Source organism: Sulfitobacter maritimus (assembly GCF_013346665.1).
Taxonomy (GTDB): Bacteria; Pseudomonadota; Alphaproteobacteria; order Rhodobacterales; family Rhodobacteraceae; genus Sulfitobacter; species Sulfitobacter maritimus.
The window spans coordinates 54212-736662 of record NZ_JABVBB010000034.1 but is presented as its reverse complement, the minus strand read 5'-3'; the positions used below and the strand labels follow the sequence as shown (position 1 = coordinate 736662).

At 61.0% G+C, this 682451-nt stretch carries 661 protein-coding genes, 8 tRNA genes, 1 other RNA gene and 1 riboswitch (1 of these 671 cut by a window edge); of the genes, 296 read left to right on the top strand and 374 right to left on the bottom strand.

Features of this window, described 5'->3' with window-relative positions:
• A partial coding sequence (locus tag HTT03_RS13665) for a hypothetical protein (RefSeq protein ID WP_174860315.1) occupies window positions 1–893 on the bottom strand: 893 nt, incomplete at its 3' end.
• 46 nt (window positions 894–939) lie between these two features.
• On the bottom strand, window positions 940–1299 hold the full coding sequence (locus HTT03_RS13660) for a hypothetical protein (protein WP_174860314.1): 360 nt from the start codon (window positions 1297–1299) through the stop codon (window positions 940–942).
• Between the two features lie 151 nt (window positions 1300–1450).
• Here HTT03_RS13660 and HTT03_RS13655 point away from each other — a divergent pair, with 151 nt between their 5' ends.
• From HTT03_RS13655 to HTT03_RS13645, 3 genes are read left to right on the top strand one after another with little or no spacing between them, the layout of a single operon-like run.
• Window positions 1451–1924, top strand: a complete 474-nt coding sequence (locus HTT03_RS13655) for a putative pterin-binding protein (protein WP_174860313.1) — start codon at window positions 1451–1453, stop codon at window positions 1922–1924.
• Window positions 1921–3690, top strand: a complete 1770-nt coding sequence (locus HTT03_RS13650; protein ID WP_174860312.1) for a sensor histidine kinase — start codon at window positions 1921–1923, stop codon at window positions 3688–3690. Before HTT03_RS13655 ends, HTT03_RS13650 begins: the two co-directional genes overlap by 4 nt.
• Window positions 3690–4766 (top strand): response regulator, encoded by a 1077-nt coding sequence (locus HTT03_RS13645; protein WP_174860311.1) that lies wholly within the window; start codon window positions 3690–3692, stop codon window positions 4764–4766. The genes HTT03_RS13650 and HTT03_RS13645 overlap by 1 nt, the downstream gene beginning before the upstream one ends.
• A gap of 531 nt (window positions 4767–5297) precedes the next feature.
• Here HTT03_RS13645 and HTT03_RS13640 read toward each other — a convergent pair.
• Window positions 5298–5381: transfer RNA gene (locus HTT03_RS13640), tRNA-Leu, on the bottom strand.
• 123 nt (window positions 5382–5504) lie between these two features.
• Between HTT03_RS13640 and HTT03_RS13635 the strand changes: the two genes are divergently transcribed.
• From HTT03_RS13635 to HTT03_RS13620, 4 genes are all read left to right on the top strand, one after another.
• Entirely contained in the window at window positions 5505–6083 is a 579-nt protein-coding gene (locus HTT03_RS13635; protein WP_174860310.1) for a YqaA family protein, read from the top strand.
• The gene (locus HTT03_RS13630) at window positions 6080–6547 is read left to right on the top strand and encodes a disulfide bond formation protein B (RefSeq protein ID WP_174860309.1); all 468 of its coding nucleotides are present in this window, start codon (window positions 6080–6082) and stop codon (window positions 6545–6547) included. Before HTT03_RS13635 ends, HTT03_RS13630 begins: the two co-directional genes overlap by 4 nt.
• A gap of 117 nt (window positions 6548–6664) precedes the next feature.
• Window positions 6665–7588 (top strand): arginase, encoded by a 924-nt coding sequence (rocF, locus tag HTT03_RS13625; RefSeq protein ID WP_174860308.1) that lies wholly within the window; start codon window positions 6665–6667, stop codon window positions 7586–7588.
• 14 nt (window positions 7589–7602) lie between these two features.
• Complete coding sequence (locus HTT03_RS13620; protein ID WP_174860307.1) at window positions 7603–8652, top strand: ornithine cyclodeaminase; 1050 nt, start codon at window positions 7603–7605, stop codon at window positions 8650–8652.
• A 30-nt stretch (window positions 8653–8682) separates the two neighbouring features.
• Here the strand turns inward: HTT03_RS13620 and HTT03_RS13615 are convergent, their stop codons facing one another.
• Together HTT03_RS13615 and dksA are read right to left on the bottom strand one after the other, a co-directional pair.
• Window positions 8683–9873, bottom strand: a complete 1191-nt coding sequence (locus HTT03_RS13615; protein ID WP_174860306.1) for an FAD-dependent monooxygenase — start codon at window positions 9871–9873, stop codon at window positions 8683–8685.
• Window positions 9874–9948: 75 nt separating this feature from the next.
• Window positions 9949–10371 (bottom strand): RNA polymerase-binding protein DksA, encoded by a 423-nt coding sequence (gene dksA, locus HTT03_RS13610; RefSeq protein ID WP_174860359.1) that lies wholly within the window; start codon window positions 10369–10371, stop codon window positions 9949–9951.
• Between the two features lie 169 nt (window positions 10372–10540).
• Between dksA and HTT03_RS13605 the strand changes: the two genes are divergently transcribed.
• The 6 genes from HTT03_RS13605 to HTT03_RS13580 all read left to right on the top strand — a co-directional run bounded on the left by HTT03_RS13605 (window position 10541) and on the right by HTT03_RS13580 (window position 15591).
• Complete coding sequence (locus HTT03_RS13605; protein ID WP_174860305.1) at window positions 10541–11380, top strand: AAA family ATPase; 840 nt, start codon at window positions 10541–10543, stop codon at window positions 11378–11380.
• Between the two features lie 199 nt (window positions 11381–11579).
• Window positions 11580–12971 carry a DUF2927 domain-containing protein gene (locus HTT03_RS13600; RefSeq protein WP_174860304.1) on the top strand — a complete coding sequence of 464 codons (1392 nt, stop codon included), beginning with the start codon at window positions 11580–11582 and terminating at the stop codon, window positions 12969–12971.
• Window positions 12972–12977: 6 nt separating this feature from the next.
• Complete coding sequence (locus tag HTT03_RS13595; protein WP_174860303.1) at window positions 12978–13148, top strand: apolipoprotein acyltransferase; 171 nt, start codon at window positions 12978–12980, stop codon at window positions 13146–13148.
• A complete protein-coding gene (locus HTT03_RS13590) occupies window positions 13148–14335 on the top strand; it encodes a vWA domain-containing protein (protein ID WP_174860302.1) in 1188 nt (395 codons plus the stop codon). The genes HTT03_RS13595 and HTT03_RS13590 overlap by 1 nt, the downstream gene beginning before the upstream one ends.
• 69 nt (window positions 14336–14404) lie before the next feature.
• On the top strand, window positions 14405–14836 hold the full coding sequence (locus HTT03_RS13585) for an OsmC family protein (RefSeq protein WP_174860301.1): 432 nt from the start codon (window positions 14405–14407) through the stop codon (window positions 14834–14836).
• 71 nt (window positions 14837–14907) lie between these two features.
• Window positions 14908–15591: a M48 family metalloprotease gene (locus tag HTT03_RS13580; RefSeq protein ID WP_174860358.1), complete on the top strand. Its 684-nt coding sequence runs from the start codon at window positions 14908–14910 to the stop codon at window positions 15589–15591.
• Here the strand turns inward: HTT03_RS13580 and HTT03_RS13575 are convergent.
• The 4 genes from HTT03_RS13575 to HTT03_RS13560 all read right to left on the bottom strand — a co-directional run bounded on the left by HTT03_RS13575 (window position 15588) and on the right by HTT03_RS13560 (window position 20499).
• Window positions 15588–16136, bottom strand: a complete 549-nt coding sequence (locus tag HTT03_RS13575) for an RSP_2648 family PIN domain-containing protein (RefSeq protein ID WP_174860300.1) — start codon at window positions 16134–16136, stop codon at window positions 15588–15590. The genes HTT03_RS13580 and HTT03_RS13575 overlap by 4 nt on opposite strands.
• Window positions 16137–17363: an RSP_2647 family RNA methyltransferase gene (locus HTT03_RS13570; protein ID WP_174860299.1), complete on the bottom strand. Its 1227-nt coding sequence runs from the start codon at window positions 17361–17363 to the stop codon at window positions 16137–16139.
• Between the two features lie 62 nt (window positions 17364–17425).
• Window positions 17426–17698, bottom strand: a complete 273-nt coding sequence (locus tag HTT03_RS13565) for a hypothetical protein (RefSeq protein ID WP_174860298.1) — start codon at window positions 17696–17698, stop codon at window positions 17426–17428.
• Window positions 17695–20499, bottom strand: coding sequence for a [protein-PII] uridylyltransferase family protein (locus tag HTT03_RS13560; protein WP_174860297.1), 2805 nt, complete (start codon window positions 20497–20499; stop codon window positions 17695–17697). The genes HTT03_RS13565 and HTT03_RS13560 overlap by 4 nt, the downstream gene beginning before the upstream one ends.
• Window positions 20500–20616: 117 nt before the next feature.
• Between HTT03_RS13560 and HTT03_RS13555 the strand changes: the two genes are divergently transcribed.
• From HTT03_RS13555 to ilvN, 6 genes are all read left to right on the top strand, one after another.
• Complete coding sequence (locus HTT03_RS13555; RefSeq protein ID WP_174860296.1) at window positions 20617–21090, top strand: YbaK/EbsC family protein; 474 nt, start codon at window positions 20617–20619, stop codon at window positions 21088–21090.
• Between the two features lie 133 nt (window positions 21091–21223).
• The gene (locus HTT03_RS13550) at window positions 21224–21631 is read left to right on the top strand and encodes a DUF2852 domain-containing protein (RefSeq protein WP_174860295.1); all 408 of its coding nucleotides are present in this window, start codon (window positions 21224–21226) and stop codon (window positions 21629–21631) included.
• Window positions 21632–21677: 46 nt separating this feature from the next.
• Window positions 21678–22130, top strand: coding sequence for an RDD family protein (locus HTT03_RS13545; RefSeq protein WP_174860294.1), 453 nt, complete (start codon window positions 21678–21680; stop codon window positions 22128–22130).
• A gap of 71 nt (window positions 22131–22201) precedes the next feature.
• Window positions 22202–23029, top strand: coding sequence for an arginyltransferase (locus HTT03_RS13540; protein WP_174860293.1), 828 nt, complete (start codon window positions 22202–22204; stop codon window positions 23027–23029).
• A 400-nt stretch (window positions 23030–23429) separates the two neighbouring features.
• Window positions 23430–25184, top strand: coding sequence for an acetolactate synthase 3 large subunit (locus HTT03_RS13535; protein WP_174860292.1), 1755 nt, complete (start codon window positions 23430–23432; stop codon window positions 25182–25184).
• Between the two features lie 71 nt (window positions 25185–25255).
• Entirely contained in the window at window positions 25256–25816 is a 561-nt protein-coding gene (ilvN, locus tag HTT03_RS13530) for an acetolactate synthase small subunit (RefSeq protein ID WP_174860291.1), read from the top strand.
• 9 nt (window positions 25817–25825) lie between these two features.
• On the opposite strand, the gene HTT03_RS13525 is transcribed toward ilvN, so the two are convergent.
• Window positions 25826–26203: a hypothetical protein gene (locus tag HTT03_RS13525; protein WP_174860290.1), complete on the bottom strand. Its 378-nt coding sequence runs from the start codon at window positions 26201–26203 to the stop codon at window positions 25826–25828.
• 220 nt (window positions 26204–26423) lie between these two features.
• Between HTT03_RS13525 and HTT03_RS13520 the strand changes: the two genes are divergently transcribed.
• Window positions 26424–27221 carry a helix-turn-helix domain-containing protein gene (locus tag HTT03_RS13520; RefSeq protein WP_246253499.1) on the top strand — a complete coding sequence of 266 codons (798 nt, stop codon included), beginning with the start codon at window positions 26424–26426 and terminating at the stop codon, window positions 27219–27221.
• A 6-nt stretch (window positions 27222–27227) separates the two neighbouring features.
• Here HTT03_RS13520 and HTT03_RS13515 read toward each other — a convergent pair whose 3' ends face one another.
• The 5 genes from HTT03_RS13515 to HTT03_RS13495 form a co-directional block, all read right to left on the bottom strand.
• Window positions 27228–28637: an amidase gene (locus tag HTT03_RS13515; RefSeq protein WP_174860289.1), complete on the bottom strand. Its 1410-nt coding sequence runs from the start codon at window positions 28635–28637 to the stop codon at window positions 27228–27230.
• An 86-nt stretch (window positions 28638–28723) separates the two neighbouring features.
• Window positions 28724–29848 carry a peptide chain release factor 2 gene (gene prfB / locus HTT03_RS13510; protein WP_174860288.1) on the bottom strand — a complete coding sequence of 375 codons (1125 nt, stop codon included), beginning with the start codon at window positions 29846–29848 and terminating at the stop codon, window positions 28724–28726.
• Window positions 29849–29960: 112 nt separating this feature from the next.
• A complete protein-coding gene (locus HTT03_RS13505) occupies window positions 29961–32525 on the bottom strand; it encodes a PBP1A family penicillin-binding protein (RefSeq protein ID WP_174860287.1) in 2565 nt (854 codons plus the stop codon).
• Window positions 32526–32654: 129 nt separating this feature from the next.
• The gene (locus tag HTT03_RS13500) at window positions 32655–33875 is read right to left on the bottom strand and encodes an N-acetylmuramoyl-L-alanine amidase (protein WP_174860356.1); all 1221 of its coding nucleotides are present in this window, start codon (window positions 33873–33875) and stop codon (window positions 32655–32657) included.
• Window positions 33876–33939: 64 nt separating this feature from the next.
• Window positions 33940–35082 (bottom strand): pyridoxal phosphate-dependent aminotransferase, encoded by a 1143-nt coding sequence (locus HTT03_RS13495; RefSeq protein WP_174860286.1) that lies wholly within the window; start codon window positions 35080–35082, stop codon window positions 33940–33942.
• A 97-nt stretch (window positions 35083–35179) separates the two neighbouring features.
• Here HTT03_RS13495 and HTT03_RS13490 point away from each other — a divergent pair, with 97 nt between their 5' ends.
• Window positions 35180–35929: a DsbA family protein gene (locus HTT03_RS13490; RefSeq protein WP_174860285.1), complete on the top strand. Its 750-nt coding sequence runs from the start codon at window positions 35180–35182 to the stop codon at window positions 35927–35929.
• Between the two features lie 2 nt (window positions 35930–35931).
• A complete protein-coding gene (locus tag HTT03_RS13485) occupies window positions 35932–36420 on the top strand; it encodes a disulfide bond formation protein DsbA (protein WP_174860284.1) in 489 nt (162 codons plus the stop codon).
• Between the two features lie 30 nt (window positions 36421–36450).
• On the opposite strand, the gene ispG is transcribed toward HTT03_RS13485, so the two are convergent.
• The 3 genes from ispG to hemA form a co-directional block, all read right to left on the bottom strand.
• Window positions 36451–37578: a flavodoxin-dependent (E)-4-hydroxy-3-methylbut-2-enyl-diphosphate synthase gene (gene ispG, locus HTT03_RS13480; protein WP_174860283.1), complete on the bottom strand. Its 1128-nt coding sequence runs from the start codon at window positions 37576–37578 to the stop codon at window positions 36451–36453.
• Between the two features lie 90 nt (window positions 37579–37668).
• Window positions 37669–38955 carry a helix-turn-helix domain-containing protein gene (locus HTT03_RS13475; protein WP_174860282.1) on the bottom strand — a complete coding sequence of 429 codons (1287 nt, stop codon included), beginning with the start codon at window positions 38953–38955 and terminating at the stop codon, window positions 37669–37671.
• Window positions 38956–39078: 123 nt separating this feature from the next.
• Window positions 39079–40302 (bottom strand): 5-aminolevulinate synthase, encoded by a 1224-nt coding sequence (hemA, locus tag HTT03_RS13470; RefSeq protein ID WP_174860281.1) that lies wholly within the window; start codon window positions 40300–40302, stop codon window positions 39079–39081.
• 238 nt (window positions 40303–40540) lie between these two features.
• Here hemA and HTT03_RS13465 point away from each other — a divergent pair, with 238 nt between their 5' ends.
• Together HTT03_RS13465 and HTT03_RS13460 are read left to right on the top strand one after the other, a co-directional pair.
• Window positions 40541–41617 (top strand): sensor histidine kinase, encoded by a 1077-nt coding sequence (locus tag HTT03_RS13465; RefSeq protein ID WP_174860280.1) that lies wholly within the window; start codon window positions 40541–40543, stop codon window positions 41615–41617.
• A gap of 77 nt (window positions 41618–41694) precedes the next feature.
• The gene (locus tag HTT03_RS13460; protein WP_174860279.1) at window positions 41695–43065 is read left to right on the top strand and encodes a M20/M25/M40 family metallo-hydrolase; all 1371 of its coding nucleotides are present in this window, start codon (window positions 41695–41697) and stop codon (window positions 43063–43065) included.
• A gap of 117 nt (window positions 43066–43182) precedes the next feature.
• Here HTT03_RS13460 and HTT03_RS13455 read toward each other — a convergent pair.
• The 8 genes from HTT03_RS13455 to tgt all read right to left on the bottom strand — a co-directional run bounded on the left by HTT03_RS13455 (window position 43183) and on the right by tgt (window position 49953).
• A tRNA-Asp gene (locus tag HTT03_RS13455) sits at window positions 43183–43259 on the bottom strand.
• A gap of 137 nt (window positions 43260–43396) precedes the next feature.
• Window positions 43397–43473 (bottom strand) — tRNA-Asp (locus tag HTT03_RS13450).
• A gap of 196 nt (window positions 43474–43669) precedes the next feature.
• Window positions 43670–43745, bottom strand: a tRNA-Val gene (locus HTT03_RS13445).
• Window positions 43746–43785: 40 nt separating this feature from the next.
• Window positions 43786–44352, bottom strand: a complete 567-nt coding sequence (locus HTT03_RS13440) for a histidine phosphatase family protein (RefSeq protein WP_174860278.1) — start codon at window positions 44350–44352, stop codon at window positions 43786–43788.
• A gap of 449 nt (window positions 44353–44801) precedes the next feature.
• Window positions 44802–44876 (bottom strand) — tRNA-Val (locus HTT03_RS13435).
• A 135-nt stretch (window positions 44877–45011) separates the two neighbouring features.
• Window positions 45012–47423 carry an endopeptidase La gene (gene lon / locus HTT03_RS13430; RefSeq protein ID WP_174860277.1) on the bottom strand — a complete coding sequence of 804 codons (2412 nt, stop codon included), beginning with the start codon at window positions 47421–47423 and terminating at the stop codon, window positions 45012–45014.
• Window positions 47424–47635: 212 nt separating this feature from the next.
• Window positions 47636–48730, bottom strand: a complete 1095-nt coding sequence (locus tag HTT03_RS13425) for an alkene reductase (protein ID WP_174860276.1) — start codon at window positions 48728–48730, stop codon at window positions 47636–47638.
• Between the two features lie 95 nt (window positions 48731–48825).
• A complete protein-coding gene (tgt, locus tag HTT03_RS13420; RefSeq protein ID WP_174860275.1) occupies window positions 48826–49953 on the bottom strand; it encodes a tRNA guanosine(34) transglycosylase Tgt in 1128 nt (375 codons plus the stop codon).
• Window positions 49954–50064: 111 nt separating this feature from the next.
• On the opposite strand from tgt, the gene HTT03_RS13415 reads away from it, so the two are divergent.
• From HTT03_RS13415 to tpiA, 10 genes are all read left to right on the top strand, one after another.
• Entirely contained in the window at window positions 50065–50958 is an 894-nt protein-coding gene (locus tag HTT03_RS13415) for an SPFH domain-containing protein (RefSeq protein WP_425506319.1), read from the top strand.
• Window positions 50958–51233: an NfeD family protein gene (locus HTT03_RS13410; RefSeq protein WP_174860355.1), complete on the top strand. Its 276-nt coding sequence runs from the start codon at window positions 50958–50960 to the stop codon at window positions 51231–51233. Before HTT03_RS13415 ends, HTT03_RS13410 begins: the two co-directional genes overlap by 1 nt.
• A 1-nt stretch (window position 51234) precedes the next feature.
• Window positions 51235–53001, top strand: a complete 1767-nt coding sequence (locus HTT03_RS13405; protein WP_174860273.1) for a mechanosensitive ion channel domain-containing protein — start codon at window positions 51235–51237, stop codon at window positions 52999–53001.
• Window positions 53002–53062: 61 nt separating this feature from the next.
• On the top strand, window positions 53063–54445 hold the full coding sequence (rimK, locus tag HTT03_RS13400) for a 30S ribosomal protein S6--L-glutamate ligase (RefSeq protein WP_174860272.1): 1383 nt from the start codon (window positions 53063–53065) through the stop codon (window positions 54443–54445).
• Between the two features lie 391 nt (window positions 54446–54836).
• Entirely contained in the window at window positions 54837–55199 is a 363-nt protein-coding gene (locus tag HTT03_RS13395; protein WP_174860271.1) for an SUF system Fe-S cluster assembly protein, read from the top strand.
• Between the two features lie 199 nt (window positions 55200–55398).
• Complete coding sequence (locus HTT03_RS13390; RefSeq protein WP_174860270.1) at window positions 55399–56610, top strand: glycerophosphodiester phosphodiesterase family protein; 1212 nt, start codon at window positions 55399–55401, stop codon at window positions 56608–56610.
• Between the two features lie 106 nt (window positions 56611–56716).
• Window positions 56717–57322: a hypothetical protein gene (locus HTT03_RS13385; protein ID WP_174860269.1), complete on the top strand. Its 606-nt coding sequence runs from the start codon at window positions 56717–56719 to the stop codon at window positions 57320–57322.
• A 102-nt stretch (window positions 57323–57424) separates the two neighbouring features.
• Window positions 57425–58138, top strand: a complete 714-nt coding sequence (locus tag HTT03_RS13380; protein WP_174860268.1) for a DUF3307 domain-containing protein — start codon at window positions 57425–57427, stop codon at window positions 58136–58138.
• 65 nt (window positions 58139–58203) lie between these two features.
• On the top strand, window positions 58204–58566 hold the full coding sequence (locus HTT03_RS13375; protein ID WP_174860267.1) for a HesB/IscA family protein: 363 nt from the start codon (window positions 58204–58206) through the stop codon (window positions 58564–58566).
• A gap of 75 nt (window positions 58567–58641) precedes the next feature.
• Window positions 58642–59391 (top strand): triose-phosphate isomerase, encoded by a 750-nt coding sequence (gene tpiA, locus HTT03_RS13370; RefSeq protein WP_174860266.1) that lies wholly within the window; start codon window positions 58642–58644, stop codon window positions 59389–59391.
• A 47-nt stretch (window positions 59392–59438) separates the two neighbouring features.
• Here tpiA and HTT03_RS13365 read toward each other — a convergent pair whose 3' ends face one another.
• The gene (locus HTT03_RS13365) at window positions 59439–59900 is read right to left on the bottom strand and encodes an Lrp/AsnC family transcriptional regulator (RefSeq protein WP_007120312.1); all 462 of its coding nucleotides are present in this window, start codon (window positions 59898–59900) and stop codon (window positions 59439–59441) included.
• A gap of 144 nt (window positions 59901–60044) precedes the next feature.
• On the opposite strand from HTT03_RS13365, the gene cysG reads away from it, so the two are divergent.
• From cysG to HTT03_RS13310, 11 genes are all read left to right on the top strand, one after another.
• On the top strand, window positions 60045–61439 hold the full coding sequence (cysG, locus tag HTT03_RS13360) for a siroheme synthase CysG (RefSeq protein WP_174860265.1): 1395 nt from the start codon (window positions 60045–60047) through the stop codon (window positions 61437–61439).
• A 1-nt stretch (window position 61440) separates the two neighbouring features.
• Window positions 61441–61737 carry a DUF2849 domain-containing protein gene (locus HTT03_RS13355; RefSeq protein ID WP_174860264.1) on the top strand — a complete coding sequence of 99 codons (297 nt, stop codon included), beginning with the start codon at window positions 61441–61443 and terminating at the stop codon, window positions 61735–61737.
• On the top strand, window positions 61737–63413 hold the full coding sequence (locus tag HTT03_RS13350; protein WP_174860263.1) for a nitrite/sulfite reductase: 1677 nt from the start codon (window positions 61737–61739) through the stop codon (window positions 63411–63413). Before HTT03_RS13355 ends, HTT03_RS13350 begins: the two co-directional genes overlap by 1 nt.
• Complete coding sequence (locus tag HTT03_RS13345) at window positions 63403–64194, top strand: phosphoadenylyl-sulfate reductase (RefSeq protein WP_174860262.1); 792 nt, start codon at window positions 63403–63405, stop codon at window positions 64192–64194. The genes HTT03_RS13350 and HTT03_RS13345 overlap by 11 nt, the downstream gene beginning before the upstream one ends.
• Window positions 64191–64592 carry a DUF934 domain-containing protein gene (locus HTT03_RS13340; RefSeq protein ID WP_174860261.1) on the top strand — a complete coding sequence of 134 codons (402 nt, stop codon included), beginning with the start codon at window positions 64191–64193 and terminating at the stop codon, window positions 64590–64592. The genes HTT03_RS13345 and HTT03_RS13340 overlap by 4 nt, the downstream gene beginning before the upstream one ends.
• Before the next feature lie 77 nt (window positions 64593–64669).
• Complete coding sequence (locus HTT03_RS13335) at window positions 64670–65518, top strand: ferredoxin--NADP reductase (RefSeq protein WP_174860260.1); 849 nt, start codon at window positions 64670–64672, stop codon at window positions 65516–65518.
• Between the two features lie 188 nt (window positions 65519–65706).
• Entirely contained in the window at window positions 65707–65967 is a 261-nt protein-coding gene (locus HTT03_RS13330; RefSeq protein WP_174860259.1) for a pilus assembly protein PilZ, read from the top strand.
• Window positions 65968–66018: 51 nt separating this feature from the next.
• Window positions 66019–66672, top strand: coding sequence for an SDR family NAD(P)-dependent oxidoreductase (locus HTT03_RS13325; RefSeq protein ID WP_174860258.1), 654 nt, complete (start codon window positions 66019–66021; stop codon window positions 66670–66672).
• A 71-nt stretch (window positions 66673–66743) separates the two neighbouring features.
• The gene (gene surE / locus HTT03_RS13320; protein ID WP_174860257.1) at window positions 66744–67529 is read left to right on the top strand and encodes a 5'/3'-nucleotidase SurE; all 786 of its coding nucleotides are present in this window, start codon (window positions 66744–66746) and stop codon (window positions 67527–67529) included.
• The gene (locus tag HTT03_RS13315; protein ID WP_174860256.1) at window positions 67526–68182 is read left to right on the top strand and encodes a protein-L-isoaspartate(D-aspartate) O-methyltransferase; all 657 of its coding nucleotides are present in this window, start codon (window positions 67526–67528) and stop codon (window positions 68180–68182) included. Before surE ends, HTT03_RS13315 begins: the two co-directional genes overlap by 4 nt.
• A 55-nt stretch (window positions 68183–68237) precedes the next feature.
• Window positions 68238–69473 (top strand): M23 family metallopeptidase, encoded by a 1236-nt coding sequence (locus HTT03_RS13310; protein ID WP_174860255.1) that lies wholly within the window; start codon window positions 68238–68240, stop codon window positions 69471–69473.
• A 432-nt stretch (window positions 69474–69905) separates the two neighbouring features.
• On the opposite strand, the gene HTT03_RS13305 is transcribed toward HTT03_RS13310, so the two are convergent.
• The 4 genes from HTT03_RS13305 to HTT03_RS13290 are packed head-to-tail and all read right to left on the bottom strand — an operon-like array spanning window position 69906 to window position 72580.
• Entirely contained in the window at window positions 69906–70739 is an 834-nt protein-coding gene (locus HTT03_RS13305; protein WP_246253497.1) for an ATP-binding protein, read from the bottom strand.
• A gap of 11 nt (window positions 70740–70750) precedes the next feature.
• Window positions 70751–71620 (bottom strand): twin-arginine translocase subunit TatC, encoded by an 870-nt coding sequence (tatC, locus tag HTT03_RS13300; RefSeq protein WP_174860253.1) that lies wholly within the window; start codon window positions 71618–71620, stop codon window positions 70751–70753.
• Between the two features lie 5 nt (window positions 71621–71625).
• Window positions 71626–72315, bottom strand: a complete 690-nt coding sequence (gene tatB / locus HTT03_RS13295) for a Sec-independent protein translocase protein TatB (RefSeq protein WP_174860252.1) — start codon at window positions 72313–72315, stop codon at window positions 71626–71628.
• A 4-nt stretch (window positions 72316–72319) separates the two neighbouring features.
• Window positions 72320–72580 carry a twin-arginine translocase TatA/TatE family subunit gene (locus HTT03_RS13290; protein ID WP_174860251.1) on the bottom strand — a complete coding sequence of 87 codons (261 nt, stop codon included), beginning with the start codon at window positions 72578–72580 and terminating at the stop codon, window positions 72320–72322.
• A 171-nt stretch (window positions 72581–72751) separates the two neighbouring features.
• Here HTT03_RS13290 and HTT03_RS13285 point away from each other — a divergent pair, with 171 nt between their 5' ends.
• The gene (locus HTT03_RS13285; protein WP_174860250.1) at window positions 72752–73414 is read left to right on the top strand and encodes a helix-turn-helix transcriptional regulator; all 663 of its coding nucleotides are present in this window, start codon (window positions 72752–72754) and stop codon (window positions 73412–73414) included.
• A 321-nt stretch (window positions 73415–73735) separates the two neighbouring features.
• Here HTT03_RS13285 and HTT03_RS13280 read toward each other — a convergent pair whose 3' ends face one another.
• The 3 genes from HTT03_RS13280 to HTT03_RS13270 all read right to left on the bottom strand — a co-directional run bounded on the left by HTT03_RS13280 (window position 73736) and on the right by HTT03_RS13270 (window position 76153).
• Window positions 73736–74824, bottom strand: a complete 1089-nt coding sequence (locus HTT03_RS13280) for an ABC transporter ATP-binding protein (protein WP_174860249.1) — start codon at window positions 74822–74824, stop codon at window positions 73736–73738.
• Window positions 74825–74963: 139 nt separating this feature from the next.
• The gene (locus HTT03_RS13275) at window positions 74964–75344 is read right to left on the bottom strand and encodes a hypothetical protein (protein ID WP_174860248.1); all 381 of its coding nucleotides are present in this window, start codon (window positions 75342–75344) and stop codon (window positions 74964–74966) included.
• Between the two features lie 29 nt (window positions 75345–75373).
• Window positions 75374–76153: an SDR family oxidoreductase gene (locus tag HTT03_RS13270; RefSeq protein WP_174860247.1), complete on the bottom strand. Its 780-nt coding sequence runs from the start codon at window positions 76151–76153 to the stop codon at window positions 75374–75376.
• Between the two features lie 139 nt (window positions 76154–76292).
• Between HTT03_RS13270 and HTT03_RS13265 the strand changes: the two genes are divergently transcribed.
• The 6 genes from HTT03_RS13265 (at window position 76293) to HTT03_RS13240 (ending at window position 82436) form a co-directional block, all read left to right on the top strand.
• Window positions 76293–77306, top strand: coding sequence for a Hint domain-containing protein (locus tag HTT03_RS13265; RefSeq protein WP_174860246.1), 1014 nt, complete (start codon window positions 76293–76295; stop codon window positions 77304–77306).
• A gap of 54 nt (window positions 77307–77360) precedes the next feature.
• A complete protein-coding gene (locus HTT03_RS13260) occupies window positions 77361–78980 on the top strand; it encodes a peptide chain release factor 3 (protein WP_174860245.1) in 1620 nt (539 codons plus the stop codon).
• Between the two features lie 85 nt (window positions 78981–79065).
• Complete coding sequence (locus HTT03_RS13255; RefSeq protein ID WP_174860244.1) at window positions 79066–80004, top strand: glycosyltransferase family 2 protein; 939 nt, start codon at window positions 79066–79068, stop codon at window positions 80002–80004.
• Between the two features lie 141 nt (window positions 80005–80145).
• A complete protein-coding gene (locus tag HTT03_RS13250) occupies window positions 80146–81672 on the top strand; it encodes a DEAD/DEAH box helicase (protein WP_174860243.1) in 1527 nt (508 codons plus the stop codon).
• 102 nt (window positions 81673–81774) lie between these two features.
• Window positions 81775–82062: a hypothetical protein gene (locus HTT03_RS13245; protein ID WP_174860242.1), complete on the top strand. Its 288-nt coding sequence runs from the start codon at window positions 81775–81777 to the stop codon at window positions 82060–82062.
• A gap of 83 nt (window positions 82063–82145) precedes the next feature.
• On the top strand, window positions 82146–82436 hold the full coding sequence (locus HTT03_RS13240) for a hypothetical protein (RefSeq protein ID WP_174860241.1): 291 nt from the start codon (window positions 82146–82148) through the stop codon (window positions 82434–82436).
• Here the strand turns inward: HTT03_RS13240 and HTT03_RS13235 are convergent.
• The 35 genes from HTT03_RS13235 to HTT03_RS13065 form a co-directional block, all read right to left on the bottom strand.
• On the bottom strand, window positions 82420–84087 hold the full coding sequence (locus HTT03_RS13235) for a ribonuclease J (protein ID WP_174860240.1): 1668 nt from the start codon (window positions 84085–84087) through the stop codon (window positions 82420–82422). The genes HTT03_RS13240 and HTT03_RS13235 overlap by 17 nt on opposite strands.
• 1 nt (window position 84088) lies before the next feature.
• Complete coding sequence (locus HTT03_RS13230; RefSeq protein WP_174860239.1) at window positions 84089–84865, bottom strand: type III pantothenate kinase; 777 nt, start codon at window positions 84863–84865, stop codon at window positions 84089–84091.
• A gap of 21 nt (window positions 84866–84886) precedes the next feature.
• On the bottom strand, window positions 84887–85618 hold the full coding sequence (locus HTT03_RS13225; protein ID WP_174860238.1) for a biotin--[acetyl-CoA-carboxylase] ligase: 732 nt from the start codon (window positions 85616–85618) through the stop codon (window positions 84887–84889).
• Between the two features lie 22 nt (window positions 85619–85640).
• Window positions 85641–87086 carry an NADH-quinone oxidoreductase subunit NuoN gene (nuoN, locus tag HTT03_RS13220; protein WP_174860237.1) on the bottom strand — a complete coding sequence of 482 codons (1446 nt, stop codon included), beginning with the start codon at window positions 87084–87086 and terminating at the stop codon, window positions 85641–85643.
• A gap of 14 nt (window positions 87087–87100) precedes the next feature.
• Complete coding sequence (locus HTT03_RS13215; RefSeq protein WP_174860236.1) at window positions 87101–88663, bottom strand: NADH-quinone oxidoreductase subunit M; 1563 nt, start codon at window positions 88661–88663, stop codon at window positions 87101–87103.
• Window positions 88663–90783, bottom strand: coding sequence for an NADH-quinone oxidoreductase subunit L (gene nuoL / locus HTT03_RS13210; protein ID WP_174860235.1), 2121 nt, complete (start codon window positions 90781–90783; stop codon window positions 88663–88665). Before nuoL ends, HTT03_RS13215 begins: the two co-directional genes overlap by 1 nt.
• Before the next feature lie 4 nt (window positions 90784–90787).
• Window positions 90788–91093 (bottom strand): NADH-quinone oxidoreductase subunit NuoK, encoded by a 306-nt coding sequence (gene nuoK / locus HTT03_RS13205; RefSeq protein ID WP_007119508.1) that lies wholly within the window; start codon window positions 91091–91093, stop codon window positions 90788–90790.
• Between the two features lie 255 nt (window positions 91094–91348).
• Window positions 91349–91951 carry an NADH-quinone oxidoreductase subunit J gene (locus tag HTT03_RS13200; protein WP_067268146.1) on the bottom strand — a complete coding sequence of 201 codons (603 nt, stop codon included), beginning with the start codon at window positions 91949–91951 and terminating at the stop codon, window positions 91349–91351.
• The gene (locus HTT03_RS13195; protein WP_174860234.1) at window positions 91948–92364 is read right to left on the bottom strand and encodes a carboxymuconolactone decarboxylase family protein; all 417 of its coding nucleotides are present in this window, start codon (window positions 92362–92364) and stop codon (window positions 91948–91950) included. The genes HTT03_RS13200 and HTT03_RS13195 overlap by 4 nt, the downstream gene beginning before the upstream one ends.
• Window positions 92361–92855, bottom strand: a complete 495-nt coding sequence (nuoI, locus tag HTT03_RS13190; protein WP_067263454.1) for an NADH-quinone oxidoreductase subunit NuoI — start codon at window positions 92853–92855, stop codon at window positions 92361–92363. The genes HTT03_RS13195 and nuoI overlap by 4 nt, the downstream gene beginning before the upstream one ends.
• 1 nt (window position 92856) lies before the next feature.
• Window positions 92857–93897 carry an NADH-quinone oxidoreductase subunit NuoH gene (gene nuoH / locus HTT03_RS13185; protein WP_093926560.1) on the bottom strand — a complete coding sequence of 347 codons (1041 nt, stop codon included), beginning with the start codon at window positions 93895–93897 and terminating at the stop codon, window positions 92857–92859.
• Window positions 93898–93903: 6 nt separating this feature from the next.
• Window positions 93904–94275 carry a hypothetical protein gene (locus HTT03_RS13180; protein WP_174860354.1) on the bottom strand — a complete coding sequence of 124 codons (372 nt, stop codon included), beginning with the start codon at window positions 94273–94275 and terminating at the stop codon, window positions 93904–93906.
• Between the two features lie 8 nt (window positions 94276–94283).
• Window positions 94284–96299 (bottom strand): NADH-quinone oxidoreductase subunit NuoG, encoded by a 2016-nt coding sequence (gene nuoG / locus HTT03_RS13175; RefSeq protein WP_174860233.1) that lies wholly within the window; start codon window positions 96297–96299, stop codon window positions 94284–94286.
• 4 nt (window positions 96300–96303) lie between these two features.
• Window positions 96304–96714, bottom strand: coding sequence for a DUF5333 domain-containing protein (locus HTT03_RS13170; RefSeq protein WP_174860232.1), 411 nt, complete (start codon window positions 96712–96714; stop codon window positions 96304–96306).
• Window positions 96715–96834: 120 nt separating this feature from the next.
• Complete coding sequence (locus HTT03_RS13165; protein WP_174860231.1) at window positions 96835–97161, bottom strand: hypothetical protein; 327 nt, start codon at window positions 97159–97161, stop codon at window positions 96835–96837.
• A 139-nt stretch (window positions 97162–97300) separates the two neighbouring features.
• The gene (gene nuoF / locus HTT03_RS13160; RefSeq protein WP_174860230.1) at window positions 97301–98596 is read right to left on the bottom strand and encodes an NADH-quinone oxidoreductase subunit NuoF; all 1296 of its coding nucleotides are present in this window, start codon (window positions 98594–98596) and stop codon (window positions 97301–97303) included.
• Between the two features lie 5 nt (window positions 98597–98601).
• Window positions 98602–98835, bottom strand: coding sequence for a DUF5337 domain-containing protein (locus tag HTT03_RS13155; RefSeq protein ID WP_174860229.1), 234 nt, complete (start codon window positions 98833–98835; stop codon window positions 98602–98604).
• Window positions 98836–98852: 17 nt separating this feature from the next.
• Window positions 98853–99830: an NADH-quinone oxidoreductase subunit E gene (locus tag HTT03_RS18745; RefSeq protein WP_246253495.1), complete on the bottom strand. Its 978-nt coding sequence runs from the start codon at window positions 99828–99830 to the stop codon at window positions 98853–98855.
• Window positions 99831–99908: 78 nt separating this feature from the next.
• Window positions 99909–101060: an NADH-quinone oxidoreductase subunit E gene (locus tag HTT03_RS13145; RefSeq protein ID WP_174860228.1), complete on the bottom strand. Its 1152-nt coding sequence runs from the start codon at window positions 101058–101060 to the stop codon at window positions 99909–99911.
• 79 nt (window positions 101061–101139) lie between these two features.
• On the bottom strand, window positions 101140–102384 hold the full coding sequence (locus HTT03_RS13140) for an NADH-quinone oxidoreductase subunit D (RefSeq protein WP_174860227.1): 1245 nt from the start codon (window positions 102382–102384) through the stop codon (window positions 101140–101142).
• Window positions 102384–102554 carry a hypothetical protein gene (locus HTT03_RS13135; protein ID WP_174860226.1) on the bottom strand — a complete coding sequence of 57 codons (171 nt, stop codon included), beginning with the start codon at window positions 102552–102554 and terminating at the stop codon, window positions 102384–102386. The genes HTT03_RS13140 and HTT03_RS13135 overlap by 1 nt, the downstream gene beginning before the upstream one ends.
• Window positions 102551–103405 (bottom strand): methyltransferase, encoded by an 855-nt coding sequence (locus HTT03_RS13130; protein WP_174860225.1) that lies wholly within the window; start codon window positions 103403–103405, stop codon window positions 102551–102553. Before HTT03_RS13130 ends, HTT03_RS13135 begins: the two co-directional genes overlap by 4 nt.
• Window positions 103402–104013, bottom strand: coding sequence for an NADH-quinone oxidoreductase subunit C (locus tag HTT03_RS13125; protein ID WP_174860224.1), 612 nt, complete (start codon window positions 104011–104013; stop codon window positions 103402–103404). The genes HTT03_RS13130 and HTT03_RS13125 overlap by 4 nt, the downstream gene beginning before the upstream one ends.
• A 99-nt stretch (window positions 104014–104112) precedes the next feature.
• A complete protein-coding gene (locus HTT03_RS13120) occupies window positions 104113–104691 on the bottom strand; it encodes a NuoB/complex I 20 kDa subunit family protein (protein ID WP_425506325.1) in 579 nt (192 codons plus the stop codon).
• A gap of 26 nt (window positions 104692–104717) precedes the next feature.
• A complete protein-coding gene (locus HTT03_RS13115; protein WP_174860223.1) occupies window positions 104718–105083 on the bottom strand; it encodes an NADH-quinone oxidoreductase subunit A in 366 nt (121 codons plus the stop codon).
• Between the two features lie 162 nt (window positions 105084–105245).
• The gene (locus HTT03_RS13110) at window positions 105246–106028 is read right to left on the bottom strand and encodes a crotonase/enoyl-CoA hydratase family protein (RefSeq protein WP_174860222.1); all 783 of its coding nucleotides are present in this window, start codon (window positions 106026–106028) and stop codon (window positions 105246–105248) included.
• A gap of 2 nt (window positions 106029–106030) precedes the next feature.
• Window positions 106031–106885 carry a hydroxymethylglutaryl-CoA lyase gene (locus HTT03_RS13105; RefSeq protein ID WP_174860221.1) on the bottom strand — a complete coding sequence of 285 codons (855 nt, stop codon included), beginning with the start codon at window positions 106883–106885 and terminating at the stop codon, window positions 106031–106033.
• 39 nt (window positions 106886–106924) lie between these two features.
• The gene (locus tag HTT03_RS13100; RefSeq protein ID WP_174860220.1) at window positions 106925–107593 is read right to left on the bottom strand and encodes a glutathione S-transferase family protein; all 669 of its coding nucleotides are present in this window, start codon (window positions 107591–107593) and stop codon (window positions 106925–106927) included.
• Complete coding sequence (locus tag HTT03_RS13095; RefSeq protein WP_174860219.1) at window positions 107590–109536, bottom strand: acetyl/propionyl/methylcrotonyl-CoA carboxylase subunit alpha; 1947 nt, start codon at window positions 109534–109536, stop codon at window positions 107590–107592. The genes HTT03_RS13100 and HTT03_RS13095 overlap by 4 nt, the downstream gene beginning before the upstream one ends.
• Window positions 109537–109608: 72 nt before the next feature.
• Window positions 109609–111213: a carboxyl transferase domain-containing protein gene (locus HTT03_RS13090; protein WP_174860218.1), complete on the bottom strand. Its 1605-nt coding sequence runs from the start codon at window positions 111211–111213 to the stop codon at window positions 109609–109611.
• Window positions 111210–112712 carry an AMP-binding protein gene (locus HTT03_RS13085; RefSeq protein ID WP_174860217.1) on the bottom strand — a complete coding sequence of 501 codons (1503 nt, stop codon included), beginning with the start codon at window positions 112710–112712 and terminating at the stop codon, window positions 111210–111212. The genes HTT03_RS13090 and HTT03_RS13085 overlap by 4 nt, the downstream gene beginning before the upstream one ends.
• Window position 112713: 1 nt before the next feature.
• The gene (locus HTT03_RS13080) at window positions 112714–113430 is read right to left on the bottom strand and encodes a flavodoxin family protein (RefSeq protein ID WP_174860216.1); all 717 of its coding nucleotides are present in this window, start codon (window positions 113428–113430) and stop codon (window positions 112714–112716) included.
• A complete protein-coding gene (locus tag HTT03_RS13075) occupies window positions 113423–113824 on the bottom strand; it encodes a DUF1622 domain-containing protein (RefSeq protein WP_174860215.1) in 402 nt (133 codons plus the stop codon). The genes HTT03_RS13080 and HTT03_RS13075 overlap by 8 nt, the downstream gene beginning before the upstream one ends.
• Window positions 113825–113860: 36 nt before the next feature.
• Window positions 113861–114346: a lysozyme inhibitor LprI family protein gene (locus tag HTT03_RS13070; protein WP_174860214.1), complete on the bottom strand. Its 486-nt coding sequence runs from the start codon at window positions 114344–114346 to the stop codon at window positions 113861–113863.
• The gene (locus HTT03_RS13065) at window positions 114346–115506 is read right to left on the bottom strand and encodes an acyl-CoA dehydrogenase family protein (RefSeq protein WP_174860213.1); all 1161 of its coding nucleotides are present in this window, start codon (window positions 115504–115506) and stop codon (window positions 114346–114348) included. The genes HTT03_RS13070 and HTT03_RS13065 overlap by 1 nt, the downstream gene beginning before the upstream one ends.
• A gap of 148 nt (window positions 115507–115654) precedes the next feature.
• Here HTT03_RS13065 and HTT03_RS13060 point away from each other — a divergent pair, with 148 nt between their 5' ends.
• The gene (locus HTT03_RS13060) at window positions 115655–116131 is read left to right on the top strand and encodes a pyridoxamine 5'-phosphate oxidase family protein (RefSeq protein ID WP_174860212.1); all 477 of its coding nucleotides are present in this window, start codon (window positions 115655–115657) and stop codon (window positions 116129–116131) included.
• On the opposite strand, the gene HTT03_RS13055 is transcribed toward HTT03_RS13060, so the two are convergent.
• A complete protein-coding gene (locus HTT03_RS13055) occupies window positions 116128–117327 on the bottom strand; it encodes a DegT/DnrJ/EryC1/StrS family aminotransferase (protein WP_174860211.1) in 1200 nt (399 codons plus the stop codon). The genes HTT03_RS13060 and HTT03_RS13055 overlap by 4 nt on opposite strands.
• Window positions 117327–118001, bottom strand: a complete 675-nt coding sequence (locus HTT03_RS13050; protein WP_174860210.1) for an HAD-IIIA family hydrolase — start codon at window positions 117999–118001, stop codon at window positions 117327–117329. Before HTT03_RS13050 ends, HTT03_RS13055 begins: the two co-directional genes overlap by 1 nt.
• A gap of 138 nt (window positions 118002–118139) precedes the next feature.
• Between HTT03_RS13050 and glmU the strand changes: the two genes are divergently transcribed.
• From glmU to HTT03_RS13035, 3 genes are read left to right on the top strand one after another with little or no spacing between them, the layout of a single operon-like run.
• Window positions 118140–119492 carry a bifunctional UDP-N-acetylglucosamine diphosphorylase/glucosamine-1-phosphate N-acetyltransferase GlmU gene (gene glmU, locus HTT03_RS13045; protein ID WP_174860209.1) on the top strand — a complete coding sequence of 451 codons (1353 nt, stop codon included), beginning with the start codon at window positions 118140–118142 and terminating at the stop codon, window positions 119490–119492.
• Between the two features lies 1 nt (window position 119493).
• The gene (gene glmS / locus HTT03_RS13040; protein WP_174860208.1) at window positions 119494–121314 is read left to right on the top strand and encodes a glutamine--fructose-6-phosphate transaminase (isomerizing); all 1821 of its coding nucleotides are present in this window, start codon (window positions 119494–119496) and stop codon (window positions 121312–121314) included.
• Window positions 121311–122006, top strand: a complete 696-nt coding sequence (locus HTT03_RS13035) for a DNA alkylation repair protein (RefSeq protein WP_174860207.1) — start codon at window positions 121311–121313, stop codon at window positions 122004–122006. Before glmS ends, HTT03_RS13035 begins: the two co-directional genes overlap by 4 nt.
• Before the next feature lie 32 nt (window positions 122007–122038).
• On the opposite strand, the gene HTT03_RS13030 is transcribed toward HTT03_RS13035, so the two are convergent.
• A complete protein-coding gene (locus tag HTT03_RS13030) occupies window positions 122039–122545 on the bottom strand; it encodes a hypothetical protein (protein WP_174860206.1) in 507 nt (168 codons plus the stop codon).
• An 85-nt stretch (window positions 122546–122630) separates the two neighbouring features.
• Between HTT03_RS13030 and moaA the strand changes: the two genes are divergently transcribed.
• The 3 genes from moaA to HTT03_RS13015 are packed head-to-tail and all read left to right on the top strand — an operon-like array spanning window position 122631 to window position 125974.
• Window positions 122631–123638: a GTP 3',8-cyclase MoaA gene (gene moaA / locus HTT03_RS13025; RefSeq protein WP_174860205.1), complete on the top strand. Its 1008-nt coding sequence runs from the start codon at window positions 122631–122633 to the stop codon at window positions 123636–123638.
• A 4-nt stretch (window positions 123639–123642) separates the two neighbouring features.
• On the top strand, window positions 123643–124938 hold the full coding sequence (locus HTT03_RS13020; RefSeq protein WP_174860204.1) for a glycosyltransferase N-terminal domain-containing protein: 1296 nt from the start codon (window positions 123643–123645) through the stop codon (window positions 124936–124938).
• A complete protein-coding gene (locus tag HTT03_RS13015; protein WP_174860203.1) occupies window positions 124931–125974 on the top strand; it encodes a glycosyltransferase family 4 protein in 1044 nt (347 codons plus the stop codon). Before HTT03_RS13020 ends, HTT03_RS13015 begins: the two co-directional genes overlap by 8 nt.
• Window positions 125975–126204: 230 nt before the next feature.
• Here the strand turns inward: HTT03_RS13015 and HTT03_RS13010 are convergent, their stop codons facing one another.
• From HTT03_RS13010 to HTT03_RS12990, 5 genes are all read right to left on the bottom strand, one after another.
• Entirely contained in the window at window positions 126205–127368 is a 1164-nt protein-coding gene (locus HTT03_RS13010; protein ID WP_174860202.1) for a M20 aminoacylase family protein, read from the bottom strand.
• A 65-nt stretch (window positions 127369–127433) separates the two neighbouring features.
• Window positions 127434–128600, bottom strand: coding sequence for a M20 aminoacylase family protein (locus tag HTT03_RS13005; RefSeq protein WP_174860201.1), 1167 nt, complete (start codon window positions 128598–128600; stop codon window positions 127434–127436).
• 25 nt (window positions 128601–128625) lie between these two features.
• Window positions 128626–129972, bottom strand: coding sequence for an NAD(P)/FAD-dependent oxidoreductase (locus HTT03_RS13000; RefSeq protein WP_174860200.1), 1347 nt, complete (start codon window positions 129970–129972; stop codon window positions 128626–128628).
• 101 nt (window positions 129973–130073) lie between these two features.
• On the bottom strand, window positions 130074–131237 hold the full coding sequence (gene argE, locus HTT03_RS12995; protein ID WP_174860199.1) for an acetylornithine deacetylase: 1164 nt from the start codon (window positions 131235–131237) through the stop codon (window positions 130074–130076).
• 11 nt (window positions 131238–131248) lie between these two features.
• Window positions 131249–133081 (bottom strand): ABC transporter ATP-binding protein, encoded by a 1833-nt coding sequence (locus HTT03_RS12990; RefSeq protein ID WP_174860198.1) that lies wholly within the window; start codon window positions 133079–133081, stop codon window positions 131249–131251.
• A 318-nt stretch (window positions 133082–133399) separates the two neighbouring features.
• Between HTT03_RS12990 and HTT03_RS12985 the strand changes: the two genes are divergently transcribed.
• The 4 genes from HTT03_RS12985 to HTT03_RS12970 all read left to right on the top strand — a co-directional run bounded on the left by HTT03_RS12985 (window position 133400) and on the right by HTT03_RS12970 (window position 138551).
• Entirely contained in the window at window positions 133400–135124 is a 1725-nt protein-coding gene (locus HTT03_RS12985; RefSeq protein ID WP_174860197.1) for a peptide ABC transporter substrate-binding protein, read from the top strand.
• A 116-nt stretch (window positions 135125–135240) separates the two neighbouring features.
• Complete coding sequence (locus HTT03_RS12980; protein WP_174860196.1) at window positions 135241–136278, top strand: ABC transporter permease; 1038 nt, start codon at window positions 135241–135243, stop codon at window positions 136276–136278.
• On the top strand, window positions 136271–137269 hold the full coding sequence (locus HTT03_RS12975; protein WP_174860195.1) for an ABC transporter permease: 999 nt from the start codon (window positions 136271–136273) through the stop codon (window positions 137267–137269). Before HTT03_RS12980 ends, HTT03_RS12975 begins: the two co-directional genes overlap by 8 nt.
• Before the next feature lie 208 nt (window positions 137270–137477).
• Window positions 137478–138551 carry a YeeE/YedE family protein gene (locus HTT03_RS12970; protein ID WP_174860194.1) on the top strand — a complete coding sequence of 358 codons (1074 nt, stop codon included), beginning with the start codon at window positions 137478–137480 and terminating at the stop codon, window positions 138549–138551.
• Here the strand turns inward: HTT03_RS12970 and HTT03_RS12965 are convergent.
• The 4 genes from HTT03_RS12965 to HTT03_RS12950 form a co-directional block, all read right to left on the bottom strand.
• A complete protein-coding gene (locus HTT03_RS12965) occupies window positions 138487–139755 on the bottom strand; it encodes a DUF3422 family protein (RefSeq protein ID WP_174860193.1) in 1269 nt (422 codons plus the stop codon). The two genes, HTT03_RS12970 and HTT03_RS12965, sit on opposite strands and share 65 nt — an antisense overlap.
• A 208-nt stretch (window positions 139756–139963) precedes the next feature.
• A complete protein-coding gene (locus HTT03_RS12960) occupies window positions 139964–141397 on the bottom strand; it encodes an NAD(P)(+) transhydrogenase (Re/Si-specific) subunit beta (protein WP_174860192.1) in 1434 nt (477 codons plus the stop codon).
• Window positions 141398–141410: 13 nt separating this feature from the next.
• A complete protein-coding gene (locus HTT03_RS12955; protein WP_174860191.1) occupies window positions 141411–142985 on the bottom strand; it encodes a Re/Si-specific NAD(P)(+) transhydrogenase subunit alpha in 1575 nt (524 codons plus the stop codon).
• Window positions 142986–143231: 246 nt separating this feature from the next.
• Window positions 143232–143948: a hypothetical protein gene (locus HTT03_RS12950; RefSeq protein WP_174860190.1), complete on the bottom strand. Its 717-nt coding sequence runs from the start codon at window positions 143946–143948 to the stop codon at window positions 143232–143234.
• A gap of 241 nt (window positions 143949–144189) precedes the next feature.
• On the opposite strand from HTT03_RS12950, the gene HTT03_RS12945 reads away from it, so the two are divergent.
• Window positions 144190–144942: an SDR family NAD(P)-dependent oxidoreductase gene (locus HTT03_RS12945; protein ID WP_174860189.1), complete on the top strand. Its 753-nt coding sequence runs from the start codon at window positions 144190–144192 to the stop codon at window positions 144940–144942.
• 43 nt (window positions 144943–144985) lie between these two features.
• The gene (locus HTT03_RS12940) at window positions 144986–145567 is read left to right on the top strand and encodes an REP-associated tyrosine transposase (RefSeq protein ID WP_174860188.1); all 582 of its coding nucleotides are present in this window, start codon (window positions 144986–144988) and stop codon (window positions 145565–145567) included.
• 26 nt (window positions 145568–145593) lie between these two features.
• Here the strand turns inward: HTT03_RS12940 and HTT03_RS12935 are convergent, their stop codons facing one another.
• From HTT03_RS12935 to HTT03_RS12920, 4 genes are all read right to left on the bottom strand, one after another.
• A complete protein-coding gene (locus HTT03_RS12935; protein ID WP_174860187.1) occupies window positions 145594–145791 on the bottom strand; it encodes a hypothetical protein in 198 nt (65 codons plus the stop codon).
• Window positions 145792–145866: 75 nt separating this feature from the next.
• Complete coding sequence (locus HTT03_RS12930; RefSeq protein ID WP_174860186.1) at window positions 145867–146649, bottom strand: gamma-glutamyl-gamma-aminobutyrate hydrolase family protein; 783 nt, start codon at window positions 146647–146649, stop codon at window positions 145867–145869.
• A 58-nt stretch (window positions 146650–146707) separates the two neighbouring features.
• Entirely contained in the window at window positions 146708–148876 is a 2169-nt protein-coding gene (locus HTT03_RS12925; RefSeq protein ID WP_174860185.1) for a malate synthase G, read from the bottom strand.
• Window positions 148877–148966: 90 nt separating this feature from the next.
• Window positions 148967–149197, bottom strand: a complete 231-nt coding sequence (locus HTT03_RS12920; RefSeq protein WP_174860184.1) for a hypothetical protein — start codon at window positions 149195–149197, stop codon at window positions 148967–148969.
• Window positions 149198–149298: 101 nt separating this feature from the next.
• Here HTT03_RS12920 and pepN point away from each other — a divergent pair, with 101 nt between their 5' ends.
• Window positions 149299–151857, top strand: coding sequence for an aminopeptidase N (gene pepN, locus HTT03_RS12915; protein WP_174860183.1), 2559 nt, complete (start codon window positions 149299–149301; stop codon window positions 151855–151857).
• Between the two features lie 82 nt (window positions 151858–151939).
• Here the strand turns inward: pepN and HTT03_RS12910 are convergent, their stop codons facing one another.
• Entirely contained in the window at window positions 151940–152728 is a 789-nt protein-coding gene (locus HTT03_RS12910; protein WP_246253487.1) for a lysozyme family protein, read from the bottom strand.
• Between the two features lie 198 nt (window positions 152729–152926).
• Between HTT03_RS12910 and HTT03_RS12905 the strand changes: the two genes are divergently transcribed.
• The 4 genes from HTT03_RS12905 (at window position 152927) to HTT03_RS12890 (ending at window position 156787) form a co-directional block, all read left to right on the top strand.
• A complete protein-coding gene (locus HTT03_RS12905; RefSeq protein ID WP_174860181.1) occupies window positions 152927–154198 on the top strand; it encodes a hypothetical protein in 1272 nt (423 codons plus the stop codon).
• A 71-nt stretch (window positions 154199–154269) separates the two neighbouring features.
• Window positions 154270–155784: an Asp-tRNA(Asn)/Glu-tRNA(Gln) amidotransferase subunit GatB gene (gene gatB / locus HTT03_RS12900; RefSeq protein ID WP_174860180.1), complete on the top strand. Its 1515-nt coding sequence runs from the start codon at window positions 154270–154272 to the stop codon at window positions 155782–155784.
• Window positions 155781–156260, top strand: coding sequence for a thioesterase family protein (locus HTT03_RS12895; RefSeq protein ID WP_174860179.1), 480 nt, complete (start codon window positions 155781–155783; stop codon window positions 156258–156260). Before gatB ends, HTT03_RS12895 begins: the two co-directional genes overlap by 4 nt.
• A gap of 41 nt (window positions 156261–156301) precedes the next feature.
• Window positions 156302–156787, top strand: coding sequence for a DUF4177 domain-containing protein (locus HTT03_RS12890; RefSeq protein ID WP_174860178.1), 486 nt, complete (start codon window positions 156302–156304; stop codon window positions 156785–156787).
• Window positions 156788–156796: 9 nt separating this feature from the next.
• Here the strand turns inward: HTT03_RS12890 and HTT03_RS12885 are convergent, their stop codons facing one another.
• Window positions 156797–157054 carry a BolA family protein gene (locus HTT03_RS12885; protein ID WP_174860177.1) on the bottom strand — a complete coding sequence of 86 codons (258 nt, stop codon included), beginning with the start codon at window positions 157052–157054 and terminating at the stop codon, window positions 156797–156799.
• Window positions 157055–157131: 77 nt separating this feature from the next.
• Between HTT03_RS12885 and HTT03_RS12880 the strand changes: the two genes are divergently transcribed.
• Together HTT03_RS12880 and cobS are read left to right on the top strand one after the other, a co-directional pair.
• The gene (locus HTT03_RS12880; protein ID WP_174860176.1) at window positions 157132–157758 is read left to right on the top strand and encodes a J domain-containing protein; all 627 of its coding nucleotides are present in this window, start codon (window positions 157132–157134) and stop codon (window positions 157756–157758) included.
• Window positions 157759–157889: 131 nt separating this feature from the next.
• Window positions 157890–158876 carry a cobaltochelatase subunit CobS gene (gene cobS, locus HTT03_RS12875; RefSeq protein ID WP_174860175.1) on the top strand — a complete coding sequence of 329 codons (987 nt, stop codon included), beginning with the start codon at window positions 157890–157892 and terminating at the stop codon, window positions 158874–158876.
• A 74-nt stretch (window positions 158877–158950) separates the two neighbouring features.
• Here cobS and HTT03_RS12870 read toward each other — a convergent pair whose 3' ends face one another.
• Entirely contained in the window at window positions 158951–159751 is an 801-nt protein-coding gene (locus HTT03_RS12870) for a PRC-barrel domain-containing protein (protein WP_174860174.1), read from the bottom strand.
• A 215-nt stretch (window positions 159752–159966) separates the two neighbouring features.
• On the opposite strand from HTT03_RS12870, the gene cobT reads away from it, so the two are divergent.
• From cobT to HTT03_RS12855, 3 genes are read left to right on the top strand one after another with little or no spacing between them, the layout of a single operon-like run.
• On the top strand, window positions 159967–161841 hold the full coding sequence (gene cobT / locus HTT03_RS12865) for a cobaltochelatase subunit CobT (RefSeq protein WP_174860173.1): 1875 nt from the start codon (window positions 159967–159969) through the stop codon (window positions 161839–161841).
• Window positions 161842–161881: 40 nt separating this feature from the next.
• Complete coding sequence (locus tag HTT03_RS12860) at window positions 161882–163672, top strand: M24 family metallopeptidase (RefSeq protein ID WP_174860172.1); 1791 nt, start codon at window positions 161882–161884, stop codon at window positions 163670–163672.
• Window positions 163673–163704: 32 nt separating this feature from the next.
• Window positions 163705–164049 (top strand): DUF427 domain-containing protein, encoded by a 345-nt coding sequence (locus tag HTT03_RS12855; RefSeq protein WP_174860171.1) that lies wholly within the window; start codon window positions 163705–163707, stop codon window positions 164047–164049.
• A gap of 6 nt (window positions 164050–164055) precedes the next feature.
• Here the strand turns inward: HTT03_RS12855 and HTT03_RS12850 are convergent, their stop codons facing one another.
• The 16 genes from HTT03_RS12850 to HTT03_RS12775 form a co-directional block, all read right to left on the bottom strand.
• Window positions 164056–165741 (bottom strand): chloride channel protein, encoded by a 1686-nt coding sequence (locus HTT03_RS12850; protein WP_174860352.1) that lies wholly within the window; start codon window positions 165739–165741, stop codon window positions 164056–164058.
• 64 nt (window positions 165742–165805) lie between these two features.
• Entirely contained in the window at window positions 165806–167476 is a 1671-nt protein-coding gene (gene recN, locus HTT03_RS12845; RefSeq protein WP_174860170.1) for a DNA repair protein RecN, read from the bottom strand.
• 32 nt (window positions 167477–167508) lie between these two features.
• Window positions 167509–168375: an outer membrane protein assembly factor BamD gene (locus HTT03_RS12840; RefSeq protein WP_174860169.1), complete on the bottom strand. Its 867-nt coding sequence runs from the start codon at window positions 168373–168375 to the stop codon at window positions 167509–167511.
• Window positions 168376–168597: 222 nt separating this feature from the next.
• Window positions 168598–169521, bottom strand: a complete 924-nt coding sequence (lpxC, locus tag HTT03_RS12835) for a UDP-3-O-acyl-N-acetylglucosamine deacetylase (protein ID WP_174860168.1) — start codon at window positions 169519–169521, stop codon at window positions 168598–168600.
• 208 nt (window positions 169522–169729) lie between these two features.
• On the bottom strand, window positions 169730–171337 hold the full coding sequence (ftsZ, locus tag HTT03_RS12830) for a cell division protein FtsZ (RefSeq protein WP_174860167.1): 1608 nt from the start codon (window positions 171335–171337) through the stop codon (window positions 169730–169732).
• Window positions 171338–171511: 174 nt separating this feature from the next.
• Window positions 171512–172846, bottom strand: coding sequence for a cell division protein FtsA (gene ftsA, locus HTT03_RS12825; protein ID WP_174860166.1), 1335 nt, complete (start codon window positions 172844–172846; stop codon window positions 171512–171514).
• Between the two features lie 30 nt (window positions 172847–172876).
• Entirely contained in the window at window positions 172877–173758 is an 882-nt protein-coding gene (locus HTT03_RS12820) for a cell division protein FtsQ/DivIB (RefSeq protein ID WP_174860165.1), read from the bottom strand.
• Entirely contained in the window at window positions 173746–174627 is an 882-nt protein-coding gene (locus tag HTT03_RS12815) for a D-alanine--D-alanine ligase (protein ID WP_246253525.1), read from the bottom strand. Before HTT03_RS12815 ends, HTT03_RS12820 begins: the two co-directional genes overlap by 13 nt.
• 128 nt (window positions 174628–174755) lie before the next feature.
• Entirely contained in the window at window positions 174756–175703 is a 948-nt protein-coding gene (gene murB / locus HTT03_RS12810; protein ID WP_174860163.1) for a UDP-N-acetylmuramate dehydrogenase, read from the bottom strand.
• Between the two features lie 38 nt (window positions 175704–175741).
• Complete coding sequence (locus HTT03_RS12805; protein ID WP_174860162.1) at window positions 175742–176041, bottom strand: hypothetical protein; 300 nt, start codon at window positions 176039–176041, stop codon at window positions 175742–175744.
• Window positions 176038–176310, bottom strand: coding sequence for a DUF2484 family protein (locus HTT03_RS12800; protein WP_174860161.1), 273 nt, complete (start codon window positions 176308–176310; stop codon window positions 176038–176040). The genes HTT03_RS12805 and HTT03_RS12800 overlap by 4 nt, the downstream gene beginning before the upstream one ends.
• Window positions 176307–176558: a DUF2484 family protein gene (locus HTT03_RS12795; RefSeq protein ID WP_174860160.1), complete on the bottom strand. Its 252-nt coding sequence runs from the start codon at window positions 176556–176558 to the stop codon at window positions 176307–176309. The genes HTT03_RS12800 and HTT03_RS12795 overlap by 4 nt, the downstream gene beginning before the upstream one ends.
• Window positions 176555–177973 carry a UDP-N-acetylmuramate--L-alanine ligase gene (gene murC / locus HTT03_RS12790; RefSeq protein ID WP_174860159.1) on the bottom strand — a complete coding sequence of 473 codons (1419 nt, stop codon included), beginning with the start codon at window positions 177971–177973 and terminating at the stop codon, window positions 176555–176557. Before murC ends, HTT03_RS12795 begins: the two co-directional genes overlap by 4 nt.
• Complete coding sequence (locus HTT03_RS12785; protein WP_174860158.1) at window positions 177970–179094, bottom strand: UDP-N-acetylglucosamine--N-acetylmuramyl-(pentapeptide) pyrophosphoryl-undecaprenol N-acetylglucosamine transferase; 1125 nt, start codon at window positions 179092–179094, stop codon at window positions 177970–177972. Before HTT03_RS12785 ends, murC begins: the two co-directional genes overlap by 4 nt.
• Entirely contained in the window at window positions 179094–180260 is a 1167-nt protein-coding gene (ftsW, locus tag HTT03_RS12780) for a putative lipid II flippase FtsW (RefSeq protein WP_174860157.1), read from the bottom strand. The genes HTT03_RS12785 and ftsW overlap by 1 nt, the downstream gene beginning before the upstream one ends.
• 147 nt (window positions 180261–180407) lie before the next feature.
• Window positions 180408–180935 carry a peroxiredoxin-like family protein gene (locus tag HTT03_RS12775; protein ID WP_174860156.1) on the bottom strand — a complete coding sequence of 176 codons (528 nt, stop codon included), beginning with the start codon at window positions 180933–180935 and terminating at the stop codon, window positions 180408–180410.
• A gap of 111 nt (window positions 180936–181046) precedes the next feature.
• On the opposite strand from HTT03_RS12775, the gene HTT03_RS12770 reads away from it, so the two are divergent.
• Window positions 181047–182222 carry a BaiN/RdsA family NAD(P)/FAD-dependent oxidoreductase gene (locus HTT03_RS12770; RefSeq protein ID WP_174860155.1) on the top strand — a complete coding sequence of 392 codons (1176 nt, stop codon included), beginning with the start codon at window positions 181047–181049 and terminating at the stop codon, window positions 182220–182222.
• 108 nt (window positions 182223–182330) lie between these two features.
• Here HTT03_RS12770 and murD read toward each other — a convergent pair whose 3' ends face one another.
• Window positions 182331–183731, bottom strand: a complete 1401-nt coding sequence (murD, locus tag HTT03_RS12765) for a UDP-N-acetylmuramoyl-L-alanine--D-glutamate ligase (protein WP_174860154.1) — start codon at window positions 183729–183731, stop codon at window positions 182331–182333.
• A 74-nt stretch (window positions 183732–183805) separates the two neighbouring features.
• Between murD and HTT03_RS12760 the strand changes: the two genes are divergently transcribed.
• The gene (locus HTT03_RS12760) at window positions 183806–184732 is read left to right on the top strand and encodes a glutaminase (protein WP_174860153.1); all 927 of its coding nucleotides are present in this window, start codon (window positions 183806–183808) and stop codon (window positions 184730–184732) included.
• A 4-nt stretch (window positions 184733–184736) separates the two neighbouring features.
• Here HTT03_RS12760 and mraY read toward each other — a convergent pair whose 3' ends face one another.
• Genes mraY through mraZ form a run of 7 tightly spaced genes read right to left on the bottom strand, consistent with a single transcriptional unit; the run spans window position 184737 to window position 192428 of the window.
• A complete protein-coding gene (gene mraY / locus HTT03_RS12755; protein ID WP_174860152.1) occupies window positions 184737–185819 on the bottom strand; it encodes a phospho-N-acetylmuramoyl-pentapeptide-transferase in 1083 nt (360 codons plus the stop codon).
• 50 nt (window positions 185820–185869) lie between these two features.
• Window positions 185870–187297 (bottom strand): UDP-N-acetylmuramoyl-tripeptide--D-alanyl-D-alanine ligase, encoded by a 1428-nt coding sequence (locus HTT03_RS12750; protein WP_174860151.1) that lies wholly within the window; start codon window positions 187295–187297, stop codon window positions 185870–185872.
• The gene (locus HTT03_RS12745; protein WP_174860150.1) at window positions 187294–188775 is read right to left on the bottom strand and encodes a UDP-N-acetylmuramoyl-L-alanyl-D-glutamate--2,6-diaminopimelate ligase; all 1482 of its coding nucleotides are present in this window, start codon (window positions 188773–188775) and stop codon (window positions 187294–187296) included. Before HTT03_RS12745 ends, HTT03_RS12750 begins: the two co-directional genes overlap by 4 nt.
• Window positions 188776–188787: 12 nt before the next feature.
• Window positions 188788–190575 carry a peptidoglycan D,D-transpeptidase FtsI family protein gene (locus HTT03_RS12740; RefSeq protein WP_174860149.1) on the bottom strand — a complete coding sequence of 596 codons (1788 nt, stop codon included), beginning with the start codon at window positions 190573–190575 and terminating at the stop codon, window positions 188788–188790.
• A complete protein-coding gene (gene ftsL, locus HTT03_RS12735) occupies window positions 190572–190946 on the bottom strand; it encodes a cell division protein FtsL (RefSeq protein ID WP_174860148.1) in 375 nt (124 codons plus the stop codon). Before ftsL ends, HTT03_RS12740 begins: the two co-directional genes overlap by 4 nt.
• 2 nt (window positions 190947–190948) lie before the next feature.
• Entirely contained in the window at window positions 190949–191932 is a 984-nt protein-coding gene (rsmH, locus tag HTT03_RS12730; protein ID WP_174860147.1) for a 16S rRNA (cytosine(1402)-N(4))-methyltransferase RsmH, read from the bottom strand.
• 4 nt (window positions 191933–191936) lie between these two features.
• The gene (mraZ, locus tag HTT03_RS12725) at window positions 191937–192428 is read right to left on the bottom strand and encodes a division/cell wall cluster transcriptional repressor MraZ (RefSeq protein ID WP_174860146.1); all 492 of its coding nucleotides are present in this window, start codon (window positions 192426–192428) and stop codon (window positions 191937–191939) included.
• Window positions 192429–193210: 782 nt separating this feature from the next.
• On the opposite strand from mraZ, the gene HTT03_RS12720 reads away from it, so the two are divergent.
• On the top strand, window positions 193211–193984 hold the full coding sequence (locus HTT03_RS12720) for a hypothetical protein (RefSeq protein ID WP_174860145.1): 774 nt from the start codon (window positions 193211–193213) through the stop codon (window positions 193982–193984).
• 18 nt (window positions 193985–194002) lie between these two features.
• Here the strand turns inward: HTT03_RS12720 and HTT03_RS12715 are convergent, their stop codons facing one another.
• Complete coding sequence (locus HTT03_RS12715; RefSeq protein ID WP_174860144.1) at window positions 194003–195067, bottom strand: Mrp/NBP35 family ATP-binding protein; 1065 nt, start codon at window positions 195065–195067, stop codon at window positions 194003–194005.
• 602 nt (window positions 195068–195669) lie between these two features.
• On the opposite strand from HTT03_RS12715, the gene HTT03_RS12710 reads away from it, so the two are divergent.
• The 4 genes from HTT03_RS12710 to HTT03_RS12695 all read left to right on the top strand — a co-directional run bounded on the left by HTT03_RS12710 (window position 195670) and on the right by HTT03_RS12695 (window position 198113).
• The gene (locus HTT03_RS12710) at window positions 195670–195882 is read left to right on the top strand and encodes a DUF1127 domain-containing protein (RefSeq protein ID WP_093739565.1); all 213 of its coding nucleotides are present in this window, start codon (window positions 195670–195672) and stop codon (window positions 195880–195882) included.
• A gap of 256 nt (window positions 195883–196138) precedes the next feature.
• Window positions 196139–196987, top strand: a complete 849-nt coding sequence (locus tag HTT03_RS12705) for a DMT family transporter (protein ID WP_174860143.1) — start codon at window positions 196139–196141, stop codon at window positions 196985–196987.
• Window positions 196988–197032: 45 nt separating this feature from the next.
• Complete coding sequence (locus tag HTT03_RS12700) at window positions 197033–197434, top strand: hypothetical protein (RefSeq protein ID WP_174860142.1); 402 nt, start codon at window positions 197033–197035, stop codon at window positions 197432–197434.
• A gap of 118 nt (window positions 197435–197552) precedes the next feature.
• Window positions 197553–198113: an HTTM domain-containing protein gene (locus HTT03_RS12695; protein WP_246253484.1), complete on the top strand. Its 561-nt coding sequence runs from the start codon at window positions 197553–197555 to the stop codon at window positions 198111–198113.
• Between the two features lie 4 nt (window positions 198114–198117).
• Here the strand turns inward: HTT03_RS12695 and HTT03_RS12690 are convergent, their stop codons facing one another.
• Window positions 198118–200535: an ATP-dependent helicase gene (locus HTT03_RS12690; RefSeq protein WP_174860141.1), complete on the bottom strand. Its 2418-nt coding sequence runs from the start codon at window positions 200533–200535 to the stop codon at window positions 198118–198120.
• A 211-nt stretch (window positions 200536–200746) separates the two neighbouring features.
• On the opposite strand from HTT03_RS12690, the gene HTT03_RS12685 reads away from it, so the two are divergent.
• From HTT03_RS12685 to HTT03_RS12670, 4 genes are all read left to right on the top strand, one after another.
• Entirely contained in the window at window positions 200747–201508 is a 762-nt protein-coding gene (locus tag HTT03_RS12685) for a hypothetical protein (protein ID WP_174860140.1), read from the top strand.
• Between the two features lie 159 nt (window positions 201509–201667).
• Complete coding sequence (locus HTT03_RS12680; protein WP_174860139.1) at window positions 201668–202819, top strand: alpha-hydroxy acid oxidase; 1152 nt, start codon at window positions 201668–201670, stop codon at window positions 202817–202819.
• Window positions 202820–202918: 99 nt separating this feature from the next.
• Window positions 202919–206359, top strand: a complete 3441-nt coding sequence (locus tag HTT03_RS12675) for a pyruvate carboxylase (RefSeq protein ID WP_174860138.1) — start codon at window positions 202919–202921, stop codon at window positions 206357–206359.
• 500 nt (window positions 206360–206859) lie between these two features.
• On the top strand, window positions 206860–207351 hold the full coding sequence (locus HTT03_RS12670; protein WP_174860137.1) for a DUF2244 domain-containing protein: 492 nt from the start codon (window positions 206860–206862) through the stop codon (window positions 207349–207351).
• Between the two features lie 46 nt (window positions 207352–207397).
• Here the strand turns inward: HTT03_RS12670 and HTT03_RS12665 are convergent, their stop codons facing one another.
• Window positions 207398–207859 carry a GatB/YqeY domain-containing protein gene (locus tag HTT03_RS12665; RefSeq protein WP_174860136.1) on the bottom strand — a complete coding sequence of 154 codons (462 nt, stop codon included), beginning with the start codon at window positions 207857–207859 and terminating at the stop codon, window positions 207398–207400.
• Window positions 207860–208055: 196 nt separating this feature from the next.
• On the opposite strand from HTT03_RS12665, the gene carA reads away from it, so the two are divergent.
• Both carA and HTT03_RS12655 read left to right on the top strand, forming a co-directional pair.
• Window positions 208056–209216: a glutamine-hydrolyzing carbamoyl-phosphate synthase small subunit gene (carA, locus tag HTT03_RS12660; RefSeq protein ID WP_174860135.1), complete on the top strand. Its 1161-nt coding sequence runs from the start codon at window positions 208056–208058 to the stop codon at window positions 209214–209216.
• 91 nt (window positions 209217–209307) lie between these two features.
• Window positions 209308–211260, top strand: coding sequence for a glycosyltransferase (locus tag HTT03_RS12655; protein ID WP_174860134.1), 1953 nt, complete (start codon window positions 209308–209310; stop codon window positions 211258–211260).
• On the opposite strand, the gene HTT03_RS12650 is transcribed toward HTT03_RS12655, so the two are convergent.
• Window positions 211211–211876, bottom strand: coding sequence for a GntR family transcriptional regulator (locus HTT03_RS12650; RefSeq protein WP_174860133.1), 666 nt, complete (start codon window positions 211874–211876; stop codon window positions 211211–211213). The genes HTT03_RS12655 and HTT03_RS12650 overlap by 50 nt on opposite strands.
• Before the next feature lie 101 nt (window positions 211877–211977).
• Here HTT03_RS12650 and HTT03_RS12645 point away from each other — a divergent pair, with 101 nt between their 5' ends.
• Both HTT03_RS12645 and HTT03_RS12640 read left to right on the top strand, forming a co-directional pair.
• Window positions 211978–212625 carry a pyrimidine 5'-nucleotidase gene (locus HTT03_RS12645; RefSeq protein ID WP_174860351.1) on the top strand — a complete coding sequence of 216 codons (648 nt, stop codon included), beginning with the start codon at window positions 211978–211980 and terminating at the stop codon, window positions 212623–212625.
• Window positions 212625–213824 carry a UbiH/UbiF family hydroxylase gene (locus tag HTT03_RS12640; RefSeq protein ID WP_174860132.1) on the top strand — a complete coding sequence of 400 codons (1200 nt, stop codon included), beginning with the start codon at window positions 212625–212627 and terminating at the stop codon, window positions 213822–213824. Before HTT03_RS12645 ends, HTT03_RS12640 begins: the two co-directional genes overlap by 1 nt.
• 15 nt (window positions 213825–213839) lie before the next feature.
• Here the strand turns inward: HTT03_RS12640 and HTT03_RS12635 are convergent, their stop codons facing one another.
• The 4 genes from HTT03_RS12635 to HTT03_RS12620 form a co-directional block, all read right to left on the bottom strand.
• Window positions 213840–214964 carry an aminotransferase class V-fold PLP-dependent enzyme gene (locus HTT03_RS12635; protein ID WP_174860131.1) on the bottom strand — a complete coding sequence of 375 codons (1125 nt, stop codon included), beginning with the start codon at window positions 214962–214964 and terminating at the stop codon, window positions 213840–213842.
• 78 nt (window positions 214965–215042) lie between these two features.
• Window positions 215043–215795: a GGDEF domain-containing protein gene (locus HTT03_RS12630; protein ID WP_174860130.1), complete on the bottom strand. Its 753-nt coding sequence runs from the start codon at window positions 215793–215795 to the stop codon at window positions 215043–215045.
• Window positions 215796–215878: 83 nt separating this feature from the next.
• Entirely contained in the window at window positions 215879–216334 is a 456-nt protein-coding gene (locus tag HTT03_RS12625; RefSeq protein ID WP_174860129.1) for an Lrp/AsnC ligand binding domain-containing protein, read from the bottom strand.
• On the bottom strand, window positions 216331–216786 hold the full coding sequence (locus tag HTT03_RS12620) for an Lrp/AsnC family transcriptional regulator (protein ID WP_174860128.1): 456 nt from the start codon (window positions 216784–216786) through the stop codon (window positions 216331–216333). Before HTT03_RS12620 ends, HTT03_RS12625 begins: the two co-directional genes overlap by 4 nt.
• A 134-nt stretch (window positions 216787–216920) precedes the next feature.
• Between HTT03_RS12620 and ilvC the strand changes: the two genes are divergently transcribed.
• Both ilvC and HTT03_RS12610 read left to right on the top strand, forming a co-directional pair.
• A complete protein-coding gene (gene ilvC / locus HTT03_RS12615; protein WP_168611968.1) occupies window positions 216921–217943 on the top strand; it encodes a ketol-acid reductoisomerase in 1023 nt (340 codons plus the stop codon).
• Between the two features lie 75 nt (window positions 217944–218018).
• Window positions 218019–218939 carry a DMT family transporter gene (locus HTT03_RS12610; RefSeq protein ID WP_174860127.1) on the top strand — a complete coding sequence of 307 codons (921 nt, stop codon included), beginning with the start codon at window positions 218019–218021 and terminating at the stop codon, window positions 218937–218939.
• Between the two features lie 6 nt (window positions 218940–218945).
• Here the strand turns inward: HTT03_RS12610 and glmM are convergent, their stop codons facing one another.
• The 9 genes from glmM to HTT03_RS12565 form a co-directional block, all read right to left on the bottom strand.
• Window positions 218946–220292, bottom strand: coding sequence for a phosphoglucosamine mutase (gene glmM / locus HTT03_RS12605; RefSeq protein ID WP_174860126.1), 1347 nt, complete (start codon window positions 220290–220292; stop codon window positions 218946–218948).
• Window positions 220289–221302 carry a dihydropteroate synthase gene (gene folP, locus HTT03_RS12600; protein ID WP_174860125.1) on the bottom strand — a complete coding sequence of 338 codons (1014 nt, stop codon included), beginning with the start codon at window positions 221300–221302 and terminating at the stop codon, window positions 220289–220291. The genes glmM and folP overlap by 4 nt, the downstream gene beginning before the upstream one ends.
• The gene (locus tag HTT03_RS12595; RefSeq protein WP_174860124.1) at window positions 221299–222225 is read right to left on the bottom strand and encodes a dihydroneopterin aldolase; all 927 of its coding nucleotides are present in this window, start codon (window positions 222223–222225) and stop codon (window positions 221299–221301) included. Before HTT03_RS12595 ends, folP begins: the two co-directional genes overlap by 4 nt.
• Before the next feature lie 102 nt (window positions 222226–222327).
• Window positions 222328–222972: a cell wall hydrolase gene (locus HTT03_RS12590; protein ID WP_174860123.1), complete on the bottom strand. Its 645-nt coding sequence runs from the start codon at window positions 222970–222972 to the stop codon at window positions 222328–222330.
• A 130-nt stretch (window positions 222973–223102) separates the two neighbouring features.
• Window positions 223103–225670, bottom strand: coding sequence for a putative PEP-binding protein (locus tag HTT03_RS12585; RefSeq protein ID WP_174860122.1), 2568 nt, complete (start codon window positions 225668–225670; stop codon window positions 223103–223105).
• Window positions 225671–225716: 46 nt separating this feature from the next.
• Entirely contained in the window at window positions 225717–227993 is a 2277-nt protein-coding gene (gene glyS / locus HTT03_RS12580; RefSeq protein WP_174860121.1) for a glycine--tRNA ligase subunit beta, read from the bottom strand.
• Window positions 227994–228085: 92 nt separating this feature from the next.
• Window positions 228086–228901, bottom strand: a complete 816-nt coding sequence (locus HTT03_RS12575; RefSeq protein WP_246253482.1) for a DUF1206 domain-containing protein — start codon at window positions 228899–228901, stop codon at window positions 228086–228088.
• A gap of 82 nt (window positions 228902–228983) precedes the next feature.
• Window positions 228984–229499: a DUF6446 family protein gene (locus tag HTT03_RS12570; protein ID WP_174860120.1), complete on the bottom strand. Its 516-nt coding sequence runs from the start codon at window positions 229497–229499 to the stop codon at window positions 228984–228986.
• Entirely contained in the window at window positions 229496–230443 is a 948-nt protein-coding gene (locus HTT03_RS12565; RefSeq protein WP_174860119.1) for a glycine--tRNA ligase subunit alpha, read from the bottom strand. Before HTT03_RS12565 ends, HTT03_RS12570 begins: the two co-directional genes overlap by 4 nt.
• 155 nt (window positions 230444–230598) lie before the next feature.
• On the opposite strand from HTT03_RS12565, the gene HTT03_RS12560 reads away from it, so the two are divergent.
• A complete protein-coding gene (locus HTT03_RS12560) occupies window positions 230599–232503 on the top strand; it encodes a serine protease (RefSeq protein WP_174860118.1) in 1905 nt (634 codons plus the stop codon).
• Window positions 232504–232574: 71 nt separating this feature from the next.
• Here HTT03_RS12560 and HTT03_RS12555 read toward each other — a convergent pair whose 3' ends face one another.
• The 6 genes from HTT03_RS12555 to HTT03_RS12530 form a co-directional block, all read right to left on the bottom strand.
• On the bottom strand, window positions 232575–234023 hold the full coding sequence (locus HTT03_RS12555) for a TrkH family potassium uptake protein (RefSeq protein ID WP_174860117.1): 1449 nt from the start codon (window positions 234021–234023) through the stop codon (window positions 232575–232577).
• Between the two features lie 82 nt (window positions 234024–234105).
• Window positions 234106–234354, bottom strand: coding sequence for a DUF1127 domain-containing protein (locus HTT03_RS12550; RefSeq protein WP_174860116.1), 249 nt, complete (start codon window positions 234352–234354; stop codon window positions 234106–234108).
• A gap of 184 nt (window positions 234355–234538) precedes the next feature.
• On the bottom strand, window positions 234539–235630 hold the full coding sequence (gene folE2 / locus HTT03_RS12545; RefSeq protein WP_174860115.1) for a GTP cyclohydrolase FolE2: 1092 nt from the start codon (window positions 235628–235630) through the stop codon (window positions 234539–234541).
• 77 nt (window positions 235631–235707) lie between these two features.
• A complete protein-coding gene (gene metZ / locus HTT03_RS12540) occupies window positions 235708–236898 on the bottom strand; it encodes an O-succinylhomoserine sulfhydrylase (protein WP_174860114.1) in 1191 nt (396 codons plus the stop codon).
• Window positions 236899–236960: 62 nt separating this feature from the next.
• Window positions 236961–237037: riboswitch (SAM riboswitch) on the bottom strand.
• Between the two features lie 56 nt (window positions 237038–237093).
• On the bottom strand, window positions 237094–237699 hold the full coding sequence (locus HTT03_RS12535) for an inner membrane-spanning protein YciB (RefSeq protein ID WP_174860113.1): 606 nt from the start codon (window positions 237697–237699) through the stop codon (window positions 237094–237096).
• Window positions 237700–237709: 10 nt separating this feature from the next.
• A complete protein-coding gene (locus tag HTT03_RS12530; protein ID WP_174860112.1) occupies window positions 237710–238612 on the bottom strand; it encodes a DMT family transporter in 903 nt (300 codons plus the stop codon).
• A 63-nt stretch (window positions 238613–238675) separates the two neighbouring features.
• On the opposite strand from HTT03_RS12530, the gene HTT03_RS12525 reads away from it, so the two are divergent.
• Window positions 238676–239161 (top strand): MgtC/SapB family protein, encoded by a 486-nt coding sequence (locus HTT03_RS12525; protein WP_174860111.1) that lies wholly within the window; start codon window positions 238676–238678, stop codon window positions 239159–239161.
• 30 nt (window positions 239162–239191) lie between these two features.
• Here HTT03_RS12525 and ftsY read toward each other — a convergent pair whose 3' ends face one another.
• Window positions 239192–240631 (bottom strand): signal recognition particle-docking protein FtsY, encoded by a 1440-nt coding sequence (gene ftsY / locus HTT03_RS12520; protein ID WP_174860110.1) that lies wholly within the window; start codon window positions 240629–240631, stop codon window positions 239192–239194.
• Window positions 240632–240727: 96 nt separating this feature from the next.
• Entirely contained in the window at window positions 240728–242440 is a 1713-nt protein-coding gene (locus HTT03_RS12515; protein WP_174860109.1) for an NAD(P)H-dependent oxidoreductase subunit E, read from the bottom strand.
• A gap of 201 nt (window positions 242441–242641) precedes the next feature.
• On the opposite strand from HTT03_RS12515, the gene HTT03_RS12510 reads away from it, so the two are divergent.
• On the top strand, window positions 242642–243658 hold the full coding sequence (locus tag HTT03_RS12510) for an alkane 1-monooxygenase (RefSeq protein ID WP_174860108.1): 1017 nt from the start codon (window positions 242642–242644) through the stop codon (window positions 243656–243658).
• 38 nt (window positions 243659–243696) lie between these two features.
• Window positions 243697–244086 (top strand): hypothetical protein, encoded by a 390-nt coding sequence (locus HTT03_RS12505; RefSeq protein WP_174860107.1) that lies wholly within the window; start codon window positions 243697–243699, stop codon window positions 244084–244086.
• Between the two features lie 4 nt (window positions 244087–244090).
• On the opposite strand, the gene xseA is transcribed toward HTT03_RS12505, so the two are convergent.
• The gene (gene xseA / locus HTT03_RS12500) at window positions 244091–245701 is read right to left on the bottom strand and encodes an exodeoxyribonuclease VII large subunit (protein WP_174860106.1); all 1611 of its coding nucleotides are present in this window, start codon (window positions 245699–245701) and stop codon (window positions 244091–244093) included.
• Between the two features lie 70 nt (window positions 245702–245771).
• On the opposite strand from xseA, the gene purD reads away from it, so the two are divergent.
• Complete coding sequence (gene purD / locus HTT03_RS12495; RefSeq protein ID WP_174860105.1) at window positions 245772–247037, top strand: phosphoribosylamine--glycine ligase; 1266 nt, start codon at window positions 245772–245774, stop codon at window positions 247035–247037.
• Window positions 247038–247148: 111 nt separating this feature from the next.
• Here the strand turns inward: purD and HTT03_RS12490 are convergent, their stop codons facing one another.
• Complete coding sequence (locus HTT03_RS12490; RefSeq protein WP_174860104.1) at window positions 247149–247472, bottom strand: 2Fe-2S iron-sulfur cluster-binding protein; 324 nt, start codon at window positions 247470–247472, stop codon at window positions 247149–247151.
• Window positions 247473–247639: 167 nt separating this feature from the next.
• Between HTT03_RS12490 and HTT03_RS12485 the strand changes: the two genes are divergently transcribed.
• Window positions 247640–248191 carry a peptidoglycan-binding domain-containing protein gene (locus HTT03_RS12485; protein ID WP_174860103.1) on the top strand — a complete coding sequence of 184 codons (552 nt, stop codon included), beginning with the start codon at window positions 247640–247642 and terminating at the stop codon, window positions 248189–248191.
• A gap of 58 nt (window positions 248192–248249) precedes the next feature.
• Here HTT03_RS12485 and HTT03_RS12480 read toward each other — a convergent pair whose 3' ends face one another.
• The 6 genes from HTT03_RS12480 to rpiA all read right to left on the bottom strand — a co-directional run bounded on the left by HTT03_RS12480 (window position 248250) and on the right by rpiA (window position 254687).
• Window positions 248250–249671 carry a DegQ family serine endoprotease gene (locus tag HTT03_RS12480; protein WP_425506324.1) on the bottom strand — a complete coding sequence of 474 codons (1422 nt, stop codon included), beginning with the start codon at window positions 249669–249671 and terminating at the stop codon, window positions 248250–248252.
• Window positions 249672–249909: 238 nt separating this feature from the next.
• Complete coding sequence (locus tag HTT03_RS12475) at window positions 249910–250104, bottom strand: DUF2065 family protein (protein ID WP_174860101.1); 195 nt, start codon at window positions 250102–250104, stop codon at window positions 249910–249912.
• On the bottom strand, window positions 250101–251174 hold the full coding sequence (hflC, locus tag HTT03_RS12470; RefSeq protein WP_174860100.1) for a protease modulator HflC: 1074 nt from the start codon (window positions 251172–251174) through the stop codon (window positions 250101–250103). The genes HTT03_RS12475 and hflC overlap by 4 nt, the downstream gene beginning before the upstream one ends.
• On the bottom strand, window positions 251174–252388 hold the full coding sequence (gene hflK, locus HTT03_RS12465) for an FtsH protease activity modulator HflK (protein WP_174860099.1): 1215 nt from the start codon (window positions 252386–252388) through the stop codon (window positions 251174–251176). Before hflK ends, hflC begins: the two co-directional genes overlap by 1 nt.
• Before the next feature lie 68 nt (window positions 252389–252456).
• On the bottom strand, window positions 252457–253836 hold the full coding sequence (gene gorA / locus HTT03_RS12460; protein WP_174860098.1) for a glutathione-disulfide reductase: 1380 nt from the start codon (window positions 253834–253836) through the stop codon (window positions 252457–252459).
• A 62-nt stretch (window positions 253837–253898) separates the two neighbouring features.
• Window positions 253899–254687: a ribose-5-phosphate isomerase RpiA gene (rpiA, locus tag HTT03_RS12455; RefSeq protein ID WP_174860097.1), complete on the bottom strand. Its 789-nt coding sequence runs from the start codon at window positions 254685–254687 to the stop codon at window positions 253899–253901.
• Window positions 254688–254875: 188 nt separating this feature from the next.
• Between rpiA and HTT03_RS12450 the strand changes: the two genes are divergently transcribed.
• Window positions 254876–256249, top strand: a complete 1374-nt coding sequence (locus HTT03_RS12450) for an L-serine ammonia-lyase (RefSeq protein WP_174860096.1) — start codon at window positions 254876–254878, stop codon at window positions 256247–256249.
• Between the two features lie 94 nt (window positions 256250–256343).
• A complete protein-coding gene (locus HTT03_RS12445; RefSeq protein ID WP_174860095.1) occupies window positions 256344–257255 on the top strand; it encodes a pirin family protein in 912 nt (303 codons plus the stop codon).
• 18 nt (window positions 257256–257273) lie between these two features.
• Here HTT03_RS12445 and HTT03_RS12440 read toward each other — a convergent pair whose 3' ends face one another.
• Window positions 257274–257858 (bottom strand): TetR/AcrR family transcriptional regulator, encoded by a 585-nt coding sequence (locus HTT03_RS12440; RefSeq protein WP_174860094.1) that lies wholly within the window; start codon window positions 257856–257858, stop codon window positions 257274–257276.
• Window positions 257859–257933: 75 nt separating this feature from the next.
• On the opposite strand from HTT03_RS12440, the gene HTT03_RS12435 reads away from it, so the two are divergent.
• From HTT03_RS12435 to HTT03_RS12400, 8 genes are all read left to right on the top strand, one after another.
• Window positions 257934–258317, top strand: coding sequence for a hypothetical protein (locus HTT03_RS12435; protein WP_174860093.1), 384 nt, complete (start codon window positions 257934–257936; stop codon window positions 258315–258317).
• Between the two features lie 82 nt (window positions 258318–258399).
• Window positions 258400–259686 carry a homoserine dehydrogenase gene (locus tag HTT03_RS12430; protein ID WP_174860092.1) on the top strand — a complete coding sequence of 429 codons (1287 nt, stop codon included), beginning with the start codon at window positions 258400–258402 and terminating at the stop codon, window positions 259684–259686.
• Window positions 259687–259997: 311 nt separating this feature from the next.
• Window positions 259998–260966 (top strand): class II fructose-bisphosphatase, encoded by a 969-nt coding sequence (gene glpX, locus HTT03_RS12425; RefSeq protein WP_174860091.1) that lies wholly within the window; start codon window positions 259998–260000, stop codon window positions 260964–260966.
• 43 nt (window positions 260967–261009) lie between these two features.
• Window positions 261010–262749, top strand: coding sequence for a single-stranded-DNA-specific exonuclease RecJ (gene recJ, locus HTT03_RS12420; protein WP_174860090.1), 1740 nt, complete (start codon window positions 261010–261012; stop codon window positions 262747–262749).
• A gap of 112 nt (window positions 262750–262861) precedes the next feature.
• Window positions 262862–262936: transfer RNA gene (locus HTT03_RS12415), tRNA-Glu, on the top strand.
• 617 nt (window positions 262937–263553) lie between these two features.
• On the top strand, window positions 263554–264324 hold the full coding sequence (locus HTT03_RS12410) for a sugar transferase (protein WP_246253480.1): 771 nt from the start codon (window positions 263554–263556) through the stop codon (window positions 264322–264324).
• Window positions 264325–264388: 64 nt separating this feature from the next.
• Window positions 264389–265324, top strand: a complete 936-nt coding sequence (locus tag HTT03_RS12405; protein WP_174860089.1) for a CpsD/CapB family tyrosine-protein kinase — start codon at window positions 264389–264391, stop codon at window positions 265322–265324.
• A 114-nt stretch (window positions 265325–265438) separates the two neighbouring features.
• Window positions 265439–266746 (top strand): GumC domain-containing protein, encoded by a 1308-nt coding sequence (locus HTT03_RS12400; protein WP_174860088.1) that lies wholly within the window; start codon window positions 265439–265441, stop codon window positions 266744–266746.
• Between the two features lie 4 nt (window positions 266747–266750).
• Here HTT03_RS12400 and HTT03_RS12395 read toward each other — a convergent pair whose 3' ends face one another.
• Window positions 266751–268100 (bottom strand): oligosaccharide flippase family protein, encoded by a 1350-nt coding sequence (locus HTT03_RS12395; RefSeq protein ID WP_425506323.1) that lies wholly within the window; start codon window positions 268098–268100, stop codon window positions 266751–266753.
• 119 nt (window positions 268101–268219) lie between these two features.
• Between HTT03_RS12395 and HTT03_RS12390 the strand changes: the two genes are divergently transcribed.
• On the top strand, window positions 268220–269431 hold the full coding sequence (locus HTT03_RS12390) for a glycosyltransferase (protein WP_174860087.1): 1212 nt from the start codon (window positions 268220–268222) through the stop codon (window positions 269429–269431).
• 6 nt (window positions 269432–269437) lie between these two features.
• On the opposite strand, the gene HTT03_RS12385 is transcribed toward HTT03_RS12390, so the two are convergent.
• From HTT03_RS12385 to HTT03_RS12350, 8 genes are all read right to left on the bottom strand, one after another.
• Window positions 269438–270295 carry a glycosyltransferase family 2 protein gene (locus tag HTT03_RS12385; protein WP_174860086.1) on the bottom strand — a complete coding sequence of 286 codons (858 nt, stop codon included), beginning with the start codon at window positions 270293–270295 and terminating at the stop codon, window positions 269438–269440.
• Window positions 270286–272946: a hypothetical protein gene (locus HTT03_RS12380; protein ID WP_174860085.1), complete on the bottom strand. Its 2661-nt coding sequence runs from the start codon at window positions 272944–272946 to the stop codon at window positions 270286–270288. Before HTT03_RS12380 ends, HTT03_RS12385 begins: the two co-directional genes overlap by 10 nt.
• Complete coding sequence (locus HTT03_RS12375) at window positions 272943–273887, bottom strand: hypothetical protein (protein WP_174860084.1); 945 nt, start codon at window positions 273885–273887, stop codon at window positions 272943–272945. The genes HTT03_RS12380 and HTT03_RS12375 overlap by 4 nt, the downstream gene beginning before the upstream one ends.
• A gap of 4 nt (window positions 273888–273891) precedes the next feature.
• Window positions 273892–274563, bottom strand: coding sequence for a 4'-phosphopantetheinyl transferase family protein (locus HTT03_RS12370; RefSeq protein ID WP_174860083.1), 672 nt, complete (start codon window positions 274561–274563; stop codon window positions 273892–273894).
• Window positions 274563–279149, bottom strand: coding sequence for a MupA/Atu3671 family FMN-dependent luciferase-like monooxygenase (locus HTT03_RS12365; protein ID WP_174860082.1), 4587 nt, complete (start codon window positions 279147–279149; stop codon window positions 274563–274565). The genes HTT03_RS12370 and HTT03_RS12365 overlap by 1 nt, the downstream gene beginning before the upstream one ends.
• A complete protein-coding gene (locus HTT03_RS12360) occupies window positions 279146–280177 on the bottom strand; it encodes a glycosyltransferase family 2 protein (RefSeq protein WP_174860081.1) in 1032 nt (343 codons plus the stop codon). Before HTT03_RS12360 ends, HTT03_RS12365 begins: the two co-directional genes overlap by 4 nt.
• Window positions 280178–280182: 5 nt before the next feature.
• Window positions 280183–286626, bottom strand: a complete 6444-nt coding sequence (locus HTT03_RS12355; RefSeq protein ID WP_174860080.1) for a type I polyketide synthase — start codon at window positions 286624–286626, stop codon at window positions 280183–280185.
• A gap of 150 nt (window positions 286627–286776) precedes the next feature.
• Entirely contained in the window at window positions 286777–288216 is a 1440-nt protein-coding gene (locus tag HTT03_RS12350) for a hypothetical protein (RefSeq protein WP_174860079.1), read from the bottom strand.
• 228 nt (window positions 288217–288444) lie between these two features.
• Here HTT03_RS12350 and HTT03_RS12345 point away from each other — a divergent pair, with 228 nt between their 5' ends.
• A complete protein-coding gene (locus HTT03_RS12345) occupies window positions 288445–289194 on the top strand; it encodes a WecB/TagA/CpsF family glycosyltransferase (protein WP_174860078.1) in 750 nt (249 codons plus the stop codon).
• Here HTT03_RS12345 and HTT03_RS12340 read toward each other — a convergent pair.
• The 4 genes from HTT03_RS12340 to HTT03_RS12325 form a co-directional block, all read right to left on the bottom strand.
• The gene (locus tag HTT03_RS12340) at window positions 289191–290123 is read right to left on the bottom strand and encodes a glycosyltransferase (RefSeq protein WP_174860077.1); all 933 of its coding nucleotides are present in this window, start codon (window positions 290121–290123) and stop codon (window positions 289191–289193) included. The genes HTT03_RS12345 and HTT03_RS12340 overlap by 4 nt on opposite strands.
• Window positions 290120–291175: a glycosyltransferase family 2 protein gene (locus HTT03_RS12335; RefSeq protein ID WP_174860076.1), complete on the bottom strand. Its 1056-nt coding sequence runs from the start codon at window positions 291173–291175 to the stop codon at window positions 290120–290122. Before HTT03_RS12335 ends, HTT03_RS12340 begins: the two co-directional genes overlap by 4 nt.
• Window positions 291176–291240: 65 nt before the next feature.
• Window positions 291241–292290, bottom strand: a complete 1050-nt coding sequence (locus tag HTT03_RS12330; protein ID WP_246253478.1) for a GGDEF domain-containing protein — start codon at window positions 292288–292290, stop codon at window positions 291241–291243.
• The gene (locus HTT03_RS12325) at window positions 292287–292871 is read right to left on the bottom strand and encodes a heme NO-binding domain-containing protein (protein WP_174860075.1); all 585 of its coding nucleotides are present in this window, start codon (window positions 292869–292871) and stop codon (window positions 292287–292289) included. Before HTT03_RS12325 ends, HTT03_RS12330 begins: the two co-directional genes overlap by 4 nt.
• 202 nt (window positions 292872–293073) lie before the next feature.
• On the opposite strand from HTT03_RS12325, the gene HTT03_RS12320 reads away from it, so the two are divergent.
• The 3 genes from HTT03_RS12320 to HTT03_RS12310 all read left to right on the top strand — a co-directional run bounded on the left by HTT03_RS12320 (window position 293074) and on the right by HTT03_RS12310 (window position 294452).
• A complete protein-coding gene (locus HTT03_RS12320) occupies window positions 293074–293220 on the top strand; it encodes a hypothetical protein (RefSeq protein ID WP_174860074.1) in 147 nt (48 codons plus the stop codon).
• Between the two features lie 62 nt (window positions 293221–293282).
• Window positions 293283–293930, top strand: coding sequence for a DUF998 domain-containing protein (locus HTT03_RS12315; RefSeq protein ID WP_246253476.1), 648 nt, complete (start codon window positions 293283–293285; stop codon window positions 293928–293930).
• Between the two features lie 3 nt (window positions 293931–293933).
• Complete coding sequence (locus tag HTT03_RS12310; protein WP_174860073.1) at window positions 293934–294452, top strand: DUF421 domain-containing protein; 519 nt, start codon at window positions 293934–293936, stop codon at window positions 294450–294452.
• 17 nt (window positions 294453–294469) lie between these two features.
• On the opposite strand, the gene HTT03_RS12305 is transcribed toward HTT03_RS12310, so the two are convergent.
• Together HTT03_RS12305 and HTT03_RS12300 are read right to left on the bottom strand one after the other, a co-directional pair.
• The gene (locus HTT03_RS12305) at window positions 294470–295177 is read right to left on the bottom strand and encodes an HAD family hydrolase (RefSeq protein WP_174860072.1); all 708 of its coding nucleotides are present in this window, start codon (window positions 295175–295177) and stop codon (window positions 294470–294472) included.
• Window positions 295168–295452, bottom strand: a complete 285-nt coding sequence (locus HTT03_RS12300; RefSeq protein ID WP_174860071.1) for a DUF3572 domain-containing protein — start codon at window positions 295450–295452, stop codon at window positions 295168–295170. Before HTT03_RS12300 ends, HTT03_RS12305 begins: the two co-directional genes overlap by 10 nt.
• 96 nt (window positions 295453–295548) lie before the next feature.
• On the opposite strand from HTT03_RS12300, the gene HTT03_RS12295 reads away from it, so the two are divergent.
• Both HTT03_RS12295 and HTT03_RS12290 read left to right on the top strand, forming a co-directional pair.
• The gene (locus HTT03_RS12295) at window positions 295549–296943 is read left to right on the top strand and encodes a diguanylate cyclase (protein WP_174860070.1); all 1395 of its coding nucleotides are present in this window, start codon (window positions 295549–295551) and stop codon (window positions 296941–296943) included.
• A gap of 83 nt (window positions 296944–297026) precedes the next feature.
• Entirely contained in the window at window positions 297027–297953 is a 927-nt protein-coding gene (locus tag HTT03_RS12290; protein WP_174860069.1) for a DMT family transporter, read from the top strand.
• Here the strand turns inward: HTT03_RS12290 and HTT03_RS12285 are convergent.
• Window positions 297865–298584 (bottom strand): thiamine diphosphokinase, encoded by a 720-nt coding sequence (locus tag HTT03_RS12285; RefSeq protein ID WP_174860068.1) that lies wholly within the window; start codon window positions 298582–298584, stop codon window positions 297865–297867. The two genes, HTT03_RS12290 and HTT03_RS12285, sit on opposite strands and share 89 nt — an antisense overlap.
• 53 nt (window positions 298585–298637) lie before the next feature.
• Here HTT03_RS12285 and HTT03_RS12280 point away from each other — a divergent pair, with 53 nt between their 5' ends.
• Window positions 298638–300863, top strand: coding sequence for a hypothetical protein (locus tag HTT03_RS12280; RefSeq protein WP_246253474.1), 2226 nt, complete (start codon window positions 298638–298640; stop codon window positions 300861–300863).
• A gap of 54 nt (window positions 300864–300917) precedes the next feature.
• On the opposite strand, the gene HTT03_RS12275 is transcribed toward HTT03_RS12280, so the two are convergent.
• Window positions 300918–301139: a DUF2842 domain-containing protein gene (locus HTT03_RS12275; protein ID WP_174860067.1), complete on the bottom strand. Its 222-nt coding sequence runs from the start codon at window positions 301137–301139 to the stop codon at window positions 300918–300920.
• Between the two features lie 4 nt (window positions 301140–301143).
• Window positions 301144–302439, bottom strand: coding sequence for an adenylosuccinate synthase (locus tag HTT03_RS12270; RefSeq protein WP_174860066.1), 1296 nt, complete (start codon window positions 302437–302439; stop codon window positions 301144–301146).
• A gap of 539 nt (window positions 302440–302978) precedes the next feature.
• On the opposite strand from HTT03_RS12270, the gene secG reads away from it, so the two are divergent.
• The 15 genes from secG (at window position 302979) to HTT03_RS12195 (ending at window position 317054) form a co-directional block, all read left to right on the top strand.
• Complete coding sequence (secG, locus tag HTT03_RS12265; RefSeq protein WP_174860065.1) at window positions 302979–303341, top strand: preprotein translocase subunit SecG; 363 nt, start codon at window positions 302979–302981, stop codon at window positions 303339–303341.
• 179 nt (window positions 303342–303520) lie between these two features.
• A complete protein-coding gene (gene pyrG, locus HTT03_RS12260; RefSeq protein ID WP_174860064.1) occupies window positions 303521–305164 on the top strand; it encodes a CTP synthase in 1644 nt (547 codons plus the stop codon).
• Between the two features lie 270 nt (window positions 305165–305434).
• Entirely contained in the window at window positions 305435–306226 is a 792-nt protein-coding gene (locus HTT03_RS12255; RefSeq protein ID WP_174860063.1) for a 23S rRNA (adenine(2030)-N(6))-methyltransferase RlmJ, read from the top strand.
• A gap of 3 nt (window positions 306227–306229) precedes the next feature.
• Window positions 306230–306523, top strand: a complete 294-nt coding sequence (locus HTT03_RS12250) for a DUF1330 domain-containing protein (protein ID WP_174860062.1) — start codon at window positions 306230–306232, stop codon at window positions 306521–306523.
• Window positions 306524–306607: 84 nt separating this feature from the next.
• On the top strand, window positions 306608–307045 hold the full coding sequence (locus HTT03_RS12245; RefSeq protein ID WP_174860061.1) for a tellurite resistance TerB family protein: 438 nt from the start codon (window positions 306608–306610) through the stop codon (window positions 307043–307045).
• 66 nt (window positions 307046–307111) lie between these two features.
• Entirely contained in the window at window positions 307112–307552 is a 441-nt protein-coding gene (locus HTT03_RS12240) for a tellurite resistance TerB family protein (protein WP_174860059.1), read from the top strand.
• Between the two features lie 108 nt (window positions 307553–307660).
• Window positions 307661–308437, top strand: coding sequence for an ATP-binding cassette domain-containing protein (locus tag HTT03_RS12235; RefSeq protein WP_174860058.1), 777 nt, complete (start codon window positions 307661–307663; stop codon window positions 308435–308437).
• 24 nt (window positions 308438–308461) lie between these two features.
• A complete protein-coding gene (locus HTT03_RS12230) occupies window positions 308462–309199 on the top strand; it encodes a transporter substrate-binding domain-containing protein (RefSeq protein WP_174860057.1) in 738 nt (245 codons plus the stop codon).
• A gap of 80 nt (window positions 309200–309279) precedes the next feature.
• Complete coding sequence (locus HTT03_RS12225; RefSeq protein WP_174860056.1) at window positions 309280–310164, top strand: ABC transporter permease; 885 nt, start codon at window positions 309280–309282, stop codon at window positions 310162–310164.
• Window positions 310161–310967: an ABC transporter permease gene (locus HTT03_RS12220; RefSeq protein WP_174860054.1), complete on the top strand. Its 807-nt coding sequence runs from the start codon at window positions 310161–310163 to the stop codon at window positions 310965–310967. The genes HTT03_RS12225 and HTT03_RS12220 overlap by 4 nt, the downstream gene beginning before the upstream one ends.
• A gap of 110 nt (window positions 310968–311077) precedes the next feature.
• Window positions 311078–312412, top strand: a complete 1335-nt coding sequence (locus tag HTT03_RS12215; RefSeq protein ID WP_174860053.1) for a glutamine synthetase family protein — start codon at window positions 311078–311080, stop codon at window positions 312410–312412.
• 12 nt (window positions 312413–312424) lie between these two features.
• Complete coding sequence (locus HTT03_RS12210) at window positions 312425–313114, top strand: type 1 glutamine amidotransferase (RefSeq protein WP_174860052.1); 690 nt, start codon at window positions 312425–312427, stop codon at window positions 313112–313114.
• Window positions 313114–314475 carry a glutamine synthetase family protein gene (locus HTT03_RS12205; protein ID WP_174860051.1) on the top strand — a complete coding sequence of 454 codons (1362 nt, stop codon included), beginning with the start codon at window positions 313114–313116 and terminating at the stop codon, window positions 314473–314475. The genes HTT03_RS12210 and HTT03_RS12205 overlap by 1 nt, the downstream gene beginning before the upstream one ends.
• Before the next feature lie 16 nt (window positions 314476–314491).
• Entirely contained in the window at window positions 314492–315796 is a 1305-nt protein-coding gene (locus tag HTT03_RS12200) for an FAD-dependent oxidoreductase (protein ID WP_174860050.1), read from the top strand.
• Between the two features lie 79 nt (window positions 315797–315875).
• Window positions 315876–317054, top strand: coding sequence for a DegT/DnrJ/EryC1/StrS family aminotransferase (locus HTT03_RS12195; RefSeq protein WP_174860049.1), 1179 nt, complete (start codon window positions 315876–315878; stop codon window positions 317052–317054).
• A 79-nt stretch (window positions 317055–317133) separates the two neighbouring features.
• Here the strand turns inward: HTT03_RS12195 and phaR are convergent, their stop codons facing one another.
• From phaR to phaC, 3 genes are all read right to left on the bottom strand, one after another.
• Window positions 317134–317682, bottom strand: a complete 549-nt coding sequence (gene phaR, locus HTT03_RS12190) for a polyhydroxyalkanoate synthesis repressor PhaR (RefSeq protein ID WP_174860048.1) — start codon at window positions 317680–317682, stop codon at window positions 317134–317136.
• Window positions 317683–317826: 144 nt separating this feature from the next.
• Window positions 317827–318270: a phasin family protein gene (locus HTT03_RS12185; protein ID WP_174860046.1), complete on the bottom strand. Its 444-nt coding sequence runs from the start codon at window positions 318268–318270 to the stop codon at window positions 317827–317829.
• A gap of 152 nt (window positions 318271–318422) precedes the next feature.
• Complete coding sequence (gene phaC / locus HTT03_RS12180) at window positions 318423–320228, bottom strand: class I poly(R)-hydroxyalkanoic acid synthase (RefSeq protein ID WP_174860044.1); 1806 nt, start codon at window positions 320226–320228, stop codon at window positions 318423–318425.
• A gap of 49 nt (window positions 320229–320277) precedes the next feature.
• Here phaC and phaZ point away from each other — a divergent pair, with 49 nt between their 5' ends.
• Window positions 320278–321549 carry a polyhydroxyalkanoate depolymerase gene (phaZ, locus tag HTT03_RS12175; RefSeq protein WP_174860043.1) on the top strand — a complete coding sequence of 424 codons (1272 nt, stop codon included), beginning with the start codon at window positions 320278–320280 and terminating at the stop codon, window positions 321547–321549.
• A 7-nt stretch (window positions 321550–321556) separates the two neighbouring features.
• On the opposite strand, the gene HTT03_RS12170 is transcribed toward phaZ, so the two are convergent.
• The 3 genes from HTT03_RS12170 to HTT03_RS12160 all read right to left on the bottom strand — a co-directional run bounded on the left by HTT03_RS12170 (window position 321557) and on the right by HTT03_RS12160 (window position 324485).
• Complete coding sequence (locus HTT03_RS12170) at window positions 321557–322267, bottom strand: alpha/beta fold hydrolase (RefSeq protein ID WP_174860042.1); 711 nt, start codon at window positions 322265–322267, stop codon at window positions 321557–321559.
• A 130-nt stretch (window positions 322268–322397) separates the two neighbouring features.
• Window positions 322398–323147 (bottom strand): alpha/beta fold hydrolase, encoded by a 750-nt coding sequence (locus tag HTT03_RS12165; protein WP_174860041.1) that lies wholly within the window; start codon window positions 323145–323147, stop codon window positions 322398–322400.
• 51 nt (window positions 323148–323198) lie between these two features.
• On the bottom strand, window positions 323199–324485 hold the full coding sequence (locus HTT03_RS12160; RefSeq protein ID WP_174860040.1) for an MFS transporter: 1287 nt from the start codon (window positions 324483–324485) through the stop codon (window positions 323199–323201).
• A gap of 167 nt (window positions 324486–324652) precedes the next feature.
• Here HTT03_RS12160 and thrS point away from each other — a divergent pair, with 167 nt between their 5' ends.
• The 5 genes from thrS (at window position 324653) to HTT03_RS12135 (ending at window position 329329) form a co-directional block, all read left to right on the top strand.
• Window positions 324653–326602 carry a threonine--tRNA ligase gene (gene thrS / locus HTT03_RS12155; RefSeq protein ID WP_174860038.1) on the top strand — a complete coding sequence of 650 codons (1950 nt, stop codon included), beginning with the start codon at window positions 324653–324655 and terminating at the stop codon, window positions 326600–326602.
• Window positions 326603–326824: 222 nt separating this feature from the next.
• Entirely contained in the window at window positions 326825–327127 is a 303-nt protein-coding gene (locus HTT03_RS12150; RefSeq protein ID WP_174860037.1) for a BufA1 family periplasmic bufferin-type metallophore, read from the top strand.
• A 62-nt stretch (window positions 327128–327189) separates the two neighbouring features.
• Window positions 327190–328035: an MNIO family bufferin maturase gene (bufB, locus tag HTT03_RS12145; RefSeq protein WP_174860036.1), complete on the top strand. Its 846-nt coding sequence runs from the start codon at window positions 327190–327192 to the stop codon at window positions 328033–328035.
• Window positions 328032–328790, top strand: a complete 759-nt coding sequence (locus HTT03_RS12140; RefSeq protein WP_174860035.1) for an HvfC/BufC family peptide modification chaperone — start codon at window positions 328032–328034, stop codon at window positions 328788–328790. Before bufB ends, HTT03_RS12140 begins: the two co-directional genes overlap by 4 nt.
• Window positions 328787–329329: a DoxX family protein gene (locus tag HTT03_RS12135; protein ID WP_174860034.1), complete on the top strand. Its 543-nt coding sequence runs from the start codon at window positions 328787–328789 to the stop codon at window positions 329327–329329. The genes HTT03_RS12140 and HTT03_RS12135 overlap by 4 nt, the downstream gene beginning before the upstream one ends.
• On the opposite strand, the gene HTT03_RS12130 is transcribed toward HTT03_RS12135, so the two are convergent.
• Window positions 329326–329646, bottom strand: a complete 321-nt coding sequence (locus HTT03_RS12130) for an arsenate reductase family protein (protein WP_174860033.1) — start codon at window positions 329644–329646, stop codon at window positions 329326–329328. The genes HTT03_RS12135 and HTT03_RS12130 overlap by 4 nt on opposite strands.
• A gap of 173 nt (window positions 329647–329819) precedes the next feature.
• Here HTT03_RS12130 and HTT03_RS12125 point away from each other — a divergent pair, with 173 nt between their 5' ends.
• Window positions 329820–330026, top strand: coding sequence for a cold-shock protein (locus HTT03_RS12125; protein ID WP_174860032.1), 207 nt, complete (start codon window positions 329820–329822; stop codon window positions 330024–330026).
• A 43-nt stretch (window positions 330027–330069) separates the two neighbouring features.
• On the opposite strand, the gene HTT03_RS12120 is transcribed toward HTT03_RS12125, so the two are convergent.
• The 3 genes from HTT03_RS12120 to HTT03_RS12110 form a co-directional block, all read right to left on the bottom strand.
• Complete coding sequence (locus tag HTT03_RS12120; protein ID WP_174860031.1) at window positions 330070–330378, bottom strand: hypothetical protein; 309 nt, start codon at window positions 330376–330378, stop codon at window positions 330070–330072.
• A gap of 85 nt (window positions 330379–330463) precedes the next feature.
• Complete coding sequence (locus tag HTT03_RS12115) at window positions 330464–330964, bottom strand: dihydrofolate reductase (protein WP_174860030.1); 501 nt, start codon at window positions 330962–330964, stop codon at window positions 330464–330466.
• Window positions 330964–331797: a thymidylate synthase gene (locus HTT03_RS12110; RefSeq protein ID WP_174860029.1), complete on the bottom strand. Its 834-nt coding sequence runs from the start codon at window positions 331795–331797 to the stop codon at window positions 330964–330966. Before HTT03_RS12110 ends, HTT03_RS12115 begins: the two co-directional genes overlap by 1 nt.
• Before the next feature lie 365 nt (window positions 331798–332162).
• Here HTT03_RS12110 and HTT03_RS12105 point away from each other — a divergent pair, with 365 nt between their 5' ends.
• The 3 genes from HTT03_RS12105 (at window position 332163) to HTT03_RS12095 (ending at window position 333979) form a co-directional block, all read left to right on the top strand.
• Window positions 332163–332606 carry a hypothetical protein gene (locus HTT03_RS12105; RefSeq protein WP_174860028.1) on the top strand — a complete coding sequence of 148 codons (444 nt, stop codon included), beginning with the start codon at window positions 332163–332165 and terminating at the stop codon, window positions 332604–332606.
• A 67-nt stretch (window positions 332607–332673) separates the two neighbouring features.
• On the top strand, window positions 332674–333108 hold the full coding sequence (locus HTT03_RS12100) for a VOC family protein (protein ID WP_174860027.1): 435 nt from the start codon (window positions 332674–332676) through the stop codon (window positions 333106–333108).
• A 118-nt stretch (window positions 333109–333226) separates the two neighbouring features.
• Complete coding sequence (locus tag HTT03_RS12095) at window positions 333227–333979, top strand: DUF1194 domain-containing protein (RefSeq protein ID WP_174860026.1); 753 nt, start codon at window positions 333227–333229, stop codon at window positions 333977–333979.
• On the opposite strand, the gene HTT03_RS12090 is transcribed toward HTT03_RS12095, so the two are convergent.
• From HTT03_RS12090 to HTT03_RS12080, 3 genes are all read right to left on the bottom strand, one after another.
• Window positions 333973–334473: a MarR family winged helix-turn-helix transcriptional regulator gene (locus HTT03_RS12090; protein ID WP_174860025.1), complete on the bottom strand. Its 501-nt coding sequence runs from the start codon at window positions 334471–334473 to the stop codon at window positions 333973–333975. The two genes, HTT03_RS12095 and HTT03_RS12090, sit on opposite strands and share 7 nt — an antisense overlap.
• A 94-nt stretch (window positions 334474–334567) precedes the next feature.
• Window positions 334568–334834 carry a succinate dehydrogenase assembly factor 2 gene (locus tag HTT03_RS12085; protein WP_174860024.1) on the bottom strand — a complete coding sequence of 89 codons (267 nt, stop codon included), beginning with the start codon at window positions 334832–334834 and terminating at the stop codon, window positions 334568–334570.
• The gene (locus HTT03_RS12080) at window positions 334827–335228 is read right to left on the bottom strand and encodes a helix-turn-helix domain-containing protein (RefSeq protein ID WP_174860023.1); all 402 of its coding nucleotides are present in this window, start codon (window positions 335226–335228) and stop codon (window positions 334827–334829) included. The genes HTT03_RS12085 and HTT03_RS12080 overlap by 8 nt, the downstream gene beginning before the upstream one ends.
• Before the next feature lie 85 nt (window positions 335229–335313).
• Here HTT03_RS12080 and HTT03_RS12075 point away from each other — a divergent pair, with 85 nt between their 5' ends.
• Window positions 335314–336516 carry a pyridoxal phosphate-dependent aminotransferase gene (locus HTT03_RS12075; RefSeq protein ID WP_174860022.1) on the top strand — a complete coding sequence of 401 codons (1203 nt, stop codon included), beginning with the start codon at window positions 335314–335316 and terminating at the stop codon, window positions 336514–336516.
• A gap of 10 nt (window positions 336517–336526) precedes the next feature.
• Entirely contained in the window at window positions 336527–336928 is a 402-nt protein-coding gene (locus tag HTT03_RS12070; protein WP_174860021.1) for a hypothetical protein, read from the top strand.
• On the opposite strand, the gene HTT03_RS12065 is transcribed toward HTT03_RS12070, so the two are convergent.
• Window positions 336929–338284 (bottom strand): MATE family efflux transporter, encoded by a 1356-nt coding sequence (locus tag HTT03_RS12065; protein ID WP_174860020.1) that lies wholly within the window; start codon window positions 338282–338284, stop codon window positions 336929–336931.
• Between the two features lie 150 nt (window positions 338285–338434).
• On the opposite strand from HTT03_RS12065, the gene HTT03_RS12060 reads away from it, so the two are divergent.
• The 6 genes from HTT03_RS12060 (at window position 338435) to HTT03_RS12035 (ending at window position 343361) form a co-directional block, all read left to right on the top strand.
• Window positions 338435–339322: an alpha/beta fold hydrolase gene (locus tag HTT03_RS12060; RefSeq protein WP_174860019.1), complete on the top strand. Its 888-nt coding sequence runs from the start codon at window positions 338435–338437 to the stop codon at window positions 339320–339322.
• A 46-nt stretch (window positions 339323–339368) separates the two neighbouring features.
• The gene (locus HTT03_RS12055) at window positions 339369–339617 is read left to right on the top strand and encodes a hypothetical protein (protein ID WP_174860018.1); all 249 of its coding nucleotides are present in this window, start codon (window positions 339369–339371) and stop codon (window positions 339615–339617) included.
• Entirely contained in the window at window positions 339614–339991 is a 378-nt protein-coding gene (locus tag HTT03_RS12050; RefSeq protein WP_174860017.1) for a type II toxin-antitoxin system death-on-curing family toxin, read from the top strand. The genes HTT03_RS12055 and HTT03_RS12050 overlap by 4 nt, the downstream gene beginning before the upstream one ends.
• Window positions 339992–340086: 95 nt before the next feature.
• Window positions 340087–342042, top strand: a complete 1956-nt coding sequence (parE, locus tag HTT03_RS12045; RefSeq protein ID WP_174860016.1) for a DNA topoisomerase IV subunit B — start codon at window positions 340087–340089, stop codon at window positions 342040–342042.
• A 95-nt stretch (window positions 342043–342137) separates the two neighbouring features.
• A complete protein-coding gene (locus HTT03_RS12040) occupies window positions 342138–342476 on the top strand; it encodes a DUF6693 family protein (RefSeq protein WP_174860015.1) in 339 nt (112 codons plus the stop codon).
• 207 nt (window positions 342477–342683) lie between these two features.
• On the top strand, window positions 342684–343361 hold the full coding sequence (locus tag HTT03_RS12035) for a hypothetical protein (protein ID WP_174860014.1): 678 nt from the start codon (window positions 342684–342686) through the stop codon (window positions 343359–343361).
• Here HTT03_RS12035 and HTT03_RS12030 read toward each other — a convergent pair.
• The 6 genes from HTT03_RS12030 to pepT form a co-directional block, all read right to left on the bottom strand.
• A complete protein-coding gene (locus HTT03_RS12030) occupies window positions 343358–343771 on the bottom strand; it encodes a c-type cytochrome (RefSeq protein WP_246253472.1) in 414 nt (137 codons plus the stop codon). The two genes, HTT03_RS12035 and HTT03_RS12030, sit on opposite strands and share 4 nt — an antisense overlap.
• Window positions 343772–343865: 94 nt before the next feature.
• Complete coding sequence (locus tag HTT03_RS12025) at window positions 343866–344549, bottom strand: ABC transporter ATP-binding protein (RefSeq protein WP_174860013.1); 684 nt, start codon at window positions 344547–344549, stop codon at window positions 343866–343868.
• Window positions 344542–345837 carry a lipoprotein-releasing ABC transporter permease subunit gene (locus HTT03_RS12020; RefSeq protein ID WP_174860012.1) on the bottom strand — a complete coding sequence of 432 codons (1296 nt, stop codon included), beginning with the start codon at window positions 345835–345837 and terminating at the stop codon, window positions 344542–344544. The genes HTT03_RS12025 and HTT03_RS12020 overlap by 8 nt, the downstream gene beginning before the upstream one ends.
• 54 nt (window positions 345838–345891) lie before the next feature.
• Window positions 345892–346398: a DUF2937 family protein gene (locus tag HTT03_RS12015; RefSeq protein WP_174860011.1), complete on the bottom strand. Its 507-nt coding sequence runs from the start codon at window positions 346396–346398 to the stop codon at window positions 345892–345894.
• A gap of 8 nt (window positions 346399–346406) precedes the next feature.
• Window positions 346407–347747, bottom strand: a complete 1341-nt coding sequence (gene proS / locus HTT03_RS12010; protein WP_174860010.1) for a proline--tRNA ligase — start codon at window positions 347745–347747, stop codon at window positions 346407–346409.
• Window positions 347748–347822: 75 nt separating this feature from the next.
• A complete protein-coding gene (gene pepT, locus HTT03_RS12005; protein WP_174860343.1) occupies window positions 347823–349064 on the bottom strand; it encodes a peptidase T in 1242 nt (413 codons plus the stop codon).
• Between the two features lie 129 nt (window positions 349065–349193).
• Here pepT and HTT03_RS12000 point away from each other — a divergent pair, with 129 nt between their 5' ends.
• The 4 genes from HTT03_RS12000 (at window position 349194) to HTT03_RS11985 (ending at window position 354865) form a co-directional block, all read left to right on the top strand.
• Window positions 349194–350276, top strand: a complete 1083-nt coding sequence (locus HTT03_RS12000; RefSeq protein ID WP_174860009.1) for an AI-2E family transporter — start codon at window positions 349194–349196, stop codon at window positions 350274–350276.
• Between the two features lies 1 nt (window position 350277).
• Complete coding sequence (locus tag HTT03_RS11995; protein ID WP_174860008.1) at window positions 350278–350958, top strand: HdaA/DnaA family protein; 681 nt, start codon at window positions 350278–350280, stop codon at window positions 350956–350958.
• Between the two features lie 64 nt (window positions 350959–351022).
• On the top strand, window positions 351023–353197 hold the full coding sequence (locus HTT03_RS11990) for an RNA degradosome polyphosphate kinase (protein ID WP_174860007.1): 2175 nt from the start codon (window positions 351023–351025) through the stop codon (window positions 353195–353197).
• Between the two features lie 84 nt (window positions 353198–353281).
• Window positions 353282–354865 carry a Ppx/GppA family phosphatase gene (locus tag HTT03_RS11985; protein WP_174860006.1) on the top strand — a complete coding sequence of 528 codons (1584 nt, stop codon included), beginning with the start codon at window positions 353282–353284 and terminating at the stop codon, window positions 354863–354865.
• Between the two features lie 9 nt (window positions 354866–354874).
• On the opposite strand, the gene HTT03_RS11980 is transcribed toward HTT03_RS11985, so the two are convergent.
• The 5 genes from HTT03_RS11980 to HTT03_RS11960 form a co-directional block, all read right to left on the bottom strand.
• Window positions 354875–355252, bottom strand: a complete 378-nt coding sequence (locus HTT03_RS11980; protein ID WP_174860005.1) for a hypothetical protein — start codon at window positions 355250–355252, stop codon at window positions 354875–354877.
• Window positions 355253–355334: 82 nt separating this feature from the next.
• Window positions 355335–356024: a molecular chaperone DjiA gene (locus HTT03_RS11975; RefSeq protein ID WP_174860004.1), complete on the bottom strand. Its 690-nt coding sequence runs from the start codon at window positions 356022–356024 to the stop codon at window positions 355335–355337.
• A gap of 53 nt (window positions 356025–356077) precedes the next feature.
• Window positions 356078–356566 carry a GNAT family N-acetyltransferase gene (locus tag HTT03_RS11970; protein WP_174860003.1) on the bottom strand — a complete coding sequence of 163 codons (489 nt, stop codon included), beginning with the start codon at window positions 356564–356566 and terminating at the stop codon, window positions 356078–356080.
• A 46-nt stretch (window positions 356567–356612) separates the two neighbouring features.
• On the bottom strand, window positions 356613–358754 hold the full coding sequence (gene scpA / locus HTT03_RS11965; RefSeq protein ID WP_174860002.1) for a methylmalonyl-CoA mutase: 2142 nt from the start codon (window positions 358752–358754) through the stop codon (window positions 356613–356615).
• Window positions 358714–359724, bottom strand: coding sequence for a hypothetical protein (locus HTT03_RS11960; RefSeq protein ID WP_246253470.1), 1011 nt, complete (start codon window positions 359722–359724; stop codon window positions 358714–358716). The genes scpA and HTT03_RS11960 overlap by 41 nt, the downstream gene beginning before the upstream one ends.
• Before the next feature lie 99 nt (window positions 359725–359823).
• On the opposite strand from HTT03_RS11960, the gene HTT03_RS11955 reads away from it, so the two are divergent.
• Complete coding sequence (locus HTT03_RS11955; RefSeq protein WP_174860001.1) at window positions 359824–360279, top strand: DUF4174 domain-containing protein; 456 nt, start codon at window positions 359824–359826, stop codon at window positions 360277–360279.
• 42 nt (window positions 360280–360321) lie between these two features.
• Here the strand turns inward: HTT03_RS11955 and HTT03_RS11950 are convergent, their stop codons facing one another.
• The 7 genes from HTT03_RS11950 to HTT03_RS11920 all read right to left on the bottom strand — a co-directional run bounded on the left by HTT03_RS11950 (window position 360322) and on the right by HTT03_RS11920 (window position 366126).
• Window positions 360322–362367 carry an acetyl-CoA carboxylase biotin carboxylase subunit gene (locus HTT03_RS11950; protein WP_174860000.1) on the bottom strand — a complete coding sequence of 682 codons (2046 nt, stop codon included), beginning with the start codon at window positions 362365–362367 and terminating at the stop codon, window positions 360322–360324.
• A 143-nt stretch (window positions 362368–362510) separates the two neighbouring features.
• A complete protein-coding gene (locus HTT03_RS11945; RefSeq protein ID WP_174859999.1) occupies window positions 362511–362723 on the bottom strand; it encodes a hypothetical protein in 213 nt (70 codons plus the stop codon).
• A 322-nt stretch (window positions 362724–363045) separates the two neighbouring features.
• A complete protein-coding gene (locus tag HTT03_RS11940; RefSeq protein ID WP_174860341.1) occupies window positions 363046–363393 on the bottom strand; it encodes a hypothetical protein in 348 nt (115 codons plus the stop codon).
• A gap of 90 nt (window positions 363394–363483) precedes the next feature.
• Window positions 363484–363624 (bottom strand): hypothetical protein, encoded by a 141-nt coding sequence (locus HTT03_RS11935; RefSeq protein ID WP_174859998.1) that lies wholly within the window; start codon window positions 363622–363624, stop codon window positions 363484–363486.
• A gap of 214 nt (window positions 363625–363838) precedes the next feature.
• Window positions 363839–364201, bottom strand: a complete 363-nt coding sequence (locus tag HTT03_RS11930; RefSeq protein ID WP_174859997.1) for a DUF6497 family protein — start codon at window positions 364199–364201, stop codon at window positions 363839–363841.
• Between the two features lie 32 nt (window positions 364202–364233).
• Window positions 364234–364488: a DUF7218 family protein gene (locus HTT03_RS11925; protein ID WP_174859996.1), complete on the bottom strand. Its 255-nt coding sequence runs from the start codon at window positions 364486–364488 to the stop codon at window positions 364234–364236.
• 105 nt (window positions 364489–364593) lie between these two features.
• Window positions 364594–366126 (bottom strand): acyl-CoA carboxylase subunit beta, encoded by a 1533-nt coding sequence (locus HTT03_RS11920; RefSeq protein WP_174859995.1) that lies wholly within the window; start codon window positions 366124–366126, stop codon window positions 364594–364596.
• 169 nt (window positions 366127–366295) lie between these two features.
• Here HTT03_RS11920 and HTT03_RS11915 point away from each other — a divergent pair, with 169 nt between their 5' ends.
• Window positions 366296–367510: a multidrug effflux MFS transporter gene (locus tag HTT03_RS11915; RefSeq protein WP_174859994.1), complete on the top strand. Its 1215-nt coding sequence runs from the start codon at window positions 366296–366298 to the stop codon at window positions 367508–367510.
• An 86-nt stretch (window positions 367511–367596) separates the two neighbouring features.
• On the top strand, window positions 367597–368997 hold the full coding sequence (locus HTT03_RS11910) for a helix-turn-helix domain-containing protein (RefSeq protein ID WP_174859993.1): 1401 nt from the start codon (window positions 367597–367599) through the stop codon (window positions 368995–368997).
• On the opposite strand, the gene HTT03_RS11905 is transcribed toward HTT03_RS11910, so the two are convergent.
• The 6 genes from HTT03_RS11905 to HTT03_RS11880 form a co-directional block, all read right to left on the bottom strand.
• Window positions 368998–369666: a thermonuclease family protein gene (locus HTT03_RS11905; protein ID WP_174859992.1), complete on the bottom strand. Its 669-nt coding sequence runs from the start codon at window positions 369664–369666 to the stop codon at window positions 368998–369000.
• Window positions 369667–369727: 61 nt separating this feature from the next.
• On the bottom strand, window positions 369728–371386 hold the full coding sequence (gene betA, locus HTT03_RS11900) for a choline dehydrogenase (RefSeq protein WP_174859991.1): 1659 nt from the start codon (window positions 371384–371386) through the stop codon (window positions 369728–369730).
• A gap of 160 nt (window positions 371387–371546) precedes the next feature.
• Window positions 371547–373004 (bottom strand): betaine-aldehyde dehydrogenase, encoded by a 1458-nt coding sequence (betB, locus tag HTT03_RS11895; protein WP_174859990.1) that lies wholly within the window; start codon window positions 373002–373004, stop codon window positions 371547–371549.
• A 70-nt stretch (window positions 373005–373074) separates the two neighbouring features.
• A complete protein-coding gene (gene betI, locus HTT03_RS11890) occupies window positions 373075–373650 on the bottom strand; it encodes a choline-binding transcriptional repressor BetI (protein ID WP_174859989.1) in 576 nt (191 codons plus the stop codon).
• Between the two features lie 88 nt (window positions 373651–373738).
• Window positions 373739–374668: a DMT family transporter gene (locus HTT03_RS11885; protein ID WP_174859988.1), complete on the bottom strand. Its 930-nt coding sequence runs from the start codon at window positions 374666–374668 to the stop codon at window positions 373739–373741.
• A 55-nt stretch (window positions 374669–374723) separates the two neighbouring features.
• On the bottom strand, window positions 374724–375323 hold the full coding sequence (locus HTT03_RS11880; protein ID WP_174859987.1) for a LysE/ArgO family amino acid transporter: 600 nt from the start codon (window positions 375321–375323) through the stop codon (window positions 374724–374726).
• Window positions 375324–375412: 89 nt separating this feature from the next.
• On the opposite strand from HTT03_RS11880, the gene HTT03_RS11875 reads away from it, so the two are divergent.
• Window positions 375413–376294, top strand: coding sequence for a LysR family transcriptional regulator ArgP (locus HTT03_RS11875; RefSeq protein WP_174859986.1), 882 nt, complete (start codon window positions 375413–375415; stop codon window positions 376292–376294).
• On the opposite strand, the gene HTT03_RS11870 is transcribed toward HTT03_RS11875, so the two are convergent.
• Window positions 376291–377031: a YebC/PmpR family DNA-binding transcriptional regulator gene (locus HTT03_RS11870; RefSeq protein ID WP_174859985.1), complete on the bottom strand. Its 741-nt coding sequence runs from the start codon at window positions 377029–377031 to the stop codon at window positions 376291–376293. The two genes, HTT03_RS11875 and HTT03_RS11870, sit on opposite strands and share 4 nt — an antisense overlap.
• A 221-nt stretch (window positions 377032–377252) precedes the next feature.
• Window positions 377253–378908: a hypothetical protein gene (locus tag HTT03_RS11865; protein WP_174859984.1), complete on the bottom strand. Its 1656-nt coding sequence runs from the start codon at window positions 378906–378908 to the stop codon at window positions 377253–377255.
• Between the two features lie 321 nt (window positions 378909–379229).
• Here HTT03_RS11865 and HTT03_RS11860 point away from each other — a divergent pair, with 321 nt between their 5' ends.
• The gene (locus HTT03_RS11860) at window positions 379230–380261 is read left to right on the top strand and encodes a hypothetical protein (RefSeq protein WP_174859983.1); all 1032 of its coding nucleotides are present in this window, start codon (window positions 379230–379232) and stop codon (window positions 380259–380261) included.
• A gap of 1 nt (window position 380262) precedes the next feature.
• Here the strand turns inward: HTT03_RS11860 and HTT03_RS11855 are convergent, their stop codons facing one another.
• The 4 genes from HTT03_RS11855 to mgtE all read right to left on the bottom strand — a co-directional run bounded on the left by HTT03_RS11855 (window position 380263) and on the right by mgtE (window position 384970).
• Window positions 380263–382035 (bottom strand): SLC13 family permease, encoded by a 1773-nt coding sequence (locus HTT03_RS11855; RefSeq protein ID WP_174859982.1) that lies wholly within the window; start codon window positions 382033–382035, stop codon window positions 380263–380265.
• Window positions 382036–382129: 94 nt separating this feature from the next.
• Window positions 382130–382942 (bottom strand): TIGR00282 family metallophosphoesterase, encoded by an 813-nt coding sequence (locus tag HTT03_RS11850; RefSeq protein WP_174859981.1) that lies wholly within the window; start codon window positions 382940–382942, stop codon window positions 382130–382132.
• Between the two features lie 61 nt (window positions 382943–383003).
• Window positions 383004–383570, bottom strand: a complete 567-nt coding sequence (locus tag HTT03_RS11845; protein WP_174859980.1) for a 5-formyltetrahydrofolate cyclo-ligase — start codon at window positions 383568–383570, stop codon at window positions 383004–383006.
• Window positions 383567–384970 (bottom strand): magnesium transporter, encoded by a 1404-nt coding sequence (gene mgtE, locus HTT03_RS11840; RefSeq protein WP_174859979.1) that lies wholly within the window; start codon window positions 384968–384970, stop codon window positions 383567–383569. The genes HTT03_RS11845 and mgtE overlap by 4 nt, the downstream gene beginning before the upstream one ends.
• Window positions 384971–385089: 119 nt before the next feature.
• Here mgtE and guaD point away from each other — a divergent pair, with 119 nt between their 5' ends.
• Entirely contained in the window at window positions 385090–386391 is a 1302-nt protein-coding gene (guaD, locus tag HTT03_RS11835; RefSeq protein WP_174859978.1) for a guanine deaminase, read from the top strand.
• Window positions 386392–386416: 25 nt separating this feature from the next.
• Here the strand turns inward: guaD and HTT03_RS11830 are convergent, their stop codons facing one another.
• From HTT03_RS11830 to HTT03_RS11815, 4 genes are all read right to left on the bottom strand, one after another.
• A complete protein-coding gene (locus HTT03_RS11830; RefSeq protein ID WP_174859977.1) occupies window positions 386417–386836 on the bottom strand; it encodes a CAP domain-containing protein in 420 nt (139 codons plus the stop codon).
• A complete protein-coding gene (locus HTT03_RS11825) occupies window positions 386833–388167 on the bottom strand; it encodes an 8-oxoguanine deaminase (RefSeq protein ID WP_174859976.1) in 1335 nt (444 codons plus the stop codon). Before HTT03_RS11825 ends, HTT03_RS11830 begins: the two co-directional genes overlap by 4 nt.
• A gap of 128 nt (window positions 388168–388295) precedes the next feature.
• Window positions 388296–389096 (bottom strand): histidinol-phosphatase, encoded by an 801-nt coding sequence (gene hisN / locus HTT03_RS11820; protein WP_174859975.1) that lies wholly within the window; start codon window positions 389094–389096, stop codon window positions 388296–388298.
• A 109-nt stretch (window positions 389097–389205) separates the two neighbouring features.
• Window positions 389206–389577 carry a helix-turn-helix domain-containing protein gene (locus HTT03_RS11815; protein WP_174859974.1) on the bottom strand — a complete coding sequence of 124 codons (372 nt, stop codon included), beginning with the start codon at window positions 389575–389577 and terminating at the stop codon, window positions 389206–389208.
• A gap of 663 nt (window positions 389578–390240) precedes the next feature.
• Between HTT03_RS11815 and HTT03_RS11810 the strand changes: the two genes are divergently transcribed.
• On the top strand, window positions 390241–391017 hold the full coding sequence (locus tag HTT03_RS11810) for a Bax inhibitor-1/YccA family protein (RefSeq protein ID WP_174859973.1): 777 nt from the start codon (window positions 390241–390243) through the stop codon (window positions 391015–391017).
• A gap of 78 nt (window positions 391018–391095) precedes the next feature.
• On the opposite strand, the gene HTT03_RS11805 is transcribed toward HTT03_RS11810, so the two are convergent.
• From HTT03_RS11805 to HTT03_RS11795, 3 genes are all read right to left on the bottom strand, one after another.
• On the bottom strand, window positions 391096–391785 hold the full coding sequence (locus tag HTT03_RS11805) for a VIT1/CCC1 transporter family protein (protein ID WP_174859972.1): 690 nt from the start codon (window positions 391783–391785) through the stop codon (window positions 391096–391098).
• A gap of 16 nt (window positions 391786–391801) precedes the next feature.
• A complete protein-coding gene (locus HTT03_RS11800; RefSeq protein ID WP_174859971.1) occupies window positions 391802–391960 on the bottom strand; it encodes a hypothetical protein in 159 nt (52 codons plus the stop codon).
• A gap of 328 nt (window positions 391961–392288) precedes the next feature.
• Entirely contained in the window at window positions 392289–392981 is a 693-nt protein-coding gene (locus HTT03_RS11795; protein WP_174859970.1) for a metal-dependent hydrolase, read from the bottom strand.
• 419 nt (window positions 392982–393400) lie between these two features.
• On the opposite strand from HTT03_RS11795, the gene gatC reads away from it, so the two are divergent.
• The 6 genes from gatC to rpmG all read left to right on the top strand — a co-directional run bounded on the left by gatC (window position 393401) and on the right by rpmG (window position 397435).
• On the top strand, window positions 393401–393688 hold the full coding sequence (gatC, locus tag HTT03_RS11790; protein WP_174859969.1) for an Asp-tRNA(Asn)/Glu-tRNA(Gln) amidotransferase subunit GatC: 288 nt from the start codon (window positions 393401–393403) through the stop codon (window positions 393686–393688).
• Complete coding sequence (gene gatA / locus HTT03_RS11785; protein WP_174859968.1) at window positions 393688–395175, top strand: Asp-tRNA(Asn)/Glu-tRNA(Gln) amidotransferase subunit GatA; 1488 nt, start codon at window positions 393688–393690, stop codon at window positions 395173–395175. Before gatC ends, gatA begins: the two co-directional genes overlap by 1 nt.
• A 37-nt stretch (window positions 395176–395212) precedes the next feature.
• On the top strand, window positions 395213–395923 hold the full coding sequence (locus HTT03_RS11780; RefSeq protein WP_174859967.1) for a hypothetical protein: 711 nt from the start codon (window positions 395213–395215) through the stop codon (window positions 395921–395923).
• A 3-nt stretch (window positions 395924–395926) separates the two neighbouring features.
• Window positions 395927–396616: an N-acetylmuramoyl-L-alanine amidase gene (locus HTT03_RS11775; protein ID WP_174859966.1), complete on the top strand. Its 690-nt coding sequence runs from the start codon at window positions 395927–395929 to the stop codon at window positions 396614–396616.
• A gap of 77 nt (window positions 396617–396693) precedes the next feature.
• Window positions 396694–397108, top strand: an RNA gene (rnpB, locus tag HTT03_RS11770) — RNase P RNA component class A.
• A gap of 159 nt (window positions 397109–397267) precedes the next feature.
• A complete protein-coding gene (rpmG, locus tag HTT03_RS11765; protein ID WP_007119221.1) occupies window positions 397268–397435 on the top strand; it encodes a 50S ribosomal protein L33 in 168 nt (55 codons plus the stop codon).
• 316 nt (window positions 397436–397751) lie between these two features.
• Here rpmG and HTT03_RS11760 read toward each other — a convergent pair whose 3' ends face one another.
• Genes HTT03_RS11760 through HTT03_RS11750 form a run of 3 tightly spaced genes read right to left on the bottom strand, consistent with a single transcriptional unit; the run spans window position 397752 to window position 399231 of the window.
• Entirely contained in the window at window positions 397752–398156 is a 405-nt protein-coding gene (locus tag HTT03_RS11760; RefSeq protein WP_174859965.1) for a hypothetical protein, read from the bottom strand.
• Window positions 398149–398772, bottom strand: coding sequence for a DUF5671 domain-containing protein (locus HTT03_RS11755; protein WP_174859964.1), 624 nt, complete (start codon window positions 398770–398772; stop codon window positions 398149–398151). Before HTT03_RS11755 ends, HTT03_RS11760 begins: the two co-directional genes overlap by 8 nt.
• A 3-nt stretch (window positions 398773–398775) precedes the next feature.
• Entirely contained in the window at window positions 398776–399231 is a 456-nt protein-coding gene (locus HTT03_RS11750; RefSeq protein WP_174859963.1) for a nucleoside deaminase, read from the bottom strand.
• 62 nt (window positions 399232–399293) lie between these two features.
• On the opposite strand from HTT03_RS11750, the gene HTT03_RS11745 reads away from it, so the two are divergent.
• The 9 genes from HTT03_RS11745 (at window position 399294) to dtd (ending at window position 407269) form a co-directional block, all read left to right on the top strand.
• Window positions 399294–400364 (top strand): pseudouridine synthase, encoded by a 1071-nt coding sequence (locus tag HTT03_RS11745; RefSeq protein ID WP_174859962.1) that lies wholly within the window; start codon window positions 399294–399296, stop codon window positions 400362–400364.
• A gap of 95 nt (window positions 400365–400459) precedes the next feature.
• Window positions 400460–400690: a hypothetical protein gene (locus HTT03_RS11740; RefSeq protein WP_246253467.1), complete on the top strand. Its 231-nt coding sequence runs from the start codon at window positions 400460–400462 to the stop codon at window positions 400688–400690.
• A gap of 3 nt (window positions 400691–400693) precedes the next feature.
• Window positions 400694–401608: a 5-bromo-4-chloroindolyl phosphate hydrolysis family protein gene (locus tag HTT03_RS11735; protein ID WP_174859961.1), complete on the top strand. Its 915-nt coding sequence runs from the start codon at window positions 400694–400696 to the stop codon at window positions 401606–401608.
• A complete protein-coding gene (locus HTT03_RS11730; protein WP_174859960.1) occupies window positions 401608–402804 on the top strand; it encodes a toxic anion resistance protein in 1197 nt (398 codons plus the stop codon). Before HTT03_RS11735 ends, HTT03_RS11730 begins: the two co-directional genes overlap by 1 nt.
• 22 nt (window positions 402805–402826) lie before the next feature.
• Window positions 402827–403789: a DUF2927 domain-containing protein gene (locus HTT03_RS11725; protein ID WP_174859959.1), complete on the top strand. Its 963-nt coding sequence runs from the start codon at window positions 402827–402829 to the stop codon at window positions 403787–403789.
• 36 nt (window positions 403790–403825) lie between these two features.
• Window positions 403826–404947, top strand: coding sequence for an SPFH domain-containing protein (locus HTT03_RS11720; protein WP_174859958.1), 1122 nt, complete (start codon window positions 403826–403828; stop codon window positions 404945–404947).
• An 84-nt stretch (window positions 404948–405031) separates the two neighbouring features.
• Window positions 405032–406147: a TFIIB-type zinc finger domain-containing protein gene (locus HTT03_RS11715; RefSeq protein WP_174859957.1), complete on the top strand. Its 1116-nt coding sequence runs from the start codon at window positions 405032–405034 to the stop codon at window positions 406145–406147.
• Window positions 406144–406821 carry a nitroreductase gene (locus tag HTT03_RS11710; RefSeq protein WP_174859956.1) on the top strand — a complete coding sequence of 226 codons (678 nt, stop codon included), beginning with the start codon at window positions 406144–406146 and terminating at the stop codon, window positions 406819–406821. The genes HTT03_RS11715 and HTT03_RS11710 overlap by 4 nt, the downstream gene beginning before the upstream one ends.
• 1 nt (window position 406822) lies before the next feature.
• Window positions 406823–407269, top strand: coding sequence for a D-aminoacyl-tRNA deacylase (dtd, locus tag HTT03_RS11705; RefSeq protein ID WP_174859955.1), 447 nt, complete (start codon window positions 406823–406825; stop codon window positions 407267–407269).
• 258 nt (window positions 407270–407527) lie between these two features.
• Here dtd and HTT03_RS11700 read toward each other — a convergent pair whose 3' ends face one another.
• The 6 genes from HTT03_RS11700 to HTT03_RS11675 all read right to left on the bottom strand — a co-directional run bounded on the left by HTT03_RS11700 (window position 407528) and on the right by HTT03_RS11675 (window position 413506).
• Window positions 407528–407788 carry a hypothetical protein gene (locus HTT03_RS11700; protein WP_174859954.1) on the bottom strand — a complete coding sequence of 87 codons (261 nt, stop codon included), beginning with the start codon at window positions 407786–407788 and terminating at the stop codon, window positions 407528–407530.
• 12 nt (window positions 407789–407800) lie between these two features.
• Window positions 407801–408022, bottom strand: coding sequence for a DUF1127 domain-containing protein (locus HTT03_RS11695; RefSeq protein ID WP_246253465.1), 222 nt, complete (start codon window positions 408020–408022; stop codon window positions 407801–407803).
• 307 nt (window positions 408023–408329) lie between these two features.
• A complete protein-coding gene (locus HTT03_RS11690) occupies window positions 408330–410213 on the bottom strand; it encodes an acyl-CoA synthetase (RefSeq protein ID WP_174859953.1) in 1884 nt (627 codons plus the stop codon).
• Window positions 410214–410348: 135 nt separating this feature from the next.
• Complete coding sequence (locus HTT03_RS11685) at window positions 410349–412157, bottom strand: ABC transporter transmembrane domain-containing protein (protein ID WP_174859952.1); 1809 nt, start codon at window positions 412155–412157, stop codon at window positions 410349–410351.
• Window positions 412158–412287: 130 nt separating this feature from the next.
• Window positions 412288–413298 carry a purine-nucleoside phosphorylase gene (locus tag HTT03_RS11680; protein WP_217482798.1) on the bottom strand — a complete coding sequence of 337 codons (1011 nt, stop codon included), beginning with the start codon at window positions 413296–413298 and terminating at the stop codon, window positions 412288–412290.
• Window positions 413299–413432: 134 nt separating this feature from the next.
• Window positions 413433–413506: transfer RNA gene (locus HTT03_RS11675), tRNA-Gly, on the bottom strand.
• Window positions 413507–413670: 164 nt separating this feature from the next.
• Here HTT03_RS11675 and HTT03_RS11670 point away from each other — a divergent pair.
• Window positions 413671–414606: a YihY/virulence factor BrkB family protein gene (locus HTT03_RS11670; protein WP_174859951.1), complete on the top strand. Its 936-nt coding sequence runs from the start codon at window positions 413671–413673 to the stop codon at window positions 414604–414606.
• A 3-nt stretch (window positions 414607–414609) separates the two neighbouring features.
• Here HTT03_RS11670 and HTT03_RS11665 read toward each other — a convergent pair whose 3' ends face one another.
• The 6 genes from HTT03_RS11665 to HTT03_RS11640 form a co-directional block, all read right to left on the bottom strand.
• A complete protein-coding gene (locus HTT03_RS11665) occupies window positions 414610–415191 on the bottom strand; it encodes a hypothetical protein (protein ID WP_174859950.1) in 582 nt (193 codons plus the stop codon).
• On the bottom strand, window positions 415188–417428 hold the full coding sequence (locus tag HTT03_RS11660; protein ID WP_174859949.1) for a xanthine dehydrogenase family protein molybdopterin-binding subunit: 2241 nt from the start codon (window positions 417426–417428) through the stop codon (window positions 415188–415190). Before HTT03_RS11660 ends, HTT03_RS11665 begins: the two co-directional genes overlap by 4 nt.
• Window positions 417429–417430: 2 nt before the next feature.
• The gene (locus HTT03_RS11655) at window positions 417431–417889 is read right to left on the bottom strand and encodes a (2Fe-2S)-binding protein (RefSeq protein ID WP_174859948.1); all 459 of its coding nucleotides are present in this window, start codon (window positions 417887–417889) and stop codon (window positions 417431–417433) included.
• A 113-nt stretch (window positions 417890–418002) separates the two neighbouring features.
• Entirely contained in the window at window positions 418003–419166 is a 1164-nt protein-coding gene (locus HTT03_RS11650; RefSeq protein WP_174859947.1) for a hypothetical protein, read from the bottom strand.
• A gap of 72 nt (window positions 419167–419238) precedes the next feature.
• Window positions 419239–420663, bottom strand: a complete 1425-nt coding sequence (locus tag HTT03_RS11645) for a TolC family outer membrane protein (RefSeq protein WP_174859946.1) — start codon at window positions 420661–420663, stop codon at window positions 419239–419241.
• 125 nt (window positions 420664–420788) lie between these two features.
• Window positions 420789–421442, bottom strand: a complete 654-nt coding sequence (locus HTT03_RS11640; RefSeq protein WP_174859945.1) for a protein-L-isoaspartate O-methyltransferase family protein — start codon at window positions 421440–421442, stop codon at window positions 420789–420791.
• Window positions 421443–421585: 143 nt separating this feature from the next.
• On the opposite strand from HTT03_RS11640, the gene HTT03_RS11635 reads away from it, so the two are divergent.
• Window positions 421586–421659: transfer RNA gene (locus tag HTT03_RS11635), tRNA-Cys, on the top strand.
• A gap of 176 nt (window positions 421660–421835) precedes the next feature.
• On the opposite strand, the gene ptsP is transcribed toward HTT03_RS11635, so the two are convergent.
• The 5 genes from ptsP to HTT03_RS11610 all read right to left on the bottom strand — a co-directional run bounded on the left by ptsP (window position 421836) and on the right by HTT03_RS11610 (window position 427196).
• Window positions 421836–424079 carry a phosphoenolpyruvate--protein phosphotransferase gene (ptsP, locus tag HTT03_RS11630; RefSeq protein WP_174859944.1) on the bottom strand — a complete coding sequence of 748 codons (2244 nt, stop codon included), beginning with the start codon at window positions 424077–424079 and terminating at the stop codon, window positions 421836–421838.
• A 141-nt stretch (window positions 424080–424220) separates the two neighbouring features.
• Entirely contained in the window at window positions 424221–425459 is a 1239-nt protein-coding gene (locus tag HTT03_RS11625; protein ID WP_174859943.1) for an aspartate kinase, read from the bottom strand.
• A gap of 82 nt (window positions 425460–425541) precedes the next feature.
• The gene (locus HTT03_RS11620) at window positions 425542–426186 is read right to left on the bottom strand and encodes an SDR family NAD(P)-dependent oxidoreductase (RefSeq protein ID WP_174859942.1); all 645 of its coding nucleotides are present in this window, start codon (window positions 426184–426186) and stop codon (window positions 425542–425544) included.
• An 11-nt stretch (window positions 426187–426197) separates the two neighbouring features.
• On the bottom strand, window positions 426198–426662 hold the full coding sequence (locus tag HTT03_RS11615; RefSeq protein ID WP_174859941.1) for a DUF1178 family protein: 465 nt from the start codon (window positions 426660–426662) through the stop codon (window positions 426198–426200).
• A gap of 72 nt (window positions 426663–426734) precedes the next feature.
• Window positions 426735–427196: an NUDIX hydrolase gene (locus HTT03_RS11610; protein ID WP_174859940.1), complete on the bottom strand. Its 462-nt coding sequence runs from the start codon at window positions 427194–427196 to the stop codon at window positions 426735–426737.
• A 94-nt stretch (window positions 427197–427290) separates the two neighbouring features.
• On the opposite strand from HTT03_RS11610, the gene modA reads away from it, so the two are divergent.
• Genes modA through modC form a run of 3 tightly spaced genes read left to right on the top strand, consistent with a single transcriptional unit; the run spans window position 427291 to window position 429795 of the window.
• A complete protein-coding gene (modA, locus tag HTT03_RS11605) occupies window positions 427291–428028 on the top strand; it encodes a molybdate ABC transporter substrate-binding protein (protein ID WP_174859939.1) in 738 nt (245 codons plus the stop codon).
• A complete protein-coding gene (gene modB / locus HTT03_RS11600) occupies window positions 428018–428710 on the top strand; it encodes a molybdate ABC transporter permease subunit (protein ID WP_174859938.1) in 693 nt (230 codons plus the stop codon). The genes modA and modB overlap by 11 nt, the downstream gene beginning before the upstream one ends.
• Window positions 428710–429795 (top strand): molybdenum ABC transporter ATP-binding protein, encoded by a 1086-nt coding sequence (modC, locus tag HTT03_RS11595; protein WP_425506316.1) that lies wholly within the window; start codon window positions 428710–428712, stop codon window positions 429793–429795. The genes modB and modC overlap by 1 nt, the downstream gene beginning before the upstream one ends.
• A gap of 58 nt (window positions 429796–429853) precedes the next feature.
• Here the strand turns inward: modC and HTT03_RS11590 are convergent, their stop codons facing one another.
• Window positions 429854–430621, bottom strand: coding sequence for an EcsC family protein (locus HTT03_RS11590; RefSeq protein ID WP_174859937.1), 768 nt, complete (start codon window positions 430619–430621; stop codon window positions 429854–429856).
• Window positions 430622–430671: 50 nt separating this feature from the next.
• Window positions 430672–431151: a GNAT family N-acetyltransferase gene (locus tag HTT03_RS11585; protein ID WP_174860336.1), complete on the bottom strand. Its 480-nt coding sequence runs from the start codon at window positions 431149–431151 to the stop codon at window positions 430672–430674.
• 105 nt (window positions 431152–431256) lie between these two features.
• Between HTT03_RS11585 and HTT03_RS11580 the strand changes: the two genes are divergently transcribed.
• The gene (locus HTT03_RS11580) at window positions 431257–431862 is read left to right on the top strand and encodes a flavin reductase family protein (protein ID WP_174859936.1); all 606 of its coding nucleotides are present in this window, start codon (window positions 431257–431259) and stop codon (window positions 431860–431862) included.
• A gap of 257 nt (window positions 431863–432119) precedes the next feature.
• Here HTT03_RS11580 and HTT03_RS11575 read toward each other — a convergent pair whose 3' ends face one another.
• On the bottom strand, window positions 432120–433751 hold the full coding sequence (locus tag HTT03_RS11575) for a SulP family inorganic anion transporter (RefSeq protein ID WP_174859935.1): 1632 nt from the start codon (window positions 433749–433751) through the stop codon (window positions 432120–432122).
• 267 nt (window positions 433752–434018) lie between these two features.
• Between HTT03_RS11575 and HTT03_RS11570 the strand changes: the two genes are divergently transcribed.
• Window positions 434019–434891, top strand: coding sequence for an S-methyl-5'-thioadenosine phosphorylase (locus HTT03_RS11570; RefSeq protein ID WP_174859934.1), 873 nt, complete (start codon window positions 434019–434021; stop codon window positions 434889–434891).
• Window positions 434892–435055: 164 nt separating this feature from the next.
• Window positions 435056–435586 carry an adenine phosphoribosyltransferase gene (locus tag HTT03_RS11565; protein WP_174859933.1) on the top strand — a complete coding sequence of 177 codons (531 nt, stop codon included), beginning with the start codon at window positions 435056–435058 and terminating at the stop codon, window positions 435584–435586.
• On the opposite strand, the gene HTT03_RS11560 is transcribed toward HTT03_RS11565, so the two are convergent.
• The 10 genes from HTT03_RS11560 to coxB form a co-directional block, all read right to left on the bottom strand.
• A complete protein-coding gene (locus HTT03_RS11560; protein ID WP_174859932.1) occupies window positions 435583–436998 on the bottom strand; it encodes an FAD-binding oxidoreductase in 1416 nt (471 codons plus the stop codon). The two genes, HTT03_RS11565 and HTT03_RS11560, sit on opposite strands and share 4 nt — an antisense overlap.
• A gap of 156 nt (window positions 436999–437154) precedes the next feature.
• The gene (locus HTT03_RS11555; protein WP_174859931.1) at window positions 437155–437739 is read right to left on the bottom strand and encodes a GNAT family N-acetyltransferase; all 585 of its coding nucleotides are present in this window, start codon (window positions 437737–437739) and stop codon (window positions 437155–437157) included.
• Window positions 437739–439001 (bottom strand): insulinase family protein, encoded by a 1263-nt coding sequence (locus HTT03_RS11550; protein ID WP_174859930.1) that lies wholly within the window; start codon window positions 438999–439001, stop codon window positions 437739–437741. Before HTT03_RS11550 ends, HTT03_RS11555 begins: the two co-directional genes overlap by 1 nt.
• Window positions 438998–440386, bottom strand: coding sequence for a threonine synthase (gene thrC / locus HTT03_RS11545; protein WP_174859929.1), 1389 nt, complete (start codon window positions 440384–440386; stop codon window positions 438998–439000). The genes HTT03_RS11550 and thrC overlap by 4 nt, the downstream gene beginning before the upstream one ends.
• Before the next feature lie 4 nt (window positions 440387–440390).
• On the bottom strand, window positions 440391–441077 hold the full coding sequence (locus tag HTT03_RS11540) for an SURF1 family protein (RefSeq protein WP_174859928.1): 687 nt from the start codon (window positions 441075–441077) through the stop codon (window positions 440391–440393).
• 95 nt (window positions 441078–441172) lie between these two features.
• A complete protein-coding gene (locus HTT03_RS11535; protein WP_174859927.1) occupies window positions 441173–441979 on the bottom strand; it encodes a cytochrome c oxidase subunit 3 in 807 nt (268 codons plus the stop codon).
• A gap of 35 nt (window positions 441980–442014) precedes the next feature.
• Window positions 442015–442590: a cytochrome c oxidase assembly protein gene (locus HTT03_RS11530; protein ID WP_174859926.1), complete on the bottom strand. Its 576-nt coding sequence runs from the start codon at window positions 442588–442590 to the stop codon at window positions 442015–442017.
• The gene (locus HTT03_RS11525; protein ID WP_174859925.1) at window positions 442590–442757 is read right to left on the bottom strand and encodes a cytochrome C oxidase assembly protein; all 168 of its coding nucleotides are present in this window, start codon (window positions 442755–442757) and stop codon (window positions 442590–442592) included. Before HTT03_RS11525 ends, HTT03_RS11530 begins: the two co-directional genes overlap by 1 nt.
• Entirely contained in the window at window positions 442757–443692 is a 936-nt protein-coding gene (cyoE, locus tag HTT03_RS11520) for a heme o synthase (RefSeq protein WP_174859924.1), read from the bottom strand. Before cyoE ends, HTT03_RS11525 begins: the two co-directional genes overlap by 1 nt.
• Window positions 443693–443752: 60 nt before the next feature.
• Complete coding sequence (coxB, locus tag HTT03_RS11515; RefSeq protein WP_174859923.1) at window positions 443753–444670, bottom strand: cytochrome c oxidase subunit II; 918 nt, start codon at window positions 444668–444670, stop codon at window positions 443753–443755.
• 179 nt (window positions 444671–444849) lie between these two features.
• On the opposite strand from coxB, the gene tldD reads away from it, so the two are divergent.
• The 6 genes from tldD to HTT03_RS11485 all read left to right on the top strand — a co-directional run bounded on the left by tldD (window position 444850) and on the right by HTT03_RS11485 (window position 452559).
• Entirely contained in the window at window positions 444850–446271 is a 1422-nt protein-coding gene (tldD, locus tag HTT03_RS11510) for a metalloprotease TldD (protein WP_174859922.1), read from the top strand.
• Between the two features lie 96 nt (window positions 446272–446367).
• Window positions 446368–447543, top strand: a complete 1176-nt coding sequence (gene dprA / locus HTT03_RS11505) for a DNA-processing protein DprA (protein ID WP_174859921.1) — start codon at window positions 446368–446370, stop codon at window positions 447541–447543.
• A 171-nt stretch (window positions 447544–447714) separates the two neighbouring features.
• Complete coding sequence (gene topA / locus HTT03_RS11500; RefSeq protein WP_174859920.1) at window positions 447715–450402, top strand: type I DNA topoisomerase; 2688 nt, start codon at window positions 447715–447717, stop codon at window positions 450400–450402.
• A gap of 141 nt (window positions 450403–450543) precedes the next feature.
• On the top strand, window positions 450544–451131 hold the full coding sequence (locus HTT03_RS11495) for a L,D-transpeptidase (RefSeq protein ID WP_174859919.1): 588 nt from the start codon (window positions 450544–450546) through the stop codon (window positions 451129–451131).
• 100 nt (window positions 451132–451231) lie between these two features.
• Window positions 451232–451936 carry a 3-oxoacid CoA-transferase subunit A gene (locus tag HTT03_RS11490; protein WP_174859918.1) on the top strand — a complete coding sequence of 235 codons (705 nt, stop codon included), beginning with the start codon at window positions 451232–451234 and terminating at the stop codon, window positions 451934–451936.
• Window positions 451936–452559 carry a CoA transferase subunit B gene (locus HTT03_RS11485; RefSeq protein ID WP_174859917.1) on the top strand — a complete coding sequence of 208 codons (624 nt, stop codon included), beginning with the start codon at window positions 451936–451938 and terminating at the stop codon, window positions 452557–452559. Before HTT03_RS11490 ends, HTT03_RS11485 begins: the two co-directional genes overlap by 1 nt.
• A 93-nt stretch (window positions 452560–452652) precedes the next feature.
• Here HTT03_RS11485 and HTT03_RS11480 read toward each other — a convergent pair whose 3' ends face one another.
• Window positions 452653–453486 carry a lytic transglycosylase domain-containing protein gene (locus tag HTT03_RS11480; RefSeq protein WP_174859916.1) on the bottom strand — a complete coding sequence of 278 codons (834 nt, stop codon included), beginning with the start codon at window positions 453484–453486 and terminating at the stop codon, window positions 452653–452655.
• Window positions 453487–453848: 362 nt separating this feature from the next.
• On the opposite strand from HTT03_RS11480, the gene HTT03_RS11475 reads away from it, so the two are divergent.
• The 15 genes from HTT03_RS11475 to HTT03_RS11405 all read left to right on the top strand — a co-directional run bounded on the left by HTT03_RS11475 (window position 453849) and on the right by HTT03_RS11405 (window position 469939).
• On the top strand, window positions 453849–454046 hold the full coding sequence (locus HTT03_RS11475) for a Flp family type IVb pilin (protein WP_174859915.1): 198 nt from the start codon (window positions 453849–453851) through the stop codon (window positions 454044–454046).
• Between the two features lie 416 nt (window positions 454047–454462).
• The gene (gene cpaB / locus HTT03_RS11470) at window positions 454463–455323 is read left to right on the top strand and encodes a Flp pilus assembly protein CpaB (RefSeq protein ID WP_174859914.1); all 861 of its coding nucleotides are present in this window, start codon (window positions 454463–454465) and stop codon (window positions 455321–455323) included.
• Window positions 455324–455528: 205 nt separating this feature from the next.
• Window positions 455529–456965 carry a type II and III secretion system protein family protein gene (locus HTT03_RS11465; RefSeq protein WP_174859913.1) on the top strand — a complete coding sequence of 479 codons (1437 nt, stop codon included), beginning with the start codon at window positions 455529–455531 and terminating at the stop codon, window positions 456963–456965.
• Window positions 456952–457650, top strand: a complete 699-nt coding sequence (locus tag HTT03_RS11460) for an OmpA family protein (protein ID WP_174859912.1) — start codon at window positions 456952–456954, stop codon at window positions 457648–457650. The genes HTT03_RS11465 and HTT03_RS11460 overlap by 14 nt, the downstream gene beginning before the upstream one ends.
• A gap of 298 nt (window positions 457651–457948) precedes the next feature.
• Window positions 457949–459193, top strand: a complete 1245-nt coding sequence (locus HTT03_RS11455) for a CpaE/TadZ family protein (protein WP_174859911.1) — start codon at window positions 457949–457951, stop codon at window positions 459191–459193.
• A gap of 23 nt (window positions 459194–459216) precedes the next feature.
• Entirely contained in the window at window positions 459217–460689 is a 1473-nt protein-coding gene (locus tag HTT03_RS11450; RefSeq protein WP_174859910.1) for a TadA family conjugal transfer-associated ATPase, read from the top strand.
• An 11-nt stretch (window positions 460690–460700) separates the two neighbouring features.
• Entirely contained in the window at window positions 460701–461663 is a 963-nt protein-coding gene (locus HTT03_RS11445) for a type II secretion system F family protein (protein ID WP_174859909.1), read from the top strand.
• A gap of 10 nt (window positions 461664–461673) precedes the next feature.
• Window positions 461674–462651, top strand: a complete 978-nt coding sequence (locus HTT03_RS11440; RefSeq protein ID WP_174859908.1) for a type II secretion system F family protein — start codon at window positions 461674–461676, stop codon at window positions 462649–462651.
• Window positions 462651–463250, top strand: coding sequence for a tetratricopeptide repeat protein (locus tag HTT03_RS11435; protein WP_174859907.1), 600 nt, complete (start codon window positions 462651–462653; stop codon window positions 463248–463250). Before HTT03_RS11440 ends, HTT03_RS11435 begins: the two co-directional genes overlap by 1 nt.
• 29 nt (window positions 463251–463279) lie before the next feature.
• Window positions 463280–464131, top strand: a complete 852-nt coding sequence (locus HTT03_RS11430) for a tetratricopeptide repeat protein (RefSeq protein WP_174859906.1) — start codon at window positions 463280–463282, stop codon at window positions 464129–464131.
• A gap of 3 nt (window positions 464132–464134) precedes the next feature.
• Entirely contained in the window at window positions 464135–464629 is a 495-nt protein-coding gene (locus HTT03_RS11425; RefSeq protein WP_174859905.1) for a prepilin peptidase, read from the top strand.
• 118 nt (window positions 464630–464747) lie between these two features.
• Window positions 464748–466055 carry an ATPase gene (locus tag HTT03_RS11420; protein ID WP_174859904.1) on the top strand — a complete coding sequence of 436 codons (1308 nt, stop codon included), beginning with the start codon at window positions 464748–464750 and terminating at the stop codon, window positions 466053–466055.
• Window positions 466056–466107: 52 nt separating this feature from the next.
• On the top strand, window positions 466108–468561 hold the full coding sequence (locus HTT03_RS11415) for a ligase-associated DNA damage response DEXH box helicase (RefSeq protein WP_174859903.1): 2454 nt from the start codon (window positions 466108–466110) through the stop codon (window positions 468559–468561).
• 287 nt (window positions 468562–468848) lie between these two features.
• Complete coding sequence (gene pdeM / locus HTT03_RS11410) at window positions 468849–469520, top strand: ligase-associated DNA damage response endonuclease PdeM (RefSeq protein WP_174859902.1); 672 nt, start codon at window positions 468849–468851, stop codon at window positions 469518–469520.
• A complete protein-coding gene (locus HTT03_RS11405; RefSeq protein ID WP_174859901.1) occupies window positions 469520–469939 on the top strand; it encodes a PaaI family thioesterase in 420 nt (139 codons plus the stop codon). The genes pdeM and HTT03_RS11405 overlap by 1 nt, the downstream gene beginning before the upstream one ends.
• Here HTT03_RS11405 and folD read toward each other — a convergent pair.
• The 21 genes from folD to HTT03_RS11300 form a co-directional block, all read right to left on the bottom strand.
• The gene (gene folD, locus HTT03_RS11400) at window positions 469936–470826 is read right to left on the bottom strand and encodes a bifunctional methylenetetrahydrofolate dehydrogenase/methenyltetrahydrofolate cyclohydrolase FolD (protein ID WP_174859900.1); all 891 of its coding nucleotides are present in this window, start codon (window positions 470824–470826) and stop codon (window positions 469936–469938) included. The two genes, HTT03_RS11405 and folD, sit on opposite strands and share 4 nt — an antisense overlap.
• 75 nt (window positions 470827–470901) lie before the next feature.
• On the bottom strand, window positions 470902–472578 hold the full coding sequence (locus tag HTT03_RS11395; RefSeq protein ID WP_174859899.1) for a formate--tetrahydrofolate ligase: 1677 nt from the start codon (window positions 472576–472578) through the stop codon (window positions 470902–470904).
• 111 nt (window positions 472579–472689) lie between these two features.
• On the bottom strand, window positions 472690–473274 hold the full coding sequence (locus tag HTT03_RS11390) for an MOSC domain-containing protein (protein WP_174859898.1): 585 nt from the start codon (window positions 473272–473274) through the stop codon (window positions 472690–472692).
• Between the two features lie 43 nt (window positions 473275–473317).
• The gene (locus tag HTT03_RS11385) at window positions 473318–473971 is read right to left on the bottom strand and encodes a hypothetical protein (protein ID WP_174859897.1); all 654 of its coding nucleotides are present in this window, start codon (window positions 473969–473971) and stop codon (window positions 473318–473320) included.
• Window positions 473972–474119: 148 nt separating this feature from the next.
• Entirely contained in the window at window positions 474120–476036 is a 1917-nt protein-coding gene (gene ftsH, locus HTT03_RS11380) for an ATP-dependent zinc metalloprotease FtsH (RefSeq protein ID WP_174859896.1), read from the bottom strand.
• 101 nt (window positions 476037–476137) lie between these two features.
• The gene (tilS, locus tag HTT03_RS11375) at window positions 476138–477409 is read right to left on the bottom strand and encodes a tRNA lysidine(34) synthetase TilS (RefSeq protein ID WP_174859895.1); all 1272 of its coding nucleotides are present in this window, start codon (window positions 477407–477409) and stop codon (window positions 476138–476140) included.
• Window positions 477410–477415: 6 nt separating this feature from the next.
• Window positions 477416–478318 (bottom strand): tol-pal system protein YbgF, encoded by a 903-nt coding sequence (gene ybgF / locus HTT03_RS11370; RefSeq protein ID WP_425506315.1) that lies wholly within the window; start codon window positions 478316–478318, stop codon window positions 477416–477418.
• A gap of 37 nt (window positions 478319–478355) precedes the next feature.
• Window positions 478356–478886 (bottom strand): peptidoglycan-associated lipoprotein Pal, encoded by a 531-nt coding sequence (pal, locus tag HTT03_RS11365; protein WP_174859894.1) that lies wholly within the window; start codon window positions 478884–478886, stop codon window positions 478356–478358.
• Between the two features lie 98 nt (window positions 478887–478984).
• The gene (gene tolB / locus HTT03_RS11360; protein WP_174859893.1) at window positions 478985–480328 is read right to left on the bottom strand and encodes a Tol-Pal system beta propeller repeat protein TolB; all 1344 of its coding nucleotides are present in this window, start codon (window positions 480326–480328) and stop codon (window positions 478985–478987) included.
• A gap of 1 nt (window position 480329) precedes the next feature.
• A complete protein-coding gene (locus HTT03_RS11355) occupies window positions 480330–481481 on the bottom strand; it encodes an energy transducer TonB (protein WP_174859892.1) in 1152 nt (383 codons plus the stop codon).
• Window positions 481482–481484: 3 nt separating this feature from the next.
• A complete protein-coding gene (gene tolR / locus HTT03_RS11350) occupies window positions 481485–481958 on the bottom strand; it encodes a protein TolR (protein WP_174859891.1) in 474 nt (157 codons plus the stop codon).
• Window positions 481959–481961: 3 nt separating this feature from the next.
• The gene (gene tolQ, locus HTT03_RS11345; protein ID WP_174859890.1) at window positions 481962–482657 is read right to left on the bottom strand and encodes a protein TolQ; all 696 of its coding nucleotides are present in this window, start codon (window positions 482655–482657) and stop codon (window positions 481962–481964) included.
• A gap of 120 nt (window positions 482658–482777) precedes the next feature.
• Window positions 482778–483176: a YbgC/FadM family acyl-CoA thioesterase gene (locus tag HTT03_RS11340; protein ID WP_174859889.1), complete on the bottom strand. Its 399-nt coding sequence runs from the start codon at window positions 483174–483176 to the stop codon at window positions 482778–482780.
• Entirely contained in the window at window positions 483173–483796 is a 624-nt protein-coding gene (locus HTT03_RS11335; protein ID WP_174860334.1) for a hypothetical protein, read from the bottom strand. The genes HTT03_RS11340 and HTT03_RS11335 overlap by 4 nt, the downstream gene beginning before the upstream one ends.
• A gap of 30 nt (window positions 483797–483826) precedes the next feature.
• Complete coding sequence (ruvB, locus tag HTT03_RS11330; protein ID WP_174859888.1) at window positions 483827–484846, bottom strand: Holliday junction branch migration DNA helicase RuvB; 1020 nt, start codon at window positions 484844–484846, stop codon at window positions 483827–483829.
• Window positions 484847–484916: 70 nt separating this feature from the next.
• The gene (ruvA, locus tag HTT03_RS11325) at window positions 484917–485594 is read right to left on the bottom strand and encodes a Holliday junction branch migration protein RuvA (RefSeq protein ID WP_174859887.1); all 678 of its coding nucleotides are present in this window, start codon (window positions 485592–485594) and stop codon (window positions 484917–484919) included.
• Window positions 485591–486097 (bottom strand): crossover junction endodeoxyribonuclease RuvC, encoded by a 507-nt coding sequence (gene ruvC / locus HTT03_RS11320; RefSeq protein ID WP_174859886.1) that lies wholly within the window; start codon window positions 486095–486097, stop codon window positions 485591–485593. The genes ruvA and ruvC overlap by 4 nt, the downstream gene beginning before the upstream one ends.
• Before the next feature lie 231 nt (window positions 486098–486328).
• Window positions 486329–486673, bottom strand: a complete 345-nt coding sequence (locus HTT03_RS11315; RefSeq protein WP_174859885.1) for a hypothetical protein — start codon at window positions 486671–486673, stop codon at window positions 486329–486331.
• Window positions 486674–486783: 110 nt separating this feature from the next.
• Window positions 486784–487656 (bottom strand): 50S ribosomal protein L11 methyltransferase, encoded by an 873-nt coding sequence (locus tag HTT03_RS11310; protein WP_174859884.1) that lies wholly within the window; start codon window positions 487654–487656, stop codon window positions 486784–486786.
• A gap of 82 nt (window positions 487657–487738) precedes the next feature.
• A complete protein-coding gene (locus tag HTT03_RS11305) occupies window positions 487739–488971 on the bottom strand; it encodes an MFS transporter (RefSeq protein WP_174859883.1) in 1233 nt (410 codons plus the stop codon).
• 483 nt (window positions 488972–489454) lie between these two features.
• On the bottom strand, window positions 489455–491644 hold the full coding sequence (locus HTT03_RS11300) for a primosomal protein N' (protein ID WP_174859882.1): 2190 nt from the start codon (window positions 491642–491644) through the stop codon (window positions 489455–489457).
• A gap of 122 nt (window positions 491645–491766) precedes the next feature.
• Between HTT03_RS11300 and fsa the strand changes: the two genes are divergently transcribed.
• Window positions 491767–492420, top strand: coding sequence for a fructose-6-phosphate aldolase (gene fsa, locus HTT03_RS11295; protein ID WP_174859881.1), 654 nt, complete (start codon window positions 491767–491769; stop codon window positions 492418–492420).
• 58 nt (window positions 492421–492478) lie between these two features.
• Here fsa and HTT03_RS11290 read toward each other — a convergent pair whose 3' ends face one another.
• Window positions 492479–493399, bottom strand: a complete 921-nt coding sequence (locus HTT03_RS11290; protein WP_174859880.1) for a nitrilase-related carbon-nitrogen hydrolase — start codon at window positions 493397–493399, stop codon at window positions 492479–492481.
• Between the two features lie 266 nt (window positions 493400–493665).
• Here HTT03_RS11290 and HTT03_RS11285 point away from each other — a divergent pair, with 266 nt between their 5' ends.
• The 3 genes from HTT03_RS11285 (at window position 493666) to HTT03_RS11275 (ending at window position 495849) form a co-directional block, all read left to right on the top strand.
• Window positions 493666–494373, top strand: a complete 708-nt coding sequence (locus HTT03_RS11285) for a DUF484 family protein (RefSeq protein WP_093740115.1) — start codon at window positions 493666–493668, stop codon at window positions 494371–494373.
• Entirely contained in the window at window positions 494370–495314 is a 945-nt protein-coding gene (locus HTT03_RS11280) for a tyrosine recombinase XerC (RefSeq protein WP_174859879.1), read from the top strand. The genes HTT03_RS11285 and HTT03_RS11280 overlap by 4 nt, the downstream gene beginning before the upstream one ends.
• Window positions 495315–495420: 106 nt before the next feature.
• Window positions 495421–495849, top strand: coding sequence for a PACE efflux transporter (locus tag HTT03_RS11275; protein WP_174859878.1), 429 nt, complete (start codon window positions 495421–495423; stop codon window positions 495847–495849).
• Here the strand turns inward: HTT03_RS11275 and meaB are convergent.
• Entirely contained in the window at window positions 495840–496820 is a 981-nt protein-coding gene (gene meaB, locus HTT03_RS11270) for a methylmalonyl Co-A mutase-associated GTPase MeaB (protein WP_174859877.1), read from the bottom strand. The two genes, HTT03_RS11275 and meaB, sit on opposite strands and share 10 nt — an antisense overlap.
• Before the next feature lie 80 nt (window positions 496821–496900).
• Between meaB and hrpB the strand changes: the two genes are divergently transcribed.
• Entirely contained in the window at window positions 496901–499324 is a 2424-nt protein-coding gene (hrpB, locus tag HTT03_RS11265; protein ID WP_174860333.1) for an ATP-dependent helicase HrpB, read from the top strand.
• Between the two features lie 53 nt (window positions 499325–499377).
• Here hrpB and msrB read toward each other — a convergent pair whose 3' ends face one another.
• The 4 genes from msrB to HTT03_RS11245 all read right to left on the bottom strand — a co-directional run bounded on the left by msrB (window position 499378) and on the right by HTT03_RS11245 (window position 501838).
• Window positions 499378–499860 carry a peptide-methionine (R)-S-oxide reductase MsrB gene (msrB, locus tag HTT03_RS11260; protein WP_174859876.1) on the bottom strand — a complete coding sequence of 161 codons (483 nt, stop codon included), beginning with the start codon at window positions 499858–499860 and terminating at the stop codon, window positions 499378–499380.
• A 68-nt stretch (window positions 499861–499928) separates the two neighbouring features.
• Window positions 499929–500483, bottom strand: coding sequence for a fasciclin domain-containing protein (locus HTT03_RS11255; RefSeq protein ID WP_174859875.1), 555 nt, complete (start codon window positions 500481–500483; stop codon window positions 499929–499931).
• Between the two features lie 165 nt (window positions 500484–500648).
• Window positions 500649–501341, bottom strand: a complete 693-nt coding sequence (locus tag HTT03_RS11250; protein ID WP_174859874.1) for an anti-sigma factor — start codon at window positions 501339–501341, stop codon at window positions 500649–500651.
• Entirely contained in the window at window positions 501338–501838 is a 501-nt protein-coding gene (locus HTT03_RS11245; protein ID WP_174860332.1) for a sigma-70 family RNA polymerase sigma factor, read from the bottom strand. Before HTT03_RS11245 ends, HTT03_RS11250 begins: the two co-directional genes overlap by 4 nt.
• A 300-nt stretch (window positions 501839–502138) precedes the next feature.
• Here HTT03_RS11245 and HTT03_RS11240 point away from each other — a divergent pair, with 300 nt between their 5' ends.
• The 3 genes from HTT03_RS11240 to HTT03_RS11230 are packed head-to-tail and all read left to right on the top strand — an operon-like array spanning window position 502139 to window position 504972.
• The gene (locus tag HTT03_RS11240; RefSeq protein WP_174859873.1) at window positions 502139–503341 is read left to right on the top strand and encodes an NAD(P)/FAD-dependent oxidoreductase; all 1203 of its coding nucleotides are present in this window, start codon (window positions 502139–502141) and stop codon (window positions 503339–503341) included.
• Complete coding sequence (locus HTT03_RS11235) at window positions 503338–504117, top strand: HpcH/HpaI aldolase family protein (protein WP_174859872.1); 780 nt, start codon at window positions 503338–503340, stop codon at window positions 504115–504117. The genes HTT03_RS11240 and HTT03_RS11235 overlap by 4 nt, the downstream gene beginning before the upstream one ends.
• Window positions 504118–504129: 12 nt before the next feature.
• Window positions 504130–504972 carry an NAD-dependent epimerase/dehydratase family protein gene (locus HTT03_RS11230; protein WP_174859871.1) on the top strand — a complete coding sequence of 281 codons (843 nt, stop codon included), beginning with the start codon at window positions 504130–504132 and terminating at the stop codon, window positions 504970–504972.
• Between the two features lie 113 nt (window positions 504973–505085).
• Here the strand turns inward: HTT03_RS11230 and HTT03_RS11225 are convergent, their stop codons facing one another.
• Complete coding sequence (locus HTT03_RS11225; RefSeq protein ID WP_174859870.1) at window positions 505086–507260, bottom strand: thiamine pyrophosphate-dependent enzyme; 2175 nt, start codon at window positions 507258–507260, stop codon at window positions 505086–505088.
• Between the two features lie 131 nt (window positions 507261–507391).
• Window positions 507392–508615 (bottom strand): acyl-CoA dehydrogenase, encoded by a 1224-nt coding sequence (locus HTT03_RS11220; protein ID WP_174859869.1) that lies wholly within the window; start codon window positions 508613–508615, stop codon window positions 507392–507394.
• Window positions 508616–508712: 97 nt separating this feature from the next.
• Between HTT03_RS11220 and HTT03_RS11215 the strand changes: the two genes are divergently transcribed.
• Together HTT03_RS11215 and HTT03_RS11210 are read left to right on the top strand one after the other, a co-directional pair.
• Window positions 508713–509603 carry a LysR substrate-binding domain-containing protein gene (locus tag HTT03_RS11215; protein WP_174859868.1) on the top strand — a complete coding sequence of 297 codons (891 nt, stop codon included), beginning with the start codon at window positions 508713–508715 and terminating at the stop codon, window positions 509601–509603.
• An 89-nt stretch (window positions 509604–509692) separates the two neighbouring features.
• Window positions 509693–510046, top strand: a complete 354-nt coding sequence (locus HTT03_RS11210; protein ID WP_174859867.1) for a cupredoxin domain-containing protein — start codon at window positions 509693–509695, stop codon at window positions 510044–510046.
• A gap of 54 nt (window positions 510047–510100) precedes the next feature.
• Here HTT03_RS11210 and HTT03_RS11205 read toward each other — a convergent pair whose 3' ends face one another.
• From HTT03_RS11205 to HTT03_RS11195, 3 genes are all read right to left on the bottom strand, one after another.
• Entirely contained in the window at window positions 510101–510514 is a 414-nt protein-coding gene (locus tag HTT03_RS11205; protein WP_174859866.1) for a VOC family protein, read from the bottom strand.
• Window positions 510515–510707: 193 nt separating this feature from the next.
• Complete coding sequence (locus HTT03_RS11200) at window positions 510708–511370, bottom strand: lysozyme inhibitor LprI family protein (protein WP_246253462.1); 663 nt, start codon at window positions 511368–511370, stop codon at window positions 510708–510710.
• A gap of 277 nt (window positions 511371–511647) precedes the next feature.
• Window positions 511648–513204, bottom strand: coding sequence for a bifunctional metallophosphatase/5'-nucleotidase (locus HTT03_RS11195; RefSeq protein WP_174859864.1), 1557 nt, complete (start codon window positions 513202–513204; stop codon window positions 511648–511650).
• Between the two features lie 130 nt (window positions 513205–513334).
• Between HTT03_RS11195 and HTT03_RS11190 the strand changes: the two genes are divergently transcribed.
• The 3 genes from HTT03_RS11190 to arsC are packed head-to-tail and all read left to right on the top strand — an operon-like array spanning window position 513335 to window position 515063.
• Window positions 513335–513685, top strand: a complete 351-nt coding sequence (locus HTT03_RS11190) for a DUF952 domain-containing protein (RefSeq protein WP_174859863.1) — start codon at window positions 513335–513337, stop codon at window positions 513683–513685.
• Window positions 513682–514725, top strand: coding sequence for a quinone-dependent dihydroorotate dehydrogenase (locus HTT03_RS11185; RefSeq protein ID WP_174859862.1), 1044 nt, complete (start codon window positions 513682–513684; stop codon window positions 514723–514725). Before HTT03_RS11190 ends, HTT03_RS11185 begins: the two co-directional genes overlap by 4 nt.
• The gene (gene arsC, locus HTT03_RS11180) at window positions 514722–515063 is read left to right on the top strand and encodes an arsenate reductase (glutaredoxin) (RefSeq protein ID WP_174859861.1); all 342 of its coding nucleotides are present in this window, start codon (window positions 514722–514724) and stop codon (window positions 515061–515063) included. The genes HTT03_RS11185 and arsC overlap by 4 nt, the downstream gene beginning before the upstream one ends.
• On the opposite strand, the gene HTT03_RS11175 is transcribed toward arsC, so the two are convergent.
• From HTT03_RS11175 to HTT03_RS11165, 3 genes are all read right to left on the bottom strand, one after another.
• Window positions 515060–516358 carry an MATE family efflux transporter gene (locus tag HTT03_RS11175; protein WP_343035832.1) on the bottom strand — a complete coding sequence of 433 codons (1299 nt, stop codon included), beginning with the start codon at window positions 516356–516358 and terminating at the stop codon, window positions 515060–515062. The genes arsC and HTT03_RS11175 overlap by 4 nt on opposite strands.
• Window positions 516359–516428: 70 nt before the next feature.
• Window positions 516429–516941: a PaaI family thioesterase gene (locus HTT03_RS11170; protein WP_174859859.1), complete on the bottom strand. Its 513-nt coding sequence runs from the start codon at window positions 516939–516941 to the stop codon at window positions 516429–516431.
• A complete protein-coding gene (locus tag HTT03_RS11165; RefSeq protein ID WP_174859858.1) occupies window positions 516938–517360 on the bottom strand; it encodes a PaaI family thioesterase in 423 nt (140 codons plus the stop codon). Before HTT03_RS11165 ends, HTT03_RS11170 begins: the two co-directional genes overlap by 4 nt.
• 118 nt (window positions 517361–517478) lie before the next feature.
• On the opposite strand from HTT03_RS11165, the gene HTT03_RS11160 reads away from it, so the two are divergent.
• Window positions 517479–517850 (top strand): MerR family transcriptional regulator, encoded by a 372-nt coding sequence (locus tag HTT03_RS11160; protein ID WP_174859857.1) that lies wholly within the window; start codon window positions 517479–517481, stop codon window positions 517848–517850.
• A gap of 40 nt (window positions 517851–517890) precedes the next feature.
• Here HTT03_RS11160 and HTT03_RS11155 read toward each other — a convergent pair whose 3' ends face one another.
• Both HTT03_RS11155 and HTT03_RS11150 read right to left on the bottom strand, forming a co-directional pair.
• Entirely contained in the window at window positions 517891–518136 is a 246-nt protein-coding gene (locus tag HTT03_RS11155; protein WP_174859856.1) for a hypothetical protein, read from the bottom strand.
• A 92-nt stretch (window positions 518137–518228) separates the two neighbouring features.
• Complete coding sequence (locus HTT03_RS11150; protein WP_174859855.1) at window positions 518229–518975, bottom strand: helix-turn-helix transcriptional regulator; 747 nt, start codon at window positions 518973–518975, stop codon at window positions 518229–518231.
• A gap of 204 nt (window positions 518976–519179) precedes the next feature.
• Between HTT03_RS11150 and HTT03_RS11145 the strand changes: the two genes are divergently transcribed.
• The 7 genes from HTT03_RS11145 to HTT03_RS11115 all read left to right on the top strand — a co-directional run bounded on the left by HTT03_RS11145 (window position 519180) and on the right by HTT03_RS11115 (window position 527085).
• Window positions 519180–519581 carry a MerR family transcriptional regulator gene (locus tag HTT03_RS11145; protein WP_174859854.1) on the top strand — a complete coding sequence of 134 codons (402 nt, stop codon included), beginning with the start codon at window positions 519180–519182 and terminating at the stop codon, window positions 519579–519581.
• Window positions 519582–519638: 57 nt separating this feature from the next.
• Window positions 519639–521420, top strand: coding sequence for an acyl-CoA dehydrogenase C-terminal domain-containing protein (locus HTT03_RS11140; RefSeq protein WP_174859853.1), 1782 nt, complete (start codon window positions 519639–519641; stop codon window positions 521418–521420).
• A gap of 50 nt (window positions 521421–521470) precedes the next feature.
• Window positions 521471–521683 carry a hypothetical protein gene (locus HTT03_RS11135; protein WP_174859852.1) on the top strand — a complete coding sequence of 71 codons (213 nt, stop codon included), beginning with the start codon at window positions 521471–521473 and terminating at the stop codon, window positions 521681–521683.
• 17 nt (window positions 521684–521700) lie between these two features.
• Window positions 521701–522852: an acyl-CoA dehydrogenase family protein gene (locus tag HTT03_RS11130; RefSeq protein ID WP_174859851.1), complete on the top strand. Its 1152-nt coding sequence runs from the start codon at window positions 521701–521703 to the stop codon at window positions 522850–522852.
• 135 nt (window positions 522853–522987) lie between these two features.
• On the top strand, window positions 522988–523626 hold the full coding sequence (locus tag HTT03_RS11125; protein WP_174859850.1) for a glutathione binding-like protein: 639 nt from the start codon (window positions 522988–522990) through the stop codon (window positions 523624–523626).
• Window positions 523627–523643: 17 nt separating this feature from the next.
• Window positions 523644–524858 (top strand): acetyl-CoA C-acetyltransferase, encoded by a 1215-nt coding sequence (locus HTT03_RS11120; RefSeq protein ID WP_174859849.1) that lies wholly within the window; start codon window positions 523644–523646, stop codon window positions 524856–524858.
• Window positions 524859–524880: 22 nt separating this feature from the next.
• Window positions 524881–527085: a 3-hydroxyacyl-CoA dehydrogenase NAD-binding domain-containing protein gene (locus tag HTT03_RS11115; RefSeq protein ID WP_174859848.1), complete on the top strand. Its 2205-nt coding sequence runs from the start codon at window positions 524881–524883 to the stop codon at window positions 527083–527085.
• A 223-nt stretch (window positions 527086–527308) separates the two neighbouring features.
• Here HTT03_RS11115 and HTT03_RS11110 read toward each other — a convergent pair whose 3' ends face one another.
• Both HTT03_RS11110 and HTT03_RS11105 read right to left on the bottom strand, forming a co-directional pair.
• Window positions 527309–527950, bottom strand: coding sequence for a sulfotransferase family 2 domain-containing protein (locus HTT03_RS11110; protein WP_174859847.1), 642 nt, complete (start codon window positions 527948–527950; stop codon window positions 527309–527311).
• Window positions 527947–528879 (bottom strand): DMT family transporter, encoded by a 933-nt coding sequence (locus HTT03_RS11105; protein WP_174859846.1) that lies wholly within the window; start codon window positions 528877–528879, stop codon window positions 527947–527949. The genes HTT03_RS11110 and HTT03_RS11105 overlap by 4 nt, the downstream gene beginning before the upstream one ends.
• A 95-nt stretch (window positions 528880–528974) precedes the next feature.
• Here HTT03_RS11105 and HTT03_RS11100 point away from each other — a divergent pair, with 95 nt between their 5' ends.
• A complete protein-coding gene (locus tag HTT03_RS11100; RefSeq protein WP_174859845.1) occupies window positions 528975–530600 on the top strand; it encodes an AMP-binding protein in 1626 nt (541 codons plus the stop codon).
• Between the two features lie 87 nt (window positions 530601–530687).
• Window positions 530688–531701, top strand: a complete 1014-nt coding sequence (locus tag HTT03_RS11095; protein WP_174859844.1) for a hypothetical protein — start codon at window positions 530688–530690, stop codon at window positions 531699–531701.
• Window positions 531702–531776: 75 nt separating this feature from the next.
• Here the strand turns inward: HTT03_RS11095 and HTT03_RS11090 are convergent, their stop codons facing one another.
• The 5 genes from HTT03_RS11090 to HTT03_RS11070 form a co-directional block, all read right to left on the bottom strand.
• Window positions 531777–533219 (bottom strand): SPOR domain-containing protein, encoded by a 1443-nt coding sequence (locus tag HTT03_RS11090; protein ID WP_174859843.1) that lies wholly within the window; start codon window positions 533217–533219, stop codon window positions 531777–531779.
• Between the two features lie 90 nt (window positions 533220–533309).
• Window positions 533310–533951 carry a uracil phosphoribosyltransferase gene (gene upp / locus HTT03_RS11085; protein WP_174859842.1) on the bottom strand — a complete coding sequence of 214 codons (642 nt, stop codon included), beginning with the start codon at window positions 533949–533951 and terminating at the stop codon, window positions 533310–533312.
• Between the two features lie 67 nt (window positions 533952–534018).
• Entirely contained in the window at window positions 534019–535209 is a 1191-nt protein-coding gene (locus HTT03_RS11080; RefSeq protein WP_174859841.1) for a phosphopentomutase, read from the bottom strand.
• Window positions 535209–536513: a thymidine phosphorylase gene (locus HTT03_RS11075; RefSeq protein ID WP_174859840.1), complete on the bottom strand. Its 1305-nt coding sequence runs from the start codon at window positions 536511–536513 to the stop codon at window positions 535209–535211. The genes HTT03_RS11080 and HTT03_RS11075 overlap by 1 nt, the downstream gene beginning before the upstream one ends.
• Before the next feature lie 3 nt (window positions 536514–536516).
• Window positions 536517–536909 (bottom strand): cytidine deaminase, encoded by a 393-nt coding sequence (locus HTT03_RS11070; protein WP_174859839.1) that lies wholly within the window; start codon window positions 536907–536909, stop codon window positions 536517–536519.
• Between the two features lie 184 nt (window positions 536910–537093).
• Here HTT03_RS11070 and HTT03_RS11065 point away from each other — a divergent pair, with 184 nt between their 5' ends.
• Entirely contained in the window at window positions 537094–539367 is a 2274-nt protein-coding gene (locus HTT03_RS11065) for an NADP-dependent malic enzyme (protein WP_174859838.1), read from the top strand.
• 56 nt (window positions 539368–539423) lie between these two features.
• Here HTT03_RS11065 and HTT03_RS11060 read toward each other — a convergent pair whose 3' ends face one another.
• A complete protein-coding gene (locus HTT03_RS11060; protein WP_174859837.1) occupies window positions 539424–539534 on the bottom strand; it encodes a malic enzyme in 111 nt (36 codons plus the stop codon).
• A 141-nt stretch (window positions 539535–539675) separates the two neighbouring features.
• On the bottom strand, window positions 539676–540431 hold the full coding sequence (locus HTT03_RS11055; protein WP_174859836.1) for a MipA/OmpV family protein: 756 nt from the start codon (window positions 540429–540431) through the stop codon (window positions 539676–539678).
• A 165-nt stretch (window positions 540432–540596) separates the two neighbouring features.
• Here HTT03_RS11055 and HTT03_RS11050 point away from each other — a divergent pair, with 165 nt between their 5' ends.
• From HTT03_RS11050 to HTT03_RS11040, 3 genes are all read left to right on the top strand, one after another.
• Complete coding sequence (locus HTT03_RS11050) at window positions 540597–542489, top strand: propionyl-CoA synthetase (RefSeq protein ID WP_174859835.1); 1893 nt, start codon at window positions 540597–540599, stop codon at window positions 542487–542489.
• A gap of 198 nt (window positions 542490–542687) precedes the next feature.
• Window positions 542688–543782 carry a type III PLP-dependent enzyme domain-containing protein gene (locus HTT03_RS11045; protein WP_174860331.1) on the top strand — a complete coding sequence of 365 codons (1095 nt, stop codon included), beginning with the start codon at window positions 542688–542690 and terminating at the stop codon, window positions 543780–543782.
• Between the two features lie 20 nt (window positions 543783–543802).
• A complete protein-coding gene (locus HTT03_RS11040; RefSeq protein WP_174859834.1) occupies window positions 543803–545044 on the top strand; it encodes a saccharopine dehydrogenase family protein in 1242 nt (413 codons plus the stop codon).
• Between the two features lie 74 nt (window positions 545045–545118).
• Here the strand turns inward: HTT03_RS11040 and HTT03_RS11035 are convergent, their stop codons facing one another.
• Together HTT03_RS11035 and HTT03_RS11030 are read right to left on the bottom strand one after the other, a co-directional pair.
• Window positions 545119–545316: a CsbD family protein gene (locus HTT03_RS11035; protein ID WP_174859833.1), complete on the bottom strand. Its 198-nt coding sequence runs from the start codon at window positions 545314–545316 to the stop codon at window positions 545119–545121.
• A 208-nt stretch (window positions 545317–545524) separates the two neighbouring features.
• Window positions 545525–546286 (bottom strand): NAD kinase, encoded by a 762-nt coding sequence (locus HTT03_RS11030; protein WP_174859832.1) that lies wholly within the window; start codon window positions 546284–546286, stop codon window positions 545525–545527.
• A gap of 183 nt (window positions 546287–546469) precedes the next feature.
• Between HTT03_RS11030 and glyA the strand changes: the two genes are divergently transcribed.
• Window positions 546470–547747, top strand: a complete 1278-nt coding sequence (gene glyA, locus HTT03_RS11025; protein WP_174859831.1) for a serine hydroxymethyltransferase — start codon at window positions 546470–546472, stop codon at window positions 547745–547747.
• Window positions 547748–548161: 414 nt separating this feature from the next.
• Complete coding sequence (locus tag HTT03_RS11020) at window positions 548162–548560, top strand: (R)-mandelonitrile lyase (RefSeq protein ID WP_174859830.1); 399 nt, start codon at window positions 548162–548164, stop codon at window positions 548558–548560.
• Window positions 548561–548575: 15 nt separating this feature from the next.
• On the opposite strand, the gene HTT03_RS11015 is transcribed toward HTT03_RS11020, so the two are convergent.
• Window positions 548576–548950, bottom strand: coding sequence for a hypothetical protein (locus HTT03_RS11015; RefSeq protein ID WP_174859829.1), 375 nt, complete (start codon window positions 548948–548950; stop codon window positions 548576–548578).
• Window positions 548951–549004: 54 nt separating this feature from the next.
• On the opposite strand from HTT03_RS11015, the gene HTT03_RS11010 reads away from it, so the two are divergent.
• The 3 genes from HTT03_RS11010 to carB all read left to right on the top strand — a co-directional run bounded on the left by HTT03_RS11010 (window position 549005) and on the right by carB (window position 554566).
• Entirely contained in the window at window positions 549005–549787 is a 783-nt protein-coding gene (locus HTT03_RS11010) for an alpha/beta fold hydrolase (protein WP_174859828.1), read from the top strand.
• Window positions 549788–549867: 80 nt separating this feature from the next.
• A complete protein-coding gene (locus HTT03_RS11005) occupies window positions 549868–551103 on the top strand; it encodes an SAM-dependent methyltransferase (protein ID WP_174859827.1) in 1236 nt (411 codons plus the stop codon).
• Window positions 551104–551206: 103 nt separating this feature from the next.
• Complete coding sequence (carB, locus tag HTT03_RS11000; RefSeq protein WP_174859826.1) at window positions 551207–554566, top strand: carbamoyl-phosphate synthase large subunit; 3360 nt, start codon at window positions 551207–551209, stop codon at window positions 554564–554566.
• Between the two features lie 751 nt (window positions 554567–555317).
• On the opposite strand, the gene HTT03_RS10995 is transcribed toward carB, so the two are convergent.
• The gene (locus HTT03_RS10995; RefSeq protein ID WP_174859825.1) at window positions 555318–555833 is read right to left on the bottom strand and encodes a BrnA antitoxin family protein; all 516 of its coding nucleotides are present in this window, start codon (window positions 555831–555833) and stop codon (window positions 555318–555320) included.
• Between the two features lie 184 nt (window positions 555834–556017).
• Between HTT03_RS10995 and HTT03_RS10990 the strand changes: the two genes are divergently transcribed.
• Window positions 556018–557142, top strand: coding sequence for a beta-ketoacyl-ACP synthase III (locus HTT03_RS10990; RefSeq protein ID WP_174859824.1), 1125 nt, complete (start codon window positions 556018–556020; stop codon window positions 557140–557142).
• 28 nt (window positions 557143–557170) lie between these two features.
• Here the strand turns inward: HTT03_RS10990 and arsH are convergent, their stop codons facing one another.
• Complete coding sequence (gene arsH / locus HTT03_RS10985; protein WP_174859823.1) at window positions 557171–557887, bottom strand: arsenical resistance protein ArsH; 717 nt, start codon at window positions 557885–557887, stop codon at window positions 557171–557173.
• 121 nt (window positions 557888–558008) lie between these two features.
• Between arsH and HTT03_RS10980 the strand changes: the two genes are divergently transcribed.
• On the top strand, window positions 558009–558590 hold the full coding sequence (locus HTT03_RS10980) for a thymidine kinase (RefSeq protein WP_174859822.1): 582 nt from the start codon (window positions 558009–558011) through the stop codon (window positions 558588–558590).
• Here the strand turns inward: HTT03_RS10980 and HTT03_RS10975 are convergent.
• The 5 genes from HTT03_RS10975 to HTT03_RS10955 form a co-directional block, all read right to left on the bottom strand.
• Window positions 558587–559537, bottom strand: coding sequence for a 2-hydroxyacid dehydrogenase (locus HTT03_RS10975; RefSeq protein WP_174859821.1), 951 nt, complete (start codon window positions 559535–559537; stop codon window positions 558587–558589). The genes HTT03_RS10980 and HTT03_RS10975 overlap by 4 nt on opposite strands.
• Window positions 559534–559872 carry a tRNA-binding protein gene (locus HTT03_RS10970; RefSeq protein WP_174859820.1) on the bottom strand — a complete coding sequence of 113 codons (339 nt, stop codon included), beginning with the start codon at window positions 559870–559872 and terminating at the stop codon, window positions 559534–559536. Before HTT03_RS10970 ends, HTT03_RS10975 begins: the two co-directional genes overlap by 4 nt.
• On the bottom strand, window positions 559865–560680 hold the full coding sequence (proC, locus tag HTT03_RS10965) for a pyrroline-5-carboxylate reductase (protein WP_174859819.1): 816 nt from the start codon (window positions 560678–560680) through the stop codon (window positions 559865–559867). The genes HTT03_RS10970 and proC overlap by 8 nt, the downstream gene beginning before the upstream one ends.
• A gap of 30 nt (window positions 560681–560710) precedes the next feature.
• Window positions 560711–561211 carry a type III secretion system chaperone family protein gene (locus tag HTT03_RS10960; RefSeq protein WP_174859818.1) on the bottom strand — a complete coding sequence of 167 codons (501 nt, stop codon included), beginning with the start codon at window positions 561209–561211 and terminating at the stop codon, window positions 560711–560713.
• A gap of 304 nt (window positions 561212–561515) precedes the next feature.
• Window positions 561516–561758 carry an accessory factor UbiK family protein gene (locus tag HTT03_RS10955; protein ID WP_174859817.1) on the bottom strand — a complete coding sequence of 81 codons (243 nt, stop codon included), beginning with the start codon at window positions 561756–561758 and terminating at the stop codon, window positions 561516–561518.
• Window positions 561759–561853: 95 nt separating this feature from the next.
• Here HTT03_RS10955 and lgt point away from each other — a divergent pair, with 95 nt between their 5' ends.
• From lgt to HTT03_RS10930, 5 genes are all read left to right on the top strand, one after another.
• Complete coding sequence (gene lgt, locus HTT03_RS10950; protein WP_174860330.1) at window positions 561854–562738, top strand: prolipoprotein diacylglyceryl transferase; 885 nt, start codon at window positions 561854–561856, stop codon at window positions 562736–562738.
• Window positions 562735–563793, top strand: a complete 1059-nt coding sequence (locus tag HTT03_RS10945) for a class I SAM-dependent methyltransferase (protein ID WP_174859816.1) — start codon at window positions 562735–562737, stop codon at window positions 563791–563793. Before lgt ends, HTT03_RS10945 begins: the two co-directional genes overlap by 4 nt.
• Window positions 563790–564545, top strand: a complete 756-nt coding sequence (gene pgeF, locus HTT03_RS10940) for a peptidoglycan editing factor PgeF (protein WP_174859815.1) — start codon at window positions 563790–563792, stop codon at window positions 564543–564545. Before HTT03_RS10945 ends, pgeF begins: the two co-directional genes overlap by 4 nt.
• A gap of 276 nt (window positions 564546–564821) precedes the next feature.
• Window positions 564822–564965, top strand: coding sequence for a hypothetical protein (locus HTT03_RS10935; RefSeq protein WP_174859814.1), 144 nt, complete (start codon window positions 564822–564824; stop codon window positions 564963–564965).
• A gap of 295 nt (window positions 564966–565260) precedes the next feature.
• Window positions 565261–566013 (top strand): Hint domain-containing protein, encoded by a 753-nt coding sequence (locus tag HTT03_RS10930; RefSeq protein ID WP_246253459.1) that lies wholly within the window; start codon window positions 565261–565263, stop codon window positions 566011–566013.
• Between the two features lie 2 nt (window positions 566014–566015).
• Here the strand turns inward: HTT03_RS10930 and HTT03_RS10925 are convergent, their stop codons facing one another.
• Complete coding sequence (locus HTT03_RS10925) at window positions 566016–566516, bottom strand: Lrp/AsnC family transcriptional regulator (RefSeq protein ID WP_174859813.1); 501 nt, start codon at window positions 566514–566516, stop codon at window positions 566016–566018.
• A gap of 203 nt (window positions 566517–566719) precedes the next feature.
• On the opposite strand from HTT03_RS10925, the gene trxB reads away from it, so the two are divergent.
• Together trxB and HTT03_RS10915 are read left to right on the top strand one after the other, a co-directional pair.
• A complete protein-coding gene (gene trxB, locus HTT03_RS10920) occupies window positions 566720–567724 on the top strand; it encodes a thioredoxin-disulfide reductase (RefSeq protein WP_174859812.1) in 1005 nt (334 codons plus the stop codon).
• Between the two features lie 195 nt (window positions 567725–567919).
• Window positions 567920–569632, top strand: a complete 1713-nt coding sequence (locus HTT03_RS10915) for a bifunctional sulfate adenylyltransferase/adenylylsulfate kinase (protein WP_174859811.1) — start codon at window positions 567920–567922, stop codon at window positions 569630–569632.
• Window positions 569633–569722: 90 nt separating this feature from the next.
• On the opposite strand, the gene HTT03_RS10910 is transcribed toward HTT03_RS10915, so the two are convergent.
• The 3 genes from HTT03_RS10910 to HTT03_RS10900 all read right to left on the bottom strand — a co-directional run bounded on the left by HTT03_RS10910 (window position 569723) and on the right by HTT03_RS10900 (window position 571318).
• On the bottom strand, window positions 569723–570604 hold the full coding sequence (locus HTT03_RS10910) for a PhzF family phenazine biosynthesis protein (protein ID WP_174859810.1): 882 nt from the start codon (window positions 570602–570604) through the stop codon (window positions 569723–569725).
• Window positions 570605–570681: 77 nt separating this feature from the next.
• Window positions 570682–570900, bottom strand: coding sequence for a DUF1150 family protein (locus tag HTT03_RS10905; RefSeq protein WP_174859809.1), 219 nt, complete (start codon window positions 570898–570900; stop codon window positions 570682–570684).
• 4 nt (window positions 570901–570904) lie between these two features.
• Window positions 570905–571318 carry an Hsp20 family protein gene (locus HTT03_RS10900; protein WP_067267324.1) on the bottom strand — a complete coding sequence of 138 codons (414 nt, stop codon included), beginning with the start codon at window positions 571316–571318 and terminating at the stop codon, window positions 570905–570907.
• Window positions 571319–571484: 166 nt separating this feature from the next.
• On the opposite strand from HTT03_RS10900, the gene HTT03_RS10895 reads away from it, so the two are divergent.
• From HTT03_RS10895 to HTT03_RS10885, 3 genes are all read left to right on the top strand, one after another.
• Entirely contained in the window at window positions 571485–571709 is a 225-nt protein-coding gene (locus HTT03_RS10895) for a YdcH family protein (RefSeq protein ID WP_174859808.1), read from the top strand.
• A gap of 96 nt (window positions 571710–571805) precedes the next feature.
• A complete protein-coding gene (gene purE / locus HTT03_RS10890; RefSeq protein WP_174859807.1) occupies window positions 571806–572291 on the top strand; it encodes a 5-(carboxyamino)imidazole ribonucleotide mutase in 486 nt (161 codons plus the stop codon).
• Complete coding sequence (locus tag HTT03_RS10885) at window positions 572284–573354, top strand: 5-(carboxyamino)imidazole ribonucleotide synthase (protein WP_174859806.1); 1071 nt, start codon at window positions 572284–572286, stop codon at window positions 573352–573354. The genes purE and HTT03_RS10885 overlap by 8 nt, the downstream gene beginning before the upstream one ends.
• 3 nt (window positions 573355–573357) lie before the next feature.
• Here the strand turns inward: HTT03_RS10885 and HTT03_RS10880 are convergent, their stop codons facing one another.
• Together HTT03_RS10880 and HTT03_RS10875 are read right to left on the bottom strand one after the other, a co-directional pair.
• Window positions 573358–574500 carry an alpha-D-ribose 1-methylphosphonate 5-triphosphate diphosphatase gene (locus HTT03_RS10880; protein ID WP_174859805.1) on the bottom strand — a complete coding sequence of 381 codons (1143 nt, stop codon included), beginning with the start codon at window positions 574498–574500 and terminating at the stop codon, window positions 573358–573360.
• Complete coding sequence (locus HTT03_RS10875; RefSeq protein WP_246253507.1) at window positions 574487–575251, bottom strand: alpha/beta fold hydrolase; 765 nt, start codon at window positions 575249–575251, stop codon at window positions 574487–574489. The genes HTT03_RS10880 and HTT03_RS10875 overlap by 14 nt, the downstream gene beginning before the upstream one ends.
• Window positions 575252–575353: 102 nt before the next feature.
• Here HTT03_RS10875 and HTT03_RS10870 point away from each other — a divergent pair, with 102 nt between their 5' ends.
• The gene (locus HTT03_RS10870; protein ID WP_174859804.1) at window positions 575354–575809 is read left to right on the top strand and encodes an NUDIX domain-containing protein; all 456 of its coding nucleotides are present in this window, start codon (window positions 575354–575356) and stop codon (window positions 575807–575809) included.
• On the opposite strand, the gene HTT03_RS10865 is transcribed toward HTT03_RS10870, so the two are convergent.
• The 3 genes from HTT03_RS10865 to HTT03_RS10855 are packed head-to-tail and all read right to left on the bottom strand — an operon-like array spanning window position 575775 to window position 578130.
• Window positions 575775–576623 (bottom strand): DMT family transporter, encoded by an 849-nt coding sequence (locus tag HTT03_RS10865; RefSeq protein WP_174859803.1) that lies wholly within the window; start codon window positions 576621–576623, stop codon window positions 575775–575777. The two genes, HTT03_RS10870 and HTT03_RS10865, sit on opposite strands and share 35 nt — an antisense overlap.
• A gap of 58 nt (window positions 576624–576681) precedes the next feature.
• A complete protein-coding gene (locus tag HTT03_RS10860) occupies window positions 576682–577320 on the bottom strand; it encodes a response regulator (protein ID WP_174859802.1) in 639 nt (212 codons plus the stop codon).
• A 54-nt stretch (window positions 577321–577374) separates the two neighbouring features.
• Window positions 577375–578130, bottom strand: coding sequence for a sensor histidine kinase (locus HTT03_RS10855; protein ID WP_174859801.1), 756 nt, complete (start codon window positions 578128–578130; stop codon window positions 577375–577377).
• Window positions 578131–578548: 418 nt separating this feature from the next.
• On the opposite strand from HTT03_RS10855, the gene HTT03_RS18980 reads away from it, so the two are divergent.
• The gene (locus tag HTT03_RS18980; protein WP_425506322.1) at window positions 578549–579295 is read left to right on the top strand and encodes a histidine kinase dimerization/phospho-acceptor domain-containing protein; all 747 of its coding nucleotides are present in this window, start codon (window positions 578549–578551) and stop codon (window positions 579293–579295) included.
• Here the strand turns inward: HTT03_RS18980 and groL are convergent.
• From groL to HTT03_RS10830, 3 genes are all read right to left on the bottom strand, one after another.
• Window positions 579198–580841, bottom strand: a complete 1644-nt coding sequence (groL, locus tag HTT03_RS10840; protein ID WP_174859799.1) for a chaperonin GroEL — start codon at window positions 580839–580841, stop codon at window positions 579198–579200. The two genes, HTT03_RS18980 and groL, sit on opposite strands and share 98 nt — an antisense overlap.
• A 62-nt stretch (window positions 580842–580903) precedes the next feature.
• The gene (groES, locus tag HTT03_RS10835) at window positions 580904–581191 is read right to left on the bottom strand and encodes a co-chaperone GroES (protein ID WP_067267338.1); all 288 of its coding nucleotides are present in this window, start codon (window positions 581189–581191) and stop codon (window positions 580904–580906) included.
• A gap of 166 nt (window positions 581192–581357) precedes the next feature.
• On the bottom strand, window positions 581358–582038 hold the full coding sequence (locus HTT03_RS10830; RefSeq protein ID WP_174859798.1) for a DUF2161 domain-containing phosphodiesterase: 681 nt from the start codon (window positions 582036–582038) through the stop codon (window positions 581358–581360).
• A 64-nt stretch (window positions 582039–582102) separates the two neighbouring features.
• Here HTT03_RS10830 and HTT03_RS10825 point away from each other — a divergent pair, with 64 nt between their 5' ends.
• From HTT03_RS10825 to HTT03_RS10795, 7 genes are all read left to right on the top strand, one after another.
• Entirely contained in the window at window positions 582103–582456 is a 354-nt protein-coding gene (locus HTT03_RS10825; protein WP_174859797.1) for an MmcQ/YjbR family DNA-binding protein, read from the top strand.
• A 97-nt stretch (window positions 582457–582553) separates the two neighbouring features.
• The gene (locus HTT03_RS10820) at window positions 582554–583474 is read left to right on the top strand and encodes a manganese-dependent inorganic pyrophosphatase (RefSeq protein ID WP_174859796.1); all 921 of its coding nucleotides are present in this window, start codon (window positions 582554–582556) and stop codon (window positions 583472–583474) included.
• A 49-nt stretch (window positions 583475–583523) separates the two neighbouring features.
• Window positions 583524–584396 carry a TIGR01459 family HAD-type hydrolase gene (locus tag HTT03_RS10815; RefSeq protein ID WP_174859795.1) on the top strand — a complete coding sequence of 291 codons (873 nt, stop codon included), beginning with the start codon at window positions 583524–583526 and terminating at the stop codon, window positions 584394–584396.
• 90 nt (window positions 584397–584486) lie between these two features.
• Window positions 584487–584930: a MaoC family dehydratase gene (locus tag HTT03_RS10810; RefSeq protein ID WP_174859794.1), complete on the top strand. Its 444-nt coding sequence runs from the start codon at window positions 584487–584489 to the stop codon at window positions 584928–584930.
• A 62-nt stretch (window positions 584931–584992) separates the two neighbouring features.
• Complete coding sequence (locus tag HTT03_RS10805; protein ID WP_174859793.1) at window positions 584993–585925, top strand: bifunctional riboflavin kinase/FAD synthetase; 933 nt, start codon at window positions 584993–584995, stop codon at window positions 585923–585925.
• On the top strand, window positions 585922–586392 hold the full coding sequence (locus HTT03_RS10800) for a YcgN family cysteine cluster protein (RefSeq protein ID WP_174859792.1): 471 nt from the start codon (window positions 585922–585924) through the stop codon (window positions 586390–586392). The genes HTT03_RS10805 and HTT03_RS10800 overlap by 4 nt, the downstream gene beginning before the upstream one ends.
• Window positions 586392–587426: a threonine aldolase family protein gene (locus HTT03_RS10795; protein ID WP_174859791.1), complete on the top strand. Its 1035-nt coding sequence runs from the start codon at window positions 586392–586394 to the stop codon at window positions 587424–587426. Before HTT03_RS10800 ends, HTT03_RS10795 begins: the two co-directional genes overlap by 1 nt.
• 4 nt (window positions 587427–587430) lie before the next feature.
• Here HTT03_RS10795 and HTT03_RS10790 read toward each other — a convergent pair whose 3' ends face one another.
• Together HTT03_RS10790 and HTT03_RS10785 are read right to left on the bottom strand one after the other, a co-directional pair.
• Window positions 587431–588228 carry an alpha/beta fold hydrolase gene (locus tag HTT03_RS10790; protein ID WP_174859790.1) on the bottom strand — a complete coding sequence of 266 codons (798 nt, stop codon included), beginning with the start codon at window positions 588226–588228 and terminating at the stop codon, window positions 587431–587433.
• A complete protein-coding gene (locus tag HTT03_RS10785) occupies window positions 588225–588821 on the bottom strand; it encodes a 2-hydroxychromene-2-carboxylate isomerase (protein ID WP_174859789.1) in 597 nt (198 codons plus the stop codon). Before HTT03_RS10785 ends, HTT03_RS10790 begins: the two co-directional genes overlap by 4 nt.
• A gap of 102 nt (window positions 588822–588923) precedes the next feature.
• On the opposite strand from HTT03_RS10785, the gene HTT03_RS10780 reads away from it, so the two are divergent.
• Window positions 588924–589943, top strand: coding sequence for a ribose-phosphate pyrophosphokinase (locus tag HTT03_RS10780; RefSeq protein ID WP_174859788.1), 1020 nt, complete (start codon window positions 588924–588926; stop codon window positions 589941–589943).
• A gap of 51 nt (window positions 589944–589994) precedes the next feature.
• Here the strand turns inward: HTT03_RS10780 and HTT03_RS10775 are convergent, their stop codons facing one another.
• The 7 genes from HTT03_RS10775 to HTT03_RS10745 all read right to left on the bottom strand — a co-directional run bounded on the left by HTT03_RS10775 (window position 589995) and on the right by HTT03_RS10745 (window position 596368).
• Window positions 589995–590345 carry an H-type lectin domain-containing protein gene (locus tag HTT03_RS10775; protein ID WP_174859787.1) on the bottom strand — a complete coding sequence of 117 codons (351 nt, stop codon included), beginning with the start codon at window positions 590343–590345 and terminating at the stop codon, window positions 589995–589997.
• A 113-nt stretch (window positions 590346–590458) separates the two neighbouring features.
• Window positions 590459–590899 (bottom strand): F0F1 ATP synthase subunit epsilon, encoded by a 441-nt coding sequence (locus HTT03_RS10770; RefSeq protein WP_174859786.1) that lies wholly within the window; start codon window positions 590897–590899, stop codon window positions 590459–590461.
• A gap of 12 nt (window positions 590900–590911) precedes the next feature.
• A complete protein-coding gene (atpD, locus tag HTT03_RS10765) occupies window positions 590912–592336 on the bottom strand; it encodes a F0F1 ATP synthase subunit beta (RefSeq protein ID WP_174859785.1) in 1425 nt (474 codons plus the stop codon).
• An 18-nt stretch (window positions 592337–592354) separates the two neighbouring features.
• Window positions 592355–593236 carry a F0F1 ATP synthase subunit gamma gene (locus HTT03_RS10760; RefSeq protein WP_174859784.1) on the bottom strand — a complete coding sequence of 294 codons (882 nt, stop codon included), beginning with the start codon at window positions 593234–593236 and terminating at the stop codon, window positions 592355–592357.
• A 15-nt stretch (window positions 593237–593251) separates the two neighbouring features.
• Entirely contained in the window at window positions 593252–594790 is a 1539-nt protein-coding gene (gene atpA, locus HTT03_RS10755; protein ID WP_174859783.1) for a F0F1 ATP synthase subunit alpha, read from the bottom strand.
• Complete coding sequence (locus tag HTT03_RS10750) at window positions 594791–595351, bottom strand: F0F1 ATP synthase subunit delta (protein WP_174859782.1); 561 nt, start codon at window positions 595349–595351, stop codon at window positions 594791–594793.
• Between the two features lie 270 nt (window positions 595352–595621).
• Window positions 595622–596368: a class I SAM-dependent methyltransferase gene (locus tag HTT03_RS10745; protein ID WP_174859781.1), complete on the bottom strand. Its 747-nt coding sequence runs from the start codon at window positions 596366–596368 to the stop codon at window positions 595622–595624.
• A gap of 63 nt (window positions 596369–596431) precedes the next feature.
• Between HTT03_RS10745 and gloB the strand changes: the two genes are divergently transcribed.
• From gloB to HTT03_RS10730, 3 genes are all read left to right on the top strand, one after another.
• Window positions 596432–597199 (top strand): hydroxyacylglutathione hydrolase, encoded by a 768-nt coding sequence (gloB, locus tag HTT03_RS10740; protein ID WP_174859780.1) that lies wholly within the window; start codon window positions 596432–596434, stop codon window positions 597197–597199.
• 175 nt (window positions 597200–597374) lie between these two features.
• Complete coding sequence (gene clpA / locus HTT03_RS10735) at window positions 597375–599696, top strand: ATP-dependent Clp protease ATP-binding subunit ClpA (protein WP_174859779.1); 2322 nt, start codon at window positions 597375–597377, stop codon at window positions 599694–599696.
• Window positions 599693–600727 (top strand): M23 family metallopeptidase, encoded by a 1035-nt coding sequence (locus tag HTT03_RS10730; protein WP_174859778.1) that lies wholly within the window; start codon window positions 599693–599695, stop codon window positions 600725–600727. Before clpA ends, HTT03_RS10730 begins: the two co-directional genes overlap by 4 nt.
• Here HTT03_RS10730 and HTT03_RS10725 read toward each other — a convergent pair.
• The 3 genes from HTT03_RS10725 to HTT03_RS10715 all read right to left on the bottom strand — a co-directional run bounded on the left by HTT03_RS10725 (window position 600649) and on the right by HTT03_RS10715 (window position 604410).
• Window positions 600649–602607, bottom strand: a complete 1959-nt coding sequence (locus HTT03_RS10725) for a peptidoglycan -binding protein (protein ID WP_174859777.1) — start codon at window positions 602605–602607, stop codon at window positions 600649–600651. The genes HTT03_RS10730 and HTT03_RS10725 overlap by 79 nt on opposite strands.
• Window position 602608: 1 nt before the next feature.
• Window positions 602609–603808: a biopolymer transporter ExbB gene (locus tag HTT03_RS10720; protein ID WP_174859776.1), complete on the bottom strand. Its 1200-nt coding sequence runs from the start codon at window positions 603806–603808 to the stop codon at window positions 602609–602611.
• A 71-nt stretch (window positions 603809–603879) separates the two neighbouring features.
• Window positions 603880–604410 carry a gamma-glutamylcyclotransferase gene (locus tag HTT03_RS10715; RefSeq protein ID WP_174859775.1) on the bottom strand — a complete coding sequence of 177 codons (531 nt, stop codon included), beginning with the start codon at window positions 604408–604410 and terminating at the stop codon, window positions 603880–603882.
• Window positions 604411–604476: 66 nt separating this feature from the next.
• Here HTT03_RS10715 and HTT03_RS10710 point away from each other — a divergent pair, with 66 nt between their 5' ends.
• Window positions 604477–605484, top strand: a complete 1008-nt coding sequence (locus HTT03_RS10710; RefSeq protein WP_174859774.1) for a DUF2125 domain-containing protein — start codon at window positions 604477–604479, stop codon at window positions 605482–605484.
• Here HTT03_RS10710 and HTT03_RS10705 read toward each other — a convergent pair.
• From HTT03_RS10705 to HTT03_RS10685, 5 genes are all read right to left on the bottom strand, one after another.
• Window positions 605481–606275, bottom strand: coding sequence for an extensin-like domain-containing protein (locus tag HTT03_RS10705; RefSeq protein ID WP_174859773.1), 795 nt, complete (start codon window positions 606273–606275; stop codon window positions 605481–605483). The genes HTT03_RS10710 and HTT03_RS10705 overlap by 4 nt on opposite strands.
• Entirely contained in the window at window positions 606272–607192 is a 921-nt protein-coding gene (locus HTT03_RS10700) for a prephenate/arogenate dehydrogenase family protein (RefSeq protein WP_174859772.1), read from the bottom strand. The genes HTT03_RS10705 and HTT03_RS10700 overlap by 4 nt, the downstream gene beginning before the upstream one ends.
• Window positions 607192–608274, bottom strand: coding sequence for a histidinol-phosphate transaminase (gene hisC, locus HTT03_RS10695; protein ID WP_174859771.1), 1083 nt, complete (start codon window positions 608272–608274; stop codon window positions 607192–607194). The genes HTT03_RS10700 and hisC overlap by 1 nt, the downstream gene beginning before the upstream one ends.
• A 187-nt stretch (window positions 608275–608461) precedes the next feature.
• A complete protein-coding gene (gene rpsD, locus HTT03_RS10690; protein ID WP_174859770.1) occupies window positions 608462–609082 on the bottom strand; it encodes a 30S ribosomal protein S4 in 621 nt (206 codons plus the stop codon).
• Between the two features lie 170 nt (window positions 609083–609252).
• Window positions 609253–609822 (bottom strand): DNA-3-methyladenine glycosylase I, encoded by a 570-nt coding sequence (locus tag HTT03_RS10685; protein WP_174859769.1) that lies wholly within the window; start codon window positions 609820–609822, stop codon window positions 609253–609255.
• A gap of 102 nt (window positions 609823–609924) precedes the next feature.
• Here HTT03_RS10685 and HTT03_RS10680 point away from each other — a divergent pair, with 102 nt between their 5' ends.
• From HTT03_RS10680 to yddG, 4 genes are all read left to right on the top strand, one after another.
• Window positions 609925–610767 (top strand): EAL domain-containing protein, encoded by an 843-nt coding sequence (locus HTT03_RS10680; protein ID WP_343035794.1) that lies wholly within the window; start codon window positions 609925–609927, stop codon window positions 610765–610767.
• A 159-nt stretch (window positions 610768–610926) separates the two neighbouring features.
• Window positions 610927–612102, top strand: a complete 1176-nt coding sequence (locus HTT03_RS10675; RefSeq protein ID WP_174859768.1) for an acetyl-CoA C-acetyltransferase — start codon at window positions 610927–610929, stop codon at window positions 612100–612102.
• A 76-nt stretch (window positions 612103–612178) separates the two neighbouring features.
• The gene (gene phbB / locus HTT03_RS10670) at window positions 612179–612901 is read left to right on the top strand and encodes an acetoacetyl-CoA reductase (protein ID WP_174859767.1); all 723 of its coding nucleotides are present in this window, start codon (window positions 612179–612181) and stop codon (window positions 612899–612901) included.
• Between the two features lie 132 nt (window positions 612902–613033).
• Complete coding sequence (gene yddG, locus HTT03_RS10665; RefSeq protein WP_174859766.1) at window positions 613034–613921, top strand: aromatic amino acid exporter YddG; 888 nt, start codon at window positions 613034–613036, stop codon at window positions 613919–613921.
• Window positions 613922–614046: 125 nt separating this feature from the next.
• On the opposite strand, the gene HTT03_RS10660 is transcribed toward yddG, so the two are convergent.
• The 3 genes from HTT03_RS10660 to HTT03_RS10650 form a co-directional block, all read right to left on the bottom strand.
• On the bottom strand, window positions 614047–614211 hold the full coding sequence (locus tag HTT03_RS10660) for a YdcH family protein (RefSeq protein ID WP_174859765.1): 165 nt from the start codon (window positions 614209–614211) through the stop codon (window positions 614047–614049).
• Between the two features lie 99 nt (window positions 614212–614310).
• Window positions 614311–615078 carry a methyltransferase domain-containing protein gene (locus HTT03_RS10655; protein WP_174859764.1) on the bottom strand — a complete coding sequence of 256 codons (768 nt, stop codon included), beginning with the start codon at window positions 615076–615078 and terminating at the stop codon, window positions 614311–614313.
• Window positions 615075–615290, bottom strand: a complete 216-nt coding sequence (locus tag HTT03_RS10650) for a putative signal transducing protein (RefSeq protein WP_174860325.1) — start codon at window positions 615288–615290, stop codon at window positions 615075–615077. Before HTT03_RS10650 ends, HTT03_RS10655 begins: the two co-directional genes overlap by 4 nt.
• A gap of 70 nt (window positions 615291–615360) precedes the next feature.
• Between HTT03_RS10650 and HTT03_RS10645 the strand changes: the two genes are divergently transcribed.
• Complete coding sequence (locus HTT03_RS10645) at window positions 615361–616344, top strand: polyprenyl synthetase family protein (protein ID WP_246253457.1); 984 nt, start codon at window positions 615361–615363, stop codon at window positions 616342–616344.
• Here the strand turns inward: HTT03_RS10645 and HTT03_RS10640 are convergent.
• From HTT03_RS10640 to soxR, 4 genes are all read right to left on the bottom strand, one after another.
• A complete protein-coding gene (locus HTT03_RS10640) occupies window positions 616337–617158 on the bottom strand; it encodes a 4-(cytidine 5'-diphospho)-2-C-methyl-D-erythritol kinase (RefSeq protein ID WP_425506321.1) in 822 nt (273 codons plus the stop codon). The two genes, HTT03_RS10645 and HTT03_RS10640, sit on opposite strands and share 8 nt — an antisense overlap.
• A 53-nt stretch (window positions 617159–617211) precedes the next feature.
• A complete protein-coding gene (locus HTT03_RS10635; protein WP_174859762.1) occupies window positions 617212–618921 on the bottom strand; it encodes a tetratricopeptide repeat protein in 1710 nt (569 codons plus the stop codon).
• A 164-nt stretch (window positions 618922–619085) separates the two neighbouring features.
• Window positions 619086–620738 (bottom strand): electron transfer flavoprotein-ubiquinone oxidoreductase, encoded by a 1653-nt coding sequence (locus tag HTT03_RS10630; protein ID WP_174859761.1) that lies wholly within the window; start codon window positions 620736–620738, stop codon window positions 619086–619088.
• Between the two features lie 126 nt (window positions 620739–620864).
• Window positions 620865–621320, bottom strand: a complete 456-nt coding sequence (gene soxR / locus HTT03_RS10625; RefSeq protein WP_174859760.1) for a redox-sensitive transcriptional activator SoxR — start codon at window positions 621318–621320, stop codon at window positions 620865–620867.
• 85 nt (window positions 621321–621405) lie between these two features.
• Between soxR and HTT03_RS10620 the strand changes: the two genes are divergently transcribed.
• The 3 genes from HTT03_RS10620 to HTT03_RS10610 all read left to right on the top strand — a co-directional run bounded on the left by HTT03_RS10620 (window position 621406) and on the right by HTT03_RS10610 (window position 623479).
• The gene (locus HTT03_RS10620) at window positions 621406–621786 is read left to right on the top strand and encodes a VOC family protein (protein ID WP_174859759.1); all 381 of its coding nucleotides are present in this window, start codon (window positions 621406–621408) and stop codon (window positions 621784–621786) included.
• A 143-nt stretch (window positions 621787–621929) separates the two neighbouring features.
• Window positions 621930–622400 (top strand): transcription elongation factor GreA, encoded by a 471-nt coding sequence (greA, locus tag HTT03_RS10615; RefSeq protein ID WP_174859758.1) that lies wholly within the window; start codon window positions 621930–621932, stop codon window positions 622398–622400.
• Window positions 622401–622414: 14 nt separating this feature from the next.
• A complete protein-coding gene (locus tag HTT03_RS10610) occupies window positions 622415–623479 on the top strand; it encodes a hypothetical protein (protein ID WP_174859757.1) in 1065 nt (354 codons plus the stop codon).
• A gap of 8 nt (window positions 623480–623487) precedes the next feature.
• On the opposite strand, the gene HTT03_RS10605 is transcribed toward HTT03_RS10610, so the two are convergent.
• The 3 genes from HTT03_RS10605 to HTT03_RS10595 are packed head-to-tail and all read right to left on the bottom strand — an operon-like array spanning window position 623488 to window position 626748.
• Entirely contained in the window at window positions 623488–625254 is a 1767-nt protein-coding gene (locus HTT03_RS10605) for a bifunctional molybdopterin-guanine dinucleotide biosynthesis adaptor protein MobB/molybdopterin molybdotransferase MoeA (RefSeq protein WP_174859756.1), read from the bottom strand.
• On the bottom strand, window positions 625251–625853 hold the full coding sequence (mobA, locus tag HTT03_RS10600) for a molybdenum cofactor guanylyltransferase MobA (RefSeq protein WP_174859755.1): 603 nt from the start codon (window positions 625851–625853) through the stop codon (window positions 625251–625253). Before mobA ends, HTT03_RS10605 begins: the two co-directional genes overlap by 4 nt.
• Window positions 625854–625857: 4 nt before the next feature.
• Window positions 625858–626748, bottom strand: a complete 891-nt coding sequence (locus tag HTT03_RS10595; RefSeq protein WP_174860324.1) for a formate dehydrogenase accessory sulfurtransferase FdhD — start codon at window positions 626746–626748, stop codon at window positions 625858–625860.
• Window positions 626749–626797: 49 nt separating this feature from the next.
• Between HTT03_RS10595 and HTT03_RS10590 the strand changes: the two genes are divergently transcribed.
• Together HTT03_RS10590 and HTT03_RS10585 are read left to right on the top strand one after the other, a co-directional pair.
• The gene (locus tag HTT03_RS10590; protein WP_174859754.1) at window positions 626798–627523 is read left to right on the top strand and encodes an AzlC family ABC transporter permease; all 726 of its coding nucleotides are present in this window, start codon (window positions 626798–626800) and stop codon (window positions 627521–627523) included.
• Window positions 627520–627846 carry an AzlD domain-containing protein gene (locus HTT03_RS10585; protein ID WP_174859753.1) on the top strand — a complete coding sequence of 109 codons (327 nt, stop codon included), beginning with the start codon at window positions 627520–627522 and terminating at the stop codon, window positions 627844–627846. Before HTT03_RS10590 ends, HTT03_RS10585 begins: the two co-directional genes overlap by 4 nt.
• Before the next feature lie 26 nt (window positions 627847–627872).
• Here the strand turns inward: HTT03_RS10585 and HTT03_RS10580 are convergent, their stop codons facing one another.
• From HTT03_RS10580 to HTT03_RS10565, 4 genes are all read right to left on the bottom strand, one after another.
• Window positions 627873–628481 carry a hypothetical protein gene (locus HTT03_RS10580; protein ID WP_174859752.1) on the bottom strand — a complete coding sequence of 203 codons (609 nt, stop codon included), beginning with the start codon at window positions 628479–628481 and terminating at the stop codon, window positions 627873–627875.
• A 34-nt stretch (window positions 628482–628515) separates the two neighbouring features.
• Window positions 628516–628650 (bottom strand): aa3-type cytochrome c oxidase subunit IV, encoded by a 135-nt coding sequence (locus HTT03_RS10575; protein ID WP_174859751.1) that lies wholly within the window; start codon window positions 628648–628650, stop codon window positions 628516–628518.
• Window positions 628651–629029: 379 nt separating this feature from the next.
• The gene (locus HTT03_RS10570; RefSeq protein WP_174859750.1) at window positions 629030–630097 is read right to left on the bottom strand and encodes an MBL fold metallo-hydrolase; all 1068 of its coding nucleotides are present in this window, start codon (window positions 630095–630097) and stop codon (window positions 629030–629032) included.
• A complete protein-coding gene (locus HTT03_RS10565) occupies window positions 630097–631824 on the bottom strand; it encodes an acyl-CoA dehydrogenase (RefSeq protein ID WP_174859749.1) in 1728 nt (575 codons plus the stop codon). The genes HTT03_RS10570 and HTT03_RS10565 overlap by 1 nt, the downstream gene beginning before the upstream one ends.
• Window positions 631825–631981: 157 nt before the next feature.
• On the opposite strand from HTT03_RS10565, the gene HTT03_RS10560 reads away from it, so the two are divergent.
• A complete protein-coding gene (locus tag HTT03_RS10560) occupies window positions 631982–632914 on the top strand; it encodes an L-threonylcarbamoyladenylate synthase (protein WP_174859748.1) in 933 nt (310 codons plus the stop codon).
• Here HTT03_RS10560 and HTT03_RS10555 read toward each other — a convergent pair.
• Window positions 632911–633465 (bottom strand): YqgE/AlgH family protein, encoded by a 555-nt coding sequence (locus HTT03_RS10555; protein ID WP_174860323.1) that lies wholly within the window; start codon window positions 633463–633465, stop codon window positions 632911–632913. The genes HTT03_RS10560 and HTT03_RS10555 overlap by 4 nt on opposite strands.
• A gap of 165 nt (window positions 633466–633630) precedes the next feature.
• Between HTT03_RS10555 and HTT03_RS10550 the strand changes: the two genes are divergently transcribed.
• On the top strand, window positions 633631–634440 hold the full coding sequence (locus HTT03_RS10550) for a protein-disulfide reductase DsbD domain-containing protein (protein WP_174859747.1): 810 nt from the start codon (window positions 633631–633633) through the stop codon (window positions 634438–634440).
• 2 nt (window positions 634441–634442) lie between these two features.
• On the opposite strand, the gene moaB is transcribed toward HTT03_RS10550, so the two are convergent.
• The 3 genes from moaB to HTT03_RS10535 are packed head-to-tail and all read right to left on the bottom strand — an operon-like array spanning window position 634443 to window position 636338.
• Window positions 634443–634985, bottom strand: coding sequence for a molybdenum cofactor biosynthesis protein B (gene moaB / locus HTT03_RS10545; protein ID WP_174859746.1), 543 nt, complete (start codon window positions 634983–634985; stop codon window positions 634443–634445).
• Entirely contained in the window at window positions 634982–635596 is a 615-nt protein-coding gene (locus HTT03_RS10540) for a LysE family translocator (RefSeq protein ID WP_174859745.1), read from the bottom strand. Before HTT03_RS10540 ends, moaB begins: the two co-directional genes overlap by 4 nt.
• Window positions 635589–636338, bottom strand: coding sequence for a uracil-DNA glycosylase (locus HTT03_RS10535; RefSeq protein ID WP_174859744.1), 750 nt, complete (start codon window positions 636336–636338; stop codon window positions 635589–635591). The genes HTT03_RS10540 and HTT03_RS10535 overlap by 8 nt, the downstream gene beginning before the upstream one ends.
• Window positions 636339–636446: 108 nt before the next feature.
• Between HTT03_RS10535 and HTT03_RS10530 the strand changes: the two genes are divergently transcribed.
• From HTT03_RS10530 to plsY, 4 genes are all read left to right on the top strand, one after another.
• A complete protein-coding gene (locus HTT03_RS10530; RefSeq protein ID WP_174859743.1) occupies window positions 636447–637394 on the top strand; it encodes an aspartate carbamoyltransferase catalytic subunit in 948 nt (315 codons plus the stop codon).
• A 57-nt stretch (window positions 637395–637451) separates the two neighbouring features.
• Complete coding sequence (locus HTT03_RS10525) at window positions 637452–637985, top strand: hypothetical protein (protein ID WP_174859742.1); 534 nt, start codon at window positions 637452–637454, stop codon at window positions 637983–637985.
• Between the two features lie 233 nt (window positions 637986–638218).
• Complete coding sequence (gene pyrC / locus HTT03_RS10520; RefSeq protein ID WP_174859741.1) at window positions 638219–639502, top strand: dihydroorotase; 1284 nt, start codon at window positions 638219–638221, stop codon at window positions 639500–639502.
• Entirely contained in the window at window positions 639502–640110 is a 609-nt protein-coding gene (gene plsY, locus HTT03_RS10515; protein ID WP_174859740.1) for a glycerol-3-phosphate 1-O-acyltransferase PlsY, read from the top strand. Before pyrC ends, plsY begins: the two co-directional genes overlap by 1 nt.
• Before the next feature lie 33 nt (window positions 640111–640143).
• Here the strand turns inward: plsY and HTT03_RS10510 are convergent, their stop codons facing one another.
• The 3 genes from HTT03_RS10510 to HTT03_RS10500 all read right to left on the bottom strand — a co-directional run bounded on the left by HTT03_RS10510 (window position 640144) and on the right by HTT03_RS10500 (window position 642846).
• Window positions 640144–641514, bottom strand: a complete 1371-nt coding sequence (locus HTT03_RS10510) for a glutamate--cysteine ligase (protein WP_174859739.1) — start codon at window positions 641512–641514, stop codon at window positions 640144–640146.
• Between the two features lie 65 nt (window positions 641515–641579).
• The gene (locus tag HTT03_RS10505) at window positions 641580–642110 is read right to left on the bottom strand and encodes a hypothetical protein (RefSeq protein WP_174859738.1); all 531 of its coding nucleotides are present in this window, start codon (window positions 642108–642110) and stop codon (window positions 641580–641582) included.
• Between the two features lie 16 nt (window positions 642111–642126).
• The gene (locus HTT03_RS10500) at window positions 642127–642846 is read right to left on the bottom strand and encodes a 16S rRNA (uracil(1498)-N(3))-methyltransferase (protein WP_174860322.1); all 720 of its coding nucleotides are present in this window, start codon (window positions 642844–642846) and stop codon (window positions 642127–642129) included.
• A gap of 12 nt (window positions 642847–642858) precedes the next feature.
• Here HTT03_RS10500 and ubiA point away from each other — a divergent pair, with 12 nt between their 5' ends.
• From ubiA to HTT03_RS10480, 4 genes are read left to right on the top strand one after another with little or no spacing between them, the layout of a single operon-like run.
• Entirely contained in the window at window positions 642859–643821 is a 963-nt protein-coding gene (gene ubiA / locus HTT03_RS10495) for a 4-hydroxybenzoate octaprenyltransferase (protein WP_174859737.1), read from the top strand.
• A 59-nt stretch (window positions 643822–643880) separates the two neighbouring features.
• On the top strand, window positions 643881–645806 hold the full coding sequence (locus HTT03_RS10490) for an OmpA family protein (RefSeq protein WP_174859736.1): 1926 nt from the start codon (window positions 643881–643883) through the stop codon (window positions 645804–645806).
• Window positions 645793–646116 (top strand): hypothetical protein, encoded by a 324-nt coding sequence (locus tag HTT03_RS10485; RefSeq protein WP_007118939.1) that lies wholly within the window; start codon window positions 645793–645795, stop codon window positions 646114–646116. Before HTT03_RS10490 ends, HTT03_RS10485 begins: the two co-directional genes overlap by 14 nt.
• A gap of 24 nt (window positions 646117–646140) precedes the next feature.
• Window positions 646141–646536 (top strand): VOC family protein, encoded by a 396-nt coding sequence (locus tag HTT03_RS10480; RefSeq protein ID WP_174859735.1) that lies wholly within the window; start codon window positions 646141–646143, stop codon window positions 646534–646536.
• Window positions 646537–646545: 9 nt separating this feature from the next.
• Here HTT03_RS10480 and HTT03_RS10475 read toward each other — a convergent pair whose 3' ends face one another.
• The 9 genes from HTT03_RS10475 to HTT03_RS10435 form a co-directional block, all read right to left on the bottom strand.
• Window positions 646546–646989 carry a molybdenum cofactor biosynthesis protein MoaE gene (locus HTT03_RS10475; RefSeq protein WP_174859734.1) on the bottom strand — a complete coding sequence of 148 codons (444 nt, stop codon included), beginning with the start codon at window positions 646987–646989 and terminating at the stop codon, window positions 646546–646548.
• Between the two features lie 3 nt (window positions 646990–646992).
• Window positions 646993–647238: a molybdopterin converting factor subunit 1 gene (moaD, locus tag HTT03_RS10470; RefSeq protein WP_174859733.1), complete on the bottom strand. Its 246-nt coding sequence runs from the start codon at window positions 647236–647238 to the stop codon at window positions 646993–646995.
• Window positions 647238–647903 carry a CDP-diacylglycerol--glycerol-3-phosphate 3-phosphatidyltransferase gene (gene pgsA, locus HTT03_RS10465; RefSeq protein WP_174859732.1) on the bottom strand — a complete coding sequence of 222 codons (666 nt, stop codon included), beginning with the start codon at window positions 647901–647903 and terminating at the stop codon, window positions 647238–647240. Before pgsA ends, moaD begins: the two co-directional genes overlap by 1 nt.
• A 94-nt stretch (window positions 647904–647997) precedes the next feature.
• Complete coding sequence (gene uvrC, locus HTT03_RS10460) at window positions 647998–649866, bottom strand: excinuclease ABC subunit UvrC (protein ID WP_174859731.1); 1869 nt, start codon at window positions 649864–649866, stop codon at window positions 647998–648000.
• A gap of 485 nt (window positions 649867–650351) precedes the next feature.
• Complete coding sequence (locus tag HTT03_RS10455; protein ID WP_246253454.1) at window positions 650352–651308, bottom strand: calcium/sodium antiporter; 957 nt, start codon at window positions 651306–651308, stop codon at window positions 650352–650354.
• Between the two features lie 167 nt (window positions 651309–651475).
• On the bottom strand, window positions 651476–652273 hold the full coding sequence (locus HTT03_RS10450) for a S49 family peptidase (protein WP_174860320.1): 798 nt from the start codon (window positions 652271–652273) through the stop codon (window positions 651476–651478).
• Window positions 652274–652333: 60 nt separating this feature from the next.
• On the bottom strand, window positions 652334–653095 hold the full coding sequence (locus HTT03_RS10445; RefSeq protein ID WP_067629772.1) for an ABC transporter permease: 762 nt from the start codon (window positions 653093–653095) through the stop codon (window positions 652334–652336).
• Window positions 653092–654021 (bottom strand): ABC transporter ATP-binding protein, encoded by a 930-nt coding sequence (locus HTT03_RS10440; protein ID WP_174859730.1) that lies wholly within the window; start codon window positions 654019–654021, stop codon window positions 653092–653094. Before HTT03_RS10440 ends, HTT03_RS10445 begins: the two co-directional genes overlap by 4 nt.
• Window positions 654022–654084: 63 nt before the next feature.
• Complete coding sequence (locus tag HTT03_RS10435) at window positions 654085–654606, bottom strand: SRPBCC family protein (RefSeq protein ID WP_174859729.1); 522 nt, start codon at window positions 654604–654606, stop codon at window positions 654085–654087.
• Window positions 654607–654708: 102 nt separating this feature from the next.
• Here HTT03_RS10435 and HTT03_RS10430 point away from each other — a divergent pair, with 102 nt between their 5' ends.
• Entirely contained in the window at window positions 654709–655689 is a 981-nt protein-coding gene (locus HTT03_RS10430) for a DMT family transporter (protein ID WP_174859728.1), read from the top strand.
• Here the strand turns inward: HTT03_RS10430 and HTT03_RS10425 are convergent.
• The 6 genes from HTT03_RS10425 to HTT03_RS10400 all read right to left on the bottom strand — a co-directional run bounded on the left by HTT03_RS10425 (window position 655686) and on the right by HTT03_RS10400 (window position 661379).
• Window positions 655686–656651, bottom strand: a complete 966-nt coding sequence (locus HTT03_RS10425) for an NADPH:quinone oxidoreductase family protein (protein WP_174859727.1) — start codon at window positions 656649–656651, stop codon at window positions 655686–655688. The two genes, HTT03_RS10430 and HTT03_RS10425, sit on opposite strands and share 4 nt — an antisense overlap.
• Before the next feature lie 82 nt (window positions 656652–656733).
• Window positions 656734–656844 carry a DUF2474 family protein gene (locus tag HTT03_RS10420; RefSeq protein WP_174859726.1) on the bottom strand — a complete coding sequence of 37 codons (111 nt, stop codon included), beginning with the start codon at window positions 656842–656844 and terminating at the stop codon, window positions 656734–656736.
• Window positions 656844–657851 (bottom strand): cytochrome d ubiquinol oxidase subunit II, encoded by a 1008-nt coding sequence (gene cydB, locus HTT03_RS10415; RefSeq protein ID WP_174859725.1) that lies wholly within the window; start codon window positions 657849–657851, stop codon window positions 656844–656846. The genes HTT03_RS10420 and cydB overlap by 1 nt, the downstream gene beginning before the upstream one ends.
• Window position 657852: 1 nt before the next feature.
• Complete coding sequence (locus tag HTT03_RS10410; RefSeq protein WP_174859724.1) at window positions 657853–659271, bottom strand: cytochrome ubiquinol oxidase subunit I; 1419 nt, start codon at window positions 659269–659271, stop codon at window positions 657853–657855.
• A 90-nt stretch (window positions 659272–659361) separates the two neighbouring features.
• The gene (locus tag HTT03_RS10405; RefSeq protein WP_174859723.1) at window positions 659362–660711 is read right to left on the bottom strand and encodes an ATP-binding protein; all 1350 of its coding nucleotides are present in this window, start codon (window positions 660709–660711) and stop codon (window positions 659362–659364) included.
• Window positions 660708–661379 (bottom strand): response regulator, encoded by a 672-nt coding sequence (locus tag HTT03_RS10400; RefSeq protein ID WP_174859722.1) that lies wholly within the window; start codon window positions 661377–661379, stop codon window positions 660708–660710. The genes HTT03_RS10405 and HTT03_RS10400 overlap by 4 nt, the downstream gene beginning before the upstream one ends.
• A 161-nt stretch (window positions 661380–661540) precedes the next feature.
• Between HTT03_RS10400 and HTT03_RS10395 the strand changes: the two genes are divergently transcribed.
• On the top strand, window positions 661541–662662 hold the full coding sequence (locus HTT03_RS10395; protein ID WP_174859721.1) for a Do family serine endopeptidase: 1122 nt from the start codon (window positions 661541–661543) through the stop codon (window positions 662660–662662).
• A gap of 140 nt (window positions 662663–662802) precedes the next feature.
• Here the strand turns inward: HTT03_RS10395 and HTT03_RS10390 are convergent, their stop codons facing one another.
• Complete coding sequence (locus tag HTT03_RS10390; RefSeq protein ID WP_343035790.1) at window positions 662803–663402, bottom strand: response regulator transcription factor; 600 nt, start codon at window positions 663400–663402, stop codon at window positions 662803–662805.
• Window positions 663403–663430: 28 nt separating this feature from the next.
• Window positions 663431–665956: a PAS domain-containing sensor histidine kinase gene (locus tag HTT03_RS10385; RefSeq protein ID WP_174859720.1), complete on the bottom strand. Its 2526-nt coding sequence runs from the start codon at window positions 665954–665956 to the stop codon at window positions 663431–663433.
• A gap of 291 nt (window positions 665957–666247) precedes the next feature.
• Here HTT03_RS10385 and HTT03_RS10380 point away from each other — a divergent pair, with 291 nt between their 5' ends.
• Window positions 666248–666502: a hypothetical protein gene (locus tag HTT03_RS10380; RefSeq protein WP_174859719.1), complete on the top strand. Its 255-nt coding sequence runs from the start codon at window positions 666248–666250 to the stop codon at window positions 666500–666502.
• A gap of 15 nt (window positions 666503–666517) precedes the next feature.
• On the opposite strand, the gene HTT03_RS10375 is transcribed toward HTT03_RS10380, so the two are convergent.
• On the bottom strand, window positions 666518–667123 hold the full coding sequence (locus tag HTT03_RS10375) for a LuxR C-terminal-related transcriptional regulator (protein WP_174859718.1): 606 nt from the start codon (window positions 667121–667123) through the stop codon (window positions 666518–666520).
• Window positions 667124–667221: 98 nt separating this feature from the next.
• Here HTT03_RS10375 and HTT03_RS10370 point away from each other — a divergent pair, with 98 nt between their 5' ends.
• The 7 genes from HTT03_RS10370 to HTT03_RS10340 all read left to right on the top strand — a co-directional run bounded on the left by HTT03_RS10370 (window position 667222) and on the right by HTT03_RS10340 (window position 675150).
• Window positions 667222–668421 carry a substrate-binding domain-containing protein gene (locus tag HTT03_RS10370; RefSeq protein WP_174859717.1) on the top strand — a complete coding sequence of 400 codons (1200 nt, stop codon included), beginning with the start codon at window positions 667222–667224 and terminating at the stop codon, window positions 668419–668421.
• A 70-nt stretch (window positions 668422–668491) separates the two neighbouring features.
• Window positions 668492–669259: an ABC transporter ATP-binding protein gene (locus tag HTT03_RS10365; RefSeq protein WP_174859716.1), complete on the top strand. Its 768-nt coding sequence runs from the start codon at window positions 668492–668494 to the stop codon at window positions 669257–669259.
• Entirely contained in the window at window positions 669256–669957 is a 702-nt protein-coding gene (locus tag HTT03_RS10360; protein ID WP_174859715.1) for an ABC transporter ATP-binding protein, read from the top strand. Before HTT03_RS10365 ends, HTT03_RS10360 begins: the two co-directional genes overlap by 4 nt.
• Before the next feature lie 11 nt (window positions 669958–669968).
• Window positions 669969–670961, top strand: coding sequence for a branched-chain amino acid ABC transporter permease (locus HTT03_RS10355; protein WP_174859714.1), 993 nt, complete (start codon window positions 669969–669971; stop codon window positions 670959–670961).
• A gap of 7 nt (window positions 670962–670968) precedes the next feature.
• Window positions 670969–672042, top strand: a complete 1074-nt coding sequence (locus HTT03_RS10350) for a branched-chain amino acid ABC transporter permease (protein ID WP_174859713.1) — start codon at window positions 670969–670971, stop codon at window positions 672040–672042.
• On the top strand, window positions 672039–672887 hold the full coding sequence (locus HTT03_RS10345; RefSeq protein WP_174859712.1) for an alpha/beta fold hydrolase: 849 nt from the start codon (window positions 672039–672041) through the stop codon (window positions 672885–672887). The genes HTT03_RS10350 and HTT03_RS10345 overlap by 4 nt, the downstream gene beginning before the upstream one ends.
• A 196-nt stretch (window positions 672888–673083) precedes the next feature.
• Window positions 673084–675150 (top strand): ATP-binding protein, encoded by a 2067-nt coding sequence (locus tag HTT03_RS10340; protein WP_174859711.1) that lies wholly within the window; start codon window positions 673084–673086, stop codon window positions 675148–675150.
• 25 nt (window positions 675151–675175) lie between these two features.
• Here HTT03_RS10340 and HTT03_RS10335 read toward each other — a convergent pair whose 3' ends face one another.
• Window positions 675176–676021 carry a fumarylacetoacetate hydrolase family protein gene (locus HTT03_RS10335; RefSeq protein ID WP_174859710.1) on the bottom strand — a complete coding sequence of 282 codons (846 nt, stop codon included), beginning with the start codon at window positions 676019–676021 and terminating at the stop codon, window positions 675176–675178.
• Between the two features lie 187 nt (window positions 676022–676208).
• Here HTT03_RS10335 and HTT03_RS10330 point away from each other — a divergent pair, with 187 nt between their 5' ends.
• The 4 genes from HTT03_RS10330 to HTT03_RS10315 all read left to right on the top strand — a co-directional run.
• Window positions 676209–678476 carry an acyl-CoA dehydrogenase gene (locus HTT03_RS10330; RefSeq protein ID WP_174859709.1) on the top strand — a complete coding sequence of 756 codons (2268 nt, stop codon included), beginning with the start codon at window positions 676209–676211 and terminating at the stop codon, window positions 678474–678476.
• A complete protein-coding gene (locus HTT03_RS10325; RefSeq protein ID WP_174859708.1) occupies window positions 678473–679768 on the top strand; it encodes an acetyl-CoA C-acetyltransferase in 1296 nt (431 codons plus the stop codon). Before HTT03_RS10330 ends, HTT03_RS10325 begins: the two co-directional genes overlap by 4 nt.
• Window positions 679765–681837 carry a 3-hydroxyacyl-CoA dehydrogenase NAD-binding domain-containing protein gene (locus tag HTT03_RS10320; protein ID WP_174859707.1) on the top strand — a complete coding sequence of 691 codons (2073 nt, stop codon included), beginning with the start codon at window positions 679765–679767 and terminating at the stop codon, window positions 681835–681837. The genes HTT03_RS10325 and HTT03_RS10320 overlap by 4 nt, the downstream gene beginning before the upstream one ends.
• A 192-nt stretch (window positions 681838–682029) precedes the next feature.
• A protein-coding gene (locus tag HTT03_RS10315) for an ATP-binding protein (RefSeq protein ID WP_174859706.1) crosses the window boundary here: on the top strand, window positions 682030–682451 show its 5' end (the start). 1174 nt of this gene lie beyond the right edge of the window; only the first 422 of its 1596 coding nucleotides appear in the window; it begins with the start codon at window positions 682030–682032; the stop codon falls past the right edge of the window.

Genomic DNA, 682451 nt, shown 5'->3' with positions numbered 1-682451 from the left:
TGCTCCAGCTTGGCATCCCATTCGGGGTTCGGCTCTTGGCCCTCGATGGTTTTGAAATAGACCTGCATCATGCAGGTGATGGCAAAGGGTTCGAGCAAGGCGGCCTTGACGCTCCAAGCAAAGAGCAGTGCAAAGACCACGCCCCCGGCGGCCCATGCCCCCGGCATCAGATAAACGACCAAGGCCGCGGGGGCGAGCATCACCACAAAGACCAGAAAGCTCAGACCATAGACGATCAGCGCCAGCCATGCCGCGTTTTTAAGCATCACTTTGTAGTTCTGCCCATAGAGCACCAAAGCCTCCCGCGCGGACATCCACGCGTTGTCGGACCGCGTGCGGATCGCATAGGCAAGGATCACCTCATCCACAAAGCCCACTGCGATGCGCAAAAAGGCCGACAGGATGCTGGCAAGCTGTTGCACCCCCGGCACGGGCAGGATTGTGAGGATGCCGCGCAAAAGCCCGGCGATGGCGCGGACCACGCCTTTGATCAGTTGGTCCATGACGAAAAGGGTGCTGGCCTGTGGAAAACGCTCTTTGACCACGGTGGTCGCATGGGCGACCTGACTGCGGCCCTCCGGCATCGGCTTGCCGTCGATCAGTTCGACCAACACGGCGATATGGCCGGCTTTGACGATGTAGAGGATATATTCACGCGCCCAGTACATCAGCGCCCCGAAAATGCCGAAGCCCGCAAAACCGCCCCATGCGGTGGTCGTGGCGCGGAACTCCGCATCGCCAAAGCCGCCGATGCCCCAGCCGACCCCCGCCCCCATGCCGGTGACGAGGATATAGCCCAGCGTAATCCCGAAGTAGACCGCCATGCGCAAAAGGATGAAAGGCAAGGTGCGCCCCATCAGCCTAAGCGCTCCGCCGATGCTGAAATTCCACATGGTTGTTCCCCTCCCTTATCGACCCGCCGGACAGCTGCGCGGCGGGTTAGATCTCACATTTGCTATTGCCGTATTTCGCCGCACAGGCCCGCGCCGCGCAGGAGGCGATCTGCGGGTCCCGCTGCGCCTTGCGAATATCGACCCGCTCAACCGTGGTGTAAGGCACTGAGATCGCCTTCATCACCGGCTTGCAGGTGGTGGTGGTGCCTGCGGTCTCACAAACGGTCTCCCCACTCGGGCGCTCAACGCTGCGGTATTTGGTGACCGGTTCATGGCGATAGACGGGTGGGATCTTGAGCAGCCACTCCGCCTCGCAATGGGTCCGCTCGGTGCGATACTCCGGCGTGCCGCAAGATTGCAGGACCAACAGGCCAATGAGGACAGAGACAGTATTAGCAAGACGCATAGCGCGGTGATCCTTTTCGACACCCCCTTCGCATAATCGCTAAACCGCCAAGCCGCCCCCTTCGTTTGGACGGGGAAAAGCGAAACTTTTCACGTTATGATTGCATGCTGACCGCCAGACTGTTGAACTGCCGAAAAGAAATGAGGGTCTTATGCGTTACGCGGCTATATCAATCTCGACCTGCATCGCGCTTGCCGGGGCCGCTCTGGCCGCTGAAGAACCGGTGATACTAAAGGTCACTGGCCTGATTGACGACGCACCTGCGCATTTCACCATGGCCGATCTGCGCGCCCTGCCCACCACCACGTTAGAGACATCGACAGTGGTGACCGATGGGGTACACAACTTTACCGGTGTGCTGCTGCGCGATCTGCTTGCCCAATTGGATGCGACGGGGGATGTGATCACGGCTACCGCGCTCAACGACTATGTGGTCGACATCCCCCGCGCGGATGTTGAGCAATACGACGTGATCGTTGGCTACAGTATGAATGGCGCGGAACTGGACCGGGCCGACAAGGGCCCGCTTTGGATCGTCTATCCGCGTGACGGGCATGAGGCATTGCAAGACATCCGCTATGACTACCGCTGGGTCTGGCAACTGTCGGAGCTTGAAATCAGATGAGACCCCTCGGTCGGCCCGGTCTTGCTCTGATCCTGCCGCTGATCGCCATTTTTGTCTTTGCGGTGCTTCTGGCCTTTGCGCTGAACCGCATGGTCCGGGTCGCGGATGATATTCGCGTCAATGCGGAGCATAATATGCTCTGGGTCATGCACCAAAGCGAGATTGCCGCACGGCGTCTTGTCGAGACCACTTTGAGGGCGGAGTTGGGGGAGGCAGATGCGGCGGAGATCGCGCTGCGTCTTGACCTGTTGCGCAGCCGCTTTGCGCTGCTGCACGAAGGACCGCAACGGCGCTTCATGGAAGAGATCGGGATGCGCGAGCAGCTTTCAACGCTGAACCAGACTTTGCAGAGCATCGCGCCTCCGTCTGCCCCGATCTCTCCTTCCACGGCGCAGGACTTGCGCGAGGCGCTTGCGCCGTTCACGCGGTTCTTTTCCCGCGCGGCCAACAAAACCATGATCCGCGAATGGGACGACCTGGGCGGGCGGCTCGAAACCGCACGCGCGCAGTTGCGCCAGATCATCGCCTCGCTCTTTGGGATCACCGTGACCGGCGCTGTCTTGATCCTGACGCTCTTTTTCGCGCTGCGCCTGTCGCGCCAGCGGACCAACATGCTGCGGCGCGAGCGGGATTTCTCGGCGCTGTTGGTGTCTTCCAGCGGTGACGGGATTTTGGCGATCGACGCGGCCGGGCGCTGCACGATCTGGAACGACGCCATGGCCACCATGACCGGCCAACCGGCAGAGCGAGCCGTGGGGCGAAAACTGTCTGATATCACAGGTTTCTTTGGCACTGCCCATGTCCAAACGGCGCTTAAGGCATCGCTCGCTGGGAAGGACCGCAGCATTGCCTTGCAGCCCTATTACCGCGATGCGGAGGAACCCGCGCTTTATGTCGACCTGCGCTTTTCGCCCATGTTGGACGAGGGGCGCGTCGTCGGAGCCATTGTGTTTATGCATGACGCAAGCGACCGCTACGCCGCACGCCAACGGGCCGCGCAAACCCGCGGGCATCTGGAACAACTTGTGGCGGAACGCACCCGCGAGCTCGATGAGGCGCTGTTGCGAGAGCGCTCTGCTGCGGATCTTTACCGCAATTTCGCAGGGATGATCTCGCATCAATTCCGCACACCTCTGGCGGTGGCCGATTCCGCATTGCAACGTCTGATCCGCCGGGGCGGCCGCGCCAGCACAGCAGAGATCGTGGACCGCGCGCGCGGGGCGCGGGATGCCATTGCCGGGCTGACCCGGCTGGTGGCCAGCACGATGGACGCCACACGGCTTCAAACCGGTCAGGTGGGCGCGCGCCGGGTCGCCTGCGATCTGAGCAATTTGCTTGAAGGGGTCCGTGCCAGACAACAGGCGATGGCTCCCGAAGCGCGGATTGAGACAGATCACCCTGCCAATCTGAATGCCGTCGCCCTTTGCGACCCCGCGCACGCGGAACAGGTGCTGGAAAACCTCATGTCGAACGCCGTAAAATATGCGCCTAAGGGCTCTGCAATCACCGTACATCTGCATGGGAACGCAACGGAGCTTCACTGCGATGTCACGAACGACGGGCCAAAGATCGCAGAAGCGGACCGCGCGCAATTGTTTGACGCAAACTTTCGCGGCCAGAACAGTGTCGGCACACGAGGCACCGGGGTTGGACTGTTCATCGCCCGCAGTCTGGCACGCATGCAGGGCGGGGATCTGCAATTGCGCGACACCGATAGAGGCACCTCCTTTCGCTTCACCCTGCCCCGCTATGAAGGGGAAAAATGATGACAGATACAGCAATAAACACCCCCGCCCCGCTTATCCTTGTGGTGGAAGATGAGCCCGCTTTGCGCCGCGACATTGTCGAAGAGCTTGAGGAGGCAGGCTATCGCGCCCTCGCTGCCGCCCATGGGGAAGAGGCCGACCGGCTCATGGAAAACGCCACGCCTGACCTTGTGCTTTGCGATATCACCATGCCCAAGCTCGACGGCTACGGGCTGCTTTCTGCCATGCGCCAGAACCGTCCTGAGCTTGCCAGCACACCCTTTGTCTTTCTCACCGCCATGTCAGAGCCGCGCGAGGTGATCGAAGGCAAGCTGCGCGGTGCGGACGACTATCTGATAAAGCCCGTCGACTATGATCTGCTCTTGGCCACCGTATCCGCCAGACTGCGTCAGGTGTCACGTATCAAGGGCCAGATCGAGCGGGACGTCGCCAGCCTGCAAGCCGCGTTGGCCGACCTCGCCAGCGGCGGACCCCATCCGGTGCTGGATTTGATCGCCCTTGGGATCGTGCTGTTGGATCGCGATGGGAATGTCGTCCACGCGAATAAAGCGGCGCGAAATATGGCGCGAGACGCCGCGCATTTCAGCTTTCGCAGGAACAGGATTGCGGCGACGGATCCGGTCAGTGACACGGCGCTGCAACAGGCACTCGACAAGGTCAAAGCCGCCGCCCGGCGCGGTGAACGGGTCGGCGGTATCATGTTGCAAGGCGCTGATAGCGCAATGTCAGCGCTGATCGGCGCATTGGGACCTTCAACGGCGACGCAAAAAGTCCAAGCAGAACTCGCCGTGTTCCTATCCGCACCGACACATGACAAAAAGGTGTCGGAGCGGCTGTTGATCGATCTGTTCGGCCTCACCCCAACTGAAGCACGGGTCGCAGCCCTCCTCACCAGCGGCGCACGCCCCTCCGATGTGGCCGACGCCCTTGGGATTTCGACGACGACCGTGTCTTTCCACATGCGCAATCTGTTTCAGAAAACCGGCACGAACCGGCAGATCGACCTCGTGGCGCTGATCCTCGCGGGGCCGATGGCGGTCCAGTTGGAGCTGTCTTCTTGTCCCGCCAGTTTTTAGGGGTCATGCCAGCTTTGGCGCCAGTATTGTTGCGGCAGTCCCCTTGAAAGATGTTAGGTCGGTCATTCGCAGCTTATTTGTTAGCCTGTGTCTTACGATCGTCGCGGTAAAGGCCGGTTGCGCGCAAAACGTAGTCGTCGAACGCTTGCACTGCGGCAATTCCTTCGACGCTGCGCCGGCGATGAGAATGGAGGTAAGACTTAGAGCTTACGGGCAGAACGCGGTTGTAATCATTGAAGAAGATACCCGTGAACGACCAGCCAGCGCATCACTGTCAAAAACCGCTAACAAGTCGGCCTGCCTGCCATTAGCGCAATACGTGAACCGAGTACATAAAGCATGGCAGGCAGCCCGCCGTGATTACCTTGTGTGCTACGGATATATGCCGCGTACTAAGAAGCAAAGAGAGCGCGAAACTGCGGCACTGCTTGACCTGCCATGCCTCTAATAAACATCTCAGAACAGAACAGGCCCAGAACGGGAAACTGTGGGTGGAGCATATCGGGGGATGCGGAGAATGGCGTAAGCCATTGGTACCCAAGGCCGGACTCGAACCGGCACGCCTCGCGGCGGGGGATTTTGAATCCCCTGCGTCTACCATTCCGCCACTTGGGCACTGGGGGTCATTTAGCGTGACTTGCGCAGACGGGCAAGCGGATTTTCTGCAAAGACGTTCGCTTGCCTTGACCTTGCGCTCCGCACGTGGTGATGCAGTCAAAACAGACCGGAGCCCGACGCATGATCCGCCGCCTTTATGATTGGACCTTGGGCTTGGCCCAGCACCGCCACGCGCTCTGGGCGCTGGCCATTGTGGCCTTTGTGGAAAGTTCGTTCTTCCCGATCCCCCCGGATATTTTGATGATCCCGATGATCATTGCCCAGCCTCGGCGGGCGTGGTTGATTGCCGGGGTGGCGCTGTTGGCATCGGTGCTGGGCGGGTTACTGGGCTATGCCATTGGGGCCTTGGCGTTTGAAAGCATCGGCCAGCCGATCCTTGCGAGCCTTGGGAAAGCTGACGCGATGGCCGAATTCTCCACCCGGTTCAATGACATGGGCTTTTGGGCGGTGCTGATCGCGGGGGTGACGCCCTTTCCTTATAAGGTCATCACCATCATGTCCGGCTGGACTGGGATGCCGCTTGCCACCTTTATCACGACTTCGATCCTCGCGCGGGGGCTGCGGTTTTTCATTGTGGCAGGGCTGCTGTGGCAGTTCGGTCCGCCGATCCGGGATTTCATTGAACGCCGTTTGGGCATGATGTTTACCCTCGCGGTGGCTCTGCTGATCGGCGGCTTTATGGTGGTAAAGGTTCTATGACACGCAAGACATTGATTACATTGGCGACCTTCGGCTCTGCCGCGTTGCTGCTCGGGGCGTTTGGGTTTCAGCATCTGGGGGGCTATGCGCCTTGTAAGATGTGCCTGTGGCAGCGCTGGCCTCATGCCGCAGCGGTGTTGATTGGGGCGGCGTTGCTCATGGGCGGGACGCGTGTCTTGGCGTGGTTCGGCGCGGCGGCGGCGGCGCTGACGGCGGGGATCGGGGCGTATCATGCTGGCGTTGAATGGGGTTGGTGGCCGGGGCCAAGCTCTTGCACCGGCGGTGGGCTCGACATGGGCAGCCTTGATGGTGGGGCGCTTTTGTCGACCGACGGTCCTGTCGGGCTGGTGATGTGCGACGAGATCGTTTGGCAGTTGTTCGGTCTGTCGATGGCAGGATGGAACGCGATCTTCTCTGCGGTGCTGGTTGTGCTGTGGATCATGGCGGCAAAGCGCACTGAGTAACAAATTGGACATTTACGCTTACCATTTGCGCAAAACCTACCCGAATTGTGCAGTTTGACAGCTTGTTGATATATCAAAAGGTACTCTATTTGGTTTGAAACACCAAAGGAGTTCCCGATGTCACATGAACAGAATTGCATCTTGCTTGGCGTGCCACTGGACAGTGGCAAACGCCGCCGGGGATGTTTGATGGGGCCGGATGCCTTTCGCACCGCCGGGTTAGAGCCTGCGCTGCGCGACCTCGGCCATAATGTTGTGGATCGCGGCAATATCGCGCCAGCGCCCTATCATGCCAAAGAGCACGAAAAGCTCCACGCGTTGGAAGAGACCATTGCTTGGACAGAGAGCCTTGCCGCCGCTGCGGATGCAGCGATGGATGACGGGTTGCCGATCTTTATGGGCGGCGATCATGCTTTGGCACTCGGCACCGTTTTGGGCGCGATGCGCCATGCCGAGAAAGCCGAGCGCCCGCTTTTCGTCCTTTGGCTGGATGCGCATACGGATTTTCACACCCCGCAAACCAGCGACAGCGGCAATCTTCACGGCACCCCCTTGGGCTATGTGACCGGGCGCAAAGGGTTTGATGGTTTCCCCGAAGTGTTAAAGCCCTTGCCCCATGATAATATCGCCATGATCGGGCTGCGTTCCGTCGATGCGGCTGAACGCGCGGCGTTGCAGGACACCACCGTGACCTATGTCGACATGCGCGAGATTGACGAGAGCGGCATTGCCAAACCCTTGCAGCGGTTCCTCGATAAGGTCGCAGCGGCGGACGGGATGCTGCATGTCTCGCTGGATGTCGATTTCCTTGATCCTTCGGTTGCCCCTGCTGTCGGCACCACCGTGCCGGGCGGTGCCACCGTGCGCGAGGGGCATCTGGTGATGGAGATGCTGCATGACAGCGGGCTGATGACTTCGCTTGATCTGGTCGAATTGAACCCCTTCCTTGATGAGCGTGGCCGCACCGCGCAATTGATGGTGGACCTCACCGCCTCGGCCTTTGGCCGCCGCGTGTTTGACCGCCCTACCCGAGCCTATTGATAGAAAGACCTGACATGACCAATCTGAACCCTTCCGATAAGGCGCTGGTGCCTTTTGTTTCTGTCGATCAGATGATGAAGCTGATCCACCATATCGGCGTTGAAGAGATGCTGCGCGGGTTGGCGGAGTACATTGAGGCCGATTTCAAACGCTGGGAGTTGTTCGACAAGACCCCGCGCGTGGCGAGCCATTCTGAGAAAGGCGTGATCGAATTGATGCCCACCTCGGACGGCGATGTGTACGGCTTCAAATACGTGAACGGCCATCCGGACAACACAAAGGACGGCTTTCAGACCGTCACCGCTTTTGGCCTGCTGGCGAACGTGGCCAATGGCTATCCGGTGCTGCTGACCGAGATGACGATCCTCACCGCCCTGCGCACGGCAGCGACGTCCGCCGTGGTGGCGCGGCTGCTGGCACCGAAGGGCAGCCATGTGATGGCGATGATCGGCAATGGCGCACAGTCCGAGTTTCAGAGCCTTGCGATGAAGGCTATCTGTGGCGTGGACGAGGTACGGCTCTACGACATCGACCGCGCAGCAACCGCGAAATGCGCACGCAATCTGGCGGGACACGGGATCAAAGTGGTGGAATGTGACACGGCAGAGGACGCGATCCTTGGCGCGCAGATCATCACCACCTGCACCGCCGACAAGCAATATGCCACGATCCTGACCGACAATATGGTCGGCTCCGGCGTGCATATCAATGCGATCGGCGGCGACTGCCCGGGCAAGACGGAACTGGCGCCCGCGATCCTACATCGCTCTGATATCTTTGTGGAATTCCCTGAGCAGACGCGCATTGAGGGGGAGATTCAGCAGTTGGAAGCCGACCATGAGGTCACTGAGATTTGGCAGGTTCTGACCGGCCAAGCCAAGGGCCGCCGCGATGACCGTCAGATCACGCTTTTCGACTCCGTCGGCTTCGCGATTGAGGATTTCTCGGCCCTGCGCTACGTGCGCGACCAGATCGCTGAAACAGGCCTGTTCCAGCCGCTCGACCTGCTGGCCGACCCGGACGATCCGCGTGACCTCTTTGGCATGTTGCAACGCGCGGGCTGATATGAGCGACCACCGACCTTGGTCGGTGGCCTACCCCTTGGTGACGTCGTGACCATAGAGCCAATCATAGGCGCCGAGCATCACGCTTGGCGCCAATCTTGACGCCAGCCGCAGACCAGAATGGGCCACCAGTCGCAGCGGGCCGGGCGTCATGTGGTAGCGTGCGGCGTTGCCTTCTGACGTTTTGACGATGCGCCGCGTTCGGTTGATCCGCTTGGCCTGATAGGCTGCGAGCGCTGCGTCGCGCGGCTGGCGGCGCAGGCAATCGGCCAAGACCCAAGCATCCTCCAGCGCCATATTCGCGCCCTGCGCCAAAAACGGCAGCGTTGGATGGGCGGCATCGCCAAGCAGAGCCACGCCTTCGCCGTGCCAATTGGCCGCGACAGGATGATGGTGCAGCCCCCAGAGGGTGACATTCTTCACCGTTTCGATCATCTGCGCCGCCTCGCCGCCAAAGCCCGCAAAAGCGCGGCGCAGGTTGGCGGGGTTGTCGGCGTGATGCCAGCCTTCGGCGGCCCAGTCGCTGCGTTCTTCGACAGCGACGAGGTTGATCAGACGCCCATCGCGCAGTGGATAGCTCACCAGATGCCGCCCCGGTCCCATCGTCACCCGCGCCTCTGGCCCGTGGTTAATGTCATTTGGGATCAGCGCCCGCCATGCGACTTGGCCAGAGAAGGCGGCTTTGTCGGCGCCGTTCAACTGCACCCGCCCGACGGAATGGATGCCATCGGCGGCGACCACCAATTCAGCCCGCCGCCGCCCACCGTTGGCCATCTGCACCTGTGGCAGAGCGCCGGGGTGCAGGCTGGCGGCTTGGGCGCTGGTCTCAAAACTCACATTGGCTTGCTGTGCCGCCCCCCGCAGCAGATCAATCAAGTCGGCGCGGTGGACGAAGTAATAGCGTTGCGTCTCGGGCAAGCGGGTCAGATCCAGCCGAGCGACTTGCGCGCCTTTGGCATAGTCACACAGCCGCACCGCCTGCCCGCGCACCGCACCGCGTGCCTTCAGCCCGCCTTCAAGCCCCAAGCCGCGCAGGACGGCGAGGCCGTTGGGACTGATCTGCAAACCTGCACCAACCTCGGAAAAGTCAGGGGCTTGTTCCAGCAGCGTGACGGCCACGCCCTGCCGCGCGAGTGCCGTAGCGCAGGCCAGACCGCCGATGCCACCGCCGATAACGATGGCATTGGACACGCCGTTGCGCGGCGCGTTAGCCCCGCTCATCCGGCCCGCCGCATGGCAACCGCACATAGAAGAACGCCGGAGCAGTTGCCCCGGCGTTTGATCTTGTCAGACATTTCAGTCGTCCCGATGCACCTTCTCGCGCCGCTCGTGACGCTCTTGCGCTTCCAGCGTCATGGTGGCGATGGGCCGTGCGTCAAGCCGCTTGAGCGAGATCGGATCGCCGGTTTTCATGCAGTAGCCGAACTCTCCCTCATCAATTCGGCGCAGCGCGGCGTCGATCTTGCCAACGAGCTTGCGGGCGCGGTCACGTGTGCGCAACTCAAGCGCGCGGTCTGTCTCTTCTGATGCGCGGTCGGTCACATCCGGAATGTTCCGGGTGCCGTCCTGCAAGGCTTCGATGGTGTCACGGCTGCCAGCCAACAGCTCCGCTTTCCAGTTCAGCAATTTGCGACGAAAGTACTCAAGCTGACGGTCATTCATGAATGGCTCGTCCTCAGCCGGACGATAGTCGTCCGACAGGAAGATTTCCTGCTTCATCTGTTTTTCCCCGGCGGTTCTTAACTCAGACATTAAAAAGGCCTGTCTCCCGACATTTTCCCCTGCGGCTGCATCTATCTTAGCGATTAACAATTGTCACTACACAAAGACTTTGATTTTTGGTTAAAGACCTTGGATTAAGCGCGCGTCAGACGAGGTTGAAAAAACGATGAAATTCCAAGGCACCAAAGATTACGTGGCCACCGACGATCTGAAAATCGCGGTTAACGCTGCGGTTACGCTGGAACGGCCCCTGCTCGTTAAGGGTGAGCCCGGCACGGGAAAAACCGAGTTGGCGCGGCAGGTCAGCGACGCTTTGGGACTGCGCATGATTGAGTGGAACATCAAATCCACCACGCGCGCGCAACAGGGGCTTTATGAGTATGACGCCGTAAGCCGATTGCGCGACAGCCAGTTGGGCGATGAACGCGTGCATGATGTGAAGAACTACATTCGCAAGGGCAAGCTGTGGCAGGCGTTTGAGGCTGATGAGAAGGTCGTGCTGCTGATCGACGAGATCGACAAGGCCGACATCGAGTTTCCCAACGACCTGTTGCAGGAACTCGATAAGATGGAATTCTTTGTCTATGAGACCGGCGAGACGATCCGCGCCAAGCAACGTCCCATCGTGATCATCACCTCGAACAACGAAAAAGAACTGCCTGACGCCTTTCTGCGCCGCTGTTTCTTCCATTACATCCAGTTCCCAGAGATGGAGACGCTGAAACAGATCGTCGAAGTGCATCATCCGGGCATCAAACAGCAGTTGCTGACCACGGCGCTGACGCAGTTCTACGAAATCCGCGACCAGCAAGGGCTGAAGAAGAAACCTTCGACTTCCGAGGTACTGGACTGGCTGAAACTGCTCTTGGCCGAGGATATGGACGCCGAAGATCTTGCCAAAGACGGCACCAACGCGCTGCCCAAACTGCATGGGGCGCTGCTGAAGAACGAGCAGGACGTGCATCTGTTTGAGCGGCTGGCCTTTATGGCGCGGCGTCAGCGGTAGCGCCGCAACACCCGCGCAACTTTGAACCAAAGGCGCGGGATTTGCCTCGCTTTTGGCAATATGTCTGCCTAATCTGATCCCAATGACGGGCAACAAGACCCGCATCGCGATCATGGGGCAGGCAGATGCAGGAACCGATAGCGGACAAACCGCGCGCATTTTTTGACGTAAACGCAGGGCCTGCGCGGCAGGCAGTCAGATGAGGCGCAGCGTCAAAGCCCGCCTGATCCTGCCGATGGTGATGATGCTGAACGCCTGTGTGCCTGCGTCCCATTCCGAGGTCGCCAGCCGTGCGGTGATTGCCGACAGCACCCTGCCCCCGATGAAGCAATTCAGCGGCACGCGCCCGGCAACGCCGCCTTTGTCGAATGCGCGCTTAGCGCAGGATTTCCTCGACCTCGCCTTTCGGATGGAGAGCGGCCGCGCCCTGCCAGTGCTGACCCGCTTTGAAGGACCGATCACCCTGCATGTGGCGGGCAAACCACCCGCCACATTGGCCCCTGACCTGGCCCGCCTGCTGGCGCGTCTGCGCGAAGAGGCGGGCATCGAGCTGCGGCAAGTGCGCAACAAGGGCGCCAATATCACCATTCAGGCGATCAGCCGGAACCAGATACAACAACTACTACCCCAAGCCGCTTGCTTCGTGGTGCCGAATGTCAGCACCCTTGATGAATACCGCCGCGCGCGCCGCTCGCCCAGCACCGATTGGACGCGGCTGACCGAGCGGCGCAAGCTGGCGATCTTTCTGCCCAATGATGTCAGCCCGCACGAAACCCGCGACTGTCTGCATGAGGAACTGGCTCAAGCGCTTGGACCGCTCAATGACCTCTACCGCCTGCCGGATTCGGTGTTCAACGACGACAATGTGCATACGGTGTTAACCGGTTTTGATATGCTGATTCTGCGGGCTTATTATGATCCGGCGCTGCGCTCTGGCATGACGCGCGAGCAAGTGGCCGCGGCTCTGCCTGATGTGCTGGCTCGGATCAATCCTAAAGGCGGGCCGGTCATGGCACAGGACATCCGTGCCACGCCACAGGTCTGGGGCCATGCGATACAGACAGCTTTAGGCCGCGATGTGAGCCGCGACACACGGCTCGCAGCGGCGCAAGACGCGCTGCGCATCGCCCAAGCCCAAGGCTGGGAAGACAACCGCCGAGCATTTTCACATTATGCCATGGGGCGCGTGATACAGATGACCGACCCCGCGGCCGCGCAGACCCATTACACCGCCGCAGATCGCTTTTACAGCCGCACGCCCAACACCGCTCTGCACCGCACCTATGTGGCGACACAGCGGGCGGGTTATGCGGTAACCCAAGGTGACGGGGCCACCGCCTTGGCCGTGATCGAGCCGCATCTCGCCACCGCCGAAGCCAGCGAAAACGCAGCGCTCCTTGCCACCCTTTTGCTGTTGAAAGCCGAGGCCCTCCAGATGCAAGGCCGCGACAGTGAGGCACGCCGGGTCAGGCTGGACAGCATCGGCTGGGCGCGATACGGCTTTGGCCCTGACTGGGCCGTGCGGGCCAAGCTGCGCGAGATCGCAAGCCTGAACCCGCAGCAAGGATCGGCCAGCAATTTAGGCGGGTAAAAGACTATGATAGCAATCGGATTGGCACTGCTCGGGGCGGTGATCGGCGGGCTTACCGCCCGCAAGCGCGGCGGCAACCGCAAGGATATCGCGCAATATGCCACAGGCTATGGCATGGCGTTTTTGGTCGTTGGCATGATTGCCACGGTCATGCTGGACCGTATGCTGAGCCTCTGATGTTTCTGCCGTTCTTCGATCAACTCCGCCGCCATTCCGTGCCGGTCTCGCTGCGCGAGTTTCTGGCCTTTCTGGAAGGGATGAAAGCGGGGCTGGCCACCTATGACGTGGAGGGGTTCTACTACCTCGCCCGCCTGTCGATCGTCAAAGACGAGCGCAATATCGACAAGTTCGACCGGGCCTTTGCGGCGACGTTCAAAGGGCTGGAGAACATTAGCCTTGATGATGTGCTCGACGCCGTGGACCTGCCCGAAGACTGGCTGCGCAAGATGGCCGAGAAACATCTGAGCGATGAGGAAAAGGCCGAGATCGAAGCCATGGGCGGTTTCGACAAGCTGATGGAGACGCTGAAAAAGCGGCTTGAGGAGCAAAAGGGCCGACATCAGGGTGGCTCGAAATGGGTCGGCACGGCAGGCACCTCGCCCTTTGGCGCTTACGGCTACAACCCCGAGGGGGTGCGCATCGGCCAGAAGGAAAGCCGCCACAAGCGAGCGGTCAAGGTCTGGGACAAGCGGGAGTTTCGCAATCTCGATGACAACGTCGAGATCGGCACCCGCAACATCAAACTGGCGCTGAAACGCCTGCGCCGCTGGGCGCGTGACGGGGCGGCGGAAGAGTTCGACCTCAATGGCACGATCCGCGCCACGGCGGAACACGGCTATCTGGATGTGAAAACCCGGCCCGAACGGCGCAATGCGGTGAAAGTGTTGCTGTTTCTTGACGTGGGCGGCTCGATGGACCCGCATATCAAGGTGGTGGAGGAGTTGTTCAGCGCCGCGCGGGGCGAGTTCAAACATCTTGAGCATTTCTACTTTCACAACTGCCTTTATGAGGGCGTGTGGCGCGACAACCGCCGCCGTTGGGATGCGCAGATCCCAACCCACGAGGTGCTGCGCAGCTACGGCTCTGACTACAAATGCATCTTTGTCGGGGACGCGTCGATGTCGCCCTATGAGATCGCCTACCCCGGCGGCGCGAATGAGCATTGGAACCCGGAGGCGGGCGCGACTTGGCTGGCCCGCGCGCGGGACCAGTGGCCGAGCAACCTGTGGATCAACCCTGTCCCGGAACGGCAGTGGGGCTACACCCAATCGATCGCGATGATCCAAGAGATCTTCGGCCCCGAGGCCATGGTGCCGATGACGCTTGAGGGGTTGAGCCGTGGCATCAAGGCGATGACCCGCTAGGTTTCCTTGACACAATGCTGCCCCGCGCCACCTCAGGAAGCGACGGCAAGCAAAATGAAAGGAACTATCATGTCCCCCATCATCAAATCCGGCAGCGCAAAATGGGAAGGCTCCTTGAAAGAGGGCAACGGCCATGTCTCTACCGAAAGCGGTGTGTTGTCCGACCAGCCTTACGGCTTCAACACCCGTTTTGAGGGCAAGCAAGGCACCAACCCCGAAGAGTTGATCGGCGCGGCCCATGCCTCCTGCTTTTCCATGGCACTGTCGATGATCCTCGGGCAGAGCGATCTGACCCCTGACAGCATCGAGACCAAGGCAGAGGTGCATCTGGAAGAGAAAGACGGTGGCTTTCACGTGCCGAAAGTGCATCTGACGGTCGAGGCCAGTATCCCCGGCGCGTCGCAGGACGACTTCGACAAGGCCGCAAAAACCGCCAAGGAAAACTGCCCGATCTCCAAGCTGTTGACCGCTGAGATCACGATGGACGCGAAACTCGTCTAATCGCCTGACTGAACCGGGGGCGCGGCCCTGTGCCGCTTGCCCCCGGCCCCTGCGCCACCCATATTGAGCGCATGATCCGCTTTCTTCCCATCCTGCTTGCCATCCTCTATGCGCTGGCCATGTATCGTTTTTCAGCCTGGCGCACGGCGCGGGAGTTGGATGCGAAATCGACCCCTTTGGTGGACCCAAAACTCAACGATATGAGCGCGAAGATGGCCAAGGCGTTAGACCTGCCGCGCATCAAAGTGCATCTGTATGAGATCGAACCGGTCAACGGGCTGGCAGCCCCCGATGGGCGTATTTTCATCACCCGCGGGTTCTATAACAAGTTCCGCCAAGGGGCTGTATCGGCGGAAGAATTGGCCAGCGTCATCGCCCATGAACTGGGTCATGTCGCCCTTGGCCATTCGCGCCGGCGGATGATTGATTTTTCAGGGCAGAATGCGCTCCGCACGGCGCTGGCGATGGTGCTTGGGCGAATTATTCCCGGCATTGGCGTGTTGATCGCCAGCGGGCTGACCAGCCTGCTTGCCGCCCGTCTGTCGCGCAACGATGAGTATGAGGCCGACGCCTACGCCGCCGCATTGCTCACCAAGGCAGGCATCGGGATCGGCCCCCAGATTTCTCTGTTCGAGAAATTGGATGCATTGAGCCAAACAGGCGGCAATCGCCCCCCTGCTTGGTTGCTGAGCCACCCCAAGACCGAAGAACGCATCGAAAAACTGCGTCAAATGCAGTTGCGGTGGGAGGGCTAACCGAGCGCCTTTGCCAACCGTGGCAGCCGCGCCTTTTTCAGCAGCGCCCGCATTTCCCAACCCTCCGCCGACAGCCGCCGCGCCTCTTGCAACACGGCCTCGGCCACCGGCGTCACCAGTTCCGGCGTCGCTTGCCAGATGCCATGTAGGTAGCTGTCCGGATCGGCGCGGCTGAGCCCTTCTTCGGCAAGGATCTGACGAGGGAAATCTTTGGCATTCAGCGTCAGGATCATGTCGGCACTGCTCGCCACCGCAACGGCCAAGACGTGAATGTCGTTGGCATCCGGCAGCCAAAGCCGCGCTTGCAAGCCGGGTGAGGCCTCGCGTTCGGCCCCCGGCCACTTACCGCGGAGGAGCGCGATTTCGGCCCGCGCCTGTGCTTCGCCCGCGGGGCCGAGTTTGACCGCCGCGCGGGCCCATTCCTCCAGAATACGCGCCGACCAAATCGGCTCGAACGCGCCGCCCGCGGCCACGCCCAACACCATCTCGCGCATGACGGTCGGGTAAAGCACGCAGGTGTCGATCAAGACGCGGGGCCGCGTCATCTACAGGCGAAAGAACAGGGACTTGAGATAGCCGCTTTCCGCAAGCTGCGGCAGTTGTGGGTGGTCCGGCCCGGCAAAGCCCGTGTGCAGCAAAATTGCGCGGCGCCCGGCTCGGCCAATACCGCGCACAGAGGTGGTGCGGAATTGGCTCAGGTCCGCCGCGTGCGAGCAAGAGCAAAGCCCCAAAATACCATTCTCCGCGACCAGTTGCGCGGAAAGACGTGCAACACGTTCATAGGCGCGCAGCCCCGCGTCGACGGCTTGGCGCGAGGGCGCAAAGGCCGGGGGATCGCAGATCACCACATCAAAGGTCTGGCCCTCATTCCGCAGGGCCAAAAGCACTTCAAAGGCGTCACCTTGGCGGGTGGCGAAACGGTCTTGCATGTTCATCGCCGCCGCGCCGGCCTCCGCCAGTTCGAGTGCAGCAGCAGAGCCGTCAACCGCGAGCGCCGACGAGGCACCCTTGGCCAGCGCCGCGAGAGAGAAGCCCCCTACATGAGAGAAAACATCCAGCACCCGCGCGCCATTGTGCGCAAGGTTCGCGGCAAAGGCGTGGTTAGGTCGCTGGTCGTAAAACAGGCCGGTTTTCTGCCCGCCGGTAAGATCGGCCATATAGGTGGCCCCATTCATCGGCACGGGCAGCGGACCTTCGGGCAAGTCACCAACAAGCGTGGAGGAGACATCATCAAGCCCTTCCAGCTTGCGGGTCCGACCAGAGGCGTTTTTCAACACATTCTTTACTCCGGTCACCGATTGCAGCGCGGCCACAAGCACGTCGAGCAAGGTATCGGCCCAAGCCGCGTTGGGTTGGACCACACATGTATCACCGAAACGGTCGATAATGACACCGGGCAAGCCATCGGCTTCGGCGTGGACCAGACGGTAATAAGGCTGATCGTAAAGCTGATTGCGCAGAGCAAGAGCGCGGGCGATGTGGGCTTCGAACCACGCTTGGTTCACTTGCGCATCCGGGTCTCGGTCGATCATCCGAGCGATGATCTTGGATGACGCGTTGACGGCAACCAGCCCCATGGGCCTGCGCTCGGCATCCTCCAGTTGTGCCAGTGCGCCGGGGGCAAGACCTCGTGTGCGGCGGTCTACCACCAGTTCATTGGCATAGACCCAAGGAAAGCCGTGGCGGATGGCACGGTCGTTCGCTTTGGGCAGAAGGCGCACCACGGGAAGCGTGGCGGGCTGCGGGGCGGAGGGGGTTTGAGGCGCTGTCATAGTACCCTTCGTACTGCGTTCGAGCGCTTTGGGAAAGGTTTTTTGCACAACTCGAAGCTGCGTCAGTTGCGCGGGCGGCTGCGCCAGCCGCCTTGGCGGCGCGGGGCGCAGAGCGTGGTTTGCCCGTCACGCAACACCTGTGTCATCGGATGATCGGGGGCTGTCTTTTCATAAAGCGCCAGCAGGCGCGGCAGCGCTTGCGTGCTGTCATGCTCCAGCGGCAGGCTCAGCGCCCAGTCGAGGAATATGCTGCGACATTCCGCGGGCGTAATACCCTCGATCCGGTAGGACTCGTAGATCAGGCGTTTGGGGTCGTCGGGGTCTTTTTGGGTCATTCCGCTTCCTTTGCGGGCAGAGCGGGCAAGGCTTTGGTGATAATCTTGGCCGCTGCGTCATAGGCATTGTGCAGCTGGGATTCCAGCGTTGGCAGGTCGTCACACCCCATGACACGGCAAAGAAACTGCGCTCCCGCCTGCCCCATTGTCTCGGCATCCAGCTTCTTGGCGGTCAAGAGCCGAGCGGCGCAGACCAAGGTAAAGGCGCTTGTGTAGGTGGCCGAGAGGGTTTGTTCCTCTGGCGAGGTGATGATGCCCGCCGCACGCGCAGCGGCAAGGCCCGCATCGATTTCCCGCGCCCCTGTGCCGCCGATCAATGCACCCGCTTGAGCGAAAAGCTCAATGTCCTGCAAGCGCCCGGCCCCGGTTTTGGCATCCAGCGGTCCTGCCGGGCTGCGTGCCGCAGCGATGCGTTCGCGCATCCGGGTGACTTCGCTCAGCACCTTGTCGCGCGGGGCCGAGGTGCCGAGAATGTCGTCGCGTATCGTCTCGACAGCGCGGGCGAGGTCCGCTGGCCCAACGATCACCTGCGCACGGGTCAGGGCGAGATGCTCCCAGACCCAGGCCTGTTCCTTTTGGTAGCTTTCAAAACTGGCGAGGCTGGTGGCCACTGGCCCTTGATTGCCCGAAGGCCGCAGGCGCATGTCGATGTCATAAAGTTTGCCCTGCGACATGGGCGCGGTCATTGCGGTTATCATCGCCTGCGTCAGCCGCGCATAATAGGTCCGCGTGGCAAGCGGCCTGCGGCCCTCGGAGGTTTCAATCCCATCGGCGTCATAGATTACCAGCATGTCGAGATCAGAGGTGGGCGTCAGCCGCCCTGCCCCCAGCGATCCCATGCCAAGGATCACCGCCCCGCGTCCCGGCGGCGGACCGTGCCGGGTCGCGAATTGATCCACCACCACGGGCCAAAGCGCTTGCAACACGGCGCGGGCCAGTTCGGCGTATTGGACAGAAGCCGTGGCCGCATCGATCAGCCCGCGCAGCAGATGGACGCCGATGCGAAAATGCCATTCGCGCGCCCAGCGACGGGTGCCATCAAGGCGCAACTCGTAATCAGCCTCCTGCGCGAGATGGGCGTGCAGCAACTCTGTCAGCTTGTCCTGCCCCGGCCATTCGGAAAAGAAATCGCCGCCGATCACCGCGTCAAACACGCCAGAGTTCTGCGACAGATGGGCCGCCAAAGCGGGTGAAGTGGCCACAATATCGACCAGCAGATCGCCCAGTTGCGGATTGGCCCGCAGCAGCGAGAAAAGCTGCACCCCGGCAGGCAGGCCAGCCAAGAACCCGTCAAAGGCCAAAAGCCCCTCATCAGGTTTCGCGGACTGCGCCAGACGGTCGAGCAGCAGAGGCTTCAACCGCCCAAAGATATCCGCGCCCCGTTCAGAGCGCAGCGCGGGATAGCTGGGCCAGCGGTCCAGCACGGAGGTGTCAAATTCATGGGCCGCTGAGGTCGTCTCTGGCTCCTCGCGGGTGGCGGCAAAAAAGCTCTCGATCAGGTCATGGACTGTCTGCAACCGGCTGTGCAGATCGTCCTTCAGGTCTTGGGTGTCCATGTCCATCATACAGGCCAGCCGGTCGAAATCCGTCTCGCTGCGCGGCAGCGTGTGGGTCTGCGCGTCTTGCACCATCTGAAGGCGATGCTCCACCGTGCGATGCGCGCGGTAGTGATCGGCAAGCGTGGCAGCCGCGTCGGCGGCGATCCAGTTCTTTTCCGACAGCACCTGAAGCCCGGTCAATGTCTTGCGAGTCCTCAGTTCAGGATCACGCCCCCCGGCGATGAGCTGGCGGGTCTGGGTGAAAAACTCAATCTCGCGGATGCCGCCCCGGCCCAATTTCATATCATGGCCCGGCAGGGTGATCGGCCCGCCCAGACCCTTATGTTCACGGATCGCCAGACGCATGTCATGGGCGTCTTGGATGGCCGCGAAATCCAGATGTCGCCGCCAGACGAAGGGCCGCAGAGCCTGCAAGAACTGCTCGCCCGCCTGAATATCGCCCACCGCCGGACGCGCTTTGATATAGGCCGCGCGTTCCCATGTCCGGCCAAGGCTTTCGTAATAGCGCTCGGCGGCCTCCATCGCGATGCAGACGGGAGTGACGGCTGGGTCAGGCCGCAGGCGCAGATCGGTGCGAAAGACATAGCCCTGGGCGGTGATATCACTGAGCGTGCCGCTCATTGCCCGCGTGGCCTTGATAAAGGCGCTGCGGGCGGCGTGGAAATCATCCGGATCGAACCGGGTTTCGTCAAAGAGGCAGATCAGGTCGATGTCAGAGGAGTAGTTCAGCTCTCGCGCGCCCATCTTGCCCATGGCAAAGACAACCATCCCCGCGCAATCGACCAGATCGTCCATACCCATGCCGGGCAGTTTGCCGCGTTTGATCTGGGCGGCCAATCCGGCCCGCAGGGCGGCACCACAGGCGGCATCGGCATAGTTGGTCAGGGCGCTGGTGACATCCTCCAGCGACCACGCACCGCCAAGATCGGCCAGCGCGGTCATCAGCGCCATGCGCCTTTTGCCCTGTCGCAGCCCATCGGCAAGCACATCGGGGGCAGAATCCGCCGCCGCAGCGCAATTCGCCCGCAACGCCTCTTCGGGGTTTGCCACCGCTTCGCAGAGCCATGCGGCTTCTTTTTCCAGCAACGCCATGAGATAGGGCGCGGTGGAGGCGGCTGCCGCGACAAGGTCGCGCAGTTCCGAGGCGAGATCCGGCACCAAAGCCGCCGCGTCTTTGGCGCGTTCTTGGTGGTAGATGCGCGGGCAGCGGGTGATCCGGGAGGCGAGCGATTGGTCAGTCATGAGGCCAGCTTTGCGGGCTGATCTCCACGCCGTCAATGGGGGTTGCGGTGCGCCGCCTGCTTGTTAGGACTTTGCCCGATCAATGCGCTGCTGTGGCGCGACTGAATGGGGCAGAAGATGAGCAAAAGTCTAAAACGGGTACGTGCAACGTTAGAGGCCGCTGGGGTACGCCCCGACATCCGCGAGACCGCGCTGGCCCGCACTGCGCAGGATGCCGCAGCGGCGCTTGGTTGTGAGGTGAACCAGATCGCGAAGTCCATCGTTCTGCGGGGCGAAAACAGCGGCACGGCTGTCTTGTTCATCACCGCCGGGGCGCGGCAGGTTGATCTGGACCGCGCGGCAGAACTGTCCGGAGAGCCACTGGGCAAGGCAGATGCGGCCTTGATCCGAGCGCAGACGGGCTTTGCCATTGGCGGGGTTGCGCCCTTGGGTCACCTCACCCCGCCCCGCGCATGGTTTGACCGCAGCCTGCTGGAATTTCCGCTGGTCTGGGCCGCAGCAGGCACGCCGCACCACGTCTTTGGCCTTGCCCCAGCCAAGATCGCGCAGCTTTCGGGAGCGCAAACCTCTGATTTCTCGGTCACTTCCTGAGCAATGTAAAAAACATTCACATAGCATCTTGCGAAACGGTCCCGGCACGCCCAACTATTCAATGTGAAAGACATTCACATCATTCGAAACGCCCGGGCCGGCGACAGGCCCGTCACGACCGAAAGGCTCAACAATGACAACAGTGACCACCGACCCGACCTATGGCACCCGCAACAACTGGTTCGCGCGCGCTGAAACTTGGATGGACGCCCGTGGCAAAGGCGCATGGATTGCCGCCATGGTACTTGGCTTCATCTTTTTCTGGCCTGCGGGCCTCGCCCTTCTGGCCTATATGATCTGGAGCAAACGCATGTTCTCTTCTAAATCCTGCAGCATGAAGTCCAACCGCATGATGATGTCGCGCAGCACTGGCAACAAGGCTTTCGACGCTTACAAGGCCGACACCCTGCGCCGGCTCGAAGAAGAACAAAGCAACTTCGAGGCCTTCCTTGAGCGTCTGCGCGAGGCCAAGGACAAAGCCGAGTTCGACCAGTTCATGAACGAGCGCGCCACCCGCGACGACAGCGCTACGAGTGCTTAATCCCCCCAGCTCCCCGGTCCACCGGGGAGCTTTTTCAGGACCGACCATGATATCTTCTTACCCCCCCTCGACACCCGATCCCGATCTGCACCCGCAGTTCTACACTGACATCCCGGTCAAGCGTTTCTTGGCTTGGGTCATGGATGCGCTGCTGGTCATTCTGTTCTGTGTCGTTATTCTGCCCTTCACCGCCTTTACGGGGCTGTTTTTCTTTCCCTTTATGATGTTGATCGTAGGGTTCGTTTACCGGGTAGCCACGCTGACCAATGGTTCGGCCACTTGGGGGATGCGCCTGATGGGGATGGAGTTGCGCGACAGGCAGGATGCGCCGTTTGATTTCATGACGGCGCTGCTGCATACGATTGGGTATTCGCTGTCGATCTCGGTAACACCAGTGCAACTGGTCTCGATCGTCTTGATCTGCACCACAGCCCGTTGCCAAAGCTTGACTGATATGGTGCTTGGCACCGCCCCGGTGAACTGCCGCTTGACCCGATAGGCCCAAGAACTTTGCTCTTGGCGTAGTGAAGGGGGGTTGGTAGCATCCCCGCGACAACGGCCCGGAATCCCATGCGACATACACTGCCTTTAACACCGCAATTCTATGTCACAGCCCCGCAGCCCTGCCCCTACCTTGAGGGGCGGATGGAGCGGAAGCTGTTTACCGCTTTGCAGGGCGAGAATGCCGCACGGCTGAACGACAGCCTGTCGAGCCAAGGGTTCCGCCGCTCGCAAAACGTCCTGTACCGGCCCTCTTGCACCGATTGCGCGGCCTGTCTTTCGGCACGGATTGACGTGGCCGCCTTTCGCCCCGGCAAGAGCCAGCGTCGGATTCAAAAGCGCAACGCAGGGCTAGAGCGCCGCGCCACGTCCCCTTGGGCGACAGAAGAGCAATACGACCTGTTTCGCACCTACCTTGATAGCCGTCACGCAGATGGCGGCATGGCGGATATGGATGTGTTCGAATTTGCCGCCATGATCGAAGAGACCCCGATCCGAAGCCGGGTGATCGAATATACCGATCCCGAAGCGCGAAACGCACTGGTTGGGGTCTGCCTGACAGATGTGCTGAGCGACGGCGTGAGCATGGTCTATTCCTTTTACACCCCTGATCGTCCGCGCAACGGTCTGGGCAACTACATGATCCTTGACCACATCGAGATCGCCCGCGCCGCCGGTCTGCCCTATGTCTATCTCGGCTACTGGGTCCCCGGCAGCAGCAAGATGGGATATAAAGCCAAGTTTTCCGGCCTTGAGGTCTATATGGGCGGCACTTGGCAAAAGCTGCGCGACCCAGAGCGCTTTGAGCCGGACCAACATCCGCTGAGCACCGATCCGATTGCAGAGCAGGTGGCAAATATCAACTTGCCCGATGTCTCATCTGGCCACCGCCGTTAAGCCTTTGGTTTTTAGAGATTTCCTCTGGTCTGATTCAGGCGCCTTTAGTCCATAGAAATGTTGTTTTAATTCAAACCAAAAGCCCACGACTGATAAAAAGCTACGCTAAGCCCTCAAATTCTTGCGCGATATGTCGCCAGCTTGACTGCCTGCGCAACAAAAGTTCACTCCACGACCCGTTTTGCGTCACTTTTTCACCCTTTCCCTGTTGACCCTCCTTCAACAGGCACATAATCTCACCGCACGCTGAAAGGACCCAGACATGACAAAGCTAGTCATTATCGTAGGACACACGCGCATGGGCCGGTAACGGTAAACCATACTCCTTCCCATGCGCCCCCGTCAGACCGGGGGTTTTTTTATGCCAAACGCCAATAACCTGCCTTACGGAGCACCTAAGATGAAACGCCAGATGACCGGAGCGAAAATGATCGTCCAAGCCCTGATCGATCAGGGTGTGGACACCGTCTTTGGATATCCCGGTGGCGCGGTGCTACCGATCTATGACGAAGTCTTTCAGCAAAACGCGATCAAACACGTGTTGGTGCGCCATGAGCAAGGGGCGGTTCACGCCGCCGAAGGCTATGCCCGCTCCACCGGGAAACCCGGCGTTGTGCTGGTGACCTCCGGCCCCGGTGCTACCAACGCGGTGACCGGGCTGACCGATGCGCTCTTGGACTCGATCCCGCTGGTCGTGCTGACAGGTCAGGTGCCGACCTTCATGATCGGCTCTGACGCCTTTCAAGAGGCCGACACCGTGGGCATCACCCGCCCCTGCACCAAGCACAATTGGCTGGTGAAAGAGACCGATAACCTCGGCCCTGTGCTGCACGAAGCCTTCCATGTCGCCACCCATGGCCGCCCCGGCCCGGTGCTGATCGACATCCCCAAAGACGTGCAATTCGCCACTGGGCATTACGAGTCGCCCAAACCCTCCATCTCGCGCTATCAGCCGCAGGTGAAGGGCGATATGGAAGAGATCACCGAGTTGGTCGCGGCGATGGAGACGGCGAAACGTCCGATCTTCTACACCGGTGGTGGTGTCATCAACTCCGGCCCAGCGGCGAGTCAATTGTTACGCGAACTGGTCGATGCGACGGGCTTTCCCATCACCTCGACCCTGATGGGCCTTGGCGCCTACCCTGCTTCGGGCGACAAATGGCTGGGCATGTTGGGGATGCATGGGCTCTATGAAGCCAATATGGCGATGCATGACTGCGATCTGATGATTAACATCGGCGCGCGTTTCGATGACCGGATCACCGGCGTCATCGACAGTTTCAGCCCGAAATCCACCAAAGCGCATATCGACATTGATCCCTCGTCGATCAACAAGGTGATCCGCATCGACATCCCCATCGTTGGTGATGTGGCGCATGTGCTCGAAGATCTGTTGAAAGTCTGGAAATCGCGCGGACGCAAGACCAATAGCGAAGCCGTTGCCAAATGGTGGCAGCAAATCGAGGAATGGCGCGCTAAGGAATGCTTGAAGTTTGAGCAGAAGGGCAAGATCATCAAGCCGCAACACGCGCTGACGCGGCTCGAAGCACTGACCAAGGGCCATGACCGCTATATCACCACCGAGGTGGGCCAACACCAGATGTGGGCCGCGCAATACCTCGGATTTGAAGAGCCGAACCGGTGGATGACCTCCGGCGGTCTGGGCACCATGGGCTACGGTTTCCCGGCCTCTATCGGCGTGCAAATGGCGCATCCTGAGGCACTGGTGATCAACGTGGCGGGCGAAGCCTCTTGGCTGATGAACATGCAGGAGATGGGCACAGCGATGCAGTTCGGCCTGCCGGTGAAACAATTCATCCTCAACAACGAACGCCTTGGCATGGTGCGCCAATGGCAAGAGTTGCTGCACGGTGAGCGCTACTCCCAAAGCTGGTCCGAAGCCCTGCCTGACTTTGTCAAACTGGCCGAAGCCTTTGGCGCGAAGGGCATCATCTGCTCGGACCCCGATGATCTTGATGACGCGATCATGGAAATGATCAACCACGATGGGCCGGTGATCTTTGATTGTTTGGTAGAGAAGCACGAAAACTGCTTCCCGATGATTCCAAGCGGCAAGGCTCATAACGAGATGCTTTTGCCAGGCGATCATGAGACTCAAGGTGTGATCGATTCCAAAGGGTCGGTGCTGGTGTGACACGTTTTCTGTCAGAGAAAACGGAACGGAATTTCTGAGAGATTCCGGCAAAAGATAAGAAGGACAATGACATGGCAGCCTTGAAGATCAAAAAGGGAGCAACCTCCCATTCCGCCTATAATCTGCGGCCCAACTTTTCGGATGTGATCGAAAAACACACCCTCGCCGTGCTGGTCGAGAACGAGCCGGGTGCGCTGGCGCGGGTGATCGGTCTGTTCTCTGGGCGCGGCTATAACATCGACAGCCTGACCGTGGCCGAAGTGGACCACACCGGACATCTGAGCCGCATCACCATCGTGACCAGCGGAACGCCACAGGTGATCGAGCAGATCAAAGCGCAGGTAGGTCGGATTGTGCCGGTGCATGAGGTCCATGACCTCACCGTCGAGGGCGCGAGCGTGGAGCGCGAACTGGCCATGTTTAAAGTCGCCGGCAAGGGCGAGCAACGTGTCGAAGCCCTGCGTTTGGCAGATATCTTCCGCGCCAATGTGGTGGACAGCACGCTGGAAAGCTTCGTTTTCGAGATCACCGGCGCGCCGGAAAAAATCGACGCCTTCGCAGAACTCATGCGCCCACTGGGCCTTGTGGAAGTCGCGCGCACTGGCGTTGCCGCCTTGGCGCGCGGCGCTTAATCCCGAGCGCTACCGATCACAGGCTTTCAGCTTTGCTGACGCAGGCCACGCCGCCACGCGGCGCGGCGCAAATGGGATGATTTGCGCTGTGGTCGGGGCTGCATCCTGCTTTGCAGTTGCGACACCAGCCCTATCACATCCCACTTCTTTTCGAAGCGCATCGGGAAGTGCACTGCCCGTCTTTTCCTGCAGCACACGCGGGTTGCCCGCGATCCGGAGACGTCGGTGCACGGAGATGTCAAATTGCACCATATCGCCAATATCAAAAGGACAATTCCCCTGACCTTTTAATGTTGTCTTTTCATAATAAGCCAGATCACCCTGGTCCTCGCACCAAAAGACAGCCTTACCAGCGTTATCGTCGCTCCACAGAACTACACCAATCATGAGTACACTCCGCGCTCACTATAATCCCTTTACTTTGCAGTAATAATTCCGCGAGCGACACGCGCTATCACGCACCGTCCGCTTGCAATTTGTGTCGGCATCTTTAGGATCAGACACAATTCCGGTCTACAATTGATGCTCCTTAGCGTCAGTGGATGAAAGGTCCTTGGTTTTCGCGCCAGTCCGTTCCACACTCCCGGTCAAGTTGAACGAGGCCACCATGACTCCCCCTATGCGATCTCCGGCAGAACTTCGTAGCATGTTTGGTGCTAATCTGCGCAAGCTTGCCGAAAACTATGTCTCAATTTCTGACCTATCACGCCAACTGGGGATCAACCGCACGCAGTTTAACCGCTACCTTGCAGGCGATAGTTTCCCCCGGCCCGACGTGCTCGCGCGCATCTGTCACTTTTTCGGTGTCGATGCGCGGGTTCTACTAGAGCCCGTGAGCCAGATCAACAGCGGCCCCGACCCCATCAACAACAGCTTTCTGCGTGAGTTTCTGGGCACGGGGATACGAAACGTCCCCGAAGCGGATTTTCCCAGCGGGTTCTACCGCTTTGCGCGCCATTCATTTCTTGAACGGGATAAATTCGTGACCGGCGTTGTCTACATCAGCCGTGAGGGGGAGAATACCTTCCTGCGCGGTTTCGAGCACGCGAAGTCTCTGCGGCTTCAAGGTCTGCCTACCAGTCCGGCCGCGCGTGAATATCGCGGGATCGTGTCGCGGCAGGAAAACGGCGTCACAATGGTGGTTACCCGGCGCAATGCGCTGACCGGTTCGTTCAACTATCTTACCCGCGTGGCCTCTTTTGAGAATAATTTTTGGGTTGGTTATGTGACCCGCACCGCGCCGGAGAGCAGCGCGGGCATTCGGGTAACCCGGCTAAGCTATGAGCATTTGGGCCGTGATCTGTCGGTGGTATTGCCCGCCGCGCGGGCGTCAGGGTTTGCGGACAAAGACAGTCTGGCGCCCTATCATCGGCAACTGCTGCAACCGGAGGCGCCTTTTCTCTGATCCTTGTCAGAGCTTAGGCGGGACAGCCTGCGGCAAACCAGTGGCGCGGTGCCAGTCTTCGGCCAATTGCAAAAGCCGCGCATCGCTGCCGCGTTTGCCAATCAGTTGCAGACCATGTGGCAACCCGCGGTCGTCAAATCCTGCAGGAATATTCACCACCGGCAGGCCGATCAAACTGGCGGGCACCACCACCTGCATCCAGCGGTGATAGCTGTCCATCGCCACTCCGTTGATCTCTGTCGGATGCACCTCGGTCACATCGAACGGCCAGACCTGCGCCGACGGAAGCACCAGAACGTCCACATCCTCAAAGGCCTTCATCGCCGCGCGAAACCAATCCGAACGGATGCTGCTGGCCCGCTGAATTTCTATGCCCGAGAACCCCTGCCCGCGTGCCACTTCCCACTGCGCCGCTGGTTTCAGGTGTTCACGGCGGTTCGGATCGTCGTAGATCGCCCCGAGCGATGCCGCCACGGCAAAGGAACGCAGCGTGGTCCAACTGTACCACATCGCATCGGCATCAAAGGGCGCTGCAATAGATGTCACATCATGGCCCAGCCCCGCCATCTGCTGCAATGCCGCTTCGCTTAGGTCCAGAATTCCAGACGCGCAGGGAAACGCCCCTCCCCAATCGCCAAGCCAGCCAATCCGCTGTTTTGGTAAGTCGCCAATCAAAACGGATGCACAATCCGCGCCTTCGACGCTGAGGGGCAAACGCGCATCGCTGCCGCGCATCACGTCATAGAGCGCGGCCAAATCACGCGGGCTGCGCGCCATGGGACCCAATGTCGACAGCTGATGCATGAAAAGATCGCCCGCCGGATCGCCCGGCACCGCCCCCCATGTCGGGCGCATGCCGTAGACGTTGTTCCACCCTGCCGGATTGCGCAGTGATCCCATCATGTCAGAACCATCTGCCACGAGGAGCATCCGCGCGGCCAAAGCCGCCGCCGCCCCGCCAGAGGAGCCACCCGCCGAACGGGTCAGATTATAGGGATTGTGCGTCGCCCCATGCACCGGGTTAAATGTATGGCTGCCAAGGCCGAACTCAGGCGTATTGGTTTTGCCGATGATCAATGCGCCCGCCGCCCGCAACCGGGCCACGGCTGGATCATCCTCCTGTGCAATTTGTCCGGCAAAAAGCGGCGATCCCTGCGAGGTTGGCAATCCTTTGGCATCGGCCAAATCCTTGATTGCCATCGGAATCCCATGCAACCACCCCCGTCGCGGTGCGGCATCGGCGGCGCGGGCTTCGGCGAGCAGTTCCTCTTCGTCGCGCAAAGAGAGCACGGCATTCACCGCCCCGTTGACCCCGTTGATACGGGCCAATGTCGCCTGCATTAGCTCAACCGCGGAAAGCCGCCCTGCAGTCAGCGCTTCGGACACATCTACCGCGTCCCACTCAAGAAATTCCACGCTGCTCCCCTTCTTTCTGACTCGAGATACTTCAAGGGGGTCCGGGAGATGGCCCCCGAACTGCACAGACCGTGAAACGGCTTGTGTCAGTCGCCCTGCGCTTCAGCCCGGCTTTTGCCAGACACGGCCAACGCCAGCGTGGCCCCCATCAAACCGTCCAAATCCCCATCGAGCACGCCTTTCGTGTCCGAGGTCTCGTAATTCGTCCGCAGGTCTTTCACCATCTGATAGGGCTGCAATACATAGGAGCGAATTTGATTGCCCCAGCCCGCATCGCCTGCGTTCTCATGCGCCTCGTTAACCAGCGCCGAACGCTTGTCCAACTCCATCTGATAGAGCCGAGACTTCAGCGCTTTCATGGCGATATCACGGTTCTGGTGCTGCGACTTTTCCGAAGAGGTCACGACGATCCCGGTGGGATGGTGGGTAATCCGCACTGCCGAGTCGGTGGTGTTCACGTGCTGGCCACCTGCGCCGGATGAGCGGTAGGTATCGATGCGAATGTCGGCAGGGTTCACTTCGATCTCGATATTGTCATCCACCACCGGGTAGACCTTGACCGAGGTGAAAGACGTGTGCCGCTTGGCCGCGCTGTCGAAGGGCGAAATCCGCACCAGACGATGCACGCCGCTCTCAGATTTCAGCCAACCATAGGCGTTATGCCCGGCGATCTTGTAGGTGGCGGATTTGATGCCCGCCTCTTCGCCGGGGCTTTCGGCCTGAAGCTCGACCTTATAGCCTTTCTTCTCAGCCCAGCGGACATACATCCGCGCCAGCATGCTGGCCCAGTCGCAGCTTTCGGTGCCGCCCGCGCCGGAGTTGATTTCAAGGAAGGTGTCGTTGCTGTCCGCCTCGCCGTTCAACAGGGCTTCAAGCTCTTTCTGTGCCGCCTTTTCAGCCAGCGCCTTTAACGCGGCCTCGGCGTCAGAGATGACCTCCTCGTCCTCTTCCATCTCGCCCAATTCGATCAGTTCGAGATTGTCAGCAAGTTCTTGTTTGATGCTCTCATAAGTGTCCATGGCATCGACCAGCGACTGCCGTTCGCGCATCAGCTTTTGAGCAGCCTCAGGGTTGTCCCACAGATTCGGATCTTCGACGCGCGCGTTGAATTCCTCCAGCCGGTAAGGCGCGGTTTCCACATCCAGTCGCTGAGCCAGCAATTCCAGCGATTTGCTGATCTGGTCCGCGGTATTCTGTGCCTCTGCGCGCATCTGTGTCTGCCTTTAATAAGTATAGCGGCCCCGAAAACCGGAGCCGCATGAGAGATAGACCAGCACGCCAGTGGCGACAAGTGGGGCTGCGGGGGAACCCGGCCCTGACGCGTTAGTAAAGACCGCCCGAGCTGAGCGTGCCAAAGCTGGCTTTGGGGCCAACGGTGGCTTTTTTGCCGGTTGAGGTGGTGACCTGACGGCCTGCATTCGCGTTCGACCCGCCCAGTTCTTCGACCAGCGGCAGATCCGCGCCCATGGCAAAACCACCGTCAAAGGAGATGCCAAAGAGCGGCTCTTCGCCATCGCGGAAACATTCGGACACCACATTGGCCCCCGACGCGCTGTCGCTCAAGCGGGCGCCGGAAAAACGGTCAATCTTGATGAAGCGACAGGCTTCCGGCACCTTGAATTCACCCCCGCCGTATTTCTTGATCGCCTCCGACATGAAACGCTGGAATACCGGTGCGCAAAGCCGCCCGCCGCCAGCCCCCCGGCCCATGGGGCGCGGCGTGTCATACCCAATATAGCAGCCCGCCACGACATTGGACGAAAAGCCCACGAACCACGCGTCTTTTTCGTCATTGGTGGTGCCGGTCTTGCCTGCGATTGGCACCGGCAGGTTAATCGCCTTACGTGCAGTGCCACGCTCCACAACGCCGCGCATCATGGAGGTGAGCTGATAGGCGGTGACAGGGTCCATCACACGATCCCGGTTCGAGATAATCTTGGGCGCTTGCCCGGGGGCCAAATTGACCTGTTCGCAGTCATAGCACTTGCGTTCATCATGCTGATAGACCGTGCGGCCATAGCGGTCTTGCACTCGGTCCACCAACGTTGGCTGCACCCGCTCGCCGCCATTGGCGAACATCGCATAGGCCGAGACCATTTGGTAAAGCGTGGTTTCCTGACTGCCGAGTGCGTTGGAAAGCAAGGGCGCAAGGTCGTCATAAACGCCGAAACGCTCCGCATAGCTGCCGACCACATCCATGCCGACTTCTTGAGCCAGACGAATGGTCATTAGGTTACGCGACTGCTCAATCCCGGTCCGCAGCGGGGTTGGGCCGTAGAATTTGTGGGACGCGTTCTGCGGCCGCCAGACACCCTGCGGCGTGTTGATCTCAATCGGTGCATCGACCACGATGGTCGCGGGGCTGTAGCCACTGTCGAGCGCCGAGGCATAGACGAAGGGCTTAAAGCTCGACCCCGGCTGGCGTTTGGCTTGGGTCGCGCGATTAAACACGCTGGCTTGGTAAGAGAAGCCGCCCTGCATGGCGATCACGCGGCCTGTATGCACATCCATCGCGACAAAGCCGCCTTGCACCTCAGGCACTTGGCGCAGGGTCCAGCGGATGAAAGACCCGTCGCTGTCAGAGGTCATGCGACGGACCAGCACGACCTCGCCCACATCCAGCAGATCACCCGCGACTTTGGCCTTAGGGCCAAGTTTGCCATCGTCCAACCGTTTACGCGCCCATTGCACGTCCTTGGCCGGAATCCAGTGACCGTCCTCATCCTCCTCGACCCCTTCGATGCCGATGCGGGCGTCGTTGCTGCCAACTTCGAGCACGACAGCCGGATACCACTGATTTTCAAGATCAATGTCCCGTGGTACCCGCAGATCAGCCAAGGCCGCGCGCCATTTCTCTTCTGTGGCAAGCTCGGCCTCAGGGATTTCAAACCGTGTGCCGCGCCAGATGCCGCGCCCGCGATCGTATTGCTCCAACTGGCGGCGCAGGGCATTGGCGGCGATGGGCTGCATCTCGTTGTCGATGGTGGCGCGCACCGTCAGACCACCGGTGAAGAATTCCCCCTCCCCGAAGTCTTCGCTGAGCTGGCGGCGGATTTCATCGGTGAAATAATCGCGCGGCGGCAGTTCGGCCTTGAAGCTCTGAAAGTCCCCGTTCTGCACCGAGCGCAGCGGCAGCGCGACCTCATGCTCATAGACCTCTTCAGAGATATAGCCGTTCTCCTTCATCTCGCGCAGGACAAAGTTACGGCGCGACAGCAGCCGTTCCTTGCGGCGGACCGGGTGATAATCCGAGGGCGCTTTGGGCAAGGACGCAAGGAACGCCGCCTCATGCGGGGCCAGCTCGCTCAAGGTCTTGTTGAAATAGGTCTGGCTGGCTGCCGCCACACCATAGGAGTTCTGGCCAAGGAAAATCTCGTTAAGGTAAAGCTCAAGGATTTTCTCTTTGCTCAGCGTTTCCTCTAGCCGCGAGGCGAGGATGATTTCCTTGATCTTACGCTCCGCCCGGCGGTCGCCCGACAGCAGGAAGTTCTTCATCACCTGCTGGGTGATCGTGGAGGCACCGCGCACGTCACGCCCCCGCGATTTCACCGCATCCACCGCCGCCGCACCGATGCCGCGCAGATCATAGCCTTCGTGGGTGTAGAAGTTCTTGTCTTCGGCCGAAATAAACGCCTGTTTCACCAGATCGGGGATCGTCTCCGCCGGGGTGAAAAGCCGCCGTTCCTTGGCAAATTCGTCGATCAACCGCCCCTGACCGGAGTAAATCCGGCTGATCGTCGGTGGCGTATATTGCGCCAAGGACTCATGGCTGGGCAGATCGCGGCCATACATCCAGAACACCGCACCGATGGTCAAAGCCACCATGCCGACGCTCAGGGTGATGGTGGTAAAGATACCGCCGAAAAAGGACAGGATAAAACGAAACACGCGCGCGGACCACCATTGGCTAGGGAATGCTCCCAGCCTATACAGGATGCGCTGCGCGGGGTCAAAACACATGGCCGCCAGCAAAGGGCGAATTACCGCGCATGACGCGGCGGTAGAACCGCGCTATTTTTATTTGCGGATCAACGGCTTGAGCGCTGCGTCACTGTCCCTCCACGCGACAACCGCATCCGCCATTGCCGCTACCATCCCCGCACGCCAAACCGGATCGCGCAGATTGGTCAGATCGCGTTTGGAACTGAGAAAGCCGATCTCGATCAGGACCGATGGGATATCCGCTGACTTGAGCACCGAAAATCCAGCGCGGCGCAGGGGGCGGCTGTTCATCGGCCCGCCTGCCTCTGTCATGCCCTCTACCAACACTCTGGCCAGCGCTTCTGAACGCGGCTCGGTTTCCTGTCGCGCAAGATCAAGCAGGATGCCAGCAACCTGATCATCCGAGCCCGTCAGATCGGCCCCCGCGATAATGTCAGAGCGATCATGCCGCGCGGCGAGCTGCTCTGTCGCGGCGTCGCTGGCGTCCTCTGACAGTGTATAGATGGTCGCCCCGGTCGCGCCGCCTTGCGACAGGCTGTCGGCATGAAGCGAGATGAAAAGATCAGCCTCGGCCTGATGTGCGATGGCGACACGGTGCTCTAGCGCTACGAAAACATCGTCATCACGGGTCAGCAGCACATCGATCCCCTTGCGGCGCAGGGCATCACGCAGGTCGCGGGCAAAGCTTAACATCAGGTCTTTTTCGTCCAAGCCGGCCCGCTGTGCGCCGGGATCAATCCCGCCGTGACCAGGGTCCAGCACGACGGTGAAACTGTCTTTGTCGACCTTGGCGATCTTCGGCGGCGCGGTAAGGGCTGCGGTCCAATCAGGGTCCACCGGCGCCCCGGCGGCTTTGGCAAAGACCTCGGCCTCGACCTCCTTGAGCGTCACTTCCAACCGCGCCGTGCCGCTGACCGGGTCGATCGGCATACCGATCTCCTCAGGCACCATCGGCGCGGCCAAATCCGCCACCAGCCGCGACCAGCCGGGTTGAAAAGCGCCAAAGCGCAGAGCGCTGATCCGTCCGGATTTGGCCAGCAGATCCTCGGCCTGCACATAGCTCCAATCCGCTTCGCGGAAATCAACGATCAACCTTGCCGGATCATCGAGCAGGAAGACACGGAACGGCACGCCTTGGCTTAACGCCACTGTCAGATCGGTCTTGCCGAACCAGCCATCTTTGACAGCGCTTGCTTCCGGATCAACCCGCGCCAGCGCGGTTAACTCCTGCGCCGAAAGCGGCAAAGGGGCGGTCACTGCCAGCGCAACCGCCAAAGCCTTTATGATAGACTGCATCATCACGTACCCTGCCCTGCTCGTTTTTGCCCTTCTAGCATCCACGCAGCGGGCAAACCAGCGGTCAGCGTGCGGCCATAAAGGCTTTAAGCCGGGCGATGCCTTCCTCCATATCCGCAGTGCTGCGTGCATAGGAAAAGCGCAGGGTTTTATGGCCCCGCACCGGGTCAAAGTCGAGCCCCGGTGTGACGGCGACGCCGGCCTTGTCGAGAATTTCAGCGGCAAAGGCGCGGCTGTCATCGGTAAAGCGCGACACATCCGCATAGACGTAGAACGCGCCATCGGGGGGCGCGATGTCGGTGAACCCGGCCTCTTTCAAACCATCGATCACCAAATCTCTGTTACGGCGGTAGACCGCAAGGTTCGCCTGTAATTCGTCGTCACAATCCATCGCCGCGAGCGCCGCAATCTGGCTGGCATGGGGGGCGCAGATGAACATGTTCTGCGCAATCCGCTCAACCACGCGCACCTGATCGTCTGGCACCACCATCCAGCCGATGCGCCATCCAGTCATGGAGAAATACTTGGAAAAGGAGTTAATCACATAGCAATCATCTGTCACCTCAAGCGCGGTGACGGCCTTTTTGTCGTATTCGATGCCGTGATAAATTTCATCTGAGATAAACGACATATCATTGGCCGCACAGGCATCCGTCAAAGCGCTAAGCGCAGGTCGGTCGAGCATGGTGCCGGAGGGGTTCGCCGGAGAAGCGACAAGCAAGCCGCGCAGGTTTTCATCCGCGAAATCCGCCGCAACGGGCTGATAACGGTTTTCAGGTGCTGCGGGCAGATCGACCGGTTGCATCCCCAAAGCGCTCAGAATTTGGCGGTAGCTGGGATAGCCCGGTGCGCCGATGCCCACGCGATCGCCCGTGTCGAAAAGCGCGGTGAACGCGAGCAGAAACCCGCCTGATGAGCCGGGGGTGATCACCACCCGCGCCGGATCAAGATCGACGTTGTACCATTCGCCATACATCTGCGCGATACGTGCCCGCAAAGCAGGCAACCCAAGCGCCACGGTATAGCCCAAAGGCCCGTCCTGCATGGCCTTTGTCAGCGCCTCTGCCGCTGCTTTTGGGGCGCCTGTGCTGGGCTGGCCCACCTCCATATGGATGATGTGGCGGCCTTCGGCTTCGGCGGCGGTGGCGGCCTGCATCACGTCCATCACAATAAAGGGATCGACGGCGGATCGGGTTGAATTTCGCATGGGCTTGCTCCTAGTCTCGGCATGTGCTTTCACCCCGCCTGATGCCGGGCGTCAACCCTTGGCTCCTATTTCGCAGTTCTTACCGAAAGGTCCGCCCATGTTTGCCCGTCTGATCGCCCCCGCCTTTGTCAGCGCATTGGCTCTTGCTGCCCCTGTTCAGGCGATGGATCTGACCGAATTGACCGATGCAGAACGCGCCCAGTTCCGCGCCGAGGTTCGCGCCTATCTGATGGAAAACCCCGAGGTGATCCTACAGGCCGTGGAGCAGATGCAGACCCAACAAGCCGAAGCCCAGATGCAGGCGGATTTTGACCTTGTCGAAGCCCATGCGGATGAAATTTTCAATGACGGTTACTCTTGGGTCGGTGGCAACCCTGAGGGCGACATTACGCTGGTTGAGTTCCTTGACTACCGTTGCGGCTATTGCAAACGCGCCCATGACGAAGTGGCCAAGCTGTTGGAAACCGACGGCAATATCAAACTGATCGTGAAAGAATTCCCGATTTTGGGCGAGCAGTCCATGCTGGCTTCGCGCTTTGCCGTGGCGACCAAACAGGTTGCCGGGGACGATGAATACAAACAGTTGAATGATGCGCTGATGGCGTTCAACGGGGATGTGACCATGGCCGCCCTGCGCCGTTTGGCAGAAGGCCTTGGTCTAGACGCCGATGCGATTGAGGCGAAGATGGGCAGCGACGCAGTCACCCAAGAGATTGCCGAGACCCGCGCACTGGCGCAGAAACTCCAGATCACCGGCACGCCGACCTTCGTCATGAAGGACGAAATGCTGCGCGGCTACCTGCCCTATGATCAGATGATGGCGTTCGTGAAAGAAAAGCGCGGCTGATCATGCGGGCCGTCGGCCTTGTTATAGCGCTCGCACTGGCCACGCCTGCCGGGGCTAGTGAGCAGGCCGAATTTCCCATCTCAAACCGTGCCGCTTTCGAAGCGGAACTGCGTGCTGCCATTCTGGCCAATGGCGATGTGATTGCCGATGCCTTGGCCGGACCGCAGCCCGCAAAATCAGAGATGCAGCAGTATATTGAGGATGATCTGAGCCTGCTTGAGAGCCTGACACCTGAGTTACTGGCAGGGCGAGATTTGGCGCTTTTCACCGCCGACGACTGCGCTGAATGTATGGCGGCCGCGCGAGAATTGAAAGATTTGACAGATACTTACGGCCTGACATTCATCCAACACGACCTAAGCACGCCGCAGGCTGCCGCTTGGGCAGCGCAGCTTGGATTAGACGAGGCGCCCTTCTACGTCTTGCCGAACATGATCCTGCGTGGGCATATGCCTGCGGTGGTTTTGCAAAAATACCTAGCAAAGCCTTAAAGCGATAGATTAGCTACTTCCGCTAAAGCCTTACTCTGCCGCAGTTTTCGCCTCGCCCGCTTCGATCTGTGCTGCGCGTTCCTCGACCTGTTCAACGATGTGATCAATCATACCGTCGTTGCCCAGTTTGTGGCTCTGCTTACCCGCGAGATACACCATACCAGACCCGGCGCCGCCCCCGGTAAACCCGACATCGGTCATCAGCGCTTCGCCGGGGCCGTTCACGACGCAGCCGATGATGCTCAGGCTCATCGGCGTCTTGATATGCTCTAGCCGCTTTTCAAGTGTCTCAACCGTCTTGATTACGTCAAACCCTTGCCGTGCGCAGGACGGGCAGGAAATGATGTTCACGCCGCGATGCCGCAGGCCCAACGATTTGAGGATTTCATAACCGACCTTCACCTCCTCGACGGGGTCCGCCGAAAGTGACACGCGGACCGTATCGCCAATCCCGCTCCACAGCAGATTGCCCAGACCGATGGCCGACTTGATGGTGCCGGACATCAGCCCCCCGGCCTCGGTAATGCCGAGGTGAATGGGGGCGTCGGTGGCATCAGCTAGCTGCTGATAGGCAGCGGCGGCCATGAAGACGTCAGAGGCTTTGCAACTGATTTTGAACTCATGAAAATCGTTGTCTTCCAGGATTTTGATGTGATCGAGACCGCTTTCAACCATCGCAGCAGGACAAGGCTCGCCGTATTTCTCCAGCAGGTGCCGTTCCAGCGAACCTGCGTTGACCCCAATGCGGATGGAGCAATTGTGGTCCCGCGCGGCCTTGATCACCTCGCGCACGCGTTTTTCATCGCCAATGTTGCCCGGATTGATCCGCAGGCAAGCGGCCCCTGCTTCGGCAGCTTCGATCCCACGTTTGTAATGAAAATGGATGTCAGCGACGATGGGGACGCTGACCTCGGGGACGATCTGCCGCAGCGCTTTCGATGAGGCTTCATCCGGTACAGATACCCGCACGATATCCGCGCCCGCATCAGCGGCGGCCTGCACCTGCGCGATGGTCGCGGCCACATCAGTGGTGAGTGTGTTGGTCATCGTCTGCACAGTGATCGGTGCATCGCCCCCCACCGGCACATTTCCCACCATGATCTGCCGCGATTTGCGACGTGGAATTTCGCGCCAAGGACGGATGGAATGAAGCGACATAAGACACCTTTCGCGGATCAAGGGCAGTGGCCTCTACCTAGTGGGGCCAGATCGCATGTGCAATGGGAGGTTCAGACCGACAAGCGGCCGTTAGCTTTTGCAGGGCATAGCGGCCAGCGCCGAAGGGTCAATCGCGCCTTCAAGATCAGCAAACATGCGGTTCAGCGACTGCTCTGCAGAAGGGTCGACGGGCTCGTACCGCTCGGCCAAGGCCTGCTGGTTCAACGGGACATTCGACGTCACAGCACCGCGCGGTCCTACGGGGCCGAAACAACCATCGGCCATGGCAAAGTACAACGCGCCGGATTCGCCGGTGCGCAGAGTCGCAGGTTCCTCAGTCACAGGCACATCGTATGTATCGCCTTTGTTCATGACACCTTCGAAGATCACCGTGCCGTCTGCTGCCCGGACACGCACCCACGAAGGATAGGCTGCAACCATACGCACGCCCTGCGTTGCGGGCTCGACGACCTGCGGCTTGGGCAGTTCTGTATCGGCATTGGCCAACATCACGGCTTCGTCGATGGCATCCGAGATCGTGCTGTTCTCTGCGCCTGCGGTCATCGGGCCTGTCGGCTCAGGCCGTTCGGGGATCGGAAAATTGCTCACCGAACGGGGATCAATCGATGCAATCGGTGCGTCGCGGGCGACAAGGACCGGCACGTCGAGCGCCTGCGGACGATAAAGCCGGTCCAGCGCATCGGCACGGGGACGCTCGGTGCTGCGGGGAACGGCGGGATCGTCTTCTGCATCAGGCGCGCTGGCAAGCGCACCTTCGAGCGGGTCGAGATCAGATAGGACGATTGGTGTCTTATCCACCGGGGTAACCTGAACGCGTTGCACTTCTTTCAACACCGTCCAGCCGCCGAAACCGATGGCTGAGATCAATGCGATCAAGACCAGCGATGACCCGACTGCGCCCGGCTCAATCCGGCTGAGGAAACCGTCCCCCACTGGCACGAATGGTGTGTTTGGGCGGGCGAAAAGGTCGTCTTCTTTCGGAGACCTACGGCGCTCTTCAAAATTGGGCTTTTTAACGACAGAGGCTTCGGCAGACATGCCATGCGCCACGGCAAAGCCCGATTCTTTACAAAAGGCGGTAAACGCCTTGTCCGGGTCCATGTTCAGATAGCGGGCATAGGAACGCACATAGCCCGCAATAAAGCCGGGCGTGTCAAAGGCATCGGGATCGCAGTTCTCAATCGCGGCGATATAGGAGGCTTTGATCCGCAGTTCGCGCTGCACATCGAGGAGGGATTTGCCAAGGGTTGCACGCTCTCCACGCATGACATCCCCCAGCCGCAATTCGAATGCGTCAAACCCTTTGGGTTCGACGATTTCATCCTCAGCAGTTCTGGAGGCCCAACGCCCGATCATCAATATGCCCTGTCCCTAGTCTGCCTGTAGCTTTGATCCGCAAGCGCCCCAACGATTCGGATTTAGCCTTTTCTTTCGTCAAGGCTAGCACAAGACAACGAAAAATACGAACAAGGCTGTGTTTTATCCCGCCGCTTCGGCACGATTTAGCGCACAATGCGACCAGAGCAGGTCCATCCCACGCACCAGCGCGTCCATCTCTTTGGGACCGTGCACCGGGGACGGTGTGAAGCGCAGTCGCTCGGTGCCGCGTGGCACTGTGGGGAAGTTGATGGGCTGGACGTAGATGCCGTGATCTTCGAGCAGCATGTCCGACAATAGCTTGGTATGGACCGGGTTGCCCACCATCACCGGCACGATGTGGCTGCCATGGTCAATAATCGGCAGGCCCAAGCCTTTGAGCCGCAGTTTCAACGCCTTAGCTTGCTGTTGGTGCTTTTCGCGCAGTTCTGGCGCACGCTTCAGATAGGCTACAGAGGCCGCCGCGCCCGCGGCCACAGCGGGCGGCAGCGAGGTGGTAAAAATGAAGCCGGGCGCATAGGAGCGGATGGCGTCACACATCTTGGCCGAGGCCGCGATATAGCCACCCATCACGCCGTAAGCCTTAGCCAGCGTGCCATTGATAATGTCGAGCCGGTGCATCAGACGGTCACGCTCTGCCACCCCTGCCCCGCGCGGGCCGTACATGCCAACCGCATGCACTTCGTCGATATAGGTCAGCGCGCCGAACTCATCGGCAAGATCGCAAATCTCTTCGATGGGGCCAAAATCGCCGTCCATGGAATAAATCGATTCGAAAGCAATTAGCTTGGGCGCGGCGGGATCGTCTGCTTCCATCAACTCGCGCAGGTGAGCGACGTCGTTGTGGCGGAAGATACGCTTGGCCCCACCATTGCGCCGCACGCCTTCGATCATGCTCGCATGGTTCAAGGCGTCCGAATAGATGATCAGACCCGGAAAGAGCTTTGGCAGTGTCGAGAGCGTCGCGTCATTGGCGATATAGGCCGAGGTAAACAGCAGGGCTGCTTCCTTGCCATGCAAATCGGCCAGCTCTGCTTCAAGCCGCTTGTGATAAACGGTCGTGCCGGAAATGTTGCGCGTTCCGCCAGAGCCTGCGCCGGTGGCGCGCAGTGCCTCTTCCATCGCTTCGATCACCACAGCGTGCTGCCCCATGCCAAGATAGTCATTGCCGCACCAGACGGTGATGTCCTGCTGGCTCCCGTCAGGTTTGGTCCAGACCGCGTGGGGGAATTGGCCATTGCGGCGCTCAATGTCGATAAAGGTGCGGTAGCGGCCTTCGTCATGCAGCCGCGCAATCGCCGCGTCGAGCTTTTCCGAATAATCCATCGCGCATCTCCATCTGATCGACAAGCAAGCGATAGGGCCGCATACCCATATTCACTTTTTAGAATGATTACAGGCTCACGCCGGGCGCATCAACGTCTTATCGCCGCGCGGGCGGGGGGCGAACTGTCGCAGGCAGGTAGGCGGCAATGGGCTAAGCTGTGCTGCGTGGTCTACTGTTTGCTTGTCAGTCGCTGGTATTTCCTGTCTTAAGAACCCTTAACCACGAAAGATACTGCATTTGCTCGCCGATCCGCACCCAAAGCAGGCACAACGCCTGCGCACCCTTTACGACTACGACATCCTCGATACGCCGCGAGAGGCCGATTTTGACGAGATCGTAGCCCTCGCCGCGCAGATTTGTGATGCACCGATTTCAGTGATCAACCTGATCGACAAAGACCGGCAGTGGTTTAAGGCCGAAGTTGGGCTGGGCGCACGCGAGACTCCGTTGGACACCTCGCTCTGCTCGCACGCCATTCTTGACGCGCCCTTTGTTGAGATTCCCGACACGCTGCGCGACAGGCGCATGGCCGACAATCCACTTTGCGCGGGCGAAGACGGGCTTCGCTTTTATGCAGGGGCTTTGCTGGTGGCACCGAACGGTCTGCCCCTTGGCACGCTGTGCATCTTGGATAACAAACCCCGCCGTTTGACCGAAGAACAGCGCAACGCCGTCGCGGTCCTGTCTCGGCAGGTGATGAAACAGCTTGATCTACGCCTTGCCCTGCGCCGGCAGGCCGTCCTGATGAGCGAAGCAGACCACCGGGTAAAGAACTCACTGCAGACGCTCAGCGCGATGATCCGCCTGCACGCACGCGACCTAAAGGACGAGAGCAGCCTTGAAGTGATGGAGGCCATTCAACGCCGGGTGCAGGCCGTGGCTTCGCTGCACGGTGAATTGCAACATAGCGCGGGCAACGATGAGGTGGATACCGCCGCCTTTCTCGGTCAGGTCGTTGAACTGCTGCAAGATACCGCCCCCAGCCATATCACAATCAGCCACCGCAGTGACGCGATATCACTGAACGCAAGTGCGGCCTCTGCCATCGGGTTGATCGTTAGCGAGTTCGCTGCAAATTCCATCAAACACGGTTTTCCGAACAACACTGCAGGCAGGATCGATGTTGATCTGTCGCTCGTTGATGGCGCCTATCACCTGATTTGCAAAGACGATGGCATCGGCTCGCAAAGTGGTGGCCTGTCGCGCCCGGGCAGCCTTGGTCAGACGCTTATGTCCGCCGCCGCTTCGCAGCTTGATGGGACGCTCGACACCGATCTTACGCCAGAGGGCAGCCGCCTTACGCTTACTTTCTGACGGGCCTCCCCGCCCACTGGACATGCCTCGCGGGCCTGATACCTTCGCGCAAATTCATAGCGTAAGGAAGTCTTTGCATGTCTCTTGATGATGTTCTCGCCCGGATCGACGATAATCTGCCCGCCGCCACCGACCGCCTGCTGGAGCTGCTGCGCATCCCGTCGATCTCGACCGATCCGGCCTATAAAGAGGACTGCGACCGCGCGGCCGATTGGCTGGTTGCCGATCTGAATTCCATGGGTGTCGAGGCGGAAAAACGCGCCACACCGGGTCATCCGATGGTCGTGGGCCATGTGGGCGAAGGCAAACCACATCTGCTGTTTTACGGCCACTACGATGTACAGCCCGTCGATCCGCTGGACCTGTGGGACCGCGACCCCTTTGACCCCGAAGTGCAGGACACCGACAAGGGCCGCGTGATCCGGGGCCGTGGCGCGGCGGACGACAAGGGCCAGTTGATGACGATCATCGAAGCCCTGCGCGCTTGGAAAGAGGTCAAGGGCGATTGGCCCTGCCGCATCACCTTCTTCCTTGAGGGTGAAGAGGAAAGCGGTTCACCCTCGCTGATCCCCTTTATGAAAGAGAACGCGGAGGAGTTAAAAGCCGATGTGGCGATGATCTGCGACACTGGGCTTTTCGAATCCAAAACCCCCGCAATCGTCACCATGCTGCGCGGGCTTTTGGGCGAAGAACTGACCATCACGGCAGCCAACAAAGACCTGCATTCCGGCATGTTCGGCGGCATTGCGATGAACCCCATCCGCGTGCTTAGCAAAGTCGTCGCCTCGCTGCATGACGACACAGGTCGCATTACCGTGCCGGGCTTCTACGACGGCGTGCCAGAACTGTCCGAAGAGCTGGAGGCCCAGTGGCAGGGTTTGGCCTTTGACCACGCCAGCTTCCTTGGCGATGTGGGTCTCAGCCAGCCCGCAGGCGAGCAGGACCGTACCCCGCTTGAGATGATCTGGTCGCGCCCCACCTGCGACGTGAACGGCATTTGGGGCGGCTATACCGGCGACGGGTTTAAGACCGTTTTGCCAAGCCAGGCCCATGCCAAGATCAGCTTCCGCCTTGTCGGCACGCAAGACCCCTTTGCCATCCGCGAAAGCTTCCGCACAATGGTGCGCGAGATGATGCCCGAAGACTGCACCGTCGAATTTAAGGACCACAGCGCCGGCCCGGCCTCCGGGGTTGAGACGGACAACCCCATGTTCGAGCCTGCCCGTCAGGCGCTCAGCGATGAATGGCAGGTGCCAGCGGCCTATATCGGTTGCGGCGGATCGATCCCGATTGCTGGTTATTTCCAGACGATTCTGGGGACAGAGCCGATGTTGGTGGGCTTTGGCAAGGACGACGATCAGATCCATTCGCCCAACGAGAAATACGACATGGAGAGCTTCCACAAAGGCATCCGCTCCTGGGCGCGTATTCTTGACGCTTTGACCTAACTATTCGGGTGATCGGGCAGCCCCGGTCACCCCACTCCCGCAGGCCGGGCGACCCAGATGCAGCAACGCCAAGAGCCCCAGAGGGCATTCTGATCTTACTGAAAACAGGGAATAAAGTGGCGCGGTTGACGGGGCTCGAACCCGCGACCCCCGGCGTGACAGGCCGGTACTCTAACCAACTGAGCTACAACCGCGCGATGTGGGCGGAATAGGCCAAGGCGCGGGAGGCGTCAAGCGCATTTGCACCAGAAAACGTAGCTTTCATAAAAGAAAAATGAGAAGCGTCAGAATGCAAAAAGGGACCTCAAAGAGGTCCCTTTTCAAGCAGCAGTGGCGCGGTTGACGGGGCTCGAACCCGCGACCCCCGGCGTGACAGGCCGGTACTCTAACCAACTGAGCTACAACCGCCCGCTGCACGTTCCGGGTAAGCCCGAAGCGTTGGGGTGTTCTATGGTGGGGGCTCTGCGCCGTCAAGCGCGGTTTGGCGGAAAATTGAAAAATTTCGACATAGGCGTTCGCGGTTCTGCGCTATGGGCGGGACAGCGCAAATCTCGACCGTCGAAAGGCGATCCGTTATCAAATACTGACTTTTGTGGAAGGGGGATGGTGGGTCGTGAGAGGCTCGAACTCCCGACATCTTCGGTGTAAACGAAGCGCTCTACCAACTGAGCTAACGACCCGATGTGGCTCTCTTAGCCAAGGATTCGGCGGGCTTCAACCCTATAATTTCAGCCTTCTTTGCTGACCGTCGATTATCTCGAAAACAACCCCCTGCCCGCCTTGTATGCGGCGTAGCTGATCGATGTCCCGCCCCGTCAGGATAAGACGCAGCATCCGCGACGTAATTCCATGTGTGATCAACACATGCGGTCCGTCCAGTCGGCCCAAAAACGCCTGACACCGCTTGTAGAGCGCGGCAAACCCCTCCCCGCCGGGCGCTTCTTCGTAGAGGTCGAAAGAATCCCGGGCCCGCGGGCAATTCGCTAACAACGCCGCCCGCTCGCGCCCTGCCCATGCGCCAAGGCCGATCTCGGCAAGACCTTCGTCCGCCGCAAAGGGCAACAGCCCCTCCAATGCGATTGTCGCGGTGTCCTGTGCGCGTTTCTGCGGGCTGGTGAGGGCTGTGAAGCCGGTGAGGTCGCAGCGCTTTAGAATCGCGTTCTGCGCTCGCGCCTGCGCCCGCCCCTGCGCGGTTAGCGGGGAATCATGGCGACCCTGAAGCCGACCTTCGACATTCCACTCGGTCTCCCCATGTCGCAGGATATAGAGAGGTGGATAGTTGGTCATGCGATGCCTTCCGTTGCGCGATTTTCTACTCAGGATGGCAGAAATCTCAGGCGCGCTCCAACCGGAAATATGCGCGGGTCTCGCTTAGATACTCAGCGGGTCATGTGGTTGGAAAACGGTAGGTGATAAGAGATTGAACTCCTGACCCAGATTAACCGCGCTGCGGACGGGCATCGGTCTGGCTATCAATATGACACCCGGTCAAGTCAAACCAAACGGAAGAAGGATGGTGGGTGATAAGAGAGTGAACTCCTGACCCAGACTGGCCGCGCAGCGGACGGGCGTCGGTCAGGCTCTCAATATGACACCCGGTCAAATCAGACCAAACGGAAGAAGAATGGTTGGTGATGAGAGAGTGAACTCCTGACCCAGACTGGCCGTGCAGCGGATGGGCGTCGGTCAGGCTATCAATATGACACCCGGTCAAATCAAACTAAACGGAAAAGGAGTGGTGGGTGATAAGAGATTTGAACTCCTGACATCTTCGATGTGAACGAAGCGCTCTACCACTGAGCTAATCACCCTTGCGGGGCGAAGTAGCCAATTGCGGCAGCGCGCGCAAGAGGGTTTCCGTCAAAAACCACCGTGGGACCATGCCCAGAAACGCAAAACGCGCGCTCCGAAGAGCGCGCGTTGTCGAGTGTAAAGATGGGCCAGCTTTAGTGCGTCGTAGCTGCATCGGCAGCGCCAGCGCGGGCTTTCATCGCGGCAGCCTCGGCGGCTTCTTGGGCGGCTTCGTCCCAATCGATCGCCTTGGGTTTGCTCACGAGCGCATGTTCCAGCACTTCCGAGACGTGATCGACCGGGATGATGGTCAGCCCTTCTTTCACGTTGTCCGGAATCTCCGGCAGGTCCTTCTCGTTCTCCTTGGGGATCAGCACCGTGGTGATGCCGCCGCGTAGAGCTGCGAGTAGTTTCTCTTTCAGCCCGCCAATCGGCATGGCGTTGCCGCGCAGAGAGACCTCGCCCGTCATGGCAATGTCACGCCGCACCGGGATCTGCGTCAGCACCGACACGATCGAGGTCACCATCGCCAAACCGGCCGAAGGGCCGTCCTTGGGTGTGGCCCCGTCCGGCACGTGAACGTGAATGTCCAACGTGTCAAACTTCGGCGGCTTGATCCCGATCTGAGGGCTGATCGAACGCACGTAAGAGCTTGCCGCGTCGATGCTTTCTTTCATCACATCGCCGAGCTTACCCGTCGTCTTCATCCGACCCTTACCTGGCAGACGCAGGGCTTCGATCTGCAACAGCTCACCACCGACGGAGGTATAGGCCAGCCCGGTCACAACACCGATCTGATCCTTCTCTTCCGCCAGGCCGTAGCGGTGCTTCCGAACACCAAGGAACTCCTCAAGGTTGTCGCCAGTAACGGTGACACTTTCGGCTTCCTTTTTCACGATCTTGGTCAGCGACTTACGCGCCACCTTGGCGATCTCACGCTCAAGATTCCGCACGCCAGCCTCGCGGGTGTAGTAACGGATCATACCAGTCAGGGCGGAGTCCTCGATCTTGAACTCCTTCTCCTTCAGGCCGTGGTTCTTGATCTGTTTGGCCACCAGATGATGCTTGGCGATCTCGCGCTTTTCATCCTCGGTGTAGCCGGAAAGCGGGATGATCTCCATCCGGTCCAGAAGCGGTCCGGGCATGTTGTAGCTGTTCGAGGTGGTCAGGAACATCACGTTCGACAGATCGTATTCCACCTCCAAGTAGTGGTCCACGAAGGTGCCGTTCTGTTCCGGATCAAGCACTTCGAGCATGGCCGAAGCCGGATCACCACGGAAGTCCTGCCCCATCTTGTCGATCTCGTCGAGCAGGATGAGCGGGTTCGTGGTTTTGGCCTTTTTCAGCGCCTGGATGATCTTGCCGGGCATGGAGCCGATATAGGTCCGGCGGTGGCCGCGAATCTCGCTCTCATCACGTACGCCGCCGAGCGAGATGCGAATGAACTCGCGCCCCGTGGCCTTGGCGACTGATTTGCCCAAAGATGTCTTACCGACGCCCGGAGGGCCGACGAGACACATGATCGGGCCTTTCATCTTGGTCGAGCGCTGCTGCACGGCGAGATACTCAACAATCCGCTCCTTGACCTTTTCGAGGCCATAGTGGTCGTCATCAAGCACCTTCTGCGCCTTGCCCAAGTCTTTCTTAACGCGCGACTTCACGCCCCACGGGATCGACAGCATCCAGTCGAGGTAGTTGCGCACAACAGTGGCTTCGGCAGACATCGGGCTCATGTTCTTGAGCTTTTTGATCTCAGCCTCGGCCTTCTCACGCGCTTCCTTGCTTAGTTTGGTCTCGGCCACGCGGGCTTCAAGCTCGGCCACTTCGTTCTTGCCGTCTTCGCCGTCGCCCAACTCGTGCTGAATGGCCTTCATCTGCTCATTCAGATAGTACTCGCGCTGCGTGCGCTCCATCTGGGATTTGACGCGGGTCTTGATCTTCTTCTCGACCTGCAAGACGGACATTTCGCCCTGCATCAGGCCGTAGACCTTCTCAAGACGCTCGGAAATGCTCAGCGTTTCCAGCAAGTCCTGCTTTTGCTCGACTTCAATGCCGAGGTGGCCTGCCACGAGGTCGGCCAGACGCGCAGGCTCGGCGCTTTCGCCTACGGCAGCGAGCGCTTCTTCGGGGACGTTTTTCTTGACCTTGGCATAACGCTCAAACTCATCCGCCACAGTGCGCAGCAGTGCTTGCGTGGTGGCGGCATCGCCCGGCATTTCGGTCAGATACTCGGCACGCGCTTCAAAGAAGCTGTCGTTGTCGAGGTATTCAGTGATGCGCACGCGTGCTTGACCTTCGACCAGCACTTTGACCGTGCCGTCGGGCAGTTTCAGCAGTTGCAGAACATTGGCCAGCACGCCAGCCTTAAAGATACCAGAGGTATCGGGATCATCCTCGCCGGGGTCCACTTGGCTCGACAGCAGAATCTGCTTGTCGTCGGCCATGACCTCTTCCAACGCGCGGACGGATTTATCGCGTCCGACGAAAAGCGGCACGATCATATGGGGAAACACGACGATGTCGCGCAGCGGAAGCACCGGGTAGGATGCGTTCAGTGGCTCTAACATGCTCAATTCCTTATCTTAGCAAGACATTCCGGCCCCTGTTCTAGGCAGCCCTTGATGTCTCCTTTTCTGGACAGGATATGTGTGCATCCCGCCCGCCTGTTTCAATCCCCTTGCGGGTTTAAGGTCGCTATCATCGCGCTTCAGCACGGTAGAGGCAAGCGCGGGATTGGCCCATTTTATACCATTCCCAGCGCTCTTTGTTAACGTCTCGCTTATGCGGTCGTGGTTTCCAGTGCTGGATAGTCAGTGAAGCCTTCGCGACCACCGCCGTAGTAGGTGCTGCTATCGCCCTCATTCAGCGGCCCGTTCATCTGCCAGCGGCGCGGCAGATCGGGGTTGGCGATAAAGGGACGTCCGACAGCGATGAGGTCGGCTTCACCCTTCGCCACAGCTTCAATCGCCATATCGCGGTCATAACCATTGTTCGCCATGTAAGGCCCGCCAAAGAGCTTGCGCAGCGCCTTGATGCTCTCATTTTCGGCCAATTCACGCGATCCGCCGGTGGCCCCTTCGACAAGGTGCAGATAGGCCAGATCATAGCGGTTCAGCCCTTTGACGACATATTCAAAGGTCTCTTGCGGGTTGGCGTCGCTAATGCCATTGGCGGGAGAGAAGGGCGAAAGGCGCAGGCCCACGCGGGGGCCGCCCCAGACCTCGGTCACAGCATCAAGCACCTCAAACAACAGGCGCGCGCGATTTTCCACACTGCCGCCATAGGCATCGTCGCGGTGGTTGCTGCCGGTCTTGAGGAATTGGTCCAGCAGGTAGCCATTGGCGCCATGTACCTCGACCCCATCAAAGCCCGCTTTCTTGGCCATCTTTGCCGCATGAACAAAGTCCGCGACCACGCGGGGCAGCTCGTCCAGTTTCAGCGCACGCGGCTCAGACGTGTCCTCGAACCCGTTGGTGGTAAAGGTCTTTACCTCCGCCGCAATGGCTGAAGGGGCCACGGGCTGGGCGTTACCCGGTTGCAAAGATGTATGGCTGATCCGCCCCACGTGCCAGAGTTGCAGGACAATCTTGCCACCCTCTTTATGTACCGCGTCTGTCACTTTGCGCCAAGCCGCGACTTGGCCCTCAGTATGGATGCCCGGCGTCTGGAAATAGCCTTTGCCCTCTGGGCTGATCTGGGTCGCCTCGGTGATTATGATCCCCGCCCCTGCCCGCTGGCGGTAATAGTCGACGTGCATCTCAGCCACTTCGCCGGTGTCGTTGTCCGCCCGGTTGCGCGTCAGCGGTGCCATGACCAAACGGTTGTCGGCTTCAATCTCACCGGCGGTAAAAGGGGTAAATAGCTTTTCGGTCATATCTGGGCCTTTCGTTGCTTTGTTCTGTAGAAAGCACCTAAGACCCTGCCGGGTTGCAGCAAGGATCGTCTGACACAATTCCGCGTGAGAATCCGCTAGAGCGGGTCGATATCGCCCTGTTCGCGCCCGGCGTGGAAATCTGCCTGCCATTGGGTGAACCGCCCCGTCGCGATGGCTTCGCGCATGCCGGCCATGATATCCTGATAGTATTGCAGGTTGTGCCATGTCAGCAGCATGGACGAGATGATCTCTTGGCTGCGGAAGACATGGTGCAGATAGGCGCGGGAGTAGTTCTGGCAGGCCGGGCAACTGCAATTCTCATCCAGCGGGCGCGGATCGTCCTGATGTCGCGCGTTCTTGATATTGAGCACGCCCAGGCGGGTAAAGACCTGCCCCGTGCGGCCGGAGCGGGACGGCAGTACACAATCCATCATATCGATGCCCCGCGCCACAGCGCCGACGATGTCGTCCGGCTTGCCGACCCCCATCAGGTAGCGAGGTTTATCCTCGGGCAGCATATCGGTCGAGAAATCGAGCGTGGAGAACATCGCCTCCTGCCCCTCGCCTACTGCGAGCCCGCCCACGGCATAGCCATCAAAGCCAATCTCGCGCAGCGCCTCGGCGCTCTCGGCACGGAAGTCTTGCTCCAGCCCGCCCTGCTGGATGCCAAAGAGCATATGCCCCGGACGGTCGCCAAAAGCCTCGCGGCTGCGTTTCGCCCAGCGCATCGACAGGCGCATGCTCTCCGCAATGCGGGCGCGGTCGGCAGGCAGTGCGGGACATTCGTCGAAACACATGACGATGTCAGAGCCCAGTAGCTCTTGAATTTCCATCGAGCGTTCAGGGGTGATCTCGTGTTTGGACCCGTCGATATGGCTTTTGAACGTCACGCCGCGCTCGGTCAGCTTGCGCAACCCGGCAAGGCTCATCACCTGAAAGCCGCCCGAGTCCGTCAGAATTGGCTTTTCCCAATTCATAAACTTGTGCAGCCCACCAAGCTTCGCCACACGCTCCGCCGTGGGGCGCAGCATCAGATGGTAAGTATTCCCCAGCAGAATATCCGCACCGGTCGAGGCGACGCTTTCCGGCATCATCGCCTTCACGGTGGCCGCTGTGCCAACGGGCATAAAGGCAGGCGTGCGGATCTCGCCACGCGGGGTCGTAATGACGCCGCTGCGTGCCTTGCCGTCCTGCGCGTGTTTGGTGAATCCGGTGCTGGTCATAGTCTGGCCCTCTCTGGCTGCGACTGGGGCGATAAACCAGTGGCGTGAAACATGCAATAAAGGTAAAATACGGGGAATTGCACGAAGTTATACCCTTAAAGGATGAATGTCTTGGACATCGAAACCATATTGATCGGCCTGCTGGAACACAATTTGGCGTTGCTGCTACTGGCACTGTTGGTCGTGATCTTGATCCTCAAATCGGTCAAGATCGTCCCACAGTCCGAACAGCATGTGATCGAACGCTTTGGCCGGTTGCGCGCGGTCTTGGGGCCGGGGATCAATATGATCGTGCCCTTCATCGACAATGTTGCGCATAAAATCTCAATCCTTGAGCGGCAGTTGCCTACTGCGAGCCAAGACGCCATCACCCGCGACAACGTGCTGGTGCAAGTGGATACCTCGGTCTTTTACCGCATCACTGAGCCGGAAAAGACTGTTTATCGCATCCGCGATGTGGACAGTGCGATCTCCACCACCGTGGCCGGCATCGTCCGGGCCGAGATCGGCAAGATGGATCTTGATGAAGTGCAGGCCAACCGCAGCCAACTCATCACCACGATCAAAGCGAGCGTCGAGGATGCGGTGGACTCTTGGGGCATCGAAGTGACTCGCGCGGAAATCCTTGACGTGAACCTCGACGCCGCCACGCGCGCGGCCATGATGCAGCAACTAAACGCCGAACGCGCCCGACGCGCACAGGTAACCGAAGCCGAGGGCAGCAAACGCGCTGTGGAACTCGCGGCCGAGGCCGAGCTTTATGCCTCGGAACAAACAGCCAAAGCGCGGCGGGTGCTTGCGGATGCTGAAGCCTACGCCACACAGGTTGTCGCCACGGCGATCAATGAAAACGGGTTGGCCGCGGCGCAGTATCAAATTGCGTTGAAACAGGTCGATGCGCTTAACGCGATGGGCAAAGGGTCGGGCAACCAGACGATCGTCGTCCCAGCACAAGCGCTTGAGGCCTTTGGCGATGCCTTTAAACTGTTGAAAGGCAAAGGATGATGGCGGGGTGGCTGACACTTTGGTGGGTTTGGCTCTGCGCCGCTTTACTGCTTGGCGTGGTCGAACTGCTGCTGCCCGGTTCGATCTTTCTCGGCTTCGCTTTGGGCGCTTTTGCGATGGCTGTGGTTGTCGCGTTGTTCGCGCCGATGCATGTGGCGGGCCTGCTCGCGCTTTTTGCGGTGCTGTCACTGGTCGCATGGATTGGCCTGCGCCTTGCCTTTCGCCGCCAGTCCAGCGGGGCGCGGATCGTCACGCGCGACATTAACGAGAACTGATGTGGCCTTGGCGCTGAACCGCTCCAAGATGACGCGCGTAGCCTTGACCTCTCTGAACCCCCGCTACATTCGGCAGACCATGTTGCGCCTGTCTGCCCTCCCGCGCCCCTTAGCGCTTTTTTCCCGATTGCTGGGCGTGATGCTGCTGGCCGTCTCCCTGCTCATCGGCGCCGCCGTTGGACAGGCACAGGAGAAATGGTTCGAGACCACTGAGTTGAACCCCGGCCTGCCGCCTGCGCCAAACACGCTCGACCGTGGCACGCCTATGGCCGCCGTAGAGAGCTTTATGTACCTGACCAGCAAGGGCCACTATAGCGATGCGGCGCATATCCTTGATCTCTCTGATCTGCCGCAAGGCAACCAAGCCGCCCTTGGGGCCGAACGGGCCTTTCAACTCGCCGTTCTGATGGAGCGCAAGGTGGTCGTGCCTTGGAGCAAACTGGCCGACCGTCCCGATGGCTGGCTGTCCGGCTCTTCTGAAGACAACGATACCGGGCGCGTGCGCCGTTCGGTGTTGATCGACAGGTTGGAACTTGGCGGGCATGACGTGCCTTTGCGGCTCAACCGGGTAAAACCGGGCAAAGATGCAGAACCCGTCTGGGTATTCTCGCGCCAGAGCGTGGACAACATCCCGCCGCTCCACGCAAAATACGGGCCGACTGATATCGAAACCGTCCTGCCTGAATGGCTGCGCGGACGGGCCTTTTGGGGCATGTATCTTTGGGAAGTGCTGTTTCTGCCGATCCTACTGACCGGGGCGTTGATTGCGGGCTGGTTCGCCTTTGGCTTCATGCGCCGTTTGGGCGAAGCTGTGAAACCCCGCTGGCTGCGCTTTATGCTGCGGTCCTTCCGCTGGCCTGCCGCCATCGTCCTTTGTGCGGCAATTATCGGCATTGCGACCAGTCGCGTGCTGGTGGTGTCTGGCCTGATTGATGCGGTGCTTAGCCCGATTTTGCTCATCGCCTATGTGACCGCCGCTACGCTGGCCATCGTCTTTACCTTTGACGAAATCTTTGACCGGATCAGCCCCAACAACGCCTATGAACTGGCCGACCCGATGAATGCGCATATGCGCTCCATCGCCACCACCATCGCGGCCGCCCGCAAAGGGGTGATCGTGATTGCGGTGCTGGTGGCCTCGGGTGTGATCCTTGTCTCGATCAACGCTGACAACTCCCTTGGCCTGTCGATCCTCGCCTCTGCCGGGGCGCTGACGATCATCCTGGGTTTCGCCGCGCGGGAGGTGTTGGGCAATATCCTCGCCTCGGTACAGATCGCACTGAACCGCTCGGCACGGATTGGCGATCAGCTGATCTTTGAGGGGCATTTCTGCACGGTTGAGCGTATCCATTTCACCTATGTTCAGCTGATGAACTGGGATGGCACGCGCCTCATTGTGCCGGTCGCTTATTTCGTCTCTGACGCTTTTGAGAACTGGTCGATTGAGGATCATGCCATGGTGCGGCCCATCATCTTGACGCTCGCGCAGACTGCCGATGTGCAAGCGCTGCGTCATGAGTTCTTCAACCTGCTCGCCAAAGAAGACCCCGATGATGTCACCCCGATGAGCAAGGCCAAAGTGCATGTGTTGGAGCAAGACGCCTTTGGCATTAAGGTCCGGTTTGAAGTGCCAACAGACAATGCGGCCACCTTCTGGGACATCGAATGCCGCGTGCGCGAAGGGCTTTTGGCCGCCGCCGCCAAGATGGAAGAAGAGGGCAAGCGCATGTTGCCCCCCGTCCCTGCGGATATGGGCAAACCGGGCTAAGCGCCGCTTGTAGCGCTGCGGCGCGCAGGGTAGGCACGAGAACAATCAAAAGGAGCGGGCAATGGATAAACTGACATTTGGCTGGGAAGAATGGATCGCCCTGCCCGATCTGGGCCTGCCCGCGATCAAGGCCAAAGTCGACACCGGCGCGCGCACTTCCGCACTGCATGCCCATGACATTGAGGTCTTTGGCCCCGCGTCAAAACCCAAGGTGCGCTTTAACGTGCATCCCATCGCCGGGCGCGAAGACATTGCCATCACCTGCTCTGCCCCCATCGTTGACCGCCGCGAAGTGACTTCGTCCAACGGCGAATCCGAACAGCGGTTTGTTATTACCACCACATTGGAAGTCGGCGGCCAAAGCTGGCCCATTGACGTGACGCTGACCAATCGCGCCGGCATGACCAGCCGCATGTTGCTGGGTCGCCAAGCGCTGACGGAACATATTAACATCTCTGCCACTGAGCGGCGTTTGCAGCCTGATCTGAACTATGACGTTTACCACACCGCGAGCCTGCGCTCCAAAGCGCCTCAACGTGCCCTGCGGATCGCGGTGCTGAGCCGGGAGGATAACTATTCAACCCGCCGCTTGGTCGAGGTTGGCGAAGCGCGTGGCCATGTCGTTGAGGTCATCGACACCACGCGCTGCTATATGGCGATCAACCAACTGGCGCCCGAAGTGCATTACGACGGCAAACGCCTGCCTCGCTATGACGCCGTAATCCCTCGCATTGGCGCGTCGATCACCCCTTATGGCACCGCCGTGATCCGCCAGTTTGAGACCATCGGCACCTATTGCGTTAACGGCTCTGCCGGAATCACCGCCAGCCGCGACAAGCTGCACGCGCATCAGGTGCTGGCGGCCAAGAAGATCGGCATGCCCACCACCGCTTTCGCGGCCTCGCCCAAGGACACCAGCAACCTCATGGCATTGGTGGGCACCGCGCCGCTGATTGTGAAACTGCTGGAATCGACGCAAGGCAAGGGCGTCGTCTTGGCCGAAACCAAAAAGGCTGCCGAAAGTGTCATTGACGCCTTCCGCGGCCTGCGGGCCAACTTTCTCGTGCAGGATTTTGTGAAAGAAGCGGCGGGCGAGGACATTCGCTGCCTTGTGGTGGCGGGCAAAGTCGTCGCCTCCATGAAGCGCACCGGGGCGGAGGGAGACTTCCGATCCAACCTGCACCGGGGCGGGTCGGCCAAGGTCGTGCGCATCTCCAAAGAGGAACGTGACACCGCTGTTCGGGCCGCGCGCGCCTTTGGGCTGGGCATCAGCGGCGTTGATCTGCTGCGCTCGGAAAGCGGGCCAAAGGTGCTTGAGGTGAACTCTTCACCGGGGTTTGAAGGGATCGAGAAAGCCACCGGCAAGGACATCGTCGGCAAGGTCTATGACGAGATCGAAGCCCGCGTCAAACCGCAACCCGCCCGGCGACGCAGAACCGGCTGAAGCGGTTCGCCGGCTGTGCGGTCTGTCCCGGCTCCGTATAGATACCACCTGCCCGCAAGCTGAACGCGGGCCGGTGACGTTTGCTCCGGCTGAAGGCGTGTCTTTCGCGGTTTTATTGTTGCGCTGGACTACTTACAAAGGGCTGCGCAGCGATCCACGCGAGCCGACTGTTGCTACATCTGCGGCGCACACATCGTGGTACTGATGCGAGGTGACTTCTCCTAACTTGCCGTGGATGATGGAATCGTCTCCTACGAACAGGGCGCGTATCCTGAGCGCTTCAAAGCCGAGGACCGCAACGGTGTCGCACCTGACTGCTGTCGCCGACCGCCACTTTACGCCCGCGCCCGCAATCCCTATATAAAACGTCGAGAATGATGCGAGGCAAGAGATGACCGACCAGACCCAACCGCTTGAGGGGACGCCTTTGATTGCGCCCTCTACCACCGATCATCCGCTGTATGAGCAGGTCGTCGAGGCTTGTCGCTCGGTTTATGACCCGGAGATTCCGGTGAATATTTATGAGCTTGGCTTGATCTACACCATCGACATCAACGCCGAGAATGAAGTCGACATCAAGATGTCGCTCACTGCACCGGGCTGCCCCGTTGCTGGTGAAATGCCGGGTTGGGTTGCCGATGCAGTAGAGCCCATCGCCGGGGTCAAACAGGTCAATGTAGCGCTGGTGTGGGAGCCGCCCTGGGGCATGGACATGATGTCTGACGAGGCCCGGCTTGAACTGGGGTTCATGTAAGCTCGCAGGCTTATTTACCAATGCTGCATTGCAGAAAAATGCTTGGAGATCAGCAACTTGCTGACCCCGCGCAATCGGCGCCTTTCCGCCGATTGCGCTAACAGACCAGTCTTCATTTGACTGAAATCAATCTGTCGTGAAACCGTTACGCAGTGTCGCCATCAAGGCAACGGAATATCTTTCACGAATGGATTGAACTATGCGCAGACTCGTATCTCTTACCGCCTTGGCGCTCGCGCCCACATTGGCCCTTGCCGAAAGCCATGCCTCCGCGACCCCGGTCGAATACGGCCCGCGCCCGGCCTATCTGGTGGATAAACTGCCCGACGGTGATTTGAAGACCAAATTGGCCAGTTGTATCGGCCAAGATGCCTTAAAGACCGACTTTTCCATCGGTCACCGCGGCGCCCCGCTGATGTTTCCCGAGCATACAAAGAAATCCAACGTGGCTGCCGCGCGTATGGGCGCTGGCATTTTGGAATGTGACGTGACCTTTACCGCTGACCACGAATTGGTCTGCCGCCACGCACAGAACGATCTGCACACGACGACCAATATTCTGGTCTCTGATCTGGCCGAGAAATGCACCACCGGCTTTACCCCGGCATCGGGCGACACACCCGCCAGCGCCGAATGCCGCACCTCTGACCTGACGCTTGCAGAATTCCGTACGCTGACGCCTAAAATGGACAGTGCGGACAAGACCGCCACCACCGCCGAAGACTATCAAGGCGGCGTAGCCCCCTTCCGCACCCAGCTTTATTCGGACAAGGCCGATCTGATGACTCACAAAGAGTCGATCGAACTGTTCAAATCGCTCGGCGCCAAGTTCACACCTGAGCTGAAATCCCCCTCCGTTGAGATGCCCCACGATGGCTTCTCGCAGGAAGACTACGCGCAGAAGCTTGTTGATGAGTATAAGGAAGCCGGTGTCCCCGCCTCGGATGTCTGGGCACAGTCCTTCAACCTTGATGACGTGCTGTATTGGATCAAAGCTGAACCGGAATTCGGCAAACAAGCGGTCTATCTGGTGGAATGGAGCGATGGCTTCGACGAACAGAACCCTGAGACATGGAAAGAGGATTTCGCCAGCCTTAAAGAGCAGGGCGTGAACTACCTTGCCCCCTCGCTCAATATGCTCCTGACTAGCAAAGACGGCGCATTGGCTGCGTCGGACTATGCGAAAGCCGCCAAGGAAGCGGGACTGGAACTGATCGCATGGACATTGGAACGCTCCGGCCCACTGGCGTCGGGTGGCGGCTGGTACTTCCAATCGGTCAGCGATGTGATCAAGGACGACAGTGATTACCTCGTGGCGCTTGACGTATTGGCACAGGATGCAGGCGTGGTCGGGGTGTTCTCCGACTGGCCAGCGACCACGACATTCTACGCCAACTGCATGGGCCTCTGATCGCCCCTAGCGTAGGACGAACCTCAGGGCCGCTCGATTTCGAGCGGCCCTTTGCCTTGCATGGGTTTGCCCATCCTGCAACATTGCGAAAAACAAAGGGCGTTGCATGCAAGACTGGGCGATTTTCACAGGCGACATCGTAAAATCCAGCGCCATGACCCGGGCCGGGCTCAACGCGGTCTTTGACCGTTTGCAAGACGCTGCAGAAGCAATTGCCCAGTGGCAGGATGCGCCCGCTTATCTAACCCGGTTTCGCGGCGATGGCTGGCAATTGGCGGTCCGCCCCGGTTTGACCTTTCGCGCCGCGCTCACCCTACGCGCTGCTGTGCGCCGGGGAGACAAGACTGCCGACACCCGCATCGCCATAGGCATCGGGCAAGCGCATCTCGCGGGCAGCACCCTCGCCGATGCGGACGGTGACGCGCTGGTGGCCTCTGGCCATGCGCTCGACACCATGCCGCGCAACCGCCGCTTCAGCGCCCCCGCAGCACCTCTCGCCCTGCGTTGCGCCCTGCCCTTGGCCGACAGGCTCGCGACAGGTTGGACCCAGCGTCAGGCTGAAGTCACCTATTATATGCTCGCCCCCGACCGGCCCGTTCAGACCGCCTTGGCCGAACGCTTAGCCCTCACCCAGCAGAGTGTTCAGGGCCATGTCGAGGCAGCAGGCGTAGACGAAGTGCTGGAAATTTGTGAAATGCTGGAAAGCACGTAGGATACCCTATGACATTCCCCCATTTTACAAAACAGCCAATGAAACCTGTAATAGCGAATTACAGCCAATTTAACCTGTATACGAGTGGCGTGGATTGCAGCTATGTCTGATCCGTTTATCGCCACTGGCCTCGCCTGCCTCACGGCCCATATGCTTGCGGATTTCATCTTTCAGCCTGATTGGATGGTTGCTCAAAAACGCCGCCCCGGCATCCTTCTGCTGCACGCGATCATCGTCTTTGTCCTTACCGCCATCGCTTTGGGCGGTAGCCTCATGCTCGCCGCCGCAGTCGGGCTTGCCCATTTGACCATCGATGCCGTCAAGGTCTATGCGACGCCGCCTAGCCACCGCGACCGGCTTTGGCCCTATCTTGGCGATCAAAGCGCACACTTAATTACCATCGCCCTCGCGGCCTACCTCATGCCGGAAGCGTTTTCTCGCGGGGTCTGGGCCGAACATACGCAAGACCTCCTTACCCCGATGGCGCTGTTAATCGGCTTGATTGCCGCCACTTTTGCCGGTGGCCCCGCCGTGGGCGGATTGATGGCCCGCTACAAAGCGCAGGCGCAGCCAGACGGGTTGGACAATGCGGGCCGGATCATTGGCCTGCTCGAACGCGCATTGATCTATCTCATGGTGATGGTGGGTGACCCCATCGGCATCGGCTTTTTGATTGCTGCCAAATCCATTCTGAGGTTCGACACGGCCTCGCAAAGCCGCGAGATCAGCGAATATGTGATTATCGGCACGCTCGCCTCCTTTGGCTGGGCGCTTACCATAGCCTTTGCCACGCAATCCCTGATCACTTTGCTCTGATATTTCTCCAACCCGCTTGAGATCGACGCCTCCGCCCCCTATCTTGCAGCCATAGGAGATTACTCATGTTTGGCATTCCCGGTAAGCAAGCCGTTAACCTGACCCCAAAAGCCGCAGCCCAGATTGCAAAGCTTATGCAATCTGCGGGCCATGCTGGCCTGCGCATCGGCGTGAAGAAGGGTGGCTGCGCCGGCATGGAATATACCATGGACTATGTGGAAGAGACCGATCCCAACGACGAAGTCGTCGAACAAGACGGCGCGCGCGTGATGATCGCGCCCATGGCGCAGATGTTCCTCTTTGGGACCGAGATCGACTATGAGACCACGCTGCTCGAATCCGGCTTCAAGTTCCGCAACCCCAATGTGACCGAGGCTTGCGGCTGCGGCGAATCCATCAAGTTTGACGAAAGCCTCGGCGCGAAGTGATCGTGGCGGCGGCCTTGACGAAAGCCGCCGGTCCTGCGAACCCCTTGTAAGGTTTAACAGATCAGGACGGACCCGATGCGCCCTAAAATCGCCGCCGGCAACTGGAAGATGAACGGCACCGCCGCCGCCCTCAGTGAACTCGACGCTTTGAGCAGGGCGCTGCCCGAAAACCCGCCGCAGGTGGTGATTTGCCCCCCCAGCCCGCTGCTCTTTCGCGCGACCGACGCAGTCCATGGCTGCCCCATCCAGATCGGTGCACAGGACTGCCATGCCGAAGCATCTGGCGCGCACACCGGCGACATCTCGGCGACCATGATTGCTGACACCGGTGCCACCCATGTCATCCTCGGCCATTCCGAGCGCCGCGACGCTTATCGCGAGACTGACGCCGATGTGCGGGCCAAAGCCCAAGCCGCATGGGGCGCGGGCCTTACCGCCATCATCTGCATTGGCGAGAGCGACGCCCAGCGAGAGGCTGGCGAAACACTCCAAGTTATCGGCGCCCAACTCGACGGGTCACTGCCCGACGGTGCGACTGCCGAAAACACCGTCATCGCCTATGAACCGATCTGGGCCATCGGCACGGGCAAGGTACCAAGCATCGCACAAATCACTGAGGTCCACGACTTCATCCGCGAGCGGCTGGCCGCTCGCTTTGGCGCCGAGATCAGTGATGCCCTGCCTCTGCTTTACGGTGGCTCGGTGAAAGCTGCCAACGCTGCTGAGATTTTCGCGGTCGAGAATGTCGATGGTGCGCTCGTCGGTGGCGCGAGCCTCAAGGCCGATGATTTCGCGCCCATCCTCACAGCCCTCGCGCAGAGCTAAACCCTTCTTCAGCAAGGCGCGGGCCAACTGCCATGGCCTGCCCCCCCTTAAAGCGGCAGCATCGTCGTCGACTTGATCTCTTCCATCGACAACAATGCCGTAACATTGTGCACCTTCACCTCTGAAATCAGCGCCTGGTAGAACACATCATAGGCCCGCGCATTTTTGACCCGTACCTTGAGAATATAATCAATATCCCCCGCCAGACGGTGCGCCTCTTGCACCTCTGGGCGATCCTGTAGCGCCTTCAAGAACGCCGCCTGCCAAGCCGCCTCATGCTCTGACGTGCGGATCAAAACAAAGAAGCAGGCCTCAAAACCAAGCGCTTCGGAATCCAGCACCACGGTCTGCTGACCGATCACACCGGCCTCGCGCAGTTTGCGAATGCGATTCCACACCGGGGTCTTTGATGACCCCACTTCACGCGCAATATCGTCCAGCGACTGGCTCGCATCGCGTTGCAGCTGCGCTAAAATCTTCCGGTCAGTCTCATCTATTCGGACAGTCATTCTACTCTCTCTTACCCTCATGGGACGTCTGTTTCGCCAATCGTGCCGAACAGAACAAACGTCCTTATATCCACCGCTATATAGCCATTTACGGGGAATATTTCCTATATAGAGGGGCAAGTCAAATCAGAAACAGGGCGCCCCATGGACCATTTCCCCATCTTCCTCGCCACCCGTGGCCAACGGATCGTCCTTTCCGGCGGCGGTGAAGCCGCATTGGCCAAGCTGCGCCTCCTGCTCAAGACCTCGGCCGAACTGGTGGTTTTTGCCACCGCCCCTGATCCCCAGATCGAACACTGGGCTGCGGAGGGCCGTTTGACCCTGCACCGCCGCCCCATGACAGCCGGCGATGCACAGGGCGCCAAGCTCTTCTATGCTGCTGATGAGAATGCGCGGACGGACGCCCAGACCGCCGCCTTGGCAGAGGCCGATGGCGCGCTGGTCAACATCGTGGACAACCTGCACGACAGCGCCTTTATCACCCCCGCGATCGTGGACCGCGACCCCGTCACCGTGGCCATCGGCACCGAAGGCGCCGCCCCCGTCCTCGCCCGCGCCATCAAAGCCGACCTCGAAGAGCGCCTGCCTGCCACTCTCGGCCCGCTCACCCGCATCGGCAAAGGTTTTCGCAAGCTGGCGGACGCCCTGCCGATGGGCCGCCCCCGCCGTGATTTCTGGCGCGACTACTATTTCACCACCGGACCCCGCGCCATGGCCGAAGGCACTGAAGCGCTGCGTCCCGCGCTCGATGATCTGCTCCACACCCACCTGACCCGCGAGGCCCGCCCCGGCCATGTCGCCTTTGTCGGCGGTGGGCCGGGCGACCCGGAGCTGCTGACCCTCAAGGCCCGCCGTGCGCTGGATGAAGCCGATGTAGTGATCTACGACCGTCTGATCACCCCTGCGATCCTCGAACTCGCCCGCCGCGAAGCGCTGATGATCGACGTCGGCAAAGAGGGTTTCGGCCCCTCCACCAGCCAAGACCATATCAACGCGCTCTTGGTCGAACATGCGCAAGCCGGCGCTCAGGTCGTGCGACTGAAATCCGGTGACGCCACCGTCTTTGGCCGCCTCGACGAAGAGATCGACGCGGTGAATGCCCATAATATCGGCTGGCACATCGTACCGGGCATTACGGCGGCCTCCGCCGCTGTCGCAAGCATCGGCCAAAGCCTGACCAAGCGCGACCGCAACACCTCTGTGCGCTTCCTGACAGGCCACGACATGAAAGGCTTTGCCGATCACGACTGGGCCGCGCTTGCCCGTCCCGGGGAAGTTGCTGCGATCTACATGGGCAAGAAATCCGCCCGTTTCGTCCAAGGCCGCCTGCTGATGCATGGCGCCGACCGCCACACGCCCGTCACCGTGATCGAGAACGCCTCCCGCCCCAATCAACGGGTGCTGTCCACCACGCTCGACACCTTGCCGCGCGATCTGGCCGATGCCGAGATGACCGGCCCCGCGCTCACCTTCTACGGCCTCGCCCCCCGCGCTGCCGCACAAGCTGCCAATGAAACCCCGCTAGAGGAGCTGGCCTGACATGCCCAAGCCTTTCACCCCCAAGGTCATCACCGCCAACGCGCTGCTCGAAGGCGATGTCGTCTATCAAACTGCCACAGGCTGGACCCGTCACCTCGCTGAAGCCGAAGTCCTCACTGATGAAGCCGACGCCGATCTGCGCCTGATCGACGCGCTGACCCAGCAGGATTTGGTCGTAGGCGTCTACCTCGCCGATGTGGCCCCCGACGCGGGTGGCCCCCGCCCCACCCACTTCCGCGAAGAGTTCCGCGCCAAAGGCCCGTCGAACTACGCCCACGGCAAACAGGAGACCGTCTGATGTACAGCTACACCGAATTCGACGACAAATTCCTCGCCGAGCGCAACGCCCAGTTCCGCGCCCAAGTCGAGCGCCGCATCGACGGCTCGCTCACCGAGGATGAGTTCAAACCCCTGCGCCTGATGAACGGCCTCTACCTGCAACTGCACGCCTATATGCTGCGGGTGGCGATCCCCTATGGCACGCTCAACAGCGCCCAGATGGACCAACTCGCCTATATCGCCGAGCGGTGGGACAAGGGCTACGGCCACTTCACCACGCGTCAGAACATCCAGTACAACTGGCCCGAGCTGCGCGACGTGCCCGATATGCTCGACGCGCTGGCGGAGGTGAAGCTGCATGCGATCCAGACCTCCGGCAACACGATCCGCAACGTGACGGCGGACCATTTCGCCGGGGCCGCCGCCGATGAGGTCGCAGACCCCCGCCCCGTGGCCGAGCTGATCCGCCAATGGTCCACCGACCACCCGGAATTCCAGTTCCTGCCGCGCAAGTTCAAGGTCGCCGTCACCGGCGCCGCCGCCGACCGTGCGGTGATCAAGGCCCATGACATCGGGCTGCGCATCGTTGAGCGTGACGGCCAACAGGGGTCCGAAGTCATCGTCGGCGGCGGCCTCGGCCGCACGCCCATGATCGGCAAGGTGCTCTACGACTTCGTCAGCGCCGAAGACCTGCTGCCCACGCTCGAAGCCATCGTCAGCGTCTACAACGTGCTGGGCCGCCGCGACAATAAATACAAAGCGCGGATCAAGATCACCGTCCACGAAAACGGCATCGAAGACATCCGCGCCCGCGTCGACGCGCAATACGCCCTGATCCGCAGCCAGTTCACCGGTGTCGACCAGCAAATGCTGTCTCGCATTGAAGCCGATTTCGCAGCACCTGAGTTCAAGACCGCCTCCCTCGCGGCCTACGAATCCGCTTACACGAACGACCCTGTCTTCCGCGCCTGGGCCGACACCAACCTCGCCCAGCACCGCGCGCCGGGCTACGCCATCGTCTCAATCAGCCTCAAAGCCCACGGCGCCACGCCGGGCGACGCGACGGCAGACCAGATGCGCGTGATGGCCGACCTCGCCCGCCGCTTTGGCCATGACGAGCTGCGCATCAGCCACGAGCAGAACGTGATCCTGCCCCATGTTCACCGCAGCGACCTGCCCGAATTGCACGCGGCTCTGAAAGAGGCCAAACTCGCCACCGCCAACATCGGCCTGATCTCGGACATCATCGCCTGCCCCGGCATGGACTATTGCGCGCTGGCCACGGCGCGTTCCATCCCCATCGCGCAAGAGATCGCCACCCGCTTCGACGAGCTGAAGCTGGAGCATGACGTCGGCCCGCTCAAAATTAAAATCTCCGGCTGCATCAACGCCTGCGGCCACCACCATGTGGGACATATCGGCATTCTCGGTCTCGACCGCGCGGGCGTGGAAAACTACCAGATCACCCTCGGCGGCGACGGCACCGAAGACGCCACCCTGGGCACCCGCACTGGCCCCGGCTTTTCCGCCGATGCCATCGTGCCGGCCATCGAACGGCTGGTGCTAGGGTATCTCAACCTGCGCAACGACCCATCCGAGACCTTCTTGCAAACCTACCGCCGCCTCGGCCCCGCGCCGTTCAAAGCGGTGCTCTACCCCGAAGCGGCGGAGAAGGATCGGGCCGATGCCGCTTGATACCCCTGAACTTCATCCTTTCTCAAATACCGCTGCACCGCCCTCCGAGGCGCTGCACGCGGTCGAGGAAAAGGTGAAGCATCTCAACACCGCCCTACGCCATCACGGCGCAACGGATGTGATTCGCCGCGCCTATGACGAGATCGATCGCCTCACGCTCGTCTCCAGCTTCGGCGCGGAGTCCGTGGCGCTGTTGCACCTCGCAGCGATGGTCTCGCGCGATATCCCGGTGCTCTTCATCGACACTGAAATGCTGTTTGCGGAAACGCTGGTGTACCAACAAGAACTTTGCGAACGCCTCGGCCTGCGCAATGTCACTACTCTGCGCAGCGCAGAAATCGCTGCGCAGGATCCGGATGGCACCCTGCATCAATATGACACCGACGCCTGCTGCGCCCTGCGCAAAACGCGGCCCTTGCAAAACGCGTTAGCAGGCCACGACGGCTGGATCACCGGGCGCAAGCGCTTTCAATCCGGCAGCCGTGCGGCGTTGGAGTTCTTTGAAGTCGAAACCCCCGAAGACGGCACCGCCCCGCGCATCAAGGTGAATCCCTTGGCCTATTGGGCGACGTCAGACGTGGCCGATTACATCACTGAAAACCGCCTGCCGCGTCATCCCTTGGTGGCCAAGGGCTACCCCTCGATCGGCTGCGCGCCCTGCACCTCGCCTGTCGCACCGGGCGAAGACCCCCGCGCCGGGCGTTGGCGCGATCAGTCCAAAGAAGAATGCGGCATTCATTTTGTGAACGGCAAAGTGGTCCGAACAGGAGACAAGACATGAGCACCCTCGTAACCGACGCAGGCTTCGCCGCAGATGACTGGCCACACGGCTATTGCCAGCCGGGCGCAGCCAACGACTGCCGTGCCATTGATCTGCCCTCAGACACGGACGCCCATACGGTGACCCTCACCCCGGCGTTGGAAATGATCCGCGTCGACTTCCCGTCCTTCGCGGATGGGCGCGGCTTTACCATCGCCCGTACTTTGCGTTTGCGCGGCTACACCGGCCGGCTGCGGGCGCGGGGGCATGTTTTGGCGGACCAATACGCCATGGCGCGGCGGTCAGGCTTTGACGAGGTAGAGATTGACGACGACCTCGCCGCACGTCAGCCGGAAAACCAGTGGCTGGCCCGCGCGGATTGGCAGGCGCATAATTATCAGGCCCGCCTGCGCGGCTAACCCTAAAGGGCGCATTGATTGCCCTCACCCTTTTCATGACATAAGTAGAGGCCGCAAACCGATTTGCGGAAACCCATATGACCGAGCAGAGCAAAGTGAACCAGACCGCCGCCAAGCCCGTCCCAACGCTGCCGGACGCTCAAACAGTGACCGCCGTGACCCATTGGACGGACCAGTTGTTTTCGTTCCGCGTGTCGCGTCCCGCGAGTCTGCGCTTCCGCTCGGGCGAGTTCGTGATGATCGGCCTGATGGGCGACCCGCACCCCGAGACCGGCAAACAAAAACCGCTCCTGCGCGCCTATTCTATCGCCTCGCCCGCGTGGGACGATGAGCTGGAGTTTTACTCGATCAAAGTGCAAGACGGTCCGCTGACCTCGAAACTGCAACACATCCAACCCGGCGATCAGATCATCCTGCGGCCCAAGCCGGTGGGTACGCTGGTGCATGACGCGCTGCTGCCCGGCGACCGGCTGTGGATGTTCGCCACCGGCACCGGCTTTGCGCCCTTCGCGAGCCTTCTGCGCGAGCCTGAGACCTATGAGAAATTCGACGAGGTTATCGTCACCCATACCTGCCGCGATGTGGCGGAACTGGCGTATGGCCGTGAGCTCATCGAAGGACTGAAGGCAGATGAGCTGATGCAAGAGCTAATCGGCTCTGAGAACCTCGCCAAGATTCGCTATTACCCGACCACCACCCGCGAAGAGAGCTCTAAGATGGGTCGGATCACAAATCTCTTGCAAGACGGCACTGTGTTCAAAGATCTGGGTCTGCCCCAGATCAATGCCGCTCACGACCGTGCTATGGTCTGCGGCAGCTTGGGCTTCAACAAGGATATTATGCATATTCTCGAAGGCTTTGGCCTGACCGAGGGTGCCAACTCCGATCCCCAGCATTTCGTTGTCGAAAAGGCTTTTGTCGGCTGAACAGATTTAACGCTTGGTAAAGGCCGCAACGTCACTGTTCGCGCAGTCGGCGTTGCTTTGCCGATGCTCTGGCAGAACCCTGCGCACTCAAATCTCACCCCCTTTCGCCGCAGTGCGGCAAGGGTTAGCTGACGCCTGTAGCGCGGGGGACGCCGCGCGAAATTGCAATTACAGGCGAAAGGCAAATCATGGCAAACACTGGGACCCCGACCCCCAAGAAAGTGACCGATTTGGCAACTGAAAAAGCTGACCTGTCGCGCACCGCTCTGATTGGTGTTTTTGGCAGCGAAGCGACACCGGGCGCGTTGATCCGCGAAAATGGTGGCAAGATTTCCCGCGTCAAAGTGGGCGACCAAGTGGCAGGCGGCGTGGTCGCGGCCATTGGCGAAGGCGCATTGGTGCTTTCCAGCCGCAGCGGCAACAAAGTGCTGCGCTTGCCCAAGGGCTAAGTCCAGCCGCGCCCTCTTGACCTGCCGCGCTGCGCGGTGCACATCGCGGACATGAGCAAAACAGCATTGATCACCGGCGCCTCGCGCGGCCTTGGCGCGGCCTTGGCCGAGGCTTTGGCCCCCACCCATCACATCATCGCCGTCGGTCGCACGACCGGCGCGCTTGAGGAGTTGGACGACCGGATTCAGGCCAAGGGCGGCAGCGCCACGCTTGCGCCAATGGATGTGACCAACGCTGATGCGATGGCTGTCTTGTGCCGCGGAATTCACGACCGCTGGGGCAGTCTTGATCTGTGGCTTCATTGCGCGATCCATGCGGCCCCCCTGACCCCGACGGACCACATCGACAGCAAAGATTTCGACAAATCCATTGCGGGCAATGTCACCGCCACGGCGCGGTTGATTTCCTTCGTCTCGCCGCTCTTGGGTGCCAATGGCCAAGCGGTGTTCTTTGACGACCCCCGCGCGGGCGCCAAGTTCTTTGGCAGCTATGGTGCCACCAAAGCGGCACAGATCGCGTTGGCCACCTCTTGGCAAGCCGAGACCGCGCAGATCGGCCCCAAGGTCCATATCATCACGCCCGAGCCCATGCCCACCGCGACCCGAGGCCGGTTCTTTCCCGGTGAGGACCGCGCAGCGCTCAGCGATCCCGCAACGCAGGCCGCTGCGGTATTGGCGCAACTGTCGAAAAACTCTGCCACCTGAACCGGGCGGCATCGGCGCGCCGCGCTTGCCGCCGGTCCGCCCCTCGCCTATCAAGGCAAAAAGGGGCTTTCATGCGTATTTTGATCACAAATGACGACGGCATCAACGCACCGGGGTTGACCGTACTCAAAGCCATCGCCGACGAATTGGCCGGACCGAATGGCGAGGTTTGGACGGTGGCACCCGCTTTTGAACAGTCCGGCGTGGGCCATTGCATCAGCTACACCAAACCGATGATGGTCTCGCAACTGGGCGACCGGGTGTTCGCGGCTGAGGGGTCTCCGGCGGATTGCGTGCTTGCCGCGATCCACGATGCCATGACCGCCGCTCCCCCTGATCTGGTGTTATCGGGCGTGAACCGGGGCAATAACGCTGCAGAAAACGCGCTTTATTCCGGGACGCTCGGCGGGGCGATGGAAGCCGCGTTGCAGGGTCTGCCTGCCATCGCTCTGTCGCAATACTACGGCCCGGCGAACAACGAGTTGTCCGACCCGTTTGAGGCTGCGGCCCAATACGGGGCCGAGACCTGCCGCCGCATCCTTGAGCATAGCCCCTCTGAGGACGCATCTTACGGGCTGTTCTATAACGTGAACTTCCCCCCTGTTGCAGGCGCCGATGTGCGCGGTATTCGCCTTGCCCCCCAAGGCCGCCGCCCCGGCACCGGCTTTTCGACCGAAGCGCATCTGTCGCCTTCCGGCCGCCGTTTCCTTTGGATCAAGGGCGGCGACCAGCGCGTTCAAACTGCACCGGGGACAGACGCCTGTCTGAACCTTGACGGCTATGTCTCCGTCACGCCGATGCGCTGCGATTTGACGGATCATGCGGCGCTTGAGACATTGGCAGGCATTAACGGATGAACGAAGAGCCCATCTCTGAAGCGGAACGCAAGATGCAGTTCCTCTACGCGCTACGCTCCAAGGGCGTGACCGATGGGCGCGTGCTTACAGCGATGGAAGCGATTGACCGAGGGCCATTCATCCGGGGCCTCTTTGCCAGCCGGGCCTATGAGGACATGCCGCTCCCGATTGCCTGCGGGCAGACCATCAGCCAACCCTCCGTTGTGGGGCTGATGAGCCAAGCGCTTCAGGTCTCTTCGCGCGATAAGGTGCTCGAAATTGGCACCGGTTCGGGCTATCAGGCCGCGATCCTCAGCAAGCTGGCACGCCGGGTCTATACCATCGACCGCCACCGTCGCTTGGTGCAAGAGGCCCGCGGCGTGTTTGAGGCGATGAACCTCACCAATATCACCGCGATCACTGCGGATGGCAGCTTTGGGCTTGCCGAACAGGCCCCCTTTGACCGTATCATCGTTACCGCCGCCGCCGAAGACCCGCCCGGCCCGCTGCTGGCGCAGCTCAAGGTTGGTGGCATCATGGTCTTGCCCGTGGGCCAATCTGATACGGTGCAACACCTTATTCGTGTGCGAAAGACCGCCGAAGGTCTGGAATACGATGAATTGCGCGCCGTGCGTTTTGTCCCCCTGCTGGAAGGTTTGGGCAAGGACGGTTAATAGGTTAGACAGACAACGCCCCATTCGACATGGGGGCGAAGATGAGGACTTGCAGATGCGCCACCCCTTCCTGCGCCGCCAGACGCGGCTGACCCTTCTGGCCGGAACCAGTGTGATTTTGCTGGCCGGTTGCGAAAACCAGCCGCTGGACTTTGACATGCGCAGCACCTTTGGCGATGGCTTTTCGACCGCTGAAGCTGCGCGTGGTCCCTTGGCGGATCGGCCCAAACCCGATGCGCGGGGGGTGATTTCCTATCCTAACTATCAGGTGGCAGTGGCGCGGAGCGGTGACACGCTCAAGGATGTGGCCGCCCGCGTTGGTGCGGACAGCAATGAGTTGTCGCGCTACAATGGCATCGACGTCGATGTGCCGCTGCGTCAGGGCGAAATCATCGCCCTGCCCCGCCGCGTGGCCGAACCTGCGCCCAGCAGCACAGGCGGAGGCGGTGTTGATATCACGTCGCTTGCCGGAAATGCGATTGACCGGGTCCCCGCGACACCCGGCGTGCAGACCCAAGGGCTGCCACCGGCCAAGACCAGCACCCCGGCTGCGCAGCCTGCGGCGCCTGCAAGCAAGGAACCTGTGCGCCACCGTGTTGAGCGGGGCGAGACTGCCTATACCGTCGCGCGGCTTTATAACGTGCCCGTCAAAGCGCTGGCCGAATGGAACGGGCTGGGGCCAGACTTTGCCATCCGCGAAGGGCAGTTCCTGTTGATCCCGGTAGAAAAGCAAGCGCCACCGCGCCAACCGGCCCCCGCCAAACCGGCACCGCAGCCCGCTCCGCCCGTCACCACAGCACCCGGCGCGGGCTCGCCAACGCCCATGCCGCCGTCCGCAGCCAAGCCGCTGCCGCAAGACGAGACAGCCAAACCAACGCCGCCCGCCCCTGCTCCGACCACGCCTGTGGCCGATGTTGGCAAGCCCACAGCCCCTGCTAAGACCACCAAGATGACCCCACCAGTTCAGGGCTCGATCATCCGGGAATATGCGAAGGGCAAGAACGAGGGCATCAACATCAAAGGTGCGCCGGGTGGCGCGGTGAAAGCCGCTGACAGCGGCACAGTGGCCGCCATCACCAAAAGCGCGGATGGAATTCCCATTGTTGTGGTGCGCCATGCCAACAACCTGCTGACGGTCTATGCGAATGTGGCTGATGTGAAGGTCGCCAAAGGCGACAGCGTCAGCCGCGGACAGCAGATCGCCGCGCTGAGGGGCGGCGCGGAATCGCATGTGCATTTCGAAGTGCGCAACGGGTTTGAGAGCGTCGATCCGACGCCCTATATCCAGTAATCTGATCACGAGAAGGCGGCGTTTTGGCAGAAAGCCGGGGCGCCGCCCCGGCTTTCTACGCGCCTCTGGCTGCCAAAGGGAGATGTTCAACCCTCTCCGACTCTATCCCCTTTGCGCCCTACAAAATCGACGTAATACTGCCACGAAACACGGCTTGACCGCTCTCCGGCCATTTAAGTGCTTCTAGCGACCAAAGAGGGCGTTCAACCGCCGCTGACTTCAACCTCTTTGTGCCCTGCGAAATCGACGAAGTACTGCCACGCTACAGTGCCTTAGCGCTGCCCGGCCTACTAGGTGCCTCTGGCGGCCAAGGTGAGACGTTTAACCCTCTTTGGGTTTAGCCCTTTTGTGGCATGCAAAATCGACGAAATACTGCGACGTCACACGGCCTAAGCGCTGTCCCCGCCCTCTGAGTGTCAAAGGAGGGGGCGATCAACCGCCGCTGACCTTAACCCCTTTGCGCCCGGCAAGGTCCACAAAATATTGCCAGGCCACGCGGCCTGAGCGCGCGCCACGGGTCGCTTGCCATTCAACGGCTTCAGCCCGCAGCGTTTCGTTGTCGATCTCCACACCGAACGCATCGCAGTAGCCACGGATCATCGTGAGATATTGCTCCTGGTCGCAGGGGTGGAAGCCGAGCCAAAGACCGAAACGGTCTGACAGAGAGACCTTCTCTTCCACCGCTTCTGACGGGTTTATCGCGCTGCCCCGTTCGTTTTCGATCATGTCACGCGGCATAAGGTGGCGGCGGTTCGAGGTGGCGTAGAGCACCACGTTATCCGGGCGTCCCTCGATACCGCCATCAAGCACGGCCTTAAGCGATTTGTAATGTGCGTCGTCGTGGCCAAAGCTAAGGTCATCGCAAAACAGGATGAACCGTTGTGACGCTCCGCGAAGGAGGTTCAGCAGACGCCCGACCGACGGCAGGTCTTCGCGCTGCAATTCGACGATGCGCAGATCTTCATGTGATGCATGAACATCCGCATGTATCGCCTTAACAAGACTGGATTTTCCCATACCACGCGCACCCCAGAGCAGAGCGTTATTCGCGGGCAACCCGGCGGCAAACTGGCGTGTGTTGGCCAGCAGGGTATCCCGCGCCCGGTCCACCCCGACCAAGAGCGGCAGGTCAATCCGGGCGACCTGTGGCACCGGCATCAGCCGGTCCGGATCGGTATGCCAGACAAAGGCGCTTGCCGCGTCGAAGTCGGGGGCGGCTAGCGGCACCGGAGACATCCGCTCCAACGCCGCTGCAATTCTGTCCATCGGGTCGTCAATCACAGCAGATCATCCAAATCTTCTTCGTCTTCATCGTCAAAATACGCTTCGGCGCGCAGCTTTTCTTCGCGCTTGGTCTCCACCCGATGTACGAGGAAGATAGAAATCTCATAGAGCCCGTAAACCACCACGAAGAGGATCACTTGGGTAATGACGTCCGGCGGGGTGACGAGGGCAGCGAGCACCAGAATGGCGACGACGGCGTATTTGCGGACGTTGCCGAGCCCTTCGGAACTGACCAGCCCGGCTTTGCCCATCAGCGTCAGCAGAACAGGCAACTGGAAGCACAGGCCGAAGGCCACGATGAACTTAATGGTGAGCGAGAGATACTCTTGCGCGGAGCCTTGGAAAGCGATGGCGGCAATGCCGTTTTCACCATCCGGCCCCTCGCCTACGAGCGTGCCAGCCTGCTGGAAGCCGAGGAAGAAGTCGAAGGCCAGTGGCGTGACGACATAAAAGGCGAAAGCCGCGCCGAGGAAGAACATCACTGGCGAGGAGATCAGGAAGGGCAGAAAAGCGCCCTTCTCGTTCTTGTAGAGCCCCGGTGCCACGAAGCGCCAGAGTTGGTAGCTGATGAAGGGAAAGCCCAACACCAAGCCCCCCAAAAGCGAGATTGAGATCGCGACGAAGAAACCTTCTTGGAGCTTGATCAGGATCAGCCCGCAATCCTCCTGCCCGCGTTCGGCCATGGCAGAGCACAGCGGTTCGGTCAGGAAGTTGAAGATCGGGTTCCAGACGGTGAAACAGATCACCATGCCGATGATAAAGGCGATGACCGAATGGATAAGCCGCGTGCGCAGTTCGGCCAAATGCTCGATCAGCGGGGCCGAACTGTCGTCGATCTCGTCATAGTCGTCGGAGGCGCTCATTTAACTTACTCTTTTTTCGCGGCAGGTTTGGCCGCCGCTGGCTTCTTGGTGGCGGACTTTTTCGCAGCCGGTTTCTTGGCCGCGGCTGTCTTGGGGGCTGCTTTGCCAGTGGTCGCTTTGGCCGCAGGCTTTTTCGTAGCGGTTTTCTTGGCCGCGACTGCCTTAGGAGCTGCTTTGTCAGTGGTCGCTTTGGCCGCAGGCTTTTCGATAACCGGCTTTTCAATAACGGGCCGTTGCGGCGCTGCTGTCGCGGGCGCGTCCGACAATTCGGCCTCCGCCGCTTCGGCCTGCGCCATGGCCTCTGCTGCCTCACGCTGTTTGCGCTCGGCTGCGGCGCGGGCTGTGCTGGCTTGGATCTTTTTCACATCCTCAGCCTTTTCCGCCGCCAGTTTGCCAGTCTCGCTGTCAGGGTCGAAATTGCTTAGCGAACGGGTTGCGTCCTTCACCTCATCCATCGCGCTGCCCAATGGGTTGGTCGCGGTTTTCAGCGATTTGTTCAACGATGAGGACATCTCGCGCATACCGCTTTCATCAGCGGCATCGTTCATGGCTTGGCTGAATTCGCGTGCCATGCCCTTGGCCTTGCCCACGAATTGACCCACGCGCCGAAACAGCACGGGCAGGTCCTTGGGGCCTACCACGATCAGCGCCACCACGCCGATGACCAAAAGCTCCGTCCAACCCAGATCGAACATCGGGTTACACCCGGTCCTTGTCGGTCTTCACGTCGGCTTTGGGCTGCGCGTCCGGATCGTGCAACTCAGCATGGTGCACTTCGTCGACATGTTTGATGTCGTCTGTGCGCTTGGTCTCTTCTTCGCCTTCGCTGATGCCTTTTTTGAAGCTGGTGATGCCCTTGCCGACTTCGCCCATGAGCGAGGAAATCTTGCCCCGGCCAAATAGCACCAGCACGACAACCGCGATCAGCAGCAGGCCCGGCAGTCCGATATTGTTCAACATGTCTGTTCTCCCATCATGTTTGGCACGCCTGCAGGCGCACCGGTTTGGCCTGTGATAACGGGCGGCGCGGATGGCATGAAGGGGCAAAGCGGTTTGCGGGGCCGCGCTCGGCGGGAGGATGCGCAGATTTTGCGGGTGCAAAAACTCTCCTGACGTGTTTTTGTCAGGAGCATGGATGTATTAAGACATAGAGATCGACTGGTAGCGCTGATCGATATTCTGCGCGACGGACGGGTGCACCGGGCGGATGATCTGGCTGCCCGCTTTAACGTGTCGGTGCGCACGATCTACCGCGATATGGACAAACTCATTGCGTCGGGGGTGCCGGTGGCCGGGACGCGGGGCGAGGGCTATCGTGTGACGCCGGCGATCACCCTGCCCCCCTTGACCCTCGCACCGGCAGAGTTGGAGGCGCTGAACCTCGGCCTTGCCGTGGCGGCTGAGGTGGGGGATCGAGACTTGCAGGGCGCGGCGGAGACATTGGCCGCGAAGTTCGACGCGGTTTTGCCTGCCGAAACGATTGCAGAGGGGGCGGCGTGGCAGCAGGCGTTACAGAGGCCTGGCAAAGCGACGCGGGTCTTTGCGCATCTGCCCGTGTTGCGGGCGGCGATCCAAGCGCGGCAGAAGCTGCGGGTCAGGGTGGCGAATGGCGTGGCTCAGGTGGTGCGCCCGCTCAAAGTGGAAAACTGGGGGCGGTTTTGGTTGCTGACGGCGTGGTGTGAAGGCGCAAAGGGTTTTGCGACCTATCCGCTCGATCAGATTGAGAGCGCTGAAGCGTTACCAGAGTTGTTCGTAGACGAGCCGGGCAAGACCTTGGCTGACTACCGCCCCTAGCCCGGAATCACGGAAACATGTCCGCCGAACAGCGCCAGACCGCCCGGACGGGCTGGCGTTTTCGCTGAGGCGCGGACCGATTGAGGGCTGGCGCAAGCGCCGGGACGGCAAACGGCCAAACCATCAGGTATGTGCGCCACCCCCGCGGTCTGGCGCCGCTCGGCTCGGCGTTTGAATTGCTCCCTCCGCGCTGGCCAGAACGCATTGGCGCTGGCCTGCGCCACCGCCGCCACACCCTGCCCCGTAAACCGCGTATAGCGGTTTGGCTATAATCACGCCGCCGCAGGGGCGATCACATGCCGAACTCAACCATCGACGGGATCATGGTTTCACCGGAAAGACAAAGCAGCGGTCGCGGCGCACGGTGAGCCACATGACAGCGCCGGGCTGCGGCAGAAAGACGTTTGGGACGGTCGCCTTGAGCCGCGAGCCATCCTCTTCCAGCTTAAACTCCACAAGGCTTTCATTGCCCATAAAACGCGCGCGTTCCACGACTGCGCGGGCCGGGGTGCCATCGGTTGCCGTGGGGCGCGGGCCTTTGCCTGCGCGGTCAAAGTCGATGCGCAGGTGTTGGGGGCGGAAGACGATGTTGACCGCCGTGCCATCAGGCACGCCGGGAGCCAGAAATTGCCCAAACACCGTATCGGCCAACGCACCATTCACCGTAGCCTCAAGCACGTTGGCATCGCTGAAAAAGGAAACAGAAGCGCGGTCGACGGGGCGGGTATAGACGTTGTAGGGTGCGCCCTGCTGAACGATTTTGCCATCGCGCATCAGCGCAATCTCATCAGCCATGCGCATTGCCTCATCCGGCTCGTGGGTGACGAGCAGAACGGCGGTGTCTTCTTCTTTCAGGATGCTCAGCGTCTCGTCCCGGATGCCGTCGCGCAGACGGTTGTCGAGACCAGAGAAGGGCTCGTCCATCAGCATGATACGCGGCTGCGGGGCCAAGGCGCGGGCCAATGCCACACGCTGCTGCTCGCCGCCCGAAAGCTGATGCGGATAGCCGTCGATATAGCGCAGCAAGTCCACCCGTTCGAGCAACTCTTCGATCCGTTTGCGCTTTTCGGCTTTAGTGCCTTTTTTCAGGCCAAAGCCCACATTGTCCGCAACGCTCAGGTGCGGGAACAGGGCGAAGTCTTGAAACATCAGCCCAATCTCGCGCCGTTCAGGTGGCACGCGAAAGACCGTGTCGCAGATCAGCTTGCCATCCACATGGATCGTGCCGCTGTCTTGCATCTCTACGCCTGCGATCATCCGCAAGGTGGTGGATTTGCCGCAGCCTGAGGGGCCGAGCAGACAGGTCACCTGCCCCGGCATGATCTGCAAAGACACGTCGTCGACCACCTGCCGCCCGCCATAGCTGCGGCGCAGGTTCTTGATTTCCAGTCGGGGGGTGGGGTCACTCATGACAGATGCGGTATCCGATTAAATCGCTCGGAAAGCAGCTATCAGCCCCGTCCCGCGCCCGCAAGCACCGCGCGTTTTTCGGGGCAGCCACGCGCCGCTAGACGCTAAAATGGCCGGAGCAGTTGCCCCAGCCAAGGTTTTACAGGCCGATCCCGCATTGGCGGGTGATCGGGAAGAGATCGCGCTGCAACCGCAAATCTGCGGCCCCATGAATACGCACCAACAGACCGCCGATATCACCGACGTGCGTGACCTTGCGCGCATCTACAGCCGCCCGTTCGACTTCGCGCACATAGATCTCAGCGGTTTTGCGTCCCCGACGCCGCTCCAACTCTGCCAAAGCGCAGGCTGATTGTGCGCGCCGTGTCGGGGTCCAGCGTACCTTGGCCGGATCATCGCCCATAAGAACAAGCATTTGCCCATCCAAAGCCACCTGCGCCGCTTCCAACCTTGGCAAAAGATCCTGTGCCATAGCTTGCGTTGCCGTCAGGCTGGCGAGAACTGCAAGCATTCGTAGCATGGGAAACTCCAAGGTCAGGTGGGTCAAAATCAGATTGTCAGGTTGGTGGCGCCCCCGTCAAGCAGCAGGTTTTGGCCCACGATGAACCCTGCATGTTGCGAACAGAGGAAGGCACAGGCCGCGCCGAACTCTTCGCGCGTGCCATAGCGTCCAGCAGGGATGCCCGCCTGCCGCTCGGCGCGGGCTTCATCAAGCGTGATGCCCTTGCTCTGCACCACTGCCCCATCGAGCGAATCCGCCCGATCCGTGGCGTGAATACCCGGCAGAAGGTTGTTGATCGTAACCCCCTTGCCCGCCACCTGCCGCGAGGTGCCCGCGACATAGCCTGTAAGCCCGGTGCGGGCCGAATTGCTGAGCCCCAACACGCCAATCGGCGCGCGCACGGATTGGCTGGTGATATTGACCACCCGGCCCCAACCACGCTCCATCATCCCCGGCACCAGTGCTTTGATCAGCGCGATGGGCGCGAGCATATTGGCGTCCAGCGCTTGAATGAAATCGTCGCGGTCCCAATCTTGCCACATGCCCGGCGGCGGGCCGCCTGCGTTGTTCACGAGGATGTCGCAGCCTTCGGCGGCTTGGATAACCAGCTTTTGTCCTTCTTCAGTGGCCACATCTGCCGCCACGGTGACGACTTCGACGCCATGTTCCTGACGGATACGTTCCGCCGACGATTCCAACGCTTCCGCACCGCGCGCGTTCATCACAAGGTTCACCCCCGCCGCAGCCAGAGCTTCGGCACAGCCAAGGCCAAGCCCCTTGGACGAGGCACAAACCAACGCCTTTTTACCCTTGATTCCCAAATCCATATTGCGATTCCTCCTATGCATTTGCATATGCCTACCACGCTGCGCCGCCGATGCCAGCAAATCACCCAAGGCTTGACCCATCGCGGCCACATTCTGCGCCTAATTCATCTGCAACCCACGTTCATGTTAAAGGCTCGCCATGTCTCCGTCTCGTCCCGCTCCGGCTCAAAGCATTGCCGTCTACCGCGCCGCTGAGTTCAGCGCCACCGACGGGGCAAATACGGGCGATGCCCTTTCTTTTGCTGCTGAACTGGTCCTAGATGACACCTATGAGCTTGCCCGTGACGCGGCCCCCCTGCGCCTGTCGGTGCAGACTTGCGGGGGCCACAAACTGCGTCTCGCGCCTGATACGCAAGCCGGGACAGCGGGGGCGGATGTTCATCTGGATAGCGCCGTGACGCTGATGTCTCCCAACGGTCAGACCCAAGAGGCGCTGCTGTTAGTCGAAGTGGACAGCCGTGGCCATGCGGTTGAAATCTACCTTTTGCCACTGGGCGCGCTCCACCCCAATGTCGACTACCGGTTGGTGGGGATCGACCGCGAAAACTTGCAGCAGAAATTTGGTCAGCTGGCCTGTGTGTCCTTCACCCGCGGCACCCATATCTCGCTCAGCACCGGCGAGCTTCGCCGCGTCGAAGACCTGCGCGTCGGGGACCGCATCCTGACCCGCGACGATGGTGTGCAACCGCTGCGCTGGATCGGGCAAAGCACCCTGCGTGCGGTGGGCGAATTCGCTCCCATCTGTATTCGCGCTGGCACGCTCAACAACGAACACGACCTGATCGTCAGCCCGGATCACCGGCTCTTCATCTATCAACGCAGCGATGAAATGGGCGCGGGCCGGTCGGAACTGCTGGTCAAAGCGCGGCATTTGGTGAATGGCGATAGCGTGACAGTGCAGGACGGTGGCTTTGTCGACTACTTCCAACTGCTTTTTGACAGCCACCAGATCATCTTTGCCGAAGGCATCGCGGCGGAATCCATGCTGGTGGACAACCGCACCCGCTCGGTCCTGCCCTCCGAGATTTCGGCAGCTATGGGTGAGGTGATCCCCGGCCATTCCGATCTGCCGCATGCCGGACTTGATCTGGCCGAAGCGCTGCTGGACCGCCCCGATGCGACGGCATTGCTGCGCAAGGCCAGCGGCTGCTGACCGCTGCTCCACGGCCACTTGCCGCCTGCCCGCGCCGCGTCTATACGCCCTGTCATGTTGGACACGCCCCTAAACCGCCCCGCCCTGCCCGCCGAGATCGCGCGCCGTCGCACCTTTGCGATCATCAGCCACCCTGACGCGGGCAAGACCACGTTGACTGAAAAGTTCCTGCTCTTTGGTGGGGCCATTCAGATGGCGGGCCAAGTGCGCGCCAAAGGCGAGGCACGCCGCACCCGCTCGGACTTTATGGCGATGGAAAAGGACCGGGGGATTTCAGTCTCTGCCTCGGCCATGTCGTTCGATTTTCAAAGCGGTGACACCAACTACCGCTTTAACCTCGTCGACACGCCCGGCCACTCGGACTTTTCCGAAGACACCTACCGCACGCTAACGGCGGTGGACGCCGCCGTGATGGTGATTGACGGCGCAAAAGGTGTGGAAAGCCAGACGCAAAAGCTGTTCGAAGTCTGCCGGATGCGCGACCTGCCGATCCTGACGTTCTGTAACAAGATGGACCGCGAAAGCCGCGATACCTTTGATATTATTGACGAGATTCAAGAAAACCTCGCCATCGACGTGACCCCTGCAAGCTGGCCCATCGGCGTAGGCCGCGACTTTGTCGGCTGCTATGACATGCTGCGCGACCGGCTGGAACTGATGGACCGCGCCGACCGGAACCGCGTTGCTGACAGCATCAAGATTGAAGGGCTGGACGATCCGAAATTGGCCGAGCACGTCCCTGCCGCGCTGCTGGAAAAGCTCCGTGAGGAACTGGAAATGGCCCGCGAGTTGCTGCCGCCTTTGGACCTTAAAGCGATGCACGAAGGCACGCTGACGCCGATCTGGTTTGGCTCGGCGATCAACTCCTTCGGCGTGCGTGAATTGATGGAAGGCATCGCCAAATACGGGCCGGAGCCGCAGATCCAAGCCGCCACCCCGCGCCAAATTTTACCTGAAGAAACAAAAGTTTCTGGCTTCGTCTTCAAGGTGCAGGCCAACATGGACCCCAAGCACCGCGACCGGGTGGCTTTTGTCCGCCTCGCCTCGGGGCATTTTGAGCGTGGCATGAAAATGACCCATGTGCGCACTAAAAAACCGATGACGATTTCCAACCCGGTCATGTTCCTCGCCTCCGACCGTGAATTGGCCGAAGAGGCTTGGGCCGGTGACATTATCGGCATCCCCAACCACGGCCAGCTGCGCATTGGGGACACGCTGACTCAAGGCGAAGCGCTGCGCGTCAGCGGCATCCCCTCCTTCGCGCCGGAACTGTTGCAGTCGGTGCGGGCCGGCGATCCGCTCAAGGCCAAACACCTCGAAAAAGCGTTGATGCAATTTGCCGAGGAAGGCGCCGCGAAAGTCTTTAAACCTTCGATCGGCTCGGGCTTTGTCGTGGGCGTTGTGGGGCAGTTGCAATTCGAAGTGCTCGCCAGCCGGATTGAGCTGGAATACGGGCTGCCGGTGCGCTTTGAGCCGTCGCAGTTCACTTCGGCCCGTTGGGTCAACGGCACCAAACAAGCCGTTGATAAGTTTACCGAAGCCAACAAGCAGCATATCGCTTTCGACCATGACGGCGACATCGTTTACCTGACTCGTCTGCAATGGGACATTGACCGGGTGGAGCGTGACTACCCCGATATTAAGCTCACCGCGACGAAGGAAATGATGGTCTAAACTCCGCCTATTATCGGCAGATTTCCTTGATTCCACGGCTCATACTGGCATTCTCCCTCTAGACGGGGGGGAGACACGACACGATATGACGACAAGATGGGGCCTCTGGGCCACGATACTGGCCCCCGCGCCCGAGATACTTCGCTTTGCTGCCTACCATCTCGAAGCCGGCGCGCATCGGCTGTTTCTCTATCTCGACGCAGAAAACCCAGAGGCTTTTGCCGCGCTGAAGGCGCATCCGAAGGTGCGCGTAACGACCTGTGACGCGGCCCACTGGCGCAAAGTTGCGGGGCGGCGACCGTCAAAGCATCAAGTTCGGCAGTCGCGCAACGCCACCCATGCCTACCGCCGCGCGGATGACGTTGACTGGCTGATCCATATGGATGTCGATGAATTTCTCGTGTCAGAACGCCCTGTAGCGGACATCCTTTCGGCGCTGCCTGCCGATCAGCAAATCGCCCGCATCCGTCCAATGGAAGCGCTTTCCGGGGACAACACCCATTTCAAAGCGTTCATTCCTAACGGGCCAAAGCGCCCCGGCACAGTGTCGGAAATCTATCCGACCTATGGTCCTTATATCAAAGGCGGGTTTCTGAGTCATTTGGCGGGCAAAGTCTTTGTGCGCACCGGGCTAGAGGGTATCCGGGTCCAAATTCACAATGTCTTTCAAGACGATGAGATCATCGAAGGGCCAGAGCAGCAACCGGGCATTGACCTTGCGCATTTACATGCGAAGTCATGGGTGGAGTGGCTTGCCGCTTACCGCTACCGGCTTGAAAACGGCTCCTACCGCGCCGAACTCGCCCCTAACCAGCCGCGGGATCGGGGTGGGCTGTCCATGCATGAGCTTTTTGCAATGATCGAGTCAGAAGGCGGGGAGCCGGGGCTGCGCGCGCTCTTTGATGAGGTCAGCGCCGACACCCCAGAGTTGCGCGCCGCGCTGGACGCGCATGGGGTGCTGCGCAAAGTCGATCTGAACCTTGATGCAATCGCGCAGCGCCATTTCCCACAGGCAAAGCTCTGAACTGCCAAGTGTTTGACGACTAGGCCACAACTTGCTATGCGCTTTTGGAACATGCCGCGGCAAATGCCGCCCCTTGGGCCATTCGGGCCGGCTTGTATTGCTGCCGCGGGCCAAGTCAGTGTCCGCTCAACCCGGACGCACATGACAAAATTTACCGATCTCAACCTCAATGCCAAGGTTCTCAAAGCTGTTGTAGAAGCTGGCTACGAATCGCCCACGCCCATTCAAGCGGGTGCCATCCCCCCTGCCCTCGAAGGCCGCGACGTTTTGGGCATCGCCCAGACCGGGACCGGCAAGACCGCCAGTTTCACGCTGCCGATGCTCTCGCTGCTGGCCCGTGGCCGCGCCCGCGCGCGGATGCCGCGCAGCCTCGTGCTTTGCCCAACCCGCGAGTTGGCCGCGCAGGTGGCCGAGAACTTCGACACCTATTCCAAACACCTTAAACTGACGAAAGCACTGCTGATTGGCGGCGTGAGCTTCAAAGAGCAGGACAAGCTGATCGACAAGGGCGTCGACGTGCTGATCGCCACACCGGGCCGCCTGCTCGACCATTTCGAACGTGGCAAGCTGATCCTGTCTGACGTCAAAGTCATGGTGGTGGACGAAGCCGACCGGATGCTCGACATGGGCTTCATCCCGGACATCGAGCGCATCTTCGGCCTCACGCCCTTTACCCGGCAGACGCTGTTCTTCTCGGCCACCATGGCGCCTGAGATTGAGCGGATCACCAACACTTTCCTCAGCAATCCTGAGCGCATCGAAGTGGCCCGTCAGGCGACGACGAGCGAGAATATCACCCAAGGTGTGGTGATGTTCAAAGCCTCGCGCAAAGACCGCGAAGCCACCGAAAAGCGCAAGCTCCTGCGGTTGCTGATCGACGCCGAGGGCGAAAAATGCACCAACGCGATCATCTTTTGCAACCGCAAGATGGACGTGGATATCGTCGCCAAGTCGTTGAAAAAATACGGCTATGATGCCGCGCCTATCCACGGTGACTTGGATCAGAGCCAGCGAACCAAGACGCTCGAAGGCTTCCGCAACGGCGAACTGCGCTTTCTCGTGGCTTCTGACGTGGCGGCACGTGGCCTAGATGTGCCAAGCGTGAGCCATGTGTTCAACTTCGACGTGCCAAGCCACGCCGAGGACTATGTTCACCGCATTGGTCGCACTGGCCGCGCCGGACGCGATGGCAAGGCGATCATGATCTGCGTGCCGCGGGATGAGAAAAATCTCGAAGACGTCGAGCGTCTGGTGCAAAAGCCGATCCCACGGTTGGAAAATCCACTGGGTAACGCAAAACCCGATGCAGAGACTGCCGAGGCACCGGCCAAGAAGGACGACAAGCCAAAGCGCACCCGGTCGCGCAGCCGCAAGTCGGACACGCCGCCTGCGGAAAAAGCTGCGGAAACAGCCGTCGAAACGCAGCCAAAGGCCGAGCCTAAGCAAGACGCTAAGCCTGAGCCGGTAGAGCAACCCGCCGCTGCTGAAAAAACCGAAGCCGCCCCTGCGCCGGATGAACAAAAATCCAGCCGTGGTGGACGCGACGACAAGAAGTCTCGTGGTGGACGCGGTCGCAATGACAAGCGCAGTGGCAATGACAACCGCGTTGTCGGGCTGGGCGATCACACGCCGGACTTCATTGGTTTGAGCTTCCGCGAACGTATTTGAACGAGCGCAGCTGCTGGCATGAATTCGCCGCCGCTCCCTACCGGGATTGGCGGCTTTTTCGTCTGTGCTATGTGAGGTGAAACACCCTTAAAGAGGTCTGCCATGCAGCAGTATGCCCCAGTCGCCTTTGCCCTGTCCCTGTTCACCTTGACCGCCGCCCCTGCCAGTGCCGAGCGCTGCCAAGCCATGGTAAACGGCGCAGAAGTTTTTGTCGAAGCTGAGAATTTTGCGAATTTCGCAGATGAGGTCGGCACCCGCGAGCGGTTGATGAACTGGCCCGCGCGGAAGTGGAGCAAGCTTTGGGGTGCGCTGCCTGCTTGTGACAGCGGGGTGCTTTTGACTACCTCGCCACCACCGTCCCGCTGGACCAGATCAATGGCTATTGCCTGACAACGACGCCAGAGGATGGGCATTTCCTGATCCCCGGCGAGCGCAACTATCGCGGCTACTGCAAAAAGACCTTCTGCGAACGGGTGAATACCACCAAGCAAGAGACCGTCGACATCAGCAAAAGCATCGCGCGTTCCGCTGTGGAAACTGTTACCCAGCCCGACAACCTACGCGCCGTGGCGCATAAGTCGGGGGCGTTTATCTTGACCGGAGGGGCATCCGCTCTGAGCGCCAATCTGGCAACCACAGGCACAACGCTGGCCACCGCACTATCGACCCCCGCCGCCCTCGCGGCCACGGGTGTAAGCGTGGTCGCAGTGGGCGGCGCAGTCTATATGTGCAGCGGCGATGGGGAGGTCAGTTCAGACGACTGACCACCACGGTGACTTCGGGTTTCTTGCCGATCTCATTCTGGGCAGACTGCCGAGCGACCTTTTTCAGACCGTCATTGAGCTTGTCGTCATCGCGCAGGGTCGCGGCTTTTTGACGGTTGAGCCATTGGCTCAGATCCTGTTCCAGCACATCGACAAGCGGTGCGTTGGAGCGGCCTGTCTCTGGCAATCCCATGAGATCAACCCAAGGCTCACCAAGCGGCTCATCGTCGGCATCAAGGATCATCGTCACCGTGGCATGACCGTTCAGCGCCATGCGGATACGGTCGCGGATCACCCCGTCAAGCGCGCCGACCTGCACGGAGCCGTCAAGATACATGCGGCCTGTGTCGACATGCTCAACCACCTTGGGTTCGTTGCCCGACAGATCAACCATCATGCCGTTCACGGCAAGAACCCCGGTGATACCCTTTGCGTCAGCGATCTTCACATGCTCGCGCAGGTGGCGATGCTCCCCATGCATGGGGATCAAGACCTGCGGTTTGACGATGTCATGCAGGGTTTCCAGATCGGGACGGTTGGCGTGGCCGGATACGTGGTAGAGGCCCGACGTGTCATCCACCACATCCACACCCTTTCCAGAGAACTGGTTGATGATGCTGATGACACCGCGCTCGTTGCCGGGAATGGTCTTGGACGAGAACAGGAACATGTCCCCCTCTTTCACTTCAATCCCTTGATACTTGCCACGCGCAAGCTGGGCCGAAGCGGCACGGCGTTCGCCCTGGCTGCCTGTGACCAACAGCATGAGGTTCTCACGTGGGATCGCACGGGCGTTCTCGGGCGAGGTGACGGGCGGGAAGTCTTTCATCACGCCGGTCTCGATCGAGGCTTCGACCATGCGGTTCATCGCCCGCCCCAGCAACACGATAGAGCGGCCCGCGCGCACACCGGCCTCGGCAAGGGTTTTGACCCGTGCGACGTTGGAGGCAAAGGTCGTGGCAATCACCATGCCTTCAGCACCGCTCACCAGCTTTTCGATCTCGGGGCCAACTGTGGCTTCCGAGCGGCCCGGATGGGCGGAGAAGACGTTGGTCGAGTCGCAGACCAGCGCCTTGACGCCGTCTTTGCAGACCTCGGCCCAAAGCGCATCGTCAAAGGCTTCGCCCACGCCCGGCGTCCGGTCGATCTTAAAGTCACCGGAATGGATCGTGCGCCCATCCGGCGTGTCGATGACCATGGCGGAGGATTCAGGGATCGAATGCGAGATCGGCAGGAAACCGACTTTGAATGGACCTGCTGTGATCTGCTCAGGCCAACTGCTGACCGTGGTGACCGCATCTTCTGGATGGCCATGTTCGGACATCTTGCGCCGCGCGATGTTGGCGGTAAACGCCCGCGCATAGATCGGAGCTTGCAGCGCCTGATAGGAATGGGCAATCGCGCCGATGTGGTCTTCGTGGGCGTGGGTGATGAAAATCGCCTCGATCTGGTCGCGGCGTTTCTTCAGCCAAGTGATGTCGGGCAGGATCAGGTCCACACCCGGTGTGCTGTCCATGTCCGGGAAGGCAACGCCGATGTCGACGACGATCAGCCGCTCTTTACCGGGCTTACCATAGCCATAAACATAGGCATTCATGCCAATTTCACCCGCCCCGCCGAGGGGAAGGTAGATAAATCTTTCGCTGCTCATATTATTCAGCTTTGTCCTTATTGTAGTCGTGGATCACGGTCAGGCCGTGCATCGTGAGTTCATCTTGATAATCATCAAACAGGTCGACTGCCTGTTGAAACAGTGGCGCGAGCCCCCCTGTAGCAATAACGCGCATCGGTCTGGCGCGTTCCGCCTTTACCCGGTCACATATCTCACGAACCAGCCCGACATAACCCCAAAAGACACCCGACTGCATGCAGGTTACCGTATTGGTGCCAATCACCCGTTTGGGTTTGGAGATATCAACATGCGGCAAAGCGGCGGCGGCATTGTGCAACGCCTCTAGGCTAAGGTTCACACCCGGCGCGATCACCCCGCCGATATAGGCCCCGTCATTCGCCACCACGTCAAAGGTCGTGGCCGTCCCAAAGTCGACCACGATAAGGTCCCCGCCATAAAGGTCGTAACCAGCCACGGTGTTGACCAGTCGGTCCGGCCCGACCTGCGTGCCAGCGTCGACACGCACATCAATGGGCAGGACGCTGCCGGGTTTGCCCACCACCAAAGGCCGCGTGTTAAAATAGCGATCCGCCAGGACGCGCAGGTTAAAGACCACCCGCGGCACGGTGGAGCTGATAATCATATCGGTGATGTCCGCGTCAATATTTTGCAACCGCATCAGCGTATTAAGCCAGACGTAATATTGATCCGCCGTGCGCTGCCATTCGGTTGAGGTCCGCCATGTGGCGATAAACTCGGTCCCGTCCCAGATTGAGAAAACCGTATTGGTATTGCCGCAATCAATCGCCAGAAGCATGGCATCTCCCCTCTTTGGGCCTTAAAAAAACACATCCGCTGCGGTGATCGGCACCAGCCCATCCGAGGTGCGCAGGATCAAGTTTCCTGTGGCATCTACATCCTCGAAAACGCCAACCGTCTCATCTCGCATCGTTCGTGCTGTGATGACCTCGCCCAAACGCGCTGCATGGGCCAGCCACGCGCTGCGGATTGGGGCGAAACCATAGGTGATGAATTGCTCTTCAAGACCGGCGTATTCTTGCGCAAGCACCTCGAGAAAGTCTTCAGGCGCGATCTGGACCCCGGCTTCGCGCAGGGTCACGGCAGGCAAAGCACCGGCTTCCAAAGCGCTGGCGGCGGGGGCATGCGACAGGTTCACCCCAATGCCAATCGCCAGATGCTCGCCCACGGTTTCCAAAAGAATGCCCGCCACCTTGCCCCCTTTTAGCAGCACATCATTGGGCCATTTCAGCGCAAAGGCATCCGCGCGACCGGTGGTGGCAACAAAAGCACGGTAGAGCGCAAGCGAGGTCACAAAGGAGCGCAGTGCTGCGACACCGGGCGTTTCCCTACGTGGCATCATCAGTGTCGCCGCGAAATTTCCCCGCGGGGTTGACCAACTGCGCCCCCGCCTGCCCCGCGCGGCAGTCTGCTCAAGCGCAAGAATCCAAACCGGCGCGGTCAGCGTTGGCTGTAACCGCGCCGCTTCGGCAAGGGTGGAATCGAGCGTGTCATAGACACGACGATCATAGCCTGTGGGCCAGCCGTTCATGCTGCGCCCCCGCGCGGCAAGCTCAGTTTACCAGCGATGCCGCAGCGGCAGCCGCCATGCCTTCGACGCCGAACATATTCGCCACGCCCACGATCATGATCAGCGCGGAGGCCATCAGCACCACGGTCAAAACGCCGCCGTTCTGATTGTCCAACGTCTCGGACCGCTCTTCGCCAAAGTACATGTAGAAGACGATCCGCAGATAGTAGTAGGCGTTAATGACACTGGCGATCACGCCCGCCACCGCGAGCCAAGTCATATCAGCCTCATAGGCGGCGCGGAGCACGTAGAATTTCGCAAAGAAACCCAACATCGGCGGCACGCCCGCAAGGCTGAACAGCAAGACCAGCATCGCCAAGGCCCGCCCCGGCGCATTTTTGGCATACATATGCAGCGAACGGATATCTGTGATCGGCGCACCGTCCTTTTGCATCAGCAGGATGAAGGCAAATGTGCCGAGGTTCATCGTCACATAGATCGCCATATAGACCAGCATCGCCTGCACGCCAAAGACCGTGCCAGCCGCCAACCCCATCAAAGCATAGCCCATATGGGCTATGGAGGAGAATGCCATCAGACGTTTGATATTGGTCTGCCCAATCGCCGCGATCCCGCCAAGGAACATCGACAGCACCGACAAGAGCGCCACGATCTGGGACCAGTCATTGATGATATGGCCAAAGGCATCATGCATCACACGGGCAAAAAGCGCCATTGCCGCCATCTTGGGCGCGGTGGCAAAGAAGGCCGCGATAGGTGTCGGTGCGCCCTCATAGACGTCCGGTGTCCACATGTGGAACGGCACGGCAGAGACCTTGAAGGCGAGACCGGAGATCAGGAACACGAGGCCAAAAAGCAGCCCAAGCGAGGTGCCGCCCGTTTGCGCGGTGGTGATGATCCCGGCAAACAAGGTCGTCCCGGCATAGCCGTAGACCAGCGAAGCACCGTAAAGCAGCAGGCCCGAGCTCAGCGCGCCAAGCACGAAATACTTCAGACCCGCTTCCGTCGATTTCACCGAGTCGCGGCGCAGCGAAGCAACAACGTAAAGCGCCAGAGATTGCAGTTCCAACCCCATGTAGAGCGCCATGAGATCGCCCGCGCTGACCATCATCATCATGCCCACGACAGCGAGGGCCACCAACATCGGGTATTCAAACCGCAGCAGACCGCGCAGTGTCATGTAGCTCTTGGACATGACCAGGACCGCCGCCGCCGACAGCAAAATGGCAACTTTGGCGAACCGGGCGAAACTGTCGTCGATGAACATCCCGTGGAAGGCGATATTGGTCGACCCATCCCCAGACATCGCCACCCAAGCAGCGAGCAGAACCATCAACCCAGCCGTCAGCCAAACCAGAACCCCGGCGGCTTTATCCTTGGTTGTGTAGACCGCGCCGAGCAGGCCGAGCAGGGCAAACCCCGTAAGGACAATCTCGGGCAGAATGGTGTTCAGATCAGCGGAAATCATGCGCCAAGTCCTTCTTAATGCGAGGCATCGGCGGTCTGCACAGCGGTGTCAGCCGCCTCCAGCGCCATGTCGTAATTTTCAACAAGAGCAGCCACCGAAGGCCCGATCATATCCAGCACCAGCGCCGGATAGACGCCCAAGATCAGGGTCATCGCCACCAGAGGGGCAAGGATCCATTTCTCACGCGCGGTCATATCGTTGATTGCCTTGAGGCTTTCCTTGATCAGATCGCCCATCACCACCCGGCGGTAAAGCCACAGCGCATAGGCCGCCGAGAAGATCACCCCGGTGGTCGCCACGGCTGCCACCCAAGTGTTCACCTGGAAAGTCGCCATCAGCGTCAGGAATTCACCGACGAACCCCGAAGTCCCCGGCAAGCCCACGTTGGCCATGGTGAAGAACATGAACACCAGCGCATAGGCGGGCATCCGGTTCACCAGACCGCCATAGGCGTCGATGTCGCGGGTGTGCATCCGGTCATAGATTACGCCCACAATCAAAAAGAGCGCACCGGAGATGAAACCGTGAGAGACCATCTGGAAAATCGCCCCATCAACCCCCTGCTGGTTCGCAGCAAAGATGCCCATGGTGACGAAACCCATATGCGCAACCGAGGAATAGGCGATCAGCTTTTTCATGTCCTGCTGCACCAGCGCCACGAGCGAGGTGTAGACAATCGCAATGGCCGACATCCAGAGGATTAGAGGCGTCATTACCTCAGCCCCTACCGGAAACATCGGTAAGGAGAACCGCAGAAAGCCGTAGCCCCCCATTTTCAGCAGGATCGCCGCAAGCACGACAGAACCGGCGGTCGGCGCCTGAACGTGTGCGTCGGGCAGCCATGTGTGGACGGGCCACATCGGCATCTTAACCGCGAAGCTGGCGAAAAAGGCGAGGAACATGAGCGTTTGCATCCCGCCGATGATCTGAATGCCGAGCAGTTCGAAATCATCCGACGCAAAGTTATGCGTGAGCAAGCTGATCTCGCAGCCGCCGATACAGGTGGTGCCTGCTTCGGTAAACATCGCGACCATCGCCACCAGCATCAGCACCGAGCCGAGGAAGGTATAGAGGAAGAACTTGAAGCTCGCGTAGATGCGCTCTTTGCCGCCCCAGATGCCGATGATCAGGAACATGGGGATCAGACCCGCTTCAAAGAACAGGTAAAACAGCACCAGATCCAGCGCCATGAAGACGCCAAGCATCAGCGTTTCCAGCAGCAGGAAGGCGATCATGTATTCTTTGACGCGGTGCTCAACATTCCAGCTCGCGGCAATGACCAGCGGCATCATAAAGGTGGTGAGCATCACGAAGAGGATTGAGATACCGTCAACACCAAGCCGGTACTTCAGGCCCAAGAGCCAGTCGGCCTCATCCACGAACTGAAAGTCGGTGTTGTTTGGGTCGAACTCGAACAACACAAAGAGCGAGATCACAAAGGTGACCGTCGTGGTGATAAAGGCCAGCCATTTGGCATTGCGCCCGGCGGCAGCATCGTCCCCGCGCAGGAAGACCGCGAGGATTAGCGCGGCAAAGGCCGGAACGAAGGTGATAATTGAGAGCAGATGCGTGTCCATCAGTTCGCTCCTCCGCTCATCGTCATCCATGTCACCAGCACCGCGATGCCGATCACCATGGCAAAGGCATAGGTGAAGACGTAGCCAGACTGGGCCTTACCGGCGAGCCGGGTGAAGAAGGGGATGATCCCCATGGCGACGCCGTTCAGCGTGCCGTCGATCACATTGCCATCGCCGCGCTTCCACAGGAACCGGCCGAGCGATTTGGCGGGACGCACGAAAATCACGTCGTAGACCTCATCAAAGTACCATTTGTTTTTCAGGAAAAGGTAAAGCGGACGCTGGTTGGCCGCCAAACGGCCCGGCACGGTCGGGCTCCAGATATAGAACCACAGCGCCATGACCAAACCTGAGAGCATCGCGATAAAGGGCGAAACCTTGACCCAGACCGGTGCGGCATGGGCGTCATCCAACACGTGGTTGTCAGGCCCGATGTAAAGCGCCCCCTCACCCGGCTGACCACCAAAGCTCGCGTGATGCGTGCCGGCATCCTGATGCCCTTCGACCAAAGCCTCGGCACCGTCGTCCCCGTCAACCGGACCGGTGGCACCGTGGTCGTCCTCAACATGGGCATCGCCAGCGGCCACTTCGGCCATTGGGATGCCATAGAACTCACCCACTTCGTCGGCATGGCCAAAGAAGCTGCCGTACCAGATCATCCCGGCAAAGACCGAACCGAGCGCCAAGACGCCAAGCGGGATCAGCATAACCATCGGGCTTTCATGGGCATGGGCGTGGGTTTTCTTATTGCCGCGAGGTTTGCCAAAGAAGGTCAGGAAGATCAGGCGCCAGCTGTAGAAGCTCGTCATCGCAGCAGCGATTACCAGCAGCCAGAAGCCATACATGGACCCACCACCCCAAGCGCTTTCGATAATCGCGTCTTTCGACAGGAAGCCCGCAAAACCGATATGCGTGAGCGGGATACCGACACCGGTGATCGCCAGCGTGCCGATCATCATCGCCCAGAAAGTATAGGGGATCTTTTTGCGCAGACCACCGTAGTTGGTCATGTCCTGCTCATGGTGCATCGCATGGATGACCGAGCCCGCGCCCAAGAAGAGCATCGCCTTAAAGAACGCGTGGGTAAACAGGTGGAACATCGCCGCCGAATACATGCCAACGCCGGCCGCCACGAACATATAGCCGAGCTGCGACATGGTCGAATAGGCGATCACGCGTTTGATGTCCGTCTGCACCAGACCAATGGTCGCCGCGACAAAGGCCGTGGTGGCACCGATCACGGTAACAAAGGCCATCGCCTCGGGCGCGAATTCCATCACCGGCGACATGCGGCAGACAAGGAAGACACCCGCCGTCACCATGGTTGCGGCGTGGATCAGCGCCGACACAGGCGTCGGGCCTTCCATCGCGTCGGGCAGCCATGTGTGCAGGAAAAGCTGCGCCGATTTACCCATCGCGCCGACGAACAGCAGGAAGGCAATGAGGTTCGCCGCGTTCCAATCGTTCCACAGGAAGGTGACCGACTGCTCGGCCAGATCAGGTGCCGCTGCAAAGATGTCGTCGAAGCGGATCGAATCCGTCAGCATGTAAAGGCCGAAGATGCCCAAGAGGAAAGCAAAGTCCCCGACCCGGTTGACGATAAAGGCCTTCATCGCCGCCGCATTCGCGCTCGGCTTGCGGAAGTAGAAACCGATCAGCAGGTAGGAGGCGACACCCACGCCTTCCCAGCCAAAGAACATCTGCACAAGGTTGTCCGCTGTCACCAGCATCAACATCGCGAAGGTAAAGAAGGACAGATAGGCGAAGAACCGAGGGCGATAACTCTCGTTATCGCGGAAGTTCTCGTCATTGGCCATGTAGCCGAAGCTATAAAGGTGCACGAGGCTCGACACCGTGGTGATCACGATCAGCATGATCGCGGTCAGACGGTCCATGCGGATTGCCCAATCGGTGCTGAGCGTACCGCTTTCAATAAAGCGCAGGATCTGGATCTGCTCGGTCGGACCGTCCAGCGTCAGAAACACCACCCAAGACAGGAAGGCGGCGAGGAACAGCAGACCTGTGGCGATCCACTGGGCGGCTTTCTCACCGATCAGCTTCCAGCCAAAACCGCAGAGGATGGCACCCAACAGTGGGGCGAATAGGATCGTGGTTTCCATTGCCTCAGCCCTTCATCACGTTGACATCTTCCACCGCGATCGAGCCACGGTTGCGGAAGAAACAGACCAGAATGGCGAGGCCAATGGCGGCCTCGGCGGCGGCGACGGTGAGCACGAAGAGGGTGAAGACCTGCCCCGTCAGATCACCAAGGAAACTGGAGAAGGCAACGAGGTTAATGTTCACCGCGAGCAGCATCAATTCGATGCTCATCAGCAAAATGATCACGTTCTTGCGGTTCAGGAAAAGCCCGAAGATGCCGATGACGAACAGCGTTGCCGCTACCGTCAGGTAATGCTCAAGTCCGATCATGTCGTCCCTTACGTTCCCGCCCCTTGATGGGCTTTGGTCGCGCCCCATTATCAGGGGCTTTTAGTATCACTTGCCCCCGGCTGCCACCGGAGGATTAAGTCTTAGCCCATGAAGCTGTAGCCGCCGAAGACGACGATCAACACCACCACAAGCACTACGATTGTTGTTCTAGACATCACGCCGTCTCCTTCTATTTCGCCAACCCGTTTTCATTCAAAGAAAACGGTCGCGGAATTTTTTAAAAAACTCCGCCTCTTACAACCCCTGCCCCGATTTTACATCGCGCAGTTCCATCGCCTTGGCCGGGTCACGCATCATCTGCGCCACCACGTCTTGGCGCTTCACGTCCTTACGGTGACGCAGTGTCAGCACAATCGCCCCGATCATCGCGACCAGCAGGATCAGACCGGCCAGTTGGAAAAGCAGGAAGTAACGATCATAAAGCAGCAGGCCGAGCGCTTCGGTGTTGAACCGCGCCGGGTCAATCGCATTGGCCCGCAGGCTCTCTGCCGCAGCGCTTTGCTCCCATGCGCCAAAGGCCATGACGAACTGCATCAAGATCACCAGCCCGATCAACAAGGCCAGCGGCATGTAGCGCGCCATCTCGGCCTTTAACTCGGCGAAGTCCACGTCGAGCATCATGACAACGAAGAGGAACAGAACCGCCACCGCGCCGACGTAAACGATGACCAACAGCATCGCCACGAACTCTGCGCCCAGCAGAACGAAGAGCCCTGCCGCCGACAGGAACGACAGGATCAGCCAAAGCACCGAATGCACCGGGTTGCGGCTGATCACCGTGAACAGGCCGCCGGTGATGACGCTGATCGCGAAGAGGTAAAATGAAAAGACCGTCATGCGCCGTCTTCCTTCTTGGTGTCTTTGTTCTCGTCCAGCACCGCTTGCGCCAGTTCCAGCGCCCGGGTCATCGCCGGGATACCGGCAAAGGCCGACATCTGGCCGATGGTCTCGACGATATGTTGCTTCGTGGCCCCCGCTTCGAGCGCGTGACGTACCGTCTGGCGGACCGCCATGTCGTTTTGCGCGCCCTGCATGGTCAAACCGGCCAGCGTCAGCAGCAACCGGGTGCGTGCGTCCAGCCCGCCCTTGTTAACCGTGTCGCCAAACCAGAAATCCATCATTTCTTTGGGCATCGTCCCCATCAACGCCTCAAACCCCTTGGGCGAAAAGGCATCCATCGCCGGAAAGGCTTTCGCCATTTCCTGCGCCTGTTTCATCATCGCATCAAAGGGGTTCTTGGGATCAGTCATCGGTAGGGCGCATCCATTTCGAGGTTACGCGCGATCTCGGCTTCCCAGCGTTCGCCGTTGTCCAGCAGTTTCGCCTTGTCGTAGTAAAGCTCTTCGCGGGTCTCGGTCGAGAATTCGAAGTTCGGGCCTTCGACAATCGCATCCACCGGGCAGGCTTCCTGGCAGAAACCGCAGTAGATGCATTTGGTCATGTCGATGTCATAGCGCGTGGTGCGGCGACTGCCGTCTTCGCGTGCTTCGGCGTCGATGGTGATCGCCTGAGCGGGGCAGATCGCTTCGCACAGCTTACAGGCAATGCAGCGTTCCTCACCGTTGGGATAGCGCCGCAGCGCGTGCTCCCCACGGAAACGAGGCGACAGCGGCCCCTTTTCATGCGGGTAGTTCAGCGTGGTTTTCGGCGCAAAGAAATAGCGCATCCCCAGCATGAACGCCTTAGCGTAGTCCGCCAGCAGGAAATATTTCGCGGCGCGGGTGTAGTCAGTCGCAGCCATATCAGCCCCCTACGGTCCAGCGGGCGTAGATGCCCCAGAACCAATCGAATTTTGCAGCAAATGCCACGAAGACCACCCAGAAGAGCGAGAAGGGAAGGAAGACTTTCCACCCCAGCCGCATCAGCTGGTCATAGCGGTAGCGCGGCGTGATTGCCTTCACCATGGCGAACATGAAGAAGACCATCAGCATCTTGATGAACATCCAGAAGAAGCCATCGGGCAGGAACGGCACCGGCGACAGCCAGCCACCGAAGAACATCAGCGACACCAATGCGCACATCAGCACCACGGCGACCAACTCACCGATCATGAAGAGCAGGAACGGCGTTGAGGAATATTCCACCTGATAGCCCGCCACCAGTTCCGATTCCGCTTCCGGCAGGTCAAACGGTGGGCGGTTGGTTTCCGCCAGTGCCGAGATGAAGAACAGGATCAGCATTGGGAAATGCGGCAGGAAGTACCAGTTGAACAGGCCCCAGTCACCATCCTGTGCTGCCACGATGGACGAGAAGTTCATCGACCCAGTCGAGAGGATCACGCCGATGATGATCAGGCCGATCGAGACCTCATAAGAAATCATCTGCGCGGCAGAGCGCAGCGAGCCAAGGAAAGGATATTTCGAGTTCGACGCCCAACCGCCCATGATCACGCCGTAAACCTCCAAAGAGGAGACGGCGAAAACATAAAGGATGGCGACGTTAATGTCCGACAGGATCCAGCCTTCGTTAAAGGGGATCACCGCCCAAGCGATCATCGCCATGACAAAAGAAATCATCGGCGCGAGGAAGAAGACCCCCTTGTCAGCACCCGCAGGCACCACCACTTCTTTGACGATATACTTGAGGAAGTCCGCAAAGCTCTGCAGCAGGCCAAAGACGCCCACAACGTTGGGGCCACGGCGCATCATCACGGCGGCCCAGATCTTGCGGTCGGCATACATGAGGAAGGCCAGCGCCAGCAAAAGCGGCACCACCAGCAGCAACACCTGCCCGACCGTCAGCAGACCGATGCCCAGATAGGTGTTGTAAAAGAAATCAGCCATAAGTCCTCACACCGTCGGAATGCCGCGTTCCGCGCATTGAAACGCGGTCACTTCAGCATCAATTGTCTTCAAGCCTTTCGGCAGGCTCGGCGAGATCGTGTAAACAGCATCTGCCCGCCATATGCCACCCTCTTCGGTCACATTTGTCCGCACATGACGCGCAAAACCATAGCCCCGGATCAGCGTATATTGCGCCGCAGCGCATTCGGCATAGTCCGACACGTCCTGCGCCGAAAGCGCCTTGGTCATTGCTACGTTGAATTGCACCAAATCACCGTCCAAAAGCTGGGTTTCTACCCCCTTGTAGTCAGGGATGAAATCCTTGGCCACTGGCACCTGCGGGTCGCAGGCGGCCAGTAGCATCAAGGGGGCCAGCATCATGGTTCTCACTCCGCCGCCATTGGTTCGGCCCGGCGGGCGGCGGCCAGCGCCGACAGTTCCGCCATCAACTGGCTGGCCCGCGCGATCGGGTTCGACAGGTAGAAGTCGCGCACCGCAGGGGCAAAGGAGGCATCGCCCAGTTTCCCTGCAGGCAGCGCGTTCCACTTGTTTTCCGGCACCTCATCAATATTCGCCAGATGGGGCACGGCCTCGGTCAGCTTGCGGCGCAACTCAGCAATGGAATCATAGCCCAACTGCGCGCCCATCTCGGCCGAGAGCGCCCGGAGAATCGCCCAGTTTTCCTTGGCCTGCCCTGGTGCGAAACCAGCGCGGAGCGCCAGTTGCGGGCGACCTTCGGTGTTGACGAACAGACCCGGCTCTTCGGTATAGGCGGCACCCGGCAGGATAATGTCGGCACGGTGCGCGCCCCGGTCGCCGTGGCTGCCTTGGTAGATCACAAAGGGGCCTTCGCCGATCTCGATCTCATCCGCGCCGAGGTTGTAGATCACCTCTGCCGCGTTCACGTCGTCCATGCCGTTCTCAGCCGTGGCACCAATGTCCATCGCCCCAACGCGCGAGGCGGCAGTATGCAGAACCATCAGCTTGCTCTTGGTCTTCTCGGCCAGTTCCATTGCCTTCGCCAGAACTGCCGCGCCATCGGCTTCGCGCAGCGCACCTTGGCCGACGACGATGACCGAAGGCTGTTCCAACACTTCGTCAAAGTCACTGTTCATCAGCTTGTCGAGCGTGGCGCGGTCATTGCCCAGATGGTGATGCGGGTAAGTCAGGTCCGCCGCTTCGCCAATCAGGCCAATCTCAGCGCCCTTGCTCCAAGCCTTGCGGATCCGCGCATTCAACACCGGCGCTTCGACTGCCGGGTTACAGCCGATCAGCTGGACCATCTTGGCGTCATCGAGGTCCTCAATCCGAGCATTACCGACATAGCCAAAACGGTTGCCCGCCGGCAGCTTCGCCCCATCTGTGCGACATTCGACAACACCGCCCTGCCCTTCGATCAACTGCTTGAGCGCAAAGGCAGCCTCAACCGGCGCCAGATCACCTATGAGACCGGCGAGTTTCTTGCCTTTCATTGCCGCGGCAGCCGCGTTCAGCGCCTCGGGCCAGCTCGCTTTGCGCAGCTTGCCGTTTTCGCGGATGTAGGGCGTGTCCAAACGCTGGCGGCGCAACCCGTCCCAGACGAAACGGGTCTTGTCGGAAATCCACTCTTCGTTCACTCCATCATGGTTGCGCGGCAGGAAGCGCATGACTTCGCGACCCTTGGTATCCACGCGGATGTTGGAGCCGAGCGCATCCATCACGTCGATGCTCTCGGTCTTGCTGAGTTCCCACGGACGCGCGGTAAAGGCGTAAGGCTTGGAGACCAACGCACCGACAGGGCAGAGGTCAATGATGTTGCCCGACAGGTTGCTGTCGATCAACGCGCCGAGATAGGTCGTGATCTCGGCATCCTCGCCCCGGCCTGTCTGCCCCATGACATGCTGCCCCGCGACCTCGGTGGTGAAGCGCACGCAGCGGGTGCAGGAGATGCAACGCGTCATATGGGTCTCGATCAAGGGACCGAGATCCAAATCTTCCGTGGCCCGCTTTGGCTCGCGGTAGCGCGAGAAGTCGACGCCATAAGCCATTGCCTGATCCTGAAGATCACACTCACCGCCCTGATCGCAGATCGGGCAATCAAGCGGGTGGTTGATCAGCAGGAACTCCATCACGCCTTCGCGGGCCTTTTTGACCATGGGCGAGTTGGTTTTCACCACCGGCGGCTGGCCTTCCGGCCCGGGGCGCAGGTCGCGGACCTGCATGGCGCAGGAGGCGGCGGGCTTGGGCGGCCCGCCGACGACTTCCACAAGACACATGCGGCAGTTACCGGCAATCGACAGACGCTCATGATAACAGAAACGCGGCACCTCGATGCCCACTTGCTCGCAGGCCTGAATGAGCGTCATCGCCCCTTCGACTTCGACTTCTTTACCGTCGATGATGATCTTGCGGATATCGCTCATAAGCTCACTTTGCCTTCAGTAACGAACCGATCCGGCTCGATTTTTGAATCTCTTCGCGTCCAAGCGCACAATAGCTTTGCGGGTCCGAAGTATCGACCCCCCTAGCCTTGAAAAACGCGGCCCCGCGCGCTTTCATCCGTGCTTTTTCAGCGTCACTGTCGATATAGGCGTCGATCTCGGCATCGGTGTAGCCCAGATTGCCCGCCTTGGCCTTAAGATCCCACGCCATCTTGACCGCGCGTAGCATCCGCGCGCTGATCGTGGGGCAATTCTTGCGGATAATATCGGCCACGCCGATGTCCAACAGCGCATCGTCAATCGCGGCCACTTCACGCAGCGGCGGTTTGGCGGCGGCTGGGGTCACGGTGGCGGCGGTCAGGCTCAGGCCGATCACGGCGATCATCAGGGTGCGCATATCAATACTCCTTCATGCAGCGGGCCGGAACGGCCCGTCTGACAGATGAAGATCGGAGGCCGTGATATTCAATATCACCGCCCCCAAGGGCCGTAGCCCCGCGATATGTCGCCGATGCGATCACTGCGGACAGCGCCCCTGAAAGGTCAGCGCACCGCCATCCAGCCGCAGTGCGCCTGCGGGCGCATCGGGGCCAATGGTCCAATCGATGTCGGAACTGCCATAGGTGCCGACGCAGTATTTAACTGCCTCGTACCGTGCCGCCGCGCGCGCGCCATCAAGGGATTTTCCAGCGTCCTTAACCGTCACTTGAAAGACGTCTCGCTGCCCATCCACTTTGCGCAGTTTGGTGTTGAAATACTGCCCGTCAAAGGCCACGCGATCACTGTCATTCGCACAGCCCGCCAGCAGGGTGCTGACCGTCAGAACCGTCAAAGCATATTTCATAAACCTACTCCGCTGCGCTTAATGCCCGGTCTTGCCGACCATCCCCGCGCCTGTTGTGGAACGGACGCGCCAAACGCGCGCCCGCTATCGCCGCTCCTGCGCCAAGCGTCAAGCCACCGGCCCGCCGCCCCGCACAGTTTCACTCCGCCGCAACCGCGCTGACACGGCCCGTGCGCTTGTGTTTGATGCGGTCTTCGATCTCATCTCGGAAGTGGCGGATCAGACCTTGGATCGGCCAAGCCGCCGCATCGCCAAGCGCGCAGATCGTGTGACCCTCGACCTGTTTTGTCACATCAAGCAGCATGTCGATCTCTTCGGGTTCCGCGTCGCCCGACACCAGACGGTCCATCACCCGCATCATCCAGCCGGTGCCTTCGCGGCAGGGCGTACACTGGCCGCAACTTTCGTGTTTGTAGAACTTAGACAACCGCCAGATCGCTTTGATCACATCGGTGGAGTTGTCCATCACGATCACCGCCGCCGTACCAAGGCCGGACCGCTGCTCGCGCAGGTAATCGAAATCCATGATCGCATCGCGCATGTCTTTGCCGGGGATCAACGGCACCGAAGAGCCACCGGGGATCACGGCCTTGAGGTTATCCCAGCCACCCCGAATGCCGCCACAATGGGTTTCGATCAGCTCTTCGAACGAGATGCTCATCGCCTCTTCGACGACGCAGGGGTTGTTCACGTGACCTGAGATCGCAAAAAGCTTGGTGCCGGCGTTATTCGCACGGCCAAAGCTCGCGAACCACTCCGGCCCACGGCGCAAGATGGTGGGCACCACGGCGATGGATTCGACGTTGTTCACTGTGGTCGGGCAACCATAAAGACCCGCGCCCGCCGGGAATGGCGGCTTCATCCGCGGCATGCCCTTCTTGCCTTCCAGGCTTTCCAGCAGCGCGGTTTCTTCACCACAGATGTAAGCGCCCGCGCCGTGGTGCAGATAGATGTCAAAATCCCAACCGGATTTGGAGGCGTTCTTGCCAACCAACCCGGCCTCATAGGCTTCATCAATCGCGGCCTGGAGCGCTTCACGTTCGCGGATATATTCGCCACGCAGGTAGATATAGCAGGTGTGTGCATTCATTGCGAAAGACGCAATCAGGCAGCCTTCGATCAGCGTGTGCGGATCGTGACGCATGATCTCGCGGTCTTTACAGGTGCCGGGCTCGGATTCGTCCGCGTTGACCACCAGATAGGACGGACGGCCATCGCTTTCCTTGGGCATGAAGGACCACTTCAGCCCCGTCGGGAAGCCCGCCCCGCCCCGGCCACGCAGGCCCGATGCCTTCATCTGGTCCACGATCCAATCGCGGCCCTTTTCGATGATCCCGGCAGTCCCATCCCAATGGCCGCGCGACTGCGCGCCTTTCAGGGTGCGGTCATGCATGCCGTAGATATTGGTAAAAATGCGGTCTTTGTCCTGAAGCATGATGCCTACCTTTGGTTCTCACGGCTGGCCCGGCGGGCCTGCCACATTTGATAAATCACGACCATCGCCCAGATCAACGCAGCGAGGGCAGCAAAGTCGAAGAGCAACGCGTAACGTCCCGGCAGCCCCATCGCGGGGGCCGCCCATTGCAAGAGCACCCATAGGGTCATGGTCACGGCAATGACCAGCCCTGCGGTGCGCCCCTTGCGGGCAAGCGCTTTGTCGTCGGCTTCGCTCATTGGTCTAGGCCACCCCGTCAGCTCTGGGATTCGCTGGTATCGGCAAGCGTTTTGGCCTGCCCAACCCAGTTATCCCGTTCGATCCGGCCCTTAAAGCGCAGGCGGGAGTCGACCCATGCGATTTCTTGATCAGTCAGCCCGGCCAGTTGGTCGAAGTGATAGATGCCAAGCTCATTCAGCGTCTGCTCCATCTTCGGGCCAATGCCGCCGATACGCTTGAGGTCATCCGCACCCTCGGGGCGCGGCGCGTCGAGGAGCGCGGGTTTTTCTTCTGTGGCCGCGCCACCCTCACCGCTGCTTACGGCTTGAGGCGCGGGCGTAACGATCGGTGCGTCATCGGCAAGCGCGTCGTCCGCCGTATCCTCAAGCGAAGCGGTGGCGGCGTGATGCACATCTTGTTCCGGCAAAGACGTGGGCGTTACCTCAGCCCGATCCGTATCTGACTTATCCTCGGCGGCAGCGCCCTCGGGCACGTTAACCGGTTGGGCAGCGGCATCGGTTCGACCTTCTACAGCTGCCGTATCCGCGATTGGAGCCTTTGGCGCAACATGCGCAGGCTCTGGCTCAGGCGCCGGCTCAGGGTCCGCAACAGTCGCTGTATCAGCAATGGGCGCGGCTGCCACAGTGTCTTCACCCTCTTCCGCATCAGCCGGTCTCGGCCCACTGGCCCGTTCCGCCGCACCGATTCCAGCATCCCCGGCTGGGACGGTGCCTGTGGCAGAGGATACGCTGCCCGACGCGGTTGGCGCCGCCGCAACAGATGCCGCCGCGGCACTGCGTGTGTTGTCTTGCGGCGCGTTCACTGGCGCGTCCTTGCACAGGAAAGTCATCAGAAGATAACCCGCGATCACGGCCACCAATGCGCCGATCACGATAGACTTGATCAGCCCAGCATCGCCGACAACCAGCATCAAAAAAGCCACCAGCACGCCGATGCCACCGCCTGTGTACCAGCTGCGCTTGGTACAGGCCTCCCGTTCCGAAATCTGCGTCATGACTGTCTTCTCCCCCTTATTGCGGGCGATGCGGCTGGTTCGTGGCGCCGTATATGGCTGCCCGTTGCGATTACTCCGTTATTTCTTGGCGAGGCTCCCGGCTTGCTCAACCCAATTGTCCCGGCTGACCCGGCCTTTGAACCCTTCGAGGTTCTGATCCACCCAAGCAACCTCTTCGGGCCCCCATGCGGCGATCTGGTCGAAATGGTAAAAGCCCATATTGTTCAACATCTGCTCCAGCTTCGGCCCGACGCCTTTGATCTTTTTCAGATCATCAGCCCCGCCCTCGCGCGGTCCGTCCAACTGAGCGGGCTTCGTGCCCGGCGTGCTGGGCGCGGTCGCCTCGGCCGCGGCAGCATCGGCGGTTTCACCTTTCGGGTCACGTTTGGATTGCGGTTTGCTCTTGGAAACCGCCTCGGCTTCCTGCTCTGACACGCCCGTCTTATCGGCAGGCTCGCCCTCGGCAGGGCGCGGCTCTTCTGCTTCGACCTTTTCGACAGGCTCAGGCTGTGGCGCATCTGGCTGGTTCTGCCAAGGGGTCAGCAGCGGCACCTCGGTACCATCGATCCGCTTTACCGTGTCACCAATATCGACAGCACGCTGCACGCTGGCGTTATACTGGGTGCGGCCACTTTCGTGGTCGGTCAGGCTGGTCAACCCGCTCAAGGGCTCCGAGGCATAACGCCCGTTCTGAGGGCCGGGGACCGGCACATTCCCGGCGTCAAGTTCATCCAAGATCGCGTTCAGCCGTTCGGCGGTCAGGTCTTCGTAATAGTCCTTGCCGATCTGCGCCATGGGCGCGTTCGAACACGCGCCAAGACATTCGACTTCTTCCCAAGAAAAACGGCCATCGGCGGAAAGCTCATGGGGACGCGGCGCGATACGTTCCTTGCAGACCGCAACCAAATCCTCGGCCCCGCAGATCATGCAGGAGGTCGTGCCGCAAATCTGAATATTTGCCACGGAACCAACAGGTTGCAGCTGGAACATAAAGTAGAATGTCGCCACTTCCAGCCCGCGGATATAGGCCATGCCCAGCATCTCGGAAACATGCTCAATCGCCGGACGGGTCAACCAGCCCTCTTGCTCCTGCGCACGCCACAGCAGCGGAATGATCGCGCTGGCCTGACGGCCTTCGGGGTATTTGGTAATCTGCGCTTCGGCCCATTCTTGGTTGGCGGGCGTGAAGGCAAAAGTCTCAGGCTGGTCAGGGTGTAGACGGCGGAGCATTAGTTCGAACCTATGGTCAGGCGGAGGCGAAATGCGCCCCCGGCGTAAGTATTCCGGGCAATATGGAGAGCGGCAGGCATTACCGGTCAATCTCTCCAAAGACGACATCCATCGTCCCGATGATCGCGGCCACATCGGCCAATTGGTGACCGGTGGCGATATGGTCCATCGCTTGCAGGTGCAGGAAACCCGGCGCACGGATTTTCGAGCGGTAGGGTTTGTTGGTCCCATCCGCCACCAGATAGACGCCAAACTCCCCCTTGGGCGCTTCGACAGCGCAGTACACCTCACCGGCTGGCACGTGGAAGCCTTCGGTATAGAGCTTAAAGTGGTGGATCAGGCTTTCCATGTCGGTCTTCATCGCCGTGCGCGAAGGCGGTGTGATCTTGCCACGCGCAAGAATGTCCCCCTGCCCTTCGGGCGCACGCAGCTTTTCGATCGCCTGCTGGATGATATAGGTCGACTGGCGCATCTCTTCCATGCGGCAAAGGTAGCGATCAAAGCAGTCGCCATTCTTGCCCACCGGAATTTGGAAGTCGAATTCGTCATAGCATTCATAGGGTTGCGCACGGCGCAAGTCCCACGCAAGGCCTGAGCCACGCACCATGACGCCGCTGAAGCCGTAGTCCAGAATGTCCTGCTCGGTCACGACACCGATGTCGACGTTACGCTGTTTGAAAATCCGGTTCTCGGTCAGCAGCTCGTCGATATCGACCATGAATTTGGTCAGGAACTGCGCACACCATGCTTCGATATCATCAAGCAGCGCAGGCGGCAGGTCTTGGTGCACACCGCCGGGGCGGAAGTAGGCCGCGTGCAGGCGTGCGCCGCACGCCCGCTCGTAGAAGATCATCAGGCTTTCGCGCTCTTCAAAGCCCCAAAGCGGCGGCGTGAGCGCGCCCACGTCCAGCGCCTGTGTGGTGATGTTGAGCAGGTGGTTCAGAATACGCCCGATCTCAGAAAACAGCACCCGGATCAGCGAGGCACGGCGCGGCACGACCGTGTCGGTCAGCTTTTCGATGGCCAGACACCACGCGTGCTCTTGGTTCATCGGGGCAACGTAGTCCAGCCGGTCAAAGTACGGCAGGTTTTGCAGATAGGTGCGGCTTTCCATCAGCTTTTCGGTGCCACGGTGCAGCAGGCCGATATGCGGATCGCACCGTTCTACAACCTCGCCGTCAAGTTCTAGCACAAGACGCAGAACACCATGCGCAGCAGGGTGTTGCGGGCCGAAGTTAATGTTGAAGTTGCGGATCTTCTGCTCGCCGGACTCAAAGTCGGTCGACCCGTCGTCAAAGGCTTTTGTGCGAATGTCGCCGTCCATTACCGTTTCTCCAGTTCTTGCAGCTTGAGCCCCATCCACCACAGCAGAGCAATCGTGCCCAGCGGGATCAGACAGACCGCTGCCCAGTATTTGTTAATGCCGAAGAACGGCAGAAGCTTGACCATCGGGATGGCGGTCAGCGCAGAGAGGATCAGCCACCACAAACTCATGCCATGCCCTCTTCACCGCGCCGTTGCAACAGGTAGCTTACCACCAGACATTTGCGAAACTGCGTCCGAACATAGCCCCGCTCAAAGTCTTGCCGAAACCAGCGGTCTCCAAATTTCTTTCCCCACGCCGGCCGGATCATGCCAAGCACCCAAGCCCATTTTGCTTGACCGTAAACCCCGATCCGATCACTGACGTCAAAGCGCCCTTCGATCAGGTCCAACTCAGCATGGCCAAAAGGAAATTCCCATTCGGCATCGGTCTGGAATGGCCGGAACAGAGCCCGAAATCCGCGTGCGGGCGCCCAGGCCTGCGCGGGATCGAAGGTAATGATCCGACCGCCGGGGGCCAGTACCTCTTCCAGTCGATCCAGAAGCGGCGTCATATAGCGGAAATGGTGCAGTACTGAATGGGCGTAGATGACATCATAGCCGCCTTCGGGAAACGTGTGGGAGAGGAAGTCGCCGGCGATGAAAGCGGTGTTTGGCAGATGCCCGAACCGCTCTCTAAGCACGCCAACCTGGGCCTCGGACAGATCGATTGCGTGATAGGTGCCAGCGGTGGTGGCGAGATGTTCGGTCAGGGCGGTGCCGGTGCCACATCCCAAATCGAGCACCGTCTTATTGCTCAGATCGCCCAGCCATTTGCGGTGGATGTCATAGGGTATTGCCCGCGCCTCTTCGGAGATCGTTGCTGCCGCGCGTTGGCGCAGCACGCGCCAGAGGTTCGTCGCCACCCCATTGAGGGCCGAGACCGAACCACCATTGGTCTGGTCGTAATAGGCCCGTTGCCGCTCGTTCACGGTTTCCATCGCGACACGCTGGCTGGCGTTGCTATTGGCTGAGGGTTTCACCCTGCGGGTTCCTCTTTCTTTTCATCACCGGGCAGGATGTAATCGGCCCCTTCCCACGGCGACATGAAGTCGAACTGGCGGTATTCCTGAACGAGGCTCACAGGCTCATAGACCACACGTTTGGCGGCTTCGTCATAGCGCACTTCGGTATAGCCCGTGGTCGGGAAATCCTTGCGCAGCGGATGGCCGCGGAAACCGTAATCCGTGAGAATGCGGCGCAGGTCGGGGTGGCCTGAGAACAGGATGCCGAACATGTCGAAAATCTCACGCTCGAACCAATCGGCACTGGGATGCACGGAGGTCAGCGACGGCACCATGTCCTTTTCCCGCGCCGCAGCGCGCAGGCGGATGCGCTGGTTTTGGTACATGGACAGGAAGTGGTAAACCACGTCGAACCGCTTGGCGCGACCGGGGTAGTCGACAGCCGTAATATCCACCAACGTTGAGAAGCGGCAGGTTGGATCACTGCGCAGGAATTCCACCAACCCGGCGATATTCGCCAGCGCTACATTTACGTTCAACTCACCCTTGGTGACATCCCAGCCGAGCACACAATCGGGCCGTTTGGCTTCGATATAGGCCCCAAGCTCTTGCAGTTGTTCGCTCATCGCAAATCTTCCTTCCACGCGCCGATCAACGCCGTCTGTCTGTCGCGCATCCGGCGCGTTGTCTGTCTCGCCTGCGCCACATGGGGCGTAGGCCATAGCTTAACGCACAATCGTCCCAGTGCGGCGGATCTTACGTTGCAGCTGCAATATCCCGTAAAGCAGCGCCTCCGCCGTGGGCGGGCAGCCGGGCACATAGATGTCTACCGGCACGATCCGGTCACAGCCACGCACGACCGAGTAGCTGTAATGGTAATACCCACCGCCATTCGCACAGGAACCCATGGAGATCACATAGCGCGGCTCTGGCATCTGGTCGTAAACCTTGCGCAGCGCCGGGGCCATTTTATTGGTCAGGGTGCCCGCGACGATCATCAGATCTGACTGGCGCGGGGACGCACGCGGTGCTGTACCAAACCGCTCAAGGTCATAGCGCGGCATGGAACTGTGCATCATCTCAACCGCGCAGCAGGCCAGACCAAAGGTCATCCAGTGCAGTGAGCCGGTGCGCGCCCAGTTGATAATGTCTTCGGTCGAGGTGACCAAGAAACCCTTGTCCTGCAACTCAGCATTCAGGGTCTGGGTTGCAACCTCAGGGTCCGGCCCCGCGCCATACTGGCCGTAAGCCGCAGGTGCAGAGGCGCCGGATTTAACCCGCGGGCTCTGGTAGCCGTCCCCCATGACCGGGGTGACGAGACCGTCATCCTTTACTGCCATTCCAGCGCTCCCTTCTGCCATTCATAGGCGAAGCCCGCCGTCAGCACGCCCAAGAACACCATCATGGACCAGAAACCAACCATGCTCACTTCCTTAAAGGCCACGGCCCATGGGAAGAGGAAGGCGATTTCAAGATCGAAAATGATGAAGAGGATCGAAACCAAATAAAAACGCACGTCGAATTTCATGCGCGCGTCGTCAAACGCGTTGAACCCACATTCATAGGCCGAGACCTTTTCCGGGTCAGGGTTGCGCACAGCCACCACCACAGCGGCGAGGATCAGCACAAGGCCCAAGCCGATGGCAACGGCCAGAAAAACGAGGATGGGCAGGTATTCCCGCAGCATGTCGTCCAAGGGGATGCTCCTTTCGCGGTGCGCGGCAGTCGAAAGGGGTCCGAGCCCCGCGCAGACAAACTTGGAACGGGTTTAACTCTGCCGGTGGGGAGGGTCAACGGGCCAAGGCCGCATATTGCCGCCCTGCCCCGTTCAATATGATCAATTCGCGCGGGTCTGGCCCTAGATCACCCACGCCGCCTTGCGCTTGTCGAAAAATGCGCCGATTCCTTCGGCGGCTTCTTCGGTTTCCCAGCGGGCCGCGAGGGCGTCGATGGACAGTTTCACCGCCTCCGGCGTGGCGATTCCGCCCAAGTCCTGCGCGAGTTTCTTGGCTGCCGCGACGGCACCCGGTGCGCAGGAGAGATAGGGGACGACTTCAGCTTCGACCGCCGCGTCCAACTCCTCTGCCGGAACGGCACGGGCGAGCAGCCCCAGATCAACAGCCTCTGCCGCGTCAAACAGCCGTGCAGACATAAACACCCGCCGCGCACGCCCCTCGCCCATGCGTGCCAGAACATAAGGCCCAATCGTCGCCGGAATGATCCCCAACCGCGTTTCTGTAAAACCCATCTTAAGGCTATCGACACCCACGGCCACGTCACAGACCGACGCCATGCCAACCCCGCCGCCAAAGGCATTGCCCTGCAACTTGCCAATCACAGGCTTTGGCAGCGCGTTCAACGCGCCCAGCATCGTGGCCAGTTTGCCCGCCTCAGCCGAGCGGGTCTCGGCATCCATATCCGCCTGATCGCGCATCCAGCCGAGATCGCCGCCCGCGCAAAAGGATTTGCCCGCCCCGGTCAGCACCACCACACGCACCGCATCGTCAGCGGCCAGATTTCCAGCAGCATCGGTCAGGTCCGCCAGCATCTGCGCCGACATCGCGTTGTGTTTCTCCGGACGGTTCAGGGTGAGCGTCGCCACCCCGCGCGCGTCGGTTTCGATCGTTAACGTCTCGTACATGGTTAGCCTCGCATCGCCCGTGCCATTTCGGCAGCCTCTTCGACCACCTGCTGATCGACCCCGGTGTCATAGCCCAGAGCCGTCAAATGTGCGTTCACTGCTTCTGTAGCGACATTGCCCGCAGCGCCGGGCGCATAGGGGCAGCCGCCCAAACCACCCACCGCCGCATCAAAGACCCGCACGCCCATCGACAGCGACGCGTCAATATTCGCCATCGCCCGGCCATGGGTGTCGTGATAATGCCCCGCCAAACGGCCCACCGGCACCACATCGCGCACCGCCAGCAGCATCCGCGCGATGCTGTCGGGCGTCCCTGCCCCAATCGTGTCGCCCAGCGAGACCTCATAGCAGCCCATCGCAAAGAGTTTGTCCGCCACCCGCGCCACTTCGCCCGGATCGACCTTGCCGTCATAGGGGCACTCCACGACGCAAGAGACATAGCCCCGCACCGGCATGTCGATGTGCCGCGCCTCTTCGAGGATCGGGGCAAAGCGCGCGAAAGCCTCTTCGATGCTGGCGTTGATGTTCTTCTTGCTGAAGCCTTCCGAGGCCGAGGCGAAGATCGCGATCTCATCCGCCTTGGCCTTCACCGCGTCCTCATAGCCGTACATATTCGGCGTCAACGCCGCATAGCGCACGCCTTCGGCACGGTTGATCCCCGCCAAGACTTCGCCCGACCCGGCCATCTGCGGCACCCATTTGGGGCTCACGAAACTGGCGCATTCAATGCGGCGGAACCCGGCTTCGCTCAGCTTGTCGACCAGCGCCACCTTCTCGGAAACCGGAATCTCCCGCTTCTCGTTCTGCAACCCGTCGCGTGGTCCGACTTCGAAAATCTCACAGTGTCCAAGGCTCATTGGCCGCTCTCCCCATTCATGTTGGTCCCGCCGCCCGGCTTAATCCACCGGCCAGGGCGCATAGAAATCCTGCGCATAGAGCCGCCCCTCCTCGGGCAGCGCCTGCGCAAAGCTTTCGCGTTCCGTGATCCGTTCATACCACGCCGCAACCGAAGGGTGGTCATCCAATTTTACGAAATGTCGCGCCATATAAACCGCTTGGCCGACCGAGATATCGGCGGCGGAAAAGCCGGAGGTCAGCAGGTAATCGCGGTTCTCCAAAGGCGTCGAGAGCCGCGCCTCAAGCGCGTCGTAACATTTGCCGATCCGCGCGGCCTCAAGCTTCATCACGATAGGGCTGCGCATGGAATCGCCGCGCAGGGCGATATGCTGCTGGGTCAGCGCCGCCGCATGCTGGCTGATGGTCTCGGCAAAATGCACCCAGACCAGCCAGGCCATCCGGTCCGGACTGCCCACCGAGCGGCCCATGCGGTCCGGACTATAGCGTTCGCAGAGATACTGGGTGATCGCTCCGGTCTCAAACATCCGCTCGCCGTCGATCTCCAACGCCGGCACCCGGCCCGCTGGCGAGAGCACCAGATACTCCGGGTCGCGCAGGCTGCGGTCAAAGGCGTGCAGTTTGACCTGAAACTCCACGTCATCCAACTCATGCAGCAGCCAAAGTGTGCGCATCGAGCGGGTCTGTGGGCAGTGGTGTAGCGTAATCATGCCGCGTCCTCTGCTGCAGCTTCAAGCCGCACCAACGCAGCCCCCGCTTCCACCTGATCGCCGGGCCGGGCCAGCACCTCGGCCACGACCCCATCGCGGGCCGCGAGCAACGAATGTTCCATCTTCATTGCTTCCAGCACAGCCAAGCGGTCGCCCTTGGCGACGCTCTGGCCGACGTCGGCATCAATCGCCCGCACCAGCCCCGGCATCGGCGCTTCGACGATGTTACCATCCCCATGCGCCGCCCCCGCCCGCGCCAGCGGGTCGATCACGTCGAAGGCGATGCCATAGGCGTCAAAGACCGTGACCACGTCCCCGGCAACCGACACAGCTGGTGCCACATGCCCATCAACCTTCCAACGCCCGCCAACCCGCTCCGCCCGGATTTCTGTGTCATCTACCGTCCAAAGCTGCACATCCTCAGACAAGACCCGCACTTTCAGCTGATGCTCCGTACCGTCGCGGCCAAGCATCACCTGCCGCCGCAGAGGCCGCCAAAGGTTGAACCCCGCCTCCGCCTGTGGCTGATCCAGTCCCAAAGCCGCCATACCTGCGAGGGCGACATGCAGCCCCGGCACCTCTGGCGGCGTGGTGAGCGCATCAATATCCCGCGCGATAAGGCCCGTGTCGACGTCGCCCTTGGCGAACCCTTCGTGGCCAGCCAGAGCGCCCAGAAAGGCAAGGTTTGTCACTGTGCCGCCGACTTCGCAGCCTTTCAGCGCCGCGCGCAGCCGCGACAACGCCACATCGCGGGTTGGCCCATGTACAATTACCTTGGCGATCATCGGATCATAGAAGGGGCTGATCGTATCGCCCGCACGCACGCCGCTGTCAGCGCGGGTTTGCGGGGTAAATTGCAGATGGGTTAAGGTACCTGTTGCGGGCAAGAAACCCTTTGGGACGTCCTCTGCATAAAGCCGTGCTTCAAAGGCGTGGCCGCTGATGGTCAATTCATCCTGCGCCTTGGGTAGCGCCTCCCCGGCGGCCACGCGCAACTGCCATTCCACCAAATCGACGCCTGTGACCAGTTCCGTCACCGGATGCTCCACCTGCAAGCGCGTATTCATCTCCATAAAGAAGAACCCGTCCGCCGAGAGGCCACCCGAACCGTCGACGATAAATTCCACCGTCCCCGCTCCAGCGTAGCCAATCGCCTCCGCCGCACGCACCGCCGCCTCGCCCATGGCGCTGCGCATCTCTTCGGTCATGCCCGGCGCAGGGGCTTCTTCGATCACCTTCTGGTGTCGGCGTTGCAGCGAGCAGTCCCGCTCAAACAGATGTACCGCATGTGTGCCATCGCCAAAGACCTGCACCTCGATATGGCGCGGCTTGGTGACAAACTTTTCGACCAGAACATCCGAATTGCCAAAGGCCGTCTTGGCTTCTGACCGCGCCGAGTCCAACGCTGCCTGAAACTCCTTGGCCTCCTCAACCAGACGCATCCCTTTGCCGCCGCCACCCGCGACGGCCTTGATCAGCACCGGATAGCCGATCTTCTTAGCCTCATCGGCCAGCAGCGCATCATCCTGATCCGCACCGTGATAGCCCGGCACCACCGGCACCCCGGCCTCAACCATCAGCGCTTTAGCGGCATCCTTCAGCCCCATGGCCCGGATGGCCTTGGCCGACGGCCCGACAAAGACCAGCCCCGCCGCCTCAACCGCTTCCACAAAATCCGGGTTTTCGCTCAGAAAGCCATAGCCCGGATGGATCGCCTGCGCACCTATGTCGAGCGCCGCTTGAATGATCACGTCACCTTTGAGGTAACTCTCTGCCGGGGCCGAGCCGCCGATATGCACTGCGGCATCCGCCATCGCCACGTGTTTCGCGCCCGCATCGGCGTCGGAATAGACCGCCACACAGCGCACGCCCATCTTCTGGGCCGTTTCCATCACCCGGCAAGCAATCTCACCCCGGTTCGCAATCAGGATCGTGTCAAACATGCTCTACCCTTTTCATCCTCTTACTGTCCAAATGTCATGCGCAGCGGGCACCGAAGGGGCGCCCGGCGCAGATCACATCCGGAACAAACCAAATTTCGTTGGCCCAATCGGCGCGTTCAGACTGGCCGACAAGCTCAGATAGAGCACATCCCGGCTCTTGCGCGGATCGATAATCCCATCGTCCCACAGCCTTGCGGAGGCATAAAGCGGGTGGCTCTGCTCCTCGAACATATCAATCGTTGGCTGTTTGAAGGCGGTCTCTTCTTCCTCGGTCCACGTGTCCCCGGCTCGCTCAATCGCGTCGCGTTTGACGGTGGCAAGCACCCCCGCCGCCTGCGCGCCGCCCATGACCGAAATCCGGCTGTTGGGCCACGTCCACAGAAAGCGCGGGCGGTAGGCCCGGCCCGACATGCCGTAGTTGCCCGCGCCGAAAGAGCCACCGACGAGCATGGTGATTTTAGGCACATTGGTGGTGGCCACCGCGGTCACCATCTTGGCGCCATGCCGCGCGATGCCCTCGTTCTCGTATTTACGGCCCACCATAAAGCCGGTGATGTTTTGCAGGAACACCAGCGGGATGTTGCGTTGGCTGCACAGTTCAACAAAATGCGCACCCTTCTGGGCGGCCTCGGAGAAGAGCACGCCGTTGTTGGCGATGATGCCGATAGGGCAGCCTTTGACATGGGCGAAGCCGCAAACCAAAGTCTCGCCGAAGCGGGACTTGAACTCGTCGAAACGGCTGCCGTCCACGAGACGCATGATGACCTCGCGGATATCATAAGGCGTGCGCAGGTCGGCGGGGACAACGCCCAGCATTTCGTCGGGGTCGTATGCGGGCTCTTCGGGGCTGGCCCAGTCCACTGTGGTCGGCTTGGTCTTATTCAGATGACCGACAGCACGGCGGGCCAGCGCCAGCGCGTGGGCATCATCCTCGGCCAAATAGTCCGCCACGCCCGAGAGCCGCGTATGCACATCGCCGCCGCCGAGGTCTTCGGCGCTGACCACCTCGCCAGTCGCGGCCTTCACCAGCGGCGGACCGGCGAGGAAGATCGTGCCCTGCTCTTTGACAATGATCGTCACGTCCGACATCGCGGGGACGTAGGCGCCGCCCGCAGTGCAAGACCCCATCACCACAGCGATTTGCGCAATGCCCTTGGCACTCATCCGCGCTTGATTGTAGAAAATCGCACCAAAGTGGTCGCGGTCGGGGAAGACTTCGTCTTGGTTCGGCAGGTTCGCGCCGCCGCTGTCCACGAGATAGATACAGGGCAGATGGTTCGCCTCAGCAATCTCCTGCGCGCGGAGGTGTTTTTTCACCGTCATCGGATAGTAAGTGCCGCCCTTCACGGTAGCGTCGTTGCAGACCACCATGACCTCATGGCCCTGCACACGCCCGATGCCTGCGATTACACCGGCGCAGGGTGCCGCACCGCCGTAAAGCCCATGCGCCGCCGTGGCGCCGATCTCCAGAAACGGGCTACCGGGGTCGAGCAGGTTCGCCACACGCTCCCGCGGCAGCATCTTGCCCCGGCTTTCGTGACGCGCGCGAGATTTCTCACCGCCACCAAGGGCTGCAGCCTCAGCCGCCTCGCGGACCTCGCTCAGCGCCTTAAGATGGGCCATCTCGTTGGCCTTGTAGGCATCCGAGGATGGCAGGGCTTGGGATGTCAGTTTCATGTTACGTCCTCATTCTCTTGCGCCGCCAGACGCTTCAGTTCTTTGCGGATTACCTTGCCGGTCACGGTCATCGGCAGGTCTTCTACGAATGCGATCTCACGCGGGTAGGAATAGCTCGCAAGACGGTCCTTGACCCAATCTTGCAGCTCCTTCGCTTGGGCTTCGGCACCCGGTTTCAGCACCACGTATGCTTTTACGATCTCGGTGCGCAGCGCGTCCGGCTTGCCCACCACGCCACAGGTCGCCACGGCGTCATGGGTCAGCAAACAGTCCTCAATCTCGGCCGGGCCGATGCGGTAGCCAGCAGAGGTGATCACATCATCCTCACGACCTACAAAGCGCAGATACTCGCCCTCCCAGATGCCCCGATCGCCCGTCAGCAGCCAGTCACCGTGGAACTTCGCCGCCGTTTCCTCGGGCCGGTTCCAATAGCGCAGCATCATCGAGGGCGCGCCTTTGCGCACCGCGACATCGCCCTCGGCATCAGTGGGCTGGCCGTCACCGTCCAGCACAGCAAGTTCGAACCCCGGCACCGGCTTGCCGATGCAGCCGGGCTGCGCGGGGAAGTCCACGCCGCAGCTTGAGGCGACCATGTTGCACTCAGTCTGGCCGTAGAACTCGTTGATCTCTAACTCGAAAGCCTTGCGGCCCCAAGCAAGCATCTCGGCCCCCAGAGGCTCGCCGCCACTGGCGACGGAGCGCAGGCCGGGCAGAGACACATCCGCAGCCTTCAGCATCCGCAAGGCGGTCGGCGGGAAAAAGACATTGCGCACCTCGCCCCGCGCGATCACGTCGGCGCAGCCCTCGACGGTGAACTTGGGCATCCGCGCAGCCACAACCGGCACGCCAAGCGCCAGCGCGGGCATCGCTACGTCAAAAAGCCCGCCGATCCACGCCCAATCCGCTGGGGTCCAGAGGCAATCGCCTTTCTGCCTCAGATGATCATGGCTGACCGAGACGCCCGGCAAATGGCCCGACAGCACCCGATGTCCGTGCAATGCCCCCTTTGGCGTGCCGGTGGTGCCGGAGGTGTAGATCAGCACGGCAGGGTCTTCGGGGCCGACCTCGGCGAAATCCGCCGGGTCGCCCGCAATGCCGACTTGGGACGCAATCCACGGTGTTGCAAGATCGCCCAGCAGGTCGGCGCCTTCGGCATCGGTCAGGACAATCGCACAGCCAGCGTCATTGATCCGACTGGCCAGCGCGTCGCGTTTGAACAGCTTAAACAGCGGCACCGAAATTGCGCCGATCTTCCAGATCGCCAGATGCGCGGCTGCGCACCACGGCGACTGGCTGAGCAAAACGCCCACGCGGTCGCCGGGCTGCACTTCAGCCAAGAGCGCCCGCGCCAGACCGTCAACCATCTGGTGCAGGGCGCCGTAAGACACATCGCGGCGCCCCTCCCCGGTCAGGTCAATGATCGCCAAAGCGTCGTCGGGCTGCGCCAAACACTGCGCCGCCATATTGCCCTGCCAGATGCTCCAATCGTCAGATGTCATGTCAGCTTCGATACTCCGGGTTTTCAAAATCAAAGCGCGCGCCGGCGTCCCAAGCGTTGCGGTCGTTACCCTCTTGTGGATAGCCGCCAGCGTCTTTCAACATCCGCGCCAGATGAAGGGCGTTCCATGTCATGATCGTGGTGTTGCGCTGCGTGAATTCATTGTCGAAGCCTATGCGCTTGCCATCCACCTCATCGCCGTAAGAGGGACCCGGCCCCGCCTCGCCGATCCAGCCGCAATCGGCTTGTGGCGGGATGGTGTAGCCAAGGTGGTTCATCGCGAAACCAGTGGTCATGGCGACATGTTTGATGCCGTCTTCGTTACCCGTCACCACCGTGCCGCCGACCTTGCCGTAGAAAACAGATTGCCCCTTGTCGTTCAGCTTTCCGCTCATGGCATAGAGCCGTTCAATCAAGACCCGGCAGGTGCTGCTTTCCTCGCCCAGCCAAAGCGGCGTGCCGATGATGAGGATGTCGGCGGCCAGCACCTTTTCCCAAATGCCAGGCCAATCATCGCGGTCCCAGCCATGTTCTGTCATGTCCGGATAGACGCCAGGCGGCACTTGGTGATCGAGCAGATAGAGGTGTTCGACGCTCACCCCCTGCGTCTCCATGATCCCCGCGCTGGCGTTGAGCAACAGTTGTGTGTGGCTGTCGCCGGGGGTCTTTTTCAGCGAGCAGTTTACGTAGAGCGCCTTGAGGTCGGAAAAGTCAGTCATCGCCAAGTTCCTTCTTCAGTTGCTCCAACTCCCGATCAAGGAAGAAAGAGGTGATGGACCGGATGATGACCAGCAGCAGCAAGAAGAGCAGATCGGCAAAGCGCAGGCTGATCGCGGTATGAATCACGTCTGAGACAATGAACAACTCCAGCCCCGCAAGGATGTACCGCCCCAACTCAATGCGCTCGCGGTTGGTGCGGCGCACCCGTTCCGCGCCGCTTTTGCCAACTTCAGCAATCACAACACCGGTCAGGAAACGCGCAGCACCAATCAGCAGCAAAAGGATGGCGGCAATGTCGATCACCGCCGCTAAAACCTCGAAAACCTCGATCAGCCAAGGCAGCGCGCCATGCAGCACACCGCCTTCGGTTTCCATTTCGATCAGACTTTCCATCCCGGTTCCTCCGTTCCCGCGCCGCAGGGTGCGCGCCTAGTAGGCCGCCCCCAAAAGCAACGCCTGCTCGCCCGTCATCCGCATGAGACACATCAACGTCGCGGGCCCGCCGCCGGTGCCGCCGCCCCATTGGCTACGCTCGTAGTCGCAGGCGGCATCGCGGAACGTAATCCACGCGCGCTGCATGTCACGCAGCGCCTCGGCCTGTTTGGGGAGTTCGGGCTGGTACATGGCGGCGTCTTCATCCGCCGACTTCGCCTGAACCATGCGGGCGCGGTAGTTCTCGTTCAACAGAGCGTCCCAAAAGCTCAACTCACGATCCAGACAGCCGCCCATACCATAGGTCGAATATCCCCCCGGCGCTTCCATGCAGAGGTTCGCGGACAGGCCGATGCACGCACGCTTATCGGCGAACTCTTCGGCCCCGGCCAAACAGGTCGCCGTCGCACTGTCGGAATAGGTGATCTCCTGCGCGGCCACCGGCCCGGCCAAAACTGCGAGAGCCAGCAGCGCGGCGCGCATCACATAGACCCCATCATCTCGCGGCCCACCAGCATGCGGCGGATCTCCGAGGTGCCTGCGCCAATCTCCATCAGCTTGGCGTCGCGGAAGATGCGGCCCACCGGGTTGTCCGACAGATAGCCCGCGCCGCCCATCGCCTGCACCGCCTGATGCGCCTGCACCATGGCTTGTTCCGAGGCATAAAGACAGCAGGCCGCCGCGTCCTGACGGGTGACGTCGCCACGGTCGCAGGCCTGCGCCACGCTGTAGACATAGGCCCGCGCCGAGTTCATCGCGGTGTACATATCCGCCATCTTGCCCTGCATCAGCTGGAAGTCCCCGATGCGCTGGCCGAACTGCTTGCGCTCGGCCATATAGGGCATGATCTCATCCAGACAGGCAGCCATAATGCCAAGGCCAATGCCCGCCAGCACCACGCGCTCATAGTCGAGGCCTGACATCAGGACGCGCACGCCTTTGCCCTCTTCGCCGAGGATGTTCTCAAAGGGCACTTCGCAATCGTCAAAGATCAGCTCTGCGGTGTTCGACCCACGCATGCCGAGTTTGTCGAAGTGGTTCGAGGTGGTGAAACCCTTCATCGACTTCTCGATCAGAAAGGCGGTAATGCCCTTAGAACCTGCCTCTGGGTCCGTCTTCGCATAGACGACTAGCGTCTCGGCGTCCGGCCCATTGGTGATCCAATATTTATTGCCGTTCAGCCGGAAGTGATCGTTCCGCTTTTCGGCGTGCAGCTTCATGCTGACCACATCGCTGCCCGCGCCTGCCTCAGACATGGCCAACGCGCCGACATGCTCGCCTGAGCAAAGCTTCGGCAGGTACTGCGCCTTTTGCTCTGGAGTGCCGTTGAGCTTGATCTGGTTCACGCAGAGGTTGGAATGTGCGCCGTAGGACAGCGAGACCGAGGCGCTTGCCCGCGCAATTTCTTCCACCGCGACGGTATGGGCGACATAGCCCATGCCTGAACCGCCGTATTCCTCTTCGACGGTCATACCCAAAAGGCCCAACTCGCCCATCTCGGTCCAAAGCTCGGCGGGAAATTCGTTCTTGCTGTCGATCTCGGCGGCCATTGGTTTGACGCGCTCCTGCGCCCAGCGGTGCACCATGTCGCGCAGCGCGGCGACGTCCTCACCCAGATCGAACTGCATACTTGCGTTAAACACGACTTCTCCCCCGATTTATTGAACGCTTGTTCATTACCTACCGCCCTGCCCGCGATGCGTCAAGCATCTGCACGCAGGCCAAGCGGGAACCCCGCTGCCGCGCGGCGGGTTGGCCCTGCAACCGACCTTACAACAAAGCGAGAGTAAAATGAGCGACGATCTGAAGAAAGAATTTTGGGACCGGCTGGACGACACACGCGCCGGGATGTTGATGACCAAGACCGCCCCCGCAATCCCGATGACCCATTATATTGACGAAGACGACCGCTCCGCCGTGCTGTGGTTCATCACCGCCAAAACCACCGATCTGGCGAAATCCGCCGAGGGGCGCTCGGAAGCGCAATATCTCATCGCCAGCAAGGACGAATCCCTCTGGGCGCGGATCGACGGTCATGTGTCTGCTGTGACCAACCCCACCGAGCTCGACAAAATCTGGAACGCCATCGCAGGCGCTTGGTTTGAAGATGGCAAGCAAGACCCCGATGTTCAGCTGATCCGCTTTGATCTGACCGAAGCCGAGGTCTGGGCCACCGACGGCGGGTTCAAGTTCCTCTATGAGATCGGCAAAGCGCAGATGACCGGTGAAAAACCCGACATGGGCAAACACGGCACTATCCGTTTCTAAGCCACGCCCGATTGATAGACCGCGCTGACCTCGGACCGAATAATCCGCGCAATCAAAGCGCAGTCGTCCAGCGAAAAGGTCAGCGGCACACGCATGTCCAACAGTCCCGCCAGCACCGCATCGCTGGCGGGCATTTTTTCGGCCTTCACATAGCGCCATGTATCGTAGCGGCTGGTGAAGCCCTTGGGCTCTGCCCCGCCGAACCACTTGAGTTCCACGCCCCGCGCGGCACAGCGAGAGATGACGTCTTCGACCGACCCCGCCGACCATCCTTTTAGCAGAAACTGTATGGATGAGCCGACGATGCTTTCCGCCTCAGGCCGGTCGATCACCGTCAGCCCCGGCGTGTCGCGCAGACCGGCCTCAATCACCCGGTAGCGTTCATTCCAACGCGCCACTTGCTCCTTCAGCCGCCGCAACTGCGGACGCAGCACCGCTGCGCGCAGATTGTCCATGCGGCCCGAAATATTCGGGGTCTCATAGCGGATCGTCTCAAAAGCCTCCGGCCCCGGTGCGGCCTCATGCCGTTCGTAGAGCATATAGGACCCAGACAGCATGATCGCCCGCGCGGCCACTTGCGCGTCATTGGTGATGAGCAAACCACCCTCGCCCGCGTTCACATGCTTGTAGGTCTGGCAAGAGAAGCAGCCGACCTTGCCCTGCGTGCCCGATGCCGCGCCGTTCCAAGCCGCCCCCATCGTATGGGCGCAATCCTCGATCACCGTGATGCCACGCGCGTCACAGAGCGCCATAAGCGCCTCCATATCCGCCAGATGGCCGCGCATATGGCTGAGCAGCAACACATCAGCCTGATCTGCCTTGGCGGCGAGATCTTCAAGGTCAATGACCAGTTGCTCCGTGACGCCAACAAAGACTGGTACCGCGCCGAGCGAAGCAATCGCCCCCGGCACCGGCGCAAGCGTAAAAGCATTGGTCAACACCCGGTCGCCGGGCTTCACCCCCACCGCCCGGAGCGCCGTGGACATGGCATAGCCGCCAGAGGCCACCGCGAGGCAATATTTCACGCCCATCATCGCGGCAAATTCCTGCTCCAGCAGAGCAACCTCGGCGATCTCACCCGGCGCGGTGTTGTAACGGTGCAAGCGCCCACTGCGCATCACCGCCACCGCCGCCTCAATCGCCTCTTCAGGGATCGGCTCTTGCTGGGTAAAGCTGCCAGTGAAGCGCTCTGCCATCAGGCAGCCGCGCCGATCAGCCGTGTCACGACCTCCAGCAGGTCAGCGAAATCATCCAGCAGCGCTTCGGGTTCCAACGCTGCCACATCATGCCCGCCGGGGCCAAAGGTGACCAAGACGCAGGGCACCCCGGCCGCGCGGGCGGTCTTGCGGTCGGTATCGGTGTCGCCGATCAGTACACATTGGGCCGGGTCGCCGCCCGCGCGCCGTGCGGTTTCAAACAGATGTTCCGGATCCGGTTTGCGCACGGTCAAACTGTCTGCGCCCAGCATCGCGCCGAAAGCCTCTCGTACGCCGAGCTTGGTCAGCAGCAACTCCGCCAGCGCTTCGGGTTTGTTGGTACAGATCGCCACACGGTAGCCCGCCGCCTTGAGCGCCGCGACCGCCTCCATCGCGCCGGGATAGAGGATCGTATGGGTGTCGATCTCGCGTTTATAGGCGTCGAGCAACATCGGGTAATAGCGGTCAATGGTTTCGGCATCCTCCGCCCGGCCCAGTTTTTGCATACCGAGCGTTAGCATCGCCCGCCCGCCCCGTAAGGCGGTGCCAGCGTCCTCGGCGTGAACCAGCACATCGCCCGCCCCCATATCGCGAAAACAGGCATTGGCGGCGGCGATCAGGTCGCCAGAGGTGTCGGCCAAGGTGCCGTCGAGATCAAAAACCACTGTCTTCACAGGAAACTCCCTTGGCGGAACCCCGCCTTGCATGATGCCTTCGTGTTGCAGACCGCAACCTAGTTTGATGGGCGCTGGCCTTGCGCCTTTGTGCGAAGCGCGTAAAGAGAATGCAAGCTGAAGGACAAAGAGATTTACATGGAAACTGCATTGATCATCCTTGCCGCGGGCAAGGGGACACGGATGAACTCGGACCTGCCGAAAGTGCTGCACCACGTTGCCTCGGCCCCAATGCTGGAACATGCCATGGCTGCAGGGGCTGCACTCGGCCCGCGCCATACGGTTGTTGTTGCGGGCCATGGTGCTGATCTGGTGCGTGCCGCCGCGACGGGTTTTGACGAAGACGCGCAGGTGGTCGAGCAGACCGAGCAACTCGGCACCGCCCATGCGGTCGCCCAAGCGCGCGCCGCTTTGGAAGGCTTCGACGGCATGGCGCTGGTGCTCTATGGCGACACCCCTTTCGTCCGGCCCGAGACCTTGGAAAAGATGCAAGAGGCGCTTCGCACACATGACGTGGTCGTATTGGGGTTTGAGGCCGCCGACCCCGCCCGCTATGGCCGTCTGGTGATGCAAGGCGATACGCTGGAACGCATTGTCGAGTTCAAGGACGCGAGCGAAGAAGAACGCGCCATCTCCCTATGCAACTCCGGTGTGGTCGCCTGCAAATCCGATCTGCTGTTTGACCTGATCGACAAGGTCGGCAACGACAACGCATCTGAGGAATACTACCTCACGGACATCATCGGCCTTGCCCGCGCCGAAGGCCGCAGCGCCACAGTGGTGACCTGTGCAGAAGCCGAAACCATGGGCGTGAACTCCCGCGCCGATCTGGCCCGCGCAGAGGCCGCTTTCCAGTCCCGCGCCCGCGATCTGCTGATGGAAGACGGTGTCACCCTTGTGGCGCCGGAAACCGTCTTTCTGGCCCGCGACATCTATATTGGCCGGGATACGGTGGTGGAGCCGAATGTCGTCTTTGGTCCCAATGTCACCGTTGAATCTGGTGTCACGATCCGCGCCTTCTCACATCTCGAAGGCTGTCATGTCTCACGCGGCGGTATTGTCGGCCCCTACGCCCGTCTGCGCCCCGGAGCTGAGCTGGACGAAGACGTGCGCATCGGCAACTTCGTTGAGGTCAAAAACGCGCAGATCGCTGAAGGTGCCAAGGTCAACCACCTGAGCTACATCGGAGATGCCACCGTCGGCGCACGCAGCAATATCGGCGCGGGCACAATCACCTGCAACTACGACGGCGTGATGAAACACCACACCCATATCGGCGCACATGCCTTTATTGGCTCCAACACCATGCTGGTGGCACCTGTGTCGATCGGGGACGGCGCGATGACGGGCAGCGGTTCGGTCATCACCTCGGATGTGGAACCGGACGCGCTGGCGCTGTCCCGCGCACCGCAGGTGGAAAAGCCCGGCATGGCACGCAAATTGATTGAAGTTTTAAAGGCCAAAAAGGCCAAATTGCAAAGAGGCAGCTAATATGTGTGGAATTATTGGGGTACTGGGCAATCATGAAGTTGCTCCGATCCTTGTGGAATCGTTAAAGCGTTTGGAATACCGCGGCTATGACAGCGCTGGCATCGCGACGCTGGACGACGGCAAGCTCGACCGCCGCCGCGCCGTGGGCAAGCTGGCGAACCTGTCTGACACGCTGGTGCACGATCCGCTGGCCGGTAAATCCGGGATCGGCCACACCCGTTGGGCCACCCATGGCGCCCCGAGCGTCACCAATGCGCACCCCCATCAAGCGGGCAAGGTTGCGGTCGTCCATAACGGCATCATCGAGAATTTCCGCGAACTACGCGCCGAACTGGCCGAACACGGTGCGCAATTTGTTACCGAAACAGACACCGAAACCGTCGCCCTGCTCACCCAGCACCACATGAGCCAAGGCGCCGACCCAGTGACCGCCGCCAAACAGACCCTTGCCCGCCTCGAAGGCGCCTTCGCGCTGGCTTTCCTCTTTGACGGCCATGACAATCTGATGATCGCGGCCCGCAAAGGCTCCCCCTTGGCCATCGGCTACGGCGAAGGCGAGATGTATGTGGGCAGCGACGCCATTGCGCTGGCTCCGCTGACCAATAAAATCTCCTACCTCGAAGAAGGTGACTGCGCTGTCATCACCCGAACCTCGGTTGAGATCACGGATCAAAACGGCGCCCTCGCCAACCGCGCCATTAAGACCATCGAGATCGACAGCACCCGCATCGACAAAGCGGGTCATAAACATTTCATGGCTAAGGAAATCGCCGAGCAACCCAGCGTGATCGGCACCGCCATCGGCAAATACCTCTCCCTTAATGGCGACATTGACCTGAGCGGACAAGAGATCGACTTCAACGATTTTGACCGGGTCATCATGGTCGCTTGCGGCACCGCCTCCTACGCTTGCCTGACCGCGAAATACTGGTTCGAGCAGATCGCCCGCCTGCCCGTCGAAGTCGACGTCGCCTCCGAGTTCCGCTACCGCGAACCCCTGATCCCGCCGCGCACACTGGCTGTTTTCGTCAGCCAATCGGGCGAGACTGCCGACACCCTCGCCGCCCTGCGCTATTGCGAGGGCAAGGCCGCCAGCATCCTGTCGGTCGTCAACGTGCCGGAAAGTTCCATCGCCCGTGAGAGCGACATCGCGTTGCCGATCCATGCCGGTGTTGAGGTGGGCGTGGCGTCGACCAAGGCTTTCACCTGTCAGCTTGTCGTGCTGTATATGATGGTGCTGAAAGCTGCGCAGCAGCGAGGCGAGATCGACACAGATACCTTGGCCGACCATATCTCCGGCCTGCGCGGGTTGCCATCGATCATCAGCCACGCGCTTGAGAAGAACGACACGATGCATGCCGCGGCACTTAAGCTGTCGCACGCCCGCGACGTGCTGTTCTTGGGGCGTGGGCAGATGTACCCCCTTGCCCTCGAAGGCGCATTGAAACTCAAAGAAATCAGCTACATACACGCCGAAGCTTATGCATCAGGTGAACTTAAACACGGCCCCATTGCGCTCATTGATGAGAATGTGCCGGTGGTGGTCATGGCCCCCCGCGACGCGCTTTTTGACAAGACGGTCAGCAATATGCAGGAGGTCATGGCGCGCAAAGGCAAAGTCATCCTGATCTCTGATGCCAAAGGTCAGGAGGAGGCAAACGACGGGGTGTGGTTCAGCATCGAGATGCCCCCCGTCCCCGACGCTCTGGCCCCGATCCTCTACGCGATCCCGGCGCAGCTTTTAGCCTATCACACCGCCGTAGCCAAAGGGACGGATGTGGACCAGCCGCGCAACCTTGCGAAATCGGTCACGGTCGAGTGAGCCCCGAAGACGCGATCGCCGCGCTGCAAGCTAATGCCAACCCGGCGCGGGCCGAGGAGATGCGCCGCTACCACAAGGCGGACCGCATCTACCTTGGCCTGACCAATCCGCAGATCAACAGCATGGCACAAGACTGGCGCGAGGCGTTGGACGTGCCGGGCCGCGTGGCGCTGGCGGATGCGCTTTGGCAGTCGGACATCTTCGAAGCGCGGCTCGCCGCGGCCAAATTATTAACCCAAGCCCGCCTCCGCCCGAATGACAGCGCGGCTTGGGCGCTTATCGCCAGTTGGACGCCGGACTTCGACAGTTGGGCGATTGCCGATCACGCCAGCATGGCCGCGCAGAAACGCCTGATCGCAGACCCCGCCCGTTTGGATGAGGTTGAGACTTGGATCGCTTCGGATCACCTATGGAGCCGTCGTGCGGCATTGGTCTCCACCCTACCGTGGACCAAGCAGAACCATCCCAAGCCCGAAGAACTGGCCAACCGCGACCGGATTTTGGGATGGGCTGCGACATTGGTGCCGGATCATCGCTGGTTCATTCAGAAAGCCATTGGCTCTTGGTTGCGCGATCTGTCGAAACACGACCCTGACCGCACCCGCGCCTTTATCGCTGCTCACGGCGAGGCGATGAAGCCTTTCGCGGTCAAGGAAGCCTTGCGGCTGCTTAAGAAAGCTGAAGGGCAGTAAGGCTCCGTGTGGTTAGGGACCTCGCGAGAAGCCTAGCCAGCCGCTACCTCTACTGGGGTGAGATCGGTCAGCGATGCGCCGATCAGCCGCAGCGCGGGCAGTGACATCCGGCTGCCCGCTGTTGGGGGGCCCTCAATCGGGATAAGCGTTACCGCCGCGGATTTTCCCGTTGCCGGATTGGTCACCCGCCCCGGCTGCTCGCGATCAACCAAGGGCGTCTTTAACCACAACCCCGGCTCCGTGGCGCTGCCAAGGCTCACTACGGTCTCCCCAAGCACCGTTCCCGCAGCTGCGGGGGCTTTCGTGGCCGCTTCGCGCTCTTCGGCAGTGGTGGTGTCTAGGCTTTCGGCGGTATTGGCACCCGACGTCAGTTCCGGTGCGGCGCTGGTTTGCGCGGAGGGAGTAGGCGCGGCGGCCTCAGAAGGCGCAGGCGCGGCTGCCGGTTTAGTCGCCCCCCTTTCCAAGCCCAAACTGTCAGAAAGACTTGCACAGCCCGATAGGGCGGCAGCGGCGAATAGCGGGAATATCATGCGTGTCATGCCCTTAGCCTAGCTGCGCCCCTTGCCCTTATCAATCGCCCAAATGCTGCTTGCCCCGGCCATGGCGGATCATTACCTATGAGGTATGACTGCTCCTCTTATTGACCCTTTCATGCGTGCGATCACCTATCTGCGCGTCTCCGTCACGGACCGCTGCGATTTTCGCTGCGTCTATTGCATGTCTGAGAACATGACCTTCCTGCCCAAGAAGGAATTGCTGACGCTGGAAGAGTTGGACCGCCTGTGCAGCAACTTCATCGATCTGGGCGTCGAAAAGCTGCGCATCACCGGGGGTGAGCCTTTGGTGCGGCGCGGGATCATGACGTTTTTCGATGGGATGAAACGGCATCTTGATCGTGGTGCGTTGAAGGAACTGACGCTGACCACAAACGGCAGCCAGTTGGAGCGTTTCGCGGATGATCTCTATGCCGCGGGCGTGCGCCGGGTGAATGTTTCGCTCGATACTCTCGACGAAGAGAAATTCGCCGCCATCACCCGCTGGGGCCGTCTGCCGCAGGTCTTGCGCGGCATTGACGCAGCGCAACGGGCCGGGCTTAAGGTCAAGATCAACGCGGTGGCGCTCAAAGGCTTTAACGAGCCGGAACTGCCCTATATCACCGAATGGTGCGCAGAGCGTGGTATTGATCTGACGTGGATTGAGGTCATGCCAATGGGCGATCTGGGCAATGAGGACCGCTTTGGCCAATACTGGTCCCTCAACGACGTCCGCGCCCGCTATGCGGAACACTACACCGTCACCGATCTGGCCGAACGCACCGGCGGCCCGGCACGCTATGTGCGGCTGGAAGAGACCGGCCAGAAAATCGGTTTCATCACGCCGCTGAGCCATAACTTCTGCGAAAGCTGCAACCGGGTGCGGATTACCTGCACCGGGGAAATCTACATGTGTCTGGGCCAAGAGGACGTGGCTGATCTGCGTGCGCCTCTGCGCGATTACCCCGACAACGACCAACCGCTGCAAGCGGCGATCCGGGCGGCGATTGACCGCAAGCCAAAGGGGCATGACTTTGACTACTCGCGCCAGCGCGTCGATGGGCAAATGCCCCGCCACATGAGCCATACTGGCGGCTGAGGGCGTGGCCGCACCGTTTCTCTATCATGCTTGGGTCGCCGCCAGCGCCGCGATCCTGCCCTTTGCGGCGCGGCAGTCCGTGGCCAAACTGCGCCGCGCCGGGGTTGAGGTTCACCGCGCTCATGAGAAGCTCGGTCATGCCAGCAGCCCCCGCCCCGAAGGCCGCTTGATCTGGTTTCATGCAGCCTCAGTCGGTGAAAGCCTGTCGGTTTTGGCGTTGATTGACCGGATGGGCCGCGCCCTGCCCGATGCGCATTTCCTGATCACCTCAGGCACCGCGACCTCAGCGCGGTTGGTTGGCCAACGCCTGCCGCCCCGCACCCGGCATCAGTTCGCCACGCTTGACGCCCCTGGTCCTTTGAAGCGTTTCCTCAACCACTGGCGCCCGGATGCGGCGTTGTTTGTGGAAAGCGAATTGTGGCCCCAGATGCTACGCCGGACCCATGAGCGCGGTGTGCCGATGGCGCTGATCAATGCACGCCTGTCGCAACGCTCCATCGCGCGTTGGCAAAAGCAGCCGGTTCTGGCGCGCTATCTTTTCGGTGTTTTCGATCTGATCCTGACCCAGAATGACGCGATGGCCAAAGCGATGGTTGAGGTCAACGCCCCTGCCGAGCGGGTTGCGCGGGGGATCAATCTGAAATCGATGGCTGGCCCGCTGCCGCAGGACGAAGACGCGCTTTTTGAATCCCGCGCCGCCCTTGGCCACCATCCGGTCTGGGTGGCCTCCTCGACCCATCCCGGCGAAGAAAAGTCGGTATTGGACGCGCACCGGGATCTAATCGCGCGGTTCCCCGATCTGTGTCTGATCCTCGCCCCCCGTCATCCGGAACGCGGTGACGAAGTGGCTGAGTTAATCGGCAAGGCAGGCTTCAATTTCACCCGCCGTACACGCGGGGACATGCCCGGCGAGGAGGTCTTTCTGGCCGATACGATGGGTGAGCTTGGCACGTGGTATGCGCTAAGCGATGTTGTCTTTCTGGGCGGTTCGTTGCATCCGATCGGCGGTCACAATCCTTATGAAGTCGCACAGGCTGGCGCGTTTGTTCTGTCGGGCACGCATATTGCCAATTTTGCCGAGACCTATGCCGAGATGGAGGCTGCGGGCGCTGCGCGGCTGGTGGCGGGAACGCAGGATTTGGCCGAGCGCGTGGCAGACCTGCTCAGCAATGATATCGCCCGCGTCAAAGGTGTCACTGCAGCCAAAGCCTTTGCCGAGGCGCAGACGGACAAGCTTGATGGGATTGCCGAACGGCTGATCACAGCACTGCGGTTGGACAGGGCGTCAAGCGATGCCTGAACTTTACGTCACCAACTTTAACCCCAATTTCACCGGCGTATCAGCGACAGCAGCCAATGTGATCCGTCAGCAGAACACGCGGTATGATCTGGCTTTGGTCGGCCACCCACTGCCCGGATGCCCGATGCCCCTGACCCGCGCTGCAGCAGCCAAGGTCACCCGCAACCATCCGCCCCAAGACCGACCCTTCGCCATCTGGCATGTGCGCCGCAACCCGGAGATGCGCAGCGCGATTTGGCTGCGCGATATACGGCGGGCGCCCATTAAGATTGTATTTACCTCCGCCGCGCAAAGGCTGCATTCGGCCTATCCGCGCTGGCTGATCCGGCAGATGGACGCGGTGATCGCCACGACAGAGCGGGCGGCGGAATTCGTACCGCATGTGCGTGCCGTGGTGCCGCATGGGGTCGATACGGATCTCTTTACCCCCGCCACGAACCGCGCGGCGGCATGGGCGCAACTGGGTTTTGGCGGCACCCATGGCATCGCGACGGTGGGGCGCATCCGGCCCGAAAAAGGCACCGATCTTTTTGTCGAGGCGATGCTGCGTCTGTTGCCGCAACGCCCCGGTGCTGTGGCTCTGGTCGTTGGCCGTGCGGGGGGCAAACATGACGCCTTTCTGGCCAAGCTGAAAGCGCAGGTCGCAGCCGCAGGGCTGGCGGATCGGCTGCTTTTCGTGGGGGAATATCCTGCCACCGACCTGCCCCGCTTGATGCGGGCCTTGTCGCTTGTCGTGCAACTTCCGCGCTACGAGGGCTACGGGATGGTGCCGCTTGAGGGGTTGGCCTCTGGCGTGCCATTCGTGGGCAGCGACGCGGGCTATTACAAAGCCTTCTCCGACCAAGGCCGCGTGGGTCAGGTGGTACCGCAAAACGCGCCCGAGGCGGCGGCAGAGGCCGCGATGGCCCTGCTCGACCGTGCAGAGCGAACCGATCTGGCACAATCTGCGCGTGATCTGGCAGAGCACCGCTTCAGTGCGCGGGCCGAGGCCGATGGGATCGATGCGGTGTACCGCGAACTCTGGCAGCGCGGCTAAGCCTACCCAAAACGCACCCGAGGCGGCGCAGGCGGTAATTGCCCCGCTCGACCGTACAGAGCAAACCGATCTGGCACAGGCTGCGCGCGATTTGGCAGAGCGCCGTTTTAGTGCGCGGACGGAGGCTGATGGAATTAATGCGGTGTACCGCGAACTCTCGCAGCGCGGCTAAGCCAACGCAAAACGCGCCTCCGGAGCGGAGGCGCGTTTCATTGTCTTTACCCTATCGATCAGGCCGCTGGCATACGCTGCTCAACAATGCCCGCCCACCAGCTGCACCCTGCCGGGATCGCCTCATCGTTAAAGTTATACTCCGGGTGATGCACCGCTGCTGTGTCGCCGTTGCCCACGAGGATATAGGCACCGGGGCGCTCCTCCAGCATGAAGGCGAAATCTTCGCCCCCCATGATCAGCGGCGCTTCCACACAGTCACCGGAAACAGACCGCGCCACATCGGCGGCAAATTCGGTCTGCGCATCGTGGTTCACCATGACCGGATAGCCCCGGTGGTAGGTCACATCGGCCGTGCCGCCAAAGGTCGTGGCAATGCCGTTGCAGATCTCATTGATGCGCTTTTCGGCCAGCTCGCGCATCTCGGCGGACAGGGTACGCACGGTGCCTTTGATCTGCACCTTCTGCGGGATCACGTTAAAGGCTTTTGAAGACGTCTCGAAAGAGGTCACCGACACCACGATTTGTTCAACCGGATCGGCATTGCGCGAAGTGATGGTTTGCAGCGCCAGCACAGCCTGAGCCGACATTACAGTGGTGTCGACCGTCTCATGCGGTTTCGCGGCATGGCCACCGCTCCCCTCGAAGGTGATGTCGAACTGATCCGTCGCGGCAAAGAAAGAACCCGCGCGGATGCCAAAGGAACCTGTCGGCATGCCGGGCCAGTTGTGCATGCCATAGACTTCCTGAATGCCCCAACGGTCCATCATACCGTCTTCGCACATTTCGCGACCGCCGCCGCCGCCTTCTTCGGCGGGCTGGAAGATCACGACAACGGTACCGTCGAAGTTACGCGTCTCCGCCAGATATTGCGCGGCCCCCAGCAGCATGGCGGTGTGGCCGTCATGGCCGCAGGCATGCATCGCGCCGTCTGTCTTTGACGCATAGTCCAGCCCGGTTTGCTCATGGATCGGCAGCGCATCCATATCGGCGCGGAGGCCCACAACTTTGCCAGAGGCGGTCGATTTACCTTTGATCACACCCACAACGCCGGTGCGGCCAATGCCTTCGACCACTTCGTCACAGCCAAAGGCGCGGAGCTTTTCCGCTACGATGCCAGACGTGCGGTGCGTCTCGAACAGGATTTCGGGGTTCTCGTGCAGGTCACGTCGCCATGCGGTGATGTCATCATGCAGTTCGGCAAAGCGGTTCTTGACGGCCATTCGGGGGTCCTCCGGGTTGGGTTTTCGCGCTGACAGGCAGGCAGGCGCATTTATCTGCCACCTGCTTACGCCCTTGCCAGCCGGTCCTCAACCACCTGCGCGAACCACGAACAGCCCGCCGGGATCGCCGCGTCGTCAAAGTCATACTCCGGGTGATGCACGGTCGCCCCCTCACCATTGCCGATCATAATATAGGCCCCCGGTCGCGCGTTCAGCATGTAGGAGAAATCCTCGCCTGCCATGATGGGCGGCGTGTCGCGGATCGTGCCGGGGGTGATCTGATCCGCTGCATCAGCGGCAAAGCGGGTCTGCTCGGCGTGGTTGCTTGTGACAGGATAGCCGCGTTGGTAGTCGATCTCGGCGCTGCATTGATGCGCCTCGGCGGTCAGGCGGGTGAGGTCGTGCAAACGCCGCTCGGCCAGATCGCGCACCTCGGGTGCCAGCGTGCGCACGGTGCCGCGCAAGAGGACCTGATGCGGCAAAACGTTATGGCTCTCCGTATCGCTGCGCAGGGTGCAGACGGAGACGACGACCTGTTTCAGCGGATCGGTGTTGCGGCTGGCGATGGATTGCAGCGCGATCAACACATGGGCCGCGGCAAGATTGGTATCAATCGCCTCATGCGGGGCGGCGGCATGACCGCCCTGACCGGTAAGCGTGATGGTGAACTCATCCGCCGCCGCCAAAAGCGCACCTTCGCGGATGGCGAATTGTCCGGTGGGCAGGCCGGGCATATTGTGCATCCCGTAAACCTCATCGATGCCCCAACGGTCCATTAGCCCTTCTTCGACCATGACATTGCCGCCGCCGCCACCTTCTTCGGCGGGCTGAAAGATCAACACCACACGGCCATCGAAATTGCGCGTCTCGGCCAGATATTGCGCCGCGCCGAGCAGCATCGCCGTATGGCCATCATGGCCGCAGACATGCATCTTGCCCGGCGTTTTGGAGGCGTGGGGCAGCCCCGTCGCCTCATGGATCGGCAAGGCGTCCATGTCGGCGCGCAGGCCGATGGTGCGGCCAGAGTTGTTGCTCTGCCCTTCGATCACCGCCACCACGCCAGTCTGCGCGATGCCGGTGGTGATGTCGGTGATGCCAAAGCTGCGCAGTTTGTCGGCCACGAATTTCGAGGTTTCCGGCAGGTCGAACATCAACTCCGGGTGTTGGTGCAAATGACGCCGCCAAGCGGTGATCTCGGCATGTATCTCAGCAAAACGGTTCTTGATTGGCATGGTGACATCCTTCGGTGAAATACGCTCAGAGCGACGGGCCAAGGCGGATGGGACTGCCATCGCTGAACCGGTCGGCGCGGAATCTGCTCAGATCATGCCCCGGCCTATCGCCCATGACCAGAGCCGCGAGCATTTTCCCCATGCCCGGCCCGATGCCAAAACCATGGCCTGACATGCCAGTGCCGATGGTCAGGCCCGGAATCTGCGCACAATGATCCACCACCGGCACGATATCGGGCATCACGTCGATCATCCCCGCCCATGAGGCGCGGGCAGTAACGGGGGGCAAATCAGGGTAGCGGGCGGCGAAATGTTTGATCGCCTTGCGCAACTGTCGGTGGTCCGGTGCGGGGTCAAGAATACGCAACGCCTCAAAAGGGCTGAAACTGTCAGCGGCCCATCTGCGACGGGTGGACCAAGCGTCTGGAAACCCGCGCGGCGCAGAAAGCCGCAGACGCTGGCCAAAAGGATTGTCGCGCAGTTGAGGCAGATAATGGCGCAGCGCCCGAAAGGCATCTGGCCCGATATAGAGGTCCGGCCCGTTTTGCGGCGCCAGCGTATAACCGCCATCCGCGCGGCGGCGGAAGGCCAGCCCCCCATCCACCGCCGCGCCCGCATGTACTTCGGGCAGGGTATTGGTCGCCAAAACGGATTCGCGCACCGATAATTGCGGCAGTTGCACCCCATGGGCGCGTAGAAACAACGCCGACCACGCGCCCCCCGCCAACACCACAGCGGAGCATTTGATCGCGCCCGCCTCAGTCACCACGCCGGCGATGCGTCCGGCGGCAAGGTCGAGTTTGCGAACCGCGCAATTCTCAATGATCCGCACGCCCGCCTTGGTGGCCAAAGCGGCAAGCGCGGGGACGGCGGCCCAAGGCTCGGCCCGCATGTCAGACGGTGTGGTCAGCGCGCCCGCGTAGCCCTTGGCCAGACCGGGGAACGCGGCGGCGGTTTCTTGTGCGTCCATCACACGGCTGTCCACACCATGGGCCTGCGCATGGGGCAGCCAGTCCGCATAGCGCTGCAACTTCGCGTCGGTCTCGGCAAGATATGTCACGCCGCCCTGATGCAGACCGATGTCGCGGTCCAACTGCGGCGCCAACTCCCGCCAGAGCCGCGCCGCCTCAATCATGATCGGCAATTCATCCGGGTCGCGGCCCTGTTGGCGTATCCATCCCCAATTCCGGCTGGACTGCTCCCCAGCGATGCGGCCTTTTTCGAGCAGCGTGACCTGCTTGCCCGCCTGCGCGAGAAACAGGGCGGTGCAGACCCCGATCACCCCGCCACCGATCACCACCACCTCAGCCTCACGCGGTGGGGTGCGGGGATAGGTTACCGGAGTGGCGAGACTGATGGGGAAAGATGACATGACACGGCCCGTAAGATAAGGCCGCACGCGCAGCAATACGGCGGCCGGTTAGATTGCAAAGCAGATCGCCGGGTGGCAGGAGACGCCCCCCTGCCCCCGGCTTAGCCTTGCAGCCGGGTCAGCAGCCTGCGCATAAAGTCATGGCCCGCCTCGAACTGCGAGACCTCGATAAATTCATTCGGCTGATGCGCCTGTGCGATGTCGCCCGGCCCGCAGATCACCGCGGAATAGCCCGCTTCTTGGAACTGCCCAGCCTCGGTGCCGTAGCTCACCTTGTGGCTCGCATTGTCGCCGGTGATCTGGCGCACGATCTGCTCGGCCTCACCGTCTTTCTCGGGTTGCAGCGCCGGCACGTCAAAGCGGGTTGAGGTTTCGATATATGTCTCAGGCACCACGGCCTGCATCTGCTTTTCGACCTCGCGCACTTTCTTGAGGTAGGCGGTGCCCCATTTGTCCTTGTCCTCGCCCGGCACCACGCGGAAATCCATCGCGAATTTGCAGTCTTTGGCGGTGATGTTATGCGCTGTGCCGCCTTCGATCACGCCGACATGGGCGGTTGTGAAGGGCGGGTCGAACATTGCTGCGGTCTCGGTCGGTTTGGCGGCCATATTGTCGCTGTTCACGTCATTGGCCCATTCGATCAGCTTGGCCCCGGCCATGATCGCGTTGACGCCGGTGTGCAGGAGCGAAGAATGGACCTCAAACCCCACCAGATGCGTGTTAAACCCGATCCCGCCCTTGTGGCCGGTGACAGCCTGCATGGTCGACGGCTCGCCCACGATCACGGCAGAGCCTTTTGGCAACACGCCCTGCATCGCCTCAATCATCGGCGGCGCGCCGGTGCAGCCGATCTCTTCGTCAAAGCTGAGCGCGATTTGCAGTGGGCGTTTGACCTGCGCATAATGCGCCTCGACCAGCGCCCAGATCGCCAGCGCGTCAAAACCCTTCATGTCGCAGGTACCGCGCCCGTAGTAGCGGCCATCGCGTTCGGTCACGGTGAAGGGATCACTCTCCCACGGCTGACCGTCCACCGGCACCACATCGGTATGGCCCGACAGCACGACCGCCCCCTCTTCCCAAGGTCCGGCATGGGCAAAGAGCGCATGTTTGGGCTGCTCGGGATCAATGTAGCGGTGGCTTTCGATGCCGTGGCTGGAAAGATACTCGGCCACCCAATCGATCAGCGGGATGTTTGTATCCCGCGACACGGTGGGAAAACTGATGAGTTTTTCCATCAGTTCAAACGGCGTCAGACGCGTGGTCATGGGGTCTTCCTTTAGTAACCGCTGTCGGTGATCAACACATGATGGCCCGGTTCCACTTCCTTATAGACCGAAGGCTCTGGCTTGTAGGATATAGGATGGATCGGCGATGGGATCGGCTTGAAGTTCAAATCCTTCTCCGACTTGCGCCGACGGGGATCCGCGATGGGGACCGCCTTCATCAGCGCTTGTGTATAGGGGTGCTGCGGGTTTTCAAACACGCGCTGGCGCGAGCCAAGCTCAACAATGCGGCCCAGATACATCACGCCCACATAGTGGCTGACCCGTTCGACCACCGCCATGTCATGGCTGATAAAGAGGAACGACAGTTCCATCTCGGCCTGAAGCTCCATCATCAAGTTCAACACTTGCGCCTGCACCGACACGTCGAGGGCCGAGACCGCCTCGTCCGCAATAATGAGCTTGGGGTTCAGCGCAAGCGCGCGGGCGATGGCGACACGCTGACGTTGGCCGCCCGACAGCTCATGCGGGAAGCGGCGCATGAAGCTGCGCGGCAGTTCGACCCGGTCAAAGAGCATCTCGATCCGCTTGTTGATCTCCCCCCCCTTGAGCGTGGCAAAGTTGTGGATCGGCTCGGCCACTTGATCGGCCAGTTGCATCTGCGGGTTGAGCGAGGCGAAGGGGTCTTGGAAGATCATCTGCATGTCGAGGCGCGCGGTGCGCAGGGCGCTTTGATCGAGCGCCATGATGTCTACGCCATCAAGGTTCACCTCCCCCGACATAGGCTCCACCAGCCGCAGGATTGAGCGCCCCGCCGTTGATTTGCCGCAACCAGACTCACCTACAAGGCTCAGCGTCTGGCCCTTGTTGATGCTAAAGGACAAGTCTTCGACCGCATGGACATTGGCCACGGTGCGCCGCAGGAAACCGCCCTGCACCGGGAAACGTGTGGTCAGGTTTTTGACCGAAAGCAGCACCTCTTCGCGGCCTTTGATCGGCAAGATTTCCTTGTCTTCCGAGCCCAGCAGCTTCATCGGCTCTGGGTAAGGTTTGCCTGTCATCTCGCCCAGTTTCGGCACGGCGGCCAAAAGCGCTTTGGTATAGGGGTGCTGCGGGTTCTCGAAAATCTCCTCAACCGTGCCTTCTTCGACCTTTTTGCCGCGGAACATGACGACCACGCGGTCGGCCATCTGCGCCACCACGGCCATATCATGGGTGATGAACATCACCGCCGTGCCAGTCTCGCGCTTGAGCCGGTCCATCAGTGCAAGGATCTCGGCTTGAATGGTTACGTCAAGCGCCGTGGTCGGCTCATCCGCGATAAGCAGGCGCGGTTCACAGGCCAAGGCCATTGCAATCACGACGCGCTGGCGCATACCGCCGGATAGCTCATGGGGGTATTGCTTCAGACGCCGCTCCGGCTCGGGAATGCGGACTTGACGCATCAATTCCAGCGCGCGGGCCTCGGCCTCTTTGCGCGACATATTCAGATGCAGACGCAGACCTTCGGTCATCTGTTTGCCGATGGTGAAGACGGGGTTCAACGCGGTCATCGGCTCTTGAAAGATCATCCCGATCTCATTGCCGCGAATCTTGCGCATCATATTGCCGCCGCTCGCCGCGAGATCGACCTCGCCCTGCGCGCCCCGGTCAAAAAGCATCCGCCCGCCAGCGATTTCGCCGCCGCCGTATTCTACCAACCGCATCAAAGACAGCGAAGACACCGACTTGCCCGAGCCCGATTCCCCAACAACGCAGACCGTCTCGCCCGGATTGATGTGGAAACTGACGTCCTCAACGCCCACAACAGGGCCATCTTTGGTCTGAAATTCAACGCGCAGCCCTTCGATCTGGGCGATGGGCGTCTCGTTTGTGGTATCCAGCATCTGTTTCCCTGTTGTTTTTCTTGGGGCGAATTTCGCCTGACGCTACGGCGAATATGGCAAGACTGTCAAACCTGATGCACCTGCCGTCGGCTTTGTCAAATATGTGCCACGACGAGTCTTGTAATTTCCGCGAAACCTGTTTTCGATACGCCCTATGCGGCTTGGGAAGCGCACTTCTCGCTCTGGTAGAAATATGCAGGTATTTAGCATGTTTAGCAAGCGAAACTGAGGGGCTTTTTCCCAAGGCGACAACAGAAAAGGCAGGGGAAATCCTGTCATAAAAAGCGGCACGCTTAGGTGTCCAACATGGAGTGAAGTATGAAAATGAAGACCCTATTGATGGGGGCCGTGGCATCTGCTGCATTTGCCCCCATGGCCCTTGCCGAAGGACATGAAGGCGAGCGCGGCCGGGATGGTGAGGTAAAGATCATCTATTGGCAGGCGCCGTCGATCTTGAACCCCTACCTGTCATCGGGGACCAAAGACGTCGAAGCCTCCTCGCTCGTGCTGGAGCCACTTGGGCGTTATGACGAAAACGGCGGTCTGGTGCCGTTTCTGGCCAAGGAAATTCCCACGCTTGAAAACGGCGGCGTGAGCGAAGACCTCAAGACCATCACCTGGCAGTTGAAAGACGGTTTGGTTTGGTCCGACGGCACGCCCTTCACCGCCAATGACGTGAAATTTACAGCCGACTACTGCATGAACCCCGAAGGCGGCTGTGCGCAGTTGGCGAAGTTTGAAGGTGTTGCTTCGGTTGAGGCGGTCGACGATCAGACGGTCAAAGTGACTTTCTCTGAGCCGATGCCGAACCCCTACGGCCCCTTCATGGGCGGCCAGTCCCCGATCCTGCAGGCCGCGCAATTTGCTGATTGTACCGGCGCCAAAGCGCCTGAGTGTACCGAAGCCAACTTCAACCCCATCGGCACTGGCCCGTTCAAGGTTGTTGAGTTCCGTCCCAATGACGTGATCACCATGGAAGCCAACGAGAACTTCCGCGAAGAAGGCAAACCCGCCTTTGCCACGCTGACGTTCAAGGGTGGCGGCGATGCGACAGCCGCAGGCCGTGCAGTGATGGAGACGGGCGAGTTCGACTACGCGTGGAACCTGCAACTGGCGCCTGACGTGATTGCCAAGATGGCCGAAGGCGGCAAGGGCAAGCCGATGTCGGCATTCGGCACGCTGGTAGAGCGTCTTGAGTTGAACATGACAGACCCCTCCCCCGACCTGCCCGAAGGCGAGCGTTCGACCGCCAAACACCCGCACCCGATCCTGAGCGATGAAAAAGTGCGCCGCGCGCTGTCCATGGCGATCGACCGCGAACTGCTGGTCGAAGTGGGCTATGGCCAAGCGGGCCGCGCCACCTGCAACATGGTGCCAGCACCTGAGCTTTACGCCTCTGACAACACCGACTGTCTGACTCAGGACATCGAAGGCGCGAAAGCTCTGCTTGAAGAGGCGGGCTGGGTCGACAGCGACGGCGACGGTGTGCGCGAGAAGGACGGCAAGAAGCTGTCCCTGCTCTACCAGACCTCGACCAATGCTGTGCGTCAGGACTTCCAAGCGCTGATCAAAGATTGGTGGAGCCAAATCGGTGTCGAAACCGAGCTGCGCAACATCGACTCTTCGGTCTTCTTTGGTGGTGATCCCGGGTCGACCGACACATTCCAGCGGTTCTATGCAGACGTTGAAATGTACGCCAACAACTTCGATGGCACCGACCCGCAAAGCTACCTTGCCCAGCGGACCTGCGCGAAATTCCCCGGCCCGGAAACACAGTGGCAGGGCGAAAACATCAACCGCTTCTGCAACGAAGAGTATGACGCAATGGTGGCCGAGCTTGGCCGTACCGGCGAGATGGAAAAGCGTGGCGAAATCGCCAAGAAGCTGAACGACATGCTGACCAAAGACAGCTATTCGATCCTGCCACTGGTAGACCGTGGTCGGGTTTCTGCAGCGTCCAACACCCTTGGCGGTGTGATCCTGAACACTTGGGACTCGGAGTTGTGGAACGCGGCAGATTGGTACCGCAAAAAGGAAGAATAACATCAATCGGGGCGTCTGGCTTGCCAAGCGCCCCAACGATGACTACCGGGGGTGTGCGCAGGTCGCACACCCTTTTTCGCCCCCAACTTACAGACTGACTTACAAAGGCGACGCCCATGTTGACCTTCACCATCCGACGACTTCTTTTGTCGATCCCGACGCTTTTGTTTATCAGCCTGGTGATTTTCCTGCTGCTGCAACTCGCGCCCGGCGACCCGATGGCCCAAGTGCCGCTGACGGTCCCGCCTGAGGTGAAAGAGAAAATGCGCGAGGCCTTGGGCCTTGGGCAACCGATCCATATCCAATACTGGAAGTGGCTGGTGCAGGTCTTCTGGATCGAGCCACAAGTGTTCATTGACTATCTGACCAACCGCTCTGCCCTGTTCAGCTGGTTGCCCGACACTGCATTTTCTGAGGGCAAGCTGCGCGTGATCTCTTGGCAGACCCGTTCGCCGGTGATGGACATCGTGATCCAGCGGATGCCACAGACCCTCTGGGTCGTGGGGCTGGCCTATATCGTGGGCATCGTCATCGCCATTCCGATCGGGATTTACTCGGCCTATCGCCATTACTCGGTTTTCGATCAGGCCGGGACATTCGTCACCATGGTCGGCTTTTCGATCCCGCCCTTCTTTACCGGGCCGCTGCTCATCGTGATCTTCTCAGTCTATCTCGGTTGGTTGCCGTCGATCTATGACACGACCCATGTGGTAAACGACTGGGAGAGCTTTAAGGTGCAGTTCATGCAGATGATCATGCCCGTCATGGTGCTGGCCCTGCAAACCACCGCCCAGATCAGCCGCTACATGCGTGGTGCCATGCTCGACAACCTGAACCAAGACTACGTCCGCACCGCCCGCGCCAAGGGATTGAAGGAAAGCGTCGTCGTCATGGTCCATGTGCTGCGCAACTCGATGATCCCGGTCGTCACCGTCATCGCGCTCGGCATGCCCGCGATCTTTGGCGGTGCGATTATTACTGAAAACGTCTTTAAGGTGAACGGCATCGGGCAACTGCTGCTGACCGCACTGCGGGCCAATGACCTGCCGATGGTCATGACCCTCACCTTCATCTTTGCGATCCTGATCGTGCTGTTCAACTTGATCGCAGACATCCTGTACGGCCTGCTTGACCCGAGGATCCGTTATGACTGAGCAACCCATCCCCGCCAGCCCCGTCGAAGCCGACCTGGAGTTCATGAAGGCGCTGCAAGACAAGGGGCCGCAGAAGCCTCCGCGCAGCCAATGGCGCGACGTCTGGGACCAGTTCCGCAAACACAAAGGCGCGCTATTCGGCGGCGGCTTTCTGATCTTCATCACGCTGGCGGTAATCTTTGGCCCCTACCTGTGGGACATCGACGCCAAGAAGCTCGACATCCGCAACAAGAACTGGCGGCCGATCTATACGCTGCTGTGGGATGGGGACGCCAAAGCGGGCTGGATTCACCCCTTTGGCACCGATCAGTTGGGCCGCGATATCCTTGCCCAGATGCTTTTCGGCGGGCGTGTCTCGATGGCGGTGGGCTGGATGGCCATGGCGCTGGCACTGATCATCGGCACCGCCGTGGGCGTGCTCTCGGGCTTCTTCAAACGGCTCGACTTCTGGCTCATGCGTTTTACCGATCTGATCCTCAGCCTGCCGATCCTGCCGCTGGTGCTTTTGGCGGTGACACTTTTTGGTCAACCGCTGCGGGCGCAGTTTGGGCCTGAAGGGGGCATGTTCATCCTGATCGTCTCTGTCATCAGCCTGACTTCTTGGATGCAAACGGCCCGGATCGTACGTGGCGACATTCTGGCGCTGAAGGAGCGTGAGTTCATTCTCGCCGCCCGCTCCATCGGCACCACACCGGGCAAGATCATCCGGCGCCACCTGCTGCCCAATGTGATCTCGCCGATCATGGTTTCGGCCACGCTGGGTCTGGCCACGGCAATCATTACTGAAAGCGCGTTGAGCTTCCTCGGCGTCGGCTTCCCGTCGGACTTCCCTACATGGGGCAAGCAACTGGCTGATGCGGTTGACCGGATGCAGGAGTTCCCCGAACGCGTCATGCTGCCGGGAATCGCGATCTCGCTGACGGTTCTGGCGGTGAACTATCTAGGCGACGGCCTGCGCGACGCGCTTGATCCGCGGATCCGAGGCCGCTGAGCCAAATAAGTCCCAAACGGCCCCCGAACTGCGCTTCGGGGGCCGTTTTGTTTTCGGCCTCCGCCCTTCCGCCGAACAGAGTTGCCGCAATACGGGCCGGATGAAAACATTTTTCCTCGGCCCAGCATCGCACCTCGCCTTCTTTCACTTGATTACGCCCGCCCCTGCCGCCAAATGGGAAATAATTCCGTTTTTGAGGGTTTTTGTGATGTTTGAGTCCTTCGGCTTTGAAGAGACCACGGCGAAACAGGCATCTGTTCTGCTGGCAGCTGTGATCGGTTTTGCGTTCGGCGTACTGGCGCAGCGCACCCGCTTCTGTTTTCGCCGCAGCCTTGTGGGCGAGGACCGCCGCGAGGCGCTCGGCATCTGGCTGGCTGCGCTCGCCTTTGCCGTGATCGGTACTCAGGCTGCGGTGCTGGCTGGCCTTATTGAGTTCGACGCGCATCGCTTTATGGCCAGCGAGGTGCCTTTCCTGGCCATTGCCATCGGCGGGATTTTGTTCGGCGCGGGCATGGTGCTGACGCGCGGCTGCATTTCACGTCTCACGGTCCTGACAGGTGGTGGTAATCTGCGTGCAGCGCTGGTGGTGCTGGTCTTTGCTGTGGTGGCTCATGCGACGCTAAAGGGCGTACTCGCTCCGCTGCGGGTGGCGCTAGGGTCCGTTACTGTCAATCTGGGCGAGAACGTCAGCCTTGCCACCCTACCCGGTGGGGCGCTGCTCTGGGGCGGTCTTATTGCGCTCGCTTCATTGGCCTACGCACTGCGCTCGGGCAACCGTGCGGGGCAGCTTGTCATGGCGGCGCTTCTGGGGCTGCTGGTGCCTGCGGCATGGGTTGGGACCGGGTTCATCCTGTTGGACGAGTTTGACCCCATCGCGATGGAAAGCCTGAGCTTCACCTCCCCTGCTGCGGACTCGCTGTTCTGGACCATCGCCAGTTCTTCCATCCCTGCCGGGTTCGGCACTGGCCTGTTGGGCGGCGTCTTGATCGGTGCATTGATCGCCAGCTTGCTGTCGGGCGAATTCCGCTGGCAGAGCTTTGACGCGCCGCGCCAGACTGGCCGCTACCTTACCGGCGCGGCGATGATGGGCGTGGGCGGTGTGCTGGCCGGGGGCTGCACATTGGGCGCTGGCCTGTCGGGCGTACCGACGCTGTCGGTCGCGGCTATCGAGGCCATCTCCATGATCGCTCTGGGCGCGCTTGCCATGCAGGCACTGCTCAACCGATCTTCCGTCGCAGACGCCGCAACATCAGCCAGACCCCAAGGACTACCGGCAGAGTAACAATGGCGGTCAGCACCCCTTTGCTGACCCCCAGCCGCTCGGCGGCGGGATAAAGAAGATAACCCGCCAGCGACACGGCGTAATAGCTGATCGCGACAACCGACAGCCCTTCGACCGTATGTTGCAGCCGCAGTTGCAGATCGGCGCGGCGGTCCATGCTGGCAAGGATCGCTTGGTTCTGGGCCGAGCGTTCCACATCGACCCGCGTCCGCAGCAGATCAGCAGCGCGCAGCGCGCGGCCTGAAAGTGTCTGCAACCGCGCCTCGGTGGATTTCACCGTCCGCATTGCCGGCTCATAGCGCCGCATCATGAACTCTCCGAACCCCTGCCGCCCCATAAAGCGCTCTTCGCGCAGGGCCGAGATGCGCTGATAGACAATCGCCTCATAGGCCCCCGTGGCGGCAAAACGGTAGGCCGTATCTGCCGTGAGCGCCTCCAACGCCACAGAAACGTCGAGCAGCGCGTGGAGCGTTTCTTCGGCCGCCGTCCCTGCCCCGCTGCGCATCGCGCCCATCAGGGTGGAGAGTTGCCCGTCCAGATCGTTGAGCGCGGTTGCCATGCCCCGTGCTTCCATAAAGCCCAACATCGACATGGCCTTATAGGTCTCAATCTCGCACAGCCGCTGCACAATGCGCCCGATCCGGCGCTGGCCCGTGCTCGCGTCGGTAAATAGCGCCAGCCGCATGTGGCCTGCGGGATCGATCCGAAAGTCACTGGCGACCACCGACGCCCCTTCCAGCACCTCGGCCACAGCGAGACTTTCAGGCACGAACCAGTCTTGCAGATGGGCGGCAACCTCAGCATCATCGCCGGGTTTGGGCAGCACCACCACCAGCGCGGACGTGATCCGCTCGCCTTGCATGGACGACAGCCAATCATCGGGAAAGACGTCAAAATCGGAGGCGGCAAAGGGTGCGGCCTGCCCGGCCTGTGCAATCACCGTATAGGTGACGAACTCGGTATGCTGCTCCCATTTCAGCGTGAAGCGCCCCATTTCGCCGTAGTAATGTTTGGCCTCCGCATCCGCGCGGGGTGCGCCGTAATGGGCTAGCAGGGCGTTCAGTTCAGACTTCGCATCACAGCCCGGCGCGAACTTTACGGCGAGAAAGGCCACCCGCGAGGGCGCGGCAAGCTGCGGAAAAGGACGCGCATGCATTTCGCCTGTCAGAGCAAGCCGCTGGGGGTGGTCTTTAATCGGGGCCATGGGATGTTCCGCTGTTCGGGCGTCAATTGCACCTTAGAATAGCGGCTTTGCGTCATAGCGCCAGAGAATAATCATTAATTTTCAGCATGTTGCAGTGTACCGAAGTATACCGCCTGTCAAAACGACAAACGCCCCACCGCTTCCGGCAGGGCGTCCATCCGATGCAAGCGCGGGAAAAGTCCCGGCCGTTCCCTTTTAAGGAAACCGCTTAGTCGATCATCGGCAGCAGCTTGTCGAGGCTGGCTTTGGCATCGCCATAGAACATGCGCGTGTTCTCCTTAAAGAACAGTGGGTTCTCGATGCCTGAATAGCCTGTACCCTGCCCGCGTTTGGAGACAAAGACCGTCTTGGCCTTCCAGCATTCCAGCACCGGCATGCCAGCGATGGGGCTGTTGGGATCGTCCTGAGCCGCGGGGTTCACGATGTCGTTGGAGCCAATGACGATCGCCACATCCGTATCCGGGAAATCGTCGTTGATCTCGTCCATCTCCATGACGATGTCATAAGGCACCTTTGCCTCGGCCAGCAGCACGTTCATATGCCCGGGCAGACGGCCCGCCACCGGGTGGATGGCGAAACGGACGTTCTTGCCCTTCGCACGCAGCTTTTTGACCAACTCGCTGACCGCGCCTTGGGCCTGTGCCACCGCCATGCCGTAGCCGGGGATGATGATGACGCTGTCGGCCTCGTTCAGCGCTTGCGCCACACCGTCCGCTTCAATCGCCACCTGCTCGCCCTCGACTTCCATCGCGGGGCCAGAAGTCCCCCCAAAGCCGCCGAGGATCACGCTGATGAACGAGCGGTTCATCGCCTTGCACATGATGTAGCTGAGGATCGCACCCGAGGAGCCAACCAGCGCACCGACCACGATCAACAGATCGTTGCCAAGCGAGAAGCCAATCGCCGCCGCGGCCCAGCCGGAGTAGCTGTTCAGCATCGACACAACCACCGGCATATCCGCACCGCCGATGCCCATGATCAGGTGGTAGCCAATGAACAGCGCCGCCAATGTCATGATGAAGAGCGGCAGGAACCCCCCAGTGTTAAAGTACCAGACCAAGCAGAGCAGCGAGAGCAGCGCGGCGCCCGCGTTCAGCAGGTGACCGCCCGGCAGTTTCGTCGCCGCGGAACTCACGCGCCCGGCGAGCTTGCCATAGGCAATGACCGAGCCAGTGAAAGTCACCGCACCGATGAAGACGCCGAGGAAGAGTTCAACCCGCAGGATCGCGATCTCAACGCTGTCTTTCTTGGCCAACAGTGCCGCGAAACCTTCGGTGGTGGCACGCGCCACTTCGTCCATCGCCAGCACATTGTTCAACTCGATATGCGCGTTGTAGCCCACAAAGACCGCGGCAAGACCCACAAGGCTGTGCATCGCGGCGACCAGTTCGGGCATCTGCGTCATCTGCACGCGGGTGGCCAGTTGGTAGCCGATGGCCCCGCCGGCGGCGATCAGGATCAGGGAGAGGAGCCAGAACCCCGCCCCCGGCCCGATCAGCGTGGCGATAACCGCCAGCGCCATGCCGACGATGCCGTACCAAACGGCCCGTTTCGCGCTTTCCTGCCCCGACAGGCCGCCGAGCGACAGGATGAAGAGAACCGCTGCGACCACATAAGCCGCTGTCGTAAATCCATAGTCCATTATGCGTGCTCCTTCAGGATTTCTGGAACATGGCGAGCATGCGCCGTGTCACGAGGAAGCCACCGAAAATGTTGATCCCACACATGAAGACCGACAGAGCAGCAAGAATAATCACCAGTGCCGAGTTCGAGCCGATCTGCATCAGCGCGCCCAGAATGATGATCGAAGAGATCGCGTTGGTCACCGCCATCAGCGGCGTGTGCAAGCTGTGCGCCACGCCCCAGATGACTTGGAAGCCAACAAAGACCGCCAGAACGAAGACGATGAAGTGCTGCATAAAGCTTGCAGGGGCCACAAGACCAACCCCCAGGAGCAGCGCAGCGCCCACGGCCAAGAGCGTGACTTGGTTCTTGGTCTGCGATTTAAACGCCGCCAGTTCCTCGGCGCGCTTCTCTTCGGGCGTCTTTTCCTTGACCTTTTCCTTCTTCGGCGCCGCCGCAATGGCCGCAACCTTGGGCGGTGGCGGCGGGAAGGTCACTTCATTTTCATGGGTGATGGTGGCACCCCGAATGACGTCATCTTCCATATTGTGGTTGATGACACCGTCTTTCTCGGGCGTCAGATCCGTCATCAGATGGCGGATGTTGGTGGCATAGAGCGTCGAAGCCTGCGTTGCCATGCGCGAGGGGAAATCGGTGTAGCCGATGATCGTGACACCGTTCTCGGTGACGATCTTCTCGTCCATCTTGGTCAGCTTGCAGTTGCCGCCCTTTTCCGCCGCAAGGTCGACGATCACGGAGCCCGGCTTCATCGCCGCGACCATGTCTTCGGTCCAAAGCTCTGGCGCTTCGCGGTTGGGGATCAACGCCGTGGTGATAACGATGTCGACATCGGGCGCCAACTCGCGGAACTTAGCCAATTGAGCTTCGCGGAATTCTGGCGAGGAAACAGAGGCATAGCCGCCCGACGCGCTGCCATCCTGCTGTTCTTCTTCAAAGTCTAGATAGACGAACTCTGCGCCCATCGACTCAACCTGTTCGGCCACTTCGGGGCGTACGTCGAAGGCGAGCGTAATCGCACCCAGCGACGTGGATGTGCCGATGGCCGCGAGGCCCGCAACACCTGCACCGACGACCAGAACCTTCGCCGGGGGCACCTTGCCCGCTGCGGTGATCTGACCGGTAAAGAAGCGGCCAAAGTTGTTGCCCGCTTCGATCACAGCGCGATAGCCTGCGATATTGGCCATGGACGACAGCGCATCCATTTTCTGTGCACGGCTGATGCGTGGCACCATATCCATCGCCATGACCGTCGCGCCCTTCTCGGCGGCAGCCTCCATCAGATCTTTGTTGCCGGCGGGATTGAACATGGAAATCAGCGTTTGGCCCGTGCGCAGGCGCTCGACCTCAGCCTCGGAAGGCGGGCGCACCTTGGCAATGACATCGGCAGCCTCCCACAGCGCGTCGGTGGTTTTCGCCACTTCGACGCCTGCGGCTTCATAGGCCGCATCATCGAAGCCCGCAGCCGCACCGGCGCCGGTTTCGATAACACAACTGTGTCCAAGTTTTTGCAGTTGCACAGCGCTGTCCGGCGTCATTGCGACCCGGTTCTCGCCTTCGAAAATCTCTTTCGGTGTCCCGATCTTCAAACCAAGAATCCCCTTATTGCTGGCCCATTGCACCCGCGTGGCGCAATTTTGTTAGTCAGACCGATAGCGCGGGCGCAGCAATAGTACAAGCAAACCAAGGTTGAAACGCTGCGAAATTGCCGCACTGCCACATGAGGGGAACGGTTTTCCAATAAACGCGCGGTCGATAGCACAACCGTGCGTCTGTGACACATGGCAGGGATAAAACCTTGCCATGTGTCAGCCCCGAATTGGGGGAGGTAACGCTTACAGACCCGGGATCAACCGCGCCAGACCACGCTGGTTAAAGGTCGTGCCGCGATCCGCACCGAAGTTCATCGTGCCGCCCAAGCCCACGAAAGGTTCCGAGCCGCGCGCGCCGGCAACGTCCGCCTTGGCCGATCCGACCTCAACGAAGAGATTGGTCGTCATGGAAACATCCCGGTCAAGCCGAATGGCGAAACGCGATAGATCATTGCCGTCGGCTTCGCCACGGTCGTAAGAGCCGGTCAGTCCGAACCCTTCGCTCATCTCGTAGCGGGCGAGAACACCGCCCAGAGTGGCGTCGCCGGCATCGGTGTCGACATCCGCCAGATAGCCCTCGAACTCCCAATCCTGAACCTCATGGCCGAGTTCGACACCAAGAATGTCTGCTTCGGCGCCTTCAGCATCCTCGCGTGTAAAGAACACGCCAAAGGAGGTTGCGTCGTTCATGTGGTAAATACCGTGCAGGCCGAGCAGGGTGCTGTCGATGTCGGTCCAGTCAAAATCATGATAGGCGGCGTCGATCTGCATGCTAAAGTCACGTGTGAACCCCAGCTCCATCGCGCCTTCGAGGCCCCAACGGTTGAAGTCGGTATCATCAGCAAAAGCAGAGTAAGACAGGCCGACCGAGCCGCCCGTCACTTCAATAGCCTGCGCTGTGCCAGCGCCGAGGGTCAGCGCTGCGGTGAGCGTCAGGGCGGGGAAATTTGTGAAATTCATAATACTGCTCCAATGTAAACAAGGCCCTGTTATCAGGTTACCCGCTGCAACCTGTGAGGGAATCCTTGGCGAGCAGCAAGGAGACCCGAGTAAGAACATTTGCCTGTGTCTCTACCGCCACGGCACCGGGGAAATCCTCCCTGCCCGGCCGCAGTTCTGCGCAAATTAACGCGTCGTCACGGCACGTCGCTCTTGAGCTACTGGCCGCCCCGCGCCACCCTGCTTAAAAAGGGGAGGTATTATGACACTTCAAGGCAAACACGCAGTCATCACTGGCGGCGGCACCGGCATCGGGCTGGCCATAGCGCAGGACTTGGCGGCCAAGGGCGCACTTGTCACCATCACCGGGCGGCGGCAAGAGGTGCTGGATGCCGTGGCAGGCGATGGCATCACCGGGATGGCGATGGACGTGCGCGAGGAGGCGCAGGTTGTTGACACCATAGCACGAGCGGTAGAGGCCAATGGCCCGGTGCAAATCTGTATCGCCAATGCTGGCGTGGCAGAGGGCCGCGCCCTGCATAAAACAGATCTCGATTTCTGGCGCGACATGATGGCCACCAATCTGGACGGCGCGTTCCTGACGATCCGCGAGAGCCTCAAATCCATGCGGCAGACGGATTGGGGGCGGGTGATTGCGGTGTCCTCCATGGCCGGACTGCGCGGCCTGCCGGGGGCGGCGTGTTATTCAGCCTCCAAACACGGGATGATTGGCCTGATCCGCTCGCTCAGCGAGGATTACATGGGCCAGCCCTTTACCTTTAACGCGCTCTGCCCCGGCTATGTTGATACCGATATCATCGCCCGCAATACCGAGACCATCGCCAAACGCGCCGGGCTGTCAGAGAACAAGGCCCGCGAGGTGATGATCAACGCCAACCGCCACAAACGCCTGATCGCGCCTGCCGAGGTTGCAGCGGCGGCGGCGTGGTTGGTGGGCGAAGGCTCGGAAAGCGTAAACGGGCAATGTATCGAAATCGCGGGCGGGCAGATGTGAGGGCGTTAAGCGCTTCTTAACCAAGCTGCGCAAAGCTAGGGTCATGACACGGTCAAGACGGCATCATGGCCCCGGCGGCACCTATTTTTTTACCCTGCGTTTGGCGCGGCGGGGTGACGACGTTCTGCTACGACGGGTTTCGCTGCTTCGGCAAGCGCTGAGGGAAACTTTGGCGCGAAGGCCGTTCCACATCGACGCAATCGCCGTTCTACCGGATGTCATCCACACGGTCTGGACCTTGCCTGAACAGGATGGCGACTATGCGAACCGGATTGGCATGTGGAAGGCCCGGTTTTCAAAGCACCTGCCCCTTCCGCCCCATCGCAGCCTGCGACAAATCAAGCGTGGCGAGAAAGGCATTTGGCAGCGGCGGTTCTGGGAGCATAAGATACGGGACGCAGCGGATTTTAAACGGCATCGCGATCTTGTGCATCTCAGCCCGGTTCATGCCGGTCTCTGTAAACGGCCAGAGGATTGGTCGTTCAGTTCCATCCATCGTGACCGTTCGCGGGTAATTGAGCCGGAATTCGAAGTGTTGGACGATAATGAGGTGTTAGACGATGATATCGCACCTTTGCTGCCGCGCCGCCCGACGCATATGCCACCCCAAAGGTTACATAGTTGAACACGGCGCAGTGGAAAACAGCGCGGCTAACTGTGGTGCATTGAGAGATCGCGCGCGGCAGCCCACGCGAATCCTGGCGCGTAGAACACTGTCTTCCTCACCGCCGCGTAGAACACCGCCTCCCTCACCGCAACGTAGAAGGCTGCCTTCCTCACCGCCGTGAAGAACACCGCCTTCCTCACCGCCGCGAAGAGCACCGCCTTCCTCACCGCCGCGAAGAGCACCGCCTACCTCACCGCCGCGTAGAACACCGCCTTCCTCACGGCCACGTAGAAGGCTGTCGTCTTTACCGTCGCGTCTTACTGCGCCGCTGTCATCACCGGCAGCGCTGACCCATCCGCCGCCCAAGCCCGGACCGCCGCACCAAAATGCTCGAACAAGGGGCGCGAGACGGGATCATTGGCGGCATTCCATTCCGGATGCCATTGCACGGCAAGCGTGAAACCCGGCGCATCGGCGATGTAGATCGCCTCGGGCGTGCCATCATCTGCATGGCCATCGATCACCACCCGAGGACCGGGCTCCTTGATCCCTTGCCCATGCAACGTGTTCGTGCGCACCTTGGAAGCCCCCATCACATGATGAAAAACGCCGCCTTCGGTAAAGGTCACGTCATGGCGCAGTTCGAATTTCTCTTCGATGGTGCCATCGGGGGGCATGCGGTGGTTCATCCGCCCCGGCAGGTCTCGGATTTCGGGGTAGAGCGATCCGCCCATCGCGACGTTGACCTCCTGAAAACCGCGACAGAGACCCAAGAACGGCTGCCCGCGCGCCACGCAGGCACGGATCAGCGCCAAGGCCAGCGCGTCGCGGGCGCGGTCGAATGCGCCATGCGCCTCGGTTTCAGGCTCGCCGTATTCTTCGGGGTGGACGTTGGGCCGCCCGCCGGTCAGCAGAAAGCCGTCGCAGACCTCCAGCAGTTCCTCGACAGAGATAAATCGCGGATCACTTGGCACAATCAGCGGCACACAATCGGCCACGCCTGCAATCGCCTCGGTGTTCATCTGCCCGCCCGCATGGACGGGGTAGCTATCGTTCAGCAGATAGGAATTGCCGATAATGCCAACAACGGGTCGGGCCATGTGATACCTCTTTTACACGATGGCCCGAACATAAGCGCTGTTTGGTCTAGGCTCAACCTTAGCCCTGCGCCGCCTGTGCTTTCAGTTCCAACCGGCGCTGGTGCAACACAGGTTCGGTATAGCCCGAAGGCTGTTCGCGCCCTTTAAGGACGAGATCACAGGCTGCCTGAAAGGCCACCCCATCGAAGTCCGGCGCCATCGGCGTATAGGTCGGATCATCGGCGTTCTGACGGTCGACCACAGCGGCCATCTTTTGCAACGCGGCAGTGACCTCCTCACGGCTGATAACCCCATGATGCAGCCAGTTCGCCAGCGCCTGCGCCGAGATGCGACAGGTCGCACGGTCCTCCATCAGGCCAACGTCATTTATGTCCGGCACCTTGGAGCAGCCGACCCCCTGATCGACCCAGCGGACGACATAGCCCAAAATGCCCTGGGCGTTGTTTTCAATCTCGCGGGTGATTTCCTCGTGGCTGAGGTTGCGGCCTTCCATCACTGGAATGGTCAGCAAATCTTTGAGCGTGCCACGTGCTCCACCGGCTTTGATCTCTTCCTGCCGGGCGAGAACGTTAACCTTGTGGTAATGTGTAGCGTGCAAAGTCGCCGCCGTAGGGGATGGCACCCATGCACAGTTCGCCCCCGATTGCGGATGACCGATCTTGGCCTCCAGCATCTCGGCCATACGGTCGGGCATGGCCCACATGCCTTTGCCGATCTGCGCTTTGCCCTGCAATCCGCAGGCCAAACCGATGTCGACGTTGCGATCCTCATAGGCCGCAATCCAAGCGCTGTTTTTCATTTCGCCCTTCGGCACCATTGGACCGGCTTCCATACTGGTGTGGATCTCATCGCCGGTGCGATCAAGGAAACCGGTGTTGATAAAGGCAACACGGTGTTTTGCGGCGCGGATACATTCCATCAGGTTCGCGCTGGTGCGGCGCTCCTCGTCCATAATGCCGAGCTTGACGGTATTTTGCGGCAGGCCAAGCGTCATTTCCACATGGGTAAAGATGTCGTCGGCAAAGGCTACTTCCTCTGGCCCATGCATTTTCGGTTTCACCACATAGACACTGCCGGTGACAGAGTTGCCGCCATCCCGCTGAAGGTCATGCATAGCGATCAGCGTAGTGACCATCGCATCCATCAGCCCTTCGCCAACTTCGCGCCCCTCGCGATCCAACACGGCGGGGTTGGTCATCAGATGGCCGACGTTGCGCACCAGCATCAGCGAGCGGCCTTTCAGCGTCAGATTGCTACCATCTGGCGCGGTATAGGTTCGATCCTCGGCCATGCGCCGGGTGACGGTCTTGCCGCCTTTTTCAAAGGTTTCGGACAGATCACCCTTCATCAAACCCAGCCAATTGCCATAGGCCAGCACCTTATCTTCGGCATCAACGGCAGCGACGCTGTCTTCGCAGTCCATAATGGTCGAGAGCGCGGATTCGATGACCACATCGGCGACTTTGGCCGGGTCATCCGTGCCGATGGCATGGTCAGGGTCGATCACGATTTCGATATGCAGACCGTTGTTGCGCAACAAGATTGCATCGGGCGCATCGGCTGCGCCACGGTATCCCGCGAATTGCGTGGGGTCCGCGAGGCCGGTAGGCGCCGCGTCTTGCGCGAGTACTGCGACCAGTTGCGCATCTTCAACGCGGTAGCCTGACACATCCGCATGGCTGCCAGAGGCGAGCGGCACAGCCTCATCCAAAAACGCTTTGGCCCGCGCCACCACCCGCGCCCCGCGCTCAGGGTCATAGCCCTTCCCGCTTGGCAGATCGCCCAGCGCATCGGTGCCGTAGAAAGCATCATAAAGGCTGCCCCAACGGGCATTCGCGGCGTTCAGAGCAAAGCGGGCATTAGTGATCGGCACGACAAGCTGCGGCCCCGGCACCTGAGCGATTTCGGGGTCGACGTTCTGGGTGTCTATTTCAAAGGCTGGTCCTTCGGGCAACAGATAGCCAATCTCGCGCAGAAAGGCGGTATAGGCCTCGGCGTCATGGGTTTGGCCCGCACGCGCGCGGTGCCACTCATCAATCCGCGCTTGAAGCTCTGCGCGTTTTTCTAGCAACGCACGGTTTTTGGGGCCAAAATCATGCACGAGCGTCGAAAAGCCAGACCAGAAGGCAGACGCCTCAACACCCGTTCCGGGCAGGGCTTGGCTTTCGATAAAGTCGACCAGACGCTGATCTACTTGCAAGCCATCTTTGTTCACTCTGCCCGTCATGCTCCACCCTCTTTGCGGCTATTGGTTCCTATAGGAAACTAGCAGAATGCCTTGACCGCGCAAGCTGTGGGGATTTGAAGGTGTTTAGCTTTACTGTTGAAGATCGGGGGGCGCGGTGCTGGTCGCGGCGTTGTCTTTTTGCCCTGCGCGAACCTCAGCTTCGGCGGCGGTTTCGGGGGATGGGTCCGTGGCTTGCAGGACATAATAAACGATGGCGGCGATCATCAGCAGCGCGCCGACAATGATCGCGGTTTTGATGCCCCGGATCGCATGACGGTGCCGCTTCTTTTGCGTTTCGGTATCAGTATCGGGGGCAGACATAAGGCACCTCGTTTGGCGGAGAATGGGGCCGCTTGGCTTGCAGGTCACCCGGTGGAGGCATAACTTCCCACCAACAGGAACGTTCCCCCATAGGAGGCCCAATGCGCGACGCCACCCCCCAGACGATCTATCTCAGCGACTATCAGCCCTTTGGCTATCTGGTGGATGAGGTGGCGCTGACCTTTGACCTCGATCCGCATCAGACCCGCGTCAAGAGCCGGATTGCCTTTCGCCCCAACCCTGACGCTGCGGACAGCCGGTTCTTTTTGCATGGTGAAGATCTTAAGCTCATTTCCGCGCAGATTGACGGCAGGTCGGTGACCCCGGAGGTGACCGAAACCGGCCTCACGTGCGACGTGCCAGACGGTCCGTTCATCTGGGAGGCCGAGGTCGAGATCGACCCCAAGCGGAACACCGCGCTCGAAGGGCTTTATATGTCGAACGGCATGTATTGCACCCAATGCGAGGCTGAAGGCTTTCGCAAGATCACCTATTACCCTGATCGCCCCGATGTGATGAGCGTCTTTACCGTGACCATCAACGGACCGCATCCGGTTCTGCTGTCCAACGGTAACCCGGTGGCACAGGGGCCGAACCACGCTGAATGGCACGATCCATGGCCCAAACCGGCCTATCTTTTTGCGCTGGTTGCGGGGGATCTGGTGGCCCATTCCGACCGCTTCACCACCATGTCTGGTCGCGAGGTGGATCTGAACCTTTATGTCCGTCCCGGTGACGAGGGCAAATGCGCCTTCGGGATGGAGGCGCTGAAGGCGTCGATGAAATGGGATGAAGAGGTTTACGGACGCGAATATGATCTTGATCTGTTCAACATCGTCGCCGTGGATGACTTCAACATGGGCGCGATGGAGAACAAGGGGCTGAATATCTTTAACTCCGCCGCCGTTCTGGCCTCACCCGAAACCTCGACCGATGACAACTTTGAGCGGATCGAAGCGATCATCGCACATGAGTATTTCCACAACTGGACCGGCAACCGCATTACCTGCCGTGACTGGTTCCAACTGTGTCTCAAAGAAGGGCTGACCGTTTATCGCGACAGCCAGTTCACCTCTGACATGCGCTCGGCCCCCGTAAAACGCATCAGCGATGTGATCGATCTGCGCAGCCGCCAGTTTGCCGAAGACCAAGGCCCGCTGGCGCATCCGGTGCGGCCCGAAAGCTTTCAAGAGATCAATAACTTCTACACCGCCACCGTCTATGAAAAAGGCGCCGAAGTGATCGGTATGCTCAAGACGTTGGTGGGGGATGAGGCCTATGCCAAAGCGCTCGACCTTTATTTTGAGCGCCATGACGGGGATGCCGCGACCATTGAGGACTGGCTTAAGGTCTTTGAAGACACCACAGGCCGCGATCTGACCCAGTTCAAACGCTGGTACAGTCAGGCTGGCACCCCGCATCTTGCGGTGACTGAGGCGTGGGACGCGGGCAAAGGGGTGCTGACCCTCAGTTTCACCCAGCACACGCCCCCGAGCGTCGCCACCCCCGACCCTGCCCCGCAGGTGCTGCCCATTGCCGTTGGCTTGGTAGGACCGGATGGAAGTGAAGTCGCGCCCACACGGATCTTAGAAATGACGGAGGCCCAACAGAGCTTTGTCTTTGACGGGCTGGACGAACGGCCTGTTGCCTCGATCCTGCGCGGCTTCTCGGCGCCGGTGGTGTTAGAGCATGACCAGTCCAAGCAAGAGCGGCTGCATCTGCTGGCTCATGACAGCGATGCCTTCAACCGCTGGGAGGCCGGGCGCACCTTGGCGCGGCAGTCTTTGTTGGACACGATCCTTTTGAGCAGCGCCCCGGATGCCGCTTGGCTTGATGCGTTGGACCTGCTGTTGACAGATGAGACGCTGGAGCCTGCCTTCCGCGCGTTGATGCTCGGCCTGCCGAGCCATGCCGAACTGGCAAGCACACTGCACACCAAGGGCCACACTCCTGACCCCGCCGCGATCCATGAGGCCATAGAAACGACCCGCGATGCCATGGCGCATCGCTTTGCCGATGTTCTGGGCCAACTCTATGCGCGCCATATGGTCGATGCGCCTTATCGCCCCGATGCCGAGCAATCGGGCAAGCGCGCGCTGACCAATGCGGCCCTGTCTCTGCTCACCCGCGTTCAGGGTCCAGATCGGGCCGAGGGGCAATACGCGCAGGCCGATAATATGACGCAGCAACTTAGCGCCTTGGGCACGCTGGTACGCACCGGGCATGGTGACAAAGCACTGTCCGATTTTGAGACCCGTTGGCAGAATGACCGGCTGGTGATGGACAAGTGGTTCGGGCTGCAAGTGTCTCAGGCCAGCCCGGACGATGCTACAGAGGTCGCGCAGCGTTTGACCGAACACGCCGATTTCAATTGGAAGAACCCCAATCGGTTCCGTGCGGTCTTTGGCAGTCTTGCGATGCATCACGCAGGCTTTCACCATGTCAGCGGCAAGGGCTACACCCTGCTTGCGGAATGGTTAATGCGCCTTGATCCGGTCAATCCGCAGACCACAGCGCGGATGTGTTCGGCTTTCCAGACATGGCGGCGTTATGATGCAGCACGTCAGGCGAAGATCGAGGTCGAACTGGACCGTATGCTGGCTCAACCCGGACTAAGCCGCGACACGAGAGAGATGCTCAGCCGTATCCGCGAGGCCTAAGCGGGATGGCGGTGGCGCAGGTGTTGTGTCACCGCCGTTCTTCTGTCCTGCCCCCATTAACAGATTGTTTAACTACGCGCCCTTAGGGACGTGCGCGGGGTCGGGTTTCGTTCAACGGTCTGCAATAGGACTGGCGGCGCAGCCAACTTGCCATATCCTTGCGTTTCGACGCGCTGCGCATGGGCCCCCAATCGGCCCCCACACCGCGCTTGCCATTGCCTGCGATCACCCCATCACGCGGCACTGTTGTTGCCATGATCCGCACCGCGCAGCTTAGGTTTGCCGCGCCGTTTTTCAGCGCATCGCCGCTGCCCGCGGTACATTTATACCCCCGCGCCGTGCCGGGCAGGATTTGCAGTAGACCGTACCACCGCCCTCCGCCGCCCACAGCCCAAGAGCGATAGGTGCTTTCGTGTTTGGCCAGCGTCGACATGAACCCCACCCAAAAGGCGCGGCGCTGCGTGTCAGAAGCGGTTGGATAGGCCGGACACCACTCCGCCACATCAGCTGGCACCATATCGACCAAAGGCTTGCCGTGCGATTTCAGCGCCGAAAGCGCCGCGCGGGTCCAGAGCGAATGGCCCCGCATATGTTGCCACCGGGTGCGCGGCAGGCTGGCACTGCGTGCCGGGGGGCGCAGCGTTGTGGAAAAGGGCGCGGTTTCGAGCGCAGGCGGCGTGTCTTGGCGTTTCACATCCTCGGGAAAAGCCAGAGACGCGGCGGCCTGTTCCACGCTGTCACGCGCCTTGGGGCGCACCTCAGGCTGGGCCGTTGCCACCGCCGCGATGACCGCTGCAGGGAGGGGTGGAGACTCAGCGGTCAAAACAGCGGGGCTCGCAATCAGGGCAAGGGCGATCAACACAGGTTTCATGGCGTCATATGACCGCCCGAAACAGACCTTGGCAAGCTGCGCTACCCTGCGCGCTCGGCGAAGTTCCACCGACGAACGCTCGCCTGCCCAATCGCGCTACAGAAATTTCCCGAAAGCGCTGCAGGCGCGACACGGTTCCGCCCCATTAGCGGGGCAAATCAGGGACAACAAAAAACAGGCAAGCAGGACCGGACACGAATGAAACGTCTCACCACCCTTTTACCGTCCGCTCTACAGGGTCTTTTGTCCCAGACCCCCACGCCCGAGGCAGAGGTCGAGCCGTTGGACATGCCGCTTTTGCGCCGCCGTCCCCGCCCTAATGATTTAGTGCGTATTGCGTGTCCGGACCCCACCCGCGAAGACCTGTCCCGCGACCACCACCAGCACCGCGCACAATGGCTGGTGCGGCAGGAACGCTGGGAGGAGATGGCAGACGCCCTGCATGAAGCCGACCAGTCGCGCGAGATGACGCCCGGTGCCATGCCTGTGGCGGAACTCATGGCCTTTGGCGCGCGGGCGGATGTGATTCTCGCAGCAGAACATGCGTTGTTTGATGGCAAACCCGCGCAAGATGCGCCGCTGATGGCCGGGATCGAAGCGCTTGAGGAAGTGCTTGAAGAGCACGAAGGCAACGCGATGATCGCCTGTGTCGTGGCCCAGACCCATCTGGACATCGGTTGGGCGTGGCGTGGCATGGGCACCCATGACACGGTGCCGACACGCAACCGCGCGGCCTTTGCCGCACATTTTGACCGGGCGCAGGATATTCTCGCGCCCTATGAAACGGACACGACCGGTTCGGCTCTGCTCGCCGCGACCCGTTGTGCTCTGCTGGGGGGAACACAGGCCAATGCCCGCGCCGTGGCCGATCGCTATGCGCAGCTCATTGACTTGAACCCCGCAAACCCGCGCCCCATGCGGGCTATGGGCCATCACCTTCTGCCGCGGTGGCATGGCTCATATGCCCAATTGGGGCTTGAGGCCCGTCGCACTGCCGCGCGGACCGAAGAGACATGGGGCGCGGGCGGCTATACGTGGGTGCAATTCGACGCCATCACCTGTGACGCACAGGCCTGCGCCAATCTCGACGTGCCGTTTTTCATCGAAGGGCTGCGCGACATCCTGGCCCGCCGCCCTGATCCACATACCGCCAACCTGCTCGCCGCCTATTGCGCCAGCGCCATAGGTCAGACGTCAAAGGACGATGTTGCCCGCGAAGTCCGTACCGAGATCGCCGATTGCGCCCGCTGGATCGTGCGTGATCATATGACCGAACTGCACCCGATGCTTTGGGCCCATGCCGCGCGCGGCTTTGACAATAACCTGCGCGTCCGCTCCCCCAGCCGCTTTGCCGCTGCGGGTCGGGCCGACGCCATGCGTATCATCACCGGGCTGTTCCAGCGCGAGATCGAAGCCGGCAAACGGGTCGTATTCACCGAAGGTCGTCGACAGATCGCCCTGCCCGGCTAACCCTGCCTCTTGAAGCGCCTGTTGCGCTAAAGTATGACCGGCCAAGTTCCAATTGACCGAAGGCGGCCGCGATGCTTGATCTGAGTTACGACACCCCGAAACCGCGCGTTATTGCCGGTGCCAAACATGACTGGGAACTGGTCATCGGGATGGAGGTCCACGCGCAGGTTTCGTCGAACGCAAAACTGTTTTCTGGCGCCTCCACGCAGTTCGGCGCGGAGCCGAACAGCAACGTGGCCTTTGTCGATGCCGCAATGCCGGGCATGCTGCCGGTGATTAACGAATATTGCGTCGAACAGGCGGTGCGCACCGGGCTGGGTCTGAAGGCCGAGATTAACCTGAAATCCGCTTTCGACCGCAAGAACTACTTTTACCCCGACCTGCCGCAGGGCTATCAGATCAGCCAGTTGTACGAGCCCATCGTCGGCGAAGGCGAAGTGCTGGTCGAACTTGGCGATGGCACCGCCCGTCTGGTACGGATCGAACGCATCCACATGGAGCAGGACGCGGGCAAGTCGATCCACGATATGGACCCGAACATGTCCTTCGTCGATTTGAACCGCACCGGCGTTTGCTTGATGGAGATCGTCTCCCGCCCCGACATCCGCGGGCCGGAAGAAGCCGCCGCCTACCTTAGCAAACTGCGTCAAATCCTGCGCTACCTCGGCACCTGTAACGGGGACATGCAGTCGGGCGCGATGCGGGCGGATGTGAACGTCTCGGTCTGCCGTGTGGGCCAATACGAGAAGTATCAGGAGACGCAGGATTTCTCGCATCTCGGCACACGTTGCGAGATCAAGAACATGAACTCCATGCGCTTTATCCAGCAAGCCATTGAAGTCGAAGCAAAACGCCAAATCGCGATTGTCGAAGCTGGTGGCGAAGTCGTGCAAGAAACCCGCCTGTTCGACCCCGACAAGCAAGAGACCCGCTCAATGCGCTCCAAAGAAGAAGCGCATGACTACCGCTACTTCCCCGACCCCGACCTGCTGCCGCTGGAGATTGAGCAAGCCTGGGTTGATGAGATTGCCGCGAACCTGCCGGAACTGCCGGATGAGAAAAAAGCGCGTTTTATCGGGGATTTCGGGCTGAGCGACTATGACGCGAGCGTTTTGACCGCCGATCTCGACAGCGCAGGCTATTTTGAAGCCGTGGCGAAAGGCCGCGATGGCAAGATGGCCGCGAACTGGGTGATTAACGAGTTGTTTGGCCGCCTTAAGAAAGACGACAAGAGCATCACCGAAAGTCCTGTTACCCCGGCGCAGCTTGGCAGTATCGTCGATCTGATCGCATCGGACGCCATTTCTGGCAAGATCGCCAAGGAAGTCTTTGAAATCACTTACACAACAGGCCGCGACCCGGCGGAGATTGTCGAGACTGAAGGTCTTAAACAGGTGACCGACACCGGCGCGATTGAAACGGCCGTGGACGAGATCATCGCGGCCAACCCCGATCAGGTCGCCAAAGCGCAGCAGAACCCGAAACTCGCGGGCTGGTTCGTGGGTCAGGTGATGAAAGCCACCGGCGGCAAGGCCAACCCCAAGGCCGTCAACGAAATCGTGTCCCGCAAGCTCGCCCAGCAATGAGCGAGACCTCGGCCCTCCTCCGTTCGAGCGAGATGAAGGTTCTCCCCGAATGGATTGATTTCAATGGTCATTTGAACATGGCCTATTACAACGTCCTGTTCGATCAGGGCGTTGACCAAGCCTATGCGCAATTAGGGTTTGGCCCGGACTATCAGCGTGGTGGCTGCACGACCTATGTGGCCGAGTTCCACGTTTGCTACCTGCGTGAGTTGCATGAAGGCGACCGTGTTTACACCACGTTTCAACTGCTCGACTACGATGAAAAACGCTTTCACTGTTTCCAGCAACTCTGGCACGTTGACGGCTGGCTTGCCGCCACTGGCGAAGGATTAACGCTGCATGTGGACCAATCCGGCCCGCGTGTCGCGCCGATGCCCCAAGCGGTGCTGAGCAAACTTGAGCAGATGCACCGCGCCCATGCCGCTTTGCCCAAACCCGACCAAGCCGGACGCCGCATCGGCATCCGCCGCAAATAAACCCGACACCCCGGCCCCGCGCCGTTCCCAATGAGGTCCCCATGCGTTTTGAGTACAGAATTGTTCCTGCCCCGACCAAAGGCGTGAAGACCAAAGGGATTAAGACCCCTGAGGACCGTTTCGCCAAGACATTGGAAGAGGTGTTGAATGAAATGGCCGCCGAGGGCTGGGAGTATCAGCGCGCTGAAACCCTCCCTTCGCTGGAACGCGCCGGGCTGACCTCGACCACCACGGAATGGCGCAATGTCCTCGTTTTTCGTAAAATGGTCGGTGAAAATGCGCCTATGCCGAAGGACCGCGTAGGGGCTGGCACGGCTGAGGTGTCTTCCGAGCTGCCCGCTGGACCTACCGCCGTGACCGAGCCTGCCCTGCGCGCTGATGCGCCTGCTTCGATCCTGCCGGAGGAAGAAGAGGCGGAAGAACATGGCAAACCGCCTGCCTTCCTCGGCACCACGCCGACGGAGGAAAGCGCAGAGCGCACATCGACCATCGAGCCTGACGAAAGCGATGATAAGCCAAAGACTTAAGCGGCGCTTCTAAACGTCCAGATCAAGCGCGAGCGCGTGGATGCGTCCCATCAGATCGGCCCCTAGCGCATTGTGCACAGCACGGTGCCGGGCCAACCTGTTCAACCCCTTGAAACGGTCCGACCGGATGCGCACGTTAAAGTGGCTTTCGCCCCCCTCCTGAAACCCGGCATGACCGCGATGGCTTTCGCTGTCATCCACCACCTCCAGTTCACGCGGCGCAAAAGCGGCTTCTAGCCGATCGCAGATCTCTTGTGTTGTGGACATGTTTTTACCCCCGGCCCCCTTCAATCCTGCGACGCAGGGTATATGGTGACCGGCCTGAGTCGGAAAGGTCTATCCACATGCCAAAAGCTGATCCCTTCGGATTCGACATGTCTGTGTCGTCCTCCAAAAAGAAAAACCCCCGCGGCCGTCGGGGCATGTCCGGTGCGTCGGAAACCTCGACCCGGATTTGCGACCATGACGGTTGCGATGAAGCCGGCAAATTCCGCGCGCCCAAAGCGCCGGATGTGCTGGATGATTACTTCTGGTTCTGCCAGCAGCACGTGCGCGAATATAACTCCAAGTGGAGCTTCTTTGACGGCACCACAGAGGCTGAGTTGAACGCGCAGATGTCCAAGGACAAGGTTTGGGAGCGCACAACCAAGCCGCTCGGCGATCCTGAGCAGCGTGCTTGGGCGCGTTTGGGCATCGAAGACCCGCATCAGGTGCTGGGCAAGAACGCGACCCAGAACCCCGGCAAAGGCCAACAAGCGGGCCGCCGCCTGCCGCCCACCGAACGCCGCGCGATTGAGATTCTGGAAGCCAAGGACACTTGGACCAAACCTGAGGTGCGCAAAGCTTACAAAGCGCTGATCAAGGTGTTGCACCCCGACATGAACGGCGGCGACCGCAGCCAGGAAGAGCAGTTGCAACTGGTTGTTTGGGCCTGGGACCAGATCAAAGGCAGCCGCAACTTTAAGGACTGACCGCCGCGCCAGACCAGCGGGTGCTTGCGGATAATGCCAGTTCCCCCCTTTCCCTTGCGGATAGGCACGATATGTTGCACGAAATACGCGCGCGGCCGGACCCGCGCGCCTAAGGAAAAGGATGACGAGCGATGGCCGACGGCGCACTGGAACATGACATGAGACCCACCGAAGAGCTTTCGGTGCGCGACGTTTTCGGCATCGATTCCGATATGATCGTCAAAGGTTTCCCTGAGCGGACCTCCCGCGTGCCCGACATCGACAGCACCTATAAGTTCGATCCTGACACGACACTGGCGATCCTCGCAGGCTTTACCCACAACCGCCGTGTGATGATCCAAGGCTACCACGGCACGGGCAAATCGACCCACATCGAACAGGTCGCGGCGCAGTTGAACTGGCCCACCGTGCGCGTGAACCTCGACAGCCACATCTCCCGCATCGACCTGATCGGTAAAGACGCGATCAAATTGCGCGACGGCAAGCAGGTGACCGAATTCCACGAAGGCATCCTGCCCTGGGCCCTGCGCAACCCGACGGCGATTGTCTTTGACGAATATGACGCGGGCCGCGCCGATGTGATGTTCGTAATCCAGCGCGTGCTGGAACATGACGGCAAGCTGACGCTGATGGATCAGAACGAGATCATCACCCCGCACCCCTATTTCCGTCTGTTTGCCACGGCGAACACTGTGGGCTTGGGCGATACTACTGGTCTTTATCACGGCACTCAGCAGATCAACCAAGCGCAGATGGACCGTTGGTCGCTTGTCGCTACGCTGAACTACCTCAGCATCGACGCTGAGACTGCAATCGTTTTGGCCAAAAACCCACATTACAACACTGAGAAGGGCCGCAAGACCCTTAAGCAGATGGTGACCGTGGCAGATCTTACGCGGACTGCCTTTATGAATGGTGAACTTTCAACCGTCATGTCCCCGCGCACCGTGATCGCTTGGGCGCAGAATGCCGAGATTTTCCGCAACGTTGGCTATGCTTTCCGGCTCTCCTTCCTCAACAAATGCGATGAGCTGGAGCGTCAGACCGTGGCCGAGTTCTATCAGCGTCTGTTCGACGAGGAACTGCCCGAAAGTGCGGCGAGCCTCAGCCTCGGCTAACCGAGTAGACAATCACCAAACATTAAAAAGGGGCGCTGAACCAGCGCCCCTTCGTCGTTGGTAGCCTTGCGAGGTTAATCCGCTGGCACCGGCTCCGCGGTTTCAGCCGCGTTCGGGTCCTGCGGGACAGTGCTTTCCAGCGCCTGCTGCTCGGCTTTCATGTCCTGCGCGGTTTTAAAGGCTTCGGCAGCCTCAAGGTCCGCTTTGGTCGCTGACGAGACCAGACGCAGCGCGCCGCTTTCGTCGGTCATGGTGGAAAGACTGTCCATCTTCACCGCGACCCATTTCTCGCCAATGCCAAGGAAACCACCGACACCGATCACGACACCCTCGACGGAGCCGTCAAGGTTCACGATCAAGTCATCCACATCCCCAATCTTTTCCCCCGCATCGGAGTAGATGTTGCTGCCGATCAGGTCTTCCGCGAGAATCGTGTTCTCGCTTTGCATGGTGATCTGGCCTTCGACGGGCTTTGCGGGTTCTTCCACAGGCGCTTCGGCAACGGTGTCAGCCGCCGCGGGGTCGTCGGTCATCGGCATTTCGGCGGTGTCAGTCGCATCGCTGGCCGGGGCGGTGGCGGTGTCCGTAGCGTCGTCAGTCGCAGGCATCTCTGCGCTGTCCGTCTCTACTTCGGCATCAGCTTCGGCTGCGCCAGCGGTGTCGGTTTCGACCTCTGTATCAGTCTCGGTGGCATCCGCAGCGGCATCGGCATCCACTGTCTCTTCGGTCTGCGCGGCGTCAGTCTGCGGTGCTTCGGTGGTCACTTCGCCGTCAGCGGGCTTCACCGCGTCATCTTGCGCCGCAACGGCAAGGGGGGCCGCGCCCAAAACAGCAATCATCGCCAAACGACTGGCCTGTTGCATAAAATTGGTCATTTTCCTCACTCCTACTTGCTAAGACGCGTTGCTGCCAAGGGTTCAGAGCGGCACCGTTGCGTCGACTGCTGGACAAATCCCGATCCGGGGATGGGGGTTCCCGCTTAGAGGGAGCTATGGGCAGGAACTGGCGCATTGAGACCGCGCCCTGCCCCTTTGACCCGCCTGCGAAAACCTGCCAAACCTCTTACCAAAGCTGACAGAGGCATGGGCTCATGAAGAAATCCGACAACCCCGCTGACGCATTCAAAAAGGCGCTCGCTGAGGCGACCAAGGTCATGGCCGATGACACGGAGTTGAATGTCAGCTACTCCGTTGATCCGTCAGGGCTTTCTGGCGATTCCATGCGCTTGCCACAGGTCAGCCGACGGATGACCCGGGAGGAGGTTCTGCTGGCCCGCGGCACCGCCGATGCGCTGGCGCTGAACCGACGCTACCACGATGACGCCACCCATGCGCGCTACGCGCCCCAAGGTGATATGGCGCGTGATCTTTACGAGGCGATGGAAACTGCGCGTTGCGAAGCGATGGGCGCGCGGGATATGCCCGGCACGGCGGGGAACATCGACGTCAAAATCAAGCACGACGCCCTGCGCAAGGGCTATGATCAAGCCAAACAGGCCAGTGACGTGCCGCTTGCCGCGGCGGCAGGCTATATGGTGCGCCATCTGGCCACCGGGCGCGACCTGCCGGCGGGGGCCGAGAACGCCATGGAGCTTTGGCGCGGTTTCATTGAGGATCAGGCCGGGGGCACATTGGAAGGGGTGGATAGCAGCCTTGCTGACCAAGCCGCCTTTGCCCGTCTGGCACGCAAGATGATCTCGGACCTCGGCTATGGCGATCAGCTGGGCGATGATCCGGACAGCCAAGACGACGAACAAGAGGATCAAGCCGAAGAAGGTGCCGAGGAGGAGCAAGACCCCGACAGCAGCGGCCAAGACGATAAGGACGAGGAAGAGGCCGAGGGCACGCCAGAGAACAGCCAAGAGCAGCAGCAGGACGAAAGTCAGGCGCAGGTCTCGATGGATGATGACGCCGATCAGGAGTTGGGCGACGACGCGGAGATGCCCGAAGGCGACGCCCCGATGGACCCGCCCCCCCCACCGCCGGTGTCCGACGCGGACCCGGAATACCGCGTCTATCTGAGCGCGCATGACGAGGTGATCGGGGCCGAGGAATTGGCCGAACCGATCGAATTGGAACGTCTGCGCGCCTATTTGGATCAGCAGTTAGAGCCGCTCAAAGGTGCTGTGGGCCGCTTGGCGAACAAGCTGCAACGGCGTTTGCAAGCGCAGCAGAACCGCTCATGGGAGTTTGATTTAGAAGAAGGCACGCTGGATGCGGGCCGCCTTGCGCGGGTGGTGGCCAACCCCACAACACCGCTGAGCTTCAAGATCGAAAAAGATACCGAGTTCCGCGATACGGTGGTGACGCTGCTCTTGGATAACTCTGGCTCCATGCGCGGGCGGCCCATCTCCATCGCCGCGATCTGCGCGGATGTGCTGGCGCGTACGCTGGAGCGGTGTAACGTGAAGGTCGAAATCCTCGGCTTCACCACCCGCGCGTGGAAGGGCGGTCAGGCGCGTGAAGCGTGGCTAAACGACGGGCGTCCTGCACAGCCCGGGCGGCTCAATGATCTGCGGCATATCATCTACAAGTCTGCCGATGCGCCGTGGCGGCGAACCCGCGATCATCTTGGGCTTATGATGAAAGAGGGGCTGTTGAAGGAAAACATCGACGGCGAGGCGCTGGAATGGGCGCACCGTCGGATGCTGGCGCGGCATGAGGCACGCAAAATCTTGATGGTGATTTCCGATGGCGCCCCGGTGGATGACAGCACACTGTCGGTGAACCCGGCGAATTATCTGGAAAAGCACCTTCGCGATGTGATTGCGATGGTTGAAAAACGCCGTGCAGTGGAACTGCTTGCCATTGGGATCGGCCATGATGTGACGCGCTATTATGACCGCGCTGTAACGATCACGGATGTCGATCAGCTTGCGGGGGCGATGACCGAGCAGTTGGCCGCGCTGTTTGACAGTGATCCGCGCAAACGGGCGCGTGTCATGGGCATGCGTCGCGTGGGTTGAGCCGTCGGACGGTATTTGAAAAAGGATGAAGGAGGGGCGTGTGTTCCAGAGTTTCGAGGTCACCGCGCGTCCGGAACAGGGGCCGCCGCGGCTGGCGGCGCTGCGGGCAGAGATGGCGCGTGTGGGACTGGACGGGTTTCTGGTGCCGCGTGCGGATGCGTATCAGGGGGAATATGTTGCGCCGCGCGATGATCGTTTGGCGTGGCTGACAGGGTTTACCGGCTCGGCCGGGTTTTGTGCTGCGTTGCGCGATGTGGCGGGCGTTTTTATTGACGGGCGCTACCGCACGCAGGTGAAAGCGCAGGTCGCGGAGGAGTTTACGCCGGTGCCGTGGCCGGAGGTGTCTTTGGCGGATTGGTTGAAGGATCACCTCCCTCAGGGTGGCGTCGTGGGGTTTGATCCTTGGTTGCATACGCCCAGTCAAGTGACGGCCATTGAGGACGGGTTGCAGGGCAGCGGGATCAGTCTGCAGGCCGTGGAGAACCTTGTGGACCGGATCTGGCCGGATCAGCCCGACGCGCCGATGGGCAAGGTGCAGGCGCATCCGATCGCCTATGCTGGGGAAAGCCATCAGTCGAAACGTCAACGATTGGCACAGAGCCTGCGGGCGGCGGGGCAGAAGGCGGCGCTGATCACCTTGCCTGATAGCCACAACTGGCTTTTGAATCTGCGGGGGCAGGATATTCCGCGCAATCCAGTGGCGCATGGTTTTGCTGTGTTACATGACGATGGCCGGGTTGATCTTTTTATGCCTGCGGAGAAGCTCGTCGGTTTAGAGGCGCATTTGGGGGATCAGGTTGTTCGCCACGACCCTGAGACTTTGCCGGACTATTTGGGGGTGTTTGAGGGGCCGGTGCGTGTCGAACAACAGAGCGTTCCTGTGGCCTTGGTTGACCTATTGGACGACCGTGCGGTTTGGGGAGAGGACCCCTGTGCGCTGCCGAAAGCCTGTAAGAATGAGGCAGAGATCTCTGGCGCGGCGGAGGCGCATTTGCGCGATGGGGCGGCTGTGGTGGAACTGCTGGCTTGGTTGGATGCACAAGCGCCCGGCAGCGTCACTGAGACGCAGGTGGTGCAGCGGCTGGAGGAACTGCGGCGGCGCGATCCTGCCCTGCGCGACATCAGCTTCGAGACCATCGCAGGCACCGGCCCAAATGGCGCGATCATGCACTACCGGGTGACGGAGGAGACCGATTCTGTTTTGCAGGACGGTCATCTGCTGGTGCTCGACAGCGGGGGGCAGTATCTCGACGGTACAACAGACATCACCCGAACCGTCGCGATCGGCCAGCCGGCGGCGGAGGCGTCTGCTGCTTTTACGCGGGTCCTCTCTGGCATGATCGCGATGAGCCGTTTGCGCTGGCCGCGCGGGCTGGCGGGGCGCGACATTGAGATGCTGGGTCGGCTTCCGCTGTGGATGGCAGGGCAAGATTTTGACCATGGGTTGGGTCATGGTGTCGGGGCCTATCTGTCGGTTCATGAAGGGCCGCAGCGGCTGAGCCGTTTAAGTCATGTGCCTTTGCAGCCGGGTATGATCCTGAGCAATGAGCCCGGCTATTACCGCGAAGGCGCGTTTGGCATTCGACTTGAGAATCTTCTGGTGGTGCAGGAAGCGGCCCCCCTGCCCGGCGGTGATGCGCATCGCAAGATGCTGGATTGGCGCACCCTGACCTTTGTTCCGATTGATCGGCGTCTGATTGATCTGGCGGGCCTGAGCGCTGAGGCCCGTGACTGGCTCGATGCCTACCACCGCGACGTTGCGGAAAAGATCGGCCCGCGGGTATCGCAGGCGGCAAAACTATGGTTGGATGCGGCAACGGCGCCGCTATGAGCGTCTGGTTTTAACAAATCAGGGAGTGGCGCATGGCCGACCATATTAGGATCACTGAGGCACCGGGCACTTGGGTTGTCCGTGCGGGCGGAGCCGTTTTGGGCGAATCCAAACGGGCGCTGGAGCTGCGCGAAGGGGATTACCCCCCGGTCATCTATTTTCCGCGGGGCGATGTCGCTCTGGCCTTTCTGGATGCGTCGGAAAAGTCCACCCACTGCCCGCATAAGGGCGATGCGACCTATTATTCCGTGGTCACCAAGAGCCGGACACTGGAGGATGTGGTCTGGTCCTATGAAGATCCAAAGCCCGCCGTGGCTGAGATCAAAGATCACCTCGCCTTTTATCCGATTGATGAGATTGCCGTCGAACAGATCTGAACCGGGTCAGGAGTGTTCCTCGGCGGCGGTGGCGGCCAGCGCGCGGTTATAGGCTTTGAGCGCGTCGACGTGAAAGAGCGCGCCCAGAAGTTCGGGCGGCGCATTGGCGCTGAGGGTCACCACCGGGATGAAGTTCTTTTCCGTCTGGTCAAACATCGGCAGCGCGGCTTCTAGCGTGGCGCTCCCGTCGATATAGGTGCCTTGGTCGATCAGGTCCCAACATTCCTCCTCCGACGCGGCATCGGCGTCGTCGGGGCGGCGCATGATACGGGCCACCATGAACATCGATAGGAGATAGGCCTGCGGGCCAGCGGCCAGATGCAGCCCGCGCCGCTCCATCTGAGTGAGGAAAAAAGACCGGTCCACCAACCGCGAGGCCAACGCGGTGGACATGCTGACTGCAACCATGACGGCAAGGCCGGTTTGCCAGTCGCCCGTCATCTCGAACACGATCAATGTGGTTGAAATCGGCGCACCCAGCACGGCGGCGGCCACGGCCCCCATGCCTGCGAGCGCATAGAGGGAGGAAGAGCCAGAGACCTCGGGGAAGACGCCGGTCGCAATCAGGCCAAAGGCCAGCCCAGTAAGCGCGCCGACCATGAGCGAGGGTGAAAAGACCCCGCCGCCCATGCGCCCGCCAAAGGTGACCGCCACGGCGGCCACTTTAAGCACGGCAAAGACGATCACCTCGTGCAGCAGCAACTCACCGGTGAGCGCCCGCGAAGTCGTTTCATAGCCAACGCCGATGATATGCGGAAACCACAGCGCCATGACGCCCAGCACCGCCCCCGCCACGGCCGGACGCAGCCAGCGCCGAAGGCCGGTGCGCGCTTGCAAGTAGTTGCCGAAATCCTCGGCCCAGAAGATCGCCCACATTAACACGACCGAAACGCCGCCGCAGGTCAGGCCGAGCAGCAGAAAAGCGGGCAGTTCGACGTAGAATTGTACGTCCCCAAGGGTCGGCAATAGAAACTCCGTCAGTCCGCCGAACTCCAACCGGTTGATCACCGTCCCCGCGACCGAGGCGATTACGATGGGCGCAAAGGCGTGTACGGCGAAGTGGCGTAGCACCACCTCAAGCGCGAAGAGTGCGCCCGCAATGGGGGCGTTGAAACTTGCAGAGACAGCAGCGGCGACAGCGCAGCCCAAAAGGTCGCGCCCGGTGATGCCATCGGCCTTGATCAAGCGGCTGACCTTGGTCGAGATCACCGCCGCGAGATGCACCACCGGCCCTTCGCGGCCCGATGAGCCGCCTGTCGACAGCGTGATGAGCGAGGCGAGCGCCGAGGCCACCCCGGCGCGGGTCTCGACCCGGCCATCATGCATGGCCGCACCAAGGATCACGTCGCCCACGGTGCGCGCGCGGCCGTCATTAGTGAAACGGTGCAGGATCAGCCCGACCAGCAGACCGCCAATGGTGGGGATCAGAACGACCCAGTACCACGGCAGACCGGCCAGAAAACTATGCAAGAACTGCACATCGTCGGTACCGTAGAGCGTGGCCTGCAACCAGTTAATTCCCTTACGGAAAAACAGCGCAGCAAAGCCAGCAGCAATGCCGACCAACAGCGCGATGAACCAAAAGGTGACTTTCCCCGGCCCGCGCGTGCGCAGGATCTCCCAGCCTTTTTTACAGCCGCCAAGGGCCTGTTTGACCTGCTGTGCAAAAAAGGAGTGATCAGACGGGGACATAAGGGATTTGACCAAGGGAACGCCCCCCTGTCTAGGACAAGCGGCCTCAGCATAAAACCGTCATTTATGAAGTCGTTGCAGCCTGTTGCCCTTGGAGCAATGCTTCGGCGGCAGCACGGGCGGCGTCAGTGATCGTGTCGCCCGCCAACATGCGGGCCACCTCATCCACGCGTTCGGCGGAGGCCAGTGGCACGACGGTAGAGGTCGTCATCCCCTTGGCCACCGATTTTTCGACCCGCCAGTGATGCGCACCGAGGGCCGCCACCTGCGGCGAGTGTGTCACCACCAGCACTTGGCCCTCCGCCGCCAGCGCCTGCAAACGCCGTCCCACGGCATCGGCAGTCGCACCACCGACGCCCCGGTCGATCTCGTCAAAGATCAGGGTCAGGCCGGATTGGCTTTGGGTCAGGCAGACTTTGAGCGCGAGTAGGAAGCGGCTGAGTTCCCCGCCTGAGGCAATCTTGCCCAAGGGGCCTGCTGGCGCGCCGGGGTTGGTTGCCACGGTAAAGGACACCGCATCGCGGCCCTCGGGGCCTGCGGGCTCTTCTGTGATCTGGGTGACGAATACCGCCCGCTCCATTTTGAGCGGGGCCAGTTCTGCGGCCACGGCCTTGTCGAGTTTGGCGGCCGATTTGCGCCGTTTCTCGGTCAGTGCGGTGGCACGTTGGTCATAGAGCGCCTGCGCATCGCGCACGGCCTGCTCAAGCTCGGCCTGCGCCGCCTCGCCTGCGTCGAGCGCGTCGAGCTTGCTGCGCAGCGTATCGGCGAAGCCCGCCAACTCATCCGGTTGCACGTCATGTTTACGTGCCAGCCCGCGGATCGCGAACAGGCGCTCTTCGCAGGCTTCTAATTCGTAAGGATCAAAGGACATGCCATCGATAGCATCCGCCACACCCGACATCGCCTCATCCAACTCAACCATTGCGCGGTTGAGCGCGGCCAGAGGCTCTTCAAGCGCGCCCTCGGCCTTGTCTGCCACACCGTCAAGCCAGCGCAGCGCATCGCCAAGCGCGGTTTCCGCCCCGCCCTGCCCCATGAGCTCATAGGCGTTTACCACGTCGCGGCGGATTTTTTCGGCGCTTTGCATCAGGCGGCGGCGGGTGTCGAGCGTGGCTTCTTCGCCTGCTTCGGGGGCGAGTTTGTCCAATTCAGCAACAGCGTGCCGGAGGAATTCTTCCTCGGCGGCGATTGCTTCGCGCTCGGTTGCGGCAACCTCTGCGGCCCTGCGGGCAGCGGCCAGCGCCTGCCATGCTTCGCGCACGCCGGCCAAGGCCCGCGCGTTGCCTGCGTAATCGTCCAGTATCGCCCGGTGGCCGCGGGGGTTCAGCAAGCCACGGTCATCATGCTGGCCGTGCAATTCAACCAAAGTTTCAGACAGTCGCCGCAACACCTCGCCCGAACAGCGACGGTCATTGACCCAAGCAGTCTTGCGCCCGTCGGCAGAGTTGATCCGCCGCAGGATCAACTCATCCCCGCCCGGCAGGCCCGCATCGTCGAGTACCGCATGGGCCGGGTGGCCGGGCGGTAGATCGAACCACGCGGTCACCTCGCCCTGATCGGCCCCTTGGCGCACCAGATCAGCACGCCCGCGCCAGCCCAAGACAAAGCCCAGGGAATCCAACAAGATCGACTTGCCCGCGCCGGTCTCTCCGGTCAGCACGTTCAGACCCGGCTGGAAGCCAAGCTCCAGCCGGTCGATGATCAGCATGTCTGAAATATCAAGTCCGCGCAGCATCTAAAACCGTCGGATGGGCCTGCCCATCCCCCTTAAAGCCACTCGCCCTTGATGGTTTGGCGATAAGCCGCGCCCAGCCAGTTGTCCTTATAGAAGGCAGGCGCAAGCCCCCGTCCTGTCAGCAGGCGATAGCTATCTTGGTACCACTCAGAGCCGCGGTAGTTGTGGCCCAGAATGGCCGCGGCGGTCTGCGCCTCACGCGTCAGACCAAGCGACAGATAGGCTTCGACAAGGCGGTGTAAAGCCTCAGCCGTGTGGGTGGTGGTCTGAAAATCCTCAACCACAACACGGAATCGGTTGATCGCGGCGGTATAGTGATCCCGACGCAGATAGTAGCGGCCGATTTCCATCTCTTTGCCCGCCAGATGGTCGAAAGCGAGGTCGAATTTCAAGATCGCAGCGCGGGCATATTCACTATCAGGATAGCGCTCAATCACCGCGCGGAGCGCTTGGAGCGCCTGAAAGGTCAGCCCCTGATCGCGGCCCACTTCGTCAATTTGGTCGTAGTAGCTCAGCGCCAATAGATATTGCGCATAGGCGGCGTCATCATCGCCGGGATAGAAGTCAATGAACCGCTGTGCGGCAGAACGGCTGTTGGGGTAATCTTGATCGCGGTGATAGGCAAAAGCCTGCATAATCAGCGCGCGTTTGGCCCATTCGGAATAGGGGTAAAGACGCTCAATCTCAGCAAAATAGGTCGCCGCCTCGCCGGGGTTGTTGCCCTCAAGCTCATATTCGCCGCGCTCAAAAATCTGCTCAGCGGTATAGGTTTCCAGCGGGATTTCTTGCGGGTTAAAAAAGCTCCCGTCCGAGCGCCCGTCACCACCGCCACAGGCCGCCAAGACCGTCACGAGGCACAGTACACCGATCACTCTCTTGCGCGATCCCGCTCCCGTCATGCCTGTACCCCTTGCATCGTCGAACCCATGGTCAAAGACCCTCTTGCGCATGTGACTAGCACATTAATTTGCCACGCAAAACGCCCATTTCGCCCCGCCGAATGGCAGTCACGCAACGGCGCCCGCGCAGCATCAGGCTTGTCACTTCGCGTTAAGGAATACAAGGCATGGGCAACGCGTTCAATGGCACATCGTCCCTTGCTGGGGTTGTTGGCCCGGCCCTTAGGCCACGGCCGGAATTTCGTCCCAAACAAGGCCATAGCCCGGCAGACGCACGGCTTGCTGCGCATCACAGGGAACCAGCCGCACAGCATCCGGCGTGGCGAACAGTTTGCGCAGCAGCGTGTTGGTCAGCGAATGACCCGCGCGGGTGCCTTGGTAGTGACCCAGCAGCGGCGCACCGGCCAAGGCGAGATCGCCCAGAGCGTCGAGCATCTTGTGCCGGACAGGTTCATCCGCGTGGCGCAGGCCACCGGGGCTGAGCACTTCATCCCCGTCAAAAACCACCGCGTTTTCACCCGGCGCACCGCCAAGGGCCAGACCGTTGGCCTGCATCGCCTCAACATCCGCCTGACGGCAGAAGGTCCGGCTGTCACAGAGTTCACGCGCAAATGAGCCGTTGTTCATCACCAGAGACTTGCTCTGATGGCCAATCGCCGCATCAGCAAAGTCGATCTCAAAATCGATGCGCAGCGTGTCAGATGGGGAAATCGTGGCAACAGCATCGCCGTCCTGCACAGTCACGGTTTTCAGAACCTCAAAAGCCATCACAGGTGCGGCAAGCTGGCGGATACCGCGTTGCATTATGCCGCGCACGAAGGGGGCGGAGGACCCATCAAGGATCGGCACTTCGGGACCGTCGATTTCGATCAGCACGTTATGGATGCCACAGCCCGCAAGTGCTGCCATCAAATGCTCAACAGTCGAGACCGACAGGCCGGTGGGGTTTTCGAGTTTCGTGCAAAGCGGCGAACGGTTGACCGCGTCCCAGCGGGCCGGGATCATACGATCGCCCACAGCAACATCGCTGCGCGAGAACCAGATGCCATGGTGCGCGGAAGCGGGACGCAGAGTAACAGTCGCAGGCAGGCCGCTGTGCAGGCCTGTGCCACTGAAACTGATCGCTGATTTAATTGTTGTTTGCACGGAAGCATCCTCAATCTGCGTACATCTGCGTGTATCTTGAACCCAGAGGTAAGCGGCGGGTTCGATTTGCTCAACTCAATCTTTGCAACGGTCTGAAACATGGGCGTAACATTCAGGCACAGTCACGCCCATTGATCGGTAATGCCCTGATCTGAAACGAAAAAGGGCCGCCCCGAAGGCGACCCTAACCGATCTTAATGTGATCGACTTAATTTGCCTGACGACGCAGGAAGGCGGGAATTTCGATCCGCTCTTGGTCTGGATCGTTGTTTTCCTGCGGCTGAGGTGCGGCGGCAGAGGCGCGAGTCTGCACCGGTGGCTGCTGACGCGCCGGGCGCTGCTGCTGCTCACCTTCGGCGTGGCCGGTCATCCGGTTGATCAAGGAGTTGATGCCAAAGCGACCCTTGTCCCCCTGCTCGCCCTGCTGGGCTTGCGGCTGGCCCTGACGCTCGGGCGCGGCTTTTTGCGCGGCGGCGCGCAGACGGGCCAGTGCTTCGGGCGATGGCGTGCCGGGTGTTGGGGCGCGCGGGGCCACGAATGTTTCCGGTTCGGCTTCGATGTTCTGCTCCTGACGCGGCTCGAAAGCGGCGACTTCGGGCTGGTAAGCCGGTGCGGGCAGACCATCGTCATCCTCGACAACTTGCTCTTCTTCGTAGCGGTCCTGCTGGCGCTCAGACTGAAGGTCTTGGAACAGCGGCGCTTGCTCGACTTCTTGCTTCATCTCAGCCGCAACAGGTGCAGGCGCCGGGGTTTGAGCAGCAGAAGCCTGTGCCACATCATCGACCGAGACGCTCTGACGCAGAGGCTGGCTCATGGAACGGCGCGGAACCGGGATTTCGGTGTTCACGTCTGTCGCATCGATGCCGGTGGCAACAACGCTGACGCGCATCAGGCCGCCCAGAGCTTCGTCCAGTGTGGAACCGACGATGATGTTCGCCTCTGGGTCCACTTCCTCGCGGATGCGGTTGGCGGCTTCGTCCAGTTCGAACAGGGTCAGGTCGTGACCGCCGGTGATGTTGATAAGAACACCCTTGGCACCGCGCAGGCTGATTTCGTCCAGCAGCGGGTTGGCGATGGCTTTCTCAGCGGCTTGGATGGCGCGATCTTCGCCCTCGGCCTCGCCTGTGCCCATCATCGCCTTGCCCATTTCGTCCATCACGGCGCGGACGTCGGCAAAGTCGAGGTTGATGAGACCCGGACGGACCATCAGGTCGGTCACGCCCTTCACACCTTGGTACAGCACGTCATCGGCGAGCGAAAAGGCTTCGGTGAAGGTGGTTTTTTCATTCGCCAGACGGAAAAGGTTCTGGTTCGGAATGATGATCAGCGTGTCGACGACCTTTTGCAGCGTCTCAACGCCGTCCTCGGCCTGACGCATGCGCTTGGCGCCTTCGAACTGGAAGGGTTTGGTCACAACGCCAACGGTCAGCACGCCAAGCTCCCGCGCGGCCTGCGCGATGATCGGCGCCGCACCGGTACCGGTGCCGCCGCCCATACCGGCAGTAATGAAGCACATATGTGCGCCAGCAAGGTGGTCGACGATCTGTTCGATGCTCTCTTCAGCCGCCGCAGCGCCGACAGAGGCACGGGCGCCCGCGCCCAGACCTTCGGTCACTTTGATGCCGAGTTGAACGCGGTTTTCGGCCTGCGCCTGCTGCAACGCTTGGGCATCTGTGTTCGCGACAACGAAATCAACGCCGTCCAGCTGCTTTTCGATCATGTTGTTGACCGCGTTGCCGCCAGCACCGCCAACACCGAAGACGGTGATACGGGGTTTCAGATCATCTTGTCCTGGCATTGAAAGGTTGAGTGTCATGTGCTGTCCGCCTGTCCAGTTGCCCGCGTCCCGCGGGGATTTTTTCGACCAAATTTGCCCAACCCTATCGGCATAGGGCTGCATCGTCACCTAAAAAACATCGTTTTGACGCTAAATATGGGCAAAAACTTGCCAGTTTCCGCCTTATCTCGCGTTAAACACCCGATATTGCGGTCACCAATTGTCACGGAACCATTTCACCGCACGTTTGAGCGACCGCGACGGGTAGCGATCGGCGGGAATGTCGAAATCCCACCATTCGTCTTGCGGATGCGCGGCAAAGAGCGCAAGCCCTACCGCGGAGGCAAAGCCCGGCCCTGTTGCGGCCTGCGGCAGCCCATGCACACGCAGCGGACGCCCCAGACGCACCTGCTGGCCGAGGATCTTGCTCGCCAACCCATCCAGACCCGGAATCTGGCTGCCCGCCCCCGTAAGTACAATCTGCTGGCTTGGCAAGTGGTCAAAACCAGCGGCATCCAGCCGAACGCGGACCTCTTCGAGGATCTCTTCGACGCGCGGGCGCATGATGCCAATCAACTCAGCGCGGCTGGCGGTGCGGCGGTCATGCTCATAATCGCCCGTCTCACCGCCGATCTCGATCATGTCGCGGTCGTCCATCCCGGTCGCATGGACACCGCCGTAGAAGGTCTTGATCCGCTCTGCATTGGCCGTGGGCACCTGTAGCCCCATGGAGATGTCAGAGGTCACGTGATCGCCGCCCATGCGCACGGTATCGGCATAGATCATATGTTTCTTGATAAAGATCGAGACACCAGTAGTGCCGCCGCCCATGTCGATACAGGCCGCGCCCAATTCCTGCTCATCCTCAACCAGAGCCGAGATGCCCGACGCATAGGAGGACGAGGCGATGCCGGCGAGTTCCAAATCACAACGCTTAATACAATGGGCCAGATGCTGCACCGTATCCGCATCAACCGTCAGCATATGCATGTCTACCGACAGGCTGTTGCCCAACTGCCCACGCGGGTCGGCCAGACCAGAGCGGTGATCCAACGCAAAATTCACCGGTTGGGCGTGCAAGACTTCGCGCCCCTCGCCGTATTCCGGCACATCACAGCCTGCCAGCACCCGCGCCACGTCTTGCTCGGAAACCGACTGGCCTTCCAACTCCACCGAAGCATCCAGCCCATAGCTGCGCGGCTCCCCGCCCGAGAAACAGGCGATGACGTGGTCAACACGAATGCCCGCCATTTTCTGCGCCGCTTGCAGCGCGGTGCGGATGGCCCGTTCGGTCTCGCCCATGGCGCAGATCTCGCCAAAGCGCACACCGCGCGACCGGGTGGTCGCAGCCCCGATGACCCGAAAGCCCGACTGCCCGGCCAGCGAGCCAATGTCGCCGTCGCCACCATCAAGGCCAATCCCGTCGAAGCGCAACACCAGACAGGCGATCTTGGAACTGCCCACGTCCAGAATGGCGACCACCCCGCGTTGGATCGCCAATTTGCGCATATGCCGCATCGAACGCTGACTGTCGTATAGGTCCATCATTTTGTTACTGTCCCGATCCCAAAGGCCATCTTACTGGCCGGAAAGCTGCCTGATGTGCCACCATTCGCGGGTGGCATCTTCGTTCATTCTAAGCGTTGGTCTTGACGCCAACCGCATGTCCACCCGCGCGACATCACGCGTAAGGACTTCTTGTGCGCCTTCCAGCGCAATCACCCGTTCCAGCGCCTGAACGGCGTTTTCTTCGGGAAGCATGATGCGCTGGTCGCGGTCCAGCACCACATCCCAACGGCGCTCGCCCACGCGCACCAAGCCGCGCAGGCGGTCGCCCATCACGCTGGCCGCTGCGATCAACCGCAACGCTTCGGGGACGTGCTCTGCCGCCCCGTCGCCAGCGATCAGCGGCAAATCGGCCTGTTCTGCACGCGACGCGATCTTGGTCACATGCGCGCCGGTCTTGTCGACCAGCGCCAGCCCCTCAGCGTTGCGCCACACGGCCACCGGCACGCGGGGGGTCACGTCAATTTGCAAGACGCCACCCGGCCGGATGCGGACATTGGCCTGCCGCACGCCATTGATTGCGGTCACCTGTTCGCGCAACTCGGTCAGGTCAAAGTCGAAAGACGACAGCGGAAATTCCAGCGGCACCGCAGCGCGGATTTCCCGTGCCAGCCGGTCGCTGGCACCGTCAATGGCCATGAGTTTGACCATGAATTCGGGACGCTCTTGGATACTGGCGCGCAGATCGGCGATGGTCTGCATTACAGCGCCGCGCCGGTCTTCGTCCGACAGGTAAATCGTGCCAGCCAGAAGACTGAGCGTGAAGGGCAACCCAATGCGCAGGGCAAAGCGAAAGCCCGGCGTGAGCATCAAACGCTGCATGCGCCACGACCAACGCGACGGTGCGGGATCGGCTTTGGGGGTTTCAGGACGGCGGCGGATCAGCGATCGCATGAGGCGTCCTCCACCATCCAAGCGCAAAGCGCGGGGAAAGAGATGCCCACCGCAGCCGCCTGCTCCGGCGACAGCGAGGTCGCGGTCATGCCGGGCTGGGTGTTGGTCTCCAGCAAGATCAACCCTTCGGCACCACGGGCTTCATCCCACCGGAAATCGGTGCGGCTGATGCCCCGGCACCCAAGCGCATCATGCGCACGACGGGCGTATTCGAGGCACAGCGCGGTGATGTCGTCGGGCAGGTCCGCAGGCACCACATGGCGCGAACCGCCGGGCTTGTATTTGGCGTCGTAGTCATACCAACCTGTGGTGATAATATCGGTCACGCCAAGCGCGCGGTCGCCCATCACGGTGGTGGTTAACTCACGCCCCGGTGCGAAGGTCTCTACCATCACCTCATCCGGCATATCGTCGGACAGCTGCGGTGGGCCGTTGTTGTCCTCTGCGATCAAATAGACGCCAACCGATGAGCCTTCGTTGTTGGGCTTCACCACATAGGGCGGGGTCAGCACGTGCTGCGCCATGACGTCGGCCTTAGGCGCGATGACGCTTTCCAGCACCGGCAGCCCCGCATGGCGGAACACTTCCTTGGAGCGCTGCTTGTCCATCGCCAGCGCCGAGGCCAGCACCCCGGAATGTGTGTAGGGAATATGCAGCCATTCGAGCAGTCCCTGCACGCAGCCATCTTCGCCCCATCGGCCATGCAGACAGTTCAAAACGGCGTCAGGCTGGAGATCCGTCAATACGGCGCAGAGATCGCGGCCAGCATCAACCTCGACCACCTTATATCCGCCATGTTCCCGTAGGGCAGCTGCGCATGCGCGCCCGCTGGACAAAGACACCTCGCGCTCAGCCGAAGGTCCGCCCATCAATACCGCCACTGTCGGGGAGTGTCCGCTCGACGTACCCACCAAAGTGCCTCTTTGCCTCGGGCCGTTTGCGGCCCCTATCATTGTTATCGTTGCTTTGCCGTCTGCATTGGCTATCGCCTAACGGCTTAGCTTTGCGACACCGGTTCACCCAATTTTTCACCGATGCGCTTAATTTCCCATTCTAGCCTTATACCGCTTGAAGCGTAAACCTTTTTTCGCACTTCCTCACCCAATGATTCGAGGTCATCTGCCGTGGCCTCACCGGTGTTGATGAGGAAGTTGGAATGCTTCGGACTCATCTGCGCACCGCCGCGTGTGGCCCCGCGCATCCCGGCATCGTCGATCACCTTCCACGCCTTTAGGTCGTGCACATCATCGACCTTCCCGGTGGACGAGAATCCGGCCGGGTTGCGAAAGGTCGATCCGGCGCTGCGGTCCTTTGTGGGTTGGGTTTCGTCGCGTTTGGCAAGCTGGTTTTCCATCCGCGCATGCAACTCTTCCGCGACGCCTTTGGGTGGCGCAAAGGTGGCGCTGACCAGCACCGCACCGGGCGACAGGTCGGTCTGGCGATAGCGGAAATTTAGGTCATCTGCGGTTAGGGTCACAACCTCTCCGGCGCGGGTCACAGCCTTGGCCGAGACGAAATGATCCGCCGTATAGCTGCCGTAGCAGCCTGCATTCATGCGCAAGGCTCCGCCGATACTGCCGGGAATGGTCCGCAGAAACGTGAGGTCAAGCCCCGCATCCGCCGCTTTACGCGCCACATGGGCGTCCAGCGCCGCGGCCCCGGCGGTGACGCGATCGCCCTCTATCTCAATGCCGTTAAACCCACGCCCCAGACGGATCACCACCGCCCGAAGCCCGCCATCGCGCACAATGAGGTTAGAGCCGACACCCATCGGAAAGACCTCGACCCCCTGCGGCAAGCGCCGCATGAAAAGGCATAGATCATCCAGATCGGCAGGTTGAAACAGGTAGTCCGCAGGGCCGCCAACGCGCAGCCATGTCAGGTCGCTCAGGGCGCGTTCAGGCGTCAGCTTGCCGCGCAGATCGGGTATATTCAGCTTGGTCATGAGGCGGACTTAGCCTATTTGCGCGGCGGGGCAAACCGTCAAGCGTCGTCCTTGTCGACGCGGCTTTCGCGCCACCGCAAGACCACGCGGCCCGCCAACCAGCCAAAGCCAAAACCGCCAACTGCGTAGAGGATAACAGAGACCTGAGCGAGCAGCGCATGGGGTTCCAACACCCGCGCGTTGAGGCCCAACACCATCCAGGTTGCATTCAGGCCAAGGCCCACAGCAAGCACCACGAAAAACAGCCAGACGCGCAGTCGGTATCCTGTCCAGATACAGGCAAAGAACCAGACAGCGAAAACACTCAGCAACGCCACAAGCGTAGGCGTCACCGTCATTCTGCTGGCCCCCTATGCCGCAGCCCGCCGCTCCGCCGCCGCAGCCAACGGGCGAAATAGATCACCGGCCAGCGCAGCACCGAACAGCCGCCAGCCAAGACCAACAGGCCGACCCACGGCCCGTGCTGCATGGTGGCGAAGCCTACGATGGGAATGCCAACGGCGATGAGCACATAGGCGTTACGCCAGTGGAAATCCTTGCTTGGCGTCATGGCAAGGATATTGGCAATCACGAACCAAAAGCAAACAAGGACCAGAGAAAGGCTCATTGCACAGGCTCCGGCGTTTCACCGCGTAGCCGGGCCGCGACGTAGCGCAAAGGATTGCGAAACATCGAAACAAAGGCGGCCCCAGCGGCCAGCGCCAAGAGCCACGAATGAACTACCCCAATTGCCGCGATCAGAACCGGAGCGGCAAGCAATAACACCAGCCCCGGCAGATATTGATGCCGCAGGGGAAGCATGGCCACAGCCACAGAGCCGAAGACCCAAAGGATCGACAGCCAAGCCAAGGTCACGCTGCCGCCTCCTTGGCCGTGCGCAGAGCGTTGGGCAACTCATTGGCCCAAGCGCTAATCGTCCCCGCGCCAAGGCAGACGACGATATCGCCTGGCCGTGTCTCGCGCAGAACCAATTCGGTCAACGCCTCGGCATCTTCAACCGGATAGGCTTGGCGGTGGCCATGCTGGATCAGGCCGGTTACCAGCCCGTCACGGTCCGCGCCGGGGATCGGGTCTTCGCCTGCGGCATAGACATCCGCGATGCCGACGACATCCGCGTCATTGAAACAGGCGCAGAACTCATCAAAATGATGGTGCAGCCGCGAATAGCGGTGCGGTTGGTGCACGGCGATCACCCGCCCCGCGCTGGCTTGCCGCGCGGCTTTCAGCACGGCTGCGATCTCAACCGGGTGGTGGCCGTAGTCATCAATAATGGTCACACCGTCAACTTCGCCCACGCGGGTAAATCTTCGGTTAACGCCGCCGAAACGGCTTAGCGCAGTACGGATTTTATCGGCGCTCATGCCAAGGTGCCGCGATACCGCCACAGCGGCCAGCGCGTTCGAGACATTGTGATCTCCCGGCATCGGCAGCGCACAGCCTTCGATGATTTCCCCTTCGGACTGCAGGTGCACATCAAAATGGGCAACCCCGTCCTTATAATGCAGCCCCACCGCGCGCACATCAGATTGCACGTTGAACCCATAGGTCAGCACACGGCGGTCCGTGATCTTGCCCACCAATGACTGCACCTCAGGGTGATCAATGCAGCAGACCGCCAGCCCGTAAAAGGGGATGTTCGACACGAAGTTCAAGAACCCCTGTCGCAGCGTGTCGAAATCGCCCCAATGCTCCATATGCTCTGGGTCGATATTGGTGACAATGGCGATGGTCGCAGGCAGGCGGTTAAAGGTGCCATCGGACTCATCGGCCTCCACCACCATCCACTCGCCCTGTCCCATCCGCGCGTTGGAGCCGTAAGCGTGGATCACACCGCCGTTGATCACCGTGGGGTCAATGCCCCCGGCGACCAGCAGTTCTGCTACCAAGGTGGTCGTCGTCGTCTTGCCGTGGGTGCCTGCCACCGCGATGTTGGATTTAAGACGCATCAACTCGGCCAGCATCTCGGCCCGGCGCACGACAGGCAAGCCCCGGCGGCGGGCCTCGTCCAGCTCGGCATTGCCGGGTTTGATCGCCGAAGAAATCACCACCACCGCCGCATCGCCAATGTTCTCGGCCGCCTGCCCTTCAAAGATACGCCCGCCCAATTCGGCCAGACGCACCGTGAGCTTGGTGGTGTTGAGGTCCGACCCCTGCACCCGGTAGCCGTGGTTCAGCAGCACTTCGGCAATGCCTGACATGCCGATGCCGCCGATGCCGACGAAATGGATCGGGCCGACGTCTGTCGGCAGTTTGGTAGCCGCATCGTTCATTGCTGATTTTCCTCTTCTGTGGAAGAAAGTGTTCCATGGGCGCTCAGATGTTCAACCATATCGGCCAAGGTCTCGGCCGCGTCAGGTTTGCCCACGGACAGGGCGGCGCGTGACATTTGCAAAGCCCCATCAGGCATTTCAAGAACCGACAGGATTTGCTCAGTCAGGACTTCGGGATTGGCCTTGCGCTCCGGCACCATGATCGCGGCCCCGGCTTCAACCAACCCACGCGCGTTGGCGCTTTGGTGGTCTCCGGCGGCGGCGGCAAAGGGGATCAGGATCGACGGGCGGCCAATAACCGAGAGGTCCGCGATGCTCGACGCGCCCGAGCGGCTGATCACCAGCTGCGCTTCGGACATGCGGCGCGGCACGTCGTCGAAAAACGGGCGCACATCGGCGTGGATGCCGGATTCGGCGTAGTAGTCGGCAACCCGCTGCCCATCTTCCTCGCGGGCCTGATGGCTGACACGGATGTTGTGGATCATGTTCATCGGCAGGGCCGCCAGTGCGGGCGGCACCACGTCGCTCAAAATCCGCGCCCCTTGGCTGCCGCCCATGACCAGCACTTCCATCGGGTAATCCCCCGGCGGGATATAGGCAGAGCCAGCGCGGTCCAGCACTGCCGCGCGGACCGGGTTGCCCACATGCCAACCGTCGACCCCTTCGGGCAGTTTCGTAGGCCAGATGCCGCAGGCCACCGCGTTGACGCGTTTGGCGAAAATTTCGTTCACGCGGCCCAATATACCGTTCTGCTCATGGATCATCCGCGGCATCCGCAGCGCCCAAGCCGCCCCAAGTGCGGGGATCGACGGGTAGCCGCCAAACCCCACGACCACCGAAGGCCGGTCGCGCAGCATGTTCAGCCCCGCGCCCAGCACACCGGCTGCGATGCGAAACGGCACCAGCGCCTTGGCCGCGATGCCGCCGCGGGCAAAGGTAGCGCTGCTGATCTGGTTGATCTCGACCGCTTCGGGGAAACCGCCGGTATAGCGTGCGCCGCGTGCATCGGTGCTCAGCTTCACGCGCCAACCCCGCTTGAGCATCACCTCAGCCAAAGCCTGTGCCGGAAACATATGCCCCCCGGTCCCCCCGGCGGCGATGATCAGCAATGGCGCAGACATCAGCGGCGGCCCCGGCCCAGAATATCGCTGATCTCACCCTGAGGACGGCTGCGGGTAAAGGCCAAGAGCATGCCCACGGCGATGCCAGAGGCGATCACCGACGAGCCGCCGTAGCTCACGAACGGCAGCGTCATGCCCTTGGCGGGCAAGAGCCGCACAGCCACACCCATGTTAATCATCGCCTGTACTCCGAATGTGCAGGCCAGCCCGGTTCCGGCCAGCCGGATGAAGGGATCACGTTCGCGCACCAACCGCATCAGCGAGCGAACAACCACGACTGTATATAGGGCAATGATGCAGACGACCAGAATAAGCCCATATTCTTCTGCGGCCACCGCGATGATGAAGTCGGTATGCGCATCTGGCAGCGACCATTTGACCTGCCCCTCGCCCACGCCAACCCCGAACAATCCGCCTTCGCGGATCGCATTGGTGGCATAGCCCAACTGGGTGGTCGGGTCGACATCGGGGCTGAGAAAGCCGTCAATTCGCCGTGCGAAGTGTTCGGAGTTGGAATAGGCCACCGTGCCTGCAACCACGACGAGCCCGGCCATGCCGACGAGCAGCAGCATCGGCGCGCCGCCCACAAAATACATCACGCCCCAGCCAAAGAGCACCAGACAGGCTTGGCCAAAGTCCGGCTGCAAGGCCAGCATCAGCACGATGGAAATGCACAGTGCAAAGGACCACGCACGTCCCGGCGGTCCGTTAATCTCAAGGCTCGCGGCCATCGCCCAAGCGGCGGCGACCATGAAACCGGGCTTCAGGAATTCGGACGGCTGCAGCGAGGCAAAGCCCAGCGAATACCAGCGCGTAGCCCCTTTGCCAAAATCCGTGCCGAAAAACGGCAGCAACGCGAGCGCGACAAAGGAGATAATGAATCCCACCACCGCCAAACGGCGCACCACAGTGGGCGACATCATTGAGGTCAACAGCATCGCGACAAGCGCCAAACCGCCGAAGAACGCTTGGCGTTGCACGTAGTGAAAGGCGTCAAAGCCGTTTTTCGCGGCCAAAGGTGGTGACGCGGCAAGGCCCAAAAGCATCCCTACGGCAAAGAGGATCAACACGCAGGACAAAGCCCAACGGTCGACCGTACGCCACCATTTTGGAAGGATCGGTTCGCCATCCCGTACCGGGACTGCGCCATAGACCATCTCTGTCATGGGTATCTGCCTTACACTGCCTCAACGGCCCCTTTTCGGGGTCTCAACCGGTAAGGTAGCGCGATTTGGCAGATGAAGCCAGAGAATTTAGCGCCCATGAACGCCGGAAGCTAGGCAGGGCCGAGGCTGGCCCCGCCTAAGTGTCTTTTATGCCGCGCTATGGGTGCCGCGCACCGGGTAGTCGTTATTGCGGATGAATTTCAGACCGTTGAGCAGACCCTCAAGATCGGGACGGGAGAAAGGCGCGTTGGAAATGTCGATGATATGCGTCTGGCCTTTCCCGTTAATCACGAATGTCGCAGGCTCCGCGAAGGGTCGGTCGGTTTCTTGGGGGCTGCGCGGGTCAGAGATATAGAGCCCAAGGTCGCGCATCTGGTCGAGCGTAAGGTCATAGCCGATGGGCAGGGTCAGGTTGTCCTCCTCGGCTATGCCCTTGGCCTTTTCCTCCGGGTCGCCCGAGACAGCAATGACATCGACGCCAATCTCATGGAAATCGTTTTGCAGCTTCTCAAGCTGGGCGAGGTATTTTTTGCAGATGGGGCAATGCAGACCGCGGTAGACCACCACCAATTGCCAGTCGCGCCCCTCTTGCGGTTGGCCCAGGGTCAATGTGCCACCGCCAAGCCGCGCCACATCCATTTTCGGAAAGTCTTGTCCTGCTGTCAGTTTGGTCATTCTCGGCTCCTGTTCAATTTGCGTTCTGTTCCTAGCTATCCCGTCCCGTCACCGGGACAACCGCTGTCACGTCTTCTTGACCGCCCTCGCACATTCGGGCAGAGCGCGGCCATGCAAGTCGATACAGCCATTATCGGAGCCGGAGCCGCTGGCATGATGTGCGCCGCCCATGCGGGGGGGCGCGTCTTGGTGGTAGACCATGCCAAAGCGCCGGGTGAAAAGATCCGCATCTCGGGCGGCGGGCGCTGTAATTTTACCAATATGTATTGCGAGCCGCAGGCGTTTTTGAGCCAGAACCCCCATTTCGCGAAGTCTGCGCTGGCGCGGTACACGCAGTGGGATTTCATCGAACTGGTGGATCGCCACGGCATCGCTTGGCATGAAAAAACGCTGGGGCAGTTGTTCTGCGACACCAGCGCCAAAGAGATTATCGCTATGCTGCGCGGTCTGATGCAGCAGGCGGGCGTTGATCTGCAGCTCAAGAGCAGCGCCAGTAATTTCGCCAAGACCGAGAGCGGCTTTACCTTTGACCTGCAAACCCCTGAGAAGGTGGTAAAAGTTACAGCACAGAACCTTGTCATCGCCACCGGGGGCAAATCGATCCCGAAAATGGGCGCGACGGGCATGGCCTATGATGTGGCCCGCCAGTTCGGCCTGCCGGTGACAGAGACCCGCGCCGGATTGGTGCCTTTCACCTTTGCCGAAGGCCGCTTTGCCCCCCTTGCCGGGGTCGCCACCCCGGCAAGGGTAATGGCCGGTTCTGCGGGCTTTGATGAAGCCCTGCTTTTCACACATCGCGGCCTGTCCGGCCCTGCGGTTTTGCAGGCGTCCTCCTATTGGCGCGAAGGGGAACCGATCATCGTGAACCTTGCCCCCGAAGGCGACTTGCTCGGCGCGTTGCGCGACCAGCGGCAGCAATCGGGGCGGCGGAATTTCACCACTGTTCTGGCACAGCACCTGCCGTCGCGGCTGGTAGAGTACCTTGGGCAAGAATTCGACCTTTCGGGCAATCTCGCTGATTGGTCAGACGCCCGGCTGACCACGCTGGTTGCGGCATTGCAGAACTGGCGATTGCACCCCGGCGGGACCGAAGGCTACCGCACCGCCGAGGTGACCCTTGGCGGGGTAGATACCGATGCGCTTTCGTCTAAAACTATGGCGGCGAAAGAAGTGCCCGGCCTTTATTTCATTGGTGAAGCAGTAGACGTCACCGGCTGGCTCGGCGGGTATAACTTTCAATGGGCTTGGTCGTCGGGCATGGCCGCTGCCCGGGCGATAGCGAGTTGACTTAAACCAATGTCTCGCCCAGTCCTAGTTTGGGCAGCGCCGACCCAATAGAGCCGCACTTTCAGCAGCACCCCGTCGGTCTGCGCTGCCCTCAGCGTTAACGCACCGCTACTCCGCTAAGACCTTCTGTACCTGCGCGACAAAATCCTCACCACGCCGCTCAAAACTGTCATACTGATCAAAGCTCGCCGCCGCCGGGGCCAAGAGCACTACGTCGCCCTCCTCCGCCTCCGCCGCGGCACGTGCGACGGCCTGCTCCATCGTGCCACAGACTTCGGTCTCTGCGTTCAACTGCATCGCAAACTGCGCGGCCTCGCGCCCGATCACATAGGCTTTGCGCACGCCGCCCTGCGCCTCGGCCAGCCCGCCAAGCCCGCCTTCTTTCTCAAGGCCGCCGCAGATCCAGCGGATATTTTTAAACGCCGCCAAAGCTTTGGCCGCGCTGTCGACATTGGTGGCCTTGCTGTCATTGACGTAGCGCACGCCATTCACCTCAGCCACGGTCTGCGAGCGGTGCGGCAGCCCGCCGAAACTGTGGAACGCCGCCTCGATCACCCGAGGGGCCAATCCAAGCGCCCGACAGGCGGCATAGGCGGCACAGGCGTTTTGATGGTTATGCGCTCCCGGCAACCCTTGAACGCCGCGCAGATCGATGGACCCCACCTGCTTGCCGCGCCGGTATTCGCTCAAGAACCCTTTGCGGGCAAAGACCTGCCAGCCGGGGCCAGAAAGTTTGCTCTCCGCACTGATGCGGATCACGCGGTCATCGCTCGGCCCTTCGCTTAGCTGTCCGGCCAGAAAACGCCCCTCGGCCTCATCCACACCGATCACCGCCCGGTCCGGGCCGCCTTCGGAGAACAGCCGACGTTTGGCCGCGAAATAGCCGCCCATGCCCGCATGGCGGTCCAGATGGTCGGGGGTGAGATTGGTAAAGACCGCCACATCCGGCGTCAGAGCGCGGGCCAGCTCGGTCTGATAGCTGGATAGCTCCAACACCACGACCTCCCCATCTACCGCCGGATCAAGGTCCAGCACCCCACGCCCGATATTGCCTGCCAGTTGGCAGGGCCGCCCGACATGCTCCAGAATGTGATGGATCAGCGCCGAGGTCGTCGATTTCCCATTCGAGCCGGTCACGGCCACGACGCGGGGAGCGACATCGTAGTGATCCCATGCCAGTGTGGCAAAGCTTTGAAAAAACAAGCCAATATCATTGTCGACTGGCACGCCTGCCTGCAGCGCGCTGGCGACCACCGGGTTCGGCGCAGGGTAGAGGTGCGGAATACCGGGGCTGACAATCAAACGCGCGATTTTATCAAGCGCGCCGGGGGTGCTGAGGTCGACACAGGCAAACCCCTCCCGCTCGGCCCGCGCCCGTGCTGCGGGGTCATCGTCCCAGCAGCTGACCTTTGCCCCGCCCGCCTGCAACGCCCGCGCCGCGCTCAGGCCAGAGCGGCCCAAGCCCACCACCGCAACCCGCGCGCCTTCCAAGCCCTGTACTGGAATCATCTGCAAACCCCTGCTAGCCGTTGACCCCAGAATGGGGGCATGATGCGCCTATCACAAGCCAGAGGCCGCCTAAGATGTCCAGCCCCGCGAAACCCGACCTCAACGATGTGTTGCCGCGCCTCAATGCGATGATGCGTGAGGACGACCATTGGGGCGATGTGGCGGCCTATATCCCGCAACTGGCCAAGGTGGACCCGGCGCAGTTCGGCATCGCTGTCGTGACGGCGGACGGCCACTGCCATGTGGCGGGTGACACACAGGTGCCATTTTCGGTGCAGTCGATCACCAAGGTCTTTACGCTGGCGATTGCCCTTGGCCGCTCGGGCGACCAACTGTGGCACCGTGTCGGACGCGAGCCTTCGGGCCGGGCGTTCAATTCCATCGTGCAGTTGGAGCAAGAACAGGGCCGCCCGCGCAACCCGTTCATCAACGCAGGCGCGATCGTTACCACGGACGAGGTCTTGGGCAGCCGCGAGCCGCGCGAGGCGCTGGCCGAGATCATGCGCTTCGTGCGCGAAGCGGCGGGGACCGACGACATCCACATCAACGACACCGTCGCCGCGTCAGAAACCGACTTTGGCCACCGCAACTTTGCGCTGGCGCATTTTCTGAAATCCTACGGCAACCTCAACAACGCGCCAGAACGAACGCTCGGCACCTATTTCCACCACTGCGCGATGGAGATGACAGTAGAGCAGCTTGCCATGGCCGGTCGTTTCCTGATCGAAGCGCCTGACTTGCCAAGACTGGTGGCCCCCAGCCGCATCCGGCGGCTCAACGCGCTGATGCTGACCTGCGGGCATTACGATGGCTCGGGCGATTTCGCCTATCGCGTCGGCCTGCCGGGCAAATCCGGGGTCGGCGGCGGCATCTTGGCAATAGTACCGGGGCGCGCCAGCATCGCGGTCTGGTCGCCCGGGCTCAACCGCTACGGCAACAGCCAAAAGGGCACCGAAGCGCTGGCCCTTTTGGCGCGTCACATGGATTGGTCGATTTTCTAGACGCTCAACGCACCTTAAGCGTCGCCAGCCCCAGCAGGGCGAGGATCAGCGAGATGATCCAAAAGCGGATCACGATCTGCGGCTCGGCCCAGCCTTTTTTCTCATAGTGGTGGTGGATCGGCGCCATCAGGAAAACCCGCTTGCCGGTGCGCTTGAAGTAGAGCACCTGCACAATGACCGAGAGCGCCTCGACCACGAACAGCCCGCCAACAACCGCCAGCACCAGTTCGTGCTTCGTCGCCACCGCAATGGCGCCCAAAGCGCCGCCAAGCGCCAGCGAGCCGGTGTCGCCCATAAAGACAGCCGCAGGCGGGGCGTTGTACCACAAAAAGCCCAAACCCCCACCAAACAGCCCGGCGGTAAAGATCAGAATTTCACCCGTCCCCGGCACGTAATGCACATCGAGATATTCGGTAAAGTCGACCCGGCCCACCGCATAGGCGATGACGCCAAGCGCACCTGCCGCGATCATCACCGGCATAATCGCCAAACCGTCCAGCCCGTCGGTAAGGTTCACCGCATTGGCCGCGCCCACGATCACGATCATCGCGAAAGGCACGAATAGCACGCCGAGGTTGATCAATGTGTCCTTGAACACCGGCAGCGCCAATTGGTTCTGCAATCCTTCGGGATGATATTGCGCGGCCCAAAAGCCAGCGATGCCTGCAATCAAAAAGCCCAGCAAAAGCCGCACCTTACCCGGCACACCATCGCTGTTTTGCTTGCTCACCTTGGCGTGGTCATCGGCATAGCCAATGGCAGCAAAGCTCATGGTGACGAAGAGCACCAGCCAGACAAAGGGGTTATCAAGCCGCGCCCAAAGCAGGGTCGAGGTCAGCAATGCCCCCACGATCAGCAGCCCGCCCATGGTGGGCGTGCCAGCCTTGATGAAATGCCCCTCAGGGCCGTCATCGCGGATCGGTTGGCCCTTGCCTTGCCGCTTGCGCAGCACGTTGATCAACGGCTTACCAAAGAGGAATCCAAACAATAGCGCGGTAAAGAACGCCCCCCCGGCGCGGAAGGTGATATAGCGAAACAGGTTAAAGAAATCGCCGCCATCCGACAGCAGCGTCAACCAATAGAGCATGTTTCGCGTCCTTAATTCACTTTAACATTTTGGGATCATATGCCCGAAAGTCAGGCATTCGGCACCGGATGGCCCATTTTGCGGATGGCGTCAACGATTGTGCCGAGCTTCATCGACAAGGAGCCTTTGACCAGCACAACATCGCCGGGACCGAGGTCTTTGCGCAACGATCCGTGCAGGTCGTCCGAAGTCTCGACCCAGATCCCGCGCTTTTGTTCGGGCAAAGCGTCATAGAGCGCGCGCATCAGGGGGCCGATGCAATGCACCCGGTCAATTGCGGCCATTGAGTCGAGATCAGCCAACCCCGCATGCAACGCTGTGGCCTCTGGCCCCAGTTCCTTCATATCGCCCAATATTGCGACCCGCCGTCCGGCGCTTGAAGGTGTTTGGCCCAGGTCGGCCCCCGCCAGCACCGCAAGCGAGGCGGCCACAGAGGTCGGATTGGCATTATAGCTGTCGTCGATCAGTTCCAGCACATGGTCCGTGTCACCGGAATCGAGCAAGATCTGTTCGCGCACCCCGCGCCCCGCATAGGGCGACCAGCGGCCCAGCGATTGCACCGCCAACGCACGATCAGCGCCAAAGGCATCGCTGATCGCCAGCGCGCCAAGGGCGTTCATCGCAAAATGCTGCCCGGGCGTGGCAATTTTATAGAGCAGCGGTGCGCCTGCGACATCGGCCTGCGCCACGGTGGTGTCGCCTTGCACCTTTACATCGGTTAGGGTGTAGTGATGGCCCTTGCGGCCAAAGGTCGTCTCGCGCAGCCCGCGCTCCAGCGCCTTGTTTAGCACGATATCGCTGTGGTCATGATCCGCGTTGATCACCGCCACACCGCCTGCTTCCATTCCGTCAAAGATGCTGGCCTTTTCCACCGCAATGGCGGCGACACTCTCGAAAGCTTCAAGATGGACAGCGGCGACATTGGTCACCATCGCGGCATGGGGCCGCGCCTGTTTGGCCAATGGCGCGATTTCGCCGGGGTGGTTCATGCCGATTTCAATCACCGCGTAATCGGTGTCGCGCGGCATCCGCGCCAATGTCAGCGGCACGCCCCAGTGGTTGTTGTAGCTGTCGACGCTGGCATGGGCGCGGCCCTGATCGCCAAAGATCGCCAGCAGCATTTCCTTGGTCGACGTCTTGCCGACGCTGCCCGTCACCGCCGCGACCTTGGCCTGCGGCCCCAGCCGCGCGCGCCCGGCCCGACCAAGCGCTTCCAGCCCCGTCTGCACGTCATCAACGATCAACAGTGGCGCATCCTCGGCCACACCTTCGGGCAGATGGGCCACCAGCGCCGCCGAAGCGCCTTTCTCCAGCGCTTGGGCCACAAACTCATGCCCATCCCGCGCCGCCTTGAGCGCTACGAAAAGATCGCCCGGTTGGAGCGTCCGCGTGTCGATCGACACGCCATTGCAGACCCAATCGCCCTGCGCCCGCCCGCCTGTGGCCTGTGCCGCTTCTGTCGCTGTCCAAAGGCTCATGCCAGTCTCCCATCCAGTGCGGCCACCGCCACGCTGGCCTGCTCCACATCATCAAAGGGCAGCACATCGTCGCCCACGGTCTGCCCGGTCTCATGACCCTTGCCCGCGATCAGCAGGGCATCGCCCGGCTCAAGCGCATCGATACCGCGCAGGATCGCTTCGGCCCGGTCGCCGACCTCCATCGCCTCCGGCGCGCCTTCCAGCACGGCAGCACGGATGCTCGCCGGGTCTTCGCTGCGCGGGTTGTCGTCGGTTACGATTACCATATCGGCATGTTCCGCCGCCGCCTGCCCCATCAGGGGGCGTTTGGCCCGGTCCCGGTCGCCGCCCGCGCCGACGATGGCGATGAGGCGACCCATCACATGCGGGCGCATGGCGGCCAGCGCGGTGGCAACGGCATCGGGCGTATGGGCGTAATCGACAAAGACCGCCGCGCCGTTGTCGCGGGTGGCAGCAAGCTGCATCCGGCCTCGGACGGTCGTCAGATGCGGCAGCGTGTCGAACACCTCTTGCGGGTCCGCACCGCAGGCAATGACCAGCCCCGCGGCGAGCAGCACGTTGTCGGCTTGAAAGCCGCCGATCAGGTTGAGCCGCTTTTGATAGGTCTTGCCACGCCAAGCAAAGCGCAGGTCTTGGCCGGTGGAATCGAACCGCTGGCCCTGCAAATGCAGATCGCCCCCATCGCGGCCTACGGTGATGACCTCGCAGCCCCGCGCGCGGGCGATGGCGGCCATGTCTACACCCTTGGCGTCGTCCACATTGATGACCGCGGTGCCGTCTTCGGGCAAGACGCGAGCAAAAAGCGCAGCCTTGGCGTCAAAATAAGCTTCGAAGGTCTCGTGATAGTCCAGATGGTCTTGGGTAAAGTTTGTGAACCCCGCCGCCTTTAGCGTCACCCCGTCCAGCCGCCGCTGATCCAACCCATGCGAAGACGCCTCCATCGCCGCATGGGTGATGCCGTTTCGCGCGGCCTCGGCCAGCGTGCGATGCAGGGTGATCGGTTCTGGCGTGGTATGCGCGAGAGGTGCCGCCCAAGCGCCTTCTACCCCGGTGGTGCCAAGGTTGACCGCTGGCAATCCCATCTCCACCCAAATCTGGCGCACGAAGGTCGAGACAGAGGTCTTGCCGTTGGTCCCCGTCACCGCGATCATCGTCGCGGGCTGGCCGCCGAACCACAGCGCCGCGGTGCGCGCCAGCGCTTCGCGGGGGGAGTCGGAAACGATCAACGCCGCGTCGGAGCCTGCCAAGTCCTCCGCCGCGATCTCGGCGCCCGCCGCATCGGTCAGCACGGCTGCTGCACCCATCCGCAACGCGTATTGAATGAACTCTCCCCCATGCACCCGGCTGCCGGGCATGGCGGCGAAAAGCGTGCCTTCGCGCACCTCGCGGCTGTCGACGGCGATGCCGGTGATCAGAGGGTTGGCCCCCGCACGCGCGGTTAGCCCGAGAGAGGAAAGCGGTACGGCCCGGCTGGTCATAGTGATGTCTTTTCAGTTTCTGCTGGTCAGCGTTATCACAGCGTTGTTCACCGGTTCAACAGTCGGACGCAGGCCGAGAAGAGGCGCGATGCGGCGGACCATTTCGGCGGCCACGGGCACAGCGGTCCAGCCCGCCGTGCGGCGCGGTTTGGGGCCAGAGGTCTCAACCGGCTCGTCCAGCGTGACGATTAGCACATATTTTGGGTTATCGATTGGGAAGATGCTGGCGAAAGTGTTGATCACCTTGTCGTCGTAATAGCCGCCTGTGGGCTTTGGCTTATCCGCCGTGCCGGTCTTGCCCGCGATCTGATAGCCCGGCACTTCGGCAAAGCTCGCCGTGCCTTCTGTCACCACCTTGCGCAGCATCATGCGGGCTTGGGCGGCGGTTTCTTCGGACATGACGCGGGGGCCGAGTTGGGGGGCGGACTGCTTAAGCAAGGTGGGTTTCACCACGCGGCCCCCATTGGCAATCGCCGCATAGCCTGCCGCAAGGTGCATCGGCGTGCTCGACAGGCCGTGGCCATAGGAAATCGTCACGCTCGACAGGTCGGTCCAACGGCTCGGCAAAAGCGGCTTGCCGCCCGAAGCCTCAACGATCTCAAAGGGGGTCGGCTCAAAGAAACCAAGTTTTTTCAGGAACTCCTGCTGCCGCTCCACCCCGATCTCCAGCGCCATACGGCCTGTCCCTCGGTTCGAAGACTGCACGATAATATCGGTCACGCTCAGCTTGCCGTAGTTCTTGTTGCGGAACTCACCAATGCGGAAACCGCCAACCTTCATCGGGCCGGAGGTGTCGATGATCGTGTCGGCGTTGAACAGCCCCAACTCAACCGCCTGTGCAGCGGCGAAAATCTTGAAGGTCGAGCCCAACTCATAGACCCCCTGCACCGCGCGGTTAAACAGCGGGCTGTCCGAGGCATCTCCTTGGGTCAGCGGGCGCGGGCGGTTGTTTGGGTCAAAGTCAGGCAGGGAGGCAACCGAGATCACTTCGCCGGTATGCACATCCATCAGAATGCTGGTGGCGCCCTTGGCATTCATCAGCTTCATTCCGCCATAGAGCACCCGCTCGGCGGCGGCCTGTACGGTCAGATCAAGCGAAAGCTCCAGCGGTTTGGCCCCATTGGCCGGATCGCGCAGGTAGTCGTCGAAATACTTCTCAACCCCCGCCACACCGATCACCTCGGCGGCGTGAACGCCCTCTTTGCCATAGCTTGCGCCGCCCAACACATGCGCGGCCAGCGAACCATTGGGATAAAGCCGCATGTCGCGGGGCGCAAATAGCAGACCCGGATCGCCGATGTCATGCACCGCCTGCATCTGCTCTGGGCTGATTTTCTTTTTCACCCACAGGAACTTACGCTTGCCTGTGAAGTCCTTGATCAGTCGCTCTTCTTTCAGATCGGGAAAGACTTTGACCAACTTCTTTGCGGCCGCTTCCGGGTCGATCATATGACGCGGTTGAGCATAAAGCGCATGGGTTTGAAAGTTGGTCGCCAGTAAGCTGCCATTGCGGTCGGTAATATCCGCACGTGAGGCCGAGAGCACGGCACCCGGCGCATAGCCGCGCGGCTCAGACGGCTCTGACATTGCCAAAAGCCCCATGCGTCCGCCGATCACCGTGAAGGCACAGAGAAAGAAGAAACTCAGGACCAAAAGCCGCCCTTCGGCCCGCACCCGCGCCTTGTCGCGCATTTGCTCATGCCGGATGCGCTTGTTCTCACGCTCAATCGCGTCGGGGTTCTCGCCCTTTTGACGGGCGTCGAGGATACGCGCCAGCGGGCGCAGCGGCGTGCGGATCATGGGGCAACCTCCTCGGCAACGCCATTCAGCGCGTCGTAATTCATCGTCGAAACGTTAACCGGCTCGGTGATCGGCAAGAGCGGCGCGGGCGGATAGGCCACCTGATCGACCTGCCCGAACTGCCCCGGATGCAGCGGCAACAGGCCCAGACGGTCAAAGTTCAGATCGGCCAGATCGCGCAGCCGGTCCGGACGGTTCTGAAACGCCCATTCCGCGCGCAACACGGCCAGCCGATCATGGGCGTCGCGGATATTGGCGTGCAGCTTATCCGCATCGCTCAGCGCCTGCTGGGTGGCGTAGTTTTCGCGGTAGGCCCAGAACGCCAGCCCGACAACGGCGAGAGTGGTCAGGATATACATCACCGTGCGCATGATCAGAGCCCCTTTACCATTGGCATGCCGATGGATTTTGCATCAATCTCACCGCTTGGCGCATCGGTGCGCGTGGCGACCCGCAGCTTGGCCGAACGGCTGCGCGGGTTTTCGTCCAACTCTTGGGCGTCCGGTCCGATAGCCTTGCGCGATTTCAGTGTAAACTGCGGCGGTGCCTGCTCGATCGCGGGTGCGAAACGGTTGGCATTGCCCCCGGCCCCGGCCCGCGCGGTGAGGAAGCGTTTGACCATGCGGTCCTCGACCGAGTGGAAGGTCACGACGGCCAGCTTGCCACCGGGCTTCAGCGCCCGCTCGGCGGCCATAAGGCCTTGAAACAACTCGCCATATTCATTGTTCACCGCAATCCGCAGCGCCTGAAAACTGCGCGTGGCGGGATGGCTCTGGCCGGGTTTCGACCGTGGCAGACAGCCTTCAACCAGCTTAGCCAATTCCAGCGTGGTGGTGATCGGTGCCTCGCTTCGTGCGCGGATTATCGCCTTGGCGATCCGGCGGGAGGCGCGTTCTTCGCCGTATTGAAACAGGATGTTGGCGAGGGTTTCCTCTTCGGCCTCATTGACCAGATCCGCTGCCGAGGGGCCGTCTTGGCTCATCCGCATGTCGAGCGGGCCGTCTTTCATGAAAGAAAACCCACGTTCCGCCTGATCCAACTGCATGGAGGAGACACCAAGGTCCAGCACAACGCCGTCAAGGTCTTGGGCATATTCATCCATGCGCGAGAAGACGCCCTGCTGCATGGTGATCCGGTCGCCGTAGTCCCCGGCCCATTCCTCGGCCATCTCAAAGGCCAGCGGGTCACGGTCCACCGCGATGACGCGTTCGGCCCCCGCTTCCAGCAGCCCACGGGTGTAGCCGCCCGCGCCAAAGGTGCCATCCAGCCAGACCCCTTCTACGGGCGCCACCGCGCTCAGAATAGGACGCAGCAGAACAGGGGTGTGAGGGGAGGAAGGGTCAGAGGCAGCAACCATTCCGTCAGATCTCCATGTCACCATCAAGGAAGGACAGCGGATCGACATCGTCGGGCAGTTCCTGCTGCCAGGCTTCTTCCTCGGTCTCGTAGGTTTCGGGCTTCCAGATCTGGAAGGTGTCACCGGCTGCGATAAAGAACGCCTCGCCGTCCAACTCGATCTTGTTGCGCAGCTTGGCGGGCAGCACCAGACGGCCTGTCTCGTCTACCGTGGTCGGGAAAGACTGGCCGTGGAACAGACGCTGGAGCGCCTTACGCTGCATGGAGCCACGCGGCATACGGTCGATCTTGGCGTCGACCTCTTCGATGGCTTCCATGGTGTAACATTCAAGGTAGTTGCGGCGGTGGTCGCCATAGACGATGACCAGCTCAGGGTTGTCGCCGTTCTTCCAGTTCGGGTCGCCAGCCTCCAACACACGCCGAAAAGAGGCTGGGATAGACACCCGCCCCTTCGTATCGACCTTGTGGTGGCTCTCGCCTCTGAACCTGCGGCTCACTTGGTGTCCCTGCCTCTTGCGCCTTCGCGCTTAACTCGTTTTTCGCCGTGCTCTGGAAATGGAAACGGCGGGTTGATCTGCTGCCACTGATCAACCCGCCGCCCACGTCCCGCAGCTTGGCGGGGAAGTCCGACTGCACGCGCCATCTGGGGGGATGTCTGCTCGCTCGCGCGCCGGATCTCTTTGTTCTGATGAAAGCGAGGTGCCTGTATGAACCTGCTAGGTTTTTAGTTTTTTTGGGGTCGTTTGCTGCCCCGTGTCCCGTTCTCATCCGATGCACTAGGGATGCCATGGGAATTGATGGGCGTCTACAATTTTTTTCAGCTTCTCCGCAATATTTTGTTTTGCACAGGGTGTGGGAACAACATCTGGTATAAGTTCGTCAGCGGAAATTGGCTTAATTAGCGAAGCTTCAGCGTAAAACTACTATATATTGAGCGCACATCACCGGCAGCACAACGTCCCACGATTTCCCAGTAAATTTTGCACACATAGTTATCCACAGGCTGTGTTCGTTGCCTGTTCTTAAGACTGACGCAAGAACCGCCGAAACGCCACCGAATTTCCCCAGAATCAGAATCGAATAACCACCGTTTTTAGCCAGAGTGGGGCGTATTCCCACGCTGCCCATGAATTCCCGCGACATTTCCCATGACCTCCCGTCGGCCCATGGTTTCCCTCCGACCCGGCCCATTCGCCCCCATCTCACACGCCGAGCCGCGCTTGATCTTGTCCTTCGCCCCCGAGCGCGGCACAAAGACGCCAAATCTATGGAGCCCAAAATGAACCGAGCCACGGCCCTCTTCGCCCATGCGCTGAACATGTTCTTGCTCGCCCCTGCCACGACGCTCCGGGTAATTCTGCCTGCGGTGCTCTGGGTCATGGGCGCGGCAGCGGTGGCAGGGGTGATGGCCAGCGATGCGCTCAACGCGATGCACCGGGTAATGGCGGACACGGCACCTCCGCCCACGGCGCAAGTGTTGGTGCTGCTGGCCTGTGGGATTGCCGGGATATTAGGCTATGCACTGATGGCCGTGCTGTGGCACCGCCATGTGCTGCTGGACCGAGAAGCGCCAGAGGCGGAGTTGCGCCCCAGCATGGGAGTCTTCTGGGGCTATGTCGGGCGCGCCATTGTCTTGGGCTTTGTGCAGTTTCTGGCAGCCATTCCCATCGGGCTTGCGATGATGCTGCTCAGCGGCCTTACGGGCTCCAGCACGGCTGCGCTGATGCTTATCGGCCTTGCGGCAGGCGTGGCCTTTCTCTGGGTGGCCCTGCGCCTTAGCCTCGTGCTGCCAGCGGCGGCCATGGGTCAGACCATGCCGATCCGCGAAAGCTGGCAGGCCACAGCACCGCTCGCGGGCGTGCTTTGGGCGCTGGCGGTCTTGCTGGCAGTGGTGAATACCCTATTGGGCGTGATCTCTGGCGTCTTGCTGCCCGATGATCCGGGCGTGCGCCTGCTGCTCGATTCAGCGCTCTATATAATAGAGGGACTGGTTTTCGTGTCGGTGCTGACCACGCTCTATGGTCATCTGATCGAAGGGCGCGCGCTGAGCTAGGCCCGCGCCCTGTGCGGCCTAAGCCATGCCGCCGTCGATCAACCCCTGTGCAATGCGGCCATAGGCCTCGGCCATCGGCCCCTCGCCTGCGGCCACCGGTGTTCCGCTGTCCCCCGCAAGCCGCGTCTCCAGATCAATCGGCAGGCTGCCCAAGAGCGGCACGCCCATCTTCTCGGCCTCGGCCTTCACACCGCCATGGCCAAAGATCTCATGCTGAGAGCCGCAATCAGGGCAGACGAACATCGACATATTTTCGATCAAGCCCAGTACCGGGGTCTTCAGCGTGGCGAACATATCCAACGCCTTACGCGCATCAATGAGCGCCACGTCCTGCGGCGTGCTGACCACAATCGCGCCGGACAGTTCTGACTTGGTACAAAGCGTCAGCTGCACATCCCCCGTACCCGGCGGCAGATCGACAAGCAGCACGTCCAACTCGCCCCATTCCACCTGCCCCAGCATCTGCTGCAAGGCGCCCATCAGCATTGGCCCACGCCAAACCACAGCCTTGCCCTCTTCGAGCATAAATCCGATGGACATCAGCGTGACCCCATGGGCCTGCAAGGGAATGATCGTCTTGCCATCAGGGCTCGCGGGGCGTTTGTTCACCCCCATCATGCGCGGCTGGCTGGGGCCATAGATATCGGCATCGAGCAGCCCCACCTTGCGCCCCGCTTTCGCCAGCGCCACGGCAAGGTTCGAGCTGACGGTGGATTTGCCGACGCCGCCCTTGCCGGACCCAATCGCCAGAATACGTTTCACCCCGCTGGGCTTCATCGGCCCCTCTTGGGGCTTAGGATGCCCGCCGACCTTGAGGCTGGGCGCTTTGGCCTGCGGCCCATGCGCCGTCAGCGCGACAGAGACATCACCCACGCCCGGCAGATCACGCACCACCTGCTCCGCCGCATCGCGCAAAGGCGCCATCTGACGGGCGACATCCGCATTGGGCGCCTCGATCACAAAGCGCACCTTATCCCCGTCCACCGTCAATGCCCGGACAAGGTCATGGGCCAACAGGCTTTTGCCGTCCGGAAGCGCGACACGCTCCAACGCGGCTTCGACTTGGGCTTTCGTCACGGACATGCGCAAATTCTCCTCTATTACGCTTCTTGAAATGGCAGGTTCTGCGCCAAGCGCAAGCCTTGGGGCCGAATTGCCACCGCAGTGGGCGCATTGCTCAAAGTTTACGCAGGGTTACCATGTTTTCGCTGCATAGCGGCATTGCAAAAAGGATCATTGTGCAACCGCAGCAATTAGCGCTAACTTACATCCATAGGCAGGGCCAAGCGCCCCGCTGCCGGAACATCAGACCTATCCATCCTCCTCCCGGATATGTCTGCTGTCGAAAAGATCAGATCGGCCTATCCTCCTCCCGGGCAGGTCTGACCTTGAAGAGACCAGACGCGTCCATCCTCCTCCCGGATGTGTCTGTAATTGGCGGCGACATTTACCTCCTCCCGAATGTCGTCGCCCCTTCTTCTCCCCCCTTCGATATTAACACGACACCCCCGCTATACACGCCTGCGCGATGCGGGCTGATCCGTTTTTTAACAAGGGTTTATCCCCCTTACGCACCCATGCGTTTTCTGCATAGCGGCCTTGCCTTTATGCCCATTGTGCAGATGCAGAAAGAGCGTAAATAGCGGGCAACGAGATGATCAACAGATGAAAAAAGAGGCGCCGAAATGGCTTATATGAACACGACTTCCGCAACCACACCTTCCTTCTTCGCCCGTATCGGTGGCGCATTCGAAGGTCTGGCAACCCGCTACAAGCAGCACCGTCTGTACCGTGAAACTTTTGACGGCCTCAGCGCGTTGAGCAACCGCGAATTGGCCGACCTTGGCCTGTCGCGCTCCGAGCTGCGCCGCGTAGCTTGGGAATCCTCGCGCCGCTAAGGCTGAGCAGAGAGATCGGACATCAGAACGCCTCCCCGTTCTGATGTCTGTACCCGGGGTGCGCGTCACTTTCCTCCTCCCTGATGAGGCGGACCCCGACAAGAGACCCGAAGCCGACCCTCCCTCGACGCTTCGGGCCGACATAGAAACGGCGGCACCTTCCTCCCAAGGTGTCGTCGTTTTTTGTTTTTAAACGCTCTTTCTTAGTTCTACCCGCCCCGTTAGCCTGCCTTGATAGGCAAGGAATAGGCAGCATATGAGCGGTTGGGTCTTTATCGCGGTGATCGCCGCCGCAGCGCTGCACGCGCTGTGGAACGCATTGGTCAAAGGCGGTGCGGATAAGACGCTGAACATGGGCGCTGTGATTATCGGCCATGCACCGCTCGCCATACTGGCGGTCATCTACGCCCCGCTGCCCGCGCCCGAAAGCCTGCCCTACCTCTTTGCCGGACTGGCCCTGCATTTCGGCTACCAATGGTTTTTGTTGCGCGCCTATCTCTTGGGGGACCTCACCCAAGTCTACCCCATCGCCCGCGGCTCGGCCCCGCTGATCGTGGCGCTGTTTTCGGTGCTGGTGCTGGGCGTGCATCTCGAAGGCATGGAGCTTCTTGCCATCGCGATCATCGGAGCGGGCATTATCAGCCTCGCGCTCGTGCGCCGCGCCGATGGTTTGCGCAACGGCGACGCGGCGGTGCTGGCGCTCATCACCGGGCTATTCATCGCCAGCTATTCGCTCGTTGACGGCCTTGGCGCGCGGCTCTCTGGCAGTTCTTTGGCCTTCTTCGGCTGGATGGCGCTCGGCAACGGGCTGATGATGACCGCTTTCCTCGCGGTCACCTCGCCGCAAAGCCTGCGTGATCTGCCGCGCAAGGGTTTGCCCGTCTTTTTGATCGGCGGCAGCGCGTCCTTCGTCGCCTATGCGCTGGTGACATGGGCCTTCACCCAAGCGCCCATCGCACTGGTCACGGCGCTGCGCGAAACGAGCATTGTCTTTGCCCTGCTGATCGGCGTGGTGTTTTTGAAAGAGCGCCTGAGCCTTATGAAACTCGCCTCCACCATGACCACGCTGCTCGGCGCGGTGCTCTTGCGCTTCATACGGTCCTGAACCGTCTTTACCCGAGATTAACCAAGCCCTTGCTACCCCCAACAAATGAGGAAAACGCTTTCGCTTGTCCTGCCCGTACTGATTCCATCGTGGCAGTTTTTCAAAACGATCGAGCCTTCGCCCCGCGTGCAATGGGCGCGGATTGGCGGTGGCGGCCCACGCTGGCAGGAATTCCGCCCGCGCCCGCAACGACTCAGCGCTGCGCAGATGTTCAAACGGCTGTTCTACAATGCGGTATGGAACGAAGCCCTATTCGTCGTCAGCTGCGCCGAACGGATCGAAGCCGAACCCACTGCCCACAGCATCACCGAAATCCAACGCCGCATCATCGCGAGCCTGCCCCATCTGTCTGACGCGACACTACAATTCCGCCTGATCTTCATAGACCGAAACGGCCAAGACCTTCTTTACCGCTCCGCCTCCTTCCCAGCCCGCCCCGCGTCGTGAGTCTTGAGACCGCCCTGCGCGCCACGGAAATTCTACTGGCGTTGGTGTTCCTCCAACAAAGCGCCGAACACATCTTTCACCGACGCGGCGAAGCTCTGCTCTTCGCCCCCGCGCCGTCTTGGCTTTGCTGCTGCTCGCCGGCATCGCTCCGCTTCCGGTGCTTCTCACCCTCTCGGCCCATAGCCTTCTCATCCTGCACCGCTTCGCCGGACCCTACAACGGCGGCTCCGACCGTATGGGGCTGCTCACGCTCTATTGCCTGACGCTGGCGCACGCTCTTCCCCCCGGCCCGGCCCGCGAAGGCGCGTTCGGCTATCTCGCCGTGCAGGTGCTGCTGTCCTATTTCATCTCCGGGCAGGTCAAAGTCATCAACCCCGACTGGCGCAGCGGCCGCGCCTTGCAAGATGTCTTCGCCTTTTCCGCCTATCCAGTCAGCGAAGACCTCCGCAACCTCGCTGCCCGCCCGCGCCTGTTGTGGCTGATGTCATGGTCGGTGATGCTGTTCGAACTGGCCTTCCCCGCCGCCCTGCTCCACTCAGCAGCCCTCATCGCCGCGCTCGTCGTGGCAGCCCTGTTCCACCTTGCCAACGCCTGCCTCTTTGGGCTGAACCGTTTCGTCTGGGCCTGGCTCGCCGCCTATCCGTCAATCCTCTGGCTACAGAACCGATTGCTCGGCTAAGCGCTCAAAACGGCACGTCATTCCCACCCGTCAGGAACCGCGAAACGACCTTTTTGGTGCCCGCCTTTTCAAAAGCGACCTCCATCTTGTCGCCCTCGATCCCAACCACCTCGCCATAGCCGAACTTGTCATGGAACACCCGCTCGCCCATCTCAAAGGCCGCGACCGCTTGCATGTCGATCGTCACATTCTTGCTCTCGCGCGGCTGGCTCATGCCCCGCGCCCCGCTGCGCGCCTGAAGCCGTCGCCAACCGGGCGAATCGTAGACATTCGCGCTGGCCGCCCGGTCATGCAGATCGGACTGAGGCATCGCCGCGCCAAAACCACCGCCATAAAGCCCCGGCGGGGTCAGCACCTCGACATGCTCTTCGGGCAGTTCATCGACAAAGCGCGATGGCATCGCGTTCTGCCACTGACCAAAGACCCGCCGGTTCGCGGCAAAGGAGATCGTACAGACCTGCTCGGCCCGCGTGATGCCCACGTAGGCCAGCCGCCGCTCTTCCTCCAAGCCCTTGATTCCGCTTTCATCCATGGACCTTTGCGAGGGGAACAAGCCGTCTTCCCAGCCCGGCAAGAACACCATCGGAAACTCCAGCCCCTTCGCGGCATGTAGCGTCATGATCGAGACTTTCTCCCCATCGCCCTCCTGCTCATTGTCCATGATCAGACTGACGTGTTCCAAAAATCCCTGCAGGTTTTCAAAGCCTTCCAGCGCCTTGACCAATTCCTTGAGGTTCTCCAGCCGCCCCGGCGCTTCGGGCGTTTTGTCGTTCTGCCACATGCCGGTGTAGCCGCTTTCATCGAGGATCATCTCGGCCAGTTCCACATGGCTGACCTCAGGCGGCCCATAATCCACGCGCAGGGGCGCTGCCCCGTCATCCAGCACGGAATCATCTTCGCTGATCTCAATCCGTGGCCCGCGCAGCATGGACGACCAGCGGTCGATCCCTTCAATCAGCAGCCGCAGCTGCGCGGCGCCCTTGCCCGACAGCCCATCATGCGCCAGCAAAATCCGCGCGCCTTCGACAAGGTTCACCCCATGATCCCGCGCCGTGCGCTGAATTTTCTGCTGCGCCTTGTCGCCAAGTCCGCGTTTGGGCGTGTTCACGATCCGCTCGAACGCCAGATCATCATCCGGGCTGGTAACGACCCGGAAATAAGCCATGGCATCGCGGATTTCCAAACGCTCATAAAAGCGCGGCCCGCCGATCACCTTATAGGGCAGACCGATGGTCAGGAACCGATCCTCAAAAGCCCGCATCTGGTGGCTTGCCCGCACCAAAATCGCCATATCGTCCAGCGAAAACGGGTCCATTCCCCGTGTGCCGCGCTGCGCGGATTCGATCTCGTCCCCGATCCAGCGCGCCTCTTCCTCACCGTCCCAATGGCCGATCAGACGCACCTTCTCGCCCTCGGTCTCCTCGGTCCAGAGCGTCTTGCCCAAACGCCCCTCATTGCCGGCAATCACCCCCGAGGCCGCCGCTAGAATATGTGGCGTCGAGCGGTAGTTCTGCTCCAGCTTCACCACATGAGCGCCGGGGAAATCCGTCTCAAACCGCAGGATATTGCCCACCTCAGCGCCGCGCCAGCCATAGATCGATTGGTCATCATCGCCCACGCAGCAGATGTTTTTATGCCCCTGCGCCAAGAGCCGCAGCCACAGATACTGCGCCACGTTGGTATCCTGATACTCATCAACGAGGATATATTTGAACCAGCGTTGATACTGCGCCAGCACATCCGGGTGTGCCTGAAAGATCGTCACCATGTGCAGTAGCAGATCGCCGAAATCGGTGGCGTTTAATTCGATCAGACGTTTCTGATACTGCGCGTAAATCTGCGGCCCCCGGTGATTATAGGCTCCGGCATCGGCGCTCGGAATTTTTTCGGGCGTCAAGGCACGGTTCTTCCAGCCGTCGATGATCCCCGCCAGCATTCGCGCGGGCCAACGCTTGTCGTCAATGCCTTCTGCCGCCACCAACTGCTTCAGCAGCCGCAGTTGATCGTCTGTATCCAAAATCGTGAAATTGCTCTTCAGCCCGACCAGTTCCGCATGCCGCCGCAAGAGCTTAACGCAGATCGCGTGAAAGGTGCCGAGCCAGGGCATCCCCTCCACCTGATGGCCTAGCATCTGCCCCACGCGGTTCTTCATCTCCCGCGCGGCCTTGTTGGTGAATGTCACCGCCAAGACCTCATTGGGCCGCGCCCGTCCGGTGTTCAGCAGATGCACGATTCGCGCCGTCAGCGCCCGCGTTTTGCCGGTGCCCGCGCCTGCAAGCATCAGCACCGGGCCGTCCAAAGTCTCCACCGCAGCCCGCTGCGCAGGGTTCAACCCATCAAGATAAGGCTGCGGACGCGCCGCCATGGCACGGGCGGACAAAGATGCGCCTTCAAAGGCGTCCATTTCATCGAAATCACTCATGCCCGTAACCTAGCGCGTCCGCGATATGAGATAAAGAGACGTTCCGCAAATGTTCCAGCAGTTCCCGCTCAGGTAGCTATTATCAGCCGGAAAGGCCGCGAATAGGCCATAAGACCCTTCGAATTTTAGCAGAGCCGCGAATGTTTACCCGTTGATAATTCTTTGCACCCAAGGTGACCCCTCAATACCTTGTCAACCAAAGGAACCGCTCATGTTCAGAAACGATGACACCTCGGTCCTGCGCCGCGAGCTTGATCGGTTCAAACTGCCGATGTTTATTGCCGAGTTGAATGCGGACAGCGGTCATTTCGAAATTTTGGCCCTCAATGCCGAGCATGAGGCTCATAGCGGCATGGTGATGAAAGACGTGATTTGCCGCCCCCTGCATGATTTCATGCCCTTTGAGGAAGCTGAAGCGGTCAATCAACGCTACGCACGCTGCGTCTCCGATGCGGCGCAGATCCGGTATCGCGAGATGCTGCATATGCCGCGCGGCCCGCTGATCTGGGACACCACATTGCACTATGTGCAGACCCCGCAAGGCGCGGACCGTATCGTTGGCAGCGCGGTCGTTGTGGAACGGGTAAAACGCGACAACCGCGATACACTTGCTTTCGAAGATGTCCGCTATTTCGCAGCCACGTCTTCGTTCAAACTCGAACAGATTTCCAGCGTGCTCGATGCGGCTGAAAAAGGCTTGATTGACCCTGCAAAGCTTACCGGTTCTGCCGGAATGCTCGCGGGTCTTTGCCGCGCCATCGACAGCACTATGCAGGAATTGCGCGGCATCGCGCAGGAACGACTTGATGCAGAGCCTGCACCGGGCGTGCATCTCATCGATCTCGACAACGACGAGGATGAAGGCGAGAACGAAGTGGAAGCCGCGATTTCTGCTCTCGTCGATCTGGCGGGGAATCTCACCACGCCGCCTGCCAGCGACCCCCCTCAAGCCGCGCGAATAGCGCGAAGCTGATACAGGCAGCAATGCACATCTGCGCAGGCCGTCCTCTCACGGCTATAAAGGTCGCAAACGCCTTCCAAACCTAACAAAATACTCGGCGCCTTTCCGGACCAACAACAACCACGGTGCAAGGCTCTGGACAAACCCCAGACCGGTAGCACAAATGCGCGCATGGATTTACATGCGACCTACCCCGCCCTTTCGGACCTGCGCCACCGTGCGCGCAAACGCTTGCCCAAGTTCGTCTGGGAGTACCTCGATTCCGCCACCGGGACCGAGGCCACAAAACACCGCAATCGCGCGGCGTTGGACCGGGTAGGTCTCATGCCTTCTGTGCTGCATGGTGAGTTTACGCCGGATCTCAGCGTCACTCTCATGGGGGAAAAACTTCCGCTGCCTTTCGGCATGTCGCCTTTGGGGATGTCTGGGCTGATCTGGCCGGATGCTGAATGTCATCTGGCCCGCGCCGCCGCCCGTGCAGAGATGCCTTACGGCCTATCCACCGTCGCCGCCGCCAGCCCAGAAGACCTTGCGCCGCATCTGGGCGCGCATGGTTGGTTTCAACTCTACCCGCCCCGCGACCCGGAAATACGCGCCGATATGCTTGCGCGTGCCAAGGCTGCGGGCTTCAAAACCCTAGTGCTCACCGTCGACGTCCCCGTGGCCTCGCGCCGCGAACGCCAGACCCGCTCTGGTCTCACCAGCCCGCCCGTCCTCACCCCGCGCCTGCTTGCGCAGGTTGGCATGCGCCCTGCGTGGGCGATCGGCATGGCGCGGCGCGGCCTGCCGCATATGCGGATGCTCGACAAATACGTCCAAGGCACCGCCACTGCGAACCTGCCGCCCACTGCCCATGTGGGCTACCTGCTGCGCACCGCACCAGATTGGGACTACCTTAAATGGCTGCGCGACCATTGGGATGGCCCGCTGGTGGTCAAGGGTGTCTTGCGGCCCGAAGATGCCGCGCCGTTGAAGAAAGCAGGCGTCGATGCGATCTGGGTTTCGAACCATGCAGGCCGGCAGTTCGACGCCGCCGCCGCCAGTGCCGAAGCGCTGCCCGCGATCCGCCAAGCCACCAATTTGCCGATCATCTTTGACAGCGGCGTCGAATCCGGTCTCGACATGCTGCGGGCCTTTGCGCTTGGCGCCGACTTCATCATGCTGGGCCGCGCGTTTCATTTTGCGCTTGCCGCTCTTGGCCCGCGCGGCATCGACCATTTAATCGATCTGCTGACCAAAGACCTGATCGCGAATATGGGCCAACTCGGCGCGCGGCATCTGCGCGATCTGCCAGCCCCTTTCGACCTATCGCCGCTCCGATAAAAACCTTACAGAAATGTAACAAACACCGCCCATGCCCCCTTGCGCTGCACCGCAGCATGCCTAAGCTGCCGCCACGACAAGCAAGGGGGAGACCAGCTCGTGACCGAATTTAGTAAAATCCTAATCGCCAACCGTGGCGAAATCGCGATCCGCATCATGCGTGCGGCCAATGAGATGGGCAAGAAAACGGTCGCCGTCTACGCCGAAGAGGACAAGCTCGGCCTGCATCGGTTCAAAGCGGATGAAGCCTACCGCATTGGCGAAGGTCTTGGCCCCGTCGCCGCCTACCTCAGCATTGATGAGATGATCCGCGTCGCCAAAGCCTCCGGCGCTGACGCGATCCACCCCGGCTACGGTCTGCTCTCGGAAAACCCTGAATTCGTCGACGCTTGCGAGCAAAACGGCATCACCTTCATCGGCCCCCGCGCCGAAACCATGCGCGCCTTGGGCGACAAAGCCTCCGCCCGCCGGGTCGCCATAGAAGCCGGCGTGCCGGTCATCCCCGCCACCGAAGTGCTCGGCGAAGACATGGACGCGATCCGCGCCGAGGCTGCTGAAGTCGGCTACCCCCTGATGCTCAAAGCCTCCTGGGGTGGCGGCGGTCGCGGCATGCGCCCGATCATGTCTGAAAAAGAACTTGAAGAAAAAGTCCGCGAAGGCCGCCGCGAAGCCGAAGCCGCCTTTGGCAACGGCGAAGGCTATCTGGAGAAGATGATCCTCCGCGCCCGTCATGTCGAAGTGCAAATATTGGGCGACAAACAGGGCGACATCTACCATCTCTATGAGCGTGACTGCTCGGTCCAGCGCCGCAACCAAAAGGTCGTCGAACGTGCCCCCGCCCCTTACCTGAGCGAAGACCAACGCGCCGAAATCTGCGACTTGGGCCGCAAAATCTGCGCCCATGTGAATTACGAATGTGCCGGCACCGTCGAATTCCTGATGGATATGGACGACGGCAAATTCTACTTCATCGAAGTGAATCCCCGCGTGCAGGTCGAACATACCGTCACCGAAGAGGTCACCGGCATCGACATCGTCCGCGCCCAGATCCTCATCGCTGAGGGCAAGAGCCTCGCCGAAGCCACCGGCAAGGCGCGCCAAGAGGACATCACCCTCACTGGCCACGCGCTGCAGACCCGCGTCACCACCGAAGACCCGCAGAACAATTTCATCCCCGACTATGGCCGCATCACCGCCTACCGCTCGGCCACAGGCATGGGCATCCGGCTCGACGGCGGCACGGCCTATGCAGGCGGCGTCATCACGCGCTACTACGACAGCCTGCTGACTAAAGTCACCGCCAAGGCCCCCACGCCTGAAATGGCCATCGCCCGGATGGACCGCGCCTTGCGCGAATTCCGCGTGCGCGGCGTGTCGACTAACATCGCTTTTGTCGAAAACCTGCTGAAACATCCGACGTTTCTAAGCAACGAATACACCACCAAGTTCATCGACGAGACGCCCGAGTTGTTCGAGTTCGAACAGCGCCGCGACCGCGCGACCAAGGTGCTGACCTATATTGCGGACATCACCGTGAACGGCCATCCGGAGACCAAGGGCCACGCCCTGCCCGCCGCCCATGTGCGCGACCCCAGACCGCCCGCGCTGCGCGGCGAGCCGCAGATGGGCACACGTAACCTATTGGAACAAAAGGGCCCGCAGGCCGTGGCCGATTGGATGAGCCAGCAGCGACAACTGCTTATCACCGACACCACCATGCGCGATGCGCACCAGTCCCTGCTCGCCACCCGCATGCGCTCGCGCGATATGATCCGCGTGGCCCCAGCCTATGCCGCCAACCTGCCGCAGCTCTTCTCGGTCGAATGTTGGGGCGGCGCGACCTTTGACGTGGCCTACCGTTTCTTGCAGGAATGCCCGTGGCAGCGCCTGCGTGACCTGCGTGCCGCCATGCCCAATGTCATGACGCAAATGCTCCTGCGCGCCTCCAACGGCGTGGGCTACACCAACTACCCCGACAATGTGGTGCAGAAATTCGTCGCCACCGCCGCCAACACCGGGGTTGATGTGTTCCGCGTCTTCGACAGTCTGAACTGGGTCGAGAACATGCGTGTGGCGATGGATGCGGTGATCGAGTCGGGCAAGATCTGCGAAGGCACGATCTGCTACACTGGCGACATCTTTGACCCCGACCGCGCGAAATACGACCTTCAGTATTACGTGAACATGGGCAAAGACCTGAAAGCCGCCGGCGCTCATGTCTTGGGTCTTAAAGACATGGCCGGATTACTCAAACCCGCCCAAGCCCGCGTGCTGGTCAAAGCGTTGAAATCCGAGGTCGGCCTGCCGATCCACTTCCACACTCACGACACCGCCGGCAGCGCCACGGCGACGATCCTTGCGGCCTCCGAAGCGGGCGTCGATGCGGTCGATTGCGCGATGGATGCGTTCTCGGGCAACACCTCGCAAGCGACCCTTGGCACCGTGGTCTCCGCATTAAAGCACACCGACCGCGACACCGGGATCGACATCAAAGCCGTCCGCGAAATCTCTGATTACTGGGAAGAAGTGCGCGGTCACTACGCCGCCTTTGAGACCGGTATGCAGGCCCCGTCTTCCGAGGTCTATCTGCACGAAATGCCCGGCGGCCAGTTCACCAACCTCAAGGCGCAAGCCGCTTCCATGGGACTAGACGACCGCTGGCCCGAGGTCGCCCGCACTTATGCGGATGTGAACCAGATGTTCGGCGATATCGTCAAGGTGACCCCCTCCTCCAAGGTGGTGGGCGACATGGCGCTGATGATGGTCTCCCAAGGGCTGACCCGCGCGCAGGTCGAAGACCCAAACACCGATGTGTCCTTTCCCGACAGCGTAATCGACATGATGCGCGGCAACCTCGGCCAACCACCCGGCGGCTTTCCCGAAGGCATTGTCAAAAAGGTGCTGAAAGGCGACACGCCCAATACCGACCGCCCCGGCAAACATCTCGCGCCGGTGGATATTGAAGCCACGCGCAAGGACCTCTCCGAAAAGCTCGACGGCATCCAGATCGACGATGAGGACCTCTGCGGCTATCTCATGTATCCCAAGGTTTTCCTTGATTATATGGAGCGTCACAAACTCTACGGCCCGGTGCGCACCCTGCCGACCCATACGTTCTTTTACGGCATGGAACCGGGCGAGGAAATCTCCGCCGAGATTGACCCCGGCAAGACCTTGGAAATCCGTTTGCAGGCCGAATCTGAGGCCGGTGAAGATGGCGAGGTCAAAGTCTTTTTCGAATTGAACGGCCAGCCCCGCATCGTCCGCGTGGCCAACCGTCTGGTCAAAGACGCCACCGTGCAACGCCCCAAGGCCGAAGCTGGCAATACCAACCACATCGGTGCGCCGATGCCGGGGGTGGTCGCCTCTGTCGGGGTCAAAGTCGGGCAGAGCGTCAAGACCGGCGATCTGCTGCTGACCATTGAGGCAATGAAGATGGAAACCGGCCTGCACGCCGAACGGGATGCCGTGGTAAAGGCTGTCCATGTGCAAGCCGGGGGCCAGATCGACGCTAAGGACCTGCTGGTCGAATTGGAGTAACGCACCCAAGCGGCGCGTCTTATTATTAGACGCGCCGTTCAGCCTCCCACACCGGTCCGAAATCGAGCTTCCGACGCCAGGCCATCGCCTGCCCGCCTGTCACGCCAAGGGCATGCCTGTTCATATTTGCGCACTTCGGGTGCGACGGGTAGACGATTTGGTGGGACTAGGCGCTACACCGCGAACACATATCGTGACGGGAAAGATCACGCGTCGGGTCGCCAACCCCTGGCAGGCGCTGAGCACACTAAATAACTTTCAGGTAACGATCACACCATCCGCCACGTTAACCCGCCCCTTACCGCCGAATCCCCACACCCAAGCAGCACGCCCAGTGTACGCCCGGTGCACAACTTGTGACTCACAAAATCCCAACAATATCAAACCCTAACAACTCAAACTTAACGCCGCGCTCAAACACCCCCCACCGCGTCCCCGCGCCGCATTGTTTTCGCGCCCTCAGATGTTATCTTTTCTGCATCCTGAGCCAGAGCCTTGCCATGCCCTACAAATGGACAACCCCGCCTCGCGCCACCCCGCAGCAAATGCGCCTCTGGCCGCATCAATCCCTGCCTGCGCGTGGCTTTGCCGCCTTTATGCTGGCGACCTTTATCATGGCGATGGTCCCGCTTGTCGCGCTGCTCGGCACGGTGTTCCTCTGGGGTTTATTACCATTTGTTATCTTGGCCTTAGCGGCGCTCTATTGGGCATTGCAGCACAACCACCGCGCCCGCCAGATCGAAGAGGTCCTGACCCTCAACGACACCACTGCCACCTTGATCCACACAACCGCCAAGGGCGAGGTCAAAGAGTGGGACTGCAACCGCTATTGGACGCAGGTGACGAAATACGAAGAGGACGGCCCAGTCCCGCATTATGTCACGCTCCGCGGCGAGGGCCGCGAGGTCGAGATCGGCGCGTTCCTCAGCGAAGAAGAACGCATCGCGCTGTTCGAAGATCTCTCCCGTCACCTGCAACGGCAAAAGGGCTGAACTTCGCAGCCCAGCCCTTTGTAATTCAACTAACTTTCTGCGCCGACTATTGGCTCAACCGCGCCTTGATCACCGGCCCGACAGCGCCGAAATCCATCTGTCCGGTATAGCGTTCTTTCAGCAGGCCCATCACCTTGCCCATGTCCCGGATCGAGGTGGCGCCGATTTCCTCCACAGCCGCATCTACCGCCGCTGCGGTTTCCGTCACGCTCAACTGGCGTGGTAAGAATTCCTCAATGACTTCAACCTCTTCGCGCTCGCGCTCGGCCAAGTCCAAACGCCCGCCTTCCTCATAGGCCCGCGCTGATTCCTGACGTTGTTTGGCCATCTTGCTCAAAATCGCCAGAACCTCAGCCTCAGACACACCGTCATCATTGCCTTGGGCGCGTGCGGCAATGTCCTTATCCTTGATCGCAGCATTGATCAGCCGCAGGGTCGACAGCCGGTCCGCCGCCTTGTCTTTCATCGCCTGTTTCAGAGCATCAGAGATGCGGGTCCGCAGTGACATGGTGGTTTTCCTGTGTTCGCTCATGACAAGGGTCCGAGCATACCCGCTATGCCGCGCGGCGGCAATGGGGGGGCAGTCCGCGGTAAGTACCTGTAAAACCACGAAATCTCATTTGACAGCAGCTATTGACCCGCCCCGCTGCCGCGATTAGGTTGCCACCCGTTTACCCGCTCATTCCCTGCCCGGAGACTGCCCCATGTCCGCGCCCGCTCGCCCCCGCCCAACCGCCTGTCTTGCCCTCGCCGATGGCTCCATCTTCTACGGCATGGGGTTCGGCGCCACCGGCCAGACCGTCGCGGAGCTGTGCTTTAACACCGCCATGACCGGCTATCAGGAAATCATGACGGATCCGTCCTACGCGGGCCAGATCGTGACCTTCACTTTCCCGCATATCGGCAATGTCGGCACCAATCCCGAGGACGATGAAACCGGTGATCCGGTCGCCGCTGGGATGGTGGTGAAATGGATGCCCACAACCCCAAGCAGCTGGCGCAATGTGCAGCCCTTGTCCGACTGGCTCGCCGCCCGCGGCCGCATCGCCATTGGCGGCGTCGACACCCGGCGTTTGACCCGCGCGATCCGCCAGCAAGGCGCGCCCCATGCGGCCCTCGCCCATGATCCCAACGGCAATTTTGATGTCGAAGCGCTGGTCGCCGCCGCGCATGATTTTGCCGGGCTTGAAGGCATGGATCTGGCCAAAGATGTCACCTGCGCGCAAACCTACCAGTGGAACGAAATGCGGTGGGCGTGGCCCGACGGCTACGCGCCCCAGACAGAGGCAAAACATAAAGTCGTTGCAGTGGATTACGGCGCAAAACGCAACATCCTGCGCTGCCTTGCCTCGGCTGGTTGTGACGTGACCGTACTGCCCGCCACGGCCACCTATGAAGACGTCATGGCGCATCAGCCTGACGGTGTTTTTCTGTCCAATGGACCCGGCGATCCTGCGGCGACGGGCGCCTATGCCGTGCCGATGATCCGCGACGTTTTGGACAAGACTGATCTGCCCGTTTTCGGCATCTGCCTTGGCCACCAAATGCTGGCCCTCGCCCTTGGGGCCAAGACCGTCAAGATGAGCCATGGCCACCACGGCGCCAACCACCCAGTCAAGGACAACGACACCGGGAAGGTCGAGATCACCTCGATGAACCACGGCTTTGCGGTCGACGGTCAATCCCTGCCCGAAGGCGTGCGCGAGACGCATATCTCGCTCTTTGACGGGTCGAACTGCGGCATCCGCGTCGATGGCCGCCCCGTCTGGTCCGTGCAGCACCACCCCGAAGCCAGCCCCGGCCCGCAGGACAGCTACTATCTGTTTGAACGGTTTAGCCAAGCCATGGCGGATCGGGCCGCTTAATTTGATCTGCTTTCAGTTGCACTGATCGAGATTAACGCACGCTTAACGGTTTGCTGTCACTTTCCTATCAATTTGATTGATGGGGTATGTGATGAGCACGCTACGCTTGCTTTTGCCAGACCCGCAGGCGGCATCACCGCCCGCGGAAAGGCTGCCAATAGGCCGCTATCTCGTCAATTCCGGCGCGATTAGCCCTAAGGATTTGCTCCACGGTCTGGCGTTGCAGCGCCGAATCGACGTGCCTTTGGGTGAAATTCTGGCCGCCGAAGGGCTGATTTCACGGGCCGACATTCTGCACGCGCTCGCCCATCAGTACCAAGCCCAGCCTGTCGATCTTTGCAAAGACCCGCCTGATCCACGGCTGCGGCATCGGCTCCCTGTCGCGCTCTGTCTCGAATTCGGCGCCGTGCCTTGGCTGGAGATTGGCGACAGGCTGCTCGTTGTAACCGGTCAGCCAGCCCAGTTCGACCGCCTTTGCGCCTGTATGGGAAGCGCAGGAAAGCGGTTTTTGCCGGTGATCGCGGAACCCCAGCAGGTTCAGGACCACATTACCGCGCTCTATGGTCAGGAACTCGCGCATAAGGCCGCAACCCGCGTGCCAATGGTCGAAAGCTGCCGAGGGTGGGCAGCCAATCCACTACGGCGGCAAATCTGGGCCGTGGCGCTCTGCAGCGTGATTCTCGCTTCTGTTTTCCTTGCACCCACCGTAGCGCTGTCTGCCGCGTTGCTCTGGGCTACGCTGACCTTAGCCATGACCACCGGCCTCAAAGCCGCAGCACTCGCCTCCACCCTTCTCAAGCCGCGAGCGCCTACGACGCCCCCCCGCGTCCCGCCTTCCGACTTCCGCCTGCCGCGCGTTTCGGTGATGGTCCCCCTTTATAAAGAGCAGGAAATCGCAAGCGCATTGATTTCCCGGCTCTCACGGCTGACCTATCCAAAATCGTTGTTGCAGGTCGTGCTGGTGTTAGAAGCAGGTGATGAGGTGACCCGAGAGACCCTCAACCGCACCGCCCTGCCCAGTTGGATCAGCCTTATCGAAGTGCCGGAAGCCGGCCAGCTGCGCACCAAACCCCGCGCGCTCAACTACGCGCTCGATTTCTGCAAAGGCAGCATTATCGGCGTTTGGGATGCGGAGGATGCACCGGAACCCGATCAAATCGAACAGATCGCCACCCGCTTTCACCAAGCCCCGGACAATGTGGCCTGCCTGCAGGGGGTGTTGGACTATTACAACAGCCGCAGCAATTGGATGTCACGCTGTTTTGCCATTGAATATGCCAGTTGGTGGCGGGTGCTGTTGCCCGGCGTGGCGCGGCTTGGGCTGGTCGTCCCCTTGGGCGGCACCACCCTGTTTTTCCGGCGCGAGATTCTGGAGCGGTTGGGGGGCTGGGACGCCCACAACGTGACCGAGGACGCCGACCTCGGGCTTCGGCTCGCACGGCACGGCTATGTCACCGAAATCCTGCCCACCGTCACCTATGAGGAGGCAAACTGCCGTCCTTGGCCTTGGGTCCGGCAACGGTCACGGTGGCTTAAAGGTTTTTTAACGACTTGGTCTGTACATATGCGCGCACCGCGCAGGCTAATGAAAGACCTTGGCATGGTTCGTTTTCTGGGTGTGCAAACGCTGTTCTTGGCAACATTCTCGCAATTCGCCCTTGCCCCGCTGTTGTGGTCCCTTTGGCTGACCTTCGTCGGTCTATCCCATCCGGCGGCGGAACTGCTCGGGCCCGCGGTGATGACAGGGGTGATCGGTCTGTTCATCCTGTCGCAACTGCTGAACCTCAGCCTGTCCGCCTTCGCCGTATCAGACCGACGCCACCGGCATCTTCTGCCCTATGTGCTAACGCTGCCTTTCTACTTCGCCCTCGGCGCTCTGGCCGCGCTCAAAGCGCTCTACGAATTTGCCAGCAGCCCATTCTATTGGGACAAAACGGCCCACGGCCAATCCTCAGAAGAAGAGCCGACAGACTGCGCCGCCCGCGCAGGTCACGTCAAAAATCATCCTCCCGTCGCGCCGCTTCCTGCTTCAGCCGTGTCATAAAGGCGACTGAGATGTGTTCGCGCAACGCGTTATCGGCACCGTCTTCATCACGGGCCTCAATCATACGAACGATCTGATTATGTTCCGCCTGCGCAATCTCCCCCCGCCCTTCGACAGCCAAGGATGACGTGGCCATCAGCGCCATGGAACGGTGAACAAGATCAAGCTGTTGCACCAGATAGCGGTTGTGGGACGCAAGGTGGATCTGTTTGTGAAACCGCTTATTGGCCCGCGCCAAAGCGTTCGGATTATCCGCCAAAGCGTTGTCAGCATCCACCATTTCGCGTAGCACGCGGACCTCCTCCGCGGTGGCATGACGCGCGGCCAATCGGGCGGCCAAGCCTTCCAGTTCACCGCGTACCACATAAAGCTCGGCCATCTGGTTGTGGTCCAGCGAGGCCACGATCAGGCTGCGCCCATCCCGCACCAGCAAAGACTGCGTTTCCAACCGCTGCAAGGCTTCCCGGATCGGGGTGCGCGACATGCCAAAACGGTCCGCCAATTCGCTCTCCACCAAACGGTCGCCGGGGCGGTAGGTGCCAATATCAATCGCCTCTAGGATCATTGAATAGGCATCTGTTGGGCCGGATTTCGGTTGGTTGATCAGGTCGGGCATTCGTCACGCATCCTTGCAAGTTGCGTCACCTTACGCACCCCGACCATATGCGCAACCCGCAGGGCTTGCGCACCCCACGGTCTCGCCCTACCTCTAGCGCCATGCCGCGCGATGCTTTCACTCATGTCACCACCTGGGTCTTTGATCTGGACCAGACACTCTACCCGCCCTCGGCGCGGCTCTTCGATCTGATCGAAGCGCGCATGGTTGATTGGGTCATGCAGGCGATCAAAGTCGACCGCGACCGCGCCAACCACCTGCGAATGCACTATTGGCAGACCTATGGCACCACGCTGGCCGGGCTGATGCGCGAACATGGTGTCGATCCCGGCCCCTATCTTACAGACGTGCATGACATCCCGATGGACCGGCTCACCCCCGACCCCGAGCTTGCCCGCGCTATCCGCGCCCTGCCGGGCCGCCGCATCGTCTATACCAACGGCTGCGCCCCCTATGCCGAAAGGGTCCTTGCGGCCCGAGGTCTCAGCGGGCTTTTCGATGCGGTTTACGGTGTCGAACATGCGGATTACCTGCCCAAACCGGAACGCGCCGCCTTTGACAAAGTCTTTGCCATCGACGGGTTTGAGACCACCACCGCCGCTATGTTTGAAGACGATCCACGCAACCTCGCCGCCCCCCACGCCTTGGGCATGCGCACCGTCCACGTGGCCCCCGAACGCGGCGAAGGCGACCACATTCACTACCATACACAAGACCTTTGTGATTTCCTTATTCGGGTATCGGGCTGATGGCATTTGACTGCGACATACTGATCTCAGGCGGCGGCATTGCGGGGCTGACCGCGGCGGCTGCCTTCGGCTCTGCTGGGTTCAAAGTGGTCTGCGTGGACCCCACCCCGCCAGTGACGGAGTCCGAAGCCGACGGCGCCGACATGCGCTCCACCGCGCTGCTGCAACCGGCCCGCGCGCTGCTTGAAGAGGCCGGTCTCTGGCCCCGGCTCGCGCCCCATGCGGCCCCATTGCAAATCATGCGCATTGTTGACGCGGGCGGCGAAGAAGCCACGCCGCGCACCACGCGCGAATTTGACGCCGCCGATATCTCTGACGCGCCATTCGGCTGGAATTTCCCCAACTGGCTGCTGCGCCGCGAGTTGCTCGCCCGGCTTGATGATCTGCCCAACGTCGATTTCCGCCCTGGCACCGGCACGACCACCCTCTTTACCCGTAGCAGCGAAGCCCGCGTTGGCCTGAGCGACGGTGGCCGGATCAAGACTCGTCTGGTGGCCGCCGCCGATGGCCGTAACAGCCCGATGCGCGACGCCGCCGGGATCGAAGTCACAACCCGCCGCTACGGGCAAAAGGCACTTGCCTTCACCGTCACGCACCCGATCCCGCACGACAACGTGTCGACCGAAATTCACCGCTCAGGCGGCCCTTTCACCCTTGTCCCTCTTCCGGACCGGGACGGATTGCCCTCCTCCGCGGTGATCTGGATGGACGATGGCCCCGTCACACAGGCCCGGGCGGCGCTGGACGTGTCCGCCTTTGAAGCCGAAGCGACGGCGCGTTCTGCCCATCTTTTCGGCCCTCTGACCCTTGTCAGCAAACGCGCCCTTTGGCCGATCATCAGCCAAGAAGCCAAACGTCTGTCTGGTGAGCGCATCGCCCTGCTGGCCGAGGCCGCGCATGTGGTGCCGCCCATTGGCGCGCAAGGGTTAAATATGTCGCTGGCCGATCTGACAACCCTGTTGGACCTGGCGCGCCAAGCGCCCGATCAGCTGGGCGATGCCAAGATGTTGGACGCCTACCATAGCGCCCGTCACGCCGACATCTCGCTCAGGGTACGCGGCATTGACCTATTGAACCGTGCCAGTCAAGCGCGCACGCCGCTGGCCCGTGAGGCGCGGGCAGCGGGTCTAAACGCGCTCTACGCGCTGCCACAGGTGCGCAAAACCCTTATGCAGATGGGGCTGGGTCTGCGCCGCTGAACGCGGCGCAAACGCTCAAAACACTTCGTCCAGCACCTTGGTCAGACGCGCCACAGTGGCGTCGACGTCATAAAGTTTATCAAGCCCAAACAGGCCCAAACGGAAGGTGCGGAAATCATCTGGCTCCCCTACTTGAAGCGGCACGCCCGCGGCGATCTGCATGCCCCGCGCGGCGAAAGCCTTGCCACTTTGCACATCGGGATCATCTGTATAGCTGACCACCACACCGGGGGCCGCGAAGCCCTCTGCCGCGACTGAGGTCACCCCGCGTTCCGCAAGCGCCTTGCGCACCGCATCCCCCAAACGCCATTGCGCTTCCTTTAACCGTTCAAACCCATAGTCCCGGGTCTCGCGCACCGTATTGCGAAAATCGCGCAGCGCATCGGTTGGCATCGTGGCGTGATAGGCATGACCGCCCGCCTCATAGGCCTTCATAATGTCGCGCCATTTGCGCAGATCAATGGCGAAACTGTCCGATGTGGTTTCTGCCAGTCGTGCTTCGGCGCGGGCGGACATCATCACCAATCCGGCAGAGGGCGAAGCGCTCCATCCCTTCTGCGGGGCCGAGATTAACACATCGACGCCAAGCGCCTTCATATCGACCCAAACGCAGCCCGAAGCGATGCAATCGAGCACCATCAACGCACCGACTTCTTCTGCCGCCGCTGCCATCTCTTTGATGTAATCATCCGGCAAAATCATGCCCGAACTGGTCTCGACGTGCGGCGCGAAAACCACCTGCGGGCGATGCTCACGGATCGCTGCAGTGACCTCTTCAATTGGTGCGGGCGCAAAGGGCGCGGGAGCGGTATTGCCCTGCATCCGCGCTTTGAGCACTTCGGCCTTGGCGGTGAGATCAGCGCTTTCGATAATCTGGCTCCATCGGTAGGAAAACCAGCCGTTGCGGACGACCAAGACTTCCTGTCCCCGCGCGAACTGCCGCGCCACCGCCTCCATCGCATAGGTCCCGCCGCCCGGCACCAAAGCGACAGCTTTGGCGTTATAAACCTCGCCTAACCAAGCCGAAAGATCCCGCATAACTTGCTGAAACTCCGCCGACATATGGTTGAGGGACCGGTCCGTGAAGACCACGCTGAATTCATCCAACCCTGTCGGGTCTACCGTGTCGAGCAATGCCATTGAAGGTCCTCCATCTATCAACGAACAGGCATATGGCCCGCAGCGTTAAAAGGCAATTGTGTTGCCTCTGGCTGCCTTTTAGCTTCGTCTTGCCTCCTCCGTCGCTGCGGGCAGCCAATCAACGACAGTGCGGTTTCGCCCGTCACCCTTGGCACGGTACAGCGCTGCATCCGCCTGCTGGATCGAAACATTAATATCCGCCAACCGCTCTTTCAAAGAGCCACCGATGGACACGGTAACTGCGATCGCCCGCCCCTCAACCGGCGCCGCAGCCGCGGCCACCGCAGCCCGCATCCGTTCCGCGATCACCAACCCTTGATCGGCGCTCACCTCATGCAGAAACACCACGAATTCCTCCCCGCCAAAGCGGCACAGAATATCTTGCTCGCGCACTTCGCCGCGCAGCACATCGCTCACATGTTTGATAACCGCATCCCCGGCATAATGCCCATGGGTGTCATTCACCTGCTTGAAGTGGTCAATATCCACCATCAGGGACACCCCATAGGCATTCGGATCACTCTCCATCCGCCTGAAAAAGAAATCCCGCGTCGCGACGTCCGTTAGCCGATCTCGGTTGACCAAACGAACCAACTCATCGCTCAACAGGGTGTTTTCACGCAGCTTCGACCCGACGAAAAAGGCGAAAGGAATGGTAATTAACGTCGTGATAAGGATTGCCCGGAAGCCCATCAGAGCCCGCAACTGATCCGGATAGATCACGGTCACCAAAAACGCACAGGCAAGCACCGTGCCGATTGTCATCGTCACCGTAAATACCCAGACGTTCAGCCAAGTCCGCAACCGTAGCTTCAGTATATCTCGCATCATAAAATATACCTACGTCTAGATATCCCAAAACGCTGTTAATCGGCAGAGTTCCGAAAGCCCTATTTAGCTAAACTTGCGCTGGTCTACAGCGGCCCTGGCAGGCGCTCTTCGCTCAACAGCACATTCGCCTCCACCTCCCCCGCACCCGGCAAGGTCATGATCCGCCGCCGTAACACCCGCTCAAAATCCGGCAGGTCGCGCGCCACGACCCGCAAGCGATAATCGAAACGCCCCAAGACATGCTCCACCGTCTGCACCTCGGGAATAGCAGAAACCGCCCGCTCAAAGTCCTCCAAACTCACTCGGCCCCGTGTTGCCAGCTTGATGCCTAAAAACACTGTTACGCCAAAGCCCAAGGTTTCGGCATCCAACCGCAACCGTCGCCCGGCAATCGCGCCCCCGGCCTCCAAACGCCTGATCCGCCGCCAAGTCGCGGGCTGCGACAACCCCAATTGGCGGCCCAGAGAACTGGCACTTTGCGCCGCATCCTTCACCAAAGCCCGCAGCAAGGCGCGGTCAATCTCGTCTAACTCAATCACAGCGGCAGCCCCTCTTGAGTCTTGATACGTGCCACATGCATCAGGGCTTCGATCTCCGCGATATGCGGTAGGGTCAGAATCCGACTGCGGTAAATCTGCTGATAATGTCCCATATCCCGCGCAATGATCGACAACCGCAGATCGACCCGCCCCAGAAAGGTCTGGATTTCAATCACCTCCGGCACCTTTCGCGCTTCGGCCATAAAGACGTCAAACGCATTCGCCTGCGTCTTGTCCAAGGTCACCCGCAGCGACACTTCCAGCGCGTAGCCAAGCGCGGCCCAGTCAATCACCACGGTGCTGCCCTGCACGATCCCCTGATCCTGCATCCGCGCAATCCGCCGGGCGGCCTTGCCTGCCGAAATGTTGCAGTACTCAGCCAACTCCCCGGGGCTGAGACTCGGCTCCGCTTGCCAGTAGCGCAGAATACGGCGATCGAGGTCATCAAGCATGATTTTTCCGAATTCCACCTTGTTCGCGAATAACTATCTTCATCCTTTCACAAATACCTCTGCGATGACAATGGCTCCTACACGCGACATCGCTATGGTGAGACCCAGAACGAGACCAACCAAAGGACAAGATCATGCGCGTTTACTACGACCGCGATTGCGACGTGAACCTCATCAAAGACAAAAAAGTAGCGATCCTCGGCTACGGCTCCCAAGGCCACGCTCACGCGCTGAACCTGCGCGATTCAGGCGCCAAGAACCTCGTCGTCGCCCTGCGCGAAGGGTCCGCCTCTGCTGCCAAAGCCGAAGGCGAAGGCCTTAAGGTCATGGGCATCGCCGAAGCGGCAGCTTGGGCTGATCTGATCATGTTCACCATGCCCGATGAACTTCAGGCTGAGACCTACAAGAAATACGTGCATGACAACATCCGCGAAGGTGCCGCGATTGCCTTTGCCCATGGTCTGAACGTCCACTTTGGCCTGATCGAGCCAAAAGAAGGCGTCGATGTCATCATGATGGCCCCCAAAGGCCCCGGCCACACCGTGCGTGGCGAATACACCAAAGGCGGCGGTGTGCCCTGCCTCGTGGCCGTGGACAAAGATGCCTCCGGCAAAGCGCTGGAAATCGGCTTGTCCTATTGCTCCGCCATCGGCGGTGGCCGCTCGGGCATCATCGAGACCAACTTCCGCGAGGAATGTGAAACCGACCTCTTCGGTGAGCAGGCCGTGCTCTGCGGTGGTCTGGTTGAACTGATCCGCATGGGTTTTGAGACGCTGGTTGAGGCAGGCTACGCGCCTGAGATGGCCTATTTCGAGTGCTTGCACGAAGTGAAGCTGATCGTGGACCTGATCTACGAAGGCGGCATCGCCAACATGAACTACTCGATCTCTAACACGGCGGAATACGGCGAATATGTCTCCGGTCCACGCATCCTGCCCTATGATGAAACCAAGAAGCGCATGAAAGACGTGCTGACGGACATCCAGAACGGCAAGTTCGTGCGTGACTTCATGCAAGAGAACGCTGTTGGTCAGCCTTCGTTCAAAGCAACACGTCGCATCAACGACGAGCACCGCATTGAGCAGGTCGGCGAGAAGCTGCGCGAGATGATGCCGTGGATTTCCGCAGGCAAGATGGTGGACAAAGCGAAAAACTAAGCCATTTGGCCAGTTGAAACACATAGAACGACCCCGGCCCCGCGCCGGGGTCGTTGCACTTTCCCCGGAGCCGCGATGAACGCCACGCCACAGATCACTTTGAAAAGCTGGCTTGCCATCGCACTGTTAGGCTTCGTCTGGGGCGGAACCTTTCTCTTCACCGAAGTCGCCCTGACGGGCATCACGCCATTCTGGCTTGCTGCCTCACGGATCGGCCTTGCGGCGGTGGTGATGCTGGGGCTCTGGTCCGGCCGGGGCTTCGCGCTCTTTCACCGTCCGACCGAGCCCAGCCATATCGTGACCTTGATCACCACTGGCATCATCACTTCGGCCCTGCCCTTTTCATTGCTCGCATGGGGGCAGCAGTTCGTGACCTCTGGCTTCGCCGGGGTCACCATGGCCTCCGTTGCGCTTATCGTGCTGCCAATGGCACATTTCCTTGTGCCGGGTGAGCGGATGACCCCGCGCAAGGTCGGTGGCTTTGTGATCGGTTTTGTCGGCGTGATGGTCCTGATCGGCGGACAAGCGCTGGAAAGCACAGGAGCCGCGATGGAGACCGCAGGGCGGATCGCCTGTATCGCCGCGGCTGCCTGCTATGCCGTGGGGTCTATCCTCATGCGGCGCCTGCCTGCGGTAGATCCTATTGGGCTGGCCACTGTCCTGATGTTGATCGGCGCGGTTGTTATGCTGCCGGCGGCTCTGATCGCCGAAGGCGCGCCGCCCTTGCCTTCCCTCGAAACCCTCGCCGTGCTGGTCTTTCTGGGCCTCATCCCCACAGCAGGTGCGGCGTTCCTGCGCGTCTACGTGGTGCGCACGGCGGGGCCAGTGTTCATGTCACTGGTCAATTATCAGGTGCCGGTCTGGTCCGTGTTGCTTGGCGCGCTGATCCTGTCCGAACCGCTGCCGCTCTCGCTACTCTATGCGATGCTGCTGATCCTCGCCGGGGTGGGATTAAGCCAGTACGGCGCGCTGAAACGACTGTTCCGGCACGCCTGACCTGCCTTAGCTGCCAACCGCGACATTCACCGCATCGACCACGCTGTCCACCACCCGCTCCATCAAGGCGGCGTCTTCATGCTCGGCCATGACACGGACCAAGGGCTCAGTCCCCGATTTGCGGATCAACAGCCGCCCGCCCTGCGCCAAGTCAGCCTCCGCCTGCGCGATAGCGGCCTGCACATCGGCGTCCTCCAACGGGGTCTGGCCATCCGAAAAACGCACGTTTTTCAACAGCTGCGGCACCGGGTCGAACTGATACAGAAGCTCCGAGGCGGGCTTCTCTGAGCGCACCATTTCGGCAAGGAACTGCATTCCGGCCATAAGGCCATCCCCGGTTGTCGCGTGATCGGTCATCACGATGTGACCGGACTGCTCTCCGCCAAGGTTAAAGCCCCCGGCCCGCATCCGCTCTACCACATAGCGGTCGCCCACGGCGGTGCGCTCCAGACTGACGCCGCGCTCATTAAGAAAACGCTCCAGCCCCAGATTGCTCATCACCGTCGCCACCAGCGCCTTGCCGTTCAGGCGGTCTTCGCTGGCCCAGCGTGCGGCCATCAGCGCCATGAACTGATCGCCATCCCCGATGCGCCCGTTCTCGTCGATCAGGATCACCCGATCCGCATCCCCGTCCAGACAAATGCCAACATCAGCGCCATGGGCCACCACGGCCTCTGCCGCGGCCTTGGGCTGGGTCGAACCGCAACCATCATTGATGTTAAACCCGTTCGGAGCCACGCCCACCGGGATCACCGTCGCGCCCAACTCCCAAAGTGCCATCGGCGCCACGTGATACGCGGCCCCATGAGCGCAATCGATCACCACCTTCAGCCCGTCGAGCCGCATTTGGCGCGGGAAGGAGGATTTGACCCGTTCGATATAGCGATAGCGGCTGTCATCAATCCGCTTCGCCCGCCCGATCTCATCCGGGGCCGTCGTGTCGACACCCTGTTCGACCAGTGCTTCGATCTCTTGCTCCACCTTGTCAGACAGTTTGTAGCCGTCCGGGCCGAAGAACTTGATGCCATTGTCATGCGCCGGGTTGTGACTGGCCGAGATCATCACCCCCAGATCAGCCCGCATGGACCGCGTGAGCAACCCAACAGCCGGGGTCGGCACCGGGCCGAGCAGCAGCACATTCATGCCCGTGCTGGTTAGCCCTGCCGTCAAAGCGTTCTCAAACATATAGCCAGACAACCGCGTGTCTTTGCCGATCACAACGCGGTGGGCGCTGTCCATGTCACGCCGGAAATACCGCCCAACCGCCGCGCCGATGCGCAGCGCCATTTCGGCGGTCATAGGGTGAATATTGGCCGTGCCACGCACGCCATCAGTACCAAAAAGTTTTGTCATATCTGCTTTCCTGCCATGGCCGCACGCCAAAGTGCAATCGCCTGAATGGTTTCGCTCACGTCATGTACCCGAAGGAACTGCACGCCGTGGTTCAATGCCGCCAGCGCCACGCCGATGGAGCCGGGCGCACGGCCTGATCCAGCTTCTGCGCCGCCGATCGTGCCGATAAACCGTTTGCGGCTCGCGCCCAACAACACTGGCACGCCAAGACCGTGAAACAGGCTCAACCGTCCCAATAGCGCGAGGTTATGCTCCAGCGTCTTACCGAACCCTATACCGGGATCAACGACCATATTTTTTCGGGCAATTCCTTGCGCTTCCAAAGCCGTGAGCCGCTCAGCAAGGTAATCATACACGTCGAGCAACACGTTGTCATAGCGCGGATCGCGCTGCATCGTGGCCGGATCACCCTGCGCATGCATCACGCATACCGGCAAGTTCTGCGCCGCGCAAAACGGCGCCAGCGCGGGATCAAAGGTCAGCGCGGCAACGTCGTTGACCAGATCAGCCCCCGCCGCGACAGCGGCCTCGGTCACGGGAGCCTTGCGGGTGTCGATGCTGATTGCCCCTGCTCCCCCGGCACGCAGCCCTTCGATAACCGGAACGACGCGGGCGATCTCTTCGTCGGGGGCAACGGTATCGGACCCCGGGCGCGTCGATTCACCGCCCACGTCGATCATGTCCACGCCCGCTACCTGCATCGCCAGCCCAGCCTTCACCGCCACCTGCGCGTCCGCGTGCAGCCCCCCGTCGGAAAAACTGTCGGGGGTGGCGTTGAGGATGCCCATCACCCGCGGGCGGTCCATCTGTAGTCCCGCAATGGAGGATCGCGCCGCTGTAAAAGGGGCAAGCGCGACTTCATCTAACTCATTCGCCGCAACGACGCGGGGCGCGGCATCACGGGCCAGAACCTCGACATGGGTGAACCACCCCCAGCCCCCGGCGAGCGTCAGCGCAGTGTCGGGTTTGGCAGGGCCAACCTGAACCAAGGGGCGAAGGTAATTTTTCATCGTGGAAGTGTCTTTGTCTCAACCGGAACGGACGTCACCGGCAACGTTTCGACCTCGGGGGCCTCGGCCCCAATGACCATTAGCCCCAACGCCTCGAAATTCTGGGCAAACCAAGCCGCCAAGGCCGGTTCATGACCCGGCGCCACCGCTGGGCCATCTACGGCATCCGTCACAATACGCGACGGTGCCCAGACAACGCTTTGCCGGTTCTTCATCGCCCAGTCCAACTCGGTCCGACTGCTGACAACCTCAAGCCGAGGATCGCGGGCGGCAAGCAGCCACGCATTTTGCTCAATAGCCAACAGGTCAATCCGGCGTTGCGCTTGGGGGTGGTTTGCTTGCGGGGGTTGCCCCTCGGGCAGTCCCACGGAAAAAACCAATGGGGCGTCCCATGTCTCCAGTTGATCGAGCCAGCCGCTCAAATGCGGCGAGCCGATCGCGGTATTCGACAGATGAATGATCCAAGGTCTCGCCTCGGCGGTTTGCGGCAGATCGCGCGGCTGCTTCACGCCGGAACGCACGATTTCCACCCCAAGCGCCCCCGGTCCACGATCGAGCTTTTCAATCCGCACGAAGACTTTGGTCGCCTGCGGTTCGGTCAGAATACGTTCCGCCACCCGCTCCGCGAGGGTTTCCAAGAGGTTCAGCCGCTCAGCAGCCAGTTCAGCGGCAATCGCCTCGGTCACGCGGTCATAGGACAGGATGCGGTCCACATCGTCGTCGACTTGCCCCTCTAATGGCGCAACCTCGACCACGACATTGAACGACAGGCGCTGCGTCACACCGCGTTCGGCCTGAAACGCCCCGATCTCAACCTCGACGATATGATCGCGCAGCGAAATGCGGTCGCGCGGTTCAGGCCCGGCCAAAGCTTCGGCCCGCTCTAGCGGATGTGCAAAGGCACGTCGGGTTTCTTCGGACATGGATGGCGCCTATCAGATCAGTGACATAGCCCGCGGGCTTAATGCAGCTTTAGCAGCCTCGCCCGCAGCAGACCAGCGCCCGAAGGCGCGGCCTATGCAAAATCACTTCGACGCGGTTTTCCAAGTGTGACGATAGAAGAGATGGTCGCCAATGCGGGCAGTCTTGGTATAGACGCGGGCCCATTTCGGGTTCACAGCCGTTGTGTGATAATGGGTCGCCCCATTGGTCAGCTTCGGCGCAGTCCCATCAATAATGGCACGGGCCACTTTGGCCACACGCGCCCAAGCCCGCGGCTCATTCACCACTTCTTTGTGACCGTCACAGGTATAGGTGAACTGGCACTGGTACTTGCGACCGGTCCCCTGATTGATGACACCGCAGAGCGTGCCGGGGAAGCGGGCAGATTTCACGCGGTTCATAATGACTTCGGCAACGGCAAACTGGCCTTTGACCGACTCGCCGCGTGCCTCAAAATAAAGCGCTTCAGCGAGGCAACGGAATTCGGCGCTGCCTTCTGCCTTGGGCTGGCTGTCGATCCAGGATGTGGAATATTTCACTTCGCTCGCGCTGGCAGAGACCGGCTGCGCGACCATTTCGTTCAACCGGCTCGCACCGGCGGCTTTGAGACCTTGAATTTCGATCTGCGCAAGATCGCTCGCGCTCTCAGAGTTGGCCGAGGCAGCAATCGGCAGGCTAGCAGAAAGCGCAAGAGAAAGCGCAAGAGAAATCGAACAGATAGAACGCATTATGCGCCTCGCATCATTGTTGTGGCTTGGGGGGCGGATAGCCAAAAGGTTCCCGCCGGTAAAGCCAGCTGGGCATTATGTGCAGAAACTCGCCGAATTATGGTATAAGTTGGGCCGCAGTCCGCCGCCGCTACCCGATCTTGTGGGAAATCGCGAGCTGAGCGGCTGCCAATCGTGCGACGGGAACGCGAAATGGCGAGCAGGAAACGTAATCGAAGCCCGATTCGCGGCAAAATGCGATCGATTCCGGGTTGCCGCCATGCTCTCCGCAGATCGAAAGGGTGATTCCCGGCTGCGCTTTGCGACCTCTTTCAGCACCGAGTTGGAGCAATTCGCCGACCCCATCGGTGTCGAGCACGTGGAACGGATCTTCGGGATAGACCCCTTGCTGCACGTAGTTCGACATAAAACGCCCGGCATCATCGCGTGACAGCCCATAGGTCATTTGCGTCAAATCGTTGGTCCCGAAACTCAGGAAAGCCGAATGCGGCGCAATATCCGCCGCCCGTAGACAAGCACGCGGTGTCTCGACCATCACGCCAAGCCGGTAGGTAAAGCTTGCATCCCGCTCACTGCGCACGGCAGCGGCCACGGCATCAACACTGGCCTTCACCAGTTCCACTTCACGTCGGGCGCTGACCAGCGGGATCATGATCTCCGGCACCACCGGCTCCCCGTCGCGGCTGGCCTCAATTGTCGCTTCAAAGATCGCCCGCGCCTGCATTTCGTAGATTTCCGGCACGGTGACCCCCAACCGCACGCCACGGAGGCCCAGCATCGGGTTGTATTCCGTCATCGCAGAGACACGCCGGGTCACGTCAGACATTTTCAACCCGAGCGCCTCGGCCAATTCACGTTGGCCGGGTTTGTCCGAGGGGAGGAACTCGTGCAGCGGCGGATCAAAAAGGCGGATGCAGACAGGCTGGCCTTGCATAATGCGGAACAGCTGCGTGAAGTCCTTGCGCTGCATCGGCAAGAGACGCTCTAGCACGGCGCGTCGGTCCTCGCCACTTTCGGCAAAGATCATCTCGCGCATCACCGTTAGCCGACCCGGTTCAAAGAACATATGCTCCGTCCGGCACAGACCGATGCCGTGGGCGTTGAAGTTTCGCGCGGTCTGCGCGTCAGTAGGCGTGTCGGCATTGGCGCGGATGCCGATGTCAGCAACTTCCTCAGCCCATTCCATCAAACGGTTAAAGGTATCGTCGAGCGCGGCCTCCTGCATCTCTGGCGCACCAGCTAACACCTGACCGGTCGAGCCATCGACGGTGACCTGATCCCCCGACGAAAAGACCCGTCCGTCTGGTGCGATGACCTGCCCTTGTGAGACGATGAAACGCATGTTCGACGCGCCGACCACGCAGGGCAGCCCCATGCCGCGCCCGATCACTGCCGCATGGCTGGTGATCCCGCCGCGTTCGGTTAGCACGGCGCGGGCGGCGTGCATCCCGCGAATATCCTCTGGCGTGGTCTCGCGTCGCACAAGGATACAGGCCTCTCCCCGCGCGGCGCTGGCCTGTGCATCGTTCGCTGAAAATACAATCCGGCCCGTCGCCGCGCCGGGGCTGGCAGCGATGCCGCTACCGATGACGTCGCGTTTGGCATTCGGCGCGACCTGACGGTGCAACAGTTCTGACAGCGTGCGGGGCTGAACCCGCATCAAAGCTTCCTCACGGCTGATGATGCCCTCATCCGCCAGCGCCACCGCGATCCGCACCGAAGCACGCGAGGACCGCGCGACTTTCACACCGTCCAGTATGTGAAGGTTGCCATTTTCAATGACAAACTCAACCTGCATCTCTGCCCGAAGGCGTTTGCGCATCAGGGCCGCGTGTTCTTTCAGGGTCGCAAAGGCTTCAGGGACCAGTTCTTCGAGCGACGGGCCGCGCGGGTCGCGGGTCAAATACATCGCGGCCGCATCGCCTTCCAACGCATCCCGGCCTTGGCTCTGGCTCAGGTAACGCCCGGTGATCTGCGGCAGGCCGGTGTCGCTGTCTACCAGTTGCAGCACGCCAGAGCCGCATTGCCCCTGCCCCACACCAAAGGCCATTTGCTGAACCACGAGGCCCAGCCCCGCATCTGCTGGTGCGCCTTTGGCCTGCCGCAAAAGCCGCGCCGAGGTGCCATTCCACGCCCGCGCCATAGACCGCAACACAGCAGCCAATTGCGTCGCCGGGTCTTGGGGAAAACGCTCTTCTGTTTCGGCTTCATAGGCGCGGAGTGACGCCATGAGCGCTGCGCGTCCGTCGCCATTGACCTCGTCAAACATATCCGGATCAAGCCGGGCGACATTCACCGCATAGGACTGCACGAAACGCGAATATAGCGCCGCCGCTGGCCCCTCACCGATGGTCTTGGCGTAGTGTTCAAACAACGCATCATTGATACCGATGTTCAGCACCGCCCCTGGCCCGCCCCAATCGGGGTCTTGGCTGGAAGGGCGCACACAAAGGAGCGCACCGTCGGGGAATTGATCAACCACCGCCTGCACATCGGGCATTTGCCCCCGTGCAATTTGCTGCACAGCATCAAAGGACAGTGCCACCGTACGCGGCACTGGCAGATCAAGCCGCACCAGACGTTGCAGACATTTCGCGCGCCCGCCGTGTGTGTCATTAGCAATCGGCGCGGTGGGGGTCACCAGCGTTGTGTTCGGATCATTCTGCACTGCGGCACCTTCTACGTTCGGATGCAGCATAGGGGTTAAGGCAGAAGGGGCAAGTGATCTTGCCCCCCTGCCTGGTTCACCCGTCGAGCTTGGTCAGATCAGCGACCGCGCTACAGATCGTACGGATGCGGCTGAGCAGATTGAGCCGGTTGCGCCGCACGGTCGGGTTGTCGGCGTTGACCTGCACCGTCTCAAAGAAGGCGTCGATCGGCCCGCGCAATTCGGCCATGCCCGCCATGGCGGTGGAGAAATCCTGCGCCGCCATCGCCGGGGTGATCTTAGCCTCGGCCTTGTCGAGCGCGGCGAAGAGGTCTTTCTCCGCGTCGGTTTCGGCGAACTTCGGATCGGCACCAAAGGAGTATTCCACGCCATCGGCCTCTTCGGCTTGGCTGAGAATGTTGTTGGCGCGTTTGAAGCCTTGGATAAGGTTCTCGCCATCGTCGGTTTTCAGCGTCTCCGACAGGGCGCGCGCGCGTTTGACCAAGAGGGTCAGGTCGTCACTGCCTTCCATGGCGATGCAGGCGTCGATGACGTCGTGGCGGATACCTTGGTCGCGGAGGTAGACTTTGAGGCGGTCGTGGATGAAGGAGAGGACAGAAGACGCAAACTCATTTGGAAGTGCAATTCTTGATCCATGATCAGCTGAACCATCCGTGAAAATTATCTCGCCCTGCTCTATTGCTTGAGCGATTTCGCTGTCGTTTCGCCGGGCAGTCTCTCCGTCGTCCAAAGTAACATGAGAACCGCGGCTCCAAAGCTCAGTGCCATCAACATCTCCGACCAAGATATTAGCTCGATCAGCATCTAGTTGCGAGTTGATAAGAGCGGCATATGAAATCTGTAGAGCGCTCAAGCCACTGATGTTCAGATCATTCTCCACCAAAATCCGGATCACACCCAGAGCCGCACGGCGCAGCGCAAAGGGGTCTTTACTCCCCGTCGGCTTTTCATCAATCGCCCAAAACCCGGTCAGTTTGTCGATCTTCTCGGCCAGTGCCACGGCAATCGATACCGGCGCTGTCGGCACATCATCAGACGGCCCCAGCGGCGCGTAGTGATCTTTGGCTGCGTCCGCCACGGCATCCGACAACCCGGCCTTGCGCGCGTAGTAGCTGCCCATCAGGCCCTGCAATTCGGGGAACTCATAGACCATCTCGGAACTCAGATCGGCCTTGGCCACCCGTGCGGCCTGTTCGGCCTCATCGGCATCGGCTCCCACCAACGGGGCGAGTTCATGCGATAGGGTTGCCATGCGGTCGATCAACTCGGCCTGTGTGCCAAGCTTGTTATGGAATGTGACGTTTTCGAGCGCCTTGACCCAAGTCTCCATGCCGCCCTCTGCGGTCACGGTGCGCAGGTCATTGTCCCAAAAGAATTTCGCATCTGACAGGCGTGCGCCAAGCACCTTTTCATTGCCCGCGAGGATCGTGGTACCCTCGTCGGCGGTGGTGCGGTTGGCGACGGTGATAAAACGCTCAATCTGGCCCGACTTTGGGTTGCGGACCGAAAAGAACTTCTGATGCTCTTTCATTGAGGTTTGCAGCACCTCGGGCGGCAGACCGAGGAAATCCTTGCCAATGCGGCCCATTAGCACGACCGGGTATTCCACAAGGCCCGCAACCTCGGCCAGAAGGCCTGCGTCTTCGACAACTTCCAGCCCCGCCGCGAAGGCCACATTTGTCGCGTCATGCCAGATCGTATCAGCGCGTGAGGCGGGATCGAGCACGACCGAAGCGCGGGCGAGTTTGGCTTGGTAGTCCTCGAAACCCGTGACTTCGATCTCATCCGGTGCGAGGAAACGATGCCCGCGCGTTGTGTTGCCAGCGGTGATGCCATCGACGGTCAACGGCACAACCTCGGCCCCGGCTTCATCACTGATGATGCACAGGATCGAATGCAGCGGACGGACCCATTTCAGATTGCCCGCGCCCCACCGCATCGATTTCGGCCATGGGAAATTGCGGATGGTCTGTTCCAGCACCTCGGCGACGATCTCAGCCGCCGGACGACCCGGTTTTTCAATCTTGGCAAAAAGGATCTTGCCTTTGGGCGTATCGCGTTCTTCCAACTGGTCCCGGGTCAGCCCAGCCCCGCGCAAGAACCCCTCAATCGCTTTCTCCGGCGCATCGGCTTTCGGGCCTTTACGCTCTTCCACCTGACGCGGGCTGGCGGCGAGCATATCGCCAAGCGCCAGCGTCAAACGGCGCGGCGTGGTGAAAACGGCGGCGGAGCCATAGGTCAGACCAGCGTCGACCAGACCATTGGTCACCAGCTTTTGCAGGTCTTCGCCCGCGCGTTTCTGCATCCGCGCAGGGATTTCTTCGGAGAAAAGTTCAATCAGCAGATCTGGCACGGGCGGCCCCCAATTCTTGCCGCAGGGCGGCGTCTCATCGGGGGCTTGGATAACGGGCGGGGGGCCGAGGGTCTACCCCCCTCAGCGCGGGTTTAGTCCAACAGGGTGCGTATATCGGGGTCCGAGAACTTCGGCACAACGCGGTATCCTGCTTCGACGAAGTTATAAATTGCAAAGCCAATCAGTCCCAGCCCCGCACCGCCTAACAAGAACCGCCCATAGGCCACGCTGCGGAGCGATTGCAGGGCTTCGCCCAAACCGCCCGCCTGCTCAGGATTTGACGTGAGTGCCGCATAGCCAAGCGACCCGGCCACCAGAGCCATCATCATGCCATAAACCACAAGACCGATGGTCAGAACCGGATCAATGCTTTCGGTAAACTGTGTGCGGGCCAGATGCCCTTTGTATTTCCCGCTCCAGCCTTTGTAGGCGTAGTAAATGCCCGCGCCGAGCAGGATCAGCGCAATAGCCGCCACGATATAGCGGCCCATGGGCATCGACATAAGCTTTTGCGTCCAGTCTTTGGCAGAATCCCCGCCGCTGTTCTTACCGCTCATCGCCAGCGCCAGAACCGACACGCCGATACCGCCGTGGATCAGACCGGTGGTGATCTGCCCCAGTCGCGCGATCAGCCCTTTCGGATCGGTCCCCTCATCCTCAACATCCTTGACGCCCGCAGTCACCCGCCAGACCAAATAGGCCAAAAGCCCGATCCCAATGGCGAATAATGCGGGGACGCCATATGGCTCGTCGCGCAGCGCGGCCAAGGCGTCTTTCGTGCCGGAGGCCTGAGTTGATTTGACAGCCGCCAAAATTGCCAGACCGCCAATGAGCGTGTAGATCACCCCGCGCGAACCATAGCCCGCGCGCATCACCCATTTCAGTCCTTCATGTGTTTTTTCTGACATGCTCGCCCCCGTTTCATTCGGGGACAAGCGTTCGGCAGTGGCAAAAGGTTCCGCGCGAATGTCGTCAAAGGCTTTCGCCGGGTCAGTTCGCGGGCAGCTCCGGGCAAGCCTCGCCTACGACTGTGCCGTCATAAGATTTCTCACCGCAGTCGTTCAACTCGTGCCAGATATAGCCGCGCCCATCGTCGGTGAGCGCCACAATCCGGTCAACGCCGTAATGCACATTCTTTCCGCCAAGGAAGGTCAGCGCGGTGCCTGCCTTGATCTCGGACCCAAGTGCGGCGGCGTCGAAACAATCGAACCAGCCCGGCGCGTTGCGTGGGTCTGTGTGGTCGGTCATCTCATAGGTCTCGATCGCCATGGCGAGGCTCATGTCCGTCTCGAAACAGGCGCGAAACCGGATCGGCGAACTGTCGGCGTCGATGGCCTGTAGGTTACGCACCGCGATCTCTTCGGGGTCTTGCGACGTCAGGGAGACGAGCGTGACCTGCGTGTCCGGAACCTCACGGTAGAACCCGTAGATCTGTAAATAATAGAGCGCGGCTCCGGCGATCACCGCGCAGGCGAGGATCACGCCGCCGACGATCTTGCCGTTCATGTCGCGCTGTCCTGCTCCGGTGTCCAACCGCCTGCGCGGGTCTGCACGAAAGCGTCAGCGCATTGTTTGGCCAAGGCCCGCACCCGCCCGATATAGGCCTGCCGTTCGGTGACAGAGATCACGCCGCGGGCGTCGAGCAGGTTAAAGATATGGCTCGCCTTGATGCATTGGTCATAGGCCGGATGCGCCATGACGATGCGCTTGCCCGTTTTGGGGTCTTCGGCAGGCTGCTCAAGGATGAACTTACAATGCGTCTCAGCCTCGTTGAACTGATCGAGCAGCACGTCAGTGTTCGCCGTGTCAAAGTTCCAGCGCGCGAATTCTTCTTCGGTCTGTTTGAACACATCGCCATAGGTCAGCGGGATCGGCGCATCGGGGCTGTTGAACGGCATGTCCATGACGTGATCGACGCCCAGCACATACATCGCCAAACGCTCCAACCCATAGGTCAGCTCGCCCGAGACCGGGTGGCAGTCATGGCCGCCGACCTGTTGGAAATAGGTGAACTGCGAGACTTCCATACCGTCACACCAGACCTCCCAGCCCAGACCCCATGCGCCCAAGGTCGGGCTCTCCCAGTCGTCCTCAACAAAGCGAATGTCATGCAGCGCCATGTCAATGCCGATGGCCTCCAGCGAGCCAAGGTAAAGCTCTTGCAAGTTGGGCGGGCTGGGTTTGATCAGCACTTGGTACTGATAGTAGTGCTGCAAACGGTTGGGGTTCTCACCGTAACGCCCGTCAGTCGGGCGGCGCGAAGGCTGAACGTAGGCCGCCGCCCAAGGCTGGCTGCCCAGACTACGCAGTGTCGTTGCCGGGTGGAATGTCCCCGCGCCCACTTCCATGTCGTAGGGCTGCAACACAGCACAGCCCTGCCGCGCCCAGTAGCCCTGCAAGGCAAGGATGATCTCTTGAAAAGAACGTGGTTTTTGCGCGGCGTCAGACATGGCACTTGCCCCTTGATGATGCGCGCCATTCCTACGGCTGCTGGCGCGGGGGGTCAATCGCAGCTTTGTGAGATTTCCAACCCGTTTCTCATGGCATTTGCGCTGCTTTCTGGCGTAGTCTGCTCCGGATTTGGTTTTGCGAGAGTTAAGTGACGATGAAGCGACTTCTTTTTGCCCCCGTGGCAATCTTCCTAGGCTTGAGCCTGCTCATGACAGGTTTTGCTCGGGCGCAATCGGCCGAGGATATCGTTTGGGTGCAGATCGAAGCGCTGCCGTCTTTGGCCGATGCGATGGATCGTGCCCGCGCCTATGACACGTTACTGGATGACGTTAGCGGCTTTTCACTGGGCGGTGGGTGGTATGGCATTGCCGTTGGTCCCTACCGCCGCGCTGATGCGCAACTGGTGCGCAGGTCTTACGTGCGCGATGGCCTCGTACCGACCGACAGCTTCATCCAACAGTCCAGCCGCTTTCGTCAGCAATTCTGGCCGGTGGGCGCTAATGTGCTCGAAACGGGCGTGATTGAAGCACCCGAGACAGTGGGCGAACAGGAAGGCGAGGAAGCGGCTTCGGGAAGCGAGACACCAGAAGTGACCACCGCCCCTCTCGATCCCGCAACTTCGAGCCCCACAGACGCGAGTGAAGCCGAAGTCGCCGAACTGGCGGCTGAGCTTGAAGCAGCGACACAGCCAGAAGCCCCTGCCGAGCCAGAGACCCCGACAGAGCCAGTGGTTCCCGAAGAGACCCTTGCGGAAGCGCGTCAGTCTGAGCGTGCCCTCGACGCCCAAGCACGCCGCGACTTGCAGATCGCTCTGAAATGGGCAGGTTTCTATGAGGCGGGCATCGACGGTGCCTTTGGCCGTGGCACGCGCGCCTCTATGGCGGCGTGGCAAGAGGCGAACGGATATGAAGGCACCGGCGTCTTGACCACCCGCCAACGCGCCGCGCTGCTGGCACAGTACAACGCCGTGCTCGACGGCCTGGGTCTGCAAACCGTGCGGGACGAAAAGGCCGGGATCGAGATCATGATGCCCACAGCCGAAGTCGCTTTCGCCCGGTATGAGCCACCCTTTGCCCATTACGATGCCAGCGGAAATATCGGCGCGCGGGTGCTGCTGATCAGCCAACCGGGCGACCGTGATACGCTCTATGGTCTTTACGACATCATGCAGACGCTCGAAATCGTACCGCTGGAAGGGCCGCGTGAACGCAGCCGGGATTCCTTTGAACTGATCGGAGAGAACGGCAGCATCGTTAGCCAAACGCAGGTCTCGCTAGAGAACGGTCAGATCAAGGGTTTTACCCTCATCTGGCCCGCTGGTGACGAAGACCGCCGCCGCCGCGTGGTGGCAGAGATGTCGAAGAGCCTGACCCGCCTGCCCGGCGTTCTGGACCCGGCCGCGGGCAACAGCGATGCACAGGCGATCGACCTTGTCGCCGGGCTGCAAATTCGCCAGCCCAAGATCGCCCGCAGTGGGTTCTTTGTGGATGACAAAGGCACTGTGGCCACGACCAACGAAGTCGTGGGGGCCTGCAACCGCGTGACGCTGGACGAAGACACCGAAGCGCAGGTCGTGGTCTCAGACAAAGATAGCGGTATCGCCCTATTGAAACCAACCAGCACACTGGCACCCTTGGCCGTGGCGCAATTCAGTGCTCAGGCTCCGCGCTTGCAGTCCGAAGTCTCGGTCGCGGGCTATTCCTACGGCGGCGTGTTGAGCGCGGCGACGCTGACCTTTGGCTCCCTGTCTGATCTGAAAGGGCTGAACGGTGAGGACAGTCTGACGCGCTTGAAGTTGAAAGCGCAGCCCGGCGATGCGGGTGGTCCGGTCTTTGACGAGGCGGGGCATATCGTGGGAATGCTTCTGCCCCGGGCTGAGGGCGACCGGAAGCTTCCGTCTGACGTTAGCTTTGCGCTGGATGCCTCTGTCATTCGCGATGCCGCTCAAGACGCAGGAGTGAGCATTGCAACGACGTCAAGCACCGGCACCGCAATCGCGCCACGAGATCTGACGTTGCAGGCACAGGGCATGACCGTGCTGGTTAGCTGCTGGGAGTGATCTGCAGTCAGACCAATCCAAATGAAAGGGGCGGCATCTTGGGTGCTGCCCTTTTTTTTGCCCCCACCCTGTCAGGCGCGCCAAAACTTTGAAGTGAACATGACATAGACAGCCAACAATTCGAGCCGCCCGATCAACATGGCTGCGATCAATATCCATTTTGCTGTGTCGTTCAGACTGCCGAAATTGCCCGCCGGTCCAATGATCGGACCAAGGCCCGGCCCGATATTCGCCAATGCAGCCGCGGCGCCGGAAATCGAGGTGACAAAATCAAGGCCTGTGAGGCTCAGCGCGACTGAGATCAGCCCCAAAGACACAATGAAAAACATGAAGAACGACATCACCGAACTTAGAACATCCGCCCCTACTGGGCGGCCATCGTAGCGCGGGGTGAAAACGCCATGAGGCGAGCGGATGCGACGTAGCTGGGCGCGGATCGAAGCAAACAACAGTTGATAGCGGAACACCTTGATCGAACAGGTGGTCGAGCCCGCGCAGCCCCCGATCAGACCGATGAAAAAGAACAGGGCCACGGCAAACGGTCCCCATAGCATATAGTCCGCCGAGGCATATCCGGTTCCTGAGATGATCGAGGTGACGTTAAACAAAGCCTCGCGCAACATCTGTTCCGCATCATAGCTAAAGACAGCGCGTAGCATTATGAAGCCCACGCCGACCAGCACCGCCAATGTTATAAGAAAGCCCCGCACCTGAGGATCACGGTGCAGCGCCACCGGGTTGCCGTTGATCAACTGCACATAGCGCACGAAAGGCAGCGCCGCGAGGATCATGAAGAGGCTTGCGACATATTCAGCCGGGCCAGAGAACGTCGCGAAAGAGGCGTCATAGTTTGAGAACCCCCCCGTTGAAACAGTGGTAAGCGCGTGAACTGTCGCATCAAAAGCGCTCATTCCCAGGGCAAGATAGCTCAGCACACAGGCCAAGGTCAGCCACACATAGATCACCGAGATTTGCGTGGCGATTTGGCCGGCACGCGGAAGGATCTTGCCGAATGTGTCAAAGGACTCGGATTTGAAAATCTGCATCCCCCCGACCCGCAGTTCGGGCAGGAACACCATGGCCACAACGATAATGCCGATCCCGCCGAGCCATTGCAGGATACCGCGCCAGATGAGCAGCCCTTTGGGCAATGCGTCCAGCCCCGTCAGCACGGTAGAGCCGGTGGTGGTCAAACCCGACATGGCCTCGAACACCGCGTCGGTCACGCTGGCGTCTGTCGCGCCAAGGATGAAGGGGATCGCGCCAAACAACGGCAGCATCAGCCAAACGCCGGTGGTCAGCATGAAAGTCTGCTGTATCGTCAGCCCTTGGCGCACGCCATTGGCGCTGGCCAGAGCGATCATGCCGCCGCTGAGCGTGGTGATGACGGCGCTTTCGACAAAGACCCACCACTGCCCGCGCCCCTCGGCCAGATCAACGAGAATCGGCACGATCATGGCAAAGCCGAGCACTGCGACCAAAAGGCCCACGACATATCCGACTGGTCGTATATCCAACATTCGCGCAGCGTTGGCTTGGCCGCTCGCCGCTGTCAAGCGGCGACGGGTGCAGGGCGTCATTTGCCCGGCACCCGTGGCAGGTTTAGATATAGTAAAGGTCTTTGAACACTTCGTGTACGATTTGGTCGCGCTCGATGCCAAGCTCGGCCAATTCGGCATCGGTCTTGGCTTGCAGGCGTTGCACCTGCTCGTAGCGGAGATTTGCGGTCGAGCCCGTCATAATGCCATGGCCAATCCCTACGAAAAAGCGGCGCAGACCAGCGGCCGCACGGCGCAGGATATCGGTCAGCAAGACGGGGTGGGCGGGATGAGCGGTGCTCTGGTAAGTCATCTGATTGCCTTTGCAATTCCAGTGTTTCGATGACCAGTAGATAGGCAATGCTGCGCCGCAGCAGAACCGACGTTTCTGCATAGCGGCTGGGCGTGGCTTGCAGGGCTGCGTGGCCTATATGTGCCGATGCCCGGGGGCCAACCCCGGACCCCGAAGTATTTTTAAACGGAGAGAATGGGGCGGTTTAGCCCACGTGGAACAGGGTGTTAAACAGTTTGGGGTCGATGCTTTCAGCGGCGAATGTATCGCCTTGAGTCAAAATGCTGATCGCGTCGTGACTGTGCAGGCTTTCCTGGTGACTGGCGACAATGCGGAAATCTCCGACACGGTCTTCGGCCAGCAACTGTTCACAGAACAGCCGCGCCGCATCTTCCACGAAGATTGGGTTAGCGGCGTTGAGCTCGGCAAAGGCTTGTTCGTCTTCGCGTTTGACCATCACCTGTGTCTCGGTCGGCACCGCGCGGCGACAGAGGTCGATCAGGTCTTCGAACCAGAGACAATCGCCTGCGTCCAATGTCTCGACCGAAATCCGGGCCACAGACCGTTGCGAATGTGGGGTGGCCAATTGGCCGCGGGTTTGACGTGCATGTTCGCTGAGTTCCAGCGAACATGGGCAGGTGCTGGAATAGACATAATCGAGATGTATGATCTTCTTGCGCTTGCCGTCCTGCTCAACCAACTCAAGCGCGATGTCGTAATACTGATAGCCGGTAAGGCCAGAGCGTAGGCTGCCGATCTTCATCGGAAATGAGAACCGCATCTGAATCCGCGCGTCGAGGCTTTCAAGGTCCGCCTTATAATCGTCCAGCGCCGCTTCGATCACCGCAAAGCTAAAGGTAGCTTCGGCGTGTCGGTAAAAGCTGCGCATGATGCGGGACATGTTAATGCCCTTCTTTTCCGCATCCAAAGACACCGACCCCGTGACTGAAGTCTCAAGCTGCAAATCGCCGCCTTCGCGGCTGCGGTAGCGGATTGGCAGGCGGAAGTTGGAAATGCCGACGTGTTGGATCAACTGCTGCGCGCCGCGGATCAGGCTGGCCGGGCCATTTTGCAGGTCGGGCAGCGTGGCCATATAATTTGCGCCGGCCGCGAAATCGGCTGGATAGGCGCGGCTGAGCGTTGGGTAATCGGGCGCATTCAGCAGGCGAGCCATGGCGGGGTCGAGCTTGGCAATGTCTGCCGGGGTCGCGTTTGCCGCCCAAGCGCGCAGCGTTGCCAGCGCCGCTTTTGCGGCATCCTTGTCAGGTGCATCGGACAGATCTGTCACTATATTCATGGCACGGCCCTTCCCTAGAACGTCTTTATAGTAAGACGCAGGTCGGTGAAAAGCCACCGGGGCCCTGCCATATCATTTTAGCCTTGGTCGGCGGCACTCAGTGCCTGAAGCAGATCGGCCTCCAAATCAGAGACATGTTCAAGCCCGACACTGACCCGGATCAGTCCGGGGGTGATGCCTAAAAGGTCCTTTGTCTCTTGCGGAAGGCGCTGATGGGTTGTGGTTGCGGGATGGGTCAGGATGGTTTTGGCATCGCCCAGATTGTTCGAGATGACCCCAACTTTGATCGCGTTAAGAAATGCAAAGGCTGCTGCTTTGCCGCCGTTAAGGTCAAGCGACAGCACGGTGCCGCCTGCCCCCATTTGACGCGCGGCCAGGGCAGACTGCGGATGCCCCGGCAGACCGGGATAGATCACCCGCGACAGGGCGGCATGCCCCTCCAACGCTTCGGCCAGCGCCTGCGCACTGGCGGCTTGAGCGCGCACCCGCAGATCAATGGTCTCAAGCCCTTTGAGCATCACCCAAGCGGTGAAGGGGCTCATCGAACCGCCAGTGTGTTTCATATAGGGCTCAAGCGTGCCGCGGATAAAATCACGGCTGCCAAGCACCACACCGCCCAAAGCACGTCCCTGCCCGTCGATATGTTTGGTGGCCGAATAGACAACAACATCTGCGCCCTGCGCAATCGCGCGGGAGAACACGGGCGTGGCGAACACATTGTCGACCACGACCAAAGCGCCTTTGGCATGGGCAAGTTTAGCGACGGCTTCGATGTCGATGACCTCAAGCGTCGGATTGGCGACGGATTCAAAAAAGACCGCGCGCGTGTCTTCGCGGATTGCTGCCTCCCACGCATCCAGATCGCTGCCGTCCACAAAGGTCACCTCGACCCCGTAGCGGCCCAAGATTTCTTCGAGCACATAAATACAGGAGCCAAAAAGCGCACGGGCCGAGACGACGTGATCGCCGGCCTTGAGCATTGAGATCAGCGCGCCGGACACCGCTGCCATGCCGCTGGCCGTGGCAAAGGCGTCCTCCGCCCCTTCCAACGTGGCAATACGCTCTTCGAACATCGCGACTGTTGGATTGCCGTAGCGGGCGTAGATGAACTCATCCGGGCCAATCTCTTCAAAGCGGGCCTCGGCCTGTTCGGCGCTGTCATAGACAAACCCTTGGGTCATGAAGATCGCTTCGCTGACCTCGCCATATTGGCTGCGGCGTGTGCCTGCGTGGATCGCTTGGGTGCGCGGATGCCGATCTTTGCTCATATTTCTTCCCTTCGGCCCGATCATGCGGGCAATAAAAAACCCCAGACGCGGCCAAGCGAAAGGGGTCTTTCATCCTGACCTTTTAGCGGCATGTTTTACGTGGCCCACAATCCGGTAACAAATCGCCACGCGGCGTGAATTACGCCGCTGCGCCGTGCAGGTCAATAACTTCGCGACCGGGGGCCATTGCCCCACTCACCCTTGGTCTTTCTTCTCCCCGTAGGCTTCGAACAGCTTGCCCTGCGCCATAAAGAAAACGAAAATCGCCGCCGTAAGGCCGAACGTCTTGAAGTAAACCCATGTATCGGTTGAGAAAAACCGCCAGATCAGCTCGTTTGCCAGCGCCAGACCGAAAAAGAAGATCATCAGACGTTTGGTCAACAGCATCCAACCTGCGTCCTGCAAAGGCATCATCTCTTCCATCACGTATTTAAGATAAGATTGACCACGCAGCAGACCCACCGCCAAAAGACCACCGAACAACACATAGATCAGCGTCGGTTTCATTTTAAAGAATCGGTCATCGTTCAGCCAGACCGACAGCCCTCCAAAGATCACCACCAGCACCACCGTTGCCACCTGCATTCGGCTGATCTTGCCCGTTAATGCCCAAAGTGCCCCAGTGGCCAACACCAGCAGCGGCACGAACATCGCGGTGACGACAATGAAGCCATCGTATTGCGTGCCGCCAAAGGTATAGGTGTTATCCTTTAGCCATAGATAGGCAACGAGGAAGGCCAGCACCGGGCCATATTCCAACCCTGCCCGCAGCATTGGATTGATTTCTCTTGGTTCAGACATGCCTGCTCCTTCAGCCGCCCATTTCTACAATCACCGCCCCGGCCGCGATCAGCGCCATCAGCGCGATGCGGCGCGGGCCGACGGTTTCTTTCAGCACCAGCACCCCGATCAGCGCGGCAAAGACGGTGGACGTCTCGCGCAGCACTGCCGCCTCGCCCACTTTGTCGAGCCGCGTGGCCATCATTACCGACCCGAAGCTGGCGAATGCAATGATCCCGCCAACAAAGCCACGCAACATCAGCGGCGCAACCTTGGGCGGGTTCTCCATCCGGTGCCAGCGGCGCCAAGCGATCACCGGCATCACCAACCCGTCGATCATAAAAAACCACGCGAGGAAGGTGAAAGGATCAGCCGTGGCACGAATGCCGTAGGCGTCATATGTGGTGTAAAGCGCCACGAACAAGCCCGTCACCACCGCCAACCCAAGCGCTGCATGCAACGTATCGCGTGCAGCAACCAGATGGCGCAGATTATAGATCGCCAATCCAAAAATCCCGCTCAGCAAGACCCCGACGCCCATCCATTGCACGAGATTAAACTTCTCATCAAAAATCAGATAGGCGCCGACCACCGCAAAGAGCGGGCCCGTGCCGCGCACGACCGGATAGACGACGGTATATGCGCCTTTCGTATAGGCCCAAGCCTGCAACACCTTATAGAACACATGAATGACAAAGGCGCCGAGAAAGATCAGCCACATATGGGGTTCTGGCCAAGGCACAACAAAAAGTGCAAAGGGCGCTGCCATCATCCCGTAGGACGCATCAATCGCCCCGCGTGTGAGCCAGGGATCGTGCCGCCCCTTTTGCAATGCGCCGAAAACCGCATGAAGAAACGCCGCCGACAGGGCCAGCCAAAGCGCTGCCGTGTGGCCCGCTGGCGTGCCTTCGATTGACAATAGCCATTCGGTCATTGGGGAACCAGCCCGGCTACGAGCAGTTTACTCTTCAAAGTCTTCTTAATCCGCGGAATTTCAATGTTTGAAGCCCTGATCGCCGATCTTACCAACAGCTTTTCAAAGGTGCCCGTTACCGTCGCCGCCGCGCGGCTGCTTATGGCGGCCTTTCTGGCGGGGGTTGTTGGATATGAGCGGGAACGGCGGGACAAACCAGCGGGGCTGCGCACCCATATCATGGTGGCCATCGCGGCCTGTCTTTTCATCATCATTGGGCAGGAATTGGGCAGTCTGGAGTTTGGCGACGGCGACCAGATGCGGTTTGATCCATTGCGTCTGATCGAAGCTGTCACGGCTGGCGTGGCCTTTCTGGCAGCGGGGATCATCTTCACCTCCAACGGTGAGGTGCGCAACATCACTACAGGGGCGTCGATGTGGCTTGCCGGGGCGATTGGCCTATCCTGCGGTGCGGGGCAGATTCTGCTGGCCTGTCTGACGGCCTTTGTGGTGGTCACGGTATTGGCCGTTCTGCGAAAGGTAGAAAAGAAACTCGGGACCCACGACTGAAGCAGGCAGCCGCATGAAGCGGCGAAAGCGTTAGGCATCCACACCCACCAAAGCGGCGGCAAATTCCTGCGGATCAAAGGGGGAGAGATCGTCAATCTGCTCGCCCACACCCACGGCATGAATGGGCAGGCCGAATTGGTCTGCAAGGGCGACCAAAACGCCCCCTTTCGCAGTGCCGTCGAGCTTGGTCATGACCAAACCGCTCACATCTGAAATCTCTTGGAACACTTTCACCTGATTCACGGCGTTTTGCCCCGTCGTGGCGTCGAGGACCAAGAGGGTATTATGCGGCGCTGTCTCGTCTTTCTTGCGGATCACGCGGACGATCTTGGCCAGTTCCTCCATCAGATCACCCCGGTTTTGCAAACGGCCTGCGGTGTCAATCAGCAGCAGGTCAGCGCCTTCTTCCTGCGCGCGGCCCATCGCATCAAAGGCAAGGCTCGCCGGGTCACTGCCCTGTGCTGCGGTCAGCACCGGCACGCCTGCGCGCTCGCCCCAGACCTGCAATTGCTCCACCGCCGCGGCGCGAAACGTGTCGCCAGCGGCAATGACTACCTTCTTGCCGGCCGCGCGGAATTGAGAGGCCAGTTTGCCGATCGTCGTGGTCTTGCCAGAGCCGTTCACGCCGACCACCAGCACCACTTGTGGTGTTTTGGAATAGATCGGCAGTGGTCGGGCAACCGGCTCCATGATGCGCCCTACCTCGGTGGCGAGCAGTTGTTTGATCTCTTCGACCGAGAGTTTCTTGCCAAAACGTCCCTCGGCCATATTCGCCGTCACACGCAGCGCCGTATCAACGCCCATATCGGCGCTGATGAGGAGCTCTTCGAGCTGCTCAAGCATGTCATCGTCCAGTGTCCGCCGAACTGTTGTTTTGGCCGTGCGCCCCATCAAGCGGCCCAGCAGACCCGGTTTGGCCGTTGTGGTTTCAGTCGCTTCCCCCGTCAAATCGGGGGCGACCGGTGTCATAGCCTGCCGCAGCCCGCCGGGTTGTGGCATCTCGACCGGTGTGGGCGCAGGGCCGGGATCGTGGACGGGCGGCACAGGGTCCGGCTCTGGCGTTGGCTCAGGGTCGGAAACCGGGGGGATCGGCTCCGGCTCTGGTGTCGGTTCAGGGTCTTGTGGCGGTTCGTAAGGCTCCGGCGTCGGCTCCGGGTTCGGCAAGTCCGGCGCCGGGGTAGGCTCCGGCTGGCTGGGGTCAGGTTGCGGTTCTGGCTGATGCGCAGGTTCCGGGGTCGGCTGCGGGTCCGGCTGTGCTGTCCGTTCCGCCGCCAGCATCGGTCCGCTGTCTTCCTGACGGTCCGGCATCACGTCCGAGGCCAGCCCCGGTCTGTCCATCACCGCATCGACAGGCGCTGCCTCGGCCTCCGCCTCTGCTGCGCCGCCGTCGCTGACAATCGCCTCCAGCCCCTCGTCAATCTTGGACGAGGATTTGAACAAACGATCTTTTAGCTTTGTGAAGAATGCCATGGGCGCCTCCGTTGTTTCCACATGATCTATAGGCTCGCTCTGCCAGATGGAAGAGCGCGCCTATCGCAAGAGAAACCGTTGTCGCTGCCTGCAGGTTCAGATTTCTTCAGGGAAATGCTTCATGACCATGCGGATCGGGTTCGGCGCGGCTTGCCCCAGCCCGCAGATCGAGGCATCGACCATCGCGGTGGACAACTCCTCCAGCAGCCCCTGATCCCAATGGTCGGCCTGCATCAGTTTTACCGCCTTTTCACAGCCGACCCGACAGGGCGTGCATTGCCCACAGCTTTCGTCCTCAAAGAACCGAAGCATGTTGAGCGCCGCCGCCCGCGCGCTGTCCTGGTCTGACAGCACCACCACTGCGGCGGAACCGATGAAAGACCCATGCGGCTGGAGGGTGTCAAAGTCGAGCGGCACGTCATTCATTGCGGCAGGCAACAGCCCGGACGATGGCCCGCCCGGCTGGTAGGCCTTGAACCGATGCCCTTCGGCCATGCCCCCTGCCGCGTCGATAATGTCAGTAATTGTCGAGCCTGCGGGCAGCAGATACATTCCCGGCTTGGCCACGCGACCAGAAACCGAATAGCTGCGCAGCCCTGTGCGCCCGTTCTTTTCGGTCGCGTTCAACACCTGCGGCCCCTCGCGACAGATGCGTGCCACCCAGTGCAGGGTTTCGATGTTATGGACCAATGTGGGTCGGCCGAAGACCCCCACCTGCGCGACATAGGGCGGACGGTGGCGTGGCAGCCCGCGCCTGCCTTCGATACTCTCGATCATCGCGCTCTCTTCACCACAGATATAAGCCCCGGCGCCGCGACGCAGTTCGACATAGCCGGGCGTTATGATGCCTGCCGCTTCCAACGCAACAATCTCGCGGCGCAGAATTTCCAACACCGCCGGATATTCATCGCGCATATAGAGGAAAACAGTTTCGGCCTCGACCGCCCAAGCGGCGATCAACATGCCTTCCAAGAAAAGATGCGGCGTACGTTCGAGATACCAGCGGTCTTTGAATGTGCCGGGCTCGCCCTCATCCCCGTTCACCGCCAAATAGCGCGGCCCCGGATTGGCGCGGACAAAGCCCCATTTCTTGCCAGAGGGGAAGCCCGCGCCGCCCAAGCCGCGCAACCCGGCTTCAAGAAGTTGAGACTGTACGGCTTCCCAGTCGCCCCCCTCACGCAGCTTTAGCAGCTCAGCGTAACCGCCTGCTTTCGCGTAGCTTTCATAGGTCTGGTAGTCTGGCAAACGCGCATGGGTCTCCCCTGCAGCAATCGCCGCCCGTACCTTTTCAGGGGTGGCGTGATCAATATGGTTATGCCCCAACTCCAACACCGGCGCGGTATCGCAACGCCCCATACAGGGCGCGCGAAGCACACGGACCTCAGCCGGATCAAGCCCCTCCTCTAACGCGGTTTTCAACGCCTGCGCGCCGGCCAATTCACAAGACAGCGAATCGCAAACACGGATCGTAAGCGCGGGCGGCGGGGCTTCCCCCTCTTTCACCAAATCGAAATGGGCGTAGAAACTGGCGACCTCATAAACCTCGGCCATGGAAATACGCAGCTCTTCGGCCAGCGCGCGCATATGCGGAGCGGACAAATGGCCGAACCTGTCCTGAAGCAGATGGAGATATTCGATCAACAGATCGCGGCGTGGCGGAGCCTCCCCCAGAAGAGCGCGCACTTCGTTCCACGCAGTATCTTGCAACTGGCGGCCCTTGGGGTGATGACGCCCTTTGCCTTTGCCAGATTTCCAAACCCCTTTTTGCGGGTCTTTGCCTGCCGCATTGTCCTGACCATCCAGCGCCATGTTTCCCCCCCGGTATCTCGCTTTGCGCCCTGTCTAGCCTATCCAAGCCCCAGGCGGCGATCAAAAAACGACACTTATTCGCATGTTTGAGTTGCGTGCCCCCGGCGATGCGAAGGACGAGATCTGAAACCCGTGCTGACCTTTGGCTTTCGCTTTGTGTCGGTGGACGTCACTATAGCGCAAACCGTGCAAGGAACGCAGATGTTTTGGTATGCCGCTGCCAGCCTAACCCCCGCAATCTTGATCGCGCTGGCGTGCCTCTGGGGCGGGGTCTGGCCCTTGTTGGCGCTGGTGTCGATCACTGGCCATGTCGCATTTATGGACAGGCTCGGACGGGTGCTGGCGCTGTCTGACAGTGCGGGGCGCGGGCTGACCTTGGCCTTGGCTGCCGCACATTTCTTCGTGTTGCCGCTCGGGGTCTGGGCGATTGGCGCGGCGCCGCATCTGGGCGGTTGGGACCGTGCCATGATCTTTGGTGCGTTGGGATTGTTTCTCGGCCAAGTGAGCAATTCCAACGCGCATGAGTTGATCCATGCAAGCCAGCGGCTGCCACGACGCATCGGCACTGCGATCTATATCTCCTTGCTGCATGGGCATCACGTTTCGGCCCATCTGCGCGTGCATCACCCGGCAGCGGCCACGCCAGATGATCCAAATTCCGCCCCCCGCGGCCTCGGGTTTTGGCGGTTCCTGTTAAGGGCATCTGTCGGCGAGTTTCGGGCTGGATGGCAGGCAGACAGGGCACACCGCGCACGAGCGCGAACTAAGCTCTCTACCTTCAGCCACCCCTATCTGGCATATCTAACGGGCGGCGCGCTCGCCCTGCTTAGCGCTTGGGGGATCGGGGGGGTGGCCACGCTGGCAGCTTATCTCGGCCTTGCTGCCTATGCGCAGATGCAACTGCTGCTGTCGGATTATGTGCAACATTACGGGCTGCGCCGCCGACAGCGCTCGGATGGGCGTTATGAACCGATCGGCCCGCAACACAGTTGGAACGCGCCTAAGTGGTATTCTTCCGCGATGATGCTCAACGCGCCGCGTCATTCAGACCACCACTTGCGCCCGCAACGTGCCTTTCCGACGTTGGAGGTCACTGATGACATGCCCAAACTGCCCTATTCGCTGCCTATCATGGCGGTGATCGCACTCTTCCCGCCCCTGTGGCGGCGGGTGATGGATCGGCGGGTAAACCGCTGGCAAAAGGAAATGGGCCTATAGTTCTAGCGCGACGCAGTCCTTTCTGGCAGGCTGATCTCATGAGACTTGCTCTGACCTTCCTGTGCTTGCTGCTCTCCCCGCCTGCCTTGGCCGAAATGTCAGCGGCGGAGTTTGATGCCTACACCCGCGGGCAGACGCTCTATTATGGGCAAGGCGGCGCGCCCTATGGGGCGGAAATATATCACGAAAATCAGCGCGTTCAGTGGTCTTTTCTCGACGGCCATTGCAAGGAAGGCCGCTGGTATGAGGCAGACGATCTGATCTGCTTTGTCTATGAGGACAACCCGGAGCCGCAATGCTGGAGCTTTGTCAAAGGGCCGAATGGGCTGATTGCCCGCTTCGCGAACGATCCCCAGCAGACCGAGCTTTATGAAGCTGACATGGGGGACACCCCGCTATTATGCCTCGGGCCAGAGGTCGGCGTTTGACGTCCTAAAGCAGCGAACCTTGATCGGGCGGTGTTTTCGCTTTGGGTCCGCCACTCGATTTTCCGTCCAGTTCCAAGCGACCATCGGCGAATTCAATCTCAAGACGGCCTGCGGTTTCGGCAGCGGCGGATGCTGTCACCACCTCGCCATCGCCGCGCACCACGGCAAACCCTCGCGCAAGGGTCTCGCGGTAGCCCAGAGTGCCAAGCGTGCGGCCAAGCGCCTCGATCTGACGGCGGCGCTGCTCTTGTGCCGCAGAACCCGCCCGCGCCAGCCGGGCGAGCAGATCCCCCAACCGCTGGGACTGTTTAGAAATGTCGCGTGATAAGACATCGGGATGGAAATTTTGCACACGCGTGGACAGGCGTTCGCGACGGTTGGAAATTTGGCGGTGCAACACCTGAGGCTGAAAACGCGCACTGCGCAGGCCAAACCTTTCGCGTTGCCCTGCAAGGTTGCGCTCCCAAGCGGGGGACAAGCGAGCCGACAGTTTTGCCAACCGCTGCCGATCCGCATCAAGATGGCGGCGCAGGGTGCCGGGCCGCAAACCACCAGACATATCGGCCAGCGCTACTCTGCGGCCCTGCACCCCCGCAATAAGAGCAGGGGCCAGCTTCTCCCCGCCACGATCAAGCCGCTGGCGCGGTCCCTCAAGCAAGGTATCCGCACGCGGCAAGGCGCGGGCCATATCGCGCATGCGCTGGCCCCGCCGCGTCAACCCTTGGCTCAGCGCCTGACGCATCCTTGCGCCCTGCCCGTCAAGCCAAGCTGCCAGCTCATGCCGCACCGGAACCGCCAGTTCAGCCGCCGCAGTCGGTGTCGGGGCGCGTTTGTCGGACACAAAATCGATCAGCGTCGTATCCGTTTCATGACCCACAGCCGAGATCAGCGGGATGTCAGACCTCGCAGCGGCGCGGGCAACGGTTTCTTCGTTGAACCCCCAAAGATCCTCAACCGAGCCGCCCCCGCGTGCAACGATCAGCAGGTCGGGCCGTGGCAGCGCACCGCCGGGGGTCAGACGGTTGAACCCTTCAATCGCCCGCACCACCTCGGGCGCGCATTTCGCGCCCTGCACTGCGACAGGCCAGATCAAGACTTTGCGCGGGAAGCGGTCGCGCAGCCGATGCAGGATATCGCGAATCACCGCGCCGGAGGGTGAGGTTACAACGCCAATAATCTCGGGCAGATACGGCAGCGGGCGTTTACGCTCGGGGGCAAACAACCCTTCCGCCGCCAGCGCCGCTTTGCGTTTCTCCAAAAGCGCCATAAGCGCGCCCATGCCCGCTGGCTTGATGTCTTCGATGACAATTTGATACTTTGATTGGCCGCCAAAAGTGGTGATCCGCCCGGTGGCGACCACCTCCATCCCCTCTTCTGGCTGGGTGTCGAGCCTGCCCGATACGCCCTTCCAGATCACGCCCGAGATCACCGACCGGTCGTCCTTGAGATCAAGATAGATATGGCCTGACCGCGGACGGCTGACCCGGCCCACTTCGCCCCGGATCCGCACATGGCCAAACTCGCCCTCGATCACCCGTTTGATCGCGCCTGAAAGCTCGGTCACGGTGAATTCGGGGCTGTTCCCGGCGGCGGCAGGGTCGTCGAACAGATCCATGAGGAGTCCTTGTGTTTATCCGACCCCCAACTTAGAACGCCCGCAAACGAAGGCCAAGGGAGTGCGCGCCATGAATATCCTGATCCTCGGCAGCGGTGGGCGGGAACATTCTCTCGCTTGGGCGGTCATGCAGAACCCTAAATGCGACAAGCTAATCGTGGCGCCCGGCAATGCGGGGATCGCGGCCATTGCGCAATGTGCCAAGCTCGACATTATGGACGGCGCCGCCGTGGTGGCCTTTTGCGAAGGCAACAACATCGATTTCGTGATTATCGGACCCGAAGCGCCCTTGGCCGCAGGCGTGGGCGATGATCTGCGTGCGGCAGGGTTTGACGTTTTCGGCCCTTCCAAAGCAGCAGCGGCGCTTGAAGCCTCCAAAGCCTTCACCAAAGAAATTTGCGACGCCTGCAACGCGCCCACGGCAGCTTACGGCCATTTCACCGATGCCGAGAGCGCCCGCGCCTATGTCGCGCAGCAAGGTGCGCCGATTGTGATCAAGGCCGATGGTCTGGCAGCGGGCAAAGGCGTCATTATCGCCATGACCACCGAAGAAGCACTGGCCGCGGTGGACGAGATGTTCGACGGCGCCTTTGGCGACGCAGGTGCCGAAGTGGTGATCGAAGAGTTCATGGAGGGCGAAGAGGCGTCGTTCTTTGTGCTTTGCGACGGGGAAACCGTCCTGCCCATCGGCACTGCGCAAGACCACAAACGTGTGGGCGAAGGCGACACCGGCCCCAACACCGGCGGCATGGGCGCCTATTCCCCTGCTCCGGTGTTGAGCGACGAAATAGCCGAACGTGCTCTCGACGAGATCATCCGCCCCTGCATGGCCGAAATGGCCAAGCGCGGGATGCCTTACCAAGGGGTGCTCTATGCCGGGTTGATGATCAAAGACGGGGTGCCGCGATTGGTGGAGTACAACGTCCGTTTCGGCGATCCGGAATGTCAGGTGCTGATGATGCGCTTGGGCGCACAGGCGTTTGACCTGATCCAGGCTGCCGCCAAGGGGACGCTGGCCAATATGCCGGTGCATTGGGCCGAAGACCACGCGCTAACGGTGGTGATGGCAGCCAAAGGCTATCCGGGAACCTATGAAAAGGGCAGCGAGATCAAAGGGCTGAAAGACTTGCCTGAAGATAGCGCAAATATGGTCTTCCACGCCGGCACAGTGGCCAACAACGGGTCCATTCGCGCCAACGGCGGGCGGGTGTTAAACGTCACCGCACGCGGCGCGACATTGGCAGAGGCCCAAGCGCGGGCCTATGCGATGGTGGATGGGATCGATTGGCCCGAAGGGTTCTGCCGTCGCGATATCGGCTGGCGCGCCCTGAGCTGAATTTGCCGGGGCGAGGCCTCCGCCGCTATACGACGCGCCTCGCCCTACCACTTCGGCTTCGGCTTCGGCTTCGGTGGCAATCAAGGCCGGAAAGCCGAAGCAAGAGGTCTATCAGATCTGTTTCTCTGGCATCTGCACGCGCAGACCGTCCAGGTCATCCGTGACCTTTAGCTGACAAGTCAGACGCGAGCGTTCAGGGTCCGGCTCAAAGGCGAAGTCGAGCATGTCCTCTTCCATGTCGTCCTTGGCGGGTAGCTTATCTGTCCATGCCGGGTCCACGTAGACGTGGCAGGTCGAGCAAGCGCAAGCGCCGCCGCAGTCGGCCTCGATGCCCGGAATGTTATTGTCCCGTGCGCCTTCCATGACCGTCATGCCATTGGCGACTTCGACCACATGCTCGGTGCCGGAATGTTCGACATAGGTGATTTTGGCCATTGAAACGCCCTTTCGCTATAGAAGTTCGGCCTTGTTTAGCGGGCTATGGCAGGTGGTTCCAGCCCATTTCGACAGCCTCCTGCCTCAGATGACATTGCGGTGGGCAAGGGTGGTTTGTGCCGCTACTCTACAGCGCAAACCACAAGGCAAAAGCCGAAAGAGCAGGCATGTATCAGCCCCACCCGCGCCGGAAATTCTCAATCCACATTGCAATCATGCTGGCCTGCGCTGGTCTTGCGGCATGTGAGACGGGCTCCACTGTCGCCCCGCCCCCCGAACCCGGCGTGCTTGAGGCCACCCGCAACGGCCCAGCCGGTGCGGCTGAAGGCAGTTGCTGGGGCCGCACCGTCAGCCCAGCAGTCATTGAGACGGTCACCGAGCAGGTGCAGTTGCAACCTGCAAAGGTCAATCCTGATGGGAGCATTGCGAAACCTCCCGTCTATAAAACCGAAACCCGGCAAGAGATTGTCAAAGCGCGGGTCGACAACTGGTTTGAGACCCCCTGCCCCGATGTGCTGACGCCCGAGTTCAACAAGTCACTGCAACGGGCGTTGCAGGCACGGTCCTATTATCACGGTCCGATCACTGGGGAGATGGATGCCGCCACCCGCCGTGCGGTGCAGCGCTACCAATCGCAACGCGGGCCAGACAGCGGTGTGCTCGCGCTGAAAACCGCCCGCGATCTGGGGCTGATCGCGGTGCCACGGCCCGAGAGTTAAACTCTGAGACAAAAAAGGACGCCCGAAGGCGTCCTTTCATCGCAGTGATGATCCGAGCTTATTCGCCCAATGACAGGGCGACGAACCGGGGATCACCGCCGCGCCGGACCAAAAGCAGCAGCGACTTGCGCCCTGCCTCTTTGGCGGCGCTGATGCGCTCTTCAAGCTCGCTAATGCTCGCGACTTTCTGCTGGCCCGCCTCGGTGATGATATCTCCCATCCGCAAACCTTTCTCAAAGGCTTCCGAAGTCTCATCCACGTCGGTCACAGCAAGACCGTCCATATCGTCATCAGCGCCCAGTTCTGCGCGCAGGTCATCGGTCAACGGCGTGAGTGTCAGCCCCATGAGGGACGCCGACTGCGGCCCAGCGTCTGCGCCGTCTTCAGCGTTGTCCTGTGCGGCAGGTGTCGCGGTCCCGTCGGCATCCTCCCGACGGCCCAGCACTACCTTGATGGTCTGTGTCTTTCCTTCACGCAGCACGGTCACACGCACTGTGGCGCCGACAGGGCTGTTGCCCACCTGACGGACAAGCGCACGGGTGTCCTTCACCTCAACACCGTCGAACGATTTAATGACATCGCCGGTTTTCAAGCCTGCTTCCCGCGCCGGGCCTTCAGGGACGTCCGTGATCAAAGCACCAACGGCATTTTTCAGCCCCATGGCATCTGCCACATCTTCGGTTACATCCTGAATACGCACGCCGAGCCAACCGCGACGGGTTTCGCCAAATTCTTTCAGCTGATCAATGACCCGCGTCACCACGTTGGACGCCATGGAAAAGCCGATCCCGATGGAGCCGCCATTGGGCGACAGAATGGCGGTGTTCACGCCGATCACTTCGCCGTCCATATTGAACAGCGGCCCGCCTGAGTTGCCCCGGTTGATCGCCGCATCGGTCTGGATGTAATCATCATAGGTGCCAGACAGCGCCCGGTTGCGGGCCGAAACGATCCCAGCCGAGACCGAAAAACCCTGGCCCAACGGGTTGCCCATGGCGATCACCCAATCCCCGACGCGGGCGGCATTGCTGTCGCCAAAAGACACGAAGGGAAGCGGCTTGCTGGCTTCGACCTTGAGCAGCGCAATGTCGGTTTTCGGGTCGGTGCCGATAACCTTGGCCACCAGTTCTTCGCCTGAGAAAAATTCGATGGTGATCTCATCGGCACTTTCAATCACGTGATTGTTGGTGACCACATAGCCATCTTCCGAAATCACGAAGCCCGAACCGAGTGCGGAGGACCGACGTGGACGGTTGCCTTCGCCGTTACGGTCCTGAAATTCGCGAAAGAAATCTTCAAACGGAGAGCCTTCCGGGACGATCCCCTGAGGGCCAGTGCGGCCCTCTACCACGGTCGAGGTGGTAATATTCACAACCGAAGGGCTGATCTTTTCTGCCAGAGGCGCGAGGCTTTCGGGTTTGGCGAGCGCCATGGTGGCTTGCAGGACAAGAAGCGACAGCGCCATCACCCCCATCGCCATAGCTCGAATCCAAAGAGTGTTCTGTGCTGTTCTGGACAGGGAAACCGCCTGGGCCTGCATTCATCGTCTCCTGATTATTCCTGTTGTTCCCAACCGGGGCAGAGTGCATCCCGAAGGGAAGGCCTGCAACAGCAAAGATGGGGCCGATCACGCGCATTTCAACGGCTGGTTCTTGCGAAAGCTGTTGGAAGGATGGGCGACGCCGTGCGAACCTGAGTGCTACGAGCAGGCGGCGGGCTCAGATGCCAAGCTGGAATGCGAGCCAGACCAATATCAACCCGAGCACGACCACCAGCGCGCCCATCTGGCGTATGGCTGCTTCAGGCAAGCGGCGCAGAAACGCAAGCATCTGCTCCAAAAACGAAGGGGCCAGTGCATAGACCAGCCCCTCCAATATCATGACCGACCCGATGGCCAGCAAAAGCAGGCTCATTCCTGCAATGCCTCATTCTGCGGAGCCTCTGCATCCTGCGGTGCGGGCGCTTCAGTCGAATCCGCCGCCGGTGCTTCAGGTGTCTCTTCTGCCTGCGGCTCCTCTTCGACCTGTGGCTCTTGGGCAGCGCTATCAGACGAGGATTCCTCAGCACTCTCAGCCGGAGCGGAAGCCGCGCCCCCTATCGAGGGGGCCGAACCGCTGCGATCCGACCTTAGGTAGCTAAAGAACTCGCTGTCCGGCGACATGACCATGGTCGAATTCTCCCCCTTCAGCGCCTCCTCATAGGCAGTGAGAGAGCGGTAGAATTCAAAGAACTCACGATCTCGGCCATAGGCTTTGGCAAAGATGTTGTTTCGCTGCGCGTCAGCTTCACCTTCGATAATCCGAGCATCCCGCCGCGCCTCTGAAAGAATTTCTTCGTAGGTACGGTCAGCTAAGGCGATCACCCGCTGCGCGGCTTCGCGGCCCCTTGCACGCTCATCGGTCGCTTCGCGTTCCCGCTCGGCAATCATACGCTGCAAGGTCGCGTCAAAGTTCTGTTCCGGCAAGTTAGTCTGACGCAGACGCACATCGACAACTTTCAGACCAAGCGCCTGCGCTCGCGCGTCAGCACGCACCCGGATTTGCTCCATCAGGTCTGCCCGTTCCGGCGAGAGGATGGTGTTCGACGTCACACCCTGCGAACCGAGAACGGCACGGATTTGGCTTTCCATGATGCCGCCCATTTCGTTTTCGGCCTGACGCTCACCACCCGCACCGAGGGCTTGGCGATATTGCACCATGTCGTCGATCCGGTAGAGCACGAAGGCGTCGATCTCAAGACGACGGTCATCGGCGGGGGTGACTTCGATCACCGGGGTTTCCAGCGACAGAATACGGTCTTCGTAACGCACCACTTCGTCCAGCAGCGGGACCTTGAAGCCGATGCCCGGCTCGTTGCGTACCTGTTTGATCTGACCAAAACGCAGGACCAACGCCTTTTCACGCTCGTCCACCACAAAGACAGCCGACAGCACCACCACAATGGCGATGATCAAGACGGGAATAATGAAATTTCTTTTCCGCATCAGTTCGACCCTCCGCTGCGCCGCAGTTCGTTCAGTGGCAGATAGGGGACAACCCCCTGCCCCCCTTCGGTGCTGTTGTTCTCAAGGATGAACTTATCCACGTCGCCCAACACCTTCTCCATTGTCTCAAGGTACAGGCGTTTACGCGTTACCTCGGGTGCCTGAAGATATTCCTCCAGCACAGCTTCAAAACGGCTGGCTTCACCCACCGCATCGTTGACGACACGGGCGCGATAGCCTTCGGCAGCTTCCAAGAGTTGCGCAGATTCACCGCGGGCCTCGGCCGTGCGGCGGTTGGCATAGGCATCCGCCTGACGTTCCACCCGGTCGCGTTCCTGCTCAGCAGCCTGCACGTCGCGGAAGGCATCGACGACCGATTGTGTCGTCGTGTTACCGCTGGCGTCCGTAACCTGCACGGTCTGGCTTGGTGGGTCGACTTTGTTCACGTTGACACGCAGCACGTTGATGCCGGTGTTGCGGTTGTCGAGCGTGGTTTGGATAAGCTCCTTCACACGGTCGGCCACTGCACCACGGTCCCGGTTGAGGATCGGTGCGAGTTCGGACTGGGCGATAACTTCGCGCATCGCGGATTCAGAAATCGCCCGGACGGATGCTTCGGGATCGCGCAGCGAGAATTTGAAATCGCGCGCGTTCTTGATGTTCCAGACCACCTGAAAGTCGATATCGACGATGTTTTCATCGGTGGTCAACATAAGCCCGTCGTTGCCGCCGCCACCGCGCCGCACGCCGAGTTCCTCAGTCCGGTTGGTGGTCACGTCAAAGACTTCTGCTGTGACGAGCGGCCACGGCGCAAAGTTCAGACCTTCGGTGCCGATGCCGGAAAACTCACCTAAGAACAGCTCAATCGACTGCTGTTCGGGGCGCACAGTGTAGAAACTGGCAAAACCCCAGAGCGCCACACCGGCAAGCACGGCCAAGCCCACGGTACTGCGGGTAACACCCGGCCCGCCGGGACCACGTCCGCCGCCACCTGTGCCATTGCCGCGATCACCACCACGGCCGCCCATCAAAACGCGTAGCTGCTCTTGCCCCTTGCGCACCAACTCATCGATCTCGGACCCTTGGGGCCGGTCCCTGCCCGGCCCACGTGGCCGTTCCGGCCCCCCGTTACGTCCACCATTTCCTTGGTTGCCCCCGTCACCACGGTTGCCACCACCTCCGCCGCCCCATGGGCCTTGCGAATTTCCTGCCATTTATGTTTTCCCCTCTGAACCGCTCCTGCGGCCTGTTGGTCCTAAAGTCGTATGGGTGGACGCAGAATTCAAGCTGTTCGCACCGGTTCACGCATGGTCACCAGTTCCTCGGACATCGTTGGATGCACCGCGCAGGTGGCGTCAAACTGTTCTTTCGTCGCGCCCATCTTGACTGCGATGCCGACCATCTGGATCAACTCGCCCGCATTGGGTGCGACGATATGACAGCCCAACACCACGCGGGTTTCGGCATCCACGATCAGTTTCATCAATACCCGGTCGGTCTTGCCCGCAAAGGCGCCCTGCATCGGTTTGAAGGAGGTCGCATAGACCTCGATCGGCCCCTTGTCGCGCGCCTCTTCCTCGCTCAGTCCTACGGTGCCCATTTCGGGCTGGGTAAAGATCGCGGAAGGCACAAGGTCATGATCCACCGGCGTCGGCTTGCCGCCAAAGACGGTCTCGACAAAGGCCATGCCCTCGCGGATCGCGACAGGCGTCAGGTTGATCCGATTGGTCACATCGCCAATGGCGTAGATCGACGGCACGGCGGTCTGGCTGTATTCATCCACCTCAATCTCGCCGCCACGGCCCAGTTTGATGCCAACGTCCTCCAACCCCATGTCGTCGGTGTTGGGGCGGCGGCCGGTCGCAAAGAGCACTTGGTCAAACATTTTCTCGACGCCATTCGTCGGCTTAACCCGCATCGGCCCCCGGCCATCCTCATGTTCAGGGGTCAGTTCCATGATGTTGGTGCCAAGGTGCAGGTCGATGCCCTTCTCTTGCATCATTTCGGCCACCATGCCGCGAGCCTCATCATCAAAGCCGCGCAGGATTTGCGCACCGCGATAGTATTGCGTCACTTCGACGCCCAAGCCGTTCAGGATGCAGGCAAATTCACAGGCGATATAGCCGCCGCCAATGATCAGGATCGACTTGGGCAGCTTTTCCAGATGAAACAGATCATCTGACACCAAACCGTGCTCTGCGTTCTTCATGTCGGGCCGGACAGGGCGGCCACCGCTGGCGATCAGAATGTGTTTCGCCGTCTTTTCCGTGCCGTCAGACAGCGCCACCGTATGCGCATCTTTGATGCGCGCGCGGGCGTCAAAAGTATCAACGCCGGAGTTCTTCAGCAGCTTGCGATACACGCCTTCGAGCCGGTCCAGCTCTTCGTTCAGTCGGCCCTTGAAGTCATGCCAATCAAATGGCCCGGTTTTCAAATCCCAGCCAAAATGTTTGGCCTCATCCACGACGTCGGCATAGCCCGAGGCGAAAACCATCAGTTTCTTCGGCACACAGCCCCGGATCACACAGGTACCGCCATAGCGGTCTTCTTCGGCCAACCCGACCTTTGCGTCATGCTCGCCCGCCGCGACACGCGCCGCACGCACACCGCCCGAGCCGCCACCGATGACAAACAGGTCGTAGTCGAAATCTTTATTGGCCATTGATTGCCTCTTTCACATTTGTTGCTCTTGCGCGTCCAGCGCGCCTATTTGCCTTGAGCGGGTCAGTCGTTCAGATCCGAAAACAGGTTGTCTGTCTCGACAAATTCTAAACGGTCCGTCGCCACGGTTCCTTCATTTATGTCGCGCACCTCAACCCTGCCATCCCCGTAACCAATCACAACCGCGTCACAGATGTCGATGAACAGGCCATTCTCCACGACGCCGGGCATTTGGTTGAGCACCAGCGCCAATTGACGCGCATTGCCGATCCGGCCCAGCCGTAGGTCGAGGATGTAGTTCCCCTCGTCGGTAATGAAAGGCACCTCCCCGTTCATTCGCAAGGTGGAGTTGCGCCCGAGCACATCCATTGAAATCAGGGTTTCCTCAACCAAGGCCTGCGTGGTTTGCCAACCAAAGGGGATCACCTCAATCGGCAGGGGGAAGCTGCCCAGATGCTGCACTTCTTTGCCCACATCTGCGATCACGACCATCTGGTCGCTGGCAGTTGCCACGATCTTTTCTTGCAACAACGCCCCGCCGCCGCCTTTGATAAGGTTCAGATCAATGTCGAATTCATCCGCCCCGTCAATCGTCAGGTCGAGCCACTTCGCTTCATCAAGTGAGATCACTTCGATCCCCATTTCGCGGGCCAGTTGCGCGGTCCGTGTTGAGGTCGGCACGCCTTTGATCCGCAGCCCGTCATCGCGCACCATCTCTCCCAAACAGCGCACCAGCCACGCAGCGGTGGAGCCGGTGCCAAGCCCCACACGCATCCCGTCCTCGACAAATTCGGCAGCCCGTTTCGCGGCCACGAATTTGGCTTTGTCGATGGGTGAAAGTTCTCCGGACATGGGGCAGCTCCCTTCAGGCGTTTGGGGCGTTATAGGGCCAATTGACAAAGGGTGCGAGGGGCAAGTCATCGCTTTTCGAGCCCTTCCCCGCCCGTTTGCGACAGTCGCCTTGCAAAGTCCCGAAGGTCTGGGCGATACATTTTCCACTGTCTTAGGACATACAGAGCTTTGGAAGGGTCCGCTGCGCCATGTTTCTTTCGGTTTTCGACATGTTCAAAGTGGGCATCGGCCCATCTTCCTCGCATACGATGGGGCCGATGGTGGCCGCCGGGCGCTTCCTTGATCTGATGCGGGCATCGCCCTTCAAATTTGCCGGGCTACGTGCGTCACTGCACGGCAGTTTGGCCTTTACCGGTGTGGGCCATGCGACTGACCGTGCCACGATCCTCGGCCTCGCCGGGTTCACGCCCGCTGACTACGACGCCGAAGCGGCAGTGAAGGCGCTCGAAGAGATCAAACAGACCCGGCGCATTACTGTCGATGGCCTGCCCGAACTGCGCTTCGATCCTGCGCAGGATATGATCTTCGACTACGACACCAAGCTTACGGGCCACGCCAACGGCATGATGCTGATGGCCACCGATGCCCAAGGCGACGTGACCCTGCGCGAGACCTATTATTCTATCGGCGGCGGCTTTGTGATGACCGAAAAGGAACTCGCCGCGGGCAAGGACACCGATGAAGGCGCGCCGGTGCCGTTCCCCTTCAAGTCCGCCGCGGAAATGCTTGAAATGTCGCGCAAATCGGGCAAGACCATCGCAGACATGAAACGCGCTAATGAAGAGGCCCGCGGCGGGGCCAAGAATCTGCGGGAGGGCAGTGCGCGGCTTTGGCAAGTGATGCGCGATTGCATCGATCGCGGGCTGTCCACCGACGGCACTTTACCGGGTGGCTTGCAAGTCAAACGCCGCGCCAAAGGGATTTATGACGCGCTGATGGCTGAGCGTGGGCAAAACCAATCCGCGCCTCATACCATCAACGATTGGATGAGCGTCTATGCCATGGCGGTGAACGAAGAAAACGCGGCGGGAGGTCAAGTCGTCACTGCGCCGACCAATGGGGCTGCCGGCGTGATGCCTGCCACTCTGCGCTATTACCTCGACCATGTGCCTGGCGCGTCTGAGGCGCATATTGAAGACTTCCTGCTCACCGCTGCCGCGATTGGAGGATTGGTGAAATACAACGCCTCAATCTCCGGCGCAGAGGCGGGCTGTCAGGCCGAAGTCGGCTCTGCGGCGGCGATGTCGGCGGCAGGACTCTGCGCGGTACTGGGCGGCACGCCAGAGCAGATCGAAAATGCCGCAGAGATCGCCTTGGAGCACCATCTGGGCATGACCTGCGACCCGGTCAAAGGGCTGGTGCAGGTGCCATGTATCGAACGCAACGGTCTGGGCGCGATCAAGGCTGTCTCGGCCGCATCGCTGGCGCTGCGGGGGGACGGCACTCATCTGGTGCCGCTGGATGCCTGTATCGAAACCATGCGGCAGACCGGGGCGGATATGAGCGAGAAATACAAGGAAACCTCCCTTGGTGGTCTGGCGGTCAATGTGCCAAACTGCTGAAGCTGCGCATCTGCGCACAGAAACCGTTCATCGGTGCCAATTGCGGCCCCTCGGCTCACCCCCTATCTCCTGAGCAACCGCAAAGGAGAGCATTATGTCCCTTAGACCTACCCTAGAAACCCGCCGCGCCGTTCCCACGATGGAAGGCGCCGGGGTGAAATTGCACCGCGCTTTTGGCTTTCAAGACCCGTCCGAGTTGGACCCTTTTCTGCTGTTCGATGACTTCCGCAATGAACGTCCGGAAGATTACGAACAGGGCTTCCCATGGCACCCTCACCGGGGGATCGAGACCATCACCTATGTGTTGGAAGGCACCGTTGAACACGCAGATTCGCTCGGCAACAAAGGTGACTTGAACGCGGGCGATGTGCAGTGGATGACCGCCGGCTCAGGCATTTTGCACCAAGAGATGCCGCGCGGAAATGCCAAAGGGCAGATGCATGGCTTCCAGCTTTGGGGCAACCTGCCTTCGGCGCAGAAAATGACAGCGCCGCGCTATCAGGACATGAAGGCCAGCGACATTCCGGTTGTGACGGACGACGACGGCACGCGCGTCAAGATCATCACAGGGGAGTTCTGGGGTAAGCGTGGCCCTGTGGACGGCATCGCCGCTGACCCGCAGTATCTGGATGTCTTTGTGCCTGCCGGGGTCAAAAAGACCTTCAAGATCGACACCTATCGTCGGGCCTTTGCCTATGTCTTTCAGGGCGCGGGCGCCTTCGCCGACGCTTCGGCCCCCTCGGGCGTGCTCCTGGAGAAAGAAGTCGGCGGTGAGGAAGTCAACATCCGCGATATGTCGGGCGACCGCACATTGATCCGCTTCGGCACCGGCGATGAGGTGACAGTGCAGGCGGGCGAGGAAGGTGTGCGCTTCCTGCTGATCTCGGGCGCGCCGATTGAAGAACCGGTGGCGTGGCATGGACCCATTGTGATGAATACCCGCGCTGAGTTGCAGCAGGCGATGCGCGACCTCAACAACGGGACATTCATCCGTCCAGCGCATTGACCACAGGGCCGTGGCTGTTCAGGCAGTCACGGCCTTGCGCACCATATCCCAATATTGCGCCACGACCTCATCGAGTGACAGGCGGCCCCCCGCGCGATACCAAGTGTTTACGCCGGTCAGCATGGCAATAATGGCGAGTGTGACGATCTTTGTATCTGCAACGGCGAACTCGCCCGTCGCCGCGCCCGCACGCAGGATCGCCTCAAGCCGGTCCTCATAGGCGCGGCGCAGTCCTTCGATCACCGCAAAGTTCTCCTCGGTTAAATTCCGCAATTCCATATAGGCGATAAAGACCTCGTCTGGTCTGTCGGCGTGGAAGCGGATGTGGAACGCGACGAAATCCTGCAATTGCTGCATCGGTGAGCGCCCGCTTTGCGAGGGGGTCTGCGCCAGCAGGTCGGTCATATGACCCTGCATCAGATCGAACAGCAGGCTTTGCTTGTCAGGCGTGTAGTTATACAGCGCCCCGGCCTGCACGCCCACTTCGGCGGCGATGGCGCGCATCGACACGGCAGCATAGCCCCCGGCGGCAAAGAGCCGCAGGGCCGCCGCGCGCACCCGCGGGCCGGTAATATCGGAATGAGAGCCTGTCGTTCGTGCCATGCGGGCAATTTAATGAACAAGCGTTCAAAAGCAAACCCCGCTTGCGCCCTTCTCTGCGCTGGTGCAGAACAAATCATGCTTAGTCGATTTGTGCCCCATCCCCTGTCCTTTGCCGCCCTTTTGGTGGGGGCAGCGGTATTAAGCGGTTGTGCGGAATTCCCGGCGCTCGACCGCACGATCACGCCCGAAATGGAGGCCGCGGATTACCCTGATCTGGTCCCAATTGATCCACTGTTGGCGCAGGCCAAGGCGGGGCGAATTGACCCCCTGCGGACCGAGGCCGAACTGACCGGACGCGCGGCACGGCTGGACGCGCGGGCCAGTCGCCTCGGCACGGCGCGTGCCGAGACTGCGGCTTCTGCCCGGCTTGCGCGACTGCGGGCGCGGGCAGCGCGGCTGCGCGACGCAGGGCTGACCTCGCAAGAGCGCGAGCGGTTGGCGCAAGACCCGGCACAATAGCGCTATTTTGCTCCGTTGCGTGCAGAGACCGAACCCGCTACATCGCGGAAGACCGACAGACTTGATCAAAAGGACCATCCCCATGTCACAGCCGCTTCGCCTCGGGATCGCCGGATTGGGAACCGTGGGCGTCGGCGTGCTGCGCATTTTGCGCAAGCAAGCCGCGCTTTTGGAGGCCCGTACGGGGCGAAAAATCGCGGTTTCTGCAATCTCGGCCCGCACCCGCAACAAAGATCGCGGCCTCCCCCTGTCGGCCTATGACTGGGAAGACGATCCAGTTAAGCTGGCCACACGCGATGATGTCGATGTCTTTGTCGAACTGATGGGCGGCGCAGACGGTCCCGCGAAAGCCGCGACCGAGGCCGCATTGGCTGCGGGTAAGCATGTTGTCACCGCGAACAAGGCGATGCTGGCGCTGCATGGACAGGCATTGGCTGAACAGGCCGAAGCGGCAGAGGTTGCGCTGCGCTATGAAGCCGCTGTTGCCGGGGGCATTCCGGTCATCAAAACGCTGATGGAAGGGCTGGCTGGCAATGGCATTACCCGGATCATGGGTGTGATGAACGGCTCGTGCAACTACATCCTGACGCGGATGGAAGACGCCGGTAAAACCTATCAGGAAATTTTTGCCGAGGCGGACGGGCTGGGCTATCTCGAAGCCGATCCTCAGCTTGACGTGGGCGGCATTGACGCAGCGCATAAGCTGGCAATCCTGTCCTCCATCGCCTTTGGCACCAAGATCGACTTCGACGGTATCCAACTTGAAGGGATCGAGCGGATCGCCATCGAGGACATCCGCGCTGCAGCCGATATGGGCTATAAGATCAAACTTTTGGGCGTTACCCAGATGACAGGGCGCGGCTTGGAGCAGCGCATGATGCCTTGTCTGGTGCCGCAGACCTCCCCCTTGGGCCAGCTTGAGGGTGGCACAAATATGGTGGTGATCGAAGGCGACGCTGTGGGCCAGATCGTGCTGCGCGGTGCCGGTGCGGGCGAAGGTCCGACTGCAAGCGCTGTGATGGCCGATGTCTGCGACATTGCACGCGGGATGTGTGGCCCCGTCTTTGGACAGCCCGCAGCGACGCTTGAGGCGACGACGGCGGCCAGTAGCCAGACCCCTGCCCCCTATTACCTGCGCATGGCGCTGGTCGATAAACCCGGTGCGCTGGCCAAGATCGCCACTGTATTGGGCGAGGCCGGCGTGAGTATCTACCGGATGCGACAGTATGAACATGCGGATGTGTCGGCTCCGGTGTTGATCGTAACCCATAAGACGAACCGCGATGCGTTAGTGCGTGCGCTGGCCGCGATGGATAAGACCGGCGTGCTGGCGGGCGAGCCAGTGGCGCTGCGGATCGAAGAGGTCTGAGGGTGTTTGCTAAGGGCCATCGCCTGCCCGTGGGGTGGCGATAGCAACCTCGGCTCGTGCCACTTTATTGTGCAGCTGTGATGTGCGTTTGCTAAGGTGCGCCCAGCCTTACCAAATCGCCAGCCCGGTCGCACCGGAGGTGCGCCCGATATAGTTCGGCACGCCTCTGGCGTGTTGGGTGGGCAGACGATAGCCCAGCACCTGCGGCTTGTTTCCGGGCCAGAGCTTTGCGCAGCCCCAACCTGAAAACTTGCCCCGAGACGCGCACAGCGTTACAGGACAGAAAACCCATTTGACCCCAAGGACACCTCATGACCGCTTCCGCCGAATTTCAAGACCGCATGTTATCACTCGGCCTCGCCCGCGTTTCCGAAGCTGCTGCCCTCGCTTCGGCCAAGCTGATCGGCAAAGGTGACGAGAAAGCCGCCGACCAAGCCGCCGTCAACGCGATGCGCGAACAGCTCAACATGCTCGACATCGCCGGCGTCGTGGTCATCGGCGAAGGCGAACGTGACGAAGCGCCAATGCTTTACATCGGCGAGGAAGTCGGCACCGGCAAAGGGCCCGGCGTAGACATCGCGCTTGATCCGCTCGAAGGCACCACGCTGACCGCCAAAGACATGCCCAACGCGCTGACCGTGATCGCCATGGGCCCGCGCGGTTCCATGTTGCACGCGCCAGATACCTATATGGACAAGCTCGCCATCGGCCCGGGGTTCGAGACTGACGTCGTCACCCTCGACATGGCCCCCGGCGCGCGCGTCGAAGCACTTGCCCGCGCCAAGGGCTGCGCGCCTTCCGACATCACTGTCTGCATCCTTGAGCGCCCCCGCCACGCCGATATGATCGCCGAAGTGCGCGCCACTGGTGCCGCCATCCGCCTGATCACCGACGGTGACGTGGCAGGTGTGATGCACTGCGCCGACCCTGAAACCGGGATCGACATGTATATGGGCCAAGGCGGCGCGCCCGAAGGTGTTCTGGCCGCCGCTGCGCTGAAATGCATGGGCGGGCAGATGTATGGCCGTCTGTTGTTCCGTAATGACGACGAAAAAGGCCGCGCTGCCAAAGCCGGGATCACCGAGCTTGACCGCATCTATTCCCGCGACGAAATGGTCACGCAGGACGTGATTTTCGCCGCGACCGGGGTGACCGGCGGTAACATCTTGCCCGGCGTGAAACGCGAACCCGGCTGGCTGACAACCGAGACACTGATCATGCGCTCGCGCACCGGGTCCGTGCGTCGGATCAACTACCGCACGCCCACAAACGGCGGGTGAGCGCCACGCTTCCCTACAGATACAACGGTAAGATGAGGCGCGCATGAGTTTTCTCGGTGTTGAAACCTCCCTGACCGGGCGGCGCTGGATTGGTCCTGACGTGGAACTGTCCCGCGCCGCTGAACTTCTGGCGCAACGCGCAGGGCTGCCCGATCCGGTATGCCAAGTGCTGGCACGCCGGGGCGTGGCGGATACCGAGGCGGCAGGCTTTCTGGCGCCCGCTCTGCGCGACCTCCTGCCCGATCCACGCAGCCTGCGCGACATGGAGCGGGCGGCCACCCGTTTCCTTGCCGCGCTCAAAGCGCGCGAACGCATCGCGATCTTCGCGGACTACGATGTGGATGGCGGCTCTTCGGCAGCGCTCCTGCTGGTCTGGCTGCGCGACATGGGGCATCGCGCGACCCTCTATATTCCCGACCGTATCGACGAAGGCTATGGCCCCAATGACGCCGCCATGTCCGCGCTGGCTGCGGAGCATGACCTGATCATCTGCGTGGACTGCGGCACCCTTTCTCATGGTCCCATCGCTGCGGCAAAGGGCGCGGATGTCATCGTGCTCGACCACCATTTGGGCGGCGAAACCCTCCCCGATGCGCTGGCCGTGGTGAACCCCAACCGGCAAGACGAAGACGGCGCGCTGGCGCATCTCTGCGCCGCTGCAGTGGTCTTTCTGATGCTCGTCGAAGTGGGCCGACAGCTGCGCGAAGCAGGGACCAAAGGGCCGGATCTGATGTCGATGCTTGACCTCGTAGCACTCGCGACTGTTGCGGATGTCGCGCCGCTGATTGGGGTGAACCGCGCCTTTGTCCGGCAAGGGCTGAAAGTCATGGCCCGCCGCGCACGTGTCGGCCTTGCCGCGCTGGCCGACGTTGCCCGAATGGACACCGCACCTACTGCATATCACCTTGGCTACCTCCTTGGCCCCCGCATCAACGCGGGAGGGCGCATTGGGCAAGCCGACCTCGGCGCACGCCTGTTGGCGACAGATGATCCGCATGAAGCCGCTGCACTCGCTGAGCGGCTCGACCAACTCAACACAGACCGCCGCGAGGTCGAAGCCGCCGTGCGCGCGAGCGCTATGTCGCAGGCCGAAGAGCGGGGGTTTGACGGACCACTGGCTTGGGCCGCTGGCCCCGGTTGGCATCCCGGCGTGGTGGGAATCGTCGCCTCACGGCTCAAAGAAGCCTCCAACCGCCCCTCCATCGTGATCGGCGTAGAGGACGGTATTGGCAAAGGGTCGGGCCGCTCGATCAGCGGCATTGACTTAGGTGCCCCGATCCAGCGTCTTGCCGCCGAAGGGCTGCTGATCAAAGGCGGTGGCCACAAGATGGCAGCGGGCCTCACCGTGGCCGAAGACAAGATCGACGCGGCCATGGAGCGCTTGGGCGAATTGCTGGCCAAACAGGGTGCGCATTTGGCCGGTCCTGCCGACCTTAATCTTTGCGGCATGATGATGCCCGGCGCGGCGACGGTGGAACTGGCCGAAATGGTCGATCACGCGGGCCCTTTCGGCGCGGGCGCCCCTGCCCCGCGCTATGCTTTCGCAGACATGCAAATCCGCTTTGCCAAACGCGTGGGCGAGAACCACCTTAAGGTGAGTTTCAGTGACGGTCTGGGGGCAAATCTCGAAGCGATCTCTTTCGGTGCCTACGATGGACCCCTTGGCCCGGCGCTCGAAAACCACGGTGGCGCGCGTTTCCATCTGGCAGGCCGTCTCGACATAAACAACTTCCGCGGGCGGCAGTCCGTACAGCTGCGTTTGGAAGATGCCGCGCGGGCTTAAAAACTTTTTCTCGAAAAAGTGCATTTTTCCGCTTGCGGCCACCTGCGGTATTACTTAAACGTCCGCTCACAGACAGAGCAGCAAGACACTAAGCGCTGCACTGACATAGAGTGGCCCGTTCGTCTATCGGTTAGGACGCCAGGTTTTCAACCTGGAAAGAGGGGTTCGATTCCCCTACGGGCTGCCACTTTCCTCCTCTCTACCTTCTGCAAGAGAAACGTAGCGCGTGCGCTGCTTCTGCTTTTGTCTTCTCAGCGCCGCAAAACCGCGTCTGCGCGCCTAACGTGTGTAGCCTTTACTGAGTCGCGGGCAGTCCAAACGCCCTATTGTCGCCCAGTTGTCGCCTTTCCCATTGACGGTAGCAGTCCAGCAGCCCGCTACAATTCTGCGTGATTTTTGCCGTTTTTCGCGCCTCGCCTAGCAGCCATACAGCGCTTATAGCAAAGACTATGTACGACCACTCGCAGGTTCCAGCCACCGGCACAGCATCACCATTGTCTTTTGTTTTTAAAGAGTTACCTTAGACCAAAGGCGCTGAATCGACCAAGACGGCGCCCCTGTGGCTGCACAGGATCATCGCCCCGCCGCATTGCCAGACCCTCAAGCGCGATACACGCTCGAACCAGCTGGGAAACAATCTGTTTCTAAGAAAATGGATCGAATAAGGCGAAAAGGTGGTAACAAATTCTAGCTGCCTTACCTGAACAAAGAAGCCAGGCCATGCGTTAACGACCTGCACAGCTGCCTGAAACACCAAGCCTTTTTGCGAGGCTTGCTCACACGATTGATCCCTGGGGGGGTTGCATGAAGTACGCGAACGTCGATGGACCGGGTTACGGCTTGGTTAATTACAGCGCCCTAGCCGCTGAGCTAGAGCGTCCGGTGTCTTCTTTGGGTCCGACTATGGTGCAGAGCGTTGCTCTCCATGCCCCGCGTCGTTTGCGGGGCATTCAGCTGCGGCCCAAGGGGCTGTATGGGCGCTTTGCCAAGCCGGTCTTGGAGCGTCTGATTGTTCTGGCTTCTTTGCCCATTGCTTTGCCGCTGATCGCGCTTTGCGCGCTGGCATTGTGGATTGAAAGCGGTGCGCCCTTCTACACCCAGCCGCGTCTGGGGCGGGGCGGCAAACGCTTCTCCATCCTGAAACTGCGCACGATGGTACGCGATGCGGATGCGGTGCTTGAAGGCTACCTTGCCGCGAACCCGGCGATGCGGCGCGAATGGGATGAGATGCAAAAACTTAGCAACGACCCCCGTATTACCAAGGTGGGTGGATTTCTGCGGGCCACTTCGCTTGATGAGCTGCCGCAATTGTGGAACGTGCTGATCGGCGACATGAGCCTCATTGGGCCGCGTCCGATGATGCCTGACCAGTTGGACCTCTACGGTGATCCAAAATCCTACTTCGCGCTCCGTCCCGGTATTACAGGATTGTGGCAGGTCTCGACCCGCAACAACAGCCGCTTTACCTACCGCAACGAAGTGGACGGCGCCTATCGTCGCAACATATCCCTCTCCATGGATCTGACGATCCTTCTTAAAACGGTGGGCGTGGTTCTGCGCCGGACAGGATGCTGAACGATGTATCGCCCCACCCCGGCAAGCAGAAACCTCAATGTTCAAGAAATTCAAAGGGAAAAAGATGAAAGATAACTACGCATCCGACCCCCTTACTGCGGACAGTGCTGACGTTTTGGCGTCTTTTGGTGGTGCCGGGATGCGCCACAGCATCCGACCACGCCGCGCGGTGATCAATCAACTTGACGACGACAGCGATGACGGCATCGACATCTTCCACCCCGCTGACACCGTCCCTGCTACGTTTGAAGCGGACAGTCGCAACGCGGAGCGCAATGTTGCGCCCTTTGTCAGCGACGACCGCGCCCCCCGTTGGGAAGACCTGCCCATCGCCGCCCCCGGGCCGGGCGGGGACATGCCGCTGGTGGATGACAACCGCAACAGTGCTGCCGCCCGCGCGTTCGACCTTTTGCGAACTCGCCTGCGTCAGACCACGCTTGAACATGGATGGGTCAACATCGCCGTGGTCGCTCCGACGTCCGGCTCCGGCAACACCTTTACCGCCACCAATCTGGCACTGAGCCTGTCTCGGGTGCCAGGGTCGCGCACGGTCTTGATGGACATGAACATGCGCAGCCCCGGACTGGCGCGTGCGTTTGATATGGATGCGCCAGGCGCCATGAGCGATCTGCTCGGCGGGCGCTCGGCGCTTGGCACCCAAGTTCATCGGATCAGCGACACCCTCGCGCTTGGCCTCAACTCCCGCGCAGAAGTGAATGCCGCCGAGATTTTGCAAGACGGGGCGACTGCCGAAACGCTGCTACGGATGCGCGCTGCGCTGCGTCCTGAGATAGTGCTTTACGACATGCCGCCGATGCTAAGCCATGACGATCTGTCGGCCTTTCTACCGCAGCTTGATGGGGTTCTGCTCGTTTCGGACGGCAGCCAGACCGTGGCGCGCCATCTGCGCGAATGTGAACGTATGCTTGAAGGACAGGTGCCGCTCTTGGGCGTCGTTCTGAACCGCGCGCGGGCTTCCAGCCTGCCAAGCTACGCCTGATCAGCTAGAAAACTGGCGCGATACGCCCTATTATCGCCTAATTGTTTTGGTCTAGCCTAGCAAAACCCGCCAATATTAAAGGGCGGGTGTTTGAGGCTGGCCGGAAAGAGACCCATGGGACCGATCTATACTCTCGATGACTTCATCGACATGCTGCGCCGCCGCGCGGGTGTAATTTTCGTAATCGTCCTGTTGGGTTGCATCGCATCGGTCATCTGGGCGTTATCGACCCCGCATGTCTATCGGTCCTCCGAAGTCATCCAGATCGAACAGCCCAAAATTGCGAATGATCTGGCCCCCTCAACGGTCGAAGGCTCTTCTGCCCGGCGGCTGCAACTCATTGAGCAGCAACTCATGGCGCGAGGGAACCTCATTGATATTATTGATAAGTTTGGCCTCTACGAGAAATTGACTACGTTGCGCCAAAGCGAAAAGGTTGATCTGCTGCGCCGCTCCGTCTCCATCACAGGGGTGGCGGCCCCCCGTGAGGGCTACGGCGATGATGGCAGGATCTCGGTGGTGACATTCACTGCGGAAATGGACGATCCCGCCGATGCACAGGCCGTAGCGCGGGAGTTCGCAGACCGCACCCGCGCTCTCTCGGCCGCGCAGCGTCAGAACCAAACCCGCGAAACGTTGGAGTTCTTCCAGCGGCAAGAGGAAAACCTGATCCGCGACATTGCCAAGCTTGAAGAAGAACGCGCCGCCTTTAGCACCGCGAATGACCTGTCGCTCGAGGGCAGTCTGGAATTTCGCCGGGGCGAAATTGGTAGTCTCAATGAAGCGATCCTCGACTTAGACCGAGAGATCATCGCAACCCGGCTGGCACGAGACCGCCCCAACCCCGACGCGCGCGCCGCGACCATTGCGCGCGAGCAGGCCGAGTTGGACGCCACCTTGGAGAGCCTTACAACACAGCGTGACCTGCTGGAAGAACAGCGCGACGCGCTGAGCGCCAGCCTTCAGACCTCGCCAGAGGTTGAGCGAGAGCTCGCCCGTTTCGAGCGTCGTTTAGAGCAGTTGCAAGATCAGCTTGAGGTTATCAGCGCACGGCGCAATGAGGCCGAGGTCGGTTTCTCTCTTGAGGCCGATGAACGCGGTGAGAAGCTCACCACCTTAGAGTCTGCTGAACTGCCAGAATACCCGATCTCGCTCAGCCGGAAGAAACGTGCTGCCATTGGGGGCATGGCAAGTGTCGCGCTGGCGCTGTTGGTGGCCTTCTTGCTGGAACTGCGCCGCCCGGTGATCCGTTCGGCTCGGCAAATGACCCGCGAAACCGGGCTGGTGCCGGTCGTGTCGATCCCTGACCTAAGCCCCCGCGAAAAGCGCCGGACTTTGGGCAAGGTTTGGCAGGAACGTCTGAAAGCTGGCCAGAAGGGCCGCGCCGCGCGGCAGGCCCGTAAAGGGGCGCGTCAGGGCTGACCAATCAGCCCACAGCTGCAATATCACCCAGCCAGTCCCAATGCAGCGAGAGCGCCACCGCCCCCAGGGTTAAGGCAAGCGCAGTGAATGTCAGATCATGCCAACCGTCCCAGACGCCATGCGCACGGGCCAGCCAGATCAACACAAAATGAGACAGGACTATCGCCGCCCCCATGCCGATCAACGCCCCCGGTAGCCCGGCATAAATCACCCCCACCAGCAGCAGCACAATCTGAAGGCTCGCCCGCGTGGCCGATGAGATGAAGAAACGCCGCGAGTCGCCCGCCGCAAGTGCCGCCTGGTCATAGGTCAGCCCGATCACCTGCGGCATCAATGCCAGCGCCAAGACAACTAGGATCGCCCCGCTCGCCAGATAGCGCGGGTCATAAAGCAACCCAACCAGCCACGGTCCTGCCAAGGCCATAAGCGCCAGCATTAGCAGCAAACCAGCGCTGAGCGCATAGCGCATCCGGCGCAGCTTGGCGTGATCACGCGCTCCGGTTTCGCGGTAGATCGGGATCATCACACGTCCGGTGACATTCTGGCCCAGCAGCAGCGGAAAGCTGGCAAGGAAATAACCGATATTATAGATGCCTAAACCGTCTAAGGACAGGAATTTGCCCAAGATCGCCCGGTCGCCTTGGCTCGCGAAGAACCAGAACATCGTCGACAGAAAAATCCATTTGCCGAAATGCACAAGCTCCCGCGCTGCGGCGCGCTCCCAGCGAAAACGGTTGGCAGCGCCGGGCAGATAGAAATGGGTCAGCAATAATTTCGCCAATGCGCCCGCTACACCGCCGACCACCAGCGCCAAGACCGATTGCCAGATCAAGGCGCCCACCACCATGATGACAATCCCAATCACCTGCGAGGCGAGGTCCAGCAGAGTCAGCCGTCCCATTTGCAGATGCCGGTGCGCGGTCTCAATCCGGGTGGGGTTAAACCCCGCGATCAAAAGGCTAAGTGCCGCGATGGGCAGGTAGATCAACAGCTGCGGCGCGTCATAGAACTGCGCCACCGGCCATGCCAGCGCACAGGCTGCAAGCCAAAGCCCCGCCCCCCGCAACGCTTGGATTGTGTAGGCGGTGTTCAGAAAGTCCGGGTCATCCCCCCGTTTGCTCTGCGCGATGGAGGGCGCGATGCCCACATCCGAGAAAAGCGTCAGTCCGACGATCACCACTTGGATCAGGGCCATCAAGCCAAAGGCTTCGGGGAACAGCAACCGGGTCAGGATCAGGTTCGAGCCCAGACGGATCGCCTGCGACCCGCCATAGCCCAGCACGATCCAAGACGTCGACCGCAACGCGCGGGCCATCAGGCGATTGCCCGTCACCGCATGGGAAACCTTTGAAATCACTCGATCCCGCGCCTCTGCCGCTTCTGCGGATCAGACTAAAGCCTCCCGCCCTCTTGTGCCAGTGGCAAGGGGGCGGGTAACAATGTTTAACACGCTCTCAGCCCAAGGCTCCCCCTTTGCGCATCGCTTATATCCTCAACACCTATCCTCAGCCGTCACATTCCTTCATCCGGCGCGAGATTGTGGCGTTGGAGGCTGCAGGCCATGAGGTACAGCGTTTCGCCATGCGCGGGCCTGAGGGGCCGTTGGTGGACGTGCAGAACCAAGCAGAACAGGCGCGAACGGAGTATGTCTTGCAGGCCGGTGCAGGGCGATTGCTCGCAGCGGTGCTAAAAACACTGGTGCAGAACCCCGCTGGCATGGGCCGCGCATTGCGGCAAGTATGGCAAGCCGCGAAACGGGCCGAGAGCGGCTTGCCCCGGCATCTTATCTACCTTGCAGAAGCCTGTTATCTTAGAGACCGTTTGGCAGGCAGCGGTGTGACCCATCTACACGCGCATTTCGGCACCAACGCGGCGATGGTTGCGATGCTCTGTCACCGATTGGGCGGGCCGCGCTATAGTTTCACCGTTCACGGACCCGAAGAATTCGACAGCCCCCGCGCCTTGTCGCTGGGCGACAAAATTCACCACGCCGCCTTTGCCGTGGCAATCAGCCAGTTCGGCCGCAGCCAGCTCTACCGCTGGGCCGCGCCAGAGGATTGGCCCCGCATTAGGGTCGTGCATTGTGGCATTGAACCGGCGAAGTTTCCGACCCCGCCCCCCCTGCCCGACGGCCCGCGCCGTCTGGTCTCAATCGGCAGGTTGGTTGAACAAAAGGGCCAGCTGGCGCTCGTCGCGGCCATGGCCCAGCTTCGCGACAGCCATCCGGAGCTTCACCTGACCCTCATCGGCGATGGCGAGATGCGCCAGACCATTGAAGCAGAGATCGCGCGGCACAATCTGGCGGAGCGCATCACCCTCACTGGCTGGGTGGATGAGGCGCGTGTGACCGCCGAACTCTCTGCCGCGCATGGGCTTGTGATGCCGAGCTTTGCTGAAGGTCTGCCGATGGTTGTGATGGAGGCGATGGCCGCGGGCCGTCCCGTTATCGCGACCTATATCGCTGGTACGCCTGAGCTTGTGCAGCACGATCGGCACGGTTGGCTGGTGCCCGCAGGTGATGTAACCGCTTTGGCCACGGCAATGGCCGCGTTACACGATGCGCCGCTCGATAGGCTAGAAGAAATGGGTCAGGCAAACCGACTTCGCGTGTTCGAACGCCATGATGCGGCGACCGAAGCGCTTAAACTGGCACGCCATATGCAAGAGGCAGGAGCAAAGAGCTAACCCTCTCTACCGGCCGCGCACCCAGCGGTTCGAACTGCGCAGGATCGGCGCGCGGATCGCCAGACGCACCGTGATAAAGACCACGAACCCTAAGGGGTCCGAGAGGGCCCGCCGCCAGAGTGGCCGCGCCTGATCGTGAGGGTCGTCATTGTGCAGCAACTCTGGATAAAGCGTCTCGACCTCCTCTACCCCGATGTCCTGCCGCCGCCGCACCCGAACCAGCGGCGCAAAGCCTTCGATCATCGGCCAGTCATAGGTGCCAGAGACCGCGATACGCTCGTCCGGGCGGAAGTTGAGCCGTGCGAAAGTGTCGTCCGAGATGATATCCGGCCAAGCCCCCCATCGCGCCCGTCCTGCACGGTTCATCGCGAAGATACCGAACCCCGGTACGCCAACCGTCATGAACGGCGTGGTACACCAAAAGCGCGTGTAGTGCTTCAACACCCAATCCTTACCCGTCGTGGTGACACGTGGCACGCCGCTGCCATAGCGTGGGGCTTCGCAATCCAATGCCGTGACAAGCTGCCCAAGCAGCGGGGCGGAGACCCGGACATCCGCATCCAGATAGACCAACACCGCCCCTGACGCCGCTGCCTCGCCCGCGTTGAGCGCAGCGAGCTTGCTGCCCTCGGCCAGTTCGATCACCTGCAAAGCCCATCCGCGTGCGGCAAACTCGGCAGAGAACCCGCGCGCCAATTCAGCGGTGTTGTCGTGGCATCCGTTGGCAATCACGATCACCTCAACAGCGCCAACAACAGGATCGGACTGACCAAGGGCACGCAGGCATCCCGGCAGCCAGTCGGCCTCGTTATGCGCCGGGATCAGAACACTGGCGCGGGTCGGCGCCTTTGGCGTTACTCCCATGTGACCAAGGACCGCCAGCGCGGGTTGTCGTCGCTGAGATAGCGTCGCGCCCCCCAAGAGCCCCATTTTGTCGGGGCGTAAACATCAGCGTAATGAGTGAACAACTGCCCGCCGATGGCCTTCCACCCCTTGAGCAGATCGTCATAGAGCCCACCCATTTCGGGACTATAGTTCAGATGATGGAAAAACGCGGTAAGTCTGTCATCATTCACCCGTGAGCCAAGCCCGACCACATGGCTTCCGCCTTCGTACATCACCAGATCAAGATCATGCGCCCGTGCCACGGCGGCGTGATAGGGCCAGACGCGCCCGATCAAATCGGCCAGCGTGTCCTGCGCATTGCCGCTGATGGCCCCGTTGCGCAACTCCTGCGCTGCCAAGGCTGCGGCTGCGTCAAAACGATGGGCTGCGACATACGCCTCCATAGCCGTCCCGCTCAGCCCCTCCCGTTCTGCTGCCTTGCGCGCCTCTGCCGCGCTGTCGTCCAGCCACGCGTCTATCTTTTCGGCACGCTCCTCTAGCCCCAAGATGCCGCCGAAATACCCTGTGACCGCATAGGCATCGAAAGCCTCTACGGGGGGACGGTTGGCCTTGTCCTCCGCCACGAACAACGGTGCCTCCAGCGCTTCGGTCTCTAGCCCCAACCATCCCGTCTGGGTGGAGATTACATTGCTCAACCTGTCGCTGCCCTGTGCGCCGAAGACATCGGACCACAGTCTTGCCACCTCGGCGGCCCGCATGCCGTAGAACTGCATCCCCTTGTCATTCTCACCCCAACGGCTCTGCGCCATATCGTCGGCCCAAGTGGTTTGGGTAAACTGCCAGTTCCAGACCTCATTGGAGAATTCAACATGGGCCGTCAGCTTGGGCGACAGGTGCTCTTTCACGTAGGTCGCAAAGGCGGTGACATAGCCCTCCTCCGCCAGATGTGGCATGTTAAACCAAGGGTCGATCCCCAGTTCATTGGCCAGCGCGACCATATCCTCCACCGGCACACCGCGCAGAGCATAGGTGACGTCTTGAGGTCGAGGGCGATCTTCCCAACGGGCGATTGGGCTGTCATTGGTCATCATCCAGTCCATGAAACGCAAAACGTCCATGCCTTCCAGCTGTTGGGTCCAATCAGGGTTGAACCGTACGCCCGCATCATAGACCGCCAGTCGATCTTCGCGAACGACAGTGATGTTGCGCGGCGGATCGCTGCGGTTGATCCGCTGAATGCGGATATCGACGCTGCCGGGACCGGGCGTATAGTCAAACTGCACCCTATTCTTGCCATAGCGCACGTTCTTGGCGCGGCCTGTGACTTCGATAACGCCCTTGCCCTCAAAACGCAGAATATACCGCCCCTTGAGCGTCTGCGCCGCTTCGGGCATGTCGGTCAGGATAAGCGTGCCGATGCTACCAAGCTCACGCGGCATTTGGGTAGGCCAGCCTTCCGCATCGAGATAGCCGCCCGCCTGCAACTCGCCGTATTCCATGCCACCGAACCGTCCGGCGAGATGACCGAGCCATGGCCGCGATGTTTTCATCAGGTTCAAAAATGGCACCTGCGTGCTCCAATCGGCAATGGCGGCAAGGCCGAGGCCCAGATCGGTGGTACCGGGCCGCGCGTCAGCGGGGGCGATGATCTGGAAGGGGGCTACCAAGTTTGGCGCGGCTTGCTCAGGCGCCGCTGCCCTATTGTCCGGCACCATCGCGTCACTTTCATCAGCGACCGACGGCAAACTGCCCGCTGCCGACGGGTCAGGCAAAGCAGGCGCGGGTGGTGGGGCATTGGGGGCGATCGGTGCGGTCTGCTCCGTTGCGCTGGCCTGCGTAGGAGGTGGCGGCGGAACCGGCACCACAGCGCCCCCCTGATAGGCCCGCACCGCAGCCCAAGCCACCCGCTGAAGATGCCGCGCCAATTCCGGCTCAGGCGCGTCGAATGGATTGCCCCATTGATCGCTGAACGTCGTCGGCAGCCCTTGCGGGTCAGTGCCGGTCAGGGTGGCGTATTGCACCATGGCAACGAAATAATGGCCCAGATCGTTTAGGTGGACATCGTCGGAAAACAACGCGTCAATGTCGTTCAATCCCGGTATCCGCTCGGCGGCGATCTCATCATGAAGCCGCGCCATGGCTTGACCGGCGGGGATGAGCTCAATGCTCGCGCTGTCGGACGTGCGCCCTCGGGACACTGCGGTCACCAAGGCCTCCCATGCGGGCAGGTCCGCGTCCAACCGCATGCGCCATGGGGTATCGGCACGTTCGTCGTGGGCCACCGGCTCCCCGGTGCCGTTGTTCAATGAATGCCATGTTTCCTGAATATAGACCTTAACCGTGGGATTGGCAGCGGCGGCGAGGCCGAAGAATGCCTGCGCATAGACCTCGCTATCTGACCAGCGGGTGTGGTTTGCCAGCGGGATAGCCTCGGTCAAGATCAGATGGGTGGTGTTCCCTTCGGGCAAGACGGTGCGGGCATCCACGCCTTCTGCCTTGTCCGATTCCTCCCAATTGTAGCGCAGCGGCGCGCCGTTGATGATCTGGGCGCGCACCTCGCCTTGGCCGACCCCGGCACGCAGCGCTTCTTGCAACATGGCGGGGCCGGTCTGGCCGAACAGGCTGTGGCCCACCATCAGGACCGAAAGCAGCCCGCCCAGACCGCTCATGCCGCGACGCCGGTGTCGGGATGGGCGCGCACCACGTCCCAGACCACCTCTTGCATGAGCCGCGCAGCCTCGGCGCTTGGCGTGGCGGCGGGGGTGCCATCGGCGCGGTTCAACTGATGCGGAAGCCCCCGCGGGTCTTTGTGGTAAAGCGTTGCATAATGGGTAAGCGCCACCAGATAGGCGCCTTGGTCGTTAAAATGGATCGTGTCAGGGCGGCCCTTGTCGTCGCGGGTAAAGAGATCATGCAGGCTGATGATCCCGCCGATGCCCCCCTCGGCATCCATCGCACGCACGAAGGCGGCCATGACCTGACCAGCGGGGATAAGGTAGATCGGCACGTCGGCGGCTTCGAGCGCGGGGTACAGCACCTTATTGCGCCAATATTTATCAAGATCACGGTCGATCCGCGTCAGCCAGCCGTTGCCGTCATCGGTATGATGCCAAGTCTCGTAAAGATAGACCCGGCAATCAGGATTGGCCGCCTTTGCAAGCTTGGCCCAACGGCCCAGATATTCCGCACTATCGTGGTAGCGGATGGCGTCTGCGATCTCGACCATTTCTGTCAACACCACCGCGTCATACCGGCCCGACCCGATGGCCGACCGCGCGGGACGGTGCTGCGCATGGTCGTTCTCGCGGTCGAACCCTTTGATCGGCACATCAGGCTCCCAATGGTCACGCAGTGACGTCCCCCAGCCGGTTTGACTGTGATAGCCGTGGTCCTCTCCGGCCATTTGCTCCAACATCGCCGGCATGTCTCGCCCCACCAGAGAATGTCCCAAATGATAAATCTGCATGGGTTCAGTCGGCGCGTCGAGCGCTGTGGCATAGACCGTCTTGGCCCGCTCTCGCAGCCGTGCGCCCCGGAACAAACCGGTGCCTCCGCCAAGGCTCGCCACGGCAGCGCCGCCCAGGAATATGCGGCGTGATACTGCAACCATGAGTTTAAGCTCCTTTCGATCTAATCTGCCCAATCGCCACCCCGGTGACAAGATGGCCTCTGACCGGCACAATCCGCCCCGGCAGGTAATCGCCGCGCCTAAACCCTTTTGTTGTTTGTGTAAATCGTGCGGTGAAGCGATTGCTGTCGCTAAAATGCACCTCGAACCGGTCAAAGCCGAACAGCGTCTTGGTCAAAGGGTATTGCGCCTTATAGGCCGCTTCCTTGGCACAGAATATCTGTTTCGTTCCCTTGGGCTGCCTCGCCATGCCCGCCCGCTCTGACGGGCCGCAAATCTCCTCTGCAAGGTCGTCAGGCAGTGCGGCATCGTCCTCAATATCCACGCCGAGAGACGCATAGTCATCGCGATGCGCCAACACCGCAACGCACCATTCGGCACAGTGGCTGATCGACCCCACCAGTCCTGCTGGCCAAATGGGTGCGCGGTCGGGGGCGGCGAATACGGGCTGTGGCAAGACGCCAAGCTGCTGCATCGCTTGCCTTGCGGCGCTGCGTCCTGCGGTGAACTCGGCAATCCGCGCAGGGCGCGCGCGACAAAGATGCGCGGCCTCCCCCGGCAGCAGGGGCAGTTGCGGGGCCGCGGGGCGGGTCACGGCAACACCAACGGGCCGATCAAACAGCGCCCGCACCGCGGCGGTGATCTCGGCTTCGCCCATCACCCGCGCGCGCGACTGCGCCCGGCCCGCATAAGGCGCCGTTTTGACATGGTCTCGGACCGCGCAGATGTGTTTGCCGTGGGGTCAGGCTCAGGTGCCGCGACGGCCCCGGTCAGCCCGTCGACATGGGCTGCCAGTGCAGCGAGGGTCGGGAAACGAAAGATGTCGGTGATCGATAGGGTGCTCAGACCCAAGGCCGCTTTGAGGTCACGGTGTGCCTGAACCGCCAACAACGAATGCCCCCCCAAGGCAAAGAAGTTATCCCCGCCCTGAATGTCACCCACCCCCAAGAGCCCGCGCCAGACCTCTGCAATGGCAGCCGCGCTGCCTGTGGCCGGGGCTGCGTCCTTGTCCCGGTTTGAGGCCACCGATGCTTCTGTTGGCCGACCCGGCGCAGGCAAGGCCTTGCGGTCGATTTTCTTGTTCGGTGTCAGGGGCATCGCGGCCAGCGTCACGATCACCTGCGGCACCATGATCTCGGTCAGTTGGCGCGCAAGCACCCGCCGCGCGGCTTCGCTGTCGACCTCGCTGTCAGCGACCACATAGCCCACGAGCCGCGGCCCTCCCTGCCCTGCCGCATCCTCGCGCAGAACAGCGACAGCCTGCGTGACCCCCGGCAAATCTGCCAACCGCGCCTCGATTTCACCCAGTTCTATCCGGTGACCCCGGATCTTTACCTGCGCATCGGCGCGGCCTTCGAAATGCAGCACGCCCGCCGCATCCAGCCGCACCAGATCGCCGGTGCCGTATAGAAGCCCGGCACCGTTCGGGCCCGGGATGTAACGGTCGGCAGTCATCTCAGGGCGCTGCCAATAGCCCTGCGTCACACCCTGCCCGCCGATCCACAATTCCCCAACCGCCCCTAGCGGCACCTGTTGGCGGTTGGCATCAAGCACATGGACCTGGGTATTGGCGATAGGCGTGCCGATCGGAGCGGTCGTGGCGGCGGTATCGTCAAGGACATGGGAGGTGGACCAGATGGTGGTCTCCGTCGGGCCGTACATGTTCTGGATCTGCGCCGCCGTCGCCTCGCGCAGGCTCCGCGTCAGCGTGCCCGACAGCGCCTCGCCCCCGATCAGCAGCGACTGAACCGAGGCCAGTGCGTGACGCGCCTCGTCGTTCATCACCATCATCTGCGCCATCGACGGCGTGCATTGCAGATGGCTCACACCATGTCTGACAATCTGCGCCGCGATAGAATGATCGTCCTCTGCCGGACGTCCCCCGGCATTGGCGCGTCGCAACACCTCGGCCAAGGGGGTCAGCCCAGCCATGACCTTGTCGGTGGGAATCCCATAGTCGATCAGGCAGGCGATTTCATCCACGCCGATCCGTTTGAGTTGCTCAGCCCGCGCCAAACCATCGGCCACGGTGCCGAACATGCCGCTGTCATTGAAATACCGCTGAAAGGCAAACTCAAGGATCGCATCCATTTCTTCGGGCGCCAACCCTTCCAAGTCGATCTCGAAAGGGGAACTGGCCCCGGCCGGCTTTTTGAACGCGGGGAAGGCCCATGCGTATTGCTTGATCAACCCTGCCGCCGACCGCAGATAGTCCTTCATCGGCGCACGGGCGGTCTCTTCGGCTGCGGCGCGGGTGTCGGCCAGATAGCTGTGCAGCATCACCGTGACCGTGAAGTCTGCCGGATCATGACCCGAATTGCGCAGGGCGTCGTGGTAGATCTTGATCTTGTCGGCCACTTCATCAACCGATTGTCCGAGCAGATGGGTCAGCACATTTGCCCCGATCTCACCCGCCTCTTTCCACGTCTGAGGGTTGCCCGCAGTCGTCACCCAGATCGGCAAGACTTTGGAGACCGGGCGCGGCTGGGTCACAACCAGATGGGGCGTGCCGTCTGCACGCGGGAAGGCAACCGGTTCGCCCGCCCAGAGCTTGCGCAGCTGGTCAATCGCCTCATACATCGCCGGTTTGTTTTGCGGTGGTGTGTTTTCGGGCCGCAGCACAAAATCATCCGGCTGCCAACCGCTTGCGATGGCCAATCCGACGCGGCCATTCGTCAGGTTGTCGATCACTGCCCATTCTTCGGCTATTCGCGCCGGGTGGTGCAACGGGGCGACGCAAGAGCCTGCGCGCACGTCAATATTCTGCGTGACCGCCGCGACCGCCGCGCCGGTGACCGACGGGTTCGGATATGGGCCTCCAAAGGCATGGAAATGCCGTTCCGGCGTCCAAACCGCGTTAAACCCATGCGCGTCTGCGAATTTGGCCCCTTCGAGCAGGAGCTCGTATTTCTTTGGCCCGACCCCATCGTCATTGCCCCAGTAAAACAGGTTAAAGTCGATCTTTCGCTCTGACGTGGGCAGCGGCCCGTTCGACATCAGCGCCCGGCTGTCATCTCCCGCCAGCACGAGCTTGAACCCACGTGCGAGGGTCCAGAACAGTTCAAGCACTGAGATGTCAAAGCTCAGGCTCGTCACTGCCAACCAAACCGCGCCTGCCTCATGGTCGATCCGGTCATCCATCCCAACAAAGAAATTTGCCACATTGCCGTGGCAGACCATAACCCCCTTGGGCGTTCCGGTGGAGCCTGAGGTATAGATCAGATAGGCAAGGTCATCCGGCCCGGCGTTAGCCGCCGGGTTGCTGTCTGGAGCATCGGCAAGACCGGGATCGCCATCGATCAGAAACACCGCCGCGCTATGATCCGGCAGGCTTGCGACCAGCCCCGCCTGCGTGACCACAATCGGTGCCGCGCTGTCAGAAAGGTAATGCGCCAGCCGCTCAGCCGGATAGGCCGGGTCCAGTGGCACATAGGCAGCGCCCGCCTTGACGATACCCAACGCGCCAACCAGCAGGTCCACGCCCCGTGCAGCACAGAGCGCGACGGGCACGCCCGGCCCTGCGCCCATGTCGCGCAGACGGTGCGCGACGCGGTTGGCGCGGGCGTTCAGCGCAGCGTAGCTGAGGGTCTCACCCTCAAAAACCAACGCGGGCGCATCGGGCGTAGCGGCCACCTGCGCCTCGAATGCGGCATGGATCGTGAGCGGTTCATAGGCACGCGTCGTGGCGTTAATCTGCGACAGGCGCTCACATTCAGCCTTGGGCAGTGCCCAGACATCCTGGCAGTTTCGCGCAGCAAGAAAAGCGGCAAACGCGGCCTCAAAGCGCGCAACGAGCAAATCGCGCGCAGGCTCATCGATCCGGGCTGCATCATAGTAAAGTCGCGTCGTGTTTTCCGTCAGACAGACGGTCAGGGCAGCACCTGTCAGCGGGCGGTCTTCAAACCCAATCGCGAAGTCGGGCGTTGATGTGGCTTCAATCGCCGGGTCGCGCAGCGGCAGATCGGCAGCAAAGCCCGCCGATGTCTCTGCACGGGCGATCTGGGGGGCCAGTTGAGAGACAGCTTCGCTCCACAAAGTCTCGGCCTCAGCCTCAACCGACAGAGGCAACCAATCAGCCAGCAGCGGTGCAGATGCGCCAGACCGGACAAAGGCAACCCCACCCGCGCTGCGCCCGGCACCGCGCAGGGTGGCAAGGGCGGCGGCGGTCAGCAGGTGAAGCCGGTCCGCCCCCTTTGGCACATTAAGCTCCTGTGACTGATAGCTCGGCGCCGCGTTGCTCTGCGCAGCCAAGGGAACGGGCAGCGGGTCAAACCCAGACAGCGCCGCGCGCCAATGGCCTTCCTCTGCCGGGTTTGGCAGGGGACCTATGGCGTCACTCAGCAGGTCACCGACAGTGAACAATGCCGCCGGGATGACAGGCTGGCCGGAAAGGTCGGTGAGCCCCGACACAGCGACCTGCCTATCGCCTGCGGCCACAATGAGCCTATCCTCAGTCGCCTCGATAACGGTACCGGGCTCCCCGCCCTCTGCTGAGAGGGGAGCGGCCTCTTTCACGTTCAGGACCTGTCCTTGTGCCGTCACCACTTTCGCGGTGCCAAGCGGGTTCCAATAGGCGCCAAAGTCCAGCCCCCGCAACAGGGCGTGAATGGCCGCGGATGTTTGGGAAAAGTCAATCACACCGCCCCGCGCGGGCCGTTTGTCGCGGGCGAAGTAGCTTCGCTGGCTCAGATCCTGCGCCGTGGTGGTAAGCTCACCCTTTTCCAGCTGGCCAAGCACCGTGCCGAAGCTTTCCATGCCTGCCGCATAGCATTTGGAGTTCAGGCTAAAGGCCGTGTCATCCGGGGCGATTTCGATCCGTCGCTGCGCCAGAAGATCTCCGGTATCGACACCACGTTCGATCAGATGCCAACTGACCCCATGCGCCGCCTCTTGGTTGATGATTGCCCAAGCTGGCGTGTTCAACCCGGCGTAACGGGGCAGCGGACCATCGTGAAAATTGATGGCCCCTTTGGCCGGCAAAGCCAGCACCGCGTCCGGGATCAGCCGCAGATTGGCAATGCTCAGCAACCAATCGGCTTGCCTGGGCTTTTGCAAAAGGTCTTGCGCATCTTGAAGGACCGCCAACCCCTGTGCAGCGGCCCAGTCCTGCACCGCCCCATCGCGGGAGATGACTGCTGCGATCTTATGCCCTCCGGCCAACACCATGTCGCCGCAGGCGATGGTCAAGGATTCGTCGCCCATCAGCAGGATCGTAAGCGGTGCGGTCTGGAAAGCGGCGGTCATGGACGGTCCTCCGTAGCGGGGCGGCGTGGGGGGTGTGTGGGGTGCGGCTGACTGCGTTTCCGCGTCAGCGCATGGGCCAGCAAATCGCGGGCAAAACGCGGGGGATCTTCGCTCTGGCGCCCGGTCAGCAGACAGCGCAATGCGTGCAGCGCACTTCCCGCCAGCCGCGCCGCCAGTGCCAACAACGCATAGATGCTGCCATGGTTTTTTGCAAAATAGCGGTGGCGGCTGTCAAACCAATACCGAGGCATGCGCTGCCATTCCTTCATCCCGGTCGAAACCGAGCCCACATGCACGCAGCCCGCCTGCGGGAGGTACCAACAGTCCCAATCCGCCCGCGCGGCACGCAGGGCAAGGTCGGTTTCCTCGTAGTAGAGGAAATAGCCCTCATCAAACAGGCCGATTTCGCGCAACATCTCGCCGCGCAGCATGATACTGGCGCCCGCAACCCAATCAACAGGCGTGGCCTCTTTGGGCAGCGGTGGGGCGACCACGTAAGACTTGAGCAGCCGTGTGATCGGGCCAATACGTGCGGCGGCTTCAAACTCTCCGGCAATGGTGGGAAAGCGAAAGGCCGTGGTATGAGGCAAACCGTCTTCGCCGCGCACATGACTGCCTGCTATGCCGGCCCGCGGGGTGCTTTGTAGATGCGCCAACAGGGCCGCGATACACCCCGGATCAAGGAAGGCATCAGAGTTCACCACATGTATGAAGTCAGGGGCGCGGCCATCTGACATGCCGGCCCTTATGGCGATATTGTTCCCCGCTCCAAAGCCGCCGTTGTACGCCGCGCGGATCAAGCGCACACGTCCCCCGGCATTCCATCCACGCTCCGCAATCGCTTGTTCAAGCAAGGCGGCTGATCCGTCCGCGCTGTCATTGTCGACAATTGCCAATTCGGCCCATGCCCTGTCCGTCCCCGGCAAATCGACCAAAACAGCTTCGGCTGCGCGCAGGGTCATCTCTGCCGTGCGGTAGTTCAACACGACAACCAAAAGGCTGGGGACCGATGGGCTGGGGCTGTGCATCTGTTTCACTCCGCCGCCGTGGCCTGTGCTGCGACATCAACCCGTTGCGGTGCCGCCAAAGCTGCGTCGATTACCTCGGCCAATTCCTGCGCCAGAACGGTGACACTGGGGGCCAGCACCATACTGACATGATCCCCCGGCACTTCGATCACTTGCATATCCGGCGCATATTGCCGCCAGTCGTTGTCCTCGAACACATATTCACGTTCAGCGCTCACCCATTTGCCATCGGTTACCTGCCAACGCCGGTCCAAGGGGGGTCGGAAAAGGGTCAGCGGTCCGTTCCACGGGGGCGGTTCATAGTTCCCCACTGCACGGAGGAAAGCGGCCTGAATGCGCAGGCTGTTAAAGGCGATGCCTGCCGCCGTGCCCTCGGTTCCGGCGTCCTGTGGCAGTCTGCGGCTGCGTTCCCATGCCCAACGGCTTTGCGCCCATTCGATCAGATACCGCGGCCCTTTGCGCTTTAACTCCGCCAGTTTAATCAACGCCTTATCCGGGCGGGACAGCGCAGGCCGTACCGGCAGCGGCGTGTCGAGCAGAGCCAGAACCGCGACCTCTTCACCGGCGGCACGCAACTGTTGCGCCATTTCATAGGCCGTGATCCCACCGCCGGAGTAGCCCGCCAGCAGGTAAGGCCCCTGCGGCTGCACCCTGCTGACCTCGGCTAAATAATCGGCGGCAGCGGCTCTGACGTCCTCGTGGGGGGCGTCATCGCCGATCAGCCCACGTGCCTGAATGCCCATCACGGGGCGTTCATTGCTGAATGGTAGCGCCAGATGCCGCAGGTTCAGCACGTTGCCAAACATCCCCGCCACAACGAACAGGGGGGCGTTATCCTGTCTCGATTGGTTGAGCGGCACTAGATAGTTAAAGGGGTGAGACGATGTGGGCGCGTTTTCTTGCACCGCGTCCCCCTCTCCCGCATCACCGCGTCGCGCGACAATAAGGGCGGCGCATTGCGCAATGGTTGGGGCTTCAAACAGCACCGAGATGGGGAACTCCACCTGAAATTCGCGTTTCACCGCCGCAAAGAGCCGTACCGCGATCAGCGAATGTCCTCCAAGGTCAAAGAATCTGTCCTCAACGCCAATGGGGCTAACGCCCAGAAGTCCGGACCAAATCTCGGCCAGCTTCTCTTCGACAGCGTTGCGGGGGGCGGTGAACTCTCCGTCTAGGTCGGGGCGATCAAAGCTTTGCTTTGCGCCGCCGGGAGCGTTCGCCGGTGTCTCAGCCTGCGCGATCAGCGTGTCGAGCGGCACAGAAGACACAATGACCTGCGGCAAGTTCAGCGCCAGCGCGCGGCGCAGGGCCTCTGGTCCCTCCTCTGCGCGGATGCCTTGGCGTATCACGCTGGCCAACCGCTCTTCGGCAGGGCTGAGTGTGGGTTCGGCGGCGGCGCGGTCAAACACCACTTCGCGGGCATCGGGCGGCGGCACGTCGGCCAACGCGCCTTCAAGCCGTTGCATGGTGAAGTCTTTGACCTCGACCAGCACCTTTCCATCGGGATCGCAGACTGTCACTGCAAACCGGGCGGTGCCCTTATCAGCATCCCCCTCTTCCAGCCGCACATGGGAGCGGATGTCGGCAGAGAGCGGTGCGTAGAACCGGATTTCGCCATAGGACAGCGGCACCCAGAGGTGCTGCGCCGCATAGCCGGGGATCAAGTCCATGGCCCAGCCGGTGGCAATGTCCATCATGCCCGGATGCATCAAATGCCCAGCGGACAGATCACCCCGTAGCGCTTTGGGCAGGTGTAATGTGGCCAAGCCCTCGCCCTGCCCCATGGCGGTGCGTTGCAACACATGCCAATGCGGCCCAAAGTTCAGATGAGCCTCCTGCGCGGCGCGCAAACGTCCCTTTGGCGCGGCCTGTTCTACGGTCGCACAGCGCGCGGCAATCGCCGCCAGATCAAGGGAAGAGACGGTCGATTGCGCCGCTGGTTCGATCTGCGCCTGAACATGCAACTGCCAAGCGGCGCGGCCATCTATCACGCAGTCGCTGCGCAACTCCGCCGCAAAACCCGCACCTTCGGGCCGCAAGGTAATCTTGAGTTTGCGATTGTCCCCGTCGGCCAGCTGGAGCGGACGCAGGAAATAGAGGTCTTTGAGCGCAAACCCTTGCAAACCCTGCGCCTGTGCTGCTTCGGCAAGCAATTCGATATAGCCTGTACCGGGCATCACCGCGCGTCCATCTTGGGTGCGGTGCTCATCTAGCAACCAATGCGCGGCGGAGATTTCGGTGATGAACTCGGGCATCCCATCGGCCCCCGCGCCCCTCTCTAGCAGCAGGGCTGAATCGACCGGGCGGGTCGGCAGAACTGCAGCACCGCCACCGCCAAGGCTATTGGCAGCCATTCCGACGTCCGCCCAAACGCCCCAATTCACCGCAACCACACGTGTCTTCGCATGACGGCGGGCCTGCGCAAAGGCGTTTAGCCAAGCGTTTGCTGCAACATAGTCCGACTGTCCGGCAGAGCGGGTGGCCGTCGAGGTCGAGGAGAACAAGACCAGCAGGTCCAAGGCCCCATCCGGCAACAGTTGGTCAATCACCCGCAGTCCCTGCACCTTGGGCGCCAAGACCGCGTCGATGGCTGCATCGCCCTTGGCCAAAATGGGTGCATCGTCCAACACACCCGCCGCGTGGATCACCCCGGTCAAACCGCCGTGACGCGATTGCACGTCGTCAATCACGCGGCGCATCTGGGCGAGGTTGGTGACATCGGCCTGCGCAACCTCAACCAGACCACCATTCTGCGCCGCTATGCGGTCAAGCCGTAAAACCGCGCGAATGCGGCGCGCGGTGGCGGAGGCAGAACCGTTTCGGGCCAAATAGTTTTCCCACTCGGCGCGGGGTGGCAGGGCCGCACGGCTTTGCAGGATCACACGGGTTTCAGAGGTCGCCAAAATATCGGCGGCCAGCGTCAGCCCGATGCCCCCAAAGCCGCCGGTGATTAAATAGCTACCGCCCGATTTCCAAACCAGCGGCGCGTCTTCTGCGAGGGCGACGTTCCGGTGTTCCAACTCGTGCCGTCTTCCCGCGCGATGCGCGACTTGTAGGTTGGCAGGCTGCGCCAGAAGCTCATCAAGCAGATCGCCCCGCGAGATCACCGGGGCCGGCTGAGCAGCATTGGCAAACCACGTCCGTTTGGCGGATACCACGGCAACCTCAAGATCGATCTGCGCGGCAGTGAGCGCCGGTAGCTCTCGCGCCATGACCCCAACAGGACCGGAGATCAAAGCCTTCTCCGGATACGCCAATTCTTCGTCGCCCAGCTGGGCTGCGCCGGTGGTGAAGACGCTCAGGTGCAACGGGACGGTCCGATCCATCGCGCCCAAGGCCTGCGCCAACCACGTCAGGCTCCAAAACCCCTGTTCGACATTGCGATCAAAGCTGCTGGAACCGGGGCGCGGGGCGACGGCATCATCGGTCAGCCAGAAATGCGCGATACGGTCCGGCAATCGGCCCGTATCAGACAGGGCAGCCAGCAGTTGCTCATAGCCAGACCGTCCCTGTTCTGCGGCCAGCGTATATTCGGTGTCAGAGATTTGAGCGAAACCGTCCCCCGCTGTCACTTGAACCACGCGGTGTCCGTCTTGCTGCAAGCCTGCGATAGCCTCCGCTGCCAATCCGCCTGCATCTGCAAAGACCAGCCAGTCCAACGAGCCATCGAGCCCCCTGTCAGCTTCGGCATAGCGCGGCTGCCAATGTGGCACAGCACCCCATTTTGTAATGTCGTTTTCACGTTGCACGGGTGGCGTGCTGCTTTTCTGCGCGGCTTCGCCCGGCGCGATGAAGTAGCGCGTACGCTGGAACTGATAGGTCGGCAAAACAACGCGGTTGCGCCGTGCTTCGCCCCAGATTTGCCCCCAGTCAGCCTCAACACCGCAGGCCCAAAGCCGCCCGATGACACCGAGGAAATAGATATCATCTGCGATTTCTTGATCCGGATGCCGCAGGGAGGACAGCACTTGCCCCGGCGATACATCGGCGTTCATCTGCGCCAGCGATGACAGCGCCTTACCGGGGCCCACTTCGAGGAATACGCATTTGCGACCCTGCGCAAGGTGGCTGATGCAATCGGCAAAGTTCACTGTGTGGCGCAGTTGCTCGACCCAATACTCTGGGTCGGTCGCCATCTCGGGCGTGATGAACGTGCCGCTGCGGTTAGACAGGAAAGCCATCTGCGGCGGTTGCAGGTCCAACTCCTTAAGAAAGCTGCGGTAACGGGCAAGGATCGGGTCCAGCATCCGCGAATGGGCCGCGATATCGATGGCAATGCGTTGGTGATCGATCTCGGCGGCGCGGAGCCGGTCTTGCAGCTTGGCCAAAGCGGCATCGGGACCAGAAACCGCGACCAGTTCAGGCCCATTGATGCTGGCGATATCTAGGTCCGGCCCCAAGAACGGGGTGATCTGCGACAGCGGGGCGGAAATGCTGACCATCCCCCCTGCTGGCACCTCGTCAAACAACCGTCCACGCAGCAGCACCAGATCGATACAGTCTTCAAAGCCCATGACCCCGGCCAGACAGGCGGCAACATTCTCGCCCATCGAATGGCCCACCATGGCAGCAGGTTTGACCCCCCAAGACAGCCAGAGCTGCGCCAGCGCATATTCCACAATCATGATCAGCGGCAGTTGAACAGATGGCTGTTTGAGCTGGGCCTCCGCTGTCGCGCGGTCCTGCGGTTCAGGCAACCAAAGCGCGCGGATGTCATAGTCAAGCTGCGGCTCCAGATGCGCCAACCCGCGGTCCATCCATTCGGCAAAGACCGGCTCGGTCTCATAGAGGTCGCGGGCCATATCGACGTATTGCGCGCCACCGCCGGGGAACATGAACACGACGTCGGGATTATCGCCCAGATGGTCATGGGTAAACACACGGCGGCGGTCGGCAGTCTCAAGCAAGGCAGCGGCTTCTTCGTGGCTTTCGGCCACCAACACCCGGCGTTTATCAAAGGCGCGGCGGCCTTCTTTCAGTGTAAAAGCCACATCCGCCAGCGGCTGATCGGGACGGGTACGCAAATGGGCGGCAAGCGCTTTGCTATTGGCCTCCAACGCGGCCTTGCTGCGGCCTGATATGCACAACACGTGGAACGGGAAATCGCCCTCCTCAGAGGCCGCCCGCGGAGGCGCTTCTTCAAGGATCATATGCGCGTTGGTGCCACCCACCCCAAGCGCATTGACCGCAGCACGGCGCGGCGTATCTTGGGCGGGCCAATCATACAGTTGGTCGTTGACACGGAAGGGCGAGCCGTCGAAGGGGATCGCCGGGTTGGGCGCTTCATAACCCAGAGAAGGCGGGATTTGCCGATGGTGCAACGCCAACGCGGCCTTGGCCAGCCCGGCGACCCCCGCTGCGGTGTCCAGATGGCCGATGTTGGTCTTGACCGACCCAATGCGGCAGAAATCCTCAGCCTCGGTCTCGGCCCGGTAGGCCTGCGTCAGCGCGGCCACCTCAATCGGGTCGCCCAGATAGGTGCCGGTGCCATGACATTCGACCATGCCGATGCTCTGTGCCGCCACCCCCGCCGCGTCGAGCGCTTGGGCAATCGCTGCTGTCTGCTCCTCAACCGAAGGCGCGAGATAGCCTGCCTTGGCCGCCCCGTCGTTGTTGATGGCCGAGCCTTTGATGACCGCCCAAATGTGATCGCCATCGGCAACCGCATCCTCCAATCGCCGCAAGGCTACGGCGCCGGAGCCGGAGCCAAAGACGGTTCCCTGCGCACGGTGGTCAAAGGCGTGACATTCCCCATCGGGCGAAAGGATTTCGTTTTCTTTGTACTCATAACCCCGGCCCTGCGGCAGTTCGATGGTCACGCCGCCCGCCAGCGCCATGTCAATCTCACCCGCTCGCAAAGCCTGCGCGGCATAATGGATTGCCACCAACGAGGTCGAACAGGCGGTCTGAAGGTTAATCGACGGCCCCTTAAGGTCGAACACATGGCTTACCCGTGTCGACAGGAAGTCCTTGTCGTTGCCGGTGTGGCGCAGCAAGAACATGCCCACGTCATCGACCAACTCAGGGTTCGAGCAGATGTTAAAATAGAAATAGCTTCCCATCCCACTACCGGCATAAACGCCGATGGGGCCAGAAATGCTCTCTGGCGGATGGCCCGCCTGTTCCATGGCTTGCCATGCGGTCTCAAGGAACTTGCGGTGCTGCGGATCGAGGATCGCGGCGTCTTTGGGCGAAAAGCCGAAAAACTCAGCGTCGAACTGGTCAAACCCCGGCATGTCAGCCGTGACGGGAACATAGTTTGGCCGGGCCATACGCTCCGCGCTTTCACCCGCCGCGCGCAACGCCGCTTCATCGACGCGGCGCAACGCGCTCAAGCCATCGCGCAGATTTGCCCAATAGGCATCTACCCCCTCGGCGCCCGGAACGGTGACCGACATGCCGACGATAGCGATGTCATCTCGCGTAACGCTGCTGTTTTTGCTGCTCATTGGTCTATAACATCCCATCGCCTGCCGGGTCGCGGTGATGCGCCTTATGGGCTCAGTTAGACCCGATATCTGCTTACAACAGGGGAATCTGGCAAAAATGTGCCGCAACCATGCTGAGAATCAGGTCTGACCCGTTTTGTTAACCCTAGGTCAGAATACTGTGCGGCGCCGGGTCGACATTTCGGCCCCTTTCGGGTGAAGATAGCCGGTCCGACGCGCAGTGGCCAGCCTCTCCCCGTGGCCGAGGATCGCCCCGGCGCTGAGCCATGTGAGCGGCGTCAGCGTGGCGTTGAGCAGCATGTCCATCATCGTAATGCCGAGGATCAGCGTCATAGGGGCAACCCAAGGCGACAGCTCAGCATCGCCTTGGCGCCAAAGATGCACGCCGATCAGAGCAATGGGCAGCGCCAGAAGTCCCATCTCGCACAGGTAGCCAAACCAGCCAAAGGTGCCGAAAACGATGATCCAACGGCCGTCGGGAACCGACAAGATATTGCCGCTCGTCGCGTCCCGGATCAGATTGCGCCCCCATCCGCCCCAGCCGAACCACGGCTTTTCCGCCGCCCGGGCGAGCAGTTGTTCTTCGTTGTCAAAACGGTAGCCCAGTGATTGCGCGCGGTCGGCGCTAATCGCTTCGGCCTGCGCAAGGATCGCATCCAGCGGCACCAGCCCGGCGTTGCGCAGCACCGGGTAGATCACCGCGACCGTTGCGAAAACGAGAGCCAGCCTGATCTGCCACCGCGCTGGCGTCAGCAGCACCATTGGCAACAACAGCAGCGCATAGGCTTGACTGGCAAGGCTTTTACAAAGGTAAAGCACAACCGCAAGGTAGCCGACCCAGAGCAGCATTTTCCAACGATCCAAAATCGGCGCCTGCCGCGCCAAAGCCGCCGCTGACAAAAGCGCAATACACATGAACAGGGCCAGCCAAAGCGCATGTGGCAAAAAGACGATGGGCCGAAAGCCCCCATCGCGCATCATCTGCTCAAACGAATGTTGGAAAAATCCATAAATCCACGTGTTCAACTGCGGAGAAAAGCGGATTTCGAACAGCGCGGGTAAGGAATAGACCAGCCCGCCAAGCATGAATGCGAACAGCAACTCGCGCAGACCTTTCTCATCCGCCAAAAACTGCCGCGCCAGCAAGAAAGGCACCAACGTCAGGATCTGTCCGATCAAGACCGAGCCGAGATCCCGGATCGACTGCCCCGGCAGAACATCGACGGGAAAGAGGATTGGCTCCATGCCATGCAGGCTTTGAAACAGGATCGGGTCGCTGTTGGTCAGCACCGTAGGAATTGCCGAAAGGACGAGCCCCACTACCAGCAAAGCAGCGATCCGAGAGCTGGGCCAAAGCTGCAACCTCTCGTTTGTTCCCAGCCAAATGATCAGCAAAACGCTCAGGTTCGGGATCGATACTTTATCAAAGGCAGGCACCAGTGGCAGATTGAACTCGGCCAAAGGCGGCAAGAACAGATAGCCGCCCATGATCGACCATATCAGCGCCCGTTGCAGCGGCAGATTGCGGAACAGACCCAGACAGATAAAGGGCCAGATCAGCAGCATCAGATAGGCAACGGGGTTTGGCATGTTATCCTTGCTTAAGTCTGGCGCTGCGCTCGCGCAGCCGGGTGATGCACCCGAGCCTTTGGCGGTGCAAATTACCATCTGGCCCGCCCCCTGTCATCCCGCTAGTTTCAATGACAAGTGAAATGCAATCAGGGTGTGGCCGATAGATGCATAGCAATTTCAAACGGATGCAGCGGTTTCCTCATCCATTGCAAGCCAACACCTACCAACGTTGATCGGTCAATCCTTATGAAATTCGGGCATCGTTCCGCGGCTGTTGAGATCAATGTGCCCACCCACGCAGCATTGTTTCGCGCGTTACGGGATCGCTTTGCCGCTGGACAGGGTTTCGCGCTCGCCACGCTTAACCTTGACCACCTAACCAAACTGGCCCGCGACCCGCAGTTCGCCGCAGCCTATGCGGCGCAGGATTTTGTGGTTGCCGATGGCCGCCCGGTGGTCTGGCTTTCGCAACTTGCCCGGCAACCCGTGAGCCTGATGCCCGGGTCTGACCTCATCCTACCGCTGTGTAAACTAGCGGCGGACTGGTCTCTGCCGGTGGCGCTTTTTGGCAGTGACACAGCGGCCCTTGATGCCGCCGCTAAGGCGCTGCAGGCTCGTGTGCCAGAGTTGGTGATTTGTCACAAAGCAGCCCCGCCGATGGGGTTTGACCCAGCGAGCGCGGAGGCCGATGCGGCATTGCGCTCAATCGCGGCCAGCGGTGCGCGGTTGTGCTTCCTTGCCCTTGGCGCACCCAAACAGGAACGTATGGCCGCGCGGGGGCGCGAAGTGGCGCCGGGCGTGGGCTTTGTATCGATCGGTGCGGGTCTGGATTTTTTGGCAGGACACCAACAGCGCGCGCCAAGATGGATGCGCGGGCTGGCGCTGGAATGGCTTTGGCGTGCCATGCAAAGCCCGGTACGCATGGTGCCGCGCTATGCCCGCTGCTTTGCCATTCTGCCAAGCCTCACGTGGGACGCATGGCGCGCGCGGCGCTAGCGGTACTCGATGATCCGCCCGTCGCGGCGCAGATGGTATTTTAGCACGCCCAAGGCTTCGGGAAATTTGCCGAGCAAGGTAAACGCCCCCCAAAGCATCCCGCCCCGTCGCACCAGCCGCAACAGCTGCAGCGGATAGGCCAGCGCCAGCACGGCGGCCGCCAAAGGCGCGATGAGGGCCAGCAGGAGGATCACCCCCGGCAACAGCGCCCCCCATAAAAGCGCCCGCCGGGTTTCGGCAACCCAATGTCTATCCGGCCCTTTGCCATGCAAGGCCGCCCCTTCGGCAAATGCGTGGCCCGCCCGCATACTGCGCCGCCACCATTGGCCGAAGCGGGTTATCTGCGCATCATGCCACGTCATCTCAGCGTCGAGCCGATATATCTGCCAGCCGGATCGGCGCAGCCTTTGGCAAAGCTCAGGTTCCTCCCCTGCGATCAGGTCTTCGCGGTAGCCACCCACCTCTTCCAGCGCCGCGCGGCGGATCAGCGCATCCCCGCCGCAGGCCAGTGCTTCGCCGCAGGGGGTGTCCCATTCGCGGTCGATCAGTCTGTGATAGACCGAAAGCTCGGGATGTTCCTCTCGCCGGCGCCCGCAGACGACAGCGACCTTGGGGTGCTCTGCCAGATGCGCCTGCGCGGCCTGAAGCCACCCATCACGCAAAATACAATCACCATCCAGAAACTGCACAAGGTCTATCTCGGGCCGCAAAACGGCGATCCCGGCATTGCGCGCGCGTGCCGCCGTGAAGGGGGTTGCCGTGTCCAATGCGACAACCTCAGCCCCCAATGACCGCGCTGCATCGGGTGAGCCGTCCGTCGATCCGCTGTCGACATAGATCACCTGCGCCGCCTGCCCTTTAAGCGCGGCCAAGGACTGTTTAAGCCGCGCACCCTCATTGCGCCCAATCACCACCGCCGCAAGGCTCACGCGGCACCCTCGGTGCGCAGGGCGGCGACATGGGCGCTGTAGGTTTCTGACGGCACCAGAAATCCAGCGCGGTAGAGCAGTTCAACCCGGTTCCAGCGCCGCGCGTCTAATGAAAAGAGCGATAGGTCAGGGGTTTGTCCGACGACGGCCAAGCGTTTGGCGTCTTCACCATGGGCCAGATCACCGGTGGCAAGGCTCTGCGCATCGCGGGCCGTGGGGTCATTGGCGAACTTGTAATGTTTGATAACCGCCGTGAAATCCGCCACCTTCACCCCACAAGACAGATGCGGATGCGGCGCGGGCATAACCCCCGGCCCATTAAATATCAGCGGATGTTTGGTGAGGCAGCAGTCTTCGCCAAAGACCTTACCGCGCACGCCACCAAAGGCAAATTTCACCGCGTCATTGGACAGTTCATTGTTGGCCAGTAGCGCTGAGAAAGGAATATCGGGGCTGTGATAATCCAGTCTGCGCACCGCGCTGATGTCGAAATACAGGAAATCACGGAGCGCCTGCGGGTAGGTCAGCTTAGCGGTCTCGGCAAGGCTGGCCTTGGGAAACATTTCAAGCATCTGTGCGACCAACGCAGTATAGCCTTGCGTTTGCAGGTAGCGCGCCAGACCGTGAATACCGATGTCCTTGCGGCCTTCAAAATCGAAGATCTCGTCCATATCGACATAAAGACACCAGCGGTTCTGCCCGTATTTTTGTGCCGGATACTGGCGGATCAGGTCTTCGTATTCCGATAGAGGCAAGAGGCTTTGGTCAATCACAGTGCCGGGTTCTTCCATGATCCTTGCGATCGTGCCGTCGGAGGAGCCATTGTCGATGAACACGAAATGCCGCACCCCCATGGCGCGGTAATAGGCGAAGAACCTGTCGAGATAGTAGGCACCGTCCCGCACCAGCGCGATCAGCACGACGTCACCTGGGGCGACGTCCAGCTTTTGCGGCCCGTGTAAGTGCTGCAACGACTTCGCAAAACGCGCCCGGCGACGGGCGTCGTGCAGCCGCTGGCGGGCGCGGCGGAACAGATGCAGGGGCGACTTCATGCCCGGGGTGATACGACAGGCCGCCTGCGCGGTCCACTGCCATGACGTGTCAAGGGTGACCCCTGTTAGCTGTCGCGTGAACGCGCAGGCCCCACAGGCGCGACGCTGGCAGCAGGGGCATCTGCCGCAGTGGGGTCACGCAGGGCTGGCGTGTAGAACGTCTGACAGGCACGGCCCGCGTGTTTGGAGGCATAGAGTGCCAAATCCGCATCTGCCAGAATACCTTCAAGGGACAACCGCTCTCCCCCCTGTATCCAAACAGTGCCTATGCTTGCGGAAATGGCGCAGGTTTGGCCTTCGAATAGGATCGGCTCTTCGAGCCGGTTGATAATGCGCCGCCCAATGCGCCGCAGGATTTCATCACTGTCCACATCCGGCAAGACCACGGTAAACTCATCCCCGCCAACCCGCGCGACCATGTCGGTGCGTCGGGTTTCCTCTACCATCGCGCGGGCTACGACTTGCAAAACATGGTCGCCTGCCGCGTGGCCTAACGTGTCATTCACGGCCTTGAAGTAATCCAGATCGATGTGCATCACGGCGAAAGCCTTGCGCGCCGCGACCAGTCGTTCCAGCACGGTGTTCAGCGCGCGGCGGTTCTTTAGCCCCGTTAGCGTGTCGGTAAAGGCCTGTTCTTCGGCGGCGATCTTGGCGCCTTGCAGCCGCAGGTTCAGCCGCCGCGAAGCCTCCATGGCCGCTGATTTCGCCTCCATCAGATAGAGCATTTCAATTGCCAGATCGGTGGCCGCGAAATCGGCGTTGGTCAGGGAATAGTCGCGCACCCCGTCCAGGATTGAGATGCCAAAGGACAGGTTCACGATCATCCGCCCATCAGGTTTTGGCACCAATACCCCTTTCAAGGCGGTGCGGGGGGCGTCGTGGAATTCCAGATGCAACTTGATGTCCGTCGCCCGGCGCAGGTCGTCCATGCTGCGGATCGTGCGCGGGCGTTTGACGACGAAGGCTTCGAGAAAACGCTGGCCTGTCAGGGGTGTCTCGGGCCGTAATTTCTGGATCGTGGGACCGGCGTGAAGGATATGCCCCGTAGGCGCGAGGACCAGATGCATCGGGCAAAGGACATCCAACACGTCAGACTGTTCCAAACCCTCGCTCATGCCCGTGCCCCTAGATCAAAGCTGCGTCCTGCGGAATAGTCGGCCTCAACGACCTTTATCGTCAGCGTTTCGACCCCGTCGTTCCGGCCCATGTGATCCAGTAAGACCAGCGCCCCATAGTCATCCGCCATGACCCGCAACACGCCCATCAACAAATGACCATAGCCCGCCACAGGAGCATCACAGATCAGAGAAAACCTCCCCTCGTCATGTTCGCGCAGCTCAATATTCGGCAAGTCCAGATCGGCCAGTGCCAGTTTGGCCCGGTCCGGCAGATCATCCAGCGAATGTAGAAAATCGCTAAAATTTACCCCGCCAAAGCGCAGCAGGCGGCGCACGGCCTCATAGGTGGGATGCGACACGAGATAGGTGCCGATATCCTCCATCACCTCAGGGCGCGAACGCTCCAGCACCTCGCACACCGCATCAAGCATGCGGGGGGTTAGATCATCTGCGTAGCTTAGCATGGCTTCGAACTCTGTAAATTCCAGCCCTGCCCGCTGCGTCGCTTCGGCCCAGCAGGACGGCCCGTAGCTGTCGCAGACATAGTTTTGAATGCTGCGGTTGATTAGCCCGTGCATAGCAGTCTCACTCCCGTGTTTCCCGACAGTAAAATGCGGTGCCAAGGGTTAAGATTAGGCTGAAGAATAAAGTTGTTCTGAAGTTTCATGCGATCCGCAGATCGAAGCAGGGACGATACTGGGGAACCTCAGCCTCGATAGCGACGTTTACCACTGGGAGCCCGCGGGCCTGACCTGGACACGCAGTAAGGGAGACTTTGACATGAGCGATCCGCACAAACATCCTGAGGATGACAAAAAGACCCCACCAAAGAAGCCTGACGAGAAACTGCACCGCCCCGAAGCCACATTGGACGAAGCGCCAGCTGGCGGGCCCAACGCCGAAGAGCGCTCGCGTCTATCGGACTAAACCTCTCATAGGTTGGGCGGTTCTTCCCCATCTAACGCAGCACTATAAAGTGAGACCAGCGGATGCAGCATCCAACCACGCCCCCCCGGCATCAAAGCGCGCCGGGGTTTATGATGTGTCTAAGCTGGGTGGCCATTCTGGGGTGTGTGATCTTTGCGGGAACGATCCTTATCGCCGATTTCGTCGTGCCGGACCACGATTGGATTGCCGATACGATCAGCGACCTTGGCGCGGGCCGCTATGAGTTCATCGTCGACATCGGCATCTACGCTTTCTCATCTGCCCTAATTGCCTGCGCATTGCTCTGTGCACATCAGCACCAAGGGGGGCGGAAATGGAGCGCCGGGGTTATCGGGTTCGCAGCCTTGGGATTGATCGTGTTCCTCGTTGGGGCACGGAATGAATATGGCGACAACGACTCTGACGGCATCGTAATCCACAGCTATCTTGTTTATGCGCTTGGGTTGCTCATGCTCTTGGTGCCTTGGCTGTTGTCCGACGGGCTGGCGGACTGCGCTCCTCGTTTGTCAAAGGCGTTAAAAGGCCTTGCGGTTCTTTGGCTACTGTCCGCCCCGCCGTTCTTCTTTTTACCTACTGGAATCGATGGGCTTTACGAGCGTTATCTTGGGTTGATCGCGATGGCGGTGGTCGTCCTGTTAGGGCGGTTCTTTATGCAGCAAAGCCGTGCCATGACTGAGGGATCGGGATAAATTATGTTTTTCGAGAGTACCTTGCTTGATCTTATCGCGCGGGCAATTTTGTTGTCGATCATTGCTCTGAGCTGGGTGATCTTCGTCGTTCGGGTGATCGGCCTGCGGGCCTTTTCCAAGATGACGGCCTTCGATTTCGTCGCCACCATTGCCACAGGCTCGCTGCTGGCTGGCGCTTGTCAGGCGACCAGTTGGCCCGAGTTTGCGCAGCCTGCACTGGCCATAGCCGCCCTTCTTGGGGCGCAATATACCGTGGCGCGGCTACGCCAGTTTTCCCAGCGCTTCGAAACTGTGGTTGAGAATGAGCCGGTCTTACTGATGCGCGATGGGGTGATTTTGGATGACGCATTGCATCAGACCCGCGTGGCGCGGGCTGATCTGATTGCTAAGTTGCGTGCCGCAAACGCGCTTGATTTCTCGCAGGTCCGTGCTGTGGTGCTGGAGACAACGGGCGACATCTCGGTACTGCACGGGTCGCATCTGTCAGATACGCTGCTAGAGGGTGTTCATCGCAAACAGTAAGGCCGCGCCCTGTCTCGTCATTTGTGTAGAAGGTCCAGCCACGCGGGCAGATGTCCGATATCGGGCAAAACCACCTCCGCATGGCGCTTCAGGTCATCAGCTACCGCCGGACCGGTCAAGACAGCGACAGGAATCATGCCTGCCAAACGGGCGGCTTCCACGTCGTGCAGACTGTCGCCCACCATCGCTATCTGCGCGGGAGGAAGACCGACATGAGACGCAAAGGCCAGCAATTGGCCCGCGTTGGGCTTGCCGCCATGGCCGCTGTCGAAACCTGCGATAAAGTCGAACATATCTGCCACCCCTGCCGCAGTCAGATGCGCCCGGGCCGGATGTTCTGCATCATTCGTTGCCACGCCTAAGCGCAGCCCGCGGTCTCGCAAGCCTCGCAGCAATGGGGTTAACGGCACTGCCTCGCGCTGCGGGGCTGCGGCGGCTTCGGCGTTAATGAGGGCCAGAAGTGAAGCCTGTGTCTGATCAGGGAAATGCAGGGTTAAGGCTTTAACGATCTGATCTGGCGTGCCGGCAATTGCGATACTGTTGCGGGTAAATACCCCCGCATGGAGATCAAAACCAATATCTGCACCCGCAACTGCTGCGCGCTCACGGTCCCCGCCGCAGGCGCGCAGGAGAAACGCCTCGGCCCAGGGCACCCATGTGGCAGCGAAATCGAAAAGTGTGCCATCCTTGTCGAAAAGAATGGCCCTGATGTTACTCACGTCCATTGCACCTGTTCGCCGCCCGGAAGTGCTGCGCGAGCTTCCATGATCCGCTCATAAGGCAGGGCAACATGATCGCAAAAGCCAATAACCCAAGCGTCATCCATCATGAGGAAATCCAGCACGGCACCCAGAAAAACAGGGTCTGCGGCCTGCTCTTTGACATTCGCTTCCGTCGCTCCTGTGCTGCTGAGAAACACGGGCAGCAAATCATCATTGGCCGCCAGCCAAGCGAGCGCCCGCAATGCCAAAATCTCCGCGGCTTCAGAGGTATAGGACATAAAACTACTTCTTTCCGGCAAGGTGGAAACGCTTTGTTAACCAATAAGGGTAAAGACTGGCGCATTAAACAGGTTTTCTACGGTGAAGGAGCTGTCGTGCAGGGGACTATCCTTATCGTCGATGCCATCGCGACCAATCGGATCAGCCTTAAGGTCAAACTCGCGGCGGCATACTATAGGGTCATTCAGGCGGAGGATATGTCGCAGGCTGTGGCAGAGGCGCGTAAGCGTCCACCTGATCTCGTGATCTGTGCGCTGATCCTGCCACAGGGTGGCGCGGCTGATCTGTGCCGTGCTCTGTGTGACCAATTCCCATCGCTACAGATGCCTATGCTGGCGATCGGCAATCGGGACCACGCCGACAGCCGCCTCGCGGCGCTTGAGGCTGGGGTGAGCGATGTGCTGCTGAAACCGTTGGACGATACGCTGCTGCTGGGGCGCACCCGCAGCCTGATCCGCGCCCGCAACGCGGCGGAAGAATGGCAGATGCGGGACGGCACAACCCGTGCGCTTGGACTGGCGGAACCAGCGGCGGAGTTCACACCTCAAAGCCATTGCGTCCTGATCCATGACGATGGTGCGCGCATGTTGGGGTGGGCCAATCGGCTGCGCCCTCAGCTGCGGGCGAAACTATCCCTCGCCCGCCCCAAAGATGCCATTCGCGAATTCCCTCCAGAGGGGCCGCCCGACGCATTTATACTCACCCTTCCCGCGGAACAGGATGCGGCGACGGCGGCCTGCCGCTTGATCTCGGACCTGCGCGCGAATGCGCATACACGACATGCGGGGGTCTTGGTGGTGCAATTGGCGCCCGATACCGCGCTGGCCGCTATGGCGCTTGATCTCGGCGCGGACGATCTGATGACCGATGGGTTTGATGCAGCCGAAATGACCCTGCGCTTGCACGCCTTGCTGCGGCGCAAACGCATGGCTGACCAGTTGCGCGCCACGGTGCGCACCGGGTTGAAAGCAGCAGTCTTCGACCCGCTCACTGGATTGCACAACCGCCGCTACGCCATGCCCCATCTCAGCCGCATTGCAGAGCGCGGGCAGCAAACCGGACGCCCCTTTGCGGTCATGCTGGCTGATCTGGATCATTTTAAGCAGATTAACGATCAATTTGGTCATACGGCGGGCGATGCCGTTCTGGTCCAAACGGCTGAGCGGCTTAGGGACAATCTGCGCGGGATGGACCTTGTCGCCCGGATCGGGGGGGAAGAGTTTCTTATTGTCATGCCCGGCACCACCATGGCCGAGGCCGAAGTGGCTGCGGCACGTCTCTGCGCCGATATTGCAGAGCATCCGTTCAGAGTCTCCACCCATGCGCGGCCGCTGAACGTCACCATCAGCATTGGTCTTGCCGTGGGCCCGGCCAATAAAAACGATCCCGCGCTTTCTGTCGAGGCATTGCTTTCTGAAGCCGACCGGGCGCTCTACTCGGCCAAGACGATGGGGCGCAATCAAGTAACCTTGAGCCGCCCGGCGGCCTGATGGCCTGTGGCCGCGAAATTTCTCTCTCACATCTTATCAACCAATGATTGCGCGGCGCGCCTTTTTCGCCGTAATCTTTGCCAATGCATCAGGACAAACCCATTCTCGGCGTGGCGCTCATGTTGGGCTTTTGCATAGTGGCCCCGGTGGGGGACGCTGTGGCCAAACTGCTGGGGGAATCTGTCCCGCTTGGACAGGTCGTCTTTATCCGTTTTGCCGTTCAGGCTGTTATCCTGATCCCCGTGGTTCTAAGCAGTCACCGGGTATGGCGCGTGCGAGGAAAAATCTGGGGGCTGATCCTGTGGCGCACCCTTTTGCATGTGGCCGGGATTGCCGCAATGTTTACAGCGCTAAAATATCTTCCCCTGGCTGATGCGGTCGCCATCGCATTTGTCATGCCGTTTTTCATGCTGATCCTAGGAGGGCTTGTTCTGCACGAACAGGTTGGCCCGCGTAGGCTCAGCGCCTGCGCTGTCGGGTTTCTGGGGACGTTGCTGGTGGTACAACCGAGCTTTGTCAGCGTCGGCTGGCCCGCCCTGCTGCCGGTTGCCGTGGCGGTGATCTTTTCGCTATTCATGCTCGCCACCCGTCAAATCGCCAAAGAGACCGACCCGATCAGTTTGCAAGCCGTGAGCGGTGTTTTGGCCGTGCTTATCGTGCTGCCGCTCTTGATTTTTGGCTCCTCAAGCGGTTTTGCACCGCTGCACATCATCCGACCCGATGCTTTTGATTGGACGCTTCTGCTTGGCATCGGCGTGTTAGGCACCATCGCGCATCTGCTGATGACCTGGTCCCTGCGCTACGCCCCGGCTGCGACGCTCGCACCGATGCAATACCTTGAGATTCCTTTTGCGACCTTGCTGGGCCTCATGATCTTTGGCGATCTGCCCAACCCGTTGGCCGGGCTGGGAATTGTCATTATTATAGGCGCTGGTCTTTACGTCGTTCTGCGCGAACGGGCCATTGCGCGCGATCTGGTTGCAACAACTGCGCCGCCAGCGGCGCCATGAGCCGCCGAGGCAGGATCAGCAGCATGTCTGGTCCCTCTATCGTCAGTTCCACCGGTCCCAATGCCTGGTTCGATGTGCCGATCTGCCCGCCCGGCGCGAAGGGCAAGCCGTCAATCGGCCAGCGCAGCCCCCGGCTTGTCCCGCGTACCGGCGCGAGCGGCATCAGCGAAACGATGTCCCCCGGCGCAGTGGGCAAAGTGATATGCGGCGGTGCAAGGAGTATGATCTCCAATGGTCCCAACAAGATGCAGGGCCGATGCGCGAAGGCGGCCAGCGTGTTAAAGGCGGCCAACTGGTGGTCCAACCGCGCTCCCGTAAAGCCGACCCCCAAGACCAAGGGCGCGTGCACGCGGCTTAATGCCTTCTCGAAATCGGTGCTGTCTTGCTCAGTTATCAGGTGCCGTCTGTCGCGCGGGATCTGATGGAGAACCTCGTCCGGTGTTGAATCCAGATCCCCGATCAGGGCGGCCAAAGGCACTCCGGCGTCCACCGCAAGCGCCGCACCGCCGTCTGCAGCGACGCAGGTGGGCGCCAATGCGCGCGCTTCATTAAGGTCGTCCAAGCTGGCTTCACCGCCCCCGATCAAGGTGATTGGCTCCGCAGCGTCAACAATGTAGTCTAAAGTGGTCAATTAACGCCCCTTTTGGAAATCTGCCTCAATCTCGCCTTGAAATCATACGTTGAATGGCACAGATTCGGGCCGCTTTGGTCTTGGACATCGTGGTAAACGATACCTGCAACACCGCAGAGGACGAGCATCCGATGATGAACAGCAACAAAATTCTGACGGTCTCCTATGGCACTTTTTCGTGCACGCTGGAAGGCTTCGACGACAGCTTTGGCACGATGAAAGCCATCGCCGAGTATTTCCGTGATCTGGCATCAGATGACCGTTACTTTGGCGCAGAGCCGCCGCAACCCGATGCGGAGATGTTAGCGCGTATTGCACAAAAAGAGGTGTCGCGCCGGGTGCAAGCCCGCGAGCAGGAAGGCAAGATCGTGTTGAGCGCTTTGGAAGATCAAAGCGCCCCCCCGTCGGGCATCGCCGCGCCCCATGAGGCGCAGTCGGCCCCGGCCCCGCAGGCGGCGGCACCTCAGCCAGCCGCGTCTGAGCCTGCTACACCGGTAACAACGCCCGCCGATACCGCCGTATTGGATGCCCAAATTGCGGATACGGCCGCCGTTGCAGCAGAGCAGCCGAAAGAAGCGCCTGTCACTGTCGAAGCCCCTGTTGCGCAGGAGGCGCCCTCTGTTGAAGCGGAGGCACCGGTTGCGGAAGCTCCTGCGGATGAAGCAGACGTGCCTGCGGAAGAAACGCCCAAGGATAAGGCTGAAACGACGGAGGCCGAAGCCTTCTTTGCAAGCAGCCCGCAGCCTCAGACCGACTACGAGGATGAGGCGCAGAGCGCCACCGTTGAAGACATTCCCACGGCCCCCACGCCCCCCGCCGACAGCATCGCCGCCAAACTCCAGCGCATCCGCGCCGTTGTTGCGCAGCAGGACGAGGGCGAAGGCTATGACGATGAGGACGCCGCGAACACCGCCGCGCCTGAAATGGTCGCCGATCACAGCGAGACCGCGCAAAACGATGCCGCCATCACTGCGGCGCGTCGCGAGATCGAAGAGGCGTTGGAAGCCGATGAGGCCGCCAATGCCATTGCCGAGCAAGAAGCAAGCGAGGCCGAGGACGACGATCTGGCAGACATCCTGAACCGTCTGGAAAAGGGCGACGCCCCTGCGGCGGCGGATGCGGCCTCTGAACCAACGCGCGACGAGGCGGAAAAGCCCGCGCCGCGGGGTCGGGTGATCCGGGTCCGCCGCGCCGAACTGGACGCCGCCGTGAGCCGTGGCGATCTGGAAGAGGTGACTGAAGCCAAGCCCGAGCCCGCGCAGGACAACAGTGACACAGCCGCCAAAGCCGATAAAAGCAGTTCCTCCCTGTCGCCAGAGGACGAAGATGATCTGGCGCGTGAGCTTGCCGCTTTGGAAGCGGAATTGGCTGGCACGGCGCCAGTGGAGCCGGAAGTCGAAGCGGTAACGCCAGAGATTGAAGATACGCCTGAGGTCGAAGCCGAGGTCGACGAAGCCCCAACGGCAGAGGACGCGCCCGACGCCATCGAGGCCACAGAGACCGAAGCGGAAGAGCCGCGTGTTGAGGATGTGGAAACCCACACTGCCGTTGAGGAGCCCGCGAAAGACGCAGCGGCACAGGCCGCACGCCGCAGCCTGCCCACCATCGACGACGAGACCAGCCCCGATATGTCGCGCCTGATGGCTGAGACCGACAGCAAAATGGGCGAGCCGGAAAGTGCCACACGTCGCGATGCCTTTGCCCATCTGCGTGCTGCCGTGGCGGCGAAAAAGGCTGACGAAGCCATGGGGGGCCGTGCAACGACCGCCACCTCCGACGACGCCTATCGCGAGGATCTTGCCGAAGTGGTTCGTCCGCGCCGTCCAGTCAGCCGTCCGGCCCGCACCGAGCGTCCCTCCGGCGATGCACGTCCCGCGCCATTGAAGCTGGTGGCCGAGCAGCGCATCGATGTTGAGCAACTGCGCCCGACAGGTCCGGTGCGCCCCCGCCGTGTTGCCGCTGTGGTGGAACCGTCCAACGCCAACCCTGACGCCGAGAGCTTCGCTGATTTCGCAACAGATATGGGCGCGACCAAATTGCCTGAACTGCTGGAAGCGGCTGCGTCGTATATGTCTTTTGTCGAAGGCCGCGATCAGTTCTCGCGCCCGCAATTGATGGGCAAGGTCCGCTCGGTCGGGCTGAATGAGTTCTCCCGCGAGGACGGGCTGCGCTCCTTTGGTCAACTGCTCCGCGCAGGCAAGATCGAAAAGATCAAAGGTGGGCGGTTCACCGTGTCGGAAGACATCGGCTACCGCCCTGATCACCGCGCGGTTGGCTAAGTCCAGACCGCGGCAAAGATACGAAAAAGCGCCCCACGGGGCGCTTTTCTTGTTTCAGTCCTCTGCATCGGGATCGGCTTGGCCGACCCCTTTGAAAACGAACCGCAGCGGGATCGCCCAGATGAGCCCCAGCAGAATATAGATGCCCAATTCCAGCAGGACCGGAGGCCTGTCGAACTGCGCCACGGCCCAGACCGCGACAGCGATGTAGCTGGGCAGCCCGACGAGCAGGATAAGCAGCGCCCAACGGCGCCGGGCTTTGTAGCTCAATGCCACCGGATCAATCCGCAAAGGGGTCGGTCACCAAAATGGTGTCTTCCCGCTCCGGCGAGGTGGAGACCAACGCGACCGGGCATTGGATCAACTCCTCGACCCGGCGCACGTATTTGATCGCATTGGCCGGCAGATCGGCCCAGCTGCGCGCGCCTTCGGTCGATTCGGACCAGCCCGGCAGTTCTTCGTAGATCGGCACGCAGCGCGATTGCTGTTCAGCTGCCGTCGGCAAATAATCGAGCCGCTCACCGTCGAGATCATAGCCCACGCAAACCTTTAGCGTCTCGAACCCGTCGAGCACGTCAAGCTTGGTCAGGCAGATGCCAGTAATGCCGGAAGTGGCGCAGGTCTGGCGCAGCAGCGCCGCGTCGAACCAACCACAGCGCCGCTTGCGCCCGGTGGTCGTGCCGAACTCATGGCCGCGCTCACCCAGGCGCTGGCCGTCTGCATCTTCCAATTCGGTCGGGAACGGGCCTTCGCCGACGCGGGTGGTATAGGCTTTGACGATGCCCAGCACATAGTCGATGGCGGTCGGCCCAAGGCCCACGCCGGTCGCTGCCTGCCCCGCGATCACATTTGAGGAGGTAACGAAGGGATAGGTGCCAAAGTCGATGTCGAGCAGCGCGCCCTGTGCGCCTTCGAAAAGGATGCGCTTGCCCGCTTTGCGCTTCTCGGCCAGCACCTTCCAGACGGGCGCCGCGAAGGGCAGGATTGTCGGCGCAATCTCTTGCAGTTGCGCAATCAGCGCGTCCCGGTCGATGGCCTCGACGCCCAAGCCTTTGCGCAGCGGATCATGGTGCTGCAAGGCGCGGTCAACGCGGGCTTCGAGGGTGGCCGGATCGGCCAGATCAGCCACGCGGATGGCGCGGCGGCCGACTTTGTCCTCATAGCAGGGCCCAATACCGCGACCGGTGGTGCCGATCTTGGTGCCCTTGCTCGCCGCCTCTTCGCGGGCGCGGTCCAACTCACCGTGGAACGGCAGGATCAGCGGGGTGTTTTCCGCGATCATCAGGTTCTCGGGGTTGATCTCAACCCCCTGCCCTTCGATGGTCTCGATCTCTTTCAGCAGGTGCCAAGGGTCGAGCACCACGCCATTGCCGATGACAGACAGCTTACCGCCGCGCACCACGCCCGAAGGCAACGCGTGCAGTTTGTAGACCTTGCCGTCGATGACCAGCGTGTGGCCCGCGTTATGCCCGCCCTGAAAGCGTGCGATGACGTCGGCGCGCTCCGAGAGCCAGTCCACAATCTTGCCTTTTCCTTCGTCACCCCATTGGGCGCCGACAACGACGACATTGGCCATGTTATATTCCTTTGCGATGTCCCGCGCCCGTATAGCGACAGTGGCGACCTTGTGAAACTGCAAAATCGTCGCGCCCCAAGGCTGGGAGCGGTGCAGGTTTCCAAACGTCCGGTACAGTTTTTTGGGCCAGAAAGAACGGGAGCGCCTAGGAAGCCGGGCGGGAAGAAATGGACTGGAGCGGCGCGGTCGGGCAGGTCCAGAGTGCGAAGGCCACCGAGCTCTTTTTACCTAGTTGTGGCAAAGGCTTCATTTTCTTGAAAACTATCCATGCCCGGATTAGCGGATTTTGTGCTATAGTAAGGCTACGAAGCGAGTCTGCACCACCTTATTTCCAGGATTGCCCTCTTACATACTGTGGTTGAGTACTGCTTCAAAAGACCGCCGTCCCCATGCGGCGGTCTTTGCTTGTGGTAGACGTTTTCTAGTCGCCAACCCCTCCCTGTCACGGATTGGATCGCTGCTGCGCACCAATCCACCCTTGCCCCCATGGGCAAAGACGCATAGATACCCGCCAACCAAAACCGAAAGCAGTCTCGCCCATGGAAAATGTCGTTCTGATCATTCACCTGATTCTGGCCCTTGGCCTGATCGCCGTGGTGCTGCTGCAACGGTCTGAGGGCGGCGGCCTTGGCATCGGGGGCGGCGGTGGTGCTGTCTCTGGTCGTTCGGCTGCGACCGCTCTGGGCAAGATGACTTGGATCCTCGCGATCGGCTTTATCGCTACCTCGATCACGCTGACCATCATCGCGGCTGAAAAATCCGCAGGCTCTTCGGTGATCGACCGGTTGAGCGCCACACCGCCTGCGCAAAACCAAGAGGGCAGCCCTGCACTGCCGTCGGGCAATGATTTGCTGCCCCCATCGGCCGACAGTGACACGCCTTTGGTCCCTGCGGCTGATTAACTTAGCAAACACAAAACCTTGAGGCGCGGCCCGGCTTGGCAACATCATGTTGCGGCGGGCCTTGCTTTGAACATCCGAATCCTATAAGGCTTAAATCCCGTGGTGCTGCGGTTTTCCGCAGCGCGTTTGGCTGGTTTTTGCCTGCAACAAACTTTGAATTCACGGGGGTCTCTGATCACATGGCACGCTATATTTTCATCACCGGCGGTGTGGTCTCGTCTTTGGGCAAGGGGCTGGCCTCGGCGGCCTTGGGCGCTTTGCTTCAGGCACGCGGCTTTTCGGTGCGTCTGCGTAAGTTGGACCCCTATCTTAACGTCGATCCCGGCACGATGTCGCCTTTTGAGCATGGTGAGGTTTTCGTCACCGATGATGGCGCTGAGACGGACCTTGATCTGGGCCACTACGAGCGCTTCACCGGCGTTGCCGCGCGCAAGACCGACAGCATCAGTTCCGGGCGCGTGTATTCCAATGTGTTGGAGAAGGAACGCCGGGGCGACTATCTGGGCAAGACCATTCAGGTCATTCCCCATGTCACCAACGAAATCAAAGACTTCATCGAGATTGGCGATGATGAGGTCGACTTCATGCTCTGCGAGATCGGCGGCACGGTGGGCGACATCGAAGGCCTGCCCTTCTTTGAAGCGATCCGCCAGTTCTCTCAGGACAAGCCGCGCGGGCAGTGTATTTTCATGCATCTGACACTGCTGCCCTTTGTGAAGGCGAGCGGCGAGTTGAAGACCAAACCAACGCAACACTCTGTCAAAGAATTGCGTTCCATCGGCATTGCGCCTGACATTCTGGTCTGCCGTTCCGAAGGGCCGATCCCGGCGAAAGAGCGTGAGAAGCTGGCCTTGTTCTGCAACGTGCGGCCGGATTCCGTGATTGCCGCGCAGGATCTGAAATCGATCTACGAAGCCCCTTTGGCCTATCACCGCGAAGGCCTAGATCAGGCGGTTCTGGATGCCTTCCAAATCACCCCTGCCCCCAAGCCCAACTTGTCGCGTTGGGAAGATGTCGCGGACCGCATTTACAATCCTGAAGGCGAGGTCAAAGTCGCCATTGTTGGCAAATACACCCAGCTTGAGGATGCTTACAAATCCATTGCTGAAGCGCTGACCCATGGGGGCATGGCCAACCGTGTGAAGGTCAAGGTCGAATGGGTCGACGCCGAGATTTTCGATAGTGAGGATGCAGGCCCGCATCTGGAAGGCTTCCATGCGATCCTCGTCCCCGGTGGTTTTGGCGAGCGGGGGACTGAGGGCAAGATCAAAGCGGCGCAATATGCGCGGGAGCATAACGTGCCCTACCTCGGGATCTGTCTTGGAATGCAGATGGCTGTGATTGAAGCGGCCCGAAATGTTGCCGGGCTCAAGACAGCTGGGTCGGAGGAATTCGACCACGAGGCAGGCAAAAAGCGTTTCGAGCCCGTGGTTTACCACCTCAAGGAATGGGTACAGGGCAATTACAAGGTTGCGCGGAAGGTCGATGACGACAAGGGCGGCACCATGCGGTTGGGCGCTTATGATGCTACGCTGGTCGAAGGGTCGCGCGTGGCCGAAGCCTATGGCACGACCACAATCGATGAGCGCCATCGCCACCGCTACGAGGTTGATATCGCGTATAAAGACCAGCTTGAGAAGGTCGGTCTGAAGTTCTCGGGCATGTCGCCCGACGGGAAGCTGCCAGAGATCGTGGAATGGACAGATCACCCTTGGTTCATCGGCGTGCAGTTCCATCCTGAGCTGAAGTCGAAACCCTTTGACCCCCACCCGCTGTTCAAAGATTTCGTGCGCGCGGCGAAGGATGTGTCGCGGTTGGTATAAGCGACGTAGGCCCGTGCGGAAACGCCGGGCCTTTTTGTTATATAGCGACCACCCTCAAGTCCGGGATCAAGTTATAGGCGCCGTGCCAACGCCTGCCCGGACGGACGGGCGGGCGGGCGGGCGGGCGATCTTGCTGCGAATGCGCACCTCTGCAAGCGCATTGGACGACCAAGTGGCATGAATCGAGGTCCGGGCTGCCCACCCACGCGCAGTCGCAGGCCTCACGCTCTTTCGCATTGCGCCCGCCAACCACTCCGCTACACCTGAGCCATGCTCAGCTATCAACATATCTACCACGCCGGGAACCTTGCAGACGTGCACAAACATGCGCTGCTGGCGTGGACGCTGGCCTATCTGACCCGCAAGGGCAAACCGCTTACCTATCTGGAAACCCACGCAGGGCGCGCGCTTTATGATCTGTCGGATGCCGCGGCGGAAAAGACTGGCGAGGCGCGGCAAGGGATCGACAAGGTGGCCAATTGGTTCGCGCCCGACCACCCATATGCGCAAGTCCTACACGGCCTGCGCGAGACACATGGCCCCCGCGCCTATCCCGGCTCCCCCCTGCTGGCGGCGAAGCTGCTGCGTCCCAATGATCGCATCCATTTGGCCGAGTTGCATCCGCAAGAGCATAGCGCGCTTGATCTGGCCATGTCGCCCTATCCGGCAAAATGCCACCTCAGCGATGGGTTCGAGATGGCCTTTGCCCTCACCCCACCGACCCCGCGCCGGGGGATGTTGCTGATTGACCCCTCATACGAGATCAAAACCGATTACGAGACGATCCCGCGCCAGATCGCCAAGCTGAACCGCGCGTGGAACGTCGGGCTCATCGCTTTGTGGTATCCGATCCTGACCAACCGCGCGCATCTGCCGATGCTGGATGTGCTCACCGCCAACCACCCCGACGCCCTGCGCCACGAAGTGCGCTTTCCGCCCGCGCGGCCCGGGCATGGGATGGTCGGTTCAGGCATGTTCGTGATCAATCCCCCCTATGGGCTGGAAACTGAGGCGCAGAACCTCAGCGCCCGTTTCGCTACTTTGACCAAACAGGAGAGCTAACAAATGCCAAAAGGCTATTGGATCGCCACAATGGATATCCACGACGTTGCGATTTACGACAAATACCGCGCTGCCAATGCCAAACCCTTTGCCGATTACGGCGCGAAGTTTCTTGTGCGCGGCGGTACCCAGCAGATCCGCGAAGGCCAGATGCGCAGCCGTACCGTGGTGCTGGAATTTCCCAGCTACGCCGATGCTGTCGCCTGCTATGAAAGCCCCAGCTACCAGCGCGCCAAAGATATTCGCCTCAACGTGGCCGATGGATCTTTGGTGATCGTCGAAGGCTACGATAGTTAACTCCCGACAAGTCATTCAGGAACCACAGTGCGTGATGCGCAGTTCCCATATAACAACCCGATATTTCTGCGTTAAGTGAGCCTCATGCTGTCCCGATTGTTCCCCCGCCGCAAGGCAACGCCCAAGCCGCTGCCGCAGCCCAATGCCCAACTGGCTTTGGGCGCTCTCTTGGTGCGGGTGGCGCTGGCTGACCGCAATTACCGCGCTTCTGAGATCGGCCAGATTGACCGCATCCTCGCCCAGACCTTTGGTCTTAAACCCATTGACGCGGCAAAACTGCGGGCCACCTGCGAAGCGTTGGAGCGTGACGCCCCCGGCACGCCGGAGTTCACCCGTATCCTGCGTGAAGAAGTTGATTACACCGACCGCAAAGCCTTGGGTGAGGCGATGTGGCAAGTAGCGCTCTCGGACGGGGCGCGTAATGATGATGAGGAAATCCAGCTTGTGGCTATTGAGACTGCGCTTGGCCTGTCGGATGAAGACATGGCCGCAGCCCGCGCCAATGCGCTAAACACGCTCTGACACGCCCCAATCTATCCGCGCAAAGGCCAATTGGCCTTTGCCCGCAGCAGGACTATATCGCAAATTATGTTTGGTGACTTTCTCAAGCGGCTGACCCAGCCCGAGCCCGACCCACTGGCCGACAATGACGCCCGCCTTGCGCTGACCGCGCTTTTGGTGCGCATTGCGCGGTCTGATAATGATTACGCCATGAGCGAGCGTCAGTTGATCGACCAGATAGCCGCACGCCGCTACGGGCTCAGCGAACCGGATGCGACCGCTCTGCGCCAACAAGCGGAAGAGTTGGAGGCACAAGCGCCCGACACTGTGCGGTTCACCCGCGCCATTAAAGACGCGGTTCCTTACGAGCAACGCTTGGGCGTGATCGAGACGCTCTGGCAGGTGGTTCTGGCCGATGGCAGCCGCTCAGATGAGGAAGACGCGTTGCTGCGTTTGGTCTCCAGTTTGCTGGGGGTTACCGATACCGACAGCGCCATGGCGCGTCAGCGGGTTGCCGCAAACGATTGACCTTGGGTCAGCCGCGCGGCCTCTGTTTGAGTTACGGAAACGACGTTGCAATCATCAGCGTTTTGTCGCTTTATAGCGCACTGAAACGACAGATTGGCGACCACATCCGTGACCACAGATACTCCGGTTATTCAGATCAAGAACCTTCACAAAGCCTATGGCACATTGGAGGTGCTGAAAGGAGTCGACCTGACCGCGCCGCGCGGGCATGTGATCTCGCTCATCGGGTCGTCCGGCTCAGGCAAATCTACGCTTCTGCGCTGCTGCAACCTGCTCGAAGACAGCCAGCAGGGCGAAGTCATTTTCAAAGGTGAGCCGGTGCGTTGGAAAGGCCACGGCCACCATCGTTGCCCGGCGGACGCTAAACAGGTGCTGCGCATCCGCACGAATCTGTCGATGGTGTTCCAGCAGTTTAATCTCTGGGCCCATATGTCGATCCTGCAAAATGTGATGGAAGCGCCGCTTACCGTCTTGGGCCGCGACCGGGCCGAGGTCGAACGTGCCGCGCGCGGCTATCTGGACAAAGTCGGCATTGGCGACAAATGCGATGTCTATCCGGCCCAACTCTCCGGGGGCCAGCAACAGCGTGCTGCCATCGCCCGCGCCTTGTGTATGGAGCCGGAAGCGCTTCTGTTTGACGAGCCGACCAGTGCGCTCGACCCGGAGTTGGAGCAGGAAGTCGTCAAGGTTATCAAAGACCTCGCCGCAGAGGGGCGCACAATGGTGATTGTGACACATGACATGAAACTGGCGGCCGACGTCAGCGATCATGTCGTGTTTTTGCACAAAGGTCTGATCGAAGAACAAGGGACGCCCGAAGAAGTCTTTGGCGCGCCCAAATCGGAACGTCTGCGTGGGTTCCTATCGGCAACCCAGCCTGCGTAAATAAAAACCAAAGGGAGCAACCTAATGAAGAAGATACTACTGGCAACAGCCGCATTGAGCCTCACCGCAGGCATGGCCGTTGCCGAAAGCCACGGCAAAACCATCCGCATGGGCACAGAGGGCGCCTACCCCCCTTATAACTTCATCAACGACGCTGGCGAAGTGGACGGGTTTGAGCGCGAACTGGGCGACGAGCTGTGCAAACGCGCCGAACTGACCTGCGAATGGGTCAAGAACGACTGGGACAGCATCATCCCCAACCTCGTGTCGGGCAACTACGACAACATCATGGCCGGGATGAGCATCACCGATGAGCGCCGCGAAGTCGTGGCCTTCACGCAGGACTACTATCCGCCCACCGCCTCGGCCTATGTCGCGGCCTCTGAAGATGCGGATATCGAAGGCGGCGTCGTTGCCGGCCAGACGGCCACCATTCAGGCCGCGCATGTGGCTGAAAGCGGTGCCACGCTGATCGAATTCGCCACCCCGGAAGAGACCGTCGCCGCTGTGCGCAACGGTGAAGCGGATGCGGTTTTCGCGGATAAGGACTACCTCGTGCCGATCGTCGAGGAATCCGGCGGTGAGTTGATGTTCGTGGGTGACGATGTACCGCTCGGCGAAGGCATCGGCATGGCGTTGCGCCAGTCCGACGAAGACCTGCGCGAGACTTTTGACGCGGCCATCACCGAAATGAAAGAAGACGGCTCGTTGAACGAACTCCTCAAGAAGTGGTTCGGCGACGAAACCACAATCTACGAGTGATGTAACCTCAGGCGCGCTGCATCCGGCGCGCCTGACTTTCCCTGCGCAAAACCTTTGCGCGGATTAGCCCATGGGGGCATATGTTCTCTTTCTGCACTGACCCATCGCTCCTGAACGACTGGTTCTGGACCGCCTGTTACCTGACAACCGGCGTCCATATGTCGTTCTACCTGTCCTTTCTCAAGGTCTTGCTCCTGCTCGCCGTGACCGCGCCTGTGGCGCTGGCCTTCGGCTTTGGCGGGGCGATGCTGGCGCGGGCGCGTTTTGCGCCGCTCAGTTGGGTTGGTAAGGGCTATATCGCGCTGGTACGCGGTGTGCCGGACATCGCATTTTTCCTGTTTTTCGTCATCGCGCTCGATCAGGGCATCGAATATCTGCGGCACAAGGTTTTGTGCTCTGATTGGGATATGCCGATCCGTCAGGGCAATGATTTCGTGGTCTGCCAAGCGGCCAAGATGCCATTAGGCAATGCCGCGCAATGGGTGCACGAAACCTATGGGTTTGCGCTTGCCGTGTTCACCTTTGCCATCGTCTTTGGCGCTTTTGCCGCCAATGTGCTTTTCGGGGCGATGCGCGCAGTGCCGCATCCGCAGCTTGAAACCGCCGCGGCCTATGGCATGTCCCATCGCCAGACCTTTTGGCGCGTGTTGGTGCCGCAGATGTGGGTCTATGCCCTGCCCGGCCTGAGCAACCTGTGGATGGTGCTGATCAAGGCCACGCCGTTGCTGTTCCTTTTGGGCGTGGAGGACATCGTCTATTGGGCGCGTGAGCTTGGCGGCACCAAGACCGCGCGTTTCACCGATTACCCGCATCCTGACTACCGCATGTGGTATTTCTTGGCGTTGCTGGTGTTCTACCTGATCTTCACCCGCATTTCCGAAGTGGCGCTGGACCGGCTGATGAAACGACTGACACGCGGCCAAGCCACCACCGGCGGCGAAGCCCAGCGGAGGGCCGGCGCATGAGCTGTCTGCAAACCATTCAGGACTACGGTCTGCGCTCGCTCGGCATTGGCGAACGGCTGCTCCCACGTGAAGGGTTCACGCTTTGCGAACAGTTCACGCTGATCGGATCGGGCATGATCTGGAACATCTACTTCGGCGTCATCGCCCTGCTGACCGGGTTTTTCTTTGCCACGGCGCTTGGCGTCGGCAAGGCCAGTGCGAACCCATGGTTCCGCAAGCCTGCGGCGTGGTTCATCTTCATCTTCCGTGGCTCGCCGCTGTTTATTCAGTTCTTCTTTGGCTACTTCCTGTTCCAGACCCTGAAGTCTGAATACGCCTTCTTCGCGCCTTTCACCGCCGCGTGGCTCGGCGCGCTGATCGTGCTCTTTCTTAACACAGCCGCCTATTCGGGCGAAATTTTTTACGGGGCGCTGCAATCCATCCCCAAGGGCGATGTCGAGGCCGCTGACGCCTATGGCTTGTCCGGCTGGTCGCGCTTTCGCCGGGTGATCTGGCCCACCTCGCTGCGGCTGGCGTGGCCCGCCTATACCAATGAGGCGATCTTTCTGTTTCACGCCACGACACTGGTGTTTTTCAGCGGTTTCCCGGCCTGGCAGCAACGCGGCGATGCGCTTTACTACGCGAGCTATTTTGCCGACAAAACCTTTAACCCCTTCGTCCCCTATCCGATCCTTGCGGGCTATTTCATTCTGCTGACGCTTTGCATCATCGGGGTTTTCGGTTTGATCAATTCCCGGCTCAACCGCCACCTGCCCCGTGCACAACGGCGTAAAATTCGCTTGCGTCCTAATCTGATCCGGTAGTACCAAGTATTTGATCAAATTATCCGGCGCGTGGGCGTCGACTGCTTTTGCCTTCGTTCTAAAGGGGGCAACTGGCCTAAAGACATGCCCACCGCCCTTGCAGGTGACGTATGAACAATTGGCTTCGCAAACATCCTCAAGTCCGCACCATCCGTGTGGCAGCGGCTGACCTCAACGGGCAGGCCCGCGGCAAACGCATCCCCACCCGCTTCGCCGATAAGGTGACCGAGGAAGGCACGCGTTTTCCGGTCTCTGTCCTGAACCTCGATATCTGGGGCGAAGACATCGACGACAGCCCGCTGGTGTTCGAGACCGGCGATGCAGACGGCGTGCTGAAACCGACCGAGCGGGGCTTTATGCCGATGCCATGGCTCGACGCGCCTTCGGCCCTGCTGCCGATCTGGATGTTCCGCGAGGATGGCCGCCCCTACCCCGGCGATCCGCGCCATGCGCTGCGGGCTGTGCTGGACCGCTACAAAGCACGCGGGCTGACGCCGGTCTGTGCGGTGGAGTTGGAATTCTTTCTAATCGACGATTCGGGCCGCAACCTTCAGGTGCCGCTCAGCCCGCGTTCGGGCAAGCGTCGCAAGGCGGCTGAGACTATGTCGATCCGCGCGCTGGATCAGTTCGATCTGTTCTTCACCGATCTTTATGACGCCTGCGAAGAGATGGACATTCCCGCCGACACCGCGATTTCCGAGGCGGGTCTGGGTCAGTTTGAGATCAACCTGATGCATTGCGACGACGCGCTGCGGGCGGCGGATGATGCTTGGCTGTTCAAAATGTTGGTCAAAGGGCTCGCCCGCCGCCACGGCTTTGCCGCGAGCTTTATGGCAAAACCTTATGAGGACTACTCCGGCTCTGGCCTGCACACGCATTTCTCGGTGCTGGATCAGGACGGCAACAACGTCTTTGATGACGGCGGTCCGCGCGGTACTGATATGATGCGCCACGCGGTGGCCGGCTGTATGGCCGCGATGGAAGGCTCGGCGCTGGTCTTTTGCCCCCATGCCAACAGCTTTGACCGGATGGTGCCGGGCGCCCATGCGCCGACCGGTGTCTGCTGGGCCTATGAGAACCGCACCGCCGCGATCCGCATCCCTTCTGGCAGCCATAAGGCGCGGCGGATTGAGCATCGTGTCTCGGGCGGTGATGTGAACCCCTATCTGATGCTCGCTGCCGTGCTGGGGGCTGCGATCAACGGCATCGAAGACGGGCTGGAGCCGCCAGAGCCGATCACCGGCAACGCCTATGCCGCCGATCTGCCACAGATGCCGAGCGACTGGAAAACGGCCATCGACTTGTTCGAAGTCTGCCCCCATGTCGCCCGCATCTTTGCGCCCGAAATGGTGCGTAATTTCGTGCTGACCAAGCGGCAGGAATTGCATTACATGCAAGAACTGACCCCACAGGAACAGGTCGAGATCTATCTCGACACCGTGTAACAGGTGACCCCCATGAAAATCGGCATTCTGCAAACCGGCCATTCCCCCGATGAATTCCGCAAGGAGTTGGGCGATTACGGCGAGATGTTTACCAAACTGCTCGACGGCCATGATTTCGACTTTCAAATCTGGTCGGTCGTTGATGGTATCCTGCCTGACAGCGTGAGCGAGGCGGATGGCTGGCTCATCACCGGCTCGAAACACGGCGCTTATGAGGATCACGACTGGATTCCTCCGCTGGAAGATTTCATCCGCGATACCTATGCGGATGGCCGCCCGATGATCGGTGTCTGCTTTGGCCACCAGATCATTGCCCAAGCGCTTGGTGGCAAGGTTGAGAAATTCCCCAACGGCTGGTCTATCGGGCGCACCGAATATGACATGGGCGGCGAGAAGCTGGCGCTGAACGCATGGCATCAGGATCAGGTGGTGGAACTGCCAGAAGGGGCGGAGGTCGTCGCCTCATCGGATTTCTGCGCCTATGCGGCGCTTGCTTATGACAACCGCATCTGGACAGTGCAGCCGCACCCTGAGTTTGATCATGATTTCATCGACGGTCTGATCAAAACCCGTGGCAAAGGCGTGGTGCCAGACCACCAGCTTGAACAGGCGACCGCTGCCTTAGGCGGCCCGATTGATAACCATAAAATCGCGGACCAAATGGCCGCATTCTTTAAAGACAACAGGAAAGAGAGGGCCTGATGGCCGACGATTGGACAGAGGCATTACCCGAAGCGGCGCGCGCTTATCTGGAGGGCCGTCGGTTGGACGAAGTGGAATGTATCATTCCCGACCTACCCGGCATTGCCCGCGGCAAGGCGGTTCCGGCGTCCAAATTCGCCCGGCAGGATTACTTCCACCTGCCTGACAGTATCTTTTACCAGACCATCACTGGCGAATGGGGCGAAGCGGCAGGGGAAGACGGGTTCATCGAAAAAGATATGATCCTGCGCCCGGACATGGAAACGGCCACCGCCGCCCCTTGGACGGGGGATTGGACACTTCAGGTGATCCACGACGCTTTTGATCGCAACGATGAGCCGGTGCCCTATTCGCCGCGCAACGTGCTCAAACGCGTGGTGCAACTCTACCGCGACAAGGGCTGGGAGCCGGTGGTGGCGCCTGAGATGGAATTCTTCCTAGTGGCGCGCAACATTGACCCGGCCAAGGAAATCCAGCCGATGATGGGCCGTTCGGGCCGCCCCGCCGCCGCGCGGCAGGCCTATTCGATGACCGCTGTGGATGAATTCGGCCCCGTCATCGACGACATCTATGACTTTGCCGAGGCGCAGGGGTTCGAGATCGACGGCATTACCCAAGAGGGCGGCGCAGGCCAGCTGGAGATTAACCTGCAACACGGTGATCCGGTACGGCTGGCGGATGAGGTCTTCTACTTCAAACGCCTGATCCGCGAAGCGGCGATGCGGCACGAATGCTATGCCACCTTTATGGCCAAGCCGATCGCGGATGAGCCGGGCAGCGCCATGCATATCCATCACTCGGTGTTGGACGTGAAAACCGGCGAGAACATCTTTGCCAATGCCGACGGTGAAGAGACAGCACCTTTCAAACATTTCATCGCCGGCTTGCAAAACCACATGCCAAGCGCTTTGGCGGTAATCGCGCCTTACGTGAACTCCTACCGCCGCTACGTCAAAGACCATGCCGCCCCCATCAACCTTGAATGGGGCCGCGACAACCGCACCACCGGAATCCGCGTGCCGCTCTCGGGGCCGAAATCGCGCCGGGTGGAAAACCGGCTCGCCGGGATGGACTGCAACCCCTACCTTGGGATCGCCGCCAGCCTTGCCTGCGGTTATCTGGGTCTGACGCAACAGAAAGACCCGCTGGCCGAGTTCAAAGGCGACGCCTATGTCGGCGAAGGGGACATTCCGCAGGTTCTGGGCGAAGCGCTTGATCTGTTCGAAGGAGCCACCGAGTTGCACGAGGTTCTTGGCCCCGATTTTGCCCGCGTCTATTCCATCGTGAAACGCGCAGAATACGAGGAGTTTCTACAGGTAATCTCGCCTTGGGAACGTGAACATCTGCTGATGAACGTCTAAAGCCCGGAGGCCCCTCGTGAACCTGCTCTACGCCAATGATGTCCCCGGCCAATACCCAGCCAGCTGGTATGCCGCGACCGCCACGCCGCACAAACCGCACCCGCCTTTGCAAGGCGATGTAAAAGCCGATGTTTGCGTGGTCGGCGGCGGCTACACCGGACTGTCAGCGGCCCTGCATCTGGCCGAAGCCGGGCGCGACGTGGTTTTGATCGACGCGCAGCGTGTGGGCTTTGGCGCATCGGGGCGCAATGGCGGGCAGTTGGGATCGGGCCAGCGTGTTGAGCAGGACGGTCTGGAAAAGATGCTGGGGCCGGAACATGCGGCCAAACTTTGGGAGATGGGGCAAGAGGCCAAAGCGCTGGTCAAATCTCTGATCAAGACCCACGAGATTGAGTGCCACCTGAAACCGGGCGTGGCTTGGACAGGATCAACCGCCTCTGACGTGCGGCATCTGCATGACTATGCGGAACATCTGCAACAGCGCTACAGCTACGACGAGATCGAGGTGCTGGACCACGAAGCCCTGCAAGCGGTCTGCCCCTCCCCCGATTACAAGGGCGGCGTATTGGATATGGGTGCGGCCCATCTGCATCCGCTGAACTATGCACTTGGCCTTGCCCGTGCCGCCGCTGCCGCGGGCGTGCGCATCTTTGAAAACAGCCCCGCGCATGACATCGTCGAAGGGCAAAAGACCATTGTTCATTGCCCCACCGGCAGCGTAACCGCAGATCATGTAGTGCTGGCCTGTAACGGCTATCTGGGGACGCTCAACGGTGAAGTTGCGGCGAAAGTCATGCCGATCAACAATTTCATCGCCGCGACCGAACCGCTTGGCGATCGCATCAAAGACGTGCTGCCGCGCGACGTGGCCGTGGCTGACAGCCGTTTTGTGGTCAACTACTTCCGACTGTCACATGATGGGCGGCTGCTTTTCGGTGGCGGTGAGAGTTATGGCTACCGCTTTCCGCAGGACATCGCCGCCAAAGTGCGCAAACCGATGTCGCAGATCTTCCCACAGCTGAAGGACCTGAAAATCGACTACGCATGGGGCGGCACCTTGGGCATCACCATGAAGCGCCTGCCCTATGTCGCGCGGGTTGCGCCCAATATCCTGTCAGCGTCGGGCTATTCCGGCCACGGTGTCGGCACTGCGACGCATGCGGGCTATCTTATGGCGAAAGCCATCGAAGGGGAGACCGACGGGTTCGACACAATGGCGGCAATCCCGGCCACGCCCTTCCCCGGCGGCCCCGCGATGCGCAGCCCGCTTTTGGCGCTCGCGATGGTTTGGTACGCCACGCGGGACCGGTTGGGGCTCTGACACCTTATAGGGGAAACTGCTTGGTGCCGGGTCGGCTTTGTTTTACAACGCTGAAAACCACTGTTCAGGATTGTTAAACATGGCATTGCCCGACATGCACAAGGCCGAGCCGATCCCCGCCGAGGCCGAGGCTGCGATTGCGGAACTGCTGCAAAGCGGTGATCTGTTTCGCTATACCGCTGCCGAAAACGCGCCTGTATCCCTGCTGGAAACTGAGTTTGCGAAGATGATGGGCAGCCGCTACGCGCTGGCTGTCTCCTCTTGCTCTGCCGCTTTGTTCCTGTCGCTCTTGGCGCTGGATTTGCCCAAAGACGCACGCGTGCTGATCCCCGGCTTTACCTTTGCCGCTGTGCCTTCGGCGGTGATCCACGCGGGCTACACTCCGGTGCTGTGCGAAGTGGGCGAGAACTACCGCGTCGATCTTGGGGATTTTGCCGCCAAGCTCGATGGCATCAGTGCTGTGATTATCAGCCATATGCGCGGTCACACCTCTGACATGGACGCGATCATGGACCTGTGCAGCGCCGCTGGTGTGCCGGTGATCGAAGACGCGGCCCATTCGCTCGGCACGCTTTGGCAGGGGCGCAAGATCGGGACGATTGGCGATATCGGCTGTTTTTCGTTCCAGTCCTACAAGATGATTAACGCGGGCGAAGGTGGCATCCTGATCACCGACGACCCCGACCTCGTGGCGCGTGCGATCATCATGTCGGGCGCTTATGAGCACAATTGGAAGAAACACGCCGCGGTACAGGACAGCTTTGCCAAATGGCAGAACCAATTGCCGCTTTACAACCTGCGCATGTCGAACCTGTCGGCTGCAATCATCCGCCCCCAGCTTGCTCATCTGCCGCGTCGGGTGGCGGCGGGCTTGCGCAACCATGACCACATGGCCGCGCGTCTGTCGGCCTCGCCCCTGATTGAGGTGCCATCCCCCCTGCCCGGCGAAACCCGCGCGCCGGACTCCATCCAGTTCAATCTGGTCAATTTGTCCGATACTGCGATCCGGGCCTTCGCCGAAGCGGCGGATAAAGCGGGCGTGAAGGTGCAGGTTTTCGGGCAAAGCACTGACAATGCGCGGGCCTTTTGGAACTGGCAATTCATCAAAGACCTGCCCGACCTGCCGCGCACCCGCGCGATGCTCATGCGGGCCTGTGACATCCGCCTGCCAGTGCAGTTGACCCTTGCCGAGATCGACGCGGTCGCTGATGTGATCCTGCATGTGCTGGCGGAAATTGCCGAAGCCAAAGCGGCCTAAACTGTCGCTATCAAAACGAAGGGGCCATTGGCCCCCTCAAAATTCTTTCGCACTGTATCTGGCCTAGAGCAATAAAAGGTCAGCTCATTTTCGAAAGCTTGTCCTGCAACTCGGCCAGCTGCTTTTTGATCGCGTTGAGATCATCGCCCTGACCGGACGGGTTGTCGGATTTTTCGGGAGTGGTGGACTTTGCCCAGCCCCCGGTCATCGCCTTCATAAACGCCTCTTGCTGCGCCTGCATTGCTTCCATGCCGGGCATTTTGGCCATCGGGTTCATCGCGCTCATGTTCTCCACGACCTTACTCTGACCATCCCGCAGCATGTCAAAGGACGCCTGCAAAAACTGTGGAACGACGGAAACATTGCCGGACATATAGCTGCGCACCAGATCGGTCAGGACATCTACGGGCAAGACCGCCTCGCCCCGGCTTTCGTGCTCTGCAATGATTTGCAGTAGGTACTGTCGGGTCAGGTCATCGCCGGATTTCAGATCAACGATCTGCACTTCACGGCCATCGCGGATAAATCCTGCAATATCTTCCAGCGTCACATAGTCGCTGGTTTCGGTGTTGTAGAGCCTGCGGCTGGCATAGCGTTTGATCAACAAGGGTTTTGGTTTGTCCGCCATGATATTCCTCCCGGCCAGTGGTGCTGCGGTGCAGCTTAGGACAGGGATCGGCAAATAGAAAGGGCGCATAGCAAAAGGGGGCCGGCCCTTGCGGACCCGCCCCCTCGTCTTTCTTCACTCACCGCGGCACAGCCGCGCCGATGCTTATTTCGCGGCAGGCTTTTGCGCTGCGGTCTGCACTGTCTCAGCAGCTTTGGTGGTCGCCGTGGTCGCGTCGGCTTTGATGTCTTTACCGGCAGCCATCATCAGCTCAACAGTGTCCATCTGAACCTTTTTCGCGACTTCAGCGAAAGCGGCCATATGCTCAGCGGCGGCTTCGGCAGAAGCGGAAGCGAACTCGGTCATTGCTTTCGCGTAGTCGGTCGGCTCGTTTTTGGCCGAGGTCATGGCGGTCAGACGTGTCAGCGTGTCTTTGGTCCAAGCCGAAGAAATGTCGGCGGATTTGTCAGCGGCGTCGAACGCAACGCTGGACAGCTTTTCGTTCAGGGTTGCTGTGCTTTTGAAAGCATCCTGCATGGCGGAATTGTCCATTGGGAATGCGCCCAGAACGTCTTTGAACATCGCGGTCATATCGGGTGTCTTGGTCATGTCTCTATCCTTTGTAACTGCATTTGCAGGGGAGCGGGAGCAGACCCACTCGTTTCGCGTCTGACCACAATATAGATGCCGCACCGCAGCATTTCAAGTGTTTTTTCTGCGATGCAGCATAAAGGCGAAAGCTGCTTAAACGTCCTGCAAGATCAACCGCTTGCCTTGCGCGCGACATAGGTGCCCGGGGCATCCGCCAAAATTTCCCGCCCACCGTCGCCGGGGAATCGTGCTGGGACCTGCTTGCCTGCGCGCTTGTTCAGCCACTTCCCCCACCGCGGCCACCATGAGCCTTCGTGGAACTTCGCCGCTTCCAGCCATGCCGCATAATCCTGCGTCAGATCGCCGTTGACGTAGTGTCCGTATTTGTTGCGGCTTGGTGGATTGACGATGCCCGCGATATGGCCCGATTGGGTCATAATAAAGGTCTTGTCCTCTGACCCCATCTTTTGCACACCACGAAAGCAGTCCTTCCAAGGCGCGATGTGATCCGTCTCGCAGGCTACCGCACAGAGCGGTACGTCGATATCGCTCAGTTCAAGGCGATGCCCCATCAGGTCAAACCCGCCATCGGCCAACTCGTTACGCTGACACAGCCCGCGCAGGTACTGCATCGCCATTTTGCCGGGGAGGTTCGCCCCGTCCCCGTTCCAATAGAGCAGATCAAACGCAGGCGGGGTTTCTCCCATCATGTAGCTGCGCACTGCCGGACCGTAGACAAGGTCATGCGAGCGCAGAAATGAGAAAGTGCGGGCCATGACGACCGATGGCAAGATACCCTTGTCCGCAGTCTCCGCCTCGATCCCGTCGATAAAGTCATTGGTCAGGAAGGGCTGGAACTCGCCCTGATCGGAAAAATCGGTCAGCGCGGTAAAGAATGTTGCGGATTTGATAGAGGGGTCATTGCGTTGTTTCAGCAGCGACAGCGTCAGCGCGAGCGTCGTCCCAGCGATACAATAGCCCACGACGTTGATCCGCTTTTCACGGGTGATCGCTTTGACCTCTTCAATCGCGGTGAGATAGCCCTCTTCGACGTAATCCTCCATCCCGACATCGGCATAACTGGCATCAGGGTTGATCCAAGATACGACAAAGAGCGTATGGCCCTGATCGACCAGCCATTTCACAAGGCTGTTCTGCGCCTTGAGGTCGAGGATGTAGTATTTGTTGATCCAAGGCGGGAAGATCAGCAGCGGGGTCTTATGCACCTCATCGGTGCTGGGCGTATATTGGATCAACTCGAACATGCGGTTGCGAAACACCACTTTGCCGGGGGTGGTGGCAATGTTGCGGCCTAGTTCAAAGGCACTGTCGTCAGCCAGTCTGACCACCAGCTCCCCATTATTGGCCTCAAGGTCAGAGATCATATTCTCCAACCCTTTGACGAGGCTCTCGCCCTCGGTCTCCACCGCGCGTTCCAGCGCATCGGGGTTGGTGGCGAGGAAATTCGTGGGCGACATCATCGCGATGATTTGCTGGGTGAAGTAGATCAGCCGGTTCTTTTCAGCGGGGTCCATATCCACGGCATCGTCGACCGCTTGGCGCAGAGCTTCGGCGTTGATTAGGTACTGCTGCTTGATAAAGCTGAAATAGGGGTGGGTTTGCCACAGCGGATTGGTAAAGCGCTTGTCTTGCGGAGCCTCTTCCTGCGGTGCAGCAAAATCGCCCTTGGCCAAGGCTTGCTGTGTTTCCATAAAGTGGGTGACGGATTTGCTCCAATAGCCCATTTGATGCTCCATCAGACGGGCCGGGTTGGTCATTGCCTCAGACCAATAGGACTGGGCTGCCTTGGCAAAGAGCTCTTGATTGGGGCCATCCAGCGCAGGTTGATGCCCTTTACGTGAGGTCAAGACGCGGGTCAGACGCTCCGTTAACTGTTCAACTTTCTGCAAATTCTGCGCCATTCGCGTCAGAGCGGCCGGGTCCGTGGGATCTGAAGTGGTAGATTCTGTTGTCATCTTAACCTTTCCCTCCTATCTTCGCAGGTGCAGCATAAAGGAGCCCCGCATGCGCTATATGGCCACCTACGACATGATGGAATCCATCCGGAACACCAACCAATGGCTCGGCGCCTCCGCCCTCGCTATGGCATCCTACCCCGGTTTCTCGATGTTTCCAAACCCTGCGATGGAATGGCTTGCCGCTTGGGGCGAAGTGACTGAACGCAGCTTTGCGCGGATGGTGGTGAAACCTGATTGGAACATTCCTCCGGTCGTCGGCCCCAACGGGCAGGACCGTCTGGTTAGCATTGAGCCGGTAGAGAGACGCGCGTTTGGCGATCTGCTGCGGTTCTCCGTCCAAGGGCGCGAAGACACAGGCCGCAAGGTTTTGCTCGTTGCTCCGATGTCTGGTCACTATGCGACCCTCCTGCGCTCCACCGTGATCTCCCTGCTGCCCGATTGCGACGTCTATGTGACAGACTGGCACAACGCGCGTGATATTCCAGTTAGTGCGGGCAAATTCGATATCGAGGATTACACCCTCTATCTGGTTGATTTCATGCGCGCGCTTGGGCCTGACACCCATGTGATCGCGGTCTGTCAGCCAGCACCGCTGGCGCTGGCGGCCACCGCCTATCTGGCCGAGGAAGACCCCGAAACGCAGCCGCGCACGCTGACGCTGATCGGTGGGCCGATTGATCCTGATGCCACGCCTACGGATGTGACCGACTTTGGCCATAGCGTGACGATGGGGCAGCTCGAACAGTTGATGATCCAGCGCGTCGGCTTCAAATATGCAGGCGTGGGGCGCAAGGTGTATCCCGGCTTGTTGCAGTTGGCGTCCTTCATCTCAATGAACAACGACACGCACCGCGACGCCTTTGCCAATCAGATCACCCGCGTGGCGCAGAAGGTCGCGCAGGAGCATGACAAGCACAACAAATTCTACGACGAGTATCTCGCCGTGATGGACATGCCGGCGGAGTTCTACCTTTCCACCGTGCAGCGCGTGTTCAAAGAACGCGAGATCGCGCGGAATGTCTTTACCGTGGCCGGTCGCCCGGTCGATATTGGCAAGATCACCACCGTGGCAGTCAAGACCGTTGAGGGCAGCAAAGACGACATATCGGCCCCCGGCCAGTGTATTGCGGCACTTGATCTGCTTACCGGCCTGCCGGATTCCAAGAAAGCCAGCCATCTTGAGGACGGCGCGGGTCACTACGGTATCTTTGCGGGCAAAAGCTGGCGCAATAACATCCGCCCGCTGGTGCTGGATTTCATTGACGCGAACAACGGCGCAAGCAAGCCGCAGAAACCGCGCCGATCCAAAGCGGCTTAAGCGCGGCTTATTGAAGGACCAGAGGCTGCTGCATCCAGTCGCGTAGCGCGGCGGTGGTGGCCTCGGGTTGTTCAAGGCTTGGCAGATGGCCTGCATCTGCCAGCACGTCGAGCGTTGCATAGGGGATCAGTTCGGCCATGAAGTTGTGGCGTTTGACCGGGCAGATCGCGTCATGCTCCCCACAAAGAACCAAGGCCGGGATTTTACACTTGCCCAGGGTCGGCTGCTGATCCCGTCGCCGCTGCAAGGCCCGCGACTGCTGTACAAAGACCTCAGGGCCAAGGCTCTCGGCCATTTCCATCGCCTGCGCCAGCACAGCGTTGCGTTGTGGTCCCGGCGCCAAGAACCCGGAGGCCATGCGATTTTGCATGACTTCCGACAGACGCCCTGATTGCGCCGCGATGATCTGCGGCTCCCGGTCGGCGGCAATGGCGGGCAGTTCGGGCAAGACCTGCGTCGCCAGAAGCGCGATCCGGCTGACACGGTCCGGCGCGCGACGCAGCAGTTCAAGCGCGACCACGCCGCCCATGCCCTGCCCCGCCAGAGCAAAGCGCGGCGGCAGTTGATCAAGCAGGCCCGATGCGATTTCCTCAATCCGTTCACCTTGGGTGACCGGCCCGAGCACGACTGTCGTGCTACCTGACAAAGCGGTGATCTGCGGCGCGAAAACACGCGCGTCGCACATCATACCGGGAAGAAGGACCAGCGGCTCACGCATGACGAAAGCGCGTGGCAAGCTGCATGGGGTGGGGTGATGTTGCGAACATGCCGTCTCCTGTCTTTGGCGCTGCTTTAACACGCGACTTTCGCATCAGAAATCTCACGCCCAACGCATCGGCGGTTCCGCGCTACCTGCTGGGTGACACGTCGTTCACTGCGTCGGTGATAAGCCGCAGACAGGTCTCGTCCGAGAACCGGTGATCGGCGTCCTTCACCAAGGTCAGCCGCATGTCAGGGCTGCGCGCATGGTCCAGCAGCCGCACCGCCGTGGCCGTGCTAACCGCGGTATCGGCGGTGCCCTGCAACAGCCGCACCGGAAACGGCAGTTCAAGCGGGCTGCGCAGCACCAACCGATTGCGGCCATCTTCGATCATTCGCTTGGTGATGATATAGGGTTCCATATAGTCCGAGGGCAGTTCGACCTGTCCAACCTCGGCCAAGGTCTGTTTTTGCGCCTCAGTGAAATTGGCCCAATAGCCATCTTCGGTGAAATCGGGGGCCGCGGCGATGCCCACCATCCCGACGATCCGCTCCGGCATGGCCCGCGCCAGCAGCAGCGCCTGCCAACCGCCCATCGAAGAGCCGACAATGACCAGCGGCCCCTCCGTCAACGCATCGACCGCCGCCAGTGTGTCCTCGTGCCAGTCACCGATGCAGCCGTCGGTAAACTGACCCGAAGACTCCCCATGCCCCGAATAGTCAAACCGCAGAAATGCCCGCCCTTCGCGCCGCGCCCAGTCCTCTAGGAACACGGCCTTGGTCCCCATCATGTCGGACTTCAGACCGCCGAGAAAAACCACGCAAGGCCCCTGCCCCGCGCTGTAGTGATATGCAATGCGCCGCCCTTGGGGCGTGTCGATGAATTGGGTCTGTGCCATGATGCCTCCGTCTTTGCGCCAATCCTGCGCGGCGCGGCGATAGAGGGCAAGTCAGCCGTCGCCGAGATGCTCGACCTCCGGCAGCCAATGGGCCGCGACGGCTGCAGCGGCTGCCATGAGTGCGAACAGCACCAAAGTCGCCTGCGGCCCGATCAACGCGGCCCCGCCGCCCAGCACCCCGGCGAGCAAGAGCAGCAGGCCGATCACCGTATTGCTTACCGCGGCATAGGCGGCGCGGTTGTCCTTGGGCGCCATATCGACCAGATAGGTTGAGCGGCCCTGTCGCACACCGTGGTAGGCAATCATCAGGATGAAGAGCACAGCGGGCATCGCCCAAACCGCCTCGGCCAGCCCGATGAACCACAGCGCCACTGCCAGCACCATCGCCAACGCTCCGACGACGCCGGTCAGCATCAAGACCCGGCGGCTCGACATATCCGACAGCCGGCCCCAGACATAAGAGCTGACCAGCGACGCCAGCGCCGAGGCCAGCACAAGCGCGCCCAATTGGCCCAGCTGCCCGCCCTCAGACGATCCGGCCAGCACTACGAGATAGGGCGGCGCGAGCGCGGTGGAGACCAAGAGCCCCCGCACCAGAATGAATAGCCAAAGGTCTCGGTTGCCCTTTAGCAGCGCGAAGTCGACACCTTTGTTGTTCTCAGTCTCGCTCGGGCTTTCTTCCATCGTAGCAAACAACAGCGCCGCTGCGATCCATAGGCCCGCCGCCAGCGCAATCGCCGCGATCACCACGCCCCGGCTTTGGAAAAGCCCGGACATCAGCAACCCGGCGAAAATCACCACGCCGACAGAAGACACCGAGCCCGCCATCCCTGTCACCGCGCCGCGCCGGGTCTTGCCTACGGTCTTGCCCAAAATCTCTTTGAAGGACACAGAACAAGCCGCGCGGCAGACCGCCAAAACCGCCAGTGCGGCGATCACAGCATAGCCCGCTGTGGCACCTTCAAGGCTCAGCGCCGCCAGCGCGATCAGCGCCGCCGCCACCCCCTGCCCGACCGAGCCCCAAACCCAAGCCCATTTGCGCCGGGCCATGCGTTGCACCATCCCCGCGAGGGCGATCTGCGGCAGCAGTGACCCCGCCTCGCGCACCGGGACTAGCGCCCCCGCAAAGACGGCTGGCGCACCTAATGCACTCAGCAGCCACGCCAGCACCAGTTTCGGGTCGATCAGCCCATCCGCCACTTTGGTCATCGACAGCGATACAATATGGCGCAGCCCATTGCGCGCTTCGGCCTGCTGGGCGGCATCGTCCAGCCCCGGAGCGGGATCTTCCGCCCCAGAGATCGTCGCGAAAGCGCGGTCTGCCGTGTCGTTTTGCATCTGTCATGTCCCTCGTATTCCCTGCCGGAGATAGCGCGGGAGACGCCTCAGGCCAGTCTCGCGGGTTTCGCTGCATTGACAAGCCGCCGCCGCCCCGCCACATGTGGCGCGAACCAAACCCGCAACCGGGCGTCTCGTAGGCGCCAAACCGACGAGGAGCGCCCCAGATGGCCCAAATCTCCCTCACCCTTCCCGATGGCAACAGCCGCCAATATGACGCCGGTATCACCGCAGGCGAAGTGGCTGCCGACATCTCTAAATCGCTGGGCAAAAAGGCCATCAGCGCCACCGTGAACGGCGCGCATTACGATCTGGCATGGCCGATCGAAGCCGACGCCAACATCGCGATCCACACCATGGCCGACGAAGAGCAGGCCAACGAACTGGTGCGCCACGACCTCGCCCACATCATGGCCCGTGCCGTGCAGGAAATTTGGCCCGACACCAAGGTTACCATCGGCCCGGTGATCAAGGACGGCTGGTACTACGACTTCGACCGCAAAGAGCCCTTCACCCCCGAAGACCTCGGGCTCATCGAAAAGAAGATGAAAGAGATCATCAACAAACGCGATCCCGTCCGCACCGAGGTCTGGGACCGCGAGCGCGCGATCAAACATTACGAAGACAACGGCGAGCCCTATAAGGTCGAGCTGATTAACGCGATCCCCGGCGACGAGCCGCTGCGTATGTATTGGCACGGCGACTGGCAAGACCTCTGCCGTGGCCCGCACCTGCAACACACTGGCCAAGTGCCGGGCGATGCCTTCAAGCTGATGTCCATCGCCGGGGCCTATTGGCGTGGCGACAGCGACCGCGCCATGCTGCAACGCATCTACGGCGTGGCCTTCACCGGCAAGGAAAAGCTGCGCGCGCATCTTAACATGCTCGAAGAAGCCGCCAAGCGCGACCACCGCAAACTGGGGCGCGAGATGGACCTGTTCCACATGCAGGAAGAAGCCCCCGGCCAGATTTTCTGGCACCCAAACGGTTGGTCGATCTACACCCAGTTGCAAGACTACATGCGCCGCCAGCAACGCAAGGGCGGCTATGTTGAAGTGAACACCCCGCAGGTCGTGGACCGCAAACTGTGGGAAGCCTCCGGCCACTGGGAGAAGTATCAAGACCACATGTTCATCGTCGAAGTGGACGAGGAACACGCCCGCGAAAAAGCAGTGAACGCGCTCAAGCCGATGAACTGCCCCTGCCACGTGCAGATTTTCAATCAAGGTCTGAAATCCTACCGCGACCTGCCGCTGCGCATGGCCGAATTTGGCTCGTGCAACCGCTATGAGCCTTCGGGCGCATTGCATGGCATTATGCGGGTGCGCGGCTTTACCCAAGACGACGGGCATATCTTCTGCGCTGAAGACCAGATTGAATCCGAAACCGCGAAGTTCATCGAATTCTTGAGCGAGATCTACCGCGACCTCGGCTTTGAGAACTTTAAAGTGAAATTCTCCGACCGCCCTGAAAAGCGATCCGGGTCGGATGAGGTATGGGACAAGGCCGAGGCCGCGCTGCTGTCGGCCACACGCGCCGCAGGGATCGAACCGGAACTTAACCCCGGCGAAGGCGCCTTCTACGGCCCGAAGTTGGAGTTCGTCCTGACTGACGCGATTGGCCGTGACTGGCAGTGCGGCACCCATCAGGTGGACTTCGTGCTGCCCGAACGGCTGGACGCGACCTATATCGGCGCGGATGGCGGCAAGCACCGCCCGGTTATGCTGCACCGTGCGACGCTGGGGTCTTTCGAGCGCTTCATTGGCATCCTGATCGAAGAGCACGCAGGTAAGTTGCCCTTCTGGCTCGCCCCCCGCCAGGTTGTCGTCGCCTCCATCACCTCCGAGGCCGATGATTATGTGGCTGAAGTCGTCGAGACCCTGAATGCCGCTGGCGTGCGGGCCGAGGCCGACATGCGCAACGAGAAGATCAACTACAAGGTGCGCGAACATTCGGTCGGCAAAGTGCCGGTGATCCTCGCCGTTGGCGCGCGCGAGGTCGAAGAGCGCACCGTTTCTGTCCGCCGTTTGGGCCAGAAACAGACTTCGGTGCAGCCGCTCGACACGCTCACCACCGAACTGGCGCAGGAATCGACACCACCTGACCTGCGTCGGTAACAAAACATCACTCCGGCAGGCTGCGCTAACTCTATCTGCACAGCTTGCCGGGGGACTTTTGTAACAAAACTGACGTTCCAGCGCGGGAGGGTCGCCCTTTTGGGCGAATTTCGCCGCATTTTCTGACGGGAACGTGACACACTCGCTCGTGAATGGCTTGTGATGTAAGCTCTTGCTTTAGTGGTCATGCACCACGCAAACTCAAGAGGAGGAATATTCATCATGTCCCATACGCTCAAGACAGCCGCCATAGCCGGCGCCGTTGCCGCAGCGATGTCGAGCCACGCCACTACCGCACAGGCCGCCACAAAAGAGAAATGCTACGGCGTCTCGCTTGCTGGCCAAAACGACTGCGCCGCCGGTCCCGGCACCACTTGCGCAGGCACGTCTGTGAAGGATTACCAAGGCAATGCGTGGACCTTGGTCGATGCTGGCACCTGCACCGAGATTGACCTGCCGGAAATGGCAGATGGCACCGATCGCGAAGGCTCACTGGAGCCGCTTGACCGCGACCTGCCCGCTTAATCCGTAGCCCGCCGGGCGGCACCTGTCGCCCGGACTTTGCCCCTCAACCTGTCGGAGGCCCCATGCGCGACGACGCCCCCCAGATAAACAACCTGCCAAATGCTCCCGGAGTCGGGTTCAAGGCCCAGCATTTCGAGGCGCTCTTGGCAGATCCCGGCCCGGTCCGCTGGGTTGAGGTTCACGCCGAAAACTACATGGGCGACGGTGGTCGCCCGCTCGCGCAACTCAGTGCATTGCAGGAAGATTTCGCGCTATCGGTGCATGGTGTGGGTCTCTCGATCGGCGGCGAAGAGCCTCTGGATCAAGACCATCTTACGCGGCTGAAACGTCTGTGCGACCGCGTGCAGCCTGCCTCCTTTTCCGAACATCTCGCGTGGTCCACCCACTGCGCGGAATACCTCAGCGACCTGCTGCCGCTGCCTTATACCGAACAGACCCTTACGCAAGTGGCGCAGCATATTGATGAGGTGCAGCAGGTTTTGGGCCGCCGTATGCTGCTCGAAAACCCCTCTAGCTACCTCGCGTTCGACAGCTCCACCCTGTCTGAAACCGACTTCCTTGCCGAATTGGTGGGGCGTAGCGGCTGCGGGCTTTTGCTGGACGTGAACAACGTCTTTATCTCCGCCACCAACCTTGGCCTGTCACCACAGGCCTATATCGACGCTTTCCCCACCGACCATGTGGGCGAGATTCACGTCGGCGGCCATGACACCGATACGGATGAGCATGGTGCGCTGTTGCTGATCGACAGCCACGGCAGACCGGTTGTCGATCCGGTCTGGGAATTGCTGCGCTACACTTTGGCTCAGACCGGGCCGAAGCCGGTGCTGGTTGAGTGGGACAATGACGTGCCAGACTGGCCGGTGTTGCGGGCCGAAGCGGAACGCGCCGAACAGGTGCTGGTGTGACCGTTCAACGTAGCTTTCGCGCGGGTCTGCTCGACCCTGCGCAGCCGGTCCCGCAAGGGCTACGGGATGGGGCGGGCCGCCCGGTGGGAGCGCGTTACGGTGTGTACCGCAACAACGTCACCCACGCGCTGATCGCGGCGCTAGAGACGGCCTTTCCCTTGGTGTGCAAACTGATCGGCAAAGCGGCGTTTGCCGATTTGGCCCCACTCTTTGTCCGCGCGCATCCGCCGAAATCACCTGTTATGATGCACTACGGTGCGGAGTTCCCGGCGTTTCTCAAAACCTTCACCCCGCTTGCACATCTGGGGTACCTGCCAGACGCGGCGCGGCTTGATTTGGCCATGCGCGCGTCCTACCACGCGGCCGATAGCGCCCCGCTGGACCCCACAAGTTTGCAACGTATTGCGCCGGAGGCATTGCTGAACGCGCGCCTCACACGCGCACCCGCAACCCGTATTTTGCGGTCGCGCTGGCCGCTCTATGACATCTGGCGGTACAACTTCACCGCTGACGCTCCCAAACCCCGGCCCGAAGCGCAGGACATTGTTATCACCCGTCCGGAGTTTGACCCGGCCCCGCATCTTATGCCTGCTGGCATGGCTGTTTGGCTGGAGCAACTAGCCGATGGCTGCCCCTTTGGCGCAGCACATGAAGCGGCACTCGCACAGGACAATGCATTCGATCTTGGCGCGGCGCTGACCCTCGCGCTTCGCACCGGTGTCTTTTGCACCCTGTCACTGGAGGATGCGTCATGACCCGATACGCCGAACTTTACCGCAGCCTCGCAAACCGCATCGAATCTGCAGAATGGCTCCTTCCAACTTTGGCACGTTTGGTCTTTGGCGGCGTATTGTTGGTCTATTACCTGAACTCCGGCCTGACCAAACTGGGCGACGGTCTGTTAGGCGTACTTGAGCCAGCGGCGGGCGCCTATGCGCAGATTTTTCCCCGCACCTTTGAAGCTGTCGGCTATGACATCAACGCGCTCGGGCTGTTTCATCGGGTCATCGTTGTCGCGGGCACTATGACAGAGTTCCTCTTGCCAGTGTTCATTGTCATCGGCCTGCTGACGCGCCTGTCTGCCTTAGGGATCATCGGCTTCATCACCCTGCAATCTTTGACTGATGTCTACGGCCATGGGCAAGAAGCGAGCCTAGGCGCTTGGTTTGATCGTTTCCCGGACGCGCTTATCCTCGACCAGCGAGCGCTTTGGATCTTCCTGCTCCTGCTGCTCGTCATCAAAGGGGCCGGCCCCCTGTCCTTGGACCACGCGATCCGCAAACGCTTCGGTTAAAGTAACGCCTGAACTTCTTGCTCTATACCCTTGTTCCAACCGATAAAAAGCTGATCCCCCGCTTCGATAAATGGCCGTTTCATCACCGCGGGATGGGCCTTGAGCAGCGCCAATGGTGGCAGAGCGCGATCCACATCATCCAGGTTTCGCCACGTGGTCGACCGGGTGTTGAGAAGCGCGTCGCCAAACTGCGCATGGGCGCGTGCCAAAAGCTCATCCGACACACCAACCTCGCGCACGTCAACCAATTCAGCCTCCGGCAAGGCCTTCTTTGCCTTGCGACAACTGTCGCAGTTTTTCAGCCCGTATATCCGCATTTTCTCTCCCCTCGGCGCTGGCCTAGCCCAAAGACTCTACAGACACTTTGCACAGCTATTGCTTGATTTTTTTCAGAACTGCGCAATCTTTTCCTTAAGGCGAAGGACAGTTCAACCGCTTTCGCCGTTTTGCATTTGAGCAAAAACGCAAAGACAAAGGAGGCGCGGATATTATGCCAAACGGCACCGTGAAATGGTTTAACGCCACCAAAGGTTACGGGTTCATTGCACCCGAAGACGGCGGGAACGACATCTTCGTTCATATTTCGGCAGTCGAACGCTCTGGCTTGACGGGGCTCGCCGACGATCAAAAGGTCAGCTTTGATCTGACCGAAGGGCGCGATGGCCGCAAAATGGCCACCGACATTGCCCTGCTCTGACCCAATACCCGGCGCCGCACCGCGCCGGGATCACCTACGGGGCTCAGTCGTATGAGCAACCTTTAACTCCAACGGGACAATGCGCGCGGGCCGAACGGCGCGGCGTGACAACGCGGTGAACATGGCGCTTCACACGTGGCGCAGGATGGGCTTTCACCTGTGCATAGGTCACCGTTTGATTGGGCGTGCCGCAGCAAATGGCCCCCGAGATCGTGACCGGTTGCAACCCAGCCGGACAGTAGTTCGCGCTGCTTGGGTAGGCGTAAACCTTGGGTTGGGCCGCGGCCTGACCGGGGGCGAAAGCAGCAAGATAAATCCCTGCTCCGGCGGCAATAAGGGGTGTTAGACGCATGATTATCCTCGCAAATTGTTTGACTGAATTTCAATAAGCAAAGCTTGCCGGGCCAATTTGAACGAGTCCAGCTTTTTGTCAGCGTCTATGTTCCGTTAGGCCGGTCCCTCCGCCGACGCAGCCATTCGCGGGCCACGGCACGCGGGCCATGCTCACGCAGACACAGGCTGCCCAGTTCCACCCAATCTGCCGGATCAAAGTCAGGGAAAAACGCATCCGCGTTGTCAATTTCAACATCGACCTCCGTCACCAACAAACGATCGGCCAAGGGCAGAAGTGCGCGGTAAATCCCTTCCCCGCCGATGCCATAGAGACGCCGATAGCCTTGCGCCGCGCAATAATCCAATGCCGCCTGCGGGTCGCGTTCGACATGGACTTGATCACTATCCGTGCTGGAAACTAAACAGTTCAGACGGTTTTTCAACGGCTTAACTGGTAGGCTTTCCCACGTACGCCGCCCCATGATAATCGCGCCGCCGGTGGTCTCGCGCTGAAAAAACTTCAGGTCTTCGGGCAGTGACCAAGGGATATCCCCATCTTTACCGATGGCACCATTGCGGGCGCGGGCGACAACGAGGCTCAGCATCAGACCGCCACCGGGGCTTTGATCGCCGGGTCGGGATCATAGCCTTCAAAGGTGAAATCTTCGTAGCGGAAATCAAAGATCGACGTGACTTTGCGGTTAATCCGCATCCGCGGCAGGGGTTTGGGGGTCCGCGCCAGCTGGGTTTTAACCTGCTCAATATGGTTGGAGTAGATATGCGCGTCGCCCATCGTATGGATGAAGTCACCCGCTGCGTATCCGGTGACATGGGCCAGCATTTCCAAGAGCAGTGCATAGGAGGCGATGTTAAACGGCACGCCAAGGAACATATCCGCTGAGCGTTGGTAAAGCTGCAAATGCAGCTTTCCACCCGCGATCCGCACCTGCCACAGCGTATGACATGGCGGCAGCGCCATCTGATCGACCTCGCCCGGGTTCCATGCAGAGACAATCAGGCGGCGGCTGTCGGGCGTCTTGCGGATCGCCTCTACCAGCTTGCTGATTTGATCGACCTGCCCTGCATGGTGCAACACCGTACCGTCAGGCTGTGGCATCGGCTCGCCCACCGTGGGAAAACGCCGCCACTGATGACCATAGACCGGGCCAAGATCGCCATTCTCATCAGCCCATTCGTTCCAGATCGAGACCCCGTTTTCCTGCAGATAGGCCACATTGGTATCGCCTGCGAGGAACCACAAAAGCTCATGCACGATGGACTTCAGATGCAGCTTTTTGGTCGTGACCAAGGGAAAGCCTTCGGCCATAGGGTAGCGCTTCTGCATCCCGAAATGCGAGATCGTCCCGGTGCCGGTGCGATCTGTAGAGGTCACCCCCTGCTCCAACACCTCGCGCAAGGCATCATGATATTGTTTCACGCAGCAACCCTCGTCATCGTGACATTTCTTACTGCTTACCGTCGACAGAAGGCAGCCTCAAGCCATGGGTCAGGAATGCGCGGCGCGCGGGGGCGGTATTGTTTTTCGGTAGCACTCGACCGACAAATCTCACCACGGAGGCCATGCACATTGACACAGGCACCCCCGCTTTGAGAATGTCGCAAAAAAACGCATACAATTTGAGGCAGAGCACTATGACGCGGATTTTGATGGGCCTTGCCAGAGGTGGAGCTGTCCCTGCCGCAAGCAAAACAGGTGATGCAGCACGCGCTTGGAACGAGGCAGCCTGACCTAGCGCGCACTTATACAACGACACGCGTCTGTCGCTTAGCGCGGGCGTTGAGTTGCGCGATTCAGCCTTTGGCAGCAGTTTCGACACGCAGATTATAAGCCTTGGATTGGGCAGCCGGCATCAGCTGCGCAATGGCGATGCAGTGACCTTTGCGCTCAACCTGCAAAAGGCCGATGGGGATCTTTCCAATACGCGCAGTGAAGGCGTTGCGCTCAGCGCGGGCTACAGTCTGAATAAGCAGATCGGTCCAGCGATCTTGTCGGGCGGCGTGACCCTCTCTCATGTGGATTACGCGCATTATACGGCCTTGTTTGCGGTGCCGGGTGGCAGGCAAGACCTCTCTGCTTCTGCCCATTTGGACATGCTGTTTCCTGATCTGGATTACGCCGGCTTCGCGCCAAACCTGCGAGTCACCACCAGCCGCACGACATCGAATGTCAGCCGGTTCAAGACAAAAGAGCTTTCCGTTGCTTTGGGCATCCAATCCAAGTTCTGACACTGGCAAAGCAGCTACGGCATGTTAAGTTCAGCCGTAACTTCGGCCCAGCAGCAAAGGAAAACCGATGCCCATCAAATACCTGCACACAATGGTCCGCGTGAAAGATCTGGACGCCTCCATCGCCTTTTACAATTTGCTGGGCCTTGTCGAACGCCGCCGGGTCGACAACGAGGGTGGGCGCTTTACGCTGGTCTTTCTTTGCCCGCCGGGACAGGACGACGGCCACGCGGATGTTGAATTGACCTACAACTGGGACGGCGACGAAGGGTTGCCCAGCGACAGTCGCCATTTTGGACATCTGGCCTATACGGTCGAGAATATCTACGAGACCTGTCAGCATTTGCAGGACAACGGCGTCACCATCAACCGTCCGCCACGCGACGGGCGCATGGCCTTTGTCCGCTCGCCCGACAATATTTCTGTCGAATTGCTGCAAGAGGGCGAGGCGCTGGCACCGCAAGAGCCTTGGGCCAGCATGGAGAACACCGGTCATTGGTAACAGGTGAGCCACCCGTTTCGCGGTGTGCTCCCGCAGTTAAGCGAGCGGTTTTCGCAGACGTCCTCGCGCGAACGGGTGACTGCCAGTCGTCAGGTCGGACTAATCCGGGACGCTCTGAATGATCCGCGCCTTCGCCTCTTGTCTCGTTATCGCCCTGTGCGCCACCCCCCTCCAGGCAGAGGCGGATTGTCGGCAGGCGCTGGCGCTGGGGCTGGATGTCTCAGGCTCAGTTGATGCGCGCGAATATCGCCAGCAGATCGGCGGTTTGGCGGATGCGCTGAGCGATCCGCCTGTCGCGGCGGCTTTGCTGGCGCTGCCCGGTCAACCGGTCGATCTGCTGGTCTATGAATGGAGCGGTGCGTCTGATCAGGCGGTGATCCTGCCTTGGACGACCATTGACAGCGCCATGACCTTGGAGGCCGTTGTCACCGACCTGCGCAGCACCCCAAGGCGCGACACATCCCCCGGCACCGCGCTTGGCACCGCAATGCAGTTTGGCGCAGATTTGCTGACCCAACGACCCGATTGCGCCAAACATACGCTGGATATTGCCGGCGATGGAATTTCCAATTACGGCCCGCGCCCGCGCGATATACGCCGCAGCCTCGCGGACCAGAACCTGACGATCAACGCTTTGGTGATTGGCGCATCGGCACCGGTGCGTGGCGACAGTCGCGAGACCGAAATCGACGGTCTGTCGTCCTATTTCCGCGCCGAAGTTATTCTTGGGCACGACGCCTTTGTGCAGGTTGCGCATGGCTTTGATGACTATGCCCGCGCCATGGCCGAGAAACTGCTGCGCGAGTTGGATGGTATGATGGTCTCTCAGGTGACCCAGCCGCGTCGGCTCCTCCGGCGTTCTGATCAGTAAATATAGCGGATCTGGTCCGACCAATAGCGCTCCATCCGTTTGAGCGACTGGCTGATGTCCTCAATCCCCGCATCGCCCAAAACGCCCTTACTCTCCATCCCATCCGCATGGCGCGAGAAGAGGTCGGACACGACATCGCGGATATAACGCCCCTTTTCCGTCAGCCGCACGCGGACTGAGCGTCGGTCGATCTCGCAACGTTGATGGTGCATATAGCCCATCTCGACCAGTTTCTTGAGGTTGTAGCTGACATTGCTACCCTGATAGTAGCCACGGCTTTTCAACTCGCCTGCCGTGACCTCATTGTCGCCGATGTTGAACAGCAGCAAGGCCTGCACGGCATTGATCTCCAACACACCGACGCGTTCAAACTCATCCTTGATCACGTCCAGCAGCAGGCGGTGCAGGCGCTCCACCAATGACAGGGCTTCAAGGTAGCCGACCATGAAACCTTTCACAGCGAGCGGCTGTGTGGTGGGGTCTTGGATGCTCATAGGTTCTCTCCGACTCAATCTCGTTGAGCGGGAAACTGAACAATAAAACAGAATAATTCGTTAAACCGGAAAAGGACGCCCGCGCCCGTCCGGATCAGCCGCGCGTTTCCGCAAGTTGGCTGCGAATATCACTAACAAGCGCTGCGTATTTTTCAGACGGATCGGCCTGACCGCTGACCCAGAGATAAAGGTCATGGTCGTTCTCATTCAGCATCTGGTCATAGAGCGTCAGACCTACGTCATCCATCTGCGGCAGCCGCGCCTCCGCATAGGCGGAGAGGATCAGGTCCATCTCTTTGATCCCGCGCCGCATGGAGCGCATTTGCAGACGTTTCAGGCGGTGTTCGGGCGCTTCAGACATCGGCAGGCTCCGACAACAGGCGGCGAATACGCTTTTCCAGTTTGCCCACGGCTTCGGCCTTTTTCAGCAGATCGGTGCGCAGGGCGCGCACATCGACCAGCACGTCTTCGAGATCATTTTGCCGCGCGGCTTGACCTTCTTCGGGGGCGTCGACACCTTCGCCTTCGCCATTGATCAGCCACATCATTGAGACGTTCAACAGACCGGCCAGCATCGACAAACGGTTGGCGCGAGGCTCTGACAAGTCGTCCTCCCAACTGCGCAGCGTGGACAGCCGCACGCCCAAACGTTTGGCCAGCACCGCCTGTGTCATGCCCGTCTGTTCGCGTGCCGCTGCGACACGGTCGCCAAAGGTGGCGGCGTCGGGGCCGTACCAATCAATATCGTCGGTCATGCGTTGTCTCCTGACAGACACCCTTGCCGGGTGCGGGGGCGGCCCCTATGAACGTGGGGATATTAATAAGCAACCCGAGGCCGAAATGGAACTGCTGTCCGCGACACTTGCGCGTGTCAAACCGTCGCCCACCATCGCTGTTACCACCAAGGCGGCCGAGCTCAAGGCCGCAGGACGCGACATTATTGCGCTTGGAGCAGGCGAACCGGACTTTGATACGCCGCAAAATATCAAAGACGCTGCCATCGCTGCGATCAACGCGGGCAAGACGAAATACACCGCCGTTGACGGTATCCCCGAGCTGAAACAGGCGATCTGCGCCAAGTTCAAGCGCGACAACGGGCTGGACTATACGCCGTCGCAGGTCAGCGTTGGGACAGGCGGCAAGCAGATCCTTTATAACGCGCTGATGGCCACAATGAATCCCGGCGAAGAGGTGGTGATCCCTGCGCCCTATTGGGTCAGCTACCCTGATATGGTGCTCTTGGCTGGCGGCACGCCGGTGATCGCGCCGGCCACGCTTGAGAACAATTTCAAGCTCACACCTGAAGCGCTGGAAGCCGCGATCACGCCGAAAACCAAGTGGTTCATCTTCAACTCCCCCTCGAACCCGACTGGCGCGGGTTATAGCCGGGATGAGTTAAAAGCGCTGACAGATGTGCTGATGCGCCACCCGCATGTCTGGGTAATGACCGACGATATGTACGAACATCTCGCCTATGACGGTTTTGAGTTCTGCACGCCTGCGCAGGTCGAACCGGCGCTCTATGATCGCACACTGACAGTCAACGGTGTCTCCAAAGCCTATGCCATGACCGGCTGGCGCATCGGCTACGCGGCAGGGCCGGAAAAGCTCATCGCTGCGATGCGCAAGATCCAGTCGCAGAGCACCTCGAACCCCTGCTCCATCAGCCAGTGGGCCGCGGTTGAGGCGCTGAACGGCACGCAGGACTATATCGCGGAGAACAACGCGATGTTCGTGCGGCGCCGCAATCTGGTGGTCGAGATGCTCAGCGCCATCCCCGGCATCACCTGTCCCACGCCTGAAGGCGCGTTTTACGTCTATCCTTCGATTTCCGGGCTGATTGGCAAGACATCGGCGGCAGGGACCAAGATCACCGATGATGAGGCTTTTGCCACCGCCCTGCTCGAAGAAACCGGCGTTGCAGTCGTCTTTGGCGCGGCCTTTGGTCTCTCGCCAAACTTCCGCGTCAGCTACGCCACCTCTGACGCTGCGCTCAAGGAGGCCTGCACCCGGATCCAGTCCTTCTGCGCGGCGTTGACATAAGGGCGGGGCAATGGCGGGCGATCTTCCAGACTATTACTTCAGGGTCCGCGAAAACGGCGCAGCGGTGTTTCGCCTTGATAGCGAGAACCGCCAGCGCCGGATTGAGATGGATCAGATCGCCGTGGTCAATCTGCGCAGCGGTGAGGTGAAACCACACGGAGCGTACCGCCTCACCGAAGCCGACACGGCTGAGATTGATCGCTGGATCGAAGCCCGCCGTGCGCTGCTTGCTGCGCGTGAGATCGATGACATCCGCCGGACGGTAGATCACCTGAACCTCACAACCCAATGGGCGCAATCGCGCGCCAGCGAAGAACAGCTAGACGCCGTGACCGATGACCTTTTGCTCGCCATGCACGACCTGCGCAGCACGCTGGTGCGCAAAAAGGCGGACCGGATCGGGCGCGGCTGATTAGAAATTCAACCGCCGAATTGTCTGCCCCCAAAACCGCGCATTCAGCAGCACAGCCGCCAAAGCCAGTCCGGCCACAAGCCCGGCCCAAACGCCCAACGCCCCATAGCCAAACGTGAAGCCTAAGAGGTAGGAACAGGGCACCCCCACCCCCCAATAGCTGACCGCCGCCATGATCATCGGCACTTGGGTATCCTGCGCCCCACGCAGCAGCCCAAGTGCTACCACCTGTGCGCCATCGACCAATTGGAACAAGGTCGCCATCACGAGCAGGCCAGTGCCAATCGCGATGATCTCCAGCCGGGCTGGCTCACTTTCCTGCATGAAAAGCGAAATGAGCGCCTCCGGCCAGCCGATAAAGCCGATCATGGTGAGCAAGGAAAAGACCACCGACAGGACAATCACGATCCACGCCCCGCGTGCCATATGCGGCGCGTCTCGGCGACCAAAGGCGTTGCCGACCCGGATCGTCGCCACATTGCTCAACCCCAGATGCACCATGAAAACCAGCGAGACGAGTTGGATCGCGATACCATGGGCGGCCAGCGCAAAGGTGCTGATCCAGCCCATCATCAGCGAGGACGCGGCGAACAGCCCCACTTCGCTCAAAGTGGTCAGACCGATGGGCAGCCCCAACCTAAACACGCGCAGCAACATCTGCGGATCAACCCGCCAAAGCCGGACGAAAAGACTATGCTGCGGCAGGGCGATCAGGACGTAGACCACGATCCCGATCAACGAGACCGTATGCGTCGTCACAGACGCAATGGCCGCCCCCATGACCCCGAGTTCCGGCGCGCCCCAATTGCCAAAAATCAGCGCGTAATTCGCCAACGCATTGACGATAGCGGCGCCCAACGTGATCCACAGCACGACCTGCGTCCGCTCTAGCGCGGCGAGGTAGGATTTCAGCACCATCACCAACAGCGCCGGCACGATGCCCCAGCCCGCAATGGACAGGTAACGCCCGCCCAACGCGGCCAACTCGGGCTCCTGCCCCAGCAGGCTCAGCACTGGTTTAGACCAGATCATCACCGGCAAAGCGATCATGGCAAAACCGATTGATAGCCATAGGCCCATTCGCGTGGCGCGGCGCAGACCGATTTCGTCGTCTTCGGCATCATAGGCCGCGACCAAGGGCATCACCGCCATGCCGAACCCCGACCCAAAGATAAACAGGACAAAGAAAAACGTGCTGCCCAGCACCCCTGCAGCCAACGCCTCGATCGAATACCAGCCCAGCATGACGGTATCGGTCACGCCGATGGCCATCTGTGCCAGATGTCCGCCGATAAGCGGCAGGCCGAGCGTCAAGATCGCGCGGACGTGTTTGCGGTGGGTCATAGCTGTTGTCATAAAAGAGCCTTACGCCGAGCCAGCGAAAAGGGGAAGGCTGGTTTTCCGGGGCTGTTCACCGTTGGGAAAACGGTATCATCTACACCCAAGCGCATGAATATCTTGATTAACTTAGACAGAACAGCAAGACTGGGGCCGAGAGGGGGCGTTATGGAGCGGACGAGAACCGAGACACGCCACATCAACGGACAGGAAATCTTCTTGCGGCACTGGGGCGATGACGGCCTGCCTCCGCTGCTTATGTTGCATGGGTTTCCCGAATTCGGCGGCGCGTGGTCCGACCTTGCCCCCCATCTGTGCGAACACTTCCATTGTATCGCCCCCGACCAACGCGGCTATGGCCAAAGCAGTGCGCCCGAAGGAATTGAGCCCTACGCGATGGCGCATTTGATGGCAGATATGGCTGAGTTGATTGGCGATAGGCCAGTGACTGTTCTGGCTCATGATTGGGGCGCTTCGGTGGGCTATGCCTTGGCGATGTTCCGCTCTGAACTGGTGGCTCGGCTGATCGTGCTCAATGGCGTGCATCCGGTACCGTTCCAACGCGCCTTGGCCGCAGGGGGGCCGCAAACGGCGGCTTCGCAATATATCAACGCTCTGCGCAGCGAAGGCAGCGCTGTGAGGCTGGCGAAAGACGATTTTGCGGGCCTGCTCAACCTGTTCTCCGCGCATATGGACTTAAGTTGGCTAACGCCGGAGCGCTGCGAGGCCTATCGCGCCGAATGGGGCCGGCCGGGGCGCCTGCGTGCCATGATCAACTGGTACCGCGCCTCCCCGCTCCAAGTCGCCACCCCCGGCAGACCGGTCCGCGACCTGCCGAACTTCCCCGTCGAGCGGTTGCGGGTGAGATGCCCGCATCTTTTGATCTGGGGCCAAGATGATAGTGCTCTGCTGCCCGAAGCCTCAGAAGGTTTGGAGACTTTCGTGCAAGACCTCACACGGGTCGAGATCGCAGGCGCAGACCATTGGCTGCATCACCAAAAGCCCAAGGCCGTGGCCGATGCTGTATTAAAGTGGTGCGCGCAGCGACCCTTGTAAAATAGGCCCGAAAGTGTATATTTAAATATGCATTCAGGAGCCTACAATGACCCGCATCCATACGAACCACATCGCCACCATGACCGAAATGCGTGAACCGCATAAGGTACTGGAACGCTCAGGCGGCAAACCTGTGGCGGTGATGAAGAACTCGCGTTGCGTGGGCTATTTCGTACCGGCAGAGGCGACGCTTCAGGAAGAGCCGCGCGTGGCGACGCTGGACGAGGTGATGGAGAGTATTGCGGCGACCCGTACGCAAACCCAGCCCGTGCTCGACTACCTCAAAGATAAATGACCTACGTCCTTTTGAACGCCGAACTTGTCGAAACGATTCACGATGCGGTTTTGAACCCCGGAGAGCTTGCGGGGCGAGCGCTCGACAAATCGCTCGACGGTGCTTTAGCGCGGGTGGACAATCGGCTCGTCTACGGAATGATCAACAACATTTTCGACCTTGCCGTGGCCTACTGCGTGACTGTAGCAACCGGACATGTCTTCAATGATGCGAATAAGCGTACGGCGTATAAGACCATGATCGTTTGCCTGCATTTGAACGGTATCCGCATCACGCATGACACCATCGAAGCCGGTGATCTGATCCGCGACGTGGCCCAACGCCGCATTGACGAAGACAGCCTCGCCGATTGGCTACGCGCCAGAGCCACCTGACCAACCAAATCCGGCCCATAAGACAAACCCGCGATTGCCCCCGCCGCGCGGCCCTGTCAAAATGGCCTTCACCCACAAACAAAGAGCAGGCCCGCATGACCGACCTTCTTTCCGGCCAGGAACCCACAGATTACGACGCCTCCTCCATCGAAGTGCTGGAGGGGTTGGAACCCGTCCGCAAACGCCCCGGCATGTATATCGGCGGCACTGATGAGCGCGCATTGCACCACCTCGTGGCCGAAGTGCTCGACAACTCGATGGACGAAGCCGTCGCAGGCCATGCCAACCGCATTGAGGTCGAACTGCACGCCGACTATTCGGTCACCATCCGCGACAACGGCCGCGGCATTCCAATTGATCCACACCCGAAGTTCCCCGAGAAATCTGCGCTCGAAGTGATCCTCTGCACGCTACACGCGGGCGGCAAATTTTCGGGCAAGGCCTATCAGACCTCGGGCGGTCTTCACGGCGTTGGCGCCTCGGTCGTCAACGCTCTGAGCGATTCCATGGTGGTGCAGGTCGCGCGAAACCGTGAGTTGTTCGAGCAACGCTTTTCCCGCGGCATTCCGCAAGGGCCGGTCGAGAAAGTCGGCGCCGCTCCCAACCGGCGCGGCACCAGCGTCACGTTCCACGCGGACGAGCAAATCTTTGGCGCACATCGGTTCAAACCGTCGCGCCTGCTCAAAATGGTCCGTTCCAAAGCCTACCTTTTCTCCGGCGTCGAAATCCGCTGGAAGTCCGAGATCGAGGATGGCGACACGCCGATGGAGGCGGTCTTTCACTTCCCCGGCGGCCTTGCCGACTACCTGCGCGAAACGCTGGGCAAATCAACGACCTACGCCGAAAACCCCTTCGCCGGAACGGTCGACTTTCAAGAGCGTTTCGGCGTGCCGGGCAAGGTCGAATGGGCGATCAACTGGACCCCGGCCCGCGACGGTTTCATCCAGTCCTACTGTAACACCGTCCCTACGCCCGAAGGCGGCACCCACGAAGGCGGCTTCTGGGCCGCGATCCTTAAGGGCATCCGGGCTTATGGCGAGCTTGCCAACAACCGCAAGGCCAAGGACATCACCCGCGAAGACCTGATTACCGGAGGCTGCGCGCTGGTGTCTTGCTTCATCCGCGAGCCGGAATTCGTGGGCCAGACCAAGGACCGCCTCGCCACGACCGAGGCCGCGCGTCTGGTGGAAAACGCCGTGCGCGACCACTTTGACAACTGGCTGGCAGCAGACACGAAATCCGCAGGCGCGATCCTCGATTTCCTCGTCTTGCGCGCCGAAGAGCGCATGCGCCGCCGGCAGGAAAAGGAAACCGCGCGCAAGAGCGCCACGAAAAAACTGCGCTTGCCCGGCAAGCTCACCGACTGCACCAGCAAGTCGCGCGAGGGTACGGAACTGTTCATCGTTGAGGGCGACTCGGCGGGCGGCTCCGGCAAGGGCGCGCGCAACCGCAACACCCAAGCGCTGCTGCCGCTGAAGGGTAAGATTCTGAACGTGCTGGGGGCCGCCTCCAGCAAGCTGACCACCAACGCCGAGATCAACGACCTCTGCGAAGCGCTTGGCGTCGGCATGGGTACTAAGTTCAATCTCGACGATCTACGCTATGACAAGATCATCATCATGACCGACGCCGACGTCGACGGTGCGCATATCGCGTCGTTGTTGATGACCTTCTTCTTCACCCAAATGCGCCCGCTGATCGACGCAGGGCATTTGTATCTCGCCTGCCCGCCGCTGTTCCGCCTGACCCAAGGTGCCAAGCGGGTCTACTGCCTCGACGAGGCCGAAAAAAACGTGTGGCTGGAGAAGGGCTTGGGCGGCAAAGGCAAGATCGACGTGAGCCGTTTTAAGGGTCTGGGCGAGATGGACGCAAAGGACCTCAAAGAGACGACGATGGACCCCGAGACCCGCAAGCTCATCCGCGTGACCGTGGATGAGGACGTGCCGGGCGAGACCGGGGATTTGGTGGAGCGGTTGATGGGGAAGAAACCGGAGATGCGGTTCGCGTATATTCAGCAGAACGCGCAGTTTGTGGAGGAGTTGGATGTTTGAGGGGGGCTAACAGAAGGCACAGCTAAAATTTTTGATTGAAATTCGCATGTGAATGCAACTATGGGTATAGTTACTTTCAACTTAGGTAATTTCCCATGACTTTAAACGGTTACAAGCTTAAATGCGATTTTTCGGTGGGCGAAGCGATCGGCCAAATCATCATTTGGATTCTGCTTTCCCTAATAACTTTTGGCTTAGCTTTGTTTATCTTGCCCTACTATTTTCTGAAGGCTCCGATGAATAGGTCTACCTTAATCGACCCGGTTGGAAACACCGTAGGGAAAGTTAATGTGGAAGTATCTTTTGGGGATATCATTGGTCACGCACTGCTATGGCTACTGTTGTCGATCATTACGCTTGGTTTAGCTTATTTCGTCTACTGGCCTTCTGTAGTTAAGCGGCTGCTGAATGCAGCTACAATTCGACCGCTTTGAAAAGCTCATTTGCGATGTGGTTAACGGCCTAGCCACATCTGTTCCGTATCCCAAGCGCCTTTGGCGCATAGCCCCTTCCCTTCCCCATGGGGAAGGAGCTTCCGCACAACGATAGGTCGGGACCGTACCAGCAGCTACCCGCAACGTCAGCGCCCAACCCCAATCTTTCCCCTTGATCTGCCGCCCACGCCGGTCCTAACTCGCCCCATGATCCGCGCGCTCATCCTGCTCCTGCTCCTCACCGCCTGCGGCCGTCCGCTGACGGAGAACGAGCGTGCCTATCTCTCCACCATTCACGGCACCTCCGTCGACTACAGCCGCGTCCGCCTGCACGACGGAGCGCCCACCCGCGCCGTCACCTTCAAACGCAAACCGCGTCCGCGTACCACATGCCGCGAACGCATCTTGCCGCCGCCTGAGGGGGATACCGTCACCTCTAAACCCGCCGCCATGGCGCTGTGGAACAACGTGCTTTTTGACAAGGATTGGTATCTCGAAGACTACCTGCCCGATCACCCAGACCGCATCAGCCTGATCGCCGCGATGCTGCTGGCGCATGAGGTCACCCATGTCTGGCAATGGCAAAACCGAGCGGTGACGGGCTACTCCCCGCTCCGCGCCGCGTCGGAACATGGCAATAGCCCTGATCCCTATCTCTTTGATATCGAAACGGAACCCAAGTTTCTCAATTTCGGCTACGAACAGCAGGGTTCCATTGTCGAGGAATTCGTCTGCTGCCGTGCGCTCGACCCGCAAGCGCCGCGCACCAAGCGGCTGCATAACATGCTCTCAGAAGTCATGCCCGTCGCCCCCCTGCCCCAAAGCCGCCTGTCGGACGTGAGCCTGCCATGGGACGGGGTCGAGCTGAACGGCATCTGCGGTTAACGCTGGATGCTCTCCAGATAGGCCAGCAGCCCGGCCAGCACACGGGGGGTTGGGGTTAGCACACCGTCGACTTCGATCGGCACGGTGTCATCGGCCATCGCCCCGCCGAACTGCGGCATGACGCGGGCCAGATGGCCCTGCTCGGGGTCGCCGTAGATATAGCTCAGCGCCCGCGCCCGGGGGAACGTGCCGCCGTTCTCGCGCGCCAGCAGGGTAAGGTCCGCCGGTGCCGGGTTCAGCCCCGCTGCCAACGGCCCATCGCCCTGCCCCGGCATCCCGTGGCAGGATACGCAGTTCGCGGCATAGAACTTCGCCCCATCGGGCGCTTCGGGCATCGACGGCACGGTGCAGGCGGCCACGATGGCGGCGGCTGCACCCGCGAGGATCAGCGGTAATCTGGGGCTCGGCATATCTGCTCCTATGGTCTTTGGCGGGCATTTGCGGCCCTTACCGCGATGATAGGCGCCGGGCGACACTGGCGCAAACGCCAATGCGCGGGGGCGATCAGACAGGCACGAGTTGCCCGGCCTCTAGCCGGATCTGGCGGTCCATTCGGGCGGCCAAGTCAAGGTTATGTGTCGCGATCACAGCCGCCAGCCCGGTGCTGCGCACCAAGGTCATCAGCGCACCGAACACTTGATCTGAAGTCGAAGGGTCGAGGTTCCCCGTCGGCTCATCGGCCAGAAGCAAACGCGGTTCATTCGCCAATGCTCGACAGAAGGCCACCCGCTGTTGCTCGCCACCTGACATGGCGGCAGGGCGGTGGTCAGCGCGCTCAGAGATGCCCACCTCAGCCAGCAACTTGCGGCCGCGCGCTTCGGCAGCAGAACGTGCCACGCCATTGGCAAGCTGCGGCAGCACAATGTTCTCTAGCGCCGTGAACTCCGGCAGCAGGTGGTGGAACTGATAGATGAACCCCACATCCGCCCGCCGCACCCCAGTGCGCTTGCGGTCGCTCTGGCCGGTCAGGTCATCACCTGCGATCTCGACCCTGCCGCTGTCGGCGGTATCCAACAGCCCTGCGATATGCAGCAGCGTCGACTTGCCTGCGCCCGAAGGTGCCACCAGCGCCACGACCTCACCGGGAGCGACCTCCAGATCAATGCTGCGCAGGACATGCACCTCATTGGGCTTGCCGGGGTTATAGGCCTTGGAAATGCCGCTCAGGCGCAAGACGGGATCATTCATAGCGCAGGGCCTCCACAGGGTTCATCCGCGCTGCGCGGCGGGCGGGAAAGATCGTGACGACGAAGCTGAGGCCAAGCGATAGGGCCACGGCGGAGAGCACGTCAGCCAATTGCAGTTTCGCGGGTAGGAAGTAGATGCCCCGGATTGACGCGTCCCAAGCATTTCCACCGCTGAGGTAGTTCACGAAGGCGAAAATCTGATCGACGTAGATCGCAAAAAGCACACCCAGCACCACGCCAGCCGCGGTGCCGATGATGCCGGTGAAGGCACCACAGATAAAAAACACCCGCAGGACCGAGCCTTCACTCAGCCCCATCGTGCGCAGAATACCGATGTCCCGGCCCTTGTTTTTCACCAGCATAATCAGCCCCGAAACAATGTTCATCGCCGCAATCAGCACGAGAACCGAGAGGATGACGAACATCACCCGGTCCTCGATATCTAAGGCCGAAAGGAACGACCCCGACGCATCGCGCCACGTCCAGACCTGCGCCAAATCGCCCGCTGCTTGCATCAGTGCGGGTGCCATGGTGTCGACGCTTTCGGGGTCTTCAACCATGACCTCCAACTCATCCGCGACACCTTCGCGGTTGAAAAAGCTCTGTGCCTCGGCAATGGGCAGATAAGCTCGCGTCTTATCAATGTCATAGCGCCCGGCAGAGAAGATATAGACCACCTCATAGCCGTTCACACGTGGGCTGGTGCCAAAGGCGGTTTTGACCCCATTGGGCGAAATCAGCTTGATCGTGTCGCCGAGTTGCACGCCAAGGCTCTGCGCCACGCCGCTGCCGATGGCGACACCTTCCTCAAATCGCGCGATGTCGCCCTGTGAACGCTCAGACGGTTGGATGCCGGGGATCGTCATCAGGTCCTCAGTGGCAATGCCAAAGACCTCGACGCCCGCATTGGCCTGCCGTCGGTTGGCCATAACTTGCTGGCGCACCAAGGGCGCCACGCGGGTAACGCCTTCGACCTTGGCGACCTCGGCGGCCATCTCCTCGTAATTCTCGATCGTGCGGTCGATCTGGCCGTTGGGCAGCACCTCGCCCATCGTATAGACTGTCACATGCGCGTTTGCGCCGAGGATCGTGTCGACGAACTCGGCCCGAAAGCCGGAGCGGACCGACAGCGTCGCAATCAGCGCAAAGACCGCAAGCGTGATGCCGATGAGGCTGATCCACGTCATCACGCTCACCCCACCCTCGGCGCGGCGGGCGCGCAGGTAGCGCCAAGCGATCATCCATTCAAAGGCCGCGAATGGGGCGGTGCGTGTAGGCTTACTGGCCATGCGGGAAGGCTCCGGTCTGAGGTGCGCGCAACCTGAGGCTTTGCCTCAGAAGGGTCAAGAACGCAATGCCCGGCGGCGGCGGTAGCGGGCGGGCCATGTCGGCAGCCAAAGGAGCAGCCGCGCGAAGGCGGCCCCGGCGATGAAGCCTATGGCGGCGAAGATAAATTCGGCGCGGCTGTGCGGCGCGGTGGGCGAAAACTCCTGTGCGGTTGCACGCAGGGCCTCCCCATCCGGCGCGCGCAGCAGGTAATAGCCGCGCAGAAATGGGCCTGCCCTTTGCAGTCTGGGCAAATCGGCCTCAAGCACGGCGTGGCGTTCGATGTTGCGGGCCAGATCAATACGGCGGCGTTCCAGCAACGCCGACCCACGCAGCCGGGCCAATGCGGCCTCTCGGTCAATTCCGGCGGCGCTGGCGGCGGCGTCGAATTTCGACACAACGCCAGATAGCGTCCGCGCTGTGGCCTCAAGCTCAAACACATAGGCCCGGGCAAAACCCGGGCCTTGTGCGGCAATCCCTGCCCCTATGATCCCACCGGCCAATGTCAGCGCCCGCAGGATCATCGCCGCTCTCAGGCGATGCCGGCGTAAATTGTCGCCAGCTTCTCAACCGCCTGTTCGGGCGGCAGTTCCTCGCTCTCCCCAGTGCGGCGGCTGGTCAACTCGACCACGCCGTTCTTCAATCCGCGCGGCCCAACAGTGATCCGCCACGGCAGGCCGATCAGGTCCATCGTGGCAAACTTCATCCCCGCCCCGCCCTTGCGGTCGTCATAAAGCGGATCAAGGCCCAGCGCCTTGAGGCTGTTATACAGCGCGTCGCAGGCCGCATCGGCCTCGGCATCGCCTTGTTTGAGGTTTACGATCCCGGCATGGAAGGGCGTCACGCCCTCGGGCCAGATGATGCCCTTATCGTCATGGCTGGCCTCGATGATTGCGCCCAGCAGACGGCTGACGCCGATGCCGTGGCTGCCCATATGCACAGCAACCTGTTTGCCGTCCGGACCTTGCACCTTGGCGTTCATTGCTTCGGAATATTTGGTGCCGAAGTAAAAGATTTGCCCCACTTCGATGCCGCGTGCTGTGCGCTGACGCTCTTCCGGCACTTTGGCGAAGAGCTCCGGGTCGTGGGTCTCATCGGTGCGGGCGTAGCGCGAAGTGAACTCATCCAGCACGGCACGGCAGGCGTCGTGATCGCTGGGGTCAATCTCGCGGTCGCCAAAGGTCAGATCGGTGATCTCGCTGTCATAGAAGACCTCGCTCTCACCCGTTTCGGCCAGCACGAGGAACTCATGCGTGTCATCGCCGCCAATGGGGCCAGAATCCGCGCGCATCGGGATCGCTTGCAGCCCCATCCGCTCATAGGTGCGCAGGTAGCTGACCAGATGGCGGTTGTAAGCGTGCAGCGCGTCCTCTTTCGTCAGGTCGAAGTTGTAGCCGTCCTTCATCAGGAACTCGCGCCCCCGCATCACGCCGAAACGCGGGCGAATCTCGTCGCGGAATTTCCACTGGATGTGATAAAGCGTCAGCGGCAGGTCCTTGTAAGAACCGACATGGCTGCGAAAGATGTCAGTGATCATCTCTTCATTGGTGGGACCGTAAAGCATGTCGCGATCCTGCCGGTCGCGGATGCGCAACATCTCGGGGCCGTAGGCGTCATAGCGGCCCGATTCCTTCCAAAGGTCCGCCGATTGCAGCGTTGGCATCAGCATCGGAATATGGCCCACGCGCTGCTGCTCTTGATGCACGATCTCTTCGACCTTGCGCAACACCTTGTAGCCCAGCGGCAACCAAGAATAGATCCCCGCGCTGGATTGCTTGATCATCCCCGCCCGCAGCATCAGCCGGTGGCTGACGATCTGCGCCTCGGCAGGGTTTTCCTTCAGCACGGGCAGAAAATATTGGGACAGGCGCATGGTGTTTCCTCATTGACGAATTGCCCCCTGACTAGTGCATGTCGGGAGGCTAGACAATCACATCGCGGCGGGGCCTTAGGCTTTTGCGGCCCGCTGCGCCAGTTCCACCGCAACCTTGGTGGCCAGCGCCATGTCTTGCACCGAAATCCATTCCAGCGGCCCATGAATTTCCTGCATCCCAGTAAAGACATTGGGGCAAGGCACCCCCATCTCGGTCAGACGCGAACCGTCAGTGCCGCCGCGAATGGGGACCGAGCGCGGCTCTAGCCCTACGGCTTCCACCGCGCCGCGTACCAGATCGACGGGAGTCATGTCCTTTTCCAACCAGTAGCGCATGTTGCGGTATTGCGGCTGGATATCGACCTCAATCCGCGCCCGCGGCTCCCCGGCGGCCACCGCAGCACAGACTTGCCGCAGCAGATCACTCTTGGCTTGCAGGCCATCGCGCTCGAAATCGCGCAGGATTAGTTTAATCTCGGCCTCTGATGAGCCGCCGTTGATCTCAGAGACATGCAGAAAACCTTCAACCCCCTCAGTCGTCTCCGGCGTCATCGTGGCCTGCGGGAGGGCCATCACGATCTTGGCCGCCAAATGCAGTGCGTTGACCATTTTGCCCTTTGCAAAACCGGGATGGGCCGAGACGCCGGTAATCTTTACCACGGCCCCATCGGCGCTGAAGGTCTCATATTCGATCTCGCCCGGCTTGCCCCCGTCAAACGTATAGGCAAAGTCACAGCCCAAATCCTTGGGCAGACGCGCATCCACCCCGCGCCCGATCTCTTCGTCGGGGGTAAAGGCAAGGCGGATTTTACCGTGCGGAATATCCGGGTTCTCGATCAGATGGCGCGCTGCCGTCATCGCAATCGCCACCCCGGCCTTGTCATCCCCGCCCAAGAGCGTCAGCCCGCTGGCGGTGATGATGTCCTCGCCCTGTTTCTCTGCCAAATAGGGCGCGTTTTCGGGCGACAGCCGCAACTCTGGCGCGTCGGCAAAGGTGATGTCGCCGCCGTTATAGCCGCGATGCACGACGGGTTTCACGCCTGTCGCATTATACTGCGGCGCGGTGTCCACATGCGCGACCCAGCCCATCACGGGGCCACCCTCCGCCGTGGCGGGTATCGTCGCCAACACCACGCCATAGTCGGTGAGCGTCACCTCCTGCGCCCCCATCTCCTGCAACTCCTTCACCAACAGCCGCGACATATCGAGCTGGATGTCGGTGCTGGGTGAGGTCGGGCTTTCCGCGTCACTCTGGCTGTCGATCTTCGCATAGCGGACCAGCCGCTGTTCTAGCTCGTCATCAAATTCGCTGCGCATCATCTGCTCCCTCGTTTTGCCGCCATCGTCACCTGATCCACGCCCCTGTCAAGCCGCCCCGCCTGCAGCCAAGACTTGAAACGAAACGCCACATGAGCGATGTGAGAACATTCCCTGCCGGAGAGCATCATGGCCCTGCCAATCCGAGACCAATTGAAATACTGGGGCATCGCTGCGGCGGTGTTCATGGTGGCGCTGTGGTTCATGGGGGATGTGCTCCTGCCCTTCCTGCTCGGCGGCGCGATTGCCTATTTCCTTGATCCCATCGCCGACCGGTTGGAGCGTCTCGGCCTCAGCCGTGTGATGGCTACGGCGCTGATCACCGTGGCCGCAATCATGATCTTCGTGCTCATGGCGCTTCTGGTGATCCCAACGCTCGTCAATCAAACGGTTAACCTGATTGAGACTGCGCCGCAGGTGACACGCAACTTCACCGATTTCATCACCGACCGTTTCCCCTCGTTGCTCGACGACGATTCGACGCTGCGCACCTCGCTGACCACGCTTGGCACCACGATTCAAGAACGCGGTGGGCAATTGCTGCAAACGGCGCTTGCCTCCTTTGCCTCGCTTATCAACATCCTGCTGCTCTTTGTCATCGTGCCTGTCGTCGCCGTTTACCTGCTGCTCGATTGGGACCGTATGGTGGCCGGCATCGACCGCCTGCTGCCACGCGACCATGCGCCGACGATCCGCCAATTGGCGCGGGATATTGACGCGACGCTGGCCTCCTTCGTGCGCGGCATGGGGACGGTCTGTTTGATCCTCGGCACCTATTACGCGGTGGCACTGATGCTGGTGGGGCTGCAATTTGGCCTCGTCGTCGGCTTTGTCGCGGGGCTGGTCACTTTTATCCCCTACCTCGGCGCATTGATCGGCGGCGCATTGGCGATCGGCCTCGCGCTGTTTCAGTTCTGGGGCGATTGGCTCTCCATCGGGCTGGTCGCAGGCATCTTTGTGTTGGGTCAGGTCGTCGAAGGCAACTTGCTGACACCGAAGCTGGTCGGCAACTCTGTCGGCCTGCACCCGGTCTGGCTGCTGCTGGCGCTGTCGGTCTTTGGCACGCTCTTTGGCTTCGTGGGCCTGCTGGTGGCTGTGCCGGTCGCCGCTGCAATTGGTGTGATCGCGCGTTTTGCCACGGCGCGTTACCGCGAAAGCGTGCTCTACATGGGCCGCGAGCCTGACACGACACTTGACGAGGACATCCGCTGACATGGCCCACCAACTCGGGTTGAACCTGCCTAGCCGGACGGCTCTGGGCCGTGACGCTTTCTTTGTCGCCCCGTCCAATGCCATGGCGATGGCGATGATTGATGGCTGGCGCGGCTGGGCCGGGGGCAAACTGGCGCTGACCGGGCCGCAGGGGTCAGGCAAAACGCATCTCACACATGTTTGGGCGGACCTTTCTGGAGCACGGATCTTCAGCGCGACGGACTTGCTGAACGCCGACATCCCCGCCCTCGCCCGTGGCCCGGTGGCGGTCGAAGACGTGCATCTGATCGCCAATGACGCCGCCGCCCAAACCGCGCTGTTCCACCTGCACAACCTCGTGCTGGCCGAAGGTCAAGCGCTGCTGCTCACTGGCACCGGGTCCGTTGCTCACTGGGGTCTCACCCTGCCCGACCTTGTCAGCCGCATGCGTGGCGCCACGGCGGTTGAGATGGACGCGCCGGACGACGCGTTGCTCTCGGCGCTGCTGGTCAAACTGCTGGCTGACCGCCAACTGACGCCCAAGCCGGAGCTGATCAACTACCTGATGACCCGGATGGACCGCTCCTTTGCCGCGGCCATCGCGCTGGTGGACCGGCTGGATGCCGCCAGCCTTGCGCAAAAGCGGCCTCTGACACGCGCCTTGGCTGCGCAGGTGCTGGACATCGCCCCGTCGCAGGCGTGATACTGGCGGGCAGACGGGGCAGCGCTATCATAAACCCGTTACATTCCAATGTCATGAGGCCCACATGACCCAAGCCGATTTTTTGCAAGCGCCCTTTCCGCCCGCCACCGAACTGCCTGAGCTTGATACCTCTGGGCCGGGCCGGTTCTTTAACCGTGAGTTGAGTTGGCTCGATTTCAACTGGCGCGTGCTGGAAGAGGCCGAGAACCCCCGCGTGCCACTGCTGGAACGGCTGCGTTTTCTGTCGATCTCGGCCACCAATCTGGATGAGTTCTACACCGTCCGCGTCGCGGGCCTGCGGGAACTGGCGCAGGCGGGTAACACCACCGCCGCCGCCGATGGGCTAACCCCTGCTGAACAACTGGTGCTCATCAATGAAGATGCCCGCAATCTGATGATGTCTCAACAGCGCGTGCTGGTCGATCTCATGGCCGAAATGGACGCGCAGAAGATCATGCTGGAGCGCACCGCGGACCTGACCGAAGATGACCTGAAATACCTCGAAGATGTCTTCCTTAATCAAGTTTTCGCCGTCCTGTCGCCCTTGGCCATCGATCCCGCGCATCCCTTCCCCTTTATCCCCAACACCGGCTTCGCGCTCGCGTTGCAACTGGAACGCACCCGCGACAAACGCCCGCTGCAAGCGCTGCTGCCGATCCCCGGCCAGATCGACCGTTTTATGCCCCTGCCCGCGCCCGACGGCTGCCTGCGCTACCTGCCGCTTGAAGACCTCTTGCTCATCAACATCCCGAACCTCTTTCCCGGCTACAAACTGAAAGCCCATTTTGAGTTCCGCGTGCTGCGCGACAGCGATCTTGAAGTCGAAGATGAGGCCGAAGACCTTGTGCGTGAGTTTGAAGTCGCCCTGAAACGCCGCCGCCGGGGCGAGGTCGTGCGGCTCACCCATTCCGCCGGCGCGCCCGCCAAGCTGAAATCCGTGGTGATGCGCGAGCTCTGCGTGCGGCCCCAAGACGTGATCGAAATCGAAGGCATGTTGGGCATCGCGGACCTGTCCAAACTGGTAACCGACGCCCGCCCCGACCTGCTCTGGCCCTCCTTCACCCCGCGCGTTCCTGAGCGTGTCAGCGACCATGACGGTGATATGTTCGCCGCCATCAGTCAAAAGGACATGCTGCTGCACCACCCCTATGAGACCTTCGACATGGTGGTGCGCTTCCTTGCCCAAGCGGCGCGTGACCCCGATGTGGTGGCGATCAAGCAAACGCTCTACCGCACCTCCCGCGACAGCCCGATTGTCGAGGCACTTTGTGAAGCGGCGGAAGATGGCAAATCCGTCACCGCACTGGTCGAGCTAAAGGCCCGCTTTGACGAGGCGGCCAACATCCGCCAATCCCGCCGTCTGGAGCGTGCGGGTGCGCATGTGGTCTACGGCTTTCTTGACCTCAAGACCCACGCCAAGATCTCCACAGTGGTGCGGCGCGAGGGGGATCAACTGGTGACTTACACCCACTACGGCACCGGTAACTACCACCCGATCACGGCACGGATCTATACCGATCTGTCGCTCTTTACCTGCGACCAGAACCTTGGCCGCGATGCCACCAAGGTCTTTAACTTCCTGTCAGGCTACGCCCCGCCCGAAAAGCTCGACAACCTCGCCATCTCCCCCACGACACTGAAACCGCGTCTGCTGGAACTGATCGCGGCCGAGGCCGAACACGCGCGGCGCGGCAAACCGGCGGCGATCTGGGCCAAAATGAACGCGTTGATTGATGCTGAGGTCATCGACGCGCTCTATGCCGCCAGCCAAGCGGGGGTGGAGATCAGCCTCGTGATCCGCGGCATCTGTGGGCTGCGCCCCGGCGTGAAAGGCCTGTCGGACAATATCCGCGTAAAATCCATCATCGGACGGTTTCTCGAACACAGCCGCATTGTTTGCTTCGGCAATGGCCACGGTCTGCCGCACAAAAAAGCGCGGGTGTTCATGTCTTCCGCCGACTGGATGGGCCGCAACCTGAACCGCCGGGTCGAGACGCTGGTCGAGATCGAAAACCCCACTGTCAAAGCGCAGATTACCAGCCAGATCATGGCGGCAAACCTTGCCGATGTGGCGCAAAGCTGGGTCATGGGACCGGAGGGCAAATTCACCCGCCCCGCTGTTCCCGAAGGCACCTTCGCCTTTAACTGCCACCGCTTTTTCATGGAAAACCCCTCGCTCTCCGGGCGCGGCAGCGCGGGCGCGTCGGATGTGCCTAAACTGACCCATACCGAGGATTGACCCGGCAGACGGCCCGTTAGCAATTGACCTCCCCGCCCCCCTGCGCCAAATATCTTTGCAAACGGATGGCCCGCAGGAGCATTGATGGCAGACCAGACCGACCCTTCCCGAACGTCCGCCGTCCCTGAAACCGGTGTGGCGGAACTGGGGCTTTTCGGAAAACCGCTGTTCCAAGACCCCGGCGCAAGAGCGCTGGCCCGCGTGGGCGTGGTGGATGTCGGATCAAACTCCGTCCGCCTTGTGGTCTTTGACGGGGCGGCGCGTTCTCCGGCCTATTTTTACAACGAAAAGATCATGTGCGCTCTTGGCGCGGGCATGGCCGAGACGGGGCATCTGTCGCCCGAAGGCCGCCTGCGTGCCCTCTCGGCCCTGCGCCGCTTTAGCAAACTTGCCGATGGCATGGGCCTGTCAGAACTCACCGTCGTTGCCACCGCCGCCGTGCGCGATGCCAAAGACGGACGCGAGTTCTGCGCCGATGTGCTGCGCGAAACCGGCCTGCGGATCTGGGTGATTGATGGCGAAGAAGAGGCACGTCTGTCGGCCCAAGGCGTGCTGCTGGGTTGGCCCGGTGCCTACGGTCTTGTCTGCGACATCGGCGGTTCCTCAATGGAATTGGCAGAAATCTCCGGCGGGCGCGTGGGCAAACGCGTGACCTCGCAACTCGGCCCGCTGAAACTGCGCGACCTTGCAGGCGGGGCCAAGGGGCGGCACGCCCATATCAAAGATGTGATGAACGGGCTGCACGACAAGATGGGCAGCCAACGCGACCGCCTGTTCCTCGTTGGCGGCTCATGGCGGGCCATTGCGCGGATCGACATGTACCGCCGCGGCTATCCGCTGCATGTGCTGCATGAATACCGCATGACCGTGACCTCGGTGCGCGAAACGGTAAAGTTCATCCAGCAGGCTGACCTGAAAGAGTTGAAAAACGCCTGCGGGGTATCCTCTAGCCGCATGTCGCTGGTGCCTTACGCCGCCGAAGTGCTGAGCCGACTGGTCAAAACCTTCCGCCCCAAGGACATCGCGATCTCAAGCTACGGCATCCGCGAAGGCATGCTCTACGAGCAAATGCCGCAGCGTCTGCGCGACCGTGATCCGCTGATCGAAGCCTGCTATTTCGCGGAGTCGAAAGACGCCCGTATGCCCGGTTTCGGCAAGGTGCTTTATAACTTCATCCTGCCGCTCTACCGCTCGGCCCCGCACGCCCGCAAACGTCTCGTCAAAGCCGCTTGCCTGCTGCATGACGTCAGCTGGCGCGCGCATCCCGACTACCGCGCCGAGACCTGTTTTGACAACGCCACCCGCGCCAATTTGGGCGGCCTGAAACACGCTGAGCGCATCTATCTGGGCCTCGCGCTGCTGCACCGCTACTCGAACAAACGCGAAAACACGCGGTTCGCGGACCTCTATCAAATGGTCGACGAGCAGACCCGCCGAGAGGCTGAAATCCTCGGCAAAGCCATGCGTTTTGGCGCAATGCTGTGGATGGACAAAAACGAGCAGCGCGGCGAATTGCGTTGGTTCCCCAAGAAAAAGCAGTTGGAACTTTGGCTCACGCCCGACATGGTGCCGCTCTTTGGCGAAGTGGCCGAGGCGCGATTGAACTCGCTCGCGCAATCGCTTGAGGCGGAGGTCCATGTACGCACCGGAAAACGCCCGCCGCGCTAACCCTTTGCCTTAGAGATCGATCTGCGGCTCAGGCTCTGTCGGCGTGTCGGGGGGCAGCATCGGATGGTCCGGCTTGCGGCGAATAATAATATCGCCATTGGGCTGCATCTCGGGCGCTTGATAGGCGCTCCAGTCCTCGACCTCATCCAAAAGCTCAGTCAGCTTTGGCCCCATCTCGCGCGCAAAGTCCCGCAGCGCGGGGCGCATGGCCTCAGTAAAGCCTTCGAAGCCTTCCATGACCGGGCCCATCTCTTCCATGATCCCGTCCATGAACATCTGCGCGCCCCGCTCCATCAAGCCAAGGCCGCGTTCTTCGGTTTCATCCTGTGCAACTGCCGAGATCGGCAGCAATGCACAAAGGGCGATGAGAGGTATAAAACGTGTCATACCTCAGATGTAGGCAGGTCTGCGAAAATATCGAGCGCTCCGCCCCAGATTTTTACCGCACCTATCTTTGCCGCCTACTCTACTACGCTGTCCCGGTGTGTTTGCCCGAAATCGTCTCCCATGCGCGGTTGATGTCGATCATGCGTTTCTCCGCCATCTTGATGGCCTCTTCCGGCAGGCCCCGCGCCACCAGCGCATCGGGGTGATTTTCCCGCACCAAACGCCGCCACGCCTTACGCGCCTCCTCAAGCGTTGCATTCGGCCCGATCCCCAGAACCGTGCGCGGCAGGGGCGAACTGTCTGGCACGAAACGCGCTTTGAGAGAGGCGAACTCTTCCTCATCCATTCGAAAGATCGCGGCCACATCCTCAAGAAACGCGTTCTCATTGGGGTGATAGGTGCCATCCGCCATGGCGATGTGAAACAGCCCTTCCATCAGGTCATGCAGCATTTGAGGCTGATCGTCGAACATATTGGCGATGCGCCGGGCATATTCTTCGAACCCCGCCACGTCCTGCCGCGCAAGATTGAACACCCGCGCCGCACCTTCCTGATCGCCCTCGGCAATCTGGAACACTTCGCGAAAGGCTGTCACTTCGTCGCGGGTCACCAGCCCGTCCGCCTTGGCCATCTTGGCCCCAAGCGCGATTACGGCGATGGTAAAGGCGACCGACCGCTCGGGCGGGCTGCGCAGGCGGTCAAAGACTGCCGACAGCCCCTCGCCTGCGGTAAGGGCCGAAAGAGCCTCGGAAATGCGTGTCCAGATCGACATGGGATTGCCCTTCAGTGGTAATCCCCCAATCCTAGCCCGCGTAGCGGTGAAAGTCAGGGTGCGTCGAGTACTTTCTGCATGAGGATAAGGTCAAGCCATTGATCCCGCTTGCGTCCGACCTCTGGCATGTGGCCGACCTGCGCAAAGCCCAGTTTTTCATGGAACGCCACCGCGCCGGGGTTGGCACTGCTGATCGCGGCCACCATCACATGGTGCCCCTGCGCCGCAGCCGCGTCCAGCGCCCGCGTCATCAAGCCGCGCCCCAGCCCCTGCCCCTGTGCGGCGTCGGCGAGCACGATGCTATGCTCCACCGTCGCAGCATAGCCCGGCCCGCCGCGAAAGCTGCCGTAGGTGACAAACCCCGCCACCTGCCCCGCCACGTCGGCCACCCAGAAGGCGCCCGTGCGGGTGTCGATCAGCGTGGCAATGTCGTCCGCGCTTTTCTCATCCGTGGTGAAGGTCGCGAGGCTGTCGCGGATCATACCGTTCCACAGCTCCGCCACCGCCGCCGCATCGCTCAGTTGAGCTGCGCGCAGTGTCATACCGCCATCTGCTCCCCGCCCCGAAGGGCGAGGAGCTTGCTGCCGTTCACTTGCGTGTCTCACGGATCAGCTTGAGAATATCCTGTGCCGCCGTTGGGATATTGGTCCCCGGCCCAAAGATCGCCTTTACGCCCGCGTCCTGCAGGAACTTGTAATCCTGCTGCGGAATGACCCCGCCACAGATCACCAGAATGTCCTCCGCCCCTGCATCCTTCAGCGCCTGAATAAGCTGCGGTGCAAGCGTCTTATGCCCCGCCGCTTGGCTAGAGATGCCGATCACATGCACGTCGTTGTCCACCGCATCCTGCGCGGCTTCGGCAGGGGTCTGGAACAGTGGCCCCACGTCCACATCAAAGCCGATGTCGGCAAAGGCCGTGGCGATTACCTTGGCCCCCCGGTCGTGCCCGTCTTGGCCCATCTTGACCACCAGCATACGCGGGCGGCGGCCTTCGGCCTCGGCGAATTCATTGACCGATTTCTGGATATCGGCAAAGCCCGCGTCGCCCTCATAGGCTGCGCCATAGACGCCCGAGAGTGTCTTGACCTCGGCCCGGTGCCGCCCGAATTCTTTCTCCATCGCCATGCTGATTTCCCCCACTGTGGCGCGTGCGCGTGCGGCCTCGACCGCCGCGTCGAGCAGATTGCCGCCCTCGGCAGCCCGCCGTGTCAGTTCTGCCAAGGCAGCGGTGCAAGCGTCCTCGTCGCGTTCGGCGCGAATGCGCTCCAACCGCGCCACCTGACCGGCGCGGACCTTAACGTTATCGACGTCGAGAATGTCGATCGGCTCTTCCTTGTCGCGGCGGTATTTGTTGACGCCGACGATCACCTCAGTACCCCGGTCGATGCCCGCCTGCCGCTGCGCCGCCGCTTCCTCAATGCGCAGCTTGGGCATGCCAGAGGCCACGGCCTTGGTCATGCCGCCCATCTCTTCGACTTCCTCGATCAGCTTCCACGCGGCCTCGGCCAGATCGGCGGTCAGTTTCTCAACGTAGTAGGAGCCGGCGAGCGGATCGACGACATTGGTGATGCCGGTCTCTTCTTGCAGGATCAACTGGGTGTTGCGGGCGATGCGCGCGGAATGTTCGGTCGGCAGGCCAATCGCCTCGTCCAGCGAGTTGGTGTGCAGCGACTGGGTCCCGCCCAGCACCGCCGAAAGCGCCTCGTAGGCCGTGCGCACGACGTTGTTGTAGGGGTCCTGCTCGGCCAAGCTCACGCCAGAGGTCTGGCAATGGGTCCGCAGCATCGAAGACTTGGGGTTCTTCGGCTCAAACTCCTCCATCACGCGCGACCAGAGCAGACGCGCCGCGCGCAGCTTGGCGGCCTCCATGAAGAAGTTCATGCCGATGGCAAAGAAGAACGACAGACGCGGCGCGAAACGGTCCACATCCATGCCCGCCGCAATCGCCGTGCGCACGTATTCCCGCCCGTCCGCGATGGTAAAGGCCAGCTCTTGGACAAGGTTCGCGCCCGCCTCCTGCATGTGGTAGCCGGAGATCGAGATCGAGTTGAACTTCGGCATATAATCCGAGGTGTATTCGATGATATCCCCGATGATCCGCATGGACGGTTCCGGCGGGTAAACATAGGTGTTGCGCACCATGAATTCCTTGAGGATGTCGTTCTGGATCGTGCCAGACAGCTTGGCGCGGTCATGCCCCTGCTCTTCGCCCGCGACGATGAAGCTCGCCAAGATCGGGATCACCGCGCCGTTCATGGTCATGGAGACCGAGACCTGATCGAGCGGGATGCCATCGAAGAGGATTTTCATATCCTCAACCGAGTCGATCGCCACCCCGGCCTTACCAACGTCACCCTCAACCCGCGGGTGGTCGCTGTCATAGCCCCGGTGCGTCGCCAGATCGAAGGCAACCGAAACACCCTGCTGCCCAGCCGCCAGCGCACGGCGGTAAAAGGCGTTCGATTCCTCAGCCGTCGAGAACCCCGCATATTGCCGGATCGTCCAGGGCCGCCCCGCATACATCGTGGCCTTCACGCCCCGCGTGAACGGCGCTTCGCCCGGAATGCTGCCAAGATGGTCGAGCCCCTCAACATCCTCAGCGGTATAAAGCGGCTGAACGTCGATCCCCTCCAGCGTTTTCCACGTCAGATCGTCGAGGCTGCGCCCGCGCAACTCGCCAGTGGCCAGATCACGCCAGCGGGTTTTGGCGTCCTTTTGGTCGGATGTCATATGCATGTCCTTCTCTCATGGCACCGGGCGGCAGGCTTGGGCCTGCTCTTCTCCGGCTGGGGTCCTCTGTCAAAGTGGCCAGACCATCGGCCCCGGCGGCGAGCCAGAACTGATCATCGGCATAGCGTTCACGCAAAGCAGACGCCTGCGTGGGATTAAACGGCTGCCAGCGCCCGGCAGCATGGGGCAGCGACGCGGGGTCTTGGCCGCGTTCGTTCAGGGTCTCGCGCAGAGCGGCCAAATCGGGCGCGCGGTTGAGCCAGCCTGCCGCCCCTGCGGGCGCCACGTGATCGGTGCAGGCCGTGAACAACGCGTCAGGCTGCCCCCCGAATTGCTCAAAAGGGGTCACCCTGATTTCAGTCTCCGGCAGCGCACAGGCCAAATCGGTGACCACATCGCGCCACGACCGCGGGTTCTGCGCAATCGTGTCAAAGGTCTGCGCGCTCGGCACCGGATGCCCGCGCCCTATCGTATAGGCGGCGGCTGACGCCCACCACAGGTCCGGCGCCCGCACGCTCAGCACCACACGTTTGATCCGCCCGCCAAAAGCGCTGCCGATCCGGGCCATACGCTCGCCAATCGCCGGATAAAGGGCGGCGCTGCGCAGACACTGCCGGGCGCTGCCGATCATGTTCTCATCGCTGATAAGCAACTGGCGCAAGCCCTGCGCATGACACTGCGCCACCTGCATCTGCACCCGCCCTTCGGCCCGGCGCACAGGGTCGCGCCCCCGTGCCACGGCTGGCCCCGGAAACAGGCCGGGAAAGACCGATTGGCGCACCCGCGCGGGGCCCCAAAAGCCAATGCCACGTGCGCTCAGATCCGCCTGACTGTCGCGCAGGTAGCGTTGAAAACTGGTGGTGCCGCTGCGATGGGCCCCGATGTGAAGAATGACGTCCATGATGGCGCGGCCCAATGCTGGCAGTACGGCCGCCCCGACCGGCCATGACGCAGGGAACACCGCCGTCATGGGCCAAAATGCCTTGCAATGGGATTAATCCGCCCCTGCGGCGCTTTGACCTTCGCAAACGCGGGCCGAACGCTTATATCTGAGGGGACAGGAGCTTTAATGAAACGTCTTATCTCACTTGTTTTCGCAGGAATAATCGCCGCAACAGCCAGCGCCCAAAGTGCTGATGTGCCGGACGAAGACCCGCTGTTTCTTCCTGCCGATATGGCGGATTTGAGCGAATTCCAGTGGAAAAAGCGGCCCGTCTTGGTCTTTGCCAATTCGGAAAACGACCCCGCCTTCGTGGCGCAGATGGAATATCTACAGGCGCGCCCGGACGAATTGCGCCTGCGCGATGTCATCGTACTGACCGACACAGACCCTGCCGCCCGCAGCCCGCTCCGCCTGCGCATGAGGCCGCGCGGCTTCATGCTGGTGCTGGTCGATAAGGAAGGTAACATCGAGTTGCGCAAACCCTTCCCTTGGGACGTGCGCGAGATCACCCGCAGCATCGACAAAATGCCCCTGCGCCAGCGGGAGATCAGAGAGGCAAAGGAGCCGCAGGTCATCCGCTGATGCCCCGCCCCCTGCCCGTTCTGATCCCCCGGACGTTGCACCTTATTCGAACTCCATGATCACATCGTCCACCGCAAGGCTGTCGCCCGCGCTGGCGTTGACCTTGCTGACCACGCCCTTCTTCTCGGCACGCAGGATGTTTTCCATCTTCATCGCCTCAATAGTGCAGAGCGGCTGGCCTTCTTGAACCTCATCGCCCACTTCGACGTCGAGCTTCACCACCAGACCTGGCATCGGGCAGAGTAGCATTTTGGAGGTATCTGGCGGCAGTTTCTCGGGCATGAGCGCGGCCAGTTCGGCCTGACGTGGCGTGCGCACATGGACCTTAAGGTCCGCGCCGCGCGTCCGGATGCGGAAGCCGCCAGAGATCTTTCCGACCTTCAGCACCAGCGGCGCGTCATCCACCGTCATCATGGCAAGCTGGTCGCCTGGCGTCCAATCTCCACTCACGCGCATCTCGGCCCCATCGGTGAACCTAACCGTGGCCCCATCAGGGTCGGCCTTCGTCACCACGTCAAAGCTCTCGCCCTGCAAACGCACGTTCCAGTCGCTGCCGACCTTGCGCTCGTGATTGTCCATCCGGCCCGAGACGCGGGCGCGGCGAATCTCGGCCACCCGGTGCATCGCGGCGCAGGCGGCGGCAATGCGGCGCAGTTCCGCGTCCTGTAGGGTCACGCCCTCGAAACCGTCGGGATATTCTTCCGCGATAAAGGCGGTGGTCATGTCGCCAGAGACGAATTTCGGGTGATCCATCACGGCTGAGAGGAACGGCAGGTTATGTCCGATCCCCTCGACCTCGAAACTGTCCAAGGCCACCCGCATCTTCTCAATCGCCTCGGCCCGCGTCGGGGCCCAAGTGCAGAGCTTGGCGATCATCGGGTCGTAATACATCGAAATCTCGCCGCCCTCATAGACGCCAGTGTCATTGCGCACGGCCATGTCACCGCTTGGCGCATCGCCCTGCCACGTGCCTTTCTCCAGCAGCGGCCCGGCGGCCACTTCCTGCGGCGGGCGGTAGCGGGTCAGACGGCCAATGGAGGGCAGAAAACCGCGATACGGGTCTTCGGCATAGAGACGGTTTTCGATGGCCCAGCCGGTCAGTTGCACGTCGTCTTGGGTGATCGACAGTTTCTCGCCATTGGCGACGCGGATCATCTGTTCCACGAGGTCCACACCGGTGATCAGTTCCGTTACCGGATGCTCCACCTGAAGGCGGGTGTTCATCTCAAGAAAGTAGAAGTTCTTGTCGCCGTCGACGATGAATTCCACCGTCCCCGCGCTGGTATAGCCTACGGCCTGCGCCAGTGCTACGGCCTGCTCGCCCATCGCTTTGCGGGTCGCTTCGTCAAGGAAGGGGCTCGGTGCTTCTTCGACGACCTTTTGGTTGCGGCGCTGGATCGAACATTCGCGCTCGCCCAGATAGATGCCGTTGCCATGCGCGTCGCAGAGCACCTGAATCTCGATGTGGCGTGGCTGCGTCACGAACTTCTCGATGAAGATACGGTCATCGCCAAAGCTGTTCGCGGCCTCGTTCTTGGACGACTGGAAGCCTTCGCGTGCCTCTGCATCATTCCAAGCGATCCGCATCCCCTTGCCGCCGCCGCCGGCGGAGGCTTTGAGCATCACCGGATAGCCGATCTCGTTGGAAATCTTGACCGCTTCCTCGGCGTCTTCGATCAGGCCCATATAGCCCGGCACGGTCGACACCCCGGCCTCTTGCGCGATCTTTTTCGAGGTGATCTTGTCGCCCATCTTCTCAATCGCGCCCACCGGGGGGCCGACAAAGGCAACGCCAGCCGCATCAAGAGCTTCGGCGAACTTGCTGTTTTCGCTCAGGAAACCATAGCCCGGATGCACCGCCTGCGCGCCAGACTGTTTGACCGCCTCCATCACCTTGTCGATGACGATATAGGATTGGTTCGCGGGCGGCGGGCCGATGTGGATGGCTTCGTCCGCCATCTCGACATGCAACGCCTGCGCGTCGGCGTCGGAGTAGATGGCAACTGTGGTCAGCCCCATCTTCTTGGCCGTTTTGATAACGCGGCAGGCGATTTCGCCCCGGTTGGCGATCAGGATCTTGTCAAACATCAGCACTTCCTTTGACAGTGGCAGGCAAGGCGAAAAACCGCGTCAGCCGGGGCTGCGCGGTGCCTAAAATGAACGAGAGATAGACAGCGCCGCCCGCCCGAAGGGCCAGCGGAACCGTCAGAATGGAATGATTAAAGCGGCTATCAGTAGCCGCGGCATTTGCCGGGGTTAAGCTGGCAATAGGCGACATTGCCCGCAGCACCAATCGCCGCACCCTGAAGGAGCGACCCGCTGGTGATCGCTGCGGCGCCTGCACCAACGGCCGCACCGGCAAGCGATTGTTCGGGGATCGTGTTGCCGCAAGCGGCGAGCCCGACTGTCGCGCCAAGCGCGAGAATGAGTGTACGGATGGACATCTGCCTGTTCCTCTTTTGCTTATTGTTGTCTGACCAACCTGCCTGCTGACGACGGGTTCCGCCGCCGCCATTTGCCCCACATCTTTGTGTGTAAAATGCCACAGTCCAAAAACGTCGGACAGCGATGTCAGCGCACTGACCCGCTGCCCGACAGGGGAAGGGGTATGGTCTTCATGGCTGACAGAGCCTTGGACAAAATGCGCCCTGCCAGTCCCCTTGATCATGGGCCAGCCCTGCGTGAACGCCAAGGACGCAACGGACTGGCGCTGCCCATCGGCAAAGCCACGCTGATCAGCGGAGAGGCACGGCAACATCACGCCGATCAATCCTCGAAAGCGTCGGGGAACGCCGCACGGGCAGCCGCGACATCGAGCACCAAGAGCGCTTCGTAATCTGCAGGGTCAAACGGGTCAGTAGCAGGCAAGACTTCGCGACCAAAGAGCCACGACAGTCGCCCCGCATCCAAATTGCCCCGCTCAAAAGGCTGATCGCCAAAAGCTTCATAGAGCGCTTTGACAAAGGCGGTATCAGCACGCCGGTCAGGGGCGCGGCGGTCGGGCCTGCGTTCGCGCCGGGTAATTGGCGTGACCCCTTTCGGGTTCGGGCGGCGAATGGTGAATTGGAAATCGGTGCCGGGCAAACGGCCCGGAAACCCGCGATGTTTAAGCATATAGGCGGGCATCAGACACCCCTTCCGATTGCAGGGGTGACAGAGAGGGTGGAGGTCAGGACAGGCGCGGACGCCTGCCCTGCATCGGCATTACTTGTACTTGCCGGTGTAGACGGGCTCAACCGAGATGGGCGCCGGCTCAACAACAACGTATTCTTCTTCTTGCTGTGCGCAGGCCGAAACAGCTGCAACGAAACCGAACGCTGCCAGCAACTTGATGCTCTTGGACATGTAAATCTCCTGTCTGTGTTAATGGAACCCGGCATGGCGGCATGCCATGCAGGCCCTGGTTCTGGGGTAAGGGATACGTCGGTATTCCTTACCCGCATCTTAAGCGATTCACATGGCAATGGATATGGTTGCAAGCGCAATCGACCCGCCTGTGACTCCAAAGCCTCATTCGAAAAGGACGACCGGCGGAAATCCGCAAGATATTGTGGTCTCATCACAAACCCTCCCAGATGCAGACGCCATCTTTGGGACGGAAGGCTTCGAAAAACTGGGTTGCATCGGGATCGGCAGACCCAAATTCGACAACGCGGTCAGCCAAAGACACAACGATCATTTGGCCCGTCAACGCATGTTCGACCATATAGGGCAGCGCTACGGCGTGACACAGATACTCCATATCCGGTGCGGCGAGGTCATAGGCGATTGCGTCCGGCCCCTCGGCAATCTGTGGCGCGACAAAGCGAAAGCGCAGCCAGGTCTCGCCGCCCAGGTCTTCGACCAGCACCTCTTGTAAGGTGATCTGTTGGCCCGATGGCACGTCAAAGGCAGTGGCAGGTGACGCGAGCCCAAGCCCCAACGCCCCTGCTACAAACCATCCTGCGAACCGCGTTAATGGTTGCGCAGAGCGTCGATCAGCGCGTCCTTGTCCATATCCGAGCGCCCTTCGATCCCAAGCTCCTGCGCCCGGTCGTAGAGCTCGTCCTTGGTCCAATCCTCGTAGGGCGGCTGTTTGCCTCCCTTCTTGCTGGGGTGCTGGCTGTCGTTGGCCTGCGCATTGGCGATCCGAGCGGCTTTCTCCTTGCTCGCCCCGTCCTCGCGCAGGGATTTGTAGGTCTCTTCGTCCTTGATCGATGAATTGGGCATGAGATGATCCTCCTTCGCAGGGAAAACCGCCCAGCCCGCCGAGGGTTCCGCAAGCGGCCTCGGTGGGATCGGTATTTGAAAAAGGATGAAGGACCATGGGGGCGCTCACAAAGGTATGTTGTCGTGCTTCTTCCACGGGGTCTGCACTTTTTTGTTGCGCAGAGAGGCAAAGGCGCGAGCGACCCGTTTGCGGGTGCTGCGCGGCTGGATGACCTCGTCAATGAACCCGCGTTCTGCCGCCACGAAGGGATTGGCGAATCGGTCTTCGTAATCCTTGGTATGTTTGGCGATTTTCTCGGGGTCGTTCAGATCTTTGCGGTGGATGATCTCGGTCGCGCCCTTGGCGCCCATCACAGCCACTTCGGCGGTGGGCCATGCGTAGTTAAAGTCCGAGCGCAGGTGTTTGGAGGCCATCACGTCATAGGCGCCGCCGTAAGCTTTGCGGGTGATAACGGTGACCATCGGCACGGTCGCCTCGCCATAGGCGAAAAGCAGTTTCGCGCCATGTTTGATCACGCCGCCGAATTCTTGCCCGGTGCCGGGCAAGAAGCCGGGCACATCGACCAAGGTCAGAATTGGGATCTCGAAGGCATCGCAGAAGCGCACAAAGCGCGCAGCCTTGCGCGAGCTGTCGATGTCGAGGCAGCCCGCGAGCACCATCGGCTGATTGGCGACGACGCCAACAGTGCGGCCTTCGATGCGGATGAAGCCGGTGATGATGTTTTTGGCAAATTCTGCCTGAATTTCGTAAAAATCGCCCTCGTCACCCAGTTTCAGGATCAATTCCTTCATATCATAGGGTGTGTTTGCATTGGCGGGCACCAGCGTATCGAGTGAGGGTTCGAAGCGGTTCGGATCGTCAAAGAACGGGCGCACCGGGGGTTTTTGGCGATTGTTCGCAGGCAGCAGATCGACAAGGCGGCGGACTTCGGCGAGCGCTTCGACATCGTTTTCAAAGGCCGCGTCGGCGACGGAGGATTTGCGGGTGTGGGTGGTGGCGCCCCCCAGTTCCTCGGCGGTGACGACTTCGTTGGTGACAGTTTTCACCACGTCGGGGCCGGTGACGAACATGTAGGAGCTGTCTTTCACCATGAAGATGAAATCGGTCATTGCGGGGGAATAGACCGCCCCGCCGGCGCAGGGACCCATGATGACACTGATCTGTGGGATCACGCCAGAGGCTTCGATATTGCGCTGAAAAACCTCGGCGTAGCCCGCAAGGCTTGCGACACCCTCTTGAATGCGCGCGCCGCCGGAATCGTTAATACCGATGACCGGCGCACCGTTTTGGATGGCCATATCCATGATCTTGCAGATTTTCTGCGCGTGGGTTTCGGACAGGGAGCCGCCAAAGACGGTGAAATCTTGGCTAAAGAGATAGACGAGGCGGCCGTTGATCGTCCCCCAGCCCGTTACCACACCATCTCCGGCAGGTTTTTGATCTTCCATGCCGAAGTCAGTGCAGCGATGGGTCACGAACATATCGAACTCTTCGAATGAGCCTTCGTCCAGAAGCAGATCGACCCGTTCGCGCGCGGTCAGCTTGCCGCGGCCATGTTGCGCGTCGATCCGCGCCTGTCCGCCGCCCATACGCGCAGCTTCGCGACGCTGCTCTAGTTGTTCGAGAATGTCTTTCATGACGCACCCCTGCTGTGATTTCGCACATCCTACCGAAGCGCAGCGGGCAACCAAAGGGCAATATTGCAAATTTGCAAAACAATTACAGTCCATCATGCGCAAATCGCAAATATGCAAATTAACATGTAAAGAATGGACATAAAGTAAGTCTCAGCTTAATTCCATATGCATGAGCGACCTACCTCTTGTCCGGTATTTGGACCGAACCACCCCGCCCCATATTTCGACGCTGATCCTGCTTGCTGGGCTGTCGGCTATGGTCATGAACGTGTTCCTGCCGAGCCTGCCACAGATGGCCGTCCATTTCGGCACAGACTACGCTGTGATGCAGCTTTCAGTGCCGCTTTACCTGTTTTTCAGCGGAATTTTGCAAATCTTCATCGGTCCGATTTCGGACAATCTGGGTCGGCGGAAAGTTTTGCTCTGGGGGCTCGGCTTGTTTATGGCCGCGACCTTGGGCTGCCTCTTGGCGCCGAATATCGCTGTATTCCTTGTGTTCCGCATGGCTCAGGCTGTGATTGCGACCGGAATGGTGTTGAGCCGTGCAGTGATCCGGGATCTTTATACCCAAGACCAATCCGCCTCAATGATTGGCTATGTCACGATGGGCATGGCGCTGGTGCCGATGATCAGCCCTGCGCTCGGCGGGCTGCTAGAACAGGCTATTGGATGGCAGGCATCTTTTTGGGCAATGCTGATCGTCGGCGCACTGGTGTTCTGGGCGACCTGGGCCGACCTTGGCGAGACGGCTCGCGCCAGCGGCAAAAGCCTTATGCAGCAGTTTGGTGAATACCCCGAGTTGCTGCGCTCGCCGCGTTTTTGGGGCTATGCGCTCGCCACAGGCTTCTGTTCGGGCGCGTTTTTTGCCTATCTCGGTGGCGCGCCCTTTGTTGGCACCGTGGTCTTTGACATGGAACCTGCGGTGCTGGGGCTTTATTTCGGAGCGCCTGCGGTCGGCTATTTTCTCGGCAACTTTATCACCGCCCGGACCGCGACGCGCTTTGGTGTGAACGCCCTTGTGCTTTGGGGGTGTATCGCCAATGCAGTGGGCGGTGCCTTGTCACTGCTGATCTTTCTGGCGGGTTATGGCACGCCGCTGAGTTTTTTCGGGTTGATGACCTTTGTCGGTCTGGGCAATGGGCTATGCATTCCGAACGCAACCGCTGGTATGCTTTCGGTGCGACCACATCTTGCCGGGACGGCATCCGGTCTTGGCGGGGCAATTATGATCGTGGGCGGTGCCGCACTAAGCGCGCTGGCGGGGGCGTTGCTGACGCCTGAAACGGGCGCCTACCCGCTGCTGTGGCTGATGTTGCTAACCGCTGTGGCTTCGGTGGCGTCGATTTGGCTGGTGATCCACCGCGAGAAAGTCTTGGGGCTTTAACCGTGCCTTAACCATGCCGCGCCACCTTGCGACTTGCAGTTTGCAAAGATACCCTTAGGCAAATTGCAAAACTGCAAAGGCGCTTCATGGCCATACAGAAACTCTACGCGGGCGTGAAACTGCGCGAGACGCGCACCCGCGCGGGGCTTACGCAGAAAGATTTCGCAGCCCGGCTTGGCGTCTCCCTGCCCTATCTGAACCAGATGGAGAACAACAATAGACCGGTCAGCACCGCCGTTGTACTGGCGTTGGCGTCTGAATTCGGGCTTGATGTTACCGAGCTGTCGAGCGGCGATGGCGAACGTCTGGTGAGCGATCTGCGCGAAGCCTTGGCCGACCCGATCCTTGCGGGCAATATCCCCCCGATGGCGGACATCCGGCTCACCGCGTCCAATGCGCCGGGGTTGGCCCATGCGTTTTTGTCGCTGCATCAAAGCTACCGTCAGGTGCATGAGCGCCTTGCCTCGCTCGACGAAGCGCTAGGCCGCGAAGATGCCCGCGCCATGCCGTCGCCTTGGGAAGAAGTGCGTGATTTCTTTCACTATTGTGACAATTACATTGACGCAGTTGACCGCGCCGCCGAACATTTCGCCACCCGCGAGGGCGGGCCGGAGAACACCCGCGTGGCTGCGGTCGCGGCGCTTGCCAACGGCGGCGTTAAGGTGGTTTTTGAGGATATGGATCGGCTGCGGGACTTTGATCCGGAAAGCAAAACCTTGCATATCTCGGCCCGCGCCGCCCCGGAAACCCAGACCTTTCAACTGTTGCTTCAAATCGCCCTGACGCGGCAAGACGCGTTGATCGAAGCCACGCTTGATCTGGCGCGGTTCCACAGCCCTGCGGCGCGTGACATCGCCAAGATTGGGTTGGCCAATTATTTTGCGGGCGCCGCGCTGTTACCTTATGAGCGGTTTTTAGAACAAGCCCGCGCTTGCCGCCATGATCTGGAGGTCCTGGCCACCCGCTTTGGCGCTTCGATTGAGCAGGTGGCGCACCGGCTTTCGACCCTGCAACGCCCTGGCGCTAAAGGCATCCCGTTTTTCTTTGTGCGGGTCGATCAGGCTGGCACGATCACCAAACGCCATTCGGCGACGCGGTTGCAATTTGCCCGTTTCGGCGGTGCGTGCCCGCTTTGGAACGTCCACCGCGCCTTTGAAACGCCGGGTCGTTTTCTGCGCCAGTTGGCCGAAACGCCGGACGGTGTGCGCTATATTAGCCTGGCGCGAGACATTTCCAAACCGGCAGGACGCTTTGGTGCGCCGGTGCGGCGTTATGCGATCTCTCTCGGATGCGAGGTTCGCCACGCCCCGGCGCTGGTCTATGCGGACGGGATGGATGTCAGCCGCAGCGATGCCTTTGAACCGATTGGGATTTCGTGCCGTATTTGCGAGCGGAAGGATTGTCATCAACGCTCGGTCCCGCCGCTTGAGCGGCAATTGGTGGTGGACCCGCATCAGCGGGATGTTCTGCCCTATCGGGTGGAATAATCAGCGTTTCGCAGGTCGCCAGCCCGCCCCACGTGCCTCGGCTTCGGAGCAGAACCAGCGCTCACCGTTCTTTGCGTTGATCCGGGTTTTGTCATAAAATGCCTGCCCCGGCATGTGATAGATGCGTGTGCCTTTGGCGCTGATATTGCCTTTGATATCACAACCGTTGCTGGCCTGTTGCGAGGCAGTTCCGCTGCGCCGTGTCACGCGGTACCGGGCGGGAGAAATGGTCTTGAACCCATGGATTCCGCGCTCGGCGACGTAGGCGGCTTTTTCATCAAGGTCATAGTCCATCGAATACTTTCGATAGGCAAAAGCCAGCCCCTCTTGCACCAACTGCTGCCCGACGTCTGCGCCGCCGACAAAACAGCGCGCTACGATACGGCCATAGCGGTCCTGATCCAGCGCTTCGCAGCGCGTTTGCGCACCCTGAAAGCGCTCGCGCACCTGCCGTGTGGTCCAATCACCACAGGCCCAGGGTTGACCGCCCTCAGTCTCACAGGTCTGCGCCGCTTCCAAAGCGTCGATGCCATGCAGGCGGATGCGCGTGCCGTCTACGTCAAACGTGTCGCCATCAATGACACGTACGGCACCGCGAATGCCCTGCGCTGACGCCGCCCCGAAAGACAGCGTCAGAATGAGGGTGAAAAGTGAACAAATTCTTAACATGGGGCCGGTATGACGCCCCGCCCCGCCGCCCGCAAGCTGGTAAATTAAGAGAGGTTAATACCTATCGCTGTGCCACCTGCCAGTTGGGATGCACCCAAGGCTCATCGTTCGCACGCGGTAGCGGATCGCGGCCCAGAAGCAGGTCCGAGACCTTCTCCCCCACCATGATCGACGGCGCATTCAGGTTACCATTGGTGATGCGCGGGAAAATCGAACTGTCGGCCACGCGCAGCCCCTCGACCCCGATCACCCGCGCCTGCGGATCGACCACAGCGTGACGGTCATCCGCCGCTCCCATGCGGCAGGTGCCACAGGGATGATAGGCGCTTTCCGCATGTTCAGCGATGAAACCGTCAAGCTCCGCATCCGATTGCAGAGCTTCACCGGGCTGAATCTCATGCTTCACAAACGGCTTGAACGCCTCCTGCGCAAAGATCTCACGCGTCAGACGGATACAGGTGCGGAACTCTTCCCAATCATCGGGGTGCGACATGTAGTTAAACCGTATCTTCGGCGCATCCGCCGGGTCTGCCGAACGCAGAGTAACGTCGCCGCGCGACTTGGAGCGCATCGGCCCCGTATGCGCCTGAAACCCATGCCCCTCGGCCGCTGCCTGCCCGTCATAGCGCACGGCGATCGGCAGGAAATGGTATTGAATATCAGGGTATTCCACGCCGGGCTTCGAGCGGATGAAGGCCGCGGATTCAAACTGGTTCGATGCGCCCATGCCGGTCTTGGTAAAGAGCCACTGCGCGCCAATCACCGCCTTCGACAGCAGGTTCCAATGTTTATAGAGCGTGATCGGCTGGCTCGATGCCATTTGGATATAAAGCTCCAGATGGTCTTGCAAGTTCTGCCCCACGCCGGGCCGGTCGGCCACAACCTCGATGCCATGTTCCGCCAGATGCGCCGCCGGGCCAATGCCCGACAGCATCAGCAGTTTCGGCGAGTTAATCGAGGACGCGGCCAGTACGACCTCACGCGTGGCACGGATGATCTCGGTCGCACTGCCGCGCTTGACCTCGACGCCCACGGCACGTCCGTCCTCAATCACCACACGCTGCGCCAGCGCACGGATCAGCGTCACATTGCCCGTCTTCTGCGCAGGCCGCAGATAGGCATTCGCCGCCGACCAGCGCCGCCCGTTCCAGACGGTCTGCTCCATCGGGCCAAAGCCCTCTTGCTTCTCGCCGTTGTAATCCTCGGTCACCTGATAGCCCGCCTGCGCGCCCGCCTGCACAAAGGCGTCAAACAGCGGGTTGGCGCGCGGCCCCCGGCTCACATGCAGCGGGCCATCCTTGCCGCGCCAGGCCGGATCGCCGCCGTGGCCGTTCTCGTGCCAAGTTTCCATACGTTTGTAATAGGGCAGCACATCCGCATAGCCCCAGCCCTGCGCACCGCTTTCTTCCCAATGATCGAAATCCTTGGCGTGGCCGCGCACATAGACCATCCCGTTGATCGAAGACGAGCCGCCGATCACCTTGCCACGCGGGCAGACCAGCTGCCGCCCGTTCAGATGGGGCTCCGGCTCGGATTTATAGCCCCAGTCATAGCGCGGCATATTCATGGGGTAGCTGAGCGCGGCGGGCATCTGGATGAACGGCCCCGCATCGCTGCCGCCATGTTCGATGACAATCACCTTACGGCCCGCCTCGGCCAAACGGTAGGCCATGGCGCAGCCCGCAGAGCCCGCGCCGACGATGACAAATTCAGCTTCCATTTTCTTCACCTTCCGTGATTCCGCACTGGGTCAAGGATGCGCAGCACCGCGCGTATGCGCGGCTTGTCCTTGAGGCGGTGGGGAATCGCTCCCCAAACTTGTCGAGGTGACTTGAGGATCAAAGTGATCCCTCAAGCACCTCTCAGCAATTTCGCACCCTTTAAAAAGGCGCTTCGACATCGCCCATGCGCACATAGACAGACTTCAACTGGCTATAGTGCTCAATCGCCGCCTTGGAGTTCTCGCGCCCGACGCCGGAGTTCTTCATCCCGCCAAAGGGCGCTTCGACCGGAGCGTCGTTATAGGTGTTGATGTAGCAGGTGCCTGCCTCAAAAGCGGCCGCCACACGGTGTGCGCGGCTCAGGTCATTGGTAAAGACACCCGCAGCAAGTCCAAACTCAGTCTCGTTGGCGCGGGCCATGACCTCGGCCTCATCCGCGAAATCTAAGACCGCCATGACAGGGCCAAAAATCTCTTCGCGGGCGATCACCATGTTATCTTTGACATCGGCAAAAACCGTGGGCTGCATGTAAAAGCCATCCCGCTCAATCCGCTTGCCGCCATAGACCAGCCGCGCACCTTCGGCCTCGCCCTTGGCCACATAGTCCAGCGCAATCTGCATCTGGCGCTCGCTGACCATCGGGCCAAAGCTGGTGTCTGCGTCCATCGGGTCGCCGACCACGGCCTTCTCCAGCCGTTCAGCCAGCCGCGCCAGAAACGCTTCCTTGATGTCGCGGTGCACAAAAACCCGCGTGCCGTTCGAGCAGATTTGACCGGAGCTGTAAAAGTTGCCCAAGATCGCGCCGCTGACTGCGTTGTCGATGTCGGCATCCTCAAAAACGATCATGGGAGACTTGCCGCCCAGTTCCATCGTTACGTGTTTGATGCCCTCGGCCGCCGCCGCATAGACCTTGCGACCCGTCGGCACAGAGCCAGTGAGCGAGACCTTATCAACACGCGGATCAGTCACCAGCGACTGGCCCACTTCGCCCATGCCCTGCACCACGTTGAACAGCCCCGCGGGCAGCCCGGCCTCAACGAGAATTTCCGCCACTTTCAACGCGCAGAGCGGCGTGGTCTCGGACGGTTTGAAGATCATCGCGTTACCGCAAGCCAGCGCAGGCGCGGCCTTCCAGCAGGCGATCTGTGTGGGGTAATTCCACGCGCCAATGCCGACGCAAAGGCCAAGCGCCTCCCGGCGGGTATAGACCCAGTCTTCGCCCAGTTGGATATGCTCACCCGTCAGACTACCCGCCAGACCGCCGAAATATTCCAGCGCATCCGCCCCGCTGGTGGCATCCGCGACGGAGGTTTCCTGATAGGGTTTGCCGGTGTCATAGGTCTCAAGCACCGAAAGATCGTGGTTACGCGCGCGGATCATGTCGGCGGCACGGCGCAGCACACGGCCCCGCTCAGTGCCGGTCATTGCGGCCCACGCAGCTTGCGCCTTGCGGGCCGAGGTGATGGCCTGCTCGACGATCGCGGGCGTGGCGGCATAGACCGTGGCGATCTTCTCGCCCGTGGCGGGATAGATCACTGGGATCGGCGTGCCGGCGGTGTCTTCGACATAAGCGCCGTCAATAAAGTGGCTGGCTTGGGGCTGGGGATCATAGGACATCAAAGATACTTTCTTGCCTGGGGCGACGGATTTCTGGGCGGAGGGCGCGGCACGCCCGTCACCGCCGTATTTAACGGCCCGCTTTCAGCAGCAGGTCGAGCGTATAGAGCGCGCGGGTCATAGCCTCGGCAGCGCTGACATTGTCGGACAGCGCGGCACGCAGGTAGAGCCCGTCAATCAGCGCGGCCAAAGTGTCCGCATCGCCCTCGGGCTGGGGGCTGATCGGACGCAGCGCATGGGTGAGGTTAGAGCGCAGCCGCCGCTGATACACCGTCAGCAACCGCCGCGTTTCGGGATTGGTCCGCGCGCCGGCATAGAGCGTCATCCACGCGCTGACCGTGCCGGGGTGAAAACCGGTGTCGTCAAAGCTGGCCACGATGATCGCCGCCACCCGGTCATGGGGCGTGCGGGCCGTGGCCAACCGCTGCCGCACCTCGGCGGCATACTCCGCAAGAATATGGCGCATCGCGGCGCGGAAGATCTGGTTTTTGCCCCCGAAATAGTGATGCGCCAATGCGCTCGACATGCCTGCCCGCTTGGCGATCTGGCTCACGGTCACATCAAGCGACTGTGCCTCACCGATCTCGGCAATGGTAGCTTTGACCAGCGCAGAGCGGCGAATGGGTTCCATTCCGACTTTGGGCATTGGATTCGATCCTTTGACGCGTGACCGCCACAGGATAGGGGATTTTTTATTGACGCGTCAATCAAGTTCCCGAAGGCCGCCGCCTCCGTCAGAATTTCGCGGCATGGGAGGGGGGCGTGACCTGCCGTTTCAACATCGCTTCGCGCCATGTGATAAAGGTGACAGACCCCAAGATAACCATGCCGCCCAGCACCACCCAGATGTCCACCGGCTCGGCAAAGACCACCACACCGAGGATCGTGGCCCAGACCAGTTGCAGAAAGGTAACCGGCTGCGTCACCGTCACAGGGGCAGCGGCAAAGGCCAAGGTCATCGTGAAATGCCCTGCCGTGGCGAAAAAGGCGACACCAGCGAGGATCAGCAACTCCTGCGCGGTGGGCGTGATCCAGACCGCGAAGGCAAAAGGGGCCAGCCCGATGGTTACAAAGATCGACAGCATGGTAACGATCATCACGGGCCGCGCCTCATCGGCGAGCACCTTGGCCAAGAGGTAAGACCCGGCAAAGACCACCGCCGCCAGTAGCATCGCCAGATGCCCGGTTGAGACTTCGCGAAAGCCGGGCCGCAAGATAATCGCCGCCCCCGCCAGCCCCAGACAGACCGCCACGATACGCCGGGCCGCGAGCTTTTCACCCAGAAAAATTGCAGCCCCCACCGTGACATAGATCGGCGCGAGGTAGTTCATCGCCGTAACTTCGGCAATGGGCAGGCGGGTCATCGCGTAGAACCACAGGATCACCCCGCCTGCGTGAAAAAACCCGCGCATCCCGAACAGCCCCCACTGCCGCCCGCTGACCGGTGTGGCCAGCAGCGAGCGCAGCATCGGGAGAATGAACACCAGCCCCATCGCGTAGCGCAGGAAAGCCGCCTCTGCCGATGGCAGGCGCGGCCCCATATATTTGACCAAGGCGGTGACGCCGATGAAACAGGCCCCCGTCACCAACATCCAGAACACCCCGACAAGCGGGCGATTGGCGGGAACGGGGATGTCGGGGGTTGTGGCCGGATTTTGTGTCATACCGCGACCCTTTCCCAAAGTGCCGTAAAGGGCAAGATGGGCACGGTGCATTTCTTTACATCACAAGTAATTTAACCGCGATGGCCCACATGGTCAGCGCGATCACGCCGTCGAGTATCTGCCAACTGCGGGGTTTGGCGAAAAGTGGCGCCAGCAGCCGCGCGCCATAGCCAAGCGCGAAGAAGAACACGAAACTGGCCAGCGCCGCGCCGATGCCAAAGCTCAGCCGGTCGGGATATTGGGCCGAGATCGAGCCCAGCAGCACCAGCGTATCCAGATAGACATGCGGGTTCAGCCACGTCAGCGCCAGCAGCGTCAGGATCGCCTTGCCCAAGCTGCGCGTCGCCCGCCCCTCGGCCTCCAGCGCCTCGCCGCCGCGCCAAGCCGACACCGCATTGCGCCAGCCGTACCACAGCAAGAACGCCGCCCCGCCATAGCGCATCAGTGGCCCGAACCACGGTGCCGCTTCGGCCAGCGCGCCAAAGCCCGCAACCCCCGCCGTGATCAGGATCGCGTCCGAACTCGCACAGACCAGCACCACCGGCAGTACATGCTCGCGCCGCAATCCCTGGCGCAGGACGAAAGCGTTTTGCGCGCCGATGGCCATGATGAGCGTGAGGCTCAGCGCAAAGCCGGGGAGGAAAGAGGTGAACATCGGGCAATCCCTGTCTGCTGTTGTCTTTGCTTAAAGGCGGGCGCAAGATTACTCAAATTCAATAGTCTTCGCCGGGATTAGCAAAACTTATGCAGCTCGACAGCGCCCAACTCACCGCCCTCGCCCATATCCTCCGCCTTGGCAGTTTCGACGCAGCGGCGGCGGCGCTTGGTGTAACGCCCTCGGCCATCTCGCAACGCCTCAAGGCGTTGGAGGACCGGGTGGGGGCGACATTGGTGCTGCGCGGTCAGCCCTGTACGCCCACGCCGCTCGGCCAGCGGCTTGCCAAACACGCCGAAGACGTCGCCCTGCTCGAAGCGCAGGCTTTGGGCCAAGACACAGGCAACGCCCCACCCCGGCTGCGGCTTGCTGTGCCCGCAGACGTTTTGGCGACATGGCTGATCCCTGCTTTGGCTGGTGTGGCCGGCATGCTGTTTGATCTGGTAATTGACGATCAAGACACTTCTGCCGATTGGCTGCGCCGGGGCGAGGTCAGCGCGGCGGTTACAGGCCAGTCCCGCGCTGCACCGGGCTGCGATGTGATCCCCCTGGGCGCGATGCGCTACCACCCCACAGCCAGCCCCGCATATTTTGACAGATGGTTCGCCCAAGGCGTCACTGCCGATGCTTTGGCCTCTGCGCCGATGCTGACCTTTGACCGCAAAGACCAGCTACAGACCCGCTGGCTGCACCGAAAGACCGGCAAACGGCTGACCCCACCCAGCCATCATCTGCCCTCAAGCCACGGATTTGTGACTGCAGCGCGCGAGGGGTTGGGCTGGGGCATGAACCCTGCCCCGCTGGTGGCTAAAGATATGGAGAAGGGCCGCCTCGTCTCGTTGGACAAAGACCTGCCGCTGGATGTGCCGCTCTATTGGCAAGTGGCGCGGATCATGGCGCCCGCGCTTGCCCCGCTCACCACGGCGATCAAAGCCACGGCGCGCGGGGCGCTGGTGCAAGACACGCGTTAAAGCTGCGCCATAACCTCGTCAGAGGCCTCAAAATTCGTGGTGACTCGCTGCACGTCGTCGTCTTCCTCAAGCGCATCGATCAGCTTCATCAGCTTTTCCATGTTCTCAAGGTCCATCTCGGTCGTGGTGGTCGGACGCCAGATCAGCTTGGTCGAATCCGACTCGCCCAATTCGGCCTCAAGCGCGTTGGACACGTCGTTAAGATCGGTGTCCGCGCAGTAGATCACATGGCCATCTTCCGAGCTTTCCACATCCTCGGCCCCGGCCTCAATCGCCGCCATCATCACCGTGTCCGCGTCGCCCACGGAAGCGGGATAGATCACCTCGCCCTTGCGCTCGAACATAAAGCCAACCGAGCCTGTCTCGCCCAGATTGCCGCCGTTCTTGGTAAAGGTCGAGCGCACGGTCGACGCGGTGCGGTTGCGGTTGTCGGTCATCGCCTCGACGATCACCGCCACGCCATTGGGGCCGTAACCTTCATAGCGGATTTCCTCGTAATCCTCGCCCTCACCGCCAATCGCCTTTTTGATCGCGCGTTCGATGTTGTCCTTGGGCATGGACTGGCCCTTGGCTTCCTTCACCGCCAGACGCAGACGCGGGTTCTTTTCCGGGTCAGGGTCGCCCATCTTGGCCGCGATGGTGATTTCCTTGGAGAGTTTGGAAAACACCTTGGCGCGCAGCTTGTCCTGACGGCCTTTGCGATGTTGGATGTTTGCCCATTTGGAGTGACCGGCCATGAATACCTCGTTCTGGCAATGCGTTTAAGCCACTCTATAAATGAGCCGCAGCGTTGGAACAAGCCGTGCAGCCTTCGCGGCGGCCCGGTGGTTTGTTGTTTTTGGATCTCGTCCGGCCCTGCGGTAGGGCCGGACAGGGCCAAGGTTCCGAGAATTCCGCGCCCCAAAGCAAAAGGCGCACCCGCATGAGCGCGCCTTCTTTCGTTTCTCAAGTGCTAAGCTCAGACCATGTCAAAGACATCTTCCTCAGGCGGATCATAGGGATCCTCCTCCTCAGCGGGGAGCGAGGTGAGGCTCAGAGCATCCATCAGAGCGGTGGCACTGTCCGGGGCTGCATCTGCATCAGAGGCAAGCCAGTCAGGATCATCGCAACCTGTTACGTCCAAGATATCGCCATCTAAGACGTCGCCACCGTTTTCGTCAGAGTCAACGATCAGGCGCATACTGCTGAGGTCGATGTCCTCAAAGGACAGTGGACCATCGTCGCTCCACAAAGTGAAGTTCGTGGACGTGACCACATCATCCGGACCGTTGGGCAAATTGGCGAACTGCAAGCCAATGTCGAAGTTACCTCCAGCACTCGGCCCATTGTCCGGCAAGCCAGATACCCCGTCATCGGTGGCTTGAATATTCGTCACATCGCTGGAGCCAACTGTTGGGTAGAAATTGAGTGATTCAATTGTACTACCATCTGCCAGATTGAGGAATATTCCGTCGATATCAGGCGCATCCTTCGGGTCTACGATGGTTGGGTGTCCCATGTGGAAGTTCAGTTCGCCATTCTCCATCTCAGTAACAGAGATCGTAATCTCTCCGGCTTCGCCCATAATGAATTTAAGCACGGGTTTGCCCCCGGCATCGGGATCACCGCCCTGCGTGCCACCAGAACCGGACCCCTTCGTGCCACAAGAGCCGGAGCCGTTGGTACCGCCGGAGCCACTGCCCTTGGTGCCACCAGAGCCACTGCCCTTCGTGCCACCAGAGCCGCTACCCTTGGTCCCGCCAGAACCGCTGCCCTTGGTGCCGCCAGAGCCACTACCCTTCGTACCGCCAGAGCCGCTGCCCTTGGTACCGCCAGAGCCGCTGCCCTTGGTGCCACCAGAGCCACTGCCCTTCGTGCCACCAGAGCCGCTGCCCTTGGTACCGCCAGAACCGCTCCCCTTGGTGCCACCAGAGCCACTGCCCTTCGTGCCGCCAGAACCGCTACCCTTCGTACCGCCAGAACCGCTGCCCTTCGTACCGCCAGAACCGCTACCCTTCGTACCACCAGAGCCGCTGCCCTTGGTGCCGCCTGAGCCGCTGCCCTTCGTACCGCCAGAACCGCTGCCCTTGGTGCCACCAGAGCCGCTACCCTTGGTTCCGCCAGAACCGCTGCCCTTGGTGCCACCAGAACCGCTGCCCTTCGTGCCGCCAGAACCGCTACCCTTCGTACCGCCAGAGCCACTGCCCTTCGTGCCGCCAGAACCGCTACCCTTCGTACCGCCAGAACCGCTGCCCTTCGTGCCGCCAGAGCCACCGCCCTTCGTGCCGCCAGAACCGCTGCCTTTGGTGCCGCCAGAACCGCTACCCTTGGTCCCACCAGAACCGCTACCCTTGGTGCCAGTCCCTTTGGTCCCACCAGTGCCGCCCTGACCACCGTCACTGCCGTCAAATTTACTGGCCAGATGCTCGTCATACCATTTGGCAAAGGTCGAGCCTTCAACGCCGCCGTTGTGGTAGGACTTCGTACCGCTCGCTTTGCAGCCGCCGGAGCCGTTGGTGCCGCCCGAACCGGAGCCTTTGGTGCCGCCCGATCCTGAGCCGCGGTGATCGCGCGCCCATTTCCCGGCGCGACCACCGTTTTGACCAACCCAGCCCTTTGAAAATCTGTATCCCATTGCGACAATCCTCGTCTTAATATTTGCAGCTACGGCGGCCCAAAGGCCTCGCTCCCCCACAGAGTGCTGACACTACAATCGTCGGCATATTCCCGCCAAACTCTTTCCGTTTTCACGCGAAATAAGTCGTTTATCGAACGTCAGCGAGAAACAGTGCCAAGCGCGGCGGCAGCATTGTTTTGCGCAGGCTGCCAATGCGTATCGCGCCGATGCGAATCACCCTGGGCGGGATTGAGTCAAATGCCTTTGTTTTGCCCTATAGTCGCCGTAGCCTTGTCAGGCCGCACGCATAGACAGGCGCAAACGACCAACGGAGGCCCCATGCCACGACCCAAGGAAAAGAGCGCTCAGGCGCAGATCGTCGACGCTGCCCGCAAACATTTCGGACAAGACATTGCGCGGGTCTCGGCCCCCGGCGGGGAAAACCGGTCGAGCTTTCGCCTGCACCTGTCGGACCGGACGGTGATCGCCACGCTGCGCCCGAATTTTCGCCGGACCCATCTGGAGGCTCATGTGCTGACGGAACTGGGAAAACATTGCAGCGACCTACCGCAGTGCCTTGGGGTTGTGGGCGAGATCATGTTCCAATCCGATGTCGGCAAACGCCGTCTCAATGTCGAGATCGCGCAGGTTGACCCCTCCGCGCAGAAGGAACTCGCGGCTCAGGCTGTTGCTGGCATCTTTCGCATCCACGGCGCTGCGCGTCAGACGGAGTTGAACCAGATCATGCCCCATTTGGGCAACAACCGGGATTGGGTGCTGAACTTTGTCGACGCGGTGGACTTCCTTCAAGGATTGGGCGGTGGCATCTCTGACCAATTCGACCGGATCGCCGCCTATGAACGCATCGATGTGCCAGCGCAGCAATTCGTCAAATGGGACTGCCGCTCGGGCAATGCTGCCATTGGTCGTGATGATAAATTGCGCTGGTTTGACTTTGAATATGCCGGTCTGCGCCACGGCGCCGAAGACATCGCTTGGCTGATCGGGGATGAGGCATGGCCCCTCGCGCCGCAGGACATGGTCGATGTGGTGATCGACGCCTTTGATCCGACCTGCGGCATCGCCCTGCCGGATTATCTCGACTACCTGTCCGTTTACCTCACCTTCCACGCGGTTCAGCGGCTCAAGCTCATCAGCAAAGAGGCCAAGAAACGTGGCTGGCTCAGCAAAGATCGCATCCGCCGCTATGATGATGCGGGCGTGCATCCAGAATTTGCCGCGCAGATCTGCCGCGTTGGGGCCTATTTCTCGGACCAATCCGAGCTGACCGCCCCCCTCACCGCCAATTTCCTTGACGCGCAGCAGGGGTTTGAGGCCATCGTCGCACAGGATGCAAAGCGCAGCGCCTGAGTTACCACAAAAGCGGGATCACCGCGCTCACCAACAGCGACAGGCTCAGGTTCAACGGCACGCCGATGCGCATAAAGTCGGTGAACTTATAGCCCCCCGGCCCGTACACCAGCGTGTTGGTCTGATAGCCGATTGGCGTGGCAAAGGCGCAGGACGCCGCAATCATCACCGCCACCACAAGCGGGCGCGGGTCCATCGCCAAAGCGGTCGCAAGGCTGATGGCGATGGGCGTCATAATGACAGCCACAGCGTTGTTGCTTACAATCTCGGTCAGCACGGTGGTCAGCAAAAACACCGCCCAAATGATAAAGAAAGGCGGCAACTGCGCCAGCCCCGGCGCGATATTCTCGACAATCAGCGTGATGGCCCCGGAGTTCTGCAAAGCCGCCCCCACGGCCAGCATCGCGAAAATCAACGCCAGCAACCGCCCCTCGACAAAGGAAAACGCCTCCTCCGCATCAATGCAGCCGGTCACCAAGACAATCGCCACAGCGATCACCGCCAAGGCCAAGATCGGCGCCACGTTAAAGGCCGCCAGCACCACGATCCCCACCAGCGCCGCAATGGCAATCGGCGCGTGGCTGCGGCGAAAGGCGCGGGCCGAAGGCTGTGTGACATCGACAAGGTTCATGTCGCTCGCCAGCCGCTGAATATCCTCCGCAGCCCCTTCCAGCAGCAGCGTGTCGCCCACTTTGACGATCAACTGATCGAGCTGTTGACCGATGTTCTGGTTCCGCCGATGCACCGCCAGCGGATAGACCCCATAGCGCCGCCGCAGCCGCATGGAGCCCAAGCTGCGCCCCACCATCCGGCACCCCGGCGTGATCAACACCTCAACAGTCGTGGTCTCCACCGCCGACAACTGATCCACCCGCCGCAATTCCTTGTTGTTTTGCAGGCTGAGCAATTCGGTCATTTGGGTCCGCAACACCACACGGTCCCCCACTTGCAGGGCCACCCCTTTGAGGTTCCGCCGCAGCGACTCGTCGCCCCGCACCACGTCAATCAGCCGCACGCCCTCGCGTTTGAAAAGCTGCACGTCCAGCACCTCGCGCCCGATCAGGTTGCTGTCCGGCGGGATCACCGCCTCGGTGAAGAACTTCATTTTGGAGCGGTCGGACAGCATATTCGCCATACTGTCGCGCGCAGGCAGCAGCCTGTCGGCAAAGAGCAGCATGTAAACCAGCCCCCAGGCGCAAACCACGAGCCCCACGGGGAGGATTTCAAAAATACCGAAAGGCGCCATTCCCTGGCTGCGTGCCACACCATCCACCAACAAGTTGGTCGAGGTCCCGATGAGCGTCAGCGAGCCCCCCATGATCGCCGCATAGCTCAGCGGAATCAGCAACTTAGATGCCTTGGTGTTCAACGTGCGCGTCAACTGCACCACCACCGGGATCATCACCACCACCACCGGCGTGTTGTTCATGATCGCGCTGGCCGCCATGACCGTCAGGATCACCCCCGCCACGGCGGATTTCGGGTGGGTTTTGGCCGTGCGCTCGGCCAGCCGCGTCAGCACGTCCAGCGCGCCGGTGCGCACCAGCGCGCCCATGATGATAAACATCGCCGCAATGGTCCAAGGGGCCGGGTTCGACAGCACCTCAAGCGCGTCGTCATAGGGCAGCACGCCAAGCGCGAGCAGCAGCGCCGCCCCGGCGATGGCGACCACTTCGGTCGGAAAGGCTTCGCGCAGGAAAAGCACGAACATCATGCCGACGACCACCAAGGTGAGCACCGACGTCTCCATCGGAGAGAAGCTAAAGAATTCCATTAAGAACCTGTCGTTCGGGCACAAGCGCGTTGTCCAGTTACCCCGATTGCCGCAGATGGCGCAAGCGTCACGCGCAGCGGCCCGCCCTCCGCTTTCAGGGTGCGCTGGCCTGCAAGACACCGCCTTCACGCACCGGAACGATACGTGTGGCCCGACCAGTGCGGTCATCGGTCTCAATATAGACGCCCGACAGCGTGGCCTCCCCATTGGCGGGGGTAAAGCGTTCGCGTGGCATCCCGGTGATGAACCGGCGCAACGGCTCGGTCTTGTCCATGCCAATCACCGAATGATAATCGCCGCACATGCCCGCATCCGTCAGATAGCCCGTCCCGCCCGGCAGGATCATCGCATCCGCCGTGGGCACATGGGTATGGGTGCCAACCACAAGGCTCGCCCGCCCGTCACACCAATGGCCCATCGCCATCTTCTCGCTCGTCGCCTCGCAATGCATGTCAACAATGATCGCCTGCGCCATCCCGCCCAGAGGATGCGTTTTCAGCACCGGCTCCAGCGCGGAGAAAGGATCATCAAAGGGCCGCTTCATAAAGACTTGGCCGAGCGCTTGGGTCACCAGAACCTTCTTGCCGTTCTGCGCAGTGAACAGCTTGGCCCCCTTGCCCGGCGCGGATTTGGAAAAGTTCAACGGGCGGATGACGCGCGGCTCCTGCTCTATAAAGCTGAGCATGTCTTTTTGGTCGAAAGCGTGATCGCCAAGGGTCAGACAATCCGCGCCCGCATCCAGCAGCGTCTTGGCATGCGCGCCAGAAAGCCCCATGCCCCCGGTCGCATTCTCGCCATTCACCACGATGAAATCGAGCTTCCACTCGCGCCGCAGTCGGGTCAGATTTTCCGTGATCGCCCGCCGTCCGGCCCGGCCCATCACATCGCCAAGAAACAAAATTTTCATGTGCTATGGACTAGGACGCGCGTCGCTTGGCGGCAACCCTTATTCCACATGGGCCGAGGGGTTAGCTGCGCGTGATCTCGATCACCTCGGCCTCTGTCACGATCATGTCCAACGGCTCATCGGTGTCTTCCAGCGGGATGTCATCCCACTCCTGCCCCGCAAAGGCGAAACCAATCGCCAATGTGGCCCGCCGCGCCCGCAGCATTTCCAGCGTCCGGTCATAGAAGCCGCCGCCATAGCCCAACCGCGCGCCGGCGCGGTTAAACGCCAAAAGCGGTACAATCACGATTTCCGGCTCAAAGAAGTCGTTATGCTCCGGGATCATCGCGCCAAAAGTCCCTGCCACCATCCGCGTCTCCGGGGTCCAACGCGAGAAGGAAAGCGGGTGGTCAGGCCACATGATCACCGGCACACCCACCGGCCCATGCGCGCAGGCTTCGGCCATGGCCGGGCGCGGATCAATCTCGGTTCGGATCGGCATAAAGCCAGACAGCGGCACGCCGCGATAACCGGCCAAGACTTCGGACAGATAGCCCGCCTGCGCCGCGTTCGCCTGCTCAAACAGAGGTTTGCGCCGGGCAAAAGCGGCCTTGCGGGCGGCAGCCTTGCGAGTGGCCGCGTCGTTCATAGCAGCACCCATGCCGCCAGACCGAGGAAGGCGAAAAAGCCCACCACATCAGTCACTGTCGTTACAAATGCCCCCGATGCCAGCGCCGGGTCCACGCCGATGCGCTCTAACACAATGGGAATCCCTGTCCCGGCCAGACCGGCCACCACAAGGTTGATCACCATCGCTGCGGCAATCACATAGCCCAGCCCCGGTGAGCCAAACCAAACCACACCGACGACCCCCATAATCACCGCAAAGATCAGCCCGTTGACCAGCCCTACCAAACACTCCCGCCGGATCACCCGCCAGACGTTGGAGCCGGTCAAATCCTTGGTCGCAATCGCGCGCACCGCCACGGTCAGGCTCTGCGTGCCTGCATTGCCGCCCATGGAGGCCACGATCGGCATCAAGACCGCCAGCGCCACGATCTGCGCAATTGCCGCCTCGAACTGAGAGATCACCATGGAGGCCGCAATCGCCGTGACGAGGTTTACCGCCAGCCACGGCAGACGTTGTTTGGTGGTTTCCGACACACGGTCCGACAAAGACCCCTCGCCCACGCCCGCCAGACGCAGAATGTCTTCTTCGTGCTCCTCGTCCAATACTGTCATCGCATCATCGATGGTGATGACACCGATCAAGCGCCCCTCCTCGTCCACCACAGGGGCAGAGATCAGGTGGTATTGGTTAAAGGCATAGGCGACATCCCCCTCTTCGCGCGTGGCGGGGATGATCTGGAAGGTCTCCTCCAAGATATCCGCCAGCCGCGTCTCGCGGCGCGAGCGCATGAGCTTGCCCAGCGTGACATTGCCCACCGGACGCAGACGCGGGTCGACCATGACGATGTGGTAAAACTGATCGGGCAGGTCTTCTTCTGGCGTGGCGCGGAGGTGGTCGATGGCTTGGCCCACGGTCCAATGCTCAGGTGCCATGACGACCTCGCGCTGCATCATCCGGCCTGCGGAATACTCCGGCCAGTTCAAGGCCTGTTCAACGGCAACGCGGTCGGTTTCCTTCAGCGCGTCGAGGATGGTTTCCTGCTGCGCGCCCTCAAGATCTTCGATCAGGTCGACAACATCATCGCTGTCAAGCTCGCGTACCGCTTGGGTCAGCACCTGTGGTGTCAGAATCGCGATGACTTCTTCGCGGATCGACTCGTCGAGTTCCGACAGGATCTCCCCGTCAAACTCCTGCCCATAAAGCCGGATCAGCGCCGCGCGGTCAGCCTCGTCGATCTGTTCCAAAAGGTCAGCGATGTCGGCGGCGTGCAGCGGCTCCATCAATTGGGTCAGATGGGCCTGATCCCCGGCCTCCACGGTCTCAAGGATCGCGGCCACCGCCTTGCGGTCGAGCATATAGGCTTCGGCCTCATCCTCTGGGGTGGCCGCCGGATCCAGCTCTTCGATCTGCTCTGACATCCAGCGTTCTCCCTGCCTGTGATTTTGGGGCTGACCATATGCAAGCGCCCCAGTTGGCACAATGCCACGCGCGACGCTTCGCTATTGTTCCCCGTCCCGGCGTCACCTAAACCACTGGCATGACAAATCAACGACTCCTTTTGGGCGCGACGCTCACCTATTCCGGCAACCCGATGCAAAGCGCTTGGGAAGATGCCGTTCAGATCGACAGCGCAGGCGGTGTATTGATCGAAAACGGCCATATCGCCGCTGTCGGCAATGGAGAGAAACTGCGCACGGCGCATCCGCAGGCCGAGGTGACCCGCTACACAAATGCGCTGATCTGCCCCGGCTTTGTTGACGCCCATGTGCATTACCCGCAGACCGCGATCATCGCGTCTTGGGGTAAGCGGCTGATTGATTGGCTCAACAGCTACACTTTCCCCGAAGAGATGCGCCTGTCTGATCCCGCCTATGCGGCAGAGATCGCAGCACGCTATCTGGACCTGACGCTGGCGCATGGTACCACCACGGTCGCGTCTTATTGCACAATCCACCCCCATAGCGCCGACGCGCTGTTTCAGGCGGCGGCGGAGCGCGGCCAGCGGATCGTTGCGGGCAAGACCTGCATGGACCGCAACGCCCCCGAAGGGCTGCGTGACACGGTGCAATCGGCCTATGACGACAGCAAAGCGCTGATCGAACGCTGGCACGAAATAGGCCGGGCGAGCTATGCCATCACCCCGCGTTTCTCGCCCACCTCAACACCCGAGCAGCTTTCGGCCCTTGGTGCGCTTTGGGCGGAGCATCCGACCTGCCTGATGCAGACCCACCTGAGCGAACAAACAGATGAGATCGCATGGGTGCGAGACCTCTACCCCCAAGCCCGCGACTACCTCGACACCTATGAAGCCCACGGCCTGCTGGGCGAGCGCGGGCTGTACGGCCATGCGATTCACTTAGAGCCGCGCGAGATTGACCGTTTGGCCGACGTGCGCGGCGCGCTTGTCCATTGTCCAACGTCGAACACCTTTATCGGGTCGGGACTGTTTGACATGACTGGCCTTGCCAAACGAAACATCACTTTGGCACTGGCCACGGACACCGGCGGCGGCTCGTCCTTCTCGATGCTGCGCACCATGGCGGCGGCTTATGAGGTCGGCCAGTTGCGCGGCACACCGCTGCACGCGGCGCAGCTGATCTGGCTTGGCACCGCAGGGTCGGCGCGGTCATTGCATTTGCAGGATAAGGTCGGCAGCCTCGCCACTGGGATGGAGGCGGATATCACCGTGCTATCGCTCGACTCCACCCCCGCCATTGCACAGCGTCACGCGGCGGCCAACGACATTTGGGAAAGCCTGTTTGCCACCATCATGATGGGCGATGATCGCGCGGTGAAGGATGTTTGGGTCGCGGGCAAGCGTCAGGGCGGCAGGGCGTAACCCGCCCCCCGCGCACGGGGTCAAATCAGCAGGCGGCACCCAGCACCATGACCCACACATCCCCTTCGGCATGTACCAGCGCCATTTCTTCGGCACGGCTGTCGATCATATTGCGGTAATGCCCCGGTGACTTGGCCCATCCGGTTATAACGTCGTCCAACGACTGCTGCCCTTTGGCGATATTCTCGGCCACGAAGCACCATTGATAGCCCGCCATCGCCGCGCGTCGGCCCACGTCCGTGCCATCGCGGCCTTGATGGCTGAAATAGCCGTGTTTGGCCATGTCGGTGGCATGTGTCCCCGCCGCCTGCGCCAAGCGGCTGTCATAGATCAACGGTTTGCGCCCCTGCATATCCCGCAGCGCGTTCACCCGCTCCAACCCGATGGGGTCGGCGATTGCTGGCAGTCCGGCCAACATCAGGATTGATAGTAACAATGGCCTCATTCAGCCAAGCCTTTCGCCAATTCGTTCTGTCGCGCCACCTGTGCGGCGAGGTCGATCGTCGTGATCTGACCATCGCGCACCACCTGACGGCCTTCAACGAAAAGGTCGCGCACCCCCGTCGGGCCGGCAAGAAGTAGCGCAGCCGGGTCCCAGCTTCCCGCGCTCGCCACGCCCGACACGTCCCAAATCGCCACATCTGCGCGTTTGCCGACCGCGAGCCGCCCGCAGTCCGGCCGCCCCAGCACATCAGCCCCGCCCCGCGTCGCCAGTTCCAGCGCCGCCCGCGGGCTCATGGCATCCGCCCCCTGCGCCACGCGTTGCAGAAGCATCGCCTGCCGCGCTTCGCTGGCGATATTGCCGCTGTCATTGCTGGCCGAGCCATCAACCCCAAGTCCCACTGGCACGCCTGCATCCAGCATCGCCCGCACCGGCGCGATGCCCGAGCCCAAACGGCAGTTCGAACAGGGACAATGCGCGACCCCGGTGCGCGTCCGCGCAAAGAGATCAATCTCGCCCCCGTCAAGCTCCACACAATGAGCATGCCAGACATCATCGCCAAGCCAGCCAAGGTCATGGGCGTATTGACCGGGACGGCAGCCGAATGTCTCAAGCGAATAGGCCACATCCTCTGCATTTTCCGCCAGATGCGTGTGCAACATCACGCCCTTGTCCCGCGCCAAAAGCGCCGTGTCGCGCATCAATTCGCGGCTTACGGAGAAGGGCGAACAGGGGGCCAACCCCACCCGGCACATCGCGCCCTCCGCCGGGTCGTGAAAGGCGTCGACCACCCGGATACTGTCCTCAAGGATCGCGGCCTCCCGTTCCACCAGCCTGTCAGGGGGCAGCCCCCCGGCGCTCTCGCCGATGCTCATCGAGCCGCGCGTGGGGTGAAACCGCAACCCCAGTTCCGCCGCAGCATGGATCGTATCTTCTAGCCGCACGTCATTGGGATAAAGATAAAGGTGGTCCGAACTGAGGCTACAGCCCGACAGCGCCAGCTCCGACAGCCCGATCTGTGCCGAGACGAACATATGCTCCGGCCCCATCCGCGCCCAGATGGGATAGAGCCGTTGCAGCCAGCCAAAGAGCAGCGCATCCTGTGCGCCCGGCACCGCGCGGGTCATGCTTTGATACAGGTGATGGTGCGTATTCACCAAGCCCGGCGTCACGACACAGCCTTTCGCTTCGACCACCTCGCCCGTGGTCTGCAATCCCTGCCCGATCTGCACAATCACATCGTCGCGGAGCAACAGGTCTGCACCTGCAAGTTCGCGGCGGTCGTCGTCCATGGTAACAAGATGGTCCGCTGCGCGGATGAGGACTTCGGTCATAGGTCACACTCTTCTTCTGCCCGTCTCATGAAGAGTGCAAAAGGCCAGCGGAAAACGGGCATGAGAACCGGCCTGCGCCCATTTATAAGCCAGCGTCGAAGCCTCCGTCAACGCAGGGGCGTTCGACGTTAGCAGGTTGAGAGGAGCGCCAAGGCCTGCGCGTGAATCTCGGCATTGGCTGCCGCGACAGCGCACCCGCCCTCATGTACCGGGTTGCCCTGCCAATCGGTCACGATCCCGCCTGCAGCCTGCACCACCGCGATGGGCGCTTGGATGTCATAAGCGTTCAATCCGGCTTCGATCACCAGATCAATCTGCCCCGCTGCAACCAGCGCATAGGCGTAGCAGTCCATGCCGTAGCGCGTCAGCAAAGCCTGGGAGGCCACCGCCCGAAAAGCCGCCCCCTCCTGCGAGGTTCCGACTTCGGGAAAGGTTGTAAAGACGATGGCCTGCCGCAGATCACGCGGTGCGCGCGTGCGTAGAGGTTTCTCACCATGCGGGCCGGTCAGTCTGGCCCCATCCGGCGCACCCTCAAACCGCTCGCCAATATAGGGTTGGTCGATGATGCCGTAAAATGGGCCGGCAGCATCACTTACCGCGATCAACACCCCCCAAGTGGGCGTGCCGCTCAGAAAGCCGCGCGTGCCGTCAATCGGGTCCAGCACCCATGTCAGTCCCGACGTCCCCGGCTGCGCGCCATATTCCTCGCCCAAGATACCATCTGCAGGCCGCTCGCGGGCCAAGACCTCGCGCATGGCACGTTCCGCGGCGCGGTCGGCCTCTGTCACCGGATCGAACCCGGCGCCGAGCTTGTTGTCAGCGATCAGATCAAGCGCACGAAAATAAGGCAAGATCACAGCCCGCGCCGCATCAGCCATCAAATGCGCCACACGGCGGATATCGGGATCAAAATCTATTGTGTTCACCATGTTAAAGGCTTGGCAGTTTGCCACTCTTTGCGCAAGCCTCAGCCCTCAAAAGCCATAACGCCTTCGGCGGAACGGGCGGTCGCCAATCGGCTTGAAACCCACGACGCGCTCAGGCCACATCGCTCAACACACGCGCCAGTTCAAACAGACGGCGGCGCTGATTTTCGGGGATGGCGTAATAGGAACGGACCAGTTCCATCGCCTCCTTGTCGCCCATCAAATCGGTTGGCAGCCCCTCGGCTGACGCCGCTTCGCTACCGTCTTCCTTCAGCCCTTCAAAGAAAAAGGACACCGGCACGCCAAGCGCATCCGCAATGTCCCAAAGCCGCGAGGCACTGACGCGGTTCGCCCCGGTCTCATACTTTTGTATTTGTTGAAATTTGATACCAACCATCTCTGCCAGCTTTTGCTGGGTCATCCCGGTTAGCCAGCGTCGTTGTCGAATTCGCTTGCCAACATGCACGTCCACCACATGAACCATCTTGCCACTCCTAGTTTAGGGCACGCATTCCGTGCCGACCCCTGTTTTAACGGCGAAATTGCCGTTCACTCCGCACTGCCGCGGTACCGCAGGGGTTGAACCAAGGACCGCTGTACAAACATAGCGGTTGCAGGGCCTTCTTCAAAGCCATTTCACGCGAGTGTTATTTTCAAACGCCCTTTCCCCCGGCAACCACAGGCAGAGACCGGCGTTAAAAGGCCGCCGAGGCGGCTTGACGCAACAGCCTGCCCGCACACTCTATTCGCGTTACACGAGAGCAACCGTAAGATGAATATCCCGGTTTTCAAAGAGTTCTTGGCACTACACAGGTCTCGCAACCAAAGCGCGTGCCACGGCACAAAAGGACCGGTGATCTGCTTGGAAACCACCGCGGGCGTGGCCAGCAAGATAGGAAAAAAACCGCCGATCTGACGTGGTAGATGAAGGCCGCTGCGCGAGAGGGGCTGTCAAGTTTTTTCTGACTCCCCCGAAATCGCGTGAATCACCCCGCCGGACCGGCTCCCTCGCGATAAAAATCAGCCTAAAAAAGCGCCTGTAATCAGACGTCAAGAGACTTGAATTCCACGCCGCCACACCCGATATTCAACCCAACAACGTGCCGCCGCGCATTCGGCACGCAACTTTGCCAATGGGAGTCACAGAATGGCTGACGTCAATACAATTCGCTCAACCGCCGGGTCGCGCGCCTCCGCGATCGACGAGGGTCTGCGCGCGCATATGAACAAGGTGTATGGCACCATGTCGATTGGCATGCTCATCACCTTTGCGGCAGCCTGGGCCATTTCTGGCCTGTCGGTTACGACCGATCCGTCTGCCGCTGCCGCACAGTTGAGCCAAGATAAGTACCTTACGCAGATTGGCTATGCGCTTTATGCCTCGCCGCTGAAATGGGTCGTGATGTTTGCGCCTCTGGCCTTTGTGTTCGGCTTTAGCGCGATGATTAACAAGATGTCCGCCGCCACAGCGCAGACAGTGTTCTACGCTTTTGCCGCCGTGATGGGCATCTCGATCAGTTCGATCTTCCTGGTCTTCACCGGCTATTCGATCGCGCAGGTCTTCTTGATTACGTCAATCGCTTTTGCGGGCCTGTCGCTTTGGGGCTACACGACCAAGAAAGACATCTCTGGCTGGGGTAGCTTCCTCATCATGGGCGTGATCGGTCTGATCGTGGCGTCGATTGTGAATATCTTCCTCGCCTCTTCGGCGCTGATGTTCGCGATCTCTGCAATTGGTGTTCTGATCTTTGCCGGGCTGACCGCCTATGACACGCAGAAGATCAAAACCGAATACCTCGCCCACGCACATCACGGCGACACTGAATGGCTGGGCAAAGCCGCCATCATGGGCGCGCTGAGCCTCTATCTGGACTTCATCAACATGTTCATGATGTTGCTCTCGCTCTTCGGCAATCGCGAATAAGCCAGCGGGCATTGATACCAAGGGGCCGGTTCTGAAAGGGACCGGCCTTTTTTATGCGCGGGGTCTGGCGAGGCGCCTTTAAGCGACCACGCCAAACATTTGTCCGACGCCTGCGGTCACGGCCATGGCCAGCCCGCCCCAAAAGACCACCCGCCGTATCGCTGGCAACGCAGGCGCACCGCCCAGCCGCGCGCCGCCCGCGCCCAGCAGAACCAGCGCCAGCATCGCCACCACGGCAACCGCCACACCGCGCATTCCCAAAGGTGCAAGGATTGCGGCCAGCAGTGGCAGCCCGCCCCCCAACGCAAAAGCCGCCGCTGATGCCCCCGCCGCCTGCAATGGGTTGGCCTGCCCGGCAAGGCCGAACATGCCCAATTCCTCCCGCGCATGCGCGCCCAGCGCATCGTGGTCGGTCATCTGCGCTGCCACTTCGAGCGCAAGGTCGCTTTCAACGCCGCGGTTTTCAAGCCCTTCAGCCAGTTCGCTTAACTCGTAATCGGGGTCTTCGATCAAGGCCACGCGCTCGCGCTCCAGATCAGCGCGCTCTACATCCGTCTGGGCAGAGACTGAAACATACTCCCCCGCCGCCATCGACAGCGCCCCGGCGGTCAGCCCGGCAAGCCCGGTCAGCACCACATTGCCGTGGGTCATCCCGGCAGAGCTAACCCCCACCAGCAGGCTTGCCGAGGACACAATACCATCGTTCGCCCCCAAGACAGCGGCGCGCAGCCAATTACTGCGGTTGATATAGTGACCTTCTTTGGGCATGGCGTGATGGGCCGGATTAGTTCGGCTGCCAGATCAGCGGGTCCACCGGATAGATCACCGGGCGGTCGCCCCCAATCCCCGTGAAGCCAACGCTTCCGGTCGGCTTTGCCTGCTCAATCGGCATACAGGCCGCTGTGAATAGGACTAAGATCGCGGCACACACTTTGGCAGACATAATATTTCCCCAGCAGATTGGCTCTATGTATCACGGCTATGGCAGCGCATGGCAACAGCGTTGCGGCGGTGCCGCACGCTGTGCTTAGGTCTTGATAAGCTATCGCACCTAGAACACAGGGCAATCGCGATTGCGCCAAAGGGCTTTCCACCCTTCTGGCAGACCATAGGATGAAAGGCCCCAAACGGGTCACGTCAATGCGCTTTGAGGTGCAGGGAAACCTGCTTTGCACATCCGATCTGGCGGCGCCGCCTTTTTTAGCTCCCGCGTCTACAATAGGCCGCTTCCCCGATGTCAATCCTGACACCGGGGCGTTTGGCGTGGTCGGTCAAAGTTTGATCGGCTGCATCACCTGCGGCTCGACCACATCGACACCGGGCAGGCCGTCGATCAACACCTGCGCAGATTGCTCCAGCGCGTCAAAGGTGCGGTAGTGGCAAGGGATGACAGTCTTGAAGTCAAAATAGCGTTTCGCGGCATAGGCGGCCTGCGCCATGTCCATCGTGAAATGCCCACCTGCCGAGAGAATCCCGATGTCGGGTTTGTGGTAGTCGCCCATCCAATCCATATCCGCCATGATCGCCGTGTCGCCGGAATGGTAGATCGTATGGCCTTCGCCCGAGATCATGAAACCGGTTTCCATGCCCGTATAGATCGGCCCATTGTCCCCTTCGACTGAGCTGGAATGCGAGGCAGGCACCATGGTGATCGCCACATTGCCCGCATGGATCGTGCCGCCTTTGTTAAAGCCGGTGGTTTGTGTGACACCTTTGCTCTCGAACCACCCCATCAGTTCCACCATTCCCGCCACCGGTGCGTTTGTGCGGCTTGCCACATCGGCGATGTCTTGGGTGTGGTCGAAATGGCCGTGGGTGACGAGGATCTGGGTGGCGCCTTTGATCGCCTCGGCATGATGGGTGTCGTCGAGCATCGGGTTGTTTTTCAGCCAAGGGTCGATCAGCAGGACTTGATCTTCGATCTCAATGCGGAATGAGCCGTGGCCGAGCCAAATGATGTTCATGGGGGTGCTCCTTCTTTCTGTCTTGCCTCAAAATTGACCTTCCTTGCGACGGAATCAAGCAAACGGTTCCCCATGCTACTCAGCCCGGAATAAAGCCGCAGGCGCCGGGCCATCGCCTGCCCGCGCGTCACGCCAAAGGCGTGCAGTAATATATAGGCGCACCTTCGGTGCGACCGGGTAGGTGATTTGGTGCGGCTCGGTGAGACTTCACAAGCACACATCACGGCTGAACCATAATGTGACAACAACCTCGGTCGCATCGCCAACCTGCGGTCAGGCGACGACGCTTTTCACCTTATAGCCCACCGAGCAAACGCCATCCCCCGGTCTGGCGCCGCCCGGCTCCGGTCCCAACCTCTCAAACCCTTGCGAGGCCCGCGCCCAAACGGTAGAGGACCAGCAAAGAGATGGAGATGTTCATGTCGATCGACGAAAACACCGCCGCACGCGTGGCGAAACTAGCCCGGATCAAAGTTGAACCCGACGCGCTCCCGGCGCTGGCGGAAGAGTTCAACAATATCCTCGGCTTTATCGAACAACTGTCCGAAGTGGACGTTGAAGGCATCGAGCCGATGACCTCCGTCACCCCGCAGCGGCTCAAACGGCGCGAGGACGTGGTCACCGATGGCGACCAGCAGGACCGCGTGCTGGCCAATGCGCCTGATGCCCGTGAAGGGTTCTTTGCCGTGCCGAAGGTGGTAGAATAATGACCGATCTGAACAAACTGAGCCTTGCCGAGGCCCGCGACGCGCTGCGCAAGGGTGAGACCACGTCGAAAGACCTGACCGAAGCCTGCATCAAAGCCATCGACGGTGCTGGCGCGCTCAACGCCTTTGTCCACAGCACGCCCGAGATCGCGATGGAACAGGCCGCCGCCGCCGATGCACGCATCAAAGAAGGCGACGCCCCCGCCATGTGCGGCCTGCCCATCGGCATCAAGGACCTCTTCTGCACCAAAGGCGTGCCGAGCCAAGCGGGCAGCCGCATCCTCGAAGGCTTCCTGCCCGAGTATGAGAGCACCGTCAGCCAAAAGCTGAAAGACAGCGGCGCGGTGATGCTGGGCAAGCTCAACATGGACGAATTCGCCATGGGCTCGTCGAACGAGACTTCGGTCTATGGCAATGCGGTGAACCCTTGGCGTCGTAAAGATGACACGGCGGAACTGACACCCGGCGGCTCCTCGGGTGGCTCTGCCGCCGCCGTTGCCGCCGACCTCTGCCTCGCCGCCACCGGCACCGACACCGGCGGCTCGATCCGCCAGCCTGCGGCCTTCACCGGCACCGTGGGCGTTAAGCCGACCTATGGCCGCTGCTCACGCTGGGGCATCGTCGCCTTCGCCTCCTCGCTCGACCAAGCCGGGCCGATGACCAAGACCGTGCGGGATGCGGCGATCATGCTGGAAGCCATGTGCGGCTATGACGCCAAAGACAGCACCAGCGCCGATCTGCCTGTGCCGGACTTTGAAGCGGCCCTGACTGGCGACATCCGCGGCAAGAAAATCGGCATCCCCCGCGAATACCGTATGGATGGCATGCCCGAGGAGATCGAAAAGCTTTGGCAAGACGGCATCGCCATGATGAAGGACGCGGGCGCCGAGATCGTGGACATCTCTCTGCCGCACACGAAATACGCCCTGCCCGCCTATTACGTTATCGCGCCTGCAGAGGCGTCGTCGAACCTTGCGCGTTATGACGGCGTGCGCTTTGGCCACCGTGCCAAGCTCGACCATGGCGACGGCATCACTGAGATGTACGAGAAAACCCGCGCCGAAGGTTTTGGCCACGAAGTGCAGCGCCGCGTGATGGTCGGCACCTATGTGCTCTCGGCTGGTTTCTACGACGCCTACTACAACCGCGCCCGCAAGGTCCGCACGCTAATCAAGAAGGACTTCGAAGATGTCTTCGCCCAAGGCATCGACAGCATCCTGACCCCGGCGACCCCTTCGGCGGCCTTCGGTTTGGGCGAGATGAAGGACGCCGATCCAGTGGCCATGTATCTCAACGACGTCTTTACCGTGACGGTGAACCTCGCCGGATTGCCCGGTGTCGCGCTGCCGACGGGCCAAAGCGCCACCGGCTTGCCGCTGGGTCTGCAGCTGATCGGGCGTCCGTGGGAAGAGGCCGAACTGCTGTCCTCCGCCTATGCGCTGGAGAAGGCCGCTGGCTTTGTGGCCAAGCCGGAAAAATGGTGGTAAGCCCGCGGGCGTTAATCAACAGGCAAGAGCGGATCAGATGATCACACGGACACTTCTAGCGATCACGGCAGGCGGTCTTCTGGCAGCCTGCCAACCGGCGATTCCCGATTCCGGGCGTGGCGTGGGTTTTGGCGATGGGACCTTTGAGGCCGAGCAGCGTGCGCGTGATGCGGCACTTGCCGGCAACAATATTGACAGCGCCATCGCGGCCACCACGCCAGGAGCCGCCCCGGTGCCGGATGACGGCTCGCCCGAAGCCACAGCGGCCGAGACCGCCCGCGTGCTTGCTGCCACCCGCCCCGGCGGCGCGCCGGTTCAGGCCAGCCCGTCGAACCCGGCGCCTGCGGTGGTCAACGCCGTTGGCATTTCGAACGAAAACAACTTCGACGCGGTGTCGGACCAGCGCAGCATTCAGGACGACGCCGCCCGCGTCGCCGCGAACCGTGCGCAATATCAGGTCGTCCAGCCCGAAGCCCTGCCCGAACGCGCTGACAGCGGCCCGAATATCGTCGCCTATGCGCTTCAGACCAAGCAGTCCGTCGGCCAGAAACTCTACAGCCGCATCGGTTTCAACAAAGCGCGGAAATATGAGCGGGCCTGTGCGCAATACGGCCATGCCGATCAAGCACAGATCGCCTTTCTTGCCGCCGGTGGCCCCGAAAAGGACCGCAAAGGCATGGACCCTGACGGGGACGGCTTTGCCTGCGACTGGGACCCAACGCCCTTCCGCCGGGCTGCGCAGGGCTAGTCCATGGCTCGCGCGCCTGACGTGGTGGCGCATCCCTCGCCCAATTGCGGCCCGCGACGCGGCGGGCTGCGCCCTCATCTGATCGTGCTACACCACACCGCGATGGAGAGCGCAGACGCGGCACTGGATCGACTGTGCGACCCTTCGGCGGCCGTTTCCGCGCATTATTTGATCTGCGGCGATGGGCGCATCTTGCAACTCGTCGATGAGAACCAGCGTGCTTGGCATGCGGGCGTTGGTGAATGGGCGGGGCAAGACGACATCAACTCGCGCTCCATCGGCATTGAGTTGGACAACCGCGGCGATCATCCGTTTTCCGAACCTCAGATGCGTGCGCTAGAAGCGCTGATGCCCGGCATTATGGCCCGTCACGGCATAGCTCCCGAAGGGGTCATTGGCCATTCCGACATGGCGCCGGGGCGCAAACTCGATCCCGGTCCCCGATTCGATTGGGCACGGCTGGCGCGGCGGGGGCTGGCGCAGGCGGCAGGGAATGGTCCTGCGCCTGAAAGGGTCACTGCCGAGACATTCCGACAAGCGGCCCATGCCGCAGGCTTCACCGCGCCCTGCAACGATGCCACGCTGCTCAACACGGTCCGGTTGCGGTTCCGCCCTTGGGGCCACGGCCCGTTGTCCCCCGCCGATCTCGCCGCCCTCCCCGCCCCCATTGACGCGCGGCTTGCCGCCGTCTAGGGCGGTCTTGCGCGGAAGGCTGGATGGCCGCTGCGTCGACTCGCGTCGCATGACCGACGACCACTCTCATCGCACCTACGGTGCGACTGCCGTGGCGTCGCTTTTGCGGGGCAAAAGCGACGTAGAGGAAAGTCCGGACTCCAAGAAGAAACGGTGCCGGGTAACGCCCGGGCGGGGTAACCCGACGGATAGCGCCACAGAAAAGAAACCGCCCCTCGGTCCGGCTTGCCGGAACATTCGAGGGGTAAGGGTGAAACGGTGGGGTAAGAGCCCACCGCGGGGCTGGCAACAGTTCTGGCACGGCAAGCCCCACCGGGAGCAATGCCAAATAGGGACCGCGCGCCGATGATCTTCGGGTCAAAGGCGGGGCTCTTCTGCCCCAGCAGGTCCGGGTTGGCAGCTGTAGCCGCATCGGCAACGGTGCGGTCAGAGGAATGGTCATCGCCTGTTTTCGGACAGGTACAGAATCCGGCTTATAGGCCTTCCGCGCAACTTCCTGCTCTTTCGGCATCAAAAGACAGGTTTTTCGACAAAACCAGCGTCTTTTGGCGTGGGGCGGGCAAATAGCGGTTGACTCGGGCGCGGGTCTGACTAGAACCCGAAATTCAGAATTCACGCAGGCCTGCGCGGCGCTGCAGCAGGAGAAGACACATGGCGAAGCCAACCACGATCAAGATCCGTCTGAACTCGTCCGCGGGCACAGGCCATTTCTACGTCACCAAAAAGAACGCTCGTACCATGACCGAGAAAATGGTCATCAAAAAGTACGACCCCGTTGCGCGCAAGCACGTGGAATACAAAGAAGGCAAGATCAAGTAAGATCGCCTGATTTGAACGGTTTGAAGGGCCACGTGCGATGCGCGTGGTCTTTTGCGTTTGGGAGTAGTCGTTAGAGCCGCCGCTAGGGGACTTGAAACGCCGCTGCCCCTACCATGCCCGAAATCAAGGGCGCCTGGCAGCGCCTGACCAACCGCCACGCCGCAGGCCTGCCGACAACGCAAAAACGCACCTTTGGTGCGATGGACTGGCGCTTTGGCCGCCGTCATCCCTGCCCGTGTATGTTTAACTCACAGCAGCCGCCATAAACCGCCAATCAGTTCTGTTCAAAGCGCCCCCCGTTCCGGCGCTGCGTGACTTAGCGCTCCTGCACCACCCATTGGCCCGACCTCGGCACGAGCCGATAGCGCAAGCACCCCCGCGTCCCGTCAAAATCGAGCGGCTCGCGCCGAAAGACTGCGCCTTCTTGAGGTGGCACTTCGAACGTCGCGCAAACGGCGAATGTGTTCTCGCTCTGCTCCAAATCATATTCCGCCCCGGTCAGCGGATCACGCGCCGCCCCTGCTTCGCGGCAGGCCCGCGTGAAATCCGCCTGCCCGTCCCGCTCGCAAATCACCCGTTGCGCGATTCGCCGCAGGTCCGCGCGGCGCGTGTCATCCCGGCGCTCGGCCCGCGCATGTTCCGGTCCGCCAACCACCGCGAAACCCGCAGCCAGCGCCGCCAGACCCAAAGCGAGCACGCCCCAGAAGAACAGCCTATTCACCGCCATTCTCCCGCCGCCCATCGCTGCGGTAGTAGCCAAAAATCCCGCCGGCGATGCCAGCCACCACAAGCGCCTTCAGCGCAAATTGCAACGTGAAGTCGCCGTTCAGAAAGGCATAGATCACCGCCACGAGATCGCCCAACAGCACCGCTGCCGCGAAAAGCAGCGTCAGATAGACCATCCAATTGCGAATGGCCGAACGCTGCATGGCCGGGTCCGCCGACAGCCGCCTGCGCTCCCGCGCGGCGAGCCAGAGATAGAGCGGTAAGGTCACGATCAGCACCGCCATCGCCCAGCGGATTTGTCGGGCCGAGCCATAGCCTGTGGGGTCGAGGAAATGGTCGATCAGCGCATGGAGCAGCCCCACCAGATAGCCCGCGCCAAACAAAAGCGCGCCAAACATCAGCGCATAAATGAAAAAGTCCCGCGCCGTGACAATCGGCTGCGGGCGCGGCACTGGCGGGGTGAAGGGTACATCTGCCCAACCGTCGAGCGCATCCCTGACCTCATGCGCGGACCAGCCCGCCTGCGTCAGCACCGTGGCGATCTCCTCGCGGCCTCTGCCTGCGCTTAGCGCATCGCGCACGAAAACCGCCAAATCTTTACTGCTCGCCACGGGTTACCCCCCTCTTTTTGCTTTGAAAAATCCTGTCAGAAGGGCTTCGGCCTCAGCCGCTGCGATCCCGTCATAAACCTCTGGCGCGTGATGGCATTGCGGATGCGAGAACACCCGTGCCCCCTGCGCCACGCCTCCTGACTTGGGGTCCGCCGCGCCATAAAACAACCGCGCCACCCGCGCCGCGGCAATCGCCCCCGCGCACATCGCGCAGGGCTCTAGCGTGACATAGAGCGTGTGATTGATCAGCCGTTCCGACCCCACTGCCGCGCAGGCGGCGCGTAGGGCGAGCATCTCGGCATGGGCAGTGGGGTCATTGCGTGCGCGGGTCTCATTGCCCGCAGCCGCCACGATCTCGCCGGTGGGCGAAACCACCACAGCCCCGACCGGCACCTCGCCCCGCGCGGCCGCTGCGCGTGCCTGCTCCAGCGCCTGACCCATATATGAGCGAAACTTCATCCGCTCACATGGCCGCAAACGCCACCCTTTCGCAAGGGCGTGAAACAGGGTAAGCGCAGAGTATGAACGCAAAACCCACCGCTTCCGGCTCCGGCCCGACAGATGATTCTTCTGATGCCGCTAAAGGCGACCGCATCGCTAAAGTGCTGTCCCGCGCAGGCATCGCTTCGCGCCGGGAGGCCGAGCGCATGATCGAAGCAGGCCGCGTGCGGGTGAACGGTGAGCAGATCACCTCGCCCGCGCTGAACGTGACGCCCGAGGACAAGATTACCGTCGACAACACCCCCGTGGGCGCGCCAGAGCCGCCGCGCATTTGGCTTTATCACAAGCCAAACGGGCTGGTGACAACAAATTCTGATGAAAAGGGCCGCGAGACAATCTTTGACGCCCTGCCCGAAGACATGCCGCGCGTGATGAGCGTGGGGCGGCTTGACCTCAATTCCGAAGGGCTGCTGCTGCTCACCAACGATGGCGGCGTGAAACGCAAGCTGGAACTGCCCAGCACCGGCTGGCTGCGCCGCTACCGCGCGCGGGTGAATGGCCGCCCGACCGATGAGATGCTGGAGCCGCTGCGCAAAGGCATCACCATTGAGGGTGAGAAATTCCAGCCGATGGATGTCACGCTCGACCGCCAGCAAGGCGCGAATGCCTGGCTGACAATAGGCCTGCGCGAAGGCCGCAACCGCGAGATTCGCCGCGCGATGGAGGCAGTGGGTCTGACAGTGAACCGTCTGATCCGTGTCTCCTACGGTCCCTTTCAACTGGGCGAATTGAAGGTTGGCGAAGTCGAAGAACTGCGCCGCAAGGTGGTGCGCGATCAACTGGGGTTGGAGCTGGAAGACCCCACCGGCACCGCGGTCAAGAAACCCTCAGGCGTTCGCCGCCCGCCCCGGCGCAAGCCCGGTGGTTTTGGCGGCGCGGGCCAGCCCGGACTGCCGGTAGAGCGCAGCGAAGACGACGCGCCGCCGCCCCGCCGTGGCGGAGGCAAAGCGAAGAACGCCCCGCGTGGCAAGGCGGCTGCGGGCAAAGCGACAGGAAAAGCCCCTGCACGTTCCGGCGGCAGGCCGACCGGCAAACCCGGCGCCCGCCCGTCAGCGCGGCCCGGTGGCAAAGGGCCAAAGCCCCGCCGCTAAGACGCGCCTCTTTCGGAACGCCGCAACGCAGCACTGCGTTGGGCCAACACTGCCGGAGCCTTCCGGCGTGAAACCGCCGGAATAGGAGCGCCGATTTGGCACGTATATTGCTGTTTTTGTTGGTCTTCGCCGCGCTCGCCGTTATCATCCTTGCTGTGGTCTCATTTCTGAGCCGCGCAGCCGACAGCGCCGATGCGGCGTTGCGCCCGATCTGGGGCAGCAAAAGGGGAAATGTCATGGCGCCAACCAGCTTTCAAAAGATCGCCTATGTGGCGCTGCTGCTCGTGCTGCTCGGCGTGACCTCGGGCCTTCTGGGAGGGCTTTGAGCCATGGCGCAACGGTTTGGCGGGCGGTATAGCCCCGATCCCGAAAACACGCCCGGCGACAGGCCCCGCCCCCGGCCAAGGCTGCGCGTCAATCCGGTGGGCGGTCGGGTGAACCTCTTGTTCCTGCCGCCGGTCGTGCTCGCCGTGACCTCTTTCACCGGCGGTGCCAGCACGCTGCTTCTGGGGCTGGTCGGCGCCTTTCTGCTGGCCTCTGGCGTCTGGCTGCTGCGCGAAGGGCTGCTGGCCGAAGCCGAATACCACGACCGCAAAGTCGCCCGCCGCCCGGCCTTTCCGCGCAAGATCTTCGCCGCCCTCCTGGCCGGGCTCGGCGCCGCTGTCGCCGCCTATAGCTCCGAGCCGGGCGTCATGGCCCCGGTGCTCTTTGGCCTTGTCGCAGGCGGTCTGCACCTCGCCGCCTTTGGCATTGATCCGTTGAAAAACAAAGGCATGGAAGGTGTCGATACGTTTCAGCAAGACCGTGTGGCCCGCGTGGTTGATGAGGCCGAAAAACTGCTCGCCAGCATGGGCAGCGCCATCAAACGCGCCGGCGACCGCCGCGCCGAGACCCGGTTGGCCGAATTCCAAGACACCGCCCGCACGCTCATCCGCACGGTTGAAGAAGATCCCCGCGATCTGACCGCCGCGCGCAAATACCTTGTCGTCTACCTGCGCGGCGCGCATGATGCGACGGTGAAGTTTGCTGACCTCTACGCCCGCAACCGCGATGAAAAAGCCCGTGACGATTACCTCGCGCTGCTGGACGATCTGGACGAGAATTTCGCCGCCCGCACGGCGAAATCCCTGCTGGATGACCGCAGCGATCTGAATGTCGAAATCGACGTGCTGCGCGCGCGTCTTTCCCGCGAGGGGGTCCGGTTAGAGCAACCCGCCTCCGATAATACGAAGGAAGAGATCTGATGACCGATGCCGTCCGCGAAAAAGCCGCCCAGTCGCAAGGGCTGGTCGAAGAAGTAAACGCCCATGTGCTGCCCGAGCCGTCGGATGCCGATGCCATTGTGCCTTTGGCCAAGGCCGATCCCGCACAGAGCTTTGAGATCGAAAAACGCATGGCCGAGATTGACGTGACCGACACGCAGTCGATTGTCAGCTTTGGCTCAGCCGCGCAGGCGGAATTGCAGGAAATTAGCCAATCTATGCTCGCCGATGTGCGCAACAAGGACGTGGGCCCAGCGGGCGACAGCCTGCGCTCTATGGTGAGCGCGATCCGGGGGTTCTCGGTGTCGGAACTGGACGTGCGGCGCAAGCAAAGCTGGTGGGAAAAGCTGCTGGGACGGGCCACGCCTTTTGCTAAGTTCACCGCGCGATTTGAGGAAGTGCAAAGCCAGATTGACCGGATCACCGACAATCTGCTGGGCCACGAGCATACGCTGCTCAAAGACATCAAATCGCTCGACCTGCTTTATGAAAAGACGTTGCAATTCTACGACGAGTTGGCGCTCTATATCGCGGCAGGCGAGGCCAAGATCACCGAGTTGGACCACAAGACCATCCCCGCCAAACAGACCGCGCTGGATAAGGCCAAGGACGAGAATCAGGTGATGATGGCGCAGGAGTTGCGCGACCTGCGGGCTGCGCGCGACGATCTGGAGCGGCGGGTGCATGACCTCAAACTGACGCGGCAGGTCACGATGCAATCTCTGCCCTCGATCCGGTTGGTGCAGGAGAACGATAAGAGCCTCGTGACCAAGATCAACTCGACCTTGGTCAACACCGTCCCGCTGTGGGAAACCCAACTGGCGCAGGCCGTGACCATCCAACGCAGCAGCGAAGCGGCCAGCGCCGTGCGCGAGGCCAATGACCTGACCAACGAATTGCTGACCTCCAACGCTAAGAACCTGCGCGACAGCAACAAGGTGATCCGTCAGGAGATGGAGCGCGGGGTCTTTGACATCGAAGCGGTGAAACAGGCCAACGAAGACCTGATTGGCACCATCGAAGAATCGCTGCAAATTGCCGACGAAGGAAAAGCCAAACGCGCCGCCGCTGAGCAGGAGTTGCAAGAGATGGAAACCCGCCTGCGCGACACGCTGGCCTCGGCCAAGGCCCGCGAAACCGGGCTGGGCGATGCCACCGGCGGTGCCGTGCCAAGCTGATATCTGAGTGAGGTTCGCGACGATGTATAGACGTCTGCAGCGGCATCTGCGGACCGCAGCGGTGCTGGCAACGGGCATGGCCCTGCTAGGCTGTGTCGAGCCGCCCAAAGCCCCGCCCCCCGTGGCCAAACCCAAGCCGCAGGTCGAAGCGCCGCCTGCGCGGCCGCCAAAGGTTGCCCGCCCGACCTCGCAAAAAAGCGCGATGCTGCGGCGCTATCTGCATCAGGTACAAAAAACGCAGTTGGAGCAAGGGTTGTTGCGCCAAGACGGTGGCGGAGCGGACACGCCCTTCACCAGCGATATGCTGTCGCGCAACTTTGAGCAGATCGCGCTCTATAATGAGTATGACGGCAATTTCGCCGGGCGCGGTGGGCAAAGCCCTCTTCGCCGTTGGGAAGCGCCTATTCGCATGGGCATCCTCTTTGGTGAATCCGTCCCGCCCTCGCAACGCAGCCGGGATACCGCCAATATCGAAGCCTATGCACGTCGTTTGGCGCGGGTGACCGGCCATCCAATTTCGACCAGCGGCACGCCCAATTTCATGGTTGTCGTGGCTTCTGAAGATGACCGGGTTGAGACCTTGGCGCTCGCCGCGCAGCAGGTCGCGGGTGTCAGCGCCTCCTCCCTGCGGGCCATGCGCAACATGCGACGGGACACCTATTGCGCCGTGGCCGCCTATGCCGCGGGTGACAACCCGAACGTCTATACCGCTGCCGTGGCGGTGATCCGCGCGGAGAATCCCGCGCTTTTGCGGCTGTCCTGCATCCACGAAGAACTGGCCCAAGGCATGGGGTTGGCCAATGACTACCCCGCCGCGCGGCCCTCAATCTTTAACGATGATGATGAATTTGCGCTGCTCACCAAGCAGGACGAATTGATGCTGAAAATGCTCTACGATCCCCGCCTGCGCCCCGGCATGACCGCCGCCGAGGTCAACCCCCTGACCCGCATCATCGCCCGCGAGTTGACGGACGGGCCGTTGTAGCGCACCCTCTAGCCAGACGACAGAAGGACCATCCCCATGGGCATTTTCGATTTCCTCTCCGGCCAGTTTATCGACGTCATCCACTGGACCGACGACACCCGCGACACGATGGTTTGGCGCTTTGAGCGCGAGGGTCACGAGATCAAATACGGCGCCAAGCTGACGGTGCGCGAGGGGCAAGCGGCGGTCTTTGTGCATGAGGGGCAGTTGGCGGATGTCTTTACCCCCGGTCTTTATATGCTTGAGACCAACAACATGCCGATCATGACGTCGCTTCAGCACTGGGACCACGGCTTCAAAAGCCCGTTCAAGTCCGAGATTTATTTCGTCAACACGACGCGGTTCAACGATCTGAAATGGGGCACGAAAAACCCGATCATCGCCCGCGATCCTGAGTTTGGCCCGGTGCGGTTGCGGGCCTATGGCACCTATTCGGTTCGCGTCAAAGATCCGGCGCGTTTCCTGACCGAGATTGTTGGGACCGATGGTGAATTCACGATGGACGAGATCTCGTTCCAAATCCGCAATATCATCGTGCAGGCGTTTTCGCGCACGTTGGCGAGTTCGGGCATTCCGGTGCTTGATATGGCCGCCAATACGCGGGAGTTGGGGCAGTTGGTCGGCAAGGAGATCGAAGCCCAGATCGCGGAATATGGCTTGGCCATGCCGGAGCTTTATATCGAAAACATCTCGCTTCCACCTGCAGTAGAAGCGGTGATGGACAAGCGTACCTCGATGGGCGTGGTGGGAAATCTCAATGAATACATGCAGTTTCAAGCCGCCGAAGCGCTTGGCCGCGATAGCGCGGGCGGTGCGGCGATGCAAACCGGTCTTGGCGCAGGGCTGGGCATGAGCATGGCCCAAGCCGCCACCGCGCAGGCCGGCCCATGGGGCGCACGCCCCGCCCCTGCCGCCGCCGCGCCCGTGCCGCCGCCGCCACCTCCGATGGAGAAGGTCTGGCATATCGCTGAAAACGGCGCGACCTCTGGCCCCTTCTCCAAGGCCGCGATGGGGCGCAAGGTGAGCGAAGGCAGCCTTGGCCGCGACAGTCTGGTCTGGACGCCGGGGCAAGACGGTTGGCAGCGGGCCGAGGATGTGGCCGAACTGGCGCAGCTCTTTACTGTGATGCCGCCGCCCCCACCGCCTCCGGCACCGTAACACCGTGCAGCGCCCTTGGCGCTGCCCCTTTGCCCGCACGGCCTGCGCTGTGCTGTCCTGATTGCTTTTGCAAGGCCCCCGCCCATGCCCTCTCCTGACCAGCCCCCCGCGGCCCCGCTCGAAGAACACCGTTTCCCCTGCGACACCTGCGGCTCGGACATGCGCTTTGACCCTGCGCAGTCGCGGCTGGTCTGCGATCACTGTGGCAATGTGGAGCCGATCGACGGCACGGGCCGCCATGCGGAAGCCATCGCTGAGCAAGATTTCCGCGCCGGGTTGCAAGCCGCCCTGCCTGCCGCCGAAATGGAGGAAACCCGCGTCACCACCTGCCCTAACTGCGCCGCGCAGGTGGAATTTGAACCAGGCAAACACGCCACTGAATGCCCCTTCTGCGCCACGCCTATCGTGGTCGACACCGGCACCAACCGCCATATCAAACCCCGCGCCGTGCTGCCCTTTGCCCAATCCGAACAAAGCGCCCGCAATGCGATGAAAGACTGGCTCGGCAGCCTTTGGTTCGCCCCCAACGGCTTGCAGCAATACGCGCGTAAGGGACGGAAAATGCAGGGGATTTACGTGCCATACTGGACCTATGACGCGCAGACGGCCTCCAGCTACCGGGGCGAGCGTGGCACGGTCTATTACGTGACCCAGACAGTTATGCGCAACGGTAAGCGGGTGCGGCAACAGGTGCCAAAGGTGCGCTGGCGGGCGGCGTCGGGCCGGGTGGCGCGGTTCTTTGATGACGTGCTGGTGTTGGCCTCGCGCTCCCTGCCCAAGAAACACACCGATGCACTGCATCCTTGGGACCTGTCGTCGCTGGAACCCTATGCGCCGGAATACCTCGCCGGGTTCCGCGCTGAGGCTTACGGTGTCTCATTGGAAGAAGGCTTCGCCCAAGTCCGCGCCCATATGGACCGGGTGATTGAGCGCGATGTGAAATTCGACATCGGCGGCGACCGCCAGCGGGTGCATGACATTCAAACGCAGGTGAGCGATGTGACCTTTAAACATATCCTGCTGCCGGTCTGGCTTGCGGCCTATAAATACCGTGGCAAGACCTATCGCTTTGTGGTCAACGGCCACTCCGGCAAGGTGCAGGGCGAACGGCCCTATTCCGCGATCAAAATTACCATCGTCGTGGTGCTGGGGCTGATCGCCGCCGCCATCGTCGGCTATTTCGTGGCGCAGCAGCAATGACCGAAACCTACGACGCCTTCTGTGACCTTCTGCGCGCCCGCTATTCCTGCCGCGCCTTTCGGCCTGATCCGCTGCCGGAGGCCACGATCACCCAGATCGTCAGCGCCGCACGCCATGTGCCGTCATGGTGCAACGCGCAGCCTTGGCAGCTTACCATCACGCGGGACGATGCCACCGAACGGTTCCGCACGGCCCTGCTCGACGCGGCAAGCAGCGATGCCCCGGTGGAACCGGACCTGCCGTGGCCCACGGGCTACTCGGGCGCCTACGCTGAGCGGCGGCGCACCTGTGGTTTCCAGCTTTATGACGCGGTGGGGATTGAGAAATCCGACCGTGCCGCCCGCAAAGCGCAGATGCTGCGCAACTTTGCGCTGTTCGATGCGCCCCATGTGGCGATTGTCACTTCCCCCGCCGAACTTGGCCCTTACGGCGCCATGGACTGCGGCGGCTTCGTGACCGCCTTCACCCTCGCGGCCACGGCGCTTGGGGTGGCGAGCATTCCGCAGGCTGCCATTGCCTCCTACGCCCCGCTGGTACGCGACCATCTTGGCCTGCCGGATGACCGGCTGGTGCTCTGTGCGATCTCGTTCGGCTATGCCGACCCCGACCACCCCGCCAATGGCTTTCGCACCGAACGGGCGACGGCTGAGGCCATTATATATTGGAAAGACTGACATGCGCGCGCTTTTGCAACGGGTGACTGACGCGTCGGTCACGGTCGAGGGAGATGTGGTTGGTCAGATCGGGCCGGGCCTGTTGATCCTCGTTTGCGCTATGCCCGATGACACCGCCGAGACCGCCGAGAAACTGGCGGTCAAAATCTCAAAACTGCGGTTGTTCAAAGATGACGGGGGCAAGATGAACCTAAGCCTTGTCCAAACTGGTGGGGCCGCCTTGGTGGTGAGCCAATTCACCCTTGCCGCCGATACGTCGCGCGGTAACCGTCCGGGATTTTCCGGTGCGGCGAAACCTGAAATTGCCGAAGCGCTCTATGAGGTCTTTGCCCAGCACCTTGGCACGCTTGGTGTTCCGGTGGAAATGGGCCGCTTCGGCGCGGATATGTCCGTGGCCTTGACCAATGACGGCCCGGTCACAATCTGGCTCGACAGCGCGGCCCCCTAACCTTTCTGGCGAAAATCAGTTTCGGTGGGGGTTCGGCGGAGGCAGGCAGCCTTCTCTGATCTCACAGTGCGGACCAAAAAAGCAAAGGCCGACAAGCTAGGGAGGAAGCTTGCCGGCCGGTATAACGGGTCCGGGGAGGAGGACCGTTAAGATGCGGCGTCGGATCAGCGCGGGAGGAGGACCCGGGTCCGACACCTGACAATGCCACCCGGGGAGGACGGGCGTGCATTGATCTGGGGAAGGTCAGTAGCGCGAAGCTTACAGACCGTCGTATTCGTCAAGCACCAGCGCGCGGGCGTGCTGGGGGATGTCTTTGCGGGTGATCCCGGCGGTGGCAAGCTGCTCATCGCTCATGCCGTTCAGCACGGACTGCATCCGCGAGATTTGCATATGCGTGATCGCGTTGCCAAAGCCTGTGCGCAGCTTGCTGCCGAATGTGCCAGCGCCAGCCGACAGGTTGGCCAGAAGGTCACGCAGCGGTGCGCCATGGGAGGCGGTGAGGGTGTTGTGGTTGTTCATCGGTTCAATCCTTCAAAGTTCTTCGCCGGCGACGCGGCGGATGTCACAGCGCGCGAGGCCGATATCGGCCAATTCGCGGTCGCTGAGCGCATGGAGCTCGTTGAGCGTGCGGCGGTAAGCGGCACGCCGCGCCCAGGCCTCTGTCGTAGCGGCCCAGAGCGACGCAAAGCGGCTGCGTGGCCCCTTGGATGCGTCAAAAGACGCGGTGCGGTTCTGTGTAACTGCCATCGACATAGAGTGGCTCCTTTTCGAATGCTGCGGCGCAACATCAATGCTGCAACGCAGAGATAGGCCCACCCCACCCCGTTTTAAACGGCCATTAATGCATAGGCGGTATGTGCCCAGCGAAAGGCAGATGACGGCTTCCCTAGGGTCAAGAAAGCCTTTTAAAAGAGCGTTTTAGGAAAATGGACCGGAAGGGCGGCAACAGCGCAGCCGCGCGCCCGCGCCCTGCTGTTACGGAACACTATGGCATACAGAAAAGCAAAAACCGCCGACCTTCAGGCCGACGGTTTTCGTGCATTGCAGCGTTGTGCGGTGGTTAGGCCGCCGCAGGTTCCCACGGCCGGGTATAGACGTTCAGCACCTTGCCCACATCCTCATGGCTGGCCCCGTTCATCGTGACCTGCGCGACCAGACCGCGCTTTTTATCGTCGGTCACTTCGGTCACCCGCGCCGCGCAACCGGCTTTCTCAAGACTGCCGTTGTAAATCCGGGTGATCGCATGTTTGCGCAGATCGGGCTTAAAAATCTTGCCCACCGCGGTTTTGGGCAGTTCATCCATGATGGTGAGGTGTTTGGGCTGGGCCGCGCGTTCTGTGACCCGCTCTTTCACGAAAGCCAGCAGGTCTTCTTCACGCGCCTCGCCCCCATCGACCAGTTCGACAAAGGCGCAGGGCACCTCGCCCGCATGGGCGTCAGGCTGGCCAATGGCACCGGCAAAGGCCACGGATTCATGGCCCAGCAGCGCCTCTTCAATTTCGGCAGGGTCGATGTTGTGACCGCCGCGAATGATCAGGTCTTTGGCCCGGCCAGTGATCCAGATATAGCCGTCACTGTCGATGCGCCCCAAATCGCCGGTGCGCAGGTATTTGCCGTGGTAGAAAAGGTCTTTGTTCTTGTCCTCTTCGACATAGGTATGGCCTGCGTAGACACCGGGGTTTGAGACGCAGATCTCGCCAATTTCGTCCACATCTGCGTCAATCGGCCCGTCCGGCGTGTTCTTGATGATCCGCACGTCTGAATAGGGAAAGGCGATGCCGATGGAGCCGACTTTCTTGACCCCATCCGTGGGGTTGCACGACACCAGACAGGTGGCCTCGGTCAGACCATAGCCTTCGACCAGCGTCACGCCGGTGGCCTTCTCAAACCGGCGGAAGAGTTCCAGCGGCAGCGGCGCGGAGCCGGAAAACGCGGTTTTCACGGTGCTGACATCGGCATCAATGGGTCGTTGCATCTTGGCGGAGATCGCCGTTGGTACGGTGATAATAAAGGTGATTTTCCAGCGCTCGATGAGCTTCCAGAAGTTGTCGAACACGCCCTCGCCGCGATAGCCCTGCGGCGTGGGGAAGACCACATGCGCGCCAGAGGCCACCGCAGCCATCAGGATCACATGGCAGGCAAAAACGTGGAACAGCGGCAGCGGACACATAATATTGTCGTTTTCGGTGAACAGCAGGCGGTGCCCCAGCCAACCGTTGTAGATCAGGCCGGAGTATTTGTGCTGCGCCACCTTCGGCAGACCGGTGGTGCCGCCGGTGTGGAAGTAGCAGGCCACGCGGTCTTCTTGCACGTCCTCAAAGTTAAGCGTGGTGCTTTGTTTCGCGATCTCGGCGTTGAAGTTCTTGTAGGTCGCCTGATTGTCGGCCAGCCCCTTGGGCCGGACCAACGGCACGATCCAGCTTTTCGGCGGGGTCAGGTAGCGGACGAGATCGACCTCAAGCACCGTATGCACATTGGGCGCGAGCTTGACCGCCTCGGCGGTTTTCTGGGCGACATCTGTTTTCGGGAAAGGCCGCAGGGTGACGACGACGGAGGCGCCCACTTCGCGCAGGATCGCACCGATCTGTTCGGCGTCCAACAGCGGGTTGATCGGGCTCACGATCCCCGCCACGGCCCCGCCCAGCAGGGTGATCGTGGTCTCGTTACAGTTCGGCAGCACATAGGCCACCACGTCTTTTTCCCCGACGCCAAGGCTGCGGAACAGGTTGGCGGCCTGTGTGACCCGGCCATGCAGTTCTTTCCAACTCAGCGTCTCGGCCTTGTCTTTGGGGCCGGAGAAAATCTGATAGCTGACGGCATTGTGGTTTGGGAATTTTCCAGCCGTATTGCTCAGCATCCCGTAAAGCGTTTTGGCGACATCACGCTCTTCCCACGGCATTTCCGCCGCGATGGCATTGCGGTCCTCGATCCCGGCAAATGTCATGGTCGTTCCTCCCTATTGCCGGTATCCCGGCGCGTTTCTTCCCACCAGACTGCGGCGAAACGCCCCGCTTCGCAAGCAATCGGATGGGCGAAACGCTACGTTACGCGGGGTGACGTTGCGCCAGTGCGCGGGAGTTCAGGCCGCGGCCGCCCCATCGGTGAACTGAAGCCGCGCCAGCCGGGCATAAAGCCCCTCACTGGCGACCAGTTCCTCATGGGTGCCAATGGCGGCAATGCGCCCCGCTTCCATAACCACGATGCGATCCGCCTTTTTGACGGTGGCCAGACGGTGCGCGACGATTAGGGTCGTGCGGTCGGCGCTGAGCCGGTCCACAGCGGCTTGCACCAGCCCTTCGCTTTCGGAATCCAGCGCGCTGGTGGCTTCGTCCAGCAGCAGCACCGGCGCGTCGCGCAAAATGGCGCGGGCGATGGCGATGCGTTGTTTCTGCCCGCCCGAGAGCATCACACCGCGTTCACCGAGGTAGCTGTCATAGCCGTCGGGCAGCGCGGTGATGAACTCATGCGCGGCAGCGGCGCGGGCGGCCTCTTCGACCTCAGCATCCGTGGCATCAGGGCGGCCAAAACGGATGTTTTCCGCAGCGGTCGCGGCAAAGATCACCGGGTCTTGCGGGACCAGCGCCACAGCGCGGCGGAAGTGATCGCGGGCCACGTCGCGCAGGTCCACCCCGTCGAGCGTGATGCGGCCCGTGGCCGGATCGTAAAAGCGCAGAATCAACTGAATGATCGTGGTCTTGCCCGCGCCGGAGGGGCCGACGAAGGCCACGGTTTCGCCGGGCCGAATGTCGAGGTTGATACCATCAAGGGCCGAGACGTCGGGCCGCGCGGGATAGGTGAATTGCACGTTTTCAAAGGTGATATGACCGGCGACCTTGGCCGGCAGGGTCTGCGCCACATCGGGCGCCGGGTCTTTGACCGTGTCCTCTGATTGCAGCAGGTCGATCAGGCGTTCGGTGGCCCCGGCGGCACGCTGCAACTCGCTCCAGATTTCCGACAGGGCGGCGACGGCCCCGGCGACCATCACGGCATAGATGACGAATTGAACCAGCGCGCCTGCGCTCATCACATCGGCCCGCACATCGCGGGCGCCGATCCAGAGCACGCCGACCACCCCGGTGAACACCAGAAAAATCACGATCACGGTCATCGCGGCGCGGGTCTTGATCCGGCGCTGCGCGGCGTCGAAGGAGGCTTCGGTCATCTGCGCAAACTGGTCCCGGCTCGCGGCCTCATGGGTGAAGGCTTGGACCGTTTGCACGGCGGTCAACGATTCGGAGGCATTGCCGGAGCTTGCCGCGATCCAGTCTTGGTTTTCACGGCTCAGCCCGCGCAGGCGGCGGCCCAGCGTCAGGATCGGGATGATCACGGCAGGCACGATCAGCAGCACCAGCCCGGTGAGTTTGGCCGAGGTCAGCAGCATCAGAGCCAGCCCCCCGACGAAAATCAACAGGTTGCGCAGGGCGATGGAGACCGAGGAGCCAATCACCGAGAGGATCAGCGTGGTGTCGGTGGTGATGCGGCTCAGGACTTCGCCGGTCATGATGCGTTCATAAAAGACCGGGCTCATGCCGATCACCCGGTCAAAGACCGCGCGGCGGATGTCAGCCACGACACGTTCGCCCAGCCGGGTCACCAGCGCATAGCGCAGCCCGGTGCCGACAGCGAGCAGCCCCGCAATGGCCAAGGCCGCGATGAAATATTGGTCGAGCAAGGCGGTTTCATCGACGCTGAAATTGTCGATCACCCGGCGCACCGCCAGGGGCAGCGTGAGCGAGATCATCGCCGTCAGCACCAAAGCCCCCCCGGCGGCGGCCATCAACCAGCGGTAGGGCGCCATAAAGGGCATCAGCGCCGCAAGCGCCCCGATCCGCCGCGATTTTTCGCGTTCGTCTTTGGCAGTCGGTGCGGGGGTGGGCGTGCGGGCCATGGGAAATCCTTTGTCTTTCGACAACGGTCATGGCGCGGGCATTAAGCGGGGTCAAGCAAGACTGCCCTGTCGGGACAATCTGCCGCCCCTGCCCCGCGGCGCCAAGCTCAGCGCCGCGGGGCGTTAGTGGTTATTCATTCGGCAGTGCAGGCACGCCGTCTTTCCACTGGTCCCACTCGGTCACGATCCGGTCGACCAACGGCGCGCCAACGAGGGTGATGTTCTCCACCGTCTCGGCAAAGCCGCCTGCGGTCTCGCCCGGTGCGGGGTCGAGATGCGCGAGCGTGGTTTCATCCGGGTGGCCTTGGTCAAAGTTCACCGCGCCGCGCAGGCTGGCGATCCGGTCGGTGCCGTGCAGACGTTTGATGACCAGCGCGATGGCGGCGGCTTCCATTTCGGTGATCATATAGTCGTCCGCGCCGTATAGCTCGGCCATATACTGCGCTTCGTTAGACAAGCCGGGACCGTGAAAGAAGGTATCGCCGGTCATATGGGTGCCGACCTTCACGCTCGGCGCGGCTTGGGCAGCCTCGTCGGGGTAGCGCTGGCGGTATTGGCGGGCGGAATCGGAATCCTGCATCTCTACGTCTTCGGACAGTTTCACACCCCACGCGACGAGATCTTCGTTCATTTCAAAGCGGCGGTAGTCCTCATAGCCTGCGCGCGGCATAAAGACCGGCTCGCCCGGCTCGCCTTCTTCGGGCGCCCAGCGGTGGCCAAGGTCATAGTCCACCAGCCAGCTGCCCCAGACCACATCACCGATGGTCCCGCGTGAGGGTGGTGTGCCCGCCACGCCGGACAGAATGAAATAGGTCTGCGAGAAGTCGTAGGCCGGGTTCAGCAAAATCGCCTGCATAGAGGCCGAAGAGTTCACTTTGCCCATGCCCAGCACCGCGCCGCAGACACCATCGTCGTTGCAATACATTTCAGAAAAGGCACCGGGAATCTCTTGGGCTTCGGCTTCGGTCCAGTATTTCTCGTACCAATGCTGAAGCTCGCCTGCGCGGTCGCCGGTGTTCTCGCCAATCTCGAACATCGCGCCGATGAAGACTTTGACGGGCATGGGTTCCTGCGCGGCAAGCGGTGCAGCAACGGTAGAAAGGGCCAGTGCGGCGAGGCCCGGAGCGGAATACTTCAGCATGATATGTCCTTTATGGATGTGGCCCCTACAGGCGCAGGGGCATGGGCTCCCTTAAAGGGTGACGTAGGGGAAACCAAGCCCTTGGCAAGTGATCGCCAAAGCCCAAGCTGCAGGTTCAATCATCTGGGGAATGTTGGAGCGGGCGACGGGAATCGAACCCGTATCATCAGCTTGGAAGGCTGAGGTCTTACCATTACACAACGCCCGCGTAACGGGTTACGTCCTATTTTATCACCAAGGGGGCGTCAAGTGGAGCGATGCCCCTGCCTGCGATTAGTGGCTCGGCCCGCTTTCGCCCGTCTGCGGGTTTGACAGTGGCAGCCGGGCGAATGGCGCACTAGCTTATGCCACAGGCCAAGAACGAGGCAGAGGATGGACGGCAGACCGGCTCAGGACCAAAAGCGCGAAGTCGTGATGACCCATGGGATTCTCAGCGAGAACCCGGAGGATTTATTTCACGGCACCGGCTGGCGTGTCGGACGCGCGGTGCTGCACGAGGCGGTGTTGCGGCTCTGGAGCGACGACGCCTTTGGCATGGCGGGCAATGTGGCCTTTCGCGCGCTTCTGGCAATCTTTCCCTTCTTGATCTTCACCAGTTCGCTGACGGCTTTTGTCGGGGATCGGTCGATGGCGGATGATCTGATTCATTTCCTCATCGCCATCGTGCCGCCTGCACTGATCGATCCCATTGTCTCGGAAGTGGAAAAGGTGATGACCGTGCCGCGCGGCGATTTGCTGAGCGTGGGCATCTTGCTGACCATCTGGTTCGCCGTGGGCGGGGTTGATGGGGTGCGTGTGGGGCTGAACCGCGCCTACGGCCTGCGCGAGACGCGCTCGGTTGTGACCCTTTATGCGGTTCAGGTTGTTATGGTCCTTCTGGCCAGTCTGATCCTTGTGATCGTTGGCTATCTTTTGGTGCTGGCCCCGCGGGCCGGGTCTTGGCTGCATATGCTGATGCCGGGGTTTGATCCGCGCTCTGTCACCGTAAGCCTCGTGCGGTTCCCGGTGTCGGGCACGATCCTGCTGGTGTCGCTCTTTGCGGCGCATGTGATTCTGCCTGCGCGGCGCACGCGGTTTAGCAATATCTGGCCCGGTGTGGTGACAACGGCGATAGCTTGGGCGCTGCTGGCGGCCGTGTTCTCCTATTATCTGCGCAGCTTTGGCACCTATGCGAGCTACTACGCAGGCATGGCCGGAATCATCGCGGCGCTGTATTTCATGTATCTGGCGGCGCTGGTGCTGATCTTTGGCGGCGAGTTAAACCGCGCATTGCGGATCAGACGGTTGGCGCGGGCGATGCGGGAGTAGCCGTCACTCTGACGCGCAGGGGGTGCCCGCAGCACCCCAAAGCGTGACGTCGTGAATCAGCGCGTCCAGCGAGGTTTCCGGCGCGGATCGGCCACCGCCGGGCGTGAAGCCCCACGCGACAAAGGCCGAATTGCTCAGGTGGTCGATGAGCGAGGCGATGTCATGGCCGTCGTTGCGCTCAGGGTCGCGCAGCTGAGCGCAGACCTCGGCAGAGGATTTGCCGAACCATTCCAACTCAACAGGCGGCAGACGCCAAGCGTCGTCGATATGCGGCGGCGCATGAGGGGTGACGTTCGCAGCATCCGAGATCACATGGCAGGCATCGCAGGTAATGCTTTCCGCCCCAATCCGGCTCTCGCCCGCCTGCACATTCATACCGTGCACGGCCTGCCCCCCGTAACCCAAGCCCTCCCACATCGGCTGACCACTGTCGCCGACATGGCAATTGGCGCAACGCGGGTGCGAGGTGACGGTAAAAATGCGTTCCCATGCGGCGAGGCCTTCTTCACGCGTGGCGTTTTGCGGCCTGTCTTGCGCAGCGGCGGGGGCGGCCAGCAGGGCGGCGCAAAGGGGTAGGTATTTCATGCGAAATCCACAGAATTGGAAAGTGGCAGGTCGCGAATGCGCTGTCCTGTGGCGGCAAAGATCGCATTGGCCAAAGCCGGTGCCGCAGGCGGCACGCCGGGCTCACCAATACCGCGCAGCTTGCCGCCATTCTCCAGCCCGCGCACTTCGATTTGGGGGGTCTGATAGAGACGCAGACCGGAATAGAGGTGGTAGTTGTCCTGCTGCGGCACGCCGTCCTTGTAGGTCAACTCGCAGTTCATCGCATGGCCCAAGCCCCAGATCACACCACCCGAAAGCTGTGCCTCAAAATTCATCGGATCAAGCACGCGCCCCACCTCAGCGGCGACGAAGACCTTGTCGATGCGCAGGCCCGCGTCGGTCTGGCTGACCTCCACAACCTCGGCCACAGGCACGCCGAAGGACAGGCAGAACGCCAGCCCCCGGCCCCGCCCCGGCCCCAGATCAGCACCCCAGTCGGACATCTCGCCCACAGCCTCAAGCACCTTGCGCGAGGGGTCGTGGGTGCACAGCCGCAGCCGTTCCTCAAGCGGGTCGGCTCCGGCGGCGTGGCACAGCTCGTCCATGAAACTTTCATGCAGGAAGGCATTGCCCGACGCCCCGACCGAACGCCATGAGCTAACCGGCACCATCGCAGGCACCCGGTGGCCGGTGACGCGGTAGTGAGGGATTGCAAAGGGCTGGTCCCATGCGCCTGCGACAATGGCAACGTCGGGGCCAAAGATAGGCTGGTTCTGCCGCTCTAGCTGCGATGCAGTGACCGACGGGGCGGCAATCGCCAGATCATAGGCCGCCAGCTTGCCCTCCGCGACTTTGCCCTGCGCACGGGCCATGGCCAGTGGGCGGGGGAAGTCATGGGTGAAATCCTCTTCGCGCGACCAGACCATTTTGACCGGGGTGCCGGGCATCTGCTGGGCCACTTCGACCGCGCGCATGACATAGTCGTCTTCGAGCCGACGCCCGAAACTGCCGCCTGCCATGAGCACATGGATGTGCACCTTCTCAGCGTCGATCCCGGTAAGACGGGCGACATTGGCCTGCATGAAGCGCGGGATTTGCGTGGCGGTCCAGATGTCGACGCGGGCCTTGGTGAATTTGACCAGCACGCTCATCGGCTCCAGCGGCGCATGGGCAAGGAAGGGGATGCGGTATTCAGCCTGCAAGACCTCGCCTTCGGACAGGGCGGCTGTCACATCGCCATCATCGCGAAACTGGCTGTCTTGCGTGTCTTCGGTGAAGGCGGCAGCAACGGCTTCGAACTGGGCCGCCGTGTCACCGATATAGGGCGACGGCCCCCAGTCGCAGTCCACGGCCTGCACCGCTTGAAAGGCCCGCCAAGTGTTGTCCGCCACAACTGCGACGCCCCCGGTGATCGGCAGCACTGCCTTGACGCCCCGCATCTTTTCGGCCCGGCCTGCGTCAAACCCCAATATCGCTCCGCCCTGCGCCGGGTTGGTGCGGGTAGTGGCAAAGACCATGCCTTCCATTACCATATCGATGCCATAGGTCTGGGTGCCGGTGGATTTGGCCAGCATATCGGTGCGCATCTGCGGTTTGCCCAGATGCTTCCAGCCAGACGGGTCGCGCAGGGTGACATCGGTGACGGGGTCAATCTCTGCGGCCCCTGCCGCAAGGTCTTGATAGGCCAGTTGCGCCCCATCGGGCAGGATCACAGCGCCCGCCTCGGTGCGCAATTGGTCGCGCGGCAACCCGGTTTGCGCCGTCGCAGCGGCGATCAGCGTCTCACGCGCCACCGCACCGGCCATGCGCAGACGGTCATACATATCCGGCACGGTGGAACTGCCGCCGGTGAGTTGCAGCCCCAGCAGCTTGCCCGCCACATCCGCCACGCCGCGCCCGGTGCGGGCGAGGAAGGTTTCAGACGTGGCGGCGATCGGCATGCCCTCGGCGCTGACGACCCCGTTGTAATAAACCGGCGACGGCGGGCCGGGGGTGATCGTGACCTGCGCGAGATCGACGTCCAATTCCTCGGCAATCATATGCGCTTGGATGGAGTATGCCCCCTGCCCCACATCGGCGCGCGGGGTGATGAGGGTCACGCCGTTCGCGTCGACCTTGACGTAAGGCGTGATCGCCGCAGCGCCGGGCTCCAGCCCGTCGAGCAGCGGATTGTGCAATTCGCGTTTGTACAGATAGGTACCAAAGGCCACGCCCCCGGCGATGGCGGCAGAGCCGACGAGGAAGCTGCGGCGGGTGATGGTGCGAAGACGCGACATGCTCAGGCCCTGCGTAGTTTTGCAGCGGCATCCTGCACGGCAGCGCGGATGCGGGGATAGGTGCCACAGCGGCAGAGGTTGCCGCTCATCGCGGCGTCAATCTGGTCATCGGTTGGATCGGGGTTAAGCTCAAGGAATGAAGCCGCCTGCATGATCTGGCCAGACTGGCAGTAGCCGCATTGGGCGACCTGATGCTTCACCCAAGCGGCTTGAACCACATGCAACGCCTCCGGCGTGCCGAGCCCTTCGATGGTTGTCACATCGCCGTTCACATCGCCGGCACGCAACTGACACGAGCGGACCGCCATCCCGTCAACATGGACCGTGCAGGCCCCACATTGTGCGATGCCGCAGCCGTATTTCGGACCGGTGATGCCCAGTTCATCCCGAAGCACCCACAACAGCGGCATGTCGTCTTCGACATCCACCTCATGGACCTTGCCGTTAACCGTCAGCTCCATGGTGTCCCCTTTTGAAGTCCGTCGCCTGCAATGTAGCGATCCATGGAGCCGCAACAAGGTCCGCAGCCCAAAGATGGCGCAGCGTCAAAAGGGACAGCCCAGAGAAAGACGGGCTATTCGAGGTCTTGCGCTGTCAGGGCGCGGTGAATCTCGCGGCGCACCAGCTTGCGCACATTGCGCGTGATGCGCTCACCCAAAGCGCCTTGCAATTCGGCCCGTACGATCTCGGTCACCAGATCACGCAACGCCTCTTCGTCAAGGATCTGATCTTCGATCCCGATCCCGGCAGCAGCATCAGCTGTTTCAGGCGCAGGTTCGGGCGCGCGCGGGCCACTGTCCGCAAAGCGGCGCACCTGTTCTTCGATCTCGGGGGCCGGGCTGCGCTGCGGGGGTGTTTCAGAACTTACCGATGCGCAAGTAGCAGCGGGCGCTTCGGCCTCGGCCTCATCGTCGTCTTCCCAAGCCATGGCCGGAGGTTCGGTGCCGGAATAGTCGTTGTCTCCGGGGCTATCAGGCTCCCACTCTTCGGAAATCTGGCCAATCGCGGTTTCAAGCGCGGCGATTTTGTCGCTCAGCTTGGCCTGCGGCATGTCGGACGCGACCGGGGTGAATTGCGCCGGGTCAAAGCCCGCGTCGCCGCCCATATCCATCGCATCAGTGGACGCAGTCTCTTCGACAGACTCAGACAGGGGTGCTTCGGCGGGCGCGGCGCTGTCGTAATCGTCCGCATGCAGATCGGCAGGATCGTCATGCAGCATGTCATAGTCAAACGGCGAAATGCTCGGGCTGGCAGCGACATCCTCGCCCTGCGGGGCGGGGGTCTGCGGAAGGTCTTTGCCGTCAGAGGTTGCCACGCGCAAGGCCGGGGTCAAAACGAGCCGATCAGTCGCCGCTGGCGGCATCTCCTCAGGCTCTTGTCGCGGCGGGTTCATCACTTTGCGAGAGGTAAAGAAAGGCCGCTCTTTCGGCGCTTTGGGCTGCTCATCCGCACCCCGGCGCAGGAAGGACGGTGGCCGTGATGTTGCCTCTTCCTTCTCTACTTCGACTGTGTCTGCCCGCAACGGCGGTGCCTTAGGGACATGCGGGGTAAAATCGCCTGAGGCCACTGTCAGGTCATCTTCAGCATCTGGCACCGGCGGTTGCGCAGCCGCATGAGGGGCCGCGTCCTGCTCAGACGCGGGCTGGGACGTTTGTTTGGGGCGTTTGTCTTCGGACACCAGACGGCGAATTGAAGACAAGACATCTTCGACTTCCGCGTTTGAAACGGGTTCGGACATATATTCACCACTCTTTCCTCGACGCCAGCTTAACCGCGAGGGAGGATTCTCACAATGGGGCGCTGAGAATTGTCAGTCTTTTTGCAAGGCGCGCAACACACGATCCAGGGCTTTGCCCTGTTTGGAATGTACCGCTGGCCCGTCTTTCACAAGATTGTAGTAAGCGCTGGCGTCATAGATTTGTACCGGCAGACGCAGATCGCGGGCGGTCAGTTGGCCGGTTGCGGCCAGCACCGAATAGGCCGCGACATAGAGGTCTGCGCGAGCGGCCACGCGGGTCACTTCCGCGTTTAGCAGCGCCTGTTCGGCGTCGAGCACGTCCAGCGTCGTCCGCGCACCAAGGGTGGCTTCTTCGCGCACGCCGCTAAAGGCGATACGGGCCGCGCGGATCTGGCGGTCAGAGGCTTCCAACTGCGCCCGGGCCGCGGAAAGCGCGGCATAGGCGTTGCCCACTTGCTGCTCTACGCCCATCCGGACCACATGAAGATTGGAGCGTTGCGCATCGCGCTGCGCCATAGCGCGGCGCACAGCCGAGGACAGCGCGCCACCTTGATAGATCGTCTGCCCCACATCGACCCCAACGCTGCCGCTGCGTGTATAGCGATCGGCGTTGAATGTCTCGTTCAGCCCATATTGGCCGCGGAGCGTCACCCGTGGCGACATCGCGGCCTCGCTGGCGAGCACCAGCAGATCGGCCCCGGCCACCTGATGCTGAGCGGCGATGATTGATGGATGCTGACGCACCGCGAGCCCTTTGGCCGCGGTCAAATTGCCGCCCACATTTGGCGGGCTCGGTGGGGTGCTGAGCTTGCCGGGCTTGTGACCCACAGCATTGCGATATTCCTCTACCGCGCGCAGCAAGATACCTTCGGCACCGGCCAAGCCGCTGCGGGCATTGGCAAGCTGCGCCTCAGCAAGGGCCACATCGGTGCGGGTCACTTCGCCCACCTCAAACCGGTCCCGCGCGGCGCGGAGTTCTTGGGTCAACAGACGCAGGTTATTGTTGCGCAGCGCCACGGTTTCAGAAGCCTCAATCACCCCCATATACGCTGTAACAGCGCGCAGCAGAACCTGCTGTTCGAGATTGAGCAGGGTCTGACGGGTCGCTAAAACAGCCTCTTTCGCCGCCTCGATCCGATACTCGCTAGAGCCGAAATCATAGAGCAGCATCTCACCGATCAAGCTGATCGAGGCTGAAAGGTCATCGACTGTTTGTGCAGGCTGCAAGCCGGAGCTGCGGCTGGTTCCAAAACTCTGCGTCAGGCCGCCGGCCCATCGCAGAACCGGCCTAAGCGCGGCTTTGGCGGCGGCGACGTCCTCATCAGCGGCACGCAGCAACGCGCGGTTTTGATCAAGCAGGCCGGAGTGTTCATAGGCTCCCACCAGCGCATCGGCCAATGTTTCCGCGACCGCCGGGCGGGGCAGCGCCAGCGCGAGACCAAGGGGCAGAGCCAAAGCAATACGTTTAAAAGATGTCTTGAAACTGGTTACGCGCATGGCTCGGCCACCTTTAGATATACATTTGCCTGTCTTGCAGCCGGGCCTGTGGGCCCAGCGAAAGGAGCGTTTTTCTCGCCCAAAAAATGACGCCGTATCGTTCCGATCATCGGCGCTCACGGGCGTCAGAGCTGGAATGCCACCTGACGCTCGAACCCGCGCAACACCGGTGCGCCGGCATTGAACTCGGACCGCCAAGACAACTGCGCACCTTGTTTATACCCGATACGCACCTCTCCCAGCCCCTCTTCCATAAAGAGACAGGCAATGCGGCCACCGTCTTTGATCTGCTCGACAAGCGCGTCGGGCAATTGCGCCACCGCGCCCTGCACGATCACCACGTCATAGGGGCCGTGTTGCGGCGCGCCCTCGGCCAATGGGCCGACATGAACCACCACGTTGTCCGCCCCTACCTGCGCCAAAGCTTCTTGCGCTTCAGTGGCCATGGCCTCGTCCTCTTCGACAGCGACCACGGCTTCGGCCATATGCGCGATCACGGCGCTGGAATAGCCCATGGCGCAGCCCACATCGAGCACCAGCTCGTTGTTTTCTATCGCCAGATGATCCAGCATCTTGGCCAGCGTGCGCGGGTCAAGCACGACACGCCCCTGCCCCAAATCGAGGTTTTCCCCCAGATAAGCAGCCTCACGCTGGGCGGCGGGCACGAAATCCTCGCGCGGCACGGTCAGCATGGCGTCAATGATCGGAAATTTGGTCACATCCGACGGGCGGACCTGCGTATCAACCATGGTGGTGCGGCGGGCGGCGAAATCACTCATCAGCGAAACTCATGTGTTCTGGGCATCTGCGACCTGATGTGCCACATCGCCGGACCAGCGGCAACGGTGCGCGATCATTTTCACGCGCATATGGGTCTTGCGGCCCACAGCGCGATCCGGTAGCACTGCGCCAACCACAGGACGGCGAGTTGGCGGAGTGGTTACGCAGCGGATTGCAAATCCGTGTACACCGGTTCGATTCCGGTACTCGCCTCCACTTTTTCGGACAGGTTCGAACCGACGAACGCGCTGGCGTGTGGCGCGAGCCTGCCTGTCGAAACGGTCGGCAATGGTGTTTTGACTCTCCGTCGCCAATGGACCTGGAACGCGGCCCAGTCCGGCGTGGGTCAAACCCCTTGATGCGATTCTCAATCGCCAGCCAACCACGCGGCCTTAGGTCTGGTGCTGTTGACGCACGTAATCCATCACCGCGTAGCGCACTGACATTTCACCACGTTCGCGGGCGTCGTGGATCACCTGCCGCACGTCGTCCAGATTGCAGCGCCGCAGGAGGCTTTTGACCGGACCGATCGACGCGGGGCGCATCGATAGGGTGTTCAGCCCAATCGCCGCGAAACACAAGGCTTCCACCGGGCGCCCGGCATCTTCGCCGCAAAAGGACAGGGCCGTGCCGGTCTCCGCACAACGTTCCACAATACCTTCGAGGAAGGTCAGGAACGACACATTCAGCGTGTCATAGCGTTTGCGCACACGTTCGTTTTCGCGGTCGGCGGCAAAGAAGAATTGCTTGAGGTCATTGCCCCCGATGGAGAGGAACTCAACCTCTTCAAAAAATTTCTTTGGCGCGAAGGCGAGGCTTGGCGTTTCCAACATGGCGCCGACCTCAACCTTTTCGGGCAGGCGGTGACCGAGGATACGCTCACGCTCCATCGCCTTATCCATCTCGTCGCGGGCGGCGCGGAATTCTTCGAACTGCGCGACAAAGGGGAACATCACCGCCAGGGGCCGCCCGGCTGCCGCGCGGATCAGCGCTTGAAGCTGCATTCGCATTACGCCCGGTTTGTCCAAGCCCACTCGGATCGCCCGCCAGCCAAGTGCGGGGTTCGGCTCGTCATTGGGCTTCATATAGGGCAGCACCTTGTCTGACCCGATGTCGAGCGTGCGAAAGACCACGCGTTTGCCGTGGGCGGCGTCCAAGACGCGGGCATAGAGGGCGGCCAGTTCTGTACGGCGGGGCATCTGGTTGCGGACGAGGAACTGCAGCTCAGTCCGGAACAGCCCCACACCCTCGGCGCCCGACCCTTCGAGCGAAGGCAGGTCCGCCATGAGACCCGCATTCATCTGGAGGCTTATCACCCGGCCGCATTTCGTCTCGGCAGGTTTGTCGCGGATCGAGGCGTAGCGTTCTTGTGCGGCGGCCTGCATGGCGATCTTGTCGCGAAAGGCGGTCGCGACGTTTTCATCGGGGCGCAGGTGCACAACACCTTGCTCGCCGTCAATCATGATGTGGTCGCCATTAAGCGCGTCATTGGTGATCCGGTTGGCGTGAACGATCAGCGGAATCGCCAGCGCCCGCGCCACGATTGCCGCATGAGAGCCGACCGAGCCGCCCTCCAACACGATGCCGCGCAAGGAGCGGCCATAGTCCAATAGTTCCGCCGGGCCGATGTTGCGCGCCACAAGGATCGGGTCCACCGGCATCTCTGCGCCCGTGTCGCTGCCCTGCCCGGTCAGATTGCGCAGCAGACGGTTGGACAGATCATCAAGATCCGACAGCCGCTCGCGCAGATAGGCATCGCTGACCTGCCCCAAACGGGCGCGGGCCATGGATTGTTCTTTCTCTACCGCGGCTTCGGCGCTGAGGCCGCTTTGAATATCCTCCACCATGCGCCGCATCCAGCCTTTGGAATTGGCAAACATGCGATAGGCTTCGAGCACCTGTTGCTGTTCTTTGTCGGCGGTGAGGCTTAATAATTGGTCAACGCTGACGCGCAATTGTTCAACCGCTTCGGTCAGACGCTCGGTCTCACGCTCAGGATCGTCAGCAATGGGGTTTGAGACAACAACGCGCGGCTCGTGCAGCCAGACATGCCCCTCGGCCACGCCCTCTTGGGCCACGGTGCCACGAAACAGGACCGGCTGGCTGTGCCGCGCCGACATCGCGGCGCCTTCACCCACGAAAGCGCCCAATTCGGCCATTTCGGCCAGCACCATGGCGACGACTTCGAGCGCATAGACCTCATCGGCGGAAAATTCCCGCGCCGCCTTGGATTGCACGACCAGCACGCCCAACGTTTCACCTAAACGTTGCACCGGCACACCGAGGAAGGAAGAGTAAATCTCTTCCCCCGTCTCGGGCATAAAGCGGAACCCTGCGGCCTGTGGCGCATTGGGCGTGTTGATAACGTTGCGCCGTTTGGCCACGCGACCCACCAGACCTTCGCCCAGTTTCATGCGGGTTTCATGGACCGCAGCGGCGTTCAGACCTTCAGTGGCGCAAAGCTCCAGCGTGTCTTCATCGCGGAACAGATAGATCGAGCAGACCTCGCAGCCCATTGAATTGGCAATGAGATGGGTGATCTTGTCCAGCCGTGCCTGCCCTGCCACGTCGCCGGCCATGGCATCGCGCAGACGCCCCAGCAGCTTTCGGCTTTCTGTTTCAACACGGTCGGCCATTAGATATGTCCCTGTCCCTCTGGTTCAGGGTTTAGCGCACTCACGCAAAGATAGAAATGCAATTTGCGGAAAACCGGCCGGGGCGGGTCGTGCTTTACCGCAGCATCCCGCCCTCAAACCCAGATCATTCCGCCGTATAACTCAAGCGGCTTTGTCGAGCTCAAAAGCATCATGCAGCGCCTGCACGGCCAGTTCCATATACTTGCGGTCAATCAAGACGCTGATCTTGATCTCAGAGGTGGTGATAACCTTGATATTGATGCCCTCATCCGAGAGCACTTTGAACATCTTGGCGGCCACGCCGGTATGGCTGCGCATCCCGATGCCCACGACCGACACTTTGGCCACGCCCTTGTCAGCGACGAGTTCTTGGTAGTTGATCACCCCGTCTTCATGCGCCTTTTGCATCGCCTTTTCGGCACGGACCACCTGATCGACGGGGCAAGACCACGTCATGTCAGTGCGGCCTTCTTCAGAGATGTTTTGCACGATCATATCGACATTCACACCCGCATCGCTGAGCGCGGTAAAGATCGTCGCCGCAATGCCGGGCCGGTCGGCCACGGACATCAGGGTAAGTTTCGCTTCATCACGGGAAAACGCGACCCCGGCCACCACATTGCTTTCCATGATTTCCTCCTCATCGCAGACGAGCGTTCCGGCTTCGTCCGATTGTTCCTCGAAACTGCTGAGCACCCGCAGCTTGACCTTATACCGCATCGCCAGTTCGACCGAGCGGGTTTGCAAGACTTTCGCCCCAAGCGAGGCCAGTTCGAGCATTTCCTCGAAGGCGATCTTGTCGAGTTTGCGTGCTTTGGCCTCGACCCTTGGGTCGGTGGTATAGACGCCGTCGACGTCCGTGTAGATGTCGCAACGCTCCGCCCCAAAGGCGGCGGCAAAGGCCACGGCAGTCGTGTCCGACCCGCCTCGACCCAGCGTGGTGATCCGGCCTTGCGGGCTGAGGCCTTGGAAACCCGCGACCACGGCGACCTTCATGCCTTCGCCGAATTTGGCGTTGATGTTGTCGGTGGGAATTTCCTCAATCCGGGCGGCGGAATGGGCATCGGTGGTGCGCACCGGCACTTGCCAGCCCTGCCAAGACCGCGCGGGCACATCCATTTCTTGCAAGGTCAGCGCCATCAGCCCGGCGGTGACATTCTCGCCGCTCGACACGATGGCGTCATATTCGCGGGCGTCATACAGCGGGGAGGTCTCATTAACGAAACCGACGAGCTTATTCGTCTCACCGGACATGGCCGAGACGATGACGATCACGTCATAGCCCTTGGCGACCTCAACACCCACGCGCTTTGCCGCGCGGCGGATACGGTCCAAAGTGGCAACCGAAGTTCCACCGAATTTCATAACCAGAACAGGCATTTTGTCCCCCGCGCAACAGTCCAGCGCGGTCTAAGCCGAGGGACCGGCAGAGGCAAGCCTATTTCACACTGGCGACAAGGGTTCAGAAGGGGTGCGCACGCCCGTCCCATGTCTCGAACGCGCCGCTATGGGCGAGATCGAGCGCGGCGATACGGTTCACCAACCCTCGGGCGGAGTCTTCTGCCGTGATGTCGCCCGATGCGCCGCCCATGTCCGTGCGCACCCAACCGGGGTGATAAATGCCGACCGCGATGCCGTCGGACTTCAGGTCAACTGCCAGATTGCGACCCAAATTGATCGCGGCGGCTTTGGATGCGCGGTAAATGTAACTGCCGCCGGGGGCATTTGTGGATGAGCCCATCTGCGAGGCGATGATCGCGATTTTCGGAGCCTGTGCCGCGCGGAGGTTGTCGAGCAGGCTTTGCACCGTGAGGAAAACGCCGGTGACATTGGTAGCAAAGCTCTGCGCCCAGAGGTCCGCGCCAAAGCCGGTTTGCAGATCATCACCTCTGTCGAGGTAAACGCCCGCATTGCAGATCAGCAGATCAAGCGGACGGCCCTTGAGTGTCGCGGCAAAGTTAGAGTGGCTTTGCGGGTCAGTGACGTCGAGCGTGGCATCTGTCCCCGCGCTGCGTGAAGTGCCGATCACCTCTTCCCCGGCGGCGCTGTATTGGGCGGCCAGCGCCGCTCCGATGCCACGGCTTGCGCCGGTGATGACGGTGGTCATGGGGCTGTCCTTTAGGAAAGTTCGCGTTTAGGTTTGAACGGCAGCGGCATCAGCGGCACGCCCTCTTCGATCAATGCACGCGCCTGATCGAGCCGCGCTTCGCCGTAGATCGACCGTTCCGGGCTGCGGCCCTCATGCATGTCGCGGGCCTCTTTGACGAAGTTTTTGCCAACGTAGTCTGAATTTGCCTCAACCTTGCGACGCAAATCGGCGAGCGCCTTTTCCACGTCGCTTTGGGGTTTGGACAGCATGGGGGCGGTGTCAGCAGGCTGATCCGTTTTCGCGGGAACCGCAGGCCGCTCCGGCGCGTCACCAGAGGTCACACGCGGGGCCATGAGCGATTTGCTTACCTCAGAAGAGCCGCAGATCGCGCAGGCCAGATGCCCCGCGCGGGCAAGGCTGTCATAGGCCGCTGCGGACTGGAACCAACTGTCGAAACCATGCCCGGCTTCGCATTTCAATGCATAACGGATCATCTGCACAGTCCTTGAAACTCTGACCTTTAAATGGGCTGTGGCAAGGATGAGGTCAAGCGGATGGGGAACGGGCTATCCCTTCGCAGCATCGGGATCAAAATCGCGGATCAGCGCTGCCAGATCAGGGTTGTCGACCAGGCGCGCCGCCTTTTCGCGCGAACACCATTGCCGTTCTCGTTGCGCCGCTTCCGGGTAGTCTTTGGCAAGTGTCTTGACCTTCACCGGGTAGAGCATCGCCAGACAGGCAATCGGTCCCTTTGGCCCGGCTTTGGTATAGCTGTAGCTCCCCACAGGCTCGGCGCTTGCCTTGCCCTGCACGCCCGCTTCCTCCCAAGCTTCCACTAAGGCGCAATCCTGTGGCGCTTTGCCCGTCATCGGCCAGCCTTTTGGCACGATCCAGCGTTTGCGCCCGCGCGAGGTGACGAGCAACACCTGCACCTTGCCCTCTTTGCGCCGCCAGCACAGGGCTGCAAGTTGTAAACGTTGACCGGCCTGACGGGCCGTGTTTCGCGTGATCGGCGTTTGTTTCGTCATGATCGTCCTGTCAAATCACCCTGAGCCTAGCGCGAGGCGGATGCCTTGACCATATGCGCTTGCTCCGCCCGGACGCATCAAAGATAGTGCGGGCATGAGCCGGATTGTCGCCCTTTTTATTCTTATTTGCTCCATTGCCGCGCCCCGGCCTGCTGCGGCGGATCGGGCGGTCACCGTCTTTGCCGCCGCCAGCCTGCGCGGCGCGTTGGAGGAGATCGCCGCCGCCTTCCCCGCGCCGTTGTCCTTGGCCTATGGCGGGTCCGGCACGATGGCGCGTCAGGTCGCGGCGGGGGCGCCTGCGGATGTGGTGCTCTTGGCCAGCAGCGATTGGATGACATGGCTGGAGACGCAAGGGCGGCTGCACGCGACATCACAGGTCGTCGCCCGCAACCGACTGGTGCTGATCGCCCCTGCGGGTGCCGCGCCGCTATCAGAGGCCGAGATCGGCAGGCGGCTGGGGGGCAATGGACGGCTTGCCATGGGCCAGCGCGAAGCGGTGCCTGCGGGGGCCTATGCGATGCAATGGATGCAGCAGGCGGGTCTTTGGGACGGTCTGCAAGAACGGCTGGCCGAGACTGACAACGTCCGCGCCGCACTGGCACTGGTGGCGCGGGGCGATGCGCCTTTGGGTGTGGTCTATGCCAGCGATGCACAGGCCGAGCCGCTGGTTGAGGTGGTCTATGAAATACCCGCTCAGGCGCACGACCCTATCACCTACCCCGCAGCAGCCCTCACCCCCGAAGGGGCGGCACTGGTTGCGTTTTTGTTGACCGACCAAGCGCAGGCGATCCTCGCGGATCATGGGTTTCTGAAGGCTGACCATGGCTCTTGACGCCGCCGCTTGGGACGCGCTGCTGCTGTCGCTGCGGGTGGCGAGCGTGGCGATGCTGCTGTCGCTGCCGCTGGCGCTTTGGGTGGCGTGGATACTTGCGCGCAAAGAGTTTCGCGGCAAAGGTCTGCTGAGCGCGCTGGTGCATCTGCCGCTGGTGCTGCCGCCGGTGGTGACGGGTTATCTGCTGCTCTTGGCCTTTGGCCGCAATGCGCCGCTGGGGCGGCTGTTGGAGAGCTTCGGCATCGGGCTGGCCTTTCACTGGACGGGCGCGGTGCTGGCGGCGATTATCATGGGCTTTCCGCTGATGGTGCGCGCCATGCGGCTGGCGATCGAGGCCGTCGATCCGCGCATTGAGGCCGCCGCCGCCACCTTGGGCGCACCGCAGGTCAGCGTCTTTGCGCGTGTGACCCTGCCGCTGATCATGCCGGGTATTCTAGCAGGCGCGGTCATGGGCTTTGCCAAGGCAATGGGAGAGTTCGGCGCAACGATCACCTTTGTCGCCAATATCCCCGGCCAGACCCAGACTCTGCCCAGTGCGATTTGGACCGCCTTGCAGGTGCCGGGGGGCGAGAATCGGGCGCTGGTGATGGCGGCCTTGGCCGGGGTGGTGGCGCTGGTCGCGGTGCTGGTGTCTGAGGCGCTGGCACGGCGGGTGGCCAAACGCATTTCAGGGGCGCGCTGATGCTCGAAGTTGCGCTGCATCATGGATTTACGGGGTTTGATCTCGACCTCGCATTCGACGCCGGGGCCGGGATCACCGCCCTCTTCGGGCGCTCCGGCGCGGGCAAGACAACGGTGATTGACGCCGTGGCCGGGCTACTGCGTCCCGAGGCGGGGCGTGTCGTGCTGGATGGCCGGGTGTTGTTTGACTCAGCAAACGGCATCTGGGTGCCGCCGCACCGCCGACGGCTGGGCTATGTCTTTCAGGACGCGCGGCTGTTCCCGCATCTCACCGTAGAGCAAAACCTGATGTTTGGCGCACGCTTTGCGCCGCGGCGCAGTTCTGGGGCCGGGTTTGACGATGTGGTGGCTTTGCTGGGGCTGGACGGGCTGCTTAACCGGGCGCCTGCAACGCTGTCGGGCGGGGAAAAGCAGCGGGTGGCGCTTGGGCGGGCGCTGCTCAGCCATCCGCGCATGTTGCTGATGGACGAGCCTTTGGCCAGTCTCGATGGGCCGCGCAAACAGGAAATCCTGCCCTATCTGGAACGGCTGCGCGACGGTGATCTATGCCTGCCGATCCTCTATGTCAGCCATGCGGTGGACGAGGTCGCGCGGCTGGCTGATCGTCTGGTGCTTTTGCAAGACGGGCGGCTGCGGGCGCAGGGCGCGTTGTTTGATGTTATGGCCGACCCTGCTGCTGTACCCCTTTTAGGGGTGCGCGAGGCGGGCGCGGTGTTGGAGGCGGATGTCATCGCTCATGCAGACGATGGGCTGTCGACCCTTGCCATCAGCGCAGGCCAGTTGGAACTGCCCGGCGTGCAGGCCCCGGTGGGGGCGCGGGTGCGACTGCGGGTCTTGGCCCAAGATGTGATCTTGTCGCGCGACCGGCCAGAGGGGTTGTCTTCGGTCAATATCCTGCCGGTGCGGGTTGAGGCCGTGCATCCCGGAGATGGGCCGGGGGCGGCAATCGCTTTGACAGCGGGCAGCGACCGTTTGCTGGCGCGTGTGACGGCGCGGGCGGTGCTGGACTTGGGGCTGCGTCCGGGGATGGACTGCCATGCGATTTTGAAAGCCACGACTGTCGCGCCGGGCAGCATCGGGCGCTAGGCGGGGGGGGTCAGCCTCACCGCACCCCCGAAACATTCTTGCCCATGAAATTAGAGTGTCAAAGTTTGGCAGGCGCCTTGCCCATCTTGGCGCGCAGACGTTCGACCAGTTCCTCTTGAGGAATATCCGCGTCGATGGCCAGTTTGCGCATCCCAAAATGCACATGGGCCATGTCCTGATAGTAGCTGGTATAGGCGTAGTTCGTGGCCGCCCCGGCAACAGCGCCCAGCACCGGCACCGCTTGCGCTGCGAGCTTTTGCCCCATCACCACTGCCAGACGCGGCGCGATGCGGGCGATGACCGCGTTCATCGCGCGACCGGTAAGGGCCATGCGCACCGTGAGAAAACCCAGATCGGCAGGGTCGTCTTCGGCCAGAGGGCCAGCGGCGGTGAAAACATGCACACAGTCGAACTGAACGTTCTCCGCTGCGGGGTCAAAACCATGCTCCGCCGCGACGCCTTGGATCACGCGCAGCAACAGCGTTGTGGTGACCGGGAGTTCGGCCAGCGCGGTGGGCAAGCCCCCCGCCCCACCGGCAGCACCCATCGCGGTGGAGACAGCTTGGTTCAGCCAGCCTTGCTGGTCTTTCACATAGCTGCGGCTGGAATGGGCGGCCTGCATGGCATGGTTCAACGCCTTCATCGTAGCGCCTTCGAGGTTGCGGCGCACGGCGCTCGGCAAACGGTCAATCAGCCCATCGGCGCTGCCGCCGATCAGGTTGAGCACATGGATCCCCACACCGCCCGCTTGCTTATAGCGGCGCGCGATTTCATCAAGCCGTGCGTCCACGTCGATGGTGCTGGGCAGGTTGCTTTCGATCTGCATGGGTGTCCCTCATCTACTTGTGGTCAATGTGGGTCGGGGTGCAGGGAAAATCAATCTTGCCAGCGGCGAACCTTGCCAGTGATGCCCCGCCATGCGTCAGGCGCGATGGCCCGGCCCAGCACGCGGGCGGGGTTTGTGGGCGGTGGCATCTCGACCTTTGGCAACAGGGTGAAGCCAAAGCGGCTGTAATAGGGGGCATCGCCCACCAGCATCACGCGCTGCCAGCCCAAGGGGGCAGCTTGGGCCAGTGAAGTCTCGATCAGGGCCGCACCCAGCCCTTCGCCCTGCCGGGTCGGGTGGACGGCGACGGGGCCGAGCAGCAGCGCCTCTGCCGTGCCAATGCGGACGGGCCAATAGCGGATTGCGCCAGCGAGAATACCGCCGCTGTCACGCGCCACATGGCTGAGCCCCGCCACCGGCGGCACGCCGTCGCGCAAACGGTAGGAGGACAGCGCCTCGCGCCCCGGCGCGAAACAAGTGTCATAGAGCGCCTCGACCTCCCAGTGATCGGTAGGCACCTCCGGGGTCATTTGATAGGGGGATTGGTGCAAGGCCGGGGGCTTTCGGGAGCAATTGCGGGTGGCGCTGGACGTAGCATGAGGCTAGCCATGGGTGCAAACCATCAAGGAGTGCTCATGTTCTACCGCCCCGAAGACGGCCACGGTCTGCCGCATAACCCGTTCAACGCCATCGTCAGCCCCCGTCCGATCGGCTGGATTTCGAGCCGCGACGCGCAGGGCCGCGACAATCTCGCGCCCTATTCCTTTTTTAATGCCGTCGCCTATGTGCCGCCACAGGTGATGTTCGCTTCGACCAGCGCCAAGGATGATGTGGACGGCACAAAGGACTCGGTCTCCAATATCCGCGAAACCGGGGAGTTTTGCGTCAATGTTGTCGAATATGCAGCGCGGGACGTGATGAATGTGACCTCTGCCGGATTGCCGCATGGCACCGATGAGTTCGAGCGGGCCGGGATTACCAAAGCAAAGTGCGAACAGATCGCCTGTGCGCGCGTGGCCAATGCGCCGGCCAATTTGGAATGTAGGGTGACGCAGATCGTGCAACTGCCCGGCGAGGCGAATTTCGTGGTCTTTGGCGAGGTCATCGGCGTGCATCTGCGCGATGATTGTCTGGTGGATGGGCGGTTTGATGTGACCACCTTCCAACCGCTGTCGCGCTTGGGCTACCGTGATTATTCGGCGGTGCGCGAGTTGTTTGAGCTGAAACGGCCGGATGATTGATGAGGGCCATCGCCTGCCCGTGGGGTGGCGATGCGATCTAGCAAGCTGCCACTTTATGGTTCAGCTATGATGTGCGATCTGCGAAGTCTCACCCAGCCTCGCCAAACCGCCTCCCCGGTCGCACCGAAGGTGCGCCCATCATGGACTGGCACGCCATTGGCGTGACAGACGGGCAGGCAATGGCCCGGCGGCCGCGGCTTGAGTCCGGGTTGGGAGAAAGAAAAACCCGGCGCTTCGATGAAGCGCCGGGTTTTCTTTTAATGACCGCCCAGAACCCCGGTGCGCACGTCGTAATCCACCGCCAATTCATAGTCAGGGTCATCATCGCTATCGACCATGAGATGCCCCGCTTTGGTCAGCAGACGGTGACAGTCACGGCTGAGGTGGCGCAGTTGTAAGCGTTTGCCCGCCGCTTCGTATTTTGCGGCCATGGCTTCAATCGCCTGCAAGGCAGATTGATCCACAACGCGGCTGTCAGCGAAATCGACGATCACCACGTCGGGGTCATTTTCTACGTCGAACAATTCGGCAAACCCATCGGAGGAGCCAAAGAACAGCGGGCCGTGAATTTCATAGACCTTGGCCCCCTGCTCTGTCGCGGAATCGCGAGTGGAGGCATGGATGCGGCGGGCATTGTTCCACGCATAGGCCAAAGCCGATACGATCACGCCGACGACAACCGCCACGGCGAGGTCTTCCATCACCGTCACCACGGTTACCAGCAGGATCACGAAAGCGTCCATCAAAGGCACTTTGCGCAGAATGGTGAGCGAGTTCCACGCGAAGGTGCCGATCACCACCATGAACATCACCCCAACCAGCGCGGCCAGCGGGATCAGTTCAATCACCGAGGAGCCGACAAGGATGAAGAGCAGCAAAAACACCGCCGCCGCGATGCCCGCGACCCGCGTCCGGCCGCCGGATTTTACGTTGATCATCGACTGACCAATCATCGCACAGCCACCCATGCCACCGAAAAAGCCAGTGACGGTATTGGCAACCCCCTGAGCAATACACTCTTGGCTGGCCCCGCCGCGCTTGCCCGTCAGATCGCCAACAAGGTTCAGCGTCAGCAGGGATTCGATCAGGCCGATGGCTGCGAGGATCACCGCATAGGGCAGGATGATCTCAAAAGTTTCCCAAGTAAGCGGCACCATCGGAATGTGGAACTCTGGCAGACCGCCCTGGATCGAGGCAAGATCGCCGACGCGCGGCACGTCGAGGCCAAAGCCGATCACCAGCGCAGCGATGATCCCGATGCCCGCCAAGGGCGCGGGGATCAGCCGGGTGACGCGCGGGGTGATCCAGATGATCGCCATGGTCGCGGCGACCAGCGCCAGCATCATATAAAGCGGCTGGCCCGAGAGCCATTCACCACCCCCCATGCCGTGGCCGGTATCGACCATGGTGCCGGGGACTTTGAACTGGCTCATCTGGGCCAGAAAGATCACGATGGCGAGACCGTTCACAAAGCCCAGCATCACCGGATGCGGTACCAGCCGGATGAACTTGCCCCATTGCATGACGCCTGCGAAAATCTGCAAAAGGCCCATAAGCACTACAGTGGCAAAGAGATACTCCACCCCGTGCTGCGCCACCAAAGCCACCATAACCACGGCCAAAGCGCCTGTGGCACCGGAGATCATACCGGGCCGCCCGCCGATCAACGCGGTGATAAGCCCTACGAGGAAAGCGGCATAAAGCCCCACCAGCGGATGCACCCCGGCGACAAAGGCAAAAGCCACTGCTTCTGGCACCAAGGCCAGCGCCACCGTCAGCCCAGACAGCAGTTCGATGCGCAGCCGTCCGATGGAAAAGCCATCGTCAGGCATCCAGCGCAGATCGGTGACATCGAGGTTCTTGGCAAAATTGTGCAGCGTGGCGCGCATAGGGGCGTCCTTTGACTTTCGGAAAACGGATATGGGCGCCGGGACCGCAGATGCGGGGCGCTTTTGGCTGCACCTAGAGGAGTTTTGCCGCGAGGGAAAGTGTTTTGCCCTCAGGACGGTCAATAGGCAATCGTGCGCAGCAGGCCGTTGCCGGATGGCAAGGCTGACAAAGTCGTGTTTGTGAAGGGGGTGAAAACACTTGAACCCTCTGGTTTTCTATGAGGTTCTTGGCGTTATGCGCATTGCAACCAAGACATAGGCACTTCCATGACTGACACGAAAATCGCTGTGATCGGCGGCTCCGGCATTTATGACATCGACGGGCTACAAGATGCCGATTGGGTCACGGTAGAAACCCCTTGGGGCGCACCGTCGGATCAGGTGCTGACCGGGACGCTTGACGGGGTTGCGATGGTGTTTTTACCCCGCCACGGGCGCGGTCATGTGCATACGCCGACCTCGGTGCCCTACCGCGCCAATATCGACGCGTTAAAACGCTTGGGCTGCACCGATGTGATCAGCGTCTCGGCCTGTGGGTCCTTCCGCGAGGAGATGGCACCGGGGGATTTTGTGGTGGTGGACCAGTTCATCGACCGGACCGTGGCGCGGGAGAAGAGCTTTTTCGGCCCCGGCTGCGTGGCGCATGTGAGCGTGGCCCATCCGACCTGCCCGCGTCTGAGCGAAGCTTGCGAAACCGCCGCACGCGCGGCAGGTATCAACGTGCATCGCGGCGGCACATATCTGGCGATGGAGGGGCCGCAGTTTTCTACGCTGGCGGAATCCAAGATGTACCGCGAAAGCTGGGGCGCGGATGTGATCGGCATGACCAATATGCCTGAGGCGAAATTGGCCCGCGAGGCGGAGCTTTGCTATGCCTCTGTCGCGATGATCACCGACTATGACAGCTGGCATCCGGACCACGGTGAGGTGGATGTGACGCAGATCATCGCAACGTTGAGGGGCAATGCCGATAAAGGGCGGGCCATGGTCTCTCGCCTGCCCGCGTTGCTGGGCAGCGACCGGGCGCCCTGCCCTCATGGCTGCGACCGGGCATTGGAGTTTGCGGTCCTGACCCAGCCGGGGGCGCGGGACCCCGCGCTGGTGGCGAAGCTGGATGCTGTGGCAGGACGGGTGCTTTGACCGGGGGCCGGTGTTGGTGTGGCAGAGTGCGGACGGTATTTAAGAAAGGATGAAGGGAGGGGCGGTGGCGCTTCTTTCTGGGATGTTTGGCGCGCAATTGGGGGGTTCGCCCGAGGGGCGCGCTGCGCTATGACGGGTCGGGTTAAGATACGCGAAAGGGCTGCATGAAACAGGTTCAAGACTATATTCGCACGATTGTCGATTTCCCCCATGAGGGGATCATGTTTCGTGACGTGACGACACTTTTTGCCGATCCGCGCGGGTTTCGCATGGCGATCGACCAGATGCTGCACCCCTATGCTGGGATTGCGATTGATAAGGTCGTGGGGCTGGAGGCGCGTGGCTTTATTCTAGGCGGGGCGATTGCGCATCAGTTAAGTGTCGGCTTTGTGCCGATCCGCAAGAAGGGCAAACTGCCGGGGACCGTGATCAGCCAAGATTATAAGCTGGAATATGGCGAGGCCATCGTTGAGTTGCACGACGATGCGATCAAGCCCGGCGAAAAGGTTCTGGTGGTCGATGACTTGCTGGCCACGGGCGGCACGGCGGAAGCCGGGATCAAGCTAATTGAGCGCTTGGGGGGCCAGATCGTGTCTTGCGCTTTCATTATTGACCTGCCGGAACTTGGCGGGCGCAAGCGGTTGGAAGCGCTTGGAAAAGAGGTCCATGCGCTTTGTGCGTTTGAAGGGCTTTAGCTGCGCAGAACGGCGCCGGGGTTCATAATGCCCTTGGGGTCGAGCGCGGCTTTGATGGCGCGCATAGCCGCGAGTTTGGCGGGGTCACCGTAGCGTTCGAGGTCATCGACCTTGACGCGGCCCACGCCATGTTCGGCGCTGAAGGACCCGCCGACTTCATGCACAAGATCGTGGACGAGGCGTTTGACGGCGTCGCGTAGGTCTTCGTAGTCGGCGCGGGTTTTTCCTTTTGCGGGGAAGACGTTGTAATGCAGGTTGCCGTCGCCGACGTGGCCGAAGCAGTTGATGCGGAAGTCGCCTAGCGCGTTGAGCGCTTTGGTGGCGCGGGTGATGAAATCGGGGATTGCGCCCAAGGGCACTGAGATGTCGTGGCTGGAGACCGATCCGATCAGGCGGTTGGCTTCGGGGATGGTCTCACGGATGGACCAGAAGTCATGAGCTTGCTGGGCGTTTTGAGCGATGAGGCCGTCTGAGACGAGGCCCGCGTCGAGCGCCGCGGCGAAGAGGGTTTCGAGGGCAGCGTCGGTGTCGATCTCGCCTGGTGTGCCGATCTCGATCAGGACCGACCATTCGGGTGGGGTAGCGAAGGGTTGGCGGGTGTTTGGCAGAACCTCGTTAAGAAAATCGTAACCTTGGCAGTGCATCAATTCGAAAGCGCTGATCATTTCGCCCATGTGGTCGCGGGCAAGGGACAGGAGCGACAGCGCAGCGGTGGGGCTGTCGACCACCAGAAGCGCCGTGCCGCTGCGGGCCGGTCGGGCGTAGAGCTTGAGGGCGGCGGCTGTGATGATGCCGAGCGTGCCTTCGGCGCCGATCAGCAGATGGCGCAGGTCGTAGCCGGTGTTGTTTTTGCGCAAGCGGGTCAGGCCGTGCCAGATTTGACCGTCTGGCAGGACGGTTTCGAGCCCTAGGCAGAGGTCGCGGGCATTGCCGTAGCGCAGGACGCCGGTGCCGCCCGCGTTGGTGGAGAGCGTGCCGCCGATGCGGGCGGTGCCTTCAGCGGCGAGCGACAGCGGGAAGAGGCGGTTTGCGTCTTCGGCCGCGGCTTGGACATCGGCGAGGATGACGCCGGCTTCGGCGACCAAGACGTTCTCTTCGGGCAGCACGGCGCGGATGCGGCCCATGCGTTCGAGGGAGAGGATCAGGGGCGCGGGGCCTTCGCTGCTGATCTGACCACCGACGAGGCCGGTTCCGCCGCCGTAGGGGACGACCGGCACGCGGGCAGCATTGGCGGCGCGGATCAGGATGGCGACTTGGTCGGTGTCGCGCGGCAGGGCCAGCAGACCGCCCAGCCCGGCATAGCGACCGCGGGGTTCTTCGAGGTAGCGCGGTTCGGGGCGGCGCAGCACGTCATTCGGTAGTTGAGCGCGCAAAGTCTCAGCGAAGGCGGTGTCAGCAGGGTTCAATGTCATACCGCTTTGATCCTGCGCGAGACGGGAGGATGCAAGGGCAAAGCGTTGCGCGCACCTGCGGACATCTGTCGCCGAGATTTTAAATAAAAGGAGAATTGCACACTAAACATCATGTTTAAAAAAAACTACTCTGACGTTCGTCGCCCCTTCTGAACGTCAACCCGCCGCCGTGCGCCCGCGTCGGTCCTTGCGCAGCGCGGCATAGAGCACATGAGTGCGCCAGCGGCCATCGATTTGCAGGTAGCTTTGAGCAACGCCTTCGTATTTGAAGCCGGATTTTTCTAGCAACCCGCGAGAGGCTTGGTTTTCCGGCAGGCAGGCGGCTTCGATGCGCGACAGGTCAAGCCGGGTGAAGGCTTGATGCACCGTCGCCTCGATCGCCTCGCGCATGTAGCCTTGGCGGGCGAAGGGTTCGCCCGTCCAATAGCCCAAAGTACCCGACTGCGCGGGTCCGCGGCGGATGTTGTCGAGCGTGATCGCGCCGACGAGGTTTTGGTCGCTGCGCCGGATCAGGAAGAGCGGCATGGCATTGCCCGAAGACACCGAGCGCTGCGCCCAGTAGACGCGGTTGGTGAAGGCCTTGCGGGTGAGGTGATCCTCGGCCCAAGTCGGCTCCCAAGGGCGCAGGTAGTCGTTGCTGGCCCGGCGCAGAGCGGACCATGCGCGGTAGTCGGCGTGGATCGGTGGGCGCAGGGTCAGCCGTTCGGTTTCGATCCGCAGTTTGCGTCGGCCCAGCAGCATCAGGCGGCGCGTCTGCTGTGGAGGTCGTCCAGCGTCGGTGCGGCGTCGACGGGCCCGTAGAGGGCCAAAGCGGCGGGGGCTTGGGTCGCCATGCGTTCGGCGAAATCGCGCACGTCGCCTGTGGTCACGGCGTCGATTTGGGCCACGGTTTCTTCGAGAGGCGGTACGCGGTCCCAGATTTGGATTAGGCGGGCCAGACGTTCGGCGCGGTTTGAAGGGCTTTCGAGCCCCATGAGCAGACCTGCTTTCATCTGTGCGCGGGCGCGGGCGACTTCGGCGGGGGACATGTCGGAGGCGGCGCGTTTCATCTCGTCGATGGTGATATTGGCCAGTTCGGGAAGCTGTTCGGCGCTGGTGCCTGCGTAGATCGTGGTCATGCCGGTGTCAGCATAGGCGCCAGCTTGGGCGAAAATCGTGTAGCAGAGGCCGCGGTTTTCGCGGATCTCTTGGAACAGGCGCGAGGACATGCCGCCGCCCAAGGCAGAGGCGTAGATTTGCGCGATGTAGATGTCGTCGGAACGGTAGCCGGGGCTTTCAAAACCAAGCGCGAAATGGGCCTGCTCTAGCTGTTTGACCTGCCGGAATTCGCCACCCCCAAAACGAGCGGTATCGACTTCGTAGAGCTTTTTGGATGGCATGTCGCCGAAAAGGCTTTCTGCGAGTTTGACGATCTTGTCGTGGTCCACGGCCCCGGCGGCCGATAGAATCATCTGCTCTGGCCCGTAGTGGTCAGCGATAAAGAGTTTGAGATCGTCGCGTGAAAAGGCCGAGACGCGTTCGCTCGGTCCAAGGATCGTGCGGCCGATGGGCTGATCGGGGTAGGCTTGTTCTTGCAGCCAGTCGAAAATCACATCGTCGGGCGTGTCGAGGGCCTGACCGATCTCTTGCAGGATCACGCCGCGTTCGACTTCGACCTCCGATGGGTCCAGCACTGGGTTGCGCAGAATGTCGGCAATCACGTCGAGGCCGAGTGCCACGTCGTTTTCCAGCACGCGGGCGTAGTAGGCGGTGACTTCGCGCGAGGTATAGGCGTTGATATAGCCGCCGACGTCCTCAATCGCCTCAGCGATCTGTAGTGACGACCGGGTTGCGGTGCCTTTGAACGCCATATGCTCAAGGAAATGCGCGATGCCGTTTTGCTGCGGGGTCTCGTGGCGAGCGCCTGCGTTCACCCAGACACCGATGGCGGAGGAGGCCATGCCATCCATCTTTTCGGTGACGATGCGAAAGCCGTTCGGCAATGTGGTCTGGTTCAAGCTCACGCGGAGAGGTTTCCTTTGATATGCGCTTTGAGCGCGTCGAGGTCATTGGGCAGCCGGGTGAAACGCTCTTCCCGGTCGAAAAGGTTTGCCATGCGGGGCGGCAGCGGGGGTCGGATCCCAGTGGCGGCTTCGACGGCGTCGGGGAATTTGGCCGGGTGGGCGGTGGCGAGGGTGACCATCGGCGTGGCCGGGTCGCGCAGCTCGTCCGCAACTTTCACGCCGACGGCGGAATGCGGGCAGAGCAACTCTCCAGTCGTGCGGCGACGGTCAGCGATGGTGGCGGTGGTTTCCTCTTCGGACGAGCGACCGGAACGGTAGATGTCTTGCAGCGCTTGCATGGCCCCTTGGGAGACGTCGAAACCGCCCTGCCCCAATTCCTCCATCAATTGCGCCACGGCACCGGCGTCGCGGTCGTAGGCGTCGAAAAGGGCGCGCTCGAAATTGGAGGACACCTGAATGTCCATCGAGGGGCTGATCGACGGAGTCACGCCGCCTTTGTGATAGCCTTGGCCGGACAGGCAGCGGTGCAAGATGTCGTTCTGGTTGGTGGCGACGACGAGGTCTGCGATGGGCAGTCCCATGCGCTTGGCGATGTAGCCTGCGAAGATGTCGCCGAAGTTGCCGGTGGGCACGGTGAAGCTGACCTCACGCAGCGGCGCGCCGAGGCTGGTGGCGGCGGTGAAGTAGTAGACGACCTGCGCCAGTACGCGGCCCCAGTTGATCGAGTTCACCCCTGCCAGCCGCACGGAATCGCGGAAGTCGAAATCGTTGAACATGTCTTTGAGGCGGGCTTGGCAGTCGTCGAAGTCACCGTCGATGGCCAGCGCGTGGACGTTGGATTCCGAAGGCGTGGTCATCTGGCGGCGCTGCACGTCCGACACGCGACCATGGGGGTAGAGAATGAAGACGTCGACATTATCCAGCCCCTTGAAGGCTTCGATTGCGGCGGAGCCGGTGTCGCCTGAGGTCGCGCCGACGATGGTAACCCGTTCGCCCTTGCGGCCCAGAGCGGCTTGGAACATCTGGCCGATGAGTTGCATGGCGAAGTCTTTGAACGCCAGCGTCGGGCCGTGGAAGAGTTCCAGCAAGAAGTGGTTCGGGGCGAGTTGCACCATGGGTGCGCGGGCGGTGTGGCCGAAGCTTTCGTAGGCGCGGGCGATGATGGCGCGGAATTCGTCGTCGGTGAAAGTGTCGCCGATGAAGGGGCGCATGACCGTGAAGGCGACCTCTTCGTAGCTTTGGCCCTGCATGGCCGCGATCTGATCGGCGCTCAGCGTTGGGATGGTTTCCGGGACGTAAAGGCCGCCATCGCGGGCAAGGCCGGTCAGCATCGCCTCTTCGAAGGACAGAACAGGGGCGGAGCCACGGGTGGAGATATAGCGCATGGGGTCAGTCGACTTTCGGCGTTGCAGGGGCGCGGCGGCGGCGCAGGAAAAGGACGGTCATCGCCAGCCAGATGGCGGCGAGGGAAAACCAAGTGATCGCATATTGCAAGTGATCGTTGGGGATGCGGGCGGTATCAACGGGCAGCGGCGTGATCTTGGGGTCAGGGCCGGCACCTTCGCGGGCAACGACGAGGAGTGGTTCGGTATCAAGCGCCTCGGCCATGCGCGGCACGTCGCGGGCGAACCAGATGTTGCGGTCGGCGTCGGCCTCGGGCGTGAAACTGTCAACCTCTTGCGGCCATTGCAGATTGCCCGTGAGCGTGGCGGAGCCAGCGGGGTCAATGGCGTCTTTGTTCTTTGTCGGGGTGAAGCCGAGATCAATGAGGATGCGACGGCCATCTTCCAACGCCATCGGCGCGATGACACGGTAGCCAGCGCCCTTTTGCTTTTGGCTGACCAGAACATGTAGCGCCTCGGCCCCGACCTCCCCGCGCACGGTGACAGGCAGATAGGCGTCGGCTTCGGGGTCAGGCTGCGCTGGCAGGGCGACCGGGGCGGCGGTGATGCGGGCGTTGATGTCGGCGATGATGCCTTCTTTCCACGCCAGCCGCTGGACCTGCCATAGGCCAAGCCAGACAAGGATCGCTGCCCCGCCAAGACCGACGATGATGAAGAACAGGCTGCGCCGCATTCGAATCTCTCTGGCTGAAACGACAAACGCGCGAAGAAGGCTTCGCGCGTTTGGGTTTTAAGGGTGTCAGGCGCGGATGCAACCCCGCCCGGGACTTAGGGTGTGCCCCACATGTAGACGGCGAAGAAGAGGAACAGCCAGACCACGTCAACGAAGTGCCAGTACCAAGCCGCCGCCTCGAAGCCGACGTGGCGTTCGGGGGTGAAGTGGCCGCGCATGGCGCGCAGCAGGCAGACGAAGAGGAAGATTGTGCCGATCACAACGTGGAAGCCGTGGAAGCCTGTCGCCATGAAGAAGCTGGAGAAATACATGTCGCCGCCAAAGGTCCAATCCTCATGGACCAGCAGTTCGTAATATTCAAACGCCTGCAAACCGGTGAAGAGCACGCCGAGCACAACGGCGATGGTCAGCCCGGTGATCAAGTCCTTGCGGTTGTTCTCATGCGCCAGCGCGTGGTGCGCCCAGGTCACGGCACAGCCCGACAGCAGCAGAACCAGCGTGTTGATCAGCGGCAGGTGGAAGGCGTCAACCGCGTGGATTTCGGGCTTCACATACTCTGTCCCGGCGTATTCATACATCGGGTAGAGCGCTTGTTTGAAGAAGGACCAGAACCACGCCACGAAGAACATCACTTCGGACATGATGAACAGGATGAAACCATAGCGCAGGCCGATGCGGACAACGCCGGTGTGATCGCCTACTTCGCTTTCGGTTACGACCTCGGACCACCATGCGAACATGACATAGAGCGTGGCGACAAGACCGCCGAGGAACACATAGGGCGTGACGTCATGCATCCAAAGCACGGCGCCGCCCAGCATGGCGAATCCGGCCAGCGAGCCCAGCAGCGGCCAACTAGAGGCGGGTAGGATATGGTAGTCGTGGTTCTTTGCATGGGCCATGGTTGCGGGTCCCTCACCTTTGTTTAATCAGGTCGTTAATTTGTTGCTGTGGCGCTGTCCTGATCGAGGGCGGCATAGCCTTCGGGCAGGTCAATTTCGTAGAAGGTATAAGACAGTGTGATGGTATGTACAAACTTCCCATCGCGATCATCGACCATTTCGGGGTCGACAAAGAAGCTCACCGGCATCTGCACCCGCTCACCCGGCGCAAGCACCTGTTCGGTAAAGCAGAAACAGTCGATCTTTTCAAAGAACGGGCCGGCGGTATAGGGGGTCACGTTGTAGCTCGCCTGCCCCGCCACCGGTTTGTCGGTGGGGTTATAGGCCTCATAGAAGGCCAGACCGGTCTCGCCGATGCGCACTTCCATTTCGCGGACCACGGGTTTGAACACCCATGGCATACCGTCGTTGAGCGAGCCGTCAAAGCGCACCTTGACCGTCTGGTCGAGCACTTCGTCACTGCCGACGGAGACTTGGCCCGGCGTGCCGCCAAAGCCGGTAACCCGGCAGAACCAATCGTATAGCGGGACTGACGCCCAAGCCATACCGCCCATCAGCAGGACAACGCTGACGGTTTGCATCACTGTTTTTTGTGGACCGGAAAGTGCCATTACTGGGTCACCTCACGTTGATTGGGGGGGAGTTCGAAATCGGTTTGGGTAATTTTCACATAGGTCAGCGCCATCACCAGCACCACGAAGGCTGCCAGCATCAGGCCGACGCCGACATTGCGGCCCCGGCGGCGCTGATGCAGCTCGTGTTCGGGACGTATGCTCATTACCAGCCCCCCAGTCCAAAGGCGCGCAGGGCGGCTTCGCCCAAGATCGCACCAAAATGCAAAAACAGATAGGCCAACGACAGACGGAAGAACTTGCGTTCCTCGGCGTAGTCGTCACCCTCGGCCATCACCTCATCCCGTTTCCAGATGCGCCATGCGCCCAGCAGGAAGGCCGCGTTCAGCACCAGAGCCACGGCGAAGTAAAAGATGCCGCCAATCGCGGTAAAGGCCGTGCCAATCGCCAGCGCGGCCAGCAGCGCGGTATAGACCAGAATATGCAGACGCGTTGCCGGGCGACCGTGGGTCACCGTCAGCATCGGCACTTTGGCATCGTCGTAATCCGAGCGCATGAAGAGCGCCAGCGCCCAGAAATGCGGCGGGGTCCACATGAAGATCAGCGCGAACATCAGCCATGCTTCGACCGAGAAGCTACCCGTCGCCGCGACCCAGCCGATCACCGGGGGGAAGGCCCCCGCAGCACCGCCGATCACGATGTTCTGTGGCGTCAGACGCTTGAGCCACATGGTATAGAAAACCGCGTAGAAAAGGATCGTGAAGAGCAGCATCCCAGCGGCCAGCAGGTTGGTCGCCAGCCCCAGCATCATCACGGAAAGGCCCGAGAGGGCCACGCCCAGCACCATCGCCTCGCCCGGCTGCACCCGGCCCGCGGGGATCGGGCGGTTGCGGGTGCGGCGCATCACTTGGTCGATGTCGGCATCCCACCACATATTCAGCGCACCTGAGGCACCGCCACCAATGGCAATGAACAGGATCGCGGAGAAACCAACGACAGGATTCACGGAGACTGGCGCCGCCAGCAACCCCACCAGCGCGGTGAAAACAACCAGCGACATGACGCGCGGTTTCAGCAGAGCGAAATAATCCCCCAGCTGCGCGTCGTAATCGGTTGTTGGCGTATTGGTAATGTCAGTCATCCCCGAACCTTTCAGGTGAAACACGGGGCGTGCGCAATAGGCACGCCCCGCGGAACGGACTTACTTGGAAGCGACGGTCAACGGCTGTTCGATGCCCGCATATTCGGCTTTGGCTTTGCCCAACCATTCTTCATAAGCCTCTTCCGACACGACTTTCACGGTAATCGGCATATAGGCGTGAGCCTGACCGCAAAGCTCGGAACACTGACCGTAGTAGACGCCCTCTTGCTCTGGGGTGAACCACAGCTCTGCCAGACGGCCCGGCACGCCATCCTGCTTCACGCCAAAGGCCGGGATGGTCCAAGAGTGAATCACGTCGCTTGCGGTGACTTGGAACACGATGGTCTTGCCCACCGGCAGAACAATCGCAGTGTCAGTGGCCAACAGCCAATCTTCGCGGGTGTAGCCTTCACGCTCCAGCTTGGCGATCATTGCGTCATCCAGCACGAAGGGGGTCGCACCTTCGTCTTCGTCGCCCAGTGTGGCAGGTGCGCCGATCATATAGCTGTCAAAGCCGAACTCTTCGTCGACATATTCGTAGGACCAGTACCACTGGTTGCCAATCGCCTTGACCGTGATATCCGCTTCAGGAATTTCCTGCTGGCGGAACAAGATGGGGAGCGAATAGGCCCCGATCAACACGAGGATGAGAATCGGCCCAATTGTCCAAGCCACTTCGATCGGGGTGTGGTGTGTGAAGGACGAGGGCGTGGGGTTGCGCTTTCTGTTGTAGCGGAACATCACCCAAATGATCAGGGCGGTCACAAGAACGGTGATCAGCGTGATGATAACGAGAATCAGATAGTCGAGACTGTGCAGATCCCGCGCCACTTCCGTCACGGCGGGTTGAAAGCCGGTCGCGCCGTCAACAGGTCTGCCGATGACATCAAGCCCGTCAACGCGCAGGCTGTCCTGTGCCAGTGCAGGCAGGGCCGCAAGGCTGGCCATGAGACCGGAAAGGGGGAGTAGATGTTTCATATGTCGTCCTGATCTTGTGACCCTTGTGAAGCCGAAAAGACGCCCGAGGCGCGGCTGCGACGCGGTGCCGTTGTAATCCTGGATGCTTACAATCATATTCTGCGTACAAGATAAAGTCACATGCTTGCGTCATAGGGACGCGCATATGAGTTTTGTGGCAGCAAGTGAGGATATCTCCGATGAGCAGCGCCCCTTTCACCCCTTTCGAGGCCGATTTAGACCGAGAGACCGCTCTGAGCGTGTTGCGCGAGGCCGTGGCCGGGGCCGACGATGGAGAATTGTTCCTCGAACGTCGCCGCTCGGAAGCACTGGTTTTCGATGATGGGCGGCTCAAGACAGCAAGCTATGATGCCGCCGAAGGGTTCGGCCTGCGCGCGGTGCGTGGTGAGGTTGCGGGCTATGCACATTCGACGGAGTTGAGCGAAGCTGCGCTGCGCCGTGCGGCAGAGACCGCGCGCTTGGCCGTAGGCGATGGCGGCGGCACATGGGCCGACGCACCGCAGGCCAGCAACACGCGGCTCTATACCGACGAAGACCCCATCGCGGGCCAGAGCTTCCCGGTCAAAATCGACACGCTGCGCGAAATCGATGCCTATGCCCGCGGGCTTGATTCCCGCGTCGTGCAGGTTAGTGCTACGATTGCCGCCAGCATTCAGGAGGTCGAGATTCTGCGGCCCGAGGGCCATTCGGTGCGCGATGTGCGCCCCATGACGCGGGTCAACGTCTCGGTCATTGTTGAGCAAGATGGTCGCCGCGAAAGCGGTGGCGTTGGCGGCGGCGGACGGATCGGCCTTGATGGGATGCTATCACCTGATGATTGGCAGGCCAAGGTCCGCGAAGCCCTGCGCATTGCCTGTGTAAATCTGGACGCCGTCCCCGCCCCTGCGGGCGTGATGGACGTGGTGCTTGGTCCCGGCTGGCCCGGAATCTTACTGCACGAAGCCATTGGCCACGGTCTGGAAGGCGATTTTAACCGTAAGGGGTCCAGCGCCTTTGCCGGGTTGATGGGCCAGCGCATCGCCGCCCCCGGCGTCACTGTACTGGACGACGGCACGATCCCTGACCGTCGCGGCTCGATCTCTGTCGATGACGAAGGCACCCCTTCGGCGCGGAATGTGCTGATCGAGGATGGGGTTCTCGTGGGCTATATGCAGGACCGTCAGAACGGGCGGCTGATGGGCAGCGCCTCAACAGGCAACGGGCGGCGTCAATCCTTTGCGCATATCCCCATGCCGCGCATGACCAATACCTATATGCTAGGCGGCGATGCAGCTCCTGATGACATCGTGGCCGACCTGAAGGATGGGATTTACGCCGTCGGATTCGGCGGCGGACAGGTCGATATTACCAACGGAAAATTCGTGTTCTCCTGCACCGAAGCCTACCGGGTAGAGAACGGCAAGGTCGGCGCCCCGGTCAAAGGCGCGACCCTCATTGGCGACGGAGCCACGGCGTTGCAACAGATTCGCGCCATTGGCAACGACCCGACGCTTGACCCCGGCATGGGCAACTGCGGCAAGCAAGGCCAATGGGTGCCGGTGGGCGTCGGGCAACCGACATTAATGATCGGCGGATTGACCGTCGGTGGCGCGGCCAAGTGAGCACCCGCATGAGTTGAGGCAAATGGGCGCTGAATCATTTACGAGTTGTTAAGCACTAAATCTTATACCTGATTCTGCAACGGACGGAGCTTCGGGATGACTGACAAGGACCTACATCCTTCTTCCACTCACCCCCCACTCCCACCCACCCAGGAAGATGAACAGTTTGCCCGTCTTCGTCTGTTGCGCTCGCGCCGGGTCGGCGCTTCGACGTTTAAACGTTTGCTGACCGAACATGGCACTGCGCAAAACGCGCTGGCCGCGCTGCCTGAGGTGGCGCGCGCCGCGGGCCTCTCTGACTACAGCATATGCCCCGAAGGCGTGGTACAGGCCGAACTGAACGCGGCCCATGCCGCCGGGGCACGGCTGCTGGTGCAGGGCCAGCCGCCCTACCCTGAGCTGTTGAATGACCTCCCCGATGCGCCGCCCTTCCTCTGGGCCATCGGCGATCCAAGGTTGCTGACCCGTCCGATGCTTTCGATCGTGGGGGCGCGCAATGCATCGTCATTGGGGCTGCGCATGGCGCGGCGCTTGGCCGAGGATTTGGCGCAGGCGGGTTTTGTCATCGTCTCTGGCCTCGCACGCGGCATAGATACCGCTGCCCATGACGCGGCGCTGAAGGACGGCACCATTGCTGTGCAGGCGGGCGGGGTCGATGTGATCTACCCGACAGAAAACGCAGCGCTCACCGCCCAGATCGGCGAACACGGTCTGCGCCTGTCGGAACAGCCGATGGGCCTGCGGCCCATGGCGCGACATTTCCCCAGTCGCAACCGCATCATCTCTGGCCTCAGCCGCGCCACCCTGGTGGTCGAAGCCGCGGCACGTTCGGGCAGTCTGATCACCGCACGCGATGCGCTGGATCAGGGGCGCGAGGTGCTGGCGGTGCCGGGACATCCGCTCGATGCGCGTGCGGCGGGCTGCAATATGCTTGTCCGGGACGGGGCGGTGTTGGTGCGCTCAGCGGCGGATGTGCTCGACGTGCTGTCTGAATTGGACAGCCCCGGCCCTGCAGGCAGGCCTCCGGCGGACAAGACATGCGCGGCACCTGTCCCCCCTGCCCGTCCGCCCAGACCAAGCCGCAGCCTGCGGCAGGTGGCCAAACTCCACGCACAAATCCTCTCTCGTCTCGGCCCGGCCCCCGTTGCCGAAGACCAGTTGATCCGCGACCTTCAAGTGCCAAGCACCGAAGTCACCCCTGCTCTTGTCGATCTCGAACTGGAGGGAGAGATCGAACGACAGCCCGGCGGTTTGCTCAGCCGTATCGGATGAAAAGCTACTACCACGGGGCAAGCCGTGGCAGGCGATTTCCCCTCTCATGCGTCCCTTGGCCGGAGCGCCGCAATCCCACGTTGCCGACCATCTGCATTGACAATCACCCCCACCATCCCACATGAGACAGCGCAAAGCCGCCCCCAATTTTGATCCAAGGTGCCTGTATTTATGCCCGTCGTCGTTGTCGAATCCCCCGCCAAGGCCAAAACGATCAACAAATATTTGGGCGACGATTACACCGTTCTTGCCTCCTACGGCCACGTTCGTGATTTGCCGCCCAAAGATGGATCGGTCGACACCGATGCTGATTTCGACATGAAGTGGGAAGTCGCCAGCGACAGCAAGAAACACGTCAAAGCCATCGCCGACGCGCTGGCGAACGACAACGCTTTGATCCTCGCGACTGACCCCGACCGCGAAGGCGAAGCGATCAGCTGGCACCTGCAAGAAGCGCTGACCAAGCGCAAATCAATCAAGAAAGACACGCCCGTCAGCCGCGTCGTGTTCAACCAGATCACCAAAAAGGCCGTGACCGAGGCGATGGAGAACCCGCGCCAAGTCGATATGCCACTGGTTGAGGCCTATCTCGCCCGCCGCGCATTGGACTATTTGGTGGGCTTCAACCTTTCGCCGGTGCTCTGGCGCAAGCTGCCCGGTGCGAAGTCGGCGGGCCGGGTGCAATCGGTCACCCTGCGCCTGATCGTTGAGCGTGAGATGGAGATCGAAGCATTCCGCCCCCGCGAATACTGGTCGGTCAAAGCGCTGCTGGCGACGCCACGCGGTCAGGAGTTCGAGGCGCGTCTGGTCTCACTCGCCGGAAAGAAGCTGGAGCGTTTCGATCTGGCCGATGCGACCCAGGCTGAAATGGCCGTGCAGGCGATCACCAGCCGCGCGCTGAAGGTCATGAATGTCGAGGCGAAGCCTGCGAGCCGCAACCCGTCGGCACCCTTTATGACCTCCACCCTGCAACAAGAAGCCAGCCGGAAGTTTTCCATGGGCGCGCGGCAAACGATGTCGACGGCGCAACGCCTCTATGAGGCTGGACACATTACTTACATGCGAACCGATGGCATCGACATGGCGCCCGAAGCGGTAAGCATGGCGCGTGATGCGATCAAGGAGCGTTTTGGCGCGGATTATGTGCCGAAAGAGCCGCGCATTTACAAAAACAAAGCGAAGAACGCTCAAGAGGCACACGAATGTATCCGCCCGACGGATATGACCAAGGACGCCAAAGCGCTGAAGCTCGATGCCGATCAGGCGAAGCTTTATGATTTGATCTGGAAGCGCACACTCGCCTGCCAGATGGAAAGCGCGCGGTTGGAGCGCACGACGGTTGAGGTCGGCAGTGAGGACGGTCAGGTTGGCTTGCGTGCCAACGGTCAGGTTGTGCTGTTTGACGGATTCCTGCGCGTCTACGAAGAAGGCCGGGATGATGTGGTCGATGAAGACGACAAGCGTCTGCCGCAGATCGACAACGGCGACGCGATGGACAAACGCGGCGTCACGCCTGAGCAACATTTCACCCAGCCCCCGCCGCGCTATACTGAGGCCACGCTGGTCAAACGCATGGAAGAACTGGGCATCGGCCGCCCGTCGACCTACGCGAGCATCGTCACCACAATTCAAGACCGCGAATATGTGCGCAAGGACGGCAACCGTTTGATTCCAGAAGATAAGGGCCGTCTGGTGACAGCCTTTCTTGAGAACTACTTTCGCAAATACATCGGCTATGATTTCACCGCCGATCTGGAAAACCAGCTCGATAAGGTCAGCGCGGGCGATGCCGCCTATAAAGAAGTGCTGCGCCGCTTCTGGCAGGATTTCTCGGCAGCGATTGCCGAGACCTCAGAGTTGCGGATTACCGAGGTGCTGGAAAAGATTAATGAGGTGCTGGAGCCGCATCTCTTCCCGCCCACCGAAGACGGCAGCGATCCGCGCCTCTGCCCCAACTGCGGGCTGGGCCGCCTCTCGATGCGCACCGCGCGTTCTGGTGGCGCCTTTATCGGCTGCTCAAACTACCCCGAATGTCGCTACACCCGTCCCTTTGGCCCGCCTGATCCTGAGGCCGAAGCCTCTGCCATTCCGCCGGATGGCAAGCTTTTGGGCGAAGATCAGGGCGATGAGATTCGCGTTTTCAAAGGCCGCTTTGGCCCATACGTGCAGCGCGGCCCGGTGACAGAAGAAAACAAGAAACCGCCGCGCCAGTCGATCCCCAAGGATTGGCCTGCCGAAGAGGTGACGCTGGAACAAGCGGTGATGCTGCTGTCTCTACCCCGTCAGATTGGCCCCCACCCCGAGGACGGGGTGATGGTCTGGTCCAACATCGGGCGCTATGGGCCTTACATCAAACATGCGGAAAGCACCTCGGACCGGGGTGGCACCAATGCCAACCTCGAAAGCATCGACGAGGTCTTTACCGTCGGCATGAACCGCGCGGTACAACTGCTGGCCGAGAAGGTCGCCAGTCGCGGCGGCCGTGGCAAAGCGGCCAAACCGATCCGCGAGATGGGCGAGCACCCTGATATGGGCGGCGCGGTCAATGTGATGGAAGGCAAATACGGGCCTTATGTGAAGTGGGAAAAGGTCAATGCCACAATCCCGAAAGAGATCGAACCGGCAGATCTGACCATGGAACGTGCGGTGGAGCTGATCGAGGAAAAGCTCGCCAAATCCCCCGCCAAGCGCAAGGCCGCGACAAAAAAGAAAGCACCCGCCAAGAAACCGGCAGCTAAGAAACCAGCGGCAAAGAAGACCACGGCGAAAAAACCTGCGGCGAAGAAAGCTCCTGCGAAAAAAGCGGTGGCCAAGAAACCAGCCGCGAAAAAGGCCGAGGCCAAAAGCGACGAGGCCTAAGCCAGGCGAAACAACCGCGCCTTCTCGGCGCGGTTCCGCCTGTCCTGCGACGTTGCATCGCATATCATGAATATGTGATTTGCCTTTCCCTTATGGGTTTCCGATCAACCGAGCGGCAAGACCAATAGGAAAGGCAGCAATATGTCAGGCATGAAATTTACCCGGCGTCGCGTGCTCGTAACCAGCGGCGCGGCGCTGATGACCCCCTCGATCCTGAGCGCACAGGAAGTGGGCCAAGCCGCCCGCGAGTTCTCCAACGAAGCACCCGTATCGCGCAACGCGTCGAGCTTCTCGACGCAGCGTTGGCAGGATCACTTTGACACCCTCGGCAAAGGCGCCATCGTCGCCGACACCACCAGCCGCGCGCTGCATTACTGGAGCGCGGACGGTCAGACCTATAAGGTTTACCCCACTTCCGTTCCCGCCACCGAAGAACTGACCAAACGCGGCTATACGGAAATCGTGCGCAAGAAGGTTGGGCCGGACTGGACCCCGACCGCCTCAATGATGGAGCGTTTCCCGCATTACAAATACATGCCGCCAGGCCCAGATAACCCGCTTGGCACGCATGCAATGTATCTCAGCTGGCCCGCCTATATCATCCACGGCACCCACGACACGCGCAAGATCGGGCGCCGGTCCTCGGATGGCTGTATCGGTCTGTATAACGAGAAGATCGAAGAGCTTTTCGGCATGTGCCCGATCGGCACACAGGTTCGGATTATCTAATCCCTTTTGCGGGCGGCCCCGCCTTGCGTAGCTCCACGTAATTGACACTGCGGCAGCGCAGCGTCACATATGGCGCAACGTAACCAAGGGGAGGTCGCCCGTGAAGAAAATCTATGGATCCGCCGCCGAAGCGCTTGAAGGCGTGTTGACGGATGGCATGTTGATCGCCGCCGGGGGCTTTGGCCTTTGTGGCATTCCTGAATTGCTGTTGCAGGCGATCAAGGACAATGGGGCCAAAGACCTTACCTTTGCCTCCAACAACGCGGGCGTCGATGATTTCGGCATCGGCATCCTGCTCCAGTCGCGGCAGGTCAAGAAAATGATCTCCTCCTATGTCGGTGAAAACGCAGAGTTCATGCGCCAGTATCTGTCAGGCGAGCTTGAGCTTGAGTTCAACCCCCAAGGCACCTTGGCCGAGCGTATGCGCGCCGGTGGTGCCGGCATTCCGGGCTTCTACACCAAGACCGGCGTCGGCACCCAGATCGCTGAAGGCAAGGAAGTGAAACAGTTTGGCGGTGAGGATTACATCCTCGAAGAAGGCATCTTTGCTGATCTGTCGATCGTGAAAGCATGGAAAGCCGACGACACCGGCAACCTCGTCTTCCGCAAGACCGCGCGCAACTTCAACCCGCCTGCAGCCATGTGCGGTAAGGTCTGTATCGTCGAGGTCGAAGAGATCGTCCCCCGCGGCAGCCTCGACCCCGATAACATCCACCTGCCGGGCATCTACGTGCATCGCATCATTCAAGGCGAGCATGAGAAACGCATCGAAAAGGTCACGACACGCAAGCGGGAGGACGCATAATGCCCTGGGATAGAGATCAAATGGCTGCCCGCGCGGCAGAAGAGCTTGAAGACGGCATGTATGTGAACCTTGGCATCGGTATCCCGACGCTGGTGGCGAACTACGTGGGCGACAAGGACATCACGCTTCAGTCCGAGAATGGCATGTTGGGCATGGGCCCCTTCCCTTACGAAGGCGAGGAAGACCCTGACCTCATCAATGCCGGCAAGCAGACCATCACCGAGCTCAGCCGCACCGCCTATTTCGACAGCGCCATGTCCTTTGGCATGATCCGCGGCGGCAAGATCGCGGCGGCGATCCTTGGTGCCATGGAAGTGGCCGAGAACGGCGATCTGGCGAACTGGATGATTCCCGGCAAGCTGGTCAAAGGCATGGGCGGCGCGATGGACCTCGTCGCAGGTGTGCGCAAAGTGATCGTTGTCATGGACCACCAGAACAAAGCCGGTGAGTCGAAGCTGCTGAAAGAATGCACCCTGCCGCTGACCGGTAAAGGCGTGGTTGACCGCATCATCACCAACCTCGGCGTGCTTGATGTGGTCGAAGGCGGCCTAAAAATCGTCGAATGTGCCGATGGCGTGACAGAGGATGAGCTGCGCGCTGCGACCGAAGCCACCATCGTCTAAGCAAGACCTCCCCCGCCCCCTCTTTTTTGGCCGAAAATACTTGGAGGGGGTCCGGGGGAGGAAATCCCCGGCAGCGCACAACAGACGCCCCGGTCAGTTCATTGCCGCAAAAACGCAACCATCGCTGATCAGTTCAGGGGGCGTTTTGCACAGCCCTTTTGCCACTTGAAACGCCGCCAACACCTTTGGCACATAGTCCCGAGTCTCGGCAAAAGGCGGCACTCCTGCGTGTTTGCGCACGGACCCCTCCCCCGCGTTATACCCCGCCAGCACGAGAATCGGATCGCGGTCGAATTCGCCCATCAGCCAGTCGAGGTATTTCACCCCGCCTGCGATGTTGTCGCCCGGGATCATACTGTCCGCGACACCAAAACGTGCGGCGGTGGCGGGCATCAACTGCATCAAACCCTGCGCCCCGGCCCGGCTCACCGCCTCGGTCTGCCCTGCGGATTCGACGGTAATCACCGCTAGAACCAGAGCCGGTGACACCTGTGTGCCGACCGTCGCCCGCAATATGTCGATGCCGTTACGCCCTGCGATGTCCTGCATATGTTGCAACCTTGGCGAAGGCACACGCGCCCCCGCCCGGGCCAACGCGTCCAGCGCAGGGGCCAGCCTGCCAGCCTCAGCACGGTCGGCAGCGGGCGATATTTTGTCCCAAAACCAATCGAACTGCCCCGCGGCCAAAGGCGCGATCGCCCCCGATGGGCTGGCTACCACCGCAGGCCCCGTATCGACCTTTGCAGCGGCCTTGGCGCGGGCAGCAGGGTCAATCTGAACCGTAATACGCTTCGCGCCCCGTTTCGGCGGCGCAACGCGTTTGGCTGAGAATTCAGGAAAGGGTTTCGGCCCCTCGGCCCAAGACACAGTGGGAAAAGGCGCACTGCACAGCGCCGCGATCAGCGTGAATGCGAAGACTCGATACATCTGCCTGCTCTACCTAACGTCTTATGCGTTTTGCATGTGCAATATTCCATGAATCGGGGAATCGGGCCAGCCATTCGCACATTAGATCGTGGCGGTTTCGCCGTATTTAGCCCCAAAGCTTAGCTAGAAGGGCCTGCTAGAGTAGATACCTAATGTTTTTATATATTGAAATCAGTCAACTATAAGATTCTTCGAAAAAACCGGCGCCTAAACCAAAAAGTCACATTTGCCGCCAAATTCGCGCCCTAATCCCAAGGCTATATAGGGTCATACCAAGTCGGACAGCCTCAGATGAGAGACCGGGGCAGACAAGACGGCGAGGTTAAAAACCTTAAAGCAAATGATCCTTGGAGGGACATGACATGATGAACTTTATCAAAAACTTCCGCAAAGACGAAGACGGTGCTGTGACAGTTGACTGGGTCGTTCTGACCGCTGCTGTTGTGGGTTTGGCGGTTGCGGCTTTCACTACTATCAATGATAGCACAGTTGCGCTGGTTGACGGAATCGGAACTGACCTGGGCACGGCCGCTACGGAAGTCGCAAAGCACGACCAATAGAGCCAAGACCCTATTTACGACATGCCTAAGCCGAAGGGGCGCTTCCCGAAAGGGTATGCGGCCCCTTCCTTTTCGGCTATGAATTAGGTTCTTGCAGGGACATCTATGTGCAACTTTCTCCAAAAATTCTTTGGTGATCAGAGCGGCGGAGCAACTGTAGATTGGGTCGTGCTGACTGCTGCCATAATTGTGCTACCGATTTTGGTATCGGGCGTCATTTCGAGTCCTGTCTTTAGACTTATTGAATATATCCACAGAACGCTCGCCGGCTGATCCTCGAACGACATCGGGACCCAAATCCTGCGACACTCCTTCGCATCGCCCCCATGCCGACCAAATCTCGTCACATTTAACTGCTAGGTTGCTTGGTGACAAAGGCGGGCTCAGACCCGCTTCCTTAGCAAAGAGGTAACAACATGCGAGCCGTATTCGGATTGGTCCTTTTGGTAGGTATCGCACTTGCCGGTGGGGCCGTTTATTTGGCGAAAGACCAGATCGCTCAATATCAGGAGGCCAACGCCCAAGCGCAGGCCGCGCTGGCGCAGATGGTGCCGACGAAGACCGTTTGGGTGGCGGACAAGCCGCTAAAATACGGCCAACCGCTAACCCGCGAAGACGTGCGGGAGGTCAAATGGCCCGAAGACGCGATCCCCGAAGGCAGTTTCCTGGCTGAGACAGAACTCTTCCCCGAGAACACCCGCGAGCGGCGCGTTGTCCTGCGCAACATTGAAAAAGACGAAGCGATTCTGGCCGTGAAGGTCACCGAACCCGGTGAGGATTCGGGGCTGACATCGCGTCTGGCGCGCGGCATGCGGGCCTTCACCATCAAGGTTGACGTCTCCTCCGGTGTGTCCGGCTTCTTGCGCCCCGGCGACAAGGTCGACGTTTACTGGACAGGCAGTGTTAACATTGGCGGTCAGTCCAGCAATGGCGACGTCACCAAGCTGATCGAATCCGCTGTGCCGCTGATTGCGATTGACCAAAGCGCCGACGCGCTGGTGATGGAGGAAGCCTCGATCGCCAAGACCGTAACCGTCGCCGTAAACCCGCAGCAGGTAGCCGCCTTGGCTCAGGCGCAGTCAACCGGCAAACTGTCCCTCTCGCTGGTGGGTGTGAATGACGATACCGTCGCCGAGGCGATTGAAGTCGACCAACGCTCGCTTCTGGGCATTCAGGCTCAGGAAACCATCGCCGAGGTTGCCAAGGAGAAAGTTTGCACCATCCGCACCCGCCGTGGCGCAGAAGTTGTACAGATCCCAATTCCTTGTACGAACTAAAACGATAACAAGTGCTTAATAAACGCATCATAGAACGCCGCAGCCTCCTGCGGCGTTCTGCGTTTTTCGGGGCTGTTGCCAATTGCCCACATGCATTGCACCGGCGAAGCGCTTGATTCTTGCAATAAAATTGGAATTGCCCCAGAGTGACCGCAACGAAGGGCGCAAAGACCCATCCTGAGGCGTGATCAAAAAGGCAGGTCACATGAAAATCGACAGATTTCTAAAAGCAGCTCTTGTTGGGCTGACACTGGGTGCGATGCCACTGGCCGTCGGCCTGACCAGCATGGCGACCGCAGATACCTTGCGCGTGGTCAAACGTGGCACGACCTCGTCGCTTGACGTGCCGATGAACCGCGCGGTGGTGGTGGAAAGCGACATTCCTTTCGCAGAACTCAGCATCGCCAACCCCGGCATCGCAGACATCTCTTCGCTGTCGGATCGCACCATCTATGTCTTGGGCAAGTCCCCCGGTTTGACGACCCTGACGCTGCTTGATGCATCAGGCCAGTTGATCACCAACGTCGATGTGCGCGTGGCGGCAGATGTGTCGGAGTTCAAAGAACGTCTGCGGCAAATTCTGCCAGGCGAGAAGATCGAAGTGCGCACCGCCAATGATGGGATTGTGCTGTCAGGCGTCGTGTCCTCGACCCAGCGGTTGCAGCGGGCGCTGGATTTGGCCGAACGCTATGCGCCCGAACGGGTCAGCAACTTGATGAGCGTCGGTGGCATTCAGCAGGTAATGATGAAAGTGCGCTTTGCCGAAATGCAGCGCAATGTGTCGAAATCGCTCGGCTCGTCATTAGCGTTGAACGGTGCCATTGGCGGCACTGGGATCAACGGCGGGACCGGCACGACAAATACGTCGGGCGGCGTTGGCAATTCGCTGGGTGGCACGATCCCCTCGGTGAACCAAAACGCAGGCGCGGTGCTGTTTGGCTTTAACGCAGGGTCCACTCAAGTGGGCATCCTGTTGGAAGCGCTTGAGGCCAAAGGCGTAGTACGTTTCCTTGCGGAGCCGAACCTTGTGGCCCTGTCGGGGCAAGAGGCTAAGTTCCTTGCCGGTGGTGAATACCCGGTGCCGGTGGCGCAATCGGGTGATCGCATTTCGGTGGAGTACAAACCCTTCGGCGTCGAGCTGGCATTCGTACCACGGGTTGTGGACAAAGACCTGATCAACCTAGAAATGAACGCCGCCGTTTCGGCGATTGACCCAACCAATAGTGTCGCTTTGGGCAATGGCGTCGAAGTGTCTGCCTTTACCCGCCGCGAAACCTCAACCACTGTTGAGATGCGCGATGGGGAGAGTTTTGCCATTGCGGGCCTGCTGACGGATGATTTTACAGACAATTCGCGGCAACTGCCTTGGATTGGCGATGTTCCGGTTCTCGGCGCGCTGTTCCGTTCGGCGGATTACCAGCGCAGCCAGACCGAGTTGGTCATCATCGTGACTGCGCATCTGGTCAGCCCGACCCGGGGTGAAGCGCTTGTTCTGCCGACCGACCGCATCAAACCGCCAAGCGAAAAGGATCTGTTCTTGCACGGACGCACCGCTGCCGACACGCGCACGCCGCGCAAAGGGGCTGCGGGCGAAGTGGCCAAGCAGGATTTCCAAGGCTCCTATGGCTATGTACTGGATTGATCAGATGACATTGATGACAGCCAGCCCCCTCAAACTGATCGCCAGCGCCGCCGCTTTGGCCGGGATCGCCGCCTGCGCCCCTACCAATGATCCGGTCTATACCCAGTTTCACCGCGAAGCAGGCTCGATTGTCGACACTGGGCAATTTGGCAATGCCACGCTGCACAATCGTCAGGTCATGACGGGCGAGAAACGCGTGACCTATGACATGGCGAATCGGTTCGCCAGCGAAGTGCGCTCGACCGTGACCTTTGCGTTCAATTCGGCTCAGCTCGACGCCACCGCACAGGCCATTCTGCGCCAGCAGGCCGATTGGATACGCCAGTTCCCCGAAATGCGTTTCCGGGTTTACGGTCACACCGATCTGGTCGGCTCTAACGCCTATAACCGCGCGCTTGGGCTGCGTCGTGCGAAGGCGGTGGTGTCTTACCTCAGCACTTTGGGCATTTCCCGCAGCCGTCTGGAAGCGGTTGTTTCCTATGGGGAAACCCAGCCGTTGATCGTGACGCAGGGCCGTGAGCGGCGCAACCGGCGTACGGTGACAGAGGTCAGTGGATTTGCGCGCGGTCATGGGCAGCTGCTGGATGGGAAATACGCCGAAGTGATCTACCGCGAATATGTTGCCAGCGCCGCCCCTGCGTCGACGCTAAGCTCCATGGCAACAGGTGGCGGTGGCGGTGAGTAACGCCCGTCGATAGCGACCGTAAAAACCTCCCGCGCGCCCTTCCGGGCCGCGGGATTTTTTATGCCGTGCATGTCCGCGGCGCCATGTCCAATCATCCGCGAAAAACGGGATCGTTTCACAATACCCAACAATAGAAACTTTTTAGCCCCAATCTCGCCCAAGTTGGCTGTGATATTCGCTCCAGTAGGACAATTGTGCCCGGTCAAAGCGCCCGGCACGGGCAAAGCCCAAGGTAGACAAGACGACAGAACGTCGACGCGACCTTAGGTTAAGCCATTGATGTAAAGGACAAAAGGTCATGAGCAGCAGTATGCCCCAGCCCGAAGCAGCGCCGATTGTCGCCTGTACCATCAGCCGCGATGTGCAAAACTTCGACCTGTTGATTGAGGATATGGAAACAACCCTTGGCGAAAGCTGGGGCGATCTTGGATTTGCCGAAGCGCTGGCTTTTTTTGGTCAGCCTGAAGCCGAAGCGATGGAGTTCGTGGCGCTCGCCATGGATGAGACCGACGAAGAGAACCTCGTCTTGATGGGGGAGATCATTTCTCAGGCCAAGGCCCGCAACATTTCGGTCATCTTGATCGCGGAAGACGTCACCCCCGCCGCCCTGCATTCGCTTCTGCGTCAGGGTGCGGATGAATTTGTCCCCTACCCCCTGCCCGAGGGCGAGTTGGCCCAGGCCATCACCCGCCTGCGCAATGGCAGCAGCGAAGCCGCGCCAGAAGTAGCGGAGGCCAGCGGCCCGCAGTTAAAAGCCGGCGCGCAGAAAGACGGTGCGCTGATCGTGGTGCATGGTTTGGCGGGCGGCACCGGTGCCACCACGCTGGCGGTGAACCTGGCTTGGGAACTCTCCATGGCAGACAAAAAGAACCCACCGTCGGTCTGTCTGCTGGATCTTGATCTGCAATATGGCTCGGTCGCGACCTACCTTGATCTGCAACGGCGTGAGGCGGTCTATGAGATGCTGTCGGACACCGAATCGATGGACGAGGAAATCTTTGGCCAAGCCCTGCAAACGTTCGAGGACAAGCTCCATGTTCTGACCGCCCCGTCCGAGATGCTACCGCTTGATCTGATTACCAATGAAGACGTCGAGCGTATCTTGAGCATGGCACGCAATCAGTTCGATTATGTCATTGTCGATATGCCCTCCACCTTGGTGCAGTGGTCCGAGACCGTGCTGTCCAGCGCGCATATCTATTTCGCGATGTTGGAATTGGACATGCGCTCGGCCCAGAACGCGCTGCGCTTCAAACGGGCGCTGCAATCCGAAGAACTGCCGATCGAAAAGCTGCGCTATGTGATGAACCGTGCGCCGAAATTTACCGACCTCAGCGGAAAAAGCCGGGTCAAGCGAATGGCGGAATCGCTGGGCATCTCGATCGACCTGCAACTGCCTGATGGCGGCAAGCCGGTGACGCAGGCCAACGATCACGGTCAGCCGCTTGCCAGTTCCGCCGCCAAGAGCCCGCTGCGGCGCGAAATCGCCAAACTGGCCAGTTCCATCCACGACCTTAAGGGCGATCAAGCCCAAGCGGCCTGAGCCTCTAGCGAAAGTACGTAACGATGTTTTCCAAGTACAAAAAACCCACCGGATCGGCAGCAGCGCCCAAACCGGCGCCAGCGAAGCCTGCTAAGGTGGCAAAGGTTGTCGAAGCCGCCCCCGTCGCGGCCGCGCCCGCCCCCAGTGCGGCGGTCAAACCGGCCTCTATGCGCCGCGCGCTCAAGCCCGCAGCGGCTGCCCCGGTGGATCGCGAGGTCAAGCGCAAGCAGCGGATGAGCGAGATCAAACTCGAACTGCACCGGGCACTGTTGGACAACCTTAACCTCGCTGCGCTGGAACATGCCTCTGAGGCGGATTTGCGTCAGGAAATCAACGACATCGCCGTCGAAATCCTGTCTGAAAAAAGCATCGTGCTGAACCGCGAAGACCGGATGACGCTGAACTCCGAGCTTTACGACGAGGTCACTGGCCTCGGCCCGCTTGAGACGCTGCTGAAAGACGATACCGTCAACGATATTCTGGTGAACGGCCCGCAGCAAATCTTTGTTGAACGCGACGGCAAGCTGCAACTGACCGATGTGACCTTCAAAGATGAAAGGCACCTGCTGCGGATCATCGACAAGATCGTCTCCGCCGTGGGCCGCCGGGTGGACGAAAGCAATCCTTACGTTGACGCCCGCCTGAAAGACGGCTCGCGTTTTAACGCGATGGTGCCGCCTGTGGCCGTGGACGGTTCGCTGGTGTCCATTCGTAAATTCAAGAAAGACAAGCTCGGCATCGACGATCTGGTGAACTTTGGTGCCTTCTCTGAAGAGATGGCGGCCTATCTTCAGGCTGCCGTGGCAACGCGTCTGAACATCATTGTCTCAGGCGGTACCGGCTCGGGTAAAACCACCACACTCAACGCCCTGTCGTCCTTTATCGACAACGCCGAACGTATTCTAACCATCGAAGACACCGCCGAACTTCAGCTTCAACAGACCCATGTGGGCCGGATGGAAAGCCGCCCGCCTAACGTTGAGGGCAAGGGCGAAGTTTCCCCCCGCGACTGTCTGAAAAACGCACTTCGAATGCGCCCGGACCGGATCATCGTGGGCGAGACCCGTGGCGAAGAAGTCATCGACATGCTGCAGGCCATGAACACCGGCCACGACGGTTCCATGACCACGATCCACGCCAACTCTGCCCGCGACGGGATCAGCCGTTTGGAGAACATGATCGCCATGGCCGGGATCGAAATGCCGCTCAAGGCCATGCGCAGTCAGATCTCTTCGGCGGTCAATCTCATCGTGCAGGCGTCGCGTCTGCAAGACGGCTCGCGCCGCATGACCTCGATCACCGAGATCACAGGGATGGAGGGCGAAGTCATCTCGATGCAGGAAATCTTCCGCTACCAGCGTGTGGGCCTGACGCCCGAGAACAAGATCATCGGCCATTTCACCGCAACCGGCGTGCGCAGCCATTTTGCCGAACGCTTCCGCATGTGGGGCTATGACCTGCCCTCCTCCATCTACGAACCCGTCGCGGCCCAGTAAGGAACAGTCCCATGAGTGCCGAACCCATTATCTACGGTCTGATCTTTATCGGCGTGCTGGTGCTGGTCGAAGGCCTGTACCTTGTCGCTTTTGGCAAATCCATCAGCCTCAACAGTCGGGTCAACCGCCGGCTTGAGATGCTCGAAAAAGGCGCGCGGCGCGAAGAGGTGCTGGATAAGCTGCGCAAAGAAATGCAGCAGCATATGAAGGCACGGTCGATCCCGCTTTATTCGCTGTTGTCGGATAAGGCGCAGAAGGCAGCGATTGCATTCACGCCCAAACAACTGTTGCTGATCATGGCCGGTCTGTCAGCGTTGGCCTTTCTCGGGCTGACCATCGGCACAGAAACCAGCGCCCCCGTGCGCCTGCTTTTGGCGATCTTTATGGGTGTGGGCGCCGTGTTCTTTTGGGTTTCCCATAAGGCGGGCAAGCGCATGGCGATGATCGAAGAACAACTGCCCGATGCGGTGGAGCTTATGGTGCGCAGCCTACGTGTAGGGCACCCTTTCTCAAGCGCAATTTCCATCGTGTCGAAAGAGATCCAAGACCCGCTCGCGTCAGAGTTCGGCGTGATCGCGGACGAGTCCGCCTATGGCCGCGACGTCGGCGAAGCGCTGAAAGACATGGCAGAACGGCTCGACATGCAAGACCTGCGCTTTCTCGCGGTGGCGGTGACCATTCAGCAGCAGTCTGGTGGTAACCTCGCCGAGATCCTCGCCGGGCTGGCCAAGGTCATCCGCGCCCGCTTCCGGCTGTTCCGCCGGGTCAAAGCGATCACCGCCGAGGCGAAATGGTCAGGTAAATTCCTCTCCGCCTTCCCTCTCGTGGCGCTGGTTGTGATCAATCTGGCCGATCCGCACTACTACGATGAAGTGCGCGACCATGCGCTGTTCATCCCCGCCTGTTTCGCAGTGGGCATTTTTCTGGCGCTGAACCTTTTCGTCATGCGCATTCTGACCAACATCAAAGTCTGAGGGATCGACCATGAATTTTCTCGACCAGATCAACGCCCGCATCAGCGAGACCCTCGGTCCGATGGGGCTTATCATCATCATCGGCGTGCTGGGTTTAACGCTGGTGGCGCTCACCATCGCCATGATGCTGCGCCAGCCCGAAGACCCTCTGGCCAAGCTGAAACGAACGGCTTCAGCCCCGACTGGCGATGCGACACGCCAGCAGTTGCGGCAATCGGATCAGAACGCCCAACTGCAGAAATTCGCGAAGTTTCTTGAGCCTGAGGACGGCGCCGAGCTGAGCGCGAAACAATTGATGCTGCGGCAAGCAGGCTATCAGTCCCGCGATGCGGTGCGTCTCTACTACTTCGCCCAGTTTGCTCTTGGTATGCTCGGGCTGATCGGCGGCATGGTTTATATGAACCTCCTCGGCGGCAGCGCAGGCATGACGACGCAGAAAACGATGATCTACACCATCGGCCCCGGCGCGATTGGCTACTACCTGCCGAAATACTGGGTGCGCCGCCGCGTCGACGCCCGCAAAGAGGAAATCACCCAAGGCTTTCCCGATGCGCTCGACATGATGTTGGTCTGCGTTGAGGCTGGCCAGTCGCTGGATCAATGTATTGTCCGCGTGGCCAAGGAACTCCGCGCCTCCTACCGCGCTTTGAGTGAGGAATTCGAGATTGTCGCCTATGAAATGAAAGCCGGTAAGGACAAAATTTCCGTGCTGAACGACATGGCCGAACGCTGCGGCGTGCAGGATGTGTCCTCCTTTGTGACCGTGCTGATCCAATCCGCCGCTTTCGGCACATCTATTGCTGACGCGCTGCGGGTCTATGCGTCAGAGATGCGGGACAAACGGGTGATGCGGGCCGAAGAAGCGGCAAACAAGTTGCCAACCAAGATGACCCTTGCCACTATGGGCCTGACCGTGCCGCCGCTCCTGATCATTCTGGTCGGCCCTTCGGTGCATGGCATTACGGAACTGGGCAAAATGGGAAACTAATGAAACGCTCATATCGGCGCGGCAACAGTCGCGCCGCTCTCCTTGGGGCTTTCTCTGCCCTCACATTGGCCGCCTGTTCTCCGGGCGGCTTTTCCGCGTTCGGCGGTGACGATACGTCAAAGGGGGTCTATGCCCCCGGCGTCGATCAAAAGGCAGAGGCGGTCGATGGGATCGAGGTGGGTCATAGGCTGATCGCAGCGGGACAGTATGAACTGGCGATCAAGTCCTTTAACCGCGCCGCTTTGGAACATGGGCTGAATGGAGAGATCCTCTCGGCCCTCGGCAGCGCCAATCTGGGGCTTGGCCGATTGGGTCAGGCGGAAATGCTGCTGCGTCGCGCCGTGAAAGAAGATGCCGAGGAGCCAGAGGTCTGGAACAACCTCGGCGTGGTGCTGATGGAGCGCGGCGAGACGGCAGAAGCCGAGCAGATTTTTCGCAAAGCCTATGCGCTCGATAATGGCGAAAGTGACGCAATCCGGGACAATCTGCGCTTGGCACTCGCAAAAACTGAAAATTCTGTTATGACAGAAGTCAATGAAGATAATTACAAATTGGTGCGGCGCGGCAGCGGGGACTACCTGATCCGTCTGACACCATGACCAAGGCAGAGCAGTAAAAAGGACGCAAAATGCGCCATCCCATTCTTCTGGCCGTCTGCATGGCAGGCGTCACCGCTGTGGCAGGCTGCGGTGAAAAAGATGCGAACGCCACCGTTGAGCGCGCCTTTAAGGACGTCAATGTGGTGGATGAGACCAACCTTTCCGATGTCATGCTGACCGTGGCCGACCCGAATGAAGCGGTGAGCTACTTCGCCCGTTCGGCCAAAGAAGACCCCGATCGCATCGACCATCAGCGCGGGCTGGCATCCTCCCTCGCGCGGGCCAAGCGCCGGACTGAGGCAGTAAGCGCTTGGGAAAAAGTGACCAAGATGAAAGAGGCCACGCCCGACGACAGTGTCGAGCTGGCCGATGCGCTGATCCGGTCCGGCGATTGGGCACGGGCTGAAACGGTGCTCAACAGCATCCCCCCCACGCACGAAACCTTTGCCCGCTACCGGTTGGAGGCGATGGTTGCCGACAGCAAAGAACAGTGGAAACGCGCCGACAGCTTTTATGAAATCGCCGTGGGCCTGACCACCACACCCGCCGCCGTGATGAACAACTGGGGCTACTCCAAGCTTACGCGCGGCGATTACCCGGAAGCGGAGCGGCTCTTTGCCGAAGCGATCCGGCAGGACAACACGCTTTTCACCGCAAAAAATAACCTCGTCATGGCCCGTGCCGCACAGCGTGATTATACGCTGCCCGTGATGCCGATGGAGCAATCGGAGCGGGCGCAACTGCTGCACACGATGGCGTTGTCGGCCATCAAACGCGGCGACGTGGCGACAGGCAAAGGGCTGCTGCAAGAGGCGATCGACACACATCCGCAGCATTTTGAAGCCGCCGTGCGCTCGTTGCGTGCGTTGGAAGCGGGCTGACCCATGGCGATCTCGGCCACGGTGGCCCTGTGGTTCCTGCCGTTTGTGCTGCCTTTGTGTTTTTACGTCGCGTTTACCGACATGAAACAGATGCGCATCACCAATCAGGCGGTGGTCCTCTTGGGCGTTATTTTTGTGGTGATCGGCCTCATTGTCCTGCCCTTTGACGTCTACCTTTGGCGTTTGATGAGCCTGATTATCGTGTTGGCCGTGGGCATCCTGCTGAATGCCGCAGGGGTTATGGGGGCTGGGGATGCGAAATTCGCCGCCGCCGCTGCGCCCTTCATCGCGCTTGGCGATCTCCGGCTGCTGATGGCACTGTTTATGGCAACCCTTCTGGCCGCTGCCGCCACACACCGCGCCGCGAAATATTCCCCCCTGCGCCGCCTCGCCCCGGAATGGCAAAGCTGGCAGGAAACCAAAAAATTTCCCATGGGTCTCGCGCTCGGCACCACGCTGGCGCTCTATCTGATCCTTGGGGCGCTCTACGGTCGTTAAGACAAAATTAACCCCGTCCTCTCGCGCCCCCGTTGTTTCCACATTCACGCCATATTCAGCCTCTATATCTAGGGCTCATCGCGCCGCAGCCCCTGTCTGTTTTGCAAGGAACCCGCTCATGAATGTCTCAACCACCACCGTCCTTGCGCCGCCGCCGCCCAAGCGCCTGGAAGACATGAAGCTGCCTGTCGTGATGATGCGCGACATTCTGTTGAAAACGATTTTCCGCAAGAATATCGAGATGGTCAGCGACCTTGCAAAAGCGCTTTGCCTGCCGGTGCAAGTGACGCAAGAGATGATCGATCACGCCCGCAGCCAACGTCTGATTGAGGCCACCGGCACGCTGAACGCGCATAACGGCAACGAGCTGGGCTATCAACTTACCGACGGGGGCAAAGCGCGGGCTTTAGACGCGCTGGCACAGTCGGAATATTTCGGCGCCATGCCGGTGCCGCTTGAGGTTTACCGCGAACAGGTCAAGCGTCAATCGGTGCGCAACCTGCAAATTACCCGTGCCCAACTGACCGGGGCGATGGGTCATCTGGTCCTGCCGGATAGCCTGCTTGACCACCTTGGGCCGGCGGTTTCTGCCGGGAGATCAATCCTGATGTACGGCCCACCGGGCAACGGGAAATCCAGCATCTCCAACGGCATCCGCGATGCGCTCGGCGACAAGGTCTATGTCCCCCGCGCCATCGAATACGCAGGTCAAGTTATCACGGTCTACGACCCCATCGTCCATTCCGCCGCCGAGGCCGAGGTCCAAGACCCCACCTCCCTGCGCCGTGTGACGCGGTTCGACAGCCGCTATGTTTGTTGTGAACGCCCAACGGTGATCACCGGGGGTGAGTTGACGCTTAACATGCTCGATCTCGTCTATAATCCCACCGCGCGCACCTATCAGGCCCCGCTGCAACTCAAGGCCACCGGCGGTATCTTCATCGTCGACGACCTTGGCCGCCAGCAAGAGCCGCCTCAGAGCATCATCAACCGCTGGATCGTCCCGCTTGAGGAAAACAAAGACATCCTCGCCCTGCAATCGGGTGAGAAATTCGAGGTGCCGTTTGACACGCTGGTGATCTTCTCAACGAACTACCACCCGAATGAGATTTTCGACCAAGCCGCCCTGCGGCGTATCTTCTTCAAGATCAAAATTGACGGGCCGGACCAGCAGAACTTCCTCAAGATCTTCGCCATGGTCGCCAAGAAGCGCGGCATGGCGCTGGACGAAGCCACGCTGGTGCATCTGCTCAAGGTGAAATACCCCACCATCGACAATGTCTATGCGAACTACCAACCGGTCTTTCTGATCGACCAGATGATCGCCATCTGCGAGTTCGAGGGGCTTCCCTATCAAATGAGCCCGGATCTTGTGGACCGCGCTTGGGACAATATGTTCGTCAAAGACGAAGTTATCGTAAAGTAATACCTGCGTTTTTGGGGCTGGCAGCGCAGGCCCCAAAGACTACATGACAAACATGCGCGCCCTCCCCCCAAAATTCGCTGATTGGTTTGGCCAGAACGGCTGGTCCCTGCACCCGCACCAGCAAGAGATGCTCGACCGGGCCGAGGCCCCCGCCCTGCTGCTCATCGCCCCCACCGGCGGCGGCAAAACGCTGGCGGGGTTCTTGCCCACGCTCGTCGATTTGGCGGAAGAGCCGCATGAGGGGATGCACACGCTCTACATCTCGCCGCTGAAAGCGCTCGCCGCTGACATCAAACGCAACCTCACCCGTCCGGTGGAGCAAATGGGCCTGCCGATCCGGATCGAAGACCGTACCGGCGACACGTCGCAATCGCGCCGCCGCCGCCAACGCGCCGATCCGCCGCACATCCTGTTGACCACGCCCGAAAGCCTTGCGCTGCTGACCTCTTACGACGACGCCGCCCGCACCTTTCGCGGGCTGAAACGTGTGGTGATCGACGAAATCCACGCCCTCGCAGAAAGCAAGCGCGGCGATCAACTCATGCTGGCGCTGACCCGGTTGCAAGCGCTCTGCCCCGATCTCAAACGCGTCGGCCTCTCGGCCACTGTCGAGGACCCCGCCGCCATCGCGCATCTCATGGCCCGCCACCCCGACCCCTGCGAAGTGCTGCTGGCCGACCCCGGCCCCGCGCCGGACATTCAAATGCTGCGCACCGAAGAAGCCCCGCCCTGGGCTGGTGGCGGCGCGGCCTATTCCATCCCGGCGGTGCTCGACCAAGTTCGCCAACACAAAACCACGCTGATCTTTCACAACACGCGCGCGCAGGCCGAGATCTTCTTTCACAACCTCTGGCTCGCCAACGAAGACGCCCTGCCCATCGCGATCCACCACGGCAGCCTTGACCGCGCACAGCGCGCAAAGGTCGAAGCAGCCATGGTGCGCGGCGATCTGCGCGCCATCGTCTGCACCGGCACGCTGGACCTCGGCATCGACTGGGGCGATGTGGACCTCATCATCCAAATCGGCGCGCCGAAGAACGTCAAACGCCTCGTGCAACGTATTGGTCGCGCCAACCACCGCTACAACGCGCCTTCCAAAGCGCTCTTGGTGCCCGCCAACCGTTTTGAAGTGGTTGAATGCGTTGCGGCGCTAGAAGCCGTGCTCGAAGGCGCATTAGACGGTGACGCGCCGGGCCCCGGGCCTCGCGATGTGCTGTGCCAACACATCCTGATCACCGCCTGCGCTGGCCCCTTCGACGCCGACGCACTCTTCGCACAGATCCGCTCCGCAGGCGCCTATGCCACCCTGTCACGCGCGGCCTTCGATGCCTGCCTCGACTTCTGCGCCACCGGCGGCTATGCGCTGCGCGCCTATGATCGCTGGCAACGGCTGCTGCAACGCCCTGATGGGCTGTGGCAACTGCGCGACCCGCGCAGCGCACAGCGCATTCGTATGAACATCGGCACGATCCAAGACACCGATAAACTCAAAGTCCGGATGCAACGCAAACGGGGCGGTAAACCTTTGGGCGAAATCGAAGAAGGCTTCGCCGCGACCTTGACCAAAGGTGACACCTTCCTCATCGGGGGCCAAATCGTGCGCTACGAGGGCCTGCGCGAAACGGTGGTCGAAGTCAGTCGCAACGCCGCGAAGAAGCCCAAAGTGGCGACCTTCGGCGGCACCAAATTTGCCACCTCAACGCAATTGTCGGCCCGCGTACAGCAGATGTTCACCCAAGAGCAGTGGCCCGAACTGCCCCCTCACACAGCCGAATGGCTGGCCTTGCAACGCGAGGTCAGCCAGCTGCCGCAACCGGGTGAGTTGCTGGTCGAAAGCTTCCCCCACGACGGGGCCGAACAAACTGTCTTCTACGGCTTTGCCGGACGCAACGGACAACAAACGCTTGGGCTCCTGCTGACCAAACGCATGGAAGACCTCGGCCTGCGCCCGCTGGGGTTTGTGGCGACAGACTACGCGACACTGATCTGGGGGCTGGACCCCGTGGACGACCCGGCGCCTTTGCTCGACTCCGCTGCCCTGCACGAAGGTCTCGACAGTTGGCTGGCGGGCAACGCCGTGATGAAACGCACCTTTCGCGCCGCCGCGACAATCGCAGGCCTTATCGAACGCAACACCCCACAAGCGCGCAAATCCGGCCGGCAGACGACTTTCTCAAGCGATATTCTTTACGATACGTTACTGCGCTACGAGCCAGACCACCTCATGCTCGAGATCACCCGCGAAGAGGCGCTCCGCGGGCTGGTCGACTTTGGCCGGATCGAAGAAATGCTGTCCCGCATCGCCGGACGCATCGAACACCGCCGCCTGCCCCGCGTCAGCCCCCTTGCCGCGCCGTTGTTGCTGGAAATGGGCAGAGTACCGGTTGAAGGCGCAGCCCAAGAGCGGATGCTCGCTGAAGAGGCTGCGCGGCTAATGGAAGCATCCGGCCTCGCGCAACTGACCCCGCCGCCCTCGAATATCCCCCGCCGGCGGGACGTTTCCTAAAACACGGGCCGGACGAGGGTCGATCTGTTGTGCAGCGGTATTTGAAAAAGGATGAAGATGGTTAAGCGTTTTTTAACCATACGGACGCATTCTAATCACGCGGTACAGGCTGCGGAGCCGATGACCGCAAAGGATGAAGGCGCGTCTTGTGTGGGGCAGCAATCCGGTCACAGGGCGCGCTTTCTACATTTCATCCTTTCTTAAATACCGCTGCGCCTTCCTCACCACGCGCAGAACGCTGCTTTTGGCCCCTTGCCAAATCAGCGGCAGTTGCAGATGAACAAAGGATGAACGGGTTAGACTTTACATTCGCGGGTGCAGCGCTGACGGCGCTCGGATCTGGGGCTCTCTGGTGGCCTGCGCAAAGCCTGCTTTGCGTCAGTGATTTACATCTGGGGAAGTCTGAGCGGCTTGCGCGACGTGGGGGGGCGACCCTGCCCCCTTATGAGACGCGTGATACGCTGAACCGCCTGGCTGCCGACCTTGCCGCGACCGAACCGCGCCATGTGGTTTGTCTAGGCGACAGCTTTGACGATCTAGGCGCCGCACAGGCTTTGCCGGAGCAAGAGCGGCTTTGGATTATGCGTTTGCAAGCCGGGCGGCAGTGGGACTGGATTGAGGGCAATCATGATCCCGGCCCTGTGGGACTGGGCGGCACGCATCTTGCGGAACTCGCGCTAGGCCCGCTTACCTTTCGGCATATTGCTGATCCCGCGCAGCGGGCTGAGGTTTCTGGGCATTACCATCCAAAAGCCTCGGTCTATGCCCGCAAACGTAGCATTTCTCGGCCTGCCTTTCTTTTTGACAGTGACCGGCTGATCCTTCCGGCCTATGGCACCTATACGGGTGGGCTGGGTAGCGGGTCGCAGGTGCTTTGTGGTCTGATGCAGCCCAATGCCTGCGCGATATTGACCGGGCCTCAGCCAGTGGTAATCCCGATGCCAAGAAGGGCCAGTTGATGACAGACATAGAACAACGCATCCGCGATAGCTTTGCTGCGCAGACGATGATGCAGACTTTGGGCGCCGAGGTCATTGACGTATCTGAAGGGTTGGTCCGGGTCAGCGCCCCTGTCTTGCCCTTGGCGCGACAGCAGCAGGGGGTGGGCCATGCCGGGCTTACGTTTTCGATTGCCGATTCTGCGGCGGGCTATGCGGCGCTGACCATGATGCCGCCCGAGATGGATGTGGTGACGTCTGAAATTAAGATAAACCTGCTCGCCCCCGCCCGCGGTGACCGGTTGATCGCCACCGGCCGGGTGGTCAAACCCGGGCGGCGGCTCTGTGTGGTGACGGCTGAGGTGCATGCCGTTGCGGATGGCGAAACCCGCTTGATCGCCATTCTGCAAGGCACGATGGTGCCGGTAAGCCCTTCTTAGACGGTCAGCCCTTCCGGCTCTTCCAGACCGTTCGCGCGGCAGCAGGCTGTTACGGTATTGGCCAAGAGGCAGGCGATGGTCATCGGCCCGACCCCGCCCGGCACCGGGGTGATCGCGCCAGCACGGTCTTTAGCGCTGTCAAAGTCGACATCGCCGACCAATTTGGTCTTATCGCCGGTCTCGATACGGTTGATGCCCACGTCAATGACAGTGGCCCCTTCCTTGATCCAGTCTCCGGGCACCATTTCAGGCCGTCCCACAGCCGCGACGACGATATCTGCGCGGCGCACAACATCGGGCAGGTCGCGGGTGCGGCTGTGCGCCATTGTGACGGTGCAGCTGTCGCCTAGCAGCAATTGCGCCATGGGTTTGCCAACGATGTTGGAGCGCCCGATCACCACGGCGTTCATCCCTGACAGATCCCCATGGTGATCGCGCAGCATCATCAGGCAACCGAGTGGCGTGCATGGCACCATGCTCTTTTGTCCTGTCCCCAATAGGCCAACGTTGGAAATGTGAAACCCGTCGACGTCCTTGGCCGGGGAGACCGCGTTCACGACACGTTTCTCGTCCATATGCTCTGGCAGCGGCAGTTGTACGAGAATGCCGTGGATTTCAGCATCATTGTTCAGATCATCAATCAGCTTGAGCAGCGCGTCCTGCTCTGCCGTTGCGGGCAGTTTGTGCTCAACGGATTTCATCCCCACTTCGCGGGTCATCTTGCCTTTGGAGCGGACATAGACCTGACTGGCCGGGTCCTCGCCGACCAGAACCACTGCAAGACCGGGGGTAATGTCGTGGTCAGCTTTCAGCCGTGCGACATGGCCTGCTACGTTTTCCCGAACTCTGGCTGCAAAAGCCTTACCGTCGATGATTGTCGCTGCCATATCCATCTCTCTTTCGCCAATGCTGGGGTTGATCCCGCCCTACATCACCGCGGCAGGGCGGGTTTGCAACCCGTCTTAAAACAGCCCTTCCACATCCCCATCAGCGTTCAGTTTGATCGCCTCGGCCGAAGGGACGCGCGGCAGGCCCGGCATCGTCATGATTTCACCGCAGATCACTACAACGAATCCCGCGCCGGCGGACAGCCGCACTTCACGCACCGGGACCGAAAAGTCTCGCGGAGCGCCGCGCAGGTCGGGGTCGGTTGAAAAACTGTATTGGGTTTTGGCCATGCAGACCGGCAGGTCGCCGTAGCCTTGGTCCTCCCAATCTTTCAACTGGTTGCGAATTTTTTGATCGGCGAGCACCTCGTCAGCGCGGTAGATGCGTTTGGCGATTGTCTCGATCTTGCGAAACAGTGGCATGTCATCGGGATAAAGCGGTGCGAAATTGGCGCTGTCGCCATCGGCGATCTCGGCCACGCGCTGCGCCAGATCGGCGGAACCTTCTGAGCCTAGTTCCCAATGCCGCGACAGGATCGCCTCGGCCCCCTGCGCGGCCACGTAATCTTTGACTGCCTGCACCTCGGCGTCGGTATCGGTGACAAAATGGTTGATCGCCACGACCACCGGCACACCGAAGGATTTCACGTTTTCGATATGTTGGCCCAGATTGCCGCAGCCCTGCATGACGGCGTCGACATTCTCGGTCCCTAGATCGGCCTTGGTGACACCGCCGTTCATCTTCATCGCCCGCACGGTGGCGACCACCACGACGACAGAAGGCGCGAGCCCTGCTTTGCGGCATTTGATGTTCATGAATTTCTCGGCGCCAAGATCCGCGCCAAAGCCGGCTTCGGTCACCACGTAATCGGCCAGTTTCAGCGCCGTTGTTGTGGCAATGACCGAGTTGCAGCCGTGGGCGATATTGGCAAAAGGTCCGCCGTGAACGAAAGCCGGGTTGTTTTCCAAGGTTTGCACGAGGTTGGGCTGCATTGCGTCTTTGAGCAGCACCGTCATCGCACCGTCGGCTTTGATGTCGCGCGCATAGATGGGGCTGCGATCGCGGCGATAGGCGACGATCATCGCGCCCAAACGCTCTTGCAGATCCGCCAGATTGCGCGAGAGACAGAGGATCGCCATAACCTCAGAAGCGACGGTGATGTCGAAACCGGTCTCGCGCGGGAAACCGTTTGGCACGCCGCCAAGCGACGCTGCGATTTGGCGCAGTGCGCGGTCGTTCATATCAACCACACGCCGCCAGACAACGCGGCGGGTGTCGATCTCAAGCTCATTGCCCCAGTAGATATGATTGTCGATCATCGCGGCCAGCAGGTTATGCGCCGAGGTGATCGCGTGGAAATCGCCGGTGAAATGCAGGTTCATCTCTTCCATTGGCACGATCTGCGCATAGCCGCCGCCCGCGGCACCGCCCTTCATGCCAAAGTTCGGCCCAAGAGAGGCCTCGCGGATGCAGACGGCTGCTTTCTTGCCGATCCGGTTCAGCCCGTCGCCGAGACCCACGGTGGTTGTGGTCTTGCCTTCGCCCGCCGGTGTGGGGTTGATCGCGGTAACGAGGATGAGCTTGCCATCGGGGCGGTCTTGCACACTGTCGATGAAGCTCTGGCTAACTTTCCCTTTGTCATGGCCATAGGGCAGCAGGTCGTCACTGGAGAGGCCCAGTTTCGCGCCGATCTCTTGAATAGGGCGTTTTGCTGCTTCTCGTGCGATCTGAATGTCGGTTTTAAAAGCCATGGGAATCCCCTGTTGCCGGTTACGGTGATCTTGATGAACAAGACTTACAGGCACAAGTCCCGGTGCGAAGGCGGTATTTCCGACACTCAAGCGCCGCGAAACGGCGTGGGCCTAGTCCAGATGCGGCCAAACCGGTTGATTGGGGACGAAAAGCCGCAGGCTGTCGCCGATAGCGAGCGGTCCTTCGCGTTCGACCCAAGCAGTCACGCCGCGCTTGCCTTGCGCGGCGGCTTTGAACCCTTTGCCATGGCCGGGCGCCTCACTCTCAATCTCACGCGCGGGGAGATTGCAGGGACCGTTTTCGATATCCACGACCAGCGTGGTGCCTTGGCTGTTTTGCAAACGCGAGCCGGGCGGGACCAGCGTGAAATCTGGGATGTCTTCTAGGACAATCGAGGCCCCAAGCAACGCGGGATCGAGCGCTGGCAGGTCAATGGCCCGTACAATCTGCGCCATCTCTTCGGCAGAGAGAATGGAAAGCTGGCGCGTGTTGCGGATCTCCGTCCCCTTGGGATGCAGGTTGCGCACGCGGACGCAGGCGGGACGGGTCAGCCCGGCGTGAAAGTCGCCTTCGAACCCGGCATAGCTCGCAAATACCTCTGTCATGGGAGCCGAGCGAATGTTCCGGCGATCTTGGGGGACCATGCCCAACCAGATGATCCGGGCGGTGTAGTCGGTTGCGCGTAGCTCAGGCATCTTGCTGTCCTTGAAGGGCTAAGTCGGATCGGCAAACTTAGGGCTATTGCCGGGTCAGATGCACCTTAAATCCGCCACCGCTGAGCGACGCTTTGGCAAGTCTGCCTGCCGTATAGACCAAGTCCATGCCGAAGGATTTGAGGTAAAAGGGGGAGACATAGCCCGGCCCCATGACGACACGGTAGGACATGTCGCACAGGACAGAGGCACCGTCTTGACTGACTGCTTGCGTGGCGATCTGAACGACGCGGCGTCCATCGTAGAGGGCAAGCGGAGATGGGCAGCTTTTGGCATTCGCAAGCGCCGCAAAAAGCTCAGGTGGAAAGAGGACCCCGGCGGGAACTGCTTTGGCCTCCGACAGTTGCGTGATCTCTGAGGTTGGGGTGATTTTCACCGAGGTGACCTGCCCCTCCGTCCGCGCAATCGCGATGTCGCGGGTTTCGCTGCCCCGGTTTGAGCCGAGATAGTTGACCGAACCGCCCGCAGACCGGGTAGCCGCGTTGAAGGTGCCGTTTTTGATGCCAAAAGGCGCATTGTCGAGCGACAAGAGAAACGCGGCATCTTGGCTTTGGCCATTGAACTCCAACGTGCCAAGCTGACGCCCAGCTAAAGCCACAGCATAGGTTTGCGGCTCGGCCGCAACCGGGCCGGCGAGAAGAGTGGAGAAAGCGATGAAGGCAGAAAGGATACGTCGCATAAGACCCGTCAGGTTAAGACATTCGGCCCTGTCTAGCGCGATGCCAGCCGCGAGGCGATAGCTGAGTTCCGGCCCCCCAGCCCGATGAGCGGATCATTACGAAAAGACCCCGCCGAAGCGGGGTCTTTTGGGTGGTGTCAAATTTAGATCAGACAGACGGTTCAGGCTCCATCCCGCCATCCTTCGGCGGGGTTTTCTTGCCCTTCGCCTTGGGGATCGCGGTGACGCTCGGTGTGCTGCCCGCGTCGGTGTCGCCGTCGCCCGAATCGTCGGAGGGCGGCAAGCCGTCCATGACGCGTTTGATCTCATCACCGGTCAGGGTTTCATATTCCAGCAGCCCTTGGGCCAGACGCTCGAACTCCACCTCTTTCTCGGTGATGATCTTCATCGCGTGATCATAGCCGTCTTGGATGAACTTCTGGACTTCTTTCTCGACCAGTTCCTTGGTGTTGGCCGAGACGGAGAAACCAGCGGTGTTGCCCTGATAGCCCTGCGCGGCTTCGGAATAGTCGATATTGCCGACCTTATCCGACATGCCCCATTGCAGCACCATCGCCCGTGCCAAGGCGCTCGCTTGCTGGATATCGCCCGCCGGGCCGTTGGACACGGAATCGGGGCCGTATTTATGAATTTCTGCCGCCTTGCCCGCCATGGCCATGGCCAAGCGCTGGTGACATTCATCCTTGAACATGTTCAGGCGGTCAATCTCCGGCAGGCTCATCACCATACCAAGCGCACCACCGCGCGGGATAATCGTGGCTTTATAAACCGGGTCGCATTTCGGCAGGGTCATACCTACCAACGCGTGACCAGCCTCGTGATAGGCAGTCATTTCCTTCTGCTCGGCGGTCATCACCATCGAGCGGCGCTCTGGCCCCATCATGACCTTGTCCTTGGCCTGTTCAAAATCGACCATGGTGACAAAGCGACGGCCCACACGAGCAGCCATCAGCGCGGCCTCATTGACGAGGTTCGCCAGATCCGCACCAGAGAAACCGGGCGTGCCGCGTGCGATGATGCGCAGGTCAACGTCCGGCCCCAGCGGGGTCTTGCGGGCGTGGACCGAAAGGATTTTTTCGCGGCCCTTGATGTCGGGGTTCGGCACTGTGACCTGACGGTCGAAACGGCCCGGACGCAGCAGTGCAGGGTCGAGCACGTCACGGCGGTTGGTCGCGGCGAGGATGATGACACCCTCGTTGCTTTCGAAACCGTCCATCTCGACCAGAAGCTGGTTCAAGGTCTGCTCACGCTCGTCATTGCCGCCGCCGTAGCCTGCACCCCGGTGGCGACCGACCGCGTCGATCTCGTCGATAAAGACAATACAGGGCGCGTTTTTCTTGGCCTGCTCAAACATATCGCGGACACGGGATGCACCGACGCCGACGAACATTTCGACAAAGTCAGAACCGGAGATGGTGAAGAAGGGCACGCCCGCCTCGCCCGCAATGGCACGCGCGAGCAGCGTCTTACCAGTACCCGGAGGGCCAACAAGCAGCGCGCCTTTGGGGATCTTGCCGCCAAGGCGCGAGAATTTCTGCGGGTTGCGCAGGAATTCGACGATCTCTTCAAGCTCTTCCTTGGCCTCGTCGATGCCCGCAACATCGTCGAATGTCACCCGGCCCTGCTTTTCGGTCAGCATCTTGGCCTTGGATTTGCCAAAGCCCATGGCGCCACCTTTGCCGCCGCCCTGCATGCGGTTCATGAAATAGATCCAGACACCAATCAACAGCGCGATGGGCAGCAGCGACATCAGGAAGGTCTGGAACCCAGATTGTTCCTGCGGGCGGGCCTTCACCGGGATGTCATTATTGATCAGAAGCTGCGTCAGCTCCGCATCCTCAGGCTTGATCGTCAGGTAGTCAGACCCATCCGCCGCGCGGAACCGCACTTGCTCGCCATCAAGGGTCACATTGCGCACATCGCCATCCTGCACAGAGGTGACAAACTCGGAATAGCTGACCTCGTTATTTTGCAGTGAGCCGCTGGAACCGCTGAAAAGATTGAACAGCGCCAGCACCAGCAGCATCAGGACAACCCAGAAGGCGAGGTTACGAACATTTCCCAAGGAAATTCTCCTAAATTCACATAGCCGCAAGCAAGTCCTGCGGCCCAAGGGGCGCCCGTTAAGACAACCACCACACTAAGATAGACATGATGCGCTCATGTTCAATGCGATAATGGCGCGGTTTTGAGCCACCCCGCATCGCGTTCAAGCTGCACATGCCATTTCTCGTCTAGCCCGGCAAGGGGCGCTGCAAGCAGCCGGTCGCCTTGCCAGACCGAGGGGGTCGACAGCAGCACCGCACGTGGGCGGCCCGTTTCGCGCCAAGCTGGGCATTGCGCCAGTCCTTCAGGGCCCAAAACGCGCAGTTCTGCGCCTGCGGGGGCCGCTGCCTTGGTCGTCGCACGCCAGCGGGTATCCCAAATGTGATCAGCAGGCACGACATGCTCGCGCACGGCGTTATATTCACGAAATACCCAAATCTCTCCGCGCCGTAGCAGCACCTGACAGCCATCCAACGTCGCCCCCTGCCCCTGCGCCAAGCCAGCGATCAAAGCGGCGACCGGGTTGCGGCGTGGCGTATAGCGGCTGCCGCTGATCCAGCCCAAGGCACGCAGGATTAAACGACGACGAATCTCGACGGGTTCGGCGAAAAACGCCTCGGCGCGGGCGACGACCGCCCCTGCCTCAATGCGCAGAATTTCGCTCGCAGCGCGGTCGGTCTGGTGGTCCAAAGCGGCGCGAACGCTGGCCATATTCTCAGCCACCTCGGCCAAGGTCTCTGCATCAATCCCTAAAGGCGCCAATCCAGCAAGACATTGGCGGGCTCGGATGCGGCTGTAGTGAAGATCGTCATTACTGGGGTCATCGATCCATTCAACGCGGCTTTCGCGCAGATAGTCGCGCAGAGTGTCGCGTCTGACGGCCAGAAGCGGGCGCAGCCATTGGATGTCGTGACGGGTACTCTGTGGGGCCATGGCCGACAGCCCGTCGACACCCGCACGCCGCGCCAGCCGCATCAGCACGGTTTCGGCCTGATCATCGGCGGTATGGCCAAGCGCTACACAAGGCAACTGTCGCCGTTTGGCCCAATCGGCCATCAACCGATAGCGTGCTTGGCGCGCGGCATCTTGCAGGTTGCCCTGACCGTCCCAGTCGCGCCAACGCAGGGTTTCATGCGCCAAGCCGAGCGCCGCCGCATGACGCGCCACAAAATCCGCTTCAACCGCTGCCTCGGCACGCAGGCCATGATCGACGGTCACCACCTCCAGATGACTGCCCGCCGCGCGGAAAAGGCCTGACAGCAGCGACAGCAAAGCCATGGAATCGCCCCCGCCCGAGACAGCGACTCCCAGCCGGGGTGGCAACCCGCCGCCCAGCCCCGCGATGAGCTTTTCCGCCAGTCCCGCGGGGTCCGTAGCGGCGGAGGTGGTCATGGTCAGTTAGGAACAGCCCAGCGTCTGACGCTGCGCTTCGGCTTGGCTCACCTGCGGCGCATTGGGAAAGCGCACGGCAACTTCAGAGAGCGTCACACAGGCCTCTTGGGTCTGTTCCAACGTGCCAAGCGCGCGGCCCAGTTCAAACAGCGATTGCGGGGCAACCGGCCCTTCGGGATCGGTGCTGAAGGCTGCAAGAAAGGCGCGGGCGGCTTCACGGTTGTCGCCTAAGCCCGTCAATGCCTCGCCGCGGCGCAGTTCGGCCTCGGCCGCTAACGGTCCGCCCGGATAGGTTTGGTTGAAGGTCGCAAAGAGGTCGGCGGCGCTGCGAAAGTCACCGGAGGCGAGCGCCCCCTGCGCCCGCTCGAAATCGGCCTTCTCGCTGACCGCCAGCTCTGCTTCGTTGATGGGGGTGACGATGCCATTGGACGCCGTGCCGTTCGACGGGGCCGCTGCACCGCCCGGGGTGGCCTCTACCACCTCGCGGTCCGTGTCGGTTCCCGGTGCGACAACCGCAGGAGCCTCACCGCCGCCAAGGGTCGAGGTTTCGCCAAGCGCGCCCAGATCGCCGCCCTCCAGTTCAACCAAACGGTATTCCAGATCGCCGATCCGGTTGGTGCCATCGGACACCACGCGGTTGATCCGGTTTTCCATCTCCTCGGTCTTGGCGGTGAGCCGCTGCAGTTCGCTCTCCATTGTGCTGACACGTTCCAGCACCGAATTGCCCCCGGTCTCAACAGAAGCGCCGCCGGTGGTCGATAGCTCCCGACGCAGCTTTTGCACTTCGACGTTCAGAATGGTCAGCTGCTGGCGAATGTCCGCCAGCGTCTGATCGTTGTCCTGCGCCATAAGCGCGGCGGGGGCGGTCATCAGCCCCATCACCGCGACGAAGATATATCGCTTCAGCACATTGGCCTCCTGTATTTGGTCACCGCATGGCGCGGGTTTAGCTGGTCAACCCACCACCGGCGAGCACGGTCACGGCGCGGCGGTTCTTGGCGTAGCAAGCCTCTTCCGAGCAGATCTCGATTGGGCGTTCCTTGCCGTAGCTGATGGTTTTCAACCGCGAAGCCGCGATGCCTTTGGAGATCATATATTCACGCACCGCATTGGCGCGACGTCCGCCAAGCGCGATGTTGTATTCGCGTGTGCCCTGCTCATCCGCATGGCCTTCGATCACGGCCTGATAATGCGGGTTGGATTGCAGCCAAGCCACCTGCCCGTCAAGCGTCGCGCGGCCTGTGTCCGTCAGGGTGGACTGGTCAATGAGAAAGAGCACCCGATCGCCCACGGCCTGCTGGAAATAGGCGGTGGAGGTGGGGTCATTGGCGCTGCCCGGCACGATACCGGCATTGGCACCCGCGCCTGCGCCTGCACCGGCCCCGCCCATGCCATCGGCGCCAAAGCGGTCCGGGTTGGTACAGGCCGACACGGCCAGCGCGGAAATCAAAAGCGTGCTCGTCAGAATGCGTTTCATGGGGTCTGCCCTCTCTGTGGTGGCGTTGTTGTTGGCGGTGTTAACACAGGCGCGGGGGCATGGGAATTGCCCGCGCCTGTGGGAAAAGAAGCATCGGCCTAGTTCTGCAAGGGTGACCAAGACGGGTCCGACCCGCCCTCTGGCGTGCGCACCGGCTTGAGGTTACGGCCCGATATATCGACGGAATAGAGCGAGGACGAGCCGCCCGCGCCCTGGGTCTCACGTGCGAACATGATGACGCGGCCATTGGGCGCCCAGGTTGGGCCCTCATCAAGGAAGGACGCGGTGAGCAAACGCTCCTCGGACCCATCCGTGCGCATCACGCCGATGTGAAAGCGGCCCTTGTTCTGCTTGGTGAAAGCCACCAAATCCCCGCGTGGTGACCAGACGGGCGTGCCGTAACGCCCTTCGCCAAAGGAAATCCGCGTCGCTTCGCCGCCCGTTGCGGGCATGATATAAAGCTGCGGGCTGCCCGAGCGGTCGCTCTCAAAAACGATCTGACTGCCATCGGGCGAGAAGCTGGGTGCTGTCTCAATCGCGGGCGTATTGGTCAACCGCACCGATTGGCCAGAGTTGATGTCCATCGAGTAGATGTCAGTATTGCCGCCATTGCTCAGCGAATAGACCACGGTCTGACCACTGGGCGAAAAGCGCGGGGCGAAGGCCATGCTGCCCGCCGCACTCTCCAACGCCCGGCGCTGGACCGAGCCGATGTCGAGCACATAAATACGCGGGAAGCCGCTTTCATAGCTGGTGTAGAGCACGCGATTGCCATCAGGCGAGAAGCGCGGGGCAAGCACGATGGAGCCAGATTCGGTGAGGTACTTCAGGTTCGCCCCGTCGTAATCCATGATCGCCAGCCGTTTCTGACGGTCGTCCTTTGGCCCGGTTTCAGAGACATAGACCACGCGGCTGTCGAAATAACCGCCCTCGCCGGTGATCCGGCTATAGACCGCATCGGCCACCTTATGCGCCATGCGCCGCCAACCTTCGGTGGTGCCGGAAAACTGCAAGCCGCCCTGCCCGTTCGCGTCGACCAGTTCCTCGCCCGAGAACACATCATAGACGCGGAATTTGACGTTCACGCTGTTGCCGCTGACATTGACCGCCCCGGTGATCAGCGCCTGCGCGTTGATCGCTTTCCAATCGGCATATTCAACCGGCGCGTTAAAGTCGCTCACGGTAGAGATATAGGCGCTGGCGGGGATCTCGCGGAAAAGGCCGGTGCCCGTCAGGTCATCAGACACCACGCGGGCGATATCGACCGCAAGCTGCCCTGCCTCGCCGCTTTCGGGCTGAAAGCTGGGCACGGCAAAGGGCAAAGGCTCGATCGTCGGGTCGTCAATCACAATGCGCAGCGGCTCGGCGCGGGCCGGATCGGGGGCCAGCGTGAATACGGCGGCAGCGCTCAGCGCCAGCAGTCCCAGAAGTCTCGTCAGCATGTTATCGGCTCCTCATTGGGTCGAATGTCATCTCGATGTCTTGCCACTGGCTGTATTTTTCCTGCGGCAGGTCGTAGCCCCGGCTGCCGCAACGGATCACGGCCCGTTTGGCGGCTTCAAAGGCTTGGCGCGCGGCAGCGTCACTGCCGCCACTGGAGCTTAGCAGCCGGATCGAACTGGCAACCGGCGTGCCGTCTTGGTTCATCTGCAGGCCCACGATCACGGTGGTCCGCGATGCTTCTGTCGACAGTGCGCCGATGTTCCAGCAGGCCGACACGGCCACGCGCAAGGATTCCCGTTCGCCCGAGGACAGCGGCGGGCCGCTTGGCACAGGCGCTTCGGCCTCAGGCTGGCCGAGCACTTCGCTGAGCGCGTCAGCGATGGCGTCGTCGGTGGTGCTTGGCGTCTCGACGGGTTCCGGCTCTGGCTCTGGTGTCGGGTCAGGTTCGGGCGTTTCGGCAGGCTCTTCCGGGGCCTCGGCCACCTCAACCGGCGGCGGGGGCGGAGGACGGCGGCCCGGTGGACGTGCGGAGGCCGCTGGCGCCTTGTCGGCCTCGGTCACGATCTCGGTGGTGCTGTCTTCTGGCGTCTGCGCCTTTTGCGGCTCTTCAACCACGGTCTCTGCCTCGGCCTCCGCATCGGGGGTTACGGCGGGCTGCTCGTCAAGATCAGGGCGGACCTCGGGGACAGGCTGTTCCACAGGCTCGGGCGCTACGCGCGGCGCTTCGCGAGGGGTGGCTTCAGGCGCGATTTCGGGCACCAGAACGGCGGTGTCGCCAATCGGCTCAGGCATTTCGGGAGCTGTGTCATCCACTTCGGTCTGCGGGGGCAGTTCCAGCTCGGTCACCTCTGGCGGGGTGTCCTCTGGCGGGGTCTCGGTCTGCACGGGCTCCGGTTGCTCAATGGCGGTGTCTGGCTCTGCCGTGACATCGGGAGCCTCCTCCGGCACCTCTGGTGGCGCGGGCTGGGCAACTTCGATGGTGGAGTCGGGCGCCTGTGGCCCTGCAACCAGCGCATCATATTCCGCGGCAGAGATCACCGAGACCTCGGTCATCTCAACCGGGTCCGGCTCGGAGGTGAAGATGTTGCCAAACAACAGCCAGCCGATAAGACCCAGATGCCCGGCACCTGATATGTAATGCCCGCTATGCACGGCTCAGCCACCCGACGTGTCGCTGCCGTCCAACGCCGGGCCGCCGATGTCGGTCACCAGACCGATGTTGGAAAAGCCGCCTGCGTTGAGCGCGCCCATGACTTCCATGACCTGCGCGTAAGGCACCTTGCCATCCGCGCGCAGAAACACCCGGTCGCTGGCCCGCTCCGACGCAATAGCGCGAAGTTTGGTAACCAGTTGATCACGCGGCGTGTCGGTGGTTTGGATTTGCACCGCGCCTTCGGCAGTGACCGTCACAGTCAGCGGCTCCTCCTGCTCAGCGGGCAAAGCGCTCGCGGCGGTTTTCGGCAATTCTACCGGCACGCCCACAGTCAAAAGCGGGGCCGCGACCATGAAGATGATCAGCAGCACCAGCATCACGTCGACGAAAGGCGTGACGTTGATCTCGGCCATCGGTTGGCTGCGACCGCGTCTGCGCCCCCGTCCGCCTTGTTTCTTGATGACACCTGCACCCATGGCTTAACTGTCCAACTGGCGGCTGAGGATGGTGGCGAACTCATCCGAGAAGGCTTCGTAATTGCCCAAGATGCGATCACTGTCGGCGCTGAGCTTGTTGTAAAACACAACCGCCGGGATCGCGGCCAGCAGGCCGATGCCGGTCGCCAAGAGCGCCTCGGCGATACCGGGGGCAACGACGGCAAGGTTAGTGTTCTGCTGGGCGGCAATCTCAATGAACGAGTTCATAATGCCAAAGACGGTGCCGAACAGGCCCACGAAAGGCGCGGTGGAGCCGACAGTGGCCAGCACCGGCAGCCCCTTTTGCAAACGCTCGGCTTCTTTGGAAATCGCCACATCCATCGACCGATCAATCCGCGCCGTCGCGCCGGGGATCAGCGCGCCATCCTCGCGGTGCGAGCGGCGCCATTCCGACATGCCGGCGGCAAAGATTTTTTCAGAAGGTCCGTCCGGGTCAGCACCGATGGTGTCAAAAAGCCCGTCCAGCGGCTCGCCCGACCAAAACGCCTGATCGAACTGCGCGGCCTCGGCGCGGGCTTTGCGGTATTGGATGGTCTTTTGAATGATGATCGACCACGACCAAAAGGACGCCGCGATCAGCATGATCATTACCAGTTTAACCGTCAGTGTCGCCTTCGCGAACAGCCCCCACAGGGAGAAATCAATCCCCTGTGCCAATGCCAGCGTCTCTGCTTCCATTTGCCTATGCTCTTTTCCTGCCACCCCTTACGGGGCAATCTGCCTCTCGGGCCGTATTTTTCCGGCCTCAATTTGGAGCAAAGCTAACGGGTTGCAACCGGGATTGCCAGAATTATGGTATCAGGGCGCAGGATCGCTGTCTGACAAGCGAAGTTTCGCTGGCAAACGGGTGGGTTTTCCAGCGGTTGTCATGCAAACGGCGGTCACCTTGGCGCGGAAAATGATCTTGCCATCGCGCAGCACGTCTTGATCGAACACCCAACGCACCGGCCCTTCGGCTTGATGGGTGGTCTGCACCTCCAACCGATCCCCGAAACGCGCCGCGCCGATGTAGTCTGCTTCGACGCGCGTGACCGCAAAAACCAGCCCCTTTTCCCGCATGGCACGCTGGTCGAGGCCGATCTGCTCGACGATGTCCGACCGCGCCCGCTCGATATAACGCAGGTAGTTGGCGTAATAGACGATCCCCGCCATGTCGGTGTCTTCGTAAAAGATGCGGACCGGAAAGCTATGGCTCATGACGCCACCTGCACCCGCGCGGCGAGACGCAGCGCATGGCTGGGGTCATTGGCAGCGGGGGGCATCACCGGGTCATAGGCCGCACGGATCACGTCCGCCACTTCAGGCCGCAACACCAATGCCTCATCCGCCAGTGCGAGCGGGGACTGCTCCTGAAAGGCGTCCTCGGCCCACAGCAGGATGATCTGCACCGCTTGGCTCAGCGCCAAGACCTGCGCAGACATATCGCGCAATGAATCGTCCATGCGCAGAAAGACAAAGGCCGCCTTGATCGCGCCGTTCTCCTCAAAGCGGAAGAAGCGGTACTGGTTTGCATCCGCCGCCTGCAAGCGTTCGACCTGCCCTGCAAGATCTGGCACCAGACCGTCCATCCCAGGCACGTCGAGCAGTTCCGCCCAATCGGCAAAGAAGAACATCATCAGGTTGCTGCCAAGCTCGGTGTCGGTCTCGGCCATCTCATGCCCGGCGAGGTTTGCGACAGCCTCCAACGCGCCTTTCACAACCGGCAGGGCCGCGTCCTCAACCCCAAAGACCACCGGCGCGATGGGGCGACCCCAGCGGGCAAAGGCGAACTGCCCGTCACGGCGGGTGAAAAGGGTTTCGATCTGTTCTGCGGTCATCGTCATCTGTCTTACCTTCGCTCCGGGGCGTCAGCCGAAAAGGTCGCTTTGGCCCTTTGGCGCGGCCATGCCGAGATGGGTCCACGCCTTCGCCGCCAACATTCTGCCGCGCGGGGTACGCTGGATCAGCCCCTGCTGCAACAAGAAGGGCTCGATCACCTCCTCCAGCGCATCGCGGCTTTCCGACAGCGCCGCCGACAGGGTTTCGATCCCCACCGGGCCGCCTTGGTAATTCTCCGCCATCAGCCGCAGGTAGCGCCGGTCGGCCCCGTCGAGACCCAGATGATCGACCCCGAGCCGCGTCAGCGCCATATCGGCCAGTTCCCGCGTCACCCGGCCATCGCCCTCGACCACGGCGAAATCCACCACCCGGCGCAAGAGCCGCCCGGCAATGCGCGGCGTGCCGCGGGCGCGTTTGGCAATCTCGCGCGCGCCGCCTTCGTCGGCAGGGGCGCCGAGTTTGCGGGCATTGCGGTCCACGATGATGTAAAGCTCATCCTCGGTGTAGAATTGCAGCCGTGTCGGGATGCCGAAACGGTCGCGCAGCGGCGTCGTCAGAAGCCCCATGCGGGTGGTGGCCCCGACCAACGTGAAGGGCTGCAACTCGATCCGCACGGTGCGCGCGGCGGGGCCTTCGCCGATCACCAGATCAAGTTCGAAATCCTCCAAAGCGGGATAGAGCACTTCTTCCACCGCCGGGTTCAGACGGTGGATTTCGTCGATAAACAGCACGTCGCGGGCTTCGAGATTGGTCAGGATCGCCGCCAGATCGCCCGCCTTGGCCAGCACCGGGCCGGAGGTCATGCGAAAGCCCACGCCCAACTCCCGCGCCATGATCTGAGCCAGCGTTGTCTTCCCCAGACCCGGAGGCCCATGAAACAGCGTGTGATCCATCGCCTCGCCGCGTTGGCGGGCGGATTGGATGAAGACGGCAAGGTTCGCCCGCGCTTCGGCCTGCCCGACGAACTCCGACAACATCTGAGGCCGCAAGGCGCGGTCAAAGTCTTCGGGCATCGGCTCGGGCCGGACGGTGGGATCAATGTCGGTCATAGGGCCTCGTTATGCCGTAGGGTGTGTGGTTCTTCCAGCGGAAGGTTCAGACACCAGCTGTCATGCGCCGTCACCCCTTGGGCGCCAGCAGCTTGAGCGCCGCGCGGATCAGTGCCTTGGTATCCGCCTCTGGTGTCTCGCCCGCCGCCTGCGCCACGGCGCCCGCCGCATCGCCTGGGGCGTAGCCAAGGTTGCCAAGCGCCGAAAGCGCCTCGGACTGCGCTGAGGCATTCGGTGCCGCAGGTTTCGGCGCGGGTCGCGGCGTAGCGGCTTCAATCACGGTCTCATCGGCAGCGGCCTGCGCCTCGCCCAGAGCATCGGCCACAGTGCCCGTCATCGCCATGACACCGGGGGCTTTGTCCTTCAGGTCCAACACCACGCGCTGTGCGATCTTCGGGCCGATGCCCTTGGCCGCCTTCACCGCGTTCCAATCGCCAAGCGCAATCGCGCGGCTGACCCCATCCGGCCCCAGCGTACCGAGGATCGCCAGTGACGCCTTGGCCCCGACCCCCTGCACCGAGGTCAGGAGACGATGCCATTCCTTCTCCACCAGCGTCTGGAAGCCAAACAACTGCATCAGGTCTTCACGCACCACCAGATCGGTATAGAGCGCCACGACTTCGCCCACACCCGGCAGCGCGGCCATGGTGCGGTCGGAGACATAGACGAGGTAACCCACCCCGCGCACGTCAATGAGCAGATGGTCGGCGGCCCGGTAATCAATGCGGCCCGAAATCTTGCCAATCATGCCTGCGCCCTCGCCACCGCCTGCGCCAGCGTGCTGGCCCCGCCGTGATGCGCGTGGCAAATGGCAATAGCCAAGGCATCGGCAGCATCCGGCCCCGCAATCTCGATCCCCGGCATTTGCATCCGCACCATATGCGCCACCTGCCCCTTATCCGCATGGCCCACACCAACCACGGTTTTCTTGACCTTATTGGGGGCATATTCCCCAACCGCGAGGCCAAATTGTGCAGGCACCAGCAGCGCGATGCCCCGCGCTTGACCGAGCTTCAGCGTCCCGGCCCCGTCCTTGTTCACAAAGGTCTGCTCTACTGCCGCCGCACCGGGTCGATAGGTAGTCAGCACCCGCGTCAGCTGTGCGTGCAGAGACAGCAGCCGCGCCGCAAGGTCTTCGCCCTCAGAATGGCAGATGCCATTGGCCACATGCGCGATTCGGCTGCCTGCCACGTCGATCACACCCCAACCAAGGTTGCGCAGCCCCGGATCTATGCCGATCACCCGTATCATCTCTGCCCTCGTTACATTTATTGCTTTTCGAAGCACTAGCACGAAAGGCGAACATCCGCCAAGGCTTTGCGTGACTTGCGGCTGGAGCACATCCTTTCAGACGCGGCGCGAGGTCGGTCCGACGCGCCGTGCCGAGATGCTACTTAGCGTTTCAAAAAGGCCGCGGACCAAATACAAAAGCCGTAGCCGGTTCCCCCGCTACGGCTCTTTTCCCGACGATAGTGTTTGAGATCAGCGCATGATTGGGCCGACCATGCCAGCCAATGCTTCGGTTAGCGGATCGATTGCGACCAGATGTGCGCCGAACTGCGCGACGCTCGGCCCATTTTGAAGCCGCGCCAGCCGTTCGTTATAGGTCACCGGGCCGATGGCCGCGAGAGTGAAGGCTTTGAAGACGAAATAGACCAGAACGATCAGAAACAGCCCCTTAAAGGGAAACCCCCGGCGGGCGCGTTTGGGCAGAACCGTCATCATCCCATCGCGACCGACGCGGGTGACATAGCCCTGCTCCATCTTGCGGTGCTTGCGCCCGATCAACTCCAAACGTTTGGTGAATTGAGCGTGTTCCACAGCCATAATGGTCTCCGTAGCAATTCGGCCCCCACCGCTTGCTGCCAATTTGAATACAGATCAAATGTGGCAACAAAGCGGCAAAAAGGGCCAATGCAACGAAAATGAGGCGTAAATTACGCTTTGAATTGCAGCGTTAGCGTCGTCCAATCACCAATGCTTTCGCGGTGCAACAGATTGATCCCGGATCGTGCATAAACCTCGATCACCTCATCGGCTTGTTCGTTCAAAAGGCCAGAGAGAATCGCATAGCCAGCGGGCTGAAGCGCCTCTGCCATATCGGGGGCCAGCGCCACCAGCGGGCCTTTGAGGATATTGGCAAAGACCAGATCAAAGGGTGCGGCTTCGGCCAAGGTTGGGTGGTCGAAGCCCGCAGCCTCAACGCAGGTTACGCGGCCTGTGAGGCCATTTGCATCGACATTCGCCTGCGCCACTTCGACGGCGACCTCGTCAATATCGCTGGCCAGCACTGGCTCTGGCCAGATCCGCGCAGCGGCCATCGCCAGAACAGCGGTGCCACAGCCAATGTCGGCCACGTTTTTGCCGTGAAAACCTTCGCCCGCCAGACGGTCCAACGCGCGCAGGCAACCCAGCGTCGTGCCGTGATGCCCGGTGCCAAAGGCCATCGCGGCTTCAATCAGCAGCGGCTCACAATCATCCGGCACCTTGTCGGCGTCATGGCTGCCGTAGACGAAAAAGCGCCCGGCCTCGACCGGGGCCAATTCACGGCGCACATGGGCCACCCAATCGGTTTCGGGCAGTTCCGAGATGGTAAATTCTTTTGCCCCCATCGCCGCCGCCAGCACCGCCAGCGCTGCGGTGTCCGGCTCTTCCTCGAAATAGCCACCGACTTCCCACAGGCCCGATCCGTCTTCGACCTCGAATACGCCGACTCCGGTGGGCTCAGGGGTCATCCGCTCCATAGCTTCGCCCAGAGCATAGGCGGGGTCGCGGCCTTCGAGGGTGGTCAGGGCGGTGAAAGTGGGCATGGCGCGGTCCTTTGCTGCGGTGCGGTTGCGCTTCGCCTAAGGAGGCGTGTGCGTCGGGTCAAGCTATGCGCGCTGTTGCAAGCTATTCGGCGGCTTGCGGCACGGCGCGTTGAAAGATTGTCTCATGCCCCGGTGCCGGGTGGCGTGGGATCAGCAGAGACAGCATCAAAGACACCGCCGCCATGCCCGCAGCGAGGAAGAACACCGCAGCAGGTGAGGCCAGCCACAAAAGGCCGAGCCCGACGGGCAGGAAGACCGCCGCGATATGATTGATGGTAAAGGCCACCGCCGCCGTGGGCGCGATGTCTGCCGGGTCCGCGATTTTCTGGAAATAGGTCTTCAGCGCCAGTGCTAAGGCAAAGAACATATGGTCCAGCACATAGAGCGTCGCCGCGACCAGCACGCCCCAGCCAAGGTAGTACACGCCGCCGTAGGCCAGAAACACCATGATAAGCCCGATATACTCAAAAGCCAGCGTCCGACGTTCGCCAAAATACCCAACCGCCCGGCCCATCAGCGGGGCAAAGATCATATTGGCGATGAGATTAATCAGGTAAAGCGTGGTAATCTCATGCACTTCGAAACCAAAGCGTTCGACCATCATGAACCCTGCAAAGACCACAAAAATCTGCCGCCGCGCACCCGACATGAATTGTAGCGCGTAATAGAGCCAATAACGCTTGCGCAGGATCATCTTTTTGGACTGCACGGTGGGGGATTCAAACTGGGGATAGGCCAGCATTGCGAACCCTGCGATCACGACAGTGATGCCGCCGCCTATCATATAGACGATGCTATAGCTAAGGTTCAGCGTCTCCCACAGCGCCATGATCGCAAGGTAGGCCACAAGCGTAGCCAAGGAGCCAGCCGCCAAAAGCCAGCCCAGCATACGCGGGGCATCTTCGATCTTGAGCCATTGCAGTTGCAGCGATTGGTTCACGGTTTCGTAGTAGTGAAAGCCGATGGAACTAAGCATGGTGATGGTAAGGATGCCGCCCATAGAAGGGAAATAGGCCGTGACCGCCGTGGCCGCACCCAGCAAGATCAGCGAGATCAGCCCAAGCACCTGTTCGCGCATAAAGATCAGAATGGCGATGACACCGATAGCGAAAAAGCCAGGTATTTCGCGCACGGTGTGCAAAAGGCCGATGTCTGACCCGTCAAAGTCTGCCACTTCGATCACGAAGTTATTCAGGAGCGCTGACCATGTATTGAATGCAATCGGCATGGCCAGCGCCATGAGGAACAGCAGAGCCACAGGGCGGCGCCAGAACGGCAGGCCTTTGGCTTCTTCGAGGGTGATATAGCGGGTCATGGGAATTCTTTACGCCGGGGTTTCGCGATTGGCGAGAGAAAAGGCGGAGAGCCGGGCAGTGCCAGACCGGGGGGTGGCGCTCTTGCTCTCGCAATTAGGCTCTTTATGGCAGCAACCGGTGTAGAACCTTCGCAAGCCGCCGCTCCGATTGCAAAAGCGCCAGCCCAAGGGCCGGTCTGGCGCTGCCCGGCGGCCTTCGGCCTCGATTCCGGGCTGTTGCGTTTTTGTACAGGGAATGCCGGCTAGCGGTGCTCGCTGCACCCACTGCGCCTGCATCCAGTTTCTCCAACTTAATCCGGCCCGGCCTCAAGCCGTAGGCGCCGGGCCATCGCCTGCCCGCCCCATCAGGTAGGCAATTAGGTAGGTCTGGGCGCAGCTTCGCGAACGCACACCATGGCTGGTCCATAAAGTGGTACGAGCCAACCGTTGGCGCGCCGACCCGCGGCCAGGCGCTGGCCCTTGTTCTGCAAGACAACCTTTAGCTCAGTAAAAACTCTGCGGATCGATATCCACGGCCAACCGCAAGTCCCCCTTCAACCGCAGCGACCCGACCCACTTGCTTAGCGCCTCCTGCAAAGCCACGCCCTTATCCGCCTTCACCAAAAGGCGCACCCGATGACGCCCGCGCACTCGAGCAATCGGCGCAGGCGCGGGGCCAAAGACCTGCGCCCCCACCGCCCTGAGCGGCCCATCATGCCGCGCCAGATGGTTCCCAAGATCAAACACCGCCGCCGCATCGCTGCCGCTGAGGATAATCCCTGCCATGCGCCCATAGGGTGGCACCCCGGCCTGACGGCGCTCACCTGCCTCGGCGGCCCAGAACTTCTCTTCCTCACCTGCCAAAATCGCCCGGATCACCGGATGTTCCGGCTGATAGGTCTGCAACAGCGCAGCGCCCGGCGCCTCAGCCCGTCCGGCCCGCCCTGCGACCTGCCGCATCAGTTGAAACGTCCGCTCCGCCGCGCGCAGGTCCGAGCCTGTCAGCCCCAGATCCGCATCAATTACCCCCACCAAGGTCAGTTTGGGAAAGTTATGCCCCTTGGCGACCAACTGGGTGCCGATGATGATATCCGCCGCCCCATCGGCGATGCCCGCAATCTCCGCCTTTAACGCCCGCGCCGAGCCGTACATATCTGAGCTTAAAGTCGCGATCCGCGCCTCGGGCCAGAGCGCGGCCGCCTCCTCTCCCAGCCGTTCCACGCCGGGGCCTATGGGCGCGAGTTTTCCTTCGACCTCGCAGGACGGGCAGGCTTCGGGCATCGGTTTGGTCTCACCACATTGGTGGCACACCAGACGTTTCAGGAACCGATGCTCCACCATCCGTGCATCACATTGATCGCAGCCAATTTGTTCGCCACAGGCCCGACACAGCGTTATCGGCGCATAGCCGCGGCGGTTGATGAACAGCATCGCCTGCTCGCCACGCTCCAGCCGCGCATCGACCTCGCGCTTCATCTCTGCCGAAATCCACTTATCGCCGGGCAGCCCCGCCTGCCGCATATCAATCGCGCCCATTTGAGGCATCACTGCCGGACCAAAGCGCGAAGTCAGCTCTAACCGGCGATATTTGCCCGCCTCGGCGTTCGCCCAAGTCTCAAGGCTCGGCGTCGCACTGGCCAGCACAACCTGCGCCCCGCAGATCGAGGCGCGCAATACGGCCATATCGCGGGCGTTATACAAGACCCCGTCTTCCTGCTTGTAAGAGGTGTCATGCTCCTCATCGACGACGATCAGCCCAAGGTTTTGGAACGGCAGGAACAGCGCCGAACGCGCCCCGATCACCAGCTGCGCATTACCTTCCCCGACCATGCGCCAGATGCGGCGACGCTCGGTCATGGTGACACCGGAATGCCACTCGGCAGGCTTGGCGCCGAAACGCTCTTCGACACGGTCCAAGAACTGCTCGGTCAACGCGATCTCTGGCAGCAACACCAATGCCTGCCGCCCGGATTGCACAGCGGCGGCGACGGCTTCGAGATAGACCTCGGTCTTGCCCGACCCGGTGACCCCGCGCAAAAGCGTTGTGCCATAGGTCTCGGCCTTGATCCCCTCACGCAGCACCGCCGCAGCTTTGGCCTGATCCTCGGTCAACGCCTTGCCGGGCAGCGATGGGTCCAACCGCCGAAACGGCAGATCGCGGGGGCTTTCCTCCTCGCGTACGGCCCCCTGTTCGACCAGCCCTTTGACCACCGAAGACGTCACCCCTGCCATCTCCGACAGTTCCTTCAGCGTAAACGCCAGATCGCCGTATTCCTCAAGCACCGCCATGACGCGCTGGCGTGCGTCGGTCATGCGCGTGGGCACGCCATCCCCCGCTCGGTAAATCTTGCGCATCGACGGCGGATCGCCCAAGCCCGGCGCACGGGTCGCCAGCCGCAGCATCGCGGGCAGCGGCGTCAGCGTATAGGCGGCGGAGCGCAGCAAAAACTCGCGCATTTCATCGCGCATCGGCGGGGCGTCCAGCACCCGGATCACATGGCGCACCTTGTTGATGTCATAGTCCCCGGCTCCCGGCCCCCAGACCACGCCCATCACCTTGCGCGGCCCCAGTGGGACCTCGACAAAGGCCCCGGCATGACAGCCGCCTTCGGGTGCGCGGTAGTCCAGCGCACGGCCCAAAGGTTGGGTCGTCATCACTGACAGCAAGTCGCCATGATGGTAGAATTCAGCCATGTCCGCCGTATGCTCCGCCTCGCTTGTGGGAATTCAGGCTTTAAGCATCGCAGATCATGCGGTAAAGCCAAGGCAACCGATTGCCCCCCGAGCGATCACATTCCAGACCGGAAGGAAAGCCCATGAAATTCTTCGTAGATACTGCCGAGATCGACGCCATTGCCGAACTCAATGACCTTGGCATGGTCGACGGCGTGACCACTAACCCCTCGCTGATCCTGAAATCGGGCCGCGACATCCTCGAAGTGACCAAGGAAATCTGTGACCTCGTCGACGGCCCCGTTTCCGCCGAAGTCGTGGCGCTGGAAGCCGACGCGATGATCGCCGAAGGCCGCAAACTGGCCGAGATCGCGGACAACATCACCATCAAGCTGCCGCTGACATGGGACGGGCTGAAAGCCTGTAAAGTCCTGTCGGGCGAGGGTCACATGATCAACGTGACGCTCTGCTTCTCGGCCAACCAAGCGCTACTGGCGGCCAAGGCGGGTGCGACATTCATCTCGCCCTTCATTGGGCGTCTGGACGACATCAACCTCGATGGCATGGACCTGATCCAAGACATCCGCATCATCTATGACAACTACGGCTTCGACACGCAGATCCTCGCCGCGTCGATCCGCAGCGTGAACCACGTGCTCGACGCCGCCCGCATCGGTGCCGACGTGATGACCGCGCCGCCCGAAGTGATTAAAAAACTGGCTGCGCATCCGCTGACCGACAAGGGTCTGGAGCAGTTCATGGAGGACTGGAAAAAGACCGGTCAGAAGATCATCTGAACCGGCCTTTATCGACAGACGTTGAACCCCCTCTGCCCTCGGCAGCGGGGGTTTTTCTTTAGGCGGCTTCGCCCTCAACCGTCAGGTGGTCGCCCGACCACAGACCGGGCCGCACCTCGGCTTCGGCTGCCCCGGCCCGAATGCGGCGGCATTGACCCACGGGGATCGCGACGGCTTGCAACACCAAATCCGTGCCATGTGCCGCGGTCTGTGGCGGCAACGCTGCATGCATACCGTCGAGGGCCACCGAGACATCGCAAGGGAGATAAACGCTCGCCCCGCCCACGCCGGTATCTTGCTGCCACGGCGTCAGCGGTGCGCCGACCGCACCAACGCAGCAAACGGCAGTTTGCAGTTCAATCGCCCGCGCTCGCGCACAGCCAAAGACGCGGTTATAGCCGGTAATCATATCGGTCTTGGCCGGAATGATGACCAGATCAAGGTCCAGCTCACCCAGTTTCGACCAAAGTGCTGTGTATTCTGCATCAAGACAGATCGCGATGACACAGCGCATGCCCTGCCACTCGAACACATTGATCCCTGTGCCCGCGATGGTCACGCCGCTCGCGCCATTGGCCTCCAAGGGCGTGAGGCTAAGTTTGTTTTGCACCTGCAAGCCGCCGTCGGGGGTCAGGAACCACGCTTGGTTCAGATAGCCCTCGGGTGCCTCAACCGAAGGGAACGCGACCGGGAAGGTGCCGGGCAGCAAAGCCACGCCCGTCTCACGCACCATGCGGCGCATCTCGCCAAGTGCTTCGACTGCGGTCTGGGCCAGCCAGCCCAGTTGCTCTTGAGCAGGCAGCCCCGCGGGGGCAAAGCTCAGCCACTGCGCGCAGCAAAACTCCGGCATCACCAGCAGCGCCGCACCACGCGTCGCGGCTTGCTGCAACCGCGCTTCAACCCCGGCCAGCCAGCCTTGTAAAGACTCTGGCGCCACCTGAAGATTGGCCGCCCAAAGGTCAATGGAGACATGTTCCATGTCAGAATTCCTCCCCCGGCACCGGCCCTTCGCGCCGCATCCGGGGATCTGCGGCGGGGCTTTCATGGCACGCGCAGCCTTCCGGCTAAAATCCGCGCGTCGATGGGGGCCAACCCGCTTTGACCGCTTTTGTTCCGCGCCACTTCGCTCTACATCCGCGAAACGCGAACTGGCACAAAGACCACAGGCCGCAGGACACCGCTTTAATTGGGGCAGATTTCACGCCCCCTTCATGCTATGACACCGCAAATCAAAAAGAGACGCAGATGAGCAGCAGCCCTAAAATCGACGACGCCCTGCGCGAGGCGATCATTTCCGCGCCGGATGTCATCCTTGACGACAGCGACGTGATGCAGGCCCTGATTGCGGCCAATGAAAAGGCGATGGGCGGCAATATCGTCGACCTGCGCGGCATCGCAATGGAGCGTCTTGAGACGCGGCTTGATCGGCTGGAGGACACCCACCGCAGCGTCATCGCCGCCGCTTATGAAAACCTCGCTGGAACCAACCAGATCCACCGTGCGATCCTGCAAATGCTCGACCCTGTGGAGTTTGAAACCTTCCTGCGCAATCTGGGCGGCGAAGTGGCTGATATCCTGCGCGTCGACGCGGTGAAACTGGTGTTGGAGTCGGTGCAAAACGACAATGATCCGGCGGTGCAGCGTTTGGGCGATGTGCTGACGGTCGCCGAGCCGGGGTTCATTGACGACTATCTCAGCCAAGGCCGGGGCGGCATGGTGCGTCAGGTGACGTTGCGGGCGTTGCAGGACGGGTCTGAAGCGCTTTATGGCACCAAGGCCGGTTGGATCCGATCCGAAGCTTGCCTGAAACTCGATTTCGGCGCGGGTCGCCTGCCGGGCCTGCTGGTGATGGGCGCGGAGGACCCGCATATGTTCGGCCCGCAGCAAGGCACCGATTTGCTCACCTTTTTCACTGGCGTGCTGGAACGCTCCATGCGCCGCTGGTTGTCTTGAGCGAGAAGGCAAATCCGCTGCTGATCAGCCCCGCGGCGCGGGATGCGTTGCAGACGTGGCTGGATCACCAGCGGGCACTAAAGGGTGCGGCTGAAAACACCGTGACCGCCTATCAGGGTGATGTGACCGAGTTCCTGTCCTTCATGACCCTGCACAAGGGCGACAGCCAAGGGCTGTGCGCATTGGCCAAGATCACCATCAGCGACATGCGCGCTTGGATGGCCAGCACGCGCAGCGGTGGGGTTGGGTCGCGCTCCGTGGCACGCAAGCTCTCGGCGGTTAAAGCCTTCTACCGCTGGCTGGCCGAACGCGAGGGGTTTGAGCCCACTGCTGTGCTGCTGACCCGCTCGCCCAAGTTTCAAAAGAAACTCCCCCGCCCCTTGGCCGAAGACGCCGCCCGCGCCCTGATTGATTGCGTCGAAACCCAAGCCCGCGCGCCTTGGGTCGCGGCGCGGGATGTGGCCGTGCTGACCCTGCTGTGGGGCTGCGGGCTGCGGATATCTGAGGCGCTGGCGCTCAAGGGCGGCGATGCGCCTTTGCCCGATACGCTGCGGATCGTCGGCAAGGGCGGCAAGGAACGTGTCGTACCGGTGCTCCCTGCGGCCCGCCGCGCCGTGGCCGATTACCTCGCCGTCTGCCCCTACCCGCAGGAAAAAGATGCCGCCCTGTTCCGCGCCATTCGTGGCGGGCCGCTGAATGCGCGGGCGGTATCGCAGGTTATGGCCGATGCGCGGATGCAACTGGGCCTGCCCGCCAGTGCCACACCCCACGCGATGCGCCACAGCTTTGCTACCCATCTGCTCGACGCAGGCGGCGATCTGCGGGCGATCCAAGAACTGCTCGGCCATGCCTCACTGTCGACCACGCAGGCCTATACCGCTGTCGATACCGCACGGCTGATGGAGGTCTATAACAACGCCCACCCCAAGGCGGGGCGTTGACCCTCTTGCACCCGACGCGCCAATTGCCATATTGGGGCCAAGCGAGGACGACCTCCCCCCTTTGGGAAAACACTCGGGACGACCCGATCAACACCGGGACCGACCCATGCGTAAAACAGCAGACCGCATCCGCCACGCCATCAGTTTTGAAGTCTTGGCGCTGTTGATCGTCACCCCTGCCGCCGCGTTGATATTTGACAAACCGCTGCATGACATCGGCGTTGTCACCGTTGTCAGCGCGAGTATCGCGACCGCTTGGAACTACCTTTACAACCTCGGCTTTGACCACGCCATGAAACGTCTGCGGGGGACGGTGCGCAAGACGGTGCCGATCCGCGTGCTGCATGCTGTGTCATTTGAGGTCGGACTGCTCTTCGTGCTCATGCCCTTCATCGCATGGTATCTGGGCGTCTCGCTGATGGAGGCGTTCCTGATCGATGTGAGCTTTGCGGTCTTTTACCTGATCTACGCCTTCGTCTTTAACTGGCTCTATGACGTGATCTTCCCGGTGCCGGAAACCGCCCCTCAGTCCTGATCGTGGCGCAGACGGCGGATAAACTCCGCCGCCGCCTCAGCCGGATCACGCGCGCCTTGCGCCACCACATCGCTAAGCCGGGACAGATCGTCCTTGGCCTGCGGTGTTTCCATCTGCGCAAGCAGCCGTTGCTTTACGTCTTGTTCAAACCAATAGCGTGCCTGTGCCGCCCGCGTGAGGTCCCAAAACCCATTCTCACGCCGCCAATCGATCAACTCTTGCAGCGCGGCCCAAGTCTCATCCAACCCGTGTTCTTCCAACGCCGACACGGCCATCGCGCGGGGGTAGCCCTCGGGGTCTTGCGGGCGTTTGCGCAGCAGGCGTAACGCGCCGGAATAGTCAGCGCGGGTGCGGGCGGCGGTGGATTTTAGCTCGCCATCCGCCTTGTTGATGACGATAAGGTCGGCAATTTCCATAATCCCACGCTTCACGCCCTGCAATTCATCTCCGCCCGCCGGGGCCAGCAGCAGAACAAAGACGTCGGACATCTCGGCCACCACAGTTTCAGACTGGCCCACGCCCACGGTCTCGATCAGCACGACGTCAAACCCCGCCGCCTCGCACAGCCGCACCGCCTCGCGGGAACGCCGCGCCACACCGCCAAGGTGGGTCTGGCTAGGAGAGGGCCGGATAAAGGCGCGGGGTTCGCGGCTGAGCCGGTCCATCCGCGTTTTATCACCCAAGATCGACCCGCCCGAACGCGTTGAGCTTGGGTCTACCGCCAGCACCGCCACGCGCTTGCCCTGCGCGGTCAGCATCATGCCGAAGCTTTCAATGAAAGTGGATTTCCCCACACCGGGCGTGCCAGAAAGCCCGATCCGCAGTGCTTGGCGGTCGGTCGGTAGCTTTGCCAGCAACTCCGCCGCTGCCGCGCGATGGTCCGCGCGGCCCGATTCCACCAGCGTGATCGCCCGCGCCAATGCGCGGCGCTCGCCTGCTATGATGCCCTTGGCCAGATCGTCGATATCCATGCGCCAACTTTTGCGGGGGCGGCGCGGAATTGTCCATCCCCACCCTTGGCGCGGCGGCGGCTTTGCCCGATAACCGCGCCATGTCCAACCCTGATTTCGCCCTGCCCATCGACGCCGTTCTGCCTGACGTGATCGCCGCCCTGCGCGAGAAGGGCCGTGTCGTGCTGCAAGCGCCCCCCGGTGCGGGCAAGACAACGCGCGTGCCGCTGGCGATGCTGAGCGCCGCATTGACCGAAGGCCGTATCCTGATGCTGGAGCCACGCCGCCTCGCCGCCCGCGCCGCCGCCGCACGTATGGCCGAGAGCTTGGGCGAAGAGACCGGCCAGACCGTCGGTTTTCGCGTGCGCGGCGCCTCTGCCGTGTCGAAGAACACCCGCATTGAGGTCGTGACCGAAGGCATCCTGACTCGCATGTTGCAGGACAACCCCGATCTGCCCGGCGTCGGCGCGGTGATCTTTGACGAATTCCACGAACGCTCACTGAACGCCGATCTGGGCCTTGCGCTTTGCCTTGAGGTCGCAGGCGCCCTGCGAGACGACCTGCTGCTGGTGGCCATGTCTGCCACGCTCGACGCTGCCCCAGTGGCGGAGCTGATGGAGGCGCCTATCGTCACGTCTAAGGGTCGCAGTTTTGAGGTGGAACCGCGCTGGCTCGACAGACCGATGGGCAAACAACGGTTGGAAAATGCAGTCGCCGACCTGACGTTGAAGGCGCTGGATGAAGCCCCGGGCTCTGCGCTGGTCTTCCTCCCCGGCGAGGGCGAGATCAGGCGGGTCGAGGCGCTGCTGCGCCCTGCTCTGCCGCGCGATTGCACCTTGGCTCCGCTCTTTGGCGCGCTGGATTTCAAGGCCCAACAGGCGGCCATCGCGCCCGCACCATCAGGCCGCAAGGTGGTGTTGGCCACCTCCATCGCGGAAACATCGCTCACCATCGAAGGCATCCGCATCGTGGTCGATGCGGGCCGCGCCCGTCGCGCTCTGTTCGATCCGGCGTCGGGCATGTCGCGATTGGTCACCGAACGTGTCACCCGTGCCGAGGCCACACAACGCGCAGGCCGCGCCGGGCGGTTGGACGCAGGCGTGGCCTATAAGCTTTGGACGCGGGGCGAAGAAGGGGCGCTGGCGGCCTTCCCCCCGGCGGAGATTGAGGCGGGCGATCTGACAGGGTTCGCGCTGGAACTGGCGCTCTGGGGCGCGCAGGCTGATGAGTTGAGCTTCGTCACCCCGCTTCATGCCGGGCGTTTGGCCGAGGCGCAGGGTGTGCTGCAAATGCTGGGTGCGCTGGACGATCAGGGCCGCATCACCGCGCACGGTCGTAGCCTCGCCAAGCTGCCACTGCATCCCCGTCTGGCGCATATGGTTGCCCGCGGCGGACCACGCGCCCCGCTGCTGGCGGCCCTGCTGGCGGAGCGTGACCCCATGCGCGGCGCGCCGGTGGACCTGTCGCTGCGGATGGACGCACTGGCCGGCAAACGCACCGCGACCCCGCCCCATGCCCCCACACTGGCCCGGATCAAGGCCGAGGCCAAGCGGTTGGGCCGGATGACAAAGGGCGACGGGCCGGATGCCTTGGGTGTCTTGGCGGCCTTGGCCTACCCCGACCGAGTTGGTCTGCGCCGCAAGGGCGATGCTCCGCGCTATGTGCTGTCGGGCGGCAAGGGTGCGATCCTGCCGGAGACTGATCCGCTGGCGGGCGCAAGGCTGCTTGTGGCAACCGATCTTGATGGCGACCCGCGTGAAGCGCGTATCCGGCAAGCCGCACTGATCAGCGATGCCGAATTGCGGGCGACCTTTGGCGATCAGATTCACTGGCAAGACGTCCGCCTGTGGTCGCGTCGTGAGGGCCGTGTGCTGACCCGACGGCAAGAGGTCTTTGGCGCGCTGGTGTTAGAGGATCGCACATGGCCCGACGCACCAGCAGAGGCGGTTGCGGTGGCAATGCTCGACGGTGTGCGGCAATTGGGGCTGAAACCCGGCAAAGCAGCCGCGCTGTTTCTCGCCCGCGCCCGGCTGATGCCCGCGCCCTTCCCCGATTTTAGCGAGGATCATCTGATGGAGACCCTCGACGACTGGCTGCTGCCGCATCTGATCGGGGTCCGTAGCGCGGCAGATTGGAAGGGTTTTGACCTGACCCCAGCGTTGAAAGCGCGGCTCACGTGGGAGCAACAACAAGAGTTAGACCGCGCTGTGCCGGGCCATTTCGAAACCCCGCTTGGACGGCGTGTCGCGATTGACTACAGCGGTGCGCAACCCGGCATTTCGCTACGTCTCCAAGAGATGTTTGGCGTCACACAGCACCCCACAGTGGGTGGCCAACCGCTGCAGGTGACGCTTCTGTCCCCCGCGCAACGTCCGGTGCAGGTCACGACGGATATTCCCGGCTTTTGGGCAAATACCTACGCGGATGTGCGTAAGGACATGCGGGGCCGCTACCCGCGCCACCCATGGCCCGAAGACCCGACCGTGGCCGACCCGACCCTGCGTGCCAAACCGCGCGGCACCTGAAACGACAAAACGCGCCCCAAGGGGCGCGCAGGTAAGTTTCCAACAGATTGCCTTTAGGCCGCTGCGAAGGTCAACGACACCCCGTTGATGCAATGCCGTTTGCCTGTCGGCTCTGGCCCATCGTCAAAGACATGGCCCAGATGGCTGCCGCATCGGTCACAATGCACTTCTGTCCGGCGGATAAAGAAGGAATTGTCGGGCATCGTCTCAACCGCGTTTTCAAGCGGCTGGTAAAAGCTTGGCCAGCCGGTGCCACTGTCGAACTTGGTGGCGGCGTCGTAGAGCGGCTGATCGCAGCCTTTGCAGTTGAATGTGCCGGGGCGGGTCTCGTCGTTCAGGGGGCTGGTGAAGGCCCGCTCGGTGTCGCCTTCGCGCATTACGGCATATTCAAGGTCGCTCAGCATGGCGCGCCATTCGGCCTCGGTGCGGGTGATCTCAAAATCCCCCTCTACATAGGCCGCTGCGCCTGCGCGCGCACCCAACCCCGCGGCGGTTGCGCCCAGAATGGTCGATGTCAGAAAGTGACGTCTGTTCATTTTGTTTCCTCCGATGGGATGGGTTGAGTGGCGGGCCGCAGCATATGCACCCCGCCAAACCTTAGGCCTTACTTGGGGACAAGCACAGAGTTTACAACGTGGATCACCCCATTGGACTGGTTCACATCTGCGATAGTCACGCGTGAGGCATTGCCGCTTTCGTCGATGATATAGACGTTGTTGCCTTTGACTTGCGCCGACAGCGCATCGCCGGAAACGGCGTTGAAGTGGTAGAAACCATCGCTGGAGGCGCGGGCCTTGGCGGCGATGTCAGCAGCGGACCATTTGCCGGCGACAACATGGGCGGTCAGCACTTTGGTCAGCATGTCTTTGTTTTCAGGCTTCAGCAGCGTGTCGACGGTGCCGGCGGGCAGTGCCGCAAAGGCGTCATTCACGGGCGCGAAAACGGTGAAGGGGCCTTCGGAGGCCAGCGTATCAACCAGACCGGCGGCTTTCACAGCGGCGACCAGCGTCGTGTGATCGGCGGAGTTCACGGCGTTTTCGACGATGTTCTTATTCTCGAACATATCTGCACCGCCGACTTGCGGGTTGGCAGCAATCGCGCCAGTGGCGAACAAGGCAGCGGTGGCGGTTACAGCGGCGAGTGTTTTGAAATTGATCATTGGGTTTCCTCCTCAGATGCCCCCCGTTGTGGGCGGCGATGCTGAACCCACGAAGCGAAGGAGAACGGAGTTTCAGGAAAGTTCAGAAAATCGCGGATTTCTTTTAAGTGTTTGTATCCGCTTGCTTTAAAAAGAACACCGGCGCTATCGCGCAGGTGCTGCCCCTTACAACTCAGCAACCGCTCCGGCCGCCATGACCGCGCCCGTCGGCACCCCGCCCGGAGCGCCGCCCGGCGGCTCATCGGTGATCGCCAGCGTGATCTGTGCGGCCTCAGGGGCCAGATCAGCAGGCAAAGCCACGCGGTTCACGTCACCCTCAGGCAAGACGCCCAAAGAGATCGGCGCACGGTCTGGCAGGATCGCCCAAAGCTCCAACACCCGACCCTCTGGCGCGGTGCCAGAGACCCGGCGCAGAGCAATGTCCCCACGTGCCATATCCATCACGGCAAGCAGTTCTAACGCGCTGTCCTCAGCCACCATGCGGGCGGCATAAACATCATCCGGCGCCTGTTCGCCCGGATCTTGCAACAGCGGCAGGGCGAGGAAGGCAACCGTGGCCAAAGCAGCAAAGCTGATCCCCTGCCAGACCCAAAGCCGCTGCATTAAGGGCACGCGCCGCGCCGGAAAGAGCCGTGACATCAGGGCTTTACGCGCCCCTTTGGGCGGGCTTACTGGCGCGATGTCTTCGGCCATGGGAGCAAAACGCTCCTGCCAATCGGCCACGCGCCGCGCAAAGCTACGGTCTTGCAGCATACGGGTCCGAGCCGCGGCCCGCTCGTCGCCCTCGGTTAATCCAAGCGCCACTTCGGCGGCCAGCATGTCGTCGTCTTCGGGCGGTATGGTGGGGTGATCGCTCATAGGCTCATACACTCCCGCAGGCTTAGCAACCCGCGCCGCAGCCAAGTGCGCATGGTATTCAGTGGCACGTTGAACCGTGCGGCCAGATCGGCATAGCTGTCACCGTCCAGATAAGCACCGCGCACCGCAGCGCCTCGGTCGGCCTCTAACTGGTCCAAACATCCAGTGAGCTTGGCGGCTTCTGAAGAGGCGACGGCAGATTGCTCCGGGCTCGGCCCCGGTGCAGCCAGTTCCAACCCCGGCGTATCGATATCCTGTTGCCCTTTGCGCCGCGCACGCAACCGATCAATCGCAGTGTTGCGGGCGATAGTGATTAACCATGTCATTGGCGACAGGCCATTCGCCTGATAGCGGTCCGCGTTGTTCCAGATTTTGACGAATGTGTCCTGCATGGCGTCCTCTGCTGCGGCCCGTGTCTCCAACACACGCAGGCTGACCCCAAAGAGTTTCGCCGACACCCGATCATAAAGCGCCTCAAAGGCCGCACGATCACCCATCGCCACCTGCGCAATCAAACGCTCAATCTCGTCACGGTCACTGTTCAAAGGCCACTCCCTTAGGTGGTCAGAGGATCAGGCGGCATGACTGTCGCCCGCTTTTCAAAGTGAGACGCCCGCTGCAAAAGTCAACGTGGCCGCGCGGGTCTGACAGATCCTTTACCACCCTGCCCCATCCGCCCACATCCGCGCAACCCTTCGCGGTAAAACGAAAATACACTTCTGCATTCACAAAGATTGCAGCCCCCCAATGCTTAGGCTACCCAGTTCGCGAGGGGATTGCGCAAGGGGAGAATGTGCATGAATAACGGGCTAAAACCGTCTTATGACGTGGTGATCGTGGGCGGTGCGATCTATGGGTCGGCGCTGGCTTGGTGGCTGACGAACACGCCGGGGTTCGATGGCAGTATTCTGGTGGTTGAGCGTGACCCGACCTATGAATTCGCCTCGACCAGCCATACGAACTCCTGCATCCGCCAGCAGTTCAGCAGCCGCGTGAACATCCAGATTTCGCAGTTCGGGGCCGAGTTCATCAAGAACTTCCGCCACTTCATGCATGACGATCCCGAAGTGCCGGAGCTTGCCTTGCAGAGCTTTGGCTACCTCTACCTTGCTGCTACGCCAGAATTTGCCGAAACCCTGCGCGAGACACAGGCGATCCAAGCCGCGATGGGCGCGCATACCAAACATATGACCGCCGAGGAACTTGGCGCACGCTATCCGTTTTACATGCTCGACGACATTATCGCGGGCAATCACAACACCGTTGACGAAGGCTATTTTGACGGCGGCACCATGTTTGACTGGTTCAAACGCATGGCCAAGCGGCGCGGTGTTACCTTCGCCCATGACGAGGTGACGGGCATGACCCTGAACGCGGCGGGCAGTGCTGTGGACGCGGTGACGCTGAAATCCGGTGCGACAGTGTCCTGCGGGACCGTCGTCAACGCCTCCGGCCCGCGCGCGGCGGCGACGGCGCAGATGGCGGGGATCGCCCTCCCCGTGGTGCCACGCAAACGCTATACCTTCATCTTTGATGCCGCCGAGCCGCTGGAAATGGACCTGCCGCTGACCATCGACCCCAGCGGCGTGCATATGCGGCAAGAAGGCAAATACTACATGGCAGGCTGCCCGCCTGATGAGGATGTCGATGTGGCCTATGACGACTTTGCGTTTGACCATTCGATCTGGGAACAAAAGGTCTGGCCCGCCATCGCCACCCGCGTTCCGGCATTTGAACGGGTTAAGGTGATCAACGAATGGGTCGGGCATTATGCCTTTAACACCGTGGACCAAAACGCGATTCTGGGGCGGCATGACAAGGTTGAGAACTTCGTCTTTATGAACGGGTTTTCCGGCCATGGGTTGCAACAGGCGCCCGCTATCGGGCGCGGCACTGCCGAGTTAATCACCCACGGCGCTTACCGCACGCTTGACCTCACGCCGCTGGACTATGGGCGCATCACACGGTCCGAGAAATTCATCGAAAAGGCCGTGATATGAAACTCCCCCAGAACAAATTCCTCGCGGCACTCCGCGCCGGTGAAAAGCAGTTGGGCCTTTGGTCGTCGCTGTCGGACGGCTATGCCGCCGAAGTGGTGGCCCACGCGGGCTATGACTGGGTGCTGCTCGATATGGAACATGCGCCGAGCGATATGAAATCGGTGCTGGGCCAGCTTCAGGCGTTTTCGGGAAGTGAGACCACTGCGCTTGTGCGGCCCGATTGGAACGATGCGGTCAAGGTCAAACGGCTGATGGACCTCGGCGCGCCGGGGCTGCTGTTTCCGATGGTCCAAACCCCAGAGGAAGCCCGCGCCGCTGTCGCTGCCTGCCGCTATCCGCCGCGCGGCGTTCGTGGGGTGGCAGGGCTGAACCGCGCCAACCACTTTGGCCGGATCGAAGACTACTACGCCGAGGTTGAGAACCAGACCGCGATCCTGATCCAGCTTGAAACCCGCGCCGCCGTGGAAAACGCCGCCGCCTTTGCCGAGGTTGAGGGGATCGATGGTATTTTCTTCGGCCCGGCAGACATAGGCGCGGACATGGGCCATCTGGGCCAAACCATGCATCCCGAGATTTGGGAAGTGATCCGCCCGGCGGCCAAGCTCTTGATGGACAAAGGCATTCCCGTCGGCACCCTGGTTACTGACCCCGATTTCGCGGCTGAGCTGCTGAACGACGGCTTCACCTTTGTCGCCTGCGGCACCGATGCGGGGCTGCTGGCACGCGGTGCAGATGCGCTGCACGCTGCCATGCGCGACAAGATTTCAAAGACATGAAAGGATAACGAGATGAAATTCAAGAAACTGGTCCTGACAGGCGCCGCCGGACGGCTCGGCTCCTACCTGCGCGAACCGCTGGCCGCGATGTGCGAGGAGCTGGTCAGTACCGACATCGCTGACGACATTGGTAAGCTCTACGAAGGCGAGCGCTACGCCAAGGCCGATCTTGCGGAATACGACCAGATCGCGCCGCTGATCGAAGGTGCCGACATGGTGGTGCATTTCGGCGCCATCGTGGATGAAAAGCCTTTCATGGAGCTGCTCGGCCCGAACTTCGTCGGCTCCTACAACGTGTGGGAAGCGGCCTATCAAGCGGGCGCGCGCCGCGTGGTCTATGCCTCGTCGATCCACGCGGTCGGGATGCATAAGAAATCCGACTTCATCGGCATCGACGCCCCGCACAAGCCCGACACTTTCTACGGTCTCGCCAAATGCTTCACCGAAGACCTGGGCTCCATGTATTGGGACAAGCGCCAGTTGGAATCCGTGCATCTGCGCATCTTGAGCGCCGCACAGGTCAACAATTCCCGCGCGCTTGGCTCGTGGCTGAGCTATGACGATCTGATCCAACTGGTGACCCGCGCGGTCGACACGCCTTCGGTCGGCTTCTCGGTCATCTATGGCGTGTCCAACAACGACCGCGCCCCGGTGGACAATTCCAAGGCCTCTTTCTTGGGCTACCGCCCCAAGGACAACGCCGAGCAATTCGCTGAAAAAGTGCTGGCCGAAGAAGGCCCGGTCGACATCACCGACCCCGGCCAGATGTGCCACGGCGGCCCCTTTGCTAAGGTCGATCTGGGCGAAAGCGGTCTGGCGCAGATGACAATCGTCAACGACAAGAAAGAGACCTGATCATAGGTCAAAGAAAAGGCCGCCACGATGCTGCAACATTTGTTGCGATCGTGGCGGCCCTTACGTCAGTCAAAAAAGGCCCGGCACCTTGGTTCCGGGCCTTATTGCCGCGCTTATCCCAACAAGTCTTTCGCAGCGGCCACAATCCCCTCCCGTGAGGGCAAGGTCGCGGCATAGGCCGGCCCCGTGGCGATGAAACTGTCCTCCGCCGTCAGCCGTGCAAATTGCGTGACACCGCGTTCGGCCATCAGCGCCATCAGCCCTTCTGCCTGCCCACCGGTGCGGCGGCATTCATCGACGATAAGCACAGGCCGGTCCCCAATCGCCGCCATCAGCGCCTCTTCGGGCAAAGGTGCCAGCCAACGCAGATCGATGACCCGCGCGTTCACCCCCTGCTCTGCCAAATCATGCGCGGCCTGCTGGCTCAGATAATGGCCGTTGCCATAGCTCACGATTGCCAGATCAGCACCGTCGCCACTGACACCAACCTCGCCCAGCCCAATCCGCTGATCCGGTGCGGGGTAGCGCCGCATCCAGCCGCCATCCCCGGCTTCCATCAGGTCGCGCATCGGATAGAGCGCAATCGGCTCGACAAAGACCACCACGCGCTGCTCCTCACGCGCCAAACGATGCGCCTCGCGCAGCATCATCGCAGCTTCATCCCCGGTCGAGGGACAGGCGATAATGATCCCCGGAATGTCCCGCAGCACGGCCAGCGAGTTGTCGTTGTGGAAATGCCCGCCAAAGCCTTTCTGATAGCCGAGCCCCGCGATGCGCAGCACCATCGGGTTGCTCCACTGCCCATTGGAGAAGAACGGCAAAGTCGCCGCCTCCCCGCGCAACTGGTCCTCGGCGTTGTGCAGATAGGCGAGGAACTGGATCTCGGGCATCGGGATGAACCCGTTATGCGCCATGCCGATGGCCAGCCCCAGAATGCTCTGCTCGTCCAGCAAGGTATCAATCACCCGCCCCGGCCCAAAGCGGCTCTGCAACTTCTGGGTGACGCCATAAACGCCCCCTTTGCGGCCCACATCCTCGCCCATCAACATGGTCTCTGGATGTGCCAGCATCAGGTCATGCAGCGCCCAGTTGATCAGACGCGACATAGGCTGGGGGTTGTCCATCTGTGCCATATCGCTGCCGAAGGTCTCGCTCCGAACCTCGGCACTCGGCCCGTTGCTCAGCGCACAGTCCCGCTTGGGCGGCACGAGGCTTGCCATGACATCCGACGCTGTCTTCAGCCGTGGACGTTTGACCACCTCATCAGCGGCCTTCGCCACCGCATCCTGCGTGTCGCGGTAGATCGAGAGCGCCTCCTCAGCGGTCATCCCGGCTTCGACCAAAAGGCGTGCGGAATGCAACAGCGGATCATTCGCCTCATCCGCTTCAACCTCAGCTTTCGGCAGATACGACGTCGCCACATCCGCCCCGGCATGGCCATAAAGCCGCACGGTGCGCAGATGCAGGAAAGCCGGCTTGCGATGCACCCGCACGTAATCCGCTGCGTCCTTGGCCGCAGCATATGCCGCATGGAGGTCCAGCCCGTCCCCCTCAAAATACTTCAGCTCCGGTCTTGCCGACATCGACGCTTTGATCCAGCCTGTCGGCGTCTTGGTCGAAATCCCGATGCCATTGTCCTCGCAGACAAAGAGCAATGGCAAAGGCACACCCTGCACCGCCGTCCAACAGGCCGCATTGATTGCCCCCTGCGCGGTGGAGTGGTTGGCCGAGGCATCGCCAAAACTGCACATGGCAATCGCATCGCGGGGCAGGATCGCATGTTCAGGCCGGTTGCGCCGCGCCATGCCGATGGAATGCGCGGCGCCCACTGCTTTCGGCAGATGGCTGGCGATGGTTGAAGTCTGCGGCGGGATCATCAGCTGGCGCGAACCCAACACCTTATGACGTCCGCCACTGGTCGGGTCCTCTGCCGAACAGGCAAAGCTCAAGAGCATGTCGCGCAGCATGTCCTGCCCGTCTGCCTGATCGGCGCGGGCAATCTGAAAGGCGGCATCGCGGTAGTGCAGAAAGGCGATGTCATCGACCCGCAGCGCCGCTGCCACCGCTGCCATGCCTTCATGGCCAGAGGAGCCGATGGTATAAAACCCCTGCCCTTCTTTCTGCATAACGCGGCTTTGCAGATCGAGCGCACGGCTCAGCACCTGCGCGCGGTAAAGCTGCTCCAACGCGGCGCGATCAAGCGCCTTTTTATTGGAGGTGGAAACGGGAAAATCCCCCGCCGCAACGCGACGGAGGAAGTTCTCATGAACGATTGCAACGCGGTCCATGGGGCCTCTCGGTATAAAGTTTCTTGCCATCGGCAAACGTATTTTTGGCCAAAAAGAGAGACAGGCTGCCGCTCTTTTTGGCCTCAAACACTTGAAGGGGGTTTGGGGGGCAAATCCCCCCGAACCGTTGTTTAAAAGAACGCCTGCAAGCCGGTCTGGGCGCGGCCCAAAATCAGCGCGTGGACGTCATGGGTGCCCTCATAGGTGTTCACCGTCTCAAGGTTCATCATGTGGCGGATCACTTGGAATTCGCCGGAGATCCCGTTGCCGCCGTGCATGTCACGCGACATGCGGGCCACGTCCAGCGCTTTGCCACAGTTGTTGCGCTTGACGATGGAGATCATTTCAGGCGCGGCATTGGCGGCGTCCATCAGACGGCCCACTTGCAGCGAGCCCTGAAGGCCCAGCGAGATTTCGGTCATCATGTCTGCCAGTTTCTTCTGAAACAGCTGTGTCTGCGCCAGCGGCTTGTTGAACTGCTTGCGGTCCAGACCGTATTGCAGTGCTGCGTGCCAGCAGAACTCAGCCGCGCCCATCGCGCCCCAAGAGATGCCGTAACGCGCACGGTTCAGACAGCCGAACGGACCTTTCAGCCCCTGCACATGCGGCAGCAGCGCGTCTTCGCCCACTTCGACACCGTCCATGACGATCTCGCCCGTGATCGAGGCGCGCAAGGAAAGTTTGTTGCCGATCTTTGGCGCGCTCAGACCCTTCATGCCTTTTTCCAGCACGAAGCCACGGATCTTGCCGTCATGCGCCTCGGACTTGGCCCAGACCACGAAAACATCCGCGATGGGAGAGTTCGAGATCCACATCTTGGAGCCGGTCAGCTTATAGCCATTCTCGGTCTTCACGGCGCGGGTTTTCATCCCCGCAGGGTCAGAACCCGCATCAGGCTCGGTCAGGCCAAAGCAGCCGATCCATTCGCCCGAACAAAGCTTCGGCAGATACTTTTTGCGCTGCTCTTCGGAGCCGTAAGCATAGATGGGATACATGACGAGGCTCGCCTGCACCGACATCATTGAGCGGTAGCCGCTGTCGACACGCTCAACTTCACGCGCAACCAGACCGTAGGAGACATAGTTGCCGCCCAGACCGCCGTATTCTTCGGGGATAGTGACGCCCAAAAGGCCCATCTCGCCCATCTCGCGGAAGATTTCGGCGTCGGTTTTTTCTTCGGCAAAGGCTTCGATCACGCGCGGCTGCAGCTTTTCTTGCGCATAGGCACGGGCAGAATCGCGGATCATACGTTCGTCTTCGGTCAACTGGCTGTCGAGGCGGAACGGGTCCTGCCAGTCAAATGTCCCCAGATCGGGTTTGTCTTTGGGGCGCAGCGCGGGTGCGTCAGCAGTCATGTGGCATCCTTTCGGGTCATGTGATTTGCGGCAGTATTGCAAATTGCGCGGGGGAACTCTATCGCTGCTTTGTCCTGTGTTCATGAGAAAAAGTCATATGATCGCGCCGCGCCGATTTCTGCCGTCAATCTCTGCCCTACTGTCGTTTGAGGCCGTGACCCGGCTTGGCACCGCCACCGCCGCAGCGCAGGAATTGAACCTTACGCAAAGCGCCGTGAGCCGTCAGATCAAGACCTTGGAGGATCAGTTGGGCGTGTCGCTGATGCTGCGCCAAGGACGGCGGCTGACGCCAACACAGGCGGGGTTGGAATATGTCACGCAGGTGCGCGACATCCTGAACCGCTTGGCGCAGGCGTCGGTCTCGGCCCGCACCAACCCGGTAGGCGGCACGCTTAATCTGGCGATTCTCCCCGCCTTTGGAATGCATTGGCTGGCGCCGCGTCTGCGCGACTTTGCGCGCGATCATCCGGAGGTGACGGTGAACCTCTCGACCCGGCTGCGGCCCTTTGCTTTTGATGGCAGTCGCTTTGATGCGGCCATTCATTTTGGTCATGAAGATTGGCCCGGTGTGCGCTATCTTCCGCTGCTGCCAGAAACCGTGGTGGCGGTCTGCGCTCCCGATCTGCTGTCAGAGCCGTTGGAGGATGCGCGTGAGATCAGGCGGCTGCCGCTTTTGCATCTCGAAACCCGCCCCCGCGGTTGGGCCCGCTGGCTTGGCACATTGGGCGAGACCGAAGACCCGCCTGTCGGCATGATGTTCGACCAGTTCTCGACCATGGCGCAGGCGGCGATTCATGGGCTGGGCGTGGCGCTCTTGCCGACCTTTTTCGCCCGACCCTATCTGAATGACGGGCAGCTTGTACTGGCCGCCGCGCAGACGACGCAGAGCATCGGAAATTACTACCTCGTCTGGCCGGAGGACCGGGGCGAGACCGCCGCTTTGGTCTCATTCCGCAACTGGCTGGCGCAACAGGCCGATCCCGGTTAACGCCACCGCGCTGCGCCAAAGTTATGCCTCATTCCCGCGCTAAGAGAGGGCATATTGGCCCGAACCGGGCATCCAGAAGGAGCATGATGATGCTGAGTAAATTCCGCAAAAGCGCAGGCGTGCTTGCGGTCGTGACCACGGCGTTTGCCGCCACCCATGCGTTGGCCGAAAGCCGTACCATAGTGATCGTTGAGGGCGATTATTTCCCCGCCTTGACCCACGTGGAACCGGGCGATGAACTGGTCTTTTACAACAACACCACCGTAAGCCACACGGTCACGGGCGCGGGCGATGTTTGGACGAGCGGCGCGATCCCGGCGCAGGGGCGGTTTACGCTGTTGGTGGACGCCGATACGCCCGAAACCTTCAGCGGCCCGGCACCGGGGGACGCCACCGCAACACTGGAAGGCGCGATCACCTTTGAGCCCGCGCCTGCGGACTAAACGCCCCTTGATGAAGTGCTGACAGCCCCGCCCTTTGGCGGGGCTTTTGCGTGGTTATTGCGCGAAAACGCGGTCCATATCGGTAAAGCCTTTGACCTCGATCGGATTGCCCGAGGGGTCGCGGAAGAACATCGTGGCCTGCTCGCCCGGCTCACCTTCAAAGCGCAACGAGGGTTCGATGACGAAATCGACTTCGGCACCCTTCAAACGCTCAGCCAGCGCTTTCCAATCGTCCATCTGCAAGACCACGCCCAGATGCGGCATTGGGACCATATGCTCACCCACCTTACCGGTTGCCGCTGTGGCGAAAGGCTCACCCAGATGCAGGGAGATCTGGTGGCCAAAGAAAGAGTAATCGACCCAAGTCTCGGTCGAGCGGCCTTCGGTGCAGCCCAAAACATCGCCGTAAAAGGCGCGGGTTTGGTCGAGGTCGCGAACGTTATAGGCAAGGTGGAAGGGGGTGAGCATGGCGGTCTCCTATCTAGCTGCCGCCTGTGTAGCCTGCGGGGGCACAGGTGCAAGAGGGCCATGCGGTCGGGCGCAGAGCGGCGAGGCGGGAGACGGCAGGGAAAGAGAAGAACGCGGCAGGCTATCATCACCCGCGAGCGTGTTGGGTCGCGACAAAATCAAAACTGACTTGAGCCGATCTATCCCTGACTGATCAGCATTGGCGTTCTCCAACTGCCTCGGCGAACGGATTCGTCACGCCCGGCACCTTACCGGACAGCGGCATGCGAAATTCCGATATCGCCGCCCCTGCTCCGCAATAAAGAGCTCGGCAGGTATCAACGGTATCACTGCGCACCACCATCGAGCCGCCTTCTTTCGTAAGGGTCAATCGGCACCCATTGGATGATGACGTCCAGCCACTGCCACTACGCCGCCCAGTAAGGACGCCAGTACCACAAGCGAAATGCCCTGAGAAAAACATGAAGTCGAAGCGCAGATTTTGTCCCTGCTCCTGCAACCCCATTACGGCGGTATCGGTGCAATAAAGGCCTGTTAATCCAGTGGTTTGCACTGATGTCGGCGCCTTTAAATCTGCAATGCGTTTCTGCATGGCGTTCCTGAGACAGCGGCGGTCTGAACTGCAAGCGTTCCTTTGGCCAATCCATGCCCTTTGATCCGCAAGGATCGAAGCGCTTTTGCTTTTAGAAGCAGACCTACGGGCGCTCTTGAATGCATCCGCCATTTGCCGGTCAAGTTTCGAGAGCGCGGCATCGGCGCAGATCGTTTTTTCGACAGTTGTTGCAGCGAGATTGCAATCGAAACTGGCCTGCGCTTGAGCTTCAAAACCGGCGAGCATGACAAAGGGTAACGCCAATAGACATCTCATCAGAAAATCCCCGCTTCCATTTGTTCAATGGCGCAGACCATAGCAAAATTAGGCGATTCTGGTAAGCAGCTTGGGTCTTGGCGAAGGAACGCTCTGTACTGCGAGATTGGAAAACAAGGCGGCGGAGCCCGCAAATCCGATTGTTCTGCAACGTTCAAGCGGCCTGATTGGCGGTCGCAGCGTCTCGCGTGATTGGCCGCCCGCCAGACCAACGCGGAAAGGGCGCGCCCGTATCCAGACGCGCCCCTTATGACGATCCGTTACCTTACTTCATGGTAATGCGGCCATCAGTATAGGGTTTATAGGTCCCGTCTTTGGCGAGATATTCCGCCGTGACATCGGCCAGATCGGGGCCATAGTCATAGGCATTCTCGGCGTCTTTGAACATCGCATAGCCGTCGCCGCCGTTGCGGACATAGTTGTTAGACACCACGCCATAGGTTTTTTCGGGGTCGATCGGTGCGCCGCCGACCATCACATCGCTGATCCGGCTGCCCACTTCGGCCTTGGGGTCAAAGGCAAAGGACATGCCTGCCACTTGTGGGAAGCGACCGGCCTGCTCTTCGTGTTGGCTTACACCGTTTTCCAGTGCTTCAATCAGTGTCGCGCCGCTGACCTGAAACGTGGACAGCGTGTTCTGGAAGGGCAGCACCGTGAGCACTTCGCCCATGGTCACCTCACCTGCGTCGATCGATGCGCGCAGGCCGCCCGAGTTGGAGATCGCCACATCGATCCCCTGATCCTTTACCCGGTCCAGCATCGCGTCAGAGACAAGGTTGCCCATGGAGCATTCCTGCATCCGGCAACTGCCGCGCTCCCCGTCAATCGCCTCGGATGTTTCTGCAACGACACGGTTGCGGATTTCATCCAAGGGTTTGGCAGCTTCCGCGATCCGGTCCACGGTAGGCTGGTCTTCGGTCACGGCGGCATCCATGATCAGTGGCTCGCCCTCGGCCTTGGTGATGTTGCCCTCGTCGTCAAAGGTGACATTCAACTCGCCTAGGAATTTGCCATAAGCATAGGCCTGCACAATTGCCGTTTCCCCGACCATCGTTGGGTATGGCCCCTCGGCCCGCTCGTCGCTGTTGCTCAGCAGGGTGTTGGTATGGCCGCCGACGATCACGTCGACACCTGTGGTCTCTGCCGCGACCTTTTGGTCAACGCCGTAGCCCGAGTGGCTCAGCACGATGATCTTGTTCACGCCTTTGGCGGTCAGCAGATCGACCTCGCCCTGCACGGCGGCGACGGGATCGGAAAAGGTGATGTTATCGCCGGGGCTGGCCAGTTCGTCCGTGTCTTGTGGCGTCAGACCGATCAGGCCGATCTGCTCCCCGCCCTTTTCGATCACGGTCGATTTCGCCAGTTTGTCGGCCAAGAGCGGCTCGCCCGAGACATCGGCGTTGGACATCAGCACCGGAAAATCGACCGCATCCATAAAGCCACGCAGCACTTCGGGGCCATCGTCGAATTCGTGGTTGCCCACGGTCATCGCGTCATAGCCCATCTTATTCATCATCTCAGCCGCCAATGCGCCCTTGTAGCGGGTGTAAAACAGCGTGCCTTGGAACTGGTCACCGCCATCGACAAGGATGCTGTTCTCGGCCCGGTCGCGGGCTTCGGTAATGGCGGTCATCAAACGGCCCGAGCCACCGAAGCATTTGCCTTCGCCATTGTCCTCGGCGTTGCACGGCCCGTCATATTTGCTGATCGGCTCAAAGCGTGCGTGGAAATCATTGGTGTGCAGAATGGTGAGGTTATACTCAGCCGCCGCCATACCGCTGGTCAGCGCCAAGGCGGCGGTCGCGGTCAGGAATCGTTTCATGATAGTTCCCCTGTTCATTGTTATACTGGCATCGTGGCGCGGTGCATTGCGCGTGTCAAAGGTCATATGGGATGCCCCTTGGTCACCTTGCGCCTCTTGACCCTGCGCCTTGCGGGGGGCATCAGACGTTATGCTTATTTTCAAGATATTCCGCGCCGACGAATGGGCGGCGCTGCGCAAGAACGGGGCCACCGATGGGGCGCCGATTGATGTGGCCGATGGCTATGTGCATTTCTCGACCGCAGAACAGGCCGAAGAGACTGCCGCGAAGCATTTCGTGGGGGTGGATGGGCTGTTTTTGCTGGCGGTGGACAGTGACGCCCTCGGCGATGCGCTGGAATGGGAGCCGTCGCGCGGGGGGGCGTTGTTTCCGCATCTCTACCGGCAGTTGACGATGGATGACGTGCTCTGGGCGCAACCGCTGCCGCTGGTTGACGGGGTGCATCAGTTCCCCGCAGGTTTGGGTGACGCAAGCGCATGACGCCCCTAATCGAAAGACTGGGCCTGCGCGCCTTGCATCGCCTTGATCCCGAAGCGGCCCATGGTTTGGCGATCCGTGCGCTGCGCGGCAGGTTGGCGCCTGCGCCCGGCCCCCAGACATCGCCGCGTTTGCGGACCACGCTGGCGGGGCTGGACCTGCCGAACCCGGTGGGGTTGGCGGCGGGCTTTGACAAGAACGCCACCGCGGTCGCCCCCCTCTCACGCGCAGGTTTTGGCTTTATCGAGGTGGGTGCCGCCACCCCCCTCCCCCAGCCCGGCAACCCACGCCCGCGCCTGTTTCGCCTGACCGAGGACCGCGCGGCGATCAACCGTTTTGGCTTTAACAACGACGGGATGCAGGCGATCTGCGCGCGACTCTCGCGGCGTGGCACCGGCGTGCCGGTGGGGCTGAACCTCGGCGCGAATAAAACCAGCGAAGACCGCGCTGCTGATTTCGCCAAGGTGATGACCGTGGCGCGTGACCATGTTGACTTTGCCACGGTCAATGTCTCTTCCCCCAACACCGAAAAGCTGCGCGACTTACAGGGCAAAGCCGCCCTTTCTGCGCTGCTCGAAGGCGTGATGGAAGTGCGCGGTGCCACGCCAGTGTTCTTGAAAATCGCCCCTGATCTGAGCGAGGCCGAGATCGAAGACGTGGCCGAAGTTGCCCAAACCGCAGGTGTCGCCGCGATCATCGCGACCAATACCACACTCGACCGCAGTGGCCTTGTCAGCCCCCATGCGCAGGAAGCGGGCGGTCTGTCAGGCGCACCACTGTTTGAACGCTCCACCCGCGTTTTGGCGCGGCTCGCCGGGCTGACAGACATCCCGCTGATCGGCGTTGGCGGCGTCTCGGACGCTGAAACCGCCTATGCGAAAATCTGCGCCGGCGCTTCTGCGCTGCAACTCTACACCGCGCTGGTCTTTGGCGGTGTCGGACTGGTCCAAGAGATCACCACAGGGTTGGACAAGCTGCTCGCCCGCGATGGTTTTGCCAATGTGGCCGACGCTGTGGGCAGCAAACGCGAGGACTGGCTGTGATTACTCTTTGGCACAACCCGCGCTGTTCAAAATCCCGGCAGACGCTGGCGCTGATCGAAGACGCTGGCGTTCCGGTAACACTGCGCCGCTATCTCGAAGATGCACCTTCGCGCGAAGAGATCATTGCCGCGCGGGATGCTCTGGGGGTGCAGACCATCGCGATGATGCGGACGGGCGAGGCCGCGTTCAAGGAATTGGGGCTCACCAAAGACAGCCCCGATGACGCACTTCTCGACGCGATGGCCGCGCATCCGATCCTCATCGAACGCCCCATCGCCTTTTGCGATAGCCGCGCCGTAATTGGCCGCCCGCCGGAAGCGGTAAAAGCCTTGCTTTAACCTGCCGCACGCTCAAGCGCCGGGTAGCGCAGGCCAAGTGTGATGCCCCGGACGACGAAGGAAATCAGCAGCGAGGCCCAAAGCCCGTGGTTGCCCATGCTCGGCACCAACAGCAGCGCCACGGCCACATAGGCGAGAAACGACACCACCATCATATTGCGCATATCGCGCGAGCGGGTGGCCCCGATGAAGATGCCATCGAGCATAAAGGCCGCGCAGCCCAGCAAAGGCGCTGCGACCATATAGGGCAGATAGACCCGCGCCACCTCTTGCACCTCGGGCGCCTTGGCCATCAGGTCAATGATGGCCCCGCCCGCGAGTGCGAAGGCCACGGCGAGCAGAACGCTCACCAATAGCGCCCAGCCCGAGGTCAGCACCGCCCCCCGCCGCAGCACGTCCCGCTGGCCCGCGCCATAAGCACGGCCCACAATGGCTTCGGCAGCAAAGGCAAACCCATCCAGCCCATAAGAGGTGATCATCAGGAATTGCAGCAAGACCTGATTGGCCGCCAAGGTCACGTCGCCCAGCCCCGACCCCATGAACAAAAAAGACACAAAGATCGCCTGCAACAGCAGGGAACGGATCAGGATGTCGGTGTTCACCTGCATCATCCGTTTCCAGCGCGGGCGGTCAAAGACCTGCACCCAATCGCGCCATGCGGGCTGAGCAAAGGCGGCGCGGCAGAACCAGAGGCCAAGCGCAGCCCCACTCCATTCCGCGAGGAAAGTGGCGATTGCCACGCCCTCGACCCCCCAGCCAAGACCCAGCACGAACCACAGATCCAGCAGGATGTTCAGCCCGTTCATCCAGACTTGCAGCACCAGCACCGCGCGGCTGCGCTCTTGCGCAATGAGCCAGCCGGTGATTGCGTAGATTGAGATGGCAGCAGGCGCAGACCAGATGCGGATCGCCATATATTGCCGCGCCAGCCCTTCGACCTCATCCGAGGCGGGGGCGATCTGAAAAGACGCCCAGAACAGCGGCAGTTGCAACGCCATGAGCACCAGCCCTGCGCCTGCCCCGATGAGCAAACCACGCGTCAGCAAAGCCGCGACCTCACCCTCTTCGCCATTGCCCGCAGCCTGTGCGGTCAGCCCGACGGTCCCCATGCGCAGAAAGCCGAAAATCCAATAAAGCGCCGAGAGGATGATCGCCCCCAGCCCCACCGCCCCGATGGGGGCCGCTGCGCCCAACTGCCCCACAACGCCGGTATCAACCGCGCCAAGGATTGGCACAGTGGCATTGGAAATCACGATAGGCACGGCGATTTTGAGCACCCGGCGGTGCGTCACCACATCGCGGGGGGCGAGTGTGCCACGCTTGACGGCGCGGACCTCCGCCTCGGTGAGCGGTTCGGCCTCCGGCTCAGCCACGCCGCTGCGGCATCACGAAATGGCCGGTGGCCTGTGCGAAAATACGGCTGCGGTTGTCTTGCCACGCCTCCACATGCACGCTGGCATAGCGCCGCCCGGAGCGGTTGATCCGCGCCCGCGCATAGGCATCGCGCGGCAGCCCGGTGCGCAGGTAATCCACAGTGAAATCAATCGTTTTGGGCAGACGTGGCAGGTGATCGCCGTCCAGATTGTCCAGATCGAGCGCGCCGCTTTCCATATCTTCCCAGATCAGCCCCCAGCTGAGGGTGATGATCGCCGTGACTTCCAAAAACGCCGCCGTGGCCCCGCCGTGCAACGCGGGCAGGATCGGGTTGCCGATCAACTGGTCAGTATAGGGCATCACCCCCGTCAACTCATCGCCGCGTCGTTCCAACTGGATGCCCAGAAATTGGATGTAGGGCACCCCTTCGACCAGCGCCCGCAGCACCCCGTCGCGGCGTTGCTTGATGACCTGAACCGGCTCTGGCTTGCGGCGCTCGCTCATTTGTGGCCCTCCACGGTAAAGGTTCCGGTGGCGGTGGCCACAAGGTTCTCGGCATCCTCATCCGTCGCCGTGGCGCGGACAAAGGCAACCGAGCGGGTGACGTGGTAGCAGGTCGCGCGGGTGGTGATGGCTTGGCCGGGGCTTGCGGCGCGCAGATATTCAATGCGCAGGTCCATCGTCGCTGTGGCGGTTGGATTGCTCGGATGGCTCATCACCGCCGCCCCGCAGCAGGTGTCCATCAGGGCCGAGACTGCTCCGCCATGGATCACGCCAGTCTTCGGATCGCCGATCAACTTTTCATCATATGGCATGGTGATCTCTGCAGAGCCATCGCCCAATTCGCGCAATTCCATGCCAAGCGCCATGGAATGTGGCAGGGCCTGAATGAACTGGCGCGCCAGTTTTAACTTGTCCGACATGCGGTCCGGTCCCTCGCGGCTGGTTTTGCTCTTTATCAAGCGGGGATGGCGAAAGGGCAAGAGCACCGGTTGCGCATCCCTGCTGCTGACCATAGTTTGCGGATAAGGAGAAAATGCTTTGAATGATGAACGCCTGACTTTCAAAGAAATGTGCGCGGCTTTTGACGTAACGCCTCGCACCCTGCGCTATTACGAATATATCGAACTGCTTCAACCGCACCGCGAAGGGCGGTCGCGGTTCTATGGCCCGCGCGAACGGGCGCGGATGAAGCTCATCCTGCGTGGCCGCAAGTTCGGCTTCGCGCTGGAAGACATCCGGCAATGGCTGCTGATCTATGAAAAAGAAGGCACCGAGGCACAGATGCGCGCTTGGGTGACAATGGCCGATGGACAGTTAGAAGAACTGGCCGAGCAGCGCCGCCAGTTGGACGAAGCAATGGCTGAATTGCAAAAGCTGCGTGATGATACCGCCGCTGCACTGGAGCGATAGCCTAGCGGGTCGCCAGCGCGCTTAAAGGTCGGGCGGTCTGCTACTGAGACTGGCGGACCGACAACTGAAAAATCAACATCTGCAAGTCAGCAACCACGCGGATCATATCCGAAACCGTATCGTTATTAGCCTGCCCCGCCAGATCAAAGGCGCCGTTTTCTACCAAATCAGACGCCGCACGCAGGTCGCGCAGGACACGCCCCGTGGTTTCATCCTGTGCGGCACCCTGAGTTATTTCATCGCCGGCATTCGCGGCGGGGTGTTCGATGCTCTGATGACTGGACATGCTTAATCCTTTTGGCTCTAGCCGACCTTCCTAGCGGCTGTCTTACCATAAGTCATGTCACGCGACCACGTGACAACCAATCCCAAACTGGTTCACAAGTGATCTTTTTTTGGTTTCCGCAGTATCCCCGAGCCAAGACCGCGAATTGCAGCGGTGGTGCGGTCATTCACCTCAAGCTTCGAAAAGATGCGCCTGACATTGGTATCCACCGTATGACGGGAGATGCCCAAAATCTCGGCAATCACATTGTTGCTCTTGCCCGCCGCGATCCATTCCAGCACTTCAATCTCGCGCGGCGACAGGTTGGCGTCGCGCAGGCCAACGTCTTCCATCATTATCGAGTAGCGCAGATGCGCCGTCTGCGCCGCACTTTGCAGCGTAAAAATATCAGCCTTGGACAGTTTGGGCGCACCCGCCTCAAACCCCAAACACACAACCGCCGCAGCGCCCTGCGGCCCATGCACCTGAATCGCCAAACCATCGTTCGGATGCAATGTCAGTATCCTGTGCAAATAGGCCTGCTCCGCTTTCGTCAGCCGCGTGAGCTCCTCAACCTCAGACCAGAAGAACGGCACGATGCGCCTCCGGGCAAGATTTTCGATGGGGCTGGCCCCTAATTGTGCGCGGTCGAGGATTTGCGATGTCCAGCGTTGCTCGTCCGTAACGCTCATGTCGCGGTCAAACTGAACGGCCGTCGCTTCACTATCGTCGCCATGATAGCTGACCAGATTGATGCCGTAGGTCGCATAAAAGGCCAGGCCGCATTGCGACAAGGCCACCCCGTCCTCGGCCTCGGCACAGCAGCGTGCGAAACGATCCAGTGCCGTTTTCTCTGGCATTCATGTCCCCCTAACTCGCCCGCAATATTTGCACAAAGGCACCGCGTTTTTGCAATATCGGACGATTGGCTATCGACATAGGGTGATCCACGCCCCACTTCACAAAGTGACGCAACGTATCGCTTACGTCAACGTAAGCATTCATTGTATCAGCAGGACAGGTCCCCACCTGAAGTCTACCAACGACGCTCGGAGAGACATGATATGACTGCCGATACACTGACCATCCGCGAAATGTGCGACGCCTTTGAGGTGACCCCCCGCACCCTGCGCTTCTATGAAGCCAAGGAACTGCTGTTCCCGCACCGCGAAGGTCAGAAACGCCTGTTCACCAAAAGCGACCGCGCCCGGCTCAAGCTGATCCTGCGCGGCAAACGCTTTGGATTCAGCCTCGAAGAAATCCGCCAGTTGCTGGACCTGTATCACATGGGCGACCAGCAGCAGACCCAGATCGCCGCCGCCTATGACGTGGCCCGCGCCCGTCTGGCCGATCTCGAATCCCGCCGCGATGAGCTGAACGAGGCGATTGACGACCTCAAGGACCAGTTGAAATGGGGGGAAAAGATGATCGCCTCCATGAACCAGCCGCGCCGCGCCGCTGAATAACCCAAGCGGCCCCGCGCCGCGCCTGATTTCCAGAAAAAGACCACCCGGAGAGCATTGATGCCCAGCTACACAGCCCACACCAAAGACCTGCAATTTGTTCTGCACGACGTGCTGAAAGTCACCGAGAGCAAGACACCCGGCTACGATGAGTTGGAGCCTGATTTCACCTCCGCCATTCTCGAAGAAGCAGGCAAACTGACCTCCGAAGTGCTCGCCCCGCTGAACGTCGTGGGCGACAAGGAAGGCTGCCGTTTGGAAAATGGCGTGGTCTACACGCCCACAGGGTTCAAAGAAGCCTTTGAAAAGGTCAAAGAAGGCGGCTGGCCCGGTCTCGACATGCCCGAACAATACGGCGGGCAGAACATGCCCTATGTCCTCGGCACCGCCGTGGGCGAAATGTTCTCCGCCGCGAACCAGGCCTTCACCATGTACCAAGGTCTGACACACGGCGCAGCCTCCGCAATCCTCGCACACGGCACCGACGCACAGAAGGACACCTACCTGCCCAAGATGGTTTCATGCGAATGGACCGGCACCATGAACCTGACCGAGCCGCATTGCGGCACTGATCTGGGCCTCATGCGCACCAAAGCCGCGCCGCAGGATGACGGCAGCTACAAGATCACCGGTCAGAAGATCTTCATCTCGTCGGGCGAACACGACATGGCCGACAACATCATCCACCTCGTACTGGCCAAGATCGAAGGCGGCCCCGAGGGCATCAAAGGCGTGTCGCTCTTCATCGTGCCCAAGTTCATGGTCAACGAAGATGGCTCCTTGGGCGAGCGCAACGGCGTCTCCGTCGGTTCTATCGAAGAGAAGATGGGCATCCACGGCAACTCCACCTGCGTGATGAACTATGACGGCGCCACCGGTTACCTCTTGGGGACCGAGCACAAAGGTATGCGCGCCATGTTCACCATGATGAACGAAGCCCGCGTCGGCGTCGGCATGCAGGGTCTGGCACAGGCCGAAGTGGCCTACCAAAACGCCGTGATCTACGCCAATGACCGCCTGCAAGGCCGCGCCGTGACCGGCGCCAAATTCCCCGAGAAACCCGCCGATCCGCTGATCGTGCATCCGGACATCCGCCGTACGCTGATGGATCAGAAAAGCTTCGTCGAAGCGGCGCGTGCCTTCATCCTCTGGGGCGCCACCATGATCGACGCCGCTCATCGTGCCGATGACAAAGATGCCGATGGTCTGGTTTCGCTGCTGACCCCGGTCATCAAAGGCTTCCTGACCGACCAAGGCTACGACATGACCGTGAAGGCCCAGCAGGTCTACGGCGGCCACGGCTATATCGAAGAATGGGGCATGTCCCAATTCACCCGCGACGCCCGCATCGCTCAGATCTACGAAGGCGCCAACGGCGTGCAGGCGCTCGACCTCGTGGGCCGAAAACTGGCGTTAGACGGCGGCAAGCACGTTATGGCCTTCTTCGATCTGGTCAAAGGCTTCATCAAGGACAACGCCGGCCAAGACGCCGAGTTTGACGCGGCCTTCCTTGAGCCGCTGAAAGCGGCCAGCAAAGACCTGCAATCGGCTGGCATGTATTTCATGCAAAACGGCATGAAGAACCCCAACCACGCGCTCGCCGGGTCGAACGACTTCATGCATATGTTCGGCCACGTTTGCTTGGGCCTGATGTGGGCGAAAATGGGTCTAGCGGCAAAAGAAGCGCTGAAGAACGGCAGCGGCGACGCGGCGTTCTATGAGACGAAACTGGCGACAGGCCGCTACTACATGGCGCGTCAATTGCCCGCCACGGCTCTGCACCTGACCCGCATCCAATCGGGTGCAGATACGGTGATGGCGTTGGAGGCCGCAAACTTCTAAAACGGGGGGTGGGGGCCTGTTCCCCACCCTACCCAACATTCGGAGAGACCATGCCCAAACGCTTCCGCCTGACCCGCCGCTTCCCCGTCGCCATGACCGAAGAAGGCTACCGCAGGCTTAAGAAGTTCAGCGCGGATGCCGGTCTCGACGAAGGCGAAGCACTGTCGTTCCTGTTCGAGAATTTCAACTCGGTCATGAACGAGGAAAACTTGACCGCGCGGCTGCGCCTGTTCAACGCCGAACTGGAAAGCCGCAAACGCTGAACCCTGGGGAGGGGCGGATGACGCAAGGCAAAACATCCACATGGATGACCGAAGAACACCAAATGATCGCCGATATGACGGCGCAGTTCATCAATACCGAATGGGCGCCCAAATTTGAGAAATGGCGCAAGCAAGGCCAGATGGACCGCGAGACATGGGCGCAAGCCGGTGAGCTGGGCCTGCTCTGCCCCTCGGTGCCCGAAGAATACGGCGGCGCTGGCGGTGATTTCGGCCATGAAGCCGCCATCCTGATCGAAGGCTCCCGCGCCAACCTCGCCTCATGGGGCCACGGCATCCACTCCGGCATCGTCGCGCATTACATCCTCGCCTATGGGACCGAAGACCAAAAGAAACGCTGGTTGCCAAAAATGGTCTCCGGCGAGCTTGTGGGCGCGCTGGCCATGACCGAACCCTCCACCGGCTCCGACGTGCAGCGGATCAAGACTAAGGCCGTGCGCGACGGCAACGCCTATAAGCTCTCGGGCCAAAAGACCTTCATCACCAACGGCCAACATGCCAATCTGATCATCGTCGCGGCCAAGACCGACCCCAAGGAAGGCGCTAAAGGCGTCTCGCTCGTCGTTGTCGAAACCGACGACGCCCAAGGTTTCCAGCGTGGCCGCAACCTCGACAAAATCGGCCTGCACGCCGCCGACACGTCAGAGCTGTTCTTCGACAACGTCGAAATCCCGCCCGAAAACATCCTTGGCCAAGACGAAGGCCAAGGCTTCTACCAAATGATGCAGCAGCTCCCCCAAGAGCGCCTTATCATCGGCTGCGGCGCCGTCGGAGCGATGGAAGGCGCGGTCGCGCGCACGATCCAATACTGCAAAGAACGCGAAGCCTTTGGCGGCCCCCTCACCCAATTTCAAAACACCCGCTTTCAACTGGCCGAGGTCAAAACCAAAACCGCCGTGTCCCGTGCTTTCCTCGACGAATGCATCGCTGAACACCTGCGTGGCGAGTTGACCGTCGATAAGGCCGCAATGCAGAAATACTGGCTCACCGACACCCAAGGCGACGTGCTCGACGCCTGCTTGCAACTGCACGGCGGCTACGGCTTCATGCAAGAATACGCCGTCGGTGAGATGTGGGCCGACGCAAGGGTGCAACGCATCTATGGTGGCACCAATGAGATCATGAAGGAACTGATCGCGCGCAGCCTTTGACCGCGCACATGGGCGCAACCGCCGTGCAGAGGTATTTAAGAAAGGATGAAGATAAGGCCCACCCTGCCCCCTTCATCCTTTTAAAAATACCGTCCGAAGGTGCAGCGGGCGATGACATTTGAGGAGGATAGACACGTGACCATTCAGCTTTATTGCTTTGGCGAATCCGGGAATGCCTATAAGGCGGCGCTTGCACTGGAACTCTCTGGTTTGGACTGGGAGCCGGTGAAGGTGGACTTCTTTGGCGGAGAGACGCGCCAGCCGGACTATCGCGCGCAGATTAACAACATGGGCGAAGCGCCGGTGATGGTCGACGGCGATCTGCGGCTGACGCAATCGGGCGTGATTCAGGATTACGTTGCGGAAATGTCAGGTAAATTCGGCGGCCGCGACGCGACGGAACGCCGCGAAATCCTGCGATGGGTGCTATGGGACAATCACAAGCTCAGCTCCGTTGCCGGGATGACCCGTTTTCTGATGAACTTTCTGCCCGAAGACAAACGCCCCGCCGAGGTTATCGCTTTCAATCAGGGGCGGCTGAAGGCGGCCTATGCGGTGCTGAATGACCATCTCGACGGCCGCGACTGGATCGTGGGCGATGAGTTAACAAACGCGGACCTTAGCTGCTGCGGGTATCTCTATTACCCCGAGCCCTTTGGCTTTGACCGCAGCGACTGGCCCCATATCGACGCGTGGCTCACGCGTTTGAGCGAAACACCGGGCTGGAAAGCCCCTTACGACCTGATGCCCGGCAGCCCTGCTGACCGCGCCTGACCCCGGAGGACATGAATATGACCCAAGACGTTTACATCTACGACGCCCTGCGCACCCCGCGTGGTAAAGGCCGCAAGGACGGTGCGCTGCATGAGGTCACATCGCTGCGCTTGTCAGCACAGACGCTAAATGCCGTGAAAGAGCGTAACAATCTCGAAGGCCATGCCGTTGAGGATGTGATCTGGGGCAATGTGACCCAAGTCATGGAACAGGGCGGTTGTCTGGCACGCTCGGCGGTGCTGGCGTCCGATCTGGATGAACGGATTCCGGGTCTCGCCATCAACCGTTTCTGCGCCAGCGGCATGGAAGCGGTGAACCTTGCAGCGAACCAGATCAAAGGCGGCGCTGGCAATGGCTATATTGCCGGCGGTGTCGAGATGATGGGCCGTGTTGCCATGGGTGCTGACGGAGCGGCGATTGCCGTGGACCCCACGCTGGCAATGGAGAAGTATTTCGTGCCGCAGGGCATTTCAGCGGATATCATTGCCACCGAGTTTGGTTTCTCACGCGATGAGGCAGACCAACTTGCCATGCAGTCCCAGCAACGCGCGGCGCGGGCATGGGAAGAGGGGCGCTTTGACAAATCCGTCATTACTGTGCGCGACCAAAACGGTCTCGCGATCCTCGACCGCGATGAATACATGCGCCCCCAGACGGATATGCAGAGCCTTGGCGGCTTGAACCCGGCGTTCCAGCAGATGGGCGAAGTCATGCCCGGCTTTGATAAGGTCGCGTTGATGAAATACCCGCATCTGGAGCGGATCAACCACATCCACCATGCGGGCAACTCGTCGGGCATCGTGGATGGTGCTGCGGCTGTCTTGATCGGCAACAAGGAATTCGGCGAGCAGCACGGGCTGAAGCCTCGCGCCCGCATCCGAGCCACCGCCAAGATTGGCACCGACCCGACCATCATGCTGACCGGCCCGGTGCCGGTGACCGAGAAGATCCTCAAGGACAACGGCATGACAATCGGCGACATTGATCTGTTTGAGGTCAACGAAGCCTTCGCCGCCGTGGTGTTGCGCTTCATGCAGGCCTTTGATGTGGACGACAGCAAAGTCAACGTGAACGGCGGCGGCATCGCTATGGGTCACCCGCTCGGCGCCACGGGTGCCATGATCATCGGCATTCTGCTCGATGAGATGGAGCGGGCTGACAAAGAGGTGGGGCTGGCCACGCTCTGCATCGCCTCCGGCATGGGTGCCGCCACTATTATCGAGCGCGTGTAAGCTGCGTAAGGGAGTCAAGAATATGACCGATTTCACATTGAATAAAGACGACCAAGGCATCGCGACCATCACATGGGATGTGCCGGGCAAGAGCATGAACGTGATGTCCTTTGACGGGCTGCGCGATCTGGAAAAGCATATTGACGATGCGCTGGCGGATGACGCTGTCAAAGGCATCATCATTACCTCCGGCAAGGAAGGGTCTTTTGCCGGTGGCATGGACCTGAACCTGCTGGCGAAGATGAAGGAAGACGCGGGCGACGATCCGGCCAAGGGTTTGTTCGAAGGCACGATGCAGATGCACGCATTGCTGCGCAAGATCGAGCGCGCGGGCATGGACCCGAAGACCAACAAGGGCGGCAAGCCTGTCGCCTGTGTGATCCCCGGCACGGCTGCGGGCATCGGGTTGGAACTGCCACTGGCCACGCATCGTACTTTTGCTGCCGACAACCCGAAGGCGCGGATTGGCTTGCCGGAGATTCTCGTTGGTATCTTCCCCGGTGCTGGTGGCACAACGCGGATGGTGCGCAAGCTCGGTGCCATGGCGGCCTCGCCCTTCCTTCTGGAAGGGAAAATGGTGGCCCCTGCTGCTGCGGTGAAAGCTGGGATCATTGACGAGGTTAGCGAAGACCCGATGGCCGCGGCCCGCGACTGGGTGCTGAACGCCAAGGATGCCGATTTGGTCAAACCTTGGGATGCCAAGGGCTATAAAATGCCCGGCGGCGCGCCCTATCACCCGGCGGGTTTCATGACCTTCGTCGGCGCCAATGCAATGGTCAACGGCAAGACACAGGGCGTCTATCCGGCGGCCAAGGCGCTTTTGTCGGCGGTCTATGAAGGGGCGCTGGTGCCCTTCGACACGGCGCTAAAAATTGAGGCACGCTGGTTCACCAATGTGCTGATGAACCCGTCCTCGGGCAATATGATCCGCTCGCTCTTCCTCAACAAAGAGGCGTTGGAGAAGGGTGCTGTACGGCCCGAAGGTGTGCCAGACCAGCGGGTTAAGAAGCTGGGCGTGCTCGGTGCGGGCATGATGGGTGCGGGCATCACGCTGGTGTCGGTTCAGGCTGGAATCGAGGTGGTGCTGATTGACCAGACTCAAGAAGCCGCTGACAAAGGCAAGGCCTATTCCGCGAGCTATTTCGACAAGGGCATCGCCCGCAAGAAATCGACCGAGGAGAAGAAGGCCAAGGCGCTGGAACTGATCACCGCGACCACCGATCTCGATGCGCTCAAGGGCTGTGACCTGATTATCGAAGCGGTCTTCGAAGACCCTAAGGTGAAGGCCGAGATGACCCAGAAGGTCGAAGCGGTGATCCCCGAGGATTGTATCTTTGCCTCCAACACCTCGACCCTGCCGATCACCGATTTGGCGAAAGCGTCGAGCCGCGCGGAGCAATTCATCGGCATCCATTTCTTCTCGCCTGTCGAGAAGATGCTGCTGGTGGAAATCATCAAGGGCAAGGAGACCGACGACCGGGCCGTGGCCAAGGCGCTCGACTATGTGCGCCAGATCCGCAAGACGCCGATCGTGGTCAATGACGCACGTTTCTTCTATGCCAACCGCTGCATCATTCCCTACATCAACGAAGGTGTGCGGATGGTGCAGGAGGGTGTTGAGCCTGCGCTGATTGAGAACGCTGCTAAGCTGGTTGGTATGCCGCTAGGGCCGTTGCAGTTGATGGATGAGACGTCGATCGACCTCGGTGCCAAGATTGCCCGCGCGACTAAGGCGGCGATGGGCGATGCTTATCCGAACGACGACATTGATCCGCTGGTGTTCTGGATGGAGGAAGAGGGTCGTCTGGGTCGCAAAGCCAACGCCGGTTTCTACAGCTATGACGCCAAGGGCAAGCGCGAGGGGCTGTGGCGCGGCATGGGAGACAAGTATCCCGTGGCCGAGGAGCAGCCCGATCTGATCGAGGTGCAGCATCGCTTGCTTTTCTCGCAGGTCTTGGAAGCCGTGCGGGCGCTTGAGGAAGGTGTCTTGATGGACATCCGCGAGGGTGACGTCGGCGCGATCCTCGGCTGGGGTTTCGCGCCTTGGTCCGGTGGCCCGCTGAGCTGGCTCGACATGATCGGCGCGCCCTATGCGGCTGAGCGTTGTGATCAGTTGACCGAGAAGTTTGGTGAGCGCTTTGCTTGTCCGGACCTGCTCCGTGAGATGGCGCAGAAGAACCAGACGTTCTACGGGCGGTTCAACCCGGATGCCTCGAAGGCTGCATGATAGATGGGGGCGCTTCGGCGCCCCTTTTTCTTTGTCGTGAGGGCCACCCCCTTTGCTGCCACCCGGCCCGGAATCAAGCCGCAGGCGCCGGGCCATCGCCTGCCCGCCCCCCGGGTGGGCGATTTGGTGAGGCTGAGTACGACACCGCGATGGCACACCATGGCTGAGCCATAAAGTGGCAGCTACACCGGTCGGATCGCCGACCCGCGGGCAGACGATAGCCCTAGTGTGCTTGGTAAACGTAGCCAAACCGAGCGATATCCTCGGCGCAGACCGCCGCCACGATATCGTGCAACTCGGGCGTGTAGGCCACCGCCCCTTGCGAGGCATTCACCCGGGGCAGCGCCAGTTCAAACCCCAGATGGTCGAACAGCGGTGCCGCATCTTCGGCGAAATGCTCCAGCCGGATATAGAGATCAGAGCGCTCCCGCCCCGCCGCGTCCTGCATATACCGCCGCGCGCGCCATGCCCGCAAACTTGCCTGCGTCTGCGGATGGCGCAGGAACCCCGCGAAATCTGCCTGCTTCGCCAACTCCACTGCCGGATGCGCGAAGCTCTGCCCGCGCAGCCAGCGGTAATAGCTCGCCACCCGGTCCCACGGATTGCGCACCAGCGTGAAGCAGAACAAACCGTCCAGATCCTCACCCGACACCAGCCCATCCACATCTGCCAGTGTCGAGTGCTTCCACAACCGCCCCGCCGCCTGCACCCCTTGCAACCGCCGCCGCCGTTTCAGCGCTTTGGGCGTATCACCCAGCATGAGGTCATCCTTCATCGCCCGCCTCTCCAGCGCCAGCGCCAGTGAGGTGCCTCCGGTCTTGGGGATATGCACAAAGACGTAGCGGCGGCCGGGGCTGATGATCACTCGACACTCTCCGGCGCGCGCAGGGGGGAGGGCTCATCGCTGCGCAGGGCAATCACCGCCCCGGCACCTGCGATCATCGCCATGCCGACAAACCCGAGCGTCGAGATGGTTTGCCCCCAAAGCACCCACGCCCAGAAGCTCGCAAAGATCAGCAAGGCATATTCAAAAATCGCCACATGCCCGGCCTCGCCCAGTTGATAGGCCCGCACCAAAAGCCCGATGCCCAGCAGTGAGCCAACCGCCTGCACCGCGAACCAGAACCACATGGACCCGTCCAGCGGCCCCCACGTACGGCTCACGAAACCCGGCGTGCCGGTCACCTCGCTGCCCGGCAGCACCAACATGCCCAAAGCACCCATCACGGCCAACATGCCAAAGAACCCAGCGGTCATGACAAGGGTGCTCTCACCTTCGCACCACGCCCGCGTCGCCACCGCCCCGATAGCATAGAGCACCCCGGCCACCAGCGGCAGAAAGGCCACAAGGTCCAGATCATTCGGGTCAGGCCGGATCACCATCAGCGCCCCGGCAAAGCCCACGACCACCGCGCCCCACCGCCATGGGCCAACGGGCTTGCCCTGAAACACTGCAGAGATCAGCAGCACAAAGAGCGGCGAGGTGAATAGCCCGGCCACCACCACCCCGATGGGCAGAAAGGCAAGACAGCCAAAGTAGATCAGCATCGCGCCCGATTGAAACAGGCTGCGCCCCACCACAGCCCAGAACCGCTGTGGCCGCAGAATACCAAAGCCGATGGCCGCCAGCACCGCCAGAATGGCCACCGCCATGATGCCGCGGACAAAGTGGAATTGCCAAAGCGAGCCGCGTTCCGAGATATAGGGGACGAAATTATCCGTCAGGCCCAATGCCGCCATGCCACTTACCGCACAGATCGCGGCCAGCCCCGGTTTCACTGCTACATCCTGCATCTTGCCCCCCTTTTTCGCGCTCTCCCTCTTTGCAAAGTCACGTCCTCGCAGCAATACTCAACCCCAAATCGCAACCAAAGGCTTGGGAGGGTCATATGGGCTGGATGTCGGATGAAACGGGGCTGGAAAAATGCGCGGCGAATTTCGTGCCACTGACGCCCCTGTCGCACCTGCGGCGGGCGGCTCAGGTGTTTCCCGATCAGACCGCTGTGATCTATGGCGCCCACCGCGTTAGCTATGCGCAATATCACGCGCGGTGCAGCCGTCTGGCCTCGGTGCTTGCTCGGATCGGCGTGACCCCCGGCGATGTGGTCGCCACGCTGATCCCCAACCTGCCCGCACAGGCCGAAGCGCATTTTGGCGTCCCGGCCTGCGGCGCAGTGCTCAATACCATCAACATCCGGCTTGATGCGGGGACAGTGGCCTATATCCTCGATCACGGGGAGGCCAAGGTGCTGCTGGTCGATAGTGAGTTTATCGATCTTGCCGAAGCCGCCTGCGCCAAAATGGACGGCCGCTGCCCCGCGATCATTGAGGTACCCGACCCCCACGCGGGCTTTCCCGTCACCGGACGCCACCCTGAATATGAGAACCTGTTAGACGAGGGCGACCCCGATTTTGACTGGATCATGCCCAGCGACGAATGGGAAAGCCTTGCGCTGAACTACACCTCCGGCACCACCGGGCGGCCCAAGGGCGTGGTCTATCATCACCGCGGCGCCTATCTGATGACGATGGGCACGGTGGTCAGTTGGCAGATGGTGCTGCGCCCGGTCTTTATGCAGATCGTGCCGCTGTTTCACTGCAACGGCTGGAACCACACTTGGATGATGCCGCTTCTAGGCGGCACGCTGGTCTGCTGCCGCGACATTACGGCGGCGGCGATCTATGACGCGATTGCCGATCACGGTGTCACCCATTTCGGCGGGGCGCCGATTGTGCTGAACCTGCTTGTTAACGCCGCTCCCGAAGCCCGCCGCAGCTTTGAGCACCGGGTCGAAGTCTTTACCGCAGGTGCGCCCCCTGCCCCTGCGACCCTGTCCAAGATCGAAAAACTGGGGTTCAACGTCACGCAGGTCTACGGCCTGACGGAGACTTTCGGCCATGTCACAGAGTGTCTTTGGCAGGCAAAGTGGGACGACCTGCCGGAGCCCGAACGTGCCGCCATCAAGGCGCGGCAGGGGGTTGCCATGCCGATGATGGAGCATATCACCGTCACCGATCCCGAATGTGTCCAAACCCCGATGGACGGCAAGACGTTGGGCGAAATCATGATCCGCGGCAATTCGGTGATGAAAGGCTACCTTAAGAACCCCGAGGCCACGCAGGAGGCTTTCGCGGGCGGCTACTTCCACTCCGGCGATATCGCGGTGCAGCATCCCGACGGCTATATCCAGATCGCGGATCGCGCCAAGGACATCATCATCTCGGGCGGCGAGAACATTTCAAGCGTTGAGGTCGAAGGCGTGCTGATGGGCCATCCGGAGGTCAACTTGGCCGCCGTGGTGGCGCAGCCGCATGAGAAATGGGGCGAGGTGCCCTGCGCTTTTGTCGAACTCAAGCCGAACGCGACCACAACTGAAGCCGAGTTAATCGCCTTTGCCCGCGAAACGCTCGCTGGGTTCAAAACGCCCAAACGGGTGGTCTTTGGCGACTTGCCCAAGACCTCAACCGGCAAAATCCAGAAATTCGAGTTGCGCAAACAGGCCAAGGCCCCGTGACGCGGGGCCACATTATGTCACATGCCATTGCTGATCCCGCGCTGCGTGGTAAAGTGCTGAAAACACACAGGCCCCCAGCAGAACTCCATGACCGCACTCACTAAATATGCCCGGCTTGAAGCGACGGGCCTTTGGCGTCCCGGGCCGGATGCACAGCGCCGAGAGGTCATTGTCTCCATCGGTGACGCGACGCTGGTGATCAGCGATCTCAAGGATCAAGCGCTGACCCATTGGTCACTGGCCGCGATTGAGCGGGCCAACGCAGGACAGCGGCCTGCGCTATATCATCCCGATGGTGACGCAAGCGAAACGCTGGAACTGCCCGACAATGAAACCGAGATGATTGAGGCGATCGAAAAGCTGCGCCGCGCCATCAACCGCAGCCGCCCCCGACCGGGCCGCCTGCGCTGGCTTGGGGTGGTGGCCTCCGTTGCGGTGGTCGCGGCTTTGGCACTGTTCTGGATGCCCGGTGCGCTGCGCGATCACGCACTCAAAGTGGTGCCCGAGGTCAAACGTGTCTCGCTGGGGGTGGCGCTGCTCAATCGTTTGGAACGGGTCTCTGGCCCGGTCTGTGAGACGCCCACGGGCAGTGCCGCGTTGAACCGTCTTGCCAAACGGCTTGAGGTTGGGCGGCTCGCCGTGTTGCCAGACATGACCCGCGCCAGCCTACATTTGCCGGGCCGTCTGATCGTGCTTGACCGCGCTGTGTTGGAAGACCACGAAGAGCCGGATGTGGCAGCGGGCTATGTGCTGACCGAGGACGTCCTGCGGGCCGCGCATGACCCCTTGGGGGACCTGCTTGATACCGTGGGCCTGCGGGAAACCTTCCGCCTATTGACGACGGGCGACATCGCCCCAGAGGCGTTGAACACCTATGCCGAAATCTTGCTCACCCGCGACACGGTCAAGCCTCAGATCGACAGCCAACTGGCGCGCTTTGCCGAGGCCGAACTGCGCAGCACGCCCTATGCCTATGCCAAGGACATCACCGGAGAAAGCACCCTGCCGCTGATCGAGGCCGATCCCATGTCAGGCAAGCTCACCGCGCCGCTCTTGTCAGACGCCGACTGGCTGCGTTTGCAAAACATCTGCGGCGGTTAAGCCACAGGCCGCCCCATGCAAAAGGCCAGCCGCGATGCCGCGCGGCTGGCCTTTGAGTTACTTGTCCGCTTGCGGTCAGCGGCGCAGGTAAGCGTCGCCAAATCCCGCCCGGCGCAACCGGGTGACAGCCGCGTTTGTTGAGCCACCGGCAATCGGGCCGGCTTGTACGCTGTGATAGGTCTTGCCCCCGCGCGTCTGCTTGCCAATGCGCGCGGGCAAACCAAGACCTGCCACCTGACGCGCCGCCCGTTGGGCATTGGCCGGATTGCCAAAGACACCCACCTGAACATAGCCGCCACGGCCCGTTGTCTGCGCGGTCACCGGTTCGGCAGGGGTGCGGTTGGACCGGCTGGAATACACAACCTTGTTGCCCTTGGCGGGGCGTTCATCACGATGAAGCGGCGCGGCATTGCGGTAGCGCAGCACGCGTTTGACCACCTGCCCGTCACGATGCACGATCTTGACCTGCCCCAGTTTGCGCCGCTGCGTTTCGATATCTAGGTAAGGATAGACCAATGGCACTTTGGCGGTCACGTCCTCGCCCGTTGCGCGGTTGATCAGACGGCGCGGCACGGTCTGGGTCCATATCAGCAGCATGTCGGCGCGGCCATTCAAGGTCTGTTCGGCGCGGTGGGGGTTCAGACGGTCGTCCTCCCACACTTTGCGGTAGCCCTGCGGCACTTTCACATTGGTCGTGTTGATCCGGTTCAGCGCCACATGCTTCGGGACGATCCGGGTTTGTGCGCTGACTGCGCGGGGCGCAGGGCCACTGGGCAGCGGTGCGGCCACCACCGCTCTCGGCGTGGCACCGCGCAGGGGGGCTGCGTCATAGGACGGGGCTGCGGCTGCGCTGCGATAGGGCGTTGGCGCTTGGCCCCGAAGCGGTGCACCGGGGGCGCTGCGATGCGCCACGATGGCCTCGGCCTGAGGGCCGCAGCGCACCGCATAGCCGCTGCCGCCACGCATATAGTGCTGCGCCAGAGGCGACGCACCCGGACAGGCGCTGACATGCCCCATCGGCGCAGGGGCCGACAGCGTGACCTGCCGCACAGGAGCCACAGGCACAGGCGCAGGGGCGGGCTGATGGATAACAGCAGGGGCTGGCGCACGTTTCGGAGCGGGGGCCACGCGGCGCACGACCTTTTGCGGTGCCGGGCGGGCGACGGGCTGTTCCTTGACCCGCTTAGGTGCAGGCTTCACCTTGGCAGGCGCCTCTGCCACCGTGATCTTCTCGATCTTCTTCGCCGGTTTTTCTTCAGCCGCCGCGACCTGAACGCCATTCGTGGGCTGGAAGCCACAGACCTGCTTGCGCGCCCGGCTCATGCGCGGCACCCAAGAGACATTGCCATCGATCCCCGCCCGGATGAAAACACAGCCCGCGCTGTCGACATATTGCTTGCCCTTATAGGACGCCGACGGGAATTCCGCTGGCTGACTGCGGCTGTCTTGGGCCTGCACAGCGGTAGCGCCGAACGTCGCGGCAAACACCGCCATTGCAATAGTTCTGGTAAGTGTCATCTGTTGCCCCCACACGATCTGGTAGAAAACATGCCTCAGCGCGCGCCCTGAGTAAAGCGTGACGCGCGCTAAAACGCGGGAAAGGCGCGATTACTTGGTGCCGAACATCCGGTCACCGGCGTCGCCAAGGCCGGGGATGATATACCCTTTTTCGTTCAACGACTCGTCCAGCGCCGCCGTGACGATCGGCACATCCGGATGCGCGGCCTTCATCGTGGCCACCCCTTCGGGCGAGGCGAGCAGACACAGGAAGATGATATTGGTCGCCCCCGCCTCTTTCAGCAGATCAATCGCCGCGACCGAGGAATTGCCGGTGGCCAGCATCGGATCGACCGCGATGACCAAACGGTCCTCCATCGCCTCAGGCACTTTGAAGTAATACTGCACCGGTTGAAGCGTTTCTTCATCGCGGTAGAGCCCCACAAAGCCAACCCGCGCAGAGGGGATCAGTTCAAGCACCCCATCAAGCAAGCCATTGCCCGCCCGCAGGATCGAGATCAGCGCCAGTTTCTTGCCGTCCAGCGTAGGCGCGTCCATCTCCTGCATCGGGGTTTCAATGCGCATGGTCGTCATCGGCAGATTGCGCGTCACCTCATAGGCCAAAAGCTGGCTGATCTCGCGCAGCAACTGGCGGAACACGGCGGTCGAGGTGCCCTTGTCGCGCATGATGGTCAGCTTGTGCTGCACCAATGGGTGGTCGACGACGGTCAGATGTGGGGGTGTAGCGGTCATGCGGCAGGCTCCTTGATTTCCTTCGCTTCTAGCCGGAGAACCGCGCATCTCGCAAGCAAAGGCTGTCCTAGCGCGGCACCGTCACCCCTAAATGACGCGCCACCAGCGTGGCCACATCGGCAAAGCCGATCTGACCCAACTCTCCTGCCCCGTTGCCTGCGACGACCACTGGCACCCGCTCGCGCGTATGGTCGCTGCCCGCCCATGTGGGGTCATTGCCGTGATCGGCGGTCACCACTAGCATGTCGCCTTCGCGCATCGCGCCGATCACCTTGCCGATCTCAACGTCGAACCACTCCAGCGCACGCGCATAGCCCGACACGTCACGGCGGTGGCCAAAATTGCTGTCAAACTCCACGAAATTGGCGAAGGTCAGGCTGCCCTCTTCGGTCTCTGCCACCAGATCATGCAGATGGGTCATCAGCTTGGCATCCGGCCCTTTGCGCAGCTCATCGATGCCCTGCATCGAGAAAATATCACCGATCTTGCCCACCGCATAGACGCGGCCCCCGGCGTTCTGCACCCAATTGGTCAGAACCGGCTTGGGCGGCATGATCGCAAAATCGCGCCGGTTCGGGGTGCGCTCAAAGGCCCCCGCTTCGCCGATAAAGGGCCGTGCAATCACCCGGCCCACCTTCATCTCATGCAAACGCGGCGCGAGGTCTTCGCAAAGTTTCAGCAGACGGTCGAGACCAAAGACCTCCTCATGCGCCGCGATCTGAAAGACGCTGTCGGCGGAAGTGTAGCAGATCGGCCAGCCGCTTTCGCAATGTTCCGCGCCTAATGCCTCGATGACCGCGGTGCCGGAGGCATGGCAATTGCCCAAAATCCCCTCGGTCCCCGCCAGCCGCGCCACTTCCGCCGAAAGGTCCGCCGGAAACGCCGGGGTCTCGTCAGGGAAGTAATGCCAAGCCCAAGGCACCGGCAGACCCGCCAACTCCCAATGACCCGAAGGCGTGTCCTTGCCCTGCGACACTTCGGTCGCCGCTCCCCAACGGCCTTGGGGATCGGCCCCCAGCCCTGCAGCCTCAACACCGCTGGCCAGCTTCAACGCCGCGCCCAGCCCGAGCCGGTCAAGATTGGGCATGTGAAGCGGCCCGCTGCGCCCCTCTTCGGCCTGCCCCGCTGCACAGGCCTCAGCGATATGACCCAACGTATTTGCCCCCGTATCCGGCAGGGTGCCGTTAAAGAACGCGTCCGCATCCGGCGCGCCGCCGATGCCCACGCTATCCATCACCACCAGAAACGCACGTGCCATCAGCCGATCCTTTCCAAAATCAATTTCGGTTCCGCCACCGGCGCATCGCCCAAGCTGATCGCGGCCAAGATCGCCTCTGCCGCCGCATCCGCCGCTTCGCTGCGCGCCGCATGGACCATCGCCAACGGCTCCCCCTGTCTGACCCGCGCCCCAAGACGCACGACTTCGGACAAGCCCACCGCCGGATCAATCTGATCCGCTTCAACCACACGGCCCCCACCAAGGCCGACCACCGCCATGCCAAGCGCCGCACCATCAATGGCGCTGACCACCCCGTCGCGCGGCGCTTTCACGGCGCAGATCACCGGAGCTTCGGGCAAGAACCGCTGCCAATCGTCCGCAAACCCCACCGGTGCGCCCATCTCGGCCAGCATCCGCGCAAAACGCTCCAAGGCGCGGCCATCCCGCACAGCCCTTAAGATCGCCTCGGCCCCCGCCTGCGCATCCGCGGCCAGCCCACCGCTGGCCAACAAACCGCCGCCCAGCTCTGCAGTCACCTCCAAAATCGGCCCCGCCGCCGCCCCGGTCAGCACGCGCATCACCTCGGCCACCTCCAGCGCATTGCCGAGGCTCGGCACCAGCGGTTGGTTCATGTCACTGATCACCGCCGTGGTCGGACAGCCCGCCGAGGTCGCCGTGCTGCTCAGCGCCTGCGCCAAGGCCCGCGACTCATCCATATCCTTCATGAAGGCGCCGGAGCCGACCTTTACATCCAGCACCAGCCCATCCAGCCCGGCCGCGAGTTTCTTTGACAGGATCGACGCGGTGATCAGATCCAGCGAATCCACCGTCGAAGTCACATCGCGCACCGCATAAAGCCGCTTGTCCGCCGGGGCGATATCGCCGCTGGCACTGACGATGGCACAGCCCGCCGCCTGCACAACCGCGCGAAACTGCGCCTCTTCCAACTGCGTCGTCACACCGGGGATCGCTTCGAGCTTGTCCAGCGTCCCGCCGGTATGGCCCAGACCCCGCCCCGAGATCATCGGCACGTAAGCGCCGCAGGCCGCCAGCGCCGGGGCAAGGATCAGCGACACGCAATCGCCGACACCGCCGGTGGAATGTTTATCCAGCACCGGCCCGTCCAGATCCCACTGCAGCACCCGCCCCGAATCGCGCATTGCCAGCGTCAGCGCCACGCGCCCGGCATCGTCCAACCCATTCAGGCAGATGCCCATGGCAAAAGCCCCGGCCTGCGCGTCGCTCACCCCGCCCTCCGCCAGCGCCTGCGCCATCCACGTCAGCGCTTCGGCATCCAAGGGCTGCCCATGCCGCAACCGAGCTAAAATATCCCGCGCGCTCACCGCCTAGCCCTTCATATGGGCGGCGCCAAAGGCTCCGGGCAGCAAATCGCCCAAGGTCATCTGCTGCTCTTCGCCCCCGGTGGTCGCCATAACGACGGTCACGGCACCGCCGCCGAACTCCGCCAGCTTCTGCCGACAGCCACCACAGGGCGTCACCGGCAGCTCACTGCCTGCGACCACATAGACCTCGGCAATCTCACGCTCGCCTGCTGCCACCATCGCGGCAATCGCGCCGGCTTCGGCGCAGGTGCCCTGCGGATAGGCGATGTTCTCGACATTGCAGCCGCTGAACACCGCGCCCGAGACCGTGCGGATCGCCGCACCTACCTTGAATTCCGAATAGGGCGCATGGGCGTTCTCACGCACCTTCACCGCCGCTTCGCGCAAATCACTCATCATACTCTCCGTTTTTCCGAACTATAGAAAATTGCCCCGCCCTATGCGATGCAAAACGACGCCCTGCTTATTTTGGCGATAATTACCTTCGGGGGATGCCTGCTCGTACCCTTGCTAAAAGGCACTTTGCCCCGGCGCAGAAAATAGTTTAACGCTAAACCATTATTCGGGAGAAGCACAAACGATGACCGACGCCCCCAATCTTCGCCAAGCCGCATTGGACTATCACGAACACCCCCGACCGGGGAAACTTGAGGTGCGGGCCACCAAACCTCTGGCCAATGGCCGCGATCTGGCGCGGGCCTATTCACCGGGCGTGGCAGAGGCTTGTATCGAAATCCAGAAGGACCCCGCCAGCGCCGCCCGCTACACCTCGCGTGGCAATCTGGTAGCAGTCGTCACCAATGGCACCGCGGTTCTGGGGCTGGGCAATATCGGCGCACTGGCCTCCAAACCGGTGATGGAAGGCAAGGCCGTGCTCTTCAAGAAGTTCGCCAATATTGACTGCTTCGACATCGAGCTTGACCAAGCCGACCCCGAAAAACTGGCCGAGATCGTCTGCGCGATGGAGCCGAGCTTTGGCGCGGTGAACCTCGAAGACATCAAAGCGCCCGATTGTTTCACCGTTGAACGCATCTGCCGGGAACGGATGAACATCCCCGTTTTCCACGACGACCAGCATGGCACCGCCATTGTCGTAGGCGCTGCGGCCAAGAACGCGCTGCATGTCGCAGGCAAGCGCTTCGAGGATATCAAGATCGTCTCGACAGGCGGCGGTGCTGCGGGCATTGCCTGCCTTAACATGCTGCTGAAGCTCGGCGTGAAGCGCGAAAACGTTTGGCTGTGCGACATCAACGGGCTGGTCTACGAGGGCCGCACCGAAGACATGAACCCGATCAAAGCCGAATATGCGCAGATATCTGACCTGCGCACGCTCGACGATGTGATCGACGGGGCGGATATGTTCCTCGGCCTCTCCGGCCCCGGCGTTCTGACCCCTGCGATGGTCGAAAAAATGGCCAGCCGCCCGATCATCTTTGCGCTCGCCAACCCCACCCCGGAAATCCTGCCGGACGTTGCCCGCGAAGTCGCCCCTGACGCGATCATCGCCACTGGCCGCAGCGATTTTCCCAACCAAGTCAACAACGTACTTTGCTTCCCCTTCATCTTCCGCGGCGCGCTGGACGTGGGTGCCACCACGATCAACGACGAGATGAAGATCGCCTGTATCGACGGCATCGCCGCGCTTGCCCGCGCCACCACCAGCGCCGAAGCGGCGGCGGCCTACCAAGGCGAGCAACTCACCTTTGGCGCCGATTACCTGATCCCCAAACCCTTCGATCCGCGTCTCATTGGCGTGGTATCCTCTGCCGTGGCCAAAGCGGCGATGGAGACCGGCGTGGCCGCACGGCCCATTGACGACCTCGACGCCTATAAGCGCAAACTCGACGGCTCGGTCTTTAAATCCGCGCTGATCATGCGCCCGGTGTTTGAATCCGCCCGCCTCTCTCCGCGCCGTTTGGTCTTTGCCGAGGGCGAGGACGAGCGGGTGCTGCGCGCGGCCCAAGCAATCATCGAAGAAACCGTCGAGCGCCCGATCCTCATCGGTCGCCCAGAGGTCATCGAACGGCGCATCGAAAAGGCGGGCCTTAACCTGCAACTGGGTCAGAACGTCGATCTGGTGAACCCTGAAAACGACCCGCGCTACCGCGATTATTGGGAGACCTATCACAGCCTGATGTGCCGCCGTGGCGTTAGCCCCGACATCGCCCGCGCCATCATGCGCACCAACACCACCGCCATCGGCGCGGTCATGGTGCATCGCGGCGAGGCCGACAGCTTGATCTGTGGCACTTTTGGGGAGTTCGGCTTGCATCTGAACTACGTCAATCAAGTGCTGGGCCGCGACGGGCTGCGCCCGCATGGTGCGCTGTCGATGATGATCTTGGAGGATGGGCCGCTCTTTATCGCGGATACCCAAGTGAACCTGCACCCCACCCCCGAACAGATCGCGGAGATCGCCATCGGGGCCGCCCGTCACGTGCGGCGTTTTGGGATCGAGCCGAAGGTGGCGCTCTGTTCGCAAAGCCAGTTTGGCAACCAGGGCGAAGGCTCCGGCAAACGCCTGCGTGCGGCGTTGCAAATCCTCGACGCGGGGAACCATGATTTCGTCTATGAGGGCGAAATGAACATCGACACCGCGCTTGATGCCGATCTGCGTGCGCGACTGTTGCCCTGCAACCGGATGGAGGGCGCAGCCAATGTGCTGGTCTTTGCCCATGCGGATGCGGCGTCGGGCGTGCGCAACATTCTCAAGATGAAAGGCGGCGGGCTGGAGGTTGGCCCGATCCTGATGGGCATGGGCAACCGGGCGCATATCGTGTCGCCCTCCATCACGGCACGAGGGCTGCTGAACGTGGGCGCCATCGCCGGCACCCCGGTCGCGCATTACGGCTAAACGCAAAGCGCCGCCCCTTGTATTTCAGGGGCGGCGCGGCTCGGTCGAGGCCGATCCTACTTGCGCGGTGTTGCGGGTTTAATATCCGCCACCGAAGCGGGCGCCTTGGACGCGGGCTTTGCCGTGGCCTTGGCTTGCTTTTTCTTATTGCCGATCTTGTCACCCATGGGTGGACCCTTTGCATATGAGCGGCGCGCGCACCCTGCCGCGCCTGACCTCATCATTGCAAAAACCCGGCCCGAAACTGATCTGTTTTCGACGTTGATGTCGGAAACAGCGCAGCCCCCCGAAGGGCGGCGCAAAGCCGCTCAGAACCGCCAGTTAAACGCGCGGCTCACGCCGAAGCGCATGGTCCATTGGTCGTCGGACCCGGCCTGCGTGATTGGGCTGTCGGCGGCATCGTTCAGCAGATGCTCATAGGCCACGGCCCCTTCAAGCGCCCAAGCCTCGTCCAAACGGTAAGTTGCCTCAATCTCTACCCCCGCGCCGAGCAGACCGCCCTCGGCCTCATAGGCGGCAAAGGTCGGCGTGGCGGTATCGACCCCGAAATAGGTATCCGCGAATCTGTCATTGCCGAGGCTGAAACGCGGGCCTGCGGTGATGGTCCAGCGTTCATCCGGGCGGAAGATCAGATCAGCACCGATGTCGCCCGTCACCCCTTCATGACCACCAAAACCGCGACGGACCTTGCCGAAAACCTGCCAGTTCACCTCGCGGTAGACCACGCCAAAGCCCAGTTCAACGGCGGCGTCGATATCCTCAAGCCCCGCCAGTTCGGGATGATCCGAGGCATCACGCTCGCCCAGATAGCGGAATGAGCCGGTCAGGCCAAAGCCGGTCTTGGGCGCGTTTCCGATGCCGGTGCCAATCTTGCGCCCGCCCCATTCCAGCGACCCGAAGGTAAAGCCAAGATCCGGCGTCGCCTGGTAGCTGCTGGCACCGGGATACTCCGGTCCCACGCCCACGCCGCCGCGCAAGGCAAAGTTGAACGACCGCTCTTGGGCCACAGCAGGCAGCGCGGCAAGGGTGGAAAGACAGGCAACAAAGGGAATGGCAAAACGCATCGAGCGGCTCCTGAGCTTGGGTTTTGAGGCTAACTAGCACGTTTGCGGCCAAGGAACAGGTCTGCCTGCCCTTGCCGTTCCCGCGCCTTCGCGCCACTTTGGGCCACCACGCCCGGCTTGCAGCAGCCCCAAGCCGCGCGTAACAAAAGGCAGGAGGACATCACCATGGGATACCGCGAGACCTACGACCGCTGGAAAGACGACCCAGAAGCCTATTGGCTAGAGCAAGCCAAGGCCATTGACTGGGACCTCGCGCCCAAAAAGGCGCTGTTTGACCGGGGCGATGATATCTATGAATGGTTCGCCGATGCCCGTGTGAACACCTGCTACAACGCCGTGGACCGCCATGTGGAGCAGGGCAACGGCAAGCGCGTCGCGGTCATCTATGACAGCCCGATCACCGGCAAGAAATCGACCCTGACCTATAGCGAATTGCAGGCCCAAGTCGCCGCACTTGCCGGAGCGCTCAAGGCGCAGGGCGTGGAAAAGGGCGACCGGGTGGTGATCTATATGCCCATGGTCCCCGAAGCGCTTCAGGCGATGCTGGCCTGTGCGCGTATCGGCGCGATTCACTCCGTGGTCTTTGGCGGCTTTGCCTCCAGCGAATTGGCTGTGCGCATCGACGATTGCAAACCCAAAGCGATCATCGCAGCCTCTTGCGGGTTGGAGCCGGGGCGTGTGGTGGAATATAAACCGCTGCTGGATGGCGCGATCGAACAGGCCGAGCATAAGCCCGAGGTCTGCATTATCTTCCAACGCGGGCAGTGCCCCTGCGAGTTGATCCGGGGTCGCGACATTGACTGGTACGCCGCCCAAGACGGCGTGCGCCCCGCGCCTTGCGAACCGGTTGAGGGCAACCATCCGGCCTATATCCTCTATACCTCTGGCACCACCGGTGCGCCCAAGGGCGTGGTGCGCCCCACCGCGGGGCATCTGGTGGCGCTGAACTGGACGATGAAGAACATCTATAACGTGGAGCCGGGCGAGGTTTTTTGGGCCGCGTCAGATGTGGGCTGGGTCGTGGGCCACAGCTACATCTGCTACGCGCCGCTGATCGCTGGGAACACCACTGTGGTGTTCGAGGGCAAGCCCGTCGGCACGCCTGATGCCGGCACTTTCTGGCGGGTGATCGAAGAGCACAATGTTGCCAGTTTCTTTACCGCCCCCACCGCGATCCGCGCCGTGAAACGCGAGGACCCGGACGGCGAGGAGATCAAGAAATACGACCTGTCGAGTCTCCGCGCCCTCTACCTCGCGGGCGAGCGGGCCGACCCCGATACCGTTGAATGGGCGCAGGACAAACTGGGCAAGCCGGTCTACGACCATTGGTGGCAGACGGAAACAGGCTACACTATCGTCGGCAACCCTGCAGGGCTCGAAGCGCTGCCGGTCAAGGTCGGCTCGCCTTCGGTGCCGATGCCGGGCTACGACGTGCAAATCCTCGATGAAAGCGGCCAGCCCCAGCCCCCGGGCGAATTGGGCGCGATTGCCATCAAGCTCCCCCTGCCCCCCGGCACCCTGCCCGGCCTGTGGAACGCCGAAGAGCGCTTCCGCAAATCCTACCTCACTACCTTCCCCGGCTATTACGAGACCGGCGATGCGGGCATGATCGACGAAGACGGTTATGTCTGGATCATGGCGCGGACCGATGACGTGATCAACGTCGCAGGCCACCGCCTGTCGACCGGCGCGATGGAAGAGGCGCTGGCGGGCCACCCCGATGTGGCCGAATGTGCCGTGGTCGGCGTCAGCGATGCGTTGAAAGGACAGATGCCGGTCGGTTTCCTCTGCCTGACCAAAGGCGTGGACCGGCCCGAGGCTGAGATTGTCGAGGAATGTGTCACCCGCGTGCGCGACCAGATCGGCCCGGTGGCGGCCTTCAAACAGGCGGTGGTCGTTGACCGCCTGCCCAAGACCCGCTCAGGCAAAATTTTACGGGCGACAATGGTAAAGATTGCCGATGGGGAGGACTTCAAACCGCCCGCAACCATCGATGATCCGGCGATCTTGGACGAAATCCACGACGCGCTGGCCCGCATCGGCTACCCGAAGGGCTAAGCCGTCAACATAGGTCGCGCTTGCCCCCGGCGGCGCGGCCCCTACCCTTAGCGGGCGCGCCGTCGGCATCTTCGGCGCCCGGTGGCGTTTTTTGAATTGCAGGCTGCGGCCAAAATATGCGAAGCGCCCCCGCAATGCACCATCTCGGCGCAGACCATGACGACAGGTTCGGCGGGCGCGGCCCAGAAAGGTTTGACAGTGCAGACACCCTATTATCTGATCGACAAATCCCGGTTGCAAACCAACATGGAAAAGATCGCCCGGCTCCGCGCGCTTTCCGGTGCGCGTTGCCTGCTGGCGCTGAAATGTTTCGCGACATGGTCGGTCTTTGATTTCATGTCCGAGTATATGGACGGCTCGACCTCCTCTTCGCTTTACGAGGTGCGGCTGGGGGCCGAGAAATTCCCCGGTGAGACTCACGCCTATTCCGTGGCCTATGCCGAAGATGAGATCGACGAAGTCCTGAGCCATGCTGACAAGATCATCTTTAACTCTATCGGCCAGCTCAACAGGTTCGATGCGCAGTCCCAAGGCCACATTCGCGGCTTGCGCGTGAACCCGGGCGTCTCGACCTCGGACTTCGACCTCGCCGACCCTGCGCGGCCCTTTAGCCGATTGGGCGAACATGACCCGGCAGAGATCGACGCTGTCGCGGACCGCATCACTGGCCTGATGTTCCACAACAACTGCGAGAACGACAGTTTCGAGCGTTTCGATGAGATGCTCACCCTGATCGAAGACCGCTTTGGCGCGGTGCTCGACAAAATGCAGTGGATCAGCCTCGGCGGCGGCATCCATTTCACCGGCGAAGACTACCCGCTCGACCGCCTCGCCCTGCGCCTGAAATCCTTTGCCGAAGCCTTTGGCGTGCAGGTCTATCTTGAACCGGGCGAAGCCGCGATCACCGGAGCCGCGACGCTGGAAGTCACCGTGCTCGACACGATGTTCAACGGCAAGAACCTCGCCATCGTAGACAGTTCCATCGAAGCGCATATGCTCGACCTGCTGATCTACCGCGAACCGGCCAAGATCGCCCCCGACGCGGGCGACCACGAATGGATGATTTGCGGCAAATCCTGCCTTGCGGGCGATATCTTTGGCGAGTTCCGCTTTGACGCGCCGCTGAAAGCCGGTGACCGGCTCTCGTTCCAAGACGCCGCTGGCTACACGATGGTCAAGAAAAACTGGTTCAACGGCGTCAAGATGCCCAGCATCGCCATCCGCGAGTTGGACGGAACCACCCGAATGGTGCGCGATTTCGACTATGACGATTTCGCCGCCGCCCTGTCGTGACATTGAGAGAGGTACCCTACATGAAACGCAATGTTCTTATCATCGGCGCGGGCGGCGTCGCACAGGTTGTGGCGCATAAATGCGCACAGAATAACGATAAATTGGGCGACCTGCATATCGCGAGCCGCACGGTCTCCAAATGTGAGGCGATCATCGCCAGCGTGCATGAGAAAAACGCGATGAAACAGGACGGCCTGTTCAAAGCACACGAGGTCGACGGCATGGACACCGCCGCCGTCGCCGCGCTCATCAAAGACACCGGCTGCCAGATCGTCATCAACGTCGGCTCCCCCTTCGTAAACATGACCGTGCTCGAAGCCTGCATCCAGACCGGTGCCGCCTATATCGACACCGCGATTCACGAAGACCCCCGCAAAATCTGCGAGACCCCGCCGTGGTATGGCAACTACGAATGGAAGCGCCGCGAGGCCTGCGCCGAAGCCGGCGTGACCGCGATCTTGGGCGCTGGCTTCGATCCCGGCATGGTCAACGCCTTCGCCCGTTTCGCCATTGATGAATTCATGGACGAAGTGAAATCCATCGACATCGTCGACATCAACGCAGGCGATCACGGCAAGTATTTCTCGACCAACTTCGACCCCGAAATCAACTTCCGCGAATTCACCGGCACCGTTTACAGCTGGCAGGAAGGCGAGTGGAAAGAGAACAAGATGTTCGAAGTAGGTCGCGAATGGGACCTGCCCGTCGTCGGCAAGCAAAAGGCCTATATGTCGGGCCATGACGAGGTGCATTCGCTGGCCGCCAACTACCCGCAGGCCGATGTGCGCTTCTGGATGGGCTTTGGCGATCACTACATTAACGTTTTCACCGTTTTGCAGAACCTCGGGCTGCTGTCCGAACAGCCGGTAACCACTGCCGAAGGGCTGGAAGTTGTGCCGCTGAAGGTCGTGAAAGCCGTATTGCCCGACCCCTCCAGCCTTGCCCCGAACTACACCGGCAAGACCTGCATTGGCGATCTGGTCAAAGGTGTGAAGGACGGCGAAGAGGTTGAGGTTTTCGTTTATAACGTGGCCGATCACAAAGACGCCTATAACGAGGTCGGCTCTCAGGGCATTTCCTACACCGCAGGCGTGCCGCCCGTGGCCTTTGCCCTGCTGATCGCAGAGGGCACCTATGACACCGGCACTATGGTTAATGTCGAAGAACTGGACCCCAAGCCGCTCTTCTCCTTGCTGGATAACATCGGCCTGCCGACCCGCGTGAAGGACGACAAGGGCGATCGGGAATGGCACCGGGCCTAAGGTTCAACCAGCCTGCTCAAAGACAAAAGGCGCCCTTTCGGGGCGCCTTTTTCAATTCGCGATCTCGCCGCTACTCAGTATTTAGAAGCAAATTCATCGACTTGACGCTCGGCCTCATCCTTTTCGATTCCATAGCGCTCCTGAACTTTGCCAACCAGTTTTTCGCGGTTGCCGCGGGTCTCTGTGATTTCGTCGTCCGTCAGATCGCCCCACTGCGCTTTTGCCGCGCCGGTCATCTGCTTCCAATTGCCTTCGATACGATCCCAGTTCATAGCTCGTCACCTTTCATTGGCTGTTTGAAGCGTACATGCCGCTTTCAAAGAGATAACGCGAAGGGGGAGTCTGGGGTTCCTACCCTAAGGGGAAACGGCGGAAAGGTGCTGCCCCCCCTTCTCCGCAGGCGGGCAGCGCCGCCTCGCCCCCTCCTTGAGCGGCGCTTCGCCCCGCCGCTCGGCACGACCCTCACCGCAAATAACCGATTTAGTTAAATTGCTCTGAAATCAGCCGCTCTTCCAATCCATGGCCGGGATCAAACAATATCCGATGCGTGATCTTGGGGTTCGAAGTCACCTCCACCCGCGCCACATTCCGGTGCGACTTGCCATCCGCATCCGCCATGACGGGCCGTTTATCCACTTCTAGCACGTCAAACCGCACCGTCGCCCCTTTAGGCAGCAACGCCCCCCGCCAGCGCCGGGGCCGGAACGCCGCAATCGGGGTCAGCGCCAAGACATCCGCCCCAATCGGCAGGATCGGCCCATGGGCGGAGTAGTTATAGGCGGTCGATCCCGCAGGCGTGGCCACGAGCGCCCCGTCGCAGACCAGCTCCTCCATCCGCTGCCGCCCATCAATCGTGATCCGCAGCTTCGCCGCCTGCGGCCCCGCCCGCAGCAATGACACCTCATTGATCGCCAGCGCCCTTGACGTGCGCCCATCAAGGTGGGTGGCCTGCATCACCAGCGGGTTAATGACCGCCTCTTCCGCTGCGGCCAGCCGCTCTTGCAACTCGCCCTCGTGGTATTCGTTCATCAAGAACCCGATGGTCCCTCGGTTCATCCCATAGACCGGCACGTCAAGCTCTTGGGTGTCATGCAGCGTATGCAGCATAAAGCCGTCCCCGCCCAGCGCGACGATCACCTCCGCTTGGCTCAGCGGCACATCCCCATAGCGCCCGATCAAAGCGGCGCGTGCGGTCTGGGCGACGCTGGCACGGCTGGCGACAAAAGCGATTTTCTGCGTCATGTGGGTGATCTATCCGGGAGCAAAGTTTCCGATGGTCGGCATTTGCAGCCAAAACAATCACATTATTCCGCATACCACCAGCGTTGCCGCACATATCTTGCACATGGTCGGTTTCCAGCCTTCACCTTTTGCAAAGTTTCCGATAGGCAACACGCGCAACCTGCCCCCAATGAGGAACCCCAGATGTCCGATTTCTTCACCAGATCCCTTGCTGACTCCGACCCCGCCATCGCCGCCTCCATCCGCGACGAACTGGGCCGCCAGCGCGATGAGATCGAACTGATCGCCAGCGAGAACATTGTCTCCACTGCGGTGCTCGAAGCGCAGGGCAGCATCATGACCAACAAATACGCCGAAGGCTATCCGGGTCGGCGCTACTATGGCGGTTGCGAGCATGTCGACGTGGCCGAAAACCTCGCGATTGAACGGGCCTGCAAGCTGTTCGACTGCCAATTTGCCAACGTCCAGCCGAACTCCGGCAGCCAAGCGAACCAAGGCGTCTTCACCGCGCTCCTGCAACCGGGCGACACCATTCTGGGCATGAGCCTTGATGCCGGTGGCCACCTGACCCACGGCGCCAAGCCGAACCAGTCCGGCAAATGGTTCAACGCCGTACAATATGGTGTGCGCAAGCAAGACAACCTGCTGGACTACGATCAGGTTGCCGAACTGGCCGCCGAGCATCAGCCCAAAATGATCATCGCCGGTGGTTCTGCCATCCCGCGCCAGATCGACTTTGCCAAAATGCGCGAGATTGCCGACAGCGTGGGTGCCTATCTGTTGGTCGACATGGCGCATTTCGCGGGTCTCGTGGCCGCGGGCGAGCATCCCTCGCCCTTCCCGCATGCCCATGTCGCGACGACCACCACCCACAAAACCCTGCGCGGCCCGCGCGGCGGCATGATCCTGACCAATGACGCGGCGCTGTCGAAAAAGATTAACTCCGCCATTTTCCCCGGCATTCAGGGCGGCCCCTTGATGCATGTGATCGCAGCCAAAGCCGTGGCCTTTGGCGAGGCGCTGGATCCGTCGTTCAAAGACTACGCCAAACAGGTCATCGCCAATGCGCAGGCGCTGTCGGATCAGTTGATCAAAGGCGGGCTCGACACCGTGACCCACGGCACCGACACCCATGTGGTGCTGGTGGACCTGCGCCCCAAAGGTGTCAAAGGCAACGACACGGAAAAGGCGCTGGGCCGGGCACATATCACCTGCAACAAGAACGGCGTGCCGTTTGATCCTGAAAAGCCCATGGTGACCTCCGGCATCCGTCTGGGCTCCCCCGCTGGCACCACTCGCGGCTTTGGTGAGGCCGAGTTCCGCCAGATCGCGGATTGGATCATCGAAGTGGTCGATGGTCTGGCCGCCAATGGCGCCGATGGCAATGCCGAGGTTGAGGCCAAGGTCGCGGCTGAGGTTGAGGCGCTTTGCGCAGGTTTCCCGATGTACCCGAAGCTGTAAAGCAAACGGAGCGATACCCAGCGCGCAGGGTATCGCCCTCCCTGGCGGGCGTTCTGACGTCCGCTGGCTGCCAGATGCCTCCCTAAATCGCTCACCGCGCGGGGCTACCCGAACGCTGCACAAATGCGCTTTGGGGGGGGGAAGGGCGATGGTCGGCGCGTCACTGGGTGATACGGAAGAAAGCCGGGCAGCGCCCGACCGCGGGTGGGCATCGAAACAACCGTTCCAACCCCTTTATTTCTCAACCATGATGTGCGCCGAGTATGATTTGCCCGGTAGCAAAAGCGCCCGCCCAGGGGGCGGTCGGGCGCTGCCCGGCGGCGCGGGGCGCCTTGATTCCGGGCGACCAGCGCAGGTCACCCCCTTGCCGATCCCCCACCACCGCGCCACATTCTCCCCCAAAGGAGAACCCATATGATCGTCCACCCCGCAAACAGCCGCCCCAGTGAAGCCGGCCCCGAAGACTACTTCACCGGCGCCGTCAAAATGACCCCGCTGATCTCTGCCCCCGCCCCGGCCCGCCTGCGCGGCGTTAGCGTCACCTTTCAGCCCGGTGCGCGCACCGCCTGGCACGTCCACCCCTTGGGCCAAACGCTCATCGTCACCCAAGGCACCGGGCGCGCTCAGACCGAAGGCGGCCCGATTCAGATCCTCAACGAAGGCGATGTCGTCTGGTTCGACGCGGGCGAGAAACACTGGCACGGTGCCGCGCCCGACAGCGCTATGACCCACATCGCTCTGCAAGAAGCGGAAGTCGGCGGTGCCGTCGAATGGTTGGAAAAAGTCTCAGACGAAGACTACGACCCAGCCTAAGCCAATCCGCGCGGCTCAGACGTAGCCGCGCCACCACAGCCAAAGCACAAAGGCGGTGAAGATCACGATCAGGTTAAACGCCACCGTCGCGGCAATATCCAACAACCGTCCGCGACGGCGATAGCCCACGTCGACCCCGCGCAGAAAGGCACTCACCCGCTCGAACGCCTCCCAGACCGGCGCCGCGTCCAACTGCCGTGCGATATGCGGGTTGCCAACCACCCGCTCGGTCCGGCTCAACAAGGCCCCATCGGCCCGCAGCTTGCGCGGCAAAGACCGCCCCGCACGCATAAAAGCCTGCCGAAGGTCATGCGATTTAACGCCCAGCTTTTCCTTAAACTGGGGGCGCAGAGCTTCGGCACGCGCGGTGAATTCATTGGCATCAATCATGGCGCGCATCTAATCGCTCTGGCCCCCGGCCTGCAATGGCCGTAATTTGTCCCCATGCTGAATTATACCGAATATGGCGAAGCCGCCGACACCCCACCCCTGCTCATCGTCCACGGCCTCTATGGGTCGGGCCGCAACTGGGGCGTGATTGCCAAACGGCTCTCTGACAGCCGCCGCACCGTGACGGTCGACATGCGCAACCACGGCAACAGCCCGCATCACGACAGCCACAGCTACGCGGACCTTGCCCAAGACCTCGCGGAGCTGATCGAACACCTCGGTGGCCCGGTCGACATCTGCGGCCACTCCATGGGCGGCAAAGCGGTGATGATGCTCGCCCTCACCCGCCCCGACCTGCTGCGCCGCGTCGTGGTCGCTGACATTGCCCCCGTTACCTATGGCCACACGCAGCAAATGTTCATCGACGCCATGCGCGACGTCGACCTTGCCCGCGTCGAGCGCCGCTCGGATGCCGAAGCGCAACTGGCCGAAGCCGGGGTCGACCGCGCCTTGCAAAGCTTCTTCACCCAGTCGCTCGACATCCCCGGCAAACGCTGGCGTCTCAACCTCGACGCGTTAGAGGCCGAGATGCCCCAGATCATCGGCTGGCCCGAGGATGTCTCCGGCCAATTCGACGGCCCGACGCTGTTCCTATCAGGCGGCGCATCCGACTATGTCCGCCCCGAACACCGCGCTCCAATCAAAGCGCTCTTCCCCCAAGCCCGCTTCGCTAAAATCCCCGACGCGGGCCATTGGCTCCATGCCGAAAAGCCCCGCGAGTTCGAAGCCGCCCTGCGTGTCTTTCTTAACGCCGACCTGCCGCAAGACCCTGCTTGAATTGACCAAAACCGCTTTTTCGGGTAGGGTATAGCGGCAAACATCTGTCTTGCGCTTCTGGTTGAATACAGGAGGACGGCATGTGGAAGGGACTGCTTGACCAAATGCTCAACGGCATGATGGTGCGTGACCGTCTGCTGGTGCGCTTCCCCGATGGGGACAGTCGCCATTACGGCCCGGATATTGGCGAAACCGTGCAAATCGCCATCAATGACCCCGCCACCCTGCGTGCCCTCTGTCTGAACCCCGAACTGGCTCTGGGCGAAGCCTTTATGGACGGCACGCTGGTGCTGATCGACACCCGTCTTGACGATCTGCTACGTGTGCTGCTGCGCAACCGCGCTGCGGGCGATATGCCCGCCTGGGTCGTCTCGTCGGATCGCTTTCGCTACCACCTGCGCCGCATCATCCAACGCAACGGCCCACAGCGGGCGCGGGCCAATGTAGCCCATCACTATGACCTGTCGGACGAGCTTTACCGTCTCTTCCTCGACACCGACATGCAATATTCCTGCGCGTATTTCCCCGACCCCAATATGTCGCTCGAAGCCGCGCAGGAGGCCAAGAAAGCCCATATCGCCGCGAAACTCTGCCTAGAGCCGGGCCAGCATGTGCTCGACATCGGCTGCGGCTGGGGTGGGCTCGCGCTGACACTGGCGCGCGACCATGGGGTGCGGGTCACGGGAATCACCCTGTCGGAAAACCAACTGCGCACCGCCTCCACCCGCGCTGAGGCCGAAGGGCTGTCGGACCGTGTGCAATTTCACCTTGAGGATTACCGCGACACCCAAGGTATCTTTGACCGCATCGTCAGCGTTGGCATGTTGGAGCACGTCGGCCTGCCCAACTTTGACACCTATTTCACCCGGCTGCACGATCTGCTGACGCCTGATGGCATCGCGCTGATCCACGCCATTGGCCGCAGCGCGCCGCCCATGCCGCATAGCGCATGGCTGAACAAATACATCTTCCCCGGCGGCTATGTCCCCTCTCTGTCAGAGATCGCTGGCCCGATGGAGCGGGCGGGACTGTGGCAATGCGACATTGAAATCTGGCGTTTGCACTATGCCCGCACCCTGCGCCATTGGCGCAAACGCTTTGAATCCAATAGCGACAAGCTGCGCGAAATGTATGACGAGCGCTTCATCGCCATGTTCCAATACTATTTCGCAATCTGCATCGCCGCTTTTGAGCATCAGGCGCAGGCGGTCTATCAATTCCAACTCTCCCGCAAACGCGATTCGGTGCCGCTGACGCGTGACTACCTCTACAGCCACCCCGCCGCGCAAACCGCATCGCGTGCTACAATCGGCTGACCTGCGCCAAACCCCTTTTTCCCAAGGCGCAGCGCCATTCCCCCTTGCAGCCCCTGTCGCCATCCCTATAAGGCAGGACAATTTGCAAAATTAGGGGGCCGCCATGCCAAAACGCACCGACATCCAGTCGATCATGATCATTGGTGCGGGGCCGATTGTTATCGGACAAGCCTGCGAGTTCGACTATTCCGGCGCCCAAGCCTGTAAAGCGCTGAAAGAGGAAGGCTACCGCGTCATCCTCGTCAACTCCAACCCCGCCACGATCATGACCGACCCCGGCCTTGCCGATGCCACCTATATCGAGCCGATCACGCCCGAGATCGTCGCCAAGATCATCGAAAAAGAACGCCCCGACGCGCTGCTGCCCACCATGGGCGGCCAGACCGGGCTGAACACATCGCTCGCGCTCGAAGAGATGGGCGTGCTTGAGAAATTCGGCGTCGAAATGATCGGCGCCAAGCGCGAAGCCATTGAGATGGCCGAAGACCGCAAGCTCTTCCGCGAGGCGATGGACCGTCTGGGCATCGAAAACCCCAAGGCCACCATCGTCACCGCCCCCACTCGCGACGACGGTAAGAAAGACCTCGCCGCTGGCGTGAACCTCGCGCTCGAAGCACTGGAATACGTGGGCCTGCCCGCGATCATCCGCCCCGCCTTCACCATGGGCGGCACCGGCGGCGGCGTGGCCTATAACCGTGAGGACTACGAATTCTACTGCCGCTCCGGCATGGACGCCTCGCCGATGGGCCAAATCCTCGTCGACGAGTCGCTGCTGGGCTGGAAAGAATACGAAATGGAAGTGGTGCGCGACACTGCTGACAACGCGATCATCGTCTGCTCGATTGAGAACATCGACCCGATGGGTGTCCACACCGGCGACAGCATCACCGTGGCCCCGGCCCTGACGCTCACGGACAAAGAATACCAGATCATGCGCAACCACTCCATCGCCGTGCTGCGCGAAATCGGGGTGGAGACCGGCGGTTCCAACGTGCAATGGGCCGTGAACCCCGCCGATGGCCGCATGGTCGTGATCGAAATGAACCCACGTGTCTCCCGCTCCTCGGCGCTGGCCTCCAAAGCCACCGGCTTCCCCATCGCCAAGATCGCGGCAAAGCTCGCCGTGGGCTTCACGCTGGACGAGCTCGACAATGACATCACCGGCGTCACACCGGCCTCCTTTGAGCCGTCCATCGACTATGTCGTCACCAAAATCCCGAAATTCGCCTTTGAAAAATTCCCCGGCGCGGAGCCGAACCTCACCACCGCGATGAAATCCGTCGGCGAAGCCATGGCGATTGGCCGCACCATCCACGAGAGCCTGCAAAAAGCCCTCGCCTCGATGGAATCGGGCCTCACCGGCTTTGACGAAGTCACCATTCCCGGTTTCGACACCGACCTGCCCGATGACGCGCCCGCCAATATGGCTGCGCTCATCAAAGCCGTCTCGGCCCCCACCCCGGACCGGATGCGCACCATTGCTCAAGCTATGCGCCACGGCATGAACGACGACGATCTGCACGCGCACACCATGTTTGACCCGTGGTTCCTCGCCCGTATTCGCGAGATCATCGAGGCCGAAGAAGGCGTGCGCGAAAGCGGTCTGCCAACCGATGCCGACACCTTCCGCGAGTTGAAGATGATGGGCTTCACCGACGCCCGCCTCGCCACGCTGACCGACCAGCGCGAGGCTGCCGTCCGCGACGCCCGCCTCGCCCTCGGCGTCAAAGCCGTGTTCAAACGCATCGACACCTGCGCCGCCGAATTCGAAGCGCAAACGCCCTACATGTACTCCACCTATGAGACCCCGCTCATGGGCGAAGCCGAATGCGAAGCGCGGCCTTCGGACCGCAAGAAGGTCGTCATCCTCGGCGGTGGCCCGAACCGCATCGGCCAAGGCATTGAGTTCGACTATTGCTGCTGTCACGCCTGCTACGCGCTGACCGACGCGGGCTATGAGACCATCATGGTCAACTGCAACCCCGAGACGGTATCGACCGACTATGACACCTCAGACCGCCTCTATTTCGAGCCGCTGACCTTTGAGCACGTCATGGAAATCCTGCGTGTTGAGCAGGAAAACGGCACGCTGCACGGCGTCATCGTCCAATTCGGCGGCCAGACCCCGCTGAAGCTTGCCAACGGTCTGCAAGAAGCGGGCATCCCGATCCTCGGCACCACGCCCGACATGATCGACCTCGCCGAAGACCGCGAGCGTTTCCAACAGCTTGTGCTGAACCTCGGCCTCAAGCAGCCCCGCAACGGCATCGCCCATTCCGACGCCGAAGCGATGGAGATTGCCAAGGACATCGGCTTCCCGCTGGTCATCCGCCCCTCCTACGTTCTAGGCGGCCGCGCGATGGAGATCGTCCGCGACCAAGCCAGCCTTGAGCGCTACATCACCAACGCCGTGGTCGTCTCAGGCGATAGCCCGGTGCTGCTTGACAGCTACCTTTCCGGCGCGGTCGAGCTCGACGTCGACGCCCTCTGCGACGGTGAAAACGTCCATGTCGCCGGCATCATGCAGCACATTGAAGAGGCTGGCGTCCACTCCGGCGACAGCGCCTGCTCGCTGCCGCCCTACTCCCTCCCCCGCGAAATCATTGCAGAGGTCGAAGAGCAGACCCGCGCATTGGCAAAAGCGCTCAACGTCGTGGGCCTGATGAACATTCAGTTCGCGGTCAAAGACGGCGAGATCTACCTCATCGAAGTCAACCCCCGCGCCTCGCGCACCGTGCCCTTCGTGGCCAAAGCGACGGACTCTGCCATCGCCTCCATCGCCGCGCGGATCATGGCCGGAGAACCGCTCACCAACTTCCCGCTGCGCGCCCCCTACGACGCCTCCGCCGCCTACGAAGACATCCTGCCACTGGGCGACCCAATGACCCTCGCGGACCCAAATATGCCGTGGTTCTCGGTCAAAGAGGCCGTGCTGCCCTTCGCCCGTTTCCCCGGCGTCGACACGCTTCTGGGGCCAGAAATGCGCTCCACCGGCGAGGTCATGGGCTGGGACCGCGACTTCCCGCGTGCCTTCCTCAAGGCGCAAATGGGCGCAGGCACAATACTGCCGCGCAAGGGCTGTGCCTTCCTCTCGATCAAAGACGCCGACAAGGGTGCCATGATGCTGGAGGCCGCAGAAATCCTGCTGGCCCAAGGCTTCACCCTCATCGGCACCCGCGGCACCGCACAGTGGCTCACCGAAAACGGCCATGCTTGCGAGGTGGTCAACAAGGTCTACGAAGGCCGCCCGGACATCACCGACCTGATGAAAAACGGCGATGTGCATCTGGTGATGAACACCACCGAAGGCGCGCAGGCGGTTGAAGACAGCAAGTCGATCCGCTCCATCGCGCTCTACGACAAGATCCCATACTTCACCACCGCCGCAGGTGCCCATGCCGCTGCTCTGGCGATCAAGGCGCAGGCTGAGGATGAGATCGGGGTTAAGGCCTTGCAGGGGTGAGAAGCGATCCCGCCTTTGGCGGGCAGACTGTCCAGTGTACAGTCTGAGCTTCGAACGGGCGGAGCCCCGGGGGGCAGCCCCGCGCCTTTGCGCCAGGCGGACTGTCCAGTGGGCGGTCCGAGGCTCGAACGGGCGGAGCCCCGGGGGGCAGCCACAGACACCCTATGTCTAACAGCCCCACCCCCTCCATCACCCACCCCGCCCGGTGGCACACCGGGCATCGCCCTCCCTCCCCCCGGAGGGCGATTTTGCAACCTAACACGCCCCGCAACCTTAGCGCTTCCTGCCCCCGCACCAGCCTCATCGACGAACCAAATCGCCCCCCAGTGAGGGCGACCCCCTCACCACACCCTCACAACGCCCAATCGACCCAAACACCTCGGTTCCTAATCCTTCAACACAAAGCCGGGCAGTGCCCGACCGCGGGTGGGCATCGCAACGGCCCTTCCCACCCCTTTATTTCTCAACCAAGATGTGCGCCGGATATGACATGCCCAGCAACCAAAGCGCCCGCCCAAGGGGCGGTCGGGCGCTGCCCAGCGGCGCGGGGCGCCTTGATACCGGGCACTCAGCGCAAGACAGCCACCTCAACGGCATCACCCCCCCAGCCCGGTGGCACACCGAGCATCGCCCTCCCTCCCCCCGGAGGGCGATTTTGCAACCTCTCACGCCCCACAACCTTAGCACCCCTTGCACCCACACAACCCCGATACTCCAATCAAATCGCCCCCCAGTGAGAGCGACGCCCTCCTCACTTCCTTTCCACCGTACCCCTCACTCCACCCCGACACGACCGAAACACCCCCAGCGCCTCCGCGTCCCCCGTTATCTCCTCCTCCGCCAAATACCGCTCCTCATTCAACGAATAGAGCCGCCCGTCATCCCGCCGCACTACACCGTGATGCGCCATCTCGACCTCCCCCGTTCGCGGCCTCGGATACTGCATCAACAAGGCGACCTCTAAATCCTCCGCATCCGGCCCGTTGATCACCCCGGCCAAGCGCCCATGCATCCACGCCCGCAGCACATCGTTCATCCGCTCCTGATAGCCCCGCCCCATCGCGCGAAAGAACTTCACCACATCCTCTTCCAGCCGGATCGTCAGACGCACCTTGGGCCGCCGCCCCCGCGCCCGGGCAATCTCATGCCAGTCGTCAGGCACCGCCCCATTGTCCAAGACCGCCTGATGCACGTCCCATTTCACCTGCTGCATGACGTCGGTGAAATAGTTCAAATGCATCCGCTGCACCTGCCCGCGCTTGACCATAAACCCTCCTTTGTCAAAGCCGTGGCAAGTCTGTTGCAATTTCGTTAAAATAATCCCTGACCACCGTATGCACGCGCCGTGCACGCCCGGTGTACAGGCTGTGACAATGACCAAAGGGTTAATCCCCGCGGCCCAACCGAATGAATAAGACGAGCCAAGCCATTGGCGAGAAAGGATACTTCTGATGTACCAAGCCGCCATCACCGGCACGGGCGTTTTCACCCCGAAACAGACCATCACCAACGCCGAACTGGTCGAAGCCTTCAACGCCTACGCGGACCTCTATAACGCGGAGAACGCCGAGGCGATTGAGGCTGGCAAGATCGCGCCCAAACCCCATTCGTCCGAGGAATTCATCGTCAAAGCCAGCGGCATTGAGCAGCGCTATGTCATGGATAAATCAGGGATTCTTGACCCCAATATCATGCACCCCCTGCTGCGCCAGCGCAGCGACGAAGAGCCGTCCCTCATGGCCGAAATGGCCGTCGACGCGGCGCAAAAAGCGCTCGCCCAAGCAGGCAAAACCGCAGCAGATGTCGACCTCGTCATCTGCGCCGCCTCCAACCTAGAACGCGCTTACCCCGCTGTCGCCATCGAGATCCAAGACCTATTGGAAATCAAAGGCTTCGCCTTCGACATGAACGTGGCCTGCTCGTCGGCAACCTTCGGCATCCAAGCCGCCGCCGACATGATCCGCTCCGGCTCCATCTGCTCCGCCTTGGTGGTCAACCCCGAGATTTGTTCTGCCCACCTCGAATGGCGCGACCGGGACTGTCATTTCATCTTTGGCGACGTCGCCACCGCCACGCTGGTCGAGCGCGCCGAAGACGCGAGTGGCCCATGTTTCGATATCATTTCAACACGTTGCGCGACCGACTATTCCAATAACATCCGCAACAACAATGGCTTCCTGCGCCGCTCCCGTCCCGACGGTCTGGCCGACCGCCGTGACATGCAGTTCATGCAAAACGGGCGCAAAGTCTTCAAAGAAGTCCTGCCCATGGTCGCCGAACACATCGGTAACCACATGGCCGACAATGACGTGCAATCCTCTGATCTCAAACGCGTATGGCTGCATCAGGCCAATAAATCCATGAATGATTTCATTGGCCGCAAAGTGCTGGGCCGCGAGCCGGAGCCGGGCGAACAGCCCAACATCCTCCAAGACTACGCCAACACCTCCTCCGCCGGGTCAATCATCGCTTTCGCCAAACATTCCAGCGACTTGGAGGACGGTGACACGGGTCTCATCTGCTCCTTTGGCGCAGGCTATTCGGTTGGCTCCGTCATCGTCCGGAAACGTGGCTAAGCGTTTCCGGGGCGCGGCTTGCAGCGTGTTAAACGTCTTTTAATGATACTCGCTTATGAACCTCGTCAGCGCTTTCCACGCGTTCTGAGTAACGATCAACGAGGTAATCTGCCCGGCCACGCACCAACCAAGTGAACTTAACCAGTTCCTCCATCACGTCGACGATGCGGGCGAGAAACGGCCCCTGCGGCAAACGTCCGCCTTCGTCGAACTCCAGCCATGCCTTCGGGATGCTGGATTGATTGGGGATCGTCACCATTCGCATCCAGCGACCCAGGATACGCATCTGGTTCACCGCGTTAAAGGATTGCGACCCACCGCTGACCTGCATCACGGCCAGCGTCTTGCCCTGTGTCGGGCGAATGCCGCCTTTCAGCGACAGCGGCAACCAGTCGATCTGCGCTTTCATGATCGAGGTCATCGCCCCATGCCGCTCCGGGCTGGACCAGACCATACCTTCGGCCCAAACGGCCAACTCGCGCAGTTCAGTCACCTTCGGGTGATCGGCAGGCGCATCATCCGGCAGCGGCAGGCCCGCCGGGTCAAATATCCGGGCTTCACAGCCCAGATACTCCAATATCCGCGCCGCCTCCTGCGCGGCCTTGCGCGAATAGCTCACGTCGCGCAGGGAGCCATAAAGCAACAGAATCCGTGGCTTATGCCCCGGATCATCCGCCGACCTCAACGCCGCTACATCAATCTGCGGCAAAGCCTCTTTGCGCAGGTTGTCCAAACCATCTGTCATCACGCGACCCCCAATAAGAACCTGCCCGCCCCTTACCGCCTCGCCGCCCCATTGTCATCACGCAGCCGGCCTCGGTCTTTCAATCTTGATCCGCCACCAAGGGCCGCGTAACACCCCGCCCATGGCCAAACTTTACTTCAATTACTCGACCATGAACGCCGGCAAATCTACGGTGCTCCTGCAAGCCGCGCATAACTACGTGGAACGCGGCATGGTGCCCTATTTGCTCACCGCGCAGTTCGACAACCGCGCAGGCGAAGGCCGCATCGCCTCGCGTATCGGCATCGGCCAAAAGGCCGATACATTCGCCCCCGGAGAGGACCTCTTGGCCAAGGTCATAGCCCGCCTCGCCGAAGGTCCCTGCGCCTGTATTTTCATTGACGAAGCCCAATTTTTAGAAGCCGAACAGGTCTGGCAACTGGCCCGCGCTGTCGATGACCTCGGCGTGCCGATCATGTGCTACGGGCTGCGTGTGGACTTTCAGGGCAAGCTTTTTCCCGGCTCCGCCGCCCTGCTCGCGCTGGCGGACGAGATGCGCGAAGTACGCACCATTTGTCATTGCGGCAAGAAGGCAACGATGGTCGTGCGCCAGGACGCCAAAGGTCAGGTCATACGCGCCGGGGCGCAGGTCCAAATCGGCGGCAATGAGAGTTATGTCTCGCTCTGCCGCCGCCATTGGCGTGCTGCGGTAGGTGACAATTAAACCTTATTGGGCAAAGGCTTACCGTCAATAAAAGCCTGCAAATTATCCACCACCATCAACCCCATATCCACCCGCACCTCACGCGCAGAGGTGCCAAGATGCGGCAGCAGGACAACATTCTCAAGGTCGCGCAACGCCTGCGGCACATGGGGTTCAAACTCATAAACGTCCAGCCCCGCCCCGCCGATCTGGCCAGCGCGTAACGCAGCGATCAGCGCGGCTTCATCCACCACATCGCCGCGTGCGATGTTGATGAGCCGTGCATGAGGTTGCATGGCCCCAAGCACTTCCTCCCCAATCAGATGCCGCGTTTCCCCGCCGCCGGGTACGGCCACGACAAGGACGTCGACCTTCGCTGCAAGCTCAACGAGGTCATCTACCCGCTCCGCCGGAAACGCTAAGGTCTTGGCACTACGGTTAAAATAGCTCACGCCCATCCCGAAACCAAAGTGACAGCGCTGCGCAATCGCCTGACCAATCCGCCCCATGCCAACGATGCCGACCTTTTTGCCGGTCAAGTGCAGCCCCAGCATCTGCGTCGGATGCCAGCCCTCCCAAGCGCCGGAGCGCACCAGCCGCTCCCCCTCGCCCGCACGGCGTGCGGACATGAGCATCAAGGTCATGGCAATATCCGCAGTCGCATCGGTCACGGCGCCGGGAGTATTGGTCACCGTAACCCCAGCAGCTCGCGCCGCGTTAACGTCAATATGGTTATAGCCGACGCCAAAATTGGCCAGCAGTTTGCAGCGCGGCTGCGGTACATCCGCGAAAACCTCGGCCGAGAAAGCATCGCCCAAGGTCGGCATCACCGCATCATAATCACGCAGCGCGGCGCGCAATTCCTCCGCGCTAAGCGGTTTCGTCTCGTCCCTAAGCGTCACCTCGCAGCCGGTCAATGCGCGGGTCACCTCTTGGGGTAAGGGTCTGGCAATCAATATCTTTTTCAATGCATCCGCCCTCCGTTTGGCACCTTTTCATCTGGGCTAAGGAGGACAATCTCGCCGTCGCTGTCCGGCAGACCCAAGACCAGCACTTCAGACATGAAAGGTCCGATTTGGCGCGGGGGGAAGTTCACCACCCCCAGCACCTGCCGCCCCACCAGATCTTTCGGATCATAATGCGCCGTGATCTGCGCCGAGGTTTTGCGCTCGCCAATGTCAGCGCCGAAATCGACCCATAGTTTGATCGCAGGTTTACGAGCTTCGGGAAAGTCTTCGGCCCGTGTCACCGTGCCAACACGGATGTCGACTTTGAGAAAATCATCGAACGTGATCTCAGCCATTGGCCAACTCCCGCGAGCGGTCCGCAGCAGCAGCGACGGCGCGTTCTAGGAGCGGGGGAAACCCATTTTCGGCGTTCATCAACACTTCCAGCGCCGCCTGCGTGGTGCCATTGGGGCTGGTGACATTGACGCGCAACTGCGCGGGATCTTCCGTAGCCTCCATTGCGAGCGCCCCGGCCCCGGCGACAGTGGCCTTGGCCAAACGCATCGCCAATTCCTCAGGCAACCCCTGTGCCACACCGGCGGCGGCCATACATTCAATCATGTGAAAGACATAGGCCGGGCCAGAGCCGCTCACCCCAGTGACCGCGTCGATCTGCGCCTCGCTGTCGAGCCGAACCACCTCGCCCACGGCGCTCAGCAGCGTTTCGGCCTCGTCCAGCGCATGGTTTCCGGCCTGCGCATTGCCGACGATGGCTGTAATCCCTTTGGAGATGGCCGCAGGCGTATTGGGCATCGCGCGCACAATCGGGGTTTCGGTTCCTAAGACACCCTCGAAATATCCGATCGTGGTGCCCGCCGCGACGCTGACGAACAACGTCTTGCCGTTGCCCATGGCTTGAAGGGTCGGCAGAGCCTCGGCCATCATCTGCGGTTTGACGGCCACCAGAACAACAGCTGGTGCACCGGGCAACGCAGCATTAAGGTTTACGCCGGTCTGCTGCAACCAATCAGACGGCTTCGGATCCACCACCCAGACCGCGCTTGGTGGCAGCCCACGGGCCAGCCAGCCTGCCAACATGGCCGATCCCATCTTGCCACAGCCCAGCAAAACCAGACCATCGCGTGCAACTCTGCTGTCTTTCATCCTATCCCCCGAAGTTGTTCGGGGATTTTGTTACGCCCGGCCGTATGCCTCTGCAATGGCTACGTCCATCGCGGCTTTGGGGGACTGATCGCCCCAGACCAACAGTTGTAGGGCCGGATAGTACCGCTCTGCACTCATCACCGCGGCACCGATCATCGCGTCAATCTGCTCCGGTCCCGCGTGCTGCCCACCGGCGAGGACCAAGCCATAGCGATAGACCATCACCTGCTGCTCCGCCCAAAAGCTAAAGGCACCTGCCCAGCATTGATCGTTCACAAGGTTTAACAATTCATAAAGCAGTGGCAGCTTTTCTGCCGGAGGCTCCATCTCGAAAGTGCAAATCAGGCGCAGGGTCTCGTCATAGGCGGACCACGCAAGCGTCATAGAGTAGGTGCGCCACTGCCCCTCTACGGCCATTGCGATCTGATCATCTGCAACACGGTCAAACTCCCAATCGTGATGAGCTGCGAGATTTTCAACGATATCAATGGGGTGAATATCTTCTTCAAGGTACTGCTCGGACAGGGCCATTTCGCCACCTCTCAATCTATTCCGGGCGTAGCGTAAGACGCCACCAACCATGGAAACCTGCACAAATAGACGTGTAACTTTACTATGCCTATACAAGATATGGTGGTGCGAGCAGAGCGATCTGGCAACCTTTTTCTTGGGGATAACCACAATTCATGGGGGATAACCGCAATAACTTGTGGGTAAGTTGCGCAAAACGTCTAGAATTGGGGAATGAGGGAGGTGCAGGCTCGAAAAAAGAGCACTTGCAGGGCCGCCGCCTTAGAGGCGACCGCCAGTCTTATACCGCCGAGAAAAGCGAGGGTCAGTCTTTGGCTTCCAGCTTATCTAAACGGGCTTTGAGCGCGTCATTCTCTTCGCGGGCCTTTTGCGCCATAGCGCGCACGGCGTCGAACTCTTCACGCGTCACGAAATCGCGGTCTGCCAACCAACGGTCCAACATGCCTTTGAATGCGGTTTCGGCCTCGTCCTTGGCACCTTGGGCAACGCCCATCGCATTTGTCATCATCTGTGATACGTCGTCGAAAAACTTGTTACGGGTCTGCATTTCTGGCCTCCGGCTATCATGTTGGTTTCTATATGGTGCGCATGGCCCTGACCCGCAAGGTTGACTTCCCCGCGTCCCCTTGCTCAATCAGCGACATGATAGCCATGCTCCCCTTCCCCGACATCGCGCCGGAAATTTTTTCGGTCAGCCTCTTTGGCACCACATTCGCCCTACGCTGGTATGCGCTGGCGTATATCGTGGGCATTTTGATCGGATGGCGGATCGCAACCGCAGCGGTCAAACGCCCGCAGTTGTGGAAAGACAACACGCCGGTGATGAAACCCGGACAGGTCGAAGACCTGCTGTTTTGGGTTATCCTTGGCGTAATCTTGGGCGGGCGTTTGGGCTATGTACTGTTCTACCAGCCTGCCTATTACCTATCGAATCCTGCTGCGATCCTACAGTTGTGGGAGGGTGGGATGTCCTTCCATGGCGGGGCACTTGGGGTGATCTTTGCCGGACTTTTCTATACGTGGCGCCACCGCATTCCGGTCATCTCTACCGGCGATATGGTCTGCCTTGGACTGGCGCCGGGGTTGTTTTTGGGGCGGTTGGCGAATTTCATCAATGCTGAGCTTTGGGGGCGCCCCACCGACTTGCCTTGGGGGGTCGCTTTCCCCGGTGAGGCTGCGCAATTCTGCCCCGATGTGGCCGGTATCTGCGCGCGCCATCCTTCGCAGCTTTATGAAGCACTGCTCGAAGGGCTCTTGCTCGGCGGTCTGCTGCTCTGGATGGCGTGGCGGCGCGGTGCGCTCAAGACGCCGGGTTTGGTCGGCGGCACCTTTCTGGCGGGCTATGGCGCGGCGCGCTTTTTCGTTGAATTCTTCCGCCAGCCAGATGCGCAGTTCATCGCACCGGGCAATCCGCTTGGTCTGGCGTGGCATATCGGCGGCTGGGGTCTGACCATGGGGCAAATCCTATCGTTGCCCATGATCGCAGTTGGCCTGTTCCTAATTCTGCGCGCAGGGCGGCGCCTATGAGCTTAAAGGACCACCTGCTGGCGCGGATCGCGCTGGAAGGCCCGATGCGGCTTGATGATTATATGCAGTCGTGTCTGCTGCATCCGGAATGGGGCTATTATACGACGCGGCTGCCCTTTGGGGCAAAGGGCGACTTTACCACCGCGCCTGAGATCAGTCAGATGTTTGGCGAGTTGGTTGGCCTTTCCTTGGCGCAAAGCTGGCTTGATCAGGGCTCGCCGGCCCCTTTCACGCTGGCAGAGCTTGGCCCCGGGCGCGGGACGCTCATGGCCGATATTCTACGCGCCTGCGCTCGGGTGCCGGGGTTTCTTGATGCCGCGCAGGTGCATCTTGTCGAGGCCAGCCCCTCCCTGCGTGCGCTCCAACGCGAAACGCTCAGCGGGCATAAGGTCGATTGGCACGACAGCGTTGCGAGCCTGCCCGATGCCCCCCTTTTCCTAGTTGCCAATGAGTTTTTCGACGCACTGCCTATCCGTCAGTTCATCCGACAAGGCGCGGGCTGGGCGGAGCGTTTGGTGGGCGCGACGGACGGCGCCCTTGCCTTCGGACTTGGCCCTGTCGCCCCGCAGCCCGCACTTGATCATCGGCTGGAGGATACGCGGGATGGCGATCTGGTCGAGCTTTGCCCCCTTGCGCCCAAGATCATTGAAAGCATTGGTGGGCGGATCAAGCTACATGGTGGCGCCGCGTTAATCTTTGACTACGGCGACTGGCGCGCCTTGGGGGACACTTTTCAAGCGGTCGAGAATCATCAACCGACGGACCCACTGGCCGCTCCGGGCCACGCTGATCTGACCGCCCATGTGGATTTCGAAGCTCTCGCGGCAGCCTGCCCCTGCGCCCATAGTCGGGTGACGCCGCAGGGCGTGTTTCTCGAACGTCTTGGCATCACCGCACGGGCACAAAAGCTGGCCGAAACCCTCAGTGGCGAGGCACTTCAATCGCATATCGCCGCACATCGAAGGTTGACGCATCCAACGGAAATGGGAAACCTGTTCAAAGCGATGGGGCTTTATCAAGCCGGTCAGGCCCCGCCACCGGGGACCGAAGCATGACGTTGGAAATACTCACCTCAGACGCCCTTAGCCCCTTCCGCCATGGGTTCTTTACCCGACGCGGCGGCGCCTCTTCGGGTGTCTTTGCAGGATTGAACTGTGGCACCGGCAGTTCGGACCAGTCCGAGATTGTCAGCATCAACCGCGCCCGGGTGGCAGAAGCGATGGACGTGGCACCGGACCACCTAGTCGGGGTGCATCAGGTCCATTCTGCAACTGTCGTCACAGCAACCGCCCCCAGTGAGGACAAACCTCGCGCCGATGCCTTGGTGACACGCACACCGGGCCTCGCCCTTTCGGTGCTCACAGCGGATTGCCAGCCTGTGCTGTTTGGCGATGCCGAAGCCGGCGTCATCGGTGCCGCCCATGCGGGTTGGCGCGGCGCGCTTGATGGGGTGCTGGATGCGACGGTGGATGCGATGGTCGACCTTGGCGCTCAGAGAGAAAGGATCACCGCCGTCATCGGCCCCACGATCAGTCAACGCGCTTATGAAGTAGGCCCGGAATTCATGGACAACTTCCTGAACGAAGACCCCACCTTTGCCCGTTATTTCGCGCAGGGCGATGAGGACCGGCTGCTGTTTGACCTTCCCGGTTTTGGCCTGAACCGCCTCCGCGCCGCCGGGGTGGGTCATGCCGAATGGACGCGGCACTGCACCTATAGCGACCCGCAGCGATTCTACTCCTACCGTCGCACAACACATGCCAAAGAGGCTGACTACGGCCGTCTGATCGCTGCCATCGCTTTGTAAAATGGTCCCGAATGGGGCAGCGCTGCCCCCATTGCGCCGCATTGTCGGTGCGGATTGAGACACAATACCCAGCCTGCACGCGTTATTGTTTCGACATCACCTCGGAAGTCCCTGAATTTATGCATCTTTCAGATTAAGGCGCGATCTTCATAAATGGTTCTATGTCTGCGCCGATTTCTCTGAACCTTTCCTCAAATCGTCAAAAACCGGCCCGATTGCCCCGTCATAGTGATCTCAAGCCGGGCATTGCCCCGATAGACGCAAGAGGAATTAACCATGAAAAAGAACCCGCGTTTCATCAAGTCGGTCATCGATAGCGCAGCAAAGAACGACACCGTCATGCCTTGGGCCAGAGGCGCGCGCCGGGCGGCCTTTATCGCCAAGCGCAACGCCTCAGCGGTCGTTCGCAAAACCGCCTGATCTTTTAGGCACCGTGGGGCCCGCCCCTCGCGGATGCTGGTGACAGTTCCGCGATCACGCCGATTCGGCTCTGGTGCCGTTTCGGTCGAAATGTGACCGCCCCCTGCAGTCGTACGGAAACAGACCTCGCCAGTTCGTCGAATTGAACCAAAACGCGGCAGCAATGTCTCGGAGACTTTGACAATGCGCCGCGAACGTGGCGAATTGATCTGACAGACCCAATGAACCAATGTCGCTTTATATCTGCGCCGCCGGTTAGCCCCATCGCGGCTGTGACCGATCGAAAGGTTTCGAAATGACAGCTTCCGCAACCATTGCGGCCAGTCGCCCGATGAGCGCTTTTGACGGTGAAGAAAACCGCGCAGGCCCGGTGCCAATGCGCAACTATGAGATCGCAGCACTCAGGGCAGATGGCTCGCTTTTCATTGGCCAAGACCACGCGCCCGCCCTGCCGCTTTTCGAATCTGCCTTTGCGGCTTTTGCGCGTGGTACGCTGATCCAGACGGTTCAAGGTGATGTGGCGATCGAAGACCTCCAACCCGGCGATATGATCAACACTTCATCGGGCGAGCCTGCGCAGCTGATTTGGATCGGATCGAGCAATTTTGTCCCAGCGGACGCGGGACGACGGATGCCTCTGGTTAGAATCATGCCCGACAGTTTTGGCCAAGATCGCCCCAGTTCTTTCCTGACCGTCGGCCCCGCCGCCCGCGTGTTGCACACAGCCCACCACCTGCGGGCCGAAGCCGGCGGCACCCGTTTGCTGACACCGGTTCGCGAATTTGTGGATGGGGTCAATGTGATCGAAGTCGTGCCGCCCACGCCAGTGCGCTTGTTCCACATTTGTCTGTCACGGCACGCAGTGACAAAGGCCGGGGGGCTTGAGATGGAGACGTTTCATCCCGGTGCCCATGCAACAAGGGCCATTTCGCAAAACCTTCGTGACAGGTTTTTGTCCATGTTTCCACAGATCGGCCATGCGACGGATTTCGGCCCGCTCGCCCATCCCCGGGCGCCTGTTGCGCCAAGCGAGGATGCCGCGCAATAGACCTATGGCGCTGTGGCCAACCGCGCTTCCAATACATCAAACGGCACGCCCGGATCATCCTTCGCGCCACGGATCACGAGGCTTGTCTTGACGCTGGCGACATTGGGTGTGGTCAACAGCTGCCCGGTTAAAAAGCTTTGAAAGCTAGACAGGTCGGGGGCGACGCATTTGAGGATGAAATCAACCTCGCCGTTGAGCATGTGACATTCACGTACCAAGGGCCAGCCCCGACATTTCTCTTCAAATGCGCTAAGATCAGCCTCCGCCTGACTGGCCAGACCGACCATGGCAAAGACCTGCACTTCGAACCCCAGTTCCCGCGCATCGACGTCGGCATGATAGCCTTTGATATAGCCGTGTTCTTCCAAAGTGCGGACCCGGCGCAGGCAGGGCGGCGCAGAAATACCAACCCGTTTCGCGAGTTCGACATTCGTCATACGGCCATCCGCTTGCAACTCTGCCAGTATCATTCGGTCGATTGGATCTAGTCGCGTGCCTGCCATAATACCCTCAGTGATTTTCGATTCTTATAGCAGCCTGCCGGACGCACGCAATAAAGTTTCACAACAGCGCAAGATTCTTCGCGCTTGAGGTGGTGTTGCTGGGGGAAGCTTGTAAACTCTAGCGTGATACAGCAGGGGTTTAACGGCCTTGCTCAGATCGCTATATGAGACGGGCATTATCAATGACAGCCCGGGGGCGCCAGATGGCCGAAACACGTAATACCAAGGTACTGATCATCGGCTCCGGCCCCGCAGGATACACCGCAGGCGTCTATGCCAGCCGAGCAATGTTGAACCCGATCCTCGTGCAGGGGATCGAACCGGGTGGCCAGTTGACCACGACCACCGAGGTCGAAAACTGGCCCGGCGACAGTGAGGTGCAAGGCCCAGACCTGATGCTTCGCATGCAGGACCACGCTAAGGCGATGGGGACCGAGATCATCGGCGATATCATCACCAATCTGGATTTGAGCAGCCGCCCCTTTCACGCCAAGGGTGACAGCGGCACGACCTATGTAGCCGATGCGGTGATCCTTGCGACGGGCGCGCGGGCGAAATGGTTAGGGCTGGAGTCGGAAGAGAAGTTCAAAGGCTTCGGCGTCTCGGCCTGCGCCACCTGCGACGGGTTTTTCTACCGCGGGCAAGAGATCGTGGTCATCGGTGGCGGCAATACTGCTGTCGAAGAGGCGCTGTTTTTGACCAACTTCGCCTCCAAGGTGACACTGGTTCATCGCCGCGACGAGTTGCGCGCGGAAAAGATTTTGATCGACCGGCTGATGAAAAACCCTAAGATCGAACCGCTGTGGTTCCACGAGTTGCACGAAGTCTATGGTACAGACAACCCGCTCGGCGTGGAGGGTGTGAAGGTCAAACACACTCAGACCGGCGAGATCACCGACATCCCGGCCAAAGGCGTCTTCGTGGCAATTGGCCACGCACCTTCGAATGAACTGGTTAAGGACGTGCTTGAGACCCACATGGGGGGCTATGTCGTGACCAAGCCTGACAGCACCGAAACCTCTGTGCCGGGCGTTTTTGCGGCAGGCGATCTGACCGATCACAAGTACCGTCAAGCTGTCACGTCTGCCGGAATGGGCTGTATGGCCGCGCTCGAAGCTGAGCGGTTTCTTGCAAAAGTCGGCGATGATGACGGCAAAGATACCTCCTTGCCGCTCGGGTATGGCGCAGAAGTTAAGGAAAGCGTCTAACACAACGTTTGAGAAGGCGGATAGTGTTCTGCTGCTGCCTTTTTTATCCTTACGCTTTCGCGACTAATATGGTGCGCCGGGAATACTTGTGCTTCTTCGCATGCTGCTCCACGGTGCTATAGACTTCCTTCGCCTTCAGGCGTTAAGGCGGCTTTACTGAGACCAGCCCTCTACTCGTTGCCAAAAGTGATAGATATGATGCAAAACAACCTCGCCCCGATTTCCGAACTCTACGTCTCCTACGAATCCGCGCAGAAGCTAAAAGTAGAGGCAGGAAATCTCGTCAGCCTCGACCTTACCCCCCGGCAGATCTGTGACTTGGAACTGTTGATGAACGGCGGTTTTAACCCGCTCAAAGGGTTTTTGACCGAAGAGGACTATGACGGCGTTGTTGAAAACATGCGTCTGGCGGATGGTTCACTCTGGCCCATGCCGATTAACCTCGACGTCAGCGAGGCCTTTGCCGAGAAGCTGGAACTAGGTCAGGACATCGCCCTGCGCGATCAAGAGGGTGTGATCCTCGCGACCATGACCGTGACTGACCGCTGGACGCCAAACAAGTCGCGTGAAGCCGAGAAGGTTTTTGGCGCAGACGACGAAGCGCATCCGGCAGTGAACTATCTGCACAATCAGGCAGGCAACGTCTACCTCGGCGGCCCGGTGACCGGCATCCAGCCGCCCGTGCATTACGATTTCCGCGCCCGCCGCGACACGCCCAATGAACTGCGCGCCTATTTCCGCAAGCTAGGTTGGCGCCGCGTCGTCGCTTTCCAGACACGCAACCCGCTGCACCGCGCGCATCAGGAGCTCACCTTCCGGGCCGCCCGCGAAGCACAGGCGAACCTGTTGATTCATCCTGTTGTTGGCCTGACGAAGCCCGGCGATGTAGATCACTTCACCCGCGTGCGCTGCTATGAAGCGGTGCTTGACAAGTACCCAGCGGCCACCACCTCCATGAGTTTGCTGAACCTCGCCATGCGCATGGCTGGCCCGCGTGAGGCTGTTTGGCACGGTCTGATCCGCAAGAACCACGGCTGTACCCATTTCATCGTAGGCCGCGACCACGCAGGCCCCGGCAAAAACTCCGCCGGTGAAGATTTCTATGGCCCCTATGACGCGCAGGAACTCTTCCGGGCGCATCAGGAAGAGATGGGCATCGAAATGGTCGACTTCAAACACATGGTCTATGTGCAGGAGCGCGCCCAGTACGAACCCAATGACGAGATCGAAGACCGCGACAACGTTACCATTCTCAATATCTCCGGCACCGAGCTGCGCCGTCGCCTACGTGAAGGTCTTGAGATCCCTGAGTGGTTCTCCTTCCCGGAGGTGGTCAAAGAACTGCGTCGCACCTCGCCACCACGCTCCAAGCAAGGTTTCACTGTTTTCTTCACTGGCTTCTCCGGCTCGGGCAAATCCACCATCGCGAACGCCTTGATGGTCAAGCTGATGGAGATGGGTGGCCGTCCGGTGACGCTGCTCGATGGTGACATCGTGCGCAAGAACCTCTCCTCCGAGTTGGGCTTCTCGAAAGAGCACCGTGACCTGAACATCCGCCGCATTGGCTATGTCGCCTCCGAGATCACAAAGAACGGCGGCATCGCTATCTGTGCGCCGATCGCGCCTTATGCCACCACCCGCCGCGCTGTGCGTGAGGATGTAGAAAACTTCGGTGCCTTCGTCGAAGTGCATGTCGCTACTTCGATCGAAGAGTGTGAACGCCGTGACCGCAAAGGGCTCTACAAACTGGCGCGTGAAGGCAAGATCAAAGAGTTCACGGGCATCTCAGACCCTTACGATGTGCCTCAGAATGCAGAGCTGGTGCTGGATACTGAAAATGTCGACGTCGACAACTGTGCGCATCAGGTGCTTTTGAAGTTGGAAAACATGGGTCTGATCGCAGGTTAATCATCCTGTTCAGACCAAACGAAAACGCAGCCCCTTGGGGCTGCGTTTTGCGTTTGCGAAGGAGGCAAACCCCGCACTGCCTGCTTTCGTTCATTCTGGCTCAGGCATAAAGACATCACCCGACATCACCACACGCCCTTGCCCTGCCACGCGGACGCCAGTGATCGCATTACGTGGCCCAAGTACCTCCACCTCGGCACGCCCGGGGCGCCCCATGCCATGCCCCTGCTCCGCCGTGAACCGCGGCTTGTCGATCAACCCATGCGCCCAGAGATATGACGCCATCGCGCCGGTGGCCGATCCGGTAAAGGGGTCTTCGGGCGGGCTTGGCGGCGCAAGCAGTAAGCGCGCAAACGTGTCGCCCGCCTCGGTCGCGCCGTTGAGCGTCACCCAGAAGGGCTCCATCATATCATTGCTGGGCTGCCCCAATAAGCGATTGTAAGCCTCAAGCGCATCCAGATCGAGCCGCAGTGCATCTAACGCGGCGCGGTCTTTCAGTACAGTAATGCAAAAGGGCAGCCCGGTGGACACAACCTGCGGCGCAGCCACAATAGCACCCGGTGAAATGCCCCCGACCGCCGCCACGACCTCTGCAGGAACCTTCTGGCCAAACTCCGGTGCGATTTGGGTCATGGCAATCTGCTCACCCGTCACCGTGACCTCGACAACGCCTGCCCCGGTCTCAAGCCGCAAGGGCCCCTCTCCCACCAAGCCCCGGTGCCGCAGTGCTGCAACGGTGGCGATCGTAGGATGCCCGGCAAAGGGAATTTCGCGGCTCGCAAGGTAGTATTTGACCTTAAAGTCAGCGATTTGCGACGGGCCAGTGAACGTACATTCGACGAGCGAGGTCTCGCGGACGTAGGCGAGACAGGTTTCGTCAGACAGGTCGGCCCCGTCGTGTACCACGGCGCATCCATTGCCGCCGAACACCCGGTCCGTAAATGCGTCTACCCAGTCGAACTCGTATTTCATCACCCTACCCTCAACAGAAAGGCCGCAGAGGGCTGCGGCCTTGGCTAGGGTTCAGGTTACATTGGTCGTCTGCTGCGTCAATGCACCAATACTGGCTTGTAGTCATGCTCTCGCGCCAGCGCGAATGCCAACTTGCGGTCGCCAACCAAAGCCAGTTGCTGACCTTCGGCATCGTGAACCGCGTAAAGAAGCTCAAGCCCTTCAGCCTGATCGCGCACTTCGCGCGGGAGATCGGTGACAGCGATGGTCTTTACATAGACCATCCGGTCATTTCCGTGGGTGATTGCGTCTTGCATGATATTACCCCTTCTTGATCTTGATGGTTTGAACCACCGTTTCAGGCTTGGCGCGGGTCAGGTCGACATGCAGCAGACCATTCTCCATCACGGCTTCGCCCACATCGACCCCATCGGCCAGAACGAACGAGCGCTGAAACTGTCGCGCAGCAATTCCACGGTGCAAAAACACCCTGTCTTCGCCATCGTCAGACTGACGCCCACGGATCACGAGCTGTCTATCCTCAACGGTTATCGACAGATCCTGTTCCGAAAAACCCGCAACAGCGAGCGTTATTCGGTAGCTGTAGTCCGAAGTTTGTTCGATGTTGAACGGCGGATAACCTTCGTTTCCGGCCTTTGCGCTGCGTTCAAGCACACGTTCCAATTGTTCAAACCCAAGCATATGCGGGTAAGAGGCAAGCGTAAGTTTCGTCATGCGACACGTCCTTATCAGGTCAAGCGACAGTGTTTCTTACAGGCCCCACGTTTGGCGACCCGTTGCACTGAATATGGGGGGGCTTTGGGGGCGGTGCAAGGGCTATGCCAAATGATCTCAACCGCTTATATTCAGGGTTCAGCAGCCCTAACGGAATCACCTGCCCATGAATGCCCCTACTGATCTGTCGATGAAAACGGACGAAGTGCTGCGTGTGGAGCTTGAGGTCTTTAAACGTGAGCACCGCGACCTTGATGACGCCATTCAGGCCCTTGCTGACAAGGGAACCAGCGACCAGTTAACGCTGCAACGGCTTAAAAAGCGCAAACTGCGCCTGAAGGATCTGATCGCTCAGATCGAAGACCGATTGACCCCCGACATCATCGCCTGACGCACTATCCCTTTCCGCCATAGGCAAACGCCGTTGCCACGTGGTCGATGATGAGTATAGTGCGCGCTTTGATCCACCAAGAGAAGGCCCAGCGAAATGACCACGCCCCCGGTTGGCATCATCATGGGATCTCAGTCCGACTGGGCCACCATGCGCGAAGCAGCAACCCTGCTGGACGAGTTGAACATCGCCTTTGAATCGCGCATCGTCTCGGCGCATCGCACGCCAGACCGGCTGTGGGACTACGGCAAGACGGCAGCGGAGCGTGGGCTGCAAGTGATTATCGCTGGCGCTGGCGGAGCCGCGCATTTGCCGGGAATGATGGCCTCCAAAACCCGCCTGCCGGTGATTGGCGTACCAGTGCAGACCAAGGCGCTTTCGGGTGTAGATTCGCTTTATTCCATTCTGCAAATGCCACGTGGTTATCCGGTTGCAACCATGGCAATCGGCGCGGCAGGCGCGGCCAATGCGGCCTTGATGGCGGCGAGCATCCTTGCCCTGCAAGACCCGGATCTTGCCAAACGGCTGGACGGTTGGCGCAACGCGCTTAGTGCTTCGATCCCCGAGGTGCCGCATGACTGACCCCCTGCAAACCGGCGCAACCATTGGTATTCTGGGCGGCGGGCAATTGGGCCGTATGCTGTCGGTTGCCGCCGCGCGGCTTGGTTTTCGCAGCCATATCTTTGAGCCGGGCGCCAATCCGCCTGCTGCCGATGTCGCCCATGCGGTAACGACGGCGGGCTATGATGATCACAAAGCGCTCGAGGCTTTCGCCCATGCCTGCGATATCGTCACATATGAGTTTGAGAACATCCCGACCGAAGCGCTTGATGTGGTTGAGGCGATCACCCCCATCCGTCCGGGCCGCGAAGCCCTGCGTATTTCCCAAGACCGACTGACGGAAAAGACATTCCTCAGCGACCTCGGTCTGCGTGTTGCGCCTTTCGCCAATGTGACCGACGCCGCAACGCTCAAAGCCGCTGTCGCGCAGATCGGCACGCCTGCGATCCTCAAGACCCGGCGTTTCGGATATGACGGTAAGGGCCAAATGCGGCTGAAAGGCGAAGTGGACCTCGACAGCGCATGGGTCGAGATGAATGATGCACCCTCAGTGCTCGAAGGGTTCGTGGACTTCACCGCCGAAATTTCCGTCATCGCAGCCCGTTCCGCCACGGGCGAAGTCGCCTGTTTCGACCCCGGCGAAAACGTCCACCGGGATGGCATCCTGCATACCACCACCGTACCCGCGAGGGTCAGCAACGCGCAGCGTACAGATGCGGTGCTGTTGGCTGGCCGCGTGCTGAACGCGCTTGAGTACATAGGCGTTATGGGGGTGGAGCTTTTCGTGACCCCGCAGGGCTTAATCGTCAACGAAATCGCACCGCGGGTGCATAATTCCGGCCACTGGACCCAAAACGGCTGCACCGTGGATCAGTTCGAGCAGCATATCCGCGCTGTGGCCGGATGGCCGCTTGGGGACGGGCAGCGCTATGCGGATGTGGTAATGACCAACCTTATTGGCGATGATATCGACCGTGTGCCCGACCTCGCCCGCGCTGGTGATACAGCGCTGCATCTTTACGGCAAGGTCGACGTCAAAGCGGGCCGCAAAATGGGCCATGTTAACCGCATCATTCGCGACTAAACGTCAGGCCGCAAAGCGCTCTGCGATTTCCCCTGACATATAGCTGACGCGCCCCGCCGCGAAAGTCGCCGCAACACGCCCGGTGGCTTTGTCGAGGATTACAATATCAGCGCGCTTGCCCGGCCCGAGCGTGCCGCGATCCGTGAGCCCCAACACCTCTGCCGGACCAGATGACACCAGCGCCCAAGCGTCTGCTAAATCCAGCACCCCGCTGCGTGCCAACAGCAACGCCGCCCGACGCGGCGATGGGTAATGGTAATCTGACGCCAACGCATGGCACAGCCCCATGCTAACCAGGTCCAAAGCCGACAGATTGCCGTTATGCGATCCACCGCGCACCACATTGGGAGCGCCCATGATCACCCTATCCCCTGCTGCATGCGCTGCTTCTGCCGCCGCATGAGTTTCAGGAAACTCCGCCAATGTTACCCCCCGGGCCCGCCACTCGGCGCGGCTCTCCGCGGTCTGATCGTCGTGGCTTCCCATCCGAACGCCACGCGCTGCAAGTGTTGCACAAAGCGCATCCAACGCGGCAGGAACCTCAGCCCGCCGCGCGTGCATCGCCTGCATCTGCGCCAGATGGCTTTCCGGACTGCGCCCTGCCTTAAGGGCCTGCCCGACCAGACGTTTCGGGGTTTTGCCCTGTGCCAAACGGTCATGCGGCAGGTGATCGTTAAAGACCACATAGCCAACGCCCCAATCCTCCAACCGTTTTGGCAAGCTGGCGTAAAGGTCCAGCATATGGGTTTCAAAGCGCAGTTGCGGGCGCAGGTCTGTGACCAATTGAGGCGCCGTATCGCGAATGCCGGTAAAGACTTGATCGGCGAACTCTAACCCCCGCAGCCCCCCCTCCCAGCTTACAAATTGCGCAAGAACGGCGGTGGTAATGCCATTGGCCGCGAGTTCCGCTTCGGCGGCCACCAGCCCCTCGGAAAGCTGTTTCATCGCCCCCCGCCGAGGGGCAAGGTGCCGCTCAAACCCGTCGCCATGCAGATCAACGATCCCCGGCAACACCTGAAACCCTGAAAGATCGACTTCGCGCCCAACACGCGTATTGGTGATCTCACCCTGAGCGATGGACAACGGTGCGCGGCTGAACCCCTGTGGGTGCAACACCTCGCCGCCAACAAAATCAAGGTTTGGCATCATCGTCCCCTAATTTTGGCAAACAGCCCCCGTCGGGACAGCCGATCGCATCAAGCACACCCTCAAACCACGTCATCGAGCGGTCAAACGCCCCAGTTTCGAGAAAGGCCATGGTCTGCGCGATCACCCGGGGATTGTTCATCATAAACGTATGGGTCACGGGCAGCACAATATGATCTTTCATCCCCGCGACGCGGGTCGATGCGACCGACACCTTGCCATCATCCGGCCCCGGCAGAAGGCTGGAGAAATAGGGGTTCAGCGACTGAGAGCCGGCGATCACCCCCAGCTCGAATGTCACCGGCGGCAACTGGTTCGGCAGGGCCTCATCGTCTGTGCCAATCTCCGCACCGGCTGGGCCATTCAGCCACGTGAAGGCCGGGTTTTCGACCAGTTCGTCCACGACCTCGCTGCCGTGGTTCGGCGGCCCCAGCATAACCACGCGCCCCACCCGATCAGCGCCCACTTCAGCGACCCATTTGCGGACCAAAATACCCCCCATGGAGTGGGTTACGAAATCAATCCGCGCAGTGCCACAGGCTTCGACCGCATCCGGCATTGTACGCGTGACAAGGTCAGCAATCGCGGCTTTGGTGGAGGGATAACCGGGCCGCACCACACGGTAGCCCTCAGCCTCAAGCGCAGCCTCCATGACCGCGAAAGAGGTTTCGGTCCGCGCGAGCCCATGCAAAAGCACAACACAGCGCGGCGCATCAGTCGCCGCAAAGGCATGGGGCAAACCCAAGAACATGGCAGCAAGGAGAGATGGAATACGAGGCATCATGCCCTTCAGATAGACTGATTGCGCGAGGTGTGAAATGGTCTTGCGGTTAACCATGACGAAAGTCTGCCGATGCCCCGCCCCTGCCCCCGACTGGCTGCCCGCGCTGTGATTATACACGATGATCGGCTGCTGCTGGTTAACGCCTATCCTGACAACCACCTGGGCCTGATGTGCGCACCCGGCGGCGGGGTAGAGGCTGGCGCATCGTTGCCTGACAATCTGGTACGCGAGGTTTTCGAAGAAACCGGTCTGCGGATCCACGTCGGCGCTCCCTGTCTTGTAAATGAGTTTCACGACCCCGGCGGCGCGTTTCATCAAGTCGACATCTACTTTCGTTGCACATTGCAGGGCACAGCTGCCATCGACCCGAATTGGAAGGACAGCGAAGCGGTGGTCACCCATCGTCGTTGGGTCACCCGTGCCGAGCTTGAGCAGATACCGCATAAGCCTGACAGTCTGGGCGATGTGGCTTTCGGCGCGGTAGGCGCGCTTACCTATGATCCGCTCGAACCGATTTTGCGCTAAGCGCCCAGAGGATGCCTCCCAATACCAAGGCCGCGGCCGACAGCAGGGTCGCGCTCACCGCTTCGCCCAGCATCACAACGCCGCCCAAAATGGCAATGATCGGCACACTAAGCTGCGCCACGGCTGCGGTGCCGCCATCAATCTGTTTCAGAACAACGTACCACAGAGCGTAGCCCAGTCCCGAGGTGACGCCCCCCGAAAGAACAGCAAGCGCGATACCTGTCGTGCTGAATGTCGCGCCAAAGAGCAGCGGCAAAAGCAGCATCAACGGAAGGCAAAGCAGAAAATTGGCCGCCGTCACGGCCAATGGATTTCCTGCCCCGCGACCGATGATCGTATAAGCCGCCCAACCCAGACCGGCCAGCGCCATAAGACCAGCTCCCACCAAATCGGTGCTGCCGCCCCCGGACGGCCAAAGCACGAGTATCAACCCGCTGAATGCGACCGCGGCCCCGCTCACCTGTCGCCCGGTCGGCGTTGATCCAACCAGCGCACCATGTCCGAACATCGCGATTTGTACCACGCCAAACAGGATCAAAGCTCCAAGTCCCGCATCAAGGGTGAGATAGGCCAGACTGAAGCCGATCATATAAAGCGCAAGGCTGAGCGCACCCGCAATTCGCTCGCGCCGAAACAACGGCAACCTATCCCCACGAACCGCCACTAATATCGTCAGCACTGCCGCCCCGGCCGCAACCCGCAAAAGCGCAAAACCCGCAGGATCGATATGTCCCGGCTCGACCGCCATGCGGGTTAGGATTGAATTGGCGGCGAAGGCGACCATGGCTACCGTGGTCAAAAAGAATATTCTCATAACAAAGGGCTTAGCCATCACGCTGCGCCGCGCCAAGCCCGGATGTTGGTTCTAGGGACTAACCTGCGCTTGCACGGAAAATGAACTCGTCAGCATTAGCCATCGCCGCGATCATACCGTCTGTTGCCTGCGCGCCTGAGCGATATGCCAGTTCTGTCTGAACAATTGCGCCGATGCTATTGCGGACTTCGGAATCTTTTAGCGTGGCCACCATACAGTCCCGAAAGATTTCGCGCTGCAAAGCCATCTGTTGCTGCACATACGCATTTCGGCGCGCCAAAGATATCGCATTTAGCATCGCATCGCGCAGGACTTCGGCACTCATCGTATCTTTCGGCAAAAAATCATGGCAACCGCTGCGCATCGCTTTGACTGCTGCGTCGATATCTTCACGCCCGGTGATCATAATGCGTCCGGCACCATAATGTGTCGCCGTGGCTGATATCCTATCAAGTGCTTGCAAGCCGGTGCCTTCGGCCAGGCGATAATCGACCAGAATAACGTCATAGATTTCGTGCTTCAGCGCAGTTTCCAGTTCTGCCAAAGTCGCAACTTCATCCAATGTCAGGGGAAAATCTGCGATCCGCGCGCCAAGCCGGCGGATACGCTGGCGATCATAGTCGCTGTCGTCAAGCAACAGCACCCGAATCCCACGCAGCGGCGAAATTTCCATACCCGCCAATTTCTGAAGCTGCATCACCCTGCCTCCGCATCTTGGATCAATGGCGCAGCACATCGAAGCGCCCACATCTCACTCACTCTCAGCCATCCTGCCGGGGTAAAGCTGCACTTCAACACAAGTGCCGCGCTCGCGCGGTAGAGGAAGAAGTTGAACAGCGCCTTCATAAAGCCCTGCTATTTTCGCCACATTTGCCAGCCCCAGACCGGTACCCTCAACATCATCGCGAGGGCGGAGAGTGGTCATGGGTTGGAATACGCGGTCGTGGAACTCAGGAGCGATACCCGGCCCGTCATCGGCTACCGCAATGTAAACCGCGCCCCTATAACGGCGGCTGGTCACCGTGATTCGACCTTCATCGCGATCGTGATGTTTGACGGCATTATCAATCAGCGCAAACAGCAGGGTTTGCAGGTCACGGTCGCCCATCACGATGGACGGGCAATCAAATCTACAATCAATTGCGAACCCGCGCGGCAAAGATATAGATTCAAGGACATGATCCAGCGCAGCGCTCAGTTCGACCTTTGAAACCGTTTGCATCCTTCCCACGCGAGAATAGGTCAACAGATCGACTAGCATACGATCCAACCGTCGTGTGTGACGGTTCATCAATGCAATGGACTCCGCGACCGGCCCATCAAGCTTAAAACCCGCCTCCTCAAGGTCTTCGGCAATCCATTGAGGCAACTCTAGCAAAGCCCGGACCGAACTACGCACATCATGGCTGATGAGGTAGATAAACTCCTCCACATCTGCTGCGGCTTGAGGTTGCGCGCTGATCGCCAATCGCGGCGGTGCGGCGTGGTTTAAAAGCTGTTGTGGCATAAGCTCTCTCGGCTGCTCTCCTCCCTATTATGCCTGCAAAGTTGACTTCAAGTTAAACAGGGAGACATTCAAACAAGGTCACGTAACAGTCGCTGAGCCGCCGGTGGGTATTTCGCACGCAGTTGACGCCATCATTTAACCTGCGCGTTACGCCCCCCGCGACTTGTGATTAGTTCCCACTTCTGTGCCACCCCCGCCAAAGCAATTTCTGGGCTGACTTGCCCCTGCAATGCGCGATCAAACCCATCGCCAAGCGCTTGAAAATAGTCCGGCTGCCCTTTGAGGTAGAGATCAGGGATCGCTCCCTCAAGCGCTGCACGCTGCACGCTGCACGTCGAGGAAAGGGGCGGAATAGGCCTTGCGGACTCCGCCGTTGTTATAATGTTCAGGTCGGAAGGGATCGAAAAAAACGGTCCGCCTGACGCACCCGATCCCTATTAAAGGGCGAGATGAGTTAGGAGAGATGGCGCGGGCCTTAGTGGTCTTCCGGCGTAATGCCGAAGAATTGCGACGTTCAAACATCGAGTTGGAAAAATTCACCTATGTCGCGGCGCATGAACTGCGTTCGCCGTTACGGGCGGTGCATGAATTGAGCGTATGGGTCATTGAGGATGAGCAGAATAGCCTGAGCGCCGAAAGCCAAGCCTATCTTTGCATGTTGCAGCAACGAATTGGCCGCTTGAACCGCCTGTTGAATGATCTTTTGGATTACGCCCGCGCAGGTCAGAAAGAACCCGCGGCCGAGCAGGTCAGCCTGCATCGTTTAGTTCGGGAACTTGCGCACGGCGTTCATCCTAAGGGATGTTTCATGGTCACATTCAATGGGCCAGAGGAACCGGTGGCCGTGCTCTTGACGCCCCTTCAACAGATACTGGGGAACCTACTTTCCAACGCCATCAAACATCATGATGCCGAGCAGTCAGACCTTTGGTCGGCGGTCAGATCGACCGCCCCGCCAAAACAAAACGCGATGGCGCACGAAAAAGCAGGTGTCATCTTATCCGCCACAAACGAAAAGAGGCGCGCCATTTCTGGCACGCCTCCGTCCTCAGGCCGATTGGGCTGGCTTACATCATGCCGCCCATGCCGCCCATGTCAGGCATGCCGCCCGCGGGGGCTGCGCCCTCTTTGGCGGGCTTGTCGGCAACCATCGCTTCGGTGGTGATCAGGAGACCGGCGATCGAGGCCGCGTCTTGCAGTGCTGTGCGCACAACTTTGGCCGGGTCGATAACGCCGAAGGAGAACATGTCGCCATATTCTTCGGTCTGTGCGTTGAAGCCGAACTTCAGGTCGTCGCTTTCGCGGATCTTGCCGGCAACAACCGAACCGTCCACACCAGCGTTCTCAGCGATCTGACGCAGCGGTGCTTCCAGCGCCTTGCGGACGATGGAGATACCGACGTTCTGGTCGTTGTTGTCGCCTGTGAGGCCTTCCAGCTTCTTGGCGCCCTGAACCAGAGCAACACCACCACCAACGACGATGCCTTCTTGAACAGCGGCACGTGTCGCGTTCAGGGCGTCGTCAACGCGGTCTTTGCGCTCTTTCACTTCGACTTCGGTCATGCCGCCGACGCGGATAACGGCAACACCGCCTGCCAGTTTGGCAACGCGCTCTTGCAGCTTCTCACGGTCGTAGTCGGACGTGGTTTCTTCGATCTGGTTGCGGATCTGAGCCACGCGGGCTTCGATTTCGGCCTTCTCGCCAGCGCCGTCAACGACAGTGGTCTCGTCCTTGGTGATCGACACTTTCTTGGCCGAACCCAGCATGTCCATGGTCACGGACTCGAGCTTCATGCCGAGGTCTTCGGAGATCACCTGACCACCGGTCAGGATTGCGAGGTCTTGCAGCATCGCCTTGCGACGGTCACCGAAGCCCGGCGCCTTCACAGCGGCAATCTTCAGACCGCCACGCAGCTTGTTCACGACGAGAGTCGCCAGGGCTTCGCCCTCGACGTCTTCGGCGATGATCAAAAGCGGCTTCTGGGACTGGATCACCTGCTCGAGCAGCGGAACCATCGGCTGAAGGCTCGACAGTTTCTTCTCGTGCAGCAGGATGATCGCGTCTTCCAGCTCGACAGTCATCTTGTCGGAGTTGGTGACGAAGTAGGGGCTCAGGTAGCCGCGGTCGAACTGCATGCCTTCGACGACATCGGTCTCGGTTTCCAGACCTTTGTTCTCTTCGACGGTGATCACGCCTTCGTTGCCGACTTTCTGCATCGCGTCTGCGATCTGACGGCCGATCTCTTTTTCGCCGTTGGCGGAGATGGTGCCGACCTGCGCGACTTCGTCGCTGTCGGACACGTCACGGGCAGCAGCTTTGATCGCTTCGACGACCTTGGTAGTCGCCAGATCGATGCCGCGCTTGAGGTCCATCGGGTTCATGCCAGCGGCAACCGATTTCATGCCTTCGCGCACGATGGCTTGGGCCAGAACGGTTGCGGTGGTGGTGCCGTCACCGGCTTCGTCGTTGGTCCGGGAAGCGACTTCCTTGACCATCTGTGCGCCCATGTTCTCGAACTTGTCTTCCAGTTCGATTTCCTTCGCCACGGAAACACCGTCTTTGGTGATGCGCGGTGCGCCGAAGGATTTGTCCAGAACCACGTTCCGGCCTTTGGGGCCGAGTGTGACTTTCACCGCGTCGGCAAGGATGTTTACACCCTTGAGCATCCGGTTGCGGGCATCGGTGTCAAATTTGACGTCCTTAGCAGCCATGTTGTCTTCTCCTAAAATCTTGGATTGATGTGAGCGTCGTCAGGGTTCGGCAAGCCGGTGGCTTACGCGATGATCCCCATGATGTCGCTTTCTTTCATCATCAGCATTTCTTCGCCGTCGACGGTGACCTCTGTGCCGGACCATTTGCCGAACAGGATTTTGTCGCCGGGTGCGACGGCCATTTCGATCAGCTCGCCGTTGTCTTTGCGGGCGCCGGTGCCGACAGCCACGACTTCACCTTCGGAAGGCTTTTCCTTGGCGGAATCGGGGATGATCAACCCGCCGGCGGTTTTCTCTTCGCTTTCTGTGCGCTTTACCAGCACACGGTCATGAAGCGGTTTCAATGCCATCTTTGCAGCTCCTTAAGGCTCAAAGTTACTCTTCCAAGCCACCCCCTCCGTCCGAGGGGTGCAGCCGTTAGCACTCGACCCATGTGAGTGATAACGAGGCATAGCTAAGGAGCGTTCTGAGTTCTGTCAACAACGGCGTTGAAAAATTTTGAGCGCATTGGAACTATTAATCGGTGCCCAAGATCCGCCCTGCCGTGGCCACGGCGTCTGCCCCCGTGGGGGTCAGCCCGTAAATGCCTTTGTCCACCTTTTCAAACCAGCCGTAGTGATCGTCCCGCATCATGCGGGTTGCTGTCGAAACACCCGTAGCCCGCGCCACATCCGCGCCTTTGCTTGCTCCCGCCTCGAACAGATAGACCGCCAGTTTCAGCGCGTCTTGCCGGTAGGTGGTGACCAACCCTGCGCGGGTTTGCCCGCCGTCATTCGGATCACCCTGCCGCCGCGCGAACTCACGCAGCAGCATCGCCGCCCGTTTGGTATTCTTGCGCGGGGCATAGGGGCCGGGATCGCAATGCACCTCAACCAAACCGTCCGAGAGCCGCACGGTGATCAGCCCCAACCCGAGCCGCCGCGCCAGCGTGACGTTATCCTTCACCGCTTTGGCAAAGCGTTTGCCCGGTTGGCGGGCCACGGCAAGGTAGACATCGTCCGAAACCTTGAGCCGGGCCAGACATTGATGAAACAGCGCCAGCGAGAAGCCGAGTTTTAACTCCACCACCACCGGCGGCTCGGCCCCGCGCACTGCCACGACATCTGCCGCCCCCACTTCGGCCTTCACCACATAGCCCTGATCCTCAAGGAATGCCTTGATCGGCGGGTAAAGATCGGTTTCGCGCGGGCTGCTCATGACGGGCAACTTGCCCCATCGCGCGGCGCTATGCAAAGGGGCTGCCCGGCCCTAAAGTGGCCTGATGACCCGCGACGAATTTAACGCTTTCTGCGCCGCCCTGCCCCAGACGACCCATGTCGTGCAATGGGGTAACGCGGACGTGTGGAAGGTGGGCGGCAAGGTCTTTGCCATTTGCGGCTGGGCCGAGGATGCGCCGGCCTTTACCTTCAAGGTTACGGAACTGGGCTTTGAAGTGCTTTCCGACAGCCCCGGCTTGCGTCCCGCACCCTATCTGGCGTCACGCGGGCTTAAGTGGATACAGCATTACGCCGAACCGGGCTTGAGCGACGACAGCCTGCGCGAGCATATCCACGCCTCCTATGACATGATCGTCGCCGCCCTTTCGAAAAAGAAACGCGCAGAACTGGGAATCTAAGCTCTCGACGCAATGCCGCAATGCGGCAGGCACGCGTGACAAGCCTATTCAACCTGCTATAAGGCCCGCAAATTCACCCGAATAGACAGGAACATCCATGACAACGCTCGTTTTTGGCCATAAATCCCCCGACACCGACAGCACTGGCAGCCCCATCGTTTGGGCGTGGTATCTCAATGAGATCAAGGGCATTCCCGCCAAGCCGGTCCTGCTGGGTGAGCCAAACACCGAAGCGCTGTTCGTGCTCGACAAATGGAACCTTGATAAGCCGGAAATCCTGACCGAGCTTGAGGCCGACACGAAAGTTGTCATCGTCGACACCAACAACCCCGCCGAACTGCCCGATAACATCAACGACGCCGACATCACCGGCATCATCGACCACCACCGTCTGGTGGCCGGGTTGGAAACACGCGGCCCGATCGAGATCAACATCCAGCCCCTCGCCTGCACCGCGACGATCATGTACAAAATGATCGGCAAAGACTGGGCGCAGGCTCCGCGCGGCGTCAAAGCGGCGGCCCTGTCTTGCATCCTGTCAGACACGCTGGAATTCCGCAGCCCGACCACCACCCAAGAAGACCGTGCGATTGCCCATGACATCGCGCAGGATTTGGGTGTTGATATCGCTGACTACGCGGCAGAAATGTTCGCGGCGAAATCCGATGTCTCCTCCTTCAGCGAAGCGGAACTGCTACGCATGGACAGCAAGGAGTTCGACCTCGACGGCACCAACCTCCGCGTGAGCGTTTTGGAAACCACCTCCCCCGCGCCGCTGTTGGAGCGTAAAGGCGCGCTGATGGCAGAGATGCCGAAAGTGGCAGAAGCAGACGGTGCCGCGCAGGTTCTTCTTTTCATCGTCGATATCCTTAAGGAAGAAGCGACGCTACTCGTGCCAAACGACATGGTCAAACACATCGCCGAGCAGAGCTTTGGCGCTCAAGTATCTGGCGACACGGTCGTGCTCCCCGGTGTGATGAGCCGCAAGAAGCAGATCATCCCCAACCTCAAGATGTAAGCCAATCGGGCGGGCCAAATGCCCGCCCACGCTTTTTGAAAGGCCGCCCATGACCCGCATTATCTCCGCTCTGCCCGATGTATCCGATCAATATGACGCGCTGTTTGTCGATCTATGGGGTTGTGTGCATGACGGACGCAAAGCGCTTCCTGATGCGGTGGCGGCCTTGCAGACCTACCGTCAAACAGGCGGCAAGGTCGTGCTGGTCACCAACTCCCCCCGCCCCCGCGCGGGCGTAGAGAAACAGTTGCAGCAATTCGGCGTGCCGGAAGACGCATGGGACAGCATTGCCACCTCCGGCGATTCCGCGCGTTCCGCCATGTTCCGGGGTGCGGTGGGTGAAAAGGTCTGGTTCATCGGCCACCCCGGAGAGCGCAAGTTTTTCGAGCCACTGGCGATCCTCGACAACCCGGTGAAAGTGGAAACCGTCCCGCTCGAAGACGCGGAAGGCATCGTTTGTACCGGCCCTGTTGACCCAATGGCCGACCCGGAAGCAATGCGCCCCGAGTTCGAGCAAGCCATCGCCCGCGGGCTGAAACTGCTCTGCGCCAATCCCGATATCGTCGTGGACCGGGGCGAGGTGCGCGAATGGTGCGCGGGCGCCCTCGCCGCGCTCTATACCGAAATGGGGGGTGAAAGCCTCTATTTCGGCAAGCCACACGCGCCGATCTATGACCTAGCCCGTCGTCGTCTTGCGGCACTTGAGGTCGACATTCCTGACAGCCGCATCCTCGCCATTGGCGATGGCATCCTGACGGACGTCAAAGGCGCGATTGACGAAGGCATCGATTCGCTTTTCATCACTGGCGGGCTGGCTGCAGCAGAGACTGCTACCACCCGGCAACCGGACGAAGAGAAGCTGCGCGCCTACCTCGACCGCGAAGCGTCGGCTCCTACTTACGCGATTGGTTTCCTGCGCTGAACTCAGAAACGACTTGATTTTCTGCGACTGCGAAGTAATAAAGTTGCCACGGCGCACATTCTCGCGTCATTTTATTGCCAAGGAGCTGTCATGTTGGACAATATGCCGCGCGGGACAATTTGCATTGAAGACATCGAAATCGGGATGACCCGCCACCTGCGCAAGATCGTGACCGATATGGATATCGAAATGTTCGCGCAGGTTTCGACTGATCACAACCCAGTGCATCTGGATGACGACTACGCCCGCGAAACGATCTTTGAAGGCCGCATCGCACATGGCATGCTGACAGCGGGCCTGATCTCCGCTGTGATCGGTGAACAACTGCCCGGGCATGGCACAATCTACCTCGGGCAATCGCTCAAATTCCTCGGCCCCGTGCGCCCCGGCGACATGGTGCTGGCCGAAGTCACCGTTACGGAGATGGATATCGCCAAGCGCCGCGTCAAAATGGATTGCCGCTGCTCGGTTCATGGCAAACCAGTGCTGGTGGGTGAAGCCACCGTGCTCGCGCCTTCGGCCAAGCTCGACTGAAGCGGCGGTTTTCGCTGTCTGAGCATCTTGCCCTTGCGCCGCCGCGCCGCTAGGCAAGGCGCATGCGGATCATCCGAGATTATCAATTCGTCGACCTGCCAGATCGCGGTGCTACCGCTGCGATTGGCAATTTCGATGGCGTTCACCTTGGCCATCGGTCTGTGATCGAGCTGGCCCAAAGCGCCGCCCCCGACGCGCCGCTCGGCGTTGTCACCTTTGAACCGCATCCCCGCGAGTATTTCGCCCCCGACGCCCCGCCCTTCCGCCTAATGGGAAGCGAGGCCCGTGCGCATCGGTTGGAGAAGATCGGGGTTAAGCGGCTCTACGAACTCGCGTTCAACAGCACGTTGGCGGGCCTCTCGCCAGAAGCTTTCGCCCGCGATGTGCTGCACGAAGGGCTGGGGCTGGCCCATGTGGTTGTGGGCGCTGACTTCTGCTTTGGCAAAGGTCGCGCTGGCACGGCAGAAGACCTTGTGCGCTTTGGCGAGGAATATGGCTTTGGCGTCACCATTGCTCCGCTGATGGAACGCGATGATCTGACCGTATCTTCGACCGCGATCCGCGAGGCGTTAAGCCGCGGCGCCCCCCGCGAAGCCGCTGCAATGTTGGGCCATTGGCACCGCATCGACGGGCCGGTGATCTCAGGCGAGCAGCGCGGGCGTGAGTTGGGTTTCCCCACCGCGAACATGTCCATCGACGGTCTGCATCCGCCTGCCTTTGGCGTCTATGCGGTGTTGGTCGACGTGTTGGAGGGGCCGCATCAGGGCAGCTACCACGGAGCTGCCAGCATCGGCGTACGGCCCATGTTCGGAGAGAACAAAGCTAACCTCGAAACCTACCTGTTTGATTTTAAAGGCGACCTCTATGGTGCGCCATTGTCGGTCGGCTTGGTCGAACATTTGCGCGGCGAAGAGAAGTTCGACAACCTCGACGCGCTCATCATCCAGATGGAAGCCGACTGCGACCGCGCCCGAACCATTCTGGCGGCATTATGAGCGACCCAATCCCCCGCAAGGGCCTGACCCCAGAATTCTGGGAAAAGAAGCCCCTGACGGAGATGTCCCAGACCGAATGGGAAGCGCTCTGTGATGGTTGCGGAAAATGCTGCCTGAACAAGCTTGAAGACGAAGACAGCGGTGAAGTCGCCCTGACCCGCGTTGCCTGCCGCCTGCTTGACGATAGCACCTGCCGCTGTGTCCATTACGAAAACCGGCATGAGTTCGTGCCCGACTGCATCGTGCTGCGGCCCGACAACCTTGACACCCATGCCTATTGGATGCCCCAGACCTGCGCCTACCGCCTGCTGTGGGAAGGCAAACCGCTGCCTGAATGGCACCCTCTGCTGACCGGCACCCCCGACAGCGTGCATGACGCCGGGGTCAGCGTGCAATTTGATACCGTTTCCGAATTTGATACCCCGTTCGAAGAATGGGAAGACCATATTATCGAGGAGCCTACCTGATGTTTTTTGCCTCTGACAACGCCGGTCCCGTCCACCCTAAGGTGATGGAACGCGTGATCGCGGCCAATACCGATTACGCGATGCCCTACGGCAAAGACCCGATCATGGATGAGGTGCGCAGCCAGATCCGTGAGAAGTTTAAGGCCCCCGAGGCGGAGGTCTTCCTCGTTGCCACTGGCACGGCGGCCAATGCGCTGGCGCTCGCCTGCTACACCCAGCCATGGCAGACGATCTTTTGCTCAAAGGTCGCGCATATCGAAGAGGATGAATGCAACGCGCCGGAATTCTATGCCGGGGCGGCCAAGCTGACGCTGGTGGACACTGACGACAAGATGACCCCCGACGGCCTGCGCCGCGCCATTACGGCCCGCGTGGCGGGAGACGTGCATGCGCCGCAACGCGGCCCGGTTTCGATCACCCAAGTGACCGAACGCGGCGGGGTCCACAGCCTCAATGAATTGCAAGCTCTCACAGCAGTGGCCAAGGAATACGACTTGCCCGTGCACATGGACGGCGCGCGTTTTGCCAATGCACTGGTGGCTTTGGGCTGCACCCCGGCGGAGATGACGTGGAAATCAGGCGTTGATGTGGTCAGCTTTGGCGGGACCAAGAACGGCTGCATGGGCGTCGAGGCAGTGGTGTTTTTCGACCCTAAGAAAGCGTGGGAATTCGAACTGCGGCGTAAACGGGGGGCGCATCTCTTTTCCAAACACCGTTTCCTTTCGGCGCAAATGGCAGGCTACCTTGCGGACGACCTATGGCTGGAAACGGCCAAGAGCGCTAATGCCAGTGCGGCCTATTTGGCCGAGGGGCTGCGCAGGGCGGGCGCGGAATTTCTGCATGAACCCGCGGCCAATATGATCTTCGCCCGTTTCCCCCGCGCCATTCACCGCAAGCTGCATGAGGCTGGCGCGCACTATTACCTCTGGGATGGCACGCTGGACGGTGAAGATGACGAGATGTTGGCCGCTCGGATGGTTTGCGATTGGTCGATCAGTCGCGACCAGATCGACCAGTTCCTAGGCCACTTCTAAACCGTCACGCCAGCGGCACGTCGTTCAGAAATTCGCGCACCGCTCCGGCGACTTCGGCAGGGTGGGTAATCGGCACCATATGCCCTGCCCCATCGACAGATACGCGCCGCGCGTTCGGAAGGCGACGCATTAGCGAATCGTTAATCGCGTGGGCCGCCTTGGGGGAAGCGCTCCCTTCGACAAGCAAAGCTGGCATTGATGCCCGGTCGAACATGCCCGGCGCGAGCAACCCGGCGCTGTCTTCGCCAAGGAAAGGCGAAGAGGCCGGGATGAAACCGATCCGATCAACCATATAGGCGCGGGTCGGTGCTGGTATCTGGTCCCATTTCGTCCCATCGCCCCAGACCCGATTAAACAGACGGGCGCCGGTCTCATTATCGCCCTCGGCCAGTGCCGCCTCAAAGGCTGCGTTCTGATCGTTGTATTCGGCCAGCACATTGGGATCATCCTGTTTCGCCGCAGCAAAATAGACCGGCTCGATCAGTGTCATGCTGCGGACCAGTTCAGGGTGTTCGATCGCCAGCCGCAGCGCGACGGTTGCCCCGAAGGAATGGCCAATCAGATCCATCGGCGCTTCGAGCAAACTCAGCGCCATATCGGTGGCAACGTCATGGATATTGCGCTGCCCACCCCAGTCGCCAGACTTGCCATGCATCGGCAGATCAAAGGCGCGTAGAGTCAGATCATCGGCGAGCGCCTCCCCCATGCCACGCCAAGCGCCGGAATGTGCGAGCGAACAGTGGATCGCCAAAGCCGGGCGCGGGCCATAGCCAAAGCGGCGCGCGTTGATTTCGGGAATCACAGCTTCCCCCCAAGATGCAGATCGAGGTCTTCCAGCCGGTCCTGCCCCCAGAATTTCTGATCGCCCACAATGTAGAAAGGCGCACCAAAGACGCCTTGAGCGACCGCTTCCTCAAGGTTGGCAGCATAGGTCTCTGCCCCCTGCAGCAGCCCGCTGTTCGTCAGATCGGGATCGAAACCTGCTTCGGTCAAACAGTCGCGCACCACGTCCTCATGGCCGATGTCCTTCTCTTCAGCCCAAACCGCGCGGGTAATCGCGTGGGTCAGCTTACCCAAATCACCCCCGCCTGCGTTCTGCGCTGCGATCACCGCATAGGCTGCTGGCGCACCGTTGGTTGGCCAATGTGCTGGCTTGAGGTTAAAGGGCATCCCCAACTTGCGCGCTTGGCGCGGCAAGTCTTGGGCGCGGTACTCATTGCGGCTCGGATGACGCTCCGCCGGGGACAGCCCGCCGGTTCGGGGAAAGGCGGCCACGATGTCAAAAGGTTTATAGACGATCTCGGCCCCATGTTTTCCGGCAATCGCCTCAAGTCGGTTCCCGGCGAGGTAGCAATAGGGCGACAGGGTTGCGAAAAAATAATCGATCCGGGCCATTTGGCTCTCCTTTGGGGGCGGTGCAGCTTTGCCCGACCGTAAGCCCATGCTAAGCGGTGTCAACGTCACGAATCTGCAACCTACCGCTGCCCCGGAGCCCCTATGCCACGCACTTCAGAACCAAAACTGATCTCAGGCAATGCCAATATGCCGCTTGCCAAGGCCATTGCGCGGCGCATGTCGCTGCACCGCGGCGTTAACGTGGGACTCGTCGATGCGCGGGTCGAACGGTTCAACGACGGCGAGATTTTCGTCGAAGTGTATGAGAACGTGCGCGGCGAGGATATGTTCATCATCCAACCGACGTCGAACCCTGCGAACGACAATCTGATGGAGTTGATGATCATGGCCGACGCGCTGCGCCGGTCTTCGGCGGCCCGTGTCACGGCCGTCCTGCCCTACTTCGGCTATGCCCGTCAGGACCGCCGCACCAAGGCACGCACGCCGATCACCGCCAAGATGGTGGCCAATATGCTGACCGGCAGCGGCATCGAACGCATCCTGACCATGGATCTGCACGCCGCTCAAATCCAAGGCTTCTTCGACATTCCGGTCGATAACCTCTACGCCTCGCCGATTTTCGCACTCGATATCAAAGACGCCTTCAAAGACCGCATGGACGAGCTGATGGTGGTCAGCCCTGATGTCGGCGGCGTGGCCCGCGCACGTGAACTGGCCAAGCGGATCAACTCCCCGCTGGCCATCGTCGACAAACGCCGCGAAAAGGCAGGCGAAGTGGCCGAAATGACTGTGATCGGTGATGTGAAAGGCAAGACCTGCCTGATCGTGGACGACATCTGCGACACCGCAGGCACGCTGTGCAAAGCCGCCGAAGTGCTGCTCGAAAATGGCGCGAAGGAAGTGCATTCCTACATCACACATGGCGTCATGTCCGGCCCTGCGGTGGAGCGGATCACCAATTCGGTGATGAAATCATTGGTCATTACCGACAGCATCGCCCCGACCTCCGCGGTCAAGAAGGCGTCAAATATCCGTATTGTGCCAACAGCGCCGATGTTTGCCCAGGCGATCCTGAACATCTGGAACGGCACCTCAGTCTCCTCCCTCTTCGAGGCAGAGACTTTGGGCCCGATCTACGACGGCATGTATAACCATGACTAAGAACTGCTGCAGGGCGGCCCTACAGGGCTGCCCGCCGCTCTGATAGGCGCGTCAGTCTACCGCCCAATCATCTTCTTCCCCTACCGCCCCAATTGCAGTCCACGCGATGCGTATCCGTGCGACACGGGTGTCTCCCCATGTGCGGAACACCATGTCGAAACCGGCTTCCGTGACCGCTTCGGCGCTGACGTCGGCGCGGATCACTGTGCTGCTATCGATGTCCCATAGCGACGTGCTGACCTGAACCGTAGGGGTCTCACGGAACGGCTCTGAGAAGTTGACCCGGCGACGACGCTCGCGCTGGCCCCGGCCCGTCCACATTGGACCGCCGTCCTCATAGTCCGAGAAAAGCATCACATCGCCACTGTCCACACCGATCGTATGGCTTCGGAGTCTTTTCATAGGAATGTTAGGCCTGCACTGGATCTTGTTCAGCATATGATGCCGCAGGGACGCAGCGTGTAAAAGCAAAAAGCCCCGCCGAGGCGGGGCTTTTCTAAAGCGATAGGAACGGATTACAGGTTCGGCTGCTTGCTCGACAACCCGATGTGATCGCCAACGGCAACCATGTCGGCCAAGAGCTTGGCCGCATCATCCACGGGACCGGGCTCGTTCTCCCAGTTGTCCTTGGCGCGGGTATAGACGGCATGCGCCTCTGCCACCATGTCGTCCATCTGCTCCTGCGTCATGTCGGCACGCGCCACGGCACGTTCCGCCAGCACAGACACGCCGCCCTGACCGCCGATTTCGGCGAAGCCGCCGGTCACGACATATTCGGACGTGCCCTCCGGCCCTTCCACGCGCAGAAGGCCCGGACGCAGGGTGGTGATGGTGGGCGCATGATCGGCCATGGCCGTCATGTCGCCCTCGGTGCCCGGAATCTGCACGGCCGTCACCTGCATCGATGCCAGCCGCCGTTCCGGCGAAACGAGGTCGAATTGCATTGTGTCTGCCATTGTCAGCGCTCCTTAAGCGGCGTCTGCCGCCATTTTCTCGGCTTTCGCCTTCACTTCGTCGATGCCGCCAACCATGTAGAAGGCACCTTCGGGCAGGTGGTCATACTCACCGGCAACCACGGCCTTGAAGGAGGCGATGGTTTCTTCCAGCGGCACCTGAACGCCGTCAGACCCGGTGAAGACTTTCGCCACGTCGAAGGGCTGGCTGAGGAAACGCTCGATCTTACGGGCGCGTGCCACGGTCAGTTTGTCTTCTTCGCTCAACTCGTCCATGCCGAGGATGGCGATGATGTCCTGAAGCGATTTGTAGCGCTGAAGCACCTGCTGCACGTCTGTCGCCACCTTATAGTGCTCGTCGCCGATGATCAGCGGGTCAAGCAGACGGGAAGTGGAGCCGAGCGGGTCAACCGCCGGGTAGATGCCCTTTTCCGAGATCGAACGGTCAAGAACCGTTGTCGCGTCGAGGTGCGCGAACGAGGTCGCAGGCGCCGGGTCGGTAAGGTCATCCGCAGGAACGTACACGGCCTGAACGGAAGTAATCGAACCGGATTTGGTCGACGCAATACGCTCCTGCATGACGCCCATGTCGGTCGCCAATGTCGGCTGGTAGCCCACAGCGGAAGGAATACGGCCCAGAAGGGCGGACACTTCGGAACCGGCCTGTGTGAAGCGGAAGATGTTGTCGACGAAGAACAGAACGTCGGAACCGGATTCGTCGCGGAACTGCTCGGCCAATGTCAAGCCGGTCAGGGCGATCCGCATACGCGCGCCAGGAGGTTCGTTCATCTGGCCGTAGACCAGCGCAATTTTCGAGTCGACGAGGTTATCGGGAACGATAACGCCGGATTCGATCATCTCGTGGTAGAGGTCGTTACCTTCACGGGTCCGCTCACCCACGCCCGCGAACACGGAAAGACCCGAGTGCACTTTGGCGATGTTGTTGATCAGTTCCATGATGAGAACTGTCTTGCCCACGCCGGCACCGCCGAAGAGACCAATTTTACCACCCTTGGTGTAGGGGGCCAGCAGGTCGATGACCTTGATGCCGGTGACGAGGATCTCAGTTTCGGTCGACTGGGCCGAGAATTCAGGCGCTTCGCCGTGAATGGCGCGGGTGCTGTCGGCAGCCACTGGGCCCTGCTCGTCCACGGCTTCGCCGGTGACGTTCATGATGCGGCCCAGGGTCGCGTTGCCGACGGGCACGCGGATCTGGTCGCCTGTGTCTGTCACGGCCTGACCGCGCACCAGACCTTCGGTGGCGTCCATCGCAATGGCGCGCACAGTGTTTTCACCAAGGTGCTGCGCCACTTCGAGCACCAGCGTCTTGCCCTGGTTCTCGGTGTGGAGCGCGTTGAGGATCTCCGGCAGGGAGTCCTCGAATTGTACGTCAACGACGGCGCCGATGACCTGTGTAATTTTACCGACAGCATTTGCCATGTCGTTTCTCCGATTTGCTTACAGCGCTTCCGCGCCGGAAATGATTTCGATCAGCTCGTTGGTGATGACAGCCTGACGCGAGCGGTTGTACTCGATGGTCAGCTTGTCGATCATCTCGCCTGCGTTGCGTGTGGCGTTGTCCATCGCCGACATCCGCGCACCCTGTTCAGACGCGCCATTCTCCAGCAGCGCCGAGAAGATCGCCGTGGCGACCCCGCGCGGCAGAAGGTCGGCCAAAACCGCCTCTTCGCTGGGTTCATAGTCGAACAATGTGGACGCACCGCTGTCTTCGCCTTCTTCGGCGTCGAATTTGGCGGGGATGATCTGCTGTGCCGTCGGCGTCTGCATGACCACGTTAACGAACTTCGCGTAGAAGATCGTCGCCACGTCAAATTCGCCCGCGTCAAAGCGGTTCAGCACGTCCTGCGCGATCTTCTGCGCATCACCATAGCCGATCTTCTTGACTTCACTGAGGTCAACGTGACCGACCAGATGGTCGCCCAAGTCACGCCGCAGCGCGTCACGGCCCTTTTTGCCAACGGTGAGGATTTTCACCTCTTTGCCCTGAGCCAGCAATTCACGCGCATGGGCTTTCGCCTTTTTCGCGATGTTGCTGTTGAAGCCACCGCACAGCCCGCGTTCGGCGGTCATGACCACCAGCAGATGCACCTTGTCTTCACCCGTGCCGCTGAGCAGCTTGGGCGCGCTGTCGGAGCCGCCGACGCCAGCCGCGAGCCCTGCCATCACGGCATTGAACCGCTCCGTATAGGGACGCGAAGCCTCGGCAGCCTCCTGCGCGCGGCGAAGTTTCGCCGCGGCAACCATTTGCATGGCCTTGGTGATCTTGCGGGTCGATTTGACCGACGAGATCCTGTTCTTCAGGTCCTTGAGATTTGGCATTGCCTTATCTCCCGTTTAAGCGAAGTCGGCGGCGAAACCGTCGATGGCGGCTTTGATCTTCTCTTCCAACTCGCCTTTGACCTTGCGGTCATTGTTGGTGATGTCCTTGAGAAGGTCGTCGTGCTTGCTGCGCAGGTGTGCCAACAGGCCCGCTTCGAAACGGCCGACGTCGTTCAGGTCCACCTTGTCGAGATAGCCGTGCGTACCGGCGTAGATCACGCAGACGATTTCCGAGTTGGTCAGCGGCGCGTACTGCGGCTGCTTCATCAGTTCGGTCAGACGCGCACCACGGTTCAGCAGCTGCTGGGTTGCGGCGTCGAGGTCGGAGCCGAACTGGGCGAAGGCCGCCATTTCGCGGTACTGGGCCAGCGACAGTTTCACCGGGCCAGCAACCGAGGACATCGCCTTAGTCTGGGCCGAAGAACCCACGCGGGAAACCGACAGACCTGTGTTCACGGCGGGGCGGATGCCCTGGTAGAACAATTCAGTCTCAAGGAAGATCTGACCGTCGGTGATCGAGATCACGTTGGTCGGAATAAAGGCGGACACGTCGCCACCTTGGGTTTCAATGATCGGCAGAGCCGTCAGCGAGCCGTTGCCAGCTTCATCACCCAACTTCGCGGAACGCTCAAGCAGGCGGGAGTGGAGGTAGAAAACGTCGCCCGGGTAAGCTTCGCGGCCTGGTGGGCGACGCAGCAGCAGGGACATCTGACGGTAGGACACGGCCTGTTTGGACAGGTCATCATAGACGATCAGCGCGTGACGGCCATTGTCGCGGAAATGCTCTGCCATCGCGGTGGCGGAGTAAGGCGCGAGGAACTGCATGGGTGCAGGCTCGGAGGCTGTCGCGGCGACAACGATCGAATAGTCAATCGCACCGGTTTCTTCGAGCTTTTTCACCAGCTGAGCAACGGTCGAACGCTTCTGGCCGATCGCGACATACACACAGTACATCTTCTTGCTCTCGTCGTCGCCCGCAGCGGCGTTGACCTGAGCTTGGTTCAGCATCGCGTCAAGGGCAACGGCGGTTTTACCTGTCTGACGGTCACCAATGATCAGCTCACGCTGGCCGCGGCCAATTGGGATCATCGCGTCGACGGATTTAATACCGGTTGCCATTGGCTCATGCACCGATTTACGCGGGATGATGCCGGGCGCTTTGACGTCGGCGATGCCGCGCTTGGTGGCGCCGATGGGGCCTTTGCCATCGATGGGGTTACCAAGACCGTCCACAACGCGACCCAGCAGCTCGTCGCCCACAGGCACGTCCACGATGGAGTTGGTGCGCTTGACGGTGTCGCCTTCTTTGATGTCACGGTCGGAACCGAAGATAACAACACCCACGTTGTCGGCTTCGAGGTTCAAGGCCATGCCCTGAATGCCACCGGGGAATTCGACCATTTCACCGGCCTGAACGTTGTCCAGACCATAGACGCGGGCGATACCGTCACCGACGGAGAGAACGCGACCCACTTCGGCCACTTCGGTTTCTTGACCGAAATCCTTGATTTGGTCCTTCAGGATCGCAGAAATCTCTGCTGCTTGGATACCCATTTATCCGACCTCTTTCATTACATTCTGGAGGGAATTGAGCTTGGAACGGATCGACGTATCGATCATTTTCGAGCCCACTTTGACGACAAGACCGCCGATGAGGCTTTCATCAACGGTCGCATGAAGTGATACTTTTTTGCCGGTGGAGGCGTTAAGCGACTTGATCAGCTTGTCCGACTGCGTCTTCGTCAGCGCCTTGGCCGATGTGACGTCCGCGCTGATCTCGCCCTTGGCTTCGGCAATCGTCTCGCGCAGCGCTTTGACCAGGGCCGGCAGCACGAACAGACGACGTTTTTGCGCCATCAGTGCCAACGTGTTTACCATAGTTTTGGTCAGACCCATCTTGTCGGCCAACACTTTGATCGCCTGCGCCTGCTGGTCGCGGGTATAGAGCGGCGAAGAGATCAGACGGCGAAAATCTTCGCTGTCGTTCAGTGCCGCTTCGAGCGCAGTCAGGTCGCCCTCAATGGCATCGACCTGATTGGCCTCGCGGGCCAGATCGTACACGGCTGTCGCGTAGCGTTCCGCGATACCGGTGGAAATGGAAGCAGGTTCGGACACGTCCATCCTCTCGTTCAATTAGCGCCGGATATGCGAAGATGTCGCGTCACCAGCAGTTGGCGCGGCTTGAAGTTACCCAAGACGTCTAAATCAGGGGCGATGTAGCAGACAGGTTCGCGCCCGGCAACACAGTATAGGCAGGTAATCTTCCGGTGCGCGGCAATATTGCACAAGGCCGGGTGGCGCAGAGAGCATCATGGCCGTGGATTTCTGCGTCAACACGGCGCGGAGAGGCAAAGAAAAAAGCGAATCTGTTGATCGTTCCTCCAGTCAAACGGGCTTTGCCTGCGGCTCAGCCATGCCCTCCAAAACGCCAATTGCGCGCCGTGCGCGGGTGCGTTGCGGGCGTCCACGAGGAGGATATACCAGTTTGGTCGCCTCTACCATGATCGCGCCGCCCCCCATCATGGTGGGCATTTGCCGGCCAATCTTCTCGAACAAAGGCGCAGATTTCATCCAGATTCGCTGCTGCGAAGGGAACTGGTAGAGCGCTCCGAGATGCCGTTCGGGCAAGAACTGGTGTTTGCGCAACTGCGTCTCCAACTGCCCCGGTGAATAGGGCCGCCCATAGCCAAAAGGCGTGCGATCCCGCCGCGCCCACATGCCCGCACGGCTTGGCACGATGAACAGCGCCTTGCCCCCCGGCCCCAGCACCCGCCAGCATTCGTCGAGCAGTTCACTGGGCCGCTCTGATGTCTCAAGCCCATGCATCAACACCAGCTTGTCCACCGCCCCCGTCTCGACCGGCCAAAGCGTTTCTTCGGTTAGTACCGATGTATTCGGCATCCCCGCGGGCCAAGGCATCACCCCCTGCGGGCCGGGCATCAAGACCATCACCCGCCGTGCATCCGCCAGATAGGGCCGCAGCAGCGGTGCGGCAAAGCCAAAGCCCACCACCGTCTGGCCCTTCGCCTCGGGCCAAAGCTCCAACAACCGCCCGCGCAGGGATTTCTGCGCCGCACGGCCCAACGCGCTGCGATAGTAGAAATTGCGCAGATCCTGTACATCAAGATGCATTGCAGCCCGCCCTGGTGAGTGTCACTCTGATCTCAGCATAACAACACAGCGAGGTAAGACGCCATGGCCTTTGATCTGGTCACGATTCCCTGTCTGTCGGACAACTACGCCTTTTTGCTGCGTGACCATGACAGCGGCGCGGTGGCACTTATCGACGTGCCCGAGGCCGCGCCGATCATGGCAGAACTTGACCGCCGCGGCTGGAGCCTGAGCCAAGTCTGGTTGACCCATCACCACCCCGACCACGTGCAAGGGCTGGCCGAGGTGCTCACCCGCTTCTCTGCCGAGGTGATCGGCGCCAAGGCTGATGTCCACCGGCTCCCCCCGCTTGACCGCGAAGTGACGGAGGGCGACAGCATTGATCTTGGAACGCTGAAGGGCGAGGTGCTTGATGTCTCGGGCCATACCGTCGGCCATATCGCCTTTCATGTCCCGAAGGCCAAAACCGCCTTCACAGCCGACAGCCTGATGGCGCTCGGCTGTGGCCGTCTGTTCGAAGGCACTCCCGCGCAGATGTGGGAGAGTCTACAAAAACTGGCCGCCCTGCCCGGCGATACGACGATCTGTTCCGGTCATGAGTACACCGCCGCCAATGCAAAATTCGCACTTACCGTTGATCCAGACAATGCCGCACTTATATCTAGGGCCAAGGACATTAAGACTGCCCGCGATGCAGGCCGCCCCACCGTCCCCTCGCCGCTTTCACTGGAACTAGAAACCAATCCCTTCCTGCGCCCCGGCGATCCCGCCATCCGCGCCACACTGGGGATGCCAGACGCCACCGACACGGAAGTGTTTACCGAAATCCGCAGGCGCAAAGACCAGTTCTGAGTGCCTGCAATCATGGCTCAAAGTCCTCGCTCACGGCAAATGTGACCGATTCGGACCAGAATCTTCTTGAAGATGTGCCATGATCAACCAAACTCTAATACTATGAGGCCATGGTCGGACCGGGGCCTGAGATATCTCAGAACCTCACCGACCCCGATCGAAAAGGAGCACGCCCGTGCCTTCATTCTCGACTACACTTGAGCAGGCAATCCACGCAGCCCTTGCGTTGGCCAATGCCCGCCGTCATGAATTCGCCACGCTGGAACACCTGCTGTTGGCCCTGCTGGATGAGCCTGACGCGGTTCAGGTTATGAAAGCCTGTTCGGTCGACGTCTCTGATCTGCGCGATACGCTGGTTGAGTTCGTGGACGACGATCTGAGCAACCTCGTCACCGACATTGACGGCTCCGAAGCCGTGCCAACTGCTGCCTTCCAGCGCGTGATTCAACGTGCCGCAATCCACGTGCAATCTTCAGGCCGGACCGAAGTGACCGGAGCCAATGTGCTCGTCGCGATCTTTGCTGAGCGTGAAAGCAACGCGGCCTACTTCCTGCAGGAGCAGGATATGACCCGTTACGATGCGGTAAACTTCATTGCACATGGCGTCGCCAAGGACCCAGCCTATGGGGAATCTCGCCCCGTCGCCGGCGCGCCGGAGCATGAAGAAGAAGCCCAAGGTGTGACCGACGGCGACAAGAAGGAATCCGCGCTGGCGAAATACTGCGTGGACCTTAACGCCAAATCTCGCGAAGGCGACATTGACCCGCTGATTGGCCGCGAGGGCGAAGTGGAACGCTGTATCCAAGTGCTCTGCCGTCGCCGGAAGAACAACCCGCTGCTGGTGGGTGATCCGGGCGTGGGCAAAACCGCCATTGCCGAAGGGCTGGCGCGCAAGATCGTTGCCGGTGAAACGCCAGAGGTTCTGTCGAAGACAACGATCTACTCGCTCGACATGGGCGCGTTGCTTGCCGGTACCCGCTACCGTGGTGACTTTGAGGAACGCCTGAAAGCCGTCGTGACCGAGCTCGAAGAGCATAAAGACGCGGTGCTTTTCATCGACGAGATCCACACCGTGATCGGCGCTGGCGCCACATCAGGCGGTGCGATGGATGCCTCCAACCTTCTGAAACCCGCGCTTCAGGGCGGCAAACTGCGCACCATGGGCTCCACCACGTACAAGGAGTTCCGCCAACACTTCGAGAAGGACCGCGCTCTCTCCCGCCGGTTCCAAAAGATCGACGTGTCTGAGCCTTCGGTCGAAGATGCCACCAAGATCCTCAAGGGTCTCAAGCCCTATTTCGAGGAGCATCACAGCGTCAAATACACCTCCGATGCGATCAAAACCTCGGTGGAACTGGCGCATCGTTATATCAACGATCGCAAACTGCCTGACTCCGCGATCGACGTGATCGACGAAGCCGGTGCCGCACAGCATCTCGTGGCCGCCTCCAAGCGCCGCAAGACCATCGGCACCAAGGAGGTTGAGGCCGTGGTGGCCAAGATCGCCCGCATTCCGCCGAAGAACGTCAGCAAAGACGATGTGGTGGTGCTGAAGGATCTGGAAAGCTCGCTCAAGCGGGTGGTCTTTGGTCAGGACGACGCCATCGTCGCGCTCAGTTCGGCGATCAAACTGGCCCGCGCGGGGCTCCGCGAGCCGGATAAGCCCATCGGCAACTACTTGTTCGCGGGGCCAACTGGCGTGGGTAAAACCGAGGTCGCGAAGCAACTGGCGGATACCTTGGGCGTTGAATTGCTGCGTTTCGACATGTCGGAGTATATGGAGAAACACGCCGTGTCCCGCCTGATCGGTGCGCCTCCGGGCTATGTCGGTTTTGACCAAGGTGGCATGCTGACGGACGGCGTCGACCAGCATCCGCATTGCGTGCTGCTGCTGGATGAGATGGAGAAGGCCCACCCGGACGTCTACAACATCCTGTTGCAGGTGATGGACCACGGCAAGCTGACCGACCACAACGGCCGCACGGTGGATTTCCGAAATGTGGTGTTGATCATGACCTCCAACGCGGGCGCCTCCGAACAGGCCAAAGCGGCCGTCGGCTTTGGCCGCGACCGGCGCACAGGTGAGGACACCGCCGCGATTGAGCGGACCTTCACGCCGGAGTTCCGCAACCGTCTGGACGCGGTGATCTCCTTCGCGCCGCTGCCGAAATCGGTGATCTTGCGGGTGGTCGAGAAGTTCGTGCTGCAGCTCGAAGCGCAACTGATGGACCGCAACGTGACCATTGAGCTTAGCAAGAAAGCTGCCGAATGGCTGGCCGACAAGGGCTACGACGACAAAATGGGCGCCCGCCCCTTGGGCCGCGTGATCCAAGAGCACATCAAAAAGCCATTGGCTGAGGAATTGCTGTTCGGCAAACTCGCCAAAGGCGGCGTGGTCAAGGTGGACGCCAAGGATGGCGAGCTGACGCTCGAAGTTCTTGGCGTCGAAAGCAAGCGGCTCTCTGGCGACCGACCGCCGCTGCTAACCGCTGAATGATCCTCAGGGCCGCGCTGGCCCTGATCTTAACCTCCGCCGGCCCTGTGCTGGCGGAGGATCTGCAACTGGCTTTTCCGCTGGATTGCACCCTTGGGCAAGATTGCCACATCCAACAATATATGGACCGAGACCCCGGCCCCGGTGCGGTTGACTACCGCTGCGCGGGGCTGACCTACAACGGCCATAAGGGCACCGATTTCGCCCTGCCCAACACCGCCGCCATGCTTGCCGGTGTAACGGTACGCGCCGCAGCGGCCGGGGTTGTAAAAGGGTTGCGTGATGGGATGGAAGACGGTCTGCCGCTGGTCAAGGTTGGGGACCGTGAATGCGGCAATGGAGTTGTTATTGATCACGGAGACGGTTGGGAAAGCCAGTATTGCCACCTGAAGCAGGGGTCGGTCCAAGTGTCACAGGGTCAGCACGTCGCCTCTGGCGATGCGATTGGGCAAGTGGGGCAATCTGGCAAAGCTGGCTTCCCGCATCTGCATTTGTCCCTGCGACACCACGGCGAGCCTGTCGATCCCTTCGCCCCTGACCGCGCACTGGCCTGCGGCAAGCCCGTTCGCGCTCCGCTTTGGCAGGACCTGCCGCCCTACCTGCCCGGCGGTCTGATTGCGCTTGGCTTTGCTGACCACGTCCCTGACTACGAAGCAATCAAGGCGGGCGTTGCAGACAGCCGCGTCCTGCCCACCACGGCCCCGGCGCTTGTGGTATTTGGCTTCAGCTATGGGACGCACAAAGGCGACATCTTGCGTCTGCGTCTGACCGGACCGGAAGGCGATGTAATCGAGAAAGACATCGTCATGAGCAAACCGCAGGCGCAGTCCTTTCGCGCCATCGGCAAGAAGCGGCACGCCGAGGTTTGGCCCGCCGGTGTCTACGAAGGAACAGCAACGCTGCTGCGCGAAGGCGCGGTCATTGATACCCGCCGTGCGACATTACCCTGCGTTGATTACTTTTCGGTGAACTTCAACTCAATCCGTCGGTTCTGCGCTCTGGCCGCTTCGGTATTGCCACTGGCGACCGGTTGATACTGACCAAAGCCATTCGCGGCCAGGCGATCTGGCGCGATGCCGAGGAAATTGACCATATATTTCACGACCGACAAGGCCCGCGCTTGGCTCAATTCCCAGTTGTCAGCAAATTCGCCCCGGCCCGACAGCGGCACGTTATCCGTATGCCCGTCCACCCGGATCACCCAGTCAATCTCCGCCGGGATGTCATCGACCACGCTGCGCAAAATTCCCGCGACCTTGGCGATCTCACCCTGACCTTCTTGCGACAACACCGCGCTGCCCGGCGCAAAGAGCACTTCGGAAGAGAAAACAAACCGGTCGCCTTCGATCCGCACGCCCTCTTGGTTGCCCAGTAGGTTGCGGAGTCTGCCAAAGAATTCGGAGCGGTATTGGGCAAGGTCTTTGGTTTCCTCTTCCAGCCGTTTGCGCTCGGCGGCTTCCAGTTCAGCCCGGCGCCGCTCTTCGGCCGCCACCCGTGCCAGCGCGGTATTCAACTCCGACCCCAGCGATTGCAGCTCGACCGATTTTGCCGCGTCGCGTGCCACTGCATCGTCCAAAAGCGCTTGTAGATTGCCCAATTGCGCACGCAGTTCCGCGACCTGCTGGTTGAGCAATTCAGTCTGACGCTGCGCCTCCGCACTTATGGCTTTCTCTTGGGACAGCGTTTGCTCGGCTTGCGCCAGCAATGCGGCGCGCCGTTCAGCGGCGGTGCTTTTGTCTTCGGCCAGCGTTTCGGCGGCCAGCTTGGCGGCCAACGCCTGAGCTAGCTTGTCACGCAACGTCGTCTGATCTTCGGCAAGCGCTTCGCCCTGCGCTTCCAACTGCTGAACCCGGCTTAATGCGTCGGCTAGCTTTGTGTTCAATTCTGTCTCGGTGATCTCTGCCTGTGCCAACTTTGCGCGCAGCTCGCCCTCTGTGCCTTCGGCGGCCTCCAGTTGCGCGCTGAGTGTCTCCTGCTGCGCGCGTAGAGTGGCACGTTCCGCATCCAATTCCTCGCGCGTCTGTGCAAGGTTCTCCATCCGCAGGAGCGCCGCAGCCAATTGCGTATCAAGATCGCTTTCCGCTGCCCGCGCTGCAGCCAGCAAAGTCAAAGTGTCCTCCGCCTTCTTGCGCTGCGTCTCCAGCGCCAAGGTCATCGCGGTGAGTTCTGCGTCCGCATTCTCAAGCTTTTCTCGCAGCGCTTGGGCCGCAGCGGCTTCTGCGAGCCGGGCTGCTTCCTCGTCGCTCAAGGCAGCTTCGGCCTCGGCCACCTGTGTATTCAGCGCGGCAACCTCTGCCTCGGTTTCGGCATTCTGGGCGCGCAGATCAGCGACCAAGGCGTCGAGCGCTTCGCGTTTCGCGGCGGCCAGACGCGCGGTTTCGGCCTGTGCATCGATCTCATCACGTGCAGCGGCCAACGCGCTGTTGAGCGCTTGCTGCTCGGTCAGCAATGCCGCCTCTCGGTCTTCTAATCGGCCAATCTGCTCCCGGTCTTCGGCTTGTGACGCCAAAAGGGCTGCGACGCGGGCTTCAAATCCGGTGATCTCGGTCTCCGCTGCACGCAAAGCCGCATCCTGCTCGTCGCGTTCAGCGGTCAGATCAGCGATCACCGCCTCCTGCCGCGAGACCTGCGCGCGGGTGTCGTTGAGCGTGGCATTCAGCGCGCCTAACCGCGCTTCCAACCGGGCGTTTGAGCGTTCCTCGACACCCAGAGCCTGCGCCAGAGCCGCGACCTCCCCGGCCAGATCATTCAGCTCGCTTTCCTGCCCGCTAATCCGTTCTGTAAGCACGAATTGCACCACCATAAAGATGGTCAGCACGAACATCAGCACAAGCAGTAGACCGGTCATCGCATCTACGAAACCGGGCCAGATCGACCCCTGAAACCGAGTGCCAGTCCGCCGGGAAAGCGCCATATTAGCGCTCCCCGCCACCGGAGTTTAAGCCATCCCGGGACCGTCGAACGTCACCCCCCCGCGCGCCTGACAGCGCCTTAGCGAGCAGCGAGATGTCCTTACGCAGTTCGGCCATCGTTTCCTGACGTCCCGCCGAAATCTCTTCAAGGATACGCAGCATTTGAACGTCAATGGACCGCAGCCGCATCCGGCTTTCCGCGTCGATCCCTTCGCCGGTGCTCTGGCCTTCCAGCACGGCTACCAGCCGCTCCTGCCCCTCGGCCACACGCTCTAGCGCGGCGCTGGAGGGGTCGGGGCGCTCCATCCGGGTGGTCATCCGGTCTACGGCATCCGCAAGCTTGCCCAGTTTGTCGTCCACCATCGAGCGGCTGACATCGGATTGGGTGAACATCTGCTGCAATTCACCCATCTGCTCGACCATCTGATCCATGACCGCCGCCATGACGTTGTGGTCGTTGGCCTCATCCCCTGTGGTGAGACCAACACGGGTGATCGAGCTAAGCCAGTCTTCAAGCTCTTGGTAGAACCGGTTTTGCCCGTGGCCCGCGAAGAGTTCCAGCAGACCGACTACTAGCGACCCGGCAAGGCCTAGAAGCGATGAGCCAAAGGCCACGCCCATGCCGCCCAACTGCGCCTCTAGCCCGGTCATCAGGCGTCCAAAGACGTCAACACCCGCCTCCCCATCCCCCGGCGCGAGGGACCGGATCGTATCAACCACCGCAGGCACCGTTGTCGCCAGCCCATAAAAGGTGCCGAGCAACCCAAGGAAGATCAGCATATTGACGATATAACGCGTGATTTCGCGCACTTCATCGATACGCGATGCGACGGAATCGAGGATCGAGCGGGTCGAGGTCGGGCTGACCTGCATCCGCGCCCCGCGCTGGCGCAAGAGCGAGGCCAAAGGCGCCAGCAGTTGCGGCGCGACCGTGTCCGGCACAGGGTTGTCAGAGGCGAAGTTTTCGATCCAGCGCACCGAGCCGATCAACTGCGTGACCTGATAGAAACAAGCCAGCACACCAACAACGAAAACGAAGATGATGACGCCGTTCAGCCAAGGGTTCGCGGCAAAGATCGGCAAGACACTGGGCAGCGTCAGAAACGCCCCCACCCCGGTCAGGGCCAGCACGATCAGCATCAGTGAAATCTGACGCACCGGTTGTGAGAATTGCGGTTTTGCCTTGCGGTCTGGCTGTGCCATACGGCCTTTCCTGACCCTTTGTTCTGCTCTCCCCGCAGCTTACACCGAAACCACCGGAAGTTGCCAAGTTTTTATGAGGCCAAAGCCCTTACACGGTCATGAAGCCATTCCAGCGCCGGATCATGCAGTCCAACCTCGGACAGATGCACGGCGGTGTTGATCAGATACTCGGTATTTGGCCCCCGATCGCCGGTGGCGCGGGCAATGATCTGAGCCTGCTCTTCAAGGGGCAGACCACCGCAATATTGCACGTGATCAGCGTCGATCACATAGGTCACCGCCTCCACATCGCGCCCATCGGTCAGGTGGATGGTCAGGTTTTTCTCAATATAGGCCGAAGAGATCAGTTCTCTCTCGCGCAGATAGTCGAGGGTGCGGGCCTCATGCCCCTCTGCGACCCGCATGGCCATCCCTTCGCAGGCGGAGCCCACAGATTCGTCAAGCGCCAGCACCAAACCCGGCTCTTGGACCGTGCCACGGTGATGGATCGAGCGCATACAGAACGAACGCGCGTAGCCCGGCAAGGTACTCACCACGCGTTCCGCGACCTCAAACCCGGGGTTCCACAACAGGCTGCCATAGCCGAATACCCACATTGCCATCTTGCTGGTCCTTTCTGCTGTGCTTGGATAAACCGCATCTGAGGCAGAAATCAAAGGTCTATCGCGATGCGCAAGTTGGTTTGGCTGCTGATTATACTGGCCGCGCTTTTGGGTGCCTGGTGGGCCGTGGCCACCGCACAGATGCAAAGCGCCGTTTCCCGCCTGCTCGACGCCCGCCGTGCGGCTGGCTGGGAGGTCAATTTGGACAGCATCAGCAAGGGCGGGTTTCCCCTGACATTGCAAACTACCTTGGCCGGGGTGTCCTTGACCGACCCGGCGCAGGCCTTCCAGCTAAAGACCGCGAAAACAACCCTCTCGGCCCCCGTGTGGTGGCCGGGCGATCTGGCAGTCAAAGCCCCTCGGCTGCATCTTGAAACCGCCGCGGGCCGGCTGCCGGTGGAGGTCACCGCCAAGGATGTGGATGGGCGCTTGTCGTTGTATCCCGGACTGGCGCTTGAACTCGAACAACTGACCCTCCACAGCGGTATGCTCGAACTTGAAGGGCCGGATGGTCCGCTCTTGGAAATTGCGCAAGCGCGGGCAGAGATGCGTCATTTGGCAGCTGAACCGATGACCTATAGCCTCCAGATTCTACCTGATGCGATCACCCCCGGCCCCCTGCTGCGCCGCCTTTTTTCCGAGGACGGCCCGCCCACTTCGGCACCGACCCTTTCGGCCAATGCGAAGGTTACCTTTGATCACCCCCTGAACCGCCACACAGCAATGCGCAGACAAGCGCCGCAGGTGCAGCAGATCGCGCTATCGGAGGCTCGTATTGCGTGGGGCAATCTTGCCCTCGCGGCCAGCGGAACCTTGACGGTTGATCCACAGGGCCAACCCGAAGGGGCGCTGAACCTCAAGGTGAAGAACTGGGCGCGGCTGGTTAATATCGCTCAACGCGCCGGGGTGTTGCCGCCTTCCATGCGTCTACAGGTGGAAACCATGTTGCGGGCCTTGGAGAATCGTGGCGGCACACCGGGGGGGCTGGATCTCGATCTTGCCTTTGCTGACGGGCAAATGTCGCTCGCAGGCATCCCGCTTGGCCCTGTGCCGCGCTTGTTTCGCACTAACTAGCGGCAGTAGCGCCCCTTGCGATAGCGCGCCGTGTCGAAGTGAAAATGATCGCGGTGATAGCGATCCGCTGCGGGGCCAAGAACCGTGCCGAAGGGACCGCAAGCACCTATGTGCATCCGTCGCATCGCCTTACTGCTGCGCCGCGCGCCCCAACCCTTAAGGACTGAGACCGTGCTGCCATCTGCCAGTTGGAACCCGGAAATGTCGATCGCGCGGCCCTTACCATGCTCAGAGATTTTCGCCCCCTTACGGTTGTTCCGCGTGCGGCAAGCGTAATGCGCAGCGACGCGCAGGCCTTTGAGCCCACCGCCCGTTCCCGACAGAGCAGGCACAGCAGATTGCCGAACCCATTTATTGAGCGCTTGGGCGGTGGTGCAGTCCATTACCGCAGGCTGGCTCAGCCCGATGCCAGACACAGATCGCACCCGCACCGCGTTTTGGATGCCGCACCCTCTGATCTTCCCTGCCACGGCACCAATCGCCTCGCCCTGAATGGACAGATCCCCGCAGACCGCCCCTTTAGCCAACATACGCGCCCGAGCGCGGGCCGCTTTTTCGGCCTTCCGACTGCGCAGGAATGGACGCAGCGAAAACCCAAGGCCGCCTTTACCCTCGGCAGCCTGTCGGGCTGCAGGATCACGCGCAGGCTGCGCGATGGCCCCGGTGGGCGCGACAGTGACAGGCAAAACCCCGTCCCCACCCCGCGCAACGGGCCGTGCGGAGTTTTCAGGCCCCGCCGCAAAGACCGCCTGTCCGACCAAGATCAAACATATGACGGCCCCACGCATCATGACTTGCGGGCGCCCCGGCCAAAGTCCGGCGCATCGGTGTCCTGACCCGCCTCGATAATCCCGCGCCGGATCGCCCGGGTGCGGGTGAAATAGGCATGCAAGTGATCCCCATCGCCGGTGCGGATCGCGCGTTGCAGGGCGAACAACTCTTCAGTGAAACGTCCCAAAATTTCCAGCGTGGCCTCTTTGTTGGTCAGAAAGACATCGCGCCACATCGTTGGGTCACTCGCCGCAATCCGGGTAAAGTCGCGAAACCCGGCGGCGGAGTATTTGATGACTTCGCTGTCGGTCACCCGGCGCAAATCATCGGCCACGCCCACCATCGTATAGGCAATCAGATGCGGCGCATGGGAGGTGACGGCGAGGACGAGGTCGTGATGCTCGGCATCCATTTCCTCAACATGCGCCCCCGCCCCTTCCCAAAGTGCGCGGAGCCGGGCGATGGCATCCGGGTCCGTCCCCTCCACCGGGACGAGCAGGCACCAACGGTTGTCAAACAATTCGGCGAAGCCACTGCGCGGGCCGGAGTGTTCGGTCCCCGCTAGCGGGTGGCCGGGGATGAAATGCACGCCCTCAGGTAAATGTGGCCCCACCTGCGCAATTACGTCAGCTTTGACCGATCCTACGTCTGTCACGGTTGCCCCCGGTGCAAGATGCGGCGCGATCTCGGCGGCGACGGTGCCCATGACACCCACCGGCACGCAAAGCACCACCAGATCGGCGCCCTCGACAGCTTCGGCAGCGCTGTCGCAAACGCGGTCGCAGAGGCCGATCTCACGCGCGGTGGCGCGGGTCTCATCGCTGCGGGCATAGCCGGTGACTTCTCCCGCCAAACCGCCGCGTTTGATCGCCCAGAAAAGCGAAGAGGCAATCAGCCCCAGCCCGATCAGCGCAACCCTGTCATAGACCTGCGCCATCAGCGTACCCCCTTGTATTGTCGTACAGCATGGACCACGCGGCGGCAGGCGCTCTCGTCCCCGACCGTGATGCGCAGGCACTGGGGCAGGTTGTAGCCGCCGACACGACGCACGATCAGCCCTTGGGTTTTGAGGTAGTCATCGCAGGCTTCGGCCTCGGCCTGATTGGCGAAACGGGCCAGCACGAAGTTGGCGCAGGAGACATCCGACGGCACCCCGATCTCAGCCAGCGCATCGGCCAGCCACGACCGCCAACGGGCATTCTCGGCCCGGCAATGGTCCGTATAGGCGCGATCCCGGATCGCGGCCTCGGCAGCGGCAAGTGCGGCTTGCGAAAGGTTAAACGGCCCCCGCACGCGGTTGAGCACATCGATCACATGCGACGGACCGTAGCCCCAGCCGATCCGCAGCCCGCCCAACCCGTAGAGCTTGGAGAAGGTGCGGGTCATCACCACATTGTCGCGGCGGTCGACCAAGTCGGCCCCGCCGTCATAACCCTCGACATATTCAGCATAGGCGCCGTCCAGCACCAAGAGCGCCTGCGGCGGTAGCCCTTCGGCCAGCCGTTCGACCTCGCCCAGACCGATCATCGTGCCGGTGGGGTTATTGGGGTTGGCGATGAACACCAGCCGCGTGGCGTCGGTACAGGCGGCGAGGATGGCGTCGACATCCGTCACCCGCTCACGCTCCGGCACTTCGACGGGGGTGGCCCCGGCAGCGAGTGCGGAGATGCGGTACATGGCAAAGCCGTGTTCGGTGTGGACAACTTCGGTCCCCGGTCCGGCATAGGCTTGGCAGAGGAAGGCGATCACCTCATCTGATCCGGCCCCGCAGATGATCCTCTCCGCATCAAGGCCCAACACTTCGCCAATGGCTGTGCGCAGCGCACTGTGGTCTGAGGAGGGATAGCGGTGCAGATCATAAGCCGCGCGGCGGTAGGCTTCGACGGCGGCGGGGCTTGGCCCCAGCGGGTTTTCATTCGAGCTGAGTTTGACCACATTCTCAAGGCCCGCGACATGCGCCGCACCCCCTTGGTAAAGGTCAATCTCCATAATACCCGGTTGCGGTGCGATCTGTGTCATCTCGCTCTTTCCTCACGCTACTGCCGCCCTTCTATCGGGGCGCCAGCGGTGATGCCAGAATCATTCTGCATCCGCGCGTCTGCCGTGCAGGCTGTTGCATAGCTGCGCCCCGACCCTGCCCCGCCCAAAGCAAAAGGCCGCGCGGTTCGCACCACGCGGCCTTTCGAAAGTCGGTCGGCGAAGAAACTTAGTTCTTCGCGTAGAATTCCACGACGAGGTTCGGCTCCATGACAACCGGGTACGGCACGTCGCCGAGGCTCGGGCTGCGCACGAAGGTCGCGGTCAGTTTGGAGTGATCAACTTCGATATAGTCCGGCACATCACGCTCAGGCAGTTGAACGGCTTCGAGAACGGAAGCCAACTGCTTGGAACGGTCACGTACTTCGATCACGTCACCCTCTTTTACGCGGTAGGAGGGGATGTTGACCTTGCGGCCGTTCACTTTGACGTGGCCGTGGTTCACGAACTGGCGCGCGGCGAAAACGGTCGGCACGAATTTGGCGCGATACACAACCGCGTCCAGACGACGCTCCAACAGGCCGATCAGGTTTTCACCTGTATCGCCTTTAACACGCTCGGCTTCGCCGTAGATGCGACGGAACTGCTTTTCGGTCAGGTCGCCGTAGTAGCCTTTGAGCTTCTGCTTGGCGCGCAGCTGGATACCGAAATCGGAAATCTTGCCCTTGCGGCGCTGGCCGTGCTGGCCGGGGCCGTATTCACGGCGGTTCACCGGGGACTTCGGACGGCCCCAGATGTTTTCGCCCATGCGGCGGTCTAGTTTGTGCTTGGCAGCTGTGCGTTTGGTCACGGCTGATCTCCTTTATGAGGCCCCGAGGGGCGGTAAAGGGCGTTGTCCTTTGGCCGAAGCCCGACAGGCTTCCCCTTGCGGGGTCCACCAACACCAATGAAGGGGCGCTTATACGGCCATCGGACGGGGAGTCAACGGGGGATTTTCAGGCCATTGGACCAAGCATTGCTTCAGCGGGCCATTGCCGCACAGGGCGCGTGGCGATGGCAGGTCAGAATGTGATCATTAACCAGTCCGCATGCCTCCATCCACGCATAGGTAATCGTCGGGCCGCAAAACTTGAACCCGGCTTTTTTGAGGTCCTTGCTCACCTGCTCTGAAAGCGCGGTTTTGGGCGGCACATCGGCCTGTGTGGCAAAGCCGGGTTGCAACGGCACCCCGTCCACATAACGCCACATGAATTTATCAAACCCCTCGCCCGCCTCAATCTTTTGCCATGCGCGGGCGTTGGTGATAGCCGCTTCGATCTTGCCGCGGTGCCGGATGATGCCCGGATCAGCCAGCAAGCGCTGCACATCGGCCTCTCCCCATTCAGCGATCTGATGGGGGTCAAATCCCGCAAACGCACGGCGAAAATTCTCACGTTTTTTAAGGATCGTGATCCAGCTCAAGCCTGCCTGAAAGCCATCAAGGATCAACTTTTCCCATAGCGCCCGACTGTCATACTCCGGCACGCCCCATTCTGTATCATGGTAGGCTTGGTAAATCGGATCTTCACCGGCCCAATCACAACGCTGCATCTTATCCCTCCGGCTTGGCCGGGCGGGAAATCGCCGCTGATTAAGGCCGTGTTATCAACTTGTCGCCCATACCCTTGGCATAGTCAGCCAGAAAGTACCCCCGTGCCCCGCCGATTCCAACGCCGTATTGCCGATATGCCCCCCGGAGCGCAAAGCCCGCTTGATCATGCGGTCACACAGCGTGATCGGTCCACGCTTGAAATGGTACGCGAGGCGATTGCGCATAAACAGACGTTGCTTGCCTTTCAGCCGGTGATGCGTGCGAGTGATCCCAGCCGTGTCGCCTTTTACGAAGGGTTGATCCGGGTGCTGGACGCAACGGGGCGGGTTATCCCGGCCAAGGATTTCATTTCTTCCATTGAGGATACCGAGACAGGGCGCCAGATCGATGTGCTGGCGCTGCGCATGGGGCTCCGCGCTCTGCACGACAATCCGGGCCTGCGCCTATCGATCAACATGTCAGCCCGCTCAATCGGCTATCAAGCGTGGAACCGGATGCTGCGGCGCTGGCTGGACCGTGACGCCACCATTGGCGAGCGCCTGATTCTTGAGATCACGGAAAGCTCGGCGATGCTGGTGCCTGAACTCGTTGCCGATTTCATGGACCAGTTGCAGCCCTATGGCATCTGCTTCGCGATGGATGACTTTGGCGCGGGGCATACGGCGATACGCTATTTTAAAGATTTCTATTTCGACATTCTTAAACTTGACGGGCAATTCATTCGTGGGATCGCACATGACCCTGACAACCGCGCATTGACTGCGGCACTAATCTCCATCGCGACCCATTTCGACATGCTAACGGTCGCAGAATGTGTCGAAAACGGCGAAGACGCTGCGGTTCTGCGTCAAATGGGCATCGACTGCCTGCAAGGCTATTACTATGCCGCCCCAACCACCCGACCAGACTGGCTGAACAAGGGCCAAAGACACGCCGCAGGGTAACGCGGCATTCCAATCGTCAGGCCTTATCGGCGGCACGTGACCTGCTCAGTTGCCGCATTGCAGCGCATCCGCTATCACTGACGCAAGGGACAAGAAACCCGCGCCCGAATAGGATGCGTGCGGTTTGCTTTTACCCGGTCAGATAGAGGAATTCACATTATGACCAATGTTGTCATCGCATCCGCCGCCCGTACTGCCGTGGGCAGTTTCGGCGGAGCATTCGCCAAAATCCCTGCGCATGATCTGGGTGCCGCCGTTCTCAAAGAACTGGTGGCCCGCGCAGGTGTTGATCCGAGCGAAGTTTCGGAAACCATTCTTGGGCAGGTGTTGACCGCCGCTCAGGGCCAGAACCCGGCGCGTCAGGCGCATATCAACGCAGGCCTGCCAAAGGAGAGCGCGGCTTGGGGCATCAACCAAGTCTGCGGCTCGGGCCTACGCGCCGTGGCACTGGCGGCGCAACACATCCAACTGGGTGATGCGAACATCGTCTGCGCCGGTGGGCAGGAAAATATGACCATGAGCCCCCATGCGCAGAACCTGCGGGCGGGTCAAAAAATGGGCGATTTGCAGTTCATCGACACGATGATCCGCGACGGTCTGTGGGACGCCTTCAACGGCTACCACATGGGCCAGACCGCTGAGAACGTCGCCGAAAAATGGCAGATTTCGCGCGATCAGCAGGACGAATTCGCCGTCGCGTCGCAGAACAAGGCCGAAGCCGCGCAAAAGGCAGGCAAATTCGCAGATGAGATCGTCGCATACACGATCAAGGGTCGCAAAGGTGAGACGGTCGTCGATCAAGACGAATACATCCGTCATGGTGCGACCATCGAAGCGATGCAAAAACTGCGCCCGGCCTTTACCAAAGACGGCTCGGTTACCGCCGCCAACGCTTCTGGCCTGAACGACGGCGCGGCGGGTGCGCTGCTGATGAGCGCGGAAGACGCCGAAAAGCGCGGCATCACCCCGCTCGCGCGGATTGCCTCCTATGCAACGGCTGGTCTCGATCCGTCGATCATGGGCGTCGGCCCGGTCTATGCCTCGCGCAAGGCGCTGGAGAAGGCTGGCTGGAAGCCTGAAGATCTGGATCTGGTCGAAGCCAACGAAGCCTTTGCCGCGCAGGCCTGTGCTGTGAACAAGGAAATGGGCTGGGATCCCGAAATCGTGAACGTCAACGGCGGCGCGATTGCGATCGGCCACCCAATCGGTGCCTCCGGCGCCCGCGTTCTGAATACCCTGCTGTTCGAAATGCAGCGCCGTGACGCCAAGAAAGGCCTCGCGACGCTGTGTATCGGTGGCGGGATGGGTGTTGCCATGTGCCTTGAGCGCCCGTAAGACTAGAGTCGGCGCGCAACTTTATTGCGCGCCGAAACATGCATTTGCAAGAACATTACCTTGAGGGAGGAATTACATGTCACGCATCGCTTTGGTCACCGGAGGCAGTCGCGGCATTGGCGCGGCAATTTCCACCACGCTGAAGGACAAAGGCTATACCGTCGCCGCAACCTATGCGGGCAATGACGAAGCCGCCGCGAAATTCACCGAAGAGACCGGTATCAAGACCTATAAATGGAACGTGGCAGATTACGACGCCTCCAAAGCCGGGATCGAACAGGTCGAAGCGGAGCTTGGCCCCATCGAGGCGGTCGTCGCCAACGCAGGCATTACCCGCGATGCGCCGTTTCATAAAATGACCCCCGATCAGTGGAACGAGGTCATCGCCACCAACCTCACAGGCGTGTTCAACACCATCCACCCGGTTTGGCCCGGTATGCGCGAACGCAAATTTGGCCGCGTGGTCGTGATTTCTTCGATCAACGGACAGAAGGGACAGTTCGCGCAGGTCAACTACGCCGCGACCAAGGCGGGCGATCTGGGCATTGTAAAATCGCTGGCCCAAGAAGGGGCGCGTGCTGGCATTACCGCCAACGCGATCTGCCCCGGCTATATCGCGACCGATATGGTCATGGCCGTGCCTGAAAAGGTCCGCGAAAGCATCATCGCGCAGATCCCCGCCGGACGTCTGGGAGAGCCGGAAGAGATCGCGCGTGCAGTGGCGTTTCTCGTCTCCGATGACGCCGGTTTTATCAACGGCTCGACAATTTCGGCTAACGGTGCGCAGTTCGTCGTCTGACGCGCCCGGTGTGACATAGGCCAGCACCAACCACCCCTGTGATCGCTCGCGGGGGTGTTTTTGTTGGATCGCTATGCTCAAAGACTACTGCGCCGCTGTGGCACCCGCCCAACCGTCCCAAAGGATCGAAGTATGAGCCGCCAAAAAGCGACTGTTACCGGGTTTATCGCCGTTTTGCTCTGGGCGCTGCTTGCGTTGTTTACCGTAGGCTCAGCACCGACGCCGCCGCTTTTGCTCAATACCATCTGCTTTGCGATCGGCGGCACCCTCGGGCTGGTTTGGACTGTGGCGACGGGGGCGGCAGGGCGGCTGCGCAGCGTGCCATTTAGGGTCTATGTCTTTGGGACGCTTGGCCTCTTTGGCTACCACGCTCTATACTTCTCGGCCCTGCGTCTGGCCCCTGCGGCGGAGGCCGGGTTGATTGCCTATCTGTGGCCGCTTCTCATCGTCGTTTTCTCAGGTCTCTTGCCCGGCGAACGGCTGCGGCGCGGCCATATTGCGGGCGCTTTGCTGGGCTTTGCCGGCGCTGCATTAATCATCACCGGCGGGGGGCAAGGATTTTCGACAGCACATTTTGCGGGCTATGGGTTGGCGCTGCTTTGTGCGCTCACATGGTCGGGCTATTCCGTTCTATCGCGGCTGGTGGGGACAGCCCCGACGGCGAGCGTCGCGGTTTTTTGCCTCGCCAGCGCGGCCTTATCGCTGCCGCTGCATCTGATTTTTGAACAGACCGTGCTGCCTAAAAGTGCTCTGGGTTGGACGGCGATCTTGGGGTTGGGGCTCGGCCCGGTTGGTTTGGCCTTTTATGTCTGGGACATTGGGGTGAAACAGGGCGACATCCAACTGCTAGGAACGAGCTCTTATGCGGCCCCTCTGCTGTCGACGCTGGTCTTGGTGATTGCTGGTGTGGCGACTGCGACCTGGACACTGCTTTGGGCTGCGATGCTGATCACCAGCGGGGCAGTCATTGCTGCACGGGCGAGCCTTCCGAAAACGAAACCTGCTTCAAAGCCCGGATAAGACATCGGCAGACCGAAACACTGTGTCTTAACCACTAAAGTGCGCCGAACCCAGCAAACCGGCTTCGGCGCTCGTCGGATCACCGTGGTGATCCGACAGGTTTTATCCGTTCACTGCGTCCTAAATTAGCTGGACAGACGGTTAATCTCCTCCTTCAGACGCAGTTTCTCTTTCTTCATGGAAGCAACTTGCAAATCGTCCATACCGGGGGCGCGTTGAGCGGATTCAACCGCCTCACTCATCGCCTGATGCTTCCGCTTCAAGCTATCCAGATGTGCGTTCAAAGCCATACAATCCTCCATGGTGGGTGTTACATATTCAGTGGACCACAGCGTGACGCACAAGTCACGCAGCATCGCAGCATAGGGGCGGCGTTGGTAAAAATTTGCTTAAGGCGTGGGAAAAATAAGCGGCGCGCCATCGCGCAAGACGGCTTCGATCTTTGGAACATAGCTGTTCCCATCACGAAGATGCCGCGGCCCTTGGTGCATGACCAGATTTCGATAGAGTTGAAACGCTCCTCGCCCGTTTTTGCGCGCCCGCAGGAGAATCAACTCAGGATGCCTTCCGGGGCGGGGCGACAGCGGCTGCACCTCGATTGACCCCATCTCATGTGGCAATGCCGCCAGCAGCTCAGGCAAACGCTCTGCCCTATGAATAAAATGCGCCTGCCCCTTGGGTTTCAGGCGTTTTGCCGCGATGCGCACCCAGTCGCGCAGGGGGGTCGCTTCGCCCAAGGCACGCTCGCGCCCCGGATCACGTGACTGCACCGACGCGGCGCGGTCGAAATAGGGCGGATTGGCCAAGACATGATCGAACTGGCGGTCTCGAAGATGCAAAGGCATCGCCGTGATGTCAGCTTCGACCACCTCGAACCCCGCTCCCCCATTGCGCCGGGCCAGATCGGCATAGGCGGTTTGCAATTCGCAGCCCGTCAGTTCCAGCCCCGGCACCCGCGCCCCGAGACAAAGCGCCGCAGCCCCCGCGCCGCAGCCCAGTTCCAGCACCGTTTCCCCGGCGTGCGCCGGGACGCTGGCGGCCAACAGCACCGGGTCCACCCCCGCGCGGTACCCCCGCCCGCGGCGCGGTTGCCACAGATGCAATTTGCCACCCAGAAAGGCGTCACAGGTCAGGTCTTCTTCGGCAAAGCGGGTCACAGCCCGAGCGGGATCTCATTATCGCGCATCACCCTTAGGGCGGCGTCGTGATCGTCGGGGCGAACCATCAGACGGCGCGGGAAGATTCCGATACCGCCTTCGAGCACGCTCATGTTTACGTCCATTTCAAAGCAGTCTATATCCTCCCCCCTGAGAAGGGCGGAAGCAAAGGCGATGATCGTCATGTCGGTGCTGCGCAAAAGTTCCTTCATATCAGAGATGTAGAGCCGGATCGGCAGCCTGTCGAGCCTGTTGCGGGGAATGATGAGGAAAAGTGATGTGATGGACAAACCACACGACCGCATGGCGGCCTATCTGGCCGATGACATGACCGCTGTCAGCACGCTGATCCGCGAGCGTATGGCGTCGAAACACGCGCCCCGTATTCCCGAGGTCACTGCCCATCTGGTCGAGGCCGGGGGCAAGCGTTTGCGCCCGCTTTTGACCTTAGCGGCGGCGCGTATGTGCGGCTATTCTGGTCCCTATCATGTGCATCTTGCGGCAACCGTTGAGTTCATTCACACCGCCACTTTGCTGCATGATGATGTGGTGGATGAAAGCGCACAGCGACGGGGTCGGCCCACGGCCAACCTGCTGTGGGACAACCAGTCTTCGGTGCTGGTGGGCGACTATCTCTTTGCCCGCAGTTTCCAGTTGATGACCGAGCCGGGGTCGATGCCCGTCATGCGCATCCTGTCCAATGCCGCGGCAACCATTGCTGAAGGCGAAGTACTGCAACTGACCGCCGCACAGAACCTTGCCACTGATGAGGCAGTTTACTTGCAGGTGGTCCGTGGCAAGACCGCCGCGCTCTTTTCCGCTGCGACAGAGGTAGGCGGCGTTATTGCCGACGCGCCGAAAAATCAGGTTCAGGCGCTATTTGACTATGGGGATGCGCTTGGCATCGCCTTCCAGATTGTGGATGACCTGCTGGATTATCAAGGGGATACCGGCGCGACTGGCAAGAACGTGGGCGATGATTTCCGCGAACGCAAACTGACTTTGCCCGTGATTAAAGCGGTGGCCAAGGCGGATGCCGAGGAACGTGCCTTTTGGACCCGCACGATCGAAAAGGGGCGGCAGGAAGAGGGCGATCTTGATCATGCGCTCGCACTGCTGCGCAAACATAACACGCTCGCGGCCACGCAGGTCGACGCGCACCACTGGGCGGAGAAAGCAAAAACCGCGCTCGCGCCGCTGCCTGAGCATGAGTTGAAAGAGATGTTGATCGGTCTGGCCGATTACGTTGTGAGCCGGATCAGCTAGGCTGCAATACTGGCCCGGCGGCAACCCACCATTGGGGGGCTTCAGCGCGGATGCGTTCGGCTGCGGCTTCCGCTTCTGGAGCGGTCTCATAAAGACCGAAACAGGTGGCACCGGAGCCTGACATCCGCGCCAGTTTTGCATCGTCCAGCGCGTCAAGACAGTCGGCGATCACTGGTGCTCGCGCAATGGCGGGGGCTGCCAAGTCATTGCGTTGCATAAGTAAAAATTCGACGAACTCTGCCAGATTGGCGAAGTCTGGGATTACCCTGGGCATGGGCGGCTGCGCCTTGTCGGTCAAAGCGGCAAAGACCGCAGGCGTCGGCACGTCGATCCGGGGGTTTACCAACACGAGGTGACAAGGCGGGAGGGCGGGCCACGGTGTTAGCACCTCGCCCACGCCCTGCATCCGCTGAGGGCTATCCACAAGGCAAACCGGCACATCCGCGCCCAACCGCGCCGGATCTTTGGGAAGCGCCGTCCCCCAGTGCGCGGCCAGCACCTCAAGCGCCGCCGCCGCGTCGGCCGAGCCGCCGCCGATCCCCGCTGCGGTTGGTAGATGTTTGATTAAATGCAGCGCCGCGCCGCGCCCTGCGCCCGCATCGAGCAGCGCCGCAGCGCGTAGCACCAGATTACGCTCGTCAGTCGGCACCCCCTCAGCACCGGGGCCGCTTACCGTGAGGCTCAGACGCTCACTGGGCATCACATGCAGTTCATCGCCGACACCGGCTCGCACCACCAGAGAGTCGAGCAGATGATAGCCGTCGTCCCGCTGACCGGTGACATGCAGGGTGAGGTTAATCTTGGCCCATGCCATCCGGCTGCCCGCGGCGCCCGGTTGCAATGGCAAAGCCGCCACGTCCGTTTGGGTCATTCCTCAGTTGCGACCTTAAGCGGCGCGGCGCCTTCCTCTGCCAGTACGGCATCAAGACCGACTTCGAGTTTGCGGCGCATCCGGTCCGGGTCAGCCTCAGAGTCCGCATCGCTCTTGTCGACGAACGACAGGGCACGGCGCCACTGAAATTCGGCCTCACGCCGGCGCCCCACGGCCCAATAGACATCCCCCAAGTGATCATTCACCACCGGGTCCACCGGCTCTAGTTCTACCGCTCTTTCCATCTGGTCGACCGCTTCTTCGTAGCGGCCGAGGCGGTAAAAGACCCACCCCAGAGAATCGACGATATAGCCGCTTTCGGGGCTGGCGGCGACGGCGCGTTCGATCATGTCGAGCGCCTCATCCAGATTGCGCTCCTGCTCGACCAAGGAATAACCAAGATAGTTCAGCACCTGCGGCTGTTCGGGGTTGAGCTTGAGCGCGGCGCGGAAATCTGCTTCTGAGCCTTCCCAATCGCCGCTGCGCTCTTTGGCAATGGCCCGTGCATAATAGAGCACCCACCGCGCGCGGGCGTTTTCCGAAGTCAGTTCCAGCGCGTTGTCATAAGACGCAATCGCGGCCTCGTAGTCCTCCTCAGCGCGTAGGATGTCACCGAGCGTGGAATGCACCACCGCAAGGTCCCCATGGCTACGCGCCAGTTGTTCCAACACCTCAATCGCCTGCGCGGTCTTGCCCGAACGTCGCAGCGCGTCGGCGCGACCCAATTCGGCGGCGTGGTAGGCCGGGCTGTCGGGCGGCAACGCCTTGTACTCCGCAATCGCGAGATCATGCTCACCAAGGTTTTCTAACAAGCTCGCCGTCAGCAGTAGCGCGTCGACGTGATCGGGCCGCAGGTAGCGGGCGATGCGAGAATACAGCAGGACGTAGTAGTCGCCCGCTGCCTCATTGCGCAGCACGGCAGCGAAGGTAAAGAATACCTCGGCCATACCAGAGCGAGCATCGGGCATATAAGTGAAAGGCGCGGAACTCTCTGCGGTTAACCGCGCCATCAGATCATCGATTTCGGGGTCGGTATCGTCGCCAAAGCCGTCTTTCAGCACCGCCAGAGCGTCGTCATGTCGGCCAAGCTGGCCGAGGATTTCCGCATGGGCGATGACCCCACGGCGGGTCTGTGCCGCAGCACCAGCGTCGTCGCTGGCAAAGATCGCCTCGGCACCCTCAAAATCCCCTACGGACGCGAGAGCCAGCGCCTTGTGGTACATGACAAAACCCTGCATCCCGGCTTCGGTGCTCAGGCTGTCAAAGGCGTCCATCGCGGCGGTCACGTCGCCCGCCCCCATATGCGCCCAAGCCTGCACCAATCCGCCGACCCACGGCCCAATCGCGGCGCTGTCACGCTCCAGCAAAGCGTCGTAATCGCCTTCTTTGGCCAATGCGGCGACGATCGTCATTTCAGCCACCTGACTTTTGGAGCCGAGGGTGACCATGTTGCGGGCCAGTGGCAAAGCCTTGTCGATCCGCCCAAGCGACAGGTAGGACAAGACCGAGCTTTCCATCAATTCGACGTTTTTGGGATCGCGGGCCAAGGCTTCGGTATAATAGCGAGCGGCTTCGGGGTAGTCGCTGTTCACCGCGGCATGGCGTCCGGCCAGATAGGGGCCGGCGATAGACTGCGCCATGAGTGGCGCAGACAGGCCGATGCAAAGCGCCGCAACGCTGGTGAAAGTCAGGACATTTCGATACATGCAAACCGCCTCTTGTCGCTTTTCTGCAGGCTATCAGACCAGCGTCCGGGCGCAATGCCGCGCATTCGATCGGGCCTGTCGCGAACAGGTTTTCGCCGACCTGAATGCGAAAGGACCGACACGCTTTCGCCTGCCGGTCCTTTGCGTTGATTGGCTGTCACAGCTTACATATTGGGGTAGTTCGGCCCGTCGCCGCCCTGTGGCGTGGTCCAGACAATGTTCTGCGTCGGGTCTTTGATATCGCAGGTTTTGCAATGCACGCAGTTCTGGAAGTTGATCTGAAACCGCGTCTCGCCAGTCTTTTCGTCCTCAACGAATTCGTAAACGCCCGCCGGACAGTAGCGTGCCGATGGGCCTGCGTATTTTGGCAGGTTCACCGCGACCGGAATGCTCGGGTCTTTCAGCTTGAGATGTGCAGGCTGGCTTTCCTCGTGGTTGGTAAAGGAGAAGGCCACGTTGGTCAGACGGTCAAAGCTGAGCTTCCCGTCGGGCTTGGGGTAGTCGATCTTCTCGTGCTTATCCGCAGGCTCGGTCGCCTCGGCGTCCGATTTGCCATGGCTCAACGTCCCGAGCAACGAGAACCCAAGCGTGTTGGTCCACATGTCAAAACCACCAAGCGCCAGCGAGGCGGTCAGCCCGTATTTTGACCACAGCGGCTTGACGTTGCGCACCTTCTTAAGGTCTTCGGCGATTGGCCCCTCGCGCACATCCGCCTCATATTCGGTCAGCTCATCGCCGCCCCGGCCCGCTTGGATCGCGGCATAGGCCGCCTCCGCCGCCGCCTTGCCGGACAGCATCGCGTTATGATTGCCCTTAATGCGCGGCACGTTGACCATACCGACAGAGCAACCCAACAGCGCCACGCCGGGGGCCACCATTTTGGGCATGGACTGGTACCCGCCCTCGGTAATCGCCCGCGCGCCGTAAGCCACGCGTTTGCCGCCTTTGAGCAGTTCGGCCACCATCGGGTGATGCTTGAAGCGCTGGAATTCCATGTAAGGGAAAACATGCGGGTTTTTGTAGCCGAGGTGCACGACGAAACCGACGTAAACCTGATTGTTCTCAAGGTGATAGATGAACGACCCGCCGCCCGCGTTTTTGTTCAGCGGCCAGCCCATCGTGTGCGTGACGGTGCCTTCTTTATGCTTGGCGGGGTCAATCTCCCAAATCTCTTTCATGCCAAGGCCGTATTTCTGCGGCTCTTTGCCTTCGTCGAGACCGTATTTCGCGATCACCTGTTTGGACAAGCTGCCGCGCACACCTTCAGACAGGAAGACATATTTGCCGTGCAACTCCATGCCCGGCTCATAGTTCGGCCCCGGCGTTCCATCGGCCTGACGGCCCATCTCACCCGCGACGACGCCTTTGACTTCGCCGTTCTCACCGAACACCAGTTCAGAGCAAGCCATGCCGGGGAAAACTTCAACCCCCAGCTCCTCAGCCTGCTCGGCCATCCAGCGGCAGACATTGCCCATGGAGACGATGTAGTTGCCGTGGTTTTTCATCAGTGGCGGCATGGGGAATTCGGGGATGCGCAGCTTGCCCGCCTCGCCCAGCAAATAGAAGTTGTCTTCTTTCACCGGCACATTGAGCGGCGCGCCTTTTTCCTTCCAATCGGGGATCAGCGCGTCCAGCCCGCAGGGGTCAAGCACCGCACCCGACAGGATATGCGCCCCCACTTCAGAGCCTTTCTCCAACACCACAACATTGCAATCGGCGTCCAATTGCTTGAGCCGGATCGCAGCCGACAGGCCAGCAGGCCCGGCGCCGACGATCACAACGTCATATTCCATCGCTTCGCGTTCAATCTCGGCCATTGTGGTGCTCCCTCACGGCAAATTCGGTTTGGATTTGGCTAAACCAGAGCCGCACGCAATGCAATCGCGACCCTGCGTTTATTGCGCAAAAGGTGCTCTGAGCGACATAACATGACGCGCGACCCTTCAGGCCGCCGGTTCGTCTCCCATCAGATAGCGCGGTCCGGGGCCTTTTTCACCTGCGCGATCGACAGGATTATAAAGCGCGCAGGCTTCGAGGCTTAGACAGCCGCAGCCGATACAGCCATCGAGGTTATCGCGCAGCTTTGTTAATGTAGTGATGCGCGCGTCGAGTGCGGCGCGAAAACTTTGGGAGATGCGGGTCCAATCGGTCTTCGTAGGCGTCCGCCCGCCCGGCAGTTGGTCCAGCTCGGCTTTGATCTGCGGCAGGGTGAAGCCGAATTGCTGCGCGATCATGATGAAACTCAGCCGCCGGAGATCGGCCCGGTCAAAGCGCCGTTGACCGCCTGCGTTGCGCCATGGGGCGATCAGCCCCTGCGCTTCGTAATAGCGGATCGCCGACACCGCGAGCCCCGTCCGCTTTGCCAATGCACCGATCGAGAGCCCTTCGTTTACAGCCATTTGCCCCTCCAAAAACTCCTTGACCTAAAGTGAGGTTTAGCAATTACGCTGATTGGACTCAAGAAATCAAACAAAGGTAAACACGATGCCCGCACTGCTCGAACATGCAAATTTCACGGTCTCGGACCCGGTCGCAACCGCCGCCTGGATGCAGGACGTTTTTGGCTGGAAGATCAGATGGGAAGGCAACGCCATTGCAGGCGGCCATACCAAACATGTCGGGACGGAAGATCGCTATGTCGCCCTTTATAACCCCGGCCGCTCAGCCGAGGCGAAGGCCAGCAGCTATCATACACTCGGCGGATTGAACCACGTGGCGGTTGTGGTAGACGATATCCGCAGCACGGAAAAGGCAGTGGAGGCACATGGATTCGTGCCCAAAAACCACGCCGACTATGAGCCGGGACAGCGGTTCTACTTCCATGACGCGGACGGGATCGAATATGAGGTCGTTCAATACGACTGATGGCATGCAACCGCCGATGCGTGGGGCGCTTAGCCCTTGCAATCGGGGGGCAGTTTGGGTCAGGTATCCAGAAAGTTGACACTGCAATCGGCCGCCCCCCGGCTTAAACCCGGGTGCGGCCCTCATTACGTAGGCACACCGCCATGGAAAAGATCCCGATGACCCGCGACGGTCACACCGCGCTCGAAGTTGAACTCAAGCAGCTGAAATCGGTGGAACGGCCTGCCATCATCCGGGCGATTGCCGAAGCGCGTGAGCATGGCGATCTGTCAGAAAATGCAGAGTATCATTCGGCCAAGGAAAAACAGTCCTTTATCGAAGGCCGCATCAAAGAGCTCGAAGGCGTGATCTCGCTCGCGGATGTGATTGACCCCAAAAAACTGTCTGGCTCAATCAAATTCGGCGCAACGGTCACGTTGGTGGATGAAGATACCGAAGAGGAAAAGACCTATCAGATCGTTGGTGAATATGAGGCCAACATCGAAAAGGGTCTGCTCAACATCAAATCGCCCATCGCCCGCGCTTTGATCGGCAAGGAAGAGGGTGATTCCGTTGAGGTCCGGACCCCCGGTGGCTTAAAATCCTATGAGGTCCTCAAGATCGTCTACGCCTGATCAGGAGCGAACAGATGGCAGACCCAAACAACGCGTCCCCCGTCAATCGTGACGGCGGGGCACATCCGACTGATGCCCGTCGCCGGCCTGCACCGCTTGGCGTCTATGATCGCCCCCGGGGGAATGGCATCAGCGAGATTGAGATCATCGCCATCGCCCTCAGTGTGTTGTGGCTGCTTGGCGCGCTCGTGTTCTTTGTGTTTTTGGCCCCCGACGGCAGCGAAGAGCCCGGCGGCAGGTTGCAGGCGGTCATGACGCTGCTGGCGGTGATCCTGCCCGTGGGGATGATCTGGGTTGGGGCAATGGCCCTCCGCGCTAGCCGTGTGGTGCGCGAAGAAAGTCAGCGACTGCAATCGGCGATCAGTGCGATCCGCCACGGTTCTGATGGCCAGCAACAGGGCAACCGGAACGGAGTAGAGCAAAATCTATCCCGCAAACTGGACGAATTGATCGCGAGTGTGCGCAAGACGGAGAACGCCCTTGCCGCCTTGCGCACCCCGCACGAGGAAGCACCGCGGCCTGCGCCCGCTGCCCCCACACCTCAGCCTGCCGCAGCCGAGGACCAGCCCGCCCTCGCCCTAGACACACAGACCAGCGATACGACTGCGCCGCTTTCGGCAGAGGATTTCATTCGAGCGCTGAACTTCCCTGAGACCGCTGAGGATCAGGCAGGCTTTAACGCCCTGCGCCGCGCGCTGAAAGACCGCTCTGCGGCCCAATTGGTGCAGGCTGCGCAGGATGTGCTGACCTTGCTGAGCCAAGACGGGATTTACATGGACGACCTGCGCCCCGATCGCGCCCGCCCCGAGGTCTGGCGCCAGTTCGCCAATGGGGCGCGGGGGCGGACCATCGCGCCCTTGGGCGGCATCCGCGACCGGTCCTCTTTGGCGCTGGCCAATGCACGGATGCGGCAAGACCCCATCTTCCGCGATGCAGCGCATCATTTCCTACGACGCTTCGACCGGACCTTTGCTGAGTTTGAAAAACAGGCCACGGACGCGGAAATCTCGACTCTTGCCGACACCCGCACCGCCCGCGCTTTCATGCTGTTGGGGCGCTGTGCTGGTACATTCGACTGAGGTCGACGCTAGCCGGTAAAGCTGCCGTAGGGGATAAACCGCACGAGATCGCCGGGTTGGATGTCCCGCGCGGCTTCGTTTAGCTCGACCAACCCCTCGGCCCAGCTTAGCCCGCTGATGCGGCCCGACCCTTCGGAGGCGAAGACCTCTATCCGCCCCTCCCGCATCCGGGCGCGAAGATATTCCCGCCGCCCCGGCTTTTTGCGCTTTTCGAAAGCGGCTGGCACGTCGAACCCCTGCGGCTCCTGCCATCCGGCCCCTGCAAGCAGCCCCATCGCGGGCCGACCAAAAATCAAGGTGCAGACCAATGCCGCCACCGGGTTTCCCGGCAGGCCAAAGACCGGCACGCCTTGCCAGAGGCCCAAGGCCAAGGGGCGTCCGGGCTTTACTGCGATCCGCCAAAGCGCCATGGCCCCCGCTTCGGTCAGCAAGGCCGAGACGTGATCCTCCTCCCCTGCCGAGGCTCCGCCGCTGGTCAGGATCACGTCAACCTGCTCCGCCGCCGCATCCAACCGTGCGCGCAGCGCCGATCGGTCATCAGCCACCCGGCCCAAATCGACAGGCTCGTGACCAAAGCTGGCGGCAAGATGCAGTAACATCGGGCGGTTGGCATCGTATATCTGCGCGTCATCCGCAGGGCCGCCCATCTCAACCAGTTCATCCCCGGTAGAGATTACGCCCACCTTTAGCCGTTTGCGCAGGCGAACCTCTGCCACGCCTGCGGCCGCCAAGAGCGCCAGTTCCGCCGGGCCAATCCGCGTGCCAGCGGCGAGGATCACATCCCCCGCCTGCACGTCCTCGCCCGCCTTGCGGGTGTTTGCACCCTGTTTTATCGGCCCGTTGAACCGCAACACGCCACCCTGCGTGGTGACGTCCTCTTGCAGGATCACGGTATCAACCCCTTGCGGTAGGGCTGCGCCGGTCAAGACCCGGATCGCTTGACCCTTTGGGACGGCTCCGGGGCGATCTCCGGCAGCGGCGCGGCCTTGGACCAAAGGCAATTCATGCACCCCCTCGCCGCGCCCTCCCGCAAAGCCATAGCCATCAACGGCGGTATTGGGCAGCGGCGGGTTGGCGCGTATGGCAGTGACGTCCTTGGCCAAGACCCGCCCGCCTGCTTGAGCGACCGGCTGCGTTTCCTGCTCGGTGACAGCGTGCAAACGACCGCGCAGCATCTCCAGCGCTTCCTGCACCGGGGTCCAATGCACGCCGGGGGGCAGGGCGAAACAGTCGTTGCGCAATGGGGGCGGCGCGAGAGGGGTTTCAGGCTTTGCAGGTGTGGTGATCAGGCCGACCTCGCGCAGGATAAAATCAGCAACCGCCGTGGTGTCATTAAGGTCGAACACAGGCCGGTCCAGCGTGAGCGGCACATCTGCGGCCACGGCGCGCACCGTATTGTCACCCGGTGCGATCAGGGGATTGCCTGTTTCCGCCCGATGCGCTTCGACCTTTGGATGGGCGTCTCGTTTGTAGCCTTCGACGAGCACCAGATCGACAGGTGACAGCCGCGCCAATTGTGCCTCCAACGGTGGCTCCTCTGCGCCCCGCAGTTCATGCATCAGCGCGAAACGCGCGCCCGAGGCCAGCAGCACTTCGCGGGCACCCGCAATGCGGTGACGGTGGCTGTCCTTGCCCGGATGATCGACGTCAAAGCTGTGATGGGCGTGTTTCACGGTCGAGACCGTAAAGCCGCGCCCGGTGATTTCAGCCACCAGCCGCTCCATCAACCCGGTCTTGCCCGCATTCTTCCAGCCGACGACTCCGTAAACCCTCATGCCATCGCCTCTGCTTTCGCCAGATCCTCTGGCGTGTTCACGTTAAAAAATGCGGCTTCATCGGGAAACAGCGCTTCGCGCCCGTCATGCGCTTGCGTCCAGAGCACCACCTTGCGCAGCCCGCCCTGCAAAGCAGCCCGCAGATCATCGCGCAACGCCACAGGCCAGAGACCAAAGGTTGGGTGCCGCGCTTTGCCACGTTGTGCGTCGGGCGTGGCGGCCAGCGCCAGCGGATGTGTCATACCGTCGGCGGCCAGCAACAACTGCGGCACCAGATCACAGGGAAAGAAGGGCGTGTCCGCGGCGGCGGTGACAATGGTCTCAGCCCCCTGCGCGGCGGCCCAATCCAGCCCGGCCAAGACCCCGGCCAGCGGCCCGGCGAACCCTTCGATACTGTCAGGCAAAACCCGCAACCCAAGATCCGCGAACCGTGCTGCATTGCCATTGGCGTTAAGCGCCAGCGCCGCCACCTGAGGCTCTAGCCGTGCGATCACTGAAGACAGCAAAGTGCCCTGCCCCAGCGGCAGCAGCCCCTTGTCACCGCCGCCCATACGGGTCGCCTGCCCGCCTGCCAAGATGACGCCAAGTGGTTGTTTCATGGGTTTAATCCTTAGCCCCCTTCCGCCCGCTCTTGCGCGGCTCATCCGCCACGCTGGCCGGATCGGCATCGCGGATCAGCCGCCCCTCGCCCGCCAGACAGGTAAAGCGCTGCCCGCGCATCCGCCCGATCAGGGTGAGGTTCACCTGCTGCGCGATCTCTACCCCCCAAGCCGTGAAGCCTGAGCGAGACGCCAGCACCGGAATGCCCATCATCGCCGTCTTGATCACCATCTCTGAGGTCAGCCGCCCGGTGGTATAAAGCACCTTATCCTCGGCCCCCACTCCTTCGGAGAGCATCCAGCCAGCAATCTTGTCCACCGCGTTATGCCGCCCCACGTCCTCCATATAGACCAGTGGCCGATCGCCCTGACAGAGCACCGTGCCGTGAATCGCCCCGGCTTCGAGATAAAGGCTCGGCGTGCGGTTGATCTTGGCCGCCAAAGCATAGAGATGCGACGTGCGCACTGGCGTGTCGGGCAAGCGCACATCTGCAAGCCCTTCCATCATGTCACCGAAAACGGTGCCCACGGCGCAGCCGCTGGTGCGGGTCTTGCGCTGCATCTTGTCTTCGTAATCGGTGGCGCGTTTGGTGCGCACCACGACGGTCTCCAACTCCTCGTCATAATCGACGCCGGTGATCTCCTCATCCATGCGCAACATGCCCTGATTGCGCAGAAACCCGAGCGCCAGATAGGCAGGATAGTCGCCAATGGTCATGGCGGTGACAATCTCTTGCCGGTTGAGGAAGATCGTCAGAGGGCGTTCCTCGACCACCTTGATCTCAGTCTCGGCTCCAGTGTGATCGACACCGCGCACGGCCCGCGTCAGCCGGGGGGCAGCTGGATCGGGGGCAATCAGATATTGGGAAAGATCATCGTCGCGGGCCAATTGTATCCCCTTCTGGTTAGGTCTAAGCCTTTGGTATTCTATTTAAGAGTTCGTCATGCCCATCACCACCACCAAATCTGCCTATCGCAAGGGCGTTGTCGATGCATCGCCTTTCGTGTTGGTCATTATCCCCTTCGCTTCGCTCTTTGGCCTTCTGGCGACCGAAGCCGGGTTAAATGTTTTTGAGACGCTGACCTTCTCCATCGTGGTGATCGCGGGGGCGGCGCAGTTCACGGCGTTGCAACTGTTGGGTGATGATGTGCCAACGGCGATCGTGTTGGCCTCTGCGCTGGCGGTGAACCTGCGCATGGCGATGTATTCGGCCTCTCTCACCCCATGGATCGGCGGCGCGCCGGTCTGGCAGCGGGCGCTTGCCGCTTATATGACGGTGGACCAATCCTATGTGGCGGCGATCACGCAATATGAGCGTGACCCGCAAATGACCGTGCCGCAGCGCATGGCCTATTTCTTTGGAACTGTGACCCCAGTCGTGCCGCTTTGGTACATCTTTACATTGGTGGGCGCGCTGGTCGGGGCGAGTGTGCCGGACAGTTGGGCGCTCGATTTCGCCATTCCGATCACCTTTCTTGCTATGATCGCGCCAATGTTCCGCACAGCGGCGCATGTCGCAGCCGCTTTGGTTGCGGTAATCGTCAGCTTGATTGCGGTCGATGTTCCCTATGCGCTTGGACTGATCATCGCGGGCGTGGCAGGCATGATCACCGGCGCGCAGGTCGAGGCATGGATGGAACGGATCAAACCGGGGAGCACGGCGCGATGATTGACAAAACCTCACTCTGGATCGTCATCATTGGGCTTGGCATTGGCAGTTTCTTTCTGCGCTTTGTCTTTACCGGTTTGGTTGGGGAGCGCGAGATGCCGCCATGGCTTCTGCGCCATCTGCGCTATACCGCAGTGGCGATTCTACCTGCTCTGGTGGCCCCACAGGTGCTCTGGCCTTCGGGTACAGATGGTCAGTTTGACCTGCCACGCATCAGTGCAGCCGTGGTGACGCTCAGCGTAGGTCTCGTTACCAAGAATGTGCTCGCCGCGATCCTGTCGGGGGCCGCGACGCTCTATGGCATGTTGTATTTTCTGGGGTAGGCTGGATTGAAGCCTTAGCTGACGCGTTATTGTCGCGCCAGTTGGGCCGCACGCAGGGCGTCGATCACATCGCCCTTGTCGTCTTCGTAGTATTTCGCGGTGGTGACGCCGGGCAGCGTTTGAAACTGTTCTTGCAGTTTGACGGGGTAGAAAGTTGATTTCATGTGCCCGAACCCCGGCAACTGCTGCAAAATGCCGCTGGTCGCATTGGCACAAAAAGCCCCCGGCACCGCGCCGTTGCTGGTCACCAGCTGTAAGGCACGCTCGGCCACCGCGGCGCTGACCGGAATCTCTTGACTGACCACATGGAAGGTGCTGCGCGCATGGGCGGATTTGTAGGCCTGCAACCAGCCCGGCGTGACTCCGTAAAGGACATCACCCCGCTCTGGCAGACGGGAATCGCGGAACGACCCCGCAGGGTCAAAGATCACACGCTGCGATCCGCTTACCATCAACGCCGTATGCCCACCGCTGCCTGTCCGGTTATTGACCATCGTCATCAGGGTCAACGAAGGCGGCTCCGGCGCGCGGTAGGCAGCCGCAGCAACGGCTTCTGGCGAACTGTCCGGGCTCTGGTCAACCGAACACCCGGCAAGAACAGCAACCAGCGCCACAGCCGTCAGAAAAGGCTTCAAACCGCGATTCCCCGTGGGATTGAAAAAGGGCGGATCACCCGGCGAAAAGCGCTAACAGCACCAGAATCGCAAGGATAACAACGACACTGCGCGTGACCAAAGTCATGAAGCCGTCAAAGGTCTTTTCCTGCGCATCGATATCCATGCTGCCATGCTCATGTTCAGCCATTTTCGTCTCCCTAAGACAGTGTTTCGCGCTGAGTACCCTATTCGTAACACGGTGTCACGTGGGCATAGCGTCATGTATTCCATACTAGCACAGGTTGATATTACTCGCTAAAGGAGAATCCTGCTCGGGAGTATCAACTTTAAGTACTCGTGGTAGTCTAAGGTGATTTGAGCGCCTTCGCCAGTCCAAAGCCGTGGCATTTTTGTGATGCACCATAGGTTCTTGGGACAATCTATGCGGCGGGTTTCAATTGTCTCGCAGCTTACATTAATGGACCTTCTTTCGCCGATTGGACCACTGCGGCTTAGTGCAACCTTTACTAGTGCCGCGACCAGAGAATCAGCCGATCTGACACCTTTAAAAGGCAACGCCCACAGCTTCATCCTTTACGCTGATAAACCCAAGCTCCGTCCGAACTGCGCAATTCGCGCGTGGCGTCTCCGACCTGATAGAGGTGGCTGAGGTGGGCCACTGCTTCGACCAGCGCCAGCCCATATTCCGCCTCGCCAATGCTGCGCTTAAAAAGCGGGGCGAAACATTCGGCGGCTGATTTTGGCGTATCGATATAGGCAAGCAGTCGGCGCAGCGCGCTGTGGTGATTCTCGATCAACTGCTTCAGCCGTGTCGGCAGGCCAGTGAAGGGCAGTTTATGCCCGCCCAAGACCAAATGATCCTCCTGCGCCAGAGGCACGAAACGCTCGCAAGCTTCCAGCCATTCGCCGATGGGATCGGCCATCGGTTCGGTTGGATAGACACCAATATTGGGACTGATCGACGGCAAGATTTGGTCGCCCGCGATCACCAGATTGTCATCCCTGCTCCAGAAGGTCGCATGTTCAGGCGCATGGCCGTTGCCGATATGCACATCCCAGTCGCGCCCGCCCATGCGGATCACGTCCCCCTGATGGATACGCGTAAACCCCAGCGGCAAGGGGGCCACTACATCCGAGAAATTGAAAGGCCGCTCACTGGCGCGCTTGTCATAGATCTCCGCTGCCATGCCGGATTGGCGGTAAAAGGCCAGAGCCTCGGCCACTGGCACGTCCTGCACGTCCAGCGTCAACATCCGGGCGGTGAGCCATGCGGTGCGGGTGGTGACCAACTCCGCGCCAAACTCCGCCAGCAACCAGCCAGCAAGACCGATGTGATCGGGGTGGTGATGGGTTACCACGACGCGCGAGATCGGCTTGCCATCCAGTGGCCCCGCCATTAGCCCGCGCCAAATATCCTTCCCCCGACGAGACGCAAAGCCCGTGTCGATCACCGTCCAGCTATCGCCCTCGTCCAGCGCATAGACGTTGACGTGATCCAGCTTCATCGGCAGCGGCAGGCGGAACCACAGCACCCCCGGCGCCACCTCGATTGCCTCCCCCTCGGCGGGCGGCACCTCCCATGGGTAGCGCAGCCCTTGGGGCGGGGTGACGGGGATGGGGGCCTGCTCTGTCATCAGCTTTTCAGGTCTTCGACGTCGAGCGCATAGAGGTCCTCTGCTCCCGCCTGCGCATGGGCCAGCAGACCTTGATGCTCGGGCAGGAGACGTTGGATATAGAACCGCGCCAACTTCTCACGCGCACCGCTGCCGCCTGCGGCTTTCTCGGCCATCGCCGCTTGCAGATGCAGGTGTCCGCCCAGCACGCGCGCAAAGGCGCGCAGGTAGGGAACAGCACCGGCGAAACGCTGGTTCATGTCCTTTTGCGCGGTCATCCACTCGGTCGCTTCGCGCAGTGTTTCGCTGGCCTGCCAGACCGCGTCTGCCATACGGGGGAACGGGTCGCGGGCGGTCTCCGCATCGGCTTCGATCTCGTCCAGCAGCCGGTTCGCCGCCTCGCCGCCGTCCATCAATTTGCGGCCCACAAGATCCATCGCCTGAATGCCGTTGGTGCCTTCATAGATCGCCGTGACGCGCACATCGCGGCTGAACTGCGCGGCACCGGTTTCTTCGATAAAGCCCATGCCGCCATGCACTTGCACGCCCATCTCGGCAACGCTCATGCCAACATCAGTGCCGAACGCTTTGGTGATCGGCGTGAGGAATGCTGCCCGCGCGGCCCATTCGTCGCCCTGCCCGGCCCGCGCCATGTCACTGGCATAGGCGCAGCTCAACGCGATGGCACGAGAGGCAAAGATATCAGCCTTCATGCTCAAGAGCATCCGGCGCACATCGGCATGGTCGACAATGGTGCCGATGCCGCCTTCGACGGGAGAACGGCCCTGTTTGCGCTCCAGCGCATAGTCCAGCGCCAATTGATAGGCCCCTTCGGCGGCCCCGATCCCCTGTTCGCCGACGCCAAGCCGGGCGTTGTTCATCATGGTGAACATCGCCGCCATACCGCCGCCTTCGCGGCCAATCATCCAGCCGGTGGCCTTGTCATATTGCATCACCGCGGTGGGCGAACCATGCAGGCCCATTTTGTGCTCAAGGCTGACCACGCTCACACCATTGCGCTGACCCGGCTCGCCGTTCTCGTCGGGAATGAACTTCGGTACGAGGAAGAGGCTGATCCCCTTGGTGCCAGCAGGCGCGCCCGGCAAGCGGGCCAAGACAAGGTGGCAGACATTGCCCGCAAAGTCATTGTCGCCCCAAGAGATGTAAATCTTCTGGCCGGAGACCGCATAGGTGCCATCGCCATTGTCCTCGGCCCGACTGCTCAGCGCACCGACGTCCGAGCCTGCCTGCGGCTCGGTCAGGTTCATCGTGCCGGTCCATTCGCCGCTGATCAGCTTGGGCAGGTAAAGGTTCTTAATCGCGTCGGAGGCATGATGTTCCAACGCTTCGATCTGACCTTGGCTCATCAGCGGCGCGAGTTGCAGCGACAGGCAAGCGCCGCTCATCATCTCGTTCACCGCGCTGGTGAGCGTCATCGGCAGGCCCATGCCGCCGAACTCCGGATCCGCCGACATGCCGATCCAGCCGCCTTCGGCAATCGCGGCGAAACCTTCGGCAAAACCCGGCGAGGTCCGCACGACGCCATTCTCCAGCTTCGCCGGATGCAGATCACCGCCGCGTTGCAGGGGGGCCAGCACGTCATTGCAGAGCCGCCCCGCTTCCTCCAAGATCGCGCCGGTCACATCGTCAGTGGCCTCAGCAAAACGGTCGGTGCTACGGAGCGTTGCGAAATCAAGCACGTCCTCTATCAGAAAACGGTAGTCATCTACGGCGGCGCGGTACGGCATATCATATCCTCCTGAAAGGCGCGCTTGATCTGGCAAGCCTGACATGGCCCTGATAAAGGCAGGTTGATGTTGCCGCCAGCATGAAATGCCCGGCCGCTTCCCGCAACCCAAACGCGGCGTCACGGATGCTGCATGATCCGACAGGATTTGCCCCGCTATGACCGAGACTCTCCTTCCCACCGCCGAGGGCATCACCCGCGCCGCAGAACTGTTGCGTGATGGGGCTCTGGTCGCCCTGCCGACCGAAACAGTCTACGGCCTTGGCGCGGATGCGCGCAACGGGGCGGCGGTGGCCGGTATCTATGCGGCAAAAGGGCGGCCCAGCTTTAACCCGTTGATCGTGCATCTGCCTGACGTGGAGACAGCCAAACGCTATGTCGAATGGTCGGATGAGGCTGATCGGCTGGCGCAGGCGTTCTGGCCCGGTGCAATGACCTTGGTGCTGCCGCTTAAACCAGACAACGGGCTGTCGTCGCTTGTCACCGCCGGGCTGCCGAGCCTCGCCCTGCGGGTGCCGGCTCATCCGGTCATGCAGCAGGTTTTACAGACACTGCAAGGGCCAGTGGCGGCGCCATCGGCCAATCCGTCGGGCAAGATCAGCCCGACCACCGCGGCGCATGTCTTGGCTGGGCTGAGCGGCAAAATCGCTGCGGTGCTCGACGACGGCCCCTGCTCTGTGGGTTTGGAAAGTACGATCATCGGGCTTACCGCCGCGCGCCCTGCCCTGCTGCGTGCCGGGGGGCTGCCGAGCGAAGCCATTGAAGCCGCGCTTGGCCAACCCTTGGACAGTGTGGCGGGGGACGAGATCATCGCGCCGGGTCAACTGACCACCCATTACGCCCCGCGTGCGGCAGTACGGTTAAACGCCCAAAGCGCGGCACCCGGCGAAGTCTTACTCGGTTTTGGGACTATGGCCTGCGACCTCAACCTGTCACCTTCCGGTGATCTGACGGAGGCGGCGGCAAACCTGTTTGACCATCTGCACCAGCTTGACGCGACAGGCCGCCCCATCGCTGTCGCACCGATTCCCGATCACGGCTTAGGCCGCGCCATCAATGATCGATTGGCCCGCGCCGCTGCGCCCCGCTAGGCCCGCCCCGCAGTTGCCGACAGGCTAAGCGGGTCAACCCCGAGCGACTGCAAGGCCGCGCTCCATTTTTCGGCATCCGGCAGACCCAGCACTAATTCAGTGGTCGCCGCACAGGTCAGCCAGCCGTTTTGCGCAATCTCCGCTTCCAACTGACCCGGCCCCCATCCGGCGTAGCCCAGCATCAGCTGCGCCTGCTCGGGGCCTTTGCCACCTGCGATATCTTCGAGGATGTCGCGGGTCGCTGTCATCGCAATGCCATCGCCAACGACTAAAGTCTCAATCGCGGATTTATAGTCGTCCGAATGCAGGACAAAGCCGCGCCCTGTCTCAACCGGCCCGCCAAAATGCACGGCCAGCGATTTGGCATGCGCCGGGCTTTCGTCGACCAGTTGCTCCAGCACATCCGCCAGACGCAATTCTGGCGCGGGCTTATTAACCATCAGCCCCATGGCACCTTGATCGGAATGCGCGGTTAGATAGATCACGGCATGGGCGAAACGCGGATCTCCCATGCCCGGCATTGCCACCAAGACCTTGCCCGTCAGTTTCATTGTCTGACCCGTCAAAGCGAACCTCCAAATGCCAACCTCTAGGCGAACATGACCCCTGTGCGGCCACAAAACAAGAGAGGACCCCCACCGCAGCGCCCGATCGGCGAAACATGGATGATGTAAATGTGACTTGGCAGGCGAAGGCAGATGCCGCATCAATGCCGCATGAAAATATCGCATCTCGTCACCGCCTTTCTAACCTGCCTGACCCTTGCACAGCCCGTGGCTGCGCAGCAAAGCGGCACGCCTTTGCAGGGGGATCTGCTGACTGGTTGGCAGCAGGCCGACGGGCGGCGGGTGGCGGCGATCCGGCTGCGTATGGCGCCGGGGTGGAAGACCTACTGGCGCAGCCCCGGCGATGCGGGCATCCCGCCTGAGTTCGATTGGTCAGGCTCGGACAACCTCGCGGATGTGGCGATCACATGGCCTGCGCCCAAAGTGTTTTACCAAGCGGGTGTGAATTCTATCGGTTATGCGCGCGAAGTCATCTTGCCGCTCACGCTCACCCCACGTCGCGCCGATCAGCCGGTCGATCTGGATGTTGAGATCGATCTGGGCGTGTGCAGTGACATCTGCCTGCCCCAGACCGTCAAGCTGAACGCGCTGCTCGACAGTACCAGCCAAAAACCCATGCCCGCCATCGCGGCGGCTTTTGCGGCGCGCCCGTACTCCGGGGCCGATGCAGGGCTGAAACGCGCCACCTGTCGCCTGCACCCCACCGCGCAGGGGTTGTCGATCGAAACCCGTCTGACCCTGCCACCCACCGGCGGTAAGGAGACGGTGGTGATCGAACCGGGCACGGCAGGCTTGTGGATGAGCGCGACCGAAAGTGAGCGCCGGGGCGATACGCTGATCTCCACCGGGGACCTGATCGCAGAGAATGGCCGCGCCTTCGCGCTGGACCGCTCGAACATTCGCATCACGGTGATCGGCTTGAAACACAGTGTCGAGATCAAGGGCTGCACCCCCGCCTGATCTCACTTGCGCCGTTGGTGTTCGTCCAGACGCGGCATGATTTCGACGAAGTTGCAGGGCATGTGGCGGTAGTCTAACTGCTTGAGCAGGATACCATCCCACGCATCCTTACAAGCGCCCGGACTGCCCGGCAGCGCGAAGAGATACGTCCCCTGCGCGACCCCCCCGGTGGCGCGGCTTTGCACGGCGCTGGTGCCGATCTTCTCCATCGAGATTATCGTGAAAACCGTGCCGAAAGCGTCGATCTCTTTCTCATAGACATCTCGGTGCGCCTCGACCGTCACGTCGCGGCCTGTAAGTCCGGTGCCGCCAGTGCTGATCACCACGTCAATCTGAGGGTCCGCGCACCAATCGCGCAACCGTGCCGCGATGGCTGGGCGGTCATCGGTCACGATCTCACGGGCCGCCACGACATGGCCTGCCGCCTCAATCCGCCCGACCAACGCATCGCCAGAGCGGTCCTCGGCCATGCTGCGGCTATCCGAAACCGTCAAAACGGCAATCCGCACCGGAATGAACTCGCGGCTCTCGTCAATCCTGCTCATGTACGCTCCATCATTGCCAGTCGGGCCGCCAAGGCCACGAAAATGCCACTGCTGATCCAGCCAAGCACCCGCCCGCCGCCTGCCAGCCGCTTCCCGATCCCGGCAGCAAAAACGCCAACCGCGCCGTTGATCACAAAGCCGCCCAAGGCCAGCACCGCGCCAAAGGTCAGGAACTGCGTCAAGACCGGTCCAGCGCTCGGCACGACGAACTGCGGCAGAAAGGCCAGCACGAAAAGGATCACTTTGGGGTTGGTTAGGTTGACCACGAACCCGGTGTTGAACGCCCGCCAACCGCCCATGCCCGGTGTCACGTCACGTGGCCTCCCAGCCTGTCGCAGGGTCTGGACCGCAAGCCAGAGCAGATAGGCCACGCCCAGCCAACGGATCACATCCAGCGCCCACGGCATGGCGGCAACCAGTGCTCCCAACCCCAGCCCTGCCAGCGCCACATGCACCAGCACACCTGCAGAAATCCCCGCGCTCGCCGCCAGCGCCGCGCGCGGACCAGAGCGCAGGCCTTGTCCCAGACAGAACATCATATCCGCCCCCGGCGTGAGGTTCAGCGCCAAAGCGGCCGGTACAAAGGCCAACAGGGTCAATGCGTCAACCATCGCGCAGCCGCGCCTTCAGGCTCAACAAGTCCGCCCAAGCCTCGCGTTTGAACGCCGGGTTGCGCAGCAGGTAAGCCGGGTGAACCATAGGCAAACAGGGCAGACCCGCAGCCTCCGTCCAAGTGCCGCGCAGGCGGATGATGCCGCGTTTCTCTAGCAGGGTTTGGCAAGACCAATTGCCCACCAGCACCAGAAGCTTGGGCTTGGCCAATTCGATATGCCGCAGCACGAAGGGCCGCATCATCGCTATCTCATCGGTCTTTGGATCGCGGTTCTGCGGTGGCCGCCATGGCAGGACATTGGTGATATAGACGTTTCGGTCGCGCCCCATGTCGATCGCGGCCAGCATCCGGTCCAACATCTGCCCCGCGCGGCCCACGAAAGGTTTTCCCGCGCGGTCTTCCTCCCGGCCCGGCGCTTCGCCAACGATCATCACCGGCGCGCCCGGCACACCGTCCGAAAACACCAGATTGCGCGCGCCCTTGCGCAGCTCGCAAGGCTCGAACCCTTCGACAGCGCTGCGCAACTCTTCCAAGGTCTGGGCCGCCTGCGCCGCCTGACGGGCGAGCAACACTGGATCGGGTTTGAGGGGTTGCGGGCCTTTCGCAGCAGCCTTCGCCTTGGGCACGCTCGCGGGCACCTCATAGCGGTTGACCGGGGCGTCACAAATCGCCTCGGTCGCGCCCAGTTCCACCTGCCATGCCAGCAGTTCCGCCGCCTGATGATAATCCAATGATTCCATAGCCCCAGCTTACGCCCTGCGCAGGCGGACCTAAATGCCCTATCGCACGCCTTGCTGCCGCGCCTTTCCCGCGCCTATAAGGCGGCAACAGCAGAAGGGATCGCCACCATGTCATTCGCCCATCGCCACCTGCTTGGCATTGAACAGCTGTCGCAGTCCGACATCACCACCCTTCTGGATTTGGCCGACCGCTATGCCGACCGCAACCGCCAGCCGAACAAACATTCCGATGCGCTGCGCGGGCTGACGCAGATCAATATGTTCTTTGAAAACTCCACCCGCACGCAGGCGAGTTTCGAGATCGCGGGCAAGCGCCTTGGCGCGGATGTGATGAATATGGCGATGCAGGCGTCATCAATCAAAAAGGGCGAGACGTTGATCGACACCGCGATGACACTGAACGCCATGCACCCTGATCTTTTGGTCGTGCGCCACCCGCAGTCCGGCGCGGTGGATCTTTTGGCGCAAAAGGTGAACTGCGCCGTGCTCAACGCGGGCGACGGGCGGCACGAACATCCCACGCAGGCGCTGCTCGACGCGCTGACAATCCGCCGTGCCAAGGGGCGGCTGCATCGGCTGAGCATCGCGATCTGTGGCGACATCGCACACAGCCGGGTGGCGCGGTCGAATATTCTCCTTCTGGGCAAGATGGAAAACCGCATCCGCCTTGTCGGCCCGCCCACGTTGATGCCAAGCCAGATCGACCAATTCGGCGTCGAAGTGTTCGACGACATGAAAAAGGGTCTCGAAGGTGTCGATGTGGTGATGATGCTGCGGCTTCAGAAAGAGCGGATGGACGGCGGCTTTATTCCTTCGGAGCGGGAGTATTACCACCGCTACGGGCTGGACGCCGAGAAACTCGCCCATGCCAGTCCCGACGCGATCGTCATGCACCCCGGCCCGATGAACCGCGGGGTCGAGATTGACGGCACGCTCGCCGACGACATTAACCGTTCTGTTATCCAAGATCAGGTGGAAATGGGCGTCGCGGTGCGCATGGCGGCGATGGACCTTCTGGCGCGCAACCATATGGCCGCTCAGCCCGATAGCGTGTGACGCGGAACCCCGGCGGGGCTGTTGCGTTTTGTCTGTAACAACGCAAAGGAAACCGCCATGTCCTCCACAAACGTCGCCGCACAAGAAGCCGGCAAAGTCCGGGTTTACGCTCTTTCCCTTTCAGATGCCGAAGCGCAAGCCATGCGCGATGATAGTGCCGCACAGGCCGCAGCGCTTGGGGTCGACAAGCTCGACGGGACATATACCGAAGTCTTTCGTGTCTCCGATCTTGATACATTAGGGCTAGCCGGGTATCTGCGCGACGGAAACGGGGTCTACCCTGAGCAAATCGAAGCGGATCGCAGCAAGCTCGGCGCGCTCGACGGATGGGTGATGGTGGTCTACTCCCGCGCATTCGGCGGCGAATCTCGGCAACTCGCCCCCATTCCCGCGCTAACGCATATCGGCACATACGACGAAGGCGGGCCTGATACACCGGTGCAAGCTATGGAAGCCGAAGCCGCGCAGCCCTATACCGGCATTCCGCGCGTGGAGCCTGCTACCCCGGCCAAACAAAACAGCAATAAAACGATGATCATCATCGCTGCTGTGGTGCTCGTCCTCTTGGTTCTGTGGTTGTTGATCACCTAACGCAGACACGGTTCTGTCTGGCCTCCGGGGGGCGGAAGCGGTAGGATAGACCTATGCAAGAACCGAAACCTGATCCGAAGATGTCTGGCCGCGTTGCGATGGTGGCCCTGCTCGTTGCCTTTGGTGTGGCAGGGCTCATGGTCTGGATCGGCGGATAGCCTGCGAAAACCGCTTGGTTCAGGGGGCGATTTGGGGCATGACACCCGCCAATCACTCCAGACGATAGGCCCGCCATGACCCAGCTTTTCACAAATTTGCGTTTGCTCGACCCTGAGGCTGGATCATTGGCCCCGGCCGCTGTGCTTGTGCGCGATGGTTTGATCGCGGAAGTGATGGATGCGGCGCCGGAAAATCCGGCGTCAAATACGACAGTTATTGACTGTGGCGGCCATATCCTCGCCCCCGGCATTATCGACCTTGGCGTAAAGGTCTGCGAGCCGGGTGAGCGGCATAAGGAAAGCTACCGCTCCGCCGGGCAAGCCGCGGCGGCAGGTGGGGTCACGACGATGGTAACGCGCCCTGACACCGAACCGGCGATTGACAGCCCTGAAACGCTCGAATTCGTAACCCGCCGGGCCAACGAGGCGGCACCGGTAAATGTTTTGCCGATGGCAGCGCTCACCAAAGGGCGTGAGGGCCGCGAGATGACGGAGATCGGTTTCCTCATGGACGCCGGCGCTGCGGCTTTCACCGATTGCGATCGGGTTGTCACCGACACAAAGGTCTTCTCCCGCGCACTTACCTATGCCCGGAGCCTTGGCGCTCTGGTCATCGCCCACCCCCAAGACCCCGGCCTCAGCAAAGGCGCTGCCGTCACCAGCGGTAAATTCGCCTCCCTGCGCGGCCTGCCTGCGGTGTCACCTATGGCGGAGCGCATGGGGCTGGACCGCGACATCGCCCTGCTTGAGATGACAGGTGCGCGGTATCATGCAGATCAGATCACGACGGCCCGCGCCCTGCCCGCGCTGGAACGTGCCAAGCGCAACGGGCTCGACATCACTGCGGGGGTCGGCATCCATCACCTGACCCTGAACGCGCTCGACGTGGCGGACTACCGGACCTTTTTCAAAGTAAAGCCGCCGCTGCGTGATGAGGATGACCGTTTGGCCGTCGCCCATGCGGTTGCCAGCGGGTTGATCGACATCATTTGCTCTATGCATACGCCACAGGATGAGGAATCCAAACGCCTGCCCTTTGAAGAGGCGGCGAGCGGGGCGGTGGGGCTGGAAACGCTGCTCCCCGCAGCCATGCGCTTGGTCCATGCCGAGATTATGGACCTGCCGACGCTCTGGCGGGCATTGTCCCTAAACCCGGCCAAACGTCTTGGCCTGCCGGGCGGACGGATCGCTGTGGGGGCGCCAGCGGATATGGTATTGTTCAACCCCGATGCACCCTTTGTGCTGGACCGTGCCACGCTCCGCTCCAAGTCGCGCAACACCCCCTTTGACGGGATGCGCATGCAGGGTAAGGTGCTGGCAACTTATGTAGCAGGCACCTGCGTATTTGAGGCGAATTGATGCCCCCGATCGAGACAACAATCGAGATGATCCTTCTTTGGACCGTGATGGGCTATATCATCGGCTCTATTGCCTTTGGCATGGTGCTGGCGCAACTGATGGGGCTGGGCAATCTGCGCAGCATCGGGTCGGGCAATATTGGCGCGACCAATGTATTGAGGACGGGCAACAAGAAAGCGGCGGCGCTGACCTTGCTGTTGGACGGGGCCAAGGGCGCGGTGGCAGTGCTTTTGGCGCGGGCCTTTGCAAATGAGGATGCCGCACAGGCGGCGGCTTTGGGCGCGATGATCGGCCACTGCTATCCTATCTGGCTCGGCTTTCGCGGCGGCAAGGGCGTGGCGACGTTCCTTGGCATCCTGCTGGCATTGGCTTGGCCGGTGGGACTGGCTTGCTGTGCCGTTTGGGCCGCGGCGGCGGCGCTGACCCGTATTTCGTCCATGGGCGCATTGGCCGCGGCGGCAAGCTCAACCGTCTTTATGGTGCTGTTCGGCTATGGGGAGATGCTGATACTTGGCATCGCGCTAACGCTGCTGATCTTTTGGCGCCATCGCGACAACATCCGCCGCATCCGCGCAGGAACGGAATCGCGGATCGGGCAAAAGGGCTGACGCCGCAAATAGCGGCATCAGCACAACATTAGTTCAGTAGGAATACTCAGCGTAAATCCGGCTCAGATCGCCGTTCCACGGTCCGTGGTAATCCGCCAGCAGATCATCCGCAGGCACGCGTCCCGTCTCAATACTGTCGCGCAGAGCGTTCAGGAAATGCGTCTCATCCGGGACCAGCCCACCTGCGCCGGGACGGGCGCGGGCTTTCAATCCGGCTTCAGACAGTGCCACCGCTTCGCGTGCCAAATCATGCATTTTCAGCCCACCAACCTCGGCCTGCAACCCATGGGTGGACGCGGCAACGCGCAGTTCCTCGCGTGTTTCGGCATCCCAATCTTTGACCATATCCCACGCGCCATCCAGCGCAGACTGGTCGTACATCAGCCCCACCCAGAACGCAGGCAGCGCACAAAGACGCCGCCATGGGCCACCATCAGCGCCGCGCATTTCGATGAACTTTTTAACCCGCGCTTCGGGGAAGAGCGTGGTCAGGTGATCGGCCCAATCGCTCAGCGTCGGCTTTTCGCCGGGCAGCGCGGGTAACTCACCTTTCAGGAAATCGCGGAAGGACTGGCCAAGCGCGTCGATATATTTGCCGTCGCGGTAGACGAAATACATCGGCACATCGAGTGCATATTGCACCCAAGCCTCAAACCCGAAGCCCTCGTCAAACACAAACGGGATCATGCCCGTCCGCGCGTCATCCAGATTGCGCCAGACCAGCCCGCGGGTGGACTTCACACCATTGGGCTTGCCGTCGAGAAAGGGCGAATTGGCAAAGAGCGCATTGGCCACCGGCTGCAACGCCACCGCGACACGCATCTTTTGCACCATGTCGGCCTCAGTCGCGAAGTCGAGATTGACCTGAACGGTGCAAGTGCGGCGCATCATAGTGGTGCCCATGGTGCCGACCTTTTGCATATAGCCGTCCATCAGCTTGTAACGGCCCTTGGGCATTAAATCCATCTGCTCATGCGACCATTCGGGCGCAGCCCCCAGACCGATGAAGCCGACGCCAATGTCATCGGCCACGTCTTTGACTTCGCGCAGGTGGGTGTTCACCTCGTCGCAGGTCTCGTGAATGGTCTCGACCGGTGCGCCGGAAAGCTCCAACTGACCGCCCGGCTCAAGGCTGATATTGGCCCCGTCCTTCTCCAACCCAATGAGCTTGCCGCCCTCTTCCACCGGCGCCCAACCGTGCCGGTCGCGCAGCCCTTCGAGCATCACGCGGATCGAGCGCGCGCCCTCATAGGGCAGTGGTTTGTGCGTATCCGTGCAATAGCCAAATTTTTCGTGTTCCGTGCCGATGCGCCAGTCTTCTTTCGGCTTACAGCCGTCCGCCAGATACTGTGCCAATTGGTCGTGATGTTCGATCGGGCCACCGCCGGATTGAGGAATGGACATATGCGTAGGCTCCGTCTTGGAATATCGTCGTTACCCAGCAGGGATGGGCGGAATTGCCGGGGCTGTCAATGCAACAGCACATGCGCCGGGCGTAACGGGGGGCGCTCCCATATCACAACCGTGTCACGGCGGGTCTTGCGCAGCTCAAAAAGCATCCGCTCGGTGCGCAGGCCCGGCAGGGCGGCGAAGGCATCAAACAGCGCCTCTGATCCGGCAGCATTGACCGGGATCAGCAGCGGGGCGGTGTCGTCGTTTGGCTCTAGCCGCCAATGAGCGGGGAACATCTGTCGGTCGAGGCTGAGCCGCTGCAACTCACGCAGCGCCACCGTGCCGCCGGTGAGCGGACCGAAATAGGTGATCTGCCCTTCGACAACCTGCACCGCGCCTGCGCCATCGCCATTGTCGCGAAACCGCGCGCGTTGCGCACCGAGCCAGATCAGCGCCGCGCCGCCCGCCAGCGCCGCATAGCCCGGTACCGCCAAAAGGTACCCCGGCCCGGCGACCAGCCAGAGCCCAAGCAGCAAAAGCGCCCCACCAACGAGCGCTTCGCGCCAGCGCCAAAGCTGGTCGCGGGCCCCTGCACGCAGGAAACTCATGGGGTTTTCTTTCGCATTACCAATCCCCTAAGGCTTGCTGCCACATCGTCATCGCCGCCACTGCCGCCGTATCGGCCCGCAGGATGCGCGGCCCCAAGGTCACCGCATGGGCGTGGTCAAATCCGTGCAACCGCTTGCGCTCAACTTCGGAAAACCCGCCTTCGGGACCGATCAGAATGGCCCACGGCCCTTGCGCGTTTGCAGGTAGCGCCCCGCTTTCGCCCGCCAAGGTTTCATCGCAAAACATGATCTGCCGCGTATTGTCCCAGCCGTCTAGCAAACGCCCGAGCTTTTGCGCCTCGGCGACCTCAGGGACAAAGGTGCCGCCGCATTGCTCTGCCGCCTCGACCGCATGGGCCTGAAGGCGTGTCTGTTGAACGCGACCGGCGTTGGTGAAATCCGTCATCACCGGGACGATGCGCGAGGCACCCATCTCGGCGGCCTTTTCGACGATGAAATCGGTGCGGGTCTTCTTGATCGGGGCAAAGAGGAGCCACAGATCAGGCGGCATCTGCAAAGGCCGGGTCTGCTCGCGACAGGTCAGCACCCCGCCACGCTTGCCTGCCTCAGTCACCTCGGCCAGCCATTCGCCGTCGCGTCCGTTGAACAGCAGTACAGCTGCCCCAAGCGCCTGCCGCATCACCCCAAAGAGGTAATGCGCCTGCTCGCGCGCCAAAGGAACCGTTTGCCCCTGCCCCAAGGGCTGATCTACATACAATCTGATTTTCGCATTCATGGGGCCAGATATATGCATAACCCGCCGCCTTCGCCAGATGCTCCTGTGGCAGATGCTGTGGCCGACAACTGGGTCGACCGCTATGCCCCGGCCGGCCTGCGCCCCTATCTGCGACTGAGCCGCGCGGATCGGCCCATCGGCACATGGCTGTTGCTACTGCCCTGCTGGTGGGGGCTGACGCTGGCGATCCTGTTTGACCAGTCGCCGCGGTGGGAGGATTTGTGGATTTTTGTCGCCTGCGGCTTTGGTGCGTTCCTCATGCGCGGCGCGGGTTGCACTTGGAACGACATCACCGACCGTAACATCGACGGCAAGGTCGCCCGCACCCGCTCGCGGCCCATCCCATCGGGCGCGGTGTCGGTGAAACAGGCGTTGGCATGGATGGTGCTGCAAATGCTGCTGGCGCTGATGATCCTGCTCACCTTCAACCAAGCGGCGATCGCCATGGGGGTGTTGGCCTTGCTTCCGGTGGCGGTCTATCCCTTTGCCAAACGTTTTACGTGGTGGCCGCAGGTCTTTCTGGGGTTGGCGTTTAACTGGGGTGCGATGCTGGTCTGGACGGCCCATGCGGGCACGCTGCACGCCCCTGCTGTTGTACTTTACCTCGCGGGCATTGCTTGGACGCTGTTTTATGACACGATCTATGCCCATCAGGACGCCGAGGATGACGCGCTCATCGGCGTCAAATCCACCGCGCGGCTGTTTGGCGAAAACTCTGACAAATGGCTGCGGCGCTTTCTGATGGCCACTGTCGGGCTGATGGGGATCGCGGTGATCTATGCGGGTCTGCCCAACGCTTCAGTTCTGGCGCTGGCAATCGCGCTTGGCGGGCCTTGGGCGATGGGTTGGCATATGGCATGGCAGTTGCGCGGGCTGGATACGACGGACAACGCCAAGCTCTTGCAGCTCTTCCGCGCCAACCGCGACACCGGCATCATCCCGCTGCTGTTTTTCGCGGCAAGTCTTCTGGCCTGATTGCACCCCCGGCAGGAGGCGCGTATCAAGTCGCAAGCTTAACAATCAGAAGTCTGCATATGCGCCTGTCCGCTATTTTCATGATCGCCCTGACCTTTGCAGCCGCAGCGGTGGTCTCTTTGGTGGCGGCGAGCTTTTCGGTGCAACTGATCGAAGACACCTCTGAGATCGGCGTGCGCGATGCGCTCGACGACCAAGGCATGACATGGGCAGAGGTGCAGGCGGATGGGCTACAGGTGACTTTGGCAGGCATCGCCCCCACAGAGGCCGTGCGGTTTCGGGCGCTGTCGACCGCTGGCACCGTGGTCGATGCCGCCCGTGTGATTGATGAGATGGAGGTCGAGGCGCAATCCGGCATCGCTCCCCCACGATTCTCAGCCGAGGTTCTGCGCAATGATGCCGGCGTGTCGGTCATCGGACTGATCCCTAGCAGCACAGACCGCGAGGCCCTGATCGACGCTTTCAATGACATGGCCGGGGATGCGACGGTCATGGATCTTTTGGAATCCGCCGATTACCGCGCCCCCGAAGGCTGGGAAGACGCACTGGACTTCGCCGTCTCCGCCATGGCCGACCTGCCACGGGCCAAAGCCTCCGTTGATGCGGGCCGTGTGGTTATCACCGCGATTGCCGACAGCGCCGCCGCTAAGGCCAAGATGGAGCGCAAGCTGCAACGCGCCGCCCCATCTTCGCTGCGCCTCACCCTCGACATTGCCGCACCGCGCCCGGTGATCACCCCCTTCACCCTGCGTTTTGTCAAAGACGAAGACAGCGCGCGCTTTGAGGCCTGCTCCGCAGATACCGAAACCGCACAGGACCGCATCCTGAAAGCCGGGATCGCCGCAGGGGCCGCAGACAGTGCGAGTTGCACCATCGGCCTTGGCGTGCCGAGCCCTAACTGGTCCAAAGCGGTGGTGCAGGCGATTCAGGCGCTGGATCAATTGGGCCAAGGCTCCATCGCCTTTGCCGACGCTGACGTGACCCTCATTGCCGCACCCGGCACGGACAGCAACGCCTTTGACCGTGTGGTCGGTGAGTTGGAAAACGCCTTGCCCGAAGTCTTTGCGCTAACCGCGAAACTGCCCAAGGTCGAAGACCCCAACGCGGGTCCGCCGGAGTTCACCGCGACCCTATCACCAGAGGGGCAGGTACAACTGCGCGGGCGGCTGAGCAACGAAGGGCTGCGCGATCTGGCCGACAGCTATGCCAAGTCGCACTTTGGGTCCGACAAGGTCTACACCGCTGCCCGTTTGGATGACGACTTGCCGGATGACTGGCCCACACGTGTACTGACCGCGCTGGAAGCGATGGCGACCCTCGCGAATGGCTCGGTCCGAGTGACCCCGGATCAGCTACGGGTGGTCGGCAACACCGGGAACAAGGATGCCGACACCAAAGTGGCTTCGCTCTTGGCTGACAAGCTGGGCGAAGGGGCGGACTACAGCATCGACATTACCTATCAGGAAAAGCTGGACCCTATTGCGGGCCTGCCCACACCTGTGGAATGCGAAGCCGAGATTCGGGCGATCCTGAAGGTGGGCAAAATCACCTTTGAGCCGGGCAGCGCCACCATCGACGCCGCCGCATTGGGCACTATGGACGACATTGCAGAGGTGCTGAAACGCTGCGGTGACCTGCCGCTCGAAATTCAAGGCTACACAGACAGCCAGGGCCGCGAATCAATGAACCTCGCCCTGTCGCAAAGCCGGGCGGAATCGGTTTTGAACGAATTGCGCGCGCGCCGGGTGTTGACGTCCTCTTTCCTTGCCAAAGGTTACGGTGAGGAAAACCCCATCGCGGACAATAAGACCGAAGCAGGCCGCGAGGAGAACCGCCGCATCGAATTCCGCCTGATCCAGCCTGAAGAGACCGAGGACGACAGCGAAACAGCGCTGGAATCCGCCGACGAAACAGGCGATACCACCGCAGAAGAGATCGGAGAATCCGACGCAACCGAAGAAGGCAGCGGTGATGAGCAGAACTGAGTTTGTCCTGGCCACGGCCATCATTCTTTTCGTAGCCTTCTGCATGGGATGGTTCGCCAATTGGCTGCTGAACCGCTTTACCCGCGTGGCTGCCGACGACGTGGCCCAGCTTGACCGGATGAGCCAAGAACTTCACGAGGCCGAAGAAACCCGCGATCAGGCGATCACCTATCTTCAGCAGCGCGAAGCTGAGTTGACCAACCAACTGGCCCAGACCGAAGCAGAGTTGCGTGCCGCGATGGACGGCCTGCGCGATGCACGTCACGAGGCCGAAGAGATGCGCGCCTATATTGAGCGGCAGAAAGCTTAACACCCCTACCCCCGGAGGCCGGCAATGGCGAAACTCGCACATAGTATGATCCGCGTTTTGGATGAGGCCGTCTCGGTGAAGTTCTACGAGGAGGTCTTTGGCCTCAAAATTGCAGACCGTCTGAATTTCGACAGTTTCACCCTGATCTACCTGCGCGATGCGACGGACGATTTTGAGCTTGAACTGACCGTCAACAAAGACCGCGACACGCCCTATGATCTTGGTGATGGCTATGGTCATCTGGCCTTTGTCGTCGACGACCTTGAAGCCGCCCGCGCCACCGCGCTGAAGGCAGGCGCCCATCCGCGTGAGATTGTAGATTTTCGCCCAGCAGGCGAGACCGTTGCGAAGTTCTTCTTCGTGGCGGACCCGGACGGTTATCAGATTGAAGTCATCGAAAAAGGCGGCCGCTTTCGCTAAAGCCGCGCCTTACCAGCGCTTCAGCGCCGCCTCGTCCTCGTCCTTGGCGGCAACCCAGCTTTCGCCTTTGGCCGTGATCTCGCGCTTCCAGAATGGAGCGCGGGATTTGAGGTAATCCATCAGGAAATCAGCCGCGTCAAAAGCGCTCCGACGGTGTCGCGCGGCGGTGGCGACCATCATGATCTGCGCTCCCGGCACCAGCCGCCCATAGCGGTGGATTACCAAGACGTCCTGTAGATCAAACCGCGCCACCGCCTGCGCCGCGATGTCGTGCAATGCCTTTTCGGTCATACCGGGGTAGTGCTCAATTTCCATCGCTTCCAGCGGCGCGTCATCGAGATCACGCACGACGCCGGTGAAGGTCACAATGGCGCCGCTGCTGCCCTCTCCCTGCGCGAAAGCGGCTGTCTCGGCTGCCAGATCAAAGGGCTCCTCTTGCACCACCACCCGCATGGCTTAGCCCCCTGTCATCGGCGGGAAAAAGGCCACCTCGCGGGCGCCCGCCAGTGGGGCATCGAAATCGGTCAGTTCCTGATCTACGGCCACCCGAAGCGCGCTGAGGTCGGAGAATGCCACCGCGTAGCGTTCTTCGCGCCCGCGCAGCTCCTCGACCAATTCCGCCACCGTTGCGGCAGTGCTGTCCACCCGTTCGCGCGGCAGGCCGATCCGTTCGCGCACCCATGCGAAATAGAGAATATCCATCAATGTTTCTCCTTCAGATGCGGTAGCGCCTTTAGCAGATAATCCGCCCCTGTGATCGCGGTGAGCACCGCGGCAATCCAGAGCAGGATCAAGCCCAACACCCCGGCCCATTCCATTCCGGCAAGTTTCCAGCCAAGCCCCAAATGGTCCTCAACCTCACCGTTTAAAATTGCCTGAACCATCTGCTGGTCCATACCGAACACGCTCATGCCAAGGTAATGTTCGAACACGCCTTGAGAAAACAACACGGCGATCGCAATCATTTGCAGGGTGGTTTTCCACTTGGCCAGTTGCGTTACCTTCAACGTGCCAGACACATCGCCGAGATATTCCCGCAGACCCGAGACAAAGACCTCGCGAAACAGGATCAGCGTGGCGGGCAAGACCAGCCATGGCGACCAACTGGAAAAGGCTACGATGACCATCAGCGCGATCACCACCATCGCCTTGTCAGCAATCGGGTCCAGCATGGTGCCGATCTTGGTTTCCTGCTTCCAAGCACGGGCAAGGTAGCCGTCGAACCAATCGGTGATCGCCGCCCCGACAAAGAGCACCAGCGCGAACCAGTCCGCATAGGGCCGCGTAAAGTACAGAAACATGACCGCCACGCCGGGGGCCGCGACCAGCCGAAGCAGGGTCAGGATATTGGGCAAATTCCACTTCATGGCCGTATCCTATCTTGCGTCGACCGGGGCTGAAAGGACGAAACTGCCCCGCGTCTGCCGTATCAGCATTAACGGCGCAAAGCTGCGTTTGAGATCAGCCACGCTCATGAAAATAGCTGTAAATCGTCTCGGCTAAGGCGTCGGATACCCCATCGACTGCTTTGAGATCGCTCAGGTTTGCGCGACCTACCGCTTTGGCCGAGCCAAAATGCGCCAAAAGCGCCCGTTTGCGCGCTGCTCCCACACCCGGCACATCATCAAGCGGCGTGGCGCTGACCCCTTTCGCGCGTTTGGCGCGGTGGGTGCCGATGGCGAAACGGTGCGCCTCATCGCGGAGCCGCTGCACGAAGTAGAGCACCGGATCATTGTGCCGCAGCGCCATGACGCGTTTGCCGACGCGGTGGAACTCTTCCTTGCCCGCATCCCGGTCGATCCCCTTGGCCACGCCGACCATCGGGATATCCTCCACCCCATGCTGCGCCATGATCGAGGCCACAGCACTCACCTGCCCGGCCCCGCCGTCGATCAGCAGCAGATCGGGCCAAAGCCCGCGGCTGCGGTCCGGGTCTTCCTTGATCAGCCGTTTGAAGCGCCGGTGCAGCACCTCTTTCATCATGCCAAAGTCATCACCGGGGGTCAGGTCATCGCCGCGGATGTTGAACTTGCGGTATTGGTTTTTCATCATGCCTTCCGGCCCCGCGACAATCATCGCGCCCACGGCATTGGTACCTTGGATGTGCGAGTTGTCGTAGACTTCAATCCGCTCCGGCGGTTTTGGCAGGTCAAAGGCCTCGGCCAAGCCTTGCAACAGTTTGGTCTGCGTCGCTGTCTCGGCCATCTTGCGGGCGAGGCTCTCGCGGGCATTGCGCAGCGCGCCGTCGACCAGTTCGGCCTTTTCGCCGCGCTTGGGCACCAGCAATTCAACCTTGCGGCCCAGCTTGCCGCTCAGGGCTTCGGCCATCAGATCAGGGTTCTCGATCTCATTACTCAGGATCAACTGGCGCGGCGGTTCGCGGGTGTCATAGAACTGGCCGATGAAGGCCTCCAGCACCTCGGCCTCGTCTACATCCGCCCCAACACGCGGGTAGTAATCGCGGTTGCCCCAGTTCTGGTTGGCGCGGATGAAAAAGACCTGCACACAGGCCTGCCCGCTTTCCATATGCAGGGCGATGATATCTGCCTCTTTGACCCCCTGCGGGTTGATGCCCTGCGCGGTCTGAACCTGCGTCAACGCCTTGATCCGGTCGCGCAGCGCAGCGGCGCGTTCGAACTCCATCGCGGCGCTCGCCTCTTCCATCTCGCGGGCAAGGCGGCCCTGAATCTCGGTGGATTTGCCACAGAGAAAGCGCTCCGCATCCCGCACCGTCTGGCGGTAGTCTTCGGGTGAGATTTTGCCCACACAGGGCGCCGAGCATCGCTTGATCTGATGTTGCAGACAGGGGCGCGTGCGGCTGTCGAACATGGCGTTGGAACAGTCGCGCAGCAAGAACACCCGCTGCAATTGGTTGAGCGTCCGGTTTACCGCCCCTGCACTGGCGAAGGGGCCATAGTAGCTGCCCTTTTCCTTCTTCGCGCCTCGGTGTTTTTTGATCTGCGGATAGTCGCTGTCTGCCGTCACCAGAATATTGGGGAAGCTTTTGTCATCGCGCAGCAGCACGTTGAACTTGGGCTTCAGTTGCTTGATCAAGTTCTGCTCAAGCAAAAGCGCCTCAGTCTCCGTTTTGGTGGTCAGAAACATCATTGACGCGGTGTTGGCGATCATCCGAGAAATGCGCGCGGAATGACCCGTTGGACGGGCATAGGAACTGACCCGCGCACGCAGATTGCGCGCCTTCCCGACATAGAGAACGCGGCTCTCTGCATCCAGCATCCGGTACACCCCGGGCGAGGAATCCAGCGACTTCAGGTAGGCTTGGATTACCTTACGGCCCTGCGGTGGTGGCGTGTTTGAAGGAGTGGTCATGGCTGTGTCTGATTCTCGTCGAGCGCTGCAATAGGACGTAGATGGGGGCAAGGCTTAACATGTCCACCAAAGATGTGGATAACTCTGTCCGTAACTTCTGGGCATGTGGGATTCTTCGTTGTTTTTAACATGGTTCGTCGGTTTGCCTATTTTTTAGGCACCTCCACAAATTGCTGTTATTGCTTAATTTTATCTCTACGCCAAAACAAGCCTCTGAAAACAAAGGGGATTCAGTAACGCTTTGTTCATACTCATTACCACAGTGCAAAACTTCCCGCATTATCGGCGTTTTCGGGGGGCGAACGGGGCATTTGGCCATTGTAAGTGCAGGCCATAGTTGCTGGGCCTCAGCACCCCAAACTCACCGGCGAATCTAGGGGGCGGAAGCGTTTTGCGCGCCTGCTAGCGTATCCATAGCGAACCGTACAGCGATCCGGACACTGCCCGCCTAAGCGCGCCAGCATCCGTCCTATGCGTCGCGCTCTTTAGATCAGGATCACGACGACATAGAGCACATAAAGCACGCTGAGCGCGATACCCCAAAGCCGCGTGATATCGCGCCTCAAATAGACGAAGGGGATCAAGAGCAGCGATGCCGCCAACATGACCCAAAGGTCAAAGCGCAGGAACGAGGGGTCGACCGAGATTGGTCCGACAAGACTGGCAATGCCGATGATCGCCAGCAGGTTAAACATATTCGACCCGATGACATTGCCGAGCGCCACATCCGCCTGCCGCCGCAGCGCCGCCATGACGGTGGTTGCAAGCTCAGGCAGCGAAGTTCCCACGGCGACCAACGTCAAGCCAATCACCGTATCGCTGACCCCATAAGTCTGTGCGATGATCGTCGCGTTATCCACCAGCAAGTTCGCCCCCAGAGGCAAGCCAACCAGACCGAGGATCAAGAACAGAGCGATCTGCCAGCCCGCCATATTCGGGTCAGCCCCTTCCGGTTCTTCCAGATCGTCCGCTCCGGCCCGCTCCGCGCGGCGGTGGTCTTTGGCGTCGTCGAAAGCGTCATAGAGCATATAGGCCAGCCCGCCCAGCAGGACGAGGCCAGCGATCCAGTCAAAGACCCCCCGGAAGGCCAGCGCGATAAATAGCAGCGAAGCGGCGATCATCTGGTTATAGGTCTTGCGGGTATTACACTCCGACGTATGCATCACCGCAAGCAGCGCCGGGATGCCCAGCACCATCAAAATATTGGCTGTATTGGACCCAACCACATTGCCAAGCGCCAGTCCGGGCGCATTGTCCAACACCGCCTGAACCGAAATCAGCAGTTCAGGGGCGGATGTGCCAAAGGCCACAATGGTCAGGCTGACGATCAACGCTGGCACGCCAAGGCGCAGTGACAGGTTCACCGCTCCCTTTACCAAAGCATCCCCCGCAAACAGCAGGATCACGAGGCCAAGCCCTGATAGCAGCCACGGCATTACCATTAACGATCTCCCTTACAGGCGCATGCGCCCTTACCAATACGATACCGTCCGCAGTCACGGCATTTGGTCCGGGGCAGGCGCTTGCCTCCCAGCCAATGCATTTTCCCAAACCAAGCCAAAAGGCCCATGGCCACCAGAAAGAGCAGAACGATCTTGAAAATCATGCGCTAGAGACCAAACCGCGCGTAGGCCGCGCGTTCCTCTATGCCCTGTACCGCGTCTTGCACCATCTGCACGCCAAAGCGCGACAGCAGCCCGCGTTTGACACCATAGCGGCGCAGTTTGACCTTCTCACCAAAGCGCTCCTTCAACAGGGGCTTCAGATGGCCAATTCCGTCGATCAGCCCCAGCTCGGCGGCGCTTTTTGCTAGCCAGATTTCCCCGGTAAAAAGGTCCTGCCCCTCAGGCAGCTTGCCCGCACGGCGAGTCTTCACATGGTCGATGAAATTCTCGTGGATGTCTTCCAACAGCACCTTCAAGCGGGCGACATCCTCAGGGTTTTCAGGGCGGAACGGGTCGAGCATGGATTTGCTCTGCCCTGCCGTATAGACGCGCCGCTCGACCCCATGCTCGCGGATGAACTCATGAACGCCAAAGCTGGCCGAGATCACCCCGATGGAGCCCACGACCGAGCTTGGGTCCGCGTAAATCTCATCCGCTGCAGCCGCCAACCAATAGCCACCAGAGGCCGCGACATCTTCAACGAAAGCGATGACGGGAATGTTCTTTTCCTCCGCCAGCCGCCGGATACGCGCGCCGATCAGAGAGGATTGCACCGGGCTGCCGCCGGGCGAGTTAATCTCAAGCGCGACAGCGGCGGGCTTGCCCTTGGCAAAGGCCTTTTCGATAACCGGACCCATGGTGGCATCGTTCAACACCGCGCGGCCCTGCGACCCGATCATGCCGGAAAGCCGGATTACGGAAACGCTGGGCGGGGATTTAAGGAAGGGCAGCCGAATTCTCATTCCTGTCATGTAGAACGCCCACCGCGTGCAAACAAGGCGGGCGCCCAAGTTTCGCAGCCCTCAGGCCCGCAGACGCCAGCCGGTGCGGAAAATCCACCAGATCACGCCAAGGCAAAGCGCGGTAAACAGCGCGATTGCCGCAAGGCTGGTGAGGATCGGCACATCGGCAGAGCCGAAAAACGCCCAGCGGAAGCCCGAGATCAGATAGACCACCGGGTTGAAATGCGAGATCACTTGCCAGACCGGCGGCAGCATCGAGATCGAATAGAAAGACCCGCCAAGGAAGACCAGCGGCGTGACGATCAAAAGCGGCACCAGTTGCAACTGCTCGAAATTCCCTGCCCAGATGCCGATGATAAAGCCCATCAGCGCGAAGCTGATACAGGTCAGGATCAGGAAGGCCACCATAGCGATGGGATGCTGGATGGTGATATCGACAAAGAAAAACGCGGTGATCAGGATGATGGTGCCGATGAACAACGCCTTGGTCGCCGCCGCGCCGACATAGCCGATGACGATCTCGAAAAAGTTGATCGGGGCCGAGAGCAGCTCGTAGACCGTGCCGATGAACTTCGGGAAATAGATACCGAATGAGGCGTTGGAGATCGACTGCGTGATGACGCTCAGCATGATCAGCCCCGGCACGATAAAGGCGCCGTAGCTTACGCCCTCGACCTCTTCGATACGGCTGCCAATGGCGGCGCCGAAGACGACGAAGTACAGCGAGGTCGACAACACCGGGGAGATGATGCTTTGCGTGATGGTGCGGAAGAAACGCGCCATTTCAAAGGCGTAGATGGCTTTGATCGCGGTCCAGTTCATGCCGCATCCTCCTGAAGCAGACCGACGAAGATATCTTCCAGACTGCTTTGCCGCGTCGCCACGTCTTGCAGCACCAGACCGCTTTCGGCGACCTTAGAGAGCAGCTTGGTGATTCCCGTGCGCTCGGCGTTAGTGTCATAGGTGTAGATCAGCGATTGCCCGTCCGCCGAAAGTTCCACATCCAGCAACTGCAGCGCCAGCGGCACTTCGGTAATCGGCTCGGTCAGTTGCACTTCGAGTTGCTTCTTACCCATCCGCGCCATCAGCGCGTTCTTCTCTTCGACCAGCAGCAATTCACCCTTGGCGATAACACCGATCCGGTCGGCGATGGCCTCGGCCTCTTCGATGTAATGGGTGGTCAGGATGATCGTCACGCCCGAGGCTTTCAACCCCGCCACGATCTCCCACATGTCCTTGCGCAGTTCTACGTCCACGCCCGCAGTAGGCTCGTCCAGAAACAGCACCTGTGGGTCATGCGACAGCGCTTTGGCGATTAGCACGCGGCGTTTCATCCCGCCCGAAAGCTCGCGGATCTGACTGTCTTTCTTGTCCCAAAGCGAAAGTTGCCGCAGGATTTTCTCCAACACCGCCTCATCCGCCGGGCGGCCAAACAGCCCGCGTGAGAAGCGCACCGTGTTTAGCACTTTTTCAAACGGCTCCAGATTGATCTCCTGCGGGACCAGCCCGATCATCGAACGGGCCGCGCGGAAGTCGTCTTTGATGTCATGGCCGCCGACGGTCACCTTGCCGCTGGTCGCGGTGGTGATGCCGCAGATGGTCGAGATCAGCGTCGTCTTGCCCGCCCCGTTGGAGCCTAAAAGGGCCAGAATCTCGCCCTGCTCGATCTGCAAGTTGACCCCTTTGAGCGCCTCGAAACCGCCCGCGTAGGATTTGCGCAGGTCCTGAATATCCACGATGGTCGGCATGGTCGTCTCCGCTTTGCTAAGGGGAGCAACCTAACTGGCTTTGGCTTGAGTGAACAGATGGGTTCAGGTTTTGGTGCGGCCGAACCAGCCCTTTTTGGCGGGGGCATCCTCTTCGGCGGTCTCCGGCTCCGCCTCATCCTCGGCCGGACCTTCGAGCGAGGATTGCAGATTGTCGAAAAACTGATCCGCCATTTTCTTGGCAAAACCGTCGATGATCCGGCTACCAAGCTGCGCCAGCTTCCCGCCGACCTTGGCCTCGACGTCGTAGCTTAACTCGGTGCCGCCGTCCTTCTCAGCCAGCCGAACCTCCGCGCCCCCCTTGGCGAAACCGGCAGCGCCGCCCTTGCCCTCGCCTGTGATGGTCAACGCCTCATTCGGCACCAGATCGGAGAGCGTCACATGGCCTTTGAACGTCGCCTTCACCGGGCCGACCTTCTGCACCACCGTGGCGTCGTAGCCCTCTTCAACCGAGCCGGTGACATCCTGAGCGCCGGGCACGCAGGTTTGCAGCATCTCAGGGTCTAACAATGCGGCATAGACCTCGGCGGGGGTGGCGGCGATCTGGCGGGTGTCGGACATCTGCATGGTGGCTCTCCCTCTGGCGTATCCCACCAGCTTAACGGGTAAATCTGCGCAAACCAATGTCAAAGCGCTGGACCTCTCACGCCGGGCTGGTAGGTCTTTAGCATGACAACTACTCCTCATAACCGCGCCGGTCTGGCGATTGGGCTGATCCTTCTCGGCGTGGCCGCGATTTCGGTCAATGACATGCTGATCAAACGTCTGTCGGGCGGCTATCCGCTGCATCAGATCGTCTTTACCCGTTCGGGCATTGGGCTGTTGCTGGGGTTGGTGCTGGTCAAGCTCGAAGGCGGGTTTAACCTGCTCAAGACACGCCAGCCGGGGCTGCATCTACTGCGCGGGTTGCTGATCGTGGTCTCGAATATGTCGTTCTTTCTCGCGCTGTCTGTCCTGCCACTGGCTGAGGCCACCGCGCTGTTCTTCGCCGCACCTTTGTTCATCACACTGCTCTCGATCCCGCTTTTGGGCGAGAAGGTCGGCCCGCTGCGTCTTGGCGCTGTGATCGTCGGGTTCATCGGCGTGGTCATCATGATGCGGCCTTGGGCCAGCACGGCGACGCTTGAGGTGTCCCGCTGGGTTCTGCTGCTGCCGGTACTGGCGGCACTGACCTATGCGCTGAACCAATTGATGACCCGCAAGCTGGGCGTGAACTCCAAAGCTTCGGCGCTGATGGTCTATATTCAAATGGCCTTTGTCGCAGTGTCGCTGGGGTTTTTCCTGATCGCGGGCGATGGGCGGTTCGTGGATGCGGGCAGCAGCGCGTCACTGCAATTCTTGCTGCGGGCATGGGTTTGGCCGGCGGAGGAGGATTACCTCACCTTCCTCGGCATCGGCCTGAACATCGCGCTGATCGGCTATTGCTTGAGCCAAGCCTACAGGTTGGGCGATGCGGCCACCGTGGCGCCCTTTGAGTATATCGGCCTGCCGCTGGCGGTGTTCTGGGGCTTCGTGATTTTCGGTGACCTGCCGGTGTGGGAGGTTTGGGTCGGGATCGCGCTGATCCTCGCTTCGGGTCTTTTCGTCTACCTACGCGAGCGCCAGAAGGCGCTGCGCGTGACACGTTTGCAAGGCGGGCGGCGGGCCTAGCGCGCCACCTCGACCACCACCTTGCCCGTCGCCTTGCGGTCGCGCAGCAGGGCCAGCGCTTCGTTGGCCTGTTCCAGTGGCATGACGTTGCTGACATGGGGTTTCAGCTTTCCGGCGACATACCATTTGATCAGCTCGGCGAAACTGTCGGTCAGGACCGAGGGTTTGATCTTGGCATAGCCACCCCAGTAAAAGCCCAAGACGGTGAGGTTTTTGACCAGCAGGATATTGGCCGGGACCTGCGGGACTTCGCCACTGGCGAAGCCTAGGGGGATCAGCCGCGCTTCGGGGTTGCAGGCGCGCATGGCGGCTTTGAACTGGTCACCACCCACCGGGTCATAGACCACATCGGCGCCGCCCAACTCCTTGACGATGGCGCGGATGTCGTCGGTCTCGGAATTGATCAGGTGATCGGCGCCCGCTTCTTTGCAGACCGCAAGCTTGTCTGCGCCGCGTGCCACGGCAATCACCTCAGCCCCCATCAGCTTGCCCAGTTCCACCGCCGTTAGGCCAATGCCCCCCGAAGCGCCCAAGACCAACAGCCGCTCACCCGGTTGCAGCCGCGCCTTATAATCGAGCGCCACGTGGCTGGTGCCATAGGCGATCAGGAAGGCCGCCGCGTCGACAGAGGTCATCTCTTCGGGGATCGGCACACAGACGGCGGCGGGGATGGCCGCATATTCTGCGAGCCCGTTAAATCCGGTGTAGGCCGCGACACGCTGGCCAACTTGCAGGTGATCGACCCCTTCGCCCAAAGCGGTGATCGTGCCGGCCATCTCCATCCCCAAGGTGAAGGGCAGCGGCGGCTTTTCCTGATAGGTGCCTTTGATGATCAGCAGGTCGCCAAAGTTCAGCCCACAGGTATCGACTTGGATCAGCACCTCGCCCTGCCCCGGCATGGGCATCTCAAGCTCTTGCAGGGTGAGCGGTTCGTCATAGGCGGTGACTTGCATGGCGCGCATCGGGCTGTCCTTTCGTGCTGCTTTGCGCCGAAAAGGCCAGAAGCGCAGGCGCTTGGCAAGGCCCAGCCCCCGCGTCGCTGCGTCAGCCGGGCATAATCACCAACCGGATTGCGTAGGCTACCACCGTAAGCAAGGCGACACTGGCCAACCAAAGCGCCACGAACCAGCCGCTGCGTTTGAGCCATTTGCCCATCAGTGATAGCCCTCTTCCGGGTCCACCTTGCCGCGAAACACCCAATAGGCATAGGCGGTATAGGTCAGGATGATCGGCAACAGGATCAGCGTGCCAACCAGCGTGAAGATCAGGCTCTCATCGGGGGCCGCGGCTTCGGCGATGGTCAGGCTGGGCGGGACGATATGCGGGTAAAAGCTGATCCCGATGCCGATGAACCCCAGCACGAACAGCGCCAGCGCACAAAAGAACGGCTGTTTGTCCCCCTTGCGCTGCAACCCGCGCAACATGCCAAAGGCGGCAAGGGCGACCAACAGCGGCACGACACCACTGAACAAGGACGTAGGCCATGCGAACCACCGCTCGAAATAGACTGCATCCTTAAAGGGCGTCCACAGGCTGACCAGAGCCATGAAAACCAGCGTGGCAAGGGCCAACGGCCAAGCCAATCTACGCATGTGCTGTTGGATACGGCCCTCCAGTTTCATGTTGAGCCATGTGGCCCCCAGCAACGCGTAGCCCACCGTCACCGCAACGCCGGTCAAGATCGAAAAGGGCGTGAGCCAGTCCCACCAACCGCCCGCATAGGCGCGGCCTTCGATCTCGATGCCCTGTACCAGCGCACCGAGCGCGATGCCCTGACAGAAGGAAGCAACCAGTGAGCCCCCGAAAAAGGCCATATCCCACAGCGGCTTCCACCGTTTCGTGCGCCAGCGATACTCAAAGGCCACGCCGCGAAAGATCAGCCCCAAGAGCATCAGGATGATCGGCATGTAAAGCGCGGGCATCACCACCGCATAGGCCAGCGGAAACACCGCAAACAGCCCGCCGCCGCCCAGCACCAACCATGTCTCGTTGCCGTCCCAGATGGGTGCTACGGAGTTCATCATCACATTGCGCTCGCCCTCGTCCTTGGTCATCGGGAAAAGCAGCCCGACGCCCAGATCGAAGCCATCGAGGATGACATAGATCAGCACCGCTCCCGCAATGATCCCCGCCCAGATGAATGAGAGTTCCAGTCCCAGCATGTCAGCTCTCCTTCGGGCTATTGCGTACGGCGGCCTCTTCGCCAACGGCCAGCACTGGCCCATCGCCTTGCGCGATGTCGCGTTCATCTTCGAGCACGTGATCCGCCACCGGTTTGCGCATCATGGATACGATGTACCAAGTGCCTGCCCCGAAAACGAAGAAATAAACCACGATAAAGGCCATGAGCGATGCCGCCACCGCGGGCGCCGCGACGGGGGCCAAACTATCGGACGTGCGCAGCAGGCCATAGACGGTAAAGGGCTGCCGCCCGACCTCGGTCGTGATCCAGCCTGCCAGCACGGCCATGAACCCGGTTGGCCCCATCAGCAAGGCCAGTCGATGCAGCATCGGCGCGTCATAAAGCCGCCCGCGCACCCGCGCGAAAGCCGCCCAAAGGCCCAGCCCCAGCATCGCAAAGCCAAGTGCAATCATAATGCGGAAAGACCAGAAAACGATGGCGACGGGTGGCTGATCCTCTTCGGGGATCGTGTCCAACCCGTCTAGGGGGGCGTTCAAGTCATGTTTTAGGATCAGCGATGACAGTTTGGGAATTTGAACAGCATAGTCGATACGCTTTTCCTCGGCGTTGGGAATACCAAAGAGGATCAGCGGCGCACCGTCGGGGTGGCTGTCGTAATGCCCCTCCATCGCCATGATCTTGACCGGCTGGTGCTCGAGCGTGTTCAAACCGTGCAAGTCGCCTGCGAAGATCTGCAAGGGCGTCACCACCACCAGCATCCACATCGCCATAGAGAACATGCGCCGTGCGGCCGCGTTGGCTTGGTCCCGCAGCAAATGCAGCCCGCCAACCGCGCCCACAACCAGCGCCGTTGTCAGATAGGCCGCCAGCACCATATGCACCAAACGATAGGGGAAGGAGGGGTTGAAAACGATCGCCCACCAACCCTCGGGGATGAACTGGCCCAGATCGTTCATGCTGAACCCGGCTGGCGTCTGCATCCAAGAGTTAACGGACAAAATCCAAGTTGCAGATGCCAGGGTGCCAAGCGCCACCAATGCAGTGGCGAACATATGCAGCCCATCGCCCACCCGTTTGCGGCCAAACAGCATGATGCCTAGAAACCCAGCCTCAAGGAAGAAGGCAGACAGCACCTCATAGGCCATCAGGGGGCCGACAACCGGCCCGGCCTTGTCCGAGAAAACAGACCAGTTGGTGCCAATCTGATAGGACATGACAATGCCCGACACCACGCCCATGCCAAAGGCCACGGCGAAGATCTTTTTCCAGTAGTTGAACAGGTTCAGATAGGTCTCGTCCCGCTTCCACAACCAAAGGGCGTTGAGCACGGCGAGGTAACTGGCCAACCCGATCGAAAATGCCGGAAAGATGATGTGGAACGAGATCGTGAATGCAAATTGCACCCGTGCCAGAATTTCGGCGGTAAATCCGTCGAGCATGATAAGCCCCGCGTGTTGTGTTAGGCTCCATATAAGCCGACAACCGTGCAACGGCACAGGATAAATTGCCGCAGCCGTGCAACGCCGCTGCTAAACGTGAAACCGCACCACCACGCGCAGGCCGGGGTTGTTGTCGTAAAGATTAAGCGCCGCACCATGCAATTTCGCCACGCCGTCAACCAGTGCCAGGCCCAACCCATGCCCTGCTGTGCCGCGGCTGCGGTCCAATCGGTAAAGCCGTTGCAACACGCGCTTGCGGTCCTCAACAGGGATGCCGGGGCCGTCATCTGCCACGCTTAGCTGCACCGCCTCCTCGGTCTGCTGCAAGCTCACCGTTACCCGCGCGGCATCGCCGGTATGGCGCAGGGCGTTTTCGATCAGGTTGGCCAGCATCTGCCCGATCAATGTGCGGTCTCCGGAGACTGTGACTGGGTTTTGCGGCAGATCACACACCAGCGTCTTGCCCTGCTCGGCGGCGGCTGGCTCGAACAATTCGCTGATGGTGCGGCACAGGGCCACCAGATCGACCGGAGCGAAATGCGCCCGCGCGTCGCCGCTTTCTACCTGAGCCAGTTGCAACAGGGCTTGGAATATCGCGGCGATCCCGTCCAACTCGGCCCGGGCACGGGCGAGCGGCTCACTTGGGTCAGACCTCTCTTCCTGCGCGCGGGCCAAATCGTCAAGATGCACCGAGACCCGTTGGATCGGTGTTTTCAGATCATGGGCGATGTCCAAAGACACCTGCCGCAGCGCCGCGACCGAGGTTTCCTGCGCACGCGCCATCTGGTTCACCGCTTCGCCGATCCGCGACAGATCGTCAGACCAGCGCGGTCCCGGCGTCACCCTCGCTGCCAGATCGCCGGTGGTCAAACGATCCAAGGTGCCACGGATCACCTCCACATGGCGTTTGGAGCGCCGTGCGAGGATCAACCCACCCGACAGCGCGATCAACACCGTGGGCATCAGACTCACCAGTAGAATGTTCACAAAGACTTCGCGCAGCGCGGTAATCTCTGCCCGGCTGCGGGCGATGGTCAGCAGGCCCCCATAAAGCGTGTCGGTCAAGGTCAGATAGACGCCGGTGTACTGCGTCCGCGCCGCCCCCAGCGACACGATGTGATAGCCTTCATCATCTCGCGCAATCGCGCCATTGCCATAGATGCGCCCGTCCGGACCAATGTAGCTGAGGATCAACCGGTTCGGGTCAGTCGCCCGCGATTCCGCCTCAACCAAACGGGCGAGCGCGCCCGCGCTTGGCGCGGCGCGAAACCCCGCCATATCCTGCGCCAGATCGGCGCGAATGGCCTGTTCAAAAGACCGCTGCGTTACCGCATAGCTGCCCGCAAGGCTTAGCAGGCTGACCGTGGCGAAAAGCAGCACCAACAACAGCGCCAGCCGCAAAGGCATGGAGCGCCAAAGCCCCGCGAGCCGCGCCTTCACGCGTCGATCCTATAGCCTGCGCCGCGCACGGTTTGGATCAGCTCGGTATCAAAAGGCCGGTCAACCTTGGCGCGCAACCGGCTGATGTGGGTTTCAACCACATTGGTCATCGGGTCAAAGGAGATATCCCAGACCGCTTCAAGCAGCATGGTGCGCGTCTGCACCCTGCCCCGGCGGCGCAGCAGATGCTCCAGCAGGGCAAACTCCCGCGGCAGCAAGTCTATCTCTTGCCCTGCGCGGGTGACGCGACGGCTGATGAGGTCCATTGTCAGATCACCCGCCCGCAGCGTGGTTTCCTGTTCCAACGCCTGTGGACGGCGCGCCAATGCGTTAACCCGCGCTGACAACTCGCCAAAGGCAAAGGGTTTGACCAAGTAGTCATCCGCCCCGGCGTTCAGCCCATCGATCCGATCCTCGACCGCGCCCATCGCCGTGAGCAGCAGCACCGGTGTCTTGTTTCCCGCGCCGCGCAGGGTTTTCAAAAGCGTCAGACCGTCCAACTCTGGCAGCATCCGATCAAGGATCAGCACGTCATAAGCCCCGGTGGTGGCCTGCACCAAACCGTCCCGGCCATCTGCCACCACATCTACCGTATGCCCCTCTTCGCGCAGGCCCCGCGCGATATAGGTGCTGGTGGTGGTATCGTCTTCGACAACAAGCAGTTTCATCGCTCTCTCATGTAGGATTGGCCAAGGATTAGGGCAAATCTGCCCGCCGCACATCCCACCGCCTGTATTCTCACAAATTTGTATAGCGCCCGCGACAGCGCTGTAAAACGCACGCCCCAGATAGGGCGTCAGAAACACGAATGCACAGCAAGGAGCATCCTATGAACAAGACACTCTCCAAGGCCCCCCGCGCCGCCGCCCTTGCGCTCAGCGCCGCCGTCGCTGCCACCCCGATGCTGGCGCTTACGCCTTCGGCGGCATTTGCCGTTCCGGCAGGCGGTTATGCGGATCTGGTCGAAGCGGTCTCTCCCGCCGTGGTCTTTATCGAAGTGACCGCAAAACAGGACAGCGCGCAAATTCAACAGCAGCTCCCCCCCGGCATGCCCGAAGAACTGCGTCGCCGCTTTGAACAGATGCTGCCCGGCCAGAACGGCGCAGCTCCCGCCCCGCGCCAAGGGCTGGGCTCAGGGTTCATCATCTCGGAAGACGGGCAGATCGTGACCAACCACCATGTCGTGGCGGGTGCTGAAAAGGTGACTGTCAAACTTGCCGATGGCCGCAGTTTCGACGCCGAAGTGGTCGGCAGCGATGCGATGACAGACATCGCCCTGCTGAAAGTGACCGCGGATGTGGAACTGCCCAAGGTCGACTTTGGCACCTCCAAATCCCTGCGTGTGGGGGATGAGGTCGTGGCCGTGGGCAACCCCTTTGGCCTTGGTGGCACGGTGACTTCGGGCATCGTTTCCGCTTTGTCGCGGGACATTCAGGCCGGGCCATTCGATGACTTCATCCAGACCGACGCAGCGATCAATCGCGGCAACTCCGGCGGGCCTTTGTTTAACAACGCAGGCGAAGTTGTTGGTGTGAACACGGCGATCCTGTCGCCCGGTGGCGGCTCTGTGGGGATCGGCTTTTCGGTGCCGTCTGATCTGGTGCAGACCATCGTCGCGGACCTTGCCGATGACGGCGCGGTGGAACGTGGTTGGCTTGGCGTGCAAATCCGCCCGATGACGCCGGAAGTTGCCAATGTGCTGGGGTACGATGAACCACGCGGCGCGGTGATTGAGGCCATCTCTGACGACAGCCCGGCGGCCGAAGCGGGGCTGAAGAAGGGCGATATCATCCTCTCCTTTGGCGGCGAGGAGATCATTGATCTGCGCGACCTGACCCGCGCTGTCGCTACCACATCGCCCGATGCAACGGCTGAGGTTGTTGTACTGCGCAAGGGCACCGAAGAGACCCTCGATGTGACCGTCGGCGCTCTGGAAGCAAAGCCTGCCTGACTAACGCTCGCCTAACCAACGTTTCCCGGCGCCTCTCCTGCCGCTGGGAAACCACCGCCCCCGTCCCTGGTCGGGGGTGCCTGCCCCGGCGTCCCCAAGCGCCGGGGCTCTTTATATGCGGCGCAGGGGAAAAGGACCGTTTAACCGTTGGCGCTAGGCTCGTCGCTGCTGCTTAGATGGAACCGTACAAGATCAGCGACCGAGCCGGCTTCGAGTTTGCGCATGACCCGCGCGCGATGTACCTCAACCGTTTTGACCGAAATATCCATTTCGCTCGCAATTTCACGGTTCGATTTTCCCGTGACCACACGTTCAAACACGCGGTGTTCCTGCGGCGTCAGTCGGGCCAGCATCTGCGCCCCTTCCTGCGCTGCCGCCGTTGACTGGCGCCGTGCCGCATCCGCCAAAAGCGCTGCGTTGATCAGATCGAGCATATCCTGGTTGCTATAGGGCTTTTCGATAAAATCCACCGCACCGGCTTTCATAGCCTTTACCGCAGTTGAAACATCCCCAAAGGCAGTCATTAAGATGACCGGCATTTCGAGTTGCTGTGCGATCAGCGCCTTTTGCAATTCGAGCCCGCTCATCCCGGGCATGCGCACATCGCTTACCAGACAGCACACTCCCTCATCTTCATAAGTCTCAAGAAAGGCACTTGCGCTGTCAAAAGCCACGGTGCGCAATCCGACGGACCCCAACAACCAAACCAAGGATTCCCGCACCGCTGCGTCATCATCCACTATATATACGATCGCGTTTTCGATCAGCTTACTCCTGTACGACAAGCGGTAGGCGTACGGTCAAGCAGGCCCCCGTTTCGTTCGATTTCGTCACTTGGATGGACCCACCATGAGATTCCGCGATCGTTTCGCAGATCGCCAACCCCACGCCCAGTCCTTTAGCTTTGGTCGATCTAAAGGCCGTAAACGCCTTTTCAATAGGCATATCTTGCGCAAATCCCATCCCACCATCGCAGACATCGACAACTATATCATCTTCGTCACACCAGGCGGTCACTTTGACCTCGGCGTCTGAACGGCCAGATTCGCGACAAGCCTCTATCCCATTCTTGATCAAGTTGATTAACAGCTGCTCAATCTCAATGCGCGCGCAGTGAAGCGGTGTGCCATCGCAGCCGTCTTCGATCACGACCGCCACACCAGTGGCCGCGCTTTCGGGTTGGATCAGCAGCCGCACGGAGCGCAAAAGCTCGTCAAACGGCACCGTCACATAATCCGCCGGGTCACTGTGCAAATAGTTCGACATCGAGCGCAAAATCGCGCTCGCCCGTTCTGACTGACTTTGCATACTACTCAGCACTGCGATCATATCGTCGCGTTCCAACTGGTTGTTCTTGGCCCGCAAAACACAGCCTGCCGCAAAATTGTGAATAGCCGACAAGGGCTGGTTCAACTCATGGGCAATCGCGGCAGTCATCTGGCCCAGCGTCTCTCGGCGGTTAAGCAGTTGCAGCGCGTTTTCATGATGATGCAGACGTTCTTCGCCAGAGACCCGTTCGGTAATGTCGGCGGCGATGGTCAGCAGCCCCCCTGCCGCCAAGAGGTAATCCGTCACCTCCAGCCAGCGGCCATCCCAAGATTCTTCACGCAAGAACTGTGCAGGCTCAGCGCGACGGTTGCGCCGTCGCTGCATCCAGCGGCTCCGCTTATCACCAGAGGCCTTCAGTTGCCCGGTATTGACAAAATGCTCAAGCAATTCATCGAAATGCCACCCGATGATATCCCCACCATTCAGCCCCAAAAAACTGGCGCGGTATTTGTCGTTGCAATAGACCAAACGGTCCTCGGCATCGAAAAGCGCCACCATGGTTGAGATATTTTCGAACGCCAGCGCCAAGGCCTCAAGCGCCCCTTGTCGTTCGCTGCGTGCTGCTGCGATTTCCGTCATGTCGAAACAGGTACCGCGATAGCCCGCCAATGCGCCGCTGCTGTCGAAAAAAGGCTTTCCTGACATGTCGATTTTTCGGCTGTTGCCACCCGGTTGCGGAATAACTAAACGCAGGTCCCGAAATGGTGCCTGCGTCGCAAGTCGTTGTTGCAGCAGGTCATAATCGCCAAGATCGCGGGCAACATTAGCCTCGGCAAAGGTGCTGCCCAAATGGAAAAACGGCGCGCCCTCATCCGTTTGGCGTCCGCCGCCAGACAGAAAGGTGAACCGTCGGTTCACGTCCATCTCCCAGACCCAATCTGTCGCACTCGCGGCGAAGTCGCGGAATCGGGTTTCACTCTCGACCAGTTCATTTAGCACGCGCTGTTGCTCCGTGACGTCTTGGATCGCGGCCAAGAGCCGCACCCCACCACGTCCTTCGACCCGACGCATGGACGAGCGAAGCTCAATCTGCCGCCCGTTTTCGGTCAGGAACTTGAGCGTCTCTATCACGTCGCGCGGTTGGCGGCCTGCCCTTTGCAGGTTGTAGCTGAGCGTAGCACGGCTGCGCGGATCGACAAAACGCTGCCCCTGCTGCCACATCTCGCTCAGAGTGCGCGCGTCGCGACCCAGTAGTTCTTCCACCTCAGGGGAGACATCAACCAATGCCCCCGCGCTGTCCCATTCGAGGTAGCCAACCCCGGCGACTTCGGCTGCCAACGCGTGTTTGGCCTCGCTGAATTCGGCCTGCTGTGCTGCGTCTTGCAAAGAGGAGCGGTCCATCACGATCACCAAGACCCCGACGACCTGCTCTCGGTCCATCAAAGGTTGGTAGACCGCTGATCCTTCGGTTCGCTGCAACAGGGGGCGGGTGCCGTTGAAAAGCCACGTCACCTGCTCGCCCGAGAATGCCTTATCCAGATTGTCTTTGATTTGCGGGAATACGTCTGCGCCTATGATCTGCGAAGGGTGCTGGCCAATTATGTCAGAGCGATGCAGACCAATGGCCTGACAATAGGCATCGTTTACAAAGCCGTAGCGCCAATCGGGGGTGACAAAGGCGACCTCCATCGGGATACTGTTAAGCAAGCCTTGCAGGTGGTTGCTTCCATCCGGACTTGGATCAATGATCTGCCCCATTCGGCGCGTGCGGTGAAGCCGCAGGCCTAGGGCCATCAACACCGCGAAAAGCGCCAGAGCCAGCACAATCTCTGCGGGGTGGTTATATACCCACCCTGTCTCTCCCGAAGGTGTCCCTGCAATCACGGCGCCTTCCAGCAGCAGCACAGCCACCCCGGCGCCAATGCCATAACGGTTTACCGGATCGCCCGTCTGCCGCGCGAGAACGGCGGATAGGATGACGATACCACATAGGACGATCAGCGTGAACGCTGCGACCAAACTCATTAAACACCTCTGCTTTCCGCGCTAAACCTCGTGCTTTTGCAGGAGTTTGTCTATTGGGGGAAACCCTGACCTCTTTGGCCTGATCGCAGCTGCGTCCCCTTGTCCTTAGGTCCCGGCTTAGAATTTTCAAAATTTTAATCGCTTACTATCAAACTGTTACGGTCATTTGTGCGGGTATTCCCCGATACGTTCAGGGCAAGGCCCAATGGAACACGCAAAAAGAGGTCGTTATGATCTTTTGTTGTCGGGCCATGGCACGACACTCTTCTGACAACATACGGTACCCTTGCAGTGAATAAAAAAACGGAGAGCGGCAACAAAGCCCCTACCAAACCCGCCTCGCGCGGTCCCTCGGAAAAAGAATTGATGGAGATTCGTGCGCTCTATGCACAGGCCGACGCGCTTGTGGCGTCCCTGCCTGAAGGCACGACAGAGGACGAAGCTGCGCAGCAAGACGCAGACGAAAACAGCGAGACATGCCCCGTTGCGTCTTCGGCGCAGGCCCGCAGCATGGACAATGACCCCGAACAGGGTGATCCGCGCTAGAATTTGCGTCGCGGCTTATTTCTGGCTGTTTGACACCACATGATCACTGTCGATCCCGCCCAGCGAGTGGAATAGCCCACTGGTGTTGCTGACCCCGAATTTCTTGAGCAGCTTGGCGCGGTACACCTCCACCGTGCGGTGCGAGATATCGAGGTTGATGGCGATTTCCTTGCTGGTCAGCCCTTCGGCCAGATGGCTCAGAATTTCCCGTTCCCGGCGGGTGAGCGGCAGATAGGGCCGCTCGCTCGATAGGTCCGCAAAGCTCCAGACCGCACGTTCCAAAGGGCTGTCGGGTGTAAAAGAATGGCCCCGCACCCGGCACCAGAACAGGCTGCCGTCCTGACGTGCCATGATGCGCTCATCCCAATATGTGTTCGTCTCGCGCAGTTGGTTCACGCCCCGGTCGCGGATGTTCTTAAACTCTTCGTCCGAAGGGTAGAGCATCGAGAACAGCTGATCGCGCAGATCCTCGCGCGTATAGCCGAACATCTGCGCAAAGGCGTTGTTGCAATCGCGGATCAGACGGTTTTGGGTGACCACCAGCCCAATCGGCGCATGGATGAATGCCAGTTCGGCAAAGCGTCCGTCGCGAAAGCAATCATCGGTACGTATTTCCACCATCTTGCCCCGTTTGGTTTATTCTCGGATGCTGAAATTCTAAGCTAGACGACGGGTTTGTGCGGCGCAACAGCGCCCACCATCCGTTCAGGGAGGATACCATGAAGACACTCACGCGGATCGCCGCCGTGACGGCAAGTGTTGCGGCATTTGCCAGCGCGGCTTGGGCCGAAGACCCGATCAAGATCGCCCTCGTGCACGGGATCTCTGGCAGCAGTTTCGAAGCCTTCTCCAAACAGGCGCAAACCGGATTCGAGCTTGGCATCGAATATGCCACAGACGGGACGAACACCGTCAAGGGCCACCCCATTGAGCTCATCATCAAGGACACGCAGTTTAAACCCGATGTCGCCCGCGCCGTGTTGGCCGAAGCTTACGGCGACGACGAGGTGCTGATGGCCATCGGCTCGACTTCATCAGGCGTGGCCAAGGGGATGCTGCCGATTGCCGAGGAATACGAGAAAATCCTGATCGTCGAGCCTGCGGTGGCCGACAGTCTCACTGGGCCGGACAGCAACCGCTATGTCTTTAAGACCTCGCGCAACTCCTCAATGGACATGCAGGCGCAGGCTTTGGCGTTGCAGCCTGACGAGAACCTCTTTGTCGCCACCATCGCCGAGGACTATGCCTTTGGTCATGACGGGATCGACGCCTTCAAAGCCGCACTGGAAGGCACCGGCGCCACCGTGGTGACCGAGGAATTCGTCCCCCAAGGCACCGCCGATTTCACCGCAGCGGCGGAACGGATGTTTAACGCGCTGAAGGACAAGGACGGCCGCAAAGTGATCCTCGTCTATATCGCCGGGGGCGGTGACGCGCCGGGCAAGATCCAAGCGCTGGACCCGTCGCGCCACGGCATTGAGATTTCCATGGGCGGGCATATCCTGCCGGTGCTGCCGACCTACAAGCGTTTCCCCGGCATGGAAGGCGCGGTCTATTACTACTACGAGGCCTACAACAACCCGGTGAACGACTGGTTGGTCAAGACCCACCAGGAGCGTTTCGACAGCCCGCCTGACTTCTTCACCGCAGGCGGCATGTCGGCGGCGCTGGCCGCGGTCAAAGCGATTGAGACGGCTGACAGCCTTGAGACCGAAGACCTAATCGCTGCGATGGAAGGCATGTCATGGGAGACCCCCAAAGGCACCATGACCTTCCGCCCGGAAGACCATCAGGCGTTGCAGTCCATGGTACACTTCAAAATCCGCGTCGATGAGAACGTCGATTGGGCGATCCCCGATCTGGTGCGCATCATCGAAGCGGATGAGATGGACATCCCCATCGGCCGTACGAACGACTAACGACGGATGAAAGCTTGCCCCGCCCCGTATCGGGGCGGGCCAACTCTCGCCGCGCAAAGGTTTCCCCATCATGCCCTCGCCCTCGCTCATCACGCGCGATCTGACCATTCGTTTTGGCGGTCACGTCGCCGTTAATCAGGTCTCTTGCGCCTTCTACCCCGGCGAACTCACCGTGATTGTGGGGCCGAACGGAGCGGGTAAGACCACCTATTTTAACCTGATCTCTGGCCAGCTTACCGCGACTTCGGGGCAGGTGATTAAAGGCGAGGTCGACCTGACCCGCATGGCCCCCTCGGCACGCGCGCGCCACGGTGTGGGCCGCGCCTTTCAGCTGACTAACCTCTTTCCGCAACTGACTGTGTTGGAGAACATCCGTCTTGCCGTGCAGGCCCGTGCAGGCGACGGCTGGAGACTGCTGCGCCCGGTACATCGCTTTACCAAACTGACGCAAGACGCCGAGCATTACCTCGAAGCGACCCGCCTCACCCGCGCCGCCCATCTGCCCGCCGCGGCCCTGCCCCACGGCGACCAGCGCAAGCTGGAAGTGGCGCTGCTGATGGCGATGGAGCCAGACATCTATATGTTCGATGAGCCGACTGCCGGCATGTCACTGGACCATGCGCCCGACGTGCTGGACCTGATTGCGCAGATCAAAGCTGACCCCAGCAAAACCGTGCTGCTGGTCGAGCACAAGATGGACGTGGTCCGCGCCCTCGCCGACCGGATCATCGTGCTGCACAACGGCGAACTGCTTGCCGATGGCGCGCCTGCCGAGGTCATGGACAGCCAGATCGTCCGCGACGTCTATCTCGGCACCGCGACGGAGGAGACCGCATGAGCCTGCTGACCCTCGATCATATGAAAACCAACATCGGCCAATATGCCGTGCTGCATGATGTGAGCCTCGAAGTGCCTGAAGGGGGCGTCTTTGTTCTGCTGGGCCGCAATGGGGCAGGCAAGACAACCACGCTGCGCTCGATCATGGGGCTGTGGAAGCCCGCACCCGGTACGGTCCGCTTTGACGGGACCGACCTCACCGGGATGCACACAGCTGACATCGCCCGGCGCGGTATCGCTTATGTGCCTGAGAACATGGGGATTTTCGGCAACCTTACGGTAGAGGAAAACCTGATCCTCGCCACCGACAAGGGGCGGTTCGACCAGTCACGTCTCAAACGCATCACCACGCTCTTTCCGGCCTTGGAACGGTTCTGGACCAAACAGGCATGGTCTCTGTCTGGCGGGCAGAAACAGATGCTCTCCGTCGCCCGCGCCATTGTCGAGCCGCGCCGTTTAATCCTGATCGACGAGCCGACCAAAGGCCTCGCCCCTGCCATCGTCGCCGCCATGGCGGAAGCCTTTACCGAGATTTCACGTGAAGCAACGCTGCTGCTGGTCGAGCAGAACTTCCACTTCGCCCGCAGCATCGGGCGCGACATGGCGGTGATCGACAATGGCCGTGTCGTACACAGCAGCAGCATGGCGGATTTCGCCGCCGATAAACCATTGCAAGACCGACTGCTGGGCCTGTCGTGATGAGGAAGAACATGGATCGCATTTCGGAAACATTGGGACGTTTCGGTGGTGTTTACCTGTTGCCGCTGATCCTCGCCGCGCTGGCCTTCGTGCTGATCGGTGCACCTTCCTCATGGGCCACGCTCACGGTGGCAGGGCTGGCGATGGGGATGATGGTGTTTCTCATGGCCTCGGGGCTGAGCCTGATCTTTGGGCTGATGGATGTGCTGAACTTTGGCCATTCGGCCTTTGTCAGCTTCGGCGCCTTTGTCGCGGCCTCGGTGCTCGCGGCCCTCAGCGGTTGGCTGGGGGCCGATAATGTACTGCTGAACATCGCCGCACTAAGCCTCGCGATCATTGCGGCCATGTCCTTTGGGCTCGCTGCCGGGTGGTTCTTTGAGACCGTCATCATCCGCCCCGTTTACCACGACCACCTGCGGCAAATCCTCATCACCATGGGGGCGCTGATCGTCTCCGAACAGATCATCCTCGCCGTCTGGGGCGGCACGCCGATCACCGTGCTGCGGCCCCAGTTCCTCGAAGGCGCTTGGATCATTGGCGATGTGAGCATTGAGATTTACCGCATCTTTGCCTTCGGCCTCGGCCTCGCGGCTTTCATCGGTCTTTACCTCGTGCTGAACCGCACCCGGCTTGGCCTTTTGGTCCGCGCTGGTGTCGAAAACCGAGAGATGGTGGAGGCGCTTGGCTTTCGCATCGACCGGCTGTTCATCGGCGTTTTCATGGTCGGCTCAGCCCTTGCGGCGGTCGGCGGGGCGATGTGGGCTGGGTATGAAACGCTGATCACCCCGGCGCTTGGGGGCGAGATGATGATCGTGGTGTTCATCGTCGTCATCATCGGCGGTCTGGGCTCCATCGAAGGCACGCTTCTGGGCGCGCTGCTGGTCGGGTTGACGGCAAACTACGTGGGTTTTCTCGCGCCGAAACTGGCATTGGCGAGCAATATGATCCTGATGACAGCGATCCTGCTGTGGCGGCCCAATGGCCTGCGCCCGGCGGTGAAGTGAGGTGAGTATGCAAAGCAAATCGACCTATGGCACCCTCGCCGTGAAGACCGCCGTGCTGGTGATCGCCGCCCTGCTGCTGTTCGCGCCCTTCTTGTTTCAGGACGTCCGCGCCCTCGAAGTGGCCGCACGCATCTGTATTTTTATCGTTCTCGTGGCCAGCTACGACCTGCTCATTGGCTACACCGGCATCGTCAGCTTTGCCCATACGATGTTCTTTGGCTTCGGGGCCTACGGCGCGGCTATTGCCCTGCGCCAGATGGGACCGGGCTGGGACGCGGTGGCTTTAGGCGCTGTGGCGGGGGTTGTGGTCTCGCTGGTGGTTGCTACGGCGGTGGGACTGTTAAGCTTGCGGGTCAAGGCGATCTTCTTTGCCATGATTACATTGGCGACCGCGTCGGTCGCACTTGTGCTCGCCTCGCAACTGTCGCAGTTCACCGGGGGCGAAGACGGCATTACCTACCGCGCGCCGGATCTGTTCAAACCCGCGACGAAGCTGATGGTCGATGAAGACGGCAAGGTGGCGCGGCTCTTTGGCGTGAAACTGAACGGCAAACTCGCCGCGTATTACTTCGTCTTTTTCACCTCGCTCGCCCTGTTCCTGCTGATGCTACGGGTCGTGGCAGCGCCGCTCGGTTCAGTCCTCAAAGCAATCCGCGAGAATGAAGCGCGGGCCGAGGCGGTTGGCTACCGGGTAGTGGCCTACCGCACTTTCGTCTTCTGCCTCTCTGCCGCTGTCGCCTCCCTCGCCGGGACTGTCTATGCGATCTGGCTGAAATACACCGGGCCGGACACCACGCTGAGCTTTGCCATTATGATCGACATCCTGCTGATGGTGGTGATCGGCGGCATGGGCACGATGTGGGGCGCGGTTGTCGGTGCGGTGCTGATGGTCATGGCGCAATATTACCTGCGCGACCTGATGGGGGCTGCCGCCGAGGCAACGGCAAACATCCCTCTCCTTCCAGACCTGCTTGCCCCGGACCGCTGGCTGTTCTGGCTCGGCATCATCTTTATCTTGCTGGTCTATTTCTTCCCCCGCGGGATCACCGGCACGATCATGCAAAAGGGAGCGCGCGCATGACCTCTCCGCGTTTCCGCTTTGTCCCCGTTATGGATCACGAGGTGCATGTCACCGAATGGGGCGATCCGGCCAATCCCGCGCTGATCATGTCGCATGGGCTGGCCCGCACTGGGCGCGACTTTGACGAACTGGCCGCCGCGCTGTCAGACAGCTATCACGTGCTTTGCCCCGACATGATCGGGCGCGGGCTGTCCTCTTGGTCACGCGACCCGGAGGCGGAGTATTCGGTGGAGTATTACGCAGGCATTGCTACAGATATGATGGATCTTTGCCAAATTGAGCGGGCGACCTGGCTTGGGACCTCGCTGGGCGGCATGATCGGGATGCGGCTGGCGTCTGGCCATGATGCGGACCGGATTGAGGCGCTGATCGTCAATGACATTAGCCCTGAATTGCCCACCCCCGCTGTTGACCGGATCCTATCCTATGTCGGCACTTTGCCCCGGTTCGACAGTTTCACCGAAGGCGAAGCGTGGCTGCGGAAGACCTATGCCCCTTTCGGGCCAGCAAAGGATCTCTTTTGGCAGCGCATGGCGCGTTCCTCCCTGCGGCGCTGCGGTGACGGGCGGTTGACCCTGCATTACGACCCCCGCATCACGGTTCAATTCACAGCGTCGGCGCATGAGCTTTCGACATGGGATCACTGGGCACGCATCACGGCGCCGACCCATGTGCTGCGCGGCACCCTGTCAGATCTGTTACTGCCCGATGCCGCCGCGCGTATGCAGGCCAGCGGGCCACGCCCTCGGATTACCGAGTTTGCCGACTGCGGCCATGCCCCCAACCTTTCGAACCCCGAAGACATCCGCCTACTGCGCGAAATCCTGACTGAATTGCGGCAATAGCCCCTACACTAAGGCGGTTTGGGGCTATTTTTGATATATTTGACGCCGTCACCAAGGCATTTTTCGTCCTACCTGCGTTTCCTCTTGCGTCACCGCCGGGCAGATGCACTCTTCGCGGTAACGACGCCCACGCCGTTTGAGCAAAACCGGGCGCGGGCGAAGAGGGTTTGGAGTGGCTAAGGCAGAGAAGACAGGGATGACAGCCGTGCTGTCGCGGAGCGTGAGACGTGTGATCGTGCTGTTGGTTCTGGGCGGCGTGATATTGGGCTTTGGCCACCGGATCGAAACGCTTTCTTACCAAGCCTATGTGCAGGACCTGAAGCTTGACGCCGCCCGCGAACTTATCGAAGTGCGCGAGCGTATTCGAACGCAAATTTTCGATCAAATCCTCAAGCTGCACGAATTGACAACGATCATCAGCGAGAACCCGGATATTTCTCAGACTGAGTTCTCGGCCCGCGCCGCCGAGTTTTCTGCCCGCAACCCCGAAGTGCTCAACCTCGCTGCCGCGCGTGATCTTGTGGTGAACATCGTTCACCCACTGGAAAGCAACAAGTCAGTGCTGGGGCTCGATTACCGTGAAAATCCCGCGCAACTGCCCAAGGTGCAGCAGGCCATGAACAGCGGCAGCGGCCTGATCACCGGGCCGGTGGACCTTGTGCAAGGTGGCCGCGGCATGATCCTGCGCCAGCCAGTGTTTTACGCGCAGGCAGATGGGTCGATGACCTCTCCTCGCCCCTGGGGGCTGCTGTCGATGGTGATCGACTATGACCGTTTCGTCGAACAGTTAGAAATTTCAGAGACCTTGCAGACCTATGATGTGGTGATCCGTGAGTTGGACACCGCGGGCAATGTCGAGCAGGTGATCGTCGGCGCACCCGACATCGCGTTGGCTGATCCGATCAAGCTTGATTTCAACTTTGCCTTTGGCCTGTGGGAACTCGCGGCCACCACAAAGGGCGGTTGGCCCGACCACCGGCCTGATTTTTATTGGAACTGGTTGCTGCGTTTGCTCGTAGCCGCCGCCGCAATGACCTTTGCGTCCTATGTCATGCGGTTGAGCGAAACCCGCCATCTGGCCGAAGAGCGCCTGCGCACAGGGATCGAAGCGCTGGACCACGGCTTTGTGATGTTCGACCCCAGCGGCACCTTGGTGCTGTGCAACGAGAAATACCGCGAGATCCACGGCTACAGAGACGTCATCAAACCGGGCTCGACCTATGAACGCATCGCCCGAGACAGCATTCGGCGCGGGCTGGTGCCGGATGCTGTCGGCAAGGAGGAAGAATGGATACGCATCTGGCTGGAAAAGCGCGAACAGGGCGCTTTTGAGACCGAACAGCGGATGTCTGATGGGCGCATTATCCGAACTTCAGACCGCCGCATGGAAGACGGCAGCGTGGTCGGCCTGCGGATCGACGTGACGGATATCAAAAGAGCATTGATGGCGGCGGAGGACGCGAACAAGGCCAAGACCGACTTCATGGGCGTGCTGAGCCATGAGTTGCGCACGCCGCTTACCGTGATCCTTGGGCATGTGCGGCTGGCCAGGCATTTCGACCGCGCAAAGGTCGCCCGCGATCTACAGGACGCGGTCCATTCCGATCCCCAGACCAACGCCGCCCTTGCGCCAAAGTTGGATGCGGTATTCGCCAAGCTGGGCGAGACCATGCAGACCGTTGAGCGTTCTGGCAACCATCTGTTGACCCTGATCAATGAAGTGCTGGACTTTGCCAAGATCGACGCAGGCAGCCTCTCTATCGATATGGCTCCTGTTAAAATTGACGACATCGTTACGCCGAGCGCCGAACAACTGCGCCCGATGATCGAGGACAAAGGGCTGAAGCTGCACGTTGCTTCGACCAAAGGCACGCTTCTTGCGGATGGTAAGCGTATCCAGCAGATCTTGATCAATCTGCTGAGCAACGCGATCAAATTCTCTGATCAAGGGGAGATTTCGCTGGTCAGCCGGGTGCGTGGCGAGGTGGTTGAGTTCCGTGTCACCGACAATGGCATCGGCATTCCCGAAGAAGAACTGGAGCGCGTCTTCGAGCCGTTTCATCAGGTCGACTCAACCGCGACACGACGCTTTGGGGGAACCGGCCTTGGGCTTGCCATTTCACGCGATATCGCCATCGCCCACGGCGGCAATCTGGTTGCCACCAGTATTCTGGGCAAAGGCAGCAGCTTTCTTCTGACGCTACCGATGCATCCGGCGCATGCAGTTAAAACAGCCCCCGCCAAGGTCACCGAGCCTGCCTGACAGGACAGACAGGCTCACCGCCTGTTCAAAGCCGCGTGACCTCTTGTTGCTGGGTGCCGAGCTCTTCAATCCCCATCCGCACCTGATCCCCCGGGGTCAGATAGCGCGGTGGGTTGAACCCCATACCAACGCCCGGCGGGGTGCCTGTGCAGATCAGATCGCCCGGCTCCAGCCGCGTGAATTGCGACATATAAGAGACGATGGTGGCGACATCAAAGATCATTTTCTCCGTTGTGCCATCCTGCAGTCTCTCGCCATTCACCTCCGTCCAAAGGTCAAGACGACCCGGATCGCCAAGCGCGTCACCGGACACGAGCACCGGCCCGGTGGGGCAAAAGTTCGGAAAGCTCTTGCCCTTGACCCACTGTCCGCCCCGCTCGGCCTGCCAAGCGCGCTCGGACACGTCATTGACCACGCAATAGCCCAGCACATGGGCAAGCGCGTCCTCTTGGGCGATATTCAACGCAGCACGCCCAATCACGACACCTAGTTCGACCTCCCAATCCAACTTGGTCATCTTGTCAGAGTAGAGAAGCGGATCATTTGGCCCGCAGTAGGTACCGCTGGCTTTGTTAAACAAGATCGGCTCGTCTGGCACCGCCATGCCGGCCTCTGCCGCGTGATCGGAATAGTTCAGCCCGACACACCAGATGTTGCGAGGCTGACCGATCGGGGCCGCAATACGCTGATTTGCTGTATCAAAAACAGGCAGGCTCTGCGGGTCAATGCCGCCGAGAAGCTCGGGCAGTGAGGGGATGGTTTGCGGGGTGAAATCCGCCACGATCCCCGAGACATCGCGCGCTTGGCCCTCTGCGTCGAGCATCACCGGTGTTTTCGCCCCGTCGCGCGGTCCGTATCGCATGAGTTTCATTATCACTTCCCTTTTGCCAAAACCTTTTTCCGCACCATACCCATCACGCGGCGCTGCGCCACCACATGCTCCGCTTTCGCAAGATCGCACAGCCCTGACAGCGGCACGTCCTGCCCTCTGGCGAATTGCCCTTCCAGCGCAGGAACCACTCCCGCGCAGTGGCGTTGGTCTGAGTAAGGGGGCTTTTATGACAAACCTACGCGCCGACTTTCTGACCAAACCGATTTTCCACTGGGCCAAGAAAGCCTTGCCTGCCCTGTCGGAAACCGAAAGCGAGGCGCTTACCGCAGGGGAAGTGTGGTGGGAGGCCGAGTTGTTCTCTGGCAATCCTGATTGGTCAAAGTTGCAGGCGGTTAAGGCCCCCCGGTTGACGGCGGAAGAGCAGGCATTCTTTGACGATCCGGTGCAAGAGTTCTGCGCCATGATCGATGATTGGAAGATCAACCACGAAACCGCTGATTTGCCGGCTGAGGCTTGGGACTTTCTGCGCGACCATAAGTTCTTTGGCATGATCATCCCAAGATCCCATAGCGGCTTGGGTTTCTCGGCCTTCGCCCATTCCGAAGTGGTGCGCTATATCTCGACCCGCTCCGTCGCCGCAGCGGTGACGGTGATGGTGCCAAACTCCCTCGGCCCCGGCGAATTGCTGCATCAGTTTGGCACCGACGCGCAAAAGGATCACTGGCTGCCGCGCCTCGCCGATGGGCGCGAGTTGCCTGCTTTTGGGCTCACCAGTGCCGAGGCTGGCTCTGACGCCTCAGCGATGGTCGACGAAGGCATCGTCGAAAAAGGCATGTGGCAGGGCGAAGAGGTGCTGGGCATCCGCCTGAACTGGGCCAAACGCTACATCACCCTTGCGCCGGTTTGCACGGTGTTGGGGCTGGCGTTTCAACTGCGCGATCCGGATGGGTTGCTCGGTGAGATTCCCGACATCGGCATTACCTGCGCGTTGGTGCCAACTGACCTACCGGGGGTTGAAACCGGGCGGCGTCACCTGCCCTCATCCACCATGTTTATGAACGGGCCAACAACCGGGAAGGACGTCTTTATCCCGCTTGATCACATCATTGGCGGGGCTGACTATGCGGGCAAAGGTTGGATGATGCTGATGTCTGCGCTGGCGGCAGGGCGCGGTATTTCGCTGCCCTCCATGGGCTGTGCGGCCATCGCATTCTCGGCTCATACCACCGGAGCTTACGCGCGTATCCGTCAACAGTTTAACCTGCCGATTGGCAAGTTTGGCGGTGTGCAGGCCCGGATGGGGCGGCTTGCGGCGGACGCCTATGCAATGGACGCCGCCCGACATCTGACCTGTGCGGGGCTGGATGAAGGACGTGCGCTATCAGTGATCTCGGCCATCATGAAAGCCCACGCGACCTTTAAAATGCGCGAAGCCTTGAACGATGCAATGGATGTGCATTCGGGCAAAGCGGTGATCGACGGGCCGCTGAACTACCTGCTCCCGCTTTACCGCGCTGTGCCAATAGGCATTACCGTCGAAGGGGCGAATATCGTCACTCGCAGCCTTATCATCTTTGGTCAGGGCTCCATCCGTGCGCATCCTCACATGCTCGACAATATGCTCGCCTTGCAAAAAGAGGATGAGGCCGAGGCGCTTGCGGCGTTTGACAAATCCCTTTGGGCGCATGTGGGCCATACCACCAAAACCCTGTTCCGCGCTTGGGGCCGTGCGCTCACCGGCGGACGCTTTGCCCCCGCCCCTGACGCAGGCGCTGCGACCCCGATTTACCGCGAATTGTCCCGTTGGTCTGCGGCCTATGCGCTAACGGCGGATTTCCTATTTCTCACGTTGGGCGGCGCTTTGAAGCGCGAGGAAATGATCTCGGGTCGGATGGGCGACATTCTGTCAGAGATGTATATCCTCTCAGCCGCGCTGAAGCGTTGGGACGATGAAGGCCGACAGCAAACGGACCTTCCGCTGCTGCAATTCGCTGCCGAGACTGCCTTCTCGCGCATTCAGACCGCTCTTGATGAAGTGATCGCCAACCTGCCTGCCCGTTGGGCCGCTTGGGTGCTCCGCGTGCTGACACTGCCGGGGCGGGGCCGCCGAGGGCCGGACGATAAGTTGACCGCTGAATGTAGTGGGTTGATTTATGCGCCCTCCGCGACCCGTGCGCGGATTACGGGGCGGCTGTTCGAAGGGCGCGAGGGGGACGGCATTGATCTGCTCAACCGTTGCTACGCCAAGGTCGTGGCCATGGAGCCAGTGATGAAACGCCTGCGCGACGCAAAGAAAACGCCGGATATGGCGCTCCAAACCGGCATCCTGAGCGATGCAGAAATGGCCGAGATAACTGAGATGAACGACCTCGTCGCCAAGGTGATCGCAGTCGATGATTACACCCCCGAAGCACTGGCTGAGCATTTCCCGGATCTCGCTCCGCCGAAAGACGACCCAGACCACCCCTCTCACCCACGAAAGGCCGCCGAATGACCCATTTCAAACAGCGCGTCTTTCTTGTGGATGGTGCGCGTACGCCGTTCTTGAAAGCCCGCCAAGGCCCCGGCCCTTTCACGCCGGTTGACCTTGCGGTGCAAGCCGGTCGACCGCTGCTCTCGCGCCAGCCGTTTGACCGCACAGCCTTTGATCTCGTGATCCTTGGATGTGTGAACGTGATCGCGGACGAGATGAACCCCGCCCGGGTGGCGGCATTGCGGTTGGGTCTGGGCGCGCAGATGGTCGCCTTTACGATGCAGATCAATTGTGGCTCCGGGATGCAAAGCATCGACACCGCCTACCGCTACATTCGCGATGGCAGCCACCAGATGATCCTCGCCGGTGGTGCCGAAGCGCTCAGCCACGCGCCTTTGGTTCTGCGTCAATCAGCAGTGGAGTGGTTCGGGCGTGTAAATGCGTCGAAGAGCCCGCTGGAAATGCTGCGTGCGATGGGGGGGCTGCGCCCTGAGTTTTTCAAGCCGGTCATCGGGCTGGAGCGCGGGCTGACCGATCCAATCACCGAATTGAACATGGGCCAAACCGCCGAAGTACTGGCGCATCGTTTCGGCATCGACCGCGAAAGTGCCGATGCCTATGCGATGGAGAGCCATCACCGCCTGGCCGCAGCGCAGAAGGAGGGTCGTCTGACCGATGAGGTGATGCCCGCCTTCGCCCGCGATGGGACGGTCTATGATCACGATGATGGGGTCCGTCCTGACAGCGACATGCAAAGCCTCGCCAAACTAAAACCGGTGTTCGAAAAGCCGCATGGCAAGGTTACGGCGGGCAACTCAAGCCAGATCACCGACGGTGCCAGCTGGGTCATCGTGGCCTCCGAACGCGCGGTTGATGCGCATGGGCTAACGCCGTTGGCGGAAATCACCGATAGCGAATGGGCCGCCCTAGATCCCGAGATTATGGGACTGGGGCCGGTCCTGTCAGCCACACCTATTGCACAGCGGCATGGGTTTGGCCCGGAGGACATTGATCTGTGGGAGTTGAACGAGGCTTTCGCCGCGCAGGTGTTGTCCTGCATCGCCGCGTGGAATGACGCGGAATTCTGTCGTGAGGTTCTGGGCTATGACGCGGCCTTTGGCCGGATTGATCGCGACCGCCTGAATGTCGACGGTGGGGCGATTTCGCTCGGCCATCCGGTAGGTACCAGCGGCAACCGGATCGTTTTGCACTTGGCAAACGCAATGAAACAACGTGGCGCCAAACGTGGCATCGCCACGGAATGTATTGGCGGCGGCCTTGGCGGGGCGATGTTGTTGGAGGCCGTAGAATGACCGGACATGTGCTGAAACATTTGGGCGAAACCAAGCTCGAACTTGGCCCCTTGGCCGGGCGAGAAGGAAACTGGCGCGTAGGCCGAGATGCAACGGGGGTTCTTTGGCTGGCGCTTGATAAGGTCGACAGCAGCATCAATACGATCACCGGCGATGTGTTGCGCGAGTTGGAAACCCATATGGCGGCTGCCGAAGCAAACCTACCCCGCGCGGTTGTCCTGCGCTCTGCCAAGAGCGGCGGCTTCGCAGCGGGGGCCGATATCACCTCCTTTGACCGGATGAGCGACGAAGGGGCCGCTGAATTATTGGCGCAGGGCCACGCGGTATTGGACCGGTTGGAAAAGCTGGCCTGTCCGACGGTCTGCGTGGTCCATGGCGCTGCGCTCGGTGCAGGGTTTGAACTGGCACTGGCCTGCGATGCTCGGATCGCCGTTCCCGGCGCGTCCTTCGGCTTTCCGGAGGTGAAGCTGGGCCTGCACCCCGGATTAGGCGGCACCTTTCGCCTGCCTGCCTTGATCGACCCAACTGAAGCAATGACGATGATGCTAACCGGCAAGACCGCGCATACCGACCGTGCGCTTTCGCTGGGCATTGTTGGTGAGGTGGTTGAGGAGCGTCACGTCGCAGCAGCAGTTCATGCCTTGATTGAAAACGGCATTGAACGTCACGAACCGGGATTAAAGGCCCGCGCCCTTGGCTTTGAGCAGGCCCGCACCATGATGGCGCGCCAAATGCGCAGCCGGACCGAGGAGAAAGCACCAGCAGAACATTACCCCGCCCCTCATGCCCTTATTGAATTGTGGGAGGAACATGGCAACGACCATGACACGATGCAGCGCGGAGAGATCACCTCTTTCGCTAATCTGCTGAAAACACCAAGTTCAAAAAACCTGCGGCGGGTGTTTTCCCTTCGGCAAAAGCTAAAAGACACTGCACGCGGCGAGGATGGGGTCGAGCATGTCCATGTGATCGGCGCCGGGGCGATGGGTGCCGACATCGCGGCAGTGGCAGCGATCAAGGGCAAGACGGTAACGCTCAGTGATTTGGCGATGGATACGTTGGGACGCGCGGTGAAACAGGCCGAAAGGATCTGTCACGACAAACACCTTAGCCCTGCCGAAACCCGCGATGTGCTGGACCGTCTGATGCCCGATCCGCGCGGCTATGGCATTGCACGTGCTGATCTGGTGATCGAAGCGGCATCGGAGCAGGTTGAGGTGAAGGAAAAGATTTACGCTGATCTGGGCGGACGGATGAAGCCTGACGCGATTTTGGCGATCAATACATCGAGCCTTGCGTTGGACAGGCTCGCCAAAGCCGCGCCGAACCCATCCCAATTCGCGGGTCTGCATTTTTTCAACCCGGTTGCGCGGATCGATCTTGTTGAAGTCATCCGCAGCAGAGGCACCAACAGCGATACGCTCACACGTCTTGCGGCTTTCTGTGGCGCCATCGGCAAGCTTCCAGTGATGCTCAGTGACTACCCTGGCTTTGTCGTGAACCGCATCCTCACCCCTTATATGCTGGAGGCGATGATGCTGATGGACGAAGGCGTTCCGAAAGAGGTGATCGACAGCGCGGCCTTGCGCTTTGGAATGCCGATGGGACCGGTGGCGCTGGCGGATCAGGTGGGCTTGGACGTAGGTTTGAAGGTCGCCGAAAGCCTGCATGAGAGGCTTGAGGCACCGATGCCAGCAATTTCCAATGATCTGCGGGAAAAAGTCGCGGCTGGCAATCTGGGGCGCAAGACGGGGCGCGGGTTCTATGATTGGTCCGAAGGCACCCCACAGGTGCAAACTGACGGGCGCGCTGCGCCTGACCTCACCGATCGGTTGATCTTGCCAATGTTAAACGCGGCGGTTGAGGTGTTGCGCCAAGATGTTGCCGTTGACGCAGATGCGATTGACGCGGCGATGATCTTTGCCACCGGATGGGCGCCTTTCCGAGGTGGGCCGCTGCATTATACCCGCACGCGCGGCACGAAAGCCGTGACAGAACGCCTGCGCGAATTGGCCGAAGCGCATGGCCCGCGCTTTGCTCCTGATGACGGGTGGCATGGGTTTAGCTAGACCCATGCCCCTTTGCCGCTTTGCTGGTGCATCTTTCAGGGCCGGAATGTATCCCCCCTGACCGAAATACAATACTCCGCAGGGTCATTTCCAAATCGGCCCATTTCGCGTTGGCACGCCCCACCCCGCGGACTAACTTGGTACAAAACAAGGCGAAACGCCGCATATAAATCGAGCACCTCCGAGGCATCTATGACCGCACTACACAAAACGCTGGCCAGCTTTGATGAGCCATTGCGCCAACTCTATCTTCTTGCCGTAGCGCCGGATCTCTCGCTGGACGACAAGGTGGCCAAACTGCTCGCTCTGGGGACAGAGGCTCTTGGACTAGACCTCGGCATCGTCAGTCAGGTGGAGCCGCCCGTCTACCGGTGCCTTTACGTGCATGGGCCCGAAGGAGCGCCCGCGCCGGGAACCACCTTTGACGTCTCCGACACCTATTGCTTGCACACGCTCGCAAACGACAAGGTGACGGCGTTTTACCATGCGGAGCAGGAAATTGCCTCTCATCCCTGCTATCAGAGTTTCGGGCTGGAAAGCTACATCGGTGCGCCGTTGTTGTGCGGTGATACGCCTTTTGGCACGCTGAACTTTTCCAGCGCAGCGGCGCGAGG

What these genes read in the sequence shown, in the direction of transcription:
- HTT03_RS13660 (WP_174860314.1), bottom strand. Translation starts at nt 1,299, where the DNA reads ATGCGTCTTGCTAATACTGTCTCTGTCCTCATTGGCCTGTTGGTCCTG.
- HTT03_RS13655 (WP_174860313.1), top strand. Translation starts at nt 1,451, where the DNA reads ATGCGTTACGCGGCTATATCAATCTCGACCTGCATCGCGCTTGCCGGG.
- HTT03_RS13650 (WP_174860312.1), top strand. Translation starts at nt 1,921, where the DNA reads ATGAGACCCCTCGGTCGGCCCGGTCTTGCTCTGATCCTGCCGCTGATC.
- HTT03_RS13645 (WP_174860311.1), top strand. Translation starts at nt 3,690, where the DNA reads ATGACAGATACAGCAATAAACACCCCCGCCCCGCTTATCCTTGTGGTG.
- HTT03_RS13635 (WP_174860310.1), top strand. Translation starts at nt 5,505, where the DNA reads ATGATCCGCCGCCTTTATGATTGGACCTTGGGCTTGGCCCAGCACCGC.
- HTT03_RS13630 (WP_174860309.1), top strand. Translation starts at nt 6,080, where the DNA reads ATGACACGCAAGACATTGATTACATTGGCGACCTTCGGCTCTGCCGCG.
- rocF (WP_174860308.1), top strand. Translation starts at nt 6,665, where the DNA reads ATGTCACATGAACAGAATTGCATCTTGCTTGGCGTGCCACTGGACAGT.
- HTT03_RS13620 (WP_174860307.1), top strand. Translation starts at nt 7,603, where the DNA reads ATGACCAATCTGAACCCTTCCGATAAGGCGCTGGTGCCTTTTGTTTCT.
- HTT03_RS13615 (WP_174860306.1), bottom strand. Translation starts at nt 9,873, where the DNA reads ATGAGCGGGGCTAACGCGCCGCGCAACGGCGTGTCCAATGCCATCGTT.
- dksA (WP_174860359.1), bottom strand. Translation starts at nt 10,371, where the DNA reads ATGAAGCAGGAAATCTTCCTGTCGGACGACTATCGTCCGGCTGAGGAC.
- HTT03_RS13605 (WP_174860305.1), top strand. Translation starts at nt 10,541, where the DNA reads ATGAAATTCCAAGGCACCAAAGATTACGTGGCCACCGACGATCTGAAA.
- HTT03_RS13600 (WP_174860304.1), top strand. Translation starts at nt 11,580, where the DNA reads ATGAGGCGCAGCGTCAAAGCCCGCCTGATCCTGCCGATGGTGATGATG.
- HTT03_RS13595 (WP_174860303.1), top strand. Translation starts at nt 12,978, where the DNA reads ATGATAGCAATCGGATTGGCACTGCTCGGGGCGGTGATCGGCGGGCTT.
- HTT03_RS13590 (WP_174860302.1), top strand. Translation starts at nt 13,148, where the DNA reads ATGTTTCTGCCGTTCTTCGATCAACTCCGCCGCCATTCCGTGCCGGTC.
- HTT03_RS13585 (WP_174860301.1), top strand. Translation starts at nt 14,405, where the DNA reads ATGTCCCCCATCATCAAATCCGGCAGCGCAAAATGGGAAGGCTCCTTG.
- HTT03_RS13580 (WP_174860358.1), top strand. Translation starts at nt 14,908, where the DNA reads ATGATCCGCTTTCTTCCCATCCTGCTTGCCATCCTCTATGCGCTGGCC.
- HTT03_RS13575 (WP_174860300.1), bottom strand. Translation starts at nt 16,136, where the DNA reads ATGACGCGGCCCCGCGTCTTGATCGACACCTGCGTGCTTTACCCGACC.
- HTT03_RS13570 (WP_174860299.1), bottom strand. Translation starts at nt 17,363, where the DNA reads ATGACAGCGCCTCAAACCCCCTCCGCCCCGCAGCCCGCCACGCTTCCC.
- HTT03_RS13565 (WP_174860298.1), bottom strand. Translation starts at nt 17,698, where the DNA reads ATGACCCAAAAAGACCCCGACGACCCCAAACGCCTGATCTACGAGTCC.
- HTT03_RS13560 (WP_174860297.1), bottom strand. Translation starts at nt 20,499, where the DNA reads ATGACTGACCAATCGCTCGCCTCCCGGATCACCCGCTGCCCGCGCATC.
- HTT03_RS13555 (WP_174860296.1), top strand. Translation starts at nt 20,617, where the DNA reads ATGAGCAAAAGTCTAAAACGGGTACGTGCAACGTTAGAGGCCGCTGGG.
- HTT03_RS13550 (WP_174860295.1), top strand. Translation starts at nt 21,224, where the DNA reads ATGACAACAGTGACCACCGACCCGACCTATGGCACCCGCAACAACTGG.
- HTT03_RS13545 (WP_174860294.1), top strand. Translation starts at nt 21,678, where the DNA reads ATGATATCTTCTTACCCCCCCTCGACACCCGATCCCGATCTGCACCCG.
- HTT03_RS13540 (WP_174860293.1), top strand. Translation starts at nt 22,202, where the DNA reads ATGCGACATACACTGCCTTTAACACCGCAATTCTATGTCACAGCCCCG.
- HTT03_RS13535 (WP_174860292.1), top strand. Translation starts at nt 23,430, where the DNA reads ATGAAACGCCAGATGACCGGAGCGAAAATGATCGTCCAAGCCCTGATC.
- ilvN (WP_174860291.1), top strand. Translation starts at nt 25,256, where the DNA reads ATGGCAGCCTTGAAGATCAAAAAGGGAGCAACCTCCCATTCCGCCTAT.
- HTT03_RS13525 (WP_174860290.1), bottom strand. Translation starts at nt 26,203, where the DNA reads ATGATTGGTGTAGTTCTGTGGAGCGACGATAACGCTGGTAAGGCTGTC.
- HTT03_RS13520 (WP_246253499.1), top strand. Translation starts at nt 26,424, where the DNA reads ATGACTCCCCCTATGCGATCTCCGGCAGAACTTCGTAGCATGTTTGGT.
- prfB (WP_174860288.1), bottom strand. Translation starts at nt 29,848, where the DNA reads ATGCGCGCAGAGGCACAGAATACCGCGGACCAGATCAGCAAATCGCTG.
- HTT03_RS13500 (WP_174860356.1), bottom strand. Translation starts at nt 33,875, where the DNA reads ATGCAGTCTATCATAAAGGCTTTGGCGGTTGCGCTGGCAGTGACCGCC.
- HTT03_RS13495 (WP_174860286.1), bottom strand. Translation starts at nt 35,082, where the DNA reads ATGCGAAATTCAACCCGATCCGCCGTCGATCCCTTTATTGTGATGGAC.
- HTT03_RS13490 (WP_174860285.1), top strand. Translation starts at nt 35,180, where the DNA reads ATGTTTGCCCGTCTGATCGCCCCCGCCTTTGTCAGCGCATTGGCTCTT.
- HTT03_RS13485 (WP_174860284.1), top strand. Translation starts at nt 35,932, where the DNA reads ATGCGGGCCGTCGGCCTTGTTATAGCGCTCGCACTGGCCACGCCTGCC.
- ispG (WP_174860283.1), bottom strand. Translation starts at nt 37,578, where the DNA reads ATGTCGCTTCATTCCATCCGTCCTTGGCGCGAAATTCCACGTCGCAAA.
- HTT03_RS13475 (WP_174860282.1), bottom strand. Translation starts at nt 38,955, where the DNA reads ATGATCGGGCGTTGGGCCTCCAGAACTGCTGAGGATGAAATCGTCGAA.
- hemA (WP_174860281.1), bottom strand. Translation starts at nt 40,302, where the DNA reads ATGGATTATTCGGAAAAGCTCGACGCGGCGATTGCGCGGCTGCATGAC.
- HTT03_RS13460 (WP_174860279.1), top strand. Translation starts at nt 41,695, where the DNA reads ATGTCTCTTGATGATGTTCTCGCCCGGATCGACGATAATCTGCCCGCC.
- HTT03_RS13440 (WP_174860278.1), bottom strand. Translation starts at nt 44,352, where the DNA reads ATGACCAACTATCCACCTCTCTATATCCTGCGACATGGGGAGACCGAG.
- lon (WP_174860277.1), bottom strand. Translation starts at nt 47,423, where the DNA reads ATGTTAGAGCCACTGAACGCATCCTACCCGGTGCTTCCGCTGCGCGAC.
- HTT03_RS13425 (WP_174860276.1), bottom strand. Translation starts at nt 48,730, where the DNA reads ATGACCGAAAAGCTATTTACCCCTTTTACCGCCGGTGAGATTGAAGCC.
- tgt (WP_174860275.1), bottom strand. Translation starts at nt 49,953, where the DNA reads ATGACCAGCACCGGATTCACCAAACACGCGCAGGACGGCAAGGCACGC.
- HTT03_RS13410 (WP_174860355.1), top strand. Translation starts at nt 50,958, where the DNA reads ATGGCGGGGTGGCTGACACTTTGGTGGGTTTGGCTCTGCGCCGCTTTA.
- rimK (WP_174860272.1), top strand. Translation starts at nt 53,063, where the DNA reads ATGGATAAACTGACATTTGGCTGGGAAGAATGGATCGCCCTGCCCGAT.
- HTT03_RS13395 (WP_174860271.1), top strand. Translation starts at nt 54,837, where the DNA reads ATGACCGACCAGACCCAACCGCTTGAGGGGACGCCTTTGATTGCGCCC.
- HTT03_RS13390 (WP_174860270.1), top strand. Translation starts at nt 55,399, where the DNA reads ATGCGCAGACTCGTATCTCTTACCGCCTTGGCGCTCGCGCCCACATTG.
- HTT03_RS13385 (WP_174860269.1), top strand. Translation starts at nt 56,717, where the DNA reads ATGCAAGACTGGGCGATTTTCACAGGCGACATCGTAAAATCCAGCGCC.
- HTT03_RS13380 (WP_174860268.1), top strand. Translation starts at nt 57,425, where the DNA reads ATGTCTGATCCGTTTATCGCCACTGGCCTCGCCTGCCTCACGGCCCAT.
- HTT03_RS13375 (WP_174860267.1), top strand. Translation starts at nt 58,204, where the DNA reads ATGTTTGGCATTCCCGGTAAGCAAGCCGTTAACCTGACCCCAAAAGCC.
- tpiA (WP_174860266.1), top strand. Translation starts at nt 58,642, where the DNA reads ATGCGCCCTAAAATCGCCGCCGGCAACTGGAAGATGAACGGCACCGCC.
- HTT03_RS13365 (WP_007120312.1), bottom strand. Translation starts at nt 59,900, where the DNA reads ATGACTGTCCGAATAGATGAGACTGACCGGAAGATTTTAGCGCAGCTG.
- cysG (WP_174860265.1), top strand. Translation starts at nt 60,045, where the DNA reads ATGGACCATTTCCCCATCTTCCTCGCCACCCGTGGCCAACGGATCGTC.
- HTT03_RS13355 (WP_174860264.1), top strand. Translation starts at nt 61,441, where the DNA reads ATGCCCAAGCCTTTCACCCCCAAGGTCATCACCGCCAACGCGCTGCTC.
- HTT03_RS13350 (WP_174860263.1), top strand. Translation starts at nt 61,737, where the DNA reads ATGTACAGCTACACCGAATTCGACGACAAATTCCTCGCCGAGCGCAAC.
- HTT03_RS13345 (WP_174860262.1), top strand. Translation starts at nt 63,403, where the DNA reads ATGCCGCTTGATACCCCTGAACTTCATCCTTTCTCAAATACCGCTGCA.
- HTT03_RS13340 (WP_174860261.1), top strand. Translation starts at nt 64,191, where the DNA reads ATGAGCACCCTCGTAACCGACGCAGGCTTCGCCGCAGATGACTGGCCA.
- HTT03_RS13335 (WP_174860260.1), top strand. Translation starts at nt 64,670, where the DNA reads ATGACCGAGCAGAGCAAAGTGAACCAGACCGCCGCCAAGCCCGTCCCA.
- HTT03_RS13330 (WP_174860259.1), top strand. Translation starts at nt 65,707, where the DNA reads ATGGCAAACACTGGGACCCCGACCCCCAAGAAAGTGACCGATTTGGCA.
- HTT03_RS13325 (WP_174860258.1), top strand. Translation starts at nt 66,019, where the DNA reads ATGAGCAAAACAGCATTGATCACCGGCGCCTCGCGCGGCCTTGGCGCG.
- surE (WP_174860257.1), top strand. Translation starts at nt 66,744, where the DNA reads ATGCGTATTTTGATCACAAATGACGACGGCATCAACGCACCGGGGTTG.
- HTT03_RS13315 (WP_174860256.1), top strand. Translation starts at nt 67,526, where the DNA reads ATGAACGAAGAGCCCATCTCTGAAGCGGAACGCAAGATGCAGTTCCTC.
- HTT03_RS13310 (WP_174860255.1), top strand. Translation starts at nt 68,238, where the DNA reads ATGCGCCACCCCTTCCTGCGCCGCCAGACGCGGCTGACCCTTCTGGCC.
- HTT03_RS13305 (WP_246253497.1), bottom strand. Translation starts at nt 70,739, where the DNA reads ATGGACAGAATTGCAGCGGCGTTGGAGCGGATGTCTCCGGTGCCGCTA.
- tatC (WP_174860253.1), bottom strand. Translation starts at nt 71,620, where the DNA reads ATGAGCGCCTCCGACGACTATGACGAGATCGACGACAGTTCGGCCCCG.
- tatB (WP_174860252.1), bottom strand. Translation starts at nt 72,315, where the DNA reads ATGTTCGATCTGGGTTGGACGGAGCTTTTGGTCATCGGCGTGGTGGCG.
- HTT03_RS13290 (WP_174860251.1), bottom strand. Translation starts at nt 72,580, where the DNA reads ATGTTGAACAATATCGGACTGCCGGGCCTGCTGCTGATCGCGGTTGTC.
- HTT03_RS13285 (WP_174860250.1), top strand. Translation starts at nt 72,752, where the DNA reads ATGGATGTATTAAGACATAGAGATCGACTGGTAGCGCTGATCGATATT.
- HTT03_RS13280 (WP_174860249.1), bottom strand. Translation starts at nt 74,824, where the DNA reads ATGAGTGACCCCACCCCCCGACTGGAAATCAAGAACCTGCGCCGCAGC.
- HTT03_RS13275 (WP_174860248.1), bottom strand. Translation starts at nt 75,344, where the DNA reads ATGCTACGAATGCTTGCAGTTCTCGCCAGCCTGACGGCAACGCAAGCT.
- HTT03_RS13270 (WP_174860247.1), bottom strand. Translation starts at nt 76,153, where the DNA reads ATGGATTTGGGAATCAAGGGTAAAAAGGCGTTGGTTTGTGCCTCGTCC.
- HTT03_RS13265 (WP_174860246.1), top strand. Translation starts at nt 76,293, where the DNA reads ATGTCTCCGTCTCGTCCCGCTCCGGCTCAAAGCATTGCCGTCTACCGC.
- HTT03_RS13260 (WP_174860245.1), top strand. Translation starts at nt 77,361, where the DNA reads ATGTTGGACACGCCCCTAAACCGCCCCGCCCTGCCCGCCGAGATCGCG.
- HTT03_RS13255 (WP_174860244.1), top strand. Translation starts at nt 79,066, where the DNA reads ATGACGACAAGATGGGGCCTCTGGGCCACGATACTGGCCCCCGCGCCC.
- HTT03_RS13250 (WP_174860243.1), top strand. Translation starts at nt 80,146, where the DNA reads ATGACAAAATTTACCGATCTCAACCTCAATGCCAAGGTTCTCAAAGCT.
- HTT03_RS13245 (WP_174860242.1), top strand. Translation starts at nt 81,775, where the DNA reads ATGCAGCAGTATGCCCCAGTCGCCTTTGCCCTGTCCCTGTTCACCTTG.
- HTT03_RS13235 (WP_174860240.1), bottom strand. Translation starts at nt 84,087, where the DNA reads ATGAGCAGCGAAAGATTTATCTACCTTCCCCTCGGCGGGGCGGGTGAA.
- HTT03_RS13230 (WP_174860239.1), bottom strand. Translation starts at nt 84,865, where the DNA reads ATGCTTCTGGCGATTGATTGCGGCAATACCAATACGGTTTTCTCAATC.
- HTT03_RS13225 (WP_174860238.1), bottom strand. Translation starts at nt 85,618, where the DNA reads ATGAACGGCTGGCCCACAGGCTATGATCGTCGTGTCTATGACACGCTC.
- nuoN (WP_174860237.1), bottom strand. Translation starts at nt 87,086, where the DNA reads ATGATTTCCGCTGATCTGAACACCATTCTGCCCGAGATTGTCCTTACG.
- HTT03_RS13215 (WP_174860236.1), bottom strand. Translation starts at nt 88,663, where the DNA reads ATGGACACGCATCTGCTCTCAATTATCACCTTCGTTCCGGCCTTTGCC.
- nuoL (WP_174860235.1), bottom strand. Translation starts at nt 90,783, where the DNA reads ATGGAAACCACGATCCTATTCGCCCCACTGTTGGGTGCCATCCTCTGC.
- nuoK (WP_007119508.1), bottom strand. Translation starts at nt 91,093, where the DNA reads ATGATCGGACTTGAGCATTACCTGACGGTAGCGGCAACGCTGTTCGTC.
- HTT03_RS13200 (WP_067268146.1), bottom strand. Translation starts at nt 91,951, where the DNA reads ATGACGGTCTTTTCATTTTACCTCTTCGCGATCAGCGTCATCACCGGC.
- HTT03_RS13195 (WP_174860234.1), bottom strand. Translation starts at nt 92,364, where the DNA reads ATGACTGATCCCAAGAACCCCTTTGATGCGATGATGAAACAGGCGCAG.
- nuoI (WP_067263454.1), bottom strand. Translation starts at nt 92,855, where the DNA reads ATGGCTGCGACTGACTACACCCGCGCCGCGAAATATTTCCTGCTGGCG.
- nuoH (WP_093926560.1), bottom strand. Translation starts at nt 93,897, where the DNA reads ATGGCTGATTTCTTTTACAACACCTATCTGGGCATCGGTCTGCTGACG.
- HTT03_RS13180 (WP_174860354.1), bottom strand. Translation starts at nt 94,275, where the DNA reads ATGCTGGCCCCCTTGATGCTACTGGCCGCCTGCGACCCGCAGGTGCCA.
- nuoG (WP_174860233.1), bottom strand. Translation starts at nt 96,299, where the DNA reads ATGAGCGATATCCGCAAGATCATCATCGACGGTAAAGAAGTCGAAGTC.
- HTT03_RS13170 (WP_174860232.1), bottom strand. Translation starts at nt 96,714, where the DNA reads ATGCGCACCCTGATGATCGCCGTGATCGGCCTGAGCCTGACCGCCGCC.
- HTT03_RS13165 (WP_174860231.1), bottom strand. Translation starts at nt 97,161, where the DNA reads ATGAAATATGCTTTGACGGTTCTGACGGTCAGCACCCTGCTGGCGGGC.
- nuoF (WP_174860230.1), bottom strand. Translation starts at nt 98,596, where the DNA reads ATGCTTCAGGACAAAGACCGCATTTTTACCAATATCTACGGCATGCAT.
- HTT03_RS13155 (WP_174860229.1), bottom strand. Translation starts at nt 98,835, where the DNA reads ATGAGCGAAGCCGACGACAAAGCGCTTGCCCGCAAGGGGCGCACCGCA.
- HTT03_RS18745 (WP_246253495.1), bottom strand. Translation starts at nt 99,830, where the DNA reads ATGACGCAGATTTCGGAACGGGAGGCCTGTACCAAGCGCAGCTGGTAC.
- HTT03_RS13145 (WP_174860228.1), bottom strand. Translation starts at nt 101,060, where the DNA reads ATGCTCCGCCGTCTACACCCTGACCAGCCTGAGACTTTTGCCTTCACG.
- HTT03_RS13140 (WP_174860227.1), bottom strand. Translation starts at nt 102,384, where the DNA reads ATGGACGGCGACATTCGCACAAAAGCCTTTGACGACGGGTCGACCGAC.
- HTT03_RS13135 (WP_174860226.1), bottom strand. Translation starts at nt 102,554, where the DNA reads ATGAGTTTGTGGTGGCTGATCCTCTCTGCGCTGACCGCCATCCCGATG.
- HTT03_RS13125 (WP_174860224.1), bottom strand. Translation starts at nt 104,013, where the DNA reads ATGAGCGAACAACTGCAAGAGCTTGGGGCCTATATCGAAGCCAAACGG.
- HTT03_RS13120 (WP_425506325.1), bottom strand. Translation starts at nt 104,691, where the DNA reads ATGGGGGACGGCTACCAGAGCCCGCGGGTTAAATCCGGCGCCTCTGCA.
- HTT03_RS13110 (WP_174860222.1), bottom strand. Translation starts at nt 106,028, where the DNA reads ATGTACGAGACGTTAACGATCGAAACCGACGCGCGCGGGGTGGCGACG.
- HTT03_RS13105 (WP_174860221.1), bottom strand. Translation starts at nt 106,885, where the DNA reads ATGAGCCTTGGACACTGTGAGATTTTCGAAGTCGGACCACGCGACGGG.
- HTT03_RS13100 (WP_174860220.1), bottom strand. Translation starts at nt 107,593, where the DNA reads ATGATTACGCTACACCACTGCCCACAGACCCGCTCGATGCGCACACTT.
- HTT03_RS13095 (WP_174860219.1), bottom strand. Translation starts at nt 109,536, where the DNA reads ATGTTTGACACGATCCTGATTGCGAACCGGGGTGAGATTGCTTGCCGG.
- HTT03_RS13090 (WP_174860218.1), bottom strand. Translation starts at nt 111,213, where the DNA reads ATGAAACTGACATCCCAAGCCCTGCCATCCTCGGATGCCTACAAGGCC.
- HTT03_RS13085 (WP_174860217.1), bottom strand. Translation starts at nt 112,712, where the DNA reads ATGACATCTGACGATTGGAGCATCTGGCAGGGCAATATGGCGGCGCAG.
- HTT03_RS13080 (WP_174860216.1), bottom strand. Translation starts at nt 113,430, where the DNA reads ATGACTGACTTTTCCGACCTCAAGGCGCTCTACGTAAACTGCTCGCTG.
- HTT03_RS13075 (WP_174860215.1), bottom strand. Translation starts at nt 113,824, where the DNA reads ATGGAAAGTCTGATCGAAATGGAAACCGAAGGCGGTGTGCTGCATGGC.
- HTT03_RS13070 (WP_174860214.1), bottom strand. Translation starts at nt 114,346, where the DNA reads ATGCGCGCCGCGCTGCTGGCTCTCGCAGTTTTGGCCGGGCCGGTGGCC.
- HTT03_RS13060 (WP_174860212.1), top strand. Translation starts at nt 115,655, where the DNA reads ATGAGCGACGATCTGAAGAAAGAATTTTGGGACCGGCTGGACGACACA.
- HTT03_RS13055 (WP_174860211.1), bottom strand. Translation starts at nt 117,327, where the DNA reads ATGGCAGAGCGCTTCACTGGCAGCTTTACCCAGCAAGAGCCGATCCCT.
- glmU (WP_174860209.1), top strand. Translation starts at nt 118,140, where the DNA reads ATGGAAACTGCATTGATCATCCTTGCCGCGGGCAAGGGGACACGGATG.
- glmS (WP_174860208.1), top strand. Translation starts at nt 119,494, where the DNA reads ATGTGTGGAATTATTGGGGTACTGGGCAATCATGAAGTTGCTCCGATC.
- HTT03_RS13030 (WP_174860206.1), bottom strand. Translation starts at nt 122,545, where the DNA reads ATGACACGCATGATATTCCCGCTATTCGCCGCTGCCGCCCTATCGGGC.
- moaA (WP_174860205.1), top strand. Translation starts at nt 122,631, where the DNA reads ATGACTGCTCCTCTTATTGACCCTTTCATGCGTGCGATCACCTATCTG.
- HTT03_RS13015 (WP_174860203.1), top strand. Translation starts at nt 124,931, where the DNA reads ATGCCTGAACTTTACGTCACCAACTTTAACCCCAATTTCACCGGCGTA.
- HTT03_RS13010 (WP_174860202.1), bottom strand. Translation starts at nt 127,368, where the DNA reads ATGGCCGTCAAGAACCGCTTTGCCGAACTGCATGATGACATCACCGCA.
- HTT03_RS13005 (WP_174860201.1), bottom strand. Translation starts at nt 128,600, where the DNA reads ATGCCAATCAAGAACCGTTTTGCTGAGATACATGCCGAGATCACCGCT.
- HTT03_RS13000 (WP_174860200.1), bottom strand. Translation starts at nt 129,972, where the DNA reads ATGTCATCTTTCCCCATCAGTCTCGCCACTCCGGTAACCTATCCCCGC.
- argE (WP_174860199.1), bottom strand. Translation starts at nt 131,237, where the DNA reads ATGACCACGCGTCTGACGCCGTTTGAACTGATGGAAAAACTCATCAGT.
- HTT03_RS12990 (WP_174860198.1), bottom strand. Translation starts at nt 133,081, where the DNA reads ATGCTGGATACCACAAACGAGACGCCCATCGCCCAGATCGAAGGGCTG.
- HTT03_RS12985 (WP_174860197.1), top strand. Translation starts at nt 133,400, where the DNA reads ATGAAAATGAAGACCCTATTGATGGGGGCCGTGGCATCTGCTGCATTT.
- HTT03_RS12980 (WP_174860196.1), top strand. Translation starts at nt 135,241, where the DNA reads ATGTTGACCTTCACCATCCGACGACTTCTTTTGTCGATCCCGACGCTT.
- HTT03_RS12975 (WP_174860195.1), top strand. Translation starts at nt 136,271, where the DNA reads ATGACTGAGCAACCCATCCCCGCCAGCCCCGTCGAAGCCGACCTGGAG.
- HTT03_RS12970 (WP_174860194.1), top strand. Translation starts at nt 137,478, where the DNA reads ATGTTTGAGTCCTTCGGCTTTGAAGAGACCACGGCGAAACAGGCATCT.
- HTT03_RS12965 (WP_174860193.1), bottom strand. Translation starts at nt 139,755, where the DNA reads ATGGCCCCGATTAAAGACCACCCCCAGCGGCTTGCTCTGACAGGCGAA.
- HTT03_RS12960 (WP_174860192.1), bottom strand. Translation starts at nt 141,397, where the DNA reads ATGGACTATGGATTTACGACAGCGGCTTATGTGGTCGCAGCGGTTCTC.
- HTT03_RS12950 (WP_174860190.1), bottom strand. Translation starts at nt 143,948, where the DNA reads ATGAATTTCACAAATTTCCCCGCCCTGACGCTCACCGCAGCGCTGACC.
- HTT03_RS12945 (WP_174860189.1), top strand. Translation starts at nt 144,190, where the DNA reads ATGACACTTCAAGGCAAACACGCAGTCATCACTGGCGGCGGCACCGGC.
- HTT03_RS12940 (WP_174860188.1), top strand. Translation starts at nt 144,986, where the DNA reads ATGACACGGTCAAGACGGCATCATGGCCCCGGCGGCACCTATTTTTTT.
- HTT03_RS12930 (WP_174860186.1), bottom strand. Translation starts at nt 146,649, where the DNA reads ATGGCCCGACCCGTTGTTGGCATTATCGGCAATTCCTATCTGCTGAAC.
- HTT03_RS12925 (WP_174860185.1), bottom strand. Translation starts at nt 148,876, where the DNA reads ATGACGGGCAGAGTGAACAAAGATGGCTTGCAAGTAGATCAGCGTCTG.
- HTT03_RS12920 (WP_174860184.1), bottom strand. Translation starts at nt 149,197, where the DNA reads ATGTCTGCCCCCGATACTGATACCGAAACGCAAAAGAAGCGGCACCGT.
- pepN (WP_174860183.1), top strand. Translation starts at nt 149,299, where the DNA reads ATGCGCGACGCCACCCCCCAGACGATCTATCTCAGCGACTATCAGCCC.
- HTT03_RS12910 (WP_246253487.1), bottom strand. Translation starts at nt 152,728, where the DNA reads ATGAAACCTGTGTTGATCGCCCTTGCCCTGATTGCGAGCCCCGCTGTT.
- HTT03_RS12905 (WP_174860181.1), top strand. Translation starts at nt 152,927, where the DNA reads ATGAAACGTCTCACCACCCTTTTACCGTCCGCTCTACAGGGTCTTTTG.
- gatB (WP_174860180.1), top strand. Translation starts at nt 154,270, where the DNA reads ATGCTTGATCTGAGTTACGACACCCCGAAACCGCGCGTTATTGCCGGT.
- HTT03_RS12895 (WP_174860179.1), top strand. Translation starts at nt 155,781, where the DNA reads ATGAGCGAGACCTCGGCCCTCCTCCGTTCGAGCGAGATGAAGGTTCTC.
- HTT03_RS12890 (WP_174860178.1), top strand. Translation starts at nt 156,302, where the DNA reads ATGCGTTTTGAGTACAGAATTGTTCCTGCCCCGACCAAAGGCGTGAAG.
- HTT03_RS12885 (WP_174860177.1), bottom strand. Translation starts at nt 157,054, where the DNA reads ATGTCCACAACACAAGAGATCTGCGATCGGCTAGAAGCCGCTTTTGCG.
- HTT03_RS12880 (WP_174860176.1), top strand. Translation starts at nt 157,132, where the DNA reads ATGCCAAAAGCTGATCCCTTCGGATTCGACATGTCTGTGTCGTCCTCC.
- cobS (WP_174860175.1), top strand. Translation starts at nt 157,890, where the DNA reads ATGGCCGACGGCGCACTGGAACATGACATGAGACCCACCGAAGAGCTT.
- HTT03_RS12870 (WP_174860174.1), bottom strand. Translation starts at nt 159,751, where the DNA reads ATGACCAATTTTATGCAACAGGCCAGTCGTTTGGCGATGATTGCTGTT.
- cobT (WP_174860173.1), top strand. Translation starts at nt 159,967, where the DNA reads ATGAAGAAATCCGACAACCCCGCTGACGCATTCAAAAAGGCGCTCGCT.
- HTT03_RS12855 (WP_174860171.1), top strand. Translation starts at nt 163,705, where the DNA reads ATGGCCGACCATATTAGGATCACTGAGGCACCGGGCACTTGGGTTGTC.
- HTT03_RS12850 (WP_174860352.1), bottom strand. Translation starts at nt 165,741, where the DNA reads ATGTCCCCGTCTGATCACTCCTTTTTTGCACAGCAGGTCAAACAGGCC.
- recN (WP_174860170.1), bottom strand. Translation starts at nt 167,476, where the DNA reads ATGCTGCGCGGACTTGATATTTCAGACATGCTGATCATCGACCGGCTG.
- HTT03_RS12840 (WP_174860169.1), bottom strand. Translation starts at nt 168,375, where the DNA reads ATGACGGGAGCGGGATCGCGCAAGAGAGTGATCGGTGTACTGTGCCTC.
- ftsZ (WP_174860167.1), bottom strand. Translation starts at nt 171,337, where the DNA reads ATGACACTCAACCTTTCAATGCCAGGACAAGATGATCTGAAACCCCGT.
- ftsA (WP_174860166.1), bottom strand. Translation starts at nt 172,846, where the DNA reads ATGATGGACCTATACGACAGTCAGCGTTCGATGCGGCATATGCGCAAA.
- HTT03_RS12820 (WP_174860165.1), bottom strand. Translation starts at nt 173,758, where the DNA reads ATGCGATCGCTGATCCGCCGCCGTCCTGAAACCCCCAAAGCCGATCCC.
- HTT03_RS12815 (WP_246253525.1), bottom strand. Translation starts at nt 174,627, where the DNA reads ATGGGCGGACCTTCGGCTGAGCGCGAGGTGTCTTTGTCCAGCGGGCGC.
- murB (WP_174860163.1), bottom strand. Translation starts at nt 175,703, where the DNA reads ATGACCAAGCTGAATATACCCGATCTGCGCGGCAAGCTGACGCCTGAA.
- HTT03_RS12805 (WP_174860162.1), bottom strand. Translation starts at nt 176,041, where the DNA reads ATGACGGTGACGCCTACGCTTGTGGCGTTGCTGAGTGTTTTCGCTGTC.
- HTT03_RS12800 (WP_174860161.1), bottom strand. Translation starts at nt 176,310, where the DNA reads ATGAGCCTTTCTCTGGTCCTTGTTTGCTTTTGGTTCGTGATTGCCAAT.
- murC (WP_174860159.1), bottom strand. Translation starts at nt 177,973, where the DNA reads ATGAACGATGCGGCTACCAAACTGCCGACAGACGTCGGCCCGATCCAT.
- HTT03_RS12785 (WP_174860158.1), bottom strand. Translation starts at nt 179,094, where the DNA reads ATGTCTGCGCCATTGCTGATCATCGCCGCCGGGGGGACCGGGGGGCAT.
- ftsW (WP_174860157.1), bottom strand. Translation starts at nt 180,260, where the DNA reads ATGACAGAGATGGTCTATGGCGCAGTCCCGGTACGGGATGGCGAACCG.
- HTT03_RS12775 (WP_174860156.1), bottom strand. Translation starts at nt 180,935, where the DNA reads ATGACCAAACTGACAGCAGGACAAGACTTTCCGAAAATGGATGTGGCG.
- HTT03_RS12770 (WP_174860155.1), top strand. Translation starts at nt 181,047, where the DNA reads ATGCAAGTCGATACAGCCATTATCGGAGCCGGAGCCGCTGGCATGATG.
- murD (WP_174860154.1), bottom strand. Translation starts at nt 183,731, where the DNA reads ATGATTCCAGTACAGGGCTTGGAAGGCGCGCGGGTTGCGGTGGTGGGC.
- HTT03_RS12760 (WP_174860153.1), top strand. Translation starts at nt 183,806, where the DNA reads ATGTCCAGCCCCGCGAAACCCGACCTCAACGATGTGTTGCCGCGCCTC.
- mraY (WP_174860152.1), bottom strand. Translation starts at nt 185,819, where the DNA reads ATGCTCTATTGGTTGACGCTGCTGTCGGATGGCGGCGATTTCTTTAAC.
- HTT03_RS12750 (WP_174860151.1), bottom strand. Translation starts at nt 187,297, where the DNA reads ATGAGCCTTTGGACAGCGACAGAAGCGGCACAGGCCACAGGCGGGCGG.
- HTT03_RS12745 (WP_174860150.1), bottom strand. Translation starts at nt 188,775, where the DNA reads ATGACCAGCCGGGCCGTACCGCTTTCCTCTCTCGGGCTAACCGCGCGT.
- HTT03_RS12740 (WP_174860149.1), bottom strand. Translation starts at nt 190,575, where the DNA reads ATGATCCGCACGCCGCTGCGCCCGCTGGCGCGTATCCTCGACGCCCGT.
- ftsL (WP_174860148.1), bottom strand. Translation starts at nt 190,946, where the DNA reads ATGCGCACGGTGATGTATATCCTGACCACTCTCGCCGTTGTCGGGCTG.
- rsmH (WP_174860147.1), bottom strand. Translation starts at nt 191,932, where the DNA reads ATGGTTGCTGCCTCTGACCCTTCCTCCCCTCACACCCCTGTTCTGCTG.
- HTT03_RS12720 (WP_174860145.1), top strand. Translation starts at nt 193,211, where the DNA reads ATGAACCGAGCCACGGCCCTCTTCGCCCATGCGCTGAACATGTTCTTG.
- HTT03_RS12715 (WP_174860144.1), bottom strand. Translation starts at nt 195,067, where the DNA reads ATGTCCGTGACGAAAGCCCAAGTCGAAGCCGCGTTGGAGCGTGTCGCG.
- HTT03_RS12710 (WP_093739565.1), top strand. Translation starts at nt 195,670, where the DNA reads ATGGCTTATATGAACACGACTTCCGCAACCACACCTTCCTTCTTCGCC.
- HTT03_RS12705 (WP_174860143.1), top strand. Translation starts at nt 196,139, where the DNA reads ATGAGCGGTTGGGTCTTTATCGCGGTGATCGCCGCCGCAGCGCTGCAC.
- HTT03_RS12700 (WP_174860142.1), top strand. Translation starts at nt 197,033, where the DNA reads ATGAGGAAAACGCTTTCGCTTGTCCTGCCCGTACTGATTCCATCGTGG.
- HTT03_RS12690 (WP_174860141.1), bottom strand. Translation starts at nt 200,535, where the DNA reads ATGAGTGATTTCGATGAAATGGACGCCTTTGAAGGCGCATCTTTGTCC.
- HTT03_RS12685 (WP_174860140.1), top strand. Translation starts at nt 200,747, where the DNA reads ATGTTCAGAAACGATGACACCTCGGTCCTGCGCCGCGAGCTTGATCGG.
- HTT03_RS12680 (WP_174860139.1), top strand. Translation starts at nt 201,668, where the DNA reads ATGGATTTACATGCGACCTACCCCGCCCTTTCGGACCTGCGCCACCGT.
- HTT03_RS12670 (WP_174860137.1), top strand. Translation starts at nt 206,860, where the DNA reads ATGCCCTACAAATGGACAACCCCGCCTCGCGCCACCCCGCAGCAAATG.
- HTT03_RS12665 (WP_174860136.1), bottom strand. Translation starts at nt 207,859, where the DNA reads ATGTCACTGCGGACCCGCATCTCTGATGCTCTGAAACAGGCGATGAAA.
- carA (WP_174860135.1), top strand. Translation starts at nt 208,056, where the DNA reads ATGTCCGCGCCCGCTCGCCCCCGCCCAACCGCCTGTCTTGCCCTCGCC.
- HTT03_RS12655 (WP_174860134.1), top strand. Translation starts at nt 209,308, where the DNA reads ATGAGCACGCTACGCTTGCTTTTGCCAGACCCGCAGGCGGCATCACCG.
- HTT03_RS12650 (WP_174860133.1), bottom strand. Translation starts at nt 211,876, where the DNA reads ATGCCCGACCTGATCAACCAACCGAAATCCGGCCCAACAGATGCCTAT.
- HTT03_RS12645 (WP_174860351.1), top strand. Translation starts at nt 211,978, where the DNA reads ATGCCGCGCGATGCTTTCACTCATGTCACCACCTGGGTCTTTGATCTG.
- HTT03_RS12640 (WP_174860132.1), top strand. Translation starts at nt 212,625, where the DNA reads ATGGCATTTGACTGCGACATACTGATCTCAGGCGGCGGCATTGCGGGG.
- HTT03_RS12635 (WP_174860131.1), bottom strand. Translation starts at nt 214,964, where the DNA reads ATGGCATTGCTCGACACGGTAGACCCGACAGGGTTGGATGAATTCAGC.
- HTT03_RS12630 (WP_174860130.1), bottom strand. Translation starts at nt 215,795, where the DNA reads ATGATGCGAGATATACTGAAGCTACGGTTGCGGACTTGGCTGAACGTC.
- HTT03_RS12620 (WP_174860128.1), bottom strand. Translation starts at nt 216,786, where the DNA reads ATGCTTGATGACCTCGATCGCCGTATTCTGCGCTACTGGCAAGCGGAG.
- ilvC (WP_168611968.1), top strand. Translation starts at nt 216,921, where the DNA reads ATGCGCGTTTACTACGACCGCGATTGCGACGTGAACCTCATCAAAGAC.
- HTT03_RS12610 (WP_174860127.1), top strand. Translation starts at nt 218,019, where the DNA reads ATGAACGCCACGCCACAGATCACTTTGAAAAGCTGGCTTGCCATCGCA.
- glmM (WP_174860126.1), bottom strand. Translation starts at nt 220,292, where the DNA reads ATGACAAAACTTTTTGGTACTGATGGCGTGCGTGGCACGGCCAATATT.
- folP (WP_174860125.1), bottom strand. Translation starts at nt 221,302, where the DNA reads ATGAAAAATTACCTTCGCCCCTTGGTTCAGGTTGGCCCTGCCAAACCC.
- HTT03_RS12595 (WP_174860124.1), bottom strand. Translation starts at nt 222,225, where the DNA reads ATGTCCGAAGAAACCCGACGTGCCTTTGCACATCCGCTAGAGCGGGCC.
- HTT03_RS12590 (WP_174860123.1), bottom strand. Translation starts at nt 222,972, where the DNA reads ATGCGTTCTATCTGTTCGATTTCTCTTGCGCTTTCTCTTGCGCTTTCT.
- HTT03_RS12585 (WP_174860122.1), bottom strand. Translation starts at nt 225,670, where the DNA reads ATGCTGCATCCGAACGTAGAAGGTGCCGCAGTGCAGAATGATCCGAAC.
- HTT03_RS12575 (WP_246253482.1), bottom strand. Translation starts at nt 228,901, where the DNA reads ATGTCAGAAAAAACACATGAAGGACTGAAATGGGTGATGCGCGCGGGC.
- HTT03_RS12570 (WP_174860120.1), bottom strand. Translation starts at nt 229,499, where the DNA reads ATGAACGGCAAGATCGTCGGCGGCGTGATCCTCGCCTGCGCGGTGATC.
- HTT03_RS12565 (WP_174860119.1), bottom strand. Translation starts at nt 230,443, where the DNA reads ATGTCTGACGCCGCGCAAAAACCACGTTCTTTTCAAGAGATCATCCTT.
- HTT03_RS12560 (WP_174860118.1), top strand. Translation starts at nt 230,599, where the DNA reads ATGAAGCGACTTCTTTTTGCCCCCGTGGCAATCTTCCTAGGCTTGAGC.
- HTT03_RS12555 (WP_174860117.1), bottom strand. Translation starts at nt 234,023, where the DNA reads ATGTTGGATATACGACCAGTCGGATATGTCGTGGGCCTTTTGGTCGCA.
- HTT03_RS12550 (WP_174860116.1), bottom strand. Translation starts at nt 234,354, where the DNA reads ATGACTTACCAGAGCACCGCTCATCCCGCCCACCCCGTCTTGCTGACC.
- folE2 (WP_174860115.1), bottom strand. Translation starts at nt 235,630, where the DNA reads ATGAATATAGTGACAGATCTGTCCGATGCACCTGACAAGGATGCCGCA.
- metZ (WP_174860114.1), bottom strand. Translation starts at nt 236,898, where the DNA reads ATGAGCAAAGATCGGCATCCGCGCACCCAAGCGATCCACGCAGGCACA.
- HTT03_RS12535 (WP_174860113.1), bottom strand. Translation starts at nt 237,699, where the DNA reads ATGTCTGAACCAAGAGAAATCAATCCAATGCTGCGGGCAGGGTTGGAA.
- HTT03_RS12530 (WP_174860112.1), bottom strand. Translation starts at nt 238,612, where the DNA reads ATGACCGAATGGCTATTGTCAATCGAAGGCACGCCAGCGGGCCACACG.
- HTT03_RS12525 (WP_174860111.1), top strand. Translation starts at nt 238,676, where the DNA reads ATGTTTGAAGCCCTGATCGCCGATCTTACCAACAGCTTTTCAAAGGTG.
- ftsY (WP_174860110.1), bottom strand. Translation starts at nt 240,631, where the DNA reads ATGGCATTCTTCACAAAGCTAAAAGATCGTTTGTTCAAATCCTCGTCC.
- HTT03_RS12515 (WP_174860109.1), bottom strand. Translation starts at nt 242,440, where the DNA reads ATGGCGCTGGATGGTCAGGACAATGCGGCAGGCAAAGACCCGCAAAAA.
- HTT03_RS12510 (WP_174860108.1), top strand. Translation starts at nt 242,642, where the DNA reads ATGTTTTGGTATGCCGCTGCCAGCCTAACCCCCGCAATCTTGATCGCG.
- HTT03_RS12505 (WP_174860107.1), top strand. Translation starts at nt 243,697, where the DNA reads ATGAGACTTGCTCTGACCTTCCTGTGCTTGCTGCTCTCCCCGCCTGCC.
- xseA (WP_174860106.1), bottom strand. Translation starts at nt 245,701, where the DNA reads ATGGATCTGTTCGACGACCCTGCCGCCGCCGGGAACAGCCCCGAATTC.
- purD (WP_174860105.1), top strand. Translation starts at nt 245,772, where the DNA reads ATGAATATCCTGATCCTCGGCAGCGGTGGGCGGGAACATTCTCTCGCT.
- HTT03_RS12490 (WP_174860104.1), bottom strand. Translation starts at nt 247,472, where the DNA reads ATGGCCAAAATCACCTATGTCGAACATTCCGGCACCGAGCATGTGGTC.
- HTT03_RS12485 (WP_174860103.1), top strand. Translation starts at nt 247,640, where the DNA reads ATGTATCAGCCCCACCCGCGCCGGAAATTCTCAATCCACATTGCAATC.
- HTT03_RS12480 (WP_425506324.1), bottom strand. Translation starts at nt 249,671, where the DNA reads ATGGCGATGGGGGTGATGGCGCTGTCGCTTCTTGTCCTGCAAGCCACC.
- HTT03_RS12475 (WP_174860101.1), bottom strand. Translation starts at nt 250,104, where the DNA reads ATGAGCCTGCTTTTGCTGGCCATCGGGTCGGTCATGATATTGGAGGGG.
- hflC (WP_174860100.1), bottom strand. Translation starts at nt 251,174, where the DNA reads ATGCGGAAAAGAAATTTCATTATTCCCGTCTTGATCATCGCCATTGTG.
- hflK (WP_174860099.1), bottom strand. Translation starts at nt 252,388, where the DNA reads ATGGCAGGAAATTCGCAAGGCCCATGGGGCGGCGGAGGTGGTGGCAAC.
- gorA (WP_174860098.1), bottom strand. Translation starts at nt 253,836, where the DNA reads ATGGCCAATAAAGATTTCGACTACGACCTGTTTGTCATCGGTGGCGGC.
- rpiA (WP_174860097.1), bottom strand. Translation starts at nt 254,687, where the DNA reads ATGTCCGGAGAACTTTCACCCATCGACAAAGCCAAATTCGTGGCCGCG.
- HTT03_RS12450 (WP_174860096.1), top strand. Translation starts at nt 254,876, where the DNA reads ATGTTTCTTTCGGTTTTCGACATGTTCAAAGTGGGCATCGGCCCATCT.
- HTT03_RS12445 (WP_174860095.1), top strand. Translation starts at nt 256,344, where the DNA reads ATGTCCCTTAGACCTACCCTAGAAACCCGCCGCGCCGTTCCCACGATG.
- HTT03_RS12440 (WP_174860094.1), bottom strand. Translation starts at nt 257,858, where the DNA reads ATGGCACGAACGACAGGCTCTCATTCCGATATTACCGGCCCGCGGGTG.
- HTT03_RS12435 (WP_174860093.1), top strand. Translation starts at nt 257,934, where the DNA reads ATGCTTAGTCGATTTGTGCCCCATCCCCTGTCCTTTGCCGCCCTTTTG.
- HTT03_RS12430 (WP_174860092.1), top strand. Translation starts at nt 258,400, where the DNA reads ATGTCACAGCCGCTTCGCCTCGGGATCGCCGGATTGGGAACCGTGGGC.
- glpX (WP_174860091.1), top strand. Translation starts at nt 259,998, where the DNA reads ATGACCGCTTCCGCCGAATTTCAAGACCGCATGTTATCACTCGGCCTC.
- recJ (WP_174860090.1), top strand. Translation starts at nt 261,010, where the DNA reads ATGAGTTTTCTCGGTGTTGAAACCTCCCTGACCGGGCGGCGCTGGATT.
- HTT03_RS12410 (WP_246253480.1), top strand. Translation starts at nt 263,554, where the DNA reads ATGAAGTACGCGAACGTCGATGGACCGGGTTACGGCTTGGTTAATTAC.
- HTT03_RS12405 (WP_174860089.1), top strand. Translation starts at nt 264,389, where the DNA reads ATGAAAGATAACTACGCATCCGACCCCCTTACTGCGGACAGTGCTGAC.
- HTT03_RS12400 (WP_174860088.1), top strand. Translation starts at nt 265,439, where the DNA reads ATGGGACCGATCTATACTCTCGATGACTTCATCGACATGCTGCGCCGC.
- HTT03_RS12385 (WP_174860086.1), bottom strand. Translation starts at nt 270,295, where the DNA reads ATGGGAGTAACGCCAAAGGCGCCGACCCGCGCCAGTGTTCTGATCCCG.
- HTT03_RS12380 (WP_174860085.1), bottom strand. Translation starts at nt 272,946, where the DNA reads ATGAGCGGTCTGGGCGGGCTGCTTTCGGTCCTGATGGTGGGCCACAGC.
- HTT03_RS12375 (WP_174860084.1), bottom strand. Translation starts at nt 273,887, where the DNA reads ATGGTTGCAGTATCACGCCGCATATTCCTGGGCGGCGCTGCCGTGGCG.
- HTT03_RS12370 (WP_174860083.1), bottom strand. Translation starts at nt 274,563, where the DNA reads ATGGGCGAAGCCGAGATCACCGCCGCGGTGCGGGCGCTGTTTGATCGG.
- HTT03_RS12365 (WP_174860082.1), bottom strand. Translation starts at nt 279,149, where the DNA reads ATGACCGCCGCTTTCCAGACCGCACCGCTTACGATCCTGCTGATGGGC.
- HTT03_RS12360 (WP_174860081.1), bottom strand. Translation starts at nt 280,177, where the DNA reads ATGCACAGCCCCAGCCCATCGGTCCCCAGCCTTTTGGTTGTCGTGTTG.
- HTT03_RS12355 (WP_174860080.1), bottom strand. Translation starts at nt 286,626, where the DNA reads ATGAGCAGCAAAAACAGCAGCGTTACGCGAGATGACATCGCTATCGTC.
- HTT03_RS12350 (WP_174860079.1), bottom strand. Translation starts at nt 288,216, where the DNA reads ATGCCAAACCCCGTTGCCTATCTGATGCTGCTGATCTGGCCCTTTATC.
- HTT03_RS12345 (WP_174860078.1), top strand. Translation starts at nt 288,445, where the DNA reads ATGAAATTCGGGCATCGTTCCGCGGCTGTTGAGATCAATGTGCCCACC.
- HTT03_RS12335 (WP_174860076.1), bottom strand. Translation starts at nt 291,175, where the DNA reads ATGAAGTCGCCCCTGCATCTGTTCCGCCGCGCCCGCCAGCGGCTGCAC.
- HTT03_RS12330 (WP_246253478.1), bottom strand. Translation starts at nt 292,290, where the DNA reads ATGAGCGAGGGTTTGGAACAGTCTGACGTGTTGGATGTCCTTTGCCCG.
- HTT03_RS12325 (WP_174860075.1), bottom strand. Translation starts at nt 292,871, where the DNA reads ATGCACGGGCTAATCAACCGCAGCATTCAAAACTATGTCTGCGACAGC.
- HTT03_RS12320 (WP_174860074.1), top strand. Translation starts at nt 293,074, where the DNA reads ATGAGCGATCCGCACAAACATCCTGAGGATGACAAAAAGACCCCACCA.
- HTT03_RS12315 (WP_246253476.1), top strand. Translation starts at nt 293,283, where the DNA reads ATGCAGCATCCAACCACGCCCCCCCGGCATCAAAGCGCGCCGGGGTTT.
- HTT03_RS12310 (WP_174860073.1), top strand. Translation starts at nt 293,934, where the DNA reads ATGTTTTTCGAGAGTACCTTGCTTGATCTTATCGCGCGGGCAATTTTG.
- HTT03_RS12305 (WP_174860072.1), bottom strand. Translation starts at nt 295,177, where the DNA reads ATGGACGTGAGTAACATCAGGGCCATTCTTTTCGACAAGGATGGCACA.
- HTT03_RS12300 (WP_174860071.1), bottom strand. Translation starts at nt 295,452, where the DNA reads ATGTCCTATACCTCTGAAGCCGCGGAGATTTTGGCATTGCGGGCGCTC.
- HTT03_RS12290 (WP_174860069.1), top strand. Translation starts at nt 297,027, where the DNA reads ATGCATCAGGACAAACCCATTCTCGGCGTGGCGCTCATGTTGGGCTTT.
- HTT03_RS12280 (WP_246253474.1), top strand. Translation starts at nt 298,638, where the DNA reads ATGGCACAGATTCGGGCCGCTTTGGTCTTGGACATCGTGGTAAACGAT.
- HTT03_RS12270 (WP_174860066.1), bottom strand. Translation starts at nt 302,439, where the DNA reads ATGGCCAATGTCGTCGTTGTCGGCGCCCAATGGGGTGACGAAGGAAAA.
- secG (WP_174860065.1), top strand. Translation starts at nt 302,979, where the DNA reads ATGGAAAATGTCGTTCTGATCATTCACCTGATTCTGGCCCTTGGCCTG.
- pyrG (WP_174860064.1), top strand. Translation starts at nt 303,521, where the DNA reads ATGGCACGCTATATTTTCATCACCGGCGGTGTGGTCTCGTCTTTGGGC.
- HTT03_RS12255 (WP_174860063.1), top strand. Translation starts at nt 305,435, where the DNA reads ATGCTCAGCTATCAACATATCTACCACGCCGGGAACCTTGCAGACGTG.
- HTT03_RS12250 (WP_174860062.1), top strand. Translation starts at nt 306,230, where the DNA reads ATGCCAAAAGGCTATTGGATCGCCACAATGGATATCCACGACGTTGCG.
- HTT03_RS12245 (WP_174860061.1), top strand. Translation starts at nt 306,608, where the DNA reads ATGCTGTCCCGATTGTTCCCCCGCCGCAAGGCAACGCCCAAGCCGCTG.
- HTT03_RS12240 (WP_174860059.1), top strand. Translation starts at nt 307,112, where the DNA reads ATGTTTGGTGACTTTCTCAAGCGGCTGACCCAGCCCGAGCCCGACCCA.
- HTT03_RS12230 (WP_174860057.1), top strand. Translation starts at nt 308,462, where the DNA reads ATGAAGAAGATACTACTGGCAACAGCCGCATTGAGCCTCACCGCAGGC.
- HTT03_RS12225 (WP_174860056.1), top strand. Translation starts at nt 309,280, where the DNA reads ATGTTCTCTTTCTGCACTGACCCATCGCTCCTGAACGACTGGTTCTGG.
- HTT03_RS12220 (WP_174860054.1), top strand. Translation starts at nt 310,161, where the DNA reads ATGAGCTGTCTGCAAACCATTCAGGACTACGGTCTGCGCTCGCTCGGC.
- HTT03_RS12215 (WP_174860053.1), top strand. Translation starts at nt 311,078, where the DNA reads ATGAACAATTGGCTTCGCAAACATCCTCAAGTCCGCACCATCCGTGTG.
- HTT03_RS12210 (WP_174860052.1), top strand. Translation starts at nt 312,425, where the DNA reads ATGAAAATCGGCATTCTGCAAACCGGCCATTCCCCCGATGAATTCCGC.
- HTT03_RS12205 (WP_174860051.1), top strand. Translation starts at nt 313,114, where the DNA reads ATGGCCGACGATTGGACAGAGGCATTACCCGAAGCGGCGCGCGCTTAT.
- HTT03_RS12195 (WP_174860049.1), top strand. Translation starts at nt 315,876, where the DNA reads ATGGCATTGCCCGACATGCACAAGGCCGAGCCGATCCCCGCCGAGGCC.
- phaR (WP_174860048.1), bottom strand. Translation starts at nt 317,682, where the DNA reads ATGGCGGACAAACCAAAACCCTTGTTGATCAAACGCTATGCCAGCCGC.
- HTT03_RS12185 (WP_174860046.1), bottom strand. Translation starts at nt 318,270, where the DNA reads ATGACCAAGACACCCGATATGACCGCGATGTTCAAAGACGTTCTGGGC.
- phaC (WP_174860044.1), bottom strand. Translation starts at nt 320,228, where the DNA reads ATGACAACAGAATCTACCACTTCAGATCCCACGGACCCGGCCGCTCTG.
- phaZ (WP_174860043.1), top strand. Translation starts at nt 320,278, where the DNA reads ATGCGCTATATGGCCACCTACGACATGATGGAATCCATCCGGAACACC.
- HTT03_RS12170 (WP_174860042.1), bottom strand. Translation starts at nt 322,267, where the DNA reads ATGCGTGAGCCGCTGGTCCTTCTTCCCGGTATGATGTGCGACGCGCGT.
- HTT03_RS12165 (WP_174860041.1), bottom strand. Translation starts at nt 323,147, where the DNA reads ATGGCACAGACCCAATTCATCGACACGCCCCAAGGGCGGCGCATTGCA.
- HTT03_RS12160 (WP_174860040.1), bottom strand. Translation starts at nt 324,485, where the DNA reads ATGCAAAACGACACGGCAGACCGCGCTTTCGCGACGATCTCTGGGGCG.
- thrS (WP_174860038.1), top strand. Translation starts at nt 324,653, where the DNA reads ATGGCCCAAATCTCCCTCACCCTTCCCGATGGCAACAGCCGCCAATAT.
- HTT03_RS12150 (WP_174860037.1), top strand. Translation starts at nt 326,825, where the DNA reads ATGTCCCATACGCTCAAGACAGCCGCCATAGCCGGCGCCGTTGCCGCA.
- bufB (WP_174860036.1), top strand. Translation starts at nt 327,190, where the DNA reads ATGCGCGACGACGCCCCCCAGATAAACAACCTGCCAAATGCTCCCGGA.
- HTT03_RS12135 (WP_174860034.1), top strand. Translation starts at nt 328,787, where the DNA reads ATGACCCGATACGCCGAACTTTACCGCAGCCTCGCAAACCGCATCGAA.
- HTT03_RS12130 (WP_174860033.1), bottom strand. Translation starts at nt 329,646, where the DNA reads ATGCGGATATACGGGCTGAAAAACTGCGACAGTTGTCGCAAGGCAAAG.
- HTT03_RS12125 (WP_174860032.1), top strand. Translation starts at nt 329,820, where the DNA reads ATGCCAAACGGCACCGTGAAATGGTTTAACGCCACCAAAGGTTACGGG.
- HTT03_RS12120 (WP_174860031.1), bottom strand. Translation starts at nt 330,378, where the DNA reads ATGCGTCTAACACCCCTTATTGCCGCCGGAGCAGGGATTTATCTTGCT.
- HTT03_RS12115 (WP_174860030.1), bottom strand. Translation starts at nt 330,964, where the DNA reads ATGCTGAGCCTCGTTGTCGCCCGCGCCCGCAATGGTGCCATCGGTAAA.
- HTT03_RS12100 (WP_174860027.1), top strand. Translation starts at nt 332,674, where the DNA reads ATGCCCATCAAATACCTGCACACAATGGTCCGCGTGAAAGATCTGGAC.
- HTT03_RS12095 (WP_174860026.1), top strand. Translation starts at nt 333,227, where the DNA reads ATGATCCGCGCCTTCGCCTCTTGTCTCGTTATCGCCCTGTGCGCCACC.
- HTT03_RS12090 (WP_174860025.1), bottom strand. Translation starts at nt 334,473, where the DNA reads ATGAGCATCCAAGACCCCACCACACAGCCGCTCGCTGTGAAAGGTTTC.
- HTT03_RS12085 (WP_174860024.1), bottom strand. Translation starts at nt 334,834, where the DNA reads ATGTCTGAAGCGCCCGAACACCGCCTGAAACGTCTGCAAATGCGCTCC.
- HTT03_RS12080 (WP_174860023.1), bottom strand. Translation starts at nt 335,228, where the DNA reads ATGACCGACGATATTGATTGGTACGGCCCCGACGCCGCCACCTTTGGC.
- HTT03_RS12075 (WP_174860022.1), top strand. Translation starts at nt 335,314, where the DNA reads ATGGAACTGCTGTCCGCGACACTTGCGCGTGTCAAACCGTCGCCCACC.
- HTT03_RS12070 (WP_174860021.1), top strand. Translation starts at nt 336,527, where the DNA reads ATGGCGGGCGATCTTCCAGACTATTACTTCAGGGTCCGCGAAAACGGC.
- HTT03_RS12065 (WP_174860020.1), bottom strand. Translation starts at nt 338,284, where the DNA reads ATGACAACAGCTATGACCCACCGCAAACACGTCCGCGCGATCTTGACG.
- HTT03_RS12060 (WP_174860019.1), top strand. Translation starts at nt 338,435, where the DNA reads ATGGAGCGGACGAGAACCGAGACACGCCACATCAACGGACAGGAAATC.
- HTT03_RS12055 (WP_174860018.1), top strand. Translation starts at nt 339,369, where the DNA reads ATGACCCGCATCCATACGAACCACATCGCCACCATGACCGAAATGCGT.
- HTT03_RS12050 (WP_174860017.1), top strand. Translation starts at nt 339,614, where the DNA reads ATGACCTACGTCCTTTTGAACGCCGAACTTGTCGAAACGATTCACGAT.
- parE (WP_174860016.1), top strand. Translation starts at nt 340,087, where the DNA reads ATGACCGACCTTCTTTCCGGCCAGGAACCCACAGATTACGACGCCTCC.
- HTT03_RS12040 (WP_174860015.1), top strand. Translation starts at nt 342,138, where the DNA reads ATGACTTTAAACGGTTACAAGCTTAAATGCGATTTTTCGGTGGGCGAA.
- HTT03_RS12035 (WP_174860014.1), top strand. Translation starts at nt 342,684, where the DNA reads ATGATCCGCGCGCTCATCCTGCTCCTGCTCCTCACCGCCTGCGGCCGT.
- HTT03_RS12030 (WP_246253472.1), bottom strand. Translation starts at nt 343,771, where the DNA reads ATGCCGAGCCCCAGATTACCGCTGATCCTCGCGGGTGCAGCCGCCGCC.
- HTT03_RS12025 (WP_174860013.1), bottom strand. Translation starts at nt 344,549, where the DNA reads ATGAATGATCCCGTCTTGCGCCTGAGCGGCATTTCCAAGGCCTATAAC.
- HTT03_RS12020 (WP_174860012.1), bottom strand. Translation starts at nt 345,837, where the DNA reads ATGGCCAGTAAGCCTACACGCACCGCCCCATTCGCGGCCTTTGAATGG.
- HTT03_RS12015 (WP_174860011.1), bottom strand. Translation starts at nt 346,398, where the DNA reads ATGATCCTGCGGGCGCTGACATTGGCCGGTGGGATCATAGGGGCAGGG.
- proS (WP_174860010.1), bottom strand. Translation starts at nt 347,747, where the DNA reads ATGCGCCTGTCCCAATATTTTCTGCCCGTGCTGAAGGAAAACCCTGCC.
- pepT (WP_174860343.1), bottom strand. Translation starts at nt 349,064, where the DNA reads ATGCGCAGCGAATTTGATGACGAGCTAGAACAGCGGCTGGTCCGCTAT.
- HTT03_RS12000 (WP_174860009.1), top strand. Translation starts at nt 349,194, where the DNA reads ATGGCCCTGCCAATCCGAGACCAATTGAAATACTGGGGCATCGCTGCG.
- HTT03_RS11995 (WP_174860008.1), top strand. Translation starts at nt 350,278, where the DNA reads ATGGCCCACCAACTCGGGTTGAACCTGCCTAGCCGGACGGCTCTGGGC.
- HTT03_RS11990 (WP_174860007.1), top strand. Translation starts at nt 351,023, where the DNA reads ATGACCCAAGCCGATTTTTTGCAAGCGCCCTTTCCGCCCGCCACCGAA.
- HTT03_RS11985 (WP_174860006.1), top strand. Translation starts at nt 353,282, where the DNA reads ATGGCAGACCAGACCGACCCTTCCCGAACGTCCGCCGTCCCTGAAACC.
- HTT03_RS11980 (WP_174860005.1), bottom strand. Translation starts at nt 355,252, where the DNA reads ATGACACGTTTTATACCTCTCATCGCCCTTTGTGCATTGCTGCCGATC.
- HTT03_RS11975 (WP_174860004.1), bottom strand. Translation starts at nt 356,024, where the DNA reads ATGTCGATCTGGACACGCATTTCCGAGGCTCTTTCGGCCCTTACCGCA.
- HTT03_RS11970 (WP_174860003.1), bottom strand. Translation starts at nt 356,566, where the DNA reads ATGACACTGCGCGCAGCTCAACTGAGCGATGCGGCGGCGGTGGCGGAG.
- scpA (WP_174860002.1), bottom strand. Translation starts at nt 358,754, where the DNA reads ATGACATCCGACCAAAAGGACGCCAAAACCCGCTGGCGTGATCTGGCC.
- HTT03_RS11960 (WP_246253470.1), bottom strand. Translation starts at nt 359,724, where the DNA reads ATGACGGCGGTGTTCCCTGCGTCATGGCCGGTCGGGGCGGCCGTACTG.
- HTT03_RS11955 (WP_174860001.1), top strand. Translation starts at nt 359,824, where the DNA reads ATGAAACGTCTTATCTCACTTGTTTTCGCAGGAATAATCGCCGCAACA.
- HTT03_RS11950 (WP_174860000.1), bottom strand. Translation starts at nt 362,367, where the DNA reads ATGTTTGACAAGATCCTGATCGCCAACCGGGGCGAAATCGCCTGCCGC.
- HTT03_RS11945 (WP_174859999.1), bottom strand. Translation starts at nt 362,723, where the DNA reads ATGTCCATCCGTACACTCATTCTCGCGCTTGGCGCGACAGTCGGGCTC.
- HTT03_RS11940 (WP_174860341.1), bottom strand. Translation starts at nt 363,393, where the DNA reads ATGCTTAAACATCGCGGGTTTCCGGGCCGTTTGCCCGGCACCGATTTC.
- HTT03_RS11935 (WP_174859998.1), bottom strand. Translation starts at nt 363,624, where the DNA reads ATGTCCAAGAGCATCAAGTTGCTGGCAGCGTTCGGTTTCGTTGCAGCT.
- HTT03_RS11925 (WP_174859996.1), bottom strand. Translation starts at nt 364,488, where the DNA reads ATGCCCAATTCATCGATCAAGGACGAAGAGACCTACAAATCCCTGCGC.
- HTT03_RS11920 (WP_174859995.1), bottom strand. Translation starts at nt 366,126, where the DNA reads ATGAAAGACATTCTCGAACAACTAGAGCAGCGTCGCGAAGCTGCGCGT.
- HTT03_RS11915 (WP_174859994.1), top strand. Translation starts at nt 366,296, where the DNA reads ATGAGCGACCTACCTCTTGTCCGGTATTTGGACCGAACCACCCCGCCC.
- HTT03_RS11910 (WP_174859993.1), top strand. Translation starts at nt 367,597, where the DNA reads ATGGCCATACAGAAACTCTACGCGGGCGTGAAACTGCGCGAGACGCGC.
- HTT03_RS11905 (WP_174859992.1), bottom strand. Translation starts at nt 369,666, where the DNA reads ATGTTAAGAATTTGTTCACTTTTCACCCTCATTCTGACGCTGTCTTTC.
- betA (WP_174859991.1), bottom strand. Translation starts at nt 371,386, where the DNA reads ATGGAAGCTGAATTTGTCATCGTCGGCGCGGGCTCTGCGGGCTGCGCC.
- betB (WP_174859990.1), bottom strand. Translation starts at nt 373,004, where the DNA reads ATGTCCTATGATCCCCAGCCCCAAGCCAGCCACTTTATTGACGGCGCT.
- betI (WP_174859989.1), bottom strand. Translation starts at nt 373,650, where the DNA reads ATGCCCAAAGTCGGAATGGAACCCATTCGCCGCTCTGCGCTGGTCAAA.
- HTT03_RS11885 (WP_174859988.1), bottom strand. Translation starts at nt 374,668, where the DNA reads ATGACACAAAATCCGGCCACAACCCCCGACATCCCCGTTCCCGCCAAT.
- HTT03_RS11880 (WP_174859987.1), bottom strand. Translation starts at nt 375,323, where the DNA reads ATGTTCACCTCTTTCCTCCCCGGCTTTGCGCTGAGCCTCACGCTCATC.
- HTT03_RS11875 (WP_174859986.1), top strand. Translation starts at nt 375,413, where the DNA reads ATGCAGCTCGACAGCGCCCAACTCACCGCCCTCGCCCATATCCTCCGC.
- HTT03_RS11870 (WP_174859985.1), bottom strand. Translation starts at nt 377,031, where the DNA reads ATGGCCGGTCACTCCAAATGGGCAAACATCCAACATCGCAAAGGCCGT.
- HTT03_RS11865 (WP_174859984.1), bottom strand. Translation starts at nt 378,908, where the DNA reads ATGGGATACAGATTTTCAAAGGGCTGGGTTGGTCAAAACGGTGGTCGC.
- HTT03_RS11860 (WP_174859983.1), top strand. Translation starts at nt 379,230, where the DNA reads ATGCCACGACCCAAGGAAAAGAGCGCTCAGGCGCAGATCGTCGACGCT.
- HTT03_RS11855 (WP_174859982.1), bottom strand. Translation starts at nt 382,035, where the DNA reads ATGGAATTCTTTAGCTTCTCTCCGATGGAGACGTCGGTGCTCACCTTG.
- HTT03_RS11850 (WP_174859981.1), bottom strand. Translation starts at nt 382,942, where the DNA reads ATGAAAATTTTGTTTCTTGGCGATGTGATGGGCCGGGCCGGACGGCGG.
- HTT03_RS11845 (WP_174859980.1), bottom strand. Translation starts at nt 383,570, where the DNA reads ATGAACGACGCGGCCACTCGCAAGGCTGCCGCCCGCAAGGCCGCTTTT.
- mgtE (WP_174859979.1), bottom strand. Translation starts at nt 384,970, where the DNA reads ATGTCAGAGCAGATCGAAGAGCTGGATCCGGCGGCCACCCCAGAGGAT.
- guaD (WP_174859978.1), top strand. Translation starts at nt 385,090, where the DNA reads ATGACAAATCAACGACTCCTTTTGGGCGCGACGCTCACCTATTCCGGC.
- HTT03_RS11830 (WP_174859977.1), bottom strand. Translation starts at nt 386,836, where the DNA reads ATGAGGCCATTGTTACTATCAATCCTGATGTTGGCCGGACTGCCAGCA.
- HTT03_RS11825 (WP_174859976.1), bottom strand. Translation starts at nt 388,167, where the DNA reads ATGACCGAAGTCCTCATCCGCGCAGCGGACCATCTTGTTACCATGGAC.
- hisN (WP_174859975.1), bottom strand. Translation starts at nt 389,096, where the DNA reads ATGGTGAACACAATAGATTTTGATCCCGATATCCGCCGTGTGGCGCAT.
- HTT03_RS11815 (WP_174859974.1), bottom strand. Translation starts at nt 389,577, where the DNA reads ATGGTTCATGTGGTGGACGTGCATGTTGGCAAGCGAATTCGACAACGA.
- HTT03_RS11810 (WP_174859973.1), top strand. Translation starts at nt 390,241, where the DNA reads ATGGCTGACGTCAATACAATTCGCTCAACCGCCGGGTCGCGCGCCTCC.
- HTT03_RS11805 (WP_174859972.1), bottom strand. Translation starts at nt 391,785, where the DNA reads ATGCCCAAAGAAGGTCACTATATCAACCGCAGTAATTGGCTGCGCGCC.
- HTT03_RS11800 (WP_174859971.1), bottom strand. Translation starts at nt 391,960, where the DNA reads ATGTCTGCCAAAGTGTGTGCCGCGATCTTAGTCCTATTCACAGCGGCC.
- HTT03_RS11795 (WP_174859970.1), bottom strand. Translation starts at nt 392,981, where the DNA reads ATGAACATCATTTGGCTCGGCCACGGCTCATTCCGCATTGAGATCGAA.
- gatC (WP_174859969.1), top strand. Translation starts at nt 393,401, where the DNA reads ATGTCGATCGACGAAAACACCGCCGCACGCGTGGCGAAACTAGCCCGG.
- gatA (WP_174859968.1), top strand. Translation starts at nt 393,688, where the DNA reads ATGACCGATCTGAACAAACTGAGCCTTGCCGAGGCCCGCGACGCGCTG.
- HTT03_RS11780 (WP_174859967.1), top strand. Translation starts at nt 395,213, where the DNA reads ATGATCACACGGACACTTCTAGCGATCACGGCAGGCGGTCTTCTGGCA.
- HTT03_RS11775 (WP_174859966.1), top strand. Translation starts at nt 395,927, where the DNA reads ATGGCTCGCGCGCCTGACGTGGTGGCGCATCCCTCGCCCAATTGCGGC.
- rpmG (WP_007119221.1), top strand. Translation starts at nt 397,268, where the DNA reads ATGGCGAAGCCAACCACGATCAAGATCCGTCTGAACTCGTCCGCGGGC.
- HTT03_RS11750 (WP_174859963.1), bottom strand. Translation starts at nt 399,231, where the DNA reads ATGAAGTTTCGCTCATATATGGGTCAGGCGCTGGAGCAGGCACGCGCA.
- HTT03_RS11745 (WP_174859962.1), top strand. Translation starts at nt 399,294, where the DNA reads ATGAACGCAAAACCCACCGCTTCCGGCTCCGGCCCGACAGATGATTCT.
- HTT03_RS11735 (WP_174859961.1), top strand. Translation starts at nt 400,694, where the DNA reads ATGGCGCAACGGTTTGGCGGGCGGTATAGCCCCGATCCCGAAAACACG.
- HTT03_RS11730 (WP_174859960.1), top strand. Translation starts at nt 401,608, where the DNA reads ATGACCGATGCCGTCCGCGAAAAAGCCGCCCAGTCGCAAGGGCTGGTC.
- HTT03_RS11725 (WP_174859959.1), top strand. Translation starts at nt 402,827, where the DNA reads ATGTATAGACGTCTGCAGCGGCATCTGCGGACCGCAGCGGTGCTGGCA.
- HTT03_RS11720 (WP_174859958.1), top strand. Translation starts at nt 403,826, where the DNA reads ATGGGCATTTTCGATTTCCTCTCCGGCCAGTTTATCGACGTCATCCAC.
- HTT03_RS11715 (WP_174859957.1), top strand. Translation starts at nt 405,032, where the DNA reads ATGCCCTCTCCTGACCAGCCCCCCGCGGCCCCGCTCGAAGAACACCGT.
- HTT03_RS11710 (WP_174859956.1), top strand. Translation starts at nt 406,144, where the DNA reads ATGACCGAAACCTACGACGCCTTCTGTGACCTTCTGCGCGCCCGCTAT.
- dtd (WP_174859955.1), top strand. Translation starts at nt 406,823, where the DNA reads ATGCGCGCGCTTTTGCAACGGGTGACTGACGCGTCGGTCACGGTCGAG.
- HTT03_RS11700 (WP_174859954.1), bottom strand. Translation starts at nt 407,788, where the DNA reads ATGAACAACCACAACACCCTCACCGCCTCCCATGGCGCACCGCTGCGT.
- HTT03_RS11695 (WP_246253465.1), bottom strand. Translation starts at nt 408,022, where the DNA reads ATGTCGATGGCAGTTACACAGAACCGCACCGCGTCTTTTGACGCATCC.
- HTT03_RS11690 (WP_174859953.1), bottom strand. Translation starts at nt 410,213, where the DNA reads ATGACATTTGCCGGGATCGAGGACCGCAATGCCATCGCGGCGGAAATG.
- HTT03_RS11685 (WP_174859952.1), bottom strand. Translation starts at nt 412,157, where the DNA reads ATGGCCCGCACGCCCACCCCCGCACCGACTGCCAAAGACGAACGCGAA.
- HTT03_RS11680 (WP_217482798.1), bottom strand. Translation starts at nt 413,298, where the DNA reads ATGCTGAAGTATTCCGCTCCGGGCCTCGCCGCACTGGCCCTTTCTACC.
- HTT03_RS11670 (WP_174859951.1), top strand. Translation starts at nt 413,671, where the DNA reads ATGGACGGCAGACCGGCTCAGGACCAAAAGCGCGAAGTCGTGATGACC.
- HTT03_RS11665 (WP_174859950.1), bottom strand. Translation starts at nt 415,191, where the DNA reads ATGAAATACCTACCCCTTTGCGCCGCCCTGCTGGCCGCCCCCGCCGCT.
- HTT03_RS11660 (WP_174859949.1), bottom strand. Translation starts at nt 417,428, where the DNA reads ATGTCGCGTCTTCGCACCATCACCCGCCGCAGCTTCCTCGTCGGCTCT.
- HTT03_RS11655 (WP_174859948.1), bottom strand. Translation starts at nt 417,889, where the DNA reads ATGGAGCTGACGGTTAACGGCAAGGTCCATGAGGTGGATGTCGAAGAC.
- HTT03_RS11650 (WP_174859947.1), bottom strand. Translation starts at nt 419,166, where the DNA reads ATGTCCGAACCCGTTTCAAACGCGGAAGTCGAAGATGTCTTGTCTTCA.
- HTT03_RS11645 (WP_174859946.1), bottom strand. Translation starts at nt 420,663, where the DNA reads ATGCGCGTAACCAGTTTCAAGACATCTTTTAAACGTATTGCTTTGGCT.
- HTT03_RS11640 (WP_174859945.1), bottom strand. Translation starts at nt 421,442, where the DNA reads ATGAGTGATTTCGCCGCCCGCCGCACCACCATGGTTGATACGCAGGTC.
- ptsP (WP_174859944.1), bottom strand. Translation starts at nt 424,079, where the DNA reads ATGGCCGACCGTGTTGAAACAGAAAGCCGAAAGCTGCTGGGGCGTCTG.
- HTT03_RS11625 (WP_174859943.1), bottom strand. Translation starts at nt 425,459, where the DNA reads ATGCCTGTTCTGGTTATGAAATTCGGTGGAACTTCGGTTGCCACTTTG.
- HTT03_RS11620 (WP_174859942.1), bottom strand. Translation starts at nt 426,186, where the DNA reads ATGACCACCGTCATCACCGGCGCAAGCCGTGGCATCGGAGCGGCGCTG.
- HTT03_RS11615 (WP_174859941.1), bottom strand. Translation starts at nt 426,662, where the DNA reads ATGATCCGTTATGCATTGAAATGCGAAGCCGGGCATGGTTTCGACAGT.
- HTT03_RS11610 (WP_174859940.1), bottom strand. Translation starts at nt 427,196, where the DNA reads ATGACGAAACAAACGCCGATCACGCGAAACACGGCCCGTCAGGCCGGT.
- modA (WP_174859939.1), top strand. Translation starts at nt 427,291, where the DNA reads ATGAGCCGGATTGTCGCCCTTTTTATTCTTATTTGCTCCATTGCCGCG.
- modB (WP_174859938.1), top strand. Translation starts at nt 428,018, where the DNA reads ATGGCTCTTGACGCCGCCGCTTGGGACGCGCTGCTGCTGTCGCTGCGG.
- modC (WP_425506316.1), top strand. Translation starts at nt 428,710, where the DNA reads ATGCTCGAAGTTGCGCTGCATCATGGATTTACGGGGTTTGATCTCGAC.
- HTT03_RS11590 (WP_174859937.1), bottom strand. Translation starts at nt 430,621, where the DNA reads ATGCAGATCGAAAGCAACCTGCCCAGCACCATCGACGTGGACGCACGG.
- HTT03_RS11585 (WP_174860336.1), bottom strand. Translation starts at nt 431,151, where the DNA reads ATGACCCCGGAGGTGCCTACCGATCACTGGGAGGTCGAGGCGCTCTAT.
- HTT03_RS11580 (WP_174859936.1), top strand. Translation starts at nt 431,257, where the DNA reads ATGTTCTACCGCCCCGAAGACGGCCACGGTCTGCCGCATAACCCGTTC.
- HTT03_RS11575 (WP_174859935.1), bottom strand. Translation starts at nt 433,751, where the DNA reads ATGCGCGCCACGCTGCACAATTTTGCCAAGAACCTCGATGTCACCGAT.
- HTT03_RS11570 (WP_174859934.1), top strand. Translation starts at nt 434,019, where the DNA reads ATGACTGACACGAAAATCGCTGTGATCGGCGGCTCCGGCATTTATGAC.
- HTT03_RS11565 (WP_174859933.1), top strand. Translation starts at nt 435,056, where the DNA reads ATGAAACAGGTTCAAGACTATATTCGCACGATTGTCGATTTCCCCCAT.
- HTT03_RS11560 (WP_174859932.1), bottom strand. Translation starts at nt 436,998, where the DNA reads ATGACATTGAACCCTGCTGACACCGCCTTCGCTGAGACTTTGCGCGCT.
- HTT03_RS11555 (WP_174859931.1), bottom strand. Translation starts at nt 437,739, where the DNA reads ATGCTGCTGGGCCGACGCAAACTGCGGATCGAAACCGAACGGCTGACC.
- thrC (WP_174859929.1), bottom strand. Translation starts at nt 440,386, where the DNA reads ATGCGCTATATCTCCACCCGTGGCTCCGCCCCTGTTCTGTCCTTCGAA.
- HTT03_RS11540 (WP_174859928.1), bottom strand. Translation starts at nt 441,077, where the DNA reads ATGCGGCGCAGCCTGTTCTTCATCATCGTCGGTCTTGGCGGGGCAGCG.
- HTT03_RS11535 (WP_174859927.1), bottom strand. Translation starts at nt 441,979, where the DNA reads ATGGCCCATGCAAAGAACCACGACTACCATATCCTACCCGCCTCTAGT.
- HTT03_RS11530 (WP_174859926.1), bottom strand. Translation starts at nt 442,590, where the DNA reads ATGGCACTTTCCGGTCCACAAAAAACAGTGATGCAAACCGTCAGCGTT.
- HTT03_RS11525 (WP_174859925.1), bottom strand. Translation starts at nt 442,757, where the DNA reads ATGAGCATACGTCCCGAACACGAGCTGCATCAGCGCCGCCGGGGCCGC.
- cyoE (WP_174859924.1), bottom strand. Translation starts at nt 443,692, where the DNA reads ATGACTGACATTACCAATACGCCAACAACCGATTACGACGCGCAGCTG.
- coxB (WP_174859923.1), bottom strand. Translation starts at nt 444,670, where the DNA reads ATGAAACATCTACTCCCCCTTTCCGGTCTCATGGCCAGCCTTGCGGCC.
- tldD (WP_174859922.1), top strand. Translation starts at nt 444,850, where the DNA reads ATGAGCAGCGCCCCTTTCACCCCTTTCGAGGCCGATTTAGACCGAGAG.
- dprA (WP_174859921.1), top strand. Translation starts at nt 446,368, where the DNA reads ATGACTGACAAGGACCTACATCCTTCTTCCACTCACCCCCCACTCCCA.
- topA (WP_174859920.1), top strand. Translation starts at nt 447,715, where the DNA reads ATGCCCGTCGTCGTTGTCGAATCCCCCGCCAAGGCCAAAACGATCAAC.
- HTT03_RS11495 (WP_174859919.1), top strand. Translation starts at nt 450,544, where the DNA reads ATGTCAGGCATGAAATTTACCCGGCGTCGCGTGCTCGTAACCAGCGGC.
- HTT03_RS11485 (WP_174859917.1), top strand. Translation starts at nt 451,936, where the DNA reads ATGCCCTGGGATAGAGATCAAATGGCTGCCCGCGCGGCAGAAGAGCTT.
- HTT03_RS11480 (WP_174859916.1), bottom strand. Translation starts at nt 453,486, where the DNA reads ATGTATCGAGTCTTCGCATTCACGCTGATCGCGGCGCTGTGCAGTGCG.
- HTT03_RS11475 (WP_174859915.1), top strand. Translation starts at nt 453,849, where the DNA reads ATGATGAACTTTATCAAAAACTTCCGCAAAGACGAAGACGGTGCTGTG.
- cpaB (WP_174859914.1), top strand. Translation starts at nt 454,463, where the DNA reads ATGCGAGCCGTATTCGGATTGGTCCTTTTGGTAGGTATCGCACTTGCC.
- HTT03_RS11465 (WP_174859913.1), top strand. Translation starts at nt 455,529, where the DNA reads ATGAAAATCGACAGATTTCTAAAAGCAGCTCTTGTTGGGCTGACACTG.
- HTT03_RS11460 (WP_174859912.1), top strand. Translation starts at nt 456,952, where the DNA reads ATGTACTGGATTGATCAGATGACATTGATGACAGCCAGCCCCCTCAAA.
- HTT03_RS11455 (WP_174859911.1), top strand. Translation starts at nt 457,949, where the DNA reads ATGAGCAGCAGTATGCCCCAGCCCGAAGCAGCGCCGATTGTCGCCTGT.
- HTT03_RS11450 (WP_174859910.1), top strand. Translation starts at nt 459,217, where the DNA reads ATGTTTTCCAAGTACAAAAAACCCACCGGATCGGCAGCAGCGCCCAAA.
- HTT03_RS11445 (WP_174859909.1), top strand. Translation starts at nt 460,701, where the DNA reads ATGAGTGCCGAACCCATTATCTACGGTCTGATCTTTATCGGCGTGCTG.
- HTT03_RS11440 (WP_174859908.1), top strand. Translation starts at nt 461,674, where the DNA reads ATGAATTTTCTCGACCAGATCAACGCCCGCATCAGCGAGACCCTCGGT.
- HTT03_RS11435 (WP_174859907.1), top strand. Translation starts at nt 462,651, where the DNA reads ATGAAACGCTCATATCGGCGCGGCAACAGTCGCGCCGCTCTCCTTGGG.
- HTT03_RS11430 (WP_174859906.1), top strand. Translation starts at nt 463,280, where the DNA reads ATGCGCCATCCCATTCTTCTGGCCGTCTGCATGGCAGGCGTCACCGCT.
- HTT03_RS11425 (WP_174859905.1), top strand. Translation starts at nt 464,135, where the DNA reads ATGGCGATCTCGGCCACGGTGGCCCTGTGGTTCCTGCCGTTTGTGCTG.
- HTT03_RS11420 (WP_174859904.1), top strand. Translation starts at nt 464,748, where the DNA reads ATGAATGTCTCAACCACCACCGTCCTTGCGCCGCCGCCGCCCAAGCGC.
- HTT03_RS11415 (WP_174859903.1), top strand. Translation starts at nt 466,108, where the DNA reads ATGCGCGCCCTCCCCCCAAAATTCGCTGATTGGTTTGGCCAGAACGGC.
- pdeM (WP_174859902.1), top strand. Translation starts at nt 468,849, where the DNA reads ATGAACGGGTTAGACTTTACATTCGCGGGTGCAGCGCTGACGGCGCTC.
- HTT03_RS11405 (WP_174859901.1), top strand. Translation starts at nt 469,520, where the DNA reads ATGACAGACATAGAACAACGCATCCGCGATAGCTTTGCTGCGCAGACG.
- folD (WP_174859900.1), bottom strand. Translation starts at nt 470,826, where the DNA reads ATGGCAGCGACAATCATCGACGGTAAGGCTTTTGCAGCCAGAGTTCGG.
- HTT03_RS11395 (WP_174859899.1), bottom strand. Translation starts at nt 472,578, where the DNA reads ATGGCTTTTAAAACCGACATTCAGATCGCACGAGAAGCAGCAAAACGC.
- HTT03_RS11390 (WP_174859898.1), bottom strand. Translation starts at nt 473,274, where the DNA reads ATGCCTGAGCTACGCGCAACCGACTACACCGCCCGGATCATCTGGTTG.
- HTT03_RS11385 (WP_174859897.1), bottom strand. Translation starts at nt 473,971, where the DNA reads ATGCGACGTATCCTTTCTGCCTTCATCGCTTTCTCCACTCTTCTCGCC.
- tilS (WP_174859895.1), bottom strand. Translation starts at nt 477,409, where the DNA reads ATGACCACCTCCGCCGCTACGGACCCCGCGGGACTGGCGGAAAAGCTC.
- pal (WP_174859894.1), bottom strand. Translation starts at nt 478,886, where the DNA reads ATGAAACGCATTCTGACGAGCACGCTTTTGATTTCCGCGCTGGCCGTG.
- tolB (WP_174859893.1), bottom strand. Translation starts at nt 480,328, where the DNA reads ATGCTGACGAGACTTCTGGGACTGCTGGCGCTGAGCGCTGCCGCCGTA.
- tolR (WP_174859891.1), bottom strand. Translation starts at nt 481,958, where the DNA reads ATGGGTGCAGGTGTCATCAAGAAACAAGGCGGACGGGGGCGCAGACGC.
- tolQ (WP_174859890.1), bottom strand. Translation starts at nt 482,657, where the DNA reads ATGGAAGCAGAGACGCTGGCATTGGCACAGGGGATTGATTTCTCCCTG.
- HTT03_RS11340 (WP_174859889.1), bottom strand. Translation starts at nt 483,176, where the DNA reads ATGAGCCATAGCTTTCCGGTCCGCATCTTTTACGAAGACACCGACATG.
- HTT03_RS11335 (WP_174860334.1), bottom strand. Translation starts at nt 483,796, where the DNA reads ATGACCGCAGAACAGATCGAAACCCTTTTCACCCGCCGTGACGGGCAG.
- ruvB (WP_174859888.1), bottom strand. Translation starts at nt 484,846, where the DNA reads ATGACCGACATTGATCCCACCGTCCGGCCCGAGCCGATGCCCGAAGAC.
- ruvA (WP_174859887.1), bottom strand. Translation starts at nt 485,594, where the DNA reads ATGATTGGCAAGATTTCGGGCCGCATTGATTACCGGGCCGCCGACCAT.
- ruvC (WP_174859886.1), bottom strand. Translation starts at nt 486,097, where the DNA reads ATGATACGGGTGATCGGCATAGATCCGGGGCTGCGCAACCTTGGTTGG.
- HTT03_RS11315 (WP_174859885.1), bottom strand. Translation starts at nt 486,673, where the DNA reads ATGGCTGTGGAACACGCTCAATTCACCAAACGTTTGGAGTTGATCGGG.
- HTT03_RS11310 (WP_174859884.1), bottom strand. Translation starts at nt 487,656, where the DNA reads ATGCCCACTTTCACCGCCCTGACCACCCTCGAAGGCCGCGACCCCGCC.
- HTT03_RS11305 (WP_174859883.1), bottom strand. Translation starts at nt 488,971, where the DNA reads ATGACCCGCTATATCACCCTCGAAGAAGCCAAAGGCCTGCCGTTCTGG.
- HTT03_RS11300 (WP_174859882.1), bottom strand. Translation starts at nt 491,644, where the DNA reads ATGGCTGAATTCTACCATCATGGCGACTTGCTGTCAGTGATGACGACC.
- fsa (WP_174859881.1), top strand. Translation starts at nt 491,767, where the DNA reads ATGAAATTCTTCGTAGATACTGCCGAGATCGACGCCATTGCCGAACTC.
- HTT03_RS11290 (WP_174859880.1), bottom strand. Translation starts at nt 493,399, where the DNA reads ATGGAACATGTCTCCATTGACCTTTGGGCGGCCAATCTTCAGGTGGCG.
- HTT03_RS11285 (WP_093740115.1), top strand. Translation starts at nt 493,666, where the DNA reads ATGAGCAGCAGCCCTAAAATCGACGACGCCCTGCGCGAGGCGATCATT.
- HTT03_RS11275 (WP_174859878.1), top strand. Translation starts at nt 495,421, where the DNA reads ATGCGTAAAACAGCAGACCGCATCCGCCACGCCATCAGTTTTGAAGTC.
- meaB (WP_174859877.1), bottom strand. Translation starts at nt 496,820, where the DNA reads ATGGATATCGACGATCTGGCCAAGGGCATCATAGCAGGCGAGCGCCGC.
- hrpB (WP_174860333.1), top strand. Translation starts at nt 496,901, where the DNA reads ATGTCCAACCCTGATTTCGCCCTGCCCATCGACGCCGTTCTGCCTGAC.
- msrB (WP_174859876.1), bottom strand. Translation starts at nt 499,860, where the DNA reads ATGAACAGACGTCACTTTCTGACATCGACCATTCTGGGCGCAACCGCC.
- HTT03_RS11255 (WP_174859875.1), bottom strand. Translation starts at nt 500,483, where the DNA reads ATGATCAATTTCAAAACACTCGCCGCTGTAACCGCCACCGCTGCCTTG.
- HTT03_RS11250 (WP_174859874.1), bottom strand. Translation starts at nt 501,341, where the DNA reads ATGAGCGATCACCCCACCATACCGCCCGAAGACGACGACATGCTGGCC.
- HTT03_RS11245 (WP_174860332.1), bottom strand. Translation starts at nt 501,838, where the DNA reads ATGGGTGATCGTGCGGCCTTTGAGGCGCTTTATGATCGGGTGTCGGCG.
- HTT03_RS11240 (WP_174859873.1), top strand. Translation starts at nt 502,139, where the DNA reads ATGAATAACGGGCTAAAACCGTCTTATGACGTGGTGATCGTGGGCGGT.
- HTT03_RS11235 (WP_174859872.1), top strand. Translation starts at nt 503,338, where the DNA reads ATGAAACTCCCCCAGAACAAATTCCTCGCGGCACTCCGCGCCGGTGAA.
- HTT03_RS11230 (WP_174859871.1), top strand. Translation starts at nt 504,130, where the DNA reads ATGAAATTCAAGAAACTGGTCCTGACAGGCGCCGCCGGACGGCTCGGC.
- HTT03_RS11225 (WP_174859870.1), bottom strand. Translation starts at nt 507,260, where the DNA reads ATGGACCGCGTTGCAATCGTTCATGAGAACTTCCTCCGTCGCGTTGCG.
- HTT03_RS11220 (WP_174859869.1), bottom strand. Translation starts at nt 508,615, where the DNA reads ATGACTGCTGACGCACCCGCGCTGCGCCCCAAAGACAAACCCGATCTG.
- HTT03_RS11215 (WP_174859868.1), top strand. Translation starts at nt 508,713, where the DNA reads ATGATCGCGCCGCGCCGATTTCTGCCGTCAATCTCTGCCCTACTGTCG.
- HTT03_RS11210 (WP_174859867.1), top strand. Translation starts at nt 509,693, where the DNA reads ATGCTGAGTAAATTCCGCAAAAGCGCAGGCGTGCTTGCGGTCGTGACC.
- HTT03_RS11205 (WP_174859866.1), bottom strand. Translation starts at nt 510,514, where the DNA reads ATGCTCACCCCCTTCCACCTTGCCTATAACGTTCGCGACCTCGACCAA.
- HTT03_RS11195 (WP_174859864.1), bottom strand. Translation starts at nt 513,204, where the DNA reads ATGAAACGATTCCTGACCGCGACCGCCGCCTTGGCGCTGACCAGCGGT.
- HTT03_RS11190 (WP_174859863.1), top strand. Translation starts at nt 513,335, where the DNA reads ATGCTTATTTTCAAGATATTCCGCGCCGACGAATGGGCGGCGCTGCGC.
- HTT03_RS11185 (WP_174859862.1), top strand. Translation starts at nt 513,682, where the DNA reads ATGACGCCCCTAATCGAAAGACTGGGCCTGCGCGCCTTGCATCGCCTT.
- HTT03_RS11170 (WP_174859859.1), bottom strand. Translation starts at nt 516,941, where the DNA reads ATGAGCGAGCGCCGCAAGCCAGAGCCGGTTCAGGTCATCAAGCAACGC.
- HTT03_RS11165 (WP_174859858.1), bottom strand. Translation starts at nt 517,360, where the DNA reads ATGTCGGACAAGTTAAAACTGGCGCGCCAGTTCATTCAGGCCCTGCCA.
- HTT03_RS11155 (WP_174859856.1), bottom strand. Translation starts at nt 518,136, where the DNA reads ATGTCCAGTCATCAGAGCATCGAACACCCCGCCGCGAATGCCGGCGAT.
- HTT03_RS11150 (WP_174859855.1), bottom strand. Translation starts at nt 518,975, where the DNA reads ATGCCAGAGAAAACGGCACTGGATCGTTTCGCACGCTGCTGTGCCGAG.
- HTT03_RS11145 (WP_174859854.1), top strand. Translation starts at nt 519,180, where the DNA reads ATGACTGCCGATACACTGACCATCCGCGAAATGTGCGACGCCTTTGAG.
- HTT03_RS11140 (WP_174859853.1), top strand. Translation starts at nt 519,639, where the DNA reads ATGCCCAGCTACACAGCCCACACCAAAGACCTGCAATTTGTTCTGCAC.
- HTT03_RS11135 (WP_174859852.1), top strand. Translation starts at nt 521,471, where the DNA reads ATGCCCAAACGCTTCCGCCTGACCCGCCGCTTCCCCGTCGCCATGACC.
- HTT03_RS11130 (WP_174859851.1), top strand. Translation starts at nt 521,701, where the DNA reads ATGACGCAAGGCAAAACATCCACATGGATGACCGAAGAACACCAAATG.
- HTT03_RS11120 (WP_174859849.1), top strand. Translation starts at nt 523,644, where the DNA reads ATGACCCAAGACGTTTACATCTACGACGCCCTGCGCACCCCGCGTGGT.
- HTT03_RS11115 (WP_174859848.1), top strand. Translation starts at nt 524,881, where the DNA reads ATGACCGATTTCACATTGAATAAAGACGACCAAGGCATCGCGACCATC.
- HTT03_RS11105 (WP_174859846.1), bottom strand. Translation starts at nt 528,879, where the DNA reads ATGCAGGATGTAGCAGTGAAACCGGGGCTGGCCGCGATCTGTGCGGTA.
- HTT03_RS11100 (WP_174859845.1), top strand. Translation starts at nt 528,975, where the DNA reads ATGGGCTGGATGTCGGATGAAACGGGGCTGGAAAAATGCGCGGCGAAT.
- HTT03_RS11095 (WP_174859844.1), top strand. Translation starts at nt 530,688, where the DNA reads ATGACCGCACTCACTAAATATGCCCGGCTTGAAGCGACGGGCCTTTGG.
- HTT03_RS11090 (WP_174859843.1), bottom strand. Translation starts at nt 533,219, where the DNA reads ATGACACTTACCAGAACTATTGCAATGGCGGTGTTTGCCGCGACGTTC.
- upp (WP_174859842.1), bottom strand. Translation starts at nt 533,951, where the DNA reads ATGACCGCTACACCCCCACATCTGACCGTCGTCGACCACCCATTGGTG.
- HTT03_RS11080 (WP_174859841.1), bottom strand. Translation starts at nt 535,209, where the DNA reads ATGGCACGTGCGTTTCTGGTGGTGATGGATAGCGTGGGCATCGGCGGC.
- HTT03_RS11070 (WP_174859839.1), bottom strand. Translation starts at nt 536,909, where the DNA reads ATGAGTGATTTGCGCGAAGCGGCGGTGAAGGTGCGTGAGAACGCCCAT.
- HTT03_RS11065 (WP_174859838.1), top strand. Translation starts at nt 537,094, where the DNA reads ATGACCGACGCCCCCAATCTTCGCCAAGCCGCATTGGACTATCACGAA.
- HTT03_RS11060 (WP_174859837.1), bottom strand. Translation starts at nt 539,534, where the DNA reads ATGGGTGACAAGATCGGCAATAAGAAAAAGCAAGCCAAGGCCACGGCA.
- HTT03_RS11055 (WP_174859836.1), bottom strand. Translation starts at nt 540,431, where the DNA reads ATGCGTTTTGCCATTCCCTTTGTTGCCTGTCTTTCCACCCTTGCCGCG.
- HTT03_RS11050 (WP_174859835.1), top strand. Translation starts at nt 540,597, where the DNA reads ATGGGATACCGCGAGACCTACGACCGCTGGAAAGACGACCCAGAAGCC.
- HTT03_RS11040 (WP_174859834.1), top strand. Translation starts at nt 543,803, where the DNA reads ATGAAACGCAATGTTCTTATCATCGGCGCGGGCGGCGTCGCACAGGTT.
- HTT03_RS11035 (WP_174859833.1), bottom strand. Translation starts at nt 545,316, where the DNA reads ATGAACTGGGATCGTATCGAAGGCAATTGGAAGCAGATGACCGGCGCG.
- HTT03_RS11030 (WP_174859832.1), bottom strand. Translation starts at nt 546,286, where the DNA reads ATGACGCAGAAAATCGCTTTTGTCGCCAGCCGTGCCAGCGTCGCCCAG.
- glyA (WP_174859831.1), top strand. Translation starts at nt 546,470, where the DNA reads ATGTCCGATTTCTTCACCAGATCCCTTGCTGACTCCGACCCCGCCATC.
- HTT03_RS11020 (WP_174859830.1), top strand. Translation starts at nt 548,162, where the DNA reads ATGATCGTCCACCCCGCAAACAGCCGCCCCAGTGAAGCCGGCCCCGAA.
- HTT03_RS11015 (WP_174859829.1), bottom strand. Translation starts at nt 548,950, where the DNA reads ATGATTGATGCCAATGAATTCACCGCGCGTGCCGAAGCTCTGCGCCCC.
- HTT03_RS11010 (WP_174859828.1), top strand. Translation starts at nt 549,005, where the DNA reads ATGCTGAATTATACCGAATATGGCGAAGCCGCCGACACCCCACCCCTG.
- HTT03_RS11005 (WP_174859827.1), top strand. Translation starts at nt 549,868, where the DNA reads ATGTGGAAGGGACTGCTTGACCAAATGCTCAACGGCATGATGGTGCGT.
- carB (WP_174859826.1), top strand. Translation starts at nt 551,207, where the DNA reads ATGCCAAAACGCACCGACATCCAGTCGATCATGATCATTGGTGCGGGG.
- HTT03_RS10995 (WP_174859825.1), bottom strand. Translation starts at nt 555,833, where the DNA reads ATGGTCAAGCGCGGGCAGGTGCAGCGGATGCATTTGAACTATTTCACC.
- HTT03_RS10990 (WP_174859824.1), top strand. Translation starts at nt 556,018, where the DNA reads ATGTACCAAGCCGCCATCACCGGCACGGGCGTTTTCACCCCGAAACAG.
- arsH (WP_174859823.1), bottom strand. Translation starts at nt 557,887, where the DNA reads ATGACAGATGGTTTGGACAACCTGCGCAAAGAGGCTTTGCCGCAGATT.
- HTT03_RS10980 (WP_174859822.1), top strand. Translation starts at nt 558,009, where the DNA reads ATGGCCAAACTTTACTTCAATTACTCGACCATGAACGCCGGCAAATCT.
- HTT03_RS10970 (WP_174859820.1), bottom strand. Translation starts at nt 559,872, where the DNA reads ATGGCTGAGATCACGTTCGATGATTTTCTCAAAGTCGACATCCGTGTT.
- proC (WP_174859819.1), bottom strand. Translation starts at nt 560,680, where the DNA reads ATGAAAGACAGCAGAGTTGCACGCGATGGTCTGGTTTTGCTGGGCTGT.
- HTT03_RS10960 (WP_174859818.1), bottom strand. Translation starts at nt 561,211, where the DNA reads ATGGCCCTGTCCGAGCAGTACCTTGAAGAAGATATTCACCCCATTGAT.
- HTT03_RS10955 (WP_174859817.1), bottom strand. Translation starts at nt 561,758, where the DNA reads ATGCAGACCCGTAACAAGTTTTTCGACGACGTATCACAGATGATGACA.
- lgt (WP_174860330.1), top strand. Translation starts at nt 561,854, where the DNA reads ATGATAGCCATGCTCCCCTTCCCCGACATCGCGCCGGAAATTTTTTCG.
- HTT03_RS10945 (WP_174859816.1), top strand. Translation starts at nt 562,735, where the DNA reads ATGAGCTTAAAGGACCACCTGCTGGCGCGGATCGCGCTGGAAGGCCCG.
- pgeF (WP_174859815.1), top strand. Translation starts at nt 563,790, where the DNA reads ATGACGTTGGAAATACTCACCTCAGACGCCCTTAGCCCCTTCCGCCAT.
- HTT03_RS10935 (WP_174859814.1), top strand. Translation starts at nt 564,822, where the DNA reads ATGAAAAAGAACCCGCGTTTCATCAAGTCGGTCATCGATAGCGCAGCA.
- HTT03_RS10930 (WP_246253459.1), top strand. Translation starts at nt 565,261, where the DNA reads ATGACAGCTTCCGCAACCATTGCGGCCAGTCGCCCGATGAGCGCTTTT.
- HTT03_RS10925 (WP_174859813.1), bottom strand. Translation starts at nt 566,516, where the DNA reads ATGGCAGGCACGCGACTAGATCCAATCGACCGAATGATACTGGCAGAG.
- trxB (WP_174859812.1), top strand. Translation starts at nt 566,720, where the DNA reads ATGGCCGAAACACGTAATACCAAGGTACTGATCATCGGCTCCGGCCCC.
- HTT03_RS10915 (WP_174859811.1), top strand. Translation starts at nt 567,920, where the DNA reads ATGATGCAAAACAACCTCGCCCCGATTTCCGAACTCTACGTCTCCTAC.
- HTT03_RS10910 (WP_174859810.1), bottom strand. Translation starts at nt 570,604, where the DNA reads ATGAAATACGAGTTCGACTGGGTAGACGCATTTACGGACCGGGTGTTC.
- HTT03_RS10905 (WP_174859809.1), bottom strand. Translation starts at nt 570,900, where the DNA reads ATGCAAGACGCAATCACCCACGGAAATGACCGGATGGTCTATGTAAAG.
- HTT03_RS10900 (WP_067267324.1), bottom strand. Translation starts at nt 571,318, where the DNA reads ATGACGAAACTTACGCTTGCCTCTTACCCGCATATGCTTGGGTTTGAA.
- HTT03_RS10895 (WP_174859808.1), top strand. Translation starts at nt 571,485, where the DNA reads ATGAATGCCCCTACTGATCTGTCGATGAAAACGGACGAAGTGCTGCGT.
- purE (WP_174859807.1), top strand. Translation starts at nt 571,806, where the DNA reads ATGACCACGCCCCCGGTTGGCATCATCATGGGATCTCAGTCCGACTGG.
- HTT03_RS10885 (WP_174859806.1), top strand. Translation starts at nt 572,284, where the DNA reads ATGACTGACCCCCTGCAAACCGGCGCAACCATTGGTATTCTGGGCGGC.
- HTT03_RS10880 (WP_174859805.1), bottom strand. Translation starts at nt 574,500, where the DNA reads ATGCCAAACCTTGATTTTGTTGGCGGCGAGGTGTTGCACCCACAGGGG.
- HTT03_RS10875 (WP_246253507.1), bottom strand. Translation starts at nt 575,251, where the DNA reads ATGTTCTTGGGTTTGCCCCATGCCTTTGCGGCGACTGATGCGCCGCGC.
- HTT03_RS10870 (WP_174859804.1), top strand. Translation starts at nt 575,354, where the DNA reads ATGCCCCGCCCCTGCCCCCGACTGGCTGCCCGCGCTGTGATTATACAC.
- HTT03_RS10865 (WP_174859803.1), bottom strand. Translation starts at nt 576,623, where the DNA reads ATGAGAATATTCTTTTTGACCACGGTAGCCATGGTCGCCTTCGCCGCC.
- HTT03_RS10860 (WP_174859802.1), bottom strand. Translation starts at nt 577,320, where the DNA reads ATGCAGCTTCAGAAATTGGCGGGTATGGAAATTTCGCCGCTGCGTGGG.
- HTT03_RS10855 (WP_174859801.1), bottom strand. Translation starts at nt 578,130, where the DNA reads ATGCCACAACAGCTTTTAAACCACGCCGCACCGCCGCGATTGGCGATC.
- groL (WP_174859799.1), bottom strand. Translation starts at nt 580,841, where the DNA reads ATGGCTGCTAAGGACGTCAAATTTGACACCGATGCCCGCAACCGGATG.
- groES (WP_067267338.1), bottom strand. Translation starts at nt 581,191, where the DNA reads ATGGCATTGAAACCGCTTCATGACCGTGTGCTGGTAAAGCGCACAGAA.
- HTT03_RS10830 (WP_174859798.1), bottom strand. Translation starts at nt 582,038, where the DNA reads ATGAGCAGCCCGCGCGAAACCGATCTTTACCCGCCGATCAAGGCATTC.
- HTT03_RS10825 (WP_174859797.1), top strand. Translation starts at nt 582,103, where the DNA reads ATGACCCGCGACGAATTTAACGCTTTCTGCGCCGCCCTGCCCCAGACG.
- HTT03_RS10820 (WP_174859796.1), top strand. Translation starts at nt 582,554, where the DNA reads ATGACAACGCTCGTTTTTGGCCATAAATCCCCCGACACCGACAGCACT.
- HTT03_RS10815 (WP_174859795.1), top strand. Translation starts at nt 583,524, where the DNA reads ATGACCCGCATTATCTCCGCTCTGCCCGATGTATCCGATCAATATGAC.
- HTT03_RS10810 (WP_174859794.1), top strand. Translation starts at nt 584,487, where the DNA reads ATGTTGGACAATATGCCGCGCGGGACAATTTGCATTGAAGACATCGAA.
- HTT03_RS10805 (WP_174859793.1), top strand. Translation starts at nt 584,993, where the DNA reads ATGCGGATCATCCGAGATTATCAATTCGTCGACCTGCCAGATCGCGGT.
- HTT03_RS10800 (WP_174859792.1), top strand. Translation starts at nt 585,922, where the DNA reads ATGAGCGACCCAATCCCCCGCAAGGGCCTGACCCCAGAATTCTGGGAA.
- HTT03_RS10795 (WP_174859791.1), top strand. Translation starts at nt 586,392, where the DNA reads ATGTTTTTTGCCTCTGACAACGCCGGTCCCGTCCACCCTAAGGTGATG.
- HTT03_RS10785 (WP_174859789.1), bottom strand. Translation starts at nt 588,821, where the DNA reads ATGGCCCGGATCGATTATTTTTTCGCAACCCTGTCGCCCTATTGCTAC.
- HTT03_RS10780 (WP_174859788.1), top strand. Translation starts at nt 588,924, where the DNA reads ATGCCACGCACTTCAGAACCAAAACTGATCTCAGGCAATGCCAATATG.
- HTT03_RS10775 (WP_174859787.1), bottom strand. Translation starts at nt 590,345, where the DNA reads ATGAAAAGACTCCGAAGCCATACGATCGGTGTGGACAGTGGCGATGTG.
- HTT03_RS10770 (WP_174859786.1), bottom strand. Translation starts at nt 590,899, where the DNA reads ATGGCAGACACAATGCAATTCGACCTCGTTTCGCCGGAACGGCGGCTG.
- atpD (WP_174859785.1), bottom strand. Translation starts at nt 592,336, where the DNA reads ATGGCAAATGCTGTCGGTAAAATTACACAGGTCATCGGCGCCGTCGTT.
- HTT03_RS10760 (WP_174859784.1), bottom strand. Translation starts at nt 593,236, where the DNA reads ATGCCAAATCTCAAGGACCTGAAGAACAGGATCTCGTCGGTCAAATCG.
- atpA (WP_174859783.1), bottom strand. Translation starts at nt 594,790, where the DNA reads ATGGGTATCCAAGCAGCAGAGATTTCTGCGATCCTGAAGGACCAAATC.
- HTT03_RS10745 (WP_174859781.1), bottom strand. Translation starts at nt 596,368, where the DNA reads ATGCATCTTGATGTACAGGATCTGCGCAATTTCTACTATCGCAGCGCG.
- gloB (WP_174859780.1), top strand. Translation starts at nt 596,432, where the DNA reads ATGGCCTTTGATCTGGTCACGATTCCCTGTCTGTCGGACAACTACGCC.
- HTT03_RS10730 (WP_174859778.1), top strand. Translation starts at nt 599,693, where the DNA reads ATGATCCTCAGGGCCGCGCTGGCCCTGATCTTAACCTCCGCCGGCCCT.
- HTT03_RS10725 (WP_174859777.1), bottom strand. Translation starts at nt 602,607, where the DNA reads ATGGCGCTTTCCCGGCGGACTGGCACTCGGTTTCAGGGGTCGATCTGG.
- HTT03_RS10720 (WP_174859776.1), bottom strand. Translation starts at nt 603,808, where the DNA reads ATGGCACAGCCAGACCGCAAGGCAAAACCGCAATTCTCACAACCGGTG.
- HTT03_RS10715 (WP_174859775.1), bottom strand. Translation starts at nt 604,410, where the DNA reads ATGGCAATGTGGGTATTCGGCTATGGCAGCCTGTTGTGGAACCCCGGG.
- HTT03_RS10710 (WP_174859774.1), top strand. Translation starts at nt 604,477, where the DNA reads ATGCGCAAGTTGGTTTGGCTGCTGATTATACTGGCCGCGCTTTTGGGT.
- HTT03_RS10705 (WP_174859773.1), bottom strand. Translation starts at nt 606,275, where the DNA reads ATGATGCGTGGGGCCGTCATATGTTTGATCTTGGTCGGACAGGCGGTC.
- HTT03_RS10700 (WP_174859772.1), bottom strand. Translation starts at nt 607,192, where the DNA reads ATGGCGCAGGTCTATGACAGGGTTGCGCTGATCGGGCTGGGGCTGATT.
- hisC (WP_174859771.1), bottom strand. Translation starts at nt 608,274, where the DNA reads ATGACACAGATCGCACCGCAACCGGGTATTATGGAGATTGACCTTTAC.
- HTT03_RS10685 (WP_174859769.1), bottom strand. Translation starts at nt 609,822, where the DNA reads ATGCAGCGTTGTGATTGGGCCGGTGAAGATCCGATTTACCAAGCCTAC.
- HTT03_RS10675 (WP_174859768.1), top strand. Translation starts at nt 610,927, where the DNA reads ATGACCAATGTTGTCATCGCATCCGCCGCCCGTACTGCCGTGGGCAGT.
- phbB (WP_174859767.1), top strand. Translation starts at nt 612,179, where the DNA reads ATGTCACGCATCGCTTTGGTCACCGGAGGCAGTCGCGGCATTGGCGCG.
- yddG (WP_174859766.1), top strand. Translation starts at nt 613,034, where the DNA reads ATGAGCCGCCAAAAAGCGACTGTTACCGGGTTTATCGCCGTTTTGCTC.
- HTT03_RS10660 (WP_174859765.1), bottom strand. Translation starts at nt 614,211, where the DNA reads ATGGCTTTGAACGCACATCTGGATAGCTTGAAGCGGAAGCATCAGGCG.
- HTT03_RS10650 (WP_174860325.1), bottom strand. Translation starts at nt 615,290, where the DNA reads ATGAAGGAACTTTTGCGCAGCACCGACATGACGATCATCGCCTTTGCT.
- HTT03_RS10645 (WP_246253457.1), top strand. Translation starts at nt 615,361, where the DNA reads ATGGACAAACCACACGACCGCATGGCGGCCTATCTGGCCGATGACATG.
- HTT03_RS10640 (WP_425506321.1), bottom strand. Translation starts at nt 617,158, where the DNA reads ATGGCATGGGCCAAGATTAACCTCACCCTGCATGTCACCGGTCAGCGG.
- HTT03_RS10635 (WP_174859762.1), bottom strand. Translation starts at nt 618,921, where the DNA reads ATGTATCGAAATGTCCTGACTTTCACCAGCGTTGCGGCGCTTTGCATC.
- HTT03_RS10630 (WP_174859761.1), bottom strand. Translation starts at nt 620,738, where the DNA reads ATGGCCGAGATTGAACGCGAAGCGATGGAATATGACGTTGTGATCGTC.
- soxR (WP_174859760.1), bottom strand. Translation starts at nt 621,320, where the DNA reads ATGGCTGTAAACGAAGGGCTCTCGATCGGTGCATTGGCAAAGCGGACG.
- HTT03_RS10620 (WP_174859759.1), top strand. Translation starts at nt 621,406, where the DNA reads ATGCCCGCACTGCTCGAACATGCAAATTTCACGGTCTCGGACCCGGTC.
- greA (WP_174859758.1), top strand. Translation starts at nt 621,930, where the DNA reads ATGGAAAAGATCCCGATGACCCGCGACGGTCACACCGCGCTCGAAGTT.
- HTT03_RS10610 (WP_174859757.1), top strand. Translation starts at nt 622,415, where the DNA reads ATGGCAGACCCAAACAACGCGTCCCCCGTCAATCGTGACGGCGGGGCA.
- HTT03_RS10605 (WP_174859756.1), bottom strand. Translation starts at nt 625,254, where the DNA reads ATGAGGGTTTACGGAGTCGTCGGCTGGAAGAATGCGGGCAAGACCGGG.
- mobA (WP_174859755.1), bottom strand. Translation starts at nt 625,853, where the DNA reads ATGAAACAACCACTTGGCGTCATCTTGGCAGGCGGGCAGGCGACCCGT.
- HTT03_RS10590 (WP_174859754.1), top strand. Translation starts at nt 626,798, where the DNA reads ATGCCCATCACCACCACCAAATCTGCCTATCGCAAGGGCGTTGTCGAT.
- HTT03_RS10585 (WP_174859753.1), top strand. Translation starts at nt 627,520, where the DNA reads ATGATTGACAAAACCTCACTCTGGATCGTCATCATTGGGCTTGGCATT.
- HTT03_RS10575 (WP_174859751.1), bottom strand. Translation starts at nt 628,650, where the DNA reads ATGGCTGAACATGAGCATGGCAGCATGGATATCGATGCGCAGGAAAAG.
- HTT03_RS10570 (WP_174859750.1), bottom strand. Translation starts at nt 630,097, where the DNA reads ATGACAGAGCAGGCCCCCATCCCCGTCACCCCGCCCCAAGGGCTGCGC.
- HTT03_RS10565 (WP_174859749.1), bottom strand. Translation starts at nt 631,824, where the DNA reads ATGCCGTACCGCGCCGCCGTAGATGACTACCGTTTTCTGATAGAGGAC.
- HTT03_RS10560 (WP_174859748.1), top strand. Translation starts at nt 631,982, where the DNA reads ATGACCGAGACTCTCCTTCCCACCGCCGAGGGCATCACCCGCGCCGCA.
- HTT03_RS10555 (WP_174860323.1), bottom strand. Translation starts at nt 633,465, where the DNA reads ATGAAACTGACGGGCAAGGTCTTGGTGGCAATGCCGGGCATGGGAGAT.
- HTT03_RS10550 (WP_174859747.1), top strand. Translation starts at nt 633,631, where the DNA reads ATGAAAATATCGCATCTCGTCACCGCCTTTCTAACCTGCCTGACCCTT.
- moaB (WP_174859746.1), bottom strand. Translation starts at nt 634,985, where the DNA reads ATGAGCAGGATTGACGAGAGCCGCGAGTTCATTCCGGTGCGGATTGCC.
- HTT03_RS10540 (WP_174859745.1), bottom strand. Translation starts at nt 635,596, where the DNA reads ATGGTTGACGCATTGACCCTGTTGGCCTTTGTACCGGCCGCTTTGGCG.
- HTT03_RS10535 (WP_174859744.1), bottom strand. Translation starts at nt 636,338, where the DNA reads ATGGAATCATTGGATTATCATCAGGCGGCGGAACTGCTGGCATGGCAG.
- HTT03_RS10530 (WP_174859743.1), top strand. Translation starts at nt 636,447, where the DNA reads ATGTCATTCGCCCATCGCCACCTGCTTGGCATTGAACAGCTGTCGCAG.
- HTT03_RS10525 (WP_174859742.1), top strand. Translation starts at nt 637,452, where the DNA reads ATGTCCTCCACAAACGTCGCCGCACAAGAAGCCGGCAAAGTCCGGGTT.
- pyrC (WP_174859741.1), top strand. Translation starts at nt 638,219, where the DNA reads ATGACCCAGCTTTTCACAAATTTGCGTTTGCTCGACCCTGAGGCTGGA.
- plsY (WP_174859740.1), top strand. Translation starts at nt 639,502, where the DNA reads ATGCCCCCGATCGAGACAACAATCGAGATGATCCTTCTTTGGACCGTG.
- HTT03_RS10510 (WP_174859739.1), bottom strand. Translation starts at nt 641,514, where the DNA reads ATGTCCATTCCTCAATCCGGCGGTGGCCCGATCGAACATCACGACCAA.
- HTT03_RS10505 (WP_174859738.1), bottom strand. Translation starts at nt 642,110, where the DNA reads ATGAGTTTCCTGCGTGCAGGGGCCCGCGACCAGCTTTGGCGCTGGCGC.
- HTT03_RS10500 (WP_174860322.1), bottom strand. Translation starts at nt 642,846, where the DNA reads ATGAATGCGAAAATCAGATTGTATGTAGATCAGCCCTTGGGGCAGGGG.
- ubiA (WP_174859737.1), top strand. Translation starts at nt 642,859, where the DNA reads ATGCATAACCCGCCGCCTTCGCCAGATGCTCCTGTGGCAGATGCTGTG.
- HTT03_RS10490 (WP_174859736.1), top strand. Translation starts at nt 643,881, where the DNA reads ATGCGCCTGTCCGCTATTTTCATGATCGCCCTGACCTTTGCAGCCGCA.
- HTT03_RS10485 (WP_007118939.1), top strand. Translation starts at nt 645,793, where the DNA reads ATGAGCAGAACTGAGTTTGTCCTGGCCACGGCCATCATTCTTTTCGTA.
- HTT03_RS10480 (WP_174859735.1), top strand. Translation starts at nt 646,141, where the DNA reads ATGGCGAAACTCGCACATAGTATGATCCGCGTTTTGGATGAGGCCGTC.
- HTT03_RS10475 (WP_174859734.1), bottom strand. Translation starts at nt 646,989, where the DNA reads ATGCGGGTGGTGGTGCAAGAGGAGCCCTTTGATCTGGCAGCCGAGACA.
- moaD (WP_174859733.1), bottom strand. Translation starts at nt 647,238, where the DNA reads ATGGATATTCTCTATTTCGCATGGGTGCGCGAACGGATCGGCCTGCCG.
- pgsA (WP_174859732.1), bottom strand. Translation starts at nt 647,903, where the DNA reads ATGAAGTGGAATTTGCCCAATATCCTGACCCTGCTTCGGCTGGTCGCG.
- uvrC (WP_174859731.1), bottom strand. Translation starts at nt 649,866, where the DNA reads ATGACCACTCCTTCAAACACGCCACCACCGCAGGGCCGTAAGGTAATC.
- HTT03_RS10455 (WP_246253454.1), bottom strand. Translation starts at nt 651,308, where the DNA reads ATGGTAATGCCGTGGCTGCTATCAGGGCTTGGCCTCGTGATCCTGCTG.
- HTT03_RS10450 (WP_174860320.1), bottom strand. Translation starts at nt 652,273, where the DNA reads ATGAGAATTCGGCTGCCCTTCCTTAAATCCCCGCCCAGCGTTTCCGTA.
- HTT03_RS10445 (WP_067629772.1), bottom strand. Translation starts at nt 653,095, where the DNA reads ATGAACTGGACCGCGATCAAAGCCATCTACGCCTTTGAAATGGCGCGT.
- HTT03_RS10440 (WP_174859730.1), bottom strand. Translation starts at nt 654,021, where the DNA reads ATGCCGACCATCGTGGATATTCAGGACCTGCGCAAATCCTACGCGGGC.
- HTT03_RS10435 (WP_174859729.1), bottom strand. Translation starts at nt 654,606, where the DNA reads ATGCAGATGTCCGACACCCGCCAGATCGCCGCCACCCCCGCCGAGGTC.
- HTT03_RS10430 (WP_174859728.1), top strand. Translation starts at nt 654,709, where the DNA reads ATGACAACTACTCCTCATAACCGCGCCGGTCTGGCGATTGGGCTGATC.
- HTT03_RS10425 (WP_174859727.1), bottom strand. Translation starts at nt 656,651, where the DNA reads ATGCGCGCCATGCAAGTCACCGCCTATGACGAACCGCTCACCCTGCAA.
- HTT03_RS10420 (WP_174859726.1), bottom strand. Translation starts at nt 656,844, where the DNA reads ATGGGCAAATGGCTCAAACGCAGCGGCTGGTTCGTGGCGCTTTGGTTG.
- cydB (WP_174859725.1), bottom strand. Translation starts at nt 657,851, where the DNA reads ATGCTGGGACTGGAACTCTCATTCATCTGGGCGGGGATCATTGCGGGA.
- HTT03_RS10410 (WP_174859724.1), bottom strand. Translation starts at nt 659,271, where the DNA reads ATGCTCGACGGATTTACCGCCGAAATTCTGGCACGGGTGCAATTTGCA.
- HTT03_RS10400 (WP_174859722.1), bottom strand. Translation starts at nt 661,379, where the DNA reads ATGAAACTGCTTGTTGTCGAAGACGATACCACCACCAGCACCTATATC.
- HTT03_RS10395 (WP_174859721.1), top strand. Translation starts at nt 661,541, where the DNA reads ATGAACAAGACACTCTCCAAGGCCCCCCGCGCCGCCGCCCTTGCGCTC.
- HTT03_RS10385 (WP_174859720.1), bottom strand. Translation starts at nt 665,956, where the DNA reads ATGAGTTTGGTCGCAGCGTTCACGCTGATCGTCCTATGTGGTATCGTC.
- HTT03_RS10375 (WP_174859718.1), bottom strand. Translation starts at nt 667,123, where the DNA reads ATGGTGGAAATACGTACCGATGATTGCTTTCGCGACGGACGCTTTGCC.
- HTT03_RS10370 (WP_174859717.1), top strand. Translation starts at nt 667,222, where the DNA reads ATGAAGACACTCACGCGGATCGCCGCCGTGACGGCAAGTGTTGCGGCA.
- HTT03_RS10365 (WP_174859716.1), top strand. Translation starts at nt 668,492, where the DNA reads ATGCCCTCGCCCTCGCTCATCACGCGCGATCTGACCATTCGTTTTGGC.
- HTT03_RS10360 (WP_174859715.1), top strand. Translation starts at nt 669,256, where the DNA reads ATGAGCCTGCTGACCCTCGATCATATGAAAACCAACATCGGCCAATAT.
- HTT03_RS10355 (WP_174859714.1), top strand. Translation starts at nt 669,969, where the DNA reads ATGGATCGCATTTCGGAAACATTGGGACGTTTCGGTGGTGTTTACCTG.
- HTT03_RS10350 (WP_174859713.1), top strand. Translation starts at nt 670,969, where the DNA reads ATGCAAAGCAAATCGACCTATGGCACCCTCGCCGTGAAGACCGCCGTG.
- HTT03_RS10345 (WP_174859712.1), top strand. Translation starts at nt 672,039, where the DNA reads ATGACCTCTCCGCGTTTCCGCTTTGTCCCCGTTATGGATCACGAGGTG.
- HTT03_RS10340 (WP_174859711.1), top strand. Translation starts at nt 673,084, where the DNA reads ATGACAGCCGTGCTGTCGCGGAGCGTGAGACGTGTGATCGTGCTGTTG.
- HTT03_RS10335 (WP_174859710.1), bottom strand. Translation starts at nt 676,021, where the DNA reads ATGAAACTCATGCGATACGGACCGCGCGACGGGGCGAAAACACCGGTG.
- HTT03_RS10330 (WP_174859709.1), top strand. Translation starts at nt 676,209, where the DNA reads ATGACAAACCTACGCGCCGACTTTCTGACCAAACCGATTTTCCACTGG.
- HTT03_RS10325 (WP_174859708.1), top strand. Translation starts at nt 678,473, where the DNA reads ATGACCCATTTCAAACAGCGCGTCTTTCTTGTGGATGGTGCGCGTACG.
- HTT03_RS10320 (WP_174859707.1), top strand. Translation starts at nt 679,765, where the DNA reads ATGACCGGACATGTGCTGAAACATTTGGGCGAAACCAAGCTCGAACTT.